Genomic DNA, 920155 nt, shown 5'->3' with positions numbered 1-920155 from the left:
GGCCGGGTCGTTGCCCGGAGAACCGAAGTTGCCGTTGGAGTCGACCAGCGGCATGCGCATCGACCAGTGCTGCGCCAGTCGCACGAGCGCGTCGTAGATCGAGGAGTCGCCGTGCGGGTGGTACGTACCCATGACGTCACCGACGACACGGGCGCACTTGTAGAAGCCCTTCTCGGGCCGGTACCCGCCGTCGTACATGGCGTACAGCACACGGCGGTGGACGGGCTTGAGGCCGTCCCGTACGTCCGGCAGCGCACGCGACACGATGACGGACATCGCGTAGTCGAGGTAGGAGCGCTGCATCTCCGTCTCGAGCCCCACGGGCTCGACACGCATGCCCACACCTGCGGCTGTGGGTTCCTCTTCAGGGGTGACAGGGGTGTTCTCGTCGGCCATTGCTGGTCAAAGTCCTTTCGAGCTGCGGCTTGCTTGGTACGGCCGACTCAGATGTCGAGGAAGCGGACGTCCTTGGCGTTGCGCTGGATGAACGAGCGCCGTGCCTCGACGTCCTCACCCATCAGCACCGAGAAGAGGTCGTCGGCCTGCGCCGCGTCGTCCAGCGTGACCTGGCCAAGCACGCGGTGGTCGACGTCCATCGTCGTGATGCGCAGCTCCTCGGCGTTCATCTCGCCGAGACCCTTGAAGCGCTGGATCGAGTCTTCCTTGATCCGCTTGCCGTTCTGCTTGCCGAGCTCGACCAGGGCGTCGCGCTCGCGGTCCGAGTACGCGTACTCGAAGTCGTCGCGGCCCCACTTGATCTTGTAGAGCGGCGGGCGGGAGAGGTAGACATGGCCGGCCTCGACCAGCGGCCGCATGAAGCGGAAGAGGAACGTCAGCAGCAGCGTGTTGATGTGCTGACCGTCGACGTCGGCGTCCGCCATCAGAATGATCTTGTGATAGCGGAGCTTCTCGATGTCGAAGTCCTCGTGGACTCCGGTACCGAAGGCCGAGATCAACGCCTGGACCTCGGTGTTCTGCAGGATCTTGTCGACCCGGGCCTTCTCGACGTTCAGGATCTTGCCACGGATCGGCAGGATGGCCTGGTACATCGGGTTACGGCCGGACTTCGCCGAACCACCGGCGGAGTCACCCTCGACGATGAAGATCTCGCACTTCGTCGGGTCGTTCGACTGGCAGTCGCTCAGCTTGCCCGGCAGCGAGGCGCTCTCCAGGAGCCCCTTGCGACGGGTCAGGTCACGCGCCTTCCGGGCGGCGACGCGGGCCGTGGCTGCCGCGATGCCCTTGCGGATGATGTCCGCGGCCTCGTTCGGGTTCCGGTCGAACCAGTCCGTGAGGTGCTCGTGGACCACCTTCTGGACGAAGGTCTTCGCCTCCGTGTTGCCCAGCTTGGTCTTCGTCTGGCCCTCGAACTGCGGCTCGCCCAGCTTCACCGAGATGATCGCCGTCAGACCCTCACGGATGTCGTCACCGGTGAGGTTGTCGTCCTTCTCGCGCAGCAGCTTCTTGTCCCGCGCGTACTTGTTGACCAGCGTGGTCAGCGCCGCACGGAAGCCCTCCTCGTGCGTACCGCCCTCATGCGTGTGGATCGTGTTGGCGAAGGAGTAGACACCCTCGCTGTACTGCGTGTTCCACTGCATCGCGATCTCGGCCGAGAGGAGTCGCTCCTTGTCCTCGGCCTCGATGTCGATCACCGACTGGTGAATGACGTCGCCCTTGCGGGAGTTGAGGTACTTCACGAAGTCGACGATGCCGCCCTCGTAGTGGTACGTGACCGTCCGGGCCGCTTCCTCCTCGGCGACCTCGACCGCCTCCGCGACATCCGCGCCCGCCGTCGCCTTCGCCGACTCGCGCTCGTCCGTGAGCCTGATCGTCAGGCCCTTGTTGAGGAACGCCATCTCCTGGAAGCGGCGCGACAGCGTCTCGAAGGAGTACTCGGTGGTCTCGAAGATGTCGCCGTCGGCCCAGAAGGTGACGGTCGTGCCGGTCTTGTCGGTGGCCTCGTTACGGGCCAGCGGCGCCGTGGGCACACCGAGCTTGTAGTCCTGGGTCCAGCGGTAGCCGTCCCTCCTGACCTCGACGGAGACGCGCGTCGACAGGGCGTTCACGACGGAGACACCGACACCGTGCAGACCGCCGGAGACGGCATATCCGCCGCCGCCGAACTTGCCGCCGGCGTGCAGCACCGTCAGCACGACCTCGACCGCGGGCTTCTTCTCCGACGGCACGATGTCGACGGGGATACCGCGACCGTTGTCGATCACTCGGACCCCGCCGTCGGCAAGGATCGTGACGTCGATGGTGTCCGCGTGCCCGGCCAGGGCTTCATCGACCGAGTTGTCGACGACCTCTTGCACAAGGTGGTGAAGTCCACGCTCACCGGTCGAGCCGATGTACATGCCAGGTCGCTTGCGGACCGCGTCCAAGCCCTCGAGGACGGTGATCGCGCTGGCGTCGTACGAGGCAGCCGCCTCGCCGCTCTCACCGGGTGTGGACGGAATGTTCTCGTTGGGGTTGCCGGAATCGGCCACGAAGCGCCCTTTCTGGCACAGCACAGGCCGTTCTCCGGGCAAGCGGGAGCGGCTGCGTCGTTCGGCTTGTATCGACGACTCCCGCAAGCATGCGGGATTGTTCACCAGTCTACCGGTAGCGCCGACACGAATGGGGGTTTGCCGGTACCTGAGTCCGCATGTGCCGCCCTGAATGAGCGCCTGACGACTCCCCATATTCGGGATGGGGCCCCAAGAGGCTCACGCGGGCATTGAGCGCTTCGGCCTGTCAACCTCTCGCTACGGTGAGGGACGCCCCTGCCACACCGCAGGGTTTCAACCTGCACAGACCCACACATCACGGAAGCAGCGGACAACACCGCAGAGAAGGCAGCACACCACCGCAGCCGAACCTCTCCAGACTGTGGAGCGGCAGCTGCCGACATCGGGCAAAGAACCGCGCAGGGAGAGAAAAGCCCAGGTCAGCCGTACGTGTCGCCCGGGCCGGTGCTTCCCGGCACACGCAGCGGACCGAATCTGCGCTGCGGACCACCCGGCCCCAGAACCTTGATCAACTTCACTGTTCCGTGCCCCAGATCCGCGTTCAACCGGGCGACCAGCTGCGGCGCCAGCAGCCGCAGCTGCGTCGCCCAGGCCGTCGAATCGCACTGCACCGTGAGCACCCGCTCCTCGGGTGCCTCGTCGTACCGCAGCGGCACACAATGATTGGCCAGATCCTCACCGACGATCTGCGGCCAGCGGCCCATCACACCGCCCACCGCCGCGGGGGTCTCCCAGCCGCGCTCGGTGATCAGACGATTGATCGCGGCGCCCAGCGGCAACGGATCGCGCCCGTCCGCCCGCGCGCCGGAACGCAGCCCACCGCCCCGTCTGGCCTGTTTCTTCTGTTGCGCCGCGGCCCCGCGCGCCCGAGCCTGCTCCTTCGCGGCACGCAGGGCGACCCGCGCCAGATCGACACCGGACGCCTCCGGCAGCTTCACCTCGCCCAACGGCTCCTGCGGGCTGCCGGCAGAGCCCTTCGCCGGATCGACGGACCCGCTCATATCCGCTTCACCTCGCCCGCCGACACCGCATACCGCGTTCCCGCCAGCACATCAGGAACGTCATCGTCCACCGCCGCCGTCACCAGCACCTGCTCCCCTGGAGCGACCAGCTCCGCCAGCCGCTCCCGGCGCCGCGCATCCAGCTCGGCGAAGACATCGTCCAGGACGAGCACCGGCTCATTTCCCTCGGTGCGCAGCAGATCGTACGAGGCAAGCCGCAGCGCCAGCGCGTACGACCAGGACTCGCCATGGCTCGCGTACCCCTTGGCGGGCATCCCGCGCAGTCCCAGCAGCAGATCGTCACGGTGCGGACCGACAAGCGTCACGCCACGCTCGATCTCCTGCTTGCGGACCTCCGCGAGTGCAGCGAGCAGCTGCTCGTACAGCTCGTCACGGGTACGGGCGGGCTCCACCCCCGCACCGACCGAACTGCGGTACTCCAGCGTCACCGGGCCACCACCGGGCGCGACATCCGCGTACGCCTTGTCCGTCAGTGGCTGCAGGGTCGCGATCAGATCCAGCCGCTGCGCCAGCAGCTCCGCGCCCACCCGGCCCAGATGCTGGTCCCACACGTCGAGGGTGGACAGATCCATCGACCGGCCGCCGTGCCTGCGCGCCATCGCCGCGGACTTCAGCAGGGTGTTGCGCTGCTTGAGCACCCGCTCGTAGTCCGAACGGACCCCGGCCATCCGCGGCGAACGCGCAGTGATCAGCTCGTCGAGGAAACGCCGACGCTCCCCGGGATCGCCCTTGACGAGCGCCAGATCCTCCGGCGCGAACAGCACAGTCCGTACGATCCCCAGCACGTCACGGGGCCTGACCTGCGACGATCGATTGATCCGGGCGCGATTGGACCTGCCTGGATTGAGCTCCAGCTCGATCAGCTGCGCGCGCTCGCCCTGGGTGACGGCGGCCCGGATGACGGCCCGGTCCGCGCCCATCCGCACCAGCGGCGCATCGGAGGAGACACGATGGCTACCGAGCGTCGCGAGGTAGCCGACGGCCTCGACCAGATTCGTCTTGCCCTGACCGTTCGCCCCCACGAACGCGGTGACGCCCGGGTCGAGCGGTACCTCGACCCGGGCGTACGAGCGGAAGTCGGCCAGCGAGAGATGCGTGACATGCATGGGTGTATGCCGACCTTCCCGGCTTCCTGCTCCGTGCTCCGCAGTGCGGGCCGGTGATGTGAGTCCGGCCCGCCCTCGGTGCGGCTACTTCTTGTTCTCGACCGCGTGGCCACCGAACTGGTTACGCAGCGCGGCGATCATCTTCATCTGCGGGGAGTCGTCCTGGCGCGAGGCGAATCGCGCGAAGAGCGAAGCGGTGATCGCGGGCAGCGGCACCGCGTTGTCGATCGCGGCCTCCACCGTCCACCGGCCCTCACCGGAGTCGGCGGCGAAGCCACGGAGCTTGTCGAGGTGCTCGTCGTCGTCCAGCGCGTTGACCGCCAGGTCGAGCAGCCAGGAACGGATGACCGTGCCCTCCTGCCAGGAGCGGAAGACCTCGCGCACATCGGTGACGGAGTCGACCTTCTCCAGCAGCTCCCAGCCCTCGGCATAGGCCTGCATCATGGCGTACTCGATGCCGTTGTGGACCATCTTCGCGAAGTGGCCGGCGCCGACCTTTCCCGCATGGACGGAACCGAAGTCGCCCTCCGGCTTCAGCGCGTCAAAGACCGGCTGGACCTTCGCCACGTTCTCGGCGTCGCCGCCGTACATCAGCGCGTAGCCGTTCTCCAGGCCCCAGACGCCGCCCGAGACACCGCAGTCGACGAAGCCGATCCCCTTGATGCCCAGCTCGACCGCGTGCTTCTCGTCGTCCGTCCAGCGGGAGTTCCCGCCGTCCACGACGATGTCGCCGGGCGAGAGCAGCGCGGCCAGCTCGTCGATCGTGGACTGGGTCGCGGCACCGGCCGGAACCATCACCCAGATGACCCGTGGGCCCTTCAGCTTGCCCACAAGCTCTTCGAGGCTGTGGACATCGGAGACGTCCGGGTTGCGGTCGTAACCGATGACGGTGTGGCCTGCGCGGCGGATGCGCTCGCGCATGTTGCCGCCCATCTTGCCGAGGCCGACGAGACCGAACTCCATCAGAGATTCCTTAAGCGTTGTGCCGATTCGTACCCAAGGCCGAGCCTACGCCCGGCCGGGGACAGACCGACGGGCATGCTCGGCTCTGAGCGTGCCCGTCGGGAGCTGCCGTGACAGGACCGGTGGCCGGATCAGCCGGAGAGGCGGACCGGCATGATCAGGTACTTGTACGCGTCATCCGCCTCGGCATCCACAGCCGGCCGGCCGCTGAGCAGCGCGGGCTTGGTGGACGTCGTGAAGGAGAGCTGGGCGACCGGGGAGTCGATCGCGCTGAGCCCGTCGAGCAGGAAGGTCGGATTGAAGGCGATCGAGATGTCGTCACCGTCCAGCACGGCGTCGACGCGCTCCACAGCCTGTGCATCGTCGCTGGATCCGGCTTCGAGGATCAGCACACCCTGTTCGAAGCTGAGCCGCACCGGGGTGTTCCGCTCGGCGACGAGGGCCACACGCTTGACGGCCTCGACGAACGGGGCGGTCTCGATGACGGCGACCGAGTTGAACTCGGTGGGGAACAGCGTCCGGTACTTCGGCAGATCGCCTTCGAGCAGTCGCGTGGTCGTACGCCGACCCGCGCCCTCGAAACCGATCAGACCTTCACCGGCACCGGAGCCGGACAGCGCCAGCGTCACCGTGTCACCGCTGGTCAGGGCCTTGGCGGTGTCCAGCAGCGTCTTGGCGGGCACCAGGGCGACGGCCGAGGCGTCCGGGTTCTCCGGCTTCCACAGGAACTCGCGGACCGCGAAGCGGTAGCGGTCGGTGGACGCCAGGGTGACGGTGTCGCCCTCGATCTCGATACGTACACCGGTCAGGACGGGCAGCGTGTCGTCGCGGCCCGCGGCGATGGCGACCTGGGCGGCGGCCGAGGCGAAGACCTCGCCGGGAACCGTGCCCGTCGCCGTCGGCATCTGCGGCAGCGCCGGGTACTCCTCCACAGGAAGGGTGTGGAGTGTGAATCGCGAGGAGCCGCAGACCACGGTGGCCCGTACACCGTCGGTGGAAATCTCCACCGGTCGGTTGGGGAGGGCGCGGCAGATGTCGGCGAGCAGCCGGCCGGAGACCAGCACCGTGCCGTCCTCCTCGACCTCGGCGTCCACCGAGACCCGGGCCGAGACCTCGTAGTCGAAGCTGGAGAAGCTGAGCGCGCCGTCCTCGGCCCTCAGAAGAAGGCCCGCAAGAACGGGCGCCGGCGGACGGGCCGGGAGGCTGCGGGCCACCCAGGCCACCGCCTCCGCGAGTACATCGCGCTCCACCCGGATCTTCACCGGAACCGCCTCCTGCTGTTGCTCGCTCGCCCTGCTGGCCTTCGTCGGTCTGCTCGGGGTCGCTCCGCCGATGGCAGGCGGAGGACGTCCGGGGACCAGTCTGACGTACGGCACCGACACTCGGTGCTGCTCGGGGTCAAGTCGCGACAAGAGGTTCGGAGAGCTCCGGCGCCGAGTTGTGCACAGCACCCACTTCGAAGCGGAATCCGAGCTAACTCTATGTGGCAGTAGTAGTAGGTCCTGTGGAAACCGTGGATAACGTCGTTTTCGCAGGTCAGGACCGGTTTTTTATCCACTGGTCCTGTGGGTGGCATCGGTGGACAACCCGGCGTTTCTGTGGACACGCAAAAGTTCTGCACACCCGATGCACAGGACAGGGGTGGTTCTCCCCAGGGCTGTCCCCAGTTTTACCCAGGTTCCCCACAGCCCAACCAGGCTCCTTGGTGTGACGCCTTTCACTCCGCGCGGTGAAAGCGGGTGTTGTGTTGCCGAACAGTGGACAGGGGTGTGGAGAAGCTGGGGACAACACAGCCCGGCCTGTGGGCCGCCGGTGGACAACATTGGGGGGCCTCTGTGGATGAATATTTTGTCCACAGGCTGTGGATCACCGTTGGCCACAAATCCCCAGGCCCTTGACCTGGCCTGATGGAGTATCGGCAGTCGCCCCTGTGGAAGCAATATGGACAACTTCGCGATCCCCAGGCTGTGGAGAGGAAATTTTCCCCAGATCTGTGGAGAACCGCAGGTCGGCGGCGTGTATTCGAACACCGGGGCCGGGGCGGAGGTGTGCGGATGGCGCGGGGAAGAGCTCCGGGAGGTCTCTGGAAGCTCCGCCGAGGTGCCTCGGCAGCCCCGCGGAGGCGTTCCTGAGGCCGGCAGACGTGCTGCCGGTGGTCGGCAGGGACGCTCCAGGACCGCGCCGAGGCATGCCTCGGACCCGTGGATGTGGGCAGGAAACGACGAAGGGCGCCCTTGCCGGACTTGTGTGGAAGTCGGGCAGGGGCGCCCTCGGCGCCGTGCATGAAGTCGTGCCAGAAGCCGTACCGGCGCTCTGTCAGCCGTTCTTGATGCGGTTGGTGAGCTCGGTGACCTGGTTGTAGATGGAGCGTCGCTCGGCCATCAGCGCACGGATCTTGCGGTCCGCGTGCATCACCGTCGTGTGGTCGCGGCCGCCGAACTGCGCGCCGATCTTGGGCAGTGAGAGATCCGTCAGCTCACGGCAGAGATACATCGCGATCTGGCGAGCCGTCACCAGCACCCGGCTGCGTGAGGATCCGCAGAGATCCTCCACGGTCAGACCGAAGTAGTCGGCGGTCGCCGCCATGATGGCCGTCGCCGTGATCTCCGGAGCCGAGTCCTCGCCACCGGGGATCAGGTCCTTCAGCACGATCTCGGTCAGCCCGAGATCCACCGGCTGCCGGTTGAGGCTGGCGAAGGCCGTCACCCGGATCAACGCTCCCTCAAGCTCCCGGATGTTGCGGGAGATCCGGGAGGCGATGAACTCCAGGACCTCCGGCGGGGCGTTGAGCTGCTCCTGCACCGCCTTCTTACGGAGGATCGCGATGCGCGTCTCCAGCTCCGGCGGCTGCACATCGGTGGTCAGACCCCACTCGAAACGGTTCCGCAGCCGGTCCTCCAGGGTGACCAGCTGCTTGGGCGGCCGGTCCGAGGACAGCACGATCTGCTTGTTGGCGTTGTGGAGCGTGTTGAAGGTGTGGAAGAACTCCTCCTGCGTCGACTCCTTGCTCGCCAGGAACTGGATGTCGTCGACCAGCAGGATGTCCACGTCGCGGTACCGCTTGCGGAAGGTATCGCCCTTGCCGTCGCGGATCGAGTTGATGAACTCGTTGGTGAACTCCTCGGAGCTCACATAGCGCACCCGGGTGCCCGGGTAGAGACTGCGCGCGTAGTGCCCGATGGCATGCAGCAGGTGGGTCTTGCCGAGCCCCGACTCCCCATAGATGAAGAGGGGGTTGTACGCCTTCGCGGGCGCCTCGGCGACGGCGACGGCGGCGGCGTGCGCGAACCGGTTGGACGCGCCGATGACAAAGGTGTCGAAGAGGTACTTCGGATTCAGCCGGGCATGGGGCTCGCCGGGACCGGGTGCGGGTGCGGGCTGTGCACCCATCGGTCCGGTGGCGCCGCCGGGGCGTCCGGTGCCGGGACCACCCTGCCGGTGCTGGGGGTCCGGCATGTCGTGGCGCTCGGGGCGCTGCTGCTCGTAACCCTGGCGCTCGGGCGGCTGGGACCGGTAGTCGTGCTGCTGGGGGCGGTAGTCGTGCTGCGGCTCACGCCACTGCTCCGCGGACGCGTCGCGCTCCTGGAATCCGCCGAGCCGGGGCTGCTGCCAGGAGAGGTCCTCCTGGGTGCGCGGCCAGGCTCCGGGCTCGGGGCGCTGCTGCTGGTAGTCGGGGTAGGCGGGGCGGGCCGTCGGCATGCCGTCGTCCGAGGGCCGGTGGCCGTATCCGTCGTAGGCGTCGCTGTGCTGCCGCTCGTCGTGCTGGGGTCCCTGGTAGCGGTGCTGCTGCGGCTGCTGGGACTGGTGCATCGGGGGGGCCGGCGGGGTCGGTGGCTCGCCCGCCGAGTCGTCGACGGTGATCGCGATTCGGATCGGGCGTCCGCATTCGCGGCTCAGGGTCTCGCTGATGAGCGGCGCGAGCCGTCCCTCGAGAACGCGCTTGCCCCATTCGTTGGGCACGGCGAGCAGCGCGGTGTCGGCGACCAGCGCGAGCGGCTGGCAGCGCTCGATCCACTGCTTGTCCTTCGGCTCGATGCCCTGCTGGCCCTCCGCGAGGAGTTGCTCCAGCACTCGTGGCCACACTGCGGCAAGATCGGCAGGTACGTCAGCCACAAGGCACGCTCTCTCGCTGGTCCCACGAATGTGTGTTTCTCGGGACGGGATGGGTCGGGACGGGTGAGGCCCGGCAGGCGGGAAGAAAAAGAACCGCAGTCCAGCCACGGTAGTCAGGCCGACCCGCGAGGTTCAAGTCGTTGTCCACAGGCTGTGTACAGCGCGGGTCGTCGCGGGGCGGGTTTGACCGGATGGCGTAGCCGCGCGTACCGTGACCAGGTCGAGTTGTCGATGGCTGCTGCCGCCTGCCTCCGATGGGCAAAGATCACGATCTGTGATTGTGAAGCGGTGCACTAAGGCGTTTACGCGAGTCTCTCGTGGGCGCACGGTGACAGCCAGGCGATGTCCCGCCAACACACAATCATTTCTGGAGCCCCCGAGTGAGCAAGCGCACCTTCCAGCCGAACAACCGTCGTCGCGCGAAGACCCACGGCTTCCGGCTGCGTATGCGCACCCGTGCCGGCCGCGCGATTCTCGCGTCCCGCCGTGGCAAGGGTCGCGCCAACCTGTCCGCCTGATCGCCTACAGGTCATGACGTGCTGCCTACCGAGAATCGGCTGAGGCGGCGCGAGGACTTCGCGACCGCAGTACGTCGAGGACGCCGGGCCGGACGCCCGCTACTCGTCGTCCATCTACGCAGCGGTGCAACGGACCCGCACGTGACTGGGGAGAGTGCTCCCCCGCCGCGTGCGGGTTTCGTTGTCAGCAAAGCCGTGGGTGGCGCGGTCGTACGCACAGCGGTGAAGCGGAGGCTTCGCCATCTGGTCCGCGATCGTCTGGCCATGCTGCCCCCCGGTAGCCTGGTTGTCGTACGAGCGCTGCCCGGATCGGGCGACGCCGACCATGAACAGCTGGCCCGAGACCTGGACGCCGCCCTTCAGCGGCTGCTGGGAGGGGGCGCGCGATGAAGTACCCGCTGCTGGCTCTGATCAAGCTGTACCAGTGGACGATCAGCCCACTCCTCGGGCCTGTCTGCCGTTACTACCCGTCGTGTTCCCACTATGGATATACGGCGATCGACCGGCACGGAGCGATCAAGGGAACCGCGCTGACCGCATGGCGCATCCTGCGGTGCAATCCGTGGTCACCCGGCGGCGTGGACCATGTTCCGCCACGCAAACGTCCGCGTTGGCACGAACTGCTGCGTAATGCACTGCGTGGCAGCAAGGGCGGGGACTCCGCCGCTGATGTGCCTCCCGGGGGGACGGCCTCCGAACCCCCGAGCCCGGCCGCAGAGACTTCGCCCAATGCTCAAGGAGCCTGATTAGTGGACACGATTGCCAGTCTGTTCAGCTTTATCACTTACCCCGTTTCGTGGGTCATCGTCCAGTTCCACACGCTGTACGGAGCGATCTTCGGCGATGACACGGGCTGGGCCTGGGGCCTGTCCATCGTGTCCCTTGTGGTGCTGATCCGGATCTGTCTGATCCCGCTTTTCGTTAAGCAGATCAAGTCGACCCGGAACATGCAGGTGCTCCAGCCGAAGATGAAGGCGATCCAGGAGCGCTACAAGAGCGACAAGCAGCGTCAGTCCGAAGAGATGATGAAGCTGTACAAGGAGACGGGTACCAACCCGCTCTCCTCGTGCCTTCCCATCCTGGCGCAGTCGCCGTTCTTCTTCGCCCTTTATCACGTGCTCTCGGCCATCGCCTCGGGCAAGACGATCGGTGTCATCGACCAGCCGCTGCTCGACAGCGCCCGGCAGGCACACATCTTCGGTGCTCCGCTGGCCGCCAAGTTCATGGACAGCTCGGCCAAGGTCGAAGCGCTCGGTGCCTCGCTCACCGACGTCCGCGTCGTCACCGCGGTCATGATCGTCATGATGTCGGCGTCGCAGTTCTTCACGCAGCGCCAGCTCATGACGAAGAACGTCGACCTGACGGTCAAGACGCCGTACATGCAGCAGCAGAAGATGCTGATGTACGTCTTCCCGCTGATCTTCGCCGTCATGGGCATCAACTTCCCCGTCGGTGTCCTCGTCTACTGGCTGACCACGAACGTCTGGACCATGGGTCAGCAGATGTACGTGATCAACCAGAACCCGACCCCGGGCAGCAAGGCGCAGACCCAGTACCTGGAACGTCTGCTGAAGAGCGTCACCACTCACGGGGAGGTGCGCGGCCGGACCAGGCGCAACACGGTCAAGCGGATCGTGGCCAAGGGCTCTGACCGCAACGACATCGAGCGGAAGTTCATCACCGGACTGGCCAAACTCGGCCTTGCCGCCCAGGAGGACGGCACGGTGACGAAGAGCGACACCGCTCTTGCCGAAGCCGAGGGCGGATCCGCGCAGAAGCGCCAGCAGCCCAAGCGCCAGACCAAGGCGAAGCGTCAGAGCGGTACGACTCAGACCGGTGCTGCTCAGCCCGGTGCGGCGAAGGAGACCGACTCCACCGAGTCGGAGGCCAAGACCTCGCTGCAGAAACAGGACGCACCGCAGGACGACAAGCCGAAGCCGGCGGGCAAGCCCGCGTCCGGCTCCTCACGCCAAGCCAAGTCCGGACAGCGCAGGGGCCCGCAGCGGCCCAAGCACCCGTCCAAGAAGTAAGAAGGAGTCCATCCGTGACGGAAGGCACCACCTCCACGGCCGCTGAGGGCAGCGACACCTTGACCCGCCTTGAGCAGGAAGGGGAGATCGCAGCCGATTACCTCGAGGGCCTGCTCGACATCGCCGACCTCGACGGTGACATCGACATGGACGTCGAGGCGGACCGGGCCGCGGTTTCGATCATCAGCGACTCGGCACGTGAACTGCAGAAGCTCGTGGGCCGCGACGGTGAGGTGCTGGAGGCGCTCCAGGAGCTGACGCGGCTGGCTGTGCACCGTGAGACCGGTGACCGCAGCCGTCTGATGCTGGACATCGCAGGCTTCCGGGCCAAGAAGCGCGCGGTCCTGGCCGAGCTGGGTGCCAAGGCCGCGGATGAGGTCAAGAAGACCGGTGAGCCGGTGAAGCTGGACCCGATGACGCCGTTCGAACGCAAGGTTGTGCATGATGCGGTTGCGGCCGCAGGTCTGCGCAGCGAGTCGGAGGGCGAGGAGCCGCAGCGCTTCGTCGTCGTTCTCCCGGTCTGACCGGACCCTTGTTCCGACGGCCCCGTCTGTTCGCAGGCGGGGCCGATCTTTGTCAGCCTGATAGTCAGCCACCCACAGCGCGGTAGTGCGGTATGGAAGGACGGTTCCCGTGACGGCGGAAGTAGAGCTTCCCCAGGCGCCGGAAGAGGCGCGGGCAGTTTTCGGTGAGTACTTCCCGGAGGCTGTCCGGTACGCGGAACTCCTTGCCGATGCCGGGGTCAAGCGCGGTCTGATTGGTCCCCGCGAAGTGCCCCGGCTGTGGGAACGGCATCTGCTGAACTGCGCGGTGCTCTCCGAAGTGGTTCCCGAAGGTGTCACGGTCTGCGACGTGGGCTCCGGGGCGGGTCTCCCGGGGATTCCACTGGCGTTGGTTCGTCCCGATTTGAAGATCACCTTGCTGGAGCCGTTGCTTCGGCGGACGAATTTTCTGCAGGAAGTCGTCGAGTTGCTCGGGCTGGACCATGTGACCGTGGTCCGTGGCCGGGCCGAGGAAGTCCTCGGGACGCTCCAGCCGGTGCATGTCGTCACAGCCCGTGCCGTGGCGCCACTCGATCGACTCGCCGGCTGGGGTGTGCCACTGCTGCGCCCCTATGGGGAGATGTTGGCGCTCAAGGGCGACACCGCCGAGGAGGAGATCAACGGTGCGCGGGCTGCTCTGAGCAAGCTCGGAGTGGTGGAGACCGAGGTGCTGCACGTCGGGGAGGGCGTGGTCGAGCCGATGTCCACCGTGGTGCGGGTGGTGGTCGGTGAGAGCCCGGGCGGTGTGAGGTTCGCCGCAAAGAGGGCCAAGGCCGCAAGGACAAGCCGCACGCGACGACGGCGCTGAGCCCGGGTAGTCACGCTGCGGAATCAGTCATTACGTACGGTTCTTACCGCCTATCGGTAATGCTCCGCACAAGCAGCCATACGTACTCTGTGCGGAGTGTCGTGCCCCTGTAGCTAGGCTGCAGGGGCATCGTGTTTCACGTGAAACGTCGCTCTCTGCTGCATGGAATCATCGGCCGCGGCCGTAAGGCTGCCGCTCCGCGCCATCGCAGGCCCGTAAGGGCTACGGAGGTGTCCACAGAAGTGGATTCATCCACAGAAGAGCGGGCCTCGCTGGTTCACGACCCCGAAAGCATGGCAGGCTCTGCTCATTGCGAGTCTGAAGTCGAGGAGAGTGAATCCTTGCGGTCCGACGCCAACATCGCGGGACCGATGACCGATCCGGTCCCCGGTCCCCGAACCGAATCGGCGGGGGACGGTGTTTCACGTGAAACACCGCCGCCGATGGACGACACACCCATCGGTCGTGCGGCCCAGCTGGCGGTCGAGGCCCTCGGCCGCGCCGGCGAGGGGCTGCCCCGCCCTGACCAGACACGCGTCATGGTGGTAGCCAATCAGAAGGGCGGAGTGGGTAAGACGACCACGACGGTGAACCTTGCCGCCTCGCTCGCACTCCACGGTGCACGTGTTCTGGTGGTCGACCTCGACCCGCAGGGAAACGCCTCCACGGCCCTGGGTATCGACCACCATGCCGAAGTTCCCTCTATCTATGACGTCCTGGTGGAGAGCAAGCCGCTCTCCGACGTGGTGCAGCCCGTACCGGACGTCGAAGGTCTCTTCTGCGCCCCCGCCACCATCGATCTCGCCGGTGCGGAGATCGAACTGGTGTCGCTGGTGGCGCGGGAGAGTCGACTGCAGCGAGCGATCCAGGCGTATGAGCAGCCGCTGGACTACATCCTTATTGACTGCCCGCCTTCGCTCGGTCTGCTGACGGTCAACGCCCTGGTCGCTGGCGCCGAGGTGTTGATCCCCATTCAGTGCGAGTACTACGCGCTGGAAGGACTGGGACAGCTGCTGAGGAACGTCGATCTGGTCCGGGGACACCTGAACCCCGGTCTGCATGTGTCGACGATCCTTCTCACCATGTACGACGGCAGGACCCGGCTCGCTTCCCAGGTGGCGGAGGAGGTGCGCAGCCACTTCGGCAAGGAGGTGCTGCGCACGAGCATCCCCCGGTCCGTGCGAATCTCGGAGGCGCCGAGTTACGGGCAGACCGTGCTGACCTACGACCCGGGTTCCAGCGGATCCTTGTCGTATCTCGAAGCAGCTCGTGAGATTGCCCTGCGGGGGGTCGGGGTGCACTACGAGGCCCAACATGCCCACTCGGGCAGCCAGAACAGCCAGCAGAACATTTCGGAGGGGATCCAGTGAGTGAGCGTCGTAGAGGATTGGGGCGCGGGCTCGGCGCACTGATTCCCGCTGCCCCGCAGGAGCGTCAGGTACCGGCCTCCGAGCCGGGTGCGGCTTCACCGGGCGCGATCCCGGTGATGACGGCCGAGCGAGGGGTGGCTGCGGCGAAGGTGGCCACGCTCGCGGCTGCTCCCGCTGTACCGGGGCCGAGTGCGCCCGTCTCGCAGCCCGAAGCCTCCTCTGGGGCGACGGACGCTGCGGGAGCGTACTTCGCCGAGGTTCTCCTCGGGTCCATCACTCCGAACCCCCGGCAGCCTCGCGAGGTGTTCGACGAGGACGCGCTTGCCGAGCTGGTCACCTCCATCAAGGAGGTCGGTCTCCTCCAGCCTGTCGTCGTGCGGAAGCTGGGACCGGAGCGCTATGAGCTCATCATGGGCGAGCGGCGCTGGAGGGCCTGCCGTGAGGCGGGTCTGGAGCGCATCCCAGCCATCGTGCGGGCCACGGACGACGAGAAGCTGCTCCTGGACGCACTTCTGGAGAACCTCCACCGGGCTCAGTTGAACCCACTGGAGGAGGCAGCCGCGTACGACCAGCTGCTCAAGGACTTCAAGTGCACGCATGACCAGCTGGCCGATCGGATCGGGCGGTCGCGTCCGCAGGTGTCGAACACGCTGCGTCTGCTGCGGCTCTCTCCGCCTGTGCAGCGCAGGGTCGCTGCCGGGGTGCTGTCGGCCGGTCATGCCAGAGCGCTGTTGTCCGTGGACGACTCCGAGGAGCAAGATCGACTGGCCCATCGCATCGTGGCCGAAGGCCTCTCGGTGCGTGCGGTCGAGGAGATCGTGACCCTGATGGGTTCCCGGACCACCAGTACCCCGAAGGCCAAGGGGCCCCGGGCCGGCGGTCGGCTGTCTCCCGCCCTCTCCGATCTCGCTTCCCGGCTCTCGGACCGCTTCGAGACCAGGGTGAAGGTCGACCTCGGGCAGAAGAAGGGAAAGATCGTCGTCGAGTTCGCCTCGATGGAAGATCTGGACCGCATTCTCGGCAGTCTGGCGCCGGGTGAGGGCCGCGTGCTGGAGCGGCGTCTCTCCGAGGAGTCGGCCGAGGACGGCGAGGACGGCGAGGGCTGACACCCGCCGAGTGAGCCGTGAGGCGGGCCGTGTTCGGGTGCTTACCGGAACACAGCCCGCCCTTTGCTTTCTCACGGTGTCGGCTTCATCTCCGGGTGGATACGATTCGTTCTGATATGGCACATCCAGCTTGATCCACCTCGGCGGAGGGAGGGCCATGCGATCAGTGAGCCGCAGCCGACTGGTGACAGTGGGGCTGGGCTTGGGAGCCGTCGGAGGGTTTGTCGGCGGCCTGCTCCGCGAACGGAGTGCACTGACCGCCGCACGTGATGCGGCGGGCGAAGGAAGCGAGGAACAGCCTTCATGGGACGGCGGCTCGTACCGCTCACACTGGATAACCTTCCCGATCTCCCCAAGCGGTGCCGCTCGTGTGTCTTCTGGGAGCTTGATCCGGTCAGTGGGCAAGCTGCGGTAAAGGCAGGCACTCCGGAGCTGGAAAAGGAAGCGTGGATCTCGGCTGTCCTGCTGGAGTGGGGATCGTGCGGCCGGGTCGTCTATGTGGACGACGTACCGGTCGGCTTCGTTCTCTATGCGCCACCGGCGTATGTGCCGCGTTCGACGGCCTTTCCCACCAGTCCCGTGTCCCCGGATGCCGTGCAGTTGATGACCGCATGGATCATGCCCGGGTATCAGGGGCAGGGGCTGGGGCGGGTCATGGTGCAGACCGTCGCCAAGGACCTGCTGCGACGAGGATTCAAGGCGATCGAGGCGTTCGGTGATGCCCGGTGGAAGGAGCCGGCCTGTGTACTTCCGGCTGACCATCTGCTGGCGGTGGGCTTCAAGACCGTACGCCCGCACCCGGTGCATCCACGGCTGAGACTGGAGCTGCGCACGACGCTCTCGTGGAAGGAAGACGTCGAACTGGCACTGGACCGGTTGCTGGGTGTCGTGCAGAAGGAACCGGCACTGCGCCCGCTGTGATCCGAGAGCTCGGGAGAATGTGAAACGGGTCCATCCCCTCAAGGGATGGACCCGTTTCACGTGGAACAGTGCACCGTGCTCCTACTCGGCGATGAAGCCTTCGAGGTCGCGGAGGATCGCGGCCTTCGGCTTGGCGCCGACGATGGTCTTGGCGACCTCGCCGCCCTGGTACACGTTCAGCGTCGGGATCGACATCACGCCGTACTTGGCAGCGGTCGCCGGGTTCTCGTCGATGTTGAGCTTGACGATTTCGATCTTGTCGCCGTGCTCGGCTGCGATTGCCTCCAGGGAGGGAGCGATCTGGCGGCACGGGCCGCACCAGGCTGCCCAGAAGTCCACCAGTACGGGCTTCTCGCTCTTCAGGACGTCCTCGTCAAAGGAGTCGTCAGTCACGTTCTTCAGGGCGCCGGCCACGGCGGCCTCCTTAACTTCGCGGGGTGTGGGGGTGAGAGGCGTGGATCAGACGGCTGCCGCAGCGGCCTTTTCTTCGTCGGCGAGCACGGCAAGGAAGCGCTCGGCGTCGAGGGCGGCGGAGCAGCCGGTGCCGGCAGCGGTGATGGCCTGCCGGTACGTGTGGTCGACGACATCGCCGGCGCCGAAGACGCCGGTCAGGTTGGTACGCGTCGAGGGAGCGTCGACCCTGAGGTAGCCCTCGTCATCGAGGTCGAGCTGCCCCTTGAAGAGCTCGGTACGCGGGTCATGGCCGACGGCGATGAACAGACCGGTCACCGCAAGCTCGGACGTCTCGCCGGTCTTGGTGTTGCGCAGGGTCAGACCGGAGAGCTTCTGCTCGCCGTGTACCCCGGCGACTTCGCTGTCCCAGGCGAACTTGATCTTCGGGTCGGCGAAGGCACGCTCCTGCATGGCCTTGGAGGCGCGCAGCGAGTCGCGGCGGTGGACGATCGTGACCGACTTGGCGAAGCGGGAGAGGAACGTCGCCTCTTCCATAGCCGTGTCGCCGCCGCCGACCACGGCGATGTCCTGGTCCTTGAAGAAGAAGCCGTCACAGGTGGCGCACCAGGAGACGCCGCGTCCGGAGAGCGCGTCCTCGTTGGGCAGACCGAGCTTGCGGTGCTGGGAGCCGGTGGTGACGATGACAGCCTTGGCGCGGTGCACTGTGCCGGCTGTGTCGGTGACGGTCTTGATGTCACCAGTGAGGTCGACGGCGATCACATCGTCGGGAATGAGCTCGGCGCCGAAGCGCTCCGCCTGGGCGCGCATGTTGTCCATGAGCTCGGGGCCCATGATCCCGTCCTGGAATCCGGGGAAGTTCTCCACGTCGGTGGTGTTCATCAGCGCGCCACCTGCGGTGACGGCGCCCTCGAAGACCAGGGGCTTCAGCGACGCGCGCGCGGTGTAAAGGGCGGCGGTGTAACCCGCGGGGCCGGAGCCGATGATGATCACATTACGGACGTCGCTCACGGGTTTCTTCCTCGTCTCTGCAGACTGCCTACTGTCCACGCCTACTGGGGTCGGTTCAACGACTCTCACCCCACCCAACGGATCCTACGGGGGATGCATTCCCGACGTGCCGGAGCGCCGTTCGGTGCCATTCTCAGGGGCGAGCGTAGGTGCGCGTCAGGAGAAGATCGCCCTTGCCCGCAGGGTCTGTGCGGACGCAGCTCGCATCGATGACATAGGCCTGAACGAGGGCGGCGTCGGTCTCGTGCGGCAGAACGACGAGGAAGGCGTTGGTGCCCTCGTAAGTGCCTTTCTCGACGGCGAGTGCGGCAGTCTTTCGTCCGGTGCTCAGCTTTACGCAGGCGGGGATGGACGCGACGGGAGCACGCAGCGGTGTGTCGGAGGCTGAGGTGGCAGGAGGCTCGCTCCCCGGGGTCGACTGGACATCGACGGACGGCGCCTGCTTCTCAGCGTCGGGATGCTTGGGAGGGGACGCCTCGACATTGCTCAGGAGGGTGTGTACGCGCTGGCTGAGCGGGGAGCCCGAAAATGCGCTCGCTTCCGCCTTCGAGGCACCGCGCATGTCTGCCGCCTTGGCCCCTGAGGAGTCCTGGTACGTCTGGAGCATGAGGACGCTTATGCCCACCGCCGCAGCGCCCAGCGCTGTGCCGAGGACGATGCGGCGGCGCCGTACCGACCGGCGGCCGGGGCCGCCGGCGGCCCCGGGGTGCCCTGAGGGACGGTCCGCAACGTTGGACTGAGTTGCCCTGTTCCCGGCTTCCAGGCCTCGCGCCTCTTGGTCTCCCGCTTCCTGACCCTGTTCTGCGGCGGCCGATGTTTCACGTGAAACATCGGCCTCGGCGGCCAGCGCGGCATCGATACGGTCTGCGACACCATCGGGCATGGGCTCGGGAGCGGGCAGAGTGCCGAGCAGTCCGCGGATCTCTTCGAGAGCGGACCTGACGTCGCCACAGAGTGCGCATTCATCCACGTGGCGGCTCACTTCCGCCGTGCGGGACGGCGAGAGTAGCCCTTCGGTGAGCTCGGAGATCTCCGAGACGTCCGGGTGCTGGGTCGTGTCGGTCGTTGATGTCATGTGCGCCCACCTCCGCCCTTCACTCCAGCAGGATCACTGGTCTCTGCGTCCCTTGGCCCCGATGCGGGTGGGACGGATGCCCTCTGCGTCCGGTTCCTTCCCGTGCCGAGTTCACCGCTCTCTCCGACTTCACCACGGAGGTGGGCGAGGAGGGGGGCCAGCCGAGCTCGGCCCCGTGCACAGCGGCTTTTCACAGTGCCGGTCGGCACCTCGAGGATGCGGGCGGCCTCCGCCACGGGATAGCCCTGCATGTCCACGAGAACCAGTGCGGCCCGTTGTTCGGCGGGAAGTGTGCCGAGCGCCGCCAGAAGTTCGCGGTGCAGATCCTGACGCTCGGCCGGCGCCTCAGCGGACTCGTGGGGCTCCAGGAGCTGTTCGAGCCGCTCGGTGTCGTCGACGGGTGAGGTCTTGCGTGACGCTGCTTTACGAACCCGGTCGAGGCAGGCGTTGACCGTGATGCGATGCAGCCAGGTGGTGACGGCAGATTGGCCGCGGAAGGTATGAGCGGCTCGGAAGGCGGAGACCAGGGCGTCCTGAACCGCGTCGGCCGCTTCCTCGCGGTCTCCCAGAGTTCGCAGTGCCACGGCCCAAAGCCGGTCCCGGTGGCGCCGTACGAGCTCACCGAAGGCGTCCGGTTCACCGGCTACGTGACGAGCGAGGAGGTCTGAGTCGCTGAGTGGCTCTGAAGGCTCGGCGGCCACCTCCCCTCCCCTCCCTCTGTGCGTCAGGTCCGTCTGTCTATCACGATTCAGGCGAGCGGGGTCAGAGAGATGAGGAAGCTCGGTCCGATGAGTACTGCGGTCATTCGTTACTGCTCGCGCAGCAGGCCGACGGGCGGGATGCGTTCCCGTCGGCCTGTGCCGTCAGCCGAGAACGGAGATCTCTGAGATGCCGCCGCGGAAGAGGCTCGCTGACCCATCCGGCGGAAGTTCGGTGATGTGGATCAGGATGTAGCGGGTTTGCACCGGTTCATCGAGGTTCTTCTCCAGGCCGTTCCCAGCCGTGGCGAGCTTCGTGAGGCGCTGCGAGAAGTCGGCGAGGGAGGAGGGCGCGGATGCGCTCTTGTCAGCGGCCAGCACTTCCGCCTTCTGACCGCTGCGGTACATCTTGATCTTGATGCCTCTCACGTCCTGCACACTGCCGAGGTCAACGACTATGCCGCTGCCCTGCTTGCGGTTCGCGAGGTTGCCGAAATTTGCGTAGCCCTTGTACTGAGGGGTGACCCAGGCGGTGTCCGACTTGCCGTCCACGGCATAGGGCACGTCCTGCTGCTTTATCCCCGAGCCGCCGGGCATGAACTCCATCGCTTCGACGATCCGCAGCGGCTTGGTCGGAGCGGCAGCGTGCTTGTCACCGTTTTCCGGGTTGGTCTGTGTGCTGCCAGGGTTCCCCGGGTCGTTGTCGCGGTTGAGGAGCGTCTCTGCGAGCTGCCAGCTGCCGAGGCCCAGGGCCGCGATCAGCAATGCGGACACGGCCCACTTGAGGACCTTGCCAGCGCGGCTCTGGAGCGGCGCCGGGGGTACGGCCATCACTGGCTGAGTCACGGGTGCGCCGGGACGGGCGGACGGACGTCCGTAGGTGCCCTGCTGGTAGGTCGTCCGCTGGTACTCGGGCGGAGCCGCGAACGTGGGCTCGGGCGGGCGGATGCGTGGCATCGCTGCGACGGCCTTGGCGAGCTCGTCCGGGGTGGTGCACGGCTGTTCCTGCCGGGACGCGGTGGCGCCGTCGTTGGCCAGGGCGCGCATGGCGAGCTCGGAGAGACCGCGGTGTACGCCGGCCCGCACCTGGTCGGGGGCGATCAGCCCCACGCCCTTGGGTAGTCCGGACAGACCGTACGCGTCGTTCTCGTACGGCCAGCGTTGTGTCAGCGCGGCGTAGAGCAGGGCGCCGATCGCCTCCGTGTCCGTGCGCTGTGGACGCTCTGCGGTGATGCCCCGCAGGGCGGAGTTAACGGCGAGGCCGCGGATCCGGTACTGACCGGTCGAGCTGCGCAGCACCGCTCCCGGGGTGAGCCTCAGATGCGCGAGGCCCTCGCGGTGCGCGGCCGCCATGGCCTGGGAGATCTGGCTGATCAGCTGGTACGCGTCGTGAGCCTCCATGGGGCCGGAGGCCAGCAGAGCCGTGAGCTCGGTGGCGTCAGGAAGCCATTCATGGACGACGTAGACAAGGTCGTCCTCCTCGACCGCGTCGAGGACCTGCACGAACCGGGGGTCGCCGAGCAGTGCGGAGGACCGGGCCGCGGCCAGCACGGAGCGGGCTCGCGGGTGGTCCGCGGGGAGCAGATGGACGCCCACCGCGCGGCGCAGCTTCTCGTCGACAGCACGCCAGCTGCTGAATCCGTCCAGTCGGGTGACGCACTCTTCCAGTCGGTAGCGCTGGGCAAGTCTGTGGCCGCTGTGCAGATCAGGGGTCGCCGAGGCGGCCTCCGAGCTGCTTCGCTCATCGTCTGCGTCCTGGGGGCTGGTGCCCGCCGATTCCTGGGCTTCTGCCGTCCCGTCGGTCGTGGCCTCGTCCGCCTTGGCGGCCAGCGGCTCATCACCGCTGTTGTCGGCCACGTCGACGGCAGCCGTGCTACGTTCCGCCACCGTCGTTCCTGCCTCCCCATCCGTTGCGCGATGCCAGCCAGCTCTGCACAGTCACGCCAATTGTGCCCACACTCCAGCGCTATGCACGACACACGGAGACCGGCGATGGTTGTGCGGGCGGGTTGATCCTCAGCGTCCGAGCCGCCCCCGGACCATCCCGACCATGCCGTTGATCTCCTCGATCCGCATGCGCTTCGCCGCGATGAAGAAGACCCCCATCAGCACGGTCCCACCGCAGAGCAGGGCGATCAGCGAACCGAAGGCACCCTCGCCCAAGCCCTGGAGCAGTGCGAAGCCCACGCCACCGCCGAGGATCGCCGCAGGGATCGCCGCGAGACACAGGCGGGCGTAGGTACGGACGACGTGTGCGCCGTCCAGGTCGCCACCCAGCCGGTTACGCAGTCGGCGCCAGGCGATGCCCACGCCGACGGCATAGGCCAGCCCGTACGAAGCCGCCATGCCGACGACCGCCCACTGGGCCGGAAGCACCGCGTAGCAGAGAGCGGAAGCGGCGGCATTGACCCCGGCGACGATGACCGTGTTGTAGAAGGGCGTGCGGGTGTCCTCGTAGGCGTAGAAGCCACGGAGCACCACGTACTGCACGGAGTACGGGATGAGACCGAGGGCGAACGCCATCAGGATGAAGCCCATGGACCTGGCGGCCTCGGTGCCGCTGGAGGAGTACAGCAGTGTGCACATCGGCACGCCCAGCGCGAGGAACGCGAAGGCGACCGGCACGATTGCCACGGCGGAGTTGCGCAGCCCCTGCGAGATGTCGTCGCGGACCGCGCCGGGGTCGTTGTCGTGGGCGGCCCGGGAGATACGGGGCAGCAGGGCTGCCATGACCGAGACGGTGATGATCGCTTGAGGCATGCCCCAGATCAGCTGTGCATTGGAGTAGGCGAGAAACCCCGTGCCGTTCCTGTCGGAAGCCTTACCGGCGGCGGTTGCGAGCTGCGTGACGACCAGCACGCCGGCCTGGTTGGCGAAGACGAACAGAACGGTCCACTTGGCCAGCTTGACGGTCTTGCCGAGTCCGTGGCCCTTCCAGTCGAAGCGCGGACGGAAGCGGAAGCCGGCCTCGCGCAGGTACGGAATCATCGCCAGGGCTTGGACGACAAGGCCGAGCAGTGTGCCGATACCCAGCAGCCGGACGCCCTCCGGCGGAATCGTCTGCACACCCATGTGGGATTCGGCGGAGGTGCCGTAGACCCAGATGAACATGCCGAACGTGAAGATCATGACGATGTTGTTGAGGACCGGGGTCCACATCATCGCGCCGAACTTTCCGCGGGCGTTGAGGATCTGGCCCATCACCACGTGCACGCCCATGAAGAAGATGGTCGGCAGGCAGTACCGGGCGAAGGTGGTGGCCACATTGTCGGCCGCCGGATCGTTCGCGATCGTGCTCGACATCAGATGGATCAGCAAGGGAGCAGCGAAGACCGCGATCGCGACAATCACGCCGAGGGCGACCATGACGAGCGTGAGCAGGCGGTTGGCGTACGCCTCGCCGCCGTCCTCGTCGTCCTTCATGGAACGGACGAGCTGAGGAACGAAGACCGAGTTGAGCCCGCCACCCACGGTGAGGATGTAGATCATCGTCGGCAGCGTGTAGGCGATGGTGAAGCTGTCACCGAGCAGTGCCGCACCCAGCGCGGCGGTGATCACCAGGCTGCGGACGAAGCCGGTAAGACGGGACACGAGTGTGCCGGCCGCCATTACCGCGCTGGACTTCAGCAGGCCCGAGGCTCGGCCGCCGGACTTCGGCGGGGCGGGTGCCGGGGCCGGTTCCGGCTCGGACGGAGCGGGGGACCCGGCCGGGCCCTCCTGATCCCGGAACAGGTGAGCGAATGCGTCCGGTTGCTCGTTGTGCTCGGACGCCTGGGTGACGAGGTCGTCCACACCGACGAATTGCGTGGTCGCCGCGTCGTCCCCGTACGGCAGGTGCCGGGACGGGCCGTCGGGCTCGGGCGGCGGGGTCTGCGCCCAGATGCGTGGATCGGGGGCGTACTGCGCCGCAGGCGGCTGCTGGTAGAGGGGTTGCGGCGGCTGATACGTGCCAGGGGGTGGCGGCGGGTGGGCGGCGCGGTCGTACAGCGCCTCGGTCACCGGGTCCTGGGTGGACAGATCCTGAGCGCGGTAAGGGTCGCGGTCGTACGCGTCCTGGAGGTACGGGTCGGGCGGCAGCGGCACCTGGCCCGGGCCAGGTGGCATCGGGGGGCCACCGGAAGAACCATCTCCGCCCGCACCCTGACCACGATCACCGTCGTACGGCGCGTTCATCGAAACCCCACCTCATCGTCCCCGGCCGACCGGCCACGACAGACATCGCTCAACGGTCTACTTTCTCACCCGTGCCTGACGGCTCCCCGCTTTCCGGACCGGTGTCCGGCGTCGGGTCACTCGGCTGCTCGGGTTCACCGCCGCCATCTCCGGCCGGGTCGCTTGCGTTGGCGCGCTTGCGATGGGTGTACATCCTGATGCCTGCGAGGACCAGCAGCAGCAGCCCGCCGGCGATCACCAGCAACACGGTCGGTGTGACTTCGGAGACCTTTACCGTGAAGGTCATCTCTTCGCCGTACGGCATGTCGTCCTCGGTGTACAGCTGCGCCACAACCTGCACCTGGCCGTTGGCGTTCGCAGCTGCGTCGAACTTCACGGATTGGCTGTGGCCACCGGCGATACGGATCGGCTGCTCGGCCACCGCACCGCCGTTGTTCAGCCTGAGTCGTGTGGCGTTCTCCGACTTCAGCCGGAGCACCAGATGATCGACATCCTGCAACAGTCTGTTCTGCACGGTCACCGGGATCGTGGCACTGCGGCCGGACAACGTGACGTCCGACTTCGAAATGAGCTGCACCTCGTTGATGAGCCCCTGCAGGTATGTGCGCACCGAGTCCCGGTACTGCTGTGCCTTCAGCGGCCTGCCGCGCCACGACGTCGACATGGCCCGGTTGATCGCGTTGCCGAAGGGGGTCACCACCCGCTCCGAATGAGTGAGGATGACCTGGAAGCTGCCCAGCGAGACCTGGGTGGACTTGATGTCCTGGAAGGCTTGAGTGGGCAGCTCCTGGCTCCGGAGCCGCTTCGGGTACTGGGAGGTCCCGGGGACCTTCGTCGTCGCCTGGGCGTCGGGCTCGGCCTCGGCCGCGCCCACGAGGTCTAGGGGCTGCGTCCACCGTTCGTCGTCGAGGGCGTGCAGGGCGCGTGCCATCGACGACGCCTGAGCGGCGGTCGGCATCCGTTGTGGCGCGACGACGATGCTGCGCTCGGTATCGGTGTCCTGCTCGGTCAGCGCGAGGGTCGTGGCCAGGAACTTCTGAACGGCGAGAGTGGAATCCTCGGCATGCGTCATGTCCCCCTCGAAGGCCTTGGAGAGCCGGGAGTCGGCCACGACGGCGTTGGTACCGCCACCGATCGGTCGGACTGCGGTCGGTGTGTACGGCAGTCTCCCTGTTTCCTGGAGGCTGTCGCTGCGGGCGATCACGTTGTGGGCACCGGCCGACGTGGCGACATCGACGATCGAAGGATCGATCGCGCCGTCGACCGGCCATGCGAAGTCGGTGGACGGCTTCACGTGCAGGATCGTCTCCACCGTTGTGCCGGCCACCTCGGTGGCGGTCTGCAGGTGGCTGAGGGTCCCCGAGACGTTCTTGCCGCGGTGCGCGATGGACGCAAGATCCGGATCGGCGAAAGGCAGCGCCACGACCTTGCCGTCCGCCACTGCCTTCTGGAGTGAGCTGAGCCACCGTTTGGCGACGGCCTGGTTCTTCCCGGGAACGGTGGTGTCGCCAACCTTGACGCGGTAGCTCCTCGCCATCGCGTCGACGCCGGCCAGCAGATCAGGGTCGATCACCCAGGTGATGGGCAGCTGGCTGCCCAGCGAGACCATCTGGTCGAGGCGACCGCCCGGAGCGATCTCGGCCGCCAGGTCGTCATCGGCGAAGACCGGTGTCTGCTGTTCGTCGGAGCCGGTCTCGGCAGTGACATGGGCAGATGCGATCAGAGGCCAGAGATAGGTGACACGGGTCTTGGAATCGCTCTCCTCCGCCTGCCAGGGAAGGAAGGTGCGCTGGATTCCGAGCACCTGCTCGTACGAGGACCGGGCGGTCCGCCCGGACAGGGAGACACCGAGCTGGTAGACACCTGCGTCGTTGAGCTCCAGCTTGTCGACGGGCACGGACAGCGTGAAGTCCTGGCTGATACCCGAAGGGAGCTTCGCGAATTCCACCGTGTACTTGCCGCCGATCGCTGCGGGATCGCTGCCGGGCACGTACCCGGTGCGCTCTGCGGCGGCGTCGATCGATGTCCGGCTGAAGAGCCTCGGCCCGACGCGCAGATCGACCCGGGCGTCGGTGACCGATTCCTTGCTCCTGTTGGTCAGGGTGCCGGAGACGGTGAGCGTGTCCCCCTTGACCGGCGCACTCGGGGCCAGTGTGTCCAGGGACACGTCGACGGTGCTTGACCTGGTGGGAGCCTTGCTCGGTACGTCGGCATGCGCCGTGGGCGCGGCCGTGCCGGCCAGCAGCGCTCCGACGAGCGGTGCTGCGACGATCAAGGATGCTGTGCGCCGCAGCCACCGGCGGGCAGGAGAAGGACTGATCCCCTGAATGTCTGCCGCCTCGGCCACGCGCCTACCCATCCCTCGTCGTCGTCAGCTGCTGTCGATGGTTGTCGGTTGCTGCGTCCCCGCATGGTAACGATGTGCGCGGGGGCTAAGTGCTTGGGTGTGCGCTACATGATCGGGAGAGTCTTGCAGGGCGGAGAGAAACGATGACGCCCGGGCCGGTCCGGGCACGTACCCTTTTCTGTTGTGCCGAACGTCAATGAAGAGAATCCCAGTGCCCTGACCCAGGTGCAGCATCGCGCAGTCAGTGAACTGCTGCGGGTCTCCCCGGTCGCCGACGACCTTGCCCGCCGATTCCAGGATGCCGGATTCGGTCTGGCCCTGGTCGGTGGCTCGGTCCGGGACGCGCTTCTCGGCAGGCTCGGGAACGACCTGGACTTCACCACCGACGCCCGGCCCGAGGACGTACTGAAGATCGTGCGTCCATGGGCCGACTCGGTGTGGGAGGTCGGTATCGCCTTCGGCACAGTGGGCTGCCAGAAGAACGGCTACCAGATCGAAGTCACCACGTACCGGTCGGAGGCGTACGACAGGACCTCGCGCAAGCCCGAGGTCTCCTACGGCGACTCCATCGAGGAGGACCTCGTACGCCGCGACTTCACGGTCAACGCCATGGCCGTCGCGCTGCCGCAGAAGGAATTCATCGACCCGCACGGCGGTCTGGAGGACCTGGCGGAGCGGATGCTCCGCACCCCCGGGACACCCGAGGAGTCCTTCTCCGACGATCCGCTGCGCATGCTGCGTGCCGCGCGGTTCGCTGCGCAGCTGGACTTCGAGGTCGCTTCTGATGTCATCACCGCGATGACGGAGATGGCGGGCCGTATCGAGATCGTCTCGGCCGAGAGGGTCCGTGAGGAACTCAACAAACTGCTGCTCTCCGCGCACGCTCGCAAGGGACTGGCACTCCTGGTCGATACGGGACTGGCGCAGCAGGTGCTGCCGGAGCTGCCCGCGCTGCGGCTGGAAAGTGACGAGCATCACCGCCACAAGGACGTCTACGAGCACTCGCTGACCGTGCTGGAGCAGGCGATCGACATGGAGGAGGATGGTCCCGACCTGACTCTGAGGCTTGCCGCGCTGCTCCATGACATCGGTAAGCCGCGGACCCGGCGCTTCGAGAAGGACGGACGGGTCTCGTTCCATCACCATGAGGTGGTGGGCGCCAAGATGGTCAAGAAGCGCATGACGGAACTCAAGTACTCCAATGACACGGTCAAGGACGTCTCGAAGCTGGTGGAGCTGCATCTGCGCTTCCACGGCTATGGCGACGGCGAGTGGACCGACTCCGCCGTCCGCCGGTATGTGCGGGATGCGGGCCCGTTGCTGGAGCGGCTGCACAAGCTGACGCGCTCGGACTGCACGACGCGGAACAAGCGCAAGGCCGGCGCGCTGTCACGCACCTATGACGCGCTTGAGGAGCGCATCGCACAGTTGAAGGAACAGGAGGAGCTGGACGCCATCCGGCCCGACCTGGACGGCAACGAGATCATGAAGACGCTGGGCGTCGGCCCTGGACCGGTGATCGGCAAGGCGTACGCGTTCCTGCTGGAAATGCGGCTGGAGAACGGCCCGATGGGGCATGACGTGGCCGTCGCGGAGCTCAAGAAGTGGTGGGCCGAGCAGAGCTGAGGGTGGAACGCGGTCATGTTTCACGTGAAACATGACCGCGACCGGATGTGCAGAGGGGCGTTGTTTCACGTGAAACAACGCCCCTCTGCGTGACTGTTCGGTATCTGTCGCGGAAGAAGGTCAGCCCGTCGACTTCATCGGCGTCGGGCAGAGAACCACACTGGTCCGGCTCTTACGACTGCCGGAGGTCTCGGTGTAGGCGACGCACTTGGCGTCGCACAGGTCCGTGTCCGTGGTGTCGTCGTGCACCTCGGACACCTTGTACTCGGCTGCCGACGAGCTGCAGTCGGCCGACGCCATGTCCGGGCTGATGTTGGAGCCCTTGTTCTGCAGGCGGTCTCCGACCGAGGCGGCTTTGGCGTCCGACTCGAATATCTTGTCCCAGCCGAACTTCAGACTCGCGAGGGCGCCGAGCGCCACCGCGATGATGGCGATGTTGCGCACCGCCAGGAAAGCCTTCTTGCCGCCGGACATGTTCTGAGGCGGCGGGCCCTGTGGGGGCATGCCCTGAGCCGGGGGTTCACCGGGGTAGCCGCCGTACGGCGGCTGACCTTGATGCGGCGGATACGGCTGCTGTTGCGGATAGCCGTACGCAGGCTGTTGGGGTGGGTACGGCTGTTGAGGCTGCTGCCCGTATGGTCCAGGGCCTTACTGAGGCGGATAGGGCATGCGAATACCCCGTGGAGCGTGCGCCCGCTCTTCTTTTGACGCGCGCACGCTATAGCGCCTCACTGACACGGCTCCACCGGAACATCGTCACGGCGACGATCCCGTAGAGCAGCGCAAGCCCGATCACCACTGTGACCGACCTCCCGTCAGGAGGCAGAGCCACAGCGGCTACTGCGGCAGCGCCCACAAAGGACACGTTGAACAGCACGTCGTACAGGGAGAAGACGCGACCGCGGAATGAGTCGTCCACCGCGGTCTGCACCACCGTGTCCGTCGCGATCTTCGCTCCCTGAGTGACGGCTCCGAGGACGAACGCCGCGACCAGCATCGGTCCGGGGGTGAACCACAGTCCGAGCGCGGGTTCGAGGACGGCAGCCGCGGCGGCGCACGTCGCCATCCAGCGGAACCGGCCGAGCCGTCCAACCGCCCAGGGCGTCAGTACGGCCGCCGCGAAGAATCCCGCCCCTGAGGCGCCCACGGCCAGTCCGAGCAGGGCCAGACCACCGGATTCGCTGTCGGACCAGGCGTACCGGCACAGCATCAGCACCATCACGGTCAGAGCCCCGTAGCAGAACCGGATCACTGTCATGGCGGCCAGTACCCGTGCGGCGTCGGTCCGTTCCGCCAGATGGCGCAGCCCGTCGACGAGCCCGTGCGCGGTGGTGGCCAGCGCGTCCCTCAGCCGGAGAGGGCTGCCGTTCCTGTCCGGTCCGAGGAGTTGGGTGGCGAGGCGCAGAGAGGCCAGTGCCGAGGCGAGGTAGAGCCCCGCGCCCAGCATCACCACTACGGCATCCGAGTCCGCAGCCACGAGGCGTACGGCGAAGGCGAGGCCGCCGCCCGCCGTGGCGGCGAGCGTGCCCGCTGTCGGTGAGAGCGAGTTGGCCATGACCAGCCGGTCCCTGTCGACGACCCGCGGCAGCGCGGCCGAGAGTCCCGCCAGCACGAAGCGGTTCACCGCCGTGACGCACAGCGCGGAGGCGTAGAAGAGCCAGTCGGGTGCGGTGCCGAGGATCAGCAGGGCAGTGCAGCAGGCGAGGGCTGCGCGCAGCAGATTGCCGTACAGGAAGACCTGGCGGCGCGGCCAGCGGTCCAGCAGGACACCGGCGAAAGGGCCGATGAGCGAGTACGGCAGCAGCAGCACAGCCATCGCGGAGGCGATGGCCGCCGCTGATGTCTGCTTCTCCGGGGAGAAGACGACGTGCGCGGCCAGGGCGACCTGATAGACGCCGTCGGCACACTGGGAGAGGAGCCGTACGGCCAGCAGACGACGGAAGTTCCGAAGGCGCAGGAGTACGCGCAGATCACGTACGACGGGCATGTGGGCAAGGGTCACATACGTTGAGGGTCCCCGGGCGGATTGCCCGGGGACCCTCAACGAGGCGGAAGGGGAGAAGCGTTGCCGTTCATCGCCCTGCCACGGTCACACGCCGTTGCCGGTCGTGTCAGCGCTCGACGTCGCCGTTGATGAACTTCTCGACGTTCTCGCGGGCCTCGTCGTCGAAGTACTGGACCGGCGGGGACTTCATGAAGTAGGAGGACGCGGAGAGGATCGGGCCACCGATGCCACGGTCCTTGGCGATCTTCGCGGCGCGCACGGCGTCGATGATGACACCGGCGGAGTTCGGGGAGTCCCAGACCTCGAGCTTGTACTCCAGGTTCAGCGGAACGTCACCGAAGGCGCGGCCCTCGAGGCGCACGTACGCCCACTTGCGGTCGTCCAGCCAGGCCACGTAGTCCGACGGACCGATGTGGACGTTGTCCGCACCGAGCTCGCGGTCACGGATCTGGGAGGTGACGGCCTGGGTCTTGGAGATCTTCTTGGACTCCAGGCGCTCACGCTCGAGCATGTTCTTGAAGTCCATGTTGCCGCCGACGTTCAGCTGCATCGTGCGGTCCAGGATGACGCCCCGGTCCTCGAAGAGCTTCGCCATCACGCGGTGCGTGATGGTGGCGCCGACCTGGGACTTGATGTCGTCGCCGACGATCGGGACACCGGCCTCGGTGAACTTGTCCGCCCACTCCTTGGTGCCGGCGATGAAGACCGGGAGGGCGTTGACGAACGCGACCTTGGCGTCGATGGCGCACTGCGCGTAGAACTTCGCAGCGACCTCGGAACCGACGGGCAGGTAGCAGACGAGGACGTCGACCTGCTTGTCCTTGAGGACCTGGACGACGTCGACCGGGGCCTCGGTGGACTCCTCGATGGTCTGGCGGTAGTACTTGCCCAGGCCGTCGTGGGTGTGGCCGCGCTGGACGGTCACGCCGGTGTTCGGAACGTCGGAGATCTTGATGGTGTTGTTCTCGCTGGCACCGATGGCGTCCGCGAGGTCGAGGCCGACCTTCTTCGCGTCGACATCGAAGGCGGCGACGAACTCGACGTCACGCACGTGGTACTCGCCGAACTGGACGTGCATCAGACCGGGCACCTTGCCGGCCGGATCGGCGTCCTTGTAGTACTCGACGCCCTGCACCAGCGAGGCGGCGCAGTTGCCCACGCCGACGATGGCTACGCGAACCGAACCCATTCCGGTTGCTCCCTGTGTTGAGTGTTCTTGGTGATTCCGATGAAGGCCCTGCGGAAGTGCCGGGACTTCACTTGGCGGTGTCGTCGGACGGATCCGGCGGGGTATGACCCCGGTGCCGGGGCAGGCCGTCCGTCTCCCCTGCTGTGTTCTGCTGAGCGGAGCCCTCGGGCGAGGATCGTCGCTGATCCCGTCCCGACCGCTCGCTCTCGATGAGCTCGTTCAGCCAGCGCACTTCGCGCTCCACGGATTCCATGCCGTGTCGCTGCAGCTCAAGCGTGTAGTCGTCGAGTCGTTCGCGGGTGCGTGCCAGAGAGGCGCGCATCTTCTCCAGGCGCTCCTCCAGCCGGCTGCGGCGGCCTTCCAGGACGCGCATCCGCACCTCGTGCTCCGTCTGTCCGAAGAAGGCGAAGCGGGCTGCGAAGTGCTCGTCCTCCCAGGAGTCGGGGCCGGTGTGCGAGAGCAACTCCTCGAAGTGCTCCTTACCTTCTGCCGTCAGCCGGTAGACGATCTTGGCGCGGCGTCCTGCCAGTGAAGAGGCAGGGGTGACGGCACGTCCGACGGCGGGCGGAACCTCTGCCGGACCGTTTCCCGGTTCCTCGATCAACCAGCCGCTGGCTACCAGCGTCTTGAGGCAGGGGTAGAGGGTGCCGTAGCTGAAGGCGCGGAAGATCCCCAACGAGGTGTTGAGGCGTTTGCGTAGTTCGTACCCGTGCATGGGGGATTCGCGGAGCAGGCCGAGTACGGCGAATTCGAGGATGCCCGAGCGTCTGCTCAACTTCGCCTCCTCCTTCTCCGGGTGCTCTCGCGGAGCCCTATGCCGGGCTGATGTATCGACTCGATACATCATGACGATAGATCGCTCACCGCGATGCGACAAGGGGGGTCATCGTGAACGGCGTCACATCACCAATTCGCAGGAAGCGACTTGCGTGATTTGGGGTGAACTTGGGCCCTAGGTGGGTTTTGACCGTGCGTAGTCTGTGCGGCATGCAGACCACCGGGAACCGCACGACGCCCCCGAGCGTCAGTCGTCGCGGACTGACCGGACGCACTGCGGATGAGCCTGTCGCAGGGTCCGTCCGTAATTCGGGGGGACCGGATCTCAACTGCCGCTTCCAGGCGTTTTCGCCTGCCCGAGGAGTAGTCGTTCGATGAGCGAGCACCGTCGCAAGACGCAGCAACCGCAAGGTGGCGGGCGTGCCGCGGCCAGACGAGCCGCCCAGCAGTCCTCAGGACGCCGCGCAGCCCCGTCACGCGGAGTAACTACTGAGTCACCTTCCGGTTCGTACGGCGACGAGAGTCCGTACGGCGGGCGTGCCGCGGCCAGACGAGCCGCGCAGCGTGGAAGCGGGAGCCGACGTGCCGCCGAGGGAGGTGGCGCGGGTCATGGCGGCGGCGGTGGCCGACGTCGCGGTGGTGGTGGCGATGGGCACGAGGGTCCTGGTCGGGGCCGCGGGCGCGGTAATCAGCGTCCAGTCAAGAAGCGCTTCATCGACTACCCGCGCGTCGGCAAGTACGGAGCGCGTCGCTGGGTGCCGTCCTGGAAGCTGGTCTCCGGCCTGTGCATCGGCTTCCTCGGCCTTCTCATGGGCCTCGGCGGTATCGCGTACGCGATGGTCGGGAAACCCAGTGTGAAGGCTGCGGCCCAGGCGGAGAACAACGTCTACTACTGGGCCGACGGGAGGCAGATGATCGCCACGGGCGGTGAGGCTAACCGTCAGATCATCGATTACGAGCAGATCCCCGAGGCCATGCGGAACGCCGTCATCTCGGCGGAGAACAAGTCGTTCGACACCGACAGTGGCATCGACCCGATGGGTATCGCCCGGGCCTTCTACAACATGGCCAAGGGCGGACAGACCCAGGGCGGCTCGACGATCACCCAGCAGTACGTGAAGAACTCGCGTCTCTCCCAGGAGCAGACCCTGAGCCGGAAGTTCGAAGAGCTCTTCATCACGATCAAGGTCGGCAAGACGGAGACCAAGCGGACTGTCATGGCCGGCTACCTGAACATCTCGTACTACGGGCGAGGCGCATCGGGGATCCAGGCCGCGGCTCGTACGTACTACGGCACGGACGCCAGCAAGCTCAATCCGAGCCAGTGTGCCTTCCTGGCCACCCTGCTGAAGGGCCCGACCTACTTTGACCCGGCCGGCGTTACCGAGGCCGACCCCAAGGAGGCGACCCCTGCGAAGAACAAGGATCGGGCGGAGAGGCGCTGGCGCTGGATCCTCAACGAGGAGGTGAAGGACGGGCGTATGACCCAGAAGGAGCGCGCCAAGTACACGGAGTTCCCCATGCCGGATCCGCCGAAGCAAAACGCGCAGCTGGGCGGTCAGACCGGTTATCTGGTGTCCCTCGCCCGGAAGACCTTCCTCAACAACAACAAGAACGTCACCCCGGAAAAGCTTGCCCTGGGCGGCTACGAGATCCACACCACCTTCGACGAGAAAAAGGTCGAGGCGCTCAACACCGCGGTCAAGAAGGTCTACGACCGCAAGATCAAGCCGAAGCAGCGCCCCAAGACGGACACGCACGTCCAGTTCGGCGGCGCTTCGGTGGATCCGAAAACCGGCGCCATTCGCGCGATCTACGGTGGTCAGGACGCGACGCAGCACTACACCAACAACGCCGACACCACCGGCGCGCAGGTCGGTTCGACCTTCAAGCCGTTCGTGCTGACTGCCGCGATGGAGTACGGCACGCGTGACCCGAAAGGCACGCCGGATCAGGACGCATCGCAGCGCACGAAGGTCTCGCCGAAGAGCATCTACAACGCCGACGACCGGCTGAAGATCAAGAAATACAACGGTGAGATCTGGACCGACGAGAACGGCAAGGAGTGGCTGCAGAGCAACGACGGCCATGAGTCGAGGGGGAACATCACCCTTCGCGAGGCCATGCAGTGGTCCGCCAACTCCCCTTACGTCCAGCTCGGTATGGACGTCGGCACCGACAAGGTGAAGGACGTTGCCGTCGCCGCAGGCCTGCACGACGACGTCTCCATGGCCGACTCGACCGTTCCGTCGTTCTCCATCGGCACGTCCCAGCCCAGCGCGATCCGGATGGCTGGGGCCTACGGCACCTTCGCCGACAGCGGGATGCAGCACGACCCGTACTCCGTCGAGAAGGTCACATACCGCGGCGACATCATCTATCAGCACAAGAAGGTTCCCCAGCGCGCCTTCGACAATGCCGTCGCCGACAACGTCACCGACGTCCTGAAGAACGTCGTCGAGAAGGGGACCGGCACGCCCGCCCAGCTCCCCGGCCGTGACGTGGCGGGCAAGACGGGTACGACGGACGACAACAAGTCCGCCTGGTTCGTGGGGTACACCCCGCAGCTGTCGACCGCCATCAGCATGTTCCGGTATGACGACAACGAGAAGCACCAGAACCGTAAGTTCGAGAAGATGTACGGCACGGGTGGCGAGAAGACGATCCACGGTGCCTCGTTCCCGGCCCAGATCTGGCACGACTACATGGCCGACGCGCTGAAGGGGGCGGAGGTCCTGACCTTCCCGAAGCCGGAGCCGTGGGGCGAGACGCTCTACGGGGGCGGCGCACCGAGCCCGTCGCCGACGCCGAGCATCGTGCCGTCGCAGACCCCCTCCAACACGCCGTCCACGACTCCTTCGATGACTCCCTCCTCCCCCACGCCCGACCCGAGCGGCAGCTGCGGGGCGTGGGACTGGAACTGCCAGAACAGCAACGGAGGCAACAACGGCGGTAACTCGGCCGGTAGCGGCGGAGGCGGATCTCCCACTCCGACGGACGGGACTACGTCTCCGGGGACCTCGTCAGGTGGCGGGGGGAACGGGAACGGGAACGGCAACGGGAACGGCAATGGCGGTCTCTTCGGAGGTTCGACCGGATAGCGACCGAAGAGCCGGCCCATAGGTGCAGCCGGAAGAAAGCCACGAGGGCCGCCGCACCACTCGGTGCGGCGGCCCTCGCCGTTTCCACAGCCCCGTACGGCAGGATGTGCGGCATGCCAAGCGCAGAAGACACGAGCGTGCACCAGGAACGGCCTGTCGTTCGGCCCACGCACCAGGACGAGATCGCCGCGGCCGGTAGCGAGCTGATCGGCGGCCGGTCGGGGCGCTGGGCGCGGCTCGGCTCCGGCCCCCTCACGCCTGTGCGTGTCGTCGCCCTGGTGGCGATCGGCATGTTCGCGCTCGGCATGGTGCAGAAAGCGCCCTGTTACAACTGGGCGTGGTTCAGGGGCGCCAGCTCGCAGTACACGCATGCCTGCTACTCCGACATTCCGCACCTCTTCGTCGGACGTGGTTTCGCGGACGGTCTCGTGCCGTACTTCGGCCGGCTGAGCGGCGACATGCAGTACCTGGAGTACCCCGTCCTGACCGGGGTGTTCATGCAGGTCGCGGCCTGGCTGACGCCCGGTGGCTCCATCCAGTACCGCGAGCAGATGTACTGGATGGTCAACGCGGGCATGCTGTTGATCTGCACCGCGGTCATGGCGGTGTGTGTCGCCCGTACCCACCGGCGCCGTCCGTGGGACGGACTGCTGGTCGCGCTCGCGCCCGCCTTTGCGCTCACCGCGACGATCAACTGGGACCTGCTGGCCGTCGCGCTGACAGCTGCGGCGATGCTCATGTGGTCCCGGCAGCGGACGCTGGCGTTCGGCATCCTCATCGGCCTCGCCACGGCCGCGAAGCTCTATCCCGTATTCCTGCTGGGGGCAGTCTTCGTCCTCAGCTGGCGGGCAGGCAAATGGCGGGAGTTCTTCGTGGCGACACTTGGCGCGGCCGCATCATGGCTGGTGGTGAACCTGCCGGTGATGGTGTTCGCGCCCGAGGGGTGGAAGAAGTTCTACACGTTCAGCCACGACCGGCCGCTCGACTTCGGGTCGTTCTGGCTGATCATCTCGCAGCGCACCGGCATTTCCATCCCGGTCGGCACGGTGAACACCGTATCGACGCTGCTGACGCTCTTCCTCTGCGCATGCATCCTGGTGTTGACGCTGATGGCCCCGCGCCGGCCCCGCTTCGCCCAGCTGGTCCTTCTTGTCGTCGCGGCGTTCATTCTCACCAACAAGGTCTACTCGCCGCAGTACGTGCTGTGGCTGATCCCCCTTGCCGCGCTGGCCAGGCCGCGGTGGCGGGACTTCCTGATCTGGCAGGCGTGCGAGGTCATGTACTTCCTCGGGATCTGGATGTACCTCGCGTACACGACGAGCGGCGACAAACACCAGGGACTGCCGACGGAGGGCTATCAGGTGGCGATCGCCCTGCATCTGCTGGGCACGCTCTACTTCTGCGCCGTCGTCGTACGGGACATTCTGATGCCGGAGCGGGACGTCGTACGCAAGGACGGTTCGGACGATCCGTCGGGTGGGGTGTTCGACGGCGCCGAGGACGTCTTCGTGCTCGGGCATGCGGCGGCGCATCCGCCACGGCACGCGGCACCCGCGGTCGAGGGGCCGCGGGTGGAGTGGGGTGGGGCACACGGGCCGGTCACAGACCGAACAGGGCAGCCTGGACCGGCCGCGGACTGAACAGGGCCTCGTCAAGGGCGCGAAACCCTTGGCGAGGCCCTGGCCCCATCGGTCGTGGGGGCCGGTTCGTCGTGCCGTCCGGCCCGGTGGCTCAGCGGTCGACGAGGCGGTCGAACTGGGTGGTCGTGTGGCGCAGATGGGCCACCAGCTCGTCGCCGACCTTCGGTTCCTGTGCGTCCGCGGGCACGAACAGGATCGACACCTGCATGTGGGGCGGCTCGGCGAACCAGCGCTGCTTGCCCGCCCAGACGAAGGGCGACAGATTCCGGTTGACGGTGGCCAGGCCCGCGCGGGCGACGCCCTTGGCGCGCGGCATCACGCCGTGCAGCGCCTTCGGGGCCTCCAGGCCCACGCCGTGCGACGTGCCGCCGGCGACGACCACCAGCCAGCCGTCGGAGGCGGCCTTCTGCTGGCGGTAGCCGAAACGGTCACCCTTGGCGACGCGCGTGACGTCGAGGACGGCCCCCCGGTACTCCGTCGCGTCGTGGTCGCCGAGCCACAGCCGTGTGCCGATCCGGGCGCGGAAGCGGGTCTGCGGGAACTGCTGCTGCAGCCGGGCCTGCTCCTCGGCGCGCAGATGGCTGACGAACATGGTGTGCAGCGGCAGCCGGGCGGCGCGGAGGCGGTCCATCCAGCCGATGACCTCCTCGACCGCGTCCGAGCCGTCGGTGCGGTCCAGCGGCAGGTGCAGCGCGAAGCCTTCGAGACGCACGTCCTCGATGGCGGCGTGCAGCTGACCCAGCTCCTCCTCCTTGACGCCGTGACGCTTCATCGAGCTCATGCACTCGATGACGACCCGGGCGCCCACAAGCGCGTGCACGCCGTCCACGGAGGAGACCGACCGGATGACGCGGTCGGGCAGCGGCACGGGCTCCTCACCCCGCCGGAACGGGGTGAGGACCAGCAGATCGCCGCTGAACCAGTCCTTTATGCGGGCTGCCTCGTAGGTGGTGCCGACGGCGAGTGTGTCGGAGCCGAAGCGGATCGCCTCGTCCGCGAGTCGCTCGTGACCGAAGCCGTATCCGTTTCCCTTGCAGACCGGGACGAGCCCGGGGAACTGGTCGAGGACGGATTTCTGGTGCGCCCGCCAGCGCGCGGTGTCGACGTAGAGGGAGAGCGCCATGGCCGGTCCGGAACCTTTCTGGTGGCTGCGGTGTATCAGAGGTATGCAGAGCTTGATGGAGTGCCTGAAGCACCCGACGTGCTTATTGAAACGAATGAAGCCGGTTTCGTCAGCGGCGCGACATATACATGTCCAGCGCCTTGTGCAGCAGCTTGTTGAGCGGGAAGTCCCACTCACCGACGTACTCGACGGCTTCGCCACCGGTGCCGACCTTGAACTGGATCAGGCCGAAGAGGTGGTCGGTCTCGTCGAGCGAGTCGCTGATGCCGCGGAGGTCGTAGACGGTGGCGCCCATCGCGTAGGAGTCGCGCAGCATCCGCCACTGCATGGCGTTCGAAGGCCGTACCTCGCGTCCGATGTTGTCGGACGCGCCATAGGAGTACCAGACGTGCCCACCGACGACGAGCATCGTCGCCGCGGAGAGGTTCACCCCGTTGTGGCGCGCGAAATACAGCCGCATGCGGTTGGGGTCCTCGGAGTTGAGGACGGTCCACATGCGCTGGAAGTAGGAGAGGGGACGCGGCCTGAAGCGGTCGCGCACGGCGGTGATCTCGTACAGCCGCTGCCATTCGGCGAGGTCCTCGTAACTGCCCTGGACCACCTCGACGCCGGCCTTCTCAGCCTTCTTGATGTTGCGCCGCCACAGCTGGTTGAAGCCCTTGAGGACGTCTTCGAGCGAGCGGTTCGCCAGCGGCACCTGGAAGACGTAGCGCGGCTGAACGTCGCCGAAGCCGGCGCCACCGTCCTCGCCCTGCTGCCATCCCATCTTCCGCAGCCGGTCCGCGACTTCGAAGGCACGCGGCTCGATGTGCGTGGCCTCGACGTCGCGCAGGCGCTTCACGTCGGGGTCCTGGATACCGGACTTGATGGCGGCTGCGTCCCAGCGGCGGATGACGACCGGCGGACCCATCTTCACCGAGAAGGCGCCCTGTTGCTTGAGGTGCGCGAGCATCGGCTGCAGCCAGTCGTTGAGGTTCGGCGCGTACCAGTTGATGACCGGGCCCTCGGGGAGGTAGGCGAGATACCGCTTGATCTTCGGGAGTTGGCGGTACAGCACCAGGGCGGCGCCCACGATCTCGCCGCTCTTGTCGAACCAGCCAAGGTTCTCCGAGCGCCATTCGGTCTTCACATCCGCCCACGCCGGGACCTGGCAGTGACTGGCCGACGGCAGACTCTGGATGTACGCCAGATGCTGCTCTCGGCTGATGGTCCTCAAGGTCAGGCTCATGCGGGGCGCTCCTCGGCAGGTGTGTCCCCATCGGTCAGGGGCTCCGGCTCTCGCGCCGAAGCCTACTGCGACCGGGGGAGCGCGTCGTCTGGCCCTGTCGGACCTTGTCGGCCAGGTGGGTCCCGGCTGTCCGCCCCCCGGGGGCCTGTACGACCCCCTGACGGGATGCGGGTGGACCGCCGGGACCGGCGGTCCGGAGGTGTCCGGGACAGGCGTGGCTACAGGCCGCCGAAGAGGCCCCCGTGGGCCATACCCAGGTAGAACCCGATGGCGGACGCGCCCATACCGAGGATCAGCGGGAACCTCTCGCGGGTGGTCGCCGAGATGTACTGCCCGTATGCACCCGTGAGGATCCCGATGAGTCCGGCCCACGAGCTGATCAGATGCAGGCTGTGGAACATTGCCGTCACGAAGGCGACTAGACCGAGGACCACGGTTACCGCCACCAGAGCGTCCTGGAGCGGATGCGGCCTGCCGTCCGTGGCGAGAAGGGAGACAGCGGGGCGGCGGGTTTGCGTTGTCTGTGCCATGGAGTACCTCCTGGCCGAAAGGGGCGCCTCGTGGCGCCGCTCACACCCGATGTGTACAGATTGCGTCTCCTGAGCACCGGATTTCAACCGGAAGCCGGTGTGCGGGTACTCTGTACGGTCTGCACCGGTGTCTGCCCAGGCCAGCACGGCAGCTCTCTTCAGAAGGGGGCATTGTCAGTGGCGGCTGTTTTACTCGGAGACACTGTTGCTTACGCATCACGACCCTCCTGCCACGGAACGACCGTGGCCGCTGAGTCCAAAGGAGGTGGGTTCCACATGCGTCACTACGAGGTGATGGTCATCCTCGACCCCGATCTCGAGGAGCGCGCTGTCTCCCCGCTGATCGAGAACTTCCTCTCCGTCGTCCGTGAGGGCAACGGAAAGGTTGAGAAGGTCGACACCTGGGGCCGTCGTCGTCTCGCTTACGAGATCAAGAAGAAGCCCGAGGGCATCTACTCGGTCATCGACCTGCAGGCCGAGCCTGCGGTCGTCAAGGAGCTCGACCGCCAGATGAACCTGAACGAGTCGGTCCTCCGGACCAAGGTCCTCCGTCCCGAGATCCACTGAGCATCTAGCTCAGCGGTCATCGGGTTCGAGTAGCAGCAAGCAGCCAGAAGCAATCCCCGCCGAGAGGTTCACCCATGGCAGGCGAGACCGTCATCACGGTCGTCGGCAATCTCGTCGACGACCCCGAGCTGCGCTTCACCCCGTCCGGTGCGGCGGTCGCGAAGTTCCGTGTCGCGTCCACTCCCCGCATCTTCGACCGGCAGACCAATGAGTGGAAGGACGGCGAAGGCCTGTTCCTCACCTGCTCGGTCTGGCGGCAGGCGGCGGAGAACGTCGCCGAGTCGCTCCAGCGAGGCATGCGCGTTGTCGTGCAGGGCCGGCTGAAGCAGCGGTCGTACGAAGACCGCGAAGGCGTGAAGCGCACGGTCTATGAGCTGGACGTCGAGGAAGTCGGCCCCAGTCTCAAGAGCGCCACGGCCAAGGTCACCAAGACCACCGGTCGCGGTGGCCAGGGCGGCCAGGGTGGTTACGGCGGTGGCCAGCAGGGCGGCGGCAACTGGGGCGGCGGTCCCGGTAGCGGCGGCCAGCAGGGCGGCGGCGGTGCTCCCGCCGACGACCCGTGGGCCACCAGCGCGCCGGCCGGCGGCCAGCAAGGCGGGGGTCAGCAGGGCGGCGGAGGCGGTTGGGGCGGAAGCTCCGGCGGCTCCGGCGGTTCCGGCGGCGGCTACTCGGACGAGCCTCCCTTCTAGGGCAGCTCGTACCCCCACTTCTTGATCACACAGGAGAAACACCATGGCGAAGCCGCCTGTGCGCAAGCCTAAGAAGAAGGTCTGCGCTTTCTGCAAGGACAAGACCCAGTACGTGGACTACAAGGACACGAACATGCTGCGGAAGTTCATTTCCGACCGCGGCAAGATCCGTGCCCGCCGCGTAACCGGCAACTGCACGCAGCACCAGCGTGACGTCGCCACGGCAGTCAAGAACAGCCGTGAGATGGCGCTGCTGCCCTACACGTCCACCGCGCGATAAGGGAAGGGTGACCGAATAATGAAGATCATCCTCACCCACGAGGTCTCCGGCCTCGGCGCTGCCGGTGACGTCGTCGACGTCAAGGACGGGTACGCCCGTAACTACCTGGTTCCGCGTGGCTTTGCCATCCGCTGGACCAAGGGTGGCGAGAAGGACGTGGCGCAGATTCGCCGCGCCCGCAAGATCCACGAGATCGCGACGATCGAGCAGGCCAATGAGATCAAGGCCAAGCTTGAGGCCGTGAAGGTTCGTCTGGCCGTTCGCTCCGGCGACGCCGGCCGTCTCTTCGGCTCCGTCACTCCGGCCGACATCGCTTCGGCGATCAAGGCTGCCGGTGGCCCGGACGTCGACAAGCGTCGCGTCGAGCTCGGCTCGCCGATCAAGACGCTCGGCGGGCACCAGGTGTCCGTGCGTCTGCACCCCGAGGTTGCGGCGAAGCTCGGCATCGAGGTCGTTGCTGCCTAAGGGCACAGCTCACCAGAGCAGTTGAAGGGTCGCACCCCGCGGGGTGCGACCCTTTGCCGTTTCACGTGAAACAGCGATCGACGGCCACTGCTCAGCGGGTGGCTCCGGTGACGATCCACTTGCCCGAGCGCGTGCGCAGCCAGAGCGTCATCATGCGGACCGTCATCATCAGCGCCATCGCCCACCACAGAGCAGTCAGGCCCCCGCCGTATGTGGGCACGAGCAGGGCGACCGGAGCGAAGACGGCCAGGGTGATCAGCATGGCCCGGGCGAGGTACCGACCGTCTCCGGCGCCCATCAGTACACCGTCCAGTACGAAGACCACACCGGCGATCGGCTGGCACACGGCCACTACCAGCAAGGCGGGGAGCAGGGTGCTCTGCACGCCCTGGTCGCCGGTGAACAAGGGGATGAACAGGGGACGCGCGAGCACGATCAGTGCCCCGAGCGCCACACCTGAGGCAATGCCCCACTGCACCATGCGGCGGCATGTCTCACGTGCGCCCTCGGTGTCATTCGCCCCCAGATAGCGGCCGATGATGGCTTGCCCGGCGATCGCAATGGCGTCGAGAGCGAAGGCCATCAGGGTCCACAGGGAGAGGATGATCTGGTGGGCGGCGATATCGGTGTCGCCCAGGCGTGCGGCGACGGCGGTGGCGATCATCAGGACGGCGCGGAGCGACACCGTACGAACCAGCAGGGGGACGCCTGCCTGGGCACTGGCTCTGATGCCTGCCGCGTCGGGGCGCAGCGATGCGCCGTGTCGGCATGCTCCCCGCACCACCACGATCAGATAGGCCGCGGCCATGCCGATCTGGGCGATCACGGTGCCCCAGGCCGATCCGGCGATACCGAGACCGGCGCCGTAGACAAGCCCCGCGTTGAGGGCTCCGTTGACCGCGAATCCGCCGATGGCGACATACAGCGGGGTCTTGGTGTCCTGCAGTCCGCGGAGCACGCCGGTGGCGGCCATGACTATGAGCATGGCGGGGATACCGAGGCTGGAGATCCGTAGATAGGTGGTGGCGTACGGTGCGGCGGTGTCGGAGGCGCCGAAGGCATCGACGAGCCAGGGGGCAGAGGGCAGCGCCACGGCGATGACGGCAATGCCGAGAAGCAGCGCCAGCCAGATGCCGTCCATGCCTTGCCGTATTGCGGAGGCGAGATCGCCCGCACCTACGCGTCGTGCGACCGCTGCCGTGGTGGCGTAGGCGAGGAAGACGAAAATGCTCACGGCGGTGGTCAGCAGAGCCGCGGCGACGCCCAGGCCGGCTAGTTGCGGTGTGCCGAGATGGCCGACGATGGCGCTGTCGACCATGACGAAGAGCGGCTCGGCGACGAGCGCGCCGAAGGCGGGGAGGGCGAGTGCGACGATCTCGCGATCGTGCCGTCGGCGGCTGGAATGTGAGGTCGCGGTGGCCTGGGGCATGAGGGCTAATCTAATCTTCCACAGGTAACGGATGCAATGCCATAGCAGTCCTTACATTTACTGGCGCTGAGTGTTCTCTTGTGTGCGGTTTGCCGTGATCATGTGTCGGCTCGGAAAGTTTTTCTCCCCCACAGGCCGTGGATGGAGAAAGTCCAGGTCAGGGCCTCGTTCAGAGCACCGCTATGAGTTTGTCCACAGTGCTGTCCCCCGCTTCGTGCACAGGTTCTGCGGAGTTCTCCACAGCATCTGGTCCGTCGTCCACATGCCCTGTGGATAACCAGATTGGCTGACGGTGCAGCGAGGCCTACCGTGGACCGGCGCCCACACCCCGTTTCAGCCCTGGAATCCCGCAGAACTCGACGTGCCGGAACCGGAGTCGAGCGTCTTGTTTGTCGGTGCTGTGCCGTAAGAAAGAGTGGCACGGCGAAGGTCCGCGGAGCGGACGGGAGGAGGTGGCACGGTGAGCATTCCCGAGCCTTTGGACGACCCCTGGGCCGACACCGGTCCCAGTGACCGTCTGCCTGTTACCCGCCAGCGTCGTGGCGAAGGCCGGGACCGCGGCGAGCAGCACGACCGCGGCAGGGAGAGCGGCGGCTGGGACGGCGGCTCACCCGGATTCGAGCGCGTGCCCCCTCAGGATCTCGACGCCGAGCAGTCGGTCCTCGGCGGCATGCTCCTCTCCAAGGACGCCATTGCCGACGTCGTGGAGATCATCAAGGGGCATGACTTCTACCGCCCCGCCCACGAGACCGTCTTCCAGGCGATCCTCGACCTCTATGCCAAGGGCGAGCCCGCCGACCCGATCACGGTCGCGGCCGAGCTGGTCAAGCGCGGCGCGATCACCAAGGTGGGCGGCGCCCCCTATCTGCACACTCTCGTCCAGTCCGTGCCGACCGCGGCCAATGCCTCGTACTACGCGGAGATCGTCCACGAGCGGGCGGTCCTGCGACGGCTTGTCGAGGCGGGCACGAAGATCACGCAGATGGGATACGCGGCCGACGGTGACGTCGACGAGATCGTCAACTCGGCGCAGGCCGAGATCTACGCCGTCACGGAGCAGCGCACCAGCGAGGACTATCTGCCGCTGGGCGACATCATGGAGGGCGCGCTCGACGAGATCGAGGCGATCGGTTCGCGCTCCGGCGAGATGACCGGCGTACCGACCGGCTTCACCGACTTCGACGCCCTGACCAACGGCCTGCACCCGGGCCAGATGATCGTCATTGCGGCGCGTCCGGCCATGGGTAAGTCCACGCTGGCCCTGGACTTCGCACGGGCCGCGTCGATCAAGAACAACCTCCCGAGCGTGATCTTCTCCCTCGAAATGGGCCGCAACGAAATTGCGATGCGGCTGTTGTCCGCCGAGGCGCGGGTGGCTCTGCACCACATGCGCTCCGGCACGATGACCGACGAGGACTGGACGCGGCTGGCCCGCCGGATGCCGGACGTCTCGGCAGCGCCGCTCTACATCGACGATTCGCCGAACCTGTCGATGATGGAGATCCGGGCGAAGTGCCGTCGGCTGAAACAGCGGAACGACATCAAGCTGGTGATCATCGACTATCTGCAGCTGATGCAGTCCGGTGGCTCGAAGCGTGCTGAGAGCCGTCAGCAGGAGGTCTCGGACATGTCCCGAAACCTCAAGCTGCTGGCGAAGGAGCTGGAGCTCCCGGTCATCGCGCTGTCCCAGCTGAACCGTGGTCCGGAGCAGCGTACGGACAAGAAGCCGATGGTCTCCGACCTTCGTGAATCCGGCTCCATCGAGCAGGACGCCGACATGGTGATCCTGCTGCACCGCGAGGATGCGTACGAGAAGGAGTCACCGCGGGCGGGCGAGGCGGACCTGATGGTGGCCAAGCACCGTAATGGCCCGACGGCGACGATCACTGTGGCATTCCAGGGCCACTACTCACGCTTCGTGGACATGGCGCAGACCTAGAGGATGTCCCTGTAGGGTCTCAAATTTCGCGGCACAATCTCACGATCTTGGCATCGAACGCGGCATCGAACAGAGAAACCGCAGTTCAACGGCTCGCCGGGTCCGGCGGGTCGGCCGAGGCCGTAGGAAATGCCACGGTTCGTGAGACTGAGCTGCTGTGCCATCGACCTGAGACAGATGAAGAACCGCAGGTCGACGGGCACGGCCTGTGCCACGAGCGGCGAGACCCTACAGTCCTTGTGGGATCTCAAATCTCGCGGCACAATCTCACGATCTTGGCATCGAACGCGGCATCGAACAGAGAAACCGCAGTTCAACGGCTCGCCGGGTCCGGCGGGTCGGCCGAGGCCGTAGGAAATGCCACGGTTCGTGAGACTGAGCTGCTGTGCCATCGACCTGAGACAGATGAAGAACCGCAGGTCGACGGGCACGGCCTGTGCCACGAGCGGCGAGACCCTACAGTCCTTGTGGGATCTCGAATCTCGCGGCACAATCTCACGATCTTGGCATCGAACGCGGCATCGAACAGAGAAACCGCAGTTCAACGGCTCGCCGGGTCCGGCGGGTCGGCCGAGGCCGTAGGAAATGCCACGGTTCGTGAGACTGAGCTGCTGTGCCATCGACCTGAGACAGATGAAGAACCGCAGGTCGACGGGCACGGCCTGTGCCACGAGCGGCGAGACCCTACAGTCCTTGTGGGATCTCGAATCTCGCGGCACAATCTCACGATCTTGGCATCGAACGCGGCATCGAACAGAGAAACCGCAGTTCAACGGCTCGCCGGGTCCGGCGGGTCGGCCGAGGCCGTAGGAAATGCCACGGTTCGTGAGACTGAGCTGCTGTGCCATCGACCTGAGACAGATGAAGAACCGCAGGTCGACGGGCACGGCCTGTGCCACGAGCGGCGAGACCCTAGTGGGACTTGGCGCCCATCGGCCTCCTGCAGTCGGCTCAGCCCTGGCGGACGTTCCGCTGGTACAAGGGCCAGAAGCACTACTCGGGCACGTACTGGTCGGCGACTATGCGCGATCACGTGATCTACGAGTCGCGACTGGAGCTGTCGCGGTTGCTCTTCGCTGATTTCGATCGGTCCGTACGCGGCATCGTGGCCCAGCCCTTCTTGTTGAAGACGGTGCTGGAGGGGAAGGTCCGGAAGCACATCCCGGACTATCTCCTGCTCACCGGGCAGGTCCCGGTGGTCGTCGACGTCAAGCCGCTGCACCGGCTGTCCAAGCCGGAGGTGGAGTTCACCTTTGGCTGGACTCGGCGGGCGGTGGAATCACGGGGATGGAAGTACGAAGTCTGGAGCGAGCGTCCGACCGTGGAGCTGGAAAACATCCGGTTCCTGGCGGGCTATCGAAGGGACTGGTTGTTCAGCCCCAAGATTCTGGACGAGCTGCGGGGAGCTGACCTCGATGGTGTCTCTTTGGGGCAGGCTACGTGCTGTCTGGCGGATCGCCCGGAGCCTCAAGTGCGTTCTGCCGTCCATCATTTGCTCTGGACACAGTCTCTCGCTACCGATCTCGATCGACCGCTCAGCCCTTCCCATGTTCTGAGGTGGGTGGCGTGAGCAGGGCGGGGGCTCGGGTCGGGGTCGGTACGCGCTTCTGCTACGACGGAGAGACCGTCGAGGTGGTGGAGATGGCCGCGACCACTGCGGGCAACGAAGTGGTCCTGAAGGACGCCCGCGGGCGACTTCTGCGGCTGTCGCTCAAGGAGCTGCTGTTCTCAGACCGCGCCGCCATCAGTCCCGACGGTCCGGGACCGTCGGCAGACGACGAGGGTGAGATCGCCTCCGTAGTCCTCGGGCAGCTTGACGAGGCAGAGAAGAGGAAGGTCCTTGATCGGGCTGAGCATGTCCGCGAGGTGCTGACGGGTTACCGGTCCGGCAGCCCAGAACTCGCGCGTGCTGACGAACCTCGCCCCGAGTACTCGCCGGAGAGGCCGTTGGAGGCCAGATACGCGTCGAAGATCGCCGAACTCGGAATGGGCCTACGCACCTTGAAGCGCTGGATCGCCGAATTCCGGGAGCACGGAGAGGCTGGGCTTGCCCCCAAGAAGGGACCAGCTCGGAGGTCGGAGATCGCGGCCGATGAGCGGTGGGTGGAGACTGCGTTGGAAGTGATGGTCGAGCACACAGATCAGTCGAAGCCGTCGCGCACGTTGGTGATCGAGCGGACCCGGGCCCGGGTGATCGCGCGGTTCGGACCAGATGCGGTGAAGATGCCGAGCCGGGCGACGGCGTTTCGACTGCTGGAGGAGCTGGAACGGCGACATCCACTGTTCCGGCTGAGTACGAAACGCAACCGGGACATCGCTGGTCGGCCGGAGGGCGTCTACGGGAAGCTGCGGCCGACGCGGCCAGGTGAGTATCTGCTGATGGACTCCACTCGGCTGGATGTGTTCGCGTTCGACCCGTTCACACTCAAGTGGGTCCAGGCCGAGCTGACGGTCGCGATGGACTGGTACACCCGCTGCATCACCGGGATCCGGGTCACGCCGGTCTCCACGAAGGCGGTGGACGTCAGTGCGGTGCTCTTCCAGTCGTTCCACCCGCGGCCGGCGGGGCGGGACTGGCCGCGGCACGCGGTCTGGCCCGAGCACGGTATTCCCCGCACCGTCCTGGTCGACGTCGAGGGGGCCGAAGGCCCGGGGCTCGCGTCTCCTCCGCTGGTTCCCGAGACGCTGGTCGTCGATCATGGCAAGGTCTACGTCTCGGAACATCTGACCAGCGTCTGCCGCCGGATGGGCATCTCGATCCAGCCTGCCCGGCTGCGAACGGGCCGGGACAAAGGTCCTGTTGAGCGCTATTTCCGCACCCTGCGTGAGGGGCTGTTGCAGGTACTGCCTGGCTACAAGGGCCCCGATGTCCATTCCCGGGGCGAGAGCCCGGAGGATGATGCGTTCTTCTTCCTCGATGAGTTGGAGGCGATCGTCAGGGAGTGGACCGCGACGGTCTACCACTGTCGGCCGCACGCGAGTCTGGTCGATCCGGGGCTGCCGGGGCTGCGGATGTCCCCGGCGAAGATGTTCGAGCACGGCGTGGCGAGGGCCGGTTACATCGAGGTGCCCCGGGATCGGGATCTTGGTTTTGAGTTCCTGCGGACGAAGTGGCGCACGGTCCAGCACTACGGGGTCGAGATCGACCGCCGCCGCTACTGCGGGGAGGGCTTGCCCGAGGTGGGAATCCGGAGCCCCTACAACGGCCCGGTCAAGAACGGCTGGCCGTTCCAGATGGACCCCGACGACATCACCCGGATCTACTTCCGCAACCCCACGACCCGCGAGTGGCACACCCTGACCTGGGAACACGCGCCGTCGGCGCGGATGCCGCTGAGCGAGGACGCGCTGGTTTTCGCTCGCCAGTTGGCCGCGGAGAAGTACCGCTACCCCGACGATCGGCTGGCCGTCGCCGATCTGCTGGAGCGCTGGAACCTCGGGCTGGGCACCACCTTGGCGGAACGGCGCATGGTCCTGCGGCTCTCGCGCGAGCAGGCTGCCATCGAATTGCCCTCGACCGAGGAGGAGACGGTCGTCTCCCTTCCCTCCGTACGCACAGCCCTGGGGGAGGCCGCGGAACCGGAGGGTCCTGCGGAAAACCCCCTGCCGGAGAGCGTCGAGATGGGCGATGACGACGAGGCGGATCTGGAAGATCTCGCCGCCGCGGACGACTTCTACGCGGACGCTCTGGAGGACGTGTGAGTACGGTCGCCCCGCAGGGGCTGGGGAATCTGGCTCTGTCGCGGAAGGAGGACTGGAAGGCGTTCGCCGAGACCCCGCGCCGGATTCAGCCCGAACAGTTGACTCGCCGCCAGGTGAAGGCTCTGGGCGAGGAGGCGAGGGGCGAGCGTGATCGACTGTTGCGAGAGTGGCATGCCAATCTGGGGCCGATCAAGACGCCGCAGCTGGCGGAACTGCACGAGGACTTGTGGGACATCGTCGACAGCAACGTGCAGGACGGCGACAAGGCGAAGGGCGCTGTGGCCGTCGATGCGTTCCCCGGACTCGGGAAGACCACCTCGGTGCTGGCCTTCCTCGGTGAGTTCCATCGCAGGGAGATCGCCGAGCGGGGCGCGTTCACCAGGGACGGGAATGAGCGCCTCCCGGTTTGCCGGGTCGGGCTGACTGGCAATACCGGGATGAAGGATCTCAACCGGTCCCTGCTGGAGTTCTTCGGCCACCCAGGGCGCAACCGCGGGACCACCGCCCAGTTCGGTCAGCGGGCCCTGGACTGCGTGGTGTCCTGCGAAGTCCGCCTGCTCGCACTTGATGATCTGCACTTCCTGAAGTGGAACCAGAAGAACGGCATCGAGGTCAGCAACCACCTCAAGTGGATCGCCAACGAGTTCCCCGTGACGCTCGTGATGATCGGCGTGGGCCTCGCCGGCAAGGGCCTGTTCAGCGAGGGCGACAGCAGACGGAATACGGCATTGGCTCAGACCGGGCGCCGCACCACCCGGCTGGACATGCGGCCCTTCACGATCGAGTCCGAGGCCGGCCGGCGGGAATGGCGGCAGATGCTGCTGGCCCTCGAACAGCGCGTCGTCCTGGCCGACAAGCATCCCGGGATGCTCGCGGATGACCTCTCCGACTACCTCTTCGCCCGCAGCACCGGCCACATCGGATCCCTGATGACACTGATCAACCGGGGCTGCCAGCGGGCGGTCCGCAGCGGCGCAGAGTGCCTCAGCCGCGACCTGCTCGACCGGGTCAAGAATGATGAGGCTTCCGAGGCGGCCCGCAAAGAGCTCGAAGCGGCCCTGGAGAAGCGGCGGCTGACCAGCCGTCCGCGTCGGCGCCGACCGGCAGCATGAACAACGCCATCAGAACCTTGCCGATCCGGATGCCGCCCCTCGCGGGTGAAGCACTGGATTCTTGGCTGGAGGCACTGGCCGGGAGGCTGGATGCCCAACTCGGCGAGGTGCTGCGGCATCTGGGACTCCCGGTCAGAGGCCGGTCTGGGAACCAACTTCAGGGCATTCCCTCGGACTGGACGATCCTGCTGAACAAGCAGCAGATCGCGGCCATCACGCACGCGAGCGGCCTGGAGGAGCAGGCCGTGACGGGCATGACGCTCGCCCATTTCGATACACGGGCCGTGAGTATCGATTTCGAGCGACGCTACGTGAACCGGCGGGTCCTCTGGGGACGCGGCCGGGGCTCACGGTTCTGCCCGGACTGCCTGCGGGAAACCGGCGGCCGCTGGCAGTTGTTCTGGCGTCTGGGCTGGGCTTTCGCCTGCTCTCGTCATGGACGGCTGCTGGCGGACTGTTGCCCGGAATGCGGGCGCATTCCCCGCCAGCGGCCCCGCTCCGGGCGAGTCGTTCCCCGGCCGGGACACTGCGGCAATCCTGCCGCATACCAAGGCGGACCGCTTTCCGGCGGCTGCGGCTTCGATCTTTCACAGACCCGTACGCTCCGGCTGCCCGCGGCGCAACGCGCGCTCAGGGCTCAGGAGCGGTTGATGAACGTCATCGAGACGGACCTCGCAGAGTTCGGCCCCTACGCGCTCAGCCCGCAGCCGGCCCGGGCAGTACTGGCCGACATCCGGGCGATCGGCGGGCGGGTGCTGGCAGACCTGCCCGAACATGACATCAGGAACCTGGTGCCGGCGGACATCGCCGAGGGCCACTTCACCGTCGATCCCGGCTCCCAACTCGTCCTGAAAGCAGTGGAACGGCCCGGCTTCATGGCCCCACCGCGAGCGGTGAGTACGGCCGTCGCGGTGAGTATCGCCCTGCACGTTCTCGGACAGCCCGACGTTGACCGGGCAGGGACCGAGTTGCGTGGCCTGCTGGAGGCGATGCGTGAGGAGCTCTGGCAGATCAGCGCCACCAGCATTGACAGCTGGGGACGCGGCCAGAGTCCCGTGCTGAGCGCGGTGAATCTGGCCGCGCTTGCCCCCTCTCTCCGGCCCAGCGAACACCTCCGCTACCGCATTCCCACCGCCATGCCCCGGCTCCCGAAAAGAACGGTCCGGGAGGTCGCCCGACGGGCGCGGAAGATCCCCAGCATGCTCTGGCTGTCCTGGACGATCCGGCTCACCCCTCCCGACGGCTTCTATCCCCGCACCCTCGCTCCGGCCCTGGCTGCGTCCCTGCTGGTCATCGACAGCAAAGTCCGCCTTGAGGACGCCGCTGAACACCTCGGATCGGTCACCGACGGCATCAACATCTCCCGCATCCTGCAGAAGCTGGACGACCAGCCGCACTGGCCGGACACGGTCACCGCACTGGTCCGACTCTCCGATCACCTCGATGCGACCGAGGTGCCCATCGACTACCAGCGGCGGCGCCGCATGGACTACACCCAGCTGCTGCCGCACGAGCACTGGCGGGACATCTGCCGCCGCACCGGCGCACCGCCTGGCAACGGACTTCGCGAGCGCGTCGTCCGCTGCCAGCTGTTCCAACGCATCAGCGGCCTTCCCGCCGAAGCCGCCCCCGACCACTCCAGCATCAACGAAGCACGGTTCCGGGCCGAGGCCGCCCGCTTCGCTACCATCCAAACTCCGGAGCTGGCCCACGCATTGGCCGAGGAGTCCCGCACCTTCCTCGCCGCCCAACGCATTCACGACGAGCCGGTGGCCTGGCAACCGCCCGTCACCCTGCTGACCGGACTCGACCTGCCCGGACCTGATCCGGACCGCATCGATGTTGCCCAGTTGCACCAGCTTGTCCAGCAGCGCAAGAGCCCGGTCCAGCACGCGGCCGAGACCTTCGGCACCAGCATTGGGGCCATCCGCTTCGTTCTGGATGAACAGCCTGCCCCTGCTCTCGCACCGACCGAGACCACCGCCAAGGCGACCGGCCTCGTCCGCCTCAAAGCTCGTCAGGAAGTGCCGAAAGAGACCTTCGCCCGCCTCTACCTGGACGAACACCGCTCGCTTCAGCAGATCGCCGAACACACCGGTTTCTCCAGACAGCTGCTGGCAGCTCTCGCCCGCGAGTACGACATTCCGATCCGCGATGGATCCCAGGACGACAAGCGCCGAGGAGCCATCGAACGGGCATGGCTCATCGAGCAGTACGTCAAACGCCGGCGGACCCTTCCCGATCTGGCCCGCGAGACCGGCATGAGCACCGCGAACATGGCCCGCTGGGCCCACATCCACAACATCCCTCTCCGGCCACGCGGCGGAGCCAGTCACCACTCCGCCCTCCGCGCCGCTGATGAAGCCGAGGCTCTCCCCGCCATCCTCCGCAAAGCTCTCACCAGCCCGTCCGCGCGCCAGCGGCTCTCGCGCTTCCTGGCAGCTCGGTCCTATCCCACCTTCACCGAAGCATCCCGAGATCTCGGCATCCATCCGTCGGCTTTGGTGACCCAGATCAACCGCCTCGAAGCGGACCTCGGACAGCCCCTCTTCGAGCGAGCCGAGCGCGGCCGGGCCATGAGACTGACCGCCTTTGGGGAAGAGGTCGCAGCTGCCGCCAGGGATATCAGGGGACGGGTCAAGGACGGGGTACTACAGTCCGAGACGGGAGAGGGGGCGTGATGGCGTTGAACAAGAAGGGGTCCCGACGGATAACCGTCGACGAGACCGAGTACCGCTGGCGAATCCGCAGGAAGCCCTCCTATATGCAAGGACTGTGCTGGATACCACTGACTTTCGCGGTGGAAATCGCCGGTGCCGACCAGCCCGGCACGACCCTGGTCGTCACCAGTGGTCAGCCGCATCCCAGCAACTGGTTCGACATAGAGGCAGAGCCCATCCGGCCGGCTGACGTCGCCGCGAGCATCCGCGAGGCACGAGCGCGGGGCTGGAACCCGACGAGCGCTGGGGCACCCTTCATGCTCGACCAATCAGCGGGATTCATCCCCATGCCATGAGCCTGCGACCAGCTGCGAGGAGCCTTCGAGGCCGCGCGACTGAAAGTTCACCGCTTGCCGAAGGGCGGGTCACTCGGAGTCGTCGAGTCGCTGAAGGACCTGGTGAAACTCGCCGTCGTCGACCAAGCCCATGATCACTTCTGCCATCGGCAGGACCCCGGGCTCTTTGACGATCAAGCCGTCCGAACACCAGAAATACCGGCCGTTCAGTGCCTCACCAGTGCCGGTCCATCGGGTCATCAGCCGTTCGACCTCAGCGACCGTGAAGATCGTTGCGCTCCAGCGTGAACCGTCCGGCAGACGGACCTCCGCATCGACATTGCACACTTCGTCCAGTGCCTCGTTCGCATCTGGAAGGAAGAGCATCTCCAGGGCTCCGGCGCGAACCCGGTAATGGGCACCGTCCCAACCGGCACTGAGCGGGGCGCCGTCTTCTCTTTCTGCCACTTCGGGAGCATCCCAGCAGGTCGGGCCTGTCACAACTGAGATCTGTCCGGGATGGAATCTCCGCCATCATGGTCCGGTGACGACATGGATGCGCTGCCACTGGGACGAGGAAGACATCTGGTTCTACTTCGAGGTCGACGCGGAAGGCTGGGTGACCCGGCAGGTCGAGCTCCAGGGCACTGAACTGGCCCCGATCGCAGCGGCCTTAAGCGACGAATGGCAGCAGGCCCAGGACGCAGGCCGCCTCAATGAGTACGACAACAGGTTCGGGATCACCGCTGAACTGCCCTTCTCGGAGTGGGAAGGCCACGCCCCCGAGACGCTGACCTCCGAAGAGTTTGAGAAAGTCTGGGGCCCTGCCCGTCGGCAGATCGCAGCCCGGCTCCGCTGACCTCTCGGCCCCGCGGCGGCTTCTTGGCATCATCACGGCATGGCCCCAACTCTTCCTCGCACGATCCGGGCAGTCGACACCGAACAACTCCTCGATCTGGAGCGGGAGGCCGGTGCATACGGCTTCAGTCAGCGGCTTCCGGTCGACTGGCTTCGGGACCACCTCGCTCCCGGAGCGACGCACTACTTGTTCCCCGCACTTGTGCATCACCTCAGTCACCGCCCCGAGGTGTCGCCGCACTGGAGATGCGAACTGCTGCTGACAGCCCCGAGCGGCGAGCAGTTCTTAAGCCTGCTCGACGTGCTTCCCGCCACCTTCAGCAAGCTCCCGGAGACCTTGGACGCCACGTTCAAGACGTACATCGCAGGCCGCATGGAGCGGGCACCAGCCCAGCGTGAGTGGGCAGAAGTAGCTGGGCGACTGCCGAAGTCGACCCTGAAGAAATGCCACGAGCCTGAGACATCAGACGAGGACATGGGCTGAGACAGCCCAGAGAGTCCATGGTCAGGGCGACGGTCTATGTCGCGGGCCGCGAGATCCTACAGTCCCAAGGGTCTCCCGACTCCACGCACAGTCGCAGCCTCGTGGGCATCACGGCGGCACGTGTGACGGCGTCGCCGCGAGGCTGGCCAGCACCTCCCTCTTCTCCCCGCGGCGAATGCGGGATTTGCTGGGAGCGATGACTTTGGAGCGGCGCCGGGGTCTCTCTTGCAGTTGACCCGTGAGGAAGAGGAGAGAGTCCCGTGCGCATCGTGATCAGTGAGTTCATGAGTTTGGACGGCGTCGTGCAGGCGCCAGGCGGAACCGAAGAGGACACCGACGGTGGCTTTGCCCACGGTGGCTGGTCGCACCCGTGAGGTGGTGGGCGGTGCCTTCGACGACGCGCTGACCAAGGCCGAGGCGCTGTTGTTCGGGCGCCGCACGTGGCAGTCGATGGCCGCGGCGTGGCCCGAGCGACCCGGCGACCCGTTCGCCGACCGGATGAACGCCATACCGAAGTACGTCGTTTCCGACACGCTGGGCGAGGCCGAGCTCACGTGGGACAACACCACGCGCATCCCCGGCGACAAGGCCGTCGCCCGCATCTGTGAGCTGCACGAGGCCGAGGGCGGCGACCTGCTGGTCATGGGGAGTCCCACGCTCGCGCTGGTCGCCACGGTCACCAGCGGTACAGGGGTACATGTGTGCACCTACCGGCCGGTCGCCGAGAGGTAGTTCGGGCGGCAATGCCATGCGCCGGGCTGGGTCGTCCCGCGCGTGGAGCGGCGGCAACGACAGGAGGTGTGCAGCACATGCGCAGGAGCCGTCGGCACCCGAACTCGTGCACTGCCGTGCCACCAGCCGCTTCCTCATGACGGAGACCTCTTGTCGATTCGCATCACCCCGCTGACCGGCCCCGACCGCGGCCCGTCCAGCCGCCGCCTGGCGTGGCTCGCCGCCGGTCCCACCGGAGCTCCGACCGGATCAGCTTTTCTGCGTCTCTTCGCGACCACCGGTCAGGATCACCTGGCCGAGCTCGAACTCGACGTCCATCCGGCCGACAGGCGGAACGGCATCGGCTCACAGCTGCTGGAAGCCGCTGTGGCCACTGCCCGATCCGAGGGCCGGAGCTGCGTCACCGCTCAGGTGGACGCGGGATCATCCGGTGACCGGTTCCTGACGGCTCGGGGCTTTCGCAAGGTCCTGACCCTCACTTTCGCCCGGCTCGCGTTGGCGCGGGCGGACCTCGCCGCTCTCACCGAGATCGTCCGGAAGCCGGACCCCGGCTACCGACTGACGTCATGGGCCGAAAGCAACCGGCCCATGCGCGCGATCAACGACGCATTCGGATACCTGCCGACCCATAAATCGCTTCTCCACCAGCTCGATCTGTAGACGCGATGCCGCATGGCCGGGGTTGCTTTTTCGCCCGGACAGGGTTGCCCCGGCCATGCGATGCCCTGCCGCTGCTGGTCACCCCGCAGGGATGATGCGGGTGACGATCGTCTCCACGAGCCGGTTCAGGACGGCATCGGTGTGGGGAGCGTCGGCGCTGTCGCTCCCGGTGAGCACGTCGGGCAGGGTGAAGTGCTCCAGCAGCAGGCCCGTCATGGCGAGATACAGCACGAGGAAGGCGTCGGCATCGCCCGGCAGCCCCGCTTCCCGGTGGAAGCGGGCGTTCTCGTCCAGGTTGGCGCGGAAGGTCCGGTTGAGCCGGTCGCGGAGGGCGGGGCGCCGGGTGGCCTCCAGACGCAGTTCCAGCATGGCGAGGTAGCCGGTGCGATCGGCGGCCATGCGCTGCACCAGCCATCGCATCAGTTCGGTGACCAGCTCGCGCGAGGGGGCCGGGCGCATGGCCTCCTCGACTCCGACCGGGTCCGGTGTCATCCGGTCGGTGATCCGGGCGCCGGCTTGCATGAACAGGTCGTCCCGATTGGCGAAGTAGTTGGACGCCGTCCCGACCGGTACGCCCGCCCGTGTGTCGACCGCGCGGAAGGTGAGCCCTCGCGCACCCTCGTGCGCCAGCACCTCGATGGCGGCATCGACGAGCGCCGTTCTGCGCGCCGGGTTCCTGACCATGTCTGTCTTCTCTTCCTTCGGTCCCTCTGCGGAAAGGGATTGCGGAACCACTACATATGAAGCACTATAAATGAAGTGGTTCATGCCTGAGTCGACGCCACATCGAACGGGGATCCTGTGCGAAAGCTGACCTACTTCATTGCGTGCTCCATCGACGGCTTCATCGGTGACCCGAGCGGTGATGCGTCGTCCATGTACCGGTTCGTGGACGAGGAGTTCCTCGACTACCTCAAGTCCCAGTATCCGGAGACGGTTTCGACCGCAGGCCGCCTGCAGCTGGGAATGCACGGCGTCAGGAATCAGAAGTTCGACACCGTGATCCAGGGAAGGGCCAGTTACCAACTGGCGCTGGACGTCAACATCACCAGCCCGTATGCCCAACTGCGTGAGCTCGTGGCATCCCGGACCATGAAGGAGTCGCCGGACCCGAACGTCGAACTCGTCTCCGGCGACGTGGTCGGCAGGGTGCGGAAACTCAAGGCGGAGGAGAGCGGCCTCGGGATCTGGCTCTGCGGTGGCTCACAGCTCGCGGGGGAGCTGCTCGACGAGATCGACGAGCTCGTGATCAAGACGTATCCGTTGGTCTACGGCTCGGGTATGCCGATGTTCGGATCGGGTTTTGCGGACACGGAGTTCCTGCTGGAATCGGTGGCTGCCTTCGACAACGGAGTACTGGTCAGGACGTACAGCCGCAAGCGCTGACCCCCAGGACCACGGGCGGCGAAATCGGGTCGCCGACGAGTCGATGTGCCGGTACTTGTTGACCATGACCTATTCCTCAGAAGAGTTGCTTCCCGGTACGCAGCGGGCGCTGCTGCACCGCATCGCCTCCGCGCAGGCCGAAGGCCGTACGCCCTCGCTCGTCGCTGCGGTGCAGCGGCAGGGCCGGATCGTCTGGAACGGCTCGCGCAGTTGCGTCGACGGTCACGCCCCCGACTCCGACACGCAGTTCAGGATCGGTTCCCTTACCAAGACCTTTACAGCCGTGCTGGTCCTGCGGCTGCGTGACGAGGGGTTGCTCGATCTCGACGACCCGCTGGAAAAGCACCTGCCAGGGACAGGCGTCGGCGGGGTCACCGTCCTCCAACTACTGGGCCACAGTGCAGGTCTGAGTGCCGAATCGCCTGCGCCCTGGTGGGAGCGGACGCCGGGAACTCTGCGCCCCGGGCTCGCCGATGTCCTCGGCGAGCAGACGCGGATGCACCCTCCCGGCCGTCGTCACCATTACTCGAACCCCGGCTACTCAGTGCTCGGAGCGCTGATCGAGGCGGTGCGCGGCGCATCGTGGGCGGAGGTGCTGCAGCGCGAGATCCTGGAACCGTTGGGCATGCGTCGTACGAGCACCCGGCCACAGGCGCCGCACGCTGGTGGCTGGGCCGTCCACCCGTGGGCCGATGCCATGCTTCCCGAACCGGCGGAGGACCTTGGTCTCATGGCACCGGCCGGGCAGCTCTGGTCGACCACCGCCGACCTCCTCCGGTTCGCCGCCTTCCTCGTCGAGGGGGATGACCGTGTGCTCGGGGCCGCTTCGGTGGAGGAGATGCGTGCTCCGTCGGTGCCGTCCAAGTCCGGCCCCGGGGAAGGCGCTTACGGTCTCGGCCTGCAGGTCGTACAAAAGAGCGGCCGCACCCTGCTCGGGCACACCGGCTCGCTGCCCGGGTTCCTGGCCACGCTCTGGTTCAGCATCGAGGACGATGTGGCCGTCGTGGTGCTCACCAATGCCACTTCTGGGCCGCTCGTCGGTACGATCGCCGCGGACCTCGTGGAGATCGTCGCCGAGGCCGAGCCGCGTATCCCTGAGCCCTGGCGCCCGCTGCCCGAGGCCGACCCGGAACTTCTCGCGCTGACCGGACCCTGGTACTGGGGCACGCATCCGAATGTCCTGCGCCTGACTGCAGACCGGGGGCTGGAACTGGGGCCGCTGCGTGGCGACGGCCGCGGTGCCCGATTCGTCGCGCAGCCGGACGGCACCTGGACCGGCCTCGACGGTTATTACGCGGGGGAGACGCTCCGTGTCGTCCGGGACGTCGACGGAAGTGTGAGCCATCTCGACCTGGGATCGTTCGTCTTCACACGTGAGCCGTACGATCCCACGTCGGCCGTTCCCGGCGGGGTCGACGCGGAGGGGTGGCGGGGCCTGGGCGCCTGAGCGTCACGGCGTCCGGCGTCACGTTTCACGTGAAACGTGACGCCGGAACCCGCTCATGCTGTCAACTCCCTTTCCAGCGGCGTGCGGAAGCGTGGAGTGATCCGTGTTTCCCCCACCCACTCCGACAGCCGGGACCCCTCCGCCTCGATCGCGATGGTGGCATCCCGGCCGATGTCGGACAGCAGTCGCCAGACCGGCTCGCCATCGGTGCGCTGTGCCCAGCCACCCACGATCTCGCCGTTCCACCACACCGTCGGGCCGATGTTGCCGGCCCGGTCGAAAAGGGCCGCCCGGTGCTCGGCCGGAAGATGGAAACCGCGATCGGCCCAGCCCATCGCGCTCGGGTCGAGGGCGGGAAGCAGTGCCGCCCACGGCTCCAGGGCCGGTTCGAGCTCCGTGTCCCCCGGGGAGATCCAGCCCGTCGCGCCGCTGTCGAGCCGCACCTCCTCGGCTGCGGTGGCTGCCAGCGCACTGCGTACCTGGCCGAGGCCCCAGCCCGTCCACCACTTCAGATCGGCCTCGGTCGCGGGGCCGTACGAGCGGAGATAGCGCAGGGCCAGTTCCGCCTGTGCCTCTGCGGGCTCCCGGGCGGGCCATGACTCGGCTGCCGTCCAGCGGAACTGGCTGGAGGTCCAGGAGCCTCGCGGCCGGTCCCGGCGGATCAGGCCTTCGGCTGCCAGCACCCGCAGAACACGGGTGGCGACTCCCTGAACCGTCTCCTGCTTCTTGCCGGGGAAGACCGTGATCTTCGTACGAAGCGCCGGTACGGCGGCGGACAACTCGCTGCCGGTGGCGGAGCCGCGCGCAGTGAGGGCGGCCAAGGTCGCCTTTTCCGTCTCGATGAGCCAGTTCTCGCCCAGTCCGTTCCCGTCGTCGTGCAGGTGCTTGAGGAAGGTCCGGCGCTCCCTGGCAGCCACGGCCCGGGCGTTCGACGCGTCGACATACGGGGCGAGTCCGCTGGACACCGTGAAGAGGGTGTTGCGCATGGAGAGCAGCCGGACCAGAGAGACGTCCTCGTAGAGAGCACGCTCCACCGTGTCCACGCCGGCCTCGGCGAGCCGGGCGCAGGTGGAAAGAAAGACAGTGGCCGCGTCGGTGGCGTGCAGGGCAACGACCGCGTCGGCCACGGACACCGCGGATGCGGCCCGCACGGAGGGCGCCAGGAGGTGACGTCGGCCGAGTCTGGTCCGGCGCTGTGTGTCGCTCATGGCGTGCATCGAGCCCTCCTTCGGTCTGTCGGATCCCGTGGATTCCGAACTGCGGTCACAGAGCGAGCTTGAAACCTACGTGACTGGCGGTGAAACCGAGCCGCTCGTAGAAGCGATGGGCATCGGTCCGGGTCGCATCGGACGTCAGCTGGACCAACTGGCAGTTCTGGCGCCGGGATTCGTCCACCGCCCACTGGATCAGCTGAGTGCCGAGGCCGCTGCCGCGCTCATCGGCGTGGACGCGAACGCCCTCGATGATGGAGCGGGTCGAACCGCGCCGGGAGAGCCCGGGAATCACTGTCAGCTGCAGGGTCCCGACAACACCGCCTTCGCGGACGGCGACGACCAGGTGCTGGTTCGGGTCATCGGCGAGTCGCTGGAACGCGGCGCGGTAGGGGGCGAGATCGTCCGGCGACTCGCGCTGCGCGCCCAGCGGATCGTCCGCGAGCATGGCCACGACGGCCGGGATGTCGGTGGGGGCCGCAGGGCGTATTTCCAGATCGCTCATGATCGGCAGACTACGCAGTTCAGGCGGCCTACGCGGGGACCTTCAGCTCTTCGACCGCCGTGACGAGCGGGGCCAGCTCGGGGTTTTTGGCAGCCTCGTCGAGGGCGGCGCGCAGAGCGGCGTCGTTGGTCGGCCGGGCCTGGGCGAGCAATGTGAGGCCGGCATCGGTGACATCGGTGTAGATGCCGCGGCGGTCGGTGTCGCAGAGATACCGGGTCAGCAGCCCGCGGTCTTCGAGGCGGCTGACCAGACGGGTGGTGGCGCTCTGGCTGAGCACGACCGTGTCGGCGACCTGCTTCATCTGCAGATGGCCGCCCGGACCGTTGTGCTGTCGGCTCAGGACGTCGAGCAGGGAGTACTCCCGCACGCTGAGCCCATGCCCGGACTGCAGGGCCCGCTCGATATGGGACTCGATCTTGCCGTGGAGCAGGGAGAGGGCGCACCAGCCCTGCGAGAGGGCAGTCAGTGCAGGGTCCGTCGCTGTCATGGTCTCTCCTCCGTGCGGAGCCGCTTGTCTCCAGGATAGAGGACGCTTGCAATAGTCCGTGCTTGCAATTAATCAGCGTCTGCAATTATTGTGAATGCTTGCAAGGCGCAGACGCAATCTCCCGGGAAGGTGAAACCCATGCCGCTCGCGCTCCTCGCCCTCGCTATTGGGGCATTCGGTATCGGAACCACCGAGTTCGTGATCATGGGGCTGCTCCCCGAGGTTGCTGCGGACTTCCAGGTCTCGATCCCCACCGCAGGATTCCTGGTCACCGGCTACGCACTCGGAGTCGTACTCGGCGCTCCGCTGATGACGGTCCTTGGCACACGGGTCACCCGCAAACGCATGCTCATGCTCCTGATGGGGCTGTTCGTCGTGGGCAACGTGGTGTCCGCCGTCGCCCCCGTCTTCGGCGTGATGCTTGACGGGCGAGTGATCGCCTCCCTCGCCCACGGTGCCTTCTTCGGCATCGGATCGGTCGTCGCGGCCGATCTGGTCGCCCCACAGAAGAAGGCCGGCGCGATCGCCATGATGTTCACCGGTCTCACTGTCGCCAACGTCGTCGGCGTACCGCTCGGCACCTACATCGGGCAGAGCGTGGGGTGGCGGACCACGTTCTTCGTCGTCGCGGCCCTCGGAGTCGTTGGTCTCCTGGGCGTGGCCAGGCTGGTGCCCGAACAGCCGAAGGCCGAAGGTGTACGGCTCCGTCATGAGCTGGCCGCGTTCCGCAATGTGCAGGTGCTGCTCGCCATGGCGATGACCGTCCTGGGCTTCGGTGGAGTCTTCGCCGCGATCACCTACATCACGCCGATGATGACCGAAATCGCCGGGTACTCCGCGTCCTCCGTCACCTGGCTGCTGGTCCTCTTCGGACTCGGCATGGTCGGGGGAAATCTGCTCGGCGGCAAGTTCGCCGACCGTCACCTGATGCCGATGCTGTACGTGTCGCTGGGCGCCCTGTTCGTGATCCTGGCACTCTTCACGCTGACCGCCCACAACAAGATCGCGGCAGCCGTCACCATCGTGCTGATCGGTGGCCTGGGCTTCGCGACCGTACCGCCGCTGCAGAAGCGGGTTCTCGACCAGGCGGCGGGGGCTCCGACGCTTGCCTCGGCCGTCAACATCGGTGCCTTCAACCTCGGCAACGCGCTGTCGGCGTGGCTTGGCGGCCTCGTCATTGCCGCCGGTCTCGGATACACCGCACCCAACTGGGTCGGCGCCGCACTGGCTGCTTCCGCTCTGGTCCTCGCCGTCCTCTCCAGTGCCCTGGAGCGCCGGACGGCCACCCGTAGCCGCCTTGTCGCCGCACACATTCCCGAGCCGGTCGAGGCATCCGTCGCCCGGCACTGACACCCCCCCCACAACGCGCGCGCTCACCCTGGGGCGCGCACTCTCCACCGCGCCAAGGAGCCATCCCTCATGAGCACCACCTCCCCATTGCCGTTGCCCCGTTGACCATTCAGGACGCGGAATTGCTGGTCGCCGCAGCCCGCCCTGCCGCCGAAGCAGCCGGTGTCACCGTCGCTGTGACGGTCCTCGACGCGGGCGGCCACCTGCTGGCCTTCCGTCGCGACGACCGGGCCGTTCTCATCGCGGGCGAGACCAGCACCCGCAAGGCGTACACAACCCTTCAGCTCGGCGCCCCGACAGCCGACCTTGTCGAATGTCCGGCTCGCGGTCTGGTTCGACTGACAGGACAACGGGGCCAGTGACAGGCATTTTCCCCGGCTCGGCGCCGCTCAGACCGGTTTGCGTCAGCCCGTCGCCACGGTCAGCGGTGCGAAGCGACGGGTCCAGTCGCCCGGCAGGTCCGGGGACCGGTAGGCCATCACCGTGGTTCCGGAGCCGGCCGGCTGCAGACCGTACTCCTTGAGCCGGTCCAACAGTTCTTCATGACGTGCGTCGATGTCCGCGCGCAGGGGCCGGTCCGTCGCCTGTGCGAGGGAGTCGACGAGCGCCATGGCCGTGACGGTGTCCCGGGCGATCAGCGGACCGACCACATGGAAACCGTCGCTCGGCCACAGCGCCGCGTAGCCGACAAGCCCGCCCTCGTCCTCCGCGACCCGGAGTTGATCTGCGAAGGCCGGTAGCCGGGCAAGGAGATGCGTCCGGTCCGCACCGAACACTTCTGCGTCCAGCCGGAGCATGGCACGCAGATCCTCGGCCGTCGCCGGGCGGACGGTCATGCCGGACGCTGCGGGAGCGCCGGCGCCCGACGCGCCGGTCGGCCGGAAACGACCACTGATCCGCTCGGCCCGGCCCACCGCTTCGAAACCGAGCTCTTCGTACAGTGGCCGCCCGGCCGGCGTCGCGTACAGGCTGAGTGACGTCTCCCCCGCCGTTTCGATCACCTGGTGCATCAGGCGCCGGGCGATCCCCTGGCGCGCGTACCGCTCGGCGACGAGGAGCATGCCGATGGCGGCGAGTCCCTGGCCGTATGCGGTCATCACACAGGAGGCCATCAGGCCTTTGCCCTTGGGATCATCGATGCCGTAGCCCGTCCCGGCGGAGAGGAGCAGAGCCCAGCGATGCTCGTCACGCGGCCAGCCGCGGTCCTCGCAGAGATTGGCGCAGGGGACCAAGTCTCCCCGGGTGAGGCGCCGGATGGGCGTATCGGCGTGCGGGTGGGGCAGTGGGCTGGGCATGAGGGCCAGGCTGTCCGATGCAGTGATCGTTCGTCCACCGCTTTACCGGATCCGGTCGAGACGCATATGCGCCGACCGTGTCGATGGCGCCCGCGCGGCCAGAGAGCCGAGTCCGCGGTGAGGGCTCGGCAGCGAGCTGCACACGTGCGCAGTTTCACGTGAAACACGCAGCTGAGCGACGGTCAGAGGTGATTCGGCGTTGCTATGTGTTGCCTGTGCTGTCCCCGGGTTCCCGGCTTGGCCATGGGGCAAAAGAGCGTAACGGGAGAACTGGTTCGGATACACGGACTTTCCGCTATTTGTCCGACCCGCAGGCGTCGCAGGCATGCTGGGGCGAGGGACCGCAGGCGCTGCGTGCGGTGTCGGCACGCTCATGCGACCAGAAGCTGCTCGAGGTGAGGCACAAATATGGACGCTCCGGCCACCATGTCGACCGGTGATGGAACACCGAGATCTCCCGATGCGACCCTGATCCATCGCACCCTGGCAGAGATCATTCCTGTCGCGGACCAGGCCACCTCGTACTTCTACGCCCTGCTCTTCGTACGCCACCCCGATCTTCGGGCCATGTTTCCGGTCGCGATGGACACCCGGCGCGACCGTCTCCTCCGGGCGATCCTCACGGCTGCCGACCGGATGGATGACCCCGATGCGCTGATCGAGTACCTCGGTGGACTGGCCCGCGGGCACCGTAAATACGGCGCACTGCCCGCGCACTATCCCGCATTCGGCGAGGCTCTCCTCGGCTCATTGAGCCGCTACGCCACCACATGGAACGGGAAGACCGAAGCGGCCTGGATCCGTGCCTACACGGCGATTTCGCAGATCATGATCGACGCGGCTGCCGAGGACGCGGAACGGGCTCCCGTCTGGTGGCTGGCGGAGGTTGTCTCCCACGACCTGAGAACGCCCGACACGGCGGTCCTCACCGTCCGTCCCGATCAGGCGTATCCCTTTCTCGCAGGCCAGTACGCCGCCATGGAAACCCCGTGGTGGCCACGGATCTGGCGGCACTACTCCTTCGCCTCGGCCCCTCGGCCCGACGGTCTGCTCACCTTCCATGTCAAGGCGGTCCCGGCGGGCTGGGTCTCCAACGCTCTGGTGCGCCGGGCCCGCACCGGCGACGTGGTGCGTCTCGGCCCGCCCACCGGCTCGATGACCGTCGACCACACCACCCACAACGGACTGCTCTGCCTGGGCGGCGGCACGGGCATCGCGCCCATCAAGGCGCTCGTCGAGGATGTCGCAGAGCACGGCGACCGGCGCCCCGTGCAGGTCTTCTACGGCGCACGCAGCGACCGCGATCTGTACGACATCGACACGATGCTGCGGCTCCAGAAGACCTTTCCCTGGCTCGCCGTGCGGCCTGTGGTCTCCAGCGGTACGGGGAGCGGGCTGAAAGGCCGGCTGCCCGACGCGGTGCGCGAGGGCGGTCCGTGGCCCGAGTACGACGCCTATCTCTCGGGGCCGCCGGGGATGATCCGCAGCGTCGTGGACGTCCTCAGAGGGATCGGTATGCCGTCCGAGCGCATCCGGCATGACTCCGTCGAGGAACTGGCGCCCCTGGGCCCGGGCTGACCACGACGGCCCTTCCCATCGGCGTGGGTCTTCCGGGCTCGGGATCAGCCCAGGTCCGGCGCGTGCATCGCCCGGACGCCCTCGATGTTGCCGTCCAGGTAGTGCCGCAGCGACAGCGGCACGAGATGGACGGCGGCGATCCCGATCCGGCTGAACGGCACCCGTACGACGTCGTACTCACCGCACGGATCGTCGATCTCGGGGCCGTGCCGCCGGGACAGGTCCATCGAGTCCAACCGGCAGACGAAGAAGTGCTGGACCTTGACGCCCTTCACCCCACCGCCCTCGATGTGTTCCACGGTGTCGACGAAGCAGGGGACCACATCGGTGATCTTGGCGCCGAGCTCTTCGTCCACCTCGCGGTGGAGTGCGTCGACGACGGTTGCGTCTTCGGGCTCGACCCCGCCGCCCGGCGTGAGCCAGTACGGATCCACCCCCGGCTTGGTGCGCTTGATGAGGATGAGGTCGTTGCCGTCGAGCAGGATGGCGCGTGCGGTGCGCTTGACCACAGGACGTTCGGTCATGGCAAGAGAGTGGCCCACAGAACCCTTTCTGAAACACCCGCCCTGCCGTCGGGTCACCAATCGACGGCAGCACGCACCAGCCACTCGTGGGCCCGCGCGATATGCGGCAGTGCGAGCGTGCCGGTCCGTGCGGCCAGGAAGTAGGTGCGCAGCGGTGGCACGGGCGGGTCCAGGAGGGCCACCACCTCGCCGCGCTCCAGCGCCCCCTTGCACAGATAGCGCGGCAGTACAGCGAGTCCGGCGCCCGCCGCAGTGCACTCCAGGACCGCGCGAAGATCCGGCGCGATGACGGTGCCCGCTGCGGCCGGCCGGCCGTCGAAGACGGCGGCCCAGTAGCGGGAGACGAGCGGAAGGCTCTCATGCACCTCCACCACCGGCAGCTGCTGAAGCACCACGGGACCCTCGTGCCGCAGCGCTCCGGGGCCGAGGCGTGCCGTCCAGCGCGGGGCGGCGACCAGCACGTGCTCTTCGTCGCAGAGCGGAGTCGCGGTGAGCAGACCACCGCGCGGCCGGGCCGTCGCAATGGCCAGATCATGATGTCCGGCGGCGAGGCCCTCCAGCGACTCCTCGGAATTGGCGAGGAAGGTGCTGCGCAGGGCGAGGCCCTGGGAGAGGAGCGGGGTGAGCGCGGGCAGGGCCCGCAGCGAGGTGAATTCCGGCGGGCCGGCCAGATGCAGCGTCCGTACGACCGACTCCTCGTCGAGCCCCGTCTCGGCGATCTCGACCAGTGCGTCCAGATGGGGAGCCGCCCGGTGCGCGAGCTCGTCGCCCATGGTGGTCGGGGTGACGCCGCGGGCCCTGCGCAGGAAGAGCGGGCGGCCCAGCTGCCGTTCCAGCGTGCGTATCTGCGAGGTGACCGCGGGCTGGGAGAGACCGAGTAGCGCGGCGGCCCGGGTGAAGGAACCGGCCCGGTGCACCATGACGAATGTGCGCAGCAGGGCCAGGTCCATGTCCGGTCCCTCCCGCCCTTTCGACGCGTCCGACCCGAACAATCATAAATATGTCGATAGGTCGTTGTCGCTACCGTGATTGGACACTGACGCAGAGTCAATTACCCTTGTTCGGGCGGTTCTTCGCGTGGGGAACCGGGACGGTCCGAGCCACGAGGGGGGAGGCTCGGACCGTCCGTACCGCTGGTTCTCCTCTGTCCTGATGTCCTGACCTGGTGTCTAGCCCATCGCCCCGTCCAGGGCCCGCTCCACGTCGGAGATCAGGTCGTCCGCGTCCTCGGCCCCGACCGAGAACCGGATGAAGCCCTCCGGCACGGCGTCGCCTCCCCAGCGCGCCCGCCGTTCGGCGGTGGAGCGCACGCCGCCGAAGCTGGTGGCGTCGTCGACCAGCCGCAGTCCGGCAAGGAAGCGCTCCGCGATCTCGCGGTCGGGCAGCACGAACGACACCACGGAGCCGAAGCGCCGCATCTGCCGCACGGCGACCGGGTACGAGGCGTCGGTGGGCAGCCCGGGGTACCGCAGCCCGGTCACCTCCTGCCGTTTGCCCAGCGCCTCGGCGAGAACCAGCGCGGTCGCGCACTGCCGGTCGATGCGCAGCTCCAGCGTGGCCAGCGAACGGTGTGCGAGCCAGGCTTCCATCGGGCCGGGGATCGCCCCGACGACCTTGCGCCAACGCCGTACACCCGCAGCCAGCCCCGGATCCCGGCACGTCACATGGCCGAGCAGGATGTCGCCGTGCCCGGTCATGCCCTTGGTGTCACTGGCCACGGAGAAGTCGGCGCCCAGTTCCAGAGGGCGCTGGCCGAGCGGGGTGGCGAGCGTGTTGTCGACGGCCACCAGAGTGCCGCCCGCGTGCGCGGCGTCGATGACCCGCCTCAGGTCGCAGACGTCGAGTCCCGGATTGGACGGCGTCTCGATCCACAGCAGCCGGGCCCCTTCCAGGACCGCAAGCTGTCCGTCGCCCCCGGTCGGCGCGGTCCGCACCTCGATCCCGTACGCCTCCAGCTGCTCACGCACCAGAGGCAGCGCCTGATAGCCGTCGTCGGGCAGGACGACCGTGTCGCCGGTACGTGCCTGCGACAGCAGCACCGCTGATATCGCCGCCATTCCGGAGGCGAACACCGTGGTCTCGACGGCCTCTCCCGGCGCTTCGAGCTCGCCGATGGCCCGTTCCAGATGGGTCCAGGTCGGGTTGGTGTCCCGTCCGTAGGTGTACGGACCGGTTGGTTCGCCGGAGAGATGGAAGTGTGCGGCGAAGACCGGACCGGGCAGGGTGGGTTCGTACTGCTCCGGTTCGGGAAGGCCTGCCCGTACCGCCCGGGTGCCGTCGCCCATGGTGCTCATGCTGTTCTCTCTGTTCTCTCTGGTACGTGCGGTGTCGGATCAGTCCTCGTCGGGCAGGACCACGTTCAGTGCCCAGGACACGATCGAGATGATGAGGCCGCCGAGCACGGCGGTCCAGAAGCCGTCGACGTGGAAGCTGAGATTGAACTGGCCCGCCAGCCAGGAGGTCAGCATCAGCATCAGCGCATTCACCACGAGGGTGATCAGTCCCAGCGTGAGGATGAACAGCGGCAGGGTGAGCACCTTCACGATCGGCTTGACCACGAAGTTCACCAGCCCGAAGAGCAGGGCGACCAGGATCAGGGTGAGCACCTTGCGACCGGTGCTGCCGCCCGACAGAGTGATGCCGTCCAGCAGCCAGATGGCCACGGCCAGCGCACCCGCGTTGGCGATCGTCTTGACTACAAAATTCTTCATGTGTCTGATCGTGGCAGACATGATCGGTGGCGGACACCGGCTGAACAGAAGCAAGGAGCGGACGGGCCATGAAGGCATTCAGGCTGGACGAACTGGAGGCGGAACGTGCCGCCAACGACGGCGCGTATCTGCAGTTCCTGCGGGAGCGGAACATGTCCGTCGGCCTGTACGCGCTGGATGCCGGCGAGCTCGACCCGCAGCAGCCGCACCAGCAGGACGAGGTCTACTTCATCGTCAGCGGTCGTGCCGCGATCACCGTGGGCATGGAGACCACGCAGGTGGGCAGGGGAAGCGTGGTGTACGTACCGGCCGGGGTGGCCCACAAGTTCCACCACATCACCGAGGATCTGCGGGTCATGGTGGTCTTCTCTCCGCCCGAGAGCTGAGCCCGTCTCTCAGGGATTCCTCGGGGTTCGATCAGGGGAGATCAAGGGCTCCGGAGCCCCCGCCGGCGACCCCCGCGCCTCTAGCATCGAGTCAGGTACTCACAGGAATGAGGTAGGGACGATGGCTGTGCGGGAGATATTCGCGGGGATGCCCTGGTGGGTGAAGTGGGTCGCGGTGCCCATCATCGCGATCGTGGTGTTCGGCGGTCTGATCGCCAGCGTGATCGGGTTCGTGATCGGTCTGCTCTTCAAGGTCCTGGTCTTCGTCATCCTGGTCGGTGGCCTCGTTTTCGTCGTACGGAAGTTCATGTCCTCCTCGTCCTCGCGCGGCGACTGGTAGGGGCGGGCGTTCACCAGCCGGGCAATTAGCCCAGCTGGGCTAAGCGCAGGACGAAACGACGCCCCCTGCTTACACGGCCGATACAGTGGCTGTCCGCTGCCGCCACCTGGGAATTAACTGTCCGTCACCACTGTGACCAGTGGTTTGTGCGTACGTCCGGTCTCCGGACCTCGGGTTTGCGGTAGGACCGTGGGGGCGGCCCCCACGGACGGGCCGACCGCCCGTCGCCATGCCTGGGGGTGACTTTTGACCACGGCGTCGAGCACCGCTGTTCCGACGTTGATCGGTTCGGTTCAGCGGGCGTTGAGGCTGTTGGAGGCTGTGGGCGCCCATCGGGACGGGGCGCCCGCGAAGCAGCTCGCACGGGAAGCAGGACTTCCTCTTCCTACCGCCTATCACCTGCTGCGCACCCTCACTCACGAGGGCTACCTGCGCCGCGAGAACGGCGTCTTCCTCTTCGGCACTGCGGCCGAGCGGCTCGTCGACGACGGCTGTCTGCAGAATCGTCGCAGCAGAATGACCCAGTCTCTGGCCCGCTGGCGCGACATCATCGGTGCGCCGGTCTACTGTGCCGTCTACCGCGAGGGTGAGATCGAACTCATCGCGGTCGCGGACGCCCCCGCGGCACCCACGGTGGACGAGTGGGCCTCGTTCCGGGAGACCGGGCATGCCCATGCGCTCGGTCAGTGTCTGCTCAGCCGGCTCGACGAGAAGGCCCGTGAGGACCATCTGGACCGTCACCCCGTGCAGCCACTCACCCGCTATTCGTTGCGGGACCGACCGGCGCTTCTTGAGCGTTTGCGGTCGCTGGAGCGAATGGAACCTGTCATCGAACGACAGGAGTACGCCCTGGGGACGGTCTGCGCGGCCATCCCGATCACGGCCGGATTCACCGCAGCCGCCATGGCGATTTCCATGCCTCTCGACCAAGAAGATCGATTGCTCCCCGCAGTCGAACGACTACGAAGTGAAGTGGCGAGCCTCTTGCGTTCGTTCGTGTTCTCTATCAGTATCTGAAAAATCACTCCTTGTGATCTGCTATCGCGTGCACCACGATGGCGTCAATAGGGCCAGGGGGGATCATTCCTGGCCAGATTCATCTACTGCGGGGTTGGACGATGCGCGAGTCGGTTCAAGCTGAGGTCATGATGAGTTTTCTCGTTTCCGAGGAGCTCTCATTCCGTATCCCGGTGGAACTCCGGTACGAGGTGGGCGATCCGTATGCGATCCGGATGACCTTCCACCTGCCCGGCGACGCCCCCGTCACCTGGGCTTTCGGCCGCGAGCTGCTGCTGGACGGCCTCAACAGCCCCAGCGGCGACGGTGATGTACACATCAGTCCCACGGAGCCCGAGGGGCTCTCCGACGTCCACATCCGGCTGCAGGTCGGGACGGATCGCGCCCTGTTCAGGGCCGGTACAGCGCCACTCGTTGCGTTTCTCGACCGCACGGACAAGCTCGTGCCCCTCGGGCAGGAGTGCACGCTGAGTGACTTCGAGGGCAGCCTGGAAGAGGCGCTGGGCCGGATCCTGGCCAAGGAACAGAACGCCGGCTGAGGAAGACCGCGCGCACGGCCTACCGGCCGATCGAACGCCGTATCTGCCGAACGGGTGATATGTGCTCCGCGTCGAGGTGCTCAATGCCTCGCCCTGCGACGCCGGCCCCTCCCGCCCCGTACGGGTGCCGAAGCTCCTGCTTCCGCTCCGAGCCCTGTGCGGTCCGCGGAGACGACCAGTGCCGCGAGCGCCGTCGTCACCGGCACCGAGGCGACCAGTCCGATCGAGCCGACCAGCGTCCGGACGATCTCCTCCGCCACCAACTCGCTGTTGGCCACCGTCCCCATGCTGCTCTGCGCGATCGAGAACAGCAGCAGGAGGGGAAGCGCGGCGCCCGCATAGGCGAGCACCAGCGTATTGACCACCGAGGCGATGTGGTCGCGACCGATCCTGATCCCTGCCCGGTACAGCTTTCGCGCACCCATGGCCGGGTCCGCCTGGTGCAGCTCCCAGACCGCCGACGTCTGGGTGACCGTCACGTCGTCGAGCACACCGAGCGAACCGATGATGACGCCGGCCAGCAGCAGGCCGCTCAGGTCGATGTGCGGGTAGAGGCCGTGGATCAGACCGGTGTTGTCGTCGGTGTTCCCGGTCAGGCTCGCCCATCCGATGAAGAGCGAACCGAGCAGCCCAATCAGCAGCAGTGAGATCAGCGTGCCGATGACCGCGACCGAGGTACGGGCGGTCAGGCCGTGGCACATGTAGAGCGCGATGAGCATGATCGCGCTGGCCCCGACGACCGCTACGAGCAGCGGATTCGACCCCTGAAGGATCGCGGGGAGGATGAACAGGGTCAGTACGGCGAACGACACGGCGAGCGCGACCAGCGCCATCAGCCCACGCATTCTGCCGACGACGACCACTGCGAGAGCGAAGATCCCGGCCAGCAGTGCCATCGGGACCTTCCGGTTCACATCCGTCACCGAGTACTGCAGGTCATGGGGCGCGTCCGGGGCGTACGCCACGACCACTCCCTGACCCTCGCGCAACTGCCGGGGGGCGTCGGGCTGAACAATCTCGACGAACGTGCGCCCCTTGTCGTGCCCGGTCGCCACCTCGACCGTGGCCTTCTCGCACAGCCCTGGTTCCTGGCCGGCGCCCGCGCCCCCCGATGGCGTCGTGGTGCCGCCCGTGCCCGGTGTCTGCGCGGCGTTCACGTCCTTGCAGTCGACCTTGTCGACGCTCACCACCTTGCCCTGCTGGGTCTGCCGGTCGAAACCGACACCGGTGCGCTCGTGCGCGGGCGCACCGCCCGGCCAGAGGACCATCAGGCCGACAACGACCGCCGTGGCGAAGGGGATCAGCACGGCCGCGATGACCTTGCGCAGATGTTTGGAGACCGGTGCAGCGGGGCCGTGGCTGTGCGAATGCCCGTGCTGATGGTCCTGCGTTTCGGGGGCGCTCTGGAGGGACGTCACCAGGCGATCATCGCAAGAAGGAACAGGCCCTCTGTCCAGCACGCAGGAACAGGCGCTAGCGTGGTGGCACCTTTGCACACGCGGGAGCTCGGAGCACCGGGCTGAGAGGGCGCTGATATCCGTACATCCGTACGGGACAGGCTGCGCCGACCGCCGAACCTGTTACCGGGTAATGCCGGCGTAGGGAGTAGGTCTCATGACCACATCGGACGCACGCACGCCTGCCTCGAACCAGAGCGACGAGGCCGGAAAGTCCATCGGCTGGCACAAGGGATACGTCCAGGGCCCGCGCCCGGACCTCCAGGTGCCGGTGCGAAAGGTGCACCTCAGCAACGGCAGGGACGTGACGCTGTACGACACGTCGGGGCCGTACACCGATCCCGCCACCGAAACCGACGTACGGTGCGGTCTCGCACCCCTGCGGGAGAACTGGATCATCGCCCGCGGCGACACCGCTGAGTACGCGGGCCGCCCCGTCCGCCCCGAGGACGACGGGCTCAAGCACACCTCGCCTCGCGGCGGACTGCGTAACCTCGACGCCGTCTTCCCCGGCCGTCCGCGTCAGCCGCGCCGCAGTCGCGACGGGCAGCCCGTCACTCAACTCGCGTATGCCCGCCGGGGCGAGATCACCCCGGAGATGGAGTACGTGGCGATCCGGGAGAACGTCGAACCCGAGGTCGTGCGCGAGGAGATCGCGGTCGGCCGGGCGGTCCTGCCGGCCAACGTCAACCATCCGGAGATCGAGCCGATGATCATCGGCAAGCGGTTCCTGGTGAAGGTCAACGCCAACATCGGCAACTCCGCGGTCACTTCCTCCATCGAGGAGGAGGTCGAGAAGATGACCTGGGCGACGCGATGGGGCGCCGACACGGTCATGGACCTCTCCACCGGCCGCAATATTCACACCACCCGTGAGTGGGTGCTCCGCAACTCCCCCGTGCCGATCGGCACCGTGCCCCTCTACCAGGCCCTGGAAAAGGTCGACGGCAGGGCGGAGGAGCTGACCTGGGAGATCTACAAGGACACCGTGATCGAGCAGGCCGAGCAGGGCGTCGACTACATGACGGTCCACGCCGGCGTGCGGCTGCCGTATGTCCCGCTCACCGCCCGGCGCAAGACCGGGATCGTCTCCCGCGGCGGGTCGATCATGGCTGCGTGGTGCCTGGCGCACCACAAGGAATCGTTCCTGTACGAGAACTTCGAGGAGCTCTGCGAGATCCTCGCGACGTACGACGTGACGTACTCGCTGGGCGACGGACTGCGCCCCGGTTCGATCGCCGATGCCAACGACGAGGCTCAGTTCGCGGAACTGAGCACGCTGGGCGAGCTCAACTCGGTCGCCAAGCGGTTCGGCGTCCAGACCATGATCGAGGGCCCGGGCCATGTCCCGATGCACAAGATCAAGGAGAACATCGACCTCCAGCAGGAGATCTGCGAGGAGGCGCCGTTCTACACGCTCGGCCCGCTGACCACCGATATCGCCCCGGCGTACGACCACATCACCTCGGGAATCGGCGCGGCGATGATCGCCTGGTGGGGGACGGCGATGCTCTGTTACGTCACGCCCAAGGAGCACCTGGGCCTGCCCAACCGGGACGACGTGAAGACGGGCGTCATCACCTACAAGATCGCGGCCCACGCTGCGGACCTAGCCAAGGGGCACCCGGGGGCGCAGGACTGGGACGACGCACTGTCGGACGCGCGGTTCGAGTTCCGCTGGGAGGACCAGTTCAACCTGGCTCTCGACCCGGACACGGCGCGGGAGTTCCACGACGAGACGCTGCCGGCCGAGCCGGCGAAGACGGCCCACTTCTGTTCGATGTGCGGCCCGAAGTTCTGCTCGATGAAGATCAGCCGAAGCATCTCGGAGCAGTTCGGCGGCGACGAGCCCGCGGCGACCGAGGCCGAGATCGCCGAGGGCATGATGAAGAAGTCGGCGGAGTTCGCGGCCGCCGGCAATCGGGTGTACCTCCCGCTCACCGACTGAGTAGCCGTACCGGAGCGGCCCCCGGAAACCACCGGGGGAGCCGCGGGCCGCTCCACCGGCCGCCCGCCGGCTGTCGGTGGTAGCCGTTACGTTTCCCGCGTGTGCCAGGCCGGAAGGGGAGGCGCAGGAGTGAGTGACGCTCCTGTCGTGTCCTGGGGGATGGCCCTGGGTACGGATGACGTGCGGCCGGGAGAACGGGAAGCCACTGGAGCCCGGTGCGGTGGGTGACGACTCTGTGGCAACGGTGCACGTTGTAGAGCTCTTCGTGCGGGATGTCCCTGACCTGCTCTGTCCGGCGGGCACGGACATGCTGCAGGCCACGACTCCTGGTGGACCGAGCGTTGCTGATCCCAGGGCCCGTGGTGCCACGGCTGAAGATCCCCCACCACTCACGAGGCAGGCCGGGCCGCCGCGCCCGGTCAGTCCGGTTCGTGTTCCGGGCCGCCGAAGTCCGGGCTGGTGAAGTCCGGGCTCGTGAACGACGGGCGGGGGCCTGCCGCCGGACCTTCGTCCGGCCCCGTGAAGTCCGGTCTGCTGTAGCCGATCTTCGGGATTCGGTTGGCCGACGGTTGCGGTGCGCGCGATGCGGCCCGTGCGGTGGGATCGGCGAGTGCGTCGCGCAGGAACGGCAGGATGCCGCGCTCCAGCAGCGCATGACGCCAGGCCTCCCTGGCGCGCGCCACCTCCTCCGGCAGCTCGTCCTCGGCGTCCTCGGCGGGCAACGCGGTCGATCCGTTGCGCAGCGCCGTGATGAGCAGTCCGACGGCGGCGGCCAGTATCGCGGCCGCAGTGACTGCCGCGAAGAACCACCCGGCGGCGACCATGGTGTCGGCGAACGAGGGGGGTCGGCTGAGCATCTTCAGCAGGTAGCCGACCAGCAGGAAGATCAGTGCGGCGGTGCCCGCGAGCATCGGCGCCAGGACCGTGACGACCGCCCCTATCCCGGCGCCCGGCCGGTCCGGATCGTCCGCGTCGGAGCCGAGGCCCGAGCCCTGGGCGGAGTCGGCGGCCGGTCCGCGCAGCTCTTCGCGGGCCTTCACATAGTGGTCGTACTCGGTGGCCGCCGCCGTGGTGATCAGCGCCGTGGCGTTCAATGCCATGGTGCGCAGCTGTTCCGCGTTGAGCCGTTCGCCGACTCCGGCGAGATCCGGTCGTTCGTGAGCGTGACGCAGCGCGTCGCCGAGGATCCGCTCGTACTCGGGTCGGTCCTCGGCCAGCAGGTGCGGAGCGCTGTTCATGTGCATCCCCCGATGCTCCGTTGGGCCTGACTACCCGCTTTGGCCGGGCAGTTGGGCGGAAACGGAGGAGAGCCTGCTACTGATACGCCGATGGTAGAGCGCCCACGGCACGGGGTGACAGGGGGTTTCCGTAAATAGGCCCAGTGTTCGGCGTGGTCAGGTCGTGGATGCGTCTTCCCCGAAGACCGTCAGTCATGCAACGGCAGCTGGACGACCAGTAGCTTTCCGGCCATGGTCACGCCGCCGTCCATGGCGATAGCGAGCCCGTCCGCGTACACGTGCGGGCCCTCCACCACGGGTCCGGAGCTGTCCTCGCCGTCCTCCGAGCCGACCTCGCCGAGGAGATACGGAATGGGGCTGTGACCATGGACGATGCGCTGTCCGCCGTAGGCCGCCATCAGCTCCTGGACCGCCTGCGGGCCCGACTCGTCGCGGAAGGCGAACCGCTTGGTGAGCTTGCGGAAGAGGTCCCAGCACTCGTCTGCGTCGTTACGCGTAAGAATGGCGTGCACGGTGTCATTGACGTCCTCGATGGTGGAGCCGTAGTCGAGGTACGCCGTCGTGTCGGAGTGCATCAGCAGATGCCCGTCCTCCTCGACGACCGCGTCGAGCCGGGACATCCACTGGAGGTGGTGGTCCTGGAGCCGCTCCATGTCGTTCTTCTGGCCGCCGTTGAGCAGCCAGGCGGCCTGGAACGTGGCGGTGCCGGCTCCGGAGTTCACCGGTGTGTCGCCGAACCGCTTGGCGCCGATGAGCAGCAGTTCGTGGTTGCCCATCAGAGCTTTGCAGTAGCCGCCCGCGGCCGCGGCCTCGGCGGACAGGCGCATGACGAGTTCGATGACGCCGACGCCGTCCGGACCGCGGTCGGTGAAGTCGCCGAGGAACCAGAGCCGGGCGTTGCCCGCGGCCCACTGGCCCTCCGCGTCGATGAGCCCCTGTTCGGCCAGGGCGGCGTGGAGTTCGTCCAGATAGCCGTGGACGTCGCCGACGACGTACAGCGGTCCGAGCCCCGGGTCCTGGGCGGGCCGAGGGTCGGGGACGGTCTGCACCTGGACGGTGTCACCGAGGTTGATCACGGGAAGATCGCGCGCGGTGGGCGTGTAGCCCTCCGGCTCGTCCGCCGGAACGGCACTGCCCGGATGCGGCGCCGTGGGTGGCACCGGAGTCTGCGCATAGGGCGGCACGCGGAAGTCACGCAACGTCGCCGTCCGCACCACGGGTTCCTGACCGGCCCCCTGTGTCATCGACCCCTCCACCACCGTCGTGCCGCCGTACACCTGACGGGCCCTGCTGGTCGGGGTGGTCCGCGGTGTCGTGCGCCCATCATAGGAATGCGGATCGTGCTGTGTGACGCACCAGGGGTGGTGAATCCGGGCGCACGCGAGGTTCACCAGTCGATTTGTCCTAATTGTGTCGATTAGTCCCCTGAAGGGGGCCGCGGGGCGCTGACCGTGGTGCGGGGCGGACGGCGTTGCGAGGACGTCCGCACGATGAGTTCTGTCGGTATGACCTGTTCCACCGGGCCGTTCTGGTCGACGCCTTCGATGGCGTCGATGAGGAGCTGGACGACCGCGGTACCGATTCGGCGCGGTTTGAGCGAGAGCGTGGTGATGGGCGGCTCGGTCGTCGCGTACACGGTGGACTCGCTGCAGCAGACGAGCAGCAGGTCCTCGGGGACGCGCAGACCGTACCGGCGGGCGGCCGCCAGCAGATCGGTGCCATTGGGATCGAAGAGCCCGTAGACGGCGTCGGGCCGGTCCGGGCGGGCGAGCAGACGGTCGGCGGCGACCGCCCCCGCGCACGGGTCGTGGGCGGGATAGGACTCGTACACCGGGTCCTGGCCCACGCGCTCGCACCAGTGGAGGTACGCGGTGGTGGAGAGCCGGGTGTACGTGTCGGTGGTGGTGCCGGTGAGCAGACCGATGCGGCGGGCCCCGGCGGCGGCGAGATGGTCGAGGAGGTCGAGCACGGCGGCCCGGTGGTCGTTGTCGACCCAGGCGGTGACCGGGAGGGTCCCGGCCGGGCGGCCGTCCGAGACGACGGGCAGCCCCTGCCGGACGAGTTCGGTGACGACCGGGTCCTGGTCGGATGGGTCGATGACGACAGTGCCGTCGAGGGCGACGTTCGACCAGACGTCATGGCGTGAGGTGGCGGGGAGAATGACGAGGGCGTAGCCGCGGGCGAGGGCGGCGGAGGTGGCCGCCCTGGCCATCTCGGCGAAGTAGGCGAATTCGGTGAAGGTGAAAGGTTCATCCCCGTACGTCGTCACGGTCAGGCCGATGAGGCCGGACTTGCCGGTACGGAGAGTTCGGGCCGCGGCGGACGGGCGGTAGCCCAGACGCTCGGCGACTTCGCGGACATGGCGGCGGGTGGCGTCCGGGAGCCTGCCCTTGCCGTTGAGCGCGTCGGAGACGGTCGTGATGGAGACCCCGGCGGCGGCGGCCACATCCCGGATTCCCGCTCGTCCCTGCCGGCCGCCGCGCCGGGGGGTCTCCGTCCGGCTCACCTGGTGCTTCCCTGCTGCTGTCATGGCGAGCCGATAGTAGGGCTCGCGCGGACGGTTGGCCCGGCCGCATATTCACCCATCGACAGGCACGTTTCTGCATGGTCACGTAGCCACAAATGCCTTGCAAAACAAGGGTGTTGGCGGGGTGGACCGTAGTGTTTCATGCACTGAGGAGGATGGGCCTACTAAATGGTCGATGTTTCGAAGAGGTCTCAACTCACCTCTTCGGGGGATGCGCGCCACGGAGTGAGCCACCGGCGCGCGCCCGTACGAGGAACGCTCCGTCCATTCCCGGGCCCACCGGACGATTCCGCTGCTCTGCCATTCGCAGCGGCGCGCAATCCTCATAAGGTGAGCAGTATTGATGTGTGCGACGGTCGAGGAGGACCTGCGGTGAGTGAGACGAGCCCCAAGCTGCGCGCCGAGCTGGACGGTGTCCCTGCCTATGTGCCGGGCAGGCCGGCGGCGGCCGGCGGACCGGTCGCATTCAAGCTGTCCTCCAACGAGAACCCGTATCCGCCGCTGCCCGGGGTGATGGAGTCCGCCCTGGCCGCGGCCGCGAACTTCAACCGCTACCCGGACATGGCGTGCACCGGTCTGATGAACGAGCTGGCCGACCGGTTCGGCGTGCCCGTCTCGCATCTCGCCACCGGCACCGGTTCCGTCGGGGTGGCGCAGCAACTGCTCCAGGCCACCTCGGGCCCGGGCGACGAGGTCATCTACGCCTGGCGCTCCTTCGAGGCGTACCCGATCATCACCCAGGTCAGCGGCGCGACCTCGGTGAAGGTTCCGCTCACCGACGGCGAGGTGCACGACCTCGACGCGATGGCGGACGCGATCACGGACCGCACCCGGATGATCTTCGTCTGCAACCCGAACAATCCGACTGGGACCGTGGTGCACAGGGCCGAGCTGGAACGGTTCCTGGACCGGGTGCCGGGCGATGTGCTCGTGGTGCTGGACGAGGCGTACAAGGAGTTCATCCGCGACGTCGACGTGCCGGACGGCATCGAGATCTACCGGGACCGGCCCAATGTGGCGGTGTTGCGGACGTTCTCCAAGGCCTATGGTCTGGCCGGTCTGCGGGTCGGGTTCGCGGTGGCCCACGAGCCGGTGGCGGCGGCGCTGCGCAAGACGGCGGTGCCGTTCGGGGTCAGCCAACTGGCACAGGACGCGGCGGTCGCCTCGCTGCGCGCCGAGGACGAACTTCTCGGCCGGGTCGGCTCCCTGGTCTGCGAGCGCGTCCGGGTGCACAAGGCTCTTGTGGACCAGGGCTGGACCGTTCCGGAGTCCCAGGCCAATTTCGTCTGGCTGCGGCTGGGCGACCGTACGGTCGACTTCGCCGGGTTCTGCGAGCGGGCCGGTGTCGTGGTCAGGCCGTTCGCAGGCGAGGGCGTGCGGGTCTCGATCGGTGAGGACGAGGCGAACGACGTGTTCCTGAGGGTGGCTGAGGCGTACCGCAAGGAGCTGTAGCGCGGCGCGTCCGGCCCGGGTGTACCGGAAGGCCCCGTACCTCTCGTTTCTCGAGGTGCGGGGCCTTCGCGTGGAGCGTCCCGATAGGGACCCCCCCCTCGAGCATCCCGAAAGCCTGTGCGTCATAATGCTTGTGAATGTGAACGCGTTCACAAGCGTGTCCTGTTTCTCCGGTGATCAGCTGGATTAACAGGGCGAACTGCCGCTGCGGCTACGGCGACGTAAGGAGAGACGACGTGGAGCTGGCTCTGGCGCCCGAGACCCTCGCGCGATGGCAATTCGGTATCACCACCGTCTACCACTTCCTTTTCGTTCCTCTGACGATCTCGCTCGCCGCGCTCACCGCCGGCCTGCAGACCGCCTGGGTGCGGACGAACAACCAGAAGTACCTCAGGGCGACCAAGTTCTGGGGCAAGCTCTTCCTGATCAACATCGCCATGGGCGTTGTCACCGGCATCGTCCAGGAGTTCCAGTTCGGCATGAACTGGTCCGACTACTCACGGTTCGTAGGCGACATCTTCGGCGCTCCGCTCGCCTTCGAAGCGCTGATCGCCTTCTTCTTCGAATCCACCTTCATCGGGCTGTGGATCTTCGGCTGGGACAAGCTGCCGAAGAAGATCCACCTCGCCTGCATCTGGATGGTCTCGATCGGAACTATCCTCTCCGCGTACTTCATCCTCGCGGCCAACTCCTGGATGCAGCACCCGGTCGGCTACCGGATCAACAAGGAACGCGGCCGGGCCGAGCTCACCGACTTCTGGCATGTGCTCACCCAGAACACCGCTCTCGCCCAGTTCTTCCACACCATCACGGCGGCCTTCCTGGTCGGCGGCGCGTTCATGGTCGGCATCGCCGCCTTCCACCTGGCGCGCAAGAAGCACATCCCGGTGATGCGCACCTCGCTCCGGCTCGGACTGGTCACCGTCGTGATCGCCGGTCTGCTCACCGCTGTCAGTGGTGACATGCTCGGCAAGGTCATGTTCAAGCAGCAGCCGATGAAGATGGCCGCGGCCGAGGCGCTGTGGGAGGGGCAGTACTCGGCCCCCTTCTCGATCTTCGCGGTCGGAGACGTGGCCAAGGGTCACAACACCGTGGAGATCTCAATCCCGGGGGTGTTGTCCTTCCTCGCGGACGACAACTTCAATTCGTACGTCCCCGGCATCAACGACATCAACAAGGCCGAGCAGGAACAGTTCGGCCCCGGCGACTACCGGCCCAACATCCCGGTCGCCTTCTGGAGCTTCCGATGGATGATCGGCTTCGGCATGGCGTCCTTCGCCCTCGGCCTGCTCGGACTGTGGCTGACGCGGAAGAAGTTCATGCTGCCGCCGGGGCTGCGGACCGGTGAGGACGAAGTGCCGCACCTGGTCCTCTTCAAGAACAAGGCGCTCAGCCCGAAGCTCACCAGGCTCTACTGGATCGTCGCCCTGTGGACGCTCCTCTTCCCACTGATCGCCAACTCCTGGGGCTGGATCTTCACTGAGACGGGCCGCCAGCCCTGGGTCGTCTACGGGGTGCTGCAGACGCGCAACGCGGTCTCCCCCGGCGTCTCGCAGGGCGAGGTACTCACCTCGATGATCCTCTTCACCCTGCTCTACGCGGTGCTCGCCGTGATCGAGGTCAAGCTGCTCGTGAAGTACATCAAGGCCGGACCGCCGGAACTCACGGAGTCCGACCTCAACCCGCCCACCAAGATCGGCGGCGACGACCACGACGACGCCGACCGGCCGATGGCCTTCTCCTACTGAGAGCAGAGGAGCTGAGAGATGGAACTCCACGACGTCTGGTTCGTGCTCATTGCCGTCCTCTGGATCGGCTACTTCTTCCTGGAGGGATTCGACTTCGGGATAGGTGTCCTCACCAAGCTGCTGGCCCGTGACCGCAAGGAACGGCGGGTCCTGATCAACACGATCGGGCCCGTCTGGGACGGCAACGAGGTGTGGCTGCTCACCGCGGGCGGCGCGACGTTCGCCGCCTTCCCCGAGTGGTACGCCACGCTGTTCTCCGGGTTCTACCTGCCGTTGCTGATCATCCTGCTCTGCCTGATCGTGCGCGGTGTCGCCTTCGAGTACCGGGCGAAGCGGCCCGAGGAGCGGTGGCAGACCAACTGGGAGAACGCGATCTTCTGGACCTCGCTGATCCCCGCCCTGCTCTGGGGTGTGGCCTTCGGAAACATTGTCCGGGGCGTGAAGATCAACGCCGACATGGAGTACGTGGGCAACTTCGGGGACCTGCTCAACCCGTACGCGATCCTCGGCGGACTGGTCACGCTCTTCCTCTTCACCTTCCACGGCGCGGTGTTCGCGGGGCTCAAGACTGTCGGGGACATCCGGGAACGGGCGCGGAGGCTGGCACTCAAGCTGGGACTGGTCACCGCGGTGCTCTCCCTCGGCTTCCTGGTCTGGACCCAGGTCGCCCACGGCGACGGCTGGAGCCTGCTCGCGATGATCACCGCCGTGGTGGCGCTGGTCGGAGCGATCGGTGCCGTCGCGGCGGGGCGCGAGGGCTGGTCGTTCGCGCTCTCCGGGCTGACCATCACGGCCGCGGTCGCGATGCTCTTCCTGGCGCTCTTCCCGAACGTCATGCCGTCCTCGCTGAACGACGCCTGGAGCCTCACGGTCACCAACGCCTCGTCCACGCCGTACACGCTGAAGATCATGACCTGGTGCGCGGGGATCGCTACTCCCGTGGTGATGATCTACCAGGGCTGGACGTACTGGGTGTTCCGCAAGCGGATCGGTACACAGCACATCGCTGAAGCGCACTGACGCACCGGGGACGTGTCCCGGCGGCTCGCGGCCGAGCCCGATCCGCCGGACACGTCCTGGGGACAGTCCGACACGTCCCGCCTGGTCCACCGCCCGAGCTCATTGGGGATGTTTCACGTGAAACCGATCGACCCGCGCCTTCTTCACTACGCCCGTGCCACCCGCCTCTTCCTGGCGGCCGTGGTAGCACTCGGAGTGGTCGGGGCGGCGCTGGTCATCGCCCAGGCCATGCTCATCGCCGAAGTGGTGGTGGGCGGGTTCGAGGACGGGCTGACCGTTGCCGAGCTGTGGACCCCGCTGGTGCTGCTGGCGGCTGTCGCGCTCGGCCGGGGGCTGGTCTCCTGGCTGACCGAGCTCGCCGCGTACCGGGCCAGCGCGGCGGTCAAGTCCGAGCTCCGCAGCCGACTGCTCGACCGCGCCGCGGCGCTCGGACCGGACTGGCTGAGCGGGCAGCGCACCGGCTCTCTGGTGGCGCTTGCCACCCGCGGTGTCGACGCGCTGGACGACTACTTCGCGCGCTACCTGCCACAGCTCGGGCTCGCGGTTGTCGTGCCCGTGGCGGTCCTCGCCAGGATCGTCACCGAGGACTGGGTCTCGGCCGCGATCATCGTCATCACGCTGCCGCTCATCCCGCTCTTCATGATCCTCATCGGCTGGGCCACCCAGTCCCGGATGGACCGCCAGTGGCGGCTGCTCTCCCGGCTCTCCGGACACTTCCTCGACGTGGTCGCCGGACTGCCGACGCTGAAGGTCTTCGGCCGGGCCAAGGCCCAGGCCGACTCCATCCGCACCATCACGTCGCAGTACCGCCAGGCCACCCTGCGGACTCTGCGGATCGCGTTCCTGTCCTCCTTCGCGCTGGAACTTCTCGCCACCCTGTCGGTGGCGCTGGTCGCCGTCACTATCGGCATGCGGCTCGTGCACGGCGAACTGGACCTCTACACCGGCCTGGTGGTGCTGATCCTCGCGCCCGAGGCATACCTGCCGATCCGGCAGGTCGGGGCGCAGTACCACGCCGCCGCCGAGGGGCTCTCGGCCGCGGAGGAGATCTTTGCGGTCCTGGAGACCGAGGCGCCGACGGGCGGTACGGCGGACGTCCCGCAGTCGCTGAGGCTGGAACTGGAGGGGGTGACGGTACGGCACGAAGGGCGTACCGCTCCGTCGCTGGACAGGGCCTCGCTGGTGATCGAGGAGGGGGAGACCGTCGCCCTGGTCGGCCCGAGCGGAGTTGGGAAGTCCACCCTGCTCCATGTGGTGCTGGGGTTCGCGGAGCCCGACGAAGGGCGGGTGCGGGTCGGCGGCGCGGATCTGGCGGCACTTGCGCCCGAGCGCTGGCGGGAGCGGATCGCCTGGGTGCCGCAGCGCCCACATCTCTTCGCGGGCACGATCGCGGAGAATGTACGGCTGGCCCGGCCGGACGCGGACGACGGTGCGGTGACGGCGGCGTTGCGGGACGCGGGGGCGTACGACTTCGTGGCGGACCTTCCCGACGGTGCGCAGACACTGCTCGGCGAGGAGGGCGCGGGGCTCTCCGCCGGCCAGCGGCAACGGCTTGCGCTTGCCCGGGCGTTCCTCGCCGACCGGCCGCTGCTGTTGCTCGACGAGCCGACCGCGAGCCTGGACGGCGAGACGGAGGCGGGGATCGTCGACGCGGTACGGAGGCTGGCAGTGGGCCGGACCGTGCTGCTCGTCGTGCACCGGCCGGCGCTGCTCGCGGTCGCCGACCGGGTGGTGACACTGGAACCGGGCGTGGCACCGGAACGCACGGCGGCCACGGAGCCGGTCGGGGTGGACGGACCGTCGCGCGCCTTCGATGACGTACCCAACAGCGTGCGCGAGCCCGAGGCGCTGCGGGAGACCACGGCACGGTCCGGCCAGGTGCTTGCCCGGGTCCGGGACGCCGCAGGGGAACACCGCGGACAACTGGCGCTTGCACTCCTGCTGGGCAGCCTCGCCCTGGGCTCGGCCGTCGGACTCATGGCCGTCTCCGGCTGGCTGATCTCCCGCGCCTCCGAACAGCCGCCGGTGCTCTATCTCATGGTCGCCGTGACCGCGACCCGTGCTTTCGGGCTCGGCCGCGCCGTCTTCCGCTACGCCGAGCGTCTCGTCTCGCACGACGCGGTGCTCAAGATGCTCGCCGAGCTGCGCGTCGCCGTGTACCGCGGACTGGAACGCATCGCGCCGGCCGGGCTGGCCCGGACCCGGCGCGGAGACCTGCTGTCCCGGCTCGTTGCCGATGTGGACGCGCTGCAGGACTACTGGCTGCGGTGGCTGCTGCCCGCCGGGACCGCGGCCGTCGTGGGGGTGGCGGCCGCCGGGTTCACCGGATGGCTGCTGCCCGAGGCGGGCCTCGTACTCGCTGTCGGGCTGCTGCTGTCCGGGGTCGGGGTACCGCTGGTGACCGGCGCCTGCGCCCGCCGTGCGGAACGTCAACTGGCGCCCGCGCGAGCCGATCTGGCCACCCGGATCACCGATCTGCTCGGCGGGACGGCCGAACTGACCGTCGCGGGTGCCCTGCCCGCGCGTTCGGCGCGGACCCGCGAAGCCGACGGCGTCCTGACCCGGATCGCGGCCCGGGCGGCAACGGCCACCGCGCTCGGGGGCGGGCTCTCCGCCGTGATCTGCGGTCTGACGGTTGTCGCTGCCGCACTCGTCTCCGTGCCGGCGGTCCTCGACGGACGGCTGGCGGGAGTGGAGCTCGCGGTGGTGGTGCTCACTCCGCTCGCCGCGTTCGAGGCCGTGACCGGCCTGCCGCTCGCCGTGCAGTACCGGCAGCGGGTCAAGCGGAGCGCGGAGCGGGTGTACGAGGTGCTGGACGCCCCGGTACCGGTGCTCGAACCCGCCGCCCCGGCCGATCCACCCGCCTCTCCCTTCCCGCTGGAAGTAAGCGGGTTGGCGGCTCGGTACGCAGGAGCGTCGCGGGACGCCCTGGACTCCGTCGACCTGACGCTGACCGCCGGCCGGCGCATTGCCGTCGTCGGCCCTTCGGGCTCAGGGAAGACCACCCTCGCGCAGGTCCTGCTCCGCTTCCTGGACGCGCGGTCGGGGACGTACCGGATCGGTGGTGTGGAGGCCTCTGCGCTGGACGGCGACACCGTCCGGCGGTTCGTCGGGCTGTGTGCCCAGGACGCCCACGTCTTCGACAGTTCCATCCGGGAGAACCTGCGGCTGGCCCGTACCGGCGCGACGGACGACGAACTGCGGGCCGCCCTCGCGCAGGCACGGCTGCTCGACTGGGTGCAGGCGCTGCCCGACGGGCTCGACACGCTCGTCGGCGAGCACGGTGCTCGCCTCTCCGGCGGCCAGCGCCAGCGGCTCGCGCTCGCCCGGGCGCTCCTCGCCGACTTCCCCGTGCTCGTCCTGGACGAGCCCGCCGAGCATCTCGACCTGGCGACGGCGGACGCCCTGACGGCGGATCTACTGACCGCCACGCGGGGCCGCACAACGGTTCTGATCACCCACCGGCTGGCGGGGCTCGAGGCGGTCGACGAGGTTGTCGTGATGGACGCGGGCAGGATCGTGCAGCGCGGTCCGTACACCGATCTCGCGACGGTGGAGGGGCCGTTGAGCCGGATGCTGGAGCGCGAACAGGAGACCGTACGGATCCCGGCTCCCGCACGGTGGGCGTAGGAGCACCCGGGCGGGCCCGTCGGGCAGGGGCTGGAGCGGTTTGCCGGACCATTGGCCGACTTTCCTCCCTAAAGGGGACTAACTAGGCTCTGGGTATGCCAGAGCCGGACCCGAAGGACTCACTCGAAGCCGCGACGCAGGCGACCCGCAGCCTGCAGGGCCTGTCCACCGAGCTCACCGCCCGCGTCCCGCAGCTGCTGGAAGCCATGCGCTCCGTCGGTACCGGTCTCGAACTGCACTCCACCCTCGACCGGATCTGCGAGACCGCTGCCGAACTCGCCCATGCCCGCTACGCCGCCATCGGCGTCGTCGACACCAAGGGCAAGGGACTCTCCGACTTCCTCACGTACGGGGTGTCGGAGGCTGTGGAAGCCGAGATCGGACACCGGCCCGACGGCCAGAGGGGACTGCTCGGCGCACTCATTCACGACCCGGCACCGGTGCGGCTCGCAGATCTGACAGCCGATCCGAGGTTCGCCGGGTTCCCCGCAGGCCATCCACTGATGCGGACCTTTCTCGGGGTCCCCATCCGCGTACAGGGAGAGATCTTCGGCAATCTCTATCTGGCCGAGAAGGAGGGCGGGGGCGAGTTCAACGACTACGACCTGCACATGGTGCGGGTGCTCGCCACGGAAGCGGGGATCGCGATCGGCAACGCCCGGCTCTACGAGGCGGCGCGCCAGCGCGAGCGGTGGATCGACGGATCGGTGGCCGTGACCACCGCGCTGCTCTCCGGCGGGGACGCGGACGACGCGCTTGCCGTCGTCGCCGAGCAGGCCCGCCGTCTTGCCGCCTCCACTGCCGGGATCGTGCTTCTGCCGACCGAGGAGGGCGGTCTGGAGATCGTCGCCGTCTCCGCCGACAGCCCGTCCGCCTCGCTCGGGGTGATCATCGGTCCGGAGAGCCCGGTGGTGGCGAAGCTGCTGGCCGGCGAGGCGGTCTTCATGGACGACTCGGCCACCGACTCCCGCGTGATCAGCAGGCTGGCCCACCAGTTCGGCCCCAGCATGCTGCTGCCGCTGCACAGCGGTGGGCGGGTGCTCGGCGCGCTCGCCACCCCGCGAGCCCGGGGCGACCGGCCCTTCACCGAGACCGAGCGGATGCTGGCCACACAGTTCGCCTCGCAGGCCGCGCTCGCGCTGATGATGGCCGAGGCGCAGCGGGACCGGGAGCGGCTCGCGGTCTACGAGGACCGCGACCGAATCGCCCGCGACCTGCACGACCTGGTCATTCAGCGGCTGTTCGCCACCGGGATGATGCTGGAGAGCGCCCAGCGCCGGTCGGTCGTACCTGAGGTGCAGACCGGAGTGGGGCGGGCCGTGGACGAACTGGACGTGACGATCCAGGAGATCCGCACCGCGATCTTCGCATTGCATCAGGAACCGGTTGAGGCGCCGTCCGGGCTGCGGACCCGCGTCCTGCGCGAGATCAACATGGCGGCCGTCCCGCTGGGCTTCAAGCCGTCGCACCGCTTCCTCGGCCCGGTCGACTCGCTGGTCGGCGAGCTGACCGGCAAGAACCTGATCGCAGCGCTGCGGGAGGCGCTCTCCAACGCCTTCCGGCATGCCGAGGCGTCCTTGATCGACGTGGTCGTCGACGCGACCGTCACACTGCCCGACGGACGCGACGCGGTGCGGCTGTCGGTCGCCGACGACGGGGTGGGCATTCCGGAGGGCGGGCGGCGCAGCGGGCTGCGGAACCTGGCGCGCAGGGCGGAGTCGCTGGGCGGGGCGAGCTGGTTCGGGCCGGGCCTCGGCGAGGACGGGTGCGGCACGACCGTGGTGTGGGAGGCACCGCTCTGAGGTCTTCGCCGGCGTTCGGGCCCGGGCCCTTCAGCTCTGGCTGCGGTACTTCCGGCGCTCGGCCACGAGCCTCTCGATGACGATCGCGACGCCGTCCTCCTCGTTGGTGACGGTCCGCCCGGAGGCGGCGGCCACTGCGGCCGGGTGGGCGTTGCCCATCGCGTACGAGGTGCCCGCCCAGCTCAGCATCTCCACGTCGTTCGGCATGTCCCCGAAGGCGACGACCTCGGCGGGCGAGATGCCGCGCTCGGCGCAGCACAGCGCGAGGGTGCTTGCCTTGGAGACACCGAGACCGCTGACCTCCAGCAGAGCTGTTGGGCTGGAGCGGGTGAGAGACGCCCGGTCACCGGCCGCCGTGTGCGCGATGGCGAGGAAGTCGTCCGGGGCCAGCTCGGCGTGGTGTGCGAGGAGCTTCAGTACGGGAGCTCCGGCGCCCGGCGTCTCTTCGTGGAGGAGCTTCTCAGCAGTGGCGACGGTGGCGCCCGGGTCGAGATGGAACGGCGGGTAGGCCGGTTCGTAGTGGATGCCGGTGGCCAGCTCGACAGCGAACGAGGTGCCCGGAGCGGCCGCGCGCAGGGCGTGGACGACTTCGAGGGCGGCGGTGCGTTCCAGCGGGCGGACCTTGAGCAGCCTGCCGCCCGCGTGCAGGTCGGCGATCGCGGCGCCATTCGCGCAGATCGCCAGGCCGTGGCCGTGGACGTGGTTGCTGACGACGTCCATCCAGCGCGCCGGGCGGCCGGTGACGAAGAAGACCTCGATCCCGGCCTCCTCGGCCGCGGCCAGCGCCGCGACCGTGCGGTCCGAGACGGTTTTGTCGTCGCGCAGCAGGGTGCCGTCCAGGTCGGTGGCGATCAGCCGGGGAGCGGCAGGCAGAGGCGAGTCGATAGCTGAGGTCACCCGGCCATTCTCCCGTACGGGCGTGCACGGGTGTGCGGAGGGGCGCGCATGTGAGGGTGCGCGCCCCTGACCAGGAGAACATGCCTGATGCATATGCCAGGGGTGGTGAGAGGGGCGGTCGGTGGTGCGGGTCAGCCGAGCTGGGCCAGCCCTTCGGTGGCGATCCGTTCGAAGACCTTCTCGTCCGCCGCGAAGTCGGAGTCCGCGATCGGCCAGTGGATGACGATCTCCGTGAAGCCCAGCTCGAAATGGGTGCCCGCGAAGTCCACGAACGCATCGAAGGATTCCAGAGGGCGGTCCGGGGTGAAGCCGGTGAGCAGGATCTTGTCCAGCTCGGCGACATCCCGGCCGATGGCCTCGCAGGCCGTGCCGAGCTTGCCGACCTGCCCGCGGATGGCTGCCACGGACTGCTCCGGGGTACCCGTCTCGAACAGCTTGGGGTCGCCGGTGGTGACCCAGGCCTGACCGTACTGCGCGGCGAGCTTCAGCCCGCGCGGACCGGTCGCGGCCACCGCGAACGGCAGTCGGGGCAGCTGCACACAGCCGGGCACGTTGCGGGCCTCGTTCGCCACGTACAAATCGCCCTCATAGGTGACGGACGGCTCCCGCAGCAGCCGGTCGAGGAGCGGTACGAACTCGGCGAAGTGGTCGGCCCGCTCGCGCGGCGCCCATGGTTCCTCGTCGCTCCTGCGCAGCGTGGTGGCATCGAAACCGTTGCCGCCCGCGCCGATACCGAGGGTGATCCGTCCGTCGGAGACGTCGTCCAGCGTGATGAGGTCCTTGGCCAGGGTGACCGGGTGCCGGAAGTTGGGGGAGGTGACGAGGGTGCCCAGGCGCAGCCGCTCGGTGGCGGCTGCCGCGGCGGTCAGGGTCGGCACCGCGCCGAACCACGGCCCGTCGCGGAAGCTCCGCCAGGCCAGATGGTCATACGTGTACGCGGCGTGGAATCCCAGGTCCTCGGCTCGCTGCCAGACCTTCCGGCCCTCGCTCCAGCGGTGAATCGGCAGAATTACAGTGCTCAGACGCATACATACGACCATACGGCGGGAGAGCTGCGGAGCAGAGACGCGTCAGTAGACGCTGCGGCCGAGCCACGGCGACCGTGTGCCCCGCGGGACGAGCTCCTTGTACGTCTCGTCGCCTGGGGGGCACGATCCGCCACCAGCCGGGCGGGAAGATCGTGCCCTTCACATGGGCCATGCCGGTGTGGACCGACTGCAGGAGGTCGGGTACGCAGTCGCGCCGAATGTCGGGGAACTCGATGTCCTCGACGGTGATCTTCGCGTCGTCGTCCGGGAACACCTGAGCGTGATGGCCGGGGCCAATCAGTTCGACGAAGGCCCTGTGCGGTCGGGACGGGGAGCCGACGCGGATCCGGGGCCGCCCGAAGGGCAGGTGGGACGGACAGACGACGGCCGGGGAGGCGGACGGGCCGGGTTCAGCCGGGAAAGCGGAGGAACTCCGGTGGTACGGAGTCGGTGAGCCAGACCCCGTTCGCGCTGACGTAGAAGAGGTGGCCGGCGCGGTGCATCGCGCCCGCGTCCACCGAGAGGATCACGGGCCTGCCGCGTCGGGCGCCGACGCGGGCAGCCGTCTCACGGTCGGCCGAGAGGTGGACGTGGAGCCGGTTCATGGGGCGGAGCCCCTCGGCGCGGATCGCGTCGAGGGCGCGGCCCACGGTGCCGTGGTAGAGGTACGCGGGCGGCGGGGACGGAGGCAGACCGAGGTCCACCGCGACGGTGTGGCCCTGGCTCGCCCGAATGCGGTCGCCTTCGATCGCGTAGCGCTGCTTGTCATTGGCGGCCACGACATGGTCGAGCTCGGCACGGGTGATGGGGAAGCCGTGCCTGGCCGCCGCCCGGAGGAGCTCGTCGATCGTCACCCAGCCGTGCGGGTCGAGACGGATCCCGATCCGCTCGGGTTGGTGCCGCAGATGCTTTGCGAGGTACTTGGACACCTTGACGGTACGTCTCTCATCCATCCGGACAGAGTGCCTGTGGCGATCTCGTCGGCGCATCGGAATTTGCTCACGATTCGCACCAACGATTTTCGTCCACAGGTTTGATCCACAACCAACTGTGGTTATCCACAGGAGAATTGGCGATTCTGTGGACAAGTAGCTTCAGAATCAACCGTTTTGGTCAATTCGCTTTGATTTATTATGTGATGTGGCAAGTGCGTCCAATGTCCTTGCATGTACCTCACGTTCAGTGGCGGCAGCGACAAAGACGGCGACGTTTCGCGGACCAACCAGACGCTGTACGGCCTGCATTGTTTCCGACGGCAGTGGCACAGAACGAGGCTCGCTCGTCGAGGGTCCCGGGGTGAGCGGTGTGTCCGCGCTGAGATGGTGCCGCAGATGACGTGTGGCGAACGTCCGCATGGCCCGGGCCAGTTCCGCGTCCACTGTCTGTTGGGCGAGCGGACGCAGCCGACGGACCAGCGAGGCGGCCTCGGCCGCGTCCGCGTCCGTCGGTGGATGATGGCCGAGGTAGCGCGCGAACACATGCTCGGTGGTGAACTCCAGGAAGCGGGAGGCGATGTGCTCGACCTGACCGCGAAGTTCCCGCAGATGGCCGGAGATTGCGATGAGAGGTACTCCTGCGGCATGCAACTCGGCTGCCACCGAGAGCTCTTGTGGACTCGGGACCAGAAACTCGTCGTCCCGGCCCGGGATCCGCTCCAGCACGCCGAGCTCGACCGCCTCGGCTACCGCCTGGTCGTCCTGCACGCCGCCGAACTTCGCATACAGCTCGTCCCGGTTGATCCGGTCGGCCTGCTCGTCCGTCCACGGGCCGTGCACCTCGGCGACGAGCCCGAGCACTCCGCCCAGCCCGCGTCCCGCGTCCCACGCCTCCAGTAGTTCCTTGATGCTGGCCAGCGTGTAACCGCGGTCCAGCAGGTCGGCGATCTGCTGGAGTCGGGCGAGATGCGTGTCCCGGTACACATTGGCCCGGCCGCGCCGCTCCGGCGTCGGCAGCAGACCCCGGTCCTGATAGGCCCGGATCGTGCGGACCGTGGCACCGCTCGCATGCGCCAGGTCCTCGATCCGATACTCGGCAGCGGAACGCGTCGTTGCCGCGGACGGCCCGGCCCCGCTCACAGCGGCGGCTTCAGCCGGGCGATCCCGCGCAGTGCGCCGGGACTGAACCGGGACAGGAACCGGGAGGCCCGTGCCTCCGGTGTCACCGGTACCACGGCCCGGTTGTGCGCCACGGCCTCGAGGATCGCGTCGGCGACCTTCTCCGGCGGGTAGTTGCGGAGCCCATACAGCCGGCTGGTCTGCTTCCGCAGCCGCGTCTCCTCATCGGCGTCGGCCCCGGCGAAGTGCGTGGTCGCCGTGATGTTGGTGTTGACGATGCCGGGGCAGATGGCGCTGACCCCGATCGACCGCTCGGCCAGTTCGGCCCGCAGGCACTCGCTGAGCATCAGCACGGCCGCCTTGGAAGTGCTGTACGCGGGCAGCGCCCGGGACGGCTGATACGCGGCGGCGGAGGCGGTGTTGACGATATGGCCGCCCTGGCCGCGCTCGGCCATCTGCCCGCCGAAGATCCGGCAACCGTGGATGACGCCCCACAGATTGACGTCCAGGACGTTTTTCCAGTCCTCGCTCGTGGTCTCCAGGAAGGAGCCGGACAGCCCGATCCCGGCGTTGTTGACCAGGACGTCGACGATGCCGTACTCGGCGGCGACCTTCGCGGCGAGCTTCTCCATCGCCTGCTCGTCGCTGACGTCCACCGTCTCGCCCCAGGCGGCGGGAGAGCCGATCAGGCGGGCCATCTCCGCCGTTCTGGCCGCCCCTTCCGCGTCACGGTCCACGGCCACCACCCGGGCACCCGCCTCCGCGAACGCGAACGCGGTGGCCCGCCCGATACCGCCCGCCGCGCCCGTCACCAGGACCAGTTGACCGCCGAACCGGTCGGCGTACGCCCCGGTCGGTGCGGGGTCCGGGACCGGCCGTCCGTCTTCCAGCGCCGACTCGTTGGCGGCGACGAACTCGCTGATCCAGGAGACAAGCTGGTTCGGGCGGGTGCGCGGCACCCAGTGCTTGGCCGGCAGGGAGTGCCGCACCAAGTGCGGTACCCACATCTCCAGTTGGTCGTACAGCTTCTCCGAAAGGAAGATGTCACCCGTCGGCGTGATCAGCTGGACCGGCACGTGCGCGTAGGCGTCGGCGCGTGGTCTGCGCAGCCGGGCACGGACGTTGTCCCGGTAGAGCCAGGCACCGTGCGCGGCGTCGTCGGGCAGGGACGGCGTCGGGTAGTCGCCCGCGGGCACCTTCTCCATCCGCTGGAGCATCCGAGGCCACTGCTTGCCGAGCGGACCGCGCCAGGCGAGCTCCGGCAGCACCGGCGTGTGCAGCATGTACACGTACCAGGACTTGGCCCCCTGGCCGAGCAACTGACCGACCCGGCGCGGGGTGGGCCGCGTCATCCGCTGCTTGATCCAGTGGCCGAAGTGGTCCAGGGAGGGACCCGACATCGATGTGAAGGAGGCGATCCGGCCCTCGGTGCGCCTGACCGTCACGAACTCCCACGACTGGACCGAACCCCAGTCGTGCCCGACCAGGTGCACCGGCCGGTCCGGGCTCACCGCGTCGACGACGGCGAGGAAGTCGTCGGTGAGCTTCTCCAGAGTGAACCCGCCGCGCAGCGGCTCCGGAGCCGTCGACCGGCCGTGGCCACGCACGTCGTACAGGACGACGTGCCACTGCTCGGCCAACTGCACCGCGACCTGCGTCCAGACTTCCTTGCTGTCCGGATAGCCGTGCACCAGCACGACCGTCGGGCGCGTCTCGTCGCCCAGTTCGGCGACGCACAGTTCGATCCCGCCCGTACGCACCCGGCGTTCGCGGAAACCCGGCAGATCCTGCAGACTCACACCGCCACCCTCTCGTCGGCCCAGCGCCGCACATGCGGCAGATCGTCGTCCAGCCAGAAGGCGCTCTGCTCGGGGTCCTTGGAATCGGTGACGACCAGGATCTCCTCGAACTTCGCGCCCGTACCCCGGAATCCCAGATGGGGTTCGACCGCCCACAGCCCCGGCTGCGGCGGGTGGTCGGAGAAGCGGTACGGACTCCACAGCGGAGACCAGCCGTCCCGGTGCCCGTGCACCGCATCGCTGACGAGGCCCTTGAGCGACTGCGTACCGAACCCGAACAGCCGCGGTGACCAGCGGCGCTCAGCGACGCGGTCGACCTTGTGGGCGATGACGCCGAAGGGATAGGCGCGGTGCCTGTTGGCGTACCCCTGCCTGATCATCAGGCGCTCGACGTCCTCATAGATCTCGCGCAGCGAACGCCGCTCACGCACCTCGTCCAGGATCAGCGCGCGGTGGACCTCGAGATCGGCAAGGAGCTTGTCGTGCAACGGGTTGAGCCCGAGACAGCCGGAATATCCGATGTCCGCCGTGAACCCCTTGTACACCGGAGCCATGTCGAGGATGAACGGCATCCTGGGCTCCAGCTTCCGGTTGGTCGGGAAGAACTGCAGCGGCACCTTGAAACCGGCGAAAGCCGTGCGGTTCCCGAACCAGGCGAACGGGAGATGGAACCAGTCACGGACCCCTCGCTCGCGCAGCCACTCCCGCTGCATCCGGGCCGCCTCGCGCTCCGTCACCCCCGGTTCGAGCCGTGCGGCGACCGCCTCCGCGCAGGCGTACGCGAGGCGTTGCACCTCTCTGAACCCCTCGAGCTCCTGGGGCAGTCCGTCCTTCACCGGTGAGGCCATGCCACCGTCCGTCCCATGCCGTGTGCGGTACGTGCTCGTAACGTGACACTGATGAATGTGACAATGTCCAGCGGCTGCGTCAAGGGGTGCGCAGAGACCTGTGGACGACTCCCGAGCACTCCGCGCCGACCCTGCTCCCGGCCACCACCCTTACCTTCGTCGTCCTCCTTCGTGGGGTCCCCCTACGGGGCCGTACGACTGGAGGTTGACGCCGATCCAACCGCCAGGTCTGACGACCGATGTGGCCCGCGCCACTACCGTTGAAGACGTGACTGTGATCGCGACCGAAAGCCTGAGCAAGCGGTTCCCCCGGGTGACCGCGCTTGACCGGCTCTCCCTGGATATCGGGCCCGGTGTAACCGGCCTGGTGGGCGCCAATGGAGCCGGCAAGTCCACACTGATCAAGATCCTGCTGGGTCTATCCCCCGCCACCGAGGGCCGGGCCGCGGTGCTCGGGCTGGACGTCGCCACCAGTGGCGCGGCCATCCGGGAACGGGTCGGCTACATGCCCGAGCACGACTGCTTGCCGCCGGATGTCTCGGCCACCGAGTTCGTCGTCCACATGGCGCGGATGTCCGGACTGCCGCCGACGGCAGCGCGTGAGCGCACCGCCGACACGCTGCGCCACGTCGGGCTGTACGAGGAGCGCTACCGCCCCATCGGCGGCTACTCGACCGGCATGAAGCAGCGCGTGAAGCTGGCCCAGGCGCTGGTCCACGACCCGCAGCTGGTCCTCCTCGACGAGCCGACCAACGGCCTGGACCCGGTCGGCCGCGACGAGATGCTCGGCCTGATCCGCCGCGTCCACACCGACTTCGGCATCTCGGTCCTGGTGACCTCCCATCTTCTGGGAGAACTGGAGCGCACCTGCGACCATGTCGTCGTCATCGACGGCGGCGCGCTGCTGCGCTCCAGCTCCACCAGCGACTTCACCCAGACCACCACGACCCTCGCGGTCGAGGTCACCGACAGTGACGCCCATCCCGACGGCACGGACGCACTGCGCCGGGCGCTCACGGCAACCGGTGTCAGTCTTCTGGGCCGCGACGGACTCGAGGCGGACGGTCTGCCCGGCGCCGGTCACATCCTGCTGATCGAGGCCACCGGCGAGGAGACGTACGACATCGTCCGCGACAGCGTCGCCGGGCTCGGACTCGGTCTCGTACGGATGGAACAGCGGCGCCACCACATCGCCGAGGTCTTCCGTACCGAAGGCACCGCAGAGACCGCGGAGACGGTCCTGACCGGAGCCGCACAGCAGAAGGGGAGCGGTCGCGATGAGCACTGAGACCGGGGCCGTGACCGGGATCGACAACACCCGGATCCACAACATCGGGTACCGCGCCTACGACGGCCCGCGCCTGGGCCGCGGCTATGCCCGCCGTTCCCTCTACTCGCAGTCGCTGCGGGGCTCCTTCGGACTGGGCCGTTCCGCCAAGTCCAAGGTGCTGCCGATGCTGCTCTTCGGCGTGATGTGCCTGGTCGCGCTCATCATCGTGGCCGTCGCGATGGCCACGCCCAACGCGACTAAGCTCGCGATCAAGTACACGGACTTCGCGATCTATCTGCAGGCCGTCATCGGCCTCTTCATCGCCTCGCAGGCACCGCAGTCCGTCTCCCGGGATCTCCGCTTCAAGAGCGTTCCCCTCTACTTCTCGCGCCCCATCGAGCGGGTCGACTACGTCGTCGCCAAGTACGCCGCTATGACATCCGCCCTGTTCATCCTCACCGTGACACCACTGCTGGTGATGTATGTGGGCGCCCTGCTGGCGAAGTTCGACTTCGCCGACCAGACCACGTGGTTCGGACAGGGGCTGGTGTCGGTGGCGCTGCTCTCCCTGCTCTTCGCCGGACTCGGCCTGGTCATGGCCGCACTGACTCCGCGCCGCGGTTTCGGCGTCGCCGCGGTGATCGCCGTCCTGACCATCTCGTTCGGAGCGGTCTCCACGGTCCAGGCCATCGCCTGGGAGACGGGTTCGGCGGGCGCCGTGCAGTGGCTGGGGCTCTTCTCCCCCCTCACGCTGATCGGCGGCGTCCAGAGCGCGTTCCTCGGTGCCACTTCCCACTTCCCTGGAGGGGAAGGACCGGGCGCCGGGACAGGTGTGGTGTATCTGATCGTTGTTCTCGCGCTCGTCGCCGGCTCGTACGCCGTACTGATGCGCCGCTACCGGAGGGTCGGGCTGTGACCACCATCGAGATCGACCACACCTCGCGCTGGTTCGGCAATGTGGTCGCCGTCAACGACGTGAGCATGACCGTGGGACCCGGCGTGACCGGGCTGCTCGGCCCCAACGGTGCGGGGAAGTCCACGCTGATCAACATGATGGCCGGGTTCCTCGCACCGTCGACGGGCAAGGTCACGCTCGACGGCGCGCTGATCTGGCGCAACGAGGAGGTGTACCGGCAGATCGGCATCGTCCCGGAGCGGGAGGCGATGTACGACTTCCTCACCGGCCGCGAATTCGTCGTCGCCAACGCCGAACTGCAGGGACTCGACGAGGCTGCCGCGCAGAAGGCGCTGGCCACGGTGGAGATGGAGTACGCGCAGGATCGCAAGATCGCCACGTACAGCAAGGGCATGCGGCAGCGCGTGAAGATGGCGTCCGCGCTGGTCCACGAGCCGTCCGTGCTGCTCCTCGACGAGCCGTTCAACGGGATGGACCCGCGCCAGCGGATGCAGCTGATGGAGCTGCTGCGGCGGATGGGCGCCGAAGGCCGTACGGTCCTGTTCTCCTCTCACATCCTCGAAGAGGTCGAGCAACTCGCCTCGCACATCGAGGTGATCGTGGCCGGACGGCATGCCGCGTCCGGCGACTTCCGGAAGATCCGCCGCCTGATGACGGACCGTCCGCACCGCTATCTCGTACGGTCCAGCGACGACCGTGCCCTCGCCGCCGCGCTCATCGCCGACCCGTCGACGGCCGGGATCGAAGTGGACCTGAGCGAGCAGGCGCTGCGTATCCAGGCGGTCGACTTCGGACGGTTCACCACGCTGCTGCCGAAGGTCGCGCGTGAACACGGCATTCGTCTGCTGACCGTCTCGCCGTCCGACGAGTCCCTCGAATCGGTCTTTTCCTATCTAGTAGCGGCCTGAGTAGCGGCCTGAAAGGAGCTGTGAAGCGTCATGTACAACCCCACAGTCGCCCGGCTCACCTACCGGGCCCTGCTCGGCCGGCGCAGGGCTGCGATCCTCTTCGTCCTGCCCGCGCTGCTGATCGTCATCGCCGTCGCGGTACGGGCGTTCGCCGGGGCCGATGACCAGGTCGCCGCCAATGTGCTGGGCGGTTTCGCCATCGCCACGATGGTGCCGCTGATCGGTGTGATCGCCGGTACGGGGGCCATCGGCCCCGAGATCGACGACGGATCGATCGTCTATCTGCTGGCCAAGCCGGTGAAACGGCCGACGATCATCTTCACCAAGCTGATCGTGGCGATCGCGGTGACCATGGTCTTCTCCGCCCTGCCGACATTCGTCGCGGGCATGATCCTCAATGGCAACGGCCAGCAGATCGCGGTGGCGTACACGATCGCGGCGCTGGTCGCCTCCATCGCGTACAGCGCGCTGTTTCTGCTGCTCGGCACGGTCAGCAGGCATGCGGTGGTCTTCGGCCTGGTCTACGCGCTGGTGTGGGAGGCGCTCTTCGGCAGCTTCGTGCCCGGGGCGCGCACGCTCAGCGTGCAGCAGTGGTCGCTCGCGCTTGCCGAAAAGGTCGGCGGCGAGGGCGCGATCACCTCAGAGGTCGGGCTGCCGCTCGCGACAGTTCTGCTGGCGGCTGTCACGGTGCTCGCCACTTGGTACGCGGGCCAGAAACTGCGCACGCTGAAGCTCGCCGGCGAGGAGTGAGCCAAGGGCTCCGCTGCCCCTTGTGTCCGTCAACCCCTGCCTCTCGGGCGGGGGTTGACGCATGAACGGACCGTCGTACGCGTAACTGTACGGTTATCGGTTCGTTGTTCAGGGGGCGTGGAGGCAATGAGAATCTGTGGCGTCGTAGCGTTCGTGACATTGGGGATTGCCGACTCCGGCTCCGGCTCCGGCTCCGGCTCCGGCGAGACGGTGCGGGCTGGGTCGGTCATTGGGTGAGTGGCAACCGTGAGCGTCCTCCGCCCCTGAAGCCCGGGGACAGGGCTGTCCATTGCCGGTTTCCCCAACGGAAGGCATGCCCATGCCCACCGAAGTCGCCCTGCTCGAATCGCGTGCGCTGCGCGTCGAGCAGATGGGGCACGTCGATGTCCTCGACAAGGTGAAGAGCTTTGTCATGCTCCCTGACGGAATTCACGTCCGCACAGAGGACGTGGCTCGTTGCTTCGAAGTATCCACAGAAGTCATCAAGAAGGTGATCCAGCGCCATCGAGGTGAGATGAAAGAGAACGGCCTCACGCTGCTGCGAGGCTCTGAGCTGCGGAGCTTCCATAGGGACATGATGTCCCTATGGGGCGGCGAGGGTGGTGAAAGTTATCCACAGGCGGCCACTCAACTCACCCTCTACACCCGCAGGACCGTGCTCAATGTCGCGATGCTTATTCGCGATAGCGACATCGCTCGATGTGTCCGCACCTATCTGCTCGACGCGGAGGAGGATCTGCGGGCGGAGTACGCCTCGCTCGATCAGCGTGTCACCCGGGTCGAGAGCTGCCTGGCCGAAGTCGGCGTGGCGCTCCAGGAACTCGGGCCGATGCTCAACCGGATGTCGCATCGGCTCGACAGTCTCGACCGGAGGCTCGAAGCCACGAACCGGGTTGTCGGGGCCATGAGCGTCCGGCTCGGAGACATGTCCGAGGACATCGTCCGTATCGATGCCCGGATGGACGACTTCGTCCTTCAGCTCAAAGATCTGCGACGCCGTCGTAAGCGCCGCTGATCCCTGACCGACGCTCGCGGTCCGCCCCCGGCCCGGCTCGAACCAGCCGGTCGCGGGCCGCGAGCAACCACGTCGGCCGGGGCCCTGGTCACCGCTCGAAATAATGGGTGGCGGACAAGGGCCACCCCGGGCACAGTGGTTGAGGAAGTGCACGCCACAGGGACCGGGAGAGGAGCGCGACGATGACCGAGAGTACGAGTCCGTCGAGTTCCCACCAGGGCGGCCCGGAGCAGGCGCCGGAGTAACCATCACTTCACTCCGCCGAGCCGCTCCCAGCAGGACGCCCGGGGCGGCTTTTTGCGCGCATCGCGCGGCCGCCCACCCGGAGGATTGGCCGAGTGGTAAGGCAGCGGCTTGCTAAGCCGTGGTCGGGGCTGTTGACCCCGCGCGCGTTCGATCCGCGCATCCTCCGCACAGATATCGGCACGGACAACCCCGTGCCGAGGCCGTACAGGCTCACGGGCCGGGCGCATGCCTGCACCCAGCCCGTGATCCTCCTTGTTCGCGCGGACCGAGGAGCTGCCTAGAGCAGCTGCTCCAGCACCACAGCGATGCCGTCGTCCTCGTTCGAGGCGGTGATCTCGTGCGCGACGGCCTTCAGGTCGTCATGCGCGTTGGCCATCGCCACCCCGTGCTGCGCCCACGCGAACATCGGGATGTCATTCGGCATGTCACCGAAGGCGAGCGTGTCCGCCGCCTTCACACCCAGCCGGCGCGCCGCCAGCGAGAGCCCGGTCGCCTTGCTCAGCCCCAGCGGCAGGATCTCCACCACACCCGGGCCCGCCATGACCACGTTCACCAGGTTGCCGACGGCCCCACGCGCTGCGTTCGCCAGTGCGTCGTCGTCGAGTTCCGGGTGCTGGATGTAGACCTTGTTCAGGGGCGCTGACCACATCTCCATCGTGTCCTTCACGAAGACGGCAGGCAGGGGCCCTTCCTGTACGCGGTAGCCGGGGCCGACCAGCACCTCACCGTCGAGGCCGTCGCGGCTCGCCGCCAGCGCCAGCGGCCCGACCTCCGCCTCGATCTTGGAGAGGGCGAGGCCGGCGAGCTGGCGGTCCAGCGTCAGCGACGTCAGCAGCTTGTGCTCGCCCGCGTGGTAGACCTGCGCGCCCTGGCCGCAGACCGCAATGCCCTGGTAGCCCAGGTCGTCCAGGATGTGCCGGGTCCACGGGACAGCCCGCCCGGTGACGATGATGTGCGCGGCGCCGGCCGCGGTGGCGGCGGCCAGTGCCGCGCGGGTGCGCCCGGAGACCGTGTCGTCGTTACGCAGCAGCGTCCCGTCGAGGTCGGTGGCAACGAGCTTGTACGGAAAGGTCACCTGGCAACCGGTTCCAGGACCTCGCGCCCGCCCAGGTACGGACGGAGCACCTCGGGCACGCGTACCGAACCGTCGGCCAGCTGGTGGTTCTCCAGGATCGCCACGATCGTGCGAGGTACGGCGCAGAGCGTGCCGTTCAGCGTGGCGAGCGGCTGGAGGACCTTCTTGCCGTCGCGGGTGTCGCGCATCCGGACGGAGAGGCGGCGCGCCTGGAAACCGTCGCAGTTCGATGCGGACGTCAGCTCGCGGTACTTGCCCTGGGTCGGGATCCACGCCTCGCAGTCGAACTTCCGGGAGGCCGAGGCCCCCAGGTCGCCGGTGGCCACGTCGATCACCTGGAACGGCAGCTCGAGGCCGGTGAGCCACTGCTTCTCCCAGTCCAGGAGACGCCGGTGCTCTGCCTCGGCGTCCGCCGGGTCGACGTACGAGAACATCTCGACCTTGTCGAACTGGTGGACGCGGAAGATGCCTCGGGTGTCCTTGCCGTACGTACCGGCCTCGCGGCGGAAGCACGGCGAGAAGCCCGCGTAGCGGAGCGGCAGTTTGTCCGCGTCGATGATCTCGTCCATGTGGTACGCGGCGAGCGGGACCTCGGAGGTGCCGACCAGGTAGTAGTCGTCCTTCTCCAGGTGGTACACGTTCTCCGCGGCCTGGCCGAGGAAGCCGGTGCCCTCCATGGCGCGCGGCCGGACCAGGGCGGGGGTCAGCATGGGGACGAACCCGGCCTCGGTGGCCTGCGCGATCGCGGCGTTGACGAGAGCGAGCTCCAGCAGCGCGCCGACACCCGTCAGATAGTAGAAACGTGAGCCGGACACCTTGGCGCCGCGCTCCATGTCGATCGCGCCGAGCGCCTCGCCGAGTTCCAGGTGGTCCTTGGGTTCGAAGCCCTCGGCACCGAAGTCGCGGATGGTGCCGTGCGTCTCCAGGACGACGAAGTCCTCCTCGCCACCGACCGGCACGTCCTCGTGGACGATGTTGCCGAGCTGCAGCAGCAGGCTCTTGGCCTCAGCGTCGGCCTCGTCCTGCGCCGCGTCGGCAGCCTTGACGTCGGCCTTCAGCTGCTCGGCCCTCTTGAGCAGCTTGGTGCGCTCCTCGGGAGAAGCCTTGGGGATGAGCTTTCCGAGCGATTTCTGCTCGGAACGGAGTTCGTCGAAGCGGACACCGGACGACCTGCGCCGCTCGTCGGCGGAGAGAAGGGCGTCGACGAGCGCGACGTCTTCTCCACGGGCGCGCTGGGAGGCGCGAACACGGTCGGGGTCCTCACGGAGCAGGCGAAGGTCAATCACCCCTCCAGGCTACCGGTGTGCGCTTCCGTAGCTCGAACCGATATTGCCAAGCGTGTCACTTTGCCCGAATTGCCGGAATTGGCAAAAGGGAGGAAAATTATCGCCCGCGATCGATCCCGGTCGTCAATAGGGGGACCCTATTCCCCTAAATGGGGCAGAAAGGGCTTTCGCCCTTGACGCATCAGTCATGCGCGCAAGGGAAGTTGAGGACGCTTGTCCACAGGGATGGGGAGTCCATCGGGGTTATCCACAGGCTGTGGGGGAGATCTGTGGACACAGGAAGAGATCATTCCGAAAGCCGCATGAGGGGTCATGGGTTCCCCGTTCAAACTCACTTCACACACTCATTCGGGTGGGAATTCATCGCCCTAAGGAGTTGATCAATGGAATTGAGGTGACACGGGCGGCCTGCGGTTCCGTGGGCGGATGTGGGCGAGTGGGGCGATTTGTCGACCATGTCGTATTGCGGTGTCGACTTGTCCCCAGGCCGAGAACCGGCCTTGTGGATAACTCTTGTGGATTGTGAAAATCGGCAGGTAATACCGGTGGTGTGCGCACGCAGCGGTTCCAGGGACGCCAACCCCTCTATCGGCCCAGGCGTCGGGACACGTCGTCAGCCCCGGCCGTCACGCAAGGCCATCAGCCCGATCGTCCGGTTCCCGGTCAGGCGCGGCCGTCCTGGACCCGGGCCAGCCAGTCCGACGCGTCCGTGAACTCCCTGTCCGACGTCCCGTCGCGCAGCGGTCGCACGTCCTCCGGCGCCACCCCGGCACGCGGATACGAGCCGAGGAACCGCACCTTCGGGCAGATCCGCTTCAGCCCCATCAGCGCCTCCCCCACGCGACGGTCCGCGATGTGGCCCTCGGCGTCGACCGCAAAGCAGTAGTTCCCGATGCCCGCGCCGGTCGGCCGCGACTGGATCAGCATCAGGTTCACCCCGCGCACCATGAATTCCTGGAGGAGTTCAAGCAGTGCGCCGGGGTGGTCGTCGCCCAGCCAGATGACCACCGACGTCTTGTCCGCGCCGGTCGGCGCCGCGGGCCGGGCAGGGCGCCCCACCAGCACGAAGCGCGTCTGCGCGTTCTCCGCGTCGTGGATCTCCGTCACCAGCGGTTCGAGACCGTAGGTGGCCGCCGCGAACTCGCCGGCGAAGGCGGCGTCGTACCGCCCCTCCTGCACCAGGCGCGCACCGTCCGCGTTGGATGCGGCCGACTCCCACACGGCCTCCGGCAGATGGGCCGCCATCCAGTTGCGTACCTGCGGCTGCGCGGCCGGGTGCGCGGTGACCGTCTTGACGTCGGACAGCTTGGTGCCGGGCCGCACGAGCAGCGCAAAGGTGATGGAGAGCAGCACCTCGCGGTAGATCATCAGCGGTTCGCCGGTCGTCAGCTCGTCGAGGGTCGCGGTGATGCCGCCCTCGACGGAGTTCTCGATCGGTACGAGTGCTGCCGCGGCAGCCCCGCTCCGTACCGCGTCCAGAGCCGCCGGTACGGAGACCATCGGGACAAGCTCACGAGTGGCGGCTTCCGGGAGCGTACGGAGGGCGACCTCGGTGAAGGTGCCTTCGGGACCGAGATAGGCGTAGCGCGTGGCGGACATACCGTCACCCTAATGCGCCTTGCCCGCTCAGGACTCCAGGAGTCGCTGCCCCACGTATTCCCCTTTCGCCGCACCGCCCGGCACTGCGAAGAGGCCGCTCGCCTCGTGCCGGACGAACGGCGACAGCGCATCGCCCCGGTCGAGCTTGCGCTGCACCGGCACGAATCCCTTCAGCGGATCCGCCTGCCAGCAGATGAACAGCAGCCCGGCGTCGGCAGTGCCGTCGGCCGCGATGCCGTCGTGGTACGAGAAGGGGCGCCGCAGCATTGCAGCCCCACTGTTCCGCTCGGGGGAGGAGACCCGGGCGTGGGCGTTGTCCGGGATCAGCAGCTTGCCGTCGGGGCCCGCCTTGTCGAGGTCCATCGGGGTGGTCTCGGTGCCACCGCTCAGCGGCGCGCCATCCGACTTGCGCCGCCCTATGACCCGCTCCTGCTGCGCCACCGGGAGTTTCTCCCAGTCGTCGAGCAGCATCCGGATCCGCCGTACGACCGCGTAGGAGCCACCGGCCAGCCAGGCGTACTTCGCCTCGTCGCCCGTTTTCGGCTGAGACGGTACGAAGATGCGCCGGTCGAAGTCGCTCTCCGAGGGTTTCGGGTTCCCGGTGCCGTCGATCTGTCCCATCAGATTGCGGGCGGTTGCCGGCGCGGCCGTGGCGCCGGGGGTGCGGTTGAAACCGTTCATCTGCCAGCGGACCCCAGCCGTCGTGGCGGCCTCCTTCTGGATGGCGCGCAGTGCGTGGAAGGCGACGAGAGCATCGTCGGCACCGATCTGCACCCAGAGGTCCCCGTCCGAGCGCTTGGAGTCGAGCCGGTCGGAGGAGAACGGCGGCAGTGGGTCCAGCCCCGGCGGCCGATGAGCCACCAGGCCCGTGCGTTCGAAGAAGGTGCGGCCGAAGCCGAAGGTGACGGTCAGCGAGGACGGTCCGGCGTCCAGCGCGATCCCGGTGTCGTGTGTCGTGCCGTCCGCGCTGCCCCCACTGGTGGGTTCGCCGGCCATCAGGCGCTGGGCCACGGCCGACCAGCGGCGCATCAGGGCGGCGGCTTCCTTCCGCCCGGTGCCGGGTGCCAGGTCGAAGGCGATGAGATGGCCACGTGCTTGAAGCGGAGTGGTGATCCCCGGTTGATGTTTCCCGTGAAACAGTTCCTCGGTCGAGCCGACCGTCGTCAGTGCTGTCGGCTCGTCGGGGCGTGCCGTGGCATAACCGATCGCACCACCCGTCGAGCCCAGCACCAGTCCGGTCGCACCGGCCGCACCCACGCTGCCGAGCAACCGCCGCCGGGAGATCTCGCCGGTGGAGCCCCCCTTGTTTCCGCTCTTCTTGCTGTCTGTGCTCACGTTGCTGTCTGTGCTCACGATCCCGCTCAGCCGATCTTCATGTTCTTGCCGATGGTGGTCTGATCGATGTCCGACGTACGGACCGTCACCGCGACCTTCCAGTCGCCCGCCATCGGGATCTGGATGCCGCTCGCCGTCCAGTGCCCCTCGGTGAGCCGGTCGGGGAGGACGGGCAGTGGCCCGATGTTCTTGGACTTCAGGGTGAAGGCGAGTTTCACCTCGGGGACGTCCATGGGCTGTCCGTCGGGTCCGTCGATCCAGAGGTGGAGCCCGTTGGCGCCGGTGCGGCCGGGGTCGATGTCCATCCGGACCGTGCCCTTGCCGTTCCGGCCTCCGGTGTCGAACGGCAGGCTCAGCGTGACGGGTCCTTCGGTCGTGGGCGCGGATGCTGCGGTCGAGGCGCGGGCCGCTTCCTCCTCGGTGCGTCCCGGTTCGGTCGAGGTCAGTACGGTCGTCACTGCCAACAGCGCCACCGCGACACCCACTTCCGCCAGCACGGAGCGGCGGAGTCCGGACCGCTCGGGGTCGGCATCGCGCATCCGCTTCTTCGTGGCGGTGGCCACAGCGGCTTTCTGCCGGGCGAGCTGGGCGGCCCGTGACGGGTCCTCGGACTCGTCCACGGGTTCGCTCTCCACCTCGGCGAAGGCATCCGCGTCCATCTGGGGGTCCACTGCGGTCCCGGCCTCGGTCGGGACCTCGGCCAGCCGAGCCGTCCATCGCCGTGAGATCCATGCGACCCCGACCAGTACGGCGACGAGTCCCACCTTCACGAGCAGCAACTGCCCGTACCCCGTGCCCGTGAGCGCGGACCAGGAGCCCACCTGGCGCCAGGACTGGTAGAGCCCGGTCGCGGTGAGCACGAGCACGCTGCCGAACGCGATACGGGAGAAGCGCCGTACCGCCGTGGCTCCGATGTCCGGCGTCCGGTACAGCGCGACCAGGAGCGCCGCGAGTCCGCCCAGCCAGGCGGCGACGGCGAGCAGATGCAGCACGTCGACCGGCATGGCGATGCCGGGTTGGATCCCGGTCGAGGCGTGCTCGGCGAGCGCCCACGTCCCGGCGATCCCGGCGGCGATGACCGCGCCGCCGATGGCCAGTCCGAACGTGAGGTCCTTCTTCTCCCGCTCGTTCTCGCGCTTCGCGTACCCCCCGAACAGGACGGCGATGAAGAGCGCGGCAGCTCCGAGCAGCAGCAGCCGTGAGACCAACGCGGCCCCGGGCTTGGTGTCGAGCACGGCCTTCAGGCCGTCCAGGTCGAAGGCGTCCGCGAGCTTCCCGGAGCCGGTGTACGGGCTCCGCAGCAACAGCATGGCCAGGGTGGCCGCGGTGAGGGTCAGCCAGCCGCGCACGACCAGACGCTGCAGCGGGCGCGCGCCCGCCCCGCGCTGCCAGCAGGCCAGGACGAAGGCCGCGCCACCGGCCAGCACGATGAACCCGGCGTACGCGGCGTACCGCGCGATGCCGTAGAGCGCGCCGACCAGGCCACCGCCGGCCTCGCCCGACGGGAGGGCGACGGTGGTCTCCGAGGGGGCGCCGATGGAGAAGGTGAAGGCACCGGAGACCGGGTGACTGTCCGCGGAGACAGCCTGCCAGGCCACGGTGTACGTACCGTCGGGCAACCCGGAGTGGAGCGTGACGCCGTACTTCACTGTGGAGCCGGTCTGGAGATCACGCGGAGCCGCACCGGTGTCGGCGCGCTTGCCGCCGGGGTCCAGGACCCGAATGGAACCGTCGCCCATGGCGACCTGCTCGGAGAAGGTGAGCGTGATCTCCTTGGGTGCGGTGGCGACCACCGCCCCGTCCTGCGGATCGCTCCCGGTGAGCGCGGCATGTGCGGACGCGGGTGCCGCGCCGCCCAGCAGTAGGCCCGCCACCATGGTGACGAGCGTGGCGAGGAGTGCGGCCGCGGCGAGTGGCCGGCGCATCGGGGGCACGGACGGGGGCGGCCCGAAGTGCGGGGCGGTGGCTGTCATGGTGTGTCAGTCCCTCACTGCTTCTTCGGGTTGTAGGTGGTCTCCTTCACGGGAAGGTCGACCGTGATGGGATCGGCCTTCTCGAAGTGCAGCTCCACGGTCACCGTCTCGCCCTGCTTGGGCCTCTCCTTGAGCGCGGCGAACATGATGTGGCTCCCGCCGCGCTCCAGATCCAGCTCGCCGTCGGCGGGCACCTCGAAGGACGTCACCATGCGCATCGTCTGGTTCTTCGTCTTGTGGATCGTGACGTGGTCCGAGAGCGGGCTGGTGACCGACGTGAGCCGGTCGGAGCTGCCGCCGCTGTTCCGTACGACGAGGAAGCCCGCCGCCATGTCGCTGACGGGCTGCGGCATGAACGCGCCGGTCACCTTCAGCTCGGGCTTGCTGTCCGAGGTCGAGCATCCCGCAAGCGCCAGCCCGGTGGTGAGGGCCAGGGCGCCGGCGAGGGTGGTGCGGCGGTTCACGGAGTCTCCCCCTTGATGATCTTGGGGAGGTCCTTGGTGTAGTCGTCGGGCGAGGTGTCTTCGCTGTACAGCACGTACCCCTTGTCGGTCTTCGGGGAGAACGCGATGACCTGCGACCCGTGCATCGAGACGACCGTGCCGTCCTTCTCCTTCTTCGGCGGGTCGATGCCGATGCCGATCTCGCGTGCGCCCGCCTGGATGGTCGGGAAGTCGCCGGTGAGGCCGATGAAGGAGGCGTCCTGGGCCTTGAGCCAGCTGCCCAGCGAGGACGGGGTGTCCCGCTCGGGGTCGGTGGTGACGAAGACGACCCGGAGCTTGTCCTGGTCGGCCTTGGGCAGGGACTTCTTGGCGATGGCGATGTTGCTCATGATCAGCGGGCAGACATCGGGGCAGTTGGTGTAGCCGAAGTAGATGAGCGTCGGCCTGCCCTTGGTCTGCTCACGCAGGTCGTACTTCTTGCCGTGGGTGTCGGTCAGGACGAGATTCGGCTTGGTGAACGGCTGGTCGAGCACCGTCGCGGCCTTGGTCTTCGCCTCGGCGGAGACATCGGCGATGGGTTTCCCGGCGCTGTCGTCGCTGCTGCCGCAGGCCGACAGGGTGAGTGCGGCCGCGGCGACGAACGCCGCAACCAGCACAGTCTTCTTACGCATGGATCGCTGATTCCTGGTGGGTCGGTGAAAACGGTGGGTCTCCGGGCCCTCTTCCGGATCAGGCCGAGCCCGTGTGACCGGGACCGCGCGTCTGCGGTCCGGTCCGGAGAGCGGCCTGATCCGAAAGAAGGCGCCGGGGGTCTCAGGCGGTGCGGCGGCGGCCTGCGAGGACGCCGAAGGCCACCCCCGCGATGCCGATGACGATGCCGACCACCCCGAGGACACGAGCGGTGGTGTCACTGGAGGACGAGGCGGAAGCAGCCTCCGTGTTCTTGTCCTTCGCCTCGTCGGCGGTCGCCGCCCCGCTCTTGTCGTCGGCGGTGCTGCCGTGCTCGTCGGTGGTCGCGGCGGTCAGCTTGAGGACCGGCGCCGGGCTCTCGGGCTCCTCGGCGCCGTCCTTCTGCTCCTCGATCCAGCGGACGACATCCTTGTTGTCGTACGTCTGAATGGCCTTGAAGACCAGCTGGTCGGCGTCCTCGGGGAGCTGGCCGACGGAGAGCGGGAACTGCTGGAATTCGCCCGGGCGGATGCCGAGGTCGTTCTTGCTGCCCTCGGCGGTCCAGGTGACCTTGGAGACGGCCTCGTTGATCTTCTGGCCGTGCATGTCCAGCGGCTTCGCCAGCTTGCTCCTGGTGACGTCGATCTTCCAGCCGGGCACCGGCTGCGGCATCACGGAGGCCAGCGGGTGATCGGTCGGGAAGTTGACCTCGAGCTTGATTGTCGAGGCGTCGTCCCGCTCGTTGGGGACCTTGAAGTTGATCGTGGCGTAGCCACCCTTGGCTGCCTCGCCCTGCGGTTGCACGCTGACGTGCGCGGAGGCGGTACCGGCGAGGATCAGCACGGTGGACGCGGCGACGCCGCCGACCACGGCGATGCGGGAAAGGTTCATGGCAGGAATCACTCCACAGAAGCACGAAGGAAAGGTGGTCCGCCGCACAGGTGCGCGACGGCGTCGCGACACCTCTTCCTCACGTGCGGCGTGCGTGCACGGTGCCGGGCGGGCGCCACCGGGCGTGGGCCGGGTGATGACCGCAGAACGGTTCGTGCGTGCCACGAGCGGAGGGCGTCGCGTCAGGCTGCGAGGGTGAATACGGACGGAGGCCCGCGCCTGATCACCTGGTGCTGCAGTGGATCGCCGGTGACCGGAGCCGGTGCGTCGGCTGTCGTGCGGGGGGTGCGCGGCCCGGTCGCTGCCTCAACCGGGAGACCGGTCCGCAGCGTTCGTACGAGAACGAGCGCGGCCCGCAGCGCGCGCAACCGGGCCTCGGCCGCGAGTTGCTGGGCGCCGTGCGCGGAAAGCCTGGTCAGCTTGAACAAGGCGATCTCGCCGCGCCGCAGCAGCCAGCCCGTGGCGAGCGCGGCCAGCAGATGGCCGAGCACCATGGGCAGGCTGGGCAGCATTCCCGGGAGCAGCCCGGCGAGGGTGGTCGGGTCCGTTCCGGCGGCGGCCATCGACTGATGGTCCATGCCTGTCACCGTCGCCGGATCGATGCCCGCGTCGCTGACGATGCGGTGGGCTTCGGCGGCGTTCAGCTGCGCCGGTCCGGCGCCGCACACCAGGCTTGCGGCGAACCGGATCAGGGAGCCGTCGCCCGTCGCTGCCGGCGTACCGGACGTGCTGTGCGTGCCCAGCCCGAACAGGGTGTGCAGGGCGAGCTGTCCACCGGCCAGGGCGGCGGCGATGGACGGCAGGGAACGCTCGCGTCCGGCTAGCGTCACCACCAGCGCGAAGACTCCGAGGAAGCCTGCGAGCAGCGTCCACCAGGGGACGCTCGCGCAGGAGGCCAGTGCGTGCCCTGCCGCGGACAACGCGACACAGACCGCGGTGAACACCGCGGTCCTCAGGAGCCGCAGACCGGCTCCGGCGCGTGCGACAGGCGTAGACATGGCCGGGCCATCATCGCACTGCGTCCCGGGAATCGGTACGGCAGGTCCGGAAGGTCGCCTTCCGCCCGATTGAGTGCGCGGCGTTCCTGCTGTCGGGCCTGGCATACACGGGTGCACCAAGTGCGGGTATCCGCCGAATGAGCTGTTTCACATCGGGTCTGTGCTTACGAACCGCCCGGTGCGGCAATACGTATCGGTATGTCGAGCCGCAGCCAGGAGGCTGGAGCATGAGCATCTGGTGGTCACTCCATTTGCGGCGCGAAGCTGCGAGCGTTCCGCTCGCCCGTCGTTTCCTGCTCGGCACCATGGAGACCGCCGGCGTGGATCCGGACATCTCCTTCGATCTGTCGGTCGCGCTCAGCGAAGCATGTGCGAATGCCGTCGAGCACGGCGGGGACCGGAGAGACGTCGGCGCCCCCGGGGCCCCATGGGACACGTGGGATGCCTGGGACGAGCAGTCCGGTTCGGCTTCCGGGCAGTACCGGGTCACCGCGTATCTGGACGGCGAGAAATGCCGTATCGAAGTCGCCGACTCGGGGCCCGGCTTTCCCGCGCGGTGCGCCCTTCGGACTGCTGATCAGCCGCAGTCGGATCAACATCAGCAGCAGTTCCTGCCGCCCGTCGGCGCCGAGGACGGCCGGGGGCTCTGTCTGATCGAGCAGCTCGCCGACCATGTTCACTTCGGCAACCGCCCGGGTCGTGGCGCGGTGGTGAGCTTCGACAAGGTTCTGAAATGGCGGGAGGGCGCCCTGCTCATGGTGTCCTGAGCAGGGCGCCCTCCGGCGCTCGGGGGCGGGTTCCCGGTGGTCAGCCCTTGAGCTGGGCCATCCAGGCCTCGATCTCGTCGGCCTGGCGCGGCAGCTTGTCGGAGAGGTTCCGGTTGCCGTCCTCGGTAACGAGGATGTCGTCCTCGATCCGGACGCCGATGCCGCGGTACTCCTCCGGCACGGTGAGGTCGTCGGCCTGGAAGTACAGGCCCGGTTCGACGGTGAGGCACATGCCGGCCTCCAGCGTTCCGTTGACGTACGTGTCCGTGCGAGCGGTGGCGCAGTCGTGGACGTCCATGCCGAGCATGTGGCCCGTGCCGTGCAGGGTCCAGCGGCGCTGGAGACCCAGCTCCAGGACCTTCTCCACGGAAAGGTCGCCCAGCAGGCCCCAGGCGACGAGCTTCTCGGCGAGTACGCGCTGCGCGGCGTCGTGGAAGTCGCGGAAGGCCGCGCCCGGCTTGACGGCGGCGATGCCCGCCTCCTGGGCCTCGTACACCGCGTCGTAGATCTTCCGCTGCAGCGGCGTGAACGTGCCGTTGATGGGAAGGGTCCGGGTCACGTCGGCGGTGTAGAGGTCGTTCGTCTCGACACCGGCGTCGAGGAGCAGCAGCTCGCCGGAGCGCACGGGGCCGTCGTTGCGCACCCAGTGCAGGGTGGTGGCGTGCGGGCCGGCCGCGCAGATCGAGCCGTAGCCGATGTCGTTGCCCTCGACGCGGGCGCGCAGGAAGAACGTTCCCTCGATGTAGCGCTCGCTGGTGGCCTCGGCCTTGTCGAGGACCTTCACGACGTCCTCGAAGCCGCGCGCCGTGGCGTCGCAGGCCTTCTGCAGCTCTGCCGTCTCGAAGGCGTCCTTGATCAGTCGCGCCTCGGAGAGGTAGATCTTCAGTTCCTCGTCGCGCTCCGCGGTGACCTTGTCGGTGAGCGCGGCGTCGATGCCCGCGTCGTGGCCGCGGAGGTTGCGGACCGGGCCGGTGGCCTCGGCCAGCGCGGCCGGGAGCTCGCGCACATCCTTCGCCGGGATGCCCAGCAGGTGCTCCGCCTCGGTGAGGGAGTGGCGGCGGCCGACCCACAGCTCGCCCTGGCCGTCGAGCCAGAACTCGCCGTTCTCCCGGTTGGAGCGGGGCAGCAGGTAGATCGACGCCTCGTGGCCGTCGCCCTTCGGCTCCAGGACGAGCACACCGTCCTGGGTCTGGTTGCCGGTGAGGTACGCGTACTCGGTGGACGCGCGGAAGGCGTACTCGGTGTCGTTGGCGCGGGTCTTCAGGTTGCCCGCGGGAATGACCAGACGCTCGCCGGGGAAGCGGGCGGACAGTGCGGCACGGCGGTCGGCGGTGTGACCGGCCTGCGCGATCGGCTCGAGGCCGTGCAGCTCGGTGTCGGCCCAACCCGACTTCATTCCGGCGGCGAGCTCATCGGATACGCCCGGGTACAGGCCGTTCTTCCGCTGCTTGACCGTCTCGGCTTCTTCGGTCTCCGGGTTCTCCGGGTTCTCCGGGATGAGCTCCTCAGACACGGCTTGACTCTCCTTGATACGACACTGGATCTCGTCCATCGTACGGGCGTACGGAAGGGGGCCCTGGGCCGTAAGACCTCTTACACACGGAAGCCGGAAGACATCACTCGGCCGGGAATCGGTTCAGTCGAAGCGTGCGGCGAGGATTACGACGTCCTCCGTGCCGTCGGCCTGGTCGAGCCCGTCCGGAAGGACGGTCCGCAGGACATGGTCGGCGACGAACCCGGCGTCGATGCGCAGCGCCCTCGGCACGCTCGCGGCTGCCGAGTGGAGCCGTGCGAACGCCCGGTCCATCGAGTCGCCGGTACGGCGCAACAGCCCGTCGGTGTAGAGCAGCACGGTCTCGCCGGGCGCCGGGGCGATTTCCACGCTCGGCGCTTCCCAGCAGGCAAGCATGCCCAGCGGCGCGGACAACGAGGTCTCGACGAACTCCGTGCGCCGGTCGCCGATTACCAGCGGCGGGGTGTGTCCTGCGCCGGCCAGCAGGATCTTGTGGCGGGCGGGTTCGCAGTAGGCGAAGAGCGCGGTCGCGGACCGGGTGGGTTCGGTCAGGCGCAGCAGCAGTTCCAGATCGGACAGGACGGCGACCGGATCCTCGCCCTCCATCACCGCGTACGCCCGCAGACCTGCCCGCAGCCGTCCCATGGCGGCCAGGGCGCTCGGCCCGGAACCGCCCACCGAACCGACGGCGAGACCGAGTGCGCCCTCCGGCAGCGCCAGCGCGTCGTACCAGTCACCACCGCCGCGGGGTGCCGGGCGATGGCGGGCGGCCAGCTGTACGCCGGTGACCCGGGGCAGTCGGCCGGGCAGCAGCTCCTCCGTGATGGTGGCGACGTCGGCCCTGGCCCGTTCCAGCTCCAGCAACCGGGCCAGATGCTCACTCGCGTACCCGGCGTACAGGCCGACGAGATGACGTTGACGCTCCACCGGCTCGGCGGGCTCGTCGTACAGCCAGACGGCTGCGCCGAGTCGTCCGGTCACGTCGGTGGTGATCGGCAGGGCGTAGCTGGCGGCGTATCCGAGCCGGGCGGCGACCTCGCGGTGGCGGGGGTCCACGCTTGCGTCGCCGAGGAGGTCAGGGCTGGTCAACGGGGTTTCGGTGGCCGGAAGACCGTCCAGGATCCGTCCGTACGAGGTGGCGCTGCGCGGCACCGTCTCGATGTGCCCGAGCTCGGCATGGGCGAGGCCGAGACCGATGGTGGAGACCGGGCCGCGACGGTCGGAGGGTTCGAACACGATCAGTCCGCGGCGGGCGCCGACGAGAGCCGCGCCGGCATTCAGCAGTTCGTGCAGTGCGTCGTCGAGGGTGCTGGTTCTGGCCAGTCGCTCGGTGAGTTCATGGAGCGTCGTGAGGTCGGACACCCAGCCGGCCAGACGGTCCTGGATGAAGGCTCCCGGTGCGGCGGCCACATTGGCCAGGGGCCCGGCAGTGTGCGCTGAAACAGGAACCATGGGATCGATTCCAGCCACTTTCGGCAGGTGAGGGGCGCTCATGGCAACCGGCTTTCCGACCAGTGCGTTTCGTCGAATAGCATCGCAAACCCCCATGTCATTCTGCGCCGCTATCAGTGCATCCACATGTACACGCACAAGTGAGCCGATGTCCAGCATTGTCCCTACGGCATTTGTGGTGTCCATGGGACCACCAAGTTGGCCAAAAAATGCACCCTATGGCGGCTAATTGCGGTCGACTGGGTCTGGCTCAACAGGGGGTTCCCACGGGGTGAAGTCCCGGTGGGAGCGTCATTCCGGGCCTGCGGGGTACGTAATCGGTGAGGAACCAGGGGCAGTTCCGGTCGCCCCGGAACCTGGCAGAGAGCCCGGGCGTCCTCACTACGACGACCGCGCCCCACCCCAGAGTGGCGGGGTTGTGCACCATGGAACGGCAGGCGCGCTGCGCGCTGCCCCTCGCCATGCTTTTGGCTGGACCTGGCTCAGCTCGACCCGGCTCACGCTCGGTACCGACGGGTGACCCCGTACCGCAGACATAGAGAGCATGTACGCACGGTGAAGTAATGCACACGTGATGTGACGCGCACGTGGTGTGATGTGGCCCTCGGCGTTCAACGGAAAGGAACGAGCGCTCATGCGCGAGATCCTCGGAAGGCGACGCAGGCTCCGGTTCCGGCGCAAGGCAAGGCCCGCTCAGCTCGACGCGGCCCTGACCTGCGCCACTGCATGGCAGTGGCCCGTGCTCCCCGGAGTGGGACTGGACGCAGCCGGTGGCCGCGGTGACCGTGGCCGCGGCTGTGCCTGCCCTGATCCCGAGTGCGCCGTACCCGGCGCACACCCCTTCGATCCCGGTCTCCTCGCGGCGACCACCGACGAGTGCATGGTGCGCTGGTGGTGGAACAACCGCCCGACCGCGCCGATCATGCTGGCCACCGGTGGCCGTGCCCCGTGCGCGCTGAGCCTGCCGGCCGTGGCCGGTGCCCGGGCGCTGACCGAGCTCGACCGCATGGGCATGCGGCTGGGCCCGGTGGTGGCGACGCCGACGCGGTGGTCGCTGCTGGTCGCCCCGTACACCCTCGAACGACTTGGTGAGCTGTTGCATGCCAAGGACTGGGTGCCCAGTTCGCTGCGCTTCCACGGCGAGGGCGGCTATCTCGTCCTTCCCCCGTCGGGGGTGGGTGCGGGACAGGTGCGCTGGGAGCGGGCTCCGCTGCCGGGTTCGGCGACGCCCTGGCTGCCGGACGTCGAAGCCGTCCTGGACGCGCTGGTCGAAGCGAGCACCAGTGCTCCCGACGGCGGCAGCCGGCTCGCTTACTGACAGGCGCGGCTGTCCGGTCCGGCGTACGAGCGGTTCGGTGGACGGCCCGGGGCGGATCGGCTCACTCGTTCGGGTGTGAGCCGATCCGGGTTCTGCGGTCCGCGGGTGTGCTCCACCCGGGAACCCCCATGACGCCGATACCTTCGCCGCAGCGTCAGGTATTAGCGTCAGGTATTCCCGTCGGCCGGCAGGTGGGATCACCATGAATTTCCGCATGATCGTTACGGCGGGTGCGGTCGTGTCCGCCGTCGTGCTCCCGTTCGTCGCTTCCGCCTAACCCACGGAAAGCCCCGATTCCGTGACCGGCCATGCAAAGTCTGCCCATGCAAAGTCTGATGTCGACGGGCTTTCTGATGCACCTTCCGAAAATGGTTCGGAGAGCGCTTTGGGCACTTCCTCAAGGGGATCTTCGGAGAGGAGTTCCGGTGTCGGACTTCTGTCCGATACTGGCCGCCCCCGTGAGGCCGGTGAGGTTGCCGGATTCGGCGTTGCCACCGGCCCCACCGGCCCCGGCGCTGCCGGTTCCACCCCGCGGACCGTTGCCCGCTGCGGCCCCGAGCTGATTTCCCCCGAGGGCCTCGAGGCACAGACCTGCGTCATGACCGACGGTCGGGACACCTGGGCGCGCAGCTCCCACCGCAATACGACGGATGGCGAACTCCGTTCCGTACAGACCCTGATGGGGTCCGGCGGCCGAACCGTCGAAGTGCGCAGCACAGTGGACGCACAGGAAGAGCCGGGGGGTCTGCGAAACGCCTCGCCGCTCGTCGCGCGGAGGCGCCGACGCGTACACGGCCGTGGCCGAGTACGCGGGAGAGGAGACGATGGTGGAGGCTCCGCTCCTGCTGAGGGCCGGTTCCGATCCGGCGTCTCCTGCGGCGGGTTGACGCCGCTCCGCGGCTGCTGTGCGCCGGGCGTCGTCCGCTCCGTGAGCCGTGCTGTGCGCCGGGTCCGGGCATGAGAATGCCCGATCGCTGGCGACGGGGGATGCACCAGCGACCGGGCTTCTAGAACCGTAACAAGAGATCTGCCGTTCGCAAATTCGATCTCGTATATTCGGACAGCGATTTACCTGCGGGTACGACAAGTGTGACGCGTGTCACCGGGCGGCCCGCAGGGGTCGTCACGTCCGCACGGTCAGCTGAGCGTCACCTGGCGGTTGGTGAGCCCGCCACGGGCCCGGCGCTCCTCGGCGGTGAGCGGGGCGTCCGAGGCGAGCGCCCTCGTCAGCCGCTCCGCGAGCTCGGCTGCGGGCTTCTCGCACTCCTTCGCCCCCATCGCGCTCGGCAGGTCCCAGACCGGAACCATCAGCCCGTGCGCGCGGAAGGAGCCGACCAGCCGGGTCCCTTCGCCGAGCGAGGAGGTGCCGGCGGCGTGCAGCCGGGCGAGCGCGTCGAGCAACTGCTCCTCGGGGTACGGCATGACCCAGCGCAGGTGGTTCTTCTCCGGGGTCTCGCACCAGTACGCGGCGTCCACCCCGGAGAGCAGAACGGTCGGGATCGCCGCTTCGTTCGCGCGTTCCAGGGACGCGGACACCTCGGGCGTGGCGTTCTCCGCGTCCGGCACCCAGAACTCGAAGCCGGAGTGGACGACCGGCTCGAACGCCGCTTCCGGGTCGAGCAGGTCCTGCAGGCGCGGACCGTCGGCCGGTACGCGGCGGGCGGCGACGGGCGAGCCGGGCTCGGCGGCCAGTGCACGCTGCAGGGTGTCCGCGAGGTCTCGGCTGAGGTCGCCGGAGGAGGTGTCGTTCTGCAGGGCGACAAGGACGGAACCGTCGTCGCGGCGCAGTGCCGGCCAGGCCATCGGCAGCACGGTCGCGAGCGTCACGGACGGCACACCGTCGGGCAGCCCGCCCTTGAGTGTCAACTCGACCGTGGCGGCGGGCACCAGCTCGCGCAGGGCGACCCAGTCGCACTCGCCCGCCAGGCCCTCGAAGGGGCGGTGGACCAGCTCGGTCACGGCCTGGGCGGCGGCGCGGCCGTGACACGCCTTGTAGCGGCGGCCCGAACCGCACGGGCAGGGCTCACGAGCCCCGACCACCGGGATCTCGGCGTCCTTGAGTTGCTGCTTCCCGGCCTTGGTCTGAGGGCGCTTCTTGGCCATGGTGGGCTTTCTCCCGATTGCGACAGTGCGGTCTGGGCCGCGAGCCTAGCGGCCCGTGTCGGGTACGGGGCACAGACGCCCGGGCGCCTGCGTGTACATAGGCCGGAAGGTCGGCCGGGGCACCGGCCAGGGCGCCGGTCGGCACGCGTGCCGTTACTGGGCGGTCCGCCCGCCGATCCGTACGAGGGTCTGTCCGCCGGGTGGCGCCTCTGCCCTGTGTCCGGGCGGTCGCAACCGGTGTGTCGGCGTCAGCCCGCATCGTCGAAGGCGTCGGCGAAGTCCAGCCCGTCGAGCCCCTGCACGTGTCCGTTCCCGGTCCCATGGCCCTCGCTGACCACCACCCACACGGTGACCTCGCCGGACGAGCCGTCGCGTACGCCCCACTCCTCGGCGAGCGCGCTGATGATGTTGAGCCCGCGTCCGCCGCGCGCCGTCACCGAAGGAGTGGCCGGAATCGGTCTGGTGGGACCGCCTCCGTCGGTCACTTCGACGGTCAGTCCGCCTGTTCTGTCGACGCGCCATGCGGCGCGGACGTCACCGTCACCCACATCTGTCTGTCGTCCCAGCGGCCTGCCGTGTCGACAGGCATTGCTGAGAAGTTCGGAAAGGATCAATACAGCATCGTCGACGACCGAATCCGACACCCCGTAGCTGCGCAATTGCTCGCGCATCCGGTGCCGCGCCTGGCCCACGCCCGCAGGGCCATGGGGTACGGCCATGCTCGACGACGTGGGCACTTCCTGTGCCACCACCAACGCCACCCCCGAGACCTCCTTTGCCCCACGCCACGGAGTGAATGCCCTCCTGGACTGGGCCGGAAACCGGCCAATGGTCTGCGAGTGACGCACTCGTAACGATCGAATACAGATCGAATGCGCCGGTGTACTCCTTGTAACTGATGTTAAAGGTGACCCAGTTGCGACAGGACCTGTTTTGGGCGATTCGTGATGATTGCCTCGACGCCCAGGCGGGCGCAGAGCTCGACGTCCTCCGGTTCATTGACCGTCCAGACGTGCACGCGGTGGCCCGCGCGGTGCAGTCGCTCGATGTAGCCGGGGTTACTGCGTACGATCCGCAGACCCGGACCGGCGATCCGGGCGCCGGCGGGCAGCCGCCCGTCGCGCAGCCGCGGCGAGACGAACTGCATCAGATAGACGGTGGGCAGGGTGGGTGAGGCGGCCTGGATGCGGTGCAGGGAGCGCGCCGAGAAACTCATGATCCGTACCGGCGAGGGGCCGTCTGCCGGTGGAGTGTCGAGCTCGTACCGCTTCAGGAGGTGCAGCAGCCGTTCCTCCACCTGGCCGGCCCAGCGCGTGGGGTGCTTGGTTTCGATGGCCAGTTGCAGGGGTCGCCCTGCGGCTCGCGTCTCGACGACCAGTTCGAGCAGTCGCTCCAGAGTGAGTACGGAGGTGAGCTCGCCCGGCACCGGGTCCCAGTCCGGGGACTCCTCGCGGTCCTTCCAGGAGCCGAAGTCGAGTGCGGCGAGTGCGGAGAGCTCCAGGGCGGAGACGGCACCCCGCCCATTGGACGTGCGGTTCACCCGGCGGTCGTGGACACAGACGAGATGGCCGTCGGCGGTGAGACGTACATCGCACTCCAGGGCGTCGGCGCCGTCCTCGATCGCCTTCCGGTATGCGGCCAGGGTGTGCTCGGGTGCGTCGTCGGACGCTCCGCGGTGTGCGATGACCTGGATGGGGTGGTGCGGGGTGTGCTGCCGTGCGTGGGTCACGGCGTCATCGTGTCACCGTGGGGCGACGGGCGCGTGCACCTGAAGGCGAAGGACCGTTTTGCCGGATATAAAGATTGGTGTGCGGACGCACAGGTCCTGCTTACAGTGGCCTGACGGGTCATGGGAAAAGCTGGCTCCAGACACGTGCACAGCGGATCTCTTGCCGAAACTGATGAGGAACCGAGGAGTAAAGAGCTGTGAGCACAGAGAACGAGGGCAACGAGGGCACCGCGGCTCAGGCCGTTCCGTCCGTTCCGTCCGCACCTCCCGTGCCGGCCGCTGCTCCTGAGGGCACGCCTGCGTCCCCGCCGGCGCCCGCGAGCCCGGAATCGTCGGAAGCGACGGCAACGCAGCAATTCCAGCAGCCGTCTCAGCAGCCGCAGCGCGCGAATGACTGGCCGCCGCCGCAGCCGCCGCAGTCCCAGCCCGGGGGTGCCTGGCCGACGCCCCCGCCCGCTGTTCCCGCGTACGCCCAAGGTGCGGGTGGTGGCCCTGTGTGGGGCGCCCCCGGCCAGCCGCAGACGCCCGAAGCCCCGCGAAAGCGACGAGGTGGAGGCCTGGTGGCGGCGGTGGCAGCGGCGGCGCTCGTGGCGGGCGGCATCGGCGGCGCCCTCGGCTACTGGGCGGCCGACCGGAACGACAACAACTCCTCCGGCTCGACCACGGTCGCGGCGTCCAACCCTCAGGTACTCAAGCGCGATCCCGGTACGGTCGCGGGCGTCGCGGCCGCGGCGCTGCCGAGTGTGGTCACCATCAACGCGCAGAGCGGCGACGGCGAGGGCGGCACGGGCACCGGATTCGTGTACGACAAGGAAGGCCACATCCTCACGAACAACCACGTGGTGGCCTCCGCGGCGAACAGTGGCCAGCTCACGGCGACGTTCTCCAACGGCAAGAAGTACGACGCCGAGGTGGTCGGCCGCGCGCAGGGTTACGACGTCGCGGTGCTGAAGCTGAAGAACGCACCGTCGGGTCTTGCACCGCTCGCCCTCGGAAATTCGGACCAGGTTGCGGTCGGTGATTCGACGATCGCGATCGGTGCGCCATTCGGTCTGTCCAACACGGTCACGACGGGCATCATCAGCGCCAAGAATCGCCCGGTGGCCTCCGGCGACGGTTCCGGCGGCAGCAACTCGTACATGAGCGCACTGCAGACCGACGCCTCGATCAACCCGGGCAACTCCGGCGGTCCGCTGCTCGATGCGCGCGGTGCGGTCATCGGCATCAACTCGGCGATCCAGTCCACCGGCAGCAGCGCCCAGTCGCAGGCGGGATCCATCGGCCTCGGCTTCGCGATCCCGATCAACCAGGCGAAGAACGTCGCCCAGCAGCTGATCAAGACCGGTCAGCCGGTCTACCCGGTGATCGGTGCCACGGTCTCGATGGACGAGAGGACCGGCGGAGCCGTCATCTCGGACCAGGGCTCGGGCGGCACCCCGGCCGTCTCGCCGGACGGCCCGGCGGCCAGGGCCGGCCTCAAGGGGGGCGATGTCATCACGAAGTTCAACGACTCGGTGATCGACAGCGGCCCGACCCTGATCGGCGAGATCTGGACCCACAAGCCGGGCGACAAGGTGACGCTGACGTACAAGCGAGACGGCAAGGTGTCGACCGCCGAAGTCACCCTGGGACAGCGCAAGGGCGACAACTGACCGGACCGGCTGCCGACAGCCGGGAAAGGTGCAGGTGAGGGGCTGCCGAGCGATTCGGCAGCCCCCTCGTGCGTCTCACGGTGCAGGGTCGAGGCGGTTGCGGTCACTCGTCCGCGGGGCGCGGCAGTCGTTCAGCTCCTTTTGATGCTGCGGATGGCGCTGCATCTGAGTCCATTGCTGCGCGGTGCTTCCATGAGCGTGACGAGTGCATTCACCGTGGTCCACCAGGACAGCCGACTCGGCACCTGTGATGCTGATTTCGGGTTGGCGGGAGTCCGGTCCGTGACCATCCGCCCCTGGAGCACCACCGACACCGGCGTTGTGGCTCTCTGCCGCAGTGAGCCACAACGCCCGAATACGTCGCCGCACTTGTGGCGACCAACGTCACCGGAGACACGGTCGACGGCAGGACGACGGCTTTGGTGTACGAGTGAGCGGGGTTACGTGCACCACCGCGGCGCCCCCCACCGGTTGCTGGGGGACATGCGACGGGGGCGGCGGTGCCCTGGTGACGGTGGACGCGTGATCAACTGGCCGGGTGCGGCCACTCATGAGACCGGCCAGTCACACCGGAAGCACCCAGCCGGTAGGCTGTAGCCCGCTCCGCAGCAGGGCAAGGCGGGGCGAAGGTGGGTTGCCCGAGCGGCCTAAGGGAACGGTCTTGAAAACCGTCGTGGCAGCGATGTCACCGTGGGTTCAAATCCCACACCCACCGCGCAACTGGACGGCCCCTGAGCAGGTACTTCGCTCAGGGGCCGTTCCGACGGGCGCTGCCCGTCAGTTCCCGCTGCTTCCCGTCCGGTCGGGCACGCAAGCGGCACGGGGGCACCGCTCTCGCTGGACCACGATCCCGTTGCGCCAGCCGTACGGCAGTTGCGCTCGCGATCTGTCGAAAGCGTCGGGGTGGCGTGTGTTGCGTTCCTGCCGGGCAGTGCTGGCTCTCGTTCCCGTGGCGTTTGCCCTCGTCGGCTGCGGCAGGCTGTTTCCGCCGCCGGTCCCTGATGGTGAGCCGACCGAGCTGCCGCGATCCCGAACGGCGACGATGTGGACCGACGCGCGTGGCGGCACATTGGAGCTGAAGTCGGACGGCACGACGTACCAGGTACCGGCACGCTCTCAAGGATGACGGTCGCTTCCCTCACGCGGAAAACAAGTCCGTCCCTGTCGTCCACGATCTCGCAGCGCAGAGAATTCGGCCGCAGGACGTTTGAAAGGTCGCCGGAGACGGCCGGCCGATCATCACCGTTCTTCGTCCGAGCGGGCGACCCTTCTGCGGGCCTGCCCGGCACGTCCGGTCAAGGCGACCGGTCGGGGCTGCCCTCCGGGCCGGCGGGGCGGCCGGAGGTGAGGCGGGCGGCCGAGGCGATGGTGGCGCGGGCTTCGTGTTCGGTGAGGCCGGTATGGACGGCGGCCTTGGTGAGGGCATCCGCGAGGGCGTCGCCGAAGCCGTGTTCGTACGCACGGCAAGCCGCCCAGAAGAGGCGGGTGTTGCGCTGTCCTTCGTGTGCCGCGAGGACGAACTGGACCAGGCCCCGGCCGTGGTGGGGGCGTGGTGAGGGGTGGTGAGGGCGCGCGGGAGGTGTGAGCAGCCGCAGGAGTGCGCGGGGGCAGGGGGCCGGGGAGAGATCGGCGGCGCCAGGGGCGAGTCGGTAGGTGCCGCCGGTGGTGACCGAGCCGGGGCCGACCAGGTAGCCGCCGGCGCCGCGGATGTCGATGCCGGGAGCGAGGCGGCTGGCGGAGTTCGGTACGGGCACCCCGGGCGGACCGGTGAGCCAGATGTGGCGTCCGCCGCTCGGTGTGATGACCGTGACGGTCGGCGGGATGGTGAACAGATGGTGCAGGGCCAGCTGCTGGAGGGCCGCCGCGGAGTCGCTGCGGCCAGAGGCATCGATGTCGAGATCGATGCCGATGAGGTGGTGCGGTGCCCGGCCGCAGGCGATGCCGTATCCGGTGGCCCATGGGGCGGCGGCGAACAGGGCTCGTACGGCGGCGGGGTTTGTGGTGGCGTCGTGGACCCCGTGTCCGGGAAGGCCGCAGGCGCCCCGGCAGCCGGCCGGCCGGTCGTCGCCGCGGTGGGGGGAGCGCAGGGCGGGGAGCTTGGTGGCGGACAGCGGGATGACGGGGAGCCCGTGCTCGGCGGCGGAGAGTGCGTGGGCGAGGGCCAGGGTGGCGGTCTGCCGGTCGGTGATGGCCATAGTTCATTTTCGTACAGGTGTTCGAGAAAGGGAAGGGGGGATGGGGCGCGGCGGCGTGTAGATGGGTGGGCTCGGGGTGCTGGGGGTCGATGGGGCGGATTGGCGGAAAATGTGCCGGAACGCTTTTCCTCCGGGGATGCGCGGGATCGCGTGGTGCGGATCGAGGCGTGGGGGTGTGAATCGGGGCTTCGAGGCCGTGCAGGAGGTTTATCGGGTGTTCCTCATGCTTGCGGGGGAATCGTGGATCATGAGTGGTTCATGGGGGATTCGGTGGGCAACTTTGGTCTCGCGACGTCGTGACCAACGCCGAGGTGGTCGGCCAACCGCCTTGGAACAAGCAGCACTTCCGGTTCCTGGAGGAATTGACATGGCAAGCATCCGTACCGCTCGCGCCCTCGCCGCTGTTGCCGCACTGCCTCTCGCCGCCGCGCTCTTCGGCGGCGTGGCCCAGGCCGACAACGGCTCGTTCGCGAACGATGGATCGAACGCGGGTGTTGCGACGATCAGCGGCAGCGGAGTCGGTGGGGACAATTTCGGTAATTCGTCCACGTCGCAGCAGCAGGCCACCGGCTCCGGGGCGTCGAACCGGAGCAACTCGGCGCAGGTGAACGGCTCGGCCTTCACCGTGATCGATCAGTCCACCAGGAGTGTCGCGGTGAACTTCACCAATCTCTGGTGAGCCGGGGGCCACCGCGGGCCGGTCGGGGGGCCGGTGTGCGACGGGGTGAACAGCAGCCTGTGCAAGGACGCTTCGGTTTCCTTGCACAGGCTGTTCGCGTTCCGGCGTGTGTGGGCGGGAGTGCTCGGTCGCCGCCGGCCTTGACAGCGATCAGTTATCTGACGGACAGTCAGAAACCCTGATTCCGTACCCCCGTGTCCGGGAGGCCGCCGCCGTGCACCTCGCCCCGACGGAACGTCAGCAGCAGCTGCGTGCCGAACTCCGCACGTATTTTCGCGATGTGATCTCCGGGACGGATCCGACCGGCCGTGCCGACGGAACTCCTGGGGCGGACGGGAAGTCCCGGCCCCCGGCGGCGCCCGAGGACCCGGTCGAGCAGCGTCGGCTGTTGCGGCGCATCGGTGCCGACGGGATGCTCGGGCTCGGCTGGCCCGTCGAGTACGGAGGGCAGGGCCGCGGACCCGACGAGCAGTTCGTCTTCTTCGACGAGGCTTACCGGGCGGGCGCACCCGTGTCCATGGTCACGCTCAACACCGTCGGCCCGACGCTGATGCGGTACGGGACCGAGGCGCAGAAGGAGTATTTCCTCCCGCGGATCCTGAGCGGGGACCTCGTTTTCGCGATCGGCTACAGCGAACCCGAGGCCGGCACGGACCTGGCCGCGCTGAGGACGAGGGCGGTGCGGGACGGCGACGACTGGGTGATTGACGGGCAGAAGATCTTTACCAGCAATGCGCAGAACGCGGACTGGATCTGGCTCGCCTGCCGTACGGATCCGGACGCGCCCAAGCACAAGGGCATCTCGATCGTCCTGGTTTCGACGGACGCGCCGGGCTTTGCCTGGACCCCGATCGAGACCGTGGGCGGACTGACCACGACGGCCACCTACTACGACGGGATTCGGGTGCCCGCCACGAACCTGGTCGGCGAGGAGAACGGTGGCTGGGGCCTGATCACCAACCAGCTGAACCACGAGCGGGTGGCGCTCGCGGCGATCGGGATGCAGGCCGAGGATTTCTACGAGGCGGCGCTTGCCTTCGCCCGAACCCCCGATCCGGTGACGGGGCGGCGTCCGGTTGACGAGCCGTGGGTGCGGTCCCGGCTGGCCGAGGCGTATGCCCGACTGGCGGCAACCCGCCTGCTCAACTGGCGTCTGGTGGGGGACGTCGGGGCGGGCTCGGTGGCCCCCGGGGACGCGAGCGGAGTGAAATTCGTGGGAACCGAATCGGCCGTCGAGGTGTATCGAATGTGCCAGGAAATCACGGGCGAGGCCGGGATGGTCAGAGGCGGATCGCCCGGCTCCTTCGGGGACGGGGAGCTGGAGCGGATGAACAGGGCGGCGCAGATCAACACCTTCGGGGGCGGGGTGAGCGAGGTGCAGCGGGAGATTGTCGCGACGATGCGGCTCGGCATGAAGAGGGGGAAGCGGTGACGGACACAGCGGACCGGTTGCACGGGAGGCTCAAGGCGTACGAAGGGCGCGCGTCCGCCACGGCCGGCGTCGGCAAGGACCTGGTCAACGAGCCGATGATCAGGCATTGGTGCGAGGCGATGGGAGACGGGAATCACGCGTACGTGGGGCCGGGGGCGATTGCGCCGCCGACGATGCTGCAGGTGTGGACGATGGGCGGTCTGTCGGGGCACACCGACCGGTCCGGGGCGTACGACGAGCTGTTCGGCCTGCTCGACCGTGCCGGATACACCTCGGTGGTCGCGACCGACTGTGAGCAGGAGTACCTGCGTCCGCTGCGGCCCGGGGACCGGATCACTTTCGATGCGGTGATCGAGTCGGTGTCGGAGCGGAAGACGACCAAACTGGGGACGGGCTATTTCATCACGACGCGGATGGACGTCCGAGCGGCCGGTGAACCGGCCGGGACGCATCGCTTCCGGATCCTGAAGTACGCGCCCGCAGGGGGTAAAGGGGGGCAGCGGGGTGGAGGACGAGGGCTGAGACAGGGCGGTCGGAGTCTGCGGCCGAGACCGGTGATCAACCGGGACAACGCCGGTTTCTGGCAGGGCGTCGCCGAGCACAGACTTCTCATCCAGCGGTGCCGGGAGTGCGAGACCCTGCGTTTTCCCTGGCTCCCCGGATGCAATGCGTGCGGCTGCCAGGAGTGGGACACGGTCGAGGCGAGCGGCGAGGGCACGGTCTTCAGTCACGTCGTGATGCATCACCCGCCCTTCCCGGCCTTCAGCGCCTCCGACGAAGCCGGGCCGTACGCGGTGGCGCTGATCGAGCTGGCGGAGGGCGTGCGGATGGTCAGCAACGTGGTCGGTGTGCCCAGCGACAAGGTGCGGACGGGGATGTCGGTGAAGCTGGAATTCCTTCGTACGGACCCCGAGTTGGAGCTGCCGGTCTTCCGTGGGGGCGAGGGTTGACATGGACTTCACGCCCACGGAGGAGCAGGGCGCGGCACAGGGGCTCGCCGCGCAGATCTTCGGTGACCTGGCCACGCACGAGCGACTGGCCGCCGCAGGGTCGGGGACGGATGCCGAGCTGTGGAAGGAGCTGTGCGCAGCCGGGCTCACGGCCGCCGTCGAGGAGATCGGGCTGCTGGGTCTGGTGCTGCTGTTGGAGGAACAGGGCAGGACGACCGCGCAGGTGCCGTTCGCGGCGAGCTGTGTGTACGGGCTGCTCGCCGTCGCCGACCACGGTACGGGCGAACAGCGGGAGCGACTGCTGCCACCCCTGCGGGACGGCACGGCTGTGGCCACCGGGGCGTTTCCGGCACGCTCCGGTCTACGGACCGACGGGGAAGGGCGGCTGAGCGGCGTCGTGCCCTATGTGCCCTGGCTGCGGGACGCAACCCTGGTGCTCGTGGCGGATGCGGACCGGGTGCTGTGGGTCGTGCGGATCGCCGATCCGGGCGTGGTGGTCCTGCCGGTGGAGACGACGGCGCCGTGGTCGGCGGCGCGGCTCGTCCTGGACCGGGCTCCCGGCGAGCGGCTCGGCGGGTCGGGGCCGGAGCTGAGCCCCGAGCCGAGCCCGGCCCCGGAAGCAGAAGCAGAAGTGGGAACGGGTCGGGAACCGGAAGCGGAGACAGGAGAGGCAGCGGGAGCAGGGATGTACGGGGCGGTGCTGGCCGCGAGCCGGACGGCGTTCGCGGGATTGCAGGCCGGGGTGTGCGCCGGGTCGCTGGCCCGAGCGGTCGCCCACACCACCACCCGGGAGCAGTTCGGGCGCCCGCTCTCCACCAACCAGGGGGTGCTGCTGCGCGCAGCCGACGCCCATATGGACACCGAGGCGATACGGGTCACGGCGTACGAGGCGGCATGGCGCCATGACCAGGGTCTGGCCTACGGCGCCCAGGCGCTGACTGCGGCATGGTGGGCCTCGGAGGCCGGCAGGAGAGTCGTACACGCCGGACAGCATCTGCACGGCGGTACGGGCGCCGATCTCGACCACCCCGTCCACCGTCACTTCCTCTGGGGCCGTCAGCTCGACTCCTATCTGGGATGCGGCAGTGAAGTGCTCGAGGAACTGGGTGAGTTGCTGGTGAAGGAGGGATTGCAATGAAGGTCGGTGAGGAGCTGCCACCGCTGGAGATCGAGGTGACCCGCACCTTGATCGTCGCGGGTGCCGTCGCCTCCCGCGACTACCAGGACGTGCACCATGACGCGGAGCTCGCGCAGCAGAAGGGCTCCCCGGACATCTTCATGAACATCCTGACGACCAATGGCCTGGTGGGGCGGTACGTCACCGACCACTTCGGGCCGTCTGCGGTGCTCCGCAAGGTCGCCATCAGGCTGGGGGCACCCAACTACCCCGGAGACACCATGGTGTTGACCGGCACCGTCACGGCCCTCGATGACGCCGGGACGGCCGAGGTGGCGGTCGTCGGCGCCAACGGTCTGGGTAGGCATGTCACCGGCACGGTGACCGTCAGCGTCCCGGAGGGATCGGCATGAGTGTGCGCAGGGCCGATTCGCTCGGCGGCCGGGCGGCGATCGTCGGGATCGGGGCGACCGAGTTCTCGAAGGATTCAGGGCGCAGTGAACTCAAGCTGGCCGTCGAGGCGGTGCGAACCGCCCTCGACGACGCCGGGCTGACCCCTGCCGATGTCGACGGTCTGGTCACCTTCACCATGGACACCAGCCCCGAGATCACGGTCGCCCAGGCGGCCGGCATCGGAGAGCTGTCGTTCTTCTCCCGCATCCACTACGGCGGCGGTGCGGCCTGCGCGACCGTGCAGCAGGCGGCGCTCGCCGTGGCGAGCGGGGTTGCCGATGTCGTGGTCTGCTACCGCGCCTTCAACGAACGTTCGGGGCGGCGCTTCGGATCCGGGGTGCAGCGCCGGGAACCCACCGCCGAGGGGACGGCGCTCGGCTGGAACCTCCCCTTCGGGCTCCTCACTCCCGCCTCCTGGGTGGCCATGGCCGCCCAGCGTTATCTGCACACCTACAACCTGACCCCGGAGGCCTTCGGCCATGTCGCGGTCACCGACCGGCGCCATGCGGCGCGCAACCCGGCGGCGTACTTCTACGAGAAGCCGATCACCCTCGCCGACCACGCCGCGTCGCGCTGGATCGTCGAACCGCTACGGCTGCTCGACTGCTGCCAGGAGACCGACGGCGGACAGGCGATCGTCGTGACCAGCGCCGAGCGGGCCAGGGACCTTCCGCAGCCGCCTGCGATGATCGTTGCCGCCGCACAGGGCGCAGGGCGGGCGCAGGAGCAGATGACCAGCTTCTACCGTGACGGGCTGACCGGGCTGCCGGAGACGGACGTCGTCGCCAGGCAGCTCTGGCGTACCTCCGGACTCACCCCCTCCGACATCGATGTGGGCATTCTCTACGACCACTTCACCCCCTTCGTGCTGATGCAGCTGGAGGAGTTCGGCTTCTGCGGGCCGGGCGAGGCCGCCGACTTCGTGGCGGACGACGCGCTGCCCCTGAACACGCATGGAGGTCAGCTGGGGGAGGCGTATCTGCACGGGATGAACGGCATCGCGGAGGCGGTCCGGCAGATCCGGGGCACATCGGTGAACCAGATATCCGGGGCGGCCAGAACCCTGGTCACAGCGGGCACGGGGGTGCCTACCTCCGGACTGATTCTGGGCACCGGCGATTGACCGTGGGACAGGAGCGGGCCCGTTGTCCCAGGTGGCTGTCTCAGGTGGCGACCCTGAGTCCTGATGACGAGCTCTACTCCTCCAGGAGGTGGGGCCGGCCCTACCCCTACAACCTGAGGCGGACGTGGCTTCGGGACCTGGGGCCGATCCCCCGGGTAGCACCCGCTCCTAGCGTGGACCTATGACCACGCCAGTCTGCACGGGCGCCTTCAGGGGAGCCACTGCCGCCACCGGACACGCGCCGCTCACCTCGCCGGCGTCGCACACGCAGCATGCGTCGCATGGTTCGCCGGGATCGCACGGTTCGTATGCGGGGCGGGCGCCCTACGCTCCCTACCCGTCGTTCTCGTCGTTCGTGCGGGCGCGGGGGCCCGTGCTGCTGCGTACCGCGCGCTCGCTGACCGCGAATCCGAGCGATGCCGAGGATCTGCTGCAGACCGCGCTCACCAAGACGTACGTCGCGTGGGAACGGATCGAGGATCACCGGGCGCTCGACGGCTATGTCCGCCGGGCCCTGGTGAACACCCGCACCTCGCAGTGGCGCAAGCGGAAGGTGGACGAATTCGCCTGCGACGAGCTGCCCGAGCAGGAGACAGCTCCGGCGCCCGATCCTGCCGAGCAGCAGTCGTTGCACGATGCGATGTGGCGAGCCGTGCTGAAGCTCCCGGACCGGCAGCGGGCGATGGTCGTCCTGCGCTACTACGAGGATCTCAGCGAGGCGCAGACGGCCGAGGTGCTCGGGGTGTCCATCGGCACGGTCAAGAGCGCTGTGTCACGGGCACTCGGCAAGCTGCGCGAAGACCCGGAGCTGACCCCCATACGCTGACCCCGCGAGCCCGCCCGCCTGCGATCCGGCTCAAGCGCGCGAGGCCGGCGGTCTGTGAGCCCGTGTGAGTTCCTCTGAGCGCGCGCAGGCCGGTGAGCCCGCGTGAGTCTGCGATCCGGGCAGTCCCTGAGCTCGTGCGTTTGTGACGCCGGTCGTCGGCGACCAGGCCGTCGAAGTTGACGAGTGCATGGAAGAGGTCGAGGTCACCGACGGATTCCGGACCTCAATGCCGGGATTTCGTGCCTCGGGCGCTCCGCCGATGCGTGCAGAAGAAGTCGACGGGCACCGATTCGTTTGCCCGGGACTAGTGACATACCAATTGGTATGTGCGCAGAATCAGCGGAACCTTACTGCCGCGTAGCGCCCACCGGGAGGACGCCGTGCTGAGCACCATGCAGGACGTACCGCTGACTGTCACCCGCATCCTGACGCATGGGATGACGATCCACGGGAAGTCGCAGGTCACGACCTGGACCGGCGAGCCCGAGCCGCAGCGGCGAAGCTTCGCCGAGGTGGGACGCCGTGCCACGCAGCTCGCCCACGCCCTGCACGACGAGCTCGGTGTCGTCGGCGACCAGAGGGTCGCGACCCTCATGTGGAACAACGCCGAGCATGTCGAGGCGTACCTGACGATCCCCTCCATGGGTGCCGTGCTCCACACGCTCAACCTGCGGCTCCCCGCCGAGCAGTTGATCTGGATCGTCAAGCACGCCGACGACAAGGTCGTCATCGTCAACGGTTCGCTGCTGCCGCTCCTCGCGCCGCTCCTCCCGCACCTGCCGTCGATCGAGCATGTGGTCGTCGCCGGGTCCGGTGACCGTTCCGTGCTCGACGGTGCCGCGCCGCGGGTGCACGACTACGAGGAGCTGATCACCGGTCGTCCCACCAGCTACGACTGGCCGGAACTGGACGAACGCCAGGCCGCCGCCATGTGCTACACCTCCGGCACCACCGGCGACCCCAAGGGCGTCGTCTACTCCCACCGCTCCGTCTACCTGCACTCCATGCAGGTCAACATGTCGGAGTCGATGGGGCTGACCGACAAGGACACCACGCTGGTGGTCGTCCCCCAGTTCCACGTCAACGCGTGGGGCCTGCCGCACGCGACGTTCATGTCCGGCGTCAACATGCTGATGCCGGACCGGTTCCTGCAGCCCGCCCCGCTCGCGGACATGATCGAGCGCGAGAAGCCGAGCCACGCCGCCGCCGTTCCGACCATCTGGCAGGGCCTGCTCGCCGAGGTCACCGTCAACCCGCGCGATCTGACCTCGATGGCCCACGTCACCATCGGCGGTGCCGCCTGTCCGCCCTCCCTCATGGAGGCGTACGACAAGCTGGGCGTCCGTCTCTGCCACGCCTGGGGCATGACCGAGACGTCGCCGCTCGGCACGATGGCCAACCCGCCCGCAGGGCTGACCGCGGAGCAGGAGTGGCCGTACCGCATCACCCAGGGACGATTCCCGGCCGGAGTCGAGGCGCGACTGGTCGGCCCCGGCGGCGAGCATCTGCCCTGGGACGGTGAGTCGGCCGGTGAGCTGGAGGTCCGCGGCCCCTGGATCGCCGGTGCCTACTACGGCGGCGCGGACGGCGAGGCACTGCGCCCCGAGGACAAGTTCAGCGAGGACGGCTGGCTGAAGACCGGTGACGTCGGCGTCATCAGCGAGGACGGCTTCCTCACCCTCACCGACCGCGCCAAGGACGTCATCAAATCCGGCGGCGAGTGGATTTCCAGCGTCGAGCTGGAAAATGCCCTGATGGCGCACCCGGATGTGGCCGAGGCCGCCGTCGTCGCGGTCCCGGACGAGAAGTGGGGAGAGCGTCCGCTGGCGACCGTCGTGCTCAAGGACGGCGCGACCGCGGAATACGAGGCGCTGAAGGCGTTCCTCGCCGAGTCCGGCATAGCCAAGTGGCAGCTGCCGGAGCGCTGGTCGATCATTCCGGCGGTGCCGAAGACCAGCGTCGGCAAGTTCGACAAGAAGGTGATCCGTAAGCAGTACGCGGCGGGCGAGCTGGACATCACGCAGCTCTGAGCGGTGCGCTGACGGCGAGGGCGGTACGGGAAGTCCCGTACCGCCCTCGTCCGTCGTCGCGACGACGACTACCTCAGTTCGTGCCGATCTTCGCCAGCAGGTCGACGATGCGGGACTGGACCTCTTCGCTCGTCGAGCGTTCCGCCAGGAAGAGCACGGTCTCGCCGGAGCTGAGCCTCGGCAGCTCCGTCCGGTTGATGTCGGCCGAGGTGTAGACGACCAGTGGGGTCCGGTTGAGCTGGCCGTTCGCGCGCAGCCAGTCGACGATCCCGGCTCGGCGGCGGCGTACCTGCATCAGGTCCATCACCACCAGATTCGGCCGCATCCGGGTGGCGAGGGAGACCGCTTCGCTGTCGGTCGCGGCGCACGCAACCTGCATGCCGCGGCGTTCCAGCGTCGCCGTCAGCGCCACCGCGATTTCCTCGTGCTTCTCGATCAGCAGTACCCGCGGCGGGTGCTGCTCGCTGTCGCGGGGTGCGAGCGCCTTGAGGAGCACCGCGGGGTCGGCACCGTACGCCGCTTCCCGCGATGCCTGTCCCAGACCGGCCGTCACCAGCACCGGAACTTCGGCAGCCACGGCCGCCTGGCGCAGCGACTGCAGCGCCGTACGCGTGATCGGCCCGGTCAGCGGGTCCACGAAGAGGGCGGCGGGGAACGCCGCGATCTGGGCGTCCACCTCCTCGCGGGAGTGCACGATGACCGGCCGGTAGCCGCGGTCGCTCAGCGCCTGCTGGGTGGAGACGTCGGGCGCGGGCCAGACGAGAAGCCGGCGCGGGTTGTCCAGCGGTTCCGGGGGAAGCTCGTCGTCGACCGGCTGCGGTGAGGGACGGTTGGCGACCTCGACCGCGCCGCCCGGGCCGTCCAGCGGCTCCGGCCCCTCGGCGCCCTCGTCGGGTGCCCCTATGGCGTACGCGCGCCCCTCGGCGGCCGGGGCTGAGAGCAGCTGCCCGGAGGCACTGGTGGTGGGCGCGTTGCCGGGCTGGGGGGCGGCGGCCGGTGCGGTGGCCGGCTGCGGCAGGTCGGGCTCCGCGGCGCGCTCGTCCTCGGGCGGCGCGGCGAGCTTGCGCCGACGCCCGGCACCGCCGAGCGTGTGGTTCTGCTGGTGCGCGAGGTGTTGGGCGAACGGCACGCCCTGCCCGAGGGTCCGCACGCTGAACGCGCGCCCCTGCGTCGAGTCGGTGGAGACGGGTGCGGCGGCGGACATCGGCGCCGACGCGGGCATCGGTGCCTCGGCGGGCAGCGGCTGTCGCCGGGGGTCCGGCGCGGGCTCGGCCACGGGAGCGGGCTCGGGCGCGATGGCGTCCGGACGGCTCTCCGCCGTGCCGGCGGGAGCGGTGATGGCCGCGGTGCCGGTGGTGGTGTGCTCCGTTCCGGGCCGGGACAGGTCCCCGGGGGCGTTCAGGGCGGCCAGGCCCTGTCCCGAGGTGCCGTTCTCCGGCCGGCCGCCGGGCTGCATGGGCTCCTGCGCGGGTTCCGGCTGTCCGGGCTGCTGCTGGGGCGTGTCCGGGGCGTGACGGGCACGGCGGCGCCCGGTCGGTGCGGGGTGTTCCTGCGGCGGCGTGTGGTGGTTGTCCTGCGGCGTGCCCACGGCGTCGTGGCGTGCGGGCAGCGCGGCGTCCGCCTCACCGGCCGTGGGCGGGATCCGGTCGGCATCGGCGGGCGGGAGGGCGAACGCGGTACGCGGCCCCACCGGTTCGGCCGCGGCGGCTCGGTCCTGCGCGGCGGCCAGCGCCCGGCGGGCCCGTCGCCCGGTCGGCTGCTGCTGTGCCTGATGCTGAGTCTGGTCGGTCTGCTGACCCTCTGGTGTCTGCTGTCGGCCGGACCGGGACGCGGTCCGGTCCTGCCCCGGGGCAGAAACGAGGGCCGGGAGGGCCAGCTGGTTCTCGTTGCCCTGGCGCGCCCGTCCACCGCCCGCGGGCACCGGCACGGGCGCCTCGGCGGGTACGCCCTGCGGCGGCACGGTCTGCCCGCGCTGCGGACGTCCGCCCACGCCCTGAGCGCCCTCGGCCGCCGTCACCACCGCCCCCTCGGACGGCGCTGCGGCCGCGGGCAGCGCCAACGCCTGCCCCGGCTGCTCCATGGGCTGACCGGTGCCCGTCTCGGCCGGGCTGGGCCGTCCCCGCCTGCGACCGGATCCCCCGCCCTGCTGGGCCGGGATGAGCTCGTGGGGCGACTGCTGGGGCTGCTGGGCGGACGGCTGCTGAGCCTGCTGTCCGCCGTGCTCGTCCTGCGCCGCCGCTTCACGACGCGCCCTGCGCCGCCCCGTCGGCTCCGCTGCAGCGGTGTCACCGGACTCGGCCCCCTCAGCGGCCGTCCCGCCGCCCACCGGGCTCTCCAGGAAGGCGTCCGTCGACGCGCGTCGCGCCCTGCGCCGTCCGCCGCCCGGCGGTGTCCCCTGCTGCTGCCCGGTCTCCTCGGGCGCAGCCGGAACGGGAGGCGTCCGAGGCGGCAGTACGGTCCCCGCACCCGCGCCCAGCGGCACTTCGAGGACGTACGCGCTGCCGCTCATCCCCGGCATCTCGTGCGTCTGCAGCACGCCGCCGTGCGCCCGCACGATCCCGCGCACGATCGGTTCGTGCACGGGGTCGCCCCCGGCGAACGGTCCGCGCACCTCGATCCGTACGACCTCACCGCGCTGCGCCGCCGCCACGACCACTGTCGAGTCGACGTAGCCGACGCCCGGCACCACCCGCGCCTTGCCGGTCGAGTCGATCCCGGCGACGTCCGCGACCAGGTGGGCGAGCGCCGTCACCAGCCGCCCCGCGTCCACCTCGGCCTCGATCGGCGGCGCGTGCACCGCGAACTGCGCGCGCCCCGGACCGATCAGTTCCACAGCGCCGTCGATACCGGCCGTCACGACCGAGTCGAGCAGCACCTTCTGTTTGACCAGCGCCTCCGCCCCGCTGTCGAGACGCTGGTAGCCGAGCACGTTGTCGACGAGCGTCGTCATCCGGGCGTAGCCGGCGGCCAGGTGGTGCAGGATCTGGTTGGCCTCGGGCCACAGCTGGCCCGCCGGGTCGGCGGCGAGAGTCGAGAGCTCGCCGCGCAGCTCCTCCAGCGGCCCGCGCAGCGACTCGCCGAGGACGGCGGTCAGCTGTGCGTGCCGGGCGGTCAGTTGTGCGAGCCGCTCGGTCAGCTCCTCCGACTCGGCCGCGGACCGCTCGGTCCGGTCGGCCAGCTCGGCGGCATGCCGTTCGGTCAGCCCGGTGACCTCGGCGGTGTGCTGCTCGGTCAGCCGGGTGACCTCGGCGGTGTGGCTCTCGGTCAGTTCGGTCAGCCGCGCCGTGTGCTCGTTGGTGAGTTCCTCGTACGGCCGGCGGTCGGTGAACGTCATCACCGCACCGACCAGCTGGTCCCCGTCCCGGACGGGCGCGGTCGTCAGATCGACCGGCACCTGCGCGCCGCTCTTGGACCACAGCACCTGCCCGCGCACCCGGTGCTTGCGACCGGACTTGAGCGTGTCGGCGAGCGGCGACTCCTCGTACGGGAACGGCTCGCCCTCCGCACGCGAGTGCAGGATCAGCGGATGCAGCTCCTGGCCGCCCAGGTCACTGGCACGAAAGCCGAGGATCTGCGCGGCGGCGGGGTTGACCAGGACGACCCGGCCGTCGGTGTCCGTGCCGACGACCCCCTCGGCCGCGGCACGCAGGATCATCTCGGTCTGCCGCTGCGAACGGGCCAGCTCGGCCTCGGTGTCGACGGTGCCCGACAGATCCCGTACGACGAGCATCAGCAGCTCGTCGCCCGTGTAGCTGCCGTTGTAGGTGGACTGGAAGTCGTTGTACGCGGCCTGCCCGTCCTCCAGGCTGGCGCTGGTGACCTCGACCGGGTACTCGTTGCCGTCGGTCCGCCGCGCGATCATCCGCGTCGGCTTCGTCCGGCCCCGTTCGTCCGCTGCCTCGGGCCTGCGCATCGACCCCGGGATCAGCTTGGAGTCGAACTCCGGAAGCAGATCGAGGAGTCCGCGACCGACGAGCGCGGTGCCCGGCGTCTCGAACATTTCGAGGGCGATGGTGTTGGCGTTGACGACCGTGCCGTTGCAGTTGACGAGCAGGAGCCCGTCAGGGAGGGCATCGAGTATGGCTGCGAGGCGAGCAGCGCCTCGGGATGGCCTGCTGCTCACGACGACGCTTCCTCCCTGGTTACCGCACCTTGCCGACAGCGGGCCCCATCTTGCCCCTCGGGCCGCAGGCTGTCACTGGAGGAGTCTAAAGGCAGGGGAGGGGCATCCGGCGGCGGATGAGGGGGAGCTCTCACCAAGGTTCTGTGCATACCGTGTACGACCCCTGCCCCTGACGTGTCCTGTGACGGCCCCGACCACGTCGGGTCATCGGACATTCGGGAGCACCGGCCGCAGGTTGTTCCAGCGTGCGATCTCGCATCCGTTGGTCCGGTCGAAGGCGGCGTCGACACGCTGCCCGTGCCAGGTTCCGGTGACCCGGGCCGTGGCCGATCCGCTGAATTGCTGGGTGCACATGGTGCCGGTGGGCACCGGACGGAAGGGGTCCTTGCCGTCACCCGCGGGCGCCCCCAGCTCCGCGAGCCGGTCGCACGCGTGCTGCGCCACCGGGTGGCTGCCGCCGGCGGGGTAGCACTTCAGTTCGTACACGCCGTCGGCGGCGCGGTCTCCGGAATCCAGGACCGTGACCGTCAGCTCGGTCTTCCGGGCGTCGTCGTCGCCCTGGAGCGCCGGTACCGGCAGCGGGAGGGGCAGCGGAAGGTGGCCGGTGGCAGCGGTCGCGGCCGGTGCGGCGGCGGACAGCACGGCGAAGGATGTGACAGCGGTCAGGGTGAGGCGGCGCAGCATGCGGGCTCCTGTGGACGTGTGGAAGACGGAGAGGCGGTACCCCGTCATCACTAACGCTCCGCATGCTCCGGCGTTGCGCAACCCGAAGACTTTGCCCTGGCGGCCGACGGCCTAGTACCGTAGGCGGCGATTGGTGAGGCAGTGCTCAGCTGTGTCATCATCTGCACGCACCACTCGCGTTCGCGCGGGGTGTGCTGGAGGCGTCGCCTAGTCCGGTCTATGGCGCCGCACTGCTAATGCGGTTTGGGTCTTAAAGCCCATCGAGGGTTCAAATCCCTCCGCCTCCGCTTGATCACTGAAGCCCCGTGCCACTGGCCGGGGCTTCAGTCGTATCCGGGTGCGGCGCGCGTTCGCGAAGGCGCGTGCAGACATGACCCAACATAGAGTTTCCGCAGGTCAGAGGCGGTTTGGGTAATGGATTTCGCGTGACGGCGCAGGTCATGTAATGTTGTTCCCGCAACGCCGACCAGGCAGAAAAGCCCGGAACGCCAAGCACTCGTAGCTTAACGGATAGAGCATCTGACTACGGATCAGAAGGTTGCAGGTTCGAATCCTGCCGAGTGCACAGCAGGCCGGAGGCCCTCAGGAGAAATCCTGAGGGCCTCCGGCTTTTGCGTTGACGGCAGTGTGACGGGCTGTGGAGCAAAAGGGAGCTGAGGTCAGGAGGCCAGGGCGAGCGCCCAGTTCGACTCGGCGAGCCGGAATCCGCAGTGACCCTTCGCCGTGCCTGAGGCCCCGTGGCTGTGGCGGCCGACCTGCGCGGCTTCACCCACCTGTCCGGGCCGGGGCCCGAGTTGTCGTCCAAGGCCCGCAGAAGCACGGCCGGGTCAGGCCGACGTCTTGACGGCCGAGCCCGTCCGGACCCGCTCCTGCACGACGCGGCGGCGCCGGGTCGGCATCCCGAGCGTCGGGTTGGCGACGCCCCAGGCCGCGCCTTTGCAGACCAGCTCCTTGTAGACGGCGGCGAGCCGTCCGGTCAGGGCCGCCCGGACGGCGCGGTCGTCGGCGGTGACGTACTGGATCACGCCTTCCCTGCGGCCCAGTGAGATGCACTGGTTGAAGTAGCGGACCGGCGCGTTCGGGAGCTTCCCTCCGGTCAGGCGTGCCGCGATGGCGTCGGCGGCCTGCCACGCGGTGGGCGTGCCCGAGGCGCACGACATCCGCAGCGGCTTGTCGCCCGGGCCCATGGCCATGGCCGCGTCGCCGATGGCGTACACGTCCGGGTGCGAGACCGAGCGCATGGTCCCGTCGACCACGATCTGGCCTGTGCCGGTGACCTCCAGAGCGGTGGCCTTCGCGATCGGGTGGACCGCGAAGCCGGTGGTCCACACGGTGACCGCGGCCGGGACGGACGTGCCGTCGGCGGTGGTGACGCGGTCGGCCTCCACGCCGGTGACAGCGGTGTGCTCGTGCACGGTGATGCCGAGCTTGTCGAAGACTTTCCGCAGGTGCCGGCGGCCTTTGGGCGCGAGCCAGTCGCCGAGCCCGCCGCGGGCGGCGAGGGCGATATCGAGATCCGGGCGGGCCTCGGCGATCTCGGTCGCGGCCTCCAGGCCGGTGAGGCCGCCGCCGACGACGACCACGGTCTGTCCGGCGTCCAGGCCGGCCAGGCGCTCGCGCAGCCGGAGCGCTCCGGGGCGGCCGGTGATCTCGTGGGCGTGCTCGGCGGTGCCGGGGACGCCTTGGGTGTTCCAGCCGCTGCCGAGGGCGTACACGAGGCTGTCGTACTCGAGCTCCTCGGCGCCGTTCGCGTCGATGACGGCGACAGTCTTGCGGCCGACGTCGACACCGGTGACCTTCGCGAGCTTCAGTTCGACGCCGGTGCCCGCGAACATCTCGCTGAACGGCCGGGGCTTGAGGTCCTGGCCGACCGCCAGCTGGTGCATCCGGACGCGCTCGACGAAGTCGGGCTCGGCGTTGACGAGGGTGATGGCGACGTCCTGGCGGCGCAGCCGCTTGGCGAGGCGACCGGCGGCGATGGCTCCGGTGTATCCGGCTCCGAGGACGATGATGCGGTGCTGCATTTCCCTGCTCCTGTCTCGCGCGGGTTCGCCACCTGAACCGGGCAGCCCGCGGTTTCCTGACAAGAACGCGATGTGAAGCACCTCACATCGCGGTCAGAAGGCGGTGAGCAGGGGTTCCTCGTGGTCGGCGGCCGCCCACCGCTGGGTCGCGCGTTCGAGCTTGTCGGGGTTGACCTGGTTGCGGAACGCGGAGATGCCCTCGGCGGTGACCTCCAGGCACATGACGCCGATGACCCGGCCGTCGAGGACAGCCACGAGGGCGGGGGCGCCGTTGGCGGTCGTGGCGTAGATCTCGGGGGAGCCGCCGACGATGGCGCGCTTGGCCTTGCCGGGCTTGAACAGGCCCCGCATGAAGGTGGCGACCGCGAGGGCGCCCTCGAACGCCTTGGCGCGGGCCGGGACCTTCCCGCCGCCGTCGCCGATCGAGATGGCGTCTTCGGTGAGCAGCCGCACGAGCGGCTCGGTCCGGCCGCTGGTGGCGGCCGCGAGGAACTCCTCGACGATCCGCCGGGCGGCGGCCTCGTCGATCTCGGTGCGGGCCCTGCCGTCCGCGATGTGCTTCTTGGCGCGGTGGAAGATCTGCTGGCTGGCGGCCTCGGTGATGTCGAGGATCTCCGCGATCTGCCGGTGCGGGTAGTCGAAGGCCTCCCGCAGCACGTACACCACCCGCTCGTTGGGGGAGAGGCGCTCCATGAGGGCGAGGACCGCGTACGAGACGGATTCGCGCTGCTCGGCGGTGTCGGCCGGGCCGAGCATCGGGTCCCCGGCGAGCAGCGGCTCGGGCAGCCATTGGCCCACATAGGTCTCGCGCCGGGCGCGGGCCGAGGTGAGCTGGTTGAGGCACAGGTTGGTGAGGACCTTCGTCAGCCAGGCCTCGGGGACCTCGATGCGGTCGATGTCGGCGGCCTGCCAGCGCAGGAACGTTTCCTGCACGGCGTCCTCGGCATCGCTCGCGGAGCCGAGGAGGCGGTAGGCGATGGCCTCCAGGCGGGGCATGGAGGCCTTGAACCGGTCCATGTCGTTCATGGTCAGAGCCATGGCCCGGATCATAGGGGCTGTCCCGTAATCCCTGGCGGGCGCGCACGGACCTCGGGCTGCGTCCCTGCGCTACTCGACCGGTGCTGTTCGGCTTCCCGGACGCAGTGGATCGCGTTGCCCGTGCCTCCCGGGGCCCCCGCGTGCGCCGATCGCCCTTCCCCGCGCGGCCGGTTGATCGGGATCCCCGCTCCGCCGCGGAGCCTCGTTACGATCGCACGCATGAGCTGGCACTGCACCGGGTTGCGATGGCCCCAAGAAGGGCCGGTCCTGGGGTGGCAGAAGGACGGGGCGACGGGCCGAGCGGTGGGCGGGGCCGGTTCGACGCGGGTGAGTGTCCTTGCCTATGGGAAGGAGCTCGGGTTCCGCGCCGGCGGTGAGCGGCACTGTGTGGGGGCGCGGGGGAACGTGTGTCCGCTGGGCGCCGTGGTGTCCGGGCGGAGTACGGGGGCGCGGTGCCCGGAGTGCGCGCGACTGGACCGGGCGCACTCGGTGGCCGCCGACACGATCGCCGACGACCCCCGGACGTACCGCGTCTATCTCGCCTGGTTCGGGCCCGGGATGGTGAAGGTCGGCATCACTGCGGAGGAGCGGGGTGCGGCGCGGCTGCGGGAGCAGGGGGCCGTGGTCTTCAGCTGGCTGGGGCGCGGTCCGTTGATGGCGGCGCGGCGGACCGAGGAGCTGCTCCGTGCGGCGCTGGGCGTGCCGGACCGGATCCCGTACGCACGCAAGCGCGCCGTGCGGGCCGTCCTGCCGGGTGCCGCCGGGCGGGTCGCGGAGGTCGAGGAGCTGTACGGGCGGGCGGCGGCGCTGGAGAGGGGGGCGGGATGGCCGCAGTCGCTGGAGCGGCTGCCGTTCGACCCCGTCGACCACACAGGCGTGTTCGGACTGGACGGACCGGTCGAGGTGGGGCGGGCGGTGACCGAGCTGGTGGACGGCGGGGTGGTCGGTGGGCGGCTGGTCGCGGCCGCCGGGCCCGATCTGCATCTGGCGACCGCGGACGGGGTGGTCGTGCTGGACACCCGGCTGATGACCGGGTGGGAGCTGGTGGGGGCCGCTGCGCGGTCGGGGGTGACCGTGCCGGTGGTCGACATCGGGGGCGGCGGCGTGCAGGACGGGCTGTTCTGAGATCGTCGGTGGTCCGGGCGGGCCGGGTGAGGAGTGCGTGATGAGTGGCGAGAGCAATGACGTGGTGCGGTTCTGGGAGCGCCTCGGGTTGCCGGGGCTGATCGACGTCCATACCCACTTCATGCCGGAGCAGGTGCTTCGCAAGGTGTGGGCGTACTTCGACTCCGCCGGACCGCTGACCGGCATGGAATGGCCGATCACCTACCGGCATGACGAGGACGAACGGCTCGCGCTGCTCCGGTCCTTCGGGGTGCGGCGGTTCACCTCGATGCTCTATCCGCACAAGGCGGGGATGGCGGCCTGGCTGAACGGCTGGGCGGCCGACTTCGCGCGGCGGGTGCCCGACTGTCTGCACACGGCGACCCTCTTCCCCGAGGAGGGCGTGGAGCGTTACGTCCGCGAGGCGGTCGAGGCGGGGGCGCGCATCTTCAAGTCGCACCTCCAGGTCGGGGCGTACGACGCCAACGATCCGCTGCTGGAGCCCGTGTGGGGGCTGCTCGCCGACGCCGGGGTTCCGGTGGTGATGCACTGCGGGTCCGGTCCCGCACCCGGCAAGTACACCGGCCCCGAGCCGATCGGCCGGCTGCTCGGCCGGCATCCGCGGCTGCGGCTGGTGGTGGCACACATGGGGATGCCCGAGTACGCGGAGTTCCTGGCGCTGGCGGAGGCGTACCCCGAGGTGCGGCTCGATACGACGATGGCGTTCACGGACTTCTCGGAGGACCTCACGCCGTTTCCGGTGGCGGAGCGTGGACGGCTCGCCGATCTCGGGGACCGGATCCTGCTGGGGACGGACTTCCCGAACATTCCGTACCCGTACGTGCACCAGCTGCATGTCCTGGAGCGGCTGGAGTTGGGGGACGAATGGCTGCGGGCGGTCTGCTACGGGAACGCGCACGCGCTGTTCGACCGGCGCTGAGCCCGCGCTTCCTGGTTTCTCAGGGAATTCACAGGATCGGGAAAGGACCCTCTCAGAGGCGTCTCACAGGGTTGAGGCATGACGACGACCACCCCCCAGGGGCGTACCGAACTGCTCAGGCCGGACCGCAATCCCGTCCGCGTGCTGGTCGTGGACGACGAGGCGCCGCTCGCCGAGCTGCTGTCCATGGCCCTGCGCTACGAGGGCTGGGAGGTGCGCAGCGCCGGGGACGGTGCGAGTGCCGTCCGCATGGCGCGTGACTTCCGGCCGGACGCGGTGATCCTCGATGTGATGCTGCCCGACACCGACGGGCTCTCGGTGCTCGGCAAGCTGCGCCGGGACCTCTCCGAAGTCCCCGTGCTGTTCCTGACCGCGCGCGACTCGGTGGAGGACCGGATCGCCGGGCTCACGGCGGGCGGCGACGACTATGTGACGAAGCCGTTCAGCCTGGAGGAGGTCGTGGCGCGGCTGCGCGGGCTGATCCGGCGGTCCGGGACGGCGACGGTACGGAGCGAGTCGACGCTCGTCGTCGGTGACCTGGTGCTCGACGAGGACAGCCACGAGGTGAGCCGGGGGACGACGTCCATCCACCTCACCGCGACCGAGTTCGAGCTGCTGCGCTTCCTGATGCGCAATCCGCGAAGGGTGCTGAGCAAGGCACAGATCCTCGACCGCGTGTGGAACTACGACTTCGGCGGGCAGGCGAACGTCGTCGAGCTGTACATCTCGTATCTGCGCAAGAAGATCGACGCCGGACGGACGCCGATGATCCACACCCGGCGCGGGGCCGGATATCTCATCAAGCCCGGTGAATAGCCCGGTGAGCGGCCGGGCGCGGCGGCGGGGAGAGCGGACGGGACGGCGGCCGTGGACGCTGCGGACCCGGCTGGTGGTGTCCGCGGTGACGCTGATCGCCGTGGTGGCCGCGGTGATCGGCTCGGTCACCGCCATCGCCTTCCACAGCTACATGTACGGCAAGCTCGACGATCAGCTGCACTCCATCGCCATGCGGGCCTTGAAGCCACCGCCGCGCGGCGGCGCGGCCGGCGCGGGTGGTCTGCCGATGCCCGCCGACGGCCCGGACGGTGACCCGCTGGCGTTCATAGATGCCCGCGGGCAGCCTTTCGGCACGCTCGGTGCGGTGTCCGTGGACGGCTCGATCACTGCGTCGAGCGTGGTCCAGGACAACTCCGACGCCCTCGAACAGACCGCAGCGGCCGGTGTGAGGCCGCTGAAGGGCGCGGAGCGGAAGGCCCTGGAGGCGGCGGGCGTCGAGGTCGGGGACGGGGCGCGCGGCGTCGATCTGCCCGGACTCGGCTCGTACCGCGTGGAGGCCGTCGAGGGGGCGGACGAGGCGACGACCGTCCTCGTCGGCATCCCCGCCGCCGAGGTGCGCGGCGCCCTGACCACCCTGATCCTCGTCGAGGTCTGTGTCACCGGGGCCGGGCTGATCGCCGCCGGGATCGCCGGGGCCGCCATGGTCGGGGTCGCGCTGCGACCGCTGCGCCGGGTCGCCGCGACCGCCACCCGGGTCTCCGAACTCCAGTTGCACAGCGGTGAGGTGGCACCCCTGGAGCGGGTACCGGCCGCCGAGGCGGATCCGCGGACAGAGGTCGGACAGGTGGGCGCGGCGCTCAACCGGATGCTGGGCCATGTCGGTTCGGCGCTCGCGGTGCGCCAGGAGAGCGAGATGCGGGTACGGCAGTTCGTCGCGGACGCCAGCCATGAGCTGCGGACGCCGCTGGCCTCGATCCGCGGGTACGCCGAACTGACCCGGCGCGGACGCGAGGAGACCGGTCCGGACACCCGGCACGCGCTGGGGCGGATCGAGTCCGAGGCGGAGCGGATGACGGGCATGGTGGAGGATCTCCTGCTCCTGGCCCGCCTCGATGCCGGGCGCCCGCTCTCGTGCGAGAGCACTGATCTGTCACCGATCGTCGTCGACGCGGTGAGCGATGCCCGGGCAGCCGGGCAACGGGGCCATCACTGGCGGCTGGAACTGCCCGACGAACCCGCGACCGTGCACGCCGATCCGACCAGGCTCCACCAGGTGCTGGTCAATCTGCTGGCCAATGCCCGTACGCACACCCCGCCCGGCACCACCGTCATCGCGCGCGTACGGGCCGGGGCCGCTCACCCGTGGGTGACGCTGGAGGTGCAGGACGACGGGCCGGGAATCCCTGCCCAGTTGCTGCCGCATGTCTTCGAACGGTTCGCGCGCGGCGATGCGTCGCGCTCGCGCAGCGCGGGTTCCACCGGGCTCGGCCTCGCCATCGTGCAGGCTGTCGTCACCGCGCACGGCGGTCGGGTGGAGGTGCGGTCGGTGCCGGGGTGCACGGTCTTCGCCGTCCATCTGCCGGCGGTTCTGCCTGCTGTTCCGCCGGTCCGTACCGGCTCACAGCACAACCACAGGTCCATCACACCGGTGTGACAGCGGGGTTGGCGACTGTCGATGACATGCGAACCGACTCTTCCTGGAGCACCTTGCCGGCCCGGGAGCATCTCCTGGCCGGAGCGGTCGACGCGGCAGATGTCCCCGTCCTCGACGTGGTGGTACCCGTCTACAACGAGGAGAAGGACCTCGAAACCTGTGTGCTGCGCCTGCACGACCATCTGGTGCGCACTTTCCCGTACGCCTTCCGGATCACCGTCGCCGACAACGCGAGCACCGACCGCACGCCCCAGGTGGCGGCCCGGCTGGCGGCGATCCTCCCGCGGTGCCGCTCGTACCGGCTGGAGGAGAAGGGGCGCGGAAGGGCGCTGCGTACCGTCTGGTCGCAGTCGGACGCCCCGGTCCTCGCCTACATGGACGTCGATCTCTCCACCGACCTCAACGCTCTGCTCCCGCTCGTCGCCCCGCTGATCTCCGGCCACTCGGACCTGGCCGTCGGGTCGCGGCTGGCCCGCAGTTCGCGGGTCGTGCGCGGATCGAAGCGGGAGTTCATCTCGCGGGCCTACAACCTCATCCTCCGGTCGTCGCTGGCCGCGCGGTTCAGTGACGCGCAGTGCGGGTTCAAAGCCATTCGGCAGGACGTCGCGCAACGGCTGCTGCCGATGGTCGAGGACACCGGCTGGTTCTTCGACACCGAGCTGCTGGTCCTCGCCGAGCGCGCCGGGCTGCGCATCCATGAGGTGCCGGTCGACTGGATCGACGACCCCGACTCCACGGTCCACATCGTGCGGACGGCTACCGAGGACCTGAAAGGCGTGTGGCGGGTGGGGCGGGCGCTGGCCGTCGGGGCGCTGCCGCTGGACCGTCTCACCCGTCCCTTCGGGGACGATCCGCGCGACCGCGGGCTGAGCGGTGTGCCGGGCGGCCTGGCCCGCCAGCTGGTCGGGTTCTGCGTCGTGGGCGCGCTCTCCACGCTCTTCTATCTCGCCCTGTACTCGCTCTTCCGACTGGGCGCCGGCCCCCAGATCGCCAACGGCGGCGCGCTGCTGGTGTCGGCCGTCGCCAATACGGCAGCCAATCGGAGGCTCACCTTCGGCGTACGCGGCCGTGGCGGCGCGGTACGCCATCAGGCGCAGGGCCTCGTCGTCTTCGCCATCGGCCTCGCACTGACCAGCGGTTCGCTCGCGGCGCTGGGAACGACGTCCGGATCGCCGTCGCACGGTACGGAGCTCGCCGTGCTGATCGCGGCCAATCTCGCGGCGACCGTGCTGCGGTTCCTGCTCTTCCGCGCCTGGGTCTTCCCGGACCGCACCCCCGCGGCTGCCACGGCCGGCCACGCCGACGACACTCACCACGAACTGGGGAACGTCCGATGACCACGCTGCACCCCACCGACCGTTTTCCGGCGGCGCCGCCGGCGGTTGCACCGGCTGCGGAAGAGCCGTTCCTGCGGCGCGTCCGACGGGGCAGGCCCGAGGACCCTCGCTGGGTACGGCCCGCCTTCCTCACCCTGCTCCTGGCCATCGCACTGGCCTACCTGTGGAATCTCAGCGCCTCCGGCTACGCCAACTCCTTCTACTCCGCGGCCGTTCAGGCCGGCAGCCAGAGCTGGAAGGCGTTCTTCTTCGGCTCGCTGGACGCCGCCAACGCCATCACCGTCGACAAGCCTCCGGCCACGCTCTGGCCGATGGCCCTGTCGGTACGGATCTTCGGCCTCAGCTCGTGGGCGATTCTCGCTCCGCAGGTGCTGATGGGGGTGGCGACGGCGGGTGTGCTGTACGCGGCGGTGCGGCGACGGTTCGGCGCGGCCGCCGGACTGATCTCGATGGCGGTGTTCGCGCTCACGCCCGTCGCCGCGCTGATGTTCCGTTTCAACAACCCGGACGCGCTGCTCGCGCTGCTGATGACCGCGACGGTCTACTGCGTGCTGCGGGCGCTGGAGCACGGCCGGACGAAGTGGCTGGTGTGGGCCGGGGTCGCGGTCGGTCTTGCGTTCCTGTCGAAGACCTTGCAGGCGTTTTTGATCCTGCCGCCGCTGGCCGTGCTGTACGCGGTGTGCGCGCCGACGACGGTACGGAAGCGGTTCGGTCAACTCGGCCTCTCCGCACTCGCGATGGTCGTCGCGGGCGGCTGGTGGGTGGCGATCGTCGAGCTCTGGCCCGCATCCTCCCGTCCGTACATCGGCGGTTCGCAGAACAACTCCTTCCTGGAGCTGACCTTCGGCTACAACGGGCTCGGCCGGATCAGCGGCGACGAGACCGGCAGCGTCGGAGGCGGCGGCGGTCAGTCCGGTGGCCAGTGGGGCGAGACCGGCATCGGCCGGATGTTCAACTCCGAGATCGGCAGCCAGATCTCCTGGCTGCTGCCCGCCGCGCTGATCCTGCTCATCGCGGGCATCTGGCTCACCTGGAGGGCTAAACGGACGGACATCGCCCGCGCGGCCTTCCTCGCCTGGGGCGGCTCGCTGCTGATGACCGCGATGGTCTTCAGCTTCATGGCCGGCATCTTCCACCAGTACTACACGGTCGCCCTGGCCCCCTACATCGCGGCGCTCGTCGGGATGGGCGTAACGGTTCTGTGGGAGGAGCGGGCCAAGTGGGCGGCGAGCGGAGTGCTCGGCGCCACGGTCGCTGTCACGGCGCTCTGGTCGTACGTCCTGCTGGGGCGGACCCCGGACTACCTGCCGTGGCTGCGCTGGGCCGTCCTCATCGGCGGTCTCGTGGGCGCGGCGGGCCTGCTGCTCGCGGGCAGGGCCGGGCGCCGGCTGGCGCTCGCCGCGGTGGGGATCGGTTTCGTCGCGTCGCTGGCCGGTCCGACGGCGTACACCCTCAGCACGCTGAACAGCGGGCACCAGGGCTCGATCGTCACGGCCGGCCCGTCGGGCGCCAGCATGATGGGCGGTGGTGGCAGGGGTGGTCCCGGAGGTGGCGGAATGCAGCCGCCGGGCCGGAACAGTCAGGCCAATCAGCAGGGCGGCGGCATGGGCCGGCCGCCGACCAGCGGCCAGGGCGGCTTCCCGGGTGGTGGCCAACAGGGCCAGGCCCAGGGCCAGGGCAATCAGCAGAACGGCATGCCGGGCGGCGGCCCCGGTGGCATGACCGAAGGCGGCATGGGCGGAGGCGGCGGTATGGGCGGTCTGCTGAACGGCTCGTCCGTCAGTTCCCGGGCCAAGAAGCTCCTGGGGACGAACGCCGACGCCTACACCTGGGCAGCCGCGGCCATCGGCTCGCAGAACGCCGCCAGTTACCAGCTCGCCACCGGCGACCCGGTGATGGCGATCGGCGGATTCAACGGCAGTGACCCGTCCCCGACACTCGCCCAGTTCAAGCAGTATGTCGAGGACGGAAGGATCCACTACTTCATTTCGAGCGGCACGGGCGGGATGGGCGCCACGGGCGGCGACAGCGGCACCTCGTCCAGGATCAGCTCGTGGGTCGAGGACACCTTCGAGAAGGTCACTGTCGGCAGTTCGACCTTCTACGACCTGACTCAGCCCACGAGCTGACCCGAACCGGCCGTCAGCGCCGGAGCAGCAGCAGATCGGCGACAACCGGGCGGTGGTCCGAGGCAAGTGTCTCGGACACCGCCGCGTCGCGTACCCGTACGCCGTCCTTCGACACCGCCACGAAGTCGATCCGTTTCACCGGGTCCAGTGCGGGGAAGGTCGGCGCATTCGGTTCGGCGTCGGTCAGGTCCTTCCACAACGGGGCCAGCTCCGGGGCACTCGGCTCCGCGTTGAAGTCGCCGAGCAGCACCTTCCGCCCCTCGTCCTCCGCCATGACCCGCCGGGTGTCGGCGACCTGCGCGATCCGCACGGACGGGTCGCCGCGGTAGTCGAGGTGCGTCACATACACATGCACGGGCATCCCCTTCACCCGTACGACCACCTCACCGAAGCCGGGCGCGGGCTCCGGCACGGGGTTGGGTACCTGGGTGGAGAGCCGGGTGATCTCGTGGTTCTCGGCGCTCACGATCCGGTACTTCGACAGCACCGCGACCCCGAACTCGCGCCGGGACGCACCGGGAGTCTCCGGATCGAGACTGTAGATCGGGGCGAACGACACCTGCATGTCCAGCCGCTCCGCAAGCTCGCCCGCGACATCGCGCCACTCGCTGCGTGTGCCCCAGTGGACGTCGACCTCCTGGAGCCCGATCACATCGGCGTCCAGCGCGCGGAGTTCCGCCGCCTGCCGGTCCAGATCGAAGACGTTGTCCATGCCCGAGCCGGCATGGATGTTGTACGTGGCGACGCGCAGAGGCACCGGATGCCCCTGCCCGGCAGCTCCGGCGGGCGGGACGGCGGCCGCCCCCAACAGACCCGCGGCAATCAGGACTTCCACCGTACGACGACGCAGTGACATGCCACTCCAGCCCTAGTCGGCTCCCTGTCGATCAGCGTCGAGCACCGTACCCTGCGAAATTCGCTTGTACACCGTATGGGAGGTGCTTTACGGTGTACAACGCTTCCCTCGTACGCCGTATAGGAACCACAGGAGCGCAAGGAGCCCGCATGACGGCGACCGCCGCCGAGCAGAACCACCTCTCGTCACCGAGCCACCCGCAACGCTGGCTGATCCTCGGCGTCATCTGCCTCGCCCAGCTCACCGTGCTGCTCGACAACACCGTCCTCAACGTCGCGATCCCCTCCCTCACCCGGGAGCTGGACGCGTCCACCGCCGATGTGCAGTGGATGATCAACGCCTATTCGCTGGTCCAGTCGGGCCTGCTGCTCACGGCAGGCAGTTCCGCCGACCGTTACGGCCGCAAGAAGATGCTGGTCGCCGGGCTCGCCCTGTTCGGCATCGGCTCGCTGGTGGCCGGACTGGCCCAGACGTCCGTGCAGTTGATCGCCGCCCGCGCAGGCATGGGCATCGGCGGTGCGCTGCTGATGACCACGACCCTTGCTGTCGTCGTCCAGATCTTCGACGACACCGAACGGGTCAAGGCGATCGGCGTCTGGTCGACCGTCAGCTCGCTCGGCTTCGCCGTGGGACCCCTGATCGGCGGAGTGATGCTCGACCACTTCTGGTGGGGCGCGATCTTCCTGATCAACATCCCGGTCGCGGTCGTCGGCCTGGTCGCCGTGATCCGTCTCGTCCCGGAGTCCAGGAATCCGCGCGGCGAGCGCCCCGACCTGCTCGGCGCGCTGCTGTCCACCATCGGCATGGCCTCCGTCGTGTACGCGATCATCTCCGGCCCGGAGCACGGCTGGACCTCGGGCCAGGTGCTGCTGACCGCGTTCACCGGGGTCTGTGTCCTCACCGGATTCGTGCTGTGGGAGCTGCACATTCCGTACCCGATGCTGGACATGCACTTCTTCCGGAACCAGAAGTTCATCGGGGCGGTCGCGGGCGCGATCCTGGTCGCCTTCGGGATGGGCGGCTCGCTCTTCCTGCTCACCCAGCAGCTCCAGTTCGTCCTCGGATACGAGCCGCTGGAGGCGGGTCTGCGTACGGCACCGCTGGCGCTGAGCGTCGTCGCGCTCAACCTCACGGGCCTGGGCGCCAGGCTGGTGCCCAAGCTGGGCACGCCCGTCACGATCGCCGCCGGGATGAGCCTGCTGGCCGCAGGTCTCGCCGCGATCGCCCTGCTGGGCGGCAACGGCTACGGCGGCATGCTGCTCGGTCTGGTCGTCATGGGCGCGGGCATCGCACTCGCCATGCCGGCCATGGCCAACGCGATCATGAGTGCCATTCCGCCGGAGAAGGCGGGGGTGGGCGCGGGGGTCAACGGCACGCTCGCCGAGTTCGGCAACGGACTGGGGGTCGCGGTCCTCGGCGCGGTGCTGAACTCGCGGTTCGCGGCGCTCGTGCCGGCGGCCGTCGGGGCTGCCTCGCTTCCCGCGGCGCTCGCCGCGGCGACCGACGACGGCGAGCGGCAGCGGATCACCGACGCCTTCGCCTCGGGACTGGAGACCAGCCAGCTGGTCGGGGCGGTGGCGGTGCTGGCGGGCGGGCTGCTGGCCGCAGTGCTCCTGCGCCGGGCGGAGCGGGCAGAATCTACTCGGGCAGACTCGGCCGCGGCAGCGGCATAGCATCAGGCAGGGCGTACCGGATTGTGCGAATCCGGTTCGTGCGCACGGGGTACGGATCCGGTTCAGTCATCCCGTCCGTCCCGCCGGCAAGACGAGGAGAGTGCGCCATGGTGTCCGCGGCCGACCGAGTGAAGAACCCTGCCAGGACCAGTGTGTGGCTGGATCAGCGGGCACCGTCGCGCACCCGTAAATCGGACCAGCCGGCCGGCCTCGACCGCGACAGGATCACCGCGGCGTCGGTCCGGCTGCTGGACGCCGAGGGTCTCGCCAAGTTCTCCATGCGTCGGCTCGCCGCCGAACTGGACGTCACCGCGATGTCCCTCTACTGGTACGTCGACACCAAGGACGACCTGCTGGAGCTGGCCCTCGACTCGGTCTACAGCGAGATCGCGCCTCCCCGGGAGGAGGCGCACTGGCACGACCGGCTCCGCGAACTGGCCACCACCTACCGGGAGCTCCTGGTCCGGCACGTCTGGGTGTCGCCGCTCGCCGGACACTTCCTCAATATCGGCCCGCACTCGATGCTGTTCTCGTACGCCGTCCAGGACGTGATCCGGGCGACCGGGCTGCCGCTGCACCAGCAGACGGGCGCTCTCTCCGCGGTCTTCCAGTTCGTGTACGGATTCGGCACCATCGAGGGCCACATCGTGCAGCGTTCCGCGGCGGCGGGGCTCAGCCAGGACGAGTTCTTCCAGCAGGCGATGCGCACGATCCGGTCCCAGCCGCAGCTCAGCCGGATCGTCGAGTCGTCGCAGGACCTGATGGACGCCCGCGGCGGCGACACGGTCGAGGAGATGCGCGAGCGGGACTTCACGTTCGCACTGGACCTGCTGATCGCGGGGATCGAGGCGATGCGGGACCGCTAGTGCGGTGACCGGCAGTGTTTGCCCCACGAGGAGCGCCGTCCGGTGCGTGCGATCGCAAGGCGGCCGGACGTCCTTGGATGAGGTCTCCCCTGCTCGAACGGAGTGGAGAGCTTGGGGAAGGAGCCACCAGGGCTTCTGGCCGACGCGGAAGGGGGCCCCTGGCTCTCAAGGCCTTGGGGGAGGGCGTGTCGGGCGGTGCGACGGGGCAGAGCTTGCCGGGAGGGGCACCAGGGCCTCTCGTCCGGATCATGCCGGGCCCGCAGGGGCCGTCGCGCACATCTGTCGCGTCGTCGCCGGTCCCTGATCCAGAGGAAAGCCCCCGGGGAACGTCCGGGGGCGTCCTCCAGGGTGTGTCCCGCACCCTTCAGTACCCGCGCCCCACGTCCACGGCCGTCCCCGGCACCCGCCCCGCCGCCAACGCCTGCCAGCACGCGGCGAAGTCCGTGACGACGTCCTCGTCCGCCGTGATGCCCGCGGAGTGCGAGGTGATCACCGTACGAGGCAGCTGCCAGCAGCGATCGCCGGGCACGGCGGGTTCCTCGGGCAGCACGTCGAGCACCGCCCCGCCCACCGCACCGGAGCGCAGCCCGGCCTCCAGCGCACGCATGTCCACGGTCGCGCCCCTGCCGACATTGATGAACGTGGCACCGCCCATGCCTGCGAACCGGTCCGCCCCGAAGAAGCCGGCCGTCGCGGGAGTCAGCGGCAGAGTGGAGACCACCCAGCGTGCGGACGCGAGCGATTCGGCGTCGTCGTCCGCCCCGACGACCCGGTCGAAGCCCGCCGGCGTCGCACCTGCCCCGCGCCCCACGCCCACGGTCCGGATGCCGCACCCGCGCAGCAGGCCGGCGACGGCCGAGCCGATGCGACCGGTCCCGTAGATCAGGGCGGTCTGCCCGGAGGCGAGTTCGGAGGGGATACGGCGCCACTCGGCCCGTGCGTGCTGGGCGACGAACCCGGGGACGGACTGACAGTCGGCGAGCACCCAGGCCAGTACGTACTGGGCGATCCGCTCACCCATGCGGCCCACCGTCCGGGTGAGCAGCGCCCCGGACGGCCATGGTCCGGCGCTCAGCAGGGTGTCCGTCCCGGCGTTCACGCTGTGGAACCAGACCAGTGGCCCGCCCCGCAGCGCATCCGGCAGCGCGGCCCCGACACAGATGAAGGGTTCCTCCGGCGGTGCGCCGGAGAAACCCTGTTCCACCGGGCGGCCGGTGACCCGCTCCAGGCCGCGGACGACGGAGGCGCCGACGGTCGGTGCGGCGAGCAGCCGGGCCCGCGCGAGCAGCCCCGGCGCCGGAAGGACGTTCTCACTCATCCTGGAACAGCCGTCAGCTGCCGGGCGCCAGGTGGGCGGGGAAACCGCCCGTAGCAATGGGCCCCCACCGCTCCGGGGTGATCCGGATGATCGACTTGCCCTGCTTCACCATCGCCGCCCGGTACTCGTCCCAGTCCGGGTGCTCTCCCGAGATGTTCCGGAAGTACTCGACGAGCGGCTCGACCGAGTCGGGCGCGTCGACCACCTCGGCCGACCCGTCGATCTGCACCCACGGCCCGTTCCAGTCGTCCGACAGGACGATCACGCTCACGCGCTCGTCCCGCTTCGCGTTCCGGGTCTTCGCCCGTTCGGGGTAGGTCGAGACGACGATCCGGCCGGCGTCGTCGACGCCGCACGTCAGCGGGGATCCCTGGGGGCGGCCGTCGGCCCGGGTGGTCAGCAGGATCGCCCGGTGCCGGGGCCGTACGAACGCCAGCAACTCATCGAGTTCCACGGCGGTGTTGGTCGCGATGTTGGGTGCCATGTCCGCAGACTACGACGGCAGGGTCTCGCCCTGCACGGCCTGGATGTCCAGTTCCACCCGCAGTGTCGTGCCGATCGCCGAGATGCCCGCCTGCACCACCTGGTTGTAGTTCATGGCGAAATCGTCGCGGCGCAGCTCTGCCGTTGCGCTGAACGCCGCGCGCACCCCGCCCCACGGGTCGGGGCCGGTGCCGAGGTAGCTCAGGTTCAGGTCGACCGGGCGCTCGACGCCGCGCATCGTCAGCAGGCCGTGCACGGTCCAGCGGTCGGGGCCGGCCGGGGTGAGCCCGTTCGAGCGGTACGTGATCTCCGGGAATCGGTCCGCATCGAGGAAGTCCGGCGAGCGCAGGTGCTTGTCCCGCATGCCGTTGCCCGTGTCGATGCTGGCCGCGCTGATCACGGCGTCGACGCGGGAGCGGTGGACCTCCTCGGCGATCTCGATCCGGCCGCCGAACTCGGTGAACCGGCCGTGCACGCTGGAGATCCCCAGGTGCTGCGCGACCGCGCCCACCGAGGAGTGCGCCGGGTCCAGCGACCAGGCGCCCGGTGGCGGCAGCTCCACGCCGCCCTGGCGGGCCAGCACCACCGTGCCGGCCTCGACCCGTCCGCTCGCCGTGACGAGGGCGGTCGACGCGGCGGGGGCGTACCCGACCGCGGTCACGATCACCGTGTACGCGCCGGCCGGGAGCAGGGCGTCGGTCCGTACCGCCCCGTCCTCGTCGGCGGCGGCTCGCAGCACCTGGGTGCCGGTCATGTCGGTCACCGTCACGACCGCGTGCTGGACGGCCCAGCCGTCCCGCGTCCGTACCTGTGCGCGAAGTCCCATCCCGTTTCTCTCCTTGTTCCATGACTCAATGAGTCGGGCCCCGGGGCGGGGACGGCAGGCCGTCCCCTGCCTGCCGTCCCCACCACCGGGGCCCATTTCCACCGGGGGCAGCCTCTCCGCTCGAAGCGCTGTCCACCAGGGGTCTGTGTTACTCGATCACTCGCCGGGGTGGGCGAGTTCGATGTCGTGGCCGTCGACCCCGCGACCGGCCACGGTCAGCGCGCCGGCGACCGGCGGGTAGCCGGTCGCGATGACCGAGTACTCGCCCGCGTCCAGGTCGGCGAAGGCGTACGCCCCGTCCTCCCCGGTCGTCGAGGTGGCGACCACATTGCCCGCCGCGTCGACGAGCGTGACGCGGGCGTCCGGGAGCGGCCGCCGGGCCGAACCGGCCCGCACGACACCCTGGACCAGCGCACCGGACTGCAGTACGGCGTCGACCCTGGTGACACCCTGGCCGCCGATCTCCACCGGCAGCGCCAGCGGACGGAAGCCGGCGGCGTTCACCGCGACGGTCACCGCACCGGGCACCAGCTCGGCGAAGGTGAACTCGCCGGCCCCGGTGGACTTGCCGGTGGCCAGCACATCACCGCGCACATCGGTCACGATGACCATGGCGCCGTCGACCGGATCACCGCTCTCGGCGGCCCGCACGGTCCCGGCCAGGCCACTCGTACCGGCGAGCAGGATGTCGTACGACAGCTGCCGGTCGCCGACGACCACGGTGGACGCCTGCGGCTGGAAGCCGTCGGCGGATGCGATCAGGACGTAGCTGCCGGCGCCCGGCGCGTCCAGACGGTAGCTGCCGTCGGCCTGGGCGACGGAGCGCCCCAGCTGCCGGCCGCCCAGCGAGATCAGCGTGACCGCGGCCCGGGCGACCGGTGCGCCCTCGGCGCCCCGCACCACACCGCTCACCGGGGTGCCCTGCACGGTTGCCACCGGAGCTTCGAGCGTGGCGACCGAGGTGACCCCGGCCGCGCTCTCGGAGACCAGCGCGGCAGCACCGGACGGGACCTCGGCGAGCACCGCGGAGGGAACCTCGGCGGGAGCATCGGCCGCCACCGGGGCGTCGTTCGCCGCGTTCGTCTTCAGCGCGACCTCCTTGATGAAGATCGTGATGAGGAAGGCGATCAGCGCGGCCGGAGCGGCGTACAGGAACACGTCGCCGACACCGTGCCCGTAGGCGCTCTCCACGACCGTACGGAACGGTGCGGGCAGCTTGTCCAGGTCGGGGATGCCCCCGCCGCCGGTGCCGCCGTGGCCCAGGGCCGCGCCCTTCGGGCCGAGGTCCGCGAGGCCGTCCTTGACGTAGTGGGTGACCCGGTTCGCCATGACGGCGCCCAGCGCCGAGACGCCGATCGCACCACCGAGGGAACGGAAGAAGGTGACGACGGAGCTGGCCGAGCCGAGGTCGGACGGAGCGACCTGGTTCTGCGTGGCGAGCACCAGGTTCTGCATCATCATGCCGATACCGAGACCCATCACGGCCATGAAGGCGGCGATGTGCCAGTACTCCGTGTCGTACCGGAGGGTGCCCAGCAGCCCGAGCCCGGCGGTGACCAGGAAGCCACCGCTGACCAGCCAGGCCTTCCAGCGGCCGGTCTTCGTGATGATCTGGCCGGAGACCGTCGAGGAGATGAACAGACCCGCGATCATCGGGATCGTCATGACGCCGGACATCGTCGGCGACTTGCCCCGCGCCAGCTGGAAGTACTGGCTGAAGAAGACCGTGCCCGCGAACATCGCGATACCGACGAACAGCGAGGCCAGCGAGGCCAGCGTGATGGTGCGGTTACGGAAGAGGCGCAGCGGGATGATCGGCTCGCTGGCCCGGGACTCGGTGTAGACGAAGAGCAGGGCGAGGATCAGGGAACCCGCGAGCATCACACCGGTCTGCCAGGACAGCCAGTCGTACTTGTCGCCCGCGAAGGTCACCCAGAGCAGCAGCAGCGAGACGGCGGCGCTGATGAAGAACGCGCCGGTCCAGTCGACCTTGACCTCACGCTTGACGACCGGGAGCTTCAGGGTCTTCTGGAGCACGATCAGCGCGATGACGGCGAACGGCACACCGACGTAGAAGCACCAGCGCCAGCCCATCCAGCTGGTGTCGGTGATGACTCCGCCGAGCAGTGGACCACCGACGGTGGCGACGGCGAACACCGCACCGATGTATCCGCTGTAGCGACCGCGCTCGCGCGGGGCGATCATTGCGGCCATCACGATCTGAGCGAGGGCGGAGAGACCGCCGACGCCGATGCCCTGGACGACACGGCAGGCGATGAGCATGCCGCTGCTGGTCGACAGACCCGCGACGACCGAGCCCAGGACGTAGATGACGAGCGCTATCTGGACCAGCAGCTTCTTGCTGAACAGGTCGGAGAGCTTGCCCCACAGAGGAGTGGTGGCGGTCATCGCGAGCAGCGAGGCCGTGACGACCCAGGTGTACGCGGACTGGCCGCCACCGAGGTCCGAGATGATCTCGGGGAGAGCGTTGGAGACGACGGTCGACGACAGGATCGCGACAAACATGCCGAGCATCAGCCCGGCCAGTGCTTCCATGATCTGCCGGTGTGTCATCGGCGCGCCCTCGGAGGAAGAGCTTCCTCCGTGCTTGGCGTGGCCGCCCCGCACACCGGTTGGTGTGGTCGTAGCCATTGAGTTCCTTTGCTTTGCTTCTGTTACACGGGTGTACGGGTGTGCGAGTCGTCGTCGCTGTCGGCGGGCCGCATGCGGCACTCGTGGCTGTGCCTTCCGGGGGCGCACCCACCGGAACCGCGACAGGCGAAACTGTCACGCAGCCGGGCCAACAACGTGTTGAGCTGTCCGACCTCGTCGTCGGACCATTCCTGAAGGTTGTGGGCGAACATTTCGGTGGTCCGCCGGTTCAGATCGCCGAGTACCGCGTTGCCCGCGGGGGTCAGCCGCAGGATGCGGGACCGCTTGTCCGCCGGGTCCGGAGACCGTTCTATCCAGCCGCGCTCGGCCACGTGGGCGACATGTCGGCTGGTAACCGACATGTCGACGGCCATCAGCTCGGCCAGTCTGCTGATCCGCATTTCGCCGTGCTGGCTGAGCAGGGCCAGTACCGCGGCGGATCCGCCAGGACATTCAGCAGGGAGGATGCGCGCGAGTCCGCGTTTGACGGCCCCCACGGCGCTGAGCTGCCGGGCCAGTTCTTCGTACTGACTCCGTGCGGCCACGGGACCCCCAGACGGTTGCCACTGCATCTTGTTGCTTAGGGCAACCATAGAAGCCATTGGTTGCTGCAGGCAAACGAAAACCGGCTTGCAGGAGTAAAGGAACGCAAAAGGATGCGTCGGGTTCGGGTCAAAGACCCAGGGTGCGCGGGCGGATTTCGAAGGCGTGTGTCTCGTGCCACATGCCGACGGTGTGGGTGCGCCCGGCGGGCGTGGGGCCGGCACCGGCGAGGTACGGGCGGTGGCCCAGTCGTGCATCACGCCCGTAATAAGAGGAGCTCACAAAAGGGGAGTCCGATCAGCTCGCGGCGTCCGGTGCGTGCGATCGCAAGGCGCTGGACGGTCCTCGGACGGGGTCCCCCCTGCTCGAACGAAGCTGAGAGCTTGGGGAAGGAGCTACGAGGGCATTTCGGCAACGCAGCGAGCGTGCGTGCCGGGCGCCCATTGTGTGAGCTCCTCCAAGGGGAGAGGCGGTGGGGGCGGGTGTGCGCCATCCCGTCGAGGGATGCGGAGGCCGACAGGCTCGTGGCGCTCGCGTGACCCGTACCCGGCACACGGTGCCCACCGGCCGGGCCGCGCACCCGCCGTTCCTTCACCGGATCCCCGGCTCCGGCCTCGCGCCTACACCGACCCGGGGGTTGGGCCGATTCCCCGAGTTCGCTAGGGTCCTGGCCCATGGCACACAACCCCCATGCCCCGCAGGGCCCCGAGGGCAACCACGACCCGGCGGGCAGCACCCAGATGTTCCGCGCCTTCGTCGACGAGGGCGAGCCGCAGCGCCGGCAGCAGCCGGCCGCGTCGTCCGGACCGAAGACCGGAGTGATCGTCGCCGTCGTCGCGGTGATCGTCATCCTCGGCGCGGTCGCCTGGCTCGCGCTGCGCTGACCCGACCCCGCCCTTTCCCATCCGTCACTTCCAGACGGCGGTGACGTCCCGGGTCTCGACATGCATGCCCAGGGGCACCCGCCAGGCGTCCACGCAGACGGTGTACGTCTTCTCCCGCGCCGCTCCCGCGTCGATCGGCGCGGGCAGCGGCGCGGTCGTTTCCACGGTCGCCCAGTCGATCCCGAGCCCGCCGATGATGTGTGTGGCGAAGGTGACCGTTCCTGACCGGGCCGGTGAGCCGCCGGTGTTGCGGAACTCGACCGTCACCTTCTCGCACCAGCGGTGATCGGCCGCCACCCGCTCGGGTGCGCCCAGGGTCAGGACGGCAGGTGCCGCGGGTGCGGTGGACCCCGGTGCGGACGGGGTGGTGGGAGTCGCGGAGCCGCCCCCCGCGCCGCCCGAGGCCGTGCCACCAGTACCACTGCCACCTGTACTGCCGGCGGAGCCCGTACCACCCCCGGAGCCCGCAGAGCCCCCGGTGGTGCCGCCGGATCCGCTGGAGGACTGCGCACCGCCGCTCGTGCGGTCGGCCGCGCCACCGCCCGCACCACTGCCGGTGCCCCCCGTACCGCCGGTGTCACCGCTTGCCGCGGAGGAGCGCGGCTTCGGCTCCTTGCCCCCGTCGCTTTTCCCGTCCAGCGGAATCAGCGTCACCCTGCCCGAAGGCGCGACCGCGCCCTTGGGTGCCTTCTCCGGCCCGCTGCCCGCCGCGCCGACTGCCGTATAGCCGTCTTTGTCGCCCGCCCCGGCGCCGCAGGCGGCGAGTGCTCCGCCCAGGCACAGCACGGCCGCCGAAGCGACGATCACGGTGCCCCGACGGCCGGTCGAGCCGAATGTCTGACGTCGCATCGCGCCAGTGTGGCTGACGGTCCGTCAATTCGAAACCCTCGCGCGACTGCGCGTGGGTCAGTCGGCGATGAGTCCTTCCCTGAGCTGGGCGAGCGTCCGGGTCAGCAGCCGTGAGACGTGCATCTGCGAGATGCCGACCTCCTCGCCGATCTGCGACTGGGTCATGTTGGCGAAGAACCGCAGCATGATGATCTGCCGCTCCCGGGGCGGGAGTTTGGCCAGCAGCGGCTTCAGCGATTCGCGGTACTCGACGCCTTCCAGCGCGGAGTCCTCGTAGCCGAGCCGGTCCGCGAGCGAGCCCTCGCCGCCGTCGTCCTCCGGGGAGGGCGAGTCCAGTGAGGAGGCGGTGTACGCGTTGCCGACGGCCAGGCCGTCGACCACATCCTCCTCGGAGACCCCGAGCGCCGCAGCGAGCTCCGGCACGGTCGGCGAACGGTCGAGCTTCTGAGCCAGCTCGTCGCTGGTCTTCGTCAGCGCGAGCCGCAGCTCCTGGAGCCGGCGCGGCACCCGCACCGACCAGGAGGTGTCACGGAAGAAGCGCTTGATCTCGCCGACGACGGTGGGCATCGCGAACGTCGGGAACTCCACGCCCCGTTCGCAGTCGAACCGGTCGATCGCCTTGATCAGGCCGATCGTGCCGACCTGGACGATGTCCTCCATCGGTTCGTTACGGCTCCGGAACCGCGCCGCGGCGTATCGCACCAGCGGGAGGTTGAGCTCGATGAGTGTGTCCCGCACGTAGGCACGCTCCGGGCTGTCCGGTCCGTCGGGCCCCGGTGCGGGACCCAGGGCGGCGAGCCGCAGGAACAGGGAGCGGGACAGAGTGCGGGTGTCGATGGCTTCCGACGAGCTGGTGAGCACAACGGGTGCGGGTGCGCTCTTCGTGAGCGTGAGCACCTTCGAGCTGCCCTGTTCTGCGGACATGCCACCCCCTTGAGGTCGCGGACGGTCGCGGTAGCCACGACCATCGGAGGAACGCAGCCTCCACCTGAATACCGGAGGCGGGGCTGCGGCAAACGCGGTTCACGCAGAATGTCACATGTCGGCAACGCGCTGTAGTGACATGTCGACAAGTCCAGGTGACGTATGCGCAGTTAACGGGGGGTGTGCGGCATTCTGAGTGCCCGAGAGGGACGTTGATCGGTTCACCCGATCCGGTTACGCCTCGATCCTGTTTGCGGATCGAAGTCTCGCGAAGCTTCTGGCCAGCAGTCTTGACACATGCATCTGGGAAACGCCCAATTCGGCGCTGATCTGTGATTGCGTCAGGTTGCTGTAATAGCGCAGCAGCAGGATCCGCTGCTCGCGCTCGGGCAGCTGCACGAGCAGATGACGGACCAGGTCGCGGTGCTCGACCCCGGCGAGAGCGGGGTCCTCGTAGCCGAGCCGGTCGAGCAGTCCGGGCAGCCCGTCGCCCTCCTGGGCGGCTTCCAGCGAGGTCGCGTGGTAGGAGCGCCCCGCCTCGATGCAGGCCAGCACCTCCTCCTCGGAGATCTTCAGCCGCTCGGCGATCTCCGCGGTGGTGGGCGAGCGGCCGTGCGCGGTCGTCAGGTCCTCGGTGGCGCCGGTGACCTGCACCCAGAGCTCGTGCAGCCGCCGCGGCACGTGGACCGTCCGCACGTTGTCCCGGAAGTACCGCTTGATCTCGCCGACGACGGTGGGCATCGCGAAGGTCGGGAACTGGACGCCGCGTTCGGGGTCGAACCGGTCGATGGCGTTGATCAGCCCGATGGTGCCGACCTGGACGACGTCCTCCATGGGTTCGTTACGGCTCCGGAAGCGTGCCGCGGCGTACCGCACGAGGGGGAGGTTCGCCTCGATCAGCGCGGCCCGCACCCTGCCGTGCTCCGCACTCCCCGGTTCCAGCTCCTTGAGCTGGCCGAAGAGGACCTGGGTGAGCGCCCTGGTGTCCGCGCCCCGGGTCCTGGCGGGCGTCGTGCCGTCGGGCGTCTCGGTCTGGACGCTCTCGGCCGCCGGGGCGGCCCGGGTCGCCGAGGCGGACTGGGTGGACTGATCGGTCTGATCGGACTGAGTGGATTCATCGGACTGGGCTGTTTGGGTGGTTTGGGCGTCGTCGTTCTGGACGATCTGGGGAGGCACTTGAGGCGCTGTACTGGCCGGCACGGTGAGGCCACCCCTTTGCGGTCAACTTCGGTCAACTCATCCGTCAAAAGCGGTCATAGCATCACAAGACATGTCCACTGTGTGCAAGCACCGCGCAGTGTCGTGTTGAGGTCACGCTGGTTTAAACACATGGAAAAGCCCCTCACCGAAATGGTGAGGGGCTCGTGGGTTCCGGGACCGCGGAGGTCAGAAGGGGTAGTCGGCAATCACCCAGGTGGCGAAAGCCTTCCACTGTCCGGCGGCGGCCTGATGGGCCGGGTGTGCGACGTAGCGCCCCAGAGCGTCCTCGTCGGCGACCGCGGAGTTGATGGCGAAGTCGTACGCGATCGGCCGGTCGGTGATGTTCCACGCGCACTCCCAGAACTCCAGCTCCGGGATCTTCCCTCCGAGCTCCTGGAACGCCTTCGCCCCGGCGACGACGCGCGGATCGTCACGCGTCACGCCGTCGTTCAGCTTGAACAGGACCAGATGGCGGATCATGGGGTACTCCTACTTCACGAGCTCGGACATGAAATCGCCGACGCCCTGTGCGGCACTCGAAACGCCCTCGAACCCTACCTGGACAAGATCCGCGGCCCGGGCGGGGGACGTGATGATCGTGTACAGCACGAAGACGACAACCATGTAGAGCGCGATCTTCTTCGCTTGCACCATCAGCCCCTGCCTCCCCTTCGATCCCCTGTGCAGTCGGGCGATTCTATCCGCACTAATGGCCGTATCCGATGGGGGTTTCCGATGGGGTTTGTGATCACACCCCTGACCCGATGCCCCGGTGTGTGTGGCCCCGGCCGAAGGAGGGTGCTGCCGACGGACGCGACCACCCGCGGACGGGCCACCCCGTGCGTCAGGACACCGACGGCCCGCAATCGGGTGGTCGGTGCCGCGGCACCGACCCCACCGGGCTGTCGGACCATCACCTCCTGTGCGCGGCCGCTGCCTGTGAGCGTCGAACCGATGGACAGGACGTGGCCGTCCCCGAGGGGCGGTCACACCTCCTGGCCGGTCTGCCGGGCGTAGCCGGAGTCCGCCGTTCGCACCGCTTCCTGTTCGTACGGTTGCGGCTGCTCCGTTGTCCGCAATGGAGCGCGACCGTCCGTCGGCCGACGCTCTAGCGTCTCCCGAACCACCCGAGGCGAGGAGCGGCATGTGAACTGGCTCATCCATGACTACCGTGAGGACGACCTGGCGGCGGTCGTTCATCTCATCGACACGACCGCGGATCTCGGCCAGGAGTCCGTCTTCTCCTTGGCCGAGTGCATCAGCGCCCTGACGTCCCGCCAGCCCGCGGTGGTCGCCGTCCACCGCGGCGAGCCCATCGGCGCGGCCCTCGCCCAGGTGTCCGAGGGCCGGGCCTGGGTGATGCGGATCGCCATTTCACCGACCTGGCGCGGCCGGGGCCTGACCAGCGCGCTGCTGATGGAGCTGGAACGCCGGCTGATCGCGGCCCGGGTGCGTCGCATCGCCTACGTCCTGCCGGAGGAGGAACTGCTCGGCGAGGGCCTGCAGAAAGCCGGTTACACGCGGAGGCCGGCCGTCGCCTACTTCGAGAAGACCGAATCGGCCATCGGCGCCGCGGCGAACCTCCTGGAGGAGCTGGGTGGCCGGGTGCTGTCCGGTGATCTGTGGGGCAAGGTCGCCGGCATGGAGGCGGAGAAGAACCTGATCGAGCGTCGCATCGTGCTGCCGCTGGCCGAACCCGAGCGTGCCGCCCGGCACGGGGTCATACCGCCGCGCGCCATCACGCTGTTCGGTCCGCCCGGGACGGGCAAGACCACCTTCGCCCGAGCCATCGCCTCCCGCCTCGGCTGGCCCTTCGTCGAACTGCTGCCGTCCCGGCTGGCGGACGAAGGAAATCTCGCCGCCGCTCTGCGTACGGCCTTCGCCCGGATCGCGGAACTGGAGCGGGTGCTGGTCTTCATCGACGAGGTCGAGGAGATCGCTCCCGTACGCGGCGCACGCCCGGAGTCCGGGATGCACGGCGTCACCAATGAACTCCTCAAACTCATCCCCGGCTTCCGCGAGCGCGACGAGCGGCTGCTGGTCTGCGCCACCAACTCCGTCCGCTCCCTCGACCCGGCCTTCCTGCGTCCCGGACGGTTCGACTACCTGATCCCCATCGGCACCCCGGACCCGGCCGCCCGCGCGGCGATCTGGTCGCGCCACTCCGCCCGGCGCGACGATGTCGACCTGGACGCGCTCGTCGCGGCCAGCGAGCTGTTCACCCCGGCCGACATCGAGCACGCGGCCCGGATCGCGGCGCAGGCTGCCTTCGAACGCGACGTCGCCGAGGCGGGCGCGCACACCGACGACTACCTCGCCGCGCTCCGCCAGTGCCGTCCGACAGTGACTCCCGCCGTCATCGCCGAGTTCACCGCCGACATCACCACGCACGCCCGAGTCTGAACCCGCAGCGCCCCACCGAGGCACTTCTGCCGGGAGAAGCGTCTTCCCGTCCACGCTCCACCGTGCACCGTCGCGGCGTGGCGTGGATCTCCGGACCTGGCGTCCTCAGTACGCGTGCCGGTCCGGCTTGCTCGTCCACGAGTCGTAGGCCTGGGCGCCGATTTCGGGATGGACCTGCTCGATCCTGATCCTTCGCTGGTCGAGCGGCTTCTTGAAGTCCTCGTACTGGTAGACGTCGTCGAAGCCGATCCGGCGTGTGTCGTCCAGGCCGCAGCTGAAGTACACCGCATCGATCCGGGACCAGTAGATGGCGCTCATGCACATCGGGCAGGGAGCGCCGCTGATGTAGATCGAGCAGCCCTGGAGCATCCGGGCCCGCTCGGGCACGGGATCCGGTGACCCGTCAGCACGGGGCACGTATTCCAGCGTGCTCTCGTTCTGGTGCTCTTCGGAGATCGACGGAGCCTCGGGGTTGAGACACTGCACGGCCTTGCGGATCGATTCGACCTCGGCGTGGGCCGTGGGGTCGCCGGTGAGAAGCACTCGGTTCTGTCCGCGGGCGACGATGTCCCCATTGCGGGTGATCACCGCGCCGAAGGGGCCGCCCCAGCCCTTTTCCACCGACTCGGTGGCCAGTCGGACCGCCTCGGTGATGAGCTCCTTGTGTTCCATCACTACGTCTCCGATCGACATCGACAGCCCTTGACGAAACAAGCGTGCGGAAGGGCAATCGACTGTCCGATTTGCCCATAAAATGACGCATCCACTAAACTACTGCGGGTGAGCCTTCGCGCAAGCCGTGAGCCACCGGCCGAGAGCGCAACCGTTGTGACCTCGCAGAAGGTGTGCGCAGGTCGCGCCGACGAGTACCAGCGCTGGCAGCGCAGGGTGAACGAAGCGGCCCGCGAATTCGACGGCTTCGAGGGTGCCGAGGTGTACCCGCCCCAAGCCGACGACGAGAATGAATGGGTGGCGGTCTTCCGTTTCGCCGGCGTGGACTACTTGACCGCCTGGCTGGATTCGGGCAGACGGCGGGAATTGCTCGACGAAGGGCGGGAATTCTTCGAGGAATCCCCGACGCAGGAGGTTCTTCGTGGCGGCGCCCCTGCCGAACAGGCGCCGGAGATGGTCACGGCCGTCGTCTCCCACGAGGTGAGGCCAGGGCGGGAAGAGGGTTTCCTGCGCTGGCAGGAGAAGGCCCTCAAGGCGCAGGCGAAGTCACCCGGATTCATGGGGTCCGAGCTGTTCAAGCCCGTGGAGGGCGTGCAGGAGCACTGGGTCGTCGTCTTCCGGTTCGACTCCCGCGAGCACCTCGACGACTGGCTCGCATCCGATGTCCGCCAGACACTGCTGGAGGAGGGCCGCACCTATTTCACCTCCTACGACGTACGCAAGGTCGGCTCGGCATTCAGCGGGTGGTTCCGCTTCGGCGAGGGCAAGCAGGACGACGCACCGCCCAACTGGAAGCAGGCCATGACCGTGGTCCTGGCGCTCTATCCCACGGTGACCGTTCTGAACCTGACCGAGGGGCACTGGCTGGACGGACTCGGAGTCCCCGGATACATCGGCCTCTTCATCGGGAACGTCCTGAGCGTCAGCGTATTGACCTGGCTGCTGATGCCACTGGTGAACAAGGCACTCGCCTTCTGGCTGGTGCCCGGCCGCGCGAGCAACTACCGCGTGCACCTGGCCGGTGCCGCGGTGGTGGTGCTCTGCTATGCGCTGTTCCTCGTCATCTTCGGCCTGACCACCCACTGACCGATCCCACCAGCCGGCTCCAGCCGGGCCACGCGAGGAGGTCGTGATGCCTGAACGGACGCCCGCAGGCCCCATCGAGGGGACACTGATCCGGCGGGGCGACCCCGGCTACGACCGCGCCCGGACCGACGCGGTGTGGAACGGGCTCCTGCCGGAACGCTTTCCCGAGGCCATCCTGCAGGCCGCCGCCGAAGGGGACATCCCCCCGGCCCTGGCCTGGGCACGCGCCCAGGGGCTGCAGGTCTCCACGCGCTCCGGCGGGCACAACTGGTCCGGCTCCCAACTCCGCGACGGGGGCCTGCTGATCGACCTGTCGCGGCTACGGCACTGCAGCGTCGACCCGGCGTCGGCGACGGCCGAGGTGGGGCCCGCCATCACTGGGCGGGATCTCGTCGAGGCCCTCGCCCCGCATGACCTGGCCTTCCCCGTGGGGCACTGCTCCTCCGTCGCGGTGGGCGGCTTCCTGCTGAGCGGCGGACTCGGCTGGAACTCCCGTGCGTGGGGACCGGCATGCGCCGATGTCCTGGAGATCCGGGCTGTCACCGCCGACGGCAGGACGGTCATCTGCAGCGAAACCGAGAACGCCGACCTCTTCTGGGCCGCCCGCGGCGCGGGGCCGGGTTTCTTCGCCGTCGTCACCGGCTTCCGGCTCGGTCTGCACCCTCATCCCGCGGCCATCACGACCACCAGCCTCACCTTCCCGCCGGCCGATCTCGAGCGCGTGACGGGATGGGCCGTCCGGACCGCGCGTGACCTGCCGTCGAACGTCGAGACGGCTCTCGTTCTGGCAGCCTCCGGCGAGGCGACGGCCACGGCCCCGCCGGGGCCGCGGATCACCGTCGGCGCCACTGCCTTCGCCGCGACGCGGGACGAGGCGCTCGCTGCTCTCGAACCCCTGGACGCCTGCCCGTTCGCCGAGCGGGCTCTCTCCCGGCAGCCACCCGAGCCGACGTCCTTCGCCGCGCTGCACGACGGCGCCGGTCAGCTGTGGCCGCGAGCGCATCGCTACGCGGCGGACACGCTGTGGTCGGCGGAGAGCTACGAGACTCTGATGACCCGCATCGCCGGCGCCGTCGCCCGGGCCCCCTCCGGCAGATCCCTGGTGCTCGCGCCGGTGCAGCCCGTCTCCACCGACCCGGCGTTGCTGCGGAACATGGCTTTCTCGGCGCTCGACGAGTCCTACCTCGTCTGTTACGCGATCTGGGACGATCCGGCCGCGGACGGAGCGAACAGCAGGTGGCTGCGCGAGACGATGGCCGCGGCGGACCCGTCGGGGCGCGGTGGCCACTACATCGCCGAAACAGACCTGGAAGCCGATGCCGCCCATGCCCGGCGCTCGTACGCCCCCGCCGACTGGGACCGCCTGCAGGAACTCAAGCTCATGTGGGACCCGGACAACGTCTTCCACTCCTACCTCGCGCCCGTGACATGAGGCGCCTTGCGCGGGTGCCCTTGGTTCCTGCTCCGGGATTACTGTCCGGCCGCCGGGGCGCGGCCGGGGAAATGACCGGGACGGCGTTTCGGTGGGAGGGGTTCGATGTCGGGGAACGCCGGCGATCTCTCCATGAGAGCCCCGACAGGGCGACGGAGATCGTCGAGGAAGGCGACCCCAGGGGCGCACGGATCGGCCGTGGGCCGGAGACCGCATCCGGTGTGTCGCTGCCCCGGAGCGCTCCTGGCCCCACTGGCCGACCGTCTCGTCGGGCAGGATGTGGCACGGCGTGTTGCACACAGGGGCACAGAAAAACCGCCCCCGACCTGCTTTCACAGGATCAGAGGCGGTCTTCTGAAGCGGTAGCGGAGGGATTTGAACCCTCGGTGAGTTTCCCCACACTCGCTTTCGAGGCGAGCTCCTTCGGCCGCTCGGACACGCTACCGAGAGAGAGCTTAGACCATCCAGGCCGTGGGTTGAAATCCGATTCTCCCGTGTGTGCGGAAGCCGGGGCGGAGGCTGGGCGCGCCGCCGGGTCAGCGGTCGCGGAAGAAGGCCGTCAACTGGGCGGAACAGGCATCCTCCAGAACTCCGTGGATCACTTCGGGGCGGTGGTTGAGCCGCCGGTCCCGTACGAGGTCCCACAGCGAACCGGCCGCGCCCGCCTTCTCGTCCCGTGCCCCGTAGACGACCCGGGCCACCCGGGACTGCACGAGTGCGCCCGCGCACATGGTGCACGGCTCCAGGGTGACCACCAGCGTGCAGCCGGTCAGCCGCCATGCGCCGAGTGCCTCGGCGGCCCGGCGGACGGCAAGGATCTCGGCGTGCGCGGTCGGGTCGCCGGTCGCCTCGCGTTCGTTGTGTCCCGTGGCGAGCAGGGTGCCGTCCGGGCCGAGGACGACGGCGCCGACCGGCACATCACCGGCCTGCGCCGCGTGTGCGGCCTCGTCCAGGGCGCGGCGCATGGCCGCCCGCCACGGGTCCCGTACGGGATCGTTTGTCGGGTCGTGGGGTTCGTGCGGTCCGTGCGGGTCCGGTGGTGCGGTCACCCGCGGACCCTAACGGACGGTCTCCAGGACCTCGGCCGCGCCCAGCGCGTCCGCGATCTCCACCAGGGCCTCCGTGCGCAGCATCAGCAGCTCCTTCTCGGGGAGTCCGAGATCGGAGAGGATCCCGGTGTCTCCGAGCGGACCCGTCGGTACGGCGTCGGCGTCGAGCCCGTCGTCGTCGTTGTCGTCGTGGTCGGTCTGATTGTCGGTGGCGTGGTCCGGTTCGCCGTCCTCCGTACCGTCGAGGCTGACGAGCTCTTCGAGGGCGGCAATCGAGTCCTCGGCCCCGGGTTCGCGGCCGAGCAGTTCATCGGTGAGCAGGATCTCCCCGTAGGAGGAGCGGGCGGCGGCGGACGCGTCCGAGATGTAGATACGGGGGTCCTCCTCACCGTCCACCCGGATGACGCCGAACCAGGCGTCCTCCTGCTCGATGAAGACGAGCACCGTGTCCTCGTCCACCGAGGCCTCACGGGCCAGATCTGTCAGATCGGACAGGGTCTCCACATCGTCGAGCTCCGTGTCGCTCGCTTCCCACCCGTCTTCGGTGCGCGCGAGCAGTGCGGCGAAGTACACCGTGACTCTCCCACTGGTCATAGGGGTGTCGGTCCGGCGGGAGGGCATCCGGTGATCCGGATGTCCTGCGTCCCGCCCATCGGAATCGTGGCAGAAACCAAGCGTTTGCGAGAGTAGTTCGACCGTTGCGTCGTGGATCAGTTGTCGCGGACACCGCTCCGAGGGGGCCGTCCCGCTGCTCGGAGCGCTACCAGCGGAAGGTTCGCATCCGCATGGCTTGGCGCATTCGGGCGGCCCGGGCGCGGCGCGGCTGGACCCGGTCGCGCAGTGCCTTCGCCTCATGAAGCTCGCGGAGGAAGTGGGCGCGCCGTCTGCGGCGCTCCGCTTCGGTCTCCGGCGCGTCCGGCGCGTCCGGCGCGTCCGGCGCGTCCTGCGGGGCCGGCTGGTCCCGCTTCTGCTGTTCCCCGTCCGCCATCCGCACATCACCCCAAGGCCGGCTCCGTATGCCCCACCTTCCCTCCGAACGTGTGGTTGATGCCAGCGCACAGGTGCGGATGAGCCCGGTTACTGTTGAACCCATGCGGATCCACGTCGTCGACCACCCGCTGGTCGCGCACAAACTCACCACTCTGCGCGACAAGCGCACCGACTCCCCGACCTTCCGGCGGCTCGCCGACGAGCTGGTCACCCTGCTCGCGTACGAGGCCACCCGGGACGTGCGCACCGAGCAGGTCGACATCGAGACCCCGGTCACACCGACGACCGGGGTCAAGCTGTCGCACCCGCGGCCCCTGGTCGTGCCGATCCTGCGAGCCGGTCTCGGCATGCTCGACGGCATGGTGCGGCTGCTGCCGACCGCCGAGGTGGGCTTCCTGGGCATGATCCGCGACGAGGAGACGCTCCAGGCGTCCACGTACGCGACGCGCATGCCGGAGGACCTCTCGGGCCGACAGGTCTACGTCCTGGACCCGATGCTGGCCACCGGCGGCACGCTGGTCGCGGCGATTCAGGAGCTGATCAAGCGCGGCGCGGACGATGTCACCGCCGTCGTGCTGCTCGCGGCGCCCGAGGGCGTCGAGGTGATGGAGCGCGAGCTGGCGGGTACGCCGGTGACCGTTGTGACCGCCTCGGTCGACGAGCGGCTGAACGAGAACGGCTACATCGTGCCGGGGCTCGGCGACGCGGGCGACCGGATGTACGGAACCGTCGACTGAGTCCCGATTCCGAGCAGGGCTTTCGGCCCCTGCGCCCGAGGTCCTGTCGTCGAACCGGCATCTGCTGCGCGGCGTGACGACGGGACAGCCCTCAGCTGCAGGAGGAGGGCGCCGGGGCCGGCTTGTTGAGGGTGGCGAGGGCCGCGGCGGCGTTCTTCGGTGTGTTCAGCGTATTGAACGCCGTACCGAGGATCAGATCGACGTCCGCCGTCCTGCGCGCGTCGGTCTTCGGCGTGGCGCCCGTCAGCTGCGTTCCGAGGACCGGGAACGCGCCGTTCATGGCCGTCGGCGCGCCCAGCAGTACCCCGGGCCCGGGGACCTTCTTGTCGTACGCGGCCGAGGCATTGCCCACCTTGCCGATGCGGAAGCCGCGCTTCTTCAGCTCGTCGGCGGCGGCCTTCGCCAGCCCGCCGCGCGGCGTCGCGTTGTAGACGTTGACGGTGATCTTCGCCGGTGCCGGCAGTGCCTTGGCGGGGGTGGACGGCTTGGGCGTGGGGCAGTCGGCCCTGCGGTCCGCGGCGCTGGCCTGCTTGTCGCCGCCCGTGAAGACGTCGATGAGCTGCATCGTGCCCCACCCGGCCAGCCCTAGGGCCACCACGGAGGCAATGGACGCGAGGACCAGTGTGCGGCGGTGCCGGGGGCGGCGCATGCGCGGGTACTTGTCGCCCGTGATGCGGTACTTTCCGCCCATGCCGGGGGGAGTGAGCATGCTCATGGGCGCAGCGTAGTGCGACCCGGTGAAGATGCGTACTAAATGATCAGCGGATGGCGCCCGTCCGGGTGTGAATGCACCCGAAAGCACCCGGCGCGGCGACGTGCACGGACCGTCGGCTCACCGAGCCGCTGGACTGTCAGCCGAGTTCGAGGACGCGGGCGTGCAGCACCTGGCGCTGCTGGAGCGCCGCGCGGACCGCGCGGTGCAGCCCGTCCTCCAGATAGAGGTCGCCCTGCCACTTCACGACGTGGGCGAACAGGTCGCCGTAGAACGTCGAGTCCTCGGCGAGGAGGGTTTCGAGGTCCAGCTGCCCCTTGGTCGTCACCAGCTGGTCGAGGCGGACCGGGCGCGGCGCGACATCCGCCCACTGCCGGGTGCTTTCCCGGCCGTGGTCGGGATATGGCCGCCCATTTCCGATGCGCTTGAAGATCACACGGAAAGCCTACCGGTCAAGAGCCTCCGGGCGCAGCCATGGAGCGGTACTGCGATGCTGACCAAAACGGCACGAATGCAGGCATTTCGGAATAGGGGCCGTGATGAGTGACAGCGACAGCACGGGCGGGGGTACCGAAGCGGGCACGGGAGCAGGCGCCGGCGAAGGTGCCGGCGTACTGCCGCAGCGGGCCCGGGAGATCGCCGACGGGTACGCCGTCGGCGGGGCCGCGCTCGATCTGGGTGCGCTGCTCTGGGACGGTGCATGTCTGCCCGGCGCGCAGATCCGGATCCCGCTGGGGATGCTCAACCGGCACGGACTCGTCGCGGGTGCCACCGGCACCGGCAAGACCAAGACCCTGCAGCTGATCGCCGAACAGCTGTCGGCGAACGGCGTTCCCGTCTTTCTCGCCGACATCAAGGGTGATGTCTCCGGCATCGCCGCGCCCGGCACACCGGGTGACAAGGTCACCGAACGCGCCGGGCAGGTCGGGCAGCAGTGGGAGGCCAGGGGATTCCCGTGCGAGTTCTACGCGCTCGGCGGCATCGGCCCCGGCATTCCGCTGCGGGCGACGGTCACCGGCTTCGGTCCGGTCCTGCTCTCCAAGGTGCTGCAGCTCAACCGGACACAGGAGCAGTCGCTCGGCCTGATCTTCCACTACGCGGACGCCAAGGGCCTGGATCTGGTGGATCTGAAGGATCTGCGGGCCGTCGTCGCGTTTCTCGTCTCGGACACCGGCAAATCCGAACTGAAGGGGATCGGTGGGCTGTCCACGGCCACGGCAGGGGTGATCCTGCGGTCGCTCACCGCCTTCGAGCAGCAGGGCGCGGGCGACTTCTTCGGCGAGCCGGAGATCGACACGGCGGAATTCCTGCGGTCGGCGCCGGACGGGCGGGGGCTCGTCTCCGTACTGGAACTGGCGGCCGTTCAGGACAAGCCGCAGCTCTTCTCGACATTCCTGATGTGGCTGCTCGCCGATCTCTTCCACGATCTGCCGGAGGTCGGCGACCTCGACCGGCCCAAGCTGGTGTTCTTCTTCGACGAGGCCCATCTGCTCTTCAACGGGGCGTCGAAGGCGTTCCTGGACTCGATCACGCAGACCGTGCGGCTGATCCGCTCCAAGGGTGTGGGCGTCTTCTTTGTCACGCAGACGCCGTGTGACGTACCGGGGGATGTGCTCGGGCAGCTCGGCAACCGGGTGCAGCACGCGCTGCGCGCGTTCACGCCGGACGATGCGAAGGCGCTGCGGGCGACGGTGAAGACGTTTCCGAACTCGCCCTACGACCTGGAGGAGTTGCTGACCCGGCTGGGCACCGGCGAGGCGGTCGTCACCGTACTGAGCGAGGAGGGCGCGCCGACACCGGTCGCCGCGACCCGGCTGCGGGCGCCGCAGTCGCGGATGGGGCCGCTCCCCGAGGCGGAGCTGGACGCGGCGGTGAAGGGGGCCTCGTTGTACGGGCGTTACGCACACGCGGTGGACCGGGAGTCGGCGTACGAGAAGCTCACCGCCGAACACGAGGCCGAGCAGCGGGCCGCCGCGGAGGCGGCAACGGTGGGTACGGAGGTGAAGGCCGGGAAGCAGCCGAAGGCGGCGAAGGACGACGAGTCGCTGGTGGAGCAGGTGGTGGGTAGCGGGGTGTTCCGGTCGCTGGCACGGTCGGTGGGGACGCAGCTCGGGCGGGAGATCTCGCGATCACTGTTCGGTACGGCACGCCGCAGGCGGTAAGGGGGAGGGGCGGGCACCGCAGTCGGATGCCCGCCCCGAGCAGGGCTACGGGATCACCGCGCCGACCGCGCCCGCCGCGCCCGCTGCCTCTTGCTTGATGGCGAAGGAGCAGCCGCCGCGCTTGATCAGTGCGACCTTGCCGGTGAAGGTGGCGGAGGAGTAGTCGGCCGCCTCGCAGCCGGTGGTGGCGTCGACGGGCACTGCGGCGAGCGCGGCCGTGATCCCGCCCGTCTTCGTGGACGTGGTGTACGTCATCGCCCTGATCGTGACGTCGCGGGGCGTCGGGGAGACCACGGAGAGCTTCTCGGCGAGGGTCTCGGTGTAGACGAAGTCGAAGGTGTCGTACGCGACCCGGTAACCGGCGCGCCGGAGCTGCTGATAGACGTACGCGGCGGAGGCGTCGTGGCCCGGTGAACCGGCCGCGCGATGCCCGCCGGCGGAGTCGGCTATCGCCTGGAACTGCTGCAGATGGCGGTACGCGTCCTTGCCGGACGACGCCCTCACCAGCTGACGCGACAGCTTGGCCGCGTCCTTCGCGGGGTCGTGCCCGGACTGGTGTCCGTGGTTCGGGGAGGCGGCCAGGAGGAGGGGCGTGGCCAGAACGGTGGCGGCCACAACAGCCGTGGCCCTGCGATGGGTTGCGTGCACAAGAGTCCTTCCGGTGCGAACGGTTGTGCAGGAAAGCCAGCGACCGCGGGGACGTCTGTGAACAGCTGCGGGCCCGCCCGCCCGCCCTCCCTCATCTCGTCTTCGCCGCGGCTGCCTTCGCGGCCGCCTTCGCTTCCTGCTTGTGCGCGCGGACGAGGGCGAGCGAGTCGGGGCCGGTGATGTCGGCGACCGACCGGTGCGAGCCCGCCTCCCCGTACGGACCCGCCGCGGCGCGCCAGCCGGTCGGCCGGACATTCAGCTGCTTGCCCAGCAGCGCGAGGAAGATCTGTGCCTTCTGGACGCCGAATCCCGGCAGAGCCTTCAGTCGTTTCAGCAGTTCGGCACCGGTCCCGGCATCGCTCCAGACGGCACTCGCGTCCCCGTCGTACTCCGCGACCAGGAATTGGCACAGTTGCTGCACCCGTTTCGCCATGGAGCCGGGATAGCGGTGCAGAGCGGGTTTGGCAGTGAAGAGTTCGGCGAACGCCTCCGGGTCGTAGACGGCGATCTCATGGGCGTCCAGATCGTCGGAGCCCATCCGCTGCGCCAGGGTGTACGGGCCGGAGAACGCCCACTCCATAGGAACCTGCTGGTCGAGCAGCATGCCGACCATGGCGGCGAGCGGACTGCGGCCGAGCAGCTCGTCCGCCTCCGGCTGCTGAGCGATCTGCAGGGCGATCGGCCCGCCCTTGCCGTTCGGTTTGTTCTGTGTCATGCCTCTGATCATCGCGACAGTGACGGGGGACGGCGAGTCCAGGAGCCGCCGATGGAGTAGGGGAAGGTGCCTGCCTGTCCGGGCCTTGAGGAGGCGTTCGCCGCCGGCACGCTGGGCTCTTCGGCGGCCGGGTGCAGGACACCGCCGCACCGGAGCGCCGTCCGGGAACGGAGCTGCCGCCCGCGTACCGCGCGTTCCTCCGGGTTTCCAACGGCTGGCGGAACGCGGCCAGGACCGCCGACATGGTGGTGAGCGCGACGGTGAGGAGAGTGACGGTGAGGTGGAAGGCGAACAGCATGAGTGGCGACCTTTTCCTGCGGGTGCCTCAGTAGAGGTGAGGCAGCTTGTCCGGGTTGGTGACGTTGTAGATGTCGCGTACCTGCTCGCCATCCGGTGTCAGATCGAGGACCATCACGGCGAACGGGGCGTCGTCGCTGAACAGGACCGCCGCGGGATCACCGTTGACCTGGCGGTACTTGACCGCGAGACCCTCGAGGGCCGTGGCACGGGAGATCAGCAGCCGGGCGACGTGGTCGCGGCCGTGCACCGGACGCGGTCCCGCGGCCCGGGACTTCCCGCCGCCGTCGGCCCACAGCGTCACATCGGGGGCGAGCAGACGCATCAGGGCCGTCAGATCCCCGCCGAACACCGCATCCAGGAAGCGCTCGGTGACCCGCCGGTGCACCAGCGGATCGGGGCGGAAGCGGGGCCGACGGGGCTGCACATGGTCACGGGCGCGGTGCGCCAGCTGGCGGACGGCGGCGGGGCTGCGGCCGAGGATCTCCGCCGTCTCGGTGTGGGCGTAACCGAAGACCTCGTGCAGGACGAAGACCGCGCGCTCCAGCGGGGTGAGCGTCTCCAGGACGACCAGCATCGCCATCGACACGGACTCGGAGCGCTCGGCCCGTTCGGCCGCCTCGTCCTCGGGTGGCGGAGGGGTGTCGGTGGTCGAGACGAGCGGCTCGGGAAGCCACGTACCGACGTAGGTCTCGCGCCGCTTGCTGATGGCGGCCTGCCGGGAGAGTGCCTTGTTCACTGCGATCCGCACGAGGTACGCACGGGGGCTCTCGATCAGGCCGGCGTCCGCCGCCGCGTTCCTGACCGTCCAGGCGAGCCAGGTCTCCTGGAGGACGTCCTCGGTGTCGGCGACGCTGCCCAGCATGTTGTAGACGAGCGAGAACAGCAGCTCGCGGTGGTCGACGAACACATCGGTCGCGGCGTCAACGGTGCCGGTGCCCGGGCTTGCGTCCCGGCCCGGACCTGCGTCTGCGTCCGGGCCTGCGCCGGTGGCGCGGCCGGTGTCCGGTTCGTCGGCGGGCTCGGACATCAGGTGTCCCCTTTCGCTCATGCACTCCTGGAGCTGTGCAGGCGGTTGGAGTGTGACATCGGCTGCCGCGGCGCGCCTCGCAGAAGGTGGAGGGCCGTACGTACCGGGAGGGTGCCCGAAGAGGCAGCGCCGGTTGCCCTTCGCAGGCGGGGCGGGGGCTGGACGGGGCGCGGACGGTGCGGTGAAGGTGGAGGTCCGAGGCCAGTAGAAGCGACGTCTTCGACCGCGGCGGTCAGGGGAGTTGACGGATGAACGCACACGAGCAGCAGTACGAGTGGGACCACGGTCACGACCACGACCACGATCGCGATGACGACCACGGGCGGCATGAGCACGCCGAGGTGTTCGTCCCCTCGAGGGCGGCGGAAGCCCATGAGGCGTCCTCCGGCACGCCCCACCTCTACAGGGCCGGGGCCGCCGGCCGGGCCGACGTGGTCGGGGCGTCCGGCATGGGTGTGCTTCAGCGGACGGTGGGGAACAGCGCCGTCGGGGCGATGGTGCAGCGGGCCGGGAGCGGACCCGAGGAGCACGCCGAAGAGGATGTGCGGTCGCCGGTCCACCACGTCGTCTCGTCGGGTGGTGGCAGCCCCCTCGACACCGAGACCCGCTCCGACATGGAAGGCCGGATGGGCGCGGACTTCTCCGACGTACGCATCCACACGGATTCCGCGGCGCACGAGTCGGCGAAGGGCGTCGGCGCGCACGCGTACACCGTCGGCAACAACGTGGTGTTCCAGCGGGACGCGTACGACCCGTCCTCGCCGCAGGGCCGCACCACCCTGGCCCATGAGCTGACCCATGTGATCCAGCAGCGCAACGGGCCGGTGGAGGGCACGGAGGCGCCGGGCGGGATCCGGGTGAGCGACCCCTCGGATCGGTTCGAACAGGAGGCGGTCGCCAACGCGGACCGGGTGCTGTCGGCTCCCTCCCCTGCCGCCGGCCAGGCCCCCGCGGCCGCCCCTGCCCTCACACACACGTCCGCCCCCGCCGTCCAGCGAGCGGAGACGGAGGACGAGGACGAGCAGCCGGCAGACGTGCAGGGCTCCTTCGTCCAACGGGATGCGGAGGCAGGCGCGGAGGAGGAGGAAGAGGCGCCGCAGGCGTGAACGCGTACGCGAAAGGCCCCGCCGATCCGGCGGGGCCTTTCCTTTGCCGCTGCCGATTCTGCCGCCACCCGTACGGCGGGGCGCCGTTTCAGCTTCCGTCGGCCTGCATCGTGCCGCCGAGCAGCAGTGACTCCGCGCACCGGGAGGGCGTCGGGGCGTTCACCGGCTTGCCGACCTTGCGGCAGTCGACGGTCATGGTGACCTTGCCGCCCGCGGGCACCAGGATCGGGGTGACGAAGTGGTAGTCGGAGTCCCGGAAGTTCTCCAGCGCGAGGCGGAGGATGGGTGAGCCCTGACCCGAGGAGACGGTGATCGTCCCCGCGTCGCCCTGCGGGTTCTGGACGACGATGTCGGTCAGCCGGAAGGTGTGCCCGGACGGCACCTGGAGCGCGGTCCCCGTGTTCGAGCCACCGCCCAGTGAGTCCCTGACCTGCACATGGGCGCTCGTCGGCTCGGCGGGTCCGGCAGCCCCGGCGGACGGGGAGGGGCTCGGCGAGGCGCTGGGCTGCCCGGACGCTCCGGCGTCGGAACCGTTCTCCCCGGACCCGCCGCCCGACGCGGCACCACCGCTCTCCTTGCCGTTCGGCGACTTGCTCTCCTCGGCGGCGGCCGACGCCACCGCCTCCGGCGTGATCGCTTCCCGGGCCGCCGACTTCACGGCCGGCCGCAGCACCCCGTACCAGAGCCCGACCAGGGCGATGATCAGTACCGCGGCGAGGATGAGCGCCCGGGGCAGCCAGCGCGGCAGGATCGCTTCCTGCTGGTACGAACCGTCCAGGACGACCGGTTCGAGCGGCTCCTCACCCTCCGGCACGGCGGGCGTGGCGACTGCCTGGAACGGGTGCGTGACCGCCGTACCGCGCCACAGCCGTTTGGCGGGCCGGACCCGCAGCTTGCCGAACCCGGCGTGGCCCGGTTCGATCCGCAGCTCGGGTTCGGTGAACGAGATCCGGGCACGTTCGGTGCCGGACCGGGCGTCGAGGCGCACGGTGATCGGTGCGTTGCCCCGGTTGTCCACGGCGAGCTGGTGCGCGCCGCGCCGGGCACCGTGCGAACTGCGCGGCACCAGCTCGGCGGTCACCTCGGCGAACGGCAGTACGGTCACCCGGCCCTCGGGCACCACGGCGTCGCCCTGCTCGCTCGTCGGCACCACCCGTACCCCGAAGTGCGTCTCGCCCGCGGGCACGGACGGGTCTCGGGGCGGGGCGAACGTGACCGATACGGCCTCCGAGCTGCCCGGATAGAGGGACAGCACCGGAGGTTCCACGGTCGTCCAGGCGGCACACGCGCCGACCACCTCGAAGCGGTACTCCTCCACGGTGGAGCCGGAGTTGAGGATCTGCAGGGGAAGGCTCGTCCCCTCGCCCGGTACGGCGGTGACGGACGACGCGTCGAGGCTTGCCGTGAGACTCATACCGCGCACCGTAGGATCGCCGCCGCTTCACGACATCGACCGCGAAGGAACACTTTCGGGCAGATTCAGTGCCCCCGACGGCGTTTTAGTTTCCTTGTCAGTAAACACGGGAATCTTTTGACCGCCTCAACACGCATGAGGCACATGACTGCAGCCGTGACGGTTGCGCCCGCTGTGACGCGACCCGGCTGTTTCCCAGGGGGAGCTTTGCCATGGAGCGCACCACCGTCGCCTTACGTGCCCAGGACCCGATCTCGCAGGCGGGCGTAGCGAGTCAGCTGCGTGCCCGCCCCGAAGTGAGCATGACCGAATGGGGTGCGGAGGATCTCCCGCCCCAGGTCACCGTGGTGGTCGTCGACGCGGTCGACGAGGAGGTGCTACGGATGCTGCGCAACATCCAGCGCACCAGCACCTCCCGCACCGTATTGGTCACGACCGACATCGACGAACAGAAGTTGGTGAGCGCGGCGGAGTGCGGCGTGGCCGGGGTCGTACGGCGCTCCGAGGCGACGCCCGAACACCTGGTGCACGTCATAGGGACGGTGGCGCGCGGCGAAGGTCATCTCCCCTCCGATCTGCTGGGACGCCTCCTCCAGGAGGTCGGCCGGCTGCAGGGACAGGTACTGGGACCGCGAGGTCTGCACTTCACCGGACTCGCCGCCCGCGAGGTGGACGTCCTGCGACTGGTGGCGGAGGGATACGACACCGCCGACATCGCGACGAAGCTGGCCTACTCCGAGCGCACGATCAAGAACGTGCTGCATTCGGTCATGACGCGGCTTCAGCTCCGGAACCGGTCGCACGCGGTGGCGTACGCGATGCGACAGGGGCTGATCTGAGCCGACACGCCGTACGCCTGGTGACCGTTGCCCGAAAGGGCAGCGGCGGCTTCCCGAGGATGTGACTCGTACACCGCTGCGCGTCGGCAGTGTGTACGGGACCGTGGGGCCGGTATGCCGGATCGGTAGACCGGCCGAGGGCGGGGGAGGACTTCCGTGCGCTGGTTCCAGCGACGTGAGCGGGCGCCGTGGTCACGGAAGGGCCGCTCGAACGGGCCCAGGACCCCGGCCTCCCGCCGCGCAGTCACCGCGCTCCGCATCCCGGTTCTGGCTCTCCTTCTCGTGGCCACCGGCATGGCCCCCGGATCGGCCGCCGGTGCGCGCCCCCCGGCCGTAGCGGTGCCCGAACCGTGGGTGACGCCCGCCGAGTTCACGGACACGGTCGACCCCGGCGGCTCCACGGGGGTGGACAAGCAGGTGCGTACACCGGTCATCCCGCCGAGGCCGGACGTGATCCTGCTGGTGGACGGAACGGCAAGCATGGCGGAGCCGATCAAGAGTGTGCGGGAGAACCTGCCTGATATCACCGCCGCGATCCGGGCCGAGCAGCCGGACTCCCGGTTCGCCGTGGCCACCTTCGGCGACCAGGAAGGCGATGTGAACGCCGGATTCCAGGTGCTGACCGAGCTTACGGACGACGACACCAAGGTGCAGGAGGGCGTCGACAAGCTCGGCACCGGACTGGGCGGAAAGAGCCGTGGTCCGTCCGAGGACTGGATCAACGGACTGTGGCAGATCGCCAACGGCGCTGGTGGGAAGACCGTGTTCCGCGAAGGGGCCAGCCCCGTCATCGTGGTGGTCAGCGACGCCTCCAGCCACTCGCCCAGCAACGGCCACTCCATCGACGACACGATCTTCGCCCTTCAGGACAAGAACGTCCGGGTGATCGGCGTGGACGTGGAGAGCAGGATCGGCGACGGGATGAACGGCAACGGTGACGCCCACAATCCCGACAACCCCGGCTACGTGGAGAACCCGCCCACCACACCCGGTCAGGCGACGCGCATCGTCAACGCCACCAACGGCCGCCTGCTGGAAGGCATCAATGGGAAGCAGGTGTCGGACGCGATCATCGAGGGCTTCCACAACCTGCCCACCAGCGTCGGCTACCGCCTCGACAACTGCGACCCGCACCTGTCCGTCAGCCTCGACCCGCCCACCCAGCAGGTCACCAGCGGCGACACCGCGCACTTCGCCGAGAACATCGACGTCTCCGCGGACGCACCCCAGGGAACCCGGCTGACCTGCACCGTCCAGTTCCTGCTGGGCACCCAGGTCCCCGGTGCGGACACGCTCGGACCCGCCGCTGCGGCCGATCCGGACTTCCAGGAACAGATCGGCATCGAGGTGAACGACATCGACGCCCCTGTTGTCACCGTGGACGATCTGACCGTCCGGACCAAGGACAAGAACGGCGCCCGGGTGGACTACAGCGCGACCGCCGAGGACGCGCACGACGGTCCGCTCCCGGTGACCTGCACCCCGCCCGCCGGTTCGCTCTTCCCGCTGGGCAGCACGACGGTGACCTGCTCGGCGACCGACTCTGCGGGCAACACCGGTACGGACACGGCGGAGATCGAGGTGCTCAAGGCGCCGGTGCCGCCCTCGGCCGACGTGGCGATGAAGGTCAGCGTCACACCGGACCGTACATACACGGGGCGTCCGGCCCGCGCCCGCTACATCGTCACCAATGCGGGCCCCGACAGGGCGACGGGTGTCGTCATCGGCGCCACCTGGCCCAAGCCGTCCGCCGCCAAGGACCGCAGTCTGTCGGCCCTGACCCGGTGCACGGCCGCGAAACCCTGCACGATCCCGGCCGGAGGTCGTATCGAGGTGACACAGACGGGGACGTACCGCGCGGCGATCACCGGTGATGTACGGGCCGCGGTGCGCGGCACGCTGCCTGACGGCCGCGCGGCCGACAACAAGGACACGGACCGGCTGCGCGTCCTGAAGCCCTCGCTCACCGTCACTCCGGCGGTCGTCAAGCCGGGCCAGGTGGTCCTGGCGCGCGGCAAGGACTACCCACCTGGTCAGACCGTACGTTTCACGTGGAACATCGGGATCACCGCGGATCAGGGCGGCGTGACCGTGGGCCGCTACGGCACCTTCGAGGTTCAGGTCCCGGTTCTGCGCAAGGACCGGCTCGGGCCGCGGAAGCTGCGGGCGGACACGCGAGGCATCGGCCGACTGCAGAAGCCGGTCCTCGTCGTCCAACGCAACCTGCAGCCACCGGACTTCGCCGGCCGCGCGTGAACATCCGAGCTCACGGGAACGTCCGCGCTCATACGGGAGTGATCAGGTGATCCACGAGGTCGACGACGTACTCCGCGCCCTGATCAGGGCGGAGGTGCTCGAAGGCGGTCAGATCGCGGTGGTCTTCGACGCCCCGACCAGGGAGTGGGCGGCGAAAGTCAATGCCCCCATGGTCAACCTCTACCTCTACGACATCCGCGAGGACATGCGGCGGCGGGAACGCGGTCTGCACAACGAGTACGACGAGCGCGGCACGATCGTCGCGCGCCGCCGCCCGCCCCGCTTCTTCAAGCTGTCGTACCTGATCACGGCGTGGACGAAGCGCCCGGAGGACGAACATCGTCTGCTGTCCTCGCTCCTGGCCTGCCTCCTCCGCTACGAGGCGCTCCCGCCGGACCGCCTCACCGGTTCGCTGGCCGACATCGGGGCGTCGGTACCGATGTCGATCGCGCTGCCGCCGCCGGAGGACCGCTCCTTCGCCGACGTATGGAGCGCGCTCGGCGGCGAACTGAAACCGTCTCTGGACCTGGTCATCAGCGTCCCGGTCACGGCCGCGCCCACGTACCCGGCGGGCCCGCCGGTGGAGGACGAGGGCCTGCAGACCCGGTTCGGAGGCGTACCCGCGCGGCCCGAGGGCGAGACACAGCCGCAGCCGGGCCGCAAGGGTCTCCCGGTGTACGGAAGCCGCCCCGGCCGCCCCGCCCGGGACCCGGCGCTGCAGTCCTCCGGCAACGGCACGACGGACCGCGGACGCGCGATGTCCTTCCGCATCACCGAAACGCATGGCACCCCACCGGAGGAAACAGACGCATGACGACCCCGGGCGACCCGAACCTGCGCCATCTCCTCGCCCGGGCGGTCGCGGTGGAACAGCGCATCCGCGCCGCGGTGGAGGCACGGCAGCTCACCGACCCGAACCCGGACGACGCGTTCCGGGGCCTCTACCTGACGGACGAGAACATCACCCGTCTGCTGAACGACGAGACGGCCCGCGCGTTTCCCGTCCCGACCTCGGTGGACAGCACACCGGCGTTCCCGGTCCCGACCTCGTCGGGCACCGCACCGGCCGATTCCCGACTGTCGGCCCTGACCCGGGAGTTCAACCTCACCGCTCTCGACATCGAGATCCTCCTCATCGCCCTCGTACCGGACCTGGACGACCGCTTCGAGGCGTTCTACGGCTACCTCAACGACGATGTCACCCGGCGCCGCCCGTCCATCGGCCTGGCCCTGGGCCTCTGCGGTCTGACCCCCGCCGACCAGGCAGCGCGGTCCCGACTGTCCGCCCGGTCCCCTCTCCGCGCGGGCCGGCTCCTCCTTGTCGAGGACCTGGACCGTCCGTTCCTGAGCCGAGCCCTCCGCGTCCCGGACCGGGTCACCGCCCACCTCCTGGGCGACAACACACCGGACCCACGGCTGGCGGACCTCCTGGCTCCTTGGCGAGCGGTACCAGGAGTCGGCGACCCATCCCCTCTCGCCTCCGTTCTGTCCGACGGCGTCCCGCTCGCCTACCTCCGCGAGGACCAGGGCGGCGCGGGCACCGCACTGGCTGCCTCCGCGCTCACCCTCGCGGGCCGCCGGGTGCTGGGCCTGGACCTGGCAAGGCTGGCCGAGGACTCGACACCTGCGGAGGCGGTACGGTCCCTGGTGCGCGAGGCCCGCCTCACGAACGCGGGCCTGGTCTGCGCCCCGCTGGACGCGCTGGCCCGGGACCACCCGGCCCTCCTCCGCATGCTCACGGACACCCCGGTCCCGACGATCCTGGTGGGAAGGGACCCCTGGGACGCGTCCTGGTCCACGGTCCCGCCGCTGCTCCTGCACGCCCCCAGGGTGGAACCGGCGGCCCGCGCAGCCCTCTGGACGGATGCGTACAGACAACAGGCCGCTGCCGCGATCCCGCCCTCCATCGATGCGGACCGCCTGCTCTCCCCGTTCCTCCTGACCCCGGAACAGGTCACCGGAGCCGCCCACAGCGCTGCCCAGACGGCCCGGCTGCACGGCGGAACCCTCACCCCCGACCACGTACGCCAGGGCGCCCGCGCCCAGAACGCGGCAGGCCTGGACCGCCTGGCCCGCCGCATCGAACCCACGGTGACCTGGAACGACCTCGTCCTGCCCCCCGACGCCCACGCCCAACTCCGCGAACTCACCGCCCGCGCCCGCCACCGCGACCGCGTCCTGGGGGAGTGGGGCATGCGCCCGGGAGGCGGCAGGGGCCGCGGTGTGTCGGCGCTCTTCGCAGGCGACTCGGGTACCGGCAAGACCATGTCCGCGGAGGTCATCGCCGCAGACCTGGGCCTGGACCTCTACACGGTCGACCTGGCCACGGTGATCGACAAATACGTGGGCGAGACGGAGAAGAACCTGGAACGGATCTTCTCCGAAGCGGCGGGTGTGAACGGGGTCCTCCTCTTCGACGAGGCTGACGCGATCTTCGGCAAGCGCTCGGATGTGAAGGACGCCCACGACCGCTACGCGAATGTGGAGAGCGCGTATCTCCTCCAACGCATGGAGTCCTTCGACGGCCTGGCCATCCTGGCCACGAACCTCCGCGCCAACCTGGACGACGCCTTCACCCGCCGCCTGGACCTGGTCATCGACTTCCCGGTCCCGGACCCCGACCAACGCCTGGTCCTCTGGGAACGCTGCCTGGGCCCCCAACTCCCGCGCTCAGCGGACCTGGACCTGGCTTTCTGCGCCGAGAACTTCGAGCTGGCGGGCGGCAACATCCGCTCGATCGCGGTGACGGCCGCGTACCTGGCGGCGGACACGGGGGAGCCGGTGACGATGCCGACGCTGATCCACGCGATCCAGCGCGAGTACCAGAAACTGGGCCGGCTGACGCTGGCGTCGGAGTTCGGGCCGTACCTGGGGTTGCTGGGGTAGGCAGGCGGGACGCCGATCGCGGACCGGACGCCAAGCCCATCAACCCGAGATCCCCGGCGTCGCTGCGGCCTTCGCCGGGTAGGACCGATACCGCAGCTCTACGTGAGGACTATCCAAGGCCGGCCTTCGATGAGTTCTCGGGCCGCGTCGAGATGGCTGGCGTGGCTAAGAGAATTCACATTGATCACATTCCAGAAGTTTCTCCCAGGCGGTTGATGAGGGTCACGTATTGCTTCGCATAGCCAGCCAGAACTGCGGGAAGGGTCAGGAATGCATCGTGCTGAAAATAGCAATAATGTTGAGTCTCGAAAACGGGTGAAGGTTTCCATGACCCGCCGAATGCGTCAACGACAGACTTCCTCCCGTACAGACCTCCACCGTATTCATTCTCCGGTTCAGTCCGCCATTTGAAGTAGCGTCGACTGTCGACCACCGCAGCCAGCTGAAAGTCTTCGGCAACACCCGGAACTATCGAATTCCATGCATCGATCAGCACTGTCCGGGAAAGTAGTGCGTGTGCTGTAGCTGCGGGTTCTTGCGCAATCAAGTCCAGGAGCCCTTCATTGCCAATGAAGATCGATTCTTGTAGTCTCTCCCAATTGGTTGAGTAGTCGGCCACCGTGACAATTGCTCGAGTGTTCTGCTGCATCTCATCGGCGAATCTATCGATTTCTTCGTCTGATCTTCTGGTTATCGTGCGTCCATTCTCCTCATAAACCACGTCGCTCCAATCGGGAGTGAGGACGACAGAGATGTTCTTGAGGACTGCTGCTTGCAACCCCAACTCCTTTCATGCGGGGAGCGATTCGGCTCCCAGTCTTCAGGAAAACGGAACTATCTCTAAATAGATGTTGTAGTTCCACAGTACGGTGTCGCCTCGCGCTATACCGTATTCAGTGAGAAGGTTGCGATGCTCCGCCACGGCGGTCATGTCGCGACCCCTGCCTGAGCCCTCATAATGTTCGAGAAGCTCCGTGAACGGTGTGTGAACCCCGCCCTCCACGCGAGCGGAAGCGATACGCCCCCCTGATTGGATGATGGATGCGGTTGCGTACGTGACGGAATGGGTGTCGAGAATCGCCTGATCCAACTCGATCCCCCGACGCGTTGCGTTCTCGAGTTGACAGATGGCTCTGACGTTCTGGATGGTGCTCATCTTCACTTGTTTTGCCTCTGCGTACCCGATCTCAAACTTCCGCATCTGCCGTAACGTGACGTAGGTGACAAGCGGAGTTCCTCGCCCCTCTACCATCTGGGTTCCCGCGGTGACCCAGCGCATCTCCCTGGGGATTTTGTCGAGAAATGCTTCCTCCATGACCACTGTCTTTGTGACGGGGTCGTAGGCGCGGGATACATGCCCCTGTTGGTTCTTGGGGGACTTTATGTTCGTGGTGAGCTTCAGTAACCCGTCGCGTTTTAGTGGAGTCTGAGGCTCCTTGAAGAACCAGTTTTCGACTCGTCTCATGCTGGGGTCGATGCTTTCGTACAGGCCCGGAATCGGTTTCTCTACGCGTTCGCCTGATGGATTTACTTTTCCGCGCACGTGTACGAGTTCTTCTTGTCCTCGCCGGCCGTCGTGCACCAGGGAGAGCTCTTTCATCCCGTACTGGCGGCGAATCTGTGGCAGGCGATTCAGGATCTCCTTCCGGCTCAGCCGTTGCTGGAGTAACCCATCGGCGGCGTCAAGGCCTGCATCCAAGTCGCGCTGCTTCTGGGCAGCGCTTCTTTCATTGCCCTTCGGGTCATTCTTCTTGAGCTTCGCCCAGAGCTTCTTGCCCGCCTTGACGATGAAGCCCACGATCTTGTCTATGGCCCGGTTCACCGGGCGGGCCACCGCGTGGAAGACGCTCTTGACCTTGTTGGCCAGGCCGCCGATGCCCAGGAGTGACGCCAGGAAGCCGATGAGGAGCGGGACGCTTGCGGCGAGGGCCGCTTCGACCATCTTCGGGACGCCCGCCGAACCGCCGTTGGCGATGGCGATGACCGCGTCCAGGACCGCGTTGACGAACTCCACGATCTGGGCGCCCTGGTTCACGATGAACGTGACGATGTCGATGATTCCCTTGACCGCGCGAACGAACGCGGAGGCGGGGTTCAGGAGCGAGATGATCCAGGTGATGCCCGCGATGATGACCGTGGGGATCAGGTAGCTGGTCAGTTTCTCCAGGATCGTGGCCTTGAGGTCGCCGGCCTCCTCAGTGATTTCCTTGACCGCGCCTGCCGGGCCCTCGCGGGCGAGGGTCTGGGCGACGGGGACGGATTGTTCGACCGCGTTCATGGCCTGGTCGGGGACGCCCTTGCGGGTGACACGGGCCCGGATGTTCGCCCAGGTCAGGCCGAGCAGAGAGCCGATGATCCGGATGATGCCCTTGAGGTCGAACTTCTGGGGAAGGTCCAGGCCCGCCTTGACGGCAGTGCCCAGGAGCCAGGAGACGACGCCCTTCTTCAGGTGGTCGGCGATGTTCGTGACGAACAGTTGGAGGCCTGCGCCCACCGCCTTGACCAGGTTGCCCAGGAAGCCGATCGGATCCTTGATGATCTTCATGATCGCGGAGGCGGCCTTGGCGAGGATGCCGAGGAGAAGGTTCTTCAGCTCGTTGATCGTCTTGATCGCGCCGACGATCGCGTCCTTCGCCTTGTCGATCAGACCCTTGTTGGCTTCCTGGAGCTTCTTGATCTCCTCGTCGATCTTGTTGAGGGCCGCGGTGTACTTCGTCGCCAGGTCCTGGACCAGCTGTTCGGACTTCTCGTTGACCGTGGCTTCCAGGTCGTCGAACTTGCCGGCGAAGTCCTTGGCCGCGTCCTCACCGAACTGGCGAAGATCGGCAGGGAGTTTGTCCACCTCCGCCTTCAGCTCGGCGCGGCCCTTCGCTATGCGCGCCTTCGCCTTGCCCAGCTCCGTGCCGATGATGTCGGCCACTGACGAGATGACCGTCTGCATCTGGGAGACGTAGAGCTTGCGGGCTTCCTGGTAGAGGTTGTTGGCCTCCTTCGGCAGGCCGGCGAACTTGTCCTTGACCCAGCGGGCCTTGCCGGTCCAGCCCGAGTACCGCTTGTCCTTGTAGGCCTTCATACGGCGCTTGTGGTCCGCGGTGAACGCGTCGCGGGCCGCTTTCTCGCCCGACGTGAATCTGTCGTCGACCTTTTTGTCCAAGCCGGAGAGGGTCTCCTCGACGTCCTTCTTCGTGCCGTCGTAGACCTTCTGCAGTTTTGCCGTGACCTCGGCGCGCTTCTTCTCGTCCTTCGACTTGGTGTCGCCCTTGCCGCCGTCGACCTGCTTGCCCGCCGCGGTACGGGTCGCGGTCAGGGCGTTCATGGCCTGGGCGCCGGACGCCGCCGCGTTCGTCTTTGCCGTGGACAGTTGCTGGGTCTCGGCCGCCCTGCCCTTGGCGGGTGCCTTCGCGGAGTCCGCTTCCGCTGTCTTCTTCGCGGACAGCGCCTCGTCGAACTCCGGTTCGTTGCCCTTGGCGAGCTGGTCCTCGGTGACTTCGGCGTCCGCCATCGCCTTGTCGTTCTGGGCCGGCCCATCGGAGAAGTCCGTGACGGAGGCGGGTTGTTGGGCGGGGATGGCGTCCGCTGCGGACGGGGCGCCCGGGTTGGCGGGCGGCTGGTCCGGGGTCATGGGGGTGACCGGCTTGTCCTTGGCCGCCGATGTGTCCGGTGAGGCCTTGGTTGCCGTCTCGATGTCCTTGGCGGACTTCTCCTTGCCGTCCGAGACCTTGCCGTCGACCTCTGACTTGATCTTGTCCGCCTTGCCGGACCCGGAGAACTTGTCGGCGTCATCGAGGTTCTTCGGCGCTTGCGCGTCGATCGCCTTGTTCACCGCGTCGATGAACGCCTGCTTGTTGAACTCACCCGGCTTTGCCGCGTTCATCTTCTCGGCGTTCGCCGCCTTGCCCTGGGCTTCCTTGTCGTCCGGGGGCGCGACCGCCGCATCCTGCGCGGACTTGGACTCGGTGGCGGCGGGGGCGTGGGCGGCGATCCTGGTGCGTTTTGCCGCCACGTCCGCCTTCACCCTGCGGAAGCCGGCCGCCTGGGACGGGGACGGTTTCACCGGGGCGGTGTAGCGCTGCGCCACCAGGCGGGCGACTGCCGCGTTGCCTGCCGCGCCCTGCAGGCGCTGGAGGGAGCGGCGATCGGGTACGGGGCGGTCCGGGGCCGGGCGGTCCACCGGGGCTGCTTCGGGACGGGGGGTCGCCGCGCGGGCGGTGTCGGGCGCGGGGTTCTTCTCCGGAACCGCCTTCATCCGCCCTCCCGGTCACCGCTTCCCCAGCCTCGCCAGCCTGGGTGGCGGACAACGGGGATGCGGAGCGCGCGCGGGCGGGGGTGGGGGCAGAGCCGGCTTGGTCGGGCGGATCACGCGGATTGCCTCTTCGGGCAGTCTCCCGTGCACGGCTGGGCGACCGCATATCCGTTCCCCGTACATCGGGCGGGTGGTGAGAATGGCCCGCGTTCCACGGTCGAGGAGAGGTCAAGGAGAGTCATACATGCCGTCGTACCTGTCCCCGGGCGTCTACGTCGAAGAGGTCGAGTCAGGGTCCCGGCCGATAGAAGGCGTGGGCACCTCGGTGGCCGCCTTCGTCGGCTTCGCCCAGAAGGGTCCGCTCGACGAGCCCACGCTGATCACGAACTGGAGCCAGTTCGTCAGCCGTTTCGGTGACTTCGTCGAGGGAACCTATCTCGCTTCCTCTGTCTACGGCTTCTTCGCCAACGGCGGCGGTATCTGCTACGTGGTGCGCATCGGTGACGGTACGGAGGCCGCCGAGCCCGAGAGCATCGGTGGCGGCGGTGAGCCGGGGCGGCTGCCCGCCGGGACGGAGACCCAGCTCGGTCCGTACGCACTCAAGGCACGTCCCGGTGTGAGTGGGGAGATCACCGTCGAGGTGACGGACGTCGAGGGTGACGACCCGCCGCAGGACGTGTTCCAGTTGCTCGTCCGGCGCGACGGTCAGGTCGTCGAGACGTATCCGGCCGTGACGACCAAGCGCAGCAAGGAGAACGTCGCCACCCGTGTCAACGCGAAGTCCGAGCTGATCGAGGTCCGGGAGTCCGGGCGCGGGGCCGCGCCGGCCAGGCCCGAGCCACAGACGGTCACGCTCGCGCCCGCACCCGCTCTGGGCTCGGCCCCCGGGGCGCTGGGCTCGGAAGCGTACGTAGGCGATCCCGACCAGCGGACCGGTTTCGGCGGTCTGGAAGCGGTCGAGGAGATCACGACCGTTGCCGTTCCCGATCTCATGAGCGCGTACGAACGCGGACTGCTGGACCTGGAGTCCGTCATCGCCGTGCAGCAGGCGCTGATCAGCCACTGCGAGCTGATGGGCGACCGCGTCGCCATCCTCGACCCGCCCCCCGGGCTCTCGCCGCAGCAGATCAGGTCCTGGCGCACCGACCGCGCCAATTTCGACTCGAAGTACGCGACGCTGTACTACCCGTGGATCCGGGTCGCCGACCCGTCGTCCGGCCGGGCGCAGCTCGTACCGCCGAGCGGGCACATCGCCGGCGTGTGGGCGCGCAACGACGAGACGCGTGGTGTGCACAAGGCCCCGGCCAACGAGGTGGTGCGGGGAGCCGTCGCGTTGCAGACGCAGCTCACCAAGGGCGAGCACGATCTGCTCAATCCGATCGGGCTGAACTGCATTCGTTCCTTCCCCGGGCGCGGAATCCGGGTATGGGGGGCGCGGACGCTGGCGTCCGACCCGGCCTGGCGCTATCTGAATGTCCGGCGGCTCTTCAATTACCTGGAGGAGTCGATTCTCGCCGGCACGCAATGGGTCGTGTTCGAGCCGAACGACGATGCGCTGTGGGCCCGTATCCGGCGTACTGTCTCGGCGTTCCTGGTCAACGAGTGGCGCAGGGGTGCGCTGTTCGGGCTGACGCCGGACGAGGCGTTCTACGTCAAGTGTGACCGCGAGACCAACCCGCCGGAGACCATCGAGGTAGGCCAGGTGGTCTGTGAGATCGGTGTGGCACCGGTCAGGCCGGCCGAGTTCGTGGTGTTCCGGCTCTCCCAGCTGACCAGCGGATCGGGTGAGGTCGATGAGTGACCGCCGCATGTCGGTTCCGCAGTTCCGAGGTGCCGAGATTCCGTGGTTCCTTAACCGGTAGAGGAGTTCGCTGTGCCACTTCCCGATCTCGACAGTTCTGTCGGGCATTCCTTCGGTCTCGAATTCGACAGCGTCGTCATCAAGCAGATCACCGAAGTCAGTGGTCTGAAGATGGAGCAGGACGTCATCGAGCTGAAGCAGAACACCGCCGACGGGCGTTATGCCATCAAGAAGCTTCCCGGCCGTCCGAAGGCGGGGGAGGTCACCGTGACGCGTGGACTCACCGAGGACAACAGCTTCGAACGGTGGATCAAGGACTCGCGGTTCGGCCGCATGACCGCGGCCCGCCGCAACGGCGCCGTCATCGTGTACGACTACGAAGGCATCGCCATCAAGCGCTACAAGCTCATCAACGCCTGGCCGAAGTCGCTGGAGATCGGCACGCTCAAGGCCGGTGACACCTCGGTCCTGACGGAGAAACTGTCGATCACGTACGAGAGCATGGAACTCGACTGATGCGGCGTACGGCCCAGGCGCCGGCCCCGGCTCCCGCCTTCGAGGAGCGTTCCGAACGGGACAGGCTGCGCACCGAGTTCACCTTCGAGCTGCCGCGCGGGTACGTCGACGAGTCCGGCACCGTCCATCGCGCGGGCGTCATGCGTCTGGCGACCGCCCGGGACGAGCTCGTGCCGCTGCGGGACGACCGGGTGCGCGAGAACGCGGCGTATCTGTCGGTCGTGCTGATCGCGCGCGTCGTCACCCGGCTCGGCACCGTCGACGACATCCACCCGGGGATCATCGAGGACCTGTTCGCCTCCGACCTGGCGTTTCTGCAGGACTTCTACCGGCGGATCAACGCCGAGGGGCACACCCGCGCCGCTGTCACCTGTCCGTCCTGCCAGGAGGAGTTCGCGGTGGATCTCGCCGGTGGCCGCCTGGGGGAATCGTGACGTACGCGGCCGACCTGCTCTACGAGGAAGTCGCGTACCTCGCCTATCACTTCCACTGGCCGCTCGACGAGCTGCTGGACCTGGAACACCCGGAACGCCTGAAGTTCGTCGCACAGGTTGCCCGCCTGAGCGGGCAGTAGCGCAGGGGGAGGACGAGGAACCATGGGTCTGATGTCCTGGCTGCGCGGCCGCCGGACGGAGGAGGGAGGCGGCGCCGGGCTCCCGGCCGACGCAGTGCGGCGGGAGCGGTTCGATCCGTCCCGGCTGCCGCCCCTGCAGCGGACGGTGCGCGGTCCTGAGCTGGTCAGCGACCCCGGCCGCTTCGAGGGTTCGCTCACCACCCGGCAGGACACCACCCTCGGCACTCCCCTCGGGCACCTGGTCAGCCCGGAGGCGCCCGCCGGGCTCGTGCACGGGATCACGTCGGCGGTGGGTGGGCCCTCCACCGTGCAGCGGGCGGTGGAGATGCCCCTGCGGGCGGGGCCGAGGTCCGGCGCCCCGGCCGTCCCCGCCGCTGTTCAGCGGGTGTCGTACGGGGGGCGGGAGCCGGTCCTGACGACTGCGGGAGAGTCCGCGGTGGTTGACCTTCCGGTACGGCATCTGGTCGGTGAGCAGTCCCTCGTCACGGACGCGGGCGCCGCGGGCGGACCGATGCGGGGCGCCCCGCCCGCTGTCCAGCGCACCGAGGTGCCTCCTCCGGCTGTGGAACGGCCCCGCCGGGCTCCTGGGCTCGGTGCGCCCATGTCCGGGCTGCCACCGACAGCGCAACGGGAGGCTGCTGCCGCGGTGCCGGGAACGCGAAGCGAGTCGGTGCCGGTGTCCCGGAGCACTGAGGAGGCGGAGCCCGAGGAGACGCAGCGTTCGTCGGACGAGGCGGAGCGTCTGCCGGACGCGCAGACCGCGCCACTGCTCGGTGACGACCCGCTCGTCATGCCGCCGCAGGAGTCAGCAACCCCTGGGAAGGCAACGGATCCTCGGGACGCCACACCCGCTCCGGAGGGGGTGGCGGGAAGGAGCGCGGAGCCCGGGGTGCCGACCGCCGCACCTGTACAGCGAACCTCCCTCGCCCCGGGGAACGTACCGGCCACTCCCTCCCTGCCCGTGGTCCCGCTGCTTGCCGAGCGTCCGGTGCCGGTGTACCTGACGCAGCAGGCCGCGCCCGTTCAGCGCGCGGCCCAGGAACCGGTGGTTCCGCCCGCTGTTCCGGTCCGCTGGGGCTCTGCCGCACCACGACCGTCACCGACGGCAACGGTGCAGCGTACGGCCGTCCCGGTCGCCGTCCCCGGTCGGGAAGCGGTCAGCGCACCACCGGAGTCACCGCGCCGCTCGCCCCTCTCCGCTGTGCAGCGGCAGGCGGGAGGCGGGCCGCCGGTGCCCCGTTCCCGTAACCCTGTCGCTCCCTCCGTCCTCTCGGCCGGATCCGTCGCCGTGGCCGCGGGTGTGGCCCAGCGGATGGCCGACGGGAGTGTCGTCTTCGGCACCCCGCCCACGGGGTTCTCGCAGCCCGTCGTCCAGCGTGAGACCGAGACCACCGAGCCCCCGCCACCGTCCGATCCGGGGCCCGATCCGGAGCCCGATCCCGGGCCCGTCGACGAGGTCGCCCCCGCAGTCTCCGACCCGGGGGGAGGCTCCTCGCCCGCATCGACTCCGGCAGGTCACGGCGGCGGCCCGCCCGTCACCGACGAACTCGTACGCGCCCTGTACGGGCCCCTGAGCCGGCTCCTCAAGGCGGACCTCCGGCTGGAACGCGAGCGGGCCGGCTTCCTCATCGACACCAGACACTGAACCGCCGCCGTCCCACCCGGAATTGAGAGGTACGTTCCATGGCCACCGCCCCCTCGGACAACGACCCCGCCGTCAGCGTCTGCTTCGTCGTCACCATCGACGACATCGAGCTCGGGTCGTTCAACACCTGCGACGGCCTGGGCTGCGAAGTGGTGCTCGAAACACGGGAGGAGGGCGGCAACAACGGCCACCTGTGGCAGCTGCCGACCCGGCTGAAGTACTCCAACGTGAAGCTGTCCCGGCCGCTCACCCGCGAGACCGAGAAGGTGGCCCGCTGGTTCGCCACCATGACCACCGGGTTCAGCCGCAAGACCGCCCACATCGAGGCGCGGACCGGCGACGGGCAGAAGGTGGCGCAGTGGGGGCTGCTGGAGGTGGTGCCCGTGCGGTGGACCGGGCCGTCCTTCTCCCCGGAGTCGCCCAAGGTCGCGATGGAGACGATCGAGATCGCCCACCACGGCTATGTGATGGAGGGCTGACCGACGTGAGCGGTGCGGGACCCATCGCCTTCAGTGCCGCCGGTACGTCCGGTGCGTCGTCGGCCGCGAAAGGGGGCTCGGCCCGGCCCAAGCTGGAGCATGCCTATCTGGAGCTGCGGACCCCGCCGACCGGCGGCGGTCTCACGCCCGGCGGTCCGTGCGGCCGGATCGACTTCCAGTTCAATCCGAAGGAGCTCAGCCTCACCAAGGCGGCGTCGTGGAAGCGGAGTCCGGCCAAGGGGGCGAAGAGTTCCGGGCCGCCGGAGTACCAGGGGTCGCAGCCCAGCAAGCTCACCGTCGAGATGTTCTTCGACGCCAGTGACACCCAGGACACCCGGGTCGTCACCGCCGTGGAGCAGCTGTTCGCATGCTGCGTCCCGACGAACGAGACCCGGCAGCAGCAGCGGTCATCCCCGCCGTGGGTGGTCTTCCACTGGGGCGGACTGACCGGGTTCCCCGGTTATGTCAGCCAAGTGCAGGCGAAATACACCCTGTTCACCACATCCGGTGTGCCGATCCGGGCGGTCTGCCAGGTCACGATGGAGGAGATCAGCGGGGACACCCCGGGGCAGAACCCGACCTCGGGTGCGCTGGCGGCCCGGCGGGTGCACCGGGTGGGCGCCGGGGACTCGCTGCCGTCGCTCGCCCAGCGCGAGTACGGGGACCCGGCCGCGTGGCGGGTGATCGCCGAGGCGAACGGGATCGACGACCCGATGCGGCTGGCGCCCGGCACACAGCTGCTGCTGCCCGCCCTCGACGAGCTGAGCCGGCTCGCGGAGCCGGAGAATCCGGTACGGGGGCGGGGCTGATGGCGCAACAGGGCGTCGCCACCGCGCTGGTGGTGGAGTTCGATGGCACACCGCTGCCCCCGAAGTTCGTGAACACCCTGGTCGAGGGGTACGTCGACGACAGCCGTACACTCCCCGACCTGTTCTTCCTCCGCTTCCGCGACCCCGACCGGGTGCTCCTCGAACAGACCGGGCTGAAGATCGGAAGTGAGGCCCGGTTGCTGGCCCGCGCGGGCGGCGACACGGCCCCGAAGCCGCTGCTCAACGGGGTGGTCACCGCACTGGAGGTGGAGCTCGACGAGACCGGGACGTTCACCGTCGTCCGGGGGCTCGACGAGTCGCACCGGCTGTTCCGGGGGCGCAGGGTCGCGAGCTACCAGAACATGACGCTCGCCGACATCTGCGGCCAGGTCGCCCAGCGCGCCGGGCTGAAGCCGGGAAAGGTCGACATCGCCGGGCCCGTGCTCGAACACATCGCCCAGCCCAACATCACCGACTGGGAGTTCGTCCGGGGCCTGGCGGAGGAGGCCGGGGCGCAGGCCTACGCACTCGACGGGGAGCTGCACATCACCCGGTCCACCGAGGCGAGCGGTGCGCCCGACGGCTCGGCGCGCGCCGACCGCAACCCGCTCGTCCTGGAGATGGGCAGCAATCTGCTGCGCTGCCGGGCGGGGGTGTCGTCCGCCGAGCAGGTCTCGGAGGTCGAGGTGCGCGGCTGGGACGTCAAGGCCAAGCAGCCGCTGGTGGGAAAGGCCCCGGCAGGCACGTCGTCGACGCTGGAACTGGGGGTGACGGCCGCCGAGGTGACCGCACCGTTCGGCGAGGCGCGGTTCGTGGTCACGGACGCGGCGTACGGGGAGCAGGCGCAGGTGGACCAGGCGGCGAAGGCGCTCGCCGAGCGGATCGCCGGGTCCTTCGCGGAGCTGGAGGCAGTGATCCGCGGGAACCCGGAGGTCAGGGCGGGCAGCGCGGTGGCGCTCAACGCGGTGGGCAAGCCCTTCGAGGGGCGGTACACGGTCACGTCGTCGCGCCATGTCTTCGACGCCGTGCGCGGCTACGAGACGTGGATCACGGTCTCCGGGCAGCAGGAGCGGTCCTTGTTCGGGCTGACGGGCGGGGGCTCCGGTGCGCAGGGGCCGGGCGGCAGCGCTGGTTCGCGGTGCAACGGGCTGGTCAGCGGGACGGTCACGGACACGCACGACCCCGACGGGTCGGGGCGGGTGAAGGTCCGGTTCCCGTGGTTGTCGGACGAGTACGCGAGCGACTGGGCGCGGACCGCGCAGTCCAACGGGACGAGCGGCGGCGAAGCGTTCATCCCGGAGGTCGGAGACGAGGTGCTGGTGGGCTTCGAGCACGGACATCTGGACCGGCCGTACGTGCTGGCCGGTCTGTACAACGGGAAGGACCGACCGTCGCAGGGCGGCGGCGCTAGCGAGGGCGGAGGTTCCGGCACCGGTGATTCGGGCGGGCCGGGCGGCGGCGGTCTCGTCGACCCGACCAGCGGCGCGGTCAACCGCCGCGCCTTCGCCTCCAAGGGCGGGAACCAGCTGGAGCTGCTCGACGCCGCCAACGGCCCGCAGGGCGTGCGTCTGCTCACCGGCGACGGAAAGCTCAAGATCGATCTGGACCGCAAGGGCACCGTGATCGTGATCGACAGCGACGGCAGCGTGACCATCGAGGCGAAGGAGCAGGTCTCCATCAAGGCGGCCGAGGGCGTATCTCTCGACGCCGGCCGGGGATCGCTCGAACTCGCCGGCGAAAGCGTCACGCTGACGTCCCGCTCCGGAGTCGCGGTCGACGGCGGCAACGGCAGGGTCACACTCGCCACGGGCGGCACCGTCGACGTCCAGGGCGGCCAGGTCGCGGTCAACGGAACCCAGCGCACCGACATCAAGGGCGGCAGTTCGTGTTCCATCAACGCGCCGATGGTCAGGATCAATTGAGAGGAGTGGGTCGACGTGTCCGCAACAGCAGCGGCGGCCGCCCGCGTCGGTGACCCCACCGGTCACCCCGGCACGGTCGGCCCACCCGGTGTCGCGTCCGTTCTCATCGGCGGGAAGCCCGCCGCCACGGTCGGCACCGCACACACCTGTACCTCCCCGGCCGCCCATCCGCCGTCCACGATCGCGCCACCGGGCAGCTCCTCCGTGCTGATCGGCGGCAAGCCCGCCGCCCGGGTCGGGGACCTGGCCGGCTGTGGCTCGCCCGTCGTGTCCGGCTGCGCGACGGTGCTGATCGGGGGCTGAGCGGAGATGGGCCAGCAGTTCATCGGCGCCGGGTGGGCGTTCCCGCCGCGCACGGATGCCACCGGTTCCATCGCCCTGGTGCGCGGCGAGCACGAGCTGGAGGAGTCGATCCGGCTGATCCTGGCGACCTCGCCCGGGGAGCGGCCGATGCGGCCGGAGTTCGGGTGTGCCGTCAACGACTACGTGTTCGCGCCGGCCGACGCGGGGACGGCGGGCCAGCTCGCGTACGAGGTGCGCCTCGCGCTCGACCGCTGGGAGCCCCGGATCGAGGTGACCGAGGTCGTCGTCCGGTTCGACGAGGCGGACGAGGGAGTGCTCTACATCGACATCGGTTACACGGTGCGGGGCGCCAACGACCCCCGGAATCTTGTCTTCCCCTTCTACGTGATCCCACAGCACGACGACCCGCACGACCGGCACGGCCGGCCTGATCGGTACGAGGAGGAGAACGGCGCGTGACGCTGCCCAGTCCCCATCTGGACGACCGCCGCTTCCAGGGCCTGGTGGACGAGGCCAAGCGCCTCGTCCAGCAGCGCTGCCCGGAGTGGACCGACCACAATGTGTCGGACCCCGGGGTGACCCTCATCGAGGCGTTCGCGACCATGGTCGATCAGCTCGTCTACCGGGTGAACCGGGTCCCGGAGAAGAGCTATCTGACCTTCCTCGACCTCATCGGGGTCCGGCTCCACCCGCCGACGGCGGCCCGCACCGATGTGACGTTCCGGCTCTCCGCGCCGCAACCCGAGCCGGTGACCGTGCGCGCCGGTACGGAGGTCGCCACCGTGCGTACCGAGACCGAGGACGCAGTCGTCTTCACGACCGTGGGCGACCTGTCCATCGTGCCGTGCGCGTTCGCGCACCTCGCCACCTGGCCGACGTCCGGGGACGCCGTCGACCGTACCGAGGAGCTCGCGCTCGGCCGCGACATACCGTGCTTCGACTCGACCCCCGCACCCGGGGACGCCGTGTACATCGGGCTGTCAGCCGCCGTCCCCGCCGGAGTCGTCGTCCTCCGGCTGGACTGCAAGGTCGAGGGTGTCGGTGTCGACCCGCTGCGGCCGCCGCTGGTCTGGGAGGCCTGGGACGGAAACGCGTGGACGGTCTGCGAGATCGAGAAGGACGACACCGGCGGCTTCAACAAGTCCGGTGAGCTGATCCTCCACCTGCCGAAGACGCACGCCCCGGCGGTCGTGGTGCGGCGGACCGGCGGCTGGCTGCGCTGCCGCCTGGTGGAGGCCGCCGCAGGCCGGCCGACCTATGTCGCGCCGCCGGTGGTCCGCAGGATCACGGCCTTCACGATCGGCGCGACCGTCGAGGCCGAGCACGCCGAGACCGTGACCGACGAGGTGCTGGGGGCCGCGGAGGGCGTGCCGGGGCAGGCTCTCACCGTGTCCCGTCCGCCGGTCGTCCCCGGGGACTTCGTGGTGGAGGTCGTGGATCCGGCCGGGAGCCCGGGGAACGGTTCCGACGGCACGCAGGACTGGATCCGCGTCGACGACTTCGCGCACTCCGGGCCCGACGACCGGCACATCACCCTGGACCCCAACTCCGGTCGGGTCGAGTTCGGTCCGGCCGTACGGGAACGCGACGGCAGCATCCGCTACTACGGGGCCGTGCCCCCGAAGGGCGCCACCGTCCGGGTCCGCTCCTACCGCACCGGCGGCGGACTGCGCGGCAATGTGGCCCGCTCCACCCTCCGGGTGCTGCGCAGCGCCATCCCGTACGTGGCCCGCGTGGAGAACCGGAACCCGGCGCTCGGCGGCGTCGACGGCGAGACCGTGGAGAGCGCCCGGGTGCGCGGCCCGATGACCCTGCGCACCCTTCACCGGGCCGTCGTCCCGCACGACTACGAACTGCTCGCCCGCGAGGTCTCACCGGACGCCGCCAGGGTGCACTGCATCCCGGCCGGGGAGGACACGGGCGCCGAGGCGGGCGGGGTGCGGCTGCTCGTCGTGCCGGCCGGGCGCAGCGACGAGCAGGGCCGCATCCGGTTCAACGAGCTGATCCCGCCCCCGCACACGCTCGCCCTGGTCGCCCGCCATCTCGACGAACGGCGCCCGATCGGCGCCCGGCTCGTCGTCGAACCGCCCTTCTACCAGGGCGTCACCGTCGTCGCCTCGGTCCAGGCGCACAGGGGAGCGGTCGTCGAGCGGGTACGGGAACAGGCCCTCGCCGCCCTGTACGGGTACTTCAACCCGCTGACCGGCGGACCCTCCGGGCAGGGCTGGCCGTTCGGCCGGCCGATCCAGTCGGGCGAGGCGTTCGCCGTCCTCCAGCAGGTGCCGGGGCTCGACCTGGTGGAGGACGTACGGCTCTTCCCCGCCGACCCGTTCAGCGGGCAGCGCGGCGAGACGGCCACCACGAAGATCACGCTGGACCGGCACGCACTGGTCTTCAGTTACGAGCACCAGCTCCGGGTACGGGAGGGCTGACCCCATGCGCACCGCCGTCACCGGCCTCCCCACCCCGCACCCGCTGATCGAACAGCTGCCGGCGGTCTACCTGGAGCAGGACTTCCTCCAGCGCTTCCTCGCGGCGCTCGACGACGTACTCGCGCCGGTCCTGCTCACCATCGACAACCTGCCCGCCCACCTCGACCCGCGCAGCGCCCCCGACGATTTCCTCGCCTGGCTGGCCCAGTGGGTGGCGGTCGAACCGCACGAGGACAGCCCGCTCGAACAGCGCCGGGCGACGGTACGGGGCGCGGTGTCCGGGCACAGCCGGCGCGGGACGCCGCGCGGTCTTGCGGACGCGGTACGGCTGGAGACCGGCATCGAACCGGAGATCGTCGAGAGCGGCGGTACGGCGTGGTCGACGCGCCCGAACACGGCGCTGCCGGGTCAGGCCGGGCCCTGGGTCACGGTCCGGCTCCGGGTGCCGGATCCGGATCGTGTCGACCGGGTACGGCTGCAGGAGCTGATCGGCGCGGAGGTCCCGGCGCACGTCGGCCGCACGGTGGAGATCCTGCCGTCGGCGCCGCAGCCGGGCGGGACGGAAGCCGGGGGTGCGGCATGATCTGCGACAACTGCGGGCACCGGAACGCTCCGGGGACGGCGTTCTGCACGTCCTGCGAGGCATTCCTGAACTGGGAGGAACCGGAGACGCCGCAGGCACCTGTTCCGGCTCCTGCTCCTGCCCCGGCTCCTTCCCCGACGCCTGCCCCCGCACCGGCTCCCGCACCCACCTCCGTTCACCCATCGCCACCCCTCACTCCACCCCCCACTGCGCCCGCTCCTGCCCCCGCCGTTGCCCCGCGCCGCCCCGACGAGACGACCGAGCCCGTGCCCGGACCCGAGGCGCACCCCGTCCCATCCCCGGGACTGCCGCCCACTCCGCCCCCCGCGCCGCCCGTTGCGACCGTCCGCTGCCCCAACTGCCGTACGGAGAACGCGGCGGACCGCACCCTGTGCATCCACTGCGCCCTGCTCCTGGACCCGGGGCCGGCCCCGGAGCTCCCGCCCCCGTGGTGGCGCCGGATCTTCCGCCGCCACCCCCGCCGGGCGCCCCTCGCCGGGGCCCGGCCGCGCCGCAGACTGTGGCGGCGCCCGAGTCTCGCGCTTCCGCTGACGCTGATCCTGGTGGCGGCCCTGGTCTGGTTCGGGCTGCCGCACCTCTCCGGGCTGCTGGGCTTCGCGAAGAAGGAGACGGGCAGTCCCGAGTCGGTGCCGCCCTCGGCCTTCCGCAGCTCCAGCAGGGCGCCCGGCCACCCGGCCGGTGCCGCGTTCGACGGCTTCAACAACCGTTACTGGGCACCGAAGAATGTCGGTGCGGGCGTCGGCGAGTACCTGGAGTGCGACTTCGACCAGCCGGTACGAGTGATGAAGCTGATCGTCTTTCCCGGCACGTCGGCGAAGGCGGACGAGTTCCTCACCCAGGCCCGCCCCGAGAAGATCACGGTGGTGCTGACCTCGGCCGACGGCAGGAAGGTCAGCAAGCGGATCAGGCTCAAGGACCAGGCGGGCCCGCAGACGTTCGACGTGGTGGGTGCGGAGACGGTCAGAGCCCGGCTGACGACGGACGAGGTGTACGGAGCCGGGAACGGCCGCCGCCTGGCCATCGCGGAGATCGAGTTCTTCGGCCGCCGGTCCTGACGGCGCACACGAGCTCCAGCACCTCGGGACCACCGAACGAGTTCTGCACGGCAGCACGCATGGCAACGCTCCCTGATGTTCTGCCGGTTGATGGATTCAACCGTAGGAAGCGCCGACGAGACGCGGAATGGCCTTCCGTCTCACCCGCATGTCCATTCGTCCTGCGCGCGTGTACGCGGGGCCGGGTGAGGCCTACCGGGACTTGTTCTCGATCTCCGCGAAGAACCCCTCCGCAAGCCGCAGGAAGCCGTCCTTGCTCAAGCGGATCTCGTCCCCGACCCCGCAGCCCGGCACGGACCTCTCGGGGCGCAGCCCGATCTGCCTGTCGGCGACGGGGGTCCGCCTGTCACGAGGATGTCCCGTCCCGGGGTCAGGATGCGGCAGGCGCGGCCCCGGCTGCCGTGACCGGCCGCTCGAAGAACGTCTCCAGGACCACCGTGGCCTGGGTGCCGCTGACGCCCTCGATCGCGTACAGCCGCCGCAGCACGTCCTGAAGCTGCTCGGTCGTCGCCGTGCGCACCTTGACCAGGACGGACGCGCTACCCGCGATGACATGTGCCTCCTGGATCTCGGGGAGGGCCGCGAACGCCTCGGCCGACTCGCCCATCCAGGCCGCCGATTCGACCATCACGAAGGCGAGCACCCCGCACCCCACGGTCGCCGGGTCGACATCGACGGTGGTGCGGCGGATGACGCCGCGCTCGCGCAGCTTGCGGACGCGTTCGTGGGCGGCGCCCGCCGACAGGCCCACGGTGCGGCCCAGAGCCGCATAGGACCGGGTGGCGTCCTGCTGGAGCAGCGTCAGCAGTTCACGGTCGATGTCATCCACGTTCTTCATACGCACACCATATTCTGTCTGGTCCATACGGTGATACGTTGAACAGTATTTGGTCTCAGGGGAGTGAGGGGGAATCATGTCCGGTGACGTGGTGAACGGGATCTATGAGGTCCTGGACGGCCGGTTCCGCAGCGGGCGGTGCACCAATGGGGACATGCGCCTGGAGAAGCTGTACGGCGACTGCCGCTGGGCCGAGGGCCCGCTCTACGTGCCGGCCTGGCGCCAGGTCGTGTGGAGCGACATCCCCAACGACCGGATGCTGCGCTGGGACGAGGCCACCGGGACCGTCGGCGTCTTCCGTGCGCCCGCGGGACACAGCAATGGCAACACCCTTGATCCGCAGGGCCGGCTGATCACCTGCGAGCAGGGGAACCGCCGCGTCACCCGCACCGAGCACGACGGCTCGGTCACCGTCCTCGCCGACCGTTTCGAGGGCAAGCGGCTCAACAGCCCGAACGACGCGGTCGTCCGCAGCGACGGCACGGTCTTCTTCTCCGACCCCGACTTCGGGATCACCAGCGACTACGAGGGGTACCGCGCTCAGAGCGAGATCGACTCCTGCAACGTGTACCGGGTGGACCCGGTCACGGGCGAAGTCCGCCTGGCCGCCGACGGGTTCCGCGGCCCGAACGGGCTGGTCCTCTCCCTCGACGAACGGCAGCTGTACGTCTCCGACACCCGGCTCAACGAGGTCCGGGTCTTCGACGTCGACGAGCGCGGTGACCTGTCCGACGGCAAGGTCTTCGCCGAGGGCCGGCCCGGCAACGGCGTCTTCGACAACATCCGCTTCGACGACGAGGGCCGCCTCTGGGTGGCGGCCTGCGACGACGGCATCCACTGCTACGACCCGGACGGCACCCTGATCGGCCGCATCCTGGTTCCCGAGACGGTCTCCAACATCGCCTTCGGCGGCCCCAAGAACAACCGGCTCTTCATCACGGCCACGACGTCCCTGTACTCGGCGGTCGTGGCGGTGACGGGGGCGCCCCGGATCAGGCGCTGAGCCCCGCCGCGGCTCTCCCTCACCGATCCCGTCCGGCCATGCCCGCCTCGTAGGCGATGATGACGAGCTGGACCCGGTCGCGGGCGTCGAGTTCGGCGAGCAGCCGGGTGCGGGCAAGTCGACCACGCCGTGGATGATCCTCGGCCCGAGCGACCCCACCGGCGGAAGCGTCACCGCCGGAGGGCGGTCGCTCCGGGACCGTCCGCGCGGGCTGCGCCACGGCGGCGGGCTGCGCGACACGGCCGATGTGCACGGCGGTCGTACCGCCGCGGCGTTCCTGTCCGTCGTGGTCCGCGGCAACCGCATTTCACCGGCCCGGGGCCGAGGTCCTTCGCGGGGTGAGGCTCGGCGGGGCGGCTCGGTGCCGGCTCGGCGGGTTCCCGCTCGGCCTGAAGCAACGTCCTGTTCCCGGGGCCGCGTCCGCTGGTGCCCGGGTGAGGGCCCCTGGTAGGCATGGCCCGTGCATGTCGACAGCGTCCCGATGCCGCCGGCCGTCCGGGCCAGGCCCCGCGATAACCGCGGCTATCCCGTTCCCGCGATCACCCCGTGGGAAGGGGACGAGCCCCAGTTCGCCCTCACCGACTACGGGCGGAGCGCGGACTGCGCGCACGGGCGGCTGCGCTCGGTCTGCAACACCCTGATACCTCGGGGCCCGGTGTGGCGGGTGGTGGGCGGCACGGAGGCCGCGGCGATCGGCGAGGCACTGGCCGCGGGCCGCCCGTACCGCAATCTCGCCCCGACCATGGAGGGCCCCGGACACCGGGCGTGCATGCTGTACGCCTCGATGGTCTGCCCCTATCTGGCTCGTCCGAACGCGCGGCGGGGGCTGTCGGCGGACGCCCCGGAGGACATGACCGCGCACGTCCTCCGGGGAGCCGCCCGGGGCGGGATCGGCGCGGTGGTGGGGTTCGCCGACTACGAATACGCGGTCACCGGGACCCACGTCCTGTTCCGCTTCCTCGACGTGGTCGAGTTCCGGCCGCACGAGACGGCCGATGCGCAGCTCGACGAGCTGCGGGCCGAGCTGGCCCGGCCGCGGGCCGGACGGCGAAGCGGGCCGAGCGGCCCCCTGTCCAGGGCGAGGTGATGAAACATCAGGTGTCCGGCGAGTGGCAGAGGTCAGGGGCGACCTCGGCGAGACCGCCCCTGACATGCCACTATGTCGCCTGACTCGGAGCCTGGCTCCCGGTGGTGAGTGCCCAGGCCCCAAAGGGTCAGAAGCCGCAGTACACAGAGCTTCCGTAGTCGCTCAGGAGGTCGTCACGGACCCACCCGTAGGTACCCGTGCTGTCGTTCCTGAGGTACGTCCAGGTGTAGTCGCCGGCCACCGTGTAGCAGTGGTAGTCCAGCTTGTGCCCGGAGTACGCGATCCCGTTGATGGCACAGCCGGTGCTGGAGCCGCTGCGCTCGTTGGCTCCGTTGGCCGTGGCGTTCCAGGCGCTGCCGTCCTTGTCGGCGACGGTCTTGCCGCAGGCCGCGGACGCCGCTGCCGGAGTGGTGGAGAGGGCGATCGGGATACTCGCGGCCACCGCCACGAGCGCGGGCAGAACGACGGCGATTCGGCGCTTCATTGAAACCCCCATGGTTGTCTTTTGTTTTCCCTGCTCCCGTGTGACAGGTGGTCCTGGAAGGGGAGCAGTGGCCGCTGCATCACTTGGGATGCGGTGGCGCTAGTACGATTCCGAGCCGGGCATTCTGAAGAAAGGATTCCGATCGCAGATGTCCAAATTTGATTTCAGCGAGTCCGAAAATGATCAGGGCGAAAATAGGTCATGCGGGGTGCCGAGCCAGGCCGAATTGCAGCCTTGTGCGTGACCTTCCTCGTCCTCCTTGTTCGGTGGGGGTGGCGTCCGAAGGGGAGGAATCCCTGGCCGAATCCGACCTGTGGGGTGGACTCGAAGCTCGGCCTCGGACCGTGCCCTCGTGCGGAATTGGTCATGCCATTTCTGATCTGCCCATGGACGGTTTCATTCCGTATTGAGGCCTGAGCGCGACTCATTCACCCCGCCAATTAACCAAGTACTCTGTGAAATTCCAGCCGGAGGAGTCTCGTTGAGCGCTCGCATTCTGGTCGCCGAGGATGACGTGAAACAGGCGCGACTGATACGGATCTACCTGGAGCGGGAGGGGAACGAGGTCCAGATCGTCGCCGACGGCCGTTCGGCGGTCGACCGGGCCCGGTCCTCCCGGCCCGACCTCATCGTGCTCGACGTGATGATGCCGAACGTCGACGGTCTCGACGTATGCCGCATCCTGCGCGCCGAGTCCCAGGTGCCCATCCTGCTGCTCACCGCGCGCGCCACGGAGGAGGACATGCTCCTCGGCCTCGACCTCGGGGCCGACGACTACATGACCAAGCCTTACAGCCCACGGGAGTTGACCGCGCGGGTCAGGGCGCTGCTGCGGAGGGCGAAGGCGGCCGGGCGCGCGGAGTCCGCTGTGCTCACGGTCGGGGACCTGGAGGTCGACACCTCCCGATTCGAAGTTCGCGTGGCGGGGGAGCCGGTGGTACTGACCGGCAAGGAGTTCGCGATTCTGACCGTGCTCGCGGGGGAGCCGGGGCGTGCGTTCACCAGGGCGCAGATCATCGACCGGGTCTTCGGGTTCGACCAGAACGTCCTGGAGCGCACGGTCGATGCCCATGTGATGAACCTGCGGCGGAAGCTGGAGAAGGGCCGTGCCGGCACGCGGTATGTGGAGACCGTCTACGGGCGGGGCTACCGGCTGTCGAACGGGGACGGTGAGGTGCGGTGAGTTTCCGGCTTCGGGTCCTCGGCCTGCTGATGCTGGTCGCCATGGCAGCCACGGCGGCCACGGCATGGTTGACCTTGCGTCAGATAACCAGTCAGGTACGCGAGTCCGACCGTGCGGGGCAGCAGGAGGTGTCCCGGATCACCGGGGAGCTCCATGCCTACGGATTCGAGCACGGCACCTGGGACGGTGTCGCACCGACGGTGGGTGAGCTGGAGAGGGACACCGGGCAACGCATCCGGGTCACCACGGAGTCCGACGTACTGCTGGCCGATTCCGACGCCCTCGCCGGCCGCGAGCCCCGCGCGGTGAGCAGTCGGCCCCCGGTCCTGGTGAACCCGCACCCCGAGCTGCGGTTGCCCAGGGGGAAGGTACCGCTGGCTTCGGTCAAGCTCACCGTGGCCGCGATCGGTGAGTACCGTGCCGTGGCGACGTACCAGGCCTGTCTGACCCGGGCGGGCGTCAAGGTGACGGCCCGGCCGAACAGCATCGGCATCCCCCGGATCATCAGCACGGACCGTCGGTCACCCCAGTGCAAGGAGCCGACAGCGGATGTGGATCCGCGCGCCGCCCAGGATCACGACGCCGCCTCCCGGTGCGTGTCCGAGCAGCGTCTCGCCGCGTGTCTGCAGCGCGTCTTCGACGAGCGGACCGTCTCCGTCGCGCCGTCGCGCCTTCAGGTCCGCCTCGGCGTACGGGACGAGTCGCCGCCCACCTTGGCCGCCGCGCCCACGGTGGTCGTCGCGGTGGGCGTCAGCCTTGCCGTCATCCTCGGCGGGCTGCTCCTGAGCAGGGCCGTGCTGCGCCCGATACGTGCCCTGACCCTGGCTGCCCGGGGGCTGGGGGAAGGAGATCTGGAGCGACGGGTTCCCGTCTCCGGCCGGGATGAGATCGCCGAACTCGGGCGTGCCTTCAACAGGATGGCCGACTCCGTCCAGGCCGGCGAGGAGCGTCAGCGCCGCCTCACCGGCGACATCGCACACGAGCTGCGTACCCCGCTGGCCAATCTGCGCGGCTATCTGGAAGCGCTGCAGGACGGGTTCGTCGAGCCGACCCCCGAACTGCTGGACTCCCTCCACGAGGAGGCGATGCTGCAGCAGCGGATCGTGGACGATCTGCAGGACCTGGCGCTCGCCGAGGCCGGCGCACTCACCTACCACCACGCTGTTGTCGATCTGCGCGACGTCCTGGAGACCTGTCGTACGGCCCATCGGGCCCAGGCCGAAACAGCTGGTGTGGTCCTGGAGCTGGAGGCGCCGCAGCAGGTGTTCGTGGACGCCGACACGGACCGGCTCCGTCAGGTCGTCGGCAATCTCGTCGGCAACGCCCTACGGGCCACGGCGCCGGGCGGCACCGTGACGCTGGCTGTGGTCCGGCACGGCGACTCGGCGGTCCTTCGGGTGAGGGACACCGGCAAGGGGATACCGGCCGAGCATCTGCCCCACCTCTTCGACCGGTTCTGGCGGGCGGATGCGGCCCGGGGCCGCGCCACCGGCGGCAGTGGCCTGGGGCTCTCCATCGCCCGGCAGATCGTGACCGATCACCGGGGGACGATCGACGTGGAGAGCACGGTGGGTGTCGGGACGACCTTCACCGTCGTGCTCTCCACGGCTCCGGCAGACGCGCACTGACCTGTCCGGCCCGGGGCGCTGCGGCCCGGTCAGGTCCCCGCGAGCGCCTCTGTGGGTGCCAGGCGTCCGGCCCGCACCGCCGGGTAGAGCCCGGCGATCGCCCCGATCAGCAGTGTGACGGCGATCCCGGCCGCCGCCGCCCACACCGGGACCTCGGTCGGCCATTGCCGTACGTATGCGTACCCGGCGGTGATGGCCGTGCCGAGGACCGTTCCGCCGAGGCCGCCCAGTGCGGACAACAGCAGCGATTCGGAGACGAACTGGCCGCGGATCTGGCCGCTGGTGGCGCCGAGCGCCCGGCGCAGGCCGATCTCCGGGCGGCGTTCGAGCACCGAGATGACCATGGTGTTGCCTACGCCGACCCCGCCCACCAGGAGCGCGACCCCGCCGAGTCCGAGCAGCAGTCCGGTCAGCGCCGACTCCGTGGCCTCCCGTGCGGCCAGCGCGTCGGAGGGCCGGGAGACCAGCACGCCACTCGGCTTCTCGGGGTTCGCCGTCGCCGCGAGTACACCCCGCACCGCCGCCACCTGGTCGTCCCGAGCGCGCACGTAGACGGTCGACGGGTGGCCGTCGAAGCCCAGATACGTCTCTGCGGCCTTCCAGCCGACCAGTGCCGAGCTGTCGACCTCCGGCGCCAGCGGCATCGGTTCGAGTACTCCGACCAGGGAGAACCACTTTCCGCCCAGCCAGAGCCGCGTCCCCGGCGTATAGACGTCGAGTCGCCGGGCCGCCTGAGCGCCGAGCACCACGGCCGGATACTCCTCGGTCGCCGACTCGAGCCACCGGCCGGTACGCACCCTTCCGCCGATCGCCGGCAGCAGCTGCGACCCGGCCGCCGCGACCTCGACACTGCTGGTCCGTCCGACCGGCACATGCTCGTTGCGGTAGACCGCGGCGCCCTTGACCGTGCCGGTCGCCGCCACCTGCTGCACCGGGCCGATACGCCCGATCATGGGCACCGCTTCCTTGGGGAGGCGGGTCGTTTCGCCCTCGGGGGTCTGGCCCGGGGCGACGCGCAGCATGTTGGTGCCCAGCTGGTCGAGCTTGCGGTCGACCTCGGCGCGGCTGGAGCTGGAAATGCCGACGACGGCGACCATTGCCGCCACACCGATCGCGATGCCCAGCGCGGACAGGAACACACGCAGCGGCCGGGTCCGCAGCCCGGTCCCGCCGAGCCGGACGATGTCGGCGGGGCGCAGCCGGGCGGGGCGCAGCACGGCTGCCCGGCGCCTGCGGCTCATGTCAGGACTCCGGTGCCGACCACCGGGGGATGACCGCTGTCGGCCACGATCCGGCCGTCGCGCATTTCCACCTTCCGGTCGAACGCCTCGGCCATCTCCCGGTCGTGCGTGATGACCACCACCGTGGTGCCGGCCGCATGCAACTCCCGCAGCAGCTCCAGGACCGCCGCGCCGGAGGCCGAGTCGAGGTTGCCGGTGGGTTCGTCGGCGAGCAGCAGGGCCGGTTCACCGATCACCGCGCGGGCGACCGCCGCACGTTGCCGCTCGCCTCCGGAAAGCTGGTGGGGGAGGTGGTCGAGCCGGTGGTCGAGCCCGACTCGGGTCAGTGCCCGCGCGGCCCTGCGCCGGCGTTCCCGCAAGGGCACGCCCGCGTACAGCAGGCCGTCGGCGACCGTGTCCAGCACCGGTACCCCCATGGCCAGGTGGAACTGCTGGAAGACAAAACCGATCCGCTGTGCACGGAGCGCGGAGACCTCACGGTCGGACAGCTCGGCGATCTCGTGACCGTCTATGGCGATCCGGCCGCTGGACGGCCTGTCCAGGGTTCCCATCAGATGCAGCATCGTCGACTTGCCCGACCCGGAAGGGCCGACGACACAGGCCAGCTCTCCGTACGAAATGGCCAGGTCGACCCCGCTGACCGCTGAGACACGGCCGGGGTAGGTCTTGGACACGGCGGTGAACTGGACGACGGGGGTATCGGGCTTGCCGGGAGGCGAGGTCACTTGGGGATCCTCACCTTCATGCCTTCGTGGACCCGGGGGCCGCTCACCTCGACCTTGCCTCCCGCGTACAGACCGGTCTTCGCGGGCACGAAGCGGCTGGATCCGCTGTCTCCGCCACCACCGTCCTCGCTTCCTCCGGCGAGCTCCAGGCCGTAGCCGCCCTCGGCCAGAGCCACCAGGGCAGCGACCGGAACGGTCAGCACCCCCTTGCGCTCCTTGACCACGTGGCGGACCGTGACCGGGCCGCTCTCCAGGCTGCCCAGCGCGTCCTGGTCATCGAAGGTGATCACCACGGACACGGTGGCCGTCTTGCCCGCCGAGCCGTCGCCACCACCGTCCGCGCCGCCCCCTCCTGCGGCGTCCCCGCCGCCCGAGGCACCGGACGACGACGCGTCCTTGCCCACGCTCGCGATCTCGCCCTTGACCGAACGCCCGTCCGGAAGGTCCACCGCGACCTCGCTGCCCCGCTGAGCCCAATTCGTGTCCGTGGCCGGTACGTTCACGGTGACCATGCGCGACGTGGTGGTGTACGTGAGCGGGTTGCCGGAAGCTTCGGCTCCGACCAGCGCGCTGGTGCCCGCGATCCGCACAGCGCCGGGTGCGTAGACGATGTCACCGGCATCGACCCTGCCCGTCTGGGGCAGGCCCAGGTCCTTCTGCCAGCGCTTGACCGCGTTGGCCGTCAGCACGGTGTACGACTCGTCCACGGTGAAGCCCGAGTAGCCGAGGGCGCTGAGGTTGCTCTCGAACTGCTTGACGTCCATGCCGTGCAGCGGCGTCGACTGCCGCGGTGTCCCGGCTCCTTGAACCGTCCCGGCGCTGTCGGCGTTCGCCGCGCCGCCGCCCGTGGCACCGCTGTCGCTACCACTGTCCTGGCCGGACCCGGTGCCGCCGTCCTGACCGCCCTTGCCACCGGTCGCGACTTCGCCTTCGGGCGCTGCCTCCGTCACTCCCAAGTCCCGGTACATGGGCAGGCTTCCGTAGAGCAGGACCACCGGGCGGTCGTCGACCCGCAGCACTTTCTCCCCCCGCCGCACCGTCCTGCCGGTCGCCGGCAGCCACGTCACCGTGCCCTCCGCCTTGATCTGGAACGGAACCTCCGGGCCATGGCCGAGTTGGCCATCGACCTCGGTCTGATCGGTCAGCGTGTCCCGGGTCACCTGCACCACTTCGCTGCTTCTGCCCGGCGCCGCGCCGTTGTCGTCCGTACCGCCTCCGCCGAGCCCCAGGGCTCCGACCGTGCTGACCACGGCGACCAGAAAGAAACCGGCCGTTATGAGGAGCGGGCCACGCCTGCGCCTCCCCGTTCTCCTGCCGTCGGCACGGTCGTCCGCCCCGTCTTCACCTTCTGCGCGCCCCTGGCCCGCATCCCTCATGACATCCACGGTTGCTCGTCCCGTCAGCCCTGGGGCGTGGGCGCGTCGTCCGGGATGCCGATGATCGAGGCGCAGGCGCGTGTGGCCCGCTTGGCACCCGCCGACGTCGAATCCCATGTGACGTCGCGGAAGTGGCCGTCCGCACCGGTGTCGGGGAAGTCGGGGGCGCCGTGCTCCTGCATGCACTCCGCGTACTGCTGGTTCTTCCGGATCTCTTCCTTGGTGAGCTCGGGCTGCTGCGCCTTCTCGACGCTCTCCGGGACGGGCACACTGAGGTCCGCGCACTTCTCCTGTGCCTTGAGGGCCTTCGGGTCGCGCTTCCATTTGGACTGGTCGCCGAGTTCGACTTTGCCCTTGGCATCAGGGTCAGGAGCGTCGAGCCCCTCGTCACGCAGGCACGTGACCCACTTGCGCTGCGCCTCGACGTACTCGGCCAACTCGCCCGAACTGCTGGTGGAGGCCTTGGCGCTGGTCCTGCCGCCTTCCGCGGACGCGACCTCGTCCCCCCCGTTCCCGCCGCCTCCGCAGCCGGTGACCACCAACGCCACCGCCGACGCCATCCCGGCCAGCACCAGCCGGCCCCCGAACCGCCGACGCGAACTCATCCTCATGGGTTCCTCACACTTGGGTCGCCGTCCGGCCCCCGTTGTGGCCGGACGTCAAGGAATGTAGGACCGCTCCTATGAAGGACCTATGAAGAAGCCGTCAAGAACCCTTCCCGTGGGCTGCGGTGAACGTCGTAGGGCCCCACCGCAAGCGGTGGGGCCCTACATGAGGCGTCCGGTCCGCGAGGTGATCGATCCGGACGTAACCGCCTACTTGGAGAAGTACAGGTACTTCCAGGACCCGTACGTCGTCGTGTTCACGGTGTCGCCGGACGACCCGTTGACGTACACCGACCGCATCCGCGCCCTGATGCCGGACTGCCCCGGCGCCTCCAGACGTACGGCCGACTTTCCGTTCGTGCCGATCGGGAAGTACTCCGAGTCGGCGGAGTACCACTTTCCGCCCGAGTAGACCTGCAGGTCGAAGCGCTGCTTACGCCCCTTGTAGTAGGTCATGGTCGTCGTGAGCAGCGGGTCGGTGCTCTTGTGGAACCAGTAGTACGACGTCGAGCCGATCTTGGCCGTCTTGTAGTGCTTGGAGACGGCGGTGGAGATCTTGACCCTGGCGTACGCCGTGGACTTCACCGTCCTGGGCGCGGTGCGGGCGTCCCCCTTGAAGACCGCGGTGACCTCCGTGTCCCGCGTCATGTCCACCGTCGCGGAGATGTTGCCGCTGGAGTTGACCGTCCCGGTCTTCAGCAGCTTGTTGGGCTTGTCGCCGCCGAAGGGGTTCGCCCAGATCTCGACCGTGCGGTTCTTGTACGTCGAGCCGAGGTGCGCGGTGAAGGAGACGTCGGCGCCGTAGTTGTAGACGTTGCCGTTCTTGTTCAGGGTCAGCGTCGGCTTGGTACGGGGAACCGAGACCTTGTCGGACGCGCTGACCGCAGTGTGCCCGGCGTCGCCCGCGTAGGCGACCTTGTACGTGACCGTGCCGCCGGCCGGCGGGGTGTCCGTGAAGGTGTAGGAGCCGTCCGCCTTCACCGTGACGGCGGGCAGCGCCTTGCCGCTGGGGCTCTCCAGGTCGCTGCGGGTGACCTGCAGCTTGGCACCGCTCGGCAGCGGCACCGTCGCCGACAGCTTCCCGGTCACGGTGAGCTGCTTGCCGCGCGTGGCGGTCGACGGTGCGTTCACCGTCAGGCTCGGGACGTTCAGCGTCGGGTCGGTGAGCGCCTTGAGGGTGTAGCCGCCGCTCGTCCCCACGAGCGCGAAGATCCGTGAGGAGTCCGGGGCCCACGTCAGGTCGGCCGTGCCGGACGTGGTGGCGTAGGTGCGGAGCGGCTGCGTGGCGCCGGGCCGGTAGACGGCCACCTTGGCGCCGCTCACCTGGGCGACCAGTCCGTCGGCGGCGATGTCGGCCCGCTGTCCGGAAGGGTAGGCGCCGGCGGCGGTGAACTTCCCGTCCGCGTAGGCGTCCCGCTGCATACCGTTGACCAGCACCTCCGGGGCGCCGGGCACGAGGTCGATGTCTCCGATGCCCTGGTTCAGCGTGTAGTCGCCGGAGTACCAGGCAGTCAACTGCGTCGTGGTGCCGGAGACGTCGACGACGGCCATCGAGTCCGTGGAAATGCCGGTCTGGCCGATGGCCAGCAGGCCGGGCGCGGACGGGTCGGTGTCGAGGAGCGCCGGGCCCCAGATGCCGGGGGACGGCTGCGGGAACTGCCCGAGCGTCACCGCGTCGGTTCCGCTCGCCGGGTCCACCGCCGGGTCGACCGAGCCCAGGTTGCCGTCCCACTGGTCGCCGTAGGTGAACCAGACCTTGCCGCCGGCGAAGGCGACGTGGCGCGGGCCCGTGTCGGTGGCGACGGCGTAGCGGGCCTTGACGTCGAGGGTGGCCGCGTCGAGGGCCACGATCTCGTGGCTGCCCTCCGCGGCCGCATACAGGGTGGCGCCGTCGTCGGACACCACCAGACCGGAGACCCCGCTGACGCCGCTCACCGAGTCGACGAGGGCGCCGGTGTAGTCGGCGGCCAGGATCTTCCCGGCCGAGCGGTCGCCGACGAAGACCCGCTTGAGGGCGCCGTCCGCAACGATGCCACCGGGCGAGGCGACGGCGGCGGAGGCGGCCGAGGCGGATCCGGCTGCGACGACGCTCAGTGCCGCCGAGCTGAAGAGGACCGCGAGCGCTGTCGCGGTCGAGATGCTGCGCGTGCGCACAGTGTTGTACCCCCCACAGGAAAACCCGGTGGATGACCGGGAGTTGAGAGCGCCGCGCAGCACCCGGGTGTGACCGCGGACGTGCGGTGACGCGCGGGGCGCGGCTGCTCCCGGGCAGCGTATGGCATGACGGTGACAAGTGCGGAGGGAGTTTCCCTTGCGGGGACGGCACGATCACGCGAGGAGCCGGGCCGGGGTGACCGGGGTGGTCACCCCGAGGGGTCGGCGCTACGTCCTCGGCCGGTCTTCCCAAGGGCCTCGGCCCGCGCGCCGGTTCCCCGCCGGTGCGGCTGTCCGGCCCCCCGGTTCGTTGCCGTCCCGGCCGGCGATCCGGCGGCCTGCGGAGATCATTACGCTGGTGCCTGGCTCGGGCCCGTGCCAGGCAGAGCCTGTCCGGGCGGCTGCGAGATGACTGAACGAAACTGAGGGTGGTCTGCGAGTGCTGGTGGCGGATCGATACCGGTTGGAAGCAGAGATCGGCCGTGGAGGGATGGGGGAGGTCTGGCGGGCCACGGACGCCGTGCTGGGCCGCCCGGTGGCGGTGAAGCTGATGCTTGACGGCGGAGCCGACGAGCAGGCGACCGCACGCTTTCGCCTGGAGGCGCAGACAGCCGCGAAGCTCAACCATCCCAACGTTGTTACGGTGTTCGACTTCGGTTCCTGGAACGACCGTCTGTACCTCGTCATGGAACTGGTCGACGGGGAGAGCCTGGCCCAGGTTCTGGCCGCGACCGGAGCGTTCAGTCCGCAACGGGTCGCCGGCGTCGCCGGTCAGATAGCGGCCGGCATGGCCGCGGCCCACCAGCAGGGTGTGATCCACCGCGACATCAAACCCGGCAACCTGATGCAGGATGCCGGTGGGGCTGTCAAGATCGGTGATTTCGGGATCGCCCGGTTCGTCGACGAGGCATCGACCGCCCTCACCGGCGCCGGTCAGATCGTGGGTACCAGCCTCTACCTCGCCCCCGAGCGAGCGCTCGGCCGGCCTGCCGGGCCCGCCTCCGACGTCTACGCTCTCGGCTGCGTCCTCTATCAACTGCTGGTGGGTGAACCGCCTTTCCGGGCGGGCAACGCGGCGGCCCTGCTCCACCTGCACGTCACCGCTCCGCCGGCGCCTCCCTCGCTGCGACGCCCGGAGCTGCCCGGCGCGTTCGAGGAGCAGCTGCTCCGGATGCTGGCCAAGCAGCCTGAGGACCGCCCCAGCGCACGGGATGTCGCCGACTGGTTCACCAGTCCGGCCTGGCGCGACGGCGCGTACCGGATGCCCACTTCCCCTGAGGCGGGTACGGCCACGGGGCACGCGCTGCCCCGTACCACGCATCAACCGATCACCGCGGATCGACGGCACCGGGCCCCGCAGGGGCAGCCGCCCGCGGCGCTTCAGGTCCGATCGATGCCCGTACGCGTGCGGGCGCTCATGCGGCAGCACCGGATGCTGACTGTCGCGATCGCCGGACTCGGTGTCTTCGTTGCCTCCACACTGCTCGGCATGGGGTTGTTCTCCACTGGCGGAGGACAGTCCCAACCCCCGGGCGCCACGCCTTCCCCGTCAGCGGACACTTCCACCACCGCCCCTGGCGCGACGTCCCGCGAGTTCACCCCGTCCGCATCCCCGGCCGACACCTTGGGCGACGAGCAGGAGGAGGGGCACGGAAAGCGGAAGCATGGTCATGGGAAGGACGATGACTGAGGGCTGTCAGCTGTCACCCCGCATCAGCAGGGATACGGGGGTGAGGGGCCGCCCCGGCTGCCGCCACGGGCCCGGTTGGCGATCGGGTAGACCCGCTGGTGACGGCGGCCCGCTGCCCACACGTGGGACCCGGTGTACTCCTTCGCTACGTCGACAGCCGGGCGCTGGGCGCGGAACGCTTGGCCGCAGATCGCCGTGTGAACGCCATCGTCAGTTCTCCCAGGCCCAGCAGGACGAGCCACAACCCCAGCAGCCTGGCCAGCGCGACCGCGGATTCCACGGGATACGCGAGCACGACGATGCCGGCCACGATCCCGAGGGCGGCCAGGGCGAAGGCCAGCCCCCGATGCGGCATGTCGCGTCCCCAGCCGGCAAGGAAGGCCACAAGCAGGCCCGACACCAGCCAGTAGGCGCCGAGGATGAGCGACAGCAGCGCGGTGGTCTGCAGTGGGTGTCGCAGGCACAGGACTCCCGCCAGGATGGCCAGTACGGCAACCAGCGCCCGCATCGCCGTCCTGCTGCCCTCGCTGTCCCGGGAGAAGGCCGTGACGAAGTGGAAGGCACCCGAGACAAGCAGGTAGAGGCCGAGGACGACCGCCAGGACGTGCAGTGTCTCGTCCGGCCAGACGAGCACGACGATCCCTGCCGCCAGGGTCACCAGTGCGATCCCGAGTGTCCACGTCCATGAGCCGCCCAGATCGGCCAGCGTGTCATTGGGGTCGGCCGGCCCATGAGGCGTCGCAAAATTGGATGGTGCGTTCATGATGCTTCCCGCCGTACTGCCCGTCGCGTGGGACGCGTGCCGTCACCCGGGTCGGGAGTCAGGATGGTTCACCTGCTCCCTGGTGCAGGGGGACTCAGCGCAGGATCTGCGCCTTGGCGCGCCGGAACTCCTCCTAGGTGGCCGACCGTCCGTCGGTGCTGGTCACACCCCCTGCTCGATGCTCGATGCCTTCGGCGAAGCCGAGGGCGCGCAGAACGCTGCCTGCCGCGTCGACCACCCGCGCACTGCCGACGATCGGTGCGATCGCCACGCAGACGGCCTTGGCGTCCTCGGCGGTCAGTCCGGCATCCTTCGCCACACTGAGATTGGCCAGGTACGAGGCCGGGGCGGCGTCCATGGCGATGAGCGCAGCCAGCCGCACGAGGTGGTACGTGCGTTCGTCCAGGCCGGAGTTGGGCAGCGTCTCGATGGTCATCTGTGCGAGCTGCTCGAAGACGGGGTGCTCGCCATGTGCGAGGGCGTCCAGGGTGCGCTCGGCTGCTTGTGTTGTCATGACCTGCATCCTTTCTCGCTTGAGGGGAACCGCATGGGCCAGAGGTGAAGCTGTGCATGGTGAGGCCACGGCGGCTGAATAGTCCTATCCCCCTGATTCCTCCACAATGTGCTCGTAAACGGGTCAGAGTGGGCTTCGGGGGTACTCGCGACAGAGGGATGGGCCCAGCAGCGGCGCCGAGAAGGCCGGGAATCCGTCCGCCGCAGACCTCCGGCCGCGCGGCCGGAGGCAGGGCCTCACGTCGGATGCGCACGCAGTAGCCGTGACCATCGGGAGCGCGAATCAGGAGGCGGCGAAATCCACGCCGCGCCGCACCGACCTCGTTCTCACCAAGTCCGGTCGGACCGACCAGTGGTCCGGCGGGACGGAGAAGGTCTCCTCCGGAAGCCCGGAGTGCCGGGCAATACGTCGAAGGGCCCCACCGCAAGCGGTGGGGCCCTTCGACGTATTGCCCGGTGAGAGCAATGGCGGAGGATACGAGATTCGAACTCGTGAGGGGTTGCCCCCAACACGCTTTCCAAGCGTGCGCCCTAGGCCACTAGGCGAATCCTCCGCGGCAAACAATACAAGACGTTGAGGAGTGCTCGCGAACCCGTTCCCCGGGGAGGGGTCGGGAGGGCGGGCGGGTGGACTCGACCGGGTGGGGATCGGCTAAGGTGGGCACCAGCCCCTCACGTGGCGCTATCTGACTGAACTCCCCCAGGGCCGGAAGGCAGCAAGGGTAGGTTGGCTCTGGCGGGTGCGTGGGGGGCCCTTGCGTGTTCGGCCCGTGGCGTCGATTCCCGCGGCGGCTTGCGAGCCGCCGCGGCCGCTCCTTCCCCGGTGCGGCCGTTCCTTCCCCGGTGGTGTTCCCGGTCCGGGACCGGTTGTCAGTCCGCCCCGATAACCTCGTATGTGTGTCGTCCCTTGCGCTGTACCGCCGCTACCGCCCCGAGTCGTTCGCCGAGGTCATCGGGCAGGAGCATGTCACTGACCCGCTGCAGCAGGCCCTGCGCAACAACCGGGTCAATCACGCGTACCTGTTCAGTGGTCCGCGCGGTTGCGGGAAGACGACCAGCGCGCGGATCCTCGCCCGCTGTCTGAACTGTGAGCAGGGCCCCACGCCGACGCCGTGCGGGGAGTGCCAGTCCTGCCGCGACCTCGCGCGCAACGGGCCGGGGTCGATCGATGTCATCGAGATCGACGCCGCATCGCACGGTGGCGTGGACGATGCCCGTGATCTGCGGGAGAAGGCGTTCTTCGGGCCTGCGTCGAGTCGTTACAAGATCTACATCATCGACGAGGCGCACATGGTCACATCGGCGGGGTTCAACGCCCTGCTGAAGGTGGTCGAGGAGCCGCCGGAGCATCTCAAGTTCATCTTCGCGACCACCGAGCCCGAGAAGGTCATCGGCACGATCCGGTCGCGTACGCACCACTACCCGTTCCGCCTCGTACCGCCGGGGACGCTGCGCGAATATCTGGCCGAGGTCTGCGGCAAGGAGAACAGCTACGTCGAGGACGGCGTCCTGCCGCTGGTCGTGCGGGCCGGCGCCGGTTCCGTGCGTGACTCGATGTCCGTCATGGACCAGCTGCTGGCCGGCGCGGGCGACGACGGTGTGACATATGCCATGGCGACGTCGCTGCTCGGTTATACGGACGGCTCGCTGCTCGACTCCATCGTGGACGCGTTCGCGGCGGGCGACGGGGCCGCGGCCTTCGAGGCCGTGGACCGGGTGATCGAGGGCGGCAACGACCCGCGGCGCTTCGTCGCCGACCTGCTGGAGCGGCTGCGCGACCTGGTGATCCTGGCCGCGGTGCCGGACGCCGGGGAGAAGGGGCTGATCGACGCACCGGCCGACGTGGTCGAGCGGATGCAGGCCCAGGCGTCCGTCTTCGGCGCCGCCGAACTGAGCCGCGCCGCCGACCTCGTCAACGAAGGGCTTACGGAGATGCGTGGGGCCACCTCGCCGCGTCTCCAGGTCGAGCTGATCTGCGCCAGGGTGCTGCTGCCCGCCGCCTTCGACGACGAGCGCTCGCTGCAGGCCCGGCTGGACCGGCTGGAGCGCGGTGCCTCGTTCGCGACGGCCGGAGCCGGGCCCGCCGTGGGGTACGTACCCGGGCGGGAGGCGGAGGCGCACGCGCCCGTGGCCATGGTTCCGCCGGGCGGCGGCGTCGCTGCCGCCCGGGCCGCCGTACGGGGGGACGTACCCGAGGCCGCGCCCGTGTCCGCCGCACCCGCGGCACCGGTCGCGCCCGCGCAGCCTGTGCAGTACGTGGCACCCGCCCCCGCACCGCAGCCACCCGCCGAGACTCCCTCCGGCGGTCAGCGTCCCGGGGCCTGGCCCGCCGCGGCCGTGCCGGAGCCGGGGCGCCGGCCCGGTGGCTGGCCGACCGCATCCGCCCCAGGTCAGGCCCCCGCCCCCGTCACGCCTGCGGCCCCCGCCCCCGCCCCCGCCCCCGTGCCCGCCGCCGCGCCCGCTCCCGGTGCGGCCGAGCCGGGCCCGGGGATGGCTCAGGGCGCCGCACAGGTGCGGAACATGTGGCCCGACATCCTGGAGGCCGTGAAGAACCGGCGCCGGTTCACCTGGATCCTGCTCAGCCAGAACGCTCAGGTCACCGGGTTCGACGGCACCACCCTGCAGATCGGCTTCCTCAACGCGGGCGCCCGCGACAACTTCGCGAGCAGCGGCAGCGAGGACGTGCTGAAGCAGGCGCTCGCCGAGCAGTTCAACATGCAGTGGAAGGTCGAGGCGATCGTCGACCCGTCGGGCGGCGCGGGGCAGCCTCCGCAGACCGGCGGCGGCCGGCCCTCGGCCGCAGCCGCCCCGCAGCGTCCGGCCGCGCCCGCCCCGCAGCAGTACGAGTCCCGGCCCACGCCCGCGCCGGCCCCGCACCAGCAGCCGGGCACCGGTCCCGCACCCGCCGCGGCGCCCGCACCCCCGCCGCAGCACGCCCCCGAGCCACCGCGTTCGGTCGCGCCCGAGGACGACATCCCCGAGGCGGACGACCCGGACCTGGTCGACTCCGCCCTCTCCGGTCACGACCTGATCGTCCGAGAGCTGGGCGCCACGGTCGTCGAGGAGTTCACCAACGAGTAGCGGTCCGGGAGCAGCTCCACGGGGTGTCCACGGAGCGGCGCCCGTCAAGGCCGCCGTGCCCCGGCGGCTAGGCTGCACCCCGTGAAGGTCCTCGTCATCGGCGGCGGCGCCCGCGAACACGCCCTGTGCCGCTCTCTCTCCCTCGACCCCGACGTCACCGATCTGTACTGCGCTCCCGGCAACGCCGGCATCGCAGAGGTGGCCGAACTGCACCCGGTCGACGCACTCGACGGCGCCGCCGTCGCGCGCCTCGCCACCGAACTGGGCGCCGAGCTGGTGGTCGTCGGCCCGGAGGCGCCGCTGGTCGCCGGGGTCGCCGACGCCGTCCGCGCCGCGGGCATCCCCTGCTTCGGCCCCTCCGGTGAGGCGGCCCAGCTGGAGGGCTCCAAGGCGTTCGCCAAGGACGTGATGGCCGGGGCAGGTGTTCCCACCGCCCGCAGCTATGTCTGCACCACCCCCGCCGAGATCGACGAGGCCCTCGATGCCTTCGGTGCCCCGTACGTCGTCAAGGACGACGGACTCGCGGCGGGCAAGGGCGTCGTCGTCACGGACGATGTCGAGGCGGCCCGCGCCCACGCGCTGGTCTGCGACCGCGTGGTCATCGAGGAGTTTCTCGACGGCCCCGAGGTGAGCCTCTTCGCGATCACGGACGGCACCACCGTGCTGCCGCTCCAGCCCGCCCAGGACTTCAAGCGGGCCCTCGACAACGACGAGGGCCCGAACACCGGCGGCATGGGCGCCTACTCCCCGCTGCCGTGGGCCGACCCCAAGCTGGTCGACGAGGTCATGCAGTCGGTCCTGCAGCCGACCGTCGACGAGCTCCGCCGCCGTGGCACCCCCTTCTCGGGGCTGCTGTACGCGGGTCTCGCAATCACTTCGCGGGGCGTCCGGGTCATCGAGTTCAACGCCCGCTTCGGCGACCCGGAGACCCAGGTGGTCCTGGCCCGGCTGAAGACCCCTCTGGCCGGTGTTCTGCTGGGCTCCGCCAACGGCACCCTGGACGAGCTGCCCCCGCTCAGGTGGCGCGACGCCGCCGCGGTCACCGTGGTCATCGCCTCGCACAACTACCCGGACACGCCGAGGACGGGTGACCCGATCGGCGGTCTCGACGACGTTGCGGTGCAGGACGCTCCGCATGCGTACGTCCTGCACGCCGGGACCAGGCGGGAGGGCGACACGATCGTCAGCGCGGGCGGCCGGGTGCTGTCCGTGACCGCGACGGGCGAGGACCTCGCCACCGCCCGGGAGCGCGCCTACACGGCGGCCGCCCGGATCCGGCTCGACGGCTCGCAGTTCCGTACGGACATCGCCCGAAAGGCCGCCGAAGCCTGATCGGCCGCTCCGGTACCTCCATTTCGCCCCCTCGGGCCTCGGGCCCGAGGGGGCGACGTCATGCCCTTGCCCTATGAGTACCGGCGCGTCAGCACCTTTAGCCAAAGCCATTCCATCGAGTGACGGATGGGCTATCCGGATGACGCCCGCCGAGGCCCCAACTAGGGTGCGGCGCAGGTGTTCCGGCACTTGGCCCACCGGCATTGCGATGTCTGTGACGGGTGCCACAGTGGGGGAGTGAGCAATCCCGCCGCGGGGGCAGAGGGGGTGACGTCCGGCCGTGTCCGGTACCGGTACTGGTGAGGAGCTGGGCGCGCAGGCTGCGCGCGCCCGAGCGCTCGCCCTGCTGCGCATTCGCAGCAGGGCAACGGCCGCGGCCCTGCTGCCGGCGGCGGTCGCCGTCGTACTGCTCGTCGCGGGTGCGCAGGGCCGTATCGGCGGTGGCGGCTGGTACGCCGTGCGCTGGGCGGTGACGGCCTGCGCTGTGCTCGTGCTGCTGGGCGCCGTCGCGGTCTCGGTCGCGATCGCGCGGGCGAGACCCGCGGTCAGTCCGACGGTCCCGCTCAGCGAGCAGGCCGCCCCCGATCTCTACCGGCTGGTCCGGGACCTCGCCGACCGGCTCGGTGTCCCGGCGCCGTCGGCCATAGCTCTCACGCCCGACTGCGACAGCTGGCTGGAGGACCGCACCCACCCCTCCGCGCAGCGGGCGGAGGGCTCCGTGGGCCGCCCCGCCGTCTCCGGCAGCCGCCGTCATGCCGTGCAGGCGGCGCCCGTGCTCGTCATCGGTTCGCCGTTCCTGTGGTGGATGCGGGTCGCGGAGCTACGGGCGGTGCTCGCCCCGGTCGTCGCGGGCACGGGCCCCTCCGTCCATCCCGACATAGCCGCCGCCCGCCGTTTCGTACGGGGGCTGGACGGCGCGGTCGCCGACGCGGACGCTCCCGTGCCCGGACCGCTCGCGACGCTGCGCAGAGTGCCGCGCCGCTTCGTCGGCTGGATCGCCCGGCTACTGCTCCGCACCTGTCGTGGTCATGCCGCAGCAATGGAGCGGGCTGTCGCCGCCGCCGCGTCCGAGCGTGCACAGGCTGTGGACTACGGGCTGCGGATCGTCGCCCAGGAGCAGGTCGGTCTCGCCTACGCGGGCTGGGACCGGCTGCTCACCCGGGTGGCGCTGCCGGCTTGGCGGATGGGCCGCTGGCCGTCCCGGCTCGACGCCGGCGTCGTCTCCGCCCTCACCGAACTCTCCCGGCGCGACCGGCTCGCCGAGGGCTTCACCTCCCGGCTCGGCGAGCGCCCCGCCTGCGACCTCCTGGAGGAGCCCGGAGCGGCCGACGAAGCGGCCTCGCTGCTGGCCGCCCGGCTCTTCCACGGCGGCCCGGCGGAGACCGGTCCCGACTGGTCCCCGGTCGACTGGCAGCAGTATCCGGAGGAGGTCGTCGACCGGAAGTGGCGCACCGAAGCGGCCCGTCTGCACCGCGTCATGGACGCACTGGGCGTACGGCATGCGCCGACGGTCGCGGAGGAGGACGGAGCCCGTGCGACCCAGGGATCGCACGGCGCCGATCCCGTGGACGTCGCCGTGCCGACACTGGCTCGGGTCGTCGAGCATCTGGTCGGCCGGGGCGGCCGCAGCGAGGAGCTCGCCGCGGGGATCAGTGCCGCCGTGGCCCGCGAGGAGGCCACGGCCCCGCAGCTCCCGCCGGGCCTCGCGGCAGCCGGTGTCTCCGGTGCCTGCACGGCCTCCGGCGGAGATGTCCTGGACTTCTGGGGATCCGACCCGCTGCCGCTTTTCCCGCTCCAACCGCCCCGTACGGGTACGGAGCTGCTCGCCGACCATGTTGCGGCGATGGTCTGCTGCGCCGCCGTGGACACGGCAGGTGCGGCGCCCGGCCTGGACTGGCTCGACGGGCCCGCGCTGCTGGTCGACGGCGAGCGCCGGGCCGATCTCGGCAGCCCGGTCCTCAGTCTGGTCGAGGACGGCGACGCCGGACCGCTGCGTTCGTGGCTCGCCTCGGTGGGCGTCCGCACCGACAAACCCGTCCGTCTCGTCTGACTCACGGGTGCACTCCGTACCCGTGGGTCATGGACTCGCCGGTCACGCGATCCGGAAGTCAGCGCTCCGTTCTCGCCAATTCGCGACGAACGGTGACGGAGTGCATGCGTTATGTGATGTGCTGGGGATCGACGCTGACAGTCGACGCACCACTGTTGTCCTGGGGGACTTGAGGGAGGGAGGCGCCATGGGGGCGGAGCGGATTCGCCGATGGGAATCGGGTGCCCTCGCGCATGCCGTCTCCGACCCGTTCGGCCAGGGCCCCCTGCCCTGGCTCCGCGGCAGCGAGAACTACTTCGACGACACCGGCCAGGTCGTCCCCTGGTACGCCGATCCCACCCTGGCCCGCGGTTCCACCGGCGGAGGCACCCGTACCGCCGACGACGTCCACCATCAGATCAAGGGCTTCATCTCGACGGGCGCCGCGGCCCCCGGTGAGGCGATCGACTTCCACGTCACCGTGGACCCGCCGCAGCAGTTCACCGTCGACATCTACCGCATCGGTCACTACGGGGGCGACGGCGCCGCCAAGATCACCACAAGCCCGCGGCTCTCCGGCATCGTCCAGCCCGCCCCGCTCACCGCCGACCGCACGGTCTCCTGCCACCACTGGTGGCAGTCCTGGCGGCTGCAGATTCCCGCCTACTGGTCGATCGGCGCCTACGTCGCCGTGCTCACCACGGTCGACGGCTACCGCTCCCACATCCCGTTCACGGTCCGCGACGACCACCCGGCCGACCTGCTGCTCGTCCTGCCGGACATCACCTGGCAGGCGTACAACCTCTACCCCGAGGACGGCCGCACCGGCGCCAGCCTCTACCACGCGTGGGACGAACAGGGCCGGCTGCTCGGCGAGGAGGACGCGGCGGTCACCGTCTCCTTCGACCGTCCGTACGCGGGCGCGGGCCTGCCCCTCCATGTCGGTCATGCCTACGACTTCATCCGCTGGGCCGAGCGGTACGGCTACGACATCGCGTACGCCGACACCCGCGATCTGCACGCCGGCCGGATCGACGTCGGCCGCTACCGGGGCCTGGTCTTCCCGGGCCACGACGAGTACTGGTCGGTCCCGATGCGCCGCACCGTGGAAGCGGCGCGCGACGGCGGCACCTCGCTCGTCTTCCTCTCCGCCAATTCCATGTACTGGCAGGTCAGCCTCTCCCCGTCACCGTCCGGTGTCCCGGACCGCCTGCTCACCTGCCGCAAACGCCGCGGCCCGGGCAGGCCCGCGCTCTGGCGCGAGGTCGACCGGGCCGAGCAGCAAGTCCTCGGCATCCAGTACGCGGGCCGGGTCCCGGACCCCCACCCTCTGGTCGTGCGGAACGCGGAGCACTGGCTCTGGGACGCGACCGGGGCGGGCGAGGGCGACGAGATCGACGGACTGGTAGCGGGCGAGGCCGACCGCTACTTCCCGCGCACCGCCCTCCCGGAGCACGACAACCGCATTCTGCTCGCCCACTCCCCGTACCGGGACGGCGAAGGCGCGACGCGCCACCAGGAGACGTCCCTCTACCGCGCCCCGTCCGGCGCCCTCGTCTTCGCCTCCGGCACCTTCGCCTGGTCCCCGGCCCTGGACCGCCCCGGCCACGTGGACACCCGCATCCAGCGCGCCACTGCCAATCTCCTCGACCGCATCTGCAAGCGCGGCTGAGAAGGGCTGTCCGGAGTCACCTGCGGGTGGTTCTCAACCCCCCGCGCCACCCCATCCCACCGGATACGGGAGAATCGGAACGACTCCTGGAACAACCTACGCGGAGGCAGCGTGTCCGGATTTGTAGAAAAGCCCGAGCCGGTGGTGGTCCCCGGACTCACCCACCTCCACACCGGCAAGGTGCGCGACCTGTACCGGAACGAGGCGGGCGACCTCGTGATGGTCGCCAGCGACCGTATGTCCGCGTACGACTGGGTCCTGCCCACCGAGATCCCCGACAAGGGCCGCGTCCTCACCCAGCTCTCGCTGTGGTGGTTCGACCAGCTGTCCGATCTCGTCCCGAACCACGTCCTGTCCACGGAGCTCCCCGCCGGAGCCCCCGCAGACTGGGCCGGACGGACGCTGATCTGCAAGTCGCTGCGGATGGTCCCCGTCGAGTGCGTCGCCCGCGGCTATCTCACCGGCTCGGGCCTCGTCGAGTACAACGAGTCCCGTACGGTCTGCGGACTCGCCCTCCCCGAGGGGCTCGTCGACGGATCCGAACTCCCTGCACCGATCTTCACCCCCGCCACCAAGGCGGCCGTCGGTGACCACGACGAGAACGTGTCGTACGAGGAAGTGGCGCGCGAGGTCGGTGCGGAGACCGCGGCCCTGCTGCGCAGCACCACCCTCGACGTCTACGCCCGGGCCCGCGACATCGCCCGCGAGCGCGGCATCATCCTCGCGGACACCAAGTTCGAGTTCGGCTTCGACGGTGAGGACCTGATCATCGCGGACGAGGTGTTGACCCCGGACTCGTCCCGCTTCTGGCCGGCCGCTGCCTGGGAGCCGGGCAAGGCTCAGCCCTCGTACGACAAGCAGTTCGTGCGCGACTGGCTGACCTCCCCGGCCTCCGGCTGGGACCGGAAGAGCGAGCAGCCACCCCCGGCGCTGCCGCAGGAGATCGTCGACGCGACCCGGGCGAAGTACCTGGAGGCGTACGAACTCCTCACCGGCACCACCTGGCAGTAGGACATGAAGAAGGCCCCGGTCGCAGGACCGGGGCCTTCTTGTGTGGAGCGAACGACGAGGTTCGAACTCGCGACCTCAACCTTGGCAAGGTTGCGCTCTACCAGCTGAGCTACGTTCGCATGCGCCGAAGCGCGATGCCTACTATACCCATCCGCGCTCCCGCGCGAGACGCACCGCCGCATGACGGTTCTCCGCACCGAGCTTCGAAGCGGCCGCGGAGAGGTAATTCCGTACGGTTCCCTGCGACAGCGACGCCCGCTCCGCGATCTCCGCGACCGGCGCCCCGTCCGCCGCCAGTTCCAGCACCTCGGCCTCGCGCGCCGTCAGCGGCGAGTCCCCTGCGGAGATCGCGTCGGCCGCCAACTCCGGGTCCACATAACGGTGTCCGGCGTGGACGGTACGGATGATGCCGGCCAGCTGCCGGGCGCTGACCGTCTTCGGGACGAACGCCCGCACGCCCGCCGCGAGCGCCCGTTTCAGATGTCCGGGGCGGCCATGACTCGTCACGATCATGGTCCGGCAGCCGGGCAGTTCAGCACGTAGCGATGTGGCCACACTCACACCGTCCGAACCCGGCATCTCCAGGTCGAGGACCGCGACATCGGGGCGGTGGGCGCGCGCCATGGCGAGCGCCTCCGGACCGGTCGCCGCCTCGGCGACCACGACGAGGTCGTCCTCCAGCGCGAGCAGCGCGGCCAGCGCGCCCCGGATCAGATGCTCGTCGTCGGCGAGCAGCACCCGTACGGTCTGCGCGGTCGTCATCGTTCCTCCTGCAAGGGGGCTGTGCGCGGCTGCGGTACCGGGATGGTCGCCGTCAGCCGGAAGAGCCCGTTCCCCGCCGGGCCCGCGTCCAGCGAACCGTCCAGCGTGCCCAGTCGCTCCCGCAGCCCGGCCAGCCCGGAACCACCCGCACCGGCCATCGGCACCGCCGCGCCCGCCCCGTCGTTCTCCATGTCCAGCACCACCGAGTCCGCAGTCGCCCCGAGCCGGATCGTGCAGCGCCGCGGATCGCCGTGCCGCAGCACATTGGTTGCCGCCTCCCGCACGACCCAGCCGAGTGCCGACTGCACGGGTGCGGGCAGGCCCGTACCGGCGTCCCCCTCGACGCCGCACTCGATTCCCGCCGCCCGCAACACGCTCTGCGCCCCGGTGAGTTCCGTCTGCAGATCTGCCTCCCGGTAGCCCCGCACGACATCGCGGATCTCCTGCTGGGAGGCGCGGGCGATCCGCTGCACCTCCACCATCTCGTTCACAGCCTGCGGCTTGCCGCGCTGCGCCAGCTCCACCGCCAGCTCGCTCTTCAGCGCGATCACGGCGAGATTGCGGCCCAACACGTCATGCATGTCCCGGCCGAACCGCAGCCGCTCCTCGGCAACCGCCAGCCGCGCCTGCACGTCCCGGGCCTCCCGGAGCTTCCACATCACATCCAGCATCCAGGCGGAGCAGCGCGAGGTCAGCACGGTCCAGCCGCCCCAGAAGCCGACCGACACCAGAACGTCGAAGACCCGCTCACGGCCTCCGACAAGCGCGCAGACCCCGCAGAGCGCCGCCAGCAGGCCAGCGTGCGCCAGGACCACGGTCCGCCGTCGCACACTCAGGCTGAACCACATGCCGAACGGCAGGACAGCCCCTCCGAGCGCCATCCACAGATCGGGGAACCCGCCCGGCCCGGCATTCTCGGCCAGCCACACCGTGGTCGCCAGGTTCACGGCCATCAGCGCGCCCCCGCGGAGCAGTTGCCCGCCGCAGGCGACCGCCCGGCCCAGGTACGCGTCGAGCGACGGGGACGTCATCCGGGTGGCATGCACGCCCTGAGCCACCGCGAGCAGACAGACGGCGACGATCAGCCAGGGCGCGGCGGACGCGCGGACCGGGCGGGTCAGCGACAGGGCCGACTGCACGGCGACCCCCAGCCACACCAGGGCGTACAGCGTCCCGCGCGTGTACAGGTCGACCTTGTCGAGCCCGCTGCGGCCACGCCAGCCCCGCATCCGCACCCACACAGCACTACCCCCCCCTCAGCGCCGCGGTTCCCAACGGAACCACCGCTGCACAGCAAACACTGCGACCGCCGTCCAGACCAGCGCGTTCAGCCCCGCCCCGAGCAGGCCGGCGCCCTCGCCGCCGAGCCAGCCGGTCCGTACGAGGGTCATCACACCGGTCATCGGCAGCAGTTCGCACACCGCTGCCGGCCCGTCCGGCAGCACGTCCAGGGGCACGAAGAGCCCGGAGCCCACCATCGAGACGAGGAACAGCGGCAGGCTGGTGAGCTGCGCGGTCTGTACGGTGCGGGTCACCGCGGACGTCGCAGCCGCCAGCGCGGTCAGCATCACCACACCCGCCAGCAGCCCGGCTGCGAGCAGCTCGGGCCGCCGCGGCCCGCCGAGCCCGAACGCGGCCGCGCCGACCGAGATCATCAGCACGGTCTGGGCGAGCGCCAGCGCCACGGACGGCATCGCTGTCCCGGTGAGGATCTCCCGGTCGGGCACCTCTCCGGTACGCAGCCGCTTCAGCACCAGATCCTCGCGCCGCGCGACATAGGCGGCGACCAGGTTCATGTAGACGACCTGGATCAGCACCATGCCGACGCCCCCGCTCAGTGCCGCTCCGGCCACGGTCACCCCGGTCCCGGCGAGGTCGACCGATTCGAGCGACGACTTCATCGCCACGACCATCACCACCGGGACGAGTAGCGCGACGAAGACCGCCGACCTGTTCCGCAGCAGCAGCGTCAGCTCGGCCCGCCCGAGAGCGCTCAGCCGTCCCCGGACCGTCGTGCCGGTCATGCCGTCACCACCGCTTCCTGCGCCGTCCGCGCGATATCGAGAAACGCCTCTTCGAGCGAGGCCGAACGGGCGTCGAGCCGCAGGAGTTCCACGTCGGACTCCCGTGCCCAGCCGAGCAGTTCGCCCAGCGAGTCCTGCAGTCGGTGGGTGCGGATCTCGATCCGCCTCCCGTCGGCCGCGGCCCGCAGCCCCAGCGGCAGCCGCCCCGCACCGACCCCTGGAGGCAGCTCGAACCGGATCCGGGCCGGACGGGACGCGGTCACCTCGGCGGGGGTCCCCGCCGACACGATCCGGCCCCGGTGCATGATCGCCAGCCGGTCTGCGAGCGATTCCGCCTCTTCCAGGTAGTGCGTGGTGAGAAGGACCGTCGTGCCGCCGTCCCGCAGTGTCCGCACCAGCTCCCAGGTGTCCCGCCGCCCCTCGGCATCGAGTCCGGTGGTCGGCTCGTCCAGGAACAGCACGTCCGGCCTGCCGAGCAGCGCCAGCGCCAGGTCGAGGCGTCGCTTCTCGCCGCCGGAGAGTTGCTTGACCCGTACGTGCGCGCGGCCGGTGAGGCCGACGAGCCCCAGCGCCTCACCGGTGGGCCGCGGTGCGCTGGTGCATCCCGCCCACATCCGCAGGGTCTCGGCGACCGTGAGATCGGACGGGAAGCCGCCCTCCTGGAGCATCACCCCGATCCGGGGGCGGACGGCGGCGCGCTCGCGGTACGGGTCGTGGCCGAGCACCCGTACGACCCCGCTGTCGGGCCGGGCCAGTCCCTCCAGCAATTCGACGGTGGATGTCTTGCCCGCGCCGTTCGTCCCGAGCAGCGCGAAGATCTCGCCGCGCGCCACGGAGAAGGAGATCCCGCTCACAGCCTCGAAGCCGCCGGCATAGCGGCGCCGCAGCCCGTTCGCCTCGATCACGCATTCATCGCTGGTCATGTCCTCAGACTTCCGCCGGATCACGGCGGCGAGCAGTGCGAGCTGTCACCACTGCCCATGACAAACGTCATGCGGGTCGGGATGACGGGTGTCGGAATACGACGAAGGCCCTGGTCGATATCGACCAGGGCCTTCGATTAAGAGCGGACGACGAGATTCGAACTCGCGACCCTCACCTTGGCAAGGTGATGCTCTACCAACTGAGCCACGTCCGCATTGCTGCCGCTCAGCTTTCACTGGGCGGTGCGAACACCACTCTACCCGATCCACCGGAGTGGTTGCGAAGAGCGATGCAGAGCGGGTGACAGGAATTGCACACTGCGCCTTCCCCCTGGAAGGGGGATGTTCTGCTACTGAACTACACCCGCACGCTGCGTGAGGCCCGGCTTTTCGGCCTTGCCCCTCGGCGTGCTCCAGACTCTAGCCGACCTGATGGGGTGTCGCGCAAGTCGGTGCCTCGGGGTGTCGCCACAGGGTCTGCGCGGGGTGTCGTTCAACTGGCGTCGCGGAACGCCTCGTAGACCTTCTTGGGGATCCGGCCGCGGGCCGGCACCTCCATCCGGTGCGAGCGGGCCCAGGCGCGCACGGCCGCCGGGTCGGGCGCCAGTGAGGTGTGCCGGTACGAGACGGGAGTCTTGCCGCGCTTGCCGGCATTTGTCTGCTTACGGCCGGCCGCCATGTACGGCGCGAGGACCTTGCGCAGTTTCTTTGCATTGGACGGATTGAGGTCGATCTCGTACGACTTCCCGTCCAGGGCGAAGGTGACCGTTTCCGCCGCTGCTCCCCCGTCGATGTCGTCGGAGAGCGTGACCACTACGCGCTGAGCCACGGATATCGGTCCTTTCCTACGGCATCGGCGCGTCTGGCATGCGCTGATGACCGGCCTTCCGGCTGCTAGGCGGATGCGGGTCGACCGGTGTCGACTGTTTAGGGGCAATCCTGCTTTCCCCGGTAATCATTTGTACAGCGACAGGCACCGCATTGTGAAGCCCAGCCAATTGTCTCCGCGTGTCCACCTTCAATGTATGCGCCGTGAGGATTTTTCTGCGCTGGACTTTTCCCGCCTGTTGTCGCGGCCGATATCTCCATGTGATCAAGCCTGTTTGATATCTACCCGCGTAGAATTTCCGGCCAGGTAAGCTGAGGGAACCTGCGGGGGTCTGGGGAGCCCCCCGGAGAAACAGCCGCACCACACCACCACCGGGAGTGCCAGTGGCACGCGTCGTAGTCGACGTCATGCTCAAGCCGGAGATCCTCGACCCGCAGGGACAGGCGGTGCAGCGTGCACTGCCCCGTCTCGGCTTCGAGGGAATCGCGGACGTACGTCAGGGAAAGCGTTTCGAGCTGGAGGTCGAGGGGCCGGTCGATGATGCCGCCCTCGGTCGCATTCACGAGATGGCCGAGACGTTCCTCGCCAACACCGTCATCGAGGACTTCACCGTGAAGGTGGAGAAGGCCGAGGAGTCGAAGTGACTGCTCGTATCGGAGTCGTCACCTTTCCGGGCACGCTCGATGACCAGGACAGCCTGAGGGCCGTACGGGTCGCCGGCGCCGAACCCGTATCGCTGTGGCACCGCGACAAGGACCTGCACCAGGTCGACGCGGTCATCCTGGCGGGCGGCTTCTCCTACGGCGACTATCTGCGGGCCGGAGCCATCTCCCGGTTCTCGCCGGTCATGGAGACCATCATCGAGCAGGCCAAGGCGGGGATGCCGGTCCTCGGCATCTGCAACGGCTTCCAGATCCTGACCGAGGCGCACCTGCTGCCCGGCGCGATGCTGCAGAACAACCACCTGCACTTCATCTGCCGCGACCAGAAGCTCCGCGTCGAGAACGCGGAGACCGCCTGGACCTCGGACTACTCCGCCGGCCAGGAGATCTCCGTACCGCTCAAGAACATGGACGGGCGTTACGTCGCCGACGAGCGCGTCCTCGACGAGCTGGAGGCGGAGGGCCGCGTCGCCTTCCGCTACGTGGACGTGAACCCCAACGGCTCGCTCCGCGACATCGCCGGCATCACCAACGCCGCGGGCAATGTCGTCGGTCTGATGCCGCACCCGGAGCACGCCGTCGAGCCGCTGATCGGAACCGGTCGCACCGACGGTCTCGGTTTCTTCACCTCGATCATCAAGAAGCTGGTCAACGCATGAGCCTGGATACGGTCAAGCACGCGGCCGAGACCCCGGATGTCGAGCAGCCCTGGAAGGAGCTCGGCCTCAAGGAGGACGAGTACGCCCGGATCCGCGAGATCCTGGGCCGCCGTCCCACCGGCGCCGAGCTCGCCATGTACTCCGTGATGTGGTCCGAGCACTGCTCGTACAAGAGCAGCAAGGTCCACCTCAAGCAGTTCGGCGAGAAGGTCCCCGTCAACGACGCGATGCTCGTCGGCATCGGCGAGAACGCCGGTGTGGTCGACGTCGGTCAGGGTTACGCGGTCACCTTCAAGGTCGAGTCGCACAACCACCCCTCGTACATCGAGCCCTACCAGGGCGCGGCCACCGGCGTCGGCGGCATCGTCCGCGACATCCTCGCCATGGGTGCCCGTCCGGTCGCGGTCGTCGACCCGCTGCGGTTCGGCGCGGCCGACCACCCCGACACCAAGCGGGTCCTTCCGGGTGTCGTCGCGGGTATCGGCGGGTACGGCAACTGCCTGGGTCTGCCCAACATCGGCGGCGAGGTCGTCTTCGACGCCTGCTACCAGGGCAACCCGCTCGTCAACGCCGGCTGCATCGGCGTGATGAAGCACGAGGACATCCACCTGGCCCAGGCCTCCGGCCCCGGCAACAAGGTGATCCTGTACGGCGCCCGCACCGGCGGCGACGGCATCGGCGGCGTCTCGGTCCTGGCCTCGGAGACCTTCGAGTCGACCGGTCCGGCGAAGCGCCCGGCCGTCCAGGTCGGCGACCCCTTCCAGGAGAAGCTCCTCATCGAGTGCACCCTGGAGATCTTCGGCGAGAAGCTCGTCGCCGGCATCCAGGACCTCGGCGGCGCGGGTCTCTCCTGTGCCACCTCGGAGCTGGCCTCCGCCGGTTCCGGCGGTATGCGCGTCGAGCTGGACACCGTTCCGCTGCGCGACTCCTCCCTCTCGCCCGAGGAAATCCTCATGAGCGAGTCGCAGGAGCGCATGTGCGCGATCGTCGAGCCGCAGCACGTGGACCGCTTCCTGGAGATCTGCGAGAAGTGGGACGTCATCGCCACCGTCATCGGTGAGGTGACCGAGGGCTCGCAGCTGGAGATCTTCTGGCACGGCGAGCAGATCGTCGACGTGCCGCCGCGGTCCGTCGCCCACGAGGGCCCGACGTACCACCGCCCGTTCGCCCGCCCGTCCTGGCAGGACGCGCTGCAGGCCGACGACGCGAACAAGCTCGCCCGCCCGGCGAACGCCGCGGAGCTGCGCGAGCAGGTGCTGAAGCTGGTCGCCTCCCCGAACCAGGCCTCGAAGGCGTGGATCACGGACCAGTACGACCGGTTCGTGCAGGGCAACACCGTGCTCGCGATGCCCGAGGACGCCGGCATGGTCCGGATCGACGAGAAGTCGAACCTGGGCGTGGCCATGGCGACCGACGGCAACGGCCGGTACGCGAAGCTCGACCCGTACACGGGTGCGCAGCTCGCGCTGGCGGAGGCGTACCGCAATGTCGCCACCTCCGGCGCCAAGCCGCTCGCCATCTCGGACTGCCTGAACTTCGGTTCGCCCGAGGACCCGGACGTCATGTGGCAGTTCGCCGAGGCCACCCGCGGTCTCGCGGACGGCTGCCTGGAGCTCGGCACCCCGGTCACCGGCGGCAATGTGTCGCTGTACAACCAGACCGGTGAGACGGCGATCCACCCGACGCCGGTCGTGGCCGTGCTCGGTGTGATCGACGATGTGACGCGGCGTACGCCGGTCGCCTTCAAGGAAGAGGGCCAGCTCCTCTACCTGCTCGGCGACACGCGTGAGGAGTTCGGCGGCTCGGCCTGGTCCGAGGTCGTCCACAACCACCTCGGCGGGCTGCCGCCCAAGGTCGACCTGGGCCGCGAGAAGCTGCTCGGCGAGATCCTGATCTCGGCGTCCCGCGACGGCATGGTCGACGCGGCGCACGACCTCTCCGACGGCGGTCTGATCCAGGCGGTCACCGAGTCCTGCCTCCGCGGCGGGAAGGGTGCCCGGCTGGTCGTGCCGGACGGTCTGGACGCGTTCACGTTCCTCTTCTCCGAGTCTGCGGGCCGCGCGGTCGTCTCGATTCCGCGCAGCGAGGAGCTCCGCTTCAACGACATGTGCGGGGCGCGGGGTCTGCCCGTCACCCGGATCGGTGTCGTGGACGGTGAGGAGATCGAGGTCCAGGGCGAGTTCAGCATCCCGCTGAGCGAGCTCCGCACGGCCCACGAGGCGACGATCCCCGGTCTGCTCGCCTGAGCCGGACGCGCTGTTCCACCGCGTGACGTCAAGCCCCCGCCCGGTCCGCCGGGCGGGGGCTTCGTCGTGGGGACACCCCGTAGGCTCGCTCCCATGCCGCCGTCCCAGAAGCGCGCCCGCCGCTACGACCTCGCCCGGACCCGCACCGCCGTACAGGCGCAGTTCGCCCATGTCCGGTCAGCGGTCAGCACACTGACGCCCGATCAGCTCGCCCTGCCGACCCGGCTCGGGGAGTGGACGGTGCGGGAGCTGGCCGCCCATCTGACCATGGGGGTCTCGAACGTCTGCCGGAACCTGGAGCTGCCCGAGCCGCCCGGCGAGAAGCCCGGGGTCTCCCTGCTGGAGTGGCCGTTCTCGACCGCGGGGCGGGCCGGCCGGATCGCCGACGACACCAGGGCGCTCGCCGCGGACCGTCCCGATCTCGACGCGCTGTACGCGGAGGTCGCCGACCGGTTCGATGCGGTCGTGCCGGGCGTGGGCGAGGACCGGCTGCTGCCGACCCGGGTCGGTGTGATGCGGCTGGGTGACTTCCTCGTCACCCGCACCGTCGAACTCGTCGTGCACACGGACGACCTGAACGCGGCTGCCGGGCTCGACATCCCGTACGACCGGCAGGCTCTCGCCGCCTGCACGCGGCTGCTCGCCGACGCCCTCGCGGAGAAGGCGCCCGGCGGCTCGGTGGAGGTGCGCGTTCCCCCGTTCGCCGTCGTCCAGTGCGTCCCGGGCCCGAAGCACACGCGCGGTACGCCGCCCAACGTCGTCGAGACCGATCCGCTGACCTGGATCCGGCTCGCGACCGGGCGTACGCGGTGGCGGGCGGCGCTCGACGCGGCAGAGGTCAGTGCCGGCGGTGAGCGGGCCGATCTCGGCGACCTGCTGCCGCTGCTGCGCTGAGGGGAACCGGATCGGCCCTCCGTACCGTCAGATGGCCATGCTGAGACAACGTATGGCTGTCAGCGCCGGCGTCCTGGCCCTTCTTGCCCTTGTCGGCTGTGGTACGAAGCAGGGCCACGGAGCCGGTACCGGCTCGGGGTCCGACGACCGTGGCTCCGTAACGACCGACCTGGCCGTCACCGACGTCTACTGGACGGCCGACTCGGTGACGGTCGGCGGCAGGAGGACCGCCGCTCCGGACGGCGCCCATGTCACGATCACGCCCGAAGGCAGGGCCCGCGGGAACTCCGGCTGCAACTCCTTCTCCGTCGCGGTCAAGATGAACGGCGACGAGATCACCGTCGGCCGGGTCGCGTGGACCGCGATGGGCTGCAGGAAGGACACCGGGCAGTTCGAGAGGACCATGTCCCGCACCTTCAGCGGCACACTCACCGCCGCCGTGACGGACAGGACCCTCACCTTGACCACGGCGACGGGCGACGCCATCGCCTTCACCTCGGAGCCCGCGACCCCGCTCATCGGCACCACCTGGACGGTCACCACCCTGATCTCCGGCTCGGTCGCCTCATCGCTGCCTGCCGGTGCGGAGAAGAAGGCGCGACTGAGCTTCGGCAAGGACGACTCCGTGCAAGGCAGCCCCGGCTGCAACCAGATCCGCGGCGCCGCGACGGTCTCCGGCTCCGCCATCACGTTCGGCCGGATCAACGGCACCAAGATGATGTGCCCGGATCCGCAGATGAAGGTGGAACGCGCGCTGTTCGAGATCCTGGACGGGAGGACGACGTACCGGATCGATCACCGCAGGCTGACCCTCACCGCGGCGAACGGCGAGGGTTTCAGCGCGACGGCATCCGCACCCGGGAAGTGAGTCAGGCCCCCGTCGGGTACGGCAGCAGACCGGCGTTCGTTCTCTCCCAGGACGCCCGCAGTTCGGCCAGCAGCTCCGGCTCGGCCTCCGCCCGGTTCGCCTGTTCCCGCTGGTCATGGGCGAGCTGGAAGAGCTGGTCGACGCCGCTCCTGCCCCGGTAGTACTTCCAGTCGCCGCGCCGCAGCGCCCGCTCCCCGCGTACCCGCCAGAACAGATCCCGTTCCGCGGGCTCCTCGTCCCGCAGCAGATATCCGGCGAGGCTGATGCCGTCCAGCGGATACGCGCGGTCCGGGCGCGCGCCGCCGAGCTCCAGCAGCGTCGCCGTCCAGTCCGGCGAGAACACCGGCAGACCGCTCACCTGGCGCGGGGCGATCCTGGCCGGCCAGCGAAGCACCGCCGGAACCCGGATCCCGCCCTCCTGCAGCGAGGACTTGTTGCCGGAGAGCGGCCACTGGTACGAGAACCGTTCGCCCCCGTTGTCGCTCGCGAAGAAGACCAGGGTGTCCTCCTCCTGACCGGACCGCTTCAGCGCCTTCAGCACCTCGCCGACCGAGCGGTCCAGGTCCTCGACCATCTGCTTGTACTTCTCGACCGAGCCGCCGTCCGCGTGGAACAGCCCCGCGAGCCCGCCGGCCTTGATCCTGCGGACGATCTCGGCGCTCTCGGCCGTGTCGCCCTCCGCGATCCACGGCCAGTGCGGGGTGGTGAAGTTCAGGTTGAGCAGCCACGGCTTGTCGTGGTCGCGCTCTACGTACTCGCTCGCCCGCTCGGTCAGGATCCTGGTGTAGTAGCGCAGGTCCTTGTATGTGGCGTCGCCCTCGTAGAGGTCGTACTCGCCGCCGAGGCCGAGCTTGGAGTAGTACTCCAGCGCCCCGCCGAAGTTCCCGAAGAACTCGTCCCAGCCGGATTTGGTGGGGCTGTAGTCCGGCAGATGGCCGCAGTGCCACTTGCCGATCAGCGCGGTGGCGTACCCCGCGCTGCGCAGCAGGGAGGCGAGCGTCGGGTGCGTGGGTTCGAGTCCGACCGACCGGTCCGCGATGGGCTCGGCGAGTCCGCCCTTCGTACGGCCCGGATAGCGGCCGGTGTAGAGGCTGAACCGGGTGGGGGAGCAGGTCGCCGAGCCGGAGTAGGCGTCCGTGAACCGCACGCCCTCGCGGCCCAGCCGGTCCAGGTTCGGGGTGTGGATGTGTGGAGAGCCGTACGAGGAGAGGTCGGCCCAGCCGAGGTCGTCGCCGAGGATGAAGAGGATGTTGGGCCGCCGGGAGTGCTTGCCGCGGGCGGCCCGGAAGGGGCGCTCGCGGGCGTCCTCGGCGGGGGCGGCGGAAGCGGGGGCGGCGGACAGACCGACGGCGGCGGTGGCGGCGGTCGCGCCCACGACGGTCCCGAAGGCGCGCCGGGTCAGTGACGCCTTGTCCGTACTGTTGTTCGAATAAACCGGTTCGTGAGAAGTCATGGCTGCTCCAGGGCGGGGCTCGGCCGCACATGGCGGCGAAGCGGGGGAGAGCTGGGGCCCGTCAGGCGTCAGGCGCAGGCCGATGCCGGGTACGGGTGGAGGAGGCGGCAGCGAGGGGCGTGGACGCACGGCCGGGAATCAGCGCTACCGCCGATCCGGTGCGGGGGTGCGTGCAGCGAAAATCAGGCGCAGCGACAGATGGCGCTCGCGACACGTCCCAGATCGACGTGGCGGCGCTCCACGAGCGTGACCGAACGGTCACCGAGGGGCTGCATGGGCCAGGAGCCTGCCAATGGGGCATGCGCCTGTCAACGCCGGTCTCGCACTCCGGACGCCGGGGCGACGCGCACCCGGGATCCCGTGTGCGGCTCACCCGCGGCCCCGCGCAGAGGACCCGACGGTGACACCGGCGGTGCGGAGAAGCCGCATACCGGCCTCGGCGGCTCGCGCCCGGTGTGAGGCTCACCACGAAACGAGCGTTCGGCCAGCGCCCTGGGCGCCCCGTCGGCGGACTCACCGAGCGCCACCACCGGGCCCGGCGCCCCGGGGACAACCCCTGGCTTGAACTAGCCGGTGACCCGCCCGTAGGCCGGGCGTCAGCCGTCCTGTGGCGGATCCTGCCCCGCCTCCGACCTCCGCCGCCAGCCGAATTCCGTCACTGCCCGTGACCGCGCACATGGCCCCCGGAACGGCGCTTCGGGCTTCTTCCCCGGTGCTCCGGCGGGGTGTCCCCAATTCGGACCAGTGGTCGACCTCGCCTACACTCGGTGGTGTGCCTCGTGGTGATGGACGACTCAACCACGACCTGCTCCCCGGAGAAAAGGGCCCTCAGGACGCTTGCGGCGTCTTCGGTGTCTGGGCTCCGGGCGAAGAGGTCGCCAAGCTCACCTATTTCGGACTGTATGCCCTGCAGCACCGTGGACAGGAGTCCGCGGGCATCGCAGTGAGCAACGGGTCCCAGATCCTGGTCTTCAAGGACATGGGACTGGTCTCGCAAGTCTTCGACGAAACGTCTCTGGGATCTCTCCAGGGCCATATCGCGGTCGGTCATGCCCGCTACTCCACCACCGGTGCCTCGGTGTGGGAGAACGCGCAGCCGACGTTCCGTGCGACCGCGCACGGCTCGATCGCCCTGGGTCACAACGGCAATCTGGTCAATACGGCCCAGCTCGCCGAGATGGTCGCCGACCTTCCTCGTAAGGACGGCCGCGCCACCCAGGTCGCCGCGACGAACGACACCGATCTGGTGACCGCTCTGCTCGCCGGCCAGACCGACGACGACGGTAAGCCGCTCACCATCGAGGAGGCCGCCGCCGCGGTGCTTCCCGAGGTGAGGGGCGCCTTCTCGCTCGTCTTCATGGATGAGCACACCCTCTACGCAGCCCGTGACCCGCAGGGCATCCGCCCGCTGGTCCTCGGCCGGCTGGAGCGTGGCTGGGTGGTGGCCTCCGAGTCCGCCGCCCTCGACATCTGCGGTGCCAGCTTCGTCCGTGAGATCGAGCCGGGCGAGCTCGTCGCCATCGACGAGAACGGCCTGCGCACCTCGCGCTTCGCGGAAGCGAAGCCCAAGGGCTGTGTCTTCGAGTACGTCTATCTGGCCCGACCCGACACCGACATCGCCGGGCGCAACGTCTACCTCTCCCGCGTGGAGATGGGCCGCAGGCTGGCCGCCGAGGCCCCGGTCGAGGCCGATCTGGTCATAGCGACTCCGGAGTCCGGCACGCCCGCCGCCATCGGCTACGCGGAAGCCAGCGGAATCCCGTTCGGCGCAGGTCTGGTCAAGAACGCGTACGTCGGCCGGACCTTCATCCAGCCCTCCCAGACCATTCGCCAGCTGGGCATCCGCCTCAAGCTGAACCCGCTCAAGGAAGTCATCAAGGGCAAGCGCCTGGTGGTCGTCGACGACTCGATCGTCCGCGGCAACACCCAGCGCGCACTGGTCCGGATGCTCCGCGAGGCCGGCGCTGCCGAGATCCACATCCGGATCTCGTCCCCGCCGGTGAAGTGGCCCTGCTTCTTCGGCATCGACTTCGCGACCCGCGCGGAGCTGATCGCCAACGGCATGACGGTGGATGAGATCTCCACGTCGATGGGGGCCGACTCGCTCGCGTACATCTCGCTCGACGCGATGGTCGAGGCGACCACGATCGCCAAGCCGAACCTGTGCCGCGCCTGCTTCGACGGTGAGTACCCGATGGAGCTCCCGGACCCGGAGCTGCTCGGCAAGCAGCTGCTGGAGACCGAGCTGGCGGCAGGCCCTGCGGCGACCGCCGCGGCCGACGCACTGCGTCGTCCGTGACCGGCCACGCGCACCAGCCCTGCCACCAGCCCCGTATTTCCACACGAAAGATCCCAGGCAATGTCTGAGACAACAGGTGCTTCCTACGCGGCAGCGGGCGTCGACATCGAGGCCGGCGACCGCGCCGTCGAGCTGATGAAGGAGTGGGTGAAGAAGACGCAGCGCCCGGAGGTCGCGGGCCTCGGCGGCCTCGGCGGATTCGCCGGCCTCTTCGACGCCTCGGCCCTGGGGCGCTACGAGCGTCCGCTGCTCGCCTCCGCCACCGACGGCGTCGGCACGAAGGTCGACCTCGCCCGCAAGATGGGCGTGTACGACACCATCGGCCACGACCTCGTCGGCATGGTCGTCGACGACCTGGTCGTCTGCGGCGCCGAGCCGCTCTTCATGACCGACTACATTTGCGTCGGCAAGGTGCACCCCGAGCGTGTCGCGTCCATCGTGAAGGGCATCGCCGAAGGCTGTGTGCTGGCCGGCTGCGCCCTGATCGGCGGCGAGACCGCCGAACACCCGGGCCTCCTCGGTCCCGACGACTTCGATGTCGCGGGCGCCGGCACGGGCGTGGTCGAGGCCGACCGGCTGCTCGGCCCGGACCGTATCCGTAAGGGTGACGCGGTCATCGCGATGGCGTCGTCCGGTCTTCACTCCAACGGGTACTCGCTCGTCCGCCATGTCTTCTTCGACCGGGCCGGCTGGGCGCTGGACCGCGACGTCGAGGAGTTCGGCCGCACGCTCGGCGAGGAGCTCCTGGAGCCCACCAGGATCTACTCGCTGGACTGCCTGGCGCTGACCCGTACGACCGAGGTGCACGGCTTCAGCCATGTCACCGGGGGCGGTCTCGCCAACAACCTGGCCCGGGTCATCCCGGACGCCCTGCACGCCACCGTCGACCGCTCCACGTGGACGCCCGGCGCGGTCTTCGACCTGGTCGGCAAGACCGGTCAGGTCGAGCAGCTGGAGCTGGAGAAGACGCTCAACATGGGCGTCGGCATGATCGCGATCGTCCCGGCGGAATCCGTGGACGCGGCGCTGACGACGCTGGCCGACCGCGGGGTCGACGCCTGGGTGGCCGGCGAGATCACGGACCGCGGTACGCACGGCTCGGGTGCCGAGCTGGTCGGCGCCTACGCGCGCTAGTGCCGTGACCGGCAAAGCTTGCCGGGAGGGGCACTGGGACACGCGGCGGGGGCAGGGCGCACCGGTACCGTCCGGTGACCGTCCTGCCCTGGGTCGCCGGGCAGGATCAAGCTGCTGATCGGCCCCGAAAAGCGCAACACAGAACCCGGTCCGGGCAGGCCCGGACCGGGTTCTGTGTCAGCGCGAGGTCAAGCGCCGCGGCGCTGTGACGACGGACCGGACTGGTCGTCCTCGTCCTCATCGTCGTCATCGTTGTACAGATCCGCGTACTGTGCGTACGGGTCATCTTCCTCGTCGTCGTCCTCGAACGGCTCTGCGTTCGGTGGTTGACTCGAAGGCGATGCGCCCAGCTCATTGGCCAGACGCGACAGGTCAGTCCCGCCGCTGCTGTACTTCAGCTGGCGGGCGACCTTTGTCTGCTTGGCCTTTGCCCGGCCGCGCCCCATGGCTCGACCCCCTCGGTGACGGGGCTCGACGGCCCCAGAGTCTTGACACGCGTTCATGTTTCAGGACGGACTCTCGGCAGAGAGACCGTGCCCGTAGGGCTTTAACGGTACCTGCTTCCGTGGCCATACGGTACGCCGCCCGCATCACACGCCCCGGAACAGGACCAGCGAGAAGCCCCGTCCTCGCTGGTCAACTGCGATTTTAACCTCTTCTCGGCATGCGACCCGCCGACCGGCGTGAGTCTTGTCTCGCCGGTCGGCGGGTCAGTGGTCCGAAGAACGGCCGCGACACCCGGTGAGGGCCCCGCGACCGTCGGCGACGCGCGGTCAGGCGCGCCGCGCGTCGGCCATCCGCTGCTCGGCGATCCGGTCGGCTGCCGCAGCCGGCGGAATGCCGTCTTCCTTCGCACGTGCGAATATGGCCAGCGTGGTGTCGAAGATTTTCGACGCCTTCGCCTTGCACCGGTCGAAGTCGAAGCCGTGCAGCTCGTCGGCGACCTGGATGACGCCGCCCGCGTTCACCACGTAGTCGGGGGCGTACAGGATCGAACGGTCCGCGAGGTCCTTCTCGACGCCCGGGTGCGCCAGCTGGTTGTTGGCCGCGCCGCACACCACCTTGGCCGTGAGCACCGGGACGGTCTCGTCGTTCAGCGCACCGCCGAGCGCGCACGGGGCGTAGATGTCGAGACCTTCGGTACGGATCAGCGCGGCGGTGTCCGCGGCGACGGCGACCTCGGGGTGGAGATCGGTGATCCGGCGTACCGATTCCTCCCGGACGTCCGTGACCACGACCTCGGCGCCGTCCGACAGCAGATGTTCGACGAGGTGGTGACCGACCTTGCCGACGCCCGCGACCGCCACTTTTCGGCCACGCAGCGTCGGGTCGCCCCAGAGGTGCTGGGCCGAGGCCCGCATGCCCTGGAAGACACCGAACGCGGTGAGGACGGAGGAGTCGCCGGCGCCGCCGTTCTCCGGGGACCGGCCGGTGGTCCACCGGCACTCGCGGGCGATGACGTCCATGTCGGCGACGTACGTGCCGACGTCGCAGGCGGTCACGTAGCGCCCGCCGAGCGAGGCCACAGCCCGGCCGTAGGCCAGCAGCAGTTCCTCGGTCTTGATCTTCTCGGGGTCGCCGATGATGACGGCCTTGCCGCCGCCGTGGTCGAGACCGGCCATGGCGTTCTTGTACGACATGCCGCGCGCCAGGTTCAGCGCGTCCGCGACGGCCTCCTCCTCGGAGGCGTACGGATAGAAGCGGGTGCCGCCGAGGGCCGGGCCCAGGGCGGTGGAGTGGATGGCGATGACGGCCTTGAGGCCGCTGGCACGGTCCTGGCAGAGCACGACCTGCTCGTGTCCCCCCTGATCCGAGTGGAACAGGGTGTGCAGGACGCCGTCGGTCACATCGGTCACGGTGGTGACTCCCAAGTACGAAGCGGCGGAAGACCCCCCTGAAGGTGGGGAGGGCCCCGGACCGACCGGCACGGACGGTCCGACTGGGCACGAGCGTAAGTCCTACGGGGACGGAGATCTGTTCCAGTGCCAAGGATCACCCTCTGGCGGAGTACGGGCGTGACACGATCTGAGGCATGTCGGTGGTGTCTTCGGTGCTCGTTCCTTACGCGTCCTACCTCCGGGTGTACGAGCCGCTGGCCGCTTTCCCGGAGCCGGAGCGGGCCCACTGGGCGCGCTACGCGGGGCGCAACCGCATCCCCACGGCACAGGACGAACTCCGCCGCTCGCTGGCCGACTTGGCGGCCACCCCGCCGGTCGGGGTGCCGGTCCACGAGAGCGGGGACGCGTTCGTCGCCGAGGTGGACGGCGTGGTGTGCGTCTGTCCGTGGCGGACCCGGCTGCGCGGCTGGCTGGCGCTGGAGGAGCTGGCGGAGATGTTCCCGGCCCCCGTGCTCGACGCGGTGCTGCCGCCGGTGGTGCGCGGGCAGGCGCTCGCCGACCACGAGCGGTGGGCGGAGCGCAATCCGGACGCCCGGCCGTGGATCCGGACCGCGGTGTGGCAGGTACCGGTGCGCTGGTTCGTCCTCTTCTCCGACGAGGAGCGGGAGCACACGGAGGCGGCCGACGGCGGGGGAGCGCCGGTGCTGCGCTACCGCACCCCGATGGTGCAGGCGCGCCGCCGGCTGGCCAGATCGCTGAAGACGCTCAGGGAGACCGTCGACGAGGCGCCGTTGACCGAGGGCCTGGTGGATGTCGGCCGGTGGCTGGAGGAGTTCCATCCGCGCGCGCTGGTCGAGCTCGACTACGGCGGTCTGGTGCATGCGCTGTCGGCGGAGCAGCTCGCCGGGGACCGGTCGGCCGCGGACGTCGCCGAGGGCATCGCGGCGCTGCAGGCCGGTGACACCGAAGGGGCGAGTGCGGCGTACGGGCGGCTGGCGGAGCGCTGGCGGGCCGTGAGGGACCGTCAGTTCGCCAGCTGAGTCACGCGGTGCGGGGCCGGGAGCCGGTCGCCCCTGCGGCTCGTCCGTGTGACTCATGAGGATGGTGGGAGCGAAGGGGCGGAAGCGCACTCCCGTGGCTCCGGGACCTACGTCCCGAACCGGGCCTTTGCCTCAAGGGTGACGGATAGCACTAACTGGGCCCTTGCGCCCTTCCCCACTCCTCGTGCCAAAATAGGACAAGGAGTCCGGGGAGGACTCCATCCGTCCAAGTAAGGGCGGATTACTCAGCATTGCACGCTATGGGAGGTCTGGTGACTCCTGATCGCTCTGTGACTGATCGTCACGGTGGTGTGACTGTCCGCTATGGCATGGTCCATCGGCTTCCGTCGCTGATGAACACCTGGGAGGGCAATTCCATCGGTTTGGCCGACGTGGCTGGACGGATGGTGTAGTTGTAGTGCCGAGGACAAGCCGTTCGTCCTATAACCGACTCGGCCCGCGTCCGCCATTTCGGGCAACGCGGGTCAAGGTGCAGAATTTAGAGGAAAGAACCGAGATGGTTCGGTTCTCCCGAGGAGGCCGCTCATGACCGCTCGCACCCCTGACGCCGAGCCGCTGCTGACCCCGGCTGAGGTTGCCACGATGTTCCGCGTGGACCCGAAGACGGTCACCCGTTGGGCCAAGGCAGGCAAGCTCACGTCCATCCGCACGCTCGGTGGACATCGCCGGTACCGCGAGGCAGAGGTCCGCGCACTGCTTGCGGGTATTCCGCAGCAGCGCAGCGAGGCCTGACACACCCCTGTCACCGCGTCACAACCGGGCTGCCCGGGTCCCCCAACCCGCGTTCGCCCACCCATAGCTCCACACGACGGGCGCCCGCCCCAACGGGCGCCATACCTGTGCAATACGGGGTACGTCGTTCGATCGCGCTGGACTCCGCCGGGTCCAGCGCGATCTTTTTTGTGCCCGCGGGGCGGCCGGCCGGCCGGGGCTCCGGCTTCGCGTGGAGTGCTGTGCGGGCGCATCCGACCCCGACGGGCGGGTCCTCCGGGGGGTTGCCCGGGGCCCAGGGTCTGCCCCTGGGCCTCCCCGCGGAAGCGTCATCCGGGGAGTGCAATTGCACATATTAAATTCGCCAGTTGTAGGAAGGGTGTAAAGTCACCCTTTCTCAAAACTCATTCAGTGACACCCGTCACATGGCCCGAGACTTGCCAAGGTCGAGCCTGCCACTGCCGGGAGACGGATGCCCTCGCCTTCGGTCACGTGGCGGCAGGACTTTCGTCCTCGGCCCTCTCGGTGCGGTTCTGTTCTTCGGGGGCGGCCATCGGGGCGGTCATGGGGGCGGTCATGGGGGCGGCGAGCGCCGCGACCTCCTGAACGGCCGCTGGGGCCCCGCCGGATGGCGTGGGCGGTTCGGGGGGCGGGACGGGCCGAGAGGCCGTCACGGGCTCCATGGCGAGCCTCAGGAGCAGGTGGCAGATCGGGCAGTGCCGGGTGAGATGCCGGTAGCCGGAAGCGGCCGCCAGATGGGCGCGCAGCAATGCGCGGGTCTCGTGCCTCGCCGTGGACGCCGTCATCCGCGCCACCTCCCGGTGGACCGCGCCGCCCCGCGCCGAGGAACAGGGGCGGCCCCTGCTGTCTGAGTACCCGTCGGCAGTTGCCGGAGTCAAGACGCGCGAAAGCCCGGATCCAGAAGGATCCGGGCTTTCGTTACTGCGGTCCTGACGGGATTTGAACCCGCGGCCTCCACCTTGACAGGGTGGCGAGCACTCCAAACTGCTCCACAGGACCAGGTTTTCGCGGCTTCCTTGCGGCTGCCTGCGAAACCAGACTGTACAGGAGATTGGCCGCTCCGGTCGACTTCACTCCTGGTGGTGGCTCCCTTACGCCCCGAGGGGCGCCCGATCACGGAGCCGCGGCGTCGATCGCCTTCACGATCCGCTTGTCCGAAACGGGGTACGCGGTGCCCAGGGCGTGCGCGAAATAGCTCACCCGGAGCTCCTCGATCATCCAGCGGATGTCCAGGACCTCCTGCGGAACGGGCCTGCCCTGCGGCATCTGTTCGAGCAGCCAGGCGTACTCGTCCTGCATCTCGTGGACCTTCTCCATGCGCGTGGTGTCGCGCTGGACGGCCGTCGGCATCTGCTGGAGCCGACGGTCCACGGCGACCAGGTAGCGCATCAGGTCGGGCAGCCTGCGCAGCCCGGTCCTCGTGACGAAGCCCGGCGGTACGAGGGCGGCGAGCTGGTTCCGTACATCGGTGACGTTGTCGACCAGGACCAGGCTGTTGGTGGCCTTCAGGCGCCGCTCGCAGGCCTGCCAGGCAGCCAGCACCTGCTGCACCTGGGCGACCGTGTGCTCGGTCAGCGCGACGAGATCGGCGCGGACCTTGTCGTGCAGCTTCCGGAACGACTCCTCGTCCCAGGCCGGCCCGCCGTGGGCGCCGATCAGCCGGTCCGCGGCAGCGGTCGCGCAGTCCTCGAACAGGGCCTGGATGGAGCCGTGCGGATTGCGGGACAGGGCGAGCTTCTGCTGGTTCGTCAGCTTGTCCGAGGCGAACTTGGCGGGGTTCACCGGGATGTTCAGCAGGATCAGCTTCCGGGTGCCGCGCCACATCGCCTGTTGCTGCTCGGCCTCGGTGTCGAAGAGCCGTACGGCCACTGTGCCCGCGGCGGCTCCCTCCTGATCGACCAGGGCCGGGTACGCCTTCACCGGCTGGCCGGCCCGCCGGGTCTCGAAGACCCGGTTCAGCGTGCCGATCGTCCAGTCCGTGAGCCCCGAACGCTCGATGGACTCGCCAGAGGGCCCCACGGTGGCCGCAGCGGCCTTGGAGAGGGCCTGACGGGCCTTGGGGCGCAGCTGGAGCTTCAGTGACTCCAGGTCCTTGTCCTCGGCCACCCTGCGGCGCCGCTCGTCGACGATCCGGAACGTGATCTTGAGGTGGTCCGGGATCCGGGAGAGGTCGAAGTCGTCGGCGGAGACCGGGACCCCGACCATCTGCTGGAGCTCACGCGCGAGGGTGACCGGCAGCGGCTCCTGCAGCGGCACCGCCCGGTCCAGGAACCGGCCCGCGTAGTTCGGGGCGGGGACGTAGTGCCGGCGGATCGGCTTGGGCAGGGAGCGGATCAGCTCGGTGACCACGTCCTCGCGCAGGCCGGGGATCTGCCAGTCGAAGCCCTCGGGGGTGACCTGGTTGAGCACCTGGAGCGGGATGTGGACGGTCACACCGTCCGCGTCCGCGCCGGGCTCGAACTGGTAGGTCACCTTGAACTTGAGCTTCCCCTGCCGCCAGGAGTCCGGGTAGTCGTCCTTGGTGACGGCCCCGGCCTTCTCGTTGATGAGCATCGAGCGCTCGAAGTCGAGCGCGTCGGGCTCGTCGCGGCGCTTGTGCTTCCACCAGGAGTCGAAGTGCGCGCCGGAGACGACGTGCTCCGGGATCCGCTGGTCGTAGAAGTCGAAGAGCGTCTCGTCGTCCACGAGGATGTCGCGGCGCCGCGCACGGTGCTCCAACTCCTCGACCTCGCCGAGGAGTTTGCGGTTGTCATGGAAGAACTGGTGGTGCGTCCGCCAGTCGCCCTCGACCAGGGCGTTCCGGATGAAGAGATCGCGGGACGTCTCGGCGTCGATCCGGCCGAAATTGATCTTGCGCTGGGCGACGATCGGTACGCCGTACAGCGTGACCCGCTCGTACGCCATCACCGTGGCCTGGTCCTTCTCCCAGTGCGGCTCGCTGTAGGTGCGCTTCAGCAGATGCTGGGCCAGCGGTTCGATCCACTCCGGCTCGACCTTGGCATTGACCCGCGCCCACAGCCGGGACGTCTCGACCAGCTCGGCCGACATCACGAACCGCGGCTGCTTCTTGAAGAGCGCCGAACCGGGGAAGATCGCGAACTTGGCGCTGCGCGCACCCAGGTACTCGTTCTTCTCGGTGTCCTTCAGCCCGATGTGCGACAGCAGCCCGGCCAGCAGCGAGGTGTGCACCGCCTGCTCCGGCGCATCCTCCTCATTGGGGTGGATGCCCATCTGCTTGGCGACCGTACGCAGCTGCGCATAGATGTCCTGCCATTCGCGGATGCGCAGGAAGTTCAGATACTCCTGCTTGCACATCCGGCGGAAGCTGGACGAGCCGCGCTCCTTCTGCTGCTCGCGGATGTACCGCCACAGATTGAGGAACGCCAGGAAGTCCGACGTCTCGTCCTTGAAGCGGGCGTGCTGCTGATCGGCCTGCGTCTGCTTGTCCGAGGGCCGCTCGCGCGGGTCCTGGATGGAGAGCGCGGCGGCGATCACCATGACCTCGCGCGTGCAGCCGTTGCGGTCGGCCTCGATGACCATGCGGGCGAGACGCGGGTCGACGGGCAGTTGCGAGAGCTTCCGCCCCAGCTGCGTCAGCCGCTTCTTCGGATCCTTCTCGTCCGGGTCCAGTGCGCCGAGCTCCTGGAGAAGCTGCACACCGTCGCGGATGTTGCGGTGGTCCGGCGGGTCGATGAAGGGGAACTTCTCGATGTCGCCGAGGCCGGCCGCGGTCATCTGGAGGATGACGGACGCCAGGTTCGTGCGGAGGATCTCCGCGTCCGTGAACTCCGGGCGGGTCAGGAAGTCGTCCTCGGAGTACAGCCGGATGCAGATGCCGTCCGACGTACGGCCGCAGCGGCCCTTGCGCTGGTTGGCGCTGGCCTGCGAGATCCGCTCGATCGGCAGCCGCTGGACCTTGGTGCGGTGGCTGTAGCGGGAGATCCGGGCGTTGCCCGGGTCGATGACGTACTTGATGCCGGGGACGGTCAGCGAGGTCTCGGCGACGTTCGTCGCCAGAACGATCCTGCGGCCGGTGTGGCGCTGGAACACCCGGTGCTGCTCGGCGTGCGACAGGCGCGCGTAGAGGGGGAGCACCTCGGTGTGGCGGAGGTTCTTCTTGTTCAGGGCGTCCGCGGTGTCGCGGATCTCGCGCTCGCCGGAGAGGAAGACCAGGACATCGCCGGGGCCTTCCGTCTGGAGCTCGTCGACGGCGTCGCAGATCGCGGTGATCTGGTCGCGGTCGGAGTCGTCGCCCTCTTCTTCAAGGAGCGGCCGGTAACGCACCTCGACCGGGTACGTACGCCCGCTGACCTCGACGATCGGCGCATCGCCGAAGTGCCGGGCGAAGCGCTCGGGGTCGATGGTCGCCGAGGTGATGACGACCTTCAGATCGGGGCGCTTGGGCAGCAGCCTGGCCAGATAGCCGAGCAGGAAGTCGATGTTCAGCGACCGCTCGTGGGCCTCGTCGATGATGATCGTGTCGTACGCGAGCAGCTCGCGGTCCGTCTGGATCTCGGCCAGCAGGATGCCGTCCGTCATCAGCTTCAGATACGTCGCGTCCGGGTTCACCTGGTCGGTGAAGCGGACCTTCCAGCCGACCGCCTCGCCGAGCGGGGTCTTCAGCTCGTCGGCGACGCGCTCGGCGACCGTGCGGGCCGCGATCCGGCGCGGCTGGGTGTGCCCGATCATGCCCCGGACGCCGCGCCCCAGCTCCATGCAGATCTTCGGGATCTGCGTGGTCTTGCCGGAGCCGGTCTCACCGGCGACGATCACGACCTGGTGGTCGCGTATCGCCTCCAGGATCTCATCCTTCTTCTGGCTGACCGGAAGCTCTTCCGGGTACGAGAGAACGGGCATCCGCCCGGCGCGCCCCGCGAGCCGCTCGGCTGCCTTCCCGGCCTGTGTGGCGATTTCGTCCAGCACGGCCTGCCGGGCTTCGGGCTTACGGATCCGGCGCGCCCCTTCGAGGCGGCGGCCGAGCCGGTGCGCGTCGCGGAGCGAGACGTGTCCGAGTTGGGACTGGAGATCGGCAAAGGAAGTAGACATACGGGTCCCAGGATCGCACCCGGGCCCGAGGAACGGCGAACCTATTTCGCGCGGTCTGCGTCACGGCCGCGGTGACTGCGGGGGAGCTCCTGATCACAGCACGTACTATTTCGGACAACTGATCTTCGTACCGCAGTGGAAAGGCTGGCGCCCGTGTCCCGTACGCAGTGGTGCTGCCTGGTGGCGGTGCTCGCGGTCGTGCTGGGGCTGTTCTGCGGGCCCGCCACGGCGGGGACGGCGGCGACCGCGTCCGGGGATTCCGGTACCGCGGTGGCCACCCCGGCCGTCGACGGTCAGGGGGTGCCCGGCTGCGGCAACGGCACGACGCACGACGGCGCCGAGCCCGGCGTGCCCGTCCGGGCCCGTGCCGCGCACGACCAGGCACCCGGTCTCGCCGAATGGGGTCCGAGCGCCGCTCCCGGGCAGGGGCCCGCGGAGCCGCGCGCACGCGTCAGGCCGTCCGGGCCGGAGCCTGCCGCGCCGTCCCCGGTGGAACTGTCCGTACTGCGGGTTTAGGGAATGCCCGCCACCCGGTCGTCCCCTTCCCTCCGCACCAAGCACGGAGTCTTGCCATGCCCACGCCCACCACTTCCTCGTCCAGGAAGCCGCTGCTCTACGGCACCGGTGTCGTCCTCGCCGCCGCGCTGCTCGGCCTCGTCTCCTACCGCGCCACCGCCCCCGCCGACCGCTCCGGCCCCTCCTCCTCGGCCTCGGTCGCCGATGTCACCGCCGACCCGGACGCCGGCGTCTTCCCGGAACTGGCGAGGCTGGCCCGCCGCGACCCCGCCGACAGACTCGCGCAGGGCCCGGTCGACGCGCCCGTGGTCCTCATCGAGTACGCCGATTTCAAGTGCGGTTACTGCGGCAAGTTCGCCCGGGACACCGAACCCGCCCTGGTGAAGAAGTACGTCGACAACGGCACCCTGCGCATCGAGTGGCGCAACTTCCCGATCTTCGGCGCCGAATCCGAGGCCGTCGCGCGCGCCGCCTGGGCCGCAGGGCAGCAGGGCCGCTTCTGGCAGTTCCACGCAGCCGCCTACACCGAAGGGGCCAAGGAGAAGGGCTTCGGCAAGGACCGGCTGAAGGCGCTCGCCAAGGAGGCGGGGGTGCGGGACCTGGGCCGGTTCGTGCGCGACGCGGACGGCGCGGCAGCTTCCGCCGCGGTGAGCAAGGACCAGGAGGAGGGGTACGGGATCGGCGCGAGCTCCACCCCGTCCTTCCTGATCAACGGCCGCCCGCTGGCCGGAGCGCAGCCGGTGGAGGTCTTCGAGCAGGTCATCCAGGCGGCGGCCGACAAGGCCGCCGACACCAAGGACGCCAAGGGGGAGAGCGGCACCAAGGGCTCCGGTGACTCCGGGGGCGCCGACAAGTGACGATGGACATCGGCTACTTCGCCGCCTTCCTCGGCGGGCTGCTGGCCCTGGTCAGCCCCTGCAGCGCCCTGTTGCTGCCCGCCTTCTTCGCCTACTCCATCGACTCGGCCTCACGGCTACTGGCCCGTACCGGCATCTTCTACGCGGGTCTGGCCACCACCCTCGTGCCGCTCGGCGCCGCGGGCTCGTACGCCGGACGACTCTTCTACAGCCACCGCGACCAGCTGGTCCTCGGCGCCGGCTGGCTGATCATCGGGCTCGGCGTGGCCCAGATCGTGGGCCTCGGCTTCGCCTCGCGCCGGATCGCGGCCCTCAGCGGGCGGATCCGCCCGACGACCGCCGTGTCGGTCTACGCCCTCGGCGCCGTCTACGGGCTGGCCGGGTTCTGCGCCGGACCGATCCTCGGCAGCGTCCTGACGGTGGCGGCGGTCAGCGCCAGCCCGGTCTACGGCGGACTGCTCCTCGCCGTCTACGCCCTGGGCATGGCGGTCCCGCTGTTCCTGCTGGCGCTGGTCTGGGAGCGCTTCGACCTCGGGCGCCGCGCCTGGCTGCGCGGCCGTGCCTTCCGGCTCGGCCGCTTCGAACTGCACACCACCACTGCGCTGTCGGGGCTGTTCTTCATCGGTCTTGGCGCACTGTTCCTGGCGTACGACGGGACGACCGCGCTGCCCGGACTGCTGGACGTGGACGATTCGTTCGCCGTCGAGCAGTGGGCGCAGCGGATCGGCGAGCAGGTGCCGGACGCGGCCGCGCTGGTGACGGTGGTGGCGGTGGCGCTGCTGGTTCTCGGGGTGCGGGCCCGGCGCCGCCGGGACACGAACTCCGCGGAGCGGGAAGAGGCCTGACACGGCGAAGGCCCCGTCCGGTGGACGGGGCCTTCGGGTGGTGGCTGGGGCCGGGATCGAACCGGCGACCTATCGCTTTTCAGGCGATCGCTCGTACCAACTGAGCTACCCAGCCACGCAGCACTTACGAGCTGCAGCGGTCCTGACGGGATTTGAACCCGCGGCCTCCACCTTGACAGGGTGGCGAGCACTCCAAACTGCTCCACAGGACCAAGCTTTTGTGCGACTAAGTGTCGCACAAGGTGGTGCGTGCCCCCAACGGGATTCGAACCCGTGCTACCGCCTTGAAAGGGCGGCGTCCTGGGCCACTAGACGATGAGGGCAGAACTGCAGTGTTGCTGCTTCTGCGCCTGTCACCCAGGGGGACGTGAGAAGCATGTGACTCTGCTTCCCCTCAAGAGGTTCCGCTTCTCCTTCAACCTCTGGGGTCTCAGAACGGTCAAGCCCTGACCGGCGCCCTTGGGCACGTCGGAGACTGTACTACGGCGTTTCGGTGTCAGCCAAACCGAATAGGCGAAGGGGTCGCTCCGGGTCGGTTCTCGCCCGGCAGATGGCGGCTGACCTCGGCCGTCGTCAGGCCAAGCCCGCCGAGCGTGATCTCGTCCCAGGCCTGCAGACGGCGAGTCGCGCGGTCCAGATAGAGCACCGAGGCACGCACCTTCTCCGGCTTCCTGTTCTGTACGGCGCGCAGCCCGCCGCCGCCCGTGGAGCCTTCGACCTTGAGCCGGGTGCCGAGTTCCATCAGTTCGTTCTGCCGGTGGTGCACATGGCCGGCGAGGACCAGCGGCACCGTGCCGTCCGTCTCGCGGGCCGCCTCCGGCTCATGGGTGACGGCGATGTCGACGGGGGTGCCGGCCTGTTTCTGGCTGCGGAGTGCGGAGGCGAGCCGCATGCCCGCCATCCGCTCGGCGGCCGCCCCCTGGGCGGGGAGCGAGCGGTCCGGGGTGAACTGGGGGTCCCCGATGCCCGCCACCCGCAGCCCGCCGACGTTCACGGCCCGGCCGTCGTCCAGCACCCGCACGTTCTTGAACCGCTCCAGATACCGCTGGGTGATCCGGGAGTCGTGGTTGCCGCGGACCCAGACGTAGGGCGCGCCCAGGTCGCGGATCGGGTCCAGGAAGCCGTTCTCGACGGCGGCGCCGTGGTCCATCGTGTCGCCCGAGTCGATGATCACGTCGATGTCGTACTGCTTGACCAGCGAGCCGATGATCTGCCAGGCCGCGGGGTTGAGGTGGATGTCGGAGACATGCAGGACACGGAGGGTGGCGGGGTCCGGGCGGTAGACGGGGAGCGTCGATGTGGCGTCGTAGAGCTTGGTCACATTGGTGACCAGCCGGGCCAGTTCCCGTTGGTAGACGTCGAAGTCGGTGACGATCGAGCGGGCGTCGCCGACCACCGAGGGGGCGCTGGAGAGCAGCCCGGAGAACTTGGGCTCCAGGACGGACTTCGGGTTCCAGGTGGCGTAGACGCTGACGCCGGACGCGGCCAGCAGCGCGAGCGCGAGACCACCGGCGGCCAGCGCGCGGCGTGGGCGGCGGTAGACGGCGAGACCGAGCGCGGTCGCGCCGGAGACGACGGCGACGACGGAGCGCACGGCGAGCTCGCGGGTGCCGGTGGAGACGTCCGCGGATATCTCCTGCTGGAGGCCGGAGAGCCGTTCGGGGTGCCGGACCAGGGCCCCGGAGCGCACCGGGTCCAGCCTGTCGACCTGCACGTCGAGGCGGACCGGGGCTATGTGGGAGTCCAGCTCGAGGGCGCCGAGCGGGGCCACATTGATCTTCGTGCCGCCACTCAGGGAGGGGCGCAGGGCCATCGTGGTGTCCATCGGGCCGACGGGCGTCCGGACACTGCCGACGACCAGCAGCCCCAGCCAGGCGCCGAACACGACGACGGCGATCAGACCCAGCGCGCGCCCGTAGGGGTGCGGAGCGGGGGCGAGGGTACTGGCGGGGGCGGTGGAGCGGGAGCGGTAGTGATGGCGGATGCGGGCGACTGCGGCGCGGAAGGAGGCGCGGACCATTGGGCGCGTATGCCCGGGTTCGGGGGCGGCCATGCGGGAGCGCGGGATTGCGGGACAGGGCGGGGGACGGCGGTCCGGGGCCGGTCGGGCGGGGGTACGTGACAATGGCGGTGTGCTGGAGATGACGCGCGAAGAGTTCGAGGAACTGGTCGCCGAGGCCCTGGACCGGATTCCGCCGGAGCTGACGCGGCTGATGGACAACGTCGCGGTGTTTGTCGAGGACGAACCGGATCCTGGTGATCCGGAGCTGCTCGGGCTGTACGAGGGCACGCCGCTGACCGATCGCGGCGAGTGGTACGCCGGGGTGCTGCCGGACCGGATCACGATCTACCGCGGGCCGACGCTGCGGATGTGCGAGTCGCGCGAGGACGTCGTGGCCGAGACGGAAATCACGGTCGTCCATGAGATCGCCCACCACTTCGGCATCGACGACGAGCGGCTGCACGCGCTCGGTTACGGCTGAGTACGCCCGGGAGGGCAGCGGCGAAGGGGCCGGCGGCGAAGAGGTCGGTGGCGCGTGGGGCGTGTCCCATGCGGGGGAACGGGAGTTGGGCACTGTGCCCCCGTCCGTTCCCGCCCTTCTTCGCTCCTCGCCTCCCGGAGGTGCCCCCCGTGCGCCAGTTGCCCGCCCCTGTCCGATGGGCAGCCGTCACCGCAGTGACGATTGCCGCGTCCACCGGCTGTATGAGCATCAGCGACGACGGCGGGAAGCCGACCCCGTCGCGGTCGGCCGAGCGGAGGGGCTCGTCGGGTGAACCGGAGGGTTCCACGGTGGCGGGTACGGGACGGGCCCGTACCGGAGGGGGCGCGGAGGCGCACTCCGACCGGGAGACCGCCGAATCGCCGAGCCCGAGCGCGTCGGCGCGCGCCTCGGCCGGACCCGGTGGCGCGCATGCGGGCGTGGGGTCCGGTGATCCGTTGCCGACCCGGGGCGGGCATCTGCCGGCGCCGTCCCCGCCGGCGGGCGGGGGGCCGCAGCAGCCGGGGCCGTCCGCGGAGCCGTCGGTGCCCTCCGGTCCGTCCGCGCCGGTCACCCCGGAGCCGTCGGGCTCACCCGATCCGGAGCCCTCGGATCCGCCTCCGGTGCCCTCCGCGTCTCCGGCCGCGCAGTTCCGCAGTGACGCGATGAGTGTGCCGGACGACATGGAGGCGCTGCGGACTCCCGAGGCATCACCCCAGGTGGGGCCGGTGTAGCGGGTGCTCCCGGAGCGTGCGGTTTGCGCGATGCGGGTGCGAGTGCGTATGGTAGTAGATCGTTTGATCCCATTGCCCGGCGCCGACACAGAAGAGCGCCGTGTGGCGCGTACTCTCCCTTGCCGTGGCTGGACCGCATTGAGGCGGTCGAAATTGCGAATCACGGAGTTATGGGCGCGTGCCGAGACTCCGGAAGGTTTCGCATTTCGCATGTCCAATTTCAGCTCTGACAACACCGTTGTGCCCGAGAACGACGAGATTGTCACCGAAGCCGAGGCCGTAGTGGCCGAGGCCGCCGAGGTGTCCGAGCCGATCGAGACGGCCGATTCCGTCGACTTCACCGGCTCCGCCGAGGCCACCACCGACTCCGCCACCGACGCCGAGCCGACCGTCACCTTCGCCGACCTGGGCCTGCCCGAGGGCATCGTCCGCAAGCTCGCGCAGAACGGTGTGACCGCGCCCTTCCCGATCCAGGCCGCGACCATTCCGGACGCGCTGGCCGGCAAGGACATCCTGGGCCGCGGCCGTACCGGCTCCGGCAAGACGCTCTCCTTCGGTCTGCCGACCCTGGCCACGCTGGCCGGCGGTCACACCGAGAAGAAGAAGCCCCGCGCGGTCATCCTCACCCCGACCCGTGAGCTCGCGATGCAGGTCGCGGACGCGCTGCAGCCCTACGGCGACGTGCTCGGCCTGAAGATGAAGGTCGTCTGCGGCGGTACGTCGATGGGCAACCAGATCTACGCGCTGGAGCGCGGTGTCGACGTCCTCGTCGCCACCCCGGGCCGACTGCGCGACATCATCAACCGGGGCGCGTGCTCGCTGGAGAACGTCCAGGTCGCCGTCCTCGACGAGGCCGACCAGATGTCCGACCTGGGCTTCCTGCCCGAGGTCACCGAGCTGCTCGACCAGGTTCCGGTCGGCGGTCAGCGCATGCTCTTCTCCGCCACCATGGAGAACGAGATCGGGACGCTGGTCAAGCGCTACCTGAGCAACCCGGTGAGCCACGAGGTCGACAGCGCCCAGGGCAACGTCACGACCATGACGCACCACGTCCTCGTCGTGAAGCCGAAGGACAAGGCGCCGGTCACCTCCGCCATCGCTGCCCGCAAGGGCCGCACGATCATCTTCGTCCGCACCCAGCTGGGCGCCGACCGCATCGCCGAGCAGCTCGTCGAGGCGGGCGTGAAGGCGGACGCGCTGCATGGCGGCATGACGCAGGGTGCCCGTACCCGCGTGCTCGCCGACTTCAAGGACGGTTACGTCAACGCGCTCGTCGCGACCGACGTCGCCGCCCGCGGTATCCACGTCGACGGCATCGACCTGGTGCTGAACGTGGACCCCGCAGGTGACCACAAGGACTACCTGCACCGTTCGGGCCGTACCGCGCGTGCCGGCAAGTCCGGTGTCGTCGTCTCCCTGGCGCTGCCGCACCAGCGTCGCCAGATCTTCCGCCTGATGGAGGACGCGGGCGTCGATGCCTCGCGCCACATCGTCGGTGGCGCGGGCGCCTTCGACCCGGAGGTCGCCGAGATCACCGGCGCCCGTTCGCTGACCGAGGTTCAGGCCGACTCCGCGAACAACGCCGCCAAGCAGGCGGAGCGTGAGGTCGCCGACCTGACCAAGCAGCTGGAGCGCGTCCAGCGCCGCGCCGGTGAGCTCCGCGAGGAGGCCGACCGCCTGGTCGCCCGTGCCGCGCGCGAGCGGGGCGACGACCCCGAGGCAGCAGTCGCCGAGGTCGCCGCCGAGGCCGAGGCCGCGATCGAGGCCGCCGTCTCCGTACCGGAGCAGCCCACAGCGCGCGACGACCGTCGCGACGACCGCGGCAACTTCGACCGCCGGGACAACCGCCGGGACGACCGCGGTGGGTACCGCGGCGGCGACCGCGGTGGTGACCGTGGTGGTGACCGTGGTGGTTTCCAGCGTCGTGACGACCGCCCGTCGGGTGGTTTCCGCCGTGACAACGACCGTCCGTCGTTCAACCGGGACCGTCGTGACGACCGCGGTGGTGACCGTGGTGGTTTCCAGCGTCGTGACGACCGCCCGTCGGGTGGTTTCCGCCGTGACAACGACCGTCCGTCGTTCAACCGGGACCGTCGTGACGACCGCGGTGGTGACCGTGGTGGTTTCCAGCGTCGTGACGACCGCCCGTCGGGTGGTTTCCGCCGCGACAACGACCGTCCGTCGTTCAACCGCGACAACGACCGCCCGTCGTTCAACCGCGACCGTCGTGACGACCGTCCGTCCGGTGGCTTCCGCTCCGGTGGCAGCGACCGTCCGTTCAACCGCGACCGTCGTGACGACCGTCCGTCCGGTGGCTTCCGCTCCGGTGGCAGCGACCGTCCGACCGGCCGCCGCGACGACCACCGCGGTGGCACGGGTACCGGCACCAACACCGGTTCCTTCGGCCGCCGCGACGACAAGCCGCGCTGGAAGCGCAACGGCTGATCACGGTTGGTCCGGTCGTCTGACTGCTGATCAGGGCCCGTACGACACTTCGGTGTCGTACGGGCCCTGAGTCTTTGAACGGGTTCGAAAACCCTTGTCAAGGCGTCCGAGTCTGCTGCTAGAGTCGCCGCATCTGCTCGGGGGTGGTGGTGCGAGCGGTAGCAGCCGCACCACGAAGGACCACAGTGCGTCCACTGAGGACCTCCCCTCGTGCCATGTTTCCCGGGGAGGGACTTTCACATTGACTCGCTCATCCAGCGGGTGGAGAAGCCGGCGCGCGTCCGGCCGTATCGCCCTCTTAGTCACCTTGGCGATCACCGCCGGGGTTGGTGCGACCACCATGGGGACGGCTGTCGCCGACACGTCCGGCGAGACCGTCGTGGTGAACCCGGGAGCACGCTTCGTGCCCCGCGCCACGCGTGTGCTCAACGCCGGTGAGACCGGCTTCCTGACGGCGCAGGAAGGCGACGACCGCCTGCGCTGGATCGACTACGCCACCGGAGCGGCCACCGTTCTGGCCGACCGGCTTCCGAAGCCGCTCGAGTACGACATCGAGGCAGGTCGCCCCCTCGGCAACTGGCCCTCCGGCTTCGGCCATGGGTCCGACACCGTAGCGGTCTATTCGGAGAGCCCGAGCCCGCACGTCACGCTGCAGCAGCGCGCGGGCGGTGGGTCGACCACCACCATCCCGATCCCGGAGGGACAGTCGTACGTCGAGACGTACGGCACGACCGTCGTCACCCGCACCGGCACCCAGCAGGCCACGACGAGCCTCCATCTGCTGCGGGCGGAGGCCGACGGGGTCAAGGAGCAGCGGCTGGAGGGACTTCCCGAAGGGTGGAGCCTGACCGTTTCGGAGGGTGACAGCCGGTCGGTCGTCGTCCGGGGGATCCGCTGGGAAGACACCACCATGAAGAACGGCTGGTGGCTCGTCGACCTCGAGAGCGGGCAGGTCAAGGCGCTGGACGCGCACGCCTCCGCAGTCACCCTCGGCAAGGACACCCTCCTCCAGGTGGGCTCGTATGCCGCCGAGGTGTTCGACCGGAACGACTTGAGTGCCGCGCCCCGGAAGCTGGACCTCGGGAACTTCTCGTACGACACGACGTTCCGGATGCTCGGGAACTCGCTCGTCGGGGTCGATGCCCTCAACTCGGGGAACAACGAGTACCGCGGGGAGAAGCTGTTCCGGATCTCCGACGACGGCCGGCGCGCAGAGGAACTGCTGGCCGTCGCCAGCACCGACCTCTCCTGGGCGCCGGACGGTTCTGTCCTGGTCGCCGGAGCCGAGACCCGGATGGACCGCGGCGCCCTCGACTGGGGCTACTACCGGTTCACGGCCGCCGCCGACGGCACCGTGACGCGCAAGCGTGTCGCGGACATCGAGGACATGCCCGCACAGCCCGCGGGCATCTCCCTGGGCAGCGGCATCCTCACCACGGCCGACGACTCGAACCTCTTCATGCCGCACACGTACATCGGCGGCTATCGCAGTACGTGGCTCAAGACCTCCGGCCGTCCCGAGGAGATCCGGACGACGGTGGACGGCCTCACCAGCGGGCGGGACGCGGACTGCGGGTGGACGGACGGCTCTTACTGCATCACCATGTTCGCGAGCGGCGACGGATTCCACGGCCGCAAGGAGGGGACCGAGCAGGGCAAGACCATGCTCTTCCGGAACGGTACGGCGACTTGGGGGCCGACGCTCACCACCGGCATGATGTCCCCGCGGCTCGTCGACCTCTCCGGCCGTTACGGTGTCGTGAACGAGGCGTCGGGCGGCAATCAGATGATCACCGAGTTCCAGGGCGCCGATTCCGGCACCGTTCTGGAGAAGCGGCCTCAGGGCGCCGCGGCGCTGTGGGGCAACACCCTGTGGAGCAGCCTCCCGGACTCGTCCACGGTGTCCTCGAAGACCCTGCCGACGGGCACGGCGGGCACCACCTTCACCACACGCAACAAGTGTGTTCCCAGCGAGCTGCAGGCCGTGGGCCGCTGGGTGTACTGGGAGTGCCGGGACAACGCGAACTGGTTCAAGGGCGCGGGTGTCTACGACCGGCAGACCGGGCGTTCCATGACGGCGCCGGACGCCAAGATCCTCCTCGCCGACGGCTACTTCGTCGGGTACACGGAGGAAGCCGGGCTCACCCTCTTCGATCTGCACAACGGCCTGCCGACCAGCGGCGCGTACGTGGATCTGACCAAGCGCCCGCTGGTGAGCGCGGCGGAACTGGGCAAGGGCACGGTGCGTCGCTCCGGCTGGACTGTCGACCGCTTCGGCGGCCACGTCGCGTACACCGGGGACGACCGGCGGGTTCGCATTGTCCCCACGGGTGTCCCGACCTCGCCGCTCTCGGTGATCGACACGAAGGCGCCCGGAACCTCGCTCGATCTGCGGGCGGCCGCTCCGAACTGGGCGGGCACCTGGTGGCTGTCCAAGCCGGCCGCGTCGTGGCAGGTCACGGTGAAGAACAAGGCGTCGGGCAAGGTCGTGCGTACGGTCACCGGCGGCGAGGCCCGCGGTACGGTCAACGCCACGTGGGATGGCAAGGACGCCGCGGGCAAGCTCGTCGCCAACGGTGCGTACACCTGGACGTTGTCGGCGAAGCCGGCCGATGGTCAGGGCGCGGCTCTGTCGGCGTCGGGTTCGGTCAATCTGACGGGCGGCGCGGCTGTTCGTCGTGACTTCGTCGGGAGCGACGGGTTCGGTGATCTACTGGCGTTCACGTCGGCGGGTGTGGCCGATTTCCGTGGTGGTACGGGCAATGGGACCGGCAGGGTCAGCTCGAAGGTGTCGGGTTCGGGCTGGACGGGTGCCAACGCGGTGACGTCGGCGGTGCCGTTCGATGATGTGAACGGTGACCGGTGCAATGACGTGCTGGTGCGGGTGAAGAGCGGTGACCTGCGGGCGTACAAGCCGGCCTGTGGTGGTGCGCTGAAGTCGACGACTGCGTATACGAGGGTCGGCGGGGGCTGGAATGTGTACGACGCGTTGACTTCTCCGGGTGACCTGACCGGCGACGGCCGTGCGGATCTGCTCGCCCGTGAGGCGTCCACGGGTTATCTGTATCTGTATGTGAGCAAGGGCGCCGGGGTCTTCAAGACACGGGTGAAGATCGGTACGGGCTGGAAGGGGTACCTGCTTGCCGGTGCCGGCGATCTGAATGGTGACGGCAAGGGGGACCTGCTGGCGCGGGACAAGGCCGGGGTGCTGTGGCGCTATGCCGGGACGGGCCAGGGCACGCTGGCGTCCCGGGTGAAGGTCGGCGGGGGCTGGCAGATCTACAACTCCGTGGTCGGAGTCGGTGATGCGAGTGGTGACGGCAAGGCCGACCTCCTTGCTCGCGACACGGCCGGGGTGCTGTGGGCCTACCGGGGTGACGGCAAGGGCCTCTTCGCCACACGGGTGAAGGCCGGGACCGGCTGGCAGATGTACTCCAGGCTCGCCTGACGTACACACCTCCTCGGAGGCGACTCCTCATGACAAGGGCGCGGCCTGCGGGCCGCGCCCTTGCGTCGTGCTGCGCCATGTTTTCCCAGTCGTAACCACGGCGGCGGCATGCGTACTCCGGGGCGAGGGCATCGCTGGGGTCATGACAACAGACATCGGCGAGGACAAGCCACCGCCGGGCGCTTCCGACGAGGAGCGTCTCGCGCAGCTCGGCTACACGCAGACACTGGCACGGCGTATGTCGGCGTTTGCCAACTACGCAGTCTCGTTCACGATCATCTCGGTGCTCTCGGGCTGCCTGACGCTGTATCTGTTCGGCATGAACACCGGCGGCCCCGCCGTCATCACCTGGGGCTGGGTCGGCGTCGGCCTGATGACGCTGTTCGTCGGCCTGGCGATGGCGGAGATCTGCTCGGCGTACCCGACCTCCGCCGGGCTCTACTTCTGGGCGCACCGGCTGGCCCCGCCGCGCTCGGCGGCGGCCTGGGCCTGGTTCACGGGCTGGTTCAACGTGCTCGGCCAGGTCGCCGTGACCGCAGGGATCGACTTCGGGGCGGCATCGTTCCTCGGGGCCTATCTGAACCTCCAGTTCGACTTCGAGGTGACGCCCGGCCGGACGATCCTGCTGTTCGCCGCGATCCTGCTGCTGCACGGACTCCTGAACACGTTCGGGGTCCGCATCGTCGCGATCCTGAACAGCGTGAGCGTGTGGTGGCACGTCCTCGGGGTCGCCGTAATCGTCGGCGCCCTCACCTTCGTACCGGATTCGCACCAGTCGGCGTCGTTCGTCTTCACCGAGTTCGTCAACAACACCGGCTGGGGCAGCGGCTTCTACGTCGTGATGATCGGCCTGCTGATGGCCCAGTACACCTTCACCGGCTACGACGCCTCCGCCCATATGACGGAGGAGACCCACGACGCGGCGACGGCGGGGCCGCGCGGCATCGTCCAGTCGATCTGGACCTCCTGGATCGCCGGCTTCGTCCTCCTGCTCGGCTTCACCTTCGCCATCCAGTCGTACGACGGAGCCCTGAACTCCCCGACCGGCGCCCCGCCCGCCCAGATCCTCCTGGACGCCCTCGGCGCCACCACCGGCAAGCTCCTGCTGCTGGTCGTGATCGGCGCGCAGCTGTTCTGCGGGATGGCGTCGGTGACCGCCAACAGTCGCATGATCTACGCGTTCTCCCGGGACGGCGCACTCCCGTTCTCCCACGTCTGGCACACGGTCAGCCCCCGCACCCGCACCCCTGTGGCCGCGGTCTGGCTCGCCGCACTCGGCGCGCTGGTCCTCGGCCTCCCGTACCTGATCAACGTCACCGCGTACGCCGCAGTGACCTCGATCGCGGTGATCGGCCTCTACATCGCGTACGTCATCCCCACCCTGCTCCGCCTCCTGCGCGGCGACGACTTCACCCCGGGCCCCTGGCACCTCGGCCGCTGGTCCCGGCCCATCGGGATCGTCGCGGTGGTGTGGGTGGGGGTCATCACGGTCCTCTTCATGCTGCCGCAGCTGTCCCCCGTCACCTGGGAGACGTTCAACTACGCCCCGATCGCCGTCCTGGCCGTCCTGGGTTTCGCGGCGACGTGGTGGGTCGTGTCGGCCCGTCACTGGTTCCTCAAACCGGATCACAGGCGCACGAGCGCGGACATCACCGCCGAATGAACGACCCCCGGAGGCGGCTCGACGGGCCCGACAGCCGATACCCGATCGGCTGCCGGGCCACGGCGGGCTATGCTCAGGGGTGATTCGCCAAGGGCCGTTAGCTCAATTGGCAGAGCAGCGGACTTTTAATCCGTTGGTTGTGGGTTCGAGTCCCACACGGCCTACCGGCGGCGGGGGAGGGAAACACCCTCTGACCTGCTACGCAGCGCTTGATTCGGCTCCGGTCGAGTCGGGCGCTGCCTCGTTTTCGGGCGCTTGCGTGAGCGGATGCGCCTTGGAAGGGCGCAGCGAGCAGGGGCCAGGAGGACGGATGGCCCTCCTGGCGTGGCCTCAGCTCTGGCAGGTGCACCCCGACATCCCTTGGACTTCCGTAACGGTCAGGGTGGGGTCGGTCGAGGAAGCCATGTCCGGAGCTGCGGGCTTGGTGGCGCGGACGATGGCGGAGTGCATGCCGTCCGCGACGGAGTGGGTGGGAGTGAATTCGTCCCCCCGAACAGCCCGGAGCCGCCGAACCAACCCGCCGCGCACGCGAAGCACTGGCCTGAGCTGCCCACCAACCGGCCGACGAAGGGACGCCCAGGCTGCCGTATTCGAGCAGGAGCGAGCTGGCACGGGGGGACCAGCTCGCTCCTGCGGTCGGCGCCCGCGTACCTCCCCCAAGAGGGCGGGCGCCTCGACCCTCATGAGCGGGTCACTCTTTCCAGCGCGTTGTGGCCCTGGAACGTCACTGGTGGTGAGAGATGGTCACAAGTCCAACGCTCTTGTGAACAGCGTTACTTGAAACCGTCGCGACCGAGCTGCGAGTCATGCACTTTTCTTCGTCCTCTGGTGGGGCCTCATAGCAGCCCGGTCTGCGTCGCCCAGTCCGAGGTGCGCATGGGGTGCCGCGAGAGCCCCTACCTCCACGGCTCGTGTCGGTGGGCGTCCTTGGTTACAGCCCGCAGGAGCCGCGGTCGAGGTGGAAGTACCGGGCGTTGGCCCAGCGGCACAGCCGGATACCGACGATGACGCCGACGATGGTGACCAGGGCAGGCAGGTACCCGCTGGCGACCTGGATGATCGGGATTGCAGGGCACCCACCTGAGATCGCCCAGCCCGTACCGAACAACACGGCGCCGGGGATCACGCCGGCGTGGATCCGCCCTGGGGTGCGGCGGACCCGCAGCAGAGCGAACGCGCACACGATGATCACCACGGCGCCGGCGAAGGAGAGGAACATGCGCAGGTCTTGGAAGGTGAACATGCGGTTCAGCTCGGCGTAATCGCCGAAGCCGATGTTGGTGACGGTATAGCCGAGGGCCAGTCCGGTGATGATGCTGGCCAGCAGAATCGCGCCCCGGGTACGCATCAGATCACCTTCCACAGGAGGAACGACACCGCGACGGCGGTGCCGAAGAACACGGCGGTCGCGACGATGCTGACCGGGCGTAGACGGCCGCAGCCGTTGAGTCCGTGGCCGGAGCTGCACCCACCGGCCAGTCGGGTGCCAAAGCCGACCAGCACGCCTCCCACGAACAGCAGGGCGATCATGGTGGTCGGACTGGCGGTGACCAGGTTCCGAAAACCCGGCCCCATGTCGTAGCGGAGGTGGAACCGCCCGGAGGTGACCGCGGCGATCAATCCGCCGAGGAAGATCGATATCAGCAGGGCAGCCTGGGTGACCAGCGGGGCCGGCCGCAGGCTCGTGGCCGCGGGGCTCTCGCTCGCCGTTGGTTCGGTATCCGCTTCGAGTGGCTGTGAATTCCCGTACGGAACGTGTGGCAGGGGGGACGCGCCGGGGCCGGTGCCGAAGTGCTCCGTCGTAGCTGCGGCGAGCGCCTCAGCGAGAGCTTGATCGTCGGCGAACTCATCGTCCATCTCCTCGAGGTGGCGTTCGCGGCGCCAGTGCAACACGCGATCCCACGCGGACGACACCCCGAAAGAGCGATCGGTGATGAGGGTGTAGTTGATGGTGACCAGAGCGAGCCCGATAGCGCCCGCCCACCAGGGCCAGTAGGTGCTCATGCGGGTCCTCTCATCCAATCGGCAAATCGAGCCAACCAGCCGCGCTTCGAGCTGGGAGCTTTCCGCGCTCGTCGAGCGAGGCTGTTTGAGGGCTGGGGAATCTGCGGGGGCGGTGACGGTTGGTGATGCCAGACAGGTGCTGGCGGAGATGTCGCCCCGAAGCGGGCCGTGGCCCCCGGTGTCACGGTTCCAGGTTCTGACTGTTCATATGGGCGGGCCGGTGCCGGCTGGGACCAGGGAGCGGCCTCCGGTGGCCACGGACCGGGCCGTGGTGGCGGGGCCTGCCGGGGTACCTCCCCTGGGTTGGCGGCGCAGGACCGGTCCGCCTCGGCGGCGTCTTCGAGGTGTCGCGCACGGGCTCCGTTGGGCAGCAAGCCGATCGGCACGCGCTCGCCGGTGAGTGACACCTGGTAGCGCGCACAGTCGAGCCACCGATCGTCGCTGTCGCAGTAGTGGTCGCGCCAACCTTGCAAGCTCGCCCTAAGTAGGGGGAAAAGGGGGCATCCTGCGGCGTGTGAGCAACTCACGTTGCTCCCTCCTGATCGGCGCACACCACCCGTTCGGGGAGAGCGGTTGCCGTTCTCGATTCTTGCCCTCGCCGCGCTCGGTCGACGATCTGCAGAGCAACGCGGTGACGGGCAGTGGCAATAAGGCTCTGTACCTCCATTTCGCGACCGGGCGTGATGCAATCACTGTTTCGATGTCCCGAGCAACTTCACGGTATTTTTCAATCGGACCACTTGACACTACTTGGTGAGATATTCCGCGCGACGGATATGTGGTGTCTACCCCTCATGTCCGGATATTTGCAACCGGCAGTGAGGTCACTTGGATCATTATTTCGCCCCCATGGCCGCAGCCTGTGCTGATACAAGTCAGCTGTTTGCGGAGCGGGTGAAAATGCTGGAGATCCTTGTGATGGTGGCGTGAATATCGTGGATCTCAAATGAAGAGCTAATGGAGAAGAATTATGTGCCAGCGTGCTGTCTGTCGGTCGTGCCGGAAGATGACCCATGAGGGCTGCGGGAGGCATGTGGACCAAGTGCTCATGGATGTGCCGACGGCTCAGCGGTGCACGTGTGAGTCTGCGGAACGCAGGGGTGCGCGCGCAGTGGAGGCGCCGACTCGATCGGAATCGGCGCCGGCCCGACAGAGTGAGTCGCTGCGACACGCACGGGTCCCTCGGCGCCCAGAGGGTTCATCGAACCGATCGAGGGGTGGCTGGTGGACCCAACTCGTCAATTGGGCGAAAAGCCCGATATGAGGCAATCGGTCGACTATGCGCACTTCGGGCTCTTTGGGGCGAAGGTGCCGGTTATTGTGCCATGAAGGCCCGAATTTGGAACTCCAGGGTGGCAGGCGGCGCCGAGCGCGGAGCCTGCAGCGATACCGCGTCTTGCGGCGACGGCATCGGCGCTGGTTGCCAAGCTGCATGGCACGTGCACGACAGCGTGGACTTCTTCCTGAGTGGGGCGGTGGTCTGAGCCTGGCCCCGACGGGCCGGACGCCCGGCGACCGGGCACAGGCGGCCACAGGCGGCCACAGGCGGCCACAGGGCCGAGGGGCCCGGGCCTCGGCGCCGTCCAGGAACTGGTGGCGCAGGACGCTCGCTTGACATCGGCACTGCCTGCCCGGCACACACCGCTCTTCACCCACGCCGCCCGCGCCTGACCTCACGCGTCGGCAGTACGCCGCCGCCTCCGCTCCGCAAGCCGGCGTGCTTGTGCTGTGCCTGAGCTGACCACTCCCGGACCAGAGGGCTACCTCGCTCATGCGCGAATGCTGGTGCGGTGTCGATGGGGTGCTGTGGTATCTAATGTCCTGATGTGACACCTTCCATTTGCTGGTCGGTCTTAAGGGGGCCGTCCCGAACAGCGGCCCTTCCTGCTCCGAAGGACTGCCTTGATCGATGACCTCATCCACTTTCTGCGGGCCCGCTACACGGAAGAACGCCAGAGCGCGATGGCGCGTCGGATGCAGAACTGGCAGTCGGTCGTCGCCGACGTGAATTCCAGGCAGGCCGTCGTGGACGCCTGCGAGAGGGCAACCATCCTGGCCGCCGGGGCCACGCGACGGGTCACGGAAATGACGGCGGCAGGCATTCCGGTGCAGACGGACGACCTCGTCGATACCGCCCGGCTGGAAGGCCAGGCCGCTGCGTTGAGCCACGCCTTGGCGCTGCTTGCGCAGCCGTATGCGCGGCATCCCTACTACCAGCAGGAGTGGCGTCCACGATGAAAGGGAGCTGTTGGCGGACGGCTTGTCAGGAGAGCGGCTTACCAGTCGCCCCGCTAGCGACGGCAGCCCACACGGCGTACGCGAGGTGGGGAGGGGTTTCGCACCGCTCCCTCGTTGACCGGTACCCGCTACGTGCACGGGCGCCCTCCGGCACTTGCGTGTGCCGGAGGGCGCCCGTGGTGTCCGGAGCGGGTGTGTGTCCGTCAGCCTGCCGTGGTGGTGGCGATCCGCCGCTCGAAGGCCGCGAACGCGGCTTCCTGGCGCCACTGGACCCGCGCCTTGGCGCTGGCGTCCAGCAGGCGCCGGCACTGCTGCCGCGGGTTGTCCGTACCGGGCCTGTCGTGGCGGCACGGGCCGGCGAGACGGTAGCCGTCCCGGGTCGGGTTGCCCTGCCAGAGGCCGGCGCCCGGCAGGAAGGCGTATTCCAGGGAGGCCCGCGCGAGGTCCTTCAGGTCGCGGTAACCGAGGTCGTACGTCGTGGCGGCGTACTGGTACTCGTGGCTGATGTCGATCCGGGAGACGCCGGGGTCGTCGGTGGCCAGCACGACGGGCACGCCGTAGGCGCGGTAGGTGGTGAAGGGGTGGTCGGCGCCCTTGACCCCGAGGATCTGTGCGTTGCTGCTGAACGGGACCTCGACCGCGATCTGCCGGGCGGCCATGGTGCGGGCGAGCTGCCGCCAGTTGTTCTCGTGGACCAGGTCGACACCGTGGCCGATGCGCTCGGCGTGAGCGACGTTCACGGCCTCACCGATGTGGAAGGTCAGGTCCTCGGGCTTGACCAGGCCGGGCCACAACTCGCCCGCATGCAGGGTGATGTGCGCCTTGGGGTACACGCGGTGCAGGTAGTCGAGCATCCGCATCTGGAGGCTGTAGTTCTGCAGGGAGCTGTCCCAGTCCTCCGGCTGCACCAGATTCACGGCGACGAACCGCTTGTCCCGTTCGGCGAGGCGCAGTCCCAGGGCCATCTGCGTGAAGACCCGCTCGGGCGAACTGCCGCGTGACACCTGGGAGATCCACCGCACCGGAAGCCGGCAACCGGCCTCCGCGCGGGGCGTGCCGCACTGTGCTGCCGTGCGGAACTCCGCGTCGGACTCGTCCGTCTCCCGGCTCGCCTCGGCTACCAGCTTGTCGAGCTTGCCGCCGGCCAGCAGTTTGCTGTGCAGCCTCGCCAGGTCCGGGTCCCAGCCGACCTCGGCGGCCAGGTCCCTCGCGCCGTCGGACGCGGGGGTCACCATCGTCTCCAGATAGAACTGGTTCTGTTTCGCGACGGTGTTGGCCACTTCGGCGAGGAGCTTGCCCCGGTGGCGCCAGGTGACCTCGCCGAACTTCCCGAACGTTTCGAAGAAGTGGTCGTGCCCCGACTGCCCCGGCGGGAAGTCCTGCATGGACCACGCCTGCAGCACCGAGCGGCGGAAGGGGCCGTCGGACAGGGCGTCCGAAGCCGGTCGCCGGCCGGGGCCGCACGGCGGCTGCACCGCGGTCAGCGTCGTCCCGTCGATGCACAGTCCGTCTTCCGCGGCGAGCGAGATGAGGTATTCGGTCGAGACGGCACCGGACAGGTGGTTGTGCAGGTCCCCTCCCTTCGGCAGTGCTGTGAAGAAGGCCTTCAGCGCGGCCGGATCGTGCCGGATCGTGGCGAGCCGCGCGGAGGCCAGGGACTCCCCACGGGTGGGCGCGGGCAGGGGTGCGGCGGTGGGGGACCGCGTGGCGGTCACCGGCTGCGCGGCGGCGGGCAGCGAGCCCGGCAGCAGGGTCAGGACGGCGAGGGCGCCGAGACCGATCGGGGCCAGGGGGCCACGCGGGCGGCGCACGGAGCGGCGGTTCACGAAGATCACCTGTGCATGATCCCGAGTTCGGACGGCGCTGAACGCGCGACGGGCGGGCACCTGGCCGGGACCACCCGGCCGAGTGATCACGCCCACGTCCTGCTGTCCCCTCCCGGCGGTCCACGAGCGCCTGGCGCACGCACCTGTCCATCGGCTGCCTGCGCCGCGGCCGGTTGCGGGTCCGGTACGGCCTGTGCCCTCGCGGACGGACGGCCGGCCGTCGGGGGGATGGCCGGCCGCGCGGCTCACGCATGACCGTCGGCGGTCGGACCGGGCGCGCCGGGGAGTGGACGAGAGGACGGCGCCGGGTGGGTGCGGCGCCCGGTGCGGAACGGGGCGCCACACCCACGTACTCCTGTCGGCCCTCAGTCCTCGCCCTCCAGGTCCCCCTCCGTCTCCAGGAACGCCTGGCGCAGCGCCTCCAGTACCGCAGGGTCCGGCTTGGCCCACATGCCGCGGGACTCGGCCTCCAGGAGGCGTTCCGCGATGCCGTGCAGGGCCCAGGGGTTGGCCTGCTGCAGGAATTCGCGGTTGGTCGGGTCCAGGACGTACGTCTCGGTGAGCTTGTCGTACATCCAGTCGGCGATCACGCCCGTCGTCGCGTCGTAGCCGAAGAGGTAGTCGACCGTCGCGGCGAGTTCGAAGGCGCCCTTGTAGCCGTGGCGGCGCATCGCCTCGATCCACTTGGGGTTGACCACGCGGGCGCGGAAGACGCGGGACGTCTCCTCGACGAGGGTGCGGGTGCGGACCGTCTCCGGGCGGGTGGAGTCGCCGATGTACGCCTCCGGGGCCGTGCCGCGCAGGGCGCGGACCGTGGCCACCATGCCGCCGTGGTACTGGAAGTAGTCGTCCGAGTCCGCGATGTCGTGCTCGCGGGTGTCCGTGTTCTTGGCGGCCACGGCGATGCGCTTGTACGCCGTCTCCATCTCGTCGCGGGCCGGGCGCCCGTCGAGTTCGCGGCCGTAGGCGTACCCGCCCCAGACGGTGTAGACCTCGGCGAGGTCGGCGTCGGTGCGCCAGTCGCGGCTGTCGATGAGCTGGAGGAGACCCGCTCCGTACGTACCGGGGCGGGAGCCGAAGATGCGGGTGGTGGCCCGGCGTTCGTCGCCGTGTTCGGCGAGGTCGGCCTGGGCGTGCGCCCGGATGTGGTTCTGCTCCGCCGGTTCGTCGAGGGACGCGGCGAGGCGTACCGCGTCGTCGAGCAGGCCGATGGTGTGCGGGAACGCGTCCCGGAAGAAGCCGGAGATGCGCAGCGTCACATCGATGCGCGGGCGGCCCAGCTCGGCGAGGTCGATCGGTTCCAGGCCGGTGACGCGGCGCGAGGCGTCGTCCCAGACCGGGCGGATGCCGAGCAGTGCCAGTGCCTCGGCGACGTCGTCGCCGGAGGTGCGCATCGCGCTGGTGCCCCACAGGGAGAGGCCGACCGAGGTGGGCCACTTGCCGTTGTCGGTGCGGTAGCGCTCCAGGAGCGAGTCGGCCAGGGCCTGGCCGGTCTCCCAGGCGAGGCGGGACGGGACCGCCTTCGGGTCGACGGAGTAGAAGTTGCGGCCGGTCGGCAGGACGTTGACCAGGCCGCGCAGCGGGGAGCCGGACGGGCCCGCCGGGACGAAGCCGCCGTTCAGGGCGTGGACGGTGTGGTCGAGTTCGGCGGTGGTGGCGGACAGCCGGGGGACCACCTCGCGGGCGGCGAAGTCGAGGATGTCCGTGACCGGTCGGGGACGCGATGCCGTGACGGTCGCGACGGCCGCCGGGTCCCAGTCCGCGTCCTCCATGGCCTGGACCAGGGCGCGTGCCTGCTCCTCGGCCTCGTCGGCGGTGGTGCGGGTGGCGGCGGACTCGTCCAGCCCGAGTGCCTCGCGCAGGCCGGGCAGCGACGCCGTGCCGCCCCAGATCTGGCGGGCGCGCAGGATCGCCAGGACCAGGTTGACCCGGTCCGCACCGGCCGGTGCGCCGCCCAGGACGTGCAGGCCGTCGCGGATCTGGGCGTCCTTGATCTCGCAGAGCCAGCCGTCCAGATGCATGATGAACTCGTCGAAACCCTCGTCGTCCGGCCGGTCGTCGAGCCCCAGGTCGTGGTCGAGCTTGGCGGCCTGGATCAGGGTCCAGATCTGGGCGCGGATCGCGGGCAGTTTCGCCGGGTCCATCGCGGCGATCTGGGCGTGTTCGTCGAGGAGCTGCTCCAGGCGCGCGATGTCTCCGTAGCTGTCCGCGCGGGCCATCGGCGGCACGAGGTGGTCGATCAGGGTGGCGTGGACGCGGCGCTTGGCCTGCGTGCCCTCGCCCGGGTCGTTCACCAGGAACGGGTAGACGAGCGGGAGATCGCCCAGTGCGGCGTCCGGGCCGCAGGCGGCGGACAGGCCCGCGTTCTTGCCGGGCAGCCACTCCAGGTTGCCGTGCTTGCCGAGGTGGATCATCGCGTCGGCCCCGAAACCGCCGTCGTCCTGCGCCGCCGCGATCCAGCGGTACGCGGCCAAGTAGTGGTGCGAGGGCGGCAGATCGGGGTCGTGGTAGATCGCGATCGGGTTCTCGCCGAAGCCGCGCGGCGGCTGGATGAGAATGAGGAGGTTCCCGCGGCGCAGGGCGGCGAGCACGATGTCGCCCTGCGGATTGCGGGAGCGGTCCACGAACATCTCGCCGGGCGGCGGACCCCAGTGCTGCTCGACGGCGTCGCGGAGTTCGGCCGGGAGCGTGGCGTACCAGCGCCGGTAGTCGGCGGCCGGGATACGGACCGGGTTGCGGGCCAGCTGCTCCTCGGTCAGCCACTCCTGGTCGTGACCGCCGGCCTCGATCAGGGCGCGGATCAGCTCGTCGCCGTCGCCGGAGACCAGGCCGGGGAGCTCGTCCTCGGGCCCGAAGTCGTAGCCCTCTGCGCGCAGTCGGCGCAGCAGGGCGACGGCGCTGGCGGGGGTGTCGAGACCGACGGCGTTGCCGATACGGGAGTGCTTGGTCGGGTAGGCGGAGAGGACGAGCGCCAGGCGCTTGTCCCCGGCCGGGATGTGGCGCAGCCGTGCGTGGCGTACGGCGATTCCGGCGACGCGTGCGGCGCGTTCGGTGTCGGCGACGTACGCGGGCAGCCCGTCCTCGTCGATCTCCTTGAAGGAGAACGGGACGGTGATCAGCCGGCCGTCGAACTCGGGGACCGCGATCTGGCTGGCCGCGTCGAGCGGGGACACGCCCTCGTCGTTGTCCTCCCAGTCGCTGCGTGAACTGGTCAGGCAGAGAGCCTGCAGGATCGGCACGTCGAGTCCGGTGAGCGCACCCGCGTCCCAGGACTCGTCGTCGCCGCCCGCCGATGCCTCGGCGGGCCGGGTGCCGCCCGCGGCGAGGACGGTGGTGACGATGGCGTCGGCGCCGCGCAGTTCGTCGATGAGTGCGGGTTCCGGGGTGCGCAGCGAGGCGACGTACAGGGGGAGGGCGCGGGCGCCCGTGTCCTCGATCGACCGGCAGAGCGTGTCGACGAACGCGGTGTTCCCGCTCATGTGGTGGGCGCGGTAGTAGAGCACCGCGATGGTCGGACCTTCGGTGGCGCGCGCGGTGCGCTCCAGGGGACCCCAGGACGGCGCGGGCGCCGGGGGTTCGAAGCCGTGGCCGGTCAGCAGCACGGTGTCGGAGAGGAACCGGGCCAGCTGGTCCAGATTGGCCGGGCCGCCGTGTGCCAGGTAGGCGTGGGCCTCGGCGGCGATCCCGATCGGGACGGTGGAGGCGGCCATCAGCTGGGCGTCGGGGGCCTGTTCGCCGGTGAGGACGACGACCGGCCTGCCGGTGGCGAGGACGTGGTCGAGCCCTTCCTGCCAGGCGCGGACCCCGCCGAGGAGGCGTACGACGACGAGGTCGGTGCCGTCGAGGAGAGCGGGGAGGTCGTCGAGCGGCAGGCGCGAGGGGTTGGCGTAGCGGTAGGTCACCGGACCGTCCGCGGCGCGGGCGCTGAGCAGGTCGGTGTCGGACGTCGACAGGAGCAGGATCATGCGGCGTCGGGCCTTCCTCGGGGTGTCCACGCCCCGGGCGGTGTCGGAATGGGGTCTCCCCTGCTCGAGCGGGATCGAGAGCGTGGGGAAGGGAGTTCCTGACTCGCCCGGCCGCCCAGGCCGGACTCACAGTGGCGGGACCGCGCCGGACTTGCACCGGGCTTCCTCCCCTATCGCCGTCTCCGGCGATGCCGGGCCGGGTGGCCCGTTGCTAGGCATAGTAAGACCGACCGGCAAATGGGGAGGTGGGAGAAGGAGCCCCGCGACGCCGCCTCCCCATTTGCCGGTCGGTCCAAGGGCCTTGCATCGGACGGGATTCATACAGCTCAGAATGATGGTCGGTATGCTCGCCGCCATGTCCACTTCCGACACCCCGCCTTCGGCCCCGGGGGAGCCCGTCTCCCGTGACCGCGGCGATGCCTGCCCGGGGTCGCTGCGGCTCCACCGGGCGGACGACGGGGCGCTGGCGCGGGTCCGGATCCCCGGCGGCGTGCTGACTGCCCGACAGGCGGACGCGCTCCATGGGGCCGCGCGGGAGTTGGGCGACGGTGAGCTGCATCTCACTTCGCGGGGCAATGTCCAGTTGCGCGGCCTCGGCCAGGACTGCGGCGGACGGCTCGCCGAACTCCTGGGCGGGGCCGGGCTGCTGCCGTCCCGGAGCCATGAGCGGATACGTAACGTCGTGGCCTCCCCGCTCTCCGGGCTCGACGGCCGGGGCCACCGGGATGTCCGGTCGTGGCTGACCGCGCTGGACGCGCTGTTGTGCGGAAGTGACAAAGCGGCCGGACTGTCCGGCCGCTTTCTCTTCGCGCTGGACGACGGCCGTGGTGACGTCGATGCCCTGGGTGCGGATGTGACGTTGTTGGGGCAGAGCGACGGGAGCGCGCTCCTGCGGATCGGGGCTGCGGAGGCAGTGCTGAGGGTCTCCGGGAACGATGCGCCGCGCGCGGCGCTGATCGCCGCCGAGTCGTTTCTGGAGGCGGCGCAGGGGACGGGCGCCTGGCGGGTGAGTGAACTGCCTTTTGCTGCCGCAGAGTTGCTGAAGCCGGTGAGGGCGGCGCTGCGGGTGGCCGGTGCTGCGGAGCGCGTACCGCCGGCGACGGCGGCGCAGGAGCCCGCGTACGGCGTCGTCGGCACCGCGGCCTGTGTGGGGGTGCCGCTCGGGCGGCTCACCGGTGCGCAGTGGAAGAGCCTGTCCCGCGTGGGCCGCGAGCTGCGGCTGACCCCGTGGCGGAGCGTCGTCGTGACGGGCATCACGCCCGGCGACGCGACGGCGCGGCTGCGCGAGTGGGGCGCGGCCGGACTGATCGCCGGACCCGACTCCGCGTGGACGGGGGTCGGTGCGTGCATCGGCCGGCCCGGCTGTGCGAAGTCCCTGGCAGATGTGCGGGGCGACGCGGAGGCCTTCGTACGGACCGCCGGACAGCCCCTTGCCGGGCAGCTCCCCGTTCACTGGTCCGGCTGCGAACGCCGCTGCGGTCACCCCAAGGGCGCCTGGGCCGACGTCGTCGCCGTTCCCGGCGGGCACCGGGTGACCCGGGTCCGCGGCGGCGAACGGGACGCTCCCGTGACGGTCCACGGCAGCCCGTCCGACCTGGCCGCCGCGGTGAACGCCGCCCGCCGCACCCGTATCTGAACCACCGACCCGAGGGCGCTGCAGCCCGACCACCGACCGGAGAGAGCGAAACCACCGTGTTCCAGTACGAGAAGGACGGACCGGCGATCTACCGCCAGTCCTTCGCCACCATCCGCGCCGAGGCGGATCTCGCGGGGCTGCCCGCCGACGTCAGCCAGGTCGCGGTCCGCATGATCCACGCCTGCGGCATGGTCGACCTCGTACGCGACATCGACTTCACCCCGGGGGTCGTGGCCGGTGCCCGCGCGGCGCTGCGCTCCGGTGCGCCGATCCTGTGCGACGTGGCCATGGTCGCCAGCGGGGTCACCCGCAAGCGGCTGCCCGCCGACAACGAGGTCATCTGCACCTTGTCGGACCCCATGGTCCCCGATCTCGCCAGGAAGCTCGGCACGACCCGCAGCGCCGCCGCGATGGAGCTGTGGCGGGACCGCATGGAGGGGGCGGTGGTGGCCGTGGGCAACGCACCGACCGCCCTGTTCCGGCTGCTTGAGATGATCGAGGAAGGCGCTCCGCGCCCGGCCGCCGTCATCGGTGTGCCCGTCGGCTTCGTCGGAGCCGCCGAGTCCAAGGACGCCCTGGCCGACCACCCGTCCGGTCTGGAACACCTGGTCGTACGGGGCCGTCGCGGCGGCAGCGCCATAGCCGCGGCCGCGCTCAACGCGATCGCCAGCGAGGAAGAGTAAGAGTGAGCGAGCAGAACACGGGCCGGCTGTACGGGGTGGGGCTCGGTCCCGGCGATCCGGCACTGATGACCGTACGCGCCGTGCAGACCATCGCCGAGGCCGATGTCATCGCCTATCACAGCGCCCGTCACGGACGGTCCATCGCGCGCTCCATCGCCGCCGAGCACATCCGCGCGGACCACATCGAGGAGAAGCTGGTCTATCCGGTCACGACGGAGACCACCGACCACCCGGGCGGATACCGGGGTGCGATGGAGGAGTTCTACGGCGAGGCCGCGGCCCGGCTGGCGGTGCACCTGGACGCCGGGCGGACGGTGGCGGTGCTCGCCGAGGGCGACCCGATGTTCTACGGCTCGTACATGCACATGCACAAGCGGCTCGCCGACCGGTACCGCACCGAGGTGATCCCCGGGGTCACGTCGGTCAGCGCCGCCGCCGCCCGGCTCGGCACCCCGCTCGCCGAGGGCGAGGAGGTGCTGACGATCCTGCCCGGCACGCTGCCGGAGGAGGAGCTGACGGCCCGCCTGGCCGCCACCGACGCCGCCGTGGTGATGAAGCTGGGACGCACGTTCCCCGCCGTGCGCCGCGCCTTCGAGGCCTCCGGGCGGCTGGACGAGGCGCACTACGTGGAGCGCGCCACGATGGCCGGGGAGCGCACCGGCGATCTCGCGGACACCGACCCGGATTCCGTTCCGTACTTCGCTGTTGCGGTGCTGCCCAGCCGGATCGACGCGCCCCGGCCGGAGGCGGCCGAGGACGCGCAGCGCGTGGGTGAGGTCGTGGTCGTCGGGACCGGTCCCGCCGGTCCGCTGTGGCTGACCCCGGAGTCCCGCGGGGCGCTGGCCGCCGCCGACGATCTCGTCGGCTACACCACGTACCTGGACCGCGTCCCGGTCCGCCCGGGACAGGCGCGCCACGGCTCCGACAACAAGGTGGAGTCGGAGCGTGCCGAGTTCGCCCTCGACCTGGCCCGGCGCGGACGCCGCGTGGCCGTGGTCTCGGGCGGCGACCCGGGGATCTTCGCCATGGCGACCGCCGTCCTTGAGGTCGCCTCGCAGGACGCGTACGCGAAGGTGCCCGTGCGGGTGCTGCCCGGGGTGACCGCGGCCAACGCCGCCGCAGCCCGCGCGGGCGCGCCGCTCGGCCACGACTACGCCACGATCTCGCTCTCCGACCGGCTCAAGCCGTGGGAGGTGATCGCCACCCGGCTGCGCGCGGCCGCGGCGGCGGACCTGGTGCTGGCGCTGTACAACCCGGGTTCGCGCACCCGAACCGAGCAGGTCGGCAAGGCCCGCGATCTGCTGCTTGAGCACCGCTCGCCGGATACTCCGGTGGTGGTGGGCCGGGATGTGGGCGGTCCCTCGGAGAGCGTACGCATCGTCACCCTGGCGGAGCTGGAACCGGCCGAGGTCGACATGCGGACGATCCTGCTGGTCGGTTCCTCGCAGACGCGGTCGGTGCGGCGGGGGGACGGTCAGCAGATCGTGTGGACGCCGCGGCGGTACCCGCAGGCCTGACGGCCTCCCCCGAGGTTCGGCCTCTCAGCCGTGCAGGCCGGACAGCCAGTCCACGGCGAGTTCCGGGGTGGGGACCACGGGAACGCCGTCCGGGACCGGCGGCCGGCGGACCACCACCACCGGAACACCGGCCTCCCGGGCCGCGGTCAGTTTCGGTGCGGTGGCGTCACCCCCGCTGTCCTTGGTGACGAGGACATCGATGCGGTGACGGCGGATCAGTTCGCGCTCCCCGTCGAGAGTGAACGGCCCCCGGTCCAGCAGGACCTCCATCCGCGCCGGATGCGGTCCGTCGGGGGCGTCCACCGACCGCATCAGGAACCACTGCGAGTCGAGACCGGCGAAGGCGGCGAGCCCCATCCGGCCCGTGGTCAGGAAGACCCGCTGCCCGAGCCCGGGCAGCGCCTGCGCCGCCTCGGCCAGGGATCCGACCGGGTGCCAGCGGTCGCCGTCCGTGGGCACCCAGCCGGGGCGGCGCAGAGCGAGCAGGGGAACATGGGCAGCGGAGGCGGCCGACGCCGCATGGAAACTGATCGTCCCGGCGAAAGGATGGGTGGCATCGATGAGCGCGTCGACCCGGTGCGTACGCAGCCACGCGGCGAGCCCCTCGGCTCCGCCGAACCCGCCCACCCGCACCTCGCCGGGCGGCAGCTTCGGACTGGCCACCCGTCCGGCCAGCGAACTGGTGACCCTGGCCCCGGCCGGGAGCGCCTCGGCCAGATGCTCGGCGAGACGGCGGGCCTCCGTGGTGCCACCGAGGACGAGTACGTGCATGGGATCGGTCCAGACATGAGTGAGGCGAGGGGAGGGCGCAGCGCCCAACTCAAACACACCGGTCTGCGGCCCGGCTGGACGACCGGTGCCTGTGCGACCGCGGCCACGACCGCCGCGTACACCGCCCTGCTGACCGGCGACTTCCCCGATCCGGTGACCGTCGTCCTGCCCAAGGGCCAGAGCCCGGCGTTCGCGCTGGCGGTGGAGGAGCTCGCCGGCGACCGGGCGACGGCCGGCGTGGTCAAGGACGCGGGAGACGACCCGGACGTGACGCACGGCGCGCTGGTACGGGCCACGGTGCGCCGGCTGCCGCCGGGTTCGGGCGTGGTGTTCCGGGCCGGTCCGGGCGTGGGCACCGTGACCCGCCCCGGTCTGCCGCTCGACGTCGGCGAGCCCGCGATCAACCCGATGCCGCGGCAGATGATGCGCGACCACATCGCGCGGGTGGCGGCGGACCACGGGGACACGGGCGACGTCGAGATCACCGTGTCCGTCGATCACGGCGAGGAGATCGCCCGGTCCACGTGGAATCCGCGCCTCGGCATCCTGGGCGGCCTGTCGATCCTCGGCACGACCGGGATCGTCGTCCCCTACTCCTGCTCGGCGTGGATCGACTCGATCCGCCGGGGCGTGGACGTGGCCCGCGCCGCGGGGCACACGCATGTGGCGGGGTGCACGGGGTCGACCTCGGAGAAGACCGTCGTCGCCGAGTACGGCCTGCCGGAGATCGCCCTGCTCGACATGGGCGACTTCGCGGGGGCGGTGCTCAAGTACGTACGCAGGCATCCGGTGGACCGGCTGACGGTCTGTGGCGGCTTCGCGAAGCTGTCGAAGCTCGCGGCGGGCCATCTGGATCTGCACTCCGCCCGCTCCCAGGTCGACAAGAGGTTCCTCGCCGAACTCGCCCGACAGGGCGGCGCGGACGCGTCGCTGACCGCGGAGGTGGCGGACGCCAACACGGGTCTGGCCGCTCTTCAGCTGTGCGCGGCGGCCGGGGTCCCGCTGGGCGACCTGGTCGCGGTGGCCGCCCGCGACCAGGCGCTGTCGGTGCTGCGCGGGGCGCCGGTGGCCGTGGACGTCATCTGCATCGACCGGGCGGGCACGGTCGTCGGCCGCAGCGACGTGCGCTGACGCGGGCGGCGCCGCCCGTCAGCAGACGTGCCGGTCGCGCTCGGCCGAGTAAAGGTGGCTGTCGCGGAACTGCTCGGCGCCGAGCGTGCGGCCGACCATGATGACGGCGGTACGGATCACCCCCGCGGCCTTCACCTGCTCGGCGATGTCACTCAGCGAACCGCGCAGGATCAGCTCGTCCGGGCGGGACGCCATGGCCACCACGGCGGCCGGGCAGTCGGCCCCGTAGTGCGGCAGCAGCTCCTCGACGACCCGGTCGACGTACCGGGCGGCCAGGTGCAGCACGATCAGCGCACCGCTGCGGCCGAGCGTGGCCAGGTCCTCGCCCTCCGGCATGGCGGTGGCGCGGTGGGCGATCCGGGTGAGGATGACGGTCTGGCCGACGGTCGGCACGGTCAGCTCCCGCTTGAGGGCTGCGGCGGCCGCCGCGAACGCCGGCACACCGGGCACCACTTCGTACGGCACACCTGCCGCGTCGAGCCGCCGCATCTGCTCGGCGACCGCGCTGAAGACGGACGGGTCGCCGGAGTGCAGCCGGGCCACGTCCTGCCCGTTCCCGTGGGCGCGCACCAACTCGTCCGTGATCTCGTCGAGGTTGAGCTGCGCGGTGTCGACGAGGCGGGCGTCCGGCGGGCATTCGGCGAGCAGTTCGCGGGGGACCAGACTGCCCGCGTACAGACAGACCTGACAGCCGGCGAGCGTCCGGGCGCCGCGCACCGTGATCAGGTCGGCGGCGCCGGGGCCGGCGCCGATGAAGTACACGGTCATCTGTTCTCTCCTGACGAGGACGGTATCGAGGGGGTGCCGACGGGCTTGCGCACGGACCACTGGGTGACCGGCATGGCCTGGCGCCAGCCGGTGAAGCCGCCGACCGGCACGGCGTGCGCCACCGCGAGCCGCACCAGCTCGCCGCCGTGGCGCCGGTACCGCTCGGCGAGCAGCGCCTCGGACTCCAGCGTGACGGTGTTGGCGACCAGCCGTCCGCCGGGGGGCAGTGCGTCCCAGCAGGCGTCGAGCAGCCCCGGCACGGTCAGCCCGCCGCCGATGAAGACGGCGCCCGGCACCGGCAGTCCGGCCAGTGCTTCCGGTGCCCGGCCGGTGACCACGCGCAGCGCGGGGACGCCGAGCCGGTCCGCGTTACGGGCGATGCGTCCGGCCCGCACCGGGTCGCGTTCGACGGTGACGGCACGGCAGGACGGGTGGGTGCGCATCCACTCGACCGCGATCGACCCGGAACCGCCGCCGATGTCCCACAGCAGTTCGCCGGGCGCCGGGGCCAGTGCCCCGAGCGTGGCGGCGCGGACATGCCGCTTGGTGAGCTGACCGTCGTGCTCGTACGCGTCGTCCGGCAGCCCGGGTACGGCGCCGAGCCGCAGCGCGTCCGGCGCACGACGGCACTCGACCGCGATGACGTTGAGCGGATCGCCCGCCGGATGCGCCCAGCCGTCGGCCGTACCCGTGACGCAGTCCTCGGCCTCGCCGCCGAGCTGTTCCAGCACCCGCATCGGGCTGGGGCCGAAGCCGCGTTCGCGCAGCAGCGCGGCCACGTCGGCGGGGGTTCCGGCGCCCGCGCTCAGCACCAGCAGGCGCCGGCCCTCGTGCAGGGCGGCGGCCAGGCGGGCGGCGGGCCTGCCCACCAGCGTGACGACCTCGGTGTCCTCCAGCGGCCAGCCGAGCCGGGCGCAGGCGTAGGAGACGGAGGACGGATGCGGCAGGACGCGGAGGTTCCCGGCGCCCAACTCCTCGCAGAGGGCGCGTCCGATGCCGTAGAACATGGGGTCGCCGCTGGCCAACACGGCGATGCGGAGCCCCTGGTGCGCGGCCAGCAGACCGGGCACGGCGGGCCGCAGCGGCGAGGGCCAGGGCACCCGCTGTCCCGCGCACTCCGGCGGCAGCAGCTCCAACTGCCGTGCACCGCCGATCAGTACCTCGGCGCGGAGCAGTGCCGTGCGCGAGGTCCCGGGCAGTCCCTCCCACCCGTCGGCACCGATCCCGACGACGGTGGGCGCAGGGGGCGGGGGTATTGCGGGCTCTGCGGGGATCACGGCCGGTACCTCGGTGTTCGGGGGGTTTGACGCAGCCGAAACTCTACTGTTCGCGCTGACCGCTGAGATCGTTCCCGGCGGGTGAGCATCGCCATACGTGCGCCGGAACGCCCCTGCCCGGCGCGTGGGCCGGGCAGGGGCGGTTCGGGGTCGGCGCCGGGTCAGAAGTCGAATACGGGCCCTGCGCTCGCCTCCATGACGCAGGCGTTCGGGTAGGTGCGCCGCCAGTCCACCGTGGCGCCGTTGTACGTCCCCTGCGCGGTGACCGTGACGGGGTCGTGGATCAGCAGGCACGGGTGCGGGTTGCCGGGCAGCTCGTCGAGGTCGCCCCCGGCCTCGTCCAGGGCGGCGCAGGCCTCCGCCGCCTTCGGGTGGTGACTCGGGGAGGTGAGCGGACACTGGAGGCCGATGCCGCGGATCCAGGTGTTCTCGCTGCCGGAGACGGTCAGGAAGAGGCTGCTCTCCCGGGCGTCGGCGTGGGCCGCGGGAGCCAGGAGCAGGGGTGTGGCCAGGGCGGCTGCGGCCAGCGAGGCCGCGGCCAGACACCGGGCGACGGAAGAGATGATCATGGCCTGAGTAACGAATAGCCGGTCGCGAGGACACGAGCGGCGTCCTTCCCAGGCGGGGTGAGCGGAGGCCTCCGGCATGCCGTTCGATCCGTTGGGGACAGCTCATGTCCGTAGGGCCGCGGCACTCCGCCGGGTGCCCCACCGGAGTATCCTGGACGTACCGAGGACATTCCGTACATGAGTTTCCGAGCCTGTGTCGTTCTCGGCGATTCACCACACCCGGCCGGTGTACACCGGCCCGGGGCAAGGTCCGCGTCATGACTGCGACCATTGTGTACACGCCCGCGGTCGACGACCGGACCTTCTCTTCGTCCTCGTTGCCGCCGCGCCTCTCGCTGGCCCCGGCCGGCACCGCTCCCGCTCTGCTGGACGGTGCGTGGTGGCCGCGTTCCCGCGATCTGACGGCGGAACTTCCCGCGCTGACAGCGGTGCTCGACCCGCTGTGGGGGCGGATCACCCGCGTGACGGTGAACCCCACCGTCTGGCCCGTGATCCCACGGAAGGTGCCCGTCCAGGGGCATGTGGTCCACGTCGGCTGGTTCAAGCCCGAACAGGACCCGAACACGTTGCTGCTCCTCTCCTACACCATCGGCCGCTGGGACCTGCTGGTGATTCCGCCGCAGACGGCCCCGGGTACAGCCGCCTGGCTGCTGACGGCAGCCGCTGATCCGGCGCGGAGCCTCACCGCGAGCGGGCTGATGCGGGAGGCCGAACTCTTCCGGGCCGCGGCCGAGGCCGACTGGGACCTCGTCCGGGAGACGGTCTGGGACTCCGAAGGCGGCCACGGCGCCCGTCCGGCCTCACGACGCCTTGTCGGAGCAGCCGTCGCCCGGGCGCCGGGCCCGACGGAAGGGATGTGAGGGCATGGTTTTCATCGACGTGCGCGTGCAAAGGAGTGGCTCGCCATGACGTCGGACGCGCACGCCCATACCCGTACCGATGATGCGGCGCCGCTCCTGCTCCTCTCGGACACGAGCAGCCGGCCGATCGTTCCCGGGATCGCGGTGCTGCGGATGGAGACGACCTCCAACCGTGAGGGGACCTTCGACGGTGCGTGGTGGCCGCGTACCCGCGACATAGCGTCCCAGCTGCCCTGCCTGATCGACGCCCTGGTCGCCCGGCTGGGACCCGTCGCGCGGGTCGGTCTGGACGCGAGCGCCTGGGACGATACGCCGGCCCACCTGGTGATCGGTGGCCGGACCGTCCGTATCGACTGGTCCGCCGTCGACGACAGCACGATGATCGTCACGCGTGGCCATCAGGACCACTTCTCGTTCCTGGTGATCCCGCCACAGGCCACCGCGGCCGCCGCGCGCGCAGCGATGGCCATGGCCGTGCAGGACGGCAACAGCGCGTCCGCGGAGCAGATCCTCATGGGCACGGGCATCGTTCCCGCTCCACCGAGTTGACGCGCACATGGAAGCGACTCCGATGGTCTCGCCACCGGAGCCGGCCCTTCCAGGGCGCCACACGTGAGAGTGCGCGTCCCGCTTTTTACGGTACACCCATAATCCGGTCTTAATCGGGTCATTTTCCGATCTACTCCGCGTTGCCGTGCCACCGCCCCTCGACACGGAACCACAGCCCCGGCGCATAGATCGCATGGATGACCGGGGCTGCCCCCTTCGCCACCTGCAGGATTCTCAAAATTCCGCTCGGGAGCACGTCGTACTCGTAGACCATCTCGGAGTCGCCCTCCGTGATGTCCGCGTAGGAGATGTCCGCCACGCCCCCCTCCGCGTATTCCTTTGGGGGACGATTCTCCACCAACTTGATGAAAACACCCATGTTTTGACGGTAGGACCGCCGAGGCCGTCGCGCTCGCCGGGCAGCACCCGTCGGCCGAGGAACCGGAGGGCGGTCAGTGCGGGCCGGCCGGTTCGATGTTCTGGTTGGCGTGGAAGAAATTGTCGGGATCATACGCCTGCTTGACAGCCGCGAGCCGGTCGTAGTGGTCGCCGTAGGTGGCCCGTACCCGGTCCTGGGCCTCGTCCGCGCCCATGAAGTTCACGTACGTCCCGCCCATCGACTGCGGATGCAGCTCCTCCCAGTAGTCCACACACCACTGCCTGATCGTCCCGGCGTTGTCCGGGTCGGGGTCGATGCCCGCGATGACGCCGGACCAGACGGCGTCCCGGTACGCCCAGGCCGTGTCGTCCGGGCCGGTCCGGTGGGCGGCCCCGTCGACCGGGTACAGGTGCGTCGTCGAGAGGTCCGTGGGGAGGTTCTCGGCGTACTTGGCGTGGACGGCGATGGCGTCGTCCGTGATCCGGTCGAAGAAGTTGCCCCGCCAGTACCACTGCAGTCCGCTCGGGAGCAGCGCGTCGAACATGGTCTGGAGCGCCGGGTAGGGCATCGGCGAGGTGAAGTGGAAGACGGGCGGGCCCGGTTCGTCCACGACCTTCAGGGTGGCTTCGAGGAGCTCGGGGTCGCCGGTCCAGCACCAGACGACGCCGCACATCTTCTGGCCGTGGATCTCCTCGGGGAACGGCGGGCCGGGCGGGACGGTGAGCGCCAAGAAGAAGCCGTTCAGATCCTCGGGCGCCTGTGGCAGGAAGTCCCGGTACCACTCCAGGACTTCGCGGATCCGGTCGACCGGCCACACGGTGATCGCGACCCCCACGGTGTCCACCGGGTGCAGCCGGAGTTCGAACGAGGTGACGATGCCGAAGTTCCCGCCTCCGCCGCGCAGCGCCCAGAACAGGTCGGCGTTCTCGTTCTCGTCCGCGATGACGTGGCTGCCGTCGGCCAGGACGACGTCCGCCGCGAGGAGGTTGTCCACGGTCAGACCGTACCTGCGGGTGAGATAGCCGTGGCCGCCGCCGAGGGTGAGGCCGACGACTCCCGTTGTCGACAGGATTCCGGAGGGAGTGGCCAGGCCGAACGCGTGGGCGGCGTGGTCGAGATCACCGAGCAGGGTGCCGCCACCGACCCGGGCGGTCCGGGCGGCGGGATCGACGTGCGCCCAGCGCATCGGTGACAGGTCGAGGGTGACGCCGTCGTCCACCAGGCACAGACCGGCTCCGCTGTGTCCGCCGCCCCGCACGGCGAGTTCGAGACCTTCGTCGCGGACGAAGTCCACCGCGGCCATGACGTCCCCCGCGTCCGCGCACCGCACCACGGCCGCCGGGCGCCGGTCGATCATGGCGTTGTAGATCGTGCGGGCCTCGCGGTACTCCGGGTCCTGCGGGCCGATGACGGGACCGCGCAACGCGGCCCTCATCGCTTCGAGCGTGGTGGAGTCCATGGCCATCTCCTTGCCGCGGGTGCGGACCGCTGCCCTCTTCACGCTCCCGCCGGTCGGAGGGCCGTGCAATCGGCAGGCGCGGTGCAAAGAGCGGGATGCGGTGTGCGGCAGGTCAGGAGCGGTGGGCGGGTTGCCCGGACGGGCGCACCATGAATCCATGGACCGACCCCTTGGTGATGTGAGCCCGCCAGGGCGCCTCGCCGAGCCCGGCGAGGGCATCAGCCCGGAGGAACTCGCGCTCGCCGCCCGCAACCACGGTCTGCCGCTGGAGGCGCTGCGCTACGACATCACCCCGCCCGGACTGCACTACGTCCTGGTCCACTACGACATCCCCGAGATCCGGGACGGCTCCGCGCAGCTCACCGTGCACGGCAGGGTCCGGACGCCGCTGGCACTGGACCTGGCGGCGCTGCGGTCGTTCCCGGCCGTCACACTGCGCGTCACGATGGAGTGCGCGGGCAATGGCCGGGCCCGGCTCGTACCGCGGCCGGTGAGCCAGCCGTGGCTGGTCGAGGCGGTCGGTACGGCGGAGTGGACGGGGGCGCCGCTGCGGCTGCTGCTCGCCGAGGCCGGGGTGGAGCCGGACGCCGTCGAGGCGGTGTTCTGCGGCGCCGACCACGGTATCGAGCGGGGCGTCGAGCAGGACTACCGGCGGAGCCTGCCGGTGGACGTGGCCACCGGCGACACGCCGGAGGTGCTGGTGGCGTACGCGATGAACGGTGGTCCGCTGCCGCCGCAGCACGGCCATCCGCTGCGGCTGGTGGTGCCCGGCTGGTACGGCATGGCGCACGTGAAATGGCTTCGGGAGATCCGGCTCACCGAGACCCCGTTCACCGGCTTCCAGCAGACGACCGCCTACCGTTACCGGCAGGAGCCCGACGATCCCGGTGAAGCCGTCACCCGGATGGCCCCACGGGCGCTGATGATCCCGCCCGGGTTCCCGGACTTCATGTCCCGGACCCGTTTCGTACGCCCCGGCCGGGTGCTGCTCCGGGGCCGCGCCTGGTCGGGGGAGCCGCCGGTCACCCGGGTCGAGGTGAGCACGGACGACGGCCGCTCCTGGTACGACGCCGAACTCGCCCCGCCGGACGGGGACGGCAGGCACACCTGGGCCTGGCAACGGTGGCAGGCGCCGTGGAAGGCGGTGCCCGGCACCCATGTCCTCAGCGCCCGTGCCACCGATGCCGGGGGCCGGGTCCAGCCCCTCACCCAGCCGTGGAACCGCGGCGGCTTCGGCAACAACCTGGTCCAGCGGATCGCCGTCCACTGCGGGCCGGGGTGAACTCAGACGAGGAGCTTCGTCTTCGCCCGCTGGAACTCCTCGTCCGTGATCGCGCCACGGTCCTTCAGCTCGGCGAGTTTCGCCAGTTCCTCGACGCTGCCGCCGCTGGGTTTCGCCGGGCCGGTCGTGTCACCGGTGGCGGCGGCTTCCCGTACGTACGCCTTGAAGGCGGCTTCCCGCTCCCTGGCTTCCGCGACGTCGCGCTTTCCCATGGATTTGCCGCGTGCGATCACGTAGATCAGGACGCCGAGGTACGGCACGACCAAGGCCAGGATCAGCCAGCCCGCCTTGCCCCAGCCGCCGAGGTCGTCGCTGCGGAAGATGTCCGAGATGACCTTGAAGAGGAGGAAGAGCCACATGATCCACAGGAAGAACCAGAGCATGGTCCAGAAGAGGTTGAGCAGGGGATAGCTGTCCACGTTCCGCTCCCTGGTCGTCGCGCCGTTCGACTCGTCGCTTCGTCTCGGCCACACAGCCCTGAACGGCTGAATCGTAAATTCAGTCATATCACCAGATTTCAGCCCGCGCTCGCCGTCGTACGGACCGTTCCTCAGGGGCCGTTCCCGCGGAGGCGGCGCGGAGTACCGTGGAATGACCGAGGGAGGCGTGTGGCGTATGAGCGCCGCGGATGGGTCCGCCTGGAGCCCGATCGGGGCGGTCGGTCGCGTCACTGTGCCGATCCCGCCGAACGGCCCCGGCGAAGTACTGGTGGCCGTACGGGGTGGGTCGGAGGCCTACACCGCATGGTCGGCGACGTCGATCGACAGGGACGCACGCGTCGTTGTCGTCGACTCGGTCTCGGCACGGGGCGTGATCGTCGAGCGCCTGCCGTCCTGAACCGGCAACCGACGCCGGGGAGCGACGTCGGGGAAGGCGATGTACGGCACCGCACCGGGACATCACGTCGAGAAAGGCGTACGGCAGGAGTCAACTCATGTTGTTCTGGCACGTTCCCGCCCCCAACGAGGCGATGCTCATCTCCGGATCGAAATCGAAACGGCAGAACCAGGACACCCAGTTCCGGATCGTCACCGGTCACGGCAGCTTCGTCCTACCGGTGAAGCAGAAGGCACGGATGCTCTCCCTGGCGCTGCGCGAGGCGGAAATCACCGAGGACTGCGTCACCCAGCAGGGCATCCGCCTCAACGTCCGCGCCGTCGCCGTCTTCAAGGTGGGTGACGACGCCGTCTCCATCGCCAACGCCGCCCGCCGCTTCCTGTCCGAACAGGACCAGATGGAGGAACTCGCCGGCCGGATCTTCGCCGGACACCTGCGTTCCATCGTCGGCGGGCTGACCGTCGAGCAGATCATCCGGGAGCGGAACCGGGTCTCCCAGGAGGTCATCGCGGGCAGCCACAGCGAGATGGAGAAGCTCGGCATCGTCGTGGACGCCCTCCAGATCCAGGAGATCGAGGACTCCACCGGTTACATCAACAACCTCGCCGCCCCGCACGCGGCCGCCGTCGCCAGCCAGGCCCGGATCGCCCAGGCCAGAGCGGACCAGGAGGCGTCCGAGCGGGAGCAGCAGGCGGCGGCGCTCAAGGCCGAGTACGAACGGGACACCGCGATCAAGCGGGCCGGCTTCCTCGCCGAGACCGAGCAGTACAACGCCCGCGCCGCCCAGGCCGGACCTCTCGCCCAGGCCAGGGCCTCGCACGAGGTCGTCGAGGAGCAGACCGCACTGGCCGAGCGGCAGGCGGCGCTGGCGGCGCAACGGCTGGAGGCGGAGGTCAGGCGTCCGGCGGACGCCGAGGCGTACCGGCAGCGCACGCTCGCCGAGGCCGCCCGCGACCAGGCGAAGTTCCAGGCCGACGGCAGTGCGTACGCCGAACGGACCGTCGCCCAGGCGCAGGCCGACGCCAATACCGCGCGTGCCGCCTCGCTCCGGGACGGCAATCAGGAGCTGATCGCGGCCAACCGGATCGTGGAGAACCTGCCGGCCCTGGCCGACGCGGCCGCCCGCGGGATGTCGGGGGCCGACCTCACCGTGCTCAACGGCACCAACGGTGTCAACGAGATGGCGGCGGGCGTGGTCAGCCAGGGGCTGGCGATCCTCCACGCAATCCAGCGCGGTGCGAACACGGCGAAGCCGGCGGTCGACGCGAAGCGGGCCCCGCACATCACCGACTCGAACTGAGCCGGGCTGCTTCTCCGCCCCGGAGGGTGCGGCAGATACGTTGCGGCAGAAGGCACTTCGCCGGCAACTGCTTCTCGAATTCGGTGCCTTGGGGCAGTGGATGGGAGCGGATGGGCACAGGCGGATCAGTAAATGGTCAACCGTCCGTCCCGGATGGCGTAGAGTTGTGTTTACCGACGCGGGGTGGAGCAGCTCGGTAGCTCGCTGGGCTCATAACCCAGAGGTCGCAGGTTCAAATCCTGTCCCCGCTACTGAAGAATCAGGCCCGGCATGTGCGAAGCATGCCGGGCCTGATTCGTGTTTCCGTCCCCCCTTCGGCCGACGCGGAGTCGCCGCGCGGCGCCGCTCCGGCCAGCCTGGGGGAGTGGGGTGCGGCACGTCCGCAGTCAGGCGCGTACCGGGCAGGAGACCGCGGGGCGCATCGGGCAGGAGACCGCAGGAACCGCTGCGCGTACCGGGCAGGAGACCACAGGTGGGGATGGCGGAGAAGCTGCGCGGGGCGCGGGGCGGGGGCGGCAGACCTTCCCGGCGGTTCGTCGGCGCGCTGCCGGCGCTGCTGATCGCCGTCGGGCTCGTGTTCGACATCCTCACCCCGCCGCCGTTCACCGCCGTGCCGCTGTTCGTGGCGGCCCCGCTGGCCGCCGCACCGTTCTTCTCACGGGCGGGCACCGTCCGTATCGGCGTCGCCTCGCTGCTCTCGATCCTCGTCCTGCGGAGCGAGAGCGGCGCGCTGCTGCAGGTCGTGCCGTCCCTCGAGGTCATCACCGTGCTCACCGCCTCGATCCTCGCCTTCTTCATCAACGGAGTCGTACAGCGAAGCACTGAGCAGCTCGCTTCGGCGCGGGTCATCGCGGAGACCGCCATGAGGGCCGTGCTGCCGAAGCCGAACGACTGGATCGGCGGGCTGCAGGTCGCCGCGCGGTACGAGGCGGCGCAGGCGGACGAGTTCGTCGGCGGCGACCTGTTCGCCGTGGTGGACAGCCCGCACGGCCTGCGGCTGGTGGTCGGGGACGTGCGGGGCAAGGGACTCGACGCGGTCGAGGCGGTGGCCGTGATCATCGGCGCGTTCCGGGAGGCCGCCGAGCAGGAGGCTTCGCTGGAGGACGTGGCGCAGCGGCTGGAGCGGGCGCTGGCGCGGGAGGGGGAGCGGCGCGGCGGGATCGATCCGGTCGAGGGGTTCGTCACCGCCGCACTCGCCGAGATCCCGCACGACGCTGCCGAGGTACGGATCGTCAACCGCGGCCATCCCGAGCCGCTGCTGCTCCACGCCGACGGCGGGGTGGAGGTGCTGGTGCCGAGCGTGCCCGCGCTGCCGCTCGGCATGGGGCTGGGGGTGTGGCCGGACCTGGCCGACGTCTGGAGTCTGGCCGCCGGGACGACGCTGCTCGTCTACACCGACGGCCTCTCCGAGGCTCGGGACAAGCAGGGGATCTTCTACGATCCGGCGGCCCGGCTGCGCGGACGGCTCTTCTCCGGGCCCGAGGAGCTGCTGTCCGCACTGACCGATGACGTACGGCTGCACACGGGCGGCAAGTCCACCGACGACCTGGCGCTGGTCGCGGTCGCACGGCCCGCGGAGGGGCAGCCGGGACGACGCAGGACCGTGAAGATCGTGGGGCGCGGGCAGTAATGAGACGCGACCGCGGTGAGCACACGAGGGCGATGCCACCGTGCGTAATCGAAGAGTGTCACTCCGCATAACGTTTGACGCAACGTCAGAAAAACGGTAGTGACTGAGTCCGGGTCAACTCGCCCGATTCCACCCGGTTGTGTCCCGTAAAGTCCAGGCCAAGGTCGTCAGCGATCAGTAGGAACGGCTTGGAATAGGACCCGTGTGTCTATTAACGTTCGATAACGCAGCGCGGTCGTCCCAGCCGTCGTCAGTGGCGGCACCCGTGCGCGAGCGCCGAATTCCGCAAGGGAACCGGGGAACCACCTACATGGGGTGAATCGGACACCTGTGTCTCGTGAGAGGCAGAGGAATCCGTAGGAGACCTTCCTGCTCCGAACCCGTCAGCTAACCCGGTAGGCGAGAAGGAAGGAAAGGAGTGCGCCCCCGTGGCGTCCAACAAGCCTGCCCCCGAAGCCCCTTCCCGGTTCGGCTCCGACTTCACCACTGAGTACGGATCCGGGGCGGACACCGAGTTCACCACCGAGTTCGGGACCGAAGGCCTCGGAGAGACCGACCGGGCCTGGGAGGAATGGAACCCCACCGAGGAGTCCGTCCGCCCCGTACGCGGCAGGCACCGCGTCGCCAAGCAGCGCAACGGGCTCGCGCGTAGCTCCACGGTTCTCGGTGTCGGCGTCATCGCGGCCGTCGGTGCGGGCGGCATGGCCACCGCGCAGAGCAAGCCGCCGGTCTCCATCTCCCTTCCCGATTCCATCGCGAACAATCTCCCCGACGCCGGCTCCCTCCCCGGTGTGGGCGCGCTGTTCTCCGACGAGTCCGCCACCGACCAGGCCCAGGCCAAGACCGCCGCCGCACCGCTGACCAGCGCGGGCATCACCACCGCCGAGGCCGCGCAGGGCGCCACGGACGCCGGCGAGGCGCTCCGTGCCCGCATTCTCCAGCAGGCCGAGCAGCAGCAGAACGCCGCCGACGCGGAGGCCAAGGCGGCCGAGGAGAAGGCCGCCGCGGAGAAGGCGGCAGCCGAGGCGAAGCAGAAGCAGGACGCAGCGGCGGCCAAGGTCGAGGCCGAGAAGAAGAAGGCGGAGGAGGAGGCGAAGGCGAAGGCCGAGGCCGAGCGGCTCGCCAAACTGGCCGCCAGCTACGCCATCCCCACTTCCTCGTACACGATCACCTCGACCTTCGGCCAGGCCGGTTCGATGTGGTCCTCCGGCTACCACACCGGTCTCGACTTCGCGGCGCCGACCGGCACCCCGATCAAGGCCATCCACACCGGCACCATCAAGTCGGCGGGCTGGTCCGGCTCCTACGGCTACCGCACGGTCCTGGAGCTCGAGGACGGTACGGAGCTGTGGTTCTGTCACCAGTCGTCGATCAACGTCAGCGTCGGCCAGAAGGTCACCACCGGTGACACCATCGGCCGCGTCGGCGCCACCGGAAATGTGACGGGCCCTCACCTCCACCTGGAGGTCCACACCTCGAGCGGCACGGGCATCGACCCGATGACCTGGCTGCGCGACAAGGGCCTCACACCCTGACCCGAGGAACGCGAGCCGTCCCACCGGCCCGCCACCGATCCCCGGCAGCCCTGACGCTCACCCCCGACGTCAGGGCTGCCGGTCCGTTTGTCCACGGCTTTCCCCTGCGCCATGCATGGAATAGCGGCACCGGTGGATTTCGTTGATCCACTTATGACTTCTCTCCGCAGGCTCGGCTCTTCCGACCTTCAGGTCTTCCCGCTCGCCCTCGGCGGCAACGTCTTCGGCTGGACCGCCGACGAGGCGCAGTCGTTCGCCGTCCTCGACGCGTATGCCGCGGCGGGCGGCAATTTCATCGACACCGCCGACGCGTATTCCGCCTGGGTCCCGGGCAACGAGGGCGGCGAGTCGGAGATCGTCATCGGCAAATGGCTCGCCGCACGCTCCGACCGCTCCGATATCGTCGTCGCGACGAAGGTCGGCGCCCATCCCGCGTACAAGGGCCTCTCCGCGACCACCATCAAGGCTGCGGCCGAGCAGTCGCTGCGCCGCCTCGGCACCGACCACATCGATCTCTACTACACGCACTTCGACGACGAGACCGTCCCGGTCGAGGAGATCATCACCGCTCTCGACCAGTTGGTGAAGGACGGCAAGGTGCGCGCCATCGCCGCCTCCAACATCAGCCCGGAGCGGCTCCAGGCGTCCCTGGACTTCTCCGAGCGCGAGGGGCTGGCCCGTTACGTCGCCCTGCAACCGCACTACAACCTCGTCTCCCGTGACACCTACGAGAACGAGCTCCAGGACACCGCCGCCCGCGCCGGGCTCGCCGCCGTCCCGTATTCCGCCCTGGCCTCCGGTTTCCTCACCGGCAAGTACCGTCCGGGCACGTCGGTGGAGAGCGCCCGGGCCGAGAAGGCCGGCCGGCACCTGGAGTCGGAGCGGGGCCGGAAGGTCCTGGCCGCACTCGACAAGGTGGCCCAGGAGCGCGGTGCCGAGATCGCGACCGTCGCCCTGGCCTGGCTCGCCGCCCGTCCGACCGTGGCCGCCCCGATCGCCTCGGCCCGCACGGTCGATCAGCTGCCCGCACTGGTGGCCGTCGCCGGCCTGCGGCTGACCGAGCAGGAGCTGGCGGAACTCACCGAGGCGTCCGCCTGACCCGTCACCAGGGATGCCGGGGCGGCCGGCTCCCGTAGCGGTGCTGTCCGTGGGGCGACTGGTGATACGGCTGCCCAGGGGGTGACAGGTACGGGTTGTGGCCGCCGTACGGCTGGTACTGCTGTGGAACCGGCGCCCGGGCCATGTACCGCGGGCGCAGGCGGCCCGTCGCCTGTGCCGCGTACGCCAGGGCGGGGGCGGCCACCTCCCGGCGCTGCCAGAGATGGTGCAGCAGTTCCAGTTCACGTGCGGTGAAGTCCGGTTCCGCCGCCCCGCGGCCCGCCCGGCGGCGGAGGAACGCGAGGGACGTGGCGAACGACTCGTACTCGGCGACCGCCCGCGCCGCCGCCTTGCCACGCGCCCTGGCCTGCGCCTTGGCGTGACTTCGTACCTGCGCCGCGATCCGGCTGTGAGCGCCGTGGGCGGGGCCGTAGGCAGCGGCGTACCCGTAACCCGGGGCTCCGTACCCCGCTTGCGCGTGCTGCCGACGCGCCAGGTCCCGGGCCAGGCCGCGGGCCCGCATCGAGGAGAGCGCGAGCGGCTCGGCCGGGGTCAGCCAGCCGGCGGCCGCGTACGCGGGCAGCTCGGTCGCCAGGGTGCGCAGCTCCCGCTGGCGCGACCAGATCGCCAGCCAGGTGACCAGTCCGAAGACCGGGACCATGAACACCCCGTACACGACATAGAAGCCGTACGGGCCGAACGTCCCCGAGCCGTTCCACAGGGCGTGCATGCCCATGGCGAGGACCAGTCCGAGCAGCGGCAGCGCGATGCGGCGGATGCGGTGGCGGCGTGCACTGAGCGCCGCGAAGCCGAAGCCCAGGCCGGTCAGCACGGTGAAGAGGGGATGTGCGAACGGCGTCATCACTCCTCGCACGAAGAAGGTCGCGGCCGTCACCGACGCCAGGCCCGAGTTGCCGATCTGCTGGTCCTCGCCGAAAGCGTTGCCCAGATAGAGGATGTTCTCGGTGAAGGCGAAGCCCGTCGCGGTGAAGCCGGCGACGACGACGCCGGCGACGACACCGCCGAAGTCCCGTCGCCGGAACAGGAAGATCAGCAGGACGGCCGCCGCCTTCGCGCTCTCCTCGACGACCGGCGCTATCACCGTGGCCCCGAGGGTGTCCGCGCTCGCCGGGTCCGCGGTGGCCGTCGCGATCCAGCGGGTCGCGAACGAATTGGCGATGATCGCGACCAGGGCGGCGGCGCACGCACCCCAGGCGAAGGCGAACAGCAGATTCCGCCAGGGTTCGGGTTCGACCCGGTCCAGCCAGCGGAACGCCGTCATCAGGAGCGGGACGGGCAGCACGGCCAGACCGAGCCCGACCAGGAATCCTTCGGTGCCGGTCTGGGCGCGGACCAGGGCCAGGATCACCAGCCCGCACAGCGCGAGCACCGTGAAGACCGCAGCGATACGGAACGTCTTGCTCCGCCAGACCATGCCGACGTGGCGCGGACGGTAGCGCCACTGACCCCGCTCCGGCACGGCCGCCAGGATCTCGCCGACCCGCTGCTCCTCGAGGAGCGGGACGGCCGGCTGCGACTGTTGCTGCTGGACAGACCCGTCGGACACCCCATGACCCTAACGAGGGGAACTGACAGCTGACCATGGGGCGACGAGGTGCGCGTGCCGCCCCGTCAGAAAATCCGCAGCTCAGCCACGGGTGAGGAGCCGGCCGGGGTGGAAAGGTCAGCTACGGGCGAAGAGCAGGTCGTGCACGACATGGCCCTTGTCCAGGCCCTGCCCCTCGAACCGGGTCAGCGGACGGAACGCGGGCCGCGGCGCGTAGCCGCCGTCCGCCGCCGTGTTCTCGAACAGGGGGTGCGCGGTCAGTACCTCGAGCATCTGCTCGGCGTACGGCTCCCAGTCGGTCGCACAGTGCAGCACGGCGCCCGGCTTCAGCCGCTGCGCCGCCAGATCGAGGAACTCCGGCTGGATCAGGCGCCGCTTGTGGTGGCGCTTCTTGGGCCACGGGTCGGGGAAGTACACCCGGAGCCCGTCGAGCGAGTCCGGCGGCAGCATCTCGCGCAGCAGGATGATCGCGTCACCGTTGGCCACCCGGATGTTGGACAGTCCGTTCCGGTCCGCGAGACCGAGCAGATTGCCCTGGCCCGGGGTGTGCACATCGACGGCGAGTATGCCGGTGCCCGGGTCGTCGGCCGCCATCCGCGCGGTGGCCTCGCCCATCCCGAAGCCGATCTCCAGCACGATCGGGAGCCCGTCGAACAGCTCCGGCAGGTCGAGGACCGACTGCCCGTCGATGTCCAGGCCCCACTTCGGCCAGAGCCGCTGCAGAGCGTCCTCCTGGCCGGGTGTGACACGGCTGCGGCGCGGCTGGAAGCTGCGGATCCGGCGCTCGTGGTGCGAACCGGCCGGATCGGCGGCGGGCCCGCCGGGGAAGCGCGGCTCCTGACGCAGCCTGCGCTGGCGCTCGAAGGCGACGGCACGCAGATCGTGGGCCTCGTCGGTCTCGGGGGCGGGGTTCAAGGACTCAGACACAATGCCCCGATTCTACGGCGGGCGGCTTCCACCCCGTTCCCTGTGCCCGGAGCAGCGCCCTGCGTGCCACCTCCCGCCCGATGGGCAGAGAGGCAGTCGCGGCGGGCGACGGGGCGTTCAGCACGTGCACGGTGTGCGGGGCCTCGCGGATCAGGAAGTCGTCCACCAGCGTGCCGTCGCGCAGCACCGCCTGGGCCCTGACACCGGACGGGGCGGGGTGCAGGTCGTCCTCCGTGACCTCGGGCAGCAGCCGCCGGACGGCCGCGGTGAATGCGCTCCTCGACAGCGAACGGTGCACCTCGCCCGCCCCGTACCGCCAGTGTCTGCGTGCGATCTGCCAGGAGCCCGGCCAGGTCAGCGTGTCCGCGAGCTCACGGGGGCGTACGACCGGCCAGCCGTACCCCTCGCGGGCCAGCGCGGGCACCGCGTTCGGCCCGACGTGGACGCCGCCGTCGTGGCCCCGGGTCAGGTGCACCCCGAGGAACGGGAACGCCGGATCCGGCACCGGGTAGACCAGCCCGCGCACCAGCTCCGGCCTGGTCAGCTCGTAGTACTCCCCGCGGAAGGGCACGATCCGCATGCCCGGCTCGTCGCCCGCGAGCCGCGCCACCCGGTCGCAGTGCAGCCCCGCGCAGTTGACCAGGACCCGGGCCCGCACGACGCGGCCGTCCGCCGTCCGCACCGCCACACCCCACGGCCGGCGGTCGATCGCCGTGACCTCCGCCCCGAACCGGATCAGCCCGCCCGCGCCGCGCACCTCGGCCGCGAGCCGCTCGGCAACCGCCTTGAAGTCGCACACCCCGGTCGTCCCGACCCGGATCGCCGCGAGTCCGCGGACCTGCGGCTCGTACTCCGCGATCCCCGAGGGTCCCAGCTCCCGCACCGGCAGCCCGTGCTCCCGGCCGCGCTGCACCAGGGCGTGCAGCCGGGGCAGCTCGGCCCGCTCGGTCGCGACGATCAGCTTGCCGGTCACCGCGTGCGGAATGCCGTACTCCGCGCAGAAGTCGACCATCTCGGCGGCGCCGCGCACCGCATAGCGGGCCTTCAGCGAACCGGGGCGGTAGTAGATGCCACTGTGGATCACCCCGCTGTTGCGCCCCGTCTGGTGGCGCGCCGGGCCCCACTCCTTCTCCAGTACCGTCACCCGCGTGCCCGGAGCGGTCCGCGTGAGGGCATACGCCGTCGACAGGCCGACGATCCCGCCACCGATCACCAGCACATCGCAGTCGTACGCCGCGTGAGTCATCATCACGCCACCTCCCACCCCGATAGTGCACTGACCCACTGACATCGCACTCAAACCAGCGGAGGCCAGCGTGGCGCCCGGAATTCCGCCCCCGGCCGCCTGCGCGTCACCCGCAGGACTCCGCGCGGGCATCCGAGAGGCTGCGGGCGCCCCCGGGGAGGCCGCTACGCCGGCGCCACCAGCAGCGGCCGTGCCCGCTCGCGCAGCTCGGCGACGCGTGGCTCGTCCCCGTACGGCTCGAGGCGGTGCAGCAGGTCCCGTACGTACTCCGTGGTCCGCGCCGACGAGATGCGGCCGGCCACCTCGACCGCCCGGGTGCCCGCCGCGCAGGCCGCGTCGAGGTTGCCGGACTCCAGCTCGGCGACGGCCGAGACCACCAGCCGCAGCCCGTGCGAGCGCACGAACTCCTCGGTCGGCCGGGACAGTGCCTGTTCGGTGAAGCGCCGCACCTGCCGCGGGGCCTTCAGATCGCGGTAGCACTCCGCGGCGTCGGCGGCGAACCTGTCGTACGAGTAGAAGCCCAGCCACGACGGGTCCGCGTCGCCGTCCCGGGAACGCTCCAGCCAGCTCTCGGCGGCCTTCAGCGCGGCCCCCGCGGCCGGGGCGTCGCCCGCCTTCGCATGGGCCCGCGCCTCGACAAGGCGGAAGAAACTCATGGTGCGGGCGGTGGCGAGTCCGCGGTTGCGTTCGACGGCCGCCTGCGCGAGGTCGACTCCCTCGTCGGCGAAGCCGCGGTAGGTCGCCTGCAGCGACATCGACGCGAGGACATAGCCGCCGAGCGGCACGTCGGCCGCGGCCCGCGCGAGCCGCAGCGCCTGGATGTAGTACCGCTGGGCGGCCTCCTGCTGCCCGGTGTCGAACGCCATCCACCCGGCGAGTCTGGTCAGCTCGGCGGCGGCGCCGAAGAGCGCCCGGCCCACCTCGTCGCTGTACGAGCCGAGGAGCAGCGGCGCCGCGTCCACCCGTAAACACTCCGGGACCATGGAGGAGCGCCAGTCGCCGCCGCCGTACTTGGAGTCCCAGCGGCGCGCGTCCTGGGCCGCCTCGCGGAGTTTCGTCACATCGCTGTGGCCGACGCGCAGCGGCGAGATGTCGTTCATGGAGTCCGGTCCCGGCTGTACGGGAATGCCGGGCGCACCGCCCGGCGCACCCGGCGGTGGCGGTGCACCGTGCGCGCCCTGCGTGCCGAGGATCGCCGCCTCGGCCGCCGACGAGTCGCGTGCCACCGACGGGTCGGCGGGGGTTATCAGCCAGCGGGACGCGGGCGTCGCGTACGCGCTCACCGAGAACGAGCCCGCCAGCGACTGCCAGATCCCGCCGCTGCCCGCCCGGCGCCCGGCCAGATCCAGCCGGTACAGCTCGGTCGCCGAACGCACCGCCTCGGCCACGTCGCGCGGGAAGGCCAGACCGACCTCCGGCGCCGGATCGGCGTCCGCGAGCCCGATCTCGTGCAGCGGGACCGGCCGGCCGAGCTTGGCACCGATCGCCGCGGCGATGAGATGGGGTGCGGCACCCTGCGGCACCATGCCCTTCGAGACCCATCTCGCCACCGACGTCTTGTCGTAGCGCAGTGTCAGCCCGCGCTGCGCCCCGAGGTCGTTGACCCGCCGGGCGAGCCCGGCGTTGCTGATTCCCGCGAGGGCGAGAACGGTGCCGAGCTTCTCGTTCGGCCCGCGTTGCTCCCTGGACATGCGCCACCCCTCGACACACAGACGGCAGCCGCGTCACCGAGTAGGCGCGCGGCATTCGTACCGTGTTCTCCCCAGGGACGGGCCCCGGCACTCCGACCGCACACGCATGTGGCCGAGCCCCGAGGAATATGCCTCCTGCCGAGAACCTCAGTAAACCCAGCGTAGTTCGCCGCATCCCTACCGTTAAGGGGCAGACGTCCGTATGGCGGGATTGTTGTCCGTACGTGCGGTGGGCGGACGATCGGCGTACGGGGGGCGGTCCCACCGCGACGCTCCGGCCGCCCTGCCGGACCCGCCCGGACGCCGCTGGGGACCCCGCCGGGCGAGTTCCCCACGTGCTCCTGGCGTGTGGCCGTGCGCCCGGCCATGCGCTCTGGCCCGGCCGAGGGGGGAGCGCTTCCATGGGTGCTGCGTGGGTCGGCCCACTGCACTGGACTCAGTGGGCTGGGGGACACTGCCGCCTCATTCCCCGCAGGCGGCGGACCGGTCCGGGAGGCGAACCACGTCTCCCGGACTGTGCGTTCGGCGGGCCGCGGGGGCGGACCGGGGCCGGCGTGAGGGCGGGCGGGGAGCCGGTACGGGAGCGGCGGAGGGTCGTCGCGGAACCGGCCGGGCGACCTCGCATCAAAGCGGGATGGAACGGGACACCATGTGCGCCGGGAATCGGTTCCGGGGCTTGCCGTGCTCTCCGAGAATGGCCGAATGACGTCGGTCCGTCGCGGTTGGGCCGGGCGATTCGCGGTCCTCCGGCGGGCTGCCGACCTGCGGTCGGTGGGTAGTTCCGGAGGTGGCCGGATTTCGGCCGGTACGACCCGGGGGCAACGGGGAAGGCAACAAACGGAACCTGTAGGTGCGTTGTGGCGTCCCCCAGGACGCGGGGATCGGCCGGCCCCCGGTCGCCCTCCGGCTTTTGCCAGGGGCGCATGCGCTTGCGACGTGCGCCCTCCGTAGCCACTCCTGCGCGCCGTTGTCGTGGCAGCATGTTCCGCAACGGCGCTGCATGTTCTCGCAGTTCTCCCGGTACGAACCAGGTGCGCCGTTTTTGTCCACAGCCTGTGGAGGCGGCGATGCGTTGGTTGGTGGGGTGGAGCAGTATCGCCGCGAGCTTCGGCACGGTCGGCGCGGTCGGCGCAGCCGACGAGGGGCACACGGTGCACCCCGTGGGCTCCCAACTCCTGTGGGGCGATCCGGATCCGCTCTGGGCGGTCGGCGACTGGCGCCCCGACGAGATCCGGATCGCCTCCGTCGAGACCGCCGAAGGCGCACCCACCGCCCGCCTCGCCGTCCTCGGCTGCTGCGGCGCCACCGACGAGCAGCTCCGGCTGGGCCTCCTCGCCGCCCGTGGCGGCGCCCTGCGCCATCTCACCGCCTGGCCGGGCAGCTACACGGCCGTCGTCCGGATCGGTCGGAGGATCACCGTCGTCGGGGACCTCGCCGGAGCCCGCCCGGTCTTCTACACGCCCTGGGCGAGCGGTACGGCGTACGCGACCGCCGCACTCCCGCTCGCCGACCTCATCGAGGCGCAGCTGGACATCGGCCACCTGGCCGCGCTTCTCGCCTGCCCCGAGACGCCGGAGGCACTCCGCGACGGTACTCCGTACGTGGGTGTGAAGCGCATTCCGCCGGGGCACGCGCTCATCCTCCGCGAGGGCTCCCGCGAGATCACCGGGTACGAGCCGGTCGCCTCCCTGGCCGTCGCCGCCCCCCAACTCGACCCGGTGAGCGCCGTGGACGGGGTGCGCGACGCATTGCTCGAAGCGGTACGTGCCAGGCTCCTGGCCCCCCGCCACGCGCCCGAGACGCTGCCGCCCGACCCGGGACCGGTCCCCGGCATGGGGCCCGCCGAACGTCGCGCCGCCCGCGGCGTGCCCGTCCCCGGCATCGGCGCCGACCTCTCCGGCGGCAGCGCTTCCGCCACCCTCGCCCTGCTCGCCGCGGGCCTGCCCGGACTCCCCGGCACCCTCCTCGGCCACGGCACGGGCGCGGGCGAGCGGCTGCTCGCCGTCACCTTCAACGACCTCACCACCCGCGACCACGAGGACGAACTCGAACGCGCCGCGGTCATCGCCGCCAACCCGCGGCTGCACCACGTCGTCGTCGCCGCGGGCGAGGAGGCACTGCCCTACGCCGACCTGGGCAGTGGCCCGCTCACCGACGAACCGGCCCCGTCCCTCGTCGTCGCCGAACGCCACCGCAGGCGCCTCGCCGCCGGCAGCGCCGACCACTTCGTCGGCGACGGCGCCCGGCAGGTCCTCGACGCGCACCCGGCCCGCCTCGCCGACCTCCTGATGGACCGCCGCCGACGCCATCTGCTGCGCCCGGTCGCCGCCCTCGCCAGAGCCGAAGGACCGTCCGCACACTCGCTGTTCGTACCGCTGACCGTCTACCGCGCGGCCCGCCGCCTGGCCCGTACGTCGTACCGCACGGGTCTCGAAACGGCTGCGGACCGGCTCCCGGACGCCAACCGCCGCACGCCCGACCTCGGCACCCCCGCCGACGCCTCGCTCGCCGCGCTCACCTGGTCACGGCCGGGGCCCGCCGCCCGCTGGCTGACCGGGGAGGCGCTCGCGGAAGTGTCGGTGCGCCTCCAGGAGGCGGCGATCCGCCCCACTTCGGTCCAGCGTCCCGGCGAGGCCCGCGCCCGCGCCGCGCTCGCCCGACACGCCGCCGACCACCGGATCCTGGAACAGGCCGCCGAGATCCGCAGCCAGCGGCTGCACGCCCCGTTCCTCGACAACCAGGTGGTACGGGCCGCCCGCGCCCTGCCCGAATCGCTCCGCGTCCAGCCGGGCGCCCGCGCCGCCATCCTGCGCCGCGTTCTCGCGGGCGCGGGCATCCACGAACTGCCGCCGGGCTGGGGCACCCCCTCCCAGGCGACCTCGACCCCGGTCAGCCGCACCGGTCTGCGCACCGCGCTCCCCGACCTGATCGCCCTCTTCGACGCCCCGCTGCTCGCCGACGCGGGCCTGATCGAGGCCCGGGTCGTACGAAAGGCCCTGCGCGCTGCCTCCGAGGGCGAACCGCTGCCCCTGGACGGCCTCGCCGACCTGGCCGCCACGGAGCTCTGGCTCCGCCGCCTCGTCTCCCGCCGCGGCACCTGCTGGACGGGCACGGCGGCGCCGCACCAGCGCGCGGTGGCGGGCGGAGTGGTCCCGGCCCGCCGCACCCTGCAACGCTGACCGTCACCGATACCCGACGCCGCTCGGCACGGGCTGGTTCCGGTGGCTGCGCAATCTCCGCAGCGAGGGCCTCGCCCGGACCGAACGGACCCTCTCGCTCGGCAACGACCCCACCGATCCCTCCTACTGGCCCCGGACGGAACTGCGCATGCTGCAGTTCTTCCTCGCCGTGGAGAACCGGGTGTCCGACGACGTCCGTGACGACGACCGCATCCAGGAGCTTGTCCGCACCGTCCGGGACGCGTTCAGCACGACGGGTCCGCATCCCGCCCGCTTCCCCGGGCTGCTCCCGTCCATGACCACGAACAGCAGGCGTGCGAGGAACGGGGCCGGCAGCCGTACGAGTCCGAGCGCGCCGCGGGCACCCAGCTGACCGTCGACGATCCTCGAACTTCTGCCCCTGGGCGCCGCGGAGCTCGCCGGCGCCGAGGGGAGCGGCCCGGATCCCCGCACCGTTCCGACGGCTCCGGCCCCCGGATCAGCGGCAGCTGATCCTCGACTCCGCCCAGTCGGCCAGCGTGACCCCGCCGAATGGGGCCGCCGGTTCCACGACGAGCCGGATCCGCTGCTGCCCCGCGATGCCGACCCCCATGGGTACGGCCGGATCGGTGCCGTTCATCAACGGGGATTGCCACAGTTGCACCCCGGCACCGTTGAACACGGAGAAGCGCACCGATCCGAGCCCCGCCGCCAGATCGTCGACCCCGACCATCGCCTCGTAGCGGGTGCATGCCCGGTTCAGCTGGATGGTGACCGACGAACGGCCGTGCACGGTCACCCCGTGCGCGTACCGCGTGCCGCCGATCGACAGGCCTGAGCGCCGCCAGACCCAGCTGCTCTCACCCATCGACACCTCCGGCTCCGTGTGGTCGCCGAGGAAGGAGTAGCGCAACTCGCTGACCTGGTAGACGACGGCCGGCGGCGCGGGTGGCGGAGGCGTGGGTGTGGGTGTGTGCGTGGGCTTCGGCGGTGCGGGGACCGGCGGCTTCGGCTTGGGTGGGGGCGTGGATGTGGGTGTTTGCGTCGGCTTCGCCTTCGGCGGCGGAGTCGGTGTGGGCGCGGGCGGTGCGGGCGGGGCGGGCGCGCTCGGAGGTTCGGGCTCCGGCGTCGGCTTCGGGGGCGGTGGCGACGGCACCGCGGGCGCCACCACCGGCGGTTTGGCCACGGGCTTGGCCTCCGGCCTCGGCTGCTCGTCACCGACCAGCGCCCAGACCAGACCGGCCGCGGCCGCGACAGCCACCGCCGCCGCGATTCCGGCCTTGACCGGGGCGCCGAGCCCCTCCGAGGCCACGGCGCCACCGGCCGTACCGCCGGACGAACTCCCGCCCGTCGCCGCCGCGGCACCTGCACCCGCCGCGCCGGCCGCGCCGCCCGCCACGATCCCGGCGGCCTTGAGCGCGTATCCGGCGGCGAACCAGCCGACGACCGCGACCGGGAGCAGCGCCGGAATCCCGGCGTTGACATGCGCCAGCTCGCCCGCGGCGACCCGGCACTTCGCGCACTCGTCCAGATGCTTGCGCAGCCCGCGTTCGGCCCGCATGCGCAGGCCGCCCCGGGCGTAGGCGCCGAGCCGGTCGGCATAGCGCGCACAGTTGCCGCCCGAGGTGAGCGACTGGCTCACATGCGCCTGCAGATACGCCTGCTTGAGCCCCTCACGGGCCCGGCCGGCCAGCACCGCCGTGGCATTGGCGGTCAGCCCGAACAGCGGCGCGATCTCGCTCGGCGACTCCTCCTCGACGGTGGTGTGCCACAGCACCGCCTGCCAACGCTCCGGCAGACTGCGGAACGCCTGCATGGCCATCGACTGCTCGGCCTCGTGCATCGCCATGACGTCCGCGCCCAGATCCAGCGTGTCCGCGTCCGGCACGCCGGAGGAGCGGGACGCCTGCACGGCGAACACCGCGAAGTCATCGACCAGCTGCTCCCGCTTCGCCGTTCTCGTCCAGGCAGCGGCAACATGCCGTACCGCCGTCATGAGGTACGCCCGCACGGCCTCCTCGGGGCCTTTGCCACCCCGTACCGCCTGCAGAGTGCGGGCGAAGACCTCGGCTGTCAGGTCCTCGGCCGTGTGGGCGTCCCGACAGCAGCTCCGGGCGTAGCGCCGCACACTGCCCGAGTGCCGCCGGAACAACTCCTCGTACGCGAGGTCGTCCCCGGACCGCATGTGCTGGATCAACTGGGCGTCGGAGAACGTGAGTCCGGCCGACCCGGAACTGCTCCCGCCGTCCCGCTGCATCGGCACGGTGGTCTCGGCCCCGACGGTGGCACCGGCACTGACATCGGCATTGCCGCCCGCCGACGCGGACTGCCAGGGTCCGGGCAGCACGGTTCCGCCCTCGGCGTCACCGCCCGAACGCCCGGGGCCGGCCTGGCTCGGAACCTGCCGGAACGTCGGCTCACCGGCCTCCGCGCCCTCACCCACGATCGAGACGCCGTCGAGCGGTTCTTCCTGCTGCCCGTCACCGCTCATCGCGGAAGCCCCCGTATGCGCTTTCGGACCCGAACACCGGGCCAGCGTGCCACACGGCGCAATCACGGCGAACGTTCCATCCTGGCAACCACTCATCCGGGGCGTTTTCCCGAATGCGAGCACTAACGACCTGATCCGCTCGCTATCGTGCACCAGGCCGTAAGGGCTCGCAGAGAATCAACATGCTGGTTTGATCTCTGATGGGGGTCGGCTGCCGTACTTGCCGAGGTGGGCGGCCACGTCTGCCGGGGTGCGGAACCTGGCGGTTGAAGGCGGGATCGCGTGGTCGCGCTCGGCCAGGAGGGGCCGTACTTCCTGGACTGCCCGCGTGAGGGTGCTCCCGGTGACGCCGAAGAGCTGGGCGAGCAGGTCGTGGGTACCAATCTTGCGAAGGCTGAGCACGGTGGCCAGGATGCGGTCTTCGTCGGAGAGCTTGTCCTTGGCGCCCGCACCGCGTGCTCGTTGGCGCTCACCGCCCCGGCGTTCGCGGCGAGTCTGCTCTCGTCGTCGTGCCAGTGCTGGGATCAACGCGCTGACCAGAACGTCCAGTTGTGGATCGGTCATGCCGGTCAGCTCCGGGTCACGGAGCGAGCCGGCGGCAACGTCATTCGGGAGCTCGGGCGACCGCGCTTCGGTCTCCATGCCCGCGCCCTGGCGTGGGGGCGGGCAGGCATCGCCATGGAGCGTGTAGTTCCAGTCGCCGTGGAAGCGGTGCCGGCTCATCGCCAGCGCGTCGACCTGGGCATCGCTGACCTTCACGCCGGTGTCGTAGCTGTCGGTGTCGAGGCGGGCCTCGACCGTCAGTCCGGTGCGGGTGGTGGTCGCCGCGATCGTCTCCACGATGACGTCATGGCTGCTCAGGGGCCTGCCGCGCCAGTTCATGGAGATGTGGGAGAACAGCCGGTGCTCGATCCGATTCCACTTCGATGTGCCCGGCGGTAGGTGACAGACTGTGATGTCCATGCCGGTCTCGGCGGCCAGGGCAGCGAGTTCACTCTTCCAGGCGCGGGTGCGGTAGCCGTTGGAACCGCCCGCGTCGGCGGTAATCAGCAGCCGTGTGGCGTGCGGGTAATCGTGTCGGCCGCGGGCCTGCCACCAGCGGCGGATGGATTCCACCGCGAACGCGGCGGTGTCGTGGTCGGTGCCGACGCTGACCCAGCCGGTGTTCGCCGCGATGTCGTAGATCCCGTACGGGATCGCCTTGCCGGGCCCCTCCCGGTCCAGGAAGTCATGCGTCTTGACCTTGACCGGCTCGCCCCCCGGTTGCCACTCCCGCCCGGCGTTCTTGTACTGGCCGACCAGTTCCTTCTTCTTGCTGTCCACGCTGATCACCGGATCTCCGGAGCTGATGTGGTCCTTGGCCCGGTCGTTGATGTAGCGGAACTGGGCGTCCCGGTCCGGGTGCTGCTTGCCCTCGACGGTCTTGGAGTTGGCCTGCAGACTGAAGCCCGCCTCCCGCAGCAGGTCACCGACCGTGTCGGCACTGACCTTGTGTCCCTGAAGCGTCAGCTCGCCGGCCAGGTTCCGGGTCGACTTGGTCGTCCACCGCAGCGGCGACATCGGGTCCCCGCGCATGTCCGGCTCGACCAGGGCGAGAAGTGCGGGACGCAGTCCCGCGTCCAGGTCGGCGGCCTTCTTCCGTCCGCCGCCGGGCCGGCGGACCCGCCCCAGGGGCCCTTCGCCAGCCTCCAGCTCATAGACGCCCTTGCGGACCGTCGCCTCGCTGACCCCGGCTGCCCGGGCGACGGCCCGGATCCCGCCGTGTCCCAGGAGCCGGGCCTCGGCTCCCATCAGCAGACGCTGTTGCCGCTCGTCCAGATGCGGGAACAACACCCCGAACTTCGCACTCAGTTGATCTCGAATCTCCTGCGTTATGCCCATACCACATCAACGAGCCGCATCGCCGGAAGCAACACGTTGATTCTCTGCGAGCCCTAAGGGCAGTCCCGTGGCCCCTGGCGGGCGCACGAGGACAGCTATGGCACCTCGCCGCACTGCCGGAACGCCCGAATGCGCCCAGTATGTAGACGCTCATCCGCTTTGCGATGCACCGCATCCGACGCCGCGCGCTGGCCCGCCAGGGATGACGGGACAGCCCTTGGCGGGCACTCGAATGGGGAAGGATCAACGAGCTTCCGGCGCAGCCGAGTTGCCGAACGCGCCCCCCGCACGAGGACCACACCGACCTCTCACGCCGCCCGTCACGGACCCGACGCCCCGCGCGGGGGCCCGACGGCGCCCGACCGCCGCGCCGACCCGCGCCGCCGGGCGCCTTGCCCGGCGGATCGAAGCACGGCCCGAGCGGCCACAGCTCGGCCGCCCGAAGGTCCGCCGAGCTGCTCGCACGTTCGAGCCGAGGCGCAAGCCCGATCCCACCCGTGAGCCCGGGCTCACGCACACTCGAGCTCACCTGTCATGCGGTCCCGTTCATGTCGTCCCGGTCACGCAGGGCGCGAGCGCAGCCCCTCCAGCAGGATGTCCAGCAGTCGGGCCGAAGCGGCAGCCTGCTGAGCCGCATCCGGCAGGGCGGGCGCCGCCGTCGCGATGACCAGCAGCACGTCCGCCACCGTCACATCACGCCGCAGCTCACCCGCCGCCCGCGCACGGTCGACCAGGCGGCCCACGACCTCCAGCAGTTCGGCCGTGCCCGCGCCCTCGCCCGAGAGCCCGTCGTCGTCGGCCGGGTGCCGGCCGGCGACCCGGAGGTCGGCCTGGCCCGCCCCCTGCCGCTGATGAGGAACCCGTGCCTCATCCCGGGCATCCCGGACATCGCCGGAGCCTACAGCCGAGACCGCGCCCACATCCTGCGCAACTCCCGTGTCCCCGGCCACCGTCGAGTCGTCGACATCGACCCCGACCCGCAGCACCTGCGGCGGCAGCAGCCGCCCCGCGCCCGAGGCCACGGATGTCCGCAGGAAGCGCGAGAGTGCCGACCACGGCTCGTCCTCCTGCCCCAGTGCGGTCCGCGCCTGGTCGGTCAGCCGGGAGGTCTCCTCCTCGGCTATCCGGCGCACCAGCACGTCCTTGCTCGGGAAACGCCGGTACACCGTGCCGACCCCGACCCGGGCGCGGCGTGCCACGTCCTCCATCGGAGCCCCGTACCCCAGCTCGCCGAACACCTCGCGTGCGGCCCGCAGTACATGCTCCAGATTTCGCTGTGCGTCCACGCGCAGCGGCGCCGAGCGGCCGACGGTGGAGCTGGAGCCGACAGTCGTTCCCGCCGTGCTCACCGTACCGACTGTGCCGATTCGTCCGTTTCCGTCGGACGAGACAGCAGTAGTCTGCCAATGCGAATCCTGAATATGCATAACTTTTCCCCCGGTTATGACGTCTCCCCCCGGAGACTTCCCGCCGTGTCAGTCGGGGAGTGGATCATCGTCCCAGCCCGACACCCCGACGACATACGAACATAGTTGAGCCCGGGTCAATTCAGAAGAGGGCAGTTCCGCACGGTGCGCCCCCCGATCGGAGCAAGGACCGGTTGATTCCTGATTCCACCCCTCGCCATCACCCCCACTGCAACGTCTGACCTGCGCAGCTTCCGTATTGCCCCGATGGCCGACCCCAGGGGCCCATCCGGAACCTCCGGTCACACAATTTGCCGGGGCTGTGGACAAATACCTGAGCACGTTGCGTCATGGGGAGGTGATGGCTTCAGATTCCCGGGGGACACCCCCCGGCCCGCCGCCGGGTGTGCGCATCCTCGTCATCGGCGGCGGCTACGTCGGGATGTACACAGCGCTGCGTCTCCAGCGGAAGCTGAAGCAGAGACTCAAGTCCGGCGAGGCCGAGATCGTCGTCGTCACGCCCGAGCCCTACATGACGTATCAGCCGTTCCTGCCCGAAGCGGCCGCAGGCTCGATCTCGCCGCGCCATGTCGTCGTACCGCTCCGCCGCGTGCTGGCGCAGTGCACGATCGTCGTCGGCGAGGCGCAGCGCATCGACCACGCCAAGCGCACGGCGACCGTCACCACGCTCGCCACCGGCGAGGACGGCACCGGCGCCCTGGAGATCCCGTACGACGAGATCGTCATCGCACCCGGCTCCGTCTCGCGCACCCTCCCGATCCCCGGCCTCGCCGACCACGGCATCGGCTTCAAGACCATCGAGGAGGCCATCGGCCTGCGCAACCACGTCATCGAGCAGATGGACATCGCCTCCGCCACCCGCGATCCGGCCATCCGCGACGCCGCCCTCACCTTCGTCTTCGTCGGCGGCGGCTACGCGGGCGTGGAGGCGCTCGCCGAACTCGAGGACATGGCCCGTTACACCTCGCGGTACTACCACAACATCAAGGCAGAAGACCTGAAATGGATCCTCGTCGAGGCGTCCGACCGGATCCTGCCGGAGGTCGGCGACGCGATGGGCATGTACGCCGTACGGGAGCTGCGCGGCCGCAATATCGACGTACGCCTCGGTACCCGGCTGGACTCCTGCGAGGACCGGGTCGCCGTCCTCAGCGACGGCTCGCGCTTCCCGACCCGTACGCTCGTGTGGACCGCAGGCGTCAAGCCCGCCCCGATCCTCGCCGCCACCGATCTGCCCCTCACCGAGCGCGGCAGGCTCCGCTGCACCGCGCGGCTCGCCGTCGAGGGCGCCGAACACGCCTGGGCCGCCGGGGACGCCGCGGCCGTTCCCGATCTGACGGCCGGTGAACCGGGCAAGGAGACCGCGCCCAACGCCCAGCACGCCGTGCGCCAGGCCAAAGTCCTCGCCGAGAACATCCTCGCGGCGATCAGCGGCAAACCGCTCGAGGAGTACCGGCACAGCTACGCGGGCTCCGTCGCCTCGCTCGGCCTCCACAAGGGCGTCGCCCATGTCTACGGACGCAAGCTCAAGGGCTATCCGGCCTGGTTGATGCACCGCACGTACCACCTGAGCAGGGTCCCGACCTTCAACCGGAAGGCCCGCGTCCTTGCCGAATGGACCCTCGCCGGACTCTTCAAACGCGAGATCGTCTCCCTCGGCTCGCTGGAACACCCGCGCGCCGAATTCGAACTCGCCGCCGGGGGCAGACGCACCGGGGACGACGGTCCACCCAAGCAGGATGGCTGACTGTCAGTACGGTCCGTCACACTGGACGTGTGACCATAGGTGGGTCCACACCTGCACAGAGTGACCCGGCCGACAGTGACCAACAGTGACCAGTACGAGGCCCGGCTGCGCCTCACCGGGGGTCCGGCCCCCGGTGCCCCCGACCCCGGCGGAAGAGAGCCGGTAGCAGAACCGGAAGCAGAACCGGCAGAGGAAGCAGCCCGCCCGAGCGGACCAGACCGACACACGAGGCCAGAATTTCCGTGAACTTCACGCGTTGGAGCGCCCGCCTACCAGGAACGCAGCGCCGCGCCGCCGCCCGGGACAACCGCAGTTCGGTGCCCGCGGCCCGCGGCGAGTACGCCGGGGCCGGGCCAGGGTCCGCCGCACCGGACGGAAACACCCCCAAGGCCTTCGGAGAGGTCTCCGGACCGGCCTCCGAACAGGCCCCCGGACCCGCGCTGGAGGATCTCTCCGCCCGCGAGCTCCTCGGCCGGCTGCCCGCCCCGGTCGCCCTGGTGTACGGCCCCGACCACCGCATCGCCTACGTCAACGACGCCTACGCGGCAGCCTTCGGTCCCCGCCCCACCGGCGCCACGGCGGCCGATGCGATGCCTGAGCTCGACGAGCTCAGCCTGTTGCCCCTCATGGATCAGGTCCTGCGCAGCGGCACGCCCCGTACGGTCAAGTCCCGCAAGGTCCGCAACGGCAGCTCGTACACCGTGACCTGCACCCCGGTCGCCACGCCCGCCGCCCACGGCAAGGAGGACGGCAGCGGCAGCGACAAGGGGAGTGAGAGCGGTGTTCTCGTCTACGCAGCCGACGTCACCGACCACGCCGAAGCGGCTGAGCGCCTCCGCACCAGCGAGCGCCGTCACCGCGAGACAGCCGTCACCCTCCAGCGCTCCCTGCTCCCGCAGGAGCTGGAGCAGCCCGACGACCTGCGGATCGCCGCCACGTACCAGCCGGGCGGCACGGATGCGGCGGTCGGCGGCGACTGGTACGACGTCATCACCCTCGGCGCGGGCCGCACCGCGCTCGTCATCGGGGACGTGATGGGCCGCGGGGTGCGCGCCGCCGCGGTGATGGGCCAGCTCCGCACCGCCGTCCGCGCCTACGCCCGCCTCGACCTCCCGCCGCACGAGGTGCTGCAGCTGCTCGACGGGCTCGCCGCCGAGATCGACGCCAGCCAGATCGCCACCTGCGCCTACGCGGTCCACGATCCGAACGAGGGCCGGCTCGTCTACGCCTCCGCCGGCCACCTCCCGATCCTCGTCCGCGACGAGGACGGTTCGGTGCGCCGCGCCGAGGACCCGACCGGACCGCCGCTCGGCACCGGAGGCTGGATCCACACGTCGGGCACGATCGCGCTGCCGCCCGGCTCCACCGCCGTCCTCTACACGGACGGTCTTGTGGAACGCCGCAGCGAGGACATCGACGAAGGGGTCGCGGCCCTGGAGCGCGCCCTCTCCGGCGCCAAGGGATCACCGCAGGTGGTCTGCGACCGTCTCATCCGTTCCCTCGGGGTCACCGCCGAACACGACGACGACGTGGCGGTGCTGGTGGTCCAGCACCCGGCCCGCACGGGGGCGAACGCGGAGCTGTTCCACAACGCCTCGCTCGATCTCCTCGGCGGCATCGAAGCGGCCCCGCGGGCCCGCGCCTTCGCCACCGGCGTCCTGACGTCGTGGCGGTTCCCGGTGGAACTGTGCGACCTGGGCGTCCTCGCCGCCAGCGAACTGGTGGCGAACTCCCTCCAGCACGGCACCCCGCCGATGCGCCTGGGTCTGCGCCGCACCGACCGCCGCCTGATCATCGAGGTGACCGACGGCGACGACCACCTGCCGCGCCGGCGCCGCGCCGAGCCGGTGGACGAAGCGGGCCGCGGCATCTCCATCGTCGCGACGATCGCCTCGTCCTGGGGCAGCCGTCGCACACCCGGCGGCGGCAAAGCGGTCTGGTGCGAGTTCGCGCTGCCTCAGTGAGCGGCAGCAGGAGCCGCGGCTGAAACCACAGGAGCCGCAACGGGGGCGGTCGCCGGCTCGGCCGTCGCTGTGGCTGTCGCCTCGGCGTCCGGTACGGACAGGGCCACCACCCGCGACGGCGCCACCGCGAGCGAAGGCTGATCCTGTACGGGGGTGAGCCGGCGCCCCAGCCGCAGTGCGAGCACCGTGATGCCCAGCGAGAACAGCACGAACGTCACGATGTACGGCCCGTGCAGCGAGGCCCCCATCGGCCCGCCCACGGCCGGACCGACCGCCAGCGCGAGCTGCTTGACCAGGGCGAAGGCCGAGTTGTACTGACCGACCATCGACTCCGGCGCCAGATCGGCGACCAACGGCGCGACCGTCGGCGAGAGCATCGACTCACCGAGTCCGAACAGCGCGTACGTGGAGATCATCGCGGCCGTCGCCATGGTCTGGCTGCCGTGCCCGAGCCCCGCGTACCCCGCCACGATCCAGGCGAACGCCCAGATCAGCCCGACCGCGGCAATGACCCGGCTGCGCTTGCGGCGCTCCACCAGTCGCAGCACGACGAACTGCGCCACGACGATGACCGCGGTGTTGGCGGCCAGCGCGATGCCCAGCGTCGAGGGCTCGATCCCGGCGGCCTCGGTGCCGTATGCGGCAAGACCGGACTCGAACTGTCCGTAGCAGGCGAAGAACAGCACGAAGCCCAGCACACACAGCTGCACCATCGCCCGGTGCGAGAGCAGCATCCGCAACCCGCCCTTCGCGGCGGACCCGTCGGTGGGCCTCGCGTCCGCGAACGCGGGGGAACGAGGCATCCGCACCGTCATCGCGACGACGCCGAGCACGATGAACATCGCCGCCTCGATGAGGAACAGCAGCGTGAAGGTCTCCGGGCGGCTCGTGTCGACGATCTGCCCGCCGACCAGACCACCGATGCCGAGTCCCAGGTTCTGCAGGAAGAACTGCATCGCGAAGGCGCGCGTACGGGTGGCGGCGCCGGAGCACTGGACGAGCATCGTCGCGAGCGCCGGCGACATGACGGCCGTGCCTGCACCGAGGACGGCGGCCGACAGCACGGCGGTCGTCACGTTCGACGAAAGCCCGAGGGCCGCCGCGCCCACGGACGCCACCACGGCGGCGACGATCAGTACCGGCATGGGACCGCGCCGGTCGATGGCCCGCCCGGTGAACGGCAGGACTGCCAGCGCTGCCATGGCGAAGACGGCCAGCACGACTCCCGCCGTACCGGCGCCCAGATCCCGCACCTGTGCCACATAGACGTACAGATACGGAACGGTGAACCCCACACCGAACGCGCTCAGCGCGCTCCCCAGCTGGATCCGCCGCAGCGCTGCGCCCATTTCCCTGGTCACACTCACCTACCTCAAGCTCACGAAGGACTCACGTCCAAAGACTTCAACAGTAAAGTTCGAAGCTCAACAATACAGACCGAAGGACTTCGATGCCAATGAAAGGCGTGCCATACTGCCCGCCATGTCTGACACCACCGAGCCCTCCGGCCTCCAGGAGCCGAGCCTCGACGAGCAGATCGCCGCTTATCAGCGCGAGTTCCGCGACCTGGATCCCCAGGTCGAGCAGGTCGTCTCGGCCCTCGGCCGGCTGAACCGCCGGATGAACGTCGGGTACGGACGCCAGCTGGCCGACCTCGGCATCAGCAACGCCGAGTGGGAGGTCCTCAAGACCCTCGTCGTGGCGGGCTCCCCCTACCGGCTGGGCCCGGGGGAGCTGGCCAAGCGCCTCGGTCTCACCCCGGCGGCGATGACCCACCGCATCGACCGCATGGCGAACGAGGGTCTGGTCACGCGGGACCGGGACGAGAACAACCGCGTACGCGTCATCGTCGAACTGACCGATGAGGGGCGTACGAAGTGGCTGGAGGCGATGCGCATGGCCTCCGCCTTCGAGGAGGACCTGCTCCAGGACCTCTCGGGCGAGGAGCGCGGAGCCCTCGGCGGGATGCTGATCCGCCTCCTGCGCAGGGTCGAGCACACCCAGCCGGACGCCGGCGGCCGCCTCACAGACCTCGACTGAGCCGCTCCGGACTCGGACACGCGGGGCCGGGGACACGCCGGAAAACGGCTTGACCTGGCGGAGTTGACACGCCCCTACCCGATCCGTAAGGTTCGTCGAGTTGTCACGGAGCCGGAACGGTTCTGCGACAACCGATCCCGCCGCGAATGCGGCAACTCAAACTCAGCACGATCTCCCACTCGGGACGATTTCGGCATGCCGGAATTCATTTCGAAGGCTCGATTATGAGCCGCCGGGAAAATCCGCTAGAGTTTGGACGTCGGAACGGCCCAACAGCCGGGAAGACAAACCCCGCTGACTGGGAATCAGGCCCGAAAGGATCTGATAGAGTCGGACTCGCCGGAAAGGGAAACGCGAAAGCGAAGAACTGGAAAGCGGAACCCGCTTCGACCGGGAATCGGACACGAAAGAGTCTGATAGAGTCGGAAACGCAAGACCGAAGGGAAAGCCCGGAGGAAAGCCCGAGAGGGTGAGTACAAAGGAAGCGTCCGTTCCTTGAGAACTCAACAGCGTGCCAAAAGTCAACGCCAGATATGTTGATACCCCGGCCTGTTTCGGCAGGTTCGAGGTTCCTTTGAAAGTCCTGTCGGGCCTCACGGTTCCGGTAGGCAATTACACAGCGAGGACGCTGTGAACGATCGGTCCTATTCCGACCGGTCGTTCCGCTCTCGTGTGTGTCATCCCGATCACGGGAGAACATTCACGGAGAGTTTGATCCTGGCTCAGGACGAACGCTGGCGGCGTGCTTAACACATGCAAGTCGAACGATGAAGCCCTTCGGGGTGGATTAGTGGCGAACGGGTGAGTAACACGTGGGCAATCTGCCCTTCACTCTGGGACAAGCCCTGGAAACGGGGTCTAATACCGGATAACACTCTGTCCCGCATGGGACGGGGTTAAAAGCTCCGGCGGTGAAGGATGAGCCCGCGGCCTATCAGCTTGTTGGTGGGGTGATGGCCTACCAAGGCGACGACGGGTAGCCGGCCTGAGAGGGCGACCGGCCACACTGGGACTGAGACACGGCCCAGACTCCTACGGGAGGCAGCAGTGGGGAATATTGCACAATGGGCGAAAGCCTGATGCAGCGACGCCGCGTGAGGGATGACGGCCTTCGGGTTGTAAACCTCTTTCAGCAGGGAAGAAGCGAAAGTGACGGTACCTGCAGAAGAAGCGCCGGCTAACTACGTGCCAGCAGCCGCGGTAATACGTAGGGCGCAAGCGTTGTCCGGAATTATTGGGCGTAAAGAGCTCGTAGGCGGCTTGTTGCGTCGGTTGTGAAAGCCCGGGGCTTAACCCCGGGTCTGCAGTCGATACGGGCAGGCTAGAGTGTGGTAGGGGAGATCGGAATTCCTGGTGTAGCGGTGAAATGCGCAGATATCAGGAGGAACACCGGTGGCGAAGGCGGATCTCTGGGCCATTACTGACGCTGAGGAGCGAAAGCGTGGGGAGCGAACAGGATTAGATACCCTGGTAGTCCACGCCGTAAACGTTGGGAACTAGGTGTTGGCGACATTCCACGTCGTCGGTGCCGCAGCTAACGCATTAAGTTCCCCGCCTGGGGAGTACGGCCGCAAGGCTAAAACTCAAAGGAATTGACGGGGGCCCGCACAAGCAGCGGAGCATGTGGCTTAATTCGACGCAACGCGAAGAACCTTACCAAGGCTTGACATATACCGGAAAGCATCAGAGATGGTGCCCCCCTTGTGGTCGGTATACAGGTGGTGCATGGCTGTCGTCAGCTCGTGTCGTGAGATGTTGGGTTAAGTCCCGCAACGAGCGCAACCCTTGTTCTGTGTTGCCAGCATGCCCTTCGGGGTGATGGGGACTCACAGGAGACTGCCGGGGTCAACTCGGAGGAAGGTGGGGACGACGTCAAGTCATCATGCCCCTTATGTCTTGGGCTGCACACGTGCTACAATGGCCGGTACAATGAGCTGCGATGCCGCGAGGCGGAGCGAATCTCAAAAAGCCGGTCTCAGTTCGGATTGGGGTCTGCAACTCGACCCCATGAAGTCGGAGTTGCTAGTAATCGCAGATCAGCATTGCTGCGGTGAATACGTTCCCGGGCCTTGTACACACCGCCCGTCACGTCACGAAAGTCGGTAACACCCGAAGCCGGTGGCCCAACCCCTTGTGGGAGGGAGCTGTCGAAGGTGGGACTGGCGATTGGGACGAAGTCGTAACAAGGTAGCCGTACCGGAAGGTGCGGCTGGATCACCTCCTTTCTAAGGAGCATCTAGATTCCGCAAGGAATCCAGAGCCACTACGTCGGCAAATGTTCGACGGTGGTCAGCTCATGGGTGGAACGTTGACTATTCGGCACGACAGGTTGTTTTTCACTAGTACTGCTTCGGCGTGGAACGTGGGAAGGGATCGGTTGTGTCGGGCACGTTGTTGGGTGTCTGAGGGTACGGCCGTATGGTCGCCTTCAGTTGCCGGCCCCAGTGAACTCGCCCTTTTCGGGTGGGGTGATGGGTGGCTGGTCGTTGTTTGAGAACTGCACAGTGGACGCGAGCATCTGTGGCCAAGTTTTTAAGGGCGCACGGTGGATGCCTTGGCACCAGGAACCGATGAAGGACGTGGGAGGCCACGATAGGCCCCGGGGAGCTGTCAACCGAGCTTTGATCCGGGGGTGTCCGAATGGGGAAACCCGGCAGTCGTCATGGGCTGTCACCCGCTGCTGAACACATAGGCAGTGTGGAGGGAACGAGGGGAAGTGAAACATCTCAGTACCCTCAGGAAGAGAAAACAACCGTGATTCCGGGAGTAGTGGCGAGCGAAACTGGATGAGGCCAAACCGTATGCGTGTGATACCCGGCAGGGGTTGCGCATGCGGGGTTGTGGGATCTCTTTTTCACGGTCTGCCGGCTGTGAGACGAGTCAGAAACCGTTGATGTAGGCGAAGGACATGCGAAAGGTCCGGCGTAGAGGGTAAGACCCCCGTAGCTGAAACATTGACGGCTCGTTTAAGAGACACCCAAGTAGCACGGGGCCCGAGAAATCCCGTGTGAATCTGGCGGGACCACCCGCTAAGCCTAAATATTCCCTGGTGACCGATAGCGGATAGTACCGTGAGGGAATGGTGAAAAGTACCGCGGGAGCGGAGTGAAATAGTACCTGAAACCGTGTGCCTACAAGCCGTGGGAGCGTCGCTGTTGTTCTTCGGAGCAATAGTCGTGACTGCGTGCCTTTTGAAGAATGAGCCTGCGAGTTTGCGGTGTGTTGCGAGGTTAACCCGTGTGGGGAAGCCGTAGCGAAAGCGAGTCCGAACAGGGCGTTTTAGTAGCACGCTCAAGACCCGAAGCGGAGTGATCTAGCCATGGGCAGGTTGAAGCGGAGGTAAGACTTCGTGGAGGACCGAACCCACCAGGGTTGAAAACCTGGGGGATGACCTGTGGTTAGGGGTGAAAGGCCAATCAAACTCCGTGATAGCTGGTTCTCCCCGAAATGCATTTAGGTGCAGCGTCGTGTGTTTCTTGCCGGAGGTAGAGCACTGGATAGGCGATGGGCCCTACCGGGTTACTGACCTTAGCCAAACTCCGAATGCCGGTAAGTGAGAGCACGGCAGTGAGACTGTGGGGGATAAGCTCCATGGTCGAGAGGGAAACAGCCCAGAGCATCGACTAAGGCCCCTAAGCGTACGCTAAGTGGGAAAGGATGTGGAGTCGCAGAGACAACCAGGAGGTTGGCTTAGAAGCAGCCACCCTTGAAAGAGTGCGTAATAGCTCACTGGTCAAGTGATTCCGCGCCGACAATGTAGCGGGGCTCAAGCGTACCGCCGAAGTCGTGTCATTCGTACATGTATCCCCAACGGGAGTACGGATGGGTAGGGGAGCGTCGTGTGCCGGGTGAAGCAGCCGCGGAAGCGAGTTGTGGACGGTTCACGAGTGAGAATGCAGGCATGAGTAGCGATACACACGTGAGAAACGTGTGCGCCGATTGACTAAGGGTTCCTGGGTCAAGCTGATCTGCCCAGGGTAAGTCGGGACCTAAGGCGAGGCCGACAGGCGTAGTCGATGGACAACCGGTTGATATTCCGGTACCCGCTTTGAAACGCCCAATACTGAATCAGGCGATGCTAAGTCCGTGAAGCCGGCCCGATCTCTTCGGAGTTGAGGGTAGTGGTGGAGCCGACGAACCAGACTTGTACTAGGTAAGCGATGGGGTGACGCAGGAAGGTAGTCCAGCCCGGGCGGTGGTAGTCCCGGGGTAAGGGTGTAGGGCGTGTGATAGGCAAATCCGTCACACATGAGCCTGAGACCTGATGCCGAGCCGATTGTGGTGAAGTGGATGATCCTATGCTGTCGAGAAAAGCCTCTAGCGAGTTTCATGGCGGCCCGTACCCTAAACCGACTCAGGTGGTCAGGTAGAGAATACCGAGGCGTTCGGGTGAACTATGGTTAAGGAACTCGGCAAAATGCCCCCGTAACTTCGGGAGAAGGGGGGCCATCACTGGTGATCCGATTTACTCGGTGAGCTGGGGGTGGCCGCAGAGACCAGCGAGAAGCGACTGTTTACTAAAAACACAGGTCCGTGCGAAGCCGTAAGGCGATGTATACGGACTGACGCCTGCCCGGTGCTGGAACGTTAAGGGGACCGGTTAGCTGACTTTCGGGTCGGCGAAGCTGAGAACTTAAGCGCCAGTAAACGGCGGTGGTAACTATAACCATCCTAAGGTAGCGAAATTCCTTGTCGGGTAAGTTCCGACCTGCACGAATGGCGTAACGACTTCTCGACTGTCTCAACCATAGGCCCGGTGAAATTGCACTACGAGTAAAGATGCTCGTTTCGCGCAGCAGGACGGAAAGACCCCGGGACCTTTACTACAGTTTGATATTGGTGTTCGGTTCGGCTTGTGTAGGATAGGTGGGAGACTTTGAAGCAGCCACGCCAGTGGTTGTGGAGTCGCCGTTGAAATACCACTCTGGTCGTGCTGGATGTCTAACCTGGGTCCGTGATCCGGATCAGGGACAGTGTCTGATGGGTAGTTTAACTGGGGCGGTTGCCTCCTAAAGAGTAACGGAGGCGCCCAAAGGTTCCCTCAGCCTGGTTGGCAATCAGGTGTTGAGTGTAAGTGCACAAGGGAGCTTGACTGTGAGACCGACGGGTCGAGCAGGGACGAAAGTCGGGACTAGTGATCCGGCAGTGGCTTGTGGAAGCGCTGTCGCTCAACGGATAAAAGGTACCCCGGGGATAACAGGCTGATCTTCCCCAAGAGTCCATATCGACGGGATGGTTTGGCACCTCGATGTCGGCTCGTCGCATCCTGGGGCTGGAGTCGGTCCCAAGGGTTGGGCTGTTCGCCCATTAAAGCGGTACGCGAGCTGGGTTTAGAACGTCGTGAGACAGTTCGGTCCCTATCCGCTGCGCGCGTAGGAATATTGAGAAGGGCTGTCCCTAGTACGAGAGGACCGGGACGGACGAACCTCTGGTGTGCCAGTTGTCCTGCCAAGGGCATGGCTGGTTGGCTACGTTCGGAAAGGATAACCGCTGAAAGCATCTAAGCGGGAAGCCTGCTTCGAGATGAGTATTCCCACCCCCTTTGAGGGGTTAAGGCTCCCAGTAGACGACTGGGTTGATAGGCCAGATGTGGAAGCCCGGCAACGGGTGGAGCTGACTGGTACTAATAGGCCGAGGGCTTGTCCTCAGTTGCTCGCGTCCACTGTGTTAGTTCTGAAATAACGAACGGCCGTGTTGTTGCCCGGTGTTGGTTAATTTCATAGTGTTTCGGTGGTCATTGCGTTAGGGAAACGCCCGGTTACATTCCGAACCCGGAAGCTAAGCCTTTCAGCGCCGATGGTACTGCAGGGGGGACCCTGTGGGAGAGTAGGACGCCGCCGAACAATTATTCCGGGAAAGCCCCGCACCTCTGGTGCGGGGCTTTTCTGCGTTCACGGGGCCGTGTTCAGTCCGACGGCGACCATACGTAAGGGGTCGTCGTGGTCACTGCGTGAAAGCCGAGGCGACGCAGGATCGGTGCGCTGTTGTCGGACGCGTCCACCTGCAGATATGGCACTCCGCGGGCTGCCGCAATTTCGGCGCGCGCAGCGACCAGAGCGCGGTAGATACCGCGTCCTCGCCAGGTGGAGAGCGTGGAGCCGCCCCACAGGCCGGCGAATTCGGTTCCCGTCCTGAAGACCAGCCAGGCCGCGGAGACGAGTTCGCCGTCTGCTTCGGCGACCAGGACGGTGATGTCGTCCGGGGCAGCGGCGATCCGGCCCGCCAGGTCATCCCCGATCATGCTCAGATCCTGGCCCCAGATCACCGACTCCATCGCCGCTATGCGGTGCATGTCCGCGGCTTCGGTGACCCGGCGGAGTGCGACGCCGTCCGGGAGCACGGGCGGTGACGCCATGTCCTTCGTGAGGCCGATGAGGATGGTCTCCTCGTCCTCTGCGGTGAAGCCGGCGGCGCGCAGGCGGTCGGTGAGGTCGGCCGGGTGGTCGTGACCCCGTATCTTCCACTCCACCGCCTCTCCCCGGGCAGCGAAGTAGTCACGCTGACGGGCGATCAACTCGTCCAGTTCGGCGCCCCGGACGCCCAGGTCGCGCGGGGCGCTGATGAAACCGCGGAACTGGCCGACGGTCCGTGTCAGGGGGCCGTCCTGTTCGTGGCTGACCCCTGCCGGGGAGTGGGGCGGCACGCCGCGCATCTGCTCGTCATAGGCCGCGAGCAGGCCTTTCATGTCTGTCACGGGAGTAGACAGTACGAGCTGGTGCGGGCCCGGGAGGACGAATTCGGTTGCTCGGGGAGGGGGTGCCGGACAGGATCGGTGTATGGACTATGTGATTCGCCCTGTACGCGCCGAGGAATGGACGCTGGTCAAGGACATACGGCTCGCCGCCCTGCAGGATCCGGCGGCTCCGGTGGCGTTCCTGGAGACGTACGAGCAGGGCTTGGCTCAGCCCGACGCGTTCTGGCAGGGGCGCGCGGCCGGTGGGGCGGAGTCCAGTGGCGACGAGACACGTCAGTTCATCGCCGAGGCACCCGACGGGAGTTGGGCCGGAACGATCAGCGTGCTCATCGAGCGACCGGACGGGGACCTGCGGTTCGGTGCGCCCGCCAAGATCCACCAGGCCCACGTGGTCGGAGTCTTTGTGCGGCCCGAGGCGCGGGGCAGTGGGCTGGCCGACCAGTTGTTCCGGGCCGGGGTCGACTGGGCGTGGTCGCTGGGCGAGCCGCGGATCGAGCGGGTGCGTCTCTATGTGCACGAGAACAACCCGCGGGCCAGTGCGTTCTACCGCCGGTTCGGTTTCGTACCGACCGGGGAGACCCTCGCCGAGCCGGACGATCCGACGGCGCTTGACCTGGAGTACGAGATCGTCCGTCCCCTTTGATGGCTTGCCGCACCGGCTCGGCCGGCTGTCGCCCCGAGCGGCCGGGCTTTTCCGGCAGCCTCGATACCCGTCACGCAACTCCCAGTGCCGTGACCGGCACAGCGTGCCGGGAGGGGCACTAGAGCGGGGACGACCAGCGGGCCCGGGCCTGTTCCTTCGAGCGGAGCAGGACGAGCGTCGGCAGGCCCTGGTCCTGGCCGGTCGACAGCAGTTCAGGGAGTTGGGGGAGTGGTGCCACAGCCGCGACGTCGTCGAGGACCAAGGCCATTGGTGGGTCGAGCCGACCGTCGGTTGACCGTGCGGCCATGCGGCGGCCGTGCTCGACCACGTGTGAGGCGAGGGCGGTGAGCAGGGGCATCGCACCGGGTGTGGAGCGAGGATCCTCGATGGGTTCACCGACCACATAGAGCGTGCCCCCTTCGTCCGCAAAAGATTCCAGTACCAGCGAGTCGGCCCGGTTCGGTGTGCAGGCCTCGCGGATGTGGACCGAGGAGAGTGCGGCGAACGCCCGTACCGTCAGCTCCTGGGCCATCTCCCGGCGTTCGGGGTGACCGGTGAGCGCGGACTCCAGCAGGCCGGCGAGTCCGGAGGCCGCCTTGGGGTGGGTACGGAGCAGGCGTACGGGTTCATGGGCGTTGCCGCTGAGAGCCCAGCGGTGGACCTGGCGGAACGGGCGACCGTCTATGGCGGCGGCGTGCAGCCAGCACTGGAGCAGGGTCTCCGCGGTCCCGGCCGTCATCGCGTCGATACGGGCCTGGGGACGGACCGGGGCGAGGAGCGCGGCTGCGCGGGCGGCTGCCGTATCGGGCTGTTCGCATCCGGCGGTGGGGGACCAGTGGAGGCGGGCCGGGGTGTCGCAGAGGTGGCCGGGGTCGTAGACGAGGACGGGGCCGAGTTTGGCGCGGGCGTCCTTCGTCTCCGCCCAGACGGTGGGGTCCGAGGTGATGACGAGGGCGGGTCCGTCCGCCTCCCGGATGGCCTGGACGACCGTGGGCCGACGGGTGGCGGCCGGGCCGTAGACGACGAGAGGTGTGCGGGGGGAAGGGACGGCCGGCGCGAGGAGAGTGGGCGCGGGGTCCTCGGCGGATTCGGCCGGTGCCGGGGTGGCTGCGGCAGCGGGGGCGGGTGTGGGGACAGGTGCGGGGACGGAGACTTCCACCCCTGCGGGCTCCTCGCGCCTCGCGTGCGCCGTGCGTCTCGCGTCGCCCTCCTCGTCCCGCGCTTCGACGGTCGCTGCGAAGCGCTCTTCGCGACGCTCATCCCGCCGACGTGCTCGTACCGCGCGCCAGCGGGCCACCACGCCCATCACGAACACTGTCAGCACCATGAGCACCATGAGTTCGCCTATGAACAGGCCCCAGAACAGCCCGTAACCGGAGAGCTCGTCCGCCGGTGTGTCGGGCCAGGCTGCCGGGATGTCGTGCGGGGCCGCCGCCAGCCGGCGCATGGCGAGCGGCGTCTCGGTGAAGGTGACGCCCTTCGGCCACGCGCCGTGCGTGAACAGTCCGGACAGACCGGTGGCCGTCCAGGCCAGGACGGCCAGCCCGAGCAGGAAGCCCAGCAGACCGACCAGCAGACCGTCCGGGATGCCGCCGGTGCTCGGACCGGTCTGCTGCTCTGTACGCCCTGCCATGTCATGCCACCGTTGACTCGGACGACTCGTTCAGTCGTTGTTGGTGCTCGATGCGTGCCGCGCGCTGTTCGGTCTCCAGCTCTGCGGCCCGTACGTCCTCCGGCAGCAGATCGACTGCGGACGACTCGGTCATCGCACGGTCGGTGAAGACCAGTGGCCGTTCCGCCTCGGTGATCAGGTGTTTGACGACCTGTACGTTCCCGTTGACGTCCCATACCGCGATGCCCGGGGTGAGGGTGGGGATGATCTCGACCGCCCAGCGGGGCAGGCCGAGTACGCGCCCGGTCGCTCTGGCCTCGTCGGCCTTCTGCGCGTAGATCGTGCGGGTCGACGCCATCTTGAGGATCGCCGCCGCCTCGCGTGCCGCGGCCCCGTCGACCACGTCGCTGAGGTGGTGGACCACGGCGACGAACGACAGTCCCAGCCGCCGGCCGAACTTCAGCAGCCGTTGGAAGAGCTGGGCGACGAACGGTGAATTGATGATGTGCCAGGCCTCTTCGACCAGGAAGATGCGCTTCTTCCGGTCGGGCCTGATCCAGGTGTGTTCCAGCCAGACACCGACGATCGCCATCAGGATCGGCATCGCGATCGAGTTCCGGTCGATGTGCGAGAGGTCGAAGACGATCAGGGGCGCGTCCAGGTCGATGCCGGCGGAGGTCGGGCCGTCGAACATGCCGCGCAGGTCACCGTCGACGAGCCGGTCCAGGACGAGGGCGACGTCGAGGCCCCAGGCGCGTACGTCGTCTATGTCGACGTTCATCGCCTCGGCGGACTCGGGTTCCGGGTGGCGCAGTTGCTCGACGATGTCGGTCAGTACGGGTTGCCGCTCGTTGATCGTCTGGTTGACGTAGGCGTGCGCGACCTTCAGCGCGAAGCCGGAACGTTCGTCGAGTCCGTGGCCCATCGCGACTTCGATGATCGTACGGAGCAGGGCGAGCTGGCCCGTCGTAGTGATCGACGGGTCCAGCGGGTTGAGCCGGATGCCGCCGTTCAGGGCCGCGGTCGGGTCGAGGCGGATGGGGGTGAGGCCGAGCTCCTGGGCGATGAGGTTCCACTCGCCGACGCCGTCCTCGCCCTGGGCGTCGAGGACGACGACCTGGCGGTCGCGGAAGCGGAGCTGACGGAGCACGTACGTCTTCTCCAGCGCGGACTTGCCGTTGCCCGACTCGCCGAGCACCAGCCAGTGCGGGGCGGGGAGCTGCTGCCCGTAGAGCTGGAAGGGGTCGTAGATGTACCCCTTGCCGGAGTACACCTCGCGGCCGATGATCACGCCGGAGTCGCCGAGACCGGGCGCGGCGGTGGGCAGGTACACCGCCTGGGCCTGGCCGGTGGAGGTACGCACGGGCAGTCTGGTCGTCTCCACCTTCCCGAAGAGGAAGGAAGTGAAGGCATCCGACAACGCGGACAGCGGATCTCGCATGGCGTGACTGCCCTCTCGGTTAGCGACGGATGCCTGTGGCGAACGGCAGGGTGTTCACAAAGGCGCGGTGGTGCTCGCGGTCGCACCACTCCAGCTTCAGGTACGACTTGCCGGCCGAGGCCCGGATCGTTCGCTTGTCACGGGCGAGGGACTCGGGTGATCGCGACGACACGGTGATGTACCCCACGAGGTTCACTCCGGCCGCGCCGCTCGCGAGATCTTCACCCCGCTGGTCGAGCCTGCCGTGGGCGGCGATGTCGCGCGGGTCGACGGTCCGGTTCATCTTGGCCTGGCGGCTCGCCTCGGCCTCGTCGTTCGTCTTCTCCGTGAGCATCCGCTCGATGGCGACCTCGGTCGGTTCGAGGTCCATGCAGACCGCGACCGTACGGATGACGTCCGGGGTGTGGACGAGGAGCGGGGCGAGAAAGTTGACGCCGACGGGCGTCATCGGCCATTCCTTCACCCACGCCGTGGCGTGGCACCAGGGCGCACGTGTCGCCGACTCGCGGGTCTTGGCCTGCAGATACGTCGGCTCGACCGCATCCAGTTCGGCGGGCCAGGCGTTGCGCTTCGTCATCGCCTGGATGTGGTCGATGGGGTGGTCGGGGTCGTACATCGAGTGCACGAGGGAGGCGAGCCGGCTCTGGCCGAGCGGCTGGCGCACCCGGATGTCGGCTTCGGCGAGGCGGGCGCAGATGTCGGTCAGTTCGCGCGCCATGACGACGGCGAGCCCCGCGTCCCGGTCGAGCTTGCGGCCTGCCTGCGGGCGGGCGGCGCGGGCCATGGCGTTCGCCTCGGCGGCCAGTTCGCGGTTGAAGTGCATGCACGCGACGAGGTAGGCGCGGTGCTGTTCGCTGGAGGTGGAGACCATCGACTGGAGCTGGTCGTACGACTCCTGCAGCCAGCCCGGGGCCGTCTTGTCGCCCCGCTGGGCGACGTCCTTCGCGTGCGCGTCGGGGTCGGCGGGCAGGGTACGGGCCAGCATCTGGATGCGGGTCACGAAGCCGTCGCCGTTCGCCACATGCTTCAGCAGCGTGCCGAACCGGTCGACCAGTGCCTCCTGGTCCTCGCTGTCGCGCAGCCCGACGCCGGGCCCCTCGATCTCGATCGCCGCAGTGACCGTGCGGCGGTCGGCGTGCAGCAGTACGGCGATCTCGTCCGGGCCGAAGGGGGCGGCGAGCCAGTTGATGCGGCCGATGCCCGGGGGCGGTCCGATCTCGACCTCGCGGCCGTCGCCCCGCACGCCCGCTTCCATGGCGGAGGAACGGTACGCGGCGCCGCGGCGCACGGACCGTTTGAAGCTGCGGTTGATCTCGAACCACTTGTAGAAGGTGCGGTGCTTGTACGGGACGTACACGATCGCCAGCGCCAGCAGCGGGAATCCTGTGAGCAGCACGATCCGCAGGGACAGGACGGGGACGATCAGCCCGCTCATCATGCCGAGGAACGCGCCGACGATGATCAGCGCGATCTCGCCGGTCTCGCGGTTCTTGCCGACGATCGCGTTCGGCCGGGCCCGGCCGATGAGATACGTACGGCGGGGCGCGAGCGGATGGGACTGGGTCGTCAACGCCCTCCACCTCCTGTGCTGTTGTTACCTGAATTGCCTGTACCGCCGCTCCGGCCGGTGCGGCTGCTGTGCGGGGTGCCGGAGGTGGGTCCCGATCCGCTGCGGGGCGGAGGTGCGGCGGAGGGGACAGATCCGCCGCCGACCCCGCTCCCGCCGGTGTTGCGGGAGCTGTGCGCAGCCACACCGCCGCTGACCGGGTTGGCGGGCCTGCCGCCGCTGTTGCCGCCGCCCTGTCCGCCGTTGTCGCCGCCGCTCCGGCTGCTGTGGGTCTTGATGCCCTGGGAGACGAGGGCGGCGGGGGAACTGATCAGGGCTGCGGCCTGGGCGCCGTCGGTGGCCTGCTTGCGGTTGGTACGGGCGCCCTGGATCTCGTCGCCGAACCCGGGGACGAAGCGGTAGATCATCGCCGAGGCGAAGATCGCCAGGAGGATGATGGCGAGCCCGGAGACGACGGCGGAGAACGCGTTCGGTCCCCCGTCGGAGGAGAGCGCGCCGGCCAGCCCGAGCACGATGACGATGACCGGCTTCACCATGATCACCGCGATCATGATGCCCGCCCAGCGGCGGACATGGCCCCACATGTTCTTGTCGACGAGCCCCGAGTAGACGACGACGCCGAGCAGCGCGCCGACGTAGAGCAGGGCGGCCCGGATCACGAGCTCCAGCCAGAGCACGCCAGCGGCGAGGATCGACACGAGCGAGACGACGATCAGCATGATCGGCCCGCCGCCGATGTCGGAGCCCTTGCTCAGCGCCTCGGCGAACGAACCGAAGAAGACATCCGTCTGCCCGCCGGAGGACGACGCGATGACGTCCGTGACCCCGTCGGTCGCCGACACGACTGTGTAGAGGATGAGCGGCGTGAACGCGGACGCGAGGACGGTCAGCCAGAGGAACCCGACAGCCTCGGAGATCGCGGTGGCCACCGGAACGCCACGGATGGCGCGCTTGGCGACGGCGAGCAGCCAGAGGACGAGGGTGAGCACGGTGGAGGCGGCGAAGATGACCGCGTACTGCTGGAGGAACTTGGGGTTGGTGAAGTCGACGTTCGCGGTGCCTTTGACCGCGTCGCTGAGCTTGCCGACGATCCAGGCCGCGGCGTCGGCGCAGCCGCGGGCGAGGGAGGAGAGGGGGTCGAGGGCGTTGGCGGCGTCGTCGGGGGAGGTGGTTTTGGGGCTGCCGGCGTCGCCGTTTTCGCAGTAGTCCTTGGCGAGTCCGACGATGAGGTCGCAGGCGTTGTTGCTCTTACTCGGAGATGGGCTCGGCGTCGGGCTCGGTGCTGCGGTGGCACGGGACGCCAAGAGGACGATCGTGGCTGGGACGCTTCCCAGAACGGACGCGACAGAGATCGCACGGGAGCGACGGCTAGCGGGCATAGGTAAAGCCTCCGTACTGCTCAACCGCACCGGCGATGTCGTCTGCAGTCGATGCCCGGTTGTCGCCGCTGACCGGTGTCGGGCCTTCTGTCTGGTTCGACGACTCGATCTTCCAGTCGTTCCCGACCCATTTCAGGTTCTCGGTGATGGTGAACCAGGTCTCGGTGACGGGCTTGGTGGAGCCTTGACCGGCCATCCCGACAAGGCCTGTGCACCAGACCTCGACGGTGGCTGTGTCCCCGGTCTGCTTGGTCACTTTGGTGCCGACAGGCACGGTCCGGGAGACGAACGTCAGTCCACTGGGTGTGCTGCCGTCTTCGTTCAACCCGACATTGGTGAAGAGGTTTGCGGAGTATGCCTTGTCCATGTCGGCTTGGAGGCGGTCGACCACAGCCGGGTCGTGAGTGGCTTGCAGGATTCCCCGGCGTGCGGCGGCATTGAACATGTCGGCAGAACCGAGTGCTACGGCGTAATTAGTTGCAGCACTCTGCGCACCCTGCTCGTCGTGCGCGAACCCCGACGCGATCGTGCCGTTCTTCCCCGTCACCGGCTTCGTACCCGTCGCCGCCGTCGGTGCCGCCCCCGCTTTGTTGCCGCCGCCGGTCCCTTTCGACGCCCCGCCGTCGTTCCCGCCCCCGCCCATGTTCGCGAAGGCGATAGCCGCGATGAGGAGGACGACCACGCCGACCACCATGACCAGGGACCGTGAACTGCGGGCCGGCCGGCGGGAGCCGCCGTAGCCGTCGCCGCCCCCGCCGTCGGGGAATCGTGTACGGGTCTGGCGCGTTCCGCCCAGTGTGCTGTATCCATCGTCCGTACGGCCTGTGCCCGAGTCGCTGTAGCCGTGATCGTCGCCGGCACTCATGCTGCGTAGGCCCCCTCAACCGTGTGCGATTCCGCGTAGTACGACGGTAGCCGTGCTGGTTCCCGCGCGGACGCGGTGTGGTGACTCGACATCAGGGAGACGCAACCTCTGCCGGTGGGCACGACGGACGGATGGGATGGAAGCGGAACGGGGGCAGCGGCAGCCTTCCGGGCAGGCTGACTGACGGTTAGATGGCCATGCCGTAGACGATGGTGAACAACGTTCCCAGCGATCCGATGATGAAGACACCGGTCAGACCGGCAACGATCAGGCCCTTGCCCTGTTCTGCGCTGAACGTGTCGCGCAGCGCCGTCGCGCCGATGCGCTGCTTGGCTGCTCCCCAGATGGCGATGCCGAAGCAGAGCAGGATGGCAACGGCCATGACGACCTCGATCATCACTTTGGCTTCGTCGCCCAGGGCTCCGAACGGCCCCCACTTGGGAGCGATGCCGTTGATGATGGTGCTGATGCCGCCCTTATCAGTGTCAGCTGCCAGGACCATGTAAGTCACCGCCCCTGTTGGGTAGTTCACTGCCCCTGCCACGTGGCATGGGTCGCTCTCTATCTTCGCTGATGAATCCGCCCAGGTGGGACTACTTGACGCCTCTCTTTCATGGGATCTCGCACGTTTGACCGGTCCGACCGCCCTGACCTGCGGATCGAATCGGTGTGTGACCACATATGTATGGTTACTCTGTGTATCACGGGGGGTGACGCTGGGCAATCATTGTCATCTCGCCACCCTGGCCGAAGCCCGCCTGCGGTCCCTTCTCGCGCCCATCGGGGCAGGCGGGTTGGGGGTCAGTCAGAGGACGGAACGACAGGGGCCCGGCGGGCGGGGCGGTGTCGTCCAGGTCTTCGGTGGCCGGAAGTCGCACCAGGAGCCGTCAAAGGGAAAGGTTCCGGCCTCGACCAGCCGCGCGACTCTGGTGCCCTCGGCGCGGATGGCGGCCGCTTCATCGGCCGACCAGTAGACGGGGTGGCCGGTCTTCTCGGCGAAGGACTCCTCGTCCTTCCACTGCCAGGACCGGTCCGGTGCGACGTTGATGTCGAGCTCGTGGTCGGCGATGTCGATGTCGTCGCCGTGGTGGACGCGGCGCTCCAGATTCACGTACCAACCGCGGAACTTTCCCCTGCGGCCGAAGAGCCACAGTACGGAATGTGCGGCGCCGGTGGGCTGATAGAAGAGGGCGCTGCCCATCGGCCACCGATCGGGGACCACCGGATATCCGGTGGCGGGTCGGTCGTCCGGGGCGATGTCCCGGAGATGTGCGCCTCCCGGGAGCTCCGTGCGCCACATGGGCGCGCCCGTCTCCATCCATATCAGCTGGCCCTCGTCCGTGCGGTCGACGAGACGTACGGGCACCGAGGCACTCAAGTGGCCGCCGATGAAGAAGTTCCAGTGCAGAATCCGGCCCGGTACGTCGTCCGTGGTGTTGATCAAGCGCGCGAGACGGTTCATGGATCAATCCTTGCTGCCGGGACCCGATGGTGGGGATGTGCTCTGTTGTGCCCGGTCAGGAGCAAGTTCAATGCGCGGAGAAGGTCGTGACGTGGCAAAAGCCTGTCGGCGGGACGGGCGGCGAACAGTGAGGAGCAGGCCGGTTCGTGCCGTCCGGCAGGCAGGAGCGCGAGCGGTCAGGCCGGGGTGACCGGGCCCCCGCCAGCCGGCTCGGCGAAGTGGTCGAACTCGCCGGCCATGACGCCCTTGGTGAAGGCCTCCCATTTCGTCCGGGTGGTCGTGACGATGGTGGACGGGTCGTCGGTCTCGCGCAGGTGGACGAGCCCGTCCGGTCCGAAGGCGATCTCGACCCAGGGCCCGGGGCCGTCCTCCCCCTCAGGAGCGGCGCGGACCCAGGCGAGGTCGGCGGGTATGTGCTGGTCAGCCATGGTTGATGCCGGCCTTGACGCTTCGGAGGAGAGCGGCCCAGGCGGTGGGCGTGGTGCGGAGTATGGCTCCGGTGGGGTCGCTGCTCTCGGTGACGTTGACCGTGTTGTCGTGGGCGGCGACGTGTACGCAGGAGTTCCCCTGGGCGCAGTAGGAGGACTTCTGCCAGGTCAGATCGGTCATCTTGGGTTCCTTCACAGGCTGCGGGCGATGTTGTGGATGAAGTCTCGGGACTCGTCGCGGTTGAGTGCGGTGAATTCCATGCGACCGAGGAGTACGCGGTACTTCTCCAGCTGAGCCTCGGCGTCGAGGAAGACGGGCCCATGTGACTGATCCAGATTGACGGTGTCGAGCTGCGGCACGGGCCCGAGGAAGTAATAGATCGACTGTCCGGACCCGGCGTAGGTTCCTGCGGAGAACGGGATCACCTGAAGGCTGATGTTCTCGCGCTCGCTGATGTCGAGCAGGTGCCGGAGCTGGCGACCGGTCACCTCTGGGCCGCCGAACTGCATTCGCAGCGCGGCTTCGTGGATGACCGCCTGGTGCGGCGTCGGCGATTCCCGGAACAGGACTGCCTGTCGCTTGATGCGGAATGAGATGCGGTGCTCGACGTCGGGTGGTGACAGCTCCGGTACGTCCTGGCGGAAAACTTCGCGCGCGTATTCAGCGGTCTGCAGGAGGCCGGGAATGTGGACGGTAACGGCTGTACGGAGCCGCTGTGCATGGTGCTCGACCTCGGCCAGATCGAGCAGTGGGGCGGGCAGGATCTCCCTGTACTCCTCCCACCAGCCGCGCGAACGGTCGCCGGTCATGGCGCTCAGCGCGGCGACGAGGTCCCTGTCCGGGCAGTCGTAGTGGCAGGCCAGGGTGCGAACCCGTTCCGGGCTCACGCCGACGCGGCCTGCTTCCATGTTGCTGATCTGGTTCTGCTTCACGCCCAGCAGCTGACCGGCCTGCGTGGCGGTGAGACCCGCGCGCTCGCGGAGTTTGCGCAACTCCCCACCGAAACGGAGTTGACGACCCGTCGGACGTGTTCTCACCGGTGTGTTCGCCTCCTTGAGCGGCCGGTCACCCACACGGGTGTCAGTTTACGGATTCCTCGAGAATCGGTTAACACGTTAGCCGGAGGTCGCTACGTTGGTGCTCAGGCCACCCGCCCGGAAGTACCCCGCTCGACGGAGCGGCCTCGTCACCGGGCAACCAGATGCGCGAGATCCAACATCCCTCCGTGATCGGAGACTTCCATGGTCCTGGCCACCGTAACGCCGCCCTGGGCGTACACCCTCCAACTTCCGCAAGATCCCCGCGCTCCGGGCATTGCCCGAGCCACCCTCCGCTCCGTACTCCGCGTGCACGGCATGGGGGATCTCATCGACACCGCCGAACTGTTGGCGAGCGAGCTCGTCACCAACGCGTACCGGTACTCCTCCGGGCCGTACTCACTCCGGCTGCGCGACGCCGGGCGGCACCGGATCAGGCTCAGTGTCTGGGACACCAACCCGGACATCCCGCCACCGTTCCAGGGCGGCGGGAAGGCGCCAGCGTCGCTTGCCGAGTGTGGTCGGGGGCTGCATCTCATCACCCTGTGGGCCGACAGCTGGGGCGCGTACCCCCTGCGCGGCGGGCTGCCGGGGCACGGCGGGAAGCTGCTCTGGGTGGAGTGCGCGTGGAGACCGGAAGAGGCCCTGCTGGGCCGCGTCTCACCGGGAGAATCGCCCTGAGCCGTTGCGTCGGTCACGGGGCGGTGTCTTCAAGCACTTCCCCCAGATCCCGTACGTAGCGAAGGCCCGGGCGGCCGTCGAGCCGGACCTCGCCGGTGGGTATGAATCCGGTCCTGGCCAGTACGGCTCGTGACCCGGCGTTGTCGAGGGTCGTGGCGGCCCGCAGCGCCGTCAGACCGTACTCCGCGGCGGCACGGGCGCAGATCTCACGGACGGCGGCCGTAGCCAGTCCTTGTCCGGCGCTCTTCTCGGCGATCCGATATCCGAGCTCGGCCGTGCCGTCCGCCACGTCGACCAGGTTGACTCGCCCCAGCACCGCACCGCTGCTGTTCACCAGCACATGGAAGAAGTGCAGCCCCGAAGCCTGTTCCGCGAGCAGGTCGTGGTGGCGCGCATCGAAGTGAGCGAAGTAGTTGTCGCCACGATCGGGGACCGACGCGGCGAAATAGGTTCGGTTCTCCTGCTCGAACGCAAGAAGAGCCGGGGCATGGTCGAGACGAAGACGCTGCAGTTCAGCCATGCAGGGATGGTACTGAGCCCAATGCGTGATGCCGGGTGCGCTGGACGCGGGATCTGTCGGGTGACCCTGCGGGCCGGGAGCCCGGGCGCGCACCTCATGGGGCCGGCCCCGGTCCTCAAGCTGCGGAGGGCGCTTGAGGTCCGGGGCCGGGTGGTGGTGTGGTTGCGGGCTTCCCGGTCAGGTTGCCCGGCGCGCACGCCATGCTGTGGTGCTGCTCAGCCCACTGTCTCGGGCTCCGAGGTCCACGTTCCCAGGGAGATCTCGGCGGTGATGCCCGGCCCGAAGCCGGCCATGATGCCGCGCTGGCCGTGCAGGGTCGACGCCTCATCGAACATGCGGGCCAGGGCGTCGAGTACCACCGCGCTGGCGATGTTGCCGTATTCGGTGAGCGTGGCTCGGCTGAAGCGGAACGCTTCGGGCGGCACATCGAGGAAGCGGCTCAGGTCGTCCAGGATGCGTGGACCGCCGGCGTGGATGATGTAGAAGTCCAGCTTGCTGGCGTTCCACTGGTGCTGTTCCGCGAGGGAGCTCAGGGCCGGGGCAAGGGGCTCCATGGTTCCGGGCACGCGCTTGTCGAGCTGGAAGTGGAAGCCCGTGGACCGGACCGCGTAGGAAATCCATTCCTCGGTGTCCGGGATGATGTACGACCCGTTGAGTTCCAGACGGATTCCGGTGCCTCCGCTGCCCCGTACGACGACGGCGGCTATCCCGTCGCCGAACAGACCGTTGGACAGCAGGGACCCCACGCCCAGATCGGTGGGCTGATAGCACAGCGAGCAGAACTCGCAAGCGATGACGAGAACGTTGGCGTCGGGGTATGCCGTGCAGAAGTCGTGGGCCCGGTTGACGGCCGCGCCTCCCGCTGCACAGCCCAGTTGGGCGATCGGCATCTGTCGAGTCTGCGGCCGGAAGCCCATCGTGTTGATGAGCCACGCGGTCGGCGGAGGCATCATGAAGCCGGTGCAGGAGACGTAGATGATCAAGTCTATCTGCGACGGCTCGAGTTCCGCCTGGTCCAGCGCCTGGCGGACAACAGCCGGAACGCGGGCCTTGGTCTGCGCCTCGTAGATTTCGCTGCGCGCATCGAACCCCGGGTGCTGCAGCACCTTTTCGATCGGCTGGATCAGATGCCGCTTCTGAACCCCGGTGTGTTCGATCAGACGGAGGACCAGATCGAGCTGCGGATGGTCGCCGTGCAGCCGTTGTGCCAGTTCGAGGGTTTCGTCGTTGGTGATGACGTACTCGGGAACTGCGATTGCGGGCTTGCAGAGTACCGCCATGGATCTCCTCCTAGCGGACGATGAACCACACGGCCGAGCCCTGACCGGATGCGGGGGCAGGTGTCGGCCGACGGTAGCCACTGCGGCACCGTGCGTGGAGCGGCGCGGGACAGACCTTTTGGTCGCGGCGCCGAATTCCATGCCCCTGGGATGGGCATGGACGGGCCGATCGACGAATGCGCTGAATTCTCACCGTATGGGCAGCTGAATATCGGTCGCACCTTTGATCGGCCCTGGAGATCACGCTACGACAGGCGGATGGGGGTCGCACGTCGGACGGAACGCGCTGTGCGGGAGCCCGGGATTGTCCTGGGATTTTGCCCCCCTGAGGGCCAATACGGCACTGACCACCTTGTTTGTCCTCGGCCACGGCGGGTGGACCGCCCGTGGCCGGCCCTGCCCGGCGCGTGCACGACAAAGGGGCCGCCTCAGGCCGGGAGACGCACCGCTGCGGGCGACGGTCACCGATCCCGTGGACCGGTGATCACCGGGTGGAGCGGGCCGCCCCGTGCCGTCGCAAGGTGCGAGCCGCGAAGCCGGGCACGGGCCGCCCTGCCGCCCGGACGGCATCGATTCACCCGCTCGGCGGCGCCCGGGCTGCGCGCGACAGCCCGGGCTTTTCCGCGTTACGGCGGGACCCGGGCCGGAGCGTGGTGGGTCTGCATGGGCGCCGCCTCAGCGGTGGCCCTGACCGCGTACTGCGGTTGTACGAAGAGCCTGGTGCCTTACTGGGGTAACGACATCACCAGGCGACGGGCAGTGCGAGCGGATAACGCCAGATCGATGTCTTGTTCCAGGCCACTTCTTCGGCCGGCGTTGCCAGCCGAAGGTCAGGGAAGCGTTTCAGGAGGGTTCCGAGTGCGACGTGGAGCTCCGTGGCGGCGAGCGGGGCGCCGAGACAGTGGTGACCACCCCAGCCGAAGGTCATGTGGGACGGACCAGTGCGTTCCAGATCCAGCTCGTCAGGCCGGTCGAACTTCCGGCCGTCCCGGTTGGCCGTCAGGTAGGAGACGTGCACGATGTCTCCCGCTCGGATCTTCACCCCGCTCAGTTCCACGTCCTCGGTGGCGACGCGGGGAATGCCGACGCCCTTGCGGAAGGGGATGAAGCGCAGCAGTTCCTCGATGGCCTGCGGGAGCATCTCGGGGCGGGCGCGCAGCATGGCCAGCTCCTTGGGACGAGTGAGCAGGGTGTATGCGATGTTCCCGATCTCGTACGTGGTGGTGTCCTGGCCGGTGATGAGCAGGACCATGGCCATGACGGTCAGTTCTTGATCGTTGAGGAGCTCGTCCCCGTCGCGGGCGGCGGCCAGCGCGCTGATCAGGTCATCGCCCGGGTTCTCGCGCCGGTGTGCCGTCAGCTTCGCGAAGTAGGCGCGGAGATCGGCCTTGGCGCGGACCGCGTTCTCCCGGTTGTCGATACCGACGTCCATCATGGTCCGCGCGTGGGCGCGCAGTTGCGCGTGGTCGCCCTCGGGGATGTCGAGGACCTCGCAGATGGTGGTCAGGGGCAGGGGGGCCGCGAGGTGCTCGAAGAGGTCGGCAGGGGAACCGTGCTCCTCCATCCGGTCCAGCAGCTCATCGACGACATGCTGGGTACGGACCCGCATGCGTTCCATGTGGCGCGGTGCGAAACCCTTGGAGATCAGGCTGCGCAGGCGGCTGCTGGCCGGCGGGTCCATCACATTGATCGCCTCGTCCTGAACGATGGGTTCAGGGGTCATCCGCGGGAAGTTCCGGCCGATGATGGCGCTGCGGCTGAATCGTCGGTCGGTGGTCACCGTGCGTACGTCGTCGTAGCCGGTGACGAGCCATGCTTCCCCGTCGCCGTGGGGCAGCTGGATGCGGGCAACGGGTTCTTCGTTCTGCAGCTGCTTGAGCAGCGGATCGAATTCGAGGGCCTCGGCATAGTCGAATGGACAGTTCCGCGGCGTGGAGACTGGTTCCATACGGAGCTCCAGATATCGGATCTGACGGTTGATTCGGAACGTACTGGGATGAACAGGTCATCAGTACCCGATCGTCTTCCGAGGCACGCGCCGCTCCGGGGCAATTGGGCCATTGGAATTGACCGCCCCGGTGATGCGTAGGAGTGCCCGGCCCGCGGAAGGGGCGGGGCCGGGCGTGCCGGTGCCGCGCGAATGGTGCTCTGTCGGTGCCGCGGACGCCCAAGGGCCCGGGAACGGGTACCCGAGGGCAACCCGCTCCCCACCCCTCTTTCTCAGCTGGTCGGCACGACGTTGGTGGCATCCACTGCGGGGCGCAGCCCTCGGGCGAGCTCGACGGCGTCGCCCACGGCCCAGAAATGGGTGAAGAACAGGCGAGGGTTTTCCGTCAAGTGGTGGTTGTGCAGCTCGACGAGCTTGATCCCGCCGCGCCGCAGGGCCCCCAGTACGTTCTGGACCTCCTCGGCGAGCATGACGCAGTCGCCGCTGAGCGCGGCCCTGCCGCCCCCCAGCGGCTGGAAGATGAACGCACTGGTCGATCCCAGACCGGGAGGCAGTACCAGGTGGCCGTCGCAGATCGTCTCGCGGCGGGCGAAGACGACCTTGTAGACCACGCCATCGCGGGAACCCTTGGCGCCCAGCGCGGCCTCGATTGCGGCAATGTCGAGGTCGTTGGGGACCGGCGGGCCGGTCGGTACTGCCGGCGGGGTCCCGGTGAGGTCGAATCCCGCGCGCAGGCCGCGCGCCAGGGCCACTGCGTCGTGGCCGTGTCCGTGGACGTGGGTCCACCAGATGTCGGGTGATTGGCCGAGCAGATGCTTGTGGAGCGCGGTCTGCGCGATCCCGTGCGCCTGAAAGACGTCGGTCACCTGCTGCAGTTCGTGCTCGGTGACTGCTACATCGCCCATGCACATCGTGCTGCCGTCGGCGTAACGGACGAAGGCCACGTGCGTGCCCAGGGCGAGCGCCGGTGCGATGGCGATGCCGTCGGAGACCACGTGAAGATCCCCGCGGGGGAAGGGTGTGTGGTAGGTCGTTCCCCGCAGCATGTTGCCTCTGCGGCCCAGCGTGTATGCGACGTCCGCCCAGTCCGCCTCGGTGGTGGTCACCGGTTTGACGCGCCGGTGCCTCCGGTCCCCGGGCATCCCGGTCATTCCGGCCGGCACGGGTTCGGCGGCGGCCGCCCCTGCCCCGGCTCCGGCCAGCATCGGTGCGAGCGCCGCTGCGGCCAGCACGCGCCGCCGCGACGTCATCACCTGTGTGCGCGTGTCCCGCTGTCGATCTTCAGCCATCATCTGATCGCCTCCATGGCGAGATGAAACCATGCGAAACCATAAGAAAGCGGATGCTTCGTCATGAGGCGGGTCTGGATGGACCAAGCGTGTGGTGCACGCTCCGGCCAACGGGACGCACGAGCGTCCGAGACGCGGCTCGTATCCCGGTGGGCCTGTGGGGATACGGCATTGGGCGGTCCTGTCATGACCGGTGGAAATGGCAGTCTTGGATCGTGATGATCTCCGGATACGAGGACGACCCGCTGGTCGCTGGTGAGGGACTTCTCTCGCGGCCCGCCTTCTGGGCCGCGTACCTCATGTGGATGTGCGAGACGGACGACGAGGACGGTGAGCCCGCCGCCGAGTGGTTCGGTGCGGATGAAGCCGATGTCGACGCGGCCTACGCGGAGTTGGTGGACGAGGGGCAGTGGCCGGTGTTCCGGGTTCCGTTCGGCGGCGGGCACAGCGCGGTGGTGGTGAACCGCAACTTCCCCGAGGACGAGGGCACGGAGTACTTCGTCACCCATCCGGAATGGGGACGGCGGCATGGCGCTCTCGCCACACTGGACGGGCATCAGGCAGGCCCCGGTCTCTCCTGGCGGGAACTGGTCCATATCGCGAACAGCGTGCCGTCCGACGCGCACGACCCGGGGATCCATGATCCGTACGCCCGGTTGCTGTTGCTGTTGCCCGCGCTCGGCGACGAGGACCTGCCGGCAGACGCGGTGGAGAGAGTGAGCCAGGCGTTGGTCAGCGTGGCCGGTGCGCCCGCGGGCGAGGCGACGCATGTGGCGCAGCGGCTTCTGCTGGACCATCCGCTGTGGGAGCCGGCCCGATGGGAGATACCCGGGCCGTCGCCGCTCAGCGGGGGTGGCGCGCCGTTGTGCGACGGGATCCTTCAGTGCGACGGCTACCTGAGCCCCCGGTACGGGATGCGGCTTGCCCAGGGGATCACTGCGGAGCAGAGCGAGCGGCTGGCCCGGGCGCTGGGGACATGGTCCGCGGGAGGGCCTGCACCGGGTTCTCGATGAGGTGGGTGCAGGCCATCGACTTCACACCTGGTTCTGCCTGGTCGGCACCTTCTTCACCTCAACGCGGCTTGGACCGACAACGACGCGGACGCCTTCGCGGCGCTGTACACGCAGGATGTGACCTCGGTGCTGCCCGGTTCGTGCAGCGACGGAAAAGAAGCGATCCCTGCGCGGATGGCAGCCGGATTCGCGGGACCGCTCGAGAGCTCGACCGTTGTCGACGAGGTGCGGAGCGTTCGGTTCATCGGCGAGGACGCCGCCGTGGTGACCAGCCGCAGCGGAATCCTGTCGGCGGGCAAGTCCACGGTCCCCCGCCGACCGCTTCGTACTCGCCACATGGGTCCTGGCAAAGGCGGCCGGCCAGGGGGCGGGGGAAGGCTGGCTGGTCGCCGGATACCACAACTGCCCAGCAGGCAACGCCTGATCGCACGCCCTCCGGCGGCCCACCGATCGGGTGAAATCCCGCTGGGGGCGGGGCGGGGCTTCGGCCTTGCAATTCAGGGCCGAATGCCCGCCCCGAGGGCAGACGCGCATGGCATGTCGGGTGCGCCGACTTTGGGACAGTGCCGCTCCACGATCAAGGAGCGGGGTGAGCGGCGTGTCCGTGGTGAGCCGGCAGAGGCTGAGCGATCTGGGCGGGGCGGGCGGGGCTGGTGGCGGTGCGGGTGGTGGTGGCGGGGATGAGCTGAAGCACAGCGACGGCCCCTGGTTGCAGGCCGCCGGGGGAGCCGAGTCGCTGCATACGTTGCTGGGGCCGGTAAGGACCGAGCTGGAGACCGCGCACGAAGGGGTCGTGACGGGGACCGTCGGGCTGGAGGCACTGGCCGAACTCGGCGCCGTACGAGAGTCGTGGCAGCGACGGATCGAAGCCGCGCGCGGCGAGTGCGGGAGCCTCGCCGGGAAACTGCGCGCCGTCGCACGGGCCCAGGGCGTCACGAACGAGACCGTGAGGTCGTCCTTCGCACGGGTCGCGTCGCGGACCGGTGGGCAATGACCTCGAAGATCACGTGGGCCCAACTGCGCGACGTGAACTGCGCCGAGCTGGAAAACGCGGCCGACGGATGGGGCCGGGCCAGCAACTTGGCCGACGCCGGCCGGGACCGCATCGACAAGCAGCTGCTGAACGGGTTGCGCGGGACGCAGCAGGGCGAGGCGGCCGACGCGGCCGTCGGGCGGCTGCGGCAACTCAGCCGGAACTTCCAGTACGTGTACACGGAGTGCGGTCTGCTCCGCACCACGCTGAACAGCATGGCCCACGAAATCAAGGGTCAGCAAAGGGCGTTGCAGGAAGCGCTGGACGACGCGGAAGCCCTGAAATTCACCGTGCACCCGGACGGGTCGGTGACCTACCCGGAGGCCGGCGAGGGGCTGATCGACGGCAAGCCGCTGCCGGGCGGGACGGCGACCGGAGGAGGAGTGCCGGGGCTGCTGTCGCCCTCGGGACTCGTCGCCCCCAACCCGAACGTGGCCAAGGCGCAGGACATCGCCGACCGGGTGGCCAAGGCCCTGCGGACAGCGGCCGACATCGACTGGCGGTACACGCGGATCCTGCGGAAGCTGAAGGCCGAGGAGGGCCTGAAGGTCCCCGACTCGACCTGGACGGACGCGGCGACGGACGCGGCAGCGGTACGGAACGCGGCGGGCGCCTACCTGAACGAAGCCATCCCGCACGACGCGAGCCCGGCCGAACGCAAGTCGTGGTGGGCCGGGCTGACACAGGAACAGCGCGAGGAGTACCTCGCGGTGTACCCGGACCAGATCGGCAACCTGGACGGAATCCCGGCGGTCGTACGGGACGCCGCCAATCGGGACAATCTGCAACTGCTCATCGGAAAGCTGGAAGGGCAGGAGGGGGACAGGGCGGAGACGCAGTTGGCGGGGTTGCGTGAGATTGACCGGCAGCTGCATGACGGCCGGAAGCCGCCGATGTTTCTGCTCGGGATTGGGGACGAGGGGAATGGGCGGGCGATTGTCTCTTACGGGAATCCGGATACGGCTCGGAACGTGTCTGCTTATGTGCCGGGCTTGAATACATCGCTGGATGAGGACTTCGCTAAGGGGGACCTTAAGCGTGCTCGTGACACGGCGATCGGCACCATTGAGCAAGAAGCTGCCAGTGCGGCAATCGTCTGGCTTGGTTATGACGCGCCGCAGACACCGGATGGGCTCGGGAGTCTGGCAGTAATGGGCAACGACAGGGCCGAGAAAGGTGGACATGCGTTCAATGGTTTCATGAGCGGCCTTGTGGCTACGAACGAGAATGAGAACCCACACCTGACGGCCATTGGGCACTCTTACGGTTCGCGCACGGTAGGTGCTGCCACACAACAAGGTAACGGAATCCCTGGCGTGGACGACATCATTTTGGTCGGCAGTCCCGGGGTCGGAGTGGACCACGCTGAGGACCTTGGGGTCGGAAAAGATCACGTCTTTGTCGGGGCGGCTGAGAATGACGTGGTGACCAAGCTGCCTTCCAAGCAGCAGGTAGCTGTCGGTGTTGTGGGATTGATCGCTGGAGGACCATCCACTGCCTATGTGGCCGGTGATCTCGCCGATCCGGGGGATGACGACCTCTGGTTCGGCAAGGACCCGGCGAGTGAAGCGTTTGGCGCGAGGCGTTTTCCCGTGGATGAGGGTCCGGAGTTGATCAGCGGGAAAGGCATCTCGATCGATGCACACTCTCAGTACTTCGACCCGGAAAGGGATGCGGTGTCGGCGAAAAGCATCACCCTGGTCGCTGCGGGACGCTCTGAAAAACTCAAGATCGAGGAGTACCGATGAGGCTTCGTTTCTTAGCTGCGGCAGCGGGACTGTTGGTTTCTGTGTCGATCTCAGGCTGCGTAAATGATGAGAAGAGGGAAGATGTGAACATGCAAGAGGCGGCCGACCGTGCTGACGGCATCCTTGACGCTGTGTTGAAAACGATTGAGCCGGAAGTTCAGTGGGCGCATGGTCCGACCACCACGGGAAGCTGTGATGTGACTCGAAGGCGCGCGGTTATGACGATTGTGTCGGCCGAGCGTCGCGGTAGTTTTCTGGGCGTGGTGGATCGCTTCTGGCGTAAGAGCGGCTACCGAATCAAGGCAATCAACAATGACTTGGATGTCCCCGCCATCTTTGCCCAGACGCGGGACGGCTTCGGCGTCACCCTCAGCATCGGCGGCAAGGGGCAAGCCTTCTTCGAAGTCGACAGTCCCTGCGTGAAGGAATCCGAGGTGGCCGAGTCCACCACCCCGCCCAACGGTCCCGCCTACGAGAACGTCTATCCCCTTCCCCGCCCCAACGTGCACTCCGACTTCTGGTCCGCCGGGGCAACCTGACGTCACATCAGGACAAGGTGACCTGAACCTCCGGACGTACCACGCACTTTGAGTCCCGCATTGGGCCCTGGGGCCCATGCCCCGCCCGGTGCCGGTGTGGTCGCATACGTGGAGTGGCGGCTTAGTCACTGCTCACTGCACCCACTCACCAGGTAGGGGACTCGCCGTGTCTGGCATACGAGGATTAGCGGTTCCGGGTGGCGTCGACGCGGATGCTGTCGTGGCCCATCCGGGCAGGCAGCCCCTGCCGAGCGCGCTGCAAGCAGTGCTGATCCTCGTCCGGGTGCTCTTCGTGGTCACAGTCGTGGGCGCGATCGACGTGCTGTCGGTGGCGTCCTCGGTCGATGCGGTGGACGGCCGACTGCTGGGGATGCTGCTGTACGCGGTGTTGCCGGGCACCGCCGGATTCGTGCTGTCGCTGTACGTCCGGACCGGCGGCGTGTGGATCCGGCGTGGACTTCTCGCCGTCCATGTCTGGCTCGCGCTCGGTGCGCTGGCGACGTTGAGCGGGGACGGTGGCAGGCAAGGCGTGCCCCAACTGGTGGTGCCTGTCGTCGTCGTTGGCCTGCTTCTTCGTCGGAGTCTACGCGCGTGGTTCGATCTGGATCCTGAACAGCGCGCCGCGCAGAGGCCGTTCATTCTCACGCGGGTGATCAGGGCCCGTCGTGACCGTGGCCAGACCGCGATGGAGTACCTCGGCGCGGTCCTGGTGGTCGTGGCCCTTGTCGGTGCGCTCATGGCGACGCAGGTCGGCGGGCAGCTGACCGGTGAGATCCGGAGTGCGATCTGCCAGCTGACCGGTAGCGCCTGCCCGGCGGCGGGCGGTGGCGTCGTGGCCGGCCATGGCACCGATGGCGGTGGTGATGCCTCTGGCGGTGGCGGTACGGAGTCCGGCGGTGTGGACTCCGGGGGGTCGACCGTGGCCGGAGGGACTTCCTCGTCCGGTGGGTCGGGCGCATCCGGGGGGACGGACTCGGGAGGCTCCGCTGCATCCGGTGGGTCGGACTCCGGTGGATCGGACTCCGGCGGTTCCGTCGCGTCGGGTGGTTCGGACTCGGGTGGCGCGGATGCCTCGGGCGGGTCCACCGCGTCCGGCGGAGACGGCGGCAGCGCCACCCAGGCCGCCCAGGGTGGCGACGGTTCGAGCGCCGTCGGTCACGCATCGGACGGCAGCTTCTTCACCGGGCTCGTCGGCGACGGTCTCTGGGGCGATGTCAGCGGTGCCGCGGACGCCGTCCTCCACCCCGTCACGAACGGCAGGAACCTCGGCAACGAGGTCGCCCAGTACGCGCAGAACGCAAGCAACAAGTGGTCCCAGGGCGACCGCGCCGGTGCGGCGGGGGAGCTGATCAAGGGGGCCACCGGGGTCGGTGGCGTCGGCGCCGGGCTGCCCGGTTCGGGCTCCCGTGTCGGGGCGGCCGTGCAGGCGGACCAGCGCGACTATCTGAACGCCCGCATCCCGCGCAACGGCACTGCTGCCGGGCGCAAGGCGTGGTGGGACGGGCTCACGCAGGACCAGCGTGACCAGTACCTCGCCCTTTCCCCGGATCAGATCGGCAGCCTCGACGGGATCCCGGCGGCGACCAGGGACGCTGCCAACCGGAAGAACCTGACTCAGCTGATCGGGAAGCTGTCGGGGCAGGACGACGCGAAGTCGCAGAAGCAGCTCGCCGGACTGCGGGAGATCGAGCGGCAGTTGAAGGAGAACGGTAAGCAGCCGCCGATGTACCTGCTCGGTATATCGGACGAGGGAAACGGCCGGGCGATCGTCTCGTTCGGGAATCCGGACACGTCGAAGAACGTGTCGGCGTATGTGCCCGGGCTGAACACCTCTCTGGACGAGGAATTCGCGAAGAACGATCTCAAGCGGGCTCGCGACACGGCTATCGGTGCCCAGGGGTACGACCAGTCCAGTGCGGCGATCGTCTGGCTCGGCTACGACGCGCCGCAGACACCGGACGGGCTGAGCAGTTTGGCGGTCATGGGTACGGGGCGGGCGGAGAAGGGCGGCGTGGCGTACAACGACTTCATGAGCGGGCTGGTCGCCACCAACCAGAACAAGGATCCGCATCTGACGGCCATCGGGCACTCGTACGGTTCGCGGACCGTGGGAGCCGCTGCGCAGCATGTCGGCGGAATCCCGGGGGTCGACGACATCATTCTGGTCGGCAGCCCGGGGGTGGGCGTGGATCAGGCCGTGGATCTCGGGGTCGGTGCCGGACACGTCTTCGTCGGCGCCGCGGCGAACGACCCGGTGACCAAGCTCCCGTCCAAGCTGCAGTCCGCCGTGGGTGTGCTGGGGATGCTGGCCTTCGGCCCTGCTGGTGCATACTTCGCCGGGGATCTGGCCGACCCGGGGGACGACGATCTCTGGTTCGGCAAGGATCCGGCGAGCAAGGCGTTCGGCGCCAGGCGCTTCCCTGTGGGCGACGGGCCACCGGTGGTCAGTGGCTCCGGCCTGAGCTTCGATGCCCACTCTCTCTACTTCGATCCGGTCAGGGACGCCGTCTCGGCGGACAGCATCGCCCTGATCGTGTCGGGACATGCCGACAGGCTCAAGATGGAGGCACAGCGATGAAGCGACGGTTCCAGATCGTTGCGGTGGCCCTGGTCCTCGGCTTCTCCCTGTCCGCGTGCGGGAGCGACCACCGGGTACAAGGGGACGTCGGAGGGAAGAAGGGGCGCATGGACATGCAGCAGGCCGCCGAGCGGTCCGACGGCATGCTCGACGCGGTGCTGAAGGCCATTGATCCCGAGGTGCAGTGGGCGCACGGGCCGACGACTGCGGGGACGTGCGATGTGACCCGCAGGCGCACCGTGATGACCATCGTGTCGGCGTCGCGCCGGGCGGATTTCCTGGATCAGGTGGAGACGTTCTGGCGGAGGAGCGATTACCGGATCAAGGCGATCAACAATGACACGGAGTTCCCGGCCGTCTATGCCCAGACGGACGCAGGGTTCGGTATCAGTGTCAGCTTCCGCGGAAAGGGGCAGGCGTTCTTCGAGGCGGACAGTCCCTGCGTGAAGGAGTCGAAGGTCGCCGATTCCACGTCCAGGCCGAACGGTCCGGCGTACGAGGGTGTCTACCCCCTGCCGCGTCCCAACGTGCACTCCGACTACTGGTCCGGCGAGGCGTCCTGAAGGTGCGTCAGTGACCGGATTCCGTGTTCGACCGCGCGATCGGTGACCCCGGTGAGCCTGCCTGTGCTCCGAACAACTCGCACACACCCGCGAAACCGGCCTTGAACCCGCCCCCGATGGGGGATGGTTGAGGGGTGCGGAAATTCTGGGTGGTCGGTGGGATCGGCATCGGGGTCGCCATGTGCTTCGTGGCGCTGCTCGTCGTCGGTACGTACTCCGCTGCCGCCGGCCTCGGCAGCGCCGGCAGCAACGCGGCCGTCGGGCTGGCGAAGGGGGCCGTGCCGGCGAAGTTCCAGCCGCTCGTGCAGAAGTGGGGCAACCTCTGCTCGGCCATCAACCCCGCGCTCCTCGCCGCGCAGTTGTACCAGGAGAGCGGGTGGAACCCGCGGGCCCAGAGCAAGGCCGCCGCTCAGGGCATCGCTCAGTTCATCCCCGGGACCTGGTCCGGGCACGGGATCGACGGGGACGGGGACGGGGACCGGGACGTATGGGATCCGGCCGATGCCATCCCCTCCGCCGCCAGCTATGACTGCGAACTTGCCGGGTACGTCAAGAAGGTGCCGGGCGATCAGACGGACAACATGCTGGCCGCCTACAACGCCGGTGCGTACCGGGTCATCAGGTCGGGCGGCGTACCGAAGATCGCGGAGACACAGAACTACGTCAAGATCATCCGTTCGCTGGAGAAGAGCTTCGCCCGGCCGGTCGGGCGGGTCGAGCCCTCGCGGCAGGCGGCCGGGGCGATCTACTTCGCGCAGAAGAAGCTCGGTACGAAGTACCTGTGGGGCGGGAACGGCACGGCGGAGCAGGGTGGACGGTTCGACTGCTCCGGGCTGACGCAGGCTGCGTACCGGACCGTGGACATCGAGCTCCCGCGGGTGGCGAACGATCAGTACAACGCCGGGCCGCACCCCGCGCGGGACGAGTTGCTCCCCGGTGACCTGGTCTTCTTCTCGGACGACCTGACCAACTCCCGGGCGATCCACCACGTCGGGCTGTACGTCGGCGGCGGGTACATGATCAACGCGCCGTACACCGGGGCCGTGATCCGTTTCGACAAGATCGACACGCCCGACTACTTCGGTGCGACACGCGTGACGAAGGATGGCGCCGCGGCACTCCCGACCGCCCGGCCGGCGGCGTGACGGGGAGTCGGCCGTGGCCGGAACTCTCCGTGAAGCCTGGGCCCTGAGCTGCGACGATGAGTCTCTCTTCGATAACGTCATGGTGATCATTCGGTGGAGAGTGGAACGTACACGCGGAGCGCGTCGTTCCCTGGACTGGGACAGCATGTGCACTGACCATGCGACGCTGACCGGCACAGTCGCGTACCTGACGCAGCAGTGATCGAAGTAGTGGTCGAACCGAACACGGGGGTTCGTCAATTGCGGTGCACACGGGTGTGCGCCGCGGCAGCAGACAAGGCAAGGGGCCGCAGCAGATGGCTGGACTCGCACTGGATGGGTCGAACCCCGACGTCAGCCTGCTCTACGACATCAATGGGCTCGCGAAGTCCGCTCCGACCTGGTTCGACCGGGTCATGGAGTTCGTCGGCGAGTACGGGATCATGCTCGGCATGGTCCTCGTGGTCCTGTGGTGCTGGTGGAGCGTCCGCCGGCGCGGCACGGCCGAGGACTCGGTGACTGCGGTCGCCGGGATCGTCTGGGCGCCGCTCGCCGCCGGGATCGCGCTGCTCGTCAACATTCCGATCCGGGGCTTCGTGGAGCGTCCGCGCCCGTTCCGCGACCACCAGGGCCTGGATGTCCTGGTGTCGGGAAAGAACGACTTCTCGTTCGTGAGCGACCACGCCACGATGGCGATGGCCCTCGGCGTCGGGCTGTTCGTGGCCAACCGGAAATTCGGACTCGCCGCGATCGCCCTGGCGCTGGCGGAAGGGTTCTGCCGGATCTACATGGGGGTTCACTACCCGACCGACGTCGTCGGCGGATTCGCGCTCGGCACAGCTGCCGCACTGTTGCTCGCCCCGCTCGCGATGGCGCTGCTGACGCCGGTCGTCGCCGCCGTCTCGCGGTCGGAGCGGGTGGGGTGGCTCGTGCGGTCGCGGCGGCCCGTGCCCGCCGCGGGCGAGGGGCGCCCGCTCGGGATCCCGGAGCCGCGCCCGCGGTCGGGGAGCGGTGGCGAGAAGGATCTTGCTGCCTGAGTGGTCCGAGGGAGAACCGGGGGGGCGTTCGCGCCCCCCCGGTTCTGCGTCACAGCGCCTGCGGGAATGTGAAGAGGCGCTCGGGGTCGTACTGCTTCTTCATCCGGGCGAGCCGATCGGCCGCCGTTCCGTAGTAGGCCTGCCGCCAGTCGGTCAGCGTCGGGTCCGTGTAGTTCTGGTACGCCGCCCCGGACGCGTAGCGCCGCAGCGCCCCGTGAGTGTTTTTCAGCCAGTCCTGCTGGGCCGTGCCCGCCGTGCCGGGTCGCCAGGCGGCGATGTACTGGGCGAGCATGCGTGAGCGGCGGTGGACGAACGCCGTGGCCTGTGGGGCGACCCGGTTGATCGCCCCGCCGAGCGCGGTGAGCGTGATCGATCCGCCGCCGCCGCTCGGGGTCACGCCGATCCGGGTGAACGCCTCGGTCCGGTCGAGGAGAGTCCTTATGCCTGCCGGGGACAGGGAGTGGTCGAAGAAGTCGGACGCGGCGGCGTACGTCTCGCGCTGGAGCGCGCCCTGCGCGGTGCGGCCGGGTGTCGTACCCGGCAGATGGCACTGTGCGTCGCTGATGCCGGAGCAGCCCGCGTACACCAGCATCGCCTCCTCGTAGCTGCGGCGGCGCAGCGACACCGAGGACGCCGATGCGCCGATCCGGTCGGCGAGGCGGTCGACGGCGTTCTGGAGGTCTCCGTAGGTCCCCAGGCTGAACGCGGCGACCGACACGGTCGGATTGCCGCCGCCCGGTCCCGCCGCGAGATGCGCGGAGGACCAGATCTCGTCCGGCTGGTCCGGGCCCCACTCCTGCCAGGCGGCGATGACCGACCGGGCGCGCGACCACGGCCACGACATGTACGCGGTGACGGTCCGCGGGGCCGGGCGGGTGCGGAACGTCAGCTCGGTGACCACGCCGAAGTTGCCGTTGCCCGCGCCGCGCAGTGCCCAGAAGAGGTCGGGGTGGTGCTTGGCGTCGGCGGTCACGGTTGTGCCGTCGGCGGTGACGAGCGTTGCCGCGGTGAGGCTGTCGCAGGTCAGGCCGTACGCGCGGGACGTGACGCCGTGGCCGCCGCCGAGCGTGAGACCGGAGATGCCGACCGTGGGGCAGGAGCCTCCGGGGACCGTCAGACCGTGCCGGGCAAGACCCCGGTAGACATCGATGAGTTTGGCGCCCGCGCCGACGGTGCCGTCCCGGTCGACCCGGGAGAGTGACGAGACGTCAATGACCAGGCGCCCGTTGCCGCTCGACCAGCCCCCGTAGGAATGGCCGCCGCTGCGGATCGAGACGGGGGTGGAGCTGCGGCGGGCGAAGGCCAGGCATTCACGGATGTCCGCCTCGTGCCGGACGTACGCGACGGCTGCCGGTTTCCGGCCGTCGAAGCGGGTGTTGTAGAGCTGGCGGGCCGTCCGGTACGCCGCGTCCTCGGGGCGCACGAGGGTGCCGTCGAGGCTCTTGGCCAGGGCGGGCCAGTTCGCCTTGCCGGTTGTGGCAGACGGTGAGCCGGCCGGTGTGGGCGATGTGCGGGTGGCGGTGGCCGAGGAACCCGTGCCGGTGCCTCTGCAGGCGGTTGCCGTGGCGCCGGCCAGGGCTGTTGCCGCGCCCGCGGTGAGCAGGGTGCGCCGGTTCGGCAGGTTCATCGGACCTCCGGGTCATGGCCTCGCGGGTCGATCGGTCGGGCGACCGCCGGGTGGATCGGTTGTCGGTGATCCGTGATCCCGTGATCAGCGGGCGGTGCGGTGTTCCTCGGCGTCGGTGCGGGCGCGGTCGCGGGAGCGACGGGCCGGGCCGGTCCACCCGCATGCGCAGCGGGCGATGCAGAACGAGCCGCGTTCGATGGTGAAGGGCTCGTGGGCGGGGGGCGTCGGCAGCGTAGCGGGAGCGGTCGGCGTGACCTCCGCGGTGTGTTGGTCGTACACGCGTCCACGGTACTGGGAACGGGCACCCGTCCGTGAGGCCCCCGAGGACGGCGTGACGGGGGGCACGGGTGGGTCGTTATACGGGGCGGGTGGGGGGCTCGGGCAAGCGGTACGTCGTTGGGGGTTGGCAGGCGATGGTGGTGCAGCAGCACAGGTCCGGTGGCAGGGCGCGCGCTGTCTGCGCCCTCGCCGTGGTGGGCGTGATGGCGGCGGCCGCCGGATGCTCGGACAGCGGTGGCCGGGACGGGATCGATGCCGGCGGCCGGAGCGTGGTGGACGAGCGGGGTGGGGGCGATTCCCTCGATGCGATCCACCGGGCGGCGGCTGTGCTCGCCGGGACGGGGGACGGGAATCGGCCAGGGAGCCGCGACGTCGCCGGGAGCGCCGAGGTGCGTACGTCGATGGAGACCGCGGCAGGCGGGACACGGGTGACGATCACCGGCCGGGGGACGTACGACTTCCGCAGGCAGCTGGGCCGGCTCACCGTGGTGCTGCCGAAGGACGCCGCGGGCGAGTACGAACACCGCCCCATCACCGAACTTCTCGCCCCCGGTGCGCTCTACATGAAGAACCGTGGTGCCGGAGTCCCCGTCGGCAAGTGGGTCAGGGTCGATACGACAGCCCTGGAGGACGGCAATCTCGTCACGGGCGGGGTCACCGATCCCATGGCGGCCGCCGAACTGCTGCGCGGCGCGGACAGAGTGACGTACGTGGGGGAGAGCGAACTTGCCGGGGTCATGGTCCGGCATTACCGGGGGACCGCGGATCTCGGACGCGCGGCGCGGACCGCCTCGCCGCAATCGCGTGGCGCACTGGCCGCGGCGGCGAAAGGGTTCCGCACGGACGCGGTGCCGTTCGACGCGTATCTGGACGAGGCGGGGCGGCTGCGAAAGGTGCGGCACCGGTTCACTTTCGCCAACGAGGGACCGGCGGTGCAGGTGGTGTCGACGACGCTGCTGTTCGGGTTCGGGGTGCCCGTGAATGTGCATCTTCCGGATGATCGCGACATCTACACCGGGCAGATCGAGCAGGGGCAGCGGTAGCGGCGGAGGCGGCGGGCCGGGCGCGTAGGCATCCGGCGCGGCCGAAATGGTCCGTCCGTGCCATGCGCGGCGAGTGGTCCGCTCCCTACGCTAGGAAGTCGGCGACGGCAGTGAGAGGTGACGTACGTGGTGACGCTCAGCACTCGGACCGTTCAGGACCATGTGGCCCTCGCCGAGATCGAGCTATGCGGTGAGCTGATGATCGCGGCGTCGGCCGCGATCGGGGAACGGCTCAGTGCGGACCGTATCGACGAGGTGCTCAACGTCGGGGCGGGCACCGAACTCACCGCCGTCCCCCGGCAGGGTGATCGTCGGGGTTGACGGACAAAAGCGCACGTCGGACGGTGCCCCGGGCGATGCGACCGGACACGGTGCGACCTCCAGCGGTGCCGCCTCAGGTGCGGAGCAGGCGGGCGATGGCCTTCGTGGCTTCCTCGACCTTGGCATCGATCTCCTCGCCGCCCTTGACCGCCGCGTCGGCGACGCAGTGGCGCAGGTGCTCCTCGAGAAGCTGGAGCGCGAACGACTGGAGGGCCTTGGTGGACGCCGAGACCTGCGTGAGTATGTCGATGCAGTAGACGTCCTCGTCGACCATCCGCTGCAGACCACGGATCTGGCCCTCGATCCGGCGCAGCCGCTTGACGTGGTCGGCCTTCTGGTGGTGGTAGCCGTGTATGCCGCGGTCGTGGTCGGTGAGGATCTCCGCCGCTTCCTCGGTGGGTTCCGTCGCCTCTGTGGTCTCGGTGGTGGTCATTGCTGCCTCCCGTTTTCCCTTTACCCTGCGCTTTATATACCCCGGGTGGGTATATTCTAACGAATTCGGCTGAACCGTGACCGGGGGCCCGTGCTGATCACCGTGTCCGATGCGCGACACTGAAGAATGCCGGTTAGCCGTGGCCGGATGATGCGCCTAGCATCAGCCTGACCGAAACCAAAGCATCCCGAGGACCCCACGTGCGCTTTCGTCTGACCCCCAGGGAGACGAGCTTCTACGACATGTTCTCCGCATCCGCGGACAACATCGTCACGGGCTCGAAACTCCTCATGGAACTGCTCGGGGCGGACTCTGCCTCCCGAGTCGAGATCGCGGAACGTATGCGGGCAGCGGAGCACGCAGGGGACGATGCCACCCACGCGATCTTCCACCAGCTGAACTCCTCTTTCATCACGCCGTTCGACCGCGAGGACATTTACAACCTCGCATCGTCGCTCGACGACATCATGGACTTCATGGAGGAGGCCGTCGACCTGGTCGTGCTGTACCAGATCGAAGAACTCCCCAAGGGCGTCGAGCAGCAGATCGAGGTGCTGGCGCGGGCGGCCGAGCTGACCGCCGAGGCGATGCCCAACCTGCGCACGATGGACAACCTCACCGAGTACTGGATCGAGGTCAACCGCTTGGAGAACCAGGCCGACCAGATCCACCGCAAGCTGCTCGCCCATCTCTTCAACGGCAAGTACGACGCCATTGAGGTGCTGAAGCTCAAGCAGATCGTGGATGTGCTGGAAGAGGCGGCCGATGCGTTCGAGCACGTCGCCAACACGGTGGAGACCATCGCGGTCAAGGAGTCCTGAACCACGTGGACACCTTTGCGCTGATCGTGACCATCGGTGTCGCGCTCGGCTTCACCTACACGAACGGCTTCCACGACTCGGCGAACGCCATCGCCACCTCGGTCTCCACCCGGGCGCTGACCCCGCGGGCGGCCCTGGCCATGGCCGCGGTGATGAACCTCGCCGGTGCCTTCCTGGGACAGGGAGTCGCCAAGACCGTCAGTGAGGGCCTGATCGCGACGCCCGAGGGGCAGAAGGGGATGGGAATCCTCTTCGCCGCCCTGGTCGGCGCGATCATCTGGAACCTCGTCACCTGGTACTTCGGTCTGCCCTCGTCGTCCTCGCACGCGCTGTTCGGCGGCATGGTCGGTGCGGCGCTGGCCGGCGGAACGCTGGTGCACTGGAACGGGGTGCTCGACAAGATCGTCATCCCGATGTTCGTCTCGCCGGTCGTCGGTCTGATCGTGGGCTATCTGGTGATGGTCGCGATCATGTGGCTGTTCCGGAAGACCAACCCGCACAAGGCCAAGCGCGGATTCCGCATAGCCCAGACGGTCTCGGCGGCAGGCATGGCGCTCGGGCACGGTCTGCAGGACGCGCAGAAGACGATGGGCATCGTGGTGATGGCGCTGGTCATCGCCGATGTCGAGAGTCCGAGCGACCCGATCCCGGTCTGGGTGAAGATCGTCTGCGCGCTGATGCTCTCGCTGGGTACGTACGCGGGTGGCTGGCGGATCATGCGGACGCTCGGCCGGAAGATCATCGAGCTGGACCCGCCGCAGGGCTTTGCCGCGGAGACGACCGGTGCGTCGATCATGTTCGGCTCGGCCTACCTGTTCCACGCGCCCATCTCCACGACGCATGTGATCACCTCGGCGATCATGGGTGTGGGGGCCACGAAGCGGGTCAACGCGGTGCGGTGGGGGGTCGCGAAGAACATCATCCTCGGGTGGTTCATCACGATGCCCGCCGCGGCACTGGTCGCTGCCACGAGTTACGGGGTCGTCGTTCTGCTGTTCGGGTGAGTGACGCCCCCCGCGGGCTTGAAGTGAAAGGGGTCCGCCCCCGCTCCCTTGTGAGGAGCGGGGGCGGACCCTTTGCCTTAAGGGTGGCACCGCCATGCAGCACCCCAAAGGCTGTCCTTGGTCACCCAAAACGGCCGGAGATGTAGTCCTCCGTCGCCTGGACCGACGGGTTGGAGAAGATCCGTTCCGTCTCGTCTATCTCCACGAGCTTGCCGGGCTTGCCGACCGCCGCGAGGTTGAAGAACGCCGTGCGGTCCGAGACGCGGGCCGCCTGCTGCATGTTGTGCGTCACGATGACGATCGTGAAGCGTTCCTTCAGCTCGCCGATCAGGTCCTCGATGGCGAGGGTGGAGATCGGGTCCAGGGCGGAGCACGGTTCGTCCATCAGCAGCACATCCGGCTCGACCGCGATCGCACGGGCGATGCACAGGCGCTGCTGCTGACCGCCGGAGAGGCCGGAGCCGGGCTTGTTCAGGCGGTCCTTGACCTCGTTCCAGAGGTTGGCGCCACGGAGGGACTTCTCGACGACGTCCGCCAGCCGGCCCTTCTTGTACGAACCGTTCAGCTTCAGGCCGGCCGCGACATTGTCGAAGATCGACATGGTCGGGAACGGGTTCGGTCGCTGGAAGACCATGCCGACCGTGCGGCGCACCGTGACCGGGTCGACGTGGGACCCGTACAGGTTCTCGTCGTCCAGCAGGACCTTGCCCTCGACGCGGCCACCGGGGGTGACCTCGTGCATCCGGTTCAGGGTGCGAAGGAAGGTGGACTTGCCGCAGCCGGACGGGCCGATGAAGGCGGTCACGGAGCGGGGCTCCACGGTCATCGAGATGTCCTCGATGGCGAGGTGGGAGCCGTAATAGGCGGACAGGCCGCTGACGTCGATGCGCTTGGCCATCTGAATCACTGCTTCTTTCGTGCCGCGTCAGCGGCCGGTCTTCGGGGCCTTCCAGCGGGCGATACCGCGGGCCACCAGGTTGAGGATCATGACGAAGGCGATCAGGACCAGAGCGGCGGCCCAGGCGCGGTCGTACGACGCCTCGCTGCCGATCTTGTACTGCTCCCAGATGTAGAAGGGGAGCGACGACTGTGCGCCTTGGAAGGGATTGGGGTTGATCAGCTGGCTGCCGAAGACCAGCAGCATGATCGGTGCGGTCTCGCCGGCGATCCGGGCGATGGCGAGCATCACACCTGTGGTAATACCGCCGATCGCGGTGGGCAGAACCACCTTCAGGATGGTGCGCCACTTCGGGATGCCGAGGGCGAGTGATGCCTCGCGGAGCTCGTTCGGGACGAGCTTGAGCATCTCCTCGGTGGAGCGGACCACGACCGGGATCATGAGGATCGTGAGCGCCAGCGAACCCATCAGGCCGGACGGCTGGAGCTGCGCCATCAGCATGATCGACAGGATGAAGAGACCGGCGACGATGGACGGGATACCGGTCATCACGTCGACGAAGAACGTCACGGCCTTGGCGAGCGCGCCCTTGCCGTACTCCACCAGGTAGACGGCGGTCAGCAGGCCGATCGGGGCGGAGATCAAGGTGGCGAGGCCGACCTGCTCCAGGGTGCCGATCAGGGCGTGGTAAACACCGCCACCCGGCGCCGTGCCGAGCACACCGGCCATGGAGTGGGTGAGGAAGTAGACGTCCAGGACCTTCGCGCCGCGGCTGACCGTGGTCCAGACCAGCGAGGCCAGCGGCACGACGGCGAGGAGGAAGCACACCCAGACGATGCTGGTGGCGAGCCGGTCCTTGGCCTGGCGCTGGTTCTCGACGACCGACGTCGTGACGTACGAGATGACGACGAAGAGCACCGCGGAGAGCAGGCCCCACTGGATGCGGCTCTGCCAGCCCGCCGCCGCGCCGATGCCGACGCCGAGCACGATCGCGGCGCCCGCGAAGGCGGCCGGGGCCCAGCGGGGGAGCGACCGGCTGCTGAGGCTGTTGCGGGAAGCGGCCGCTGTGGGGGCGGGGCGTTCCTGTATGCCGGTGTTGGCTGCCTGGCTCATGCGTTGGCCCCCGAGTACTCCTTGCGGCGGGCGATGATGAGGCGGGCCGCGCCGTTGACCAGCAGGGTGAGGATGAAGAGGACGAGGCCGGAGGCGATCAGGGCGTCGCGCCCGAACTGGTCGGCCTCATCGAACTTCGCGGCGATGTTCTGGGCGAACGTTCCGCCGCCGGGGTTGAGCACATGGGCCGAGATGACGAAGCTCGGCGACAGAACCGTGGCGACGGCCATCGTCTCGCCGAGTGCGCGGCCCAGACCCAGCATCGACGCGGAGATCACGCCGGAGCGGCCGAAGGGCAGCACCGAGAGGCGGATGACTTCCCAGCGGGTGGCGCCGAGAGCGAGGGCGGCTTCCTCGTTCATCTTCGGGACCTGGAGGAAGACCTCGCGGCTGACGCTCGTCACGATCGGCAGGATCATGATCGCGAGCAGGATGCCGACGGTGAAGAGCGAGCGGGCGACGCCGACCTCGGTCTTCTCCAGGACGTACGTCCAGCCGAAGAACTGGTCGAGCCAGAGGTTCAGCCCCTCCAGGTACGGGACCAGGAAGAGGGCGCCCCAGATGCCGTACACGATGCTCGGCACTGCCGCGAGCAGATCGACGACGTACGCGAGGGGTGCGGCCAGCTTGCGCGGCGCGTAGTGCGAGATGAAGAGGGCGATACCGACAGCGATCGGAACCGCGATGGCCATCGCGATGATCGAGCTGACGATCGTGCCGAAGAGCAGGACCGCGATACCGAAGACCGGCTTGTCGCCGACCGGGTTCCAGTCCAGCGTGGTGAAGAAGTTGCCCTCGTCCTTGGAGATGGCGAGGGTCGCGCGGTACGTGAGGAACATGGCGATCGACGCCATGATCACGAGCAGCAGAATGCCTGAACCCCGTGAGAGGCCCAGGAAGACTTTGTCGCCCGCGCGTCCGGAGGCTTTGGGCCTGGCGCGCTTGCGCTGCACCGGGGGTACCGGTGGCGTGTCTATCGGTGTGGAGGAAGCCATGGTCTTTCCGGTCTGTGTGGGGGAGCGACGCGCTCCCCTGGCGGCGGTGCACCGGATGGGGGTGGTGCCGGCGGGCCGGTCCGGAGGGGTGCACCGGGCCGGCCTGCCGGGTGTTGCTGGTGGAGCTGGGTTTCAGCTGGTGTTATGGGTGTTGCTTCTGATTACGAGAGGGACGCGATGGTCTCGCGGACCTTGGCGTTGATCTCGGTCGGGATCGGCGCGTAACCGGCGTCGGTGAGGACCTTCTGACCCTCGTCACTCGCGGTGTAGTTCAGGAAGGACTTGACCGTGGAGAGCGTCTCGGGCTTGTTGCCCGTGTCGCAGACGACCTCGTACGTCACCAGGACGATCGGGTACGCACCCTCGGCCTTGGTGGTGTAGTCGAGGTCGAGCGCCAGGTCCTTGCCGGTGCCCTTGATCTTGGCGGCGGCGATGGCCTTGGAGGCGTTCTCCGAGGAGGCCTTGACCGGGGTGGAGCCACCGGTGTTGATGTCGACCGTGGAGATGGACTGCGACGAGGCGTACGAGAGCTCGAAGTAACCGATCGAGCCGTCGACCTGCTTCACCTGGGCGGCGACACCGGCCGAGCCGGACGCGGCCTGGCCACCGGGGGCCGGCCACTTCTTCTCGGGCTCGTACTTCCAGTCGTTCGGCGCGGTGGCGGCGAGGTACTTGCCGAGGTTCTGCGTGGTGCCGGAGTCCTCGGAGCGGTGGAAGGCCTGGATCGCCTTGTCCGGAAGCTTCGCGCCGCTGTTGAGCTTGGCGATCGCCGGGTCGTTCCACTTCTTGATCTTGCCGTCGAAGATCTTGGCGAGCGTGGGGGCGTCCAGCGTCAGGCTGTCGACACCCTCGAGGTGGAAGCCGATCGCGATGGGGCCGCCGACCATCGGGAGGTTGATGCCCTGGCCGGTCTTGCAGATCTTCTTCGAGTCCGCGACCTCTTCGGGCTTCAGCGCCGAGTCGGAGCCGGCGAAGCCGACCGTGCCCTGGTTGAAGGCGATGATGCCTTCACCGGAGGACGACGACTTGTAGTTGATCTCTACGCCCTTGCAGCCCGCCATGTAGTCCTTGACCCAGAGGTCCATGGCGTTCTTCTGCGCGCTGGAGCCGGAGGCGAGGAGCTGGCCCTTGGCGTCGTCGCACTTGATGTTCGACGCGGCGCTCGTCTTCTCGCCGCTGCCGCCCGTGCTGCCGCCGCCGCTGTTGTTGTCCGAACCGCACGCCGTGAGGACCAGGGCGCTGGAGACGGCGAGGGCACCGAGCGCGGTGGCACGAAGCCGGTTCTTGCGCTGAAGCTTCACTTTCGGGTTTTTCCTTCCAGGAGCCGCCGAGGTCTTGTTCGTTCTACGACGGCGTGCGATGTGATGGGTGGTGTGGCGTTTCGCCGCGCACCATGTACTGCCGAAATTAGGCACAACAGGTGAAGCGGCTTACGGGGGAGAGTGAACAGGAGGTGAACCGTGGCGGGCGGCCTGGTTCCCGTCGTCGTGGTGCGGGGCCCCTGGGTGGGGCGGGTCTGCTGGGTGGTGCGGTGCCCGGGTCCGGGGTGACCGGTTCCGTCCTCAATCGCCGGACGGGCTTGAGGCGTCGGCCTGGCCCCTGGCGGCACCGTCGCCTGCCCCCGGAGGGGTCCCGCCCACCACCCACCGCACGGTGCGGCGGCGCCCCCGGGGCACGGCGCCGAGAATCCAGCCCGTCCGGCGATTGAGGACGGAACCCCGCCCCCCGGACCCGGGTGCGAGAACCGCACCGCCCCCGCGGCGGCCCCGCACCCCGGCCCCAGGCACCGCACCGGCCGTCACCCGCTGATCAGCAGCGCGTCCAGCAGGTCGCGGTCGCGGGGCTGGGTGAGCTGGGTGCGGGCCGCTTCCGGGTGGAGCCAGAGGATGCGGTCCACCTCGTCGCTGGGGACGAACACGCCGTCCGTCGCCTCGGCCGCCCAGTACAGGACTTCCTTGGGGCGGCCGTTCGCGAGATACCGGACGGTGGGCAGCGGGGGCCCCGGTATGCAGTGGTGGCCGGTCTCCTCCAGAACCTCGCGCAGGGCGGCGTCGATCGCCGGCTCGCCGCGCTTGAGCTTGCCCTTCGGATGTGACCAGTCGTCGTAACGGGGCCGGTGGACCAGGCAGATCTCCAGCTCCCCGGATTGCTCCGACCGGCGCCACAGCACACACCCCGCGGCCTGCACGGTCCCGCCGCTCATGGCGCGGTCACAGCCGCCGTCGCGTACGGCCAGGTCTCGCGGAACACCCCGCGGGCCGCTTCCACCTCGTGCCGCTGGTCGGCGTGGAGCACCCCCAGGGCGTAGGCGGTGGCCGGCGCGATCCTCGGCGTACGGGCCGCCGATGCCGCCGCCGCGGCTGCCTCCGCCGCGTCCCGGTGCAGGTCGAGCGCGTGTCCGGAGGCGGCCAGGACCGGGTCGGGGGCGCCGCGTACCACCTCGTGGGCGTACCGGTGCAGTCGCAGCAGAAGGCGGGCCTGGTGCCAGGGCGCGTCGTGCGCCTCGTTGTACGGCTCGACCGTCTCGTCGGAGGGGAGCGCGGCCACCGCGCCGAGCAGCCGCTGCTCGGCCCGGTCCGCGGGCCCGTGCAGCATCTCGGCGGCCGGGGCCGTGGCCGTGGCGGAGAGCGGGACCTCGGAGGCGAGCAGGGCGACCGCGTCGGCGACCGCGTGGAACCGGGACGAGCCGAGCGCCTGGAGGGCCGCCGAGTGGGCACGGGTCCTGGCGAGGGTGAGCTGCCGTTCCAGCAGCGCTCCGGCCCGGGCCGCACCGACGCCGAGTGCGGCCCGTTCCTTGCCCTCGGCGGCGTCGTGCGGGGTGACATCGATATCGGTGCCGGCGGCGGAAGTCCGCTGTGTGCGGGGCGGTGGCAGCGGGGTGCCGGACAGGGCGTGCAGCGCTTCGAGGAGCCGGGTCAGCCGGGTCGCGTACGCGTGCTCGCGGGCCAACGTGCCGGAGAGCCAGGCCAGTTCCGTACGGAGCTGCTCGGCCCAGCCGGGTTCGAGTGCCGACCGGAAGGTGTGCAGGGTGCCGCTGATGCGGCGGGCCGAGCGGCGCAGCGCACCGGCGGCCTGCTCGGCGGCGAGTGTCCCGGCGTCCGTGGGGGCGCTGTTCTCGCGGTGCAGACGCAGGCTGCGAAGGAAGTTCGCGGCCTGTTCCTGCAGGTAGGGGGCGAGGACCGCGCCCGCGGACACGTCCGTCCGGGTCGTCGTCTGGTGGTCAGGGCGTCGCACGCCGGCGCCTCCGGGCGTCAATGAGCATTTCCTGTACGTGCCGCAGGGGCTGGCCGTCCGCGTCCGTGGCGTGCCGGGTCCAGTTCCCGTCGGGACCGAGGTGCCAGGAGGAGGTGGTGTCGGACATGCCGGTCTCCAGGAGCCGGCTGAGCGCGGCACGGTGGGCGGGGTCGGTGACCCGGACCAGTGCTTCGATCCGGCGGTCGAGGTTGCGGTGCATCATGTCGGCGCTGCCGAACCACACTTCGGGTTCGCCGCCGTTGCCGAACGAGAAGACCCGGGAGTGTTCGAGGAAGCGGCCCAGTATCGAGCGGACCCGGACGTTCTCGGAGAGGCCGGTGACGCCGGGGCGGATCGCGCAGATGCCGCGTACCCAGATGTCCACCGGAACGCCCGCCTGGGCGGCCCGGTAGCAGGCGTCGATGATCGCTTCGTCGACCATCGAGTTGACCTTGAACCGTACGTAGGCGGGGCGACCGGCCCGCTGGTGCGTGATCTCCTTGTTTATCCGGGAGATCAGCCCGTCGCGCAGGGACTTGGGGGCGACGAGGAGGCGGCGGTACGTCTCGCGGCGGGAGTAGCCGGAGAGCCGGTTGAAGAGGTCGGAGAGGTCCGCCCCGACCTGTGGGTCGGCGGTCAGCAGGCCGAGGTCCTCGTACAGCCGCGCGGTCTTGGGGTGGTAGTTGCCGGTGCCGACGTGCGAGTAGCGGCGCAGCGTGTCGCCCTCCTGGCGGACGACGAGGGAGAGCTTGCAGTGCGTCTTCAGCCCGACGAGGCCGTAGACCACATGGCAGCCCGACTCCTCCAGCTTGCGCGCCCACTTGATGTTGGCCTGCTCGTCGAATCGGGCCTTGATCTCGACGAGTACGAGGACCTGCTTGCCGGACTCGGCGGCGTCGATCAGGGCGTCGACTATCGGCGAGTCGCCCGAGGTCCGGTACAGCGTCTGCTTGATCGCGAGCACGTCCGGGTCGCTCGCCGCCTGCTCCAGGAAGGCCTGGACAGAGGTGGAGAACGAGTCGTACGGGTGGTGCAGCAGCACATCGCGCTCGCGCAGCGCGGCGAAGACGTCGGGCGCCGAGGAGGACTCGACCTCGGCGAGATCGCGGTGGGTGCCCGCGATGAACCTGGGGTACTTCAGCTCCGGGCGGTCCAGTGACGCTATGCCGAACAGCCCGGTGAGGTCGAGCGGTCCGGGCAGCGGGTAGACCTCGGCGTCGGACACCTTCAGCTCGCGGACCAGCAGGTCGAGCACGTACGGGTCGATGGACTCCTCGACCTCCAGGCGCACCGGCGGGCCGAAGCGACGCCGCATGAGCTCCTTCTCCAGGGCCTTGAGCAGGTTCTCGGCGTCGTCCTCCTCGACTTCGAGATCCTCGTTCCGGGTGACCCGGAACATGTGGTGGGCGAGGACCTCCATGCCCGGGAAGAGCTCTTCCAGATGCGCCGCGATGATGTCCTCGATGGGCACGTAACGCTGCGGCGACGCTTCCAGGAACCGGGTCAGCAGCGGCGGCACCTTGACGCGGGCGAAGTGGCGGTGGCCGCTGACCGGGTTGCGTACGACGACCGCGAGGTTGAGCGAGAGGCCCGAGATGTACGGGAAGGGGTGCGCCGGGTCGACGGCCAGCGGCGTCAGTACGGGGAAGACCCGCTGCCGGAAGAAGGTGAACAGCCGGGCCTGTTCCTTCTCGGTCAGCTCCGGCCAGCGGATCAGCTGGATGCCCTCGTCCGACAGTGCGGGCGCGATGTCCTGCTGGTAGCAGGCGGCGTGCCGGGCCATGAGCTCGCGGGACCGCGTCCAGATCAGGTCGAGCACCTCGCGGGGCTGCAGACCGGATGCGGAGCGGGTGGCGACGCCGGTGGCGATACGGCGCTTGAGACCTGCCACCCGGACCATGAAGAACTCGTCCAGGTTGGAGGCGAAGATCGCGAGGAAATTCGCTCGTTCGAGGAGGGGAGTCGCCGGGTCCTCGGCGAGCTCCAGCACCCGTTCGTTGAATGCGAGCCAACTGCGCTCCCGGTCCAGGAACCGGCCCTGCGGCAGCTCGCTGCCGTCGACGTCGGGTTCGTACACGTCCACGTCGGCGTCGAGATCGGGATCGAGGTCGGCGGCCATGGAAAGACCGGCTCCCGCGTAATTCGGGGAGGCGACGGCATGCGGCCGGTGCGCGGCGAGAGAGCCGACCGACGGCTGCACGGCGGGCTGGACCGGGACCTCGGAGCTGGGCAACTGGCTCATGGCCCTATTGTTCCGCGCGGAAGGCGCCTGCGGCGCGTCGGAAGGGGCGGAGATCGCGGAAAACACGGGGTCTCTGCCGGGATTTCTCCCGTTGCGGGGGGTCGGCACAGCTGGCTGCATCCTGAGAGGGTCGCAAGCGCGTCTGAATGGCCGGTAACGGCGACATGACGTGCAGGAAGCGGTGTGCGGTGCGGGTTGCGGCGTCGCGCTGCGTGTGCGAGGTCCGGGCCGCCCCCCCCTCTGCGGCCCGGACCCGGACGATCTTCGCCGGTACTTCATGCCGAGGCCGGTCGCCTCGATCGCAGCGCCTGTGATGTGCGGTCGTCCCCCTTGTACGTGCTGTCCAGTACGGCGGTGAAGAGCGCTGCCATGTCGTCGCGCTCCAGCCCCGCCGTGCGGGCCCGGCGGGCCCAGTCGGTGAGTTCTCCCCGCAGGGGTGTGTCCGTGGTGGCCGGGGTGCCGAGGGTCCGGCGCACGAATGTGCCCATCCCGCGCCGGGCCTCTACCAGGCCCTCGCGCTCCAGCTCGCGGTAGGCCTTGAGCACGGTGTTGGGGTTGATGGCGGTGGCCTCGACGACCTCACGTGCGGTGGGCAGCCGGTCGCCGGGCTCCAGCAGTCCGAGGCGAAGGGCCTGTTTGGTCTGCTGGACGATCTGGAGGTACGTGGCGACGCCGCTGCGCCGGTCGATGCGGAAGTCGATCGCCGCGGACTCTGCCATATTCACCGCTTTCACTAATTGAGTAGTGAAAGCGTGTCGGAAGGAAGGGGCGGCGTCAAGCGACGCCGCCCCGGAGGATGGTGTGCGGGCTCAGGACTCCGTGCGGTACATCAGGTCCACCTCATGGGTGGCGAAGCCCATCCGCTCGTACACCGTCAGTGCCGCCGGGTTGTCCGCGTCGACGTAGAGCATCGCGGTCGGCAGCCCCTCGGCGGCGAGGTGGCGAAGCCCGATCGCGGTGAGCGCCTTGCCGAGACCACCGCCCTGCGCGTCGGGCCGGATGCCGACGACGTACACCTCGCCGAGTTGCTCCTCGGCGTGCACCTTCGTCCAGTGGAAGCCGACCAGCTCGGTCCCGCCCTCGGTCTCGCGCTCGGCCAGGAAGAACCCCTTCGGGTCGAACCAGGGTTCACCCTTGCGGTCGTCCAGGTCGCGCTGGGTGAGCGACCCCTGCTCGGGGTGGTGGGCGAACGCGGCACTGTTCACGGCGAGCCAGGCGGCGTCGTCCTGGCCGGGCACGAAGGTACGGACGGTGACGCCCGGCGGCAGTACGGGCTCAGGGATGTCCAGCGGGCTCAGCGGGCGGCGCAGCTGGCGCAGCTCGCGGAAGACGGAGAGGCCCAGGACCTGGGCGAGATGGCGGGCGGCGGACTTCCCGCCGTGCGCCCATACGCGCAGCCGCTTCCCGGTCGAGGCGAGCAGCGCGGCGCCCAGCGCACGCCCGTGCCCCTGCCCGCGGTACGCGGGATGCACGACCAGCTCGGCCGCGGGTGCCTCGACGGGGTCGGTGTCCTCGAGCTGCGCGTATCCGACGAGGGTTCCCGTGCTGGTGAGCAGAAGGTGCCGTACGCCCTCCCGGGGCCCGCCCCGCAGCTGCAGTCGCCCCTGTTCGGAGACTGCGGGCCTGCCGTCGGCGCGGGTCGCCTCGCCGAGCAGGTCGAGGACGGCTCCGGCCTGGTCGGGAGAGAGCTCGTCGAGCGTCTGGATCTCGCGTCCCGGAGCGGGGAGGGGTACATCAGTCGTCATGCGTACGAGCGTACGGCGGGGCGGGGTGCTGGTGGGGCGGAGCGGGGCGTTGCGGCCTCGATCGGCGGTGTGCGGTGCGGGTCGGACCGCCTTCGCGGGGTGAGCGCGGCCGCCGGGCGGTCCCGGCCCGTCGGCGCCGGCGTACCGGCCTGCGGTGACCTGTATGCCGTGACGTTCCTGCCTGCATTTGGGTGTCGTACGGGTGAAGTGCGGTGATAAACGCCCTTACTGACCACAAGGCAACCAGTTCGTAACTCGAAACACCTGTCGCGCTACGCGCGTTGACTCTAGGCTCCGAGCCGAACCCTCCCGCTGAATTCTTTAGGGGACCCATGTCAGCGACACCGCATAAGATCCGTGCTTCCCGGCGGGTGCTCGCCGCCGCGGCCGGGCTGGCCACCGTCGGCGCCCTCGTCGCCGCGATGCCGGCCGATGCCCAGAGCCTCGGTAAGGGCCAGGGGCAGCAGCCCGCCAACACCGTCGACGTCCAGCTGCTCTCCTTCAACGACCTGCACGGCAACCTGGAGCCGCCGGCCGGTTCGGCCGGCACGGTCACCGAGAAGCAGGCCGACGGCACGACGAAGACGATTCCGGCCGGTGGTGTCGAGTACCTCGCCTCCTCGCTGCGCACCGCACGCCAGGGCCACCCCTACTCCATCACCGCGGCCGGTGGCGACATGGTGGGCGCGAGCCCGCTGCTGTCCGGTCTCTTCCACGACGAGCCGACCATCGAGGCGCTCAACAAGATCCACCTCGATGTGACGACCGTCGGCAACCACGAGTTCGACGAGGGCGCCACCGAGCTGGCCCGTCTCCAGAACGGCGGCTGCCACCCGGTCGAGGGGTGCTACGAGAAGGGCAAGACCTTCCAGGGCGCCGACTTCCCTTACCTCGCCGCCAACGTGACGGACGAGAAGACCGGCAAGCCGATCCTCAAGCCGTACACCGTGTGGAAGAAGGACGGCGTCAAGATCGGCTTCATCGGGGTGACCCTGGAGGGCACGCCGAACATCGTCACCGCCAACGGCGTCAAGGGCCTGAAGTTCCACGACGAGATCGAGACGGTCAACAAGTACGCCAAGGAGCTCGACCAGCAGGGCGTGAAGTCCATCGTCGCGCTCATCCACGAGGGCGGGGCCCCGGCCTCCACCTCGTACAACTACGACTGCGACAGCCCCGGCGCCGGTGACGGCATCTCCGGGCCGATCGCGGAGATCGCCAAGGGCATCAGCCCGAAGGTCGACGCGCTGGTCACGGGCCACACGCACCAGGCGTACGTGTGCACCGTGCCGGACCCGGCGGGCAACCCGCGCCTGGTCACCTCGGCGTCGTCGTTCGGCAAGCTGTACACGGACACGACCCTCACGTACGACCGCCGCACCAAGGACATCGTGCGTACGTCGGTGAAGTCGTCGAGCTCCTCGAACCCGACCTCGGCGAACCACGTCGTCACCCGGGACCAGGCCAGGGCCACCGACATGACGGCCCTGATCGCCCGCTGGAACGCCCTCGCCGCGCCCATCGCGAACAGGCCGCAGGGCTACATCTCCGCCGACATCGACGGCCGCGGCTCCACGGCCCCGGAGAAGCCGCTCGGCAACCTGATCGCCGACGCTCAGCTCGAGGGCCTGGCCCCGGCGGACAAGGGCGGGGCGGTCGTCGCCTTCATGAACCCGGGCGGTATCCGCGCCGACCTGGTGTACAAGGCGACCGGCAGTGAGGGCGACGGGGTGGTGACGTACGGGGAGTCCTTCACCGTGCAGCCCTTCACCAACATGATGAACGTCGTCGACCTGACCGGCACCCAGCTGATCTCCGCACTCCAGCAGCAGGTCAGCGGCTCCAACGAGGCCAGCCCGAAGATCCTCCAGGTGTCCAAGGGACTCACCTACACGCTGGACATGACGAAGACCGGCGCGGCTCGCGTCGTCGTCGACACGATCAAGCTGAACGGTGCGGCGATCGACCCGGCCAAGACGTACCGCGTCGCGATGAACGAGTTCCTCGCGGGTGGCGGTGACGGCTTCGCGGCGCTCGGCCAGGGCACCAACAAGCTCGTCGGCGCCTCCGACCTGGACCTGTTCAACGCGTACCTGTCGGCCCACTCGTCGGCGGCGGCGCCGCTGGCCCCGCCGGTCACGGACCGGATCACGGTCATCCAGTAGGTCCGGCGATCGAGTGAGCGGGGCGGTGGGCCATCCGGCCCACCGCCCCGCTGTCGTCACGGGTTCGGGCCCGGGCCTCGCCTAGTGTCGGAAACATGACTGCAGAAGCAGACGCAGACGACGGCCTGGTCACCGTCGCCTGCAACGGGTCCGTCCGCGAAACGATCGACCGGCTCCAGGAGGCGATCACCACCTCGGGCTTCCAGGTGTTCGCACGGATCGACCATGCGGACCATGCCGCCCGCATCGGCCTGGAACTCCGGCCGACCGAGCTGCTCATCTTCGGCAAGCCGGAGGGCGGCACGCAGCTGATGCAGGACCGGCAGACCGCCGGCATCGACCTCCCGTCAAAGGCGCTGGCCTGGCAGGACGCCGCCGGCGACACCTGGGTGACCTGCAACGACGCCTCATGGCTCGCCGCCCGCCACGGGCTGGGGCCCAAGAGCCAAGCAGGTGTCGCGGCGCTGGAGGCGAGCACGGTGGCCGCCGTACGCCAGGCCACGTCACCGGCCCTCGACGCTCTTTAGGCCCTGTCGTCGCACTGTTCCCGTTGTGACGTGCACCCGCCATACACCGAAGGCTGCCCCCCACAGCCGACGGAGGCACCCGCAGCGGCAGGCGTTCTGACCGGCGCCCTCGCCGTCTCCGTCACCGCGCTCGCCGGTGCAGGTCCCGCGACCGCAACGGACCGCCGGGCGCTCACCACCCAGGACCGGGTGGGCGGCATCCCCGACCTGACCGGCCGCCGGGGGCGGCTCAGGTGTTCTCCGGCGGCGGCTGCGGGGCGCCCGGCAGGCGGATCCATGCCTCCGTGCCGCCGCCCGGCGACGGGCGCAGCGCGACCTCGCCGCCCGCCTGCTGGACCGTGCGCGCCACGATCGACAGGCCCAGCCCCGAGCCCGGCAGCTGGCGGGCGGACTGGGAGCGCCAGAAGCGTTCGAAGACGTACGGGAGCTCCTCGGCCGGGATGCCGGGACCCTGGTCCACCACGGTCAGCTCGCCGCCGCGGAGGGCCACGGCGATCGTGCCGTGCTGCGGGCTGAACTTCACCGCGTTGTCGAGGACATTGACGACCGCCCGCTCCAGCGCCGCCGGCTCGGCCCTGACGTACCAGGGTTCGAGGTCCGCGGTGATGGTCAGCTCGGGGCCGCGGAGCCGTGCCCGCTCCAGCGCGGCGGAGGCGATGTCGTGCAGGCCGACGACCTGGAGCGGGCCGGGCTGGGCCGCGTCCGGGCGGGCCAGTTCCTGGAGGTCGCCGATGAGCGCCGCCAGCTCCGTCATCTGCGCGGTGACCGACTTCATCAGCGCCCTGCGGTCCTCCGGCGGGATCGGCCGGCCCGTCTCGTCGCTGCGGGCGAGCAGTTCCACGTTCGTACGCAGCGAGGTCAGCGGCGTCCGCAACTCGTGGCCGGCGTCCGCGATCAGCTGGGCCTGGCGGTCGCGGGAGCTGGCGAGGGAAGCGGTCATCGAGTTGAAGGAGCTGGACAGCCGGGCGATCTCGTCCTCGCCCTCGACGGGGATGCGGAGCGAGAGGTCCTCGGTGCGGGCGACATGCTCGACGGCGTCGGTGAGCTCGTCGACGGGGCGCAGGCCGGTGCGGGCGACCCAGAGACCGGCGGCGCCAGCACCGATGACGCCGATGCCGGAGACGATGAGGAGGACGAAGGCGAGCTGGTTGAGGGGGTCGGTGACCTGGTCCATGGGCATCGCCACGGAGACGGCGGTCCCGAGCTGACTCAACGGGCCGTCGTGAGACTTCGAGGTGTAGACACGCATCTTCGTGCCGTCCTTCGCCTCGGTCGTGTGCACCGCGTCCTGCTGCACTCCGGCCGCGACGGCCCGGTCGGCGCGCTGTACCGGGATCGGCGACTTCCCCGGTGCGGTGCAGGCCTCCGTGCTCGTTGCCGATACGAGCTGCACCGTATAACCCGGGGGGAGAAAGATTCCCACGCCCGGCGGCAACTGGCCCGCGCAGTTGAGTCTGATCGCGTCCACGACGGTTTGGCCGGGCCGGGCCTGTCTCAGGCTGCTGTCGAGTTGCTCGGTGAGCCGGTCCCGAGTGGTCACCCAGCATGCCAGGGCCACGGCCGCCACGGCGACGGCCACCACGACGGTCACGAGCGACGCCAGCCGCGTCCGGATGGGCAGTGCGTGCAGCCGCTGCCAGAGGCTGGTCAACCCTCACCCCCGCCGACCCGCAGCGCGTACCCCACGCCCCGCACCGTGTGCACGAGCCGCGGTTCGCCGCCCGCTTCCGTCTTGCGGCGCAGGTACATCACGTACACATCCAGGGAGTTGGAGCTCGGTTCGAAGTCGAAGCCCCAGACCGCCTTCAGGATCTGCTCGCGGGTCAGCACCTGGCGCGGGTGGGCCAGGAACATCTCCAGGAGGGTGAATTCGGTCCGGGTCAGCTCGACGCGGCGCGAGCCGCGCGTGACCTCGCGGGTGGCGAGGTCCATCCGCAGGTCGGCGAAGGACAGCACATTGTCGTCGGGGACGCCGCCGCCCGCCGCGGCCGCGTACGAGCTGCGGCGCAGCAGGGCCCGGATACGGGCGAAGAGCTCGTCCAGTTCGAAGGGCTTGACCAGGTAGTCGTCGGCGCCGGCGTCGAGTCCGGTGACGCGGTCGCCGACGGTGTCGCGGGCGGTGAGCATCAGGATGGGCGTGGTGGTGCCGGTGGCGCGGAGGCGGCGGGCTGCGGTCAGACCGTCCATCCGCGGCATCTGGATGTCGAGGACGATCAGATCGGGGGCGTACGACTCCGCCCTGGTCAGCGCGTCGAGTCCGTCGACGGCGACCTCCGTGCCGTATCCCTCGAACGCGAGACTGCGCTGCAGGGCCTCGCGCACGGCCGGCTCGTCGTCGACGATCAGGATGCGCTGCGGATCGTCTTCGGCGGGGCTCATCGCTCGTCGTCCTCTTTCTCTCTGCTCTGCCGTGGTGCTGTGTTCTCAGCCTCGCACGGCCGTGGCGCGGCGGCGGGCGGCGCGGCGTTGCCGGCCGGTGGTGCGGGTGGCCGCGCGGACCTCCGGCGAGCGCCGCGCCACGGCGGCGAACTCCGCCGCGAGTATCAGCGGCAGTGCGAGGGCGGCCGGGCCGGTGGGGGTGTCGGACGGGTGGTTCATGGCTGATCTCCTCAGGAGCTGTTGCCGGACCGCAGGGTGTCCAGGTCGGCCTTGAGCGTGTTCACCGGGATGGCGAAGCCGAGGCCGACGCTGCCCGCGCCGGCGCTGTTCGATCCGTCGGACGAACTCGCGGAGTACATCGCCGAGTTGATGCCGATGATCTCGCCGTTCATATTGATGAGCGCGCCGCCGGAGTTGCCGGGGTTGAGCGAGGCGTCGGTCTGGATGGCCTTGTAGGTGGTGGTGGAGTCGCCGGTGTCGCCGTTGAACTGCTGCCCGCCGAACTGGAACGGCCAGTCGCTGCGGCCCCCGCCCTGCTGCCCCTGGCCCTGACCGCTGTCGCCGTCCTTGGCGACGGTGACATCGCGGTTCAGCGCGGAGACGATGCCGCTGGTGACGGTGCCGGTGAGGCCCTCGGGCGAGCCGATCGCGACGACCTGGTCGCCGACCTTGAGCGAGGAGGAGTCGCCGAGCGTGGCCGTCTTCAGCCCGCTCGCCCCCTCCAGCTTGATGAGCGCGAGGTCCTTGCCGGCGTCGGTGCCGACGACCTTCGCGGTGTATGTCTTGCCGCTGTTGAGCGTCACCTTGATCGTCGAGGCGCCCGCGATGACATGGTTGTTGGTGACGATCTCGCCGTCGGAGGTGATGATCACGCCGGACCCGGTGGACTCCCCCACGTTCGAGCTCGCGCCGATCTCGACGATCGTCGGCGACGCCGCCTGCGCCACTCCGGCGACGGTGCCTGCGCTGCTCTGCGAGACGGTCGTGCCGCTGACCGCACTGCTGGTTCCGCTGCCGCTGGAACCGGAGTCGGTGAACTGACCGATGGCAGTGGCGGTGACACCGCCGACGACCGCCGCCGCGACGGCCACGGCCGTCAGGAGGGCGACCGGCCGTCCGACCCGGCGCCTGCCGCGTGCGGGCGGCTGGGGTGCGGGCTGCGGCAGCCCGTGGAAGTCGCCGTAGCCGTCGTCACCGCCGCCGCTGTGACCGTCGGCGCCGCCGCCGCCGGGCCACACGGTCGTCCCCGGGCCCGTGGCGATCGGCTGCGCGGGCCGGTACGAGGGCGGCGGCGGGTAGGCCGCGTCGCCGTTGCCGTACGAGGGGTACATCGGGTACTCGCCGCTCGGGCGCTGGCTCTCAGTCATGTCTACGACTGTGTCCAGCGAACATGAGAGAACCCTGAGCACGCCCTGAGAAGCCCGACAGAACCGCGTATGCCCCATATAAGGACCACGGGGAACGTCGTACGGGTGGGTGGGAGGGCGAGCGCCCCGGGCCGGGGAAGTGCCCCGGCTACCGGTCCGCCGGCTCCCCGCACCCGCACGAGCGCCGGACCACGAGCGCCGACGGGAACTGCTTCAGCCGCTCCCGCCGCGAGCCCGAGACCCGCAGCGAGTCGTCGAGCACCAGATCCACCGCGGCCCTGGCCATCGCCGGGCGGTCCGAGAAGACCGTCGTCAGCGGCGGATCGGTCAGCCCCGCTTCCTTCACGTCGTCGAAGCCCGCCACCGCGAGCTCCCCGGGCACATCGATCCGCAGTTCGCGCGCGGCCCGGAGCACCCCGATGGCCTGGTCGTCCGTCGAGCAGAAGATCGCCGGGGGCCGGTCCGGACCGGCGAGCAGTCCGAGCGCCACCCGGTAGGCGTCGTAGCGGTTGTACGGGGCCTGGAAGAGCCGGCCCTCCGTGGAGCGCCCCGACTCGTGCATCGCCCGCCGCCAGCCCTCGACGTGGTCCGCGACCGGGTCGCCGACCGCCGGGGTGGACTCCATGCCGCCGAGGCACGCCACGTACGCGTTGCCGTGTTCCAGGAGGTGCCGGGTGGCGAGCTGCGCGCCGCCGATGTCGTCGGTGACGACCGCGACGTCGTCGATCGCCTCGGGCCGCTCGTGCAGCAGCACGACCCGGGCGTCCCATGCCTCCACCTCGGCCGCGGCCCGCTCGCTGGGTCCCTGGCTGACGAGGATCAGTCCGGAGACGCGCATGCCGAGGAAGGCGCGGAGGTAGTGGACCTCGCGCTCGTCGCGGTAGTCGGAGTTGCCGACGAGAACCATTTTTCCGCGCTCGGCGGCAGCCTGTTCGACCGCGTGCGCCATTTCCGCGAAGAAGGGCTGGCGGGCGTCCGGAACGATCATCCCTATGAGGTCGGTCCGCCGTGAGGCCATCGCCTGCGCGACCCGGTCGGGCCGGTAGCCCAGCTCCTTGATCGCGGCGAGTACCCGCTCGCGCGTGGCCGGGGCAACCGGCCGGGGTCCGTTGTTGATGACGTAGCTGACGACCGCGGTCGACGTCCCCGCCAGTCTCGCCACATCGTCCCGCGTCACCTTGGCCACGCGCGGCAGTCTACGCGGATGGACCTACCTGTTGGCAGGCCGTACCGGGGCATCTTCCATGACCTCGGCAACGGAGGGCTGCTCCGAACGGGTGGGTGATTCGGCGGCCGCCTTCGCCGCCGCCTGGGACTTCGCCACCTCGGCGGCGCGCTCCACCTTCTCCGGTGTGACGAAGCGGTAGCCGACGTTGCGGACCGTGCCGATCAGCGACTCGTGCTCGGGGCCGAGCTTGGCGCGCAGCCGCCGGACATGGACGTCGACCGTCCGGGTACCGCCGAAGTAGTCGTAGCCCCAGACCTCCTGCAGCAGCTGGGCGCGGGTGAAGACCCGGCCCGGGTGCTGTGCGAGGTACTTGAGCAGTTCGAATTCCTTGAAGGTCAGGTCGAGGACCCGGCCCTTCAGTTTTGCGCTGTAGGTCGCCTCGTCGACCGAGAGATCACCGTTGCGGATCTCCATCGGGGAGTCGTCGGAAGTGAGCTGCTGCCTGCCGGTGGCGAGCCGCAGCCGGGCCTCGACCTCGGCCGGTCCCGCGGTGTCCAGCAGCACGTCGTCGATGCCCCAGTCGGCGGTGACGGCCGCGAGACCGCCCTCCGTCACGACGAGTATCAGCGGACAGCCAGGTCCGGTGGACCGCAGCAGCTGGCACAGCGACCGCACCTGCGGCAGGTCGCGGCGGCCGTCGACCAGGATGACGTCGGCACCCGGGGTGTCGACGAGAGCGGGTCCCTCGGCGGGGGCCACCCGCACGTTGTGCAGCAGGAGGCCGAGGGCGGGAAGCACCTCCGTCGACGGTTGAAGAGCGTTGGTGAGAAGCAGCAGTGAACTCATCGCCGCCCACCTGCCCGGGTCGTCGGTCGATGATCGTGCACGATTTTCTTGCCTTGCTCGCCCATTACGTCGGTCCTCCTCGTTCCCTGCGAGAGGGGCACTCCCGGGTGGGGCCCGGGGGAGATCTACGGCACTTCTTCGTACGTATTTCGTGCTGCTGCCGTACGACGGTTGTCATACGTGTTTTACGGTGCGGTCCCGCGCCCTGCGACCGCTGAGCTTGTCGAAACGTCGTCGTAACAACGCGCGTAAAGCACAAAAGGACCCGGGGGCTGCATTGCCCGGATCCTCTTCCCAGCAGAATAGCCCACATGAGTTCTGTGTCCGAGAGTCCGTTTCGGGGTTCTTCTGTTCGCTTGATCACGCCGGGAGCCCGGCGCACCACATTGCGGACGGATGACGGGCTGCCGATCGAGGCGGTGTACGAACCGTGTACGACCGGTGCCGCCCCCGGCGCCGATGGCGGGGACGCCGGCACGGCGATCGTGGTCGCGCACGGATTCACCGGTTCGGTGGACCGGCCGGCCGTGCGGCGCGCGGCGGGGGTGTTCGCCCAGCGTGCGGCCGTGATCACGTTCTCCTTCCGGGGGCACGGAGGATCCGGGGGCCGGTCGACGGTCGGTGACCGCGAGGTGCTGGATCTGGCGGCCGCGGTGGCGTGGGCGCGCTCGCTCGGACACCGGCGGGTGGTGACGGTCGGGTTCTCGATGGGCGGCTCCGTGGTGCTCCGGCACGGGGCGCTGTATACGGCTCCCGAGACCTCTCCGGACACGGCACAGCTCGCTCGTCCGGTTCCCGCGCACGGGGGGCGCATCGAAGCGCACGCGGATGCGGTGGTGGCCGTGAGTGCTCCAGCCCGCTGGTACTACCGGGGTACGGCCCCGATGCGACGCCTGCACTGGGTGGTGACCCGGCCCACCGGTCGGCTGGTCGGCCGGTACGGCTTCCGCACCCGGATCGACCGCAAGGAGTGGGACCCCGTGCCGCTCTCCCCGGTCGAGGCGGTCCCGCTGATCGCCCCGGCGCCGCTGCTCATCGTGCACGGCGACCAGGACCCCTACTTCCCGCTCGACCACCCCCGCATGCTGGCCGACGCGGCACAGGGCGGTGCGGAACTGTGGCTGCAGCGCGGCATGGGGCACGCCGAGAACGCGGCGGACGAGAGCTTGCTCACCCGGATCGCGGACTGGGCGGTGGCGGAGTGATTCATCATGGACAGCTGATGCGAGATGAAGGGAGCGTCGCCATGCCAGCGGGAACCATCCGCTACTGGGCCGCCGCCAAGGCCGCCGCCGGGACCGCGGAGGAGCCTTACGCAGCCGCGACGCTCGCCGAGGCGCTCGACGCGGTGCGCGAGCGGCACCCCGGTGAGCTCACCCGAGTGCTGCAACGGTGCTCGTTCCTGATCGACGGTGACCCCGTGGGGACCCGCAGCCATGAGACCGTACGCCTTGCCGAGGGCGGCACGGTCGAGGTGCTCCCGCCGTTCGCAGGAGGGTGAACCGCAGCACATGAGCAACAGCGATCAGCAGCATCCGTACGGACAGCAGCCCGGGACCGGGACCGGTTACGGATACGGCCAGGAACCGCAGCTGTACGGGCAGCAGGTCCCGTACGACCCGAACCAGGCGATCCAGGACCCGGGGGTCGCACAGACCTGGGAGGGCCAGACCTGGGACACTCAGTACCAGCCGGCCGTCCAGCCCACGCAGCAGCCGCAGCAGCCCGAGTACGGGCAGCCGCAGCAGTATGCGCAGCCTCAGTACGAGCAGCCCTATGCCCAGCAGCAGCACGGGCAGCCTCAGCACGGGCAGCCTCAGCACGAGCAGCCCTACGCCCAGCAGCACGGGCAGCCCCAGTACGAGCAGCCGTACGCCCAGCAGCACGGGCAGCCCCAGTACGAGCAGCCGTACGCCCAGCAGCACGAGCAGCCCCAGTACGAGCAGTCGTACCCGGCGCAGGCGCCGCAGCAGCCCGTCGTGGCCGCCACCGGCCCCGCCGTCGACGCCGGATATCCGATTCCGCAGGGCGCCTCCGGCTCGTACCCGCTGCCCCCCGAGGTCCCGGCAGCCGCCCCGGCCGCCCCGGCACCGGCCACGGCGGCCGCGCACAACGCCTCCGGCTACAGCGCGCCCACCACCCTGGGCAACAGCCGCATCACCGACGCCCAGCGCGCCCGCGCCGAGGGCCGTTCGCCGATCATCGCGCCGGGGATGCAGCCGGCGGCGATCACCGCGGGGCTCGGGCTGCTGCTCGCTCTCGGTGCCGCGATCGGGCAGTACGCGCTCTTCGTACCGCTGGTACTCCTCCAGGCCGTGACCGCCGCCGGCTGGTTCCGGCTCAACGGCATGTGGCCCGCCCGGCAGGGCATCGCGCTCGCCTTCGCCGGCGGGTTCGTCGCCGATGTCGTGCTGCTCGTCGCGGGCCGGGACAACGCCCCGGCGGCGATCCTCGGCACCCTCGGCATCTGGGTGCTGCTCACCGTCGTCCTGCAGCTGCGCAGCCACGCGGGCGCCGACGAGCGGATGTACGGGTTGATGGCCACCGTCGCCTCGGCCGCCCTGGCGATCCTCGCCGCCGGGCATCTCGCGGCGGCGCCGGACGCCGTGACGGTCGGCTGTGTGGCTGTCGCGGTCGCCGTGCTCGCCAGGGCGCTGCCGGTGCCCGGACCCGCCTCGGTCGTGGTGGCGCTGCTCGCCGCCGCGGGCGCCGGTGTCGCGGCCGGTGGGCTCACCGACCTGGGCGCGAAGGGTGCCTTCCTCGGGTTCGCGGCCGGTGGCTGCGCGCTGATCGGGCTGCGGGTGGCGAGCTACGACTACCCGTCACGTTTTGTGCACATGACGGCCGGGGTGGCGCTGCCGCTGACCGCCGCCGCTCCCGCCGTGTATCTGATCGGCCGCGCGATCTCCTGACCCGCGGGACCGCCGCGGACCGGGAACCGCGGAGGGGCCCGGGCTCGTCGGTCACCCCGGGCGTGCCGTGCAGGCCACAGTGGGCTCACGCGCGCCAGGGGGATCCGGGCGGACGCAGGGTGGGGGAAGAACGGGCATGCGTGCACTGCGAATACTGCTGGTCATCGTGGTGGTCCTGGGCGGCATCTTCATCGTCGTCGACCGGGCCGCGGTGTACTTCGCCGAGTCCGAGGCCGCGGGCCGGATCGAGGTCAGCGGGGGCACGGTCGACTCGACGGACGTCTCCATCAAGGGTTTCCCCTTTCTGACCCAGGTCGCCGGATCGGCGCTCGACCAGGTCGACATCAAGCTCACCGGCATCGAGACCGCAGCCGGCGGGCGAAGGATCCGGATCAGCGAGATGAAGGCCGAACTCCACGACGTCACGCTGGCCGACGGCTTCGCCGCCGCCACCGCCGCCCGGGCAACGGGCACGGCGACCATCTCGTACGAGGATCTGACGCACGCGGCCGACGACGGCGTCGTCGTCGAGTACGGCGGCAACGGCAAGGTGAAGGTGACCGGCGCCGTCGACATCCTCGGCCGCACCCTCACGCGCAGCGTGACCTCCACCGTCACCCTCGTCGACGGCCGCACCGTGCGGGTGCACGCGGACAAGGTGCCGGGCGAGGGCATTCCCGGACTCGAAGGCCTGGTGCGCAGGAAGACCGACTTCGAGCGGGAGATCGGCGCCCTGCCGAGCGGCCTGAAGCTGCAGCGGATCGAGCCGACGAAGGACGGTCTGGAGATCTCGGTGACGGGCTCGGACATCCGGCTCGCGGGATAGATGAACCGCGCGCAGGCTGGGTAGGACATTCCACAGCCGCTGAGCCACATAGTGAGACGGACTCGTCCGACCCGCAGATGACTGAACGGCGCGCTTTGCCCGGCGCCGGTCCGGGTGGCATCGCAATCGGCCATCCGTCCCACATTGCGGACGATCGTGTCTCATGATGCGACACGGCGGTGACATGTCCGCCCGCACGTCCCTACGATCGGTCCCATGCAGTGCTCTATTAGCGGTCTCCCTCGGCGGGGCCAGGCGGATCTCACGAAGCGGCGGGCAGTAGACCTGTGCCGCGTCGCCGCCATGCTCTGTCGCACTGTCTGAGCGGGATCGTCGCATCCCGCATTCCCCCGGCCCTTCGACCACTGTCAGGGCCCATTCCCGTGCATGTGTGTACGTGCAGAATCGCGCCCCCGTACATCCGCACCCCCGCACCATCTCGCCGCAGACTGCCCCGGAGGAGAACAGAATGAGCCGCAGTGACGTCCTCGTAGACGCCGACTGGGTCGAGGCCCACATCGACGACCCGAAGGTTGCTCTTGTCGAGGTCGACGAGGACACCTCGGCGTACGAGAAGAACCACATCAAGAACGCGATCCGGATCGACTGGACCAAGGACCTCCAGGACCCGGTCCGCCGTGACTTCATCGACCAGGCCGGCTTCGAGAAGCTCCTGTCCGAGAAGGGCATCGGCAACGACACCACGGTCGTGCTCTACGGCGGCAACAACAACTGGTTCGCGTCCTACGCGTTCTGGTACTTCAAGCTCTACGGTCACCAGGATGTCCGCCTGCTCGACGGCGGCCGCAAGAAGTGGGAGCTCGACTCCCGCGACCTGGTCGACGGCGACCAGATCCCGTCCCGCCCGGCCACCCAGTACAAGGCCCAGGCCCAGGACCAGTCGATCCGCGCCTACCGCGACGACGTCGTGGCAGCGATCGGCAACCAGAACCTGGTCGACGTCCGTTCGCCCGACGAGTTCAGCGGCAAGCTGCTCGCCCCGGCGCACCTCCCGCAGGAGCAGTCGCAGCGTCCGGGTCACGTCCCGACCGCGCGCAACATCCCGTGGTCGAAGAACGCCAACGACGACGGCACCTTCAAGTCGGACGACGAGCTCAAGGCCCTCTACGAGGACGAGCAGGTCGACCTGTCGAAGGACACCATCGCGTACTGCCGCATCGGTGAGCGTTCGGCCCTGACCTGGTTCGTGCTGCACCAGCTGCTCGGCCAGGAGAACGTCAAGAACTACGACGGCTCGTGGACCGAGTACGGCTCCCTCGTCGGCGTGCCGATCGAGCTCGGCGCCAACAAGTAACTCCGCGCGACCTGGACCACCCCGACCCCGACCAGAAGGACAGAACACCATGTGTGGAGCAAAGGCCGGCGGCCCCGACGCTTCGACGATCAAGCCCGGTGAGACCACGATCCAGGGCAGCGTGACCCGCGACGGCGAGCCGGTGACCGGTTACGTCCGTCTGCTGGACTCGACCGGCGAGTTCACCGCCGAGGTCCCGACCTCGGCGACCGGACAGTTCCGTTTCTACGCGGCCGAGGGCACCTGGACGCTGCGCGCCCTCGTCCCGGGCGGCAGCGCCGACCGCACGGTCGTCGCGCAGACCGGTGGCCTCTCCGAGGTGGCCATCGCCGTCTGATCCGCGGCACAGATCGGCCGGAGGGCCGTGCCCCAGGGGGTTGGACGCCTTCTGAACCGGGGTACGGCCCTTCGCGCCGTCCACAGGGTGTGCGCGGGCCCGTTCGTGCCGGGCGCACGGGCCGGGATCGGGCCTACGCTTGAGTCATGTACGCCCGGCGCCGTCGTCGCTACTTCCTGATGATGGGCGGATGCATCGTCCTTTTCGTCTCCGCCTGGGCCTTCGTGCGGCTCTGGTCGATGCCCGTCGCCGTCGGAATGTGCGTGGTCGCCATGGTCATCCCGCCCGTCGCGGCGATGGTCGCCAACCGGCGGGGGCCGGAGGACCGCTGGTGGGACGATCCGTCCGGCGACCCGAAGTCGGACGAGTGGTGGGACGAGCTCGACGGCAAGAAGCGCCGCCAGTAGCGGAACTGTCCGCTGTCGCCAGGAAGAACCGTCAGTAGACGAGGGCCTGGACGCCGTCCGCCATGACCTCGCTGACGAAGACCTGGGCGCCCGCGATCCGTACACCTTCCAGTACGTCGTCCTCGGTGATGTCGCGCCGAGCCGCGCACTGGGTGCAGAGGGTGATCAGGCCGCCCGCCTGAATCGACTCGATCAGATCCGGCAGCGGTGCGGCGTGCGGAAGTTCGAACTCGGCGGCGCGGCCCGGCAGGGCGAACCAGGCGGATTCGCCGGTCAGCCAGAGCGAGACCTCCACACCGCTGGCGACGGCGACCGCCGCCACCGTGAACGCCTGTGAGCAGCGCTCGGCGGAATCGGCACCTGCGGTCACCTTGATCACGAGCTTCTTCTGCATATGCCGAACTGTAATCGCCGGCGGTACAACCCCACCCCCCAGCTGTGGGTCAGTTGTGTGCGCAGGTATCGGAATCTGCGCCTCAGGTCTCGTGGGGGGACCCCTTTTGGAACCGAAAGACACCATTCCTGACGGGCCGGCCGAGCCGCCCGTGCAGGCCGAGGCGCAGGTCCAGGCCGTAGAGCCGCCCGCGCCCGCTCCGGTGGTCGCACTCGTGACCGAGCCCGTCGTGGAGCCCGCACCCGCACCTGCGCCGGTGGTCGAGCCCGTCGTCGAGCCCGCGCCCGTTCCGGTGGCCGAGTCCAATGCACCGGCGACGCCGACCAAGCCGCGGCCGCGTGGCCGCACCGCTCTGCTGATCGCCGCCGCCGCGGTGCTCGGGATCGCCGGTGGCACCGCCGTCGGTTACGGCGTGCAGGCCGACCGCGCCCCGACCCCGCTGCCCGCCCTGTCGCAGCCGAACCTGGCCTACCCGGTGAAGGCGCTGCCGGCGGACAAGGTCCCGGATCTGCTGCCCGTGTCGCAGGACCGGCAGCGGAAGACGGATGGCGACCTGCGCGAGCTGCTCGTCAGCAAGCCCTCGGGGGCGCGCAACGCCAGGTTCCCGTTCCCGACCAAGGGCTGGATGTCCCTGGACGCGTACGTGCGGGAGTTCAAGAGCGAGGACTACATGTTCGAAAGGCTCGCGGAGGCCGACGTGCGCCGGATCGCGGCCGCCAACTGGTCGCAGGGGCAGCACCGTGATGTAGGTATTCGCCTCGTGCAGTTCCGCTCCGGTGCAGAGCTCGGGGCGTCCGACCATGCGAACGATCAGCTGGGTTACATGCCCTACGCCAAGGGCGGCGCGGGCAACGAGGGTGATCCGATCAAGGGCAGCGGCAACGGCCACTACTTCGTGTACAAGGCCGTGAACAAGCCGGGCTACCTGCCTGTCTACCAGGCGCGGGCCATCGCCCAGCGCGGCGACGTCATGTTCGACATCAACATCTTCGACACCGCGCCGATCAGCAAGAAGGACATCCGGACCCTGGCCGAGCGACAGCTGGAGCGGCTGTGAACGACGACGTGATACCCGACACCGCCCCGCCCGCCGAGCCGGTCCCGCCCGCCCCGAAGGGCCGGGCCCGGCGCGTGGTGCTCGCCGTGCTCCCCGCGGTCCTGGTCCTCGGCGCCGTCGGCGGTGCCGCCGCCTACACCAAGATCACCGTGGACGGCGCCGACCGCACGGTCACCACCAAGGTCTGGGGCGGGGGCGCGCACAAGCCCGCCAAGGACCCCGCCGGGGACGTCGGCCGGGGGAGGGCCGACACCGAGCTCAGCAAGCTGCTGCTGCCGGTCCCGGAGGGCTACCGTCTCGGCCCGGACATGGGCGAGTACGGAAACGACGACGAGATCAGCGGCAAGAAGGCCACGGCCCAGATGAAGGAGAGCGGCCGGGGGATCGCGGGCAAGCAGCGCCGCGAACGGGACCGACGCATCGACCGGCTCCACCTCCAGGGCATCGCGCAGCGCTCGTACACCTCGGACGACAGCGATCTGACGGTCGAGATCCAGATCGTGAAGATGAAGGACAAGAGGGCTGTCCATGACCTGTACGGCTTCCAGACGGAGCTGATGGACACCTACGGCGACTTCCGCGCGGGGCCGAAGATCGAGGGCCACAAGAAGGCCAGGTGCTTCCGGGAGCCCGTGCGGACCAAGGTGAAGCTCGACGCCCTGTCCTGCCTCGCGTACGACGGGGAGCTGTCCCTCACCGTCGACGCGTACGGCACCAAGCCGTTCAGCGCGTCCGACGTCGCCGATCTCGTGAAGGACCAGCTCGACCACATCGAGTCCCCGGGGGAGTACGTATGACCGAGCAGACGGCGACACCGGCCGCCGCGACCGAGGAGCCCGCTGCCCCGGAGCAGGAGCTTCCGCCGACGGGAGCGGAGCCCGTAGCGGCCGCCGAGCCCGTACCGGCCACGGAGCCCGTCCCGGCCTCCGAGCCCCCGGTGGCCCCCGAGCAGGCATTTCCGGTGGCGCAGCCCGTACCTGCTCCGAAGCCGTCCCGTCGCGTCCTGCGGGCCGTCGCCCGCTGGACCGCCGCCGTGCTGGTGCTCGGCGGTCTCGGCACCGGTACGGCCCTCGGCATCACCTCGATGGAGCGCACCGACGTACCGGGCTTGGCCACCGAGGGCGACGGACGCTGGGACTACCCGGAGCTCAGCCTGCCTGCGCTGCCGGCCGGTTCGCCGCGCCCGTTCAACGAGGCCAATGTCGCCGAGGTCCACCACGCCGACCTGCGGAAGCTGCTGATCCCCGCCCCGGCCGGAGCAACGGCGGACAAGAAGCTGACGGGCGGCTGGGTGAGCACGACGCAGTTCGTCAGCGAGTTCCGCAGGGACAAGCGCGGCGAGCTCACGCAGCTGCTCGACGACTCGGCCCTGCGCCACATCGCGGCGCGCGGCTGGACCATGCCGGACGGCACGAGGTCCAGGGTCTATCTGCTGCAGTTCAACTCGACGGCGTACGCCCAGGGGCTCCGGGACGACACCTATGTGAGCAGCACCCCGGGCATACCGCTCGACTGGCCGACGGACCTGCAGATGGACGAGAGCTGGAACGGCGGCAAGGTGCCGGAGACCGTGGTCTACGCGTTCGGCGAGACGAAGACCGGGAAGGGACGGATCCACGAGGCCTACATCCAGGCCGGTGACACGCTCGCCCTGGTCATCCACTCGCAGCAGGGCGAAAAGATCGCCGAGCAGATCCCGTTCCGGCAGACGCTGATCCTGCAGACCCAGCTGCTGGGCTGATCCGCACGCCGGGGAGCCCCGCTTCCCCGGCACGCCCCGAACCGTCGCGCCGGGCCCCTACCCATTAGGCTGGGGCTCGGCCCCGTACTGCCGCCATACCGCTCGTTATCGCTCGTCCGAGGAGCTCCCGTGCTTGAGGCATTCTTCTCCACCCTGCTGGTTCTGGTCTGCGTCGGTGTTCTCGCCTTCGCCGGCCTGACCGTGAAGAAGCTGTACCAGGGCCAGCGCTGACCCGAGTCCGCACCACTCACCACTCCCTCACAGATCGTCTGAGCCGCTCATGATCGAGATCCCGTCCGACCTCCACCCGGACCTCGTCCCGCTTGCCTTCCTGCTCGGCAACTGGGCGGGAGCGGGCGTGTCCGACTTCCCCGGCGCCGAGAAGTGCAACTTCGGCCAGGAAGTCTCCTTCAGCCACGACGGCCGGGACTTCCTGGAGTACGTCTCGCACTCCTGGGTGCTCGACGCCGAGGGCAACAAGGTCAAGCCGCTGGAGACCGAGTCCGGCTACTGGCGCATCGACAAGGACCGCAAGGTCGAGGTCGTCATGGTCCGCGACCAGGGCGTCATCGAGATCTGGTACGGCGAGCTCGCCCACCAGAAGCCGCAGATCGACCTGGTCACCGACGCGGTGGCCCGGACCGCGGCCTCCGGCCCGTACAACGGTGGCAAGCGCCTCTACGGCTATGTGAACAGTGACCTGATGTGGGTCGGGGAGAAGGCCACCCCCGACGTGGAGCTGCGCCCGTACATGTCGGCGCACCTGAAGAAGGTCGTCACCCCGGAAGAGGTCGAGGCGATGGCGAAGAGCCTCGGCGACCTGCCGGACGACGGCATCGCGTTCTTCAAGTAGTCGCACGCGTCCAGGTACGCGCACGACCTGCGGTCAGGTGCTCACCCGGTCCTACACTGGGCCTGTGGTGAGCACCGACTGGAAGACCGATCTTCGGCAGCGCGGCTATCGGCTGACGCCGCAGCGGCAGCTTGTCCTGGAAGCCGTCGACACACTGGAACACGCGACGCCCGACGACATCCTCGCCGAGGTGCGCAGGACGGCGTCCGGTGTGAACATCTCGACCGTCTACCGGACCCTGGAGCTCCTGGAGGAGCTCCAGCTGGTCAGCCATGCCCATCTGGGGCACGGGGCGCCGACGTACCACCTGGCCGACCGCCACCATCACATCCATCTGGTCTGCCGGGACTGCGGGGACATCATCGAGGCCGATGTCGGCGTCGTCGCCGAATTCACCGCGAAGCTGCGGGACAGCTTCGGCTTCGAGACCGACATGAAGCACTTCGCGATCTTCGGCCGCTGCGCCGGCTGCACGGCGAAGAAGGCGGACGGTGAGCCGGGCGATCGGGCGGCCGATCAGCCCCGGCCGCCCGCTTCCGCGCAGTAGACCGAGTCGTACGCTGGTCGCATGAAGAGCCCCCTGCTGTCCCTGCCAGGCGCCGTCCCCGCCGAGGGGCGCGACGAAGGCGTCGCCGCGCACTACGGCGACCTGTTCCGCGAGCAGCGAGCCCTCGCCGACGGCACCGGCCTCGTCGACCTCTCGCACCGCGGTGTCGTCACCGTCACCGGAAGCGACCGGCTGGCCTGGCTGCACCTGCTGATTACCCAGCACGTCAGCGAACTCGCCCCGGGAGAAGCCACCGAGGCGCTGATCCTCACCGCGCACGGGCACATCGAGCACGCCCTCTATCTCGTCGACGACGGCGAGACGGTGTGGATGCACGTCGAACCGGACACCCAGGGCGACCTGATCGCCTATCTGGAGTCGATGAAGTTCTTCTACCGGGTGGATGTCGCCGACCGCACCGAGGACTTCGCCGTCGTGCACCTGCCGGCCGGCTCCATCGCGGAAGTCCCCGCGGGCATTGCCGTACGGGAGGCGCCACACGGCCGTGACCTGTTCCTGCCCCGAGCCGACCTGGAGACCTACGCCGCCGAGAACGGTCCGGCGGCCGGCATCCTGGCCTACGAGGCGCTGCGCGTCGAGGCGCACCGCCCCCGGCTCGGCTTCGAGACCGACCACCGCACCATCCCGCACGAGCTGGGCTGGATCGGCACCGCCGTTCACCTCCAGAAGGGCTGCTACCGCGGTCAGGAGACCGTGGCCCGGGTGCAGAACCTGGGGAAGCCGCCGCGCCGGCTGGTCTTCCTGCACCTGGACGGCAGCGACGTGATCCTGCCCGGACACGGCACTCCGGTGCGGCTCGCAGCGGACGGGGCGGAGGGACGTCAGCTCGGCTTCATCACGACGTCCGCCCGCCACCACGAGCTGGGCCCGATCGCGCTGGCGCTGGTCAAGCGCAACGTGGCGGTGGACGCGGAACTACTCGCGGGGGACACCGCGGCGGCCCAGGAGACGGTCGTCGAGCCGTAGATCTGCTACGCGCGACCGTCTACGGACGCGCACGGTCCGAACCCGGCTCAGACCTCGATCAGTACGGTGAACGGGCCATGGTTCGTGAGCGAGACACGCATGTCGGCTCCGAACCGGCCCGTCTCCACCTGCGCGCCCAGCGCCCGCAACTGCGCGACCACCTCGTCGACCAGCGGTTCGGCGATCTCGCCGGGCGCCGCGGCGTTCCAGGTGGGCCTGCGCCCCTTCCGGGCGTCCCCGTAGAGAGTGAACTGCGAAATCACCAAAAGCGGCGCATTCACATCGGAGCAGGACTTCTCGCCCTCCAGGATGCGCACCGACCAGAGCTTGCGGGCGAGCTGCGCCGCCTTCTCCGCGGTGTCCCCGTGGGTGACTCCGACCAGCACACACAGCCCCTCGCCGACGATTTCGCCGACCACCTCGGGACCGTCTCCGTCGCCCGCGCCGTCGGCCACCGTGACGCTCGCGCCGTCCACTCTCTGTATCACTGCACGCATACAGACCAACCTATCTTGGGCTGAACGGGTACAGAGCACCTGCGTAGGCACGGTGTGGGGTGGCACCATGCACGGAAGGCGGTGTGCCGACGCACCGGTCGAGGGGATGGACAGAGCATGAGTACATATGGAGCCGGGCGATCCCCCGGTGTCGTACCGGTCACGCGTGCCGGCGCCGGTACCAGTACTAGCACCAGCACCATGCGCCCGCCCGTGCAACGGACCGGTCCCGGCCTCGACGACGGCCTGCCCGGGCCCTCGCAGCCGGAGCTGGGCACCCTGCGCCTGCCGGAACTGCGCGCGCTGCGGCGTGACGCGCAGCGCGATGAGGCAGACCTCAGTTACGTACGCCGTCTGGTCCAGGGGCGGATCGACATCCTGCGGGCCGAGCTGGCCCGCCGCCGGGACCCCGAGACACCGGTTGTGGACCGGCTCTCCGAGATCCTCGCCGACACGCCGTCGCGGCATCGCTCGTCCGCCCGGCACGTGACGCTGACCACGCCGCGGAGCGACGAGTTCCGCCGGCTGGCCGCCGAGACACTCGCCGAGGTCGAGCTCTCCGACCTCGACGCCCGTACCGACGAAGAGCTGCACACCGCGATGGGACGGCTCGTCCGCTACGAACAACAGGTCTCCCGCCGCCGTCACCGGCTGCAGTGCACCGCGGACGATTGCAGTGCGGAGATCGCCCGCAGGTACCGTGACGGGGAAGCACAAGTAGACGACCTGCTCGCCTGAAGCGATCCTTCCGGGGCAGGTCCCCCGCACAACCCCGGAAGGCCGCCACGATGAGCTCCACACCCTTCATATCCCCGGCGGCCCCCGCGCTGCCCGTTCTGGCCGAGGTCGTACGGTCCGGCTTCGTCGAGGGCCACCATCGGGGCTCGCTGGTCGTGCTGGCCGCCGACGGCAGTGTGGAGCAGGCGCTGGGGGACCCGGCCGCGGCGGTCTTCCCGCGCTCCTCGAACAAGCCGATGCAGGCCGCCGCCGTGCTGCGGGCTGGGCTCGACCTCTCCGGGGAACGGCTGGCCCTGGCCGCCGCGAGCCACTCGGGCGAGGGGTTCCACCTCGATCTCGTACGCAAGATGCTTGCCGACCACGGGCTGACGCCGGACGATCTGCAGACCCCGCCCGATCTGCCGCTGGACCCGGAGGAGGCGGAGACCTATCTCGCCGCGGGCGGCGTCCGTGAGCGGATCACCATGAACTGCTCCGGCAAGCACGCGGCGATGCTCGCGGTGTGTGCACGCAACGGCTGGGACCGGGCGACCTATCTGGACCCCGCCCACCCGCTCCAGCAGCTGGTCCACCAGGTGGTCGAGGACGCGGCGGGCGAGCCGGTCACGGCAGTGGGTACGGACGGCTGCGGGGCCCCGCTGATGGCGATCAGCCTGGTCGGTCTGGCGCGGGCGTTCCGCTCGTTCGTGCTGGCCGAGGAGGGCACCGCGGAGCGCCGGGTGGCGGATGCGATGCGCGCCCACCCGGAGTACGTCGCGGGCACCCGGCGCCCCGACACGTGGCTGATGCGCGAAGTGCCGGGCACGCTCTCCAAGATGGGCGCGGAGGCGGTCCAGGCGGTGGCACTGGCGGACGGCCGGGCGCTGGCATTCAAGATCGCCGACGGCGGCGGACGGGCGCTCGGCCCGGTGCTGGCCAGGGCGCTGGAGCTGCTCGGCATCGACGCGCCGGTGGTGGACCGGATCGGCCGGGCGCCGCTGCTGGGCGGCGGCGCCGAAGTAGGCGTGATCCGGGCGGCGTTCTGACCGTCCGGGTCTCGGGGACGCCCGGAAAAACCTGGCGACAATCCCCGCCCGGCACTCCTAGCGTGGGGCGCATGAGTCCTGAGGTCCGTACCGTCACCGCGTCCGAGTTCCCCAGCTGGCTGAGCGCCGTGAACACCGGCTTTCTGCGCCCGCCGACGGTGACGGACGAGGAGGTCGCGAGCCGCCTCCCGCACATCGATCTGGCCCGTACCCAAGGGGTGTTCGACGACCGGCGGTGCGTGGCGTCGTTCCGGTCGTTCGCCCAGGAGCTGACGGTCGTCGGCGGAGCCACCGTGCCGTCCGACGCGGTCACCAACGTCACGGTGTCGCCCACGCACCGCCGGCGCGGGCTGCTCAGCCGGATGATGGCCACGGACCTGGCGGCGGCGAAGGAGCGCGGCGACGTGGTTGCGACGCTGATCGCCGCCGAGTACCCGATCTACGGGCGGTACGGATTCGGCCCGGCCACCTGGACCACCGAGTGGGAGATCGACGTCCCCCGGGCAGGTCTGGACCCGCGCTGGTCGGGCCCGTCCGCGGCGGACGGCGGCCGGATCGACCTGGTGGACGGCGCCGAGGTGCGCAAGCTCGGTCCCGCCCTGCACGACCGGTTGCGCGCCCGGCAGCACGGCGCGGTCAGTCGCGGAGACCGCTGGTGGCAGCTGAACACCGGCGAGGACGTGCCCGTGCCGGGTTCATGGACGGAACCGTTCCACGCGGTGTACCGCAACGCGGACGGCGAGGTCGACGGCCTGCTCGTCTATCGCGCCGACGACAAGTGGGGCGATGCGAAGCAGCCGCTGAACCGGGCGTCCGTCGTCGGTCTGATCGCCGAGACCCCGGCGGCGGAACGGGCGCTGTGGCACTTCGTCTGCTCGATCGACTGGGTCACCACGGTCCGCTCCGGCTACCGTGCCCCCGACGACCTGCTCCCCCTCCTCCTCCCGGACCCGCGCGCGGCCCGCACCGTCACGCAGGCGGACTGGATGTGGGTGCGGGTCCTGGATGTCGTACGGGCCCTGGAGGCGCGCACCTACGCCGTCCCGGCCACCCTGACCCTGGACGTCCGCGACCCGGCCGGCCTCGCCGGCGGCCGCTTCCGCCTGGAGGCCTCCCCGGACGGCGTGTCCTGCACGCCGACCGCGGAGAGCGCCGATCTGGCCCTGGACGTACGGGAGCTGGGGACGCTCTACCTCGGCGACGAATCGGTACTCCGGCTCGCGGCACTGGGCCGGATCGACGAACTCACGCCGGGCGCGGCGGCGGTGGCGGACGGGGTGTTCCGGGCGGGGCGGCGCGCCTGGTGCCCGGATGTGTTCTGACCGCGTGCCGCGTATGCCCTCCTAGGATGGATCCAGGGCGGATCTCCGCCCCGGGTGGGGGACGTCGCAGGCCCGGGGGCCGCGGTCCGGGGGCGGCGCGGAAGGTGGTTCAGGTGACTGGAACATACGGTTCGCCGGGAGGTACGGGCCTGCCGGCCAGCATCGAAGCCGCCTGGGGGCTGCGGGAGCGCCCGGTCAAGGGACCGAAGCCCGGCCTGAGTCTGGCCCGCATCGTGGACGCCGCGGTGGCGGTGGCCGAGTCCGAGGGGCTCGGCGCGGTCTCGATGGGGCGGGTCGCGAAGGACCTCGGCGCCTCGACGATGTCGCTCTACCGCTACGTATCGGCCAAGGACGAGCTCTACGTCCTGATGCAGGAGGCGGCCCTGGGCCCGCCGCCCACGCTGCCCGCGCTGGAGAGCGGCGCGGGCTGGCGGGAGGCGCTCCGCCAGTGGGCGTGGGCGCAGCGCGAGGTGTTCCACCGCAATCTGTGGATGCTCCGTATCCCGGTCGTGGGTCCGCCGGCCAGCCCCAACAGCCTCGCCTGGTGGGAGCAGGGCCTCCGGGCGCTCGACGGCACCGGTCTGAGCGAGAGGGAGGGGGTCTCCGTGATCCTTCTCGTCGCCGGTTTCGTACGGAACGAGGCGCTGCTGAGGGGGGACCTCGCCGCCGCCGTCGAGGCGCGGGGCGTCTCGCCGCAGGAAGTGATGAACGGGTACGCGCGGACACTGGACCGGCTGATCGACCCCGCGAGGCACCCGGCGCTCTCGCGGCTGCTGGCGTCCGGGGTGCTGGGCACGCCGGACGATCCGGACGATGAGTTCGCATTCGGACTGGATCGGGTACTGGACGGGGTCGAGGTCCTGCTGCGGGGCCGGCCCGGGCGGGCGGAGCCAGGGCCGGGCAGGGGTGTGGGCATGGACGCGGCGGTTCCGGATCCCCGGCCCGTCACGCCTTCCGCGTACTGAGCAGCACCTTGCCGAGCAGACCGCGCCCCTCGATCGCCGCATGCGCCTGCGCCGCCTGCTCCAGCGGGTAGACCTGCCCGATCACCGGGCGCAGCCGCCCGGCTGCCGCCTCGGCCAGTGCGTGTCCGGCCAGGCGGACGTGCTCCGCGTCCGTCAGCTGCACATCCGCGATGGAGCGCAGCGAGACGGAGCGCCGCGCAGCCTCCTCGGCATCGATCCTGGCGAAAGCGCCCGTCGGCGCCCCGTGGGCGGAGAAGCGGCCGCCGTCGGCGACCAGCGCGAAAGCCGCCGCGCCCATCGTGCCCCCGACCCCGTCCAGGACCACGTCCGCAGGGCCGCCGGCCTTCTCCAGGGCTGCACGGGCGTGCTCCGCCCACTCCGCGTCCGCGCCGTCGACCACGTCATCGGCGCCCAGCTCCCGTACCAGCGCCGTCTTCTGCTTGCCGCGCGCCACCGCGACGACATGCGCACCGGCCGCGTGCACCAGCTGGACGAGCAGGGTGCCCATGCCGCCGGAGGCACCGAGGACCAGTACGCGTTCGCCGGGTTCGGGGGCGCTCGCCTCCAGCAGCGCGGCGGCGGTCACACCGTCGTGGATCAGGGCGGCGGCCTCGCGCAGCCCGAGTCCATCGGGCACCGGCACCAGGTGGTCCGCGGGGGTCACGGCCTGCTCGGCGTAGCCGCCCGCGAAGCCGAGGGAGGCGACGACCCGGCGGCCGGCCCAACGCGCGTCGACGCCCTCGCCGACCGTACGGACCGTGCCGGCGACCCCGCCGCCCGGCACGTATGGCGGGACGACCGGGAAGTAGTCGCGGAACGCGCCCGACCGGATCTGGGTCTCCACGAAGAGCGTGTCAACGTCACTCACGTCGATCACCACCTCGTCGGGCCCCGCCACCGGGTCGGGCCGCTCGGCCGGAACCAGTACCTCCGGACCGCCCAGCTCCCTGACCAGCGCCACACGCATGCGGATCCCACCCCTCCGTGTTCGGGCGGCCGGCCGTCCGGTGCCCGTCTTCCCACTCTCGGACGTCAAGTCCGGTTGAGGTCAAGGGCGTACGCTTCGTGGTCATGAACGGAGAGAAGGCCCGACCGGGGACCGCGGCTGAGCCGCTGATCAGCCTGCGGGAGCGGAAGAAGCAGCTGACGTACCAGGCGGTTTCCGATGCCGCGATCGCGATGTTCCTGGAGCGGGGCTTCGACAAGGTCTCGGTGGCGGAGGTGGCGGCCGCCGCTGACATCTCCAAGCCCACGCTGTTCCGGTACTTCCCGGCCAAGGAGGACCTGGCGCTGCACCGGTTCGCCGACCACGAGGACGAGGCGGCGCGGGTGGTCGCGGCGCGCCCGGAGGGCGAATCACCGCTGGACGCCCTGCGCCGCCACCTCCTCGACGGCCTGGAGCGGCGCGACCCGGTGACGGGGCTCTGCGATGCGCCCGAGGTGCTGGCGTTCCACCGGATGCTGTACGGGACGCCGTCGCTGGTGGCCCGCATGTACGGGTACCGGAGCCGCTCGGAGGCGGCGCTCGCGCGTGCGCTGGGCGACGGGATGCGGGACCGGCTGGCGGCGGGGCAGATCATTGCCGTGCAACGGATCCTGGCGCTGGAGAACTGGCGGCGGATCGATGCCGGGGAGAGCGCGGACGAAGTGTACGGGGACGCGGTGCGGGCGGCCGAACTCGCCTTCGTGCAGCTGAGGTCAGGGATCGAGGGGGACCGGTAGGGCGGACGCCCCCGTCCGGCCCGTCCGGCCCGTCCGGCCCGTCCGGCTCGGACAAGGGGGCCGTCCCCGGGGTGCAGTACCGCTTCCGCGATTTCCCGCACCCGGTCCCGGGTGATGCCCGTCCGCTGTTCCACGGCGAGCGGGTGGTCCGTGGGCTCCGGTTCGATGAAGGGGCGCCGGCCGATGGGGCGGGTGTGCGCGTTCGTCTTGAGGTTGGTCGTACGCGGCGAGTACAACCCCAACTCGGGTCTCAGCCACGCGAGATAGGGCCTCTCCGACTCACGTCCCGGCGTCTCCCACACATGGAGGGTGCGGGTGAAGTTCTCCCGGCCGAGTGAGACGGACTACGGCCTCAGCACAGCCTCGCGGACGGCGGCCCACCGCAGCGAGTGACGGATGCCCTCCGTCACCGAGTGCTGCGGCTGCCAGTCCAGCAGGCGGTGGGCGCGTTCGCTGCGGGTGTACGCCCCCGCCACATCGCCCGGCCGCGCGTCGACGTCGACCGACGACACCGGGGTGTCGTTCACGCTGTTGAAGGCGGTGAGGAGTTCGCGCACCGTGGTACCCGTGCCGGTGCCCACATTGATGACGGTGGAGCGGGAGCCGTCCGTCCCGGGCAGCAGTGCGTCGAACCTGTCCAGCGCCGCCACATGCGCGGCGGCCTCCTCATGGGGCAGACATGGCCGGTCGCGGAACTGGACGAGCGCCGCCGCGGTCATGATCCGCCGGCCACCGACCGGGTCCGCTCGGGCATGGGCACGCGTCCGGGTCGGCGTCAGCCGAGTGGGGAGGCGCGCCCCGGCCGGCACCCGGAAGGGACGCTGTTGCCGCTGATGTCGAAATCCCCGCAGGTGAGAAAGACATGGTTGAACTGGCCGAGGGCGTAGGCCAGTCCGCCGACGATCACGACGACACCGACGACCGTCCGGCGCTGGCGGTCGGTGAGTTCCGTCTCCCCGAACAGCAGGAGCTGCAGCAGCACCCAGGCCAGCAGCGGGGTGCCGATGATGCTGAGGATGCCGCCCGCCAGGAAAAGCGTCTCGCCCGGCCAACTGCCGCTGCGCGGCACGATGGCGGCGATGACGAGCCACACGGTGGGCAGGGCCAGGCAGGACCAGTACACCCAGCCGTGATGCTGCCGACGCGTGGGCACCAACAGGCCGGTCAGCATCACGGCGGTCGACACCGACCAGAGGGTGAGCATCTGGTCGTAGAAGATGACGTTGTAGGCGCCGAGCGTGAAGGCGGGCTCCCAGACCGCCAGCGCTCCACCGCCGGCGATCACGGCGGTCTTCGGCACCACCTGGCCGACGCCGCTCCGGCTGAGGGGCGCGGGTGGCGCGCCTCCGCTCGTGCCTGCGGAGCGGGTGGCGTCGTCGTCCATGGAGACCCCTCTCCAAAATGGGATATTTCTGTACAGATTACTCAAGATGAGGGTCGCTCCGGGCCGTCTGCCCCCGCGTCGGTCGCGCACGACGAGCCGGAGGGGAACACCGAGGTCCGAGCCGCTGAAGGGCTGCGGAAAACCTGTACGCCTTTCATCCACCCGCATGGAACGCTGTGGCCGTGACCGACCCGACGCCCTATGACGACGACCGCAGTGCGTACTCCCGGCAGGCACTCGCCCGCCTGGTCCTCTCCGACCACGCCAAGGGGCTCTCCGAGACCGCCTGCCAGCTGACTGTCACCCGGTACGACGCGTACACCGGCCCCGGCGGCCGCGTCAGCGAGACAGTGGTGCTGACCCGGATGGCGGAACGGCTGCTCGCCGACGCCGTGGTCTACGAACGGGAGCGCGGCAGCTCATGGCAGGACATCGCCGCATATCTGGGCGTGCCGGCGGCGGAGGCGGAGGAGCGGTTCACCCCTGCCGTCGAACGCTGGAGTACGGCGTTCGACGTCCCGTACCGGCTCGACGCCACGGGACGCAAGCGCATCCCCCAACTTCCCACCGCGGCCTACGACCCGCGGCAGGCCGTGCGTCACCTCGACCTCTGGGCGCATCTCCGCCTCTTCGCCGACGACCGGCACGCGGTGAGCGCCGGACTGGACACGGACACTCCGAGGGACGAAGCCACCCACCCCGAACTGCACCTGATCGACGGCCGGATACACCGCGAGAACCTGGGCACCTTCCTGGACCTGGCGGCGCGGTACGCCGGCTGCCACGACGACGACACCGACCGGGACGCGGTGACGCAGGCCCTTGAGGCGACCGACGACGAGGACCCGAAACGCTGGTACTCCTGTCAACTGGCCGGCGCCTTCCACACGCTGGACGTCCGGCTGGTGAATGCGGTCGGAAACGACGTGCTGTCCGTGGTCGTCGGCGGCGCCCGCTCACCCGAACTGCGCCTGAGGATGGACACGCTCCTGGCCGCCCTCGCCGCGACGGCGTCCTGAGCGTCCGCCGGGAGTCAGCCCACCCGCTCCGCCAGGAAGTCCTCCCAGGTCCGCGCACCCACGGAAGTCCCCTCGCCGAGCGACAGGTTCTCGCCCGCCCGGTAGGCGAGCCCGGCCTTCCCCGGCACCCGGACCGGCATCATCATCCGGTGCTTGCCGCGCAACTGCAGGTACCCGCGGCTCAGTTCGGCCACTCCGTACACGTTCGGCCCGGCCAGGTCGGGCACCAGGCCGGCCGGCTTGCCGAGCGTCAGCTCCACGAGCCGGGCCGCCACCTCGCGCGCGTCGACCGGCTGGAACCGGAGTCCGCCGGGCACCGGTATCACCGGTAGCTTCGTCATCTTCTCCACGACGGTCAGGACCAGGTTGTTGAACTGGGCGGCACGCAGCGTGGTCCACGGAAGGCCCGAGTCGGCCACGGCCTGCTCAGCGCCCAGCTTGGACCTGAAGTAGCCGATCGGCATCCGGTCCGCCCCGATGACCGAGATGTACACGAGGTGCTGGACTCCGGCTCGCGATGCGGCCCGCACCAGGTTCCGGGTCGCCTCGTCGTCTCCCTTGGGACCGCCCGCGAGGTGCAGGACCGTCCCGGCCGCGGCCACCGCGGACTCGACGCCCTCGTCCTTGAGCAGGTCGCCGGTCACGTACTCGATGCCGTCCCCGGACTCGTGGCTGTGCCGGCTCAGGACCCGTACGTGACACCCGGCGTCCCGCAGGAGCGGTACGACGAGGCGGCCGAGCGTGCCTGTGCCGCCGGTGACCAGAAGGGGGGAGGTGGTCATGGTCGTCTCCAATTCGTTCGTCCGGGAGTCGATCTCCCGGACACAATCAGGCGGGTTTCGCGGGTCTGTTGATATGACCCGCCATGGGGAAGGAATGTGACCGGATGGACGAGCACGCAGGGCTGACGGGGCGTTTCGAGGAGGACCGGGCCCGTCTGCGAGCCGTGGCGTACCGGATGCTCGGCTCGGTGAGTGAGGCCGATGACGCCGTTCAGGAAACCTGGTTGCGCCTCAACCGCACCGACACGAGCGGCGTCGAGAACCTCAGTGGGTGGCTGACGACCGTGACGGCACGGGTGTGTCTGAACATGCTGCGGGCGCGCGAATCCCGGCGCGAGGATCCCCTCGCGGCACTCGTGCCCGAAACCGTCGTGGACCAGGAGGACGGGCGCGACCCCGAGGAGGAGGCGCTGCTCGCGGACTCGGTCGGGCTGGCGCTGCTGGTGGTGCTCGACACACTGACGCCGGCCGAGCGAATCGCCTTCGTGCTGCACGACCTGTTCGCCGTGCCCTTCGACGAGATCGGCCCGATGATCGAGCGTTCCCCCACAGCGGCCAGACAGCTTGCGAGCCGCGCCCGCCGCCGGGTCAAGGGGGCCACCCCGGTGCCGGACGCCGATTTGGCCCGCCAGCGTCACGTGGTCGGCGCCTTCCTCGCCGCCACCCGCGGCGGGGACTTCGACGCACTGGTCCGGCTGCTCCATCCGGACGTCGTCCTCCGGGCCGACCCGACGGTCGTGCCGACCCCCGAACCGATCGTCGTCCGCGGCGCCCGCACCGTCGCCCAGGGCGCGATGGCCGCCATGGGCCGGGCCCGGTTCACCCAGCCCGGGCTGGTCAACGGCGCGGTGGGTCTCATCATGGCTCCGCTCGGCCGCCTGGCCCTGGTACTCGGCTTCACGGTCACGGCGGACGGGATCACGGAGATCGACGTGATCGCGGACCGGGGCCGCCTCAGCCAGGTCGATATCGCCGTGCTCGACGCCTGACCCGATGTCCACGCCCGGTGCCGTACCGAGTCGCCCGTGCGAGACGCGCCCTCGGCGATGGCGCCGGGCCGGGTACGCGGGAGACGGGCAGGGCCGCTGTGCCGCGGACGGCGGTCGGCAGTCCTGCCCGGCCGGGTCGCGGTGGGCTGCCCGACTCCCGACTGCCGACGCGAATACGGCCGCCGTTGCAAGAGCGCGCCGCGTGCGTCCCGCAGGGCCGGTCCGACCGGCCCTGCGGGACGACGTGGTGTCAGCCGGTGCACCCGAGGACGCTGCCCGACGGGCTGCAGTTGTTCGGGTGGTTGCGGCGCACCACGGTGCCGTTCAGCGTGACCGTGCCGGACTGCTTGAAGAGGCCACCCCCGTCGCCCGCCCGGTTGTCGGTGCGAGGGGGTTCACCTGGCGACGGTTCGGCGTGCGGCCCCGGCCGCTGATCAAGCCGGAGCATCTCGAGGGCTTCGCGGCGGCCGCGGATGTGGCGTCTGCGTCGGCCTGCGGCAGCCCGCCGCCCGACGGCCCAGGAGCACCGGCCTGCGAGCTCCTCTAAGCTGGCCCGGTGACGCTTGAGGACCTCGTACGGCTGCGCCGGGCCCGGGACATGATGGACCGCGACTACGCGCGGCCCCTCGACGTCCCGGCGCTGGCGCGCGTCGCCCTCATGTCGCCCGGGCACTTCTCCCGCAGTTTCCGGGCTGCCTTCGGGGAGAGCCCGTACAGCTACCTGATGACCCGCCGTGTCGAGCGGGCCAAGGCGCTGCTGCGGCGGGGCGACCTGAGTGTGACGGAGGTCTGCTTCGCGGTCGGCTGTACATCGCTGGGGTCGTTCAGCTCGCGCTTCACCGAGCTGGTCGGCGAGAGTCCGAGCGCGTACCGGGCTCGCCGTCATGACGAGGGCGCCGCCATCCCGGCCTGTGTCGCCAAGATCCACACGCGTCCGGTCAGGAACGCACCGGCCAGGAGCGGAGAAGCGGAAACCGCCGCCCGCCCGTAGCGTCGAAGGCATGAACATCAAGCTTTCCCAGTGCTTCATCGCGGTCGACGACCATGACAAGGCGCTCGCCTTCTACCGCGACGTTCTCGGCTTGGAGGTACGCAACGACGTGGCGTTCGAGGGGATGCGCTGGGTGACCGTCGGCTCACCCGCGCAGCCGGACGTGGAGATCGTCCTCGAACCGCCGGCCGCGAACCCGAATGCCTCACCGGACGACAAGCAGGCGATGGCCGAACTGCTGGCCAAGGGCATGCTGCGCGGCGTGATCTTCTCCACCGACGACTGCGACGCCACTTTCGAGCGCATCCGGGCCGCGGGTGGCGAGGTGCTCCAGGAGCCGGTGGACCAGCCCTACGGCGTCCGCGACTGTGCCTTCCGCGACCCGGCCGGCAACCTGCTGCGCTTCAACCAGCCGCGCGGTCGGTGACACCCGCGCGCCCTGGAGCGCGCTTCAGCTCCTGCCGTCTCCGGTGTCACGTTCCGACGGCCGGAAGGCACGAGCGCGACCACCCGTGCTCGCATCCGTCGCCTTGGCTCGCGGTCTCCGCCCATCCGCCCGTCCGCGCGGATGGCCCGAGTCACGCCCCGACCCCGCTGCGCCCGCTCGCGCTGCCCGAGCGGGAATCCTGGGTGACGCAACGTCATACGGCGCGCGCGACAGGTCGCCGGACGGATCAGGAATCGAGAAGCGTCGGTCACCGAGCCGCAGCTAACGTGACGGCCATGGACATCACCATTCACACGACCTCCCTCCCGCATGACGACCCGGACGCCGCCCTGGCCTTCTACCGCGACACCCTCGGCTTCGAGGTCCGCAGCGACGTCGGACAGGGCAAGATGCGCTGGATCACGGTCGGCCCCGTCGATCAGCCCGGCACTTCCATCCTCCTGGCGCCGCCGGCCGCCGATCCCGGGGTCACCGAGGACGAGCGCCGCACCATCGTCGAGATGATGGCCAAGGGCACCTACGGCTGGATCCTGCTGGCCACCCGGGACCTCGACGGCACCTTCGAGAAGGTGCAGGCCGCCGACACCGAGGTCGTCCAGGAGCCGACCGATCAGCCCTACGGCGTTCGCGACTGCGCCTTCCGCGATCCCGCGGGCAACCTGATCCGCATCCAAGAGCTTCGCTGAGCCGTTCGGTCACCTGGCCGCCGCTCCACCCTCAGCCTGTACCCAGGTGTTCGCACACATGGATGAAAGGAGTTCTCTCATGTGTCATCCCGCGTGGATGCGCGCACTTACCGCTGCGCAGCGCCTGAGCGACCTCGCGCGACTGCGCCGCGTCCGCGACCGGATCGACCGGGAGTACGCGCAGCCGCTGAACGTCGAGGCGCTCGCCCGCGGCGCGAACATGTCGGCCGGACACCTCAGCCGGCAGTTCCGGCTCGCCTACGGCGAGTCGCCGTACGCCTATCTGATGACGCGCCGCATCGAGCGCGCGACGGCGCTGCTGCGGCGCGGCGACCTCAGCGTCACCGAGGTCTGCTTCGCGGTCGGCTGCTCATCGCTGGGCACCTTCAGCACCCGCTTCACCGAACTGGTCGGCATGGCGCCCAGCGTCTACCGGCGCCGCGCGGCGGGCACTGCGGCGGGGATGCCGTCGTGCGTGACGAAACAGGTGACCAGACCGGTCAGGAATCGAGAAGCACCGGCGGCCGAGCCGCAACTAGCGTGACGGACATGACCTCCATCGAATCCGTCACCCTCGAGGTGGCCGACCCCACGGCCGCCGACCGCTTCTACACCGCTTTCGGTTTGGGCACTCAGTTGCGCCTGCGGGCCTCGGAGGCGCCGACGACCGGCTTCCGTGGGTTCGCGCTGTCGCTCACGGTGTCCCAGCCGTCCACCGTCAACAGCTTCATCGACGCCGCCATCGACGCCGGTGCCACGCCGCTGAAGCCTGCCTCGAAGTCGCTCTGGGGCTACGGCGGTGTCGTACAGGCCCCGGACGGGACGATCTGGAAGGTCGCCACGTCGGCGAGGAAGGACACCGGCCCGGCCACCGGGCAGATCGAGCAGATCGTGCTCCTGCTGGGAGCCGCGGACGTGGCCGCGAGCAAGCAGTTCTACGTCGACCGCGGCCTCGCCGTGGCGAGGAGCTTCGGCAGCAAGTACGTCGAGTTCGCCGCTGGGTCGGGTCCCGTCAAGCTGGCGCTGTACAAGCGCCGTGCCCTTGCCAAGGACGCCGGCGTCCCTGCCGACGGCACCGGATCGCACCGGCTCGTGCTCGGCAGCGCTGCGGGGGCTTTCACCGACCCGGACGGGTTTGCCTGGGAGGCCGCGTCGCCGGCACCCACGCCCTGATCCGTCAATGCCGGAGTTCGCGTGCTGGCGCCGCCGGACGGATGCGGTCGCTTCGTGTCCACCGGGCCCACGGGACGGGCGGAAGGCGAGGCCGTCAGGGCGCTGGGGGCCATGCCGTCCGCGAAGCGCGCGGCCTCGATGGACCGACCGATGACCGACGGATCCCCTCCCTCGGAGGAAGGGCAATCCACGATGTGACTGGAGGAAGCATGACAGGCACGCCGCCGCGTGGGCTCGAGGAGAGGCTGCGGGACACTCGCGCGAAACTGGAGAGCGACGTCGATCTCTGGGTCGCGACGCCGGGTTCCTCGGGCGTCCACCTCATCCCGCTCTCGTACGTCTGGGATGGGGCGGCGTTCCTCATCTCGACGCCGCGTGCCTCGGTCACCGGCCGCAACCTGCTGGCGGACGGCCGGGTGCGACTCGGCCTCGGGCCGACGCGCGACGTGGTCGTCGTCGACGGCACCGCCGAGCCGGTGGACATCGCCGACCTCGCGCCGGAGACGGGTGACACGTTCGCGGCCAAGACCGGTTTCGACCCGCGCGAACTCGACGAGCCCTATCAGTACTTCCTGATCCGGCCGCGGCGCATCCAGGCCTGGCGGGAGGCGAACGAGCTGCAGGGACGAGATCTCATGCGCGACGGCCGCTGGCTCGGCTGACCGCCGCACGGGAACGCCGGCTCCGTACCTTCGGCCTGGCTCTTCCTGCGGAACGCGCTGTTGCTGCGTGACGTCGCGGGGGTGTCAGGTGGTCGGCCTCTTCCCCGGCACCGCCGCTGCTCCCACCCGGACGACAAACGACCAGTTTCGAAGAAGCCACCGCCGCGGCGGATTCCTGGCATGAGATGGCCGCGATCAAGCCTTGCACGAGAGGGAACCTGCCATGAAGAGCACGCAGACGTCCGCCAAGAGCACCAGCGCGGTCGACGAGAAGCACGACGGATTCACGGACGAGGAACGAGGCGCGATGAAGGAGCGCGCCAAGGAGCTGAGGACGGCCGCCCGCCGCAGCCCGCGCGCGGCCAAGGCGGACGCGGAGAGCGAGGTACTCGCGAAGATCGCCGAGATGCCGGAAGCGGACCGCGTCCTCGCCGAGCGGCTCCATGACATCGTCAAAGCCGGCGCGCCGGACCTCTCGCCGAGGCTCTGGTACGGGATGCCCGCGTACGCCAAGAACGGCAAGGTCGTCTGCTTCTTCCAGAGCGCGCAGAAGTTCAAGACGAGATACGCGACGTTCGGCTTCAGCGACCAGGCGGCTCTCGATGAAGGCACCATGTGGCCGACCAGCTACGCCCTGACGGAGCTGACCGCCGCCGACGAGGCGCGCATCGGCGCGCTCATCAAGAAAGCGGTGAGTTGAGACCGGTGCTCTTCATGGGCGCAGCGATCGCCGGCCGCCCCGCCGGTGCAGAGAAGGGGGGCGACCACGAGAGGTCCGCCTGCCGACTCGACCCGGGCGAGCGGGGACTGCCCGGACCGACCCGACAGATCGTTTGCTGAGTGTCCGGTCTCAGATGAGTCCGGGCAAACGGCCTTCTTGGTCAGATGTGGAGTTCGGGCGGGAAGCCGGTCCAGCGCAGTTCTGCGGGCAGGTGCCGCATGTCGTTGCAGAAGAGCACGGAGGGCGGCCTGCCGGGTGCGTATCGGATGACTGTCAGGGCCGCGTTGCCGTGGTTGAGGCCCATCCAGCGCCACTCGGGTGCGTCGAGGGCGTCTCGGATCAGCCAGCCGGTGAGGAAGTTGTGCGTGACAACCAATTCATGGCGGGGGCGGTCGCCGTCGACCGGGCCTGTGAATTCTGCACGTGCTTCCCGAGCCAGGGCTGGACCACGGTTGCGCTCCTCTTCCGGAACCTGAGCGAGGAAGCTGAGCATGGCGTCGGCCGAATCCGGCGGCAGCTCCTCCTTCGTAGGCAGGTAGGGGACGTAGTCGCCGGCCAGTTCCGACTGGTGCAGTGGGGCGTCGTCAAGTTGCGCGCTGATCAGCTGGGCCGTCTGCCGCGCCCGGGGCAGTGGCCCGTGGTAGATCGCCGAAAGCGGGGTGCTCCGGAGCCGTTCACCGAGCAGAACGGCTTGGCGACGGCCCCTTTCCGTCAGGGTCGTCTCATCCGCTGACGCTTCACCGTGCCGAGCGAGGTAGAGGTAGCGAGTGGCTGTGTCTGTCATGTCCCGGGCCTCCGTCGTCATCGGTGATCTTGTATGTCAGGGATGGACGCTGAGCTCTGTGTGCATAGTTCCGTCGTGGCTGTCCTGTCTCGGTTCTGCCTCGTCGGAGGCTGATTGAGGGGGGCAAGAGGGCTTCGATCTGTCTGCCTGTGGTCTCGACGGTGGTGCTGAGCCATGTGCGGCTGGTGCCTCGCAGGGGCGCCTGCAGCGGATGCCCGGACGGTCCCGTCGCCTTGCGGCGCCCCGGCCGGGGCGTGCCGGACCGGGTGCTCGTCGCCGAGGGCCTGGTGAAGTTCGCCCAGGGCGGATGGGCTATTCGCTGCGGTAGCGGCCATGATCATTCTCAGCGCTGCATCCTGTACCTCGACTACTCACACTCGTCGGTGCACAAGCGAGGCCGCTTCACCGACAGCGGCAAGCAGCTGGAACGGCCACTCTGGATCGGCCTGGCCAAGGGCCAGGCCGATCCAGCGCTCGGAGTTCGGCAGCCGCCACACCCGCATGTTGCCGGCGACGCCGCATAGGAAGCCAAGCGGCTCACGAGCCCTGAAGTCAGGGTCGGGGTTGTCGAACCCGAGATACGGCCACAGATCAATCGTTTCCGGTGCACCCCAGCGTCCGGTGAGGACGGCAGCCAGACCGGCGAGGTCGGCTTCCAGCTCGCGTTCGGCAGGCTCGATGATCTCGTTGCTCCGGTCCTCCCAGAAGTCCTGGCTCTCTCGCAGCACGGCCAGGTGAAACCCGGGCCCGCCCCACTGGCCGCCCATTCCGGGCCTGCCTTCCTCATCGGGGAACGGCAGTGCGCTCAAGCTGTCGATGATCGACAGCTGCTCGTCAGAGGGACTTGCGGACTGGCGCTGCGGCGACATAGCCGGAGCCTAGTGCCCCTCCCGCCCCGCCGGCCGGGACCTCCACCGCGACCCGTAGGACGGCACGCACCCGAACACCTCCGGCGAGCACAGGCTCGCGGCCGCCTTCGCCGACGCGATGCACAAGGCGTGGGGCCGGGCAGTTCGTACACCGGCTGAGGCCGAGCCGCACGGGTGACGTATCCTCACGCCACCTGCCAGGTCTGCGGCCGGGGGGATCCACACGGCCGGGGTCGGCTCGACATATTGGGGATTCATTGCGCGCAACATCCATAGGCGCCGTACTCACCGGCGCCCTGGTCCTTTCCGCCTCCGCTGTCACCGCTCCGGCCGCGTACGCCGCGGAGACCGGAGTGGTGATCCAGAAGGTGTCCGTGAACGGCGGCAAGCCCATCGTCCTCGGCACCTCCCAGACCGAGTCGTTCACCATCTCGGTGACGGCTTCGGACGACTCGGGGATCAGCAGCAAGCTCGCGTTCTTTCAGATCAAGCGCGAGGTCGGGGGCAACTACTGGTCGTACCACGGCACTCCGACGTGCACCGCGAGCAGCGCCACCACCTCCTCCTGCAAGCTCACCTTCAAGCTCGACTCGGGCTGGGGCGTGCCCCGCAACACCCTCGCGGGGCCGTGGAAGGTGGTCGTCCAGCTCCAGTCCAAGGACGGCGATTTCTACAACAACGGCGGCGACATCACCCACCCGGTCCTGCGTCGCGGCAAGCTCAGCGGCGATGCCGGGCCCGAGCCGGTGACCAAGGGCAAGTCGCTCAAGGTCACGGGCAAGCTGACCCGCGCCAACTGGGACAAGCGCACCTACGCGGGCTACACCAACCAGCCCGTGAAGCTGCAGTTCCGCAAGGCGGGCACCAGCACCTACACGACCGTCAAGACGGTCAACACCAACTCGACGGGCAACCTGTCGACGACGGTCACGGCCTCGGCCGACGGCTACTGGCGCTGGTCCTTCGCGGGCACCTCCACCACGTCGGCGGTCAACGCCACGGGCGACTACGTCGACGTGCGCTGACAACCCGGCACCGGCCGGTCCGCTCGGCCCGCCCCGGCCGGGGCGGGCCGGCCGGGCCATCTTGCGTCTCACGACGGCATCGCCCTCGCGCTCACCTGGAACAGCTTCCGCCTCGCCGCCGCCCTCGACCACGCCCGCACCCACCCCGATGCCGGCGGCGCGCTCACCCTCCGCCACGTCCCGCCCGACGGGCACACCGTCGCCCCACGGCTCGACATCCTCCGGCCCGGCCAGGCCGACGCGTCACCGGCCGGAAGAAGCCGCACGCCTCCGTACGCGGCCCGATCCAGCCCGTCGAAGCGGAGGTCCTCCTGCGCGTCCGGGGCGACGGCGGCATCGACCCCGGCGATGCAGCCCAGCGCCAGGCCCTCGAAGGCCTCGCCGCCGGCGACATGGTCACCCGCGGCGACATCATCGACGTCCTCCCCGACCACGTCGCGTACAGCCTGCGGATGCTCTCCGAGCCGTCACCGCCTACTGACACACCTCATGTCGCCGACCACCGGGAACGGACAACCATCGCTGCGAGTCACAGCTCGGCCGCACGTGGTGCGGAACACTTTTGCAAGCATGTGCTTGCAAAAGTTAGCAGCGATGGCGCACTATCGAGTCATGGCATCACTCAACGTCGGCAATCTCGGTGAGTACCTGCGCGAGCAGCGTCGCAATGCGCAGCTGTCGCTGCGGCAGCTCGCCGATGCCGCCGGCGTGTCCAATCCGTATCTCAGCCAGATCGAACGCGGGCTGCGCAAGCCGAGCGCCGAGGTGCTGCAGCAGGTCGCCAAGGCCCTGCGGATCTCCGCCGAGACCCTTTACGTAAGGGCCGGGATTCTGGACGAGCGGGAGCGGGAGGAGCTGGAGACCCGGGCGGTCATCCTCGCCGATCCCTCGATAAACGAGCGGCAGAAGAACGTGCTGTTGCAGATCTACGACTCCTTCCGCAAGGAGAACGGGTTCGAGACCGTCCCGGGGGACCCCGGTGACGAATCCGGCCTCAGCGCGGACGGCATGGATGCCGATACAGCTTCAAAGCCTTCACCACCCTCACACTGAGTCTGATGATCCGGGAGGACCACAGTCATGGCCATCACCGATGACCTGCGTAAGACCCTCACCGACCCGACCCCCCTCTACTTCGCCGCCGGTACGGCGGACCTCGCAGTCGAGCAGGCCCGGAAGGTTCCGGCCCTGATCGAGCAGCTGCGGGCCGAGGCGCCCGAGCGGATCGAGGCCGTGCGCAACACGGACCCCAAGGCCGTGCAGGAGAAGGTGACCACGCAGGCCAGGGAGGCGCAGGCCACCGTGCAGGCCAAGGTCTCCGAGGTGCTCGGGTCGCTCGACACCGATCTGAAGAAGCTCGGCGAGTCGGCCCAGGACCTGGCGCTGCGCAGTCTGGGAGTGGCCGCGGAGTACGCGGTACGGGCCCGGGAGACGTACGAGAAGGTCGCCGAGCGCGGCGAGCAGACGGTGCGGACGTGGCGCGGCGAGACCGCCGAGGAGATCGTCGAGATCGCCGTCGTCGTCGAGCCGCGGCGCGAGTCCCAGCCCAAGCCGAAGCCGAAGGCTGAGCCCGCCGCCAAGAGCGAGCCGAAGACCGCTGCCAAGGCGGAGACCCGCACGTCGCCCGCGCCCGCCAAGAAGGCGCCCGCACGCAAGCCCGCGGAGGCGCCCGCGCGCAAGTCCGCGGAGGCGCCCGCGCCCAAGCCCGCGGCGAAGAAGACCACGCCGCCGACCGCCAAGTAGCACTGCGGACCGTGTGTACCGGGGCGCGGGGCGGGCACCTTTCGGGGTGGCCGGCTCGTTGTCCCGGTACCTTGGCCGCGAGGCGCTCATCCACTTATTAGGCGGTGCACACCATGTTGCTCACAGGATTCAGCACGCTCGTCTGGCTGCTCTACATGATCATGCTCGTCCTGGCCGTGGTCGCACTGTTCCTGGCCGCGACGGCCCGCGAGGACGCGTACCGCGCCGCGGACAAGCAGAAGAAGTCCTTCTGGCTGATCATTCTCGGCATCACCGTTGCCGTGAACCTCTTCGTGCCGATGCTGTTCCTGCAGCTCGCGGGCGCGGTCGCGTCGATCGTCTTCATGGTCGACGTTCGGCCCGCGCTCAAGGCGGTCTCCGGTGGCGGTGGCCGGCGCGGCGGCTCCAGCAGCGACGGGCCGTACGGGCCCTACAACGGCGGGCGCTGAGCGCTCGCGGGTGACGGCGCCGATGCGGGGCGGGGGCGGGGGAACGACGTGCTCCGGCTCCGGCCCCGGTTGCCGCTCCGGTCGCGGTCGAGCAGCAGGACGGCCACGTCGTCGGTCAGTTCGCCGCCGTTCAGCTCCCGGACCTCGGCCACGGCGGCTTCCAGCAGCGCCTCTCCGGTGAGCCCCTCCGCCAGTTGACGGTTGATCATCGCGACCATGCCGTCCTGGCCGAGCCGCTGCGTCTCGTTCGCCCCGACGCGGCCTTCGATCAGACCGTCCGTGTACATCATCAGGCTCCAGGAGCCACCCAGTTCGACCTGCCTGCGCGGCCAGCGGGCACGCGGCAGCAGCCCCAGGGCCGGGCCGCCGTTCTCGTACGGGAGCAGCTGTGCCGCCCGTCCGTGGCGGGCGATCAGCGGCGCGGGGTGCCCCGCCAGGCAGAGACCGGCGTGGCGCCCGTCGGGAGTGATGTCGACGGTGCAGAGCGTCGCGAAGATCTCCTCGCTCTCCCGCTCGTGCTCCAGGACCTGCTGCAGCGTGGAGAGCAGCTCGTCCCCGCAGAGGCCGGCGAGCGTCAATGCCCGCCACGCTATGCGCAGTTCGACGCCGAGCGCCGCCTCGTCCGGGCCGTGGCCGCAGACGTCGCCGATCATCGCGTGAACGGTGCCGTCGGGCGTACGCACCGTGTCGTAGAAGTCCCCGCCGAGCAGCGCGCGGCTGCGTCCCGGGCGGTAGCGGGCGGCGAAGCGGAGGTCGGAGCCCTGGAGGAGGGGGGTGGGCAGCAGTCCGCGTTCCAGTCGGGCGTTCTCCTGGGCGCGCAGTTTCGACTCGGTGAGCTGGTGCTGCGCCACGTCGGCGCGCTTGCGCTCGACGGCGTAGCGGATGGCGCGGGTGAGCAGCCGTCCGTCGAGCTCGCCGCGGAAGAGGTAGTCCTGGGCGCCGACACGCACCGCCTCGGCGGCCAGCTCGGTGTCGTCCTCCGCGGTGAGCGCGAGGACGGCGTGGCGCGGTGCGATCCGCAGGACGTGCTTGAGGGTGGCGAGCTCGGCAGGCCTCTCGGCGCCCTCGCCGCCGCGTGTCTCGCTGCTGGGCGGCAGAGCCAGGTCCAGCAGGATGCAGTCGACGTCGTCCGTGAGGAGCCGGGCCGCCTCGGTCAGGTTGCGGGCGGTGCGGATGCGCACCCGGGTGCCGGCCGCGGCCGGGAGCTCGGGGACGGTGAAGGTGCCCGCCGGGTCGTCCTCGATCACCAGGAGGGTGAGGTCGGCGACGTGGGTGGCTTCCACAGCGGGAACGGCTTGCTGCTGCGGTACGGGTACGGGCATCGGTTCGGTTTCCTTCCCTCCCCCCGAGGGCGCGGCGGAACGACGATCGACGACCCGCCAGACCGGGACGATAGCGGTACCGGACAGGCGAACGGAATGGCGAACGGCAACCGACCCCTGGCATATGCGGAGCCATAAGCCGCGTCCCGTCACGGATCCGGCGCGATGTTCCCGTCCGGGGCCGGGTGGGGGGTCATGACAAACATCACCCTGCGACGGGGCCGGGGGTGGCGTGGCTCACGGCGTGGGCGCGTGGTCCGGGTCACTGGGTGCGGGCGCGTGGTTGCGTGGTCCGGGTCACCGGACGGGGGTGGCCGGTGCGGGGGCCCTCACTTGTCCGGGCGGACCACCCCGAGGATCTCCATCGTGCCCGCGCCCGCCAGCGTGACATTCCGGCCCGGGCGCGGTGCGTGCACGATCGCGCCGTCGCCGATGTACATCCCCACATGGCTGGCGTCACCGTGGTAGATGATCAGGTCGCCGGGGCGCATGTCCTTGATCGCGATGCGCGGGAGCTGCCGCCACTGTTCCTGTGAGGTGCGCGGGATCGGCCGTCCCGCCGCCGCCCACGCCTGGGACGTCAGCCCGGAGCAGTCGTACGACCCGGGGCCTTCGGCCCCCCATACGTACGGCTTGCCGATCTGCGACGTCGCGAAGGCCACCGCCTTCTTGCCGCGCTCGCTCGCCTCGCGGTTGATCTCCTTGAGGGCGCCGGAGCCGAGCCAGGCGGTCTGTGCCTGGTACTCCGCCTCCTGCTCCAGCTCGAGGAGGCGGGCCCGCTCCTCCTTCTCCAGCTGTGATTCCAGCTTCTTCGCGGCGGCGATCTGCGCGTTGATCTGCTTCTTGGCCTTGGCCTGCTTGATCCGGTTGGCTTCGAGCTTCTTCCAGTTGATGCTCGCGTCCTTGGTGTACATCTCCAAGTCCGCCTGGGTCCTGGTCAGTTCACCGAGGACCCCCTTGGCTGCCTGCTGGCCCTGCCAGACCCGGTTCATGCCGTCCATGAACATCTGCGGGTCGTCGCTGAGCATCAGTTGCGCGCCCGGCGGCAGCCCGCCGGTCCGGTACTGCTCGCGGGCCTGGGCGCCCGCCTTGCTCTTGAGGTCGGCGATCTTCGCCTGCCCCTCGACGATCGCCTTCGCCAGTTCGACGATCTCGCCGGACTGCTTCTTGGCCTGCTCGTCGGCGAGGTTGTACGCATCGGTGGCCGTCCCGGCCTTGAGGTAGAGGGCGTCTATCTCCTTGCGCACCTCTTCGAGGCTCTTCTTCGGCGCCCCGGGGGAGGCGGTGGGGGAAGGTGGTGCGGGCGCCGCGAATGCCTGGGTCGGCGCGGTCAGTACGGTCAGCGTGCAGACCAGAGTGATCGCGGCAGCGGCATAGTGGCGTCGGTTCACGAGCTCCCCCTCCGAACGGATCTGATATACCGTCAGTAACTTTTTGTGACGTCGAGATCGTGCCATGCCGTACCGAAAAGCAACAGAGGCATACAGGCCCTGTCCTGACGGGCACTCGGGTCACACGGGTCATGCCGGTCGCGCAGGGATCGCTCCCCCTTGTCTGGGACGAACGACGCCCCGTCCGCGTTCCCGGGTGTCCCTCGGAGCACTCCTGTTCAGGGCCTGTCGGGCTCGGGCCGCAGCGCCGCCCATTTCACCGTGACTTCGCCCTGCCGCCACCGCCGTACCCCGTCCGTCAGCGGCCAGTCGCCCGAGAGTGAACGCACCGCGGTGATCCAGCGCTGCCGCGCGCCCAGCGAGGCGTACGGCGCCGCCGCGGCCCACGCCCGGTCGAAGTCGCGCAGGAACGCGTGGACAGGTTCGCCCGGCACATTGCGGTGGATCAGCGCCTTGGGGAGTCGTTCCGCGAGGTCGGAGGGGCGGTCCAGGGAGCCGAGGCGGGTCGCGAACGTGACCGTGCGCGGGCCCTCCGGGCCGAGCGCCACCCACACATGACGGCGCCCGATCTCGTCGCAGGTGCCCTCCACCAGCAGCCCGTCGGGTGCGAGCCGGGCGCAGAGCCTCTGCCAGACCGCGGCGACCTCGCCCTCGTCGTACTGGCGCAGCACGTTCGCCGCCCGGATGAGGGTGGGGCGGCCGGCCAGCGGGATCTCGAAGCCGCCGTGGACGAAGGTGAGCCCCTCTTCCTCGTACGGTTTCGCCGCCGCGACCCGCTCCGGGTCGATCTCGATGCCGACGACCGCCGTGCGCGGTTCGGCGGTGCGCAGGCGGTGCAGCAGTTCCACTGCGGTCCAGGGCGCGGCCCCGTACCCGAGGTCGACGGCGACGGGGGCGTCGGAGCGGCGCAGGGCCGGGCCGTGCGTGGCGGCGATCCAGCGGTCCATGCGGCGGAGCCGGTTCGGGTTGGTGGTCCCGCGGGTCGCGGTGCCGATGGGGCGCATGACAGCGAGCCTAACGACCCCCGGGGCGGCGACCTGCAGGACTGTCGCGTCCGGGCGGGCGCGGTGACGCGCCGTGGCCGAGCGTAATGATTTGGTAAAGCGGAAATGAAAGGACGCATTCCGCTGTTCCAGCCTTTCGAAGGGGCTCCGTGTCCCTTCGGTGTCATGCCCCGAGCGAGGAGGACCGGACGACGTGAGCCAGTACGTCTCTCGGCTCGGCAGCGGCCGTATGGCGCCGCGCCTCAGGTTCCCCGGTACTTTTCCCGGCAGCCACCGCAAACCCCGCCGCGTCGCGATGCTCTCCGTCCACACGTCCCCGCTGCACCAGCCGGGCACGGGCGACGCGGGCGGCATGAACGTCTACATCGTGGAGCTGGCCAAGCGGCTCGCCGCGATCGGCATCGAGGTGGAGATCTTCACCCGGGCCACCACCGGCGCACTGCCCCCGGCGGTCGAGCTGTCGCCCGGCGTCCTGGTCCGGCATGTCGACGCGGGACCCTACGAAGGCCTGGCCAAGGAGGACCTGCCCGCCCAGCTCTGCGCCTTCACGCACGGCGTGATGCAGGCCTGGGCCGGCCAGCGGCCCGGCTACTACGACCTGGTCCACTCCCATTACTGGCTCTCCGGTCATGTCGGCTGGCTCGCCGCGCAGCGCTGGGGCGTTCCCCTCGTCCACGCCATGCACACCATGGCGAAGGTGAAGAACGCCGCGCTCGCCGAGGGCGACACCCCCGAGCCGGCCGCCCGGGTCATCGGTGAGACGCAGATCGTCAGTGCCGCGAACCGGCTGATCGCGAACACCGCGGAGGAGGCGGACGAGCTCGTCCGCTTCTACGAGGCCGATCCGACGGCGGTCGCCGTCGTCCACCCCGGGGTCAACCTCGACCGCTTCCGCCCCGCCGACGGGCGCGCCGCCGCCCGGGCCCGCCTCGGACTGCCGCAGGACGCCCTCATCCCGCTCTTCGCGGGTCGCATCCAGCCGCTGAAGGCCCCCGATGTGCTGCTGCGCGCGGTGGCCGTGCTGCTGGACCGGGCCCCCTCGCTCCGTTCCCGGATCGTCGTTCCGGTGGTCGGCGGCCCCAGCGGCAGCGGGCTCGCCAAGCCGGAGGGGCTGCAGAAGCTGGCGGCGCGGCTGGGGATCGCCGATGTCGTACGGTTCCACCCGCCGGTCGGCCAGGACCAGCTCGCCGACTGGTTCCGGGCGGCATCCGTGCTGGTCATGCCCTCGTACAGCGAGTCCTTCGGCCTGGTCGCCATCGAGGCGCAGGCGGCGGGCACCCCCGTCGTCGCGGCGGCCGTGGGCGGGCTGCCGGTGGCGGTACGGGACGGGGCGAGCGGTTTTCTGATCCCCGGGCACGACCCGGAGGCGTACGCACAGGCGCTGGCCCGGTTCGCCGAGTCGCCGGACCTCGTCGCCCGGATGGGCGGGGCGGCGGCCGCGCATGCGCAGGGCTTCGGCTGGGACACGGCCGCGTCCGCGACCGCGGACGTGTACACGGCGGCGATGCACGAACACCGCCGTCGCGTCCGCGTGCACCACGTCTGACGCACCCGTCCACCACGGCCTGCGCGCACCCGCGCCGGGGCGGGGTACGCCGGCACCCCACCTCACGTACGCTCACCCCATGGCTGACGTATCCGCCGAAGCGGCAACAGCGCAGGTCATCGAGGCGACGCTGAAGGACGCCGGGCTCGAATGGGAGAGCCCCGACCGCGGTACCTACGTGGTGAAGCTTCCCGGCACCCGCAAGCTGTCCACCACCTGCTCGCTCATCGTCGGCAAGCACTCGCTCTCCCTCAACGCCTTCGTCATCCGCCACCCGGACGAGAACGACGCGGCGGTCCACCGCTGGCTGCTGGAGCGCAACCTCCGCCTCTTCGGCGTGAGTTACGCGATCGACCGGCTCGGCGACATCTACCTCGTCGGTCGGCTGCCGCTCTCGGTGGTCACGGCCGAGGAACTGGACCGGCTGCTCGGCACGGTTCTCGAGGCGGCCGACGGCTCCTTCAACACGCTGCTGGAGCTGGGCTTCGCGAGCGCGATCCGCAAGGAGTACGCGTGGCGGGTGTCGCGCGGCGAGTCCACGCGGAACCTGGATGCGTTCACGCATCTGACTCAGAGGCCCGCCAACTGACCTCCCTCGTCTGAAGAATCCTCGCTGCACGAGTCTTTCGCGGCGCCAGGGAGTCGTGGCATGCTCGCCGCCGACGCAGATATGAACGTCGTTCATATGCATGGAAGGCGGGTCGATTCGATGGCTTCTGTGGGGAACATCAGCAGGCGAGGACTCCTCGGCAGTGCGGTCGCCGTGGCCGCAGCCGCGGCGACCGGCGCGGGCACCGCCCGGGCGGCGACGCAGAACGCGCGCAGCGGTCACACCCCGAGCGACGCCTCCCCCCTCTGGCGGGAGTTCACGGCCGCCCCCTTCACCCACGCCCAGATCCCCTTCATCGGCCGGGCCGGCTACCGGGGCGGCTCCGAGCTTCCCCGCCGCCATCACGTCGTCGCCAATGTCCTGGACCACGGCGCCGTACCCGACGGCTCCGCCGACGCCGCCCCCGCGATCAACCGTGCCATCGCCGCTGCCGGACAGCGTGGCGGTGGCACGGTGCTCATCCCCGCAGGCACGTACCGCATCGACGACATCATCCGGATCGGCCACAGCAATGTGGTGGTGCGCGGCGCGGGCAGCGGGCGCACGAAGCTGTACGCGACCAAGAATCTCACCGAGCTGATCGGCGTCTACGGCAGCCGCTACGGCGGCGACAAGTCCAGCTGGTCCTGGGCCGGCGGCCTCATCTGGCTCTGCCCGAAGGAACGTTGGGCCTCGCTCACCGACGCGATCAGGGCGAAGGCCTGGCCCTTCGAGGGCTGGACCGGCAACAAGCGCGACGAGTGGCAGACCCTGACGACGGTCGCCCCCGCCCGTCGCGGCGACCGGACGATCACCGTCCGGGACACGACGCGGCTGGGGCGCGGCGACCTCGTCCTGCTCCGCCTCACCGACGACGCCGACCACACCTTCCTGGAGCACATGGCGGGCGGCGGCCCCGGCCCGGAGGCGTACCACTGGGACGACAAGACCAAGCTGACCTCGTACGTCCCCTACGAGTGGCCCGTCCGCATCACCGCCGTGCACGGAGACCGGGTCACCCTGGAGCGCCCGCTCCCGCTCGACGTCCGCCCCGAGTGGGACCCGCGCCTGACCACGCTCGCCACCCCCCTCACCGGCTCGGGCGTCGAGGGTCTCACCCTCGAAGCGGTCGAGACCCCGCAGTCGCAACACCTGCTCGACAAGGGGTACAACGGGGTCGCGTTCCAGTGCGCGTACGACTGCTGGGCGGACGACATCACCGTCCGCCACGTCGACAACGGCTTCGGGCTGATCGGCGCGTCCGCCTGCACCCTGCGCCGCACGCGGGTCGAGGGGCGCGGCTCCCACCACCCGTACTACTGCCGTGAGGGTTCGCACGACAACCTGATCGAGGACTTCACCATCGCCCGGCGCACCGTCCCGGCGCCCGCGGGGACGCAGCTGCACGGAATCAATGTCGAGGGGCTGTCCAGCTACAACGTCTGGTCGCGCGGCGAGATGGAGATGGGGACCTTCGACTCGCACCGCGGGATGCCGTTCGCCAACGTCCGCACCGACATCACCGTCAACAACAACGGGCGGCACGGTGGCGACGCGAGCGCGGGACCGCTCTTCGGCGCCCGCTTCACGCACTGGAACATCCGGGTCACCAACGGGCGGGCCGGCCTGATGCGGATCGACGGGCTCGCCCCGTACAGTGCGACCGTCGGCGTCAGCGAGGTGACGGAGTTCGACCAGATCGACGTCCCCGACTTCTCCGGCGATCTGCACACGCGCCTGGAGGCGTACGGCACACCGGAAGCGGTATGGCCGCAGAACCTCCACGACGCACAGCGGGCGCTGGCGCACTGACGCCCGTACGCGGAATGCGGACGCTGCCGGTCATGTCACCCCCGTGACCGCAGCGCCGCCTCCACATCCTCCAGAGCCGATACGAGCTGCGGGCCGACCTCCGACCACGTCCAGTCCCGGTGCTCCTGCGGAACGCGGCGCGGGACGGTCTCCACCAGCATGATCAGGTAGAGATAGCAGCGGTAGAGGGCGAGCCGCAGCCGCACGGAAGCGTCGAACACCAGGCTGCTCCCGTACCCGGTGAGGAAGTTCTCGTCCTCCTCCACATTCCCGAGCAGGGCGAGCGACACGAAGTCGGCCACCGGATCGCCCCAGAACATCCGCTCCCCGTCGATGACACCGCCGATGGTCCGCGCGCCCGGCTCCCCGTCGACGAGCAGATTGCCCTGCCACAGGTCGAAGTGGACGAGAGCGGGCCGGGTGACGTCGTCGAGGACGGGCGCCGCGGCGGCGAGCAGCGCCCGGATCCGGTCCGTCGGGCGCGGCAGCCGGGCGCGGTACGTGTCCGCGTCGGCGAGGACGGCATCGGTCATCGTGGTGAACGCCGCGCGCCAGGTCGGGGCCAACGGGCCCATCGCCCCACCAGGGTAGCCGAAACCGCCGGAGGCGCCCGTGACGGCGTGCAGCCGCCGGACCAGCTCCCCCAACTCCCGTCGGAGACGCGCCTCTTCACCATGCGTCATGGTTGCGGCGGCCTCGTGCCAGGGCTGTCCGGGGCGGGTCGACATGATCAGGTACGGGCCGGTCGCCGAGCCCGGGTCGAGTGCGCTGTGCACGACCGAGGGGGCCGCGGGAATCCCCGCAGCCGTGTAGAACGTGACCTCGTTGACCAGCAGGCCGCGCTCGTAACTCATGCCCGGGGCGGTGGGCGGCGGCGGTATCTTCACCACCCAGTCCCGGCCGTCGGTGAGCGTGACACGAGTGACGGTGTTGTACGTGCCGCCGGGGAGCGGGAGGCAGACGGCGATGTCGTCCGCGCCGACGCCGACGGCATTGAGCACGGTCCGGACGGCTGCTCGGCTCGGCATGGGAGAGAGTTCCTTCACGGGATGATCACAACGCAATCACGATCAAGTGGTCTGCCCTAATTGGTTGATCGTCAAACCATAGCTCCCTCATAGGGTTGGGTCATGAGACCTACTGCCATACGCCGTACCGCCGTTGCCGCCGCCTGCGCGATGTCCCTGATCCTGCTGGCCACCGCCTGTGGCGGAGACTCCGAGTCCGGGAGCAAGGCAGCGGCCGGCAAGGGCAAGGAGAGCGCAGCGGCCCAGCCGGCCGCCAAGGCGCTGACCGCAGCCGAGTTGGACAAGGCCGCGCTGGTCCAGGGTGACGTCAAGGGGCACAAGGTCGCGGAGACCGGCAAGGCCGATGTCGTCGCCGCCTCCGACGTCACTGCGGACAAGGAGGCCTGCGAGCCTCTCGCCGACGCACTGATGGGCGCCGAACTCGGCAAGCCCGCGGCGGTCAACCGGCGCAAGGTGATCAGCGAGCCCAAGAAGGACCAGAAGGACAAGCTGGACAGCGAGGACGCGGGCGAGGCCTTCACCGCCGCCTTCGACATCACGACGACGCTGACGTCCCTCGCCTCGTACGACGGCAAGGGCGCCCAGGACACCGTCGAGAGCCTGCGTACCGCGGCGACCGCGTGCTCCGGCGGCTTCACCCTCACCGCGGCCGGGACGAAGCAGAAAGTCGTCACGATCAAGGAGGAGAAGATCTCGGGCGGCGAGGAGGCCGCCGCCTGGACGCTGACGGTGGAACAGGACGGCGACAAGGCCCCGCTCAAGCTGGTCGTCGCACGCCAGGGCGCCACGGTCGCGTCGTTCAGCGCTCTCAACCTGGCGGCTTCCGGCACGGGTCAGGACTTCGAACTGCCGACCGCGGTGGTCGACGCGCAGCTCGCGAAGCTCGCCTGAGCGGCGCGAGTCAGGGGAGCGGGACCAGCCTCACCACGGTGACGGTGAGGACGGAGCCGGAGACGTAATAGAGCACGATGGCCCCGGCGACCGTCGCTTCACGCCGGTCGTGCTCACTCTTGACGGCGGACGACCCGTGCCCGTACGGGTCGCTCGCCAGGGTGCGCGCCATCTCGTCGCGGAAGGTGTCGCCTTCCCGCATCTTGGCCAGGGTGTCGTCGGCGGGCGGGGCGTAGGAGATACGGAAGCTCAAGCGACGCTCCGCCTCTCGGCCTCGTCCCGCGCCAGCCGGTCCAGGATCCGCTCGGCCTCGGGATCGGGCACGGCCTCCAGCATCCAGTGCCGCATCACGGCCTGGATCTCGTGCACTCCGGCCCCGTTGATGGCGCGGTCGAACTCGTCGCGTCTCTCCTCGGGCAGCGTGGCCCGGATGTCCGGAATGCTGTTGGGCACGTCGACTTCGGTGCCGCCGACAAAGGTCTTCAGTGGCTCGCCCATGACCGTACTCCCGATCGCCCAACGTGCTGCGCCACACAGTACGTCGGTGGGTACGAGCCGTCATCCGGCGCGCCGCCACCACCTTCTGGAACGAGGTGCCGGGTCGTCAGAAGCCGAAGGAGACGGCGGCTCGGGCAGTTCCCGTACGGCGGACCGGATCCGGTCGAACGTGGCGATCGGATGCCGCGAGCCGTCCTCCGGCAGGACGACGCCGAGACAGACCAGTCTGAACTGCGGGCCGTCGAGGTGGATCCCGACGAAGACAGGGGCCCCGACACATCCCACGGGAACGGTGCCGTTCCACCGCACCGGCCCGTCGGCGGTGTCCCGCACGACGGTCCCCACCACGACGGCCTGCGGCCGGTCGGTCCGGTCCGGCCCGACATCGTGCCCCAGGACATAGGCGGGAACGGGCTCGTCCCCGATACCGGCGATGTCCTGCTCCTTCGCCGCCAGCCCGTCGGTGATCTCGTCAGTTGCCCATTCCCACCGCTTGCGGCGGGCGAGTGCGTGCAGCGGGGCGGCGGGCATCACCGCGACACCGGAGTCACCGAGCGGGATCCACCCCTCCTCGAACGCGAGCAACGCCAGGGCGTTGGCGCTCATGGCCGACTTCGACAGCTCGGGCCGCAGCCGCACCTCGGCGATGTCGTACCGGGTCAACGCGCGGGCCGTCACCAGATACTGCCGGACGGTCTCCGTGTCACCCTGCTTGTCGACGAGGTCGTTGAACCAGAACGCCGTCCCGAAGTCCGTCCCGCGATGGGCCTGTTGGTACGGCAGAGTGGAGCGGGCGGCGTTGGCGGTTATGGCGTCGATGATCGAATGGTGATCAGCGGTCTGTGCGGACATGAGGCTGGACCCTAGCGGAGCGGATCGGAAGCGGCGCCGGATTTCTCCCCGATAGCAGCGGGGGAATATCGGCGTCCGACCGTGCAAAGGCGCTTCACCGACCGCTCGGTCAGGAGCGGGACTGTCGGAGCCCGACCGGGCGGCTGCACGGCGGATGTGTCAGGTTTCGGCAGCCTCGGCGGTGTGGAGCGTCCACGATGGACAGGCGCGTATTCGAGGGCACGTCAGGTGGCGGAAAGCGCTTGGTCATTCGTACGTGGCGGCGATCGGCCTTCGGCCATCATCAAAGAGCACGGCGCGCTCCGGCGTGCAGAAAGAGTAATTCTTGGCTGTTACTACTATCGCAATAACTTCCGAGTTCCCTCATTACGCTCTTTTGGTCCTGGTGCCCATCGGATTGAATGGAAATCAAGCGAGACGGACCGCCCGGATCAGCCGGCTGGGTCGACGCTTCGAACCGGATGGCCTGCCCCTTTGTGTGAGGACCGGGCGACCGTCGCAGTGAGATGCGGGACCCTTCCGCCGTGCAATGGCCGACATCTTTGTGACGCACCTCAGCCTCGCCCACCGTAATGGGTCCCGCCGTTCGCGCTCTCCGCACTGCGGCCGAACCGCCGATTCCAACACTGGGTTTCATATCCCACCGGAAAGCCCGGGATATTCCGCGAAGTTGTGGAGTCGTACCACTTACGGTCAGCCGTCTCATGCCTGCCACGGGAGCACCACGAGCGCAAGGAGACCCGCCATGCCAACCCTCACCTCGCTGACCCCCACCCAGAGCCACAACGGGCTCACCCTCACCCTCACCGGCACGAGCCTGTCGGGCACGACCAAGGTGAACTTCGGGACGAAGTCGGTCAGCCCCGCCACAGTCGGCTCCACCACCGTCACCGTCGTCGTCCCGGTGCTGTGCGGTAGCCAGGTCAACGTCAGCGTCACTGCGGGGCTCACGACCAGCAACTCGCTGTCGTACTTCTACATCGACCCCCCGGAGCCCAGTGCTCTGAGTGCCAACATGGGTCCGGCGACCGCCACATCCCTGACCGTCTTCGGCAGCAACCTGCTCACCGCGACCGGGGTGACTTTCGGTGCCGTCGGCACCGGCACCGGTCTGACCGTCGTGTCGGACACCCAACTGACCGTCACCTGCCCCGCGCACGGCGCCTTCGGCGGTGTCAGCACCGACACGGTGAACTGCACCGTCACCAGCGCCGGAGGCACCAGCCTCCCGCTCGGCGCCCCCACCCAGTACACCTACTACGACGTCCCGACCGTCACGGGCCTGGCTCCCACATCGGGGTCGGTCGGCGACAGCGTCACCGTCACCGGCACCAACCTGGTGGATGTCAGCAGCGTGAGCTTCACGCCCACCGGCGGAGGCGCCTCGGTCGAGGCCACCTTCTCCAGCTTCTCCGCCACCAACATGGTCACCAGCGTTCCCGCGGGACTCGCCGCGGGCACGTACGACATCCAGGCCACCACTCCTGGCGGCCAGACGGCGGTCGTCGCCGGCGACGTGTTCAGCGTCGTCTGACCACTCCGCCCCGCCCGGGGCCGAACAGGTCATCGGCACATCGCCGGCGCTCGGGCACGTCCTGATGAGCCGCCGGCACGAAACCGCTGCGTCCTGGCCGACGTGCGTCAGCCAGGACGCAGCATCCTGAGGAGTGCGGGAAGGAACGAATCATGGCTCCGGTAGTGAGCAGCATCAGTCCCAACCAGGGACCGACTGCGGGAGGTGCTGCGGTGACGATCAACGGCAGCGGCTTCTCCGGTGTGACGTCGGTGAAGTTCGGGGCGGTCCCGGCCTCGTTCACGGTGGTCAGCGGCAGTCAGATCACCGCCACTTCGCCGGCGGGCTCCGGTGCGGTCAGCGTCACGGTCACCGCAACCGGAGGAATCAGCAACGGAGTTGGCTACACCTATGTCGCGGCCCCGTTGATCAGCTCTCTGACGCCCGGCCGGGGGCCGACCACGGGGGCGAACACGGTCACCATCGCCGGCACCGGCCTCGCAGGAGCCACCGCGGTGCAGTTCGATACCCGTCCGGCCACCATCACCGGCAACACCTCCACCCAGGTCACCGCCACCGTGCCGGCGGCGCCTGCGGCCCCCGCCGACGTCACGGTCACCACGCCGGGCGGCGCCAGCAATCCACTTCCCTACTACTACATCCCGGCGCCGGCCATCACCCTGCTCGGCCCCACCCAGGGCCTGGCCTCCGGGGGGAACACGGTCACCATCAGCGGCAGCAACCTGACTCTCACCACCGCCGTCCACTTCGGAGCCGGCACGGCCACCGGTATCAGCGTCGTCTCCGACAGTCAGATCACCGCAAACGCCCCGGCTGGATCGGGCTCGGTGACCGTCACGGTCACCACGCCGGGCGGCACCAGCATGCCGGGGCTGGGAAACGCCTACTACACCTATCTCGCGGCTCCGGTCGTCAGCAGCCTCAGACCCTCACAGGGCCCGGCCCTCGGCGGGAACACCGTCACCCTCACCGGCAGCAGCCTGACCTACGCCGACGAAGTGCGCTTCGGCAGCGTGCCGGTGTCCTTCGCCGCGGTCTCCGACACCCAGGTCATCGCCGTCGCCCCGGGCGGGGCGCCGGGCGCAGTGACCGTTGTCGTACACACCCCGGCAGGCAACAGCGCAGGCATCCCGTACCAGTACCTCGCCTGACCCCCGGCCCACCCATTACGACCAGGGCCGGCGCGTTCCGAGCCGATGGCGACGTGTGACGGAGATCGCCTCCTCCGCATGCAGGCGGCCGGGTCGTGCGACGGGTGAACGGCCCGGGCCGATCGAGCCCCATCCGTCTGAGTTTGTGGCGATGTGGGCGAGATTGGTCTCGTCCAATGACATGGTCTTGAATTCCGTGGTCCGCCCGCGGGGCGGGTGACAGCCGGTCAGTCCAGCCGGCGCCGAACGACGACAAGCCCCCTGCCGACGGAGGAACCGCGGGCAGGGGGCTTGATCAGGTGTGAAGCTACTTCTTGCCCTGGTTCTTCACGGCCTCGATGGCGGCCTTCGCCGCGTCCGGGTCGAGGTACGTGCCGCCCGGCTTCAGCGGGCGGAAGTCGGCGTCCAGCTCATAGGCGAGCGGGATGCCGGTCGGGATGTTCAGGCCCGTGATGTCGGCGTCCGAGATGCCGTCGAGGTGCTTGACCAGGCCGCGGAGGCTGTTGCCGTGGGCGGCGACCAGGACCGTGCGGCCGGCCAGCAGGTCCGGGACGATGCCGTCGTACCAGTACGGCAGCATGCGCTCGACGACGTCCTTGAGGCACTCGGTGCGCGGACGCAGCTCGCTCGGGATCGACGCGTAGCGCGGGTCGTCGCTCTGCGAGAACTCGGCGCCGTCCTCGAGGACGGGCGGCGGGGTGTCGTACGAGCGGCGCCAGAGCATGAACTGCTCCTCGCCGAACTCGGCCAGGGTCTGCGCCTTGTCCTTGCCCTGCAGGGCGCCGTAGTGGCGTTCGTTCAGGCGCCAGGAGCGGTGGACCGGGATCCAGTGGCGGTCCGCGGATTCCAGCGCGAGCTGCGCGGTGCGGATGGCGCGCTTCTGGAGGGAGGTGTGCAGGACATCGGGGAGCAGACCGGCGTCCTTGAGCAGCTCACCGCCGCGGACTGCCTCCTTCTCGCCCTTCTCGGTGAGGTTGACGTCCACCCAACCGGTGAACAGGTTCTTCGCGTTCCATTCACTCTCGCCGTGGCGGAGGAGGATCAGCTTGTACGGTGCGTCGGCCATGAGTCCGAGCGTAATCGAACCCGTGCGGGCTTCGCGCGGCCGGTCACAGGGCGGACAGGCGTCGGGGGAGTGGCGGGTGGGGCGGCTTCGATTGACGGCAGCCGTCAAACGAGTAGCGGTCCGCAAGCAGAGCTTCGTAATGTGCTCATAGCCATCGGGCCACTTACCGCTCGAACCCGTTCCGTACGTCCCCGGGGGGAACCGTTATGTCTGTCGCCGGTCTCAGACGGGCCGCACGCGAGACCGTGTCCGGCCTCCCCAGGGAGTTCTGGTGGTTGTGGACCAGCACCCTGGTCAACCGCCTCGGGGCGTTCGTCGCCACCTTCATGGCCCTCTACCTGACCCTGGACCGGGGCTACTCCGCCTCGTACGCGGGGCTGGTCGTCGCACTGCACGGGCTCGGCGGGGTCGTCTCCTCGCTCGGCGCGGGGGTGATGACGGACCGGCTCGGGCGGCGGCCCACGATGCTGATCGCGCAGAGTTCGACCGCCGCGTCGGTCGCCCTGCTCGGGTTCATGGTCCATCCGGTCGCGATCGCCGCGGTCGCGTTCCTCGTCGGCATGACGAGCAACGCGTCCCGGCCCGCCGTGCAGGCGATGATGGCCGACATCGTCCGGCCCGAGGACCGGGTGCGGGCGTTCTCGTTGAACTACTGGGCGATCAACCTGGGCTTCGCCGTGTCGTCCGCGGGCGCGGGGTTCATCGCCGAGTACAGCTATCGGGCCGGGTTCATGGCCGAGGCCGCGATGACGCTGTTCTGCGCGGTCGTCGTCTTCCTGAAGGTGCCGGAGTCCCGGCCGGAGCGGACACCGGGAATCGTGAAGAGCGAGGCGGCCGCGCCCGAGGTCCGGCTCTCCACCGTGCTGCGCGACGGCCGCTTCATGAGCGTCGTCGGACTGTCCTTCGTGGTCGCGCTGATCTTCCAGCAGGGGTACGTGGGGCTGCCGGTGGCGATGGGTACGGACGGGCTCTCCAGCTCCGACTTCGGCACCGCGATCGCCGTCAACGGTGTGCTGATCGTGGCGCTCCAGATCCCCGCCACCCGCTTCATCCAGCACCGCGACCCGCGCCGGCTGCTGATCGTGTCGTCGCTGCTGGCGGGGTACGGATTCGGGCTGACCGCGTTCGCCGGGTCGGTCGCCGTGTATGCGCTGACGATCTGTGTCTGGACGGTCGGCGAGATCATCAACGCACCGGTGCAGAGCAGCCTGGTCGTCCGCCTCTCCCCGGCCCACGGTCGGGGCCGCTACCAGGGCATGTACACGCTGTCGTGGTCGGCGGCCGCGCTGGTCGCTCCGTTGATGTCCGGTCTGGTGATCGACCACTACGGGGCGACGTGGCTGTGGGGGATGTGCGGGGTGCTGGGGACGGTCGCGGCGCTCGGGTACTGGGTGCTCATGCGCGGGCTTCCGGCGGAGGAGAAGGTGACCGAGGTGGTGGCGGTGACGACTGCGGAGGCCGAGCCGGACGCGGCCTCGGGTACGCCGCAGGGCGTGGTGGAGCGAGCGGTCTGACCGGAGGTGGGGGCGGGTGAACGGCCCGCCCCCACCTGCTCGCTACGCGCTTGTCGCCGGTTCGCGCGGTGCGTTCCGCTGTGCGGATGCCGGTGCCGTTTCGCCCCGGTTCCGGGCCCAGAGGTAGTACACCGGTGTCGTCACGGCCAGGCCGACGAGCCAGGACAGGTCCGCGCCGCCGAGCGGTGCGACCAGCGGCCCCGTGTAGAGGGACGTGGCGACGAACGGGAGCTGGACGGCGATGCCGATCGCGTACGAGACCAGGGCCACCGGGTTGAAGCGGCCGTAGCGGCCGCCGTCCGGGAGGAAGAGGTCGCCGAGTGCGTAACTGCCGCGATGGACCAGGTAGAAGTCGATCAAGTTGATCGCCGTCCACGGGACGAGGACCACCAGCAGCACCAGCACGAGGTTCACGAACTGCGAGACGAAGTCGCCGGCCAGGCCGACCGCGATCAGCAGTGACGCCGCCAGGACCACGGCGGACACCGCACCGCGTGCCGCCTGGCGGGGCTGCCAGTCCGTACGGAAGGTCTGGCCGATGGTGATGAGCGAGAGCACCGCCCCGTACAGGTTCAGTGCGTTGTGGTTGACCACGCTGAACAGGAACAGCACCAGGATCACCGGGCCGAACGAGCCCGCCGCCGAGTCGAAGCCGGCCACCGTGTCGTCCGTGCCGGGTGCCGCGAGTCCGATCACCGTGCCCGCAAGGAACGCCAGGGTCGAGCCCAGGCAGGAACCCCAGTACGTGGCCCAGAAGGTGGACGCGGTGCGGACGGTGCGCGGCAGGTAGCGGGAGTAGTCGGAGACGTACGGGGCGAACGCCAGCTGCCACAGGGCGCTGAGCGAGACCGTGGCCAGCCAGCCCGCGAACGTGAAGCCGCCCCGGGTGAAGAAGTCGTCCGGAAGGCCGCGCGCGACCACGACCGTCAGGCCGGCGACGATGCCGATGCCCAGGACCCAGGTCGCCACCTTGTTCAGGGTGTGGATCAGCCGGTAGCCGATCCAGCAGATCACCGCCGAGCCGAGCGCACCCAGCAGGATGCCCGCGTCGACCGGGACGGCGGGCGCGAGGCCGTGCAGGGACTTGCCCGCGAGCACGATGTTCGACGCGAAGAAGCCGACGTACATCGCGGCCGCGACGACCACGATGAGCAGGGCGCCGATCGCACCGAACTGGGCGCGGCTCTGGATCATCTGCGGGACGCCCAGCTGCGGGCCCTGCGCCGAGTGCAGCGCCATGAACACGCCGCCGACGAGCTGCCCGACGATGATCGCGAGGACGCTCGACCAGAACGACTGATGGAAGACCTGGACACCCATCGCGCCGGTGACCAGCGGCAGCGGCGCGATGTTCGTGCCGAACCACATGGTGAACAGGTCCCGTACCCGGCCGTGCCGTTCATGATCGGGGACGTGGTCGATGGTGTGCTGTTCGACGGCGGCGGGCGCCGCGGGCGTGGTCGGTTCTGCGGGACCGGGCATGCGGACTCCCTGGGGACGGGGGGTGGGAACGGGGGTGAGGCGGACTCCATGGCGTACAGGTGCGGGTGGTCGGTGAGTCTCGAACGGTTTCAGTCAGCGGTCAAATAGTGATTTCGCAGCAGTTGCATCGGATTTATTGATGCAACCGCTCCGGCCAGGGGTCAGAATCCGGTCATGGCCAAGGACGCGAACTTCACCCTCGTACAGCTCCGGTACTTCCTCGCCGCCGCCGAGCTCGGCTCGATGACCGCCGCCGCGCAGCGCATCAACGTGTCGCAGTCGGCGGTCTCCACGGCCGTCACCCATCTGGAGCGCGAGCTCGGGGTCCAGCTGCTGATCCGCCGGCACGCCAAGGGACTGTCGCTGACCGGGGCGGGGGAGCGGTTCCTGCATGAGCTGCGTGGCTTTCTGACCCATGCCGACGAGCTCGCCGAGTCCGCCCGCAGCCTCGGCTCGGACCTGGTCGGCGAGCTGGCCGTGGGCTGTTTCCAGACCCTGGCCCCGTTCTATCTGCCGCGTCTGCTGCGGGAGTTCGGCGAGAACCATCCGGCGGTGCGGATCGAGGTGCACGAGGGGGACACCCCCGCGCTCCAGGAGGGCCTGCGGACCGGCGAGTGCGAGCTGGCGCTCCTGTACGACCTGGAGCTGGACGACGACATCGAGCGCGAGGTGCTGGCGATGGCCCCGCCCTACGCCCTGGTCCCGGAGGGGCACCGGCTGGCCGAGAGCGGTTCGGCGCGCCTTGCGGACCTCGCCGAGGAGCCGATGATCCTGCTCGACCTGCCGGTCAGCCGGGACTACTTCCAGTCGGTCGTCGCCAAGGCGGGCGGGGAGCCGCGGGTGCGCCACCGGACCAGGAGCTACGAGACGGTACGTGCGCTGGTCGCGGCCGGACAGGGCTGGGCGCTGCTCAACCAGCGGCCGGCGCACGACCGCACGTACGACGGCGCCCGCGTCGTCGACCTGCCGCTCGCCGACCATCTGCCCGCGCTGCCGGTGGTCCTGGCCAAGCTTCGGGGCGTCCGGCTGACCGGCCGGGCGCAGGCGTTCGCCGCCGTGTGCCGGGAGGCGCTGCGGGGCTGACCTCCGAGAACATCCCTGCATCTGGAAAATCTATGCAATAGAGCTAAAAGATCTGCTGTACGGATGACGAGCTGCCCTCCCATAGTGGTCAACCACCAGGACCGCACCACTCCAGGGGAGGCCGCAGCCCATGACGATCGCTCCGCACCACCCGGTCCAACCGGCCACCGGCCGCGCCGACTTCATCGCCGCGATGGGCAATGCCGTGACCGGTGTCACCGTCGTCACGACCGACGGTCCGGCCGGCCGGTTCGCCCAGACCGTGAGCGCCATGTGTTCCGTCACCGCCGACCCGCCGTCGCTGCTCGTCTGCGTGAACGAGCGCAGCCCGCTCGCCGCGGCCGCCGTCCGCAACGGCCACTTCGCCGTCAGCGTCCTCGGTCTCGGCCAGGCGCATGTCTCGGACGTCTTCGCCGGTCGGCCCGGTCCCGGAACCGCCACCGCCCCGTACGACTTCGGCTGCGCCGACTGGGACACGCACACCACGGGGTCGCTCCTGCTGCGCGACGCCGCCGCCGCCTTCGACTGCCGGCTCACCGATGCCGTCGTCTCCGGCACGCACCGGGTCCTGTTCGGTGCCGTCCTCGCCAGCGCCGTCTCCACGACGGCCCGCCCGCTCGTCCATCACGCCCGTACGTACGGCGCGCACCGCCCCCTGTGACCACCCGCACCGAAGAAGGAGTACGGAGATGATCCGCACCGGAGAGCAGTACCGGGAGTCGATCCGCGACGGACGCGACGTCTGGATCAACGGCGAGAAGGTCGCGGACGTCCCCGCGCACCCCGCCTTCAAGCCGCTCGTCGACATCCGCGCCCGGATCTACGACATGGCCCACGAGCCGGCGACCCGGGACACCATGACGTACACCGACCCGGAGACGGGCGAGGTCAACGCCGTGCAGCAGAAGCCGCCGCGGACCCGCGAGGACTGGGACGCCAAGCGCGCCGCCACCGACGCCGTGCTCAGCGATGTCGGCGGTGTCGTCACCCGCGTCGGCGACGAGACGATCGGCGAGGTCTGGTCGCTGATCGACGGCCAGGACGTCCTGAACGCCATCAACCCGACGTACGCCGAGAACGTCAAGCGCCACATCGACCTGGCCTGCTACGGCGACCCGTTCCACGTCTCCGCCAACACCGACCCGAAGGGCGACCGCTCCAAGCGCCCGCAGGACCAGGACCCGGACATGCTGCTGCATGTCGTGCGGGAGACGGACAACGGCATCGTGGTGCGCGGAGCCAAGTACGAGACGGCCGCCGCCTACTCCAACCAGGCGTTCACCAAGCCGACGATCGCCAACTGGGGCGACTCCGAACTCTCCGACTACGCACTCGGGTTCATGCTCGACATGGGCGCCCCCGGTCTGAAGTACATCTGCCGTACGGGCTTCGCCGGCGCCAAGCCGATCGAGGACTATCCGGTCTCCAACCGCTTCGACGAGGTCGACACGCTCGTCGTCTTCGACGACGTCGAGATCCCCTGGGAGAACGTCCTCTTCTACCGGGACACCAAGGCCGCCACCTTCATCCGCGCGACCCTGCACCGCTACAGCGCCTTTGCCTTCACCCAGCGCAATCTGCGGCTCGCGGACCTCATGATCGGCGCCGCGCTGTGGAACGTGAAGCAGACCGGTCTGGAGAAGCAGCAGGCCGTCCAGGAGAAGCTGGCCACCCTCGCCTGCTACCGCGAAGGCATCAACGCGCACCTCACGGCCGCGATCGCGATGGCCGAGCCCAGCCCCGGCGGGCTGCTCATGCCGAACCAGTCGCTGCTCTACACCGGCCGGGTACTGGCCTGTTCGCAGCTGCACGAGATGATGCACATCGCCCGTGAGCTGTGCGGCGGCCAGATCTGCATCACCCCGGACAAGGCGTCGTTCGACCACCCGGACACCAAGCCGTGGCTGGACAAGTTCTACTCGATCAACGAGCACTGGGTCGCCGAGGACCGACGCAAGCTTCTCGCGTACGCCCGTGACCTGCTGAACTCCGACTACGCGGGGCACCGGCTGACCTTCCAGCTGTTCGCGCAGTCGCCGCCCTTCGCCCACCTCGGCGCCGTCTACCGCAACTTCGACTGGGACGGCCCGCTCGACCTGGTCAAGGACGCGGCCGGGCTCTCCGACAACGTGCTCGGTTCGCTGGGGAGGTCCGCCAAGTGAGCCCCGTGCACGACCGGATCCGGTCCTTCAACACCGCCGACACGTATCCCGAGCAGGACCTCTCCAACGATCTCGCGCAGGCCGTCGTCGCCGACGGCACCGTCTATCTGCGCGGGCAGATCGGCCAGGACCTCGACACCCGCGAGAACGTCGGCGTCGGAGATGTCGCGGCCCAGGCCGAGAAGGCCATGGCGAACATCGCCATGCTGCTCGACGAGTGCGGCAGCCGGCTCGACGAGATCGTCAAGATCACCGTCTATCTGACGGACATCCGCTACCGCGAACCCGTCTACCGGACCATGGGGCGGTGGCTGAAGGGCGTGCACTACGTCTCCACCGGGCTGGTCGTCTCCGCGCTGGCCCGCCCGGAGTGGCTGGTCGAGATCGACGCCACCGCGGTGATCCCGGCCGAACGACGGGCGGAAGCCGCCGCCGTACGGGCCAAGGGGGTCCGGTGACCTTCTCGATCGCCGCCCGCTGCACCCGGACCGGACAGTTCGGCGTCGCCGTCACCTCCTCCTCGCCCGCCGTGGCCGCGCGCTGCGCCCATGTGCGGGCGGGTGTCGGCGCGGTCTGTTCGCAGAACGTCACCGATCCGCGGCTCGGTACCCGACTGCTCGACCTGCTGGGCGCGGGCAGCTCGGCGACCACGGCCGTGCGGGAGGTCGTTGTCACGGAACCCTGCGTGGAACACCGGCAGTTGACAGCTGTCGGGGCTCAGGGTCCGGGCGCCGTGTACTCGGGGGCGCGGGCGCTCGGCCGGTACGCGGAGGCCGTCGGCCCGGACGCCGTCGCCGCCGGGAACCTCTTGTCGGGACCCGGAGTCCCGCAGGCCATGCTCGACGCGTTCGCCGCCGACCCGGCCGCCCCGCTCGGCCGGCGCCTGGTGGACGCGCTGGCCGCCGGCGCCGCGGCGGGTGGAGAGGAGGGGCCCGTCCGCTCGGCCGGACTGCTCGTCGCCGACGAGGTCGCCTGGCCGGTGACCGACCTCCGTGTCGACTGGACGGACGGCGACCCGGTCGCCGAACTCGCCACTCTGTGGACGGTGTGGGAGCCGCAGGCCGATGCGTACGTACGCCGCGCACTCGCCCCCGGCGACGCACCCTCGTACGGCGTACCGGGGGACGAATGAAACCCGTACGCACGGCGGTTGCCGAGGTCGCCGACGAGGTGCTCGCCCTCAGCCACCGCATCCACGCCCACCCCGAGGTGGCGTGGGAGGAGGAGAAGGCGGCCCGATGGATCGGTTACGCGCTGAACGACCTCGGTTTCGACGTCCGGATGGGGACGGCCGGTCTGCCCACCGCCTTCACCGCCACCCTCGGGTCCGGGCCCCTGCACCTCGGCATCTGCGCCGAGTACGACGCACTGCCCGGCCTCGGCCACGCCTGCGGGCACAACATCATCGCGGCGGCCGCGGTCGGCGCCGCGGCCGGACTGGCTCCCCTCGTCGACGAGTTGGGGCTCACCCTCACCGTCTTCGGTACCCCGGCCGAGGAGGGTGGCGGCGGCAAGATCCTGATGCTGGAACGCGGCGCCTTCGACGGGGTGCATGCCGCGATGATGGTGCACCCGGGGCCGGTGGACGTCGCCGAGGCGGACCCGTTCGCCGTCGCCCATCTCAAGGTGCGCTACCACGGCAAGGCGGCCCACGCGGCGGCCTACCCGGAGCAGGGGCGCAACGCGGCCGACGCGTTCACCGTCGCCCAGGTCGCCATCGGACTGCTGCGTCAGCAGCTGCCGGGGCGGACCAGGGTGCACGGCATGATGACGCGCGGCGGCGAGGCCCCGAACGCCATCCCGGAGCTGACGGAGGGGCGTTGGTACGTACGCGCCGACACCCTGGAACAGCTCGCCGAGCTCCAGCCGCGGGTCGAGCGGTGCTTCGAGGCGGGGGCTCTGGCGTCCGGCTGCGAGCTGGAGATCGAGCCGGAGAGCCGCCCGTACTCGGAGTTCCGCAATGACGCGGAACTGCTGGCGATGTACCGGCGTACGGCGACGGAACTGGGCCGGCGCTTCGAGACCGGGACGCCCGCCGCGCGGATGAACCGGGCCTCCACGGACATGGGCAACGTGTCCCGGGTGCTGCCCGCCATCCACCCGTACCTGGGCATCGGTTCGCTGCCCGCCGTCAACCACCAGAAGGAGTTCGCGGCGCACTGCGTGGGCGCGGCCGCGGACCGTGCGGTGCTGGACGGGGCGGCGGCGATGGCCCTGACCGCCGCCGCGGTCGCCGCCGACCCGGTCCAGCGGGAACGGCTGATCGCGGGGCGGGGCTGAGGGAAATCACGGGGCGGGGCCGCCCCGCCTCGCCCCGTCACGGCTCCGCGCGGCCGTTGATGTCCTGCTCGACCCGGGCGCCGGGACCCGGCGCCCGCTCGATCCCGGGGACCCTCACAGTTCCGCGCGGCCCGTCGCGGCCCTCGCGTACCCCAGGATCAGCCGCTGCGCCTCCTCCGGTGTCAGCTGTGTGTTCCGGCTGACGATGTGCAGCCCGTACCCGTCCTCCAGCGCCACCAGGTTCCGTGCCACATCGGCCGCGCTTCCCGTGAGCGTGAACACCCCGGTCGCCGCGCCGACTTCGAGCACCGTCGTGTAGAGCGCGACCTCGCGCGCGAACAGTGAGGCCATCAGCGCGGCATGCCCGGAGCTGCGGTCCGCGCGGCGGTGCAGCTCGTACAGCAGGCTGTGCTGCGGATCGCCCGCCGCGGCGGGAAGTCCGCTGCCGATCAGGGCGCGCAGCCGCTCGACGGGGTCACCGACCGCGTCCGTACGGTCGTGGCGCGCGGACACGTAGCGCTCGACGGCGCCCCGGTGCACCTCCAGGACCAGCTCGTCCATCTCCGGGTAGTAGTACAGGACCGAGCCTGCCGACACCCCCGCCTCGGCGGCGATGTCCTTGATCCGCAGACCCTCCAGCCCTCGTTCGGCGATCGCGCGTCCCGCGGCGTCGACGAGGGCCTCGCGTCGTGCTGTCTGGTTCTTCGGTCTCCCCATGCGGTTAATTCTCTGTTACTTCGTTCAAATAAGGCAAGTTGGTGGTGCCCAAGTCATTGACGGCTACCTGGCGCGTTGTTTGAATCCATCTTCAAAGAATGGCGAAGGGGGTCGGATGACCGGCGACAGCACAGGGACGATTGTGGAACGGCGCACCATCGACGCCGTACCTCTCTCCGAACGCCACGGCCGCACGCGCGACCTGTTCACCATCTGGTTCTCCGCGAACCTCGGCCCGCTGACCGTCGTCACCGGAGCCCTGGCCCCCACCGCCTTCGGGCTCTCCTTCTGGTGGAGCCTGGCCGCGCTGCTCGCCGGACATCTGGGCGGCGGCTTCCTGATGGCACTGCACTCGGCGCAGGGCCCGCAGCTCGGGGTGCCGCAGATGATCCAGAGCCGCGGCCAGTTCGGGTACGTCGGCGCACTCGCCGTCGTCCTCGTCGTCATCGTCATGTACCAGGGGTTCTTCGCCTCGAACCTGGTCGTCGGCGCCCAGTCGCTGGGCCAGGTCGCCCCCGTCGGCGAGCGCACCGGCGTCGTACTGGGCGCCCTGGTCAGCCTGGTCGTCGCCGTCGTCGGCTACCGGCTGATGCACCGGATCGGCGCGCTCACCAGCTGGGTCTTCGGAGCCGTACAGCTGGCCGGCGCGGCCTGGCTGCTGTTCGGCGGGCTCCCCGACGGCTTCCTGGACCGCGGCGGTTTCAGCCTCGCCGGATTCCTCGGCATGGTCTCCGTCGGCGCGCTCTGGCAGATCGCCTACGCCCCGTACGTCTCGGACTACTCGCGCTACATGCCCGCCGACCGCGCCGGGGTCCGCTCGACGCTCTGGTGCACCTACGCGGGCTGTGTGCTCGGCAGCCTGCTCCCCATGGTGGTCGGCGCGGCGATCGGGCTGGCCGGCGGCGACGACCCGATCGCCGCCCAGAGCGACCTGCTCGGCTCCCCGCTCGGCCAGATCACCCTGTGGAGCTTCGCGGTCGTCACGATGCTCACCAACTCCATGAACCTGTACGGGGCGGTGCTCTGCGCGGTCACAGCCGTGCAGACGTTCGCCCACCGCTGGCTGCCACGCGCCACCGGCCGCGCCGTCATCGGAGCCGTACTCACCGCACTGTCCGTGGTCCTGGCCCTGGCCCTGGCCGACTCGTTCATGACCAGCTACCTCAACCTGATCTACGTCCTGCAGTACGTACTGATCCCGTGGACGGCGATCAATCTCGTCGACTTCTACCTGGTCCGGCACGGCTCGTACGACGTGGCGTCGTTCTTCGCCCGCGACGGCGGGATCTACGGCCGCTGGAACGTCACCGCGCTCGCCGTCTACGCGCTGGGCATCCTCGCCGAGATCCCGTTCATGGCGCAGTCCCTCTACACCGGGCCGCTCGCGCACGCCCTCGGCGACACCGACCTCGGCTGGATCGCCGGCCTCGTCGTCACCGTCCCCGCCTATCTGCTGGCGGCCCGCCTCACGGCCTCCCCTGCGACAAGGAGCGGGCTCCCGACGCCCTGCGACTCCGCTGGAGGCGTTGTCGTCAGTCACCGACTCCCCCATGGCCTTGAAGGCATGGGAGGGGCCCCCTCCGCGTCGACTCCCTCCTCCGCCTTGCCGTCGAAGCCGCATGACGCCGCTCGCTGATCCACTCCCTGTCGCAGGGGAGGCCGTCACCGCGCGCCGGTCCCACCCGGACGGCGCACCCGTCCCGGCACCCGCACCCGCATCCGCACCCACCTCCGGAGCACCCACGACATGAGCACCCGCACCCACGCCGACTGGCAACGACGCGCCACCGCGCTCGACTTCCGCACCCGCGCCTTCATCGACGGCCGCTGGACCGACGCCGCCGACGGGGCCGCCTTCCCCACCGTCGACCCGGCGACCGGGAGGACCACCGCGCACCTCGCGGAGTGCGGCGCCCACGAGATCGACGCCGCCGTCCGCGCCGCCCGCACCGCCTTCGACGACGGCCGCTGGTCCCGCGCCGACCCCGCCGTCCGCAAGCGCACCCTGCTGAGCCTCGCCGCCCTCATCGAGGCCAACGCACCCGAACTGGCGCTCCTGGACACCCTCGACATGGGCAAGCCGATCGCCGAGTCGTACGGCACCGATGTACCCGGCGCCGCGGGCTGCTTCGCCTGGTACGCGGAGGCCGCCGACAAGCTGTACGACGAGGTCGCCCCCACCCCGCCCGGCAACCTCGCCCTGGTGCGCCGCGCACCGCTCGGCGTCGTCGGCGCCGTCGTGCCGTGGAACTTCCCACTGGACATCGCGGTCTGGAAGCTGGCCCCCGCACTCGCCGCCGGCAACAGCGTCGTGCTCAAGCCCGCCGAGCAGTCCTCGCTCTCCGCGCTGCGCCTCGCCGAACTCGCCGCCGAGGCCGGTCTGCCCGACGGTGTCCTGAACGTCGTGCCCGGCCCCGGGGAGACCGCGGGCCGCGCCCTCGGCCTGCACCCGGACGTCGACACCCTCGTCTTCACCGGCTCCACGGCCGTCGGCAAGAGGTTCCTGGCGTACGCGGCCGAGTCCAACATGAAGCAGGTCTGGCTCGAAGCGGGCGGCAAGAGCCCCAACCTCGTCTTCGCCGACGCCGACCTCGACGCCGCCGCCGAACGCGCCGCCTGGGGCTTCCTCTACAACGCCGGCCAGGTCTGCTCCGCCAACACCCGCCTCCTGGTCCACGCCTCGATCGCCGAGGAGTTCACCGCCCGGGTCGTCGACCACACCGCCGCCTACGTGCCCGGCGACCCGCTCGACCCGGCCACCCTCCTCGGCCCGCTCGTCGACGACCACCAGGTCAGCCGCATCATCGAGGCGGTCAAGGAGTCCGGCGGCGACATCGCCTGCGGCGGCACCCGCCCCGACCGCCCGGGCGCCTACCTCGATCCGACCGTCGTCACCGGCCTCGCCCCCGACGCACCGCTCGCCCGCGACGAACTCTTCGGCCCGGTCCTGACCGTGCTCCCGTTCACCGACGAGGCGGCAGCGATACGGATCGCCAACGACTCCCCGTACGGGCTGGCCGCCTCCGTCTGGACCCGCGACCTGGCCCGCGCCCACCGGGTCGCCGACGCGCTGCACGCGGGCACGGTCTCAGTGAACACCGTCGACGCACTCAGCCCCGCCACCCCCTTCGGCGGCTTCAAGCAGTCCGGGTTCGGGCGCGACCTCTCCCTGCACTCGTTCGACAAGTACACCGGCCTCAAGACGACCTGGATCGCGTACGCATGAGCACAGTCCCCGCCACCGCAACCACACCCGGCGCCGCCGGGCTCCTGGCCGAGATCGACCGCCGCGCCGACGACCTGATCGGCCTCACCTGCGACCTGGTGCGCTTCGACACCACCGTGCGCGGCGACGCCTCCGAATCCTCCCGGGACGAGGCCGACCTCCAGGAGTACCTGGCCGGCCGGCTGCGCCGGGCCGGAGCCACCGTCGACGTCTTCACCCCGAAACCGGGCGACCTGCCCGACTCCCCGCAGACTCCGCCGGGCCTCGGCTTCGACGGCCGCCCCCAGCTCATCGCCCGCTTCCCCGGTACCGGCGGCGGCCGCTCGCTCCTCTTCAACGGCCACATCGACGTCGTGTCCGCGGAACCGAGGAGCGAGTGGACCAGCGACCCGTTCCGCGCCGAGGTCCGCGACGGACGGCTGTACGGGCGCGGCACCTGCGACATGAAGGGCGGCATCGCCGCGGCCGTCATCGCCGCCGAGACGCTCGCCTTCCTCGGCTTCCGGCTCCCCGGCGACCTGCTGATCAACACGGCGACCGACGAGGAGTGGAACGGCGCGGGCACCCTCGCCTCCGTCGGGTACGGGGTACGCGCCGACGCGGCGGTCGTCCCCGAGCCCACCGACCTCGACGTCGTCACCGCACAGCGCGGCATCCTCGGCGGCAGGGTCACCGTCGCCGGCCGCCCCGGGCACGCCGAACACCCGCCGGGGGACTGGCGCAGCGGCGGCGCCGTGAACGCCATCGAGAAGACCCTGCCGGTCCTCGCCGCCCTCGGGCGGCTGCGCGAACGCTGGGCCGACGACCCGGCGCACCGGCACCCGCTGCTCCCGCCGCCGTCCATCGTGCCGACCACCATCAAAGGCGGCGAATGGTGGGTGACCTACCCGGCGTCCTGCGAAGTCGCCCTGGACATCACCTACCTGCCGGTCCAGGCGGACGGCGGCGGCTGGGCGAGCCGGGTCCGGGACGACATCGAACGGACCGTACGCGACGCCTGCGCCGGTGACGGCTGGCTCACCGCGCACCCGCCCCGGTTCGCCTGGGACACCGAACTCCCGCCCGCCGAAGTCCCCGCCGGACACCCGCTCGTCCACGCACTCGCCGCGTCCGCCACCGCACTCGGCCGAACCCCGCGCGTGCTCGGCGAGCCCTCCTGGACGGACGCGGCGACCCTGACCCGCCTCGGCAACACACCCGCCGTCTGCCTCGGCCCGACGGCCACCCGCCCGGACGGCTCCCCGACCCTCCACACCATCGACGAATACATCGAGGTCGCCGACCTGATCGACACGGCGAAGGCGCTGGCACTGGCCGCGCTCTCGATGACCGCACCCGCACAGCACCCGCACCCGCACGCGTAAGGACGTACGACGATGACCCTCACCCACGCAGAACTCGCCGCCACCGACCGGGCGCACATCATCCACCCCTACCTCCCCGGCACCGCCGAAGAGCGCGTCATCATGACCGGCGGCTCCGGCTGCCGCCTCACCGACGCCGAGGGACGCTCGTACCTCGACGCGACCGGTGGGCTCTGGCTCGCCCAGGTCGGCCACGGCCGCGAGGAGATCGCCCGGGTCGCCTTCGAGCAGATGAAGCAGCTGGAGTACTTCACCAGCTTCTGGGAGTTCTCCAACGACCGTGCCATCGAGCTCGCCGCCCGGCTGGCCTCCCTCGCCCCCGAGGGCCTGAACCACGTCTACTTCACCTCGGGCGGCTCCGAGGGCAACGAGGCCGCGATCAAGATGGCCCGCTACTACCACCACCGGCGCGGCGAGTCGTCCCGCACCTGGATCCTGGCCCGTGACAAGGCGTACCACGGCATCGGCTACGGCGGCGGCTCCGCCACCGGATTCCCGGTCTACCACGAGGGGTTCGCCCCGATGATGCCGCACGTCTCGCACCTCACCCCGCCGTGGCCCTACCGCACCGAGCTGTACGGCGGCGAGGACCCCACCGACTTCCTGATCCGGGAGCTGGAGGCACGCATCGCCGAGATCGGACCCGGCAACATCGCGGCGATGATCGGCGAACCCATCATGGGCGTCGGCGGCATGCTCGTACCGCCGGCCGACTACTGGCCGCGGGTCCGCGACGTCCTCGACCGGCACGGCATCCTGCTCATCTTCGACGAGGTCGTCACCGCGTACGGGCGGGTCGGGGAGTGGTTCGCCGCCCAGCACTTCGGTGTCGTCCCCGACATCATCACCACCGCCAAGGGCATCACCTCCGGCTACACCCCGCTCGGTGCCCTGCTGGTCGCCGACCACGTCGCCGAGGCGCTCCTGCTCGACCACGGCTTCCCGATGGGCTACACGTACAACGGCCACCCCGTCGCCGCGGCCGTGGCCCTCGCCAACCTCGACATCATCGAGCGCGAGGGGCTGCTGGCGCGCGCGGTCGGTCTCGGCGCCCACCTCCACGCCGAACTCGAAGCGCAGCTGGGTGAGTTGCCGATCGTCGGCGAGATCCGCTCGGTGGGCATGATGCTCGCCGTCGAACTCGTCACCGACCGCGAGTCGCGCACACCGCTGCCGCTCGACCCCGCCCGGATGCCGCACGACGTCATCCGCCGCGAGACGGGCGTCATCGTGCGCGACTCGGCCCACAGCCTGGTGCTGTCGCCGCCGCTGATCATGACGGAGGCAGAGGCGAAGGAGGCAGCGGTGGCGCTGAGGTCCGTACTGGAGCGCACCGGCCCGGACGGCACGATCGTGGGCTGACCCGCCGCCCGACACCACGGCCGGGGGCGCCGCCCCGCCAGGAGCTCCGCCCCCGGCCCTCCGCTCCTCGATCACCGGAGGGGCTTGATCCCGCCACCACCGCTCCCCCTCCCGTCACCCCCGGACCGCCGTGAGGACCGACCGTGCCCCAAGCTCCCTCGCCACGCACCCACACCCCCGTTCCCCACCTCCACCGCAGCCTGCGTCGTTTCGACATCACGGCGATGGGTGTCGCCGCCGTCATCTCGTTCGACACCGTCGGCCAGATCGCCACCGGCGGAGGCGAGGCAGTCACCTGGACCGCCGTGATCGCCGTCCTCTTCCTCGTCCCGTACGCACTGCTCTTCGCCGAGACGGGGGCGGCGTTCCCGCAGGAGGGCGGACCGTACGTCTGGGTGCAGCGCGCCTTCGGCCGGCTGCCCGCCGCGCTCACCACGCTCTTCTACTGGGTCACCAACCCCATCTGGCTCGGCGGTTCCCTCGTCTTCATCGCCGCCGAGACCTGGGACGGTTTCGTGTTCCACCTCGGTGAGGGCACGTTCTCCGACTACGCGTTCAAGTTGCTGTTCATCTGGATCGCGATCCTGACCGCCGTCGTCTCGCTGCGCCGCGGCAAGTGGATCACCACTGCGGGCGCCGCGGTGAAGGTCCTCGCGCTCACCCTCTTCACCGGCACGGCCGTCGCGTACGGCATCGGCCACGGCTTCCGCGGCCTCGACAGCGCCTCCTTCCCGCCCACCACCGCGGGCTTCCTGGCGCTCGTCCCGGTCCTGCTCTTCGCGTACGTCGGATTCGAGGCGCCCAACGCGGCGGGCGAGGAGATGCTCGACCCGCAGCGCGACGTCCCCGCGGCGCTCGGCCGGTCCGCCCTGATCGCCGCGGCCTGCTACCTGCTGCCGGTCTTCGCGATCCTCGCCGTCGTCCCGGCCGGGCAGGTCACCGGCATCGGAGGCTTCATGGAGGGCGCCCGGCTGGTCTTCGGGGTGTACGGCTCCGCGAGCGGCGCGGTCCTCACCACAGTTGCCGTCATGTTCGTCTTCGCGCTGCTCACCCAGGGCAGTGCCTGGATGATCGTCAGCGACCGGATGCAGGCGATGGCCGCCGCGGACGGCGGCTTCTTCAGCCGCTCACTGGGCGCCTTCCACCCGAAGCTCGGCACGCCGGTCCGGACGAACCTGCTCTCCGGCGTGATCGCGACGCTCTTCATGCTCGTCGCGATGCGGCTGGCCGCGGGGGACGCGGCAGCGGTCTTCGGTGTCGTCCTCACCGTCGCCGTGACCACGCTGCTGCTTTCGTACCTGATGGTCGTCCCGGCCCTGGTGGTGCTGCGGCTGCGGCACACCGACGAACCGCGCCCGTACCGGGTGCCGTTCGGCACGCCCGGGTTCCTGATCTGCGCCGGTCTCGTCTACGCCTGGATCCTGGTCGGATCGTGGTCGGCGCTCTTCCCGGGCACGCTGGAGCCGGTGCTCGGCATCCGGTACGACTTCCACGAGGTGTGGGGCGTGTCCCGGCTGTCGTTCGAGGTCTTCACCCTGGGCACGGTGCTGGTGCTGTTGCTGATCGGCGCCGTCGGCCACACGGTGGCCCGTATCCGCCGCGTCCCGGAGCCCGTCATCGCCTGAAACGGCACTGCCCACAACGCCACCGGACCGGCGCCCCCCGCAGGGGGCGCCGGTCCGGTGGCGTTGTGGGCAGCCTCAGTCAGCCGCCGCACTGGCACGGGGCGCCCGACTGGCAGCCGCACCCGCAGCCCGAACCACAGCCGCAGGCACCGAGCACCGTCAGATGGACCACTTCAGCGGGTGTCTCCTGCTGCGGGTCGGTCGTGGGGGAGTCGGCCATCGTTCCTCCTCTAGGACGTACATCCAGACGTACGGCAGGGCCGTACGACCGACAGCGACGTACGACCGGGGCGTACCACCAGGCGTTCCGCCTGCCGCCCCATCCCATTCATGCCCACTCCAGCCGCCCCATCAACGGCGCACAGACGGCGCATCCAAGGCACACCCGCGCAAAACGCGCGGTCTCCTACCCGCTACGCGCCCTCTACCGACGCCGCATTCTGGATGTCGTCCGCGTGTTCACCCGTCACCAGATAGACGACCCGCTTGGCGACCGACACCGCGTGGTCGGCGAAGCGCTCGTAGTAACGGCCGAGCAGCGTCACGTCGACCGCGGTCTCGATGCCGTGCTTCCAGCGGTCGTCCATCAGGTGCTGGAACAGCGTGCGGTGCAGCAGGTCCATCTCGTCGTCGTCCTGCTCCAGCTGGAGCGCCAGGTCGACGTCCTTCGTGATGATCACCTCGGCGGCCTTGGCCATCAGGCGCTGCGCCAGCTGCCCCATCTCCAGAATGGTGGCGTGCAGGTCGTGCGGCACCGCCGACTGCGGGAAGCGCAGCCGGGCCAGCTTGGCCACGTGCTGGGCCAGGTCGCCCGAGCGCTCCAGGTCGGCACTCATCCGGAGCGACGTGACCACGATCCGCAGATCGGTCGCCACGGGCTGCTGGCGCGCGAGGAGGGCGATCGCCCGCGCCTCCAGGTCGTGCTGGAGGTCGTCGACCTTCTGGTCCGCGGCGATCACGCTCTCCGCGAGCTTGAGATCGGCGTCGAGCATGGACGTCGTCGCCCGGCCGATCGCCGACCCGACGAGCCGGGCCATCTCGACCAGGCCCTCTCCGATCGAGTCGAGTTCCTCGTGGTAAGCGTCGCGCATGGAAGTCCCTCTCCAGTCCTCACTAAGGCCGGGGCCAGATCTGAACCCCACGCTCTCACCCTGTGGGGTGTACGCGTCCGGATCCGGCCGACCAAGTGAACCAGCACTTGCTCCTCGGTGAACTCTGGGCGACGAGTGTTCGAGTACGCCCTCGGATGGCTGGGAGAGAGCTGTCGCACCCGCTTAACCTTGACGTATGGACGTGAACGCGGCGGTCGCCGCAGCTGCAGCGATCGCCGGGTTGTGTACCGGTGTGATCGCCATGCTGGCGTTCCGCTGGAGCGAGCGCGACCAGAAGAAACCCACGCGCACGTCCCTGCGGCCCGACAGCAACGGGGCACTGCCCCCCGGGGTCGACACGGTGCTCTCCGTGCTCTCCTCCTCCGCGGTCGTGCTCGACGAGAGCGACAGTGTCGTCAAGGCCAGCTCCGCCGCGTATGCGCTGGGACTGGTCAGGGGCGGCCGGCTGGCCGTCGAACCCATGCTGCACATGGCGAGGGACACCCGCCGGGACGGTGAGATACGGCAGGTCGAGCTGGACCTCCCCCGGCGCGGTACGGGCCGGGGCGAGGCTCTCGCAGTCTCGGCACGGGTCGCCCCGCTCGGCTCCCGGCTGGTGCTCCTGCTGGTCGAGGACCTCACCGAGGCCCGGCGTATCGAAGCGGTACGACGCGACTTCGTCGCCAACGTCAGCCATGAGCTCAAGACCCCGGTGGGAGCCCTCTCGCTGCTCTCCGAAGCGGTCATGGACGCGTCCGACGACCCGGAGGCGGTCGAGCGGTTCGCGGGCCGGATGCAGATCGAGGCGACCCGGCTGACCAACCTCGTACAGGAACTCATCGACCTCTCCCGGGTGCAGAACGACGACCCGTTGGAGGACGCCGAGCCGGTACGGGTCGACGAACTGGTCGCCGAGGCCATCGACCGCTGCCGGCAGCAGGCCGGCGCGAAACAGATCACCATGGCCGCCGGCGGCACCGCGGAGCTCCGGATCTGGGGCAACCGCGGCCAGCTCGCCGCGGCGCTCGGCAATCTCGTGGAGAACGCCGTCAACTACAGCCCCGCCCGCACCCGTGTCGGCATCGCCGCGAGGCGCCTGGCCGTACCGGGCGGGGACCAGATCGAGATTGCCGTGACCGACCAGGGCATCGGCATCTCGGAGAAGGACCGCGAGCGGGTCTTCGAACGCTTCTACCGCGTCGACCCGGCCCGCTCACGGGCCACCGGTGGCACCGGTCTCGGCCTCGCCATCGTCAAACATGTGGCCGCCTCGCACGGCGGGGAGGTCACGGTCTGGAGCTCGGAGGGACAGGGCTCCACCTTCACCCTGCGGCTGCCCGAAGCGGGCTCCGTACGGGACCGAGACCGTACAACGGGCGGACCGCTCATCGTCAACGGTGACGACGGGACCTACCGGACCGCCGACCCCGACACTCTCGAACCATTTCCTGCCCCGGAGGTCCTTCCGTGACCCGAGTGCTTGTCGTCGAGGATGAGGAATCCTTCAGCGACGCTCTGTCCTACATGCTCCGCAAGGAAGGCTTCGAGGTCGCGATCGCGGCCACGGGCCCCGACGGGCTCGACGAGTTCGAGCGCAACGGCGCCGACCTCGTCCTCCTCGACCTGATGCTGCCGGGCCTGCCCGGCACCGAGGTCTGCCGCCAGCTGCGCAGCAGGTCCAACGTCCCCGTGATCATGGTCACGGCCAAGGACAGCGAGATCGACAAGGTCGTCGGCCTGGAAATAGGAGCCGACGACTACGTGACCAAGCCGTTCTCCTCGCGGGAGCTCGTCGCCCGCATCCGTGCGGTGCTGCGGCGCCGCGGGGAGCCGGAGGAGGTCACCCCGGCCGCCCTGGAGGCGGGCCCGGTCCGGATGGACGTGGACCGTCACGTCGTCACGGTCTCCGGCGGCAAGGTCGACCTCCCGCTCAAGGAGTTCGACCTGCTGGAGATGCTGCTGCGCAACGCGGGCCGGGTGCTGACCCGGATGCAGCTGATCGACCGTGTCTGGGGCGCGGACTACGTGGGCGACACGAAGACCCTCGACGTCCACGTCAAGCGCCTGCGCGCCAAGATCGAGCCCGACCCGGGGGCGCCGCGCTTCCTGGTGACGGTGCGGGGCCTGGGGTACAAGTTCGAGCCGTAAACCCCGGGTCCGTACGGCAGGCTGCCGGGCGGAGCACATACGACGGAGGCGCCTCCCGCTCGGGAGGCGCCTCCGTCGTGCGTGTCCGCGGACGTCACCCGGCCGGCTGCGAGGCCGACGCGGCGTCCGTCGGGCCCTCCGCTCCGAGCGACTCGGAGGGGTTGCCCGGCGTCGCGGATCCGGACGGCGTCGCTGCGGGCGTCTCGGACGGCAGCGTCGGCACCGAGCTCGGGCCGAAGCCGGTGAAGTAGCTGGTGGCCGGGACGACGAACACGCCGAGCGGGACCTCACCGGTCCTGCTGAACTTGAAGACGACCGACTGCACGTTGCCGTTCTGCGCGGCCTCGCGGCCGTTCTCGATCACTGCGGCGGCATTGCCCTTGCCGCCGATGACGACCTTGCCCCCGGCCGGGACGACGATCGGTCCCGCACCCTTGGCGGCGTGCAGCTGCACCGCCGCGCCGGTGCCCGGGAGGGTGATCGAGTCCAGCGTCTGCTGTGCGACGCCGTTGTTGAACAGCGTCGCGGTGACGACGGCCGGGCCCTTGGCGTTGCGCTCCGGCTGGGTGACGACGTTCGCGTTCTGGATCCGGATGTCACCGATGGTGGTGGCAGCGCTGTCCGGCTTGATTTCGAGCGTCTGCGCGTCATTGCCGGCACCACACGCGGAAAGTGCACCGATCGAGATCACGATGGCAGTGGCGGCAAGGGCGCCGCGTCGAAGGCTGCGGCTCACGGCTGCGGCAACTCCTTGAACGTACGGACTTCACGGACGGGAGGGGCGAGCGGCGTAAAGCCGCCCTAAGGGTGTGTCAGCGGGCTTAGGTTACCGAGCCGTCGTCCCCGCCCCGCACCCGACCCGCCCCTACGGGCCCCGGGCATCACGAGCCGTGTCCGCAGCCAGGTCCCCGATCCGCCGGCACGCCGCCCCGCCCCCGCGATTCGCATGCTGTTCACATAACAGGCTTGATCAATTCCTCGGACCGTGGCGTATTCCTTGCGCATAATCTCCGCGATCCCCGGCCGTTGATCAATTCTATTGGCCATCGGCACTTACGTCCGTACGGGTGATCGATCTCCGAACGGAGTACGGAAAGTTCACCATCTGGAATCCGGCAAAACGGGACGTTCGGCCACTTCGGAGGGGGTTCGGGCGTGTGTGACGTACGTGTTTCACCCCACCCGTACAGCCGCTCCGACCTGCGATTACCGCCTTCCCGATCCCTTCCGCAGCACGTTCGTGTTGCTGTTGTCAAGCCCCGAGATATGCCCTGACCTGCGAAAACGTCATTCAGGAGAAGCTGTTCTCGTGTTACTCTTGATAGCCACGGAAGGGGTACCTGTCACATGACGTTCAAGGTTGGCGACACCGTGGTCTATCCCCATCACGGGGCCGCGCTGATCGAGGCTATCGAAACTCGCCAGATCAAAGGCGTGGACAAGACCTACTTGGTGCTCAAGGTCGCCCAGGGTGACTTGACGGTTCGTGTCCCGGCGGACAATGCCGAGTTCGTGGGCGTGCGCGACGTAGTCGGGCAGGAGGGCCTGGACCGGGTCTTCGAGGTGCTGCGCGCACCTTACGCCGAAGAGCCGACGAACTGGTCCCGGCGCTACAAGGCAAATCTGGAAAAGCTCGCCTCCGGCGATGTCATCAAGGTCGCCGAAGTCGTCCGCGACCTGTGGCGTCGCGAGCGTGAGCGCGGACTCTCCGCAGGTGAGAAGCGCATGCTTGCCAAGGCTCGCCAGATCCTGGTGAGTGAGCTCGCTCTCGCGGAGAACACGAACGAGGACAAGGCCGAGGCTCTGCTCGACGAGGTTCTCGCGTCCTGACCCGGATCGCACCGGTCGTAAATAAATGTGCCGCGGTGCCCGCTGACCAGCCGTATTCACGGTGTGTCGTCGGGCGCTGCGGCATGTCCGGATTCGGATCCGGCTATCCCATCGATACTTTGCTCGCGATCTTGTAAAGCCGACCCCGCGCAGCCGCTGTGGCTTGCCCGAACTCGACCGGGTGTCACGGAAAGGGTCCCGGCCAAGTCAAGGCGTCGCGCCCGGCTCGCTTGTGGCCATACCCATGTCGGCCGTGGAAACAAACATGCTGATGCTTCGGAGTGCAACCGATGTCTGATCAATCGCGTCCGTACCGCACCGCCGCGGTGATTCCCGCCGCCGGCCGAGGCGTACGGCTCGGCCCGGGCGCCCCCAAGGCGCTCCGTGCGCTGAGCGGCACGCCCATGCTCATCCACGCGGTACGGGCCATGGCGGCGTCCCGGTCCGTCTCCCTCGTCGTTGTCGTCGCCCCGGCGGACGGTGCGCCCGAGGTCAAGAACCTGCTGGACGAACACGCCCTGCCCGAGCGCACCGACTACCTCGTCGTGCCGGGCGGCGACACCCGCCAGGAATCGGTCGGCCTCGGCCTCGCCGCGCTCCCCGAGGACATCTCCACCGTCCTCGTCCACGACGCGGCACGCCCGCTGGTGCCGGTCGACACCGTGGACGCCGTGATCGAGGCCGTACGCGACGGTGCGCCCGCCGTCGTCCCCGCGCTGCCGCTCGCCGACACCGTCAAGGAGGTCGAGCCCGGCGCGCCCGGCGACCCGGAGCCGGTGCTCGGCACGCCCGTACGGGCCAGGCTGCGCGCCGTGCAGACCCCGCAGGGCTTCGACCGGGACACTCTGGTCCGCGCCCACGAGAGCGTCGCCGTCGACGGTGACGGCGCGACCGACGACGCGGGCATGGTCGAACAGCTCGGGGCACCCGTCGTCGTCGTACCCGGGCACGAAGAGGCATTCAAGGTGACCCGGCCGCTCGACCTGGTGCTGGCCGAGGCGGTTCTCGCGCGCAGGAGGGCGAACGATGGGTTCTGAGCACGCGCCGGTGATTCCGCAGGTCGGCATCGGCACGGACATCCACGCCTTCGAGGAGGGTCGCGAACTGTGGTGCGCGGGCCTGCTCTGGGAGGGCGAGGGCCCCGGTCTCGCCGGGCACTCCGACGCCGACGTCGTGGCGCACGCCGCCTGCAACGCGCTGTTCTCGGCCGCCGGGCTCGGCGACCTCGGACAGCACTTCGGGACGGGGCGCCCCGAGTGGTCCGGCGCCGCGGGCGTCACGCTGCTGACCGAGGCGGCGCGGATCGTACGGGCAGCGGGGTTCGAGATCGGGAACGTCGCCGTACAGGTCATCGGCGTACGACCGAAGATCGGCAAGCGGCGCGACGAGGCGCAGAAGGTGCTGTCGGCAGCGGTGGGCGCCCCGGTCTCGCTCTCGGCCGCCACATCGGACGGGCTCGGATTCACCGGCCGTGCGGAGGGGCTCGCGGGGCTCGCGACGGCGCTGGTCTACCGGGTGGGCTGACCGTGCGGGGCCCCTGAGCGGGGCGGGTCTGCTGGGTGGTCCCACCCCGGTCCGGGGTGACCGGTTCCGTCCTCAATCGCCGGACGGGCTTGAGGGGTGCGGCTGGCCCCTGGTGGCACGGTCGCCTGCCCCCGTGGGTGGTCCGGGGCCCCTCCGGGGTGTCTCCTCGAACGACGAACGTTCGGCGGGTACGCGGGGGAGCCCGGGTATCCGTTCGTCGTCCTGCGGGGACTCCCCTGCACGGCCCCGGACCGGCCGTCGCGCGTCAGCGGCCCGGTGTGTGCTCCTGTCACGACCGCCGGGTCGGGGGCGCGGGCGATGCCTGGGTGGGGCCGTGCAGGGGAGTCCCCGCAGGGACTGGCGTACGTGCCGGGTTCGTCCGCGTTGCCGGCTTTCGCGCCAGTCCTGAGGAGACGCCCCGGAGGGGCCCTGCCCACCACCCACCGCACGGTGCGGCGGCGCCCCCGGGGCACGGCGCCGAAAATTGGAGCCCGTCCGGCGATTGAGGACAAAGACGGCAGGCACTTTCGGACGCCGACGACACGAAGTTGTTCCGCTAGCCCCAAGGGGGCACTGCGCACAGGTGCGGGCCCACTACCCTTGAGGGGTGACTATTCGCCTGTACGACACCAGCGCCCGGCAGATCCGTGACTTCGTCCCGCTCACAGCGGGCTGCGTCTCGATCTACCTCTGTGGCGCGACCGTCCAGGCCGCCCCGCACATCGGGCACATCCGGTCCGGGCTGAACTTCGACATCATGCGCCGCTGGTTCGCCTACCGCGGCTACGACGTCACGTTCATCCGGAACGTCACCGACATCGACGACAAGATCATCGGAAAGTCGGCCGAGCAGGGCCGCCCCTGGTGGTCGATCGGGTACGAGAACGAGCGCGCGTTCAACGACGGCTACGACGCTCTCGGCTGCCTCCCGCCCACCTACGAACCGCGTGCCACCGGCCACATCACCGAGATGATCGAGATGATGCGCGGCCTCATCGAGCGCGGTCACGCCTACGAGGCCGACGGCAACGTCTACTTCGACGTGCGGTCCTTCCCCGGCTACCTGGAGCTCTCCAACCAGGACCTCGACGACCTGCGCCAGCCGTCCGGCGAGGGCGAGACCGGCAAGCGCGACCAGCGCGACTTCGCGATGTGGAAGGCGAGCAAGCCGGGCGAGCCCAGCTGGGAGACCCCATGGGGCCGTGGCCGCCCCGGCTGGCACCTGGAGTGCTCCGCCATGGCGCACAAGTACCTCGGCACCGCCTTCGACATCCACGGCGGCGGCATCGACCTGATCTTCCCGCACCACGAGAACGAGATCGCCCAGGCGAAGGCCTACGGCGACGAGTTCGCGAAGTACTGGGTGCACAACGGCTGGGTCACCATGTCCGGCGAGAAGATGTCGAAGTCGCTCGGCAACTCGGTGCTGGTCAGCGAGATGGTCAAGGCGTGGCGGCCCATCGTGCTGCGCTACTACCTCGGTACCCCGCACTACCGGTCGATGATCGAGTACAGCGAGGAGGCGCTGCGCGAGGCGGAGTCCGCGTTCGCGCGGATCGAGGGCTTCGTCCAGCGGGTCATCGAGAAGGCCGGCGGCGAAGTCGTGGCCGCCGCCGAGGTGCCGCCCGCGTTCGCCGAGGCGATGGACGACGACCTGGGCGTCCCGCAGGCGCTCGCGATCGTCCACACCACTGTCCGGCAGGGCAACTCCGCACTCGCCGCCGACGACAAGGAAGCGGCAGTCGCCAGACTCGCGGAGGTCCGCGCGATGCTCGGCGTCCTCGGCCTCGACCCGCTCGACGAACAGTGGGCGGGCGAGAGCGACCGCGGCGACGATCTGCACGGGGTCGTTGACACGCTCGTACGCCTCGTCCTGGACCAGCGCCAGTCGGCTCGCGAACGCAAGGACTGGCCCGCCGCCGACGCCATCCGCGACCAGCTCAACCAGTCGGGCCTCGTCATCGAGGACAGTCCGACGGGCCCACGGTGGACGCTCGGCCCGCGCCAGTAGTCCGCCCATGTGCCGCCCGGCGTTCCGGGCGGCACACTTTCACTTACATACGCATGTCTGAAGCAACGAAACAGGTAGGTCATGGCCGGGAACAGCCAGCGCAGGAACCGCCGCACGTCCAACAAGAAGGGCATGCAGGTCGGCAGCGGCGGTAACCGACGCCGTGGTCTCGAAGGCAAGGGACCGACGCCGCCCGCCTCCGCCCGCAAGGGACACAAGAAGAACCGGATCGCCAACGCCCAGGCGAAGCAGGCCGCGGTCCGTCGGCCCGCCCCGCGGCGCGGTGGCGCCAAGGGCACGTCCGAGATGGTCGTGGGCCGCAACCCGGTCTACGAGGCGTTGCGCGACGGCGTCCCGGCGACCACCCTGTACGTCCAGCAGTACATCGACAACGACGAGCGGGTGCGCGACGCGCTCCAGCTCGCCGGCCAGCGCGGCAACATCAACCTGATGGAGGCGCCGCGCCCCGAGCTCGACCGGATGACGAACGGCCTGAACCACCAGGGCCTCGTCCTGCAGGTCCCGCCGTATGAGTACGCGCACCCGGAGGACCTCACCGCCGCCGCGTACGACAACGGCGAGGACCCGCTGATCGTCGCCCTCGACGGCGTCACCGACCCGCGCAACCTCGGTGCGATCGTCCGCTCCGTCTCCGCGTTCGGCGGCCACGGCGTGGTCGTGCCGGAGCGGCGTGCGGCCGGGATGACGGCGGGCGCCTGGAAGTCCTCGGCGGGTACGGCGGCCCGTACGCCGGTCTCCCGGGTGACGAACCTGACGCGCGCCCTGGAGGGCTACCAGAAGGCCGGGATCACGGTTGTCGGCCTCGCCGCGGACGGCGAGCACACCGTCGAGGACCTGGACGCCCTCGGCGGTCCGGTCGTCATCGTCATCGGCAGCGAGGGCAAGGGCCTCGGACGCCTCGTCGGCGAGACCTGTGACTACCGGGTCCGCATCTCGATGCCGGGCGGCGCGGAGTCGCTGAACGCCGGCGTCGCCGCGGGCATCGTGCTGTACGAGGCGGCTCGGCGCCGCGTCTGACCGGGACGACTCCCGGACGGGCCCGAGACCGGCCCGTCCGGGAGCCCGCACTGCCGGACGGCAGCGCAGGGCTCCGACCTCGACGGACGCGCAGGCACCGACCGCCGCGCGCACCCCCGGCCTCCGCACCGCCCCGGTCTGTTGACGGGTCTCGGACACATCGGGGCCGTCAAGGCAGTGTCCTAATCACACATCACTCGGTTAGATGAGTGTGGACACCAGAACGCCTCGGTTCGACGAACTACCCGCCCTGAGCATGGCCAAGGTGGACTGCGACCCAGCGCAGGTCATCGTCAACCACGCCAGCTTCCGGGTGCAGCTCGCCCCCGGCCAGCGCGCACGGGTGCGCGGTGCCGCCCCCGCGGGGTCCGTCAGGGTTCCCGCCATGAGCGGCAGCGGGGCGGAACGCCCCAGGCGCTCGCCCGTCGTGTGGAGCGGCAAGTCCGCCCCCGGCGACCCCGGCGCCACCGGGCTCCTCCAGGCCGTCCGGAACTCCACCGCGGTCGGCCTCGACGGCGGGTACGGCCCGTACGGCGACGAGTTCGACGCCGGCTCGGGCACCACCCAGGTCATCCCGCGCCTGGACGAGACCCAGCCCACCCCCGTCATCCCCGCCCCCCACCGCTCCGGCGGCCGCCACGGCAGAGGCCCGCTGCTTCCCCCGATGCGACAGGCGGTCGGCGCCTACGACGCCGTCGACACCGGTTCGTACGACCATGAGCCGTACGAGGACGACGAGTTCGACCAGACCGTCGGGAGCAGGTCGCAACGGCACAGCGCCGACACCGTCCGCCACGCGTACTACCCCGGACGCCGGATGAACCTCGGGGTCGTACTCCTGCCGATGCGGGTGTTCCTCGGCTTCATCTCCATCTACGCGGGCATGGGCAAACTCTGCGACCCCGTCTACTTCGACGGTGGCGAGCGCGGCTCCATGGTCAAGTGGCTGACCTCGCTGCACCCTTGGGGACTCGCCGAACCACTGCGGGACTTCGCACTCTCGCACCCGGTCGGCGCCGGACTCACCGTCGCCTTCCTCCAGGTCATCGTCGGCGTCCTCACCGTCCTCGGCCTCTGGCAGCGGGTCGCCGCCTCGGTCGGCACCCTGCTCTCCGCCGCACTGCTGGTCACCGTCAGCTGGCGGACCGTCGCTGTCTACGACGCACCGGACATCATCTACCTCGCCGCGTGGAGCCCGCTCGTCATCGCGGGCGCCCCCGTCTACTCCGTCGACGGGCGCCTGGCCGGCGAGGCATGGCGCAGGCTCGGCCCGCGCACCGCGATCTGGGACCTGCGCCGCCGGGTGCTGCGCCGCGGCGCCGTCGTCGCCACCGTCGTCGTCGGGCTCACCCTGCTCATCGGTTCGATGCTCGGCGGCGCCGTCCGCTCCTCCGAGGTCGTCACCGTGCCCGGACCGAACGACAACCCGACCAACCAGCTCCCCGGCTCCCCGCTCCCGCAGGAGTCGGGCAAGGGCAGGGCCTCGCGCAGCCCCGCCGGACAGAAGCCCTCCCCGTCACGCTCCAGCGCCGCTGCCACGCCCTCCGCACAGGCGTCCACGCCGGGCACGGACAGCGTCCGCGAGTCCGGCCTGGCCGCCGGCTCCGGCGCCGGACAGCCCAGCCAGACACAGGGCACCGGGCAGCAGCCCCCGCAGCGGACAACCCCGCAGCAGCAGCCCCCGACGACCAGCGCCGGACCGAGCTCCTCCGGCTCCACCGGCACGGGCGGCGGCTCCACCGGTGGTGGTTCGACCGATGGCGGCTCCACGGGCTCGACCTCCGGCGGCACGTCGGGCGGCGGCCGCAATCCGATCGGCGGCCTGCTCGGCTGAACCGCACGCCACGCGGGGAGGGGCGGTCACCGGAACTCCGGTGACCGCCCCTCCCCGCCGTGCCGCCTCGCTGCGCTATCGACCGTCCAGCTCCTTCGCCGCCTCGGCCAGATCCTTCGCCGTGTCGATGGCCCGCCAGTACGCCCCGTGCGGCAGCGGATACCCGGCCAGCCGCCGCTCGCGGGCCAGCCGCGGGAACGTCGTCCGCTCATGGTCGCCGCGTTCCGGCAGCAGCGCCGTGAACGCCGGCGAGAAGACGTACACACCAGCGTTGATCAGATACGGGGACGGCGGCGACTCGATGAAGTCGGTGATGTGCCCGAACGCGTCCGTCTCCACGGCACCCCACGGGATACGAGGACGGGCCAGAGCCAGCGTGGCGGTCGCATCGCGTTCCGCATGGAACGCGGCCATCTCACGCAGCGAGAAACGGGTCCAGATGTCGCCGTTGGTGGCATACCAGGGCTCCGACGGGTCAGGCAGTCGGGCGGCGGCGTACCTCAGGCCGCCGCCGCGGCCCAGCGGCTCCGACTCCACCGCAGTGGTCACCCGGAGCGGCAGGACGGCCTCCGCGAGCCACTCCTGGAGCACCTCGGCCAGATGACCGCACGAGACGACGGCATCGGTCACGCCCTCGGCGGCCAGCCAGGAAAGCTGATGGCCGATGATCGGGGTCCCGGTGCCAGGGATCTCGACCATCGGCTTGGGGCGGTCATCGGTGTACGGGCGCAGCCGCGATCCCTGGCCACCTGCCAGGATCACGGCTTGCGTCGGATACGTATGCATGTCGGGCACGATAGGCCGTGCCCGGACCGGGCCGGTCAGCTGAACTGCGCGACACCCGAGGCGAACGACGTGTCGCAGACCGGGCGGGAGAACCGGTGCGCCCGCGTCGGACCGTACTGCTCGACCGCGGCGCGGCCCAGCGCCCTGGCGATCGACATGCAGTGCCGGGCGAGCGAGGGGCGCCCCTCGACGGCGCGCTGGAGGTCCGTCAGCGCGACGCCCGGGTCCTTCTCCTGAAGCTCCACGAGCAGCCGGTCGCGCAGGACATCCTGCGGGGTGTGCGGCGTGGCGTGCTTCGATACGGTCCGAGCCGACGCGGTGAGGACCTGCGCCTCGAAGTTGTGCGCTGCCCACGGCACACGGGTGACCGCGAGAGTCCCGGAGAGGACCATGACGACGGGCAGGACGAGAGCGAGAGTTCGGCCGATGCGGCGCGCGGTGTGGGTCACGCAGCGAGCGTAGCGGGGAGTGATGAATTGACGACATTGCGTCACCCTTGCGGGGGATGGTTCGAGGATGTTTTTCGAATCCCGCGTTGACGACCGCCGGTGAAATGACCGAAGTACCAGGGTATTTGCCGAAGATGCCGGACGCCCGGGCTCAAACCCGTACACGCGCTTCGGTACGCGGACGGCCCCGCACCACGAGGGGTGCGGGGCCGTCGTACGGCGTGTGTGACGTCAGTCGGTGAGACGCTCACCCGTCGAGGTCGAGAAGACGTGCAGCTCGTCCGGGCGCGGCACGACGTGCAGCGTGGTGCCCTTCTCCGGCACGGCGCGGCCGCCGACGCGGACGACCAGGTCCTTGTCCGCCCCGCCGACGCGCGCGGAACCGTAGACGAAGCCGTCGGCGCCGAGCTCCTCGACGACGTTGACCGAGACGGCCAGACCGGCCGGGGCGTCGGCGCTGTCCTTGGAGAGCGACTTGGCGGCGGCGCCACCGTGCTCGACGATGTCGAAGTGCTCCGGGCGGATGCCGACCGTGACCGTGCTGTCGCCCTTGTCCGCGGCGGCGGTGAGCGCCTCGCGGGAGACCGGGACGACGCTGTTGCCGAACTTCACGCCACCGTCGGTGATCGGGACCTCGACCAGGTTCATGGCCGGGGAGCCGATGAAGCCGGCGACGAAGAGGTTGGCCGGGCGGTCGTACATGTTGCGCGGCGAGTCGACCTGCTGCAGCAGACCGTCCTTGAGGACCGCGACGCGGTCACCCATGGTGAGGGCCTCGACCTGGTCGTGCGTGACGTACACGGTCGTGATGCCGAGGCGGCGCTGGAGCGACGCGATCTGCGTACGGGTGGAGACGCGGAGCTTGGCGTCGAGGTTCGACAGAGGCTCGTCCATGAGGAAGACCTGCGGCTCACGCACGATGGCGCGCCCCATCGCGACACGCTGGCGCTGACCACCGGAGAGCGCCTTCGGTTTGCGGTCCAGGTACTCCGTGAGGTCCAGCATCTTGGCGGCTTCTTCGACCTTCGCCCGGATCTCGGTCTTGTTGATACCGGCGATCTTCAGCGCGAAGCCCATGTTGTCCGCGACGGACATGTGCGGGTAGAGCGCGTAGTTCTGGAACACCATGGCGATGTCCCGGTCCTTCGGCGGCAGGTGCGTGACATCGCGGTCACCGATGCGGATCGCGCCGCCGTTGACGTCCTCGAGACCCGCGAGCATGCGCAGGGAGGTCGACTTGCCACAACCGGAAGGACCGACGAGGACGAGGAACTCACCGTCCGCGATGTCGATCTCGAGCTGGTCCACGGCGGGCTTGGTGGAGCCGGGGTAGACGCGGGACGCCTTGTCGAACGTGACACTGGCCATGCTGAATCTTCTCCTCCACCGGCAGGAACGTGCCGGACGATCCGAGTAGGGAGTGGTCTGGTCCACTTGAGTGAATCCTCAGCGACGCTACCTGGACATCTCGAATCTGTCAGTAGTTCGAGGGCGACGGATATCTCCCGTCGGGGACGGCCCAGGCAGAACAGCGAACTTTTGACCTTGTGCATACGCGTAGACAGAGCGATTGCCTTTTGGCCTTCTGCCATGGGTGCAGCACTTCCTGCTTCATCGCCCGCCGCCGACCCGACGCAACCCTGGGGGGTCACACCCGGCCGGTCTTACGTGGGCTCCACAGGCATGTCGGCCGACGGTCCGTCGGTCCGTAACACTCGTATCGCGACCGCTCGGGCGGCCAGGAGCACCTCGGACAGCTCCCCCGGTCCGGCCGTCCGATAGTCGGAACAGCTCGTCAGTCCCCTTAACGCACGGATGGTCGAGTGGTCACGGGTGCGGAAGAACTTCGTGGATCAGGAGGTGGACCGCTGTGTAGAGTGAGGGAGCTTGCGCGCGCGGCATTGATGTGCGCGTTGCCTCCTTAGCTCAGCTGGCCAGAGCGCCGCACTTGTAATGCGTAGGTCGTCGGTTCGAATCCGACAGGGGGCTCAAAACCCCAGGTCAGCCCCGTGCTGACCTGGGATTTTTTATGTTCTGAGTACCTCCGGAGACCGGTCAGACGCCCTTCAGGTGTCGCATCAGGCGTTCGAAGTCCTGCCAGCCCGACAGGTCCGACGGGTCGCCCGGCAGCGGGTAGTACAGCGCGGGGCGGGTCTTCGGGCCGAGCTGGACCGGGGGTTCGGACAGTGGGGTGCGGCGGGCGCGGTCGCCCGGCATCTCGCGGACCTCCTCGGCGCCCAGCACGAAGGCCAGGGGGACTCCGGGGCCCTCGAAGCGGGGCGGCACCGCCAGGTCGCGGCGGGCCTTGCGGATCTGGACCAGCATCGACTGGAGGTGGTGGCGGGTGGCGAGGATCTCCGCGGCCCTGGGGAGGGCGTCCAGCGGCATGTCCTCGTCGGCCCCGTAGCCGAGCGCCAGGGTGACGTCCTCCTCCACGCCGCCCGTCGTCCGGCTGATCCGGACTGTGGCGAGAGCGGGCCGGTCCGGGCTGCCGACCACCACGGCCCAGGTCGGCTGGGGCGCCCGGTCGTAGGCGACATCGGTCAGCTGGCGCAGTGACCAGGGCAGGTTGGCGGGTTCCGCGGTGCCCCAGCCTGCCGGGGGTGCGCCGGTGAGCTCGCGCCACACCGCCTCGATGGAGCCGCCGAGAACGAGGCGCTCGTCGGCGGGGTGGACGGTGCGGAACGAGACGGCCAGTTGGCGCTCGCCGGTGTCGGCGACCTCCTTGAACGACGCGGCCACCGGGGTGCGCGGGTCCTCGGGCGTGGCGTCGGCTGCCTCGACCGGTGCGAACAGGCCGTTCTGCCAACGCAGCACGGCCCCGGACAGCCCGTCGTAGTAGCCGTCCCGTTCGTCCTGCACGACCCAGCGCGACGGCCAGCCGGGGAGGCTGCCCCGTACGGCGGGGGAGAGCGTGACCCCCGGGGCGGTGACGATCTGGAGGCCGAGCTCGGCGTTGGCGGTGGCCCGGAAGGCGTCGGAGAGCCAGGCCGTCATCGCGACCACCGGGCGGTCCTGGATGACGACCGCGACCTTGTCGGTGAGGGCGTCGACGGCCGGCTGTGCGGCGGCGGGCGTGGGTGCGACGCTGACGCCGTCGGTCTTCACCACGGCGATGGAGCGCGCGGCCTCCGGCGGCCAGGCGGAGCCGCCGGCCAGGGCGACCAGCCGGGCGGCGAAGGTGCCCGCGATCCGCTCGGCCTCCTCGACGCCGGTGGTGGCGCGTGCCTCCGTCCACCAGAACGGGACCTCGGGCGCGGTCGCCCCGAGGAGCCGCTCCGCCTCACCGGCGACCTGGACGAGAAGGGGTGCCTCGACGGAGACGAGCGGCCGGCCCTCCGGGTCGCAGAGCTGCACGACGGCGTCCTCGCCGACCGTTTCCACCAGCTTGTCGGGGCCTCCGGAGAGCAGACCCGCGATCACGCTGAGCGGATCGGGCATTCTCGGGGTGAGGGCGATGACGTCCTTGGTCATGTGGTCGTCCGGTCCTTCGTCGTCCGTGGCGTGGTTGTTCTGCGTCGTGCGGCCGTCGTGACGGGGACGGCTCCCGGGTGTGTCACTCGGCGGTGTACACGGTCTGGATCAGGCGGTTCGACTGGCCCCTGCGGATGAGGACGCCGCGGCCCGCGGGCTGCTGGGTGGCGTACACGCCGGGGAAGAGCTGGCCTTCGCTGCGGTCGCCCGCCATGAGGATCGCCGAGGCGCCGGACTCGCGCAGGCCCTGCACCAGTGGTTCGTACATGCCGCGCGAGGCACCGGCGACGCGGCGGGTCAGCACGAAGTGCAGCCCGATGTCGACCGCGGACGGGATGTACGGCAGGAACGGGGCGAGCGGGGCCAGTCCCGCGGTGGTCAGTACGTCGTAGTCGTCGACGAGGACGACGATCCGTGGTCCGCTGCCCCAGCTGCCGGGCTCCAGGTCCTCGGTGTCCGCGCTGTCGTCGGGCAGCCGCTTCTCCAGCTCGGTGGCGATACCGGCGGCGAGACCCGCGCACATCTTGGCGTTGTACGCGTAGCCGCCGCGGAACTCCTCGGGGATCGCGCCGCGCAGTCCGCGGCGCGGGTCCATGACGGCGAAGACCAGCTCGTCCTCGCTGTAGCGCTCGATGAGTCCGCCGGCGATGGTCTTGAGGAGGTTCGTCTTGCCGCACTCGCTGTCGCCCATGATCAGCAGGTGCTGGTCGTGGTGGAACAGGTCGAGCAGTACGGGCGCGAGCGCCGTCTGGTCCAGGCCGATCGGTACCCGCTTGGGCTCGGCGACCGGGCCCGGCAGCAGGTGCGGCTCCAGGATGTGCGGCAGTACCCGTACCGGCTGGGCGACGTCGCCGCTCCAGGTGGCACGGATCGTGCGGGCGGTGCGTTCCAGGACGGCGCCCAGGTCCGAGGTGTCGGCGAGTCCGTCCGTGCGGGGGAGCGCGACCTGGGTGAAGAGCTTTCCGTCGGTGAGGAGACGGCCGGGCTCGTCGGGTGCCAGGGTCTGTGCGAGCTTGCGGTCGATGCTGGACTCGCTGGGGTCGTTCAGGCGCAGTTCGACGCGGGTGCCGAAGTTGGACTGGGTGGCGATGCGGACGTCGTTCCAGCGGAGCATGCCGGCGACGACGTGGATGCCGTAGCCGCCGCCGCGCTTGAGGATGTCGACGACGGCGTCGTCCAGCTCCTCGAAGTCGTCGCGCAGCGCGCCGAATCCGTCGATGACGAGCACGATCTCGGCGGAGGCCAGTTGCGGCAGCCGGCCTGCCGCGTGCAGGGTGCGCAGCTGCTCGACGGAGTCGATGCCGTGGTCGCGGAAGAGGTCCTCACGGACCGCGAGGGCGCCCCGTACCTCTTCGACGGTGCGTCCGGCGCGGTCACGGTCGGCGCGGCCTGCGACGCCGCCGACGTGCGGCAGGTCCGCCAGCGCCTGGAGACCGCCGCCGACGAGGTCGAGGCCGTAGATCCCGACTTCCTGCGGGGTGTGGGTCAGTGCGAGGGAGAGGGCGAGGGTGCGCAGGAGGGTCGTCTTGCCGGACTGCGGGCCGCCGATGACGGCGGCGTGGCCGCCTGCCACGGTGAGGTCCAGGTACCACTGGCCCTGCCATTGCTTGGTGGGGTCGTCGAGCAGGCCGAGCGGTACCTGGAGGGGGCCGCGGCGCTTGGCGAGCTGCATGCCGCGCGGGCCGACGTCCAGGGGGCCTGCGACCTTGTCCAGGGAGATGGCGGAGGGCAGTGGAGGCAGCCAGATGCGGCGTACCGGATCGGCGGCGTTCTGCAGCTGGTCGACGATGACGCCCATCTCGGTGGGCCCGGTCTCGCGGCGTCGGACCGTGGGCTCCCGGTCGCCCGTGTTCTCGTTCTTGGCAAGGGTGTTGAACGCCTCGTACTCGAGAGCGAGGGGTCCGGACTCCGCTTCCTCGGCGCGCTGTACGGGGCCGCGGTAGGCGCCGGAGACGTAGCTCGCCTTGAAGCGCTCGTAGTGGCTGGTGTCGACCTTGAGGAAGCCGAAACCGGGCAGCGGCGGCAGGTGGAAGGCGTCGGTGGTGTCCAGCACTGTGCGGGACTCGTCGGCGGAGAACGTCCGCAGACCGAGCCGGTACGAGAGGTAGGTGTCCAGGCCCTTGAGCTTGCCGCCCTCGATGCGCTGGCTGGACAGCAGCAGGTGCACACCGATGGACCGGCCGATGCGGCCGATGGACAGGAACAGGTCGATGAAGTCCGGCTTGGCGGTCAGGAGTTCACCGAACTCGTCGATGACGACGAACAGGTGGGGCAGCGGGTCCAGGTCGGGCCGCTTGTCGGCGCGGAGCGCGGCGTAGTCACCGATGTCGGCGACGTTGCCGGCGTCCTTGAGGACCTGCTGGCGGCGTTTGACCTCGCCGGCGAGCGAGGCGTGGACCCGCTCGACGAGGCCGGCCTGGTTCTCCAGGTTGGTGATGACGCCGGCGACGTGCGGCAGGTCCGCGAACGGGGCGAACGTGGCACCGCCCTTGTAGTCGACGAGGACGAGCGCCAGGTCCTCGGGCGGGTGGGTGGCGACGAGGGCGAGGACGAGGGTGCGGAGCAGTTCCGACTTGCCGGACCCGGTGGCGCCGACGCACAACCCGTGCGGGCCCATGCCGAGTTCGGAGGACTCCTTCAGGTCGAGGAGGACCGGTTCGCGGGAGTCGCTGACGCCGATCGGCACGCGCAGGAAGGAGCGTTCGCCGCGGGGTGCCCACAGGTGGGACAGGTCGAGCCGTGCCACGTCGTCGATGCCGAGCAGGTCGGCGAAGTCGACGGGTCCGGACAGCGGGGCGTCGACGAGCGATTCGGCGGCCAGGCGCAGCGGTGCGAGCATCCGGGCGAGACCTTCGGCGAACGGGATGCTGACCTCGTCGACGGTGCCGTGGGCGCTGACCGGCTCCTGCTCGCGCAGGTCCTCGATGAGTACCTGGTCGCCGTCGACGGTGATGCGTACGCCGACGTGTCCCGGTTCCTGGATGCGTTGTTCGAGCAGGTGCAGCATGGTGACGCCCATGTCGCGCAGCCCCACCGCGTCGTCGGGGCACGGCAGGTCCACGGCGTCCTCGCCGTGTCCGTCGGCCACGACGAGGAGGCGCGACGTCATGGACAGGGCGTCCTTGCCGGACAGACCGCGGCGCACCTCGGCCGCGTACGAGGCGCGGCGGCGCAGTTCGGCGCCGATCTGCCGGGCGAGCTGGGGCGCGGACGGGGCGATGCGGCGGGCGGCGACGGGGCCGTCGAGCTGCTCGGTGTCGAGCAGATGCGGCATCCACTTGGCCCATTCCCAGTCGGCCAGCCGGTCGCCGGGCACGGCCAGTGCCATGGCCACGTCGTCGGGGGCGTGGGTCGCGGCGGTCTGGACGAGCAGGGCGCGGGCGACGCGCAGGCAGTCCTCGCGGGGGCCGATCACGCTGACGTTGCCGACGCGGTCGAGTGGGACGGTGAGCGGGAGTTCGGTGCCGGTACGGAACCGGGCCATCAGGGCCGACGCCTCGTTGAGCATGAACCGGTCGGGCGGTGTGAGGACCGAGGAGCCCTGCTGGGCGACCTTCAGATCGCGTACGGGCATCTCACCGGTGCCGACACGCACCCGCAGGAAGTCGCCGTCGGCGCGGCGTCGCTCCCACAGCCGGGCCGGGTCGCGCACGATGTCGTACAGGGCGTCCGGCGGCGGGGTGAGGATCTCGGTCCGCTCGCGCCGCTCGCGCTCCTCGCCGGAGAGTTCCTCGCGCAGGTCCTCCAGATAGGCGAGGTACGCCTCGCGCTGGGTGCGACGGGTGCGTTGCGCCTTGCCGCGCTGCGAGAAGACGAGCGCGACGGATCCGATGACGGTGACGACGAGGATGATCGCACCGAGCCCGGCGAACTGGCTGTTCCGTACGACGGTCATCATCACGACGGACGACATGACGCCGGCGACGGGCAGGAGCGACATCGCGATGTTGCCCGATTTCCCCTCGGGGAGGTTGGGCGGTGCCTCGATGGTGCGTGCCTCGGAGGGGGCCGCGGGCCGGGTGGTCCTGGCCGGGCGGTGGATCAGTCGGGTACTCATCGGCGTCCGTCACTCACGGTCGGGCTCGGCATCTGGGTCAGTGGCGCTTCTGGGAGAGCTGGAAGACGTCCGCGGCGAGGCGGGTGGCGGCTTCCCTGGTCGAGTGGGCGAGCAGCTCGGTACGGATCAGGCCGCCGGCCGCCAGATGCCGGTCGTACGGCAGGACCTGGACGCTCGCCCCGGTGGACCTGAGCTTCTCGGCGGCCTCGTCGAGGTCGAGTCCCGGGTGCGGCACGAGTTCGGTGAGGACGACGACCGTGCCGGCGATCACATGCTTCGGAAGTCCCTGCATCCACTGGAGCACCGAGTACGTGCTGGTGACGCCCTCCAGCGTGGCGGGGGCGGTCAGGATGCGGGCCTGGGCGGCGGAGAGCGCGACGCGGGCGACCTCGGCGGGCAGTGTCTCGCAGTCGACGACCGTGACCCCGAAGTAGCGGCGCAGCGAGACCATGACGCCCTCGTACGCCCTGCTGCCGAGCATCGCGCCGATCTGCCCCTGGCTGCCCGGCAGCAGCCAGGCGTTGCCGGGCAGCTGGACGAGATAGCCGGTGATGTCGAGCAGTGACATCTGCGGTTCGACGATGTCCGCGAAGTCGCCGATGGTCCAGCGGAGCGATTCCGCGCCGAGCCGCAGCGGCAGCGAGCCGAGCGCCGGGTCGGCCTCGACGACGAGGACCGGATCCTGCCGGTAGTGCGCGTACGTGGTGCCGAGCAGCGCGGCGACGGTCGTCTTGCCGGCGCCTCCCCGGATGGAGGTGACGGCGATCTGCCGCCCGGTTGTCACGGGCTGCTGGAGCACCTCGGCGACCCGTGTGATCTCGGCGACCTCCTTCGCGGCCGACGAGGAGACGGTACGGCGCACGGCGCGGGTGGCACGCGAGGCGAAGGACTGCCCGTGCCGCGGCTTGCGTCCGGCAGTGACGAGGCTCTTGTCCACGACGGGCCGGGAGTCGGGGGTGCGGTGGGCGCTGGTGGAGGGGGTGTAGGCGGCCCGGGGTTGCTGCCCCTGGTACGGCTGAGCGTGTTGCGCCTGGGCCTGGGCCTGGGCCTGTTGTGCCTGGTACTGCTGGGCTTGGTACTGATCCGCCTGATACTGCTGTGCCTGCTGGGCTTGTTGCCCCTGCTGTGCCTGGTACTGCTGGGCCTGTTGTGCCTGGTGCTGCTCCTGCTGCTGGTACTGCTGCGCCCGGTACTGCTCCGCCTGCTGGTACTGCTCCGCGGGGGCGGCCTGGTGGCCGGGGTGCTGCACCGGCGGGTACCCGTAGTCGGCCTCCGGCGCGGGTGCGCTCTGCGTGGGGAAGCCGGGGCCGGCGGGGGCGCCCTGCGGCTGTCCGGCGGGGCCCTGCGGGCCCTGCTGCGGCGTGCCCTGCGGGGTGGCGCCGCGCAGGTCGCGCAGCACGTCACCCTGCCAGTTTTCTGCGTTCGGCATGTCAGCCCTTCTTTTTCCGCCCTGCTGCCCCGCTCGGAGCGCCTGAGCGTCGACTCAGAACTTGTTGAGCAGCTGTCCGTACAGGCCGAACGCACCGACGGCGAGCGGGAAGAGCCCCACGACGCCGATGGACTCGACCAGGTCGCCCATGCGCCGCAGCCGGACCTGCACATGCTCGGGCGGCTGCACTGCCAGAACGAGCAGCGGCAGGAGCGCGGCCGCGCACAGTACGGCGAGCGGTCCCGCGCCGCCGGAGTGGTGCATCCACACCATCACGAGGCGCACGACGAGAACCGCGGAGGCGGCGAAGAGCGCCACGACCTCGGCGACGAGCGGGAAGGCCCGCGCCCGGGAGAGCAGGACGAGGGCGACGAGGGAGGGGAGCGCCATGGTCCACACCGTGGGCCTGTCCGCCTGGGTGAGCAGCCAGCCGCCGGCGGCCGCGGAGACCGCGGTGACCGTCGTGGCGAGGGCGAGGCCGCGGTGCGTGGCCGCGAGCGCGTTGCCGACCTGGTGGCGGCTGACGGAGATGCCGCCGGAGCGGCGGTCGTCGAGTGCGGTGAGCCCGGAGGCCATCAGGGCGAGCCGGGGCAGCAGGCCGAGCAGTACCACGGAGAAGACGGCCATCACGGCGCCGAGCCGGGACAGATCGCTCTGGACGGCGGCGGCGGCCTCCCACACCACGGTGATCGCGGCGGTCGCCGCGGCGCCGATGAGTCCGCCGCGGCCGAGCGGCGAGAAGTAGCCGAGGAGCAGGAGCACCACGACGAGGGCGGCCGCGACGGCGGCGAGCCGTGCGGTGCCCGGCCAGTCGTAGGCGTCGGCGGCGGTCCAGGCGGTGAGGATGCCGAGCCCGCCGGAGGCGAGCAGTAGCGCGGTGGCGAGTCCGAGGTTGCCCTGGCCGATCTTGGCGACGAGCGCACCGGCCGCCAGGAGGACGAGCGTGACCGCGACGAGCGCAGCTGCGAGGGCGCCGAGCTCGAACTCCTGACGGGCGAGCAGTGCGGCGACGACGGCGAAGGTGACGGTTGCCACGCCCGCGCTGGCCCGGCGCGCGGCGGGCCGCCAGCGCCACGCCTGCAGGTCGAGGTCGTCGGCCACCAGGTCGGTGACGTCGTGCACGACCGGGGCGGGCGGCGCGGAGTGGGCACGGACGAGACGGAGCACGGCGCCGTCCGCGATCTCGGCCGAGGACAGGGTGCTGTCGTGCGGCAACGCGGAGCCGTCCGAGGTGATCAACTGCCGTGTCATCGGGCGTGATGCGGCCCGGTCGTCGAGCAACTGCAGGATGTCCGGGAGCAGTTGACCGATCGGAGTGTCCGAGGGGAGGACGATGTCGGCCCGGCGCCGCTCGCCGACCAGGGTCACCCGGCTCAGTTGAGCCCGGGAAGTCATTGTTGTGCTCACCACTTTACGGGAACCTATCGTCGCGACGTTGAGGACGGGGGCGGACCGGACGTGCCCATGCGGTTGCTCACGGGGGTCGTCGGGCGGTCGGGATCAGGATGAACCTGGGCTGGATTTACCGGACTTGTCCGGTTTCGCGGTCGGCGTCGGCTGCTCGTACTGCTGTTCCTGGCGCTGCTGCTTCTCCTGCTCGGCCTTCTGCTTCGCCAGCGTGTGCTGGAGGAAGGACCATCCGATGCATCCAGCGCACAGGACGGCCGCGATGGCGATCCCGGCGAACACCTTGCCGAGCCGCTCGTCCGCCGTGCGTCGCGACCGCTGCAGGCCGAACAGCAGTGCGTCCCGCATCCTGCGGCGGCGTACCGCCACCGACTCCAGAAGCTGGCTGTCGTAATCCCGTGCCATCAGTCGTCCGCTGCCTCAGTCGTCCGTTGCCTCAGTCATGGTCGGCGAACCGTCGGTCTCCGGCCGGAGGGGTTCCCGTACGGCGGAACCGGTCCGCGGCGGCCGTTGCGCGAGGCGCGCGAGGCTCGCAAGGCGTCGTACGTCCCCTGCAGGAACGTTGCCTCGTCGAGCCACTGTCTGCGTGTGTTGCGGCATACGGATTCCCCCTTGCATTGCCTCCGCAACATAAGGCATGGACAAGTCAGCAGTACAACCCGGAGCCGGGAGTGGGACACACCCCGGACAATCACGAAGCGGAGCCAAAGGACAGGAAGCAGGGCGATACCGACGAGAAGCCTGCGACTGGAGAGGCCCGGGCTCAGGTGTCGTACTCGCCGATCCAGCTGCGCTGCAGAAGAGCTTTGGGAAGGTACTCGGACTCGACCTCGATCGGGATGCCGGCGTCACCGTGACCCACGCCTCCCACGTCGGGAAAGCCGTCGCGAAGGGGCCCGTCACGCGGTACCACTTTGCTGCACCGCGTGCTCTCCCGTGGGGCTCAGGTGGGGAATTCGCCGAGCCAGCTGCGCTGGAGAAGGTGCTTGGGCAGGTAGGCGGACTCCACCGTGAGAGGGATCTCGCCGTCGTGGGCGAGGCAGGCGATGGCAAGGGGGCCTAGAGCGATGCGGCCATCAGGATCCTTGGCCCGGTCCTCATCGGCGGTCCAGTACGCCTGGTGAAGCTCAAGAGCCTCCACCAGAGCCTGATTGAAGCCCTCCTCGTCCCTCCGCGCGAAACGGTGGAACAGATTGATCGGCGGGTACAGCACTCCCTGGAGCAGATCACGGGGAGTGACCGAGACCGCTTCGGGATAGGACCCTTCGATCGCGGCCACCAACTTCTCCACCAGACCCGGGCTCTGCAGCCAGTACGTCTGCAGAGCGTCCACCCAGTGGTAGATGTACTCGTCGTATTCCCCCTCGGGCGAACGCAGACGATCCAGTGGAATCTGGCACAGTTGCGTCATCCTTTTCTGGTCGCGGCACACGATCGCCAGCCAGAACGCCGTCAGCCAGTTCCCCGCGTCGGCGAACGAACGCGGTCCGATGGCAGGGAGACTCCGGATCTCACGATTGATACGGCACTCGACGGTCCCCGCGGTCGCTCCCGTCACGGCGAACAGCGCCGACCCGACCTGCATTGCGGAGACCACCGCCTCCCAGGTCTCCAGTTCCGCGGCCTCCGGATCGACCGTGCAGCGCGCCTCCACGTGGAGAAGGGCAGTACGGAACGTGGAGTCGATCGAGGTCGGCGACGATTCGAGGCGGGCGACAGAGCCGGCCACGCTCTCGCCGAGAGCCTCGGCCCAGCGTGCGGAGTTGGGTCCAGCCTCACCATGCCGGGGAACAACAATCGTCACGGTGTGCTCCGTTCAGCGATATCGAACTGCCTCATGTGATAGCCAGCATACGTGCCGGCATTCTTTTCGCCCTTGACGACGACGTAGTCCAGCTTTCCTGCATCAAGTGCGGCGTCCAATTTGTCCGCGAGGAGGAGTTCATCGATATTGCTTTCTCCTCGTTTCCTCATCTCCGCGATGATGTCCAGGAAATATTCCCTGGTTCCCTGCGAGACACGTCGGCCGCTGGGAAGGTTACGGGCTCCGAGTTCCGTAGTGACGCTGCTCTTCGCCTCGATGACGACATAACCGCCGTCCTTGCGCCGCCAGACCTGGTCGAACTGGTCGTTACCGTTCGCCGGCCCGTCGAGCGGTTCCCGGACTGCTCCCGGGTGCCGCTCTGCGATGAAGTGGTGCTCGGCGGCGGTTTCACCGAAGTCCTCGGCCGCGTCACGCATGACGCTGTGGGACTCCTTATAGGCTCCGACGCTTTCCCCGTTATGCGCCTTCGACTCCACTGTGTCCAGGAGTTCGTGCGCCGTCGCGGTCTCCTGCTTCCAGGCTTCCATGAGCTTGTCGTGGCGGATGGCGAGGTGACGCTTGAGTGCCGCCTCGTCCAACGTCTTGAGCCGTGCGGGGCTCGTCACGTCGGCCGCGCCCTTCTTGTCCCAGTCACCCACGTAGTTGGGCTTGAGCGGCTCAGGGGCGTCCTTGACCCCGACCCACGGATGGTTCTCGGATGCCCTGGTCAGCTGGGGAGGCGTACGCCCGCTCTCGTCGAAGAGATTCAGGTTCTTGCGGTTGCCGTTGGACTTGTAGAAGTCCTCGAAATACCCGGGCTCGTGGTTGGCTCGGTACCGCTGAATCTCCATGATCTGCTCATCCGTGAGCGAACCACGGGGACCGTACGGGTTGTCCCCGTCACGCATGAAGCTGGGGCGCTCGACGTCCGCGGATCCGCCGGGCGCGTTGCTGTCCGGCCTGGCCGCCGCATCCGGTCCGTCCCCGACCGTGTCGTCTCCCGCATGACCCAGGTCGTCCAGGCCGCCGGAGGCCGGAGTGTCGGGGTGCCCTGGAAGCGCATCGTCGGCGTGGCCGCCGGGCAGGTCGTGGCCGCCCGGGTGGCCGCCCGCAGTGGGGGTTTCGGCGCGGGGCCCGGGGAAGTCGTCGCCGACGTGCGTGCCGGGCGTGGCGCTGTCCAGGCTGTTGCTCGGGAGGTTGTCACCTGCGTGCGCGACGGGCATGTTGTCGCCCACGTGGCTGCCGGGCATGGAGTCGCCCACGTGGCCCGTGGGTACATGGTCGCCGGCTCCTCCTCCGGGCAGGTGGTTGCCCGCGTTGCCGCCGGGGAGGTTGTCGCCGATGTTGGTGCCCGGGAGGTTGTCGCCGGTGCGGCCGATGTCGCCGAGGTCGTTGCCGAGGCTGTCGCCGAGGTGGATGACGTTGTCGCTGGTGTGGGCGCCGACGTGGGCTGTGTTGTCGGCGGTGTGGGCGCCCGCGCCGACCAGGGCCGGTTGCCTGTCGGGGGAGGGGGAGCCGGTGTGCGGGGTGTCCGCGCCCGTGTCCGGGTTGATGTCCGGGGAGCCTTCCGGACGGGCGTCCGAGGCCTTCTGGACGATGTCGCCGTGCTCGTTGAGGAGGTTCCCGTCGTGGTCGAAGTACTGGGCGGGTGCGCCGGGCTCGGTGGGGAGTTTCGTGGCGCCTTCGGGCAGGACGGGGACGTCGTCGGGGAGCTTGATGGTGCCGTCGGGGAGCTTGACCGCCCCGTCCGGGATCGCTGCCCCGTCCGGGAGGTGCACGGCCCCGTCGGGCAGGTGGATGGACCCCTCGGGCAGCACGATCGCATCGTCCGGCAGCTTGGGGATCTCGACGTTGCCGATGCCTTTGAGGCCCTTGGCGATGTCGCCGATTTTGGAGATGCCGGCGCCTGCGCCCTTGGCGATGTAGGTCATGGGGTCGATGACCTTGCCGGCTTTGCCGGCGACGGAGAGTGCCTTGGCGACGGCTCCGGCTTTGCCGGCTCCGGCTGCTGCGCCGCCGGCGCCGCCGGTGAAGACGGTGGTCAGGACGTTGAAGGTGACGGCTCCTGCGGCCCGTCCGGGGTTCTTGCCCCATTCGTCCCAGGCGACGAGTGCTTTGCCGGTCTCCTTCATCGCGGTGCGGGAGTCACGCAGCCAGGAAGGGAGCTTGTCGTCGGGCAGGGCCCAGAACAATGTGCCGGCGCCGGGGATCGCGGTGATGACGAGACCGGTGGCGAGCTGGGCGAGTCCCTTCCAGGCCTGGCCCATGGCGTCCCAGCCACCGAACCCGACCAGGGTGCCGAGGCCCTTGATGGTGCCCCAGATCCCGTCGACGATCAGGCCGTCCCAGACGAACGACTTGACCCAGTGGCCGACTTCCCAGGCGTGGTGTTTCTCCTCCATGGGGTCGCCCCAGGGGAGTTTCGCGTTCTTGAGGTCGTCGGCGTTGAACCCGTACTGGTCTTTTCGGTCGGATCCGTCGCCGGCGACCATCTGGGTTCCGCCGAACAGGGCGGTGATCTTGTTGTGGCAGGTGCGTTCGGCGGCCCAGAACGCCGCGACGGTGGCGGTGACGTCGTCGCGGAGCTGGTTGTGCTCGTCGATCTTGTCCTCGTCGTACTCCCAGTCGTCGTCGTCCTTGACCTTGTTCACGAAGTTCGTGGCGTCGGTCTTGAGCTGGGCGAGTTTGGTGACGAGGGGGCGGACCTCGGTGGCGTAGTCCGACAGGGCGGTGGAGACCTTTTCCAGGTCGTCGCCGAAGGTGTCGGCCCGGTCCTGGACGGGTTTGGTGGAGTCGAAGAGTTTCTCGGCCTCGGGGGCTATGTAGTACGCGGACAGGCCCTGGAACTGGGTGTGGACGCTGGACCCGGTGTCACGGATGTGCCCGGCGTCCGCCTTCAGCCCCGCGTAGTCCTTCTCCAGCTGGCCCAGATCACCGGTGAACTGCGGGATCGCCTCCGGCTTGATCACTTGGTCTGCACTCCGGACATGGTCAGATCACGATCTCGGTCCGTTGCACTCCGCGCACCCTGCACATCCTGCGGCTTCAGATCCCACCCAGTCACCCAGCACACCCCCGTGCCCAACTACCCAACTGCCAAAAGTCCATCAATGCGCCCAGGCCATCTGCCCGCCCGCCCAGGTCAGCCGATGTTGTCGACGGCGGCCTTCGCGCGCGTGATGGTGTGCTGCGCGGTGCCGTCGTTCTTCTCCAGCGTCGTCTTCAGCAGCTGGATGATGTTCTTGACCTCCTGGGAGGCCCGGTTCCACCGCAGTTCCTTGCCGTGGTACTCGTCCGAGACGCCGTCCGCGGTGAAGTCCGCCATCGCCGCCTTGACCTGGCCGTCCCGCGCCGCGATCACTTCCTCCAGACGTGCGATCACGACCTGGATGTTGCCCTGCGCATCCGCCGACGCACCCGTGTCATACGCACGACGGTCACTGTCACCAGCCATTACCAAACACTCCCCGTGAATTCATGAAATCAGCGAACCGGTGAAACCGGTTCGGTCTGTGCACCTTCGAGCAGGGCACAGGTCAGGTCAGCGTCCGCCGAAGCGGGCCGCGTCGAAGTTCGCCGCACCCTGCTGCTGCCGGGCGTTGTCACCTTGCTCCTGGTCACCCGAGCCGAACGCCTGCTCCATGCCCGACTGCCCACCCAGCAGCGCCGACAGCGAACCGTTCAACGCCGCCGTGATCTCGTCCGAACGGTTCTTGAACGAGTCGAACGCCACCCGCCCCGCACCGTTGAACTTCCCCTCCAACGGCGCAGCCGCCTGCACCAACTGACGGATCAACGTGCCCAAGTCATCACTCGAACCACGTGACTTCGACGTCAGAGTCGACAGAACCTGCGCCCCCATGTCGAACTTCATTCGCTTCCCCCTGCCACACCAACTGATCCGATACGACAATATCCTTACCGCTACGGCTCATCGCTTCAACCAGCGGCCCCCCGCTGTGACCAACACATGACAGAGCCGGGCGACATCGATCGCGTGTGTCCCGGGCGAGCTCGCCGAGCGGGGTGGCGGGTGCAATCGCGTGGTCTTGGTATCCGCGGGAGCCCAGGCCCTCAGGTCGGGTTGGCCAGTCGCCTGACCACGTCGGCGTTCGGCGCCTCGGTCAAAGACCCGGGCACGACGTGGCTGCTCTTCGTGAGGTCCGACTCCTGAATCATCTCTGCCAGGGCGGCAGTCGGCGCAACCCCGCGGGCCTTTGCGTCGTCGAGCTTCCTGGCCCATCTGGCGCCCTTGTTGAACGCCTCGTCGCCGCCCGCCCTGCGGACCAGCCAGCCGGCCGCGTCGTCCTCGTCGTTCGCCCAGATGTAGCCGATCACCTCGCCATCTCTGCCCGCGACGGTGAGGTACTGAACGGGCCCGAGGGCCACGGGGTTGTAGCGCGGCGGTCCTCCGGGCGCCGCATCGAACAACAGGTCTTCGTTCAGCCGTGGGTTGACTGGCCGCCGTTCTCTGCTCATAGGTGGAAGGTCAGCCCTTTCCGGCCAGCTCCTTGAGAGCGGCGAGAGTGGGTGCCTCGCTCAGCGAGCCTGGTACGACGCCGCTTCCCTTGATGTCACTCGTGTCCCGGACCAGCTCCGCGAGCAGGGTCGTGGGTGCGATCCCGCGGGCCTTCGCGGCCCACAGTTTCCTGAGCCACGCGGCACCGGCGTTGATCTCGTTCGGCCCGAGCGCCGATGGCGTCACCCAGCCCGCGGCGTCGCCCTCGTCGTTGGCCCACACATACCCGAGCACCTTGCCGCTGCCGGAGGCCACCCGTACGTACTGCACAGGTCCCTGCGTGACGCGGTTGTAGCGGGGCGGCCCGGCGATCCGCTTGCACCGCATGTTTTCTTCGAAGCGCGGGTTGGGTCGCTGTTCCCTGCTCATAGGTGGAAGGTCAGCCCCTTCCGGCCAGCTCCTTGAGAGCGGCGAGAGTGGACGCCTCCGCCAGAGAGCCGGGGACGACGCGACTCGATTCGATGTCGCCCGAGTCCCGGAACATCTCAGTGAGAGCGACTGTGGGAGCAGTGCCGCGCGCCTTGAACTCGCGGAGCTTCATCTCCCACAGAAAGCCGCCATTGAATGCTTTGGGGCCGGCGGCCGGCCGTGGCTCCCAAGCCGCAGCGTCATCTTGGTCGTTACCCCACACATAGCCCAGTACGGTGCCGGTGTCGTCCGCCACGGCAAAGTATCGGACGGGCCCATTCGTTCTGTATGCGTAGTCCGGGGGGCCATCGCTGCGTTCGAAATGCAAATCCTCATCAAAGCGCGGATTGCGCCGGTCCTCGTTACTCATCGAGCCTGTCCTCTGCTACGTCCTGGGAAGAACTTCGCCATAGATCTGCCACTTGCCGCTGTCGTCCATGAAGACACGGGTCACCTTGTACTCAGTGCCGCGGCCGAGCAGCATTTCACGTTCGGCCACTCCGAAGTCACTCAGCCGCTCAACCCACATGGTCGGGGTTCCCTTGGGCACGCGCAGGCGGAGAATGGCTTCCTTGCCAGCGAAGCTGGGGACCGGATGGTTGCCCAGTGACGTCGACATGTAGCCGTGGTCAGGATACGTGTTGCCCAACATGCGCATCGGGCTGGGGACGTCGATGTGGCCCAATCCGGTCCCACGGACAACCATCATGTCCTCGGGCATCGGATTCCCGGCAAGAGCCTTGTCGATCTCATCGATCTCGTGCCGGACCAGAGGCGTGTCAAATTCTGTCTTGCCTCGCAGGAAACCATTGATCTCTTTGTACGTCGGAGTGGGCTGCGGAGGCTCTTTCGTGTAGTCGAAGACGGCGTCCTTCTGCGACTGCGGAAGGTTGTCCGCGTAGTCGTTCCACTGTTCCCGGCCGTACTTGACGGCAGCCTGATCATCGGGGAAATGAGCTGTTCCGTCGGAGATCTCGGCCAGGGCGACCTGGTGCTTCTCCGCAGTGGAAAGCTTGTCGAATTCGGCATTTGACACGTGCGGGGTGTACTTGAAGTCGTCCGCCGCGCCGGCGGCACCCGGCCCGTCCACACCGGGGTGGCCGCCCGTCGCCGCGTCATCGGCGCCGTGCAGCGCGTCTCCGGCGGCGCCGTGCGGGTCGACGTGCCCGCCGGTGTCACCGGCGTGCGCGGCGTCGTCGGCGTGTGCGGCGTCGTCGGCGTGTGCGGCCGCGTCGTCGGCGTGCCCGCCGCTGTGCGGGGCGTCGTGCCCGTGCGTGGTCGGCACGTCGTGCCCGGGTCCGTGCGTACCGGGCACGTTGTGTCCCGGGCCGTGCGGGGTCGTGCCCGGCACGTCGTGCCCTGCCCCTACCGGGAGGTGGTCACCGGGTACGTGCGCTGCCGGTCCGCCCGGCACGTGGCCCGGTGCTCCGCCCGGTACATGACCCGCCGGGTCGAAGGACGCCGGGGCGGGCCCGAACGAACCGCTCGGCACGTGGCCGGGTGCGCTGCCGGGGATGTGGCCTGCCGGTCCGCCCGGTATGTGGCTTGCCGGGTCGAACGTGGCCGGGGCGGGGCCGAAGGAGCCGTTCGGTACGTGTGCGGCCGGTCCGCCGGGGATGTGGCCTGCGGGTCCGCCGGGTACGTGGCTTGCCGGGTCGAACGTGGCCGGGGCGGGGCCGAAGGAGCCGTTCGGTACGTGTGCGGCCGGTCCGCCGGGGATGTGGCCTGCAGGTCCGCCGGGTACGTGGCCTGCCGGGTCGAACGTGGCCGGGGCGGGTCCGAACGAACCGTTCGGCACGTGTGCGGGTGCTCCGCCCGGCACATGGCTGCCCGTACTTGGGACATGGCTGTCCGCGCCGCCCGGCACATTGTCGAAGCCGCCTGTATGGACTCCCGGCGCCACCGTCGGCTGGATCTGCCAGGAGGTGGGCAGCGACGTCCCGGGGACCGTGGTGTGCGGGATCGAGGGCGTGTCGAGCGCGCCGGTCGGGGGGATCAGGTTGCCGTTGGGGTCCAGAAGGTGCCCGTCGGGCAACTGGAACGAGCCGTCGGGCAGCGTGGGGATCTCGACGTTGCCGATGCCTTTGAGGCCCTTGGCGATGTCGCCGATTTTGGAGATGCCGGCGCCTGCGCCCTTGGCGATGTAGGTCATGGGGTCGATGACCTTGCCGGCTTTGCCGGCGACGGAGAGTGCCTTGGCGACGGCTCCGGCTTTGCCGGCTCCGGCTGCTGCGCCGCCGGCGCCGCCGGTGAAGACGGTGGTCAGGACGTTGAAGGTGACGGCTCCTGCGGCCCGTCCGGGGTTCTTGCCCCATTCGTCCCAGGCGACGAGTGCTTTGCCGGTTTCCTTCATCGCGGTGCGGGAGTCGCGGAGCCAGGAGGGGAGTTTGTCGTCGGGCAGGGTCCAGAAGAGGGTGCTGGCGCCGGGGATGGTGCTGATGGCGAGGCCGGTGGCGAGTTGGGCGAGGCCTTTCCATGCTTGGCCCATGGCGTCCCAGCCGCCGAACCCGACCAGGGTGCCGAGGCCCTTGATGGTGCCCCAGATCCCGTCGACGATCAGGCCGTCCCAGACGAATGATTTGACCCAGTGGCCGACTTCCCAGGCGTGGTGTTTCTCCTCCATGGGGTCGCCCCAGGGGAGTTTCGCGTTCTTGAGGTCGTCTGCGTTGAAGCCGTACTGGTCTTTTCGGTCGGATCCGTCGCCGGCGACCATCTGGGTTCCGCCGAACAGGGCGGTGATCTTGTTGTGGCAGGTGCGTTCGGCGGCCCAGAACGCCGCGACGGTGGCGGTGACGTCGTCGCGGAGCTGGTTGTGCTCGTCGATCTTGTCCTCGTCGTACTCCCAGTCGTCGTCCTTGACCTTGTTCACGAAGTTCGTGGCGTCGGTCTTGAGCTGGGCGAGTTTGGTGACGAGGGGGCGGACCTCGGTGGCGTAGTCCGACAGGGCGGTGGAGACCTTTTCCAGGTCGTCGCCGAAGGTGTCGGCCCGGTCCTGGACGGGTTTGGTGGAGTCGAAGAGTTTCTCGGCCTCGGGGGCTATGTAGTACGCGGACAGGCCCTGGAACTGGGTGTGGACGCTGGACCCGGTGTCACGGATGTGCCCGGCGTCCGCCTTCAGCCCCGCGTAGTCCTTCTCCAGCTGGCCCAGATCACCGGTGAACTGCGGGATCGCCTCCGGCTTGATCACTTGGTCTGCACTCCGGGCTTGGTGAGATCCAGATCGGGCACACCGAGCGCCTTGCGCTGGGACTCGGCGGCCATCTCCAGGTCGCCGTTGAGGTAGGCGGTCGTCGCGTCGACCGCACCGGTCAGCGACTTCCCGGCCCGCGCCGCGATGAACTTCAGGTCGCTCGTGGCGTGTTCGGCGTACTGCGACAACGCCAGCGCGACGAGACCACCGGCCGCCTTCTCGCCGTCCTTGCCCCCGCCGTCACCACCCTCGGCGGTGATCGTGCCCGCACTCGTCGCCGCCGACGTCAGATGCTCGCCGTACGACTTCGCGTACGTCTCGATCTTCCCCGCCGTCTCACCCGTCGTCTTCAGCACGCCCTGAATACCCTGCGGCTTCAGATCCCACCCGGTCATGCGCTACCTCATGCTCCCCGTTACCGCCTGGCGCCCGCCCAGGTCAGCCGATGTTGTCGACGGCGGCCTTCGCGCGCGTGATGGTGTGCTGCGCGGTGCCGTCGTTCTTCTCCAGCGTCGTCTTCAGCAGCTGGATGATGCTCTTGACCTCCTGCGAGGCCCGGTTCCACCGCAGTTCCTTGCCGTGGTACTCGTCCGAGACGCCGTCCGCGGTGAAGTCCGCCATCGCCGCCTTGACCTGCCCGTCCCGCGCCGCGATCACTTCCTCCAGACGCGCGATCACGACCTGGATGTTGCCCTGCGCATCCGCCGACGCACCCGTGTCGTACGCACGACGATCACTGCCACCAGCCATCACAAACCCCTGCTCCTCGAAAGATCAGCGTCCGCCGAAGCGGGCCGCGTCGAAGTTCGCCGCACCCTGCTGCTGCCGGGCGTTGTCACCCTGCTCCTGGTCACCCGAACCGAACGCCTGCTCCATGCCCGACTGCCCACCCAGCAGCGCCGACAACGAACCGTTCAACGCCGCCGTGATCTCGTCCGAACGGTTCTTGAACGAGTCGAACGCCACCCGCCCCGCACCGTTGAACTTCCCCTCCAACGGCGCAGCCGCCTGCACCAACTGACGGATCAACGTGCCCAAGTCATCACTCGAACCACGCGACTTCGACGTCAGATTCGACAGAACCTGCGCTCCCATGTCGAACTTCATTCGCTTCCCCCTGCCGCACCAACTGATCCCATAGGCCGCCATCCTTGCGAACGCTGGCCCGGCGGTGCAACCGAGGGGCCCCGCTGTGACCAACGCATGACAGATCTGCGGGGGCCCAATGCGTCCGAACAAGGACATCGGCGAACGAATGTTTTTCAGTGCCGTCCCGCCAGCCGGTCCGCCGCCTTGGCGATCGGGTCGGTGGTGGCTTCGGCCGAGGTGAGTTCGCGGCGGTCCGCGGTGCGGTAGGCCGCGTACATGCCGTGGACGCCGATCCAGCGGAAGGGTTCCGGTTCCCAGCGGCGGACCTTGTGGTTGACCCAGGGGAGGGTGGTCAGGTCGGTGGGGCCCGACTGGCCGGAGTCCTGCTGGATCAGGTCGCGCAGGGTGCGGGCGGCGAGGTTGGTGGTGGCGACGCCGGAGCCGACGTAGCCGCCGGCCCAGCCGAGTCCGGTGGAGCGGTCGAGGGTGACCGTGGCACACCAGTCGCGGGGGACGCCGAGGACGCCGGACCAGGCGTGGTCGATGCGGGCGCCCGCGGTGGTGGGGAAGAAGCGGACCAGGATCTCGCGGAGGGCCTCGATGGTGGCGGGCCGGGTGCGCGCTGTGTCGTTGAAGTGGGCGGCACCCGAGGCGAAGCGGTAGGGGACGCCCCGGCCACCGAGTGCGATGCGGTCGTCGGCGGTGCGCTGGGCGTACATGTAGGCGTGGGCCATGTCGCCGAGCGTCTCGCGGCCGTCCCAGCCGATGGTGTCCCAGACCGACTTCGGGAGCGGTTCGGTGGCGATCATCGAGGAGTTCATCGGGAGCCAGGTGCGCTTCTCGCCCTTGAGGTTGGCCGTGAAGCCCTCGGTGCAGCGCAGGATGTACGGGGCGCGGACGGTGCCGTACGGGGTGTGGGCGTGCTTGGGTTTGATCTCGGTGACGGGGGTCGACTCGTGGATGGTGACGCCGAGCGCCTCGACGGCGTCGGCGAGCCCCTTGACGAGTTTGACCGGGTGCAGGCGGGCGCCGTGCGGTGTCCAGGAGGAGCCGACGGCTCCGGTGACGCGGACGCGTTCGGCGGTCTCGCGGGCGCCGCGCAGGACCCGGTCGGTCTCGCCGAAGGCGATCTCGACGGAGTGGAAGTCCTTGAGGCGGGCCAGCTGGGCCGGTGTGTAGGCCACTTCGAGGACGCCGCCCTGGTGGATGTTGGCGTCGATGTTCTCTTCGGCGGCGACGCGTACGACCTCGTCGACGGTGTCGTTCATCGCCTTCTGGAGGCGGACGGCGGCGTCGTGGCCGTGGAGTTTCGCGTAGCGGTCGCGGCCTGCGATGCCGTTGTAGAGCCAGCCGCCGTTGCGGCCGGAGGCGCCGTAGCCGCAGAACTTCGCCTCGAGGACGGTGATGTTCAGGAAGGGGACGGCCTTCTTGAGGTAGTACGCCGTCCAGAGTCCGGTGTATCCGCCGCCGACGATGCAGACGTCCGTGGTGGTGTCGCCGGGCAGGGGCTCGCGCGGGACGGGCGTGCCTTGGTCCGCGTACCAGAACGATATTCCGCCGTTGACCGTGCTGACGGTGCTCATGTTGCCCCTGCTTGTCCGTGTGAAGCCGAGTTCCTGTGGGGCGGGACGTTACTGCGCGGAGGCGGTTCCGTCCTCCCCCGGGTGAGCGGGTAGCACGCGAGGCCGATGAGGACGGCGGTGATGTGGCCGAGGTCGGTGAAGGTGCGGCCGGTGAGGAGGGGGATGCCGTAGACGACGACGACGGCGAAGAGGTACGCGTACCGCCAGGGTTGGGGGGCGTGGTACGTGAGGACGGCGGCGACGCCCGCGAGTGCGTAACTGACTCCGACATCCAGGGTGTTGACCGCGGACACGGGTGCCTGTCCGTGGCGGACGGCCCAGGCGAGGACGCCCTCGCTGACGAGGGTGGCCAGGACGTGCGCGAGCGCGGCAACCGCGAACCAGCGCAGCGTGCCGAGCCAGCGTTCGGCGGGGGCGTGGAAGACGTTGAAGAGGAAGGCGTACGGGAACCACTTGCCGCCGTCGATCCAGAAGGCGCTGGAGATGAGGACGCGTACCGGGTCGCGGACCAGCTCGTGGATGTTGGTCGAGTGTTGACGCAGGAAGTCCTCCTCGAAGTCGGGGGACATCTGATGCACCACGACGGTGGTGACGAAGAGGATCGCCAGCCAGATGTACGTGCCGGGCGCGCTGCGGATCCAGAGGCGGACGGCGCGCAGGACGCGCGTCGGGAGGGGGAGCGGGTTCGTGGGCGGGGCCGGGCTGCTGGGGGGCATAACCGATTGACGCACGGGCCTACGATCGGGTGCGTGATTGACATTCCGGACGCGCTGATCGCCACCCGGTCCAAGTACAGCGGCGAGACCGGGCGGGCGTTCCTGGCCGCGCTCCCGGGGCTCGCGGACCGGTTCCTGGGCGAGTGGGGGCTGCGGCTGGACGGGGCCGCGATGCACGGGATGTGCGCGCTGGTGCTGCCGGTGGTCCGCGCGTCGGACGGCCGGCGGGCGGCGCTGAAGCTCCAGCCAGCGGACGAGGAGACGGCGGGGGAGCCGGTCGCTCTGCGCGCGTGGGGCGAGGCGGGCGCCGGGGCGGTGGGACTGCTCGGCCACGACGTCGGGACCGGCACGATGCTGCTGGAACGGCTGGACGAGCGGCGGCCGCTGTCGGCGGTGGCGGACGAGCGGGCGGCGGTCGAGGTGCTCGCGGGGCTGTTGGCCCGGCTGACATCCGTACCGGCGCCGGACGGGCTGCGACGGCTGGGGGATGCCGCGGAGCGGATGCTGGACGGGGTGGAGCGGGCGGTGGCGGGGCTGGCGGACGCGGAGGAGCGGCTACTGCTGGTGGACTGTGCGGCGGCCGTACGGGAGGTGGCGGGCGAGCCGGGGGACCGGCTGCTCCACTGGGACCTGCACTACGACAACATTCTGGCGGGACGGGCGGAGGAGGGCCGGGCGCACGAGTGGGTCGCGCTGGACCCGAAGCCGCTGGCCGGGGACCCCGGCTTCGATCTGATGCCCGCCCTGCACAACCGGTTCGACGCGTCGACGGTGCGGTGGCGGTTCGACCTGATGACGGAGGTCCTCGGTCTTGACCGGGAGCGGGCGCGTGCCTGGACGCTGGGGCGGGCGCTGCAGAACGGCATCTGGGACGTGACGGACGGGGAGAGCCGTTTGGGGCCGGAGCAGGCGGAGATCGCCCGGCAGCTGCTGGGCCGGGGGTAGAGGGAAGCCGGTGGGCGGCGGCTGCTTACGCTGCCCCCATGATTCGTACCGCTACCGCTGCCGATGTCCCTGTCATCCATTCCATGGTCCGCGAACTCGCCGAGTACGAGGAGGCGCTCCACGAGGCGAACGCCACCGAGGAGCAGCTGCACGAGGCGTTGTTCGGCGAGCGGCCCGCCGCGTATGCGCACATCGCCGAGTCGGACGAGGACGGGGAGATCGTGGGCTTCGCGCTCTGGTTCCTGAACTTCTCGACGTGGCGCGGGGTGCACGGCATCTATCTGGAGGACCTGTACGTACGCCCCGACCGGCGCGGCGGCGGGCACGGCAAGGCGCTGCTGAGGGAGCTGGCGCGGATCTGCGCGGAGCGGGGGTACGAGCGTCTGGAGTGGTCGGTGCTGAACTGGAACGCCCCGTCCATCGCGTTCTACGAGTCGCTGGGCGCGCGGCCGCAGGACGAGTGGACGGTGTACCGGCTGACGGACGGGGCGCTGGCGGAGCTCGGCGGCTGACCTTCGCCCTCAGGTCCTGTCGTCGGACCGCCGTCCGCGGGAGACGACGGCGGTTCGACGAGAGCCGACAGGCTCTCAGGGGACGAGGACGACCTTGCCCATCGTGCCGCGCGTCTCCAGGGCGCGGTGGGCGGCGGCCGCCTCGGCGAGCGGGAAACGCTGGACGGCGGGGCGCAGGCGGCCCGCGGCGGCTTCGGCGAGCGAGCGTTCTTCGAGGACGCGCAGGCCGCCCGCCTGCTGCATCATCGCCGGGCCGAGGACGCCCCGGGAGGTGATGCCGCGTTCGGCGAGCTCCTCGTCGGTGAAGGTGAGCGGGGACCCGTTGTGAAGTCCCTCGCCGGACCAGCCGAAGACGATGTGCTGCCCGCCCTTGCCGAGGAGGTCGACGGCGGCGCGCGCGGTGACGCCGCCGACGGAGTCGTAGACGACGGTGGCGCGGCGGCCGAGGCCGTCGAGGTAGGTACGGACCCGGGCCGGCCAGTCGGGGAGGGTGTAGTCGACGGCGAGGTCGGCGCCGTTGTCCTTCACCGCCGCGACCTTGGCGGGTCCGCCGGCGAGGCCGATGACGGTGGCTCCGGTGTGCTTGGCGTACTGAACGAGCAGGGTGCCGATGCCGCCCGCCGCGGCGGGGACGACGGCGACCGAGTCGGGGCCGAGCTCGGTGAACTGCAGGATGCCCAGGGCTGTGCGGCCGGTGCCGATCATGGCGACGGCCTCGGCCTCGTCGAGGCCGGACGGGATCGGGTGGAGCTTGTCGGCGTCGGTGACGGCGAGTTCGGCGTAGCCGCCGGGGGCCATGCCGAGGTGGGCGACGACGCGCCTGCCCAGCCAGTCGGGGTCGGTGCCCTCACCGAGCGCGTCGACCGTTCCGGCGACTTCGCGGCCGGGGACGGTGGGCAGCTCGGCGGGGGACGGGAACGGCCCTGTCATGCCCTCGCGCAGGGCGGTGTCGAGGAGGTGCACACCGGCCGCGGCGACCGCGATCCGGACCTGGCCGGGGCCGGGCACCGGGTCGTCGGCCGTCTCGTACGTGAGGTTCTCGGCGGGTCCGAAGGTGTGGAGGCGGACGGCATGCATGGCGGGCTCCTCGGGTCGGCTGGCTCTCGGGGATCACCCTCCGACCTCAACCCTGCTCGAGGTCAAGGGCGGGTCGGGACGTCCGGGACCGTGCGCTCGCTCCGACGGCGAGCAGGGCCGCTTCCAGCCCGCTGTTGAACGACACCTCGCTGAGCAGTCCGGGCGCGGCGACCTGGTCGCCCGCGAGGTAGATGCCGTCGCCGCGGTCGATGGCGGGACGGTCCCGCCAGGTGGTGCCGGGCCGGTCGACGGCGCCTGTACGGCCGACGGCAAGGGCCTCGCGCCGCCACTCGGTGCGGTCGCGCCAGCCCGGGTGGCCGAGGTCGAGGAGCTCTTCGGCGCGGGCGATTCCGGCGGCCTTCGACTCGCCGGGGGCGACGGGGAACTGGCCCTGGACGAGCCGTCGGCCCGCCGGGGCGAGGGTGCGGTCCTGGGCGCTGCTGTGCTTTCCCGGTGGACGCCCCGGGACCTCCTGTTCGATCCGGCCGGGGGCGTCCAGGTCGCAGACGGCGGACGCGTCGCCGCGCCGGGTGCGCAGGGCCAGGTCGATGAGGGCGGTCCTGCCGCTGTCCCAGGTCAGGGTGGGGTCGTTGAGCAGGCCGCGGGCGGCGTCGAGGGAGGTGGCGACGACGACCGGGCCGGTCCGGGCCAGGGTGTCGAGGGTGCCCGGGTCGATCCGGGTCGCCGTCTCGATCCGGACGCTCATGTTCCAGGCGCGGGCGGCCATCCGGTCGATGATCTGCGCCCAGCCGCCGACCGGGTGGCGCGCCTCGGGCGGCAGTGCGGCGGCGCGGCGCAGCCGTTCCTGGACGAACGCGGCGGAGAGCGAACCGGGATCGTGGTGGAAGAGCGCGACGGCGGCGTAGTGCGCGGCCGCGCGGGCGGTTTCCTCGCCGGCCCGGGCGGTGGCCCAGGTACGGAAGTCGGTGTCGACGGGGGCGTGTCCGGCGCGGCGGCGGGTGAGCCGGAGGAGGCCGGGGGGCGGGGTGCGGCGCAGGGTGCCGCCCAGCCGGAAACGGAGCCGGGTGGCTCGGAGGAGCGGCACCGTGGCGACCGGGCCGAGGAGATCGCGCTGTGCGAGCCAGGCCCAGTGCGGTCCGTGGCGGTAGAGGGCGTGGGGTCCTTCGTTGGTGCGGTACGGGCCCTCGGTGGTCCTGGCGCGGCCGCCGAGCGTGTGGTGGGCCTCGTGGACGGTCACCAGGGCGCCGGGCTCGGCGGCTGTGATCGCTGCGGTGAACCCGGCGAGTCCGCCGCCGATGATGTGGATGCGCTGCATGCGTCCGTGTCTCCTCGTCGTCGTGGAACGATGACAAAGAGGTGACGTCCGAAGGGGGCCCGGGTGTGACATCGGCGCGGGGGTGTTGTCAGTGGCGTGGGTCACGATGGGGCCATGGCACGTAACAGCAGGAGTGGTGGCGGGAAGGATGCCGTGGCGGCGGTGCGACGACCGGAGGTGCGGTTGCCGCCGCTCGTTCCGTACGACGGGGAGGGGCTGGAGCCGGACGGGGACTATGACGGTGTGCGGTTCGAGGGGACGGATTTCGCAGACGAGTCGGGTCCGGGCGCCCGGTTCATGGACTGTGCGCTGGAGGGATGCGCGCTCGACCGTACGGAGCTGATCAGGGCCCGCTTCATCGACTCGGTCCTGACGGGGGTGCGGGGGGTGGGCACCGATCTCGCGGGGGCGTCGCTGCGCGATGTGGAGGTGGTGGACGCGCGGCTGGGCGGGGTGCAGTTGCACGGCGCGGTGCTGGAGCGGGTCCATGTGCGCGGTGGGAAGATCGACTATCTGAACCTGCGCAAGGCACGGCTGAAGGACGTGGTCTTCGAGGGCTGTGTGCTGTCGGAGCCGGACTTCGGGGACGCGCAGCTGGTGCGGGTGGAGTTCCGGGACTGTGTGCTGAAGCGGGCCGACTTCAGTTCGGCACGGATGGAGTCGGTGGACCTGCGGACGGCCGCCGAGCTGGACATCGCGCGTGGGGTGGAGCGGCTGGCGGGGGCGGTGATCAGCCCGGTGCAGCTGATGGAACTGGCCCCGGCGTTCGCGGCGCAGATCGGGGTGCGGGTGGAGGCGTAGGGGGTGTCCGGATCCGCTCGTCAGACCCGGGGGAAGCGGGCCTGGAGGTCCCAGATCACGGGGTTGTCGGCGAGCCCCTCGTGCATGTCGGCGAGGTCCGCGATCAGGTCGTGCAGGAAGTCGCGGGCCTCGCGGCGCAGCAGGGAGTGGCTGAAGGTGAGCGGGGGTTCGTCGCCGGGCATCCAGTCGGCTTCGACATCGACCCAGCCGAAGCGGCGCTCGAAGAGCATCCGGTCGGACGACTCGGTGAAGTCCAGCTCGGCGAACTGCCGCCGGTGCGAGCGGCTGCCACGGGGGTCCTGGTCGATCTGCTCGACGATGTCGCAGAGCGCCCAGGCGAAGTCGAGCACGGGCACCCATCCCCAGGCTGTGGATACCTCGCGGTCCGCCTTGGTGTCCGCGAGGTAGACGTCCCCGGAGAACAGGTCGTGCCGCAGGGCGTGGACGTCCGCGCGGCGGTAGTCGGTCTGCGGGGGGTCGGGGAAGCGCCGGGAGAGGGAGTAGCCGATGTCGAGCACAGTTCGATGGTGTCATGCCCGGGGGTGCGTCAACGCCGGAGCGGTGGGTTGCCCCGCTGCCCCGGGCACCGCGGGCGCGTGGCGCCGCGGTCGTCCTCGCCGCAGGCGGCCCGGCTCACGGCAGCAGCCGTTGCTCCTTCGCCACGGCCACGGCGCCCGCGCGGGTGTCGACGCCGAGTTTGTCGTAGATGCGGCCCAGGTGCGTCTTGACCGTGGCCTCGCTGATGAACAGGGCCCGGGCGATGTCCCGGTTGCCCAGGCCCTGGGACAGCTGGCCCAGGATGTCGCGTTCGCGGTCGGTGAGCGTCGGCAGGGGACGGCGCATGCGGGCCATGACACGGCTGGCGACCGGTGGGGAGAGCGTGGTGCGGCCCTGGGCCGCCGAGCGGATCGCGGCGAACAGTTCCTCCGGGCGTTCCGCCTTCAGCAGATAGCCGGTGGCGCCCGCCTCGATGGCGCGGGTGATGTCGGCGTCCGTGTCGTACGTCGTGAGGACGAGGACGTGGACGCCGGTCGCCGCGATGCGACGGGTGGCCTCGACGCCGTCGATTCCTATCCCCAGTTGGAGGTCCATCAGGACGACGTCGGGGGTGAGCCGGGCGGCCAGGGCGACGGCCTCCTCGCCGCTTCCCGCCTCGCCGACGACCTCGATGTCCGGTTCGCTGCCGAGGAGGGCGAGCAGTCCGGCGCGTACGACGGCGTGGTCGTCGCAGAGCAGGATCCGTACGGCGGGTGAGGTCATGAGGGTTCCTCCGGCGAGGGCGACGGGGCGGGGGCGGGCAGGGGGACCGCGGCGGAGACGACGGTTCCCTCGCCCGGTGCCGATTCGATCGTGAGCGTGCCGCCGAGCTGGTGCAGCCGGGCGCGCATCGCGGGCAGCCCGTGGCCGCGTACGCCCGCTGCCGGACGCAGGGCGGCCGGTGCGGGCGGGGTGAAGCCGCGGCCGTTGTCGGCGATGTCCAGGACGGTCCGGTCGTCCAGGTGGGTCAGTGTCAGCGCGGCCTCCGTGGCGTCCGCGTGCTCCCTCACATTGGCCAGTGCGCCCTGGGCGATGCGCAGCAGTGCGGACTGCACCCGGTCGGGCAGCGCCGCGTGCGGCGTCCCCTCCACATGGCAGCGGACCGTGAGCAGCCCCTGGGCCTGAACCGTTTCGCGGACGGCCAGTGCGTGCAGCGCCGCCTCCAGGCCGCCGCCCTCCGCGAGATCCGCCGGTGCCAGGTCGTGGACGAAGCGGCGGGCTTCGGCGAGGTTGCGTTCGGCGATGCCTGTGGCCGTGCGGACGTGGCGGCGGGCGGTCGCCTGGTCCGCGTCCCAGGTGCGGTCCGCGGCCTGGAGCAGCATCTGCTGGCTGGACAGGCCCTGCGCGAGGGTGTCGTGGATCTCCATGGAGAGCCGCTGGCGTTCGGCGAGGGTGCCTTCGCGGCGTTCGGTGGCGGCGAGTTCGCGGCGGGTGCGCAGCAGATCGTCGATCAGTTCGCGCTGGTGCACGGCCTGGCGCTGCATATGGACGAAGACCGCGGTCGCGATGGCCGCCACGGCGGGGGGCGCGAGCACCAGGTTCGGGTCGAAGCCGTGGGCCAGCCGCAGCTGCGCGGCCACGACGAACACGGTGAGCAGTGCGACGAGGGCGAGCGCGGCGCGCGGCGGGAGCAGCCGCAGCCCGGTGTAGAAGAGCGGCACCGCGCACCAGGCGAAGCTCGGCGCGAGGACGACGAGCACCATCCACACGGCCACGAGCACGGCGAGCCAGGCCAGCCGGCGCGGGGTGGGGCGTGAGCCGAGCACCGGGCCCAGCAGATACAGCGCGGCGAGCGTGACGGACAGCGCGATGATCCACGGGGTGCGGTCCTCGCCCGGGTGGCGGAGCAGGAAGCGGGCCAGGGAGGCGCCGAGCAGCAGGAAGAACGCGGCGTGCATGAGCAGCGCGAGCCACCGGGCATCCGGGTCGGCGGCTTCGGTCGGGTGCTCCACCTCGTACCTCGTACTCCCTGCCGACTGCCGAAGAGCTGCTGTTGACCTGCGCAGACACATCCATGGTGACCCGGTGGGGCCACCCCCGCATCAACCGATCGGCCGATGGGGCCGTCAGCCGTCCTGCCCGCGGTGTCGAGCCGGTACGTCGACGTTACGGGACCGGATCCGGCCGGAGGATCGAGCACAGAGCCGGACACCGCCTGACCGGAACACCGCCCGGGCGGAAACACCGTCGAATCGTCGAGGAGCCCCACCATGAAGAAGATGTCGCTGCGCACCCGTGTCCTCACCGGTGCTGTCGCCGCCGCCGCGCTGGGTGCCGGAACCTTCGGTGCCGTGTCCGCGAGCGCCTCCGCCCCCGCCGCTGCCACTGCCGCCGCCGTCACGGCCGACACGGCGAACCGGAACCTCCAGCAGACCACCCATCTGACCGTCGCCGCCGCCACCGAGGCCGCGCGCGCCGCCCTCGACGCCGCCGAGAAGGAGAACCAGCGTGTCTCGGTCGCCGTCGTCGACCGGAACGGCAACACCGTCGTGACGCTGCGCGGCGACGGCTCCGGCCCGCAGGCGTACGAGTCCGCCGAGAAGAAGGCGTACACCGCCGTCGCCTGGAACGCCCCCACCTCCGTGCTCGCCGGCCGTCTGGCACAGGCTCCGAACCTGAAGGACATCCCTGGCACCCTGTTCCTCGCGGGCGGCGCCCCGGTGCAGGTCAAGGGTGCACCGGTGGCCGGCATCGGCGTGGCCGGTGCCCCCAGCGGCGATCTCGACGAGAAGTTCGCCCAGGCGGGCGTCGCCGCACTCGCGAAGTAGGACAGCCGACCACAGCCCGGGAGAGACCACGGATGAACGCCCTCGATCACGACCTGCTCCGAGCCGCGCGCACCGGTGACGCCGATGCCGCACGCACCGCGATCGAGGGCGGCGCCCGCGTCGACGCCCGCGACGAGGAGCGGCGTACCCCGCTGCTCCTCGCCGTCCACGGCGATCACGTCGAGCTCGCGCGGCTGCTCGTCGAGGCGGGTGCGGACCCGGATGCGCAGGACCGGCGCGAGGACAGTCCCTGGCTGGCGACCGGTGTCACCGGCAGCGTCGCGATGCTGCACACCCTGCTGCCGGCCGGACCCGACCTGAAGCTCCGTAACCGGTTCGGCGGCATCGCGCTGATCCCGGCGAGCGAGCGCGGCCATGTCGGTTACGTGCGGGAGCTGCTCCGCGTCACGGACATCGACGTCGACCACGTCAACCGGCTCGGCTGGACCGCCCTGCTGGAGGCCGTGATCCTGGGCGACGGCGGCCGGGCGCACCAGGAGATCGTCGAACTGCTGCTGGCGGCGGGCGCGACCCCCGGTCTGCCGGACGGCGACGGGGTGACGGCGCTGGAACACGCGGAGCGGCGCGGGTTCGCGGAGATCGCGGCGCTGCTGCGGAACCGGGACCCGAGGTGAGCATCCACCGATCCGCCAAACCGACATTCCACACATAGGATCATCGGTGTGCGCCCCACCGCTCTGATCCTGGCCCTCGCCACGACCACCGTCGTCTCCCTCACCGCCGGCTGCTTCGGCGGTGTGGAGGGCGCCCCCGGCTCCGCCGGTCTGCGCGACCCGTACTTCCCGAAGGTCGGCAACGGCGGGTACGACGTCACCCATTACGACCTCACCTTCGACGTCGACCCGGCCGCCCAGCACCTGCGCGGCACTGCCGTGATCACCGCGCGCGCCGCCCAGGACCTCAGCGCCTTCAATCTCGACCTGGCCGGGCTGACCGTCGAGTCAGCGCAGGTCGAGGGGCGCCCGGCCGCCGTCAACCGGGCGGCCCACGAACTGACGCTGCGCCCCGATGCCGAGGTGGAGAGCCACCTCCACAAGGGCAGGACGTTCCGCACGGTCGTCCGCTACTCCGGCTCCCCGCTGACCCTCACCGACCCGGACAACTCGAAGGAGGGCTGGCTGCGGACGGCGGACGGATCGGTGGCGCTCGGTGAGCCGGTCGGGGCGATGGCCTGGTTCCCCGGCAACAACCACCCGAGCGACAAGGCGTCCTACGACCTCACGGTCACCGTTCCCAAGGGCCTGACCGCCGTGTCCAACGGCGAGCTGACGTCCCGCAGGACCTCCGGTGGCACCACCACGTACCACTGGCACACCGCCGCGCCCATGGCGACCTATCTCGCGACGCTCGCCATCGGACGCTTCGACACGAAGGCGTCGACGACCCCCGACGGCATCAAGGTGTTCACGGCCGTGGACCCGAAGTCGGCGGCGGCGAGTGCCCGGACCCTGGCCCGGATCCCCGAGGTCGTGCAGTGGGAGGCCGAGCGCTTCGGGCCGTATCCGTTCTCCTCGACCGGCGCGATCGTCGACCGCCCGAACGACGCCGGGTATGCGCTGGAGACCCAGAACCGTCCGTTCTTCCCCGGCCCGCCGGACGTCGGGCTCCTCGTCCATGAGATGTCCCACCAGTGGTTCGGGGACTCCGTCACGCCCGACAGCTGGCGGGACATGTGGCTCAACGAGGGTTTCGCGACGTACGCGGAGTGGCTGTGGCAGGCGGACAAGGAGGGCGTCCCCGTCCAGGACAGCTTCGACCGCGCCTTCGCGAGCGACGCCAACTGGGCTTTCCCGCCGGCCGATCCGCCGACGGCCGCGGACATCTCTCAGCCGCCGGTGTACGGGCGCGGGGCAATGGTGATCCACAAAATCCGGCAGGCGGTGGGCGACGACAAGCGGTTCTTCGCCCTCGTCAGGGGCTGGACGAAGGCGCACCGGCACGGCAACGCGTCGACGGCCGACTTCACCGCCTATGTGGAGAAGACGACCGGCCTGGATCTGACGGACCTGTGGAACACCTGGCTGTACGGCAGGAGCCGGCCCGCCGCGAAGGACTGACCGGCTCCCGGAACCGCAGAGGCAGGGGCTACTTCACGTTGATTCCGGACCAGGCGGCGGCGACGGCCGCGTACTCCGCGCCCCCCGCCCCGTACAGATCGGTCGCCGCCTTCAGGGTCGCGGTCCGCGCCCCGGCGTAGTCGGTGGTCGACGTCATGTAGGTGGAGAGGGCCCGGTACCAGATCTGAATGGCCTTGTCGCGCCCGATCCCCGTGACCGTGGAGCCGTTGGAGGTCGGTGAGTTGTAGGAGACCCCGTTGATGGTCTTCGCGCCGCTGCCCTCGGACAGCAGGTAGAAGAAGTGGTTGGCGGGCCCGGACGAGTAGTGGACGTCGAGGCGCCCGACGGTCTTCGACCAGGAGTCGGCGGAGGCGCCGTCCTTGCTCGGCTTGTCCATGTAGCGCAGCGGTGTGCCGTTGCCGTTTATGTCGATCTTCTCGCCGATGAGGTAGTCGCCGACGTCGCTGCTGTTGCCCGCGTAGAACTCGACCGAGGAACCGAATATGTCGCTGGTCGCCTCGTTGAGACCGCCTGACTCGCGGCTGTAGTTGAGCCTTGCGGTGGCCGCGGTCAGACCGTGGCTCATCTCGTGTCCGGCGACGTCCAGCGAGGTGAGCGGCTTGAGGTTGCCCGAGCCGTCGCCGTACGTCATGCAGAAGCAGCTGTCCGACCAGAACGCGTTGACGTACGCGTTGCCGTAGTGGACCCGGGAGTACGCGGCCCTGCCGTCGCCCGCGATGCCGTTGCGTGCCAGGACGTTCTTGTAGAAGTCCCAGGTCACTGCGGCGCCGTAGTGGGCGTCGACGGCGGCGGTCTGACGGTTGGTCGCGAGACCGTTGCCCCAGATGTCGTCGGCGTCGGTGAAGAGGGTCCCGGTGCCGGAGGTGCCGCCGTTCAGGTCGTACGTGTTGTGGCCGCCGCGACCGCCGTCGGTCAGGTTGTAGTTGGAACCGGAGGCCGTGGTGCCCAGGTTCACCGTGCCGCTGTACTGGCTGGTGCCGGACCCGGTGTCGATGGCCTCGTACGCGTAGAGCTCCTTGCCGCTCGCGGCGTCGGTGATGACGTGGCGTTCGCTGGGGGTCCCGTCGTCCTGGACGCCCTTGACCACGTTCTCGTACGCGAGCGTCGGCTTGCCGGTGGCGGCCCAGATCACCTTCCGCGCACCGGCCTCGGCGGCGAGTGCGGCGGTCGTCGACGGGACGGCGATGTCGGCGGCGGTGGCCTTGGAAACCCCCTTGAGCGAACCGTCCTTACGGGTGTGGGTGACGAGGTCGCCGCCGAGGACGGGCAGTCCGTCGTAGGTGCGCTCGTATCGGGTGTGAACCGTGCCGTCGGCGTCCTTGATCACATCGCGGACGACGAGCTTTTCCTTGCCGCCGAGCTTGATCTTCGCGGCGGTCGAGGCGGCCCCGGCCTGGGCCTCCTTGAGGGCCGAGACCCGCTGGGAAGCGCTGAGCGGCAGGGCGGTGGCCCCGGACTCGCGGTCCTGGGCCGCACCGGCCGGACCTGCTTGTACGCCGACGACGACCATGGCGGCGGTAGCGGCAAGAGCGGCGGCACGCAGAGTGGTTCTCACTCGTTCTCCTTCACTCGATCCATGAGCTCCGTGAGGGGGGTGCGGTGAGAGTGGCACCGACGCGCCCCTATTGGCAGGGGCGCGTCAAGGATTTGACCGGATCTTGTCCGTCTGTGAGGGAGCGTCATCCGATATGCGTCATGCGCCGGTCGGTGCCTTAGCGGGTGGCCGACGACAGACAGACGAACGGGAGCCCCTGGCCGAAAACAATCGGCTGGGGGCTCTCGCTGTTCGGGCCTTCAGGCCCTGGGGCTCTGTGTCAGAGGTTGACGCCGAAGTCCTGCGCGATGCCGCGCAGACCCGAGGCGTATCCCTGGCCCACCGCGCGGAACTTCCACTCCGCGCCGTTGCGGTACAGCTCGCCGAAGACCATCGCGGTCTCGGTGGCGGCGTCCTCGCTCAGGTCGTAGCGGGCGATCTCGGCGCCGCCGGCCTGGTTGAGGATGCGGATGAACGCGTTGCGCACCTGGCCGAAGTTCTGGCTGCGTGTCTCGGCGTCGTAGATGGAGACCGGGAAGACGATCTTGTCGACGTCGGCAGTGAGGCCCGCCAGGTTGACGTTGATCTGCTCGTCGTCGCCCTCGCCCTGGCCCGTGACGTTGTCACCGGTGTGGACGATGGACTGGTCCGGCGTCGACTTGTTGTTGAAGAAGACGAAGTGGCCGTCGGAGACGACCTTCCCCGCCGCGTTCACCGCGATCGCCGAGGCGTCGAGGTCGAAGTCGGTGCCGGTGGTGGTACGGACGTCCCAGCCGAGGCCGACCGTGACGGCGGTCAGGCCCGGGGCCTCCTTGGTGAGCGAGACGTTGCCGCCCTTGGACAGGCTTACTGCCATGGGAAGTCCCTTTCATCGTCGTGTGCGGGCTTCATGCCTTCACGAAGCTACCGTCACCCGTCCTAACGCAGGCGGAGGACCGAGAGGTTCCTGGTCTCTTTGCTTTCTTTACCGAATTCCCAGCCGGGCCGACGGCAGGGTGCGGCAAAAAGAGGTGACGAACGGGGCTTCGGCCAGGGAACATGGGTGTCATGTCCGGGCCCTATGTCATCCGCGGTTCGGTCTCCCTGCCGGAGGCCGAACTCATGTGGCGTTTCTCGCGGTCCTCCGGGCCCGGCGGTCAGCACGTCAACACCAGCGACTCCCAGGTGGAGCTGCGCTTCGACCTCGCCGCGACCGAGTCGCTTCCCGAGGTGTGGAAGGAGCGGGCGCTCCAGCGACTGGAGAGCCGGCTGGTGGGCGGCGTGGTCACCGTACGGGCGTCGGAGCACCGCTCCCAGTGGCGCAACCGCGAGACCGCACTCGTCCGCCTCGCCGCCCTGCTGGCCGAAGCCACCGCCCCGCCCCCGAAGCCGCGCCGCAAGACCAGGATCCCGCGCGGGATCAACGAGCGGCGGCTGCGCGAGAAGAAGCAGCGCGGCGACACGAAGCGCGGCCGCTCCGGCCGCGACTGGTAGGCGGCGGCCCCGGCCGCTCCGGCCGTGGCGGGTGGGCCGCACCCTCGATCCGCTCCGACCGGCGGGCGCCGGTGACTCCGGGTCAGCTCAGCTGCCGGTAGCGCCCCCGGAAGTACGTCAGCGGCCCGCCGTCCGCGCTCGGCAGCGCCGCGCTCACCACCCGCCCGATCACCAGGGTGTGGTCGCCCGCGAGCACCCGCTGCTCCGTGCGGCACTCCAGAGTGGCGAGGGCGCCGCCGACCAGGGGGGCGCCGGACACCTCTCCCCGTACATAGGGGATGTCGTCGAACAGCAGCCGATCGCTGATCCGGCCCTTCATCGAGAACCGTCCCGCGATGTGCCGCTGGCTCTCCGCGAGCACGGAGACCGCCCACAACGGCTGCTCGTCCAGCAGGTCGTCCATCCGGGAGCCATTGCGCAGGCTCACCAGGACCAGGGGTGGGTCCAGTGACACGGACATGAAGGCGGTTGCCGTCATTCCCACGTCCTCGCCGCGCCCGTTCTCGTCGAGCGGCGGCTCCTGGGCGGTGATCAGGACCACGCCTGCGGCCAGCCGGGCGAGGGCGCCGCGGAACTCCTCGTTGCTCACCCCTTCAGCATGGGGGATGGGCTCGGATCGCGGGGTGGGGGGTTTCGTCTGCAACACACGGGCACGCTAGCCGTTGCCCGCGCGCGGTCGCATCGGGCCAGGGGACCAGCCGGGTCCTAGGACTCCGGCCGCATGAGGGCACACCGCCACGGCACAATGCAACGGGGCGCGCCGCCGTGCAACCTACAGATTTGCGTTCAAGAAAAGGACGGACCTCTTCCGTAGACCACTCGGTACCCTTCACCATCTGTTGTGACTTGAGTCACAGGGGGCAATATTTGTTGACCCTGTGTACCGGGTGCGCAGCTCACTGTGATTCAGTGGCCCTGACACTGCGAACAAGTACGTCGATATGAAACCTGGAGTGCTGTCGAGGTCTCGGGGAGTGCGAGCAATGGAGGCCGAGTCGGAGCCGTATGTTCGTCTAGCGACGATGCGGCAGCTGCATCAGGCCGTCGCCGATCTCAACACGGCGCGGAGCCTGGCCGACACACTGCAGACCGTGGCCGATGGAATCGTCGCCGGTCTCGGGTACGAGCTGGCCTGCGTCAACCTCGTCCGCCCCGACGGCGATCTCGTCGTCGCCGCGTTCGCGGGCAACTCCGCCGCCGAAGCGCTGATCACCGGCCGCGTCGGCTCGCGCGCCTCCTGGGAGCGCAGGCTCTCCATGGGTGAGTGCTGGGACGAACTCTGTTTCATACCGCACACCGACGGCTGGGTCCTCCTCGACGACGACGTACCGCAGTGGCACACCGAAGGTCCCGAGCCCCGCTTCGAGGACGAGTGGCATCCGGAGGACCGGCTCTACGCCCCGATGTACGCGTCCGGCGGCGGCCGGGACCTCCTCGGCGTCATATCCGTCGACCGCCCGCGCAACGGCCGCCGCCCCGGCGCCTGGGGTCGCGAGGCCCTCCAGATGTACGCGTCCCAGTCGGCCATTGCGATCAGCAACGCCCGGCTCCGAGCAAACATGCAGCGGGCCCTGGTCCGGCTCGAACGGGAGCAGCAGGCGCTGCGGGCCAGCGAGGAATCCTTCCGCCAGGCCTTCGAGTACGCACCCAGCGGCATGGCCATCGCCGAGATGGGAGGCGACCAGCACGGCCGGCTGCTGCGCACCAACGACGCCCTGTGCCGGCTCCTCGGCCGCCCCGCCTCCGTCATGCGCCGCTACTCCTTCGCCGACCTCGTGCACCCCGAGGACATCGGCACCCTGCTGCGCACGTCCGCCGAGGGTGGCCGCGCCGAGCTGCGGCTCGGGCGCCGGGACGGCACCTACCTCTGGGTCTCGCTGCGCAATTCCGTCGTCGCGGACACCACCGACGGACCCCGCTTCCTCCTCACCCATGTGGAGGACATCGAGGAGCGCAAGCGCCACGAGCTGCACCTCGCGCACCGTGCCTCGCACGACGCGCTCACCGGCCTGCCCAACAGCGCGGAGCTGCGCGCCCGGCTCAGCGCCCGGCTCTGCGAGCGCCCGCACTCGACGACGGCGGCCACCGCCGTGGAGGCGCTGGACGCGGCGTACGGCGACGTCGAGGACGTGGACGCCCGGACGCACGGCTTCCGGGCCGACGGCTTCGAGGCGGACGCGGTGGCGGGCGGCGGCCCGTACGACCACCATGTGCACACGGTGGCGCCCGACAGCGAGCAGGACGACGGAACGAAGGGGCTCGCGGTCCTCTTCTGCGACCTCGACGGCTTCAAGTCCATCAACGACCGCTTCGGGCACCACACCGGCGACGCCGTCCTGATCGAGGTCGCCCGGCGGCTCACCACGTGTGTGCGCGACGGCGACACCGTCGCCCGGCTCGGGGGTGACGAATTCGTCGTCCTCGCGGACGGGCTCGGCGCCGCGGACGCCGCGGACCTGGCCGTACGGTTGCGTAACGCCATCATTCCCCCCATTCGGGTGGATGGCCGTGCGGTGCGCGTCGGGGCGAGCTTCGGGATCGGCTGGGCCGCCTGCGGCATGACCGCCGAAGAGGTGCTGCGCTCCGCCGACCAGCGGATGTATGTGGAGAAGCGGTCCCGGTCGAAGGTTCACCGCAGGGCCGGCTGACGTTCACGGACGGTCCGTTCCCGTACCCCGCCCAGGTCCCGGTAAGGCACCCCGAAGACCGACGGCAATTCTTGGTGTGCTCCGTTCGAGGTAGGCTCGGCCGGTCGGCGACGGCTGGCGATATTCGGCGACGGCTGGCGACATGGTGAGGAGTGACCCAGGGATGACGGCCGGGAACAACGGCGCAAGCACACCCGAGGACGACGATCCGTTCGGCTACCTGTACGAGGACGGACAGGCGTCCGGCGCCCAGTCGCCACGGCAGGGCGGCTACGGCTATCCGGGTCCCGTCTCGCAGCCCGGCGTGCCCAGAACCTCGTACAACCAGGTGCGGACGGTCGGCGAGCGCCAGTACGGGCAGCCGGTGCCGCAGCAGCAGCCGTACGGCGGGCAGCAGCAGGCCCAGTACGGCGCGCCGAACGCCCAGTACGCCGCCCCCGAGACGTATCCCGGCGGCGGGCCCACCGCGCACGTCCCGGTGCAGGGCGGCCATGGCCGCAGCGGCGGTCCCGGCAGCGGCGGTCCGAACACCAAGGGCCTGCTGATCGGTGCGATCGCGGTCGTCGCGGTCGTGCTCGTCGGCATCGGCGTCGCGATGATCACGAACGACGGCAAGGACAGCAACAAGAAGGACGAGGCTGCCACCTCGTCCGGTCCCGCCGGTCAGGTCGAGGAGTCCCCGAAGCCGAAGCAGTCCGAAACGTCCTCCGATGCCCCGGCGGAGCTGCCGAAGCAGGACGCCGCGACGCTGAAGCTCGGCGGCACGGCCACGCTCGACAACTCGGTCGAGGGCGCGAAGAGCGCGAACGGCCAGTACATCAATCTGAACGAGGTCGGCAGGTCCGCGACCTGGTCGGTCGAGGTACCGGAGGCCGGCGAGTACACGCTCTACGTGACGTACGGCGTGCCGGGCAAGGACGCCAAGACGTCGCTCACCGTCAACTCCGAGAGTCCGCGGTCCATCAACATGAAGAACTTCGCGCATGCCGCGGAGGGCGACCTGTCGAAGGGCTGGACGACCACCTTCGCCTGGGTCAACCTCAACAAGGGCTCGAACACGCTGATGATCTCGTGCAACGAGGGCGACCAGTGCGACGCCAACCTGGACCAGCTGTCGCTGAAGGCCGGGCACCAGACGCGCTGAACCCCGAACGCGGTCCGGCCCCACCACCCGACGAGGGCGGTGGGGCCGGTTTTCGTATGTGCCGGGCGGGTCAGCCCATCAGGCTCAGGAACCCCGCCACCGTCGTGGCCATCGCCTCGCGGCCCGGGACGATGTACTTGCGCGGGTCGACGCCCGTCGGGTTGTCGGCCAGGTACGCGCGCACCGCGCCGGTGAACGCCGTGTTCAGCGCCGTACCCACGTTGATCTTGCGCATGCCGGAGGCGACCGCCTGGCGGATCTCCTCGTCCGGGACGCCGCTGGAGCCGTGCAGCACCAGCGGGACCGGGACCGCGTCGCGCAGCCGGCCGATGAGGGCGTGGTCGAGGGCGGCGGTGCGCTCCGTCATCGCGTGCGAGGAGCCGACCGCGACGGCCAACGCGTCGACGCCGGTCGCCGCGACGTAGGCGGCGGCCTCGGCCGGGTCGGTCCGGACGCCGGGGGCGTGGGCGTCGAGCGGGGCCTCGCCCTCCTTGCCGCCGACCTTGCCGAGCTCCGCCTCGATCCAGATCCCGCGCTCGTGGCCCCAGGCGACCGCGTCGGCCGTGGCCCGCACGTTTTCCTCGTAGGCCAGCTTCGAGGCGTCGAACATCACCGAGCCGAAGCCCTCGTCGTGCGCCTGGTGCAGCAGCTCCACGGACTCGACGTGGTCGAGGTGGAGCGCGAGCGGTGCGTGGGAGGCGCGGGCGACGGCGGCGGCCGCGGCGGCGATGGCCGAGAGCCGGCCGCCGTGGAACTTCACGGCGTTCTCGGAGATCTGCAGGATGGCGGGCGCCCCGGCGCGTTCCGCGCCTGCGGCGATGGCCTCCGCGTGCTCCAGCGTGATGACGTTGAAGGCGGCGACTGAGCGTCCGTCGGCCTGGGCGGCCGAGACGAGTTCACCGGTGCTGACGAGCGGCATGCTGCCCCCTGGGACTTCGTGTGGTGCGGGATGGTGCTGGGTGGTCCGGGACGGTGCCGGGCGCGCGACGCGGGCTGGTTCCGCGCCACTCAGACCGTCGGTGCTTGTTCCTCGATGCCGACGCGCGGCAACAGCTCCTCGTACGCCGCCCGGTCGAACTCCCCGGCCGCCGGTGCCAGTACCGTCGCCGTCGACAGTGCCACCGCCCTGCGCAGCCGGTCCGGCCAGCTCAGCCCCTCGACGAGACCGGACAGCAGCCCGGCCACCGCGGAGTCGCCCGCTCCGGTGGGGTTGCCCGCGACCCGGTCCGGCGGCGCCGCCCGCCAGGCCCCCTCGGGGGTGACGGCGAGCATGCCGTCCGCGCCGAGGGAGGCGATCACGCCGTGCGCGCCCCGGCGGCGGGCGTCACGGGTGGCGCGCAGCGGGTCGCGGGAGCCGGTGAGCTGGGCGAGCTCGTCGGCGTTCGGCTTGATCAGGTCGGGGCGGGCGGCTATGCCCCGGCGCAGCGGTTCGCCGCTGGTGTCGAGGAGAACGGGGACCTCGGCGGCGCGGGCGATGCGGACCAGTTCGGCGTAGGCGCCGACGTGGATGCCGGGCGGCAGGCTGCCGCAGAGTGCGACCGCGTCCGCGTCGGCGAGGAGCTTCTCGTACGTGGCGAGAAAAGCGGCCCACTCGTCGGCGCTGACGAGTGGGCCGGGTTCGTTGAGCTGGGTGGTGTCGCCGGTGGACGCATCGACGACGGCGATGGTGCGGCGGGTGTTCCCGGCGACGGGGACGAGTGCGTCGCGCGGCGGGAGGTCCGCCAGGAGCTCGCGGAGCACGGCTCCGGTGGCGCCTCCGGCGAAGCCGGTGACCACGGTTTCGTGGCCGAGTGCGGAGAGCACCCGGGCGACGTTGAGCCCTTTGCCGCCGGGGCGTTCGGAGATGTCACCGACGCGGTGGCTGGTGTGCGGGACCAGCGCCGGTACGCCGTACGTCAGGTCGAGTGCCGTGTTCAGCGTGACCGTGAGGATCACCTCGGTCACCCCTTCGATCCGTGCCGGAGCGCGGATCCCTTGCCAGAACGCGCTTTCCCTGCTGTTTACGCAAGCGATCATGCCAAAGAGCAAGCGGTCGGCCCAGACCTCCGGGCCAACCGCTGTCTCTTCGTTACGTATTCGGCCCACTGTCAAGAATGGCTGAAATCACCCGAGTTCGGGCTCAATAACCCATTCGCCCTTGCGCATGACGCCCTTGAGCGCGAAGTCCGCGTCCAGGACGACCAGGTCCGCGTCCTTGCCCCGGTCGAGCGAGCCGACCCTGTCGTACACGCCGAGCAGCCGTGCCGGGTTGGCGGAGATGGACTGCACGACGTCCCCGACCGGGATCCGGTCGAGCGTGACGGCCCGGCGGAACGCGGTGTCCAGGGTGAGTGTGGAACCCGCGATCGAGTTGCCCTCGACGAGCCGGGCGACGCCGTCCTTGACCTCGACGGCGAGCGGGCCCAGCTGGTACTGGCCGTCGCCGAACCCGGCCGCGTCCATCGCGTCCGTGATCAGCGCGACGCGGGCGGCGCCCGCGTGGTGGTACGCCAGCTCCAGGGCGGCCGGGTGCAGATGCGTACCGTCGTTGATCAGCTCGACGGTGATCCGCTCGTCCTCCAGGAGGGCGGCGATCGGACCGGGCTCGCGGTGGGCGAGCGGCGACATCGCGTTGAACAGGTGGGTGGCGACGGTGGCGCCCGCGTCGATCGCCTCGACGGTCTGCTCGTACGTCGCGTCGGTGTGCCCGATCGCGGCGATCACGCCGTGCTCGGCGAGCAGCCGCACCGACTCGATGCCGCCCGGCAGCTCGGTGGCGAGCGTGAACATCTTCGCGGTGCCGCGCGCCGCGTCCATCAGCTTGCGGACCTCGGCCGGGTCCGGGTGGCGCAGCAGCTTCTCGCTGTGCGCGCCCTTGCGGCACGGCGAGATGAACGGGCCCTCGAAGTGGATCCCGGCCAGGTCGCCCTGCTCGACCAGCTCGGAGAGGATGCCGGCCCGCTCGGCGAGGAAGTCCATCTCTCCGGTGACGGTGGAGGCGACCAGGGTGGTGGTGCCGTGCTCGCGGTGGGTGCGGATGCCGGTGAGGACCTCGTCCACGGTGCCGGAGGTGAAGGACGCGCCGCCGCCGCCGTGGTTGTGCATGTCGACGAAGCCGGGGACGACCCAGTGGCCGGTCAGATCGATGGTCCGAGCACCCTCCGCCGGACTCCCGGCGATCCGAGTTCCCTCGACGATCACCCGGCCGTTCTCGACGGTGCCGGTGGGAAGAACCACCCGGGCCCCGGCGAGAACCGTGCTGTCTGCGGGTCCGGCCATCAGGCGGATACCTCCGTGGAGAGAAGATCCCAGGCGAGCAGCCCTGCACCCAGGCATCCGGCGGTGTCCCCGAGGGCCGCCGGGACGATGTCGGGCAGCTTCTGGAACGTGACACGTTCCTCGACGGCCGCACGGAGTGGTACGAACAAGGTTTCCGCTGCCTCGGCGAGACCGCCACCGATGATGAGCGTGCGGGGGTCCAGCAGGGTCAGCGCGGTGACCAGCCCGGCGGCGAGCGCGTCGACCGCGTCCTGCCATACCCGTACGGCCGCGGGATCGCCCGATTCGACGGCCTTCGCGCAGTCCGCGGCGTCGGCCTCCGGGTCCCCCGACGCGGCGGCCCAGGCGCGGCTGACGGCGGAGGCGGACGCGAGGGTCTCCAGACAGCCGCGCTGTCCGCACCCGCAGTCCGGCCCGTCCGGTCGGACCACGATGTGCCCGATCTCGCCCGCGTACCCGTGCGCGCCCGCCTCGATGGTGCCCGCGATACCGATGGCTCCGGCGATGCCGGTGCCGAGCGGGACGAACAGGAAGCGGTCGGCGCCCCTGCCCGCGCCGATCCTGCCTTCGGCGAGGCCGCCTGTCCTGACGTCGTGGCCGAGCGCGACGGGTACGCCGCCGAGCCGTGCGCCGAGCAGGGTGCGCAGGGGGACGTCGCGCCAGCCCAGGTTCGAGGCGTAGACCGCGATCCCGTTCTCCGGGTCGACGATGCCGGGCACGGCGACACCGGCCGCGACGGCGCTCTCGCCGAAGTGTTTCTCCCCGTGGGCGCGCAGTTCCGCGGCAAAGGCGAGGATCGACTCCACGACGGCGTCGGGTCCGCGCTCCCTGCCGGTTGCGCGCCGGGCCTCGTACAGCAGAGTGCCGTCGGCCCCGACCAGTGCGGCCTTCATTCCGGTGCCGCCCACATCGAGGGCGATGACGTGTTTCACGGGAGACAGTTTCGCCCGAGGACCCCCGATAGGTCTAGTCCACTATCGCTGTTTGTTGAGGATCCATACAAAAGTGTGGCAAAGCCCCGGAGTGCGCCCCGGAGCACGCCTTTGACCGGGCCTTCTGTCGAGCTCAGGGAGCCAGGATCACGCTGCGCGACAGATTGCGGGGGTGGTCCGGGTCGCACCCCTTCGACTCCGCGATCTCGACCGCGAGGCGCTGCGCCCGGATCGGATCCGCCATCGGGTCGGCCACTGCCTGATCTTCACAGCGTGTCGGCGCGGGTGTGGTGGGTCGCTCGATCGAGTGAGGGGTGGGGAATCGCACCTGCGCACACATGCCGGACGAGGTGCATGGCTTCGTGCTCGCGGGCTGGATGATCCGTGCGTACACGTTCCGCATGCGGCCCACCGCGGGTCGGACACAGACTCTCAACGAGATGGCCGCCGTGCTCGGTTCGAATTCGGCGGAGGGGTCGAAGGCGGAGGGTGCGGAGGAGCGGGTGGCCGGGTAGCGGGTCCGGGGGCGGGCGATATGTTGGCTCATATGACCGCCCCCGACGACGGCTCCGCCGAAGCGGAGCCCCCTGCCGACAGCCCCGCCGACCACCCTGGCACCGGGCTCTCCGACCGGGAACGTGCGGTCCTGGCCGTGGAACGGCGCTCGTGGCCCGGCCCGGGGGCGAAGGAGCGGGAGATCCGGGAGGGCCTGGGCATCTCGCCGACGCGCTACTACCAGCTGCTGAACGCGCTCCTGGACGACCGGCGGGCACTGGAGGAGGACCCGGTGACGGTGAACCGGCTGCGACGGATCCGAGAGGCTCGACGGGGGCGGCGGTGATGTTGCGGCGTCGCCGCACATCCAGCCCCGGCGACGGAGGAGCGGGTGCCCCGGTGCGGAGCCACCGGTTCCGGGAAGGGCGGGCAGGGGAACAGGCAGGGCGCGGGCGCGGGCCGTAGCCGCACCGCACCACCCCCGATACCCTCGATCCATGGGCAGCACTCCGGAACAGTCCCTGCCGACCCCCACCACCCCGGCCGGCCGCGAAGGCCTCGCCGCTCTCCTCGCCCGCCCCGAGCGCGCCGTCGTCGCGCTCGATTTCGACGGCACCCTCGCCGAGATCGTCCCGGACCCGGAACAGGCCCGCGCCCACCCCGGCACCGTCCCGGCCCTGGCCGCGCTCGCTCCGAAGGTCGCCTCCGTCGCCGTGATCACCGGTCGCCCGGCCGACGTCGCGGTCCGGCACGGCGGCTTCGCCGGAGTCCCGGGCCTTGACCACCTCGTCGTTCTCGGCCACTACGGCGCCGAACGCTGGGACGCCGTCTCCGGCGCCGTCCACGCTCCCGCCCCGCACCCGGGCGTCGCCGCAGTCCGCGCCGAACTCCCCGGCCTGCTCGAACGGTTCGCCTCCTGGCGCGGTACCTGGATCGAGGAGAAGGGCCGGGCGCTCGCGGTCCACACCCGCCGGGCCGCCGACCCGCAAGCCGCGTTCGACGCGCTGCGCGGCCCGCTCGGTGCGCTCGCCGCCCTGCACGGGCTGATCGTCGAACCGGGCCGTCTCGTCCTGGAGCTGCGACCGCCCGGCATGGACAAGGGTGTGGCGCTCATGGAGTTCGTCCGGGAGACGGACGCCGAGTCCGTTCTCTTCGCCGGCGACGACCTGGGTGACCTCGCGGCCTACGCGGCCGTGGAGAAGCTCCGCGCCGAGGGCCCCGACGGCATCCCGGGCCTGCTGGTCTGCAGCGGCAGCGCCGAAGTGCCCGAACTGGCTGAACGCGCCGACCTGTTGCTGCCGGGACCGGGAGCCGTCGTGGAGTTTCTCTCGGCCTTGGCGCACCGTCTCCGGTCGGGCCCCACCGAGGTGTGACGGGCGACGTCACCCCTGCCGCAGCGCGTCCAGCTGTTCCAGGAACCACTGCTGCGGCGGCAGCGCCGTCGCCGCAGCGGCCAGCCGCTTCGAGCGCTCCGCCCGTTCCCCGTCCGGCATCGTCAGCGCCTCGTGCAGGGCAGCCGCCGTCGCGGACACGTCATAGGGGTTCACCACGATCGCGTCGGCGCCCAGCTCCTCGTACGCCCCCGCCTCCCGCGACAGCACCAGCGCGCAGCCCGCGTCGGAGACCACCGGGACCTCCTTGGCGACGAGGTTCATGCCGTCGCGGATCGGGTTGACGAGCGCCACGTCCGCCAGCCGGTACGCCCCCAGCGAGCGTGCGAAGTCGTCATTCACATGGAGCAGGACCGGGGTCCAATCGGGTGTCCCGTACGCCGAGTTGATGTCGTCCGCCAGTCGCTGCACCTCGGCCGTGTACTCCCGGTACACCGTCAGGTCCTGCCGCGACGGGTACGCGAACGCCACATGCACCACCCGCTCGCGCCACTGCGGGCGGGTGTTCAGCAGCTCCCGGTACGCCAGCAGCCCGCGCACGATGTTCTTGGACAGCTCCGTACGGTCCACCCGCACGATCGTCTTCCGGCCGGTGCCGCCCACCTGCTCCCGCAGCACTGCCATCCGCTCGTCCACGTCCGCCTCGTGCGCGCGGCGGCGCAGGAAGTCCGCGTCCGCGCCCAGACCGTGCACGCCGATCCTCGTCCGGCCCGTGCCGCCCAGGATCTCCGTGCAGCAGCCGATGAACGCGTCCGCCCACCGCCGGGTCAGGAAGCCCGCCCGGTCCGCGCCGAGCATGCCGCGCAGCAGCTGCTCCGCGATGTCGTCGGGCAGCAGCCGGAAGTAGTCGACCGGCGCCCACGGGGTGTGCGAGAAGTGGCCGATCCGCAGGTCGGGCCGCAGCTCGCGGAGCATGCCCGGGACCAGCGCCAGGTGGTAGTCCTGCACCAGCACCGCGGCGCCCTCGCCCGCCTCCTCGGCGAGCGCCTGCGCGAAGGCCAGGTTGTACGTCTCGAATGACGCCCACTGCCGGCGGAACTCCGCGTCGAAGACCGGATCCAGCGGTGTCTGGTACAGCATGTGGTGGACGAACCAGAGCACCGAGTTCGCGATGCCGTTGTACGCGTCGGCGTGGACGTCGGCGTCGATGTCGAGCATCCGTACGCCCGGCTCGGCGATCCCGTGCCGGACCGCTGCCCTGTCCCCGTCGCCGAGCGCCGCGCAGACCCACAGCTTGTCCTCGACCGCGCTCAGGCCGGAGACGAGCCCGCCGCCGCCCCGTCTGGCGCCGATCGAACCGTCCGCGCGCAGCGCGTACGAGACGGGGCCGCGGTTGGACGCGACGAGTACCTGGGCAGCCGACGTGACCGCGTGCTCGGAGACCATGTTGCGGAATCTAGCCCGATCGCGAACCACCCAAACGTGCGAAGTCAGGCCGCGCGGCGCGAAACGTACTCCGTGATCTCGCACATCGGGGGCCGCTCCTCCGTGTCCACCGGATGGGTGCGCGGTACGAAGCCGTCCTCGCCCCGCTCGAACTGGGTCAGGGCCGGACGTACCAAGTGACCTCGGGACAGCCGGAGTTGAGCGGTGCGATAGATCGCCGCGGCCATCCGTCCCAGCGCCTGGCCGTCCTGGTGGCGGTGTCTGCGTACCCCCACGTCGACCTGTGCCAGCGCGTCCAGCCCGACGGTGTGCAGGGCGTCCACCAGCAAGCCGAGTTCCACTCCGTAGCCGACGGGGAACGGCAGCCGCTCCAGCAGCGAGCGCCGCACCGCGTACTCGCCGCCGAGCGGCTGGACGAAGCCGGCCAGCTGTGGCCAGTGCAGGTTGAGCAGCGGGCGGGCCACCAGTTCCGTGACGCGGCCGCCCTGACCCGCGGTGTCGCCCAGGGGGCGGTCGTACATCGCCTTGACGAACTGCACCCCGGGGTCGGTGAGCAGCGGGCCGACGATGCCGGAGACGAAGTCCGCGGAGAAGTCCCTCAGGTCGGCGTCTATGAAGCAGACGATGTCACCGCTGGTGACCAGGAGCGAGCGCCACAGGACCTCGCCCTTGCCGGGGAGCGTGGGTATGCGCGCGAGTATCGCGTCGCGGTGCACCACTCGGGCGCCCGCCTTCCGGGCGACTTCCGCCGTGCCGTCCGTTGAGCCGGAGTCGATCACCAGCAGCTCGTCGACCAGCGGCACTTCCTCCATCAGTTCGACCCGGATCGTCTCGACGATGGCGCCGACCGTCGCCTCCTCGTTCAGGGCGGGCAGCACCACGCTCACGCTCCCGCGCCGCGGGTCCCGGCCCTTGGCAGCGACGAGCCGGTCCAGCGGGCGGTCGGCTGCCGACCAGGAACGCCTGGCCAGCCAGCTTTCGACCTCTTCCAGCACGGTCGATACTCCCTGTATGTGATCCATCTCGCGGTTCGGACGACTATCTCAACCGTCCGATGCTTCGGTTACAGTCTTGAACAACGCGGATGACCGTCGCATGTCGGGGTCCTCCGCCAATAAATGCCTGGGTCGATGATCCAGTGCCATAGCGCTCATCCAGAGGGACTGAGGGAACGGCCCGTTGAAGTCCCGGCAACCCTCCCGCCGACCGCGAGGTCAGGTGGGGAAGGTGCCAATTCCGTCTCGTGGCGAAATGCGCCGCGAGGAAGATGAGGAGAAAGGGCCTCGCCATCATGGCTGCGCAGACTGTTGCAGTAAGCACCGATTCTTCCACCGACGCCGTCGACCTCGGCCCCGCAGCGGCACTCTCCTGCCGCGAGTGCGGAGAGCGTTTCGAACTCGGTCCCCTTTTCGCCTGCGCGTCCTGTTTCGGGCCGCTCGAAGTGGCATACGACCTGCCGAGCGGCTCCCCGGACGAGCTGAAGAAGCGCATCGAGGCCGGACCGAACAACATCTGGCGCTACGCGCCGCTGCTGCCCGTCCCCGCCGATGTCGCGGACAAGCCCAACATCAACCCCGGCTTCACCAAGCTGGTCAAGGCCGACAACCTCGCCCGTGAGCTGGGCGTCACCGGCGGTCTGTACGTCAAGGACGACTCCGGCAACCCGACGCACTCCTTCAAGGACCGCGTCGTCGCCATCGCCGTCGAGGCCGCCCGCGCCTTCGGTTTCACCACCCTCTCCTGCTCCTCCACCGGCAACCTCGCCGGTGCGGTGGGCGCGGCCGCCGCCCGGGCCGGCTTCCGGTCCTGCGTGTTCATCCCGCACGACCTGGAGCAGGGCAAGGTCGTCATGGCCGCGGTGTACGGCGGTGAGCTGGTCGGCATCGAGGGCAACTACGACGACGTCAACCGCTTCTGCTCGGAGCTCATCGGCGACCCGCTCGGTGAGGGATGGGGCTTCGTCAACGTCAACCTGCGCCCGTACTACGGCGAGGGCTCCAAGACGCTCGCGTACGAGATCTGCGAACAGCTCGGCTGGCAGCTGCCCGACCAGCTCGTCATCCCGATCGCGTCCGGCTCGCAGCTCACGAAGATCGACAAGGGTCTTCAGGAGCTGATCAAGCTCGGTCTCGTCGAGGACAAGCCGTACAAGATCTTCGGCGCCCAGGCCGAGGGCTGCTCCCCGGTCTCCACGGCCTTCAAGGCCGGTCACGACGTCGTGCGCCCGCAGAAGCCGAACACGATCGCCAAGTCCCTGGCGATCGGCAATCCGGCCGACGGTCCGTACGTCCTGGACATCGCCCGCCGCACCGGCGGCGCGGTCGAGGACGTCAACGACGAACAGATCGTCGACGCGATCAAGCTGCTGGCCCGCACCGAGGGCATCTTCGCCGAGACGGCGGGCGGGGTGACGGTCGGCGTGACGAGGAAGCTGATCGAGGCGGGTCTGCTGGACCCGACGCTCACCACGGTCGTCCTGAACACCGGTGACGGTCTGAAGACTCTGGACGCGGTCGCCCCGACGACCGGTCCGACCGCGACCATCCGGCCCAGCCTGGACGCGTTCCGCGACGCCGGCCTCGCCAACGGCTGACCCGACCACCCGAGACGTAAGGAAGGCACCCGCATGAGCGTCAAGGTCCGTATCCCCACCATCCTGCGCACCTACACGGGCGGCGAGGCCGAGGTCCCGGCCGAGGGCTCGACCCTCTCCCAGGTCATCGAGTCGCTGGAACAGAACCACCCGGGCATCGCCGCGCGTGTCCTGGACGACCAGGGCAAGCTCCGCCGCTTCGTGAACGTGTACGTCAACGACGACGACGTGCGCTTCGAAGGCGGCCTGGAGACGGCCACCCCGGACGGCGCGGGCATCTCCATCATCCCGGCGGTCGCGGGCGGCTGCTGACCTGTAGTCGGCCCCTGCGGCCGACTTCGCAGCGTTACCGGAATTGCCCCCTCTGCGAGCTAAGCGGAGGGGGCAATTCTGCATGGTTGAGCGCGGTAGAGTTGGGAAGTCCCCTCCGCTGCCCGTGCCGACCGCATATGAGAATGCGCCCGCCCACGACAAGATGCAGCCAAAGTGTTCCAACTCCTTGCGCCGTAAGTGGCCTTTGTCCGGCCCGACTTGCCCTGGAATCGCATGAACTCCTCACATTCGGGCGTTCGGCGCTGCCCAGAATTCTCGTCCGATTGACCTGTTGCAGAGGGCAGTTGGGCAGATACATTCGGCCGCGGTCGACGCGTTCCGGCGCACACCCTCTCCTGTCGGAGGGTGAGTTCTGACCCGGGTCCGCGAAGTGCGGTCCTGTGCAAGGGCCAGTAATAGGGGAGTTAGCCATGGCTCAGGGCACCGTCAAGTGGTTCAACGCGGAGAAGGGGTACGGCTTCATCGCGGTCGACGGTGGTGCGGATGTTTTCGTCCACTACAGCGCGATCCAGATGGACGGGTACCGCACCCTCGAAGAGGGTCAGCGAGTTGAATTCGAAATCTCGCAGGGCCAGAAGGGGCCGCAGGCGGACATGGTCAAGCTCGCCGTCGGCTGAGCTCGGCGCGGTCGGCCAACGACACCACTCACGCACGAAGGGTCCGTACCCACCGGGGGACGGGCCCTTCGTGCGTGCCCCCGCCCGTCGCGCCACCCGGCCCCCCGCGCGCCGTCGCCCGGCTTCCGGGTTGTCCACAACCGTCGAGGGCGCTTGCACTCGTGGGGGTCGAGTGCTAATCATTGGCGTTAGCACTCTCCAGGTGAGAGTGACAGAACTTGGACCGGGCCGGTGAGGCCCGCAGGCTTGGTGGGGCAAGGAACCACCGGGCACGCAGGCCGTCCGTCGCGGGCGCCACTCGGTCCGGAGAAATCCACCCCTGTCCGGGAGGACCACTTCACATGGCCAAGATCATCGCGTTCGACGAGGAGGCACGGCGCGGTCTCGAGCGCGGGATGAACCAGCTCGCCGACGCCGTCAAGGTCACCCTTGGCCCCAAGGGCCGCAACGTCGTCCTCGAGAAGAAGTGGGGCGCGCCCACGATCACCAACGATGGTGTTTCCATCGCCAAGGAGATCGAGCTCGAGGACCCGTACGAGAAGATCGGCGCCGAGCTGGTCAAGGAAGTCGCCAAGAAGACGGACGACGTCGCCGGCGACGGTACGACCACCGCCACCGTTCTCGCCCAGGCGCTCGTCCGTGAGGGCCTGCGCAACGTTGCCGCGGGTGCCAACCCGATGGCCCTCAAGCGGGGCATCGAGAAGGCCGTCGAGGCCGTCTCCGCCGCTCTGCTGGAGCAGGCCAAGGACGTGGAGACCAAGGAGCAGATCGCTTCGACGGCCTCCATCTCCGCCGCCGACACCCAGATCGGCGAGCTCATCGCCGAGGCGATGGACAAGGTCGGCAAGGAAGGCGTCATCACCGTCGAGGAGTCCCAGACCTTCGGTCTGGAGCTGGAGCTCACCGAGGGTATGCGCTTCGACAAGGGCTACATCTCGGCGTACTTCGCCACCGACATGGAGCGCATGGAGTCGTCCCTGGACGACCCGTACATCCTGATCGTCAACTCCAAGGTCAGCAACGTGAAGGACCTCCTTCCGCTGCTGGAGAAGGTCATGCAGTCCGGCAAGCCGCTGCTGATCATCGCCGAGGACGTCGAGGGCGAGGCTCTGTCGACCCTGGTCGTCAACAAGATCCGTGGCACCTTCAAGTCCGTGGCCGTCAAGGCCCCGGGCTTCGGTGACCGCCGCAAGGCCATGCTCGGCGACATCGCCATCCTCACCGGTGGCACCGTCATCTCCGAGGAGGTCGGTCTCAAGCTCGAGAACGCCGGCCTGGACCTGCTGGGCCGTGCCCGCAAGGTCGTCATCACCAAGGACGAGACGACGATCGTCGACGGCGCCGGTGACACCGACCAGGTTCAGGGTCGCGTCAACCAGATCCGTGCCGAGATCGAGAACTCCGACTCGGACTACGACCGCGAGAAGCTCCAGGAGCGCCTGGCGAAGCTGGCCGGCGGCGTGGCCGTCATCAAGGCCGGTGCCGCCACCGAGGTCGAGCTCAAGGAGCGCAAGCACCGCATCGAGGACGCCGTTCGCAACGCGAAGGCCGCCGTCGAGGAGGGCATTGTCGCCGGTGGTGGCGTCGCGCTGCTGCAGGCTTCCGCCGTCTTCGAGAAGCTGGAGCTCTCGGGTGACGAGGCGACCGGCGCCAACGCCGTCAAGCTGGCGCTGGAGGCCCCGCTCAAGCAGATCGCCGTCAACGGTGGTCTCGAGGGTGGCGTCGTCGTCGAGAAGGTGCGCAACCTGCCGATCGGTCACGGCCTGAACGCTGCGACCGGCGAGTACGTCGACATGATCGCCGAGGGCATTCTCGACCCGGCGAAGGTCACGCGCTCCGCTCTGCAGAATGCCGCGTCGATCGCCGCGCTGTTCCTGACCACCGAGGCCGTCATCGCCGACAAGCCGGAGAAGGCCTCTGCGGCCGCTCCGGGCGGCATGCCGGGCGGTGACATGGACTTCTGATCCTGACGGATCGGTAAGTGCCTGCACGTCGGCCCCCGGGACCAACTGGTCCCGGGGGCCGACGTCGTGTCCGGACCGGGTGCGGTCCCGCGGCGTGAACACCCTCTCAGGGAAGTGGGCCGACGGTCCGTCAGGCGGACGGCCGTCGGACCCCCGACGACGCACGGCGCCTGGAAGTACTTCATCTTCACCAGCTGATTCGGCGGCCGGTCTCATGAGGCCGTGAAGTCGGGGCGCGTTCCAGGCGGTGGGACGGGACGCGCCCCGCCTCCCTGTTGAGTTCCTCGACGGAAACGCCACAACTCTCCTGCCGGTCTTCCAGGTTGTGAGCGTTGTGGCGGCGGCAGGGCCGCGTATGCGAAGGTGCAGGCGCTTGCCGGGTGGGGTGCCGCCGGAGAAGCGCAGAACGAGGCGTCCCGGATCATGTGGCATTCCTCACAGCGAAAGTGCACGTAGTGAAAGCAACTGCACCCTTTCGTCTTTTCTGTCTGTCGGGGTGTCGTGGTGTTGGCCGGAATGGGTGAAAAACTCGTGACGGTCGACCGTTGCCCCGGTCATACCATCGCCTCAAGTCGCATCTGCGTGCCCCATTCCGCTGCGACCCTTCTTCTCTTTTCGGACCCCGAAGGGCTCTTGTGAAGATTCGCCGGATTCTTGCCACAGCTGTTGCCGCCGCAGTGACCACGCCTGCCCTCCTGCTGTCGGTCACCCCCGCGTTCGCCGACGACAAGCCGACAGCGCAGACGCAGGAGAAGCCGTCCATCGCGGAGTTGGAAAAGGCCGCCGAAGCAGCGCAGGCGGCGTACGACGACGCCGTAGCGGCCGAGAGTGCCGCCTACGCTGCTCTGGAAGCGGTCCTGTCCGACACCTCTCCGCTGGCCGTTGCGGCCAAGGCCGCCGAGACCGCGGCGGCCGACGCCGCCACCGCGAAGACCGAAGCCGACCAGGCGGTCGTCGACGCCAAGGCGGCGGTCGACGCCCTCCCGGAGACGGCCACCGAGGAGGAGAAGACCGCGGCGGCGACGACTCTCACCGAGGCGGAAGCCGCCGCCGTAGCCGCCACCGATGCCAAGGCCGCCGCCGATGCCAAGGTCGTGGAGGCCCTGGACGCGCGTGACGACGAGCGGGTCGCCGCAGCCCGGAAGCTGGACCAGGCGCAGAAGGCCACCGAGGCGGCGCTCGCTGACAAGACCGCCGCCGACGAGGCGCTGGCCAAGGCGAAGAAGGAGGCGGGTGAGGATGGCGAGGACTGCGTCCCCGAGGCCAAGCTCACCACGGTCGTCACCGGTCTGCCGTCCAAAGTCGTCGCCGGTACGAAGGTCAACTTCAATCTCCGGGTGACCAACGGCACCGACAAGACGATGGACGAGGTACTTCCGTTCGCCTACGTCCACGCGACCGACAAGAGCGGCCTCAAGGACATCGACGACCTGGTGCACCTGCAGTGGTCGTCCGCCTCGTCCTCGACGTGGAAGACCGTCGACAACGAGCACTACATGGACGCCATCAGCCCGCTGAAGGCAGGCGCCCACGCCGACGTCAAGATGCGCCTCACGATCGACGCCTCGGCACCCGCGGGCAACGGCATCACCTTCGTCGCCGGTGACTACTTCAACGACAACGGCACCTGCGGCGGGAACCCGGACCTCGAGGGCTACGAGTTCCTGATCGCCGCCGCGGGCAGCAAGCCCGGCAAGGTCGACGACGCCAAGCCCAGCACGACCGAGCCGAAGACCTCGGACCTCAAGCCGCAGAGCGGAGCGTCGGCCAGTCCCGTGAGCGGCAGCCTCGCCTCCACGGGCTCGTCCTCCGCGACGTCGCAGCTCGCCCTCGCAAGCGGCGCGGCCCTGGCGATCGGCGCCGGCGCGGTGTTCGTCGCACGCCGTCGCAAGGCCGGCTCCCACGCCTGACGCACGAGGCGGGGTGCCGACCCGGCACCCCGGCCCACGCGCTGACCGCCCAACGGGCCCGACACCGAGCGGTGTCGGGCCCGCTGCGGTGACACGGCCGTCCCGGCGCGCAGCCACCTGCGGACCGACGCCTACGGGCCCGGAGTTCGGAGTGCGGCAGCAGGGCTCGGAGCAGGCGGTCCAGACCGGCGCGGGAGTCGCGGCAGCAGCGTCACGTGATTGCACCCTGCCTCTCGGGGCGGGGGACCATCGCGGCTCGCACCTGGGCCATCCGGTCGCGGATCCCGTCGGCCGGGATCCCGCGGCTGCTCGCCGGCACGGAGGCCTGCTCACCCCGGCATGGCCCGCACTCGCCGCCGGGCAGCGTCTCCGCCCGGCCCGGCGTGCCGCATTTCGCGCACTCCAGGACCCGCAGCGCGGCGGATGGGGTGGGCGGAGCGACCCGTTCGGGTGGCATCTTGGTGGTCAGGCGACTGCGGACCAGAGCCGCCGCGTGATGCACCGGAACCGGCAACCCGTCGGTCAGTGCGTGCAGCAGCTGTACTTCGGTGGCGCCCCGGTCGAACCACGCCGTGACGTACGGCTCCAGCGCCGCGCAGTCCGTCGATGACAGGCTCAGCGCGGGTGCGGTGCGGCCGAGTGCGGCCAGCAGGACGAATGCCCGGGAGCGGGTCGGCCGCCGCTGCTCCGGGGGTACGTCGCCCCTGGTGAACGCGGCCCACCAGTCGTCGTCGCGAGACGTGCGGGAGAAGAACGTACGCGTCACCCAGCGTGCGCTGCCCGAGCCGATGACGTGCTCGCTGCCCCGGCGCAGATGCCCGGCCCGCTGGAGGTTGTTCAGCGCGCTCCGCAGTGCGCACTGCCCGTACGGCAACACCTTGGCCAGCGTCTTCACGGAGATGTCGGCGCCGTCCGGCAGCCGGTCGACATAGGCGGCGACGGCGGCCTCACGCGGCGGAAGGTGCGCGAAGTCGCGTGCGGTACGGGGTCGTTGGCCGGACGCGGACCGCTTGCCGTAGCCCGGGTTGGCCATCGGGTGGGACGGCGTGTACGGGACATGAGGGGGTACGTGCGGTGCGCGCGGGGCAGCACTAAGCTGGCTGTCAGCCATTGGATCGCCTTCTTCGATCTCGTTGGTCAGACCCCTGTTCGGTGTTCCCGCACCGGCAGGGGTCGTTCGTTATTCGGAACGCTAGAGCGTTCGCACCGTGCGTGGCAAGCCAGTCACGAAAAGTGAACGTGCCTGCTGGGGAGGGTGGGTGGGTTGAAGCCCTCCACCCCTTCCTCGAAAAGAGCGCTCGGAGTACGGGGCTTGAGCCCCGGGCCTCAGATGCGCTTGAGATCCGCGACGAAGGACGACCACGCCGCCGTACGGAAGACGAGCGCCGGGCCGTCCGGGACCTTGGAGTCGCGGACGGGGACGACTCCGGGGTGGCCGTCGGCGACCTCCAGGCAGTCCCCGCCGTCTCCGCCGCTGTACGAGGACTTGTGCCAGATGGCCGCGGACAGGTCGTAGTCAGAACTGCTGAGCTTCATGGGCGTAATCCTCCGCCACTGACTCGATCAGGACCAGGGACGCTTCCGGTGACAATGCGCTGGCCACTACCAGATCGTAGGTCAGTTCGTAGTGCCTGACGGTTGCGGGATCGTCCTGCAACTTCCCTGTGCCCAGGCCCTGAAGGTAGACGAGCGGGGGCGCGTCCTCGAAGGACATCAGTTTGAGCGGACCTTGCATGGCCATGTGTGCGCCCGCGTTGAACGGGAGTACCTGCACGATGATCCGGTGTACGCGTGCCAGCTTCAGGACGTGGTTGAGCGCCTCTGCCATCACTGCCGGTCCGCCCGCCTCCCGACGTAACGTCGCCTCGTCGAGAACCACCCAAACCATGGGCGTTGTTGGATCGGTCAGAAGGAGCGCCCGTTCCAGCCTCGCTGCGACCAGGTCGTCGATCACGTTCTCCGGTGCCGTCGGCTGGTATGCGCGGAACACCGCCCGTGCGTACGGCTCCGTCTGCAACAGCCCAGGGATCAGCTGCGGCGCGTACTCCTTGATGGTCCTCGCGACGGCCTCGGCCTCCGCCGCCTCTGCGAAGTGGTCCGGGTACTTCGAATTCTTCAGGGCGACGCAGTTCCGTACGAAGAAGCCGTCCGTCGTCAGGATCTCGTCGAACTTCTGGGCCTGGTCCACCTGCATCCGGCGCGTACCGGACTCCAGTTGGCCGATGAACGAGCCGCTGACGAAGAGCGGGAGGCCGAGTTCTTCCTGGGAGAGGCCGGCGCTGTCCCTCCGGTGGCGGAGTTCGGCGCCGAGGAGGGCCCGTGGTGAGGAGGACGGGTCGAGTTTCTTGGGGCCCGGCATGGCAACTCCCTGTGACACACCTGCGGTTGTTGGACCTGCGCCGCTTCCAGGTTAGTCGAGCGTCGGACACGCTGGGTAGGCATCGCGATTACCGAGCGTGGAAGGTGTGCAGGATGACCACTACGGAGCGACGACGGGTTGCCGCCGGAAGAGTGCGGGAGGCGGAGGACGCGGTGGAGACGCTGAGACAAGGGCTGAAGGGTGTGGGGCTGACGCTGCCGTCGTTGCGGATCGACCCGGTGTCGTGCGCGGGGAACGAGCCCGCGCCGTTGGTGGACCTCGGGCGGTGCACCATCGATACGGCGCTGCGGCTGAGTGCTGTGCTGGGCCTGGACGGGCAACAGGGAGACCGGGCATGACGGGTGAGGGGCTTGAGCCGTGTACGCCGGAACTCGGGTCGTTCGCGGTGGATTCCCGCGACGGGCGGGTAGGGCGCGTGATGGGGCGCGTCGGGCCGTACGTACAGCTGCGGCCGCCGGGCGGTGGGGCGGAGTGGGATTGCCCGCCGGAGTCCGTGCGGCCGGCGCCGCCCGGGGAGGTGCTGCGGGCCCGGGTCAGGGAGGTCAACCGGGAGGGGCGGCTGCCGTGAGGGTGTCGCTGGGCAGGTCTGACATGGCGGCGGATGTGCGGAAGGGCGAGTGTGCGGGAGGCCGTGGTGATCACGGCCGCCCGTCGCGCAATGTCATGCAATGACTACATGAAGGCGCAAGTGGTGGCAGGTCGGGTGCCGTGGGCGGTCAGGAAAATTTCAGGGAGGCCCTGCCAGCGTGCAGTTCCATGACAACCGACACGATTGACACGTATACGTCGGGCAAGCGCTCCCGGGCGCGGCAGATGCTGAACAAGGTCCCGGAAGTGACCCTCTACTTCTGGGTGATCAAGGTGCTGTGCACCACCGTGGGCGAGACCGCGGCCGACCTGCTCAACGCCAATCTGGGCATGGGGCTGACCAACACCTCGTACCTGATGAGTGCGCTGCTGGTCGTGACCCTGTTCTTCCAGTTCCGGGCGCGTCGGTATGTGCCGGGCCTGTACTGGCTGACCGTGGTCCTGATCAGCGTCGTCGGCACGCTGATCAGCGACAACCTGACCGACAACCTCGGGGTTCCGCTCCAGACCACGACCGTGGTGTTCGCGGTGGCGCTCGCCGTCACGTTCTTCGTCTGGTACGCGAGCGAGCGGACGCTGTCCATCCACTCGATCCGGACGACGCGCCGTGAGGCGTTCTACTGGCTGGCGATCCTGTTCACGTTCGCGCTGGGCACGTCCGCCGGCGACCTCACGGCGGAGAAGCTGAACCTGGGGTACTGGCTCTCCGCGGTCGTGTTCGCCGCGCTGATCGCGGCCGTGGCGCTCGCGCACCGCACGCTGGACTTCAACGCGGTGTGGTCGTTCTGGATCGCGTACGTCCTGACCAGGCCGCTCGGCGCCTCGCTGGGCGACTACCTGTCGCAGCCCACGGCGGACGGCGGGCTGGGGCTGGGCACGGTCGGCACCAGCATCCTGTTCCTCGTCGTCATCCTCGGCCTGGTCGTCTTCCTGACCCGGACCCGGCGCGATGTGGCGCAGGACGGTGCCGTCGAGACGGCCGGCGCACGGGGAGTCAGCCCGCGGGAAGGGTGACGACGAAGCATGCGCCGGGCCGCGGCGTCCAGCGCGATGTCGCCGCCCGCGGCCCTGACCAGTCGGCGGGCCAGGGCCAGACCGAGCCCCGCGCCGTCGTCGCCGACGTACACCGTGACCTCGCCCGCACCTGGCACCCCAGCGCATTCAGGTTCTGTTCAGGTGGCGCGCGACACCATCGGGGCGTGGTCACGGCGGAGCAGTATGTGCGGACGGACCGGCGCCGCCCGGTCGCGGTAGCGTGACGGGGTGGCGCGCATCGTAGTCATCGAGGACGACCCGGCGATCGGCAGCCGGCTGGTCGCCACCCTCCGGGTGCTGGGCCACGACAGCCAGTGGTGCCCCGACGGGGCGAGCGCCCTCGCCGTCACGGAGCGGCGGCCCGCCGCCGATCTCTTTCTCGTCGATCTGGGGCTGCCGGACATCGACGGTTTCGACCTCTGCCGCAGACTCCGTGAGCGGGCGCCGGACGCGGTGCTGGTCGTGCTGACCGCCCGTACGGGGGAGATGGATGTCATCCAGGCGCTGGCGTGTGGCGCCGACGACTACCTGACCAAGCCGTTCCGGCTCGCCGAACTCCAGGCACGGGTCACCGCCCATCTGCGGCGCGCGGCGCCCCAGACGAACGGCAGTGCACCTCATCTCCGTGTCGGGGCACTGGTGATCGACCGGTCGGCGCGGCGCTGCACCGCCCCGGCCGGCGAGGTGGAACTCAGGCCCCGCGAATTCGACCTGCTGGTGCGGCTCGCGGTCCGCCCGGGGCAGGCGGTGAGCCGGGAGGATCTGATGAGCGACGTGTGGGACGAGAACTGGTTCGGCCCCACCAAGACCCTGGACGTCCATGTGGCCGCCCTCCGTCGCAAGCTCGGTGACCAGGTGCGCATCACGACGCTGCGGCAGTTCGGGTACCGGCTGGAGGACCCCACCGGGCCGTGACCGTAGTCCGGTCATGAGAAAGGGCGTGTGCCGTGCGGCGTCGCATTCTGAGAGCGACCGTTCTCGCCGTGGCGTGCGCGGTGCTGCTCTTCGCGCTGCCGCTCGGTTACGCGGCGCTGCGGCTGTACCAGCAGGATGAGGAGCGGGAGGCGCAGTCGCTGGGCGAACAGGTCGCGCTCAGCCTGCCCGAGCGGATCACCGCCACGGGCGACCCGATCGAGTTGCCGCCCGTCGAGTCCGGTACGGACATCGCGGTGTACGGGCCCGACGCCCACCGCATCCTCGGGACGGGTCCGGGCGCGGGTGATGCCCCGGTACGGGAGGCGGAGGCGGGCCGGGGCGTCACCCGGGAGATCGGCGACAGCCTGGTCGTGGCCGTTCCCGTGGGGGGATCGGAGCAGGTGCGGGCGATCATACGGGTCGTCACACCGGCCTCCGGGCCCTTGCGGAGGGCCGCGCTGACCTGGGCCGGAATGCTGGCGCCGGCGGCGGTCGCGGTGGGTGGGGGCGCACTGCTGGCCGTACGGTCGAGCAGGCGGCTGGCCCGCCCGCTGGAGGAGCTGGCCGGGGTCGCCCGGGAGATGGAGGGCGGCGATCTGACGGCCAGGGCGGAGCCGTCCGGGCTTCCGGAGCCGGACGCGGTCGGCCATGCGCTGGCGCGGGCCGCTGCCCGTATCGATGAACTCCTGCGTCGGGAGCGGGCGTTCAGTGCGGACGCCTCGCATCAGCTGCGTACGGCACTGACCGGCGTACGACTGGAACTGGAGATGTCCCTCGCGGCCGGTCCGGACTCTGATGTGGAGGGCGGTGCGGGTGCAGGTGTGGGTGTCGGTGCGAGTGGGTCACGCGCGGCCGTCCGCTCGGCCCTGGCACAGCTCGAACGCATGGAAACCACCCTGGACGATCTGCTCGCCCTCGCCAGGGACGTACCCGAACGGGCGCCGCTCGACCTCGCAGCCCTGCTCGCCCATGCCGAGGAGGACTGGCACGGGCCGCTCGCCGCACAGGGGCGGCGCCTTGAGATCGGGATCGACGACGCGCTGCCGCAGGCGCTCGGCTCGCGGCGGGCCGCCCGGCAGATCCTCGACGTACTTCTCTCCAACGCGGCGAAACACGGCCGCGGCACGGTGACTGTGCACGCGAAGGAGACGGTCGGGGTCGTCGCCGTCGATGTCGAGGACGAGGGGGACGGCATCCCGGAAGCGGCTACGGACGGTGTCTTCGAGCGGCGGGGCGGTGAGGTAGGCCGCTCGGGCGGTGAGGCCGCGCGGGCAGGCGGACCGGCCGCCGGAGGCCATGGGATCGGACTCGCGCTGGCCCGGTCACTGGCCGAGGCCGAGGGCGGGAGACTGTTCGTCTCCCGGCCCCGGCCCCGGTTCACCTGGCTCCTGGCGGCATCACCGGTGGAGGAACAAGATCCCTCACAGCTCCCGTAGTTCGGTTAGCGGAGGTCGGCGCGCGTGCCGCGCCGCCGCCCAGGCCGCCGCCGCCAGCGTGGCCGCGGTGATACCGGCCAGCGCGACGAGATACGCCCACGGCACCGCGACCTGGTCCGGGGGCGGGTCGAAGACCCCGGAGAGCACCTTCACCAGCATCTGCGACAGGGCCCATCCCACGACCGCACCGGCCACGCCCCCCGCCACCGCGACCAGCGCTGCCTCGCTCCACACGAACCCGGACAATTGCCGTCCCCTGGCCCCCAGCACCGAGGCCAGCGCCAGCGTGCGACGCCGTTCGGCCAGCCCCAGGGCCAGGACGAGGCCGCCCGCCGCCGCACCGATCACCAGGGCGAAGCCCAGCTCGACCCGGGTGAGTCCGGCGAGATCGACCGCGGTCAGGCTGGAGCCGACGACGGCCTGCGACGACGGCAGATCCGTGACATGGGCGCTCGGGCCCAACGCCTTCTTCGCCCGGTCCGCCACCTGACGCTGGCCGGTGCCCCCGGTGTCGGCGAGCAGAGTCCCGGCGGTACCGCTGCCCGTCGTCCGCGTGATGTATGAGGCGTTGGCGATCAGGAAGCTGTCCTTCGGGGCGGTCGGGAACTCCTTGACGACACCCTGGAAGTGGAAGGGGATCGTACGCAGTCGGCCGGTCCGCGCGTCGGTCAGGCGCAACCGCACCTGGTCGCCCGGGTGCAGCTGGAAGTCGTGCGCCGTCTCCGCGCTGACCAGCAGCCCGTCCGGGCGCTGGGCCAGACGGTCCATCAGGGACCGTGCGGTGCCGCCGGTGAAATAGGCGTCCTGGAGCCGACCCGCCGACACGATGCTCGCGGGCCGTACCCCGTACAGATCCTGCAAGTCGGCGCCCACATAGGCGAACCGGTGCTGGAGCGGTTCCACATGTCGTACCCCCGGCACCGCCGCCAGCTTCGCGGTGTCCGCCGCGGTAAGGGCCGGCTGGGTGACCGTGACATCGGCGCCGTTGGTCAACACCGCGTCCACCGCCGCCTGCTGGCGGTAAGTGGAGTTGAAGACGCCGGTCGACACGGCGAACGCGCAGGCCAGCGCCAGCAGCACCACCGAGCGGACCACGGTGCCGCGCTGTCGGGACAGGCCGGCCGCGACCGTGCCGGACAGGACCCCGGCCGCCGGGCGGAACAGCCGGGCGAGAACCGGCCTGCCGCGGCGCAGCAACAGATCCACCAGCAGCCCGACCATCACCGCGCCGCCCGCCCACAGCAGCGCGGGACCGGCGAACGCCCAGTAGTCGACCGACAGGGTCGGGGTGCCTTCGGGCGCCAGGACCAAGGCGTAGTTGGTGCCGCTCGTGGCGCGGAAGACGGCCAGCGAACCGGCGAGCAGGCCGAGTCCCAGCACCCACCACGCGGTACGCGGCACCGTACGCCGCTCGACCGCGGTGCGCCCCGAGACGATCGTGGCCCGGCGGGCTTCGTAGCGGGCGGGCACCAGCACGGTCGCCGCCGCGACGAGGGCGCCGACGACGCACGCGATCAGCATCCAGGACAGCGGAATGCCCGTGCCGTGGAAGGCCCAGCGGTCCACCAGCGCGGCCAGCCCCAGACCACCGGCCGCGCCGAGCACCGCGACCACGGCCGCCTCCACACCGGCCAGGCCCATCAGCCGGCCGACGGTCGCACCGCGCGTCCGCAGCAGCGCCTGCTCCTTGCGGCGACGGCCCGCACCGGACTGGGCGACCGCCCAGGTCAGGGCCGCGGCCAGCACGGCCCCGGGCATGCCGAGGAAGAGGAACAGCAGCTGTGCGTACAGAGCGTCGGACCGGGCGGCGTCCAGGACCGAACCGAGATTGTCGCCGACGAGGCCGGTACCGGCGAGCCGCACCTCGGCGTGGTGTGCGTTGCCGGTGGCCGTGGAGTACGCGGCGGCCGGGTCGGACGGCAGGGAGTGGTTGCGCAGGGTGTGGATCTGCGACTGCACCAGGTCGGGGCGGGCCGAGGCGAGCGGACCGAAGACCGAGTCCCAGGTCTGCCGGGGCATCAGGACGACATTGTCCGGCGGGGCGGAGGGCTGCGACTGGGGCGGGGCGCCCACCTTCTGGAACAACGAGTCCCCGAACGGCAGATCGACGACACCGGCCACCTTCACCGGCACGGGCGGCAGGCCGCCCGCCCGCTCGACGGTGATCGTGTCGCCGGGGGCCGCGTGCAGATTGGCGGCGGTCTGCTGGGCGAGGAGCACGCCCTGCTCCCGGCCGGCCAGCAGCCGTATCTCGCCGGGGAAGGTGGCGGCGTAACCGGGAGGCAGGCCGAGGACCGAACCCGCGCCGGTGTTCTGTGTCGTTCCGCCGGTGTGCGCGCCCAGACCACTGGTCTGTGCGTACCCGACCGGCAGGGCCGCCTTGGTGCCGGGCAGTCCCCGTACGGTGGACAGCACGTGCTGCGCGTCCGCGCCGGTGGCCACCTGCACCTGCCAGTCCACGGACACCGAACGCACCGACTGGGACGTCATGGTGGCGCGGGTCGTGGACAGGAAGCCGCCGAGCGCTGCGAGCAGCGCGACGGCGACCATGACACCGAGCGCCGTCCCGATCAGGCGTCCGCTGCGCACCCGCAGTAGGCCCGAGAGCCAGATTCCGATCATTGCAACTCACGTTCCCGGTCGGTGGTTTCGGGCTGTACGAGACGGCCGTCGACCATGTGCCAGCGCTCGTCGAGGGCGCCCGCCACCCGGGCGTCATGGGTGGTGATCAGGACGGCCGCGCCGAGCGAGTCGGCGGCCGTCAGCAGCACCTCCAGCACGTGCCGGGCGGTCTCGCGGTCGAGCTGGCCGGTCGGCTCGTCGGCCAGGATCAGCCGCGGCCTGCGGGCCAGCATCCGGGCGACCGCGACGCGTTGCGCCTGACCCGCGGACATCTCGTCCGGGAGTTTGGCGGCCAGCGTGCCGAGTTCCAGCTCGGCCAGGGCGGCCGACGCCCGGTCGGCGGCCTCGTCCGCCGTGAGGCCGTCGATGAGCAGGGGCAGGGAGATGTTCTCAAGGGCGGTGAGCGGCGGCAGCAGGCTGGGCCCCTGGAAGACGACCCCGATGTCCCGTGCCTGCAGGATGTCCGCGGCGCCTTCGGGGGCCGTGGCCAGCCCGGGGTGGCCGACCGTACCGGCCGTGGGCCGGTCGAGGCCCGCCATCAGATGCAGCAGGGTCGACTTGCCGGAGCCGGAGGAGCCGACCACGGCGATCCGCGCACCGGCGGGGACGACGCAGTTCGCCCCGTGCACGGCGACGACGGCGTTCGGCCCCGAGCCGTAGGTACGGGCCGCGTCCACGCAGACGACGAGCGGCTTCGCGGACGTGGGACCGGGGACGGTCATCGCACCCACCTCCCGTCACGCAGCCGGAGTACCCGGTCGGCGACGGCGGCCACCGCGCGCGAGTGGGTGACCAACACCATCGCCGTGCCCGCACGCGCGCGTTCGCGCAGCAGCGCGAGGACGCGGCGCTCCGTCTCCCCGTCGACCTCGCCGGTCAGCTCGTCGGCCAGCAGAACGGCCGGGTTGTTGGCCAATGCGACGGCCAGCCCGGCGCGGGCGGCTTCACCGCCCGACAGCTGCCGGGGCAGTGCGCCCGCACGGGGGGCGATGCCGACGTCCCGGAGCAGCTCGTGCACACCGGGGCGGTCCGTGCCGCCCGAAATTCCCTGCACCAGCCGGATGTTGTCGCGGACCGTGAGGTGTTCCAGCAGGTTGCCGGACTGGAACAACACACCGATGTAGCGGGCACGGAGCCGGCTGCGCAGGTGTTCCGGCTGGTGGGAGAGGCGTTCACCGGCGACGTGCACGGTGCCGCCGTCGGGTTCGTCGAGCCCGGCCAGACAACTCAGCAACGTGGTCTTCCCGGAACCGGAAGGGCCGGTCACCGCGACGATCTCGCCCTTCTCGACCTGGAGCCCCACGCCTTGGAGCGCGAACGTCTCCTCCTCGCCCGCGCGGAAGAACCGGTACAGGGAATCGGCGGTGAGCCGGGTCGCGGACATCACGCCCACCGGAAGGAGTCCGTCACGATGCGCCAGGGATCGACGTTGTCGGCTCCCACGGCACCGGACAGGGTCAGCACGACCTGGGTGCCGTTCTGCCAGAACGCGTACCGCTCGACATCCTGGCGCACGCTCTTCCCGGTCACCTGGTCAGGCGCCGAGTCGGCCCGGTAGGTGGCCAGCACGGCGGTGCCGCCCGAGCGCTTCACTGCGCTGACCTTCCTCACCGTGACGTTCTTCGCGCTGCGCCGGACGGCCGACAGATCGACCGAGCGGACCGACTGGACCGTGGGGGCCTTGTCCGCCGGGCTCCGGTCGATCCGGACGCTGTTGAACTTGTCGCTGAACACCGTGGCCCCGTTCATCTGCTGGCGGGCCCACCCCTCGGGCACCTTCATCGTGTAGCCGCCGCCGGACGGCGACCACGCGACGTACACCTGGTTGTCGGGGATGTCACCGGCCGGATTCACCTCCTTCGGAGGCGCGACCGTGGCGGAGGACGACGAGTGCGAGGAACCGGACGAGGAGGAACAGGCCGCGGCCCCGGTGACGACCACAAGGCCGGTCACCACCGCTGACAAGGTACGACGCATGGGGAACACCTCTGCGCGAGCGAAGGAGCCGACCGGGATGCCGTCTCCACTGCGACGCTAGAAACCCACCGGCCAGCGCCGTGGTTGTGGAGGGTTAGCGAGGGGTTAACGCCGACGGGCGCACGGCGGAGGGTCGCTGCATACGTCACACGATCGTGGGACGCCGGTGGGAGCCGTGAACTGGCGCAGTATCGGCGATCTACGCTCCCCTGTCATGACACGGGAGAACGGACCAGCGACGACCGCGACGAACACGGCGATCTTGAACAACCGGCCCGCTGGGGACCGCTCGTGCGACTACCTGCTGCGGACATGGCGTGAACTGGACTTGCCCGAGGGGTGGCGCGCCGAGATCGATGAAGAGCGGATCGTCCTGGTGCCGCCGTTCCAGGCGCATCACCACGCCATCGTCGGCCGAGTGCAGCGCAGGCTCTATGAAGTCCTGCCCGAAGAGCTGGAGATCTATCAGACCCTCGGTGTCCACGTGGCCCCGCTCGACAAGCTCTATGTGCCGGATCTTGTGGTCATGCCTTCGGAGTTGATCGATACCGTCGACCCGGAGTCCAGCGATCCGATGGACGTGTCGGAAGCCCTGCTCATCGTCGAGATCACCTCGAAGGGGAATGCCCGGGACGACCGGACGAAGAAGTACCGCGCCTATGCGCGCGCGGGCGTGCCGCTGTACCTGCTGATCGACCGGTTCGACACCCGTGGGGCGATGGCCACCCTGTTCACGGAACCGAACGAGGACGGGACGTACAAGCGCTCCGACGCCGTGCCGTTCGGGAAGCCGCTCACACTCCCCGAGCCCTTTGGCACGACGCTGCTCACCGCGGACTTCCCGGTGTGAGCGGGCAGCAGTGAGGGCGGCACCCGTGTGGGTGCCGCCCTCCGTTGCGTCACGGGATCAGGCGCGGGCCGGCTCCGGTGCCGGGTCGGTGACCGGGGCGGCCGGGCCGCCGGTTGCCGCGACCGTCGAAGCCGCCGGCTCCTGCGACACGTTGAACTCCGCCAGCAGGTCCTTGCTGAAGCCGAAGAAGTACGTGGCGACGAAGCCCGCCAGGTAGCCGACCAGCAGGCCGCCCGCGTAGATCGCGATCGTCGTGCCCAGGCCGTGGTTGCCGTCGAGGAGCGGGAACAGGGCCCAGCCGGACGGGCCGATCGCCGTGGAGCCGACCGCGCTGCCGAGCTGGTTGAAGAAGCCGACGAACGCCCCGCCGAACGCACCGCCCACGCACGCCGTGATGAACGGACGGCCGAGGGGGAGCGAGACACCGTAGATCAGGGGCTCGCCCACGCCCAGCAGACCGGCGGGGAGCGCCGACTTGATCGTCCTGCGGATCGACTCGTTGCGGGGGAGACGGAGGTAGACCGCGAGGGCCGCGCCGACCTGGCCCGCACCCGCCATGGCGAGGATCGGGAGGAGGACCGTGTAGCCCTGCTGCTCGATCAGGGTGGTGTGGATAGGGATCAGCGCCTGGTGCAGACCCAGCATGACCAGGGGGAGGAAGAAGCCGCCGAGGACCAGACCCGCGCCCGCACCGCCGTTGGACAGCAGCCAGTCGGCGAAGTCGCCGATCGCGGTGGAGACCTCACCGGCCACGTACATCAGGCCGAAGATCGTCACCAGTCCGGAGACCAGCACCGTCAGCGTCGGGGTGACCAGGACGTCCAGCGCCTCCGGGACCCAGCGGCGGCACCACTTCTCCACGTACACCGCGAGGACGGCCGCACCGAGCGCGCCCAGCACACCGCCCTGGCCCGGGGAGAGCTTCTGGCCGAACGCCTCGATGTTCGCGACGCCCGGGAAGACGATGATCGCGGCGACCGCACCGCCGAGGATCGGCGTGCCGCCGAACTCCTTCGCCGTGTTGTAGCCGACGAACACGGCGATCAGCGCCATGAAGCCGGACGCCATCGCGGCGAGCGCGGGGGTGACCGAGGTCAGCCAGCCCAGGTTCACCAGCAGGCCGTTGAGCCCGGCGATGATGCCGCAGCCGATCAGCGCCGGGATCAGCGGCACGAAGACATTCGCGATCTTCCGGAGGAAGAGCTTGAACGGGGTGGCGTTCTTCGCCTTCCGCTCCGCCTTGATCGCGGCGCCCTGGGCGGCGAGTTCGTCCGCGGTGGTGGTGTGCGCGGGCTCCGGTTCTGCTGCCCGGCCCTCCTCCACCAGCTGCTCGAACTCCGGGGTGACCCGGGCGACGGTGCCCGGGCCGAGGACGATCTGGTACGTGTCGTCCTCGACCACTCCCATGACGGCGGGCAGCGCCTTCAGGGCCTCGTCGTCGACAAGCGAGCGGTCACGCAGACCCAGCCGGAGCCGGGTCATGCAGTGGACGACGGAGCTGACGTTCGCGGCGCCACCAACGAGCGGAAGGATCGCGGCGGCAGTGGCGCGGTTCTTGTCTTCTGTAGCCATGGTGCGTGGTGCCTTGCTGTGCGGGGGTGTGGAGCGGTGCCCCGGATGGGGTCAGGTGGTGCGGGGTGCGGCCGCGAGGGCGGCGCGGAGGTGGCCGTCGGACGCGGACAGGAGCGTGGCGGCGGTCGGACCGTCGACCTGGCCGAGGATGGCGAGGATCGCGTTCTTCACCTCGCCGTCGGTGGCGGCGAGCGCGGCTTCGATCTCCGCGTCGGAGGCACCGGTGGCGAGAGAAACGATCCGGCGGGAGCGGGCGCGCAGCTTCTCGTTGGAGGCGCGGACGTCGACCATGAGGTTTCCGTACGTCTTGCCGAGCCGGATCATCGTGATCGTCGACAGCATGTTGAGGACGAGCTTCTGCGCCGTACCGGCCTTCAGGCGGGTCGAGCCGGTGAGGAGCTCCGGGCCGACGACGACCTCGATGGGGTGCTCGGCCGCGGCGCCGAGCGCCGAGTCCGCGTTGCAGGACAGGCCGATGGTCAGCGCCCCCTTGGCGCGGGCGTGCTCGACGGCCCCGATCGCGTACGGCGTACGGCCGGAGGCGGAGATGCCGACCACTGTGTCGTCCGGGGTGAGATCCAGTCCGTCGAGGTCGGCGGCGGCCAGCTCCTTGCTGTCCTCGGCGCCCTCGACGGCTGTGACCATCGCGGACGGGCCGCCCGCGATCAGACCGACCACCTCGGACGGGTCGGTGTTGAACGTGGGCGGGCACTCGCTGGCGTCCAGGACGCCGAGCCGGCCCGCGGTGCCCGCGCCCGCGTAGATCAGCCGGCCACCGCGGGCCATGCGTGCGGCGACCCCGTCGATCGCCGCGGCGATCTCGGGCAGCCGGGCGGCGACGGCGGAGGGGACGGACTGGTCCTCGCCGTTCATGATCCGGGCAATCTCCAGCGTGGCCAGCCGGTCGATCTCGGCGAGCTCGGGCCGGAACGCCTCGGTGGTGAGGGTGGCGAGTTCGGCGCGCAGCTCCCCGTACTCGGAGGGCTGATCGGGCGTCGCGGCGTTGGCGTCGGTGGTGGAGGTCATGGAGAGCGGCTCTGCTTTCTCGAACTCGGGGCTCGTACGGTTCAGCGGGTGCGGGGGGTGTGGCGGTGGGCCAGTGCCTCGTACGAGGCGGCGAGCGCCGGGGCTGCCGTCTCGTACGTCCGCTGGGCAACCCCTATGAACAGGCAGTCCACGACGAGGAGCTGGCTCGTCCGGCTCGACATGGCGGCGGGGCGCAGCTCGCTCTCGCGGGCGGTGGACGTGGTCAGCACGTGGTCCGCGTACTGCGTCACCGGGCCGTCGGGGCGGCCGGTGATCGCGATCGTCGTCGCGCCCCGGTCGAACGCCACCCGGAGCGGCTCGATCACGTCACCGGTGGAACCGGAGTGGGTGATCGCGATCGCCACATCGCCGGAGCGGAGCTGCACGGCGTTGGTGACAGCCAGGTGCGGGTCCATGTGCGCGTGCGCGATCAGGCCGATACGGAGCAGCTTCTGCCCCAGGTCCTGGGCGACGAGAGAGGAGGCGCCGACACCGTAGATGTCGATCCGGCGGGCGGTCGACGCGGCGGCGACGGCGGCACCGAGCTGTACCGTGTCGAGTCCGGCGGCCGTGTCCGCGAGGGTCTGCTGCTCGTCGAAGGCGAGCTTCGCGACCACGTCGGCGATCGGGTCGTCGACGGCTATGTCCGCCGTGACGGAGGGGGCACGGCCGGACTGCTGGTGGGCGGCGAGCCCGGCGAGGGCGAGGCGCAGATCCCGGTAGCCGGGGTAGCCGAGGAGGCGGGCCGTGCGGACCACGGTCGCCTCGCTGGTGCCGGTGAGCTCGGCGAGACCGGTGACCGTCAGGGCGGCGCAGCCGGCCGGGTCACCGGCGACGGCCTCGGCGACCCGCTGCATGGAGCGCGTCATGGACGGCGCGAGTGTCCGCACCTTGGCCGCGAGTGCGGCCGGAGCGGGCGGAGCATCACCGCTGAAACTTTCCTTCAGGTCATTGGTCACATTTGAAAGATATTTTCAACCCTCCGGTCCGTCAACCCCCTTTGGTCCCGACCTCTGACGGAACGGAGGACGGGACGGGTGACCGGACGCAGGACCTGTCCGCACTCGGGGTGACAATGGGTGCATGGAGCTGAACCGCCTGGAGCAGGCGCTGCACACCGCCCGCGCCTTGGTCATGGCCGATCTCGCCGCAGGCGGTGTCGCCGAGGCCGAGATCGTCTCGCTCGTCGAGGACGCGGTGACGCACCGGCGCTGGTGGGTCGAGCACTGGCCGGACGGCGTGGAATACGTCGTCGGCCTTGTCGCCCAGGACGTCCAGGACGCGCTGCTGGAGCGGTACGGCCGCTGGCCGCTCTGCCCCGTGTGCGACGCGGGCGACCCGCACGCCCTCGACGTCGAACCGGAGCTGGGCCCGGACCCGCGCTGGGTCTGCACCAAGGCGACCGTGATGGTGGCGCGCGTGGGCGCGCTGAGCGGAGTGCTGGGCCGGTGACGGTCTATATCGACCCGCCCGACTGGCCGGGCCACGGTCGGCTCTGGTCGCATCTGGTCAGCGACGTGTCCTTCGACGAACTGCACGCGTTCGCCGCCGCCATCGGCTGCCCGCCGCAGGCGTTCGAGCGGGACCACTACGACGTACCGGAAACGCGGTACGCGGACGCGGTGCGGGCCGGGGCCCGCGAGGTCGGCTCCAAGGAGCTCGTCCGCCGGCTCACGGAGGCGGGACTTCGGCGCCCCAAGGGACGCCGGCCGCCCGGCCGGGCGCCCGGCGGCTGAACCGACAGGCTCTCAGGCGGCGGAGGAGCTCCCCGCTTCCACGTCGACCGACGTCGGCGACGACGTCGCGGCGGGCGACCCGGTCACCCGGCGCGACCTGCCCCCGCCGTGCAGTCGCAGCGAGAACACCACGGCGACCAGCGCCAGGACCGTCATCGCCGCGCCCGCCCAGGCCGTCGCCTCGAAGCCGAAGTCCGCGTCGATCACTGTGCCGCCCAGCCAGGGGCCGCCCGTGTTGCCCAGGTTGAAAGCGGCGGTCGTCGTCGCGCCCGCCAGGGTCGGGGCCGCGCCCGCGATGTTGAACATCCGGGCGTTCAGTGCCGGGGCCGTGTAGAACGCCGACAGGCCCAGCAGGAACGCGAGCCCGACCGCGGCGACCTGGTTCGAGGCGAACAGCGCCAGCGCGACCAGGAAGACCGTCGAGGCCGCGATACCGCTCATCAGCACCCCGAAGAGGTGCGCGTCCGCGACCCGGCCGCCGATCGTCGTACCGACCAGCGCCCCGATCCCGAACAGCGCGAGAACCGTCGGTACCCACCCCGAATCCAGCCCGGCGACATCCGTCAGCAACGGCGCCAGATAGCTGAACGCGCAGAAGACCCCGCCGGCCGCGAGCGCCGTGATCACGATCGACAGCCACACCTGCCGGTCGCGGTAGATGGACATCTCACGCCTCAGCTGCGGCTTCTCCTCGGGGAGCGGGATGCGGGGGATGAGCGTCGCGACACCGACGAGCGCCACGGCGGACGCCGCGCCGACCGCCCAGAACGCCGACCGCCAGCCGAGGTTCTCACCGAGGAACGCCCCCAGCGGTACGCCGAGGACGTTCGCGATCGACAGCCCGCCGATCATCACGGCCATCGCTCTGGCCCGCGCGTTCACCGGCACCATCGCGATGGCGACCGCAGCCCCCACCGCCCAGAACCCGGCGCACGCGAAGGCGCTGACCACGCGGGAGGCGAAGAGCACCTCGTACGTCGGGGCGAGCGCACCCGCGACCTGCCCGAGGCCGAAGACCGAGATCAGTGTGATGAGGGTGGTGCGGCGAGGGAGCCGGAGCGTGGCCACGGCCAACAGGGGCGCGCCGATCACCATGCCGATGGCGAAGGCGGATATGAGGAGCCCGGCCCGGGGGATCGACACGTTCATGTCGTCGGCGATCGGTGGCAGCAGCCCGGAGAGCATGAACTCGCTCGTGCCGAGGGCGAAGACCGAGAGGCCCAGAATGTATACGGCCAGGGGCATAGGGGTGCGGCGGCGAACGGCAGAGTCGGGCATGACAGCTGCCAACAGCGATCGTGACCGTTACATTCCCGTATCGGGGTATCCCGTCGGCCGTCTCAACGGGTGAGCAGTTCCAGCTCCGTCAGCAGGTTCTGCCGGGCCCGCGGCTCCCACTCGGCGAACCCGTGCGGCGTACGGAACAGCCGCGGCAGTCCGAGCAGCTGCCGCAGGACGTTCGCACGCCCACCCCGGAAGGCCTCGTCGGGAACGAAGCCGTACTCGTCCCGCACCTGCGCCGCGTACGCCGCGTACTCCTTCGGGGCAGCCGCCAGGATCGCCAGGTCCGCGTCGCACAGCACCTCGCCGTTGGTGTCGCCGTCCGCCGGGTCGTGGGTGACGGTGAGCCGGACCAGCCGGGCGACCTCGGCGGTGACGGCGTCCGGGACACCGGCCTCGGGCAGGGCGCGCTCGGCGAGCGCGGCGCTGCGCTCCTCGTTCTCGGAGCGGTCCGGGCGGTACACCGCGTCGTGGAACCAGGCGGCGAGGCGGACCGCGTCCGGGTCGGCGGCGTGCCCGGCGAGGGTGTCGATGCGGTCGAGGATCGCCGTCAGATGGGCAGTGGTGTGGTAGCGGCGCTGCGGTTCGGCCCAGCGGGCGAGCAGGTTGTCGGCGTACGGCAGCGGATCGGGGCCGGTCGCGCCCCCTCGTACGGCGACCAGGGCATCGCTCCAGCGGGCGCGGAGCGCGTCCGCGGCGTCGGGGGAGGATCCGCTCTCGTGCGCGCTGTCGTCCGTCATACGCACGAGAGTAGATTCCCCGCGTCGTCCACGGCGAGCGGCGGGCGGGCCCGGTTACCCGGTGAGCCCGAGCGGTGGCGAGGGAAGCCCGAAATGATCGGCGATGATCCGCACCGTGTGCGTGCCGTCGGCGTTGAAGCCGGGATCGCTGTCGCACTTCGGGGTGTCCCGGCCGACGATTCCGGCGTCCAGCAACTCCCGTACCAGCAGGTCGGCATTGCCGCCGGCCCGCCGTGACTCGCGGCGGGCGCCGAAGTTGAAGTACGTCTGCGCGAACCCGCCGCGACTGTGAGTGAACTGGAAGGGGTGCTCGGTGCAGTGCGGAACCATGTAGTTCTGGCCGTGCGGGCACTCGCACGCGGATGTGGAGGCCAGGAACACGGTCTCCACGCGATCCGGCTCGCCGACACGTCCCGCATAGCGGTAACCGGTGATGTGGCCGGCCAGCTCCCAGAGGGGCGATGGAGCGCCGATGCAGCTCTGCCACCTCCGTGGGAGACGCGTCGAGCGCGGTACGGGACGCGGGGAACCAGAAGACCCGCCGCAAGATCGATCAGTACATCGAGGAACCCGCTCACCCCCCTCGACCCGGGCAACAACGGCTCAGAGCCTGTCGGGTGACCTCTGATCGGGCGGCCACGCCCTGGCACGCCATCCGATCGAAGGTCACCCGACAGGCTCTCAGGAATCCCGGCCACGGTATCCAGTGGTGGGGCCGCCGGGGGGAGTTGTCCCGGTGAGTCCGTCCGGATCCAGGCGGACGCTGAGCTGGCTCCCGAGTTCCCGGAAGCCGAGCGCCCGCGCGACCTGGCGGGAGGCGGGAGGCCGGGCCCGCCACTGGGGCAGCAGACCTGCGGTGAGTGCGTGCGCCACCGCTGCGGAAGCCGTCTGCCGGGCCAGTCGGCGGCCTCGCCACTGTGGGGCAGTCAGCACACAGACATGCGCGGTCGCGGCCGGCCAGGCGCGGTATCCCGCCGCGGCCACCACGTCCGTTCCTTCGCGCACGATGAACGCCGGAGAGGTGATGTCTTCCATTCCGCTCTCGTCCGCGTCCTCCTGTCCCGCCGACCGCACCAACTCACGAAGGTCGCGATGCCCGGGCGCGAGCTGCTCGACGGCGTGATGGGCCGGCGCGGGCCGGAAGCCGTCCCTCGCGACGTAGGCCAGCGTGGCCGGACCGAGTACCTCGGTCACGGGCAGTACGGCCCTGATCGCTTCGGGCCGAGTGAGCGAACCGGTCGGCACCGCAGCCAACACACGGCGCACCACCTGTGCAGCACCCCTGGTGGGCACCGTGGCGACGGCCGCGTCGCCCAGCATCACGATGCCGGCCCATGACGGTGGGCACAGACCTGATGCGGGCGAAGTGACCACGGTCAAACCACCGGAGGGCGCGAACGACACCGGGACGGCGGCCAACGTCTCCCACAGACCACGAGCACGGACCAGCAGCGGATCAACAGGCATGGCCTGATCCTGTCACCCCGAGGTCGCCGGGCGCCCGGGGAATCAACCTGCACAAGCACGGCACATCGGATGCTGAAGTGGCCCCGCGCTCACCGGAGAAACCCGTCTGTGAGTTGATCGGGCGGTTCCCGAATGCGCCGGACCGGTCAGTGGCCGGGCGGGGTGTCCAGGGCCAGTGCGGCGAAGGTGGCCAGCCAGTGGTCCGTGCTGAAGTCACCGGAGGAGACCGAAGGCAGGCCGACGGCGAGATGAGCGTCGGCCGAAGCGGTCAGAGCGGTGTGGGCGGGGCCCTCGCCCAGCGCGTCGCCGATCGTACGGAGGGCCGCTGCCCGGCTCAGGGTGAGGCCCAGGAGGTGACCGATCTGCGGGTCCGCGTGGTCGGAGATCACGGGCGGGGTGAGCAGCGGAGAGTCCGTCAGCCCCGGCAGGAACCCGGCCAGCCAGGTCCGGAACTCGGCGACGGGGAGCACCCGGCGCATCGCGTCCGCCTCGGTCAGGGCGGGGGAGAGGAAGTCCTGCCCTGACGGCTCCCAGTGGGCGGGGGCGTCGTGGTCCTCGGCGAACCAGGTGTGCAGCCGGTCCGTCACCGCGTCGATGACCGGGCGGGGCAGCCCGGCGCGCTCGCCCGCGTCCAGAACCATGCCCAGGCCGAAGGCGCTGTTGGGGTGGATCCCGTGCCGGATCGGGTACGTCGCCTTGGGCAGCCAGACGGTGAGGAGTTCGCCGACCGTTTCCACGGCGGGGGCGAGGGCGTCGGCCCAGCGGTCGCCCTCGGGGGTGGCGAGCGCACGGCTTTCCGCCGCCAGCGCCACCAACCACGCCCAGCCGTAGGGGCGTTCGAAGTGCGGACGGTTGCGGAGATACGCCGCCTCGACGGCGATGTTCTCCGGGGTGAGGTGGGAGTTCAGCACCTCGTGGACACGGGTGGTGACCGTGGCCGGGAGGTCGCCGGTGGCGGAGAAGCGGCGCAGCAGGCGGACGAGCAGCCAGTGCATGTGCACGGTGGAGTGCCAGTCGTACCCTCCGTAGAAGGCGGGGTGCAGGGTGCGGGGCGCGACCAGTTCCTCGGGGCCGGCGTACAGGTGGGCCGGGGCGTTGGGGTACTCGCGTACGACATTGGCGAGGGCCAGTTCCGCGAAGGGGACGGCGTACGTGGCAGGGAGCGCGGGGGACATCGGGGTCACTCCAGAGGGGTGGGCGAGCGGCTCGGGTCAAGGGGCGGCTCGGGTCGGGGCAGGGGTGGCTCGGGTCGGGGGCGGCCCGGGTCAGAAGGCGAAGAGGGCCATGATCGCAACGTTGCAGACCAGCAGGGCCGCTGCCGTGGGGAGCTGGGCCTTGATCGGGCCGTACTGGTCCTTGAGTTCGAGCAGAGCGGCGGGAACCAGGTTGAAGTTGGCGGCCATCGGGGTGACGAGGGTGCCGCAGAAGCCGCAGAGCATGCCGATCGCGAGGATCGCGGGCGCGTTGCCGTTCATCTGCTCGATGAGGACGGGCCAGCCGATCGCGGCGGTCATCACCGGGAACGCGGCGAAGGCATTGCCCATGACGATGGTGAACAGCGCCATGCCGCAGCAGTAGACGGCCACGGCCACGAACTTCTGGCCGTCCGGCAGTACGGCCTCGCTGATCCTTCCGACCTGCTCGCCGACACCGGCGGACTGGAAGATCGAGCCGAGGACCGCGAGCAGCTGAGGCAGGATCAGCGCCCAGCCCATCGATTCGAGCATGTTGCGACCGGAGTGCAGCGGTACGGAGATCCTCCGCTCGCGCAGCAGCACCATGCCCACGATCAGCGCGGCGACGGCGCCGACGCCGAGGCCCAGGATGGTCTCGTACCCCGGTTCCAGGACCGGTTCGCCACCGATCTTCCAGTTCTTCACGAGCGTCGCGCAGATCATCGCGACGACGGGGATGGTGAGAGCCGGAAGGAACAGCTTGTTGCCGAAGTGGGCGGCCGAGGCTGCGCGCTTCTCGCGGGAAGGAGTGTGTGACGCGCCCTTGCCGGTGAGACCGCAGCCGCCCAGGACGATCAGGATCAGGACGGCGACGCCCAGCGGTTCGGCGGGGAGGGACTTGTCGACGACCCCGGTGGAGTAGAAGAACGCGGCGCCCAGCAGACCCCAGAAGCCGGCCGATCCGAAGCGCTTGGGGTTGCTGCGGTCCCTGACCATCTGCGCGGCCATGACGAGGAACACCGCGCCGACCAGCCAGAAGAAGTACTCGGACTTGATCACTTGGCGTCCTCCGTCCGGAGCCCGGAGTGCGTCGTCAGGTCGTTCTCGGCGGCGGCGACGGCGAGTTCGCGCTCCAGCTGCCGGTCCAGGTTGAGCAGGCGGGCCCCGTGGATCAGGAAGGCGCAGATCGCGGAGGGGATCGCCCACAGGGCCAGGTGCAAGGGTTCGAGGTGCTGGTCGTACGTGGAGTTCACGAAGCCGGTGATCAGCAGGATCGATCCGATGGCAATGAAGCAGTCCTCACCGAAGAAGACGCCGATGGTGTCGGCGCCGGACGCGTGCGAGCGGACCTTCTCGCGCAGCTTCTGCGGCAGCGGCCGGCCCGCCTTGGCCTCGGCCGCGGCCTCGGCCATCGGGGCGATCAGCGGCCGCACACTCTGCGCGGGGCCGCCGATGCTGGTGAGGCCGACGGAGGCGGTGAGCTGACGGATCAGCAGGTAGAGCGCCAGGAAGCGGCCGGTGGTCAGCCTGCCCAGTTTGCCGATGAGAGTACGGGCCTGCTCCTGGAGTCCGTACCGCTCCAGAAGCCCGATGACGGGCAGGGTGATGACGAAGACGGTCACGGAGCGCGCGGAGGCGAAGCTGTCGCCGAATGTGGCCAGCACCTCCTGCGGGGAGAGCTTGCCGAGCAGCCCTGTGACGATGCCTGCGACACCCACTACGAGGAGGGGATTGCGGCGGGTGGCGAATCCGAGGATCACCACGAGCACGCCGAGGAGAACGATCACGCGTCGGCCTTCTTCCGCGCATGGACGTGCAGGCAGGCCTGCTCGGTCCTGATCAGACGGGGTAGTGCGCGAGACATTAAGCGATTGTTCAACAAGCCCACAAGGGTGTGGGCTACATGGATCGAAATGTGCGAGGTGGGGGCGTGGTGTGACCGGGCAGGCGGTGCGCGGTTCGTCCGATCCGGGCAATGACTGGCGCAAAATGACCGTGATATGTGGTTTTGCCTGGAGGGGGTTCGGCGCCTGGGGTGAGGGATGGGGCTCGGTGGATGGCGAGGATTGTGGAACATCCGATGCGTCGCACGGGCCGGCGCGCACGAAGCGCGGGGCCGTGCGGAGCGGGGTGCTCGCGAGGCGGACGGCTCGGGCGGGGCTATCGCGTGGTCAGGCGCTCCGCGTACGCCTCCGCCAGCTGGCGCCGCGAGTCCTCCAGGTAGAAGGCCAGCATCCGCTCGGCGCCCGCCGCGTCGCCCTCGGCGAGCCTGTCCGCGATCTCCCTGTTCCGGGTGAGGTAGGGCTCGTGGAAGCGGCGCGGGTCGGCCATCACGTGGAAGGCCAGCCGCAGTTCGGCCAGGACGTTGCGCATCAGCTCGTCCGTGCGGGGACTGTTCGCGAGACCGGCCAGGGCCTGATGGAAGCGGATGTTGGCGGTCGAGCAGGCGGGCCAGTCGTCCGCCAGTGCAGCCTGCTCGCCCGTCGACACGGCGGCTTCGAGGGCCGTCAGGTCGTACGGCGGTTCGCCCAGCGTCCGCAGGGCGGCGCACTCGACGAGCAGCCGGACCCGGTAGATGTCCACCAGGTCCTCGACGGCCAGGACGCGGACGAAGACACCCTTGTTGAGCCGGTGTTCCAGGAGGCGCTCGTGCGACAGCAGACGGAACGCCTCGCGCAGGGTGTTCCGGGACACGGCGAGGGCGCCGCTGATGCTCTCCTCGGAGAGCCGGCTGCCCGGCGGGAAGTAGCCTTCGGTGATCCGGTCCCGCAGGATGGCGGCGACCCGCTCGGCGGTGCCGGACCGGGCCAGGGAGGCGCTGTCCGCCGCCAGTTCCGAGAGATCCGGAGAAGTCCGGCCGCCCGCAGTCCCCGCCATGCCCCGTCCCCTGCCTGTTGCCGTGCGCGTCGTCAGGTGCGCACTCTGTGCCCAGTGAACCGTACCGGCATCCCGCTCCCCGAGCCGGGCCTTGTCAGATTGTTGAACAATCGCTAGCGTGCGCTCGTGATGGATCTGACGAACCCGGCGAGTCCGACGAACCCGATGGATCTCAACGCGGATCTCGGCGAAGGGTTCGGGCACTGGACCCTCACCGATGACGACGCGCTGCTCGACTGCGTCACCAGCGCCAATGTGGCCTGCGGCTTCCACGCGGGCGACGCCTCCGTGATGCGGCGGGTCTGCGACACCGCGGCCGCCAGGGGCGTACGGATCGGCGCCCAGGTCGCCTACCGCGACCTGGCCGGCTTCGGGCGTCGCTCCATGGATGTGCCACCCGCCGAACTCACCGCCGAGATCGCCTACCAGATCGGCGCCCTGCGGGTCTTCGCCGAAGCGGCCGGCTCCACGGTCGCGTACGTCAAACCGCACGGCGCCCTCTACAATCGCGCCGTCTGGGACGACGACCAGGCCGCGGCCGTGGTCGAGGGCGTCCGGCTGGCCGGCGGGGACCTGGCAGTCCTCGGGCTCCCCGGTTCGCGCCTGCTCGCCCACGCCGGGGCCGCGGGTCTCACCGCCGTCGAGGAGGCCTTCGCCGACCGCGCGTACACCCCGCAGGGCACGCTGGTCCCGCGGAGCGCGCCCGGCGCCGTGGTGCACGACGAGGACGAAGTGGTACGCCGCAGTGTCGGGATGGCGGTGGGCCGGGGCGTCACCGGCGCGGACGGCAGCCGGATACCGGTCGCCGCACGTTCGCTGTGCGTCCACGGCGACACCCCGGGCGCGGCGGCGCTGGCGCGCAGGGTCAGAGCGGCGCTCGAAGAAGCGGGCGTGGCCGTGCGGGCATTCGCATGAGCGTGGGCGCGGGTGCCGGCGCCGCGCGTGCGGTCACGGCCGAACGGAGCGCCCCCGCAGGGCAGTCGCGCGACGCGCGTACGTCCGCGTCACGGGAGGCGAGCGCCCGCCCGTCCCCCGACGCGAGCGCTCCGGACGGCATCCGCGTTCTTCCCGCCGGGGCCGGAGCGCTGCTCGTCGAGCTGTCCTCCGGTGAGCACGCCGAGGCCTTCCACGCCGAGCTGCTGCGGCGTCGTGCACGCGGCGAGTTGCCCGCCGTACGCGAGATCGTTCCCGGTGCCCGGACCGTGCTGCTCGACGGCATCGCGGACCGCACCCCGGACGGCAGCGCGCGGCTCGCCCGGGAACTCGTCTCCTGGCGGATACCGCCGCTGCGGCGTGACACCGGGGAAGCCGTCGAGATCCCCGTCGTCTACGACGGCCCGGACCTCGCCGACGTCGCGGCGGCCTGGGGCGTCACCGCCGCCGACGTGCCCCGCATCCACGCCGGGACCGAATTCCGCGTGGCCTTCTGCGGGTTCGCCCCCGGCTTCGGCTACCTCACCGGCCTCCCCGAGCACCGGCACACGCCACGCCGCGCGACGCCGCGCACCAGGGTTCCGGCCGGTGCGCTGGCCCTCGCGGGGGCGTACACCGGGGTGTACCCGCGCCCGTCGCCCGGCGGCTGGCAGATCATCGGGCGGATGCCCGAGCCGGGCGAACTGTGGAACCCGGCCCGCGAACCGGCCGCCCTGCTGAGCCCCGGGGCACGGGTGCGGTTCGTCGCGACGGAGGTGCGGCCATGACCGGTGCCGTCGAGGTGGTCAGGGCCGGAGCCCTGACCACCGTTCAGGACGCGGGCCGGATCGGCTGGGCGCACCTCGGGGTGCCGCGCGCCGGCGCCCTGGACGCCCCCTCCCGCCGCCTCGCCAACCGGCTGGCCGGAAACCCCGCGGACGCGGCACTGCTGGAGACGACCGCCACCGGCTGCGCGGTCCGCCCGGACCGGCCCGTGGTCGCCGTCGTCGGCGGTGCGCCCTGCCGGGTCACGGTCGACGGGCGGCCCGTGGCCTGGGGGGCACCCGTGCACGTACCGGCGGGCGCGGTGCTCGACGCCGGCCCCGCGGTGCAGGGGCTGCGCAGCTATCTGGCGTTCGGGGGCGGCCTGCTGCCGGAACCGGTGCTGGGCAGCAGGTCCGCGGACCTGCTCTCCGGGCTCGGCCCGGCCCCGCTGCGTGACGGGGACGTACTGCCGCTGGGACACGGGGCGTCGAGGCCCGCGGCCCCCGACGCCGTGCCCTGGCCGGCCGCGCCCGCCGAACTCGTACTCCCCGTACGCCTCGGCCCCCGCCACACCTGGTTCACGGATGCGGCGCTGCGCACGCTCACCACGGCCACGTACCGGGTCTCGCCGCAGAGCAACCGGATCGGCCTGCGCACGGAGGGCCCGGCCCTGGTGCGCGCCCACGAGGGCGAACTGCCCAGCGAGGGGATGGTGCTCGGCGCCATTCAGGTGCCGCCGGACGGCCGCCCGGTGGTGTTCCTCAACGACCATCCGACGACCGGGGGCTACCCGGTCGTCGGTGTCGTGCACGGGACCGCACTCGCGGGGGCGGCACAGGCGGTGCCGGGAACCCGGGTGCGGTTCGTGAGCGCGGGCTGAGCACCGGCCCCGTCGGGCCGGTGCGCGGTCCCGCGAAAGATCCTAGGCCGCCGCGCGGAACCCCCGCAGCCGCAACGAGTTCCCCACCACGAACACCGACGAGAACGCCATCGCGGCCCCCGCGATCATCGGATTCAGCAGCCCCGCCGCCGCCAGCGGCAGTGCCGCCACGTTGTACGCGAACGCCCAGAACAGGTTCGTGCGGATCGTCCCCAGCGTCTTCCGCGACAGCCGGATCGCGTCCGCCGCGGCCCGCAGGTCCCCGCGGACCAGCGTCAGGTCACCGGCCTCGATCGCCGCGTCCGTGCCCGTGCCCATCGCCAGCCCCAGGTCCGCCTGGGCGAGAGCGGCCGCGTCGTTGACGCCGTCACCGACCATGGCGACCGAACGGCCCTGGGACTGGAGTTCCTTGACGACGTCGACCTTGTCCTCCGGCATGACCTCCGCGTACACCTTCTCGATCCCGACCTCGGCCGCGACCGCCTCGGCCACCGCCCGGTTGTCACCGGTGAGCAGGATCGGGGTCAGCCCCAGGGCCCGCAGCCGCCGAATGGCCTCCGCACTGGTGTCCTTCACCGCGTCGGCGACTTCGAGGACCGCCCGTGCCTCGCCGTCCCAGGCGACCGCGATGGCCGTCCGGCCGGCGGCCTCCGCCGCGGCCTTGTGCCGGGCCAGCTCCACCGGCAGGTGGATCTCCCACTCGGCGAGCAGCTGCTCACGGCCGACGAGGACGGCGTGCCCCTCGACGACACCCTGCACGCCGAGCCCCGCGATGTTGGCGAAGTCCTCGGGGGTGGGCAACGCGGCGTCGGTGCGCTCGGCGGCTCCGGCAGCGACGGCCTGGGCGATGGGGTGTTCCGAGGAGTGCTCCAGGGCGCCCGCGAGCCGCAGCACATCGCGCTCGTCCGTACCGTCCGCCGTGTGCACGTCCAGCAGCGTCATCCGGCCGGTGGTGACCGTGCCGGTCTTGTCCAGGACGATCGTGTCGACGCGACGCGTGGTCTCCAGAACTTCCGGGCCCTTGATCAGGATGCCGAGTTGCGCGCCGCGCCCGGTCCCCACCATGAGGGCGGTCGGAGTGGCGAGGCCGAGCGCGCACGGGCAGGCGATGATCAGTACGGCGACGGCGGCCGTGAACGCGGCCGTCAGACCCGCCCCGTTGCCCAGCCAGAACCCCAGCGTGCCGAGCGCGAGCGCGATGACCACGGGCACGAAGACCGCGGAGATCCGGTCGGCCAGTCGCTGCGCCGCCGCCTTGCCGTTCTGCGCGTCCTCGACGAGCTTCGCCATCCGCGCCAGCTGCGTGTCGGCGCCGACCCGTGTCGCCTCGACGACGAGCCGGCCGCCCGCGTTGAGCGTGGCACCGGTGACGGAGTCCCCGACCCCGACCTCGACCGGCACGGACTCGCCGGTGAGCATCGACGCGTCCACCGCCGAGGCACCCTCGACGACCGTGCCGTCGGTGGCGATCTTCTCGCCGGGGCGGACCAGGAACCGGTCCCCGACCTGCAGTTCCGCGGTCGGGACGGTCACCTCACGGCCGCCCCGCACCACGGTGACCTCCTTGGCGCCCAGCTCCAGCAGCGCCTTGAGCGCGGCGCCCGCCTTCCGCTTGGAACGGGCCTCGAAATAGCGCCCGGCCAGGATGAACGCGGTGACTCCGGCCGCCGCCTCCAGATAGATGTTCCCGGCGCCGTCGCTGCGGCCGATGGTCAGCTCGAAGGGGTGCGTCATGCCCGTCATCCCCGCCGTGCCGAAGAACAGCGCCCACAGCGACCACAGGAAAGCGGCCGACGTACCGAGCGAGATCAGCGTGTCCATCGTCGCCGCACCGTGCCGGGCATTGGTCCAGGCGGCGCGGTGGAACGGCCAGGCGGCATACGTGACGACCGGGGCCGTCAGGGTCAGCGACAGCCACTGCCAGTAGTCGAACTGGAGCGCCGGGATCATCGCCATCGCGATCACGGGGACGGCGAGCACCACGGCGGTGAGCAGCCGCTGCCGCAGCGGACGGAGCTCATCGGCTTCCGCTCCGGCTTCCGACGGTGCGCCTTCCCCGGCAGGTACCGGAGGCGCGGGCTCCTGTGCGGTGTAGCCGGTCTTCTCGACCGTGGCGATCAGGTCCTGTACGGAGATGTCCTCGCCCCGGTAGCTGACCTTCGCCTTCTCCGTGGCGTAGTTGACGGTGGCGGTGACGCCGTCCATCCGGTTCAGCTTCTTCTCGATGCGGGCCGCGCACGATGCGCAGGTCATGCCGCCGATGGCGAGCTCGACCTCTGCGGTGGTGCCGGTGCCGGTTGGGGCGATGGGCGCGGACACGGTTTCCTCCCAGGCGTAGACGGATGCGATATACCCCGAGGGGGTATCCAATCCTGATCCATGTATACCCCCCGCCCCTATGAAGCGCAAGGGTGGATCAGGGATCGAGAGATGGATCATGCGCGTCCGGTCGCCGGGCGCCGCTCCGGCCTCGCGTATCTTCGCGTTCGCGCCGAGGCTTCGCCTTCACGCGACCGACCCGTAGGCTGGCCATTGGACTAGACCTATAGCTGCTTACTGGAGGAATGGGGTCCCATGAGCAACCGTGCAGTCCTGGAGGTGATCGCTCTCGACGCGGAGGACGCGGTCGCTGCCCAGGCGGGTGGTGCAGACCGGCTGGAGCTGGTCACCGACATGGCGTCGGACGGCCTGACCCCGTCCTGTGCGACCTTCGCGGAGATCCGCGCCGCGGTCGACATTCCGCTGCGGGTGATGCTCAGGGTGGCGGACGGATTCGCGGCCGGTGACATCGATGTTCTCGTACGCAAGGCGCGCGAGCTGCGGGCCGAGGGTGCCGATGAATTCGTCCTCGGCTTCCTGGACGCGGCGGGGCACGCGGACCTCGTCGCCGTCGAACGGCTCGTCGCCGAGCTGGACGGCTGCCGCTGGACGTTCCACCGCGCGATCGACCGCGCCACCGACCGGGACACCCTGCGCAAACAGCTGGCAGATCTGCCGGGACTCGACACGTACCTCACGGCGGGATCGGCGCGCGGCGTCGACGACGGCATCCCGACGCTGCTCGCCGAGGCGGCCCACAAGGGTGAGCCCGGGTACGAGCCGCAGATCCTGGTGGGAGGCGGGCTCCGGCTCGAACACCTGCCCAAGCTGCTCGTCGCGGGCATCGACGCGGTGCACATCGGGGGTGCGGCCCGCCCGAAGGGCTGGGAGGCGCCGGTGGACGCGGCGGCGGTATGGGAGTGGCGGGCGCGGCTCGACGGGTAGGCGGCTCACCGGGGTGACCGGTTCCGTCCGCAATCTCCCCCAGGACCTCAAGGCCATGGGGGAGATCGAGGACAAAGCGGCCACCGGACGACCCCGGTAACCGCCGCTCAGCCCTCGAGCGCCTCCGGCAGCCCCGCCGCATGCACCACCGTCAGCCCCGACACCGCACGGGTCAGCGCCACGTACAGCCGGCGCAGACCCGTGCGTTCGTCCGGTTCGCCGTCGACCACCGCCGCCGGCTCGTCCAGCACCACGTAGTCGTACTCCAGGCCCTTCGCCAGCGACGCCGGGACCAGCGTCAGCCGCGACTCGGCCGTCGTCTCCTCGCCCGGCGACAGATACGCGTGACCCGCCGCCGTCAGCGTCTCCGCCAGCACCGGGATCCGGGCGTCCGCCGCGATCAGCCCGATCGATCCCTCCTGCGCCAGCGACTCCTCGCAGGCCGCGAGCACCGCCGCGTCCAGTCCGGCCGCGTCGGGCACCTCCCGTACCGCCAGCGAACCCGGCGACTCACGCACCGACTCCACCGCCGCAAGACCCGGCGAGATGACCGGCAGCAGCCGTGACGCGTACGCGATGACCTCCCTCGGCACACGGAAGCCCGCCGTCAGCTCCTCCACCACGGCGTCCTCCTTGCCCAGGTGGTGCAGCGCCTGCGCCCAGCTCTCCGTCGACCACGGCGTCGTCCCCTGCGCCAGGTCGCCGAGCACCGTCGCCGAACCCGTCGTGCACCGCCGTCCCACCGCCCGGTACTGCATCGGCGACAGGTCCTGCGCCTCGTCGAGGACGACATGGCCGAGCGAGTGTGTACGTGCCACCAGATCGCTCGCCTCGTCGATCAGCACCGCGTCCGCCGCCGACCACTTCGCCGACTTCACGCTGCGGGCCGGCTTCGTCCACAGGATCGTTTTCTTCTCGTCCTGGGTGAGCAGCCCGTCCGCGTGCGCGGCCAGGAACTCCGGGTCGGAGAGCAGTCGCAGGACCAGCTTCGTCGGATCGACCGCGGGCCAGATCGCCTTCACGGCAGCCTTGACCGCCGGAGTACGGGCCACCGCGTTCTGCACCCGGTCGTCGGGCGCCTCGCCGGCTTCCTCCATCCGGACGAGGACGGCGTGCGCGATCCGCTGCGGGAGCGCCTCGTGCGCCGCGCCGTACCGCATGTCGCGCGCCAGCAACTCGGTGACCATCTCCTCCAGTTCGTACGCGGGTACCCGCCACCGCCGCGAACCGCGCACCACCATCACCGGCTCCGTCGGCAGTGTCACATGCGAACGGATCGCCCGCCGCAGCACCTCCGCCATCCGGGCGTCACCCTTGACGACGGCCGCCTCCGCCGCGTCCGATCCCCGCACCTCGACGTGTGCCGCCACCAGATCGTCGACGGTCGCCTGCTTCACCTCCAGCTCACCGAGGGCCGGGAGCACCTGCTCGATGTAGTGGAGGAACGACCGGTTCGGCCCGATCACCAGCGTGCCGGTGCGGGCGAGACGCTCACGGTGCGCGTACAGCAGATAGGCGACACGGTGCAGACCGACGGCGGTCTTACCCGTGCCGGGGCCTCCCTGGACGCAGACCGTCCCGCCCAGCCCGCTACGGACGATCTCGTCCTGCTCCGGCTGGATCGTCGCCACGATGTCGCGCATCGGACCCACGCGAGGCCGCTCGATCTCCGCCTGGAGAAGCTTGCTGGTCTGCTCGGCCTCGGTGGGGTCGGTGAGGTGCTCGTCCTCGTACGCGGTCAGTTCGCCACCGGTGTAGCCGAAACGGCGCCGCTGCCCGACGTCCTGCGGGTCCTTCCTCGAAGCCCGGTAGAACGGCTGCGAGACGGGCGCGCGCCAGTCGATGACCATCGGGTCGCCGTCGGCGTCATGGACGTGGCGGCGTCCGATGTAGAACTGCTCGCCCTCCCGTCGCCCACCACCACCCTTGGCCGAGGCGCTCCGCGCCGCCCCTCTTGATGCGCCCTCGGCCAGATCCGCACCGACCCGGTGCAGATAGTCGAGGCGGCCGAAGAAGAGCGGGGTGTGCGACAGATCGGCGAGCGCCTTGATGCGTTCGTCGATCTGGGCCTGCAGGACGGCGGCGTTCACCCAGTTCGCGGTGACATCGCGGATGTCGAGGGCCTGGGCGTCCTCGCGCATGGCTCGCAGCGCGGCGCGGGACGCGGCGAGATGGGCGCGCTCGCGAGCCAGCGCATCGGGGGTGATCGTGACGGCTTCGTGTTCGTGCGCGGGCACGGTGTTGCCTCCGGCTTTTCGACGCAGGACGGCGGACCGCGGCTCGCACCCGGTCACGTGCCGGGGCGATGCGGTCCGCTCGGGGATCGATCACGGGTTACGCACGCTGGTGCGCGTGCGGCTGTCGGCCGGTTTCCGTCCGGTCGGCGGCGCTCCCCCGGCTGCCGGCGAAGAGCCGGTACCACGGTGCGGGAGGCGGGCAGACCGGCGATTGTATCGACCGCGACCGGTGAGGTCGAATGAATTGGGCCGCCGGGCCCGCCCCTCCTCCACCCCGGCCCACCCCGTAGGGGATGGCATCCGACCGGAGACCCGCGAAGCCCACGGGGATTCCGCCCGCGGGCCGATGCCTTTGCGGAACGGGCGCAGGACCATGGATTGCATGAGCACCGTCAGTCTGAACCCACACGGGACCGGCCCCGCGCACGGCGCGACCGCGGCCACCGGTCACCCGCCCACCCACCATGTCGGCGACGCCGTGCGCGCCGTCAAGGTCTTCGCACGCGCCGCGTTCGACGTGGCCGTCCTCGGCGAGTACGCGGAGGAGGCCGGCGTCCTCCGCCGCGACCACCGGGAACAGCACGACCACCGAGCACGCCGCGAACACTGAGTACGGCACGGCCCCTGAGTACGCCGCGAACACTGAGTATGCCGCGAACACTGAGCACCGCACGGCCCCTGAGTACGGCGGGGCCGCTGAGTACGCGCGACTGCCGCGGTATGAGTAGCCGACCGGAGGTGGTGGGTCCCCGTCCCGCGGTTGAGTGGCGGCATGGAGAACAGCCGTTACAACGCCTTCGCAGCCCCGACCGCCACCGCGCCGGCCGTCGGCGCACCTCTGCTGCCTCGGGTGATGCGTCCGGCCCCCGTCGCGCAGAGCACCACCGCCTGGGTCGCCCCCACGATCGCCACGGTGCTGGCCGCGATCCTCACCTTCATCGGCGTCTTCACCCTGGGCTTTGCCGTGATGGCCACGGACAGCTGCGGCCCCGACAACTGCTCGTCGGACATCACGGTCCCGCTGGGCCTCATGGGCTACGGGCTCTACGCGTCGCCGTTCGTCACGCCCGTCGCCCTGCTCACCGCGTGGGCGCTGCCGTGGCGGCCCCGCTGGGCCGCCGCCCGCCGGTGGGCGGCGGCCGTCGCGGTGCTGCCGGGCCTGACGATGGTCACCGGGCTGTTCCTGCTCCTGACCCTCGGCGGCTGACCGGGCGGGACCGCTCGGTTCAGTTGTCCGTCAGCAGTTCGTCCGCGTCCACGATCCGGTACGCGTAACCCTGCTCGGCCAGGAACCGCTGGCGGTGCGCCGCGAAGTCCTGGTCGATCGTGTCGCGGGCGACCACCGAGTAGAACCGGGCCTCGTGCCCGTCAGCCTTCGGCCGCAGCACCCGGCCGAGCCGCTGCGCCTCCTCCTGCCGCGAGCCGAACGTGCCCGACACCTGAATGGCGACGGTCGCCTCCGGCAGGTCGATCGAGAAGTTCGCGACCTTCGACACGACAAGGACGTTGAGCTCGCCCTCACGGAACGCGTCGAAGAGCTTCTCGCGCTGCGCGTTGCTCGTCTCGCCCTTGATGACCGGGGCGCCCAGATGCTCACCCAGTTCGTCGAGCTGGTCGATGTACTGCCCGATGACGAGAGTCTGCTCGCCCCGGTGCTTGCGCACCAGCGCCTCCGTCACCTTCCGCTTCGTCGCGGTCGTCGCGCAGAACCGGTACTTCTCCTCCGCCTCGGCGGTCGCGTACGCCAGCCGCTCCGAGTCCGTCAGATTGACCCGCACCTCGACACAGTCGGCGGGCGCGATGTAACCCTGCGCCTCGATCTCCTTCCACGGCGCGTCGAACCGCTTGGGGCCGATCAGCGAGAAGACGTCCGACTCGCGCCCGTCCTCGCGCACCAGCGTCGCGGTGAGACCGAGCCGCCGGCGCGCCTGCAGGTCGGCGGTGAACTTGAAGACGGGCGCGGGCAGCAGATGCACCTCGTCGTAGATCACCAGACCCCAGTCGCGGGAGTCGAACAGTTCCAGGTGCGGGTAGATGCCCTTGCGACGGGTCGTCAGCACCTGGTAGGTGGCGATGGTGACCGGCCGGATCTCCTTGCGCGTACCGCTGTACTCGCCGATCTCGTCCTCGGTCAGCGAGGTCCGCTTCACCAGCTCGTGCTTCCACTGCCGGGCCGAGACGGTGTTCGTCACCAGAATCAGCGTGGTCGCCTTGGCCTCCGCCATCGCACCGGCCCCGACCAGCGTCTTCCCCGCACCACACGGCAGTACGACCACTCCGGAGCCGCCGTGCCAGAACCCTTGGACGGCCTGCTTCTGGTACGGACGCAGTGCCCAGCCGTCCTCGGCCAGCTCGATCGGGTGGGCCTCGCCGTCCACGTATCCGGCAAGGTCTTCGGCGGGCCAGCCCAGCTTCAGCAGCGTCTGCTTGATCTGCCCGCGCTCGGACGGGTGCACCGCCACGGTGTCCGGGTCGATCCGCGCCCCGACCAGCGGCTGGACCTTTTTCGACCGGAGGATCTCCTCCAGCACCGGCCGGTCGGTGGAGGTCAGCACCAGCCCGTGGACCGGGTGCTTGGAGAGCGTGAGGCGGCCGTACCGGGCCATCGTCTCGGCGATGTCGACGAGCAGCGCGTGCGGCACCGGGTAGCGGGAGTACTGCACGAGGGCGTCGACGACCTGCTCGGCGTCGTGCCCGGCGGCGCGCGCGTTCCACAGTCCGAGCGGCGTCAGCCGGTAGGTGTGGATGTGCTCGGGCGCACGCTCCAGCTCCGCGAACGGGGCGATCGCACGACGGCAGGCGTCGGCCTGCTCGTGGTCGACTTCCAGGAGCAGTGTCTTGTCGCTCTGGACGATGAGGGGTCCGGTCACGCGTCTCGGCCCTTTCTACGGGGGGTGGCCGCCCGTGCGGCCAAACGTCCAGTGTGCCGCATGCGGGGCAGGTGGTGCGTCGGTGTCGGCCGGCGGGACGTTCGGCCATCCGCCCGCCGCGCGCGGGACGTGTCATGGTCCGTGGGTGACTGATGCCGCTGCCGGGGACACGCCTCCGGAACGAACCGCTTCCGCGCGTCCGGACGACCGCATACCGTCCGTGCTGCGCTTCTCCACCGAACTCGTCGCCTGGGTCGCCACCCCCTGGGTGCTGGCCGGCCACTCATGGCTGCTCGCCGCCCTGTCGCTGGTGGTGCTGATCGGCCTGCCGGCCGTTCTGGCCACCCCGGGCGACAAGAACAGTGTGCTCGTCGCAGTGCCGGGTTGGGCCACGATCCTGATGGTGATGGCCGAGCTGGGCGCTGCTGTCGTCTCGTCGTGGCTGCTGTGGCCGGTGTGGGCGGCCGTTCCGGTGACGCTGCTCGCGGCGGCCGCCGTGGTCACCGAGCAGCCGCGGTGGCGGTGGCTCGTCTCGCTGGAGTAGGAGTGCCCGGCAGTAGGCTTCGCGGCGTCGCGGGGCCGCCTACTGCCGGGCACTCCAAGGGCTGTCAGGCGCCTTCGGAGTCGGCCAGTTCCGCGACGCCCGTGACCCGGTGCAGCGGGTACGTGCGGATCTCGTCCGCCGTGTGGTCGTACGCCGTCACGAAGCCGCCCTCGACCCGCACCGGAGCGATGACGCGCTGGCTGGCCGCGCCGTCCGCATTGACGTAGCCGATCCAGATCGCCGAGCCTGTCATGGCCGCCGCCTGGACGGTCGCGAGAGTCTCGGCGGAGGTCGTACGAGGCAGTGAACCGGCCGGGGCCTCATGGGCTTGGGAGGTGTCCTTGCGGACGACGGTGGCGGCCGTGTCCCCGGCGCGGATCGCCCGTACCGCCGCGCCCAGCAGCGTTCCGTCGGGGAGCGGCGGGCCCTCGGGGACCGGCACGGGGGGTGTACGGGGAGGGGTGCGGCGGGTGCCCGCGCGGGTGATCAGGACGTCGCCCTCGGCGGACTCGGCGGCGGGCGCGTACCCCATCTCGCGCAGCCCTTCGAGCAGGGACGCCGGGTCGATCTGGGCGGCCAGCGCCGTCGGGGCGAGGCGGCGCAGGCGCAGGGTGGCCGAGCGTTTGTCGGCGAGGATCTCGCCCAGCACGGCCTCGTCGTCGCAGCGTACGTACGCGGACGCGGCACCGATCCGCAGATGGCCGTGTCGGCGGGCGACGTCGTCGATGAGGTAGCTGAGCGGCTGCGGGACCGGCGTGCGGCTGTGTGCGGCGAGGAACGCGTGCAGATCGGCCGCGGACTGCCCGGCGTCCAGCGCGCGGCGTACGGAGCCGGGCGTGAACCGGTAGACGGTCGCGCCGCCCTTCGACTCGATGTCGGCGAGGACGGACAGCGTGTCCGCGAGGGGGCGCTCCAGCGGGCCCGGCGCGACGGCCGTCAGGTCGGCCTGCAGCAGGACGTGGTCGAGAGACTCCGGGATGAGCGGGGCGAGCAGCGCGGCCGCCTCGGCCGGCCCGGATTCGAGCAGGGCGCGGGACTGGGAGGAGAGTGCGCCGCGGCCGGTGATGCCGAGGAGTTCGGACTCGTTCAGTGTCCACAGGGCGACCCGGGACCGGAGGTCGGTGGTGTCCCCGGCGGAGGTCGAGGAGCCGCGCAGCGGCCGTTCCCAGCGGAGCCGGGCGAGCAGCGTCTCCGGGTCCGGGGCGGTGCCGGGGTCCAGGGAGGCGAGCAGGGCCAGGATGCGGTGGCGTACCTCGGGAGCGGCCGAGCGGTCCAGTTCGGGGCCGAGCGCGGACAGGGCCCGGCCCTTGGCGTCCTGGCCGCCGACCAGACCTGCGGTGCGGGTGGCGGCGAGCCAGGCGGTCGCGAGGCGCACCCAGCGCTCCTGGGCGGGGAGTTCGGTCCAGTCGTCGTATGCGGGCGTCGGTGCGTACCGCTCGTCGGCCTCGCCGTCGGAGGCCAGCAGTCCGGCCGCGTAGGCGAGTTCGAGCCAGAACGCGGCGATCGGCTCCGACACGTCGAGGACGGACGCGGTCCGCTTCAGCTCGCGGACGCTGAGGCCGCCGGCCCGGAGCATGGCGGGGCCGCCGGCGTTCCAGCTCGTCAGGAGTTCCTCGACGGTGGACACCGCCAGGTACGCCTGGCCTGCGGCCGCACTGTCCACAGCCTGGGGGTCACGGGTCGCGGCCGCCACGACGGCGGGCGGCAGCGGCTCCGGTACGCGGTGGGCGCGCCCGGCCCGCAGATGCAGCGCCGCCTCGCGCGGCAGGACGACGGTGCGCGTCGACACGGGCAGCAACAGCCCGCGGTCGCGCAGCCACTTCACGGGCGGGGTCGGGTTCGGGGTCACTTCCCCGTACGGCGGACCCCACACCAGCCGGTCCAGCACGGCGAGCGCCTCCATCGGCGCGGTGTCCAGCAACTCGCCCATCCTGGTCCGGTCGGTGAACAGCGTGGCCAGCGCGGTCACGGCCGAGACCGGGTCGTGCGTGGCGGGCAGCCCGGCCGCCGCCAGGATCTCCTGCAGCCGGCCCGGCGACATGCCGGCGGTGGCCTCGGCGACGGTCGGCCCGAGACCGGTGGGGGAGGGGTGCTGCGGCGACGGAGCGAGAAGTTCGCGCGCGGTACGGACCAGCCGCAGCCGGTCGTCCTCGCCCCAGACCAGGGCCTGTTCGCGCAAGGTCGCGAGGGCTCCGGGCGTCGCGTCCCGGATCGCCGCACCCGCGTCGTCGCGTTGCGCGCCGTCGTCCTGGCCGTCGCCCGTGAGGAGGGCGAGAAGGGTGTCGTACGAGGCCGGGTCGGGTGCGACCGCGAGCGCCTCCGCGGTCTGCAGGGCGAACCGGTCGAGGTGCTCCAGCGCGCGTACGACAGAGGCACGGGTGCCGGCTCTCGTCGCCAGCTGGGTGATGTCGTTCGGCACGGGAGACAGGAGGTCGGGACGGGCACGCAGCAGCCCGGCCAACGACTCGTCGTCCCGGGCGCGCAGCGCTTCGGCGAGCGTCCGCGGTGGTGTGGTCATCCCCATCCGTCCCACGGTAGTCGCTCCGGACAGGCCCGAGGGCGCTACCGTCGGTGCAGGGCGGCCGGAGGGGAACCGAGGGGAACCATCGCGTGGGGATCGAGAGCGACCAGCTCGTCTACGACTATCTGAGCCGGGTCGGAGACCTGGCCCAGCAGCAACAGCTGTCCTCGGGCGCCCGGATGCGGCTCGTGGCGGCACTGCGCACCGAGATCGACCGGCAGCGCGGAAGCCAAGGCACGGACACGCCGGCGGCGGTGCGGCGCATCATCGGGAGGCTCGGCACACCGGACGAACTGGTGGCCGCGGCGGCGAGGTCGGGGGACGGGACCGTGATGCTGCCGGAGGCGACGAAGGACGGGAAACGGGGCGATCCGGAGCCGCGGGGGATTCCACGGCCGCGGAGAGGGACCTTCCGGAAAGAGAGTTTGCGCAAGGGCGCGTCGGAGGGGTACCCGGGGGCGGGTGGGGTGCCTGGGGCGCGTGAAGCGCCTGAGGGTTCTGGGGCCTCGGGGGCCTCTGCGGCTTCTGCTGCTTCGAGGGGGGACGGGCCGTTGCCGCCGCACATGGCGGGGACGGATGAGCTCGGAGCGTCCGGGAGCGAACCCGACTGGTGGCGTATCGAGCCGGGGCCGTTCGGGGACGGGGTGCGGGTGCCGGGGTTCACCGGTGGGGTGGAGATCCCGGACCTTCTGAAACCGCCGTCGCCGGCGGAGGAAACGGAAGCGGCTGCCGAGGGCGAGGCGGAGGGCGACGGGAATGGTTCCGCTGCTGAGGACGGCGGGAGTGAGGGCGCGCGGAGGCGTCGGCGGCCGCGGATCCGACGGCGTGCGCCACGGGAGAGCGCGGGGTTCCGGTTCGCCCACCCGCTGCTGCTGCTCGCCGCCGGGTTGCTGGTCACGGGTGCGGTGATGGGATCCCTGCTGGCACTCGCGGGCGGCTGGCTGATCGCGTACAGCTCGCGCACGCTCTCCCGCACGGAGGCGAAGCTGGCCGCGATGGGACTGCCCGGAGCGGCCGTGGCGGGCGGCCTGGTCTGGCTGTGGGGACGGATGGACGGGCGCTGGGGCGAGCCGATTCCGGAGGACGGGATGGCGGATGCGCTGACCGGCCTGTGGCCGGTGGTGGTGCGGGCGGCTGCGGTGGCCTCGGCGGTGTTCCTGGTGTGGCGGGCGGGGAAGCGGGTGGGGTAAGCGGGTGCGGGGCCCCTGGGCGGGGCGGGGCGGGGCGGGGCGGGGGTGCGGTGCGGGGCCCCGGACCGGGGCGGGGGTTCCGTCCTCAATCGCCGGACGGGCTTGAGATGTGTTGCCCGGCAACAGGGTGGGCCCGCCTCTGCCGGGCGGTGGGGTGGGCGGGGCCCCTCCGGGGTGTCTCCTCAGGACTGGCGCGCAGCCGGCGACGCGGGCGAACCCGGCACGTACGCCAGCCCCTGCGGGGACTCCCCTGCACGGCCCCACCCAGGCATCACCCGCGCCCGCGACCCGGTGGAACGCATTGCCGCTGACGTGCGACGGCCGTGCAGGGGAGTGTCCCCGCAGGACGACGAACGGATACCCGGGCTTCCCCGCGTACCCGCCGAACGTTCGTCGTTCGAGGAGACACGCCGGAGGGGCCCCGGACCACCCACGGGGGCAGGCGACGGTGCCACCAGGGGCCAGGCCGACACCTCAAGCCCGTCCGGCGATTGAGGACGGAACCGGTCACCCCGGACCGGGGTGGGACCACGGGGCCCCCGGTACCACCAGCGGCGAACCCGTCACCGGGTCCGGGACGATCACTGCCTCCAGGCCGAAGACCTTGCGTACGAGGTCCGCCGTGACGATGTCCTCGGGGCGGCCCTCGGCGACGATCCGGCCCGCCTTCATCGCGACCAGGTGGTCCGCGTACCGCGCGGCCTGGTTCAGGTCGTGGAGCACGGTGACGACGGTGCGGCCCCGGGTGCCGTCCGCCGCCGGGGCGGCGAGCTGCCGCACCAGGTCGAGAACCTCCACCTGGTGCGCGATGTCGAGGTACGTCGTCGGTTCGTCGAGCAGCAGCAGATCCGTCTCCTGGGCCAGCGCCATCGCGATCCAGACCCGCTGCCGCTGACCGCCGGAGAGTTCGTCCACCGACCGGTCGCCGAGTGCCGTGATGTCCGTACGCTCCATCGCGTCGGTCACCGCCCGCTCGTCCTCGTCCGACCACTGCTGCCACCAGTGCTGGTGCGGCTGGCGGCCGCGGGCGACGAGGTCGGAGACGGTGATCGCCTCGGGTGCGACCGGGGTCTGCGGCAGCAGCCCGACGGACTGTGCGATCTTCCGCGTGGGGATCTTCGACAGATCGGTGCCGTCCAGGAGCACGGCCCCGCCGCGCGGCTTGAGGAGTCGGCCGAGCGCGCGCAGGGTGGTCGACTTGCCGCAGGCGTTCGGGCCGACGATGACGGTGACCCGGCCGTCGGGAATGGCGAGGTCCAGCTCCTGGACGACGGTGCGGTCCTCGTACGCGAGGGTCAGCTCCCGCGCCGCGAGCCGGCTGGTCGTGGTCGTCGCGGTGTCGGACGTACGGGTCGAGCTCATGCAGTGCCTCCACCACGGCCGCGACCGCCGCCGTGACCGCGGATGATCAGCCAGATCAGATACGGGGCGCCGACCGCCGCCGTCAGCACGCCCACCGGCAGCTCGGTGGGCGAGAAGAGCTTGCGCGCCAGCAGGTCGGCGAAGACGACGATCACCGCGCCGAGCAGCGCCGAGCAGAACAGCGGGATCTGCGCGGTCCGCGTCATGCGACGGGCGATCTGCGGGGCGAGGAGTGCCACGAAGTCGACGGGACCGGCCGTTCCGGTCGCCACGGACGCCAGGATCACGCCGAGTGCGACGAGCCCGAGCCGTACGCGTCCCAGACGTACTCCGAGGGCCGTCGCGGTGTCGTCGTCCATCGAGACGGTGCGCTGGGCGCGGGCGGCCCACAGGACGGCCGGCAGCAGGATCAGCAGCGTCCAGCCGATCGGCGCGGCCTCGGACCAGCCGCGGCCGTTCAGTGAGCCCGTCATCCAGATCTGGGCCTGCTGGGCGACCAGATAGTCGCCCTTCGTCAGGAACAGCGTGGTGACGGACCGCAGTGCGATGGCGAAGCCGATGCCGATGAGGACGAAGCGGGTGGCGTGCAGCCCGCCGCGCCAGGCGAAGACGTACACGAGCGCCGCCGCGGCCACCCCGCCGATGACGGACAGGTACGGCAGCACGGTGTACGAGGTGATGCCGAACGTCATCGCGCCGACCGTGAGCGCGCCCGCGCCCTGGCTGATGCCGATGATGTCAGGGCTGGCCAGCGGATTGCGGGCGACCGTCTGGATCAGCGCCCCGGCGATCCCGAAGGCCGCGCCGACGAGCAGCCCGACGACCATGCGCGGCAGCCGCAGCGTGCCGACGACCAGTTCGTCCGGGGACGGCTGCCCCAGGATCACCTTCATGACCTCGTCGGGTGCGACGAAGCTCTCGCCGACGCAGAGGTACGCGACACAGACGGCGGCCAGCGAGGCGACGAGCGCGGCGGCGACGACGGCCGCCCGCCGGTGCAGCAGGAACCGGCCCCGCGCCCCGATCCGTACGACGTGGTACCCGGCGGGCCGCACCCGGACCGTGGTGTCGCTCATGCGGGCACCGCCTTCCGGCGCACCAGCGTGACCAGGAAGGGAACCCCGATCAGTGCCGTCATCACACCCGCCGGGACCTCGCTCGGCGGGAAGACGATGCGGCCGATGACATCGGAGACGAGCAGCATGACGGGCCCGATCAGTGCGGCCATCGGCAGCACCCAGCGGTGGTCGCTGCCGACGATCGCGCGGGCGATGTGGGGGACGGCGAGTCCGATGAACGCGATCGGGCCGGCCGCCGCGACGCCGACTCCGGTCAGCACGGTGGCCCCGATGCCGCCGACGATCCGTACCGTCGCGACCTTCTGTCCGAGCCCCTTCGCCACGTCCTCACCGAGGGCCAGCGCATCGAGCCCGCGGGCCACGGACAGCACGAGCACGGTTCCGACCAGCATGAACGGCCAGATCTGCTGGGCCACATCGGCCTCGCGCCCGGCGATCGAGCCGGCCTGCCAGAAGCGGAACTCGTCCAGCGCGGACGCCTTGGTCGTCAGCACCGCCATCGTCACCGACACCAGCAGCGCGTTGATCGCGGCGCCGCCGAGGGCGAGTTTCACGGGGGTGGCGCCCCCGCGCCCGCTGGACGCGATGGCGTACACGGCGACGGAGGCGATCGCCGCACCAGCGAACGCGAACCACACGTACCCCGTCAGCGTGTGGATCCCCGCGAACGCGATGGCGAGCACCACGCCCACCGAGGCGCCCTGGCTGATGCCGAGGATGCCTGGGTCGGCGATGGGGTTCCGTGTGATGCCCTGGAGCACCGTGCCCGCGAGGGCCAGTGCCGCGCCGACCATCAGCCCGATCAGGGTGCGTGGCACCCGCATGTTCCGGATGACTTCGGCGGCGTCGGAGTGCCCTCCGTGCAGCAGGGCGTCGATCACCTGGGACGGGGGTATGGAGCGTGCCCCCACGGCAAGACTGAGAAGTACCGCCACCAGCAGCGCCGCGACGGCCGCCGCCGTCGCGAGTGCGCGTCTGGAGCGGCGTGGTGCGGCGGCTGACATCGGACCCAATCGGCAAGCTGGAAGGCATAGCGAGGTAAGGCTTGGCTAAGTCTAAGTGGAGCCCGCCGGAGTCCGAGGGGCGGGAGGGGCCTGCGGGACCAAGGGGTACCGAGGGGTACCGAGGGGCGGAAGGAAGCTGTGCACTCGGCACAATGGGCACCATGGCTCCGCACCCCCTGACGGTCGGCTTCGACCTCGATATGACGCTCATCGACTCCCGGCCGGGCATCAAGGCCGCCTACCGGGCGCTGTCCGCCGAGACCGGGACGCCGATCGATGTCGACCTGGTCGTCAGCAGGCTCGGACCGCCCGTGGAGCACGAGCTCGCGAACTGGTACCCGGCGCACGCCGTGGCCGCCGCGGCCGACCGTTACCGGGAGATCTATCCCGCGTACGCGATCACGCCGAGCCCCGCCCTGCCCGGCGCCCGGGAATCCGTTGCCGCGATCCGCGCGCGGGGCGGCCGGACGATCGTCGTCACCGCGAAGCACACGCCGAACGCCAGGCTCCACCTGGCACACCTGGGAATCGAACCCGACGAGGTCATAGGAAGCCTGTGGGCGGAGCGCAAGGGGGATGCGCTGCGCGAGCACGGCGCGCAGGTGTACGTCGGCGACCACACCGGGGACGTGCGCGGCGCCCGTACCGCCGATGCCCTGTCGGTCGGGGTCACGACGGGCCCGTGCGACGCGGACGAACTGCGGGAGGCGGGCGCGGACGTCGTCCTCCCGGACCTCACGCACTTCCCGGCGTGGCTGCGCACCTACCCGGAACCGGCGTGACCGGCGTCCGTCCCCGTCAGCGTGCGGTCCGCTTGGGGGATGCCGCCCAAGCCGACCGCACCACGCCCGCCGCGGCGATCAGGAACCCCACGCCCATCAGCATGCACAGGGCATACGCGAAGGACGGGAACGGGTCGGTCCCGAGGAACAGCGGAGCCACCGTGACCAGTGTGGCCAGGGCCCCGATGAAGAAAACGATCGCGCCGACGCGGACAAGCCGGTCACCTGCGCCAGAGGAAGGAGTACTCACCCCGTCAGGGTAGTTCCCGCTCCGGAGCCACCGTCCCTTCACCCGGAGTGCGCCGTTTCTGGACAGAGTCCGGATGACCAGGCTTGACGGGGGGTACTGCACCTGTGGAGGCTTCTGCCAGCAGGGGAGCACGACCATTGGACGGCCTGACCTGCTGAGGCTTGGTTCCGGCTTACGGGTTGAGATGGGGTGCGTGCTTTGCCGACTGGCAAGGTCAAATGGTTCAACAGCGAGAAGGGCTTCGGCTTCCTTTCCCGCGACGACGGTGGCGATGTGTTCGTGCACTCGTCGGTGCTCCCTGACGGAGTCGACGCGCTCAAGCCCGGCCAGCGCGTCGAATTCGGTGTCGTCGCAGGTCAGCGCGGAGACCAGGCGCTCTCGGTGGCCATCCTCGACCCGACCCCGTCCGTCGCTGCCGCCCAGCGCCGCAAGCCGGACGAGCTCGCATCGATCGTGCAGGACCTGACAACCCTGCTGGAGAACATCACGCCGATGCTGGAGCGGGGCCGCTACCCCGACAAGGCGGCCGGCAAGCAGATCGGCGGCCTGCTGCGCGCGGTCGCCGACCAGCTCGACGTCTAGGGCCTCTCGTCAGTGGGCGTCCGGCCGTATCCCGTTTACGGCCGGACTCGGAGGGGCTCGCCCCTCTCAGAGCCCGTCGGGTGACCTCTGATCGGGCGGTCACCCGACAGGCTCTCAGCCGAACGACAGAGCATCCGGGCCGAGGGGCGGCACCAGCCCCTCGGCCGCCGCGCGCGTGAGCAGCCCGCGGACCGCCGCATAGCCGTTCTCGCCGAGGTCGGCGGTGAACTCGTTCACATACAGCCCGATGTGCTGGTCGGCGACGGCCGGGTCCATCTCCTGGGCGTGCTCCAGCACGTACGGACGTGACATCTCCGGGTCGTCCCAGGCCATCCGTACCGACGTGCGGATCGACTCGGCCAGCAGCTTCAGCGTCTCCGCGCCCAGTGACCGCTTGGCGATGATCGCGCCGAGCGGGATCGGCAGTCCGGTCGTCGCCTCCCAGTGCTCGCCCATGTCGGCGAGGCTGTGCAGCCCGTAGTTCCGGTACGTGAAACGCGCCTCGTGGATGACGAGACCGGCGTCCACCTTCCCGTCCCGCACGGCGGGCATGATCTCGTCGAACGGCATCACGACGATTTCGCCGACATCGCCCGGCACGACATCCGCCGCCCAGAGCCGGAACAGCAGATACGCGGTGGAGCGCTCGCTCGGAACGGCGACGGTCTTCCCCGTCAGATCCGTACCCGGCTCCTTCGTCAGGACGAGCGGCCCGCAGCCGCGGCCCAGCGCACCGCCGCAGGGCAGCAGGGCGTACTCCTCCATGACCCAGGGCAGCACCGCGTACGACACCTTCAGCACGTCCAGCTCGCCGCGCTCGGCCATGCCGTTGGTGATGTCGATGTCGGCGAAGGTGACGTCGAGGGCGGGCGCGCCGGGGACCCTGCCGTGCGCCCAGGCGTCGAAGACGAAGGTGTCGTTCGGGCACGGCGAGAAGGCGATCTTCACAGCGGTGCCGGGCTTCGCGGTGCCCTCAGTCGAGTCGGTCATGGTGGGTCCAACCTTCCAGTACGGGGGTGAGCTTCCCGAACGCGTCGGTGAGCGCGGCCAGTGCGTCGCCGATGCGCCAGGCGTCCCGGTCGCGCGGGCCGACGGCATTCGACACGGCCCGGATCTCCAGCACCGGTACGCGCAGCCGGTCGGCCGCCTCGGCGACCCCGAAACCCTCCATGGCCTCGGCGACGGCGTTCGGATGTGCGGCGCGGAGGGCGGCGGCACGGTCGGCGCTGCCGGTCACGGTGGAGACGGTGAGGATGTCGCCGGTGACCGCGCCGGTCGCGGCGGCCACGTCCCGTACCAGGGCGGGCGGCGGCTCGAACCGTTCCCGGCCGAAGCCCAGGGCGGTGACGGGCACGAACCCGTCGGGGGTCTCCGCGCCCAGATCGGCGGCGACGATCGCGCTCGCCACGACGAGGGAGCCGACCGGGGCGCCGGGCGCGAACCCGCCGCCGATACCCGCGGAGACCACCAGGCCGTAGGACCCGGAGGCAAGCCCGAACGCGGCGGCGGCGGCCGCGGAGGCCGGACCGGCGCCGCCCGCGAGGACATCGAAACCGCCGGCGCGGTGCAGATCGGCGCCCGGTGCCCGGACCACCTCCGGTCCGTCCGTGAACGCACGCGTGACCGCGTCCCGTTCCACCGGGACAGCGGTCACGACGAGCACACGCACGGGGAGGGTCCTCCCGGGTCGGGAGGGGGTCAGTTGGTCTTCACGAAGGTGAAGTGCCAGATGCCCGTGAGCTTCTTGCCCGTGGTCTCCACGATGCTGATCTGCGCCTTGTTCGTGGTGGTGCCGGTCTGGCTGGAGAAGAAGGCGCTGCCCGGGACGGACCGGTAGGTCTTCTTGTACGGCTCCTGCTCGGCCTGCTGGCCGTTGATGAAGAGGGTCCAGCCGTTGTCCGCGATCTTCGGGTCGACGCCGAAGCGGACCTTGTCGTCCATCGCGACCTTGACGGTGTGCTCGGCCTTCTTGTTGTTGAGGCAGCCCTGGATCAGGGACTCCTTGATGGCGTTGCCGTCGTTGTAGCAGGTTGCCTCGGCACTCACCGAGGTGTCGCCGACCGTCACGGTGGCGAGCGGCGTCGGCTTGTTGCAGGCGGACAGGACAAGGAGTCCCGCGGACACGGCACCAAGAGCGACGCCGATTCGACGGCCCTTACCGGAGAAGAACGCAACGGTCATGGGCCGAAGGCTATCGGTCGCTCCCGCTCACGCCACGCGGGGGTGCGGCGAGCCGCGTCGCGCCGCACTCAGCAGACCCCGTACGGAGGCAGCCGCACCGAGGGCGAGGATCCCCGCGGCGACCGACATTCCCAGTACGCCGTTGAGGGGGAGAGCGATGCCGATACCGCCGCCGACCACCCAGGCCATCTGGAGCAGTGTCTCGGACCGGGCGAACGCCGACGTGCGGACTTCCTCGGGCACGTCGCGCTGGATCGTCGCGTCCAGCGACAGCTTCGACAGTGCCTGCGTGAAACCCGCCACCGCGCTGAGCGCGGCGACCATCACGGTGGAGAAGAAGACCGCGGCGAGGACGGCGACACCGAGCGCCAGCCCCAGCACCGAGGCGATGATCACCTCGGGGCCGCGGGCCCGGAGCCAGGAGCCCATCGCCGTGCCGAGGGCATTGCCGACCCCGGCCGCGACACCGACGATGCCGAGCGAGACGGCCGCGCTCTGCCCGGCGAGCGGGTGCACCCGCAGCAGGAACGCCAGGAAGAAGATCAGGAAGCCGGAGAGCGCGCGATGCGCGGCATTGGCCTGGAGCCCGTGCAGGACGGACGGCCCGACGGTCCGCAGCCCCGGCCGCTTCTCCTTCTCCCCGTTGGTCCTGGCCCTGCCCTTCTTCCCGTTGGCCACGGAGGGCCTGCTGCGGACGGAGGGCTGATGGCTGTGCGGCTCGACCAGCTGGGCGCGGCGTTCGCCCTTCGCCGAGTCGACCTTGTGGGGCAGCGTGAACGCGAGAACGGTGCCGCCGGTGAAGATCAGACACGCGCCGTAGAGCGGCCAGGGCGCTCCGATGGTCTGCAGCCCGGCCCCGATCGGCGCCGCCACGCCCGTGGCCAGAAGCCCGGCCAGGGTGACCCGGGAATTGGCCTTCACCAGGGAGAAACGCGGTGGCAGCAGGCGTGGCACGACCGCGCTGCGCACGACCCCGTACGCCCTCGAGGCGACCAGCACGCCCAGTGCCGCCGGATACAGCTCCAGACCGCCCGTGGCGACCGCGCCCGACATCGTGAGCGCGAGCACCGCACGCGCCAGCATGGCGCCCGCCATCGCGGCGCGGCGGCCGTGCGGCAGACGGTCCAGGAGCGGGCCGATGACAGGGGCGAGGAGGGTGAACGGTGCCATCGTCACGGCGAGGTAGAGGGCGACGCGGCCGCGCGCCTCGTCCGTCGGTACGGAGAAGAACACGGTCGACGCGAGCGCCACCGTGATCATCACGTCGCCCGCGCCGTTCACGGCGTGCAGCTCGATCAGTTTGCCGAGTCCGGATTCGCCGGCGCCGTGGGCGTGGGTCGCCCTGCGGATGCCTTTCGCGGTGCCGGTGAACGGCGCGTGCAGGGCATGACCGATCGTCCGGCCCGTCCTGCGGAGCGGGCCGGACCCGTCGTGCGACCTGGCGGAAGCCACCCCGTCATAGTGCCCCAGCCACTGCGGTAACGAACCGAGAACGGTACGGGGCGCGGGGTACGCCGCCCTGTCGGGTCAGTGAGGACCCTGCCGACAGGGCAATCCTCCGACCGCTCGACCCGGACACGGCAGTGGATACGCCGTCGATTGGGACGGGCAGGTGGGCGGGGAGCTGCGGAGAGGGTAGCGTGCGTAGCGCGCCCCCGGCGGTTGTTCTTGGCCGCGCGCCTCTCGGCGATCCCGCAGAATGGATAGCAGAAGGCGCGCCCGAGGCAGGCACAACGGGTGCGGACGTCGACGCGGCCCCCAGGTCCGCTCCGCCCGCAACCGTCATGGCCGAAATCGATGGATCTGCTGGCGCACTCGTGAGACGGCGTATGGAGAGAAGCGAGACCTGTGAGTGCTGCTACGACGCGAAGCCGTACTGCCCGTACCCCTGCCCCCGACCGTCTGTGCGCCGAGGCGGTAGACCTCGCGCGCGCGGCGGCCGAGGAAGTGGCCGCGCCGGGGGAGGTCGGTGAGCACGTGGGCCTGGTCTCCGAGGGGGACCGGGTCGTCACGCACTACTTCGAGTGCAAGGAACCCGGTTACAAGGGCTGGCGTTGGGCGGCGACGGTCGCCAGGGCCTCCCGCGCCAAGATCGTCACGCTCGACGAGGCGGTACTGCTGCCGGGGACCGACGCACTGCTCGCTCCCGAGTGGGTGCCGTGGAGCGAGCGGCTGCGGCCCGGCGACATGGGACCCGGTGATCTGCTGCCGACGGAGGCGGAGGATCTGCGTCTGGAGCCGGGGTACAGCGGCGAGGAGGAGCCGCTGCCGAACTCGGTGGCCTCCGAGATGTCGGAGGAGATGGCCGACCTCGTCGACGCGGAGGACGCGGAACTCACGACGCGCCCGGAGACGACGAGACGCGGCTCCGTCGCCGCGCTCGCGGAAGAGCTCGGCATGCGGCGGGCACGGGTGCTGTCCCGGTACGGGCTGCATGCCGCGGCCGACCGCTGGGACGAGACATTCGGCGCGAAGACGCCGATGGCTCAGGCGGCACCGGCTTCCTGTGTCACCTGCGCCTTCCTGGTGCCGCTGGCGGGTTCGCTGCGGCAGGCCTTCGGCGTGTGCGCGAACGAGTTCGGCCCGGCGGACGGTCATGTGGTCTCCCTGTCGTACGGCTGCGGTGGGCACTCGGAGGCAGCGGTGATGCCGAAGCCGCCGAAGCCGGCGCCGCACGCGCTGGACACGATGCAGGTGGACGAGTACCCGCTGCGCCCGGCGCGGGACAGCGGATCGGTCCCGGTGGAACCGGATGCGCCGTCGGAGGACCTGGGCCACTCCTGACCCTCCTGGCCGCTCGGGGATCCGGGTTCGCGGTACCCGGGGGGCGCGTGCCGCGGTGCGGCCCCGGGGTTTCCGGTGAGCGCTTTGTCCTCGATCGCCGGACGGGCTTGGTGTGTCGCTCGGGACGGGGTCGATATGTCGTCCGTGCGACTTTCGGTGCGGCGCGGGGAGCGTTCTCGGGGGCGGGATCGAGCCCGTCCGACGAGGGCGGACAAGGCGCGACGACGCGCCGGGATCGCGGTCTCCGTCTCCGCGGACACTTTCAGCTCGTCGACAGGGTTCCCCGTGCCCTGAAGGGGACGTGACCCGGGCGGTGCCGCGCCGGGGGCGTTTCAAGCCCGTCCGGCGATGGGGGACAAGAGTGTCGCCCCACCGTCGCGCCACGCGGGATTGTCGGTCGCGGTACCTTCGGGCGCACACTGGCGGCACGGGTGTACGCACGCACGCGCACACCCCCGCCGCACACGGGTAACGCGTCACCGGACAGAGCGGAGTCAGAGCGTGAGCATGAATGCGACCGAGGGGGCCGATCCGTTCGGGACGGCACGGCTGCGGCGCGGGGTGCTCGACGCCTGGGGCGCCGGTCCGGCCCGGTTCCGGGAGGACGCCAACGCCGAGGAGGACCTCGCGCTCGGCGGCTACCGCGACCGCCTGGTCGTCGAGCTCGCCCAGAACGCCGCCGATGCGGCCGCCCGCGCCGGCGTCCCCGGCCGGCTCCGTCTCACCCTTCACCCCGCCTCGGACACCGGACCCGCCGTCCTCGCCGCCGCCAACACCGGCGCCCCCCTCGACGCCACCGGCGTCGAATCGCTCAGCACGCTCCGCGCCTCCGCCAAGCGCGAGGGACACGAGTCCGCCGTCGGCAGGTTCGGCGTCGGGTTCGCCGCCGTCCTCGCGGTCAGCGACGAGCCCGCCGTCGTCGGCCGGCACGGCGGCGTCCGCTGGTCCCTCGCCGAGGCCCGTGACCTCGCCCGCGAGGCCGCCGTCGGCAGCCCGGGCCTCGGTGACGAACTCCGCCGCCGCGACGGCCACGTACCGCTGCTGCGTCTCCCGCTGCCCGCCGAGGGCACCGCACCGGACGGGTACGACACCGTCGTCGTCCTGCCGCTGCGCGACGGCGTCGCCGAGGACCTTGTCGGACGGCTGCTCGCCGCCGTCGACGACGCGCTCCTCCTGACGCTCGCCGGTCTCGAAGAGATCGTCATCGACACCCCCGAGGATCTGCGGACGCTCAGCCGTTCCCAGCACGGCCCCTACACACACATCAACGACTCCGCGTACGGCACGAATCGCTGGCGCACCGTCGCCCAGCACGGGCCGATCGAACCGGCCCTGCTCGCCGACCGCCCGCTGGAGGAACGGCTGCGCCCGCACTGGTCGGTGACCTGGGCGGTGCCCGTGGACGGGGAAGGGGCGCCGGTGTACCCCCGTACCGCCCCCGTCGTGCACGCGCCGACCCCCACCGACGAGCCCCTCGGCGTCCCTGCCCTGCTCATCGCGTCGCTGCCGCTCGACACCACGCGCCGCCACCCCGCGCCCGGCCCGCTCACCGACTTCCTGGTGCAGCGCGCGGCCGACGCGTACGCCGAACTGCTCGCCGACTGGCATCCGGTGTCCATCGCCACTCTCGACCTCGTGCCCGGCCCGCTCGGCAAGAGCGAACTGGACGGTGCCGTGCGTGGCGCGATCCTGGACCGGCTGCCGCGCGTCGCGTTCCTGGAGCCCGCCGCCCCGCGCGACGCCGCCGCCGAGCCCGAGCAGTGGGATGCCTGGGACGCCGGGGCGGAGAACGTCCGCGTGGCCACCACCGCGCTGCGGCCGATCGAGGCAGAGGTCGTGGAGGGGGTGGGCGCCGAGACCGTTCAGGTGCTTGCCGAGGTGCTGCCGTGCCTGCTGCCCGCGGGACTTGAGCGCCGGAGCGAACTGCGTGCCCTCGGCGTCGCCCGGGTCCCGCTGACCGAGGCGATCGACCGGCTCGCCGGTCTGGAGCGCGAACCCGACTGGTGGCGGCGGCTGTACGACAGTCTGTCGGGAGTCGACCCCGACCGGCTCTCCGGACTCCCGGTCCCACTGGCCGGAGCGGTGGAGAGCGTGGCGAGCACCCCGGACACCGCACCACCCCGCACCGCCATCGGTCCCCGCCAGGTCCTCCTGCCGGTCCCCGACGCCCTCACGGGCCCGGTCCTGGGCCGGCTGGCCCGGCTCGGGCTGAAGGTCGCGCATCCGGACGCCGCACATCCGCTCCTGGAGAAGCTGGGTGCCCTGCCCGCCACCCCGCGCGCGGTGCTGACGACCCCGCAGGTGCGTGCGGCCGTCGCCGGTTCGCTGGACGCCGGCGAGGTGTGGGACGAGGACGCGCTGGACGCGGAGGAGCTCGCGGACACCGTCCTCACGCTCGTCCGGGACGCCGACCTCGCGCCGGGCGACGAGCCCTGGCTCGGTGCACTCGCCCTCCCCGACGAGGACGGCGAACCCGCACCTGCCGGTGAACTCGTACTGCCGGGAAGCCCGTTCGCGAGCATCATGCGCGAGGGCGAACTCGCGCTCTGCGACGAGGAACTGACGGACCGCTGGGGCGAGCAGCCGCTGACCGCCTGCGGGGTGCTGGCCACCTTCGCGCTCGTCCGGGCCACCGACGTCGTCCTCGACCCCGACGAACTGGAGCCGCGCGAAGGTGACTTCGCCGAACCCGACGACGCGGGACTGCTCGACGCCGTCGATGTGTGGTGCGAGGACATTCTCGACCAGCTGCAATTGAGTCTGCCGCCGCGCAGCGGTGACGACGAGGGCTGGTGGTCGGGCGACGGGCGGGCCCAAGTGCCGCCCGTCGCCACCGAGATCGTCGCCGTCCGCGACCTCGACCTCGTCGACGACGATGCCTGGCCGCAGGCGCTCGCCCTGCTCTCCCGGCCGCCGCTGCGCGACGCGCTGACCCAGCCGGTGCGGGTGCTGCTCCCGGACGGCACGACCCGGTCCGTGCGTTCGTACACCGCCTGGTGGCTGCGCGACCATCCGGTGCTCGACGGCCGCCGCCCGGCGGGGCTGCGGGCTGCGGGTGGCGACCCGCGGCTGTCCGGACTGTACGACTCCGCCGACGCGACCGGCTTCGACGACGTCCAGGTGCTGCGCGCCCTCGGCGTACGGACCTCCGTCGCCGCGCTCCTCGACGAGCCGGGCGGTGCGGCGGAACTCCTCGGCCGGCTCGCGGACGAGGACCGCCCGGTCGGCTCCGTACAACTCCACGAGCTGTACACCGCCCTGGCCGATCTCGACCCGGAGCAGGTCACGCTGCCCGACGAGCTGCGGGCCGTGGTCGACGGCGAGGTACGCGTCGTCGACGCGGCCGACGCGTTGATCGCGGACGTCCCCGACCTGCTGCCGCTGACGAACAGCCTGCCGCTCCTGCCGGTGGCCCCGGCGCGCGCCGCGGACCTGGCCGAGCTGTTCCAGGTGCGGCGGCTCGGCGAGACCTCCGAGGCGGAGGTGACGACGGACGGCGAGGAGCACCAGGTGCCGGAGTCGGTACGGATCCTGCTCGGCGCCGGTACCCCGGACACGTACGTCGAACACGGCGAACTCCGGGCGGGCGGCGTCGAGCTGGATTGGCGCCGCACCCCGGACGGGACCGTCCACGCCTCGACGCTGGAGGGTGTCGCGGCGGGCCTGGCCTGGGCGGCGGGTCAGTGGCCACGCCGTTTCGAGGTCGCTGCGCTGCTGCAGGACCCGTCGCGCACCGAGGAGTTGGCGCGCGACCGCTGGTTCGACTGACAAGGTGGGGCGGAACGCGCCAATATCCCGGGCAGGGTCAGGTATTCGCAAAATATCCCCGTGGGCCGCACAACCTTTCACGCGTCTCAAGGGTCTCGTCTGTGAAGCCACCAGGCTTCACAGACGATCCCGGGTTTGCGGAACGGACGATCTCCGCGGGCCCCCCTTCTCCACATTGGGGAAAACACATGCGTATTCGCGCCACTGTGGCCGCTGTTTCCGGCGCCCTGGCCCTTTCCGCTCTTGTTGTTCCGGCCGCACAGGCCGGCGACCAGGCTCCGCACGTGCACAAGCCGTCGGCTGCCGAGATCTTCGGCTCCGCGGTGAAGGACACGGCGAAGGGTTCCTTCGCTTCTTCGAGTGCAGCGACGACGGCTCCCGTCATCTCCAAGGTCACCGTCAACGGCGGCAAGGACATCGTTCTGGGCACGACGGCGCTGAAGAAGATCACCGTGTCGGTGACCGCGTCGCACCCGTCCGGCATCGCCGACGGCTATGTCATCCTGTGGCACGGAACCGACCCGACGTCGCCGGACACCATCGACGGTGTTCTCCTGCCGAATGAGGACGCGGCCACCTGCACGCCGGTCAATGCCACGACCGCGACCTGCAAGCAGACGATCACGGTCGACCCGCGCTACGACCTGTACAAGAACGCGCTCGCCGGTACCTGGCACGTCTCCGCGGGCGTGCTCGCCGGTGACCAGTCCGACATTGAGTACAACGACTTCTACGGCACGGCTCGCGTGCAGCGACTGTCGAAGCTGACGGTCAACGCGGCTCCGGAGCCTGTCAAGAAGGGCAAGACCATCACGGTCACCGGCAAGCTCTCGCGGGCGAACTGGGAGTCCCACACGTACGCGGGCTACACCGGTCAGTCGGTGAAGCTCCAGTTCCGCAAGAAGACCAGCTCCACCTACACCACGCTGAAGACGATCAAGACGAACAGCACCGGCAACCTGAAGACCACGGCCACGGCCTCGGTCGACGGCTACTGGCGCTACAGCTTCGCCGGTACCTCCACCACCCCGGCCGTCACCACCGCCGGTGACTTCGTCGACGTGCGGTAGTTCCACGCCTGATTCCAGGCGTAGTTCCACACGTGGTCCACACGAGCAGCGGGATCTCCGGGATGGGGGTCCCGCTTCTCGTACCCCCATCCTGTGCGTCCCCGCCCGGCCCACCGGTCCGCGGACGCACTGACCCATCGGGTCCCGCCGCGGCCGGAAGCCACCACGCCACCTGCCCGACGGACCCCTTTCTCCACGGGAGAAAACATGCGCATACGTGCCACTGTCGCCGCCGCGTCCGGCGCCCTGGTCCTGTCCGCCCTCGCCGTCCCGGCCGCGCACGCGGCAACGGCGGATCCCGTCATCATCTCCAAGGTCAGCGTCAACGGCGGCAAGAACACCGTCCTGGGCACGACGGCGGCGAAGACCATCACCGTGTCGGTGACCGCGTCGCACCCGTCCGGCATCGCCGACGGCTGGGTGATCCTGTGGCACGGGAAGAGCCTGGACCAGGGCATGGACGGCGCGCTGCTGCCGAACGAGGAGGAGGCGACCTGCAAGGCCGCGAGCGCCACCACCTCCACCTGCTCGTACACCATCACGATCGACCCGCGGGTCGATCTGCCGAAGAACGCGCTGGCCGGCTCCTGGCACGTCCTCGCCGGCGCGGAGGCCAAGGACGGCTCCAGCACCTCCTACGACTCCTACGCCACGGCGAAGATCCAGCGGCTGTCGAAGCTGACGGTCAACGCGGCTCCGGAGCCTGTCAAGAAGGGCAGGACCATCACGGTGACTGGCAAGCTGTCGCGTGCCAACTGGGAGACGCACGCGTACGCGGGCTACACCGGTCAGTCGGTGAAGCTCCAGTTCCGCAAGAAGACCAGCTCCACCTACACCACGGTGAAGACGATCAAGACGAACAGCACCGGCAACCTGAAGACCACGGCCACGGCCTCGGTCGACGGCTACTGGCGCTACAGCTTCGCCGGTACCTCCACCACCCCGGCCGTCACCACCGCCGGTGACTTCGTCGACGTGCGGTAACGGTTACACCGGGAAGCGGCGGCTGACCAGTCGCCAGGTGAACTCCAGGGCAGCCGCCGCCACCACCGCTATCCCCACCGCCGTCCACGGTATGACCGTGCCCACCAGCTTCAGCGCGAAGAAGTTCTGCAGCCACGGCACCATCAGCACGATCAGGAATGCCGCCCCCATCGACGCGACCAGGACGATCCGCCACCAGGTGTACGGGCGGGCGATGATCACGAGAACCCACATCGAGACGAGGAACAGCGTGAGCGTCGCGGCGCTGGTCTCCGCGCCCAGCGCTTCCGTGCCCGTGTAGTAGTGCCGGGCGACCAGGTACGTCACGAACGTGGCGATGCCCGCGATGACGCCGGACGGCACCGAGTACCGCATGACTCTGCGGACGAAGTGCGGCCGGGCCCGCTCCTTGTTCGGGGCGAGGGCCAGGAAGAAAGCCGGGACGCCGATCGTCAGCGTCGACAGCAGAGTCAGATGCCGGGGCAGGAACGGGTACTCGACCTGGAAGCAGACCACCAGGATCGCCAGCAGCACCGAATACACGGTCTTCGTCAGGAACAGGGTGGCGACCCGGGTGATGTTGCCGATCACCCGGCGGCCCTCCGCGACCACCGACGGAAGCGTCGCGAAGCTGTTGTTCAGCAGGACGATCTGGGCCACGGCGCGTGTCGCCTCGGAGCCCGAACCCATCGACACCCCGATGTCGGCGTCCTTCAGCGCCAGCACGTCGTTGACCCCGTCGCCCGTCATCGCGACGGTGTGGCCGCGGGACTGGAGGGCGGCGACCATCTCGCGCTTCTGCTGCGGGGTGACCCGGCCGAAGACCGCGTTCTCCTCCATGGCCGCGGCCATGTCGTCCGGGTCCGTGGGCAGCCGGCGCGCGTCCAGCGTGTGCTCGGCGCCGGGCAGGCCGAGCTTGCCCGCGACCGCGCCGACCGAGACGGCGTTGTCCCCGGAGATGACCTTCGTGGCGACCCGCTGGTCGGCGAAGTAGCGCAGCGTGTCCCCGGCGTCCGGCCGCAGCCGCTGCTCCAGCACGATCAGCGCGGTCGGTACGGCCCCGTGGGCGATCTCCGGCCCCTCCAGCTCGCCCTCGGCGCGCGCCAGCAGCAGCACCCGCAGCCCCTGCTCGTTGAGCTGCTCGATCTCGCCGAGCGCCGGGTCCTGGTCCGGGAGGAGCACATCGGGTGCGCCGAGCAGCCAGGTCGACGGCCGCCCGTCGGTCTCGACGAACGCGGCGCCGCTGTACTTGCGTGCCGAGGAGAACGGCAGGGCCTCCGTGCACCGCCATGCCTCGCCGTTCGGGGACGGGTACGCGTCGATGATCGCCTGCAGGCTGGCGTTGGGCCGCGGGTCGGATGCGCCGAGGGCGCTCAGCACCTGGCGTATGTACGGGTCGTCCGCGCCGTTCAGCGCCCGCACCTCGGTGACGTCCATCCCACCCTCGGTGAGCGTGCCGGTCTTGTCCAGACAGACGACGTCGACCCGGGCGAGACCCTCGATGGCGGGCAGCTCCTGCACGAGGCACTGCTTGCGGCCGAGCCGTACGACACCGATCGCGAAGGCGACCGAGGTGAGCAGGACCAGGCCCTCGGGGATCATCGGGACGATGCCGCCCACGGTGCGGGCGATCGAGTCCTTGACGTTGGTGTTCTTGACGACGAGCTGGCTGATGATGAGGCCGATCGCGGTCGGCACCATCATCCAGGTGACGTACTTGAGGATCGTGCTGATGCCGCTGCGCAGCTCGGACTGGACGAGCGTGAAGCGGGACGCCTCCTCGGCGAGCTGCGCGGCATAGGCCTCGCGGCCGACTTTGGTGGCGGAGAACGCGCCGCCGCCCGCGACGACGAAGCTGCCGGACATCACCGGGTCGCCGGCCTGCTTCAGTACGGGGTCGGCCTCGCCGGTGAGCAGGGACTCGTCGATCTCCAGGTTGTCGGCCTCGGCCACCGCGCCGTCGACCACGACCTTGTCGCCGGGCCCGAGCTCGACGAGATCGCCCAGGACGATCTCGGAGGTGGAGATCTCGGCCGCGACCCCGTCGCGCCGGACCGTGGGTTTCGCCTCGCCGATGACCGCGAGGCTGTCCAGGGTCTTCTTGGCGCGCCACTCCTGGACGATGCCGATGCCTGTGTTGGCGATGATCACGAAGCCGAAAAGGCTGTCCTGGATCGGCGCGACGAACAGCATGATCAGCCAGAGCACGCCGATGATCAGGTTGAACCGGGTGAAGACGTTGGCACGGACGATCTCGCGGACGGAGCGGGACGAGCGGACGGGTACGTCGTTGACCTCGCCCCGGGCGATCCGCTCGGCCACCTCGTCCGCGGTCAGCCCGCTCGTGCGGACGGCCGTGGCAGGGAGCTTCATCGGGTGGACCGGGTCGAGCTCGGAACCGGCGTCGATCATGGCCCGCCGACGGGGCCGGCCAGGTGTGTGCTCCCCGGAGGAGCGGAGTGCCCGCTGCGTCATGGTTCCGACGGTACGGCTGGAACGTCCGGTTCACCCGCCGGGGGGTCGAAGATCAGACCGGGGGAGGAGCGGAATGGTCCTCGGGCGGTACGAAAGTCAGGGCCGACTCTGACTTTCGTCGGTGGCGCCGGACGCGTCGGCCGGGCCGGCCCCGACGGCCGCCCGCTTGATCGCCGCGTCGCGCCCCCGCACGTACCAGATACCGATCAGTCCGAGCCCGGCACCGGCCAGACACGTCCAGATCCACCACGCGTGCCCGTGGTCGTCGAACCAGCCGTAGAACGGCAGCTGCGCGAGGAAGAGGACGAACCAGAGGATCGTGCCGCCGGTGATGGTGGCGACGACGGGCCCCTCCAGGGGCTCGGGTGCCTCGTGTGTCGGTGTCCACTTCGCCATGAGCTCAGTGTATGCGGCCCGTATGCGAAGCTCCTCGGCCCAGTCCGCTCAAGGGTCTACGCGCGGAGATAGCGATCTTCGCCTTATGTATTCATACTGAATCTGCTTATGGCTGTCTCGATTTATTCGTGTAAAAGTCCAAAGCTGACCACTCTTCTCCCCCCTCTACGCACGACTGAGGTCATACATGTCCCCCTCGGCCACCGCTTCGGTCGACTCCAGGCAGCCCATAGCTCCACAGCCGCACGGCGGCCTGGACCGTTTCTTCAAGATCTCCGAGCGGGGGTCGTCGGTCGCGCGTGAGATCCGCGGCGGATTCGCCACGTTCTTCGCGATGGCGTACATCATCGTGCTGAACCCGATCATCCTCGGCAGTGCGAAGGACATGTACGGGCACCAGCTGAGCGGCGGCCAGCTGGTCACCGCCACCGTGCTGACCGCCGCGTTCTCCACGCTCCTGATGGGCGTCATCGGCAACGTGCCGATCGCGCTGGCCGCCGGCCTCGGCGTCAACACCGTCGTCGCCCTCCAGCTCGCCCCCCGGATGAGCTGGCCGGACGCGATGGGCATGGTCGTCCTCGCGGGCATCGTCGTCATGCTGCTGGTCGCGACCGGGCTGCGCGAACGCGTGATGAACGCGGTGCCGACGTCGCTCCGCAAGGGCATCGCCATCGGTATCGGTCTCTTCATCCTGCTGATCGGTCTGGTCGACTCGGGCTTCGTCTCCCGCATCCCGGACGCCGCGCACACCACCGTGCCGCTCCAGCTCGGCAGCGACGGCCACCTCCATGGCTGGCCGGTCCTGGTCTTCATCCTCGGCGCGCTGCTCACGCTCGCGCTGATCGTCCGCAAGGTGCCGGGCGCGATCCTCATCTCCATCGTCTCGATGACGGTCGTCGCGCTGATCATCGACGCGGTCGCCGATCTGCCGGGCGAGGCGTGGGGTCTGACCGTCCCGCAGTGGCCGGGCAATCCGGTCGCCACCCCCGACTTCGGGCTGCTCGGCCACGTCAGTCTGTTCGGCGGCTTCGACAAGGTCGGTGTGCTCACCGGCATCCTGTTCGTCTTCACCGTGCTGCTGTCCTGCTTCTTCGACGCGATGGGCACCATCCTCGGCGTCGGCGACGAGGCCAAGCTGATGGACAAGGACGGCAACTTCCCCGGCATCAACAAGGTGCTGTTCGTGGACGGCATCGCGGTCGCAGCGGGCGGTGCGAGCTCCGCCTCCGCGGGAACCTGCTTCGTGGAGTCCACCGCGGGCGTCGGCGAGGGCGCCCGCACCGGTTTCGCGAGTGTGGTGACCGGCCTGCTGTTCACGGTGGCACTGTTCCTGACGCCGCTGGCGACCATGGTCCCGTCGCAGGCGGCCACTCCGGCGCTGCTGGCCGTCGGCTTCCTGATCATCGCGGGTTCGGTGCGGGACATCGACTGGAGCGACTACACGCTCGCCATCCCGGCCTTCCTGGCCATGGTGATGATGCCGTTCACCTACTCGATCACCAACGGTATCGGCATCGGCTTCATCGCCTTCTCCGTGCTGAGGGTGGCGGCCGGGCGCTGGCGCGAGGTGCCGGTGGCCATGTACATCGTGTCGGCGGTCTTCGTCTTCTACTACGCGATGCCTGCTCTCGGCCTCACGTGACCTCTTCCGCTCCATAGAACTTCTGCGTCTCGTCGACGGCCGTCTTGAAGCGCTCGTCGAAGTCGTCCCGAATGAGCGTCCGGACCACATAGTCCTGGACGCTCATTCCGCGTTTGGCGGCGTGCTGCCGGAGCCGGTCGAGCAGCTCACCGTCTACCCGCAGGCTGAGCACTGTCGATCCCATGGCAAGCAGGGTTAGGCCTCCGAGGTCGGTTGGCGTCACTTTCCGCATCCAACTCACTCGTTCGGGTGAGTGATCAGGCGCGCCTGTACCAGCGAATGGTCTTTAGGGTAGGTAATGAGGTATTCTAATGAACATGCCTGACCTGATCCACGACGGCGACAGTGCCGCCGCCGTGAGCTCCCTTCGTTCCGCCGTGATGCTGCTGGGCCGACGCCTCAAGCACCAGCGCGTCGACGAGTCGCTGAGCCCCACCGAGATGTCGGTGCTCGGCACGCTCGCCCGCTGCGGTTCCGCCACCCCCGGTGAGCTGGCCCGCAAGGAGCATGTGCAGCCTCCGTCGATGACCCGCATCGTCGCGCTGCTGGAAGCCAAGGGGCTGGTCAGACTGGAACCGCACCCCGATGACCGTCGCCAGAAGATGGTCAGCCAGACCGAGCAGGCCGAAGCCATGCTCGAGGAGAGCCGCTCCAAGCGGAACGCCTGGCTGGCCACCCTCGCCGAGGGCCTGGACGAGGAGGAGTGGGAGACGCTGCGCAAAGCCGCGCCCGTACTGGAAAAGCTCGCCCACCTGTAGCGGCGGCACCGGACCGCGGTCCGGTGCCGCTTCACTGCCTCGTCAGTCAGCGAAATGTCCACGCCGAGGAGGCGAACCCTTTTGAGTACGGGATCCGGAGCAGACTCCGCCCCCGCACCGACGTCCACCCACGAGAGCAAGCCCGGCGGGACCTTCTCGTCGCTGAAGATCCGCAACTACCGTCTGTTCGCCACAGGCGCCGTGATCTCCAACACCGGTACCTGGATGTCCCGCATCACGCAGGACTGGCTCGTCCTGAGCCTCACCGGGTCCGCCGCCGCCGTCGGCATCACCACGGCCCTCCAGTTTCTTCCCATGCTGCTCTTCGGCCTGTACGGCGGCGTCATCGCCGACCGGCTCCCGAAGCGCAAGCTCCTCCTCGTCAGCCAGGCCGCGCTCGGCCTCTGCGGCATCGCCCTCGCCGTCCTCACGCTCTCCGGAGTCGTCCAGGTCTGGCACGTCTACCTGATCGCCTTCCTCCTCGGCATGGTCACGGTCGTCGACAACCCGGCCCGCCAGTCGTTCGTCTCCGAGATGGTCGGCCCGGCCCAGCTGCGCAACGCGGTCAGCCTGAACTCGGCCAACTTCCAGTCCGCCCGGCTCATCGGCCCCGCCGTCGCGGGTGTCCTGATCACCACGGTCGGCAGCGGCTGGGCATTCATGTTCAACGGTCTGTCCTTCCTCGCCCCGCTCGTCGGTCTGCTGATGATGCGTACGGGCGAATTGCACAAGGCGGTCGTCGTACCGCGCGCCAAGGGGCAGCTGCGTGAGGGGCTGCGCTATGTCTCCGGCCGCCCCGAGCTGATCTGGCCGATCGTCCTCGTCGGCTTCGTCGGCACGTTCGGCTTCAACTTCCCGATCTGGCTCACCGCCTTCGCGGACGAGATCTTCCACGGCGGCGCCGGGATGTACTCGTTCTTCAACATCCTCATGGCGGCCGGCTCCCTGGCCGGCGCCCTGCTCGCCGCCCGTCGTCGTTCCTCGCGGCTGCGGATGCTGGTGGCGGCGGGCACCGCATTCGGTCTCCTGGAGATCATCGCGTCCGTGTCCCCGTCCGTCTGGCTCTTCGCGATCCTGCTGGTCCCGATCGGCATGATCGGCCTGACGACCAACATCAGCGCGAACACGAGTGTCCAGATGGCGGCCGACCCGGCCATGCGCGGCCGGGTGATGAGCCTGTACATGATGGTCTTCGCCGGGGGCACGCCGGTGGGCGCCCCGATCGTGGGCTGGATCAGCGACGCGTACGGCGTCCGGACCGGCATGGCGGTCGGCGGTGCGTTCTCGCTGCTGGCCGCGCTCGGCGTCGGCTTCATGCTGGCCCGCGTCGGCGGCCTGCGCCTCAAGGTCGACCTGCGACCGGGCCACCCGCATGTGCGGTTCGTCCCGCGCGAGCAGCTGGCGACGGCGGCCTGAGGGCCGCCGGTACGCGACGTGGTTCGGCCCCGACCGGTGGGTACCGGTCGGGGCCGTTGCTCATGGCCGAGGGCGCTGTCAGTCGTGCGGGAACTCGTCGGTCCTGAGGGTGATACCGACGGGGGTGTCGGTGAGGTCGATGTCCGTGCCGAAAAGCACGGTCAGCTTGGATCCGTATACGCCGTTCGCGGGATTCCGGAAAACGTGGCACTCGCCGCTGTACGGGTCGGCGATCAAGTACACCGGAACGCCCGCCGCCGCATAAGCGTCCTTCTTCGGTCCGTAGTCGTTCATCGCGGTGCCCTTCGAGATCACCTCGGCCACGAACTCCACACCCGAGAACAGCCAGTTTCCTTTGCCGTCCTTCGCGGCGTCCTCCCTCAGCGCCAGCACATCTGCCGCGAACCCGTTCAGATGCCCCGGAAAGTCGACCCGCACATCGGACTTCAGTCGCCTGCGCGGATATGTGGCCCGAAGCTGCTCGAAAATGTCGGCAATGATGTCCCAGTGGGTGTTCCGCTGAGGCGACATGAAGATGTTTCCCCCGACGATCTCGGTCTTGATTCCCTCGGGGACGGGCATCTTCTCGAGCCACTCGAACATGGAGTCCAGAGTCCGCTCGTCGCGCTCTTCGGCCATCTCGATCCTGTCGGTGTCTACGACGGTCATCGTGCCGCTCCTCCCCGCTGCCGCACGGGCGCGGGCAGCCGCGCAGTACAACGATACGCACGGTGACCGGGGCACGCCGGTACGGTGCGACACTCGGTTCATGAGCCGCATGAGACTCTTCGTCGCCGTCCCGCCGCCCGACTCCGCCATCGCGGAGCTCCGCCGTGCCGTCGCCCCGCTGCACACCCTTCCGGGCGCCGGTGGTCTGCGCTGGACCGGAACCGACGCGTGGCACTTCACGCTCGCCTTCCTCGGTGTGGTCGACGACGCGCTGCTGCCCGATCTGCACGAGCGGCTGGGGCGCGCCGCGGGTCGCACCGAGCGGTTCCCGCTGCGTATCCACCGCGGCGGCCGGTTCGACGGCCATGTGCTGTGGGCCGGGGCCGCGGGCGGCCTCGACACGATGAGGCTCCTCGCCGAGCGTGCCGACGCCGCCGCCCGCCGCGCCGGCGTGCCGATGGACGAGCACCGCCGTTACACCCCGCACCTCACCCTCGCCCGCAGTCGCGCCGAGGCGGACCTGCACCCCTATCTGGCGGCCCTGGACACCTTCGAGGGCACACCGTGGGAGGTCGGTGAGATGGCTCTCGTGCGCAGCAATCTGCCGGTTTCCGGGGTGCCGGGGGAGCAGCCGCGGTACGAGGTGGTCGCATCCTGGTCGCTGGGACACTGAGCGGTGCGGTTACGCTCGAGGGGTGGACCCGAAGACCAGAAACCGCATCATGGCGGCCGTGCTCGTGCTGATGTTCGCCGTCGTCGCCGTGGCAGCCGCGCTCGGCGGCTGAGAGCCTGTCGGGTGACACCGGCTCCCGTCAGGCGAGCCCCCGGGCGGTCTCCGTCGCGAACGCCTCGGGGTTGTCCAGCATGATGTTGTGTCCGCATTCCGGGACCGGCACGACCCGCACCCCGGCCGCGACGAGACCGTCCTCGTCGGGCAGCGGCCCGCCGCTCTCCGGCCGCAGAAAGGTGCGCGGAATCTTCAGCTCCAGCAGCAGCTCGCGCATGGTCGGCGTCGTCCCGCGCGCGAGGTGCACGGCGCTGCGGTGCAGCGCCTCCGGGCCCGCGAGCCGCATCGTCGACCACCAGTGGGGTCCCACCCGGTCGCGCACTTCGTGCCGTCCGTGATCGAGGAACTCCTCCTCCGTGTACGCGGCGATGCCGCTGGAGCCGGGCCGCGGCGGCGCGGGCGCGACCGGGTCGAGGTTCGCGTCGACCAGGACCAGCCGCGCCACCAGGTCCGGATGGCGGGCCGCGAGCACGATGGCCACCGCGCCGCCCATGCTGTGCGCGATGACGTCCGTGGCGTACGCGTCGGCTGATCGGAGGGCGACGGCAATCGCGTCGGCGTGTGCTTCGAGGGTGTAGTCGACATCCGTGGGCCGGTCGCTGATGCCGAAGCCGAGCATGTCCATGAGCAGCGAACGGCTGCCGGCGAGGAGCGGATGGACGGCGCTCGCGGTGAAGTACGGACCGGACGAGGCGCCCAGCCCATGCAGATAGACGCGGGTCGGTGCCGTGCTGCCGGGGATCTCCACCCACCGGATGTGCGCGCCGCCCGCTGTCACCTGTGCGTTCTTCATGCTCTCCCGTTCCCCTTCCGGCCCCGTAAACTCTCGGCGAGACTATATATCGGTGCCGATGTATAGAGCAATGAGGGAGGATGCTCGGGTGTTGGAACTGGCCATCCTGGGATTTCTGTACGAGCAGCCATTGCACGGCTACGAGCTGAAGCGACGCGTCGCCCACCTCACCGGCCACGTCCGCCCGATCGCGGACGGAACCCTGTACCCGGCGATCAAGCGCCTGGAGCGCGCCGGATGGCTCGGTCGCCGCACCGAGCCCGGCAGCAGGGCCGCCCCCCGCCACACGCTGACCCTGACGGACGAGGGGCGCGAGGAGCTGCGCCGCCGGCTGCGCGAGGCCGACGCGGTGGACATCAGCGACGAGAACCGCTGGTTCACCGTGCTCGCCTTCCTCCGCCATCTCCCGGCGCCCGCCGAGCAGGCGGACGTGCTGCGGCGCAGGCTGGCGTTCCTGCGGGAGCCGAGCAGTTTCTTCTACGACTACGACTCCGAGGGCGAGCGCCCACTCGGAGCGGAGGCGTTCGACGACCCGTTCCGCCGAGGTGTTCTCACGATCGCCCGCGCGACGAGCGAGGCGGAACTGAGCTGGCTGGCAACGACGCTGGAGGACCTCGAAGCCCGCTGAGCCCGCCCGCCGGCCACTTGCTTCGAGCGGACTCGAAGGCGTTGGCTTGGTGCCCATGAAGTACACGCAGCTCGGACGCACCGGACTCGAAGTCAGCCGACTTGTCCTCGGCACCATGAACTTCGGTCCGCAGACCAATGAGGCCGACAGTCACGCGATCATGGACGCCGCTCTGGACGCGGGCGTCAACTTCTTCGACACCGCCAATGTCTACGGCTGGGGCGAGAACAAGGGCCGTACCGAGGAGATCCTCGGCACCTGGTTCGCCCAGGGCGGCGAACGCCGCGACAGGGTCGTCCTCGCCACCAAGGTGTACGGGAACATGGCCGCGGAAGGCGACGCCTGGCCCAACCACCACAAGCTCTCCGCCCTCAACATCCGGCGGGCCGTCGACGCCAGCCTCAAGCGGCTGCAGACCGACCACATCGACCTGTACCAGTTCCACCACATCGACCGCTCCACCCCGGTCGAGGAGATCTGGCAGGCCATCGACGTACTGATCCAGCAAGGCAAGATCCTCTACGCCGGTTCGTCCAACTTCGCCGGCTGGAAGATCGCCCAGACCAACGAGACCGCCAGGCGCCTCGGTTCGTACGGGCTGGTCAGCGAGCAGTGCCTCTACAACCTCGCCGAGCGCCGCGCCGAGATGGAGGTCATCCCGGCAGCGCAGGAGTACGGACTGGGTGTCATCCCGTGGTCCCCGCTGCACGGCGGACTGCTCGGCGGTGTGATCCGCAAGGAGCGCGAGGGCGGCGCGGCCCGCTCGGCGTCCGGCCGGTCCGCGGACGCGCTCGCCAACACCACGGTGCGGGCGCAGATCCAGGCTTACGAGGACCTGCTCGACAAGCACGGTCTGGAGCCCGGCGAGGTGGGGCTGGCCTGGCTGCTGACCCGCCCGGGTGTGACGGGACCGATCTCCGGCCCGCGCACGCGGGAGCAGCTGGACTCGGCGGTGCGCGCGGTGGACCTCGATCTGTCGGACGAGGTGCTCGCGTCCCTGGACGAGATCTTCCCGGGCCCGGGTCCGTCGCCGGAGGCCTTCGCCTGGTAGGCGACGGGGCCGACAGGCTCTGAGCCCGGCTCCGCGACACAGGTGCGCGGAGCCGGGCTCAGGTCATGCGGGGACGTCCGTCAGCGGACCGCAGCGGCTACTTGAGGTAGACGAGGCCGTCCGTCGTGATCGCCGGACGGCCCGAGGTGGCGACGACGACGATCTTGACGGTGTGCTTGGCGCTGGTGGACCAGCTCTTCGTCCACAGGGCGTCGCGGTACTTGGTGGTGGACGACTTCAGGTCGACCGTGGCCACCTTCGTACCGTCGACGTACACGTACGCCTGGCCGGACGTGGAGGCGCGCGAGACCACCCAGGCGGCCGAACGGCCGGTGAACGTCCAGCTCAGGCTCGCGCCCTTGGAGGAGCTGGAGTACGACTTGCCGCCCAGGTACGAGGACGAGGACTTGGTCGTCCAGGTGCCGGTCTTCGTGGCCGAGGTCTCCTGGAGGATGACCGGGGTGCCGGAGACGGAGGCGGCCGCGGTGTTGCCCGCGAGGTCGTACGCGCTCATGGACCACGCGGTCGCCACGCCGGACTTCGCGGTGTGCGAGGCGCTCGTGGTGGTGGGGCCGTAGGTCTTGGCGACCGGAGCGGTCAGCCGGACCTCCTTGAGCGACGCGGCGTCGGTCGCCTTCCACTTCAGGGTGAGCGGGACGGCGGTGGTGTTCACCGTGCCGGTGCGCAGCGCGAGGTTCGGCTTGGTGGTGAAGCTCGGCGCCGTCTGGTCGGCGACCACGGTCGCCGCCGCGGACAGGGTCGTCTTCCCCGACTGGTGGGTGGCGCGGACCTGGACCGAGTGCGTGCCGACGCCGAGGGTGGCCTTCGCCGACGTGGCGGTGCCCGCGGCGGTGGCGACGCTCTTGCCGTCGACCAGCAGCTCGTACTTGGAGATGAAGGCGCTCGGAGTGCTCGCCGACCAGCCGACCGTGATCGCGGACTTGGTGTAGTACGACGTCCCGGACAGGGTGGCGCCGGTCACCGACTTGATGGCCAGTCCGGTGACGGGGCCCGCGGCGAGGCTGCGGATCGTGGGCAGCTGCCCGTACAGCATGGTGCCGGGGCACTCGGTGTTGAAGCCGTCGCGGTGGCCGGAGATCTGCTTGAAGGAGTACTGCGTACCGGCGGTGAAGGTCTTCTTGAAGCCGTTGGACCCGTTGGCGCCCGCGGTGAGCATGGTGCTGCCCGCCGGGTCGCCCTTGTACTGGCCGAGCTTCCACGCGGCGATCCGGGCCACCGAGGTGGTCACCGCGCTCGGGGCGGCCGTGTTCGTGTAGGTGCCGAGAACGGAGATACCGGTCGACTCACGGTTGAAGCCGTAGGTGTGTGCGCCGAGGACCGGCCGGTCCAGGCCGCCCTTGCGGCCCTCGAAGATCGTCCCGCACTTGTCGACCAGGAAGTTGTAGCCGATGTCCTTCCAGCCCTCGCTCTTCACGTGGTACGCGTAGATGCCGCGGACGACGGAGGCGGAGTCGGCGCAGGAGTAGTCGTTGGTCCCTGCGGTGTGGTGGACGAAGACGGCCTTGACCGTGTCGTTGTACTCCGGCGCCTCCGGGCTGATCGACTCGTCGGCGCCCCAGCCCGCACGCGAGGTGATGGGCGGCTTGGGGACGGTGGACGGCGGCGCGGGCGGCAGCGTTGCGGACGGCGAGGTGCTCGCGGACGGCGAGGAGCTGTCGCTCGCCGTGGGCGAGGGGCTGTCCGTCGCCGTCTCGGACGGTGTCACGGGCGGCGTCTCGGATGCCGGGGCGGTGTCGGACTCCGTGGCCGAGGGGGTCGGTTCCGCGGTGGCCGTCGGATCGGCCGGGGGGGAGTCGGACGGCGACGGTTCGGCCGGGACGTCGGTTTCGGCGACGAAGGCGGCCGGGTCCGCGTGCAGCGACGAGCCCTTGCCGGGGTCGATGGTGTCCAGCCGCAGCCCGGCGGGCAGCTTCGCGGAGACTTTGCCGCCCGCGGTGACGCGTACCTCGACGCCGTTGGACGGGCCGACCCACCGTGGTTCGGTCGCCCCGCGGACGCCGGAGCGGCCCGCCTCCGTGCGGCCGTCGTTGTCGGTCTCCAGCGGCAGCCAGGACGACCAGGTGCCGTTCGCGGCCGACTTGGTCCGTACCTCGACCGCTCCCGTCACCTTCGCCGCCGGGTCGGTCCAGGTGACCCCCAGCATGCTGAACGGTGCGGTGTCCCGCCGGCCGAGCGACGCGGAACTGCCGTCCGCGGCCACCTTCAGCTCAGTCTTCCGTACATCGGTCCTGACCGGACCGGCCTTGCTGTCACTGTCATTCGCGGAGTCGCCGGTCACGTTCTGAAACACCACGAAACCCGCCACGGCCGCCGTTGTCACGGCAGCCGTGGTCCATATTTTTCGGTGCGATCTCACGTCGTATCCCTCGGGGTGTCACGGGGGGTGGCAAGGAGCCGTTTGGATCACGGCGTTCGCACAGCTTTCCATGACCGTCCGCCGACCCGTCCAGCCACCCCCCGGCACCTGGCTTGGTCTTTACCCTGTGCGGAGGGTCAGGCGCGTCCCCGGCGACGATCCGCCGGAGAGGATTCAGCGCGACGCGAACCGGTCCAGCGCCTCCAGCACGGCCCGGCTGGTCGTCGCACCGCCCAGATGCCCCGCTCCGTCGATCACGGTCAACTCCGCGTCCGGCCATGCCTTGGCCAGCTCCCAGGCGGTGATGAGGGGCCCGCCCAGGTCGAGCCGGCCGTGCACCAGCACCCCCGGGATCCCGGCCAGCCGCCCGGCGTTCCGGATCAGCTGCCCCTCCTCCAGCCAGGCTCCGTTGGAGAAGTAGTGCGAGCAGATCCGCACCAGGGCCTGCTGCGCCCTGCCCGGCCTGCCGCTGTACGGGGGCGGTCCCACGTACGTCTCGTGGGAGAGCACCGCGTCCTCCCACGCGCACCAGTCCGCCGTCGCCCTCGCCCGCACCTCCGGGTCCGGGCTCTCCATCCGCCGGGCGTACGCGGCGAGGACGTCCGGGGTCGGCCTGCCCTCGGCCTCCGGCACCCCGGCCAGGAACAGGTCCCACGCCTCCGGGAAGATCTGCCCGGCGCCCCGGTACAGCCAGTCGATCTCGCTGCGCCGGGTCGTGGTGACGGCCGGGATCACGATCTCGGAGACCCGGTCCGGATGTTCCTCGGCGTACGCCAGGATCAGCGTCGAACCCCAGGAGCCGCCGTACAGCAGCCATGTGCCGATCCCGAGACGCACGCGCAGCCGCTCCATGTCGGCGATCAGACGGTCGGTCGTGTTGTACCGCATGTCGGCGGCGGGGTCGCTCGCGTGCGGGGTCGACCGGCCGCAGCCCCGCTGGTCGAAGAGGACGACCCGGTACCGCTCCGGGTCGAAATACTGCCGCGCCCACGCCCCGCACCCCGACCCGGGACCTCCGTGGACGACGAGCGCGGGCTTGCCGTCCGGATTGCCGCAGACCTCCCAGTACACGAGGTTGCCTTCGCCGACGTCGAGCATTCCGTGGTCGTACGGCTCGATCGGCGGGTACTTGTCGTCGGGTTCACGGTCCATGGCGGCGTCCCTCCGGTTCGGGGCAAAGGGGTCAGACTATGGCGGGGCGTAGCCTGGCTGCCGTGAATTCCACCGCCCGGATCCTGGCCGTACTCGACGAACTGCTCACCGAAGCGGGCCCGCAGGAGCGTGGTGCCCTCTGGCAACTGGCTGAAAATGGTCGTGAGTTGGACGCCAATCTGGTGCGTCTGCCGCCGGGCGCCGAGGTCGGCGAGCATCAGGAGGACGTCCTGGACGTCCTTCTCGTCGTCATCGCGGGCGGCGGCCGGGTCGCCGCCGGGGGCGATGTGCTGAACCTGGCGCCGACCACTGTCCTCTGGCTGCCCCGCACCTCCCGGCGCGCCCTCGCCGCGGGACCGGGCGGTCTGGCCTATGTGACCGTCCACCGCCGCCGCCCCGGCCTGACCATCAAGTCCTCGGTCGCGCCCTCGGCGGCGTACGAAGGCGGCGAGGCGCCCTGCATGCTGGACCAGGTCTGCCCCGAGTGCGGCCGGCTCTCACCGGACCCGGCGCCGGTGTTCTGCAGCCGGTGCGGGGAGCGGTTCCCGGAGCGCTGAGCGGTTTCCGGTACGGGGAACGGCTCCCGGAGTGCTGCGCGCGCCGGGGGCCTACTCGTCGCCACCGGACACGGACGTCCTGGGCTCCACGCCGCTCACCCACCCGTTCGCCGCGGCGTGGATGCCGAGCTGGAACCGGGTGCTCGCCCCGGCCCGTTCCATCAGGGCGTGCAGGCGGCGTTGCAGCGTGCGGTAACTGAGTTCGGCCTGGCGGGCTATGGCCTCGTCGGGCAGTCCGGCGGTCAGCAGGCTGACGAGGAGCTGGTCCTCCACGGACAGGGCCTGCGGGTTCTCGTCCGCCTCGTTGCTCGGGCGGAGCGGCTGGGCGACCGCCCACAAGGCCTCGAACAGCGCGGACAGGGCGTCGAGGACCGCCGAGCGGTGCAGGACGACGAAGGACGGGCTCGGGTCCGGGCCCGAGCCCGCCCTCAGCGGCAGTATGGCCAGCCGGTCGTCGACGAGACCCATCTTGGTGGGTACGTCGGCCAGTACCCTGGCCTCCTCGCCCGCCTCCGCCCACAAGCGCACCAGCTGCTGACGGCCGGGGATGTCGATGGAGGCGGCGTCGTACACAGCCCGGACGGTGACACCGCGGCCGAGCAGATCGAGTTCGGCCTGATTCGGGTCCAGACCGCCGTCGTGGTAGGGCGGTTTGTCGAAGACCCGCAGCTGGTGCCGTACGTTGCGTATCATCTGATCGCTGCGCTGCTGCACCGCGTCGGTTCCCGTCACGATCTCGATGACCTCGGCCGGGTCCCGGGTCGCGGCCGCCTGCCGGAACCGCTCGGTGAACTCCCCGGCGCGGAGCCGTGCCTTGTGAAGTTCCTCCTGCCGGCTCAACAGGATTCCGTCCAGCGCCACTTCGGGATCGATGGCGATATATGTGGCCGGGCGCCCGTGCCGGCGGCCGACCAGTCCGGACGACTGGAGTCGGCGCAGCGCCACGCGCGCCCGGGCCGGTGGGAGTCCGGTGGTGCGCGCCAGGTCATCGAGGGTGACCGGCCGTCCGGACAGCAACGCGGCGTAGACGGACTCTGATTCCGGGTCGATTCCCAGCACCTCAAGCATGGCCGCCATCCTGACCGCCCGTAAGCCATCCCACAACAGGGCTTAGTCCGTGGCAAAGACTCGCCATTGGCGACCCCCCGCCTGTCATGGCTGTTCCGCAATCGTGAGCCGATCCGCTTCACTTCCATCGAGCTCGTACCCGATCCGTCACGCTGCGTTAACCCGGACGCTGTTGTTCACGTCGTGATCCGGGTGCGTCCCGGCCCCGCCCGCGAGAGGGAATTGATGCACATCTCGTCCGAACGAATACGGCGAACCGCCGTCACAGGGGCGGCCATTGCCGTAGTCCTGTCCCTGACCGGTCTGCCTGGTGCGGCCAGCGCGGCGCCACCCCCGTCCGGTCCGTCCCCAGCGGGCGCGGGAATACTGCCCGCGCCGAAGCAGCCGGCCCCGTCGATGTTGACTCTGATCACCGGTGACAAGGTCGCCGTGACGACCGGAGCCGACGGCAAGCAGGCCGTTGACGTCGTTGCCGCGACGGATACGTCGAAGCACTTCCAGATCTCCAGCGGACAGGACGGGGACCTCTACGTCATCCCCGAGGACGCGCTGGACGCCGTGTCCGCCCAGATTGTGGATCGCGAACTCTTCAACGTCACCCAGGCGTTGAAGGACGGCTACGGCGACGCGAAGACCGGCGCCGTGCCGGCCATCGTCGACTTCCGTGGCAAGGAGTCCGCCGCGGGTCTCCGGCGGCAGGCCGAGGCTCTGCCCGGCACCGAGGACGAACACACCATGCCCCGCCTCGGCCTGGCGGCGGTGCACGTCGACAAGAGTGCGGCCAAGAGGTTCTGGCGCTCCGTCAAGCCGACGGCCGGCAAGGGCAGGAGCGGATCGGGCGCCATGGTTCCCGGCGCCGCCGGAGTGACCAAGCTCTGGTACGACGGCCGGGCCAAGGTCACCCTGGACCAGAGCGTGCCCCAGATCGGCGCCCCCGAGGCGTGGGCGAAGGGCTTCGACGGCAAGGGTGTGAAGGTCGCCGTGCTGGACACCGGCGCCGACCTGAACGACGCCGACATCAAGTCCCGTATCACCGCCAGCCAGAGCTTCGTCCCCGGCCAGGCGGTCCAGGACGGCCACGGTCACGGTACGCACGTCGCCTCCACCATCGCGGGCAGCGGCGCCAACTCCGGAGGCAGGTACAAGGGCGTCGCTCCCGGCGCCGATCTCCTCATCGGCAAGGTGCTCGCCAACGCGGGCAGTGGCCCGGTGTCGGGGATCCTGGAGGGCATGAACTGGGCGGTCGCCCAGGGCGCCGACGTCGTCAGCATGAGCCTCGGAGCCCGGGCCACCAACCCGGGTGGGGATGTGCTCACCAACGCCGTGGACTCGCTCAGCGCTTCCTCCGGCACTCTGTTCGTCATCGCGGCAGGCAACGACGGCAGGAACGGCGCGTCGACACTCGGCACCCCGGGCATCGCCGACGCCGCGCTCACCGTAGGCGCCGTCGACAAGTCCGACGCCCTGGCCGACTTCTCCTCCCGCGGCCCGCGCCTCGGCGACATGAAGATCAAGCCGGAGATCACCGCCCCCGGTGTGAACATCGTCGCCGCCCGTGCCGCAGGTACGACCATGGGCACCCCGGTCGACGCCAACTACACGTCGGCCAGCGGCACGTCCATGGCGACCCCGCACGTCGCGGGCGCCGCGGCGATCCTGGCCCAGCGCCACCCCGACTGGTCCGGTGAGCGCATCAAGGAGGCGCTCACCGCCCACTCCAAGAAGTCGGACAACTACACCCCCTACCAGCAGGGTTACGGCCGCGTGGACATCCCCGCCGCCCTGGACCCCGCGCTGGACCTGTCGGGTACGGGCGACTTCGGTCTGGTCGAGTGGCAGAAGGGGACGTACGGGAAGGAGACCCGCACCGTCACCTTCCACAACTCCACCTCGGCCGCGGCCACGCTGGACCTGGCCGCTTCGGTCAAGGGCGCCGACGGGACCGCGCTGCCCGACGGCGCGCTGACCCTGTCGGGCCCCGACGTGACCGGTGGCAAGGTCACCGTCCCGGCCGGCGGCAGCAGTGAGGTGACCGTCACCATCGACCCGAACGGGCTGAAGGCCGGCCAGTTCAGCGGCTACATCACCGCGACCGGCGCCGACGGCGAGTCGGTGCACACCCCGGTCGGTTTCGTGATGGCGGTCGAGCAGCACGATGTCACGGTCAAGTTCACCGACCGGTTCGGCAAGACCCCCGGACGGGTCGGCCTGGCCCTCCACGGCATGAACAACTCCACCTTCAAGAACATCTCCCTGGTCGGCCAGGGCTCCACGACCGTCACGCTGCCCGTCGGCGCGTACTCCGTCGAGGGCCTCATCTACACGGAAGCCCCCGGCGACCCGACCCGCACCTACGCGATCGACGGCTTCTCCATCCCCAGCATCGACGTCACGGACCAGGACGTGACCCGCAGTGTCGACGGCACCAAGGCGACCGACTTCACCGTGAAGGTCACCGGTGAGAAGCGCCCGCTGGAGAACGCCTCGTGGATGACACTCGTCAGCCGCAGCGACGGAGCCGGCGGTCACAACAACACCCTCGGCGAAGCCGGTCTCATCAACGGTTCCGACTCGAAGATCGGCGCCGTGCCCACCGAGCAGCCCACCACCGGTGATCTGCATCTGTTCAACGCCCTCAGCGAGCGCGAGCCGCTGACGCAGCTCACCGTCACCAGCCCCGAGCGCCTCTCCGTCCCCGTGGTGACACCCGGGTTCGCCCAGCGCTTCGAGGGCACGAAGGACCTGCGGCTGGCCGACGCGGGCAGCGGATCCGCCGAGGACATCGCCGCCGCCGACCTCAAGGGCCGGGCCGCGCTCATCACCGTGGCCGACCCGCGCAAGATGGACGACGAGGTACGCCGCGCCGCGGCGGCCGGAGCCACCGCGGTGATCGCGGCGTCGGCGAAGCAGGGGCCGTTGTTCAACGGTTCGCTCGCCGCCGACCAGACCGTCCCGGTCGCCATCGCGAGCCACGACAACGGCGAGAAGCTGCGCACCCTGCTCGGCAAGGGCAACGTCTCCGTCGCCCTCAAGGGTGTTCTCGAGTCCGGCTACGCCTACTCCATGCCGTTCGGCACGAGCGGCATCCCGGCCGACCTGACCAGGACCATGGACGCCGCCGACTTCGTCAAGGTCCGCAGCGCTTACCACGCCGACGGCGTACGTCACCAGGGCGCCGAAACCCTGCACAGCTGGGTCCCGGGCCAGCCGACCTCGTTCCGTGCCGCCCAGCCCCTCAACATGGGCGCCGCCAGGGACGACTACCAGCTGGCGGGCTCCAGCCTCACGTACCAGCGGATGGTGTACCCCAGCACCGCGTACAACTCGTACATGACGGGACCCCGGACCACGTACGCGACTGCCGGCAAGACCTACCGGGAGAACTGGCTCGCCGCGCCGATGCACCCGCCGATGGAAGACCCGTCGATCTGCGCCTTCTGCCGCAGCGACGTCTGGACCCGGACCACGGGGACCGTCGCCGGCGACAGCGACCCGACCCACTCGGTGGCGACCGGGCCCACCAACACCTGGACGTTCTACCGCGACGGTGAACAGATCACCGACACGTCCAAGCTGATGGTTCCGCAGAAGGCCCAGTACCGGTTCGTCCAGGAGGTCGCACGGCCCAAGGACTACCCGGGCGTCACGCTGGGTGGCAAGGTCCGCACGGAGTGGAACTTCGCCTCGGCGGCGCCGACCACCATGGCCGTCAAGGACTGCGAGAAGTACTTGCCCAAGCCCACGTTCTGCGAGTCCCTGCCGGTCGTCATGCTCGGTTACGACGTCCCCCTGGACATTCTCAACCAGGCACCGGCGAACAGCCCGTACACCTTCACCGTGAACGCGGGCCGGCCCAAGGGCTGGTCCGGGTCCACCGCGATGGCGGGCGCCAAGGTCTCCGTCTCGTACGACGACGGCGCCACCTGGGAGAACACCAAGATCAAGCGCGAGGACGACAACTCCTTCCAGGCGTCGGTACATCACCCGAAGGTGTCGGACACCAACGGATACGTGACCCTGCGGGCCGAGGTGTGGGACGCCGCGGGCAACCGCACCGTCCAGACCATCCACCGGGCCTACGCCCTGAAGTAGGGAGCCGGCCGGAAAACCCCTTCGGCCACCGGCCGCCGCGACCCGAACTCCGGGCCGCGGCGGCCGCGCGCCGGGGCCGCCCCGCTCGGCCTCCTTCTTCGGGATCACCTCGCTGCCCGGACACGGACCGCTAGCGTGGGTCCATGCCACACGCCTCCGCGCTCCTCGTCATCGACATGCAGAACACCCTGGTGGCGATCGCGCACCGGCCCGCCGAGACCGTCGCCACGATCGCCGGGCTCCGCGAACGCGCCAAAGCCGCCGGCGTACCGATCGTGACGATTCAGCATCGGGGCGAAGGGCTGGAGGCCGGCACCGAGGGCTGGCGGATCGTGCCCGAACTCGCACCCGCCGCCGACGAGGAGGTCGTCCACAAGACCAGCGCGGACAGTTTCCTGGACACCGGTCTCGACAAGACCCTCACGGCGCTGGGAGTCACCGAGGTGGTCGTCACCGGGTTCGCGACCGAGATCTGCGTGGACACCACGGCGCGGCAGGCGCTGAGCCACCGGTACGACCTGGTGCTGGTGGCCGACGGGCACACCACGTCCGTCCGGCCCGACGTCGGCGAGTACGCCGCTCCGGACCGGTCGATCGCGCACCACAACGAGATCTTCCGGCACATCGACTTCCCCGGGCGGAGCATCCGCGTGCTGCCCGCGTCCGAAGTGGACTTCGCGGTCCTTCCGTAGCGGGTGGCGCGGCCGCGCCCCGGCTCGTCGACACGCCGCTCCAGGTGGCTCCCTTCGCGGAATTCCTGCCACGTAATACCTCGCAAACAGAGGTAAAATGGGCATGTGGTGGCGAGTGATCTCCCCGGTGAACTCGCCGGACTTCTGCCCCGCATCCAGCGGCTCGCCCGGCGGAGACTGTGGAGCGGTCTGCCCACGCCCCGGCTGCGCGGAGCGCACGCGGAACTGCTGCGGCTGGTTGCCGCCCGGCCAGGAATCCGGGTCTCGGCGGCCGCGCGAGAACTTTGCCTCGCTCCCAACTCCGTCTCCACCCTGGTCAACCACCTCGTCGCGGAAGGCCTGTTGCGGCGGGAGCCGGACCCCGGCGACGGGCGTGCCGCGCTCCTCCACCCGACCGCGGCGGGAGTCGGCCGGCTGCGCGACTGGCGGGCCCGGCGCGACGCGCTCTTCCGCGAACACGTTGCGAAACTCGACGCCGCCGACCGGGCCGCGCTGACCGCCGCGCTTCCGTCACTGCGCAGACTCGCCGAGTCACTGCGCGAAGGAGAGGAGACCCCATGACTCCCGCCCTCAGCTGTACCGGTCTGACCTACTCCTTCGGCACCTCGAAAGCCGTCGACGGCCTGGACCTGCTCGTCCACCCCGGCGAGGTCTTCGGACTCCTCGGGCCCAACGGCGCGGGCAAGACCACCACCCTGCGCGCGATCACCACACTGCTGCCCGTACCCCCCGGCGTCATCTACGTGTTCGGCCACGACGCGGCCCGGCAGAAGATGGCCGTACGGCGCCTGCTCGGTTACGTACCGCAGCAGCTGTCGGCCGACGCCGCCCTCACCGGCCGGGAGAACGTCGCCCTCTTCGCTCGTGTCTTCGACGTCCCCCGCCGCCACCGTGCCGCCCGCGTCGGGCAGGCGCTGGACGCGGTCGGGCTCGGGCCCGAGGCGCACCGGCTCGCCGCCACGTACTCCGGTGGCATGGTGCGCCGCCTCGAACTCGCGCAGGCACTGGTCAGCGCACCCCGCCTGATGATCCTGGACGAGCCGACCATCGGCCTGGACCCGATCGCGCGCGACAGCGTCTGGGACCGCATCACCGAGATCCGTGTCGGCACCGGGATGACCGTGCTGGTCACCACCCACTCCATGGAAGAGGCCGACCAGCGCTGCGACCGGCTCGCCCTGATGCACCTCGGCAGACTCCGCGCGCTCGGCACGCCCGCCGAGCTCAAGAGCGAACTGATCGCGCACCGCGAGCAGTCCGGCGATGCGGCTCTGCCGCCGCCGACCCTGGAGGACGTCTTCCGGTACCACTCCGGAAGCGGCCTGGACGACCCCGGTTCTCCGGGAGAGAAGGGAGCCTTCAACGATGTCCGCCGTACCCGTCTCACCGCATCCCGCCGCGGCTGAACCCGGCTCGCCGGACCGCCGCTTCGCCCTCCTCCTGGAACCGCCGCCCGCCCGCACGGGCTGGCGCGTCGTCCCCGCGCGGGTCGCGGCGATGTGCGCCGTCGAACTGCAGAAGCTGCGCCACGACCGCACCGAGATCTACACCCGCGCCGTCCAGCCCGCGCTCTGGCTGCTGATCTTCGGCCAGACGTTCTCCCGTATCCACGCCATCCCCACCGGCGGCGTTCCATATCTCGACTTCCTGGCGCCCGGGATCATCGCCCAGTCCGCCATGTTCATCGCGATCTTCTACGGCATCATGATCATCTGGGAGCGGGACTCCGGCGTTCTCACCAAACTCATGGTCACGCCGACGCCGCGGACCGCCCTGGTGACCGGCAAGGCCTTCGCCGCCGGGGTGAAAGCCGTGATCCAGGCGGCGGTCGTCATCGTGATCGCCGCGGCGCTCGGCGTCGGCATGACCTGGAACCCGCTGCGGCTGCTGGGTGTGGTCGTCGTGGTCGTCCTCGCTTCCGTGTTCTTCTCCTGCCTGTCGATGTCGATCGCCGGGATCGTCCTCACCCGTGACCGGCTGATGGGCATCGGCCAGGCCATCACCATGCCGCTGTTCTTCGCCTCCAACGCGCTCTACCCGGTCGCGCTGATGCCCGGCTGGCTCCAGGCGATCAGCAAGGTGAACCCGCTGAGCTACCAGGTCGACGCCCTGCGCGGACTGCTCATCGGCACGCCGGCTCACCTCGGCCTCGACCTGGCGGTCCTCGTCCTCGCCGCACTGGTCGGCATCGTCGCCGCGGGTTCCCTGCTTCCCCGCCTTGCCCGCTGAGCACGTCGTACCTTGGTCACGTTCTCGGAATGGCCGCTACCGCGTGCGCGGCCGGTCGAACCAGATCGTCAGCAGCGTCGGAGCGAGTCCCACCCAGAAGATCACCTGCGGAACGCCCCGGTCCGTCCACGGCACGGCCGCGATCGCCACCGCGCAGAGCGTCCCCAGCACCGCCTGCACGAGCACCAGCCGCGCCCAGAACATCCGCCGCACCAGCGACCGCACGCTCAGCTGCACCCCCGCACGCAGCTTCCGGTAGCGCCGCCACGCGCCGAACGCCCAGACCACCCCGATCAACGCCAGCACGTAGAGCCGCCTGCCGAGCGGCAGCGGCAGGTCGGGAGCGTCCCCGTCGGACGGGAAGAGGTTGATCGCCGCGCCCGCCATCAGCAGGCTCAGCACGGCGAGCCATCGGGTGCCGCGCAGCATCTGGAACACCGCCCGGTCCAGTCCCAGCCGCAGCCCCGCCGAGCCCGGGTCGGCGGCCAGCGCCGACGCGTACACCTCGGCGCGCTGCTTCGGTTTCACCCCGGGCTTTGCGGCCTGCCGGTCCGCGTGCTCGCGCAGCGCCCACGCATCGGTGGGGTCGATCCGCAGGGTCTCGCGCACACCCAGCTCGACGAGGTCGCTCCGGCCGTTGAGCAGGCCGGCCTTCCACAGCGCGTAGTACGCCCCGGTCTCCTCCGGGCCCAGCCGGACCGCTTCCTGCGCCGCCTGCAGCACCTCGGGCCAGCGCGGCTGCCAGGCACCGAGCGCCTCGGAGAGCGCGACGTACGACTGCCACATGTGCGGGGCCAGCCGCACCGCCTCCTGCGCCGCCGCGAGGGACTCGTCGGGGCGCCCCGTCCGGCGCATCCCGTAGGTCCGTACGATCAGCGCGTCGACGTGCTCCGGGTCGATCGCCAGCGCCGCCCCGGTCGCCTCGATGACCTTGTCGTACTCCTTGACCCGCAGATGGCAGCGGGCCAGCTTCGCCCACGCGTGGACGTCCTCGGGGTCCTGGGCCAGCCGCTGCGCCAGCAGCGCCTTCGCTTCGTCGACACGGTCGAGCGAGAGCAGCGCGGACGCCTGCTCGGTCAGGTCCTGTCCCGTGGAGCTCACAGCTTGCGCTTCCTCTTCAGATAGGCGAGCAACTCGTCGTACATCCCGCCCTCGTTGGCGAACATCGCCACATTGCGCGCCGAGGCGAACCAGGGGTCGGTGGACGGCCGGACTTCTTTCGCCGCGGCCAGCAGGTCCTTCATATTGATCATCCGGACCGTGCCGGTACGGGTCGAGTCGAGCAGCGCCCGCTCGGACGCCGACTCGCAGAGGTGCGCCAGATCGGCGCCGGACAGGTCCTCGGTGACCTTGACCAGCTTGCCCAGGTCGACGGATTCGATCGGCCGGTCACGCAGGTGGTAGCGGAGGATCGCCTCGCGCGCCGGCGCGTCCGGCGGCAGGACGAGCAGGGTGCGGTCGAGCCGGCCGGGACGCCGCAGTGCGATGTCCACGTCCCAGGGGACGTTGGTCGCGGCGAGCACGAACACGCCCTCGTTGGCCCCGTCGACGCCGTCGAGCTCGGTGAGCAGCTGGTTGACGGTGTTGCGCATCCCGCCGTGGTGCATACGGCTCCGCTTGGCGCCCAGCGCGTCCACCTCGTCGAGGAACAGCACGCACGGCGCCTGACGGCGGGCGGTCTCGAAGACCTCGTGCATGTTGCGCTCGGAGTTGCCCATCCACATGTCGAGCACGTCATTGATCGACACGGACATGAAGCTCGCTCCGAGCTCTCCCGCGACGGCCCGCGCGATGAACGTCTTTCCGCAGCCGGGCGGCCCGTACATCAACAGCCCGCCGCGCAGGCTCTTTCCGTACAGCCGGCCGAGCTCGGGGTTGCGCATGGGAGCGAGGAACGCGGCTTCGAGGCGCTCCTTGATCTCGTGCATGCCGCCGACGTCGGCGAGCGTCACGGAACCCGGGGTGTCGACCTCCCAGGTGGTGGCGTCGCCCGGGGTGCCCTGACCGTCCACCGGGACCGGGGTCTCGGGAGTCTGGGAGGTGACGAAGCGGGGCGGCACGGCGCCCCCGAGCTCGTCCTCGGCTGCACGCCAGTCGAACCCGGTCGGTGCCGCGGGTGCCTCAGGTGCGGTGGGCGCGGTGGGCGCCGCGGGTGCCTCCGGGGCGGGTGCGGGCATGCCCATGGCCCGGACCATGAGCGCCCGCGCGGCGGAGTCGCTCGGCGCATGCTGAAGCGCGACGGCAGCCTCGGCGACGGCGGCGTCGCTCAGCCCCTCGCCGAGCAACAACTCGGCGAGATGCAGCCGAAGAGGCACGTCGGAGGGCGCCGCGGCAACAGCGGTACGCAGACTCTGGATCAGCGGGGACTCGTTGGACATGCCGACACCCTACGGAGCCGGTGCGAGAGGCGGCCTACAGGGCTGTCGCCTCTCGGCCACGGCGACGCGCACGCTCACCAGCCCAACAGGGCCTCGCCCAGCACTTCGCCGCCGATCTGCGCGGCCAGCCACTGAGCCCGGTCGAGGTCGCCGAACTTCGTCACGTGCACGAAGACGGTGTGGGTGTCGGCCCACCGCTCCCAGTCGCTGTCGTCGCTGTTGAACACGGCCTGGACACCGTCGTACTTCCGGTTTCCCAGGGACCCGAGCCCGGGGTCGTCCGGCCACCGGCCCGTCCAGCCGACCGTCGCCGGTCCCTTGCCCAGAGCACGCACGAATGACGCCTCGACGCCTCCGCTCACGACCTCATCAATCAGCAACAACGGCAGCAAGGGTTCCAGCTCGGCGGGATCCACGGGCAGCGTCCGCCCCGTGAAGAAGAGGTAGTCGCCGGTGACCGGGTCCGTGAGCGCCCGGTCCGGGTCGTAGGACACATCCGGCAACAGCTTCAGCATGCGCTGCACGTCCGCCACCGTCCGCAGTTCCGCGCTCACATGCGCATCGGTGTCCCGCGAGTCGAGGAGAGCGCACAGCCGCTGCGCCTGTGCGTACGCGTCGAGCGGGTCGCTGCTGCGGTAGACGGGATACGCCCGGGAGTTGCCCATCAGCCGGTCAGGCGTCGCCCTCGCCGGCGTACCCGAGGAAGGCGGTCCAGGCAGCGGGGGAGAGGGTGAGGGCAGGGACGGTGAGGTCCTTGGAGTCGCGGACGTGGACGGTGTGGGGGCAGGTGGCGACCTCGATGCAGTTGCCGCCCTGGTCGCCGCTGTAGCTGCTCTTGAGCCAGTTGAGGTCCGTGCTCATTCTTCCTCTGCCACCTCTTCGATCAGTTTCATGGACGCGTCCGGGCTGAGCGCCTGCGCCCGCAGAATGCCATATTTGCCGAACAGATTGCCCAGGTCAGGCTGTTGACTCACGAAGAAGCTTCCGCTCTGTCCTTCGACGTAGGCGAGGCGGTTCCGTTCAGCTGTCTCCAGCAGGACGAACGGGCCATTGAGCCCGGCGTGGGCCGTCCGGTCCGGGGCCATGACCTGAATCTGTACGTTCCGCAACTGAGCGACATCAAGGATGTGGCGGAGCTGCCTTTTTCGTACCTGGCGGCCTCCGATGGGCCGCGTGAGCGGATGCAGCTCCAGTACGAAGCCGATGTCCGCCGCCGGTCTGCGGGTAAGGAGCTTCTGTCGTTCCAATCGGGCCACGACCCGTCCCTCGATCTCTTCGTCGTCGAGAGACGGGTGGTGGTTGGTGAACACCGCGCGGGCGTGCTCCTCGGTCTGAAGCAGACCGGGCACTGCATGTGTCTCGTATTCGTGCCGTGCAGAGGCTCCGGTCTCCACCGAGGCGAACTCTTCGAACCACGAGGCCAAATGGCTGGGGCGCAACTCCGCCCCTGCGGCCAGCAGTGCACCCTGTGCACCCAGCGTCTCGTCCGTCCGCGCGATGAAATCCCCCTTCGGCGGCCGCTGCCCCCGCTCCACCATCGCCACCTGCGACTTCGAGAAGCCGATCTTCAGCCCCAGGGCCTCCTGTGACAGCTCCGCCCGCTCCCGGAAGAAGCGCAATAGCGTCCCGAACATCTGGGCGTTGCCGCCCCCTTGGCCACCGGAGTGCACAACTCACCTCCCGAGTGCACAACAGTGCACAGACGCCTTGTGTCCCTGGTCACGGTACGTGTGGGACGCGACGCTTTCCGTATGGAACGGAAAAGTTCACTGGACCCGGTGCCCTCGTGGGTGCCTGCGAGCGGGCACGCCCTTCGGTATGCGGGCATCCACTTCGACGCCGTACGGATCGGTGGCCTGCGGGGCGAGCAAGTCGCGTACGAGATCATGCAGTTCACCGACTTCCGGGCGGGCCCCATCGTGCGCTCGCGGATCGGGGCGCGGAGCACGTATTTTCTGTTGCCGCCGCAAACCGTGACCGCCTACCACTGGCCGGCCGGTGCGGAGGCGATGAGCCGAGACGGACGGACAGCGGCGTTCGTCGGGGTGCCCGCGGTGCACGGGCTGACCTGGCCGCTGGATTGGTGTTCGCTGCCGGTAGCCGAGGCGCCGTTCGTGGATGGGGCTTTGCTGCACGAGCTGACGGTGGGAGTCCTGGCGGACGAGACGGACGAGACGGACGAGACGGACGGGCGCTCGGTCGACTACAGGCCGCGGTAGACGTCGTGGCGGTTGCCTACGGTCAGCACCCACAGGATCAGCTGACCGTCCTCGACCGTGTACACGGCCCGATAATCGCCGACCCGCAGACGCCAACGGGCGTGATGCCCTTGGAGAGCTTTGATGTCGAAGGCTGCAACATCACCGGTGTCCAACGCCTTTAGGAGTTCGGCGAGGCGCATGAGGATGCGCAGGGCTAGAGGAAGAACTGGGGGAAGAACTCATCCCACCCACCCACCGAAGCGGAGCCCGCGCCGGAAGTGGCCGAGGGCGAGCGGGTGTTGCTCTCGTCGCGGCATGCGCACCGGGAGCTGCATCTGGGGGCGCGGGAGGCGCGGGGTCTCGCGGAGGCCGCGTCCGAGTGGTTGCGGCGCGGAGTCACGGCTGCCGATCTGCGGCGGGCGCTGACTGACCAGTGGGCTGCCCGAGAGCGGGGTGCGATCCGCAGTGGGGTTCCTGCGACACCGACTCGTACAGAAGCTCCCGGAGGCGGTACCGCCACCCACCGTCGAGGCCCGGCCCGCGCCGCGTGTGGCCGAGCTGGTGGTCTGCGAGGGGCCCGGTGACGATCACGTGTTCCGGCCCGTGGGGGACGAGACGCACTGCGGTCCGTGTCGCGGGGAGGGTGCCCGGGCGTACTGGGCCGCCGCGTACGCGGAGCAGCCTGCCCATACCCCGTGGCGGGACCGCGTCGCCGCCCTCGCGGCGAGCCCGACGGAGACGACCTGACTGACGTCGTCGTCCGGCGACGCGCCGCTGCCGTGGGTGTGGCGGATCCGCCGCCGTCGGGGCGGAGCGAGGACAATGACAGCGACTCCGGGCCGACAAAGGAGGACTTGTGGTGAATGCCGTGGTGAGCCGCGGAACAGGGATGACCGAGTCCGCCGAGGACCGGGCGCAGTGGCGTGGCCGGCTCCTGCGGGCCGGACGGGACCTGTTCGCCGCATACGGCTACGCGCACACGACCGTCGAGCAGCTCTGCGCCGAGGCGCGCGTGCCGATTCGCGCGTTCCATCAGCAGTTCACCTCGCGGGAGGCGCTGTTGATCGCGCTGTACGACGAGGTGGCGACCAGCGGACTGCGCGCGTCCGAGGAGGCGATGCTCTCCGACGACATGGAGGAGTGCGCGACGGAGGAACGGTTCCGTCGCCTTTTCGCCGCCTATGTGGGCGGGGTCACCGCTGATCCGCGGGGAGCGCGGGTGGCGTTCGTCGAGACGCTGGGCGTGAGCCGCACCGTCGATGACCATCTCGCGATGTGGCGGACGATGTGGTCCGAGTTCCTGACCTGTGAGGCCGAGCGTGCCGCCGAGCGGGGTGAGGTGGGTGACGGCGACCAGCGCGTCGCGGTCACGGTGATGACGCACTCGGTCGAGGAACTCCTCGCCCACCACGCCCGCCGCCCCCGCCAGGTCACGCCCGACTGGCTGACCGAAGAGCTCACGCGGCTCTCCCTGACCATGCTCGGCTCGCCCTGACCGCCCCCACTCACCCGTACGGCGAATAATGGGGAGATGGGAGACGGAGCGAAGGCGGATGCGGATGCCGGCGATGAGTTCGCCGCCGTCCTGACCGGGGTCGGGTCGCGCCTGAGGGCCCTGCGCCGGGAGCGCGGCACGACCCTCGCCCAGTTGGGCGAAACGACTGGGATCTCGGTCAGTACCCTCTCCCGCCTGGAGTCGGGCGGCCGCAAACCCACCCTGGAACTGTTGCTGCCGCTGGCCAAGGCGTACGGGGTCCCGCTCGATGAACTCGTCGGTGCCCCCGCCACCGGCGACCCCCGCGTCCATCTGCGCCCCTTCACCCGCGGCGGCAGAAAGTTCATGCCGCTGACCCGCCACCTCGGTGGCCTCCAGGCGTACAAGATGGTGCTGCCCGGCCGGCGAGACGCGACCGGGCCCCTGGAGCAGCGGGTGCACGAGGGCTACGAGTGGCTGTACGTGCTGGCGGGGCGGCTGCGGCTGGTGCTGGGCGACCACGATGTCGTACTGACCACCGGGGAGGTCGCCGAGTTCGACACGCGTACGCCCCATGCCTGGTCCAGCGCGGGGCCGGAACCGGTCGAGATTCTCAGCCTGTTCGGGCCGCAGGGCGAACGGATGCATGTGCGGGCCCGGCCCACCAAGAAGTGAGGGCACCGGGGCGGCCGGGCGTCACGTATCCGCGCGGCCGCCCGCGTACGGCCCGCCCACACCCCACGCCTGGTGCATCGCGTCGGCGAACGTCGCGGCCAGCTTCTGCTCGCCCGTGGGACCAGGGTGCGTGCCGTCGTACGTGTCCGTGTGGATGTCGTACCCGGCCGGGCGCGACGCCAGCAGGATCGGTGACATCGGCTCGTCGAGGTCGGCGACCGCCTTTGCGAGGAGCTCGTTGAAGCGGTCGCACTCCGCGGCGAACGGGGCATCCGACTCGGCCCGTACGTTCGGGATGACCGGCAGGAGCACGGCCTTGATGTGCGGGTTCGCCGTGCGGGCGGCCGCGACGAACGCGCGGGCGTTCTCGGCGGTCTGCCCGCTGTCCGTGTAGAAGCCGAGATCTATCAGGCCGAGCGAGACGAGCAGCACGTCGGCACGCGTCGCGCTGACCGTGTCCGCGATCACCGGGGCCATGTGCAGCCATCCCTCTCCCCAGCCCGCCAGATGGCGGCGGGCCGGGGCGGGGAAATCCGGGGCGCCGTACGCGTACGAGACCGGGGTGTTCGTCGCGGTGTCGTACAGCTCGGTCCGGGGACCGACGATCTCGTACGGACCGTCGAAAACCGCTTCGAGGTGCTGCCACATGCGGTAGCGCCAGGTGAAGTCGCCGGCGCGGCCGATGGTCATGGAATCGCCGACGAACAGAAAACGCATGGCGTCATCATGGCGGATCAACGCGCGGAGCTGCGACGTGACGATGGACACTTGGTCCATGCGTTCGTATCTGACAGTCACCGGTGCCGCCGCGCTGCTCGTCCTCGCCGGGGCGGCAGCCGCCCCGGCCACGGCCGACGACGGGTCCGCCGACCGCAGCTTCACGATCGAGGACCCCCGGATCACCGAGTCCAGCGGCCTCGCCGCGAGCCGCGCCCACCCGGGCATCTACTGGACGCACAACGACAGCGAGGACGGGCCGTACGTCTACGCCGTCGACTCCCGGACCGGGAAGACCGTCGCGACGATCACCATGCGCGGGGTCGGCGCGCCGCGCGACGTGGAGGCGATCTCGCTCGGACCCGACGGCAACCTGTACGTCGGCGACATCGGCGACAACCTGAACGGCAGCTGGGACCACGTCTGGATCTACCGGTTCCCGGAGCCGAAGGTGCTGAAGGACGCGACGGTCCGGGCGACCCAGTTCGACGTGAAGTACGCGGACGGGGCGCGCAACGCCGAGGCGCTGATGGTCCATCCGAAGACCGGCCGGGTCTACATCGCCTCGAAGAACGAGGACGGCGGCGGACTGTACGAAGGGCCCGCCGAGCTCTCCACCGGACGGACCAATGTGTTCCGGCGGGTCGGTGAGGTGCCGTGGGTGACGGACGGGGCGTTCTCGCCGGACGGGCAGGAACTGGTGCTGCGGTCCTACTTCAGCGCCCGTGGCTACGCGTTCAAGGACGGGCGGCTCGGCGCCGACCACCCGGTCCATGCGCCGTTGCAGGGACAGTCCGAGTCGGTGACGTACACGGCGGACGGCTCGGCGCTGATGTTCGGCTCGGAGGGTGCGCGGAGCGAGGTGGTACGGGTGGACATCGCAGGCGCGGACGGGAGCGGCGGCGACTCCAAGTCGCCGTCGAAGGACGGTGGTGCGTCGGCCGCCGGTGGGGCAGGCGGGGGCGGCAGCGAGATGAAGGGCAGCACACTGGTGGGAGCGGTGGTGCTCGCCGCCGTGGGCGCACTCGTCTTCATGAACCGGCGCCGCAAGCGCGGCTGACCGTTCGCGCCCGGCCCCATCGGCGCACGTCCCGGGGCCGGAGCCATCCGGTGACGCGCCGCACGTAGGGTTGGGCGCTATGACGAACCAGGGGCCCGAGGCCTTCTCGACCGAGCGGCTCGACGCACTGCCGCTGCGAGCCGTGCACGCGGACGAGATGGCGGCGGTCCTCGCCGACCCGGCCCTGCACACGTACACGGGCGGCGCACCGGAGGACCTGGACACACTCCGGGCCCGCTACGCCCGCTGGGAAGCAGGCTCGCCCGACCCTGCCGAACACTGGTGGAACTGGGTACTCCGGGTACGCGCCGACTGCCGTCTCGTGGGCTGGGTCCAGGCCACGTTGGCGGGCCCCCGGGCAGAGATCGCCTGGGTCGTCGGCACCGAGTGGCAGGGCCTGGGCTATGCGAAGGAAGCGGCGGCCGGACTGGTGGCGCACCTGCTGGCCGGGGAAACGGTCCGTACGGTCGTCGCCCACATCCACCCCGACCACACCGCGTCCGCCGCGGTGGCCGCGGCGGCGGGACTCGTGCCCACCGACGAGTGGGAGGACGGGGAGCGGCGGTGGCGCCGCCCGGACGTCACTTCCGGCGCTGCCCGGCCCCCAGCAGATCCGCGACGTCGAGCGTGACCTCGGCGCCGATGGAGGCGGGGAGGGTGACCTGCTGTGCGGGGGCGTACACCTGGTGGCTGTCGTACCCGTCGGCGATGGGATCGGTCAGGACGTGGACACGGCCGTGCTTGCGGTTGACGATCACATAGACGGGGATCTTCGCCTCGGCGTACGCGGTGACCTTGTTCCGCAGGTCGTTGTTGTAGTTGCTGGCGGTGACCTCAAGGACGAGGCGGAAAACGGCAGGGTCGTAGCAGTTGTTCTCGATCACATGCTCGTCGAGATCGGCGTCGACGACGGAGAGATCGGGGATCGCGTAATCCTCGGGCCCGCCGGGAAGCCACAAGCCGATCCCCTGGAGGACCTCCGTCTCCCCGTCATCGAGCCCTGCCGCGATGAACGGGCGCATGAGCTTGGTCAACGCACGGGCATGCGGGCCGTCCGGGGGTGAGGCCACGGTGACAACGCCTCCGATGATCTCGACGCGGTAGCCCGGATGCTGCTCCATCAGCCAGTTGGCCGTTTCGAGCAGGGATTCCGGTTCACCGTCACAGGGGTGCTCGACTGCTGCTGCAGACATTGCGGGCCTCCTGGTGGGTGGTGTCGAGAGCATCATCGTAGGACGGTGCGCCCCCACATGTCCTTTTGGTGATCGTCCACTCGGTCGAGTGAACGAGGCGGCCGGGCCTACGCGGAGGCGCTCTGCGGGTGGGTGCCCGTCGCCCCGTCGATCAGTTCGCGGACGATGTCCATGTGCCCGGCGTGCCGCACGACGTCCTCCAGCATGTGGATGAGCACCCAGCGCATCGACACCTTCCGCCCGTCCCACGCCGTACCGATCGTGTCGAGCGGGATCTCGTCTATCGCCCGGTCCGCGGCGGCGCGGGCGCGCGCGTAGAAGGCCAGGATGTCGGCGGTCGTCTCGTCCGGGGCGACCGTCATGTCCTCCGTGGACGCGTCGAACCAGAGCTTCTCCGTCTCACGGCCGAACGGCGTGCAGAACCAGCCGTACTCGACGGTCGCCAGATGCTTGACCAGGCCCAGCAGATTCGTGCCCGTCGGGGTCATCGGGCGGCGCAGCTGCTCGTCGTCGAGGCCGTCGAGCTTCCACAGCACCGCGTCGCGGTGCCGGTCGAGGGCGATGTGCAGGGAGTCCTTCTCGCCGCCGGTGTACGGCACGGTCTTCGTCATGGGAGGACCGTAACAACGGGCACTGACAGGCCTGTTGTCAGTGGTGGTTGCGAGGATGGCCGGACCGTCGAAGAAGGGGGCGTCATGGGTACCTGGGACATCGGGCATTTCGACAGCGACACCGCAGCGGACTTCTCGGGGGATCTCGACGACGCCCCGCGGAACAAGCGGGCTGAGCTGATCCGCGACGCGCTGACGGCCGTCGTCGGGACCACGGACTACCTGGACTCCGACGACGCCGTCGTGGCCGTGGCGGCGGCCGCCCTGGTGGCCGCGCAGTGCCCGGGCGGGGAGCCCGTGACGACGGCGTACGGGCCGGACGAGCCGCTCCCCGAGCTGCCCGTGGAGCTGCGGCGCCTCGCGGTTCAGGCCCTCGGCCGGGTGGTGACCGAGCCGTCCGAGCTGTTGGAGCTGTGGAGCGAGGGCGGGCACGAGGAGCCGTGGAAGGAAGGGATCGGCCGGCTCCGGGCGGTCCTGGCGGAGGCGGCGGGGTGAGCAACGGCGAGGGGCCCCCGGTACGGATCCGTACCGGGGGCCCCTCGGAGGCGTACAGCTGCTTGTTACAGCTTCTCGATCACGTAGTCGATGCAGGCCGTCAGGGCCAGCACGTCCGCCGGGTCGATCGCCGGGAACATCGCGACACGCAACTGGTTGCGGCCCAGCTTGCGGTACGGCTCCGTGTCGACGACGCCGTTGGCGCGCAGCACCTTGGCGACCGCCGAGGCGTCGATCTCGTCCGAGAAGTCGATCGTGCCGATGACCTGGGAGCGCTTCGCCGGGTCGGTGACGAACGGGGTCGCGTACTTCGACTCCTCGGCCCAGCCGTACAGGTTCCGCGCCGAGGTGGCCGTGCGGCGGACCGAGAAGTCCAGGCCACCCTGGGAGTTCAGCCAGTTCAGCTGCTCGTTCAGGAGGAAGAGCGTGGCGAGGGCCGGGGTGTTGTACGTCTGGTTCTTGAGGGAGTTGTCGATCGCCGTCGGCAGCGAGAAGAACTCCGGGATGTGACGGCCCGACGCGTGGATGCGCGCGGCGCGCTCCAGGGCCGCCGGGGAGAAGACACCGATCCAGAGACCGCCGTCGGAGGCGAAGGACTTCTGCGGGGCGAAGTAGTAGACGTCCGACTCGGTAATGTCGACCGGCAGGCCGCCCGCACCGGAGGTGGCGTCCACCAGGACCAGGGAGCCCTCGTCGGCGCCCGCGACGCGCTTGACCGGCGCGGCGACACCGGTCGAGGTCTCGTTGTGCGTGAAGGCGTAGACGTCGACGCCCGCCTCGGCCCGCGGGTCCGGGTGGGTGCCGGGGTCGGAGGCGATCACAGTCGGGTCGGCCAGCCACGGGGCGAGCTTGGCGGCCTTCGCGAACTTCGACGAGAACTCACCGAAGTTGAGGTGCTGGGACTTCGTCTCGATCAGACCGTGCGTCGCGATGTCCCAGAAGGCGGTCGAGCCGCCGTTGCCCAGGATCACCTCGTAGCCCTCGGGGAGGGAGAAGAGGTCGCGTACACCCTGACGCACCGAGCCGACCAGGTTCTTGACCGGGGCCTGGCGGTGGGACGTACCGAGAAGAGACGTTCCGGTGGCGGCCAGCGCGTCGAGCGCCTCCGTCCGCACCTTGGAAGGACCGGCGCCGAAGCGTCCGTCGGAGGGCTTGATGTCAGCGGGAATCTGGATATCGGCCACGAACCGGAGCGTAGTACCTCATGGGCACGGTCGAGCGCCGTGTCCGTCGGATGAGACACCCGCTCCGGCGTATGGACCACATCGCGCGGCAGGGTCAGCCCAGCTCGACCGGCAGGTCGTACAGGTCGTTCTGGGTGACGATCGGCTTGTTCCGCAGCTCGGAGGCCGGGACGGCGAGCTCCAGCTCCGGGAACCGCTCGTACAGCGCGGGCAGTGCCACTCCCGCCTCCAGCCGGGACAGCGCCGCACCCGGGCACACGTGCGGGCCGTGACCGAAGGCGATGTGGCGGTTGGGGGAGCGGGTGATGTCGAAGTCACCGGCGGTCGGCCCGTACTGCGCCTCGTCGCGGCCCAGCGCGCCGAAGGAGACGATCAGCGCCTCGCCCTTCGGCAGCACCTTGTCGCCGACCTCGACATCCTCCGTGGCGAACCGGATCAGCACGTGCGAGGTGGGAGTGTTCCAGCGCAGGGTCTCCTCGATCACGTTCTCCCACGGCACCTCCCCGCTGAGCACCTGCTTGCGCTGCTCCGGGTGGGTCTGGAGTGCGACGACCGCGTTCACGATCAGACTGATCGTGGTCTCGTGGCCCGCAGCGATGATCAGCTGGAGGGTGTTGACGATCTCCTCGTCGGTGAGGTGGTCGCCGTCCTCGGAGGCCGCTATCAGGGCGCTGGTCAGGTCGTCGCCCGGGTTCTCCCGCTTGGAGTCGACGATCCTCGTGAAGAGCGTGCCGAGGTCCGCCATCATCTGCGGGACCTCCTCCGGCGGCGTCTGCGTCGAGAAGAACTTCTCGAACAGCTCCTTCAGCCGCGGGTGGTCGGCGCCGTCCACACCCATCAGCTCGCTGATCACGTTCATCGGCAGCGGGTACGCGAACTCGGCCTTCAGGTCGACCTTCTCGCCCCTGGGCAGCGCCGCCAGCCGGTCCAGGCTCGCCGTGGTCAGCGCCTCGATACCGGCCCGCAGCCGTTCCACCCGCTTCACCGTCAGCGCCTGCGCGACCAGGGTGCGCAGCCGGCGGTGGTCCGCGCCGTCGACGGTGAGCATGGAGCGGCCCGGGTTGGCGAGGCCGATCAGCGGCCAGTCCATGGGTATCTCGCCGCGCTGCCAGGCGCCCCAGACGTCGATGTCCTTCACGATCCGGCTGTCGGTGAGCAGCTGGCGGGCCTCGGCGTGGTGGGTGACCGCGTAACAGTGCACCCCGCCCGGCAGCTCCACCTCGGCGAGGGGACCCGCCGCGCGCAGCCGGGCGCTCTCGCCGTCGAGATCGGCGACGAAGGGGTCGAGGGCGATGCGGGTCATCTCTGGCCTCCAAGGGCGGGGGTGGGGGTGAAGGTCACCGGCAGGTCGGTCAGACCGCGCAGCCAGGGGGACGGGCGGCGGGTGAGCTGTTCCGCGGGGACCGCGAGGTCGATGTCCGGGAGCCGGTCGAGAAGCACCTCGATGCCGGTACGGGCGATGACCTCGGCGGTCTCCTGGGCGGGGAACGGGCAGCGGTGCTCGCCGTGGCCGAAGGAGAGGAACGCGTTGTTGCCGCCGGTCAGCGAGGAGCCGTCGGTGCGGACCTGTGGGTCCGCGTTGGCGGCGGCGATGCCGAGCAGCAGCAGGTCGCCCGCCTGGATGTGACGCCCGCCGAGGTGGGTGTCGCGCGCCGCCCAGCGGCCCGCGACGTTCTGCGTCGGAGTGTCCTCCCAGAGCACCTCGTTCATCGCCTCGGCGACGCTGTGCCGGCCGCCCGACAGTGACGCGGCGAACCGGTCGTCGGTGAGCATCAGCCGCAGCGAGTTGCCCATCCAGTCGGCGGTCGGCTGGTGGCCCGCCGCCATCATGACCATGAGGTCCTGGACGACCTCCTCGTCGGTGAAGCCGCCGGTGTCGGCGAGCATCCGGGTCGCGACGTCGTCACCGGGCTCGGCGTGCCTGTCGGCCAGCAGCCGGATCATCGACGTGGCGAGGTGCTGCTGCCCGGCGAGGGCCCGTTCCCGGCCGTCGATCATGTCGTTGATCGAGCCGACGAGTGCGTGGCCGATGGTGTCGCCGAAGCCGTAGATCTTCGCCAGGACGAGGGCGGGGAGCAGCATCGCGTAGTCGGCGATGATGTCGGTTGCGCCCTTCGTGCAGAACCCGTCGACGAGCGTGTCGGCGAACTCCTCCGCGTACCGCTTGAGTGCGAACGGATCGACCGCCTCCAGCGCGTTGCTGATCATCGCGGCGCGCTCGGTGTGGCGCGGGCCGACGGTGTAGAGGATCGACGGTTGCTTGTGGCCGATCATCGGCAGCAGCGGCCAGTCGTCCGGGATGCGGTCCCACTGGTTCCACAGGTCGGAGTCGCGGCTGAACAGCACCGGGTCGCCGGTGAGCTGGTGCAGTTCGCGGTAGCCGAGCACCAGCCAGGCGGGGATGTCGCCGTCCAGGACGACGGGCGCCACGGCCCCGTGGTCGCGGCGCATCTCCCGGTACAGCGTGGTCGGTTCGGTCTGGAACCGGGGGCCGGAGAGCGGCGCGCGGCCGTGGTTCACGGGGCAGCCGGAGGGCGGCGCCGGGGGCTGGGTCACGACGTGGGCTCCGGTGTGGTCTCCGGACGGGCGGCGGACGGGGCGGACGCCGTGCCGAGCGCGAGGGCATGGAGGTGCTCGACCAGCGTGATCAGTACGTACTTGCTGGACGAGCGGTCCCGGGCGTCGCACTCCACCAGGGGCACGTCGTCCGACAGGTCGAGCGCCTCACGAATCTGCTGTTCGGTGTGGAGCGGTCCGCCGAAGTCGTTGCACGCCACGATGAACGGCGTGCCGTGGTGCTCCAGGCGGTCGATCGCGTACCAGGAGTCGGCGAGCCGGCGGGTGTCGACGAGGACGACGGCGCCGAGCGTGCCCGAGAACAACCGGTCCCACAGGAACCAGAAGCGTTCCTGACCGGGTGCGCCGAAGAGGTAGAGCACCGAGCGTTCGTCGAGGGAGATCCGGCCGAAGTCGAAGGCGACGGTCGTGGACGTCTTCGACTGCACACCGTCGAGGTGGTCGACGGCCTCGCCCGCGCGGGTCATGGTCTCTTCCGTGTTCAGCGGACGGATCTCACTGACGGAGCGGACCATGGTGGTCTTGCCGACCCCGAAGCCGCCGACGACGACGATCTTCAGTCCGTTGTCGGCCGTCGCCTGCAGGGCGGCACGGTCAGAGGTTGCGGAGTCCAACGAGCACCTGTTCCAGGATGTCGGGGTCGGGGAGCCGGTCCGCGACACGGGCGGTACGGGGGTGACGGGCGCTGATCCGGCCGGTGTCCAGCAGGTCGGACAGCATGATCCGGACGATGCTGACGGGCAGCCCGAGCCCCGCCGCGATCTCGACGACCGCGGTGGGGCTCTGGCACATCCGCAGGATCGTGACGTGCTCCGACTGCATGCCGGGGGCCGGCTCGCATTCGGAGACCACCAGCGTCACCAGGTCGAACGCGTCCGAATCGGACCGGCTGCGGCCACCGGTGAGGGTGTACAGCCGGTCCGGGTCGTCGTCCCGGCCGGGACGGGGGCGGGTCATACGGCCGCGGTCGCGTCGGCGGCTGCGGTGGCGTCGGACGGTGCTTCGGAGGCCGCGGAGGAGCGCGGCGGGGCGCTCAGGTGCTCGCCGAGCTGCTCGACGAGCTCGCTCATGTTGTGGCCGATGAGGCCGACGTCGGAGTCCTCCGAGGCGACGACCGCGAGATGGGCGCCCGCGCCCGCCTCGACGATGAACAGCACACCGCCGTAGAACTCGGCCATCGCGGACCGTACGCCGCCGGTGCCGTCACCGAACTCGACGGAGGCGCCGTGCGACAGGCTCTGGATGCCGGCCGAGATCGCGGCCAGCTGGTCGGCCTGATCGACGGAGAGCTCGGGGGTACGGCAGAGCTTGAGGCCGTCCCTGGACAGGACGAGGGCGTGCCGGGTACCGGGGGTGCGCTCCAGGAGCCCCTCCAGCAGCCAGTTGAGCTTCTCGTCGGTGGTCGCGGTCATCGGGTGTTGCCTTCCGGGTGCGGGGGATTGGGCCGTACTGCCTGGCGGAAGCTGCTGAAGCGGGCTGCCTGTTCCTTGGGGTCGGAAGTACGGGGCCGGGGAGTTGCGGCGACGCCGGGGGCGGTGCCGTTGGCGTTGTTGCGGGATTCGGCGGCGGCGAGGGTGCGGCCCCGGGTGCGCTTGGGGAGGCCGCTCTCGCCGAACCGGGGGAGGCTGCCGGTGGTCTCGGAGTCGGAGCCGGAGCCGGTCTCCGCGTTCGCGGGGGCGGGCTCGGCGGCCGGGGCGGGCGTGGGGACGGGCTCCGGTTCCGTCGCCGGGGCGGTCACCGGTGTCCGGGTGATCAGTTCCTGCGGGAGCATCATCAGGGCGCCCGTGCCGCCGCGCGCGGACGGCCGGAAGGACACCGTCAGGCCGTGCTTGCGGGCCAGTCGGCCCACGACGGCGAGACCGAGGCGAGTGCCGGACAGGCCTGTCAGGTCCTGGTTGGTGGCGGACACCGCGCGTTCGGCGCGCCGCAGCTGCACATCGCTCATCACCAGACCGCTGTCCTCGACGGTGAGGACGATGCCGGCGGGCACCTCCTCGACGTACACATGGACTTCCGCGGTGGGCGGCGAGAAGTTGGCGGCGTTGTCGAGGAGTTCGGCGAGGGCGTGCATGACGCCCTCGGCGGCGTGACCGGCGATCGCGACGTCGCTGGTCGAGTGGAGACGTACTCGCTGATAGCCGCTGATCCGGCCCATCGCGCCGCGCAGGATGGACTCCATCACGATCGGCTTCGCCCAGCGCCGCCCGGAGCGGGCACCGGTCAGCACGGCGATGGAGTCGGCCAGCCGGCCCGCCTGGGCGGTGCGGTGGTCCAGGTGCAGCAGATCGCCGAGAATGTCCTCGGCGGAATGCCGGTGCTCCATCTCGCGCAGGTCGGCGAGCATGCTGGTGGCGAGCGCCTGCATCCGTCCGGCGGCGTTGGCGCAGGCGGCGATCGCGGCGGAGCGCTCGGTCTCGCTGCGGGCCACGCGCGCGCTCAGCCGCTCGACCTCGTCGTGCAGCCGGTCGCCCAGCCGCTTGACCTCGTCCTCCAGCCGCGCGGTCTCCGCAGCGGCCAGCTCGGTGATCCGCGCGTTCTCGGCCGCCGCGGCCGCCTTGATCCTGGCCGCCTCCGCGGTGAACCGCTGGGCGTCGGCCGCGGACGACGACACCAGCCGCGAGGTCTCGGTGGTGAACCGCTGGGCCTCGACGGCGTTGTGCGCGCGCAGCAGACGCGTGGTGGCCCGGGCGTGGACGGCGACGGCCACGGCCACGGACAGCAGCAGGGCGGCTGCGCCCGCACCCCAGGACAGCGGGGTTCTGACCGAAGCGGGGGCGGCGAGGACCGCCCACAGGCAGCAGGAACCGGTGACGGCCGCCGAGACCAGCAGGGCCAGTGCGGTCGGCCGGGATGTGGGGCGCAAGCGGGGTCCTTGGGGGCGGACGGCGACGGACAGGGGGTGGATCCGGACACTTCGGTATGGCAGGGGGTGAAAGTGATCAACCGGAGTTGATAATTCCTAATCAAGTCGTGGCCACTATATGAGAATTGACGATCTGTTTGGGAAGGTCTTGTGGTCTTCTCTATTACGTATGTGACTACGCATCCGACGTATTCCGATGGATTGACGTATTCGGGGGAAACGCGAGGGGGCGGCGGGCCCAGCGCCCCGACCAACGGCATCCTGGGCCCATGGCTGAACGACAGGACCGGACCGCCCTTGTGCGGGCCCTCGGCAGTGCCGTGCGCGGAGAGGTGGAGTTCGGCACCACCGCGCGGGCGCTGATGACGATGGACGCCTCCAACTACCGCCGGGTGCCGCTCGGGGTCGTGGCCCCGCGCGACGCCGACGACGTCGCCGCCGCGCTCGCCGTCTGCCGTGCGCACGCGGTGCCCGTCGTGCCGCGTGGCGGCGGCACCTCCATCGCCGGGCAGGCCACCGGCACCGGTGTGGTCCTCGACCTCACCCGCCACCTGGGGAAGATCGTCGAACTGGACGCCGCGTCCAGGACGGCCGTCGTCCAGCCGGGCGTGGTCCTGGACGACCTGCGGGCCGCCGCCGCACCCCACGGCCTCACCTTCGGCCCCGACCCGTCCACGCACAGCCGGTGCACACTCGGCGGGATGATCGGCAACAACGCCTGCGGCTCCCACTCGGTGGCCTGGGGCACCACCGCCGACAACGTCCACGCACTGACCGTCGCCCGCTACGGCGGCGACACGCTCCGGCTCGACCGGGGGAGGTGGGACGGTGCCCCCGCCGGCCTGCGCGAACTGGTCGGCTCCCATCTCGCCCTCCTCCGCACCGGCTTCCCCGAACTCCCGCGCCGCATCTCCGGATACGCCCTCGACGCCCTGCTTCCCGAGCGCGGCCCGGACCTGGCCCGCGCCTTCTGCGGCAGCGAAGGCACGCTCGGCGTGATGACGGAGGCGACCGTACGACTGGTCGAGGCGCCCGGATCCCGCGCCCTCGCCGTACTCGGTTACGCCGACGAGTCCGCGGCCGCCGAAGCCGCCCCCGGCCTCCTCCCGTACCGCCCCCTGACGGTCGAGGGCATGGCCGCCGATCTCGTACGGGAACCGGCCGGGCTGCCGCGCGGCGGAGCCTGGCTCTTCGTCGAGACGGGCGGGGACACCCCGGCCGAGGCGCGGGCGCACGCCGAGCGGATCCTGCGGGCCGCCGACGCGGTGGACGCGGCCGTCGTCACCGACCCGGCCGGACAGCGGGCCCTGTGGCGCATCCGGGAGGACGCGTCCGGCACCGCTACCCGGATGCAGGACGGCAGCGAGGCCTGGCCCGGCTGGGAGGACTGCGCCGTACCGCCCGCCCGCCTCGGCCCGTATCTGCGCGACTTCCGCGCCCTGCTCACCGCACACGGGCTGCGCGGCACACCGTACGGGCACTTCGGCGACGGCTGCATCCACGTGCGGATCGACTTCGACCTGCTGAGCGGGGACGGTCTGGCCCGCTTCCGCCGCTTCTCCGAGGAACTCGCCGTGCTCGTCGTCGCGCACGGCGGCTCGCTGAGCGGGGAGCACGGCGACGGGCAGGCGCGGGCCGAGCTGCTGCCCCGGATGTACGGGGACGAACTCGTCGCGCTCTTCGGCCGGTTCAAGGACCTCTGGGATCCGGACGGCGGCATGAACCCCGGCATCCTCGCCCGCCCCGCCCGCCTCGACGAGAACATCCGCTTCGACGTCCTGCCGAAACGCCCCGTGGACGTCACCTTCGGCTACCCGCACGACGGCGGCGACTTCACGGCGGCCGTACGACGATGTGTCGGCGTCGCGAAATGCCGTACGGCGCAGCCGGTGGGCACGGACGTGATGTGCCCGTCCTTCCGGGCGACCGGCGAAGAGGCCCACTCCACCCGCGGCCGGGCCCGCCTGCTGCACGAGATGCTCGCCGGTGAGGTCGTCACGGACGGCTGGAGGTCAAAGGAGGTGCGGGACGCGCTCGACCTCTGCCTCTCCTGCAGGGGGTGCCGCAGCGACTGCCCGGTGGGCGTGGACATGGCCACGTACAAGGCGGAGTTCCTGCACCACCACTACCGGGGGCGGCTGCGGCCCGCCACCCACTACCTGATGGGCCGGCTGCCGCGGTGGCTGCGGCTCGCGGCCCCGGTCGCGCCCGTGCTGAACGCGCTCGCCCGGATCCGCCCGTTGGCCGCACTGGCGAAGCGGCTTGCGGGCATCACTGCGGAGCGGACGATTCCGGTGCTGGCGGGGGAGACGTTCACCCGGTGGGCCCGAAAGCGCAGGGGGCGCGGGACGGTGATCCTGTCGAGCGATCAGGTGGTGACCGTCTGGCCGGACACCTTCACCAACCACCTCTCCCCGGAGGTCGGGAGGGCGGCCGTCCGGGTCCTGGAGGCTGCGGGCCGGACAGTCCTGTACCCGGAACGAGGCGTGTGCTGCGGACTCACCTACGTATCGACGGGCCAACTGGACAAGGCCCGCACGGTCATGCGCCGCACCCTCGACCGGATGGGGTTCTCCCTCGGCGACCCGCTCGTCGTCCTCGAGCCGAGCTGCGCCGCCACCCTCCGTACGGATCTGCCGGAACTCCTCCCCGACGATCCCCGGGCCGCTGAACTCGCCGGGTCCGTAAGGACGTTGGCTCAGTACCTGGAGGAGTTCGCCCCCGACTGGCAACCGCCGCGCCTGAACCGCCGGGTCGCCGGCCAGACCCACTGCCACCAGCACGCGGTCCTCGGTGACGCGGCCGAACGCCGGCTGCGCGAACGAGTCGGGCTGGAAGGGGAGTTGAGCGGAGGGTGCTGTGGTCTTGCGGGGAACTTCGGTTTCGAGCGGGGCCACTGGGATGTGTCGGTGGCGTGCGCGGAGGAGCAACTGCTGCCGTCGGTACGGGGTGCGGAGCCCGGCACGGACATCCTGGCGGACGGTTTCTCGTGCCGGACCCAGCTGGCACAGCTGGCGGGTGTGCGGGCGAGGCACCTGGCGGAGCTGCTGGCGGAGGGACTGGACGGACCCGCTGCCCATCCCTCCGGCAACTGACCCGAGCGTCCGCTCCACCCCCCTGCGGCGCCTGAATCAAGCCCCTGCGGCGATTGAGCAGCAGGGCCCGGGGCGGCGCCCCGGGTTCGGGAAGGGGTGGGGTGGGGAACAGGCATCACCGCCCCACCCGGACGCTCCATCACCCTCGCCACCCGACGGAGGCGCCCGCCATCAGCCCACCTCGACCGCCCGCGCCACCGCCGCCACCAGCCGCTCGTTCTCCGGAGCCGCCCCGCCCGGGAAGGCGTACCGACGGCGTGTGTACCCGTACGCCAGCCCATTGGCCGGATCGGCGAACGCCTGCGCGCCCGCCGCCCCGCGGTGCCCGAGAGCCGACTCGCTCAGCGACGGATACCGGACCGACGGCCGCTCGAAGCCCAGCCCGAAGTGGTCCTCCTCGCCGGCCCAGAGGTCGACGACCGTCCGGCCGTGCATCCGCACCGCGAGCTGGGACCCGGGCTCGGTGCTGTCCTCGGCGAGCACGGCGGCGTAGGCGTCCCGTACGCCTTCGAAGCCGGGTGCGACGGTTCCGCGCACGGTGATGTCGTCGTACGTCATGGTTGCTTCCCCCAGGTGAAGACCGGCCCTCGTACGGCGTCCAGAGCACCCCAACCGCACGGCACCACCCGGGCATTCCCTCACAGGGCGACGTTCCGCCCGATGATCTCCCGTGCCAGCGAGGCGAGTTCGGGCAGCGCCGGGTGGCCCGGGGCGTCGCGCCGGGCGAGGAGCAGCGGGACGGTCGGGGCGTCGACGAGCGGACGGTAGGCGACCCCCGCGTGCGGATGCATGTCGGCGGTGGAGGCGGCCGACACCCCGGAGCCGCGCCCGGCCGCGATGGCGGTCAGCCAGTCGTCGGTGTTGGCGACGGTGACGGTGGCGGCGGGCCGGGCGCCACGTGGCCACAGGTCGACGGTGGTGGTGCCGGAGACGGTGTTCAGGACGATCGGGCCGCCCGCGAGATCGGCGAGACGGAGCGTGGCGTGCGCGGCGAGCGGCCCGTCCGCGGTCACCGCCGCCACCCTGTCCTCGCTCAACAGCACCTCGGTGACGAGCCCCGGCGCGTCGACGGGTCCGCGCAGCAGCGCCGCGTCGACCTCGCCGCGGGTGAGTCCGGCGGTGCGGTCGTCGATCCGCAGCAGTTCGAGGGGCGTCTCCGGGTGCCGCTGCTGCCAGCCGCGGAGCAGCGGTGTGGTGTAGGGGCCCAGCGCCGACCAGGCGTGTCCGAGCCGCAGCGGCCAGTGGCGCAGCCCACCGGGGTCGACGGCCTCGTCGAAGGCGGCGACCGCCGCGGCGGCCTTGTCGCGGAAAACGACGCCCTCGGGGGTGAGGGAGAGATGGTGGGTGGAGCGGTCGACGAGCCGGACGCCGAGGTGCTGCTCCAGGGCGGCGAGGGTGCGGGAGACGGCGGGCTGGGTGAGCCGGAGCGCGGCTGCGGCGCGTGTGACGTTGCCCGCTTCGGCGACGGCGAGGAAGGCCCGCAGATGACGCAGCTCGACGGTGCGGACGGGGCCCTGTCCTGTGCTCATGCGTGTGGAGCATAACGAGAGCACAATCGGCATTTCACGCGCCGCGCGGACGTCTCTACGGTGAAGGAATGAGCCGCACCGCAGGAGTGCAGTATCTTCAATTGCCAAGTGCAACACATTGAACTCTTCGAGGATGAAGGCCACCCGTGAATGACCAGCGCAGTGCCGTGGAGCCGGCCGCAGCAGCCGTCGCCGTACCGGAGGCGGTGTCCGCCCTCGACGGGACGGGTCCCGCACGACCGGGCGGCCGCAGGGCGGCGCTCGCTCCGGTGGCGCTGGTGGTCGCGGGCGGACTCTCCGTCCAGTTCGGCTCGGCGGTCGCGGCGCTCCTGATGCCGCGGGCGGGCGCGCTCGGCGTGGTCACGCTCCGACTGGCCGTCGCCGCGGTCGTCCTGCTGATCGTCTGCCGCCCGAAGTGGCGCGGCCACTCACGGGCCGACTGGGGGACGGTGGTCGCGTTCGGCGTCGCGATGGGCGCGATGAACATGCTCTTCTACCAAGCGCTCGACCGCATCCCGCTGGGCGTGGCCGTCACCCTGGAGGTGCTCGGCCCCCTCGCGCTCTCGGTCGCCGCCTCCCGCCGGCTGATCAATCTTGTCTGGGCGGGGCTCGCGCTGGGCGGGGTGTTCCTGCTGGGTGGTGGCGGCTTCGACCGCCTGGACCCGGTCGGCGCGGCGTTCGCGCTCGGTGCCGGGGCGATGTGGGCGGCGTACATCGTCTTCAGCGCCCGCACCGGCCGCCGCTTCCCGCAGGCCGACGGCCTGGCCCTGGCGATGACGGTCGCCGCGGTCCTGTCGCTCCCGCTCGGCATCCTGGAGTCGGGCGCGAAGCTCGCGGTCCCGTCGACGCTCGCGATGGGCGCGGCGGTGGCCCTGATGAGCTCGGTGCTGCCGTACACGCTGGAACTGATGGCGCTGCGCCGGCTGCCCGCGCCGACGTTCGCGGTACTGATGAGTCTGGAACCGGCCATCGCGGCGACGGCCGGATTCCTGATCCTCGACCAGGCGCTGACGGCCACCGACGCGCTCGCCATCGCCCTGGTCATCGGGGCGAGCATGGGCGCGGTCCGCAGCCAGGTCGGCGGCGCCCGCCGCAAGAAGGCGAACGCCTGAGGGCTGTCCCGCCAGGGATGACGGGACAGCCCTCAGGTCCTGTCCTGTGACCTCTCCGTGTCTGGCTGCGGCGTCGGGCCGGCCGGGGCCAGGTACGCGCGCATCCGCGCCGGACGCCCGTCGGCCGTGGTCCAGTCGTCGGTGCGACTGCCGACGTACGTCCACCCGTGGCGCTCATAGAGAGCGATGGCGGCCTTGCCGCCGTCCTCGACCTCGAGCGCAAGACGCACACCGTCGGCTGCTGCTGCTTCCCGCGCCGTGTCGAGCAGGGCGCCGGCCACGCCGAGACGACGGGCCCCGGAGTGCGAGAACAGCCGTGCGACCGAGAGCAGTTGCTCCGCGGGCAGGCCGATGTCCCCGGCCAGAGCCTCCCCGGTACGCGTGAGCGCCACATGCCCCAGCACGGTCGGACCGTCCACGGCCACCCAGGCATCGATCAGGCCGCGCGGGGTCAGCCAGCTTCGCGGGTCGGCCGGCCACTGTGCCGGGTAGCGGTCCGTCTCGTGCACGGTGGCCAGGGCGTCCGTGCACGCCTCCATGTCGCTGCCGCGGCGGTGACGAACCTCGATCTCACCCATCCGTTGATCCTCACACACAGCCGTGGCACCCCGGTCCGGGGAAGCGCCGGGACCGCCCCCTGTTCGTGGCACCCGTGCCGGGATCGTGCCCGACGGGGAGGAGGTGATGGCCGGGTACGCGCGAGGTGCCGGAGATGGAGATGCGGTCGGTGGCGAACGCCGCGGTCGACACGTTCCTGCGCGCGTACGGGCCGGCGGGGCCCAGGGGTGCTGAGGTCGCCGCCGGGCGCGGTGAGCCGGCCGCCCGGGCCACCCTCCGTGCGCGGGCTCTCGTCAGGCCCCGATCTCCGGTCCGCACCCTCACCATGCGCAGGCCGCCTCCAGGTCCCCCACCGAGTCGGCGAGTTCCGCCGGAGGCGCCGGCCAGCCGACGGTATGCCAGTGGGCGATCCGCCAGGACAGCCGACGGGGCCACAGCGGGGTGGTGGGCAAGTCGGGGACCGGAACCCAGACGGGGACGCCGCCGTAGTTGTCCAGGGTCTCCGGTGCGCCCACCTCGCCCTCGGTCTCCATGGTGAAGTAGTGGCCCCGGGTGCCGCGCCGCCAGATCCGGGCCACCTCGCGCACGACCGTCCCGCGCAGGCCGGTCTCCTCCCGGAGCTCACGGACCGCCGCCATCTCCGGCGTCTCGCCCGCCTCGACCCCGCCGCCCGGAATCTCGTACCGGGTCCGGCCGCACTCGACGAGGCTGATCAGCAGCATCCGCCGGTCACGGATGACGATCGCGCCGCCGCGGACCCGGCTCGGCGTGGCTGTGGTCGGGTCGTCCAGGGCGGCCGCGCCCTGCGGGAGCGATCCTTGCGACCATGCGCGGAGGACCTTCTCCGCCGTGCCGACCGGACGGATCCGGACGTGCAGCGCCTCGGTCAGGGACAGGGCGACGGATGGTCCGGCGGCGGCCCGGCCGTCGCCAGGGAAGGTGTAGTAGACGCCGCTCTCGTCCCGATACCGCTCCAGGACAAGCCTGTTGTCGTCGAAACGCACGCCCGTGGTGCGAGGTTCGTCAGCCATCGGCGGAGGCTAGCAGCCGGGTCCCGGACCGCCGCTGGAGGCGGACGCATCAATTAATGCAAGCATGCTTGCTTGTTTCCTGGTCCGCTGACATGCTCCTGGGCACACCGCCACGCCCCGAGGGGAGCGCACCGTGTCCGACGCCGCAGCCGTGCTCGACGATCTGCGCAGTGAGAGTGACGAACTCGACCTGTTGGTAGGAGAGTTGAGTTCCGGGCACTGGGCCGGGCCGACCCCCGCCGCAGGCTGGACCGTCGCCCATCAGATCGCCCATCTGACCTGGACCGACGAGGTCGCCCTGCTTGCCGTCACCGATCCGGACGCCTTCGCGGTGGAGGTGGCCAAGGCCCAGGCAGCCCCCGACAGCTTTGTCGATCAGGCTGCCGAGGAGCTTGCCGCCGTGGAGCCGGCCGCGCTGCTCGCGCGCTGGCGCGACGGGCGTGAGCGGCTCGGGCGCGCCCTGCGCGACGCCCCGCCCGGCACCCGCATCCCCTGGTACGGGCCGCCCATGAGCGTCGCGTCCATGGCGACCGCGCGACTCATGGAGACCTGGGCGCACGGGCAGGACATCGCCGACGCCCTCGGCGCCGTACGCGGCCCGACCGCCCGGCTGCGGCACGTCGCCCGGATCGGGGTGCGGGCCCGTGACTACGCGTTCCTCGCGCGAGGGATCAAGCCGCCCGGCGAGGAGTTCCGGGTCGAACTGGTGGCGCCCGGAGGAGAGTTGATCGCCTATGGGCCCGAGGGCGCCGCGCAGCGCGTCACCGGACCGCTGTACGACTTCTGTCTGCTCGTCACCCAGCGCGCCCACCGTCTCGACCTGGCCGTGCGCGCCGTCGGGGCCGACGCCGACCAGTGGCTCGACATCGCACAGGCCTTCGCCGGGCCGCCCGGTCCCGGCCGCGCACCCAAGGGCGGTGCACGGTGACCGCCGCGCCGCTGCGGATCGGGAACGCCTCCGGGTTCTACGGCGACCGCTTCGGCGCCGTGCGCGAGATGCTCGCCGGCGGCCCCCTCGACGTCCTCACCGGCGACTATCTCGCCGAGCTGACCATGCTCATCCTCGGGCGGAGCAGGCTGGCGGACCCGAACCGCGGTTACGCCACCACCTTCCTGCGCCAGCTCGAAGAGGGTCTCGGGCTCGCGCACGAGCGCGGGGTGAAGATCGTCGCCAACGCCGGAGGGCTGAACCCGGCCGGACTGGCCGAAGCGGTCCGGGAGGTGGCGGAGAAAGTGGGCGTGCCGGTGCGCGTCGCGCATGTCGAGGGCGACAGCCTGCCCGTCCCCGACGGGTTCCTCACCGCCAACGCGTACCTCGGGGGCGCGGGCATCGCCGCCTGCCTGCGCGCCGGGGCCGATGTCGTCGTCACCGGCCGGGTCACCGACGCCGCTCTCGTCACGGGACCCGCCGCCGCCCACTTCGGCTGGGAACCCGGCGACCACGACGCGCTCGCCGGCGCCCTCGTCGCCGGGCATGTGCTGGAGTGCGGAACCCAGGCGACCGGCGGGAACTACTCCTTCTTCCGCGGCCACGACGTCCGCCGTCCCGGCTTCCCGCTCGCCGAGATCCACGCCGACGGGACGTCCGTCATCACCAAGCACGACGGTACGGGCGGCGTCGTCGACGTCGGGACCGTCACCGCCCAGCTGCTGTACGAGACCGGAGGCGCCCGGTACGCCGGACCGGACGTGACCGCCAGGCTCGACACCGTACGGCTGACGCAGGAGGGACCGGACCGCGTACGGATCTCCGGAGTGCGCGGCGAGGCTCCGCCGCCCACGCTCAAGGTCGGACTCAACCGAATCGGAGGCTGGCGCAACGAGGTCGTCTTCGTGCTCACCGGACTCGACATCGAGGCCAAGGCACAGCTGGTGCAGGACCAGATCGCGGAGGCGCTCACCCGGACCGGGAAGGAGCCCGACGAGGTGCGGTGGGAGCTGGCCCGTACCGACAGGGCCGACGCCGACACCGAGGAGACCGCCGGCGCCCTGCTCCGGCTCGTCGTCCGCGACCAGGACCCGGAGGCGGTCGGACGCGCCGTCTCCGGGGCCGCGATCGAGCTGGCCCTCGGCAGCTACCCGGGCTTCCACGTCACCGCCCCGCCCGGCAAGGGCGCGCCCTACGGGGTGTTCGAGGCGAGGTACGTACCGACGGGAGAGGTCGACCACGTCGCCGTGCACCCGGACGGGCGGCGGGAGGACATGGCAACACCGGTACACGTGAGGGAACTCGAGGGTGTGGACGAGCCCGCTCTTCCCGAGCCGCTGCCCACCGGGATCACCCGGCTCGCCCCCCTCGGCCGCATCGCGGGCGCCCGCAGCGGCGACAAGGGCGGGGACGCCAACGTCGGCGTCTGGGTCCGTGCCGACGACGCCTGGCGCTGGCTCGCGCATGAGCTCACCGTCGAACGTTTCCAGGAACTGCTCCCGGAGACGGCCGAGTTGACCGTCGTGCGGCATGTCCTGCCGAACCTCCGCGCCCTGAACTTTGTCGTCCACGGCCTCCTCGGCGATGGCGTCGCAGCGCAGGCCCGTTTCGATCCGCAGGCCAAGGCGGTGGGGGAGTGGCTGCGGTCAAGGCACCTTCCCGTCCCCGTGAACCTGCTCGAATCCACCGACGCACCGGAGGCGCACGCATGACCGTCCTGGCCAGCGGGCTCGACACCGCGAGCCCCGAATACGCCGCCCACCGGGCTGCCATGCTCGCCAAGCTCACAGAGCTCGACACCGAGCACTCCAAGGCCCTCGCGGGCGGCGGTGAGAAGTACGTCGAGCGGCACCGGGGGCGCGGCAAGCTCCTCGCCCGGGAACGGATCGAGCTGCTCGTCGACCCCGACACCCCGTTCCTGGAACTGTCGCCGCTCGCCGCCTGGGGCAGCGAGTACGCGGTGGGCGCCTCGCTCGTCACCGGCATCGGCGTCGTCGAGGGCGTGGAGTGCCTGATCACCGCCAACGACCCGACCGTACGCGGTGGCGCCTCCAACCCCTGGACGCTGAAGAAGGCTCTCCGCGCCAACGAGATCGCCTTCGCCAACCGTCTCCCGTGCCTCAGTCTCGTCGAGTCGGGCGGGGCGGACCTGCCGTCCCAGAAGGAGATCTTCATTCCCGGCGGCGCACTGTTCCGCGACCTCACCCGGCTCTCCGCCGCCGGAATCCCGACCGTGGCGGTCGTCTTCGGGAACTCGACCGCCGGCGGGGCCTACGTCCCCGGCATGTCCGACCACACCGTCATGATCAAGGAGCAGTCCAAGGTCTTCCTCGGCGGACCGCCGCTCGTGAAGATGGCGACCGGCGAGGAGAGCGACGACGAGTCCCTCGGCGGCGCCGACATGCACGCCCGCACCTCCGGGCTCGCCGACCATTTCGCCGTCGACGAGCACGACGCGCTCCGCCAGGCGCGGCGGATCGTCGCCCGGCTCAACTGGCGCAAGGCACACCCCGATCCGGGCCCCGCCGAACCGCCGAAGTACGACGAGGAGGAGCTCCTCGGCATCGTGCCCAGCGATCTCAAGGTCCCGTTCGATCCGCGCGAGGTCATCGCCCGGCTCGTCGACGGCTCGGACTTCGACGCGTTCAAACCGCTGTACGGGACGAGCCTCGTCACCGGCTGGGCCCGGCTGCACGGCTACCCCGTAGGCATCCTCGCCAACGCCCAGGGCGTGCTGTTCAGCGAGGAGTCGCAGAAGGCCGCCCAGTTCATCCAGCTCGCCAACCAGCGCGACATCCCCCTCCTCTTCCTGCACAACACCACCGGCTACATGGTCGGCAAGGAGTACGAGCAGGGCGGCATCATCAAACACGGCGCGATGATGATCAACGCGGTGTCCAACTCCAGGGTCCCGCACCTGTCCGTGCTGATGGGCGCCTCCTACGGGGCCGGGCACTACGGCATGTGCGGGCGCGCCTACGACCCCCGCTTCCTCTTCGCCTGGCCGGGCAGCAAGTCCGCCGTGATGGGCCCGCAGCAGCTCGCGGGCGTGCTGTCCATCGTCGCCCGGGCCTCCGCTGCCGCGAAGGGAAGGCCCTACGACGACGCCGCCGACGCCGGGCTGCGCGCCATGGTGGAGCAGCAGATCGAGTCCGAGTCGCTGCCGATGTTCCTCTCCGGGCGGCTGTACGACGACGGGGTCATCGACCCGCGCGACACCAGGACCGTCCTCGGGATCTGCCTGTCCGCGATCCACACCGCCCCGGTCGAAGGCGCCCGCGGCGGCTTCGGCATCTTCCGGATGTGAGGCCCAGATGATCTCCACTCTGCTCGTCGCCAATCGGGGCGAGATCGCCTGCCGGATCTTCCGCACCTGCCGCGCCCTGGGCATCGCCACCGTCGCCGTGTACTCGGACGCGGACGCCGACGCACTGCACGTCAGGGAGGCCGACACCGCCGTGCGGCTGCCGGGGGCCGCGCCCGCCGACACCTATTTGCGCGGCGATCTCGTCGTACGTGCCGCGCTCGCCGCGGGCGCCGACGCCGTGCACCCCGGTTACGGGTTCCTCTCCGAGAACGCCGGGTTCGCCCGGGCCGTGCAGGACGCCGGACTCCTCTGGGTCGGTCCGCCGGTCAAGGCCATCGAGATGATGGCGTCCAAGACCCGGGCCAAGGAACTGATGGCCGCCGCCGGGGTGCCGCTGCTCGCACCCGTCGACCCGGCGCAGGCCACCGCAGGTGACCTGCCGCTGCTGCTGAAGGCCGCGGCGGGCGGCGGCGGACGCGGCATGCGGGTCGTACGTGAACTGGACGCCCTGCCGGGCGAGATGGCGGCCGCCACGGCCGAGGCCGCGAGCGCCTTCGGCGACGGCGAAGTCTTCGCCGAGCCCTACGTCGAACGCGGCCGGCACGTCGAGGTCCAGATCATGGCCGACGAGCACGGCACCGTATGGGCGCTCGGCACCCGCGACTGCTCGCTCCAGCGGCGTCACCAGAAGGTCATCGAGGAAGCACCCGCACCCGGCCTCGACGAGGCGCTGCGCACCCGGCTGCACGACGCGGCGACCGCCGCCGCCCGAACCGTCGGCTACCGGGGCGCGGGCACCGTCGAGTTCCTCGTCACCGCCGACGGGCGCCCGTACTTCCTGGAGATGAACACCCGCCTCCAGGTCGAACACCCCGTCACCGAAGCCGTCTTCGGACTCGACCTCGTCGCCCTCCAACTGTCCGTCGCCGAAGGCGAACCCCTCCCCGCCACGCCCCCCGCCCCGCACGGGCACGCCGTCGAGGCCCGGCTCTACGCCGAGGACCCCGCCCACGACTGGCAGCCCAGGACCGGGCCGCTGCACACCCTCGACGTACCGGACGAACCCGGACTGCGCCTGGACACCGGGTACACCGGCGGCGACACCATCGGCGTGCACTACGACCCGATGCTCGCCAAGGTCATCGCCCACGCCCCCACACGCACCCAGGCCGTCCGGCTCCTCGCCCGCGCCCTGGAGCGCACCCGCATCCACGGACCGGTCACCAACCGCGACCTGCTCGTACGGTCCCTGCGCCACCCCGACTTCACCGGCGCCCGCCTCGACACCGGCTTCTACGACCGCCACCTGGACGCCCTCACCGCCACCCCCGACGGCGTCACGGACCGGAACCTCGCCGCCCTCGCCGCAGCCGCCGCCGACGCCACTCGCCACCGCACCACCGGCACCCCGTGGAAGCCGCACTCCGGTGCCACCCCACCACGCCCCCCGGCGGCATCCACCCCGGCTACGGGTTCCCGCTTCGGCGCCTGGCGCAATGTCCCCTCGCAGCCCCAGACCAGGCGCTACCGCAGCGAACCCGACGGAACCGAACACGAGATCGCCTACCGCACCACCCGCAGCGGCGCGATCGAAGCCCCCGGAGCCCGGATCCTCACCGTCACCCCCGACCACGTCACCGTCGAGACGGACGACGGCGTCACCCACCGCTTCCGCCTCGCCACCCACCACGATCGGGTGTACGTGGACGGCGCCACCGGCTCGTACACCTTCACCGCCCTGCCCCGCTTCACCGAACCCACCGGTCGCACCGACCCCGGCTCCCTGCTCGCCCCCATGCCCGGCACCGTCGTCCGGCTCGCGGACGGACTCGTGGCGGGCGCGGCGGTCGAGGCGGGGCAGCCGCTGATCTGGCTGGAGGCGATGAAGATGGAACACCGCATTCTCGCCCCCGCCTCCGGCACCCTCACCGCACTGCATGCCGCACCCGGCCTCCAGGTGGAGGTCGGCGCCCTGCTCGCCGTCGTACAGGAGGAACCGACCCCATGAGTACCGTCCTCGAAACCGAAGAGCAGCAAGCCCTGCGCGCCGCCGTCGCCGCGCTCGGAAAGCGGTACGGGCGCGACTACATGACGTCCGTCGTGCGCGACGGAGCCCACCCCCGCGAACTGTGGACCGAAGCGGCCAAGCTCGGCTACCTCGGGGTGAACCTCCCGGAGGAGTACGGCGGTGGTGGCAGTGGCATGGCCGAACTCTCCATCGTGCTGGAGGAATTGGGAGCGGCGGGCAGTCCGCTGCTGATGATGGTCGTCTCCCCGGCGATCTGCGGCACCGTCATCGCCCGCTTCGGCACCGACACCCAGAAGCAGCAGTGGCTCCCGGGCCTCGCGGACGGCTCCCTCACCATGGCCTTCGGCATCACCGAACCCGACGCCGGATCCAACTCCCACCGCATCACCACCACCGCCTGCCGCGACGGCGAGGACTGGCTGCTCACCGGGCGGAAGGTCTTCGTCTCCGGCGTCGACATCGCCGACGCCACCCTCGTCGTCGGCCGCACCGAGGACGCCAGGACGGGGAAGCTCAAGCCCTGTCTCTTCATCGTCCCGCGCGACGCCCCCGGCTTCCGGCGCTCGCAGATCGACATGGAACTCCAGGCGCCGGAGAAGCAGTTCGAGCTCGTCCTCGACGGCGTGCGGCTGCCCGCCGACGCCCTCGTCGGAGGGGGTACCTCCCGCTCGAGCGAAGCCGGGAGTGGGGGAGAGGACGCGGGTCTGCTCCAGCTCTTCGCCGGACTGAACCCCGAACGCATCATGACCGCCGCGTTCGCTCTCGGCATGGGGCGGTACGCGCTCGGCCGCGCCGTCGAGTACGCGCGGACCCGTCAGGTGTGGAAGGAGCCCATCGGCTCCCACCAGGCCATCGCACACCCCCTCGCCCAGGCACACATCGAACTCGAACTGGCCCGCCTGATGATGCAGAAGGCCGCCAGGCTGTACGACGAGGGCGACGACATCGGCGCGGGCGAAGCCGCGAACATGGCGAAGTACGCCGCCGCCGAAGCCTGCGTGAAGGCCGTCGACCAGGCCGTGCACACCCTCGGCGGCAACGGCCTCACCCGCGAGTACGGGCTCGCGTCCCTGATCACCGCCGCCCGCGTCGCCCGGATCGCACCCGTCAGCCGGGAGATGATCCTGAACTACGTTTCCCACCAGTCCCTGGGTCTCCCCAAGTCCTACTGACAGGAGGGACCCTGTCCCTCCACCCGCCGTATCGAAGGGACCCGCCACGGTGAACGTGTTCCGCAGCGAGTACGCAGACGTCCGGCCGCTCGACCTGCCCATCCATGAAGCGGTCCTCGGGCAGGCCGCCGGCACCTACGGCGACACGGTCGCCCTGATCGACGGCACCGACGGCACCACCGCCCTCACCTACCGGCAACTCGACACCTTCCACCGGCGGATCGCGGCAGCGCTCGCCGCCGCCGGGGTCCGCAAGGGCGACGTCCTCGCCCTCCACAGTCCCAACACCCTTGCCTACCCGGCTGTGTTCTTCGGAGCCACCCGGGCAGGCGCGACCGTCACCACCGTGCACCCGCTCGCCACGGCTGAGGAGTTCGCCAAACAGCTCCGCGACTCCTCCGCCCGCTGGATCGTCACCGTCTCCGCGCTTCTCGGAACCGCCCGCCGCGCCGCCGAACTCGTCGGCGGCATCGAGGAGATATTCGTCTGCGACCGGGCCGACGGACACACCTCCGTCCTCGACATGCTGGGCTCCACCGCCCCCGAACCGCAGATCGCCATCGACCCGGCGGAGGACATCGCCGCACTGCCGTACTCCTCCGGCACCACCGGCACGCCCAAGGGCGTGATGCTCACCCACCGCTCCATGGCCACCAACCTGGAACAGCTGCGGCCGTTCATCCCGATGAACCCCGGCCACCGGATCCTGGCCGTCCTGCCGTTCTTCCACATCTACGGGCTCACCGCTCTGATGAACGCCCCGCTTCGGCTCGGCGCCACCGTCGTCGTCCTGCCGCGCTTCGACCTCGTCCAGTTCCTCACCGCGATCGAGAAGCACCGGATCAGCGGGCTGTACGTGGCCCCGCCGATCGTCCTGGCCCTCGCCAAGCACCCGGCCGTCGCCCAGTACGACCTGTCGTCGCTGGAGTACATCGTCAGCGCCGCCGCCCCGCTCGACGCCGAACTCGCCGCCGCCTGCTCCCGGCGCCTGGGACTGCCGCCGGTACGGCAGGCGTACGGCATGACCGAACTCTCGCCCGGCACCCATGTCGTCCCGCTCGCCGCCGAGAATCCGCCGGCCGGCGCCGTCGGGAAACTCCTGCCCAGCACCGAGATGCGCATCGCCTCCCTCGACGACCCGGACCGCGACGCCGGGATCGACACCGACGGCGAGGTGCTCATCCGCGGCCCACAGGTGATGAAGGGCTATCTCGGCCGGCCCGACGCCACCGCCGACATGATCGACGCCGACGGGTGGGTGCACACCGGCGACATCGGCCGCGTCGACGCCGACGGCTGGCTGTCCGTCGTCGACCGGGTCAAGGAACTCATCAAATACAAGGGCTACCAGGTCGCCCCCGCAGAACTCGAAGCCCTGCTGCTCGGCCATCCGGCGATCGCGGACGCCGCCGTCATCGGGGTGTACGACACGGACAGCAACGAAGTCCCCAAGGCGTATCTGGTCCGGCAGGCGGGAGTCGCCGCCGCCGACCTCACCGCGGACGACGTCATGGCGTACGTCGCCGAGCGCGTCGCCCCGTACAAGAAGGTCCGGCGGGTGGAATTCATCGGCGCCGTACCGAGGGCCACCTCCGGAAAGATCCTCCGGCGCGAACTGCGCGACCGGGAGAAGGCCAACGAAAAGGCCGGCGAGAGGGTGGAAGAGGCATGAAACTGGTCCGCACCGGCCGCGAGCGCGGGATCGCCACCGTACGGCTGGACTCACCGACGAACCGCAACGCGCTCTCCGCACGGCTCGTCGCCGAACTCCACGAAGCGCTCGCCGCCTACGGCGGGGACGAGACCGTACGCGCCGTCGTCCTCACCCACACCGGCACCACGTTCTGCGCCGGAGCCGACCTGGGCGCACCCCCGGAGCCCGAGGCGTTCGTCGCCCTGATGCGGCAGATCGTGACCCTGCCGAAACCGGTCGTGGCCCGCGTCGACGGACATGTCCGGGCCGGCGGACTCGGCCTCCTCGCGGCCTGCGACATCTCGGTCGCCGGACCCGCCTCCACCTTCGCCCTCACCGAGTCCCGGCTCGGCCTCGCCCCCGCCGTGATCTCGATGCCGCTGCTGCCCCGTACCGACCCCAGGGCCGCCGCCCGCTACTACCTCACCGGAGAACGGTTCGACGCGACCGAAGCGGCCCGCATCTCCCTCGTCACCATCGCCGCCGGGGACGTCGACAAAGCACTCGTACCCGTACTGGACGGACTGCGCCGGGCCTCACCGCAGGGGCTGGCAGCATCGAAGGAGCTGGTCACAGCTACTGTGCGGGAGAGTTTCGACCAGTACGCCGAAGACCTCATCGCCCGCTCGGCAGCACTCTTCGCCTCCGCCGAGGCACGGGAGGGGATGACGGCCTTCCTCGAACGACGGGACCCCGCATGGGTGTTGTGACGCCTCCCACCGACAGGACCCCCAAGCAGGACCGCAGCCGCGCCACCCGCCAACGGCTGCTCGAAGCAGCGGTCGCCTGCCTCGCCGAACACGGCTGGGCAGGCTCCACGGTCTCCGTCGTCGCCGAACACGCCGGGGTCTCCCGAGGCGCCGCCCAGCACCACTTCCCCACCCGCGAGGACCTGTTCACCGCCGCCGTCGAATACGTCGCCGAGGAACGCTCCGCCGCCCTGCGCGCCCTGCCCGTCCAGGGCCGTACGGCTGTCGTCGCCGCCCTCGTCGATCTCTACACCGGCCCGCTCTTCCGCGCCGCCCTCCAGCTCTGGGTCGCCGCGTCCAACGAATCGCAGCTCCGCCCCCGCGTCACCGAACTCGAAGCCCGCGTCGGCCGCGAGACCCACCGCATCGCCGTCGAACTCCTCGCCGCCGACGAGACGAAGCCCGGCGCACGCGAAACCGTCCAGGGCCTCCTCGACATGGCGCGCGGCCTCGGGCTGGCCAATGTGCTGACCGATGACACCGCCCGGCGTCAGAGGGTCGTGGCACAGTGGGCGGCACTGCTGGACGACGCACTCGACTGACCTTGGGGTACCTGTGGGTGATTACTTCCAGACGATCGTCGACCTCGACGCCACCGAGCAGGACGCCGCACCACTCGGCGCCGGGCTCCTCGACTGGCTGATCGCCGAAGGAATCGTCAGCGCCGAGCGCACCGACTGCGTCCTCGACGGGGACGGCTACGGCAACGCACCTGGTCCGAACTACGCCAAGGCCGTCGACGACCCGGAACCGGTCGACCTGTGGAGCAACGGCCTCTACGTCGCGACCGGACGCACCGTCTTCGACAGCGGCCAGGGCGACGCGGGAGCTGCCACCTGCCCGCTCTGCGCCACCGAGATCCGCCTCGTCGACGACACCTGGTGCCCCGTCGACAGTGCCTGGGCCCCGCTCGCGGGCCGGCTCGGCGCCTGGGCGAACGGCGAAGGCGTCGTGGAGTGCCCCTCCTGCCGCCGGCCCTCCGGCATCGACCGCTGGAGCTGGGAGGACGACTACTACGCCTGCGGGCAGCTCGGCCTCACCTTCTGGAACTGGGCGGAGCTGACCCACGGCTTCGAACAGGAGGTGCGGCGCCGCCTCGGCGGACACCGCACCGTCACTCTCCGCGGCAAGCTCTAGGGCCTCTTGTCCGGATCCCGCCGGGCGTGCGCGGTACCGGGACCGTCAGATCCCCAGATCCGTGATCTGCTCGTACCCCTCGATCTCCCGGGGGTCACGCGGCCCGGGTCCGACATACCTCGCCGACGGCCGCACCAGCCGCCCCGTGCGCTTCTGCTCCAGGATGTGCGCCGACCAGCCCGCCGTACGCGCACACGTGAACATCGACGTGAACATGTGCGCCGGGACCTCCGCGAAGTCCAGCATGATCGCCGCCCAGAACTCCACGTTCGTCGCCAGCACCCGGTCCGGGCGCCGCGCGTGCAACTCCTCCAGCGCGGCCCTCTCCAGCGCCTCCGCCACCTCGAACCGCGGCGCACCCAGCTCCTTCGCGGTCCGCCGCAGCACGCGCGCCCGCGGGTCCTCGGCCCGGTAGACCCGGTGCCCGAAGCCCATCAGCCGCTCACCCTGGTCCAGGGCCTTCTTCACGTACGCGGTGGCGTCACCGGTCCGCTCGATCTCCTCGATCATGCCGAGGACCCGGGACGGGGCGCCGCCGTGCAGCGGACCCGACATCGCGCCCACCGCACCGGAGAGCGCGGCCGCCACATCGGCGCCGGTCGACGCGATGACCCGGGCGGTGAACGTGGACGCGTTCATGCCGTGCTCGGCGGCCGACGTCCAGTACGCGTCGACGGCTTTGACGTGCTTCGGGTCCGGCTCGCCGCGCCAGCGGATCATGAACCGCTCGACGACGGACTGCGCCTTGTCGATCTCGCTCTGCGGGACCATCGGCAGCCCCTGCCCGCGCGCCGACTGGGCGACGTACGACAGTGCCATCACGGCGGCCCGCGCCAGATCGTTGCGGGCGGTCTCCTCGTCGATGTCGAGGAGCGGCTTCAGCCCCCAGACCGGCGCCAGCATGGCCAGCGCGGACTGCACATCGACACGGATGTCACCCGAGTGGACCGGGATCGGGAACGGCTCGGCGGGCGGCAGCCCGGGGTTGAACGCCCCGTCGACCAGCAGACCCCACACGTTCCCGAACGACACGTGACCGACGAGATCCTCGATGTCGACCCCGCGGTAGCGGAGCGCGCCGCCTTCCTTGTCGGGTTCGGCGATCTCCGTCTCGAACGCGATGACTCCTTCGAGTCCGGGTACGAAGTCGGACATCATGGGCTCCCTCGATCGGCGGCTGTATGGAGGCCACAGTGGCCTGCCCCAAGATATTGGCGGGTTCCCACGATGCGGGGAAGCGTGACATCCGGCACAGCCACCCACTTCATCCGAGAGCGATTGGCACCCCTCCTTACCGGGCAGACTCGGCCCCTGCGGCAGGATGACCCCGTGCCCACCGCAGATTCCCCTTCCGATTCCACCACCGATCCGGCCGCGATGCGCGAGCAGTACCGCTCCGAGGGCTTCACCGAGGACACGCTCGACGCCAACCCGATTCAGCAGTTCGCCCACTGGTTCCGGCAGATCGCCGCAGGTGGAATGGTCTACGAGCCGAACGCCATGGTGGTCTCCACGGCCACCCCCGACGGCCGCCCCTCCTCCCGGACCGTGCTGCTGAAGAAGTACGACGACCGCGGTTTCGTCTTCTTCACCAACTACGCCTCCCGCAAGGGCCGCGAGCTGGCCGCCAACCCGTACGTCTCCCTGCTCTTCCCCTGGCACCCGCTGGCCCGTCAGGTCATCGTCACCGGCACTGCGGCCCGTGTCGCCCGCGAGGAGACGGTCGCCTACTTCCGTACCCGCCCGCACGGCTCCCAGCTGGGCGCCTGGGCGAGCGAGCAGTCGACGGTCATCGGCTCCCGCCAGGAACTCATCGACCGGTACGAGGAACTGGCGGCCCGCTACCCGGAGGGCGAACACATCCCCGCACCCCCCGAGTGGGGCGGCTTCCGCGTCGTACCGGAGACGATCGAGTTCTGGCAGGGCCACGAGAACCGTCTCCACGACCGGCTGCGGTACGTACGCGAGGGTGAGGGCTGGCGAGTGGAACGCCTCTGCCCCTGACCGGCTCCGGACACGCAGAAACCCGCGGGCTCTGGTCCCTCCTTGCGGAGGAGCCGACCGGATCTACCGGCGAGCCCGCGGGTCGGTGACTGCTTGGGTTTCGGCAGACAGCCTGCCGAGGTGCACGATGTGCGACGACGGGCTGTCAGCCCGCAGCCACCTCACGAATCCGATAAGACTGCACTTTTCGGATCACCTCCTTTCAACGTGTACAACACACACTAGTGTCCTGCGCCGGTAGTTGATCGTTAGTTGTTGTGTGACTTCTGCAGCTGGTACATCCATTCCTCGTCGTGGTCCGAAGCTGGAACCGTTACTGCTGTCCGCCGAGGAGCGGATGGCACTGGAGCGGTGGACGCGTCGGGCTACGACGGCTCAGGCGTTGGCCCTGCGGGCCCGGATCGTGCTCGCGTGTGCCGGGCCCGAGGTCCCGCCGATCGTCGTGGTCGCCCGCGAATTGCGGGTGACCGCGGACACGGTCCGCAAGTGGCGGCGGCGGTTTCTGGCCGAGCGGCTGGATGGCCTGGTGGACGAGCCACGGCCGGGCCGGCCACCCACCATCGGCGTCGATCAGGTGGAGGCGGTCGTGGTCGCGACGCTGGAGGAGATCCCGAAGAACGCCACGCACTGGTCGCGGAAGTCGATGGCCGACCGCAGCGGCCTGTCGAAGTCGAGCGTCGGCCGGATCTGGCGGAAGTTCCAGCTCAAGCCACACCTGACGGACACGTTCAAGCTCTCGACAGACCCCTTGTTCGTGGAGAAGGTCTACGACGTCGTAGGTCTGTACTTCAACCCGCCCGAGGGCGCGGTGGTGCTGTCGGTGGACGAGAAGTCCCAGATCCAGGCGTTGGACCGGTCTCAGCCGGTGCTGCCGATGATGCCTGGAATGCCCGAGCGGCGGACTCATGACTACGTGCGTAACGGTCTGACCACCTTGTTCGCGGCCTTCGACGTCGCCACCGGCGAGGTGATCAGCTCCCTGCACCGGCGGCACCGGGCGGCGGAGTTCAAGAAGTTCCTGATCAAGATCGACAAGCAGGTGCCCGCGCATCTGGCGGTCCACCTGATCGTCGACAACTACGGCACCCACAAGACCCCGGCGATCAGAACATGGCTGGCCAAACACCCCCGGTTCCAACTGCACTTCACCCCGACCGGCTCCTCATGGATCAACCAGGTCGAGCGGTGGTTCGGCTTCCTGGCCGACCAGATGATCCGCCGAGGCGCGCACAAGAACGTGCAGGCCCTCGAAGCCGACATCCGCCGCTGGGTCAAGAACTGGAACGAGGACCCCACGCCGTTCATCTGGACCAAGACCGCCGAAGAAATCCTCGACTCCCTCGCCCACTTCTGCCGACGGATCTCCGGCGCAGGACACTAGGAACCTCTCCGGGACCGCACAACCCATTTATCGAGATCTTTCGGAGTACCGATTTCCCGGAATTCGATGTGTGCTGACTCACGTTCGAGTTCAATGATCTGACGTGTGGCAACGGCGGACACGTCCGGCAGGGGGTCCGGGATGAGCGCTTCCAGGAGCAGTGGGATCACTGACGCCCTCGGGCCCGACCCCATCCCCGGGTCGGAGCTGCTCGCGGCGCTGCTCGACGGTATGGACGCGGCGCTCTGCGCGTTCGACGCGGGCGGTGCGATCACCCACTGGAACCGAGAGGCCGAGCGGATTCTCGGCTGGACCGCCGAGGAAGCGGTGGGGCGGCCCGGGTTCGCGGGGTGGGCGGTGCGCCATGCGGACGCGGGTGAGGTGCACGGGCGGCTGATGGCGGCCATGGACGCGCCGGGCCGCCAGGTCCACGAGTTCGCGCTGCTGCGCAAGGACGGCGGCCGGGTGCTCGTACGGACCCAGTCGGCCGGAGTGCGGGGCGCGGACGGGAAGCCGGCCGGGGTCTACTGCGCATTCGGCGAGGTGCACGCGCAGATCGACCTGGAGCGGTCGATCGCCCTCAGCGAGGCGCTGTTCGAGGACGCCTCCTGGGGCGTGGTCCTCGTCGACGTGGACCTGCGGCCGACGGTCGTCAACGCCTATGCGGCGCGGGCGCTCGGCGGCGGCCGTACGACGATGCTGGGACGCCCGCTCGGAGAGCTGATCGTGCAGGGTGTCGAGGACCTGGAGGGCGCGCTGCAGCACGTCCTGGCCGAGGGACCGCCGCCCGCGCCCGCCGATCTGTGGGTGACGCTGCGGACGGCGGAGGGGGACCGGCGGCGCTGCTGGCACAGCGGGTTCCTGCAGCTGGCGTCGCCGCTCGCGGAGGAGCCGGTTCCGCTGGGGGTCGGCTGGCTGTTCGAGGACGTGACGGCGGAGCGGCTGGCGGCGCAGGAGGCGGACCGGGTGCGGTTCCGGTCGAACCAGCTGCACCGGGCGTGCCGGTCGGCGGCCGAGTGCGAGGACCCGATGGAGGCGGCGACGTCCTACCTGGACTACGCACTCGCGGGGTTCGCCGACCATGCGCTGATCGACCTGGTGGCGGGGGCGCGACTGGTCCGGGCGGCGGCGACACCGACCGACGCTCCCGGCCCGTGCCAGCCCGTGGCGGGCGGCGGCATCCCGCTCCGCTACGCCCCGGGCCACCCGGCGCTCCAAGCGGTGGACCGCACGGGCTCGGTCCGCGTGAGCGCCGGTGCGGCTCCGGGGGCCGGGGCCTGGGCGACGGACCGTCAGTGGCCGGGCGACTCGGTCCATGCCCTGTGCGCGGTGCTGCGGAGCCGGGGCCGGACGCTGGGCGTGGTGACGTTCCTCCGGGCGGCGAACCGCAGCCCTTTCGAACGCCAGGACGCGACGTACGCGGAGAGCGTGGCGGCCCGGGTGGCAACAGCGGTGGACCTGTCCCGGGCGCTGGGCGCAACCACGTAGTGCCGTGACCGGCGATGTTCGCCCCGTTCGAGGACGGAACCCATCACCCGGGGAAGCCCCTGCCTCAGTGCCGGTAGAAGATCCGATCCGCGTACTCCGCCATCACGCGCCCGTTCCACTCGTGCCCGCCGTCGACGTTCCCCGACCGCAGCAGCGGCGGTTCGATCCCCCGCTCGACCAATCGCTCCGCGGCCGTCGCCATCATGGCCTGCATCACCGCGCTGGTGACCACCGTCGACGCGGGCGCGAACGGCGCCTCGACGCCCTTCGTCGTCAGCTCCGCGTCGCCGATCGCGATCTTGCTGTCGATGACGATGTCGCAGTGGTCCCGCAGGAACCCGCCCGAGACGTGCCGCGACCGGGTTCCGTCCGCGTAGGCGACCGACGTGACACCGATGACCTTCAGGCCGAGTGCCCGCGCGTTGACCGCCATTTCGACGGGCAACGCGTTGCGCCCGGAGAGCGAGATGATCACCAGCAGGTCGCCGGCGCTCGCCGGGCTGGAGTCGAGCACGGCGCCGGCCAGCCCCTCGACCCGTTCCAGCGCCGAGCCGAGCGTCGCCGGCATGACGTCGACGCCGAGTGTGCCGGGCACGGCGAGCAGGTTCATCAGGGCCAGTCCACCGGCCCGGTAGACAACGTCCTGGGCGGCGAGGGACGAGTGGCCGGCGCCGAACGCGAAGAGCCGGCCGCCTGCTTCGACGGTGTCGGCGATCGCGGCCCCGGCTGCCGCGATCGGGCCGGCCTCCTCGTCGCGGACACGCTCCAGCAGGCCGATCGCTGCATCGAAGAACTGACCGGCCAGCATGCTGTCGCTCATCGAGGAGGCCCTTTCCGCAGGGGTGGGGTGTCCGTGCCGCGGATCACGTTGCGGTCTGGACCAGTGACCTGTCAATACCGTCCCGGACGCACACGGACGGTAGGGGGTTCGGTAGGCACGGCACGGTTGTCAGCGGTATGCGTCAGAATTGCTTGAGGGCCAGCGCACGACGTTTTTCATGTCACAGCATCGAGGGGCACGAATGTCCGGACTGATCGACACAACGGAGATGTATCTCCGCACCATCCTCGAACTCGAAGAGGAAGGCGTCGTTCCCATGCGCGCCCGGATCGCGGAACGGCTGGACCAGAGCGGTCCGACGGTCAGCCAGACGGTGGCGCGGATGGAGCGCGACGGTCTGGTGCAGGTCGCGGGCGACCGGCATCTGGAACTGACGGAGGAGGGCCGCCGGCTGGCGACCCGGGTGATGCGCAAGCACCGGCTCGCCGAGTGCCTGCTCGTCGACGTGATCGGCCTGGAGTGGGAGCAGGTGCACGCCGAGGCCTGCCGCTGGGAGCACGTGATGAGCGAGGCGGTGGAGCGGCGGGTGCTGGAGCTGCTGCGGCACCCGACGGAGTCCCCGTACGGGAATCCGATCCCGGGCCTGGAGGAGCTGGGCGAGAAGGCCGAGGCCGACCCGTTCCTGAACGACGGCATGGTGAGCCTGTCCGAGCTCGACCCGGGCGCCGACGGCAAGACCGTGGTGGTGCGCCGGATCGGTGAGCCGATCCAGACGGACGCCCAGCTGATGTATACGTTGCGGCGGGCGGGCGTGCAGCCCGGTTCCGTGGTCAGCGTGACGCAGTCGCCGGGCGGGGTGCTGGTCGGCAGCAGCGGTGAGGCGGCGGAGCTGGACTCGGAGGTCGCCTCGCACGTGTTCGTGGCCAAGCAATGACTGGAGGCGGCCCGGGAAGCGCGCACGTGGACCGCACGCCGACCTGTACGAAGGAAGCCGAAGCGTAACGTCCGGTTTCCGTTTTTCCGTCCCGAATGGCAGCGGCCGGGCGCATCGCGTGCCAGGCTGTGGCTGAGCCATACCTGAGAGTGTCGGCCGCCTGGCCATGCGGTCGGGGAGGGAGCAGTGGATGCGCCCGTCGTACTGGCATGTGCAGCAGAGGGCGGCTGCCACGATCACGAACACCCTGACCGCCCCGCCCGTCCGGGCTGCCCACAAGACCGCGGCCCCGCACGTCGCGGCCCCGGTCCCGCACACCCCCCGGACGTGGGAGGGCCCCGGCGCCGTGCGGCACCGGGGCCTCTCCTCCCCTGTTCCGACCTGGAGCCCCGAGCTCTCAAGGTCGGTCCCCACGGACCCTCATCCCCGAGTGGTCCGCCTCCCGGAGAAGATCTCCCCGCCGCGGGCGACGTCAATCCTTGGAAGGGGTCACTCGAACGAGGGGTGTTGCGAGCCGGACACCGATTTTCGAATACAGGTTCGATAGTCTGGCGTGACGCGACCACACGGCGATCGAGCGGTTGTCGAGGACCAGAAGGGGGTGCCAGGACCTATGGTGCGGCGCATCGATGTAACCGGATCCGACGGCGTACGCCTCGCGGCCTGGGAGTTCGCAGACCCGCCCAAGGAGCGCACGGAGGGCGTACGCGCCCCCGGGGTCTTACTGCTTCATGGACTGATGGGCCGGGCCTCCCACTGGGCCTCCACCACCCGCTGGCTCGCCGAGCGGCACCGGGCGGTCGGCCTCGACCAGCGGGGGCACGGCCGCAGCGAGAAACCCGCCGAAGGCCCGTACACGCGTGAGGCGTACGTCGCCGATGCCGAGGCGGCGATCGAACAGCTCGATCTGGCCCCCGTCACCGTCGTCGGCCATTCGATGGGTGCCCTCACCGCCTGGCAGCTCGCCGCGAAGCGCCCCGATCTGGTCCGCGCCCTGGTCATCTGCGACATGCGGGCCTCCGCGCTCGGCGCGGCCTCGCAGCGGGAGTGGGAGGACTGGTTCAAGTCCTGGCCGGTGCCGTTCGCGACGCTCTCCGACGTGCGGAAGTGGTTCGGCGAGGACGACCCCTGGGTGGAGCGGCCGAACCCGGCCCGCGGCGAGTTCTTCGCCGAGGTGATGGCCGAGCGCGCCGACGGCTGGCGCCCCGTCTTCTCCCGCCGCCAGATGCTCCAGTCCCGTGCGACATGGGTGTACGACGCGCACTGGGAGGAGCTGGCACAGGTCCGGTGCCCGACGCTGGTGCTCCGCGGCCTGGACGGCGAGCTGGGCCGGGCGGAGGCTCAGGAGATGGTCCGCGTACTGCCACGCGGGCAGTACGCGGAGGTGGCGGACGCCGGCCATCTCGTCCACTACGACCAGCCGGAGGGCTGGCGCGCCGCGGTCGAACCGTTCCTGGAGCAGTTCGCCGAGGACCCCCGGAACGACCGCGAGCCGGTCTCCCCGTGACGGAGCAGCCCCGCCCGGCTCGCGTCACCCCTTGCTGACCGCCGCCAGGATCTCGGGCAGCCGGTTCGCCGTGCGCGGTGCGGCCAGCCGCAGCCCCGCCCAGGCGACCAGCGCCCCGTACGCGCCGCCGACCGGCAGCATCACCCACAACCAGTTCTCCGCGTCGATCAGATGCAGCCAGATCGTCGCCACGATCACCGGCGCGCACAGCAGCGCCGCCGAGACCATGCCGCCGAAGATCGAGATCCAGGCGAGCCCGGCCTGCCCCGGTGCCACGTTCTTGAACCCGCTGTCCTGAGGGATCGAGTACGGGAAGTTGGCCGACGCCAGTGCCCCCGTCGCCAGCATCGCGCCCAGCAGGGCGAGCGACAGCCCTATGGCGCCCGGCAGTTTCTCCCAGTCGCCGAGCACCGCCGCCGTCACCACGGTCACCAGCACCGTGTACGGGAGAGTGATCACCAGCAACGCCGCCGCCCGACCCCGCAGTTCGAGGTAGGCGTCCCGGGTGGAGGAGATCGTCAGCGCCACCATCCAGAACGCCGAGGTGTCCTGCCCGAACTGGTTGTACATCTGGATGCCGAGCATCCCGGCGGCGAAGCAGGCGAAGTAGACCGAGCCGGTGCCCTGCACCGCGTTGAGCAGCGGCACGATCAGCCCGATGGCGAGCGCCGTCACCCAGGCGGCCTTGGTCTTCGGGTCCCGTGCCACGTACCGCAGACTGCGCCGTATCACCGTCCCCGTGCGCCCCTCGGGCAGCAGTGCGGAGAGCCGGGAGCCGCCCCTGCCGGACTTCTCCCGGGCCGTTCCGGCGGCGGCCAGCGTGGAACCGTCCGGGGCGGTCATCAGCTTCACCAGACTCCGCTGCCACAGCCACACCAGCGCACCCAGCGCCGCGACGGAGAGCAGCAGTTGTGCCACGGCCCGCCCGTACGACCCCTGCGCCGCCGAGTCCACCGCACCGATCGCCGAGGCGGGCGGCAGCCAGCGCACCACGTCGGCCGCCGGGTCGAGCGTGGCGAGGCCACCGGACCGGCCGAGCCGCTGCGCACCGAAGTTGACGACCTGGATGCCGACCGCGACCAGGAGTCCGCTGAGAACCGCCAGATCGCGGCCCTTGCGGGAGCTCAGCAGCCGGGTGTTGGCCGTGGCGACGGCCCGCGCCAGGGCGACGCACACCACCAGTGTCAGTGGCACCGCGACCACCGCGCACACCACGGCCGCCGCCCCGTGCGCCACCGCGAACACCGAACCGGCCGCCAGGCAGAGCGTGAACAGCGGTCCGATGCCGACGAGCGATGCCACCAGCAGCGCCCCGACCAGCGGGCGCGGCCGCAGCGGCAGCATCACGAGCCGGCTCGGGTCGAGGGTTTCGTCGCCGCTGGGGAAGAAGAGCGGCATCACCGCCCAGCCGAGCGCCAGCACCCCGGTCAGCAGGACCGTCAGGGAACCCGCGTGGGCATGGCCGCGCAGTGCGGCCAGCGCGATGAGCTGGCCCGCCGCGAAGAGCAGGGTGAGGACGACGGACGAGATGTACGCGACCCGTCTGCCGGAGGACTGCCGCAGCCCGTTGCGCAGCAGCGTCAGCTTGAGCCGTACGAAGACGCGGACGAGCCGTTCGGCGCCGGCAGTGGGGCGGGCGGCGGAGGTGACGGGTGTGTCGAGCACGCTCATCGGGCGCCGCCCAGCCAGTCGAGGGAGTCGCCGGTGTCCCGGCCGCCCGCGCCGACGAGTTCGAGGAACGCGTCCTGCAGCGACGGCGCCTTGCCGCGCACCTCGGCGAGGGTGCCGTGTGCCCGGATCGTGCCGCCCGCCATGACGGCCACCCAGTCGCACAGCGACTCGACGAGCTCCATCACATGGCTGGAGAAGACGACGGTCGCCCCCGAGTGGGTGTACCGCTCCAGGACCCCGCGGATGGTCTGCGCCGAGACGGGGTCGACGCCCTCGAACGGCTCGTCCAGAAACAGCACGTCGGGGTTGTGCAGCAGCGCCGCGGCGAGCCCGATCTTCTTCCGCATGCCGGTCGAGTAGTCGACGACCAGCTTGTTCCGGGAGCCCGCCAGGTCGAGCACGTCCAGCAGCTGGTTGGCCCGCTTGTCGACCTCGGCGCCCGGCAGCCCGCGCAACCGTCCTGTGTACGCGAGGAGTTCGCGCCCCGAGAGGCGTTCGAAGAGCCGCAGTCCCTCCGGCAGGACGCCGATCCTGGCCTTCACCTCGACCGGGTCCCGCCAGACGTCGTGCCCCCCGACCTCGACCGTGCCGTGGTCGGGACGGAGCAGCCCGGTCACCATCGACAGCGTGGTCGTCTTGCCCGCACCGTTGGGTCCGACCAGACCGATGAACTTGCCTGCGGGCAGCTCCAGATCGATCCCGGCGACCGCGACCTGCTCCCCGAACCGCTTCCACAAACCCTGTACGCGAACGGCGGGCGGCGCCGTTCGCGCCCCGCCCGCCTCCACCGCCCCGTGCGATCCCGCCGTGTTCCGGTCCGACATGGTGCTCCTGCTTTCGGTGTCCCCGTGTGAGGGGCCCAGCCTACGAAAGGCGTGCGCGCGCGTCGGCTGCTTCCCGTCCGCAGGCGTAGGAGAGGGGGCTGATGACCTCGCCGGCGTCGGGCAGCCAGCGGTTGGCGGGGGTGGGCCGGCGCACCCACTGCACCGCACCGCGCCCGCCGATCCTGGTCGGCGGGCCCACCACGTAGTGGCCCTCACCGCGGCCGAGCAGACCGATCGCGGTGTCGCTCCAGCCCAGCCTCCGTACGAGATCGTTCGCCTTGGCCGCCGCGCCGGGCAGTACGAAGAAGAGCATCCGGCGGTCGGGGGTGCAGGTGACGGGGCCGAGCGGCAGGTTCATCCGCTCCATCCGGGCCAGCGCCAGGAAGCCGGCGGACTCCGGTACGTCGATCGCGTCGAAGGTGCGCCCGGTGGGCAACAGCACCGAAGCCCCGGGCTGCTGGGACCACATCCGGCGGGCCGCGGCGCCGCTGCCGGTCGACCGGGTCGCCCAGTCGGGCCGGGTGGGGTGGGCGCCGGGGGCGGCGCAGCGGGCTTCTCCGCAGGAGCACCGTTCCGCTCCTTCCACCACCTGGAGCCAGGTGCCGGGGAACACGTCCCAGTGCCGCTCCTCCGCATAGCGCACGGCGGCGTCGAGCAGTTGCTCACCTCGTTGTTGGGGGACCTGTGCGGTTTCCGTGACTCCGATGGGCTCTTCCACGAACATCACAACTTCCGCCACCACCTGGGGTTACGGGCGTGGCGAACGCGGTCACGGCGCATCGGCCCTGCACATGGGGCGCATGGATGCATGGACGGGGGCGCGTATGAGGCAGTGCGTCGAGGGACGGGTAGCCACATGTGGGGAATCCGGAACAGTTCCCCCATGCCGAATACGCGCCGAACCTGAACAACGACACGATAAGAGCCATGAATACTGCGAACACCGTGAACGCTATGGAAAACACCAACATGATCCATGTGCGCATTTCTTGGGCATATGCCGGGCAGTGATCCATTCACCGATCACTGCGGTCTCAGGGGGAAACATGGCAGCCAGGCCTCTCGTCGCACGCCAGCCGAACGAACGGCTCCAGGCGCTCATCCAGGAAGCCGGATGCTCCAATGCGGGCCTCGCCCGCCGGGTCAACATGGTCGGCGCCGAGCGCGGTCTCGACCTCCGTTACGACAAGACTTCCGTGGCCCGCTGGCTGCGCGGACAGCAACCGCGCGGCAGGGCACCGGGAATCATCGTCGAGGCGCTCGGGCGCAAGCTCGGCCGTACGGTCACGATCGACGAGATCGGGATGGCCAACGGCAAGAATCTGGCGTCCGGAGTCGGCCTGCAGTTCGCACCGACCGTGATCGGCGCGATCGAGCAGGTCTGTGAGCTGTGGCGCAGTGATGTCGGACGCCGCGACGTCCTGTCCGGTTCGGCGGTCGCGTCCTCGGCGCTGGTCGAGCCGAGCAGGGACTGGCTGATCATCGGTGCCGACCCGCAGGTGGCGCGCGCGGCGGGGGCGCGGGTCGGGATGTCGGACGTGGAGGCGGTGGCGGCGATGACGGCGGCGCTGGTCGACCTCGACCACCGGTTCGGCAGCGGACATGTGCGGCCGGTCCTGGTGCACTACCTCAACAGCGTGGTCTCCGGGCTGCTCTCGGGGGCGTACCGCGAAACGGTCGGGCGGCAGCTGTTCGCGGCGGTCGCGCGGCTCACCGAGCTCGCCGGGTACATGGCGGTCGACACGGGGCAGCCGGGGCTCGCCCAGCGGTACTACATCCAGGCTCTGCGACTGGCGCAGGCGGCGGGCGACCGGGCGTACGGCGGCTATGTGCTGGCCGCTTCGATGAGCCATCTCGCCGCACAGCTCGGCAACCCGCGGGAGATCGCGCAGCTGGCACGGGCCGCGCAGGAGGGAGCGCGCGGGCGGGTCACGCCGCGCGCGGAGGCGATGTTCTACGCGGCGGAGGCGCGCGGGCACGCGCTGCTCGGTGATGCCCGGACCTGCCAGGCGGTGGCGGGCCGGGCCCTGGCGGCGCTGGAGCACGCCGAACCGGACACCGGTGACGAACCGCCATGGATCGCCCATTTCGACTCCGCCTATCTCGCCGACGAGCTGGCCCACTGTCACCGCGATCTCGGCCAGGCGGAGGCGGCCGCGCGCCGGGCGACGGAGTCCCTGGCCGGCCTCCCGGAGTCCCGGGCCCGGCGCCGGGGCATCGGTCTGGTGCTGCTCGCCACGGCGCAGGTGCAGCTGCGCGAGGTGGAGCAGGCGTGTCATACGGGGACGCGGGCGATGGAGCTGCTGGGGACGGTGCGGTCGAGCCGGGGCGCGGAGTACCTGGACGATCTGCAGCAGCGGCTGGTCCCGTACGGCGACGAGCCGGCGGTCCGGGAGTTCGGGGCGCGGCTGGAGCTCCAAGCAGCCTGACCGGAGTCTGATCAGGGATTTTTCGGGACGCCCGTTAACTGCGTCGTCAGGGCCCGGCGTGTTACTGCCCCTGTGAAGGGGGGGTGAGTGATATCGGGCGCTTGGCGGAGGGCGGCTGTCACCCGATAGCGTGAGCCGACGATTCCGTAGGTTTACACGTAGGAGTCCCGGTGACGCAGAGCGGACAGGGTGACGAGCAGCAGCTCCCTGCTGTACGGCCCGCGCACGAAGGTGTCGTGCTGCCCGCAGGTGGCGGCGAGCCCTGGATACCGGGCGGACCGGCCGACCAGCCCGCTCCGGCGGGCGGGCAGCCATGGGGTCAGGCCTGGGGGCCTCAGGCGCCGCAGCAGGACGGGTCGCCGCAGGGCCAGTACGCGCAGTACGACCAGGGGCAGGCGTACGGGCAGCAGGGCCTGCCCCTGCCGGCCGAGCAGCCTCAGCCGTACGCCCAGCCCGAGTCGTATGCGCAGCCCCAGCAGTACGCCCAGCCCCAGGCCCAGCCGTACGCTCAGCCGCTGCCCCCGGAGGCCGTACCGGGAACGGGTGCGGGTGCGGGCATGGGCGGCGACGCGGATGCCACGCAGTTCATCGCGCCGGTGCCGCCCGAGAGTGCCGCGGAGGCGACCCAGTTCATCGCCCACGCGCAGCCGCCCACGTCGGCCTCCGAGGCCGACGCGACCCAGTACATTCCGCCGGTGCCCGGTGGCGCCCCGTACGGCATCAGGCCGGGGACGCCCGGTGAGCGGCAGCCCCCCGCCGAGTTCGACAACCTGTTCCGCGCCGAGGAGCCGGCGGCCTCCACGCAGCAGATGCCCCGGTTCGACCTGGGACAGGCGCCGTACCAGGGCGCCGGCCAGCCGCACCAGCAGCCCGCGCCGGCCTACCAGCCGCAGCACGGCGAGCCGCCGCAGGGCCGGGCCGGGCAGCGCAAGAAGCCGTCGCACGTCCCGCTGATCGCCGCGGTCGTCGTCGGTTGCGCCGTCGTCGGGCTCGGCGCGGGTGCGCTGATGAGCGGCGACGACAAGGGCGCGGACGACAAGCAGCCGGTGGCCGCGGCGAGTTCGCCCGCCGCGAAGCCCTCCACGCAGGCGGCGGCCGACCCGGCGAAGCCGCAGGCCGAGGCGCTCGACAAGCTGCTCGCGGACAGCAACAACAGCCGTGCGGCGGTCATCGGGGCCGTGGAGAAGACCAAGTCCTGCAGCAACCTGGACCAGGCGGTCACCGATCTGCAGGGCGCGGCCAAGCAGCGCCGCGACCTGGTGACGCGGCTGCAGGGGCTGACCGTCGACAAGCTGCCGAACAACGCGCAGCTGACCTCGGCGCTCACGAAGGCGTGGCAGGCGTCGGCCTCCGCCGACGACCACTACGCGGCGTGGGCCGCACAGGCCAAGAACGGCAAGAAGGTCTGCAAGCACGGGCAGGCCCGCGCGACGTCCGAGAAGGCCCAGGCCGATCGGGCGAGCGGTGAGGCGAGCACGGCGAAGGCGCAGGCGTCGGGGCTGTGGAACTCGATCGCGGCGAAGTACGGGTTGACGCGGCGGGCGCCGACGGAGCTCTGACGGCGGTGCGGGGGTGCTGCCCAGCGCTGGGGCAGCACCCCCCCACCCCCGTGCGCCCGCACCCCGCTCCTCGACCGCCGGAGGGGCTTGAGGGTGCTCAGCCCTTCGCGCTGGCCTCCGACAGCGTGTTCGTGACGTCCACGAACCCCTTCCTCTCGGCCACCAGCCGGCCCTTCCGCACCACTTGGAATGTCACCTTCCGGTTCACGATCCGCGGATACGCCGACGAGCCCAGCGTGTCCTCGTACCGCCACCGCAGCACCGGGGTGAGGCCACCGGTATCGACCTCGGCACCCCTGTTGAGAGCAGTCGTGATCTTGCCGCCGGTGATGTCCGGGGCGTCGATCGCCGTCACGATCTCCTTCAGCGCCGTGTACGCGATCCACGTCGTCTGGACACCCGTGTCGTCCGGGTCGATCCGGTTGTCGCCGAACGCGTGCTTCCGGATCACCGTGCGCATCTCGTCCCAGCGGGCATCCCCCGACTCGGGGTACCAGCCGGTGACGTACGCCCCCTCGAACGGGCTGTTCCGCCCGCCGGTGCTGTTGATCAGCGGCTGGCCGACGCTGCCGAGGACCGACGAGATCCGCACGGACCCGTCCGACGGTTCGAGACGGCGGAAGGAGTCGAAGAACGTCTCCGTGCGGTCCCCGAGCACCGTGGTCACGCACCCGTCGGACCGCCCCGCCCCTTCCAGCGCCTGCTCGGCGGCCTGGCCGTAGGACGTGGCCGCCTCCGCCGCCCGGACGTCGGTGGGCGCGGGCCGCTTCTCCTCCTTCAGGCCGGTGCTGAAGAGCCACGCCTGGCTGTCGCCGCCCAGCGTGTCGGGGCGCACCAGGGAGACCCGCTCACAACTGCGGGCGAGCTGCTTGGCGTTGCCCGCCAGAAGCGCCGACTGGCCGCCGTTGACGGGGTACGAGTCGTAGCTGGTGAACTCCTCGGCGGAGGCCCCGTAGCCGCCGATGTACGGGATCCCGGCGGCCTCCAGAGGCCCCATGAAGGAGTGGCCCTCCGGACTGTACGAGCCGACGACCGCGACCACCTTCTCCGCGACCGCCCGCCGGGCGCAGTCCCCCGCGCCGTTCGACATGTCTTCCTCGTTGCAGGTGACGACGCGCAGCTTGTGCCCGTCGAGCCCGCCGTTGTTGTTCACCCAGCGGGCGTAGGCGCGGGCCATGGCCGTCATGCCCGCCATGTTCTCCGTATCCGGACCGTTGGAGCCGTCGGGGGCCCAGGTCATGACGGTGACGGGCTCCCTGGAGTCCCCCGAGGCCCCAGGGAGCGCACCGCAGCCGGTGATCAGCAATGCCCCGGCCGCCGCCGTACATGTGAGGAATGTGTAGGGGCGGGGAGAGGTGAGGCGTCGCCATCCGGTCATGGGCATGAACATTTCCGCGCTCGGGGTAACGCCGATGTGTGCCCCGTTCAACGCTCGGTGACATCCAGGTGAATTGCAGGGGCCGGTGCGAGCCCGGAAGGAGGGAACGTACGATCGACAACCGTGCAGCAAGGTTCGGAGAACACTTCCCGTCGCGGCCGTCGCTCCTCCACCATGGGCGGCATGCCGCTCAATGACGTTCCCTGGTGGCGCTGGCGCAGCAACGTGCGCTCGGCGCTGCACATGCTCTCCGACCCCGTCTTCCACCACGAGTGCTGGCTGGCCGGCCGGGAGGGGTACGGCGATGTCACCGACGCCGTGTACCGCCTGGTCGAGGACACCTGGCTGGACAACTGGTCCGCCGAGAAATATGTCGGGACGGTCTTCCGCGACTCCGGCGAGGCGGCCCTCGTCGACGTCGCCGTGCTGCGGGTGCTGCGCATCATGCACCAGGTCGGCGCCGACGCCCCCGTCTCCGCCTACCTGGAGCACCACGGCTGGCCGGAAGCCGTGCGGGCCGCCCGTGAGGCGCACGTGCTGCTCGCCACGAACGACGGCGAGGACCCCGACACCCCGCCGCGTTCCCTGGACGTGCTCCGCATCATGACCAGAACCGCCTGAACCGGGGACGGTGTGGCACGCTACGGGCATGACCGAGCCGCAGCCTGCTGAGACCACCCCCGAGCAGTACGTCCTCACCCTGTCGTGCCCGGACAAACAGGGCATCGTGCACGCCGTGTCGAGTTATCTCTTCATGACCGGCTGCAATATCGAGGACAGTCAGCAGTTCGGTGACCACGACACGGGTCTCTTCTTCATGCGGGTCCACTTCTCGGCGGACGCCCCGGTGACCGTGGAGAAGCTGCGGGCCAGTTTCGCGGCCGTCGGGGACTCGTTCCGGATGGACTGGCAGATCCACCGCTCCTCGGACCGGATGCGGGTCGTGCTGATGGTCAGCAAGTTCGGCCACTGCCTCAACGACCTGCTGTTCCGCTCCAGCATCGGCGCGCTGCCGATCGACATCGCGGCCGTCGTCTCCAACCACACGGACTTCGCCGAGCTCACCGCCTCGTACGACGTGCCCTTCCGGCACATCCCGGTGACCAAGGAGACCAAGGCGGAGGCGGAGGCACAGCTGCTGCAGCTGGTCCGCGAGGAGAACGTCGAGCTGGTCGTCCTCGCCCGCTACATGCAGGTTCTCTCCGACGATCTGTGCAAGCAGCTCAGCGGGCGGATCATCAACATCCACCACTCCTTCCTGCCGAGCTTCAAGGGCGCGAAGCCGTATCACCAGGCGCATGCCCGCGGTGTGAAGCTGATCGGTGCGACGGCGCACTACGTGACCGCCGACCTCGACGAGGGGCCGATCATCGAGCAGGAGGTCGAGCGCGTCGGCCACGGCGTCACGCCGGACGAGCTGGTCGCGATCGGGCGCGATGTGGAGTGCCAGGCGCTGGCGCGCGCGGTGAAGTGGCACGCGGAGCGACGCATCCTGCTCAACGGGCGCCGCACGGTGATCTTCGCGTAGCGCGAAGGACCGAGGTCCCCAGGGGTCTTTCGTCGGGATCAGGCGGGATCAGGGCGCATGCCTGCCCCGCGAGCCCGGCATGATCCGAACGAGAGACCCTGGTGCCGTGACCGGCAAAGCCTGCCGGGAGGGGCACTAGAGCCGGCTGAGCGACGCCGCCGCGAACAGCACGTCGCGGACCGCCTCGCGGTCGCCTTCCTGCCCGGCCGCCGCGTCGACGGGCGACACATGGCCCGCGACCAGCCGGCAGAACTCCGTGCCGTCCAGCGCCACCTGCGCGACCGCGTGGTCGGGCGAGCCGAGCGCGGCCGGGGAGTCCAGGGCGATGTACCAGTTGCCGCCGCCCGAGCCCTCGATCTCCAGATGGAGCGAACGGCCCGGCGAGCCGGCCGTCACCAGGTGGCGGGCGGGCGCCGCGAGCCCGGCCCGGCGGCGTCCGGCGAGGGCGGCCGGCAGGAGCCGGGCCGCCAGATCGATCATCCGGTGGAGATGGGCGGCGGACGGGGCCTCGTACGGATAGTCCACCGCGTCCGCGATGTCACCGCCGTGCACCCAGCACTCGAAGGCCCGGTCCAGCAGGGCGTCCTGCAGCGGGAGGGCGAAGTCCCCGTACGAGACGGACAGCTCGGCGACCCCGCGGCCGGCGAACGACACCGTGCGGATGAGGGCGTGGCTCTGGTCGCGCCAGGGCTCGCGGACGGCCCGGGTGGCCGGCCGTCGGGCCGCCGACCAGTACGTCTCGGTGCGCGCGGTGGGGGAGAGGGGGAGCTCGGAGCCGGGGGCGGTATCGCTCCCGCGGCGTTCGCCGGCGGCCGGATCGTCCAGGCCGAGGGCGGTGCTGACCAGCCCGTCGACGGTCATGAGATGGCCGATCACCCCGGCGACCGTCGTCTTGCGGTTGACCTGTCGCTCGCCCTCGAACCACCTCAGCCGCACCGGCGCATGCCATTCCGAGCTGCCGATGTCACGGAGGAGCGCGTCGAGGCGGGCGGTCTCCGCGTCGTACGGAACGGCCCAGCCCGGTACCGGGATCCTGGCCGGGCGACGGCTCAGACAGCTTTCGAGCACCCGGGAGCGCAGCAGCGGGTCGAGGTCCAGGCTGCGGTCGGTGTGCAGCAGACCGACCGCGTCGCGCAGCCGCAGCGCTTCGTCCGCGCAGGCGGCGCACTCGGTGAGGTGCGCCTCGACCGCCTCGGTCTCGTCGGCGGAACAGGCGGCCAGCGCCCAGGCGCCGAGGAGGGCCTTGAGTACGCGGTGGGGAAGCGCCGGGGCGGGCGCCGTCGGTACGGCGCCGAGGTCGAAGTCGTCCGCCGCCGCCCGCGGTCCCGGTACGCGCCGCGGGCCCCGCACCTCGTCGTCGCGCCCGTTCGCGTCGTCGTCGCCGGTCACGGGGTCCGTCCGTATCCGGGCGGCGCGGACCCCTCCAGCGGGCGGGTGTTGGCGGTGGAGAGCAGCTGCAGCCCGAGCCGGAGCCGACGGCGGGCCTCGTCCTCGGTCACCCCGAGGTCGGTCGCGGTCTGTCGGTAGTCCCTGCGCTGGATGTACGCGAGTTCCAGTGCGGCCCGCAGCGGTGCGGGCATGGAGGCGACGATGTAGTCGGCGCGGGCTGCGGCCGTGGCGCGCCGCACCCGCTCCTCCAGCTCCTGCCGGGCCGCGGTGTCCTCATCCCCGTCCTGCTCGCCCTCCTCGCTGCCGTCCTCGCCCCGCGCGAACGGGGACGGTTCCGCGGCACGCAGGCGCTGCACGGACTGGCGGTGGGTGAGCCGGACCACCCAGGACCGCATCGAACCCTGCTTGGGGTCGTACGCGTCGGGGTTCTCCCACACGTACCCGAAGACCTCGCGGGTCACCAGGTCGGCGGCCGACTCGTCGTCGAGCATCCGGTGGGCCTGACTGTGGACGAGTGAAGCGAAGCGGTCGTAGAGCTCGCCGAGGGCCGCCGCCTCGCCGCGTGCCAGCCGTTGCTGCATCCTGCGGTCCCAGCGGGGCGGTGCGTCTTTCGCCATAGGACCCCCAGCCCTGTCCCCCTCGTCACATCGAATGTAGTCGGCGGCACTCACCCTGCAGGCGTCTTTGCGGCAAGTACGTCCCGGAGAGCGCCCTGGACGGTAGGGAATGCGACGTCCCGGGATGCTGGAATCGGACCTGAAGTGATCATTTCTGCCTGAAACTCGTCTGTGTCTACTTCTGTGGGGCGGTGTTTCATGGGTGCGCTGCGGGGGCAGCCGCGAGGAGGAACGGATACTTCCGGATCGTCGGATTCCCCGGAACGAGAGGCCCAGTCGAGTGACTCTGAAAGTGGCCGAGACCGAGCAGGGCGTATGGACCGTCCTGCACATACGAGGCGAACTGGACCTGGTGACGTCGCCCGCGGTCCGCCAGTCCGTCCATGACGTGGTCGCCGTCGGACGTCACGACGTGGTGCTCGACCTCTCCGAGGTGCTGTTCTGCGATTCGAGCGGCGTCAGCGTGCTGATCGCGGCCCGCCGTCTGATGCGCTCCTGCGGCGGGCGACTGCGGCTGATCCTGCCGGCCCGCGGCGCGGAGGAGGGCTCCCACGTCAACCGCGTGCTCGCCGCCCTCGGCGTGCGCCGTCTGTTCGATGTCTACCCCGACTGGGACGCGGCCGTCGACGACGGAGCCCAGCCGCTTTCGGCCTGAAACCAGCCTGCCACCCGGCGTTAAGACCAGGTTGTAACACCGGTGGCGCGCGTAAGTGACACGTGATGCCCGCAGGCGTCGTACGCTCCCCGCATGGACAGCGCAGAGTATGAGCGCAAGATCGCCTTCCGCTTCGCCGCCTTCGACCAGGACGGCAACGGATACATCGATCGCGCGGATTTCAACGCCGCCGCGGCCCGTCTGCTCGCCGAATTCGGTACGACGGCCCGCTGCGACAAGGGGCAGGCGCTCTACACCGGGGCCGAGGCGTTCTGGCAGGGCATGGCGGGCATCGCCGATGTCGACGGGGACCAGCGCGTCACCCGTGAGGAGTTCGTGGGCGGGGCCGTGAAACGGCTGCGCGACAGCCCCGAGCGCTTCGCGGAGATCGCCCGCCCGTTCCTGCGCGCGGCGATCGCCGTGGCGGACAACGACGACGACGGCGCGGCCTCGGTGCCCGCCGTGGAGCGGGCGCTGAAGGTCCTGGGCGCGAGCGAGGAGTCGGCAGGACTGGCCGCGCGGAGCCTGGACACGGACCACGACGGCAGGATCGCCGAGGACGACGCGGTCGCCGCGTTCGCCGTCTATTTCACCGTGATCGAGCCGGACGCGTAACGACCGGGTGCGGCCTCCTCGCCGAGACCGCACCCCCCTCACAGGTCCGCGACCGCCTCGGCGAGGCGGCCGATGGGATCGCCGTCGACACGTTGCGCGGACCGCCCGGCGGGCCAGGTCGAGAACCCGTCGCCGGGCCAACGGGGCACGACGTGGACGTGCAGATGGGGAACGGACTGCTGCGAGCCCGGCCCGCTCGCGCTCAGGATGTTCACGCCCCCGGCGCCGAGCGCCGACCGCATCACCTCGGCCACCCGCTGCACCTGCGTCATCGTGTCGGCGAGCACGTCCGCCGGGATGTCGAAGAGGTCCGCGTGGTGGGCGGTCGGGATGACGAGCGTGTGCCCCGGAGCGAGGGCGTCCAGCGGGGCGAACGCGGAGACCACCGGACCGCGGAGGACCCACCGCGCCGAGTCCTCCCGTATCAGGGTGCAGAAAATACAGTTCATGCGCCCGGACCCTGGCAGGCGGTGAGCGACGGCGGCGACCGGTTTTCCGTCAGGAGAACTGCTCCCGCAGCCTGTACTTGAGCACCTTCCGCAATGTCTCGTTGCGTGGCAGCGCGTCCACCACCTCCAGCTGCTCCGGCAGCTTGTGCACCGCGAGCCCCTCCGTGCGCAGGTACCCGGCCAGCTCCGCCAGCGTCAGCGCCCCCGCCCCGGCCGGCTGCTCGACGACCGCGCAGACGCGTTCCCCGCGCTCCTCGTCCGGCAGTCCGATCACGGCCGCGTCGGCCACCCCGGGGTGGCGGTGGAGCAGGTCCTCGATCTCCTTGGCGGAGATGTTCTCGCCCTTGCGGATGATGATGTCCTTGAGCCGCCCGGTGAGGACCAGATGGCCGCTCTCCAGGAGATGGCCGACGTCGCCGGTGACGAGGAAGCCGTCCGCGTCGAAGGCGTCCCGGGCCGCGTTCAGATAGCCCTGGCAGACGGCTTCGCCGCGGAGCCGTACCTCGCCGTCCGTCCCGTACGGCAGCGGCTTGCCGTCCTCGTCGGTGATCCGTATCTCCATGCCCTCGGGCGGCCGCCCCTCCGTCTCGGCGAGGTGCTCCACCGTGTCGTCGGGGGCTCCCATCGTGATCATGGGAACCTCGGTCATGCCGTAGCCGTGGGTGAGCTGGATGCCCATCTCCCGTACGACCGCGTGGTAGATCTCCGGCGGTTTCGGCGCCCCGCCGCCCGCCAGCAGCCGCAGCGTGGGGACCACCTTGCGCGTCGGGTCCTTGCGCTGTTCGGTCAGGAACATGGAGTAGAACGCGGTCGAGCCGCCCGCGACCGTCACCCCGTGGCGCCGGTAGCCGTCCAGGGCCCCGTCCATCGCGAACTGCTCGAACAGGACTGCGGGGAATCCGTACAGCAGCAGCATCACGGTGTAGTCGGGCCCGGCGATGTGGGCGAACGGGAACGCCATCGAGCCGATGTCGTCGGCCGACAGATGCAGTGCGTGGGCCAGGCAGGAGCCGCCCGCGATCAGGCTGCGGTCGGTGTGCAGGACTCCCTTCGGGTCGGAGGTGGTCCCCGACGTCCAGTAGATCCAGCGCACCGCCGTGCCGTCCGTGGGAGGGGGCGGGAGCACGGCGGGGTCGCCGTCCGGCAGCTCCTCGTACGCCTCGAGGACCTGCGGCGGTTGCCCGAGGTCCGCGGCGATCCGGTGCGCCATCGCGGTGTGGTCGAAGCCGCGCCAGGTACCGGGCACGGCGAAGAAGGCGGCCTTCGACTCGCGCAGCGCGAACCCCACCTCGCGGTCCCGGTAGAAGGGGATGACGGGCGACTGCACGGCCCCGAGCCGGGTGAGGGCGAAGGAGAGCAGCGCCGTCTCCAGGCGGGTCGGCAGCTGCCAGGCGACGACGCTGCCGGGGCGCACCCCCAGTCCGTACAGGCCGGCCGCGACCCGCTCGCAGCGGTCGCGCAGCTCGCCGAAGGTGAGGGTGCGGTCGTCCTGGATGAGGACGGGGCGGTCCGGGGTCAGCGCGGCGCGGCGCTCGATGAGTTCCCAGAAGGTGGCCGATGCGCCCAGGGCGTGTGCGGTCTCGTTCACTGCGTTCCCCGCTCCCTCTTAGCTGACGGGTAGTCAGATGGTGCGGAGAGCGTAGAGCGCTGCGCCTTGTCGGTCCAGGGGTGCGGGGCTAGCCTGGGAGCCGAAGCAAATCTGACGGGGCATCAGATACGTGCCTTGTGCGCCGAAGGGGACACCATGACGGAACTGCCTCGGATCGTCAGCGTCGACGACCATGTGATCGAGCCTCCGCACCTCTTCTCGACCTGGCTGCCCGCCAAGTACCGCGACCGCGGCCCGCAGCCGCTCACCGCCGGGATCGGCGAGCTGGCGTACACGGGTGGCAAGTACGTCATCACCATGGATCCGGACGGGCCGCCGACCGACTGGTGGATCTACGAGGACCTGAAGTTCCCGTACAAGCGGAACATCGCCGCCGTCGGCTTCGACCGCGACGACATGACGCTGGAGGGCATCACCCGGGCCGAGATGCGGCGCGGCTGCTGGGACCCCGTCGAACGCCTCAAGGACATGGACCTCAACCATGTCGAGGCGTCGCTCTGTTTCCCCACCTTCCCGCGCTTCTGCGGCCAGACCTTCGCCGAGGCCAAGGACAAGGAGGTCGCGCTCGCCTGTGTCCGCGCCTACAACGACTGGATGGTGCAGGAGTGGTGCGGCGACAGCGGCGGCCGGCTGATCCCGCTCTGCATCATCCCGCTCTGGGACATCGACCTGGCGGTCGCCGAGATCAGGCGGAACGCCGCCCGCGGAGTGCGGGCCGTGACGTTCTCCGAGATCCCCACCCATCTCGGCCTGCCGTCGATCCACACCGGCTACTGGGATCCGTTCTTCGCCGTCTGCCAGGAGACCGGCACGGTCGTCAACATGCACATCGGGTCCAGCTCGCAGATGCCCGCCGCGTCGCCGGACGCCCCGCCCGCCGTCCAGGCCTCGCTCTCCTTCAACAACGCGATGGCCTCGATGATGGACTTCCTGTTCAGCGGAGTGCTGGTGAAGTTCCCGCAGCTGAAGCTGGCGTACAGCGAGGGCCAGATGGGCTGGATCCCGTACGCCCTGGAGCGCGCCGACGACGTGTGGGAGGAGCACCGGGCCTGGGGCGGGGTGCGCGATCTCATCCCCGAGCCGCCGTCGACGTACTACTACCGGCAGATGTTCTGCTGCTTCTTCCGCGACAAGCACGGGGTCGCGTCGCTCGATGTGGTCGGGCGGGACAACGCCACCTTCGAGACCGACTATCCGCACGTCGACTCGACCTTCCCGCACACGAAGGAGGTCGCGCTCGACCACGTCGAGGGACTGGACGACGAGACCGTCCACAAACTGATGCGCGGAAACGCGATCAGGATGCTGGACCTGGATCTCGACCGGGACCGGGGCCGGTAGTGGATCTCGCGGACACGGACGAGGAGCGGGCGTTCCGGGCGCGGCTGCGGGAGTGGCTCGCCGCTGTGCTGCCCGGCCTGCCCGCGAAGCCCGGCCCCGACGACTGGCCGGGACGGCGGGCCTACGACACCGCCTGGCAGCGCATGCTGTACGACGCCGGGTACGCGGGGCTGCACTGGCCGGTCGACGCGGGCGGGCGGGGTGTCACCCCCACCCGGCACCTGATCTTCCTGGAGGAGACGGAGCGGGCCGGGGCGCCGTACGTCGGCGCGAACTTCGTCGGGCTGCTGCACGCGGGTCCCACGATCGCGGCCGAGGGCACGGCCGGGCAGCGCGCCCGCTGGCTGCCGCCGGTGCTGCGCGGCGACGAGATCTGGTGCCAGGGGTTCAGCGAGCCGGAGGCGGGCTCCGACCTGGCCGCACTGCGGACCCGGGCGGTCCGGGACGGCGACCACTACGTCGTCACCGGCCAGAAGATCTGGACCTCCCACGCGGAGGTCGCCGACTGGTGCGAGCTGCTCGTGCGGACGGATCCGGCGGCGCCGAAGCACCGTGGGATCAGCTGGCTCGCGATGCGGATGGACGCCCCCGGCGTCACCGTCCGCCCGCTGCGCACGCTCGCCGGATCCACCGAGTTCGCCGAGATGTTCCTCGACGAGGTGCGGGTGCCGGTCTCCCACCGGGTCGGCGCCGAGAACGACGGCTGGCGGGTCACCATGGTCACCCTCTCCTTCGAACGCGGTACGGCGTTCGTCGGCGAGGTCGTCGCCTGCCGCCGCACCCTGAGCGCCCTGGCCGCCGAGGCGCGGCGCAGCGGCCGCTGGGACGACCCGGTGCTGCGCAGGACGCTCGGCAGGCTGAACGCGGAATTCCGGGCGCTGTGGCGGCTCACCCAGTGGAACGTCGCCGAGGCTCAGCGCAGCGGCGGCGTCCCCGGCACCGGCGGCTCGGTCTTCAAGCTGCGGTACTCGCAGGCCCGCCAGGAGCTGTACGACGCCGCCGCGGAGGTGCTCGGCGCCGACGGGGCCGATCTGGACCGGGAATGGGTCCTGGACCGGCTGACCTCGCTCTCGTACACGATCGCCGCGGGCACTTCGCAGATCCAGCAGAACATCGTCGCCGAGCGGATCCTCGGCCTGCCGAAGGGGCGCTGAGCGGACTGTGGACTTCCAGCTTTCGGACGACCAGCGGGCCCTGCGGGCAGGGATGCGGGAGCTGCTGACCGGCCGCTTCGGCAGGGAGCGGATGCGGGCCGCGCTCGACGCGGGCGTGGCCGTCGACCGGGGGATGTGGGGGGAGCTGGGCGCGGCCGGGTTCTTCGCGCTGCGGCTGCCCGAGGCGGACGGCGGTGTGGGGCTCGGGCTGCCCGAGTCCGTGCTCCTGTTCGAGGAGGCGGGGCGGGTGCTGCTGCCCGGACCGCTGGCGGCCACGCATCTCGCCGCGGGCGCGGTGGGGGCGGTGGGGGCGGTGAAGGGGGCGGCGGACGGCGGGGCGGTGGTCGCGGTGCTGGACGAGGGGCGGCCGGTGGCCCATCTGGAAGCGGCGGACGCGCTGATCTCCCTGGGCCCTGTCCGGCCGGGAGGGGTGGCGCGGGTCCTGGAGGGGGACGCCTTGCGCGAGCTCGTACGGACGGCACGTCCCGTACGGTCACTCGACCCGCTCACGCCCCTGCACCGTGTGACGGCGGGCGTCGAGGACGGGGCCCCGCTGCCCGGTGCGACGCCGCTGCGGCTCGAAGGCGCCCTGCTGGCCGCTGCCGAGCAGCTCGGCAGCGCCGCCCGGACCACCGAGATGGCCGTCCAACACGCCCGTGAGCGCGAGCAGTTCGGATCGCCGATCGGCGCCTTCCAGGCGGTCAAGCACCTGTGTGCCCAGATGCTGGTGCGCGCCGAGGTGGCCCGCACGGCGGTGTACGCGGCAGCGGTGACCGCGGACCCGGCCGAGATCGCGGGCGCCAAGCTGCTCGCCGACGAGGCGGCCGTCCACAACGCACGGGACTGCCTCCAGGTGCACGGCGGCATGGGCTTCACCTGGGAGGCGGACGTTCATCTGCATCTCAAGCGGGCGTGGCTGCGGGCCGGGGAGTGGCTGAGGGCGGCAGAGGCCGAGGAGGCCCTTGCGGTAGATCTGTGCCGAGTGCACGCATGTGACGCGGGAGACCCCTGAGGCTCACGCTGCGGAGTTACTCAGTGCAGTCGGTAAGCGCCGATACCGGCTTGTGTCCTTTGCGTGATTCGTCACGGGCCGCAGTTGCCGTCTGCTCGGGTACGCTCCGTGGGATGCGAGTGGTTCTGGAACCGGGCGATCCGGGTGTTGCCCGTACGGCGACTCCGGTCCGGACGAGGTGCCCGGCTCGCGTTCCACGCAGAAGCGCCGGGCCTGCCCGGGGAGCGTTCCCCACGGCTTCGGTGCGCTGCTGTTCGACTCCCCGCGACGCGCGTCGCACAGTATGCACCACGCGTACTCCTTCGCGCTGGAATATGCCCGAAGCGCTTGTTGCGGTGACTGTATGTCAACCATGCTGCCTCGTAAGGGAATCACGTTCCGTGACCCTGAGAAGGCGCGAGGCGATGTGTCCGCCGGTTCGGATGGTGTGAGCGGTGCAGGTGCTTCAGGTTCAGCTGGAGGTCGGTCCGGACCCCGCGGAGGTCGGGCGGGCCCGTAGATGGGCGCGGTCGAGACTGGTCGGGTCCGGGATAAGAGACGACGAGCCGCTGGCCGAGACGCTCATCCTGCTGATCTCGGAGCTGGTCACCAACGCGGTCGTCCACACCGGCTGTCCGGCCGTGCTGCGCATGCTCTTCGGCGCGACGGGAGCGGCCGGGACGGCCGGGACCGTACGGGTCGAGGTGGCCGACACCAGCTGTCGCCCGCCGCAGCAGCGGCACGCGCAGGGCGAGGACACCGGCGGTCGCGGCCTGGAGCTGGTCGACGGCCTCGCCGACCGCTGGGGCTGGCAGCCGGAGGGCGCCGGAAAGCGGATCTGGTGCGAGGTGGACCGGGGCGCGCCGGTCGTGCAGATGCAGGCGGGCGCGCACGGTCCGGGTGTGCCGGGCATCGGCGCCCAGAGCACGGGCCCGTACGAACCGTCGCGCGCCGTCACGCATCGCGCATAGCGGCCGGAACGTCCTGGAACGTTCCTGGCGGTGGCCGGTCAGAGAAGGGCGACCGGGGCGACCGGCGTGCCGGTGGCGCCGACGAACGGTTCCGGCATCGCGGAGAGCAGGAAGCCGTAGCGCTCCTCCTCCGCACAGGCTGCGGACAACGTCTCCAGGTTCCAGTTCTGGCCCTGCAGCATGCCCATCTCGACCAGATCGAGCGCGTGCACTCCCAGCCACAGGTCCTCGATCTCCGCGGGGAAGATCTCGAAGGTCAGCGTGTCATTGGCGACCGCGGCGACATCGCGGGCATGGAACCACTCGGGTGTCCGGATCGACAGGCCGGGTGACGGATAGGCGTACGCGTGCTTGTCGCCGGCCAGATACACCTGGACCTGCCCGGTGCGTACGAGCACGATGTCCCCGGCCCGGACCCGGATCCCGGCGAACTCCTCCGCCGCGTCGAGGTCTTCCGGGGTGACGGCGTGGTCGCCGGGCAGCCGGTCGACACCGTGGGCGCGGGCCACGTCCAGCAGGACGCCGCGCGAGACGAGGTGCGGGGGCTTGTCGATCCCGCTGAACTCGGCGCCGCCGTGCGCGGTGACAGTGGTGGCGGGACGGCCGTTGTAGATCTTCCCCGAGTGCGAGGCGTGCGTGAGCGCGTCCCAGTGGGTGGCTGCCTGCAGGCCGAGTGTCACGACGTCGTCGCTGGTCGCGACCGTACCCGGGCCGAAGAGCTCCTGGTTGATCTGGACCATGGCGTGCAGTGGGTTGACCCGCCCCGGAATCAGTCCGCTCTGCACACCGTCCTGCTGGAGCGGGAGCGCGAGAGGGATTCGCTGCCCCGTGCTGACGGTGGCCGCCGCGTCCCGCACCACCGCGTCGGTGATCAGGTTGAGCGTCCCGATCTCGTCGTCCGCGCCCCAGCGCCCCCAGTTGTTCACGCGCTTCGCGATCTCGTGGAACTCGGCGGGCAGGGACATGAGTACCTCCTCGAATCGGTGAGGCGCCGGGTCTTGTGCTGACGGAGCCGACTGCCCATAAAATCTAACGGTTCGTCAGAAACCACGGGAAGGGGCCGGGCATGGGGAACTTCTTGGCAGGCAAGGTGGTGGCCGTGACCGGTGCGGGCCGTGGCATCGGACGGGCCGTCGCGATCGCCGCGGCGGGGGAGGGGGCCAGGGTCGTCGTCAACGACTACGGCGTCTCCGTCGGGGGCGGCGAGCCGACCAGTGCGATAGCCGAGTCCGTCGTCAAGGAGATCGAGGCGGCGGGCGGCGAGGCGGTCGCGGTCGCCGACGACATCTCCACGATGGATGGTGGCCGGCGCGTCGTGGACACGGCGCTGGCGCAGTTCGGGCGGATCGACGGGGTCGTGTGCGTGGCCGGGATCCTCCGCGAACGGATGCTGTTCAACATGTCCGAGGAGGAGTGGGACCCGGTTGTCGCCACCCACCTCAAGGGCACCTTCACCGTCTTCCGCGCGGCCTCGGCGGTGATGCGGAAGCAGGAGGGGGGCGGCACGCTGATCGGTTTCACCAGCGGCAACCACCAGGGCAGCGTCGCCCAGGCGAACTACAGCGCCGCGAAGGGCGGCATCATCTCGCTGGTCCGCAGCGCGGCGCTCGGCCTGCACAAGTACGGCGTCACGGCGAACGCGGTCGCCCCGGTGGCCCGGACCCGGATGTCCGCGAACGTTCCGATGGAACTCAAGGAGATCGGCGAGCCGGAGGACGTTGCCGCACTCGTCGTCTATCTGCTCAGCGAGCGGGCCCGCGAGGAGAAGATCACCGGCCAGGTGTACACGATCGCGGGCCCCAAGATCGCTGTCTGGGCCCAGCCGAGGGAGTTGCGGGCCGGGTACGCGGAGGGGGCGTGGACCCCGGAGAGAATCGCCGACTTCCTGCCGGGGACGGTGGGGGTGGACCCGATGCCGATGCTGGCGCAGCTGGAGGCGATGGCGGCCGCCGCGGCGGCGAAGGCGAGGCCCAACGCGTGACCTCCCACCGGGGCTTCCGCCCCGGACCCCGCTCCTCAATCGCCGGAGCGGCTGGATTTCCGCCCGACCCCGAGGAGTGGACGTGGACTTCGCGTTCGAGGCATCGGACGACGCCTTCCGCCAGGAGGTCCGGTCCTGGCTGCAGGCGCACCTCACACAACCCTGCGCCACCGAGGGCAACGGCTGGACCGTCGCCATGGGCCTCCTCGCCCTGGAGCGCGGTGTCTCCACCCTGGTCCAGCAGATCGGCTTCGCCGCCGAACCGGACCGCGTGGTCCGCGCCGCCGTCGACAGCGGCGCGGTCACCGACCCCCTACTGCGCGAGCGGCTCGTCCGTCAGTGGGCGGAGCTGAAGACCATGCGCTGGAACGCCCTGCCCACCCTGGGCGGTTCGGGCGACGCGGGCGCCCCCAGCGTCGCCGAGCTGCTCTGGGGCGGCCGGCACCGACGTCTCGGTGAGCTCGCCGTGGAGAGCAGGGGCGCATCCGGAGCCGTGGGTCCGGACGACTGGTCGCCCACCACCCCGTACGAACTCGACGAACCGCAGCGCCTGTTCACCCGGTCCGACACCATCCACGGCGGCTCGGACGAGATCCAGCGGAACATCATCGCCGAGCGGGTGCTCGGCCTACCGAGGGAGCCGAGATGAGGGGCGTCGTCTTCGACGGCAAGCAGACCGAGGTCGTCGACGACCTGGAGATACGCGACCCGGGCCCGGGCGAGGTGCTGGTCGCGGTGGCCGCCGCGGGCCTGTGCCACAGCGATCTGTCGGTCGTCGACGGAACCATTCCGTTCCCGGTGCCGGTGGTGCTCGGGCACGAGGGCGCGGGGGTGGTGGAGGCGGTCGGCGCGGGCGTCGTCCATGTCGTGCCCGGCGACCACGTCGCGCTCTCCACCCTGGCCAGCTGTGGCGCGTGCGCCCAGTGCGACCGGGGCCGGCCGACGATGTGCCGCAAGGCGATCGGGATGCCGGGGCAGCCGTTCTCCCGGGGCGGCGCGCCGCTGTACCAGTTCGCGTCCAACTCCGCGTTCGCCGAACGGACCCTGGTCAAGGCCGTGCAGGCGGTGAGGATTCCGGCGGACATCCCGCTGGCCTCCGCGGCCCTGATGGGCTGCGGCGTGGTGACGGGCGTCGGAGCCGTGCTCAACCGGGCGAAGGTCGACCGTGGCGACACGGTCGTCGTGATCGGCACCGGTGGCATCGGGCTCAATGTGATCCAGGGCGCCCGGATCGCGGGCGCGCTGACGATCGTCGCGGTGGACACCAACCCGGCGAAGGAGGCGGTGGCGCGGCAGTTCGGCGCGACACACTTCCTGACGTCGGCGGAGGGCGTACGCGAGATCCTGCCCACCGGCGCCGACCACGCCTTCGAGTGCGTGGGTCGTACGGAACTGATCCGGCAGGCGATCGACCTGCTGGACCGGCGCGGCCAGGCGATCCTGCTGGGCGTCCCGGCGGCGACGGCGGAGGCGTCGTTCCTGGTCTCGTCGATGTACCTGGACAAGTCGATCCTCGGCTGCCGGTACGGCTCCTCGCGCCCGCAGCGCGACATCGCGCTCTACGCGGAGCTGTACCGGACCGGCCGCCTCATGCTCGACGAACTGGTCACGGAGACGTACCCGGTGGAGGACTTCGCGAAGGCGGCGGACGACGCGCACCACGGAAGGGTGGCGCGCGGGGTGCTGGTCTTCTAGTGCTGCGACCGGAAGGGTTTGCCGGGCGTCGCGAGCCGGTGAACCTTTCCGGTGGCAGCACTGGGGCCCGTTCTTGGGATCCGAAAGGCCCCGGGACCGGCGCTTTCCCGCCCTCACCGGCCCCCGACCGTCGCCCGGAACGTCCGCCGGTACACCGTCGGCGACACCCCCAGCGCCGCCTGGATGTGCTGCCGCAGTGATGTCGCCGTGCCGAACCCCGCCGCGCGGGCCACCTGATCGATCGACAGGTCCGTGGACTCCAGCAGCCCCCGCGCCCGCTCCACCCGCTGCTGGGTCAGCCACTGCCCGGGGCTGATCCCGACCTCCTCACGGAACCGGCGTGTGAACGTCCGTACGCTCATCGACTCCTGCTGCGCCATGTCGCGCAGCAGGATCGGCCGGTCCAGCCGGCCGAGCGCCCAGGCTCGCGCACCGGTCGTGGTCGCGGACTGTGCCTCGGGGACGGGGCGCCGGATGTACTGCGCCTGCCCGCCGTCGCGGTGCGGTGGCACGACCGTGCGGCGGGCGACGTCGTTGGCGACGGCCGTGCCGTGGTCGCGGCGCACGATGTGCAGGCACAGGTCGATGCCGGCGGCGACCCCGGCGGATGTGAGGACGTCCCCGTCGTCGATGAACAGGACGTCCGGGTCGACCTGGACCTGCGGGAACAGCTGCTGGAAGTGGTCGGCGGAGGACCAGTGCGTGGTGGCGGGGCGCCCGTCGAGGAACCCGGCGGCGGCGAGGACGTAACTGCCGGTGCAGATCGAGACGAGCCGGGTGCCCGGCCTGATGTACGCGAACGCCGCGGCGAGCTCGCCCGACAGCCTGCCCTCTTCGTAGACGGGGCCGAGTTCGTACGAGGCGGGGATGACGACCGTGTCGGCGGTGGCCAGTGCTTCGGGGCCGCGCTCGACCGTGATCGTGAAGTCCGCGTCGGTGGAGACCGGTCCCGGTGGGCGGACGGAACAGGTAACGACTTCGTACAGTTTCCGGCCCTTGTCGTGCGGCTCGGAACTGAACGCCCGGCCGAAGATCCTTTGGGGGATGCCGAGTTCGAACGGGAGCAGCCCGTCGAGGGCGAGGACGACGACTCTGTGCTTCACGGCAGGGCTCCCTTCACCCCTAGTGGTATAGACCATAAACTGATACATGTCACCGGTGTGAAGGAAAAGTCAGCAGAGCACGAGTGCATTCCCGGCACGGCCCGCGCGAACGCACCCTCGCAGTCGTCCCCCTCGGATTCGTCGGCCGGCCTGCCGCCCCTGGATGTGCGCCGGGGCGGCGAACGACCGGGAAGCGAGCTCTGGAACCGTAACTTCCGGCTCTTCTTCATCGCCCGGACCGCCGCACTCTTCGGCGACGGCATGATCCCGGTGGCGCTCACCGCGGGTCTGCTGGGAGCCGGTCGCCCGCATGCGTCCGTCGGCTTCGCGTTGGCAGCCTGGATGGGCCCGCTGGCACTCTTCGTGCTCTTCGGCGGCGTGCTGGCGGATCGTTTCACCCCGCGTCGAATGATGATCATCGCCGATGCGCTGCGGCTGGTCGGGGCGTCGGTGCTCGCCGTCTCCTTCGCGACCGGCAACCCGCCGCTGTGGGTGGTGTACACACTGAGCGCGGTGGCCGGCGTCGGTGCCGCGCTCTTCCAGCCCGGCGTCGCATCGACCGTGCCCCGGGTGTCGCTGGACGTGCAGCGCGGCAACGCGGTGCTCCGGGTCTCCGAGGCGCTGATGACGATGGCGGGCCCGGCCTTCGCGGGACTTCTGGTCGGACTGGCGAGCGCCGGAGCGGTGTATGCGGCGAACGCGGCGACGTTCGCGGTCTCCGGCGTCTGCCTCTTCCTGCTGCGACTCGCCCCGATGCCGTCCGACGCGACGCAACGCGGCACGTTCGTCGCCGAACTTGTCGACGGGTGGCGGGAGTTCAAGGCCCGCAGCTGGCTGTGGGGGGTGATCGCGATCTGGACCGTGTACGGATTCACCGTGATCGGCCCGATGCTCCCGCTGACCGCGGTCGAGGTCACCGAGGCGCACGGCTCGGGGACGTACGGCGTGATGATGGCGGTGAACGGCGCGGGCAGCGTGGTCGGCGGACTGCTGGCCCTGCGGCTGAGACCGCGCCGTCCGCTCGCGGCGGGTGCGATCGCACTGACCGGGGTGTGCGTGAACCTGGTGGTGCTGGGGCTCGGGCTTCCGGTGTCCGCGCTGGGGGTCGGGCAGTTCGTGGCGGGCGGGGTGTTCGCGTTCTGGTTGGTGATGTGGTCGACGACGGTCCAGACGCACGTCCCGCCGGAGGCTCTGAACCGGCTGCACGCGTACGACGTGGCGGGCTCCCTGCTGATGCTGGCCGCGGGCCGGGCACTGGCGGGACCGGTCGCGGACGCGGTGGGCGCTCCCGAGGTGCTGCTGGCCGGAGCGGTGATCAACGCACTGGTGGTGGGTGTGCTGCTGGTGGCCCGCCCGATCCGCCGCCTGGAGCGGATCGGGTGAGCCGGGCGACCGCGCCCCGACCGTCAGCGCTTCTGCCGATCCCGCTCCTCGGACTTCTGCATCTCGATGACCTGGAAGACATGCGCACTGGTCTGCCTGCGCACACTGCCGCCGACGAGCAATGCGGAACCGAGGACGGACAGCGGCCCTGAGATCGCCAGGACGGTGAGCTGCTTGGGCAGCTCCGACACCACCGTGCACTGCATCGTGACGCGGTAGCAGTACGCGTCCGCCTGATCCACCAGCAGGAACGCCAGCCAGATCCACAGCCCGACGGCTATGAGAAGCAGCCCGGCGCCCCACGCCTGCATCAGTGCGGAACGGTGATGGAACTGCTGGCGTGCGACCCATTGCATGAGATCCCCCGGTTCGATCGGTTCGTCCGCCTCATCCGGCGGGATGCGCGTACGCCCCGGCCGACGGGTGATCGTACGCCTCCCCCAATGGCCCGATCCCTGCGAACCATGTCCCTCCGGCCACTCGTGAGAGCCCGCCCCGAGGCCGGATGCTGGGTGACGTGACCCAGACAACCGAGAGCGCGGCCGCCCGGGACGAGGACCGCCCGGCCGACCGCACACCGTCCCGAAGGCCCTCCCGCCTGCGCATCCACCGCGCCTGGATCGTTGCCGTCGTCACGTTCGTGACGATCATCGGCGGCGCCGCGTTCAACTCCCTGCCCGGCCTCCTCATCGACCCGCTGCACACGGAGTTCGGCTGGTCGCGCGGGGAGATCGGGCTGGCCGTCTCGATCGACATGGCGCTGTACGGACTGACCGCGCCGTTCGCCGCCGCGCTGATGGACCGGTTCGGTATCCGCCGAGTCGTCGTCGTGGCCCTGACCGCGGTCGCGGCGGGGGCGTTCGCCAGTGTCTGGATGACGGCCTCCTGGCAGCTGATGATCTACTGGGGGCTGCTCGTCGGCCTCGGCACCGGCTCGATGGCGTTGGCCTTCTCGGCCACGGTCACCAACCGCTGGTTCGTCGCCAGACGCGGCCTGGTCACCGGCATCCTCACCGCGGCCGGCGCCTCCGGCCAGCTGATCTTCCTGCCGCTGTGCGCATGGATCGTCGAGGAGCACGGCTGGCGCCCGGCCTCGGTCACCGTCGCGCTGGCCGCGCTCGTCGTCGTCCCGTTCGTCTGGCTCCTGATGCGTGACCACCCGGCCGATGTGGGTCTGGCCCCCTACGGCGGTGCGTACGTCGAGAAGCCGGCGCCCGCCCGGGGTGCGGCGGCCCGTACCGTACGCGTCCTGGTCGACGCCGCCCGCACCGGACCGTTCTGGCTGCTCGCGGGCACGTTCGCGATCTGCGGCGCCTCGACCAACGGTCTGATCCGTACGCACTTCGTGCCGTCGGCCCACGACCACGGCATGCCCATCACGGCAGCCGCCTCGCTGCTCGCCGTCATCGGCGTCTTCGACATCATCGGCACGGTCTTCTCCGGCTGGCTCACCGACCGCTTCGACGCCCGCCGACTCCTCGCCGTCTACTACGCGTTGCGCGGCATCTCGCTGCTCTTCCTGCCGATGCTGATGGCGCCGACGGTGCACCCGCCGATGGTCTTCTTCATCGTGTTCTACGGCCTGGACTGGGTGGCCACGGTCCCGCCGACGCTGGCGCTCTGCCGCGAGCAGTACGGCGAGGACAGCGCGATCGTCTTCGGCTGGGTCCTCGCCTCCCACCAGGTGGGCGCGGCGCTGGTGGCGTTCCTGGGCGGTGTGGCACGCGATGTGTTCGGCTCGTACGACATGGTCTGGTACGCGTCGGGGGCACTGTGCGCGACGGCGGCGCTGATGGCGCTGGTGATCCGGCGGCAGGCGGAGCCGGTGGTGGCCGCTCGGTGACCGGCTCAGCCGGCGCGGTCGAGTGGTTCGAAACCGACCTGCAGGCGTAGACCGAGTGCCCCTGCGAGGCGTTCGAGCAGGGGGAGCGTGGGCATGGTTCCGCCGGCTTCGAACCGTGCCACCGCGGGCTGTCGCAACCCGGCAGCCTGCGCGAGCTGCGCCTGCGTCACCCGCTGAAGCGCCCGAACGTCCCTCGGTGGAACAGCAGTGGACCGTTCGCGTCCGACGCCCCCAGTGCCTCCACCCGACCGACCACGATCAGATGGTCGCCGCCCGGGTGGACGGCCTGGATGCGGCAGTCGATCCAGGCGGGCACGGAGTCCAGCAGCGGCGACCCGGTCGCGGGAGCCTCCTCGTACGAAACCCCCGCGAACTTGTCGGCCCCGCTGACCGCGAAGCTCCGGCACAGCGTGCCCTGGTCCGCGCCCAGGATGTTGACGCAGAAGGCCCCGGCACGGGCGATGCGCGGCCAGGTCGTCGATGTACGGGCGACCATGAACGTGACCAGCGGCGGGTCCAGGGAGAGCGAGGCGAACGACTGGCAGGCGAAGCCCGCCGGTCCCGCCGCGTCTTCCGGGTCGTGTGCGGTGACGATGGTGACACCGCTGGCGAAATGGCCCAGTACACGGCGGAATTCGGCCGGGTCGACCGGCAGCCGCTCGTCGTCGGCGACGGCCCGTAGATCCGGGCGCGGCAGCGGATCGACCGGCGTCGGCTCTGCGGTGGTGGCGGCGCCGACGGACCTGAGGTACCGGACGGCGGTGGCGGCCATGCCTGCGTGTCCCATCACGATCCCCATTGAAACTGACGCTGCATCAGATAGGAAGGCCGGGGAAGAGGTTTCCAGGCGAGAAGGAGGCGCCAGTCACGCCCCGGAGCCCCGGATGACCCGGACTTGGGGCGCGAGTGCTCGGTGATCAGCTTCCGGCGGCGTACGTGACGAAGTCTGCCCACGAGTGGGGCGCGACGGTCAACCGGGGGCCCTGGGTGTTCTTGGAGTCGCGGACGTGGACTGCGTCGGGGGTGGTGGCGACCTCGGCGCAGTCGTTGGGGTTGCTGCTGTCGCTGTGGCTGCTCTTGAATCACGCCGGCTCGGAGCCGTCCGCAGCGGAGGTCTTCCGGATCATGGAGGCGCTTGCCGACCGTTGGGGTGTCAGTCCCGGACCCTTCCCCCGTAAGACCGTCTGGGCCGAACTCGACCTCGTACCGTGACCGCCGCCACCGGGTCGCGGATTTCCGTGATTCGGTGGTCCGTGACGCGGCTCCGCACGACATCAAGAGCCTTGAAGAACGTGGGAAATACCCTCCCCAACCCCACCTGCCTCTCGTCACCCACATGGGTGAGGTTGGCCAACTTGGCTGCTATTCGTGCCGGTTGGCTGGCATATGCTCGCCGCGACGAACAACCCCAGACATGCGACGGCCCCCGGCCGGGACTGGCATCCCGATCGAGGGCCTGACCAACGAGGAAGATAGAGCCTTCCCGATGGATACCCAGCAGGTTAGCGCGCCCTCGCCCGCCCCGTCCCGCGTACGCGGAGACGCCACGCCGTCCTCCGGTGTCGTGCACGACAACTCCCGGCACACCAGCCGTTTCACAGTCGTGGGCAACCACCTCACTCAGCACCGTGAACTCTCCCTCACCGCGATCGGGCTCGCCGCACACATCCAGTCGCTGCCCGCCGGAGCCAGGATCGGCATCAAGGACCTCGCCGGCCGCTTCCCGGAGAGCGAGGCCCGGATCGCCGCCGCGTTACGCGAACTCGAAGCCCACGGCTACCTGCGACGTACCCGCACGCGCCTCGCCAACGGCCGGATCGTCACCCGTACGGTCTCCTGCAATCAGCCTGCCGACCGGCGGCCCACAGAAGCTGCTCCGGGCCGCGAGTGTTCACCGCGCCCGCAGCGTACGGTCCGGCCGCTCGTGCCCGTCCGACCCTGCCGGGAGCCCGAAGCCGACGACACGCGTCCGCTCAGGTCTCCGGCCCACATCGTGCCCGTCCCAGGCCGCGAGCGCGCCCCACAAAGCCGGTCCACGCCCCTCCTCGTACCGCAGCCGGCCTTTCCCGCCCCGTCCCTCCTCCGGACCGCCGCCGACCTGCTCGCCGGGCTGCACCGCCAGGACCCGCGGCTGCTGCTCTCCGCGCAGGACGTGGACGTCCTGGCTCCGGGGGTCGCCGCATGGCTGGAGCGCGAGGTCGGCCCCGCCGCCGTGGAGCACGTTCTGACCGGCGAACTCCCACCCGAACCGCTGCGCCGCCCCGCCGGTCTCCTCGCACACCGGCTCACCGCCCGGCTTCCGCCGCCCCCGTTCCGGGCCCCGGCCGATTCCCCGCCCCGGCCGTTCCCGCTGCAGAACTGCGAGGGCTGTGACCTGGCATTCCGCGCGGCGGAGCCAGGAGAGTGCTCCGGCTGCCGGAACGAATACTCCCATCCGACCGCTCAACAACTCTAGGAAATCCACATGGTCAGCTCGTCCCACGAGGCGATGCACCGCATCTTCCAGGAGTACCCGGGACTTTTCTCCCGCGTCTCCGAGGTACTGGGAGTCGCGATCGGTGCACCCGCCTCGGCCACCGTCATGCCCACCGACCTCACCGAGAACCGGCCCCTCGAACGCCGTGTCGACACCCTGCTGCGCATCGACATGGAGGACGACCAGTCGTACCTTCTCGCGATCGAGGCCCAGGGCAAGAAGGACCCGGAGAAACCGGCGAGCTGGATGTACTACCTGTCCTACTTACAGGCGAAGTACAGGCTGCCGCCCATGCTGCTGGTCGTCTGCCAGGACCGAGCGACCGCCGAATGGGCCGCGCGCCCGTTCCCCGTCGGCCACCCGCAATCACCCGTGCTCACCCTGCAAGCCCTCGTCGCGGGCCCGCACAACATGCCGGTGATCATAGATGTGGCCGAGGCCCGCAAGGACCTGGCATTAGCCACGCTGGCCGCGATCACACACGCAGGCGATCCGGACATCGGTGCCATACTGAAAACGCTGTCGACCGCTCTGCGCGACGTACCGGAAACCATCGCCGACCCCATCGTCGAACTCACCGCACAGGGCCTGGGCAACCGCCCGGCCGCACAACAGTGGAGGAACCTGGTGGCCGTGGACCTTTCTTTCTACAAGTCATCCCTCTCGGAGGAGATCCGGGACGAAGGCCGCGCAGAAGGTCTCGCGCGGGGCATCCTGCTGTTCCTTGCCCAGGCCGGTATCGACGTACCCGACGAGGCTCGTGAACGCATCACAAGCTGCACCGACCTGGATGCTCTGAGCCGCTGGCTCCTGCGCGCTCCCACTGCCGCGTCGGTCGAGGACGTCTTCACCGAGAAGTAGGCGGACTACGGCCGGGGCCCGCCGACCGGTGAGTCCCGGCCGCACAGACTGCAGGAGCCTCTCCGCAGCGGTGGAGGATGACGTGAGCGCCTCCGGAGCCCTCACAGCCCCCGGTACTTCGGAGCGCGTCGCTCCACAAAGCTCGCCACGCCCTCGTTGGCGTCCTGCGTCGTCATATTGATCTCCTGGGCCATCGCCTCGGCCGCAAAGGCCGTCGCCCGGTCGGAGTCCAGGGAGGCGTTCACCAGCTGCTTGGTGAGGGCGATCGCGCGGGTCGGACCGTCGGCCAGGCGCTGGGCCCACGCGCGGGCCGTCGCCGTCAGTTCGTGGTTCGGGACCACCCGGTTGACCAGCCCCAGACGCTCCGCCTCCCTCGCCGGGAGCGAGTCACCGAAGAACAGCAGCTCCTTGGCGCGCTGCGGCCCGATCAGGCGCGGCAGCAGATACGCGCCGCCGCCGTCGGGCACGAGGCCGCGGCGTACGAACACCTCGATGAACTTCGCCGAGTCGGCGGCCAGCACCAGATCGCAGGCGAACGCGAGATGGGCACCGATACCGGCAGCCGTGCCGTTGACGGCCGCGATCACCGGCTTCTCGCAGTCCAGGACCGCGGCGATCAGGCGCTGAGCGCCGAGCCGGATCGTACGGGCGACATCGCCCGGCACTCGGTCGCCGGTCGACGGCGCGCCGCGCAGGTCGGCGCCCGCGCAGAAGCCGCGGCCGGTGGCGGTGAGGACGACGGCCCGGACCGTCGGGTCGGCCGAGGCCTCGCCGAGGAGCGCGATGACGCGTTCCCGCTGGTCCCAGGTGACGGCGTTCATCGCCTCGGGGCGGTTGAGCGTGATCCAGGAGACGCCGTTGTCAGTGGCGTGGAGTACCAATGAATCGAGTGGGTCGGCCGACAAGGCGGGGCCGGTGTGTCCGGTGTGCTCGGCGGTGTCTTCGGGGGAGGACGGCATGAGGCAGCTCCTTGGCAGACGGGGTGACGGGTGGGGGGCCGGACGGGGTGACGGGCGGCGCGACCTGTGGCCCGGTGACCCGTCAGCGGCAGACGGCCAGCGCGTCCAGCGCCACCGCGCCCTGCCCCCGCCCCAGCACCATCAGCGGGTTGATGTCCAGCTCGGAGAGGTCGTCGCCCAGTTCCAGCGCCATCCGCTGGACACGCAGCACCACCTCGATGAGCGCGTCGACGTCCACCGGCGGTCCGCCGCGTACGCCTTCCAGCAGGGCCCGGCCGCGCAGTTCGCCGAGCATTGCCCGCGCCTGGTCCTCACCGAACGGCGGCACCCGCACCGCAGCGTCGTGCAGCACCTCCACGAGCACGCCGCCGAGTCCGACCGTGACCGTCGGTCCGAACAGGGCGTCGTGCGTGACGCCGACCATCATTTCGACGCCCCGCTCGATCATCTGGCAGACCAGGACGCCGTCCAGCCCGACACCTTCGTAGCGGGCGATGTCGGTCAGTTCGCGGTACGCGTCGCGGACCTGGCTCGCGGAGGTGAGCCCGACCTTGACCAGGCCGAGCTCCGTCTTGTGGGCGAGCCGTGCGCCCGACGCCTTCATCACGACCGGGTAGCCGACCAGGCCCGCGGCGCGGACGGACGCGGCCGCACTGGTGACCAACTGCTCGCGCGGGACGCGGATGCCGTACGCCCGCAGCAGCTGCTTCGCCGCGTGCTCGCTCAGCTGGTGGCCCGGGCGCATCAGGGCCTGCGCCTTGCGGAACGAGGGGGACGGCGTGCGCGGCGCCTCGTCGAAGGGCGAGCGGTACGAGGCGGCGAACCGGTGGTGGTCCAGATAGGCCTTCACGGCGGTGATGCAGTTGCCGAAGGTGCGGAAGGTGGCGACACGCGACGAGCCGAGCAGCGTCGTACGGTACGCGTCCTCCGTGCCGACCGGCGAGCCCCACACCACACACACCAGCTTGTCCGTGGTCTCCGCCGCGTCCACCAGGTCCTGCGCGAGCCGGTCGCTCATCGGGGGGAACGGGCCGGTGATCGGACAGATCAGCACCCCCACGTCCGGGTCGGCGAGGATCGCGTCGATGATCTTCCGGCCGCGCCAGTCGCCGACCGGGTGCCCGCCGTTGTCGACGGGGTTCGCCACATTGAGATAGCCGGGAATCCATGCGTGCAGCTCGCGCTGCTTCTCCTCGGACAGGGTGGGGAGCTTCAGCCCTGCCCCGGTCGCCAGGTCCGAGAAGTGCGCGCCCGTGCCGCCCGAGATCGAATACACGACGACCCCGTCGGCCTGCGGCTTCCGCGCCCGGGCCAGCAGGGCCGCGGTGTCCTGGAGTTCGTCGAGCCCGTTCACCCGGATCACGCCGAACTGCCGCATCGCCGCGTCCACCACCTGGTCGGCGCCGGTCAGCTTGCCGGTGTGTGACGCGGCCATCCTGGCCCCCGTCTCCGTACGCCCCACCTTGACCGCCACGACCGGCACCCCGGCCCGCGCCGCCCGGTCGGCGGCGAGCAGAAAGGAGCGGCCGTCCTTGAGGCCCTCGACATAGGCGGCGATGGCCCCGACCTCGGGGCGCTCGGCGAAGTACGAGATGAAGTCGGCGGTCTCCAGATCCGCCTCGTTGCCCGTGGGCGCCCAGTGCGACAGCCGTACGCCCAGCTCCTGGAGGGTGTAGACGGGACGGCCCTGGTGACCGGACTGGGTGATCAGGGCGATCGCCGGCCCGTCGAGGTCGTCCCGGAACGCCTCGAACGCGTTGAGGTTGGTGTTCGGCCCGAGCAGCCGCAGCCCCGACCGCTCCACCGCGGCCGCCAGCCGCGCCTGGGCGGCGGCGCCCTCCTCGCCGGTCTCGGCGAACCCGGAGGCGAAGGCGACCGCGAACTTCACCTTGGCCTGCCTGAGTTGCTCGATCACCGGAAGCGGGTCGCCGACCAGCAGTACCGCCAGATCGACCTGCTCCGGCAGATCCCCGACGGAACGGGAGCAGGGCCGGCCGAAGACGGACTCCCGCGTGGGGTGGACCGGATGCAGTCGCGCCCCGACCCGCTCGGCCCAGGCGACGAGCTGCCGGGTGATGCCGGTGTTGGGCCTGCCCTCGGTGTCGGACGCCCCGATGACGGCCACGGACTCGGGCCGGAAGAACCGGTCCAGGTCCGGCACGGGGGCGTACAGAGGGCGGCCGCTGACATCGAGATCACCTTCCGCGGCGGCGACCGCCATGCTGTGGACGGCGGCGTGCGGCTCTTCTCCGCAGGCCACCACCCGGGCGCGGAAGTGTGTGGTGAGGGTGCCGTGCGTCGATCCAAGCATCGTTCCGCCCACTCCTGCCAGAAGTCCGTCGGAGTACCTGTGCCCGGCCAGCCATGAGCTGACACTCTGTCAGGTTACTGAACTGACGCTCCGTCAGGAATGGCTGTGCAGGCAAAGGCTCGGCGGGCCCCGGGTTGGGACTCCCTGCCCAGGGGGTGGAGTGGGCCGACCGCATCGAGAACCGGGCCGTGGCCTACCGCATCCAGCTCGATACGGAGCGCGGCCGCTGGTACCTCACTTCATCCTGGCAACGCCCCGTCGTCCAGGCCATGTCGCCGGCCGCCGCCTGCGCCCGGGGCGTGATCGGCGTGGACAGCGACGTCGATCACTTCGCCGCCACCAAGTAGGGCCGGGAGAAAGCGAGAAGGGCCTCCGCGGCTGCGGAGGCCCTTCTCCACGTGTCGACTACCAGGTCGGCGCGCCCGCCGGCTGCCTGGTGGTGACGTTGATGCGGTTGAAGAGGTTGGTGATGCCGATCATGAGAGTCAGGGCGGCGAGCCCCTGCTCGTCGAAGTGGTCGGCCGCCGCGTCCCAGATGTCGTCCGGCACCGCGTCGCCCCGGTCGCTCAGACGGGTCGCCGCCTCCGCGAGCGCCAGCGCCGCGCGCTCCTCGTCGGAGAAGTACGGCGCCTCGCGCCAGGCCGCCACGGCGAACAGCTTCTCGTCGGCCACGCCCGCCTTCCGGGCGCTGCGGACCCCGTAGTCGACGCAGAAGCTGCATCCGTTGATCTGGCTCCCCCGCAGGTGGACGAGTTCCAGCGTCGAGTCCGGGACGCCACGGCTCCGGGTGGCCTTCAGGAGTTCCTGGATGGCGGGCAGGGCCTCGGGGATGAGGGCGGCCGGGTTCTTCATCCTTGCTTCCATGATGCTGCTCCTCCGGATCTTCGGGGCCTGTGGTGACACCCGCTCGTTTTCGTCCTTCACAGCAATGACGGAACGCGTCGCGCGGATGTGACAGCCCCCCAGAATTTCTTTTCATGGCCGGAGAGGACGTCCTCGGCGGTGTCCGTGACGACGAGGCGGGGAGCGCCGGGCACGCCGGCCTCAGGGACACGAAGTCCCGGGTCACGGCCCCGGGGTCAGCCGGTCCGCTTCGCCAGCCGCTTGGCGATCTTCTCCGCGTCCAGGGCCATTTCGCGGAACATGCCGCTGATCGGGTTGGTGAACCCGGTGAAGTGGAGACCGGGCGCATGCTTCGGCGTGCGGCCGCCGTGCACGACCGGCCTGCCCCGTGCGTCCAGTACGTCGAGGTGTCCGACCAGCCCTTCGAGCGCCCGCCGGTAGCCGGTCGCCGCGATCACGGCGTCCGGCGTGATCCGCGTCCCGTCCGCCAGCACCACGGTGTCCTTGTCGAACGAATCGACGGTTGGCACCGGCAGCACCCGGCCGCCCCGCACCGCGTGGATCAGCCCCACGTCCTGGACCGGAATGGCGCCGTCCTTGACCCGTGAGTAGAGGCCCGTGTCCGGGCGCGGCAGGCCCTGTTCGGAGAGGTCGGGCACGGCGGCCCTGGCCATCAGCCGGCCGGCCCGGTCGACCAGGCGCACGGGCAGCCTGCGGACCAGGATGCCGGTCGCCTGCGCGGGCCAGCCCGCCGTGGAGCGGCGCACGATGTGCGGAACGGTGCGTACCGCGATCCGTACCCGGGAAGCGCCCCCCTCCACCAGGTCCACGGCGATCTCCGCCCCCGTGTTGCCGATACCGACGACGAGGACGTCCTTGCCCGCGTACGGGGCGGGATTGCGGTAGTCCGAGGCGTGCAGCAGCTCGCCGGTGAACGTGTCGCGGCCCGCCCAGTCGGGGATCCTTGGGGTGTGGTTGTAGCCAGTGGCCACGACGACGGCCCGCCCGGTCAGGACCCGTCCGCCGCTTGCGGTCAGCTGCCAGCCGGCGCCGTCCGACGCCCGGTCGACACGGGTCACCTCGACGCCCGTCACCACTTCCAGCTCATGGTGTTCGACGTACTTCTCCAGGTAGCGCACCACGTCGTCGCGGGCCACCCAGCGTCCGAACCGGCGCGGCATCGTGAGACCCGGCAGTGCGGACCAGCGCCGGGTGGTGTGGAGATGCAGCCGGTCGTAGTGACGGCGCCAGGAGGCGCCCACGTTCTCGGACTTCTCCAGTACGACGGCTCGCACACCCTGCGCGCGCAGGGTGGCCGCGGCGGCGAGACCGCCCGGGCCGCCGCCGATGACATAGACGGGCCGGTGTTCCGTGATGTCGGTGGGCGCGGGCGTGGGGCTGCTATCGGCGGTGGAGGTGCTGTCGGGCATGGTTCGGAGCGTAATCGCCCGATTACTTGATGGGTCTCGGTCAAGATCGGGTTCCATTGCGAATTGGTCACGGATGGCTCGGAGTGGCCGGCGGGCCGAGCTGTGCGCGAGGGCCCATTGATTCGCCATGTGACCCAAGTGCATTGAATGGTGGCTGAGTTGGGGCAGTGTCGACGCGGGGTGGCCACTCCCGCGCCGACCCTGATCGAGGGTCGTGCGCTACTGGCCGAACCTTGTCCACATCGAGGGGAAGTGACGTACAGCGTCAGCTCCCCGGTGGTGTTGCGGGGCTATCGGGATCAGTACATCTGACGTACCGTCAGATTCCTTGAATTCCTCAACCCCGCGGCGGAACGGGAAGGGGGCCCGATGCGGACGATTTGGCTCGGTGGAGCCGAGTGGCTCGCCGTCCTTCGAACAGGGCTCGGCCTGTGGTGGCTGGAGAGCTGGCGACACAAGGACAAGAAGGGCTGGTTCGAACGCGGTACGGGCATCGCCTGGGCGGCGGACGTCGCGGGTATGCACAAGTGGCCGGCGGTCAGAAGCGGATTCGAGAAGGTCGTCGCGCCCCGCCCCAAGGCAATGGCCTACCTCGTCGTGTACGCGGAACTCGCCCTCGGTCTCGGGCTGATCGTCGGCTTCCTGACCCCCGTCGCGCTCGTCGGCGGGCTGCTCCTCAATCTCCTCTATCTGGTGCTGATGATCCACGACTGGGCCGAGCAGGGGCAGAACGCGATGATGGCGCTGATCTCGCTGGTCGCCCTCTTCGCCATGTCCTGGCAGGTCTGGTCCCTCGACCACGCGATCGGACTCTTCGGATGACCGCCGCCACCCCCCGCTTCGACCTGCCCGAGCCGGACGACTTCACCCGCCCCTACTGGGACGCCGCAGCCGAGGGCAACCTGCTGCTGCGCCGGTGCCGTGCCTGCGGCGCCGCCCACCACTATCCCCGCGAGTTCTGCCCCACGTGCTGGAGCGAGGACGTCGACTGGGAGCGGGCGAGCGGCCGCGCCACGCTCTACACGTGGTCCGTCGTCCACCGCAACGACCTGCCGCCGTTCGGTTCCCGCGTCCCGTACACGGCGGCCGTCGTCGACCTCGCCGAGGGGCCGCGCATGATGACGGAGATCGTCGACTGCGAGGAGTCGGCCCTCGCGATCGGCATGGAGCTGCGCGTCGCCTTCCGGCAGGAGGAGGGCTGCGAGGCGGTCCCGGTCTTCCGGCCGGAAGCCGATGCCTGACGCGGCGGAGTCAGCGCCGCTTGCCGCGGCGCAGCTTCCACCGCTCCCAGATGTTGGGGTGGCGGACGACCACTCCGCCCATGCCGCCCGAACCGGTGAGGCGGAGCAGCGGTGCGCCCGGGAGCCTCTCGCCCCGGGTCCGGTCCTTGAGGCCGCCCAGGCCGGGACGGACGTCGTCGGTCTCCGCCGCCCACCCCTTGGGTACGACCACGACAACCCCGCCCATCTGGCCGTTGACCTCCAGCTCGATCTCGCGCAGTCGGGTCTCGGTCTGTGTGAAGTCGAGCTTGGCGCCGCCCATGCCGCCGGCCACGTCGATGCGCGCGGGCACCTTCCATCGTCCGGTGCGTGCCAGGCCGTGCATGCCGCCCTCGATGACCAGCGGCTCCGTCGCGTTCTGCGGCGCGGGTGCCAGATCGGCAGTGAGGGGTTCCAGCTCGGCGAAGGTCTTGGCGCCGAGCGCCTGACCCAGGCGCGTATCCAGCTCGTCGAGATCGATGCGGCCCTCGGCCGCCGCCTCCTGGAGCTGCTCCACCACCGCTTCACGGTCGGCGTCGGAGGCGCGAAGCCGGCTGACGGAATTCGGGCGCTCAGGAGTCATGAACCTGATGATACGGAACGGGTCACCAGTCCTCCCGTACCAATTGCGCGACCACCACCCCGTGCAGCAGCTCGGCGTCCACGAACTCCCCTTCCTCCGGCGCCCCGCACCGCCAGCTCAGCGGATACGTGTTGCCGTGCGCCGCGGGGATCCCCACGTACAGATCCCGCGCCGACGGTCCGAGACAGGTCGCCCCCGGCGGCCAGTCGTACCTTTTGCTCGTCCCGGGCGGGATCAGGAAGTACGTCCACCGCCCGCCCGCGACCTCCCGGACCACCGGACCCGGTTCGCCGTCCGTGAGCGTGGCGAGGTGGTGCAGGACAGCCTCGCCGCGTACGCCGCGTACCCGGATGGCGTCGAAGTGGACCCCGGTCAGGTGAAGTTGGAGCCCCGCGGGCGGTACCCATTCGGGGAGCTTCTTGCTCGTCATGGATACGAGGATCCCGCTGACTGCGTAGCGTGACCAGAGAGACACGGTCCACATTTGGCAATGTGGTGAGAACGGTGGTGGCTGTGGGGTCGAGTGGTGAGCCGTCGCAGGTGCGGAGGCTTGTGGGGGATCTGATTCGGATCCACCGGGTGCGGGCGGGGCTCACGCAGAGAGACGCTTCGGAGAAGCTGTTGGTCTCGGAGTCGCTGATGGGGGCGTACGAGCGGGCTGAGCGGATCCCCTCGTTGGACTTCCTGGGGGCTGCGGACCAAGTCTTCGAGGCGTGCGGGGCGTTGAAGGCCTGCGTGGAACTGATGGACGAGGAGAAGTACCCGCCGAAGTATGTGGACTGGGTTCGGCTCCAGCGGTTGGCGCGGGTCATCAGCGCGTACGAAATGATGGTGATCCCTGGCCTGCTTCAGACGGAGGCGTACGCACGTGCGCTGTACGCGTCCCGTGTACCGGCGTACACGGAGGAGGAAGTCGCTCGGCATGTCGCAGCTCGTCTGGAGCGGCAGGCGGTGTTGACCCGCACGCCTCCACCGCGTATCGGGTTTGTCATGGAGGAGTCGGCCCTGGAGCGCATTCTCGGCGGCCCTGAGGTACTCAAGGATCAGCTCCGGCATCTGCTGGAGTGCATGCGGACGATGAGTCACTTGACGTTTCAGGTAATGCCTACCCGTCGGCACATGCATGCGGGACTCCACGGGCCGATGCAGCTGATGAGCACGGAGGAGGGACGCAACTTGATCTTCGAAGAGGGGCATGGCGGGGGTACGTTGATCTCCAAGCCGGACCGGGTCAGCGACCTGTTCGACCTCTTCGGCATCCTGCGGGCGCAGGCGCTCACGCCCTGGGAGTCTGCGGAACTCATCAAGGAGAAGGCGGCGCAGCTATGAAGTCGACGGAACTGGACTGGTTCAAGTCCAGCTACAGCACCAACGAAGGCGGCGAGTGCATCGAAGTCGCCTACGACTGGCGCAAGTCCAGCTACAGCAACAACGAAGGCGGCGCCTGCGTAGAGGTCGCCACCTGCCCCCACACCGTCCACGTCCGCGATTCCAAGGTGATCGACGGTCCCACCTTCGCCGTCACCTCGGCCTCCTGGTCCGCTTTCGTGGCAGGTGCGCGTACCGCCTGATTGTCACAGGCCGGGCGCGCCCCAGACCGGGAACCACCGGGAGAGATCCTGTTCGACCCGCAGGTCGTCGCCCAGTGTCGCCCTGACCTGCAGCTCCAGGGGGCTGTCTCGTCTCTCGGCGCCGCCCGACACCGGGGCGAACGGATAGAACGTGCCGCGTTTGTAGAGGTAGACCAGTGCCAGCGAGCGCCCTTCGGCATTCCGGAAGCCGATCAGTGAGCAGAGCAGTTGCGGGCCGAAGCCGCCGTCCTGGAGCAGGGTGTTGACCGCGTGCAGGTCGTTGACCAGGGCGGCCACGTCGTCGGGGGAGTGGCGGGCGAGCAGCCAGGTGTAGCCGTACGAATCGCGGCTGAATTCCACCGGGATCCCGCCCCGGTCCGTGTCCGCATCGAGCAGTTCCTGTACGTCCTGCTGGATACGGGCGAAGGTGCCGCCCTCCACGCCCGCGAAGCAGACCGAGCCCAGACCGGTGGGGATGAAGCCCGCGCCCGCCTGGAGGGTGAGCGCGGCGGACGGTACGGCGAAGAGCTGGTCGAGGTCGGGGCGTACCGGTTTGCTGCGTCCCAGGATCGTGTCGAGCAGACCCACTGCGGACTCCTTACGGGCGGGCGAGTTCGGCGGAGATGCGGGCCAGCTGGTCGAGGCGCTGTTCGAGGGTCGGGTGGGAGGAGAGCAGCCGGCTGAGGCTCTCCTTCGAGGAGAACGCCGGGACGAAGTAGAAGGCGTTGTACGGCTCCGCCTTCCGCAGGTCCTCCGTCGGGATCCGGGCCATCTGCCCGCTGACCTTGGTGAGCGCCGAGGCGAGCGCGGAGGGGCGGCCGGTGAGGAGGGCGGCGGCGCGGTCGGCGGAGAGTTCGCGGTAGCGCGAGAGCAGTCGGGTGAGCAGGAAGCTCAGGCAGTACACGACGGCGCTGATCAGGGGGATCAGTAGGATCGCGATGCCGACGGGGTCGCTGCCGCGGCTGCTGCGGGAGAAGCCGCCCCAGAGGGCGACGCGGGTGACCACGCCGGCCATGACGCCGAGGAACGAGGCGATCGTCATGACGGCGACGTCCCGGTGCGCGACGTGCGACATCTCGTGTGCGAGGACGCCCTCCAGCTCCTCGGGTTCCAGTCTGCGCAGGAGTCCGGTGGTGGCGCAGACGAGGGCGGTCCTCTCGCCGCGGCCGGTGGCGAAGGCGTTCGGTACGTCGCTCCGGGCGATGGCCACCCGGGGTTTCGGCATGTCGGCCAGGGCGCAGATCCGGTCGATGGTGCCGTGCAGCTCGGGTGCTTCCTCGGGGGTGACCTCGCGGGCGCCCATGCTGAAGGCGGCGATGCGGTCGCTGAACCAGAACTGCGCGATGAACAGACCACCCACGACGATCAGGATGATCGGCCAGGCGCCCCGCAGCACCGCGAGGAGCACGCCCACGAGGACCACGTAAAGCAGTCCGATCAGGAACATGGTGGTGACCATGCGCGTGGTCAGACCGTGGTCGGGGGCGTAACGGGAACGGGTTCGTGTCATGGAATGCCTCCAGCAACTCACCTGCTTCCCATAGTGCTCCTTTCTGGTGGAAATCGGTTTGCCGACTCACGGCCAGAGCAGTTCCCGGGTCCAGTTGCCGCCGTCCCGGCGGTAGCGGAGCCGGACGTGCCGTCGCCGCGCATCGCCCTGGAAGAACTCGACCTCGTGCGGCTCGACCACGTACCGCGTCCAGCTCGTCACGTCCGCCTCGGGTTCCGCCTGCGCCCGTTCCCATGCGGCGTCCGAGGCGCGGTTCAGCTCCTCGTGCGAGCCGAGCACCTCGCTCTGTCGCCCCACCAGTGCCGAGGCCAGCGCCCCGGTCGAGCGGACGTGCAGATCGGCCCGACTCTCGGCCGGGGTGCAGGCGGTGACCGGACCTCGTACCCGTACCTGCCGGCCCTGTGCGGGCCAGTAGAAACCGAGCGCCGCATGCGGATGCGCGGCGAGCTGGCGGCCCTTTGCGCTGGTGGCGTGCGTGGCGAAGTGCCAGCCGCGGTCGTCCGCGTCGTGCAGCATCAGCGTCCGTACGTCGGGGTGGCCCTCGGCGTCGACCGTGGCCAGCGTCATGGTGTGCGGCTCGGTCTGCCCGGCGGCCACCGCCTCGGCGAACCAGGTGTGGAAGAGGGGGAGCGGGGTGCGGGGCGCGGCGGACGGGTCGAAGGCGGGGAGGTCCACGTCCCAGACGCGCTGGGCGTGAAGGAGGTCCCGGAAGGTGTGCTGCGCAGAGGTCGATGCATCCGTCATGTGGCCATTGGACATCAGGGCACGGATTGCACCGTTGCCAGACCCCCTCACACCCGCTCACGCCCGCCCCAGCACCACCGTCCCCGACGAACAGAACCAGCCGCCCGTCCCCGAGGCCACCGCCAGCTCCGGCAGCCGGCCGTCCGTCTTCCGGACCTGACGATCTCCCGCCTCCCCGCGCAGTTGCCGTACCGCTTCCACCAGCAGGAACAGCCCGCGCATGCCGGGGTGGCAGGCGGAGAGGCCGCCGCCGTCGGTGTTGACCGGGAGCTCGCCGGTCAGGCCCGTGCGGCCCTTCTCGACGAAGGCGCCGCCCTCGCCCTTCGCGCAGAAGCCGAGGTCCTCCAGCGTCACCAGCGTCATATAGGTGAACGCGTCATAGATCTCGGCCAGGTCGATGTCCGCCGGCCGTACCCCGGCCCGCTCGAACGCCAGGCGGCCCGAGACGGCCGCCGGGGAGACCGTGAAGTCGTCCCACTCCGACATCGTGGAGTGCGAGACGTGCTCACCCGTGCCGAGGATCCACACCGGAGTCTTCGCCGTGTCCGGCACGTACTCCTCCGCGGCCAGCAGCACCGCGCACCCGCCGTCGCTGCGGATGCAGCAGTGCAGCTTGGTGAACGGGTCCGCGATCATCGGTCCCGACAGCACGTCGTCCACCGTGATTGGGTCCCGGAACATCGCGTCCGGGTTGGCCGCCGCGTTCGCCCGCGCCTGGACCGCCACCTCGGCGAGCTGCTCCAGCGTTGTCCCGTACGCGTGCATATGGCGGCGGGCGGCCATGGCGTACTTGGCGATCAGCGAGTGCCCGTACGCCACCTCGAACTGGAGCGGGCCGCGCGAACCGAACGACAGGTTCGACGTGCGGCGCCCCGCCCTGATGTCGGCGCGGGCGGTCGATCCGTACACCAGGAGTACGGCGTTCGCGCGGCCTGCCGCGATCGCGTCGGCGGCGTGGGCGGCCATCACCTCCCAGGTCGCACCACCGACCGCCGTGGAGTCGACCCAGGTGGGCTTCAGCCCCAGATACTCGGCGACCTCGACGGGGGCGAGCGTGCCGAGTCCGGCGGAGGCGAAACCGTCGACGACCGAGCGGTCCAGGCCCGAGTCGGCGAGTGCCCGGCGGGCGGCCTGGGCATGGAGGGCGTACGGAGTGGGGCCGTCGACGCGTCCGCAGTCCGCGAGGGATATGCCGACGACAGCGACCTTGCGCGGGGGAGAGGAAGGTGAGGAAGGCATGGATCTGACGGTACATCAGATATGTCGCTGCGGACCGGTGTGCGGGCGGGATCGGGTCCGGGCAGGGGTGTGCGCGAGTCTGGGTTTCTGGCGCCATCGCCCCTAACATGACGGCCCGTCAGATCAGGGGTCGACGGCCCCTGAGGGGAAGGAGCCCGACGATGGACGCCGCCTTCACCGCGGAACAGTACGAGATCCGCCGCACCCTGCGCGAACTGCTGGCCAAACGCTGTGGACCAGACGAGGTCAGGAGCGCCGTACGGACCGCGCACGGATACGACGAGACCCTGTGGCGGCAGCTCGCCCAGGACGTCGGACTGCCTGGCCTCGTGCTCGCGGAGGAGTACGGAGGAGCCGGCTGCGGCCCCGCCGAACTCGCCGTCGCCTGCGAGGAGGCCGGCCGCGCCCTGCTGCCGTCCCCGCTGCTCGCCACCGCTGCGCTCGCCGCACCGCTGATCGCCGCTGTCGGCACCGATGCCCAGCGCACCGCCCTGCTGCCCCGCATCGCCGCGGGCGAACTGACCGCGGCCCTCGCCCTCCCCGGCGGCTCACCGGCCACCGCCCTCGGCCTCATTGGCGACACCAGCGGCGGCGCCTGGGCGGGCGGCGGCCGGTCCGGCGGCGTACAGGCCAGACCCGGCCCGGACGGGTGGCGGCTGTACGGGGAAGCCGCCCAGGTCCTTGACGGGCACAGCGCCGGCCTTCTGCTGGTCGCCGCCCACGCGGGTGGCTTCCCGCGCAGCCGGACTCTCCTCTTCCTCGTCCGCTCGGACACGGCGACCGGGCTCGCCCGCACCCGGCAGACCTCGCTCGACGAGACCCGGCCGGTGGCCCGTGTCGAACTCCGTGAGACCACCGCCGAACTGCTCGGCGCGGACGACACGGTGGATGTGTCAGGATCGGCCGGAGCGCTCGCCGCCGTCGGGCGCACGACCGCCGCCGTACTGGCGGCGGAGGCGGTCGGAGCCGCCGCGAGCGCGCTCGACCGGGCCATCGAACACATCAAGATGCGCGAGCAGTTCGGCCGCGCCATCGGCTCCTTCCAGGCGGTGAAGCACCGGCTTGCCGACCTGTACGTACGAGTGCAGGCGGCCAGGTCCGCGGCGTACTACGCGGCGTGGGACCCGGCGACCGGAGGGCTCGCGCTCGCGCAGGCGCTGGAAGCGCTGCGGATCACCACCGCCGAGGCCGTGCAGCTGCACGGCGGCACCGGCTTCACCTGGGAACACGAGGCCCATCTCTACTTCAAACGGGCGGCCGCCGACGAGCTGCTCTTCGGACCGGTCCACCGGCTGCGCGACCACGCCGCAGAGCAAGCCGGTCTGTTCACGCCCGGCGTCCGGAAACCGCGCGTGGAGGTGGCGGTCTGATGGCGCCCGGAGTCCGGCTGATCCAGAAGGTGTCCTCGACCCGCACCTTCGCCAGGATCGCCCCGCACGTCGTGCCCGCCATGGACCGCACCGTCCACCGGCTCACCCGCGGCAAGGTGCTGCTCAGCGCCCGGATGCTGCCGGGGGTGATCCTGACGGTGCGCGGGGCGAAGAGCGGACAGCCACGCACCACTCCACTGGCCTGCATGCCGGAGCACGGCTCCGCGGGCGGTGGCAGCACCGGCTGGATTCTGATCGGCAGCAACTTCGGCCGTCCGGGTCATCCTGCCTGGACCGCCAATCTGTTGGCCCATCCGGACGACGCCGTCATCAACTGGAAGGGGCACGACATCGCCGTGCGTGCCCGGCTGCTGGAGGGCGCGGAGCGGGCGGAGGTGTGGCAGGCGGCGCTGACGTTCTGGCCGCCGTACGCCACCTACCAGGCGCGGGTGGAGCGGGAGATCCGGCTCTTCCGGCTTGAGCGGCGCGACACCCCGTGACGCGGAAGCTGCCCGGATACGCCGATGGCGGACCACATCGGGTGGTCCGCCAGCGGTGAGACAGGACGTGGGCAGCCCGGGATTGCCGTGGAGCCCAGTACAGGAAGAAGCGAGGCAAGAAGCCGGAAAGAAGGGTGCGCCCGGCGCTATTTCGTCGGTTTCTTGCCGGTGATGCCCAGATGCACCAACAGCGCTAGGTTCGGCTTGAGTTCGGCCTGCTTGACGCCCCAGGTCTGGAAACCCTTCTGGTGCGAGGCGACCGCCGCCAGCATCGCGACGAGCGAGCCCGCCATCGCCGCCGGGCTGATGTCCTTGTCGACCTTGCCCTTGGCCTGGAGCTCCTTCACCGAATCGGTGAGGGAGTTGGTGACCGAGTTCAGGATCTTCATGCGGATCTTGTAGAACCGCTTGTCGCCCTCGGCCGCCCCCAGGTCGACCACGCGCAGGATCGCGTCATGGTGTCGCCAGAAGTCGAGGAACCCCTCGACGAGCTCTTCGGAGGTCTGCCAGCCCGCCTTGCCGACCCAGGAGCGGCCGGCGACCAATTCGGTCAACGCGGCGCCCTCCTTGGCCATTTCTTCGGCGATCTCGAGGACGGCTCCCTCGACGTCGGGGAAGTACTGATAGAAGGTTGCGGGTGAAGTCCCCGCCTTGCGGGCGACGTCGATGACTTTGACGTCCCGGTAGGGCGAGGAGCTGAGCATTTCACTGAGGCAGTCGAGCAGCTTCTGCCGCGTCGCCTGTCCGCGTCGACCGGCCACGCGGCCGTCGACGGTGCGCACTTGTCCTGTCATGCCGTCAGCTTACCGAGGGGTGATCGGAGCGCGATTCGGCCGACTGCAAATGGGGAGTTCCGCAGGTGCGATGGGGTGGTGTGGGAGAAGTGGCCGGATTTCGGCGGATGCGATCCACAGCCTGAATAGTGTTATCAACAGCCTGTGGACAACTTCGGTGGATAACTTTCCGTGAGGCGATGACCAATGAACTCTGATGTCGAACTTTCGTTCGAAAAGGGTCATTCGTTGCGCGGCACATGCGGTGCGCGGCTACCTTGAGTGTGACGAGCGTCACTGCTATGGAAGGATCCGGGCCCATGGCCGCATTCCCGCGCTCCGCGCCGTGCTGGGTGGACGCACAGCTCCCCGATCTCGAAGCGGGCAAGCGTTTCTACGGCGGGCTCTTCGGGTGGACCTTCCGGACCGGGGACGCCGCCGGCGGCGCGTACGCCGACGCCCTCAGCGACGGCAAGCTCGTTGCCGCACTCGCCGCCAAGCGGGACGGCCGGATGCCGACCGCCTGGGGCGTCTACTTCTCCACCGACGACATCGCCGCGACCGTCGCCCTGATCCGGCAGGAGGGCGGCCAGGTCATCACCGAGCCCGTCCGGGTCGGGCGCGCGGGCGTGCTCGCGCAGGCCGCCGACCCGGGCGGTGCGGTCTTCGGGCTCTGGCAGGCCGGTGACCGCAGCGGGTTCGAGAAGCAGAAAGAGCCCGGATCCTTCTGCTGGACCGAGGTGTACACCCGGCAGAAGGACCGCGTCGACGCCTTCTACGAGAAGGTCTTCGGCTTCCTCGGGACCGACCTCGGCGAGTCCGGCACCGATCACGACGAGCCGGGCACCGGCGATGGTGACGCCTCCGACTCCGGATCGGTCGATTCAGGTTCCGCCGGGGCCGGCTCCGGCGGTGCGGGCGCCTCCGAGTCCGGCGTCGACTTCCGCATGTGGTCCCCCGAAGGCACCGAACCCGGCCCCGACACCGCGATCGGCGGACGCAGCGTGATCACCGACGCGTTCCCGGCCGAGATGCCCAGCTATTTCCTCAGCTATTTCGCCGTCGCGGACTGCGACGCCACCGCCGAGACGGCGGTCGTGCTCGGCGGCCGGGTCTCCGCGCCGCCCTTCGACATCCCGTACGGGCGGATGTCGGTCCTGCACGACGATCAGGGTGCCGAGTTCGCCGTACTTCAGCCCCCGGTGTCCTGATAGAGGGCAGAGTGACATGTGACACCCCGATCCGCCCCCGGGTTCGCAACCATCGCATCGGCCAGGAACAATCAGGGAGCGCACCGCCGGGTGGTGCCCAGTGGTGAGACGCTGCACAGGGCGGGTTTTCGCGGACTTCTGTTCCTGAGGTCCGTACGGGGAGGTGGCAGGCAAGTGGTGGAGCAGCTGACGCAGCACGACCCGAGGCGGATCGGCCCGTTCGAGGTGCTGGGACGGCTCGGGGCCGGCGGCATGGGGCTGGTCTATCTCGCCCGCTCGGCGTCCGGCCGACGGGTGGCGATCAAGACCGTGCGTACGGAGCTCGCCGAGGATCAGCTCTTCCGGGTCCGCTTCACGCGTGAGGTGGAGGCCGCCCGCGCGGTCAGCGGCTTCTACACGGCCGCCGTGGTGGAAGCCGACCCGCGCGCGGCCGTGCCGTGGCTCGCCACCGCGTACGTGCCCGCTCCCTCGCTCGAGGAAATAGTGAATGAGTGCGGCCCGATGCCGACCCAGGCGGTGCGGTGGCTGGCCGCCGGGATCGCCGAGGCGCTCCAGTCCATCCATGGCGCGGGGCTGGTCCACCGCGACCTGAAGCCGTCGAACGTGCTGGTGGTCGAGGACGGTCCGCGCGTGATCGACTTCGGGATCGCGTCCGGAGTCTCCAACACCCGGCTGACCATGACCAACGTGGCGGTCGGCACCCCTGCGTACATGTCGCCGGAGCAGGCCAGGGACTCGCGCAGTGTCACGGGCGCGAGCGATGTGTTCTCGCTCGGCTCGACGCTCGTCTTCGCCGCCACCGGGCATGCGCCGTTCCACGGGGCGAACCCGGTCGAGACGGTTTTCATGCTGCTGCGGGAGGGCCCCGATGTGGAGGGGCTGCCCGACGACCTGCGGCCGCTGATCGAGTCCTGCATGCAGATGGACGCCGGGCTGCGGCCCAGCCCGGCCGATCTGCAGGCCCAGCTCGCCCCGCACCTCTTCGCCTCCGGCAGCGACGACAGCGGTACGGCTTCGGCCTGGCTGCCGATGTCCGCCACGGCGATGATCGAGCAGCGCCGAGGCGGGGGGCGCACGGCGGCACCCGCCGCCCCGGCTCCCGCTCCGGCGCCGCCGCAGCCCCAGCAGCCGCCGCGGGGCGCGGACTGGGAGTCGGCGTGGCGCAGCGGGGCGGACCTGAGATCGCCGTCCCCCGCCCCCGCACCTGTTCGGGCGGCGGAGTCGGACGGGGGCGGTCCGGTGCGGTTGCCCGGGGCGAAGGTGCCGATCGGACCCGGGCCGCGTGCCGTGGACGTGCGCGCGATGGCCGGCGCGGAGGCGGGTCCCGCGACCGGGTGGGTGCGCCCGCCCGCCGGGCTGAGCGGCGCGGCCCCGGCCACCGCCCCGCTGCCCGCTCCGGCGCACGCCCCCGATGCGCCGCCCGCGGAGCCGGACCGCTGGCGGCCCTGGCGGTTCCGGATGTCGAACGACGTGTGGGGCACGCCGGTCGTCGCCGGGGACCTGCTGTACGTGACGTCGTTCGAGGTGCACGCGCTGGACGTCGGCAACGGGCGGCGCCAGTTCAAGACCCGTGATGTCGCCTGGTCGATGACGCTCGACGGCGGCCGCATCCACGGCTCCGACGGCCCTTCGCTGTACGCCCTGGACGCGCTGACCGGCGCCGAACGGTGGCGGCTGCAGACCGATGCCTGGGTGTACTCGCTCAAGGCCGACCGGGGCACGGTGGTCACCGGCACGCGCGGTGGCGGCGTGCAGGCGTGGGAAGGGTCCACCGGCGAGAAGCTGTGGGAGACCGGAGGCGTACAGACCGACTTCGAGACGGCCGAGGCCGGGCCCGCGATCCACGACGGCACGGTGTACCTGTGGCAGGACGCCCGGCTGCGCGCGGTGGACGCCCGTACGGGCATCGAGCGCTGGTCGTACCCGATCGGTGACGCGGCGTCCTGCGGGGGAGTGCCGGTACGGGTGACGGCCGCCGCGGACGGCTACGTGTACGTCGCCGCGGGCACCCGGGTCCTCGCGGTGGACATCGCGTCGGGGCTGGTGCGGTGGCACTTCGAGTCGCCCGCGGTCTTCCTGTCCCCGCCCGCGTTCGCGCCGGGGCCGGCGGTCACAGGCGGTGGGGTGTACCTGGCCGACTACCTCGGCACGGTGTACGCACTCGACGCGACGACCGGCAAGGACCGGTGGCGCATCGCGACGGAGGCGCGCCAGTCGATCGAACCGGTACTGGTCACGGCGGGCCATGTCCACGTCGGCAGCGGCAGCGCGCTGTACACGCTGGACGCGGTGACGGGTACCCCGAAATGGCGGTTCGCCGCGGGCGGCGAGGTCGTCGGCGCGCCGGTCGTCGCGGACGGCCGCGTCCACTTCGGTTCCGCGGACCACGTGCTGTACACGCTGGACGCGGCAGGCGGCCAGCTGCGCTGGAAGCTTGCGACGGGCGGCGAGATCACGGGGTCGCCGGTGGCGAAGGGGGGCGTGGTGTACGCGTGCAGCAAGGACCGCTGCGTGTACGCGCTGGACGCACTGAAGGGGACGGGCACGGGGAACCGGGCACGGGCGTAGGCGTTCACCGGGCTCGCCGGGCAGCCGCTCTGTCCTCAACCGCCGGACGGTCTCGTTTTCCCCGCTCGTCCGGCACGTATCGGCCCGTCCGCACACCCCGGCGTGTGCGCGCGGAACCGTGTGCCACGGGTGGGGCAAGGCGATTCAAAGGGCGCGGGGTCCGTCCGGGCGGCCGCTGTGTCCTCAATCGCCGGACGGGCCCGACCGGCCCGGCGGGCGGCGTGGGTCCTGCGCCTCGGGGCCCGTGTACGGGTCCGCCTCGGGCTCCGGCAGGGGACTCGTCTGCACCGATGGCCCCGGCTCCTGCGTGGGCGGCCACGTGTCCGGATCATCCGACCCCGGCGCCGGGTAGGGCCGTTCCCGGTCCACGCGCCCCGGATGCCTGTGCCCGCCCCGCCGCCCCGACATCACCGCAGCCCCCACCAGCATCAGTGCCCCGCCCACCGCGGCGGTCGCCACCCCCACCTGCAGCCCGGATCCGTCCGCCGCCACCGTCAGGCCCCCGGTCGCCTGCCCCTGCCGCACCATCCACAGCACGGTGAAGCCGAGGACGACGACCCCCGCGCACGCGACCAGCAGCCGCGACCGGAGCACCACGCCCACCACCGTCACGGCCGCAGCGAAGAGAAGCGGCAGCCAGACCGACCCCCACAGTCCCGGCCGCGCACCGCTGATGCCGTTGAAGAGGTCCGCGATCCGGTACTGCCGCCCGAGGCGGCCGTCGTACCAGTCACGGAAGGGGCTCAGCACGGCGGCCGCCGCTCCTGCGAGAGCGACGATCGAGCCGAGGATGTTGCGGATCATCATCGGCCTCCTGCGGTCGTGCGGACCGGCATCACGCATCAGCGCCGCTCTCGGCGTCGACGCTACGCCGGGCCCCTGACCCCCGCCACCAGGGGCGCACCGGCCGGACGGCCCTTCCCCGTGCGCCATGCGTTACGGTGTCGCGCGGTCGTTTTACAGCAACATGACAACAACACAAGGGGGGCTGCATCGATGATGCGGCAGCATCTGAAACTCACGGCGGTCCTGGTGGTGGTGGTGCTCGCACTCACCGGCTTCTCGACCTCGAGCCACGGCGGCAAGAGCCGAGGCAGCAAGAGCCGCGGTTCGAGCAGCAGCAGCGGCGGCGGCTGCTCCAACTCCGAGAAGAGCAACGGCAGCTACCACCACAACGACTACGACGACAATGACTACGACGACTCGTCGAGCAGCTCGTCCGGCGGCTCCACCTACGAGACCGCGACCCCCGCCGCCACGGCGACCGACGCGCCCCAGGTGACCGTGATCCGCTGCGCCCAGCCTCGCAAGGGCAAGCGGCGGGCCGTGACGTCCTCCACCGTCCGGGTCGGCTCGAGCGAGCTCGGCACGCATGTGTACAAGGTCGATGTCACCTTTCTCGACGCGCTCGGCAACACCGTCGACACCGGCGAGGCGAACGTGGAGCTGACGGACGTCGACAGCGCGACCGTATCCGTGCGGATGGACAGCCCGAGCAAGGTGTCCCGGGTGAAGAAGTGCCGGGCCGAGGCCGAACTCAGCCACTGACCGCTGCTGACGGGGGCTCCGGCTCACCCCAGCGGGGAGTTCCGGCTCACCGCAGCCGGAACTCCCCGCCGCCCCGCCCCTGGAACAGCTCCCCCTGCCGCTCCACCGGCAGGTTTCCGAGCGCGATCAGGTGCGGGGCGTGGGCCAGCGCCTGGGTGCGCGCCGCTTCCTTGGCGGACCACACCGCCCGCACCGTTCCCTGCACCGCCCCTGTCGGGTACGACGCGATGACGGCTGCCGCCCGCACCGCCGCCTCCACCGCGCCGCCGGGCGCCGTCACCTCGCTGACCAGCCCGGTCTCGTACGCACGACGGGCCGTCACCCGTTCGGCCGTACCCATCAGGGACATCCGGGCGACCTCCCCGAACGGCATCCGCTGCGCCATGTGAATCGCCTCGTACGCGCTGACCATGCCGTACGTCGTATGCGGGTCGAAGAACGTCGCCTGCTCCGAGGCGATGACGAACTCCGCCTCGCCCAACAGATAGAACGCCCCGCCGCACGCCATCCCCTCCACGGCGGCGATCACCGGCTTCCACAGGTCGTTCGCCTTCGGTCCGATCGCGAGCAGCGGATCGTCGATCGTGTAGGGGGACGAGGGCTGCGGCACCTCCACGCCGCGGTCGATCCCCGTACAGAAGGCGCGCCGGCCCGCACCGGTGACGACGACGGCCCGCACCCCGTCGTCGAAACGGAACGCCCGCCATGCGGCGGCGAGTTCGTCCGCCGTTGCCAGGTCGATCGCGTTCAGCTTCTCCGGTCGGTCGAGGGTGACGACCGCGACCCCGGTCTCCTTGTCCGTCTCCGTCCGCAGCGTCATCGTCGTCCGCTCACCGTTCCAGCAGCCAACGGACCACGGTCAGCTCCGGGCTCACCGGCGCGAAGACCGCCCGCACCGGTGCCCCGATCCGCAGCCGCGCCGGATCGGCCGAGTCGAGCGGTGCTTCGGGGCCGCTGACCACATTGCCGACCAGCCGGATGTGCGGAGCTTCGGGGAGTTCGACGACGACCGCGTTGTACGGGGCCTGCGCGGCGTACGCGGGCAGCAGTGGCGGATGCGGTAGCACGTACGACCAGATCCGGCCGCGCCCGCTCATCGCCCGCCACTCGCTCTCGAAGGACTGGCAGTGCGGGCAGCAGGGTCGCGGCGGGAAACGGAGGGCGCCGCACGCGGGGACGGCGCACGCCTGGACGCGGAGTTCGCCCCGGGCGGTGTACTCCCAGAAGGGTGCGCCGTCCTCGTCGGCGACGGGCAGCAGCAGCGATTCCATGCGTGGTCTCAGCTCCTCAGCAGTACGGCGGAGGTGGGCACGCCCTCGCCGGCGGTGACCAGGCAGGTGGCGGCGTCCGGAACCTGCGCGGTGGAGATCCCGCGCAGCTGCTTCACTCCTTCATTGATGAGGTTGAAGCCGTGCACATACGCCTCGCTCAGCCCGCCGCCCCCGGTGTTGATCGGCAGCCGGCCGCCGCTCTCCAGCGCCCCGCCCTCGGTGAACGCGGCACCCTCGCCGCGCCCGCAGAAGCCGTAACCCTCCAGGGAGAGCGGGATGAGCGGGGTGAACGCGTCATAGATCTGTGCGACATCGACATCGTCCGGCCCGAAGTCGGCGTGCTTCCACAGCTGCCGGGCGGCCGTCCAGGCGGGGCCGGTGAGCGGGTCGTCGTTCCAGTAGTTGACCATGCCGTGGTGCTGGGCGGGCAGCCCCTGGGCGACGGAGTGGATGTAGACGGGCTTTTGGCGGCAGTCCCGGGCCCGCTCGGCGGACACGACGACGCAGGCCAGTGCCCCGTCCGTCTCCAGACAGTTGTCGAAGAGACAGAGCGGCTCACTGATCCAGCGCGAGGTCATATACATGTCGCGGGTCAGCGGCCGTTCGTACATCACCGCGTCCGGGTTCTGGTTGGCGCGGTTGCGGCAGGCGAGCGCGACATTGAAGAGATGGTCGCGGGTGGCGCCGTACTCGTGCATGTACCGACGTGCGAGCATCCCGATCTCGTCGGCGGGCCGCAGCAGCCCGTACGGGCGGGTCCACTGGGCGGGGGTGGGCAGTTGAACGGTGGTGTTCTTCCAGGGCCGGGGCCCCGAGCCGCGCTTCCGTGAACGCCAGGCGACCCCGACGCTCGCCTGTCCGGTGGCGACGGCGGCGGCGAGATGCGCGATCGTCGCGCACGAACCACCGCCTCCGTAGCCGACCTTGGAGAAGAAGGTGACGTCACCGGCCCCGATCGCCTTGGCGACCTCGACCTCGTCGGTCTCCTCCATCGTGTACGAGGCGAACGCGTCGACCTCCGACGCGGCGATGCCCGCGTCGTCGAGCGCCGCCACGATGGCCCGGCAGGCCAAAGTCTTCTCGGATTGAGGGAGTTGTTTCGCGAAGGCCGTCTGTCCGATCCCGGCTATCGCCGTCACGTCTTTGAGCGTCGCCACCCGCCACCTCCGCGATCGTCATGACTGCTGACAGCGGCAGAGGCTACAGCTAATCTGACGGATAGTCAGCTATTGCGGTTCGGTGGGAGGGCATGCGATGCGCGGCGACGAGGAATGGGGCAGCATCCCGAGGCTGGTGCGGGCAGCGGCGCAGCGGTACGGGGAGCGCGAGGCGGTCGTCGAGGGCCGCACCCGCATCTCGTACGCCGAACTCGGCGACCGCGTCGAACGCGCCGCCGCCGCGTGCATGGCCGCGGGTGTGGAGCCGGGGGACCGGGTCGCGGTGTGGGCGCCGAACACCCTGGACTGGATCGTCTCCGCCCTCGGGGCGGTCACGGCGGGCGCGGTCCTGGTCCCCCTCAACACGCGCTTCAAGGGTGCGGAGGCGGCGTACATCCTGCAGCGCAGCCGGGCGAAAATGCTCTTCATCACCGGCACGTTCCTGGGCACGTCGTACGTGGCGTCACTGCGCCGCACGGCGGCGGAACTCCCGCACCTGGAGCGGGTGGTGGTGCTCGCGGACACGGCACCCGAGTCCTACGTCACCTGGAAGGACTTCCTGGCGGCGGGGGAGTGGATATCGCCTGCCGCGGTACGGCAACGGGCCGACGCGATCGCCTCCACCGACCCCTCCGACATCATCTACACCTCCGGCACCACGGGCCGTCCCAAGGGCGCCGTCATCACCCACGCCCAGACCCTGCGCTGCTACGCGATCTGGAGCGAACTGGCCGGCCTGCGCGAGGGCGACCGCTATCTGATCGTGAACCCGTTCTTCCACACCTTCGGCTACAAGGCGGGCATCATCGCGTGCCTGATGCGGGGCGCGACGATGATCCCGCAGCCGGTGTTCAACGTGGACACCGTCCTCGCGAACATCGCCGCCGAACGCATCTCGGTCCTCCCCGGCCCGCCCACCCTCCACCAGTCGCTGCTGGACCACCCGGCGCGGGCGACGCACGACCTCTCGGCCCTGCGCCTGGTCGTCACGGGCGCTGCGGTGGTCCCCCTGCGGCTGGTGGAACGCCTGCGCACGGAGCTCGGCATCGCGACGGTCCTCACGGCATACGGCCTCTCCGAGGCGAGCGGCATCGTCACGATGTGCCGAAGGGGCGACCCGCCCGAGACGATCTCCTCCACCTCGGGCCGCGCGATCCCCGGTACGGAGATCCGCGTCCTGGCGGACCCCGGCACCCCCGGCGAGGTCCTGGTCCGCGGCTTCCATGTGATGCAGGGCTACTTCGAGGACCCGGACACCACGGCCGCCACGATCACCGACGACGGCTGGCTCCGCACCGGCGACATCGGCGTCCTCGACGAGGCGGGCAACCTGCGCATCACGGACCGGATCAAGGACATGTTCATCGTCGGCGGCTTCAACGCGTACCCGGCCGAGATCGAACAGCTTCTGGGCCTGCACCCGGACGTGGCGGACGTGGCGGTGATCGGCATCCCGGACCCGAGACTCGGCGAGGTCGGCAAGGCGTACGCGGTCCGCCGGGCGGGCGCCACGCTGACGGCCGACGACCTGATCGCCTGGTCCCGGCGGGAGATGGCGAACTACAAGGTGCCGAGGGCGGTGGAATTCGTGGGGGAGCTGCCGCGGAACGCGAGCGGCAAGGTGGTGAAGGGGGAGCTGCGGGGGCGGGGGTAGGGGCTGCTCAGGATGCGTGGAGGTTACGGATCTCGTCCACGCAAGAGGGCCCGAGCGGTTGGCTCGGGCCCTCTTGCGTGCGGGTGCGGCTCAGCCGGCGTGGTTGTCCTGCGGGGTCACCACGGTGGCGTGCATGTCCTGCGTGGTGACCGGGGTGTCGCCGGTGGCGTGCATGTCAGCCAGCGCCGGAGTGGCCGAGCCGAGGCCCAGGGCCACGGCGAACGCGGCGGCGACGAGCGTCTTCTTCGTGCGGGTCCTTCCAACTCCTGTGGGAGAAGAGAGCTTCCGGACGTGAAGTGACGCTGGTGACAGGGGGGCGATGGCGGAACCCCGTTGGCGCGAAGCGGTTGAACGTTGACGCGATTACGTCAACCGGCGCGCAGACGTGCAGCGGCCGCGACGGCTCCCCCTCCGCGCCGCCGCGGCCGCTCCCCGTGCGGGTTAGGTCTAGATGGTCGGCTTGAACGGCTCCGACGTGGCGTGCTGGTCCAGAGTGGTTACTTCTTCGCCGGTCGCGTGCTGGTCCTGCGTGGTGAGCGGGGTCTCCGGCTCGCCGGTGGCGTGCTGGTCTGCCGGCTTGGTGATCGGGTCCTGCTTCTTGGCATCGGCCATGGTGGTCAACTCCCTCTCTGGGCACTAAGTGCAATGGGCTGGCGAGGCCCGCCCGGCTGTTCCCCCGTGGACTGCCGGACGGGCCTCTCTCGGGCCGCTCACCTTAGTGGTGTGGCCGCTGTCGCCCCCGTCTGCCCCCCGACGCGACGGATCGACAGGTATGAGAATGCAGGGTGGCGATAAACGAACGATGAACGCCCCGTTTTTCAGGCTGCCGCCGCAGGTGCCAGCAGCGACTGAACCTCTTCCGCTTCCGGGGAACCGAGCTCCTCGTAGATGGTCAGTGCTTCACGCCAGCAGACCTGGGCGCGCCCGGTCTGCCCGATTCCGGCGAGAGCACGCCCGAGGACGGTGAGCACGTTTCCGCGTCGCCACTCGCCACCGATGCCACGCAGCACCGTGAGGGCCAACTCGGCGAATTGGGCTGCCTGAGAGGGGTGGTCGGAGGCGATCTCGAGTTCGGCAAGACGGAACAGGGCCATGCCTTCCCACAGCCGCTGCCGACTGTCGCGGAAGATCGCCAGGGCCTCGTTCAGCTCGTCCGTTGCGGCAGACAGCTTTCCACTCCGGGTGAGGGCCAGTCCCAGAGCGTAGCGACCATTGGCGCTGCGCAACGCGTGGCCCAGGGACTCATAGATCTCGATGCCTGACTGGGCAAGAGTGATGGCGCTCTTCGTGCGCCCGGTAGCCAGATGGATGCGGGACAGATTGCACAGCGCGCTGGCTTCGCCGGGACGATTCTTGTCGCTTCGGAATGCATCGATCGCCTGAGTCAGGAAGGCTTCGCCGTCTGCATGGCGGTTCTGGTAGAGGGCGATGATGCCACGGGCATTGGACGCCCAGCAGGCCGGCAACGGGTCGTGCACCGTGTCGGCGAGCCGCATTGCTTCCTGAGCCTCTCGGTCCGCGTGATCGAACCGTCCCGCGAGCTGGTGCACGTTGGCCAGGGACATGACGGCGCGCCCCTCCGCTCGGGGATCACCGCATGTCCGGGCAGCTTCCCGAATCGTGATCGCCGATGCTTCGTACTGCTTTGAGTTCGCACCCGACTCGCCCAGGTCGAGTGCGGCGTAGAGGAGATCGACGGCGCGACGCAGGGAAGCGGGCCCGGATGACTGGCACACGCACGCGAGCAGGTTGGTCGCCTCCGCATAGAGCCAGTCCAGTGCCGAGTGCCGGTCCGCGAACGACAGGCCCTCGTACTGCGTCGGTTCCAGGTGGTCCACCAGCCGGTCCCCCGGCCGCTCCAGCGCATACACCCCCGCCGCCGTGGCCAGGTAGAAGTCCAGCAGCCGCGAAAGCGCCAACTCCCGCTCCTCCGGCGGCTGCTCGTCCCGTTCGGCGCACGCACGCGCGTAGAGCCGTACCAGGTCGTGGTACCGGTACCGACCCGGCGCCGCCGACTCCAGCAGGGACGTGTCGACCAGGGACTCCAGCACGTCCTCCGCCGCATGCGCCTCCAGGTTCAGCAGCGCCGCCGCTGCCGCCAGGGAGATGTCCGGGCCGTCCGCCAGGCCCAGCAGGCGGAACGCGCGGGCCTGGGCCGGTTCCAGCTGGCCGTAGCCGAGTTCGAAGGTGGCCTTCACCGCCAGGTCGCCCGCCTGGAGCTCGTCCAGGCGGCGTCGCTCGTCCGCGAGTTTGGCGGCGAGGACCGAGACCGTCCAGGTGCGGCGGGCGGCCAGGCGGGAGGCGGCGATGCGGATCGCCAGCGGGAGGAAGCCGCACGCGGCCACCACGTCCAGGGCCGCCTCGCGCTCCGAGCCGACCCGTTCCTCGCCGACGATCCGGGTGAAGAGCTGGAGTGCCTCCTCGGGGGACATCACGTCCAGGTCCACCAGGTGCGCGCCCGCCAGGTCGACCATGCGGACGCGGCTGGTCACCAGAGCCGCGCAGCCGGCCGTGCCGGGCAGCAGGGGACGGATCTGCGCCGCGTCGTGGGCGTTGTCCAGGAGGACCAGGATGCGGCGGCCGTCGAGTGTGGAGCGGTACAGCGCCGCTCGTTCGTCCAACGAATCGGGGATCGCCGAGTCGGCGGTGCCGAGGGCGCGCAGGAACGCGCCGAGCACCGTCTCCGGCTCCGCCGCCCGTGCGCCGGCGCCCTGCAGGTCGACGTAGAGCTGGCCGTCCGGGAAGTGCGGGCGCGCCTGGTGGGCGACGTGCACGGCGAGGGTCGTCTTGCCGACGCCGCCGATGCCCGCGAGCGCCGACACGGCCATGACCGAACCCTCCACCGTCGCCAGTCGGTCGCCCAGTTCACTTACGAAGGATGCGCGGCCCGTGAAGTCCGGTACCGTCGCCGGGAGTTGGGCCGGGCGGATGGCGGCGGGCGCGGGTGCCGCCTCGACGGCCGCGTGGGCCAGGTCCTCGTCGGCCTGCAGGATCCGCTGCTGGAGCTGCGAGAGCTCGGGGCGCGGGTCGACGCCCAACTCGTCGGCGAGCAGCCGGCGCGTGTCGGCGTACACCGCGAGCGCTTCCGCCTGACGGCCGCTGCGGTACAGGGCGATCATCAGCAGTTCGCGCAGCCGCTCCCGCAACGGGTGCGCCGCGGTGAGTGCGGTGAGTTCGGAGACCGCCTCCGCGTGGCAGCCGACCTCCAGATCCAGGTCGAGCCGGGTCTCGGTGAGCTGGAGCCGCCACTCCTCCAGCCGGGTGCGCTGGTTCTCGGCGTACGGGCCCGGGACGGAGGCCAGCGGTTCGCCGTCCCACAGCGCCAGTGCCTCGTTGATCAGGGTGCGGGCCCGGGTCCGGTCGCCGCCGGCCCGCGCCTTCTCCGCTTCCGCGGCCAGTTCCTGTGCCGCCGTCAGGTCGAGCGCGTCGGGCCGGGTCCGTATGGCGTAGCCGCCGGCGTTGCTGATCAGTGTGGACGGGTCGAGGATCTTGCGCAGTCGGGACGCGTACGTCCGTACGGCGGCGAGCGCCTGTGACGGGGGCTCGTCGCCCCAGATGGCGTCGATGAGTTCGGCGGCGGTGGCCGTGCGTCCGTCGCGCAGCAGCAGCGCTACCAGCAGGGCCCGTTGCTGCGGCGAGCCGGACGCCAGCGGTTCGTCGTCGCGCCAGGCGCGTACGGGGCCGAGCACGGCGAACCGCAGGCCGGTCCCGGTCGTCTGCTGCTGAGCAGCGCGCTGCTCCGGAACGCGCACGCGTGGCCCGTGGTCACGGTCCATTGATGCCCCCTGTCCTGCTCGCCCCGTCAGTTCTGCCGGTCGCGCTGATCCCGCTGGCGCTGCTGATGCTGATGGTCCCGCTGGTGTCTCTGCCCGGAATGACCGCTGCTGCACCGATGTGGTCCGGATGGATCCGGATGGCGGCCTACCGCTGGTATCGCGGTCAACAGTCTGCCTTGTTTTGGGTGGACACGTCAGCAGTGGGTGACGCTCTGCACAAGCCCTCGACAACGATTTGGAACCGGCGCCCGGTCAAGAGAGCTGACGATGTGTCAGATCGGCGCTACCGTGGTGCACATGGAGACCTTCCCGAAGATCATCTCGGTGGACGACCACACGGTGGAGCCCGCTCATGTCTGGCGGGACCGGCTCCCGTCCAAGTACCTCGACCGCGGCCCGCGCATCGTCCGCGCACCCCTGAAGGAAATGAGCTTCATGGGCGGCAGGTTCGCACCGGTGATGGGAACAAAGGGCGACGAGGGGCCGATCGGCGACTGGTGGGTGTACGAGGATCTGCACCGGCCGCTCACCCGGCTCGACACCTCCGTCGGCTACGACCGGGACGAGATCAAGCTCGAAGTCATCACCTACGAGCAGATGCGCCCCGGTTCGTACGCGGTCCCGGACCGGCTCGCCGACATGGACATCAACCACGTCCAGTCCGCGCTCTGTTTCCCGACCTTCCCCCGGTTCTGCGGCCAGACGTTCACGGAGGCGAAGGACCGTGAACTCGGGCTGCTCGGCGTGCGCGCGTACAACGACTGGATGGTGGAGGAGTGGTGCGGCCCCGACGCGCAGGGCCGGCTGATCCCGCTGACCCTCGTCCCGCTCTGGGACGCACAGCTCGCCGCCGACGAGGTCCGGCGGAACGCCGCGCGCGGGGTGCGTGCCGTCGCGTTCTCCGAGATACCCCCACATCTCGGACTCCCGTCGATACATACGGACGAGTGGGATCCGTTCCTGCGGGCCTGCGACGAGACGGGCACCGTGATCGCGATGCACATCGGCTCGTCCTCGAAGATGCCGTCCACCTCGGCCGACGCCCCGCCCGCGGTCGGCTCCACCATCACCTTCGCCAACTGCTGCTTCTCGATGGTCGACTGGCTGATGAGCGGCAAGTTCGAACGGTTCCCGAACCTCCGGATCATGTACGCGGAGGGCCAGATCGGCTGGATCCCCTACATTCTGGAACGGGCCGATGCGGTCTGGGAGGAGAACCGGGCCTGGGGCGGTGTCGCCGACAAGGTGCACCGGCCGCCGTCGGAGCTCTTCGCCGAGCATGTGTACGGGTGCTTCTTCGATGACGCGTTCGGGCTGAAGAACCTGGACGCGATCGGCGTCGGAAACGTCCTGTACGAGACCGACTACCCGCACTCGGACTCGACCTGGCCCAAGTCGCGCGAGGTCGGCGAGGCGCAGATGGGGCACCTGGACCCGGACGTGGTGGACCGGATCGTGCGCCGCAACGCCATCGATCTGCTGGGGCTCACGGACGAGGGGCTGTGGCCGGGGCCGAGGTCGTGAGCGCATAGGCGTCGCCGGCGGGTGGTGCGGCGCGGGGCCCACCGCCCCCGGCGGGCCCCGCGGGACGTGGTCAGGTCCTGGTCACCGGCTCCTGGAGCTCCGTCACCCACTCGTCCCTGTCCTCCGGGCACTCCAGGTTGATCTCCCGGGTGTACCCCAGGGACCGGTACCCGTTGGTGTCCAGCCAGCGGGCCAGCGTCTGCTCGGTGGTGAGGACCCCGTCCATCGAACCGCGATGGACGATGGTCGCCGCCTCGAACGCGGGCAGGTCGACCACCGTCACGCCGGTGTCACCGACCGGGCCGACCGGGGCGGATACCGTCACCCCCGCGTGCACGGTGATCGCGCCGTCGCCCGCCGGGGCGTCCTCGTAGCGCGCGATGCCCGGGCCGGTGGGACTGATTCCGGCCGCCTCCAGCAGCGGGAACAGCCGGTCGTACAGCGGTCCGATCACCGGAGTGATGGCCTGCGGCTCGTAGCCGGCCGCGGTCCCCGTCAGCTCCGCCACCCGTACCGCGGGAACGTTCTTGATCACAACGTCGTCCGTGGGCATGTGCCCCTCGCTCTCGATAGACCGGAGCCTCGCCTCGACCTGCGCCAGCCGCGCCGCCGCTGCGGCCATGGCCGCCTCCAGCTCCGCCTGCCGCAGGCGCAGCATTCCGCGGAGCTCCTCGGGTCCGACCTGTTCGTCGAGGACGGCCTGCACCTGCTGGAGCGTGAAGCCGAGATCCTTGAGAGCGATGATGCGGTTGAGGCGGGCGAGCTGAGCGGCACCGTAGAAGCGGTAGCCGGTCGCGGGGTCGGTGCGGTCGGGAGGCAGGAGTCCGATGGCGTCGTAGTGACGCAGCATCCGGGCCGACACCCGTCCGTACCTGGCGAAATCTCCGATGGTGAACATGATGTCTCCCAGTGCAGGCCCTCACACGGTGTCAAGGTCAAGCCCCCGTCCACGGCGGCACCGGGGCGGGCGGGCCACCACAAGGCAGGAGCCCCGCTCCCCCGCCGAGGCGGGGGAGCGGGGCTCCTTGGGTACTGCATGCCGGCCGCGATCGGCCGACCCGGGCAACTAGGCCGGGCTGACGTTCTCAGCCTGCGGGCCCTTCGGCCCCTGAGTGACGTCGAAGTTCACGACCTGGTTCTCCTCGAGGGAGCGGAACCCGGACGCGTTGATCGCGGAGTAGTGGACGAAGACATCCGGGCCGCCGCCGTCCTGGGCGATGAAGCCGAAGCCCTTTTCAGCGTTGAACCACTTGACGGTTCCGGTAGCCATAAGCCCTCCTTGGGCCAAAGGGTTGCCCTGCTCCAGAACCTGCAAAGAAGTCTGAAAACTACAAAAGCCTGCGGGTTACATGCTCCGCAGGCTCTGTACTGCAAGGGAAACCAAACTGCAACTTGCGTCGAGCCTAGCACGCAGCGTGTGCGGAACGGTAGAGGGAAAGATCACTTCACCCGGATGTTTGATTGCCCTGTCGAGAGGCTGACGGGGATAGCGGTCGGAAGGCGGCTCGGGGCTGTCGTTCGGGTGGCGTGGAGGTGGCCGCGCAGGCATGCCGGGGCGCGGGACCGGCAGGCACGGAGGAGTGGGACCGGGCGTGCCCCCGAGCCCCGGTGGCGGCGGGGTGCCCGCACGGGTCTAGCCTCGCGATGTGGACAATTCAACCGTCTCCCCCGCAGCAGGCGACGACCGTCGCAGCAGGCCGCGCGTCGGCCACATCCAGTTCCTGAACTGCCTCCCTCTCTACTGGGGCCTGGCACGGACCGGAACCCTGCTCGACCTGGAGCTGTCGAAGGACACCCCGGAGAAGCTCAGCGAGCAGCTGGTACGCGGTGACCTCGACATCGGCCCCATCACCCTCGTCGAGTACCTGCGCAACGCCGATCAGCTCGTCGCCTTCCCCGATATCGCGGTCGGCTGCGACGGGCCCGTCATGTCGTGCGTGATCGTGTCGCAGCTGCCCCTGGAGCAGCTCGACGGGGCCCGGGTGGCACTCGGTTCGACCTCGCGCACCTCCGTACGCCTCGCTCAGCTGCTGCTCGCCGAGCGGTACGAGGTGACGCCCGACTACTACACCTGCCCGCCCGACCTCGGCCTGATGATGCAGGAGGCGGACGCCGCCGTGCTGATCGGTGACGCCGCGCTGCGCGCCTCGCTGCACGATGCGCCGCGCCTCGGTCTGCAGGTCCATGACCTGGGGCAGATGTGGAAGGAGTGGACGGGGCTGCCGTTCGTCTTCGCGGTCTGGGCGGCCCGCAAGGACTATCTGGCCGCGCACCCGGCCGTGGTGGAGGAGGTGCACCGGGCGTTCCTCGCCTCGCGGGACCTGTCGCTGGAAGAGGTCACCAAGGTCTCCGAGACGGCGGCGCGATGGGAGGTCTTCGACGCGGAGCTGCTGGAGCGGTACTTCACGACGCTGGACTTCCGCTTCGGTCCGGACCAGCTGTCGGGCGTACGTGAGTTCGCCCGCCGGACCGGGGCGACGACCGGTTTCCCGGTGGACGTGAACGTCGAGCTGCTCGACCACTGATCGGCACCGGCCGCTGCGCGGGGGGAATGGGCCCGGGCAATAGGTGAATGCTGAACCTTCTTCCGGCTTCCCCGTTCCCTCCCGGGCCGTTTATCGCGCCGCCCCGCGGATTCCTTTCCGGCGAATGCCGCGAATGCGGCGGCCGGACAGCTCGTACGTCCTATCCCGAATAGAGGACGGCGTACGGGGTGAGTCCGGGTCGAGTCCTGGATTCGATCGGGTGAACGACTCATTCGCGCCTTTTGTTGTGTCGAAAACCGCGGTTCGTTCCCATAGGGGCGAAATCAGCCGATGGTTTCTCTGTGATCGCACGACCTCCGACCCCTAGGCTTCGGTCGGAGGTCCGGCCGGTCCACAGGGGGAGTCCATATGCAGCCGCTGGAAGCCGGCGAACCGCTCACCATCGGTTCCTACCGGCTGCTCGGCAGACTCGGTGCGGGCGGCATGGGCCGGGTGTATCTGGGACGCAGCGCGGGCGGACGCACCGTCGCGGTCAAGGTCGTCCATCCGCACTTCGCACTCGACGAACAGTTCCGTGCCCGGTTCCGGCGCGAGGTCGACGCGGCGCGGCGGATCGGCGCCCAGTGGACGGCGCCCGTCCTGGACGCCGCCCCGGACGCACCCGTGCCATGGGTCGCCACCGGCTATGTCGCCGGACCCCCGCTGTCGGCCGCGGTCACCGAGCACGGGCCACTGCCCGAGCAGGCGGTGCGGACTCTGGGCGCCGGACTCGCGGAGGCCCTGGCCGCCGTGCACGGGCAGGGGCTCATCCACCGTGACGTGAAGCCGTCCAACGTCCTGCTCGCCCTCGACGGCCCCCGTCTCATCGACTTCGGCATCGCCCGCGCGATCGACGCCACTGCCTCGCTCACCTCCACCGGGGTCTCGGTCGGCTCGCCCGGCTACATGGCACCGGAGCAGATCCGGGGCCTGGAGATCTCGGGCGCCGCCGATGTCTTCTCGCTCGGCGCGGTGCTCGCGTACGCGGCGACGGGCGACGCCCCCTTCCTCGGCGACTCCTCGGCGGTGCTCCTCTACAAGGTGGTGCACGAGGAGCCGGAGCTGGGTGAGATCGAGGGCGAGCTGCGGGACGTGATCGCCACGTGCCTGGCGAAGGACCCGGCGCGTCGGCCCACCCCGACGGAGCTCGCCCGGCGGCTGGTACCCGGCGGGGCGGCGGCGGCGGTGGCGGCGGGCTGGCTCCCCGGACCGCTGGAGCGTGAGGTCAGCCGCTCGGCAGTGGCGCTGCTGGACCTGGAGCCGCAGGACGGGCCCGTGCAGTCGGGACCGGTGCCGTTCAGCAACGCCTCCCTCACCGCCCACGGCTTGGCCGACAGCAACGGCGCGCTCGGAGTGTTCGGGCCGCCGGTCGAGCCGACCCGCCCGCCCCGGACGTTCCCGTCGGCCGAGGCCGGGGATTACAACTCGGGCGGGCTCCCCGGCCCCCGTACCGCCGACTCCCGGTTCTCCGTCACCGTCGGCGCCGACTCCGAACCCGGCCTCCCCGACCGGAACCGCGGCCGCAGGCTCAGCTGCACCGTGGCCCTCGCCGTGGCGGGCGCGCTCGCCGCCGTGACCGTCGGCAGCGCCCTCCTGTTCGACCTGCTGCCGGGCAGCGGTGGCGGCGACGCCGAGCACGGCGGGGCCGCCCAACCCCCCGCCGCTTCCTCCAGCGCGTCGCCGGACCCGGCGGACGAGGGCACCGGCGGCGCGGACCAGGTGACCGCGCTGCCCAAGACGTTCGTCGGTACCTGGAAGGGGCCGCTGACCGAGAAGACGACCGGACAGTCGCACGGCACCCTCACCGCGGTGTTCACCGAGGGGAAGAAGGGCACGGACGTCGTCCGTATGAGCACCACCCTCTCCACTCTCGGAGTGACCGTCAGCTGCAACAGCATCGCGGAGCTCTCCTCCGGCACCGCCGAGGAACTGACCCTCCGGGAGCGCGCCGACCCGGACCGGCCCGGCACCGCCGGGCTCTGCACGGACACCACGACCGACGTCACCTTCACCCTCGCCGAGGACGGCACACTCCGCTTCCGGTCCGAGGAGCGCGGCGCGGGACTTCCGTACGGCACACTCGCCCGGTCCGGCAGCTGACCCGGGGAGGGGCTGGCGTAGGCTGAACCGGTCCGTAGATCCGTTGAAAAACCGCCGAAAGGTGACAGCCCGGTGACCGAGAAGGCCGACCTCCAGCCCATCCTCGACCGAGCCGCCGAAGGCGGCCGGATCACTCCGGAGGAGGCCCTCGACCTCTACCGGTCGGCGCCCCTGCACGCGCTGGGCGCGGCCGCCGACGCCGTGCGCCGACGCCGCTACGCCGGTACGGAGCACATCGCGACGTACATCATCGAGCGCAACATCAACTACACCAACGTGTGCGTCACGGCCTGCAAGTTCTGCGCCTTCTACGCCGCACCGAAGGACACCGCCAAGGGCTGGTCCCGCGACCTCGACGACATCCTGCGCCGCTGCGCGGAGACCGTCGAGCTCGGCGGCACGCAGATCATGTTCCAGGGCGGACACCACCCGGACTACGGCGTCGAGTACTACGAGGAGCACTTCTCCGCGATCAAGAAGGCGTTCCCGCAGCTGGTCATCCACTCGCTGGGTGCCTCCGAGATCGAGCACATGGCCCGGATCTCCAAGGTCTCCGTGGAGGAGGCCATCCAGCGGATCCACGCCGCCGGTCTCGACTCCTTCGCGGGAGCCGGTGCCGAGCTGCTGCCGGCCCGGCCGCGCAAGGCGATCGCCCCGCTCAAGGAGTCCGGCGAGCGCTGGCTGGAGATCATGGAGGCGGCGCACCGGCTCGGTGTCGAATCCACCTCCACGATGCTGATGGGCACCGGCGAGACCAACGCCGAGCGCATCGAGCACCTGCGGATGATCCGCGACGTACAGGACCGGACCGATGGCTTCCGCGCGTTCATCCCGTACACGTACCAGCCGGAGAACAACCACCTGAAGGGCCGGACGCAGGCCACGCTCTTCGAGTACCTGCGGATGATCGCCATCGCCCGGCTCTTCCTCGACAACGTCGCCCACATCCAGGGCTCCTGGCTGACCACCGGCAAGGAGGTCGGCCAGCTGTCGCTGCACTACGGCGCCGACGACCTCGGCTCGATCATGCTGGAGGAGAACGTCGTCTCCTCCGCCGGTGCCAAGCACCGCTCCAACCGCCTGGAGATCATCGACCTGATCCGCAAGGCGGGCCGTGTCCCGGCGCAGCGCGCCACGACGTACGAGCACCTCGTCGTCCACGACGACCCGGCGAACGACCCGGTCGACGAGCGCGTCGTCTCGCACATCTCGTCCACCGCGATCGAGGGCGGCACCGCACACCCGGAGCTCAAGCTCCTCAGCGCCAACTGAGGCCGACCGGCGCATGGGGGGCGGAAGAAGGAGCGGGGCTGGGTGTGTGCGGCCGCAAGGCGGAGGATTGAGGCAGATGGGGTCTCCCCTGCTCGAGCGCAGTCGAGAGCCTGGGGAAGGAGCCATGGTGATTGACGACAACGCGGCAGATGTGCGTGCCCGGCACCGCGACGCCGCCCCCCATCTGCCGGTCGGTCCGGGGCTGCTTTGCTGACTGTTCACGCCGCGCCGCTGGTTCTTCCGGTCGGCGCGGCGGCCGTCGCGCAGGGCGCGGTCGCCGTGGACGGCGACCGGATCGTCGCCGTCGGACCGTACGACGAGGTCGTCGCCGCCCACCCGGCGGCCCGGGTCCGCCAGTGGCCGGGCGTCCTGACGCCCGGTCTGCGGCAGTGGCATGCCGTCTGGCTGCTGACCCGCTGCTACCACCCCGACCCGCGCGAGGCGGACCAGCTCGGCGACCGGCCGCTGTGGGGCGAGGCGTTCGAACAGCTGGCCGCGGAGATGGACGCGGCGCGGCGGGCGGGCAGCGTACGGCGCGGGCTGCAGCAGATGCTGCGGCACGGCACCACACACCTCGCGGGCCGGTTCCACGACCCGGTCGTCCGCACCGCCGTGTACCGAGCGGGGCTGACCGAGGTCCCAGCCGTCGCCGCCCCCGGCATCCTGGTCGGCGAACCGAGCCTGGACCCGTTCGTGGAGGGCCATGACCTGCCCGGCTCCGTGCACGGCCCGCTCGCCGTCGGCGGCCGCGCCGACCTCGCCGTCTTCGACGTACCGGACGAGGACGCGCTCTGCGCGGCGGGCGCCGGGGCGTGCGTCGCCACGGTGCTCGGCGGGCGGCTGGTGTACCGGCGGCGGTAGGCGCTCCGGAGCCCGTCAGAGGACGGGCGGGCCGCTTACGTACCTGCCCGTGGCCGTGTACGGCCAGGGGTTGGCGACGCGCCCCCGCAAACCGTCGATCTGCTGCATCATCGCGGGCGCGGGGCGCCCGGTACTCGGCGAGCGGCCCGTCGGACTGCGGCGACCCCCGCATCCACCGCTTCAGGTTCACCACGACGTGCTGCCGACGCGGCAGTTGACCTCGCCCCGCGTGTGCAGCCCGTACGCCCCGCAGAGCCGGTCGACGATGTCCGGCGTCGCGATACGGATCACCGGACCGGCCGGACCCGAGCCGACCTGCCGGAATGCGTCGTGACAGATCGCGGGCGCTCTCCGCCGTCGCGCCCACAAGGTTGAAGCCGGCTTCCGAGCAGCTCCGGGCGCCGACGCACGACCGGCGCGAGGCCTCCGCGGCCGGGCTGCTTGAATGGGTGGGTGACCCGAGCATCCCTGGACAAGCAGCCGCACGAAGTCGCCTCGATGTTCGACGACGTGGCGGCGAACTACGACCTCACCAACGATGTGCTGTCGCTCGGCCAGGCCCGGCTGTGGCGCAAGGAGGTCGCGAAGGCGGTGCACGCCCGCCCCGCGGAGAAGGTCCTCGACCTGGCCGCGGGCACGGCGACGTCCTCGCTGCCGTTCGCCGCGACCGGCGCGTACGTCGTGCCGTGCGACTTCTCCGTCGGCATGCTGCAGGTCGGCAAGAAGCGTCATCCCTGGCTGCCGTTCACCGCGGGCGACGCCACGAAGCTGCCGTTCCGCGACGAGACGTTCGACGCGGTGACGATCTCCTTCGGGCTGCGCAACGTCCAGGACACGGAGGGGGCACTGCGCGAGCTGTACCGGGTGACCAAGCCGGGCGGCCGCGTGGTCATCTGTGAGTTCTCGCAGCCGACCTGGGCGCCGTTCCGCACGGTCTACACCGAGTACCTGATGCGGGCACTGCCGCCGGTCGCCCGCGCGGTGTCGTCCAACCCCGACGCGTACGTCTATCTCGCCGAGTCCATCCGTGCCTGGCCCGATCAGGCCGGGCTCGCGCAGCTGCTGCAGAAGGCGGGCTGGGCGAAGGTGGCCTGGCGGAATCTGACCGGTGGTGTGGTGGCGCTGCACCGGGGCGTACGTCCCTGACGCAGACCGCCGCCCCGCAGCGAGTGAGACGAGGACAAGCAGAGCGGCGAGACGATCCACGCGATCGACCAGAGCTACATCGCCGACGACGGCACCGAGTACGCGATCTGCACCACCGAACGCGACAGCTACTGGCCGGACGCCCGGCAGATCTTCGACACCGCCCTGTCCACCTGAACCTCGACGACTCCGACTGACCGACCGCCGCCTCACGCCTCCAGCCCCAGCCGGAAACAGCAGACCTCCTGCCCCGGCTGCGGGGTCGCGAAGCTCTCCGCGCGCTGCATCCCCAGCCGCCGGGCGACGGCGATCGACCGTTCGTTGCGCGCGTCGATCGTCGCCACCACCCGGTCCACCCCCGCCGCGCGCACCCGCTCCAGGGTGAGGCGCGCGGCGGCGGTGGCATAACCCCGGCCCCAGGCGGCCCGGCCGAGCCGCCAGCCGATCTCGATCTCGCCGACCGGGCCGTATGCGGTCTGCGGCCACGGCTGCGCACCGGTGAAGCCGAGGACCTCGCCGTCCTCGTCGAGCACGGTCCACAGACAGAAGCCGAGCTCCGCGTCGTACCTGCGCTGGCGCGCGGTCCACTCCTCGTACAGCGAGAGTTCCGCCGATGCGCCGCCGAAGAACTCCATCACCTCCGGGTCGTCGAACGCCCGGTGCCAGGCAACGGCGTCCTCGTCGGTCGGGACACGCAGCTGTACGGAGGGGCCGGGGGAGTGCACGGTCGACATCGGGGAGCCCTTCGGAAGGTCGGTCAGCAGGCACCCATAGACTGCACGGGACATGTGCCGCGCGGCACGCGATTTCGAGTCTTCGGGAGATCCGACCGTGACCGAGCCCCTGTCCGAACACAGCGCGGATGTGATCGTCGTCGGGGCAGGCCCAGCCGGCTCCACGACCGCGTACTACCTCGCCAAGGCCGGACTCGACGTTCTCCTGCTGGAGAAGACCGCCTTCCCGCGCGAGAAGGTCTGCGGCGACGGTCTCACCCCGCGCGCCACCAAGCAGCTCGTCGCCATGGGCATCGACATCTCCGAAGAGGCCGGCTGGCTGCGCAACAAGGGTCTGCGCATCATCGGCGGCGGCGTCCGGCTGCAGCTGGACTGGCCGGACCTCGCCTCGTACCCGGACTACGGACTGGTCCGCAAGCGCGACGACTTCGACGAGCAGCTGGCCCGCCAGGCGCAGAAGGCGGGCGCCCGGCTGTACGAGCGGTGCAATGTCGGCGCCCCGATCATCGACGAGCGCACCGGCCGCATCACCGGTGTGAACGCGAAGCTCGGCGAGGAGAAGACCCCGGTCACCTTCCACGCCCCGCTCGTCGTCGCCGCCGACGGCAACTCCACCCGGCTGTCGCTCGCCATGGGCCTGCACCGCCGCGAGGACCGCCCGATGGGCGTCGCGGTCCGTACCTACTTCACCTCCCCGCGCCACGACGACGACTACCTGGAGTCCTGGCTGGAGCTGTGGGACCGGCGCGGCCCCCAGGACCGACTGCTGCCCGGCTACGGCTGGATCTTCGGCATGGGCGACGGTACGTCCAACGTCGGCCTCGGCATCCTCAACTCGTCGTCCGCCTTCAAGGAGCTGGACTGGCGCGAGGTCCTCAAGGCGTGGTGCGCGTCCATGCCGGAGGACTGGGGTTACACCCCGGAGAACATGACGATGCCGATCCGCGGCGCCGCGCTCCCCATGGCGTTCAACCGCCAGCCGCACTACACCAAGGGGCTACTGCTCGTCGGTGACGCGGGGGGCATGGTCAACCCGTTCAACGGCGAAGGCATCGCGTACGCCATGGAGTCGGGCCAGATCGCCGCGGACGTCATCGTCCAGGCGCATGCCCGCGCGACCCCCGCCCAGCGCGAACTGGCGCTGCACAACTACCCGAAGATCCTCAAGGAGACCTACGGCGGCTACTACACGATGGGCCGCGCCTTCGTGAAGCTGATCGGCAACCCGAAGGTCATGAAGATCGCCACCCAGCGCGGTCTGACGCACCCGCTGCTGATGAAGTTCACGCTGAAGATGCTCGCCAACCTCACCGACCCGACCGGTGGCGACGCGATGGACCGCATCATCAACGGCCTCTCGAAGGTGGCCCCGAAGGCCTGACCGTCATTCCCGTCGGCGTCCTCGCTCGGTCCATGAGCGAGGCGCCGGCGATCTCCGTGATGCGTGTGAGGCGTTGAGCCCGCTGTCCCGCTGCACGGATCCGGGGGCGGGCGGCGTCCCCGGCCGGGTCAGTAGTAGCCCTTCTCGCCGTCGATGATCTCCCGTACGGCATCGAGATGACCGGCGTGCCGGGCGGTCTCCTCGATCATGTGGAACAGCATCCACCGCAGATTCGCGGAGGCGATCTCGAAGTCGGGATGACGGCCCACGTCCTCCAGGGCGTGGGCCTCGACGATCTCGTCGGTGACGGCGCACTGCTGCTCGTACTCCTTGAGGAGCTGCGCGAGCGGAATGCCGTCGACCCGCATGTCGGCATCCTCGGTGTCCGGGTCGAACCGCGGCCCCACGGCGGGCCGGCCGAGGAACATCACCTCGAAGCAGCAATGCTCGACCCAGCGCAGATGCGAGACGATCCCTGCGGCCGACAGACGGGGCGAGGCGGGGAGCACGGCCCGGTGCGCATCGGTCTCGGACAGCCCCTCGCACTTCCAGTGGACGACCGCCCGCTGCATGTCGAACCAGCCGAGCAACTGGGTCCGCTCGTCGGCTTCGTACGGAGGGCGTATACGCGGGCGGGTCATGGGAGTTGAAGCTACCCCGACCGGGATCGCGTGCGCAGGCGGATCCGGGAACGGAAAAGGCACCGGGGCGGCAACGACAGCACCGGGCCCACCGCTCCACGACGAAGGGCCGTCGCTCCCGAGCGGGGGAGTGACGGCCCTTCGCCGTGTTCGCGCGCTTGTGAATCAGAGAACGCGGACCGCGCCCGACGGCGGGTCGTAGCTCAGCGGGCGCTGCACCACACCGGTGCTGGAGTTCTGCGCACCGACGAACTGGCCGCCGCCCACGTAGACGCCGACGTGGTACGCGGAGCCCGCGCCGCCCCAGTAGAGGATGTCGCCGGGCTGGAGGTTGCTCAGCGAGACCTGGGTGCCGGCGGTCGACTGGGCCTGCGAGACGCGCGGGAGGTCGACGCCCACCGTGCGGAACGCGGCCTGGACCAGGCCGGAGCAGTCCCAGGAGTTGGGGCCGGTGCCGCCGGACACGTATGCGTCGCCGACCTGCGCCTTGACGAACGCGATGACGGACGCGGCGGAGCCGGTGGCGCTCGAGGAGGAGGAGGCCACGGCGGTGGAGCCGGACGCGCTGAGCGTCGTGCGGGCCTCGGAGCGGGAGGCGCGCAGGGCGGCCTCCGCCTTGGCCTTGGCGGCCGCCTCTGCCTTCTTCTTGGCCTCCGCCTTGCGGACCGCCTCGGCCTTGGCCTTCGTGGCGGCCTTGGCCGCGCTGGTGGCTGCGGCGTCCTCGTGGGCCTGCGTCTCCAGGTCCAGAGCGACCTGCTGCGTGGCCTCGGCGGACGCGGCGACGGAGGTGGAGAGCCCGGAGGTGAGGGTGGGCATCTCGATGGTCTGGGTCACCGGCTCGGCCTGGGCCGGACCGGCAGCGCCTGCGACCGCGATGGTGCTGAGGACGCCACCGGCAACTCCGGCCCTCAGCGCCGTTTTCGGGGCGCTTCGACGGGGCTTCCGGTGGCTGGGTATGTGAGCGGTGTGGGACATGAGTACTAGCGCTATCAGGGCCCCTGGGTTCCCTTCAAGAAACGTGTGTTGCGACACAGTTACGTTCGGAATCTGTGAATCCGCTTCCTGGCGGCCCTTATTGACGCCGTAACGGGCAAACCGGGCATGCATGATCACGGCTGTGATCACGGGCTTTCAGTAATTCGCCCGAATTGCCCGTCGCTTACCATCCGTTCACACCGATGGCCAAGCCCGCTTTTGCTGAAGGTCTTGCGGAGTGATGCAGGTCACAGCATGGCTGTCGTGTGGTGGGCATACGAGCGGTCGGCGCGCGCGGCGGCGTCGATGGAGGGGTGGCCGGCGCGGTGGGTGGCGCGGTGGCCGGCGCGGCGGGCGACGTTTCGTCCGGAAGGCCGCGAATGTGCGCACGCGTCCACATCGCTCCCCGCGAGCCCCTCGCACGGGTGACCCGGAGTGGGGCGGATTCTCTTATCACCACCCAGCCGTCCATTGCCAATTTGCTCGTTGAGGCGTCTGATTGTTAGAGGAGCATCGCCTTGACCAGCAACAACAACACCAGATGTCACGTCTCGTGATCGCGCGGCCGCTTTGCGTACGAAGATCACTCCTCATCCGGCTTCATGATCCTTCGCCGGGTGGTGGAGATCACAAAGCCGGTGTAGTACCCCGTGTCGCAGATCACAGGACGGCAGGCATAGGATGCGGGGCAGTCGGGCTTGTGAACTGCCTCACATGTGCACGATCTTGGTGAGGTGGCGAGCCGGTCGCCCGATGCGGTCCAACGGTCAAGGACGACTGGAAGGAGCGAGGAGCGTGAATGCCTACGCGCCCATCCTCGTGCTCGGCGCCATCGGGGCAGGGTTTGCGATCTTCTCCGTGGTCATGGCCACGCTTATCGGCCCGAAGCGGTACAACCGAGCAAAGCTCGAAGCGTACGAGTGCGGTATTGAACCCACCCCCACTCCAGCCGGAGGCGGCCGCTTCCCCATCAAGTACTACCTGACGGCGATGCTCTTCATCGTCTTCGACATCGAGATCGTCTTCCTCTATCCCTGGGCGGTCACCTTCGACGCCCTGGGGATCTTCGGGCTCGTCGAGATGCTGCTCTTCGTGCTCACCGTCTTCGTCGCCTATGCGTATGTATGGCGTCGCGGCGGCCTGGAATGGGACTGAGGGGCTGAGGGGCACACCATGGGACTCGAAGAGAAGCTGCCCAGCGGCTTCGTGCTGACCACTGTCGAGCAGGCCGCCGGCTGGGTGCGGAAATCCTCCGTCTTCCCCGCGACGTTCGGTCTCGCCTGCTGCGCCATCGAGATGATGACGACCGGGGCCGGGCGCTACGACCTGGCCCGATTCGGGATGGAGGTCTTCCGCGGATCGCCGCGGCAGGCGGATCTGATGATCGTGGCAGGGCGGGTCAGTCAGAAGATGGCGCCCGTCCTGCGGCAGGTCTACGACCAGATGCCGAACCCCAAGTGGGTTATCTCCATGGGGGTTTGTGCATCATCGGGTGGGATGTTCAACAATTACGCCATTGTGCAGGGTGTTGATCACATTGTCCCGGTCGATATCTATTTGCCGGGTTGTCCGCCACGCCCCGAGATGCTGATGGACGCCATTCTCAAGCTCCACCAGAAGATCCAGGGCTCCAAGCTCGGGGTCAACGCGGAGGAGGCCGCCCGCGAGGCGGAGGACGCGGCACTCAAGGCGCTTCCCCTGATCGAGATGAAGGGGCTGCTGCGGTGAGCGACGAGCAGAACAGCAACGGCGTACCCGCGCCCCGCGACGAGACCGGCGAGGTCATCGGCGTACGGAAGGGCATGTTCGGCGCCAACAACGGCGGCGACACCTCCGGCTACGGCGGTCTCGTCCGCACGGTGACGCTGCCGGGCGCCACGTCCCGGCCGTACGGCGGCTGGTTCGACGAGGTGGCCGACGAGCTCGAAGGGGCCCTGGAGGAGCAGGACCTGCTTCCCGAGAACGCCATCGAGAAGACCGTCGTCGACCGCGGTGAGCTCACCTTCCACATCGCCCGCGAGCACTTGCCCACCGTGGCTCGAACCCTGCGCGACGACCCGGCCCTGCGCTTCGAGCTCTGTACCGGGGTGAGCGGTGTCCACTTCCTCGGCGACAAGGGCCGCGAACTGCACGCCGTCTACCATCTGCGGTCGATCACCCACGGCCGGCTGATCCGGCTGGAGGTCTCGGCCCCGGACAGCGACCCGCACGTCCCGTCGCTCGTCGCGGTCTATCCGACCAACGACTGGCACGAGCGCGAGACCTACGACTTCTTCGGGCTCATCTTCGACGGGCACCCGGCCCTCACCCGGATCATGATGCCGGACGACTGGCAGGGCTTCCCGCAGCGCAAGGACTACCCGCTCGGTGGCATCGCCGTCGAGTACAAGGGCGCCCAGATCCCGGCTCCGGACCAGCGGAGGTCGTACTCCTGATGACTACTCCCCATGCAACGCCTCGCGCCACGACCGAGGGGACCGTATATACAGTCACCGGCGGTGACTGGGACGAGGTCGTCGAGTCGGCGGTCAAGTCCGACGACGAGCGCATCATCGTCAACATGGGTCCCCAGCACCCGTCCACGCACGGCGTGCTGCGGCTGATCCTGGAGATCGACGGCGAGACCGTCACCGAGGCCCGATGCGGCATCGGCTACCTCCACACCGGCATCGAGAAGAACCTCGAATTCCGGAACTGGACGCAGGGCACCACCTTCGTCACGCGCATGGATTACCTGACGCCGTTCTTCAACGAGACGGCGTACTGTCTGGGCGTCGAGAAGCTCCTCGGCATCGAGGACCAGATCCCCGACCGGGCGACGGTCCTGCGCGTGCTCCTGATGGAGCTCAACCGGATCTCCTCGCACCTGGTGTGCATCGCCACGGGCGGCATGGAGCTCGGCGCGACCACGATCATGATCTACGGGTTCCGCGATCGTGAACTCGTTCTCGATCTCTTCGAGCTGATCACCGGGCTCCGGATGAACCACGCGTTCGTCCGGCCCGGCGGACTCGCCCAGGACCTGCCGCCGGGCGCGGTCGACCAGCTGCGCGAGTTCGTGAAGACCATGAAGAAGAACCTGCCGGAGTACGACAAGCTCGCCACCGGCAACCCCATCTTCAAGGCCCGCATGCAGGACGTCGGCTATCTCGACCTGACCGGCTGCATGGCGCTCGGCGCCACCGGCCCGATCCTGCGCTCCGCCGGACTCCCGCACGACCTGCGCAAGACCAATCCCTACTGCGGCTACGAGACCTACGAATTCGACGTCCCCACCGCCGACAGCTGCGACGCCTACGGCCGCTTCCTCATCCGTCTGGAAGAGATGCGGCAGTCGCTGCGGATCATCGAGCAGTGCATCGACCGGCTCGCCCCCGGACCGGTCATGGTCGCCGACAAGAAGATCGCCTGGCCCGCTCAGCTCGCGCTGGGACCCGACGGGCTCGGCAACTCGCTCGACCACATCAAGAAGATCATGGGGACCTCCATGGAGGCCCTGATCCACCACTTCAAGCTGGTGACCGAGGGCTTCAGGGTCCCGGCCGGACAGACGTACACCGCCGTCGAGTCGCCCAAGGGCGAGCTCGGCGTGCATGTCGTCTCGGACGGCGGAACCCGCCCCTACCGGGTCCACTTCCGCGACCCGTCCTTCACCAATCTGCAGGCCATGGCGGCGATGTGCGAGGGCGGCCAGGTCGCCGACGTCATCGTCGCCGTCGCGTCCATCGACCCCGTGATGGGAGGCGTCGACCGGTGACCGAAGCACGTCAGGAAGTCAGTCTGGGGATGCCGCAGCTCCCCGCCCCCGCCTACCCGGCCGAGGTGCGCGCCAGGCTCGAAGCGGACGCGAAGGAGGTGATCGCCCGCTACCCCGACAGCCGCTCCGCGCTGCTGCCGCTGCTGCACCTGGTGCAGTCCGAGGAGGGATACGTCTCCCGCACGGGCATGGCGCTCTGCGCCGAGCTGCTCGGCCTCACCACCGCCGAGGTCACCGCGGTCGCCACCTTCTACACGATGTACCGGCGCAAGCCCAGCGGCGACTACCAGGTGGGAGTCTGCACCAACACGCTGTGTGCGGTGATGGGCGGCGACGCCATCTTCGACCGGCTGAAGCAGCACCTCGGCGTCGGCAACAACGAGACGACCGAGGACGGCAAGGTCACCCTCGAACACATCGAGTGCAACGCGGCCTGCGACTTCGCACCCGTGGTGATGGTCAACTGGGAGTTCTTCGACAACCAGACGCCCGAGAGCGCGACGCAGCTCGTCGACGACCTGATCGCCGGGCGCACCGTCGAACCCACCCGCGGCGCCCCGCTCTGCTCGTACAAGGAGACCGCGCGGATCCTGGCCGGCTTCCCCGACCAGCGCCCCGGCGCCGTCGAGGCGACCGGCGGAGCGGGCCCCGCCTCGCTGGTCGGCCTCCGGCTGGCGAAGGGCGAGGAACTGCACCCGAAGGTCGTCGCCCCGCGCGGCGAGCAGGCCCGCACAGACGCTCCGCAGGACCGTCCGCAGCCGGGCGCCGAGCACCTCAGCTCCCATGACGCACCGCAGCAGACCTCCGCATCCGACCCGGACCACCCGGCCGGTCCCGCAGCAGAGGAGGGAGAGTGATGACGTTGGCAGCCGAAATCAACGACGGGGGCGGCAACAACAGCGGGGCCAGCCCCGAGAAGCTGCTCTCGCCCGTGCTCTCCGCCTTCTGGGACGAGCCCGAGTCCTGGACCCTGGACACCTACAGGCGGCACGGCGGCTACGAGGGGCTGCGCAAGGCCCTCGCCATGTCCCCGGACGACCTCATCGCGTACGTCAAGGACTCCGGACTGCGCGGCCGCGGCGGCGCGGGCTTCCCCACCGGCATGAAGTGGCAGTTCATCCCGCAGGGCGACGGCAAGCCGCACTACCTGGTGGTCAACGCCGACGAGTCGGAGCCCGGGACCTGCAAGGACATCCCGCTCCTGTTCGCCAACCCGCACAGCCTCATCGAAGGCATCGTGATCGCCTGCTATGCGATCCGCTCCTCGCACGCCTTCATCTATCTGCGCGGTGAAGTCGTCCCGGTACTGCGGCGCCTGCACGAAGCCGTGCGCGAGGCGTACGAAGCGGGCTACCTCGGGACGAGCATCCTGGGCTCGGGGCTCGACCTGGAACTCACCGTGCACGCGGGCGCGGGCGCGTACATCTGTGGTGAGGAGACCGCACTGCTCGACTCGCTCGAAGGGCGACGCGGCCAGCCCCGGCTGCGGCCCCCCTTCCCCGCGGTCGCCGGTCTGTACGCCTGCCCCACCGTGGTGAACAACGTCGAGTCCATCGCCTCGGTTCCCGCGATCCTGAACAAGGGCAAGGACTGGTTCAAGTCGATGGGCAGCGAGAAGTCCCCGGGCTTCACGCTGTACTCGCTCAGCGGCCACGTCGCCAGCCCCGGACAGTACGAGGCCCCGCTCGGCATCACGCTGCGCCAGCTGCTCGACATGAGCGGCGGCATGCGCGCCGGCCACCGGCTGAAGTTCTGGACCCCGGGCGGCTCCTCCACCCCGATGTTCACCGACGAGCACCTCGACGTGCCCCTCGACTACGAGGGCGTCGGCGCCGCCGGTTCCATGCTCGGCACCAAGGCGCTCCAGTGCTTCGACGAGACGACCTGCGTCGTACGGGCCGTCACCCGCTGGACCGAGTTCTACGCCCATGAGTCCTGCGGCAAGTGCACGCCATGCCGTGAAGGCACCTACTGGCTCGTCCAGTTGCTCCGCGACATCGAGGCCGGCAAGGGACAGATGGCCGACCTCGACAAGCTGAACGACATCGCCGACAACATCAACGGCAAGTCCTTCTGCGCCCTCGGCGACGGTGCCGCCTCGCCGATCTTCTCCTCGCTGAAGTACTTCCGCGAGGAGTACGAGCGGCACATCACCGGCCGGGGCTGCCCCTTCGATCCCGCAAAGTCGACCGCCTGGGCCGACGACAAGAACGCTCACCAGGGGGTGAACGCATGACAGTCACCACAAGTGCGCCCTCCGGGGGCGGCGAGGCGGCGGTCCCGCCCGAGGACCTTGTCACGCTGACGATCGACGGCATCGAGATCAGCGTGCCCAAGGGCACGCTGGTCATCCGCGCCGCCGAACTCCTCGGCATCGAGATCCCGCGCTTCTGCGACCACCCGCTCCTCGACCCGGTCGGCGCCTGCCGTCAGTGCATCGTCGAGGTCGAGGGCCAGCGCAAGCCGATGGCGTCCTGCACCATCACGTGCACCGACGGCATGGTGGTCAAGTCGCAGCTCACCTCGCCGGTCGCCGACAAGGCGCAGCGCGGCGTGATGGAGCTGCTGCTCATCAACCACCCGCTGGACTGCCCGGTCTGCGACAAGGGCGGCGAGTGCCCGCTGCAGAACCAGGCGATGTCGCACGGCGACCCGGACTCCCGGTTCGACGGAAAGAAGCGGACGTACGAGAAGCCCGTCCCGATCTCCACCCAGGTGCTGCTGGACCGTGAGCGGTGTGTGCTCTGCGCGCGCTGCACCCGGTTCTCCAACCAGGTGGCGGGCGATCCCATGATCGAGCTGATCGAGCGCGGCGCGCTCCAGCAGGTCGGCACGGGCGAGGGCGACCCGTTCGAGTCGTACTTCTCCGGCAACACCATCCAGATCTGCCCGGTCGGCGCGCTCACCTCGGCGGCGTACCGGTTCCGCTCCCGCCCCTTCGACCTGGTGTCGTCGCCGTCGGTGTGCGAACACTGCGCGGGCGGCTGCGCGACCCGCACCGATCACCGGCGCGGCAAGGTCATGCGGCGGCTCGCCGCCAACGACCCCGAGGTCAACGAGGAGTGGGTCTGCGACAAGGGTCGCTTCGGTTTCCGCTACGCGCAGCAGCGGGACCGGCTCACCACGCCGCTGGTACGGAACGCGGACGGTGTCCTCGAACCGGCGAGCTGGCCCGAGGCACTGGCTGCCGCGGCCGCCGGGCTCGCCGCCGCACGCGGCAGGACCGGCGTCCTCACCGGCGGCCGGCTGACCGTCGAGGACGCGTACGCGTACAGCAAGTTCGCCCGGATCGCCCTCGATACGAACGACATCGACTTCCGGGCCCGGGTGCACAGCAGCGAGGAGGCCGACTTCCTGGCCGCCCGCGTCGCCGGGCGCGGACGCGACCAGGGGGGTACCTCCCTGTTCGAGCGAAGCCGAGAACTCGGGGGAGGCAGCGGGATCACCTACACCTCGCTGGAGAAGGCTCCGACCGTCCTGCTGGTCGGCTTCGAGTCCGAGGAGGAGGCGCCCGGCGTCTTCCTGCGGCTGCGCAAGGCCCACCGCAAGCACGGCCAGCGCACCTTCGCCGTCGCCTCGCACGCCACCCGCGGTCTGGAGAAGGTGGGCGGCACGCTGCTGCCCGCCGCGCCCGGCACCGAGACCGAGTGGCTGGACGCGATCGCGGGCGGCGTCGGGCTCGACGGCGACGGAGCCGCGGCGGCCGAGGCGCTGCGCGGCGAGGGCGCCGTGATCGTGGTGGGCGAACGGCTGGCCGGCGTACCGGGCGGGCTGACCGCCGCGGTACGGGCGGCCACCGCGACCGGGTCCCGCCTGGTGTGGATCCCGCGCCGGGCCGGCGAGCGCGGTGCGGTGGAGGCGGGCGCGCTCCCGTCGCTGCTGCCCGGCGGCCGCCCGGCCACCGACCCGCGTGCCAGGGACGAGGTGGCGGCCGTATGGGGCGTCGCCGAACTCCCCTCCCGGTTCGGCCGCGACACCGGCCAGATCGTCGAGGCCGCCGCCACCGGCGAACTGGGCGCGCTGCTCGTCGCCGGCGTCGAGGCCGTCGACCTGCCGGACCCGGCACGCGCCCTGGAGGCACTGGACCAGGTCGGCTTCCTGGTCTCGCTGGAGCTGAGGCCCAGCGAGGTCACCGAGCGGGCCGACGTGGTGTTCCCGGTCGCCGCGGTGGCCGAGAAGGCCGGAACCTTCCTCAACTGGGAGGGCAGGGCCCGGATGTTCGAGGCCGCGCTCAAGCCCGAGCAGCTGACGCGGGCGCCCGCCCCGACGGACGCCCGGGTCCTGCACATGCTGGCCGACGCGCTGGACGTCCACTTCGCGCTGCCGGATGTGAAGTCCGTACGCCGTGAGCTGGACCGGCTCGGCGGCTGGACCGGTACGCGCGCCACCGACCCGCACGAGTCGGCGCAGCCGCTGCCCCGGCCCGGCGACGGTGAGGCGGTCCTCGCGGGCCACCGGCTGCTGCTCGACCAGGGGCGGCTCCAGGAGGGCGACGCGGCGCTGGCCGGCACCCGGCACGCGGCGGTCGCCCGGCTCTCCGCCGTCACCGCCGCCGAGACGGGTGTGAAGGACGGCGATCTGTTGGCCGTCACCGGACCGTCCGGCAGCGTCGAACTCCCGCTGCAGGTCACCGACATGCCGGACCGGGTGGTCTGGGTGCCGCTGAACTCCGTCGGGCGGGGCGTACCGGCCGACACCGGCGCCCACCCCGGCGGTCTGGTCCGGATCGGCCCCGCCGCACCGGGTACTCCCGACGTCACACCGGAGGTGCGAGCGTGACTGCCCTCGCTCAACTGGCCTCGGCACCCGACCGTGCCGTACTCGCCGCCGAGGATCTGTCGATGTTCGGCACCGACCCCTGGTGGCTCGTCGTCGTCAAGGCGGTGTTCTGCTTCGCGTTCCTGATGGTGACCGTGCTCTTCTCCATCGTGTGGGAGCGCAAGGTCGTCGCCTGGATGCAGCTGCGCATCGGCCCCAACCGGCACGGCCCCTGGGGCATGCTCCAGTCGCTCGCCGACGGCATCAAGCTGATGCTGAAGGAAGACGTCATCGTCAAGCGGGCGGACAAGGTCGTCTATGTCCTCGCGCCGATCGTCGCCGCCGTACCGGCGTTCATGGCGATCGCCGTGATCCCGTTCGGGCCGTCCGGCAACGAGGTCTCGATCTTCGGCCACCGTACGGCGATGCAGCTCACCGACCTGCCGATCGCGATGCTCTACGTCCTCGCGGTCGCGTCGGTCGGGATCTACGGCATCGTGCTGGCCGGCTGGTCCTCCGGATCGACGTACCCGCTGCTCGGCGGATTGCGCTCCTGCGCGCAGATGATCTCGTACGAGATCGCGATGGGCGCCGCGTTCGCCTCCGTCTTCCTCTACTCCGGGTCGATGTCGACCTCGAAGATCGTGGAGGCGCAGCAGGACCGCTGGTTCATCATCCTGCTGCCGGTCTCGTTCATCATCTACATCGTCACCATGGTCGGTGAGACCAACCGCGCCCCGTTCGACATGCCGGAGTCCGAGGGCGACCTCGTCGGCGGCTTCAACACCGAGTACTCGTCGATCAAGTTCGCGATGTTCATGCTCGCCGAGTACGTCAACATGGTCACCGTCTCCGCCGTCTCCACGACGCTGTTCCTGGGCGGCTGGCGGGCCCCGTGGCCGATCAGCACCTTCTGGGAGGGCGCGAACCACGGCTGGTGGCCGATGCTCTGGTTCGTCCTCAAGGTCCAGCTGCTGCTGTTCTTCTTCATCTGGCTGCGCGGCACGCTGCCCCGCGTCCGCTACGACCAGCTGATGAAGCTCGGCTGGAAGGTCCTGATCCCGGTCTCCGTGGTCTGGCTGATGCTGGTCGCGACCGTGCGGGCGCTGCGCAACGAGGGCTACGACTTCTCGAAGATCGTGCTGTACGTGGCCGGGGCCGTGATCGCGATCCTGCTGATCTCCTTCGTCGTCGACATCTTCCGGGACCGCTCGGCCAAGGCGGCCGGGGCGGCCGGGACGGAAGCCGGACCCCGGCCGGAGTTCGACCCGATGGCGGGCGGATTCCCGGTGCCACCGCTGCCCGGACAGACCCTGCCGCCGGTACCGCGCCGCAGGCCACGGCACGAGCGGGAGCTCGTTGTCAGTGGCGGGCCGGACACTCAGAGTGACGGCAGTCAGATTGGTGGAAGTCCGAGTGACGGAAAGGAGGCTGACGGTGTCTGAGCCATCGGAGCCCACTGGGGACAAGTTCCAGAATCCTGTGGCCGGCTTCGGCGTGACCTTCAAGGCCATGTTCAAGAAGCGGCTGACCGAGCAGTACCCCGAACAGCAGAAGGTGACGGCGCCGCGCTTCCACGGCAGGCACCAGCTCAACCGTCACCCGGACGGCCTGGAGAAGTGCGTCGGCTGCGAGCTGTGCGCCTGGGCCTGTCCCGCTGACGCCATCTATGTGGAGGGCGCGGACAACACCGACGAGGAGCGCTACTCCCCGGGTGAGCGCTACGGCCGCGTCTACCAGATCAACTACGCGCGCTGCATTCTCTGCGGACTGTGCATCGAGGCGTGCCCGACCCGGGCGCTCACGATGACCAATGAGTTCGAGCTCGCCAACACCACCCGCGAAAGCCTCATCTACACCAAGGACGAGCTGCTCGCGGGCCTGGAGGAGGGCATGGTCGACACTCCGCACGCGATCTTCCCGGGCATGGACGAGCAGGACTACTACCGGGGGCTGGTCACCGAGGCGGCGCCCGGCACGGAGCGTCAGGTCGCGGTCTCCAAGGGGGAGTCCAAGGAGCAGGCGGCCAAGGACGAGGAGGTGGACGCATGACCGGCCTGGCCGCAGCGGCCTCCACCACATCGACCGGCGAGGCCTTCCAGTTCTGGGTGCTCGGCACGGTCGCCGTGATCGGCGCGCTGTCCACCGTGCTGATGAAGAAAGCCGTGCACAGCGCGCTGAGCCTCGCCGGGACCATGATCGTCCTGGCGGTGTTCTACCTGGCCAACGGCGCCTACTTCCTCGGCGTCGTCCAGATCGTCGTCTACACCGGCGCGATCATGATGCTGTTCCTCTTCGTGGTCATGCTCGTCGGCGTCACGGCGGCGGACTCGCTGAAGGAGACCCTCAAGGGCCAGCGCTGGCTGGCCGCGGGATGCGGGCTCGGCTTCGGCGTCCTGCTGATCGCGGGCATCGGCAACGCCTCGCTGAACAGCTTCAACGGTCTCGGCACCGCGAACGCCGCGCACGGCGGAAACGTCGAGGGGCTGGCCAGCCTCATCTTCACCAAGTACGTCTTCGCCTTCGAGATCACCGGCGCCCTGCTGATCACGGCGACGGTCGGCGCGATGGTGCTCACCCACCGGGAGCGCACCGAACGGGCCAAGACCCAGCGGGAGATGTCGCAGGAGCGCGTACGCGGCAAGCACCTGCCGCCGCTGCCCGCCCCCGGCGTCTACGCCCGGCACAACGCCGTGGACATCGCCGGTCTGCTCCCGGACGGCACCGCGTCCGAGCTCACCGTCATGCAGACACTGCGGCAGCGCGGCCAGATCCGCGACGTGTCGAACGAGTCGCTGGCCGACCTCAAGGCGCTGGAGCAGCGCTCCGAGGAGCGGCTCGGCCGTGACCAGGACGAAGAGGAGGTCACCAAGTGAATCCGGTCAACTACCTCTATCTCTCCGCCCTGTTGTTCACCATCGGAGCGTCCGGGGTGCTGATCAGGCGGAACGCGATCGTGGTGTTCATGTGCGTGGAGCTGATGCTCAACGCCTGCAACCTCGCGTTCGTCACCTTCTCCCGGATGCACGGCAACCTCGACGGCCAGATCATCGCCTTCTTCACGATGGTCGTCGCCGCCGCCGAGGTCGTGGTCGGGCTCGCGATCATCGTGTCGCTGTTCCGTTCCCGCCACTCGGCCTCGGTCGACGACGCCAGCCTGATGAAGCTGTAAGGGGACGCTGAATCGTGGACAACCTCATTGCGCTGCTCGTCGCGGCGCCCCTGCTCGGAGCGGCCGTGCTGCTCTGCGGCGGTCGACGGCTGGACCGCTTCGGACACTGGATCGGCACGCTGCTCGCCGCCGCGTCGTTCGTCATCGGTGCGGTGCTCTTCGTGGACATGCTGGGGAAGGGCGCCGACCAACGGGCGCTGCACCAGTACCTGTTCAGCTGGATCCCGGTCGAGGGTTTCCAGGCCGATGTGGCCTTCCAGCTCGACCAGCTGTCGATGACCTTCGTGCTGCTGATCACCGGTGTGGGCACCCTGATCCACATCTACTCGATCGGCTACATGGAGCACGATGAGCGCCGGCGCCGATTCTTCGGCTATCTGAACCTGTTCCTCGCCGCGATGCTCCTGCTGGTCATCGCGGACAACTACCTGCTGCTGTACGTCGGGTGGGAGGGCGTCGGTCTGGCGTCGTACCTGCTGATCGGCTTCTGGCAGCACAAGCCCAGCGCGGCCACCGCCGCCAAGAAGGCGTTCCTGGTCAACCGGGTCGGCGACATGGGCCTGTCGATCGCGATCATGCTGATGTTCACCACATTCGGCACCTTCGCCTTCGGCCCCGTCCTGGCCTCCACCGGGGAGACGAGCGAGGGCAAGCTGACGGCGATCGGCCTGATGCTGCTGCTCGCCGCCTGCGGCAAGTCGGCCCAGGTGCCGCTGCAGTCCTGGCTCGGTGACGCGATGGAGGGCCCGACCCCGGTCTCGGCCCTCATCCACGCCGCCACCATGGTGACCGCGGGCGTCTACCTGATCGTCCGCTCGGGCGCGATCTTCAACGCCGCCCCGGACGCGCAACTGGTCGTCGTGGTCGTCGGTGGGGTCACGCTGCTCTTCGGTGCGATCGTCGGTTGCGCGAAGGACGACATCAAGAAGGCCCTCGCCGGGTCGACGATGTCGCAGATCGGCTACATGATCCTGGCCGCCGGGCTCGGCCCGATCGGCTATGTCTTCGCGATCATGCACCTGGTGACGCACGGCTTCTTCAAGGCCGGGCTCTTCCTCGGCGCAGGTTCGGTCATGCACGGCATGAACGACGAGGTCGACATGCGGAAGTTCGGCGGCCTGCGCAGGTACATGCCGGTCACCTTCATCACCTTCGGCCTCGGCTACCTGGCGATCATCGGTTTCCCCGGCCTGTCCGGGTTCTTCTCCAAGGACAAGATCATCGAGGCGGCGTTCGCCAAGGGCGGCACCGAGGGCTGGATCCTCGGCGCCGTCACGCTGCTGGGCGCCGCGATCACCGCGTTCTACATGACGCGCGTGATGCTGCTGACGTTCTTCGGCGAGAAGCGCTGGCAACCCGACGCCGAGGGGCACGATCCGCACCCGCACGAGTCCCCGAAGTCGATGACCATCCCCATGATCGTCCTCGCGTTCGGTTCGGTCTTCGCCGGAGGGTTCTTCTCCCTCGGTGACCGCTTCCTGAACTGGCTGGAGCCGGTCACCGGACACAGCCACGGAGACTCCCCCGTCAGCGCCATGACGGTCACCGCCGCCACCATGGTGGTGCTCGTCATCGGCGTCGCCATCGCGTGGGCGATGTACGGCCGCGGACCGGTCCCGGTCGTCGCCCCGCGCGGCTCGCTGCTCACCCGGGCCGCCCGCCGCGATCTCCTCCAGGACGACTTCAACCACGTGGTCCTGGTCCGCGGCGGCGAGCACCTCACCCGCTCCCTGGTGTACGTCGACCACACCCTGGTCGACGGCGTGGTCAACGGCACGGCCGCAACGATGGGCGGGCTCTCCGGCCGGCTGCGCAAGCTGCAGAACGGCTACGCCCGCTCCTACGCGGTCTCGATGTTCGGCGGTACGGCGGTCGTCATCGCCGCGACCCTGCTGATGAGGGCGGTCTGATCACCATGTCCTTTCCCCTCCTGACAGCGACGGCGGCGCTCCCGGCGATCGGCGCGATCGCCACCGCCGCCGTCCCGGCCGCCCGGCGCACCGCCGCCAAATGGCTGGCGCTGCTCTTCTCGCTGGCCACCCTCGTGCTGGCGGGCATCGTGCTCGCCCGCTTCGAGCCGGGCGGCGCCCGCTACCAGCTCACCGAATCGCACGCCTGGATCAAGGACTTCGGCGTCCGTTACGAACTGGGTGTGGACGGCATCGGGGTGGCGCTCCTGGCGCTCACCGCCCTGCTGATCCCGTTCGTCATCCTGGCCGGCTGGAACGACGCCGATCCCCTGGAGACGAAGTCCTCGCGCTGGCGTCCCACCCAGGGCTTCTTCGCCCTGATCCTGATGGTCGAAGCGATGGTGATCCTCTCCTTCGAGGCCACCGACGTCTTCCTCTTCTACATCCTCTTCGAAGCCATGCTCATCCCGATGTACTTCCTCATCGGCGGCTTCGGGGACCGGGCGCACTCCGGCAGTGACGAGAACGCCGCGGCGCAACGCTCGTACGCCGCGGTCAAGTTCCTCCTCTACAACCTGGCCGGCGGGCTCATCATGCTGGCCGCAGTCATCGGCCTGTACGTCGTCGCGGGCACCTTCTCGCTCTCCGAGATCGCCCAGGCCCGAGCCAACGGCTCGCTCTCCATGGCGACCGGCACCGAACGCTGGCTGTTCCTCGGGTTCTTCTTCGCCTTCGCGGTGAAGGCCCCGCTCTGGCCGCTGCACACCTGGCTGCCCAACGCCATGGGCGAGGCGACCTCCCCGGTCGCCGTCCTGATCACCGCGGTCGTCGACAAGGTCGGCACCTTCGCGATGCTCCGCTTCTGCCTCCAGCTGTTCCCGGAGGCCAGCAAGTGGGCGACGCCGGTGATCCTGGTCCTCGCGCTGATCAGCATCGTGTACGGGGCGCTGCTCGCGGTGGGCCAGCGCGACATCAAGCGCCTGATCGCCTACGCGTCGATCTCGCACTTCGGCTTCATCATCCTGGGCATCTTCGCGATGACCAGCCAGGGCCAGTCGGGCGCCACGCTCTACATGGTCAACCACGGCATCTCGACGGCCGCGCTGATGCTGGTGGCCGGCTTCCTGATCACCCGGCGCGGTTCGCGGCTCATCGCCGACTACGGCGGGGTGCAGAAGGTGGCGCCGGTCCTGGCCGGCACGTTCCTGATCGGCGGGCTCGCCACTCTGTCGCTCCCCGGCCTCTCCCCGTTCGTCAGCGAATTCCTTGTCCTGGTCGGCACGTTCAGCGCATACCCGGCGGCCGGCATCATCGCCACCACCGGCATCGTGCTCGCCGCGCTCTATGTCCTCGTCCTCTACCAGCGGACGATGACGGGCCCGGTGAAGGCCGAGGTCCAGGGCATGGCCGACCTGAAGGTCCGGGAGCTGGTGGTGGTTCTCCCGCTCGTCGCGCTGCTGATCTTCCTGGGCGTCTATCCGAAGCCCCTCACGGAGATCGTCAACCCGGCGGTGCAGCACACCATGTCGGACGTACACAAGAAGGACCCCCAGCCTGAGGTGGAGGCCGCCAAGTGAGCGCAACAGCTGTCCACAGCCTGTGGACGATGGCGGGCGGGGTGACAGCGGCCGCCCCGGACGAGAAGTTCAAGGCGCCGGTCATCGAGTACGCCCAGCTGGCCCCGGTCCTCATCGTGATCGGTGTCGCCGTCGTCGGCGTACTCGTCGAGGCCTTCGTGCCGCGCCGGGCGCGCTACTACACCCAGGTCTTCCTGACCGTCGTCGCCCTCGCCGCCGCGTTCGCCGCGGTCATCGGCCTCGCGGCCGGGGGGTACGGCACGACGAAGGCGCACATCGCCGCGATGGGTGCCATCGCCGTCGACGGACCCGCCCTGTTCCTGCAGGGCACCATCCTGCTGACGTCGCTGGTCGCCGTCTTCACCTTCGCCGAGCGCCGGCTCGACCCCGTGGCGCACGGCAACCGCGTCGACTCGTTCGCCGCACAGGCCGCCTCGGTGCCCGGCAGCGAGAGCGAGCAGGCCGCGGTCAAGGCGGGCTTCACCACCACCGAGGTCTTCCCGCTGGTCCTCTTCTCGGTGGCGGGCATGCTGGTCTTCCCGGCGGCCAACGATCTGCTGACGCTCTTCGTGGCCCTGGAAGTCTTCTCCCTCCCGCTCTACCTGCTGTGCGCCGTCGCCCGCCGCAAGCGGCTGATGTCGCAGGAGGCGGCGGTGAAGTACTTCCTGCTCGGCGCCTTCTCGTCGGCGTTCCTGCTCTTCGGGATCGCCCTGCTGTACGGCTACGCGGGCTCCGTCTCGTACGCCGCCATCGCCAACGTGGTCGACGGCTCCGTCACCCAGATCGACCCGGCGCTCGCCGACACCATGGGCAACGACGTGCTGCTGCTGATCGGCGGCGCGATGATCCTGACCGGGCTGCTCTTCAAGGTCGGCGCCGTCCCGTTCCACATGTGGACCCCGGACGTCTACCAGGGCGCCCCGACCCCGGTCACCGGCTTCATGGCCGCGGCCACGAAGGTCGCCGCGTTCGGTGCGCTGCTGCGCCTGCTGTACGTGGTGCTGCCAGGCCTCAGCTGGGACTGGCGGCCGGTCCTGTGGGCCGTCGCGATCGTCACGATGCTGGGCGGTGCGGTCGTCGCCATCACCCAGACCGACATCAAGCGGCTGCTGGCCTACTCGTCCATTGCTCACGCCGGTTTCATCCTCGCCGGTGTCATCGCGACGACCCCCAGCGGCATCTCCTCGGTGCTCTTCTACCTGGGCGCGTACTCCTTCGTGACGGTCGGCGCGTTCGCCGTCGTCACGCTGGTGCGCGACGCGGGCGGCGAGGCGACCCACCTGTCGAAGTGGGCGGGACTCGGACGGCGCTCGCCCCTGGTCGCCGCAGTCTTCGCGGTGTATCTGCTGGCCTTCGCCGGTATCCCGCTGACCTCCGGCTTCGCCGGAAAGTTCGCGGTCTTCAAGGCGGCGGCGGAGGGCGGCGCGGGCGGCCTGGTCGTGATCGGTGTGATCTCGTCCGCCATTGCCGCGTTCTTCTACATCCGGGTCATCGTGCTCATGTTCTTCAGTGAGCCGAAGGCGGACGGCCCGACGGTCGCCGTCCCGTCCCCGCTGACGATGACGACGATCGCGGTCGGTGTCGCCGTCACGCTGGTGCTGGGCCTGGCCCCGCAGTACTTCCTCGACCTGGCGAGCCAGGCGGGAGTGTTCGTGAGGTGACGCGGAGCGGCCGACCGGTGTCCCGGTTGCCGTTCCGCCTCCGATCGCCGGGCGGGCTCGATTCCGAGCCCGCCCGGCGATCGGCTTTCCGGGAGCGGCAGGCAGCGCGAGCTTGTCAAGCGTGGCGGGCGTTGTCACCGGCGGCGCTTATCGTGGCAGGGGACGGCGCAGGACGGAACGGGACGGACCCCGGGGGACAGAGCGATGAGCGGGACGGGCGGGACCATGACGGATGTGACCGAGAGCGCCGAGAGCGAAGCGCAGCAGACGCTGCACCGGGTGTTCGGGTACGAGACGTTCCGCGGCGAACAGGAAGCGGTCGTCGACCACGTGGTGGCGGGCGGTGACGCCGTCGTCCTCATGCCCACCGGTGGCGGAAAGTCCCTCTGCTATCAGATCCCGGCCCTGGTCAGACCAGGTACGGGCGTCGTCGTCTCACCGCTGATCGCGCTCATGCAGGACCAGGTCGACGCGCTGCGGGCGCTCGGTGTGCGCGCCGGGTTCATCAACTCCACGCAGGACTTCGACGAGCGCCGGGTCATGGAGGCGGAATTCCTCGCCGGTGAGCTCGACCTGCTGTACCTGGCGCCGGAGCGGCTCCGTCTGGACTCCACCCTCCAGCTGCTCTCCCGCGGAAAGATCTCCGTCTTCGCCATCGACGAGGCGCACTGCGTCGCCCAGTGGGGCCACGACTTCCGGCCGGACTATCTGGCCCTGTCCGTGCTCGGCGAGCGCTGGCCCGACGTGCCCCGGATCGCCCTGACGGCCACGGCGACGAACGCCACGCACCAGGAGATCACCCACCGTCTGGGCATGCCCGACGCGAAGCACTTCGTCGCCAGCTTCGACCGGCCCAACATCCAGTACCGGATCGTGTCGAAGTCCGACCCGAAGAAGCAGCTGCTCTCCTTCCTGAAGGAGGAGCACGTCGGGGACGTCGGCATCGTCTACTGCCTGTCGCGCAATTCGACGGAGAAGACCGCCGAGTATCTCTGCCGCAACGGCATCGAGGCGGTTCCGTACCACGCGGGTCTGGACGCCGGGACGCGTGCGCGCCACCAGGCACGGTTTCTGCGCGAGGACGGTCTGGTCGTCGTGGCGACGATCGCGTTCGGCATGGGCATCGACAAGCCGGATGTACGGTTCGTCGCCCACCTCGACCTGCCGAAGTCGGTCGAGGGCTACTACCAGGAGACCGGCCGCGCGGGCCGCGACGGGCTGCCGTCCACGGCCTGGATGGCGTACGGCCTCCAGGACGTCGTCCAGCAGCGCAAGCTGATCCAGGGCGGCGAGGGCGACGAGGCGTTCCGCCGCCGCGCGGCCGCCCACCTCGACGCGATGCTCGCCCTGTGCGAGACCGCCGACTGTCGGCGCGCCCGGCTGCTCACGTACTTCGGCCAGGAGCCGCAGACCGCGGCCTGCGGCAACTGCGACACCTGCCTCACCCCGCCCGAGACCTGGGACGGCACGGTGGCCGCGCAGAAGCTGCTGTCCACCGTGGTCCGGCTGAAGCGGGAGCGCGGCCAGAAGTTCGGCGCAGGCCAGATCGTCGACATCCTGCTGGGCCGCAAGACCGCGAAGGTCATCCAGTTCGACCACGACCAGCTGTCGGTCTTCGGCATCGGCGAGGAGCTGTCCGAGGCGGAATGGCGGGGCGTGGTCCGGCAGTTGCTGGCGCAGGGCCTGCTCGAGGTCGAGGGCGAGTACGGCACGCTGGTGTTGACGGAGGACAGCGGCTCGGTGCTCGGCCGCGAGCGCGAGGTACGGCTGCGCAAGGAGGCGGCGAAGCCCGCGTCGCGCTCCTCGAAGGGCGAACGCAAGGCGAAGGCCTCGGCGGCCGTCGCCGAACTGGCCCCGGAGGCCGTACCGGTCTTCGAGGCGCTGCGGGCCTGGCGCGGCGCCCGGGCGAAGGAGCAGGGCGTCCCGGCGTACGTCATCTTCCACGACGCGACGCTGCGCGAGATCGCGACGGTGCGGCCGACTTCCCTGGTCGAGCTGGGCGGCATCGGCGGCCTGGGCGAGAAGAAGCTGGCGACGTACGGCGAAGGTGTGCTGGAGGTGCTGGGGTCGTTCGGGGCCGCAGGGCCCGAGGCGCCGGACCCGGGACCTGCACCGGCCCCGCACCACGATCCGGCCCCGGTTCCGGAACCGCCGGTGGCCCCGGACGCGGACCCGGAGTTCGGCTGGGACGAGGAACCGCCCGAGTACGAGTGAGCGCCGGGGTCGGGCGGCGGGGACCGGACTACTCCGGGTCCGCCGCCCGGCGGCGCGGGGTGATCGCGGTGAGATCGAGATCGATCGGGAAGGGTACGGAGACCTTCATCCGGTCGTGGAAGATGCCGGTGGAGATGTAGGCGCCGGTGGCGGGTTCCAGCTCGAAGACGTAGACCACGGCTCGGCTGTCCTGGTTCTCCACCCGCCAGAAGTGCGGGATCTTGACCCGGGCGTACTTCACCGGCTTGGTCTCCCGGTCCCGCGACCGCGACTCAGGAGACACGACCTCGATGGCCAGCTGCACCGACTCCGCGGGGAAGCGGGTCTGGTCCGGGTCCTGAATGACCTCGCCGTCGACGACGATCACATCGGGTTCGGGCCGGTTGTAGCGGTCGATGTCGATGGTGAACTCGCGCACGACCTCCAGCTCGGGAGGCACCAGCGACTGCAGCTGCCACTCGAAGAAGCTGACCGCCCGCGAATGGAAGAGGGTCTGCGGACTCACGAAAACCAGGCTCCCGTCGATCAGCTCCGTGTGCGGAGGCAGATTCGGGAGTGTGTCCAGGTCATCGGCGGTCCAGCCGCCCACGGGCGGAACCGCCCACCGCGGCTCGGGGGCCTCGGGTTCGACGCTCATCAGTGCTCCCATGCGTCGGAGTCTCGCGGGACTTTCCAGCGTATCCGCCGGGAATGGGATAGGGCTCCCCCGAACGTGTGATCGCCCCGCGCACTGTTGACCATCGGGAGTCCCGGTCAGCCACCGGTCAGGCGCCTGTCCCCGGCCACCTTGCCCGGGTCAGTCGTCCCCGCCGCCTCCGCCGCCCCCCGCACTTGTGCCGCTCCGGTCGGCCTTGTCCTGGCGTACGTTCTGGCGCACCGCGTACGCGGTCCACTCGTCGTGCACCAGGTCGCGCATCGTCGAACGGCTTCTCCAGCCGCCCTGTGCCACGGCGCCCGACAGGCCGGTCGCCGAGACCAGCGCGGCCAGGGTGCGGCTGCGCCGGTCCGGGAAGCCGGCTGCCTCGGCGGCCGCGAAGCGTTCCCGGACCGCGGCCGGTCCGGCCGGGTCCGCCGCCGGGTGGCGGTGGTAGGGGAGCAGACCGAGGAGCCGGTGGGTCTCCCTGCGCAGGACCGAGCGGCCCACCAGATGCTCCAGGCACAGCTCCTCGACGTACCGGCCGGTCCGCCGGATCCACCGCTTCGCGCTGACGCCGCCCGCGAGCCCGCCCTCGTCCGGGGCCGGCAGGCTCCCCAGGACCTGCGCGAGGAGCGGGTCCTGGGGAGCGAGCGGACTGATCACCCGTATCCGGCCGAGCTGTTCGGCGATCCGGCCGTGGAGCTCCAGCTCCGCGAGGACCGCGCCCGCCACCGCGTACTCCAGGAAACGGTTTCGGCAGTACGGCTTGCCGCGCCGCGGGTCCAGGGCGAGCAGGAGCAGTTCCTCGGGGAGCGTGGGCTCCGGGAGAGTGGGGTTCACGACGTGGGCACGATCCGTCCCGTGACCTCGCCGAGGCCGACCCGTGTGCCGTCCGGTCCCGGCGCCCAGGCCGTCATCGTCACGGTGTCGCCGTCCTCCAGGAAGGTCCTCTTGCCCTCGGGGAGTTCCAGCGGTTCGCTGCCGTTCCAGGTGAGCTCCAGGAGCGAGCCGCGCTGTCCGGGCTCGGCGCCGCTGACCGTACCGGAGCCGTACAGGTCGCCGGTGCGCAGTGAGGCGCCGTTCACCGTCATGTGGGCCAGCATCTGGGCCGCCGTCCAGTACATGGTGGCGAACGGCGGCTCGGCGACCACCTGCCCGTTGATCGCGACCGCGATCCGCAGGTCGAGGCCGCCGGGCTCCTCCTCGCCCGTGTCGTCGAGGTAGGGAAGCAGCGGGAAGTCCCGGGCGGGCGGGGCGATCCGCGCCGCTTCCAGGGCTTCGAGCGGCGTCACCCACGGCGATACGGACGTGGCGAAGGACTTGCCGAGGAACGGGCCCAGCGGGACGTACTCCCACGCCTGGAGGTCCCGCGCCGACCAGTCGTTGAGCAGCGAGAGCCCGAAGACATGCTCGCGGAACCTGCCGAGCGGGACCGGTCGTCCCTGCTCCGAGGGGACACCCACCACGAAGCCGACCTCGGCCTCGATGTCCAGCTTGACCGAGGGGCCGAAGACCGGGGCGGCGTCGGAGGGGGCCTTGCGCTGGCCGGAGGGGCGCACCACATCCGTGCCGGAGACGACGACGGTGCCGGACCGGCCGTGGTAACCGATCGGGAGGTGCTTCCAGTTCGGGGTCAGTGCGGCGCCGTCCGGCCGGAAGATCCTTCCGACGTTGGTGGCGTGGTTCTCGCTGGCGTAGAAGTCGACGTAGTCCGCGACCGCGTACGGCATATGGAGCGTCACCGACCCGACCGGATGCAGCAGTGGCTCGATGTCCGGGCGGTGCGCCGGAACCGTCACCCACGCGGTCAACGCCCGCCGGACGTCGCGCCACGCCGTGCGGCCCGCCGACAGCAGTGCGGTCAGGTCCGGCTGGGCGAGAAGCTGGGCGTAGGGCGAGCCGAGCGTGTGCGCCGCGGCTCCGGCGTCCAGCACGTGGTTGCCGATGCGGACGCCGACCCGGCGGTCCTCGGGGTGGTCGTGGGTGGAGAACACCCCGTACGGAAGGTTGTGCGGACCGAAGGGGTCGCCCTCGGCCAGATCGAGCGGGCTGTTCTGCTCGGGCATCTGTTGCTGCCTCGCTTTCCAGGTCGATTGGGGGACACGTTACGTCGGTGTTGCTACCCCGCGGCAGTGTCGCAACTACGCGCAATGACCGTAAAGTTCCGGCATACCCCCACGTGAGCAGGGGTACGGCGGTCTTTTCAGCCCGCTGTGCGCGGGATCCGCCTCTCCCAGGTCCGGTGGAAGACGATCTCGTCGCCGTCCTTGCACACCACCTCGTCCGACGTGATGAAGTCGGTCGCGTCCGCACCGATCTCGGACCGCGTCTCGATCCGCGCGTCCCAGGCCATCTCCGGCCGGTGCAGCCGGATCGTCCAGTCGGAGCGGGTGCGCGCCGACAGCGGGTCGTTCTCCTGGATCGTGTACGTCTCCACCGCGTCCTCGGTGAATTCGAGGCCGTCCGGGTGGACGCGGGTGCCGCCGTAGCGAGGGTCGACCTCCAGCCGCCATTCGCCCTTGGCGACGTCGCGGACCACCAGCCGCTCCGGGCGGGGCTCGTCGAGCGTCACCGGGTGGACGACGCCGAGCGGCTCCGACTGCTCCGCCTGCTCGAACCTGATCGAGGGATCCTCGGTGCGGCGGCGCACCGGCAGTTCGACGAAACTGCCGTCCGCGTCCAGCGTGAAGCCCGCCGAACCGGCCTGCGGCCAGATCCACGGCCAGTAGGAGGAGGAGACGGCGAGCCTGATCCGGTGGCCGGGCGGGAAGGTGTGCCCGATGCCGTTCAGCTCGAAGGCGACGTCCTCGGTCGCACCGGCCGGCCAGTCGTCGGACCGGTCGCGGCCGTGCCGGGCCGACAGGTTGAGGACGCCGCGGGTGACGAGCGTGGACGCGCCGTCCGGGGCGACGTCGCAGAGCCGGGCGATCGCCTGGCCGCGTGGCACGTTCATCCGGATCCGGAGCTTCACCCTCGGGCGGCCCAGGATCTCGATGGGGGAGTCCTCGACCGGGAATTCGAAGGAGACCGACTTGGCGTCCTCGTCGCGCTGGTCGGGCGGCAGGTCGGCGTCGTTGCCGAACGGGAGGAACCGCCCGGCGTCCAGCCCGGTGTGCTGCGGCGAGTCGACGGTCTGCGGCCCGCCCTGGAGGGCGTACGTGACCGGCGTGATGTTCTTTGAAGGCCGGCCGGTGTCACCGACCCACCGTCCGGGCAGCGTCTCGTACACCGTCGCGGGCCGGTGCGACTCGCTGATCCAGGACCGCAGCAGCGGCTCGGACATGACGCCGGTGTCCCTGTCCTTCAGGTGCTGGTCCCACCAGCGCAGCGTCTCCTGGAGGAAGCCGATCGAGGGTCCCGGCGGCAGGCCGCGGTCCGGGTACTGATGCGACCACGGGCCGATCAGCCCGCGCACCTTCGCCGGGTCGAGGTGCTCGACGAGCCGCAGCACGGTGTCGCGATACGGGTCGTGCCAGCCGCCGACCGCGAGCACGTATGCCCGGATGGCGGAGTAGTCCTCGCAGACGCTTCCGTGCTTCCAGTAGTCGTCGCGGGTCCGGTGCACCAGCCAGGTGTGGATGAACGGCTCGACCGCTTCGAGCCGGTCGCACCACATGTCCTTCCAGCCCTCGCCGACGTGCGCCGGGTCCGGCGGTCGGCAGACGAAGGCGAGCATCGTGGCCGCCCGGGCGTGCATGTCGACGGCGAGGACCGAGCCGCCCATGTAGTGCACGTCGTTGTCGTAGCGGTCGTCGGTCGAGCAGACGGTGACGATCGCCTTCAGCGGCTCCGGGGCGAGCGCGGCGATCTGGAGCGAGTTGGAGCCGCCCCAGGAGATGCCGAACATGCCGACCCTGCCGGAGCACCACTCCTGCTCGGCCAGCCAGTGGATGACGGCGACCCCGTCGGCGAGCTCGGTCGCGTCGTACTCGTCGCCCGGCAACCCCTCGCTGTTGCCGTGCCCGCGGACGTCCACGCGGACGGAGGCGTAGCCGTGGCCCGCGTACCAGGGGTGGCGCTGCCAGTCGCGCGGCGCCGTCCAGTCGCTCAGCCGGTACGGCAGGTACTCCAGGAGCGCCGGCACGGGTTCGTCGGTGACCGGCCGCCAGATCCGCGCGTACAGCCGGGTGCCCTCCGGCAGCGGGATGCGGACGTCCTCATGGGTGGTGTCGTACGGGAACCTGGTCCGGATGTGCATGGCGGTACCTCGGTGGACGGGGTGCATGGTGCGCCTGAGCCAGGGGCCGGCCTCGACGACGGCCGGACCGGCCCGCACCGCGGTGCCGTTCGCCACCGTGTCGGGTCGCCACTGTGCCGGCGAAACGGAGGACCGGGACGGCCTGCGTGCCGAGGAACGAGAACCGCTTCCGGGCCTTTGGGCAGGACAGGGTCATCGACCCCCGTGACCGGCCGAAACTGGCGTGGTCGTCGGCGGTTGGCGGCTCTGCCACGTCGAGGGCGGCAGCGCTGTGGGACAAAGGGCCTACTCCTCATCGTATGAGCTGATCACGAACATACCGGCGGTGGCGGGAAGGCGCCCACGGTGATCCAAACGGGACCGGATACGCTGAGTTGAGTGATGACAGCGACACATCGACATTCCGTGTGATCGTCAGCAGACAGGAGATCCCCTCGTGACCGTCGTCGGGCCGTTCGGACTGAGCGTGCGGGACCAGGCTCTTGAGGCCGATGTCCAGACCGGTTTGGCCGCTGTCGAGGCGGGGCTGCTGGATGCCACCAAGAGCGACGTCCCGTTCATCACGGAAGCCGCGCAGCATCTCGTACGGGCCGGGGGCAAGCGTTTCCGGCCACTGCTGGCGATGCTGGCGTCCCAGTTCGGCGACGCGGACGCGCCGGGCGTCGTGCCGTCCGCCGTGGTCGTCGAGCTGACGCATCTCGCGACGCTCTACCACGACGACGTGATGGACGAGGCGGACGTACGCCGTGGCGTCGACAGCGCCAACACCCGCTGGGGCAACTCGGTGGCCGTGCTGACCGGCGACTTCCTCTTCGCGCGCGCCTCGCACATCCTGGCCGACCTCGGCCCGGAGGCCGTACGCGTCCAGGCCGAGGCGTTCGAACGCCTGGTCACCGGACAGATCCTGGAGACCGCCGGCCCGCGTGACGGCCGCGACCCGGTCGACCACTACCTCGACGTGATGCGCGGCAAGACCGGCTCGCTGATCGCCGTGGCGTGCCGGTTCGGCGCGATGATGGCCGGCGCCGACGAGTCCGCCGTCGACATCCTCACCCAGTACGGCGAACGGCTCGGCGTCGCCTTCCAGCTCGCCGACGATGTGCTCGACATCGCCTCCGACAGCCACGAGTCCGGCAAGACCCCCGGCACCGATCTGCGCGAAGGAATCCCGACGCTTCCCGTCCTGCACCTGCGGGCGCAGGCGGCGGCCGGCGGCAAGCCGGACGACCTGGAGCTCCTTGAGCTGCTGGACGGCGACCTGAGCGACGACGACCGGCTGGCCGAGGCGCTCGGCCGGCTGCGGGCGCACCCGGCGCTGGAGCAGGCCCGGCGCGACACCGTCCGGTACGCGGAGGAGGCGCGGGCGACCCTGAAGCCGCTTCCCGAGTGCTACGCGAAGGCCGCACTGGAAGAGCTGTGCGACGCCGTGGTGCACCGCGCGGGCTAGGGCCTCTCGGGCGGAAGCCCCAGCGGCGTTCGCCGGCCCCTACCCCTACGGGTCGGGGGAGGGACGACCGTGTTGTGTCATACCGAAGAGGTAGGCGCAGTTGCTTCCGCGGGTTGATGATTCCGCCCGGTGATTTTGGTCAGATGGAGAACAACCACTCCTGACCACATCGGGTGAGAACGGCGGCACGGAGTGGACAAGTGCATCCGGACGGAAGCCGCCGACCACGGAGGTAGGGCACACATGGCACCGAACGACAGCGCAGAGACCACCGGCAGCGCCACGAGCACCACGGCCGCCCGCAGAAAGGCGGCCCGCTACGTTGTCCCGGTCGCGGTGGCGGGGGTGGCGGCCGCGACGATCGGTCTGGTCCCGGCGCTCGCGGACTCCGGTGACCCCGAACTGCCGAAGATCAGCGCACAGCAGCTCATCGAGAAGATCGCGGCCTCGGACACCCAGCAGCTCTCCGGCACGGTACGGGTCAGTACCGACCTCGGCATCCCGTCGCTGGGCGGCCTGGCCGAGTCGTTCGCCCAGAGCGCCGGCGGCGAGCAGGGCGGTTCGAGCGCCGCCCCGAAGGACAGGCTGACGGAGCTCGCCTCCGGCACGCACACGCTGCGGGTGGCCGCCGACGGCCCCGACAAGCAGCGCGTCTCCATTCTGGACAGCGCCGCCGAGTACAGCGTGATCCGCAACGGGGACCAGCTCTGGGCATACGACAGCAAGTCCGACGAGGCGTACCACGCGACCACCGACAAGGCCCCGGACGCCGGGAAGCACGAGGGGCGCACGGCCCCGGAGGGCGTGCCGACCACACCGAAGGCGCTGGCCGAGCAGGCGCTGAAGGCGGCGGACCCCACCACCTCCGTCACGGTCGACGGCACGGCGCAGGTCGCCGGGCGTGATGCGTACAAGCTGGTCATCAAGCCCAAGCAGGGTGGCTCGACGATCGGCGCGATCACCGTCGCGGTCGACGCGAAGAACGGCGTACCGCTGAAGTTCACCCTCTCCCCGAGCAGCGGTGGCAAGGCGGTGATCGACGCCGGGTTCACCAGCGTCGACTTCGCCAGGCCCGCCGCGTCCTCGTTCACGTTCACCCCGCCCAAGGGCACCAAGGTGACCGAGGCGGACGAAGCGAAGGCGGAGAAGAACGTCGAGAAGGGGCCGGAGGGCCTGACCGGTCTGGACAAGATCGCCGGCGGCGGAGGAGGCGCGAAGGTCATCGGCGAGGGCTGGGGCGCGATCTACGCGATCGAGGCACCGGCCGGCGAGGGACTCCCGTCGTCGGAGAAGAATGGGGATGTTCCGCCCGCGGCCCAGCAGTTCCTGGACTCGTTCGGCGACAAGGTCACCGGAAAGTTCGGCTCCGGCACGGTCTTCAAGACTCGCCTGGTCAACGCCCTGATGACGGACGACGGCAAGGTCTACGTCGGTGCGGTCACCAAGGACGCGCTCGTCAAGGCGGCCGACAGCGCCGCCAACTGACGTTCCCGTCCTTCCGGCACCGCACCACCGCCCCGCCGTACCCTCCGTACGGCGGGGCGTTCCGTTACCCGAACCATGGGGAGTTGCGCATGACAGAGCCCGGTGCCGTGACCGAGTCCTTGGTGGTGCCCCGGACCGGAACGGCCGTGATCGAGACCCGGGGTCTCACCAAGCGGTACCGCGGCGGCCAACTCGCCGTCGACGGACTCGACCTCAGCGTCCCCGACGGCAGCGTCTTCGGCTTCCTCGGGCCCAACGGCTCCGGGAAGACCACCACGATCCGGATGCTGATGGGGCTGATCGCTCCGACGTCCGGCACCGCCCGGGTCCTCGGCGACCCCATGCCGGGCGCCGCCCGCACCGTGCTCCCGCAGGTCGGAACGCTGATCGAAGGACCCGCGCTGTACGCGTTCCTGACCGGCCGGGACAACCTCGTACGGTACGACTCCGCCGACCCGACCGCCGATCCGCGCACCCGCCACGCCCGGGTCGCCGCCGCCCTGGACCGGGTGGGGCTCGCCGCAGCGGCGGGCAAGAAGGCGAAGGCGTACTCGCTGGGCATGAAGCAGCGCCTCGGGCTCGCCGCCGCCCTGCTGCAGCCGCGCCGCCTCCTCGTCCTGGACGAGCCGACCAACGGACTCGACCCGCAGGGCATGCGCGAGATCCGCACCCTGGTCCGGGAGTTGGCGGCGGACGGCACCACCGTCTTCCTCTCCTCCCACCTCCTCGACGAGATCGAACAGGTCTGCACGCACGCCGCGGTCATGGCCCGGGGGCGGCTGATCACCCAGGGGCCGGTCGCCGACCTCGCGGCCGGCACCCGCGGCAGGCTCGCCGTCACCACACCCGACCCCGCCGACGCGGCCCGCATCCTCAAGGAACACGGCGTCACCGGCATCACCGTCGACGGCGACCGGGTCACCGCCGAACCCCCACCGCGCGAGGTCGAGCTCGCCGACCTGAGCGGGGCGCTGGTCCACGGCGGTGTACGCGTACGGTCCTTCGGCGTCGAGCGGGCCTCGCTGGAGGACGCCTTCGTCGCACTCACCGGAGAGGGTTTCGATGTCGCAGGCTGAAGTCGCACCCGTGCGGGCGGGCCGCTCCCGCAGCCCGCTGTGGACGTTCGGGATCCTCCGCTCCGAACTGGCCACGACCCTGCGCCGCGGGCGCACGCTCGCGCTGCTCGGGGTGCTGGCCGCCGTCCCCGTACTGATCGGGATCGCGGTGAGGATCCAGACGAGCGACGGCTCGCCCGCCGGGCCGCCCGACGGCGGGGGCCCGGCGTTCCTCTCCCAGGTGACCAACAACGGCCTGTTCCTGGTCTTCGCCGCCCTCGCGGTGACGCTTCCGGTCTTCCTGCCGCTGACCGTCGGCGTCGTCGCGGGCGACGCGATCGCGGGCGAGGCCGGTGCGGGCACCCTGCGCTATCTGCTGGTCGCACCCGCGGGCCGGACCCGGCTGCTGCTGACCAAGTACACCGCCACCCTCGCGTTCTGCCTGACCGCGACCCTCGTCGTGGCGGTGTCGGCGCTCGCCGTCGGGGCGCTGCTCTTTCCGGTCGGCGAGGTCACGACGATTTCCGGGACCCGGATCGGCGTCGGCGAGGGGCTGCTGCGGGCCGGCCTGATCGCGGTGACGGTGGCGGCGTCACTCATCGGGTTCGCGGCGCTCGGGCTGTTCATCTCGACGCTCGCCGGCAGCGGCATCGCGGCGATGGCCGCGACGGTCGGGGTGCTGATCACCGTACAGATCCTGGACACGATCCCGCAGTTGAGCGGCATCCACCCGTATCTCTTCCCGCACTACTGGTTGTCCTTCGCGGACCTGCTGCGCGATCCCGTCTACTGGGACGAGATCGTCAAGAACCTGGAGCTGCAGGGGCTGTACGCGGCGGTGTTCGGCTCGGCGGCCTGGGCGCGCTTCACGGCGAAGGACATCACGGCCTGAGAGCCTGTCGGGTGACCTTCGATCGGATAGCGGACGCGGTCTGGTGCGTGCGATTCCAAGGCGGCGGGATGTCCTCGTAGCGGAGCTAGTAGGACATTTCGGCAACGCGGGAAGCGTGCGTGCCAGGGCGTGGTCGCCCGATCAGAGGTCACCCGACAGGCTCTGAGCGGGCGGGCCTTCGCCGGGTCCGCCCGCGCCGTCGGCCGGGCGAGCCGTCCCCCGATCGGCTCGTCGCGGCACATACGGCACGAACGGTGCGAACAGCTGGAACAGCACGACACGGCACGTTCCGTTTCCGCTTGAACATTGTTCGACTTTTGGCGACGGACTGTCAACAAGGGTCAGGTCAAACGCGCCTATGCTCACGGAATGATCACATCGTCGAGTTCCCTGCGCCGCAGCGAGCGATCGCGACGGGCGACCCTGGAGGCCGCGCTCGCCCTGTGCACGGAGAAGGGGTACGGCCGCGTCACCATCGAGGCGATCGCGGCCAGGGCCGGCGTCAGCAAGAAGACGATCTACCGCTGGTGGCCGTCGAAGAGCGCGGTGATCCTGGAGGCATTCACGGAGGCGCTGGTGGACGCCACCCCGTTCGTCGACACCGGCGACATCGCCGCCGACCTGCGCACCCATGTGTCGGGCGCGGTGAATCTGCTCGCCACCGCGCCGTTCGGCCCCGCGTACGCCGGGATCCTCTCCGAGGTCCACCACGACGACGGACTCGCCGAAACGGTCCGGACGCAACTGATCGAACCCCGCTTCGCCCAGGCGGTCGACCGGCTGCGCCGAGCCCAGGAACAGGGCCAGATCCCGCCGGACGCGAATCTGCCGCTGGCCGTGGAGATGCTCTACGGACCGGTCTACTACCGCCATGTGCTGCGCAAGCCGGTCCAGGACGAGGCGACGATCGCGGCACTGGTCGCGCATGTGCTGTGCTCGCTGCGGGCTTCCGTGACGGACGCCGGTCGGATGCGGGAACCGATCGCGGGATGATCACCGGTGTCTCCGGGGGCACCGGCGCGCTCGAGACCGAGGGGGTCGTGGCGGCGCCTCCGGAGGTGGCCGGTACGAAGGTGCGCGTCCTGCGCTTCGCCCTGGTCCTCGTCGTCCTGCCGGCCGTGCTGCTCGTGTTCGGTTCCGGGATCGGCGCGGTCGAACCGGTCGTCATCGCCGTGGCTGCCGCACCGGTGGTCGTGTCCCTGCTGCGGCGGTACCGGAGCGCGCCCGGCACCTGACGGCCGGCGCCCCGGGTCAGCCGAAGAAGGTCTTGGCGCGGGTGGCTGCGGCCGTGTCGTTCAGCACGTCGCCGGGCCGGTTGCCGAGCCCCAGCAGCATCCCGCCCCACTCCATCCGCATGTACGACGCGATGGTGCGCAGCGTTCCGGTAGCCGGCTCGGCCACGCCCGGATCGGCCGTCGCGAGCGCGGTGACGCCCCACAGGGTCCGTCCGGCCATTCGCTCCTTGAAGTCGACGCCGGGCACCCGCATCCACCCCGACCAGTGGTCCAGGTACCGCTTGGTGGAGGTGGACATGGCGTACCAGTACAGCGGTGACGCCAGTACCAGATCGGTCGCGCCGAGCGTCGCGTCCAGCAGGGTGGCGGCGTTCCCGGTGGGCGCGCGGTAGCTGCCGTCGCCCTCGTGCCGCAGGTCCTCGAAATCGGGGAGCGTCAGCTCGTTCAGGCTCAGCCAGCGCTGCTCGGTCTCGGGTGGCAGCTGCTCGGCGGCGAGCCGGGCGAGTTCCTCGGTGTTGCCGTCGGTACGGCTGCTGCCGAGCAGAAACAGGAACGAACGAGTGGTGGTCATGGCGGCTTCTCCCCGTGGACGCATCGGATGCATTGCGTGCAGCGACTGTACGTGTCTGCACTATATGCATGTGCATGGAAATTGGGAACGGGGCGCCACCGGGGAGCGTGGTCGTCGCCGGGACCATGCGCACAGCCGGGATCGGCCGAACGGCCGGGATCAGCCGAACAGCCGCTCCAGCACCACCGCGACCCCGTCCGCCTCGTTCGTCAGCGTCACCTCGTCCGCTGCCGCCTTCAGCTCGGGGTGGGCGTTGGCCATCGCGACGCCGTGCCCGGACCGGCGGAACATCGGCAGGTCGTTGGGCATGTCGCCGAAGGCGATCGTGGTCGCCGGATCCACCCCCAGGGTCTCGGCCGCCAGGGCCAGCCCGGTGCCCTTGTCGACGCCGTACGGCTGGAGTTCGACGGTGCCGGGGCCGGAGAGGGTGACGGTCGCCAGGTCACCGACGACCGCGCGGGCCGCGTCCGCGAGTGCGTCGTCCGTCAGGTCGGGGTGGCGGACGAGGACCTTGATGATCGGCGCCTCCCACAGTTCCTCACGGTGGCCGACCCGTACGGCGGGCAGTGCGGGGTGGGGCATCAGGTACCCCGGCTCGATCAGCGTCCGCCCGTCGGTCCCGTCCTGGTCCACAGCCGCGAACACCGGCCCGACCTGGGCCTCGATCTTGCCGAGCGCGGTGTCGGCCAGGTCCCGGTCCAGGGTCGCCGCGCGAATGATCTGCCCGGCCCCGGCGTCGTACAGCTGCGTGCCCTGCCCGCAGACCACCGGACCCCGGTACTCCAGCCGCGCGAGCAGGTCCCGTATGCCGGGCACCGGCCGTCCGGTGACCACGATGTGCCGGGCCCCCGACGCGGCGGCCCGGGCGAGCGCGGCACGGGAGCGGGGGCTCACGGTGTCGTCGCGGCGTAGCAGGGTGCCGTCCAGGTCCGTGGCGACGAGGGCATGTATGGGTGGGGTGGGCATGCCACAACCCTAGGGAGATCCGCTTCCAGGCGTACGGCCCTGACCTGCGCGGACGGTCGGGATTCGGGGTGCGGCGGACAGTCCGGCAGGGGCATATGGGCAGGAATTGCGCAGAGCGAGCGATCGTGATGATCTCCGGGCTCGCGCCGGTGAGCGGACTGCGGTCCCAGTTCCCGTACTGCTCCTCGATGACCGGCCCGGCGTCGGACAGGAACGAGGACAGCGCGTCCGCGCCGGGGCCGGTCGTGCACACCCCGCAGGGGCGGCCCTACCGATTCGACCCCGGCGTGCTGTGCCTGACGCTGCTGCCCACCGGCGGACACAGCGGCTATGCGCGGTACGAGGTGCTGCACACGCCCGCCGATCCGATCCGGTGCGGTGGGCGGGGCGGAGCCCGCTGGTGCCCGCGCCGGGGCTCTCGGTGAACGCCGGTGAACTCGCCCGTGCCCATGAACGTCGCTCCGTGCTCCGGCGGTTGACGACGGCTCAGGGGTACGCGGAGGTGCCGGACGCGGCGGACCCGCATGTAGTGCATGCGGTGGCTGCCGAGCGGTCACAGGTGCCATGTATCGCCGCCGGTTCCGTCCTCGCGTGGGTGCCCCGGGGCCACCGGCGGCTCCCTGGTGTCGACCGTGGCCCGCGACGCGGTGGGTCTCCTCACCGGGGCGTACGCCGACCGCGTCCGCGAACGCGGCTCCTCCGACTGCCAGTTGGTATGCGTCGACACCTCGCGGCCCGGCGGGAGGCGATGGTGCGCGATGGAGCCGCTGCGGGGACCGGCACAAGGCGCGGGCGCACCGAGCCCGCCATCAGGAGGCAGACGCATGATGCCCACCGGACTCGGCCGGCGGACCGGTGCCTCCCGGACGCTCCCTCGATCGCCTGCTGCGATGGGGGAGTTCATCGCGGGGCCGGACGGTGTGCGCCTCCGGTTCGGGCCGGACGGCGAGCTGCCCACGAACACGGGCGATCCGTGCCGTACGGCCGACGGTGTCGAGGGGGAGATCCGCGGCTACCGGCCCGGCGACCGGATCCGGCACGCTCGTGGGCGTACGACGGTTCAGGTCTCCGGAGCCGGGGCGGGCGGGGAGGGGAGCGGACCGTGCTCCGCTTCCACCAGGAACGCATGGCGAGTGCGGCGGAACGCGAGCGCGGCGCGCGCCGCGGCAGCGCGTGATGGACCGGGTGACCGCCGCGACGGGCTGAGCCCGGCCGCGGGGAGCCGTCACCGGCGTGGCTCATCGGGATGTTGCCCGGGTGGACGTCGGCCGGGAGATTTCCCGACCCCCCGGAGTCAGGTCTGCGCTGCCGGGATGGCTCTGGAGGCGGTACCAGGGGCCGGCCGGGCCGAGTCCGGAAGGGTGCACCATCTGCGCGGTCTCGGAGCGTGCGGTGGGTGTGGCCGCGCAGATGACGGCGGAGACGGCCACGGTGGCGGTGGCCACGCGCAGGAGCGTGCGGGAGTGTCTCTCGAAGTGCCGGGTTCGGGTCATAGGTGTCAGAGAAATGTAAACAGACGGTATGACTGCGCTTACTCACCGGGACACGCGCCGCGATCGCCCCAATGCCGTACGGCCCAGGTGATCCGCGACGGCTCCGTGGTCCGTGGCGCGCGCGATCGGCGCCACGTAGTTGTCGGGGCGTCCGGCGTCGGCCCCGACCCCTCGAACGGGTCGGCGTCGGCGATCGCCACTTCGCCCCGGTACTTGCGCATCGGTGGCGGTGTCGAGCCCGCCGCCAGGACCTCGTCGACCACGCCGAGATCCTCAAGCACCTCGAGGGAGCGGGGATTGGGACCCTTCGCCCGCGAACTGCGCGGGAAATCACGGGACGTGTCGACGATCCGTACGGCGCTGTCACGCCGGGCGAGATCGCACGCCAGGGTCAGCCCGGTCGGTCCGGCTCCCACCATCGGTACGTCGGTCATGCCTGCTCCTCGGGTACGGTTCCATCGCCGCCAGGAAGGTGCAACCGGGTTAAGAAAGCAACCAGGTAAAGATCAATGTGCGTCCGTGGCCTCGCGTGCGTCGTAGTCGGCGCGCGCCGCCGCGATCTCACCCCGGTGCTCCTCGGTCCAGGTGACGAGTGCCCGGATCGTGGTGTGCAGCGTGCCTCCGAGCGGCGTCAGCTCGTACTCCACGCGGGGCGGCACCACGGCATGGACCGTCCGTTCGACCAGGCCGTCGCGTTCCAGCTGGCGCAGCGTGACGGTCAGCATCCGCTGGCTGATGCCGTCGATCTCGCGGCGCAACTGGGTGAAGCGGAGCTTGCGGCGGTCGAGCAGGGCGATGACAAGGAGCGACCACTTGTCGGCGACCCGGTCCAGGATCTGCCGTACCTCGCAGCCCTCGCGGGTGTCCCACTGGAACGGGTCGGGGTCGCCGACGAGGGCCGCGTCGTCAACGGTGCCTCCGAGGTGACTGGGTGACTTCGAAGTGCCTTCTTCCATGGCCGTTGATGCTGGCGCACGATGCCAGTGGTTACAAGAGGGAACCGACCCGCTTCCGAGTAACTCCCCATGCCCGCCCCATCAAGGAGACACCTGTGTCCACCATGCCCTCGCGCGCCCGGGCCCTGCTCCCCGTCCTCTGCGGCACGATCTTTCTGGAGGGCATCGATGTCGCCATGCTCGCCGTCGCGGTCCCCTCGATCAGATCCGATCTCTCCCTGTCGACCAGTGCCACCGCCTGGGTGATGAGTGCCTACGTCCTCGGCTACGCCGGGTTCACCCTGCTCGGCGGGCGCGCCGCCGACCTGTTCGGCAGGCGCCGGATGTTCCTCGTCTGGCTCTCCGTCTTCCTGGTCTTCTCCGGACTCGGAGGCTTCGCCGACCGGGGCTGGATGCTGATCGTCGCCCGCTTCGTCACCGGGGTGGCCGCCGCGTTCATGACGCCCGCCGCCATGGCACTCATCACCACCTCGTACGAGGAGGGGCCGCAGCGCAACAGGGCGCTGCTGGTCTTCGCGGGCACCGCGGCGGGCGGTTTCTCGCTCGGGCTCGTCATCGGCGGGCTGCTCACCCAGCTCGGCTGGCGCTGGGTGTTCTTCGCGCCCGTCCTGCTGGCCGGCGGGATCCTGATCGCCGCGCTCCGCACGGTCCCCGCGGAGGCGCGCCCGGTCCGCACCGGTGGCTTCGACCTGCCGGGAGCCACCGCTGCCGCCGGGGCGATGCTGCTGCTCGCGTACGGGATCGTGCGCCTGGAACACGGTACGACGGACTGGGCGTGGACCGCCGGGGCCTTCGCGGCGGGGCTTTTCCTGATCGCCGTCTTCGTCCTGATCGAACGCCGCTCGCCCGCCCCGCTGGTCCGGCTCTCCCTGCTGCGGAGGGCCTCGATGGTCCGGGCCGACCTCGGCGCCCTGCTCTTCGTGGGGTCCTTCTTCGGGTTCCAGTTCGTGGTGACGCTGTATCTCCAGGAGTTGCGCGGCTGGTCCGCACTGCAGACCGCCCTCGCCCTGGTGGTGATGGGCGCCGACGCGGTCATCGCGCCGACGCTCACCCCTCGGCTGGTGAACCGCTACGGCAATGCGCGGGTCATCCTCGGCGGATTCGTCGTCGCCATCGTCTCGTACGGACTCTTCCTGCAGGTCGGGCCGGACTGGTCGTATGCGGCGATGTTCCCGACGCTGCTCCTCACCGGCACCGCCTTCGCCCTGGCCTACGGTCCGCTGACGATCGCGGCGACCGACGGCGTACCCGACAGCGAGCAGGGGCTGGCGGGCGGGCTGCTGCACACCTCGACCCAGTTCGGTTCCGCGGTCGGCATCTCCGCGGTGACGGCGGTGTACGGGCTCGCCTCGGCGGGCACGGACGGCACGCCCGGAGCCACCCTGGACGCCTTCCGCGCGGCGCTCGTCGTGCCGGTGGCGATGGTGACGCTGGGCGCGCTGATCAGTGCTCTCGGGCTGCGTACGAGGAGTCCGCGCCGGTTGCCGGAGACGTCCGCTCCGGCGCCGTCGGTGTCGCCGCCGTCGCCGCGAGCCGCGCGGCCTGCGCCCTCGTCCGCCGCGCCGTCCGGAACGCGTCCCACGTCAGCAGCGTGAGCGCCAGCCACACCAGCGCGAATCCGGCCCACCGCTCCGGCGGCATCGCCTCGTGGAAGTAGAGGATGCCGAGGATGAACTGGAAGACCGGCGCCAGGTACTGCAGCAGGCCCAGCGTCGAGAGGGGGACGCGGATCGCCGCCGCACCGAAGAGGACCAGCGGCGTGGCCGTCACGACACCCGTCGCGGCGAGCAGCGCCGCATGGCCGGCGCCGCCGGAGGCGAACGTCGCGTCGCCCTGCGCACCGAGCCACAGCAGATAGCCGAGCGCGGGGACGAACAGCACCGCGGTCTCGGCGGTGAGCGACTCCAGGCCGCCCATGTTGACCTTCTTCTTCACCAGGCCGTACGTCGCGAAGGAGAACGCCAACGTCAACGAGATCCACGGCGGACGTCCGTAACCGATCGCCAGAACGAGCACGGCCGCGACGCCCGTGCCGACCGCCACCCACTGCACGGGGCGCAGCCGCTCACCGAGGAGCAGGACGCCCATGGCGATGGTGACCAGGGGGTTGATGAAGTAGCCGAGCGACGCCTCGACGACGTGGCCGCTGTTCACGGCCCAGATGTACAGACCCCAGTTGACGGTGATCACCGCCGCGGCGACCGTGATCAGCCCCAGCTTCTTCGGCCGGCGTATCAGCTCGCCGATCCACGCCCAGCGGCGCAGGGCGAGCAGCGCGATGCCGACGACGGCGAGCGACCAGACCATGCGGTGGGCCAGGATCTCGATGGCGCCGGACGGCTTCAGCAGCGGCCAGAAGAGCGGGACGATCCCCCACAGACCATAGGCGCCGATACCGGACAACAAGCCCGCCCGCTGTTCATTTGTCCCCTTCACGGGCCCTCCCGGCATCCCTCGCGTCAACTGCTCCGTCGACTGCACGACGGTATCGCCGGGAGGGCCCGGTGTCATAGCCGTATCGCAATACGGTCATGACAGCGGGCCCTCCCGGTCCGGAGCGAGGGCTCAGGCGGCGGCGACCGCGGCGGCCACCGTCTCGGCCATCGGCGTCGTCGGGCGGCCGATCAGACGGGCCAGGTCACCGCTCGTACCGGCGAGCAGGCCGCGCGCGATCGCCTCGTCGACGTCGACGAGGATCGCGGCGAAGCCCTCGGGCAGACCGGCGCCGACCAGGATCTCCTGGTGCACGGCGGCCGGGACGTTGTTGTACGCGATCTCCTTGCCGGTGGCCTTCGACACCTCGGCCGCGTACTCGGCGAACGACCAGGCGACGTCGCCGCTCAGCTCGTAGGCCTTGCCGAGGTGGTCCTCGCCGGTCAGTACGGCGGCCGCGGCAGCCGCGTAGTCGGCGCGAGTGGCGGAGGCGACCCGGCCGTCGCCCGCGTTGGAGACGACGGCGCCGTGCTCCAGGACCGGGGCGAGGTTCGCCGTGTAGTTCTCCGTGTACCAGCCGTTGCGCAGGAAGGTGTACGGCAGGCCGGAGTCGAGGATCAGCTGCTCGGTGACCTTGTGCTCGGCGGCCAGCTGGAAGTCGGCGTCCGGGCCGCCCAGCACTCCGGTGTACGCGAGCTGCGCGACACCCGCCGCCTTCGCCGCGTCGATGACCGCCGTGTGCTGCGGCACGCGCCTGCCCACCTCGCTGCCGGAGATGAGCAGGACGCGGTCCCCGGCCTTGAAGACGCCGGTGAGGGTCTCCGGGCGGTCGTAGTCGGCGACCCGGAGCTCGACACCGCGGGCGGCGAGGCCGGCGGCCTTCTCCTTGTTGCGGACGACGGCGGCGATCCCGCTCGCGGGCACGGTCTCCAGCAGTCGGTCGACGACGAGACTGCCGAGCTCTCCGGTGGCTCCGGTGACGACGATGCTCATGGGGGGTTTCTCCTCTTTGGCTGCTCTGGTCCTTGTTCGTGCTCTCTGCCGCTCACCTTACGGGATGCACTAACCAAAAGAAAGTACCCACTTTGAGGTAAGGTACTGGTATGAGCGTAAGCAAGGTGCCCGATGTGAACCGGCAGATGTGCCCCTCCCGCCTGGTGCTCGAACACGTCACCAGCCGCTGGGGCGTCCTCGTCCTGGCCGCCCTGCTGGAGCGCTCCTACCGCTTCAGCGAACTGCGCCGCGAGGTCGGCGGGGTCAGCGAGAAGATGCTGGCCCAGACCCTCCAGACGCTGGAGCGCGACGGCTTCGTGCACCGGGATGCCAAGCCGGTGATCCCGCCGCGGGTGGACTACACGCTCACCGAGCTGGGCAAGGAGGCCGCCGAGCAGGTGTGGGGGCTGGCGCGCTGGACGGAGCGGCGTGTCGACGCCGTACACGCCGCCCGCGAGTCGTACGACGCCCGGAAACAGGATCAGTCCGGCTGAGGCGCCCGCCCCTCCTCCAGCTCCCGCAGCGCCCGCGAGACATCGAACGGCAGGATCGTCACCGCCACGTGCGGCAGCTGCGCCAGCGCCTTCGACATCGCCTCGCCGGTGCCCCGGTGCAGCATCTTCCCGAGCGCGTTCCGGTAAAGCCGCCGCGGCACCAGGACCGTCAGCGACGTCTCCCCGTCCGCCGTGGTGCGGGTCGCGAGCTCCCGCATCGCATGGCGCAGCCGCCGGTCGGGGCAGGCCACCAGCTCCAGCGGCACGGAGGTCGCGGCCGTCGCCCCCCAGCGGGCGGCCAGCCGCCTGCCGTGCGCCTCGTCGACCGCGAAGTGCACCGCCCGGATCTCGTCCGGGCGCAGCTCATGGGCGTACCGAAGTGCCTTCAGCGTCGCCAGGTCCAGCGTCTCCACGAGGACGAACACCAGATGACGCCGGACCCGCGGCCGGTCCGCGCCCGGTGCCTGGAGGCTTCGCAGTGCGGCGGCCTCGCGCCGGTACTCGCGGTTGATCCGCATCAGCGCCCAGACGCCGAGGGGGAAGACGATCACGACCAGCCAGGCGCCCTCGGTGAACTTGGTGACCGCGAAGATCAGCACCACGGCAGCCGAGACGACCGCGGCCAGCCCATTGACCGCGATCTTCAGCCGGCGGTACCGCTCGCGGCGGCGCAGGTGGTACGCGGTGAGCCCGGACCCCGCCATGGCGAACGCGGTGAACACGCCGATCGCGTACAGCGCCACCAGCTTGTCCACACTGGCGCCCGTGACGAGCAGCAGCGCCAGCGAGACGACGGTGAGCGCGATGATCCCGTTGGAGAACGCCAGCCGGTGCCCGCGCCGGGTCAGCACCCGCGGCAGAAAACGGTCCTCGGCGACAAAACTGGCGAGGAACGGGAAGCCGGTGAAGGGCGTGTTGGCACCCGTGTAGAGGACCAGGGCCGTCGCCAGCTGGACGAAGACCAGCCCGGCCGTCCCGAGCGGGCCGGCACCGAAGGCGAGATGAGCCTCCTGCGCGATGACGGTGGGTGTGCCGTCGGTGTACGGGACGGCATGCGTGAAGTGTGCCAGCGTGGAGACGCCGAGGACGAGGACGCCGAGTACACAGCTCATGGTGATGAGGGTGCGGCGGGCGTTGCGGCCCTGCGGTTCGCGGAACGCGGAAATGCCGTTGGAGATCGCTTCGAGTCCGGTGAGCGACGAGCCGCCGTTGGCGAAGGAGCGCAGCACGATGAAGAGCGAGGCGCCGTACGCCCAGCCGCTGCCCGGCGTGCCCAGCGGAACCACCCCTGCCGCATGCAGATCGGCGTGCGGCAGCCCGACCGTCAGCCCGCGCACCGTGGCGACGAGCAGCACCAGACCGACCGCGGCCATGAACAGATAGGCGGGCAGCGCGAAGGTCCGGCCCGCCTCGCGGATGCCGCGCAGATTCCCGTACGCGAGCAGCACGATCACCGCGACGGAGACCGGCAGCTGGAGATGGTCCAGGCCGGTCCAGCCGCCCCCGGCCAGATGAGCGAGGGAGATGAGGGCGTTCGTGCCGGCCGACACCTGGACGGCGACGGTCACGATGTAGTCGACGAGCAGCGCCACGGCGGCGATCTGCGCGACGTTCGGCCCGAAGTTCTCCCGGGCGACGACATACGAGCCGCCTGCCCGCGTGTAGATCATGACGACATCGCTGTAGCAGAGCGTCAGAAGCAGCAGGACCAGCAGGATCGCGCCGGTCACCGGCATGAGGAGGGTGAAGGCAGCCGCCCCGACGACGGGCACGAGGACCCGGAGCATCTCCTCGGAGCCGTACGCGGACGAACTGATGCAGTCCGAGGCGAGGACCCCGAGCGCCGTCCGGTTGTTCAGTTTCTCGTCACTGATGCGCTCGGTGGTGAGGGGTTTGCCGAGCAGGTGTCGTTTGATGCGGTACGCGGGACGGTCCAGGGCCATGGGCACATGAGAACGGGTGCCGGGCCGGGAGCGGTGAAGACTCCCCGGCCGGGCACCCGTACGGTGCGCCTCACGACGTCCCAGGGGGCGTCCGGCGGATCAGCCGGGGCCGCGACGAGTGGAACGGTCCGACCCCGATCCGCCGGGACACCCCTCAGAGCGTGTCGGGTGACCTCTGATCGGGCGAAGGTCGCCCGACAGGCTCTCAGCCGACGACCGTCCAGTTGTCGTTGCCCGCGAGCAGCGCGGCCAGATCGCCCTTGCCGTTCTGCTCGACCGCGGTGTCCAGCTGCTCGGCCATCTGCGTGTCGTACACCGGCCGCTCGACGCTGCGCAGCACTCCGATCGGGGTCTGGTGCAGCGTGTCGGGGTCGGCGAGCCGGGACAGCGCGAACGCCGTGGTGGGGCTGTCGGCGTGCGCGTCGTGGACCAGGACCTGCGACTCGTTCTGCGCGGTGACCTCGACGACCTTGAGGTCGCCGGTGGCCGGGTCGCGCACCACGCCCTTGGACTGTCCGGTGCCGAAGCGGATCGGCTGCCCGTGCTCCAGCCGGATCACCGCGTTCTCGGCCTTGTCCTTGTCCTTGAGGACCTCGAAGGCACCGTCGTTGAAGATGTTGCAGTTCTGGTAGATCTCCACCAGCGCCGTGCCCGGGTGGGCGGCCGCCTCGCGCAGCACGCCGGTGAGGTGCTTGCGGTCGGAGTCCACGGTGCGGGCGACGAACGACGCCTCCGCGCCGAGGGCCAGCGACACCGGGTTGAACGGGGCGTCGAGCGAGCCCATCGGCGTCGACTTGGTGATCTTTCCGACCTCGGACGTGGGGGAGTACTGCCCCTTGGTGAGCCCGTAGATCCGGTTGTTGAACAGCAGGATCTTCAGGTTCACATTGCGCCGCAGCGCGTGGATGAGGTGGTTGCCGCCGATGGACAGCGCGTCGCCGTCGCCCGTGACGACCCAGACGGACAGGTCGCGCCGCGAGGACGCCAGCCCGGTCGCGATGGCCGGGGCCCGGCCGTGGATCGAGTGCATCCCGTACGTGTTCATGTAGTACGGGAACCGGGACGAGCAGCCGATGCCGGAGACGAAGACGATGTTCTCCTTCGCCAGACCGAGCTCGGGCATGAACCCCTGCACGGCGGCGAGGACCGCATAGTCACCGCAACCGGGGCACCAGCGCACTTCCTGATCGGACTTGAAGTCCTTCATGGACTGCTTGGCCTCGGCCTTGGGCACCAGCTGCAGTGCCGGGAGCCCGGTGGGGAGTGCCTGGTCGGTGTTAGGCATCGATGGCCTCCTTGAGAGCTGTGGCGAGCTGCTCGGCCTTGAACGGCATTCCGTTGACCTGGTTGTAACTGTCGGCGTCCACCAGGTACTTCGCCCGGATCAGCGTGGCGAGCTGGCCGAGGTTCATCTCCGGGACGACCACCTTGTCGTAACGCTCCAGCACCTCGCCCAGATTCCGCGGGAAGGGGTTGAGGTGGCGCAGATGGGCCTGCGCGATCGACTGCCCCTCCGCCCGCAGTCGGCGGACGGCGGCGGTGATGGGGCCGTACGTGGAGCCCCAGCCGAGCACCAGGGTCCGGGCGCCGGAGGGGTCGTCGACCTCCAGGTCGGGGACCTCGATGCCGTCGACCTTCGCCTGGCGGGTGCGGACCATGAAGTCGTGGTTCGCGGGGTCGTACGAGATGTTGCCGGTGCCGTCCTGCTTCTCGATGCCGCCGATGCGGTGTTCGAGACCGGGAGTGCCGGGGACGGCCCACGGGCGGGCCAGGGTCTGCGGATCGCGCTTGTACGGCCAGAAGACCTCGGTACCGTCGGCCAGCTCATGGTTGGGTCCGGAGGCGAACTGCACGCGCAGGTCGGGGAGTTCGTCGACCTCGGGGATCCGCCACGGCTCGGAGCCGTTGGCGAGATAACCGTCCGAGAGCAGGAACACCGGTGTGCGGTACGTCAGTGCGATCCGGGCGGCGTCGAGCGCGGCGTCGAAGCAGTCCGCCGGCGTCTTCGGCGCCACGATCGGCACCGGGGCCTCGCCGTTGCGCCCGAACATCGCCTGCAGCAGGTCCGCCTGCTCGGTCTTGGTCGGCAGTCCGGTCGACGGGCCGCCGCGCTGGATGTCGATGATGAGCAGCGGCAGTTCGAGCGAGACGGCCAGGCCGATGGTCTCCGACTTCAGCGCCACACCCGGACCGGACGTCGTCGTCACCCCGAGCGAACCGCCGAACGCCGCACCGAGCGCCGCACCGATGCCCGCGATCTCGTCCTCCGCCTGGAAGGTGCGGACGCCGAAGTTCTTGTGCTTGCTGAGCTCGTGCAGGATGTCGGAGGCCGGGGTGATCGGGTATGAGCCCAGGTAGAGCGGCAGGTCCGCCTGCCGGGCCGCCGCGATCAGCCCGTACGACAGGGCCAGGTTCCCGGAGATGTTCCGGTACGTACCGGTGGGGAACGCCTGCGTCGCGGGCGCCACCTCGTAGCTGACCGCGAAGTCCTCGGTGGTCTCACCGAAATTCCAGCCGGCCCGGAACGCCGCCACGTTCGCCTCGGCGATCTGCGGTTTCTTGGCGAACTTCGCCCGCAGGAACGCCTCGGTGCCGTCGGTCGGCCGGTGGTACATCCAGGAGAGCAGCCCGAGGGCGAACATGTTCTTCGAGCGCTCGGCCTCCTTGCGGGAGAGCCCGAACTCCTTCAGCGCCTCGATCGTCAGCGTCGTCAGGGGCACCGGGTGGACGTTGTACGCCTGCAGCGAGCCGTCCTCCAGCGGACTGGTCTCGTAGCCCACCTTCGCCATCGGGCGTTTGGTGAACTCGTCGGTGTTGACGATGATTTCGGCGCCGCGCGGCACATCGCCGATGTTCGCCCTCAGCGCCGCGGGGTTCATCGCGACCAGCACGTTCGGGGCATCGCCCGGCGTGAGGATGTCATGGTCGGCGAAGTGCAACTGGAACGACGAGACGCCCGGCAGGGTGCCTGCGGGGGCCCGGATCTCGGCCGGGAAGTTCGGCAGCGTCGACAGGTCGTTCCCGAACGACGCCGTCTCCGAGGTGAACCGGTCACCCGTGAGCTGCATGCCGTCTCCGGAGTCACCCGCGAAACGGATGATCACCCTGTCCAGGCGGCGGATCTCCTTCTCGCCGACGCCCGCTTTCTCGGAATGGGGGGCGCGTTGTCCCCCGAGAACAGTCTCGCCGGCCTGATCGGCGTCGTTGGTCTCGTCGGCCTGTCCGGCTGGGCTACTGACCTGGCTGGTCACTGAACTGGACCTCCCTCGGGGCGGCGGCTCGGGACCGTCCGGCCCGCCGGCGGTCCCCAAGCCCACCCTACGTCGGTAAGGGTCGCCTTCCCTGGAACGGTCACATGGTGGACGCCACTATGAGACGCATTTTTGTACCGCTTTGCCATATTCCGTGAACCCCCTGGACTGTCGGTCGACGTCGTTCGCTGCTTCTCGGCACTCATCCTTTGGTCCCAGGCCCCCGATCGGCCCCAGATGGCCTGACAGGGTGTCAGATTCTCAGGATTTGAGATAGGTCAGAACGGCCAGCACGCGACGGTGATCCCCGTCACTGGGCGAGAGCCCGAGCTTCAGAAAAATATTGCTGACGTGCTTCTCCACCGCGCCGTCGCTCACCACCAGCTGCCTGGCGACCGCGGAGTTCGTCCGCCCCTCCGCCATCAGGCCGAGCACCTCGCGCTCGCGCGGCGTCAGCCCGGCCAGGACGTCCTGCTTGCGGCTCCGGCCCAGCAGCTGCGCCACCACCTCAGGGTCCAGCGCCGTACCGCCCTGTGCCACTCGGACCACGGCGTCGACGAACTCACGGACCTCGGCGACCCGGTCCTTCAGCAGATACCCCACCCCCCGGCTGCTGCCGGCCAGCAACTCGGTCGCGTACTGCTCCTCGACGTACTGCGAAAGGACCAGGACCCCGATGCCGGGGTACTCCTTGCGCAGCCGCACCGCCGCCCGTACGCCCTCATCGGTGTGGGTCGGAGGCATCCGCACATCGGCGACGACCACATCCGGCAGGTCGTCCTGTGCGGCGAGATCGCTCACCGTCTTGATCAGCGCCTCGGCGTCCCCCACTCCGGCGACGACGTCATGCCCGAGATCGGTCAGCAGCCGGGTGAGTCCCTCCCGAAGCAGTACCGAATCCTCGGCGATGACCACCCGCACCCTGTCCTCCACCACGACGCTTTTTCCCCCACTGCACTGGTCCGCCGGCCCGCGGCCGACGGAAATCCGTCCCTGACCCCTCCAGCATCCCAGCATCGGCCCGCCGATGGGGACTGTGCCGAATGCTTGAGGACACGGGTGGGGCGAGGAAACGCCCGTGAGGGGGATGAGACGGGACAGCGGCAGCGGGCCGGGCGGTCCGCCTCGGAGCCTGTCGGGTGACCTCTGATCGGGCGGCCACGCCCTGGCACGCACGCTTCCCGCGTTGCCGAAATGTCCTAGTAGCTCCTTCCCCAAGCTCTCAGCTTCGTTCGAGCAGGGGAGACCCCATCCGAGGACCTTGCAGCGCCTTGGAATCGCACGCACCAGACCGCGTCCGCCATCCGATCGAAGGTCACCCGACAGGCTCTCAGCCGCGCCACGGGAGCTCGGCCGTGACCCGCGTCGGCCCGCCCACCGGGGAGTCGACGACGAGGATGCCGTCCACCGCGTCCAGCCGCTCGGTCAGACCGGCCAGGCCGCTGCCCGCCGACAGGTCCGCGCCACCCCGCCCGTTGTCCGTGACCTGCAGCATCAGCCGGTCGGCCGTACGCCACACATCAACCGTCGCACGCGTCGCGTACGCATGCTTGCTGACGTTCTGCAGCAGCTCGGACACGGTGAAGTACGCAATCCCCTCGATGGCCTGCGCGGGCCGCGACGCCAGGTCCACCTCGACCGTGACCGGGACGGTGCAGCGGGAGGCGATGGCGGAGAGCGCGGCGTCCAGGCCGCGGTCGGTGAGGACGGCGGGATGGATCCCCCGGGCGAGGTCGCGGAGCTCCTGCAGGGCGACCTTCACCTCTCCGTGCGCCTCGTCGACCATGCGGGCGGCGGCCTCGGGGTCCTGCGCCAGCTTCTCCTTCGCCAGGCCCAGGTCCATGGCGAGGGCGACGAGCCGGGCCTGCGCGCCGTCGTGCAGATCGCGTTCGATGCGCCGCAGGTCGGCGGCGGCGGTGTCCACGACCACACCCCGGTCCGACTCCAGCTCCGAAACGCGCGACGCCAGCCGGGACGGCCCGAGCAGCCCGTACACCATCACCCGGTCCACGGAGGTCAGACCACGGATGATCCACGGGGTGACGAGCACGAGTATCAGACCGAACGCACTGGTCACGGCCAGCTCGAAGGGCGAGTCGAGATAGACGTCGTGCGTGGCGTCGCCGTACAGCTGGATGCCGTCGATCCCCGCGTAGGCCGGGAAGACCCACTGCCACAACGGATACGTGAGGGCCGCCCACCCGTACGCCCAGAACGTCAACGAGACGGTGAACGCGAAGACCGCCCACGGGAAGTGCAGCAGGGCATAGAGAAGGTGCCGCCAGGACGCCCCGCTCTTCAGCACCGCACCGACCCAGGACATCAACCCGCCGGTCCTGCCGCGCACCGGCGCCGGATCCGCCACCCGGAGCCTCAGCAGCCCCCGCGCCCGGACCCGCTCCATGGCACCGAAACCGCGGCACATGGCCAGGGTGCCGGCAAGGAGCGGAATGCCGAGGAACGTGATCAACAGACCCGCACTTGCGGAGGTCAGTGTGACCGCGAGGCTGAACAGCACCACACTGATGGGCAGACTCAGCAACAGATAGCCGAACTCGCGCCAGGTCCTCGCCTCGAACGGCGCGCGCAGCACCGCAGGAACGACGTGCTTCACCGAGGGGTGGTCCTCGGGGCCGGAACCGGACCGCTGAGGGTCGCGAGTGTCCGGTCCGTATGCCGTGGCCATGGTGCCGTCCGTTTCTCTGCTCGGCGGGTGGAGTGGTTCCTCTTCGACGGCCCGTACAGGCCGCCACCTCAAGAGTGCTGCCCGGCGGAACTTCTCACCATGAGGCCGGTATCCCTTTTCGACCGGGGGTTTTCCCCACCCCCGACTGCGGCCTGGGCCCCCTCCTGCGGAATCGGACCGCAACAGGGAGCCGGGCCCGACGGGCGTACCCGCACCCCGCGAGCCCGGCACGATCCGCAGGAAAGGCCCTACGGCCGTTTCGCGACGCCCGCGCCGTCCCCGCCCCGGTCCCGCCAGGGCAGCTCGGCCACGACCGTCGTCGGCCCGCCGACCGGCGACGTCAGGACGAACAGCCCGTCCACCGCCCCCAGCCGCTCCGCCAGCCCGGACATCCCCGTACCGCCGTCCATCCGCGCCCCGCCCCGGCCGTCGTCACTGATCTGGATCAGCAGCCGTTCCCCCGACCGCCACACCTCGACGGACGCCGAACGCGCACCACTGTGCTTGCTGACGTTCTGCAGCAGCTCGGACACGGTGAAGTACGCAATCCCCTCGATCGCCTCCGCGGGGCGCGACGGCAGATCCACGTCCACCGTGACCGGGACGGTGCAGCGGGAGGCGATGGCGGAGAGCGCGGCGTCCAGGCCGCGGTCGGTGAGGACGGCGGGATGGATCCCCCGGGCGAGGTCGCGGAGCTCCTGCAGGGCGACCTTCACCTCTCCGTGCGCCTCGTCGACCATGCGGGCGGCGGCCTCGGGGTCCTGCGCCAGCTTCTCCTTCGCCAGGCCCAGGTCCATGGCGAGGGCGACGAGCCGGGCCTGCGCGCCGTCGTGCAGATCGCGTTCGATGCGCCGCAGGTCGGCGGCGGCGGTGTCCACGACCACACCCCGGTCCGACTCCAGCTCGGCGATCCTGCGCTCCAGCTCGTCCGAGGGCGAGAGCAGCCCCCGCGCCATGGCCCGGTCCGCGTTGGTCAGCAGCCGCGCCGTGAAGGGCAGCACGGGCCACAGGACGAACAGACTCACCAACGTCACCGTGAACGTGAGCACGCCCCAGGGCAGCCGCATGAAGGAATACAGCACCGCGCGCCAGCCCACCGGATCCTTGAGACTCGACCACAGCCACGGAAGGACGCCGCGGTCACGGCGGCCCAGCGCGGTCGCGCTCGGCTCGTCGATCCGCACCCCTAGCAGCGCACGGGCACGGCCCCGCTCCGCCCTGCCGAGCAGCCGCGCCCCCTGCAGCCCGCCGGCGAGAAGCGGCAGACCCACCACCGTGAGGGAAAGCCCCACGCCGACACCGATCATGAAAACTGTGTAAACAAACCCGGCAACCGCCACCGGCAGGTTGGACAGGAGATAGCAGATCTCCTTCCACGTCCACGGATCCAGTGCGAAGCGGGCGGGCGGCGGCCGGTCGTTGTCGGGCGCCGGGGGGCTCGAGGTCATGCGCCCAGCCTGCCGGGCCGGGCCTGCGCACGCCATGGGGTTCATGGGCGGGGCGAAGTAGGGATAACCCCACCCTTTGCCCGATGCGGCTGCTTACCGCCTCTTTAACAGGGCCTAGACTTCCGTACAGACGTCGAACAGGCATGAGGGAGCGGAGGGGCGGACGTGGCCTACGTGGCGGACCTGCCGGAATCGACCGTTCTCGCGTCGGACTACTTCCAGAGCTACTCGGTCGTCGGACTGCTCGCCGTGATCGGCGTGCTCTTCGTCGCCGTCGCCTTCGGAGCAGGCCGGCTGCTGCGCCCCGTGGTGCCGACACCGGAGAAGCTCCTCACCTACGAATGCGGCGTGGACCCCGTCGGCGAGGGCTGGGCACACACCCAGGTCCGCTACTACGTCTACGCATTCCTCTATGTGATCTTCGCTGTCGACTCGATCTTCTTGTTCCCCTGGGCGACTGTATTTGCAGCACCCGGATACGGCGCGACCACACTGGTGGAAATGTTCATCTTCCTCGGATTCCTCGCCGTGGGACTGCTCTACGCATGGAAGAAGGGCGTCCTCGAATGGACGTGACGAGCCCGCAGACCCCCGAGCCGCAGCACCGGCCCGAGCCGACGCTGCTGCCCGAACCGAAACGGCTCGGCGTGCTCTCCCGGCTCGCACCCGAGCCCATGAAGGTGGTCCTGAACTGGGGCCGCCGGTACAGCCTCTGGGTCTTCAACTTCGGGCTCGCCTGCTGCGCCATCGAATTCATCGCCGCCTCCATGGCCCGGCACGACTTCATCCGCCTCGGCGTGATCCCGTTCGCACCGGGACCCCGCCAGGCCGACCTCATGATCGTTTCCGGCACGGTGACGGACAAGATGGCCCCGGCCGTCAAGCGGCTGTACGAGCAGATGCCCGAGCCCAAGTACGTCATCTCCTTCGGCGCCTGCTCCAACTGCGGCGGCCCGTACTGGGACTCGTACTCCGTGACCAAGGGCGTCGACCAGATCATCCCCGTCGACGTGTACGTACCGGGCTGCCCGCCGCGCCCGGAAGCCCTGCTCCAGGGCATCCTCAAGCTCCAGGAGAAGATCGCCCGCGAGTCGCTGGGCGAGCGGTACGCGACCGGCGGCAGCCGCCCCTCCACCGCCGCACTCCGCAGTGGTCTGGTCGCCGCCCCGCCGGCCCCGGGGGAGGAGCAGAAGTGACCGATCCGGAAACGGCGCAGGCCTACGACCGCCTGCCGGAAGCCGTCACCGAACTCTTCGGCGAGGACGCCACGGCGGAGCACGCCTACGACTTGCTGACCGTCGACGTCCCGCCGGCCGCCTGGACCACCGCCCTCGAAACGGCCCGCGACCTGCTGGGCTGCACCTATTTCGACTGGCTGAGCGCAGTCGACGAACCCGGCACCGGCTTCCGCGTCTGCGCCCATGTCGCCGCCCCGGCGGCGGGCAAGGTCCGCCGGCTCCTGCTCCGTACGACCGTTCCGCACGACGCCCCGGTCCTGCCGACCGCCATCGGCGTCTACGCGGGCGCCGCCTGGCACGAGCGCGAGACCCACGAAATGTTCGGCATCGGCTTCGAGGGCCACCCGCACCTGGTCCCCCTTCTCCTCCCGGAAGGCTTCGAGGGCCACCCGCTGCGCAAGGACTTCGTCCTGGCGGCGAGGGTCGCCAAAGCATGGCCGGGAGCCAAGGAACCGGGCGAATCCGAGCACGGCGGCCCCAAGCGGCGCACGATGTTGCCGCCGGGCGTGCCCGACCCGAACGAATGGGGCCCCCTCAAGGGCCAGCTCCCACCTGCCCCGGCCCGCCCGGCCCGAGCAGCCCGCCCTGCGGGCGACCGCCCCGTGCGCCGGGCCCGCAGCGTGAGCGAGGGCTCGGCAAGCCAGCAGCCCGAGCCGGCAGCCCCGGCCTCCGCAGGTACCGGGACCACACCGCCGGCCGCCACCCCGACCGCGACTTTGCGCCGCACCCGCAGCGCGTCCCAGGGCTCGGCGAGCCAGCAGGCGGCGCCGGTGGAGCAGACGTCGGCAGCGACGGAACCGGCGGCCACGCCGAAGTCCGACGCGCCGGGCACTGCGGCGCCGGACTCGACAACCTCCCCGTCGGCAGCGCCGAAGGAGGCAGCGCCGGGGACGGCACCCTCGGAGGCCGAGCCCCCCGGACCGACGCCGAAGGCGGCAGCCCCGGAGCAGGCCAAGCCCCGCGGGGCGGACGCGCCCTGGCACCACGCCCGCCCCGCCTTCGACCCGACCCCCGATCAGGACACCTCCCAGCCCACCCGGCGCCCGAGGAGCGGCGGCCCGGGGGCGGAGCCCCCGATTCGGGAAGGGGCGGACGGGGGAGAGGATCCGCGCAGCGGCCCCACCCCCGAAGGCACCGAACCCGCGGCCACCCCCGAGAACCCCGAAACCCCCGAAACCCCCGACCACCCCGCCGGAGGCGATACCGCGTGAACGACGTACTCGACGTCGCCCTCCGGCTCATCATCGTCTTCGCGGTGTTCATGGTCGTCCCCCTCGTCGTGGGCCAGACCGAACACAAGGTGATGGCCCACATGCAGGGCCGCCTGGGCCCCATGTACGCGGGCGGTTTCCACGGCTGGGCCCAGCTCGTCGCCGACGGCGTGAAATTCGCGCAGAAGGAAGACATCGTCCCGGCCGAGGCCGACCGCCGCATCTTCCAGCTCGCCCCCGCCGTCGCCCTCCTCCCGTACCTCCTCGTACTCGTCGCCATTCCGATCGGCCCGAGCGAGGGCGCGGTCGGCCAGGTCGTCGACGCGGGCATCTTCTTCGTCCTCGCCGTCATGGGCGTGGGAGTGCTCGGCTCGCTGATGGCGGGCTGGGCATCGGCCAACAAGTTCTCCCTCCTCGGCGGCCTCCGCACCGCCGCCCAGCTCCTCGCGTACGAACTTCCGATGCTGCTCGCCGCCGCCTCAGTCGCGATGGCCGCAGGCACCGTCTCCCTTCCCGGCATCGTCAACGCCTTCGAGTGGTGGTGGCTGCCCTGGCAGATCGTCGGCGGCCTGGTCTTCTTCGTGGCCGGACTCGCTGAACTGCAGCGCCCGCCGTTCGACATGCCGATCGCCGACTCGGAGATCATCTTCGGCGCGTACACCGAGTACACCGGCCTCCGCTTCGCCCTGTTCCTGCTCGCCGAGTACGCGGGTATCGTCGTCCTGTGCGGACTGACCACCGTCCTCTTCCTCGGCGGCTGGCACGGCCCGCTCGGCGCCGAGGGACTCGGCTGGGTCTGGACGCTCCTCAAGATCGCGGTCCTCGCCTTCGTCGTCATCTGGCTGCGGGTGAGCTACCCCCGCCTCCGCGAGGACCAGCTGCAGAGGCTCGCCTGGACCACGCTCATCCCGCTCGCTCTCGCGCAGATCGCGCTCACCGGCATCGTGAAGGTGGCGATCAGCTGATGCCTCCGATCCCCGGCTCCGGCCTCGCCAAGGGCCTGGCCGTCACCCTGCGGACGATGACGAAGAAGTCGGTCACCGCCCAGTACCCCGACGTCCAGCCCGAACTCCCGCCGCGCTCCCGCGGCGTCATCGGGCTGTTCGAGGAGAACTGCACGGTCTGCATGCTCTGCGCCCGTGAGTGCCCGGACTGGTGCATCTACATCGACTCCCACAAGGAGACGGTGCCCGCCGCCGCACCGGGCGGCCGCGAACGCAGCCGCAACGTCCTCGACCGCTTCGCCATCGACTTCTCCCTCTGCATGTACTGCGGTATCTGCATCGAGGTCTGTCCTTTCGACGCGCTGTTCTGGTCGCCGGAGTTCGAGTACGCGGAGACCGACATCCTCGAACTCACCCATGAGCGGGACAAGCTCCGCGAATGGATGTGGACGGTGCCCGAGCCGCCCGCACTCGACCCGGGTGCGGAGGAACCGAAGGAGATCGCCGCCGCCCGCAAGACGGCGGAGAAGCTCGAAGCCCAGCGCGCCCAAGAAGCCCAGCAAGCCCAGCAGACCCCGCAGCAGGAAGAAGAGGAAGGAAAGGAGTGACCCTCGCAGCCGCCGCGGCTCACCCCGGTTTCCTCTCCCCGACCGGCATCGAGATCGCCTTCGTCCTGGTCGGCGTCGCCACCATCGGCGCAGCCCTCATCACCGTCACGACCAAGCAGCTGGTGCACGCTGCCCTCTGGCTGGTCGTGGCGCTCGGCGGCCTCGCCGTCGAGTACCTCCTGCTGACCGCGGAGTTCATCGCCTGGGTACAGGTACTGATCTACGTCGGTTCCGTCGTCGTCCTCCTTCTCTTCGGGCTGATGCTCACCAAGGCCCCCATCGGCCGCTCCCCGGATGCCGACTCCGAAAACCGCTGGGCCGCTCTCGGCGTCGCGGTCGCCGCCGCGGCTGCCCTCGTCTGGGTCGTCGTGGACGCCTTCCGCACCACCTGGATCGACCTGGACGGACCGGCCCACGGATCCACCGAAGCCACCGGCGCCTTCCTCTTCCGGCACTGGGTACTGCCCTTCGAAGCACTCTCTGTCCTGCTGCTCGCCGCCCTCGTCGGCGCGATCGTCCTGTCCCGCAAGCGCAGTAAGGAGCAGAGCTGATGCACCTCGCCTATCCCGCCGTGCTCGCCGCCCTCCTCTTCTGCACCGGGCTGTACGGAGTACTCGCACGCCGCAACGCGATCCTGGTCCTGATGTCCGTCGAGCTGATGCTCAACGCCGTCAACCTCAACCTGGTCGCCTTCGACGTCTGGCTCCGCGACGCCCTGCACTCCGGCCAGGCGCTCACCCTCTTCACCATCGCCATCGCGGCAGCCGAGATCGGCATCGGCCTCGCGATCGTCCTCGCCGTCCACCGCAACCGCGGCAGCTCGGACGTGGACCGCCTCCGCGACACCGCCGAGACCGACGCCGCGGAGTCCCTCCCCGGCGACGAGGACGACACCACCGGCACCGAAGACCAGGCCACTGCTCCGGCAGGGAAGGCAAAGAAGGCAGAGGCCACCGCGTGACCACCACGACCCTCGCCGTCCTCGTCCCACTCCTTCCGTTCCTGGGCGCCGCCGCCGGCCTGCTCCTCGGCCGCACCGCCCCCGGTTACGTACGCCCCCTCGCGATCCTTCCCACCCTCGCCGCGGCCGTGATCGCCGTCGTCGTCGCCGCACGCCAGGGCGGCGGCCCGGCCATCGACGCGTCGACCCGGCTCACACCCACCGGCTCGGTCCCGATCGACCTCGCCCTCCACCTCGACGGCTTCGCGGTCCTCGTCGCCGTCCTGGTCGGCCTCGTCGCGACCTGCGTGCAGATCTACTCGACCGCCTACCTGCGCCACGACCCCCGCTACCCCTCGTACGCGGCCCTCGTCTCCCTCTTCACCTCCGCGATGCTGCTCGTCGTCTACTCCGGCGACGTGATGGTGCTGCTGGTCGGCTGGGAAGTCATGGGCATCTGCTCGTACTTCCTCGTCGGCCACTACTGGGAGACACCCGAAGCCCGCGCCGCCTCCCTCAAGGCGTTCCTGGTCACCAAGCTCGGCGACGTCCCCTTCCTGATCGGCCTGTTCGCGCTTGCCGCCGACACCGGCACATTCCGGATCACCGGCATCCTCGGCGCCGTCGCGAACGGCGGGCTCGACCACCCCACTCTCATCGCCCTGCTGCTCCTCGCCGGCGTCGCGGGCAAGTCCGCGCAGTTCCCCCTGCACACCTGGCTGCCCGACGCGATGGCCGGCCCGACCCCCGTCTCCGCGCTGATCCACGCCGCGACGATGGTCGCCGCCGGCATCTACTTCGTGGCCCGGCTCCTCCCCGTCTTCGCCGAATCCGGCGCCGCCCTCGTCGTCCTCGCCGTCATGGCGGCGGTCACGATGATCGGATCGGGACTCGCCGCGCTCGCCCAGGACGACATCAAGCGCGTCCTCGCCTACTCGACCATCGGCCAGCTCGGCTACATGTCCGGCGCCCTGGCCGTCGGCGACCGCGGGGCCGCCGTCTTCCACCTCCTCTCGCACGGCGCGTTCAAAGCCGTCCTCTTCCTCGCGGCCGGCGTGGTCATCCACGCCGCCGGGACCAACTCGCTCACCGCCATGTCGCGCATGGGCGGCCTGGCCAAGCGCATCCCGGACGCCTACTGGACGATGACCGTCGCCCTCCTTGCGCTCGCCGCCATCCCGCCGTTCGCCGGCTTCTTCTCCAAGGAAGCCATCCTCGTCGCCGCCGAACACACCGCCCTGGGCGAGCGTCACGTCGCCCCGGCCGCCGCCGGCTGGACCGTCCTCGTCGCCGGACTGCTCGCCGCCGTCCTCACCGCCGCGTACGCCACCCGCCTCTGGCTCCTCGCCTTCCGCGGCCGCGGTGCCGAGGCCCCCGACCACGGCAGGCAGCCCGCCGCGATGACCACCGTCCTCTGGGTCCTCGCCATCCCCACCATCGGCTTCGGACTCACCGTCGGCGTGATCACCGACTGGTTCGACGGCCACAGCCTCACCCCGTCCGTGACCACCGCCGTCCTCTCCACCGGCGTCGGTCTCGTCGGCGGCCTCGTCACCTATGGGGCCTGGCGTCACACCACGGCCCTCGCCGCCCGCACCCCCGCCGGTGCCGTCGTCGCCCACCCCGAGGCCGAACCCGCACTCATCGAGGCCGAGGCCATGACCCACCACACCGCCGGATACGGCGACACCCCGGGCACCCCCGACCCGGCCGACCCCGGACGGCTCCTGCTCGGCCCCCTCCACCGCCACGCCGCCACCGGCTTCCACCTGGACGCCCTCTACGCGACACTGTTCGTCCGCCCCGTCCAGGCCGCAGCGAGCCTCGTCCGCTTCCTGGACCGTGAGGTCGTCGACACGTACGTACGCGGCTCCGGCACCGGCGCACGCTGGCTCGGCACCGCCGTCCGCCGCGCCCAGACCGGCAACGTGCAGACCTACCTCAGCGCCCTGCTCGCCGGTTCCCTTGTCCTGGCGATCGCCGCCGTCGTTTTTGCCAACGTCAACGCCGGGTCGTGAGCCGTGATCGATATCAGCGAATCCGTGATGCAGTTCCTTCTCGCGTTCATCGTCGTCGGCCCGCTCATCGGCGCCGTCGCCGCTCTCCTGCCCGCCCCGCCCGGGCTGAAGGGAAAGAGCCCCGACCAGGCGGTGCTCCGCCACGGCGTGACCGTCACCGGCGCGATCCTCATCGCAACGATCGTCCTGGCCCTCGGCTTCGACCACGACCACCCGTCGAAAATGCAGGCCACCACCGACATCAGCTGGATCCCGGCGCTCGACGTCCGCATCCACCTCGGCATCGACGGCATCTCGCTCCCCCTCCTCGTACTGACCGCGCTGCTGACCTTCCTCTGCGCGCTCTACAGCTACTTCAAAATGCCCGAGGGACCCTCCCCGAAGGCCTTCGTCGCACTCGTCCTCGTCCTCGAGTCAGGCACCCTCGCGACCTTCGCCGTCCTCGACCTGCTGCTGTTCTTCCTGGCATTCGAGATGGTCCTCATCCCGATGTACTTCCTCATCGCCCGCTGGGGCGGCGCACAGAAGCAGGCCGCCGCCTGGAAGTTCATCCTCTACACACTGCTCGGCTCAGTGATCATGCTGTTGGGCCTGCTCCTCATCGGACTGAGGAGCGGCACCTTCGACATGGTGGCACTCGCCACTGACAACGGCCGTGGGCTCACATCGTCCGTGCAGGTCATCGCCGTTCTCGCCATCGGTGTCGGACTCGCCGTCAAGACCCCGATGTGGCCGCTGCACAGCTGGCTCCCGGACGCCCACACCGCCGCCCCGACCGTCGGCTCGGTGCTCCTCGCGGGCGTCCTGCTGAAGATGGGCACGTACGGATTCGTCCGCATCCTGCTCCCCATCACCCCTGACGGGATGCAGACCTTCGCGCCCTACCTCGCCGCCTTCGCCGTCGTCGGCATCATCTACGGATCCCTCGCCTGCCTCGCGCTCGCCCGCCCCGGCTCCAAGGGCGACCTCAAGCGCCTGATCGCGTACTCCTCCGTCGGCCACATGGGCTTCGTACTCCTCGGCATCGCGAGCATGACCCCCACCGGCGTCAACGGCGCGCTCTTCGCCAACATCGCCCACGGCCTCATCACCGGCCTGCTGTTCTTCCTGGTCGGCGCAGTCAAGGACCGCTACGGCACCGCCGACCTCGACACCCTTTCCGGCGCCACCGGGGCCGCCCTCTACGGCCGCGCCCCGCGCCTCGGCGGTCTCCTCGCCTTCGCCGCCGTCGCCTCGCTCGGCCTGCCCGGCCTCGCCGGATTCTGGGGTGAGATGCTCGCCCTGTTCGGCGCCTTCGACCCGGCCGACGGCCTCAGCCGCCCCGCCTTCCTCACCTTCATGTCGATCGGCGCGTTCGGCACCCTGCTCACCGCCGCGTACATGCTCATCGTCGTACGCCGTGTCTGCATGGGCGAGAAGCGCGAGGAACCGCACCGCATGGCCGACATCCAGACGTACGAATTCGCCGCCTGGACACCGCTCGCCGCCCTCACCGTCCTCGCCGGCCTGTGGCCCGCCGTCCTCCTCGGCCTCACCGACCCGGCCGTGCAGAAGCTCCTCGCAGGAGGCAAGTCGTGACCACAGCGGCCGAGACCACCAGCCTCGTCCAGTCCGTCGACTGGCTCGCCATCGCGCCCCCCGTCATCGTCGCGACGGTCGCCCTGATCATCCTGGTCGCCGACCTCTTCCTCCCCCAGGAGCGCAAGCCGCTGCTCGGCTGGGCGACCATCGCCGGACTCGTCGCCGCACTCGCCTTCCTCGTCCCTCTGCGCGACGGCGACCACTCCACCTTCTGCCTCACCACCGGCACCGCCACGGCCTGCAGCTACACGGCCGACCACTTCGCCCTGATCATCCAGTTCCTCGTCCTCGGCGGCGCTCTTCTCACCGCGCTGCTCTCCCTCGGCGACACCCGCAAGCTCCCCGCGGGCGAGTTCTGGTTCCTGCTGCTGTCCTCCGCGGCCGGCGCCGCACTCCTGCCCGCCGCCCGCGACCTCGCCACCCTCGTCATCGCCCTCGAAGTCGCCTCCCTGCCCGCCTTCGCCCTCGTCGGCATCAAGCGCGGTGACCGGCGCTCCTCCGAGGCAGCCCTGAAGTTCTTCCTCTCCTCCGTCGTCGCGACCGCCGTCACGCTCCTCGGCGTCAGCTTCGTGTACGCGGCAACCGGCACCCTCCACCTCACGGAACTCGCCACCCGCCTCGACGACGTACCCGGCCGGCTCGACACCCTCGCCCAGGCGGGCGTCGCCCTCACCCTCGTCGGCTTCGCCTTCAAGACAGCCGCCGCACCCTTCCACTTCTGGGTCCCCGACACCTACGTCGGCGCCCCGCTCCCCGTCGCCGCCTACCTCTCGGTCGTCGGCAAAGCAGTCGGCTTCTCCGGGCTCATCCTCGTCACCGTGATCGGATTCCCGTCGTACGCAGACGTCTGGGGCCCCGCACTCGCCGTCGTCGCCGCACTCACCATGACCATCGGCAACGTCGCCGCGCTCCGCCAGACCGCCACCCGCGCCCGCAGCGCTGTACGCCTGCTCGCCTGGTCGTCCATCGCCCAGGCCGGCTACCTCCTGGTGCCGATCGCCTCCGCCGCGTACTCCAGCAACGACCAGATCGGCTCCACCGTCGCGTACGCCCTCATGTACGCCGTCGTGAACCTCGGCGCCTTCGCGGTGGCCGCCCTCGTCTCCCGCACGAGCCCGGACAACCGTCTCTCCGACTACCGCGGCCTGTACGCCACCCGCCCCCTCGCCGCGCTCGCCATGGCCTTCTTCCTGCTCTGCCTCGCCGGACTACCACCAGGCATCGTCGGCCTCTTCGCCAAGGTCACGGTCTTCTCCGCCGCCGTCGACGCGGGCCTCGGCTGGCTCGCCGTCGTCATGGCCGTCAACGTCGTGATCGCGCTCTACTACTACCTCCAGTGGACGGCGGCACTCTTCCGCGCACCGGAAGAGCCCGAGGCGGCGGCGGCCCCGGCAGGCACGGAGGGCACGACACCCACCCTGCGCGTGACCGCACCGACGTCCCTCACCGCCGCGATCGCCCTCACCGCCGCCGTCGGCATCGTGCTCTCCGGAGCCCCGCAGCTCGTGCTCAGGTTCGCCGCGGTCAACCTCTTCTGACCACGCACCGACCGCCCAAGATCGGCTTGCCCCGGCCGGGCCACACAGGGCAGGGTCATGCCCGCACACCACGCATACGTACATACAAAAGAGGAGCCAGGGCAGTGCTCAACGGGTTCAAGGACTTCATCCTGCGCGGAAACGTGATCTCCATGGCGATCGGACTCGCCGTCGGAGCCGCGTTCACCGCAGTCGTCACAGGATTCAGCAACGCATTCATCGTGCCGCTGATCGGAGTCATCACCCGAGGCACCGGAGACTTCGGCAGGGCCACCTTCCAGGTCGAGGGCGTGAAGTTCCCCTACGGACTGTTCGTCAGCGCCTCCATCGCCTTCCTGATCACCGCCGCCGTTCTCTACTTCTGCGTCGTCGTCCCCATGACGAAGGTCCAGAACCGCTTCACGGTCAAGGCCGAGGAGAAGGTCGACATCAAGGCCTCCCTGCGCGACTGCCCCCGCTGCTACACGGCCATCCCGGCCATCGCCTCCCGCTGCGCCCACTGCACCAGCGAGATCAAGCCCGACCCCGAGGCCCTCGCACTCGCCGGACTCCCCGCCCAGCGCTGACCCACCCCTGGCGACCGCCCGCACCGACACCCCGACACCCGTACGGCCCAGTGCCTGCGCCGGCCCGAACAGCCGGACATGCCCTGCCCTCCGGCCGCACGCACAAGGGAACTAGCTCTCCTCGCCTGGCGTTGACCAGTACGGGAGGCTCCACTGGGGAGTGGAGCACCACCCAGCAAGGGTTCCCCTGCTGCACCACTTGGAGGGCGTACCGTGCACCGCCGGCACAACGGGCTGAGAACCGCCGTACTCCTCGGGGGCCTGTCCGCACTCATCATCGTCATCGGCAGTTTCTTCGGACGTACAGGCCTGATCGTCGCGCTCCTCGTAGCCGTCGGCACCAACGCCTACGCCTACTGGAACAGCGACAAACTCGCACTACGGGCCATGCGGGCCCGCCCGGTCAGCGAATTCGAGGCGCCACAGCTCTACCGCATGGTCCGCGAACTCTCCACCACGGCCCGCCAGCCCATGCCACGGCTCTACATCTCCCCGACCCAGGCACCCAACGCCTTCGCCACCGGCCGCAACCCGCGCAACGCCGCAGTGTGCTGCACCGAAGGCATCCTGCAGATCCTGGACGAACGCGAACTGCGAGGCGTCCTCGGCCACGAACTCAGCCATGTCTACAACCGCGACATCCTGATCTCGTCAGTCGCCGGAGCACTCGCCTCCGTCGTCATGTTCCTGGTCAACTTCGCATGGCTGATCCCGGTCGGCCGGTCCAACGACGACGAAGGCCCCGGCATCCTCGGCATGCTGCTGATCATGATCCTCGGCCCGCTCGCCGCCGGCGTCATCCAACTCGCCGTCAGCCGCTCCCGCGAATACGAGGCGGACGCCTCGGGCGTCCAACTGACCGGCGACCCCCTGGCCCTCGCCAGCGCCCTGCGCAAACTGGACGCCGGAACAAAACAGCTCCCCCTGCCCCCCGAGCCGAAGATCGAGACCGCGAGTCACATGATGATCGCGAACCCCTTCCGCCCCGGCCAGGGCATGTCCAAGATGTTCTCCACACACCCGCCGATGGCGGAGCGCATTGCCCGACTTGAGCAGATGGCAGGTCATCGCCCATGAAGACAATCCTGAACGTCATATGGCTGGTCCTGTGCGGATTCTGGATGTTCCTCGGCTACCTGGTCGCCGGCGTCCTGCTGTGCATCACCATCATCGGCATCCCCTTCGGCCTCGCAGCCTTCCGCATCGGCATCTACGCACTGTGGCCCTTCGGCTACACCGTCGTCGACCGCCGCGACGCCGGCGCACCCTCCTGCGTGGGCAACGTCCTCTGGCTGATCCTCGCAGGCTGGTGGCTGGCCCTCGGCCACATCACCACCGGAATCGCCCTCTGCCTCACGATCATCGGCATCCCGCTCGGCATCGCGAACTTCAAGATGCTCCCGGTCTCCCTCATGCCCTTCGGCAAGGAAATCGTCCGCACGGACCAGCCGTTCGCCACCCGATAGGACGACAGCACGACCAGGAGGCAACGGGGAGCCGGGCAGCGCACCCGCCGAAACGGCCGCGTCACGCAGGACGGCACCGGGTCACCCGCCACCGATTGTCAGTGCCGTCCTCCACCATGAACCCATGAACGACACCGAGCAGTTGCTGGCAGCCGTGGAGAAGACAGCGCACACCACCCCACGGTGGGAGAAGTACCCCCTCCCGGCAGCTCTGTCCACTCAGGACATCGCCCAGGCGGAAGCGACCCTCGGCTTCGCACTGCCGCCCCTGCTGACCGCCCTCCACACCCGGATCGCCAACGGCGGCTTCGGCCCCGCATACGGCCTGTTGCCCCTGACCGGCGGCCCCGCCCCCGGCGGCGAGCACTCCGTCGTCGACCAATACCTCGCCCACCGCAGATCCGTGAGCGAGGAAGGGCAGTGGCCGTGGCCGGAAGGCGTTCTGCCGATATGCAGCCTGGGCTGCGGCATGTACAGCTGCGTGGACTGTCGCACCGAGCGCACCACCGTCCTGCTCTTCGAGCCGAACGCCGACGAACCGCAGCACGCCTGGTACATCGACCAGCCCGATCTCGCCACCTGGCTGCGCACATGGCTGGACGGAGCGGGCTGGTACGGGGAGGACGCCGACGACGAAGCAATGGACCACCTGCAGCCCTGGCCGGACTACAACACCCGCATATGAACAGGCTGTGGCCTGCCGCTCATCCCGCTCAATCAGCAACCGTCCGTGCCCACCCGACGTCTTGGGTTCCATAACCAAGTGAAGGGTAGGTTCGGCAGCATGACCATTATCGGTTGGATCATTCTCGGACTGCTTGCCGGAGTCATTGCCAAGGTGCTGCTCCCGGGCCGCGACCCCGGCGGGCTGGTCGGCACGACCCTCATCGGAGTCGTTGGCGCCTTCATCGGTGGCTGGATCTCCTCACGCTTCCTCGACCACCCCATATCCAAGAATTTCTACGACACCGCGACATGGATCGCGGCCATCGGCGGCTCACTGGTCCTGCTCGTCGTCTACCGGCTGCTCTTCGGGAACTCCCGGGACCGCCACTGACATCCCCGTCCGCGCCTCAGACACCCCACCCGGTCTCGCGCAGGGTCAGATTGAGCCGGCCTCTGCTCATGCCCGTTGCGGGATCGGCCGTCCCCGGAAAGACCTTCGGCACACCGTGGAACGCGAAACGTGACTCCCCGCCGAAGACGAACAGGTCACCGGAAGCCAACTCCACATCCGTATAAGGCCGTCCACGGTTCTCCGTGTTGCCGAAGCGGAAGACACACGTATCACCGATGCTGAGCGAGACCACCGGCGCGCCGGACCGCTCCTCCTTGTCCTGGTGCATGCCCATCCTCGCCGCGCCGTCATAAAAATTGATCAGCGCGGTGTCCGGCGCGTACGTCCCGACCGGACTCTCCTCCCCGTACGCCTCGACCAGCGCCGCCCGCCCCAACTCCGCCAGCCAGTCCGGAAAATCGGCGACCCGCGCCCCGTTCACATCATCCGCGGTCCGCGAATACCGGTACGGCTGCCAGTGCCACCCCACACAGACCGTCTGGACGGACATCACCCCGCCGCCCGGCAACGCCGTGTGCCGCAGCGGAACCGGCCCCCGCGCCCACTCCCGGCAGGCCTCGACCAGCGGCCGCTGGCGCTCCACCGGCAACCACTCCGGCACATGCACGGCACCCGGCGCCACGACAGCCCGCGGCCTCGGAAAGAGACCCGCCATTTCGCCCACCGCCCATCCGTACACAGCCGCTCAGCGCGCAACCGCTCGGCACGCAGGTCGCTCAGCGCGCCGCCAGAGCGCCTTCCAGCCCCAGAAGCTGCTCCTTGCGCTCCAGTCCGCCCGCGTAACCCCGCAGGGCCCCGTCCGCCCCGATCACCCGGTGGCACGGGCGCACGATCAGCAGCGGATTGCGGCCGATCGCCGTCCCCACGGCCCGCACGCCCGCCCCGGGTGCGCCGATCCGCTCGGCGATCTGCCCGTAGGACACCGTCTCCCCGTACGGGACGGTGTCCAGCGCGTTCCACACCCGCCGCTGGAACTCCGTGCCCCGACCCTCGGCGTACACGATGTCGAAGCGGGTCAGCCGCCCCTCGAAATACGCCCTCAGCTGCGCGGCGACCCCGGCGAAGGCCCCCGGCGCATGGATCCACCCGTCCTGGACGACCTCGGCGCCCTTCTGGCCCGGCAGGGAGAGCGAGGCGAGCGCCACACCGCCGGCGGCGGCCGGTGATTCCTCGCCGACCAGCAGCAGTTCACCCAGCGGGCTGTCGACGGTCGCGTACATGGTCATGGCCGGTCCCTCTCTTCTCCGTACAGAGCGACGAATCACTCGAATCGCCGTTCCATACGGACAAGTCTGCGACCGCCCGCCACCTGCGACCGGCGGTATTCGGACATCACGTCCGGTGAGGTACGAGGCGGGCCGGTGTGTACCTCCCGGCCTGCCCCACCCGCGCCCGGACGGACGACCGAAAGACGGACCTACCGGTAGTTCACGAACTGCACCGCGAAGTCGAAGTCCTGGCCCTTCAGCAGTGCCTGCACGGCCTGCAGGTCGTCCCGGCTCTTCGAGCTGACCCGCAGCTCGTCGCCCTGAACCTGCGCCTTGACGCCCTTCGGACCCTCATCGCGAATGATCTTCGCCACCTTCTTGGCGTTCTCCTGGGAGATGCCTTCCTCGATCGTGGCGAAGATCTTGTACTCCTTACCGGACAGCTGCGGCTCGCCCGCATCCAGCGACTTGAGCGAGATGCCCCGCTTGATCAGCTTGGACTGGAAGATGTCGAGGATCGCCTTGACCCGCTCCTCGCCGTTCGCCTCCATCAGGATCTTCTCGCCGGACCAGGAGATCGAGGCGCCCGTGCCCTTGAAGTCGTAGCGCTGCGAGATCTCCTTGGCGGCCTGGTTGAGGGCGTTGTCGACCTCCTGCCGCTCGACCTTCGAGACGATGTCGAAACTGGAGTCGGCCATGACGTGTGGCTCCTTGCGTCGAATGCTTGTGGGGTACGACGTAAAGCCTAGCCATCGCCCACCGCCACGAGCACTGATCAATCAGGTGGCGGAGCACCCCACGTCATCAGGTATCGTTTACGTCGTCGCCAAGGAGCACCGCTCAACGGAGTTCTAACGCGTCGTTCGAGGCGGTGTGCCCGAGTGGCCAAAGGGAGCAGACTGTAAATCTGCCGGCTCAGCCTACCCAGGTTCGAACCCTGGCGCCGCCACAGGACGAGAAACCCCCGGCGATCTGCAAAAACAGCAGATCGACGGGGGTTTCTGCATGCTCGGGGCGAGCCCGCCGGAGGTCACCGAAATGGCGGCTTGTCTCACCCAGTACCGCAGGTATCCGCCCCTGATCAGGCCGTGTCCCCCACCCGTCCCCGGGGGACGGGTGGCTACTCACTCCGGTTCGTTCCACTCGCGCAGAGCGGCGTCGATCCGGTGATTCGCTCGCTCCTGCGTCTGCGCGAGCACCTTCGCGTAGACCCGGAACAGCACGGCGATCGTGTGGCCGGCCCGCCGCGCGCACTCCATCGGGTCCACCCCGGAGCTGAGCCAGAAGGAGACGCCCGCGTGGCGAAGGCCATGGGGGGCGTCGGGCGAGCAGCGACGCGTGCTCCTGCTCGCTCAACACGACGGCGTACTGACCAAGGATGCGATCACCAGGTACATACCAGAAGAAACCGAGCAGCCGCCCACCCCCGGCCGGACGGACTACGGGCTGCGTGCCCGATCAGACGGGGGTAACCGGGGAACCACGAGGCCGACGTCGGTGAACTCCACCAGCAGACCATGCGCGCGACGGTCGCGGTCACGGAAGTAGACCTCGCCCAGGCCCTCGGCGGCTATGTCCCACAACTGCTGCCCGCTGACGCCGGCGTGTCGCGCCGAAGGTGGTGGTCCGGATGCGGGATGTGGGCCCGGCGGATGGCGAGGAGGGCGGCGTCGTCGCCGAGGCGTCCGCCGGTGTAGGCGAGCAGGTCGCGTTCGATGTGGTGGAGCAGCGCCTCGGGAGGGCGGTCGGTCCACTGGGCTGCGCGTTCCGCGAACGGGTAGAAGACGCCGTTGTGGTCACGGGCTTCGATGACACCGTCGGTGTACAGGACCAGCGTGTCCCCAGGGCCGAAGGGCAGGACATCGACGACGTGGTCGGCGGGATCCGTGACGCCGACGCCAAGTGGGGGCCCGGGGTGGAGGCGGGGCACGTGGACGGTGTTGTCCGGGCCGAGCAGCAGGGGTGCCGGGTGACCGCAGCTGGTCATGCGGACCAGGGGCTCGGCGTCGGGGATCTCGACCAGAAGGGTGGTCACGAAGCGTTCTCCCGCCTCGCCCTCCGGTTCGAAGTCGGCGAGGTAGCGGGTCATGCTCCGTTCCAGGGAAGCGGCCAGGTCGGGCAGGGAGGCGTGCTGGTGGGCGGCCTCGCGGAAGGCGCCGAGCAGGAGGGCGGCCTCGCCCAGGGCGGGCAGGCCCTTGCCCCGCACGTCGCCGATCATCACGCGGACCGCGCTGCCGGTGCGGGCGGCGGCATACAGGTCGCCGCCGATATCGGCCTCCTCCTCGGCAGCCAGATAAACACAGGCGAGCCGCAGCGGGCCGAGCCGGCTCGGCAGCGGCCACATCAGCACCTGCTGGGCGGCCTCGGCGACCGACCGGACCTGAGCCATCTGGCGTACGTGCCGGTCGCGCACCGCACACAGGAACACGATCAACGAGGTGATCACCGCGATAGCGATCATCTCCACCACCACGTTCCGCGAAGTCAGCGTTCCGGTGTGCCAGCCGCCGACCGCCTCGCCCGCCAGGGCCAGGACCCCGATGCCGCCCGTCGTCCAGGGGCCCGCGAACCACGCGGTGAGCGTGGGCGCGACCACCAGCAGGGGACCGAGAACGATGTTTGGCCCACTCGCGATGTCCGAGGCGGTGATCACAACGATGAGCGCAACAGGGATCAGCAGCAGCAGCTGGCTCGGCTGCCACGGCTGCCCGATACCCACACGTCCCTGCCTGGAGCCCACGCCTTCCACACTGCACCGCTACGGATCGCCCCGCGAGTCGCAGGAGACGGTGACGGCAGCAACCACGCAGGCGCGGCCTCAGGGGTGGACCGTGAGCGGTGTCCGGCCTTCCGAGCTGCTCGAACCCAGCGGGCTCAATGCGCCCTCCGGAGCCGTTGCGACAGCGGCAGTGACGGCAGTCCTGACGGCAACGAGGCCGGACGGCAGCGGATCCGCGCGACCGTGAGCGGAGCCTGCCACAATTGCTGCGGCACGTGCTCCGAGCGTTCCATGCTGCGCCGAGCCGGTCCGGCCCCGTGGGGATCCGCCGGCGCGCAGTACGGTCCGGTGGGTGCCGAGAGAGGGTCTCCAGCCGATCGGCCGGAGACCGGCCGGGGTTGACAGTTTTCTGCCGCTGGGGGGGCTCGTCCGCGGTGAGCGCCGTCAGTGACGTCCGGTCCCCGTGGGCGTCGATCGTCGCCTGTCCGATGTCGGCGACGAGGCTGCTCAGTCGGCCCACCCGTTGCGCGAGTTGGCGCCCGGTCAGCTGCTCACCGGTGTCCTCGCGCGGCACGGCAGGTGGCTGTGCTGATCAGGGCTGTTGAGCGACGCATGGGTCCTCCTCCCGGCGGGGCTTACGAGCCGTCGGGAGGATCAACGATGCGGGCGGCGGATGGGCACCCGTTCGGCCGTGGAACCTCGTACGAGGGGGAGCGAGGGAGAGCGGGGGAGGGGCGTGTCGGGCTCCGTGCTCCTCCCCGTCGCCCGCTCAGTTCCCCGCGACGTCCTTGATCGCCACCGTCAGCGGCACGTTCCCCGAGATCAGTTCCAGGGTCAGTCCCGCTGTCGCCGGGGTGTCCAGCAGTTCGAGCAGCGTCGCCGCCACGTCGTCGCGCGGTACCGTTCCGCGCCCCGTCGAGGCTGCCATCAGAACCTGCCCGTTGCCCGCGTCGTTGGTGAGCATTCCGGGGCGCAGGATCGTCCAGTCGAGTGCGGTCCTGGAGCGCACGTAGGCGTCGGCGGCGCCCTTGGCCCGCAGGTACACGTCGAAGACCTCGTCGCCCGGGTGGTCCGGATCGGCGCCCATGGAGGAGACCACGACGCAGCGCCGTACGCCCGCCCGTTCCGCCGCGTCCGCGAACAGCACTGCCGCGCCGCGGTCCACCGTGTCCTTGCGGGCCGTACCGCTGTTCGGGCCCGCGCCGGCCGCGAAGACCGTCGCGTCGGCGCCGCGCAGCACCTCGGCCACGTCCTCCACGGAGGCCGATTCTAGGTCCAGGACGACCGGTTCGGCGCCTGCCGACCGGAGGTCCTCGCCCTGTTCCGGGTTGCGGATGATGCCGACCGCTTCATCTCCGCGCGCAGCGAGCAGCCGTTCCAGCCGCAGCGCGATCTGACCATGTCCACCTGCGATGACAATGCGCATAGTCACGACCGTACGCCGCGGCGCGCCGCCCTGCTCAGGACCCGCCGCCCGGCCCGGGGTCGGGGCGGGCCTGGCGGGGCAGATCGAGTGCGACGACGGTCTCGGAGTCGCAGTACTCGCGGACCGCGCTGGTGCGGGCCACCACGCGTCCGCGGTGCACGATGATCCGGCTGTACGCCAGTGAGAGCGCGCCGGAGAGCTGTTCGCCCCGTACGGCGAGGAGTTCGGCGGGGAAGCCTGCCTCGACGCGGATCTCGGGCAGTCCCATGGCCTTTCTGGCGGCCGTGGAGACGGCGTCGTATGCGTCCTCGGGGCGGAGGCCGCTCTGTGAGGCGAGCAGGTAGGCGGCCTCCAGCGGGTCTCCGCGGCCCACGGGGTTCGCGACGTCGCGCAGTGCCCCGCTGCCTGCCGCTACGCGCACGCCGGCGGCGCGCAGCAGTCGTACGGGGGCGGTGCCCCTGCGTTCGGCGCCGCAGCAGCCGCCCTGGGGGAGGCAGATCACGGTCACGTCGGCGGCGGCGAGCTGGTCGGCGGTGCGGGTCGCGGTTTCCGGGGGGAGCCGGTCGAGGCCGGCGCACGGCCCTATGGAAACGCCGGGCCGGTGTCCGGCGGCCATGGCGACGAGCCGGGCGAGGCGGGCGGGGTCGTCGCCGTCCATGTGCAGGTCGACGGGGCAGTGGTGTTCGGCGGCGATCTCCAGGACGGCTTCGGTGTATCCGGCCGGGTCGGGGTCGAGCTCGGGGCAGCCGCCGATCACGCCGGCTCCTGTTTTCACCGCGTCGCGCAGCATGGCGAGGCTGTCGGCGCCTGCGATTCCGGTGAGCAGGCGGGGAACGGCGACCGGGGTCAGTTCGGTGAGTCCGTGCAGGGAGCGGCCGGCCTGGAGTACTGCTTCGAGGCCGGCGAGTCCGGTGACGTCCCCGATCCGTACATGTGAGCGCAGGGCGGTGGCACCGTGGCCGAGTTGCAGCAGGGCGGCTTCGGTGGCGCGGCGCTGGATGTCCTCGGGGTGGTGCGAGGCGGGTCCGGAGCTGTCGGGGCCGGTGCTGTCCGCGGTGAGTGCGGTGTCGCTGTGGGCGTGGGGTTCTGCGGGGGCGGGGAGCAGGAGATAGCCGCGCAGGTCGATGCGGGGGCCGGGGGCGGTCAGGCTGCCCGTGGTGCCGACGGCCTCGATGCGGCCGCGGCCGAGCCGTACGTCGACGATGCGGCCGTCGGTGAGCCGGGCGCCGCACAGGATCAGGGCGTTGGCTTCGGTGGCGGCGTCGGCGGCGTGGTCGTCGGGCTGCCGCGGCCGGCTGTCGGGCATCGCGCTCCTGGGAGGGGTGCAAGATCACGCAGAGTGAGTCGAGCCTAGGGGCGTGTTCGTCCCGGTTCGAGGAGGAGGGAAATAGTCGTACCGGTGTGGCCTCGTGAGCTGTGCGCGGCGGGTGGGAGGGGCCGGCGCGGTGGCTGTTCCTGGGCCGGCCGGGCGTGGCTCATGGGGTGGGTCGGGTTGCCGGTCACGTTGCTGATCAGGCGGCGGTTCCGGCCGCCGGTCGGGCTCCCGGCCGGGTCGGCTGCCGGTCGTGGATCGGGGGTCGGTCGGGGGATCGGGGCGGGGCCGGTCATCGCTGGGGAGGGGGGCTCCGAAACGGATTTGGGCGATCGGCGGAGGACCGTGTAATGTCTTCATCGCTCGCCCCAATAGCTCAGTCGGTAGAGCGTCTCCATGGTAAGGAGAAGGTCTACGGTTCGATTCCGTATTGGGGCTCTGGTGATCGGAGAACCCCGCCTCGCGGCGGGGGGATCCGTCATCAAAGCGGTGTAGCTCAGTCGGTAGAGCAAGCGGCTCATAATCGCTGTGTCACCGGTTCAAGTCCGGTCACCGCTACTTACGGTAGCCGATTGTGGGGTCGGTCCTTCGATCGGCTACTCTTTTTTGCGTTCATCCGTCCATCCGTCCAAGGAGCACTCACGTGGCTGCCACCGACGTCCGCCCGAAGATCACGCTGGCCTGCGTGGAGTGCAAGGAGCGGAACTACATCACCAAGAAGAACCGGCGTAACAACCCGGACCGTCTTGAGATGAAGAAGCACTGCCCGCGCTGCAACTCGCACACTGCGCACCGCGAAACCCGCTGAATCAGGCTCGTACACGAGGCCGTCCCCACTGGGGGCGGCCTCGTGTCGTTGTATAGGACTGTCCCGTACAGGGTTGTTCATCGGCCTTTTCGTCTTTCATCAGGAGGTAGCGAGCCCATGGCGCTCGACCAGTCCTTCGTCGGGCGGACTTATCCGCCCACCGCGCCGTACGAGGTCGGCCGGGAGAAGATCCGTGAGTTCGCCGAGGCGGTGGGGGACACCAATCCCGCGTACGTCGATCCGGCGGCCGCCCGGGCGCTCGGACATTCCGATGTGATCGCGCCGCCCACCTTTGTCTTCTCGATCACTTTCAAGGCTGCGGGGCAGGTGGTGCAGGACCCGCAGCTGGGCCTGGACTACAGCCGTGTGGTGCATGGTGACCAGAAGTTCGTGTACGTGCGTCCGGTGCGGGCGGGCGACCGGCTGACGGTCACTTCGACGATCGAGGGCGTCAAGTCCATGGCGGGCAACGACATTCTCGACATCCGTGGTGAGGTCCATGACGAGGCCGGCGAGCATGTCGTGACCGCGTGGACGAAGCTGGTGGCGCGCGCCGCCGAGGAGGCGTGATGACGGCGAAGGTGAGTTACGCATCGGTCGAGGTCGGTACGGAGTTGCCGGCGCAGTCCTTCCGGGTGACCCGCGCGACGCTGGTGCAGTACGCGGGCGCCTCCGGTGACTTCAACCCGATCCACTGGAACGAGAAGTTCGCCCTCGAGGTCGGGCTGCCGGATGTGATCGCGCACGGCATGTTCACCATGGCCGAGGCGGTCCGGGTGGTCACGGACTGGGTCGGTGACCCGGGTGCGGTCGTCGAGTACGGGGTGCGGTTCACCAAGCCGGTCGTCGTGCCGAACGACGACAAGGGTGCGCTGATCGAGGTCAGTGCCAAGGTGGCGGCCCTGCTGGACGACAAGCAGGTACGGGTGGACCTGACGGCGATGAGCGAGGGCAAGAAGGTGCTGGGGATGTCCCGCGCCGTTGTGCGGCTCGCCTGAGCCGTCGTCGAGCCACGTTCATGAGTGAGGGGCACTCTCCGCCGGGGGGTGCCCCTCACCCGTACTCGCGAGGCCCTCGCGTCATGTTCCGGAGCGGCTGTCCCGTACCGCTTGACCAAGTTAGTGATTGAGTACTAACTTATTTGCATGGTCAGGATGAGTGCAGAGGAGCGGCGCGAGAGTGTCATCCGCGCGGCGATCGCCGAGTTCGCCCGCGGTGGGTACAACGCCACCTCCACGGAGGCGATCGCCAAGCGGGTCGGCGTGTCGCAGCCGTATCTCTTCCGTCTCTTCCCCAGTAAGCGGGCCATGTTCCTCGCCGCCTCCGACCGCTGCCTGGCGGACACCCGGAAGGTCTTCGCCGAGGCCGGCGAGGGCCTGGAGGGGCAGGAGGCGCTCCTGGCCATGGCGGCGGCGTATCAGCGCCTCATCGTCGACGACCCCGACAAACTGCTGATGCAGATGCAGATGTACGCGGCGGTCGCGGCGGCCGAGGCCTCCGGGGACCACGAGTTCGGTGAGTCGGCTCGGGCCGGCTGGCTGCAGATGTGGGACGAGATCCACCTCGCGCTCGGCGCCGATCCCGGCGGGACCACGACCTTCCTCGCGTACGGCATGCTCGTCAACACCCTGGCCTCGCTCGGCTTCCCGGCCGGTCACCGTGTCTGGTCCGGTTTCTATCCCTCGGTGCAGCCGAAGGCCTGAGCGGCCGGCCGCTCGAACAGTGCGACCCGGGTTCGGCCCGGTTCTCTGCCCATGAAAGTTAGTCATTAATAACTAACCCCCAGGGGGAGCAGTGAATCAGCACACGACAGGCCGCTCAGGAGCGGTCTGGGCCCTCGTCATCACCAGCGTCGCCGGTTTCATGGCGGCCCTCGACAATCTCGTCGTCACCACCGCCCTGCCCTCCATTCGCAAGAGTCTCGGCGGCGAGCTGGCGGAGCTCGAGTGGACGGTGAACGCGTACACCCTGACCTTCGCCGTCCTGCTGATGCTCGGTGCCGCTCTCGGCGACCGGTTCGGCCGGCGGCGGCTCTTCCTCGCCGGGCTCACCGTCTTCACCGGCGCCTCCGCCGCGGCGGCCCTGTCGTCCGGGATCAACGAGCTGATCGCCTTCAGGGCCGTCCAGGGCGTCGGCGCGGCGATCATGATGCCACTGACGCTCACCCTGCTCACGGCCGCCGTGCCGGCCGCCCGCCGCGGCATGGTTCTCGGGATCTTCAGCGCCGTCACCGGACTCGCCGTGGCCAGTGGCCCGCTGATCGGCGGCAGTCTGACCGAGCACATCTCCTGGCAGTGGATCTTCTGGTTGAACGTGCCGGTCGGCCTGGTCCTGCTGCCGCTGGCCCGGCTGCGCCTGGCGGAGTCGTACGCCCCGAACGCCCGGCTCGATATCCCCGGCACGCTCCTCGTCAGCGGAGGTCTCTTCGGCATCGTCTACGGGCTGGTCAACGCCAACGCCGACGGCTGGACCAGCGCCACGGTCCTGACCGGACTGATCGCGGGTTCCGCGCTGATGGGCGGCTTCGTCCACCACGGCTTCCGGGCGAAGCACCCGATGCTGCCGATGCGGCTCTTCCGCAACCGCGGGTTCTTCGGGATCAACATGGCCGGCCTGCTGATGTTCCTCGGGATGTTCGGATCGATCTTCCTGCTCAGCCAGTACCTCCAGGGCGTGCTGGGCTACTCGCCGACCGAGGCCGGGCTGCGCATGCTGCCCTGGACCGGCATGCCGATGCTGGTCGCTCCGATTGCCGGGTATCTCTCCGACCGGTTCGGCGGGCGCCCGGTCGTCGTGACCGGTCTCGCGCTCCAGGCCGTCGGGCTGGCCCTCTTCGCCATGGTCATCGCCCCCGACGCCTCGTACACCGCGCAGCTGCCCGCCCTGATGATCGGCGGTGCCGGCATGGCGCTCTACTTCGCGCCGGCCGCCAGCCTCGTCATGTCGAGTGTCCGGCCCGCCGAGCAGGGCATCGCCTCCGGCGCCAACAACGCCCTGCGTGAGGTCGGCGGCGCCCTCGGGGTCGCGGTGCTCGCCTCGGTCTTCTCCGCGCAGGGCGGTTACGGCTCCGCGCAGTCCTTCACGGACGGGACCGTCCCGGCGGTCTGGATCGGGGCCGGTTTCGTGGCTCTCGCCGCGCTCGTGGCACTGCTGATCCCGGGCCGCCGCCCCGCGCCGGCGGCGGAGCCGGAGCCGGCCGTGGAGCGGGCCGCCGTCGCCGCCTGATCCGTGGCCCGGTCCCGTCCGACCCGGCTGCCCTGTGTGCACGGTCCGTGGCCCCGCCCGAGCGGTGGCGCCGCGGACCGTACTCTTGTCCCCGTGCAGGAACTCCACGACGCCCCCCTCGCCCCCCTGACCACCTTCCGGCTCGGCGGCCCCGCGGCCCGCCTCCTCACGGCGACGACGGACGCCGAGGTGGTCGCAGCCGTGCGTGAGGCCGACGAGGACGGCACTCCGCTCCTCGTCGTCGGCGGCGGCAGCAACCTGGTCATCGGCGACAAGGGCTTCGACGGCACCGCCCTGCGCATCGCGACCAAGGGCTTCGCGCTCTCCGGTACGACGCTGGAACTGGCTGCCGGAGAGATCTGGACGGATGCCGTCGCCCGCACGGTCGAAGCCGGTCTCGCGGGCATCGAATGCCTGGCCGGAATCCCCGGCTCGGCGGGTGCGACGCCGATCCAGAACGTCGGTGCGTACGGCCAGGAGGTCGCCTCGACCATCACGCAGGTCGTCGCCTACGACCGGTACACCCGCGAAACGGTCACGATCCCGAATGCCGAGTGCGCATTCTCGTACCGTCACAGCCGCTTCAAGGCCGAACCCGACCGCTTCGTGGTGCTGCGTGTCCGTTTCGAGCTGGAAGACGCGGGAGGTCTCTCCGCGCCCATCAAATACCCCGAAACGGCCCGTGCCATGGGTGTCGAACAGGGCGACCGGGTGCCCGCGGCGGCCGCCCGTGAGACCGTGCTGCGGCTCCGGGCCGGCAAGGGCATGGTGCTCGACCCGGAGGACCACGACACCTGGTCGGCGGGGTCCTTCTTCACCAACCCGATCCTCGACGGTGCCCAGTACGAGGCGTTCCTCGCCCGTGCCAAGGACCGGCTCGGCCCCGAGGTGACGCCCCCCGCCTTCCCCGCGGACGGGGGACGCACCAAGACCTCGGCGGCCTGGCTCATCGACCGGGCCGGTTTCACCAAGGGGTACGGATCCGGGCCCGCCCGCATCTCCACCAAGCACACGCTCGCCCTCACCAACCGCGGCGGGGCGACCACCGAGGACCTGCTCGCGCTCGCCCGCGAGGTCGTCGCGGGCGTTCACGACGCCTTCGGCGTCACGCTCGTCAACGAACCGGTGACGGTCGGCGTCACCCTCTGAGAGCCTGGCGGGTGACCTTCGATCGGATAGCGGACGCGGTCTGGTGCGTGCGATTCCAAGGCGGCGGGATGTCCTCGTAGCGGAGCTACTAGGACATTTCGGCAACGCGGGAAGCGTGCGTGCCAGGGCGTGGCCGCCCGATCAGAGGTCACCCGACAGGCTCTGAGGCGGGTGTGGCGTCAGTACGCCACGCCCACGCCCTGCTTCACCGCCGCCGGATCGTCGATCAGCGCCAGCATCGCGTGCGCCACATCGGCCCGCGAGATGGACCGGCCGCTGCGCGGATTGCTGCCGTAGACCGTCCGGTACGTCCCGGTCAGCGGCCCGTTGGTGAGCTTCGGCGGCCGGACCGACGTCCAGTCCGTCGCGCTGCGGGCCAGTGCGGCCTCCATCAGCGTCAGGTCGGCATAGACCTCCTTGAGAATGGCCCCGATCGCCTTCAGCATCATCCGGTCCAGCAACGGATCGTCCGCGGGCTTCGGCGCGACCGGGGCCGCGCTCACCACGAGCAGCCGCCGCGTCCCCTCGGCCTCCATCGCCCGCAGCACCGAGCCGGTGAGCCGTTCGGCGATCCCCTCGGCCTTCCGGCCGCGCGAGCCGAGTCCGGAGAGCACCGCGTCCCGCCCGGCGACCGCTTCGCGCAGCGCCTCCGGATCGTCGATCCGCGCCGTTGTGCGGACCGTGACGTCGGAGAGCGGGACCGGCAGCCGTGCCGGATCGCGGACCACTGCCGTCACGTCATGGCCCGCGGCCACCGCCTGGCGGACGATCTCCTGGCCGATGCCGCCTGTCGCGCCGAACACCGTGAGTCTCATTGCGCACCCTCCCCGGGTGGGTAAGTATTCACTCACCTCTAGAGTGAGTGGACACTCACCACGCGTCAAGCCTCATTGGAGTGCACATGGAGCAGAAGCCGGCCCGCGTCCGCATCATCGACGCCGCCCACCAGCTGATGCTCACCATCGGCCTGGCCCGGGCCACCACCAAGGAAATCGCCCGGGCCGCGGGCTGTTCGGAGGCGGCCCTCTACAAGCACTTCCCGAGCAAGGAGGAGCTGTTCGTGGCTGTCCTCAAGGAGCGGCTGCCGAAGCTCAACCCGCTCCTGCGGCGGCTGACCGCCGACCCGGCGGCGGGGGAGCGGACGGTCGAGGAGAACCTCACCGAGATCGCCCGCGAGGCCGCACTCTTCTACGCCCAGAGCTTCCCGATCGCCGCCTCCCTCTACGCCGAGCCGCGGCTCAAGAGCCGCCACGACGCGGCCATGCGCGAGCTCGGCACCGGCCCGCACATGCCGATCCGGGGCGTCGCCGCCTACCTCCGCAGCGAGCAGTCCGCGGGTCGCGTCCGGCCCGGCGCCGACACCTACGCCGCTGCGTCGCTGCTGCTCGGCGCCTGCGTCCAGCGCGCGTTCGCCTACGACGCGACGGACGAGGGCCGCCCGCCGCAGTCACTCGACGAGTTCGCCGCATCAGTGGCCCGGACGGTGCTGCACGGAATCGGCGCCTAAACAAAAAGCTAAGGGCTGTCCCGTCATCCCCGGCGGGCGTACGACGACAGCTACGGCACCTCGCCGCGCCGTCGGAACGCCTGAATACGCCCCGTACGGGGACGCTCCTCCGCCTTGCGATGCACCGCATCCGGTACGGGTGCCCTGCTCCGCCTGCTCCAGGGCGGCGCGCTCGGCATCGGTCCGAACGAAAATGCCGGCCCGGTCCCGCGGTGGGCCTGCCTTCTTCCCGGCCGTCGCGCTGTCAGGCCGGCTTCGCCAGCCAGTCGTCGATCCCGCCAAGGAGCCGCTCCCGTACGTCGGACGGCGCCGCCGACCCCCGTACCGACTGCCGCGCCAGCTCCGCCAGCTCCTCGTCCGTGAACGCGTGGTGGCGGCGTACGAGTTCGTACTGCGCGGCCAGCCGGGAGCCGAAGAGCAGCGGGTCGTCCGCGCCGAGCGCCATCGGCACCCCGGCCTCGAACAGAGTGCGCAAGGGTACGTCCGACGGCTTCTCGTAGACGCCCAGTGCCACGTTCGACGCAGGGCACACCTCGCAGGTCACCCCGCGCTCCGCCAGCCTGCGCAGCAGCCGCGGGTCCTCGGCGGCCCGTACGCCGTGGCCGATCCGCGCCGCGTAGAGGTCGTCCACGCAGTCCCGCACGCTCGACGGGCCGGCCAGCTCCCCGCCGTGCGGGGCTGCCAGCAGGCCGCCCTCCCTGGCGATGGCGAAGGCCCGGTCGAAGTCGCGCGCCATTCCGCGCCGCTCGTCGTTGGAGAGCCCGAAGCCGACGACGCCCCGGTGCGCGTAGCGGACCGCGAGCCGTGCCAGAGTCCGCGCGTCCAGCGGGTGCTTCATCCGATTCGCGGCGATCACCACCCGCATCCCGAGGCCGGTCTCGCGGGCGGCGGCGTCCACCGCATCCAGAATGATCTCGATCGCCGGGATCAGCCCACCGAGCAGCGGGGCGTACGAGGTGGGATCGACCTGGATCTCCAGCCAGCCGGAGCCGTCGGCGACGTCCTCCTGGGCCGTCTCGCGCACCAGCCGCTGGATGTCCTCCGGCGCCCGCAGACAGGACCGGGCGATGTCGTAGAGCCGCTGGAAGCGGAACCAGCCGCGCTCGTCGGTGGCCCGCAGCTGGGGCGGTTCGCCGCCGGTCAGTGCCTCCGGCAGGCGTACGCCGTACTTGTCGGCGAGTTCGAGCAGTGTCGTGGGCCGCATCGACCCGGTGAAATGCAAATGCAGATGGGCCTTGGGCAACAGCCGTACATCACGCTCCATTCGAAGATCCTGCCGCACCCGCGGGTCCTCGCGGTAGCCGGTTTCCCCATCGAGTCGATCCCCGAACAAAAAAATGACCCCCGGCCGCGGCCGGGGGTCACAGGGGCGGGATCCGGGACGGTCAGTCCTTCGCCTCGCCCAGCAGCTTCTGGATCCGCGACACGCCCTCGACGAGGTCCTCGTCGCCCAGCGCGTACGACAGCCGCAGGTAGCCCGGCGTACCGAAGGCCTCGCCCGGAACGACCGCGACCTCGGCCTCGTCCAGGATCAGTGCCGCCAGCTCGACCGAGGTGGCCGGGCGCTTGCCGCGGATCTCCTTGCCGAGCAGCGCCTTCACCGAGGGGTAGGCGTAGAACGCGCCCTCGGGCTCCGGGCACAGCACGCCGTCGATCTCGTTCAGCATCCGCACGATGGTCTGCCGACGGCGGTCGAAGGCGGTCCGCATCTCGGCGACCGCGTCCAGGTTCCCGGAGACGGCGGCCAGCGCGGCGATCTGAGCGACGTTGGAGACGTTGGACGTGGCGTGCGACTGCAGGTTGGTCGCGGCCTTGACGACGTCCTTCGGGCCGATGAGCCAGCCCACGCGCCAGCCGGTCATCGCGTACGTCTTGGCGACACCGTTGACCACGATGCACTTCTCGCGCAGGGCGGGCACGAGCGCCGGCAGCGAGGTGAACTTCGCGGTGCCGTAGACCAGGTGCTCGTAGATCTCGTCGGTCAGCACCCACAGACCGTGCTCGACGGCCCACTCGCCGATCGCCTTGGCGTCGGCCTCGCTGTACACCGCACCGGTCGGGTTCGACGGGGAGACGAACAGGACGACCTTCGTACGCTCGGTGCGCGCCGCCTCCAGCTGCTCGACGGAGACCCGGTAGCCGGTGGTCTCGTCGGCCACGACCTCCACCGGGACACCGCCGGCGAGACGGATCGACTCGGGGTAGGTGGTCCAGTACGGCGCGGGCACGATGACCTCGTCGCCCGGGTCGAGGATCGCGGCGAACGCCTCGTAGATGGCCTGCTTGCCGCCGTTGGTCACCAGGATCTGGGAGGCGTCGACCTCGTAACCGGAGTCGCGCAGCGTCTTCTCCACAATGGCGGCCTTGAGCTCGGGGAGCCCGCCGGCGGGGGTGTAGCGGTGGTACTTCGGGTTGCGGCAGGCCTCGACCGCGGCGTCGACGATGTAGCCGGGGGTCGGGAAGTCGGGCTCGCCGGCACCGAAGCCGATCACCGGGCGGCCGGCGGCCTTGAGGGCCTTGGCCTTGGCGTCGACGGCGAGGGTGGCGGACTCGGAAATTGCACCGATGCGGGCGGAGACCCGGCGCTCGGAGGGAGAAGTTGCAGCGCTCATGGGCCCCATCGTCCCAGACCCCGATCCCGGTCGGCACACGGGTTTCAGGGACCGGACAGGACTCGGACAGCATGCGGACAACATGCGGCCGCGAGTTGTCGGGAGCGGTCTGTTCGACGCCGGGCCGCTGAGCACGTACACTCACCTGTCGTTGGCCTTCACCAGCCGCACCGTTGCTGCACCCGGGGTACCGGGAAAGATGCGGTAGGTTGGTGGAAACCACAAAGGGTCGTAGCTCAATTGGTAGAGCACTGGTCTCCAAAACCAGCGGTTGGGGGTTCAAGTCCCTCCGGCCCTGCTACACACTCCTTCGCCAGGATGTGTGCGCATGTACGTACTTCAATGCACCGCCGTGCGGCTCCACCGGGCGCGGCACGGCCATGACCCGGAATCAGGTGAGAAGCGTGACGGACGCCGTGGGCTCCATCGACATGCCTGATGCTGAGGATGAAGTGCCCGAGTCGAAGAAGAAGACTCGGAAGGGCGGCAAGCGCGGCAAGAAGGGCCCCCTGGGCCGTCTCGCGCTGTTCTACCGCCAGATCATCGCCGAGTTGCGCAAGGTTGTCTGGCCGACTCGCAACCAGCTCACGACGTACACATCCGTGGTGATTGTCTTCGTCGTCGTCATGATCGGTCTTGTGACCGTGATTGACTTCGGGTTCCAGCGGGTCATCAAGTACGTCTTCGGCTGATCCCGCGGAGGGCGCCCCAAGGGCGCCCCTTTCGCATGTTCCACCCATTTGTATCCAGGAAGAAGCAGCCACCGTGTCTGACCCGAACCTGAACGACGCCGTCGACGCGACGGCGGGCGACGTCGAGTCCGCCGAGGACGAGTTCGAGATCGTCGAGGCGGCGGACGCTGTGGAGCCGGACCAGGCCGAAGCCGGCGAGGCCGCCGCGGGCGAGCCCGCCGAGCAGGCCGCCCTGCACGTCGAGGCCGACTCCGAGGACGAGACCGATTCCGAGGACGAGGACAGCGCGTCCGAGGGCGACGAGGAGGCCGAGGAAGAGGCCGAGCCGGCCGCTCCCGTCGACGCCGTCACCGCGCTCCGTGACGAGCTCCGCGGTCTCCCCGGTGAGTGGTACGTCATCCACACCTACGCCGGTTACGAGAAGCGTGTGAAGGCCAACCTGGAGCAGCGCGCCGTCTCGCTCAACGTCGAGGAGTTCATCTACCAGGCCGAGGTGCCCGAGGAAGAGATCGTCCAGATCAAGAACGGCGAGCGGAAGAACGTCCGTCAGAACAAGCTCCCGGGTTATGTCCTGGTGCGCATGGACCTGACGAACGAGTCCTGGGGCGTCGTCCGCAACACGCCCGGCGTGACCGGCTTCGTGGGCAACGCCTACGACCCGTACCCGCTGACCCTGGACGAGATCGTCAAGATGCTCGCCCCGGAGGCCGAGGAGAAGGCCGCCCGCGAGGCCGCGGAGGCCGAGGGCAAGCCGGTTCCTTCCCGCAAGGTCGAGGTCCAGGTGCTGGACTTCGAGGTGGGCGACTCCGTCACCGTCACCGACGGCCCGTTCGCGACGCTGCAGGCGACGATCAACGAGATCAACGCCGACTCGAAGAAGGTCAAGGGTCTCGTCGAGATCTTCGGCCGCGAGACCCCGGTCGAGCTCAGCTTCGACCAGATCCAGAAGAACTAGCGGTTTCCGCCGACTCCTGGACACATGCCTACCCGAGCAGGTCAGAGAGGCTTCGCAGCTTCTCTGACCTGCTCGGTTTTTGGTCGCGCAGCTATACCCGTTATCGTTGTGCGGTATGCCTGCATCCGGATGACCGGATAACGGCGAAAAACTCTCACTAGGACCCGGAGAGAGCAATGCCTCCCAAGAAGAAGAAGGTCACGGGGCTTATCAAGCTCCAGATCAACGCCGGTGCGGCCAACCCGGCCCCGCCGGTCGGCCCCGCGCTCGGCCAGCACGGTGTCAACATCATGGAGTTCTGCAAGGCCTACAACGCCGCGACCGAGTCGCAGCGTGGCATGGTCGTGCCGGTGGAGATCACGGTCTACGAGGACCGCTCCTTCACCTTCGTGACGAAGACCCCGCCGGCTGCCAAGCTCATCCTCAAGGCCGCAGGTGTGGACAAGGGCTCCGGCGAGCCGCACAAGACCAAGGTCGCGAAGCTCACGAGCGCCCAGGTCCGCGAGATCGCCACGGTCAAGCTGCCCGACCTGAACGCCAACGACCTGGACGCCGCGTCGAAGATCATCGCCGGCACCGCCCGTTCGATGGGCATCACGGTCGAGGGCTGATCAGCCCCGTAGTCCTTCAGTGGCAGGGCCAAGCGCTGGCCCGTACCACGCCTCCACACCTGAAACCACAGGAGCAGAAGTGAAGCGCAGCAAGAACCTCCGCGCTGCGGACGCCAAGGTCGACCGGGAGCGGAACTACGCCCCCCTCGAGGCCGTCCGTCTCGCCAAGGACACCGCCACCACGAAGTTCGACGGCACCGTCGAGGTCGCGTTCTGCCTGGGTGTAGACCCGCGCAAGGCCGACCAGATGGTCCGTGGCACCGTGAACCTCCCGCACGGCACCGGCAAGACCGCCCGGGTCCTGGTCTTCGCGACCGGTGACCGTGCTGCGGCCGCGGAAGCCGCGGGCGCCGACATCGTCGGCGCCGACGAGCTCATCGACGAGGTGGCGAAGGGCCGTCTGGACTTCGACGCCGTCGTCGCCACTCCGGACCTCATGGGCAAGGTCGGCCGTCTCGGCCGCGTGCTCGGTCCGCGTGGTCTGATGCCGAACCCGAAGACCGGTACGGTCACCCCCGATGTCGCGAAGGCTGTCAACGACATCAAGGGCGGCAAGATCGAGTTCCGCGTCGACAAGCACTCGAACCTGCACTTCATCATCGGCAAGGTCTCCTTCGATGACACGAAGCTGGTCGAGAACTACGCCGCGGCGCTGGAGGAGATCCTCCGCCTGAAGCCGTCCGCCGCCAAGGGCCGCTACATCAAGAAGGCCACCCTGGCCACCACGATGGGCCCCGGCATCCCGCTGGACGCCAACCGCACCCGTAACCTCCTCGTCGAGGAGGACCCGGCCGCCGTCTGAGCCTCCGCGCTCGAACGAAAGCCGTGTCACGTGTGACATTGACGGGCCCCGCAACCTTTCGAGGTGCGGGGCCCGTCCTCGTGTCCGTACGCACGAGCAGCTGCCCGGCCCCGCGCCGGTACCGGGCGACAGCGCAACGGGGCGTGGAACGGACATGAGGACCAGTACCGCGGGCGCGTCTTAAACCTCCCGCACCGCCCCAACCGGGACGGATTTGCTCGGCGCGACCCCGGTCGCGTACTCTCCTACAGAAGCCAAAGACCGCTGGTCGTTGCTGCGCTCTCGCAAGAGGGAGCAGTGACCGAAGGATCCGTTGAGTGCGGACGACCTGCGCAGGTGACTGTGGAAAGCTCCCGGACTCAGTCCGGTCGAGCTGCGCCCTGGCACTTGTGCCGGGGCGTTTCGTCTTTCCCGGCCCCTTCTGAGCGGTCCTCATCACCCGGAAGGAGGCCGACGCTCATGGCAAGGCCCGACAAGGCTGCCGCGGTAGCCGAGCTCGCGGACCAGTTCCGCAGCTCGAACGCCGCTGTGCTGACCGAGTACCGGGGTCTCACCGTGGCACAGCTCAAGGAGCTGCGCCGTTCGCTCGGTGAGAACGCCCAGTACGCCGTGGTGAAGAACACGCTGACCAAGATTGCGGCCAACGAGGCCGGGATCGACACGCTGGACGACCTGTTCGCAGGCCCGACGGCGGTTGCCTTCGTCACCGGTGACCCGGTGGAGTCGGCGAAGGGTCTTCGTGACTTCGCCAAGGACAACCCGAACCTCATCATCAAGGGCGGTGTCCTTGACGGTAAGGCGCTGTCCGCCGATGAGATCAAGAAGCTTGCGGACCTCGAGTCCCGCGAGGTTCTGCTCGCCAAGGTGGCCGGTGGAATCAAGGCGTCGATGGCCAAGGCCGCGGCGACGTTCCAGGCCCCGCTGTCGGAGTTCGTTCGCACTGCGGACGCCCTTCGCGCCAAGGTCGAGCAGGGCGGTGCCGGTACGCCGGCTCCCGCCGACGCCGAGGTGGCGGAGTAACACTCCGCCCCACGGCTCGCAGCGGGCCCGTACGCCCGCCTTCATATACACCCGGCACCTGCCGACTTAGTGGAAGGACGCCATCATGGCGAAGCTGTCCCAGGACGAGCTGCTCGAGCAGTTCGAGACCCTGACCCTCATCGAGCTCTCCGAGTTCGTCAAGGCGTTCGAGGAGAAGTTCGACGTCAAGGCTGCCGCTCCGGTCGCCGTTGCCGCCGCCGGTGGCGCTGCCGCCGCCGCCGAGGCCGTCGAGGAGCAGGACGAGTTCGACGTCATCCTCACCGGCGCCGGCGAGAAGAAGATCCAGGTCATCAAGGTCGTGCGTGAGCTGACCTCCCTGGGTCTGAAGGAGGCCAAGGACCTCGTCGACGGCACCCCGAAGCCGGTCCTCGAGAAGGTCGCGAAGGAGGCCGCCGAGAAGGCTGCCGAGTCCCTCAAGGCCGCTGGCGCCTCGGTCGAGGTCAAGTGACCCTGCGAGTCTTCTGACTCGTCTGGACTGCTCGTGCCGCACGGCACGGACGTCACATCGCCAAGGGCGACCACCCATACGGGTGGTCGCCCTTCGGCGTACCCGAGACGGTTGCCTTGCTCTTCCGTGGTTGACGAGTATGGTGATCTTCGCCGTACGCCTCTCGGGGCCGTCGGCCGATGCCGAGGGGCGGCGGGTGACGGTCTCGGGGGCTCTGTCCTGGCAGGGGGGCCTTGACGAACCGCACGTGGCGCGCAATTCTCAGGACGCGTCGTCACATCGATCCGAATCCGAGGCATGGATCGGTGACGAAGAGGGCAGTAAAGAAGAGCGCGTTCCGCGCGAGGGCGATTCAAAGGTGTTGAGAACAGCTGTTGCGAGCTACAAGGGTCTCTGAGAACCCGGACTGGACATCAGTGTGCCGTTTGGCTACACTGACCCTTTGCGCTGCCTGTTAGCTGCCTCCTGCCCGTCACCAGGGGCATGCCCACGCTGGAGCACCGATGGCCGATCCTCCCTGACCTGGGATTTCTGTCTCCGTGTCCAACTTGGGACCGGTACGCGCGTAGTGAGTCCGAGCCCTCGGAAGGACCCCCTCTTGGCCGCCTCGCGCAACGCCTCGACCGCGAATACGAACAACGGTGCCAGCACCGCCCCGCTGCGCATCTCTTTTGCAAAGATCAAGGAGCCCCTCGAGGTTCCGAACCTCCTCGCGCTGCAGACCGAGAGCTTTGACTGGCTCCTCGGCAATGCCGCCTGGAAGGCTCGCGTCGAGGCTGCTCTGGACAGTGGACAAGACGTCCCCACCAAGTCCGGCCTGGAGGAAATCTTCGAGGAGATTTCACCGATCGAGGACTTCTCCGGGTCGATGTCGCTTACGTTCCGCGACCACCGCTTCGAGCCCCCGAAGAACTCGATCGACGAGTGCAAGGAGCGCGACTTCACGTTCGCCGCCCCGCTCTTCGTCACGGCCGAGTTCACCAACAACGAGACCGGCGAGATCAAGTCCCAGACGGTCTTCATGGGCGACTTCCCGCTCATGACCAACAAGGGCACCTTCGTCATCAACGGCACCGAGCGTGTCGTCGTGTCGCAGCTCGTCCGCTCGCCGGGTGTCTACTTCGACTCCTCCATCGACAAGACGTCCGACAAGGACATCTTCTCCGCCAAGATCATCCCGTCCCGGGGTGCCTGGCTCGAGATGGAGATCGACAAGCGCGACATGGTCGGTGTCCGCATCGACCGCAAGCGCAAGCAGTCCGTGACCGTTCTCCTGAAGGCTCTCGGTTGGACCACCGAGCAGATCCTCGAGGAGTTCGGCGAGTACGAGTCCATGCGTGCCACCCTGGAGAAGGACCACACCCAGGGCCAGGACGACGCGCTGCTCGACATCTACCGCAAGCTGCGCCCGGGCGAGCCGCCCACCCGCGAGGCTGCTCAGACGCTGCTCGAGAACCTCTACTTCAACCCGAAGCGCTACGACCTCGCGAAGGTCGGACGCTACAAGGTGAACAAGAAGCTCGGCGCAGATGAGCCGCTGGACGCCGGGGTGCTCACCACCGACGACGTCATCGCGACCATCAAGTACCTGGTCAAGCTGCACGCCGGGGAGACCGAGACGGTCGGCGAGTCCGGCCGGACGATCGTCGTCGAGACCGACGACATCGACCACTTCGGCAACCGTCGTCTGCGCAACGTCGGCGAGCTCATCCAGAACCAGGTCCGTACGGGTCTCGCCCGTATGGAGCGCGTCGTGCGTGAGCGCATGACGACTCAGGACGTCGAGGCGATCACGCCGCAGACCCTGATCAACATCCGGCCGGTCGTCGCCTCCATCAAGGAGTTCTTCGGCACCAGCCAGCTGTCGCAGTTCATGGACCAGAACAACCCGCTGTCGGGTCTCACCCACAAGCGCCGTCTGTCGGCGCTCGGCCCGGGTGGTCTCTCCCGTGAGCGGGCCGGCTTCGAGGTCCGTGACGTGCACCCGTCCCACTACGGACGCATGTGCCCGATCGAGACCCCTGAAGGCCCGAACATCGGTCTGATCGGTTCGCTCGCCTCGTACGGACGTGTCAACGCGTTCGGCTTCATCGAGACGCCGTACCGCAAGGTCGTCGACGGCCAGGTCACCGACGAGGTCGACTACATCACCGCTGACGAGGAAGACCGCTTCGTGATCGCCCAGGCGAACGCGACGCTCTCCGAGGACATGCGGTTCACCGAGCCCCGCGTCCTGGTCCGCCGTCGTGGCGGAGAGGTCGACTACATCCCGGGCGACGACGTCGACTACATGGACGTCTCGCCGCGCCAGATGGTGTCCGTCGCCACCGCGATGATCCCCTTCCTGGAGCACGACGACGCCAACCGTGCCCTCATGGGCGCGAACATGATGCGTCAGGCGGTGCCGCTGATTAAGTCGGAGGCTCCGCTCGTCGGCACGGGCATGGAGTACCGCTGCGCCACCGACGCCGGTGACGTCCTGAAGGCCGAGAAGGACGGTGTGGTCCAGGAGGTCTCCGCGGACTACATCACCGTCACCAACGACGACGGCACGTACACCACGTACCGCATCGCCAAGTTCTCGCGCTCCAACCAGGGCACCTCGGTCAACCAGAAGGTCGTCGTCTCCGAGGGCGACCGGGTCATCGAGGGCCAGGTCCTCGCCGACGGGCCGGCCACCGAGAACGGTGAGATGGCGCTCGGCAAGAACCTGCTCGTGGCGTTCATGCCGTGGGAGGGTCACAACTACGAGGACGCGATCATCCTGTCGCAGCGCCTCGTGCAGGACGACGTCCTCTCCTCGATCCACATCGAGGAGCACGAGGTCGACGCCCGTGACACCAAGCTCGGCCCGGAGGAGATCACCCGGGACATCCCGAACGTCTCCGAAGAGGTCCTCGCCGACCTCGACGAGCGCGGCATCATCCGTATCGGTGCCGAGGTCGTCGCCGGTGACATCCTCGTCGGCAAGGTCACGCCCAAGGGTGAGACCGAGCTGACCCCCGAGGAGCGCCTGCTCCGCGCGATCTTCGGTGAGAAGGCGCGCGAGGTGCGCGACACCTCGCTGAAGGTGCCGCACGGTGAGATCGGCAAGGTCATCGGCGTCCGCGTCTTCGACCGCGAAGAGGGCGACGAGCTGCCGCCGGGCGTGAACCAGCTGGTCCGCGTCTACGTCGCGCAGAAGCGCAAGATCACCGATGGTGACAAGCTCGCCGGCCGTCACGGCAACAAGGGCGTCATCTCGAAGATCCTCCCGATCGAGGACATGCCGTTCCTGGAGGACGGCACCCCGGTCGACATCATCCTCAACCCGCTGGGTGTCCCGTCCCGAATGAACCCGGGACAGGTCCTGGAGATCCACCTCGGCTGGCTCGCCAGCCGCGGCTGGGACGTCTCCGGCCTCGGTGACGAGTGGGCCAAGCGCCTGCAGGCCATCGGCGCCGACCAGGTCGCCCCCGGCACCAACGTCGCCACGCCCGTCTTCGACGGTGCGCGCGAGGACGAGATCTCCGGTCTCTTCGAGGCCACGATCCCGAACCGCGACGGCGACCGCCTGGTCCAGCCCTCCGGCAAGGCCAAGCTGTTCGACGGCCGCTCCGGTGAGCCGTTCCCTGACCCGGTTTCGGTCGGGTACATGTACATCCTCAAACTCCACCACCTCGTCGACGACAAGCTGCACGCTCGCTCGACGGGTCCGTACTCCATGATCACCCAGCAGCCGCTGGGTGGTAAGGCTCAGTTCGGTGGACAGCGCTTCGGTGAGATGGAGGTGTGGGCGCTGGAGGCTTATGGCGCCGCTTACGCCCTCCAGGAGCTGCTGACGATCAAGTCCGACGACGTGACCGGCCGCGTGAAGGTCTACGAGGCCATCGTCAAGGGCGAGAACATCCCCGAGCCGGGCATCCCCGAGTCCTTCAAGGTGCTCATCAAGGAAATGCAGTCGCTCTGCCTCAACGTGGAGGTGCTCTCCTCGGACGGCATGTCCATCGAGATGCGCGACACGGACGAGGACGTCTTCCGCGCGGCGGAGGAGCTCGGTATCGACCTGTCCCGGCGCGAGCCGAGCAGCGTCGAAGAGGTCTGACGGGTCTGGCCGGGGCCTCGCTCATGAGGCCCCGGCCCTGCCCCGGACCCGTTCAGACCATTGATTGAGACTCGACCCCGAAAGAGGGATTGACGACAAGTGCTCGACGTCAACTTCTTCGACGAGCTGCGGATCGGCCTTGCCACCGCGGACGACATCCGGACCTGGTCGCACGGCGAAGTGAAGAAGCCGGAGACCATCAACTACCGCACGCTCAAGCCCGAGAAGGACGGACTCTTCTGCGAGAAGATCTTCGGTCCGACCCGGGACTGGGAGTGCTACTGCGGCAAGTACAAGCGTGTCCGCTTCAAGGGCATCATCTGTGAGCGTTGTGGCGTGGAGGTCACGCGCGCCAAGGTGCGTCGTGAGCGCATGGGCCACATCGAGCTTGCCGCTCCCGTCACCCACATCTGGTACTTCAAGGGCGTCCCGTCACGCCTCGGCTACCTGCTTGATCTCGCGCCGAAGGACCTCGAAAAGGTCATCTACTTCGCCGCGTACATGATCACGTTCGTGGACGAGGAGCGCCGTACGCGTGACCTGCCCTCGCTGGAGGCGCACGTCTCCGTCGAGCGTCAGCAGGTCGAGAACCGTCGCGACTCCGACCTGGAGGCCCGCGCCAAGAAGCTCGAGACCGACCTGGCCGAGCTCGAGGCCGAGGGCGCCAAGGCCGATGTGCGCCGCAAGGTGCGCGAAGGTGCCGAGCGTGAGATGAAGCAGCTGCGCGACCGTGCGCAGCGCGAGATCGACCGTCTCGACGAGGTGTGGAACCGCTTCAAGAACCTCAAGGTCCAGGACCTCGAGGGCGACGAGCTGCTCTACCGCGAACTGCGTGACCGCTTCGGCACGTACTTCGACGGCTCCATGGGTGCCGCTGCCCTGCAGAAGCGCCTGGAGTCCTTCGACCTCGACGAGGAGGCCGAGCGCCTCCGCGAGATCATCCGTACCGGCAAGGGCCAGAAGAAGACCCGTGCGCTCAAGCGCCTCAAGGTCGTCTCCGCGTTCCTGCAGACCAGCAACAGCCCCAAGGGCATGGTGCTCGACTGCGTGCCGGTCATCCCGCCGGACCTGCGTCCGATGGTGCAGCTGGACGGTGGCCGCTTCGCGACCTCCGACCTGAACGACCTGTACCGCCGTGTGATCAACCGCAACAACCGCCTCAAGCGTCTCCTTGACCTCGGTGCCCCCGAGATCATCGTGAACAACGAGAAGCGGATGCTGCAGGAGGCCGTCGACGCGCTGTTCGACAACGGCCGCCGTGGGCGCCCGGTCACCGGTCCGGGCAACCGCCCGCTGAAGTCCCTGAGCGACATGCTCAAGGGCAAGCAGGGTCGTTTCCGTCAGAACCTTCTCGGTAAGCGTGTGGACTACTCCGCGCGTTCCGTGATCGTCGTCGGTCCGCAGCTGAAGCTGCACCAGTGCGGTCTGCCGAAGGCGATGGCGCTGGAGCTCTTCAAGCCGTTCGTGATGAAGCGCCTGGTCGACCTGAACCACGCGCAGAACATCAAGTCGGCCAAGCGCATGGTCGAGCGCGGCCGCACCGTGGTGTACGACGTCCTCGAAGAGGTCATCGCCGAGCACCCGGTGCTGCTGAACCGTGCACCCACCCTGCACCGCCTCGGCATCCAGGCCTTCGAGCCGCAGCTGGTCGAGGGCAAGGCCATCCAGATCCACCCGCTCGTCTGCACCGCGTTCAACGCGGACTTCGACGGTGACCAGATGGCCGTGCACCTGCCGCTCTCCGCGGAGGCGCAGGCCGAGGCCCGCATCCTGATGCTGTCCTCGAACAACATCCTGAAGCCGGCCGACGGTCGTCCCGTCACCATGCCGACCCAGGACATGGTGCTGGGCCTGTTCTTCCTCACCACGGACGAGGAGGAGCGCAAGGTCATCGGCCAGGGCCGTTCCTTCGGTTCCACGGCCGAGGCGATCATGGCCTTCGACGCCGGCGAGCTGTCGCTCCAGGCGCAGGTCGACATCCGCTTCCCGGTGGGCACCATCCCGCCGCGTAGCTGGGTGCCGCCGGTCGCCGAGGAGGGCGAGCAGGAGTACCAGCAGGGCGACACGTTCCGGCTGCGTACCTCCCTGGGCCGCGCGCTCTTCAACGAGCTGCTGCCCGAGGACTACCCGTTCGTCGACTACTCGGTGGGCAAGAAGCAGCTCTCCGAGATCGTCAACGACCTGGCCGAGCGCTACCCCAAGGTCATCGTGGCGGCGACGCTCGACAACCTGAAGGCGGCCGGTTTCCACTGGGCGACCCGCTCGGGTGTCACCGTGGCCATCTCCGACGTCGTCGTGCCCGAGGCCAAGAAGGCCATCGTCGCGGGTTACGAGGCTCAGGACGAGAAGGTCCAGAAGCAGTACGAGCGCGGTCTGATCACCAAGGACGAGCGCACGCAGGAGCTCATCGCGATCTGGACCAAGGCGACCAACGAGGTTGCCGAGGCGATGAACGCGAACTTCCCGCGGACGAACCCCATCTTCATGATGGTTGACTCGGGTGCCCGAGGAAACATGATGCAGATGCGTCAGATCGCCGGTATGCGTGGTCTGGTGTCCAACGCCAAGAACGAGACCATCCCGCGTCCGATCAAGGCGTCCTTCCGTGAGGGCCTCACCGTTCTGGAGTACTTCATCTCCACGCACGGTGCCCGTAAGGGTCTGGCGGACACCGCCCTGCGTACCGCCGACTCGGGTTACCTGACCCGTCGTCTGGTGGACGTCTCGCAGGACGTGATCATTCGCGAGGAGGACTGCGGCACCGACCGTGGCCTCAAGCTGAAGATCGCCGTCAAGGGTGCGGACGGTGTGCTCCGCAAGACGGAGGACGTCGAGACCTCGGTCTACGCCCGCATGCTCGCCGAGGACGTCGTCGTCGACGGCAAGGTCATCGCGCCTGCCAACGTCGACCTCGGTGACGTCCTGATCGACGCCCTGGTGGGCGCCGGCGTCGAGGAGGTCAAGACCCGTTCGGTCCTGACCTGTGAGTCCGCGGTCGGCACCTGTGCCTTCTGCTACGGACGCTCGCTCGCCACCGGCAAGCTGGTCGACATCGGTGAGGCGGTCGGCATCATCGCCGCCCAGTCCATCGGTGAGCCCGGTACCCAGCTGACGATGCGTACCTTCCACACCGGTGGTGTGGCCGGTGACGACATCACCCAGGGTCTGCCCCGTGTCGTCGAGCTCTTCGAAGCCCGTACGCCCAAGGGTGTCGCCCCGATCTCGGAGGCGGCCGGCCGCATCCGTATCGAGGAGACCGAGAAGACCAAGAAGATCGTCGTCACCCCGGACGACGGCAGCGACGAGACGCCGTTCCCGATCTCGAAGCGTGCCCGTCTGCTCGTGGGCGAGGGCGACCACGTCGAGGTGGGCCAGAAGCTCACCGTGGGTGCCACCAACCCGCACGACGTGCTGCGCATCCTCGGTCAGCGCGCGGTCCAGGTCCACCTGGTCGGCGAAGTCCAGAAGGTGTACAACTCGCAGGGCGTGTCGATCCACGACAAGCACATCGAGATCATCATCCGGCAGATGCTGCGCCGCGTGACGATCATCGAGTCCGGCGACGCGGAGCTGCTGCCGGGCGAGCTGGTCGAGCGGTCGAAGTTCGAGACCGAGAACCGTCGTGTGGTCACCGAGGGCGGTCACCCCGCCTCCGGCCGTCCGCAGCTGATGGGTATCACCAAGGCCTCGCTCGCCACCGAGTCGTGGCTGTCGGCGGCGTCCTTCCAGGAGACGACCAGGGTTCTGACCGACGCGGCGATCAACGCCAAGTCGGACTCCCTGATCGGCCTCAAGGAGAACGTCATCATCGGTAAGCTCATCCCGGCCGGTACGGGTCTGGCCCGCTACCGCAACATCCGGGTCGAGCCGACCGAGGAGGCCAAGGCCGCGATGTACTCGGCCGTCGGCTACGACGACATCGACTACTCGCCGTTCGGCACGGGCTCCGGCCAGGCCGTTCCGCTGGAGGACTACGACTACGGTCCGTACAACCAGTAAGCGAGTCGTTCGAAGGTCTGAACGACTGAAGGGCGGTCACCCCGTTGCGTACGGGGTGGCCGCCCTTCGGCGTGCGTGGGGTCGGCGTCCGGGCTGCAGACGGGGCCGCAGGTGGTGCAGCCGGGGCGTCCTGGCCCTCACCCAGGTGCATGGTGTGCAGAACTTCGGCGAGCATCGGCGCGAAGCCGAGCGCGGCGGCCGGCTGGGCGCTCGGCAGCTGCTCCGGGGCGAACCGGGTGACCCCGACGACGTGCCCGGCCGCCGCGCGGTGGAACTACTCCGGGGGACACCGGGGTGACCGTGGCGCACGATTCCGGCGTGCACCTGCTCCGGCACGCAGCGCGCGAAGTCGTCCGGGCGCTGCCGCAGCGCCTCCCCGAGGAGTTCGGCGTGGCCGAGGTCGGATCCGACCCAGCCGTGGCCGTCGATCGCGACGTAGCCGGTGGCGACCACGCCCCGCAGCCGGATCTGCGCCGAGCTCGCGGCGAGCCGGTTGGCCGCCCGTCACCGGACAAGCACCTCGGTGAGCAGGGCCCTCAGCAGCCCGGCCACCGACGCGTCGGTGTCGGTCAGCTCCATCACGGCGTCGCCCCGGTCGGCGCCTGTGCTGCGGCGACGCGATGCCGAAGGCGTCGAGATGGGTCTGCCCCACGTCGTCCCGGTTGCCGCACTTCTCGATGTCGAGCAGCAGAATCGTGCGGCTCACAAGGGCGGCTCTGCGTCTCGGCGGGACGCCGTGCGGCAGGAGGCCCACTGCCGTGAGGACAGATGAGGTACAAGGGGTGTGACGGTGTGCACAGGGCGGGCCCGGGGCGTCGTGGGGTGCGCCGCGTCGGCCGGTGAGCACGTGAGGCTGATGAAAGTGACTGAGGCATGTGCGGGGAACGACTGGTTTGCACCAGGTGGTGAACGGGGCGCAACGCTCTGTCCTGCGTGTCCCGGCGGACAGCATTTGTTTTGACCGGAGTCCGTGAGGTAGGTACGCTCAGACCTTGTGCCTGGGGTGTGCCTGGGCTCGTGTGCGTGTCCTCAACCGCACGGCGAGTCCGTCAGTGGCCACCGCGATCTGTGTCCCTTCTGCCCTCGGGCGGGAGTCCGCAGTATTCGACACACCCGACCGCGTGGGTCGGTGACGTTCCAGGTTAGTTTCACGAACGGCACACAGAAACCGGAGAAGTAGTGCCTACGATCCAGCAGCTGGTCCGGAAGGGCCGGCAGGACAAGGTCGAGAAGAACAAGACGCCCGCGCTTGAGGGTTCGCCCCAGCGCCGCGGCGTCTGCACGCGTGTGTTCACGACCACCCCGAAGAAGCCGAACTCGGCCCTCCGTAAGGTCGCGCGTGTGCGTCTGACCTCCGGTATCGAGGTCACGGCCTACATCCCGGGTGAGGGACACAACCTGCAGGAGCACTCCATCGTGCTCGTGCGTGGTGGCCGTGTGAAGGACCTGCCGGGTGTTCGTTACAAGATCATCCGCGGCTCCCTTGACACCCAGGGTGTCAAGAACCGCAAGCAGGCCCGCAGCCGCTACGGCGCCAAGAAGGAGAAGTAAGAATGCCTCGTAAGGGCCCCGCCCCGAAGCGCCCGGTCATCATCGACCCGGTCTACGGTTCTCCTCTTGTCACCTCGCTGATCAACAAGATCCTGCTCAACGGCAAGCGTTCCACTGCCGAGCGGATCGTGTACGGCGCCATGGAAGGCCTCCGCGAGAAGACCGGCAACGACCCGGTCATCACGCTGAAGCGCGCGCTTGAGAACGTCAAGCCCTCGCTCGAGGTCAAGTCCCGCCGTGTCGGTGGCGCCACCTACCAGGTGCCGATCGAGGTCAAGCCCGGTCGCGCCGCCACCCTCGCGCTGCGCTGGGTCGTGGGTTACTCCCGCGCCCGCCGCGAGAAGACGATGACCGAGCGCCTCATGAACGAGCTGCTCGACGCCTCCAACGGTCTTGGCGCTGCTGTCAAGAAGCGCGAGGACACCCACAAGATGGCCGAGTCCAACAAGGCCTTCGCGCACTACCGCTGGTAGTCGCTACCCACATCGAGACCGAGAGAAGATTGAGCCTTATGGCCACCACTTCGCTTGACCTGGCCAAGGTCCGCAACATTGGGATCATGGCCCACATCGACGCGGGCAAGACGACCACCACTGAGCGGATCCTCTTCTACACCGGTGTTTCTTACAAGATCGGTGAAGTCCACGACGGCGCAGCCACGATGGACTGGATGGAGCAGGAGCAGGAGCGCGGCATCACGATCACGTCCGCCGCGACGACCTGCCACTGGCCGCTCAATGATGTTGACCACACCATCAACATCATCGACACCCCGGGTCACGTCGACTTCACCGTCGAGGTGGAGCGTTCGCTCCGCGTCCTCGACGGCGCTGTCACCGTGTTCGACGGTGTGGCGGGCGTCGAGCCCCAGTCCGAGACTGTCTGGCGTCAGGCGGACCGCTACGGCGTGCCGCGTATCTGCTTCGTCAACAAGCTCGACCGCACGGGTGCCGAGTTCCACCGCTGCGTCGACATGATCGTCGACCGCCTCGGTGCGGTCCCGCTCGTCATGCAGCTCCCCATCGGCGCCGAGGCCGACTTCAAGGGCGTCGTCGACCTCGTGTCGATGAAGGCCTTTGTGTGGCCGGAAGAGGCCGCCAAGGGCGAGATGTACGACACCGTCGACATCCCGGACACCCACATCGAGGCAGCTCAGGAGTGGCGCGGCAAGCTGCTCGAGGCCGTCTCCGAGAACGACGACCAGATGATGGAGCTGTACCTGGAGGGCGTCGAGCCCACCGAGGAGCAGCTGCACGAGGCGATCCGTCGGATCACCCTCGCATCGAAGGGCGGCGCGGGCTCCGTCACCGTCACCCCGGTGTTCTGTGGCACGGCGTTCAAGAACAAGGGTGTCCAGCCCCTGCTCGACGCGGTCGTCCGCTACCTGCCTTCCCCCCTGGACGTCGAGGCCATCGAGGGCCACGACGTCAAGGACCCCGAGGTTGTCGTCAAGCGCAAGCCCTCGGACGACGAGCCGTTCTCCGGCCTGGCGTTCAAGATCGCGAGCGACCCGCACCTCGGCAAGCTCACCTTCGTCCGGATCTACTCCGGTCGCCTCGAGGCCGGCACCGCGGTGCTGAACTCGGTCAAGGGCAAGAAGGAGCGCATCGGCAAGATCTACCGTATGCACGCGAACAAGCGTGAGGAGATCGCGTCGGTGGGCGCCGGTGACATCATCGCCGTCATGGGCCTGAAGCAGACCACCACCGGTGAGACGCTGTGTGACGACAAGAACCCGGTGATCCTGGAGTCCATGGACTTCCCGGCGCCGGTCATTCAGGTCGCCATCGAGCCCAAGTCCAAGGGTGACCAGGAGAAGCTGGGTGTCGCCATCCAGCGCCTCTCCGAGGAGGACCCGTCCTTCCAGGTGCACTCCGACGAGGAGACCGGCCAGACCATCATCGGTGGTATGGGCGAGCTTCACCTCGAGGTGCTCGTCGACCGCATGAAGCGCGAGTTCCGCGTCGAGGCGAACGTCGGCAAGCCGCAGGTCGCGTACCGCGAGACGATCCGCAAGGCCGTCGAGCGCATCGACTACACGCACAAGAAGCAGACTGGTGGTACCGGCCAGTTCGCGAAGGTGCAGATCGCCCTTGAGCCCATCGAGGGTGGCGACGCGTCCTACGAGTTCGTCAACAAGGTCACCGGTGGCCGCATCCCCCGTGAGTACATTCCCTCGGTGGACGCGGGTGCTCAGGAAGCCATGCAGTTCGGCATCCTGGCCGGTTACGAGATGGTCGGCGTCCGCGTCACCCTTCTCGACGGTGGTTACCACGAGGTCGACTCCTCCGAGCTCGCCTTCAAGATCGCCGGTTCGCAGGCGTTCAAGGAGGGTGCCCGCAAGGCGTCCCCCGTGCTTCTCGAGCCGATGATGGCCGTCGAGGTCACCACGCCCGAGGACTACATGGGTGATGTGATCGGCGACCTCAACTCCCGCCGTGGCCAGATCCAGGCCATGGAGGAGCGCAGCGGCGCTCGCGTCGTGAAGGGCCTCGTGCCCCTCTCGGAGATGTTCGGCTACGTCGGAGACCTCCGCAGCAAGACCTCGGGTCGCGCAAGCTACTCGATGCAGTTCGACTCCTACGCCGAGGTTCCGCGGAACGTCGCCGAGGAGATCATCGCGAAGGCCAAGGGCGAGTAACTCTCCCGAGCTCACGCTTTAGGCTTGTCACCGGAGCCTGGTGGGGCATTCGTCGCAGAGCGCAAGCAATGCGGTGAATGCCCCCGGCCCCGGCATCCCAGCAAAGATCACCTGGCGCCGATGAAGCAAGGCGTACAGAACCACTCCACAGGAGGACCCAGTGGCGAAGGCGAAGTTCGAGCGGACTAAGCCGCACGTCAACATCGGCACCATCGGTCACATTGACCACGGTAAGACGACCCTCACGGCCGCCATTACCAAGGTGCTGCACGACGCGTACCCGGACCTGAACGAGGCCTCGGCCTTCGACCAGATCGACAAGGCTCCTGAGGAGCGCCAGCGCGGTATCACGATCTCGATCGCGCACGTCGAGTACCAGACGGAGTCGCGTCACTACGCGCACGTCGACTGCCCGGGTCACGCCGACTACATCAAGAACATGATCACGGGTGCCGCGCAGATGGACGGCGCCATCCTCGTGGTCGCCGCCACCGACGGCCCGATGCCGCAGACCAAGGAGCACGTGCTCCTGGCCCGCCAGGTCGGCGTTCCGTACATCGTCGTCGCCCTGAACAAGGCCGACATGGTGGACGACGAGGAGATCCTGGAGCTCGTCGAGCTCGAGGTCCGTGAGCTCCTCTCCGAGTACGAGTTCCCGGGCGACGACCTGCCGGTCGTCAAGGTCTCGGCGCTCAAGGCTCTTGAGGGCGACAAGGAGTGGGGCCAGACCGTCCTCGACCTGATGAAGGCCGTCGACGAGTCGATCCCGCAGCCCGAGCGCGACGTCGACAAGCCGTTCCTGATGCCGATCGAGGACGTCTTCACGATCACCGGTCGTGGCACCGTCGTCACCGGTCGTATCGAGCGTGGTGTCCTGAAGGTCAACGAGACCGTCGACATCGTCGGTATCAAGCAGGAGAAGACCACCACCACGGTCACCGGCATCGAGATGTTCCGCAAGCTGCTCGACGAGGGCCAGGCCGGTGAGAACGTCGGTCTGCTCCTCCGTGGCATCAAGCGCGAGGACGTCGAGCGCGGCCAGGTCATCATCAAGCCCGGTTCGGTCACGCCGCACACCGAGTTCGAGGCCCAGGCCTACATCCTGTCGAAGGACGAGGGTGGCCGTCACACCCCGTTCTTCAACAACTACCGCCCGCAGTTCTACTTCCGTACCACGGACGTAACGGGCGTTGTGACCCTCCCCGAGGGCACCGAGATGGTCATGCCGGGCGACAACACCGTCATGAACGTCGTGCTGATCCAGCCGGTCGCCATGGAAGAGGGCCTGAAGTTCGCCATCCGTGAGGGTGGCCGGACCGTGGGCGCCGGCCAGGTCACCAAGATCGTCAAGTAATTACCTGACTGTCTGACCTGGTAGCTCCGCACAGAGCACCAAGAAGGGCCCCGGCCCGCCGCGCAAGCGGTGGTCCGGGGCCCTTCGCCATGTCCCGGCGCGGCGTCACGGGCGCCAGAACCAGGGGCGGGCGTCCGGCCCCAGCCCCACCACCGCCGGGCGCCCCACGCCTTCCGCGTACAGCGCGGGACCGTCGAGCGCCACCGCTCCCCGCGTGCGTACGGACAGCCCGGCACCGGTACGGAGCTGGATCCGGCCCTTCTCGTTGCGGCCCAGCAGCACCTGGCCGAAGGGCGAACCGGCCACGGTCACCGGCCCGTACCCGTCGAAGTCGGTGCGTTCCTCCGCCGCCCCCGCGCGTACGACCGTCAGTGCGGCCCGCGCCGCCGCCCGGTACAGCAGCTCCACGGACCCGTCCGCGACGACCTGCGCGGCCGCCCCGTCGCCCGGCACCGGCGCCCCGTCGATCTGCGGATGGGCGGTCAGCTCGGCTCCGGGTGTCTCCTGCGTCCAGTGGTGCACTGTGTGATGCCCGGCGGCGAACACATGGACCAGGCCCTGTCCGTCCACCACGGCGCTCAGTCCGTCCTGGACCTCGCCGCCGCCCGTGTCCCGCCAGTCGCTCCACCGCCCGGACGGTTCCCGCACCCGCGTGCTCACGCCCTTGTCCGCGTTCCGCACGAAGAGGTGGACCCGCCCGTCGGACGCCGTCACCGCCACCGGGACGCCGATCCTGCGGCCGCGGTCCTCGTCCCGCTCCGGGTTGCCCAGTCCCCGCCAGGCGCGGAAGGCGCCGTCCGGGGAGCTCTGTTCGAGGAGCACGATCTCCCGCTCGTCGGCCGCCCCGTGTCCACCGAGCGCCGCGAAGCGCAGCCCGAACAGCAGCTGCCTGCCGTCCGCCGTCGTCGCCCCGCCGAGCACCGGTGCCAGCGGTCCGCCGCCGAGATCGTCGGGATCGTCCCAGACCCCGCTGCCGGGTGCGCTCTCGCGCCACCGCACCGCCCGCAGCCCGAGGACTCCGTACGCGGTGAGCCGCCCGTCCGTTCCGGCGGCGAGGGTCGGGCGGGGGCCCGGGTAGCGGTAATGGGTGGAGCGGACCCAGCCCTTGCGGTTGGTCAGCGGCCTGTCGCCGCCCACGTTGTAGTCACCGCAGCCCGCCACGTTCCCGCACCGCCAGTCGGCCTCGCCCCCGTACGGGACGAGGTGCGCCGCTTTCTCCTTCAGCACGCGGTACGGCAGGTTCTTCGGCCAGTGCCGGTTGTAGTAGCCGCGGTACGACGTGGTGACGAACCGCGGCACGGGCCCACCGCCGCCGGTGGCGCGGGCCACCCACCGGATCAGCGCCGCCCAGGTGAACGAGGCGGTCGCGGTGTGGTCGGGGTGGTCGGAGTAGCCGGGCTGCTCGCTGTCCCGGCGGCGGAGGGCCTCGGTGCTGTGCTGGATGTCCGGGTCCGGGTCCATGGTGTGGACGAGGGTCGGCCGGTAGTGGTCGAGGAGCCCGACAAGGACGCCGATCATCCTGTCGTACGTGTACCAGCCCACCCGCTTCAGCGGCGAGCCCTCGGCGACGACGGTGGGCAGGCCGAGCTCCCGGTCGTGCCAGAGGCTGGGCAGGCCCAGCCTGCCGCGGCCGGTGTGCATCGCCGTATTGAGGAAGATCAGCTCGACCCGGCGCCCATGGTGCGTCAGGGTGTTGATCTCGGCCCGGAGCCCGTCCGCCGGCGCGATGACGGACTTCTGCCAGGCGGTGAACATCGGCAGCCCGAGCTGGATCGCGTACGACTGGCGCAGCCCCTGGTGCCGGGCGGAGGAGTATGCCGCCTTGTCGGCGGCGGGCCGTGGCGCGCCGGGAATCCGGTTGAGGCCGACGGCCTCACCGGCGGTGAGGTACACACAGACCACCGGGGTCCCGGCGTCCAGAGCCTGCTGGGTGTCCGGGTTCATGAAGTACAGGTCGTCGTCCGGGTGGGCGAGGATCTGCATCAGCAGGGACTGCCGGGCGTCGCCGATCACCATTCCGGGCGCCGGATCCGCCATGGGGTCACTGCGCCGGGGAGCCGGTACGGAGCAGGCGCCCACGCCCATCAGGGCGGCTGCGGCGGCGGCCGCCACGACGCTGCGCCGCCGCACCCCGGCACCGCCCCGTCCCAGGCCGAATCGATCCCTCACGCCCCGTGCTCCGTCCGTTCACCCTGTCGAAGCGGCCGGTCGGTGCCGCTTCCCGCGGCAGATTAGACGGGGATCGGAGCAGTCGCGTTGCTTGTCGCGGCTACACGCCGGACCGGCGCACCATAAAGACATCGATCGGGTCCTCGCGCTCCAGGGTGAACCCGTGGCGCTCGTACAGCTGACGGGCGGCACTGCCCTGGAGGACGTCCAGGCGGACGTCCGCGCCCGCGGCGTCGGCGCGTTCCAGCAGGCCGCGCAGGACGGCAGTGCCGATCCCACGGCCCTGGAGGGTGGGGGAGAGGTAGAAGTTCTCCAGCCACCAGCCGCTCTCGACCGGGCGCAGGGTGACGCAGCCGGCGAACACGCCGTCGGCGACCACGACGGAGGTGTGCTCCGGCGCGAAGATGTCCCGCAGCCGCTGCCGCACACGATGCTCGTCGTAGCGGCCCAGGCGCTCCAGGTCGGGGCGCATGACAACGGCCCGGAGCTCCGCCATCTGCTCGACGTCGGCGGGGTCCGCGGGGCGCAGGGCCCAGCCCCGGTTCGTAAGCGTGGACATGGCCGGATTCTCTCAGGGCCGTTCGCGGCCGCCGTGAGGGCGCTGTACGCCCGGGGCACCGCGCCCGGCACCCCACCGGTGAAGTGGGCGATGTTCACCCCTGCGGGTGATGCGGCACGGTGGGCGGGAGAAGTGGGGTTCCCGTTACGTGGGAAAGGCCGCCCGTACCGCAGGCGCACGGGTGGCCGCGTTCCGGCGGTACGGGCGGCGAAGCACCTGGCTCCGGGGTCCGCGACACGGGGCTCGGCCCCTCCCACACCGTCTCGCGTGGGACGGACCGGCCGGCCCGGTCAGTGCAGGGTCGGCACGTCCCCGCCTTCGACGCGCGTGAGCGTGACCCCGGTGAGTCCCCGCAGTCGGCGCTCCGCGACCCCTGCGACCAGTGCGCGGTCCGGAGGGACCGGACCGAGGCCGATCGCGTAGCGGACCGGGTCCGTGCCGAAGGGGCGGGGCCAGGCGTGGGACTCGGGGGCCATGTCCGACAGGTCGCCGAGCAGGGCGCGCATCCGGCCGCGCACCCGGCCCTCATCCGGTCCCGGGGGTACGGCCACGACCGCCCAGGCCGCGTGGCGGCGGTGCAGCGGCGGCGGCGACAGCAGCCCGGGGGAGCCCGTCTCCAGCAGCTCCCAGGCGCGGAACAGCTCCTGGGTGAGCAGGTCGCGCATGCCCGGCGTGACCTGGTCGGTGCAGGAGCGTACGGGCTCCGACGGAGTCGTGATCGTGACCGGCAGTTCCGGTGCCGGCGGTCCTGCCGTACCCACCGGCACGCGCCAGTCCCAGGCCGCCCAGGTCGCGAAGAAGTGCCGCAGCAGCCCGCCGGGCGACAGGTCATCCGCCTCGCGGACCGTACGGGCCGCCAGGACGGACCATGCCAGGCCGGGAAGTCCGCCGAACGGCGCCGAGTCCAGGCCGCGTGCCTTCGCCCACGCCTTGACCTCCCGGGCCAGTCGCGCGAAAGCCTCCTGCCGGTCGCCCGCCAGGGTGAGCACCGCCTCCGCGTCGCTCACCGCGCTGAGGGCGACCGCCGCCGCCTCGCCCAACTCCGCTCGGCGCTCGATCGCATCCGCCGGGGTCATCGGACTGGTGGGGACCACGACCAGGTTCACGCGCAGGCCGTCGACGTCCGCCCGCAGGCCGGGGACCCGCGCTCCGGCCACCTCCCGGACGTCCGCCGCGTCCGGCAGCGTCGCCGCCAACCGGGCTCGTACAACGGCCGGTTCGGCATCGCCCGGCAGCGCCGCCACCAGATCCAGATCCGCGCCCGGCAGGGCGCAGCCCATGCGCCGGGAGCCGGCGACGTGAACGATCCCGTCGGCCAGCGCCTCGCGGACGCGGCGTACGACACCGGTGGCGTCCGCGACCGGTCGGGCGCCGCACGAGGCCGGGCTGGGGTTTCCGTGTCCGGGGTTTCCGTGCCCGGGCGCGAGGAGCTCGTCGGCCGGTTGTGCGTCCGGTACCCAGCGCACCTCACCCGTTCCCAGCGCCACCGTCGCCCGTACCCGCATCGGCTCGTCGCCGCGGCGCGACAGCAGCGCCAGCTCCCGGACCCGGACCGGCATCGGATCGAGCCGCCAACCGCACTCGGCGGCCAGGGCGTGCGGGTCCCTGGTCCGGCCCAGGCTGAGGTGCGGGGTGAATCCCCCGTGGTGGCCACGGCAGGCGGGGAACCGCCGTACGAGCTCCTCCCACAGGCCGGCCCACGGTTCCCCGCCCCCGGCCGCCGGGTCCAGCCACACCGTGGCCCCCTCGCGGTGCCCGAACCACTGCACACCGGCCAGCAGCGCGTCGAAGGGCGCACACCCGGCGGCAGCGGCGGCGAGCAGCGGCGCGGCCTGTTCGAATGCGTACTCGGGGACGAAGCCGAAGAGCAGATTGACGTGCGGCGGCCAGCGGCGGATCTGCGGGTCGTGGTCCCGCCGGATCGCCTGCAGCGGCGGCCAGAGCTCCTGCGGCGGAATCCATGCCAGTGCCGTACGGGGCGTGGGCTTCACGTCCAGGGCCTCGGCGCTCTCCGCGTCCACAGGGGCCAGTTCGGTCAGCACGCCGTAGTGGTCGGAGATGTACAGGCCCTCGGCCGTGGGGACGTCGCCACGGAGTTCGGCGTGCCGCACCCGCAGTCCCTCCGCGCGCAGCAGTACCCGGTCCAGCCGGGACGCACGCCCGGTCAGCGAGGCGACGGAGGCCAGCGGATTGACGCGCGGGTCGAACGTCGGTGTCGCATCATCCGGACCGTGGACCTCGCTCCACGCGTCGCGCATTCCGAGCGTCGTGCCCGGCGCGTCGGTGCCGTCGTTGAAGTCGCCCATGAGGACGAGGTCACCGTCCAGGGACGCCAGCCCCTCGGCGATCCGGGCCAGTTCGGCGTTGCGCCGCTGTGTGCCGTTCTCCGAGTGGTCGCTGCTCAGGTGGGTCGTGGCTACTGTGACCGGCCCGGCGCCGGTCTCCGCGACGAGGGCCGCCACCGCCTTGTGCGGGCCGAGCTCGTGGTGACCGGCCTCCCGCACGGGCAGCCTGCTCAGCAGCAGCAGACCGCACGCGTCGACGTCCCGCGCCGCCGGTTCCGTCCCCAGGGTGTAGCCCTCACGCACCCATGGCTCCCGCAGCAGCAGGGTGAGCAGCTGCGGCTCGGCCTCCTGGAGCGCGATGACGTCGGCGTCTGCCTCGCGGAGCGCGGCGATCAGCAGCGGTCTGCGCGCGGCCGTGTCGATGCGGTCGGCGTCGTAGCGGTCCCACAGGGTGTTCCAGGTCAGTACGCGCAGCCGTCCCGCGGGCCCGGCGCCCCGGGGCGTCCGCGCAGGGACCCAGTCCGCGCCGTCCCAGGCGTACGGCGTGCGGGCGGCGAAGAACGGCGCCCGCAGCCTGCGTGCCTCCCGCACCCGCCCGGCGTCCGTGTCGTCGATCCGGTCGACGCCCGTGGTCCGGTCCCATACGACCTCGCCGTCGGCCTCGAAGAACAGCACCCGGTGCCAGGGGATGTCGCCGCCCGGCACGAACATGGGCAGCGGGACCCGCTCGGGCGGAGCCCCGCGCTGGTTGACGCCGACGACGAAGCGGGTGGGGTCGAAGCGCGCGTCCCAGCGCACCCGGTGGTAGATCTCCTCGCTGGTGCGCACGGCTGTGCCTCCTCCTCGATCATCCCGCTCGCCCCGATGTACCAGGTGCGGTGCGCCTGGCCCGGGTACGGCGGGGCGAAGCGGTGCAGCTGGGCCGCACCGGGTGCTCGCGTCCAGCGTTGCGCCGGGTCAGCTCGTCCTCGTCGACGAGCATCACGGCGTGGGTGACGCGTGCGTCCCGGCGCCGGGCGACGGTGCTCACCAGGGAACGCTGCCGCTGATTGAGTGAGGTCGCGTCCCACACAGGGTGGGGGAGAGGCGTTCCAGCGGATATTCCTCCTGCTGTTCTCCCGGCGCCCCGCCGCGTCGCAGGGCGTTGGGTGAGCCGCGGTTTGACACGCAACACCCGCGGGGTAATCTCTTCGGCCGGATTGGCCAGGCTCCCGTCGCGTATGGCACACTGACCAGGTTGCTCGGTTGAGTGTCAATGCTGCGCGCCTCCCGCCGGGAGGACCGGAAGCGAGTCCCACAGTACTCGTCGGCCCCATGAGGGCCGGACGTACGGGAATCTTTCGGGAAGCGTAAGTGGGGCGCTGACCAGGCACCCGGTGGGTGTTCCACCTCCGACGCTCTTGATTGAGCACAGCGCGGTCCACGGCCCGCACCCCCTTGGTTGGGAAATCCTTCGGGAGATCTGCGTAGAGGGGATGCGACACGCCCGACCGCGTGGGTCGGAGGAGGAGTTACCAGAACCCCCGGGTTCCAGAGCGTTACGAGAGACAGGACTACTAGTAGCCATGGCGGGACAGAAGATCCGCATCCGGCTCAAGGCCTACGACCACGAGGTCATCGACTCCTCGGCGAAGAAGATCGTCGAGACGGTGACCCGCACTGGTGCGTCGGTCGCGGGCCCGGTGCCGCTGCCCACTGAGAAGAACGTGTACTGCGTCATCAAGTCGCCGCACAAGTACAAGGACTCGCGCGAGCACTTCGAGATGCGCACGCACAAGCGCCTCATCGACATCCTCGACCCCACGCCGAAGACGGTTGACTCGCTGATGCGTCTCGACCTGCCGGCCGGCGTCGACATCGAGATCAAGCTCTGAGGTGACGCGCGAGATGGCTAAGAACATTAAGGGCGTCCTGGGCGAGAAGCTCGGCATGACCCAGGTCTGGGACGAGAACAACCGGGTCGTCCCGGTGACCGTCGTCAAGGCCGGGCCCTGCGTCGTCACCCAGGTCCGCACCAACGACAGCGACGGCTACGAGTCGGTCCAGATCGCCTTCGGCGAGATCGACCCGCGCAAGGTGAACAAGCCCCTCAAGGGCCACTTCGCCAAGGCCGACGTGACCCCGCGCCGCCACCTGGTGGAGCTCCGCACCCCTGACGCCAGCGAGTACACGCTGGGCCAGGAGGTCACTGCCGCAGTGTTCGAGTCCGGCGTCAAGGTTGACGTCACGGGCAAGAGCAAGGGCAAGGGCTTCGCCGGTGTGATGAAGCGTCACAACTTCAAGGGTGGCAAGGCGTCCCACGGTGCCCACCGTGTGCACCGTATGCCCGGCTCCATCGGTGGCTGTGCCACCCCCGGCCGTGTCTTCAAGGGCATGCGCATGGCGGGTCGCATGGGCAACGAGCGTGTCACCACCCAGAACCTGACCATCCACGCGGTTGACGCGGAGAAGGGTCTGCTCCTCATCAAGGGCGCAGTCCCCGGTCCGAACGGCGGCCTCGTCCTGGTCCGTACCGCGGCCAAGGGGGCTTGAGGTAATGAGCACCATTGACATCCTTTCGCCGGCAGGCGACAAGGCCGGTACCGTCGAGCTCCCCGCGGAGATCTTCGACGCGAAGACCAGCGTTCCGCTGATCCACCAGGTCGTTGTCGCTCAGCTGGCTGCTGCCCGTCAGGGCACGCACAAGACCAAGCGTCGCGGCGAAGTCCGTGGTGGTGGCCGCAAGCCGTACCGCCAGAAGGGCACCGGCCGCGCCCGCCAGGGTTCGACCCGCGCACCGCAGTTCGTCGGCGGTGGCGTCGTCCACGGCCCGCAGCCGCGTGACTACTCGCAGCGCACCCCGAAGAAGATGAAGGCCGCCGCCCTGCGCGGTGCCCTCTCCGACCGGGCACGCCACTCCCGTATCCACGTCGTCACCGGCGTGGTCGACGGTGCAGTCTCCACGAAGGCCGCCAAGACGCTGTTCGGCAAGATCTCGGAGCGCAAGAACCTGCTCCTGGTCGTCGAGCGCGCCGACGAGGCCGCGTGGCTGTCCGCCCGCAACCTGCCCCAGGTGCACATCCTGGAGCCGGGCCAGCTCAACACGTACGACGTGATCGTCTCCGACGACGTGGTCTTCACTCAGGCCGCCCTCGAGTCCTTCGTGTCTGGCCCCAAGGCCGATGAGACCGAAGGGAGCGACGCCTGATGAGCGAGGCGACCGTAACCAGCAAGACCTTCACGGACCCGCGCGACGTTCTCGTCAAGCCGGTCGTTTCCGAGAAGAGCTACGCGCTGCTCGACGAGAACAAGTACACGTTCATCGTCGCGCCCGGCTCCAACAAGACCCAGATCAAGCAGGCCGTGGAAGCGGTCTTCTCGGTCAAGGTCACCGGGGTCAACACGATCAACCGGCAGGGTAAGCGCAAGCGCACCAAGACCGGTTTCGGCAAGCGCGCCGACACGAAGCGCGCCATCGTGACCCTCGCCGAGGGCGACCGTATCGACATCTTCGGCGGTCCGACCGCCTAAGGGCGGTCTGGATCGTCCGAAATCGGACGAGGACTGAGAAATGGGTATCCGCAAGTACAAGCCGACGACCCCGGGCCGTCGTGGCTCCAGCGTCGCCGACTTTGTCGAGATCACGCGGTCCACGCCGGAGAAGTCGCTGGTCCGCCCCCTGCACAGCAAGGGCGGCCGTAACAACGCCGGTCGTGTGACCGTTCGCCACCAGGGCGGTGGCCACAAGCGCGCCTACCGAGTGATCGACTTCCGTCGTCACGACAAGGACGGCGTGCCGGCCAAGGTCGCGCACATCGAGTACGACCCGAACCGCACCGCGCGCATCGCGCTCCTGCACTACGCGGACGGCGAGAAGCGCTACATCATCGCGCCGCGTGGACTGACGCAGGGCGACCGGGTCGAGAACGGCCCGACGGCCGACATCAAGCCCGGTAACAACCTGGCGCTGCGCAACATCCCGGTCGGTACGACCATCCACGCCATCGAGCTGCGGCCCGGCGGCGGCGCGAAGTTCGCCCGTTCCGCGGGTGCCTCCGTGCAGCTGCTGGCGAAGGAGGGCACCATGGCCCACCTTCGTATGCCGTCGGGTGAGATCCGCCTGGTCGACGCCCGCTGCCGCGCCACGATCGGCGAGGTCGGCAACGCCGAGCAGTCGAACATCAACTGGGGCAAGGCCGGCCGCATGCGCTGGAAGGGCGTTCGCCCGACCGTCCGCGGTGTCGCGATGAACCCGGTTGACCACCCGCACGGTGGTGGTGAGGGCAAGACCTCCGGTGGTCGCCACCCGGTCTCGCCGTGGGGTCAGAAGGAGGGTCGTACTCGCTCGCCGAAGAAGGCATCGAGCAAGTACATCGTCCGCCGCCGCAAGACGAACAAGAAGCGCTAGGAGCGGGTTTAGATGCCGCGCAGTCTCAAGAAGGGGCCCTTCGTCGACGGCCACCTCATCAAGAAGGTGGACGTACAGAACGAGGCAGGCACCAAGAACGTCATCAAGACCTGGTCCCGTCGCTCGATGATCGTCCCGGCCATGCTGGGTCACACCATCGCGGTGCACAACGGCAAGATCCACGTCCCGGTGTTCGTCACCGAGTCGATGGTCGGCCACAAGCTCGGCGAGTTCTCGCCGACTCGCACCTTCCGCGGCCACGTCAAGGACGACCGGAAGTCGAAGCGCCGCTAACGCGGGGTGACTGACTATGACTTACACCGAAGGGACAACCATGGAAGCCAGGGCCCAGGCGCGGTACATCCGCGTCACGCCCATGAAGGCCCGCCGCGTGGTGGACCTCATCCGTGGCATGGATGCCACGGAGGCTCAGGCGGTCCTGCGTTTCGCCCCGCAGGCCGCGAGCGTGCCGGTTGGCAAGGTGCTGGACAGCGCCATTGCCAACGCTGCACACAACTACGACCACACCGACGCCTCTTCGCTGGTCATCAGCGAGGCGTACGTGGACGAGGGCCCGACCCTGAAGCGGTTCCGTCCGCGTGCTCAGGGCCGTGCCTACCGGATCCGTAAGCGGACCAGCCACATCACCGTGGTCGTCAGCAGCAAGGAAGGAACCCGGTAATGGGCCAGAAGGTAAACCCGCACGGGTTCCGGCTCGGCATTACCACGGACTTCAAGTCCCGTTGGTACGCCGACAAGCTGTACAAGGACTACGTCAAGGAAGACGTCGCCATTCGTCGCATGATGACGAAGGGCATGGAGCGGGCCGGCATCTCGAAGGTTGAGATCGAGCGCACCCGCGACCGCGTCCGCGTTGACATCCACACCGCCCGCCCGGGCATCGTCATCGGTCGCCGTGGCGCCGAGGCCGACCGCATCCGTGGCGAGCTGGAGAAGCTGACCGGCAAGCAGGTCCAGCTGAACATCCTCGAGGTCAAGAACCCCGAGGTGGACGCTCAGCTGGTGGCCCAGGCCGTCGCCGAGCAGCTCTCCTCCCGCGTCTCCTTCCGTCGTGCGATGCGCAAGAGCATGCAGAGCTCGATGAAGGCCGGCGCCAAGGGCATCAAGATCCAGTGCGGTGGCCGCCTCGGCGGCGCCGAGATGTCCCGCTCGGAGTTCTACCGCGAGGGCCGTGTGCCCCTGCACACGCTCCGTGCGAACGTCGACTACGGCTTCTTCGAGGCCAAGACGACCTTCGGCCGCATCGGTGTGAAGGTCTGGATCTACAAGGGCGACGTCAAGAACATCGCCGAGGTCCGCGCCGAGAACGCTGCTGCCCGCGCTGGCAACCGCCCGGCCCGTGGCGGCGCTGACCGCCCGGCCGGCCGCGGTGGCCGCGGTGGCGAGCGTGGCGGTCGCGGTCGCAAGCCGCAGCAGTCCGCGCCGGCAGCCGAGGCCCCCAAGGCCGAGGCTCCCGCCGCCGCTGCTCCGGCTGAGAGCACCGGAACGGAGGCCTGACCGAAATGCTGATCCCCCGTAGGGTCAAGCACCGCAAGCAGCACCACCCGAAGCGCAGCGGTATGTCCAAGGGTGGCACGCAGGTTGCGTTCGGCGAGTACGGCATCCAGGCGCTGACCCCGGCGTACGTGACGAACCGCCAGATCGAGGCAGCTCGTATCGCGATGACCCGCCACATCAAGCGTGGCGGCAAGGTCTGGATCAACATCTACCCGGACCGCCCCCTGACGAAGAAGCCTGCCGAGACCCGCATGGGTTCCGGTAAGGGTTCTCCCGAGTGGTGGATCGCGAACGTCAAGCCCGGTCGGGTGATGTTCGAGCTGTCCTACCCGAACGAGAAGATTGCTCGTGAGGCGCTCACCCGCGCTGCTCACAAGCTTCCGATGAAGTGCCGGATCGTTCGGCGCGAGGCAGGTGAGTCGTGATGTCGGCCGGTACCAAGGCGTCCGAGCTGCGCGAGCTGGGCAACGAGGAGCTCCTCAACAAGCTCCGCGAGGCCAAGGAAGAGCTGTTCAACCTCCGCTTCCAGGCGGCGACCGGGCAGCTCGAGAACCACGGTCGGCTCAAGTCCGTCCGTAAGGACATCGCCCGGATCTACACCCTGATGCGCGAGCGCGAGCTGGGCATCGAGACGGTGGAGAGCGCCTGATGAGCGAGAAGACTGTGACTGAGACGAACACCGACCGCGGTTTCCGCAAGACCCGTGAGGGTCTCGTCGTCAGCGACAAGATGGACAAGACTGTCGTCGTCGCTGTCGAGGACCGCGTGAAGCACGCCCTGTACGGCAAGGTCATCCGCCGTACGAACAAGCTGAAGGCTCACGACGAGCAGAACGCTGCGGGCGTCGGCGACCGTGTCCTCCTCATGGAGACCCGGCCGCTGTCTGCGACGAAGCGCTGGCGCGTCGTCGAGATCCTCGAGAAGGCCAAGTAATTCCTGAGGGGCATTCCCCTCAGGCAAGTTCCGCCAGGCTCGGTGGGGTTCGACCCGTTCAGGGTTCGAACCCCGCCGGGAACCGGCAGACGATCAGGAGATAGACGTGATCCAGCAGGAGTCGCGACTTCGCGTCGCCGACAACACGGGTGCGAAGGAAATCCTCACCATCCGTGTTCTCGGTGGTTCGGGTCGCCGCTACGCGGGCATCGGTGACGTCATCGTCGCCACCGTCAAGGACGCGATCCCCGGTGGCAACGTGAAGAAGGGTGACGTCGTCAAGGCCGTCATCGTTCGCACCGTCAAGGAGCGTCGTCGTCAGGATGGCTCGTACATCCGCTTCGACGAGAACGCCGCCGTCATTCTGAAGAACGACGGCGACCCCCGCGGCACCCGTATCTTCGGCCCGGTGGGCCGTGAGCTGCGCGAGAAGAAGTTCATGAAGATCATCTCGCTCGCGCCGGAGGTGCTGTAAGCATGAAGATCAAGAAGGGCGACCTGGTTCAGGTCATCACCGGTAAGGACAAGGGCAAGCAGGGCAAGGTCATCGTTGCCTACCCTGCTCAGGACCGCGTCCTCGTCGAGGGTGTCAACCGGGTCAAGAAGCACACCAAGGCCGGTCAGACGGCTCGCGGTTCGCAGACCGGCGGCATCGTCACCACCGAGGCCCCGATTCACGTCAGCAACGTTCAGCTGGTTGTGGAGAAGGACGGCAACAAGGTCGTCACCCGCGTCGGCTACCGCTTTGACGACGAGGGCAAGAAGATCCGCGTTGCCAAGCGGACTGGTGAGGACATCTGATGACTGCCACCACTGCGCCGCGTCTGAAGACGCGCTACCGCGAGGAAATCGCCGGCAAGCTGCGTGAGGAGTTCTCGTACGAGAACGTCATGCAGGTTCCCGGTCTGGTCAAGATCGTGGTCAACATGGGTGTGGGCGACGCCGCCCGCGACTCCAAGCTGATCGATGGCGCCGTGCGCGACCTCACCACGATCACCGGCCAGAAGCCGGCCGTCACGAAGGCCCGCAAGTCCATCGCGCAGTTCAAGCTGCGCGAGGGTCAGCCGATCGGCTGCCACGTCACCCTCCGTGGTGACCGGATGTGGGAGTTCCTGGACCGTACGCTGTCGCTCGCGCTGCCGCGTATTCGTGACTTCCGTGGCCTGTCGCCGAAGCAGTTCGACGGCCGTGGCAACTACACCTTCGGTCTCACGGAGCAGGTCATGTTCCACGAGATCGACCAGGACAAGATCGACCGGGTCCGGGGCATGGACATCACCGTGGTCACCACGGCGACCAATGACGACGAGGGTCGTGCCCTCCTTCGTCACCTCGGCTTCCCGTTCAAGGAGAACTGACCGTGGCGAAGAAGGCTCTGATCGCTAAGGCCGCCCGTAAGCCGAAGTTCGGCGTGCGCGGGTACACCCGCTGCCAGCGCTGCGGCCGGCCCCACTCCGTCTACCGCAAGTTCGGCCTGTGCCGCGTGTGCCTTCGTGAGATGGCTCACCGTGGCGAGCTGCCGGGCGTGACCAAGAGTTCCTGGTAAATCTCCTTCGCCCACTGGGCGTTGGGAATACCCGGAAGCTCTCGGTAAGTATCTGGTCGGCAGGAGCCCGGCTCTTCATGCCGTAGGCTTGAAGGGTTGGGCGCCTGCCGCCCTGGACCGACTTACTACGCCGTAGGTCCCCGCACCGCACCCGTCCCGCCACTGAGTGGGGAGAGGGATGGCGCATACAGGAAACCCCGGCGAGAGAGGCCGAAGGCCAATTCATGACCATGACTGATCCCATCGCAGACATGCTCACGCGTCTGCGTAACGCGAACTCGGCGTACCACGACGACGTCGTGATGCCGCACAGCAAGATCAAGTCGCACATCGCGGAGATCCTCCAGCAGGAGGGCTTCATCACGGGCTGGAAGGTCGAGGACGCCGAGGTCGGCAAGAACCTCGTCCTCGAGCTGAAGTTCGGCCCGAACCGCGAGCGCTCGATCGCCGGCATCAAGCGAATCTCGAAGCCGGGTCTGCGTGTATACGCAAAGTCCACCAACCTGCCGAAGGTCCTCGGCGGCCTGGGCGTGGCGATCATCTCCACGTCCCACGGTCTCCTGACCGGCCAGCAGGCCAGCAAGAAGGGCGTAGGTGGGGAAGTCCTCGCCTACGTCTGGTAGTCGGGAACGGAGGAATAGCTCATGTCGCGAATCGGCAAGCTCCCCATCCAGGTTCCCGCCGGTGTGGACGTCACCATCGATGGCCGCACGGTCGCGGTGAAGGGCCCCAAGGGCACCCTCTCGCACACCGTTGCGTCGCCGATCGAGGTCACCAAGGGTGAGGACGGCGTCCTGAACGTCGTCCGCCCGAACGACGAGCGTCAGAACAAGGCCCTTCACGGCCTGTCCCGCACGCTGGTGGCGAACATGATCACCGGTGTGACCCAGGGATACATCAAGGCGCTCGAGATCAGTGGTGTCGGTTACCGCGTCCAGGCGAAGGGCTCCAACCTGGAGTTCGCCCTGGGCTACAGCCACCCGATCCTGATCGAGGCCCCGGAGGGCATCACCTTCAAGGTGGAGTCCCCCACGAAGTTCTCCGTCGAGGGCATCGACAAGCAGAAGGTCGGCGAGACCGCGGCCAAGATCCGCAAGCTGCGGAAGCCTGACCCGTACAAGGCCAAGGGCGTCAAGTACGCCGGCGAGGTCATCCGCCGCAAGGTCGGAAAGGCGGGTAAGTAGCCATGGCATACGGTGTAAAGATCGCCAAGGGCGACGCGTACAAGCGTGCAGCCCTCAAGCGTCGTCACATTCGTGTCCGCAAGCACATCTCCGGTTCGCCGGAGCGTCCGCGCTTGGTCGTGACGCGTTCCAACCGCCACATGGTCGCTCAGGTCATCGACGACATCGCGGGCCACACGCTCGCGTCGGCGTCGACCCTGGACGTGTCCATCCGTGGTGGCGAGGGTGACAAGAGCGCCCTGGCCAAGCAGGTCGGGGCCCTGGTCGCCGAGCGTGCCAAGGCCGCAGGCGTCGAGGCCGTCGTGTTTGACCGCGGTGGTAACCAGTACGCCGGGCGGATTGCCGCTCTGGCTGACGCCGCCCGTGAAGCCGGGCTGAAGTTCTAAGCCCCGGTTCCTACGCACAGCGGACGTAACAGAGAGAGGTAAATCCAATGGCTGGACCCCAGCGCCGCGGAAGCGGTGCCGGTGGCGGCGAGCGGCGGGACCGGAAGGGCCGTGACGGCGGCGCAGCTGCCGCCGAGAAGACCGCGTACGTTGAGCGCGTTGTCGCGATCAACCGCGTCGCCAAGGTTGTGAAGGGTGGTCGTCGCTTCAGCTTCACCGCGCTGGTCGTGGTGGGCGATGGTGACGGCACCGTCGGTGTCGGTTACGGCAAGGCCAAGGAAGTTCCCGCGGCCATTGCCAAGGGCGTGGAAGAAGCCAAGAAGAACTTCTTCAAGGTTCCGCGTATCCAGGGCACCATCCCTCACCCGATCACGGGTGAGCGGGCCGCGGGTGTCGTGCTGCTGAAGCCGGCTTCCCCCGGTACCGGTGTTATCGCCGGTGGCCCGGTGCGCGCCGTTCTGGAGTGCGCCGGCGTTCACGACATCCTGTCGAAGTCGCTTGGCTCGTCCAACGCGATCAACATCGTGCACGCGACCGTGGCGGCCCTCAAGGGCCTGCAGCGTCCCGAGGAGATCGCGGCTCGCCGTGGTCTGCCCCTCGAGGACGTCGCCCCCGCGGCTCTGCTTCGTGCACGTGCGGGAGCGGGTGCGTAATGGCTCGCCTCAAGATCACGCAGACGAAGTCGTACATCGGCAGCAAGCAGAACCACCGCGACACCCTTCGTTCGCTCGGGCTCAAGCGCCTGCACGACGTGGTTGTCAAGGAGGACCGTCCCGAGTTCCGCGGCATGGCTCACACCGTCCGCCACCTCGTGACGGTTGAGGAGGTCGACTGACATGGCGGAGAACAAGCCGCTGAAGGCCCACGACCTCCGGCCTGCCCCGGGCGCCAAGACCGCCAAGACCCGTGTGGGTCGTGGTGAGGCGTCCAAGGGTAAGACCGCTGGTCGTGGTACCAAGGGCACGAAGGCCCGCTACCAGGTTCCGGAGCGCTTCGAGGGTGGCCAGATGCCCCTCCACATGCGTCTCCCGAAGCTCAAGGGCTTCAAGAACCCGTTCCGCACCGAGTACCAGGTCGTGAACCTGGACAAGCTCGCGACGCTCTACCCCGAGGGTGGAGAGGTCACCGTGGCCGACCTGGTCGCCAAGGGTGCGGTGCGCAACAACCACCTCGTCAAGGTCCTCGGACAGGGCGAGATCTCCGTGGCGCTGCAGGTTTCGGTTGACGCCGTCTCCGGCTCCGCCAAGGAGAAGATTGCCGCCGCCGGCGGCACCGTCACTGAGCTCGTCTGAGACAACTCGGACAACTCGATGGCTTGAACATCCGACCGGGGATGCCTCTTATTTGGGGCATCCCCGGTTGGTCGTTCCTAGGGGGGCATGGTCGCCGGTAAGGTGGCGTGCACTGTTGCTGTGGTAACCCCTGGGCGCATGCCCGGGAATCTTTGACTCTTTCGTATTCGTCGATCCTCAAGACCGTCACCTCTCGCTCTGCGCGGGGGTCGCAGGAGGCACCGTGCTCACCGCGTTCGCCCGGGCGTTCAAGACGCCCGACCTGCGCAAGAAGCTGCTCTTCACGCTCGGCATCATCGTGCTCTACCGGCTCGGGGCGCACATCCCGGTACCGGGAGTGAGCTACGAGAACGTCCAGACCTGTGTTGATCAGGCAAGTAAGGGCAACAACAGCCTCTTCGGCCTGGTGAACATGTTCAGCGGTGGTGCACTGCTGCAGATCACGATCTTCGCGCTCGGCATCATGCCGTACATCACGGCCAGCATCATCCTTCAGTTGCTGACCGTGGTCATTCCCCGACTCGAGGCGCTCAAGAAGGAGGGGCAGTCCGGCCAGGCCAAGATCACGCAGTACACGCGTTATCTGACCGTCGCACTCGCCATCCTCCAGGGCACCGGCCTGGTGGCCACCGCCACCAGCGGCGCGCTGTTCAGCGGCTGCCCGGTCGCCGACCAGATCGTGCCGAACCACTCGATCTTCACGACCATCGTCATGGTGATCACCATGACCGCGGGCACCGCTGCCGTCATGTGGCTCGGTGAGCTCATCACCGACCGCGGCATCGGCAACGGCATGTCGATCCTGATGTTCATCTCGATCGCCGCCAGCTTCCCCGGCGCCCTGTGGGCCATCAAGCAGAGCGGCAAGCTGGCGGACGGCTGGATCGAGTTCGGCACCGTCATCCTGGTCGGCTTCGTCATGGTGGGCCTCGTGGTCTTCGTCGAGCAGGCCCAGCGCCGTATCCCGGTGCAGTACGCGAAGCGCATGATCGGCCGCAGGTCGTACGGCGGTACGTCCACGTACATCCCGCTGAAGGTGAATCAGGCGGGTGTGATTCCCGTCATCTTCGCTTCTTCGCTGCTCTACATTCCGGCCCTGGTCGTCCAGTTCTCCAACTCCACTGCGGGCTGGGCCACATGGATCAAGGACCACTTCGTCAAGGGCGACCACCCGTACTACATCACGGCGTACTTCCTGTTGATCGTCTTCTTCGCCTTCTTCTATGTGGCGATTTCGTTCAACCCCGAGGAAGTCGCCGACAACATGAAGAAGTATGGTGGCTTCATCCCGGGTATCCGGGCTGGTCGACCTACTGCCGAGTACCTGAGCTACGTGCTCAACAGGATTACTTGGCCGGGCTCGCTGTACCTGGGTCTGATCGCTCTGGTGCCGACGATGGCGTTGGCAGGCTTCGGTGGCGCTAACCAGAACTTCCCGTTCGGCGGGACGAGCATCCTCATCATCGTGGGTGTGGGTCTGGAGACCGTGAAGCAGATCGAGAGTCAGCTCCAGCAGCGCAATTACGAAGGGTTCCTCCGCTGATGCGAATCGTCCTCGTCGGACCGCCCGGTGCCGGCAAGGGAACGCAGGCTGCGTACCTTGCCAAGAACCTGTCGATTCCGCACATCTCCACGGGCGATCTCTTCCGCGCCAACATCAGCCAGGGCACTGACCTTGGCAAGCAGGCCCGCGCCTACATGGACGCGGGGCAGCTGGTGCCGGACGAGGTCACCATCGCGATGGCCAAGGACCGCATGTCCCAGCCGGACGCCGTGAACGGCTTCCTGCTCGACGGCTTCCCGCGCAACGTGGGCCAGGCCGAGGCGCTCGACGAGATGCTCAAGAGCGAGGGCGTGATGCTGGACGCGGTTCTCGACCTGGAGGTCCCCGAGGACGAGGTCGTCAAGCGCATCGCGGGGCGGCGTATCTGCCGCAACGACAGCGCGCACGTCTTCCACGTGACGTACAACCCGCCGAAGACCGAGGGTGTCTGCGACACCTGCGACGGCGAGCTGTACCAGCGCGACGACGACACCGAGGAAACGGTCCGGACCCGGCTCGAGGTCTACCACACCCAGACCGAGCCGATCATCGACTACTACCGGGCCCAGGGCCTGGTGGTCACGATCTCGGCGCTCGGCAAGGTCGAGGACGTGACCAAGCGGTCGATGGAAGCCCTCAAGAAGGACCGCGAGGGCTGAGGAAAACCCCGTAATACCTGTACAGACGGCCGCGGCGTCCTTGGGCGCCGCGGCCGACTGTTTGCGCCGTATCGTGGAGTACGCCGCACCCGTTCCCCTTCGATGCAGAGAGGCGCCGCGCAATGGTGCAGATCAAGACCCCCGAGCAGATCGCGAAGATGCGTGAGGCGGGGCTGGTGGTCGCTGCCATTCACGCGGCCACCCGCGAGGCGGCGGTGCCCGGCGCCACCACCCATGACCTGGACCAGGTCGCACGCAAGGTGATCGCCGACCACGGTGCGAAGTCGAACTTCCTCGGGTACGGCGGGTTCCCCGCGACCATCTGCACCTCGGTCAACGAGGTCGTCGTGCACGGAATCCCGGACGAGAAGACCGTCCTCAAGGACGGCGACATCATCTCCATCGACGCCGGCGCGATCGTGGACGGCTGGCACGGCGACGCGGCGTACACGGCGTTCGTCGGGACCGGTCACGCTCCGGAGCTCATCGAGCTGTCCCGGGTGACCGAGGAGTCCATGTGGGCCGGGATCGCCGCGATGAAGGTGAACAACCGCCTCGTCGACATCTCGAAGGCGATCGAGTCCTTCATCCGCCGCCAGCCGCGTCCGGCCACCGGTAAGTACGGGATCATCGAGGACTACGGCGGCCACGGCATCGGCACCGAGATGCACATGGACCCGCACCTGCTGAACTACGTCGCGCGCAAGCGTGGCAAGGGCATCAAGCTCGTTCCCGGCGTCTGCCTGGCCATCGAGCCGATGGTCTCGCTCGGTACGCCGCAGACCGAGGTGCTCCAGGACAACTGGACGGTCATCACGACCGACGGCACCTGGTCCTCCCACTGGGAGCACTCGGTCGCCCTGACCGAGCAGGGCCCCCTGGTCCTGACGGCCCCCGACTGCGGCCGCGCGAAGCTGGCGGAGTACGGGATCCAGGCCGCGCCGGACCCGCTGGGCTGAGGGGCCCGACCGGCTGAGAACGCGCCTCCGGGCAGGTCTAAGGATCTACTCCGATGGGCAAACTTGACGGATTCGTCTTTTGGGGTCCGCTGACGTAGACTGACTCGTCGGCTCTCGTGCATCCGTGTGTCCGCATACGGAGCAGAGAGTCGATCAAGGTAGCCGATTCGAAAGGCGAAGCGTGGCCAAGAAGCAAGGTGCCATCGAAATTGAGGGCACCGTGATCGAGTCCCTCCCGAACGCCATGTTCAAGGTGGAGCTCCAGAACGGTCACAAGGTCCTCGCGCACATCAGCGGCAAGATGCGGATGCACTACATCCGTATCCTCCCGGATGACCGGGTCGTGGTGGAGCTCTCTCCGTACGACCTGACGCGTGGCCGGATCGTCTACCGATACAAGTAGATCTTGCGCACGCCCTGCTACGGCGGGGTGGTGGCACTGACCCGGAGAACCTGACATCCCATGAAGGTCAAGCCGAGCGTCAAGAAGATCTGCGACAAGTGCAAGGTGATCCGCCGTCACGGTCGGGTCATGGTCATCTGCGACAACCTGCGCCACAAGCAGCGCCAGGGCTGACGCACGACCCCCTGCATCTCGCAGCACTTCGCGCGACGCACGTAATACGTACATACGCAGTGCCCGTCCAAGCTTCGGCTGACGACACCTCCGGCGGGGGCCGGGGACCCGGACGTACCACCGCTTCCCCTTCGGGGACGGTCGGCGGCCGGGAGTGGCACTGCGGAAGACCCCCGAAATAACAACTGGAGCCATTGAATGGCACGCGTTTCAGGTGTTGACATCCCGCGCGAAAAGCGCGTGGAGGTTGCCCTCACCTACGTCTTCGGTATCGGGCGCACCCGGTCCAAGGAGATCCTCGCCACCACGGGTGTGAACCCGAACACGCGCGTTCGCGACCTGGCCGAAGAGGACCTGGTCAAGATCCGCGAGTATGTGGACGCCAACCTCCGCACCGAGGGTGACCTCCGCCGCGAGATTCAGGCCGACATCCGCCGCAAGGTCGAGATCGGCTGCTACCAGGGTCTGCGTCACCGCCGCGGCCTGCCGGTCCACGGCCAGCGCACCAGCACGAACGCTCGTACCCGCAAGGGTCCGCGTCGCGCGATCGCCGGTAAGAAGAAGCCGGGCAAGAAGTAGTCCTCAGCGGACGCACTGCGGCAGTCCGGATCCCCGGGCCGTTGCAGCATCCAGCGGTCTTCGCTGTAGGACCGATCACCTCCCCTCTCCATCTGGAGTAAAGACATGCCCCCCAAGGGACGTCAGGGCGCAGCCAAGAAGGTGCGTCGCAAGGAAAAGAAGAACGTTGCTCACGGCCACGCGCACATCAAGAGCACGTTCAACAACACGATCGTCTCGATCACGGACCCCTCGGGCAACGTGATCTCCTGGGCCTCTGCCGGCCACGTCGGCTTCAAGGGCTCGCGCAAGTCCACCCCCTTCGCCGCGCAGATGGCCGCCGAGTCGGCCGCCCGCCGCGCGCAGGAGCACGGCATGCGCAAGGTTGACGTTTTCGTCAAGGGTCCCGGCTCCGGCCGTGAGACCGCGATCCGCTCCCTCCAGGCCACTGGCCTCGAGGTCGGTTCGATCCAGGACGTCACCCCCACTCCGCACAACGGATGCCGGCCGCCCAAGCGCCGTCGCGTCTGACGCACTGAAGCAACGGAGACAACTGGAAAATGGCGCGATACACCGGGGCCGACTGCAAGCGTTGCCGTCGGGAGAAGCAGAAGCTGTTCCTTAAGGGCAGCAAGTGCGAGAGCGCGAAGTGCCCGATCGAGATCCGTCCTTACCCCCCGGGTGAGCACGGACGCGGGCGCACCAAGGACAGCGAGTACCTTCTTCAGCTTCGTGAGAAGCAGAAGTGCTCGCGGATCTACGGTGTCCTTGAGAAGCAGTTCGTGAACTACTACAAGGAAGCGAACCAGAAGACCGGCAAGACCGGTGAGAACCTTCTGCGCATCCTTGAGACCCGCCTCGACAACGTGGTCTACCGGGCCGGCTTTGCCAAGTCCCGCGACCACGCCCGTCAGCTGGTGCGTCACGGACACATCGCCGTCAACGGTACGAAGACCGACATTCCGTCGGCCCGCATCGCCGTGAACGACGTCATCGAGGTCCGCCAGAAGTCCAAGGCCCTGACCCCCTTCCAGGTGGCCCAGGCCGAGGCCGGCGAGCGCACCGTCCCGGCATGGCTCGAAGCCGTGCCGTCGACGCTGCGGATCCTCGTGCACTCCCTGCCCGAGCGCCAGGTGATCGACACCCAGGTGCAGGAGCAGCTGATCGTCGAGCTCTACTCCAAGTAGGAGAGCTCGCGGGTCCGGGCGGTACGGCTCTTTCGGGTCGTGCCGCCCGTACCCTTGTCAGTATCTGGGGGCGTCAAATAGTGGGCGCCCACGACTGAAGGACCACAGCATGCTTATCGCTCAGCGTCCGTCGCTGACCGAAGAGGTCGTCGACGAGTTCCGCTCCCGGTTCGTGATCGAGCCGCTGGAGCCGGGCTTCGGCTACACCCTCGGTAACTCTCTCCGCCGTACGCTCCTCTCCTCGATCCCCGGCGCTGCTGTCACCAGCATCCGGATCGACGGTGTCCTGCACGAGTTCACCACCGTGCCGGGCGTCAAGGAGGACGTCACCGACCTCATCCTCAACATCAAGCAGCTGGTCGTCTCCTCGGAGCACGACGAGCCGGTCGTGATGTACCTGCGCAAGCAGGGTCCCGGCCTGGTCACCGCTGCTGACATCGCCCCGCCGGCCGGTGTCGAGGTCCACAACCCGGACCTGGTCCTCGCCACGCTGAACGGCAAGGGCAAGCTGGAGATGGAGCTGACCGTCGAGCGCGGTCGCGGCTACGTCTCCGCCGTCCAGAACAAGCAGGCGGGCCAGGAGATCGGCCGTATCCCGGTCGACTCCATCTACTCGCCGGTGCTCAAGGTCACGTACAAGGTCGAGGCGACCCGTGTCGAGCAGCGCACCGACTTCGACAAGCTGATCGTCGACGTCGAGACCAAGCAGGCCATGCGTCCCCGTGACGCCATGGCGTCGGCCGGTAAGACCCTGGTCGAGCTGTTCGGTCTGGCCCGCGAGCTCAACATCGACGCCGAGGGCATCGACATGGGCCCGTCGCCGACGGACGCCGCGCTCGCCGCCGATCTGGCGCTGCCGATCGAGGAGCTGGAGCTCACGGTCCGCTCGTACAACTGCCTCAAGCGTGAGGGCATCCACTCCGTGGGTGAGCTCGTGGCGCGCTCCGAGGCCGACCTGCTCGACATCCGCAACTTCGGTGCGAAGTCGATCGACGAGGTCAAGGCGAAGCTGGCCGGTATGGGCCTGGCGCTCAAGGACAGCCCGCCCGGATTCGACCCGACCGCTGCCGCCGACGCCTTCGGCGCCGACGACGACGCGGACGCGGGCTTCGTCGAGACCGAGCAGTACTAGTACGCCTCCGGCTGGGGTGCCTGGGTTTCCGGGCGCCCCGGACCGGGTGAGGGCTTTGTCCTCAATCGCCGGACGGGCTCGATTGCGGCCGATGACTGATCTCATCGGCCAAGATGGTGTCCGGATGGCCCATGGACTTCCGTGGAGCGGCCGCTTCACGGGAACTGACACCGGTACCTGATACGGCCGGTGCAGCACACAAGGAGAAACACCATGCCGCGTCCCGCAAAGGGTGCCCGTCTGGGCGGCAGCGCCGCGCACGAGCGTCTGCTTCTCGCGAACCTCGCGAAGTCGCTGTTCGAGCACGGCCGCATCACGACGACCGAGGCCAAGGCCCGCCGCCTGCGTCCGGTCGCCGAGCGTCTGATCACCAAGGCGAAGAAGGGCGACATCCACAACCGTCGCCTCGTTCTGCAGACGATCACGGACAAGAGCATCGTGCACACGCTCTTCACCGAGATCGCCCCGCGCTACGAGAACCGCCCCGGTGGTTACACGCGCATCACCAAGATCGGCAACCGTCGTGGCGACAACGCCCCGATGGCCGTCATCGAGCTGGTCGAGGCGCTGACCGTGGCGCAGCAGGCCACCGGTGAGGCCGAGGCCGCGACGAAGCGTGCGGTCAAGGAGGACTCCCTCAAGAAGGACGAGTCCGCCGAGGTCGTCGAGGACGCCAAGCCGGCCGAGGCCGACGCGGAGTCCAAGGACGCCTGAGCGTTCTGAGACCACTGGACGGGCCCGCATCACCCTTCGGGGCGGTGTGGGCCCGTTCCGTATGTTCAGGCTTGAGAGGATCGTTGGGTGAGTGACGAGGTAGAGCCCGGTTTCGTACGGGTGCGGCTGGACCTGGCCTACGACGGCAAGGACTTCTCCGGCTGGGCGAAGCAGACGGCGCGGCGCACGGTGCAGGGGGAGATCGAGGACGCGCTGCGTACCGTGACGCGATCCGAGCGGACGTACGACCTGACGGTTGCCGGGCGCACCGACGCCGGGGTGCACGCCCGCGGTCAGGTCGCACATGTCGATCTTCCGGACGGGGTGTGGGCCGAGCACGGCGCGCTGCTGCTGCGTCGGATGGCCGGCCGGATGGCCCCCGATGTACGGATCTGGCGGGTGGCCGAGGCCCCGGCGGGGTTCAACGCGCGTTTCTCGGCGCTGTGGCGGCGGTACGCCTACCGGATCTCGGACCGGCCGGGTGGTGCGGATCCCCTGACCCGCGGTCATGTGCTCTGGCACGACCGGCCGTTGGACGTGGACGCGATGAACGCGGCCGCGGCCAGGATGCTCGGGGAGCGCGACTTCGCCGCGTACTGCAGGAAGCGCGAGGGTGCGACGACCATCCGTACGTTGCAGAAGCTGAGTTGGGTACGGGACGAGGCGTCCGGAGTCATCACGGGGACCGTGCAGGCCGATGCCTTCTGCCACAACATGGTGCGCGCGCTGGTCGGCGCCATGCTGTTCGTGGGCGACGGACGCCGCCCCGACCCGTGGCCGGCCCAGGTGCTGGCGGCGGGGGTGCGGGACCCGGGGGTGCACGTGGTGCGGCCGCACGGGCTGACGCTGGAGGAAGTCGCCTACCCGGTCGACGAGTTGCTCGCCGCGCGCAACAAGGAGGCACGCAACATGCGGACGCTGCCGGGGGGCGGTTGCTGCTGAGGCGCGGCGCCGTCCGCTGCCTCCGGACCGTCTCGATGTGCGCGTCGCCGCCGTTCGTCGGCCCTATCGGTGACGTCCGGTGCGGCAACGCGTCCGAGCGAGGCCGGGGGGCGGCCGATGAGGGTGCGGGTCGGTCGCGACGGCATCGTCCGGTTCACCCGCGCCGACGACAGTCCGCGCGGTACGACGTCGGGCGGACGCGCCGCCGCCTTCACGGAGGCCGTTGTCCGCGGCACCGTTCCGGCCCTGCGTCGTACCGGCCCGCTCGTCGGCGCACCGTACGGCCGTCGCCCCAAGGCGGTCGCGGGGAGCCCGACCTGGCTCAGAGCCGTGTTCTCGACGGACGGGCCGCGGGTGTCGGCTGCGCCCGCCGCTGTCGCCACGCCCCCGTCAGCTGTCCCGCCATCGCCAGCGCCGCGAGGGCCGGCAGCGTCGAGAGGATCGGGCCGATGCCCGGGCGCCACCACGAGAGGACCGCGCTCGATGTGAAGAACAGCAGGCCCAGAGCGCGGAGCAGCCACCAGCGGGCCGGGCGGGGTGCACCGGTGCCGGGGGTCTGCGGGTGGGCACCGCCCTCGGTCGTCATCGTGCCGCGCATGCCGGCGAGGAGGCTGCGGCGGGTGAGGACGCGGGCGCCGGGGAGGGCGTCCAGGACCTCCGGGCGGGTGCCGAAGTCCGGGGGCAGCGGGGGGAGGGACAGTGCTGCCAGGAGGTCGGACTGGTGCCGGTGCGGATTGACCGTGGAGCGGAGGATGTGGGTCAGCGGGCGGGGGTCCGCGAGGTCGAAGAAGCGGGACAGGACGGCGGCCGTGGCGGTGACCGTGGCGTGGTCCGGCGCGGGCGAGGTGGTGTTCCACTCGTGCGCGGCCAGGGGGCGGCCCTTGTGGAACAGGGTGAAGCCGCAGCGTTCGTGGGTGCGGCGCAGGACCAGAGTCGGCCACTTCTCGCCGGTCGTGAAGTTGTCGACCGCTGTGGTCAGCCGGTCCTCCGTGGACAGGATCGAGCGTGTGGTGGGCTTGGGGTCGGGGACGGCCTCGATGTACGTGTGCGTGTCCGACGCCGGCGCCGTACGCAGACAGACGCCGCACATCAGGGCCGCCTGCGCCACCTCCGCCGGGCGGGCCGCGGCTATCGCGAGCGCGCAGGGGGCACCTTCCGTCCAGGCGGGAGCCGGGTCGGGGCCGGAGCGGGGCTGCGGAGGGCGGGCGAAGAACGGGGTTCTGGTCGCCACATGGATACGGACTCCCGAGCGCGTGTCCAGGAACTCCTGGCGCGGGTCGTCGCCGAAGTACGCCCACGGGTACGCGGTGGCGTGGATGCCGATACTGCGGAACGCTTCCAGGGCGTCGTCCCAGCGTTCCGCGCGCAGGAGCATCAGGGCCAGGTGGTTGCGGAATCCGGCCGCCTCGTGGCTGCCCGGTCCGTACGCCGCAGAGAGATCCAGGGCGCGGGCGACGGCCGCTGAGACGCGCGGCGCGTACGGGTCGGGGACGGCCGGTGTTCCGGGGGACAGGACCGCGTACTCCAGCGCGGCGAACAGCGGCAGTGCATGCAGCTTCGAGCCGGGCGGGGCCGTATCGGCCGCGCTCTCGGCGAAGTCGAACATCTCCTGGTGCGAGCCGTGCCATGTCGCGCACAGGTACTGGAGAGCCGCGAAGTGGCATCCGTAGTGGTGCGGGTCGCGTGCGCGGGCCTGCGCCCAGTAGCCGTCGAAGACATCGCGGCGCGCCTGGCTGCCCACCGCGTGGGTCAGGGCGATGCGCCACGGAACGGGGTCGGCGGGGTTGAGGCCGGCCGCTGTCTCGATGACCGGGACGGCGTCGTGCAGGAGCGCGAAGAACGCCTGGAGCCGGTCGCGCGAGACATGCCCGGCGCGGGCCGGTGTACGTATCTCCCAGGCCTGGCCGATGCAGTGGGCCGCCTTGACCAGAGCCGCGTCCGGGTCCTCGGGGGAGTCGGCCAGCCAGCTGTCCAACCAGCCCGGGTTGTGCAGGGCGGACTCGGCGAGACCCGATACGTATCCGTCCCTCAGCTCCCACTGGGCGTGCACACGGGTCGCGGCGAGGAGTTCGCGGGCGGGGCTGTGGTCGCCTGCCGCGGCCGAGGCCAGGGCGGCACGGAGCGTGGGGTCCTGGGTGTCGACGACCACGGCCTCGTCCGGCGGCAGGTCGGCGCCGATGGCCGCGCCGTGGCGCAGCACGCGGGGAAGGGTGAGGAGGAACGGAAGACGCACGAGATCCCCGGGCCGGGTCGGCGGATGGGCGCGGTCGCTGCCGCCGAGGCCTGCACGTGTCCCGGTGGCGGGTCCGATCGTACGACAGGGGAGGGGTGAGGCGGCCTTCGCCCACGGTCTGTTCAGGCATGGCCCGGCGGGTCCCGCACCGCCTGCGCAGCATCCCGGGCCGGTACCGCTCCGCCGGCGGTCCCCGTGGGCGGGGGCTGCCTGCCCGCGTGCTCCGACGGCTCGTGCGCCGGCGGCTCGACGCATGTGGCCGAAGCGCTCATTCCTCGCCCGTGCGCCACTCCTTCGTCGGCCGCCCCGCTTCGTCCCACCGGCGATCCATCAGCATGGTCAGCCCGTCCTCGGCGAAGACCTGCTCGACGGCGAGCGTGCCGTTCGGGTGCCACTCTCTCGACAGTCCGACAGGGCGCCCTGTGCGGGCCGTCGCCTCGGATCGCAGTGCGCCGTCCTTGTACCACTCGCGGCCGGGGTCGTGCTGTACCCCGTCGACGTAGGAATCAAGGCTGACAACGACACCCCCCAGGCGTTCTTCGACCTCGCCCGTGAAGGGTGCGCCCCGGTACAGCAGACACTGCGCCCCGTCCATGTCGGCCTCGGGGTCGTCGATGTCGATGCGTGTGACGTCGGTCATCGGACGGCCCGTCGGTCGGGGGATGCGACGCAGTCGTTCACCGCTCTGTGGCGGGCGTGCGACACCCTCCGGGCCGGGTCAGCCGGCGGGTGCGGTCGCCGCCGCCGAGGCCTGGACCTCGCCGCGGTGGCGGATCTGACGGAACGTGAAGTTCGTCAGGTCGTCGCCGACCGCGAAGACCTTCTTGTCGGCCTTGGTGACGTTCGTGCCGTTCGTGAAGCCCCCGACGGTGAAGTAGGCGTAGCGGCCGTACGAGTTGGCGGTGCGGCGGCAGATGGAACCGCCGCGGCAGAACGTCGGCACGCCCGCGCCGCTCAGCGATGCGAGACCGCCGGACGCCTGCTGCGCCGCCTTCTTGGCCTGCGCCTCCGTCTCGAAGACCGCGACGCCGACGGTGACGGCGACCCCCGCCCTGCTGTACGTGGCGCGGATGACCTGGTCGCAGCCGTTGTTCGTGAGGATCGAGCCGAGCGCGCCCTGGGTGGTCGCGGCGCAGTTCGTCGTGCGGTGCGTGGCGCCCTTGGCGTAGACGCGGTCGCCCATCGTCAGCTTCTTGCCCGGGTAGAAGGAGTCGATGGAGATCGGCGCCCTGTCCTTCTTCACATCGGATATGTAGTCCTTCGGGTCCGGCGGGGGCGGAGGGGCCACCGTGGAGAAGGACGGCTCGGGCTCCGCCGAGTCGCTCGGCAGATCGGCGGGTCCCGGCAGCCGGCTCGCGTTCTTGCCCGAGCCCGTGGAGCCGCCGTTGTTGTTGGTCGAGATGACCGCTGTGGCGACGATCGCCCCGATCGCGGCGGTGGCGAGCGCGCCGCCGCCGATCATCAGCCATTTCTTGCGACGGCTCCGCGCGGCGGATTCATCGGCCAGCGCTGCCCAGTCCGGAGTGTGATTGCCTCCGGGCCCCCAGGAGGGCCCCCCTTGCCCAAAGCTCATGCGGCGAATCCTAGAGGAGGCGTAAACCGGTTGGGCCAGGGCTTCGCGGCCCGTGACAATGCTGTGCATGGGACATCTTGAAGCAGGCCATCTCGAGTACTACCTACCGGACGGGCGGGTGCTGCTCGGCGATGCTTCGTTCCGGGTCGCGGACGGGGCCGTCGTCGCCCTCGTGGGGGCGAACGGCGCCGGGAAGACGACGCTGCTGCGGCTGCTGTCCGGGGAGATCCAGCCGCACGGCGGCACGGTGTCGGTGAGCGGCGGACTCGGGGTGATGCCGCAGTTCGTGGGCTCGGTGCGGGACGACCGTACGGTCCGGGACCTCCTCGTCTCCGTCGCCCAGCCGCGTATCCGGGAGGCGGCACAGGCCGTCGACAAGGCCGAGGAGCTGATCCTCACCGTCGACGACGAGGCCGCGCAGATGACGTACGCGCAGGCCCTCAGCGACTGGGCGGAGGCCCGCGGGTACGAGGCCGAGACCGTCTGGGACATGTGCACCATGGCCGCGCTCGGTGTCCCGTACGAGAAGGCGCAGTGGCGCGAGGTCCGCACGCTCAGTGGTGGTGAGCAGAAGCGGCTCGTGCTCGAGGCGCTGCTGCGCGGGCCCGACGAGGTGCTGCTGCTCGACGAGCCGGACAACTATCTCGACGTCCCCGGCAAGCGGTGGCTGGAGGGGAAGCTCAAGGAGACGCGGAAGACGGTGCTCTTCGTCTCGCACGACCGGGAGCTGCTGTCCCGGGCCGCCGAGAAGATCGTGAGCGTGGAGCCCAGTCCGGCGGGCAGCGATGTGTGGGTGCACGGCGCCGGCTTCGATACGTATCACCAGGCCAGGAAGGACCGGTTCGCCCGGTTCGAGGAGCTGCTGCGGCGCTGGGAGGAGGAGCACGCCCGGCTGAAGGCGCTGGTCCACCGGCTGCGACAGCAGGCGGCGATCAGCCCCGACATGGCGTCGCGTTACCGGGCGATGCAGACCCGCTTCAAGAAGTTCGAGGACGCGGGGCCGCCGCCAGAGCCGCCCCGCGAGCAGGACATCAAGATGCGGCTGCGCGGCGGCCGGACCGGGGTGCGGGCGGTGACCTGCAAGGGGCTGGAGCTGACCGGGCTGATGAAGCCGTTCGACCTGGAGATCTACTACGGCGAACGGGTGGCCGTCCTCGGCTCGAACGGCTCGGGCAAGTCGCACTTCCTGCGGCTGCTGGCCGGGGAACCGGTCGCGCACACGGGGGAGTGGAAGCTCGGCGCGCGCGTCGCGCCCGGGCATTTCGCGCAGACGCACGCCCATCCGGAGCTGATGGGGCACACCCTCGTCGAGATCCTGTGGACGGAGCACGCGAAGGACCGGGGCGGGGCGATGTCCGTACTGCGCCGGTACGAACTGGAGCGGCAGGGCGACCAGCCCTTCGAGAAGCTGTCCGGCGGGCAGCAGGCACGGTTCCAGATCCTGCTGCTGGAGCTGGCGGGAACCACGGCGCTGCTGCTGGACGAGCCGACCGACAACCTGGACCTGGAGTCGGCGGAGGCCCTGCAGGACGGGCTCGAGGTGTACGACGGGACCGTGATGGCCGTCACACACGACCGGTGGTTCGCGAAGTCCTTCGACCGGTACCTGGTGTTCGGGTCGGACGGGGTGGTGCGGGAGACGGCGGAGCCGGTGTGGGACGAGCGGCGGGTGGAGCGGGAGCGGTAGGGCCGGCGCGTTTTGACCCGTCCCGGGCGGGGCGGGTACTGTCGGGGGTTGTTATACGTATCGGCTTCGTCGTTCTCACGCGAAGAGCCCTTACGTAGGTTCTCTGGAGCAGTTACCAGTGGCTCGCATACGGGCAGCGTTCCCGGCATTGTGAGCCCCAGCTGCATGATCGCTTCAGGGGTGCCATGTGTCTGGACCTCATCCACTGAAGAAGCGAAGGCTACGAAGTGCGTACGTACAGCCCCAAGCCCGGCGATGTGACGCGCCAGTGGCACATCATTGACGCGCAGGACATCGTCCTGGGTCGTCTGGCCACCACGGCTGCGAACCTCCTCCGAGGCAAGCACAAGGCGATTTACGCCCCCCACATGGACATGGGCGACTTCGTCATCATCATCAACGCCGAGAAGGTTCACCTCTCCGGCAACAAGAAGACCCAGAAGATGGCGTACCGCCACTCCGGGTTCCCGGGTGGTCTGCGCTCCGTGCGTTACGACGAGCTCCTCTCCAAGAACCCGGAGAAGGCTGTCGAGAAGGCCATCAAGGGCATGATTCCCAAGAACACCCTGGGCCGTCAGATGCTCTCGAAGCTCAAGGTCTACGCGGGCGACCAGCACCCGCACGCTGCGCAGCAGCCGGTCCCGTTCGAGATCACCCAGGTCGCGCAGTAGTTCCGGCCTCCCCCTAAGACGTAAAGAAAGATCTGAGGAGAATCGTGGCCGAGACCACTGTTGAGAACCCCATCGAGGGCACCGAGGGCGAAGAGGTCTTCGCCGAGGTGACCACCTTCGAGTCCGAGGTTCCCGTCGAGGGCGAGTACACCAGCGAGTCGCTGGCGTCCCGCTTCGGCGAGCCGCAGCCTGCCGCCGGCCTTGGCCGTCGCAAGAACGCCATTGCCCGCGTCCGGATCGTTCCGGGCACCGGCAAGTGGAAGATCAACGGTCGCACCCTTGAGGACTACTTCCCCAACAAGGTGCACCAGCAGGAAGTCAACGAGCCCTTCAAGGTGCTCGAGCTCGACAACCGCTACGACGTCATCGCCCGCATCTCGGGTGGCGGCGTCTCGGGTCAGGCCGGCGCCCTGCGCCTCGGTGTCGCCCGTGCGCTGAACGAGGCGGACGTGGACAACAACCGCGCCCCGCTGAAGAAGGCCGGCTTCCTCTCCCGCGACGACCGTGCGGTCGAGCGCAAGAAGGCCGGTCTCAAGAAGGCCCGTAAGGCCCCGCAGTACAGCAAGCGCTAATCCGCCTGCTCACCTGCTGTACACGTTCGCCCCGGAGGCACTCCCTGTGCCCCCGGGGCGTTCGTCTATCGGCACCCTCGGGCGTATAACGGCATCAGACGTTCATAGGCCCGCCGTGGCTCGGCATGGCTCTTTATGTTGCCTTGCGTCGATCCGGGTCATGCCTGTCATGACTTGTTTTGTTTTTGCAGTTCGGTTTCGGAGCATCTTCGGAGGACACCAGTGGGACGACTCTTCGGCACGGACGGTGTGCGCGGCGTTGCCAATGCGGACCTGACGGCGGAGCTCGCGCTCGGTCTGTCGGTCGCTGCGGCGCATGTGCTTGCCGAGGCGGGCACCTTTGAGGGGCATCGGCCGACCGCCGTGGTGGGACGCGACCCACGTGCGTCCGGAGAGTTCCTGGAGGCCGCCGTGGTGGCCGGTCTGGCGAGCGCGGGCGTGGACGTCCTGCGGGTCGGTGTGCTGCCCACCCCCGCGGTGGCGTACCTCACCGGCGTGCTGGGCGCCGACCTCGGCGTGATGCTGTCCGCCAGCCACAACGCCATGCCGGACAACGGTGTCAAGTTCTTCGCCCGCGGCGGTCACAAGCTCGCCGACGAGCTGGAGGACCGGATCGAGAAGGTCTACGAGCAGCACCGCACCGGTGAGCCCTGGGCGCGTCCGACGGGCGCCGGGGTGGGCCGGGTCACCGATTACACCGAGGGCTTCGACCGGTACGTGGCCCACCTCGTCGCGGTCCTGCCGAACCGGCTCGACGGGCTGAAGGTCGTCCTCGACGAGGCGCACGGCGCGGCCGCCCGGGTCTCGCCCGAGGCATTCGCCCGGGCCGGCGCCGAGGTCGTCACCATCGGGGCCGATCCGAACGGCCTGAACATCAACGACGGCTGCGGCTCCACCCACCTGGACCTGCTGAAGGCCGCCGTCGTCGAGCACGGCGCCGACTTCGGCATCGCGCACGACGGCGACGCCGACCGCTGCCTCGCCGTGGACGCCTCGGGCGAGGAGATCGACGGCGACCAGATCCTGGCCGTGCTGGCCCTCGCCATGCGCGAGGCCGGGCAGCTGCGCAAGGACACCGTGGTCGGCACCGTCATGTCCAACCTCGGCTTCAAGATCGCCATGGAGCGGGAGGGCATCCACCTCGTCCAGACCGCCGTCGGTGACCGATACGTCCTGGAGTCGATGAAGGCGGAGGGCTACGCGCTGGGCGGCGAGCAGTCCGGCCATGTCATCGTCCTCGACCACGCCACGACCGGTGACGGCACGCTGACCGGCCTGCTGCTGGCGGCCCGGGTCGTCGCCACCGGCCGTACGCTCGCCGACCTGGCCGGTGTCATGCAGCGGCTCCCGCAGATCCTGGTCAACGTCCGGGACGTCGACAAGTCCCGGGTCTCCACCTCCCCGGAGCTGGCCGCCGCGGTCGAGGAGGCCGAGCGCGAGCTGGGCGACACCGGGCGCGTACTGCTGCGCCAGTCGGGCACCGAACCGCTGGTTCGGGTCATGGTCGAGGCGGCCGACATCGAGCAGGCACGGTCGGTGGCCGGTCGGCTGGCCGACGTGGTGAAGTCCGCCCTGGGGTGACCATCGCCGTACGAGGGTGAGGTGCCGCCCGGTGTTCTCCTGGAGAGGCGCCGGGCGGCGTCGTGTGCGGGTGGTGCCGGGCGGCAGCCGGAGGACCGTCGCCGGCCCGGGCCATCGCGTCAGGCAGCCCGGATCCGGCGGCGGTGCATCGCCCACAGCGCCTTCTGGACCAGCAGTGTCAACGTGCCGGCGAGCACGATCCCGCCGAGGTTCGCCGCCAGCTGGCCCACCGAACCCCACGTCTGCGCAAGGTCCTGGTAGCTGAAGGCCACGGCCGCATTGGCGGCCGCGGGCACCGTCGTCACCGAGATCGCGACGCCGATCAGCGCCCCCGACTTCGCCGAGGTGAGGGAGAGCGTGCCACCGATGCCCGCCAGGAACGCCACCACGAACGACATCCAGTCCGGCTGCCAGATGAACGCCGTGTTGGGCCGCTCCGCCTCGATCATCGCCCCCGTGAACAGCCCGAGGCCGTTCATCATCCAGGCGAACCCGGCCGTCAGCACCATCGCTATGGCGAACCCGCCGACCAGCGCCCACAGCGACCGCCACACCAGGCGCGGGACGCGCTGCACCAGCGCCGTGGAAATGCCGGCCAGTGGCCCGAACTCCGGGCCCACCGCCATCGCCCCCACGATCAGGATCGCGTTGTCCAGCATCACACCGCAGGCCGCGAGCATCGTGGCGATCGAGAGGAACGCCAGGTAGGTGACGCTGAACGTCGACTCCTCGTGGGTCGCGTCCGCCAGCTCCTCCCACAGCACCGCGTCCGCGCCCTCGCCCGGCGCCTCCTCCTCGGCCCGATCGGCATGCGCGGAGAGCGTCAGGTCCGTTTCCTCGACGGTGATCGAGCCGGACTCGTCGATGCCGAGCTCGCGCAGCGATGTGATCAGCTCGTCGCCCGCCTCGCGCGCCACGTCGCACGTCACGACATCGCCCGCGGGGTCCAGGGCGACACCGGGCATGACCACCAGATGCGTGGTGCCGACGGTGTGCCGCACGAGGTGCACCACCTCGTCCGTGCGGTCCTGAGGGACGATCAGGCGCAGATGCAGCACGCGGATACTCCCGGGGAGGCTCGGGGGACTCAGAGTTTGCGCAGCGAGAGACGCTGGACCTTGTGGTCCGGGCCCTTGCGCAGCACCAGAGTGGCACGGCCGCGTGTGGGTGCCACATTTTCCAGCAGATTGGGCTTGTTGATGGTCCGCCACATGGTGCGGGCGTACTCCATGGCCTCCTCCTCGGAGACCTGGGTGTACTTGCGGAAGTACGAGAACGGGTTCTGGAAGGCCGTCTCGCGCAGCTTGCGGAAGCGGTTGAGGTACCAGGTCTCGATGTCCTCGGCCCGCGCGTCCACGTACACACTGAAGTCGAAGTAGTCGGCGAGCCCGACCCTGGTGCGGCCGTCCTTGCCGGGGAGCGCGGGCTGCAGCACGTTGAGGCCCTCGACGATCAGGATGTCGGGGCGGCGGACGGTGAGCCGCTCGCCCGGCACGATGTCGTAGATCAGGTGTGAGTAGACGGGCGCCGTCACCTCGTCCTTGCCGGCCTTGATGTCGGCGACGAAACGGGTCAGGGCGCGCCGGTCGTACGACTCGGGGAACCCCTTGCGCGACATCAGCCCGCGCGCCCGGAGCTCCTTCATCGGCAGCAGGAACCCGTCCGTGGTGACGAGCTCCACCCGGGGGTGCTCGGGCCAGCGGGCGAGCAGCGCCTGGAGGATACGGGCAGCGGTGGACTTGCCGACGGCGACACTGCCCGCGACCCCGATGACGAACGGGGTGCCCCGCTGCGCGCCATGGCCGTTGCCCGCGTCCCCGAGGAAGGTGTTCAGGGCGCCGCGCAGGCCGGAGGTGGCCTGGACGTAGAGGTTGAGGAGGCGGGAGAGCGGCAGGTAGACGTCGCGTACCTCGTCGAGGTCGATGACGTCCCCGAGCCCGCGCAACTGCTCCACCTCGTCGGCGGTCAGCGGCAGCGGCGTCTTGTCGCGCAGGGCGCTCCACTCGGCGCGCGACAGGTCGACGTACGGCGTCGAAGCGTGCTCGGCGCGTCGGTGGGTGCTCCGTGGCGGCGAAGTGATCACGTGTTCATTGTTGCGGGAGTTTTGACGCAGTGGGGGGTGGGGTCGGTCACGTGAAAGGGCTGCGGGCCGGTGTCCGCACCCCTGTAGCGGACACCGGCCCGTTTCGTACCACCCTGCGGTCAGGACTTCTGGCCTTCGGCGTCGACGACGGCGGCCCTGATCCGAGCCTCGCTGGTGAGGACCTCCCCGGCCTTGTACTTCTCGGTCGGGACCTTCATCCCGGCGGGAGCCTTCATCTCGTAGTCCTCGGCGGCCACGAAGCGCATGCCCGCGTAGCTGTAGTCGCGGGGGTTGATGAGGATCTCGCGCTGCTCGTGCGAGCCGTCCTCCTTCCGGGTGATGGCAATGGCATCGCGCCCGGCGGCGTCCTTCACGAGATGGTCGGTGACCTTCACCCCCGGGACGGTGGCCAGCGCACGGTAGATCCGGGCGAGGGCGTCCGGGGCGATCGGGTACGTCTCGACCATCAGACCCATGGCGCGGAAGCTGTGCTGGGCCTCGGCCTCGGGAGGGCTCTCGGCGGTGTGGCCCGTCGGATAGAACGAGCGGACCTTCGCCAGCAGACGCGCCGGATCGTCGGGCAGCTCATCGGCGGCCCGGTAGACCTGGCGGGCCGTGCGGTAGTCGCTGTCCTTGCCGTTCTTCGCCGCGGCGGAGTTGTCGTACGGAACCCAGGAATCCGGGTCGTAGGAGAACCGGCCCACGGCGGCCGAGCCCGACCGGTACAAGAACCCGCCCACGGCGGCCGAGCCCCCCTCGGGCTCCCGCTGGACGATCTTCGTCCGGGTGTAGATCCACTGGTCGTCGCGCGGTTCCGGCGCGGCCTGCTGCTTCGCCAGCTCGTCGGCGGCCCGGTTCAGTACCTCGGCCGGGCTGTCCAGGGTCAGGGGGGCCGCCGCGGTGGCCCCGTGGGTGGGACCGTCCGCGCCGATCTGCGTGGTCAGCAGAGCGGCCGCGGTGATCGCCGCCGCGGCGCCGATCGACGCGATCCGCCAGTCGGCACGCAGCCGACGGGTGCGCCGGCCGCCCGCAAGGGAGTCCGTCAGCCGCTGCCGGCCGGGAGCGAGCGCGGCACGGTCGGGGACGGGGGCATCTGCGCGCAGCTCGCGCAGCTGGGTCATTTCGTCCATGACGGGCTCAGCTCCATGACGTCGGATGTGAACGCGGGGTCGGTGTGCAACGCCTCGCGGACCTTGCGACGGGCGCGGTTGAGGCGGGACCGCACGGTTCCGAGCGGGATGCCCAGTGCCTGCGCGACCTCCTCGTACCCGAGGTCCGCCCAGGCGACGAGCAGCAGGACATGGCGGTCGCCGGGGGAGAGCGCGGCGAGCGCTCCGGCCAGCGGTACCCGGGCGGCGATCCGGTCGTCGGAGCGGTCGCTCCAGGACGCGGCGACCGTGTCCTGTCCGGTACGGGCCAGGGCCCGCAGACTCCGCTCCTCGCCGCGCCGGTGCTTGCCGATGAGGTTGGCGGCGATGCCGTACAGCCAGGGCCGGGCGCCCCGGCGGGTGGTGTCGTAGCGGCGCCGGGACCGGAACGCGATGAGGAACGTCTCCGCCGTGATGTCGTCCGCCGCGCCCTCCCCGAGGCGGCGGGCGGCGTACCGGTGGATGTCGGGCGCGTGGCGGTCGTAGAGCCCGGCGAAGATCTCCGGCTGCTCCAGCGACTGGGCGACGATCTCGGCGTCGTCGTCGGCTTCGGCGATGGGCCGTCCGGTCGGGGGTCCGGTCACAGGGGCTCCTGGGGCTCGGTCGGTGAGCGTGTCACCCCCTTGTTCCCCGCAGGGCGCACAAAGGTTCACGGGGCTCTGAGGGAGCAGGCCGCCGGGCGGGCGCCCCCAGCCCCTGTACGAGCCCGGTATCGGCCGCGGCGGCCGATCCGCAGCAACCTCGGCACGGACCGGGTCCGGCTCTTCAGCCCGCCCTCTCCCGGCGAGGACGCCGGCCGGCGGATGGAGTCGGCGTCGCGCTCCGGCATCCGTACCACCGCGGTGGCCGGCACCCCGCGTCGATCAGCCTCAGAGCCTGCCGGCTGGGCGGGCAAGCCGATGTTTGGCACTCGGCACGGAAGGCCTCGATCTCCTGGACGACACGGTGATCGTCCGGCGTCGGAGGAGGGTCGGCGAAGAGCCCGCTCCGACGCTACGACGCACAGAGGCTCGTAGCATCGGAGCGCACTCGTGGCGCCTTCGACCGGGCGCCCTCAGACCCCGACCTTCGCCGCCAGCTCCCGTCGGGCCCGAGCCGCGGCGCCGACCGGTACCGCGTCGGCAGCCAGGGCTGCCCTGACCAGCCGTACCGGGTAGCCGCTGACCGGCGGGTCGGCGGCCAGTGACGCCAGGATGAGGGGTTCCAGCAGGGGCCAGGCGCGACTGACCCCGCCGCCGACCACCACCGTGGTGATGTCCACGACGCCGGCCGTCATCACGATCGCCCGGGCGATCCCGGCACCGGCGGCCCGGTACACCTCGAGGGCGTCCTGGTCACCGCGGTCGGCGGCCTGCGCGACTTCGCGGGCGGTCAGCCGGCGGCCGGTGCGGTCCGCGTAACGGGCGCCGATGGAACGGCCGGAGGCCAGGGTCTCCAGATGGCCCCGGCCGCCGCACGAGCAGGGCAGATCACCGAAGCCGGGGATGTGCCCGATCTCGCCGGCCGCGCCGTGCGGCCCGGCGAACAGCGCGCCGCCCGTCCACAGCGCGCCGCCGACCCCGGTGCCCAGGGTCATCCCGAGGACGTCCGACTCGCCGCGCACGGCGCCGCCGGACACCTCCCCGTAGAGGAAGGCGTTGACGTCGTTGTCCAGGAAGGCCGGGACGCCCAGCGCCTCCTCGACGGCGTCTGTCACCGCGAAGCCGGCCCAGCCGGTGAAGGAGTCGCTGGCCACCAGGATGCGACCGGTGGCGGAGTCCACCACACCGGCTGCGCCGACCCCGCAGCCGACGAGGCGGCCGGGGGTGCGCTCCAGCAGCGGGGCCAGCGCGCCCAGGGCCGCGCCGATCATGGCCTGGCCGCCGTCGGTCGCCGGCGTCGCCACCTCGGCGCGGTCCAGCACGGTCAGGTCCTCGGCGCAGAGCACCACCTGGGTGGTGGTGCCGCCGATGTCCACTCCGGCGAAGAGCGTACGGTCATGGGAGCTCACCCCTGGGCCTCCGTCCGGCCGGCCGCGAGGGTGGCCAGGCGTTCGGCTCTGCGGCCGCGCTGGATCACCGGGTCGGGCACCGGCACGGCGGCCAGCAGCCGGCGGGTGTAGTCGGTCTCCGGGTGTAGCAGGGTCGCGCCGGTGGCGCCCTGCTCCTCGACCCGGCCGGCCCTCATCACCACGACGCGCTGGGCGAAGTGCTGTACGACGGCCAGGTCGTGGGAGACGAAGAGACAGGCGAAGCCCAGCTCGTCCTGGAGCTCGGAGATCACGTCGAGCACCGCCTCCTGCACGCTCACGTCGAGCGCGCTGGTGGGCTCGTCGGCGACCAGCAGCCGTGGCTCCAGGACCAGGGCGCGGGCCAGGCTGACCCGCTGGCGCTGACCGCCGGACAGCTCCCGGGGGGCGCGCCGGGCGAGTTCACGCGGCAGCCGGACCCGGTCGAGTACGGCGGCGACCTTGCTCTGACGGTCCTTGGCGGAGAGCTTGCGGCGGTGCACCCTGAGCGGCTCGGCGATGCACTCGCCGACCGTCATCCGGGCGTCCAGCGACGCCACCGGGTCCTGGAGGACCACGCCGATACCGGCCCGCAGCGCCCGGCGGGCCCGGGACCGGGTGCCGGCCAGGCCGGTCCCGAACAGCGAGACGGTGCCGGAAGTCGGCGGGATCAGACCGAGCGCGACCCGGGACGCGGTGGACTTACCGGAGCCCGACTCGCCCACCAGGCCCAGGGTCTCCCCGGCGTGGACGGCGAGCGAGACCCCGTCCAGCGCCCGCACGGCGCCCTTGCCACGGCCGAACACCACGGAGATGTCACGGAGTTCGACCACCGGCTCGGTGTCCGGGCGGGTGGTGGCGGCCGGCGCCGCCGGCCGGCCCGCCTCGGCGACCGACAGCCGGGGCACCGCGGCCAGCAGCCGCTTGGTGTAGTCGTGGGACGGGCGGAGCAGCACGTCCTCGACCGCTCCGGTCTCCACGATCTCGCCGTGGTACATCACGGCGACCCGGTCGGCGAAGTCCGCGACCACGCCCATGTTGTGGGTGACCAGCAGGACGCCGGTGCCGGTCTCGACGGCGAGCCGGCGCAGCAGGTCGAGGATCTCGGCCTGCACCGTGACGTCCAGTGCGGTGGTCGGCTCGTCGGCGATCAGCAGGGCGGGCTCGTTGGCGATGGCCATGGCGATGACCACCCGCTGGCGCTGTCCGCCGGAGAGCTGGAAGGGGTAGGCGGTGGCCCGCCTCTCCGGCTCGGGGATGCCGACCTTGCGGAGGAGTTCGACGGCCTCGGCGGCGGCGTCCTTGGCGGACACCTCGCGGTGGTTGCGGATCACTTCGGCGATCTGCTTGCCGATCCGGGTCAGCGGGTCCAGCGCGGTGGCCGGCTCCTGGAACACCATGGAGACGGTCCGGCCGCGCAGCGCCGCCAGGTCGGCCTCATGGGCACCGACCACCTGGGTGCCGGCGATGGTGGCGCAGCCGGTGGCACGGGCGTTGCCGGCCAGCAGGCCCATCGCGGCCAGCGCGATGGTGGACTTGCCGGAGCCCGACTCGCCGACCAGGGCGAGCGTCTCGCCGGGGCTGACGTGCAGGGAGACGCCCCGGACGGCCGGCACCTCGCCGGTCTCGCTGGTGAAGATGACGCCGAGGTCGTCGAGTTCGAGAATCGGCCCGGCCGACGGGGCGGCGGTGCCCTGGGTGGCGGTCATCCGCGTCCCCTCACATCGAATGCGTCGCGGAGTCCGTCCCCGATCGCGTTGAACGCCCACACCACCAGGATGATGGCCAGGCCCGGCGGCAGGATGAGCCACCAGTAGCCGGAGTAGGCGGCGGTGAGACCGGCCGAGAGCATGCCGCCCCAGTCGGTGGCCGGCGGCTGGACGCCCAGGCCCAGGTAGGAGACGTAGGCGACCAGCAGGATGGCGTCGGCGATCTGGAAGGTGGTCGCAACGATGATGGTCGAGACCGAGTTCGGCAGGATGTGCCGGGTGATCGCCCGGGAGTGCGTCCCGCCGATGGCCCGCAGGGTCAGGACGTAGTCGCGGTTCTTCAGGGTCAGCGTCTCGGCCCTGATCAGCCGGGACGGCACCAACCAGGAGACGAAGCCCAGGATGACGATCAGCCCGGTCAGGCCCGGGGTGGTGATGGCCGAAACCACCAGCAGGATGAAGAGCGCCGGGATGGCGATCCCCGCGTCCACGATCCGCATCATGACCGCGTCGATCCAGCCGCCCGCGTAGCCGGCGGCGGCGCCCCACAGGGTGCCGATCACGGTGGCCAGGATGCCCGCGGCGAGGCCGACGATCAGCGACACCTTGCCGCCGTACATCAGCCGGCCCAGCTCGTCGTGGCCGACCGCGTCGGTGCCGAGCCAGTGCGAACCGCTGGGGCCGAGGTTGACCTGCTGGAGCATCGTGTGGGTCTGGTCGGTGGAGTACACCAGCGGACCGAGGAAGCAGAACAGGAAGAAGAACACCACGACGCCGAGCCCGACCACGGCGAGCCGGTTGCGCAGGAAGCGCCGGACGGCGAGCCGGGAGCCGGACACCGCACCGGTGGCGGTGGCGGTGGCGGTGGCCGTGCCGGGCGCCTGACCCGGCTGGATGACGGCGCTCATGCCCGACCTGCCTTCACTCGGGGGTCGATGATTCGCTGGACGATGTCGGCGAGCAGCGTGCCGACCACCGTGGCGATCGCGATGACCAGCACACAGCCCAGCAGCACCGGGTAGTCGGAGGACTGCGCGGCGGTCCAGAAGAGCAGGCCCATGCCGGGGTAGTTGAAGAGCTGCTCCACCACCAGGGCGCCGCCGAACAGCACCGGCACGTAGTAGCCGAGCATGGCGATCACCGGCGTCAGCGAGTTGCGGAACACATGCCGCCACAGGATGGAGCGGGAGCGGGAGCCGCCGGCCCGCGCCGTCCTGACGTAGTCCTCGGAGAGGTTCTCCAGGGTGGCCGCCCGCATGTAGCGGCTGAACACCGCGATCATCGAGGCGGCACCTGCGACGACCGGCAGCACCAGCGCCAGCGGGTCGGAGAACACCTGGGCGAGCGTGTCCCCCTGCGGGGCCTGGGACGGGAACCACGGCAGCGCCTGGCTGAACACCAGCACCAGGATCAGCCCGAGGAAGTACACGGGTGTGGAGTAGGCGATGAAGCTCAGCGTGGTGATGACGTAGTCGACGGGCTTGTTGCGCCGGACGGCCTGCCACATGCCCAGCGGGATGGCCAGCACGAGGCCGACGATCGCCGACAGAGCGGTGAGGACCAGGGTCTTGGCCAGCCGCTCGGAGATGAGCTGGGAGACCGGCTCATTGAGGGTGTACGAGGTTCCGAGGTCGCCGTGCAGCAGCTGGTTCAGGTAGTAGAAGTACTGCACGGGGAGTGGCTTGTCGAGGCCCTGCTCGTGGTTGAAGGACGCGATCTGCTGCGCCGTGGCCTGCGGGCCGAGGATCCCGCGAGCGGGACCCCCGGGCAGGGCGTGCAGCAGACCGAAGACCACGATCGTCACGATGACGATCACCACGACGGCTTGGAGGACCCGTCTGATCAGGTACGAGGAAGTGCTCATGTGTTTTCCGGTCGCTTCGGCTCAGTGGTACGTACGGTCACCGACCGGGCTCACTTGGTGGTCCACTTCCACATGGCGGGGTGGAAGTTGGCAAGTGAGTCCTGGGCGAAGCCGCCCAGGCCGTTCTTGACCACGGAGACCTGGTAGTCCGGCTCCGGCAGCCAGATGACCGGGAGGTCCTTGGCCAGGGCGGCGCTGTACTTCTGCACCGCCTCGTCGGAGGAGGAGGTGGTGGTCTGGGTGATCAGCTTGTCCACGGCGGAGTTGGAGTAGCTGCCGAAGTTGGAGCCGCCGCCGGTGGCGAAGAGGGAGTCACCGCTCGGGTAGGCCGGGAAGTACCAGCTGCCCGCGGTGCCGAAGAACGACAGCTGCCACTTGCAGCCGGCCTGGTCGGCCGTGCACTGACCGGCCTGCGAGAGGACCGAGTTGACCGGGGCGGTCTTGATGGTGAAATCGATGCCGGTCTTGGCGAACGACGACTGCAGGGCGCTCATCATGTTGTCGGTCACGGTCGAACCGGACTGCGAGAGCACCTGCATCCGGAACTTGGTGCCCTTGTCCACGCCGGCGCCGCACTGGCTGTCGCCGGTGCCCGGGCTGGTGCACACCATGGTGCCGTTCTGCTCGGTCCAGCCGTGGCCGGTCAGCAGCTTCTTCGCCTCGGTGGTGGAGAACGGGTACGGGTTGTTCTTCTGCTCCGACGAGACGAAGGACGAATTCTGGCCCTGCGGGATCGGGCCGTAGGTGGAGACCGCGGTGCCGTTGAAGACGACCTTGGAGAGGGTGGTCTGGTCCACCGACATCTGGATTGCCTGGCGGGCGTAGAGCTGCTTGAAGACCGCGCCCATGGCGGGGTTGTTGAAGTTGTAGGGCATGTAGGTGATGGCCCAGCCGGACCACGGCTTCACCGTGTAGCCCTTGGAAGCGAAGGACGACTCCTGGCTGAGGTCGGTGGCGTTGATGTAGCCGTAGTCGACCGTGCCTGCCCGGAGCGCGTTCTTCTCGGCGTCCGTGGTGGTGAACGGCAGCAGGTTCACGTTCTTGATGTTGGCCTTGCCGCCGCCGTCGTACTTGGCGTTGGCGGTCAGCTCGACCTTGCCGGCCGTGGAGAACGACTTGATGGTGTAGGGGCCGCTGACCGTCTTCCAGAGCGGGTCGGTGGCGTAGCCGGAGATCTTCTTGGCGACACTGTTCAGGTACGTCCAGACCTTCTTGGCGCCCGCGGCGGTGCGGTCGAGGTCCGACACGGTGCCCGAGTCACTGGTCTTGTCCCAGACGTGCTGCGGCATCGGGCGGATCATGCTCAACTCGTTGGCGAGCATCCACTGCTGGTTGTATGCCTGGTCGAAGGTGATGGTGAAGTGCGTGTCGTCGACGATCTTCAGCGACGTCCAGTTGTCCGGCGCCTTCCCCGGGCTGTAGCTGGCCCAGTCGGCCTTGTTGGCCTTGACCAGGTTGAACCAGAACTCCACGTCGCGGGAGGTGATCTGCTTGCCGTCGCTCCAGTGCCGGTCGCCGAGCGTGATCGTGACGCTCTTGCTGTCCTTGGCGAAGTCGGCTGCGGTGGCCAGCGAGTTGTCCTTGTTCCAGCCGACCTTGCCGGTGGAGCCGTCGTACGCGATCAGCGGCTCCCAGAGGGACTGGGATATGGAGGAGTTGTTGGTGTTCAGGTGCGCGGCGGTGCCGATCGGGAGGATCCAGTTCGGCGTGAAGTTGGCCGGGAGCGCGTAGTTGATGGTGTCCGACGAGCCGGAGGCGGACGACGAGGTGTCGCCGCCGGAACAGCCGGTCAGCAGAGCGCCCGCGGTGACAACGGCGCCCGTGACGAGGGCCCAGCGGCGGCTGTTCGCCGTGTGAGCAAGGAACATGACTCTCCTCAGAGTGAAAGGACCCGTAGGTGTCCCGGGACCGGCACTGCGTTCACGACAGCTAACGTCGGACACACCGAAGAAACAAACAAGAATTAGTAAAAAGTAAGTTACTGCACCTCCGAAGAAAGCCCACCCGCCCCGATCGCCTCGCTCTTTTGGGTGAATTTGGGTGGATTGAATGGGTTTCAGGTATGGCTCACTTCCTTCGCGAAGCTGTTCCCCCGCGCCAGGCTCGGGCGTATTGTCTTCGCCACACACACCGTTGCGGAAGTTACTTCGTACATGACTGAAATAAGTGCATGGGACCGCAAGGCCGCGAAAGGCACACCGGCCCTCGCCGCGCGGGTCCTGGAACTCGTCGCATCGGGCCAGGCCTCGTCACGCGCCGAACTCGCCGGACTGCTGGGGGCCGCAGCCTCCACCATCTCTCTCACCGTGGCCCATCTGGTGGAGCGCGGGTTGATCGCCGAGGAGGGCACCCAGTCCTCCACCGGCGGGCGCCCCCGCAAAGTGCTGAGACTGGGAAGCAACGACGAGTTCGCCGTCGCCGCCGACCTCGGCGGCCGGCATGCCCGGATCGGTGTGGTGCTGCCCGGCGGCGGTCTGACCGATGTCTCGACCGTCCCCTTCGTGATTGCCGACGGCCCCGAGGCGGCCCTGCCCCGGCTCGCCGAGACCCTGGAGGCGCTGGCCGAGCAGCGCGGCCGCGGCCGGCTGCGCGGGGTCGGGCTTTCGCTGCCCGGGCCGGTGGACATCGCGTCGGGCTCGGTCGTCCTGCCGTCCCGGATGCCGGGCTGGAACCGTTTCCCGGTCACCGCCTGGCTGGAGGAACGCTTCGGTGTTCCTGCCGCCGTGGACAACGACGCCAACTGCATGGCGATCGGCGAGCACACCGTACGGCCCGCCGAGCACCGGCAGACGATCATGGTGAAGATCGGCTCCGCGATCGGCGCCGGCGTCATCGCCGACGGACGTCTCTACCGGGGCGCCACCGGCGCGGCCGGTGACATCACCCACATCCGGATCGACGGCGGCGCCGACATCCCCTGTTCCTGCGGCAACACCGGCTGCCTGGAAACCGTGGCGTCCGGCGCCGCCCTGGTCCGCATCCTGCGCGAGCGCGGGGCCGACGTCAGCAGCACCGAGGACGTGGCCCGGCTGGCCGTGGATGCCGACCCGGAGGCCACCCGTGCGGTCCGCAGGGCCGGCGACTACCTGGGCCAAGTGCTCGCCGCCAACGTCAACTTCTTCAACCCGGACGCGGTCTACCTCGGCGGCATTCTCTCCACCCTCGAGCCGTTCGTCGCCGCCGTGCGCAGCCAGCTCTACGAGAGCTGCCACCCGCTGGTCACCCAACACCTCACCATCGAGCGGGCCAGCCTGGGCGCCGACGCAGGACTGGTCGGCGCCGGGCAGTTCGCCCTGCAGCGCGCCCTGGCCCTCGCGCTGCGCGAGGTCGGCGGCACCGACCAATTCCGCGCCCCGGCGCCCCGCCACGCCTGACGCCCCACCCCCTACGAGGAGCCATGTCGCAATCCCGCACCGTCGCAGCCCGCCCGGTCATCGCCATAGCCGGACTCGGCATCGAGTCGTCCACCTTCTCTCCCGCTCGCACCCAGGCCCCCGCCTTCCACCCCTCGCGCGGCGCCGAAGTGCTTGACCGCTACCCCTTCCTGACCCCCGGTGAGGAACTGCGCGAGGCGGCCGACTGGCACGGCGCCCTGGTCGGCAAGTCGCTGCCGGGCGGCACCGTCACCGCCGCCGCCTGGGCCGAGCTGACGGACGAGCTGATCGAACGGCTCGCCGCGCTGCCCAAGCCGGACGGCCTCTGGTACGACATCCACGGCGCCATGACCGTGGAGGGCATCGACGACGCCGAGGCGGTGCTGCTGGAGCGCATCCGCGCCACCGTCGGCCCCGACGTGATCATCTCCACCTCGATGGACCTGCACGGCAACGTCTCCCGCGAGCTCGCCCACGGCAGCGACCTGATCACCTGCTACCGGATGGCCCCGCACGAGGACCACATGGAGACCAAGGAGCGGGCCGTCCGCAACCTGGTGGACCTGCTGGTCTCCGGCGCGCCCCGCCCGGTCAAGGCCTGGGTGCCGGTGCCGGTGCTGCTGGCCGGCGAGCAGACCTCCACCCGGATCGAGCCGGCCAGGAGCGTGTACGCGGCCGTGGACGAGGTCGAGGCCATGGACGGCGTGATCGACGCCGCGATATGGGTCGGCTACGCCTGGGCCGACGAACCGCGCAACCGCGCCGTGGTGGTGGTCACCGGCACCGACCGGGCCGCCGTGGCGGCCGGTTCCGAGCGCCTGGCCCAGGGCTTCTGGAAGGCCCGCGACGACTTCGACTTCGTCGCCCCGACCGGCACCTTCGACGGGATCCTCGACGAGGCCCTGGCCTCCGACCAGCGCCCGTACTTCATCAGCGACACCGGGGACAACCCGACCGCCGGCGGCGCCGGCGACGTGACCTGGGGTCTGACACGGCTGCTGACCCGCCCGGAGTTCCAGGAGGACGACGGCCCGACCGTCATCTACGCCTCGATGCCCGGACCGGCTGCCGTCGAGACCGCCGTCGCCGCCGGTGTCGGCGCCACCGTCACGGTCACCGCCGGTGCCGAGGTGGACGACCGGCACGCGGGCCCGGTCACCCTGACCGGTGTGGTGCACGCCATCCGGCACGGCGACCGCGACGCCGAGACCGAGGTCGTCATCCGGGTCGGCAGCGTGTACGCGATCCTCACCAAGCTGCGCAAGCCCTACCACCACGAGCACGACTTCACCGACCTGGACCTCGACCCGCGCGGCGCCGACATCGTGATCGTGAAGATCGGCTACCTGGAGCCCGAGCTCTTCGACATGTCGGTCGGCTGGAAGATGGCGCTCACCCCCGGCGGTGTGGACCAGAACCTGGTACGCCTGGGCCACCACCGCATCCGCCGCCCGATGTTCCCCTTCGACCGCGAGATGGCCGACCCGGACTTGTCGGCCCGCATCATTCCCGCCTCCGACCAGCCGCTGACCGGGGACGACGAGTGACCGCACGTCCCGCCTTGGAGATCGCCGTCACCTCACCGGCCGGCGCCCGCGCAGCCCGGGAGAACGGCGCCGACCGGGTCGAGCTCTGCGTCGCCCTGGAGTTGGGCGGCCTGACCCCGTCGGCAGCCCTGGTGGAGACGATCGCCGGGGAGGGGCTGCCGGTGCAGGTGCTGGTCAGGTGCCGGCCCGGCGACTTCGTCCATGACGCGGAGGAGATCGCGCTGATGGCCGCCGAGGTGCGGTCCGTCATCGCCTCCGGCGCCTCCGGCGTGGTGATCGGCGCGCTGACCGCCGACGGCGCCCTGGACACCGTGGCGGTCGCCCGGCTCGCCGAGGCGGCCCGTGCCTCGGGCCGCCCGGTGGACATCACCCTGCACCGCGCCATCGACCAGTCCGCCGACCCGGTGGCCACCGCCGCACTGCTGCCCTCCCTCGGACTCACCCGGGTCCTCACCTCGGGCGGTGCCCCCACCGCGGCCGAGGGGCTGGAGGCGATCGCTGCGATGGCCGCCGCCGCACCCGGGGTGCAGGTGATGGCCGGCGGCGGGGTGCGCCCCGCCGACATCCCGGCCCTGACCTCTGCCGGAGCCGCCGCCGTCCACCTCTCCGCCAAGACCAGGGCGCTGCCCCGGCGTGGCGGCGGCTGGGTACCGCTCGGCGCCGGGGGTGCGTCGGCCGAGCAGGACACCCATTTCGTCACCGATCCCGAAGTGGTGGCCGAGGCACGGCGGGCGGTGGGGACGCAGGGCTGGTGCCCTGCGCCGGAAGCGCCGGGTTCGAGGGCCACGGCCTGAGCGAGCAGCGGTTCGCGGAACTTCGCCGGTGGGCGCGGGAGCGGGAAGCGGGCCCGGACTGCCGCTCACAGAGGATTGCAGCGACTCCGCCGACGAATGATCCCGGCCGCCCCGCGCCCCTTCTGCGACGATGCCAAGCGAGGGGAGGGCGGCCACGAAAGGATCGTTATGTGTGGAATCATCGGGTACGTCGGTGGGCAGTCCGCGCTTGATGTTGTCGTCGCGGGGCTGAAACGCCTCGAATACCGCGGGTACGACTCCGCGGGTGTCGCCGTTCTCGCGGACGGCGGGCTGGCCTCCACGAAGAAGGCCGGCAAACTCGTCAATCTGGAGAAGGCGCTGGTCGAACAGCCCCTTCCGGCCGGGACCACCGGGATCGGGCACACCCGGTGGGCCACCCACGGCGGGCCCACCGATGCCAACGCCCACCCGCACCTCGACAACGCGGGCCGCGTCGCCGTCGTGCACAACGGAATCATCGAGAACTTCGCCGGGCTGCGGGCCGAACTCGCCGAGCGCGGGCATGAGCTGGCGTCCGAGACCGACACCGAGGTCGTCGCTCATCTGCTCGCCGAGGCGTACTCGTCGACCGGTGACCCGGCAGAGGCGATGCGACAGGTCTGCCGGCAGCTCGAAGGGGCGTTCACCCTGGTTGCCGTGCATGCCGATGAGCCGGATGTGGTGGTGGGAGCCCGGCGGAACTCACCGCTCGTGGTCGGGGTCGGGGAGGGGGAGGCGTTCCTGGCCTCCGATGTGGCCGCGTTCATCGCGCACACCCGGTCCGCGATCGAGCTGGGACAGGATCAGGTCGTCGAGCTGCGCCGGGAGTCCGTCACGGTCACCGACTTCGACGGGCAGCCCGCCGAGGTCCGTCAGTACCACGTGGACTGGGACGCCTCCGCCGCCGAGAAGGGGGGCTACGACTACTTCATGCTCAAGGAGATCGCCGAGCAGCCGAAGGCCGTGGCCGACACGCTCCTCGGGCGGATCGACGGCTCGGGCGCGCTCCACCTCGACGAGGTGCGCATCGCGCCGAGCGTGCTCCGGGAGGTCGACAAGGTCGTCGTCGTGGCCTGCGGGACCGCGTACCACGCCGGGATGATCGCCAAGTACGCCATCGAGCACTGGACCAGGCTGCCCTGCGAGACGGAACTCGCCAGCGAGTTCCGATACCGCGACCCGATCCTCGACCAGCGCACCCTCGTCATCGCGATCTCCCAGTCCGGCGAGACGATGGACACGCTGATGGCGCTGCGGCACGCCCGCGAGCAGGGGGCGAAGGTCCTCGCCATCTGCAATACGAACGGGTCGACCATTCCGCGCGAGTCCGACGCGGTGCTGTACACGCACGCCGGGCCGGAGGTCGCCGTCGCCTCGACCAAGGCGTTCCTGACGCAGCTCGTCGCCTGCTACCTCGTCGCCCTGTATCTCGGCCAGACCCGCGGTACGAAGTGGGGCGACGAGATCCGGACCGTCGTCCGGCAGCTCTCCGAGGTCCCCGGGCAGGTCGAACGGGTCCTGGAGACCATGGAGCCGGTGCGTGCGCTGGCCCGTTCGCTCGCGCACAAGAACACCGTCCTCTTCCTGGGGCGCCACGTCGGCTATCCGGTCGCCCTCGAAGGGGCGTTGAAGCTCAAGGAACTCGCCTACATGCACGCCGAGGGCTTCGCCGCCGGCGAGCTCAAGCACGGGCCGATCGCGCTGATCGAGGACGATCTGCCGGTCGTCGTGGTCGTGCCGTCGCCGCGCGGGCGTTCGGTGCTCCACGAAAAGATCGTGTCGAACATCCAGGAGATCCGGGCCCGCGGCGCCCGCACCGTCGTCATCGCCGAGGAGGGCGACGAGGCGGTCGTTCCGTACGCCGATCATCTGATCTGGATCCCCGCTGCGCCTACGCTGCTTCAGCCGCTGGTGGCGACCGTGCCCCTGCAGGTCTTCGCCTGCGAACTGGCCACCGCCCGCGGCAACGAGGTGGACCAGCCACGCAATCTGGCGAAGTCCGTGACTGTCGAGTGAGTCGAAGAATGAGTGAGTGAGCGCGTGATCATCGGGGTCGGGATCGATGTGGCGGAGATCGAACGGTTCGGCGCGGCGCTGGAGCGTACGCCGCATCTGGCTCAGCGGCTTTTCCTGGAGAGGGAGTTGCTGCTGCCCAGCGGTGAGCGGCGCGGCATCGCCTCGCTGGCCGCCAGGTTCGCCGCCAAGGAAGCCGTCGCGAAGGCGCTCGGCGCGCCGGGCGGGCTGCTGTGGACGGACGCCGAGGTATACGTCGAGGACAGCGGGCGGCCCCGGCTGCGGGTCCGCGGCAGCGTCGCCGCCTGCGCCGCCGAGCGGGGCGTACGGCACTGGCACGTCTCGCTGAGCCATGATGCGGGGGTGGCGTCGGCCGTGGTGATCGCGGAAGGTTGACCGTATGCGAACTGCGTACAGCGTGAAGACCGTACGGGCCGCCGAGCGTGCCCTGATGGCACGGCTGCCGGAGGGCGCCCTGATGCAGCGGGCCGCCGCGGGACTCGCCGTGGCCTGCGGCGATCTGCTGCGGCGCAATGGCCGCGTGTACGGTTCCCGGGTCGTCCTGCTCGTCGGCAGCGGCGACAACGGCGGCGACGCGCTGTACGCGGGCGCCCGGCTGGCCCGGCGCGGCGCGGGCGTCCGCGCGCTGCTGACCTCGCCGGACCGCGCCCACGAGGGCGGGGTCGCGGCGCTCCGCGCGGCGGGCGGGCTGGCGGAGGAAGCGGCGCAGGTGGGCACGGACCGGATCGGCCGTGTCGATCTGGTGGTCGACGGCATCACCGGCATCGGCGGGCGCGGCGGGCTGCGCCCGGACGCGGCCGCGCTGGTGCGCGCCTACCAGGCGACCGGGGCGCCGATTCTCGCGGTCGACCTGCCCAGCGGCGTCGAGGCGGACACCGGGGAGGTGCTCGGCGACGCCGTGCGGGCCGATGCGACGGTCACCTTCGGTGCGTACAAGCCGGGGCTGCTCATCGACCCCGCCGCCGACCTGGCGGGCGCACTGCACCTCGTCGACATCGGGCTCGGCGACGAGCTGCCCGGCGTACCCGATCTGGAGGCGCTGCAGTACGCCGATGTCGCCGCGCTGCTGCCGTTTCCCGGCAGCGAGAGCGACAAGTACCGGCGTGGCGTCGTCGGCATCGTTGCCGGATCCGCACGGTATCCGGGCGCGGCGGTGCTCGCCGTCGGCGGGGCGCTGCGGGGCGGTGCGGGCGCGGTGCGGTACGTCGGGCCGGGCGCCGGTGCCGTGATCGCCCGGCACCCGGAGACCCTGGTCCACACGGGCCCGCCGTCGAAGGCGGGGCGGGTGCAGGCGTGGGTCGTCGGACCCGGGCTCGGGGACGGTACGGACGCCGTCTCGGCGGTCGCCGACGTGCTGGACGCCGAGGTTCCGGTACTCGTCGACGCGGACGGGCTGCGGCTGCTCGACGCCGCCGTCGTGCGGTCGCGCACCGCACCGACGGTGCTCACCCCGCACGCCGGGGAGGCCGCCGCGCTGCTCGGCGTCCCGCGCGAGGCGGTCGAGGAGGAACGGCTCGCCGCCGTCCGGGAGCTCGCCGCCCGCTACCGCTCCACCGTGCTGCTCAAGGGGTCGACGACCCTGGTCGCCGACGGCACCGGACGCGCTCCCGTACGGGTCAACCCGACCGGCACCTCCTGGCTGGCCACGGCGGGCAGCGGCGACGTCCTCTCCGGGCTGACCGGTTCCCTGCTGGCCGCGGGTCTCGACCCGCGCGACGCCGCCTCCGTCGGCGCCTACCTGCACGGCCTCGCCGCCCGCCACGCCTCGGACGGCGGCCCGGTCTCCGCCCAGGACGTCGCGGACGCGGTGCCCGCGGCGTGGCGTGACGTGCGGGCCTGAGAGATCCTGGGCAGCGGACACGGAACCGCGCAGGAGAGCCGGTGAGGAGTGGTCGACGGTGGGCAGCGACTCCGTACGCGTACGCCGGGTGTACGACCCGCAGGAGGACGGTGACGGGACCCGCGTCCTCGTCGACCGGCTCTGGCCCCGCGGCGTCGCCAAGGACCGGGCACGGATCGACCGGTGGCTGAAGGACCTCACCCCGTCGAACGAGCTCCGCTCCTGGTACCACGAGGACCGCAGCGGTACCCGGTACGACGACTTCGTGGACCGCTACCGCGCCGAACTCACCGACCCCTCCCACACGGCGGCGGTGCGGGAGCTGGTCGAGCTGGTCCGTGCGGGCGGCCCGGTGACCCTCGTCACAGCGGTGAAGGACGTCCCGCACAGCCATGTCCCGGTCCTCGTCGATCACGTGGAACATGAGCTGCGCCATCAGTGACATCAGCGGCCCCGCGACCGCTGCCGCCACCGGTGACGCGCCCCGGGCCTTTCTTCCGGATCGGGCCGGACCCCGCGAGCCCGGCACGATCCGAAAGAAAGGCGCTGACCGGACCCGGCACCTGAGGGTCCTGCCGTGTGCCTCTGAGAGACTGGGCGCGATGAACGAGACAGCGTCCTTGAGAGCCCGAGCCGAGATCGACCTCGCAGCACTGCGCGCCAACGTGCGTGTTCTGCGTGCCCGGGCGGCCGGCGCGCAACTCATGGCCGTCGTCAAATCCGATGCGTACGGGCACGGGGCGGTGCCCTGTGCCAGGGCCGCGCTCCAAGCCGGGGCGACCTGGCTCGGCACCGCGACCCCGCACGAGGCGCTCGCCCTGCGCGCCGCCGGGCTCGGCGGCCGGGTGATGTGCTGGCTGTGGACACCGGGCGGCCCCTGGCGCGAGGCGATCGAGGCCGACATCGATGTGTCGGTCAGCGGCATGTGGGCGCTGCGCGAGGTCGTCGCCGCGGCCCGGGAGGCCGGACGGCCGGCCCGTATCCAGCTCAAGGCCGACACGGGACTGGGACGCAACGGCTGCCAGCCCGCCGACTGGCCCGAACTGGTCTCCGCCGCCCGCACCGCCGAGGGCGAGGGCACGGTGAAGGTCACCGGCCTCTGGTCCCACTTCGCCTGCGCCGACGAGCCCGGCCATCCGTCGATCTCCGCCCAGCTGGCGGCGTACCGCGACATGGTCGCGCACGCGGAGAAGGCGGGCGTCGAACCCGAGGTGCGGCACATGGCCAACTCCCCGGCGACGCTGACGATCCCCGAGTCGCACTTCGACCTCGTGCGGACCGGCATCGCCATGTACGGCATCTCGCCCAGCCCGGAGCTGGGCACCCCGGCCGACTTCGGGCTGCGCCCCGTGATGACGCTCGCCGCGTCGGTCGCCCTGGTCAAGCAGGTGCCGGCCGGGCACGGCATCAGCTACGGGCACCACTACACGACGTCCGCCGAGACGACACTCGGCCTGATCCCGCTCGGCTACGCGGACGGCATCCCGCGCCACGCCTCCGGGCGCGGCCCGGTCCTGGTCGGCGGCGCCCGGAGGCGGGTCGCGGGCCGGGTGGCCATGGACCAGTTCGTCGTCGATCTCGACGGGGACACCGTCGAGGTGGGCAGCGACGCGGTGCTGTTCGGCCCGGGGGACCGGGGCGAGCCGAGCGCCGAGGACTGGGCGGAGGCGGCCGGCACGATCGCGTACGAGATCGTCACCCGCATCGGCGGCCGCGTGCCGCGCGTCTATCTGAACGAGATCCCGACCGGTTCTCTCTGATCCGCTCTGTCCTGCACGTCCTGACCTGACCTGACGGACAACGACCGACGAGGAGCACGGCACGGTGAGCGAGATCAGCGCGGGGGACGCGATGGCGACGGCCGCTTCGGCGGTCGGCTGGCGCCGGGCGGGCATCGCCGGAGCCGCCATAGGCGTGATCGCCGCCGGCGCGGCGGCCGGTGTCGCGGTCGAGCGGATGACCGTCGGCCGGGGCATGCGCAGGCGGGCCAGGCTGGCGCTGGACGCCTCGGGGCCGTACGGCTCGCTGCGCGGCATGCCCGGCCGGGCCGCCGCCGACGACGGCACCGAGCTGTACTACGAGACCGACGAGGTCGGACCCGACGGCGGTACGGGCGCGGGCGCCGGCCCGGGTGCGGGCTCCGGGCCCGCCGGTACCGGACCGCGCAGACGCCGTCTCTTCGGCCGCAAGGTCCCCGGGCCCGTCACCGTCGTCTTCAGCCACGGCTACTGCCTCAGCCAGGACTCCTGGCACTTCCAGCGGGCGGCGCTGCGCGACCTGGTGCGCACCGTGCACTGGGACCAGCGCAGCCACGGCCGGTCCGAGCGCGGCCGGGCCCAGGCACAGGGCGTGACGGTCGGGATCGACCAGCTCGGCCGCGATCTGAAGGCGGTCATCGATGCGGCGGCCCCCGAGGGGCGGCTGGTACTGGTCGGGCACTCGATGGGCGGCATGACGATCATGGCGCTCGCCGAGCAGTACCCGCAGCTGATCCGGGAGCGGGTCGCCGCCGTCGCCTTCGTCGGTACGTCGAGCGGGAAGCTCGGCGAGGTCAGTTTCGGGCTGCCGGTCGCGGGTGTGAACGCCGTGCGGCGGGTGCTGCCCGGGGTGCTGAAGGCGCTCGGCTCACAGGCCGAGCTGGTGGAGCGGGGGCGGCGGGCGACCGCCGATCTCTTTGCCGGGCTCATCAAGCGGTACTCGTTCAGTTCCCGGGACGTGGACCCGGCGGTCGAGCGGTTCGCCGAGCGGCTCATCGAGTCCACACCGATCGACGTGGTCGCGGAGTTCTACCCGGCCTTCACCGAGCACGACAAGAGTGCGGCGCTGCCCGCGTTCCGCGACGTGCCGGTGCTGATCCTGGCGGGCGACAAGGACCTGGTGACACCCAGTTCGCACAGCGAGGCGATCGCCGACCAGCTGCCGGACGCGGAGCTTGTCATCGTGCCGGACGGCGGGCATCTGGTGATGCTGGAGCACCCGGAGACGGTGACCGACCGGCTGGCGGACCTGCTGGTACGGATCGGAGCCGTACCGGCAGCGGCTAACGTTGGCGGGCATGGAAGCACCGCACAACAGCCCGGCAGCTGAAACCGCGCACACCCCGGCGGTCATGACCGCACAGGCCCAGGTCACCGCCCGTTTCGATGTCACGTCCGCCGAACAGATGCAGGCGCTGGGCCGCCGTCTCGCCGGTCTGCTGCGCCCCGGCGACCTCGTGATGCTCAGCGGCGAGCTCGGCGCCGGGAAGACGACACTGACCCGGGGGCTCGGCGAGGGTCTCGGGGTGCGTGGCGCCGTCACCTCTCCCACCTTTGTGATCGCCCGCGTCCACCCGTCCCTGAGCGGCGGTCCGGCGCTCGTCCATGTGGACGCGTACCGGCTGGGGGGCGGCCTCGACGAGATGGAGGACCTGGACCTCGATGTGTCGCTGCCGGAGTCGGTGGTGGTCGTGGAGTGGGGCGACGGCAAGGTCGAGGAGCTCTCGGACGACCGGCTGCAGGTGCTGATCCACCGCGCGGTCGGCGACACGGACGACGAGCGGCGCTCGGTCACGCTGGTCGGGATCGGGGAGCGCTGGGCAGGACTGGGGGCGGCGCTGGAAGCCGGCCGCTGAGAGTACCGACACGTTTCCGACAGGCTGTCGGCAAATTGTTGCGCGGGGCGGGTTGGGCGTGGTCACATGGATGCCGAGAGCTGGTTAGGTCTGCCTAACCACGCCTTCCACCGGAGCCCAGGAGGCATCCATGCCGACGCCAGAGCGTGAAGCGCAGCCGCAGCCGCCAGTGACGTCCGCGGTGTCGATGAAGGATCTCCTCGCGGCCTGCGCCGCGGCGACCGCGGTCTCGACGCCGCCGTCGGAGGAGCGCCAGGAGCGCCAGGAGCGGCACGAGCCCCGGGAGCAGCAGGGGCCCCAGGGGTCCCAGGGGTGTGACGAGGAGCGCGACGCCGCCTGAGAGCCTGTCGGGTGACCTTCGATCGGATAGCGGACGCGGTCTGGTGCGTGCGATTCCAAGGCGGCGGGATGTCCTCGGATGGGGTCTCCCCTGCTCGAACGAAGCCGAGAGCCTGGAGAAGGAGCTACTAGGACATTTCGGCAACGCGGGAAGCGTGCGTGCCAGGGCGTGGCCGCCCGATCAGAGGTCACCCGACAGGCTCTGAGGTCTTTCGTTCGGATCGGGCGAGGAGCGGCCCGCCGCGGAGCGGTCGGCGTCGCCTCGGTGCATGCAGCCGCAAGGCGCAGGAAGAAGCCCACGCGAAGGGCGTCCCCCGATGTTATGACGGCCCTCGAGGGCCATGGGGGAGTCGGCGACCGACGACAAACAACGCCGCCCGATCCGAACGAGAGGCCCCGGGCCGCCCGTCCCCGGTGGCGTTACGGGACGACGACCACCTTGGCGCCGACCGTCGCGAATGCCCACATCGCGTCGCCGTCCGCGCGCTTCATCCGTACTCCGCCGGTCTTCAGCGTCGGGTCCGGGCTCTCCATCGAGCCGTCCTGTGCCGCGCTGAATCCCACGGGCACATCCCCGTCGGCCATCGCGAACCGCACCACGTGCTCGATCAGCACGCCGTCCGAGCCCTTGATCGAGCCCGAGCGCGAACCCACCTTGTAGACCCCCGGCCGTGGGCTCAGGGCACTCGGCATGACGGCGAAGGTCCGGGTCACCTTCCCCTGCGCGTCGACCAGCCACACACGCCGGTCGCCCAGCGCGTACACCACCCGCGCCCCGGTCCCGGATTCGGCGGGAAGCGCGGTCGGCCGCTCCTTGTCCTTCGGCTTGTCGTGGCCGACGGCGGGGGCGCTGCTGGACGCCTCCGGCTTGGGGACGGCGACGGAGTCGGGGGCGTTCGCCGATGCCTGGTAGGCCAGGAAGCCGACCGCGACGACTGCCGCCGCGGTGAGCCCGGCCACGATTCCCGAGCTGCCCCTTGCCACCGTGCGTGCCCCTTTCACCGACGTACGTATGTCGTACAAGCGTTTACGTCGTACCCGCGTCTACCCGGTGACGGTAGCAGCAGGCGCCGGTGGGAACGGGATGCCGTACGGGGCGCCATGGAGCCGTCGGCGGAGCCGTAGGCTGTTTGCGTGCTCTTGCTCGCCGTGGATACCGCCACCCCCGCCGTCACCGTCGCCCTGCACGACGGGAACTCCGTCGTCGCCGAGTCGGGCCAGGTCGATGCCCGAAGGCACGGGGAGCTGCTGCTGCCCGCCGTCGACCGGGTCCTCGCCGAGGCCGGGGTGAAACTCGACGCCGTGACCGGCGTGGTCGTGGGCGTCGGCCCCGGCCCGTACACCGGTCTGCGGGTCGGTCTTGTGACGGCCGCGACGTTCGGCTCGGTGCTCTCCGTGCCGGTCCACGGGCTGTGCACGCTGGACGGTCTCGCGTACGCCGCCGGGCAGGGCGGACTGGAGGGCCCGTTCGCCGTGGCGACGGACGCCCGCCGCAAGGAGGTCTACTGGGCGCGGTACGAGGATTCCCGTACCCGCGTCGGCGAACCCGCCGTCGACCGGCCCGCCGACATCGCCGAGCAGCTCGCCGGGCTCCCGGTGGTCGGGGCGGGCGCGGCTCTCTACCCCGACGCGTTCCCGGACGCCCGCGGTCCCGAGCACGTCAGCGCCGGGGCGCTCGCGGCGCTGGCCGCCGAGCGGCTCGCCGCGGGAGCGGAGCTGCTGCCGCCGCAGCCGCTGTATCTCCGCCGGCCCGACGCCCAGGTCCCGAAGAACTACAAGGTGGTCACCCCGAAGTGACGAGCCCGACTGCCGTGCTGCGTGAGATGCGCTGGTGGGACATCGACCCGGTGCTGCAGCTCGAACACGAGCTGTTCCCGGAGGACGCCTGGTCGGCCGGCATGTTCTGGTCCGAGCTGGCGCACGCCCGCGGGCCGCAGGCCACCCGCCGCTATGTCGTCGCCGAGGCCCCGGACACCGGACGCATCGTCGGGTACGCGGGACTCGCCGCCGCCGGTGACCTCGCCGACGTCCAGACGATCGGCGTCACCCGCGACCACTGGGGCGGCGGGCTGGGCTCCGAACTCCTCACCGATCTGCTGAAGCACGCCACGGCCTTCGAGTGCGCGGAGGTGCTCCTCGAAGTCCGGGTCGAAAACACGCGTGCGCAGAAGCTGTACGAACGCTTCGGCTTCGAACCGATCGGCTTCCGCCGCGGCTACTACCAGCCGGGCAACGTCGACGCACTCGTCATGCGCCTCCACGTACAAGAACCCGCACCAGAGCACGTACAGGAAACTGGAACTGACTGATGGCTGACGAACCGCTCGTACTCGGCATCGAGACCTCCTGCGACGAGACCGGCGTCGGCATCGTCCGCGGGACGACGCTGCTCGCGGACGCTGTCGCGTCCAGCGTCGACACCCACGCCCGCTTTGGCGGCGTCGTCCCGGAGATCGCCTCCCGCGCGCACCTGGAGGCGATGGTCCCCACCATCGAACGCGCCCTGAAGGAAGCGGGCATCAGCGCCCGCGACCTCGACGGCATCGCCGTCACCGCGGGTCCCGGGCTGGCGGGTGCGCTGCTCGTCGGTGTCTCCGCGGCGAAGGCGTACGCGTACGCCCTGAACAAGCCGCTGTACGGGGTGAACCACCTCGCCTCGCACATCTGCGTCGACCAGCTGGAGCACGGCCCGCTGCCCGAGCCGACGATGGCGCTGCTGGTCAGCGGCGGCCACTCCTCGCTGCTGCTCGCGCCGGACATCACCAACGACGTACGGCCTCTGGGCGCGACCATCGACGACGCGGCGGGCGAAGCGTTCGACAAGATCGCCCGGGTGCTGAACCTCGGCTTCCCCGGCGGCCCGGTCATCGACCGGCTGGCGAAGGAGGGTGATCCGAAGGCGATCGCGTTCCCGCGCGGACTGAGCGGCTCGCGCGACCCCGCGTACGACTTCTCCTTCTCCGGTCTGAAGACGTCCGTCGCCCGCTGGATCGAGGCGAAGCGGGCCGCGGGCGAGGAGGTGCCGGTACGGGACGTGGCGGCGTCCTTCCAGGAGGCCGTCGTCGATGTGCTCACCCGGAAGGCCGTTCGGGCCTGCAAGGACGAGGGCGTCGACCACCTGATGATCGGCGGCGGCGTCGCGGCCAATTCGCGGCTGCGGGCGCTCGCCGAGGAGCGCTGCGAGCGGGCCGGCATCCGGCTGCGGGTGCCGCGGCCCGGACTGTGCACGGACAACGGGGCGATGGTCGCGGCGCTGGGCGCCGAGATGGTGGCGCGCAACCGTTCCGCGTCCGATCTGGAACTGTCGGCGGACTCGTCGCTGCCGGTGACGGACACCCATGTGCCGGGCAGTGCGCACGACCACGACCATGTGCACGAGATCAGCAAGGACAACCTCTACTCATGACCGTCGCCCTCATGTGGGAGGCCCGGGCCGTGGACGGCCGGGGCGCCGAACTGCTGGAGTGGGCCCGGGCGCGCACCGGTGAGCTGGCGGCTGAGCCGCTGCGGTACGAGCTGCTGCGCGCCCCGCAGGACCGGGTGCTGGTCATCACCTGGTGGGAGGCGGCATACGGCGCCGAGCTGCCCGAGCTGCCCGAACCCGCAGCCGAGTTGATCACCAGGGCGGTGCACCGATGGCGGTTCGAGGTGGCCGGCGGCTCCGCCGGCGGAACATGAGAAAACTCAAGGGTTCCTGAGATTTTCCGAAGGAAAACCGAACAACGGTTCCCGTCGTAATAATTCGGACCTACGTTCCTCGACGTGACCCGAGAGAAGAGACGCCGCCCCCGACCGCTCAGGGCGGCCGCCGCGGTGATCGGCTGCGTGCTGGTGCTCGCCGCGGCCGGAGCGGGGTGGGCGTACTGGCATCTGAACCAGAACATCCGCAGCGTGGACATCGACAACGCGTTGGGCGACAACCGCCCGGCCCGGGCGCCCACCACCGTCCCGAGCACGACGCCGTCCGCCTCCGCGTCCCCCCTGCCCGCCGGTGCGCTGAACATCCTGGTCCTCGGTTCGGACTCGCGCACCGGTAAGAAGAACGCCGCACTCGGCGGCGGTGACAGCTCCGGCGCCCGCTCCGACACGGCGATGGTCGTCCACCTGAACGACGACCGCACGAAGGCCACCGTCGTCAGCATCCCCCGCGACACCCTGGTGACCCGCCCCTCGTGCCCGGTCTCCTCGGGGGGTACGACCCCCACGGCGTACAACGTCATGTTCAACAGCGCGTACTCGGTGGGCGGTCCGGTCTGCGCCGTCACGACGGCGGAGCGGCTCACCGGTGTCCGGATGGACCACTACATCGAGATCGACTTCTCCGGCTTCGCCGACCTCGTCGACGCGCTGGGCGGGGTGACCCTCACCACCGCCCAGGACATCGACGACGACCGCAGCCATCTCCACCTCGACGCGGGCACGCACCGGCTCGACGGCACGGAGGCCCTGGCATTCGCCCGCACCCGCCACGGCATCGGCGACGGCAGCGACCTCGGCCGGATCGAGCTCCAGCAACAACTGGTCCAGTCGCTGCTGAAGGAGGTCCGGGACACGAACCTGCTGACCGGCGCGGCCGGCCTGTACAAGGTGGCGGACGCGGTCACCGGCAGCCTCACCACGGACACCGGACTCGACTCGCTCGGCGAGCTGAGAAGCCTGGCGCAGAGCTTGCGGAACATCCCCTCGAGCGGGCTGAGGACGGTCACCATGCCCGTCGTCACCGCCCCGTCCGACCCCAACCGGGTGGTGGCGCAGGAACCGGCCGCGAGCAAGCTGTGGGCGTCCCTGCGGTAGTCCGGAAGAGTCTCCCGGAAATTTCTTCAACTTCTTCGGGGGAGTGTGTCGATTGCGGCGTCTCCCGTTCGACGCGAGGGTGAGAGGCAGGGAAAGCCCCCGCCCTCCCGCACCGAGGAGTCACCATGCCGCGCTACCTGTCGATGATCCGCATCGATGAGCAGAACCTCCCCTCCGAGGCCCCCGACCCCGACTTCGAGGCGCGCATGGGCGCGCTGTTCGAGGAGATCACCAAGGCCGGGGTCATGCTGGAGACCGCCGGGCTCACCCCCACCTCGCAGGGGACCCGGGTCACCTGGGAGGGCGGCAAGCTGAGCTACACCGACGGGCCCTTCACCGAGACGAAGGAAGTCGTCGGCGGCTACGCCATCACCCAGTGCAAGGACATGGCCGAGGCGCTGGAGTGGACCAAGCGGTTCCTGGAGATCCACCCGAAGAACTGGACCGTCACCTCCGAGGTCCGCGAGATCGCCGAGAGCTAAGAGTGCCCGGCAGTGGGCTTCGCGGCGTCGCGGGGCCGGGGCACGCACCTCGCGGCGTTGTCGTCGATCACCAAATCCCCCATGGCCCTGAAGGGGCATGGGGGACCCCCTTCGCGTTGGCTCGATCCTCCGCCTTGCGATGCACGCACCCCAGCCCCGCTCCTTCACCCGCACTGCCTACTGCCGGGCACTCTAAGGACTGTCCCGGGCCGCGCTTGCTGCGCCCCGGTACGGCTGCTCTGATGGGTGGCCGTGACGGAAGTAAGCGCGACGCAGGCGGTCGAGGCGGTATTCAGGATCGAGTCCGCGCGGATCATCGCCGGTGTCACCCGCATCGTGCGGGACGTCGGCATCGCCGAGGAGCTCGCGCAGGACGCTCTGGTCGCCGCGCTGGAGCAGTGGCCGGAGTCGGGTGTCCCGGACAGACCGGGCGCCTGGCTCATGGCCACCGCCAAGCACCGCGCGATCGATCTCGTACGCCGCAAGGAGACGTACGCGCGGAAGCTGGCCGAGGTCGGGCGGAGCCTGGAGGACGTGCCGCCGCCCGAGCCGGGAGACTTCAACAGCACCGAGGACCCCCACCACATCGACGACGACCTGCTGCGGCTGATCTTCACCGCCTGCCACCCCGTGCTGTCGACCGAGGCCCGGATCGCGCTCACCCTGCGGCTGCTCGGCGGACTCACCACCGACGAGATCGCCCGGGCCTTCCTGGCGTCCGAGCCGACCGTCGCCCAGCGCATCGTCCGCGCGAAGCGCACCCTGGGCCGGGCGGGTGTCCCCTTCGAAGTGCCGTACGGCCCCGAGCGCGCGGCCCGGCTCGACTCCGTCCTCGAAGTCATCTATCTGATCTTCAACGAGGGTTACTCGGCCACCGCGGGCGACGACTGGCTGCGCCCGGCGCTCTGCGAGGACGCGCTGCGGCTGGCCCGGGTGCTGGCCGGACTGATGGACAAGGAACCCGAAGTGCACGGCTTGGTGGCGCTGTTGGAACTCCAGGCGTCCCGCATCGCGGCCAGGACCGGGCCGGACGGTGCGCCCGTGCTGCTCGCCGACCAGAACCGGTCCCGCTGGGACCGGCTGCTGATCCGGCGCGGATACGCGGCCCTTGAGCGGGCGAACGCGGCGGGCGACACCCCGGGCCCCTACGCCCTGCAGGCCGCGATCGCCGCGTGCCACGCCCACGCGGTGACGTACGAGGAGACGGACTGGACGGTCATCGCCACGCTCTACGGGCTGCTGCTGAAGGCGGCCCCGTCGCCGGTCGTCGAGCTGAACCGGGCGGTCGCCGTCTCGATGGCGCAGGGGCCGGAGGCGGGGCTCGCGCTGGTCGACGCCCTGGCCGGGGACCCGGCGCTGAGGGCGTACCACCTGCTGCCGAGTGTGCGCGGCGATCTGCTGGCGCGGCTGGGGCGCACGGACGAGGCACGGGCGGAGTTCCTGCGGGCGGCGGACCTGACCCGTAACGCGCGCGAGCGGGCGCTGCTGCTGACCCGGGCGGAGAAGGAATCCGGCACCGAGCGATGAGTTTCCGCGGCCCGCCCGGTCCACCTTGCACAGCCGACGTCCGTACGGACAGCCGAGGAGCAGGCCATGCAGAAGATCAAGACCTTCCTGTGGTTCGACAGCCAGGCCGAGGAGGCCGCGCACTTCTACGTCTCCGTCTTCGGCGGCGACTCGAAGGTGCTCGGCGTGTCGCACTACACCGAGTCGTCGCCCGGCGAGCCGGGCGCCGTCATGACCGTCGACTTCCGGCTGGCCGGCCAGGAGTACGTGGCGCTCAACGGCGGTCCGCAGTTCCCGTTCACCGAGGCGATCTCGCTCGCCGTCGACTGCGAGACGCAGGCGGAGGTCGACGAGCTGTGGGACAGGCTCACCGACGGCGGCGAGGAGAGCCAGTGCGGCTGGCTCAAGGACAAGTACGGGCTGTCCTGGCAGATCGTCCCGCGCGGGCTGTCCGAGGCGCTCTCCCACCCTGACCCGGCCAAGGCGGACCGGGCCATGAAGGCCATGCTCGGCATGAAGAAGCTCGACATCGAGGCGCTGCGCAACGCCTGACGGCGTCCGTGCCGCCCGGTGGGCCGGGTGTGCGACACGTACCTCAAGGCCGCCCCGTTGACCGGCAACTGACGGGCCATGGGCGGGAACCGGTCAACCGGCCGACCGGGCTGTACGCCACTGAGGTGGCCCGGGTCGCGCGGGCGCATCGACCGGTCCGGCAGCCTCGTTGACCGCGTGACCGGGGCGCATCGGGCGCCCGTCGCGAGAGGAGCCATCATGTCCGACCAGTACGACTACAACCCCGAGTCGGGGGCGGGTGGCGACGGCGCCGACGACTTCGAGTACGACGGGGCGGACGCCGGGTTCGACGGGTACAGCGAGTACCCGGACGGCCGGTCGGACAGCTGAGACCGGACGGAACGGGCGGGATCCCCGACGCCACCGGCCCCGCCCGTCCCGTACACCGTTGAGGCGTCACCTCATCGGACGAGCGCCGTCGCGATCCCGTCGGTCGCGGTGATCAGCCACTCCGGGTCGGGCGGGTGGCGACGGCGCCGACGACTTCGAGTACGACGGGGCGGACGCCGGGTTCGACGGGTACAGCGAGTACCCGGACGGCCGGTCGGACAGCTGAGACCGGACGGAACGGGCGGGATCCCCGACGCCACCGGCCCCGCCCGTCCCGTACACCGTTGAGGCGTCACCTCATCGGACGAGCGCCGTCGCGATCCCGTCGGTCGCGGTGATCAGCCACTCCGGGTCGCCGTACAGCCGTCCCCAGTGGGCCGCCGTCACCGCACGCGCCTGCGCCCAGCGGCGCACCCGGTCGCGGTCCAGCTCGGCGGCGTCCGCGAAGAGCGACACGCGACGCTGCAGCGTGGCGTCCAGGGAGTCGAGGCGGCTGCGGAGCAGCGTGATCCCGTCGTACGCCGGGTCGCCCACCCAGCCCTTGGGGTCGATGGCCAGCCAGGGCTCGCGTGCGCCGGCGATCACGTTGCCGTAGTTCAGATCGCCGTGGACCAGGGTGTCCGGCTGCTCGCGGCCCAGTTCCCGTACGGTCGCCAGCGCCGCGTCGGTGACGTACCGCGGCAGGGGCCGGGCCAGCCGTACGGCGTGCTCGCGGATCTCCTGCTCCCACGCGTCGGACCGGTCGGCGAGCCGGGGCAGTCCGGGCGGGGCCGGGACCGCCAGCCTGCGTACCAGACGGCCGGCCGCGGTCACCGCCGCGTCGAGGTCGTCGAGACCGGCGAGGGTGCCGGGCCCGGCCCGTTCCAGCAGCATCGCGAACCGCTCGTCGTCCCGCTCGTACAGGGCGACGGCTCCGCGCCCGCGCCACACCGAGAAGGCGTCCGGCTCATGGATGTTGCCCGGGTGGGGGAACGACACCTTCAGCACGGCGCGGGACCCGTCGTACCGCCGAGCGGGAACGACGACCCCGACCTGGCCGTGCAGAACCGGTCCGGTGTCCACGGTGCAGTCCCAGCGCCGCAGCAGCTCGTCGACCAGCCCCGGCAGCGACTCCACCCAGGCCCGGCCGCGTGCGCCTTCCCGGCCGACCGTGGTCCGCTCGAAGTCCGCCGGTATCGCGATCATCCGGACAGCCTACGGAGCGCCGCTAGCGGATCTCGCTCGCCGTCCGGCGGTAGGTCGAGCGCCGGTCCGTGATGTCCGCCCAGAGGTCCCCGTACACGTTCCTCATGACCCCCGGCTCCCGCAGGAAGTCGTGCGGAAAACCGAGGGGTACCTCGCTGGCCGCGTCGAGCCGGTGCACCGCGGCGGCGTCGAGCGCGACATCGACACAGGCGAGATTGTCGACGAGCTGGCTCACCCTGGTGGCGGCGACGATCGGGATGATGTTCCCGGGCCGCCCGCGCAGCCACGCCAGCGCCACCTGCGCCGGGCTCCAGCCGCCCTGTTCGGCGACCTCCAGCACCACGGTGAGGACCTCCTCCTCCCGGCGATCGGCCCGGTTGTCGAAGGCGGGCGCGTCCAGCCGGCCCGTTTCGCCGCGGCGGTACTTCCCGGTGAGCCTGCCTGCGGCGAGCGGGCTCCACGCCAGCACGGCCTGGTCGAAGGCGCGGGCCTGCGGAAGCAGTTCGCGTTCCGGGGTGCGCTCCAGCAGGTTGTACCGCAGCTGCGAACCGGCGAACGAGGTCCAGCCCCGCAGCTCGGCCATGGTGTTCGCCTGCGCGATCTCCCACGCCGCCCAGTCCGACACCCCGAGATAGAGCACCTTGCCGGACCGTACGAGGTCGTCGAGGGCGCGCATGACCTCCTCGACCGGGGTGAAGTTGTCCCGTGCGTGCACCCACAGCACGTCGATGCGGTCGGTACGCAGCCGGGCGAGGCTCGCCTCCACCGACTGGACCAGGTTCTTCCGGTGGTTGCCCGCCGCGTTCGGATCGCCCGTGCGGGTGGCGCAGCTGTACTTCGTGGCGAGTACGAACCGGTCCCGGCGGCCTTGGAGCAGCTCGCCGAGGATCGTCTCCGAGCTGCCGTTGGTGTAGTTGTTGGCGGTATCGATGAAGTTGCCGCCCGCGTCCGCGTACGCGTCGACGATCCGGGCGCTGGTCTCCTTGTCCGCGCCCCATCCCCAGTCCTCGCCGATGGTCATGGCGCCGAGGCTCAGCTCACTCACCCGCAGGCCGGTCCGGCCGAACAGCGTGTACTGCACAGTGTTCTCCCTCGGTACGTGCGTGCTTCCGGTCAGCCGGTCACATTCGGACGTTACGAGCTGGAGCGCGCTTCAACGCAAGCCACGCCGAACCGTGCCCGCACCCGGTCGGTAGGCTCGGGCCCATGTCCCGCCGCACACTGTTGCCGCCGCCCCCTCCGCCCGTCGGGATACGTTCCTGGCCCGACAGGGAAGCCCTGCTCGCCGACCGGGCGTTCGTCCTCGGCGAGCTGGTCACCATGCATGTGGGGCGCGGCCGGCTGGTGCTGCTGTGGCTGTGGGGCGCCCTGTGCGCGCTCGGCTGGTCGCTGGTGGGCACCGCGATCCTCACCTTCGAGGAGTCGTACGACATCTTCGGTGCCGTCCTCGGCGTCGTCCTCGCCGCCCTGGGCGCCTGCTGCGTCGTGCCGTCGGTGGTCTTCGTCGTCGTCGGTCTGCGCCGCGACCGGCAGATCCGCCGGCTGCTCGACGCCTGGGGCGAGTTGGACCGCGATCCGGACGGCGACATGCGGCTGCGGGCCTCCGGTGCGAGCCTCGCCTGGATGCTCTCGTCGTTCGCGCTTTGTGCGGTCGGGCTGTACGCCTGCGTGGCCGTCCCGGCAGGTGCGGAGGCCCCCGAGGACACCTACGGTGCGGTCGCCCTCGTCATGGGGCTCGGGATGATCGGCTGGCTGCTCGGTCTGATCGGCGTCACCAAGGCGTTCGCGCACCGCCGTTGGGTGCTGAGGGTGCTTGTCGGGGCGCCCGGGCCCGAGCCGCTGTTCTCCGTCCGCGGCGGTGCTCACCGCTGAGCCCGCCTCTATTCTGGCCGCGTAGCAGGATCCGCGCAGGGGGAGGGGTCACATGGAGTGGTACTGGTGGGTGCTCATCATCTTCTGGACCGGTGGCTTCGGATGGGCGGTCGACAACGTCCGTACGGCGCTGCGCAACCGGCACACCCGCAAGCTGGAACTGCTGGAGGCGGGCAAACAGGAACGCCTGGCCGTCGAGGCGGCGAACCGGCCGCCGGAGCCGATCTGCGGCTGCACGCACCACCTTGCCAAGCATGACAAGCAGGGCAAGTGCCATGAGCGGGTCGAGGTGCCGACGGCCTGGGACGAGAGCAAGAACCCGGTCCGCTTCGAAGCCGGGCAGTGCAACTGCCAGCAGTACGTGGGCCCGCAGCCGCTCTCCCAGGTGTACGCCGACGACCTGACCGACCTGGCCTAGTGTCCCTCCCGGCACGCTTTGCCGGTCACGGCATCAGGAGCTCTCACGTGTGTCGGGCCGCACGGGGTGGCCGATCAGCATGGTCGGTGCCCCGGCGACCCGGGTCAGGAACACGGTCGCCGCGTTCGGGCCCTGGAGCTTCATCTTCCGGCGCAGCTCCTCCGGTTCGACGGCCGAGCCCCGCTTCTTGACGGTCAGGACGCCGACCTTCCGCTCCCGCAGCAACGCCTTCAGCTTCTTCATGTTGAAGGGCAGTTGGTCGGTGATCTCGTACGCGGAGGCGTAGGGGGAGTCGTACGGCTCGTCGCTCGTGACGTACGCGATCGTCTCGTCGACCAGCCGGCCACCCGACCGCTCCACGACGTCGGCGACCAGATGGGCGCGGATGACGGCGCCGTCCGGCTCGTACAGATAGCGGCCCACCGGCCCGACGGGCGGGGCGGGCAGCGCGGCCGGGGCCGACAGGGTCGCGCCCGCCGGGAGCAGTGTGGCGCGGTACGAGCCCGGGGCGAACCCTTCGCCGAACCAGAGCACCGCCTCCTTCACATCGCCGGTGTCCGAGATCCACTCCGCCTCCGCCTGCGCGGGGATCGCCTCGTGCGGGATGCCGGGGGCGATCTTCAGTGCGGCTCGGGGGGCCGTCAGCGCGGCGGCGGTCGCCCAGGAGAGCGGCGGCGAGTACGCCTCGGGGTCGAAGATCCTGCCGCGTCCGCCGCGCCGGGCCGGGTCGACGAAGACCGCGTCGTACGCGGACGTGTCGACCTCGGTGACATCGGCGCAGCGCACCTCGATCAGGGTGTCGAGACCGAGTGCGGCGGCATTGGCGCGGGCCACCTCGGCGGTCAGCGGGTCGCGGTCCACGGCGAGGACGGAGATGCCCGCGCGGGCGAGGGCGAGGGCGTCGCCGCCGATCCCGCAGCAGAGGTCGGCGATGCTGCGTACGCCCGCTTCGGCGAAGCGCCGGGCCCGGTGGGTGGCGACCGAGGTGCGGGTCGCCTGCTCGACGCCGTTCGGGGTGAAGAACATCCGGTACGCGTCCTCGGCGCCGAACTTCGCCACCGCCCGCTGCCGCAGCCGTGCCTGCCCCAGCGCCGCCGACACCAGCGGGGCCGGATGGCTGCGGCGCAGCCGGGTCGCGGTGGCGAGCTCCTGGGAGGGGTCGTACGCCCGCAGCTCGGCGAGGAGTGCCTGGCCCTCGGGCGTGCGCAGGGCCGTGAAGGCGGCGAGCGGGTCGGTCGGATCGAAGGCGTTCACCGGCCCATTGTGAGCCAGCCGGGGGACCGCGCGGGCCCGGCGGAGGTGTCGGCGCCAGTGGCCGAGCAGCCACTGGCAGTATGCGAAACCATGCAGCTTGTACGACAAAAGGAAGATTTAACCGCGCAGGGCCATGGGTCGGCCCCGCTGCGGCGCGGGCCGTCATGAGGGCCATCACGGGCAAGGGAGACGCCGTGGCCCGGCTGGAGGACTACGGATGAGGAGGGCGCACCGGCTGCTCGCCGGACTGCTGGTAACCGGTGCGCTCCTGACCGCCACCGCGGGGTGCGCGCAGTCGGTCGACCCGATCGAACGGCTGGGCCGGAAGGCCGCGCAGAAGGTGAGCCGGCCGCACCGGACGCCGGGACCGGAGTCGGGGGCGGAGTCGGAGCGGCGGGCGGGTGTGCGGGACGATCACGGGGCCGGGGGGTCGACGGTCGTCGGCTCCTGCGGCCGGCCGGGTCTGCTGCCGGAGACCGGGCCCACGGGGTTGTCCTCGCCGCTGAGGCGCTGGTGGCCGGACCGGCCGGGACCGTCCGGCGGAGCGGGTACCGGTACGGGGTGCGAGCGGTGGTAGTCGACGAGCCCGGTCCGCACCGTCACGAGGCACGGTGCGATCGCGGCGAAGGCCTGGACCGGGCCCGGGGCCGGTTCGCGCGCAGCGGTGCGACGCCGATCGCGACGACCACCGGGGTGAGCACCCCGAATGCGATCACGGCCCGGTTCATCGGCGGTGGTTCGGGCGGGTCGGCGCAGGAGGCGGCCCGGCCCGCCCCGGCCGTCCGGAACGTGACGGTCGCGCAGACCGCCGCCCGGAGGAGCCACCAGGGGCGGAACCGGAGCGATGCCGAGACCTGCCCCGACAGCCGGCGCCGACGCGGGGGCGCGACGTCCGGCATCTCCCACGCCGTCGTACGGAACGGTGCGGTCCGTCCCTGCGTTCCCCGTACGTCGACCCATCGGGACAGTCCGGTGCGGTGACGCCACGACCGGACTGAATTGGCACTCCGCTTGACCGAGTGCTAATCGCGGTCATAGTGTCAGCTCTGGCACTCCCCGCTGGAGAGTGCCAGCAGTACTGTGCGACCGGCAGGTCCGGCACCCGCGACGACGGACCCACCTGATCGCCACCCCAGACAGTTAACCCCGCAGTTAACCCCGAGATCTCCGAAGGGGGAGGCCGGATCGTGACGACCACCAGCTCCAAGGTTGCCATCAAGCCGCTTGAGGACCGCATTGTGGTCCAGCCGCTCGACGCCGAGCAGACCACGGCCTCTGGCCTGGTCATCCCGGACACCGCCAAGGAGAAGCCCCAGGAGGGCGTCGTCCTGGCCGTGGGCCCGGGTCGCTTCGAGAACGGCGAGCGCCTGCCGCTCGACGTCAAGACCGGTGACGTCGTGCTGTACAGCAAGTACGGCGGCACCGAGGTGAAGTACAACGGCGAGGAGTACCTCGTCCTCTCGGCTCGCGACGTGCTCGCGATCATCGAGAAGTAATTCACACACGTTTGCTTCCGTTCTGCGCCCCTGGTCCCCTGCGAGATAACAAGCCGGGCGGTCAGGGGCGCAGTTCGTTCGAGAGGACAGTTCAGCTCCCATGGCGAAGATTCTGAAGTTCGACGAGGACGCCCGTCGCGCCCTTGAGCGCGGCGTCAACAAGCTTGCCGACACGGTCAAGGTGACGATCGGCCCCAAGGGCCGCAACGTCGTCATCGACAAGAAGTTCGGCGCTCCCACCATCACCAACGACGGTGTCACCATCGCGCGCGAGGTCGAGCTCGACGACCCGTACGAGAACCTCGGTGCCCAGCTGGTGAAGGAGGTGGCGACCAAGACCAACGACGTAGCGGGTGACGGCACCACCACCGCCACCGTGCTCGCCCAGGCGCTCGTCCGCGAGGGCCTGCGCAACGTTGCCGCGGGTGCTTCCCCGGCCGCCCTGAAGAAGGGCATCGACGCCGCGGTCAAGGCTGTGTCCGAGGAGCTCCTCGCGACCGCCCGCCCGATCGACGACAAGTCCGACATCGCCGCCGTGGCCGCGCTCTCCGCGCAGGACTCGCAGGTCGGCGAGCTCATCGCGGACGCGATGGACAAGGTCGGCAAGGACGGTGTCATCACCGTCGAGGAGTCCAACACCTTCGGTCTGGACCTCGAGTTCACCGAGGGCATGGCCTTCGACAAGGGTTACCTGTCCCCGTACATGGTGACCGACCAGGAGCGTATGGAGGCCGTCCTCGACGACCCGTACATCCTGATCCACCAGGGCAAGATCGGCTCGATCCAGGAGCTGCTCCCGCTGCTGGAGAAGGTCATCCAGGCCGGTGGCTCCAAGCCGCTGCTGATCATCGCCGAGGACGTCGAGGGCGAGGCCCTGTCGACCCTGGTCGTCAACAAGATCCGTGGCACCTTCAACGCCGTCGCGGTGAAGGCCCCGGGCTTCGGTGACCGCCGCAAGGCCATGCTCGGCGACATCGCCACTCTCACCGGTGCGACCGTCATCGCCGAGGAGGTCGGCCTCAAGCTCGACCAGGCCGGTCTGGACGTGCTGGGCACCGCCCGCCGTGTCACCGTCTCCAAGGACGACACGACCATCGTGGACGGCGGCGGCGAGCCCGGCGACGTCAAGGGCCGGGTCAACCAGATCAAGGCCGAGATCGACGCCACCGACTCCGACTGGGACCGCGAGAAGCTCCAGGAGCGCCTCGCGAAGCTGGCCGGCGGCGTGTGCGTGATCCGTGTCGGTGCCGCCACCGAGGTGGAGCTCAAGGAGAAGAAGCACCGTCTGGAGGACGCCATCTCCGCGACCCGCGCCGCGGTCGAGGAGGGCATCGTCTCCGGTGGTGGCTCCGCTCTGGTCCACGCCGTCAAGGTCCTCGAGGGCAACCTCGACAAGACCGGCGACGAGGCCACCGGTGTCGCGGTCGTCCGCCGCGCCGCGGTCGAGCCGCTGCGCTGGATCGCCGAGAACGCCGGCCTCGAGGGTTACGTCATCACCTCGAAGGTCGCCGAGCTCGACAAGGGCCAGGGCTTCAACGCCGCGACCGGCGAGTACGGCGACCTGGTGAAGGCCGGCGTCATCGACCCGGTCAAGGTCACCCGCTCCGCGCTGGAGAACGCCGCGTCCATCGCGTCGCTGCTGCTGACGACCGAGACCCTGGTCGTCGAGAAGCCGGCCGAGGAAGAGGCCGAAGCCGGTCACGGCGGCCACGGTCACTCGCACTGACGAGCTGCCACCTCGGCTCACCGCCGCACAAGGCCCCCGTTCCCGCTGTTCAGCGATGGGAACGGGGGCCTTCGGCTGTCCTTTGCCGTTGGATCAGTCGAGTGCGCCGAGCTGGCGCATCAGGCCGAGGAGGTCCTCGTGCCACCAGCCTTCCTGGATCCTGCCGTCCTTGAACCGGAAGATCGTGGTGCCCGTCATGGTGCACTGCCTGCCCGTGGGGGCGATCCCCATGAAGTCGCCCTCGTGGGTGCCGGTCCAGGTCCACAGCGTCACGACGTCGTCACCCTCGCAGACCTGACGGTCCAGGCTGAGGGTGAAGTCGAAGGCCGCACGCCATCCGATCACGTCGTTCTTCAGGGAGTCGGACCCGATCACCGTGTCCTGTTCCTTCGCGACGTCGTGGTCGATGTAGTCGGGCGCGAACACCTCGTCGATGGCTTCGAGATTGCCCCCGACGGCGATCTCGTGGAAGAACCGGCGCGACAGTGTCTGGTTCAACTGTTCGTCACGGACCACATCGAGGTCGGTGAAGGTGGGCATCCCGTCGCAGAGCGCCACCATCTCCTGGAAGATCTGGTCGGTCTCCGGCAGCTTCGAGTTCGCCATCGCATCTTCGTACGAAGCGAATTCGACGATCTCGACGTAGTGGGACCCGTCGGAGCGGTCCTTGCCGATGAGGCTGTGCGTGGCCGTCCGGGTGCCCTTGGTCCGGTCGACCCATTCGTCCATGAGGCGGTCCATGTCGTCGAACCGCTCCGTCTTGCAGTCGATTACTTGTACGAATCTCATGGCGTCTCCCGGTCCTGCAGTTTGGATGGGATCCTTCCAGTTTAGAGTGCCCGTCAGTAGGCTTCGCGGCGTCGCGGGGCTGGGGCACGCACCTCGCGGCGTTGTCGTCGATCACCAACTCCCCCATAGCCCTGAAGGGGCATGGGGGGACCCCCTTCGCGTCGGCTCAATCCTCCGCCTTGCGATGCACGCACCCCAGCCCCGCTCCTTCACCCGCGCTGCCTACTGCCGGGCACTCTTAGTGAGTCAGAGGGCTTTCGACGTTCGGGGCTCAGGCCGAGTGCTGCAGGCTTCCGGCGTGCACCGGGTCCGCGAAGGGCAGGCCGGACGCGAACCGCTCCATCTCGTCGAGTGCCTGGTCGGCCATCCGGTGCAGCTCATCGCCCTGCGAGCCCGCGATGTGCGGAGTGAGCAATACATTCGGCAGCTCGTACAACGGCGAGAGCGCGGGCGGAAGTTCGGGATCCGTCACATCCAGCACCGCGTGCAGCCGCCCGCTCCGCAGCTCCGCAAGCAAGGCGTCCTCGTCGATCAGCGACCCGCGAGCCGTGTTGATCAGCGTCGTGCCCGTCGCCATCGCCGCCAGTTGCGCCGCGCCGATCAGATGGTGCGTCTCCGGCAGCTGCGGCGCATGCACGGAGACGACGGAGCTGTGTGCGCACAGCTCGTCCAGCGCCGCGAGCCGTACGCCCAGCCGGGCCTCCTCCGCCGCGTCGACGTAGGGGTCGTACAGCAGGACGTCCAGGTCGAAGGGGTGCAGCAGCTCGATCACCCGTCGGCCGATGCGGGATGCTCCGATGATGCCGACGGTGCGGCGGTAGTTGCCGGAGCCGGCGAGCTCCTGGAGCCAGTCGTGGTCGGTGCGCAGGGCGGCGTAACGCTGTGCGGTCTGCAGCACCCGCTTGCCCGCGAAAAGGATCGCGGCAAGGGTGAACTCGGCGACGGGCAGCGCATTGGCACCGGCCGCCGAGGTGACGGCGATCCCGCGTTCCCAGCAGGCGTCCGTGATGTGGTGCTTCACGGAACCGGCCGCGTGCACCACGGCCCGCAGCCGCGGTGCGCCGTCCAGCACCTCGGCGGTCAGCGGTGTCGCACCCCAGCAGGTCAACAGCACCTCGGCCTCGGCGAGCGCGGCGGCCGTCTCCGGTGTCGGGTCGGCCAGGTCGTGGGCGACGAAGCGGGGATCCGTACGGGTGAGGGTGGCCAGTCGTGTGCGGTGGCGGTCGGCGAGGAGCCGGTCGGCGATGCCGGGGCCCATCGCCAGCAGGGCTTTCGGCCGGTTGTCAGTGGCGTGGGGCATGGTGGAACTCGGACTCCTCAAAGGGCGCTCGGCTCAAGGGGCGGGCGACGGTCACTTGACGCTTCCGGCGGTCAGACCCGCCTTCCAGTGCCGCTGCAGGGAGACGAAGGCGACGATCAGGGGGATCACGGCGAGGAGGGATCCGGTGACGACGAGCGGATAGAAGCTCGGCTCGCCGTGGGTGTTGGTGTTCCAGGAGTACAGACCGAGGCTCAGCGGGAACAGCTTGCGGTCCGACAGCATCACGAGGGGGAGGAAGAAGTTGTTCCAGATCGCGGTGAACTGGAAGAGGAAGACGGTCACGAAGCCCGGCATGACCATGCGCAGTCCGATCGACCAGAAGACGCGCAGCTCGCCGGCTCCGTCGATACGGGCGGCCTCCAGCGCCTCGTTCGGGATGTAGCCGGTGGAGAACACCCGGGCGAGATAGACACCGAACGGGTTGACGAGGACCGGGATCAGCACCGACCAGTAGGTGTTGACGAGACCGGTCCTGGACGCCAGGAGATACATCGGCAGGGCGAGCGCGGTGGTCGGGACCAGCACGCCCATCAGTACCAGGCCGAACAGCTTCTCCTTACCCCGGAATTCGTACTTGTCGAAGGCGTACCCCGCGGCGACACAGATCAGCGAACAGACGACCGCGCCGCCGCCCGCGTAGAAGAGGCTGTTCAGGTACCAGCGGAAGTAGATGCCGTCGCCGTAGGAGGCGAGGTTCGACAGGTTCTCGCCGAGGTTGAAGCCGTCGAAGGAGAACGCGTTGCCCGCGAGCAGACCGCCGGTGTCCTTGGTGGCGGCGGTGACCAGCCAGACGAGAGGGAAGAGCATGTAGACGACCGCGAGGACCAGGAAGCCGTTGACCGCCGTCCTGGACATCCAACGGCTCTTAGGAGCTGAGGAGTTCATGCCTTCCTGCCCTTCCGACCGGTGAAGCGGGTGACGACGAAGGACAGCAGCGCGGCGGTGAGGGCCAGCAGGATGGAGGCCGCGGCCGCGAGGCCGTAGTCGTTGCGTTCGAAGGCCGCGGTGTACGCGTACATGTTCGGCGTCCAGGTGGAGGAGACGGCGGATCCGGTGCCCTTGTTGAGGATCAGCGGTTCGGTGAACAGCTGCAGCGAGCCGATGACCGTGAACAGGGCGACCATCACGACGGAGGCGCGGATCAGCGGCACCTTGATGCTCAGCGCGATGCGCCAGGCGCCCGCCCCGTCGACCGTGGCCGCTTCGAGCACGGAGCGGTCGATGGCCTGCAGCGCCGCGTAGAAGATCACCATGTTGTAGCCGAGCCATTCCCACAGGGCGATGTTGACGACGGACGGGAGGGCGCCTTCGGGGGAGAAGAAGTCGAAGCCGATGCCGCCGGACTCCATGGCGCTGATGACCGGGCTGAGCTGCGGCGTGTAGAGGTACACCCAGATCAGCGCGGCGATGATGCCCGGCACGGCATGCGGCAGGAAGAGCGCGAGCTGGAAGAACCGGCGGGCGCGGGCCAGCGTGGAGTCCAGCAGCAGGGCGAGGGCGAGGGCCCCGATGAGCAGCAGCGGAATGTAGAAGAGGCAGTATCCGAGGAGTACGCCGAAGCCCTCGCGGAATGCCCGGTCACCCAGCGCCGCCGCGTAGTTGTCGAGTCCGCTGAAGACGGTCTCGGTGCCGCCGAAGCCCAGACCGGACTGTTTCTCGGTGAACAGGCTGAGCCAGACCGCGTATCCGATCGGCACCACCATCGCCAACGTGAACAGTACGAAGAAGGGCCCCAGCAGGATGGCGGCGGCTCTGGTCGTCCGGGCGCGGTTCATCAGCCTGCGTCCTCGACCTTCAGACCGCGCTTCTTCAGCTCGGCGACCGTGGCGTCATGGCCCGCCTTGACCGCGTCGGCGATCGTCGTGCCACCGGCCGCGACCTTGCCGAACTGGTCCTTGATGGTGGTGTTCGTCGTGCCGGTCGTCGGACCCCAGGTCCAGTCGGGGCCGATGGACGCCGCAGCGTCCTCGAACACCTGGTAGATGTCCTCGCCGCCGTAGAAGTCCGCGTCGAAGGCCTTCTTCGCCACCGGACGCAGCTCGGCCGCGGCCGGGAAGGCGCTCGACGTGCCGGACTCGATCCGGGCCTTGATGCCGTCCTCGGTGGTCGACATCCAGGTGGCGAATTCGACCGCGGCCTTCGCCTTCTTGCTGGTCTTCGTCACCGCGAAGGTGGAGCCGCCGAGCATGCCGCTGGCCGGCTTGCCGTCCCAGCTGGGCATCGGGGCGACCGCCCACTTGCCGCTCTGCTCGGGCAGGGTGCCCTTGAGTACGCCCGCGCCCCAGGCGGCGCCGAGATAGCCGACGGTGCCGCCGTTCTTCAGGGAGTTGGTCCACTCGGGGCTGAACGAGGCGTTGGCGCGGATCAGGTCGTCGTCGAGCAGACCCTGCCAGTAGTCGGCGACCTTGGTGGTGGCCGCGTCGGTCGTGTCGACCTTCCAGGTGTCGCCATCGGCCTTGAACCACTGTGCGCCGGCCTGCCAGGCCATAGCCTGGAACGTGGTCGGGTCGTCGGGGAAGAACGTGCCGATGCGGGCCTTCTTGTCGGCCTTCTTGATCTTCTCGGCCGCCTTGCGGAACTCGTCCCAGGTGGTGGGGACCTCGACGCCGTACTTCTGGAACAGGTCCTTGCGGTAGTAGAAGGACTGCGGCGAGGCGTCGAAGGGGACGGCCCAGTTCTTGCCGCCGAGCGTCGTCAGCTCCACCGCCTGCGGCAGCAGCTTCTTCCTGATGTCCTCGGTGAAGTACTGGCCTATGTCCTGGAGCGCGCCCTGACTGACGTACTCCGGAAGCTGCGGGTACTCGATGGACACCAGGTCGGGGGCGTTGCCCGCCTTCACCGCGTTGGAGATCTTGGCGTAGCCGCCCGCGTTGCCGGACGGGATCTCCTCGTACACGACCTTGATGTTCTTGTGCGAGGCGTTGAACGCGTCAACGACCTCCTTGGACCCCTTGGCCCAGCCCCAGAAGGTGATGCTGACGGGCTTGCCGTCGCTTCCGGGGGCGGCGCTGTCGTCGCCGCTGCCGCCGCAGGCCGTGAGGACGGCGAGGGCGGTGGCGGCGCCGACGAGGGCAAGGGACGTTCTGCTCGAACTGCGGCTCACAGCGAGGCTCCTGAACAGGCGACGACATTGGCGTTGGCCGTGATCCTTGAACCAGTCGTGACCGAAGTCAAGAGCGAAAGATTGATTGATCGAAAAAAGATCAAATAAGTTACGTACGGAAGCGGGCTGCGGGAGCTGCGGGAGGGGCCGCGGGGGACGGGTTACGGGAGGGGCGAACCACACGAGTCGCGGACGCGCAGCTGCGGCAGCAGCGTCAGATGGCGCCGCGGCGCGCCCGCGCCCTCGCCCAGCCGTTCCACCAGCAGCTCGGTGGCATGCCGGCCCACATCGCGCTTGGGCGGCGCCACCGCCGTCAGCGGTGTGTCGGCGAGCGCGGCCACCTCGTCGTCGTACGCGATCAGCGCCAGGTCGTCCGGCACCCGCACACCCAGCTCGGCCAGGCGCTGCACCACCTGGATCGCGTCCACGTCGTTGTGGATCAGCGCCGCCGTGGCCACCCCCGAGACGACCGCCTCGCGCAGCGCCTGCACCGCCGCCTCGAAGGCGTCGGGGGCCAGCTCCGCCGGTACGGAATCGATCACGTCCTGCGGTGCCCGCAGCCCCAGCACGGCCAGTGCCTCCGCGTATCCGGACCGCACCGCGATCGCTGTCGGGGAGTCGGCGCGGGCCATCAGCAGCGGGGCCCCGTGCCCCAGTTCCACCAGGTGGCGCACGGCGAGCAGTACCCCGTGGGCATGGTCCGAGCAGACCCGGTCCAGGCCGTCCAGCCGCGAGCCCGCGGCGGGCCGGCGCTCCAGCAGAACCGTGGGCACGGGCAGCGAGGCGATCCAGTCGCCGAATGCCGCCGGGTCGCCGGGGTGCTGCCAGCCGGGCGCGATCAGCAGGCCCTCCGCGCCCGCCGAGAGCAGCCCCTCGGTGCGCGCGTGGTCCTCCTCGGGCCGGTAGTCCGAGATCCGCAGGATCAGCCGGGCCCCGGCCCGGGCCGCCGCCTCGTGCGCCCCGCGGATGACCTCGGCGAAGTAGTACGTCGCCGAGGGTGCGAGCATGCCGAGGACCAGGCCGCTGCCCGCGCCGGAGGCGGCCCCGGGGGCCGCGCGGTCCTGCGGCCAGGAGACCGAGCCGTGCACCCGGTCCAGCAGGCCCCGGCCCGCCAGCTCCTCCACGTCCCGACGCACCGTGACGGGCGAGACGCCCAGCTGGGAGGCGAGATCGGAGACCCGGGCCGAGCCCCGTTCCCGTACCAGCCCCAGCAGCCGGTCATGACGTTCAGCAGCGGTTTCGCGCACGGCAGCAGTCCCCTCGCAGTGATCCGACCTCGGGATCGACCCTAGACCAGCGTGATCGAACGATGGCAGTTTCGATCATTCAAACGTAATCCATTGACGTTCGATCAATCCGAGTCCAGGATTCCGGCGATGCCGACTCGACCCTGACTGTTCGTACGGAGGAATTGTGAGACATCGCGTCACCGCCGCAGCGCTCGCGGCCCTGACTGCTGCCGCCGGTGTGACCGTCGCGGGCCAGGCAGCCGCGCAGGCCGCGCCCATCGGCCGCACCTTCCATGTCGACTGCTCGGCCGACCCGGCCGGTGCCACCGGCAGCAAGGCGCATCCGTGGACCACCCTGGCCGAGGCGGGCGTCCCCACCTACGGCCCCGGCGACCGGCTGCTCTTCAAGCGGGGCACCACCTGCACCGGCACCCTCGCCCCGCAGGGTGAAGGCTCCGCCCGCGCGCCCTTCACCATTGCCGACTACGGCAGCGGCGAGGCCCGCGCGAAGCTCGACGGCGCGGGCGCCCACGACGTCGTCCTGCTCTCCAACACGCAGTACGTGCACCTGGGCGACCTGGAGATCACCAACGCCGCCGCCCCCGGCAGCGAGCGGAACGGGGTCCGGCTGCGCCTGACCGACTACGGCACCGCCCGCGGCTTCAAGCTCTCCGGCCTGTACATCCACGATGTGCGCGGAGGCGACTACAAGACGGTCTCCGGCTCCAGCGCGATCCAGATCGCGGTCGAGGGGAAGGCGAAGCCCAGTGCGTACGACGGTCTCGACATCAGCCACAACCGCATCGAGGACGTCGACCGTGAGGGCATCTACTTCAAGTCGACGTTCTCCAAGCGCGATCTGGTCGGCCAGCAGCAGGACCCGAACGTCTACCCGGGGGAGTGGACGCCCAGTACCGGCGTGCGGATCCACCACAACACGCTGAAGTCCCTCGCGGGTGACGGCATGAAGCTCGACACCACCAGCGGCGCCCGCGTCGACCACAACAGGGTCGACGGCTTCCAGCTCCGCTCGCCCTCCGCCAACGCCGGTATCTGGACCTTCAACACCGACGACACGACCATCGAGTACAACGAGGTCTCGGGCGGCGGAAACACCCACGACGGCATGTCGTTCGACGCCGACGGCGCCTCGCAGAACACCGTCTTCCAGTACAACTACAGCCACGACAACACCGGTGGCTTCCTGCTGATCTGTCCGTACAGCGGCGCCAAGACCATCGGCACGGTCGCCCGCTACAACGTCAGCCGGAACGACGGCGCGCGCCTCATCCAGAACTGCTGGGGCCCGATCCTCGACACGCAGATCTACAACAACACCTTCCACAACAAGGAGAAGGTGCCCGGCTACCTCGTCCAGGACGACGCTGGAAGCCCCGCCACCACCCAGCACGAACTGTCCATCCGTAACAACATCTTCGTGAGCGAGGGCACCGGCGGCTACGCGTTCAAGAACCCGACCCCCGGGCTCTCCTTCGACCACAACGCGTTCCACGGCATCGAGATGGCCCGCCCCAACCCCGGCGGCATCACCGAGGACCCGAAGCTGCGGGACGACTTCCGGCTCGGCGAGGGCTCGCCCGCCCTGGCCGCCGGAGCCGTCATCGAGAACAACGGCGGCAAGGACTGGTTCGGCAACGAGCTGAAGCCCGGCACCCCCAACATCGGCGCGTACGCGGGCCGCGGCGTCAAGTAATCCGCACACCGTCCGACCGCCCTACTGCGGACCGTACTTGCGGCCTGTCTTGGAGGTGACCCCTCCGAGCAGGCCGCGCGGCGTCACCTTCACCAGCCCCATCAGCGCCTTGTACCGCGCGTCGGGGATCGACACCGACTTCCCGCGCGTCAGATCCGCCAGCGCCGAGGCGACCAGTTTGTCCGCGTCGAGCCACATCCAGCCCGGAATGTTGTCGGTTCCCATCCCGGCGCGCTCATGGAACTCGGTCCGTACGAAGCCGGGGCACAGCGCCATCAGCCGCACCCCCGAACCGGCCAGGTCCTTCGCCGCGCCCTGGGTGAACTGAACGACCCACGCCTTGGACGCGCCGTACGTCCCGCGCGGTACGAACGCCGCCACCGAGGCCACATTGACCACCCCGCCCCGCCCGCGTTCCTTCATCCCCGACGCGGCAGCCGAGGTCAGCCGCAGCACCGCCTCGCAGTGCACCTTCAGCATCGTCAGCTCGTCCGCCATCGACACATCCAGATAGCGGCCCTTGTTGCCGAACCCGGCATTGTTGATCAGCAGATCGACGGGCTGCCGGCGGTCCGTCAGCCGCGCCTCGACCGAGGCGATCCCGTCGTCCTCGGAGAGGTCGGCGGTCAGTACCTCGGCCTCGATGCCGTGCCGGTCGTGCAGTTCGGTGGCCTGTTCCCGGAGTCGCTCGGTGCTGCGCGCCACCAGCACCAGATTGTGCCCGTCGGCCGCGAGACGCCGCGCGAAGGCGGCCCCGATTCCCGCGGTCGCACCCGTAATCAATGCAGTCGTCATACGCGGCACGTTAGTGCCCCGCACGTCGCACTGATCACTCGCCCGGTGCCTGCGCCTCCACGTACTTCAGGGCGGTGCGCAGCGTCTCGGGATGCAGTGCGTCCCGGGCCGTGAGCAGCTCCGGCAGCAGGTCCCGTCGCACCGTCGCCGCCAGGAACTGCATCCGTACGGTGATGTCGTGGTCCGGCCGGTGCACGATCTCGACCGGGTCCCCGGCGCGGATCTCGCCCGGCTCGATCACCCGCAGGTAGGCGCCCGGAGCGGCCGCCTCGGTGAACCGCTTGACCCAGCGCTTCTCTCCGAGGTGACCGGCGAACGTGCGGCACGGAATGCGACCCGACGTCACCTCCAGGACCAGATCGGGTCCGATCCGCCAGCGTTCGCCGATCCTCGCGCCGCTCACGTCCAGTCCGGCGGTCGTCAGGTTCTCGCCGAACGCGCCGTTGGCCAGCGGGCGGCCGAGCGAACGCTCCCAGGCGTCGAGATCCTCACGTGCGACGGCGTACACGGCCTGGTCCGAGCCGCCGTGATGGCGCAGATCGCACACCGCGTCCCCGGCCACCCCACTGCCGCCGGTGCCCTTGGGCCCGGGGTCGGTGACCCGCACCGGGCCGGCGGCCGGCTGCTTGCCGATCCCTGTCACGCCGCCGGCGGCGTCGGTGTAGTCGACGGCCTCGGGCCGTCCCGCATTCACAGTCAGCAGTTCCATGCAGCGAACGCTAGTGCTGGACGGTGCGACGGGGCAGAGCCCGCCCGGTGGGGCACTGACGACCCCACCCTCAAAGATGCATGCGAATAATTCGCATCCCACCCAAGCTGCCCTTATGGTTGAAGGGTGATCGAAGCCCGTCATCTCCGTGTCCTGCGCGCCGTGGCCGCCACCGGCTCGTTCTCCGCCGCCGCGCGCGAACTGGGCTGCACCCAGCCCGCGGTCAGCCAGCAGATGAAGGCCCTGGAATCCTCGGCCGGCACCACGCTGCTGATCCGCACAGGCCGCGAGATGCGGCTCACCCAGGCGGGTGAGGCGCTGGTACGTCACGCGTCCGGCATCCTCGCCGGGCTGACCGCCGCCGAGGAGGAGGTCGCCGCGATCGCCGGGCTGCGGGCGGGCCGGGTCCGGCTCGTCTCGTTCCCCAGTGGCAGCTCCACTCTGGTTCCCGGGGCCCTGGCCGCCCTGCGCGCCGCCCACCCGGGGACGAGGGTCTCCCTGGTCGAGGCGGAGCCGCCGCGCTCGGTCGAGATGCTCAGGGAGGGTGACTGCGACATCGCGCTGGCGTTCCGCTACGGCGCCTCGGGTGGCGAGTGGGAGGACCTGGTCGTGCGCCCATTGCTCACCGACCGGCTGATCGGCCTGGTTCCCGACGGGCACCGGCTGGCCGGTGCGGACGTGGTGGGGATCGGTGAACTGGCCGACGAGTCCTGGATCGCGGGCTGCCCGCGCTGCCGACGGCAGCTGGTGGAGGTCTGCGAGGAGTCCGGCTTCATCCCCCGGATCGACTTCGCCACCGATGACTACCCCGCGGTGGTCGGTCTGGTCGGCGCCGGTCTCGGAGTGGCCGTGCTGCCGGCGCTGGCGATCGAGTCGGTGCGCCCCAAGGGGGCCCGCACCGTGACGGTGGAGCCGGCGATCGAACGCGAGATCGTCGCACTGACTCTTCCCGACCTGGCCCACGTCCCCGCCGTGGCGGCCACCCTGGATCAGCTGTCCCTGGCTGCCGTCCGCTAGGCCGGGGCCGCGCATGCCACTGGCCCGCCCCGCGGACATGCGGTGCAGGAACGTTTCTTCTGTTGTCGTGCGGAGTGCGTAAGGATCAGGTGTGCCCGGACGGGGCGGCCATCCCCGGAGGTGCTGCCGCGATCAGTCGGTTGCGGGCCCGTCCCATGAGCTCCTCGCGCTCGTCCTCGGTCAGTCCGCCCCACACCCCGTAGGGCTCCCGCACCGCCAGGGCGTGCGCTGCGCACTCGGCGCGTACCGGGCATCGCATACAGACCTCTTTCGCCGAGTTCTCGCGGGCGCTCCGTGCCGCTCCGCGCTCACCCTCCGGATGGAAGAACAGCGAGCTGTCGACCCCACGGCAGGCCGCCAGCAGCTGCCAGTCCCACAGATCGGCGTTGGGTCCGGGAAGGCGGGAGAAATCTGCCATTGCTTGTCCCCTCGAAACCATGATGGGTAGGAAACGTCGTTGGCGTTCGTCGTTGGACCGGCGCCCATGACCGTACATCTACGGTGCTAGTAGATGTAAATATGACTGATTGCGAATCTAGCCACAGACACTAGCAAAAGGGAAGAAAACCGACTAAATGGGGCATACGTTGAAGTGAAAGTTCGGTTGACGGCTTGACGAGCCGCGCCGCTCTCCTCTGTGCACGGTCCCTCACGTAGAGTGCCGAACCCGCCCCGCGGACCCGTAACTCTTTCGAGTGACCATCGTTGAGAGTGCGGAGGCGGTTGGCAGAAAAAGCGATCGGGCAGATGTCCGAGAGCGTCAACCGCACAGGTGACGACTTGTACCAGCCTGGAGGCTCAAGGTGACGCGCATCAGCTGCGGAGGACGGTCATGACATCCGTCCTCGTCTGCGACGACTCCCCGCTTGCCCGAGAAGCGCTCCGTCGCGCGGTCGCGACCGTGCCCGGCGTCGAGCGTGTGACGACGGCGGCCAACGGCGAGGAAGTTCTCCGCCGCTGGGGAGCCGATCGTTCGGATCTGATTCTGATGGACGTACGCATGCCCGGTCTGGGGGGTGTGGAGACGGTCCGGCGGCTGCTCTCCGCCGACCCCGGGGCCCGGATCATCATGCTGACCGTCGCGGAGGACCTGGACGGTGTCGCGCTCGCGGTCGCCGCCGGTGCCCGCGGATATCTGCACAAGGACGCCTCCCGCGCGGAGCTGCGGGCGACCGTCACCCAGGCGCTGGCCGATCCGACGTGGCGGCTCGCCCCGCGTCGGCTGCGGTCCGCCGAGATGGGTGCGGCGCCCACGCTCACTGCGCGTGAGATCCAGGTGCTCGAAGGGATGAGCCATGGCCGTTCCAACGCGGAGATCGGGCGCGAGCTCTTCCTCTCCGAGGACACCGTGAAGACGCACGCCAGACGGCTGTTCAAGAAACTCGGCGCCTCGGACCGGGCGCACGCCGTCGCGCTCGGCTTCCGCTGGGGCCTGGTCCGCTGATGACCTGCCATGACCGGTAGCCGGCCGCTTCCCCGTCCGCACTTCGGCGGACGGGGTGACGGGGGCGGCAGGACGCCATCGGCTGCTCGGCTGCCTCGGTATGTGACGCTTCCCGGCCGATGACGCATCCTTGAGATGTGGAGTTCCTCGGGAACGATTCGGTCGAGCGGAAGGGGAGGGCGCAGGACATGACTTCCGGCGCACCCGCTCATAACGCTTCGGTGCACAACTACGGACGCGGTGCCGCGGATGAAGCGGCGTCGAGGCACCATGGTCCGATGCGCGACGACGAGACGACGGTGATCGGTGCTCTGGTGCACCGTGCCGTCGACGGCGACGCCCAGGCCACTCATGATCTGCTGGCCCATGTCCACCCCCTCGCGCTGCGCTACTGCAGGTCCCGGCTGAACCGGTTGCCCGGTGATGCTCGCCACTTCGTGGAGGACCTGGCGCAGGAGGTCTGTGTCGCGGTGCTGATGGCGTTGCCGCGCTACAAGGACACCGGCAGACCCTTCGAAGCTTTTGTCTTCGCCATCGCCGGCCACAAGGTCGCCGATCTCCAGCGGGCCGCGATGCGGCACCCGGGGTCGACGGCCGTGCCCTCCGACGAGATGCCGGAGCGGCCGGACGATTCGCTCGGGCCCGAGGAGCGTGCGCTGCTCAGCAGTGACGCGGCCTGGGCCAAGAAGCTCCTCGCCAACCTCCCGGAGAACCAGCGTGAGCTGCTGGTTCTCCGGGTCGCGGTCGGTCTGACCGCCGAGGAGACCGGACAGATGCTCGGCATGTCGCCGGGCGCGGTCCGGGTTGCCCAGCACCGCGCACTGAGCAGGCTGCGCGCCCTCGCCGAGCAGTAGAGCGGCGTCGGATTTCCTCGTACGCAGGTTCCGTACGAAGCTACAGAACCTCTAGGTGATCTTGATCGTGGAATGAGACACCCCCGGAGGCCGTTAGCATGGACATCCGCACCGATCAAGGCCATTTGGGGAAGGTGTCATGACTGCAAACGTCGACGGAGTGCCCGAGAAATTCGCGACGCTCGGGCTGACATACGACGACGTGCTGCTGCTGCCCGGCGCATCCGAAGTGCTGCCCAACGCAGTCGACATCTCGTCCCGCATCTCGCGAAACGTACGCGTGAACATTCCGCTGCTCTCCGCGGCGATGGACAAGGTCACCGAGTCCCGAATGGCCATCGCCATGGCGCGGCAGGGTGGCGTCGGTGTGCTGCACCGCAACCTGTCGATCGAGGACCAGGTCAACCAGGTCGACCTCGTGAAGCGCTCCGAGTCCGGCATGGTGACCGACCCGATCACCGTGCACCCGGACGCGACGCTGGCCGAGGCCGACGCGCTGTGTGCCAAGTTCCGTATCAGCGGCGTCCCGGTGACCGACCCGGCGGGCAAGCTGCTCGGCATCGTCACCAACCGCGACATGGCGTTCGAGTCCGACCGCAGCCGCCAGGTGCGCGAGGTCATGACGCCGATGCCGCTCGTGACCGGCAAGGTCGGCATCTCCGGCGTCGACGCCATGGAACTGCTGCGCCGCCACAAGATCGAGAAGCTTCCGCTGGTCGACGACGCGGGTGTCCTCAAGGGCCTCATCACGGTCAAGGACTTCGTGAAGGCCGAGCAGTACCCGAACGCGGCCAAGGACGCCGAGGGCCGCCTCCTCGTCGGCGCGGCCGTCGGCGCCAGCCCCGAGGCCCTGGAGCGCGCGCAGGCCCTGGCCGGGGCGGGTGTGGACTTCCTCATCGTCGACACCTCGCACGGACACAACAGCAACGCGCTGAACTGGATGGCGAAGATCAAGTCCAGTGTCGGCATCGACGTCATCGGCGGCAACGTCGCGACGCGTGACGGCGCGCAGGCCCTGATCGACGCCGGTGTCGACGGCGTCAAGGTCGGCGTGGGCCCCGGCTCCATCTGCACCACGCGGGTGGTCGCCGGTATCGGCGTCCCGCAGGTCACCGCGATCTACGAGGCCGCCCTCGCCGCCCGCGCGGCCGGCGTCCCGGTCATCGGCGACGGCGGTCTGCAGTACTCCGGCGACATCGGCAAGGCGCTCGCCGCCGGTGCCGACACGGTCATGCTGGGTAGCCTCCTCGCGGGCTGCGAGGAGTCTCCCGGCGAGCTCCTCTTCATCAACGGCAAGCAGTTCAAGTCGTACCGCGGCATGGGTTCCCTCGGGGCGATGCAGTCCCGCGGGCAGGGCCGCTCGTACTCCAAGGACCGCTACTTCCAGGCCGACGTGGCCTCGGACGACAAGCTCGTGCCCGAGGGCATCGAGGGCCAGGTGCCCTACCGCGGCCCGCTGGCCAACGTGCTGCACCAGCTCGTCGGCGGCCTTCGCCAGACGATGGGCTATGTGGGCGCCGCCTCCATCGACGAGATGGAGACCAAGGGCCGCTTCGTCCGCATCACGTCCGCGGGGCTCAAGGAGAGCCACCCGCACGACATCCAGATGACGGTCGAGGCGCCGAACTACAGCAGGAAGTAACGCATCACCACAGGTGAGGGGCGGTCCGGGCGTACCGGGACCGCCCCTCAGCCGTGTGTCGGGGATACTGGGAACGCAGACGTAGAGGGAAAGGCCACATCATCGTGACTGAGATCGAGATCGGGCGCGGCAAGCGCGGCCGCAGGGCGTACGCATTCGACGACATCGCCGTCGTTCCGAGTCGTCGCACCCGCGACCCGAAGGAGGTCTCGATCGCCTGGCAGATCGACGCCTACCGGTTCGAGCTGCCGTTCCTGGCCGCACCCATGGACTCCGTGGTCTCCCCGCAGACCGCGATCAGGATCGGCGAGCTGGGCGGTCTCGGCGTCCTCAACCTCGAGGGCCTGTGGACCCGGCACGCCGACCCGCAGCCGCTCCTCGACGAGATCGCCGAGATGCCCGTGGAGTCGGCGACCCGCCGCCTCCAGGAGATCTACGCGGCTCCGATCCAGGAGGAGCTGATCGGGCAGCGCATCAAGGAGGTGCGCGACTCCGGTGTCGTCACCGCCGCCGCGCTCTCGCCGCAGCGCACCGCGCAGTTCTCCAAGGCCGTCGTCGACGCGGGTGTGGACATCTTCGTCATCCGCGGTACGACGGTCTCCGCCGAGCACGTCTCGGGCGCGGCCGAGCCGCTCAACCTCAAGCAGTTCATCTACGAGCTGGACGTCCCGGTCATCGTCGGCGGCTGCGCCACGTACACCGCGGCGCTGCACCTGATGCGGACCGGTGCGGCCGGTGTCCTCGTCGGCTTCGGCGGCGGCGCCGCGCACACCACGCGCAACGTCTTCGGCATCCAGGTCCCGATGGCGACCGCGGTCGCCGATGTGGCCGGGGCCCGCCGCGACTACATGGACGAGTCCGGCGGCCGGTACGTGCACGTGATCGCGGACGGCGGCGTCGGCTGGTCCGGCGACCTGCCGAAGGCCATCGCCTGCGGTGCGGACGCCGTGATGATGGGCTCCCCGCTGGCCCGCGCGACGGACGCGCCCGGCCGCGGCCGGCACTGGGGCATGGAGGCCGTCCACGAGGACGTGCCGCGCGGCAAGCTGGTCGACCTGGGCTCCGTCGGCACGACGGAGGAGGTCCTCACCGGCCCCTCGCACACCCCCGACGGTTCGATGAACATCTTCGGTGCGCTGCGCCGGGCGATGGCGACGACGGGATACAGCGACCTCAAGGAGTTCCAGCGCGTCGAGGTGACGGTGGCGGACTCGCAGCACCGCCGCTGATCGGTGACGGACATACGGAAGGGCCCGGACCGCGGAAGCGGTCCGGGCCCTTCCGTATGAGCCGGATCAGTCCGCGGCCTTCTTGGCCCCGGAGAACGCGGCGAACGCGGCGATCGCGATGAAGACGAAGGTGAGCGGGTCGGCGTCGGCCTTCCAGGCCTCGTTCAGGAGGCCGAAGTGGTCGAAGAACGGCTCGGAGACGGTGACCGGGAGCTCCTTCGCGGCGATCATCGCCTCGCCGAGCAGCTGGCCGAAGTAGACGGAGACCAGGGCGATCACGGCGCGGAGGACCGGCAGTCCGGGGTTGCGGCCGCCGACCTTGCCGGCCGCAAGGCCGACGAGGAAGCCGACACCCACGGCCGCGTAACCGATCTCGTGCTTCGTGGCGCCGATGATCGCGCCGTAGACGGCCGCGGCCACGACGGCTGCGACGACGCCGGCGAGCAGGCCGAGTCCGACGTTGTTGCGCGCGGGCGCCGGGGCCGGTGCGAACGGTGCGCCGCCGAACTGGCCGGGCTGGCCCGGCTGCTGCCCGGCGAACGGATTGCCGGTCGCGACGCCGGGCTGACCGGGCTGCCCCGGCTGCTGGCCCGCGAACGGGTTGCCGCACGAGTGTGCGAGAAGTGACGCCGCAGGCTAGCAGCCGCCTGTGACATCGCCCACCGAAATCCTCGGGGGAACTGCGCTCACAACCGGTGTGCGGCTCCGGCCGGGGTGGCACCGCGGGTGTCCAGAAGGAGTTGGGCCTTCACGGCGAGGCCTTGGAGGTCGTACGTACGGTGGTGTTGCAGCAACAGCGTCAGGTCCGCGCTCGCCGCCGCCTCGTACAGCGAGTCCGCGCGCGGGACGGGCAGTTCGCGTACCCGCCAGTCCAGGACGTGCGGGTCGTGGTAGCCGATCTGCGCGCCCATGTCCATCAGCCGCGTCGCGATCTCCCGGGCGGGGGACGCCTCCTGGTCGGCGAGGTCCGGCTTGTAGGTGACGCCGAGGAGCAGGACCCTGGCGCCGCGGACGGACTTGCCGTGTTCGTTGAGCAGGGTGGCGCAGCGCTGGATCACGTAACTCGGCATCCGGTCGTTGATCTCCTGGGCGAGCGAGACCATCCGCAGCGGGTGGCCGGGGGTGCGGCTGTTGTACGGGAGGTAGCCCGGGTCGACCGGGGCGCAGTGGCCTCCGACGCCGGGGCCCGGGCGGAACGGCTCGAAGCCGAACGGCTTGGTCTCGGCGCACCGGATGACGTCCCAGAGGTCGACACCGAGGTCGTGGCAGAGCACCGCCATCTCGTTCACCAGGGCGATGTTGACGTGCCGGAAGTTGGTCTCCAGAACCTTCGTCATCTCGGCCTCGCGCGGCCCGCGGGCGCGTACGACCTTGTCGGTCAGCCGGCCGTAGAACGTGGCGGCCGACTCGGTGCAGGCGGGGGTGAGGCCGCCGATGACCTTGGGGGTGTTGGCGTAGACGTGGGCGCGGTTGCCCGGGTCGAGACGGCTGGGGGAGCAGGCGAGGTGGAAGTCGCGTCCGGCGCGCAGTCCTGAGCCCTCTTCGAGGAGGGGGCGCACGAAACTCTCGGTGGTGCCGGGGGGCACGGCCGATTCCAGCAGGACCGTGGTGTGCGGGCGGAGTCCGGTGGCGAGGGCGCGGGTGGCGTCGGCGACGGCGGTGAGGTCGATGGTGCGGTCGGCGCCGAGAGGGGTGGGCGCGCAGATCACGGCGGTACGGACCCGGCCCAGCTCGGCCGGGTCGGTGGTGGGCCGGAAGCCCCCCGAGAGCATCCGGCGGATCTCCGAGGCCGTGAGGGAGCCTTCGACGGGGGTGCGGCCGGCGGAGAGCTCGGCGAACGGGCGTGGGTCGGTGTCGTAGCCGACGGTGTGGATACCGGCGGCGACGGCGGCTTGGGCGAGAGGCAGGCCGAGGTGACCGAGTCCGATGACGGCGAGGTCTGCGGGCATAGAAGTGGCCGTCCTTCCCTAAGACCATGAGAGCAGAAAGCGCAACCGCTGGGGACAGCGCAATGTCAGACTAGGCGTAAATATGACCTATATGTCGCATTGTGCGGGTCCCGTCGCCCGGGTGTTGTCCACAGGCGGTGGCTGAAGTCGCGGACCGCGGACAGAATCGAGAGGTGGGTACGGGAGTCCGACCCCCCGGTCGGACCGCAGCCCCGTGCCGGACCCACCCCGATCTACCGGGAGGCAGCAGTGAGGACAGCGACACTGGGACCTGCGGAGCGCGCCGAGGCGCTCGCCGCGATGGCCGAGCGCGAACTGGACGTGCTGGTCGTGGGGGCGGGCGTGGTCGGCGCCGGAACGGCGCTGGATGCGGCGACGCGAGGGCTCTCGACCGGACTGGTCGAGGCGCGCGACTGGGCGTCCGGCACGTCGAGCAGATCGAGCAAGCTGATCCATGGTGGGCTGCGCTATCTGGAGATGCTGGACTTCGCACTCGTGCGGGAGGCGCTGAAGGAGCGCGGACTGCTGCTGGAGCGGCTGGCCCCGCATCTGGTGAAGCCGGTGCCGTTCCTCTATCCGTTGCAGCACAAGGGCTGGGAGCGGTTCTACGCCGGTTCGGGCGTCGCGCTGTACGACGCGATGTCGGTGTCGTCGGGGCACAGTCGCGGGCTGCCCGTGCACCGGCACCTCTCCCGCCGCCGGGCTCTGCAGGTCGCGCCCGCGCTGAGGAAGGACGCGCTGGTCGGGGCGTTGCAGTACTACGACGCCCAGATGGACGACGCCCGCTACGTGGCGGCGCTGGTGCGCACGGCCGCGGGATACGGCGCGCAGGTGGCGAACCGGGCCCGGGTGATCGGCTTCCTGCGCGAGGGCGAACGGGTGGTCGGCGTGCGGGTGGAGGACGTCGAGACGGGCGGGGAGTACGAGGTCAGGGCCAAGCAGGTGGTCAATGCGACCGGGGTGTGGACGGACGACACCCAGTCGCTGATCGGTGAGCGCGGACAGTTCCACGTCCGGGCGTCCAAGGGCATCCACCTGGTCGTTCCGAAGGACCGCATCCACTCCTCGACCGGGCTCATCCTGCGGACCGAGAAGTCCGTGCTGTTCGTGATCCCGTGGGGCCGCCACTGGATCATCGGGACGACGGACACCGACTGGGACCTGGACAAGGCGCACCCGGCCGCGTCCAGCGCCGATATCGACTACCTCCTCGAACACGTCAACTCGGTCCTGGCCACCCCGCTGACCAGGGATGACGTCGAGGGCGTCTACGCCGGGCTGCGGCCGCTGCTGGCCGGTGAGTCGGACGCGACCAGCAAGCTCTCGCGCGAGCACACGGTGGCTCACCCGGCCCCGGGGCTCGTCGTCGTCGCGGGCGGCAAGTACACGACGTACCGGGTGATGGCGAAGGACGCCGTGGACGAGGCGGTGCACGGCCTCGACCAGCGGGTGGCCGACTGCGTCACGGAGGACATCCCGCTGCTGGGTGCGGAGGGCTACCGGGCGCTGTGGAACGCACGGGCGAGGACCGCGGCCCGCACCGGGCTGCATGTCGCCCGGGTGGAGCATCTGCTGAACCGGTTCGGGTCCATGACCGAGGAGATCCTGGAGCTGATCGCCGCCGATCCTTCGCTGGGCGAGCCGCTGCCGGCGGCGGACGACTATCTGAAGGCCGAGATCGTCTACGCCGCCTCGCACGAGGGGGCCCGCCACCTGGACGACGTCCTGACGAGGCGGACCCGGATCTCCATCGAGACCTTCGACCGGGGCACTCGCTCCGCGCGGATATGCGCGGAGCTGATGGCTCCGGTGCTGGGCTGGGACAAGGGGCAGATCGAGCGGGAGGTCGAGCACTACGAGAAGCGGGTGCAGGCGGAGCGGGAGTCGCAGCGTCAGCCGGACGACCTGACGGCGGACGCGGCACGGCTCGGGGCGCCGGACATCGTGCCGATCTGACGGTCCGGCCGTCGGTCCGAGCCGATCGGCGGCCCTTCAGGGGATGCGGTGACGATTCTGCCCGGCGGGGCAGAACTCGGCTTCGAGGAGCGCCGGTTCTAGGGTCGCTTCGGTCAAGGTGTCCGTGTTGATGCGGAACGTCAGGGTGTGTCGGCCGTCCCGGGTGGCTGCGGTGCGGACGTAGCTGCCCGCGATGTGGCCGTTGTGACCCCAGACGGTCGTCCCGCACGAGAGTTTCTGCGGATAGATGCCCATGCCGTAGATCCCGTGTGTCGTAACGGTGTTCAGCAGGGTGCTCAGCTGGGCGGGCGGCAGCAGGCGGCCGTCCAGCAGGGCTGCGTAGAAGCGGTTCAGATCGGCGAGCGTGGAGATCAGCTCTCCGGCCGCGCCCGCGGTGCGCGGATCGAGGACGGTGACATCGCGGAGGGTGCCGTCGGCCGGGTCGCGGGAGTAGCCGCGCCCGTGCGGTGCGGGCAGGCCGGTGCGGGCGCCGGGGAACGACGTGCCGGTGAGACGGAGGGGTTTGATGATGCGGTGTCTGATCTCGGCGGCGTAGCTGTGTCCGGTGACGCGTTGAACGACCAGGCCGAGCAGGACGTAGTTGGTGTTGGAGTAGGAGTAACCGCCGGCGGTGTTCGTGGGGCGGTGGGCCATGGCCCTCCGGATCGCGGCGATGGCGGAGACGGGGTGCGTGCCCGGGGCCGCGGTGTAGTCGAAGAGGCCGCTGGTGTGGGTGAGCAGGGCGCGCAGGGTGATGCGGCGGCCGTCGTTGCGGTGGCCGCGTACCAGCCCGGGAAGACGGCTGTCGACGGTGTCGGACAACTGCAGCCTGTGCTCCCGGGCGAGTTGGAGGACGACCGTCGCGACGAACGTCTTGGTGATGCTGCCTGCCCGGAACCGGTCCGCCAAGCGGATGCCGGGTCCCGTGGAACGATAGGTGGCGCGGCGGACGGCGGAGGCGTCCCGGCTGAGAAGTGCCGCGGCCGGGGCACCGCCCTCGGCGACGAGCCGGGGGAGGTACGCGGCTGCGGGCGTGAGGTGTGGTTCGCTGGGCAGGCTCGCTGTTCCGAGGCCGAACAGCGTGAGCACCACCAGGGTGGCGCGCAGCGCCCTGAGTGTCGGCATGGCAGGGAGTCCCTTCCTCCGGCCACATCATGACGGACCCCGGACCCGGCACCATGACCGGTCCCGGGGTGAGGGACAATGGACGCTCTGCCAGGGCGGGTTGATCGCAGAGGGGACGCATGTCGGAGGCGGAGCAGGCACGGGAGCCCCAACGGGACACGGATGGACGTCTCCTTGCGGGTAGGTACCGGCTCGGGGAGGTGCTCGGCCGGGGCGGTATGGGCACGGTCTGGCGTGCCGTCGACGAGACGCTGGGCCGCACGGTCGCGGTCAAGGAGCTGCGGTTCCCGTCGGCCATCGACGAGGACGAGAAGCGTCGGCTCATCACGCGCACACTGCGCGAGGCGAAGGCGATCGCCAGGATCCGCAACAACGGTGCGGTGACGGTCTACGACGTGGTCGACGAGGACGACCGGCCGTGGATCGTGATGGAACTCATCGAGGGCAAGTCGCTCGCCGAGGCGGTGCGCGAGGACGGTGTGCTGACGCCGAAGCGCGCGGCCGAGGTCGGTCTTGCCATCCTCGACGTGCTGCGTTCGGCGCACCGCGAGGGCATTCTGCATCGTGATGTGAAGCCGTCCAACGTGCTGATCGCCGAGGACGGCCGGGTCGTGCTGACCGACTTCGGCATCGCCCAGGTCGAGGGCGACCCGTCCGTCACGTCGACGGGCATGCTCGTCGGCGCACCGTCGTACATCTCGCCGGAGCGCGCCCGCGGGCACAAGCCGGGACCGCCCGCGGATCTGTGGTCGCTCGGCGGACTCCTGTACGCGAGTGTCGAGGGCTCCCCGCCGTACGACAAGGGTTCGGCGATCGCCACCCTGACCGCAGTGATGACCGAGCCGCTCGACCCGCCGAAGAACGCGGGTCCGCTGGAGGAGGTCATCTACGGCCTGCTCGCCAGGGACCCGGAGCAGCGGCTCGACGACGCGGGTGCGCGGGCCCTGCTCAACGACGTGATCCACGCTGCCGACAAGCCGGCCCCCGTGGTGCCGCCCCCGGCCGACTCCACCCAGGTCATGGCGCTGCCCGGAAGTGTCGTCGCTCCCCGCGCCAAGGGAGCGTCGAAGCCCGGTGAGGCGGCGGAGGGCGCCCGGGACCGGCTGCGCGGTGCGCTGCGTTCCGTGCGGAACGCGAAGTCGGCCCCCGGAGCGGGCGCGGCTGTCGCCTCCCCCGTCTCCGCCGAGCCCTCTGCCGTTTCCGCGACTCCGGCCCGGCCCAGGGTTCCGGCGACCTCCGCCTCCGGGGGTGTACCGCCGCAGCGTCCGGGCGGCCCGTCGAACAGCCCGGTCCGTGCGCCCCTCACGGACGTGGTGCCCCGTCGCACCCTGGTGATCATCGCTGCTGTCGTCGCGCTCGTCGTGCTCGGCACCGTCCTGGCGCTCTCGCTCGGCGGGGGCGACACGGACAACCGGAGCAGCGGTTCCGGCAAGGGGGACACGGCGGCCTCGGCGGGGGCTTCCGCGAGCGCAGGCTCCGGCAAGGACCAGGGCCAGGACCAGGGGCAGAACGCCGATCAGGGCGAGGACAAGGACAAGGGCAAGAGCAAGGACGGCGACTCGGGCAAGGGGTCGGACGACTCCGAGCCCAAGGGATCGGACTCGGGCAAGGCGGGCGCGCTGCCCGACGGCTACAAGACGGTCACCGACAAGCGGTTCCACTTCATGATGGCGATGCCCAAGAACTTCACGCCCTACAAGATCGCGGGCGCCAACTCCGGCCGGATCTACGCTGTGAACGGCGGCTACCCGCGCGTCCAGGTCGACTACAACGGCTCTCCCAAGGACGACGCCGCCGCGGCCTGGAACGCGGCCAAGGGCTATATCGCGGCCACCAGCAGCGGTTACCGGCACCTCGGGATCAAGACGGTCGAGTTCAACGGCTATCCGACCGTCGCCGACTGGCAGTTCGAGCGCAATGAGAACGGACAGCGGAGCCGCGTGCTCAACCGGGGCTTCAAGGTCGATGCCACGCACGGCTACTCGATCATGATCAGCTGCAAGGCGAGTGAGTGGAACGGCGACGCGTGCCGGACCGTGCGTGAGACGGCGTTCGCCACGTTCCGGCCCAAGGACTGAGCGGCGGGTTGCCTCGACCCTGCCGCGCGGCCCGCGCTTGCCACGTATCGTGAGAGGCCGAGGACCGTACGCAGCCATAACCGTAGGCGAATTGCACAGTATGTGACCGCAATTGACGGTTGTTGCGGTCTCCGTGACCGGGGGACAGCGCGCTCTGGGGAGGCGTCGTGGACGACTATGCGGGTCGGGTGCTTGCCGACCGCTACCGCCTGCCGCTGCCGCCTTCCGACGAGTACGAACTGGTCGAGACCCGGGCGTTCGACACGTACAGCGGACAGGAAGTCCGGGTGCGGCAGGTGCCGTTGCCGGAGGTCGTGGACGCCGAGGTGCTCGAGGGGGACGGACCGCCGCCGGCGGTGCGTCGGGCCGGCGGGCGTACGGTGCGGCGGTCCACGGACCCCGCGGTCCGGCGCGCGATCGAGGCCGCGCAGGCCGCGGCCCAGGTGCCCGACCATCCGAGGCTCGATCAGGTCTTCGACGTGTTCGCCGAGGACGGATCGCTCTGGATCGTGAGCGAACTGGTCGCGGCCCGTCCGCTGGCCGCGCTGCTCGCCGAGCGGCCGCTGAATCCGTACCGGGCCGCCGAGATCGGCTCCGATGTGCTGACGGCCCTGCGCGTGCTGCATGCGCACGGCTGGACCCACCGGAACATCACCGTCCGTACGGTGCTGATCTGCGACGACGGACGCGTCATGCTGACCGGCCTGGCGGCCGGGGCGGCGGAGGAGGCGTTGTGCGGGTATGTGCCGACGCCGCAGCCCGAGGACGGGTACGGGCGGCCCGCGCTCGAGTCGGGCCCGACCGGTCCGTACGTATCGCCCGCGGAGTCCGCCGATCGAGCCGGACCGCCCGGCCCCGTCGAGCTGCCGTCCTCGCGCGGCCCGGCCGGTGAGCTGGAGGCCGTACGGTCGCTGCTGCACCGCGACGCGGCCGCCCCCGGCGCGGACGGGTCCGCGCAGCTGCGGGCCGCGCGCGCCGGAGCCATCGCCGCCTACCGCGCGGGCGCCCGCGCCGCCGCACGCGTCAGCGAGGACCAGCGGCATGCCCGGACGGGCGAGCCGGAGGAAGCGGACCGGACCGGCAGCCTTCCCGTTCAGCGCCACGGACCGCCCGACACCGGCCGCCCGCAGCTCTCGGGCGGGTGGGGCCCCACCGCGACGGACCCGTACGACGACGAGGGCGACGAGGACGACGAGGAGTACGACCCCCCGTACGGCAGCGACGGCCGTGACGACGGCGAGGGGGACCACCGTGGCGAGGGGCCGCCCGACCGGCGGATGCACCTGATCGGCTCGTGGGGCGACGGCGCCGACCTCGGACGCCCTGTCCCCGCGGGCGGCTCCAACGAGGACGCCCTGCGCGCCGACGCCCGTCGCGACGGCAACCCCGCACCTCAGCAGCAGGAGCACCAAGAGGAGCCCGCCTCCGGCCGCTGGGACGACATCGTCGCCGGGGGCCAGGGAGCCCCCGCCTACCGCGGCCCCGCCACCACCCTCGCCGCCGAGCGCGCCCGGCAGGCACGGATCGCCGTCGTCGGCGCCGTCACCGAGCGCTGGGCACCCGAGCAGGCCGGACCGGTGCACGAGAACTGGCAGCTGGCACCGCCCATCGGCCCCGCCACCGACCTCTGGGCGCTCGGCGCCCTGCTCTACCGCGCCGTTCAGGGCCACGCCCCCTACCCCGAGGAGAGCGCGGCCGAGCTCGTCCAGATGGTCTGCGGCGAGCCGCCCGCCTTCGCCGAGGAGTGCGGTCCGCTGCGCCCGGTCGTGGAGTCGCTGCTGCGCCAGGACCCCACCGAACGCCCGGACTTCGAGGAGCTGCGCGGCTGGCTGCGCTCCCTCGTCCGGTCGGCGCCCGAGCCCGAGGCCGGTCTCGACGTCGTGCCGCTGCCGTCCGTCGACGGCACCCGGTTGCCCGTCGTGCGCCGCCGGGGCGAGCTGGTCCGCAAGCGCCGCGGCCGCATGGGCAGCGCCTCCGCGCACGGCCGCCACCGCCAGACGAGGGAGCGACCCGAGCGGTACGAGAAGCCGCGGCCGCCCCGCGAGCCCAAGGGCCCCAAGGCTCTGCGCACTCCGCCCCGCCCCCGGCAGGGCGAGGGGCGTGCGCCGCGGCGCCTCGGACGGCTGCTGCTCGTGTTGATCCTGCTGGGCCTGGCCGCCGCCATCGCGTACGCCGTGATGTTCATGCCCAAGGCGGACAGCGGTGCACGGCAGGGCTCCCCCTCCGGCTCCAGGGGCTCGGCCCCGGCGGCCGCGGACACCGGCTCCCCCGACTCCTCCGACGGGAAGCCCCCGGCACAGTCCGAGCCGCCGTCACCGTCCGGGTCGCCCGGCGCGGAGCAGCCGCAGACCACCCGCTCGGCCGTCGCGCTCGCACCCGGTTACACCCTGCGCAAGGACGCAGAGGGCTTCGAGGTCGGCGTGCTCAAGGGCTGGCAGCGCAGCGCCGGTGGCGCCGACCGTCAGGTCAGGTACGGCAGCGACGGGTTCAGCCTGTTGGTCGTGCCGGGCCGCGACACCGTGAAGGCGAACGGCAGTGACCCTCTCGTCTACCAGAGCGAGAAGGAACGGGAGTTGCAGCCCTTCCGGGACTCCAGCTGGTCATCTGCGACCGGGCTGCGCCGTATCGACGTCGGCCGACAGGCCATGGCGGAAGGCCAGTTCACCTGGCAGGACGAGACCGGGCGCGAGGTGTACGTCCGCAACCTCGCGATGATCGTCGACGGCCGCTACCACGTCATCCAGGTGATCGGCCCGGAGAACGAGCGGGACAAGGTGACCGCCGTCTATGAACAGGCCATTGCCTCCTACCGTGTGAACTCCTGAGGCTCTGCCAGGAGAAGGGCGCCCGCGCGACAAGCGTCACAGTGCGGTTTCGTGAGCGGGGCGAGGTTCCGTGGCCGTACTCCCCCTCCGTAACCTGGCATCCGAAGGAAACGGGGCGGGGAATCGTGGAACAATCACAAGGTACGGACGCGGGACTGATACTGGCCGGAAGATACCGGCTCGGTGAAGTCCTGGGGCGCGGCGGCATGGGCAAGGTGTGGCGCGCCCATGACGAAGTGCTGCATCGCACGGTCGCCGTCAAGGAGTTGACCGCCGGGCTGTACGTCGCCGAGGCCGACCGGGTCGTGCTCCATGCCCGGACCCAGAAGGAGGCCCGTGCCGCGGCCCGCATCACCCATCCCGGCGTGGTCACCGTCCATGACGTGGTCGAGTACGACAACAGGCCCTGGATCGTCATGCAGTACGTCGATGGGCCGTCACTCGCCGACGCCGCCAAGGAAAGTGGCGAGATCGCGCCGCGCGAGGCGGCCAGGATCGGCCTCCATGTCCTGAGCGCACTGCGCGCCGCGCACAGCGCCGGTGTGCTGCACCGGGACGTGAAGCCCGGCAACGTACTCCTCGCCCGTGACGGGCAGGTGCTGCTCACCGACTTCGGCATCGCCGCCATAGAGGGCGACTCGACCATCACCAGGACCGGTGAACTCGTCGGGTCCATCGACTATCTGGCGCCCGAGCGGGTACGCGGCGGCGATCCCGGTCCCGCCTCCGACCTCTGGTCGCTCGGCGCCACGCTCTACTCCGCGGTCGAGGGACGCTCGCCGTTCCGCCGTACGTCCCCGATCTCCACCATGCAGGCCGTCGTCACCGAGGAACCGCCGCCGCCCGCCCGGGCCGGCGCGCTCGGCCCGGTGATCGTCGCGCTGCTCCGCAAGGACCCGACGGACCGGCCCTCGGCGGCCGAGACGGAACGGATGCTGCTGGACGCGATGGAGGGGCGGGAGCCCCGGGCGGCGCAGGCGTACGTACCGACGCAGCGAGTGCCCGAGGAAGCCCTGCGGGCGACGGACCCGGGGGGCACGGGGCGCCCGGCCGGTACCGGGACGGAGGCACTCGGCCCCGCACCGCAGTTCACGGCCGCCCCGGTGACCCGCCGCAGCCGCGGCCGGTGGCGTACGACGGTCGTGGTCATCGCGCTTGCCGCGCTGATCGGCGGCGGCGCCGGGCTGGCCGCGATGAAGTTCGGCGAGAGCTCCGGGACGGGCGGCACGGAGGGCGGGACGGTCCGTGCGACGAACACTCCGCCGCGCACCGCGTCCCAGGATCCGGGGCCCGGTCCCTCCGCCAAGGCCGTGCCCGATGGCTGGCACCCGGTGACCGACCCCGAAGGGTTCGGTCTGGTCGTCCCCGACGGCTGGAAACGCCGGGTGGACGGCCAGAACGTCGACTACACCCCGGACGACGGCGAGCACTACATCCGGATCAGCGTCGACCCGGAGCCCGACTTCGACAACCCGTACATGCACATGGTGGACCTGGAGAAGACGCTCACCGAGCGGCTGCCCGCCTATGAGCGCAAGACACTCCACTCCAACCTCTACCGTGATCGTCCCGGCTCCCTCTGGGAGTTCACCTGGACCGAGTCCAAGGACCACCCCGGCCCGCGCCACGCGATCGACCAGATGTACTTCGCGGAGGACGGCGGCCCGGAGTACGCGTTGTACATGTCGGGTCCGGCGGGGGACTGGGACACGACGCGGGACCAGTTCGACACGATGCTGCGGGGCTGGCGCGCCCCGGGTGACGGCGGCTGACGGTGCCTGCGCGTGCGGCATGTTGAGCGCACGGAGAACCAGGGGGAGCAGGGGAGCTGCGGTGGCCGAGAACCAATCCGCGGAAGACCGGCCGGGGGATCGTGCACAGGCTCGGGCATACGAGGATCCGTCGGCCGGGGGCCGCCGGGTCGCTACCGGTTGCGGCGGCGCACCGCGTCCACGCGGCGCAGGAGCAGTTCGACGCGGCACCGGACTCCTTCACCGCGGCCTGCTGAGGACCGCGTTCCGCCGCCGCGCAGTTGTTTGGCGAACGGCCGGCCGGCCCGTCCGGCTCGATAGATAGCCCCTGATCAGCAAATATGCAGCCAGTGATCGCTGGCTCGATTTGTGGGGACTGTGAAAACCTGTTACCGGCGGGTACCCAAAGTGTGCGGCTGGACATACTCTCGCCCCATGACGGACTCGCAGGCCTCTGTGGCCCACCTTGGTTCGAACCCTGTGGCCGCCGCTCCCGCGGGCGCGCGCACAGCCGCCGATGTGGTGACGCCCGAGGTGGTCGCCCAGTTGACCCGTGGCGTCGTCGGCTCCGGCCGTACCGCGAACCACACCCCCTTCACCGGGGAGAAGCTCGCCGACCTGCCGGAGTCCACCCCCGAGGACGTCGCCGAAGCCTTCGCGCGGGCCCGCGCCGCCCAGCCCGCCTGGGCCGCCACCCCCGTCCGGGCCAGGGCCGCCGTCCTGCTCCGCTTCCACGACCTCGTACTCCAGCGCCAGGCCGAGGTCCTCGACCTCATCCAGCTGGAGACCGGCAAGGCCCGCCTGCACGCACACGAGGAGATACAGGCGGTTGCCGTCGCCGCCCGGCACTACGGGCGCAAGGCGTCCTCGTATCTGAAGCCGAAGCGGCACACCGGCGTCGTACCGGCGCTGACCAAGGTCACCGAACTGCGCCAGCCGCGCGGCGTCGTCGGCCAGATCGCGCCGTGGAACTACCCGTTCGAGCTGTCCGTCGGCGACGCGCTGCCCGCGTTCGTCTCCGGCAACGCCCTCGTGATGAAGCCCGACACGGAGACCGCGCTGACCGCACTCTGGGCCCGTGACCTGCTGATCGAGGCCGGGCTGCCCGCCGAGGTGTTCCAGGTCGTCCTCGGTGACGGACCGGTCGTCGGTCCCGAGGTCGTCAAGCACGCCGACTACGTCTCGTTCACGGGCTCCACCCGTACCGGCCGCGAGGTCGCCCAGGGTGCCGCCGCCCGCCTGGTCGGCGTCTCGCTGGAGCTCGGCGGCAAGAACGCCATGCTGGTCCTGAAGGACGCCGACGTGGAGAAGGCTGCCGCGGGCGCCGTCCGCGCCTGCTTCTCCTCCGCCGGACAGCTCTGCATCTCCATCGAGCGGCTGTACGTCCACGAGTCGGTCGCCGACGATTTCGTGGCGCGGTTCGCGGCCCGTACCAAGGCCATGCGGCTCGGCAGCTCCCTGGCGTACGGCGCCGACATGGGTTCGCTCGTCGGTGAACGCCAGCTGGAGACCGTCACGCAGCATGTCGCGGAGGCCGTCGAGAAGGGCGCCACACTCGTCGCGGGCGGCGTCGCCCGCCCCGACATCGGCCCGCTGTTCTACGAGCCGACCATCCTCGACGGCGTCGAGGCACCGATGGCCGTCTGCTCCCAGGAGACCTTCGGCCCGGTCGTCTCCATCTACCGCTTCTCCGACGAGGACGAGGTCATCGCCCTCGCCAACGCCACCCCGTACGGCCTGAACTCCAGCGTCTGGACCAAGGACTCCAGGCGCGGCCACCAGGTCGCCGCCCGGCTGCGGACCGGCACGGTCAACATCAACGAGGGGTACGCCCCCGCGTACGGCAGCGTGCAGTCCCCGATGGGCGGCATGAAGGACTCCGGTCTCGGCCGGCGGCACGGCTCCGAGGGCATCCTCAAGTACACCGAGGCCCAGACCGTGGCCCAGCAGAGGCTGATCCCGCTCGCCCCGTCCTTCGGGATGGACGACGAGAAGTACGCGGCGTTCATGAGCCGCAGCCTGAAGGCGATGAAGGCGTTCCGCCTGCGCTGACCCAGTAACACCGCAGCACGTTCTGTTCTTTTCGCACCGAGGAGAGCCATGTCCCAGGACAGCCCTGCCCAGAATCAGGCCGGACCGGCCGATGAGACCGACGACGCGGCGTACGACTACGACGTCCTCGTCGTCGGCTCGGGCTTCGGCGGCGCGGTGTCCGCCCTGCGGCTGAGCGAGAAGGGTTACCGGGTCGGGGTTCTGGAGGCGGGCCGCCGCTTCACCCCCGGCACCCTCCCCAAGAACTCCTGGGACATCAAGAACTACCTGTGGGCCCCCGCCCTCGGGCTCTTCGGCATCCAGCGCGTGCATCTGCTGGGCAAGGTGATGGTGCTCGCCGGGGCGGGCGTCGGCGGTGGCTCCCTCAACTACGCCAACACGCTGTACGTCCCGCCGGCCCCGTTCTTCGAGGACCGCCAGTGGGCTTCCATCACCGACTGGCAGGACGAGCTGGCGCCGTACTACGACCAGGCCAAGCGGATGCTCGGGGTGCGGCTCAACCCCACGATGACCCCGTCCGACGTCCATCTGAAGGCGGCCGCGCAGGCCATGGGCGTCGGCGACACCTTCCATCTCGCCCCGGTCGGTGTCTTCTTCGGCGACGGCAAGGACGCCGACGGCGCGGCGAAGGCGAAGCCCGGCGGAACGGTCGCCGACCCGTACTTCGGCGGCGCCGGCCCCGCCCGGAGGGCCTGCACCGAGTGCGGCGAATGCATGACGGGCTGCCGCCACGGCGCGAAGAACACCCTCAACGAGAACTACCTCCACCTCGCCGAGAAGGCCGGAGCCGTCATCCACCCGATGACCTCCGTCGTCGCGATCACGGACGACCCGGAGGGCGGGTACCACGTCACGACCGTCCCGACGGACCGCCGGAAGAAGGGCAGGCCGACACCGCTGCGCGCCCGCAAGGTGGTCGTCGCGGCGGGCACGTACGGCACCCAGACCCTGCTCCACACCATGAAGGACACGGGGCTGCTGCCCCGGCTCTCCGCCAGGCTCGGCGAGCTGACCCGTACCAACTCCGAGGCGCTCGTCGGCTCCCAGACCAGCGACCGCCGCTACCGCAGGAAGCACGGCACCGCGAAGGCCGACTTCACCCAGGGCGTCGCCATCACGTCCTCGATCCACCCCGACGAGAACACCCACATCGAGCCGGTCCGCTACGGCAAGGGTTCCAACGCCATGGGGTCCCTGTCGATCCTCCAGGTTCCGTACGGCAGCCGCCGGGTGCTGGGCTGGCTCGGCAACATGGCCAGGCACCCGACCCTCGCCGTCCGGTCGCTCTCCAACCATCGCTGGTCGGAACGGACCATCATCGGTCTCGTCATGCAGTCGCTGGACAACTCCCTGACGACATACCGCAGGCCCAGCGGTATCGGAAAGGGCCTGCTCACCGCCCGGCAGGGGCACGGGGCGCCCAACCCCACCCAGATCGAGGAGGCGACGCGCAGCGCCTCGTTGCTCGCCGACGAGATCAACGGCTTCGCCGGGTCGAACGTCGGCGAACTGATGGGCACCCCGCTCACCGCGCACTTCCTCGGCGGCTGCCCGATCGGTGCGAGCGCGGAGGACGGGGTCATCGACCCGTACCACCGGCTGTACGGGCACCCGGGCATCTCGGTCGTGGACGGCTCGGCGGTCTCCGCGAACCTCGGCGTCAACCCGTCGCTGACCATCACCGCGCAGGCGGAGCGGGCCATGTCGTTCTGGCCCAACAAGGGCGAGGTGGACCCGCGTCCGGCGCAGGGCGAGGCGTACGAGCGGCTGGCCGCGGTCGAGCCGAAGGCACCGTCGGTGCCGAAGGAGGCGTTCGGCGCGCTGAAGCTGCCGTTCCTGGGCCTGCCGACGGTCCCGCCGAAGGAGAAGCGGTAGGGCCTCCCTGTCGGACCGGGCCGGATCAGGACAGCGGAAAGGGGCTGCACCCCCCTCCGAGTGCAGCCCCTCACGCCTACCGGTGACGTCGCCCGTTACGCGGCGGCGTCACCGTTCCTGCGGCGTCGCACGACGAACATCGCACCGGCGCCGAGCACTACGGCCGCGCCGCCCGCGAGGGCGAACATCGGCACTGCGGAGGACGAACCGGTCTCGGCGAGCGTGCCGGAGACCTGGCCCGTGGTGTTGGAGGACGGCTTCTCGGCCGGGACCGGAGCGGTGCCGCCGGTCTGCGGCGTCGAACCGCTGCCGCCGGACTTCACGATCTGGAACTTGTACGCGACGTCGCTGACGCCCATGCAGTCCTTGTCGCCGATGTACAGACCGGCGCCGAGGGTGAAGCCGGCGCCGACCGGGGCGGTCGACTTCACATTGATGCGGAGCGGGATGCCGACCTCGTAGCCGGCCTGGATCTCGTCGGACTGACCGACGTAACCGACCGCGCGACCGTCCTCGCTGAGGTCCTCCCACGTGTTGGTGTCCGGGTCGAGGGCCTGGAGGCTGACCTGCTTCGACTTGAACAGGTCGTTGCCGTCCTTGTCGGAGGAGGCGCCCGCGAAGTAGTCGATCTCGCGCACGGTGGTCTTCGACGAGTTGTAGACGTTCATCTTGAACTTGTGCCAGCCGCTGCCGCGGGCGATCTTGCCGGGCAGGCCGTTGATCGAGATGTCCAGGTCGGACTTCTCGCACTCGGTCGGCTCCTGCGGGTCCTCGGACTCGGACGGCGTGCCGGAGGGCGTGCCGGACGGGGTGGCGCCGGCGTCCGCGAAGGGTGTGCCGGACGTCTCGGCGGCGGGCCCGTCCGTCTCCTCCGCGGGCTTGCCGGTCTCCTCGGCGGGCGAGGAGGTGTTCTCGGCGGGAGCTGTGGTGGTGACCTCGTCGGACGGCGTACCGCCGGGCGTGGTCTCGGTGTTCCCGGTCGGCTCCGGGTTCGTCGACTCGACGGTGGTGACGGTGTCGTCGGCGAACGCGACCGGGGCGGCCAGGATGGCTGCGGGTGCTATGACTGCGGTGGCGGCGGCCACCGCCATGGCGCGGCGAAGCTTCATGAAGACCTCAGAAGTCCGGCGTACCGCTGTGGCCGCGGTACGGGGGTGTGGACGGGCCTTCCGCGGTGGGGTCACGGGTGGGGCCACTGTTCTGCATGCATGACCAGCCACGCGCCGCAATGGTTGTCCCGGTGTTCACGGAATCCTTATGTGACACGTGTCACAGGTGTTCTGCTGCACCCCCGTGGCCTGCGGAAATCCGCCGCCGCTCCATGACCAAGGGCCCCGTGGACCGGTGTGAACCGGTCCACGGGGCCCTTGGTGATCGGCACCGACGTCAGGGCAGCGCCGGTGCCGGGAGGCGGCGCCGGGGGGTGGCGCCGCGGGAAGGTGGCGCGTCGGGTCGGCGCGCGGGGGGCGCGTACGAGGTGTCGACCCATGTCGTGAGTGGTGCGATATGGGGGACTTGCCCCTTGCATCGTGCTGGATCGGCTGCGTCCCGCGCAACCGTTTCGACCGGATACGGTCGGCTCCGGGCGTCCCCGGAGCCGACCGCTCTTGGGGTGACCGGGCTGCTGTCCCCTGCCGACCGGTCACGCACGCTGGGGCGCGGTCCCACGGCGTACCTGCAGTACGCCACACGCTCCAGCGGAGCCACGCGTGGTTTCTTCCTGAGCCGCCCCTGGCTGGCACGGACACCGGGACCAACGAAGCCACCGAGGTCCCGGTCACGCGCCGTACGGGTGAGAGTCGGTCCGAACTCAGATACGCCTCCGGAGCCCCCGTCGGCCGCCGCGCGCCCGGCCTGCGGGTGGCTGCGCGCGGCCGTCCTGCGGAAGTCACACGCGGCCGCGGCACAGCTCCAGCAGCGTCATGGCGAGCGAGGTGCCGGGCTTGCCGAGCGCCTTCCGGTACTGGCCGAGGATCTCCATCTCGCGGGAGAGGTTGACCCGGCGGCCGCCGGAGGTGATCCGCGCCTCCTGGATGACTGCCGAAACGGCCATCCGTTCCTGGACGAGCCCGATGATCCGGTCGTCGAGGGCGTCGATGCGCTCGCGGGCGTCACCGATCAGCTCGGCGGCCTCATCGGTGTTCGCACCGGTCCTCTCGGTGAGGGTCTTCGCGGCGGCGGCGGTGCTGTTGCTCATGGTGTGACTCCTGGGGGATGTGGTCCCCGGAGCGGTCGGGCCCCGAACGCAGAACGCCCCGGGCCTGTCGGCCCGGGGCGCCTGGAACGTTGCTTGTCAGTTGCTCAAGCAGCACGACCATGGCAGCCGGCGGGCCGGATGCCATAGGTAAAGACGAAGGTCGTGTGCTGACGCATGGCCCCAGTATGGACCCGCGCCGGGCGGTGGGCCAGCGCGGGGCCGGATGCTGAGACGCCGTCGGCGGGGCGGTCGCGGGCCCCGTCCCGGCCGACGCCCGGAGGGTCTCCGCCCGTACCCGGGAAGACACAGAAAGAGGTACTCCTCGCAACCCCGGTAGAATCGGAAACCGACCCCCCCTCTCACCGCCGGAAGGCCGCCCCCGTGCCAGCAGCACCCCCCGCCGCCCCCGACACCACGCCCGACGTGGTCCTTGTTGTCGACTTCGGCGCGCAGTACGCCCAGCTCATCGCCCGACGCGTCCGTGAGGCCCGGGTCTACAGCGAGATCGTCCCGTCCACGATGCCGGTGGCCGAGATGCTGGCCAAGAACCCCCGGGCGATCATCCTGTCCGGCGGCCCCTCCTCGGTGTACGCGGAGGGCGCGCCCAGCCTCGACCGTTCGCTGTTCGAGGCCGGGGTCCCGGTCTTCGGTATGTGCTACGGCTTCCAGCTGATGGCCACCACGCTCGGCGGCACCGTCGACGACAACGGTGCCCGCGAGTACGGCCGCACGCCGCTGACCGTCTCCAAGACCGGCTCCACGCTCTTCGAGGGCACGCCCGCCGAGCAGTCCGTCTGGATGTCGCACGGCGACGCCTGCTCCGCCGCCCCCGAGGGCTTCACCGTCACCGCGTCCACGGACGTCGTACCGGTCGCCGCCTTCGAGAACGACGAGAAGAAGCTCTACGGCGTCCAGTACCACCCCGAGGTCCTGCACTCCACGCACGGCCAGCAGGTCCTGGAGCACTTCCTCTACCGCGGCGCGGGCATCGAGCCGACCTGGACCACGACCAATGTGGTCGAGGAGCAGATCGCGCTGATCCGCGAGCAGGTCGGCACCAAGCGCGCCATCTGCGGCCTCTCCGGCGGCGTGGACTCCGCGGTCGCCGCGGCCCTCGTCCAGAAGGCCATCGGCTCCCAGCTGACCTGCGTGTACGTGGACCACGGTCTGATGCGCAAGGGCGAGAGCGAGCAGGTCGAGAAGGACTTCGTGGCCTCCACCGGCGTCCAGCTGAAGGTCGTCGACGCGGAGGAGCGGTTCCTGAAGGCGCTGGCCGGGGTCTCCGACCCCGAGCAGAAGCGGAAGATCATCGGCCGCGAGTTCATCCGCGTCTTCGAGCAGGCCCAGGCCGAGCTCGTCGCCGAGGCGGGCGCGGCCGGCGAGGACGTCGCGTTCCTCGTGCAGGGCACGCTCTACCCGGACGTCGTCGAGTCCGGCGGCGGCACCGGCACCGCCAACATCAAGTCCCACCACAACGTGGGCGGCCTCCCCGAGGACATCGAGTTCCAGCTCGTCGAGCCGCTGCGCCAGCTGTTCAAGGACGAGGTCCGGATGGTCGGCCAGGAACTCGGCCTGCCGGAGGAGATCGTCCAGCGCCAGCCGTTCCCCGGCCCCGGTCTCGGCATCCGGATCGTCGGCGAGGTCACCAAGGACCGGCTCGACCTGCTGCGCGAGGCCGACGCCATCGCCCGCGAGGAGCTGACCGCGGCCGGACTCGACCGCGACATCTGGCAGTGCCCGGTGGTCCTCCTGGCCGACGTCCGCTCGGTCGGTGTCCAGGGCGACGGCCGCACCTACGGTCACCCGATCGTGCTGCGCCCCGTCTCCTCCGAGGACGCGATGACGGCCGACTGGTCGCGCCTGCCGTACGAGGTCCTGGCGAAGATCTCCACCCGCATCACCAACGAGGTCGCCGACGTCAACCGCGTCGTCCTCGACGTGACGAGCAAGCCGCCGGGCACCATCGAGTGGGAGTGATCCCACCGCACGACCAACGCCGATGCCGTCGCTCGTTCATCCGGGCGGCGGCATCGCCGTGTCCGGGGCCGCCGCTCCGGCGAATCGATGCGTGATCGCTCTGGCCACCTGCGGTGACCGGCGGTAGCTTCCGTCCGAATGCCCTGGGAGCCCCGAGGAGTCACCATGCCCGAGCCCACGCCGATCCCCGTCGAACAACTGCAGTTCGCGATGCCGCCCGTCCACGAGTCGGTCGGCGAGGAACGCGTGCACCGCAAGGAGCGGCTGGCCGGGGCGCTGCGGCTGTTCGGTGAGTACGGGTACGAGGACGGGGTCTCCGGTCACCTCACCGCACGGGACCCGGAGTTCGCCGACTGCTTCTGGGTCAACCCGTTCGGCGCCCCCTTCGACGGGATGAGCCCGGAGGACCTGATCCTGGTCAACGGCGACGGGCAGGTCGTCGAGGGGCGCCACCACGTCAATCAGGCGGCGTTCGCCGTCCATGCCCAGGTGCACCGGGCGCGCCCGGACGTCGTCGCCGTCGCGCACACCCACTCCCTGCACGGCCGGGCACTGTCCACGCTCGGTGAGTTCATCGAGCCGATCACCCAGGAATCCTGCGCGTTCTACGAGGATCACGCGGTCTACCAGGCCTATACGGGGGTCTTGGTCGACGAGGACGAGGGACGCCGGATCGCGGCCGCGCTCGGCACCCGCAAGGCGATCATTCTGCGCAACCACGGACTGCTGACCGTCGGAGACTCGGTGGACGCGGCCGCCTGGTGGTTCCTGACCATGGAGCGTTCCTGCCAGGTGCAGCTGACCGCGCGGGCGGCCGGGAAGCCGGTGCTGATCGAGCACCGGGACGCCGTCGCCACCCGCGAACAGCTCGGCAGCGACCTGGTGGCCTGGATCAATTACCAGCCGCTGTGGAAGCGGATTGCTCGAACGTTCTGACGATCTGCGCGTCCGGGCCGCCCCGATGCGGTACCTGCCCGTCCCGTACGGCACAATTCGCAGCAATCAGTGGTCAGTTGGCAGTACTGGGGCGGGAAAGGGCGGCGTTCTCCGTGGCGTTGGACGAGGCACGACAAGGCGCGCACGGCGGTGGCTGTACGTGCGGCGACTGTCCGCACGGGGCGCGCGAGGGACACCGGCGCGCGGTGGCAGCCTTCCTGGCCAAACGGGACGGACTCGCCGCGGGCCAGGGACTGCCGACCGGCGTCGCCCAGTCCGCGTCCGCGACCCGTCAGTGGGTATCCGACGAGCTGACCGAGTCGGCCCGCACGGTCGCCGAACGCAGCCGGGAGGCGGGCGACGCCTGGCTCCACCGGGTCTGGCAGCGCACCCTGGCCGTCGTCTGGGGGAGCGTCGCCGTGCTCGTCATCGGCGAGGCGGTCACCGCGATCGGCGCGGGCTGGTCGACCGCCCGCACCGCCGGTCTGCTCGCCGGGCTCGTCACCGCGGCACTGCTGACCGGCGCCGCTCGCTTCCACCGGGCCCGCGGCGGCGTCCTCGCACCCCTGGTCGGCGAGGACAACCGGCTCTCCACCTCCCGCGCGGTCGCCGTCGCCTGGGTGCTGCTCACCGTCTTCTCCGTACTCGTTCTCGCGCTGCAGCTGGCAGGTGCCTCCGGCCACGCGGAGCGCGACGCGCTGATCGACGGTCTGGAGCCGGCGCGTGGCGCCGGGGTGCTGACCGCGCTGGCGCTGGTGTGTGCCGTCGCCGTGCTCGTACGCCGGGTGGTGACCGTACGCGTCCTCACGCAGCGCCTGCAGAAACTGCGGGCGGACCGGCCGCGCGCCGCCGATCTGCTCACCGACGACTCCGGGCGCGGCAGTTTCACGGATGTGCAGTACGTGCTGGTGAGCGCCGTGGCCGTCCTCTTCGCCGCGGTTCGGCTGGCCCGTCGGCCCGAGCAACTCCCCGATCTGCCCTGGGGGCTGGCCCTGCTGGTGGCGGTCTCCACGGCGACGTACTTCGCGGGGAAGTACGCGGAGGGCGGGCGCCCGGTCGTGCTGTCCGTCGTACGGGCCCGGGAGGCCGGTGACCTGGACGCACCGATCCGTACCGGCGACGACATCGAGATCCGCGGCGCGGGCTTCGTGCCGCCCGGCGCCGGGGCCCCGGACCGGCTGGCCCGCATGGTGGTCCGGATCGGCCGGGTCCATGTCCATGTCCCGCTGATCCCGGTCACGGGAGGCTTCGCCAACCCGACCGACACCGTGCTCACCGTGCCGGTCCCGGTGGAGGTGGAACCCGGGCGGGTGGACATCCAGGTCGTGACAGCCGCCGGGGTGGAGACGAACCAGGTCGAGATCGACGTCACGGACTGAGATCCGCTCGACCGTCTTTCCCTCCGGCCGCCACTCGGGTCCGATCGAACCGGATCGAACCGCAGGGCAGGTGAGCAGCCCGTTCGCCGCGTACGTATGGTCTGGTGACGGGTCGACGGAAGGGCGGGGTCCTTATGCATGGGTATGGCGCGAATTCGCGAGGTCTGGGCGAGGCGAGAAGCATCCGGGAGCTGGCTCGGGAGCATGCCCTGCTGCCGCTGCGGATCTTTCTCGGTGTCACCTTCCTCTATGCCGGACTCGACAAGCTGACGGACAGCGCCTTCTTCCGCACCACCGGCCCCGGCTCCATCGGCGAGACGATGCACGCGGTGCGCGACTCGGCCGCGATCCCGGCCCTCGTCGACCTCGCGTTGAAGAGCCCGGGAGCCTTCGGGTACGCCATCGCCTTCGCTGAGATCGCCGTCGGGATCGGCACCCTGATCGGGCTGTGGGCCCGGCTCGCCGCGATCGGCGGGGCGCTGATCTCGCTGAGCCTGTGGCTGACGGTGAGCTGGCAGGTCAAGCCGTACTACTTCGGCAACGACCTGGCCTACCTCATGGCCTGGCTGCCGCTGGTGCTCGGCGGCGCCGCTTCGTTCTCCGTGGACGCCCTCCTCGCGTCGCGACGGCGACGCATACGGTAGCTGACCCACGTCGTGGTCGCGGCGAGCCAGAGGCCGCCGAAGAACACCGGGAAGAAGAAGACCCAGGGGGCGTCCCAGGTGCCCGCCGCGTCCGCCGCGTAACCGGCGGCGAGGGCGAGCATCGCGATGCCCGCGACCGCCCGACCCGGCCGGATCTCATGACGCAGCACGAATGACCTCCACCTGTCCGATACCGACTTCCAGATCCAGCTCGACCGTGCCCGCCGGTGTGACGCCCGCGGGCGGGGCGATCATGCGGTGTTCCTTCGGCGACGGGCTGATGTCCACATCGCCCGGCGGATCGCCCGGCAGCCGGATGTCGCCGATCCCGGCGTCCGCCCGCACCCGGAGCGTCACCGCCTTCGGTACGACGACGACCGCCCGGCCCGCGCCGACCCCCAGCCGCGTCCGGACCGTGTCACCCTTCGGGACCGGCACCTTCGACAGGTCGAGCGTGCCGACACCGGTGCCGAGCTCGTACCGCGGCTGGACCGCGGCGACCGATGCCGGGCGCCATTCCTCCCGTACCCAATGGGTGCTGATGTCCTTCGGCAGCGCGGCCGCGCCCGCCAGCAGCGCCGCCGTGATCATGGCCAGCAGGACGGTGCCGAACCCGGTCCTGCCGAGGAAGGCGCTGACCACCATCCCCGCACCGAACACGGCGAGCGCTGCGGCCAGGCCGAACTGCAGGCTCGTACCGAACGGATGCGTGTGCCAGCTCAGCCCCGTGCCCAGACCGCCCGCGATCAGTGCGAGGAGGAAGACCAGGCCGCCGATCGAGCGTGGTCCCCGGTTGGCCCGGACCGGCTCGGGTGCGCGGTACGGGGTGTCCGCCGCCCTGCGCGGACGTACCGGCGGACTGTCGGCCACCGCACCCGCCGGGCCCCACAGATACCCCGGTCCCACCGGCCCCGAGGTGCCGTCCTTGATGATCGGATCCCGCCACCAGGACGGGCTGCCCGGTGACGGTGGTGCTTTCACCTCCGGTGGGGCGTCCGCCACCGCCTGCGCGGCCGTCGGGTGCAGCGGGTCCTCGGGCGCGGCGGTCCTGCGGGTTTGCGTCCATACGCTGAAGCCGACGACCGCGAGCGTCAGCATCGCGGAGAACGCCAGCGTGCCCCCGTTGCCCAGCATGGACAGGAAGAGCCCGCAGCCGACGAGCGCGAACAGCACCGCGACCAGCGACGCCCCCTCGACCCGGCCGGACAGCAGCCTGCGCGCCTCGTTCTCCTCCTCGCCCTCCAGCGGGAGCAGCAGCCAGGCGAAGCCGTAGAAGATCAGGCCGACGCCACCGGTCACCGACAGCACACCGATCACGATCCGGAAGATCACCGGGTCAACGTCGCAGTACCGGCCGAGTCCGCCGCACACCCCGGCCACCACCTTCTGCCGCGAGCTGCGCTGCAGCTGCGGTCTCGGGGCGGGCGGCGGTGCGACGCCGGGCGCGGCGTCCTGGGGAACGGTCATGGCTCCATGGTGACGGGCGGCAAGCGCCGACGGGACCCGCACCGACCCTGGCCGATCCCTGATATTGGTTCCCCCGGACCCTGAAGGGCGCCGTCGCGGGGGGTACAGCGGGTGCGACCGGCCCGTCTCAGGGTCGAAGTGGGGGCAGACCCTGATACCGCCGCTCACCCGTCCATGTGACGATCGTGGCATGCCGACCGCCTCACCCCGAGCCGCAAGCTCCCTCAGCGCCGACCCGGAGGAGCCACCGCTGCGTAAGCTGTACCGCAGTGCCGACGGACGGCTGCTCGGCGGCGTCGCACGCGGTCTCGCCGGACATCTCGGGCTGCCCGTCGCCTGGGTGCGGTTCGTCTTCCTCGGACTGTTCTTCGCGGACGGCCTCGGGGCTCTGCTCTACGCCGTGTTCTGGATCGTCGTCCCCCTCGGCGTCGGCGGCGTCGACGCGCCGCGCTCCGTCTTCGAGACGGCCCCCGACGGCCGGCGCAGGCTCCGCAAGCCCGACAAGGGGCAGGTGTTCGCCCTCCTCGCGCTCCTCATCGGCGCCGTGATCTTCGTCGGCAACGTCGACATGGGCAGCAAGGCCGACCGTTACATCTGGCCGACGCTGCTGATCGGCGCGGGCTCCGTCCTGGTGTGGCGGCAGGCCGACAACGCCCGCCGGGCCCGCTGGATGGAGGTCGGCCGCCGCCGCCGGGTGCTGCATCTGGCCCGGGCGCTGGCCGGGGTCGCCCTGGTCGGCCTGGGACTCGCCGTCTTCATGGTGGTACGCGGCTCCGCGGCCCAGCTCGGCAATGTGCTGACCGCGGCGATCGCCGTCCTCACCGGCATCGCGCTGCTGGCGGGTCCCTATCTCGTCCGCATGACCCAGGACCTGTCCGAGGAACGCCTGATGCGCATCAGGGCCCAGGAACGCGCGGAGGTCGCGGCTCACGTCCACGATTCCGTGCTGCACACCCTCACCCTGATCCAGCGCAACGCGGACGACGGCAGCGAGGTCCGCAGACTGGCCCGCGCCCAGGAACGCGAGCTGCGCAACTGGCTGTACAACCCCGAGGGCACTGGCAAGGACGATGGCGACGAACCGGAGACCCTCGCCGAAGCGGTCAAACGCGCCGCCGCCGAGGTCGAGGACAAGCACGGCGTCCCGCTGGAGGTCGTCGTCGTCGGCGACTGCCCGCTCGACGAGAAGCTCGCCGCGCAGATGCAGGCCGCACGCGAGGCGATGGTCAATGCCGCGAAGTACGGTGGCGAGGGCGGCGCCGTGCAGGTCTACGCGGAGGTCGAGGGCCGCACGGTCTTCGTCTCCGTACGGGACCGTGGTCCGGGATTCGATCCGGATTCCGTACCGGGGGACAGAATGGGCGTACGAGAATCAATCATCGGCCGGATGCAGCGCAACGGCGGTACGGCGCGGCTGCGTTCGGTGCCCGGCGGGGGCACGGAAGTCGAGCTGGAGATGGAGAGGGCGGGCGAATGACCGAGACCACCGAAGCGACCGGGGGCCCGGAGCGCCGGGTACGGGTCGTGCTCGTCGACGACCACCGGATGTTCCGCACCGGAGTCCAGGCCGAGATCGGCCGCACCGAGGAGACCGGTGTCGAGGTCGTCGGCGAGGCCGCCGACGTCGACCAGGCGGTCACCGTCATCACGGCGACCCGCCCCGAGGTCGTCCTCCTCGACGTGCACCTGCCGGGTGGTGGCGGCGTCGAGGTGCTGCGCCGCTGCGCCCCGCTGATGGGCGCGGTCGAGAATCCGGTGCGGTTCCTTGCGCTGTCCGTCTCGGACGCCGCCGAGGATGTCATCGGTGTCATCCGCGGCGGCGCTCGCGGCTACGTCACCAAGACGATCACCGGCAACGATCTGGTCGATTCGGTCTTCCGGGTGCAGGAGGGCGACGCGGTGTTCTCGCCCCGGCTGGCCGGCTTCGTCCTCGACGCGTTCGCCTCGACGGACGCGCCGCCTGTCGACGAGGACCTGGACCGGCTGACGCAGCGCGAGCGCGAGGTGCTGCGGCTGATCGCGCGCGGCTATGCGTACAAGGAGATCGCCAAGCAGCTGTTCATCTCGGTGAAGACGGTCGAGTCGCATGTCTCGGCGGTGCTGCGGAAGCTCCAGCTGTCGAACCGGCACGAGCTGACGCGGTGGGCGACGGCCCGACGGCTGGTCTGAGTCAGCTGTTCTCCCGTTCGGGGTCGATGGAGATGCCGAGTTTCTCGCCGACCCTTCGGTGGCCGATGCCCGCGTGGATCCGTTCCACAGCGGCGTCGGCGGGCTCCAGCCTGTCCGGGATCGCGTGATTGGCGTACTTCAGTACTCAGGACCGCGAACTGCGGAGCGGGGGAGCCTATGCGACTCGGGTCGCTCCCGCGAAGGGCATGTTGTCGATCGGCGCGATGCGGACCGGCGCTCCGGGGTGCGGTGCGTGGATCATCTGTCCGTCGCCGATGTAGAGACCGACATGGCTGACCCCGGAGTAGAAGAACACCAGGTCACCAGGGACGAGTTCGGAGCGGGGGATGTGCCGGCCGGCGTTGATCTGGGTGTACGTGGTGCGGGGGAGTGAGACGCCGGCGGAACGCCAGGCGGCCTGGGTCAGCCCGGAGCAGTCGAACGAGGACGGTCCGGTGGCGCCCCAGACATACGGCTTGCCGAGCGCCCCGTAGGCGAACGCGACGGCCTCCGCGGCGCGGGCGTTGGGAGCCTGGGTGGCGCCTAAGCGCGGGGCGCCGCGATCCGCGCGGGCGGCGGCGCGGGCGGCGTCCGCGCGTTCGAACTCGGCGCGCTCCGCGGGTGAGAGGGTGTCGAGGAGCTTCTGGGCGTCGGCCAGTCTGGCCCTGACCGTCGTCCGGTGCTTCTTCAGGTCCGCCCGGCGAGCGGTGAGGGCCGCCAGCTCGTCCTTCGCCTCCGTGCGCAGCTGGGCGATCTCGGTGACCTGCCGCTGCACGTTGGAGACCTCGGCCGCCTGACGGTCGGCGGCCCACTCCACGTACGAGGCCCGTTGCAGATACTGGTCGGGGTCCGAGGACAGCGCCAGCTGCACGGCGGGGTCGAGGCCGCCGGTGCGGTACTCCGCGGCGGCGAGCGAACCGAGTGCGTCGCGGGAGGCATTGAGGCGTTCGGTCCTGCGGGCGGCCTCGTCGCGCAGTGCGTTCAGGGACTTGGCGGCGGCGGTCGCCTCCTCCTTCGCGCCGTTGTACTGCTCGGTGGCGACCTCGGCGTCGTGGTACAGCCGGTCCACCGCGGCCTTGATCCGGGTGGGGGTGGGCTGTGGTTCGGCGTGCGCGGAGCCCGGCAGGACGGCGGCGGTCGCGGCCCCGGCGAAGGCGAGTGTGGCTGCGGTGCGGGCGGCGGAGCCGGTGTGCGGGCGCTGCCTGGGTTTCCGATGCGCTGCCAAGGGGGCGGGGCTCCTTGCGTCGACTGCCCGTCGGGGGCTACCGGCGGGCCGCTGAGGTCCGGCGGCGGGACGCCAACAGGGGGAGCGGCCCGCCGCCGGATTTCTCGGCGAGGTGACCGGGCTGCCGTCCGGGTGCGGAGCGGTGGTGAAGCCGGCCACCTGGACAGGGACGCTAAGCCCGGGGCGCGAGGAAGAGTCACAATGACGGCTATTGCCCGAATTTGGCAATGTATTGTCGCCGAGTGACTGGAAAATTCCATCAGAGTCAGGCAATTGGTGCAGATGCGAGGGAAATGCCGAGGAGCCCCCACCTCGCCGAAGAGGGGTGATATGGCCCCGGCTAGGCTGCGGCCTCATGGACGTACTCATCAATGTCTTCGTCGCACTGCACATCATCGGCATCGCCGCCCTCCTGGGCGGCTTCCTGACCCAGATGAAGGCGATGGGCGCGGGCACGGCACGCTTCGTCCCGGCGATGCTGCACGGCGCGCTGACCATGCTGGTCACCGGTGTCGCGCTGGTCGGGCTCAACCAGGCCGACGACCACCCGGTCAACAACATCAAGATCGGCGTGAAGCTGGCGGTCCTGGTGGTGATCCTCGCGCTGGTCTACATCAAGCGGGACGAGGAGAAGGTCGAGAAGGGCGTGTTCGCGGCGGTCGGCGGGCTGACGGTCGCCAACATCTTCATCGCGACACTCTGGACCTGAGCCGGACCCATCCGCATGAGGAGTGAGCCCCTGCCGGACCCGGCAGGGGCTCCTCTTGTGCGGGCCCGGTGTTACGCCGGGCGCACGCTGCCGTAGATCGGCATGTAGTAGATCGACTCCTCGCGGACGTTCGCCCCCGGCTTCGGGGCGTGGATCATCATGCCGTCGCCCTTGTAGATACCGACGTGGCTGATGTCGTCGTAGAAGAAGACGAGGTCGCCCGGCTGCAGGTCGGCCGTGGCTATCCGGGTGCCGATCTTCACCTGGTCCCAGGTGGTGCGGGGGATGTCGACGCCCGCCGCCTTCCAGGCGGCCTGGGTCAGCCCCGAGCAGTCGTACGAGGAGGGGCCCGTCGCTCCCCAGACGTACGGCTTGCCGATCTGGGCGCGGGCGAAGGCGAGAACCTTCTCGGCCTTCGTGGTGGCGCTGGTGTCCGAGCCGGTCCCGGTCCCGGTCCCGGTGCTCGTCCCCGTGCCGCCGGTGGAGCCGGCCTGCTTCGCCGCCTCCTCGGCCTTGCGGTCCGCCTCGGCCTTGGCGGCGGCCTGCCGACGGGCGAGTTCCTCCGCCTTGCGCTTGGCCTCCGCCTCCTTCTCGCGCTCCAGTGCCGCCAGCCGCGCCTTCTCCTCGGCCGTCAGCTCCGACAGCATCGCGCGCGCCTCGCCCAGCTTCTTCTGGACGGATTGCTTGCTGGTCCGGAGCGTGGCCTGGGACTCGGTGAGCGTCTCCAGGCTCTTCGTCGCCTCGGTGCGCTTCTTCGCCGCCGCTGCCTGCTGCGTACGGAAGTCCGTGACCGCCTTCTGCTGCTGGGCGGTCATCCGGTTCATCAGCTGGTTCTGGTCGAAGTACGACTGCGGGTCGTCGGCCAGGAAGAAGGTGGCGGTCGGGGCGATGGAACCGGTGCGGTACTGCGCGGCCGCGTAGTTGCCGAGCGTTCTGCGCGCCTCGTTCAGCTTGTCGGCGCGCTCGGCCACGTCCTCCAGCAGGGCGTCGACCTTGCCGCGCTGCATGGCGGAGGCCTCCTTCGCCTTGTTGTACTGCTGGGTCGCGGTACCCGCCTGCCGGTAGAGGTCGTCGACCTTCTTCTGTACGTCCTCGATGCTGGGCTTGGGCGCGCTCGGGGCGGCCGTGGCGCTCTGGGTCGACAGCAGGGTCACCCCTGCCAGTGCGGCCGTCGTGAGCCCGACGGCCGGGGTGGTGGCGCGTACCCGGCTGCGCGGTTTGCGATGCGATGCCAAAGCCGGCATCTCCTTCCGTGGACCGCCTACCGGGTTAGCTGTCGGGTTCGGGCGGAACGGAAGGCTGCCCTACGGTCCGAGTGGGGATACAGACCGATTCACCCCGGTTTTGCATGTGGGTCCCCGGTTCCGAACTCCCCTGTGGGCAGCCCGGATTCGGCGGGGGAGCCCGCTCGGCGTGGTTCGCCTCAAGGGGGTACGGGCCACCCGACGGAGCACGCTAGCCAACTCGTGGTGCCGCTGTGAAGGTTGATGTTCGATATGTCTGATACGTTTTCGTGACCTTGATGAAGAGGGGCCGGAGGACGTGGTCCGGGCGCCGATTTCCTTACGGGACGTGGGCGGACGCTCTCCGTGCGTAGGCGTCCTCCGGCCGTGCTTCTCCATGCGGCCGCAGAGTGTCGGTGCGTCGTCCTAGACTCGTGAGGCGATGAGCAGCCTCTTTGACGACAGTTTCCTGGCCGGCCTCCAGCACTCGGAGGAAGAACCCCCGCCGCCCCCCGAGGACTCCGCACCCGAAGCGGTGCCGGAGGACCTCTTCGCGGGTGTCTTCGACGCGCCCCCGCCGCCCCGGGACGCGTACTACCGGGACGGCGCCCACCGCCCCGCCATCGACTCCGCCGCCCTGCTCGACGGGCTGAACACCGAGCAGCGCGCCGCGGTCGTGCACGCCGGATCGCCGCTGCTCATCGTCGCCGGCGCGGGCTCCGGCAAGACCCGGGTACTCACCCACCGGATCGCCCACCTGCTGGCCGAGCGGGGTGTGCACCCCGGCCAGATCCTGGCGATCACCTTCACCAACAAGGCCGCGGGCGAGATGAAGGAGCGCGTCGAGCAGCTCGTCGGACCGCGCGCCAACGCCATGTGGGTCATGACGTTCCACAGCGCGTGCGTGCGGATCCTGCGCCGCGAGTCGAAGCGGCTCGGCTTCACCTCGTCGTTCTCGATCTACGACGCGGCCGACTCCAAGCGGCTGATGGCCCTGGTCTGCCGCGATCTGGACCTCGACCCGAAGCGCTTCCCGCCGAAGTCGTTCACGGCCAAGGTCTCGAACCTGAAGAACGAGCTGATCGACGAGGAGACCTTCGCCGGCCAGGCCGCGGACGGCTTCGAGAAGACACTCGCCCAGGCGTACGCGATGTACCAGTCCCGGCTGCGCGAGGCCAACGCACTGGACTTCGACGACATCATCATGACGACGGTCCATCTGCTCCAGGCGTTCCCCGACGTCGCCGAGCACTACCGACGCCGCTTCCGGCACGTCCTCGTCGACGAGTACCAGGACACCAACCACGCGCAGTACACGCTCGTACGCGAGCTGGTCGGCCCGGCCGGAGAGACCGACGCCCCCGCCGAGCTCTGCGTCGTGGGTGACGCCGACCAGTCGATCTACGCCTTCCGCGGCGCGACGATCCGCAACATCCTCCAGTTCGAGGAGGACTACCCGAACGCGACGACGATCCTGCTGGAGCAGAACTACCGCTCCACGCAGACGATCCTCTCCGCCGCCAACGCGGTCATCGAGCGCAACGAGAGCCGCCGCCCCAAGAACCTCTGGACGAACGCGGGCGAGGGCGCCCGGATCACCGGCTATGTCGCGGACACCGAGCACGACGAGGCGCAGTTCGTCGCCGACGAGATCGACCGGCTGACCGACGCGGGCGACGCGAAAGCCGGCGACGTCGCGATCTTCTACCGGACGAACGCGCAGTCCCGCGTCTTCGAAGAGATCTTCATCCGCGTCGGCCTGCCCTACAAGGTCGTCGGCGGCGTGCGCTTCTACGAGCGCAAGGAGGTCCGGGACATCCTGGCCTACCTCCGGGTCCTCGCCAACCCCGAGGACACCGTCCCGCTGCGCCGCATCCTCAACGTGCCCAAGCGCGGTATCGGCGACCGCGCCGAGGCGATGATCGACGCACTGTCGCTGCGCGAGAAGATCACGTTCCCGCAGGCACTGCGCCGCGTCGACGAGGCGTACGGCATGGCGGCCCGCTCGGCCAACGCCGTCAAGCGGTTCAACACGCTGATGGAGGAACTGCGCACGATCGTCGAGTCCGGCGCGGGCCCCGCCGTGGTGCTGGAGGCGGTGCTGGAACGGACCGGCTATCTCGCCGAGCTCCAGGCGTCCACGGACCCGCAGGACGAGACGCGGATCGAGAACCTCCAGGAACTCGCCGCCGTCGCGCTCGAATTCGAGCAGGAGCGGGGGGAGTCCGCCGGGGAGGAAGGTGCGAGCACGGGCACGCTCGCCGAGTTCCTGGAGAAGGTCGCGCTCGTGGCCGACTCCGACCAGATCCCCGACGAGGACGAGGACGGCTCCGGCGTCATCACGCTGATGACGCTGCATACGGCCAAGGGGCTCGAATTCCCGGTGGTGTTCCTGACCGGCATGGAGGACGGCGTCTTCCCGCACATGCGCGCCCTGGGACAGGTCAAGGAGCTGGAGGAGGAGCGGCGCCTCGCGTACGTCGGCATCACCCGTGCCCGTGAGCGGCTCTACCTGACCCGGGCGGCCATGCGCAGTGCGTGGGGTCAGCCCTCGTACAACCCGCCGTCGCGGTTCCTGGAGGAGATCCCGGACCAGCATCTGGAGTGGAAGCGGACCGGGCCGATGGCGGCCCCGGCCGGACCGACGTCGGGGATCACGTCGTCGCTGTCCTCGTCGCGCGCCCGCTCGGGCCCCTCGGGCTTCGCGACCCGGCGTACCTCGGACAAGCCGACGGTGACGCTGGTGGTCGGGGACCGGGTCACGCACGACCAGTTCGGGCTCGGCACGGTGACGGCGGTCGAGGGGATCGGCGACCAGGCGAAGGCGACGGTCGACTTCGGGGACGAACGACCGAAGAAGCTGCTGCTGCGGTACGCGCCGGTGGAGAAGCTCTAGGGGGCCCGCTCCGGAGCCGACGGGGCGGGCGCGGGTGCCCGCCCCTGCCGACGGGTGGGGCCTGTGCCGTGTCGGGCTCTGCTGCTCAGGTCGGGTTGAGGCCGTGGCTGCGGAGCCAGGGCAGCGGGTCTATGGCCGCTCCGCCACCGGGCCGGACCTCGAAGTGCAGGTGCGGGCCGGTGGAGTTGCCGGAGTTCCCGGAGTACGCGATGACGTCACCGGCCTTGACCGGGCCCGAGCGGATCCTGGTGCTGCTGAGGTGGCAGTACCAGGTCTCGGTACCGTCGGCCGTGGTGACGATGGCCATGTTCCCGTAGGCGCTGTTCCACTGGGTGCGTACGGTGCCGTCGGTCGCGGCCATCACCGGAGTGCCGTACGAGACGGGGAAGTCGATGCCCGTGTGCACGGACATCCAGTTGACGCCCGCCTGGCCGTAGTAGGCGCTGAGGCCGTGCTGCTTGACCGGCAGGAGGAACTTGGGCCGCAGCGCCTCTTTCCGGGCGGCCTCCTCCTCGCGCTTCTTTTTCTCGGCGGCCTGCCGCTCCCTCAGGTCGATGCGCTCCTGGGTGCGGCTGGCGCGGTCGGCGAAGTTCTCGGCGTCGGCGCTGAGGTTGGCGAGCTGGGTGTCCAGCTTGTTGTTGGCGGCGACCGGTTTGATGCTGCCGGGGTCGGAGGCCGCCATCGACGTGGTGTCGTCCTTGGTGTCCTCGCCGCTACCGAGTCCGCCGACGGAGGCGGCGGCGATACCGGCGACGCTCATCACGCAGGCGGAGGGGACGGCCACGGTGAGGAGAGCGGAACGCTTGGCGGGGGTGCGACGCCGACCACGGCTGCCACCGCCGCCGCGGGTGACGGAACGGCTCGCAGGGCGGGGGATGTCGGCGGTGCGCTCCACCGCGTGGTCCGACCGGTCTGCCGCGTCGTCCGCATCGGCCTCGAGGTCCGGGTCCAGGTCCAGGTCGGCGACGCCGAACTCGGAGGTCGCGGTGATGTCCGTGGGCTCCGCGGTCGCGGCGGGCGGGTAGGGCTCGTACGGAGCGTAGGAACCCTGGTCCTCGTACACCTCGTGCGCGGCCTGTTCGGGTTCGTACGACTCGTGCGCGGTTTGCGCGGTTTGCTGTTCGTGCTCGGGCGTGGCGCCGGTGTTCCAGGCAGTGGCGTCGTACGCGCCGGTGTCGTAGGCGGTCGTCCCGGTCGTCGCCCACTGGCCGTTCTGGTGCCAGCCGTTGGTGTCCCACTGGCCCGACGCGTCTGGAGCGCCGCCCTGCGCGGGGACGCCCGTGGCTTCCGGCATCCAGGTCGCGGTGGTGTCGTACTGCTGCGGATGCTGGGCCCCGTACGCGGCATAGGGGTCGTACGCGGCGGTCTGATGCGCGCCGGTGTCCCACTGGGTGGAGTCGTACTGGCCGCTGTACCCGGCCTGTCCGGTGTCGTAGCCGCTGCTGTAACCGGTGGTGCCGTACGTGCCGTCGTGGCTGACCGGGAGGGAGCCGAAGAGCGGGTCACTGTCGAAGCTGCCCGTGGAGTGGCTGTCGTAACCGACATACCCGGCGTAGGGGTGCTGGTCGTTCACCAACTTCTCTCTCGCCTCGGCAGCAGGACCTGGGTCTGGGGTCCGGTGGGGGAATCCCAGGGGGAAAGCAGTGGCCGCGACTGTACCCGGCAGTACGTGACGGCGACAATCTTCCTCAGGTTCGGGGCCCGCAGGAAACGGGCAATCAACCGTCTTTCGGCGGACTGTGCACACAGCCTTGGCTCTATGTTCGAAACGCGTTCTATTTGCGAGCGCGCTCCGGGCGGCCATGGTGCCCGGGGGTATGCCCCCGGCACGGCGTGGCGGCCTTGTGCCCGTGAGGGACTCCGGTCCCTCAGGCGACCGAGGTGGCTCCCATGAGACCGGTGGCCGATTCCGGGGACTCCAGGGCCTGCCGGATCCCGGCGGCGACCGCCGGGTGGACCGGCAGTGCGAGGTGGCCGATCCCGGTGACGCGCACGTTCAGCGCATCAAGGTCCGGATGGTCGATGCAGGCCGCCTCGACCGGGACGATCACCTGGTCCAGCTCGCTCCAGAAGCTCACGAACCGGGTGCGGCAGCCGGGCGCGGGGCGGCGCAGCTCCTCGATCGGGGCGGAATCGCTGCGCATCTGGCGCACGATCGGGTGCGCACTGGCCACCGGGGCGACGGCGGTGCCGCCGTGCGGGGTGCCGAGTGTGACCAGGGTGTGGACCCGTCGGTCACCGCCGAGTCGCTGCACGTAATAACGGGCGATCAGGCCACCGAGGCTGTGGCCGACGACGTCGACCTCGTGGTGCCCGGTGCGGGTGCAGATCTCCTCGACATGCCGGCCGAGAAGTTCGGCGGCCGTGCGGATGTCACACGTCAGCGGTGAGTAGTTGAGGGACTCCAGATGGTGCCAGCCGTGCCGGGCGAGGGAGCGGCGCAGCAGGACGAAGACGGAGCGGTTGTCGATGAACCCGTGCAGGAGCACGACGGGCCGCCGCTCGGGGCTCTCGGTGGGCAGGGCCCGGGTTCCGGCCGGTGCGGTGGGCGGCTGTTCGGGCGGGGGCGCCGCGTCATGCCGCTCCCCGGTCATGCCCGAGGGGTAGAGGAGCACGTGCCCGACGAGCACGACCAGCTCCAGCGCGGTGGCTCTCAGCAGTGCCGATGACAGCCAGGTGCGACGCAGACACGGCTGGCGCAGCAGTAGCGGAAGAAAAGGCAGGACCTTCATGGCCGACCTCCTGCTTCGGCGCACGGGAGGCGGCTCAAGTCCCCGTATGCCCTCATGGGGTGCCGAGGCAGAGGCGCGGGTGGCTGGTCAAACCACCTGTCGACGAGCCGTACCACCGTGCCGTGCGGCTGGCGGCGCGGTTGGTACGGCGACCTCGTAGCGGCTCCCCTGGCCTCCGTGGCCCGCGCGGCAGGGATGCCGCGTGAATGCGGGAACGGGGCCCGGCGAACATGTCCCAGGTGTGATTTCCCCCTCCCGGCCCACCGCGAAACGGCGGGTTGCGGGATGCTGTCGATAACGTTCGTTCACATCCCCGGCCCTTTCCGGCACGGGAGACGCATGTGGAGGCAGTGATGGGTGTGACCGGTCCGATCCGTGTGGTGGTGGCCAAGCCGGGCCTCGACGGCCATGACCGCGGGGCGAAGGTGATCGCGCGGGCGCTGCGCGACGCCGGTATGGAGGTCATCTACACCGGGCTCCACCAGACGCCCGAGCAGATCGTCGACACCGCGATCCAGGAGGATGCCGACGCGATCGGCCTCTCGATCCTCTCCGGCGCGCACAACACGCTCTTCGCCAAGGTGATCGAGCTCCTGAAGGAGCGCGACGCGGAGGACATCAAGGTGTTCGGCGGCGGCATCATCCCGGAGGCGGACATCGCACCGCTGAAGGAGCAGGGCGTCGCGGCGATCTTCACCCCGGGGGCGACGACGGGCTCGATCGTCGACTGGGTGAACGCCAACGTCCGCCAGTCCGCAGACGCCTGACCGGGCGGGCCGGGGCGCTCGCCCGTCCGGTGCCCTGTGTCCTCAATCGCCCGCCCGGTGCGAGGCCGGGTCCGTCGAAGGGGTCCCCTTGCCCTGGGGACCACGGGGGATTGAGGACGCAGCGCGGCGCAGGCCGCGCAACCCGTCGCCGCCTCCGGCACCCCCTACGCCGCCTCCGGCAGCCCCTACGCCGCCTCCGGCAGCCCCTACGCCGCCTCCGGCAGCAGCTCCGCCTCCATCGCCGCGCGCAGCCGCAGGGTGGAGACCAGTCGCTGGAACGCCTCCGACCAGTAGCCGGCGGCTCCCGGCGACGCGCCCTCCGGCTCGTCCGGTGTCGTCGTGAGGACCTCCAGGCGGTCCGCCTCCGCCGGGTTCAGACAGCGCTCGGCGAGACCCATCACGCCGCTGAAGCTCCACGGATAGCTCCCCGCGTCGCGGGCGATGTCGAGCGCGTCGACGACCGATCTGCCCAGCGGCTCCGCCCATGGAACCGTGCAGACCCCCAGGAGCTGGAACGCCTCGGACAGCCCGTGCGCGGCAATGAAGTCGGCCACCCACGTGGCCCGTTCCGTACCGGGCAGTGTGGCGAGGAGCTTGGAGCGCTCGGCGAGCGACGCAGTGCCGGGGCCGTTCGACGGGGGTACGGAGGGGGCGCCCAGCAGCGCGCGGGCCCACTCCGGGGCCCGCTGCCGCACCGCTGCCCGGCACCACGCCGCGCGCAGTTCCTCACCCCAGCCGTCGGCGACGGGCAGCGCGACGATCTCCTGCGGCGTACGCCCGCCGAACCGCGCCGGCCAGGTGGACAGCGGGGTCGACTCCACCAACTGGCCCAGCCACCAGGACCGTTCGCCCCGGCCGGATGGCGGCACCGCGACCACGCCGTCGCGCTGCATCTCCCCATCGCATTCATGCGGCGCCTCCACGGCGATGGACGCGGAACTGGCCGTCAGGTCCGGGTTCACGCATGACGCCGCACGGGCCGCCATCCGTCCGGCCAGCGCCGACTCCGGCAGCGCGGACAGCAGCTCGGCGGCCGTCGCGCGGACATTGCGGCTGCGGTCGGAGAGCGCCTGCTCCAGGAACGGTTCGTCCGCACCGGACAGCCCGGTACGCAGCGAGTCCACGAACATCAGCCGGTCCTCGGCACGCTCCGTCGGCCACGTGCTGGTCAGCAGCGCGAGCGCGCTCCCCGGATCATGTGCGCGTACGGCCCCGAGCAGGGCGACGCGCTCGGCGAACAAGCCCTCCTCCCACAGCCGGCGCACCGCCTCCGGGTCCGTCACCTCGGGCCGCGGCGCGCCGCCGGACGAGCCGCGCAGCGCGAACTTCCAGTCAGGATTCAGCCGGGCCAGCCACAGCCCACGCGGCCCGGCGAACGCCAGGGCCTGCGGCCGCAGGTCGGTACGGGCGCGGGCCGCGTCCAGGAGGGCCGGGAGCAGCGCTGCCGGCGCCCGGTAGCCGTGCAGACCGGCTGTGGCCAGCCACTGCGGGATCAGCTCGGTGAGATCCGGCGCGGCACCGCGTCGGCCGCCCGCACCGCTCGGCGCCGACCGGTCGGCGAGCAGCTGGGCGAGTCTGCGCCGCGCGGCCGGCGGCAGGGGCGGCCGGGGGTCGGCGGGCGCCGTCCCCGGCCGCGCGGCCGCGGGTGCGGGCAGCAGTCCGGCTCTGTGCCGCACGGTGTGGAGCGCCGCCGCGTCCAGGAGCGCGACCGGCCCCCGATCGCCGCCCGCCGATGACGGCCGGCGATCGGTGCCGAGCAACGCCGAGGTGACGAGCTCTTCCCACGGGGTGGTTGTACTGGGCATCGGTCCTCCTCCAGGGGTCAGATGAGCGGTACGGTCTCGGCCGTACCGCCGTCGGAGCCATCGGCCCAGGCGGCGAGCGGGTCGAAGCCACGGTGGCCGCATTCGCCGAACACCGTGAGGGGCGCGCCGCCGGACAGCGCGACGAGCTTCCACAGGCCCGGCCGGGACAGCGCCGACGGGACGACGGGCAGGGCCGTACCGCCTGTGGCGTCCGCCAGTTGCCAGCCGTCGCCCGACGGCACCGGTATGACCTCGCGCAGGGTCACCGGCCAGGACTCCAGCCAGGGGTCGTCCCGCAGGGCGCGCCCGTACGAGGCGACCGCGCCCGCGGTCGTGGAGCCCCGAGGGGGAGTGCCGGACGGCACCGGCGCACCGAACTGCGCGCCCAGCTCGGCCCGTAGCTGCCCGGCCCCCTGATGCGGCGTGAGTTCGGCGTCGAGCGTGACGCCCACCGGCAGGGCCTGCGCCGGGGAGCGCCCGGCCGCTCCGAAGGACAGCAGCAGCGCGGTGCGGGCCGATTCCCTTCCGTACAGCCAGATCCGGCGCGTGACGATCTTGCCGTCCGGGGTGTCGTACTGGGCGAGGACCAGCCACCGGTCACGGACCGGGAGGCCGTCGGCGGGGGATGCCAGTCCCACCCGGGTACGGACCGTCGCGGCCAGCGGCTCCGGCAGCCGGTCGATGCCCAGCCACGCGGTGTCCAGCAGATGCAGCAGCGCGCACTCCTGGAGCAACCGCGCCGGCCAGCCGGCGCCGGACGCCGGGATCGCCCCCAACTCCCGGACCCTTCCCGCAAGTCCCGGCGCCTGCGCGTCGACCATGCGGGCCGCCGTCTCCTCCCACAGCCCGTACCCCGACTGGTCGGCCGCCGCCAGACCGCCGCGCAGCAGATCCATCAGCCGCTGCTCCAACTCCTGTGCACCGCCGGTGATCCGTCCGGCCCGCCGCTCGGCACGCCGCCGGGCGGCCTCCGGGTCGACCGGGCCGGCGGCCGATGCACCGCCCGCCGGCCCGCCCTTCTCCCCCTTGTCCTCCGCGCGCTTGCGACGGCCCGTCAGCCACTCGTCGGCCCAGTCCGGCACCTCGCCCGCGGGCAGAGCCGATGCGCCGGAAGCCCAGACCAGCAGCAGCCCCAGCGCGTGCTTGCACGGGAACTTCCGGCTGGGGCAACTGCACCTGTACGCGGGACCGGTCGTGTCGACCACGGTTTGATACGGCTTGCTTCCGCTGCCCTTGCACAGCCCCCACACCGCACCCGAACCGTCACAGCCGAAACCCGACCACGGTCCGGTCGAACCGAGCTTGCTCCCCGCCTTGCGTGATGCCTCGTCAGGAGCCAGGGCCAGGACCTGCTCCACCGTCCAGCGCGCCGCCGGAGCAGCGGTGCGCAAGGGTTCTCCCCCGTGAGATAGCAGCATGGGTACGACGGTAGAACGCGCCACTGACAATCACCCTGACCTGCCAATTCGTCGCCGCGCAAGCACCTTGACTTTACTCTCTCTTTGCGATTCGCTGCGAGGTGCCGACCTTTGAATCCGGGGGGATCGACCGATGAGTCACACCGTCCGCAGCATCCACAACGTCCGTAACGCCCGCACCATCCGGACTGCCGTCTCCGCAGCCGTCGTCCTCGGTCTCGCCGTGGGCCTCGGGGCCTGCTCCGAGTCCGTCGATCAGGTGGACAAGGCCGTGAACGAGACGTACGAAGTCACCTACGAGGTCACCGGTACGAGCGTCGACGAGATCCAGTTCCACGCGGGCGGGGGCAAGGCCATGGACCCGGAGATCGAGACGGTCAAGTCCCCGACCCTGCCGTGGCGGAAGACCGTCACGCTGCGAGGCATCATGCCGCCCGCGGTCATGCCGATCGCCCTGGACGAGACCGGGGCCGACGTCGCCTGCTCGATCACGCACGAGGGCAAGGTCATCAAGGAGGCCAAGGGCGAGGGACTCATCACCGCCGGCGGCTGCGTCGCGGTCTCGCCGGTGGCCGGCTGAACTCCCCGCCCGTAGCCGCTGAATCGGCCCTGACCTGCGGTCGGGGCCGATTGTCAGTGGCATGGTGCACGGTGGGAACCACATCAGGTCGACCGATCTGGAGGGGGATCCATGACCGTGTCCGAAACCACCGACGCCGTCGGCGTACAGGCCCTGCGACCGCATGCCGAGGACGCCTTCGCCCATGAGCTGAAGGCCCTTGCCGCAGCCGACGACCGCCCGCGGCCCGCCCGTTGGCAGCTGTCTCCGTGGGCCGTCGCCACCTACCTGCTCGGCGGCACCCTGCCCGACGGCACGGTGATCACACCCAAGTACGTCGGCCCGCGCCGCCTCGTCGAGGTCGCCGTGACCACACTCGCCACCGACCGGGCCCTGCTGCTCCTCGGTGTTCCCGGCACCGCCAAGACCTGGGTCTCCGAGCACCTCGCGGCCGCTGTCAGCGGCGACTCGACGCTGCTCGTCCAGGGCACGGCGGGCACACCCGAGGAAGCCGTCCGCTACGGGTGGAACTACGCGCAGTTGCTGGCGCACGGCCCCAGCCTCGACGCACTGGTGCCCAGCCCGCTGATGCGTGCCATGTCCGAGGGCATGACCGCGCGGATCGAGGAGCTCACCCGCATCCCCGCCGATGTGCAGGACTCGCTCATCACGATCCTGTCGGAGAAGACGCTCCCCGTTCCGGAGCTGGGGCAGGAGGTTCAGGCCGTCCGGGGATTCAACGTCATCGCGACGGCCAACGACCGCGACCGCGGGGTCAACGAGCTGTCCAGCGCCCTGCGCCGCCGGTTCAACACGGTCGTGCTGCCGCTGCCCGCCACGCCCGACGCCGAGGTCGACATCGTGTCCCGGCGCGTCGACCAGATGGGGCGCTCGCTCGACCTTCCGGCCGCACCCGACGGCATGGCCGAGATCCGACGGGTGGTCACGGTCTTCCGTGAACTGCGCGACGGCATCACGACGGACGGACGCACCAAGCTCAAGTCCCCGTCGGGCACGCTGTCCACGGCCGAGGCCATCTCCGTCGTCACCAACGGCCTGGCGCTCGCCGCCCACTTCGGCGACGGAGTGCTGCGCCCCGGCGATGTCGCGGCCGGCATCCTCGGCGCGGTCGTCCGGGACCCGGCGGCGGACCGGGTGGTCTGGCGGGAGTACCTGGAGACCGTGGTCCGGGAGCGGGACGGCTGGAAGGACTTCTACCGCGCCTGCCGCGAGGTATCCGCATGACCCGGGCCGCGCGTCCCGTCGGACCGCTGCTGCTGGGGGTGCGGCACCACGGGCCGGGCTCGGCCCGAGCCGTCCGTGCGGCGTTGGAGGCCGCCCGCCCGCAGGCGGTGCTCATCGAGGGGCCTCCCGAGGGTGACGCACTGCTGCCGCTGGCGGCCGACGAGCGGATGCGACCGCCGGTCGCGCTGCTCGCCCATGCCGTGGACGACCCGGGACAGGCGGCGTTCTGGCCCATGGCCGCCTTCTCGCCCGAGTGGGTCGCGATCCGCTGGGCGCTGGCGCACGACGTGCCGGTCCGCTTCATCGACCTGCCCGCGGCGAACTCCCTGGCCATGACAGAGGCAGCGGAACGCGGACAGGGCGGGGACGGGGGCGGCGGCGTAGCCGGGGAGCCTGCTCCGGGAGGCTCACCCGGGCATGCCCCGATCGACCCCATCGGCGTACTGGCCGAGACAGCGGGATACGACGACCCGGAGCGATGGTGGGAGGACGTCGTCGAACACCGCACCAAGGCCGGTGAGGCCGTCGACCCACGGGCACCGTTCGCCGCGCTCGCCGAGGCGATGACGGCCCTGCGCGATGTGTACGGGGACGGCGGGCATCCCCGGGACGCCGTCCGCGAGGCGTACATGCGCATCCAACTCCGCAAAGCGGTGAAGGAGTTCGGTGACGACATCGCGGTCGTCTGCGGTGCCTGGCATGTGCCCGCGCTCGGTACGAGGACCACACTCGCCGCCGACAGGGCCCTGCTCAAGAGGCTGCCCAAGCTCAAGGCCGAGCTGACCTGGGTGCCTTGGTCGCATCGGCGGCTCGCCCGGCACAACGGATACGGGGCGGGCATCGACTCGCCCGGCTGGTACGGACACCTCTTCGAGGCCGCCGACCGCCCGATCGAGCGGTGGATGACGAAGGTTGCCGGACTCCTGCGTGACGAGGACCGGTTCGTGTCGTCCGCCCATGTCATCGAGGCCGTCCGGCTCGCCGAGACCCTCGCCGCCATGCGCGGCCGCCCGCTGGCAGGGCTGAGCGAGACGACCGATGCGATCCGGGCCGTGATGTGCGAAGGCTCCGATGTGCCGCTCGCGCTCGTCCGGGACCGGCTGATCGTCGGCGAGACACTCGGCGAAGTGCCGGACACCGCCCCTGCCGTGCCCCTGCAGCGTGACCTCACCCGACAGCAGCGCACGCTCCGTCTCAAACCGGAAGCGCTGGAGCGGGAGGTGGAGCTCGACCTACGCAAGGACACCGACGCGGCCCGCAGCCGGCTGCTCCACCGGCTGCGGATCCTCGCCGTCGGCTGGGGCGAACCGGCCACCGGGCGGGGGAGCACCGGCACCTTCCGCGAGAGCTGGCGGCTGCGCTGGGAACCCGAGCTGTACGTACAGGTCGCGGAGGCCGGCACCTGGGGCACCACCGTGCTCTCCGCGGCGACGGCCAAGGCCGGGTCCCAGGCGGTCTCGGCGACCGCCCTCGCCGAGGTCACCGCGCTCGCCGAGCGCTGTCTCCTTGCCGAACTGCCCGAGGCACTGCCCGTGGTGATGCGGGCCCTCGCCGACCGCGCCGCGCTCGACGCGGACGTCGGCCACCTCGCCGACGCCCTGCCCGCCCTCGCCCGCACCTTGCGGTACGGGGATGTGCGGTCCACGGACACCGCGGCGCTCGGCGAGGTCGCGGCCGGGCTCGCCGAGCGGATCTGCGTCGGACTGCCGCCCGCCTGCACCGGGCTGGACGCCGACGGAGCCGCCGAACTGCGCCGCAAGGTGGACGGCGTCCACACCGCGATCGGGCTGCTCGCCGGAACCGTGCCGGCCGACGGACTCCGCGAGCGCTGGGCCGCCGTGCTGCACAAGCTGGCCGCCCGGGACACGGTCGCGGGCGTCATCCGGGGCCGTTCGACGCGGCTGCTCCTCGACGACGGGCGGCTCGAAGAGGACGACGCGGCACGGCTGATGGGCCTCGCCCTCTCGCCCGGCACACCCCCGGCCGACGCGGCGGCCTGGATCGAGGGGTTTGTCGGCGGGGCCGCCGGGGGCGGCATGCTCCTTGTCCACGACGAACGGCTGCTGGGCCTGGTCGACGCCTGGCTGGCCGGTGTCCCCGCCGACACGTTCACCGACGTGCTCCCGCTGCTGCGCCGCACCTTCTCGGCGTACGAAGCCGGCGTACGGCGCACGCTCGGCGAGCTCGTACGACGCGGTCCGGCCGCCGGGGCACCGGCCGCGACCGCCGCCGGGACGGCGGCACCCGGCTTCGGCCCGGGCCTCGACGAGGCGCGGGCGGACGCGGTGGTGCCGGTGCTGCGGCTGCTGCTGGGACTGGACGCCGAGGGCGCAGAGGGTGCCGAGAACGCCATGGAACCGCTGGGGGCAACAGGATGACGACGGTCGCGGAATCCGGCACGGACGCGGAGCGGCCGGGAGCCGCCGGGCGGGGTGCGGCGGACGACGAACGGCTCCGGCGGTGGCGCATGGTGCTGGGCGCGGACAGCGCCGAGTCCACCGGGTGCACCCTGACCGGACGGGACGCCGCGATGGACGGTGCGCTGAACGCGCTGTACGGCGGCGGGGGCAGGCCCGGCAGCCGCGGCGGGAGCGAGCGCTCGGCCGGACTCGGCGCCTCCGCCCCGTCCGTCGCCCGCTGGCTCGGCGACATCCGCACCTACTTCCCCAGCTCCGTCGTCCAGGTCATGCAGCGCGACGCGATCGACCGGCTCGGTCTCTCCGCGCTGCTGTTGGAGCCGGAGATGCTGGAGGCCGTCGAGGCGGATGTCCACCTGGTCGGAACACTGCTCTCGCTCAACAAGGCGATGCCCGAGACGACGAAGGAGACGGCAAGAGCCGTCGTACGCAAGGTGGTCGACGACCTGGAGAACCGGCTCGCCACCCGCACCCGGGCCACGCTGACCGGCGCGCTCGACCGCTCGGCGAAGATCAACCGCCCGCGTCACCACGACATCGACTGGGACCGCACCATCCGGGCCAACCTCAAGAACTACCTCCTGCTCCCCGGCGGGGCCGGGGCCGGCACGGTCGTCCCCGAGCGGCTCATCGGCTACGGACGCGCCGCGCACGCGGTGAAGAAGGACGTCATCCTCTGCATCGACCAGTCGGGGTCGATGGCCGCCTCCGTCGTCTACGCCTCCGTCTTCGGCGCGGTGCTCGCCTCCATGCGTACGTTGCGGACCAGGCTCGTCGTCTTCGACACGGCTGTCGTCGACCTCACCGAGCAGCTCGACGATCCCGTCGACGTCCTCTTCGGCACCCAGCTCGGCGGCGGCACGGACATCAACCGGGCGCTCGCCTACTGCCAGTCCCAGATCACCCGGCCCGCCGACACCGTCGTGGTCCTCATCAGCGACCTCTACGAAGGCGGCATCCGCGACGAAATGCTGAAGCGGGTGGCCGCGATGAAGGCGTCCGGCGTGCAGTTCGTGACGCTGCTCGCCCTGTCCGACGAGGGCGCGCCCGCCTACGACCGAGAGCACGCGGCGGCGCTCGGCGCGCTCGGAGCACCGGCATTCGCGTGCACCCCGGACCTCTTTCCGGAGGTGATGGCCGCGGCACTGGAGAAGAGGCCACTGCCCATACCGGACAAGGAGACCCATCAGTAACAAGGGACTTGCGTCAACCCGGGAGGGTCGTGCAAGCATCGTCCCGTCGCCCGCGGAGGACTGCGTTCCGCAGTCCGCGCCATTCTGGGAGGGCTCACTCCGACGTGACCACAGCAGCTGTACGTTCAGTCGCCGGCCCGCGCCCGGTGCGCGGGCCGGTCGGCCGGCGCACGCTGCAGGTGGTGCTGTTCCTGGGCGGACTGCTGGCGCTCGGCGTCCTCTTCGGGGCCGAAGCGCACGCGGAGCAGGTGCCCGTTCCGTCACATGCCGTCGTGGAGAAGGCGGTTGCACGCGGGGCCGGTGCGATGGCCGACCGGACAGCCGTTCCGGACGCCGAACCGGCCGCGGACGCCACCGAGGCCTCGGCCGCGGTGGCGACACGCGTTCCGGCCGCCCGGCCGGAGGGGTCGCGGGCCGCCGAAAGGCTCGCCGTGCCTGCGGCCGTCACCACCGCCACTGCACCACCCGCTCCCTCTTCGGCCACCGCGGGCCCCGACGCCGTTCCCGGCCTCCGGCCGGTCGCCGGGGCGGCGCGGGCCACGGTCCAGGAACCCGGCCGGCCGGTCGTCCGACTGGTCGGAAAGGCCGTCGGCACGGCTCTCGGTCAGGCTGCGGGGCTGCTCCCGGACCCGTTGGCACTGCCGACAGGACTGCTGCCTCCCCATCCCCCCATCGGGCCGCCCGCCCGCGGCTCTGCCGAGGGCAGTGCCCCACGCCCCGCCGCACCCGCGCCTCGTCCTGCCGGCGCGTACACCGTTGCGGCCGATCCGGGCCGGGGCTTCGCCGCCCTGCTGAGCGGCGTGACTGCGAAGGGAACGGAGCGACGGGGCGCCGTGCCGCAGTACCGGCCGGCGCCCGGGCAGGTTCCGCTCGACCCCTGTGGCGGCTTCGGTGGCCCCGCCACCGCCGTGACGTATGTGCCGCGCGGCGGCGACCAGCACGCCGTCCCGTTCGCGGGCGGTGCTTCCTTCGGGCTCGTACGCGGTGCCGGTCTTCCGGCCACCGCCGCCCCGATGCGTGACAGATCCGGCGAGATCGTCGAATTCCCCGGCTAGGGCAGGCCGTTCCCCCGCCTCGACCTGCCGCGCGGGGGCGGAACAGGTCTGCCCGCTGTCCGGACGACTCCGGACCGTCGAAACGCGTTCGAAGGATCTGACACACATGCACAAGAACATCCGCCGTTCCATAGCTGTCGCCGCCACGGCCACCGGGATGTGGGCCCTCGGCACCGCCGCAGCCGCCGCGGACGAGCTGCCCGTCTCCGTCCCGCTGTCCACTCCCGACCACGCGGACGACGCGGCCGACGTGATCAACGGGGTCGACGGGGTCGAGGGCCTCGAGGACACCGTGCGGACGACGGCCGGTGAGGCGAAGACAGCTGTCGGGGACACGGTCTCCAAGGCCACCGCGGCCGCCGGGCAGGCCGGTCACCTGCCCGGCCTCAAGGGGAAGGTCGACGGCGCTACCGGCACGGTCACGGGCACCGTCGACCGCGCCACCGGAGGCGCGGACGCGCAGGGCGTGCCGGCCCTGCAGGGCGTGCAGGACCTGTCCGGCCTGTCCGGTGCGCACGGGACGCAGGACCCGCAGGGCCTCCCCGGCTACGACGTTCCCGGGTTCGACGTCTCCTCGTACGGCGTCCCCACGTACGACATCCCGACCGCACCCGACGCCCCGATCGACTACCTCTTCGGTCCGATCGAGCAGATCCCCGGCTACGTGCAGAACACCGCCCCCGGCGCCGGGACCACGGCACAGAGCACCGCGCACGGCGCTGTCGCGCAGGCCGGACCGGTTGTCGGACAGACCTCCGACTCCGTGCTCCCGCCGGTCGTCGTGGACGCCGTCTCCGCGGTGCTGCCGGTCGTCGACCAGGCGCTCCGGGATGTCGGCACTCTCGTCCAGGGTGTGGTCTCCGAGGTCTCGCCGTTCGCCCACGGTGCCGTCGAGCAGGACGCCCTGCCCTTCGTGCACGGCGTCACGGCCGAGGTCGCACCGCTGGCCGACGGGGTGACCGGTGCGATCCAGCCGTTCGCCGGGGGAGTCGTCGCCGAGGTGCAGCCGCTCGCCCAGGGGCTGACCGGGAACGCGGTCACCCCGTTCGCCCAGGGCGTCACGGCCCGGGTGAAGCCGCTGGCGCAGGGTGTCGGGGCACAGGTGCAGCCGTTCGCGGCGGCTCTCGTCGGCACGGCGGGCGGCGACGCCCGTCCGGCCGTCGAGCACGCGGCGTACGGTGCGGCGGGGCTGGACTCGATCGCTCCCGCCTATCTGCGCGATGCGGTGGCCGCCTTCACCGCTCCGGAGTACCAGGCCCCGGGGATCTGAGACCTCTCGGAACGCCGAGTGCAGTTCCCGGCCCGTGGCCGGGCGGTTCCCCGCGGTGTCAGGGCCACTGCGTCCCGACCGTGGGGCCGCCCGGCCGCGGGCCGCCCTCGCTCCACCGGCGCGGCCCGCGCTGTTCTGTCCACTGCGACCCCGGCCACCAGCACGGTCTGTGACCGTAATCACCGCCCAGGTGTGATCTGCGATTTAGGGTCCTGCGGAGCTCGGGGATAACCTGCGAGATGGACATGCCGCGTACTCGGTGACCGTGTGCGCCTTCCTTGTGACAGAGCAGTCACGTTGCCCCTCGCGGCACGCCCACGCTGAAAACGAACCGCGAGACCACTGAAAAGGGACGGACGCGCGTGGACCTGTTCGAGTACCAGGCGAGGGACCTCTTCGCCAAGCACGGTGTACCGGTGCTGGCCGGTGAAGTCATTGACACGCCTGAGGCAGCCCGCGAGGCGACCGAGCGGCTGGGCGGCAAGTCTGTCGTCAAGGCGCAGGTGAAGGTCGGCGGCCGCGGCAAGGCCGGCGGCGTCAAGCTGGCCGCCACCCCCGACGAGGCGGTCGCCCGGGCGACCGACATTCTCGGCATGGACATCAAGGGCCACACGGTCCACAAGGTGATGATCGCCGAGACCGCGCCGGAGATTCTTGAGGAGTACTACGTCTCGTACCTCCTCGACCGCACCAACCGCACCTTCCTGGCCATGGCCTCGGTGCAGGGCGGCATGGACATCGAGGAGGTCGCGGAGAAGACCCCCGAGGCCCTCGCGAAGGTCCCGGTCGACTCCAACACCGGTGTCACGATCGAGAAGGCCCGCGAGATCGTCGCCCAGGCGAAGTTCCCGGCCGCGGTGGCCGAGAAGGTCGCCGAGGTCATGGTGACGCTGTGGGAGACGTTCGTCGCCGAGGACGCGCTCCTCGTCGAGGTCAACCCGCTCGCCAAGGTCGCCTCCGGCGACGTCCTGGCGCTGGACGGCAAGGTGTCTCTCGACGAGAACGCCGACTTCCGTCAGCCCGGCCACGAGGCCCTCGAGGACAAGGACGCAGCCAACCCGCTCGAGGCTGCCGCCAAGGCCAAGAACCTCAACTACGTCAAGCTCGACGGCGAGGTCGGCATCATCGGTAACGGTGCCGGTCTGGTCATGTCGACCCTGGACGTCGTCGCGTACGCCGGTGAGAACCACGGCAACGTGAAGCCCGCCAACTTCCTCGACATCGGTGGCGGCGCCTCCGCAGAGGTCATGGCGAACGGCCTGGAGATCATCCTCGGCGACCCGGACGTCAAGTCCGTCTTCGTCAACGTCTTCGGTGGCATCACCGCGTGCGACGAGGTCGCCAACGGCATCGTCCAGGCTCTCGCGCTGCTCAAGAGCAAGGGCGAAGAGGTCACCAAGCCGCTGGTCGTGCGCCTCGACGGCAACAACGCGGAGCTGGGTCGCAAGATCCTTTCCGACGCCAACCACCCGCTGGTGCAGCGTGTGGACACCATGGACGGCGCGGCCGACAAGGCCGCCGAGCTCGCCGCGGCTGCGAAGTAAGGGACGAGGGACTCCAACACCATGGCAATCTTCCTCACCAAGGACAGCAAGGTCATCGTCCAGGGGATGACCGGTGCCACCGGCATGAAGCACACCAAGCTCATGCTGGCCGATGGCACCAACATCGTCGGCGGCGTGAACCCGCGCAAGGCCGGCACGACCGTCGACTTCGACGGCACCGAGGTTCCCGTCTTCGGCTCCGTCGCCGAGGCGATGGAGAAGACCGGCGCCGACGTGTCCGTCCTCTTCGTGCCGCCGGCCTTCGCGAAGGCCGCCGTCGTCGAGGCGATCGACGCCGAGATCCCCCTCGCCGTCGTGATCACCGAGGGCATCGCCGTCCACGACTCGGCCGCCTTCTGGGCGTACGCCGGTTCGAAGGGCAACAAGACCCGGATCATCGGCCCGAACTGCCCCGGCCTGATCACCCCCGGCCAGTCCAACGCCGGCATCATCCCGGGCGACATCACCAAGCCCGGCCGCATCGGTCTCGTGTCGAAGTCCGGCACGCTGACCTACCAGATGATGTACGAGCTCCGTGACATCGGCTTCTCGTCCGCCGTCGGCATCGGTGGCGACCCGATCATCGGTACGACGCACATCGACGCCCTCGCGGCGTTCGAGGCCGACCCCGAGACCGACCTGATCGTCATGATCGGCGAGATCGGCGGCGACGCCGAGGAGCGTGCGGCGGACTTCATCGCGAAGAACGTCACCAAGCCGGTCGTCGGTTACGTCGCGGGCTTCACCGCCCCCGAGGGCAAGACCA

Annotated in this window: 838 protein-coding genes, 20 tRNA genes, 3 rRNA genes, 1 other RNA gene, 17 pseudogenes and 4 riboswitches (2 of these 883 running past the window's edge); of the genes and pseudogenes, 486 read left to right on the top strand and 393 right to left on the bottom strand. The window is 69.9% G+C overall.

Going from position 1 to position 920155, the window contains the following annotated elements:
- From gyrA to dnaA, 7 genes are all read right to left on the bottom strand, one after another.
- On the bottom strand, positions 1 to 396 hold the beginning of the coding sequence (gene gyrA, locus OG395_RS28120) for a DNA gyrase subunit A (protein WP_327245413.1). The gene continues 2229 nt to the left of window position 1, outside the view; 396 of the gene's 2625 nt are visible here — the first part of the coding sequence; it begins with the start codon at positions 394 to 396; its stop codon lies beyond the left edge, outside the window.
- A gap of 47 nt (positions 397 to 443) precedes the next feature.
- Positions 444 to 2513 carry a DNA topoisomerase (ATP-hydrolyzing) subunit B gene (gyrB, locus tag OG395_RS28115; protein WP_327245412.1) on the bottom strand — a complete coding sequence of 690 codons (2070 nt, stop codon included), beginning with the start codon at positions 2511 to 2513 and terminating at the stop codon, positions 444 to 446.
- A 416-nt stretch (positions 2514 to 2929) separates the two neighbouring features.
- Positions 2930 to 3511, bottom strand: coding sequence for a DUF721 domain-containing protein (locus tag OG395_RS28110; RefSeq protein ID WP_327245411.1), 582 nt, complete (start codon positions 3509 to 3511; stop codon positions 2930 to 2932).
- On the bottom strand, positions 3508 to 4638 hold the full coding sequence (gene recF / locus OG395_RS28105) for a DNA replication/repair protein RecF (protein WP_327245410.1): 1131 nt from the start codon (positions 4636 to 4638) through the stop codon (positions 3508 to 3510). The genes OG395_RS28110 and recF overlap by 4 nt, the downstream gene beginning before the upstream one ends.
- Positions 4639 to 4722: 84 nt before the next feature.
- Positions 4723 to 5601 carry a phosphogluconate dehydrogenase (NAD(+)-dependent, decarboxylating) gene (gene gnd / locus OG395_RS28100; RefSeq protein ID WP_327245409.1) on the bottom strand — a complete coding sequence of 293 codons (879 nt, stop codon included), beginning with the start codon at positions 5599 to 5601 and terminating at the stop codon, positions 4723 to 4725.
- Between the two features lie 131 nt (positions 5602 to 5732).
- The gene (gene dnaN / locus OG395_RS28095; RefSeq protein WP_266983733.1) at positions 5733 to 6863 is read right to left on the bottom strand and encodes a DNA polymerase III subunit beta; all 1131 of its coding nucleotides are present in this window, start codon (positions 6861 to 6863) and stop codon (positions 5733 to 5735) included.
- Positions 6864 to 7917: 1054 nt separating this feature from the next.
- Positions 7918 to 9714, bottom strand: coding sequence for a chromosomal replication initiator protein DnaA (gene dnaA / locus OG395_RS28090; RefSeq protein ID WP_327245408.1), 1797 nt, complete (start codon positions 9712 to 9714; stop codon positions 7918 to 7920).
- A 380-nt stretch (positions 9715 to 10094) separates the two neighbouring features.
- Here dnaA and rpmH point away from each other — a divergent pair, with 380 nt between their 5' ends.
- The 9 genes from rpmH to OG395_RS28045 all read left to right on the top strand — a co-directional run bounded on the left by rpmH (position 10095) and on the right by OG395_RS28045 (position 17009).
- Complete coding sequence (gene rpmH / locus OG395_RS28085; protein ID WP_030930485.1) at positions 10095 to 10232, top strand: 50S ribosomal protein L34; 138 nt, start codon at positions 10095 to 10097, stop codon at positions 10230 to 10232.
- A gap of 18 nt (positions 10233 to 10250) precedes the next feature.
- A complete protein-coding gene (gene rnpA / locus OG395_RS28080) occupies positions 10251 to 10622 on the top strand; it encodes a ribonuclease P protein component (protein WP_078840444.1) in 372 nt (123 codons plus the stop codon).
- Positions 10619 to 10978 (top strand): membrane protein insertion efficiency factor YidD, encoded by a 360-nt coding sequence (gene yidD, locus OG395_RS28075; protein ID WP_078840445.1) that lies wholly within the window; start codon positions 10619 to 10621, stop codon positions 10976 to 10978. Before rnpA ends, yidD begins: the two co-directional genes overlap by 4 nt.
- A gap of 3 nt (positions 10979 to 10981) precedes the next feature.
- The gene (gene yidC, locus OG395_RS28070; RefSeq protein WP_327245407.1) at positions 10982 to 12262 is read left to right on the top strand and encodes a membrane protein insertase YidC; all 1281 of its coding nucleotides are present in this window, start codon (positions 10982 to 10984) and stop codon (positions 12260 to 12262) included.
- Between the two features lie 14 nt (positions 12263 to 12276).
- On the top strand, positions 12277 to 12786 hold the full coding sequence (locus OG395_RS28065; protein WP_327245406.1) for a Jag family protein: 510 nt from the start codon (positions 12277 to 12279) through the stop codon (positions 12784 to 12786).
- A 109-nt stretch (positions 12787 to 12895) separates the two neighbouring features.
- Complete coding sequence (gene rsmG, locus OG395_RS28060) at positions 12896 to 13612, top strand: 16S rRNA (guanine(527)-N(7))-methyltransferase RsmG (RefSeq protein ID WP_327245405.1); 717 nt, start codon at positions 12896 to 12898, stop codon at positions 13610 to 13612.
- A 293-nt stretch (positions 13613 to 13905) separates the two neighbouring features.
- Positions 13906 to 14982: a ParA family protein gene (locus tag OG395_RS28055; protein ID WP_327245404.1), complete on the top strand. Its 1077-nt coding sequence runs from the start codon at positions 13906 to 13908 to the stop codon at positions 14980 to 14982.
- Positions 14979 to 16088, top strand: a complete 1110-nt coding sequence (locus OG395_RS28050; protein WP_327245403.1) for a ParB/RepB/Spo0J family partition protein — start codon at positions 14979 to 14981, stop codon at positions 16086 to 16088. The genes OG395_RS28055 and OG395_RS28050 overlap by 4 nt, the downstream gene beginning before the upstream one ends.
- 303 nt (positions 16089 to 16391) lie before the next feature.
- On the top strand, positions 16392 to 17009 hold the full coding sequence (locus tag OG395_RS28045; protein WP_327245402.1) for a GNAT family N-acetyltransferase: 618 nt from the start codon (positions 16392 to 16394) through the stop codon (positions 17007 to 17009).
- Positions 17010 to 17090: 81 nt separating this feature from the next.
- On the opposite strand, the gene trxA is transcribed toward OG395_RS28045, so the two are convergent.
- The 7 genes from trxA to OG395_RS28010 form a co-directional block, all read right to left on the bottom strand.
- Positions 17091 to 17423: a thioredoxin gene (gene trxA, locus OG395_RS28040; protein ID WP_030930508.1), complete on the bottom strand. Its 333-nt coding sequence runs from the start codon at positions 17421 to 17423 to the stop codon at positions 17091 to 17093.
- A 45-nt stretch (positions 17424 to 17468) separates the two neighbouring features.
- Positions 17469 to 18431 carry a thioredoxin-disulfide reductase gene (gene trxB / locus OG395_RS28035; RefSeq protein ID WP_327245401.1) on the bottom strand — a complete coding sequence of 321 codons (963 nt, stop codon included), beginning with the start codon at positions 18429 to 18431 and terminating at the stop codon, positions 17469 to 17471.
- Positions 18432 to 18564: 133 nt separating this feature from the next.
- Positions 18565 to 19506 (bottom strand): anti-sigma factor family protein, encoded by a 942-nt coding sequence (locus OG395_RS28030; RefSeq protein ID WP_327245400.1) that lies wholly within the window; start codon positions 19504 to 19506, stop codon positions 18565 to 18567.
- Positions 19503 to 20207, bottom strand: coding sequence for an RNA polymerase sigma factor SigM (gene sigM, locus OG395_RS28025; RefSeq protein WP_327245399.1), 705 nt, complete (start codon positions 20205 to 20207; stop codon positions 19503 to 19505). The genes OG395_RS28030 and sigM overlap by 4 nt, the downstream gene beginning before the upstream one ends.
- A gap of 162 nt (positions 20208 to 20369) precedes the next feature.
- Positions 20370 to 22091, bottom strand: coding sequence for a protein kinase family protein (locus OG395_RS28020; RefSeq protein ID WP_327245398.1), 1722 nt, complete (start codon positions 22089 to 22091; stop codon positions 20370 to 20372).
- Positions 22092 to 22220: 129 nt separating this feature from the next.
- On the bottom strand, positions 22221 to 24377 hold the full coding sequence (gene murJ, locus OG395_RS28015) for a murein biosynthesis integral membrane protein MurJ (protein ID WP_327245397.1): 2157 nt from the start codon (positions 24375 to 24377) through the stop codon (positions 22221 to 22223).
- A gap of 49 nt (positions 24378 to 24426) precedes the next feature.
- Entirely contained in the window at positions 24427 to 26724 is a 2298-nt protein-coding gene (locus OG395_RS28010) for a DUF6049 family protein (RefSeq protein WP_327245396.1), read from the bottom strand.
- A gap of 183 nt (positions 26725 to 26907) precedes the next feature.
- Here OG395_RS28010 and OG395_RS28005 point away from each other — a divergent pair, with 183 nt between their 5' ends.
- Positions 26908 to 28350, top strand: coding sequence for a CCA tRNA nucleotidyltransferase (locus OG395_RS28005; RefSeq protein WP_327245395.1), 1443 nt, complete (start codon positions 26908 to 26910; stop codon positions 28348 to 28350).
- Between the two features lie 120 nt (positions 28351 to 28470).
- On the opposite strand, the gene OG395_RS28000 is transcribed toward OG395_RS28005, so the two are convergent.
- From OG395_RS28000 to OG395_RS27980, 5 genes are all read right to left on the bottom strand, one after another.
- Positions 28471 to 28854, bottom strand: coding sequence for an LppU/SCO3897 family protein (locus OG395_RS28000; protein ID WP_327245394.1), 384 nt, complete (start codon positions 28852 to 28854; stop codon positions 28471 to 28473).
- A gap of 214 nt (positions 28855 to 29068) precedes the next feature.
- Complete coding sequence (locus OG395_RS27995; RefSeq protein ID WP_327245393.1) at positions 29069 to 30337, bottom strand: MFS transporter; 1269 nt, start codon at positions 30335 to 30337, stop codon at positions 29069 to 29071.
- Positions 30338 to 30461: 124 nt separating this feature from the next.
- On the bottom strand, positions 30462 to 31544 hold the full coding sequence (locus OG395_RS27990; RefSeq protein ID WP_327245392.1) for an inositol-3-phosphate synthase: 1083 nt from the start codon (positions 31542 to 31544) through the stop codon (positions 30462 to 30464).
- A 67-nt stretch (positions 31545 to 31611) separates the two neighbouring features.
- Positions 31612 to 32319: a PadR family transcriptional regulator gene (locus tag OG395_RS27985; RefSeq protein WP_327245391.1), complete on the bottom strand. Its 708-nt coding sequence runs from the start codon at positions 32317 to 32319 to the stop codon at positions 31612 to 31614.
- A 496-nt stretch (positions 32320 to 32815) separates the two neighbouring features.
- Entirely contained in the window at positions 32816 to 32977 is a 162-nt protein-coding gene (locus tag OG395_RS27980; protein WP_327245390.1) for a hypothetical protein, read from the bottom strand.
- Positions 32978 to 33130: 153 nt separating this feature from the next.
- Between OG395_RS27980 and OG395_RS27975 the strand changes: the two genes are divergently transcribed.
- Positions 33131 to 35422 carry a transglycosylase domain-containing protein gene (locus OG395_RS27975; RefSeq protein ID WP_327249483.1) on the top strand — a complete coding sequence of 764 codons (2292 nt, stop codon included), beginning with the start codon at positions 33131 to 33133 and terminating at the stop codon, positions 35420 to 35422.
- A gap of 113 nt (positions 35423 to 35535) precedes the next feature.
- Positions 35536 to 37062, top strand: a complete 1527-nt coding sequence (locus tag OG395_RS27970) for a glycosyltransferase family 87 protein (protein WP_327245389.1) — start codon at positions 35536 to 35538, stop codon at positions 37060 to 37062.
- A 91-nt stretch (positions 37063 to 37153) separates the two neighbouring features.
- Here OG395_RS27970 and OG395_RS27965 read toward each other — a convergent pair whose 3' ends face one another.
- The 3 genes from OG395_RS27965 to OG395_RS27955 all read right to left on the bottom strand — a co-directional run bounded on the left by OG395_RS27965 (position 37154) and on the right by OG395_RS27955 (position 39943).
- Positions 37154 to 38185, bottom strand: coding sequence for an alanine racemase (locus OG395_RS27965; protein WP_037702122.1), 1032 nt, complete (start codon positions 38183 to 38185; stop codon positions 37154 to 37156).
- Positions 38186 to 38294: 109 nt separating this feature from the next.
- Positions 38295 to 39413: a lipid II:glycine glycyltransferase FemX gene (locus OG395_RS27960; RefSeq protein ID WP_327245388.1), complete on the bottom strand. Its 1119-nt coding sequence runs from the start codon at positions 39411 to 39413 to the stop codon at positions 38295 to 38297.
- 218 nt (positions 39414 to 39631) lie between these two features.
- Positions 39632 to 39943 (bottom strand): hypothetical protein, encoded by a 312-nt coding sequence (locus tag OG395_RS27955; RefSeq protein WP_327245387.1) that lies wholly within the window; start codon positions 39941 to 39943, stop codon positions 39632 to 39634.
- 276 nt (positions 39944 to 40219) lie between these two features.
- On the opposite strand from OG395_RS27955, the gene rpsF reads away from it, so the two are divergent.
- From rpsF to rplI, 4 genes are all read left to right on the top strand, one after another.
- Positions 40220 to 40510 carry a 30S ribosomal protein S6 gene (gene rpsF, locus OG395_RS27950; protein WP_015609864.1) on the top strand — a complete coding sequence of 97 codons (291 nt, stop codon included), beginning with the start codon at positions 40220 to 40222 and terminating at the stop codon, positions 40508 to 40510.
- Positions 40511 to 40584: 74 nt separating this feature from the next.
- On the top strand, positions 40585 to 41199 hold the full coding sequence (locus tag OG395_RS27945; RefSeq protein ID WP_327245386.1) for a single-stranded DNA-binding protein: 615 nt from the start codon (positions 40585 to 40587) through the stop codon (positions 41197 to 41199).
- 43 nt (positions 41200 to 41242) lie between these two features.
- Complete coding sequence (gene rpsR / locus OG395_RS27940; protein ID WP_003967857.1) at positions 41243 to 41479, top strand: 30S ribosomal protein S18; 237 nt, start codon at positions 41243 to 41245, stop codon at positions 41477 to 41479.
- An 18-nt stretch (positions 41480 to 41497) separates the two neighbouring features.
- Entirely contained in the window at positions 41498 to 41944 is a 447-nt protein-coding gene (gene rplI, locus OG395_RS27935; protein ID WP_266983684.1) for a 50S ribosomal protein L9, read from the top strand.
- Between the two features lie 91 nt (positions 41945 to 42035).
- Here rplI and OG395_RS27930 read toward each other — a convergent pair whose 3' ends face one another.
- Positions 42036 to 43373 carry an MATE family efflux transporter gene (locus tag OG395_RS27930; protein ID WP_327245385.1) on the bottom strand — a complete coding sequence of 446 codons (1338 nt, stop codon included), beginning with the start codon at positions 43371 to 43373 and terminating at the stop codon, positions 42036 to 42038.
- 478 nt (positions 43374 to 43851) lie between these two features.
- Here OG395_RS27930 and dnaB point away from each other — a divergent pair, with 478 nt between their 5' ends.
- The 6 genes from dnaB to OG395_RS27900 all read left to right on the top strand — a co-directional run bounded on the left by dnaB (position 43852) and on the right by OG395_RS27900 (position 53142).
- Positions 43852 to 45312, top strand: coding sequence for a replicative DNA helicase (dnaB, locus tag OG395_RS27925; RefSeq protein WP_327249482.1), 1461 nt, complete (start codon positions 43852 to 43854; stop codon positions 45310 to 45312).
- Between the two features lie 922 nt (positions 45313 to 46234).
- Complete coding sequence (locus OG395_RS27920; RefSeq protein ID WP_327245384.1) at positions 46235 to 46882, top strand: TnsA-like heteromeric transposase endonuclease subunit; 648 nt, start codon at positions 46235 to 46237, stop codon at positions 46880 to 46882.
- Positions 46879 to 49014: a helix-turn-helix domain-containing protein gene (locus OG395_RS27915; RefSeq protein WP_327245383.1), complete on the top strand. Its 2136-nt coding sequence runs from the start codon at positions 46879 to 46881 to the stop codon at positions 49012 to 49014. The genes OG395_RS27920 and OG395_RS27915 overlap by 4 nt, the downstream gene beginning before the upstream one ends.
- Positions 49011 to 50126: an ATP-binding protein gene (locus OG395_RS27910; protein WP_327245382.1), complete on the top strand. Its 1116-nt coding sequence runs from the start codon at positions 49011 to 49013 to the stop codon at positions 50124 to 50126. The genes OG395_RS27915 and OG395_RS27910 overlap by 4 nt, the downstream gene beginning before the upstream one ends.
- On the top strand, positions 50123 to 52807 hold the full coding sequence (locus tag OG395_RS27905; RefSeq protein ID WP_327245381.1) for a TniQ family protein: 2685 nt from the start codon (positions 50123 to 50125) through the stop codon (positions 52805 to 52807). The genes OG395_RS27910 and OG395_RS27905 overlap by 4 nt, the downstream gene beginning before the upstream one ends.
- Positions 52807 to 53142, top strand: a complete 336-nt coding sequence (locus OG395_RS27900) for a hypothetical protein (RefSeq protein WP_327245380.1) — start codon at positions 52807 to 52809, stop codon at positions 53140 to 53142. The genes OG395_RS27905 and OG395_RS27900 overlap by 1 nt, the downstream gene beginning before the upstream one ends.
- A gap of 69 nt (positions 53143 to 53211) precedes the next feature.
- Here OG395_RS27900 and OG395_RS27895 read toward each other — a convergent pair whose 3' ends face one another.
- Positions 53212 to 53589, bottom strand: coding sequence for a hypothetical protein (locus tag OG395_RS27895; protein WP_327249481.1), 378 nt, complete (start codon positions 53587 to 53589; stop codon positions 53212 to 53214).
- Between the two features lie 88 nt (positions 53590 to 53677).
- On the opposite strand from OG395_RS27895, the gene OG395_RS27890 reads away from it, so the two are divergent.
- The 4 genes and pseudogenes from OG395_RS27890 to OG395_RS27875 all read left to right on the top strand — a co-directional run bounded on the left by OG395_RS27890 (position 53678) and on the right by OG395_RS27875 (position 55855).
- On the top strand, positions 53678 to 53980 hold the full coding sequence (locus OG395_RS27890) for a hypothetical protein (RefSeq protein WP_442818772.1): 303 nt from the start codon (positions 53678 to 53680) through the stop codon (positions 53978 to 53980).
- A 39-nt stretch (positions 53981 to 54019) separates the two neighbouring features.
- Complete coding sequence (locus OG395_RS27885) at positions 54020 to 54463, top strand: hypothetical protein (RefSeq protein ID WP_327245378.1); 444 nt, start codon at positions 54020 to 54022, stop codon at positions 54461 to 54463.
- A 260-nt stretch (positions 54464 to 54723) separates the two neighbouring features.
- A pseudogene (locus OG395_RS27880) lies at positions 54724 to 55195 on the top strand (dihydrofolate reductase family protein).
- Between the two features lie 150 nt (positions 55196 to 55345).
- The gene (locus OG395_RS27875; protein ID WP_327245377.1) at positions 55346 to 55855 is read left to right on the top strand and encodes a GNAT family N-acetyltransferase; all 510 of its coding nucleotides are present in this window, start codon (positions 55346 to 55348) and stop codon (positions 55853 to 55855) included.
- Between the two features lie 78 nt (positions 55856 to 55933).
- Here OG395_RS27875 and OG395_RS27870 read toward each other — a convergent pair whose 3' ends face one another.
- A complete protein-coding gene (locus tag OG395_RS27870) occupies positions 55934 to 56539 on the bottom strand; it encodes a TetR/AcrR family transcriptional regulator (RefSeq protein ID WP_327245376.1) in 606 nt (201 codons plus the stop codon).
- A 117-nt stretch (positions 56540 to 56656) separates the two neighbouring features.
- On the opposite strand from OG395_RS27870, the gene OG395_RS27865 reads away from it, so the two are divergent.
- Complete coding sequence (locus tag OG395_RS27865) at positions 56657 to 57241, top strand: dihydrofolate reductase family protein (RefSeq protein WP_327245375.1); 585 nt, start codon at positions 56657 to 56659, stop codon at positions 57239 to 57241.
- Positions 57242 to 57305: 64 nt separating this feature from the next.
- Positions 57306 to 58688, top strand: a complete 1383-nt coding sequence (locus tag OG395_RS27860; RefSeq protein WP_327245374.1) for a serine hydrolase domain-containing protein — start codon at positions 57306 to 57308, stop codon at positions 58686 to 58688.
- A gap of 53 nt (positions 58689 to 58741) precedes the next feature.
- On the opposite strand, the gene OG395_RS27855 is transcribed toward OG395_RS27860, so the two are convergent.
- From OG395_RS27855 to OG395_RS27845, 3 genes are read right to left on the bottom strand one after another with little or no spacing between them, the layout of a single operon-like run.
- Positions 58742 to 59905: a winged helix DNA-binding domain-containing protein gene (locus OG395_RS27855; protein ID WP_327245373.1), complete on the bottom strand. Its 1164-nt coding sequence runs from the start codon at positions 59903 to 59905 to the stop codon at positions 58742 to 58744.
- Between the two features lie 46 nt (positions 59906 to 59951).
- The gene (locus OG395_RS27850) at positions 59952 to 60404 is read right to left on the bottom strand and encodes a GNAT family N-acetyltransferase (RefSeq protein ID WP_327245372.1); all 453 of its coding nucleotides are present in this window, start codon (positions 60402 to 60404) and stop codon (positions 59952 to 59954) included.
- 28 nt (positions 60405 to 60432) lie between these two features.
- On the bottom strand, positions 60433 to 60891 hold the full coding sequence (locus tag OG395_RS27845) for a MarR family winged helix-turn-helix transcriptional regulator (RefSeq protein WP_327245371.1): 459 nt from the start codon (positions 60889 to 60891) through the stop codon (positions 60433 to 60435).
- A 138-nt stretch (positions 60892 to 61029) separates the two neighbouring features.
- Here OG395_RS27845 and OG395_RS27840 point away from each other — a divergent pair, with 138 nt between their 5' ends.
- Both OG395_RS27840 and OG395_RS27835 read left to right on the top strand, forming a co-directional pair.
- Positions 61030 to 62241, top strand: a complete 1212-nt coding sequence (locus tag OG395_RS27840; protein ID WP_327245370.1) for an MFS transporter — start codon at positions 61030 to 61032, stop codon at positions 62239 to 62241.
- Between the two features lie 86 nt (positions 62242 to 62327).
- Positions 62328 to 62570, top strand: a pseudogene (locus OG395_RS27835) (heme-binding protein); the annotation flags it as partial.
- A gap of 75 nt (positions 62571 to 62645) precedes the next feature.
- On the opposite strand, the gene OG395_RS27830 reads toward OG395_RS27835, so the two are convergent.
- Positions 62646 to 63536 carry a GNAT family N-acetyltransferase gene (locus OG395_RS27830; protein WP_327245369.1) on the bottom strand — a complete coding sequence of 297 codons (891 nt, stop codon included), beginning with the start codon at positions 63534 to 63536 and terminating at the stop codon, positions 62646 to 62648.
- 453 nt (positions 63537 to 63989) lie between these two features.
- On the opposite strand from OG395_RS27830, the pseudogene OG395_RS27825 reads away from it, so the two are divergent.
- Positions 63990 to 65114 (top strand): annotated as a pseudogene (locus OG395_RS27825) (globin domain-containing protein); the annotation flags it as partial.
- Positions 65115 to 65158: 44 nt separating this feature from the next.
- On the opposite strand, the gene OG395_RS27820 reads toward OG395_RS27825, so the two are convergent.
- The 4 genes from OG395_RS27820 to OG395_RS27805 form a co-directional block, all read right to left on the bottom strand.
- A complete protein-coding gene (locus OG395_RS27820; RefSeq protein ID WP_037702185.1) occupies positions 65159 to 65638 on the bottom strand; it encodes an NUDIX domain-containing protein in 480 nt (159 codons plus the stop codon).
- Positions 65639 to 65691: 53 nt separating this feature from the next.
- On the bottom strand, positions 65692 to 66588 hold the full coding sequence (locus OG395_RS27815) for a LysR family transcriptional regulator (protein ID WP_327245368.1): 897 nt from the start codon (positions 66586 to 66588) through the stop codon (positions 65692 to 65694).
- Between the two features lie 219 nt (positions 66589 to 66807).
- A complete protein-coding gene (locus OG395_RS27810; protein ID WP_327245367.1) occupies positions 66808 to 67932 on the bottom strand; it encodes a cystathionine gamma-lyase in 1125 nt (374 codons plus the stop codon).
- Positions 67933 to 67971: 39 nt separating this feature from the next.
- Positions 67972 to 68349: a phage holin family protein gene (locus OG395_RS27805; protein WP_327245366.1), complete on the bottom strand. Its 378-nt coding sequence runs from the start codon at positions 68347 to 68349 to the stop codon at positions 67972 to 67974.
- A gap of 68 nt (positions 68350 to 68417) precedes the next feature.
- On the opposite strand from OG395_RS27805, the gene OG395_RS27800 reads away from it, so the two are divergent.
- From OG395_RS27800 to OG395_RS27785, 4 genes are all read left to right on the top strand, one after another.
- Positions 68418 to 68735 (top strand): cupin domain-containing protein, encoded by a 318-nt coding sequence (locus OG395_RS27800; RefSeq protein WP_327245365.1) that lies wholly within the window; start codon positions 68418 to 68420, stop codon positions 68733 to 68735.
- A gap of 127 nt (positions 68736 to 68862) precedes the next feature.
- Positions 68863 to 69075, top strand: a complete 213-nt coding sequence (locus tag OG395_RS27795; RefSeq protein WP_327249480.1) for a DUF5326 family protein — start codon at positions 68863 to 68865, stop codon at positions 69073 to 69075.
- 246 nt (positions 69076 to 69321) lie between these two features.
- Positions 69322 to 70092, top strand: a complete 771-nt coding sequence (locus OG395_RS27790) for an IclR family transcriptional regulator (RefSeq protein WP_327245364.1) — start codon at positions 69322 to 69324, stop codon at positions 70090 to 70092.
- Positions 70093 to 70193: 101 nt separating this feature from the next.
- Positions 70194 to 70631, top strand: coding sequence for an SsgA family sporulation/cell division regulator (locus OG395_RS27785; protein ID WP_266983651.1), 438 nt, complete (start codon positions 70194 to 70196; stop codon positions 70629 to 70631).
- A gap of 80 nt (positions 70632 to 70711) precedes the next feature.
- Here OG395_RS27785 and OG395_RS27780 read toward each other — a convergent pair whose 3' ends face one another.
- A complete protein-coding gene (locus OG395_RS27780) occupies positions 70712 to 72049 on the bottom strand; it encodes a YibE/F family protein (protein ID WP_327245363.1) in 1338 nt (445 codons plus the stop codon).
- Between the two features lie 196 nt (positions 72050 to 72245).
- On the opposite strand from OG395_RS27780, the gene thiC reads away from it, so the two are divergent.
- Positions 72246 to 74036: a phosphomethylpyrimidine synthase ThiC gene (gene thiC, locus OG395_RS27775; RefSeq protein ID WP_327245362.1), complete on the top strand. Its 1791-nt coding sequence runs from the start codon at positions 72246 to 72248 to the stop codon at positions 74034 to 74036.
- Between the two features lie 419 nt (positions 74037 to 74455).
- Here the strand turns inward: thiC and OG395_RS27770 are convergent, their stop codons facing one another.
- From OG395_RS27770 to OG395_RS27760, 3 genes are all read right to left on the bottom strand, one after another.
- The gene (locus OG395_RS27770) at positions 74456 to 75280 is read right to left on the bottom strand and encodes a hypothetical protein (protein WP_327245361.1); all 825 of its coding nucleotides are present in this window, start codon (positions 75278 to 75280) and stop codon (positions 74456 to 74458) included.
- 182 nt (positions 75281 to 75462) lie between these two features.
- Positions 75463 to 76518, bottom strand: a complete 1056-nt coding sequence (locus tag OG395_RS27765) for a metallophosphoesterase (RefSeq protein WP_327245360.1) — start codon at positions 76516 to 76518, stop codon at positions 75463 to 75465.
- A gap of 173 nt (positions 76519 to 76691) precedes the next feature.
- A complete protein-coding gene (locus tag OG395_RS27760; RefSeq protein WP_327245359.1) occupies positions 76692 to 77804 on the bottom strand; it encodes a LacI family DNA-binding transcriptional regulator in 1113 nt (370 codons plus the stop codon).
- Between the two features lie 369 nt (positions 77805 to 78173).
- Here OG395_RS27760 and hisC point away from each other — a divergent pair, with 369 nt between their 5' ends.
- The 5 genes from hisC (at position 78174) to OG395_RS27735 (ending at position 87453) form a co-directional block, all read left to right on the top strand.
- Complete coding sequence (hisC, locus tag OG395_RS27755; RefSeq protein WP_327245358.1) at positions 78174 to 79253, top strand: histidinol-phosphate transaminase; 1080 nt, start codon at positions 78174 to 78176, stop codon at positions 79251 to 79253.
- A gap of 236 nt (positions 79254 to 79489) precedes the next feature.
- Positions 79490 to 81001, top strand: coding sequence for a cytochrome ubiquinol oxidase subunit I (locus OG395_RS27750; protein WP_327245357.1), 1512 nt, complete (start codon positions 79490 to 79492; stop codon positions 80999 to 81001).
- Between the two features lie 18 nt (positions 81002 to 81019).
- The gene (gene cydB / locus OG395_RS27745; protein WP_327245356.1) at positions 81020 to 82021 is read left to right on the top strand and encodes a cytochrome d ubiquinol oxidase subunit II; all 1002 of its coding nucleotides are present in this window, start codon (positions 81020 to 81022) and stop codon (positions 82019 to 82021) included.
- Between the two features lie 117 nt (positions 82022 to 82138).
- Positions 82139 to 85651: a thiol reductant ABC exporter subunit CydD gene (cydD, locus tag OG395_RS27740; protein ID WP_327245355.1), complete on the top strand. Its 3513-nt coding sequence runs from the start codon at positions 82139 to 82141 to the stop codon at positions 85649 to 85651.
- Between the two features lie 95 nt (positions 85652 to 85746).
- Entirely contained in the window at positions 85747 to 87453 is a 1707-nt protein-coding gene (locus OG395_RS27735; RefSeq protein WP_327245354.1) for a sensor histidine kinase, read from the top strand.
- A gap of 30 nt (positions 87454 to 87483) precedes the next feature.
- Here the strand turns inward: OG395_RS27735 and OG395_RS27730 are convergent, their stop codons facing one another.
- The 6 genes from OG395_RS27730 to OG395_RS27705 all read right to left on the bottom strand — a co-directional run bounded on the left by OG395_RS27730 (position 87484) and on the right by OG395_RS27705 (position 94079).
- On the bottom strand, positions 87484 to 88350 hold the full coding sequence (locus OG395_RS27730) for a Cof-type HAD-IIB family hydrolase (RefSeq protein WP_327245353.1): 867 nt from the start codon (positions 88348 to 88350) through the stop codon (positions 87484 to 87486).
- A gap of 131 nt (positions 88351 to 88481) precedes the next feature.
- Entirely contained in the window at positions 88482 to 89378 is an 897-nt protein-coding gene (locus OG395_RS27725; protein ID WP_327245352.1) for an LLM class flavin-dependent oxidoreductase, read from the bottom strand.
- A 410-nt stretch (positions 89379 to 89788) separates the two neighbouring features.
- A complete protein-coding gene (locus OG395_RS27720; protein ID WP_327245351.1) occupies positions 89789 to 90331 on the bottom strand; it encodes an RNA 2'-phosphotransferase in 543 nt (180 codons plus the stop codon).
- Positions 90332 to 90478: 147 nt separating this feature from the next.
- Entirely contained in the window at positions 90479 to 91453 is a 975-nt protein-coding gene (locus tag OG395_RS27715; protein ID WP_327245350.1) for a MerR family transcriptional regulator, read from the bottom strand.
- The gene (locus OG395_RS27710) at positions 91450 to 93231 is read right to left on the bottom strand and encodes an SDR family oxidoreductase (RefSeq protein WP_327245349.1); all 1782 of its coding nucleotides are present in this window, start codon (positions 93229 to 93231) and stop codon (positions 91450 to 91452) included. The genes OG395_RS27715 and OG395_RS27710 overlap by 4 nt, the downstream gene beginning before the upstream one ends.
- Positions 93228 to 94079, bottom strand: a complete 852-nt coding sequence (locus OG395_RS27705) for a M24 family metallopeptidase (RefSeq protein WP_327245348.1) — start codon at positions 94077 to 94079, stop codon at positions 93228 to 93230. Before OG395_RS27705 ends, OG395_RS27710 begins: the two co-directional genes overlap by 4 nt.
- A gap of 268 nt (positions 94080 to 94347) precedes the next feature.
- Here OG395_RS27705 and OG395_RS27700 point away from each other — a divergent pair, with 268 nt between their 5' ends.
- The 6 genes from OG395_RS27700 (at position 94348) to OG395_RS27675 (ending at position 99350) form a co-directional block, all read left to right on the top strand.
- The gene (locus tag OG395_RS27700) at positions 94348 to 95367 is read left to right on the top strand and encodes an ABC transporter ATP-binding protein (RefSeq protein WP_442818607.1); all 1020 of its coding nucleotides are present in this window, start codon (positions 94348 to 94350) and stop codon (positions 95365 to 95367) included.
- The gene (locus OG395_RS27695) at positions 95357 to 96265 is read left to right on the top strand and encodes an ABC transporter permease (RefSeq protein ID WP_327245347.1); all 909 of its coding nucleotides are present in this window, start codon (positions 95357 to 95359) and stop codon (positions 96263 to 96265) included. Before OG395_RS27700 ends, OG395_RS27695 begins: the two co-directional genes overlap by 11 nt.
- Positions 96262 to 97173: an ABC transporter ATP-binding protein gene (locus OG395_RS27690; RefSeq protein WP_327245346.1), complete on the top strand. Its 912-nt coding sequence runs from the start codon at positions 96262 to 96264 to the stop codon at positions 97171 to 97173. Before OG395_RS27695 ends, OG395_RS27690 begins: the two co-directional genes overlap by 4 nt.
- 30 nt (positions 97174 to 97203) lie before the next feature.
- Positions 97204 to 97923: an ABC transporter permease gene (locus tag OG395_RS27685; RefSeq protein WP_266983614.1), complete on the top strand. Its 720-nt coding sequence runs from the start codon at positions 97204 to 97206 to the stop codon at positions 97921 to 97923.
- Between the two features lie 319 nt (positions 97924 to 98242).
- Entirely contained in the window at positions 98243 to 98938 is a 696-nt protein-coding gene (locus OG395_RS27680) for a hypothetical protein (protein WP_327245345.1), read from the top strand.
- 324 nt (positions 98939 to 99262) lie between these two features.
- A tRNA-Ser gene (locus OG395_RS27675) sits at positions 99263 to 99350 on the top strand.
- A 111-nt stretch (positions 99351 to 99461) separates the two neighbouring features.
- On the opposite strand, the gene OG395_RS27670 is transcribed toward OG395_RS27675, so the two are convergent.
- The 9 genes from OG395_RS27670 to OG395_RS27630 form a co-directional block, all read right to left on the bottom strand.
- Entirely contained in the window at positions 99462 to 100259 is a 798-nt protein-coding gene (locus OG395_RS27670; RefSeq protein WP_327245344.1) for an HAD family hydrolase, read from the bottom strand.
- A complete protein-coding gene (gene serS, locus OG395_RS27665) occupies positions 100256 to 101545 on the bottom strand; it encodes a serine--tRNA ligase (RefSeq protein ID WP_327245343.1) in 1290 nt (429 codons plus the stop codon). Before serS ends, OG395_RS27670 begins: the two co-directional genes overlap by 4 nt.
- 663 nt (positions 101546 to 102208) lie before the next feature.
- Complete coding sequence (gene pheA, locus OG395_RS27660) at positions 102209 to 103144, bottom strand: prephenate dehydratase (protein ID WP_327245342.1); 936 nt, start codon at positions 103142 to 103144, stop codon at positions 102209 to 102211.
- A 27-nt stretch (positions 103145 to 103171) separates the two neighbouring features.
- Positions 103172 to 104479, bottom strand: a complete 1308-nt coding sequence (efeB, locus tag OG395_RS27655) for an iron uptake transporter deferrochelatase/peroxidase subunit (protein ID WP_327245341.1) — start codon at positions 104477 to 104479, stop codon at positions 103172 to 103174.
- Positions 104480 to 104505: 26 nt separating this feature from the next.
- Positions 104506 to 106452 carry a copper resistance CopC/CopD family protein gene (locus OG395_RS27650; protein ID WP_327245340.1) on the bottom strand — a complete coding sequence of 649 codons (1947 nt, stop codon included), beginning with the start codon at positions 106450 to 106452 and terminating at the stop codon, positions 104506 to 104508.
- Positions 106453 to 106466: 14 nt separating this feature from the next.
- Positions 106467 to 106916, bottom strand: coding sequence for a copper chaperone PCu(A)C (locus OG395_RS27645; protein WP_327245339.1), 450 nt, complete (start codon positions 106914 to 106916; stop codon positions 106467 to 106469).
- Entirely contained in the window at positions 106913 to 107566 is a 654-nt protein-coding gene (locus tag OG395_RS27640; protein ID WP_327245338.1) for an SCO family protein, read from the bottom strand. Before OG395_RS27640 ends, OG395_RS27645 begins: the two co-directional genes overlap by 4 nt.
- Positions 107567 to 107708: 142 nt before the next feature.
- A complete protein-coding gene (locus OG395_RS27635) occupies positions 107709 to 108455 on the bottom strand; it encodes a YcnI family copper-binding membrane protein (RefSeq protein WP_327245337.1) in 747 nt (248 codons plus the stop codon).
- A gap of 182 nt (positions 108456 to 108637) precedes the next feature.
- Positions 108638 to 109453: a hypothetical protein gene (locus OG395_RS27630; protein WP_327245336.1), complete on the bottom strand. Its 816-nt coding sequence runs from the start codon at positions 109451 to 109453 to the stop codon at positions 108638 to 108640.
- A gap of 227 nt (positions 109454 to 109680) precedes the next feature.
- Here OG395_RS27630 and OG395_RS27625 point away from each other — a divergent pair, with 227 nt between their 5' ends.
- Positions 109681 to 110220 carry an ATP-binding protein gene (locus OG395_RS27625; RefSeq protein WP_327245335.1) on the top strand — a complete coding sequence of 180 codons (540 nt, stop codon included), beginning with the start codon at positions 109681 to 109683 and terminating at the stop codon, positions 110218 to 110220.
- A 40-nt stretch (positions 110221 to 110260) separates the two neighbouring features.
- Here OG395_RS27625 and OG395_RS27620 read toward each other — a convergent pair whose 3' ends face one another.
- Together OG395_RS27620 and OG395_RS27615 are read right to left on the bottom strand one after the other, a co-directional pair.
- Complete coding sequence (locus OG395_RS27620; protein WP_327245334.1) at positions 110261 to 111733, bottom strand: aminopeptidase P family protein; 1473 nt, start codon at positions 111731 to 111733, stop codon at positions 110261 to 110263.
- Between the two features lie 123 nt (positions 111734 to 111856).
- Positions 111857 to 113344 (bottom strand): PP2C family protein-serine/threonine phosphatase, encoded by a 1488-nt coding sequence (locus OG395_RS27615; protein WP_327249478.1) that lies wholly within the window; start codon positions 113342 to 113344, stop codon positions 111857 to 111859.
- A 475-nt stretch (positions 113345 to 113819) separates the two neighbouring features.
- On the opposite strand from OG395_RS27615, the gene OG395_RS27610 reads away from it, so the two are divergent.
- Positions 113820 to 114503 carry a bifunctional DNA primase/polymerase gene (locus OG395_RS27610; protein WP_327245333.1) on the top strand — a complete coding sequence of 228 codons (684 nt, stop codon included), beginning with the start codon at positions 113820 to 113822 and terminating at the stop codon, positions 114501 to 114503.
- A 1137-nt stretch (positions 114504 to 115640) separates the two neighbouring features.
- On the opposite strand, the gene OG395_RS27605 is transcribed toward OG395_RS27610, so the two are convergent.
- The 3 genes from OG395_RS27605 to OG395_RS27595 all read right to left on the bottom strand — a co-directional run bounded on the left by OG395_RS27605 (position 115641) and on the right by OG395_RS27595 (position 118335).
- The gene (locus OG395_RS27605) at positions 115641 to 116606 is read right to left on the bottom strand and encodes a DUF5926 family protein (RefSeq protein ID WP_327245332.1); all 966 of its coding nucleotides are present in this window, start codon (positions 116604 to 116606) and stop codon (positions 115641 to 115643) included.
- Positions 116607 to 116854: 248 nt separating this feature from the next.
- On the bottom strand, positions 116855 to 117454 hold the full coding sequence (locus OG395_RS27600) for an ATP-binding protein (protein WP_327245331.1): 600 nt from the start codon (positions 117452 to 117454) through the stop codon (positions 116855 to 116857).
- 53 nt (positions 117455 to 117507) lie between these two features.
- Positions 117508 to 118335, bottom strand: a complete 828-nt coding sequence (locus OG395_RS27595) for a glycerophosphodiester phosphodiesterase (protein WP_327245330.1) — start codon at positions 118333 to 118335, stop codon at positions 117508 to 117510.
- Between the two features lie 197 nt (positions 118336 to 118532).
- Between OG395_RS27595 and OG395_RS27590 the strand changes: the two genes are divergently transcribed.
- Together OG395_RS27590 and OG395_RS27585 are read left to right on the top strand one after the other, a co-directional pair.
- Entirely contained in the window at positions 118533 to 119987 is a 1455-nt protein-coding gene (locus OG395_RS27590) for a S1C family serine protease (RefSeq protein WP_327245329.1), read from the top strand.
- Positions 119988 to 120615: 628 nt separating this feature from the next.
- Positions 120616 to 120702, top strand: a tRNA-Ser gene (locus OG395_RS27585).
- Between the two features lie 580 nt (positions 120703 to 121282).
- Here the strand turns inward: OG395_RS27585 and OG395_RS27580 are convergent.
- Positions 121283 to 122182: a bifunctional DNA primase/polymerase gene (locus OG395_RS27580; protein WP_327245328.1), complete on the bottom strand. Its 900-nt coding sequence runs from the start codon at positions 122180 to 122182 to the stop codon at positions 121283 to 121285.
- A gap of 367 nt (positions 122183 to 122549) precedes the next feature.
- On the opposite strand from OG395_RS27580, the gene OG395_RS27575 reads away from it, so the two are divergent.
- The 8 genes from OG395_RS27575 (at position 122550) to OG395_RS27540 (ending at position 130792) form a co-directional block, all read left to right on the top strand.
- On the top strand, positions 122550 to 122861 hold the full coding sequence (locus tag OG395_RS27575; RefSeq protein WP_327245327.1) for a hypothetical protein: 312 nt from the start codon (positions 122550 to 122552) through the stop codon (positions 122859 to 122861).
- Positions 122862 to 123075: 214 nt separating this feature from the next.
- The gene (locus OG395_RS27570; RefSeq protein WP_327245326.1) at positions 123076 to 124293 is read left to right on the top strand and encodes an acyl-CoA dehydrogenase family protein; all 1218 of its coding nucleotides are present in this window, start codon (positions 123076 to 123078) and stop codon (positions 124291 to 124293) included.
- Positions 124290 to 125243, top strand: coding sequence for a bifunctional MaoC family dehydratase N-terminal/OB-fold nucleic acid binding domain-containing protein (locus OG395_RS27565; RefSeq protein ID WP_327245325.1), 954 nt, complete (start codon positions 124290 to 124292; stop codon positions 125241 to 125243). Before OG395_RS27570 ends, OG395_RS27565 begins: the two co-directional genes overlap by 4 nt.
- Position 125244: 1 nt before the next feature.
- The gene (locus OG395_RS27560; protein WP_327245324.1) at positions 125245 to 126381 is read left to right on the top strand and encodes an acyl-CoA dehydrogenase family protein; all 1137 of its coding nucleotides are present in this window, start codon (positions 125245 to 125247) and stop codon (positions 126379 to 126381) included.
- Entirely contained in the window at positions 126378 to 126773 is a 396-nt protein-coding gene (locus OG395_RS27555) for a MaoC family dehydratase (RefSeq protein WP_327245323.1), read from the top strand. The genes OG395_RS27560 and OG395_RS27555 overlap by 4 nt, the downstream gene beginning before the upstream one ends.
- Complete coding sequence (locus OG395_RS27550) at positions 126770 to 127936, top strand: lipid-transfer protein (RefSeq protein ID WP_327245322.1); 1167 nt, start codon at positions 126770 to 126772, stop codon at positions 127934 to 127936. The genes OG395_RS27555 and OG395_RS27550 overlap by 4 nt, the downstream gene beginning before the upstream one ends.
- Positions 127937 to 128117: 181 nt before the next feature.
- Positions 128118 to 128762 (top strand): SigE family RNA polymerase sigma factor, encoded by a 645-nt coding sequence (locus OG395_RS27545; RefSeq protein ID WP_327245321.1) that lies wholly within the window; start codon positions 128118 to 128120, stop codon positions 128760 to 128762.
- Between the two features lie 380 nt (positions 128763 to 129142).
- Positions 129143 to 130792, top strand: coding sequence for a long-chain fatty acid--CoA ligase (locus OG395_RS27540; RefSeq protein WP_327245320.1), 1650 nt, complete (start codon positions 129143 to 129145; stop codon positions 130790 to 130792).
- A gap of 73 nt (positions 130793 to 130865) precedes the next feature.
- Here OG395_RS27540 and OG395_RS27535 read toward each other — a convergent pair whose 3' ends face one another.
- Positions 130866 to 134915 carry a response regulator gene (locus tag OG395_RS27535; protein ID WP_327245319.1) on the bottom strand — a complete coding sequence of 1350 codons (4050 nt, stop codon included), beginning with the start codon at positions 134913 to 134915 and terminating at the stop codon, positions 130866 to 130868.
- Positions 134916 to 135119: 204 nt separating this feature from the next.
- Positions 135120 to 135599, bottom strand: a complete 480-nt coding sequence (locus tag OG395_RS27530) for an SSI family serine proteinase inhibitor (RefSeq protein WP_327249477.1) — start codon at positions 135597 to 135599, stop codon at positions 135120 to 135122.
- Positions 135600 to 135795: 196 nt separating this feature from the next.
- Between OG395_RS27530 and OG395_RS27525 the strand changes: the two genes are divergently transcribed.
- Both OG395_RS27525 and OG395_RS27520 read left to right on the top strand, forming a co-directional pair.
- A tRNA-Ser gene (locus OG395_RS27525) sits at positions 135796 to 135886 on the top strand.
- A gap of 205 nt (positions 135887 to 136091) precedes the next feature.
- A tRNA-Arg gene (locus tag OG395_RS27520) sits at positions 136092 to 136164 on the top strand.
- Between the two features lie 262 nt (positions 136165 to 136426).
- On the opposite strand, the gene OG395_RS27515 is transcribed toward OG395_RS27520, so the two are convergent.
- Together OG395_RS27515 and sigJ (OG395_RS27510) are read right to left on the bottom strand one after the other, a co-directional pair.
- Positions 136427 to 137623: an NAD(P)/FAD-dependent oxidoreductase gene (locus tag OG395_RS27515; protein ID WP_327245318.1), complete on the bottom strand. Its 1197-nt coding sequence runs from the start codon at positions 137621 to 137623 to the stop codon at positions 136427 to 136429.
- A 93-nt stretch (positions 137624 to 137716) separates the two neighbouring features.
- On the bottom strand, positions 137717 to 138661 hold the full coding sequence (gene sigJ, locus OG395_RS27510; RefSeq protein WP_327245317.1) for an RNA polymerase sigma factor SigJ: 945 nt from the start codon (positions 138659 to 138661) through the stop codon (positions 137717 to 137719).
- A 219-nt stretch (positions 138662 to 138880) separates the two neighbouring features.
- Between sigJ (OG395_RS27510) and OG395_RS27505 the strand changes: the two genes are divergently transcribed.
- From OG395_RS27505 to OG395_RS27480, 6 genes are all read left to right on the top strand, one after another.
- Positions 138881 to 139786, top strand: a complete 906-nt coding sequence (locus tag OG395_RS27505) for a DUF2797 domain-containing protein (protein WP_327245316.1) — start codon at positions 138881 to 138883, stop codon at positions 139784 to 139786.
- Positions 139787 to 139826: 40 nt separating this feature from the next.
- On the top strand, positions 139827 to 140705 hold the full coding sequence (locus tag OG395_RS27500; RefSeq protein WP_327245315.1) for an amidohydrolase family protein: 879 nt from the start codon (positions 139827 to 139829) through the stop codon (positions 140703 to 140705).
- Positions 140706 to 140783: 78 nt separating this feature from the next.
- Positions 140784 to 141521, top strand: coding sequence for a response regulator transcription factor (locus tag OG395_RS27495; RefSeq protein ID WP_266983553.1), 738 nt, complete (start codon positions 140784 to 140786; stop codon positions 141519 to 141521).
- Entirely contained in the window at positions 141514 to 143136 is a 1623-nt protein-coding gene (locus tag OG395_RS27490) for a sensor histidine kinase (RefSeq protein ID WP_327245314.1), read from the top strand. Before OG395_RS27495 ends, OG395_RS27490 begins: the two co-directional genes overlap by 8 nt.
- Positions 143137 to 143162: 26 nt before the next feature.
- Entirely contained in the window at positions 143163 to 144473 is a 1311-nt protein-coding gene (locus tag OG395_RS27485) for a bifunctional glycosyltransferase family 2/GtrA family protein (RefSeq protein WP_327245313.1), read from the top strand.
- The gene (locus OG395_RS27480; RefSeq protein ID WP_327245312.1) at positions 144470 to 146602 is read left to right on the top strand and encodes an ArnT family glycosyltransferase; all 2133 of its coding nucleotides are present in this window, start codon (positions 144470 to 144472) and stop codon (positions 146600 to 146602) included. The genes OG395_RS27485 and OG395_RS27480 overlap by 4 nt, the downstream gene beginning before the upstream one ends.
- Before the next feature lie 13 nt (positions 146603 to 146615).
- Here OG395_RS27480 and OG395_RS27475 read toward each other — a convergent pair whose 3' ends face one another.
- Positions 146616 to 147458 (bottom strand): endonuclease/exonuclease/phosphatase family protein, encoded by an 843-nt coding sequence (locus tag OG395_RS27475; RefSeq protein WP_327245311.1) that lies wholly within the window; start codon positions 147456 to 147458, stop codon positions 146616 to 146618.
- A 149-nt stretch (positions 147459 to 147607) separates the two neighbouring features.
- On the opposite strand from OG395_RS27475, the gene OG395_RS27470 reads away from it, so the two are divergent.
- Positions 147608 to 149131 (top strand): MFS transporter, encoded by a 1524-nt coding sequence (locus OG395_RS27470; RefSeq protein ID WP_327245310.1) that lies wholly within the window; start codon positions 147608 to 147610, stop codon positions 149129 to 149131.
- A 107-nt stretch (positions 149132 to 149238) separates the two neighbouring features.
- On the top strand, positions 149239 to 149997 hold the full coding sequence (locus OG395_RS27465; protein WP_327245309.1) for a TetR/AcrR family transcriptional regulator: 759 nt from the start codon (positions 149239 to 149241) through the stop codon (positions 149995 to 149997).
- A 364-nt stretch (positions 149998 to 150361) separates the two neighbouring features.
- Here OG395_RS27465 and OG395_RS27460 read toward each other — a convergent pair whose 3' ends face one another.
- From OG395_RS27460 to OG395_RS27440, 5 genes are all read right to left on the bottom strand, one after another.
- Positions 150362 to 151315, bottom strand: a complete 954-nt coding sequence (locus OG395_RS27460) for an NAD(P)-dependent oxidoreductase (protein ID WP_327245308.1) — start codon at positions 151313 to 151315, stop codon at positions 150362 to 150364.
- Positions 151316 to 151328: 13 nt separating this feature from the next.
- The gene (locus OG395_RS27455) at positions 151329 to 151799 is read right to left on the bottom strand and encodes a PPOX class F420-dependent oxidoreductase (protein ID WP_327245307.1); all 471 of its coding nucleotides are present in this window, start codon (positions 151797 to 151799) and stop codon (positions 151329 to 151331) included.
- A 9-nt stretch (positions 151800 to 151808) separates the two neighbouring features.
- Positions 151809 to 152624 (bottom strand): YceI family protein, encoded by an 816-nt coding sequence (locus OG395_RS27450; protein ID WP_327245306.1) that lies wholly within the window; start codon positions 152622 to 152624, stop codon positions 151809 to 151811.
- A gap of 156 nt (positions 152625 to 152780) precedes the next feature.
- Positions 152781 to 155276 (bottom strand): MFS transporter, encoded by a 2496-nt coding sequence (locus OG395_RS27445; protein WP_327245305.1) that lies wholly within the window; start codon positions 155274 to 155276, stop codon positions 152781 to 152783.
- Between the two features lie 23 nt (positions 155277 to 155299).
- Positions 155300 to 155821, bottom strand: coding sequence for a MarR family winged helix-turn-helix transcriptional regulator (locus OG395_RS27440; RefSeq protein ID WP_327245304.1), 522 nt, complete (start codon positions 155819 to 155821; stop codon positions 155300 to 155302).
- 672 nt (positions 155822 to 156493) lie between these two features.
- Here OG395_RS27440 and OG395_RS27435 point away from each other — a divergent pair.
- Positions 156494 to 156703: a hypothetical protein gene (locus tag OG395_RS27435; RefSeq protein WP_327245303.1), complete on the top strand. Its 210-nt coding sequence runs from the start codon at positions 156494 to 156496 to the stop codon at positions 156701 to 156703.
- A 24-nt stretch (positions 156704 to 156727) separates the two neighbouring features.
- Here OG395_RS27435 and OG395_RS27430 read toward each other — a convergent pair whose 3' ends face one another.
- The 5 genes from OG395_RS27430 to OG395_RS27410 all read right to left on the bottom strand — a co-directional run bounded on the left by OG395_RS27430 (position 156728) and on the right by OG395_RS27410 (position 160330).
- Entirely contained in the window at positions 156728 to 157552 is an 825-nt protein-coding gene (locus OG395_RS27430; protein WP_327245302.1) for a hypothetical protein, read from the bottom strand.
- 57 nt (positions 157553 to 157609) lie between these two features.
- On the bottom strand, positions 157610 to 158476 hold the full coding sequence (locus OG395_RS27425) for an RNA polymerase sigma factor SigF (RefSeq protein ID WP_037695075.1): 867 nt from the start codon (positions 158474 to 158476) through the stop codon (positions 157610 to 157612).
- Positions 158477 to 158710: 234 nt separating this feature from the next.
- Entirely contained in the window at positions 158711 to 159676 is a 966-nt protein-coding gene (locus tag OG395_RS27420) for an RNA polymerase sigma factor SigF (RefSeq protein ID WP_327245301.1), read from the bottom strand.
- A gap of 186 nt (positions 159677 to 159862) precedes the next feature.
- Positions 159863 to 160156 carry a Dabb family protein gene (locus OG395_RS27415; RefSeq protein ID WP_327245300.1) on the bottom strand — a complete coding sequence of 98 codons (294 nt, stop codon included), beginning with the start codon at positions 160154 to 160156 and terminating at the stop codon, positions 159863 to 159865.
- A 9-nt stretch (positions 160157 to 160165) separates the two neighbouring features.
- Positions 160166 to 160330: a hypothetical protein gene (locus OG395_RS27410; RefSeq protein WP_176902190.1), complete on the bottom strand. Its 165-nt coding sequence runs from the start codon at positions 160328 to 160330 to the stop codon at positions 160166 to 160168.
- A 492-nt stretch (positions 160331 to 160822) separates the two neighbouring features.
- Here OG395_RS27410 and OG395_RS27405 point away from each other — a divergent pair, with 492 nt between their 5' ends.
- Positions 160823 to 162079 (top strand): ATP-binding protein, encoded by a 1257-nt coding sequence (locus tag OG395_RS27405; protein ID WP_327245299.1) that lies wholly within the window; start codon positions 160823 to 160825, stop codon positions 162077 to 162079.
- A 105-nt stretch (positions 162080 to 162184) separates the two neighbouring features.
- On the opposite strand, the gene OG395_RS27400 is transcribed toward OG395_RS27405, so the two are convergent.
- Positions 162185 to 162772 carry a nucleoside deaminase gene (locus OG395_RS27400; RefSeq protein ID WP_327245298.1) on the bottom strand — a complete coding sequence of 196 codons (588 nt, stop codon included), beginning with the start codon at positions 162770 to 162772 and terminating at the stop codon, positions 162185 to 162187.
- A gap of 87 nt (positions 162773 to 162859) precedes the next feature.
- On the opposite strand from OG395_RS27400, the gene OG395_RS27395 reads away from it, so the two are divergent.
- On the top strand, positions 162860 to 163837 hold the full coding sequence (locus OG395_RS27395; protein WP_327245297.1) for an antibiotic biosynthesis monooxygenase: 978 nt from the start codon (positions 162860 to 162862) through the stop codon (positions 163835 to 163837).
- A gap of 46 nt (positions 163838 to 163883) precedes the next feature.
- Positions 163884 to 165269, top strand: a complete 1386-nt coding sequence (locus OG395_RS27390) for an FAD-binding oxidoreductase (RefSeq protein ID WP_327245296.1) — start codon at positions 163884 to 163886, stop codon at positions 165267 to 165269.
- 360 nt (positions 165270 to 165629) lie between these two features.
- Here OG395_RS27390 and OG395_RS27385 read toward each other — a convergent pair.
- From OG395_RS27385 to OG395_RS27370, 4 genes are all read right to left on the bottom strand, one after another.
- Positions 165630 to 165714 (bottom strand) — tRNA-Ser (locus OG395_RS27385).
- 91 nt (positions 165715 to 165805) lie between these two features.
- A complete protein-coding gene (tadA, locus tag OG395_RS27380; RefSeq protein ID WP_327249476.1) occupies positions 165806 to 166234 on the bottom strand; it encodes a tRNA adenosine(34) deaminase TadA in 429 nt (142 codons plus the stop codon).
- Positions 166235 to 166327: 93 nt separating this feature from the next.
- Positions 166328 to 166891 carry a tRNA adenosine deaminase-associated protein gene (locus OG395_RS27375; RefSeq protein ID WP_327249475.1) on the bottom strand — a complete coding sequence of 188 codons (564 nt, stop codon included), beginning with the start codon at positions 166889 to 166891 and terminating at the stop codon, positions 166328 to 166330.
- Between the two features lie 187 nt (positions 166892 to 167078).
- Positions 167079 to 167306 (bottom strand): hypothetical protein, encoded by a 228-nt coding sequence (locus OG395_RS27370; RefSeq protein ID WP_327245295.1) that lies wholly within the window; start codon positions 167304 to 167306, stop codon positions 167079 to 167081.
- A gap of 103 nt (positions 167307 to 167409) precedes the next feature.
- On the opposite strand from OG395_RS27370, the gene upp reads away from it, so the two are divergent.
- Positions 167410 to 168045 carry a uracil phosphoribosyltransferase gene (upp, locus tag OG395_RS27365; RefSeq protein WP_037695091.1) on the top strand — a complete coding sequence of 212 codons (636 nt, stop codon included), beginning with the start codon at positions 167410 to 167412 and terminating at the stop codon, positions 168043 to 168045.
- A 91-nt stretch (positions 168046 to 168136) separates the two neighbouring features.
- Here the strand turns inward: upp and OG395_RS27360 are convergent, their stop codons facing one another.
- Positions 168137 to 168736, bottom strand: coding sequence for a LytR C-terminal domain-containing protein (locus tag OG395_RS27360; RefSeq protein WP_327249474.1), 600 nt, complete (start codon positions 168734 to 168736; stop codon positions 168137 to 168139).
- A 160-nt stretch (positions 168737 to 168896) separates the two neighbouring features.
- Positions 168897 to 169193: a type II toxin-antitoxin system VapB family antitoxin gene (locus tag OG395_RS27355; RefSeq protein WP_003955420.1), complete on the bottom strand. Its 297-nt coding sequence runs from the start codon at positions 169191 to 169193 to the stop codon at positions 168897 to 168899.
- 103 nt (positions 169194 to 169296) lie between these two features.
- Between OG395_RS27355 and OG395_RS27350 the strand changes: the two genes are divergently transcribed.
- Positions 169297 to 170919 carry a helicase HerA-like domain-containing protein gene (locus tag OG395_RS27350; protein WP_327245294.1) on the top strand — a complete coding sequence of 541 codons (1623 nt, stop codon included), beginning with the start codon at positions 169297 to 169299 and terminating at the stop codon, positions 170917 to 170919.
- 51 nt (positions 170920 to 170970) lie between these two features.
- Here OG395_RS27350 and OG395_RS27345 read toward each other — a convergent pair.
- The 3 genes and pseudogenes from OG395_RS27345 to sigJ (OG395_RS27335) all read right to left on the bottom strand — a co-directional run.
- Positions 170971 to 171534, bottom strand: a pseudogene (locus OG395_RS27345) (PA domain-containing protein); the annotation flags it as partial.
- Between the two features lie 124 nt (positions 171535 to 171658).
- Positions 171659 to 172282 carry an HhH-GPD-type base excision DNA repair protein gene (locus tag OG395_RS27340; protein ID WP_327245293.1) on the bottom strand — a complete coding sequence of 208 codons (624 nt, stop codon included), beginning with the start codon at positions 172280 to 172282 and terminating at the stop codon, positions 171659 to 171661.
- A 325-nt stretch (positions 172283 to 172607) separates the two neighbouring features.
- On the bottom strand, positions 172608 to 173630 hold the full coding sequence (gene sigJ / locus OG395_RS27335; protein WP_327245292.1) for an RNA polymerase sigma factor SigJ: 1023 nt from the start codon (positions 173628 to 173630) through the stop codon (positions 172608 to 172610).
- Between the two features lie 227 nt (positions 173631 to 173857).
- On the opposite strand from sigJ (OG395_RS27335), the gene OG395_RS27330 reads away from it, so the two are divergent.
- Positions 173858 to 174715 (top strand): eCIS core domain-containing protein, encoded by an 858-nt coding sequence (locus tag OG395_RS27330; RefSeq protein ID WP_327245291.1) that lies wholly within the window; start codon positions 173858 to 173860, stop codon positions 174713 to 174715.
- 88 nt (positions 174716 to 174803) lie between these two features.
- Here the strand turns inward: OG395_RS27330 and OG395_RS27325 are convergent, their stop codons facing one another.
- On the bottom strand, positions 174804 to 176129 hold the full coding sequence (locus OG395_RS27325) for a COG1470 family protein (RefSeq protein ID WP_327245290.1): 1326 nt from the start codon (positions 176127 to 176129) through the stop codon (positions 174804 to 174806).
- A 212-nt stretch (positions 176130 to 176341) separates the two neighbouring features.
- Here OG395_RS27325 and OG395_RS27320 point away from each other — a divergent pair, with 212 nt between their 5' ends.
- The 4 genes from OG395_RS27320 to OG395_RS27305 all read left to right on the top strand — a co-directional run bounded on the left by OG395_RS27320 (position 176342) and on the right by OG395_RS27305 (position 182110).
- On the top strand, positions 176342 to 176968 hold the full coding sequence (locus OG395_RS27320; RefSeq protein ID WP_266983502.1) for a helix-turn-helix transcriptional regulator: 627 nt from the start codon (positions 176342 to 176344) through the stop codon (positions 176966 to 176968).
- Positions 176969 to 177124: 156 nt separating this feature from the next.
- Positions 177125 to 179224 carry a VWA domain-containing protein gene (locus OG395_RS27315; protein WP_327245289.1) on the top strand — a complete coding sequence of 700 codons (2100 nt, stop codon included), beginning with the start codon at positions 177125 to 177127 and terminating at the stop codon, positions 179222 to 179224.
- Positions 179225 to 179270: 46 nt separating this feature from the next.
- A complete protein-coding gene (locus OG395_RS27310; protein ID WP_327245288.1) occupies positions 179271 to 180038 on the top strand; it encodes a DUF4255 domain-containing protein in 768 nt (255 codons plus the stop codon).
- Entirely contained in the window at positions 180035 to 182110 is a 2076-nt protein-coding gene (locus tag OG395_RS27305) for an ATP-binding protein (RefSeq protein ID WP_327245287.1), read from the top strand. The genes OG395_RS27310 and OG395_RS27305 overlap by 4 nt, the downstream gene beginning before the upstream one ends.
- A gap of 184 nt (positions 182111 to 182294) precedes the next feature.
- Here the strand turns inward: OG395_RS27305 and OG395_RS27300 are convergent, their stop codons facing one another.
- Complete coding sequence (locus OG395_RS27300; protein WP_327245286.1) at positions 182295 to 182888, bottom strand: hypothetical protein; 594 nt, start codon at positions 182886 to 182888, stop codon at positions 182295 to 182297.
- A 42-nt stretch (positions 182889 to 182930) separates the two neighbouring features.
- The gene (locus OG395_RS27295) at positions 182931 to 186356 is read right to left on the bottom strand and encodes a hypothetical protein (protein WP_327245285.1); all 3426 of its coding nucleotides are present in this window, start codon (positions 186354 to 186356) and stop codon (positions 182931 to 182933) included.
- Positions 186357 to 186597: 241 nt separating this feature from the next.
- Between OG395_RS27295 and OG395_RS27290 the strand changes: the two genes are divergently transcribed.
- From OG395_RS27290 to OG395_RS27230, 13 genes are all read left to right on the top strand, one after another.
- The gene (locus OG395_RS27290) at positions 186598 to 188154 is read left to right on the top strand and encodes a phage tail sheath family protein (protein ID WP_327245284.1); all 1557 of its coding nucleotides are present in this window, start codon (positions 186598 to 186600) and stop codon (positions 188152 to 188154) included.
- A 72-nt stretch (positions 188155 to 188226) separates the two neighbouring features.
- Positions 188227 to 188670: a phage tail protein gene (locus OG395_RS27285; protein WP_327245283.1), complete on the top strand. Its 444-nt coding sequence runs from the start codon at positions 188227 to 188229 to the stop codon at positions 188668 to 188670.
- Positions 188670 to 189104, top strand: a complete 435-nt coding sequence (locus OG395_RS27280; protein ID WP_327245282.1) for a hypothetical protein — start codon at positions 188670 to 188672, stop codon at positions 189102 to 189104. The genes OG395_RS27285 and OG395_RS27280 overlap by 1 nt, the downstream gene beginning before the upstream one ends.
- Positions 189101 to 189244: a DUF6760 family protein gene (locus OG395_RS27275; protein WP_327245281.1), complete on the top strand. Its 144-nt coding sequence runs from the start codon at positions 189101 to 189103 to the stop codon at positions 189242 to 189244. The genes OG395_RS27280 and OG395_RS27275 overlap by 4 nt, the downstream gene beginning before the upstream one ends.
- A 22-nt stretch (positions 189245 to 189266) precedes the next feature.
- Positions 189267 to 190889 (top strand): hypothetical protein, encoded by a 1623-nt coding sequence (locus OG395_RS27270; protein ID WP_327245280.1) that lies wholly within the window; start codon positions 189267 to 189269, stop codon positions 190887 to 190889.
- Positions 190890 to 190927: 38 nt separating this feature from the next.
- A complete protein-coding gene (locus OG395_RS27265; protein WP_266983478.1) occupies positions 190928 to 191368 on the top strand; it encodes a phage tail protein in 441 nt (146 codons plus the stop codon).
- 5 nt (positions 191369 to 191373) lie between these two features.
- Entirely contained in the window at positions 191374 to 192177 is an 804-nt protein-coding gene (locus tag OG395_RS27260) for a CIS tube protein (RefSeq protein WP_327245279.1), read from the top strand.
- Complete coding sequence (locus OG395_RS27255) at positions 192177 to 194099, top strand: VgrG-related protein (protein WP_327245278.1); 1923 nt, start codon at positions 192177 to 192179, stop codon at positions 194097 to 194099. The genes OG395_RS27260 and OG395_RS27255 overlap by 1 nt, the downstream gene beginning before the upstream one ends.
- Positions 194100 to 194114: 15 nt before the next feature.
- Entirely contained in the window at positions 194115 to 194402 is a 288-nt protein-coding gene (locus OG395_RS27250; RefSeq protein WP_266983475.1) for a PAAR domain-containing protein, read from the top strand.
- Between the two features lie 6 nt (positions 194403 to 194408).
- The gene (locus OG395_RS27245; RefSeq protein WP_327245277.1) at positions 194409 to 194861 is read left to right on the top strand and encodes a GPW/gp25 family protein; all 453 of its coding nucleotides are present in this window, start codon (positions 194409 to 194411) and stop codon (positions 194859 to 194861) included.
- Positions 194858 to 196834: a putative baseplate assembly protein gene (locus tag OG395_RS27240; protein WP_327245276.1), complete on the top strand. Its 1977-nt coding sequence runs from the start codon at positions 194858 to 194860 to the stop codon at positions 196832 to 196834. The genes OG395_RS27245 and OG395_RS27240 overlap by 4 nt, the downstream gene beginning before the upstream one ends.
- 4 nt (positions 196835 to 196838) lie before the next feature.
- Entirely contained in the window at positions 196839 to 197417 is a 579-nt protein-coding gene (locus OG395_RS27235; protein ID WP_327245275.1) for a phage tail protein, read from the top strand.
- A 266-nt stretch (positions 197418 to 197683) separates the two neighbouring features.
- Positions 197684 to 198493 (top strand): discoidin domain-containing protein, encoded by an 810-nt coding sequence (locus OG395_RS27230; RefSeq protein WP_327245274.1) that lies wholly within the window; start codon positions 197684 to 197686, stop codon positions 198491 to 198493.
- 370 nt (positions 198494 to 198863) lie between these two features.
- Here the strand turns inward: OG395_RS27230 and OG395_RS27225 are convergent, their stop codons facing one another.
- Positions 198864 to 199322, bottom strand: coding sequence for an Lrp/AsnC family transcriptional regulator (locus tag OG395_RS27225; RefSeq protein ID WP_327249473.1), 459 nt, complete (start codon positions 199320 to 199322; stop codon positions 198864 to 198866).
- Between the two features lie 85 nt (positions 199323 to 199407).
- Between OG395_RS27225 and OG395_RS27220 the strand changes: the two genes are divergently transcribed.
- Positions 199408 to 200334, top strand: a complete 927-nt coding sequence (locus OG395_RS27220) for an SMP-30/gluconolactonase/LRE family protein (RefSeq protein WP_327245273.1) — start codon at positions 199408 to 199410, stop codon at positions 200332 to 200334.
- 19 nt (positions 200335 to 200353) lie between these two features.
- On the opposite strand, the pseudogene OG395_RS27215 reads toward OG395_RS27220, so the two are convergent.
- A pseudogene (locus OG395_RS27215) lies at positions 200354 to 200443 on the bottom strand (DNA-binding response regulator); the annotation flags it as partial.
- A gap of 351 nt (positions 200444 to 200794) precedes the next feature.
- Here OG395_RS27215 and OG395_RS27210 point away from each other — a divergent pair.
- Positions 200795 to 201421: a hypothetical protein gene (locus OG395_RS27210; protein WP_327245272.1), complete on the top strand. Its 627-nt coding sequence runs from the start codon at positions 200795 to 200797 to the stop codon at positions 201419 to 201421.
- A gap of 127 nt (positions 201422 to 201548) precedes the next feature.
- On the opposite strand, the gene OG395_RS27205 is transcribed toward OG395_RS27210, so the two are convergent.
- On the bottom strand, positions 201549 to 201905 hold the full coding sequence (locus OG395_RS27205; RefSeq protein WP_266983464.1) for an SH3 domain-containing protein: 357 nt from the start codon (positions 201903 to 201905) through the stop codon (positions 201549 to 201551).
- 481 nt (positions 201906 to 202386) lie between these two features.
- Here OG395_RS27205 and OG395_RS27200 point away from each other — a divergent pair, with 481 nt between their 5' ends.
- Complete coding sequence (locus OG395_RS27200; protein WP_327245271.1) at positions 202387 to 203088, top strand: response regulator transcription factor; 702 nt, start codon at positions 202387 to 202389, stop codon at positions 203086 to 203088.
- Complete coding sequence (locus tag OG395_RS27195; protein WP_327245270.1) at positions 203085 to 204716, top strand: sensor histidine kinase; 1632 nt, start codon at positions 203085 to 203087, stop codon at positions 204714 to 204716. Before OG395_RS27200 ends, OG395_RS27195 begins: the two co-directional genes overlap by 4 nt.
- Before the next feature lie 29 nt (positions 204717 to 204745).
- Here OG395_RS27195 and OG395_RS27190 read toward each other — a convergent pair whose 3' ends face one another.
- The 5 genes from OG395_RS27190 to OG395_RS27170 all read right to left on the bottom strand — a co-directional run bounded on the left by OG395_RS27190 (position 204746) and on the right by OG395_RS27170 (position 210817).
- Complete coding sequence (locus OG395_RS27190; protein WP_327245269.1) at positions 204746 to 205957, bottom strand: ABC transporter permease; 1212 nt, start codon at positions 205955 to 205957, stop codon at positions 204746 to 204748.
- A complete protein-coding gene (locus tag OG395_RS27185; RefSeq protein WP_327245268.1) occupies positions 205954 to 206682 on the bottom strand; it encodes an ABC transporter ATP-binding protein in 729 nt (242 codons plus the stop codon). Before OG395_RS27185 ends, OG395_RS27190 begins: the two co-directional genes overlap by 4 nt.
- Complete coding sequence (locus OG395_RS27180) at positions 206679 to 207932, bottom strand: peptidoglycan-binding domain-containing protein (protein WP_327245267.1); 1254 nt, start codon at positions 207930 to 207932, stop codon at positions 206679 to 206681. The genes OG395_RS27185 and OG395_RS27180 overlap by 4 nt, the downstream gene beginning before the upstream one ends.
- 149 nt (positions 207933 to 208081) lie before the next feature.
- Entirely contained in the window at positions 208082 to 208663 is a 582-nt protein-coding gene (locus tag OG395_RS27175) for a hypothetical protein (RefSeq protein ID WP_327245266.1), read from the bottom strand.
- A gap of 210 nt (positions 208664 to 208873) precedes the next feature.
- The gene (locus tag OG395_RS27170; RefSeq protein WP_327245265.1) at positions 208874 to 210817 is read right to left on the bottom strand and encodes a YncE family protein; all 1944 of its coding nucleotides are present in this window, start codon (positions 210815 to 210817) and stop codon (positions 208874 to 208876) included.
- A gap of 490 nt (positions 210818 to 211307) precedes the next feature.
- Here OG395_RS27170 and OG395_RS27165 point away from each other — a divergent pair, with 490 nt between their 5' ends.
- Complete coding sequence (locus OG395_RS27165) at positions 211308 to 212507, top strand: serine/threonine-protein kinase (protein WP_442818606.1); 1200 nt, start codon at positions 211308 to 211310, stop codon at positions 212505 to 212507.
- Positions 212508 to 212652: 145 nt separating this feature from the next.
- On the opposite strand, the gene OG395_RS27160 is transcribed toward OG395_RS27165, so the two are convergent.
- From OG395_RS27160 to OG395_RS27150, 3 genes are all read right to left on the bottom strand, one after another.
- Entirely contained in the window at positions 212653 to 213270 is a 618-nt protein-coding gene (locus OG395_RS27160) for an HdeD family acid-resistance protein (protein WP_327245263.1), read from the bottom strand.
- Positions 213271 to 213403: 133 nt separating this feature from the next.
- Positions 213404 to 213784 (bottom strand): carboxymuconolactone decarboxylase family protein, encoded by a 381-nt coding sequence (locus tag OG395_RS27155; protein ID WP_327245262.1) that lies wholly within the window; start codon positions 213782 to 213784, stop codon positions 213404 to 213406.
- 465 nt (positions 213785 to 214249) lie between these two features.
- Positions 214250 to 214337, bottom strand: a tRNA-Ser gene (locus OG395_RS27150).
- A 110-nt stretch (positions 214338 to 214447) separates the two neighbouring features.
- Here OG395_RS27150 and ffs point away from each other — a divergent pair.
- The 6 genes from ffs to OG395_RS27120 all read left to right on the top strand — a co-directional run bounded on the left by ffs (position 214448) and on the right by OG395_RS27120 (position 222908).
- Positions 214448 to 214542, top strand: an RNA gene (gene ffs / locus OG395_RS27145) — signal recognition particle sRNA small type.
- A gap of 138 nt (positions 214543 to 214680) precedes the next feature.
- Positions 214681 to 216864: a DNA polymerase III subunit gamma and tau gene (locus tag OG395_RS27140; RefSeq protein ID WP_327245261.1), complete on the top strand. Its 2184-nt coding sequence runs from the start codon at positions 214681 to 214683 to the stop codon at positions 216862 to 216864.
- 81 nt (positions 216865 to 216945) lie between these two features.
- Complete coding sequence (purD, locus tag OG395_RS27135; RefSeq protein WP_327245260.1) at positions 216946 to 218196, top strand: phosphoribosylamine--glycine ligase; 1251 nt, start codon at positions 216946 to 216948, stop codon at positions 218194 to 218196.
- Positions 218197 to 218476: 280 nt separating this feature from the next.
- Complete coding sequence (locus OG395_RS27130) at positions 218477 to 220246, top strand: hypothetical protein (RefSeq protein WP_327245259.1); 1770 nt, start codon at positions 218477 to 218479, stop codon at positions 220244 to 220246.
- 187 nt (positions 220247 to 220433) lie between these two features.
- On the top strand, positions 220434 to 221897 hold the full coding sequence (locus OG395_RS27125; RefSeq protein ID WP_327245258.1) for a N,N-dimethylformamidase beta subunit family domain-containing protein: 1464 nt from the start codon (positions 220434 to 220436) through the stop codon (positions 221895 to 221897).
- Positions 221898 to 222008: 111 nt separating this feature from the next.
- A complete protein-coding gene (locus OG395_RS27120; protein ID WP_327245257.1) occupies positions 222009 to 222908 on the top strand; it encodes a phosphoribosylaminoimidazolesuccinocarboxamide synthase in 900 nt (299 codons plus the stop codon).
- 43 nt (positions 222909 to 222951) lie between these two features.
- On the opposite strand, the gene OG395_RS27115 is transcribed toward OG395_RS27120, so the two are convergent.
- From OG395_RS27115 to OG395_RS27080, 8 genes are all read right to left on the bottom strand, one after another.
- Positions 222952 to 223027: transfer RNA gene (locus OG395_RS27115), tRNA-Gly, on the bottom strand.
- 22 nt (positions 223028 to 223049) lie between these two features.
- The gene (locus tag OG395_RS27110) at positions 223050 to 223670 is read right to left on the bottom strand and encodes a response regulator transcription factor (RefSeq protein ID WP_327245256.1); all 621 of its coding nucleotides are present in this window, start codon (positions 223668 to 223670) and stop codon (positions 223050 to 223052) included.
- The gene (locus OG395_RS27105) at positions 223667 to 224899 is read right to left on the bottom strand and encodes a sensor histidine kinase (RefSeq protein WP_327245255.1); all 1233 of its coding nucleotides are present in this window, start codon (positions 224897 to 224899) and stop codon (positions 223667 to 223669) included. The genes OG395_RS27110 and OG395_RS27105 overlap by 4 nt, the downstream gene beginning before the upstream one ends.
- A 27-nt stretch (positions 224900 to 224926) precedes the next feature.
- A complete protein-coding gene (locus OG395_RS27100) occupies positions 224927 to 225694 on the bottom strand; it encodes an ABC transporter permease (RefSeq protein ID WP_327245254.1) in 768 nt (255 codons plus the stop codon).
- On the bottom strand, positions 225691 to 226617 hold the full coding sequence (locus tag OG395_RS27095) for an ABC transporter ATP-binding protein (RefSeq protein WP_327245253.1): 927 nt from the start codon (positions 226615 to 226617) through the stop codon (positions 225691 to 225693). Before OG395_RS27095 ends, OG395_RS27100 begins: the two co-directional genes overlap by 4 nt.
- A gap of 142 nt (positions 226618 to 226759) precedes the next feature.
- Positions 226760 to 226832 (bottom strand) — tRNA-Gly (locus OG395_RS27090).
- 81 nt (positions 226833 to 226913) lie between these two features.
- Positions 226914 to 226985, bottom strand: a tRNA-Gly gene (locus OG395_RS27085).
- 125 nt (positions 226986 to 227110) lie between these two features.
- Positions 227111 to 227446 carry a histone-like nucleoid-structuring protein Lsr2 gene (locus OG395_RS27080; protein WP_327245252.1) on the bottom strand — a complete coding sequence of 112 codons (336 nt, stop codon included), beginning with the start codon at positions 227444 to 227446 and terminating at the stop codon, positions 227111 to 227113.
- Between the two features lie 383 nt (positions 227447 to 227829).
- Between OG395_RS27080 and purS the strand changes: the two genes are divergently transcribed.
- The 5 genes from purS (at position 227830) to OG395_RS27055 (ending at position 232775) form a co-directional block, all read left to right on the top strand.
- Positions 227830 to 228090, top strand: a complete 261-nt coding sequence (gene purS / locus OG395_RS27075; protein ID WP_037695153.1) for a phosphoribosylformylglycinamidine synthase subunit PurS — start codon at positions 227830 to 227832, stop codon at positions 228088 to 228090.
- Positions 228087 to 228767: a phosphoribosylformylglycinamidine synthase subunit PurQ gene (purQ, locus tag OG395_RS27070; protein ID WP_266983425.1), complete on the top strand. Its 681-nt coding sequence runs from the start codon at positions 228087 to 228089 to the stop codon at positions 228765 to 228767. The genes purS and purQ overlap by 4 nt, the downstream gene beginning before the upstream one ends.
- A complete protein-coding gene (gene purL / locus OG395_RS27065) occupies positions 228764 to 231013 on the top strand; it encodes a phosphoribosylformylglycinamidine synthase subunit PurL (RefSeq protein WP_327245251.1) in 2250 nt (749 codons plus the stop codon). The genes purQ and purL overlap by 4 nt, the downstream gene beginning before the upstream one ends.
- Positions 231014 to 231106: 93 nt before the next feature.
- Positions 231107 to 231907: a maleylpyruvate isomerase family mycothiol-dependent enzyme gene (locus tag OG395_RS27060; protein ID WP_327245250.1), complete on the top strand. Its 801-nt coding sequence runs from the start codon at positions 231107 to 231109 to the stop codon at positions 231905 to 231907.
- Between the two features lie 52 nt (positions 231908 to 231959).
- Positions 231960 to 232775, top strand: coding sequence for an META domain-containing protein (locus OG395_RS27055; protein WP_327245249.1), 816 nt, complete (start codon positions 231960 to 231962; stop codon positions 232773 to 232775).
- Position 232776: 1 nt separating this feature from the next.
- Here the strand turns inward: OG395_RS27055 and OG395_RS27050 are convergent, their stop codons facing one another.
- Positions 232777 to 234228: a sulfatase family protein gene (locus tag OG395_RS27050; RefSeq protein ID WP_327245248.1), complete on the bottom strand. Its 1452-nt coding sequence runs from the start codon at positions 234226 to 234228 to the stop codon at positions 232777 to 232779.
- A gap of 182 nt (positions 234229 to 234410) precedes the next feature.
- Complete coding sequence (locus OG395_RS58455) at positions 234411 to 234503, bottom strand: putative leader peptide (RefSeq protein ID WP_352303411.1); 93 nt, start codon at positions 234501 to 234503, stop codon at positions 234411 to 234413.
- A gap of 497 nt (positions 234504 to 235000) precedes the next feature.
- Between OG395_RS58455 and purF the strand changes: the two genes are divergently transcribed.
- The gene (purF, locus tag OG395_RS27045) at positions 235001 to 236527 is read left to right on the top strand and encodes an amidophosphoribosyltransferase (protein WP_266983421.1); all 1527 of its coding nucleotides are present in this window, start codon (positions 235001 to 235003) and stop codon (positions 236525 to 236527) included.
- Positions 236528 to 236587: 60 nt separating this feature from the next.
- Positions 236588 to 237661 (top strand): phosphoribosylformylglycinamidine cyclo-ligase, encoded by a 1074-nt coding sequence (purM, locus tag OG395_RS27040; protein WP_327245247.1) that lies wholly within the window; start codon positions 236588 to 236590, stop codon positions 237659 to 237661.
- Between the two features lie 188 nt (positions 237662 to 237849).
- On the opposite strand, the gene OG395_RS27035 is transcribed toward purM, so the two are convergent.
- Complete coding sequence (locus tag OG395_RS27035) at positions 237850 to 238107, bottom strand: DUF3073 domain-containing protein (RefSeq protein WP_030979949.1); 258 nt, start codon at positions 238105 to 238107, stop codon at positions 237850 to 237852.
- A 327-nt stretch (positions 238108 to 238434) separates the two neighbouring features.
- A complete protein-coding gene (locus tag OG395_RS27030; protein ID WP_327245246.1) occupies positions 238435 to 239517 on the bottom strand; it encodes a Leu/Phe/Val dehydrogenase in 1083 nt (360 codons plus the stop codon).
- Positions 239518 to 239693: 176 nt separating this feature from the next.
- On the opposite strand from OG395_RS27030, the gene OG395_RS27025 reads away from it, so the two are divergent.
- Positions 239694 to 240539, top strand: a complete 846-nt coding sequence (locus OG395_RS27025) for a hypothetical protein (RefSeq protein ID WP_327245245.1) — start codon at positions 239694 to 239696, stop codon at positions 240537 to 240539.
- Between the two features lie 546 nt (positions 240540 to 241085).
- Positions 241086 to 241292, top strand: a complete 207-nt coding sequence (gene bldC, locus OG395_RS27020) for a developmental transcriptional regulator BldC (RefSeq protein WP_003949541.1) — start codon at positions 241086 to 241088, stop codon at positions 241290 to 241292.
- 467 nt (positions 241293 to 241759) lie between these two features.
- On the opposite strand, the gene OG395_RS27015 is transcribed toward bldC, so the two are convergent.
- The 3 genes from OG395_RS27015 to hrpA form a co-directional block, all read right to left on the bottom strand.
- Entirely contained in the window at positions 241760 to 242077 is a 318-nt protein-coding gene (locus tag OG395_RS27015) for a DUF6274 family protein (protein ID WP_327245244.1), read from the bottom strand.
- Positions 242078 to 242216: 139 nt separating this feature from the next.
- A tRNA-Asp gene (locus OG395_RS27010) sits at positions 242217 to 242291 on the bottom strand.
- A 114-nt stretch (positions 242292 to 242405) separates the two neighbouring features.
- Positions 242406 to 246338: an ATP-dependent RNA helicase HrpA gene (gene hrpA / locus OG395_RS27005; RefSeq protein ID WP_327245243.1), complete on the bottom strand. Its 3933-nt coding sequence runs from the start codon at positions 246336 to 246338 to the stop codon at positions 242406 to 242408.
- A gap of 153 nt (positions 246339 to 246491) precedes the next feature.
- Between hrpA and OG395_RS27000 the strand changes: the two genes are divergently transcribed.
- The 3 genes from OG395_RS27000 to OG395_RS26990 are packed head-to-tail and all read left to right on the top strand — an operon-like array spanning position 246492 to position 248556.
- Positions 246492 to 246854, top strand: coding sequence for a hypothetical protein (locus tag OG395_RS27000; protein ID WP_327245242.1), 363 nt, complete (start codon positions 246492 to 246494; stop codon positions 246852 to 246854).
- 56 nt (positions 246855 to 246910) lie between these two features.
- Positions 246911 to 247711 carry a DsbA family protein gene (locus tag OG395_RS26995; protein ID WP_327245241.1) on the top strand — a complete coding sequence of 267 codons (801 nt, stop codon included), beginning with the start codon at positions 246911 to 246913 and terminating at the stop codon, positions 247709 to 247711.
- Positions 247708 to 248556, top strand: coding sequence for a cytochrome c biogenesis CcdA family protein (locus tag OG395_RS26990; protein WP_327245240.1), 849 nt, complete (start codon positions 247708 to 247710; stop codon positions 248554 to 248556). Before OG395_RS26995 ends, OG395_RS26990 begins: the two co-directional genes overlap by 4 nt.
- Before the next feature lie 38 nt (positions 248557 to 248594).
- Here OG395_RS26990 and OG395_RS26985 read toward each other — a convergent pair.
- The 4 genes from OG395_RS26985 to OG395_RS26970 all read right to left on the bottom strand — a co-directional run bounded on the left by OG395_RS26985 (position 248595) and on the right by OG395_RS26970 (position 250576).
- Positions 248595 to 248671: transfer RNA gene (locus OG395_RS26985), tRNA-Phe, on the bottom strand.
- A gap of 22 nt (positions 248672 to 248693) precedes the next feature.
- Positions 248694 to 248768: transfer RNA gene (locus OG395_RS26980), tRNA-Asp, on the bottom strand.
- Between the two features lie 38 nt (positions 248769 to 248806).
- A tRNA-Glu gene (locus tag OG395_RS26975) sits at positions 248807 to 248879 on the bottom strand.
- Between the two features lie 173 nt (positions 248880 to 249052).
- Positions 249053 to 250576, bottom strand: coding sequence for a metallophosphoesterase family protein (locus OG395_RS26970; RefSeq protein ID WP_327245239.1), 1524 nt, complete (start codon positions 250574 to 250576; stop codon positions 249053 to 249055).
- A 112-nt stretch (positions 250577 to 250688) separates the two neighbouring features.
- Here OG395_RS26970 and OG395_RS26965 point away from each other — a divergent pair, with 112 nt between their 5' ends.
- The 6 genes from OG395_RS26965 to OG395_RS26940 all read left to right on the top strand — a co-directional run bounded on the left by OG395_RS26965 (position 250689) and on the right by OG395_RS26940 (position 259490).
- Positions 250689 to 251039, top strand: coding sequence for a metallopeptidase family protein (locus OG395_RS26965; protein WP_030929660.1), 351 nt, complete (start codon positions 250689 to 250691; stop codon positions 251037 to 251039).
- A 149-nt stretch (positions 251040 to 251188) separates the two neighbouring features.
- Positions 251189 to 251770: a hypothetical protein gene (locus OG395_RS26960; RefSeq protein ID WP_327245238.1), complete on the top strand. Its 582-nt coding sequence runs from the start codon at positions 251189 to 251191 to the stop codon at positions 251768 to 251770.
- A gap of 210 nt (positions 251771 to 251980) precedes the next feature.
- The gene (locus OG395_RS26955; RefSeq protein WP_327245237.1) at positions 251981 to 254215 is read left to right on the top strand and encodes a DEAD/DEAH box helicase; all 2235 of its coding nucleotides are present in this window, start codon (positions 251981 to 251983) and stop codon (positions 254213 to 254215) included.
- 340 nt (positions 254216 to 254555) lie between these two features.
- Positions 254556 to 257663 carry an FG-GAP-like repeat-containing protein gene (locus tag OG395_RS26950; RefSeq protein ID WP_327245236.1) on the top strand — a complete coding sequence of 1036 codons (3108 nt, stop codon included), beginning with the start codon at positions 254556 to 254558 and terminating at the stop codon, positions 257661 to 257663.
- A 142-nt stretch (positions 257664 to 257805) separates the two neighbouring features.
- Complete coding sequence (locus tag OG395_RS26945) at positions 257806 to 259326, top strand: amino acid permease (RefSeq protein WP_327245235.1); 1521 nt, start codon at positions 257806 to 257808, stop codon at positions 259324 to 259326.
- Between the two features lie 91 nt (positions 259327 to 259417).
- A tRNA-Lys gene (locus OG395_RS26940) sits at positions 259418 to 259490 on the top strand.
- A 767-nt stretch (positions 259491 to 260257) separates the two neighbouring features.
- Here the strand turns inward: OG395_RS26940 and OG395_RS26935 are convergent.
- Together OG395_RS26935 and OG395_RS26930 are read right to left on the bottom strand one after the other, a co-directional pair.
- Positions 260258 to 260674, bottom strand: a complete 417-nt coding sequence (locus OG395_RS26935) for a YeeE/YedE thiosulfate transporter family protein (protein WP_327245234.1) — start codon at positions 260672 to 260674, stop codon at positions 260258 to 260260.
- Positions 260674 to 261330, bottom strand: coding sequence for a YeeE/YedE family protein (locus OG395_RS26930; RefSeq protein WP_327245233.1), 657 nt, complete (start codon positions 261328 to 261330; stop codon positions 260674 to 260676). The genes OG395_RS26935 and OG395_RS26930 overlap by 1 nt, the downstream gene beginning before the upstream one ends.
- 1902 nt (positions 261331 to 263232) lie before the next feature.
- On the opposite strand from OG395_RS26930, the gene OG395_RS26925 reads away from it, so the two are divergent.
- Positions 263233 to 263568 (top strand): DUF6221 family protein, encoded by a 336-nt coding sequence (locus OG395_RS26925; protein WP_327245232.1) that lies wholly within the window; start codon positions 263233 to 263235, stop codon positions 263566 to 263568.
- A 203-nt stretch (positions 263569 to 263771) separates the two neighbouring features.
- On the opposite strand, the gene OG395_RS26920 is transcribed toward OG395_RS26925, so the two are convergent.
- Positions 263772 to 265403: an adenosine deaminase family protein gene (locus OG395_RS26920; RefSeq protein ID WP_327245231.1), complete on the bottom strand. Its 1632-nt coding sequence runs from the start codon at positions 265401 to 265403 to the stop codon at positions 263772 to 263774.
- Positions 265404 to 265759: 356 nt separating this feature from the next.
- Positions 265760 to 269359 (bottom strand): cobaltochelatase subunit CobN, encoded by a 3600-nt coding sequence (cobN, locus tag OG395_RS26915; RefSeq protein ID WP_327249472.1) that lies wholly within the window; start codon positions 269357 to 269359, stop codon positions 265760 to 265762.
- 92 nt (positions 269360 to 269451) lie between these two features.
- Positions 269452 to 269548: riboswitch (cobalamin riboswitch) on the bottom strand.
- A gap of 154 nt (positions 269549 to 269702) precedes the next feature.
- Here cobN and OG395_RS26910 point away from each other — a divergent pair.
- The 3 genes from OG395_RS26910 to OG395_RS26900 are packed head-to-tail and all read left to right on the top strand — an operon-like array spanning position 269703 to position 273195.
- Entirely contained in the window at positions 269703 to 270995 is a 1293-nt protein-coding gene (locus OG395_RS26910) for a cobalamin biosynthesis protein CobG (protein WP_327249471.1), read from the top strand.
- 56 nt (positions 270996 to 271051) lie between these two features.
- Positions 271052 to 271678 (top strand): precorrin-8X methylmutase, encoded by a 627-nt coding sequence (locus OG395_RS26905; protein WP_327245230.1) that lies wholly within the window; start codon positions 271052 to 271054, stop codon positions 271676 to 271678.
- 2 nt (positions 271679 to 271680) lie between these two features.
- Positions 271681 to 273195: a precorrin-2 C(20)-methyltransferase gene (locus OG395_RS26900; protein WP_327245229.1), complete on the top strand. Its 1515-nt coding sequence runs from the start codon at positions 271681 to 271683 to the stop codon at positions 273193 to 273195.
- 24 nt (positions 273196 to 273219) lie between these two features.
- Here the strand turns inward: OG395_RS26900 and OG395_RS26895 are convergent, their stop codons facing one another.
- Positions 273220 to 273966, bottom strand: a complete 747-nt coding sequence (locus tag OG395_RS26895; protein WP_327245228.1) for a cobalt-precorrin-6A reductase — start codon at positions 273964 to 273966, stop codon at positions 273220 to 273222.
- A gap of 15 nt (positions 273967 to 273981) precedes the next feature.
- Here OG395_RS26895 and OG395_RS26890 point away from each other — a divergent pair, with 15 nt between their 5' ends.
- Positions 273982 to 275097 carry a cobalt-precorrin-5B (C(1))-methyltransferase gene (locus tag OG395_RS26890; RefSeq protein ID WP_327245227.1) on the top strand — a complete coding sequence of 372 codons (1116 nt, stop codon included), beginning with the start codon at positions 273982 to 273984 and terminating at the stop codon, positions 275095 to 275097.
- An 18-nt stretch (positions 275098 to 275115) separates the two neighbouring features.
- On the opposite strand, the gene cobM is transcribed toward OG395_RS26890, so the two are convergent.
- The 3 genes from cobM to OG395_RS26875 form a co-directional block, all read right to left on the bottom strand.
- Positions 275116 to 275865 carry a precorrin-4 C(11)-methyltransferase gene (gene cobM / locus OG395_RS26885; RefSeq protein ID WP_327245226.1) on the bottom strand — a complete coding sequence of 250 codons (750 nt, stop codon included), beginning with the start codon at positions 275863 to 275865 and terminating at the stop codon, positions 275116 to 275118.
- Positions 275862 to 277142: a precorrin-6y C5,15-methyltransferase (decarboxylating) subunit CbiE gene (cbiE, locus tag OG395_RS26880; RefSeq protein WP_327245225.1), complete on the bottom strand. Its 1281-nt coding sequence runs from the start codon at positions 277140 to 277142 to the stop codon at positions 275862 to 275864. The genes cobM and cbiE overlap by 4 nt, the downstream gene beginning before the upstream one ends.
- Before the next feature lie 161 nt (positions 277143 to 277303).
- Complete coding sequence (locus OG395_RS26875; protein ID WP_327245224.1) at positions 277304 to 277711, bottom strand: SSI family serine proteinase inhibitor; 408 nt, start codon at positions 277709 to 277711, stop codon at positions 277304 to 277306.
- A gap of 257 nt (positions 277712 to 277968) precedes the next feature.
- Here OG395_RS26875 and OG395_RS26870 point away from each other — a divergent pair, with 257 nt between their 5' ends.
- On the top strand, positions 277969 to 278571 hold the full coding sequence (locus OG395_RS26870; protein ID WP_327245223.1) for a DUF5994 family protein: 603 nt from the start codon (positions 277969 to 277971) through the stop codon (positions 278569 to 278571).
- 45 nt (positions 278572 to 278616) lie between these two features.
- Positions 278617 to 279120 carry a DUF5994 family protein gene (locus OG395_RS26865; RefSeq protein WP_327245222.1) on the top strand — a complete coding sequence of 168 codons (504 nt, stop codon included), beginning with the start codon at positions 278617 to 278619 and terminating at the stop codon, positions 279118 to 279120.
- A gap of 130 nt (positions 279121 to 279250) precedes the next feature.
- On the opposite strand, the gene OG395_RS26860 is transcribed toward OG395_RS26865, so the two are convergent.
- Positions 279251 to 279499: a hypothetical protein gene (locus OG395_RS26860; protein WP_327245221.1), complete on the bottom strand. Its 249-nt coding sequence runs from the start codon at positions 279497 to 279499 to the stop codon at positions 279251 to 279253.
- A 73-nt stretch (positions 279500 to 279572) separates the two neighbouring features.
- Positions 279573 to 280958, bottom strand: coding sequence for an FAD-binding oxidoreductase (locus OG395_RS26855; RefSeq protein WP_327245220.1), 1386 nt, complete (start codon positions 280956 to 280958; stop codon positions 279573 to 279575).
- Positions 280959 to 281115: 157 nt separating this feature from the next.
- Between OG395_RS26855 and OG395_RS26850 the strand changes: the two genes are divergently transcribed.
- Positions 281116 to 282240: a sulfite oxidase gene (locus tag OG395_RS26850; RefSeq protein ID WP_327245219.1), complete on the top strand. Its 1125-nt coding sequence runs from the start codon at positions 281116 to 281118 to the stop codon at positions 282238 to 282240.
- A 2-nt stretch (positions 282241 to 282242) separates the two neighbouring features.
- On the opposite strand, the gene OG395_RS26845 is transcribed toward OG395_RS26850, so the two are convergent.
- Positions 282243 to 282659 carry an SHOCT domain-containing protein gene (locus OG395_RS26845; RefSeq protein WP_327245218.1) on the bottom strand — a complete coding sequence of 139 codons (417 nt, stop codon included), beginning with the start codon at positions 282657 to 282659 and terminating at the stop codon, positions 282243 to 282245.
- Between the two features lie 196 nt (positions 282660 to 282855).
- On the opposite strand from OG395_RS26845, the gene OG395_RS26840 reads away from it, so the two are divergent.
- The 6 genes from OG395_RS26840 (at position 282856) to OG395_RS26815 (ending at position 288640) form a co-directional block, all read left to right on the top strand.
- A complete protein-coding gene (locus OG395_RS26840; protein WP_327245217.1) occupies positions 282856 to 283077 on the top strand; it encodes a hypothetical protein in 222 nt (73 codons plus the stop codon).
- 97 nt (positions 283078 to 283174) lie between these two features.
- Entirely contained in the window at positions 283175 to 284377 is a 1203-nt protein-coding gene (locus tag OG395_RS26835; protein WP_327245216.1) for an SPFH domain-containing protein, read from the top strand.
- 177 nt (positions 284378 to 284554) lie between these two features.
- Positions 284555 to 284628 (top strand) — tRNA-Met (locus tag OG395_RS26830).
- Positions 284629 to 284855: 227 nt separating this feature from the next.
- Positions 284856 to 286007, top strand: a complete 1152-nt coding sequence (locus OG395_RS26825; protein ID WP_327245215.1) for a PP2C family protein-serine/threonine phosphatase — start codon at positions 284856 to 284858, stop codon at positions 286005 to 286007.
- A gap of 264 nt (positions 286008 to 286271) precedes the next feature.
- A riboswitch (cyclic di-AMP (ydaO/yuaA leader) is annotated at positions 286272 to 286424 on the top strand.
- An 11-nt stretch (positions 286425 to 286435) separates the two neighbouring features.
- Positions 286436 to 287542, top strand: a complete 1107-nt coding sequence (locus OG395_RS26820; RefSeq protein ID WP_327245214.1) for a M23 family metallopeptidase — start codon at positions 286436 to 286438, stop codon at positions 287540 to 287542.
- A gap of 153 nt (positions 287543 to 287695) precedes the next feature.
- A complete protein-coding gene (locus OG395_RS26815; RefSeq protein WP_327245213.1) occupies positions 287696 to 288640 on the top strand; it encodes an aldo/keto reductase in 945 nt (314 codons plus the stop codon).
- A 4-nt stretch (positions 288641 to 288644) separates the two neighbouring features.
- On the opposite strand, the gene OG395_RS26810 is transcribed toward OG395_RS26815, so the two are convergent.
- The 4 genes from OG395_RS26810 to OG395_RS26795 all read right to left on the bottom strand — a co-directional run bounded on the left by OG395_RS26810 (position 288645) and on the right by OG395_RS26795 (position 294071).
- Positions 288645 to 290207, bottom strand: coding sequence for a PrsW family intramembrane metalloprotease (locus OG395_RS26810; RefSeq protein ID WP_327245212.1), 1563 nt, complete (start codon positions 290205 to 290207; stop codon positions 288645 to 288647).
- A 117-nt stretch (positions 290208 to 290324) separates the two neighbouring features.
- Positions 290325 to 291134, bottom strand: coding sequence for a tRNA (guanosine(46)-N7)-methyltransferase TrmB (gene trmB, locus OG395_RS26805; protein WP_327245211.1), 810 nt, complete (start codon positions 291132 to 291134; stop codon positions 290325 to 290327).
- Positions 291127 to 292383, bottom strand: a complete 1257-nt coding sequence (gene lhgO, locus OG395_RS26800) for an L-2-hydroxyglutarate oxidase (protein ID WP_327245210.1) — start codon at positions 292381 to 292383, stop codon at positions 291127 to 291129. Before lhgO ends, trmB begins: the two co-directional genes overlap by 8 nt.
- Positions 292384 to 292544: 161 nt before the next feature.
- Positions 292545 to 294071, bottom strand: coding sequence for a sporulation protein (locus OG395_RS26795; protein WP_327245209.1), 1527 nt, complete (start codon positions 294069 to 294071; stop codon positions 292545 to 292547).
- 1067 nt (positions 294072 to 295138) lie between these two features.
- Between OG395_RS26795 and OG395_RS26790 the strand changes: the two genes are divergently transcribed.
- Together OG395_RS26790 and OG395_RS26785 are read left to right on the top strand one after the other, a co-directional pair.
- On the top strand, positions 295139 to 297250 hold the full coding sequence (locus tag OG395_RS26790) for an asparagine synthase-related protein (RefSeq protein WP_327245208.1): 2112 nt from the start codon (positions 295139 to 295141) through the stop codon (positions 297248 to 297250).
- Between the two features lie 148 nt (positions 297251 to 297398).
- Positions 297399 to 297623, top strand: coding sequence for a hypothetical protein (locus OG395_RS26785; RefSeq protein WP_327245207.1), 225 nt, complete (start codon positions 297399 to 297401; stop codon positions 297621 to 297623).
- Positions 297624 to 297728: 105 nt separating this feature from the next.
- On the opposite strand, the gene OG395_RS26780 is transcribed toward OG395_RS26785, so the two are convergent.
- The 3 genes from OG395_RS26780 to OG395_RS26770 all read right to left on the bottom strand — a co-directional run bounded on the left by OG395_RS26780 (position 297729) and on the right by OG395_RS26770 (position 303028).
- Positions 297729 to 299720: a sigma-70 family RNA polymerase sigma factor gene (locus OG395_RS26780; protein ID WP_327245206.1), complete on the bottom strand. Its 1992-nt coding sequence runs from the start codon at positions 299718 to 299720 to the stop codon at positions 297729 to 297731.
- Between the two features lie 177 nt (positions 299721 to 299897).
- On the bottom strand, positions 299898 to 301601 hold the full coding sequence (locus OG395_RS26775) for an ISAzo13 family transposase (RefSeq protein WP_327242291.1): 1704 nt from the start codon (positions 301599 to 301601) through the stop codon (positions 299898 to 299900).
- A 560-nt stretch (positions 301602 to 302161) separates the two neighbouring features.
- Positions 302162 to 303028: a TetR/AcrR family transcriptional regulator gene (locus OG395_RS26770; protein WP_327245205.1), complete on the bottom strand. Its 867-nt coding sequence runs from the start codon at positions 303026 to 303028 to the stop codon at positions 302162 to 302164.
- Positions 303029 to 303368: 340 nt separating this feature from the next.
- On the opposite strand from OG395_RS26770, the gene OG395_RS26765 reads away from it, so the two are divergent.
- On the top strand, positions 303369 to 304775 hold the full coding sequence (locus OG395_RS26765; protein ID WP_327245204.1) for an NAD(P)/FAD-dependent oxidoreductase: 1407 nt from the start codon (positions 303369 to 303371) through the stop codon (positions 304773 to 304775).
- Positions 304776 to 305017: 242 nt separating this feature from the next.
- Complete coding sequence (locus OG395_RS26760) at positions 305018 to 306739, top strand: ATP-binding SpoIIE family protein phosphatase (protein WP_327245203.1); 1722 nt, start codon at positions 305018 to 305020, stop codon at positions 306737 to 306739.
- On the opposite strand, the gene OG395_RS26755 is transcribed toward OG395_RS26760, so the two are convergent.
- On the bottom strand, positions 306733 to 308088 hold the full coding sequence (locus OG395_RS26755; RefSeq protein ID WP_327249470.1) for an MFS transporter: 1356 nt from the start codon (positions 308086 to 308088) through the stop codon (positions 306733 to 306735). The two genes, OG395_RS26760 and OG395_RS26755, sit on opposite strands and share 7 nt — an antisense overlap.
- Positions 308089 to 308221: 133 nt before the next feature.
- Here OG395_RS26755 and OG395_RS26750 point away from each other — a divergent pair, with 133 nt between their 5' ends.
- The 4 genes from OG395_RS26750 (at position 308222) to rrf (ending at position 314622) form a co-directional block, all read left to right on the top strand.
- Positions 308222 to 308779 carry a MarR family winged helix-turn-helix transcriptional regulator gene (locus OG395_RS26750; protein WP_327245202.1) on the top strand — a complete coding sequence of 186 codons (558 nt, stop codon included), beginning with the start codon at positions 308222 to 308224 and terminating at the stop codon, positions 308777 to 308779.
- Positions 308780 to 309478: 699 nt separating this feature from the next.
- Positions 309479 to 311004 (top strand): 16S ribosomal RNA (locus OG395_RS26745).
- Between the two features lie 297 nt (positions 311005 to 311301).
- A 23S ribosomal RNA gene (locus tag OG395_RS26740) occupies positions 311302 to 314426 on the top strand.
- Positions 314427 to 314505: 79 nt separating this feature from the next.
- Positions 314506 to 314622 (top strand): 5S ribosomal RNA (gene rrf / locus OG395_RS26735).
- The 16S, 23S and 5S rRNA genes sit together here, the layout of an rRNA operon.
- A 62-nt stretch (positions 314623 to 314684) precedes the next feature.
- Here rrf and OG395_RS26730 read toward each other — a convergent pair.
- Positions 314685 to 315464 carry a GNAT family N-acetyltransferase gene (locus OG395_RS26730; RefSeq protein WP_376339350.1) on the bottom strand — a complete coding sequence of 260 codons (780 nt, stop codon included), beginning with the start codon at positions 315462 to 315464 and terminating at the stop codon, positions 314685 to 314687.
- A gap of 91 nt (positions 315465 to 315555) precedes the next feature.
- On the opposite strand from OG395_RS26730, the gene OG395_RS26725 reads away from it, so the two are divergent.
- A complete protein-coding gene (locus OG395_RS26725; RefSeq protein WP_327245200.1) occupies positions 315556 to 316116 on the top strand; it encodes a GNAT family N-acetyltransferase in 561 nt (186 codons plus the stop codon).
- Between the two features lie 118 nt (positions 316117 to 316234).
- Here the strand turns inward: OG395_RS26725 and OG395_RS26720 are convergent, their stop codons facing one another.
- From OG395_RS26720 to OG395_RS26675, 10 genes are all read right to left on the bottom strand, one after another.
- Positions 316235 to 317749: a type IV secretory system conjugative DNA transfer family protein gene (locus OG395_RS26720; protein WP_327245199.1), complete on the bottom strand. Its 1515-nt coding sequence runs from the start codon at positions 317747 to 317749 to the stop codon at positions 316235 to 316237.
- Between the two features lies 1 nt (position 317750).
- Positions 317751 to 319169, bottom strand: a complete 1419-nt coding sequence (locus OG395_RS26715; protein ID WP_327245198.1) for an ATP-binding protein — start codon at positions 319167 to 319169, stop codon at positions 317751 to 317753.
- Between the two features lie 19 nt (positions 319170 to 319188).
- Positions 319189 to 320739: an SCO6880 family protein gene (locus OG395_RS26710; protein ID WP_327245197.1), complete on the bottom strand. Its 1551-nt coding sequence runs from the start codon at positions 320737 to 320739 to the stop codon at positions 319189 to 319191.
- A complete protein-coding gene (locus tag OG395_RS26705) occupies positions 320736 to 322115 on the bottom strand; it encodes a hypothetical protein (protein WP_327245196.1) in 1380 nt (459 codons plus the stop codon). Before OG395_RS26705 ends, OG395_RS26710 begins: the two co-directional genes overlap by 4 nt.
- A complete protein-coding gene (locus OG395_RS26700) occupies positions 322105 to 322980 on the bottom strand; it encodes a hypothetical protein (RefSeq protein ID WP_327245195.1) in 876 nt (291 codons plus the stop codon). Before OG395_RS26700 ends, OG395_RS26705 begins: the two co-directional genes overlap by 11 nt.
- 187 nt (positions 322981 to 323167) lie before the next feature.
- Positions 323168 to 323482: a hypothetical protein gene (locus OG395_RS26695; protein ID WP_030924923.1), complete on the bottom strand. Its 315-nt coding sequence runs from the start codon at positions 323480 to 323482 to the stop codon at positions 323168 to 323170.
- A 303-nt stretch (positions 323483 to 323785) separates the two neighbouring features.
- The gene (locus OG395_RS26690; RefSeq protein WP_266983331.1) at positions 323786 to 324442 is read right to left on the bottom strand and encodes a DUF402 domain-containing protein; all 657 of its coding nucleotides are present in this window, start codon (positions 324440 to 324442) and stop codon (positions 323786 to 323788) included.
- A gap of 176 nt (positions 324443 to 324618) precedes the next feature.
- A complete protein-coding gene (locus OG395_RS26685) occupies positions 324619 to 324870 on the bottom strand; it encodes a DUF397 domain-containing protein (RefSeq protein WP_327245194.1) in 252 nt (83 codons plus the stop codon).
- Positions 324863 to 325051 carry a DUF397 domain-containing protein gene (locus OG395_RS26680; protein ID WP_327245193.1) on the bottom strand — a complete coding sequence of 63 codons (189 nt, stop codon included), beginning with the start codon at positions 325049 to 325051 and terminating at the stop codon, positions 324863 to 324865. The genes OG395_RS26685 and OG395_RS26680 overlap by 8 nt, the downstream gene beginning before the upstream one ends.
- Positions 325052 to 325062: 11 nt before the next feature.
- On the bottom strand, positions 325063 to 325908 hold the full coding sequence (locus OG395_RS26675) for a helix-turn-helix domain-containing protein (RefSeq protein WP_327245192.1): 846 nt from the start codon (positions 325906 to 325908) through the stop codon (positions 325063 to 325065).
- A gap of 204 nt (positions 325909 to 326112) precedes the next feature.
- Here OG395_RS26675 and OG395_RS26670 point away from each other — a divergent pair, with 204 nt between their 5' ends.
- Complete coding sequence (locus OG395_RS26670; protein ID WP_327245191.1) at positions 326113 to 326589, top strand: ATP-binding protein; 477 nt, start codon at positions 326113 to 326115, stop codon at positions 326587 to 326589.
- Between the two features lie 13 nt (positions 326590 to 326602).
- On the opposite strand, the gene OG395_RS26665 is transcribed toward OG395_RS26670, so the two are convergent.
- From OG395_RS26665 to OG395_RS26650, 4 genes are all read right to left on the bottom strand, one after another.
- Complete coding sequence (locus tag OG395_RS26665) at positions 326603 to 327109, bottom strand: GNAT family N-acetyltransferase (RefSeq protein WP_327245190.1); 507 nt, start codon at positions 327107 to 327109, stop codon at positions 326603 to 326605.
- Between the two features lie 215 nt (positions 327110 to 327324).
- Positions 327325 to 328389 carry a type III polyketide synthase gene (locus tag OG395_RS26660; protein WP_327249469.1) on the bottom strand — a complete coding sequence of 355 codons (1065 nt, stop codon included), beginning with the start codon at positions 328387 to 328389 and terminating at the stop codon, positions 327325 to 327327.
- Between the two features lie 742 nt (positions 328390 to 329131).
- On the bottom strand, positions 329132 to 330337 hold the full coding sequence (locus OG395_RS26655) for a cytochrome P450 (RefSeq protein ID WP_327245189.1): 1206 nt from the start codon (positions 330335 to 330337) through the stop codon (positions 329132 to 329134).
- 272 nt (positions 330338 to 330609) lie between these two features.
- Positions 330610 to 331629, bottom strand: coding sequence for a DUF1259 domain-containing protein (locus OG395_RS26650; RefSeq protein WP_327245188.1), 1020 nt, complete (start codon positions 331627 to 331629; stop codon positions 330610 to 330612).
- A gap of 215 nt (positions 331630 to 331844) precedes the next feature.
- Between OG395_RS26650 and OG395_RS26645 the strand changes: the two genes are divergently transcribed.
- The 9 genes from OG395_RS26645 to OG395_RS26610 all read left to right on the top strand — a co-directional run bounded on the left by OG395_RS26645 (position 331845) and on the right by OG395_RS26610 (position 341261).
- Positions 331845 to 332639, top strand: a complete 795-nt coding sequence (locus OG395_RS26645; protein WP_327249468.1) for a hypothetical protein — start codon at positions 331845 to 331847, stop codon at positions 332637 to 332639.
- Positions 332640 to 332666: 27 nt separating this feature from the next.
- A complete protein-coding gene (locus OG395_RS58450; RefSeq protein WP_442818771.1) occupies positions 332667 to 333323 on the top strand; it encodes an SgcJ/EcaC family oxidoreductase in 657 nt (218 codons plus the stop codon).
- Complete coding sequence (locus OG395_RS26640; RefSeq protein WP_327245187.1) at positions 333229 to 333633, top strand: hypothetical protein; 405 nt, start codon at positions 333229 to 333231, stop codon at positions 333631 to 333633. The genes OG395_RS58450 and OG395_RS26640 overlap by 95 nt, the downstream gene beginning before the upstream one ends.
- Positions 333630 to 335420: an alpha/beta hydrolase gene (locus OG395_RS26635; RefSeq protein WP_327245186.1), complete on the top strand. Its 1791-nt coding sequence runs from the start codon at positions 333630 to 333632 to the stop codon at positions 335418 to 335420. Before OG395_RS26640 ends, OG395_RS26635 begins: the two co-directional genes overlap by 4 nt.
- Positions 335417 to 335959 carry a hypothetical protein gene (locus OG395_RS26630; RefSeq protein ID WP_442818605.1) on the top strand — a complete coding sequence of 181 codons (543 nt, stop codon included), beginning with the start codon at positions 335417 to 335419 and terminating at the stop codon, positions 335957 to 335959. Before OG395_RS26635 ends, OG395_RS26630 begins: the two co-directional genes overlap by 4 nt.
- Before the next feature lie 244 nt (positions 335960 to 336203).
- Positions 336204 to 338537: an alpha/beta hydrolase gene (locus tag OG395_RS26625; protein ID WP_327249466.1), complete on the top strand. Its 2334-nt coding sequence runs from the start codon at positions 336204 to 336206 to the stop codon at positions 338535 to 338537.
- Entirely contained in the window at positions 338534 to 339100 is a 567-nt protein-coding gene (locus OG395_RS26620) for a hypothetical protein (RefSeq protein ID WP_327245185.1), read from the top strand. The genes OG395_RS26625 and OG395_RS26620 overlap by 4 nt, the downstream gene beginning before the upstream one ends.
- 134 nt (positions 339101 to 339234) lie before the next feature.
- Positions 339235 to 340245 (top strand): C40 family peptidase, encoded by a 1011-nt coding sequence (locus OG395_RS26615; RefSeq protein ID WP_327245184.1) that lies wholly within the window; start codon positions 339235 to 339237, stop codon positions 340243 to 340245.
- Between the two features lie 296 nt (positions 340246 to 340541).
- Positions 340542 to 341261, top strand: a complete 720-nt coding sequence (locus OG395_RS26610; RefSeq protein WP_327245183.1) for a phosphatase PAP2 family protein — start codon at positions 340542 to 340544, stop codon at positions 341259 to 341261.
- 49 nt (positions 341262 to 341310) lie between these two features.
- On the opposite strand, the gene OG395_RS26605 is transcribed toward OG395_RS26610, so the two are convergent.
- Both OG395_RS26605 and OG395_RS26600 read right to left on the bottom strand, forming a co-directional pair.
- Complete coding sequence (locus tag OG395_RS26605) at positions 341311 to 342888, bottom strand: FAD-binding oxidoreductase (RefSeq protein WP_327245182.1); 1578 nt, start codon at positions 342886 to 342888, stop codon at positions 341311 to 341313.
- 84 nt (positions 342889 to 342972) lie between these two features.
- The gene (locus OG395_RS26600) at positions 342973 to 343167 is read right to left on the bottom strand and encodes a hypothetical protein (protein ID WP_327245181.1); all 195 of its coding nucleotides are present in this window, start codon (positions 343165 to 343167) and stop codon (positions 342973 to 342975) included.
- 134 nt (positions 343168 to 343301) lie between these two features.
- Between OG395_RS26600 and OG395_RS26595 the strand changes: the two genes are divergently transcribed.
- Entirely contained in the window at positions 343302 to 344210 is a 909-nt protein-coding gene (locus OG395_RS26595) for a hypothetical protein (RefSeq protein ID WP_327245180.1), read from the top strand.
- A gap of 117 nt (positions 344211 to 344327) precedes the next feature.
- Positions 344328 to 344531, top strand: a complete 204-nt coding sequence (locus tag OG395_RS26590) for a hypothetical protein (RefSeq protein WP_376666385.1) — start codon at positions 344328 to 344330, stop codon at positions 344529 to 344531.
- 73 nt (positions 344532 to 344604) lie between these two features.
- Here the strand turns inward: OG395_RS26590 and OG395_RS26585 are convergent, their stop codons facing one another.
- Positions 344605 to 344964 carry a metal-sensitive transcriptional regulator gene (locus OG395_RS26585; RefSeq protein ID WP_327245179.1) on the bottom strand — a complete coding sequence of 120 codons (360 nt, stop codon included), beginning with the start codon at positions 344962 to 344964 and terminating at the stop codon, positions 344605 to 344607.
- A gap of 200 nt (positions 344965 to 345164) precedes the next feature.
- On the opposite strand from OG395_RS26585, the gene OG395_RS26580 reads away from it, so the two are divergent.
- Both OG395_RS26580 and OG395_RS26575 read left to right on the top strand, forming a co-directional pair.
- On the top strand, positions 345165 to 345785 hold the full coding sequence (locus tag OG395_RS26580) for a DUF47 domain-containing protein (RefSeq protein WP_266983291.1): 621 nt from the start codon (positions 345165 to 345167) through the stop codon (positions 345783 to 345785).
- A 5-nt stretch (positions 345786 to 345790) separates the two neighbouring features.
- Positions 345791 to 346789, top strand: a complete 999-nt coding sequence (locus tag OG395_RS26575) for an inorganic phosphate transporter (protein WP_327245178.1) — start codon at positions 345791 to 345793, stop codon at positions 346787 to 346789.
- A 121-nt stretch (positions 346790 to 346910) separates the two neighbouring features.
- Here OG395_RS26575 and pstB read toward each other — a convergent pair whose 3' ends face one another.
- From pstB to mshD, 9 genes are all read right to left on the bottom strand, one after another.
- Positions 346911 to 347687 carry a phosphate ABC transporter ATP-binding protein PstB gene (gene pstB / locus OG395_RS26570; protein ID WP_266983288.1) on the bottom strand — a complete coding sequence of 259 codons (777 nt, stop codon included), beginning with the start codon at positions 347685 to 347687 and terminating at the stop codon, positions 346911 to 346913.
- Between the two features lie 27 nt (positions 347688 to 347714).
- Positions 347715 to 348800, bottom strand: coding sequence for a phosphate ABC transporter permease PstA (gene pstA / locus OG395_RS26565; protein ID WP_327245177.1), 1086 nt, complete (start codon positions 348798 to 348800; stop codon positions 347715 to 347717).
- A complete protein-coding gene (gene pstC / locus OG395_RS26560) occupies positions 348797 to 349795 on the bottom strand; it encodes a phosphate ABC transporter permease subunit PstC (protein WP_327245176.1) in 999 nt (332 codons plus the stop codon). The genes pstA and pstC overlap by 4 nt, the downstream gene beginning before the upstream one ends.
- 161 nt (positions 349796 to 349956) lie before the next feature.
- Complete coding sequence (gene pstS, locus OG395_RS26555; RefSeq protein ID WP_327245175.1) at positions 349957 to 351096, bottom strand: phosphate ABC transporter substrate-binding protein PstS; 1140 nt, start codon at positions 351094 to 351096, stop codon at positions 349957 to 349959.
- 497 nt (positions 351097 to 351593) lie between these two features.
- Complete coding sequence (locus OG395_RS26550; RefSeq protein WP_327245174.1) at positions 351594 to 351998, bottom strand: NUDIX hydrolase; 405 nt, start codon at positions 351996 to 351998, stop codon at positions 351594 to 351596.
- Positions 351995 to 353029 carry a CHAD domain-containing protein gene (locus OG395_RS26545; RefSeq protein ID WP_327245173.1) on the bottom strand — a complete coding sequence of 345 codons (1035 nt, stop codon included), beginning with the start codon at positions 353027 to 353029 and terminating at the stop codon, positions 351995 to 351997. Before OG395_RS26545 ends, OG395_RS26550 begins: the two co-directional genes overlap by 4 nt.
- Entirely contained in the window at positions 353016 to 355271 is a 2256-nt protein-coding gene (locus OG395_RS26540; RefSeq protein WP_327245172.1) for an RNA degradosome polyphosphate kinase, read from the bottom strand. The genes OG395_RS26545 and OG395_RS26540 overlap by 14 nt, the downstream gene beginning before the upstream one ends.
- 275 nt (positions 355272 to 355546) lie before the next feature.
- A complete protein-coding gene (locus tag OG395_RS26535) occupies positions 355547 to 355990 on the bottom strand; it encodes a GntR family transcriptional regulator (RefSeq protein ID WP_327245171.1) in 444 nt (147 codons plus the stop codon).
- Between the two features lie 90 nt (positions 355991 to 356080).
- Positions 356081 to 357016 carry a mycothiol synthase gene (gene mshD, locus OG395_RS26530; RefSeq protein WP_327245170.1) on the bottom strand — a complete coding sequence of 312 codons (936 nt, stop codon included), beginning with the start codon at positions 357014 to 357016 and terminating at the stop codon, positions 356081 to 356083.
- Positions 357017 to 357348: 332 nt separating this feature from the next.
- On the opposite strand from mshD, the gene OG395_RS26525 reads away from it, so the two are divergent.
- Both OG395_RS26525 and OG395_RS26520 read left to right on the top strand, forming a co-directional pair.
- Complete coding sequence (locus tag OG395_RS26525; RefSeq protein WP_327245169.1) at positions 357349 to 359181, top strand: bifunctional metallophosphatase/5'-nucleotidase; 1833 nt, start codon at positions 357349 to 357351, stop codon at positions 359179 to 359181.
- Positions 359182 to 359276: 95 nt separating this feature from the next.
- Positions 359277 to 359708, top strand: a complete 432-nt coding sequence (locus tag OG395_RS26520) for a DUF302 domain-containing protein (RefSeq protein WP_327245168.1) — start codon at positions 359277 to 359279, stop codon at positions 359706 to 359708.
- A gap of 229 nt (positions 359709 to 359937) precedes the next feature.
- On the opposite strand, the gene OG395_RS26515 is transcribed toward OG395_RS26520, so the two are convergent.
- From OG395_RS26515 to OG395_RS26490, 6 genes are all read right to left on the bottom strand, one after another.
- Positions 359938 to 361359, bottom strand: a complete 1422-nt coding sequence (locus OG395_RS26515) for a sensor histidine kinase (protein ID WP_327245167.1) — start codon at positions 361357 to 361359, stop codon at positions 359938 to 359940.
- The gene (locus tag OG395_RS26510; protein ID WP_327245166.1) at positions 361356 to 362087 is read right to left on the bottom strand and encodes a response regulator transcription factor; all 732 of its coding nucleotides are present in this window, start codon (positions 362085 to 362087) and stop codon (positions 361356 to 361358) included. Before OG395_RS26510 ends, OG395_RS26515 begins: the two co-directional genes overlap by 4 nt.
- 45 nt (positions 362088 to 362132) lie before the next feature.
- Positions 362133 to 362306, bottom strand: coding sequence for a hypothetical protein (locus OG395_RS26505; protein ID WP_327245165.1), 174 nt, complete (start codon positions 362304 to 362306; stop codon positions 362133 to 362135).
- Between the two features lie 11 nt (positions 362307 to 362317).
- On the bottom strand, positions 362318 to 363454 hold the full coding sequence (locus OG395_RS26500) for a S1C family serine protease (RefSeq protein WP_327245164.1): 1137 nt from the start codon (positions 363452 to 363454) through the stop codon (positions 362318 to 362320).
- A 148-nt stretch (positions 363455 to 363602) separates the two neighbouring features.
- Positions 363603 to 364640 (bottom strand): LacI family DNA-binding transcriptional regulator, encoded by a 1038-nt coding sequence (locus OG395_RS26495; RefSeq protein ID WP_327245163.1) that lies wholly within the window; start codon positions 364638 to 364640, stop codon positions 363603 to 363605.
- 24 nt (positions 364641 to 364664) lie between these two features.
- Complete coding sequence (locus OG395_RS26490) at positions 364665 to 365468, bottom strand: response regulator transcription factor (RefSeq protein ID WP_327245162.1); 804 nt, start codon at positions 365466 to 365468, stop codon at positions 364665 to 364667.
- Positions 365469 to 365779: 311 nt separating this feature from the next.
- Between OG395_RS26490 and OG395_RS26485 the strand changes: the two genes are divergently transcribed.
- From OG395_RS26485 to OG395_RS26455, 8 genes are all read left to right on the top strand, one after another.
- Positions 365780 to 366673 carry an alpha/beta hydrolase family protein gene (locus OG395_RS26485; protein ID WP_327245161.1) on the top strand — a complete coding sequence of 298 codons (894 nt, stop codon included), beginning with the start codon at positions 365780 to 365782 and terminating at the stop codon, positions 366671 to 366673.
- 41 nt (positions 366674 to 366714) lie between these two features.
- Positions 366715 to 366969, top strand: a complete 255-nt coding sequence (locus OG395_RS26480) for a MoaD/ThiS family protein (RefSeq protein WP_030925031.1) — start codon at positions 366715 to 366717, stop codon at positions 366967 to 366969.
- A 10-nt stretch (positions 366970 to 366979) separates the two neighbouring features.
- Positions 366980 to 368380, top strand: coding sequence for a hypothetical protein (locus tag OG395_RS26475; RefSeq protein ID WP_327245160.1), 1401 nt, complete (start codon positions 366980 to 366982; stop codon positions 368378 to 368380).
- 136 nt (positions 368381 to 368516) lie between these two features.
- Complete coding sequence (locus tag OG395_RS26470) at positions 368517 to 369206, top strand: LmeA family phospholipid-binding protein (protein ID WP_327245159.1); 690 nt, start codon at positions 368517 to 368519, stop codon at positions 369204 to 369206.
- Positions 369207 to 369422: 216 nt separating this feature from the next.
- Entirely contained in the window at positions 369423 to 369530 is a 108-nt protein-coding gene (locus tag OG395_RS58445) for a putative leader peptide (RefSeq protein ID WP_442818604.1), read from the top strand.
- 145 nt (positions 369531 to 369675) lie between these two features.
- Positions 369676 to 370521 carry a sulfurtransferase gene (locus OG395_RS26465; protein ID WP_266983246.1) on the top strand — a complete coding sequence of 282 codons (846 nt, stop codon included), beginning with the start codon at positions 369676 to 369678 and terminating at the stop codon, positions 370519 to 370521.
- 49 nt (positions 370522 to 370570) lie between these two features.
- On the top strand, positions 370571 to 370858 hold the full coding sequence (locus tag OG395_RS26460; RefSeq protein ID WP_018490348.1) for a DUF1416 domain-containing protein: 288 nt from the start codon (positions 370571 to 370573) through the stop codon (positions 370856 to 370858).
- A gap of 146 nt (positions 370859 to 371004) precedes the next feature.
- Complete coding sequence (locus OG395_RS26455) at positions 371005 to 371265, top strand: DUF3099 domain-containing protein (protein ID WP_327245158.1); 261 nt, start codon at positions 371005 to 371007, stop codon at positions 371263 to 371265.
- Positions 371266 to 371296: 31 nt separating this feature from the next.
- Here OG395_RS26455 and OG395_RS26450 read toward each other — a convergent pair whose 3' ends face one another.
- Entirely contained in the window at positions 371297 to 371659 is a 363-nt protein-coding gene (locus OG395_RS26450) for a DsrE family protein (RefSeq protein WP_327245157.1), read from the bottom strand.
- Between the two features lie 106 nt (positions 371660 to 371765).
- Here OG395_RS26450 and OG395_RS26445 point away from each other — a divergent pair, with 106 nt between their 5' ends.
- From OG395_RS26445 to ygfZ, 6 genes are all read left to right on the top strand, one after another.
- Positions 371766 to 372716 (top strand): hypothetical protein, encoded by a 951-nt coding sequence (locus OG395_RS26445; protein ID WP_327245156.1) that lies wholly within the window; start codon positions 371766 to 371768, stop codon positions 372714 to 372716.
- Complete coding sequence (locus OG395_RS26440; RefSeq protein ID WP_327245155.1) at positions 372713 to 373513, top strand: hypothetical protein; 801 nt, start codon at positions 372713 to 372715, stop codon at positions 373511 to 373513. The genes OG395_RS26445 and OG395_RS26440 overlap by 4 nt, the downstream gene beginning before the upstream one ends.
- Positions 373510 to 374457: a hypothetical protein gene (locus tag OG395_RS26435; protein WP_327245154.1), complete on the top strand. Its 948-nt coding sequence runs from the start codon at positions 373510 to 373512 to the stop codon at positions 374455 to 374457. Before OG395_RS26440 ends, OG395_RS26435 begins: the two co-directional genes overlap by 4 nt.
- 280 nt (positions 374458 to 374737) lie before the next feature.
- Positions 374738 to 375310: an FABP family protein gene (locus OG395_RS26430; protein ID WP_037695873.1), complete on the top strand. Its 573-nt coding sequence runs from the start codon at positions 374738 to 374740 to the stop codon at positions 375308 to 375310.
- 64 nt (positions 375311 to 375374) lie between these two features.
- Positions 375375 to 375857, top strand: a complete 483-nt coding sequence (locus OG395_RS26425; RefSeq protein WP_266983232.1) for a Fur family transcriptional regulator — start codon at positions 375375 to 375377, stop codon at positions 375855 to 375857.
- Positions 375858 to 375878: 21 nt separating this feature from the next.
- Positions 375879 to 376844: a CAF17-like 4Fe-4S cluster assembly/insertion protein YgfZ gene (ygfZ, locus tag OG395_RS26420; protein WP_327245153.1), complete on the top strand. Its 966-nt coding sequence runs from the start codon at positions 375879 to 375881 to the stop codon at positions 376842 to 376844.
- 47 nt (positions 376845 to 376891) lie between these two features.
- Here the strand turns inward: ygfZ and dtd are convergent, their stop codons facing one another.
- The gene (gene dtd, locus OG395_RS26415; protein ID WP_327245152.1) at positions 376892 to 377341 is read right to left on the bottom strand and encodes a D-aminoacyl-tRNA deacylase; all 450 of its coding nucleotides are present in this window, start codon (positions 377339 to 377341) and stop codon (positions 376892 to 376894) included.
- 117 nt (positions 377342 to 377458) lie between these two features.
- Between dtd and OG395_RS26410 the strand changes: the two genes are divergently transcribed.
- From OG395_RS26410 to OG395_RS26395, 4 genes are all read left to right on the top strand, one after another.
- The gene (locus tag OG395_RS26410; RefSeq protein ID WP_327245151.1) at positions 377459 to 378079 is read left to right on the top strand and encodes an RsiG family protein; all 621 of its coding nucleotides are present in this window, start codon (positions 377459 to 377461) and stop codon (positions 378077 to 378079) included.
- A gap of 50 nt (positions 378080 to 378129) precedes the next feature.
- The gene (locus tag OG395_RS26405; protein WP_327245150.1) at positions 378130 to 379104 is read left to right on the top strand and encodes an asparaginase; all 975 of its coding nucleotides are present in this window, start codon (positions 378130 to 378132) and stop codon (positions 379102 to 379104) included.
- A 71-nt stretch (positions 379105 to 379175) separates the two neighbouring features.
- Positions 379176 to 380426, top strand: a complete 1251-nt coding sequence (locus OG395_RS26400; RefSeq protein ID WP_327245149.1) for a GNAT family N-acetyltransferase — start codon at positions 379176 to 379178, stop codon at positions 380424 to 380426.
- Positions 380427 to 380539: 113 nt separating this feature from the next.
- Complete coding sequence (locus OG395_RS26395) at positions 380540 to 381391, top strand: TetR/AcrR family transcriptional regulator (RefSeq protein WP_327245148.1); 852 nt, start codon at positions 380540 to 380542, stop codon at positions 381389 to 381391.
- On the opposite strand, the gene OG395_RS26390 is transcribed toward OG395_RS26395, so the two are convergent.
- A complete protein-coding gene (locus OG395_RS26390; protein WP_327245147.1) occupies positions 381372 to 382358 on the bottom strand; it encodes a zinc-binding dehydrogenase in 987 nt (328 codons plus the stop codon). The genes OG395_RS26395 and OG395_RS26390 overlap by 20 nt on opposite strands.
- Positions 382359 to 382462: 104 nt before the next feature.
- Between OG395_RS26390 and OG395_RS26385 the strand changes: the two genes are divergently transcribed.
- Positions 382463 to 383113: a TetR family transcriptional regulator gene (locus OG395_RS26385; protein WP_327245146.1), complete on the top strand. Its 651-nt coding sequence runs from the start codon at positions 382463 to 382465 to the stop codon at positions 383111 to 383113.
- 68 nt (positions 383114 to 383181) lie between these two features.
- Here OG395_RS26385 and OG395_RS26380 read toward each other — a convergent pair.
- The 3 genes and pseudogenes from OG395_RS26380 to OG395_RS26370 all read right to left on the bottom strand — a co-directional run.
- Positions 383182 to 383454 (bottom strand): annotated as a pseudogene (locus tag OG395_RS26380) (DUF2199 domain-containing protein); the annotation flags it as partial.
- 3 nt (positions 383455 to 383457) lie between these two features.
- The gene (locus OG395_RS26375) at positions 383458 to 383832 is read right to left on the bottom strand and encodes a hypothetical protein (protein WP_327245145.1); all 375 of its coding nucleotides are present in this window, start codon (positions 383830 to 383832) and stop codon (positions 383458 to 383460) included.
- A 56-nt stretch (positions 383833 to 383888) separates the two neighbouring features.
- Entirely contained in the window at positions 383889 to 384497 is a 609-nt protein-coding gene (locus OG395_RS26370) for a hypothetical protein (protein ID WP_327245144.1), read from the bottom strand.
- Between the two features lie 182 nt (positions 384498 to 384679).
- Here OG395_RS26370 and OG395_RS26365 point away from each other — a divergent pair, with 182 nt between their 5' ends.
- A complete protein-coding gene (locus OG395_RS26365) occupies positions 384680 to 385516 on the top strand; it encodes a hypothetical protein (protein ID WP_327245143.1) in 837 nt (278 codons plus the stop codon).
- Positions 385517 to 385530: 14 nt separating this feature from the next.
- Here OG395_RS26365 and OG395_RS26360 read toward each other — a convergent pair whose 3' ends face one another.
- The gene (locus OG395_RS26360; RefSeq protein ID WP_327245142.1) at positions 385531 to 386298 is read right to left on the bottom strand and encodes an SDR family oxidoreductase; all 768 of its coding nucleotides are present in this window, start codon (positions 386296 to 386298) and stop codon (positions 385531 to 385533) included.
- A 104-nt stretch (positions 386299 to 386402) separates the two neighbouring features.
- On the opposite strand from OG395_RS26360, the gene OG395_RS26355 reads away from it, so the two are divergent.
- Complete coding sequence (locus OG395_RS26355; RefSeq protein WP_327245141.1) at positions 386403 to 387287, top strand: sigma-70 family RNA polymerase sigma factor; 885 nt, start codon at positions 386403 to 386405, stop codon at positions 387285 to 387287.
- A 250-nt stretch (positions 387288 to 387537) separates the two neighbouring features.
- Here the strand turns inward: OG395_RS26355 and OG395_RS26350 are convergent, their stop codons facing one another.
- Positions 387538 to 387735, bottom strand: a complete 198-nt coding sequence (locus OG395_RS26350; RefSeq protein WP_327245140.1) for a hypothetical protein — start codon at positions 387733 to 387735, stop codon at positions 387538 to 387540.
- A 108-nt stretch (positions 387736 to 387843) separates the two neighbouring features.
- Here OG395_RS26350 and OG395_RS26345 point away from each other — a divergent pair, with 108 nt between their 5' ends.
- From OG395_RS26345 to OG395_RS26315, 7 genes are all read left to right on the top strand, one after another.
- Positions 387844 to 388278, top strand: coding sequence for a helix-turn-helix transcriptional regulator (locus OG395_RS26345; RefSeq protein WP_327245139.1), 435 nt, complete (start codon positions 387844 to 387846; stop codon positions 388276 to 388278).
- Positions 388279 to 388288: 10 nt separating this feature from the next.
- Positions 388289 to 388705, top strand: coding sequence for a VOC family protein (locus OG395_RS26340; protein ID WP_327245138.1), 417 nt, complete (start codon positions 388289 to 388291; stop codon positions 388703 to 388705).
- Between the two features lie 296 nt (positions 388706 to 389001).
- The gene (locus OG395_RS26335; protein WP_327245137.1) at positions 389002 to 389412 is read left to right on the top strand and encodes a VOC family protein; all 411 of its coding nucleotides are present in this window, start codon (positions 389002 to 389004) and stop codon (positions 389410 to 389412) included.
- 79 nt (positions 389413 to 389491) lie between these two features.
- A complete protein-coding gene (locus OG395_RS26330) occupies positions 389492 to 389956 on the top strand; it encodes a helix-turn-helix transcriptional regulator (protein WP_327245136.1) in 465 nt (154 codons plus the stop codon).
- Positions 389957 to 389961: 5 nt separating this feature from the next.
- Entirely contained in the window at positions 389962 to 390585 is a 624-nt protein-coding gene (locus OG395_RS26325; RefSeq protein ID WP_327245135.1) for a glyoxalase, read from the top strand.
- Between the two features lie 209 nt (positions 390586 to 390794).
- Positions 390795 to 391247 (top strand): pyridoxamine 5'-phosphate oxidase family protein, encoded by a 453-nt coding sequence (locus tag OG395_RS26320; protein ID WP_327245134.1) that lies wholly within the window; start codon positions 390795 to 390797, stop codon positions 391245 to 391247.
- 223 nt (positions 391248 to 391470) lie between these two features.
- The gene (locus tag OG395_RS26315; protein ID WP_327245133.1) at positions 391471 to 391947 is read left to right on the top strand and encodes an iron chaperone; all 477 of its coding nucleotides are present in this window, start codon (positions 391471 to 391473) and stop codon (positions 391945 to 391947) included.
- Between the two features lie 181 nt (positions 391948 to 392128).
- Here OG395_RS26315 and OG395_RS26310 read toward each other — a convergent pair whose 3' ends face one another.
- Complete coding sequence (locus tag OG395_RS26310) at positions 392129 to 392752, bottom strand: histidine phosphatase family protein (RefSeq protein ID WP_327245132.1); 624 nt, start codon at positions 392750 to 392752, stop codon at positions 392129 to 392131.
- A 371-nt stretch (positions 392753 to 393123) separates the two neighbouring features.
- Positions 393124 to 393621, bottom strand: coding sequence for a hypothetical protein (locus tag OG395_RS26305; RefSeq protein ID WP_327245131.1), 498 nt, complete (start codon positions 393619 to 393621; stop codon positions 393124 to 393126).
- Between the two features lie 257 nt (positions 393622 to 393878).
- Between OG395_RS26305 and OG395_RS26300 the strand changes: the two genes are divergently transcribed.
- Positions 393879 to 394646: a hypothetical protein gene (locus OG395_RS26300; protein ID WP_327245130.1), complete on the top strand. Its 768-nt coding sequence runs from the start codon at positions 393879 to 393881 to the stop codon at positions 394644 to 394646.
- A gap of 68 nt (positions 394647 to 394714) precedes the next feature.
- Here OG395_RS26300 and OG395_RS26295 read toward each other — a convergent pair whose 3' ends face one another.
- Positions 394715 to 395080 carry a hypothetical protein gene (locus OG395_RS26295; RefSeq protein ID WP_327245129.1) on the bottom strand — a complete coding sequence of 122 codons (366 nt, stop codon included), beginning with the start codon at positions 395078 to 395080 and terminating at the stop codon, positions 394715 to 394717.
- 178 nt (positions 395081 to 395258) lie between these two features.
- Here OG395_RS26295 and OG395_RS26290 point away from each other — a divergent pair, with 178 nt between their 5' ends.
- The 3 genes from OG395_RS26290 to OG395_RS26280 all read left to right on the top strand — a co-directional run bounded on the left by OG395_RS26290 (position 395259) and on the right by OG395_RS26280 (position 396838).
- Positions 395259 to 395699, top strand: coding sequence for a helix-turn-helix domain-containing protein (locus OG395_RS26290; protein WP_327245128.1), 441 nt, complete (start codon positions 395259 to 395261; stop codon positions 395697 to 395699).
- A gap of 27 nt (positions 395700 to 395726) precedes the next feature.
- On the top strand, positions 395727 to 396389 hold the full coding sequence (locus tag OG395_RS26285; protein ID WP_327245127.1) for a hypothetical protein: 663 nt from the start codon (positions 395727 to 395729) through the stop codon (positions 396387 to 396389).
- A 113-nt stretch (positions 396390 to 396502) separates the two neighbouring features.
- Positions 396503 to 396838: a DUF2516 family protein gene (locus OG395_RS26280; RefSeq protein WP_266983191.1), complete on the top strand. Its 336-nt coding sequence runs from the start codon at positions 396503 to 396505 to the stop codon at positions 396836 to 396838.
- Here OG395_RS26280 and OG395_RS26275 read toward each other — a convergent pair.
- The 3 genes from OG395_RS26275 to OG395_RS26265 all read right to left on the bottom strand — a co-directional run bounded on the left by OG395_RS26275 (position 396820) and on the right by OG395_RS26265 (position 400555).
- A complete protein-coding gene (locus tag OG395_RS26275; RefSeq protein WP_327245126.1) occupies positions 396820 to 398160 on the bottom strand; it encodes a PP2C family protein-serine/threonine phosphatase in 1341 nt (446 codons plus the stop codon). The genes OG395_RS26280 and OG395_RS26275 overlap by 19 nt on opposite strands.
- Positions 398161 to 398489: 329 nt before the next feature.
- On the bottom strand, positions 398490 to 399551 hold the full coding sequence (locus OG395_RS26270) for a C40 family peptidase (RefSeq protein ID WP_327245125.1): 1062 nt from the start codon (positions 399549 to 399551) through the stop codon (positions 398490 to 398492).
- Between the two features lie 218 nt (positions 399552 to 399769).
- On the bottom strand, positions 399770 to 400555 hold the full coding sequence (locus OG395_RS26265; RefSeq protein ID WP_327245124.1) for a class I SAM-dependent methyltransferase: 786 nt from the start codon (positions 400553 to 400555) through the stop codon (positions 399770 to 399772).
- Between the two features lie 193 nt (positions 400556 to 400748).
- Here OG395_RS26265 and mshA point away from each other — a divergent pair, with 193 nt between their 5' ends.
- The 3 genes from mshA (at position 400749) to OG395_RS26250 (ending at position 404502) form a co-directional block, all read left to right on the top strand.
- Positions 400749 to 402101, top strand: a complete 1353-nt coding sequence (gene mshA, locus OG395_RS26260) for a D-inositol-3-phosphate glycosyltransferase (protein WP_327245123.1) — start codon at positions 400749 to 400751, stop codon at positions 402099 to 402101.
- 79 nt (positions 402102 to 402180) lie between these two features.
- Positions 402181 to 402690: a YbjN domain-containing protein gene (locus tag OG395_RS26255; protein ID WP_327245122.1), complete on the top strand. Its 510-nt coding sequence runs from the start codon at positions 402181 to 402183 to the stop codon at positions 402688 to 402690.
- Positions 402691 to 402810: 120 nt separating this feature from the next.
- Positions 402811 to 404502, top strand: a complete 1692-nt coding sequence (locus OG395_RS26250) for a glycosyl hydrolase family 28-related protein (RefSeq protein WP_327245121.1) — start codon at positions 402811 to 402813, stop codon at positions 404500 to 404502.
- A 35-nt stretch (positions 404503 to 404537) separates the two neighbouring features.
- On the opposite strand, the gene OG395_RS26245 is transcribed toward OG395_RS26250, so the two are convergent.
- Positions 404538 to 405530, bottom strand: coding sequence for a phosphotransferase family protein (locus OG395_RS26245; RefSeq protein WP_327245120.1), 993 nt, complete (start codon positions 405528 to 405530; stop codon positions 404538 to 404540).
- Between the two features lie 102 nt (positions 405531 to 405632).
- On the opposite strand from OG395_RS26245, the gene OG395_RS26240 reads away from it, so the two are divergent.
- Positions 405633 to 406421 (top strand): hypothetical protein, encoded by a 789-nt coding sequence (locus OG395_RS26240; protein ID WP_327245119.1) that lies wholly within the window; start codon positions 405633 to 405635, stop codon positions 406419 to 406421.
- Positions 406422 to 406431: 10 nt separating this feature from the next.
- Here OG395_RS26240 and OG395_RS26235 read toward each other — a convergent pair whose 3' ends face one another.
- Genes OG395_RS26235 through OG395_RS26225 form a run of 3 tightly spaced genes read right to left on the bottom strand, consistent with a single transcriptional unit; the run spans position 406432 to position 407771 of the window.
- Positions 406432 to 406674, bottom strand: a complete 243-nt coding sequence (locus OG395_RS26235; protein ID WP_327245118.1) for a hypothetical protein — start codon at positions 406672 to 406674, stop codon at positions 406432 to 406434.
- On the bottom strand, positions 406671 to 406919 hold the full coding sequence (locus OG395_RS26230; RefSeq protein ID WP_327245117.1) for a hypothetical protein: 249 nt from the start codon (positions 406917 to 406919) through the stop codon (positions 406671 to 406673). Before OG395_RS26230 ends, OG395_RS26235 begins: the two co-directional genes overlap by 4 nt.
- 60 nt (positions 406920 to 406979) lie before the next feature.
- Positions 406980 to 407771, bottom strand: a complete 792-nt coding sequence (locus OG395_RS26225; RefSeq protein WP_327245116.1) for a hypothetical protein — start codon at positions 407769 to 407771, stop codon at positions 406980 to 406982.
- Between the two features lie 745 nt (positions 407772 to 408516).
- Between OG395_RS26225 and OG395_RS26220 the strand changes: the two genes are divergently transcribed.
- Both OG395_RS26220 and OG395_RS26215 read left to right on the top strand, forming a co-directional pair.
- Positions 408517 to 409305, top strand: a complete 789-nt coding sequence (locus OG395_RS26220; protein ID WP_327245115.1) for an IPT/TIG domain-containing protein — start codon at positions 408517 to 408519, stop codon at positions 409303 to 409305.
- A 152-nt stretch (positions 409306 to 409457) separates the two neighbouring features.
- Entirely contained in the window at positions 409458 to 410456 is a 999-nt protein-coding gene (locus tag OG395_RS26215; protein ID WP_327245114.1) for an IPT/TIG domain-containing protein, read from the top strand.
- 307 nt (positions 410457 to 410763) lie between these two features.
- Here the strand turns inward: OG395_RS26215 and OG395_RS26210 are convergent, their stop codons facing one another.
- Entirely contained in the window at positions 410764 to 411522 is a 759-nt protein-coding gene (locus OG395_RS26210) for a phosphoglyceromutase (protein ID WP_327245113.1), read from the bottom strand.
- A gap of 206 nt (positions 411523 to 411728) precedes the next feature.
- Between OG395_RS26210 and OG395_RS26205 the strand changes: the two genes are divergently transcribed.
- Complete coding sequence (locus tag OG395_RS26205; RefSeq protein WP_327245112.1) at positions 411729 to 413036, top strand: MDR family MFS transporter; 1308 nt, start codon at positions 411729 to 411731, stop codon at positions 413034 to 413036.
- Positions 413037 to 413078: 42 nt separating this feature from the next.
- Here the strand turns inward: OG395_RS26205 and OG395_RS26200 are convergent, their stop codons facing one another.
- A complete protein-coding gene (locus OG395_RS26200) occupies positions 413079 to 414518 on the bottom strand; it encodes a purine-cytosine permease family protein (protein WP_327245111.1) in 1440 nt (479 codons plus the stop codon).
- A 174-nt stretch (positions 414519 to 414692) separates the two neighbouring features.
- Here OG395_RS26200 and OG395_RS26195 point away from each other — a divergent pair, with 174 nt between their 5' ends.
- From OG395_RS26195 to OG395_RS26170, 6 genes are all read left to right on the top strand, one after another.
- Positions 414693 to 415601 (top strand): LysR family transcriptional regulator, encoded by a 909-nt coding sequence (locus tag OG395_RS26195; RefSeq protein ID WP_327245110.1) that lies wholly within the window; start codon positions 414693 to 414695, stop codon positions 415599 to 415601.
- 130 nt (positions 415602 to 415731) lie between these two features.
- Positions 415732 to 416262, top strand: coding sequence for a flavin reductase family protein (locus OG395_RS26190; RefSeq protein ID WP_327245109.1), 531 nt, complete (start codon positions 415732 to 415734; stop codon positions 416260 to 416262).
- A 28-nt stretch (positions 416263 to 416290) separates the two neighbouring features.
- The gene (locus OG395_RS26185; protein ID WP_326792602.1) at positions 416291 to 417763 is read left to right on the top strand and encodes a 4-hydroxyphenylacetate 3-hydroxylase family protein; all 1473 of its coding nucleotides are present in this window, start codon (positions 416291 to 416293) and stop codon (positions 417761 to 417763) included.
- Positions 417760 to 418221 carry a RidA family protein gene (locus OG395_RS26180; protein ID WP_266983154.1) on the top strand — a complete coding sequence of 154 codons (462 nt, stop codon included), beginning with the start codon at positions 417760 to 417762 and terminating at the stop codon, positions 418219 to 418221. Before OG395_RS26185 ends, OG395_RS26180 begins: the two co-directional genes overlap by 4 nt.
- Complete coding sequence (locus OG395_RS26175; RefSeq protein ID WP_327245108.1) at positions 418218 to 418895, top strand: DUF1028 domain-containing protein; 678 nt, start codon at positions 418218 to 418220, stop codon at positions 418893 to 418895. The genes OG395_RS26180 and OG395_RS26175 overlap by 4 nt, the downstream gene beginning before the upstream one ends.
- Entirely contained in the window at positions 418892 to 420043 is a 1152-nt protein-coding gene (locus OG395_RS26170) for a M20 family metallopeptidase (RefSeq protein ID WP_327245107.1), read from the top strand. The genes OG395_RS26175 and OG395_RS26170 overlap by 4 nt, the downstream gene beginning before the upstream one ends.
- 114 nt (positions 420044 to 420157) lie before the next feature.
- On the opposite strand, the gene OG395_RS26165 is transcribed toward OG395_RS26170, so the two are convergent.
- A complete protein-coding gene (locus OG395_RS26165) occupies positions 420158 to 420760 on the bottom strand; it encodes a TetR/AcrR family transcriptional regulator (protein ID WP_327245106.1) in 603 nt (200 codons plus the stop codon).
- 115 nt (positions 420761 to 420875) lie between these two features.
- On the opposite strand from OG395_RS26165, the gene OG395_RS26160 reads away from it, so the two are divergent.
- The 5 genes from OG395_RS26160 (at position 420876) to OG395_RS26140 (ending at position 428337) form a co-directional block, all read left to right on the top strand.
- Positions 420876 to 422396 carry a purine-cytosine permease family protein gene (locus OG395_RS26160; protein ID WP_327245105.1) on the top strand — a complete coding sequence of 507 codons (1521 nt, stop codon included), beginning with the start codon at positions 420876 to 420878 and terminating at the stop codon, positions 422394 to 422396.
- A 111-nt stretch (positions 422397 to 422507) separates the two neighbouring features.
- Positions 422508 to 423986 (top strand): aldehyde dehydrogenase, encoded by a 1479-nt coding sequence (locus tag OG395_RS26155; RefSeq protein ID WP_327245104.1) that lies wholly within the window; start codon positions 422508 to 422510, stop codon positions 423984 to 423986.
- Positions 423983 to 425350: an ArgE/DapE family deacylase gene (locus OG395_RS26150; RefSeq protein ID WP_327245103.1), complete on the top strand. Its 1368-nt coding sequence runs from the start codon at positions 423983 to 423985 to the stop codon at positions 425348 to 425350. Before OG395_RS26155 ends, OG395_RS26150 begins: the two co-directional genes overlap by 4 nt.
- A gap of 12 nt (positions 425351 to 425362) precedes the next feature.
- Positions 425363 to 426712, top strand: a complete 1350-nt coding sequence (locus tag OG395_RS26145) for an aminotransferase family protein (protein ID WP_327245102.1) — start codon at positions 425363 to 425365, stop codon at positions 426710 to 426712.
- Positions 426713 to 426855: 143 nt separating this feature from the next.
- Complete coding sequence (locus OG395_RS26140) at positions 426856 to 428337, top strand: APC family permease (protein ID WP_327245101.1); 1482 nt, start codon at positions 426856 to 426858, stop codon at positions 428335 to 428337.
- A gap of 79 nt (positions 428338 to 428416) precedes the next feature.
- Here the strand turns inward: OG395_RS26140 and OG395_RS26135 are convergent, their stop codons facing one another.
- Both OG395_RS26135 and phoU read right to left on the bottom strand, forming a co-directional pair.
- Positions 428417 to 428557 (bottom strand): hypothetical protein, encoded by a 141-nt coding sequence (locus OG395_RS26135; protein ID WP_266983138.1) that lies wholly within the window; start codon positions 428555 to 428557, stop codon positions 428417 to 428419.
- Between the two features lie 193 nt (positions 428558 to 428750).
- Positions 428751 to 429428, bottom strand: a complete 678-nt coding sequence (phoU, locus tag OG395_RS26130; protein ID WP_327245100.1) for a phosphate signaling complex protein PhoU — start codon at positions 429426 to 429428, stop codon at positions 428751 to 428753.
- Positions 429429 to 429624: 196 nt separating this feature from the next.
- Between phoU and OG395_RS26125 the strand changes: the two genes are divergently transcribed.
- Positions 429625 to 430899 carry a sensor histidine kinase gene (locus OG395_RS26125; RefSeq protein WP_327245099.1) on the top strand — a complete coding sequence of 425 codons (1275 nt, stop codon included), beginning with the start codon at positions 429625 to 429627 and terminating at the stop codon, positions 430897 to 430899.
- Positions 430896 to 431576 carry a response regulator transcription factor gene (locus OG395_RS26120; RefSeq protein WP_030977814.1) on the top strand — a complete coding sequence of 227 codons (681 nt, stop codon included), beginning with the start codon at positions 430896 to 430898 and terminating at the stop codon, positions 431574 to 431576. Before OG395_RS26125 ends, OG395_RS26120 begins: the two co-directional genes overlap by 4 nt.
- Positions 431577 to 431670: 94 nt before the next feature.
- Here the strand turns inward: OG395_RS26120 and OG395_RS26115 are convergent, their stop codons facing one another.
- A complete protein-coding gene (locus OG395_RS26115) occupies positions 431671 to 432312 on the bottom strand; it encodes a DUF461 domain-containing protein (RefSeq protein ID WP_327245098.1) in 642 nt (213 codons plus the stop codon).
- A gap of 611 nt (positions 432313 to 432923) precedes the next feature.
- Here OG395_RS26115 and OG395_RS26110 point away from each other — a divergent pair.
- The 6 genes from OG395_RS26110 to OG395_RS26085 all read left to right on the top strand — a co-directional run bounded on the left by OG395_RS26110 (position 432924) and on the right by OG395_RS26085 (position 439813).
- Complete coding sequence (locus tag OG395_RS26110; protein ID WP_006380568.1) at positions 432924 to 433406, top strand: CarD family transcriptional regulator; 483 nt, start codon at positions 432924 to 432926, stop codon at positions 433404 to 433406.
- A gap of 290 nt (positions 433407 to 433696) precedes the next feature.
- Complete coding sequence (gene ispD, locus OG395_RS26105) at positions 433697 to 434443, top strand: 2-C-methyl-D-erythritol 4-phosphate cytidylyltransferase (RefSeq protein WP_327245097.1); 747 nt, start codon at positions 433697 to 433699, stop codon at positions 434441 to 434443.
- On the top strand, positions 434433 to 434930 hold the full coding sequence (gene ispF / locus OG395_RS26100; protein ID WP_037692876.1) for a 2-C-methyl-D-erythritol 2,4-cyclodiphosphate synthase: 498 nt from the start codon (positions 434433 to 434435) through the stop codon (positions 434928 to 434930). The genes ispD and ispF overlap by 11 nt, the downstream gene beginning before the upstream one ends.
- 607 nt (positions 434931 to 435537) lie before the next feature.
- Entirely contained in the window at positions 435538 to 436941 is a 1404-nt protein-coding gene (cysS, locus tag OG395_RS26095) for a cysteine--tRNA ligase (RefSeq protein ID WP_266983126.1), read from the top strand.
- A gap of 81 nt (positions 436942 to 437022) precedes the next feature.
- Positions 437023 to 437979 (top strand): 23S rRNA (guanosine(2251)-2'-O)-methyltransferase RlmB, encoded by a 957-nt coding sequence (gene rlmB, locus OG395_RS26090; RefSeq protein ID WP_037692873.1) that lies wholly within the window; start codon positions 437023 to 437025, stop codon positions 437977 to 437979.
- 205 nt (positions 437980 to 438184) lie between these two features.
- Positions 438185 to 439813, top strand: coding sequence for a DoxX family protein (locus OG395_RS26085; RefSeq protein WP_327245096.1), 1629 nt, complete (start codon positions 438185 to 438187; stop codon positions 439811 to 439813).
- 75 nt (positions 439814 to 439888) lie between these two features.
- Here the strand turns inward: OG395_RS26085 and OG395_RS26080 are convergent, their stop codons facing one another.
- The 3 genes from OG395_RS26080 to OG395_RS26070 form a co-directional block, all read right to left on the bottom strand.
- Complete coding sequence (locus OG395_RS26080; RefSeq protein ID WP_327245095.1) at positions 439889 to 440599, bottom strand: nucleotidyltransferase family protein; 711 nt, start codon at positions 440597 to 440599, stop codon at positions 439889 to 439891.
- A 35-nt stretch (positions 440600 to 440634) separates the two neighbouring features.
- Positions 440635 to 441048 carry a hypothetical protein gene (locus OG395_RS26075; RefSeq protein WP_327245094.1) on the bottom strand — a complete coding sequence of 138 codons (414 nt, stop codon included), beginning with the start codon at positions 441046 to 441048 and terminating at the stop codon, positions 440635 to 440637.
- 231 nt (positions 441049 to 441279) lie between these two features.
- Positions 441280 to 442416, bottom strand: coding sequence for an ABC transporter ATP-binding protein (locus tag OG395_RS26070; protein WP_327245093.1), 1137 nt, complete (start codon positions 442414 to 442416; stop codon positions 441280 to 441282).
- Between the two features lie 547 nt (positions 442417 to 442963).
- Between OG395_RS26070 and OG395_RS26065 the strand changes: the two genes are divergently transcribed.
- A tRNA-Thr gene (locus OG395_RS26065) sits at positions 442964 to 443037 on the top strand.
- Positions 443038 to 443103: 66 nt separating this feature from the next.
- On the opposite strand, the gene OG395_RS26060 is transcribed toward OG395_RS26065, so the two are convergent.
- The 18 genes from OG395_RS26060 to OG395_RS25975 form a co-directional block, all read right to left on the bottom strand.
- Entirely contained in the window at positions 443104 to 444522 is a 1419-nt protein-coding gene (locus tag OG395_RS26060; RefSeq protein WP_327245092.1) for a DUF6177 family protein, read from the bottom strand.
- An 82-nt stretch (positions 444523 to 444604) separates the two neighbouring features.
- Positions 444605 to 448579 (bottom strand): type VII secretion protein EccCa, encoded by a 3975-nt coding sequence (gene eccCa / locus OG395_RS26055; RefSeq protein WP_327245091.1) that lies wholly within the window; start codon positions 448577 to 448579, stop codon positions 444605 to 444607.
- Positions 448580 to 448616: 37 nt separating this feature from the next.
- A complete protein-coding gene (locus tag OG395_RS26050) occupies positions 448617 to 450008 on the bottom strand; it encodes a MinD/ParA family ATP-binding protein (protein WP_327245090.1) in 1392 nt (463 codons plus the stop codon).
- A 54-nt stretch (positions 450009 to 450062) separates the two neighbouring features.
- Complete coding sequence (eccD, locus tag OG395_RS26045) at positions 450063 to 451403, bottom strand: type VII secretion integral membrane protein EccD (protein WP_327245089.1); 1341 nt, start codon at positions 451401 to 451403, stop codon at positions 450063 to 450065.
- A gap of 105 nt (positions 451404 to 451508) precedes the next feature.
- On the bottom strand, positions 451509 to 451820 hold the full coding sequence (locus OG395_RS26040; RefSeq protein ID WP_327245088.1) for a hypothetical protein: 312 nt from the start codon (positions 451818 to 451820) through the stop codon (positions 451509 to 451511).
- 538 nt (positions 451821 to 452358) lie between these two features.
- Positions 452359 to 453219, bottom strand: a complete 861-nt coding sequence (locus tag OG395_RS26035) for an immunity 49 family protein (protein WP_327245087.1) — start codon at positions 453217 to 453219, stop codon at positions 452359 to 452361.
- A complete protein-coding gene (locus OG395_RS26030; protein WP_327245086.1) occupies positions 453216 to 456188 on the bottom strand; it encodes a hypothetical protein in 2973 nt (990 codons plus the stop codon). Before OG395_RS26030 ends, OG395_RS26035 begins: the two co-directional genes overlap by 4 nt.
- 173 nt (positions 456189 to 456361) lie before the next feature.
- Entirely contained in the window at positions 456362 to 456673 is a 312-nt protein-coding gene (locus OG395_RS26025) for a pore-forming ESAT-6 family protein (protein WP_327245085.1), read from the bottom strand.
- Positions 456674 to 456760: 87 nt separating this feature from the next.
- Entirely contained in the window at positions 456761 to 457093 is a 333-nt protein-coding gene (locus OG395_RS26020) for a hypothetical protein (RefSeq protein ID WP_327245084.1), read from the bottom strand.
- A gap of 200 nt (positions 457094 to 457293) precedes the next feature.
- Positions 457294 to 457698, bottom strand: a complete 405-nt coding sequence (locus OG395_RS26015) for a hypothetical protein (protein WP_327245083.1) — start codon at positions 457696 to 457698, stop codon at positions 457294 to 457296.
- Positions 457699 to 457708: 10 nt separating this feature from the next.
- The gene (locus OG395_RS26010; RefSeq protein ID WP_327245082.1) at positions 457709 to 458107 is read right to left on the bottom strand and encodes a hypothetical protein; all 399 of its coding nucleotides are present in this window, start codon (positions 458105 to 458107) and stop codon (positions 457709 to 457711) included.
- Positions 458108 to 458117: 10 nt separating this feature from the next.
- A complete protein-coding gene (locus OG395_RS26005; RefSeq protein WP_327245081.1) occupies positions 458118 to 458516 on the bottom strand; it encodes a hypothetical protein in 399 nt (132 codons plus the stop codon).
- 15 nt (positions 458517 to 458531) lie between these two features.
- Positions 458532 to 461333: an ADP-ribosyltransferase gene (locus tag OG395_RS26000; RefSeq protein ID WP_327245080.1), complete on the bottom strand. Its 2802-nt coding sequence runs from the start codon at positions 461331 to 461333 to the stop codon at positions 458532 to 458534.
- Complete coding sequence (locus OG395_RS25995; RefSeq protein WP_266983097.1) at positions 461330 to 461731, bottom strand: DUF6507 family protein; 402 nt, start codon at positions 461729 to 461731, stop codon at positions 461330 to 461332. The genes OG395_RS26000 and OG395_RS25995 overlap by 4 nt, the downstream gene beginning before the upstream one ends.
- A 43-nt stretch (positions 461732 to 461774) precedes the next feature.
- Positions 461775 to 462086: a pore-forming ESAT-6 family protein gene (locus OG395_RS25990; protein WP_266983096.1), complete on the bottom strand. Its 312-nt coding sequence runs from the start codon at positions 462084 to 462086 to the stop codon at positions 461775 to 461777.
- Between the two features lie 24 nt (positions 462087 to 462110).
- Positions 462111 to 462443 carry a hypothetical protein gene (locus OG395_RS25985; RefSeq protein ID WP_266983094.1) on the bottom strand — a complete coding sequence of 111 codons (333 nt, stop codon included), beginning with the start codon at positions 462441 to 462443 and terminating at the stop codon, positions 462111 to 462113.
- Between the two features lie 155 nt (positions 462444 to 462598).
- Entirely contained in the window at positions 462599 to 464008 is a 1410-nt protein-coding gene (locus OG395_RS25980) for an NAD(P)/FAD-dependent oxidoreductase (protein WP_327245079.1), read from the bottom strand.
- Positions 464005 to 464724: a rhomboid-like protein gene (locus OG395_RS25975; protein WP_327249465.1), complete on the bottom strand. Its 720-nt coding sequence runs from the start codon at positions 464722 to 464724 to the stop codon at positions 464005 to 464007. Before OG395_RS25975 ends, OG395_RS25980 begins: the two co-directional genes overlap by 4 nt.
- Positions 464725 to 464757: 33 nt before the next feature.
- On the opposite strand from OG395_RS25975, the gene OG395_RS25970 reads away from it, so the two are divergent.
- Both OG395_RS25970 and OG395_RS25965 read left to right on the top strand, forming a co-directional pair.
- A complete protein-coding gene (locus OG395_RS25970; protein ID WP_327245078.1) occupies positions 464758 to 465669 on the top strand; it encodes an aminoglycoside phosphotransferase family protein in 912 nt (303 codons plus the stop codon).
- 38 nt (positions 465670 to 465707) lie between these two features.
- The gene (locus OG395_RS25965; RefSeq protein WP_327245077.1) at positions 465708 to 466181 is read left to right on the top strand and encodes a GNAT family N-acetyltransferase; all 474 of its coding nucleotides are present in this window, start codon (positions 465708 to 465710) and stop codon (positions 466179 to 466181) included.
- A 75-nt stretch (positions 466182 to 466256) separates the two neighbouring features.
- Here OG395_RS25965 and OG395_RS25960 read toward each other — a convergent pair whose 3' ends face one another.
- Together OG395_RS25960 and OG395_RS25955 are read right to left on the bottom strand one after the other, a co-directional pair.
- Positions 466257 to 467258 carry a zinc-binding dehydrogenase gene (locus OG395_RS25960; RefSeq protein ID WP_327245076.1) on the bottom strand — a complete coding sequence of 334 codons (1002 nt, stop codon included), beginning with the start codon at positions 467256 to 467258 and terminating at the stop codon, positions 466257 to 466259.
- Positions 467259 to 467304: 46 nt separating this feature from the next.
- A complete protein-coding gene (locus tag OG395_RS25955) occupies positions 467305 to 468534 on the bottom strand; it encodes an NAD(P)-binding protein (protein WP_327245075.1) in 1230 nt (409 codons plus the stop codon).
- A gap of 114 nt (positions 468535 to 468648) precedes the next feature.
- Here OG395_RS25955 and OG395_RS25950 point away from each other — a divergent pair, with 114 nt between their 5' ends.
- The gene (locus OG395_RS25950; RefSeq protein ID WP_327245074.1) at positions 468649 to 469335 is read left to right on the top strand and encodes a pentapeptide repeat-containing protein; all 687 of its coding nucleotides are present in this window, start codon (positions 468649 to 468651) and stop codon (positions 469333 to 469335) included.
- Between the two features lie 20 nt (positions 469336 to 469355).
- Here OG395_RS25950 and OG395_RS25945 read toward each other — a convergent pair whose 3' ends face one another.
- The 3 genes from OG395_RS25945 to OG395_RS25935 form a co-directional block, all read right to left on the bottom strand.
- Complete coding sequence (locus tag OG395_RS25945) at positions 469356 to 469853, bottom strand: hypothetical protein (protein WP_037692856.1); 498 nt, start codon at positions 469851 to 469853, stop codon at positions 469356 to 469358.
- Positions 469854 to 469968: 115 nt separating this feature from the next.
- The gene (locus OG395_RS25940; RefSeq protein ID WP_327245073.1) at positions 469969 to 470595 is read right to left on the bottom strand and encodes a response regulator transcription factor; all 627 of its coding nucleotides are present in this window, start codon (positions 470593 to 470595) and stop codon (positions 469969 to 469971) included.
- A complete protein-coding gene (locus tag OG395_RS25935; protein WP_327249464.1) occupies positions 470592 to 471770 on the bottom strand; it encodes a sensor histidine kinase in 1179 nt (392 codons plus the stop codon). Before OG395_RS25935 ends, OG395_RS25940 begins: the two co-directional genes overlap by 4 nt.
- Positions 471771 to 472082: 312 nt before the next feature.
- Here OG395_RS25935 and OG395_RS25930 point away from each other — a divergent pair, with 312 nt between their 5' ends.
- From OG395_RS25930 to OG395_RS25920, 3 genes are read left to right on the top strand one after another with little or no spacing between them, the layout of a single operon-like run.
- Entirely contained in the window at positions 472083 to 472640 is a 558-nt protein-coding gene (locus OG395_RS25930; protein ID WP_327245072.1) for a GlcG/HbpS family heme-binding protein, read from the top strand.
- 32 nt (positions 472641 to 472672) lie between these two features.
- Positions 472673 to 473275, top strand: a complete 603-nt coding sequence (locus tag OG395_RS25925) for an ankyrin repeat domain-containing protein (RefSeq protein ID WP_327245071.1) — start codon at positions 472673 to 472675, stop codon at positions 473273 to 473275.
- 48 nt (positions 473276 to 473323) lie between these two features.
- Complete coding sequence (locus tag OG395_RS25920) at positions 473324 to 474718, top strand: M1 family metallopeptidase (protein WP_442818603.1); 1395 nt, start codon at positions 473324 to 473326, stop codon at positions 474716 to 474718.
- Positions 474719 to 474746: 28 nt separating this feature from the next.
- On the opposite strand, the gene OG395_RS25915 is transcribed toward OG395_RS25920, so the two are convergent.
- Entirely contained in the window at positions 474747 to 476249 is a 1503-nt protein-coding gene (locus OG395_RS25915) for a M4 family metallopeptidase (RefSeq protein WP_327249462.1), read from the bottom strand.
- Between the two features lie 304 nt (positions 476250 to 476553).
- Positions 476554 to 477129 (bottom strand): TerD family protein, encoded by a 576-nt coding sequence (locus tag OG395_RS25910; protein WP_327245070.1) that lies wholly within the window; start codon positions 477127 to 477129, stop codon positions 476554 to 476556.
- 191 nt (positions 477130 to 477320) lie between these two features.
- Here OG395_RS25910 and arfB point away from each other — a divergent pair, with 191 nt between their 5' ends.
- Positions 477321 to 477746 (top strand): alternative ribosome rescue aminoacyl-tRNA hydrolase ArfB, encoded by a 426-nt coding sequence (gene arfB, locus OG395_RS25905; RefSeq protein WP_266983071.1) that lies wholly within the window; start codon positions 477321 to 477323, stop codon positions 477744 to 477746.
- Positions 477747 to 477828: 82 nt separating this feature from the next.
- Here arfB and OG395_RS25900 read toward each other — a convergent pair whose 3' ends face one another.
- A complete protein-coding gene (locus OG395_RS25900; protein WP_266983069.1) occupies positions 477829 to 478335 on the bottom strand; it encodes a flavin reductase family protein in 507 nt (168 codons plus the stop codon).
- A gap of 394 nt (positions 478336 to 478729) precedes the next feature.
- Between OG395_RS25900 and cdgB the strand changes: the two genes are divergently transcribed.
- On the top strand, positions 478730 to 480394 hold the full coding sequence (gene cdgB / locus OG395_RS25895; RefSeq protein WP_327245069.1) for a diguanylate cyclase CdgB: 1665 nt from the start codon (positions 478730 to 478732) through the stop codon (positions 480392 to 480394).
- 163 nt (positions 480395 to 480557) lie between these two features.
- A complete protein-coding gene (locus tag OG395_RS25890; RefSeq protein WP_327245068.1) occupies positions 480558 to 481538 on the top strand; it encodes a carbohydrate-binding protein in 981 nt (326 codons plus the stop codon).
- Between the two features lie 70 nt (positions 481539 to 481608).
- Here OG395_RS25890 and OG395_RS25885 read toward each other — a convergent pair whose 3' ends face one another.
- The 5 genes and pseudogenes from OG395_RS25885 to OG395_RS25865 all read right to left on the bottom strand — a co-directional run.
- Entirely contained in the window at positions 481609 to 482457 is an 849-nt protein-coding gene (locus OG395_RS25885; RefSeq protein WP_327245067.1) for a class II fructose-bisphosphate aldolase, read from the bottom strand.
- 89 nt (positions 482458 to 482546) lie between these two features.
- A complete protein-coding gene (locus tag OG395_RS25880; protein WP_327249461.1) occupies positions 482547 to 483473 on the bottom strand; it encodes a 1-phosphofructokinase family hexose kinase in 927 nt (308 codons plus the stop codon).
- Between the two features lie 168 nt (positions 483474 to 483641).
- Positions 483642 to 484796 carry an N-acetylglucosamine-6-phosphate deacetylase gene (nagA, locus tag OG395_RS25875; protein ID WP_327245066.1) on the bottom strand — a complete coding sequence of 385 codons (1155 nt, stop codon included), beginning with the start codon at positions 484794 to 484796 and terminating at the stop codon, positions 483642 to 483644.
- Positions 484796 to 485728 carry an ROK family protein gene (locus OG395_RS25870; RefSeq protein ID WP_327245065.1) on the bottom strand — a complete coding sequence of 311 codons (933 nt, stop codon included), beginning with the start codon at positions 485726 to 485728 and terminating at the stop codon, positions 484796 to 484798. Before OG395_RS25870 ends, nagA begins: the two co-directional genes overlap by 1 nt.
- Before the next feature lie 133 nt (positions 485729 to 485861).
- A pseudogene (locus OG395_RS25865) lies at positions 485862 to 485981 on the bottom strand (sugar isomerase); the annotation flags it as partial.
- A gap of 85 nt (positions 485982 to 486066) precedes the next feature.
- Here OG395_RS25865 and OG395_RS25860 point away from each other — a divergent pair.
- From OG395_RS25860 to otsB, 3 genes are all read left to right on the top strand, one after another.
- Entirely contained in the window at positions 486067 to 486243 is a 177-nt protein-coding gene (locus OG395_RS25860; protein ID WP_327245064.1) for a hypothetical protein, read from the top strand.
- 32 nt (positions 486244 to 486275) lie between these two features.
- The gene (locus tag OG395_RS25855; RefSeq protein WP_037692825.1) at positions 486276 to 486569 is read left to right on the top strand and encodes a DUF3263 domain-containing protein; all 294 of its coding nucleotides are present in this window, start codon (positions 486276 to 486278) and stop codon (positions 486567 to 486569) included.
- Positions 486570 to 486720: 151 nt separating this feature from the next.
- Entirely contained in the window at positions 486721 to 487596 is an 876-nt protein-coding gene (otsB, locus tag OG395_RS25850; protein ID WP_327245063.1) for a trehalose-phosphatase, read from the top strand.
- Positions 487597 to 487605: 9 nt separating this feature from the next.
- On the opposite strand, the gene OG395_RS25845 is transcribed toward otsB, so the two are convergent.
- Together OG395_RS25845 and OG395_RS25840 are read right to left on the bottom strand one after the other, a co-directional pair.
- Entirely contained in the window at positions 487606 to 489000 is a 1395-nt protein-coding gene (locus tag OG395_RS25845; RefSeq protein WP_327245062.1) for an alpha,alpha-trehalose-phosphate synthase (UDP-forming), read from the bottom strand.
- Positions 489001 to 489044: 44 nt separating this feature from the next.
- Complete coding sequence (locus OG395_RS25840; protein ID WP_327245061.1) at positions 489045 to 489995, bottom strand: glucosyl-3-phosphoglycerate synthase; 951 nt, start codon at positions 489993 to 489995, stop codon at positions 489045 to 489047.
- Between the two features lie 152 nt (positions 489996 to 490147).
- A riboswitch (SAM riboswitch) is annotated at positions 490148 to 490274 on the top strand.
- 17 nt (positions 490275 to 490291) lie between these two features.
- Between OG395_RS25840 and thrC the strand changes: the two genes are divergently transcribed.
- The 5 genes from thrC (at position 490292) to OG395_RS25815 (ending at position 496417) form a co-directional block, all read left to right on the top strand.
- Entirely contained in the window at positions 490292 to 491593 is a 1302-nt protein-coding gene (gene thrC, locus OG395_RS25835; protein WP_327245060.1) for a threonine synthase, read from the top strand.
- 33 nt (positions 491594 to 491626) lie between these two features.
- A complete protein-coding gene (locus OG395_RS25830) occupies positions 491627 to 491905 on the top strand; it encodes a MoaD/ThiS family protein (protein WP_327245059.1) in 279 nt (92 codons plus the stop codon).
- Between the two features lie 431 nt (positions 491906 to 492336).
- Positions 492337 to 492543 (top strand): cold-shock protein, encoded by a 207-nt coding sequence (locus OG395_RS25825; protein WP_003967346.1) that lies wholly within the window; start codon positions 492337 to 492339, stop codon positions 492541 to 492543.
- A gap of 341 nt (positions 492544 to 492884) precedes the next feature.
- Positions 492885 to 494507, top strand: a complete 1623-nt coding sequence (groL, locus tag OG395_RS25820; RefSeq protein ID WP_266983046.1) for a chaperonin GroEL — start codon at positions 492885 to 492887, stop codon at positions 494505 to 494507.
- 635 nt (positions 494508 to 495142) lie between these two features.
- Positions 495143 to 496417: an LAETG motif-containing sortase-dependent surface protein gene (locus OG395_RS25815; RefSeq protein ID WP_327245058.1), complete on the top strand. Its 1275-nt coding sequence runs from the start codon at positions 495143 to 495145 to the stop codon at positions 496415 to 496417.
- Between the two features lie 211 nt (positions 496418 to 496628).
- Here OG395_RS25815 and OG395_RS25810 read toward each other — a convergent pair whose 3' ends face one another.
- The 3 genes from OG395_RS25810 to OG395_RS25800 form a co-directional block, all read right to left on the bottom strand.
- A complete protein-coding gene (locus tag OG395_RS25810; protein ID WP_327245057.1) occupies positions 496629 to 497528 on the bottom strand; it encodes a hypothetical protein in 900 nt (299 codons plus the stop codon).
- Between the two features lie 215 nt (positions 497529 to 497743).
- The gene (locus OG395_RS25805) at positions 497744 to 497953 is read right to left on the bottom strand and encodes a DUF397 domain-containing protein (RefSeq protein ID WP_327245056.1); all 210 of its coding nucleotides are present in this window, start codon (positions 497951 to 497953) and stop codon (positions 497744 to 497746) included.
- Positions 497934 to 498776 carry a helix-turn-helix domain-containing protein gene (locus tag OG395_RS25800; RefSeq protein WP_327245055.1) on the bottom strand — a complete coding sequence of 281 codons (843 nt, stop codon included), beginning with the start codon at positions 498774 to 498776 and terminating at the stop codon, positions 497934 to 497936. The genes OG395_RS25805 and OG395_RS25800 overlap by 20 nt, the downstream gene beginning before the upstream one ends.
- 113 nt (positions 498777 to 498889) lie before the next feature.
- Between OG395_RS25800 and OG395_RS25795 the strand changes: the two genes are divergently transcribed.
- From OG395_RS25795 to OG395_RS25770, 6 genes are all read left to right on the top strand, one after another.
- Entirely contained in the window at positions 498890 to 499135 is a 246-nt protein-coding gene (locus OG395_RS25795; RefSeq protein ID WP_327245054.1) for a hypothetical protein, read from the top strand.
- Complete coding sequence (locus tag OG395_RS25790; RefSeq protein WP_327245053.1) at positions 499132 to 499365, top strand: hypothetical protein; 234 nt, start codon at positions 499132 to 499134, stop codon at positions 499363 to 499365. The genes OG395_RS25795 and OG395_RS25790 overlap by 4 nt, the downstream gene beginning before the upstream one ends.
- A gap of 188 nt (positions 499366 to 499553) precedes the next feature.
- Positions 499554 to 500399 (top strand): COG4705 family protein, encoded by an 846-nt coding sequence (locus tag OG395_RS25785; protein ID WP_442818602.1) that lies wholly within the window; start codon positions 499554 to 499556, stop codon positions 500397 to 500399.
- The gene (locus tag OG395_RS25780) at positions 500396 to 500644 is read left to right on the top strand and encodes a hypothetical protein (RefSeq protein WP_327245052.1); all 249 of its coding nucleotides are present in this window, start codon (positions 500396 to 500398) and stop codon (positions 500642 to 500644) included. The genes OG395_RS25785 and OG395_RS25780 overlap by 4 nt, the downstream gene beginning before the upstream one ends.
- Before the next feature lie 4 nt (positions 500645 to 500648).
- Positions 500649 to 501335: a response regulator transcription factor gene (locus OG395_RS25775; protein WP_327245051.1), complete on the top strand. Its 687-nt coding sequence runs from the start codon at positions 500649 to 500651 to the stop codon at positions 501333 to 501335.
- Between the two features lie 32 nt (positions 501336 to 501367).
- Positions 501368 to 502771 carry a HAMP domain-containing sensor histidine kinase gene (locus tag OG395_RS25770; protein WP_327245050.1) on the top strand — a complete coding sequence of 468 codons (1404 nt, stop codon included), beginning with the start codon at positions 501368 to 501370 and terminating at the stop codon, positions 502769 to 502771.
- Here the strand turns inward: OG395_RS25770 and OG395_RS25765 are convergent.
- The 4 genes from OG395_RS25765 to OG395_RS25750 are packed head-to-tail and all read right to left on the bottom strand — an operon-like array spanning position 502757 to position 507370.
- Positions 502757 to 505393, bottom strand: coding sequence for an ABC transporter permease (locus OG395_RS25765; protein WP_327245049.1), 2637 nt, complete (start codon positions 505391 to 505393; stop codon positions 502757 to 502759). The two genes, OG395_RS25770 and OG395_RS25765, sit on opposite strands and share 15 nt — an antisense overlap.
- Positions 505390 to 506115, bottom strand: a complete 726-nt coding sequence (locus OG395_RS25760; protein ID WP_327245048.1) for an ABC transporter ATP-binding protein — start codon at positions 506113 to 506115, stop codon at positions 505390 to 505392. The genes OG395_RS25765 and OG395_RS25760 overlap by 4 nt, the downstream gene beginning before the upstream one ends.
- A complete protein-coding gene (locus OG395_RS25755) occupies positions 506112 to 506777 on the bottom strand; it encodes an ABC transporter ATP-binding protein (protein WP_327245047.1) in 666 nt (221 codons plus the stop codon). The genes OG395_RS25760 and OG395_RS25755 overlap by 4 nt, the downstream gene beginning before the upstream one ends.
- Positions 506777 to 507370, bottom strand: coding sequence for a hypothetical protein (locus OG395_RS25750; protein ID WP_327245046.1), 594 nt, complete (start codon positions 507368 to 507370; stop codon positions 506777 to 506779). Before OG395_RS25750 ends, OG395_RS25755 begins: the two co-directional genes overlap by 1 nt.
- 214 nt (positions 507371 to 507584) lie before the next feature.
- On the opposite strand from OG395_RS25750, the gene OG395_RS25745 reads away from it, so the two are divergent.
- Positions 507585 to 508220 (top strand): Uma2 family endonuclease, encoded by a 636-nt coding sequence (locus tag OG395_RS25745; RefSeq protein WP_327245045.1) that lies wholly within the window; start codon positions 507585 to 507587, stop codon positions 508218 to 508220.
- Between the two features lie 57 nt (positions 508221 to 508277).
- Here OG395_RS25745 and OG395_RS25740 read toward each other — a convergent pair whose 3' ends face one another.
- From OG395_RS25740 to OG395_RS25730, 3 genes are read right to left on the bottom strand one after another with little or no spacing between them, the layout of a single operon-like run.
- Positions 508278 to 509792: a PTS transporter subunit EIIC gene (locus OG395_RS25740; protein ID WP_327245044.1), complete on the bottom strand. Its 1515-nt coding sequence runs from the start codon at positions 509790 to 509792 to the stop codon at positions 508278 to 508280.
- A gap of 51 nt (positions 509793 to 509843) precedes the next feature.
- Positions 509844 to 510818 carry an N-acetylmuramic acid 6-phosphate etherase gene (gene murQ / locus OG395_RS25735; protein ID WP_327245043.1) on the bottom strand — a complete coding sequence of 325 codons (975 nt, stop codon included), beginning with the start codon at positions 510816 to 510818 and terminating at the stop codon, positions 509844 to 509846.
- Between the two features lie 41 nt (positions 510819 to 510859).
- A complete protein-coding gene (locus tag OG395_RS25730) occupies positions 510860 to 511777 on the bottom strand; it encodes a MurR/RpiR family transcriptional regulator (RefSeq protein ID WP_266983028.1) in 918 nt (305 codons plus the stop codon).
- 124 nt (positions 511778 to 511901) lie between these two features.
- Between OG395_RS25730 and OG395_RS25725 the strand changes: the two genes are divergently transcribed.
- Both OG395_RS25725 and OG395_RS25720 read left to right on the top strand, forming a co-directional pair.
- Positions 511902 to 512270, top strand: a complete 369-nt coding sequence (locus tag OG395_RS25725; protein ID WP_266983026.1) for a hypothetical protein — start codon at positions 511902 to 511904, stop codon at positions 512268 to 512270.
- Entirely contained in the window at positions 512267 to 512554 is a 288-nt protein-coding gene (locus tag OG395_RS25720; protein ID WP_327245042.1) for a DUF4031 domain-containing protein, read from the top strand. The genes OG395_RS25725 and OG395_RS25720 overlap by 4 nt, the downstream gene beginning before the upstream one ends.
- 12 nt (positions 512555 to 512566) lie before the next feature.
- Here OG395_RS25720 and OG395_RS25715 read toward each other — a convergent pair whose 3' ends face one another.
- The 8 genes from OG395_RS25715 to OG395_RS25680 form a co-directional block, all read right to left on the bottom strand.
- Positions 512567 to 513799 (bottom strand): Cmx/CmrA family chloramphenicol efflux MFS transporter, encoded by a 1233-nt coding sequence (locus tag OG395_RS25715; protein ID WP_327249459.1) that lies wholly within the window; start codon positions 513797 to 513799, stop codon positions 512567 to 512569.
- A gap of 95 nt (positions 513800 to 513894) precedes the next feature.
- On the bottom strand, positions 513895 to 514575 hold the full coding sequence (locus tag OG395_RS25710; RefSeq protein ID WP_327245041.1) for an HD domain-containing protein: 681 nt from the start codon (positions 514573 to 514575) through the stop codon (positions 513895 to 513897).
- A gap of 54 nt (positions 514576 to 514629) precedes the next feature.
- Positions 514630 to 514965, bottom strand: coding sequence for a hypothetical protein (locus tag OG395_RS25705; RefSeq protein WP_327245040.1), 336 nt, complete (start codon positions 514963 to 514965; stop codon positions 514630 to 514632).
- Between the two features lie 291 nt (positions 514966 to 515256).
- Positions 515257 to 516042: a GNAT family N-acetyltransferase gene (locus OG395_RS25700; RefSeq protein ID WP_327245039.1), complete on the bottom strand. Its 786-nt coding sequence runs from the start codon at positions 516040 to 516042 to the stop codon at positions 515257 to 515259.
- Between the two features lie 146 nt (positions 516043 to 516188).
- Positions 516189 to 517217 carry a DUF2891 domain-containing protein gene (locus OG395_RS25695; protein WP_327245038.1) on the bottom strand — a complete coding sequence of 343 codons (1029 nt, stop codon included), beginning with the start codon at positions 517215 to 517217 and terminating at the stop codon, positions 516189 to 516191.
- A 90-nt stretch (positions 517218 to 517307) separates the two neighbouring features.
- Positions 517308 to 518276, bottom strand: a complete 969-nt coding sequence (locus OG395_RS25690; protein ID WP_327245037.1) for a DUF979 domain-containing protein — start codon at positions 518274 to 518276, stop codon at positions 517308 to 517310.
- A complete protein-coding gene (locus OG395_RS25685) occupies positions 518273 to 519004 on the bottom strand; it encodes a DUF969 domain-containing protein (protein WP_327245036.1) in 732 nt (243 codons plus the stop codon). The genes OG395_RS25690 and OG395_RS25685 overlap by 4 nt, the downstream gene beginning before the upstream one ends.
- Before the next feature lie 373 nt (positions 519005 to 519377).
- Positions 519378 to 520094 carry a GntR family transcriptional regulator gene (locus OG395_RS25680; RefSeq protein ID WP_266983011.1) on the bottom strand — a complete coding sequence of 239 codons (717 nt, stop codon included), beginning with the start codon at positions 520092 to 520094 and terminating at the stop codon, positions 519378 to 519380.
- Between the two features lie 165 nt (positions 520095 to 520259).
- Between OG395_RS25680 and OG395_RS25675 the strand changes: the two genes are divergently transcribed.
- From OG395_RS25675 to OG395_RS25665, 3 genes are read left to right on the top strand one after another with little or no spacing between them, the layout of a single operon-like run.
- Positions 520260 to 521009, top strand: a complete 750-nt coding sequence (locus tag OG395_RS25675; RefSeq protein WP_327249458.1) for a LamB/YcsF family protein — start codon at positions 520260 to 520262, stop codon at positions 521007 to 521009.
- The gene (locus tag OG395_RS25670; protein ID WP_327245035.1) at positions 521006 to 521794 is read left to right on the top strand and encodes a 5-oxoprolinase subunit B family protein; all 789 of its coding nucleotides are present in this window, start codon (positions 521006 to 521008) and stop codon (positions 521792 to 521794) included. Before OG395_RS25675 ends, OG395_RS25670 begins: the two co-directional genes overlap by 4 nt.
- Positions 521791 to 522651 carry a biotin-dependent carboxyltransferase family protein gene (locus tag OG395_RS25665; RefSeq protein WP_327245034.1) on the top strand — a complete coding sequence of 287 codons (861 nt, stop codon included), beginning with the start codon at positions 521791 to 521793 and terminating at the stop codon, positions 522649 to 522651. The genes OG395_RS25670 and OG395_RS25665 overlap by 4 nt, the downstream gene beginning before the upstream one ends.
- Positions 522652 to 522693: 42 nt before the next feature.
- Here OG395_RS25665 and OG395_RS25660 read toward each other — a convergent pair whose 3' ends face one another.
- Positions 522694 to 524970 (bottom strand): heavy metal translocating P-type ATPase, encoded by a 2277-nt coding sequence (locus OG395_RS25660; RefSeq protein WP_327245033.1) that lies wholly within the window; start codon positions 524968 to 524970, stop codon positions 522694 to 522696.
- 255 nt (positions 524971 to 525225) lie between these two features.
- Here OG395_RS25660 and OG395_RS25655 point away from each other — a divergent pair, with 255 nt between their 5' ends.
- The gene (locus OG395_RS25655) at positions 525226 to 525915 is read left to right on the top strand and encodes a copper homeostasis protein CutC (RefSeq protein WP_327245032.1); all 690 of its coding nucleotides are present in this window, start codon (positions 525226 to 525228) and stop codon (positions 525913 to 525915) included.
- A 107-nt stretch (positions 525916 to 526022) separates the two neighbouring features.
- Here the strand turns inward: OG395_RS25655 and OG395_RS25650 are convergent, their stop codons facing one another.
- Positions 526023 to 528152: a HelD family protein gene (locus tag OG395_RS25650; RefSeq protein ID WP_327245031.1), complete on the bottom strand. Its 2130-nt coding sequence runs from the start codon at positions 528150 to 528152 to the stop codon at positions 526023 to 526025.
- Positions 528153 to 528534: 382 nt separating this feature from the next.
- On the opposite strand from OG395_RS25650, the gene OG395_RS25645 reads away from it, so the two are divergent.
- Positions 528535 to 528762, top strand: a complete 228-nt coding sequence (locus tag OG395_RS25645; RefSeq protein ID WP_327245030.1) for a hypothetical protein — start codon at positions 528535 to 528537, stop codon at positions 528760 to 528762.
- Between the two features lie 162 nt (positions 528763 to 528924).
- Positions 528925 to 529359 carry a hypothetical protein gene (locus tag OG395_RS25640; RefSeq protein ID WP_327245029.1) on the top strand — a complete coding sequence of 145 codons (435 nt, stop codon included), beginning with the start codon at positions 528925 to 528927 and terminating at the stop codon, positions 529357 to 529359.
- A gap of 19 nt (positions 529360 to 529378) precedes the next feature.
- Here OG395_RS25640 and OG395_RS25635 read toward each other — a convergent pair whose 3' ends face one another.
- Entirely contained in the window at positions 529379 to 531022 is a 1644-nt protein-coding gene (locus OG395_RS25635; protein ID WP_327245028.1) for a DNA repair helicase XPB, read from the bottom strand.
- A 145-nt stretch (positions 531023 to 531167) separates the two neighbouring features.
- Here OG395_RS25635 and OG395_RS25630 point away from each other — a divergent pair, with 145 nt between their 5' ends.
- Positions 531168 to 531566: a hypothetical protein gene (locus OG395_RS25630; protein WP_327245027.1), complete on the top strand. Its 399-nt coding sequence runs from the start codon at positions 531168 to 531170 to the stop codon at positions 531564 to 531566.
- A 64-nt stretch (positions 531567 to 531630) separates the two neighbouring features.
- Here the strand turns inward: OG395_RS25630 and OG395_RS25625 are convergent, their stop codons facing one another.
- On the bottom strand, positions 531631 to 534090 hold the full coding sequence (locus OG395_RS25625) for a helicase C-terminal domain-containing protein (RefSeq protein WP_327245026.1): 2460 nt from the start codon (positions 534088 to 534090) through the stop codon (positions 531631 to 531633).
- Positions 534091 to 534176: 86 nt separating this feature from the next.
- On the opposite strand from OG395_RS25625, the gene OG395_RS25620 reads away from it, so the two are divergent.
- Complete coding sequence (locus OG395_RS25620) at positions 534177 to 535277, top strand: hypothetical protein (protein ID WP_327245025.1); 1101 nt, start codon at positions 534177 to 534179, stop codon at positions 535275 to 535277.
- 507 nt (positions 535278 to 535784) lie between these two features.
- Here the strand turns inward: OG395_RS25620 and OG395_RS25615 are convergent.
- From OG395_RS25615 to OG395_RS25605, 3 genes are read right to left on the bottom strand one after another with little or no spacing between them, the layout of a single operon-like run.
- On the bottom strand, positions 535785 to 536639 hold the full coding sequence (locus OG395_RS25615) for an ABC transporter ATP-binding protein (RefSeq protein WP_327245024.1): 855 nt from the start codon (positions 536637 to 536639) through the stop codon (positions 535785 to 535787).
- Positions 536636 to 537715, bottom strand: a complete 1080-nt coding sequence (locus tag OG395_RS25610) for a FecCD family ABC transporter permease (RefSeq protein ID WP_327245023.1) — start codon at positions 537713 to 537715, stop codon at positions 536636 to 536638. Before OG395_RS25610 ends, OG395_RS25615 begins: the two co-directional genes overlap by 4 nt.
- Complete coding sequence (locus OG395_RS25605) at positions 537712 to 538722, bottom strand: FecCD family ABC transporter permease (protein ID WP_327245022.1); 1011 nt, start codon at positions 538720 to 538722, stop codon at positions 537712 to 537714. The genes OG395_RS25610 and OG395_RS25605 overlap by 4 nt, the downstream gene beginning before the upstream one ends.
- Before the next feature lie 152 nt (positions 538723 to 538874).
- Between OG395_RS25605 and OG395_RS25600 the strand changes: the two genes are divergently transcribed.
- Complete coding sequence (locus OG395_RS25600; RefSeq protein ID WP_327245021.1) at positions 538875 to 539504, top strand: HAD family hydrolase; 630 nt, start codon at positions 538875 to 538877, stop codon at positions 539502 to 539504.
- Positions 539505 to 539520: 16 nt separating this feature from the next.
- Here the strand turns inward: OG395_RS25600 and OG395_RS25595 are convergent, their stop codons facing one another.
- Positions 539521 to 539754: a hypothetical protein gene (locus tag OG395_RS25595; protein ID WP_327245020.1), complete on the bottom strand. Its 234-nt coding sequence runs from the start codon at positions 539752 to 539754 to the stop codon at positions 539521 to 539523.
- Positions 539755 to 539952: 198 nt separating this feature from the next.
- Here OG395_RS25595 and OG395_RS25590 point away from each other — a divergent pair, with 198 nt between their 5' ends.
- Positions 539953 to 540336 (top strand): cold-shock protein, encoded by a 384-nt coding sequence (locus OG395_RS25590; RefSeq protein WP_037692759.1) that lies wholly within the window; start codon positions 539953 to 539955, stop codon positions 540334 to 540336.
- Positions 540337 to 540450: 114 nt separating this feature from the next.
- On the opposite strand, the gene OG395_RS25585 is transcribed toward OG395_RS25590, so the two are convergent.
- Genes OG395_RS25585 through OG395_RS25570 form a run of 4 tightly spaced genes read right to left on the bottom strand, consistent with a single transcriptional unit; the run spans position 540451 to position 543969 of the window.
- Positions 540451 to 541326: a 1,4-dihydroxy-6-naphthoate synthase gene (locus OG395_RS25585; RefSeq protein ID WP_266982979.1), complete on the bottom strand. Its 876-nt coding sequence runs from the start codon at positions 541324 to 541326 to the stop codon at positions 540451 to 540453.
- Positions 541310 to 542005 carry a futalosine hydrolase gene (locus OG395_RS25580; RefSeq protein ID WP_327245019.1) on the bottom strand — a complete coding sequence of 232 codons (696 nt, stop codon included), beginning with the start codon at positions 542003 to 542005 and terminating at the stop codon, positions 541310 to 541312. Before OG395_RS25580 ends, OG395_RS25585 begins: the two co-directional genes overlap by 17 nt.
- Positions 542006 to 542034: 29 nt before the next feature.
- Entirely contained in the window at positions 542035 to 542517 is a 483-nt protein-coding gene (locus OG395_RS25575) for a DUF2771 domain-containing protein (protein WP_327245018.1), read from the bottom strand.
- Between the two features lie 27 nt (positions 542518 to 542544).
- Positions 542545 to 543969, bottom strand: coding sequence for an MFS transporter (locus tag OG395_RS25570; RefSeq protein ID WP_327245017.1), 1425 nt, complete (start codon positions 543967 to 543969; stop codon positions 542545 to 542547).
- Between the two features lie 396 nt (positions 543970 to 544365).
- Here OG395_RS25570 and OG395_RS25565 point away from each other — a divergent pair, with 396 nt between their 5' ends.
- From OG395_RS25565 to OG395_RS25550, 4 genes are all read left to right on the top strand, one after another.
- Positions 544366 to 545301 (top strand): DUF3027 domain-containing protein, encoded by a 936-nt coding sequence (locus OG395_RS25565; RefSeq protein WP_327245016.1) that lies wholly within the window; start codon positions 544366 to 544368, stop codon positions 545299 to 545301.
- Between the two features lie 507 nt (positions 545302 to 545808).
- On the top strand, positions 545809 to 549069 hold the full coding sequence (locus OG395_RS25560; RefSeq protein ID WP_327249457.1) for a sacsin N-terminal ATP-binding-like domain-containing protein: 3261 nt from the start codon (positions 545809 to 545811) through the stop codon (positions 549067 to 549069).
- Positions 549070 to 549257: 188 nt separating this feature from the next.
- Complete coding sequence (locus OG395_RS25555; RefSeq protein ID WP_327245015.1) at positions 549258 to 550139, top strand: DUF5707 domain-containing protein; 882 nt, start codon at positions 549258 to 549260, stop codon at positions 550137 to 550139.
- A 207-nt stretch (positions 550140 to 550346) separates the two neighbouring features.
- Positions 550347 to 551123, top strand: a complete 777-nt coding sequence (locus OG395_RS25550) for a DUF5707 domain-containing protein (protein ID WP_327245014.1) — start codon at positions 550347 to 550349, stop codon at positions 551121 to 551123.
- 3 nt (positions 551124 to 551126) lie between these two features.
- Here OG395_RS25550 and OG395_RS25545 read toward each other — a convergent pair whose 3' ends face one another.
- Together OG395_RS25545 and OG395_RS25540 are read right to left on the bottom strand one after the other, a co-directional pair.
- Entirely contained in the window at positions 551127 to 553598 is a 2472-nt protein-coding gene (locus OG395_RS25545) for an HAD-IC family P-type ATPase (RefSeq protein ID WP_327245013.1), read from the bottom strand.
- Between the two features lie 96 nt (positions 553599 to 553694).
- Complete coding sequence (locus OG395_RS25540) at positions 553695 to 553994, bottom strand: DUF2530 domain-containing protein (protein ID WP_327245012.1); 300 nt, start codon at positions 553992 to 553994, stop codon at positions 553695 to 553697.
- A 187-nt stretch (positions 553995 to 554181) separates the two neighbouring features.
- Here OG395_RS25540 and OG395_RS25535 point away from each other — a divergent pair, with 187 nt between their 5' ends.
- Positions 554182 to 555636, top strand: a complete 1455-nt coding sequence (locus OG395_RS25535; RefSeq protein ID WP_327245011.1) for an NCS2 family permease — start codon at positions 554182 to 554184, stop codon at positions 555634 to 555636.
- Here OG395_RS25535 and OG395_RS25530 read toward each other — a convergent pair.
- A complete protein-coding gene (locus tag OG395_RS25530; RefSeq protein ID WP_327245010.1) occupies positions 555629 to 555820 on the bottom strand; it encodes a ribbon-helix-helix protein, CopG family in 192 nt (63 codons plus the stop codon). The genes OG395_RS25535 and OG395_RS25530 overlap by 8 nt on opposite strands.
- A 133-nt stretch (positions 555821 to 555953) precedes the next feature.
- On the opposite strand from OG395_RS25530, the gene OG395_RS25525 reads away from it, so the two are divergent.
- Together OG395_RS25525 and OG395_RS25520 are read left to right on the top strand one after the other, a co-directional pair.
- Positions 555954 to 556394, top strand: coding sequence for a MarR family winged helix-turn-helix transcriptional regulator (locus tag OG395_RS25525; protein WP_266982958.1), 441 nt, complete (start codon positions 555954 to 555956; stop codon positions 556392 to 556394).
- A gap of 81 nt (positions 556395 to 556475) precedes the next feature.
- On the top strand, positions 556476 to 557810 hold the full coding sequence (locus OG395_RS25520; protein ID WP_327245009.1) for an MFS transporter: 1335 nt from the start codon (positions 556476 to 556478) through the stop codon (positions 557808 to 557810).
- Positions 557811 to 557888: 78 nt separating this feature from the next.
- Here the strand turns inward: OG395_RS25520 and OG395_RS25515 are convergent, their stop codons facing one another.
- A complete protein-coding gene (locus OG395_RS25515) occupies positions 557889 to 558479 on the bottom strand; it encodes a Uma2 family endonuclease (RefSeq protein WP_327245008.1) in 591 nt (196 codons plus the stop codon).
- Positions 558480 to 558588: 109 nt separating this feature from the next.
- Here OG395_RS25515 and thpR point away from each other — a divergent pair, with 109 nt between their 5' ends.
- Entirely contained in the window at positions 558589 to 559152 is a 564-nt protein-coding gene (gene thpR / locus OG395_RS25510) for an RNA 2',3'-cyclic phosphodiesterase (RefSeq protein ID WP_327249456.1), read from the top strand.
- A 139-nt stretch (positions 559153 to 559291) separates the two neighbouring features.
- Here the strand turns inward: thpR and OG395_RS25505 are convergent, their stop codons facing one another.
- Positions 559292 to 560059, bottom strand: a complete 768-nt coding sequence (locus OG395_RS25505; protein ID WP_327245007.1) for an alpha/beta fold hydrolase — start codon at positions 560057 to 560059, stop codon at positions 559292 to 559294.
- Positions 560060 to 560147: 88 nt separating this feature from the next.
- On the opposite strand from OG395_RS25505, the gene OG395_RS25500 reads away from it, so the two are divergent.
- Positions 560148 to 560687, top strand: a complete 540-nt coding sequence (locus OG395_RS25500) for a PadR family transcriptional regulator (protein WP_327245006.1) — start codon at positions 560148 to 560150, stop codon at positions 560685 to 560687.
- A 55-nt stretch (positions 560688 to 560742) separates the two neighbouring features.
- The gene (locus tag OG395_RS25495; protein WP_327245005.1) at positions 560743 to 561738 is read left to right on the top strand and encodes an aldo/keto reductase; all 996 of its coding nucleotides are present in this window, start codon (positions 560743 to 560745) and stop codon (positions 561736 to 561738) included.
- A 97-nt stretch (positions 561739 to 561835) separates the two neighbouring features.
- On the opposite strand, the gene OG395_RS25490 is transcribed toward OG395_RS25495, so the two are convergent.
- A complete protein-coding gene (locus tag OG395_RS25490; protein WP_327245004.1) occupies positions 561836 to 564115 on the bottom strand; it encodes a peptidoglycan recognition protein family protein in 2280 nt (759 codons plus the stop codon).
- Positions 564116 to 564289: 174 nt separating this feature from the next.
- Positions 564290 to 565267, bottom strand: coding sequence for a prolyl aminopeptidase (gene pip / locus OG395_RS25485; RefSeq protein ID WP_327245003.1), 978 nt, complete (start codon positions 565265 to 565267; stop codon positions 564290 to 564292).
- A 62-nt stretch (positions 565268 to 565329) separates the two neighbouring features.
- Here pip and OG395_RS25480 point away from each other — a divergent pair, with 62 nt between their 5' ends.
- Positions 565330 to 565824, top strand: a complete 495-nt coding sequence (locus OG395_RS25480; RefSeq protein WP_327245002.1) for a hypothetical protein — start codon at positions 565330 to 565332, stop codon at positions 565822 to 565824.
- A 51-nt stretch (positions 565825 to 565875) separates the two neighbouring features.
- On the opposite strand, the gene OG395_RS25475 is transcribed toward OG395_RS25480, so the two are convergent.
- Complete coding sequence (locus tag OG395_RS25475) at positions 565876 to 566892, bottom strand: helix-turn-helix domain-containing protein (protein ID WP_327245001.1); 1017 nt, start codon at positions 566890 to 566892, stop codon at positions 565876 to 565878.
- A gap of 396 nt (positions 566893 to 567288) precedes the next feature.
- On the opposite strand from OG395_RS25475, the gene OG395_RS25470 reads away from it, so the two are divergent.
- From OG395_RS25470 to OG395_RS25450, 5 genes are all read left to right on the top strand, one after another.
- Positions 567289 to 570984, top strand: a complete 3696-nt coding sequence (locus tag OG395_RS25470) for a S8 family peptidase (RefSeq protein WP_327245000.1) — start codon at positions 567289 to 567291, stop codon at positions 570982 to 570984.
- Between the two features lie 143 nt (positions 570985 to 571127).
- Positions 571128 to 571676 (top strand): isochorismatase family protein, encoded by a 549-nt coding sequence (locus tag OG395_RS25465; protein ID WP_327244999.1) that lies wholly within the window; start codon positions 571128 to 571130, stop codon positions 571674 to 571676.
- Between the two features lie 105 nt (positions 571677 to 571781).
- On the top strand, positions 571782 to 572237 hold the full coding sequence (locus OG395_RS25460) for a MarR family winged helix-turn-helix transcriptional regulator (RefSeq protein WP_327244998.1): 456 nt from the start codon (positions 571782 to 571784) through the stop codon (positions 572235 to 572237).
- Positions 572234 to 573082, top strand: coding sequence for an ABC transporter ATP-binding protein (locus OG395_RS25455; RefSeq protein ID WP_327244997.1), 849 nt, complete (start codon positions 572234 to 572236; stop codon positions 573080 to 573082). The genes OG395_RS25460 and OG395_RS25455 overlap by 4 nt, the downstream gene beginning before the upstream one ends.
- Complete coding sequence (locus tag OG395_RS25450; RefSeq protein WP_327244996.1) at positions 573042 to 573905, top strand: ABC transporter permease; 864 nt, start codon at positions 573042 to 573044, stop codon at positions 573903 to 573905. The genes OG395_RS25455 and OG395_RS25450 overlap by 41 nt, the downstream gene beginning before the upstream one ends.
- 36 nt (positions 573906 to 573941) lie before the next feature.
- On the opposite strand, the gene OG395_RS25445 is transcribed toward OG395_RS25450, so the two are convergent.
- The 5 genes from OG395_RS25445 to OG395_RS25425 form a co-directional block, all read right to left on the bottom strand.
- Positions 573942 to 575006, bottom strand: a complete 1065-nt coding sequence (locus OG395_RS25445; RefSeq protein ID WP_327244995.1) for a tetratricopeptide repeat protein — start codon at positions 575004 to 575006, stop codon at positions 573942 to 573944.
- Positions 575003 to 576283: an ATP-binding protein gene (locus tag OG395_RS25440; RefSeq protein WP_327244994.1), complete on the bottom strand. Its 1281-nt coding sequence runs from the start codon at positions 576281 to 576283 to the stop codon at positions 575003 to 575005. The genes OG395_RS25445 and OG395_RS25440 overlap by 4 nt, the downstream gene beginning before the upstream one ends.
- Before the next feature lie 74 nt (positions 576284 to 576357).
- Entirely contained in the window at positions 576358 to 576948 is a 591-nt protein-coding gene (locus OG395_RS25435) for a hypothetical protein (RefSeq protein WP_327244993.1), read from the bottom strand.
- Between the two features lie 7 nt (positions 576949 to 576955).
- Positions 576956 to 577144: a DUF397 domain-containing protein gene (locus tag OG395_RS25430; protein WP_327244992.1), complete on the bottom strand. Its 189-nt coding sequence runs from the start codon at positions 577142 to 577144 to the stop codon at positions 576956 to 576958.
- Positions 577141 to 577953 carry a helix-turn-helix domain-containing protein gene (locus OG395_RS25425; RefSeq protein ID WP_442818601.1) on the bottom strand — a complete coding sequence of 271 codons (813 nt, stop codon included), beginning with the start codon at positions 577951 to 577953 and terminating at the stop codon, positions 577141 to 577143. Before OG395_RS25425 ends, OG395_RS25430 begins: the two co-directional genes overlap by 4 nt.
- An 81-nt stretch (positions 577954 to 578034) precedes the next feature.
- On the opposite strand from OG395_RS25425, the gene OG395_RS25420 reads away from it, so the two are divergent.
- Positions 578035 to 578502, top strand: a complete 468-nt coding sequence (locus tag OG395_RS25420) for a hypothetical protein (protein ID WP_327244991.1) — start codon at positions 578035 to 578037, stop codon at positions 578500 to 578502.
- Here OG395_RS25420 and OG395_RS25415 read toward each other — a convergent pair.
- Positions 578487 to 578684 (bottom strand): type II toxin-antitoxin system RelE family toxin, encoded by a 198-nt coding sequence (locus OG395_RS25415; protein WP_442818600.1) that lies wholly within the window; start codon positions 578682 to 578684, stop codon positions 578487 to 578489. The two genes, OG395_RS25420 and OG395_RS25415, sit on opposite strands and share 16 nt — an antisense overlap.
- A gap of 265 nt (positions 578685 to 578949) precedes the next feature.
- Between OG395_RS25415 and OG395_RS58440 the strand changes: the two genes are divergently transcribed.
- From OG395_RS58440 to OG395_RS25400, 3 genes are all read left to right on the top strand, one after another.
- Positions 578950 to 579231: a hypothetical protein gene (locus OG395_RS58440; RefSeq protein ID WP_442818599.1), complete on the top strand. Its 282-nt coding sequence runs from the start codon at positions 578950 to 578952 to the stop codon at positions 579229 to 579231.
- Between the two features lie 142 nt (positions 579232 to 579373).
- Complete coding sequence (locus OG395_RS25405; protein ID WP_327244990.1) at positions 579374 to 579979, top strand: TetR/AcrR family transcriptional regulator; 606 nt, start codon at positions 579374 to 579376, stop codon at positions 579977 to 579979.
- A 36-nt stretch (positions 579980 to 580015) separates the two neighbouring features.
- The gene (locus OG395_RS25400) at positions 580016 to 580633 is read left to right on the top strand and encodes a helix-turn-helix domain-containing protein (protein WP_327244989.1); all 618 of its coding nucleotides are present in this window, start codon (positions 580016 to 580018) and stop codon (positions 580631 to 580633) included.
- Between the two features lie 21 nt (positions 580634 to 580654).
- Here the strand turns inward: OG395_RS25400 and OG395_RS25395 are convergent, their stop codons facing one another.
- Complete coding sequence (locus OG395_RS25395; RefSeq protein ID WP_327244988.1) at positions 580655 to 581410, bottom strand: GDSL-type esterase/lipase family protein; 756 nt, start codon at positions 581408 to 581410, stop codon at positions 580655 to 580657.
- Here OG395_RS25395 and OG395_RS25390 point away from each other — a divergent pair.
- Together OG395_RS25390 and OG395_RS25385 are read left to right on the top strand one after the other, a co-directional pair.
- Positions 581409 to 582410: a WD40 repeat domain-containing protein gene (locus OG395_RS25390; RefSeq protein ID WP_327244987.1), complete on the top strand. Its 1002-nt coding sequence runs from the start codon at positions 581409 to 581411 to the stop codon at positions 582408 to 582410. The two genes, OG395_RS25395 and OG395_RS25390, sit on opposite strands and share 2 nt — an antisense overlap.
- A gap of 79 nt (positions 582411 to 582489) precedes the next feature.
- A complete protein-coding gene (locus OG395_RS25385) occupies positions 582490 to 583041 on the top strand; it encodes a GNAT family N-acetyltransferase (protein WP_327244986.1) in 552 nt (183 codons plus the stop codon).
- On the opposite strand, the gene OG395_RS25380 is transcribed toward OG395_RS25385, so the two are convergent.
- Together OG395_RS25380 and OG395_RS25375 are read right to left on the bottom strand one after the other, a co-directional pair.
- The gene (locus OG395_RS25380; RefSeq protein WP_327244985.1) at positions 582992 to 583603 is read right to left on the bottom strand and encodes a Uma2 family endonuclease; all 612 of its coding nucleotides are present in this window, start codon (positions 583601 to 583603) and stop codon (positions 582992 to 582994) included. The genes OG395_RS25385 and OG395_RS25380 overlap by 50 nt on opposite strands.
- A gap of 107 nt (positions 583604 to 583710) precedes the next feature.
- Positions 583711 to 584214, bottom strand: a complete 504-nt coding sequence (locus tag OG395_RS25375; protein ID WP_327244984.1) for a DinB family protein — start codon at positions 584212 to 584214, stop codon at positions 583711 to 583713.
- 84 nt (positions 584215 to 584298) lie between these two features.
- Here OG395_RS25375 and OG395_RS25370 point away from each other — a divergent pair, with 84 nt between their 5' ends.
- Positions 584299 to 584709 carry a DUF4259 domain-containing protein gene (locus tag OG395_RS25370; protein WP_327244983.1) on the top strand — a complete coding sequence of 137 codons (411 nt, stop codon included), beginning with the start codon at positions 584299 to 584301 and terminating at the stop codon, positions 584707 to 584709.
- A 65-nt stretch (positions 584710 to 584774) separates the two neighbouring features.
- On the opposite strand, the gene serC is transcribed toward OG395_RS25370, so the two are convergent.
- The 7 genes from serC to OG395_RS25335 form a co-directional block, all read right to left on the bottom strand.
- Positions 584775 to 585893: a phosphoserine transaminase gene (gene serC, locus OG395_RS25365; RefSeq protein WP_327244982.1), complete on the bottom strand. Its 1119-nt coding sequence runs from the start codon at positions 585891 to 585893 to the stop codon at positions 584775 to 584777.
- 94 nt (positions 585894 to 585987) lie between these two features.
- Positions 585988 to 587196, bottom strand: a complete 1209-nt coding sequence (locus OG395_RS25360; RefSeq protein ID WP_327244981.1) for a cytochrome P450 family protein — start codon at positions 587194 to 587196, stop codon at positions 585988 to 585990.
- A complete protein-coding gene (locus tag OG395_RS25355) occupies positions 587193 to 588449 on the bottom strand; it encodes a cytochrome P450 (protein ID WP_327244980.1) in 1257 nt (418 codons plus the stop codon). Before OG395_RS25355 ends, OG395_RS25360 begins: the two co-directional genes overlap by 4 nt.
- Positions 588446 to 589084, bottom strand: coding sequence for a GTP-binding protein (locus tag OG395_RS25350; RefSeq protein ID WP_327244979.1), 639 nt, complete (start codon positions 589082 to 589084; stop codon positions 588446 to 588448). The genes OG395_RS25355 and OG395_RS25350 overlap by 4 nt, the downstream gene beginning before the upstream one ends.
- Entirely contained in the window at positions 589065 to 589427 is a 363-nt protein-coding gene (locus tag OG395_RS25345) for a DUF742 domain-containing protein (protein WP_266982896.1), read from the bottom strand. The genes OG395_RS25350 and OG395_RS25345 overlap by 20 nt, the downstream gene beginning before the upstream one ends.
- The gene (locus tag OG395_RS25340; protein ID WP_327244978.1) at positions 589424 to 589882 is read right to left on the bottom strand and encodes a roadblock/LC7 domain-containing protein; all 459 of its coding nucleotides are present in this window, start codon (positions 589880 to 589882) and stop codon (positions 589424 to 589426) included. Before OG395_RS25340 ends, OG395_RS25345 begins: the two co-directional genes overlap by 4 nt.
- A complete protein-coding gene (locus tag OG395_RS25335; RefSeq protein WP_327244977.1) occupies positions 589879 to 591333 on the bottom strand; it encodes a sensor histidine kinase in 1455 nt (484 codons plus the stop codon). Before OG395_RS25335 ends, OG395_RS25340 begins: the two co-directional genes overlap by 4 nt.
- Positions 591334 to 591602: 269 nt before the next feature.
- Here OG395_RS25335 and OG395_RS25330 point away from each other — a divergent pair, with 269 nt between their 5' ends.
- Positions 591603 to 594428: an FAD-binding and (Fe-S)-binding domain-containing protein gene (locus OG395_RS25330; protein ID WP_327244976.1), complete on the top strand. Its 2826-nt coding sequence runs from the start codon at positions 591603 to 591605 to the stop codon at positions 594426 to 594428.
- A gap of 171 nt (positions 594429 to 594599) precedes the next feature.
- Here the strand turns inward: OG395_RS25330 and OG395_RS58435 are convergent, their stop codons facing one another.
- Both OG395_RS58435 and OG395_RS25320 read right to left on the bottom strand, forming a co-directional pair.
- Complete coding sequence (locus OG395_RS58435; RefSeq protein ID WP_442818598.1) at positions 594600 to 594986, bottom strand: hypothetical protein; 387 nt, start codon at positions 594984 to 594986, stop codon at positions 594600 to 594602.
- 80 nt (positions 594987 to 595066) lie between these two features.
- Positions 595067 to 595957: a LysR family transcriptional regulator gene (locus OG395_RS25320; protein ID WP_327244975.1), complete on the bottom strand. Its 891-nt coding sequence runs from the start codon at positions 595955 to 595957 to the stop codon at positions 595067 to 595069.
- 146 nt (positions 595958 to 596103) lie between these two features.
- On the opposite strand from OG395_RS25320, the gene OG395_RS25315 reads away from it, so the two are divergent.
- Entirely contained in the window at positions 596104 to 597069 is a 966-nt protein-coding gene (locus tag OG395_RS25315) for an EamA family transporter (RefSeq protein ID WP_327244974.1), read from the top strand.
- Between the two features lie 32 nt (positions 597070 to 597101).
- Here the strand turns inward: OG395_RS25315 and OG395_RS25310 are convergent, their stop codons facing one another.
- Positions 597102 to 597647 (bottom strand): GNAT family N-acetyltransferase, encoded by a 546-nt coding sequence (locus OG395_RS25310; RefSeq protein WP_327244973.1) that lies wholly within the window; start codon positions 597645 to 597647, stop codon positions 597102 to 597104.
- 300 nt (positions 597648 to 597947) lie between these two features.
- Positions 597948 to 598658 carry an NUDIX hydrolase gene (locus OG395_RS25305; protein WP_327244972.1) on the bottom strand — a complete coding sequence of 237 codons (711 nt, stop codon included), beginning with the start codon at positions 598656 to 598658 and terminating at the stop codon, positions 597948 to 597950.
- 133 nt (positions 598659 to 598791) lie between these two features.
- Between OG395_RS25305 and OG395_RS25300 the strand changes: the two genes are divergently transcribed.
- The 9 genes from OG395_RS25300 to OG395_RS25260 are packed head-to-tail and all read left to right on the top strand — an operon-like array spanning position 598792 to position 609673.
- Complete coding sequence (locus tag OG395_RS25300) at positions 598792 to 599586, top strand: TIGR03084 family metal-binding protein (RefSeq protein ID WP_327244971.1); 795 nt, start codon at positions 598792 to 598794, stop codon at positions 599584 to 599586.
- Positions 599583 to 601298, top strand: a complete 1716-nt coding sequence (locus OG395_RS25295; RefSeq protein ID WP_327244970.1) for an acyclic terpene utilization AtuA family protein — start codon at positions 599583 to 599585, stop codon at positions 601296 to 601298. Before OG395_RS25300 ends, OG395_RS25295 begins: the two co-directional genes overlap by 4 nt.
- The gene (locus OG395_RS25290; RefSeq protein WP_327244969.1) at positions 601295 to 602893 is read left to right on the top strand and encodes an acyl-CoA carboxylase subunit beta; all 1599 of its coding nucleotides are present in this window, start codon (positions 601295 to 601297) and stop codon (positions 602891 to 602893) included. Before OG395_RS25295 ends, OG395_RS25290 begins: the two co-directional genes overlap by 4 nt.
- A 7-nt stretch (positions 602894 to 602900) precedes the next feature.
- Complete coding sequence (locus OG395_RS25285) at positions 602901 to 604901, top strand: ATP-binding protein (protein WP_327244968.1); 2001 nt, start codon at positions 602901 to 602903, stop codon at positions 604899 to 604901.
- A complete protein-coding gene (locus OG395_RS25280) occupies positions 604898 to 606094 on the top strand; it encodes an acyl-CoA dehydrogenase family protein (protein ID WP_327244967.1) in 1197 nt (398 codons plus the stop codon). The genes OG395_RS25285 and OG395_RS25280 overlap by 4 nt, the downstream gene beginning before the upstream one ends.
- A gap of 55 nt (positions 606095 to 606149) precedes the next feature.
- Entirely contained in the window at positions 606150 to 607766 is a 1617-nt protein-coding gene (locus OG395_RS25275; RefSeq protein ID WP_327249453.1) for a 4-coumarate--CoA ligase family protein, read from the top strand.
- The gene (locus OG395_RS25270) at positions 607763 to 608497 is read left to right on the top strand and encodes an enoyl-CoA hydratase family protein (protein ID WP_327244966.1); all 735 of its coding nucleotides are present in this window, start codon (positions 607763 to 607765) and stop codon (positions 608495 to 608497) included. Before OG395_RS25275 ends, OG395_RS25270 begins: the two co-directional genes overlap by 4 nt.
- Complete coding sequence (locus tag OG395_RS25265; protein ID WP_327244965.1) at positions 608485 to 609078, top strand: TetR/AcrR family transcriptional regulator; 594 nt, start codon at positions 608485 to 608487, stop codon at positions 609076 to 609078. The genes OG395_RS25270 and OG395_RS25265 overlap by 13 nt, the downstream gene beginning before the upstream one ends.
- Before the next feature lie 13 nt (positions 609079 to 609091).
- Positions 609092 to 609673, top strand: a complete 582-nt coding sequence (locus OG395_RS25260) for a hypothetical protein (RefSeq protein ID WP_327244964.1) — start codon at positions 609092 to 609094, stop codon at positions 609671 to 609673.
- Positions 609674 to 609718: 45 nt separating this feature from the next.
- On the opposite strand, the gene OG395_RS25255 is transcribed toward OG395_RS25260, so the two are convergent.
- Positions 609719 to 610828 (bottom strand): citrate synthase 2, encoded by a 1110-nt coding sequence (locus tag OG395_RS25255; protein ID WP_327249452.1) that lies wholly within the window; start codon positions 610826 to 610828, stop codon positions 609719 to 609721.
- A gap of 222 nt (positions 610829 to 611050) precedes the next feature.
- Here OG395_RS25255 and pdxH point away from each other — a divergent pair, with 222 nt between their 5' ends.
- The 3 genes from pdxH (at position 611051) to OG395_RS25240 (ending at position 614546) form a co-directional block, all read left to right on the top strand.
- Positions 611051 to 611677: a pyridoxamine 5'-phosphate oxidase gene (gene pdxH / locus OG395_RS25250; RefSeq protein ID WP_266990558.1), complete on the top strand. Its 627-nt coding sequence runs from the start codon at positions 611051 to 611053 to the stop codon at positions 611675 to 611677.
- A gap of 337 nt (positions 611678 to 612014) precedes the next feature.
- Positions 612015 to 613058 (top strand): IS630 family transposase, encoded by a 1044-nt coding sequence (locus tag OG395_RS25245; protein ID WP_327244963.1) that lies wholly within the window; start codon positions 612015 to 612017, stop codon positions 613056 to 613058.
- Positions 613059 to 613199: 141 nt separating this feature from the next.
- Positions 613200 to 614546 carry a PAS domain-containing protein gene (locus OG395_RS25240; RefSeq protein ID WP_327244962.1) on the top strand — a complete coding sequence of 449 codons (1347 nt, stop codon included), beginning with the start codon at positions 613200 to 613202 and terminating at the stop codon, positions 614544 to 614546.
- 64 nt (positions 614547 to 614610) lie between these two features.
- Here OG395_RS25240 and OG395_RS25235 read toward each other — a convergent pair whose 3' ends face one another.
- Positions 614611 to 615366, bottom strand: coding sequence for an SIS domain-containing protein (locus OG395_RS25235; protein WP_327244961.1), 756 nt, complete (start codon positions 615364 to 615366; stop codon positions 614611 to 614613).
- Between the two features lie 202 nt (positions 615367 to 615568).
- Between OG395_RS25235 and OG395_RS25230 the strand changes: the two genes are divergently transcribed.
- Positions 615569 to 616261, top strand: a complete 693-nt coding sequence (locus tag OG395_RS25230; protein ID WP_327244960.1) for a metal-dependent transcriptional regulator — start codon at positions 615569 to 615571, stop codon at positions 616259 to 616261.
- A gap of 613 nt (positions 616262 to 616874) precedes the next feature.
- Positions 616875 to 617768 (top strand): alpha/beta fold hydrolase, encoded by an 894-nt coding sequence (locus OG395_RS25225; protein WP_327244959.1) that lies wholly within the window; start codon positions 616875 to 616877, stop codon positions 617766 to 617768.
- Positions 617769 to 617792: 24 nt separating this feature from the next.
- Here the strand turns inward: OG395_RS25225 and OG395_RS25220 are convergent, their stop codons facing one another.
- The 3 genes from OG395_RS25220 to OG395_RS25210 are packed head-to-tail and all read right to left on the bottom strand — an operon-like array spanning position 617793 to position 620990.
- Complete coding sequence (locus OG395_RS25220) at positions 617793 to 619439, bottom strand: transporter (RefSeq protein WP_327244958.1); 1647 nt, start codon at positions 619437 to 619439, stop codon at positions 617793 to 617795.
- Positions 619436 to 620263 (bottom strand): ABC transporter ATP-binding protein, encoded by an 828-nt coding sequence (locus OG395_RS25215; RefSeq protein ID WP_327244957.1) that lies wholly within the window; start codon positions 620261 to 620263, stop codon positions 619436 to 619438. The genes OG395_RS25220 and OG395_RS25215 overlap by 4 nt, the downstream gene beginning before the upstream one ends.
- Before the next feature lie 40 nt (positions 620264 to 620303).
- Positions 620304 to 620990 (bottom strand): bifunctional DNA primase/polymerase, encoded by a 687-nt coding sequence (locus OG395_RS25210; protein WP_327249451.1) that lies wholly within the window; start codon positions 620988 to 620990, stop codon positions 620304 to 620306.
- 319 nt (positions 620991 to 621309) lie between these two features.
- Between OG395_RS25210 and OG395_RS25205 the strand changes: the two genes are divergently transcribed.
- Positions 621310 to 622692 (top strand): transcriptional regulator, encoded by a 1383-nt coding sequence (locus OG395_RS25205; RefSeq protein ID WP_327244956.1) that lies wholly within the window; start codon positions 621310 to 621312, stop codon positions 622690 to 622692.
- 170 nt (positions 622693 to 622862) lie between these two features.
- On the top strand, positions 622863 to 624251 hold the full coding sequence (locus OG395_RS25200) for a hypothetical protein (RefSeq protein ID WP_327244955.1): 1389 nt from the start codon (positions 622863 to 622865) through the stop codon (positions 624249 to 624251).
- Positions 624252 to 624348: 97 nt separating this feature from the next.
- Here OG395_RS25200 and OG395_RS25195 read toward each other — a convergent pair whose 3' ends face one another.
- The gene (locus OG395_RS25195; RefSeq protein WP_327244954.1) at positions 624349 to 625629 is read right to left on the bottom strand and encodes an ABC transporter substrate-binding protein; all 1281 of its coding nucleotides are present in this window, start codon (positions 625627 to 625629) and stop codon (positions 624349 to 624351) included.
- Between the two features lie 174 nt (positions 625630 to 625803).
- Between OG395_RS25195 and OG395_RS25190 the strand changes: the two genes are divergently transcribed.
- Both OG395_RS25190 and purU read left to right on the top strand, forming a co-directional pair.
- Positions 625804 to 626250 carry an SCO4402 family protein gene (locus tag OG395_RS25190; RefSeq protein ID WP_266990554.1) on the top strand — a complete coding sequence of 149 codons (447 nt, stop codon included), beginning with the start codon at positions 625804 to 625806 and terminating at the stop codon, positions 626248 to 626250.
- A gap of 28 nt (positions 626251 to 626278) precedes the next feature.
- Positions 626279 to 627157, top strand: coding sequence for a formyltetrahydrofolate deformylase (purU, locus tag OG395_RS25185; protein ID WP_327244953.1), 879 nt, complete (start codon positions 626279 to 626281; stop codon positions 627155 to 627157).
- 135 nt (positions 627158 to 627292) lie between these two features.
- Here the strand turns inward: purU and OG395_RS25180 are convergent, their stop codons facing one another.
- Together OG395_RS25180 and OG395_RS25175 are read right to left on the bottom strand one after the other, a co-directional pair.
- On the bottom strand, positions 627293 to 628546 hold the full coding sequence (locus OG395_RS25180; RefSeq protein WP_327244952.1) for a maleylpyruvate isomerase N-terminal domain-containing protein: 1254 nt from the start codon (positions 628544 to 628546) through the stop codon (positions 627293 to 627295).
- Positions 628543 to 629163, bottom strand: a complete 621-nt coding sequence (locus OG395_RS25175) for an RNA polymerase sigma factor (RefSeq protein ID WP_327244951.1) — start codon at positions 629161 to 629163, stop codon at positions 628543 to 628545. The genes OG395_RS25180 and OG395_RS25175 overlap by 4 nt, the downstream gene beginning before the upstream one ends.
- Before the next feature lie 280 nt (positions 629164 to 629443).
- On the opposite strand from OG395_RS25175, the gene OG395_RS25170 reads away from it, so the two are divergent.
- Both OG395_RS25170 and OG395_RS25165 read left to right on the top strand, forming a co-directional pair.
- Positions 629444 to 629818 carry an STAS domain-containing protein gene (locus OG395_RS25170; RefSeq protein ID WP_266982836.1) on the top strand — a complete coding sequence of 125 codons (375 nt, stop codon included), beginning with the start codon at positions 629444 to 629446 and terminating at the stop codon, positions 629816 to 629818.
- A 93-nt stretch (positions 629819 to 629911) separates the two neighbouring features.
- Complete coding sequence (locus OG395_RS25165; protein ID WP_327244950.1) at positions 629912 to 630433, top strand: EF-hand domain-containing protein; 522 nt, start codon at positions 629912 to 629914, stop codon at positions 630431 to 630433.
- Between the two features lie 38 nt (positions 630434 to 630471).
- On the opposite strand, the gene OG395_RS25160 is transcribed toward OG395_RS25165, so the two are convergent.
- Positions 630472 to 630882: an HIT family protein gene (locus OG395_RS25160; protein ID WP_327244949.1), complete on the bottom strand. Its 411-nt coding sequence runs from the start codon at positions 630880 to 630882 to the stop codon at positions 630472 to 630474.
- A gap of 49 nt (positions 630883 to 630931) precedes the next feature.
- Positions 630932 to 632470 carry a class I adenylate-forming enzyme family protein gene (locus OG395_RS25155; protein ID WP_327244948.1) on the bottom strand — a complete coding sequence of 513 codons (1539 nt, stop codon included), beginning with the start codon at positions 632468 to 632470 and terminating at the stop codon, positions 630932 to 630934.
- 156 nt (positions 632471 to 632626) lie between these two features.
- Here OG395_RS25155 and OG395_RS25150 point away from each other — a divergent pair, with 156 nt between their 5' ends.
- From OG395_RS25150 to OG395_RS25135, 4 genes are all read left to right on the top strand, one after another.
- The gene (locus OG395_RS25150) at positions 632627 to 633832 is read left to right on the top strand and encodes an amidohydrolase family protein (protein WP_327244947.1); all 1206 of its coding nucleotides are present in this window, start codon (positions 632627 to 632629) and stop codon (positions 633830 to 633832) included.
- The gene (locus tag OG395_RS25145) at positions 633832 to 634986 is read left to right on the top strand and encodes an acyl-CoA dehydrogenase (RefSeq protein WP_327244946.1); all 1155 of its coding nucleotides are present in this window, start codon (positions 633832 to 633834) and stop codon (positions 634984 to 634986) included. Before OG395_RS25150 ends, OG395_RS25145 begins: the two co-directional genes overlap by 1 nt.
- 7 nt (positions 634987 to 634993) lie before the next feature.
- Positions 634994 to 635998: an acyl-CoA dehydrogenase family protein gene (locus OG395_RS25140; RefSeq protein WP_327244945.1), complete on the top strand. Its 1005-nt coding sequence runs from the start codon at positions 634994 to 634996 to the stop codon at positions 635996 to 635998.
- A gap of 434 nt (positions 635999 to 636432) precedes the next feature.
- A complete protein-coding gene (locus OG395_RS25135; protein ID WP_327244944.1) occupies positions 636433 to 636948 on the top strand; it encodes an ATP-binding protein in 516 nt (171 codons plus the stop codon).
- A gap of 38 nt (positions 636949 to 636986) precedes the next feature.
- On the opposite strand, the gene OG395_RS25130 is transcribed toward OG395_RS25135, so the two are convergent.
- On the bottom strand, positions 636987 to 637913 hold the full coding sequence (locus tag OG395_RS25130; protein WP_327244943.1) for a cyclase family protein: 927 nt from the start codon (positions 637911 to 637913) through the stop codon (positions 636987 to 636989).
- A 101-nt stretch (positions 637914 to 638014) separates the two neighbouring features.
- Here OG395_RS25130 and OG395_RS25125 point away from each other — a divergent pair, with 101 nt between their 5' ends.
- From OG395_RS25125 to OG395_RS25115, 3 genes and pseudogenes are all read left to right on the top strand, one after another.
- The gene (locus tag OG395_RS25125; protein WP_327244942.1) at positions 638015 to 638929 is read left to right on the top strand and encodes an SDR family oxidoreductase; all 915 of its coding nucleotides are present in this window, start codon (positions 638015 to 638017) and stop codon (positions 638927 to 638929) included.
- 172 nt (positions 638930 to 639101) lie between these two features.
- Positions 639102 to 639578, top strand: a pseudogene (locus OG395_RS25120) (acyl-CoA dehydrogenase family protein); the annotation flags it as partial.
- A complete protein-coding gene (locus tag OG395_RS25115) occupies positions 639575 to 640624 on the top strand; it encodes a Zn-dependent alcohol dehydrogenase (protein ID WP_327244941.1) in 1050 nt (349 codons plus the stop codon). The pseudogene OG395_RS25120 and the gene OG395_RS25115, both read left to right, overlap by 4 nt.
- A 113-nt stretch (positions 640625 to 640737) precedes the next feature.
- Here OG395_RS25115 and OG395_RS25110 read toward each other — a convergent pair whose 3' ends face one another.
- Positions 640738 to 641727, bottom strand: a complete 990-nt coding sequence (locus tag OG395_RS25110; protein ID WP_266982816.1) for a GlxA family transcriptional regulator — start codon at positions 641725 to 641727, stop codon at positions 640738 to 640740.
- Between the two features lie 57 nt (positions 641728 to 641784).
- Here OG395_RS25110 and OG395_RS25105 point away from each other — a divergent pair, with 57 nt between their 5' ends.
- Positions 641785 to 643110, top strand: coding sequence for an MFS transporter (locus tag OG395_RS25105; RefSeq protein ID WP_442818597.1), 1326 nt, complete (start codon positions 641785 to 641787; stop codon positions 643108 to 643110).
- Positions 643111 to 643133: 23 nt separating this feature from the next.
- On the opposite strand, the gene OG395_RS25100 is transcribed toward OG395_RS25105, so the two are convergent.
- The gene (locus tag OG395_RS25100; protein WP_327244940.1) at positions 643134 to 643466 is read right to left on the bottom strand and encodes a hypothetical protein; all 333 of its coding nucleotides are present in this window, start codon (positions 643464 to 643466) and stop codon (positions 643134 to 643136) included.
- 161 nt (positions 643467 to 643627) lie between these two features.
- Between OG395_RS25100 and OG395_RS25095 the strand changes: the two genes are divergently transcribed.
- Complete coding sequence (locus OG395_RS25095; RefSeq protein ID WP_327244939.1) at positions 643628 to 644953, top strand: MFS transporter; 1326 nt, start codon at positions 643628 to 643630, stop codon at positions 644951 to 644953.
- A gap of 5 nt (positions 644954 to 644958) precedes the next feature.
- On the opposite strand, the gene OG395_RS25090 is transcribed toward OG395_RS25095, so the two are convergent.
- From OG395_RS25090 to OG395_RS25080, 3 genes and pseudogenes are all read right to left on the bottom strand, one after another.
- Complete coding sequence (locus OG395_RS25090; RefSeq protein WP_327244938.1) at positions 644959 to 645123, bottom strand: helix-turn-helix domain-containing protein; 165 nt, start codon at positions 645121 to 645123, stop codon at positions 644959 to 644961.
- A complete protein-coding gene (locus OG395_RS25085) occupies positions 645120 to 645725 on the bottom strand; it encodes a flavin reductase family protein (RefSeq protein WP_327249449.1) in 606 nt (201 codons plus the stop codon). The genes OG395_RS25090 and OG395_RS25085 overlap by 4 nt, the downstream gene beginning before the upstream one ends.
- 145 nt (positions 645726 to 645870) lie before the next feature.
- Positions 645871 to 646080, bottom strand: a pseudogene (locus OG395_RS25080) (DUF397 domain-containing protein).
- Positions 646081 to 646439: 359 nt separating this feature from the next.
- On the opposite strand from OG395_RS25080, the gene OG395_RS25070 reads away from it, so the two are divergent.
- The gene (locus tag OG395_RS25070) at positions 646440 to 647408 is read left to right on the top strand and encodes a helix-turn-helix domain-containing protein (RefSeq protein ID WP_327244937.1); all 969 of its coding nucleotides are present in this window, start codon (positions 646440 to 646442) and stop codon (positions 647406 to 647408) included.
- Positions 647409 to 647417: 9 nt separating this feature from the next.
- Positions 647418 to 648290, top strand: coding sequence for a hypothetical protein (locus OG395_RS25065; protein WP_327244936.1), 873 nt, complete (start codon positions 647418 to 647420; stop codon positions 648288 to 648290).
- Between the two features lie 101 nt (positions 648291 to 648391).
- On the opposite strand, the gene OG395_RS25060 is transcribed toward OG395_RS25065, so the two are convergent.
- Complete coding sequence (locus OG395_RS25060) at positions 648392 to 649249, bottom strand: enoyl-CoA hydratase/isomerase family protein (RefSeq protein ID WP_327244935.1); 858 nt, start codon at positions 649247 to 649249, stop codon at positions 648392 to 648394.
- A gap of 82 nt (positions 649250 to 649331) precedes the next feature.
- Positions 649332 to 651560 (bottom strand): acetate--CoA ligase family protein, encoded by a 2229-nt coding sequence (locus OG395_RS25055; protein WP_327244934.1) that lies wholly within the window; start codon positions 651558 to 651560, stop codon positions 649332 to 649334.
- Positions 651561 to 651709: 149 nt separating this feature from the next.
- Between OG395_RS25055 and OG395_RS25050 the strand changes: the two are divergent.
- A pseudogene (locus OG395_RS25050) lies at positions 651710 to 651898 on the top strand (IS200/IS605 family accessory protein TnpB-related protein); the annotation flags it as partial.
- Between the two features lie 67 nt (positions 651899 to 651965).
- Here OG395_RS25050 and OG395_RS25045 read toward each other — a convergent pair.
- Positions 651966 to 652424 carry a carboxymuconolactone decarboxylase family protein gene (locus OG395_RS25045; protein WP_327244932.1) on the bottom strand — a complete coding sequence of 153 codons (459 nt, stop codon included), beginning with the start codon at positions 652422 to 652424 and terminating at the stop codon, positions 651966 to 651968.
- A 215-nt stretch (positions 652425 to 652639) separates the two neighbouring features.
- Positions 652640 to 653833, bottom strand: coding sequence for a flavin-containing monooxygenase (locus OG395_RS25040; protein WP_327244931.1), 1194 nt, complete (start codon positions 653831 to 653833; stop codon positions 652640 to 652642).
- A gap of 369 nt (positions 653834 to 654202) precedes the next feature.
- Here OG395_RS25040 and OG395_RS25035 point away from each other — a divergent pair, with 369 nt between their 5' ends.
- A complete protein-coding gene (locus tag OG395_RS25035; RefSeq protein ID WP_327244930.1) occupies positions 654203 to 654655 on the top strand; it encodes a DoxX family membrane protein in 453 nt (150 codons plus the stop codon).
- Complete coding sequence (locus OG395_RS25030) at positions 654652 to 655074, top strand: Zn-ribbon domain-containing OB-fold protein (protein ID WP_327244929.1); 423 nt, start codon at positions 654652 to 654654, stop codon at positions 655072 to 655074. Before OG395_RS25035 ends, OG395_RS25030 begins: the two co-directional genes overlap by 4 nt.
- A gap of 10 nt (positions 655075 to 655084) precedes the next feature.
- Here OG395_RS25030 and OG395_RS25025 read toward each other — a convergent pair whose 3' ends face one another.
- Together OG395_RS25025 and OG395_RS25020 are read right to left on the bottom strand one after the other, a co-directional pair.
- A complete protein-coding gene (locus OG395_RS25025) occupies positions 655085 to 655675 on the bottom strand; it encodes a DUF1707 SHOCT-like domain-containing protein (protein ID WP_327244928.1) in 591 nt (196 codons plus the stop codon).
- 22 nt (positions 655676 to 655697) lie between these two features.
- Positions 655698 to 656105 carry a hypothetical protein gene (locus OG395_RS25020; RefSeq protein WP_266982786.1) on the bottom strand — a complete coding sequence of 136 codons (408 nt, stop codon included), beginning with the start codon at positions 656103 to 656105 and terminating at the stop codon, positions 655698 to 655700.
- Positions 656106 to 656227: 122 nt separating this feature from the next.
- Between OG395_RS25020 and OG395_RS25015 the strand changes: the two genes are divergently transcribed.
- Positions 656228 to 657004 carry a helix-turn-helix domain-containing protein gene (locus tag OG395_RS25015; RefSeq protein ID WP_327244927.1) on the top strand — a complete coding sequence of 259 codons (777 nt, stop codon included), beginning with the start codon at positions 656228 to 656230 and terminating at the stop codon, positions 657002 to 657004.
- Positions 657001 to 657246 (top strand): DUF397 domain-containing protein, encoded by a 246-nt coding sequence (locus OG395_RS25010; RefSeq protein WP_327244926.1) that lies wholly within the window; start codon positions 657001 to 657003, stop codon positions 657244 to 657246. The genes OG395_RS25015 and OG395_RS25010 overlap by 4 nt, the downstream gene beginning before the upstream one ends.
- Before the next feature lie 3 nt (positions 657247 to 657249).
- Here OG395_RS25010 and pspAB read toward each other — a convergent pair whose 3' ends face one another.
- From pspAB to OG395_RS24990, 4 genes are all read right to left on the bottom strand, one after another.
- Positions 657250 to 657834, bottom strand: a complete 585-nt coding sequence (pspAB, locus tag OG395_RS25005; protein ID WP_327244925.1) for a PspA-associated protein PspAB — start codon at positions 657832 to 657834, stop codon at positions 657250 to 657252.
- 10 nt (positions 657835 to 657844) lie between these two features.
- Positions 657845 to 658756 carry a zinc metalloprotease HtpX gene (htpX, locus tag OG395_RS25000; RefSeq protein ID WP_327244924.1) on the bottom strand — a complete coding sequence of 304 codons (912 nt, stop codon included), beginning with the start codon at positions 658754 to 658756 and terminating at the stop codon, positions 657845 to 657847.
- Positions 658757 to 658822: 66 nt separating this feature from the next.
- The gene (locus OG395_RS24995) at positions 658823 to 659500 is read right to left on the bottom strand and encodes a pyridoxine/pyridoxamine 5'-phosphate oxidase (RefSeq protein ID WP_327244923.1); all 678 of its coding nucleotides are present in this window, start codon (positions 659498 to 659500) and stop codon (positions 658823 to 658825) included.
- Between the two features lie 57 nt (positions 659501 to 659557).
- Positions 659558 to 660739: a thiolase C-terminal domain-containing protein gene (locus OG395_RS24990; protein ID WP_327244922.1), complete on the bottom strand. Its 1182-nt coding sequence runs from the start codon at positions 660737 to 660739 to the stop codon at positions 659558 to 659560.
- 161 nt (positions 660740 to 660900) lie between these two features.
- Between OG395_RS24990 and OG395_RS24985 the strand changes: the two genes are divergently transcribed.
- Complete coding sequence (locus tag OG395_RS24985; RefSeq protein ID WP_327244921.1) at positions 660901 to 662109, top strand: acyl-CoA dehydrogenase family protein; 1209 nt, start codon at positions 660901 to 660903, stop codon at positions 662107 to 662109.
- The gene (locus tag OG395_RS24980; RefSeq protein WP_327244920.1) at positions 662109 to 662609 is read left to right on the top strand and encodes a nitroreductase family deazaflavin-dependent oxidoreductase; all 501 of its coding nucleotides are present in this window, start codon (positions 662109 to 662111) and stop codon (positions 662607 to 662609) included. Before OG395_RS24985 ends, OG395_RS24980 begins: the two co-directional genes overlap by 1 nt.
- 146 nt (positions 662610 to 662755) lie before the next feature.
- Here OG395_RS24980 and OG395_RS24975 read toward each other — a convergent pair whose 3' ends face one another.
- Entirely contained in the window at positions 662756 to 663403 is a 648-nt protein-coding gene (locus OG395_RS24975; protein ID WP_266982768.1) for a TetR family transcriptional regulator, read from the bottom strand.
- Positions 663404 to 663702: 299 nt separating this feature from the next.
- On the opposite strand from OG395_RS24975, the gene OG395_RS24970 reads away from it, so the two are divergent.
- Together OG395_RS24970 and OG395_RS24965 are read left to right on the top strand one after the other, a co-directional pair.
- Complete coding sequence (locus tag OG395_RS24970; protein ID WP_327244919.1) at positions 663703 to 664593, top strand: VOC family protein; 891 nt, start codon at positions 663703 to 663705, stop codon at positions 664591 to 664593.
- A gap of 174 nt (positions 664594 to 664767) precedes the next feature.
- Positions 664768 to 667161, top strand: coding sequence for an outer membrane protein assembly factor BamB family protein (locus OG395_RS24965; RefSeq protein ID WP_327244918.1), 2394 nt, complete (start codon positions 664768 to 664770; stop codon positions 667159 to 667161).
- Positions 667162 to 667344: 183 nt separating this feature from the next.
- Here OG395_RS24965 and OG395_RS24960 read toward each other — a convergent pair whose 3' ends face one another.
- Positions 667345 to 667965 carry a hypothetical protein gene (locus tag OG395_RS24960; RefSeq protein WP_327249448.1) on the bottom strand — a complete coding sequence of 207 codons (621 nt, stop codon included), beginning with the start codon at positions 667963 to 667965 and terminating at the stop codon, positions 667345 to 667347.
- Positions 667966 to 668157: 192 nt separating this feature from the next.
- Here OG395_RS24960 and OG395_RS24955 point away from each other — a divergent pair, with 192 nt between their 5' ends.
- Positions 668158 to 668709 (top strand): hypothetical protein, encoded by a 552-nt coding sequence (locus OG395_RS24955; protein ID WP_327244917.1) that lies wholly within the window; start codon positions 668158 to 668160, stop codon positions 668707 to 668709.
- Positions 668710 to 668755: 46 nt separating this feature from the next.
- Here the strand turns inward: OG395_RS24955 and OG395_RS24950 are convergent, their stop codons facing one another.
- From OG395_RS24950 to OG395_RS24940, 3 genes are read right to left on the bottom strand one after another with little or no spacing between them, the layout of a single operon-like run.
- Entirely contained in the window at positions 668756 to 669529 is a 774-nt protein-coding gene (locus OG395_RS24950; RefSeq protein ID WP_327244916.1) for an enoyl-CoA hydratase/isomerase family protein, read from the bottom strand.
- A gap of 10 nt (positions 669530 to 669539) precedes the next feature.
- Positions 669540 to 669980: a Zn-ribbon domain-containing OB-fold protein gene (locus tag OG395_RS24945; protein ID WP_327244915.1), complete on the bottom strand. Its 441-nt coding sequence runs from the start codon at positions 669978 to 669980 to the stop codon at positions 669540 to 669542.
- Between the two features lie 8 nt (positions 669981 to 669988).
- Positions 669989 to 671137, bottom strand: a complete 1149-nt coding sequence (locus OG395_RS24940; protein WP_327244914.1) for a lipid-transfer protein — start codon at positions 671135 to 671137, stop codon at positions 669989 to 669991.
- Between the two features lie 97 nt (positions 671138 to 671234).
- Between OG395_RS24940 and OG395_RS24935 the strand changes: the two genes are divergently transcribed.
- A complete protein-coding gene (locus OG395_RS24935) occupies positions 671235 to 672791 on the top strand; it encodes a FadD3 family acyl-CoA ligase (protein WP_327244913.1) in 1557 nt (518 codons plus the stop codon).
- A 90-nt stretch (positions 672792 to 672881) separates the two neighbouring features.
- Here OG395_RS24935 and OG395_RS24930 read toward each other — a convergent pair whose 3' ends face one another.
- The 3 genes from OG395_RS24930 to OG395_RS24920 all read right to left on the bottom strand — a co-directional run bounded on the left by OG395_RS24930 (position 672882) and on the right by OG395_RS24920 (position 676567).
- Positions 672882 to 673007, bottom strand: a complete 126-nt coding sequence (locus OG395_RS24930) for a hypothetical protein (RefSeq protein WP_327244912.1) — start codon at positions 673005 to 673007, stop codon at positions 672882 to 672884.
- Between the two features lie 231 nt (positions 673008 to 673238).
- The gene (locus tag OG395_RS24925) at positions 673239 to 673403 is read right to left on the bottom strand and encodes a hypothetical protein (RefSeq protein ID WP_327244911.1); all 165 of its coding nucleotides are present in this window, start codon (positions 673401 to 673403) and stop codon (positions 673239 to 673241) included.
- A gap of 206 nt (positions 673404 to 673609) precedes the next feature.
- Positions 673610 to 676567, bottom strand: a complete 2958-nt coding sequence (locus OG395_RS24920; RefSeq protein WP_327244910.1) for an AfsR/SARP family transcriptional regulator — start codon at positions 676565 to 676567, stop codon at positions 673610 to 673612.
- Positions 676568 to 676864: 297 nt separating this feature from the next.
- Between OG395_RS24920 and OG395_RS24915 the strand changes: the two genes are divergently transcribed.
- On the top strand, positions 676865 to 678091 hold the full coding sequence (locus OG395_RS24915) for an amidohydrolase family protein (protein ID WP_327244909.1): 1227 nt from the start codon (positions 676865 to 676867) through the stop codon (positions 678089 to 678091).
- A 70-nt stretch (positions 678092 to 678161) separates the two neighbouring features.
- On the opposite strand, the gene OG395_RS24910 is transcribed toward OG395_RS24915, so the two are convergent.
- Positions 678162 to 678989, bottom strand: a complete 828-nt coding sequence (locus OG395_RS24910; protein ID WP_327244908.1) for a MerR family transcriptional regulator — start codon at positions 678987 to 678989, stop codon at positions 678162 to 678164.
- Positions 678990 to 679157: 168 nt separating this feature from the next.
- A complete protein-coding gene (locus OG395_RS24905) occupies positions 679158 to 679361 on the bottom strand; it encodes a cold-shock protein (protein WP_037693088.1) in 204 nt (67 codons plus the stop codon).
- A 376-nt stretch (positions 679362 to 679737) separates the two neighbouring features.
- Between OG395_RS24905 and OG395_RS24900 the strand changes: the two genes are divergently transcribed.
- The 4 genes from OG395_RS24900 (at position 679738) to OG395_RS24885 (ending at position 684849) form a co-directional block, all read left to right on the top strand.
- Entirely contained in the window at positions 679738 to 680616 is an 879-nt protein-coding gene (locus OG395_RS24900) for a menaquinone biosynthetic enzyme MqnA/MqnD family protein (protein ID WP_327244907.1), read from the top strand.
- Between the two features lie 369 nt (positions 680617 to 680985).
- Complete coding sequence (locus OG395_RS24895; protein ID WP_327244906.1) at positions 680986 to 682716, top strand: serine/threonine-protein kinase; 1731 nt, start codon at positions 680986 to 680988, stop codon at positions 682714 to 682716.
- Between the two features lie 72 nt (positions 682717 to 682788).
- Positions 682789 to 683988: a cyclic dehypoxanthinyl futalosine synthase gene (gene mqnC / locus OG395_RS24890; RefSeq protein WP_327244905.1), complete on the top strand. Its 1200-nt coding sequence runs from the start codon at positions 682789 to 682791 to the stop codon at positions 683986 to 683988.
- 207 nt (positions 683989 to 684195) lie between these two features.
- On the top strand, positions 684196 to 684849 hold the full coding sequence (locus OG395_RS24885) for an imidazolonepropionase-like domain-containing protein (RefSeq protein ID WP_327244904.1): 654 nt from the start codon (positions 684196 to 684198) through the stop codon (positions 684847 to 684849).
- A 15-nt stretch (positions 684850 to 684864) separates the two neighbouring features.
- On the opposite strand, the pseudogene OG395_RS24880 reads toward OG395_RS24885, so the two are convergent.
- A pseudogene (locus OG395_RS24880) lies at positions 684865 to 685173 on the bottom strand (DUF3152 domain-containing protein); the annotation flags it as partial.
- Positions 685174 to 685302: 129 nt separating this feature from the next.
- Here OG395_RS24880 and OG395_RS24875 point away from each other — a divergent pair.
- A complete protein-coding gene (locus OG395_RS24875; RefSeq protein WP_327244903.1) occupies positions 685303 to 685995 on the top strand; it encodes a demethylmenaquinone methyltransferase in 693 nt (230 codons plus the stop codon).
- Between the two features lie 209 nt (positions 685996 to 686204).
- Here OG395_RS24875 and OG395_RS24870 read toward each other — a convergent pair whose 3' ends face one another.
- Complete coding sequence (locus tag OG395_RS24870) at positions 686205 to 686729, bottom strand: GNAT family N-acetyltransferase (protein WP_327249447.1); 525 nt, start codon at positions 686727 to 686729, stop codon at positions 686205 to 686207.
- A 97-nt stretch (positions 686730 to 686826) separates the two neighbouring features.
- On the opposite strand from OG395_RS24870, the gene OG395_RS24865 reads away from it, so the two are divergent.
- Positions 686827 to 688110, top strand: coding sequence for a geranylgeranyl reductase family protein (locus OG395_RS24865; RefSeq protein WP_327244902.1), 1284 nt, complete (start codon positions 686827 to 686829; stop codon positions 688108 to 688110).
- Between the two features lie 128 nt (positions 688111 to 688238).
- Here the strand turns inward: OG395_RS24865 and OG395_RS24860 are convergent, their stop codons facing one another.
- Both OG395_RS24860 and OG395_RS24855 read right to left on the bottom strand, forming a co-directional pair.
- Positions 688239 to 688751, bottom strand: a complete 513-nt coding sequence (locus OG395_RS24860; RefSeq protein WP_327244901.1) for a DinB family protein — start codon at positions 688749 to 688751, stop codon at positions 688239 to 688241.
- A gap of 165 nt (positions 688752 to 688916) precedes the next feature.
- A complete protein-coding gene (locus OG395_RS24855; protein WP_327244900.1) occupies positions 688917 to 689726 on the bottom strand; it encodes a C40 family peptidase in 810 nt (269 codons plus the stop codon).
- Positions 689727 to 690521: 795 nt separating this feature from the next.
- Here OG395_RS24855 and OG395_RS24850 point away from each other — a divergent pair.
- The 15 genes from OG395_RS24850 (at position 690522) to recQ (ending at position 708775) form a co-directional block, all read left to right on the top strand.
- Complete coding sequence (locus OG395_RS24850; RefSeq protein ID WP_040024216.1) at positions 690522 to 690881, top strand: NADH-quinone oxidoreductase subunit A; 360 nt, start codon at positions 690522 to 690524, stop codon at positions 690879 to 690881.
- An 18-nt stretch (positions 690882 to 690899) separates the two neighbouring features.
- On the top strand, positions 690900 to 691454 hold the full coding sequence (locus OG395_RS24845) for a NuoB/complex I 20 kDa subunit family protein (RefSeq protein WP_030926341.1): 555 nt from the start codon (positions 690900 to 690902) through the stop codon (positions 691452 to 691454).
- Positions 691451 to 692161 carry an NADH-quinone oxidoreductase subunit C gene (locus OG395_RS24840; RefSeq protein ID WP_327244899.1) on the top strand — a complete coding sequence of 237 codons (711 nt, stop codon included), beginning with the start codon at positions 691451 to 691453 and terminating at the stop codon, positions 692159 to 692161. Before OG395_RS24845 ends, OG395_RS24840 begins: the two co-directional genes overlap by 4 nt.
- Positions 692161 to 693483 (top strand): NADH-quinone oxidoreductase subunit D, encoded by a 1323-nt coding sequence (locus OG395_RS24835; protein ID WP_327244898.1) that lies wholly within the window; start codon positions 692161 to 692163, stop codon positions 693481 to 693483. The genes OG395_RS24840 and OG395_RS24835 overlap by 1 nt, the downstream gene beginning before the upstream one ends.
- 29 nt (positions 693484 to 693512) lie before the next feature.
- On the top strand, positions 693513 to 694340 hold the full coding sequence (gene nuoE / locus OG395_RS24830) for an NADH-quinone oxidoreductase subunit NuoE (RefSeq protein ID WP_327249446.1): 828 nt from the start codon (positions 693513 to 693515) through the stop codon (positions 694338 to 694340).
- Positions 694337 to 695719: an NADH-quinone oxidoreductase subunit NuoF gene (gene nuoF / locus OG395_RS24825; protein WP_327244897.1), complete on the top strand. Its 1383-nt coding sequence runs from the start codon at positions 694337 to 694339 to the stop codon at positions 695717 to 695719. The genes nuoE and nuoF overlap by 4 nt, the downstream gene beginning before the upstream one ends.
- Positions 695716 to 698262: an NADH-quinone oxidoreductase subunit G gene (locus OG395_RS24820; RefSeq protein WP_327244896.1), complete on the top strand. Its 2547-nt coding sequence runs from the start codon at positions 695716 to 695718 to the stop codon at positions 698260 to 698262. Before nuoF ends, OG395_RS24820 begins: the two co-directional genes overlap by 4 nt.
- A complete protein-coding gene (gene nuoH / locus OG395_RS24815) occupies positions 698259 to 699686 on the top strand; it encodes an NADH-quinone oxidoreductase subunit NuoH (protein ID WP_327244895.1) in 1428 nt (475 codons plus the stop codon). Before OG395_RS24820 ends, nuoH begins: the two co-directional genes overlap by 4 nt.
- Positions 699679 to 700293, top strand: coding sequence for an NADH-quinone oxidoreductase subunit NuoI (nuoI, locus tag OG395_RS24810; protein ID WP_327244894.1), 615 nt, complete (start codon positions 699679 to 699681; stop codon positions 700291 to 700293). Before nuoH ends, nuoI begins: the two co-directional genes overlap by 8 nt.
- Positions 700290 to 701117 carry an NADH-quinone oxidoreductase subunit J gene (locus OG395_RS24805; RefSeq protein ID WP_266982719.1) on the top strand — a complete coding sequence of 276 codons (828 nt, stop codon included), beginning with the start codon at positions 700290 to 700292 and terminating at the stop codon, positions 701115 to 701117. The genes nuoI and OG395_RS24805 overlap by 4 nt, the downstream gene beginning before the upstream one ends.
- On the top strand, positions 701114 to 701413 hold the full coding sequence (gene nuoK, locus OG395_RS24800; RefSeq protein ID WP_037693122.1) for an NADH-quinone oxidoreductase subunit NuoK: 300 nt from the start codon (positions 701114 to 701116) through the stop codon (positions 701411 to 701413). Before OG395_RS24805 ends, nuoK (OG395_RS24800) begins: the two co-directional genes overlap by 4 nt.
- 14 nt (positions 701414 to 701427) lie before the next feature.
- On the top strand, positions 701428 to 703323 hold the full coding sequence (gene nuoL, locus OG395_RS24795) for an NADH-quinone oxidoreductase subunit L (RefSeq protein ID WP_327244893.1): 1896 nt from the start codon (positions 701428 to 701430) through the stop codon (positions 703321 to 703323).
- 5 nt (positions 703324 to 703328) lie between these two features.
- Complete coding sequence (locus OG395_RS24790; protein ID WP_327244892.1) at positions 703329 to 704900, top strand: NADH-quinone oxidoreductase subunit M; 1572 nt, start codon at positions 703329 to 703331, stop codon at positions 704898 to 704900.
- On the top strand, positions 704897 to 706561 hold the full coding sequence (gene nuoN, locus OG395_RS24785; protein ID WP_327244891.1) for an NADH-quinone oxidoreductase subunit NuoN: 1665 nt from the start codon (positions 704897 to 704899) through the stop codon (positions 706559 to 706561). Before OG395_RS24790 ends, nuoN begins: the two co-directional genes overlap by 4 nt.
- Positions 706562 to 706765: 204 nt before the next feature.
- Positions 706766 to 708775 (top strand): DNA helicase RecQ, encoded by a 2010-nt coding sequence (recQ, locus tag OG395_RS24780; protein WP_442818596.1) that lies wholly within the window; start codon positions 706766 to 706768, stop codon positions 708773 to 708775.
- A gap of 28 nt (positions 708776 to 708803) precedes the next feature.
- Here recQ and OG395_RS24775 read toward each other — a convergent pair whose 3' ends face one another.
- From OG395_RS24775 to OG395_RS24760, 4 genes are all read right to left on the bottom strand, one after another.
- On the bottom strand, positions 708804 to 709412 hold the full coding sequence (locus OG395_RS24775) for a Uma2 family endonuclease (RefSeq protein WP_327244889.1): 609 nt from the start codon (positions 709410 to 709412) through the stop codon (positions 708804 to 708806).
- 159 nt (positions 709413 to 709571) lie between these two features.
- On the bottom strand, positions 709572 to 710252 hold the full coding sequence (locus OG395_RS24770; RefSeq protein ID WP_327244888.1) for a GOLPH3/VPS74 family protein: 681 nt from the start codon (positions 710250 to 710252) through the stop codon (positions 709572 to 709574).
- Complete coding sequence (gene fahA / locus OG395_RS24765) at positions 710249 to 711478, bottom strand: fumarylacetoacetase (RefSeq protein ID WP_327244887.1); 1230 nt, start codon at positions 711476 to 711478, stop codon at positions 710249 to 710251. Before fahA ends, OG395_RS24770 begins: the two co-directional genes overlap by 4 nt.
- 137 nt (positions 711479 to 711615) lie before the next feature.
- A complete protein-coding gene (locus OG395_RS24760; RefSeq protein ID WP_327249445.1) occupies positions 711616 to 713610 on the bottom strand; it encodes a CocE/NonD family hydrolase in 1995 nt (664 codons plus the stop codon).
- Between the two features lie 436 nt (positions 713611 to 714046).
- Here OG395_RS24760 and OG395_RS24755 point away from each other — a divergent pair, with 436 nt between their 5' ends.
- The 6 genes from OG395_RS24755 to OG395_RS24730 all read left to right on the top strand — a co-directional run bounded on the left by OG395_RS24755 (position 714047) and on the right by OG395_RS24730 (position 719724).
- Positions 714047 to 715057 carry a polyprenyl synthetase family protein gene (locus OG395_RS24755; RefSeq protein WP_266982702.1) on the top strand — a complete coding sequence of 337 codons (1011 nt, stop codon included), beginning with the start codon at positions 714047 to 714049 and terminating at the stop codon, positions 715055 to 715057.
- A 243-nt stretch (positions 715058 to 715300) separates the two neighbouring features.
- On the top strand, positions 715301 to 716542 hold the full coding sequence (locus OG395_RS24750) for a LolA family protein (protein ID WP_327244886.1): 1242 nt from the start codon (positions 715301 to 715303) through the stop codon (positions 716540 to 716542).
- An 89-nt stretch (positions 716543 to 716631) separates the two neighbouring features.
- Positions 716632 to 717618, top strand: a complete 987-nt coding sequence (locus tag OG395_RS24745; RefSeq protein ID WP_327244885.1) for an ABC transporter ATP-binding protein — start codon at positions 716632 to 716634, stop codon at positions 717616 to 717618.
- A complete protein-coding gene (locus OG395_RS24740) occupies positions 717605 to 718489 on the top strand; it encodes an ABC transporter permease (protein ID WP_327244884.1) in 885 nt (294 codons plus the stop codon). Before OG395_RS24745 ends, OG395_RS24740 begins: the two co-directional genes overlap by 14 nt.
- Positions 718490 to 718858: 369 nt before the next feature.
- Positions 718859 to 719482 (top strand): TetR/AcrR family transcriptional regulator, encoded by a 624-nt coding sequence (locus OG395_RS24735; RefSeq protein ID WP_327244883.1) that lies wholly within the window; start codon positions 718859 to 718861, stop codon positions 719480 to 719482.
- Positions 719479 to 719724 carry a hypothetical protein gene (locus tag OG395_RS24730; RefSeq protein ID WP_327244882.1) on the top strand — a complete coding sequence of 82 codons (246 nt, stop codon included), beginning with the start codon at positions 719479 to 719481 and terminating at the stop codon, positions 719722 to 719724. Before OG395_RS24735 ends, OG395_RS24730 begins: the two co-directional genes overlap by 4 nt.
- A 16-nt stretch (positions 719725 to 719740) precedes the next feature.
- Here OG395_RS24730 and OG395_RS24725 read toward each other — a convergent pair whose 3' ends face one another.
- Both OG395_RS24725 and OG395_RS24720 read right to left on the bottom strand, forming a co-directional pair.
- Positions 719741 to 720295 carry a flavodoxin family protein gene (locus OG395_RS24725; protein ID WP_327244881.1) on the bottom strand — a complete coding sequence of 185 codons (555 nt, stop codon included), beginning with the start codon at positions 720293 to 720295 and terminating at the stop codon, positions 719741 to 719743.
- A gap of 159 nt (positions 720296 to 720454) precedes the next feature.
- Positions 720455 to 721261 carry an HAD family hydrolase gene (locus OG395_RS24720; RefSeq protein ID WP_327244880.1) on the bottom strand — a complete coding sequence of 269 codons (807 nt, stop codon included), beginning with the start codon at positions 721259 to 721261 and terminating at the stop codon, positions 720455 to 720457.
- Between the two features lie 128 nt (positions 721262 to 721389).
- Between OG395_RS24720 and OG395_RS24715 the strand changes: the two genes are divergently transcribed.
- Together OG395_RS24715 and OG395_RS58430 are read left to right on the top strand one after the other, a co-directional pair.
- A complete protein-coding gene (locus OG395_RS24715) occupies positions 721390 to 721686 on the top strand; it encodes a hypothetical protein (RefSeq protein WP_327244879.1) in 297 nt (98 codons plus the stop codon).
- A 108-nt stretch (positions 721687 to 721794) separates the two neighbouring features.
- Positions 721795 to 721986, top strand: a pseudogene (locus OG395_RS58430) (hypothetical protein); the annotation flags it as partial.
- Positions 721987 to 722897: 911 nt separating this feature from the next.
- Here the strand turns inward: OG395_RS58430 and OG395_RS24710 are convergent.
- Together OG395_RS24710 and OG395_RS24705 are read right to left on the bottom strand one after the other, a co-directional pair.
- Positions 722898 to 723188, bottom strand: a pseudogene (locus OG395_RS24710) (FAD-dependent monooxygenase); the annotation flags it as partial.
- A gap of 72 nt (positions 723189 to 723260) precedes the next feature.
- Complete coding sequence (locus OG395_RS24705) at positions 723261 to 723710, bottom strand: winged helix-turn-helix transcriptional regulator (protein WP_327244878.1); 450 nt, start codon at positions 723708 to 723710, stop codon at positions 723261 to 723263.
- 104 nt (positions 723711 to 723814) lie between these two features.
- Between OG395_RS24705 and OG395_RS24700 the strand changes: the two are divergent.
- Positions 723815 to 725191: pseudogene (locus OG395_RS24700) on the top strand (MFS transporter); the annotation flags it as partial.
- Here the strand turns inward: OG395_RS24700 and rarD are convergent.
- Positions 725154 to 726146: an EamA family transporter RarD gene (gene rarD / locus OG395_RS24695; protein WP_327244877.1), complete on the bottom strand. Its 993-nt coding sequence runs from the start codon at positions 726144 to 726146 to the stop codon at positions 725154 to 725156. The pseudogene OG395_RS24700 and the gene rarD overlap by 38 nt on opposite strands.
- 129 nt (positions 726147 to 726275) lie before the next feature.
- Positions 726276 to 727136 (bottom strand): SDR family oxidoreductase, encoded by an 861-nt coding sequence (locus tag OG395_RS24690; protein ID WP_266982680.1) that lies wholly within the window; start codon positions 727134 to 727136, stop codon positions 726276 to 726278.
- Positions 727137 to 727246: 110 nt separating this feature from the next.
- Here OG395_RS24690 and OG395_RS24685 point away from each other — a divergent pair, with 110 nt between their 5' ends.
- Positions 727247 to 727630 carry a winged helix-turn-helix transcriptional regulator gene (locus tag OG395_RS24685; protein WP_326792649.1) on the top strand — a complete coding sequence of 128 codons (384 nt, stop codon included), beginning with the start codon at positions 727247 to 727249 and terminating at the stop codon, positions 727628 to 727630.
- Here the strand turns inward: OG395_RS24685 and OG395_RS24680 are convergent.
- From OG395_RS24680 to OG395_RS24655, 6 genes are all read right to left on the bottom strand, one after another.
- Positions 727618 to 729573: an APC family permease gene (locus OG395_RS24680; protein WP_327244876.1), complete on the bottom strand. Its 1956-nt coding sequence runs from the start codon at positions 729571 to 729573 to the stop codon at positions 727618 to 727620. The genes OG395_RS24685 and OG395_RS24680 overlap by 13 nt on opposite strands.
- Positions 729574 to 729778: 205 nt before the next feature.
- Positions 729779 to 730858, bottom strand: a complete 1080-nt coding sequence (locus OG395_RS24675) for a 2-oxoacid:ferredoxin oxidoreductase subunit beta (RefSeq protein ID WP_327244875.1) — start codon at positions 730856 to 730858, stop codon at positions 729779 to 729781.
- On the bottom strand, positions 730851 to 732824 hold the full coding sequence (locus OG395_RS24670) for a 2-oxoacid:acceptor oxidoreductase subunit alpha (RefSeq protein WP_327244874.1): 1974 nt from the start codon (positions 732822 to 732824) through the stop codon (positions 730851 to 730853). Before OG395_RS24670 ends, OG395_RS24675 begins: the two co-directional genes overlap by 8 nt.
- Positions 732825 to 733085: 261 nt before the next feature.
- A complete protein-coding gene (locus OG395_RS24665) occupies positions 733086 to 733745 on the bottom strand; it encodes a response regulator transcription factor (RefSeq protein ID WP_327249444.1) in 660 nt (219 codons plus the stop codon).
- 409 nt (positions 733746 to 734154) lie between these two features.
- Positions 734155 to 735510 (bottom strand): sensor histidine kinase, encoded by a 1356-nt coding sequence (locus OG395_RS24660; RefSeq protein ID WP_327244873.1) that lies wholly within the window; start codon positions 735508 to 735510, stop codon positions 734155 to 734157.
- Positions 735511 to 735758: 248 nt separating this feature from the next.
- Positions 735759 to 736958 (bottom strand): sensor histidine kinase, encoded by a 1200-nt coding sequence (locus OG395_RS24655; RefSeq protein ID WP_327244872.1) that lies wholly within the window; start codon positions 736956 to 736958, stop codon positions 735759 to 735761.
- Between the two features lie 174 nt (positions 736959 to 737132).
- On the opposite strand from OG395_RS24655, the gene OG395_RS24650 reads away from it, so the two are divergent.
- The 15 genes from OG395_RS24650 (at position 737133) to OG395_RS24580 (ending at position 750125) form a co-directional block, all read left to right on the top strand.
- The gene (locus OG395_RS24650; RefSeq protein WP_266990544.1) at positions 737133 to 737534 is read left to right on the top strand and encodes an NADH-quinone oxidoreductase subunit A; all 402 of its coding nucleotides are present in this window, start codon (positions 737133 to 737135) and stop codon (positions 737532 to 737534) included.
- Complete coding sequence (locus OG395_RS24645) at positions 737525 to 738154, top strand: NADH-quinone oxidoreductase subunit B (protein WP_323135876.1); 630 nt, start codon at positions 737525 to 737527, stop codon at positions 738152 to 738154. Before OG395_RS24650 ends, OG395_RS24645 begins: the two co-directional genes overlap by 10 nt.
- Positions 738151 to 739407 carry an NADH-quinone oxidoreductase subunit C gene (locus tag OG395_RS24640; protein ID WP_327244871.1) on the top strand — a complete coding sequence of 419 codons (1257 nt, stop codon included), beginning with the start codon at positions 738151 to 738153 and terminating at the stop codon, positions 739405 to 739407. The genes OG395_RS24645 and OG395_RS24640 overlap by 4 nt, the downstream gene beginning before the upstream one ends.
- Complete coding sequence (locus OG395_RS24635; RefSeq protein WP_327244870.1) at positions 739404 to 740372, top strand: complex I subunit 1/NuoH family protein; 969 nt, start codon at positions 739404 to 739406, stop codon at positions 740370 to 740372. Before OG395_RS24640 ends, OG395_RS24635 begins: the two co-directional genes overlap by 4 nt.
- Positions 740372 to 740959, top strand: coding sequence for a NuoI/complex I 23 kDa subunit family protein (locus OG395_RS24630; protein ID WP_327244869.1), 588 nt, complete (start codon positions 740372 to 740374; stop codon positions 740957 to 740959). Before OG395_RS24635 ends, OG395_RS24630 begins: the two co-directional genes overlap by 1 nt.
- Positions 740956 to 741510 (top strand): NADH-quinone oxidoreductase subunit J family protein, encoded by a 555-nt coding sequence (locus OG395_RS24625; RefSeq protein WP_327244868.1) that lies wholly within the window; start codon positions 740956 to 740958, stop codon positions 741508 to 741510. Before OG395_RS24630 ends, OG395_RS24625 begins: the two co-directional genes overlap by 4 nt.
- Positions 741510 to 741920 (top strand): NADH-quinone oxidoreductase subunit NuoK, encoded by a 411-nt coding sequence (nuoK, locus tag OG395_RS24620; RefSeq protein ID WP_266982661.1) that lies wholly within the window; start codon positions 741510 to 741512, stop codon positions 741918 to 741920. Before OG395_RS24625 ends, nuoK (OG395_RS24620) begins: the two co-directional genes overlap by 1 nt.
- Positions 741917 to 743917, top strand: a complete 2001-nt coding sequence (locus tag OG395_RS24615; RefSeq protein ID WP_327244867.1) for an NADH-quinone oxidoreductase subunit 5 family protein — start codon at positions 741917 to 741919, stop codon at positions 743915 to 743917. The genes nuoK (OG395_RS24620) and OG395_RS24615 overlap by 4 nt, the downstream gene beginning before the upstream one ends.
- 27 nt (positions 743918 to 743944) lie before the next feature.
- Positions 743945 to 745495 (top strand): complex I subunit 4 family protein, encoded by a 1551-nt coding sequence (locus tag OG395_RS24610; protein ID WP_327249443.1) that lies wholly within the window; start codon positions 743945 to 743947, stop codon positions 745493 to 745495.
- Positions 745492 to 747036 carry an NADH-quinone oxidoreductase subunit N gene (locus OG395_RS24605; RefSeq protein ID WP_327244866.1) on the top strand — a complete coding sequence of 515 codons (1545 nt, stop codon included), beginning with the start codon at positions 745492 to 745494 and terminating at the stop codon, positions 747034 to 747036. The genes OG395_RS24610 and OG395_RS24605 overlap by 4 nt, the downstream gene beginning before the upstream one ends.
- A gap of 104 nt (positions 747037 to 747140) precedes the next feature.
- A complete protein-coding gene (locus OG395_RS24600) occupies positions 747141 to 747602 on the top strand; it encodes a large conductance mechanosensitive channel protein MscL (protein WP_327244865.1) in 462 nt (153 codons plus the stop codon).
- 213 nt (positions 747603 to 747815) lie between these two features.
- Positions 747816 to 748679, top strand: coding sequence for a zinc metalloprotease HtpX (htpX, locus tag OG395_RS24595; protein WP_327244864.1), 864 nt, complete (start codon positions 747816 to 747818; stop codon positions 748677 to 748679).
- A complete protein-coding gene (locus OG395_RS24590) occupies positions 748676 to 749068 on the top strand; it encodes a YccF domain-containing protein (protein ID WP_266982651.1) in 393 nt (130 codons plus the stop codon). Before htpX (OG395_RS24595) ends, OG395_RS24590 begins: the two co-directional genes overlap by 4 nt.
- 124 nt (positions 749069 to 749192) lie before the next feature.
- Positions 749193 to 749753, top strand: a complete 561-nt coding sequence (locus tag OG395_RS24585) for an SMI1/KNR4 family protein (protein ID WP_327244863.1) — start codon at positions 749193 to 749195, stop codon at positions 749751 to 749753.
- A gap of 99 nt (positions 749754 to 749852) precedes the next feature.
- Positions 749853 to 750125: a GlsB/YeaQ/YmgE family stress response membrane protein gene (locus tag OG395_RS24580; protein ID WP_327244862.1), complete on the top strand. Its 273-nt coding sequence runs from the start codon at positions 749853 to 749855 to the stop codon at positions 750123 to 750125.
- A 16-nt stretch (positions 750126 to 750141) separates the two neighbouring features.
- Here OG395_RS24580 and OG395_RS24575 read toward each other — a convergent pair whose 3' ends face one another.
- The 3 genes from OG395_RS24575 to OG395_RS24565 form a co-directional block, all read right to left on the bottom strand.
- Positions 750142 to 750801 carry an alpha-ketoglutarate-dependent dioxygenase AlkB family protein gene (locus OG395_RS24575; RefSeq protein WP_327244861.1) on the bottom strand — a complete coding sequence of 220 codons (660 nt, stop codon included), beginning with the start codon at positions 750799 to 750801 and terminating at the stop codon, positions 750142 to 750144.
- A 61-nt stretch (positions 750802 to 750862) separates the two neighbouring features.
- A complete protein-coding gene (locus tag OG395_RS24570) occupies positions 750863 to 751372 on the bottom strand; it encodes a methylated-DNA--[protein]-cysteine S-methyltransferase (protein WP_327244860.1) in 510 nt (169 codons plus the stop codon).
- Between the two features lie 191 nt (positions 751373 to 751563).
- Positions 751564 to 752052, bottom strand: a complete 489-nt coding sequence (locus OG395_RS24565; protein ID WP_030926258.1) for a YajQ family cyclic di-GMP-binding protein — start codon at positions 752050 to 752052, stop codon at positions 751564 to 751566.
- Between the two features lie 169 nt (positions 752053 to 752221).
- Between OG395_RS24565 and OG395_RS24560 the strand changes: the two genes are divergently transcribed.
- Positions 752222 to 752303, top strand: a tRNA-Tyr gene (locus OG395_RS24560).
- A 175-nt stretch (positions 752304 to 752478) separates the two neighbouring features.
- Here the strand turns inward: OG395_RS24560 and OG395_RS24555 are convergent.
- The 4 genes and pseudogenes from OG395_RS24555 to OG395_RS24540 all read right to left on the bottom strand — a co-directional run.
- Positions 752479 to 752713: pseudogene (locus tag OG395_RS24555) on the bottom strand (site-specific integrase); the annotation flags it as partial.
- Positions 752714 to 752924: 211 nt separating this feature from the next.
- Positions 752925 to 754094: a PP2C family protein-serine/threonine phosphatase gene (locus OG395_RS24550; protein WP_327244859.1), complete on the bottom strand. Its 1170-nt coding sequence runs from the start codon at positions 754092 to 754094 to the stop codon at positions 752925 to 752927.
- Positions 754095 to 754842: 748 nt separating this feature from the next.
- Positions 754843 to 755499, bottom strand: a complete 657-nt coding sequence (locus tag OG395_RS24545; protein WP_327244858.1) for an SDR family oxidoreductase — start codon at positions 755497 to 755499, stop codon at positions 754843 to 754845.
- Positions 755500 to 755533: 34 nt separating this feature from the next.
- A complete protein-coding gene (locus tag OG395_RS24540) occupies positions 755534 to 756805 on the bottom strand; it encodes an amidohydrolase family protein (RefSeq protein ID WP_327244857.1) in 1272 nt (423 codons plus the stop codon).
- Positions 756806 to 757176: 371 nt separating this feature from the next.
- Here OG395_RS24540 and OG395_RS24535 point away from each other — a divergent pair.
- From OG395_RS24535 to OG395_RS24500, 8 genes are all read left to right on the top strand, one after another.
- Positions 757177 to 757249: transfer RNA gene (locus OG395_RS24535), tRNA-Thr, on the top strand.
- A gap of 47 nt (positions 757250 to 757296) precedes the next feature.
- Positions 757297 to 757369, top strand: a tRNA-Met gene (locus OG395_RS24530).
- A gap of 85 nt (positions 757370 to 757454) precedes the next feature.
- The gene (gene rpmG / locus OG395_RS24525; protein WP_003956487.1) at positions 757455 to 757619 is read left to right on the top strand and encodes a 50S ribosomal protein L33; all 165 of its coding nucleotides are present in this window, start codon (positions 757455 to 757457) and stop codon (positions 757617 to 757619) included.
- A gap of 117 nt (positions 757620 to 757736) precedes the next feature.
- Positions 757737 to 758189 carry a MaoC family dehydratase N-terminal domain-containing protein gene (locus OG395_RS24520; RefSeq protein WP_327244856.1) on the top strand — a complete coding sequence of 151 codons (453 nt, stop codon included), beginning with the start codon at positions 757737 to 757739 and terminating at the stop codon, positions 758187 to 758189.
- Positions 758189 to 758617: a MaoC family dehydratase gene (locus tag OG395_RS24515; protein ID WP_327244855.1), complete on the top strand. Its 429-nt coding sequence runs from the start codon at positions 758189 to 758191 to the stop codon at positions 758615 to 758617. The genes OG395_RS24520 and OG395_RS24515 overlap by 1 nt, the downstream gene beginning before the upstream one ends.
- 156 nt (positions 758618 to 758773) lie before the next feature.
- A complete protein-coding gene (locus OG395_RS24510; protein ID WP_327244854.1) occupies positions 758774 to 759322 on the top strand; it encodes a TetR/AcrR family transcriptional regulator in 549 nt (182 codons plus the stop codon).
- A gap of 91 nt (positions 759323 to 759413) precedes the next feature.
- Positions 759414 to 760844, top strand: a complete 1431-nt coding sequence (locus OG395_RS24505) for a DHA2 family efflux MFS transporter permease subunit (protein ID WP_327244853.1) — start codon at positions 759414 to 759416, stop codon at positions 760842 to 760844.
- 93 nt (positions 760845 to 760937) lie between these two features.
- Positions 760938 to 761993, top strand: coding sequence for a UDP-N-acetylmuramate dehydrogenase (locus tag OG395_RS24500; RefSeq protein WP_327244852.1), 1056 nt, complete (start codon positions 760938 to 760940; stop codon positions 761991 to 761993).
- Positions 761994 to 762172: 179 nt separating this feature from the next.
- Here OG395_RS24500 and OG395_RS24495 read toward each other — a convergent pair whose 3' ends face one another.
- The gene (locus OG395_RS24495; protein ID WP_327244851.1) at positions 762173 to 762808 is read right to left on the bottom strand and encodes an NAD(P)-dependent oxidoreductase; all 636 of its coding nucleotides are present in this window, start codon (positions 762806 to 762808) and stop codon (positions 762173 to 762175) included.
- Positions 762809 to 762894: 86 nt separating this feature from the next.
- On the opposite strand from OG395_RS24495, the gene OG395_RS24490 reads away from it, so the two are divergent.
- On the top strand, positions 762895 to 763500 hold the full coding sequence (locus OG395_RS24490) for a TetR/AcrR family transcriptional regulator (protein WP_327244850.1): 606 nt from the start codon (positions 762895 to 762897) through the stop codon (positions 763498 to 763500).
- A gap of 244 nt (positions 763501 to 763744) precedes the next feature.
- Here the strand turns inward: OG395_RS24490 and OG395_RS24485 are convergent, their stop codons facing one another.
- Both OG395_RS24485 and OG395_RS24480 read right to left on the bottom strand, forming a co-directional pair.
- Positions 763745 to 764764 carry an adenosine deaminase gene (locus OG395_RS24485; RefSeq protein ID WP_266982623.1) on the bottom strand — a complete coding sequence of 340 codons (1020 nt, stop codon included), beginning with the start codon at positions 764762 to 764764 and terminating at the stop codon, positions 763745 to 763747.
- A gap of 121 nt (positions 764765 to 764885) precedes the next feature.
- A complete protein-coding gene (locus OG395_RS24480; protein ID WP_327244849.1) occupies positions 764886 to 766112 on the bottom strand; it encodes a pyridoxal phosphate-dependent aminotransferase in 1227 nt (408 codons plus the stop codon).
- Positions 766113 to 766337: 225 nt separating this feature from the next.
- On the opposite strand from OG395_RS24480, the gene OG395_RS24475 reads away from it, so the two are divergent.
- The 15 genes from OG395_RS24475 to tuf all read left to right on the top strand — a co-directional run bounded on the left by OG395_RS24475 (position 766338) and on the right by tuf (position 784290).
- Positions 766338 to 766410 (top strand) — tRNA-Trp (locus OG395_RS24475).
- 106 nt (positions 766411 to 766516) lie between these two features.
- Entirely contained in the window at positions 766517 to 766804 is a 288-nt protein-coding gene (secE, locus tag OG395_RS24470) for a preprotein translocase subunit SecE (protein WP_037687986.1), read from the top strand.
- Between the two features lie 73 nt (positions 766805 to 766877).
- Positions 766878 to 767759: a transcription termination/antitermination protein NusG gene (gene nusG / locus OG395_RS24465; protein ID WP_327244848.1), complete on the top strand. Its 882-nt coding sequence runs from the start codon at positions 766878 to 766880 to the stop codon at positions 767757 to 767759.
- 176 nt (positions 767760 to 767935) lie between these two features.
- A complete protein-coding gene (gene rplK / locus OG395_RS24460) occupies positions 767936 to 768370 on the top strand; it encodes a 50S ribosomal protein L11 (protein ID WP_030914099.1) in 435 nt (144 codons plus the stop codon).
- A gap of 79 nt (positions 768371 to 768449) precedes the next feature.
- Positions 768450 to 769172 (top strand): 50S ribosomal protein L1, encoded by a 723-nt coding sequence (gene rplA, locus OG395_RS24455; protein WP_037687990.1) that lies wholly within the window; start codon positions 768450 to 768452, stop codon positions 769170 to 769172.
- A 459-nt stretch (positions 769173 to 769631) separates the two neighbouring features.
- Positions 769632 to 770192, top strand: a complete 561-nt coding sequence (rplJ, locus tag OG395_RS24450) for a 50S ribosomal protein L10 (protein WP_037687992.1) — start codon at positions 769632 to 769634, stop codon at positions 770190 to 770192.
- Positions 770193 to 770277: 85 nt separating this feature from the next.
- Positions 770278 to 770661 carry a 50S ribosomal protein L7/L12 gene (gene rplL / locus OG395_RS24445; RefSeq protein ID WP_030914109.1) on the top strand — a complete coding sequence of 128 codons (384 nt, stop codon included), beginning with the start codon at positions 770278 to 770280 and terminating at the stop codon, positions 770659 to 770661.
- Positions 770662 to 771259: 598 nt separating this feature from the next.
- The gene (gene rpoB / locus OG395_RS24440) at positions 771260 to 774745 is read left to right on the top strand and encodes a DNA-directed RNA polymerase subunit beta (protein WP_327244847.1); all 3486 of its coding nucleotides are present in this window, start codon (positions 771260 to 771262) and stop codon (positions 774743 to 774745) included.
- A gap of 99 nt (positions 774746 to 774844) precedes the next feature.
- Entirely contained in the window at positions 774845 to 778744 is a 3900-nt protein-coding gene (locus tag OG395_RS24435; protein ID WP_327244846.1) for a DNA-directed RNA polymerase subunit beta', read from the top strand.
- Positions 778745 to 778898: 154 nt separating this feature from the next.
- Positions 778899 to 779042, top strand: coding sequence for a hypothetical protein (locus OG395_RS24430; protein WP_327244845.1), 144 nt, complete (start codon positions 778899 to 778901; stop codon positions 779040 to 779042).
- Between the two features lie 144 nt (positions 779043 to 779186).
- A complete protein-coding gene (locus OG395_RS24425) occupies positions 779187 to 779516 on the top strand; it encodes a hypothetical protein (protein WP_327244844.1) in 330 nt (109 codons plus the stop codon).
- 407 nt (positions 779517 to 779923) lie between these two features.
- Entirely contained in the window at positions 779924 to 780295 is a 372-nt protein-coding gene (gene rpsL / locus OG395_RS24420) for a 30S ribosomal protein S12 (RefSeq protein WP_003948652.1), read from the top strand.
- A gap of 2 nt (positions 780296 to 780297) precedes the next feature.
- On the top strand, positions 780298 to 780768 hold the full coding sequence (rpsG, locus tag OG395_RS24415) for a 30S ribosomal protein S7 (protein WP_030977935.1): 471 nt from the start codon (positions 780298 to 780300) through the stop codon (positions 780766 to 780768).
- A 38-nt stretch (positions 780769 to 780806) separates the two neighbouring features.
- The gene (gene fusA / locus OG395_RS24410; RefSeq protein ID WP_327244843.1) at positions 780807 to 782936 is read left to right on the top strand and encodes an elongation factor G; all 2130 of its coding nucleotides are present in this window, start codon (positions 780807 to 780809) and stop codon (positions 782934 to 782936) included.
- A 160-nt stretch (positions 782937 to 783096) separates the two neighbouring features.
- Positions 783097 to 784290, top strand: a complete 1194-nt coding sequence (gene tuf / locus OG395_RS24405; protein WP_266358734.1) for an elongation factor Tu — start codon at positions 783097 to 783099, stop codon at positions 784288 to 784290.
- Positions 784291 to 784395: 105 nt separating this feature from the next.
- Here the strand turns inward: tuf and OG395_RS24400 are convergent, their stop codons facing one another.
- From OG395_RS24400 to OG395_RS24385, 4 genes and pseudogenes are all read right to left on the bottom strand, one after another.
- Positions 784396 to 786375, bottom strand: a complete 1980-nt coding sequence (locus OG395_RS24400; protein WP_327249442.1) for a PIG-L family deacetylase — start codon at positions 786373 to 786375, stop codon at positions 784396 to 784398.
- Positions 786376 to 786559: 184 nt separating this feature from the next.
- Positions 786560 to 787018: a GNAT family N-acetyltransferase gene (locus OG395_RS24395; protein ID WP_327244842.1), complete on the bottom strand. Its 459-nt coding sequence runs from the start codon at positions 787016 to 787018 to the stop codon at positions 786560 to 786562.
- 290 nt (positions 787019 to 787308) lie between these two features.
- Positions 787309 to 790131, bottom strand: coding sequence for a poly(A) polymerase (locus OG395_RS24390; RefSeq protein ID WP_327244841.1), 2823 nt, complete (start codon positions 790129 to 790131; stop codon positions 787309 to 787311).
- A gap of 5 nt (positions 790132 to 790136) precedes the next feature.
- Positions 790137 to 790435, bottom strand: a pseudogene (locus tag OG395_RS24385) (AAA family ATPase); the annotation flags it as partial.
- A gap of 433 nt (positions 790436 to 790868) precedes the next feature.
- Between OG395_RS24385 and rpsJ the strand changes: the two are divergent.
- The 32 genes from rpsJ (at position 790869) to truA (ending at position 808820) form a co-directional block, all read left to right on the top strand.
- The gene (gene rpsJ / locus OG395_RS24380; RefSeq protein ID WP_003948644.1) at positions 790869 to 791177 is read left to right on the top strand and encodes a 30S ribosomal protein S10; all 309 of its coding nucleotides are present in this window, start codon (positions 790869 to 790871) and stop codon (positions 791175 to 791177) included.
- 13 nt (positions 791178 to 791190) lie between these two features.
- Positions 791191 to 791835, top strand: coding sequence for a 50S ribosomal protein L3 (gene rplC / locus OG395_RS24375; RefSeq protein WP_030914132.1), 645 nt, complete (start codon positions 791191 to 791193; stop codon positions 791833 to 791835).
- Between the two features lie 4 nt (positions 791836 to 791839).
- Positions 791840 to 792490 (top strand): 50S ribosomal protein L4, encoded by a 651-nt coding sequence (rplD, locus tag OG395_RS24370; RefSeq protein WP_266982601.1) that lies wholly within the window; start codon positions 791840 to 791842, stop codon positions 792488 to 792490.
- Entirely contained in the window at positions 792490 to 792813 is a 324-nt protein-coding gene (gene rplW / locus OG395_RS24365; protein WP_030914135.1) for a 50S ribosomal protein L23, read from the top strand. The genes rplD and rplW overlap by 1 nt, the downstream gene beginning before the upstream one ends.
- Before the next feature lie 40 nt (positions 792814 to 792853).
- On the top strand, positions 792854 to 793690 hold the full coding sequence (rplB, locus tag OG395_RS24360) for a 50S ribosomal protein L2 (RefSeq protein WP_266982598.1): 837 nt from the start codon (positions 792854 to 792856) through the stop codon (positions 793688 to 793690).
- A 12-nt stretch (positions 793691 to 793702) separates the two neighbouring features.
- A complete protein-coding gene (gene rpsS / locus OG395_RS24355) occupies positions 793703 to 793984 on the top strand; it encodes a 30S ribosomal protein S19 (protein ID WP_003966956.1) in 282 nt (93 codons plus the stop codon).
- Positions 793985 to 794024: 40 nt separating this feature from the next.
- The gene (rplV, locus tag OG395_RS24350) at positions 794025 to 794372 is read left to right on the top strand and encodes a 50S ribosomal protein L22 (RefSeq protein ID WP_004571827.1); all 348 of its coding nucleotides are present in this window, start codon (positions 794025 to 794027) and stop codon (positions 794370 to 794372) included.
- Complete coding sequence (gene rpsC / locus OG395_RS24345) at positions 794372 to 795208, top strand: 30S ribosomal protein S3 (protein ID WP_030914139.1); 837 nt, start codon at positions 794372 to 794374, stop codon at positions 795206 to 795208. The genes rplV and rpsC overlap by 1 nt, the downstream gene beginning before the upstream one ends.
- A gap of 5 nt (positions 795209 to 795213) precedes the next feature.
- The gene (gene rplP / locus OG395_RS24340) at positions 795214 to 795633 is read left to right on the top strand and encodes a 50S ribosomal protein L16 (RefSeq protein WP_014047785.1); all 420 of its coding nucleotides are present in this window, start codon (positions 795214 to 795216) and stop codon (positions 795631 to 795633) included.
- Positions 795633 to 795857: a 50S ribosomal protein L29 gene (rpmC, locus tag OG395_RS24335; RefSeq protein WP_015035581.1), complete on the top strand. Its 225-nt coding sequence runs from the start codon at positions 795633 to 795635 to the stop codon at positions 795855 to 795857. The genes rplP and rpmC overlap by 1 nt, the downstream gene beginning before the upstream one ends.
- Entirely contained in the window at positions 795857 to 796141 is a 285-nt protein-coding gene (gene rpsQ, locus OG395_RS24330; RefSeq protein WP_030977953.1) for a 30S ribosomal protein S17, read from the top strand. Before rpmC ends, rpsQ begins: the two co-directional genes overlap by 1 nt.
- 106 nt (positions 796142 to 796247) lie before the next feature.
- Positions 796248 to 796616 carry a 50S ribosomal protein L14 gene (gene rplN, locus OG395_RS24325; RefSeq protein WP_003966950.1) on the top strand — a complete coding sequence of 123 codons (369 nt, stop codon included), beginning with the start codon at positions 796248 to 796250 and terminating at the stop codon, positions 796614 to 796616.
- Between the two features lie 2 nt (positions 796617 to 796618).
- The gene (rplX, locus tag OG395_RS24320) at positions 796619 to 796942 is read left to right on the top strand and encodes a 50S ribosomal protein L24 (protein ID WP_028439250.1); all 324 of its coding nucleotides are present in this window, start codon (positions 796619 to 796621) and stop codon (positions 796940 to 796942) included.
- Complete coding sequence (gene rplE / locus OG395_RS24315) at positions 796942 to 797499, top strand: 50S ribosomal protein L5 (RefSeq protein WP_006126888.1); 558 nt, start codon at positions 796942 to 796944, stop codon at positions 797497 to 797499. The genes rplX and rplE overlap by 1 nt, the downstream gene beginning before the upstream one ends.
- Before the next feature lie 2 nt (positions 797500 to 797501).
- The gene (locus OG395_RS24310; RefSeq protein WP_003948630.1) at positions 797502 to 797687 is read left to right on the top strand and encodes a type Z 30S ribosomal protein S14; all 186 of its coding nucleotides are present in this window, start codon (positions 797502 to 797504) and stop codon (positions 797685 to 797687) included.
- A 224-nt stretch (positions 797688 to 797911) separates the two neighbouring features.
- The gene (rpsH, locus tag OG395_RS24305) at positions 797912 to 798310 is read left to right on the top strand and encodes a 30S ribosomal protein S8 (protein WP_030351444.1); all 399 of its coding nucleotides are present in this window, start codon (positions 797912 to 797914) and stop codon (positions 798308 to 798310) included.
- 21 nt (positions 798311 to 798331) lie between these two features.
- Positions 798332 to 798871, top strand: a complete 540-nt coding sequence (gene rplF, locus OG395_RS24300; RefSeq protein WP_266982594.1) for a 50S ribosomal protein L6 — start codon at positions 798332 to 798334, stop codon at positions 798869 to 798871.
- 2 nt (positions 798872 to 798873) lie between these two features.
- The gene (gene rplR / locus OG395_RS24295) at positions 798874 to 799257 is read left to right on the top strand and encodes a 50S ribosomal protein L18 (RefSeq protein WP_266982593.1); all 384 of its coding nucleotides are present in this window, start codon (positions 798874 to 798876) and stop codon (positions 799255 to 799257) included.
- Between the two features lie 47 nt (positions 799258 to 799304).
- Entirely contained in the window at positions 799305 to 799910 is a 606-nt protein-coding gene (gene rpsE, locus OG395_RS24290; protein ID WP_030977962.1) for a 30S ribosomal protein S5, read from the top strand.
- Complete coding sequence (gene rpmD, locus OG395_RS24285) at positions 799910 to 800092, top strand: 50S ribosomal protein L30 (protein WP_266982592.1); 183 nt, start codon at positions 799910 to 799912, stop codon at positions 800090 to 800092. The genes rpsE and rpmD overlap by 1 nt, the downstream gene beginning before the upstream one ends.
- Position 800093: 1 nt before the next feature.
- Complete coding sequence (gene rplO, locus OG395_RS24280) at positions 800094 to 800549, top strand: 50S ribosomal protein L15 (RefSeq protein WP_018550610.1); 456 nt, start codon at positions 800094 to 800096, stop codon at positions 800547 to 800549.
- A gap of 223 nt (positions 800550 to 800772) precedes the next feature.
- A complete protein-coding gene (secY, locus tag OG395_RS24275; RefSeq protein WP_327244840.1) occupies positions 800773 to 802092 on the top strand; it encodes a preprotein translocase subunit SecY in 1320 nt (439 codons plus the stop codon).
- Entirely contained in the window at positions 802092 to 802751 is a 660-nt protein-coding gene (locus tag OG395_RS24270; protein WP_327244839.1) for an adenylate kinase, read from the top strand. The genes secY and OG395_RS24270 overlap by 1 nt, the downstream gene beginning before the upstream one ends.
- Positions 802752 to 802873: 122 nt before the next feature.
- A complete protein-coding gene (map, locus tag OG395_RS24265) occupies positions 802874 to 803710 on the top strand; it encodes a type I methionyl aminopeptidase (protein ID WP_327244838.1) in 837 nt (278 codons plus the stop codon).
- 181 nt (positions 803711 to 803891) lie between these two features.
- Positions 803892 to 804113 carry a translation initiation factor IF-1 gene (infA, locus tag OG395_RS24260; RefSeq protein WP_003956442.1) on the top strand — a complete coding sequence of 74 codons (222 nt, stop codon included), beginning with the start codon at positions 803892 to 803894 and terminating at the stop codon, positions 804111 to 804113.
- 60 nt (positions 804114 to 804173) lie between these two features.
- On the top strand, positions 804174 to 804287 hold the full coding sequence (rpmJ, locus tag OG395_RS24255) for a 50S ribosomal protein L36 (protein ID WP_003956441.1): 114 nt from the start codon (positions 804174 to 804176) through the stop codon (positions 804285 to 804287).
- A gap of 198 nt (positions 804288 to 804485) precedes the next feature.
- A complete protein-coding gene (gene rpsM, locus OG395_RS24250) occupies positions 804486 to 804866 on the top strand; it encodes a 30S ribosomal protein S13 (protein ID WP_018519286.1) in 381 nt (126 codons plus the stop codon).
- A 105-nt stretch (positions 804867 to 804971) separates the two neighbouring features.
- Positions 804972 to 805376 (top strand): 30S ribosomal protein S11, encoded by a 405-nt coding sequence (gene rpsK, locus OG395_RS24245; protein ID WP_003956432.1) that lies wholly within the window; start codon positions 804972 to 804974, stop codon positions 805374 to 805376.
- 29 nt (positions 805377 to 805405) lie between these two features.
- The gene (gene rpsD, locus OG395_RS24240) at positions 805406 to 806032 is read left to right on the top strand and encodes a 30S ribosomal protein S4 (RefSeq protein WP_327244837.1); all 627 of its coding nucleotides are present in this window, start codon (positions 805406 to 805408) and stop codon (positions 806030 to 806032) included.
- 109 nt (positions 806033 to 806141) lie between these two features.
- The gene (locus tag OG395_RS24235) at positions 806142 to 807164 is read left to right on the top strand and encodes a DNA-directed RNA polymerase subunit alpha (protein ID WP_024755423.1); all 1023 of its coding nucleotides are present in this window, start codon (positions 806142 to 806144) and stop codon (positions 807162 to 807164) included.
- Between the two features lie 213 nt (positions 807165 to 807377).
- Entirely contained in the window at positions 807378 to 807878 is a 501-nt protein-coding gene (gene rplQ / locus OG395_RS24230) for a 50S ribosomal protein L17 (protein ID WP_266982582.1), read from the top strand.
- Between the two features lie 87 nt (positions 807879 to 807965).
- A complete protein-coding gene (truA, locus tag OG395_RS24225; protein WP_266982581.1) occupies positions 807966 to 808820 on the top strand; it encodes a tRNA pseudouridine(38-40) synthase TruA in 855 nt (284 codons plus the stop codon).
- A gap of 322 nt (positions 808821 to 809142) precedes the next feature.
- Here truA and OG395_RS24220 read toward each other — a convergent pair whose 3' ends face one another.
- The 3 genes from OG395_RS24220 to OG395_RS24210 all read right to left on the bottom strand — a co-directional run bounded on the left by OG395_RS24220 (position 809143) and on the right by OG395_RS24210 (position 812626).
- Positions 809143 to 811053 carry a hypothetical protein gene (locus OG395_RS24220; protein WP_327244836.1) on the bottom strand — a complete coding sequence of 637 codons (1911 nt, stop codon included), beginning with the start codon at positions 811051 to 811053 and terminating at the stop codon, positions 809143 to 809145.
- Between the two features lie 268 nt (positions 811054 to 811321).
- Positions 811322 to 811693, bottom strand: a complete 372-nt coding sequence (locus OG395_RS24215) for a toxin-antitoxin system YwqK family antitoxin (protein ID WP_327244835.1) — start codon at positions 811691 to 811693, stop codon at positions 811322 to 811324.
- 78 nt (positions 811694 to 811771) lie between these two features.
- On the bottom strand, positions 811772 to 812626 hold the full coding sequence (locus OG395_RS24210) for a hypothetical protein (RefSeq protein ID WP_327244834.1): 855 nt from the start codon (positions 812624 to 812626) through the stop codon (positions 811772 to 811774).
- Between the two features lie 58 nt (positions 812627 to 812684).
- On the opposite strand from OG395_RS24210, the gene OG395_RS24205 reads away from it, so the two are divergent.
- The 4 genes from OG395_RS24205 (at position 812685) to glmM (ending at position 817137) form a co-directional block, all read left to right on the top strand.
- Entirely contained in the window at positions 812685 to 814313 is a 1629-nt protein-coding gene (locus tag OG395_RS24205) for an ABC-F family ATP-binding cassette domain-containing protein (RefSeq protein WP_327249441.1), read from the top strand.
- A gap of 227 nt (positions 814314 to 814540) precedes the next feature.
- On the top strand, positions 814541 to 814984 hold the full coding sequence (rplM, locus tag OG395_RS24200) for a 50S ribosomal protein L13 (protein ID WP_037688030.1): 444 nt from the start codon (positions 814541 to 814543) through the stop codon (positions 814982 to 814984).
- A 44-nt stretch (positions 814985 to 815028) separates the two neighbouring features.
- The gene (rpsI, locus tag OG395_RS24195) at positions 815029 to 815556 is read left to right on the top strand and encodes a 30S ribosomal protein S9 (protein WP_037688031.1); all 528 of its coding nucleotides are present in this window, start codon (positions 815029 to 815031) and stop codon (positions 815554 to 815556) included.
- A 222-nt stretch (positions 815557 to 815778) separates the two neighbouring features.
- On the top strand, positions 815779 to 817137 hold the full coding sequence (gene glmM / locus OG395_RS24190) for a phosphoglucosamine mutase (protein ID WP_327244833.1): 1359 nt from the start codon (positions 815779 to 815781) through the stop codon (positions 817135 to 817137).
- 119 nt (positions 817138 to 817256) lie between these two features.
- Here glmM and OG395_RS24185 read toward each other — a convergent pair whose 3' ends face one another.
- From OG395_RS24185 to OG395_RS24145, 9 genes are all read right to left on the bottom strand, one after another.
- Complete coding sequence (locus OG395_RS24185) at positions 817257 to 818195, bottom strand: DUF389 domain-containing protein (protein WP_327244832.1); 939 nt, start codon at positions 818193 to 818195, stop codon at positions 817257 to 817259.
- Between the two features lie 29 nt (positions 818196 to 818224).
- Positions 818225 to 819220, bottom strand: coding sequence for a type I pantothenate kinase (coaA, locus tag OG395_RS24180; protein ID WP_327244831.1), 996 nt, complete (start codon positions 819218 to 819220; stop codon positions 818225 to 818227).
- Between the two features lie 119 nt (positions 819221 to 819339).
- On the bottom strand, positions 819340 to 820350 hold the full coding sequence (locus tag OG395_RS24175) for a CU044_5270 family protein (protein ID WP_327244830.1): 1011 nt from the start codon (positions 820348 to 820350) through the stop codon (positions 819340 to 819342).
- Entirely contained in the window at positions 820338 to 820952 is a 615-nt protein-coding gene (locus OG395_RS24170; RefSeq protein ID WP_327244829.1) for an RNA polymerase sigma factor, read from the bottom strand. Before OG395_RS24170 ends, OG395_RS24175 begins: the two co-directional genes overlap by 13 nt.
- Before the next feature lie 470 nt (positions 820953 to 821422).
- Positions 821423 to 822358: an ROK family protein gene (locus OG395_RS24165; protein WP_327244828.1), complete on the bottom strand. Its 936-nt coding sequence runs from the start codon at positions 822356 to 822358 to the stop codon at positions 821423 to 821425.
- A complete protein-coding gene (locus OG395_RS24160) occupies positions 822355 to 824064 on the bottom strand; it encodes an ABC transporter ATP-binding protein (protein ID WP_327244827.1) in 1710 nt (569 codons plus the stop codon). Before OG395_RS24160 ends, OG395_RS24165 begins: the two co-directional genes overlap by 4 nt.
- Positions 824061 to 824972 (bottom strand): ABC transporter permease, encoded by a 912-nt coding sequence (locus OG395_RS24155; RefSeq protein WP_327244826.1) that lies wholly within the window; start codon positions 824970 to 824972, stop codon positions 824061 to 824063. Before OG395_RS24155 ends, OG395_RS24160 begins: the two co-directional genes overlap by 4 nt.
- Positions 824969 to 825928: an ABC transporter permease gene (locus tag OG395_RS24150; RefSeq protein WP_327244825.1), complete on the bottom strand. Its 960-nt coding sequence runs from the start codon at positions 825926 to 825928 to the stop codon at positions 824969 to 824971. The genes OG395_RS24155 and OG395_RS24150 overlap by 4 nt, the downstream gene beginning before the upstream one ends.
- 50 nt (positions 825929 to 825978) lie before the next feature.
- Positions 825979 to 827796, bottom strand: coding sequence for a peptide ABC transporter substrate-binding protein (locus tag OG395_RS24145; RefSeq protein ID WP_327244824.1), 1818 nt, complete (start codon positions 827794 to 827796; stop codon positions 825979 to 825981).
- A gap of 285 nt (positions 827797 to 828081) precedes the next feature.
- Between OG395_RS24145 and OG395_RS24140 the strand changes: the two genes are divergently transcribed.
- The 11 genes from OG395_RS24140 to OG395_RS24090 all read left to right on the top strand — a co-directional run bounded on the left by OG395_RS24140 (position 828082) and on the right by OG395_RS24090 (position 839470).
- Positions 828082 to 829302 (top strand): ROK family transcriptional regulator, encoded by a 1221-nt coding sequence (locus OG395_RS24140; protein ID WP_327244823.1) that lies wholly within the window; start codon positions 828082 to 828084, stop codon positions 829300 to 829302.
- Positions 829303 to 829325: 23 nt separating this feature from the next.
- Entirely contained in the window at positions 829326 to 830849 is a 1524-nt protein-coding gene (locus OG395_RS24135; protein WP_327244822.1) for a M81 family metallopeptidase, read from the top strand.
- Positions 830846 to 831643: a copper homeostasis protein CutC gene (locus OG395_RS24130; protein ID WP_327244821.1), complete on the top strand. Its 798-nt coding sequence runs from the start codon at positions 830846 to 830848 to the stop codon at positions 831641 to 831643. Before OG395_RS24135 ends, OG395_RS24130 begins: the two co-directional genes overlap by 4 nt.
- A gap of 168 nt (positions 831644 to 831811) precedes the next feature.
- Positions 831812 to 833659, top strand: coding sequence for a glutamine--fructose-6-phosphate transaminase (isomerizing) (gene glmS, locus OG395_RS24125; protein ID WP_327244820.1), 1848 nt, complete (start codon positions 831812 to 831814; stop codon positions 833657 to 833659).
- A gap of 24 nt (positions 833660 to 833683) precedes the next feature.
- On the top strand, positions 833684 to 834052 hold the full coding sequence (locus tag OG395_RS24120; protein ID WP_266990539.1) for a holo-ACP synthase: 369 nt from the start codon (positions 833684 to 833686) through the stop codon (positions 834050 to 834052).
- Positions 834053 to 834056: 4 nt separating this feature from the next.
- Positions 834057 to 835517: an NAD(P)H-hydrate dehydratase gene (locus OG395_RS24115; protein WP_327244819.1), complete on the top strand. Its 1461-nt coding sequence runs from the start codon at positions 834057 to 834059 to the stop codon at positions 835515 to 835517.
- A 58-nt stretch (positions 835518 to 835575) separates the two neighbouring features.
- On the top strand, positions 835576 to 835959 hold the full coding sequence (locus tag OG395_RS24110; protein ID WP_327244818.1) for a DUF488 domain-containing protein: 384 nt from the start codon (positions 835576 to 835578) through the stop codon (positions 835957 to 835959).
- 160 nt (positions 835960 to 836119) lie between these two features.
- Positions 836120 to 837277 (top strand): alanine racemase, encoded by a 1158-nt coding sequence (gene alr, locus OG395_RS24105; RefSeq protein WP_327244817.1) that lies wholly within the window; start codon positions 836120 to 836122, stop codon positions 837275 to 837277.
- A 64-nt stretch (positions 837278 to 837341) separates the two neighbouring features.
- Complete coding sequence (locus OG395_RS24100; protein ID WP_327244816.1) at positions 837342 to 838604, top strand: alpha/beta fold hydrolase; 1263 nt, start codon at positions 837342 to 837344, stop codon at positions 838602 to 838604.
- Positions 838573 to 839130 carry a tRNA (adenosine(37)-N6)-threonylcarbamoyltransferase complex ATPase subunit type 1 TsaE gene (gene tsaE, locus OG395_RS24095; RefSeq protein WP_327244815.1) on the top strand — a complete coding sequence of 186 codons (558 nt, stop codon included), beginning with the start codon at positions 838573 to 838575 and terminating at the stop codon, positions 839128 to 839130. Before OG395_RS24100 ends, tsaE begins: the two co-directional genes overlap by 32 nt.
- 130 nt (positions 839131 to 839260) lie before the next feature.
- Entirely contained in the window at positions 839261 to 839470 is a 210-nt protein-coding gene (locus OG395_RS24090; RefSeq protein WP_327244814.1) for a hypothetical protein, read from the top strand.
- Positions 839471 to 839889: 419 nt separating this feature from the next.
- On the opposite strand, the gene OG395_RS24085 is transcribed toward OG395_RS24090, so the two are convergent.
- Positions 839890 to 840453: a hypothetical protein gene (locus OG395_RS24085; protein ID WP_327244813.1), complete on the bottom strand. Its 564-nt coding sequence runs from the start codon at positions 840451 to 840453 to the stop codon at positions 839890 to 839892.
- 150 nt (positions 840454 to 840603) lie between these two features.
- Here OG395_RS24085 and tsaB point away from each other — a divergent pair, with 150 nt between their 5' ends.
- The 9 genes from tsaB to OG395_RS24040 all read left to right on the top strand — a co-directional run bounded on the left by tsaB (position 840604) and on the right by OG395_RS24040 (position 847154).
- Entirely contained in the window at positions 840604 to 841266 is a 663-nt protein-coding gene (gene tsaB, locus OG395_RS24080; RefSeq protein ID WP_327244812.1) for a tRNA (adenosine(37)-N6)-threonylcarbamoyltransferase complex dimerization subunit type 1 TsaB, read from the top strand.
- Complete coding sequence (gene rimI, locus OG395_RS24075; RefSeq protein WP_327244811.1) at positions 841263 to 841778, top strand: ribosomal protein S18-alanine N-acetyltransferase; 516 nt, start codon at positions 841263 to 841265, stop codon at positions 841776 to 841778. Before tsaB ends, rimI begins: the two co-directional genes overlap by 4 nt.
- Positions 841778 to 842875 carry a tRNA (adenosine(37)-N6)-threonylcarbamoyltransferase complex transferase subunit TsaD gene (tsaD, locus tag OG395_RS24070; protein WP_326792668.1) on the top strand — a complete coding sequence of 366 codons (1098 nt, stop codon included), beginning with the start codon at positions 841778 to 841780 and terminating at the stop codon, positions 842873 to 842875. The genes rimI and tsaD overlap by 1 nt, the downstream gene beginning before the upstream one ends.
- Complete coding sequence (locus OG395_RS24065; protein ID WP_327244810.1) at positions 842872 to 843147, top strand: hypothetical protein; 276 nt, start codon at positions 842872 to 842874, stop codon at positions 843145 to 843147. The genes tsaD and OG395_RS24065 overlap by 4 nt, the downstream gene beginning before the upstream one ends.
- An 84-nt stretch (positions 843148 to 843231) precedes the next feature.
- Positions 843232 to 844263: an LCP family protein gene (locus OG395_RS24060; protein ID WP_442818595.1), complete on the top strand. Its 1032-nt coding sequence runs from the start codon at positions 843232 to 843234 to the stop codon at positions 844261 to 844263.
- Between the two features lie 125 nt (positions 844264 to 844388).
- Positions 844389 to 844745: a YciI family protein gene (locus OG395_RS24055; protein ID WP_327244809.1), complete on the top strand. Its 357-nt coding sequence runs from the start codon at positions 844389 to 844391 to the stop codon at positions 844743 to 844745.
- Between the two features lie 246 nt (positions 844746 to 844991).
- Complete coding sequence (locus OG395_RS24050) at positions 844992 to 846272, top strand: RNA polymerase sigma factor (RefSeq protein WP_327244808.1); 1281 nt, start codon at positions 844992 to 844994, stop codon at positions 846270 to 846272.
- A 66-nt stretch (positions 846273 to 846338) separates the two neighbouring features.
- Positions 846339 to 846803, top strand: a complete 465-nt coding sequence (locus OG395_RS24045) for a VOC family protein (RefSeq protein ID WP_327244807.1) — start codon at positions 846339 to 846341, stop codon at positions 846801 to 846803.
- Between the two features lie 219 nt (positions 846804 to 847022).
- Entirely contained in the window at positions 847023 to 847154 is a 132-nt protein-coding gene (locus OG395_RS24040; RefSeq protein WP_327244806.1) for a hypothetical protein, read from the top strand.
- Positions 847155 to 847451: 297 nt separating this feature from the next.
- Here OG395_RS24040 and OG395_RS24035 read toward each other — a convergent pair whose 3' ends face one another.
- Positions 847452 to 848339: an aminoglycoside phosphotransferase family protein gene (locus OG395_RS24035; RefSeq protein ID WP_327244805.1), complete on the bottom strand. Its 888-nt coding sequence runs from the start codon at positions 848337 to 848339 to the stop codon at positions 847452 to 847454.
- Between the two features lie 22 nt (positions 848340 to 848361).
- Complete coding sequence (locus OG395_RS24030) at positions 848362 to 849420, bottom strand: aldo/keto reductase (RefSeq protein ID WP_327244804.1); 1059 nt, start codon at positions 849418 to 849420, stop codon at positions 848362 to 848364.
- A gap of 125 nt (positions 849421 to 849545) precedes the next feature.
- On the opposite strand from OG395_RS24030, the gene OG395_RS24025 reads away from it, so the two are divergent.
- Together OG395_RS24025 and OG395_RS24020 are read left to right on the top strand one after the other, a co-directional pair.
- Positions 849546 to 850211, top strand: a complete 666-nt coding sequence (locus OG395_RS24025) for a hypothetical protein (RefSeq protein WP_327244803.1) — start codon at positions 849546 to 849548, stop codon at positions 850209 to 850211.
- A gap of 52 nt (positions 850212 to 850263) precedes the next feature.
- Positions 850264 to 850629 carry a hypothetical protein gene (locus tag OG395_RS24020; protein WP_266982512.1) on the top strand — a complete coding sequence of 122 codons (366 nt, stop codon included), beginning with the start codon at positions 850264 to 850266 and terminating at the stop codon, positions 850627 to 850629.
- Positions 850630 to 850662: 33 nt separating this feature from the next.
- Here OG395_RS24020 and OG395_RS24015 read toward each other — a convergent pair whose 3' ends face one another.
- Positions 850663 to 851883 carry a class I SAM-dependent methyltransferase gene (locus tag OG395_RS24015; protein WP_327244802.1) on the bottom strand — a complete coding sequence of 407 codons (1221 nt, stop codon included), beginning with the start codon at positions 851881 to 851883 and terminating at the stop codon, positions 850663 to 850665.
- Positions 851884 to 852100: 217 nt separating this feature from the next.
- Here OG395_RS24015 and OG395_RS24010 point away from each other — a divergent pair, with 217 nt between their 5' ends.
- The 4 genes from OG395_RS24010 to groL (OG395_RS23995) all read left to right on the top strand — a co-directional run bounded on the left by OG395_RS24010 (position 852101) and on the right by groL (OG395_RS23995) (position 855105).
- The gene (locus tag OG395_RS24010; protein ID WP_327244801.1) at positions 852101 to 852460 is read left to right on the top strand and encodes a hypothetical protein; all 360 of its coding nucleotides are present in this window, start codon (positions 852101 to 852103) and stop codon (positions 852458 to 852460) included.
- A gap of 116 nt (positions 852461 to 852576) precedes the next feature.
- Positions 852577 to 852864 (top strand): hypothetical protein, encoded by a 288-nt coding sequence (locus OG395_RS24005; RefSeq protein WP_327244800.1) that lies wholly within the window; start codon positions 852577 to 852579, stop codon positions 852862 to 852864.
- 206 nt (positions 852865 to 853070) lie between these two features.
- A complete protein-coding gene (groES, locus tag OG395_RS24000) occupies positions 853071 to 853379 on the top strand; it encodes a co-chaperone GroES (RefSeq protein ID WP_190121666.1) in 309 nt (102 codons plus the stop codon).
- 100 nt (positions 853380 to 853479) lie between these two features.
- A complete protein-coding gene (gene groL / locus OG395_RS23995) occupies positions 853480 to 855105 on the top strand; it encodes a chaperonin GroEL (RefSeq protein WP_327244799.1) in 1626 nt (541 codons plus the stop codon).
- Positions 855106 to 855198: 93 nt separating this feature from the next.
- Here the strand turns inward: groL (OG395_RS23995) and OG395_RS23990 are convergent, their stop codons facing one another.
- The 6 genes from OG395_RS23990 to OG395_RS23965 form a co-directional block, all read right to left on the bottom strand.
- Entirely contained in the window at positions 855199 to 855894 is a 696-nt protein-coding gene (locus OG395_RS23990; protein WP_327244798.1) for an ester cyclase, read from the bottom strand.
- 271 nt (positions 855895 to 856165) lie between these two features.
- Positions 856166 to 857194 carry a hydroxyacid dehydrogenase gene (locus OG395_RS23985; RefSeq protein ID WP_327244797.1) on the bottom strand — a complete coding sequence of 343 codons (1029 nt, stop codon included), beginning with the start codon at positions 857192 to 857194 and terminating at the stop codon, positions 856166 to 856168.
- 51 nt (positions 857195 to 857245) lie between these two features.
- Positions 857246 to 858100: a carbohydrate ABC transporter permease gene (locus tag OG395_RS23980; protein WP_327244796.1), complete on the bottom strand. Its 855-nt coding sequence runs from the start codon at positions 858098 to 858100 to the stop codon at positions 857246 to 857248.
- A complete protein-coding gene (locus OG395_RS23975; RefSeq protein ID WP_266982498.1) occupies positions 858097 to 858990 on the bottom strand; it encodes a carbohydrate ABC transporter permease in 894 nt (297 codons plus the stop codon). Before OG395_RS23975 ends, OG395_RS23980 begins: the two co-directional genes overlap by 4 nt.
- A complete protein-coding gene (locus OG395_RS23970; protein WP_327244795.1) occupies positions 858990 to 860318 on the bottom strand; it encodes an ABC transporter substrate-binding protein in 1329 nt (442 codons plus the stop codon). Before OG395_RS23970 ends, OG395_RS23975 begins: the two co-directional genes overlap by 1 nt.
- Positions 860319 to 860479: 161 nt before the next feature.
- Positions 860480 to 861565, bottom strand: a complete 1086-nt coding sequence (locus OG395_RS23965) for a substrate-binding domain-containing protein (RefSeq protein WP_327244794.1) — start codon at positions 861563 to 861565, stop codon at positions 860480 to 860482.
- Positions 861566 to 861731: 166 nt separating this feature from the next.
- On the opposite strand from OG395_RS23965, the gene OG395_RS23960 reads away from it, so the two are divergent.
- Complete coding sequence (locus OG395_RS23960) at positions 861732 to 863261, top strand: right-handed parallel beta-helix repeat-containing protein (RefSeq protein ID WP_327244793.1); 1530 nt, start codon at positions 861732 to 861734, stop codon at positions 863259 to 863261.
- 21 nt (positions 863262 to 863282) lie between these two features.
- On the opposite strand, the gene OG395_RS23955 is transcribed toward OG395_RS23960, so the two are convergent.
- Both OG395_RS23955 and OG395_RS23950 read right to left on the bottom strand, forming a co-directional pair.
- The gene (locus tag OG395_RS23955; protein WP_327244792.1) at positions 863283 to 864056 is read right to left on the bottom strand and encodes an SDR family NAD(P)-dependent oxidoreductase; all 774 of its coding nucleotides are present in this window, start codon (positions 864054 to 864056) and stop codon (positions 863283 to 863285) included.
- A 34-nt stretch (positions 864057 to 864090) separates the two neighbouring features.
- Positions 864091 to 864765: an MOSC domain-containing protein gene (locus OG395_RS23950; protein WP_327244791.1), complete on the bottom strand. Its 675-nt coding sequence runs from the start codon at positions 864763 to 864765 to the stop codon at positions 864091 to 864093.
- A gap of 126 nt (positions 864766 to 864891) precedes the next feature.
- On the opposite strand from OG395_RS23950, the gene OG395_RS23945 reads away from it, so the two are divergent.
- Positions 864892 to 865782, top strand: coding sequence for a LysR family transcriptional regulator (locus OG395_RS23945; protein WP_327244790.1), 891 nt, complete (start codon positions 864892 to 864894; stop codon positions 865780 to 865782).
- A gap of 85 nt (positions 865783 to 865867) precedes the next feature.
- Here the strand turns inward: OG395_RS23945 and OG395_RS23940 are convergent, their stop codons facing one another.
- Positions 865868 to 866200, bottom strand: a complete 333-nt coding sequence (locus OG395_RS23940; RefSeq protein WP_266982485.1) for a WhiB family transcriptional regulator — start codon at positions 866198 to 866200, stop codon at positions 865868 to 865870.
- Positions 866201 to 866614: 414 nt separating this feature from the next.
- On the opposite strand from OG395_RS23940, the gene OG395_RS23935 reads away from it, so the two are divergent.
- From OG395_RS23935 to OG395_RS23920, 4 genes are all read left to right on the top strand, one after another.
- Complete coding sequence (locus tag OG395_RS23935) at positions 866615 to 867226, top strand: response regulator transcription factor (protein ID WP_003948568.1); 612 nt, start codon at positions 866615 to 866617, stop codon at positions 867224 to 867226.
- 278 nt (positions 867227 to 867504) lie between these two features.
- Complete coding sequence (locus OG395_RS23930; RefSeq protein WP_030084428.1) at positions 867505 to 868080, top strand: sigma-70 family RNA polymerase sigma factor; 576 nt, start codon at positions 867505 to 867507, stop codon at positions 868078 to 868080.
- Positions 868081 to 868219: 139 nt separating this feature from the next.
- Complete coding sequence (guaB, locus tag OG395_RS23925) at positions 868220 to 869722, top strand: IMP dehydrogenase (protein ID WP_327244789.1); 1503 nt, start codon at positions 868220 to 868222, stop codon at positions 869720 to 869722.
- Positions 869723 to 869826: 104 nt separating this feature from the next.
- Positions 869827 to 870951 carry a GuaB3 family IMP dehydrogenase-related protein gene (locus OG395_RS23920; protein ID WP_030914322.1) on the top strand — a complete coding sequence of 375 codons (1125 nt, stop codon included), beginning with the start codon at positions 869827 to 869829 and terminating at the stop codon, positions 870949 to 870951.
- A gap of 66 nt (positions 870952 to 871017) precedes the next feature.
- Here OG395_RS23920 and OG395_RS23915 read toward each other — a convergent pair.
- Positions 871018 to 871557, bottom strand: a pseudogene (locus OG395_RS23915) (hypothetical protein); the annotation flags it as partial.
- An 80-nt stretch (positions 871558 to 871637) separates the two neighbouring features.
- Positions 871638 to 872900 carry a nucleotide sugar dehydrogenase gene (locus tag OG395_RS23910; RefSeq protein ID WP_327244788.1) on the bottom strand — a complete coding sequence of 421 codons (1263 nt, stop codon included), beginning with the start codon at positions 872898 to 872900 and terminating at the stop codon, positions 871638 to 871640.
- 249 nt (positions 872901 to 873149) lie between these two features.
- On the opposite strand from OG395_RS23910, the gene OG395_RS23905 reads away from it, so the two are divergent.
- Positions 873150 to 874856: a glycerol-3-phosphate dehydrogenase/oxidase gene (locus OG395_RS23905; protein ID WP_327244787.1), complete on the top strand. Its 1707-nt coding sequence runs from the start codon at positions 873150 to 873152 to the stop codon at positions 874854 to 874856.
- 36 nt (positions 874857 to 874892) lie between these two features.
- On the opposite strand, the gene OG395_RS23900 is transcribed toward OG395_RS23905, so the two are convergent.
- Positions 874893 to 875981, bottom strand: a complete 1089-nt coding sequence (locus OG395_RS23900; RefSeq protein WP_327244786.1) for a serine hydrolase domain-containing protein — start codon at positions 875979 to 875981, stop codon at positions 874893 to 874895.
- 119 nt (positions 875982 to 876100) lie between these two features.
- Here OG395_RS23900 and OG395_RS23895 point away from each other — a divergent pair, with 119 nt between their 5' ends.
- From OG395_RS23895 to OG395_RS23875, 5 genes are all read left to right on the top strand, one after another.
- Positions 876101 to 878059, top strand: coding sequence for a serine/threonine-protein kinase (locus tag OG395_RS23895; protein ID WP_327244785.1), 1959 nt, complete (start codon positions 876101 to 876103; stop codon positions 878057 to 878059).
- A 167-nt stretch (positions 878060 to 878226) separates the two neighbouring features.
- The gene (locus tag OG395_RS23890) at positions 878227 to 880884 is read left to right on the top strand and encodes a protein kinase (protein ID WP_327244784.1); all 2658 of its coding nucleotides are present in this window, start codon (positions 878227 to 878229) and stop codon (positions 880882 to 880884) included.
- A gap of 125 nt (positions 880885 to 881009) precedes the next feature.
- Positions 881010 to 882656, top strand: a complete 1647-nt coding sequence (locus OG395_RS23885; protein WP_327244783.1) for a serine/threonine-protein kinase — start codon at positions 881010 to 881012, stop codon at positions 882654 to 882656.
- Positions 882657 to 883070: 414 nt separating this feature from the next.
- Positions 883071 to 884687, top strand: coding sequence for a succinic semialdehyde dehydrogenase (locus OG395_RS23880; protein WP_327244782.1), 1617 nt, complete (start codon positions 883071 to 883073; stop codon positions 884685 to 884687).
- Between the two features lie 48 nt (positions 884688 to 884735).
- Entirely contained in the window at positions 884736 to 886562 is a 1827-nt protein-coding gene (locus tag OG395_RS23875; protein ID WP_327244781.1) for a GMC family oxidoreductase, read from the top strand.
- A 95-nt stretch (positions 886563 to 886657) separates the two neighbouring features.
- Here the strand turns inward: OG395_RS23875 and OG395_RS23870 are convergent, their stop codons facing one another.
- Positions 886658 to 887671: an LAETG motif-containing sortase-dependent surface protein gene (locus OG395_RS23870; protein ID WP_327244780.1), complete on the bottom strand. Its 1014-nt coding sequence runs from the start codon at positions 887669 to 887671 to the stop codon at positions 886658 to 886660.
- Positions 887672 to 888450: 779 nt separating this feature from the next.
- The gene (locus tag OG395_RS23865) at positions 888451 to 888759 is read right to left on the bottom strand and encodes a chorismate mutase (RefSeq protein ID WP_327244779.1); all 309 of its coding nucleotides are present in this window, start codon (positions 888757 to 888759) and stop codon (positions 888451 to 888453) included.
- 381 nt (positions 888760 to 889140) lie between these two features.
- On the opposite strand from OG395_RS23865, the gene guaA reads away from it, so the two are divergent.
- From guaA to OG395_RS23845, 4 genes are all read left to right on the top strand, one after another.
- Positions 889141 to 890736, top strand: a complete 1596-nt coding sequence (gene guaA / locus OG395_RS23860; protein WP_266982459.1) for a glutamine-hydrolyzing GMP synthase — start codon at positions 889141 to 889143, stop codon at positions 890734 to 890736.
- Between the two features lie 165 nt (positions 890737 to 890901).
- Positions 890902 to 891672, top strand: coding sequence for a class II aldolase/adducin family protein (locus OG395_RS23855; RefSeq protein WP_327244778.1), 771 nt, complete (start codon positions 890902 to 890904; stop codon positions 891670 to 891672).
- Between the two features lie 113 nt (positions 891673 to 891785).
- A complete protein-coding gene (locus OG395_RS23850; protein WP_327249439.1) occupies positions 891786 to 893051 on the top strand; it encodes a hypothetical protein in 1266 nt (421 codons plus the stop codon).
- A 134-nt stretch (positions 893052 to 893185) separates the two neighbouring features.
- Positions 893186 to 893695 (top strand): DoxX family protein, encoded by a 510-nt coding sequence (locus tag OG395_RS23845; RefSeq protein ID WP_327244777.1) that lies wholly within the window; start codon positions 893186 to 893188, stop codon positions 893693 to 893695.
- A 156-nt stretch (positions 893696 to 893851) separates the two neighbouring features.
- Here OG395_RS23845 and OG395_RS23840 read toward each other — a convergent pair whose 3' ends face one another.
- Positions 893852 to 895162, bottom strand: a complete 1311-nt coding sequence (locus tag OG395_RS23840) for a PspC domain-containing protein (RefSeq protein WP_327244776.1) — start codon at positions 895160 to 895162, stop codon at positions 893852 to 893854.
- 190 nt (positions 895163 to 895352) lie between these two features.
- Between OG395_RS23840 and OG395_RS23835 the strand changes: the two genes are divergently transcribed.
- Both OG395_RS23835 and OG395_RS23830 read left to right on the top strand, forming a co-directional pair.
- The gene (locus OG395_RS23835) at positions 895353 to 896639 is read left to right on the top strand and encodes a PspC domain-containing protein (RefSeq protein ID WP_327244775.1); all 1287 of its coding nucleotides are present in this window, start codon (positions 895353 to 895355) and stop codon (positions 896637 to 896639) included.
- Entirely contained in the window at positions 896636 to 897331 is a 696-nt protein-coding gene (locus tag OG395_RS23830; protein WP_327244774.1) for a response regulator transcription factor, read from the top strand. The genes OG395_RS23835 and OG395_RS23830 overlap by 4 nt, the downstream gene beginning before the upstream one ends.
- 175 nt (positions 897332 to 897506) lie before the next feature.
- Here the strand turns inward: OG395_RS23830 and OG395_RS23825 are convergent, their stop codons facing one another.
- Positions 897507 to 898556 (bottom strand): C40 family peptidase, encoded by a 1050-nt coding sequence (locus OG395_RS23825; RefSeq protein WP_327244773.1) that lies wholly within the window; start codon positions 898554 to 898556, stop codon positions 897507 to 897509.
- Positions 898557 to 898911: 355 nt separating this feature from the next.
- On the opposite strand from OG395_RS23825, the gene OG395_RS23820 reads away from it, so the two are divergent.
- Complete coding sequence (locus tag OG395_RS23820; protein ID WP_266982443.1) at positions 898912 to 899265, top strand: hypothetical protein; 354 nt, start codon at positions 898912 to 898914, stop codon at positions 899263 to 899265.
- A gap of 71 nt (positions 899266 to 899336) precedes the next feature.
- Here OG395_RS23820 and OG395_RS23815 read toward each other — a convergent pair whose 3' ends face one another.
- Entirely contained in the window at positions 899337 to 900509 is a 1173-nt protein-coding gene (locus tag OG395_RS23815; RefSeq protein WP_327244772.1) for a C40 family peptidase, read from the bottom strand.
- A riboswitch (cyclic di-AMP (ydaO/yuaA leader) is annotated at positions 900508 to 900672 on the bottom strand. (Overlaps the previous gene by 2 nt.)
- Positions 900673 to 900930: 258 nt before the next feature.
- Here OG395_RS23815 and pcrA point away from each other — a divergent pair.
- The gene (gene pcrA, locus OG395_RS23810) at positions 900931 to 903384 is read left to right on the top strand and encodes a DNA helicase PcrA (protein WP_327244771.1); all 2454 of its coding nucleotides are present in this window, start codon (positions 900931 to 900933) and stop codon (positions 903382 to 903384) included.
- Between the two features lie 85 nt (positions 903385 to 903469).
- Here pcrA and OG395_RS23805 read toward each other — a convergent pair whose 3' ends face one another.
- Both OG395_RS23805 and OG395_RS23800 read right to left on the bottom strand, forming a co-directional pair.
- Positions 903470 to 904957 (bottom strand): M23 family metallopeptidase, encoded by a 1488-nt coding sequence (locus OG395_RS23805; RefSeq protein WP_327244770.1) that lies wholly within the window; start codon positions 904955 to 904957, stop codon positions 903470 to 903472.
- Between the two features lie 295 nt (positions 904958 to 905252).
- Positions 905253 to 906116, bottom strand: coding sequence for an esterase/lipase family protein (locus OG395_RS23800; RefSeq protein ID WP_327244769.1), 864 nt, complete (start codon positions 906114 to 906116; stop codon positions 905253 to 905255).
- Between the two features lie 353 nt (positions 906117 to 906469).
- Between OG395_RS23800 and OG395_RS23795 the strand changes: the two genes are divergently transcribed.
- Positions 906470 to 906883, top strand: coding sequence for a cobalamin B12-binding domain-containing protein (locus OG395_RS23795; RefSeq protein WP_266982434.1), 414 nt, complete (start codon positions 906470 to 906472; stop codon positions 906881 to 906883).
- Positions 906884 to 907089: 206 nt separating this feature from the next.
- Here OG395_RS23795 and OG395_RS23790 read toward each other — a convergent pair whose 3' ends face one another.
- Together OG395_RS23790 and OG395_RS23785 are read right to left on the bottom strand one after the other, a co-directional pair.
- Positions 907090 to 908688, bottom strand: a complete 1599-nt coding sequence (locus OG395_RS23790) for a DUF5691 domain-containing protein (protein ID WP_327244768.1) — start codon at positions 908686 to 908688, stop codon at positions 907090 to 907092.
- Between the two features lie 17 nt (positions 908689 to 908705).
- Positions 908706 to 910106: an SWIM zinc finger family protein gene (locus tag OG395_RS23785; RefSeq protein ID WP_327244767.1), complete on the bottom strand. Its 1401-nt coding sequence runs from the start codon at positions 910104 to 910106 to the stop codon at positions 908706 to 908708.
- A 133-nt stretch (positions 910107 to 910239) separates the two neighbouring features.
- Here OG395_RS23785 and OG395_RS23780 point away from each other — a divergent pair, with 133 nt between their 5' ends.
- The 8 genes from OG395_RS23780 to sucD all read left to right on the top strand — a co-directional run.
- On the top strand, positions 910240 to 910686 hold the full coding sequence (locus OG395_RS23780) for a hypothetical protein (RefSeq protein ID WP_327244766.1): 447 nt from the start codon (positions 910240 to 910242) through the stop codon (positions 910684 to 910686).
- 111 nt (positions 910687 to 910797) lie between these two features.
- Positions 910798 to 911910, top strand: coding sequence for an ATP-binding protein (locus OG395_RS23775; RefSeq protein WP_327244765.1), 1113 nt, complete (start codon positions 910798 to 910800; stop codon positions 911908 to 911910).
- Positions 911907 to 914288 (top strand): DUF5682 family protein, encoded by a 2382-nt coding sequence (locus OG395_RS23770; RefSeq protein ID WP_327244764.1) that lies wholly within the window; start codon positions 911907 to 911909, stop codon positions 914286 to 914288. The genes OG395_RS23775 and OG395_RS23770 overlap by 4 nt, the downstream gene beginning before the upstream one ends.
- On the top strand, positions 914285 to 915520 hold the full coding sequence (locus OG395_RS23765; protein ID WP_442818594.1) for a VWA domain-containing protein: 1236 nt from the start codon (positions 914285 to 914287) through the stop codon (positions 915518 to 915520). The genes OG395_RS23770 and OG395_RS23765 overlap by 4 nt, the downstream gene beginning before the upstream one ends.
- 104 nt (positions 915521 to 915624) lie before the next feature.
- The gene (locus OG395_RS23760; RefSeq protein WP_327244763.1) at positions 915625 to 916575 is read left to right on the top strand and encodes a hypothetical protein; all 951 of its coding nucleotides are present in this window, start codon (positions 915625 to 915627) and stop codon (positions 916573 to 916575) included.
- 106 nt (positions 916576 to 916681) lie between these two features.
- On the top strand, positions 916682 to 917845 hold the full coding sequence (locus OG395_RS23755; RefSeq protein ID WP_327244762.1) for a hypothetical protein: 1164 nt from the start codon (positions 916682 to 916684) through the stop codon (positions 917843 to 917845).
- Positions 917846 to 918207: 362 nt separating this feature from the next.
- Positions 918208 to 919389 carry an ADP-forming succinate--CoA ligase subunit beta gene (gene sucC, locus OG395_RS23750; protein ID WP_327244761.1) on the top strand — a complete coding sequence of 394 codons (1182 nt, stop codon included), beginning with the start codon at positions 918208 to 918210 and terminating at the stop codon, positions 919387 to 919389.
- A 21-nt stretch (positions 919390 to 919410) separates the two neighbouring features.
- Positions 919411 to 920155, top strand: the 5' portion of a protein-coding gene (gene sucD / locus OG395_RS23745; protein ID WP_327244760.1) for a succinate--CoA ligase subunit alpha. It continues 140 nt past the right edge of the window; 745 of the gene's 885 nt are visible here — the first part of the coding sequence; its start codon is at positions 919411 to 919413; its stop codon lies beyond the right edge, outside the window.

Origin of the sequence: Streptomyces sp. NBC_01320 (assembly GCF_035974375.1) — a bacterium.
Lineage (GTDB): Bacteria > Actinomycetota > Actinomycetes > Streptomycetales > Streptomycetaceae > Streptomyces > Streptomyces yanii.
Note: the sequence above shows the minus strand (reverse complement) of the source record. Positions and strands in the feature narration are given on the sequence as shown.

Coding starts and splice junctions, on each gene's coding strand:
- OG395_RS26695 (WP_030924923.1), bottom strand. CDS start 323,482: ATGGTCCTGGCAGCTGACACTGATAAGGGCGGCATCAGCACCATCATC.
- OG395_RS26935 (WP_327245234.1), bottom strand. CDS start 260,674: ATGCGTACCCGGGGCGCGATTCTGCTGGCCAGCATCATCACCGGACTG.
- OG395_RS27905 (WP_327245381.1), top strand. CDS start 50,123: ATGAACAACGCCATCAGAACCTTGCCGATCCGGATGCCGCCCCTCGCG.
- OG395_RS23790 (WP_327244768.1), bottom strand. CDS start 908,688: ATGCCCAGTACAACCACCCCGTGGGAAGAGCTCGTCACCTCGGCGTTG.
- OG395_RS26520 (WP_327245168.1), top strand. CDS start 359,277: ATGACTGCAGAAGCAGACGCAGACGACGGCCTGGTCACCGTCGCCTGC.
- OG395_RS26335 (WP_327245137.1), top strand. CDS start 389,002: ATGGACATCACCATTCACACGACCTCCCTCCCGCATGACGACCCGGAC.
- OG395_RS23935 (WP_003948568.1), top strand. CDS start 866,615: ATGACATCCGTCCTCGTCTGCGACGACTCCCCGCTTGCCCGAGAAGCG.
- OG395_RS26200 (WP_327245111.1), bottom strand. CDS start 414,518: ATGCCCGGTCCCGCAGAACCGACCACGCCCGCGGCGCCCGCCGCCGTC.
- OG395_RS27990 (WP_327245392.1), bottom strand. CDS start 31,544: ATGGGTTCGGTTCGCGTAGCCATCGTCGGCGTGGGCAACTGCGCCGCC.
- OG395_RS25830 (WP_327245059.1), top strand. CDS start 491,627: ATGAGCGTCAAGGTCCGTATCCCCACCATCCTGCGCACCTACACGGGC.
- OG395_RS25215 (WP_327244957.1), bottom strand. CDS start 620,263: ATGTCGGACCGGAACACGGCGGGATCGCACGGGGCGGTGGAGGCGGGC.
- OG395_RS26080 (WP_327245095.1), bottom strand. CDS start 440,599: ATGCATACGTATCCGACGCAAGCCGTGATCCTGGCAGGTGGCCAGGGA.
- OG395_RS24585 (WP_327244863.1), top strand. CDS start 749,193: ATGAACGACACCGAGCAGTTGCTGGCAGCCGTGGAGAAGACAGCGCAC.
- guaB (WP_327244789.1), top strand. CDS start 868,220: ATGACTGCAAACGTCGACGGAGTGCCCGAGAAATTCGCGACGCTCGGG.
- OG395_RS27370 (WP_327245295.1), bottom strand. CDS start 167,306: ATGGCGGACGGGGAACAGCAGAAGCGGGACCAGCCGGCCCCGCAGGAC.
- OG395_RS27220 (WP_327245273.1), top strand. CDS start 199,408: ATGTCCGGTGACGTGGTGAACGGGATCTATGAGGTCCTGGACGGCCGG.
- OG395_RS27995 (WP_327245393.1), bottom strand. CDS start 30,337: ATGCCCGTCGTACGTGATCTGCGCGTACTCCTGCGCCTTCGGAACTTC.
- OG395_RS24545 (WP_327244858.1), bottom strand. CDS start 755,499: ATGCGCATTGTCATCGCAGGTGGACATGGTCAGATCGCGCTGCGGCTG.
- OG395_RS26125 (WP_327245099.1), top strand. CDS start 429,625: ATGGACGTGAACGCGGCGGTCGCCGCAGCTGCAGCGATCGCCGGGTTG.
- OG395_RS24115 (WP_327244819.1), top strand. CDS start 834,057: ATGCGAACTGCGTACAGCGTGAAGACCGTACGGGCCGCCGAGCGTGCC.
- OG395_RS25605 (WP_327245022.1), bottom strand. CDS start 538,722: ATGTCAGCCGCCGCACCACGCCGCTCCAGACGCGCACTCGCGACGGCG.
- OG395_RS25750 (WP_327245046.1), bottom strand. CDS start 507,370: ATGCGTCGTACCTTGTCAGCGGTGGTGACCGGCCTTGTGGTCGTCACC.
- OG395_RS24950 (WP_327244916.1), bottom strand. CDS start 669,529: ATGACGCTGCGGACGGAGACGGACAAGGAGACCGGGGTCGCGGTCGTC.
- OG395_RS27330 (WP_327245291.1), top strand. CDS start 173,858: ATGAACGCACACGAGCAGCAGTACGAGTGGGACCACGGTCACGACCAC.
- rpmD (WP_266982592.1), top strand. CDS start 799,910: ATGGCTCGCCTCAAGATCACGCAGACGAAGTCGTACATCGGCAGCAAG.
- OG395_RS26995 (WP_327245241.1), top strand. CDS start 246,911: ATGCCCACGCCCACCACTTCCTCGTCCAGGAAGCCGCTGCTCTACGGC.
- OG395_RS24035 (WP_327244805.1), bottom strand. CDS start 848,339: ATGATCGCGATACCGGCGGACTTCGAGCGGACCACGGTCGGCCGGGAA.
- OG395_RS26645 (WP_327249468.1), top strand. CDS start 331,845: ATGATCTCCGGATACGAGGACGACCCGCTGGTCGCTGGTGAGGGACTT.
- OG395_RS25420 (WP_327244991.1), top strand. CDS start 578,035: ATGGAACGGAAAAGTTCACTGGACCCGGTGCCCTCGTGGGTGCCTGCG.
- OG395_RS25505 (WP_327245007.1), bottom strand. CDS start 560,059: ATGAAGAACGCACAGGTGACAGCGGGCGGCGCGCACATCCGGTGGGTG.
- nuoE (WP_327249446.1), top strand. CDS start 693,513: ATGCCGCAGCTCCCCGCCCCCGCCTACCCGGCCGAGGTGCGCGCCAGG.
- OG395_RS24040 (WP_327244806.1), top strand. CDS start 847,023: ATGTCCGACCAGTACGACTACAACCCCGAGTCGGGGGCGGGTGGCGAC.
- fusA (WP_327244843.1), top strand. CDS start 780,807: ATGGCCACCACTTCGCTTGACCTGGCCAAGGTCCGCAACATTGGGATC.
- ygfZ (WP_327245153.1), top strand. CDS start 375,879: ATGAAGAGCCCCCTGCTGTCCCTGCCAGGCGCCGTCCCCGCCGAGGGG.
- OG395_RS25130 (WP_327244943.1), bottom strand. CDS start 637,913: ATGTCCCTGCCCGCCGAGTTCCACGAGATCGCGAAGCGCGTGAACAAC.
- OG395_RS26595 (WP_327245180.1), top strand. CDS start 343,302: ATGGTGGTGCAGCAGCACAGGTCCGGTGGCAGGGCGCGCGCTGTCTGC.
- OG395_RS27575 (WP_327245327.1), top strand. CDS start 122,550: ATGGCAAGCATCCGTACCGCTCGCGCCCTCGCCGCTGTTGCCGCACTG.
- OG395_RS26480 (WP_030925031.1), top strand. CDS start 366,715: ATGCCAGCGGGAACCATCCGCTACTGGGCCGCCGCCAAGGCCGCCGCC.
- OG395_RS24010 (WP_327244801.1), top strand. CDS start 852,101: ATGAGGAGGGCGCACCGGCTGCTCGCCGGACTGCTGGTAACCGGTGCG.
- rpsF (WP_015609864.1), top strand. CDS start 40,220: ATGCGTCACTACGAGGTGATGGTCATCCTCGACCCCGATCTCGAGGAG.
- rplJ (WP_037687992.1), top strand. CDS start 769,632: ATGGCAAGGCCCGACAAGGCTGCCGCGGTAGCCGAGCTCGCGGACCAG.
- OG395_RS27770 (WP_327245361.1), bottom strand. CDS start 75,280: ATGCACATGAACAGCGCTCCGCACCTGCTGGCCGAGGACCGACCCGAG.
- OG395_RS26945 (WP_327245235.1), top strand. CDS start 257,806: ATGACAACAGACATCGGCGAGGACAAGCCACCGCCGGGCGCTTCCGAC.
- OG395_RS26650 (WP_327245188.1), bottom strand. CDS start 331,629: ATGATGGCTGAAGATCGACAGCGGGACACGCGCACACAGGTGATGACG.
- OG395_RS25790 (WP_327245053.1), top strand. CDS start 499,132: ATGACGGGTGAGGGGCTTGAGCCGTGTACGCCGGAACTCGGGTCGTTC.
- OG395_RS26685 (WP_327245194.1), bottom strand. CDS start 324,870: ATGGCTGACCAGCACATACCCGCCGACCTCGCCTGGGTCCGCGCCGCT.
- OG395_RS27265 (WP_266983478.1), top strand. CDS start 190,928: ATGGCCACCGCCCCCTCGGACAACGACCCCGCCGTCAGCGTCTGCTTC.
- OG395_RS26275 (WP_327245126.1), bottom strand. CDS start 398,160: ATGCCCGTACCCGTACCGCAGCAGCAAGCCGTTCCCGCTGTGGAAGCC.
- OG395_RS26385 (WP_327245146.1), top strand. CDS start 382,463: ATGAACGGAGAGAAGGCCCGACCGGGGACCGCGGCTGAGCCGCTGATC.
- OG395_RS24135 (WP_327244822.1), top strand. CDS start 829,326: ATGTCGCAATCCCGCACCGTCGCAGCCCGCCCGGTCATCGCCATAGCC.
- rplB (WP_266982598.1), top strand. CDS start 792,854: ATGGGTATCCGCAAGTACAAGCCGACGACCCCGGGCCGTCGTGGCTCC.
- OG395_RS25405 (WP_327244990.1), top strand. CDS start 579,374: ATGACCGAGTCCGCCGAGGACCGGGCGCAGTGGCGTGGCCGGCTCCTG.
- OG395_RS26490 (WP_327245162.1), bottom strand. CDS start 365,468: ATGAGTTCACTGCTGCTTCTCACCAACGCTCTTCAACCGTCGACGGAG.
- rpsG (WP_030977935.1), top strand. CDS start 780,298: ATGCCTCGTAAGGGCCCCGCCCCGAAGCGCCCGGTCATCATCGACCCG.
- upp (WP_037695091.1), top strand. CDS start 167,410: ATGCGGATCCACGTCGTCGACCACCCGCTGGTCGCGCACAAACTCACC.
- OG395_RS24395 (WP_327244842.1), bottom strand. CDS start 787,018: ATGTCCACGCTTACGAACCGGGGCTGGGCCCTGCGCCCCGCGGACCCC.
- OG395_RS26765 (WP_327245204.1), top strand. CDS start 303,369: ATGGCTTCAGATTCCCGGGGGACACCCCCCGGCCCGCCGCCGGGTGTG.
- OG395_RS23990 (WP_327244798.1), bottom strand. CDS start 855,894: ATGAGATTCGTACAAGTAATCGACTGCAAGACGGAGCGGTTCGACGAC.
- OG395_RS25710 (WP_327245041.1), bottom strand. CDS start 514,575: ATGACGGACGACAGCGCGCACGAGAGCGGATCCTCCCCCGACGCCGCG.
- OG395_RS24690 (WP_266982680.1), bottom strand. CDS start 727,136: ATGAGCATCGTCGTCACCGGAGCCACCGGAGAGCTCGGCAGTCTCGTC.
- phoU (WP_327245100.1), bottom strand. CDS start 429,428: ATGCGCGACGCTTACCACGAGGAACTCGACTCGATCGGAGAGGGCCTG.
- OG395_RS24985 (WP_327244921.1), top strand. CDS start 660,901: ATGGACGCCGCCTTCACCGCGGAACAGTACGAGATCCGCCGCACCCTG.
- OG395_RS26855 (WP_327245220.1), bottom strand. CDS start 280,958: ATGGACTCCACCACGCTCGAAGCGATGAGGGCCGCGTTGCGCGGTCCC.
- OG395_RS26455 (WP_327245158.1), top strand. CDS start 371,005: ATGTACGCCCGGCGCCGTCGTCGCTACTTCCTGATGATGGGCGGATGC.
- OG395_RS27650 (WP_327245340.1), bottom strand. CDS start 106,452: ATGACAGCCACCGCCCCGCACTTCGGGCCGCCCCCGTCCGTGCCCCCG.
- bldC (WP_003949541.1), top strand. CDS start 241,086: ATGACCGCTCGCACCCCTGACGCCGAGCCGCTGCTGACCCCGGCTGAG.
- purL (WP_327245251.1), top strand. CDS start 228,764: ATGAGCCTGGATACGGTCAAGCACGCGGCCGAGACCCCGGATGTCGAG.
- OG395_RS27015 (WP_327245244.1), bottom strand. CDS start 242,077: ATGACGGCGTCCACGGCGAGGCACGAGACCCGCGCATTGCTGCGCGCC.
- OG395_RS27765 (WP_327245360.1), bottom strand. CDS start 76,518: ATGACACAGGGGGCCGGTCAGGAACCCGTGGTGCGGACGGCGACGTTG.
- OG395_RS27255 (WP_327245278.1), top strand. CDS start 192,177: ATGGCGCAACAGGGCGTCGCCACCGCGCTGGTGGTGGAGTTCGATGGC.
- OG395_RS25550 (WP_327245014.1), top strand. CDS start 550,347: ATGCGCATACGTGCCACTGTCGCCGCCGCGTCCGGCGCCCTGGTCCTG.
- OG395_RS26215 (WP_327245114.1), top strand. CDS start 409,458: ATGGCTCCGGTAGTGAGCAGCATCAGTCCCAACCAGGGACCGACTGCG.
- OG395_RS24990 (WP_327244922.1), bottom strand. CDS start 660,739: ATGCCTTCCTCACCTTCCTCTCCCCCGCGCAAGGTCGCTGTCGTCGGC.
- OG395_RS23835 (WP_327244775.1), top strand. CDS start 895,353: ATGCCGACCGCCTCACCCCGAGCCGCAAGCTCCCTCAGCGCCGACCCG.
- OG395_RS26755 (WP_327249470.1), bottom strand. CDS start 308,088: ATGGGCGCAGCGCTGCGGCGGATCCAGCTGGGGAGCGCGCTGAGCGCG.
- OG395_RS26605 (WP_327245182.1), bottom strand. CDS start 342,888: ATGAACCTGCCGAACCGGCGCACCCTGCTCACCGCGGGCGCGGCAACA.
- alr (WP_327244817.1), top strand. CDS start 836,120: ATGAACGAGACAGCGTCCTTGAGAGCCCGAGCCGAGATCGACCTCGCA.
- OG395_RS24270 (WP_327244839.1), top strand. CDS start 802,092: ATGCGAATCGTCCTCGTCGGACCGCCCGGTGCCGGCAAGGGAACGCAG.
- rpsE (WP_030977962.1), top strand. CDS start 799,305: ATGGCTGGACCCCAGCGCCGCGGAAGCGGTGCCGGTGGCGGCGAGCGG.
- OG395_RS25370 (WP_327244983.1), top strand. CDS start 584,299: ATGGGTACCTGGGACATCGGGCATTTCGACAGCGACACCGCAGCGGAC.
- OG395_RS27245 (WP_327245277.1), top strand. CDS start 194,409: ATGGGCCAGCAGTTCATCGGCGCCGGGTGGGCGTTCCCGCCGCGCACG.
- OG395_RS26340 (WP_327245138.1), top strand. CDS start 388,289: ATGAACATCAAGCTTTCCCAGTGCTTCATCGCGGTCGACGACCATGAC.
- OG395_RS26875 (WP_327245224.1), bottom strand. CDS start 277,711: ATGATCATCTCTTCCGTCGCCCGGTGTCTGGCCGCGGCCTCGCTGGCC.
- OG395_RS25925 (WP_327245071.1), top strand. CDS start 472,673: ATGAACGCCCTCGATCACGACCTGCTCCGAGCCGCGCGCACCGGTGAC.
- OG395_RS23855 (WP_327244778.1), top strand. CDS start 890,902: ATGCCCGAGCCCACGCCGATCCCCGTCGAACAACTGCAGTTCGCGATG.
- pstA (WP_327245177.1), bottom strand. CDS start 348,800: ATGAGCCAGGCAGCCAACACCGGCATACAGGAACGCCCCGCCCCCACA.
- OG395_RS25935 (WP_327249464.1), bottom strand. CDS start 471,770: ATGCACGCCGCGTTCTTCCTGCTGCTCGGCGCCTCCCTGGCCCGCTTC.
- OG395_RS27870 (WP_327245376.1), bottom strand. CDS start 56,539: ATGGTCAGGAACCCGGCGCGCAGAACGGCGCTCGTCGATGCCGCCATC.
- OG395_RS26070 (WP_327245093.1), bottom strand. CDS start 442,416: ATGGCCAGTGTCACGTTCGACAAGGCGTCCCGCGTCTACCCCGGCTCC.
- OG395_RS24895 (WP_327244906.1), top strand. CDS start 680,986: ATGCAGCCGCTGGAAGCCGGCGAACCGCTCACCATCGGTTCCTACCGG.
- rplD (WP_266982601.1), top strand. CDS start 791,840: ATGAGCACCATTGACATCCTTTCGCCGGCAGGCGACAAGGCCGGTACC.
- OG395_RS25825 (WP_003967346.1), top strand. CDS start 492,337: ATGGCTCAGGGCACCGTCAAGTGGTTCAACGCGGAGAAGGGGTACGGC.
- OG395_RS27820 (WP_037702185.1), bottom strand. CDS start 65,638: ATGACCGAACGTCCTGTGGTCAAGCGCACCGCACGCGCCATCCTGCTC.
- OG395_RS23785 (WP_327244767.1), bottom strand. CDS start 910,106: ATGCTGCTATCTCACGGGGGAGAACCCTTGCGCACCGCTGCTCCGGCG.
- OG395_RS26400 (WP_327245149.1), top strand. CDS start 379,176: ATGAGTCCTGAGGTCCGTACCGTCACCGCGTCCGAGTTCCCCAGCTGG.
- OG395_RS24150 (WP_327244825.1), bottom strand. CDS start 825,928: ATGAGCACTTCCTCGTACCTGATCAGACGGGTCCTCCAAGCCGTCGTG.
- OG395_RS24935 (WP_327244913.1), top strand. CDS start 671,235: ATGCGCGGCGACGAGGAATGGGGCAGCATCCCGAGGCTGGTGCGGGCA.
- OG395_RS26895 (WP_327245228.1), bottom strand. CDS start 273,966: ATGCACGTACTCGTCCTCGGTGGCACCACGGAGGCCCGCCGTCTCGCC.
- OG395_RS25555 (WP_327245015.1), top strand. CDS start 549,258: ATGCGTATTCGCGCCACTGTGGCCGCTGTTTCCGGCGCCCTGGCCCTT.
- OG395_RS27305 (WP_327245287.1), top strand. CDS start 180,035: ATGACGACCCCGGGCGACCCGAACCTGCGCCATCTCCTCGCCCGGGCG.
- OG395_RS24155 (WP_327244826.1), bottom strand. CDS start 824,972: ATGAGCGCCGTCATCCAGCCGGGTCAGGCGCCCGGCACGGCCACCGCC.
- nuoK (WP_266982661.1), top strand. CDS start 741,510: ATGCACCTCGCCTATCCCGCCGTGCTCGCCGCCCTCCTCTTCTGCACC.
- OG395_RS24995 (WP_327244923.1), bottom strand. CDS start 659,500: ATGACGGATGCATCGACCTCTGCGCAGCACACCTTCCGGGACCTCCTT.
- OG395_RS26310 (WP_327245132.1), bottom strand. CDS start 392,752: ATGACAGACACAGCCACTCGCTACCTCTACCTCGCTCGGCACGGTGAA.
- OG395_RS25085 (WP_327249449.1), bottom strand. CDS start 645,725: ATGGCCGCCACCGCCGTCCGGTACCTCAGGTCCGTCGGCGCCGCCACC.
- OG395_RS24145 (WP_327244824.1), bottom strand. CDS start 827,796: ATGTTCCTTGCTCACACGGCGAACAGCCGCCGCTGGGCCCTCGTCACG.
- OG395_RS26525 (WP_327245169.1), top strand. CDS start 357,349: ATGTCAGCGACACCGCATAAGATCCGTGCTTCCCGGCGGGTGCTCGCC.
- OG395_RS26770 (WP_327245205.1), bottom strand. CDS start 303,028: ATGCATATTCAGGATTCGCATTGGCAGACTACTGCTGTCTCGTCCGAC.
- OG395_RS26280 (WP_266983191.1), top strand. CDS start 396,503: ATGTTGCTCACAGGATTCAGCACGCTCGTCTGGCTGCTCTACATGATC.
- OG395_RS23820 (WP_266982443.1), top strand. CDS start 898,912: ATGGACGTACTCATCAATGTCTTCGTCGCACTGCACATCATCGGCATC.
- OG395_RS24740 (WP_327244884.1), top strand. CDS start 717,605: ATGTCGCAGGCTGAAGTCGCACCCGTGCGGGCGGGCCGCTCCCGCAGC.
- OG395_RS26930 (WP_327245233.1), bottom strand. CDS start 261,330: ATGAGCACCTACTGGCCCTGGTGGGCGGGCGCTATCGGGCTCGCTCTG.
- rpsM (WP_018519286.1), top strand. CDS start 804,486: ATGGCACGCGTTTCAGGTGTTGACATCCCGCGCGAAAAGCGCGTGGAG.
- OG395_RS26005 (WP_327245081.1), bottom strand. CDS start 458,516: ATGAGTAACGAGGACCGGCGCAATCCGCGCTTTGATGAGGATTTGCAT.
- OG395_RS27515 (WP_327245318.1), bottom strand. CDS start 137,623: ATGCAGCACCGCATCATCGTCCTCGGAGCCGGATACACCGGAGCCATC.
- OG395_RS26325 (WP_327245135.1), top strand. CDS start 389,962: ATGACCTCCATCGAATCCGTCACCCTCGAGGTGGCCGACCCCACGGCC.
- OG395_RS28000 (WP_327245394.1), bottom strand. CDS start 28,854: ATGCCCCCACAGGGCCCGCCGCCTCAGAACATGTCCGGCGGCAAGAAG.
- OG395_RS26690 (WP_266983331.1), bottom strand. CDS start 324,442: ATGAACCGTCTCGCGCGCTTGATCAACACCACGGACGACGTACCGGGC.
- recQ (WP_442818596.1), top strand. CDS start 706,766: ATGAGCGGGACGGGCGGGACCATGACGGATGTGACCGAGAGCGCCGAG.
- OG395_RS25495 (WP_327245005.1), top strand. CDS start 560,743: ATGAAGTACACGCAGCTCGGACGCACCGGACTCGAAGTCAGCCGACTT.
- OG395_RS25670 (WP_327245035.1), top strand. CDS start 521,006: ATGAGCGTGGGCGCGGGTGCCGGCGCCGCGCGTGCGGTCACGGCCGAA.
- OG395_RS25395 (WP_327244988.1), bottom strand. CDS start 581,410: ATGGACCAAGTGTCCATCGTCACGTCGCAGCTCCGCGCGTTGATCCGC.
- OG395_RS26245 (WP_327245120.1), bottom strand. CDS start 405,530: ATGCCGAGCCGAGCAGCCGTCCGGACCGTGCTCAATGCCGTCGGCGTC.
- OG395_RS26870 (WP_327245223.1), top strand. CDS start 277,969: ATGACTGCGACCATTGTGTACACGCCCGCGGTCGACGACCGGACCTTC.
- OG395_RS24970 (WP_327244919.1), top strand. CDS start 663,703: ATGGCCGCATTCCCGCGCTCCGCGCCGTGCTGGGTGGACGCACAGCTC.
- murJ (WP_327245397.1), bottom strand. CDS start 24,377: ATGAACGCGCCGTACGACGGTGATCGTGGTCAGGGTGCGGGCGGAGAT.
- OG395_RS25810 (WP_327245057.1), bottom strand. CDS start 497,528: ATGGCTGACAGCCAGCTTAGTGCTGCCCCGCGCGCACCGCACGTACCC.
- sigJ (WP_327245292.1), bottom strand. CDS start 173,630: ATGAGCGAAAGGGGACACCTGATGTCCGAGCCCGCCGACGAACCGGAC.
- OG395_RS26655 (WP_327245189.1), bottom strand. CDS start 330,337: ATGGAACCAGTCTCCACGCCGCGGAACTGTCCATTCGACTATGCCGAG.
- OG395_RS23815 (WP_327244772.1), bottom strand. CDS start 900,509: ATGCCGGCTTTGGCATCGCATCGCAAACCGCGCAGCCGGGTACGCGCC.
- OG395_RS26865 (WP_327245222.1), top strand. CDS start 278,617: ATGACGTCGGACGCGCACGCCCATACCCGTACCGATGATGCGGCGCCG.
- OG395_RS26510 (WP_327245166.1), bottom strand. CDS start 362,087: ATGAGCCCCGCCGAAGACGATCCGCAGCGCATCCTGATCGTCGACGAC.
- OG395_RS26500 (WP_327245164.1), bottom strand. CDS start 363,454: ATGACTGAGAGCCAGCGCCCGAGCGGCGAGTACCCGATGTACCCCTCG.
- OG395_RS26550 (WP_327245174.1), bottom strand. CDS start 351,998: ATGAGCGGCGGGACCGTGCAGGCCGCGGGGTGTGTGCTGTGGCGCCGG.
- pcrA (WP_327244771.1), top strand. CDS start 900,931: ATGAGCAGCCTCTTTGACGACAGTTTCCTGGCCGGCCTCCAGCACTCG.
- OG395_RS23900 (WP_327244786.1), bottom strand. CDS start 875,981: ATGCCGACACTCAGGGCGCTGCGCGCCACCCTGGTGGTGCTCACGCTG.
- OG395_RS25930 (WP_327245072.1), top strand. CDS start 472,083: ATGAAGAAGATGTCGCTGCGCACCCGTGTCCTCACCGGTGCTGTCGCC.
- OG395_RS23875 (WP_327244781.1), top strand. CDS start 884,736: ATGTCCCAGGACAGCCCTGCCCAGAATCAGGCCGGACCGGCCGATGAG.
- rpsS (WP_003966956.1), top strand. CDS start 793,703: ATGCCGCGCAGTCTCAAGAAGGGGCCCTTCGTCGACGGCCACCTCATC.
- OG395_RS27720 (WP_327245351.1), bottom strand. CDS start 90,331: ATGGATGAGAGACGTACCGTCAAGGTGTCCAAGTACCTCGCAAAGCAT.
- pdxH (WP_266990558.1), top strand. CDS start 611,051: ATGCGCGAGCAGTACCGCTCCGAGGGCTTCACCGAGGACACGCTCGAC.
- OG395_RS27890 (WP_442818772.1), top strand. CDS start 53,678: ATGCGCTGCCACTGGGACGAGGAAGACATCTGGTTCTACTTCGAGGTC.
- OG395_RS24580 (WP_327244862.1), top strand. CDS start 749,853: ATGACCATTATCGGTTGGATCATTCTCGGACTGCTTGCCGGAGTCATT.
- OG395_RS25950 (WP_327245074.1), top strand. CDS start 468,649: ATGGCACGTAACAGCAGGAGTGGTGGCGGGAAGGATGCCGTGGCGGCG.
- OG395_RS24025 (WP_327244803.1), top strand. CDS start 849,546: ATGTCCCGCCGCACACTGTTGCCGCCGCCCCCTCCGCCCGTCGGGATA.
- OG395_RS26825 (WP_327245215.1), top strand. CDS start 284,856: ATGGCGGAGAAGCTGCGCGGGGCGCGGGGCGGGGGCGGCAGACCTTCC.
- OG395_RS27360 (WP_327249474.1), bottom strand. CDS start 168,736: ATGGGCGGAAAGTACCGCATCACGGGCGACAAGTACCCGCGCATGCGC.
- OG395_RS24400 (WP_327249442.1), bottom strand. CDS start 786,375: ATGGGCGTGGGCGCCTGCTCCGTACCGGCTCCCCGGCGCAGTGACCCC.
- OG395_RS26195 (WP_327245110.1), top strand. CDS start 414,693: ATGGCCAAGGACGCGAACTTCACCCTCGTACAGCTCCGGTACTTCCTC.
- OG395_RS26470 (WP_327245159.1), top strand. CDS start 368,517: ATGCGTGCACTGCGAATACTGCTGGTCATCGTGGTGGTCCTGGGCGGC.
- OG395_RS24915 (WP_327244909.1), top strand. CDS start 676,865: ATGGAGACCTTCCCGAAGATCATCTCGGTGGACGACCACACGGTGGAG.
- OG395_RS26680 (WP_327245193.1), bottom strand. CDS start 325,051: ATGACCGATCTGACCTGGCAGAAGTCCTCCTACTGCGCCCAGGGGAAC.
- OG395_RS23985 (WP_327244797.1), bottom strand. CDS start 857,194: ATGCCCCACGCCACTGACAACCGGCCGAAAGCCCTGCTGGCGATGGGC.
- OG395_RS27800 (WP_327245365.1), top strand. CDS start 68,418: ATGAAGGCATTCAGGCTGGACGAACTGGAGGCGGAACGTGCCGCCAAC.
- OG395_RS25165 (WP_327244950.1), top strand. CDS start 629,912: ATGGACAGCGCAGAGTATGAGCGCAAGATCGCCTTCCGCTTCGCCGCC.
- OG395_RS27495 (WP_266983553.1), top strand. CDS start 140,784: ATGACGACGACCACCCCCCAGGGGCGTACCGAACTGCTCAGGCCGGAC.
- OG395_RS25285 (WP_327244968.1), top strand. CDS start 602,901: ATGATCTCCACTCTGCTCGTCGCCAATCGGGGCGAGATCGCCTGCCGG.
- OG395_RS27900 (WP_327245380.1), top strand. CDS start 52,807: ATGGCGTTGAACAAGAAGGGGTCCCGACGGATAACCGTCGACGAGACC.
- OG395_RS26635 (WP_327245186.1), top strand. CDS start 333,630: ATGACCTCGAAGATCACGTGGGCCCAACTGCGCGACGTGAACTGCGCC.
- OG395_RS27615 (WP_327249478.1), bottom strand. CDS start 113,344: ATGCTGGACATCGGCTCACTTGTGCGTGTACATGTGGATGCACTGATA.
- OG395_RS27035 (WP_030979949.1), bottom strand. CDS start 238,107: ATGGGGCGCGGCCGGGCAAAGGCCAAGCAGACAAAGGTCGCCCGCCAG.
- OG395_RS27425 (WP_037695075.1), bottom strand. CDS start 158,476: ATGTCCGCAGAACAGGGCAGCTCGAAGGTGCTCACGCTCACGAAGAGC.
- OG395_RS25340 (WP_327244978.1), bottom strand. CDS start 589,882: ATGACCGCGACCACCGACGAGAAGCTCAACTGGCTGCTGGAGGGGCTC.
- OG395_RS26110 (WP_006380568.1), top strand. CDS start 432,924: ATGACGTTCAAGGTTGGCGACACCGTGGTCTATCCCCATCACGGGGCC.
- OG395_RS28045 (WP_327245402.1), top strand. CDS start 16,392: ATGGGACGGCGGCTCGTACCGCTCACACTGGATAACCTTCCCGATCTC.
- OG395_RS25245 (WP_327244963.1), top strand. CDS start 612,015: ATGGCACTGGAGCGGTGGACGCGTCGGGCTACGACGGCTCAGGCGTTG.
- OG395_RS25265 (WP_327244965.1), top strand. CDS start 608,485: ATGGGTGTTGTGACGCCTCCCACCGACAGGACCCCCAAGCAGGACCGC.
- OG395_RS24565 (WP_030926258.1), bottom strand. CDS start 752,052: ATGGCCGACTCCAGTTTCGACATCGTCTCGAAGGTCGAGCGGCAGGAG.
- OG395_RS27735 (WP_327245354.1), top strand. CDS start 85,747: ATGCCAGAGCCGGACCCGAAGGACTCACTCGAAGCCGCGACGCAGGCG.
- rplF (WP_266982594.1), top strand. CDS start 798,332: ATGTCGCGAATCGGCAAGCTCCCCATCCAGGTTCCCGCCGGTGTGGAC.
- OG395_RS25100 (WP_327244940.1), bottom strand. CDS start 643,466: ATGCAATGGGTCGCACGCCAGCAGTTCCATCACCGTTCCGCACTGATG.
- OG395_RS26050 (WP_327245090.1), bottom strand. CDS start 450,008: ATGCCGAACGCAGAAAACTGGCAGGGTGACGTGCTGCGCGACCTGCGC.
- OG395_RS58435 (WP_442818598.1), bottom strand. CDS start 594,986: ATGACGTACGACGACATCACCGTGCGCGGAACCGTCGCACCCGGCTTC.
- OG395_RS26540 (WP_327245172.1), bottom strand. CDS start 355,271: ATGAGCCAGTTGCCCAGCTCCGAGGTCCCGGTCCAGCCCGCCGTGCAG.
- htpX (WP_327244924.1), bottom strand. CDS start 658,756: ATGACACGAACCCGTTCCCGTTACGCCCCCGACCACGGTCTGACCACG.
- OG395_RS27435 (WP_327245303.1), top strand. CDS start 156,494: ATGGCACACAACCCCCATGCCCCGCAGGGCCCCGAGGGCAACCACGAC.
- OG395_RS25530 (WP_327245010.1), bottom strand. CDS start 555,820: ATGGGATCGACAGTGCTCAGCCTGCGGGTAGACGGTGAGCTGCTCGAC.
- OG395_RS26790 (WP_327245208.1), top strand. CDS start 295,139: ATGCGTTGGTTGGTGGGGTGGAGCAGTATCGCCGCGAGCTTCGGCACG.
- OG395_RS25915 (WP_327249462.1), bottom strand. CDS start 476,249: ATGGTCGTCGTCGGCGTACAAGCAGGTCCGGCCGGTGCGGCCCAGGAC.
- OG395_RS27060 (WP_327245250.1), top strand. CDS start 231,107: ATGCCGCCGTCCCAGAAGCGCGCCCGCCGCTACGACCTCGCCCGGACC.
- OG395_RS23980 (WP_327244796.1), bottom strand. CDS start 858,100: ATGAACTCCTCAGCTCCTAAGAGCCGTTGGATGTCCAGGACGGCGGTC.
- hrpA (WP_327245243.1), bottom strand. CDS start 246,338: ATGTCTACTTCCTTTGCCGATCTCCAGTCCCAACTCGGACACGTCTCG.
- OG395_RS26160 (WP_327245105.1), top strand. CDS start 420,876: ATGACCGGCGACAGCACAGGGACGATTGTGGAACGGCGCACCATCGAC.
- OG395_RS24570 (WP_327244860.1), bottom strand. CDS start 751,372: ATGACCATGTACGCGACCGTCGACAGCCCGCTGGGTGAACTGCTGCTG.
- OG395_RS27945 (WP_327245386.1), top strand. CDS start 40,585: ATGGCAGGCGAGACCGTCATCACGGTCGTCGGCAATCTCGTCGACGAC.
- OG395_RS25060 (WP_327244935.1), bottom strand. CDS start 649,249: ATGCCGTCCTCCCCCGAAGACACCGCCGAGCACACCGGACACACCGGC.
- OG395_RS25435 (WP_327244993.1), bottom strand. CDS start 576,948: ATGGGCAACTCCCGGGCGTATCCCGTCTACCGCAGCAGCGACCCGCTC.
- OG395_RS24655 (WP_327244872.1), bottom strand. CDS start 736,958: ATGACCTCGAGCCCCCCGGCGCCCGACAACGACCGGCCGCCGCCCGCC.
- OG395_RS25640 (WP_327245029.1), top strand. CDS start 528,925: ATGGAGAACAGCCGTTACAACGCCTTCGCAGCCCCGACCGCCACCGCG.
- OG395_RS25150 (WP_327244947.1), top strand. CDS start 632,627: ATGACGGAACTGCCTCGGATCGTCAGCGTCGACGACCATGTGATCGAG.
- OG395_RS25515 (WP_327245008.1), bottom strand. CDS start 558,479: ATGACCGTCGTAGACACCGACAGGATCGAGATGGCCGAAGAGCGCGAC.
- OG395_RS24175 (WP_327244830.1), bottom strand. CDS start 820,350: ATGGACGAAATGACCCAGCTGCGCGAGCTGCGCGCAGATGCCCCCGTC.
- OG395_RS23770 (WP_327244764.1), top strand. CDS start 911,907: ATGACCCGGGCCGCGCGTCCCGTCGGACCGCTGCTGCTGGGGGTGCGG.
- pip (WP_327245003.1), bottom strand. CDS start 565,267: ATGGACCGTGAACCCGACGACAAGTACCCGCCGATCGAGCCGTACGAC.
- OG395_RS24055 (WP_327244809.1), top strand. CDS start 844,389: ATGCCGCGCTACCTGTCGATGATCCGCATCGATGAGCAGAACCTCCCC.
- OG395_RS23800 (WP_327244769.1), bottom strand. CDS start 906,116: ATGAAGGTCCTGCCTTTTCTTCCGCTACTGCTGCGCCAGCCGTGTCTG.
- OG395_RS24855 (WP_327244900.1), bottom strand. CDS start 689,726: ATGTCCCACACCGCTCACATACCCAGCCACCGGAAGCCCCGTCGAAGC.
- OG395_RS25910 (WP_327245070.1), bottom strand. CDS start 477,129: ATGGCAGTAAGCCTGTCCAAGGGCGGCAACGTCTCGCTCACCAAGGAG.
- OG395_RS26165 (WP_327245106.1), bottom strand. CDS start 420,760: ATGGGGAGACCGAAGAACCAGACAGCACGACGCGAGGCCCTCGTCGAC.
- OG395_RS24540 (WP_327244857.1), bottom strand. CDS start 756,805: ATGCCCGACAGCCGGCCGCGGCAGCCCGACGACCACGCCGCCGACGCC.
- OG395_RS24725 (WP_327244881.1), bottom strand. CDS start 720,295: ATGACCACCACTCGTTCGTTCCTGTTTCTGCTCGGCAGCAGCCGTACC.
- OG395_RS25885 (WP_327245067.1), bottom strand. CDS start 482,457: ATGCCGCTCGTCAGCACCGGTGAACTCGTCTCGGCCGCCCAGGCCGAC.
- OG395_RS27560 (WP_327245324.1), top strand. CDS start 125,245: ATGGACTTCACGCCCACGGAGGAGCAGGGCGCGGCACAGGGGCTCGCC.
- ispF (WP_037692876.1), top strand. CDS start 434,433: ATGGGTTCTGAGCACGCGCCGGTGATTCCGCAGGTCGGCATCGGCACG.
- groL (WP_266983046.1), top strand. CDS start 492,885: ATGGCCAAGATCATCGCGTTCGACGAGGAGGCACGGCGCGGTCTCGAG.
- OG395_RS23830 (WP_327244774.1), top strand. CDS start 896,636: ATGACCGAGACCACCGAAGCGACCGGGGGCCCGGAGCGCCGGGTACGG.
- OG395_RS24215 (WP_327244835.1), bottom strand. CDS start 811,693: ATGACCGACGTCACACGCATCGACATCGACGACCCCGAGGCCGACATG.
- OG395_RS23775 (WP_327244765.1), top strand. CDS start 910,798: ATGACCGTGTCCGAAACCACCGACGCCGTCGGCGTACAGGCCCTGCGA.
- OG395_RS26370 (WP_327245144.1), bottom strand. CDS start 384,497: ATGGACGACGACGCCACCCGCTCCGCAGGCACGAGCGGAGGCGCGCCA.
- rpsJ (WP_003948644.1), top strand. CDS start 790,869: ATGGCGGGACAGAAGATCCGCATCCGGCTCAAGGCCTACGACCACGAG.
- OG395_RS24645 (WP_323135876.1), top strand. CDS start 737,525: ATGGACGTGACGAGCCCGCAGACCCCCGAGCCGCAGCACCGGCCCGAG.
- cdgB (WP_327245069.1), top strand. CDS start 478,730: ATGGAGGCCGAGTCGGAGCCGTATGTTCGTCTAGCGACGATGCGGCAG.
- OG395_RS24575 (WP_327244861.1), bottom strand. CDS start 750,801: ATGGCGGGTCTCTTTCCGAGGCCGCGGGCTGTCGTGGCGCCGGGTGCC.
- OG395_RS24805 (WP_266982719.1), top strand. CDS start 700,290: ATGACCGGCCTGGCCGCAGCGGCCTCCACCACATCGACCGGCGAGGCC.
- OG395_RS23845 (WP_327244777.1), top strand. CDS start 893,186: ATGCATGGGTATGGCGCGAATTCGCGAGGTCTGGGCGAGGCGAGAAGC.
- OG395_RS27165 (WP_442818606.1), top strand. CDS start 211,308: ATGGGGGAGGTCTGGCGGGCCACGGACGCCGTGCTGGGCCGCCCGGTG.
- OG395_RS25765 (WP_327245049.1), bottom strand. CDS start 505,393: ATGATCGGAATCTGGCTCTCGGGCCTACTGCGGGTGCGCAGCGGACGC.
- OG395_RS26620 (WP_327245185.1), top strand. CDS start 338,534: ATGAAGCGACGGTTCCAGATCGTTGCGGTGGCCCTGGTCCTCGGCTTC.
- rpsH (WP_030351444.1), top strand. CDS start 797,912: ATGACCATGACTGATCCCATCGCAGACATGCTCACGCGTCTGCGTAAC.
- OG395_RS24845 (WP_030926341.1), top strand. CDS start 690,900: ATGGGACTCGAAGAGAAGCTGCCCAGCGGCTTCGTGCTGACCACTGTC.
- OG395_RS26465 (WP_266983246.1), top strand. CDS start 369,676: ATGAGCCGCAGTGACGTCCTCGTAGACGCCGACTGGGTCGAGGCCCAC.
- rpsC (WP_030914139.1), top strand. CDS start 794,372: ATGGGCCAGAAGGTAAACCCGCACGGGTTCCGGCTCGGCATTACCACG.
- OG395_RS26255 (WP_327245122.1), top strand. CDS start 402,181: ATGGCTGACGTATCCGCCGAAGCGGCAACAGCGCAGGTCATCGAGGCG.
- OG395_RS26535 (WP_327245171.1), bottom strand. CDS start 355,990: ATGGCAGAGTCCGCGGCGATCGACTTCCGCATCGACCGGCGCAGCGGC.
- OG395_RS25070 (WP_327244937.1), top strand. CDS start 646,440: ATGGATACCCAGCAGGTTAGCGCGCCCTCGCCCGCCCCGTCCCGCGTA.
- OG395_RS27680 (WP_327245345.1), top strand. CDS start 98,243: ATGCCCACCGAAGTCGCCCTGCTCGAATCGCGTGCGCTGCGCGTCGAG.
- OG395_RS26060 (WP_327245092.1), bottom strand. CDS start 444,522: ATGACCAAGGACGTCATCGCCCTCACCCCGAGAATGCCCGATCCGCTC.
- OG395_RS27605 (WP_327245332.1), bottom strand. CDS start 116,606: ATGGCCAAGAAGCGCCCTCAGACCAAGGCCGGGAAGCAGCAACTCAAG.
- OG395_RS26020 (WP_327245084.1), bottom strand. CDS start 457,093: ATGAAGTTCGACATGGGGGCGCAGGTTCTGTCGACTCTGACGTCGAAG.
- rpmC (WP_015035581.1), top strand. CDS start 795,633: ATGTCGGCCGGTACCAAGGCGTCCGAGCTGCGCGAGCTGGGCAACGAG.
- OG395_RS25615 (WP_327245024.1), bottom strand. CDS start 536,639: ATGAGCTCGACCCGTACGTCCGACACCGCGACGACCACGACCAGCCGG.
- OG395_RS26660 (WP_327249469.1), bottom strand. CDS start 328,389: ATGGCGGTACTCTGCAAGCCCGCAATCGCAGTTCCCGAGTACGTCATC.
- OG395_RS25675 (WP_327249458.1), top strand. CDS start 520,260: ATGGATCTCAACGCGGATCTCGGCGAAGGGTTCGGGCACTGGACCCTC.
- OG395_RS26350 (WP_327245140.1), bottom strand. CDS start 387,735: ATGCTCCGGCTTGATCAGCGGCCGGGGCCGCACGCCGAACCGTCGCCA.
- OG395_RS58445 (WP_442818604.1), top strand. CDS start 369,423: ATGCAGTGCTCTATTAGCGGTCTCCCTCGGCGGGGCCAGGCGGATCTC.
- OG395_RS23865 (WP_327244779.1), bottom strand. CDS start 888,759: ATGAGCAACAGCACCGCCGCCGCCGCGAAGACCCTCACCGAGAGGACC.
- OG395_RS25220 (WP_327244958.1), bottom strand. CDS start 619,439: ATGAGCGTGCTCGACACACCCGTCACCTCCGCCGCCCGCCCCACTGCC.
- OG395_RS25745 (WP_327245045.1), top strand. CDS start 507,585: ATGACACGGGAGAACGGACCAGCGACGACCGCGACGAACACGGCGATC.
- OG395_RS26190 (WP_327245109.1), top strand. CDS start 415,732: ATGACGATCGCTCCGCACCACCCGGTCCAACCGGCCACCGGCCGCGCC.
- rlmB (WP_037692873.1), top strand. CDS start 437,023: ATGGCCGGGAACAGCCAGCGCAGGAACCGCCGCACGTCCAACAAGAAG.
- OG395_RS26450 (WP_327245157.1), bottom strand. CDS start 371,659: ATGCAGAAGAAGCTCGTGATCAAGGTGACCGCAGGTGCCGATTCCGCC.
- rpmJ (WP_003956441.1), top strand. CDS start 804,174: ATGAAGGTCAAGCCGAGCGTCAAGAAGATCTGCGACAAGTGCAAGGTG.
- OG395_RS23880 (WP_327244782.1), top strand. CDS start 883,071: ATGACGGACTCGCAGGCCTCTGTGGCCCACCTTGGTTCGAACCCTGTG.
- OG395_RS27955 (WP_327245387.1), bottom strand. CDS start 39,943: ATGGCACAGACAACGCAAACCCGCCGCCCCGCTGTCTCCCTTCTCGCC.
- rplE (WP_006126888.1), top strand. CDS start 796,942: ATGACTGCCACCACTGCGCCGCGTCTGAAGACGCGCTACCGCGAGGAA.
- OG395_RS26725 (WP_327245200.1), top strand. CDS start 315,556: ATGGACTATGTGATTCGCCCTGTACGCGCCGAGGAATGGACGCTGGTC.
- OG395_RS27455 (WP_327245307.1), bottom strand. CDS start 151,799: ATGGCACCCAACATCGCGACCAACACCGCCGTGGAACTCGATGAGTTG.
- OG395_RS27470 (WP_327245310.1), top strand. CDS start 147,608: ATGACGGCGACCGCCGCCGAGCAGAACCACCTCTCGTCACCGAGCCAC.
- rplQ (WP_266982582.1), top strand. CDS start 807,378: ATGCCGCGTCCCGCAAAGGGTGCCCGTCTGGGCGGCAGCGCCGCGCAC.
- OG395_RS26815 (WP_327245213.1), top strand. CDS start 287,696: ATGACTTCTCTCCGCAGGCTCGGCTCTTCCGACCTTCAGGTCTTCCCG.
- OG395_RS26320 (WP_327245134.1), top strand. CDS start 390,795: ATGACAGGCACGCCGCCGCGTGGGCTCGAGGAGAGGCTGCGGGACACT.
- OG395_RS27505 (WP_327245316.1), top strand. CDS start 138,881: ATGAGCTGGCACTGCACCGGGTTGCGATGGCCCCAAGAAGGGCCGGTC.
- OG395_RS24495 (WP_327244851.1), bottom strand. CDS start 762,808: ATGAGACTCACGGTGTTCGGCGCGACAGGCGGCATCGGCCAGGAGATC.
- OG395_RS24870 (WP_327249447.1), bottom strand. CDS start 686,729: ATGTCGACCGTGCACTCCCCCGGCCCCTCCGTACAGCTGCGTGTCCCG.
- arfB (WP_266983071.1), top strand. CDS start 477,321: ATGTCCGGGCCCTATGTCATCCGCGGTTCGGTCTCCCTGCCGGAGGCC.
- OG395_RS27500 (WP_327245315.1), top strand. CDS start 139,827: ATGAGTGGCGAGAGCAATGACGTGGTGCGGTTCTGGGAGCGCCTCGGG.
- OG395_RS27050 (WP_327245248.1), bottom strand. CDS start 234,228: ATGACTTCTCACGAACCGGTTTATTCGAACAACAGTACGGACAAGGCG.
- OG395_RS25025 (WP_327244928.1), bottom strand. CDS start 655,675: ATGACTCCTGAGCGCCCGAATTCCGTCAGCCGGCTTCGCGCCTCCGAC.
- OG395_RS23780 (WP_327244766.1), top strand. CDS start 910,240: ATGAGTCACACCGTCCGCAGCATCCACAACGTCCGTAACGCCCGCACC.
- OG395_RS26025 (WP_327245085.1), bottom strand. CDS start 456,673: ATGGCTGGTGACAGTGACCGTCGTGCGTATGACACGGGTGCGTCGGCG.
- OG395_RS27175 (WP_327245266.1), bottom strand. CDS start 208,663: ATGAGTTCGCGTCGGCGGTTCGGGGGCCGGCTGGTGCTGGCCGGGATG.
- OG395_RS24020 (WP_266982512.1), top strand. CDS start 850,264: ATGGAGTGGTACTGGTGGGTGCTCATCATCTTCTGGACCGGTGGCTTC.
- OG395_RS26135 (WP_266983138.1), bottom strand. CDS start 428,557: ATGGCCGACTCCCCCACGACCGACCCGCAGCAGGAGACACCCGCTGAA.
- OG395_RS26505 (WP_327245165.1), bottom strand. CDS start 362,306: ATGAACCACCCGTCCGACACCCCCACCGGCCCGGCCGCCCTCGCACTG.
- OG395_RS26485 (WP_327245161.1), top strand. CDS start 365,780: ATGAGTTCTGTGTCCGAGAGTCCGTTTCGGGGTTCTTCTGTTCGCTTG.
- OG395_RS27485 (WP_327245313.1), top strand. CDS start 143,163: ATGCGAACCGACTCTTCCTGGAGCACCTTGCCGGCCCGGGAGCATCTC.
- OG395_RS27830 (WP_327245369.1), bottom strand. CDS start 63,536: ATGCCCAGCCCACTGCCCCACCCGCACGCCGATACGCCCATCCGGCGC.
- OG395_RS27295 (WP_327245285.1), bottom strand. CDS start 186,356: ATGAAGGCGGTTCCGGAGAAGAACCCCGCGCCCGACACCGCCCGCGCG.
- OG395_RS25125 (WP_327244942.1), top strand. CDS start 638,015: ATGGGGAACTTCTTGGCAGGCAAGGTGGTGGCCGTGACCGGTGCGGGC.
- OG395_RS27400 (WP_327245298.1), bottom strand. CDS start 162,772: ATGTCGATCGGAGACGTAGTGATGGAACACAAGGAGCTCATCACCGAG.
- OG395_RS25045 (WP_327244932.1), bottom strand. CDS start 652,424: ATGGAAGCAAGGATGAAGAACCCGGCCGCCCTCATCCCCGAGGCCCTG.
- OG395_RS25360 (WP_327244981.1), bottom strand. CDS start 587,196: ATGACCCGCATCGCCCTCGACCCCTTCGTCGCCGATCTCGACGGCGAG.
- OG395_RS24775 (WP_327244889.1), bottom strand. CDS start 709,412: ATGAGCGTCGAACCCGAGGCCCCCGAGCCGCGGTGGGCGGTTCCGCCC.
- OG395_RS27280 (WP_327245282.1), top strand. CDS start 188,670: ATGCGGCGTACGGCCCAGGCGCCGGCCCCGGCTCCCGCCTTCGAGGAG.
- OG395_RS27390 (WP_327245296.1), top strand. CDS start 163,884: ATGCCTGAACGGACGCCCGCAGGCCCCATCGAGGGGACACTGATCCGG.
- OG395_RS26040 (WP_327245088.1), bottom strand. CDS start 451,820: ATGGCACGGGATTACGACAGCCAGCTTCTGGAGTCGGTGGCGGTACGC.
- OG395_RS25450 (WP_327244996.1), top strand. CDS start 573,042: ATGTCCGCCGTACCCGTCTCACCGCATCCCGCCGCGGCTGAACCCGGC.
- rplO (WP_018550610.1), top strand. CDS start 800,094: ATGGCGGAGAACAAGCCGCTGAAGGCCCACGACCTCCGGCCTGCCCCG.
- OG395_RS27415 (WP_327245300.1), bottom strand. CDS start 160,156: ATGATCCGCCATCTGGTCCTGTTCAAGCTGAACGACGGCGTGACGCGT.
- OG395_RS26670 (WP_327245191.1), top strand. CDS start 326,113: ATGGTCCTGGCCACCGTAACGCCGCCCTGGGCGTACACCCTCCAACTT.
- OG395_RS26610 (WP_327245183.1), top strand. CDS start 340,542: ATGGCTGGACTCGCACTGGATGGGTCGAACCCCGACGTCAGCCTGCTC.
- OG395_RS25310 (WP_327244973.1), bottom strand. CDS start 597,647: ATGGGTGAGATCGAGGTTCGTCACCGCCGCGGCAGCGACATGGAGGCG.
- OG395_RS24520 (WP_327244856.1), top strand. CDS start 757,737: ATGGCGCTCGACCAGTCCTTCGTCGGGCGGACTTATCCGCCCACCGCG.
- thpR (WP_327249456.1), top strand. CDS start 558,589: ATGAGACTCTTCGTCGCCGTCCCGCCGCCCGACTCCGCCATCGCGGAG.
- OG395_RS24660 (WP_327244873.1), bottom strand. CDS start 735,510: ATGGCCACGGCATACGGACCGGACACTCGCGACCCTCAGCGGTCCGGT.
- OG395_RS27555 (WP_327245323.1), top strand. CDS start 126,378: ATGAAGGTCGGTGAGGAGCTGCCACCGCTGGAGATCGAGGTGACCCGC.
- OG395_RS28110 (WP_327245411.1), bottom strand. CDS start 3,511: ATGAGCGGGTCCGTCGATCCGGCGAAGGGCTCTGCCGGCAGCCCGCAG.
- OG395_RS27840 (WP_327245370.1), top strand. CDS start 61,030: ATGCCGCTCGCGCTCCTCGCCCTCGCTATTGGGGCATTCGGTATCGGA.
- OG395_RS26225 (WP_327245116.1), bottom strand. CDS start 407,771: ATGTCCGCACAGACCGCTGATCACCATTCGATCATCGACGCCATAACC.
- OG395_RS26230 (WP_327245117.1), bottom strand. CDS start 406,919: ATGGGCGAGCCACTGAAGACCTTTGTCGGCGGCACCGAAGTCGACGTG.
- OG395_RS25205 (WP_327244956.1), top strand. CDS start 621,310: ATGGCAGCCAGGCCTCTCGTCGCACGCCAGCCGAACGAACGGCTCCAG.
- OG395_RS25955 (WP_327245075.1), bottom strand. CDS start 468,534: ATGCAGCGCATCCACATCATCGGCGGCGGACTCGCCGGGTTCACCGCA.
- OG395_RS27970 (WP_327245389.1), top strand. CDS start 35,536: ATGCCAAGCGCAGAAGACACGAGCGTGCACCAGGAACGGCCTGTCGTT.
- OG395_RS26265 (WP_327245124.1), bottom strand. CDS start 400,555: ATGCGCCCCATCGGCACCGCGACCCGCGGGACCACCAACCCGAACCGG.
- OG395_RS26795 (WP_327245209.1), bottom strand. CDS start 294,071: ATGTCCAGGGAGCAACGCGGGCCGAACGAGAAGCTCGGCACCGTTCTC.
- rplV (WP_004571827.1), top strand. CDS start 794,025: ATGGAAGCCAGGGCCCAGGCGCGGTACATCCGCGTCACGCCCATGAAG.
- OG395_RS24720 (WP_327244880.1), bottom strand. CDS start 721,261: ATGCCCACCCCACCCATACATGCCCTCGTCGCCACGGACCTGGACGGC.
- OG395_RS25540 (WP_327245012.1), bottom strand. CDS start 553,994: ATGGCGAAGTGGACACCGACACACGAGGCACCCGAGCCCCTGGAGGGG.
- OG395_RS26910 (WP_327249471.1), top strand. CDS start 269,703: ATGCTCGCCGCCATGTCCACTTCCGACACCCCGCCTTCGGCCCCGGGG.
- OG395_RS27350 (WP_327245294.1), top strand. CDS start 169,297: ATGAGTGACAGCGACAGCACGGGCGGGGGTACCGAAGCGGGCACGGGA.
- OG395_RS24835 (WP_327244898.1), top strand. CDS start 692,161: ATGACTACTCCCCATGCAACGCCTCGCGCCACGACCGAGGGGACCGTA.
- mshD (WP_327245170.1), bottom strand. CDS start 357,016: ATGACGACTGATGTACCCCTCCCCGCTCCGGGACGCGAGATCCAGACG.
- OG395_RS24975 (WP_266982768.1), bottom strand. CDS start 663,403: ATGACAGGACAAGTGCGCACCGTCGACGGCCGCGTGGCCGGTCGACGC.
- OG395_RS24045 (WP_327244807.1), top strand. CDS start 846,339: ATGCAGAAGATCAAGACCTTCCTGTGGTTCGACAGCCAGGCCGAGGAG.
- OG395_RS25330 (WP_327244976.1), top strand. CDS start 591,603: ATGGCTGAACGACAGGACCGGACCGCCCTTGTGCGGGCCCTCGGCAGT.
- map (WP_327244838.1), top strand. CDS start 802,874: ATGGTGCAGATCAAGACCCCCGAGCAGATCGCGAAGATGCGTGAGGCG.
- OG395_RS27100 (WP_327245254.1), bottom strand. CDS start 225,694: ATGACCGGCACGACGGTCCGGGGACGGCTGAGCGCTCTCGGGCGGGCC.
- OG395_RS25190 (WP_266990554.1), top strand. CDS start 625,804: ATGGGCGGCATGCCGCTCAATGACGTTCCCTGGTGGCGCTGGCGCAGC.
- purU (WP_327244953.1), top strand. CDS start 626,279: ATGACCGAGCCGCAGCCTGCTGAGACCACCCCCGAGCAGTACGTCCTC.
- dtd (WP_327245152.1), bottom strand. CDS start 377,341: ATGCGTGCAGTGATACAGAGAGTGGACGGCGCGAGCGTCACGGTGGCC.
- OG395_RS25195 (WP_327244954.1), bottom strand. CDS start 625,629: ATGACCGGATGGCGACGCCTCACCTCTCCCCGCCCCTACACATTCCTC.
- OG395_RS25940 (WP_327245073.1), bottom strand. CDS start 470,595: ATGACCTCACCCGCCGTACGGATCCTGCTCTGCGACGACCACGCCGTC.
- OG395_RS24485 (WP_266982623.1), bottom strand. CDS start 764,764: ATGGAGCGTGATGTACGGCTGTTGCCCAAGGCCCATCTGCATTTGCAT.
- OG395_RS27450 (WP_327245306.1), bottom strand. CDS start 152,624: ATGGGACTTCGCGCACAGGTACGGACGCGGGACGGCTGGGCCGTCCAG.
- groL (WP_327244799.1), top strand. CDS start 853,480: ATGGCGAAGATTCTGAAGTTCGACGAGGACGCCCGTCGCGCCCTTGAG.
- rpsR (WP_003967857.1), top strand. CDS start 41,243: ATGGCGAAGCCGCCTGTGCGCAAGCCTAAGAAGAAGGTCTGCGCTTTC.
- OG395_RS25525 (WP_266982958.1), top strand. CDS start 555,954: ATGCCTGACCTGATCCACGACGGCGACAGTGCCGCCGCCGTGAGCTCC.
- OG395_RS27965 (WP_037702122.1), bottom strand. CDS start 38,185: ATGGCGCTCTCCCTCTACGTCGACACCGCGCGCTGGCGGGCGCACCAG.
- tsaE (WP_327244815.1), top strand. CDS start 838,573: ATGGAAGCACCGCACAACAGCCCGGCAGCTGAAACCGCGCACACCCCG.
- OG395_RS25470 (WP_327245000.1), top strand. CDS start 567,289: ATGTTGACTCTGATCACCGGTGACAAGGTCGCCGTGACGACCGGAGCC.
- OG395_RS27025 (WP_327245245.1), top strand. CDS start 239,694: ATGTCGGTGGTGTCTTCGGTGCTCGTTCCTTACGCGTCCTACCTCCGG.
- cobM (WP_327245226.1), bottom strand. CDS start 275,865: ATGACCGTGTACTTCATCGGCGCCGGCCCCGGCGCCGCCGACCTGATC.
- yidD (WP_078840445.1), top strand. CDS start 10,619: ATGAAGTACCCGCTGCTGGCTCTGATCAAGCTGTACCAGTGGACGATC.
- OG395_RS26150 (WP_327245103.1), top strand. CDS start 423,983: ATGAGCACAGTCCCCGCCACCGCAACCACACCCGGCGCCGCCGGGCTC.
- OG395_RS25225 (WP_327244959.1), top strand. CDS start 616,875: ATGGTGCGGCGCATCGATGTAACCGGATCCGACGGCGTACGCCTCGCG.
- OG395_RS26285 (WP_327245127.1), top strand. CDS start 395,727: ATGGCCATCACCGATGACCTGCGTAAGACCCTCACCGACCCGACCCCC.
- OG395_RS27610 (WP_327245333.1), top strand. CDS start 113,820: ATGCGCGAGATCCTCGGAAGGCGACGCAGGCTCCGGTTCCGGCGCAAG.
- OG395_RS25725 (WP_266983026.1), top strand. CDS start 511,902: ATGGAGCTGAACCGCCTGGAGCAGGCGCTGCACACCGCCCGCGCCTTG.
- OG395_RS25475 (WP_327245001.1), bottom strand. CDS start 566,892: ATGCTTGAGGTGCTGGGAATCGACCCGGAATCAGAGTCCGTCTACGCC.
- OG395_RS26240 (WP_327245119.1), top strand. CDS start 405,633: ATGAGACCTACTGCCATACGCCGTACCGCCGTTGCCGCCGCCTGCGCG.
- OG395_RS27055 (WP_327245249.1), top strand. CDS start 231,960: ATGGCTGTCAGCGCCGGCGTCCTGGCCCTTCTTGCCCTTGTCGGCTGT.
- OG395_RS27105 (WP_327245255.1), bottom strand. CDS start 224,899: ATGCGGGGCTGGCGTGGCCGCAGCGGGCTCGACAAGGTCGACCTGTAC.
- OG395_RS27480 (WP_327245312.1), top strand. CDS start 144,470: ATGACCACGCTGCACCCCACCGACCGTTTTCCGGCGGCGCCGCCGGCG.
- OG395_RS24140 (WP_327244823.1), top strand. CDS start 828,082: ATGACTGAAATAAGTGCATGGGACCGCAAGGCCGCGAAAGGCACACCG.
- OG395_RS27205 (WP_266983464.1), bottom strand. CDS start 201,905: ATGAAGCGCCGAATCGCCGTCGTTCTGCCCGCGCTCGTGGCGGTGGCC.
- OG395_RS27445 (WP_327245305.1), bottom strand. CDS start 155,276: ATGGCTACGACCACACCAACCGGTGTGCGGGGCGGCCACGCCAAGCAC.
- OG395_RS25345 (WP_266982896.1), bottom strand. CDS start 589,427: ATGACCCGCCCCCGTCCCGGCCGGGACGACGACCCGGACCGGCTGTAC.
- OG395_RS25985 (WP_266983094.1), bottom strand. CDS start 462,443: ATGAAGTTCGACATGGGAGCGCAGGTTCTGTCGAATCTGACGTCGAAG.
- glmS (WP_327244820.1), top strand. CDS start 831,812: ATGTGTGGAATCATCGGGTACGTCGGTGGGCAGTCCGCGCTTGATGTT.
- OG395_RS24090 (WP_327244814.1), top strand. CDS start 839,261: ATGCCGACGCCAGAGCGTGAAGCGCAGCCGCAGCCGCCAGTGACGTCC.
- OG395_RS27695 (WP_327245347.1), top strand. CDS start 95,357: ATGAGCACTGAGACCGGGGCCGTGACCGGGATCGACAACACCCGGATC.
- OG395_RS25600 (WP_327245021.1), top strand. CDS start 538,875: ATGGGCACCATGGCTCCGCACCCCCTGACGGTCGGCTTCGACCTCGAT.
- OG395_RS24735 (WP_327244883.1), top strand. CDS start 718,859: ATGATCACATCGTCGAGTTCCCTGCGCCGCAGCGAGCGATCGCGACGG.
- OG395_RS27640 (WP_327245338.1), bottom strand. CDS start 107,566: ATGCGTAAGAAGACTGTGCTGGTTGCGGCGTTCGTCGCCGCGGCCGCA.
- OG395_RS25760 (WP_327245048.1), bottom strand. CDS start 506,115: ATGACCGTCCCCGGTCCCACGTCCGCGAAGCCGCTCGTCGTCTGCGTG.
- OG395_RS26405 (WP_327245150.1), top strand. CDS start 378,130: ATGAGCTCCACACCCTTCATATCCCCGGCGGCCCCCGCGCTGCCCGTT.
- OG395_RS23840 (WP_327244776.1), bottom strand. CDS start 895,162: ATGACCGTTCCCCAGGACGCCGCGCCCGGCGTCGCACCGCCGCCCGCC.
- rplP (WP_014047785.1), top strand. CDS start 795,214: ATGCTGATCCCCCGTAGGGTCAAGCACCGCAAGCAGCACCACCCGAAG.
- OG395_RS26730 (WP_376339350.1), bottom strand. CDS start 315,464: ATGAAAGGCCTGCTCGCGGCCTATGACGAGCAGATGCGCGGCGTGCCG.
- OG395_RS25175 (WP_327244951.1), bottom strand. CDS start 629,163: ATGGCGAAAGACGCACCGCCCCGCTGGGACCGCAGGATGCAGCAACGG.
- OG395_RS27805 (WP_327245366.1), bottom strand. CDS start 68,349: ATGAAGAATTTTGTAGTCAAGACGATCGCCAACGCGGGTGCGCTGGCC.
- OG395_RS58455 (WP_352303411.1), bottom strand. CDS start 234,503: ATGCAGCCCCTCGGTGACCGTTCGGTCACGCTCGTGGAGCGCCGCCAC.
- OG395_RS26890 (WP_327245227.1), top strand. CDS start 273,982: ATGAGTGAGGCGAGGGGAGGGCGCAGCGCCCAACTCAAACACACCGGT.
- OG395_RS27885 (WP_327245378.1), top strand. CDS start 54,020: ATGGCCCCAACTCTTCCTCGCACGATCCGGGCAGTCGACACCGAACAA.
- OG395_RS25455 (WP_327244997.1), top strand. CDS start 572,234: ATGACTCCCGCCCTCAGCTGTACCGGTCTGACCTACTCCTTCGGCACC.
- rplX (WP_028439250.1), top strand. CDS start 796,619: ATGAAGATCAAGAAGGGCGACCTGGTTCAGGTCATCACCGGTAAGGAC.
- OG395_RS26290 (WP_327245128.1), top strand. CDS start 395,259: ATGGCATCACTCAACGTCGGCAATCTCGGTGAGTACCTGCGCGAGCAG.
- OG395_RS26585 (WP_327245179.1), bottom strand. CDS start 344,964: ATGACCACCACCGAGACCACAGAGGCGACGGAACCCACCGAGGAAGCG.
- OG395_RS27855 (WP_327245373.1), bottom strand. CDS start 59,905: ATGCACGCCATGAGCGACACACAGCGCCGGACCAGACTCGGCCGACGT.
- murQ (WP_327245043.1), bottom strand. CDS start 510,818: ATGACCTCCACCACCGACGCCAACGCCGCGACGCCCGATCAGCCCTCC.
- OG395_RS25440 (WP_327244994.1), bottom strand. CDS start 576,283: ATGTCCAACGAGTCCCCGCTGATCCAGAGTCTGCGTACCGCTGTTGCC.
- OG395_RS27320 (WP_266983502.1), top strand. CDS start 176,342: ATGGAGCGCACCACCGTCGCCTTACGTGCCCAGGACCCGATCTCGCAG.
- OG395_RS26785 (WP_327245207.1), top strand. CDS start 297,399: ATGCTGCAGTTCTTCCTCGCCGTGGAGAACCGGGTGTCCGACGACGTC.
- OG395_RS24685 (WP_326792649.1), top strand. CDS start 727,247: ATGAGCGTAAGCAAGGTGCCCGATGTGAACCGGCAGATGTGCCCCTCC.
- gnd (WP_327245409.1), bottom strand. CDS start 5,601: ATGGAGTTCGGTCTCGTCGGCCTCGGCAAGATGGGCGGCAACATGCGC.
- OG395_RS26210 (WP_327245113.1), bottom strand. CDS start 411,522: ATGGCCGACGCACCGTACAAGCTGATCCTCCTCCGCCACGGCGAGAGT.
- OG395_RS26950 (WP_327245236.1), top strand. CDS start 254,556: ATGGGGACGGCTGTCGCCGACACGTCCGGCGAGACCGTCGTGGTGAAC.
- OG395_RS26970 (WP_327245239.1), bottom strand. CDS start 250,576: ATGGTCCGCGCCTCCTTCCGCGCCGCAGTCGCCCGCATCCGCCATCAC.
- OG395_RS25010 (WP_327244926.1), top strand. CDS start 657,001: ATGAAGTCGACGGAACTGGACTGGTTCAAGTCCAGCTACAGCACCAAC.
- OG395_RS27685 (WP_266983614.1), top strand. CDS start 97,204: ATGTACAACCCCACAGTCGCCCGGCTCACCTACCGGGCCCTGCTCGGC.
- otsB (WP_327245063.1), top strand. CDS start 486,721: ATGGGCAGCACTCCGGAACAGTCCCTGCCGACCCCCACCACCCCGGCC.
- OG395_RS25700 (WP_327245039.1), bottom strand. CDS start 516,042: ATGCCTGTTGATCCGCTGCTGGTCCGTGCTCGTGGTCTGTGGGAGACG.
- OG395_RS24515 (WP_327244855.1), top strand. CDS start 758,189: ATGACGGCGAAGGTGAGTTACGCATCGGTCGAGGTCGGTACGGAGTTG.
- OG395_RS25465 (WP_327244999.1), top strand. CDS start 571,128: ATGCCACACGCCTCCGCGCTCCTCGTCATCGACATGCAGAACACCCTG.
- OG395_RS25800 (WP_327245055.1), bottom strand. CDS start 498,776: ATGCCGGGCCCCAAGAAACTCGACCCGTCCTCCTCACCACGGGCCCTC.
- thrC (WP_327245060.1), top strand. CDS start 490,292: ATGGCTGCGCAGACTGTTGCAGTAAGCACCGATTCTTCCACCGACGCC.
- OG395_RS26850 (WP_327245219.1), top strand. CDS start 281,116: ATGGACCGACCCCTTGGTGATGTGAGCCCGCCAGGGCGCCTCGCCGAG.
- OG395_RS25990 (WP_266983096.1), bottom strand. CDS start 462,086: ATGGCTGGTGGCAGTGATCGTCGTGCGTACGACACGGGTGCGTCGGCG.
- OG395_RS26715 (WP_327245198.1), bottom strand. CDS start 319,169: ATGCGAGATCCGCTGTCCGCGTTGTCGGATGCCTTCACTTCCTTCCTC.
- OG395_RS26750 (WP_327245202.1), top strand. CDS start 308,222: ATGTCTGACACCACCGAGCCCTCCGGCCTCCAGGAGCCGAGCCTCGAC.
- OG395_RS27850 (WP_327245372.1), bottom strand. CDS start 60,404: ATGAGCGATCTGGAAATACGCCCTGCGGCCCCCACCGACATCCCGGCC.
- OG395_RS27160 (WP_327245263.1), bottom strand. CDS start 213,270: ATGAACGCACCATCCAATTTTGCGACGCCTCATGGGCCGGCCGACCCC.
- OG395_RS26705 (WP_327245196.1), bottom strand. CDS start 322,115: ATGCCCGCTAGCCGTCGCTCCCGTGCGATCTCTGTCGCGTCCGTTCTG.
- OG395_RS25715 (WP_327249459.1), bottom strand. CDS start 513,799: ATGCCCCTGGCCGTATACATTCTGGGCCTCTCGGTCTTCGCCCTCGGC.
- recF (WP_327245410.1), bottom strand. CDS start 4,638: ATGCATGTCACGCATCTCTCGCTGGCCGACTTCCGCTCGTACGCCCGG.
- OG395_RS25415 (WP_442818600.1), bottom strand. CDS start 578,684: ATGCGCCTCGCCGAACTCCTAAAGGCGTTGGACACCGGTGATGTTGCA.
- OG395_RS27430 (WP_327245302.1), bottom strand. CDS start 157,552: ATGCGACGTCAGACATTCGGCTCGACCGGCCGTCGGGGCACCGTGATC.
- rplW (WP_030914135.1), top strand. CDS start 792,490: ATGAGCGAGGCGACCGTAACCAGCAAGACCTTCACGGACCCGCGCGAC.
- OG395_RS27465 (WP_327245309.1), top strand. CDS start 149,239: ATGGTGTCCGCGGCCGACCGAGTGAAGAACCCTGCCAGGACCAGTGTG.
- OG395_RS24790 (WP_327244892.1), top strand. CDS start 703,329: ATGTCCTTTCCCCTCCTGACAGCGACGGCGGCGCTCCCGGCGATCGGC.
- OG395_RS25860 (WP_327245064.1), top strand. CDS start 486,067: ATGCCGGACGAGGTGCATGGCTTCGTGCTCGCGGGCTGGATGATCCGT.
- OG395_RS24065 (WP_327244810.1), top strand. CDS start 842,872: ATGACCGTCGCCCTCATGTGGGAGGCCCGGGCCGTGGACGGCCGGGGC.
- OG395_RS25740 (WP_327245044.1), bottom strand. CDS start 509,792: ATGGCTACAGAAGACAAGAACCGCGCCACTGCCGCCGCGATCCTTCCG.
- eccD (WP_327245089.1), bottom strand. CDS start 451,403: ATGACTTCCCGGGCTCAACTGAGCCGGGTGACCCTGGTCGGCGAGCGG.
- OG395_RS27760 (WP_327245359.1), bottom strand. CDS start 77,804: ATGACAGCAGCAGGGAAGCACCAGGTGAGCCGGACGGAGACCCCCCGG.
- OG395_RS24925 (WP_327244911.1), bottom strand. CDS start 673,403: ATGGCCGATGCCAAGAAGCAGGACCCGATCACCAAGCCGGCAGACCAG.
- OG395_RS24590 (WP_266982651.1), top strand. CDS start 748,676: ATGAAGACAATCCTGAACGTCATATGGCTGGTCCTGTGCGGATTCTGG.
- cobN (WP_327249472.1), bottom strand. CDS start 269,359: ATGATCCTGCTCCTGTCGACGTCCGACACCGACCTGCTCAGCGCCCGC.
- OG395_RS26430 (WP_037695873.1), top strand. CDS start 374,738: ATGATCGAGATCCCGTCCGACCTCCACCCGGACCTCGTCCCGCTTGCC.
- OG395_RS26720 (WP_327245199.1), bottom strand. CDS start 317,749: ATGGCAGGGCGTACAGAGCAGCAGACCGGTCCGAGCACCGGCGGCATC.
- OG395_RS25375 (WP_327244984.1), bottom strand. CDS start 584,214: ATGACGAAGACCGTGCCGTACACCGGCGGCGAGAAGGACTCCCTGCAC.
- OG395_RS23765 (WP_442818594.1), top strand. CDS start 914,285: ATGACGACGGTCGCGGAATCCGGCACGGACGCGGAGCGGCCGGGAGCC.
- OG395_RS25610 (WP_327245023.1), bottom strand. CDS start 537,715: ATGAGCGACACCACGGTCCGGGTGCGGCCCGCCGGGTACCACGTCGTA.
- OG395_RS25380 (WP_327244985.1), bottom strand. CDS start 583,603: ATGTCTGCAGCAGCAGTCGAGCACCCCTGTGACGGTGAACCGGAATCC.
- lhgO (WP_327245210.1), bottom strand. CDS start 292,383: ATGATGACTCACGCGGCGTACGACTGCGATGTGCTGGTGATCGGTGGC.
- OG395_RS23950 (WP_327244791.1), bottom strand. CDS start 864,765: ATGGAACTGCTGACTGTGAATGCGGGACGGCCCGAGGCCGTCGACTAC.
- OG395_RS27625 (WP_327245335.1), top strand. CDS start 109,681: ATGAGCATCTGGTGGTCACTCCATTTGCGGCGCGAAGCTGCGAGCGTT.
- thiC (WP_327245362.1), top strand. CDS start 72,246: ATGACCACATCGGACGCACGCACGCCTGCCTCGAACCAGAGCGACGAG.
- OG395_RS27325 (WP_327245290.1), bottom strand. CDS start 176,129: ATGAGTCTCACGGCAAGCCTCGACGCGTCGTCCGTCACCGCCGTACCG.
- OG395_RS23955 (WP_327244792.1), bottom strand. CDS start 864,056: ATGACGACTGCATTGATTACGGGTGCGACCGCGGGAATCGGGGCCGCC.
- OG395_RS27545 (WP_327245321.1), top strand. CDS start 128,118: ATGACCACGCCAGTCTGCACGGGCGCCTTCAGGGGAGCCACTGCCGCC.
- OG395_RS24210 (WP_327244834.1), bottom strand. CDS start 812,626: ATGAGCTTTGGGCAAGGGGGGCCCTCCTGGGGGCCCGGAGGCAATCAC.
- rplL (WP_030914109.1), top strand. CDS start 770,278: ATGGCGAAGCTGTCCCAGGACGAGCTGCTCGAGCAGTTCGAGACCCTG.
- OG395_RS24760 (WP_327249445.1), bottom strand. CDS start 713,610: ATGCACATCCGGACCAGGTTCCCGTACGACACCACCCATGAGGACGTC.
- OG395_RS27975 (WP_327249483.1), top strand. CDS start 33,131: ATGGGCCTCGGCGGTATCGCGTACGCGATGGTCGGGAAACCCAGTGTG.
- OG395_RS25975 (WP_327249465.1), bottom strand. CDS start 464,724: ATGCCCCCCAGCAGCCCGGCCCCGCCCACGAACCCGCTCCCCCTCCCG.
- OG395_RS24730 (WP_327244882.1), top strand. CDS start 719,479: ATGATCACCGGTGTCTCCGGGGGCACCGGCGCGCTCGAGACCGAGGGG.
- OG395_RS24750 (WP_327244886.1), top strand. CDS start 715,301: ATGGCACCGAACGACAGCGCAGAGACCACCGGCAGCGCCACGAGCACC.
- OG395_RS24955 (WP_327244917.1), top strand. CDS start 668,158: ATGATGCGGCAGCATCTGAAACTCACGGCGGTCCTGGTGGTGGTGGTG.
- OG395_RS25995 (WP_266983097.1), bottom strand. CDS start 461,731: ATGACCGGGTGGGATCTGAAGCCGCAGGGTATTCAGGGCGTGCTGAAG.
- eccCa (WP_327245091.1), bottom strand. CDS start 448,579: ATGAGTACCCGACTGATCCACCGCCCGGCCAGGACCACCCGGCCCGCG.
- OG395_RS23940 (WP_266982485.1), bottom strand. CDS start 866,200: ATGGCAGATTTCTCCCGCCTTCCCGGACCCAACGCCGATCTGTGGGAC.
- OG395_RS25855 (WP_037692825.1), top strand. CDS start 486,276: ATGACCGCCCCCGACGACGGCTCCGCCGAAGCGGAGCCCCCTGCCGAC.
- OG395_RS24490 (WP_327244850.1), top strand. CDS start 762,895: ATGGAGCAGAAGCCGGCCCGCGTCCGCATCATCGACGCCGCCCACCAG.
- OG395_RS26355 (WP_327245141.1), top strand. CDS start 386,403: ATGGACGAGCACGCAGGGCTGACGGGGCGTTTCGAGGAGGACCGGGCC.
- OG395_RS27235 (WP_327245275.1), top strand. CDS start 196,839: ATGCGCACCGCCGTCACCGGCCTCCCCACCCCGCACCCGCTGATCGAA.
- OG395_RS24235 (WP_024755423.1), top strand. CDS start 806,142: ATGCTTATCGCTCAGCGTCCGTCGCTGACCGAAGAGGTCGTCGACGAG.
- OG395_RS25035 (WP_327244930.1), top strand. CDS start 654,203: ATGCGGACGATTTGGCTCGGTGGAGCCGAGTGGCTCGCCGTCCTTCGA.
- OG395_RS25960 (WP_327245076.1), bottom strand. CDS start 467,258: ATGCATGCCGTCCGCCTCCACACCTTCGGACCCGCCGAGAACCTCACG.
- cydB (WP_327245356.1), top strand. CDS start 81,020: ATGGAACTCCACGACGTCTGGTTCGTGCTCATTGCCGTCCTCTGGATC.
- OG395_RS27815 (WP_327245368.1), bottom strand. CDS start 66,588: ATGGACCTGGCCCTGCTGCGCACATTCGTCATGGTGCACCGGGCCGGT.
- OG395_RS27410 (WP_176902190.1), bottom strand. CDS start 160,330: ATGGTGCAAGCGAAGAAGATCGCGCTCTACATGGTTGTCGTCTTCGTG.
- OG395_RS23895 (WP_327244785.1), top strand. CDS start 876,101: ATGTCGGAGGCGGAGCAGGCACGGGAGCCCCAACGGGACACGGATGGA.
- OG395_RS24160 (WP_327244827.1), bottom strand. CDS start 824,064: ATGACCGCCACCCAGGGCACCGCCGCCCCGTCGGCCGGGCCGATTCTC.
- OG395_RS24945 (WP_327244915.1), bottom strand. CDS start 669,980: ATGGAATCGCTGCTGCTGCCCGTCGCCGACGAGGACGGCGCACCCTTC.
- OG395_RS28030 (WP_327245400.1), bottom strand. CDS start 19,506: ATGACATCAACGACCGACACGACCCAGCACCCGGACGTCTCGGAGATC.
- OG395_RS26015 (WP_327245083.1), bottom strand. CDS start 457,698: ATGAGCAGAGAACGGCGGCCAGTCAACCCACGGCTGAACGAAGACCTG.
- fahA (WP_327244887.1), bottom strand. CDS start 711,478: ATGCCCGAGCAGAACAGCCCGCTCGATCTGGCCGAGGGCGACCCCTTC.
- OG395_RS25890 (WP_327245068.1), top strand. CDS start 480,558: ATGACGGCCGGGAACAACGGCGCAAGCACACCCGAGGACGACGATCCG.
- tsaD (WP_326792668.1), top strand. CDS start 841,778: ATGGCTGACGAACCGCTCGTACTCGGCATCGAGACCTCCTGCGACGAG.
- OG395_RS25795 (WP_327245054.1), top strand. CDS start 498,890: ATGACCACTACGGAGCGACGACGGGTTGCCGCCGGAAGAGTGCGGGAG.
- OG395_RS24960 (WP_327249448.1), bottom strand. CDS start 667,965: ATGATCCGCAACATCCTCGGCTCGATCGTCGCTCTCGCAGGAGCGGCG.
- OG395_RS26955 (WP_327245237.1), top strand. CDS start 251,981: ATGTCCAATTTCAGCTCTGACAACACCGTTGTGCCCGAGAACGACGAG.
- OG395_RS27125 (WP_327245258.1), top strand. CDS start 220,434: ATGGGGGCGGAGCGGATTCGCCGATGGGAATCGGGTGCCCTCGCGCAT.
- OG395_RS25390 (WP_327244987.1), top strand. CDS start 581,409: ATGCGTTCGTATCTGACAGTCACCGGTGCCGCCGCGCTGCTCGTCCTC.
- OG395_RS26185 (WP_326792602.1), top strand. CDS start 416,291: ATGATCCGCACCGGAGAGCAGTACCGGGAGTCGATCCGCGACGGACGC.
- OG395_RS25115 (WP_327244941.1), top strand. CDS start 639,575: ATGAGGGGCGTCGTCTTCGACGGCAAGCAGACCGAGGTCGTCGACGAC.
- OG395_RS25655 (WP_327245032.1), top strand. CDS start 525,226: ATGAGCAACCGTGCAGTCCTGGAGGTGATCGCTCTCGACGCGGAGGAC.
- OG395_RS27270 (WP_327245280.1), top strand. CDS start 189,267: ATGGGTCTGATGTCCTGGCTGCGCGGCCGCCGGACGGAGGAGGGAGGC.
- OG395_RS25290 (WP_327244969.1), top strand. CDS start 601,295: ATGACCGTCCTGGCCAGCGGGCTCGACACCGCGAGCCCCGAATACGCC.
- OG395_RS27930 (WP_327245385.1), bottom strand. CDS start 43,373: ATGCCCCAGGCCACCGCGACCTCACATTCCAGCCGCCGACGGCACGAT.
- OG395_RS27550 (WP_327245322.1), top strand. CDS start 126,770: ATGAGTGTGCGCAGGGCCGATTCGCTCGGCGGCCGGGCGGCGATCGTC.
- pheA (WP_327245342.1), bottom strand. CDS start 103,144: ATGTCCGCCACGCGCTACGCCTATCTCGGTCCCGAAGGCACCTTCACC.
- OG395_RS24630 (WP_327244869.1), top strand. CDS start 740,372: ATGCCTCCGATCCCCGGCTCCGGCCTCGCCAAGGGCCTGGCCGTCACC.
- rpsD (WP_327244837.1), top strand. CDS start 805,406: ATGGCGCGATACACCGGGGCCGACTGCAAGCGTTGCCGTCGGGAGAAG.
- OG395_RS25805 (WP_327245056.1), bottom strand. CDS start 497,953: ATGAAGCTCAGCAGTTCTGACTACGACCTGTCCGCGGCCATCTGGCAC.
- OG395_RS23795 (WP_266982434.1), top strand. CDS start 906,470: ATGGGTGTGACCGGTCCGATCCGTGTGGTGGTGGCCAAGCCGGGCCTC.
- OG395_RS25625 (WP_327245026.1), bottom strand. CDS start 534,090: ATGGGGATGACCACACCACCGCGGACGCTCGCCGAAGCGCTGCGCGCC.
- OG395_RS24820 (WP_327244896.1), top strand. CDS start 695,716: ATGACAGTCACCACAAGTGCGCCCTCCGGGGGCGGCGAGGCGGCGGTC.
- OG395_RS26330 (WP_327245136.1), top strand. CDS start 389,492: ATGTGTCATCCCGCGTGGATGCGCGCACTTACCGCTGCGCAGCGCCTG.
- OG395_RS25400 (WP_327244989.1), top strand. CDS start 580,016: ATGGGAGACGGAGCGAAGGCGGATGCGGATGCCGGCGATGAGTTCGCC.
- OG395_RS24480 (WP_327244849.1), bottom strand. CDS start 766,112: ATGAGCGCTGCAACTTCTCCCTCCGAGCGCCGGGTCTCCGCCCGCATC.
- OG395_RS27460 (WP_327245308.1), bottom strand. CDS start 151,315: ATGAGTGAGAACGTCCTTCCGGCGCCGGGGCTGCTCGCGCGGGCCCGG.
- OG395_RS25385 (WP_327244986.1), top strand. CDS start 582,490: ATGACGAACCAGGGGCCCGAGGCCTTCTCGACCGAGCGGCTCGACGCA.
- OG395_RS26390 (WP_327245147.1), bottom strand. CDS start 382,358: ATGCGTGTGGCGCTGGTCAGGGAGCTGGGCGGTCCGGAGGTACTGGTT.
- OG395_RS27635 (WP_327245337.1), bottom strand. CDS start 108,455: ATGAACCTTTCCCGCATCGCCGTGGTCGGCGGCGTCGCCGCGTCCACC.
- OG395_RS25545 (WP_327245013.1), bottom strand. CDS start 553,598: ATGACGCAGCGGGCACTCCGCTCCTCCGGGGAGCACACACCTGGCCGG.
- OG395_RS25680 (WP_266983011.1), bottom strand. CDS start 520,094: ATGGCGGGGACTGCGGGCGGCCGGACTTCTCCGGATCTCTCGGAACTG.
- rplC (WP_030914132.1), top strand. CDS start 791,191: ATGGCTAAGAACATTAAGGGCGTCCTGGGCGAGAAGCTCGGCATGACC.
- OG395_RS23870 (WP_327244780.1), bottom strand. CDS start 887,671: ATGAAGCTTCGCCGCGCCATGGCGGTGGCCGCCGCCACCGCAGTCATA.
- OG395_RS26630 (WP_442818605.1), top strand. CDS start 335,417: ATGAGGCTTCGTTTCTTAGCTGCGGCAGCGGGACTGTTGGTTTCTGTG.
- OG395_RS26860 (WP_327245221.1), bottom strand. CDS start 279,499: ATGGGTGTTTTCATCAAGTTGGTGGAGAATCGTCCCCCAAAGGAATAC.
- rpsK (WP_003956432.1), top strand. CDS start 804,972: ATGCCCCCCAAGGGACGTCAGGGCGCAGCCAAGAAGGTGCGTCGCAAG.
- rplR (WP_266982593.1), top strand. CDS start 798,874: ATGGCATACGGTGTAAAGATCGCCAAGGGCGACGCGTACAAGCGTGCA.
- OG395_RS25160 (WP_327244949.1), bottom strand. CDS start 630,882: ATGAACTGTATTTTCTGCACCCTGATACGGGAGGACTCGGCGCGGTGG.
- OG395_RS23930 (WP_030084428.1), top strand. CDS start 867,505: ATGCGCGACGACGAGACGACGGTGATCGGTGCTCTGGTGCACCGTGCC.
- OG395_RS26250 (WP_327245121.1), top strand. CDS start 402,811: ATGGCTTCTGTGGGGAACATCAGCAGGCGAGGACTCCTCGGCAGTGCG.
- OG395_RS26315 (WP_327245133.1), top strand. CDS start 391,471: ATGAAGAGCACGCAGACGTCCGCCAAGAGCACCAGCGCGGTCGACGAG.
- OG395_RS26360 (WP_327245142.1), bottom strand. CDS start 386,298: ATGACCACCTCCCCCCTTCTGGTCACCGGCGGCACAGGCACGCTCGGC.
- OG395_RS25965 (WP_327245077.1), top strand. CDS start 465,708: ATGATTCGTACCGCTACCGCTGCCGATGTCCCTGTCATCCATTCCATG.
- OG395_RS25065 (WP_327244936.1), top strand. CDS start 647,418: ATGGTCAGCTCGTCCCACGAGGCGATGCACCGCATCTTCCAGGAGTAC.
- OG395_RS25535 (WP_327245011.1), top strand. CDS start 554,182: ATGTCCCCCTCGGCCACCGCTTCGGTCGACTCCAGGCAGCCCATAGCT.
- OG395_RS25845 (WP_327245062.1), bottom strand. CDS start 489,000: ATGGTCTCCGAGCACGCGGTCACGTCGGCTGCCCAGGTACTCGTCGCG.
- OG395_RS25665 (WP_327245034.1), top strand. CDS start 521,791: ATGACCGGTGCCGTCGAGGTGGTCAGGGCCGGAGCCCTGACCACCGTT.
- OG395_RS23755 (WP_327244762.1), top strand. CDS start 916,682: ATGCACAAGAACATCCGCCGTTCCATAGCTGTCGCCGCCACGGCCACC.
- OG395_RS27960 (WP_327245388.1), bottom strand. CDS start 39,413: ATGAGCCTGACCTTGAGGACCATCAGCCGAGAGCAGCATCTGGCGTAC.
- OG395_RS25645 (WP_327245030.1), top strand. CDS start 528,535: ATGAGCACCGTCAGTCTGAACCCACACGGGACCGGCCCCGCGCACGGC.
- tadA (WP_327249476.1), bottom strand. CDS start 166,234: ATGCGCCGCGCCCTGGACGAGGCCGCACACGCGGCGCAGGCCGGTGAT.
- OG395_RS26085 (WP_327245096.1), top strand. CDS start 438,185: ATGAGTGTGGACACCAGAACGCCTCGGTTCGACGAACTACCCGCCCTG.
- OG395_RS27810 (WP_327245367.1), bottom strand. CDS start 67,932: ATGAGCACCATGGGCGACGGCACCCGGGCGGTACGGGCAGGCCTTCCC.
- OG395_RS25040 (WP_327244931.1), bottom strand. CDS start 653,833: ATGCCCGACAGCACCTCCACCGCCGATAGCAGCCCCACGCCCGCGCCC.
- OG395_RS25695 (WP_327245038.1), bottom strand. CDS start 517,217: ATGTCCCCCGCGCTCCCTGCCACGTACGCCGTCCCCTTCGCGGAACTG.
- OG395_RS25980 (WP_327245079.1), bottom strand. CDS start 464,008: ATGAGCACCGTCAGCACGGTCAACGGCGGAATATCGTTCTGGTACGCG.
- OG395_RS26700 (WP_327245195.1), bottom strand. CDS start 322,980: ATGAGTGCCGGCGACGATCACGGCTACAGCGACTCGGGCACAGGCCGT.
- OG395_RS26410 (WP_327245151.1), top strand. CDS start 377,459: ATGAGTACATATGGAGCCGGGCGATCCCCCGGTGTCGTACCGGTCACG.
- OG395_RS25030 (WP_327244929.1), top strand. CDS start 654,652: ATGACCGCCGCCACCCCCCGCTTCGACCTGCCCGAGCCGGACGACTTC.
- OG395_RS25320 (WP_327244975.1), bottom strand. CDS start 595,957: ATGAGCACAGGACAGGGCCCCGTCCGCACCGTCGAGCTGCGTCATCTG.
- OG395_RS24705 (WP_327244878.1), bottom strand. CDS start 723,710: ATGGAAGAAGGCACTTCGAAGTCACCCAGTCACCTCGGAGGCACCGTT.
- OG395_RS26375 (WP_327245145.1), bottom strand. CDS start 383,832: ATGACCGCGGCGGCGCTCGTCCAGTTCCGCGACCGGCCATGTCTGCCC.
- OG395_RS27290 (WP_327245284.1), top strand. CDS start 186,598: ATGCCGTCGTACCTGTCCCCGGGCGTCTACGTCGAAGAGGTCGAGTCA.
- OG395_RS26835 (WP_327245216.1), top strand. CDS start 283,175: ATGTTGTTCTGGCACGTTCCCGCCCCCAACGAGGCGATGCTCATCTCC.
- OG395_RS25785 (WP_442818602.1), top strand. CDS start 499,554: ATGACAACCGACACGATTGACACGTATACGTCGGGCAAGCGCTCCCGG.
- OG395_RS25560 (WP_327249457.1), top strand. CDS start 545,809: ATGAATGCGACCGAGGGGGCCGATCCGTTCGGGACGGCACGGCTGCGG.
- rplK (WP_030914099.1), top strand. CDS start 767,936: ATGCCTCCCAAGAAGAAGAAGGTCACGGGGCTTATCAAGCTCCAGATC.
- OG395_RS24980 (WP_327244920.1), top strand. CDS start 662,109: ATGGCGCCCGGAGTCCGGCTGATCCAGAAGGTGTCCTCGACCCGCACC.
- OG395_RS26305 (WP_327245131.1), bottom strand. CDS start 393,621: ATGTCGCCGCAGCGCCAGTCCGCAAGTCCCTCTGACGAGCAGCTGTCG.
- OG395_RS28055 (WP_327245404.1), top strand. CDS start 13,906: ATGGCAGGCTCTGCTCATTGCGAGTCTGAAGTCGAGGAGAGTGAATCC.
- OG395_RS25575 (WP_327245018.1), bottom strand. CDS start 542,517: ATGACCGTTGCGTTCTTCTCCGGTAAGGGCCGTCGAATCGGCGTCGCT.
- OG395_RS24675 (WP_327244875.1), bottom strand. CDS start 730,858: ATGCCTAACACCGACCAGGCACTCCCCACCGGGCTCCCGGCACTGCAG.
- OG395_RS25020 (WP_266982786.1), bottom strand. CDS start 656,105: ATGACGAGCAAGAAGCTCCCCGAATGGGTACCGCCCGCGGGGCTCCAA.
- OG395_RS23910 (WP_327244788.1), bottom strand. CDS start 872,900: ATGCCCGCAGACCTCGCCGTCATCGGACTCGGTCACCTCGGCCTGCCT.
- ispD (WP_327245097.1), top strand. CDS start 433,697: ATGTCTGATCAATCGCGTCCGTACCGCACCGCCGCGGTGATTCCCGCC.
- OG395_RS27725 (WP_327245352.1), bottom strand. CDS start 89,378: ATGCGTCTGAGCACTGTAATTCTGCCGATTCACCGCTGGAGCGAGGGC.
- OG395_RS27785 (WP_266983651.1), top strand. CDS start 70,194: ATGCGCGAGTCGGTTCAAGCTGAGGTCATGATGAGTTTTCTCGTTTCC.
- OG395_RS27530 (WP_327249477.1), bottom strand. CDS start 135,599: ATGCTGCGCCGCCTCACCCTGACCGCTGTCACATCCTTCGCCGTGCTG.
- OG395_RS26220 (WP_327245115.1), top strand. CDS start 408,517: ATGCCAACCCTCACCTCGCTGACCCCCACCCAGAGCCACAACGGGCTC.
- OG395_RS27155 (WP_327245262.1), bottom strand. CDS start 213,784: ATGACAACACAAGCAGCCGAGCGCACCCTGGACGCCCTCGCACATGGC.
- OG395_RS27860 (WP_327245374.1), top strand. CDS start 57,306: ATGACCTATTCCTCAGAAGAGTTGCTTCCCGGTACGCAGCGGGCGCTG.
- pstB (WP_266983288.1), bottom strand. CDS start 347,687: ATGGCCAAGCGCATCGACGTCAGCGGCCTGTCCGCCTATTACGGCTCC.
- OG395_RS26775 (WP_327242291.1), bottom strand. CDS start 301,601: ATGGGCATAACGCAGGAGATTCGAGATCAACTGAGTGCGAAGTTCGGG.
- OG395_RS27630 (WP_327245336.1), bottom strand. CDS start 109,453: ATGTCTACGCCTGTCGCACGCGCCGGAGCCGGTCTGCGGCTCCTGAGG.
- OG395_RS24910 (WP_327244908.1), bottom strand. CDS start 678,989: ATGTTCACCATCGGAGATTTCGCCAGGTACGGACGGGTGTCGGCCCGG.
- OG395_RS24715 (WP_327244879.1), top strand. CDS start 721,390: ATGATCTCCGGGCTCGCGCCGGTGAGCGGACTGCGGTCCCAGTTCCCG.
- OG395_RS23975 (WP_266982498.1), bottom strand. CDS start 858,990: ATGAACCGCGCCCGGACGACCAGAGCCGCCGCCATCCTGCTGGGGCCC.
- OG395_RS26145 (WP_327245102.1), top strand. CDS start 425,363: ATGACCCTCACCCACGCAGAACTCGCCGCCACCGACCGGGCGCACATC.
- OG395_RS27705 (WP_327245348.1), bottom strand. CDS start 94,079: ATGGCCTCACCGGTGAAGGACGGACTGCCCCAGGAGCTCGAGGGGTTC.
- rpsQ (WP_030977953.1), top strand. CDS start 795,857: ATGAGCGAGAAGACTGTGACTGAGACGAACACCGACCGCGGTTTCCGC.
- OG395_RS27475 (WP_327245311.1), bottom strand. CDS start 147,458: ATGTCACTGCGTCGTCGTACGGTGGAAGTCCTGATTGCCGCGGGTCTG.
- rplI (WP_266983684.1), top strand. CDS start 41,498: ATGAAGATCATCCTCACCCACGAGGTCTCCGGCCTCGGCGCTGCCGGT.
- OG395_RS27340 (WP_327245293.1), bottom strand. CDS start 172,282: ATGACACAGAACAAACCGAACGGCAAGGGCGGGCCGATCGCCCTGCAG.
- OG395_RS26170 (WP_327245107.1), top strand. CDS start 418,892: ATGAAACCCGTACGCACGGCGGTTGCCGAGGTCGCCGACGAGGTGCTC.
- OG395_RS24905 (WP_037693088.1), bottom strand. CDS start 679,361: ATGGCTACCGGAACCGTCAAGTGGTTCAACGCTGAAAAGGGCTTCGGC.
- OG395_RS24510 (WP_327244854.1), top strand. CDS start 758,774: ATGAGTGCAGAGGAGCGGCGCGAGAGTGTCATCCGCGCGGCGATCGCC.
- OG395_RS25055 (WP_327244934.1), bottom strand. CDS start 651,560: ATGCTTGGATCGACGCACGGCACCCTCACCACACACTTCCGCGCCCGG.
- OG395_RS25430 (WP_327244992.1), bottom strand. CDS start 577,144: ATGAGCACGGACCTCAACTGGCTCAAGAGCAGCTACAGCGGCGACCAG.
- nagA (WP_327245066.1), bottom strand. CDS start 484,796: ATGGCCGGACCCGCAGACAGCACGGTTCTCGCCGGGGCCCGGGTGGTT.
- OG395_RS27190 (WP_327245269.1), bottom strand. CDS start 205,957: ATGAGCCGCAGGCGCCGGGCAGCCGTGCTGCGCCCCGCCCGGCTGCGC.
- OG395_RS26780 (WP_327245206.1), bottom strand. CDS start 299,720: ATGAGCGGTGACGGGCAGCAGGAAGAACCGCTCGACGGCGTCTCGATC.
- OG395_RS24860 (WP_327244901.1), bottom strand. CDS start 688,751: ATGACCCGCCCGCGTATACGCCCTCCGTACGAAGCCGACGAGCGGACC.
- OG395_RS26460 (WP_018490348.1), top strand. CDS start 370,571: ATGTGTGGAGCAAAGGCCGGCGGCCCCGACGCTTCGACGATCAAGCCC.
- OG395_RS27110 (WP_327245256.1), bottom strand. CDS start 223,670: ATGACGACCGCGCAGACCGTACGGGTGCTGCTCGCCGACGACGAGCAT.
- OG395_RS26010 (WP_327245082.1), bottom strand. CDS start 458,107: ATGAGCAGGGAACAGCGACCCAACCCGCGCTTCGAAGAAAACATGCGG.
- OG395_RS24920 (WP_327244910.1), bottom strand. CDS start 676,567: ATGGACCGTGACCACGGGCCACGCGTGCGCGTTCCGGAGCAGCGCGCT.
- OG395_RS26840 (WP_327245217.1), top strand. CDS start 282,856: ATGAGCGCCGCGGATGGGTCCGCCTGGAGCCCGATCGGGGCGGTCGGT.
- sigJ (WP_327245317.1), bottom strand. CDS start 138,661: ATGGCTCTGACCATGAACGACATGGACCGGTTCAAGGCCTCCATGCCC.
- OG395_RS25235 (WP_327244961.1), bottom strand. CDS start 615,366: ATGAGCGACAGCATGCTGGCCGGTCAGTTCTTCGATGCAGCGATCGGC.
- OG395_RS27095 (WP_327245253.1), bottom strand. CDS start 226,617: ATGACCAGCGATGAATGCGTGATCGAGGCGAACGGGCTGCGGCGCCGC.
- OG395_RS24680 (WP_327244876.1), bottom strand. CDS start 729,573: ATGGCCCTGGACCGTCCCGCGTACCGCATCAAACGACACCTGCTCGGC.
- OG395_RS25270 (WP_327244966.1), top strand. CDS start 607,763: ATGAAACTGGTCCGCACCGGCCGCGAGCGCGGGATCGCCACCGTACGG.
- OG395_RS26665 (WP_327245190.1), bottom strand. CDS start 327,109: ATGGCTGAACTGCAGCGTCTTCGTCTCGACCATGCCCCGGCTCTTCTT.
- OG395_RS26205 (WP_327245112.1), top strand. CDS start 411,729: ATGTCTGTCGCCGGTCTCAGACGGGCCGCACGCGAGACCGTGTCCGGC.
- OG395_RS25585 (WP_266982979.1), bottom strand. CDS start 541,326: ATGACCGACTCGACTGAGGGCACCGCGAAGCCCGGCACCGCTGTGAAG.
- OG395_RS25255 (WP_327249452.1), bottom strand. CDS start 610,828: ATGTCCGACTTCGTACCCGGACTCGAAGGAGTCATCGCGTTCGAGACG.
- OG395_RS25280 (WP_327244967.1), top strand. CDS start 604,898: ATGAGTACCGTCCTCGAAACCGAAGAGCAGCAAGCCCTGCGCGCCGCC.
- OG395_RS24610 (WP_327249443.1), top strand. CDS start 743,945: ATGCAGTTCCTTCTCGCGTTCATCGTCGTCGGCCCGCTCATCGGCGCC.
- OG395_RS26475 (WP_327245160.1), top strand. CDS start 366,980: ATGAGCAACAGCGATCAGCAGCATCCGTACGGACAGCAGCCCGGGACC.
- OG395_RS24205 (WP_327249441.1), top strand. CDS start 812,685: ATGCTGTGCATGGGACATCTTGAAGCAGGCCATCTCGAGTACTACCTA.
- OG395_RS24745 (WP_327244885.1), top strand. CDS start 716,632: ATGACAGAGCCCGGTGCCGTGACCGAGTCCTTGGTGGTGCCCCGGACC.
- OG395_RS25755 (WP_327245047.1), bottom strand. CDS start 506,777: ATGTCCGCGACCCGGCTCACCGCCGATTCCCTGTACCGGTTCTTCCGC.
- OG395_RS27845 (WP_327245371.1), bottom strand. CDS start 60,891: ATGACAGCGACGGACCCTGCACTGACTGCCCTCTCGCAGGGCTGGTGC.
- purM (WP_327245247.1), top strand. CDS start 236,588: ATGTCTGAGACAACAGGTGCTTCCTACGCGGCAGCGGGCGTCGACATC.
- OG395_RS26155 (WP_327245104.1), top strand. CDS start 422,508: ATGAGCACCCGCACCCACGCCGACTGGCAACGACGCGCCACCGCGCTC.
- OG395_RS25305 (WP_327244972.1), bottom strand. CDS start 598,658: ATGGCTGACGAACCTCGCACCACGGGCGTGCGTTTCGACGACAACAGG.
- OG395_RS25240 (WP_327244962.1), top strand. CDS start 613,200: ATGAGCGCTTCCAGGAGCAGTGGGATCACTGACGCCCTCGGGCCCGAC.
- pstC (WP_327245176.1), bottom strand. CDS start 349,795: ATGGCTTCCTCCACACCGATAGACACGCCACCGGTACCCCCGGTGCAG.
- OG395_RS25230 (WP_327244960.1), top strand. CDS start 615,569: ATGTCCGGACTGATCGACACAACGGAGATGTATCTCCGCACCATCCTC.
- OG395_RS27580 (WP_327245328.1), bottom strand. CDS start 122,182: ATGGCCATCACCGACCGGCAGACCGCCACCCTGGCCCTCGCCCACGCA.
- OG395_RS26435 (WP_327245154.1), top strand. CDS start 373,510: ATGACCGAGCAGACGGCGACACCGGCCGCCGCGACCGAGGAGCCCGCT.